Annotated in this window: 741 protein-coding genes, 1 tRNA gene, 1 pseudogene and 2 riboswitches (1 of these 745 running past the window's edge); of the genes and pseudogenes, 386 read left to right on the top strand and 357 right to left on the bottom strand. The window is 67.7% G+C overall.

Annotation, left to right across the window (positions count from 1 at the left end; all coding sequences use genetic code 11):
- Positions 1-870: 870 nt before the first annotated feature.
- On the top strand, positions 871-2,406 hold the full coding sequence (locus tag EDC64_RS04245; RefSeq protein WP_132029947.1) for an LVIVD repeat-containing protein: 1,536 nt from the start codon (positions 871-873) through the stop codon (positions 2,404-2,406).
- A gap of 55 nt (positions 2,407-2,461) precedes the next feature.
- Here EDC64_RS04245 and EDC64_RS04240 read toward each other — a convergent pair whose 3' ends face one another.
- The 7 genes from EDC64_RS04240 to EDC64_RS04210 all read right to left on the bottom strand — a co-directional run bounded on the left by EDC64_RS04240 (position 2,462) and on the right by EDC64_RS04210 (position 9,876).
- Complete coding sequence (locus EDC64_RS04240) at positions 2,462-3,571, bottom strand: LLM class flavin-dependent oxidoreductase (RefSeq protein ID WP_132029946.1); 1,110 nt, start codon at positions 3,569-3,571, stop codon at positions 2,462-2,464.
- Between the two features lie 195 nt (positions 3,572-3,766).
- On the bottom strand, positions 3,767-4,279 hold the full coding sequence (locus EDC64_RS04235; RefSeq protein ID WP_207915878.1) for a flavin reductase family protein: 513 nt from the start codon (positions 4,277-4,279) through the stop codon (positions 3,767-3,769).
- Between the two features lie 62 nt (positions 4,280-4,341).
- A complete protein-coding gene (locus EDC64_RS04230) occupies positions 4,342-5,433 on the bottom strand; it encodes an ABC transporter substrate-binding protein (RefSeq protein ID WP_132029945.1) in 1,092 nt (363 codons plus the stop codon).
- A gap of 95 nt (positions 5,434-5,528) precedes the next feature.
- Positions 5,529-6,665, bottom strand: coding sequence for an ABC transporter ATP-binding protein (locus EDC64_RS04225; RefSeq protein ID WP_165933627.1), 1,137 nt, complete (start codon positions 6,663-6,665; stop codon positions 5,529-5,531).
- 13 nt (positions 6,666-6,678) lie between these two features.
- Positions 6,679-8,430 (bottom strand): ABC transporter permease, encoded by a 1,752-nt coding sequence (locus tag EDC64_RS04220; RefSeq protein WP_165933626.1) that lies wholly within the window; start codon positions 8,428-8,430, stop codon positions 6,679-6,681.
- 5 nt (positions 8,431-8,435) lie between these two features.
- Complete coding sequence (locus EDC64_RS04215; RefSeq protein ID WP_132029942.1) at positions 8,436-8,993, bottom strand: carboxymuconolactone decarboxylase family protein; 558 nt, start codon at positions 8,991-8,993, stop codon at positions 8,436-8,438.
- Positions 8,994-9,048: 55 nt separating this feature from the next.
- Entirely contained in the window at positions 9,049-9,876 is an 828-nt protein-coding gene (locus EDC64_RS04210; RefSeq protein WP_165933625.1) for an alpha/beta fold hydrolase, read from the bottom strand.
- Between the two features lie 281 nt (positions 9,877-10,157).
- Here EDC64_RS04210 and EDC64_RS04205 point away from each other — a divergent pair, with 281 nt between their 5' ends.
- On the top strand, positions 10,158-11,048 hold the full coding sequence (locus tag EDC64_RS04205; RefSeq protein ID WP_132029940.1) for a LysR family transcriptional regulator: 891 nt from the start codon (positions 10,158-10,160) through the stop codon (positions 11,046-11,048).
- 37 nt (positions 11,049-11,085) lie between these two features.
- Here EDC64_RS04205 and EDC64_RS04200 read toward each other — a convergent pair whose 3' ends face one another.
- The 3 genes from EDC64_RS04200 to EDC64_RS04190 all read right to left on the bottom strand — a co-directional run bounded on the left by EDC64_RS04200 (position 11,086) and on the right by EDC64_RS04190 (position 13,868).
- Positions 11,086-12,267 carry an MFS transporter gene (locus EDC64_RS04200; protein ID WP_132029939.1) on the bottom strand — a complete coding sequence of 394 codons (1,182 nt, stop codon included), beginning with the start codon at positions 12,265-12,267 and terminating at the stop codon, positions 11,086-11,088.
- Between the two features lie 43 nt (positions 12,268-12,310).
- A complete protein-coding gene (locus tag EDC64_RS04195) occupies positions 12,311-13,060 on the bottom strand; it encodes an SDR family NAD(P)-dependent oxidoreductase (protein ID WP_132029938.1) in 750 nt (249 codons plus the stop codon).
- A 262-nt stretch (positions 13,061-13,322) separates the two neighbouring features.
- On the bottom strand, positions 13,323-13,868 hold the full coding sequence (locus EDC64_RS04190) for a YdeI/OmpD-associated family protein (protein WP_338023384.1): 546 nt from the start codon (positions 13,866-13,868) through the stop codon (positions 13,323-13,325).
- A 377-nt stretch (positions 13,869-14,245) separates the two neighbouring features.
- Between EDC64_RS04190 and EDC64_RS04185 the strand changes: the two genes are divergently transcribed.
- The 3 genes from EDC64_RS04185 to EDC64_RS04175 all read left to right on the top strand — a co-directional run bounded on the left by EDC64_RS04185 (position 14,246) and on the right by EDC64_RS04175 (position 18,024).
- Complete coding sequence (locus tag EDC64_RS04185; RefSeq protein WP_132029936.1) at positions 14,246-16,528, top strand: FdhF/YdeP family oxidoreductase; 2,283 nt, start codon at positions 14,246-14,248, stop codon at positions 16,526-16,528.
- A 279-nt stretch (positions 16,529-16,807) separates the two neighbouring features.
- Positions 16,808-17,521 (top strand): cytochrome c oxidase assembly protein, encoded by a 714-nt coding sequence (locus EDC64_RS04180; protein ID WP_245504519.1) that lies wholly within the window; start codon positions 16,808-16,810, stop codon positions 17,519-17,521.
- The gene (locus EDC64_RS04175) at positions 17,518-18,024 is read left to right on the top strand and encodes a CopD family protein (RefSeq protein ID WP_132029935.1); all 507 of its coding nucleotides are present in this window, start codon (positions 17,518-17,520) and stop codon (positions 18,022-18,024) included. Before EDC64_RS04180 ends, EDC64_RS04175 begins: the two co-directional genes overlap by 4 nt.
- On the opposite strand, the gene EDC64_RS04170 is transcribed toward EDC64_RS04175, so the two are convergent.
- A complete protein-coding gene (locus EDC64_RS04170) occupies positions 17,985-18,494 on the bottom strand; it encodes a DUF2231 domain-containing protein (protein WP_132029934.1) in 510 nt (169 codons plus the stop codon). The two genes, EDC64_RS04175 and EDC64_RS04170, sit on opposite strands and share 40 nt — an antisense overlap.
- Positions 18,495-18,539: 45 nt before the next feature.
- On the opposite strand from EDC64_RS04170, the gene coxB reads away from it, so the two are divergent.
- Genes coxB through EDC64_RS04155 form a run of 3 tightly spaced genes read left to right on the top strand, consistent with a single transcriptional unit; the run spans position 18,540 to position 22,041 of the window.
- The gene (gene coxB / locus EDC64_RS04165; RefSeq protein WP_245504518.1) at positions 18,540-19,184 is read left to right on the top strand and encodes a cytochrome c oxidase subunit II; all 645 of its coding nucleotides are present in this window, start codon (positions 18,540-18,542) and stop codon (positions 19,182-19,184) included.
- Positions 19,181-21,724, top strand: coding sequence for a cytochrome c oxidase subunit I (gene ctaD / locus EDC64_RS04160; protein WP_132029933.1), 2,544 nt, complete (start codon positions 19,181-19,183; stop codon positions 21,722-21,724). The genes coxB and ctaD overlap by 4 nt, the downstream gene beginning before the upstream one ends.
- Positions 21,721-22,041 (top strand): hypothetical protein, encoded by a 321-nt coding sequence (locus EDC64_RS04155; protein WP_132029932.1) that lies wholly within the window; start codon positions 21,721-21,723, stop codon positions 22,039-22,041. The genes ctaD and EDC64_RS04155 overlap by 4 nt, the downstream gene beginning before the upstream one ends.
- Positions 22,042-22,197: 156 nt before the next feature.
- Here EDC64_RS04155 and EDC64_RS04150 read toward each other — a convergent pair whose 3' ends face one another.
- Together EDC64_RS04150 and EDC64_RS04145 are read right to left on the bottom strand one after the other, a co-directional pair.
- The gene (locus EDC64_RS04150) at positions 22,198-23,244 is read right to left on the bottom strand and encodes an AI-2E family transporter (RefSeq protein ID WP_207915876.1); all 1,047 of its coding nucleotides are present in this window, start codon (positions 23,242-23,244) and stop codon (positions 22,198-22,200) included.
- Between the two features lie 195 nt (positions 23,245-23,439).
- On the bottom strand, positions 23,440-24,174 hold the full coding sequence (locus EDC64_RS04145; protein ID WP_132029931.1) for a hypothetical protein: 735 nt from the start codon (positions 24,172-24,174) through the stop codon (positions 23,440-23,442).
- Positions 24,175-24,457: 283 nt separating this feature from the next.
- Here EDC64_RS04145 and EDC64_RS04140 point away from each other — a divergent pair, with 283 nt between their 5' ends.
- From EDC64_RS04140 to EDC64_RS04125, 4 genes are all read left to right on the top strand, one after another.
- On the top strand, positions 24,458-24,637 hold the full coding sequence (locus tag EDC64_RS04140) for a hypothetical protein (RefSeq protein WP_132029930.1): 180 nt from the start codon (positions 24,458-24,460) through the stop codon (positions 24,635-24,637).
- A gap of 224 nt (positions 24,638-24,861) precedes the next feature.
- The gene (locus EDC64_RS04135) at positions 24,862-25,689 is read left to right on the top strand and encodes a hypothetical protein (protein WP_132029929.1); all 828 of its coding nucleotides are present in this window, start codon (positions 24,862-24,864) and stop codon (positions 25,687-25,689) included.
- Positions 25,690-26,025: 336 nt separating this feature from the next.
- Positions 26,026-26,565 (top strand): hypothetical protein, encoded by a 540-nt coding sequence (locus EDC64_RS04130; protein ID WP_132029928.1) that lies wholly within the window; start codon positions 26,026-26,028, stop codon positions 26,563-26,565.
- Positions 26,558-28,408 (top strand): phage terminase large subunit family protein, encoded by a 1,851-nt coding sequence (locus tag EDC64_RS04125; RefSeq protein WP_132029927.1) that lies wholly within the window; start codon positions 26,558-26,560, stop codon positions 28,406-28,408. Before EDC64_RS04130 ends, EDC64_RS04125 begins: the two co-directional genes overlap by 8 nt.
- A 296-nt stretch (positions 28,409-28,704) precedes the next feature.
- Here EDC64_RS04125 and EDC64_RS04120 read toward each other — a convergent pair whose 3' ends face one another.
- A complete protein-coding gene (locus EDC64_RS04120) occupies positions 28,705-29,187 on the bottom strand; it encodes a hypothetical protein (protein ID WP_132029926.1) in 483 nt (160 codons plus the stop codon).
- Entirely contained in the window at positions 29,180-29,428 is a 249-nt protein-coding gene (locus tag EDC64_RS04115; RefSeq protein ID WP_165933633.1) for a helix-turn-helix transcriptional regulator, read from the bottom strand. The genes EDC64_RS04120 and EDC64_RS04115 overlap by 8 nt, the downstream gene beginning before the upstream one ends.
- Positions 29,429-29,522: 94 nt before the next feature.
- Here EDC64_RS04115 and EDC64_RS04110 point away from each other — a divergent pair, with 94 nt between their 5' ends.
- The 6 genes from EDC64_RS04110 to EDC64_RS04085 all read left to right on the top strand — a co-directional run bounded on the left by EDC64_RS04110 (position 29,523) and on the right by EDC64_RS04085 (position 35,499).
- Positions 29,523-30,032, top strand: coding sequence for a hypothetical protein (locus EDC64_RS04110; protein WP_132029924.1), 510 nt, complete (start codon positions 29,523-29,525; stop codon positions 30,030-30,032).
- 78 nt (positions 30,033-30,110) lie between these two features.
- Complete coding sequence (locus tag EDC64_RS04105; protein ID WP_132029923.1) at positions 30,111-30,587, top strand: hypothetical protein; 477 nt, start codon at positions 30,111-30,113, stop codon at positions 30,585-30,587.
- Between the two features lie 8 nt (positions 30,588-30,595).
- Positions 30,596-32,035, top strand: coding sequence for a phage portal protein (locus EDC64_RS04100; RefSeq protein ID WP_132029922.1), 1,440 nt, complete (start codon positions 30,596-30,598; stop codon positions 32,033-32,035).
- Positions 32,032-33,861 carry a prohead protease/major capsid protein fusion protein gene (locus EDC64_RS04095; protein ID WP_132029921.1) on the top strand — a complete coding sequence of 610 codons (1,830 nt, stop codon included), beginning with the start codon at positions 32,032-32,034 and terminating at the stop codon, positions 33,859-33,861. Before EDC64_RS04100 ends, EDC64_RS04095 begins: the two co-directional genes overlap by 4 nt.
- Before the next feature lie 2 nt (positions 33,862-33,863).
- Positions 33,864-34,082, top strand: coding sequence for a phage head-tail joining protein (locus EDC64_RS04090; RefSeq protein ID WP_132029920.1), 219 nt, complete (start codon positions 33,864-33,866; stop codon positions 34,080-34,082).
- A gap of 292 nt (positions 34,083-34,374) precedes the next feature.
- On the top strand, positions 34,375-35,499 hold the full coding sequence (locus tag EDC64_RS04085; protein ID WP_245504517.1) for a tyrosine-type recombinase/integrase: 1,125 nt from the start codon (positions 34,375-34,377) through the stop codon (positions 35,497-35,499).
- Here the strand turns inward: EDC64_RS04085 and EDC64_RS04080 are convergent.
- The 7 genes from EDC64_RS04080 to EDC64_RS04050 all read right to left on the bottom strand — a co-directional run bounded on the left by EDC64_RS04080 (position 35,500) and on the right by EDC64_RS04050 (position 41,247).
- Positions 35,500-35,576: transfer RNA gene (locus EDC64_RS04080), tRNA-Arg, on the bottom strand. It lies immediately after the preceding gene.
- Positions 35,577-35,857: 281 nt separating this feature from the next.
- Positions 35,858-37,336, bottom strand: coding sequence for a sensor histidine kinase (locus EDC64_RS04075; RefSeq protein WP_132029919.1), 1,479 nt, complete (start codon positions 37,334-37,336; stop codon positions 35,858-35,860).
- A gap of 99 nt (positions 37,337-37,435) precedes the next feature.
- The gene (locus EDC64_RS04070; RefSeq protein WP_132029918.1) at positions 37,436-37,780 is read right to left on the bottom strand and encodes an HPr family phosphocarrier protein; all 345 of its coding nucleotides are present in this window, start codon (positions 37,778-37,780) and stop codon (positions 37,436-37,438) included.
- Positions 37,749-38,150, bottom strand: a complete 402-nt coding sequence (locus tag EDC64_RS04065; protein WP_132029917.1) for a PTS sugar transporter subunit IIA — start codon at positions 38,148-38,150, stop codon at positions 37,749-37,751. Before EDC64_RS04065 ends, EDC64_RS04070 begins: the two co-directional genes overlap by 32 nt.
- A 114-nt stretch (positions 38,151-38,264) precedes the next feature.
- Positions 38,265-38,747, bottom strand: a complete 483-nt coding sequence (locus tag EDC64_RS04060; protein ID WP_132029916.1) for an HPr kinase/phosphorylase — start codon at positions 38,745-38,747, stop codon at positions 38,265-38,267.
- A gap of 3 nt (positions 38,748-38,750) precedes the next feature.
- Positions 38,751-40,517, bottom strand: coding sequence for a sensor histidine kinase (locus EDC64_RS04055; protein WP_132029915.1), 1,767 nt, complete (start codon positions 40,515-40,517; stop codon positions 38,751-38,753).
- 28 nt (positions 40,518-40,545) lie between these two features.
- Complete coding sequence (locus EDC64_RS04050; RefSeq protein WP_132029914.1) at positions 40,546-41,247, bottom strand: response regulator transcription factor; 702 nt, start codon at positions 41,245-41,247, stop codon at positions 40,546-40,548.
- Between the two features lie 300 nt (positions 41,248-41,547).
- On the opposite strand from EDC64_RS04050, the gene EDC64_RS04045 reads away from it, so the two are divergent.
- The 10 genes from EDC64_RS04045 to yidC all read left to right on the top strand — a co-directional run bounded on the left by EDC64_RS04045 (position 41,548) and on the right by yidC (position 53,296).
- Positions 41,548-42,264 (top strand): HugZ family pyridoxamine 5'-phosphate oxidase, encoded by a 717-nt coding sequence (locus EDC64_RS04045; RefSeq protein WP_274594933.1) that lies wholly within the window; start codon positions 41,548-41,550, stop codon positions 42,262-42,264.
- A gap of 150 nt (positions 42,265-42,414) precedes the next feature.
- Positions 42,415-44,028, top strand: a complete 1,614-nt coding sequence (locus EDC64_RS04040) for a phosphoenolpyruvate carboxykinase (protein WP_420808939.1) — start codon at positions 42,415-42,417, stop codon at positions 44,026-44,028.
- 74 nt (positions 44,029-44,102) lie between these two features.
- Positions 44,103-45,353 carry an MFS transporter gene (locus EDC64_RS04035; RefSeq protein WP_132029911.1) on the top strand — a complete coding sequence of 417 codons (1,251 nt, stop codon included), beginning with the start codon at positions 44,103-44,105 and terminating at the stop codon, positions 45,351-45,353.
- 315 nt (positions 45,354-45,668) lie between these two features.
- The gene (gene leuC / locus EDC64_RS04030; RefSeq protein WP_132029910.1) at positions 45,669-47,093 is read left to right on the top strand and encodes a 3-isopropylmalate dehydratase large subunit; all 1,425 of its coding nucleotides are present in this window, start codon (positions 45,669-45,671) and stop codon (positions 47,091-47,093) included.
- A gap of 452 nt (positions 47,094-47,545) precedes the next feature.
- Positions 47,546-47,965 carry a metallopeptidase family protein gene (locus EDC64_RS04025; RefSeq protein WP_132029909.1) on the top strand — a complete coding sequence of 140 codons (420 nt, stop codon included), beginning with the start codon at positions 47,546-47,548 and terminating at the stop codon, positions 47,963-47,965.
- A gap of 80 nt (positions 47,966-48,045) precedes the next feature.
- Positions 48,046-48,651, top strand: a complete 606-nt coding sequence (leuD, locus tag EDC64_RS04020; RefSeq protein ID WP_132029908.1) for a 3-isopropylmalate dehydratase small subunit — start codon at positions 48,046-48,048, stop codon at positions 48,649-48,651.
- 193 nt (positions 48,652-48,844) lie between these two features.
- Positions 48,845-50,713, top strand: a complete 1,869-nt coding sequence (ybaL, locus tag EDC64_RS04015) for a YbaL family putative K(+) efflux transporter (RefSeq protein WP_132029907.1) — start codon at positions 48,845-48,847, stop codon at positions 50,711-50,713.
- A gap of 219 nt (positions 50,714-50,932) precedes the next feature.
- The gene (gene rpmH, locus EDC64_RS04010) at positions 50,933-51,067 is read left to right on the top strand and encodes a 50S ribosomal protein L34 (RefSeq protein ID WP_132029906.1); all 135 of its coding nucleotides are present in this window, start codon (positions 50,933-50,935) and stop codon (positions 51,065-51,067) included.
- A 28-nt stretch (positions 51,068-51,095) separates the two neighbouring features.
- Complete coding sequence (gene rnpA / locus EDC64_RS04005; protein ID WP_132029905.1) at positions 51,096-51,476, top strand: ribonuclease P protein component; 381 nt, start codon at positions 51,096-51,098, stop codon at positions 51,474-51,476.
- Positions 51,473-53,296 (top strand): membrane protein insertase YidC, encoded by a 1,824-nt coding sequence (gene yidC / locus EDC64_RS04000; RefSeq protein ID WP_132029904.1) that lies wholly within the window; start codon positions 51,473-51,475, stop codon positions 53,294-53,296. Before rnpA ends, yidC begins: the two co-directional genes overlap by 4 nt.
- A 153-nt stretch (positions 53,297-53,449) precedes the next feature.
- Here yidC and EDC64_RS03995 read toward each other — a convergent pair whose 3' ends face one another.
- The 3 genes from EDC64_RS03995 to EDC64_RS03985 all read right to left on the bottom strand — a co-directional run bounded on the left by EDC64_RS03995 (position 53,450) and on the right by EDC64_RS03985 (position 55,816).
- A complete protein-coding gene (locus EDC64_RS03995) occupies positions 53,450-54,403 on the bottom strand; it encodes a sodium-dependent bicarbonate transport family permease (RefSeq protein ID WP_132029903.1) in 954 nt (317 codons plus the stop codon).
- 52 nt (positions 54,404-54,455) lie between these two features.
- A complete protein-coding gene (locus EDC64_RS03990; RefSeq protein ID WP_420808938.1) occupies positions 54,456-55,430 on the bottom strand; it encodes a TerC family protein in 975 nt (324 codons plus the stop codon).
- Positions 55,431-55,588: 158 nt separating this feature from the next.
- On the bottom strand, positions 55,589-55,816 hold the full coding sequence (locus tag EDC64_RS03985; RefSeq protein ID WP_132029901.1) for a YdcH family protein: 228 nt from the start codon (positions 55,814-55,816) through the stop codon (positions 55,589-55,591).
- A gap of 92 nt (positions 55,817-55,908) precedes the next feature.
- On the opposite strand from EDC64_RS03985, the gene EDC64_RS03980 reads away from it, so the two are divergent.
- Both EDC64_RS03980 and yihA read left to right on the top strand, forming a co-directional pair.
- On the top strand, positions 55,909-56,853 hold the full coding sequence (locus EDC64_RS03980; protein ID WP_132029900.1) for a hydrogen peroxide-inducible genes activator: 945 nt from the start codon (positions 55,909-55,911) through the stop codon (positions 56,851-56,853).
- A gap of 52 nt (positions 56,854-56,905) precedes the next feature.
- On the top strand, positions 56,906-57,553 hold the full coding sequence (yihA, locus tag EDC64_RS03975) for a ribosome biogenesis GTP-binding protein YihA/YsxC (RefSeq protein WP_132029899.1): 648 nt from the start codon (positions 56,906-56,908) through the stop codon (positions 57,551-57,553).
- 316 nt (positions 57,554-57,869) lie between these two features.
- On the opposite strand, the gene EDC64_RS24015 is transcribed toward yihA, so the two are convergent.
- Positions 57,870-58,598: a cold-shock protein gene (locus EDC64_RS24015; RefSeq protein ID WP_338023382.1), complete on the bottom strand. Its 729-nt coding sequence runs from the start codon at positions 58,596-58,598 to the stop codon at positions 57,870-57,872.
- 311 nt (positions 58,599-58,909) lie between these two features.
- Between EDC64_RS24015 and EDC64_RS03965 the strand changes: the two genes are divergently transcribed.
- Both EDC64_RS03965 and EDC64_RS03960 read left to right on the top strand, forming a co-directional pair.
- Positions 58,910-60,592 (top strand): SulP family inorganic anion transporter, encoded by a 1,683-nt coding sequence (locus EDC64_RS03965; RefSeq protein ID WP_245504515.1) that lies wholly within the window; start codon positions 58,910-58,912, stop codon positions 60,590-60,592.
- A 26-nt stretch (positions 60,593-60,618) separates the two neighbouring features.
- Positions 60,619-61,248, top strand: a complete 630-nt coding sequence (locus tag EDC64_RS03960) for a nitroreductase family protein (RefSeq protein WP_245504514.1) — start codon at positions 60,619-60,621, stop codon at positions 61,246-61,248.
- Positions 61,249-61,274: 26 nt separating this feature from the next.
- Here the strand turns inward: EDC64_RS03960 and EDC64_RS03955 are convergent, their stop codons facing one another.
- Entirely contained in the window at positions 61,275-61,514 is a 240-nt protein-coding gene (locus EDC64_RS03955; RefSeq protein ID WP_132029897.1) for a hypothetical protein, read from the bottom strand.
- A 185-nt stretch (positions 61,515-61,699) separates the two neighbouring features.
- On the opposite strand from EDC64_RS03955, the gene EDC64_RS03950 reads away from it, so the two are divergent.
- Positions 61,700-63,292, top strand: coding sequence for a gamma-glutamyltransferase family protein (locus tag EDC64_RS03950; RefSeq protein WP_132029896.1), 1,593 nt, complete (start codon positions 61,700-61,702; stop codon positions 63,290-63,292).
- 94 nt (positions 63,293-63,386) lie between these two features.
- On the opposite strand, the gene EDC64_RS03945 is transcribed toward EDC64_RS03950, so the two are convergent.
- From EDC64_RS03945 to EDC64_RS03935, 3 genes are all read right to left on the bottom strand, one after another.
- Complete coding sequence (locus EDC64_RS03945; protein WP_132029895.1) at positions 63,387-63,605, bottom strand: hypothetical protein; 219 nt, start codon at positions 63,603-63,605, stop codon at positions 63,387-63,389.
- Positions 63,606-63,759: 154 nt separating this feature from the next.
- Positions 63,760-64,353, bottom strand: a complete 594-nt coding sequence (locus EDC64_RS03940) for a CarD family transcriptional regulator (protein ID WP_132030017.1) — start codon at positions 64,351-64,353, stop codon at positions 63,760-63,762.
- A gap of 134 nt (positions 64,354-64,487) precedes the next feature.
- Positions 64,488-64,703 carry a hypothetical protein gene (locus EDC64_RS03935; protein ID WP_132029894.1) on the bottom strand — a complete coding sequence of 72 codons (216 nt, stop codon included), beginning with the start codon at positions 64,701-64,703 and terminating at the stop codon, positions 64,488-64,490.
- Between the two features lie 143 nt (positions 64,704-64,846).
- Here EDC64_RS03935 and ahcY point away from each other — a divergent pair, with 143 nt between their 5' ends.
- From ahcY to EDC64_RS03920, 3 genes are all read left to right on the top strand, one after another.
- Positions 64,847-66,241 (top strand): adenosylhomocysteinase, encoded by a 1,395-nt coding sequence (gene ahcY, locus EDC64_RS03930; protein ID WP_132029893.1) that lies wholly within the window; start codon positions 64,847-64,849, stop codon positions 66,239-66,241.
- A gap of 282 nt (positions 66,242-66,523) precedes the next feature.
- Positions 66,524-68,410 (top strand): potassium transporter Kup, encoded by a 1,887-nt coding sequence (locus EDC64_RS03925; protein WP_207915874.1) that lies wholly within the window; start codon positions 66,524-66,526, stop codon positions 68,408-68,410.
- A gap of 196 nt (positions 68,411-68,606) precedes the next feature.
- Positions 68,607-69,635 carry a putative bifunctional lysylphosphatidylglycerol flippase/synthetase gene (locus EDC64_RS03920; protein WP_132029892.1) on the top strand — a complete coding sequence of 343 codons (1,029 nt, stop codon included), beginning with the start codon at positions 68,607-68,609 and terminating at the stop codon, positions 69,633-69,635.
- Between the two features lie 21 nt (positions 69,636-69,656).
- Here the strand turns inward: EDC64_RS03920 and EDC64_RS03915 are convergent, their stop codons facing one another.
- On the bottom strand, positions 69,657-70,271 hold the full coding sequence (locus tag EDC64_RS03915) for a hypothetical protein (RefSeq protein ID WP_132029891.1): 615 nt from the start codon (positions 70,269-70,271) through the stop codon (positions 69,657-69,659).
- Positions 70,272-70,636: 365 nt separating this feature from the next.
- Between EDC64_RS03915 and EDC64_RS03910 the strand changes: the two genes are divergently transcribed.
- The 7 genes from EDC64_RS03910 (at position 70,637) to phoB (ending at position 77,509) form a co-directional block, all read left to right on the top strand.
- Positions 70,637-72,001: an ATP-binding protein gene (locus EDC64_RS03910; RefSeq protein WP_245504513.1), complete on the top strand. Its 1,365-nt coding sequence runs from the start codon at positions 70,637-70,639 to the stop codon at positions 71,999-72,001.
- A gap of 126 nt (positions 72,002-72,127) precedes the next feature.
- Positions 72,128-73,171 carry a phosphate ABC transporter substrate-binding protein PstS gene (gene pstS, locus EDC64_RS03905; RefSeq protein ID WP_132029890.1) on the top strand — a complete coding sequence of 348 codons (1,044 nt, stop codon included), beginning with the start codon at positions 72,128-72,130 and terminating at the stop codon, positions 73,169-73,171.
- A 139-nt stretch (positions 73,172-73,310) separates the two neighbouring features.
- Positions 73,311-74,285 carry a phosphate ABC transporter permease subunit PstC gene (pstC, locus tag EDC64_RS03900; protein WP_338023381.1) on the top strand — a complete coding sequence of 325 codons (975 nt, stop codon included), beginning with the start codon at positions 73,311-73,313 and terminating at the stop codon, positions 74,283-74,285.
- Between the two features lie 13 nt (positions 74,286-74,298).
- Positions 74,299-75,129 (top strand): phosphate ABC transporter permease PstA, encoded by an 831-nt coding sequence (gene pstA / locus EDC64_RS03895; protein ID WP_132029888.1) that lies wholly within the window; start codon positions 74,299-74,301, stop codon positions 75,127-75,129.
- A gap of 103 nt (positions 75,130-75,232) precedes the next feature.
- Positions 75,233-76,057 (top strand): phosphate ABC transporter ATP-binding protein PstB, encoded by an 825-nt coding sequence (gene pstB / locus EDC64_RS03890; RefSeq protein WP_132029887.1) that lies wholly within the window; start codon positions 75,233-75,235, stop codon positions 76,055-76,057.
- A gap of 19 nt (positions 76,058-76,076) precedes the next feature.
- Positions 76,077-76,802 (top strand): phosphate signaling complex protein PhoU, encoded by a 726-nt coding sequence (phoU, locus tag EDC64_RS03885; RefSeq protein WP_132029886.1) that lies wholly within the window; start codon positions 76,077-76,079, stop codon positions 76,800-76,802.
- 5 nt (positions 76,803-76,807) lie between these two features.
- Entirely contained in the window at positions 76,808-77,509 is a 702-nt protein-coding gene (phoB, locus tag EDC64_RS03880) for a phosphate regulon transcriptional regulator PhoB (RefSeq protein ID WP_132029885.1), read from the top strand.
- A 104-nt stretch (positions 77,510-77,613) separates the two neighbouring features.
- Here phoB and EDC64_RS03875 read toward each other — a convergent pair whose 3' ends face one another.
- The gene (locus EDC64_RS03875; RefSeq protein WP_132029884.1) at positions 77,614-78,123 is read right to left on the bottom strand and encodes a GcrA family cell cycle regulator; all 510 of its coding nucleotides are present in this window, start codon (positions 78,121-78,123) and stop codon (positions 77,614-77,616) included.
- Positions 78,124-78,570: 447 nt separating this feature from the next.
- Here EDC64_RS03875 and EDC64_RS03870 point away from each other — a divergent pair, with 447 nt between their 5' ends.
- Genes EDC64_RS03870 through EDC64_RS03860 form a run of 3 tightly spaced genes read left to right on the top strand, consistent with a single transcriptional unit; the run spans position 78,571 to position 81,711 of the window.
- Complete coding sequence (locus EDC64_RS03870) at positions 78,571-79,776, top strand: aspartate aminotransferase family protein (protein WP_132029883.1); 1,206 nt, start codon at positions 78,571-78,573, stop codon at positions 79,774-79,776.
- Positions 79,773-80,705 carry an ornithine carbamoyltransferase gene (gene argF, locus EDC64_RS03865; protein ID WP_132029882.1) on the top strand — a complete coding sequence of 311 codons (933 nt, stop codon included), beginning with the start codon at positions 79,773-79,775 and terminating at the stop codon, positions 80,703-80,705. The genes EDC64_RS03870 and argF overlap by 4 nt, the downstream gene beginning before the upstream one ends.
- A 10-nt stretch (positions 80,706-80,715) precedes the next feature.
- On the top strand, positions 80,716-81,711 hold the full coding sequence (locus EDC64_RS03860; protein WP_132029881.1) for an Hsp33 family molecular chaperone: 996 nt from the start codon (positions 80,716-80,718) through the stop codon (positions 81,709-81,711).
- 4 nt (positions 81,712-81,715) lie between these two features.
- On the opposite strand, the gene EDC64_RS03855 is transcribed toward EDC64_RS03860, so the two are convergent.
- The 3 genes from EDC64_RS03855 to EDC64_RS03845 form a co-directional block, all read right to left on the bottom strand.
- Positions 81,716-83,212 (bottom strand): TrkH family potassium uptake protein, encoded by a 1,497-nt coding sequence (locus tag EDC64_RS03855; protein WP_132029880.1) that lies wholly within the window; start codon positions 83,210-83,212, stop codon positions 81,716-81,718.
- 7 nt (positions 83,213-83,219) lie between these two features.
- Entirely contained in the window at positions 83,220-83,612 is a 393-nt protein-coding gene (apaG, locus tag EDC64_RS03850; protein WP_132029879.1) for a Co2+/Mg2+ efflux protein ApaG, read from the bottom strand.
- A gap of 78 nt (positions 83,613-83,690) precedes the next feature.
- Positions 83,691-84,893, bottom strand: a complete 1,203-nt coding sequence (locus EDC64_RS03845) for an O-succinylhomoserine sulfhydrylase (RefSeq protein ID WP_132029878.1) — start codon at positions 84,891-84,893, stop codon at positions 83,691-83,693.
- A 45-nt stretch (positions 84,894-84,938) separates the two neighbouring features.
- A riboswitch (SAM riboswitch) is annotated at positions 84,939-85,017 on the bottom strand.
- An 85-nt stretch (positions 85,018-85,102) separates the two neighbouring features.
- On the opposite strand from EDC64_RS03845, the gene EDC64_RS03840 reads away from it, so the two are divergent.
- Positions 85,103-86,209 carry a 2'-deoxycytidine 5'-triphosphate deaminase gene (locus tag EDC64_RS03840; RefSeq protein WP_132030014.1) on the top strand — a complete coding sequence of 369 codons (1,107 nt, stop codon included), beginning with the start codon at positions 85,103-85,105 and terminating at the stop codon, positions 86,207-86,209.
- A 12-nt stretch (positions 86,210-86,221) separates the two neighbouring features.
- Here EDC64_RS03840 and EDC64_RS03835 read toward each other — a convergent pair whose 3' ends face one another.
- Both EDC64_RS03835 and EDC64_RS03830 read right to left on the bottom strand, forming a co-directional pair.
- Positions 86,222-88,396, bottom strand: a complete 2,175-nt coding sequence (locus EDC64_RS03835; protein WP_132029877.1) for an FUSC family protein — start codon at positions 88,394-88,396, stop codon at positions 86,222-86,224.
- Positions 88,397-88,585: 189 nt separating this feature from the next.
- Positions 88,586-88,888: a hypothetical protein gene (locus tag EDC64_RS03830; RefSeq protein ID WP_132029876.1), complete on the bottom strand. Its 303-nt coding sequence runs from the start codon at positions 88,886-88,888 to the stop codon at positions 88,586-88,588.
- 254 nt (positions 88,889-89,142) lie between these two features.
- Here EDC64_RS03830 and zapE point away from each other — a divergent pair, with 254 nt between their 5' ends.
- The 8 genes from zapE to EDC64_RS03790 all read left to right on the top strand — a co-directional run bounded on the left by zapE (position 89,143) and on the right by EDC64_RS03790 (position 100,603).
- Complete coding sequence (gene zapE / locus EDC64_RS03825) at positions 89,143-90,327, top strand: cell division protein ZapE (protein ID WP_132029875.1); 1,185 nt, start codon at positions 89,143-89,145, stop codon at positions 90,325-90,327.
- A gap of 162 nt (positions 90,328-90,489) precedes the next feature.
- Complete coding sequence (gene mdh / locus EDC64_RS03820; RefSeq protein ID WP_132029874.1) at positions 90,490-91,455, top strand: malate dehydrogenase; 966 nt, start codon at positions 90,490-90,492, stop codon at positions 91,453-91,455.
- 123 nt (positions 91,456-91,578) lie between these two features.
- The gene (gene sucC, locus EDC64_RS03815; RefSeq protein ID WP_132029873.1) at positions 91,579-92,778 is read left to right on the top strand and encodes an ADP-forming succinate--CoA ligase subunit beta; all 1,200 of its coding nucleotides are present in this window, start codon (positions 91,579-91,581) and stop codon (positions 92,776-92,778) included.
- Positions 92,779-92,781: 3 nt separating this feature from the next.
- Positions 92,782-93,666 carry a succinate--CoA ligase subunit alpha gene (sucD, locus tag EDC64_RS03810; protein WP_132029872.1) on the top strand — a complete coding sequence of 295 codons (885 nt, stop codon included), beginning with the start codon at positions 92,782-92,784 and terminating at the stop codon, positions 93,664-93,666.
- A gap of 513 nt (positions 93,667-94,179) precedes the next feature.
- Positions 94,180-97,131, top strand: coding sequence for a 2-oxoglutarate dehydrogenase E1 component (locus EDC64_RS03805; RefSeq protein ID WP_132029871.1), 2,952 nt, complete (start codon positions 94,180-94,182; stop codon positions 97,129-97,131).
- A 54-nt stretch (positions 97,132-97,185) separates the two neighbouring features.
- Positions 97,186-98,460 (top strand): 2-oxoglutarate dehydrogenase complex dihydrolipoyllysine-residue succinyltransferase, encoded by a 1,275-nt coding sequence (gene odhB / locus EDC64_RS03800; RefSeq protein ID WP_132029870.1) that lies wholly within the window; start codon positions 97,186-97,188, stop codon positions 98,458-98,460.
- 110 nt (positions 98,461-98,570) lie between these two features.
- On the top strand, positions 98,571-99,971 hold the full coding sequence (lpdA, locus tag EDC64_RS03795) for a dihydrolipoyl dehydrogenase (protein ID WP_132029869.1): 1,401 nt from the start codon (positions 98,571-98,573) through the stop codon (positions 99,969-99,971).
- Positions 99,972-100,054: 83 nt separating this feature from the next.
- Positions 100,055-100,603, top strand: coding sequence for a hypothetical protein (locus EDC64_RS03790; protein ID WP_132029868.1), 549 nt, complete (start codon positions 100,055-100,057; stop codon positions 100,601-100,603).
- On the opposite strand, the gene EDC64_RS03785 is transcribed toward EDC64_RS03790, so the two are convergent.
- On the bottom strand, positions 100,604-101,587 hold the full coding sequence (locus EDC64_RS03785) for a tyrosine recombinase XerC (RefSeq protein ID WP_132029867.1): 984 nt from the start codon (positions 101,585-101,587) through the stop codon (positions 100,604-100,606).
- 165 nt (positions 101,588-101,752) lie between these two features.
- Between EDC64_RS03785 and EDC64_RS03780 the strand changes: the two genes are divergently transcribed.
- Positions 101,753-102,385, top strand: a complete 633-nt coding sequence (locus EDC64_RS03780) for a PadR family transcriptional regulator (protein ID WP_132029866.1) — start codon at positions 101,753-101,755, stop codon at positions 102,383-102,385.
- Between the two features lie 34 nt (positions 102,386-102,419).
- On the opposite strand, the gene EDC64_RS03775 is transcribed toward EDC64_RS03780, so the two are convergent.
- The gene (locus tag EDC64_RS03775; RefSeq protein WP_132029865.1) at positions 102,420-102,809 is read right to left on the bottom strand and encodes an MAPEG family protein; all 390 of its coding nucleotides are present in this window, start codon (positions 102,807-102,809) and stop codon (positions 102,420-102,422) included.
- Complete coding sequence (locus EDC64_RS03770) at positions 102,806-103,306, bottom strand: YaiI/YqxD family protein (RefSeq protein WP_132029864.1); 501 nt, start codon at positions 103,304-103,306, stop codon at positions 102,806-102,808. Before EDC64_RS03770 ends, EDC64_RS03775 begins: the two co-directional genes overlap by 4 nt.
- 93 nt (positions 103,307-103,399) lie before the next feature.
- On the opposite strand from EDC64_RS03770, the gene EDC64_RS03765 reads away from it, so the two are divergent.
- Entirely contained in the window at positions 103,400-104,167 is a 768-nt protein-coding gene (locus EDC64_RS03765; protein WP_207915872.1) for a phosphatase PAP2 family protein, read from the top strand.
- A 41-nt stretch (positions 104,168-104,208) separates the two neighbouring features.
- Here the strand turns inward: EDC64_RS03765 and EDC64_RS03760 are convergent, their stop codons facing one another.
- From EDC64_RS03760 to lgt, 5 genes are all read right to left on the bottom strand, one after another.
- Positions 104,209-105,141: a ribose-phosphate pyrophosphokinase gene (locus EDC64_RS03760; protein ID WP_132029863.1), complete on the bottom strand. Its 933-nt coding sequence runs from the start codon at positions 105,139-105,141 to the stop codon at positions 104,209-104,211.
- Positions 105,142-105,240: 99 nt separating this feature from the next.
- On the bottom strand, positions 105,241-105,879 hold the full coding sequence (locus tag EDC64_RS03755) for a hypothetical protein (RefSeq protein ID WP_132029862.1): 639 nt from the start codon (positions 105,877-105,879) through the stop codon (positions 105,241-105,243).
- A gap of 134 nt (positions 105,880-106,013) precedes the next feature.
- On the bottom strand, positions 106,014-106,781 hold the full coding sequence (pgeF, locus tag EDC64_RS03750; RefSeq protein WP_132029861.1) for a peptidoglycan editing factor PgeF: 768 nt from the start codon (positions 106,779-106,781) through the stop codon (positions 106,014-106,016).
- On the bottom strand, positions 106,778-107,890 hold the full coding sequence (locus tag EDC64_RS03745; RefSeq protein ID WP_245504512.1) for a class I SAM-dependent methyltransferase: 1,113 nt from the start codon (positions 107,888-107,890) through the stop codon (positions 106,778-106,780). Before EDC64_RS03745 ends, pgeF begins: the two co-directional genes overlap by 4 nt.
- Positions 107,887-108,711: a prolipoprotein diacylglyceryl transferase gene (gene lgt, locus EDC64_RS03740; protein WP_132029860.1), complete on the bottom strand. Its 825-nt coding sequence runs from the start codon at positions 108,709-108,711 to the stop codon at positions 107,887-107,889. Before lgt ends, EDC64_RS03745 begins: the two co-directional genes overlap by 4 nt.
- 165 nt (positions 108,712-108,876) lie before the next feature.
- Here lgt and EDC64_RS03735 point away from each other — a divergent pair, with 165 nt between their 5' ends.
- From EDC64_RS03735 to EDC64_RS03715, 5 genes are all read left to right on the top strand, one after another.
- Positions 108,877-109,173 carry an accessory factor UbiK family protein gene (locus EDC64_RS03735; RefSeq protein ID WP_132029859.1) on the top strand — a complete coding sequence of 99 codons (297 nt, stop codon included), beginning with the start codon at positions 108,877-108,879 and terminating at the stop codon, positions 109,171-109,173.
- 273 nt (positions 109,174-109,446) lie between these two features.
- The gene (locus tag EDC64_RS03730) at positions 109,447-109,947 is read left to right on the top strand and encodes a type III secretion system chaperone family protein (RefSeq protein WP_132029858.1); all 501 of its coding nucleotides are present in this window, start codon (positions 109,447-109,449) and stop codon (positions 109,945-109,947) included.
- Between the two features lie 67 nt (positions 109,948-110,014).
- Positions 110,015-110,851 carry a pyrroline-5-carboxylate reductase gene (proC, locus tag EDC64_RS03725; protein WP_132029857.1) on the top strand — a complete coding sequence of 279 codons (837 nt, stop codon included), beginning with the start codon at positions 110,015-110,017 and terminating at the stop codon, positions 110,849-110,851.
- 94 nt (positions 110,852-110,945) lie between these two features.
- Positions 110,946-111,593: a TetR/AcrR family transcriptional regulator gene (locus EDC64_RS03720; RefSeq protein ID WP_245504511.1), complete on the top strand. Its 648-nt coding sequence runs from the start codon at positions 110,946-110,948 to the stop codon at positions 111,591-111,593.
- A 217-nt stretch (positions 111,594-111,810) separates the two neighbouring features.
- Positions 111,811-112,776 carry a DMT family transporter gene (locus EDC64_RS03715; protein ID WP_132029855.1) on the top strand — a complete coding sequence of 322 codons (966 nt, stop codon included), beginning with the start codon at positions 111,811-111,813 and terminating at the stop codon, positions 112,774-112,776.
- An 88-nt stretch (positions 112,777-112,864) separates the two neighbouring features.
- Here the strand turns inward: EDC64_RS03715 and EDC64_RS03710 are convergent, their stop codons facing one another.
- The 6 genes from EDC64_RS03710 to EDC64_RS03685 all read right to left on the bottom strand — a co-directional run bounded on the left by EDC64_RS03710 (position 112,865) and on the right by EDC64_RS03685 (position 118,270).
- Positions 112,865-114,856, bottom strand: coding sequence for a MacB family efflux pump subunit (locus EDC64_RS03710; protein ID WP_245504510.1), 1,992 nt, complete (start codon positions 114,854-114,856; stop codon positions 112,865-112,867).
- On the bottom strand, positions 114,853-116,070 hold the full coding sequence (locus EDC64_RS03705) for an efflux RND transporter periplasmic adaptor subunit (protein ID WP_245504509.1): 1,218 nt from the start codon (positions 116,068-116,070) through the stop codon (positions 114,853-114,855). The genes EDC64_RS03710 and EDC64_RS03705 overlap by 4 nt, the downstream gene beginning before the upstream one ends.
- A gap of 95 nt (positions 116,071-116,165) precedes the next feature.
- Positions 116,166-116,357 carry a hypothetical protein gene (locus tag EDC64_RS03700; RefSeq protein ID WP_132029854.1) on the bottom strand — a complete coding sequence of 64 codons (192 nt, stop codon included), beginning with the start codon at positions 116,355-116,357 and terminating at the stop codon, positions 116,166-116,168.
- 9 nt (positions 116,358-116,366) lie between these two features.
- Positions 116,367-117,239, bottom strand: a complete 873-nt coding sequence (locus EDC64_RS03695; protein WP_132029853.1) for a S49 family peptidase — start codon at positions 117,237-117,239, stop codon at positions 116,367-116,369.
- 31 nt (positions 117,240-117,270) lie between these two features.
- Complete coding sequence (locus tag EDC64_RS03690; protein WP_132029852.1) at positions 117,271-118,056, bottom strand: tRNA1(Val) (adenine(37)-N6)-methyltransferase; 786 nt, start codon at positions 118,054-118,056, stop codon at positions 117,271-117,273.
- Positions 118,043-118,270, bottom strand: coding sequence for a putative signal transducing protein (locus EDC64_RS03685; protein ID WP_132030009.1), 228 nt, complete (start codon positions 118,268-118,270; stop codon positions 118,043-118,045). Before EDC64_RS03685 ends, EDC64_RS03690 begins: the two co-directional genes overlap by 14 nt.
- Positions 118,271-118,381: 111 nt before the next feature.
- Between EDC64_RS03685 and EDC64_RS03680 the strand changes: the two genes are divergently transcribed.
- Positions 118,382-119,389 (top strand): polyprenyl synthetase family protein, encoded by a 1,008-nt coding sequence (locus tag EDC64_RS03680; RefSeq protein WP_132029851.1) that lies wholly within the window; start codon positions 118,382-118,384, stop codon positions 119,387-119,389.
- 9 nt (positions 119,390-119,398) lie between these two features.
- Here the strand turns inward: EDC64_RS03680 and EDC64_RS03675 are convergent, their stop codons facing one another.
- On the bottom strand, positions 119,399-119,719 hold the full coding sequence (locus EDC64_RS03675; RefSeq protein WP_132029850.1) for a YnfA family protein: 321 nt from the start codon (positions 119,717-119,719) through the stop codon (positions 119,399-119,401).
- A gap of 31 nt (positions 119,720-119,750) precedes the next feature.
- On the bottom strand, positions 119,751-120,620 hold the full coding sequence (locus EDC64_RS03670; RefSeq protein WP_132029849.1) for a 4-(cytidine 5'-diphospho)-2-C-methyl-D-erythritol kinase: 870 nt from the start codon (positions 120,618-120,620) through the stop codon (positions 119,751-119,753).
- A gap of 286 nt (positions 120,621-120,906) precedes the next feature.
- On the opposite strand from EDC64_RS03670, the gene EDC64_RS03665 reads away from it, so the two are divergent.
- From EDC64_RS03665 to EDC64_RS03655, 3 genes are all read left to right on the top strand, one after another.
- A complete protein-coding gene (locus EDC64_RS03665; RefSeq protein WP_132029848.1) occupies positions 120,907-122,643 on the top strand; it encodes a tetratricopeptide repeat protein in 1,737 nt (578 codons plus the stop codon).
- A gap of 160 nt (positions 122,644-122,803) precedes the next feature.
- On the top strand, positions 122,804-123,589 hold the full coding sequence (gene pcaD / locus EDC64_RS03660) for a 3-oxoadipate enol-lactonase (RefSeq protein ID WP_132029847.1): 786 nt from the start codon (positions 122,804-122,806) through the stop codon (positions 123,587-123,589).
- A gap of 68 nt (positions 123,590-123,657) precedes the next feature.
- Positions 123,658-124,773 carry a cation diffusion facilitator family transporter gene (locus tag EDC64_RS03655; RefSeq protein WP_132029846.1) on the top strand — a complete coding sequence of 372 codons (1,116 nt, stop codon included), beginning with the start codon at positions 123,658-123,660 and terminating at the stop codon, positions 124,771-124,773.
- A gap of 24 nt (positions 124,774-124,797) precedes the next feature.
- Here the strand turns inward: EDC64_RS03655 and EDC64_RS03650 are convergent, their stop codons facing one another.
- The 6 genes from EDC64_RS03650 to EDC64_RS03625 form a co-directional block, all read right to left on the bottom strand.
- Entirely contained in the window at positions 124,798-125,028 is a 231-nt protein-coding gene (locus EDC64_RS03650) for a formate dehydrogenase subunit delta (RefSeq protein ID WP_132029845.1), read from the bottom strand.
- Positions 125,018-125,872, bottom strand: a complete 855-nt coding sequence (fdhD, locus tag EDC64_RS03645) for a formate dehydrogenase accessory sulfurtransferase FdhD (protein ID WP_132029844.1) — start codon at positions 125,870-125,872, stop codon at positions 125,018-125,020. The genes EDC64_RS03650 and fdhD overlap by 11 nt, the downstream gene beginning before the upstream one ends.
- 158 nt (positions 125,873-126,030) lie before the next feature.
- On the bottom strand, positions 126,031-128,868 hold the full coding sequence (fdhF, locus tag EDC64_RS03640; protein WP_132029843.1) for a formate dehydrogenase subunit alpha: 2,838 nt from the start codon (positions 128,866-128,868) through the stop codon (positions 126,031-126,033).
- Between the two features lie 97 nt (positions 128,869-128,965).
- Positions 128,966-130,528 (bottom strand): formate dehydrogenase beta subunit, encoded by a 1,563-nt coding sequence (locus EDC64_RS03635; RefSeq protein WP_132029842.1) that lies wholly within the window; start codon positions 130,526-130,528, stop codon positions 128,966-128,968.
- The gene (locus EDC64_RS03630; protein WP_132029841.1) at positions 130,525-131,001 is read right to left on the bottom strand and encodes a formate dehydrogenase subunit gamma; all 477 of its coding nucleotides are present in this window, start codon (positions 130,999-131,001) and stop codon (positions 130,525-130,527) included. The genes EDC64_RS03635 and EDC64_RS03630 overlap by 4 nt, the downstream gene beginning before the upstream one ends.
- 265 nt (positions 131,002-131,266) lie before the next feature.
- Entirely contained in the window at positions 131,267-132,199 is a 933-nt protein-coding gene (locus EDC64_RS03625; protein ID WP_132029840.1) for a LysR family transcriptional regulator, read from the bottom strand.
- A 288-nt stretch (positions 132,200-132,487) separates the two neighbouring features.
- On the opposite strand from EDC64_RS03625, the gene EDC64_RS23440 reads away from it, so the two are divergent.
- Positions 132,488-132,661, top strand: a complete 174-nt coding sequence (locus EDC64_RS23440; RefSeq protein ID WP_165933623.1) for a hypothetical protein — start codon at positions 132,488-132,490, stop codon at positions 132,659-132,661.
- A gap of 26 nt (positions 132,662-132,687) precedes the next feature.
- Positions 132,688-133,362 carry a DUF2865 domain-containing protein gene (locus EDC64_RS03620; RefSeq protein ID WP_165933622.1) on the top strand — a complete coding sequence of 225 codons (675 nt, stop codon included), beginning with the start codon at positions 132,688-132,690 and terminating at the stop codon, positions 133,360-133,362.
- A 75-nt stretch (positions 133,363-133,437) separates the two neighbouring features.
- On the opposite strand, the gene EDC64_RS03615 is transcribed toward EDC64_RS03620, so the two are convergent.
- Genes EDC64_RS03615 through EDC64_RS03600 form a run of 4 tightly spaced genes read right to left on the bottom strand, consistent with a single transcriptional unit; the run spans position 133,438 to position 136,688 of the window.
- Positions 133,438-134,214 (bottom strand): phosphoadenylyl-sulfate reductase, encoded by a 777-nt coding sequence (locus EDC64_RS03615; protein ID WP_132029838.1) that lies wholly within the window; start codon positions 134,212-134,214, stop codon positions 133,438-133,440.
- Between the two features lie 7 nt (positions 134,215-134,221).
- Positions 134,222-134,716 (bottom strand): DUF934 domain-containing protein, encoded by a 495-nt coding sequence (locus EDC64_RS03610; protein ID WP_132029837.1) that lies wholly within the window; start codon positions 134,714-134,716, stop codon positions 134,222-134,224.
- Entirely contained in the window at positions 134,703-136,355 is a 1,653-nt protein-coding gene (locus tag EDC64_RS03605) for a nitrite/sulfite reductase (RefSeq protein WP_132029836.1), read from the bottom strand. Before EDC64_RS03605 ends, EDC64_RS03610 begins: the two co-directional genes overlap by 14 nt.
- A gap of 21 nt (positions 136,356-136,376) precedes the next feature.
- Positions 136,377-136,688 carry a DUF2849 domain-containing protein gene (locus EDC64_RS03600; RefSeq protein WP_132029835.1) on the bottom strand — a complete coding sequence of 104 codons (312 nt, stop codon included), beginning with the start codon at positions 136,686-136,688 and terminating at the stop codon, positions 136,377-136,379.
- Between the two features lie 297 nt (positions 136,689-136,985).
- On the opposite strand from EDC64_RS03600, the gene EDC64_RS03595 reads away from it, so the two are divergent.
- The gene (locus EDC64_RS03595; RefSeq protein ID WP_132029834.1) at positions 136,986-137,225 is read left to right on the top strand and encodes a hypothetical protein; all 240 of its coding nucleotides are present in this window, start codon (positions 136,986-136,988) and stop codon (positions 137,223-137,225) included.
- A gap of 19 nt (positions 137,226-137,244) precedes the next feature.
- Here the strand turns inward: EDC64_RS03595 and EDC64_RS03590 are convergent, their stop codons facing one another.
- Positions 137,245-137,862 carry a protease inhibitor Inh/omp19 family protein gene (locus EDC64_RS03590; protein WP_132029833.1) on the bottom strand — a complete coding sequence of 206 codons (618 nt, stop codon included), beginning with the start codon at positions 137,860-137,862 and terminating at the stop codon, positions 137,245-137,247.
- A 412-nt stretch (positions 137,863-138,274) separates the two neighbouring features.
- Here EDC64_RS03590 and EDC64_RS03585 point away from each other — a divergent pair, with 412 nt between their 5' ends.
- From EDC64_RS03585 to EDC64_RS03555, 7 genes are all read left to right on the top strand, one after another.
- On the top strand, positions 138,275-139,042 hold the full coding sequence (locus EDC64_RS03585) for an SDR family NAD(P)-dependent oxidoreductase (protein ID WP_132029832.1): 768 nt from the start codon (positions 138,275-138,277) through the stop codon (positions 139,040-139,042).
- Between the two features lie 37 nt (positions 139,043-139,079).
- Positions 139,080-139,610, top strand: coding sequence for a CDP-alcohol phosphatidyltransferase family protein (locus tag EDC64_RS03580; protein ID WP_132029831.1), 531 nt, complete (start codon positions 139,080-139,082; stop codon positions 139,608-139,610).
- 49 nt (positions 139,611-139,659) lie between these two features.
- Positions 139,660-140,760, top strand: coding sequence for an AI-2E family transporter (locus EDC64_RS03575; protein ID WP_132029830.1), 1,101 nt, complete (start codon positions 139,660-139,662; stop codon positions 140,758-140,760).
- Positions 140,761-140,763: 3 nt separating this feature from the next.
- On the top strand, positions 140,764-141,471 hold the full coding sequence (locus tag EDC64_RS03570) for an HdaA/DnaA family protein (protein ID WP_132029829.1): 708 nt from the start codon (positions 140,764-140,766) through the stop codon (positions 141,469-141,471).
- A gap of 67 nt (positions 141,472-141,538) precedes the next feature.
- Complete coding sequence (locus EDC64_RS03565) at positions 141,539-143,722, top strand: RNA degradosome polyphosphate kinase (protein ID WP_132029828.1); 2,184 nt, start codon at positions 141,539-141,541, stop codon at positions 143,720-143,722.
- Positions 143,723-143,756: 34 nt separating this feature from the next.
- Complete coding sequence (gene ppx, locus EDC64_RS03560) at positions 143,757-145,256, top strand: exopolyphosphatase (protein WP_132029827.1); 1,500 nt, start codon at positions 143,757-143,759, stop codon at positions 145,254-145,256.
- Between the two features lie 59 nt (positions 145,257-145,315).
- Entirely contained in the window at positions 145,316-146,287 is a 972-nt protein-coding gene (locus EDC64_RS03555; RefSeq protein WP_132029826.1) for an MBL fold metallo-hydrolase, read from the top strand.
- A gap of 82 nt (positions 146,288-146,369) precedes the next feature.
- Here EDC64_RS03555 and rpoD read toward each other — a convergent pair whose 3' ends face one another.
- The 3 genes from rpoD to EDC64_RS03540 all read right to left on the bottom strand — a co-directional run bounded on the left by rpoD (position 146,370) and on the right by EDC64_RS03540 (position 151,107).
- Positions 146,370-148,373, bottom strand: coding sequence for an RNA polymerase sigma factor RpoD (rpoD, locus tag EDC64_RS03550; protein WP_132029825.1), 2,004 nt, complete (start codon positions 148,371-148,373; stop codon positions 146,370-146,372).
- 261 nt (positions 148,374-148,634) lie between these two features.
- Positions 148,635-150,539 (bottom strand): DNA primase, encoded by a 1,905-nt coding sequence (gene dnaG / locus EDC64_RS03545; protein ID WP_132030008.1) that lies wholly within the window; start codon positions 150,537-150,539, stop codon positions 148,635-148,637.
- Between the two features lie 109 nt (positions 150,540-150,648).
- Positions 150,649-151,107, bottom strand: coding sequence for a GatB/YqeY domain-containing protein (locus EDC64_RS03540; RefSeq protein WP_132029824.1), 459 nt, complete (start codon positions 151,105-151,107; stop codon positions 150,649-150,651).
- A gap of 168 nt (positions 151,108-151,275) precedes the next feature.
- Here EDC64_RS03540 and carA point away from each other — a divergent pair, with 168 nt between their 5' ends.
- Together carA and EDC64_RS03530 are read left to right on the top strand one after the other, a co-directional pair.
- Complete coding sequence (gene carA / locus EDC64_RS03535) at positions 151,276-152,607, top strand: glutamine-hydrolyzing carbamoyl-phosphate synthase small subunit (protein ID WP_132029823.1); 1,332 nt, start codon at positions 151,276-151,278, stop codon at positions 152,605-152,607.
- A 63-nt stretch (positions 152,608-152,670) separates the two neighbouring features.
- On the top strand, positions 152,671-152,961 hold the full coding sequence (locus EDC64_RS03530) for a YciI family protein (protein ID WP_132029822.1): 291 nt from the start codon (positions 152,671-152,673) through the stop codon (positions 152,959-152,961).
- A 57-nt stretch (positions 152,962-153,018) separates the two neighbouring features.
- On the opposite strand, the gene EDC64_RS03525 is transcribed toward EDC64_RS03530, so the two are convergent.
- Positions 153,019-153,708, bottom strand: a complete 690-nt coding sequence (locus EDC64_RS03525; RefSeq protein ID WP_132029821.1) for a GntR family transcriptional regulator — start codon at positions 153,706-153,708, stop codon at positions 153,019-153,021.
- 251 nt (positions 153,709-153,959) lie between these two features.
- On the opposite strand from EDC64_RS03525, the gene EDC64_RS03520 reads away from it, so the two are divergent.
- From EDC64_RS03520 to oxlT, 3 genes are all read left to right on the top strand, one after another.
- Entirely contained in the window at positions 153,960-154,430 is a 471-nt protein-coding gene (locus EDC64_RS03520; RefSeq protein WP_420808937.1) for a CBS domain-containing protein, read from the top strand.
- Between the two features lie 171 nt (positions 154,431-154,601).
- Positions 154,602-155,831 (top strand): formyl-CoA transferase, encoded by a 1,230-nt coding sequence (frc, locus tag EDC64_RS03515; RefSeq protein ID WP_132029820.1) that lies wholly within the window; start codon positions 154,602-154,604, stop codon positions 155,829-155,831.
- A 92-nt stretch (positions 155,832-155,923) separates the two neighbouring features.
- On the top strand, positions 155,924-157,225 hold the full coding sequence (gene oxlT / locus EDC64_RS03510) for an oxalate/formate MFS antiporter (RefSeq protein ID WP_132029819.1): 1,302 nt from the start codon (positions 155,924-155,926) through the stop codon (positions 157,223-157,225).
- Between the two features lie 150 nt (positions 157,226-157,375).
- On the opposite strand, the gene EDC64_RS03505 is transcribed toward oxlT, so the two are convergent.
- The 4 genes from EDC64_RS03505 to zwf all read right to left on the bottom strand — a co-directional run bounded on the left by EDC64_RS03505 (position 157,376) and on the right by zwf (position 161,585).
- Positions 157,376-157,627 carry a hypothetical protein gene (locus tag EDC64_RS03505; RefSeq protein ID WP_132029818.1) on the bottom strand — a complete coding sequence of 84 codons (252 nt, stop codon included), beginning with the start codon at positions 157,625-157,627 and terminating at the stop codon, positions 157,376-157,378.
- Between the two features lie 118 nt (positions 157,628-157,745).
- On the bottom strand, positions 157,746-159,377 hold the full coding sequence (pgi, locus tag EDC64_RS03500) for a glucose-6-phosphate isomerase (RefSeq protein WP_132030006.1): 1,632 nt from the start codon (positions 159,375-159,377) through the stop codon (positions 157,746-157,748).
- 14 nt (positions 159,378-159,391) lie between these two features.
- Positions 159,392-160,120 carry a 6-phosphogluconolactonase gene (gene pgl, locus EDC64_RS03495; RefSeq protein WP_132029817.1) on the bottom strand — a complete coding sequence of 243 codons (729 nt, stop codon included), beginning with the start codon at positions 160,118-160,120 and terminating at the stop codon, positions 159,392-159,394.
- Positions 160,113-161,585, bottom strand: coding sequence for a glucose-6-phosphate dehydrogenase (gene zwf / locus EDC64_RS03490; protein WP_132029816.1), 1,473 nt, complete (start codon positions 161,583-161,585; stop codon positions 160,113-160,115). The genes pgl and zwf overlap by 8 nt, the downstream gene beginning before the upstream one ends.
- A gap of 293 nt (positions 161,586-161,878) precedes the next feature.
- Between zwf and hpf the strand changes: the two genes are divergently transcribed.
- Positions 161,879-162,469 carry a ribosome hibernation-promoting factor, HPF/YfiA family gene (hpf, locus tag EDC64_RS03485; RefSeq protein WP_132029815.1) on the top strand — a complete coding sequence of 197 codons (591 nt, stop codon included), beginning with the start codon at positions 161,879-161,881 and terminating at the stop codon, positions 162,467-162,469.
- 108 nt (positions 162,470-162,577) lie between these two features.
- A complete protein-coding gene (gene ptsN, locus EDC64_RS03480) occupies positions 162,578-163,042 on the top strand; it encodes a PTS IIA-like nitrogen regulatory protein PtsN (RefSeq protein ID WP_132029814.1) in 465 nt (154 codons plus the stop codon).
- A 21-nt stretch (positions 163,043-163,063) separates the two neighbouring features.
- Here ptsN and EDC64_RS23435 read toward each other — a convergent pair whose 3' ends face one another.
- Positions 163,064-163,411 carry a cupin domain-containing protein gene (locus tag EDC64_RS23435; RefSeq protein WP_165933579.1) on the bottom strand — a complete coding sequence of 116 codons (348 nt, stop codon included), beginning with the start codon at positions 163,409-163,411 and terminating at the stop codon, positions 163,064-163,066.
- Between the two features lie 114 nt (positions 163,412-163,525).
- Between EDC64_RS23435 and bioB the strand changes: the two genes are divergently transcribed.
- The 5 genes from bioB to EDC64_RS03450 are packed head-to-tail and all read left to right on the top strand — an operon-like array spanning position 163,526 to position 168,507.
- Positions 163,526-164,515, top strand: a complete 990-nt coding sequence (bioB, locus tag EDC64_RS03470) for a biotin synthase BioB (protein WP_245504508.1) — start codon at positions 163,526-163,528, stop codon at positions 164,513-164,515.
- Positions 164,512-165,657 (top strand): 8-amino-7-oxononanoate synthase, encoded by a 1,146-nt coding sequence (locus EDC64_RS03465; protein WP_132029811.1) that lies wholly within the window; start codon positions 164,512-164,514, stop codon positions 165,655-165,657. The genes bioB and EDC64_RS03465 overlap by 4 nt, the downstream gene beginning before the upstream one ends.
- Positions 165,654-166,277, top strand: a complete 624-nt coding sequence (gene bioD, locus EDC64_RS03460) for a dethiobiotin synthase (RefSeq protein ID WP_132029810.1) — start codon at positions 165,654-165,656, stop codon at positions 166,275-166,277. The genes EDC64_RS03465 and bioD overlap by 4 nt, the downstream gene beginning before the upstream one ends.
- Positions 166,274-167,536, top strand: coding sequence for an adenosylmethionine--8-amino-7-oxononanoate transaminase (locus EDC64_RS03455; protein ID WP_132029809.1), 1,263 nt, complete (start codon positions 166,274-166,276; stop codon positions 167,534-167,536). Before bioD ends, EDC64_RS03455 begins: the two co-directional genes overlap by 4 nt.
- On the top strand, positions 167,533-168,507 hold the full coding sequence (locus tag EDC64_RS03450; RefSeq protein WP_132029808.1) for a beta-ketoacyl-ACP synthase III: 975 nt from the start codon (positions 167,533-167,535) through the stop codon (positions 168,505-168,507). The genes EDC64_RS03455 and EDC64_RS03450 overlap by 4 nt, the downstream gene beginning before the upstream one ends.
- Positions 168,508-168,596: 89 nt before the next feature.
- Here EDC64_RS03450 and EDC64_RS03445 read toward each other — a convergent pair whose 3' ends face one another.
- Together EDC64_RS03445 and EDC64_RS03440 are read right to left on the bottom strand one after the other, a co-directional pair.
- On the bottom strand, positions 168,597-169,547 hold the full coding sequence (locus EDC64_RS03445; protein WP_132029807.1) for a DUF1775 domain-containing protein: 951 nt from the start codon (positions 169,545-169,547) through the stop codon (positions 168,597-168,599).
- 39 nt (positions 169,548-169,586) lie between these two features.
- Positions 169,587-169,967: a hypothetical protein gene (locus EDC64_RS03440; protein ID WP_132029806.1), complete on the bottom strand. Its 381-nt coding sequence runs from the start codon at positions 169,965-169,967 to the stop codon at positions 169,587-169,589.
- Between the two features lie 121 nt (positions 169,968-170,088).
- On the opposite strand from EDC64_RS03440, the gene EDC64_RS03435 reads away from it, so the two are divergent.
- Both EDC64_RS03435 and EDC64_RS03430 read left to right on the top strand, forming a co-directional pair.
- The gene (locus EDC64_RS03435) at positions 170,089-170,577 is read left to right on the top strand and encodes a DUF6790 family protein (RefSeq protein ID WP_132029805.1); all 489 of its coding nucleotides are present in this window, start codon (positions 170,089-170,091) and stop codon (positions 170,575-170,577) included.
- A gap of 20 nt (positions 170,578-170,597) precedes the next feature.
- Positions 170,598-171,956 carry an ABC1 kinase family protein gene (locus EDC64_RS03430; RefSeq protein ID WP_132029804.1) on the top strand — a complete coding sequence of 453 codons (1,359 nt, stop codon included), beginning with the start codon at positions 170,598-170,600 and terminating at the stop codon, positions 171,954-171,956.
- Between the two features lie 21 nt (positions 171,957-171,977).
- On the opposite strand, the gene EDC64_RS03425 is transcribed toward EDC64_RS03430, so the two are convergent.
- Positions 171,978-172,712, bottom strand: coding sequence for a hypothetical protein (locus EDC64_RS03425; RefSeq protein ID WP_132029803.1), 735 nt, complete (start codon positions 172,710-172,712; stop codon positions 171,978-171,980).
- 421 nt (positions 172,713-173,133) lie between these two features.
- On the opposite strand from EDC64_RS03425, the gene gltB reads away from it, so the two are divergent.
- Both gltB and EDC64_RS03415 read left to right on the top strand, forming a co-directional pair.
- Positions 173,134-177,804 carry a glutamate synthase large subunit gene (gene gltB / locus EDC64_RS03420; RefSeq protein ID WP_420808943.1) on the top strand — a complete coding sequence of 1,557 codons (4,671 nt, stop codon included), beginning with the start codon at positions 173,134-173,136 and terminating at the stop codon, positions 177,802-177,804.
- A 221-nt stretch (positions 177,805-178,025) separates the two neighbouring features.
- Positions 178,026-179,450, top strand: coding sequence for a glutamate synthase subunit beta (locus EDC64_RS03415; protein ID WP_132029802.1), 1,425 nt, complete (start codon positions 178,026-178,028; stop codon positions 179,448-179,450).
- Positions 179,451-179,521: 71 nt separating this feature from the next.
- Here EDC64_RS03415 and EDC64_RS03410 read toward each other — a convergent pair whose 3' ends face one another.
- Positions 179,522-180,103: a YqaA family protein gene (locus EDC64_RS03410; RefSeq protein WP_132029801.1), complete on the bottom strand. Its 582-nt coding sequence runs from the start codon at positions 180,101-180,103 to the stop codon at positions 179,522-179,524.
- Between the two features lie 337 nt (positions 180,104-180,440).
- On the opposite strand from EDC64_RS03410, the gene EDC64_RS24010 reads away from it, so the two are divergent.
- Positions 180,441-180,566 (top strand): hypothetical protein, encoded by a 126-nt coding sequence (locus EDC64_RS24010; RefSeq protein ID WP_274594932.1) that lies wholly within the window; start codon positions 180,441-180,443, stop codon positions 180,564-180,566.
- Between the two features lie 57 nt (positions 180,567-180,623).
- Here EDC64_RS24010 and EDC64_RS03405 read toward each other — a convergent pair whose 3' ends face one another.
- Entirely contained in the window at positions 180,624-181,658 is a 1,035-nt protein-coding gene (locus tag EDC64_RS03405) for a 2-dehydropantoate 2-reductase (protein WP_132029800.1), read from the bottom strand.
- A gap of 216 nt (positions 181,659-181,874) precedes the next feature.
- On the opposite strand from EDC64_RS03405, the gene EDC64_RS03400 reads away from it, so the two are divergent.
- The 14 genes from EDC64_RS03400 to radC all read left to right on the top strand — a co-directional run bounded on the left by EDC64_RS03400 (position 181,875) and on the right by radC (position 196,166).
- Positions 181,875-182,717: an IclR family transcriptional regulator gene (locus EDC64_RS03400; RefSeq protein WP_207915870.1), complete on the top strand. Its 843-nt coding sequence runs from the start codon at positions 181,875-181,877 to the stop codon at positions 182,715-182,717.
- A gap of 275 nt (positions 182,718-182,992) precedes the next feature.
- The gene (locus EDC64_RS03395; protein WP_132029798.1) at positions 182,993-184,006 is read left to right on the top strand and encodes a Bug family tripartite tricarboxylate transporter substrate binding protein; all 1,014 of its coding nucleotides are present in this window, start codon (positions 182,993-182,995) and stop codon (positions 184,004-184,006) included.
- A 359-nt stretch (positions 184,007-184,365) separates the two neighbouring features.
- Complete coding sequence (locus tag EDC64_RS03390) at positions 184,366-184,872, top strand: tripartite tricarboxylate transporter TctB family protein (RefSeq protein ID WP_132029797.1); 507 nt, start codon at positions 184,366-184,368, stop codon at positions 184,870-184,872.
- Between the two features lie 192 nt (positions 184,873-185,064).
- Positions 185,065-186,528, top strand: a complete 1,464-nt coding sequence (locus EDC64_RS03385) for a tripartite tricarboxylate transporter permease (protein WP_420808936.1) — start codon at positions 185,065-185,067, stop codon at positions 186,526-186,528.
- A gap of 255 nt (positions 186,529-186,783) precedes the next feature.
- Positions 186,784-187,419: a GntR family transcriptional regulator gene (locus EDC64_RS03380; RefSeq protein WP_132030004.1), complete on the top strand. Its 636-nt coding sequence runs from the start codon at positions 186,784-186,786 to the stop codon at positions 187,417-187,419.
- A 64-nt stretch (positions 187,420-187,483) separates the two neighbouring features.
- On the top strand, positions 187,484-189,220 hold the full coding sequence (gene oxc / locus EDC64_RS03375) for an oxalyl-CoA decarboxylase (protein WP_132029795.1): 1,737 nt from the start codon (positions 187,484-187,486) through the stop codon (positions 189,218-189,220).
- 123 nt (positions 189,221-189,343) lie between these two features.
- Positions 189,344-190,621, top strand: a complete 1,278-nt coding sequence (frc, locus tag EDC64_RS03370; protein WP_132029794.1) for a formyl-CoA transferase — start codon at positions 189,344-189,346, stop codon at positions 190,619-190,621.
- A 102-nt stretch (positions 190,622-190,723) separates the two neighbouring features.
- Entirely contained in the window at positions 190,724-191,152 is a 429-nt protein-coding gene (locus tag EDC64_RS03365; protein ID WP_132029793.1) for a PAS domain S-box protein, read from the top strand.
- 156 nt (positions 191,153-191,308) lie between these two features.
- Positions 191,309-192,559 carry a formyl-CoA transferase gene (gene frc, locus EDC64_RS03360; RefSeq protein WP_132029792.1) on the top strand — a complete coding sequence of 417 codons (1,251 nt, stop codon included), beginning with the start codon at positions 191,309-191,311 and terminating at the stop codon, positions 192,557-192,559.
- A 290-nt stretch (positions 192,560-192,849) separates the two neighbouring features.
- On the top strand, positions 192,850-193,053 hold the full coding sequence (locus EDC64_RS03355; protein WP_245504507.1) for a YqaE/Pmp3 family membrane protein: 204 nt from the start codon (positions 192,850-192,852) through the stop codon (positions 193,051-193,053).
- 43 nt (positions 193,054-193,096) lie between these two features.
- Entirely contained in the window at positions 193,097-193,939 is an 843-nt protein-coding gene (locus EDC64_RS03350; RefSeq protein WP_132029791.1) for a fumarylacetoacetate hydrolase family protein, read from the top strand.
- 95 nt (positions 193,940-194,034) lie between these two features.
- Positions 194,035-194,505 (top strand): PaaI family thioesterase, encoded by a 471-nt coding sequence (locus EDC64_RS03345; RefSeq protein ID WP_132029790.1) that lies wholly within the window; start codon positions 194,035-194,037, stop codon positions 194,503-194,505.
- A gap of 123 nt (positions 194,506-194,628) precedes the next feature.
- Positions 194,629-195,456: a type I methionyl aminopeptidase gene (map, locus tag EDC64_RS03340; RefSeq protein WP_132029789.1), complete on the top strand. Its 828-nt coding sequence runs from the start codon at positions 194,629-194,631 to the stop codon at positions 195,454-195,456.
- A 2-nt stretch (positions 195,457-195,458) separates the two neighbouring features.
- A complete protein-coding gene (gene radC, locus EDC64_RS03335; protein ID WP_132029788.1) occupies positions 195,459-196,166 on the top strand; it encodes a RadC family protein in 708 nt (235 codons plus the stop codon).
- 174 nt (positions 196,167-196,340) lie between these two features.
- Here radC and EDC64_RS03330 read toward each other — a convergent pair whose 3' ends face one another.
- The 3 genes from EDC64_RS03330 to EDC64_RS03320 form a co-directional block, all read right to left on the bottom strand.
- The gene (locus EDC64_RS03330) at positions 196,341-197,240 is read right to left on the bottom strand and encodes a TorF family putative porin (protein WP_132029787.1); all 900 of its coding nucleotides are present in this window, start codon (positions 197,238-197,240) and stop codon (positions 196,341-196,343) included.
- Between the two features lie 220 nt (positions 197,241-197,460).
- Positions 197,461-198,264 (bottom strand): protease inhibitor Inh/omp19 family protein, encoded by an 804-nt coding sequence (locus EDC64_RS03325; protein WP_132029786.1) that lies wholly within the window; start codon positions 198,262-198,264, stop codon positions 197,461-197,463.
- A 76-nt stretch (positions 198,265-198,340) separates the two neighbouring features.
- The gene (locus tag EDC64_RS03320) at positions 198,341-199,312 is read right to left on the bottom strand and encodes a 2-hydroxyacid dehydrogenase (RefSeq protein WP_132029785.1); all 972 of its coding nucleotides are present in this window, start codon (positions 199,310-199,312) and stop codon (positions 198,341-198,343) included.
- A 233-nt stretch (positions 199,313-199,545) separates the two neighbouring features.
- Between EDC64_RS03320 and EDC64_RS03315 the strand changes: the two genes are divergently transcribed.
- From EDC64_RS03315 to EDC64_RS03295, 5 genes are all read left to right on the top strand, one after another.
- Complete coding sequence (locus tag EDC64_RS03315; RefSeq protein ID WP_132029784.1) at positions 199,546-200,622, top strand: ABC transporter ATP-binding protein; 1,077 nt, start codon at positions 199,546-199,548, stop codon at positions 200,620-200,622.
- 191 nt (positions 200,623-200,813) lie between these two features.
- Positions 200,814-202,121: an ABC transporter substrate-binding protein gene (locus EDC64_RS03310; protein ID WP_132029783.1), complete on the top strand. Its 1,308-nt coding sequence runs from the start codon at positions 200,814-200,816 to the stop codon at positions 202,119-202,121.
- Positions 202,122-202,337: 216 nt separating this feature from the next.
- Positions 202,338-203,282: a carbohydrate ABC transporter permease gene (locus EDC64_RS03305; RefSeq protein WP_245504506.1), complete on the top strand. Its 945-nt coding sequence runs from the start codon at positions 202,338-202,340 to the stop codon at positions 203,280-203,282.
- A gap of 124 nt (positions 203,283-203,406) precedes the next feature.
- Complete coding sequence (locus EDC64_RS03300; protein WP_420808942.1) at positions 203,407-204,252, top strand: carbohydrate ABC transporter permease; 846 nt, start codon at positions 203,407-203,409, stop codon at positions 204,250-204,252.
- 68 nt (positions 204,253-204,320) lie between these two features.
- The gene (locus EDC64_RS03295; RefSeq protein ID WP_207915869.1) at positions 204,321-204,824 is read left to right on the top strand and encodes a TIGR00645 family protein; all 504 of its coding nucleotides are present in this window, start codon (positions 204,321-204,323) and stop codon (positions 204,822-204,824) included.
- 27 nt (positions 204,825-204,851) lie between these two features.
- On the opposite strand, the gene rimM is transcribed toward EDC64_RS03295, so the two are convergent.
- The 3 genes from rimM to ffh form a co-directional block, all read right to left on the bottom strand.
- Positions 204,852-205,397 carry a ribosome maturation factor RimM gene (gene rimM, locus EDC64_RS03290; RefSeq protein ID WP_132029781.1) on the bottom strand — a complete coding sequence of 182 codons (546 nt, stop codon included), beginning with the start codon at positions 205,395-205,397 and terminating at the stop codon, positions 204,852-204,854.
- Positions 205,398-205,580: 183 nt separating this feature from the next.
- Positions 205,581-205,955 (bottom strand): 30S ribosomal protein S16, encoded by a 375-nt coding sequence (gene rpsP, locus EDC64_RS03285; protein ID WP_132029780.1) that lies wholly within the window; start codon positions 205,953-205,955, stop codon positions 205,581-205,583.
- Positions 205,956-206,106: 151 nt separating this feature from the next.
- Entirely contained in the window at positions 206,107-207,642 is a 1,536-nt protein-coding gene (gene ffh, locus EDC64_RS03280) for a signal recognition particle protein (RefSeq protein ID WP_132029779.1), read from the bottom strand.
- A 318-nt stretch (positions 207,643-207,960) separates the two neighbouring features.
- Between ffh and EDC64_RS03275 the strand changes: the two genes are divergently transcribed.
- Positions 207,961-208,371 carry a DUF5990 family protein gene (locus EDC64_RS03275; RefSeq protein ID WP_132029778.1) on the top strand — a complete coding sequence of 137 codons (411 nt, stop codon included), beginning with the start codon at positions 207,961-207,963 and terminating at the stop codon, positions 208,369-208,371.
- Positions 208,372-208,416: 45 nt separating this feature from the next.
- Here EDC64_RS03275 and EDC64_RS03270 read toward each other — a convergent pair whose 3' ends face one another.
- Together EDC64_RS03270 and EDC64_RS03265 are read right to left on the bottom strand one after the other, a co-directional pair.
- Positions 208,417-209,166: an anti-sigma factor gene (locus tag EDC64_RS03270; protein ID WP_132029777.1), complete on the bottom strand. Its 750-nt coding sequence runs from the start codon at positions 209,164-209,166 to the stop codon at positions 208,417-208,419.
- The gene (locus EDC64_RS03265) at positions 209,163-209,741 is read right to left on the bottom strand and encodes a sigma-70 family RNA polymerase sigma factor (RefSeq protein ID WP_132029776.1); all 579 of its coding nucleotides are present in this window, start codon (positions 209,739-209,741) and stop codon (positions 209,163-209,165) included. Before EDC64_RS03265 ends, EDC64_RS03270 begins: the two co-directional genes overlap by 4 nt.
- 219 nt (positions 209,742-209,960) lie before the next feature.
- On the opposite strand from EDC64_RS03265, the gene EDC64_RS03260 reads away from it, so the two are divergent.
- Positions 209,961-210,740: a DUF4394 domain-containing protein gene (locus EDC64_RS03260; RefSeq protein WP_132029775.1), complete on the top strand. Its 780-nt coding sequence runs from the start codon at positions 209,961-209,963 to the stop codon at positions 210,738-210,740.
- A 77-nt stretch (positions 210,741-210,817) separates the two neighbouring features.
- On the opposite strand, the gene EDC64_RS03255 is transcribed toward EDC64_RS03260, so the two are convergent.
- The 7 genes from EDC64_RS03255 to cbiE all read right to left on the bottom strand — a co-directional run bounded on the left by EDC64_RS03255 (position 210,818) and on the right by cbiE (position 217,530).
- Positions 210,818-211,747, bottom strand: coding sequence for a hypothetical protein (locus tag EDC64_RS03255; protein ID WP_132029774.1), 930 nt, complete (start codon positions 211,745-211,747; stop codon positions 210,818-210,820).
- A 92-nt stretch (positions 211,748-211,839) separates the two neighbouring features.
- Positions 211,840-213,315, bottom strand: a complete 1,476-nt coding sequence (locus tag EDC64_RS03250; protein WP_274594931.1) for an NAD-dependent succinate-semialdehyde dehydrogenase — start codon at positions 213,313-213,315, stop codon at positions 211,840-211,842.
- Between the two features lie 124 nt (positions 213,316-213,439).
- On the bottom strand, positions 213,440-213,649 hold the full coding sequence (locus EDC64_RS03245) for a hypothetical protein (RefSeq protein ID WP_165933621.1): 210 nt from the start codon (positions 213,647-213,649) through the stop codon (positions 213,440-213,442).
- 152 nt (positions 213,650-213,801) lie between these two features.
- Positions 213,802-215,094, bottom strand: a complete 1,293-nt coding sequence (locus EDC64_RS03240; RefSeq protein WP_132029999.1) for a cobyrinic acid a,c-diamide synthase CobB — start codon at positions 215,092-215,094, stop codon at positions 213,802-213,804.
- 26 nt (positions 215,095-215,120) lie between these two features.
- Positions 215,121-215,882 (bottom strand): precorrin-4 C(11)-methyltransferase, encoded by a 762-nt coding sequence (cobM, locus tag EDC64_RS03235; RefSeq protein ID WP_132029771.1) that lies wholly within the window; start codon positions 215,880-215,882, stop codon positions 215,121-215,123.
- Complete coding sequence (locus EDC64_RS03230) at positions 215,879-216,262, bottom strand: cobalamin biosynthesis protein (protein ID WP_132029769.1); 384 nt, start codon at positions 216,260-216,262, stop codon at positions 215,879-215,881. The genes cobM and EDC64_RS03230 overlap by 4 nt, the downstream gene beginning before the upstream one ends.
- Positions 216,259-217,530, bottom strand: coding sequence for a precorrin-6y C5,15-methyltransferase (decarboxylating) subunit CbiE (gene cbiE / locus EDC64_RS03225; RefSeq protein ID WP_245504505.1), 1,272 nt, complete (start codon positions 217,528-217,530; stop codon positions 216,259-216,261). Before cbiE ends, EDC64_RS03230 begins: the two co-directional genes overlap by 4 nt.
- Here cbiE and EDC64_RS03220 point away from each other — a divergent pair.
- A complete protein-coding gene (locus EDC64_RS03220) occupies positions 217,529-218,293 on the top strand; it encodes a cobalt-precorrin-6A reductase (protein ID WP_132029767.1) in 765 nt (254 codons plus the stop codon). The two genes, cbiE and EDC64_RS03220, sit on opposite strands and share 2 nt — an antisense overlap.
- Positions 218,294-218,319: 26 nt before the next feature.
- Here EDC64_RS03220 and EDC64_RS03215 read toward each other — a convergent pair whose 3' ends face one another.
- The 8 genes from EDC64_RS03215 to EDC64_RS03180 all read right to left on the bottom strand — a co-directional run bounded on the left by EDC64_RS03215 (position 218,320) and on the right by EDC64_RS03180 (position 230,185).
- Positions 218,320-219,072, bottom strand: a complete 753-nt coding sequence (locus EDC64_RS03215; RefSeq protein WP_132029765.1) for a precorrin-3B C(17)-methyltransferase — start codon at positions 219,070-219,072, stop codon at positions 218,320-218,322.
- Positions 219,069-219,794, bottom strand: coding sequence for a precorrin-2 C(20)-methyltransferase (locus EDC64_RS03210; RefSeq protein ID WP_132029764.1), 726 nt, complete (start codon positions 219,792-219,794; stop codon positions 219,069-219,071). Before EDC64_RS03210 ends, EDC64_RS03215 begins: the two co-directional genes overlap by 4 nt.
- Entirely contained in the window at positions 219,791-220,426 is a 636-nt protein-coding gene (locus EDC64_RS03205) for a precorrin-8X methylmutase (RefSeq protein ID WP_132029762.1), read from the bottom strand. Before EDC64_RS03205 ends, EDC64_RS03210 begins: the two co-directional genes overlap by 4 nt.
- 5 nt (positions 220,427-220,431) lie before the next feature.
- On the bottom strand, positions 220,432-221,796 hold the full coding sequence (gene cobG / locus EDC64_RS03200) for a precorrin-3B synthase (protein WP_132029760.1): 1,365 nt from the start codon (positions 221,794-221,796) through the stop codon (positions 220,432-220,434).
- Positions 221,793-225,071, bottom strand: a complete 3,279-nt coding sequence (gene cobN / locus EDC64_RS03195; protein WP_132029758.1) for a cobaltochelatase subunit CobN — start codon at positions 225,069-225,071, stop codon at positions 221,793-221,795. The genes cobG and cobN overlap by 4 nt, the downstream gene beginning before the upstream one ends.
- A 17-nt stretch (positions 225,072-225,088) precedes the next feature.
- A complete protein-coding gene (cobW, locus tag EDC64_RS03190; protein ID WP_132029756.1) occupies positions 225,089-226,135 on the bottom strand; it encodes a cobalamin biosynthesis protein CobW in 1,047 nt (348 codons plus the stop codon).
- Positions 226,132-226,563, bottom strand: coding sequence for a DUF1636 family protein (locus tag EDC64_RS03185; protein WP_132029754.1), 432 nt, complete (start codon positions 226,561-226,563; stop codon positions 226,132-226,134). The genes cobW and EDC64_RS03185 overlap by 4 nt, the downstream gene beginning before the upstream one ends.
- 80 nt (positions 226,564-226,643) lie before the next feature.
- Positions 226,644-226,858, bottom strand: a riboswitch (cobalamin riboswitch).
- 105 nt (positions 226,859-226,963) lie between these two features.
- A complete protein-coding gene (locus tag EDC64_RS03180) occupies positions 226,964-230,185 on the bottom strand; it encodes an Rne/Rng family ribonuclease (RefSeq protein WP_132029752.1) in 3,222 nt (1,073 codons plus the stop codon).
- Between the two features lie 745 nt (positions 230,186-230,930).
- Between EDC64_RS03180 and EDC64_RS03175 the strand changes: the two genes are divergently transcribed.
- From EDC64_RS03175 to prfB, 3 genes are all read left to right on the top strand, one after another.
- Positions 230,931-232,316 carry an N-acetylmuramoyl-L-alanine amidase gene (locus EDC64_RS03175; RefSeq protein ID WP_245504504.1) on the top strand — a complete coding sequence of 462 codons (1,386 nt, stop codon included), beginning with the start codon at positions 230,931-230,933 and terminating at the stop codon, positions 232,314-232,316.
- A 219-nt stretch (positions 232,317-232,535) separates the two neighbouring features.
- Complete coding sequence (locus EDC64_RS03170; protein ID WP_132029748.1) at positions 232,536-234,986, top strand: penicillin-binding protein 1A; 2,451 nt, start codon at positions 232,536-232,538, stop codon at positions 234,984-234,986.
- A 126-nt stretch (positions 234,987-235,112) separates the two neighbouring features.
- Positions 235,113-236,243 carry a peptide chain release factor 2 gene (gene prfB / locus EDC64_RS03165; RefSeq protein WP_132029746.1) on the top strand — a complete coding sequence of 377 codons (1,131 nt, stop codon included), beginning with the start codon at positions 235,113-235,115 and terminating at the stop codon, positions 236,241-236,243.
- A gap of 99 nt (positions 236,244-236,342) precedes the next feature.
- Here the strand turns inward: prfB and EDC64_RS03160 are convergent, their stop codons facing one another.
- Positions 236,343-238,013: an electron transfer flavoprotein-ubiquinone oxidoreductase gene (locus tag EDC64_RS03160; RefSeq protein WP_132029997.1), complete on the bottom strand. Its 1,671-nt coding sequence runs from the start codon at positions 238,011-238,013 to the stop codon at positions 236,343-236,345.
- 157 nt (positions 238,014-238,170) lie between these two features.
- Between EDC64_RS03160 and EDC64_RS03155 the strand changes: the two genes are divergently transcribed.
- On the top strand, positions 238,171-239,016 hold the full coding sequence (locus EDC64_RS03155) for a uracil-DNA glycosylase (protein ID WP_245504503.1): 846 nt from the start codon (positions 238,171-238,173) through the stop codon (positions 239,014-239,016).
- A 12-nt stretch (positions 239,017-239,028) separates the two neighbouring features.
- Here EDC64_RS03155 and EDC64_RS03150 read toward each other — a convergent pair whose 3' ends face one another.
- The 6 genes from EDC64_RS03150 to EDC64_RS03125 all read right to left on the bottom strand — a co-directional run bounded on the left by EDC64_RS03150 (position 239,029) and on the right by EDC64_RS03125 (position 246,569).
- Positions 239,029-239,499, bottom strand: coding sequence for a CYTH domain-containing protein (locus EDC64_RS03150; protein ID WP_132029744.1), 471 nt, complete (start codon positions 239,497-239,499; stop codon positions 239,029-239,031).
- 122 nt (positions 239,500-239,621) lie between these two features.
- Complete coding sequence (gene pyk, locus EDC64_RS03145; RefSeq protein WP_132029742.1) at positions 239,622-241,121, bottom strand: pyruvate kinase; 1,500 nt, start codon at positions 241,119-241,121, stop codon at positions 239,622-239,624.
- A gap of 185 nt (positions 241,122-241,306) precedes the next feature.
- Entirely contained in the window at positions 241,307-242,185 is an 879-nt protein-coding gene (locus EDC64_RS03140) for a 2-hydroxy-3-oxopropionate reductase (RefSeq protein WP_132029740.1), read from the bottom strand.
- Between the two features lie 136 nt (positions 242,186-242,321).
- A complete protein-coding gene (gene hyi / locus EDC64_RS03135; RefSeq protein ID WP_132029738.1) occupies positions 242,322-243,101 on the bottom strand; it encodes a hydroxypyruvate isomerase in 780 nt (259 codons plus the stop codon).
- A gap of 114 nt (positions 243,102-243,215) precedes the next feature.
- Complete coding sequence (gene gcl, locus EDC64_RS03130) at positions 243,216-244,991, bottom strand: glyoxylate carboligase (protein WP_132029736.1); 1,776 nt, start codon at positions 244,989-244,991, stop codon at positions 243,216-243,218.
- Positions 244,992-245,090: 99 nt separating this feature from the next.
- Entirely contained in the window at positions 245,091-246,569 is a 1,479-nt protein-coding gene (locus tag EDC64_RS03125; protein WP_132029734.1) for a sensor domain-containing diguanylate cyclase, read from the bottom strand.
- A 351-nt stretch (positions 246,570-246,920) separates the two neighbouring features.
- Between EDC64_RS03125 and pncB the strand changes: the two genes are divergently transcribed.
- The 3 genes from pncB to EDC64_RS03110 all read left to right on the top strand — a co-directional run bounded on the left by pncB (position 246,921) and on the right by EDC64_RS03110 (position 249,748).
- Positions 246,921-248,213 (top strand): nicotinate phosphoribosyltransferase, encoded by a 1,293-nt coding sequence (gene pncB / locus EDC64_RS03120; protein ID WP_132029732.1) that lies wholly within the window; start codon positions 246,921-246,923, stop codon positions 248,211-248,213.
- Between the two features lie 222 nt (positions 248,214-248,435).
- Positions 248,436-249,386 (top strand): BON domain-containing protein, encoded by a 951-nt coding sequence (locus EDC64_RS03115; protein WP_245504502.1) that lies wholly within the window; start codon positions 248,436-248,438, stop codon positions 249,384-249,386.
- Between the two features lie 104 nt (positions 249,387-249,490).
- Complete coding sequence (locus EDC64_RS03110; RefSeq protein WP_132029730.1) at positions 249,491-249,748, top strand: hypothetical protein; 258 nt, start codon at positions 249,491-249,493, stop codon at positions 249,746-249,748.
- Here the strand turns inward: EDC64_RS03110 and EDC64_RS23430 are convergent.
- Positions 249,739-250,104 carry a hypothetical protein gene (locus EDC64_RS23430; RefSeq protein WP_165933619.1) on the bottom strand — a complete coding sequence of 122 codons (366 nt, stop codon included), beginning with the start codon at positions 250,102-250,104 and terminating at the stop codon, positions 249,739-249,741. The genes EDC64_RS03110 and EDC64_RS23430 overlap by 10 nt on opposite strands.
- A gap of 232 nt (positions 250,105-250,336) precedes the next feature.
- Between EDC64_RS23430 and EDC64_RS03100 the strand changes: the two genes are divergently transcribed.
- From EDC64_RS03100 to EDC64_RS24005, 3 genes are all read left to right on the top strand, one after another.
- A complete protein-coding gene (locus EDC64_RS03100) occupies positions 250,337-251,455 on the top strand; it encodes a Ppx/GppA phosphatase family protein (protein ID WP_132029728.1) in 1,119 nt (372 codons plus the stop codon).
- Positions 251,452-252,147: an RlmE family RNA methyltransferase gene (locus EDC64_RS03095; RefSeq protein ID WP_132029726.1), complete on the top strand. Its 696-nt coding sequence runs from the start codon at positions 251,452-251,454 to the stop codon at positions 252,145-252,147. Before EDC64_RS03100 ends, EDC64_RS03095 begins: the two co-directional genes overlap by 4 nt.
- A gap of 171 nt (positions 252,148-252,318) precedes the next feature.
- Positions 252,319-253,677: a diguanylate cyclase domain-containing protein gene (locus tag EDC64_RS24005; RefSeq protein WP_132029724.1), complete on the top strand. Its 1,359-nt coding sequence runs from the start codon at positions 252,319-252,321 to the stop codon at positions 253,675-253,677.
- A gap of 45 nt (positions 253,678-253,722) precedes the next feature.
- Here EDC64_RS24005 and rnd read toward each other — a convergent pair whose 3' ends face one another.
- Together rnd and EDC64_RS03080 are read right to left on the bottom strand one after the other, a co-directional pair.
- The gene (gene rnd, locus EDC64_RS03085; protein ID WP_132029722.1) at positions 253,723-254,904 is read right to left on the bottom strand and encodes a ribonuclease D; all 1,182 of its coding nucleotides are present in this window, start codon (positions 254,902-254,904) and stop codon (positions 253,723-253,725) included.
- A 44-nt stretch (positions 254,905-254,948) separates the two neighbouring features.
- A complete protein-coding gene (locus EDC64_RS03080; protein WP_165933618.1) occupies positions 254,949-257,264 on the bottom strand; it encodes a bifunctional diguanylate cyclase/phosphodiesterase in 2,316 nt (771 codons plus the stop codon).
- Between the two features lie 269 nt (positions 257,265-257,533).
- Here EDC64_RS03080 and aspS point away from each other — a divergent pair, with 269 nt between their 5' ends.
- Positions 257,534-259,306: an aspartate--tRNA ligase gene (aspS, locus tag EDC64_RS03075; RefSeq protein ID WP_132029718.1), complete on the top strand. Its 1,773-nt coding sequence runs from the start codon at positions 257,534-257,536 to the stop codon at positions 259,304-259,306.
- 9 nt (positions 259,307-259,315) lie between these two features.
- Here aspS and EDC64_RS03070 read toward each other — a convergent pair whose 3' ends face one another.
- Positions 259,316-261,289 (bottom strand): hypothetical protein, encoded by a 1,974-nt coding sequence (locus tag EDC64_RS03070; RefSeq protein ID WP_132029716.1) that lies wholly within the window; start codon positions 261,287-261,289, stop codon positions 259,316-259,318.
- 242 nt (positions 261,290-261,531) lie between these two features.
- Here EDC64_RS03070 and EDC64_RS03065 point away from each other — a divergent pair, with 242 nt between their 5' ends.
- Positions 261,532-263,811, top strand: a complete 2,280-nt coding sequence (locus EDC64_RS03065) for an NADP-dependent malic enzyme (protein ID WP_132029714.1) — start codon at positions 261,532-261,534, stop codon at positions 263,809-263,811.
- Between the two features lie 79 nt (positions 263,812-263,890).
- Here the strand turns inward: EDC64_RS03065 and EDC64_RS23785 are convergent, their stop codons facing one another.
- The 5 genes from EDC64_RS23785 to EDC64_RS03040 all read right to left on the bottom strand — a co-directional run bounded on the left by EDC64_RS23785 (position 263,891) and on the right by EDC64_RS03040 (position 271,727).
- A complete protein-coding gene (locus tag EDC64_RS23785; RefSeq protein WP_245504501.1) occupies positions 263,891-265,099 on the bottom strand; it encodes a cell wall hydrolase in 1,209 nt (402 codons plus the stop codon).
- A 63-nt stretch (positions 265,100-265,162) separates the two neighbouring features.
- Positions 265,163-266,032, bottom strand: coding sequence for an ArgK/MeaB family GTPase (locus tag EDC64_RS03055; protein WP_338023380.1), 870 nt, complete (start codon positions 266,030-266,032; stop codon positions 265,163-265,165).
- Positions 266,033-266,684: 652 nt separating this feature from the next.
- On the bottom strand, positions 266,685-267,884 hold the full coding sequence (locus EDC64_RS03050; RefSeq protein WP_132029710.1) for a nucleotidyltransferase domain-containing protein: 1,200 nt from the start codon (positions 267,882-267,884) through the stop codon (positions 266,685-266,687).
- Complete coding sequence (locus EDC64_RS03045) at positions 267,881-269,626, bottom strand: ATP-binding cassette domain-containing protein (protein ID WP_165933617.1); 1,746 nt, start codon at positions 269,624-269,626, stop codon at positions 267,881-267,883. Before EDC64_RS03045 ends, EDC64_RS03050 begins: the two co-directional genes overlap by 4 nt.
- A 61-nt stretch (positions 269,627-269,687) precedes the next feature.
- Positions 269,688-271,727: an NAD(+) synthase gene (locus tag EDC64_RS03040; protein ID WP_132029706.1), complete on the bottom strand. Its 2,040-nt coding sequence runs from the start codon at positions 271,725-271,727 to the stop codon at positions 269,688-269,690.
- A gap of 211 nt (positions 271,728-271,938) precedes the next feature.
- Between EDC64_RS03040 and EDC64_RS03035 the strand changes: the two genes are divergently transcribed.
- Entirely contained in the window at positions 271,939-273,378 is a 1,440-nt protein-coding gene (locus EDC64_RS03035) for a DHA2 family efflux MFS transporter permease subunit (RefSeq protein WP_132029704.1), read from the top strand.
- Positions 273,379-274,025: 647 nt separating this feature from the next.
- Here the strand turns inward: EDC64_RS03035 and EDC64_RS03030 are convergent.
- A complete protein-coding gene (locus EDC64_RS03030; RefSeq protein WP_245504500.1) occupies positions 274,026-275,375 on the bottom strand; it encodes a glutamine synthetase family protein in 1,350 nt (449 codons plus the stop codon).
- Positions 275,376-275,617: 242 nt separating this feature from the next.
- Here EDC64_RS03030 and EDC64_RS03025 point away from each other — a divergent pair, with 242 nt between their 5' ends.
- Genes EDC64_RS03025 through EDC64_RS03015 form a run of 3 tightly spaced genes read left to right on the top strand, consistent with a single transcriptional unit; the run spans position 275,618 to position 278,710 of the window.
- Complete coding sequence (locus EDC64_RS03025; RefSeq protein WP_132029700.1) at positions 275,618-277,126, top strand: sensor histidine kinase; 1,509 nt, start codon at positions 275,618-275,620, stop codon at positions 277,124-277,126.
- Entirely contained in the window at positions 277,119-277,556 is a 438-nt protein-coding gene (locus EDC64_RS03020; protein WP_132029698.1) for a response regulator, read from the top strand. Before EDC64_RS03025 ends, EDC64_RS03020 begins: the two co-directional genes overlap by 8 nt.
- Positions 277,553-278,710 (top strand): sensor histidine kinase, encoded by a 1,158-nt coding sequence (locus EDC64_RS03015; protein WP_245504499.1) that lies wholly within the window; start codon positions 277,553-277,555, stop codon positions 278,708-278,710. Before EDC64_RS03020 ends, EDC64_RS03015 begins: the two co-directional genes overlap by 4 nt.
- A gap of 3 nt (positions 278,711-278,713) precedes the next feature.
- On the opposite strand, the gene EDC64_RS03010 is transcribed toward EDC64_RS03015, so the two are convergent.
- Complete coding sequence (locus EDC64_RS03010) at positions 278,714-279,055, bottom strand: rhodanese-like domain-containing protein (protein ID WP_132029696.1); 342 nt, start codon at positions 279,053-279,055, stop codon at positions 278,714-278,716.
- 370 nt (positions 279,056-279,425) lie between these two features.
- Between EDC64_RS03010 and EDC64_RS03005 the strand changes: the two genes are divergently transcribed.
- The 6 genes from EDC64_RS03005 to trxA all read left to right on the top strand — a co-directional run bounded on the left by EDC64_RS03005 (position 279,426) and on the right by trxA (position 291,192).
- Positions 279,426-281,855, top strand: a complete 2,430-nt coding sequence (locus EDC64_RS03005) for a sensor histidine kinase (protein ID WP_132029694.1) — start codon at positions 279,426-279,428, stop codon at positions 281,853-281,855.
- Entirely contained in the window at positions 281,852-283,402 is a 1,551-nt protein-coding gene (gene tsaE, locus EDC64_RS03000) for a tRNA (adenosine(37)-N6)-threonylcarbamoyltransferase complex ATPase subunit type 1 TsaE (protein WP_132029692.1), read from the top strand. Before EDC64_RS03005 ends, tsaE begins: the two co-directional genes overlap by 4 nt.
- 14 nt (positions 283,403-283,416) lie before the next feature.
- Positions 283,417-284,118, top strand: a complete 702-nt coding sequence (locus EDC64_RS02995; RefSeq protein WP_132029992.1) for a nucleotidyltransferase family protein — start codon at positions 283,417-283,419, stop codon at positions 284,116-284,118.
- 111 nt (positions 284,119-284,229) lie between these two features.
- Positions 284,230-287,268, top strand: a complete 3,039-nt coding sequence (gene addB / locus EDC64_RS02990; protein ID WP_132029690.1) for a double-strand break repair protein AddB — start codon at positions 284,230-284,232, stop codon at positions 287,266-287,268.
- Positions 287,265-290,765 carry a double-strand break repair helicase AddA gene (addA, locus tag EDC64_RS02985; protein ID WP_245504498.1) on the top strand — a complete coding sequence of 1,167 codons (3,501 nt, stop codon included), beginning with the start codon at positions 287,265-287,267 and terminating at the stop codon, positions 290,763-290,765. Before addB ends, addA begins: the two co-directional genes overlap by 4 nt.
- A gap of 106 nt (positions 290,766-290,871) precedes the next feature.
- On the top strand, positions 290,872-291,192 hold the full coding sequence (gene trxA / locus EDC64_RS02980) for a thioredoxin (protein WP_132029686.1): 321 nt from the start codon (positions 290,872-290,874) through the stop codon (positions 291,190-291,192).
- A 235-nt stretch (positions 291,193-291,427) separates the two neighbouring features.
- On the opposite strand, the gene EDC64_RS02975 is transcribed toward trxA, so the two are convergent.
- From EDC64_RS02975 to EDC64_RS02965, 3 genes are all read right to left on the bottom strand, one after another.
- A complete protein-coding gene (locus EDC64_RS02975) occupies positions 291,428-291,970 on the bottom strand; it encodes a GNAT family N-acetyltransferase (RefSeq protein ID WP_132029684.1) in 543 nt (180 codons plus the stop codon).
- A 99-nt stretch (positions 291,971-292,069) separates the two neighbouring features.
- On the bottom strand, positions 292,070-293,206 hold the full coding sequence (locus EDC64_RS02970) for a type III PLP-dependent enzyme (RefSeq protein ID WP_245504525.1): 1,137 nt from the start codon (positions 293,204-293,206) through the stop codon (positions 292,070-292,072).
- Positions 293,207-293,787: 581 nt separating this feature from the next.
- The gene (locus tag EDC64_RS02965) at positions 293,788-294,663 is read right to left on the bottom strand and encodes a class I SAM-dependent methyltransferase (RefSeq protein ID WP_132029680.1); all 876 of its coding nucleotides are present in this window, start codon (positions 294,661-294,663) and stop codon (positions 293,788-293,790) included.
- A 250-nt stretch (positions 294,664-294,913) separates the two neighbouring features.
- On the opposite strand from EDC64_RS02965, the gene hemA reads away from it, so the two are divergent.
- The gene (gene hemA, locus EDC64_RS02960) at positions 294,914-296,221 is read left to right on the top strand and encodes a 5-aminolevulinate synthase (protein WP_132029678.1); all 1,308 of its coding nucleotides are present in this window, start codon (positions 294,914-294,916) and stop codon (positions 296,219-296,221) included.
- Positions 296,222-296,313: 92 nt separating this feature from the next.
- Here the strand turns inward: hemA and EDC64_RS02955 are convergent, their stop codons facing one another.
- The 5 genes from EDC64_RS02955 to EDC64_RS02935 form a co-directional block, all read right to left on the bottom strand.
- Entirely contained in the window at positions 296,314-297,324 is a 1,011-nt protein-coding gene (locus tag EDC64_RS02955; protein ID WP_132029676.1) for a Bug family tripartite tricarboxylate transporter substrate binding protein, read from the bottom strand.
- Between the two features lie 48 nt (positions 297,325-297,372).
- A complete protein-coding gene (locus EDC64_RS02950; RefSeq protein ID WP_132029674.1) occupies positions 297,373-299,070 on the bottom strand; it encodes a CocE/NonD family hydrolase in 1,698 nt (565 codons plus the stop codon).
- Between the two features lie 284 nt (positions 299,071-299,354).
- A complete protein-coding gene (locus EDC64_RS02945) occupies positions 299,355-300,533 on the bottom strand; it encodes an NAD(P)/FAD-dependent oxidoreductase (RefSeq protein WP_132029672.1) in 1,179 nt (392 codons plus the stop codon).
- A gap of 25 nt (positions 300,534-300,558) precedes the next feature.
- Positions 300,559-304,797, bottom strand: a complete 4,239-nt coding sequence (locus tag EDC64_RS02940; protein WP_245504497.1) for a translocation/assembly module TamB domain-containing protein — start codon at positions 304,795-304,797, stop codon at positions 300,559-300,561.
- A 35-nt stretch (positions 304,798-304,832) separates the two neighbouring features.
- Positions 304,833-306,611 (bottom strand): autotransporter assembly complex protein TamA, encoded by a 1,779-nt coding sequence (locus EDC64_RS02935; RefSeq protein ID WP_245504496.1) that lies wholly within the window; start codon positions 306,609-306,611, stop codon positions 304,833-304,835.
- A gap of 550 nt (positions 306,612-307,161) precedes the next feature.
- On the opposite strand from EDC64_RS02935, the gene EDC64_RS02930 reads away from it, so the two are divergent.
- Positions 307,162-308,427 carry a dicarboxylate/amino acid:cation symporter gene (locus EDC64_RS02930; RefSeq protein WP_245504495.1) on the top strand — a complete coding sequence of 422 codons (1,266 nt, stop codon included), beginning with the start codon at positions 307,162-307,164 and terminating at the stop codon, positions 308,425-308,427.
- A gap of 36 nt (positions 308,428-308,463) precedes the next feature.
- Here EDC64_RS02930 and EDC64_RS02925 read toward each other — a convergent pair whose 3' ends face one another.
- The 6 genes from EDC64_RS02925 to EDC64_RS02900 form a co-directional block, all read right to left on the bottom strand.
- Positions 308,464-310,998 carry an AsmA family protein gene (locus tag EDC64_RS02925; protein ID WP_132029664.1) on the bottom strand — a complete coding sequence of 845 codons (2,535 nt, stop codon included), beginning with the start codon at positions 310,996-310,998 and terminating at the stop codon, positions 308,464-308,466.
- 33 nt (positions 310,999-311,031) lie between these two features.
- Positions 311,032-312,759, bottom strand: a complete 1,728-nt coding sequence (poxB, locus tag EDC64_RS02920) for a ubiquinone-dependent pyruvate dehydrogenase (RefSeq protein WP_132029662.1) — start codon at positions 312,757-312,759, stop codon at positions 311,032-311,034.
- 179 nt (positions 312,760-312,938) lie between these two features.
- The gene (locus EDC64_RS02915) at positions 312,939-313,454 is read right to left on the bottom strand and encodes a prolyl-tRNA synthetase associated domain-containing protein (RefSeq protein WP_132029660.1); all 516 of its coding nucleotides are present in this window, start codon (positions 313,452-313,454) and stop codon (positions 312,939-312,941) included.
- A 145-nt stretch (positions 313,455-313,599) separates the two neighbouring features.
- On the bottom strand, positions 313,600-314,229 hold the full coding sequence (locus EDC64_RS02910; RefSeq protein ID WP_132029658.1) for a phage tail protein: 630 nt from the start codon (positions 314,227-314,229) through the stop codon (positions 313,600-313,602).
- Complete coding sequence (locus tag EDC64_RS02905) at positions 314,226-314,780, bottom strand: phage tail protein (RefSeq protein ID WP_132029656.1); 555 nt, start codon at positions 314,778-314,780, stop codon at positions 314,226-314,228. The genes EDC64_RS02910 and EDC64_RS02905 overlap by 4 nt, the downstream gene beginning before the upstream one ends.
- Positions 314,781-314,786: 6 nt before the next feature.
- Positions 314,787-315,368 carry a phage tail protein gene (locus tag EDC64_RS02900; RefSeq protein WP_132029654.1) on the bottom strand — a complete coding sequence of 194 codons (582 nt, stop codon included), beginning with the start codon at positions 315,366-315,368 and terminating at the stop codon, positions 314,787-314,789.
- Between the two features lie 68 nt (positions 315,369-315,436).
- On the opposite strand from EDC64_RS02900, the gene EDC64_RS02895 reads away from it, so the two are divergent.
- Complete coding sequence (locus EDC64_RS02895) at positions 315,437-315,709, top strand: hypothetical protein (RefSeq protein WP_132029652.1); 273 nt, start codon at positions 315,437-315,439, stop codon at positions 315,707-315,709.
- Positions 315,710-315,745: 36 nt separating this feature from the next.
- Here EDC64_RS02895 and EDC64_RS02890 read toward each other — a convergent pair whose 3' ends face one another.
- Positions 315,746-317,245: a phosphomannomutase/phosphoglucomutase gene (locus tag EDC64_RS02890; RefSeq protein WP_132029650.1), complete on the bottom strand. Its 1,500-nt coding sequence runs from the start codon at positions 317,243-317,245 to the stop codon at positions 315,746-315,748.
- A gap of 289 nt (positions 317,246-317,534) precedes the next feature.
- On the opposite strand from EDC64_RS02890, the gene putA reads away from it, so the two are divergent.
- Positions 317,535-321,197 carry a trifunctional transcriptional regulator/proline dehydrogenase/L-glutamate gamma-semialdehyde dehydrogenase gene (putA, locus tag EDC64_RS02885; protein WP_132029648.1) on the top strand — a complete coding sequence of 1,221 codons (3,663 nt, stop codon included), beginning with the start codon at positions 317,535-317,537 and terminating at the stop codon, positions 321,195-321,197.
- On the opposite strand, the gene EDC64_RS02880 is transcribed toward putA, so the two are convergent.
- Entirely contained in the window at positions 321,175-321,903 is a 729-nt protein-coding gene (locus EDC64_RS02880) for a YciI family protein (protein WP_245504494.1), read from the bottom strand. The genes putA and EDC64_RS02880 overlap by 23 nt on opposite strands.
- A gap of 332 nt (positions 321,904-322,235) precedes the next feature.
- Here EDC64_RS02880 and EDC64_RS02875 point away from each other — a divergent pair, with 332 nt between their 5' ends.
- Positions 322,236-322,952, top strand: coding sequence for a carbonic anhydrase (locus EDC64_RS02875; RefSeq protein WP_132029645.1), 717 nt, complete (start codon positions 322,236-322,238; stop codon positions 322,950-322,952).
- A gap of 45 nt (positions 322,953-322,997) precedes the next feature.
- Here the strand turns inward: EDC64_RS02875 and EDC64_RS02870 are convergent, their stop codons facing one another.
- The 5 genes from EDC64_RS02870 to EDC64_RS02850 all read right to left on the bottom strand — a co-directional run bounded on the left by EDC64_RS02870 (position 322,998) and on the right by EDC64_RS02850 (position 327,319).
- Positions 322,998-323,264 (bottom strand): ubiquitin family protein, encoded by a 267-nt coding sequence (locus EDC64_RS02870; protein ID WP_132029643.1) that lies wholly within the window; start codon positions 323,262-323,264, stop codon positions 322,998-323,000.
- 1 nt (position 323,265) lies between these two features.
- A complete protein-coding gene (locus EDC64_RS02865) occupies positions 323,266-324,348 on the bottom strand; it encodes a WD40/YVTN/BNR-like repeat-containing protein (RefSeq protein WP_132029641.1) in 1,083 nt (360 codons plus the stop codon).
- A gap of 20 nt (positions 324,349-324,368) precedes the next feature.
- Entirely contained in the window at positions 324,369-324,812 is a 444-nt protein-coding gene (locus tag EDC64_RS02860; protein WP_132029639.1) for a VOC family protein, read from the bottom strand.
- Positions 324,813-324,898: 86 nt separating this feature from the next.
- Entirely contained in the window at positions 324,899-325,303 is a 405-nt protein-coding gene (locus EDC64_RS02855) for a VOC family protein (protein ID WP_132029637.1), read from the bottom strand.
- Positions 325,304-325,411: 108 nt separating this feature from the next.
- Positions 325,412-327,319 carry a sigma 54-interacting transcriptional regulator gene (locus EDC64_RS02850; protein WP_132029635.1) on the bottom strand — a complete coding sequence of 636 codons (1,908 nt, stop codon included), beginning with the start codon at positions 327,317-327,319 and terminating at the stop codon, positions 325,412-325,414.
- Positions 327,320-327,519: 200 nt separating this feature from the next.
- On the opposite strand from EDC64_RS02850, the gene EDC64_RS02845 reads away from it, so the two are divergent.
- From EDC64_RS02845 to cynS, 4 genes are read left to right on the top strand one after another with little or no spacing between them, the layout of a single operon-like run.
- Positions 327,520-328,881 carry a CmpA/NrtA family ABC transporter substrate-binding protein gene (locus tag EDC64_RS02845; protein ID WP_132029634.1) on the top strand — a complete coding sequence of 454 codons (1,362 nt, stop codon included), beginning with the start codon at positions 327,520-327,522 and terminating at the stop codon, positions 328,879-328,881.
- A gap of 2 nt (positions 328,882-328,883) precedes the next feature.
- Positions 328,884-329,723, top strand: coding sequence for a nitrate ABC transporter permease (ntrB, locus tag EDC64_RS02840; protein WP_132029632.1), 840 nt, complete (start codon positions 328,884-328,886; stop codon positions 329,721-329,723).
- 4 nt (positions 329,724-329,727) lie between these two features.
- Complete coding sequence (locus tag EDC64_RS02835) at positions 329,728-330,612, top strand: ABC transporter ATP-binding protein (protein WP_132029630.1); 885 nt, start codon at positions 329,728-329,730, stop codon at positions 330,610-330,612.
- 26 nt (positions 330,613-330,638) lie between these two features.
- A complete protein-coding gene (cynS, locus tag EDC64_RS02830) occupies positions 330,639-331,121 on the top strand; it encodes a cyanase (protein WP_132029628.1) in 483 nt (160 codons plus the stop codon).
- Between the two features lie 115 nt (positions 331,122-331,236).
- Here the strand turns inward: cynS and EDC64_RS02825 are convergent, their stop codons facing one another.
- From EDC64_RS02825 to EDC64_RS02810, 4 genes are all read right to left on the bottom strand, one after another.
- The gene (locus EDC64_RS02825; protein ID WP_132029626.1) at positions 331,237-332,244 is read right to left on the bottom strand and encodes an esterase-like activity of phytase family protein; all 1,008 of its coding nucleotides are present in this window, start codon (positions 332,242-332,244) and stop codon (positions 331,237-331,239) included.
- An 8-nt stretch (positions 332,245-332,252) separates the two neighbouring features.
- Positions 332,253-334,148: a cobaltochelatase subunit CobT gene (cobT, locus tag EDC64_RS02820; RefSeq protein WP_132029624.1), complete on the bottom strand. Its 1,896-nt coding sequence runs from the start codon at positions 334,146-334,148 to the stop codon at positions 332,253-332,255.
- A gap of 10 nt (positions 334,149-334,158) precedes the next feature.
- Complete coding sequence (gene cobS, locus EDC64_RS02815; protein WP_132029622.1) at positions 334,159-335,142, bottom strand: cobaltochelatase subunit CobS; 984 nt, start codon at positions 335,140-335,142, stop codon at positions 334,159-334,161.
- Positions 335,143-335,261: 119 nt separating this feature from the next.
- Positions 335,262-335,852: a J domain-containing protein gene (locus EDC64_RS02810; protein ID WP_132029620.1), complete on the bottom strand. Its 591-nt coding sequence runs from the start codon at positions 335,850-335,852 to the stop codon at positions 335,262-335,264.
- A gap of 200 nt (positions 335,853-336,052) precedes the next feature.
- Between EDC64_RS02810 and EDC64_RS02805 the strand changes: the two genes are divergently transcribed.
- The 3 genes from EDC64_RS02805 to EDC64_RS02795 are packed head-to-tail and all read left to right on the top strand — an operon-like array spanning position 336,053 to position 337,475.
- Positions 336,053-336,334 (top strand): BolA family protein, encoded by a 282-nt coding sequence (locus EDC64_RS02805; protein ID WP_132029618.1) that lies wholly within the window; start codon positions 336,053-336,055, stop codon positions 336,332-336,334.
- On the top strand, positions 336,331-337,053 hold the full coding sequence (queC, locus tag EDC64_RS02800) for a 7-cyano-7-deazaguanine synthase QueC (RefSeq protein ID WP_132029616.1): 723 nt from the start codon (positions 336,331-336,333) through the stop codon (positions 337,051-337,053). The genes EDC64_RS02805 and queC overlap by 4 nt, the downstream gene beginning before the upstream one ends.
- Positions 337,050-337,475: a lysozyme inhibitor LprI family protein gene (locus tag EDC64_RS02795; RefSeq protein WP_245504493.1), complete on the top strand. Its 426-nt coding sequence runs from the start codon at positions 337,050-337,052 to the stop codon at positions 337,473-337,475. Before queC ends, EDC64_RS02795 begins: the two co-directional genes overlap by 4 nt.
- Before the next feature lie 9 nt (positions 337,476-337,484).
- Here EDC64_RS02795 and EDC64_RS02790 read toward each other — a convergent pair whose 3' ends face one another.
- Together EDC64_RS02790 and EDC64_RS02785 are read right to left on the bottom strand one after the other, a co-directional pair.
- Positions 337,485-338,030: a GNAT family N-acetyltransferase gene (locus tag EDC64_RS02790; RefSeq protein WP_132029614.1), complete on the bottom strand. Its 546-nt coding sequence runs from the start codon at positions 338,028-338,030 to the stop codon at positions 337,485-337,487.
- Between the two features lie 173 nt (positions 338,031-338,203).
- Positions 338,204-338,986 (bottom strand): Bax inhibitor-1/YccA family protein, encoded by a 783-nt coding sequence (locus tag EDC64_RS02785; protein ID WP_132029612.1) that lies wholly within the window; start codon positions 338,984-338,986, stop codon positions 338,204-338,206.
- Between the two features lie 186 nt (positions 338,987-339,172).
- Between EDC64_RS02785 and EDC64_RS02780 the strand changes: the two genes are divergently transcribed.
- Complete coding sequence (locus EDC64_RS02780; RefSeq protein ID WP_132029610.1) at positions 339,173-340,048, top strand: hypothetical protein; 876 nt, start codon at positions 339,173-339,175, stop codon at positions 340,046-340,048.
- Here EDC64_RS02780 and EDC64_RS02775 read toward each other — a convergent pair.
- On the bottom strand, positions 340,042-340,650 hold the full coding sequence (locus EDC64_RS02775; protein ID WP_132029608.1) for an arylesterase: 609 nt from the start codon (positions 340,648-340,650) through the stop codon (positions 340,042-340,044). The genes EDC64_RS02780 and EDC64_RS02775 overlap by 7 nt on opposite strands.
- A 109-nt stretch (positions 340,651-340,759) precedes the next feature.
- On the opposite strand from EDC64_RS02775, the gene EDC64_RS02770 reads away from it, so the two are divergent.
- Positions 340,760-341,470 (top strand): ABC transporter ATP-binding protein, encoded by a 711-nt coding sequence (locus EDC64_RS02770; protein WP_132029606.1) that lies wholly within the window; start codon positions 340,760-340,762, stop codon positions 341,468-341,470.
- Positions 341,467-344,028, top strand: a complete 2,562-nt coding sequence (locus tag EDC64_RS02765; RefSeq protein ID WP_132029604.1) for an ABC transporter permease — start codon at positions 341,467-341,469, stop codon at positions 344,026-344,028. Before EDC64_RS02770 ends, EDC64_RS02765 begins: the two co-directional genes overlap by 4 nt.
- A 51-nt stretch (positions 344,029-344,079) precedes the next feature.
- Here EDC64_RS02765 and EDC64_RS02760 read toward each other — a convergent pair whose 3' ends face one another.
- Positions 344,080-344,415 carry a hypothetical protein gene (locus tag EDC64_RS02760; RefSeq protein ID WP_132029602.1) on the bottom strand — a complete coding sequence of 112 codons (336 nt, stop codon included), beginning with the start codon at positions 344,413-344,415 and terminating at the stop codon, positions 344,080-344,082.
- 96 nt (positions 344,416-344,511) lie between these two features.
- On the opposite strand from EDC64_RS02760, the gene clpS reads away from it, so the two are divergent.
- Entirely contained in the window at positions 344,512-344,817 is a 306-nt protein-coding gene (clpS, locus tag EDC64_RS02755) for an ATP-dependent Clp protease adapter ClpS (RefSeq protein ID WP_132029600.1), read from the top strand.
- A 32-nt stretch (positions 344,818-344,849) separates the two neighbouring features.
- Here the strand turns inward: clpS and EDC64_RS02750 are convergent, their stop codons facing one another.
- A complete protein-coding gene (locus EDC64_RS02750) occupies positions 344,850-345,773 on the bottom strand; it encodes a pirin family protein (RefSeq protein ID WP_132029598.1) in 924 nt (307 codons plus the stop codon).
- A 592-nt stretch (positions 345,774-346,365) separates the two neighbouring features.
- Between EDC64_RS02750 and EDC64_RS02745 the strand changes: the two genes are divergently transcribed.
- The 3 genes from EDC64_RS02745 (at position 346,366) to EDC64_RS02735 (ending at position 348,212) form a co-directional block, all read left to right on the top strand.
- Positions 346,366-347,136 (top strand): hypothetical protein, encoded by a 771-nt coding sequence (locus EDC64_RS02745; RefSeq protein WP_132029596.1) that lies wholly within the window; start codon positions 346,366-346,368, stop codon positions 347,134-347,136.
- The gene (locus EDC64_RS02740) at positions 347,133-347,504 is read left to right on the top strand and encodes a DUF2019 domain-containing protein (protein ID WP_132029594.1); all 372 of its coding nucleotides are present in this window, start codon (positions 347,133-347,135) and stop codon (positions 347,502-347,504) included. Before EDC64_RS02745 ends, EDC64_RS02740 begins: the two co-directional genes overlap by 4 nt.
- A gap of 336 nt (positions 347,505-347,840) precedes the next feature.
- Positions 347,841-348,212, top strand: a complete 372-nt coding sequence (locus tag EDC64_RS02735) for a DUF2019 domain-containing protein (RefSeq protein ID WP_132029592.1) — start codon at positions 347,841-347,843, stop codon at positions 348,210-348,212.
- A 346-nt stretch (positions 348,213-348,558) separates the two neighbouring features.
- Here EDC64_RS02735 and EDC64_RS02730 read toward each other — a convergent pair whose 3' ends face one another.
- Positions 348,559-349,320 carry an ABC transporter permease gene (locus EDC64_RS02730; protein WP_132029989.1) on the bottom strand — a complete coding sequence of 254 codons (762 nt, stop codon included), beginning with the start codon at positions 349,318-349,320 and terminating at the stop codon, positions 348,559-348,561.
- Positions 349,320-350,246 (bottom strand): ABC transporter ATP-binding protein, encoded by a 927-nt coding sequence (locus tag EDC64_RS02725; protein ID WP_132029590.1) that lies wholly within the window; start codon positions 350,244-350,246, stop codon positions 349,320-349,322. The genes EDC64_RS02730 and EDC64_RS02725 overlap by 1 nt, the downstream gene beginning before the upstream one ends.
- Positions 350,247-350,457: 211 nt before the next feature.
- Between EDC64_RS02725 and EDC64_RS02720 the strand changes: the two genes are divergently transcribed.
- From EDC64_RS02720 to EDC64_RS02705, 4 genes are all read left to right on the top strand, one after another.
- On the top strand, positions 350,458-351,942 hold the full coding sequence (locus EDC64_RS02720) for a replicative DNA helicase (protein ID WP_132029588.1): 1,485 nt from the start codon (positions 350,458-350,460) through the stop codon (positions 351,940-351,942).
- Positions 351,939-353,039: an alanine racemase gene (alr, locus tag EDC64_RS02715; protein ID WP_132029586.1), complete on the top strand. Its 1,101-nt coding sequence runs from the start codon at positions 351,939-351,941 to the stop codon at positions 353,037-353,039. The genes EDC64_RS02720 and alr overlap by 4 nt, the downstream gene beginning before the upstream one ends.
- A 106-nt stretch (positions 353,040-353,145) precedes the next feature.
- The gene (eutB, locus tag EDC64_RS02710) at positions 353,146-355,332 is read left to right on the top strand and encodes an ethanolamine ammonia-lyase subunit EutB (RefSeq protein ID WP_132029584.1); all 2,187 of its coding nucleotides are present in this window, start codon (positions 353,146-353,148) and stop codon (positions 355,330-355,332) included.
- Between the two features lie 104 nt (positions 355,333-355,436).
- A complete protein-coding gene (locus EDC64_RS02705; protein ID WP_132029582.1) occupies positions 355,437-356,030 on the top strand; it encodes a hypothetical protein in 594 nt (197 codons plus the stop codon).
- Between the two features lie 37 nt (positions 356,031-356,067).
- Here the strand turns inward: EDC64_RS02705 and EDC64_RS02700 are convergent, their stop codons facing one another.
- Both EDC64_RS02700 and EDC64_RS02695 read right to left on the bottom strand, forming a co-directional pair.
- Positions 356,068-357,888: an ABC-F family ATP-binding cassette domain-containing protein gene (locus EDC64_RS02700; protein ID WP_132029580.1), complete on the bottom strand. Its 1,821-nt coding sequence runs from the start codon at positions 357,886-357,888 to the stop codon at positions 356,068-356,070.
- 131 nt (positions 357,889-358,019) lie between these two features.
- Positions 358,020-358,199, bottom strand: a complete 180-nt coding sequence (locus tag EDC64_RS02695; RefSeq protein ID WP_132029578.1) for a YdcH family protein — start codon at positions 358,197-358,199, stop codon at positions 358,020-358,022.
- A 301-nt stretch (positions 358,200-358,500) separates the two neighbouring features.
- On the opposite strand from EDC64_RS02695, the gene EDC64_RS02690 reads away from it, so the two are divergent.
- Positions 358,501-358,707, top strand: a complete 207-nt coding sequence (locus tag EDC64_RS02690) for a YdcH family protein (RefSeq protein ID WP_132029576.1) — start codon at positions 358,501-358,503, stop codon at positions 358,705-358,707.
- Positions 358,708-358,756: 49 nt separating this feature from the next.
- Here EDC64_RS02690 and EDC64_RS02685 read toward each other — a convergent pair whose 3' ends face one another.
- The 9 genes from EDC64_RS02685 to EDC64_RS02645 all read right to left on the bottom strand — a co-directional run bounded on the left by EDC64_RS02685 (position 358,757) and on the right by EDC64_RS02645 (position 370,409).
- Positions 358,757-359,242, bottom strand: coding sequence for a peroxiredoxin (locus tag EDC64_RS02685; protein WP_132029574.1), 486 nt, complete (start codon positions 359,240-359,242; stop codon positions 358,757-358,759).
- Between the two features lie 102 nt (positions 359,243-359,344).
- Positions 359,345-362,020, bottom strand: a complete 2,676-nt coding sequence (locus EDC64_RS02680; protein ID WP_132029572.1) for a nitrate reductase — start codon at positions 362,018-362,020, stop codon at positions 359,345-359,347.
- A gap of 57 nt (positions 362,021-362,077) precedes the next feature.
- Positions 362,078-363,694: a sulfite reductase subunit alpha gene (locus EDC64_RS02675; protein ID WP_132029570.1), complete on the bottom strand. Its 1,617-nt coding sequence runs from the start codon at positions 363,692-363,694 to the stop codon at positions 362,078-362,080.
- Positions 363,691-365,448 (bottom strand): NirA family protein, encoded by a 1,758-nt coding sequence (locus tag EDC64_RS02670; protein ID WP_132029568.1) that lies wholly within the window; start codon positions 365,446-365,448, stop codon positions 363,691-363,693. Before EDC64_RS02670 ends, EDC64_RS02675 begins: the two co-directional genes overlap by 4 nt.
- A 12-nt stretch (positions 365,449-365,460) precedes the next feature.
- Complete coding sequence (locus EDC64_RS02665) at positions 365,461-366,702, bottom strand: NAD(P)/FAD-dependent oxidoreductase (protein WP_132029566.1); 1,242 nt, start codon at positions 366,700-366,702, stop codon at positions 365,461-365,463.
- A 6-nt stretch (positions 366,703-366,708) separates the two neighbouring features.
- Positions 366,709-367,137, bottom strand: a complete 429-nt coding sequence (locus EDC64_RS02660) for a globin family protein (RefSeq protein ID WP_132029564.1) — start codon at positions 367,135-367,137, stop codon at positions 366,709-366,711.
- A 28-nt stretch (positions 367,138-367,165) separates the two neighbouring features.
- Positions 367,166-367,960 (bottom strand): ABC transporter ATP-binding protein, encoded by a 795-nt coding sequence (locus EDC64_RS02655; RefSeq protein ID WP_132029562.1) that lies wholly within the window; start codon positions 367,958-367,960, stop codon positions 367,166-367,168.
- 10 nt (positions 367,961-367,970) lie between these two features.
- Entirely contained in the window at positions 367,971-368,879 is a 909-nt protein-coding gene (ntrB, locus tag EDC64_RS02650; protein WP_132029560.1) for a nitrate ABC transporter permease, read from the bottom strand.
- 168 nt (positions 368,880-369,047) lie between these two features.
- Complete coding sequence (locus EDC64_RS02645) at positions 369,048-370,409, bottom strand: CmpA/NrtA family ABC transporter substrate-binding protein (protein WP_132029558.1); 1,362 nt, start codon at positions 370,407-370,409, stop codon at positions 369,048-369,050.
- Positions 370,410-370,858: 449 nt separating this feature from the next.
- Here EDC64_RS02645 and EDC64_RS02640 point away from each other — a divergent pair, with 449 nt between their 5' ends.
- Positions 370,859-371,737 (top strand): outer membrane protein, encoded by an 879-nt coding sequence (locus EDC64_RS02640; RefSeq protein ID WP_245504492.1) that lies wholly within the window; start codon positions 370,859-370,861, stop codon positions 371,735-371,737.
- Here EDC64_RS02640 and EDC64_RS02635 read toward each other — a convergent pair.
- The 3 genes from EDC64_RS02635 to EDC64_RS02625 form a co-directional block, all read right to left on the bottom strand.
- Positions 371,725-372,858, bottom strand: a complete 1,134-nt coding sequence (locus tag EDC64_RS02635) for a CmpA/NrtA family ABC transporter substrate-binding protein (protein WP_132029556.1) — start codon at positions 372,856-372,858, stop codon at positions 371,725-371,727. The two genes, EDC64_RS02640 and EDC64_RS02635, sit on opposite strands and share 13 nt — an antisense overlap.
- Positions 372,855-373,445, bottom strand: a complete 591-nt coding sequence (locus EDC64_RS02630) for an ANTAR domain-containing response regulator (RefSeq protein WP_132029554.1) — start codon at positions 373,443-373,445, stop codon at positions 372,855-372,857. Before EDC64_RS02630 ends, EDC64_RS02635 begins: the two co-directional genes overlap by 4 nt.
- A gap of 79 nt (positions 373,446-373,524) precedes the next feature.
- Positions 373,525-376,560 (bottom strand): hypothetical protein, encoded by a 3,036-nt coding sequence (locus EDC64_RS02625; protein WP_132029552.1) that lies wholly within the window; start codon positions 376,558-376,560, stop codon positions 373,525-373,527.
- Positions 376,561-376,780: 220 nt separating this feature from the next.
- Between EDC64_RS02625 and EDC64_RS23425 the strand changes: the two genes are divergently transcribed.
- Complete coding sequence (locus EDC64_RS23425) at positions 376,781-377,701, top strand: hypothetical protein (RefSeq protein ID WP_165933615.1); 921 nt, start codon at positions 376,781-376,783, stop codon at positions 377,699-377,701.
- Positions 377,702-377,766: 65 nt separating this feature from the next.
- Here EDC64_RS23425 and rplS read toward each other — a convergent pair whose 3' ends face one another.
- From rplS to EDC64_RS02565, 10 genes are all read right to left on the bottom strand, one after another.
- Entirely contained in the window at positions 377,767-378,192 is a 426-nt protein-coding gene (gene rplS, locus EDC64_RS02610) for a 50S ribosomal protein L19 (protein WP_132029546.1), read from the bottom strand.
- Positions 378,193-378,310: 118 nt separating this feature from the next.
- A complete protein-coding gene (trmD, locus tag EDC64_RS02605) occupies positions 378,311-379,027 on the bottom strand; it encodes a tRNA (guanosine(37)-N1)-methyltransferase TrmD (protein WP_132029544.1) in 717 nt (238 codons plus the stop codon).
- Between the two features lie 60 nt (positions 379,028-379,087).
- Entirely contained in the window at positions 379,088-379,390 is a 303-nt protein-coding gene (locus EDC64_RS02600) for an STAS domain-containing protein (RefSeq protein WP_132029542.1), read from the bottom strand.
- Entirely contained in the window at positions 379,380-381,011 is a 1,632-nt protein-coding gene (locus tag EDC64_RS02595; RefSeq protein WP_132029540.1) for a Na/Pi symporter, read from the bottom strand. The genes EDC64_RS02600 and EDC64_RS02595 overlap by 11 nt, the downstream gene beginning before the upstream one ends.
- A 36-nt stretch (positions 381,012-381,047) precedes the next feature.
- Positions 381,048-381,497, bottom strand: coding sequence for an ATP-binding protein (locus EDC64_RS02590; RefSeq protein WP_132029538.1), 450 nt, complete (start codon positions 381,495-381,497; stop codon positions 381,048-381,050).
- Positions 381,498-381,620: 123 nt separating this feature from the next.
- Positions 381,621-382,802 carry an alanine racemase gene (locus EDC64_RS02585; protein WP_132029536.1) on the bottom strand — a complete coding sequence of 394 codons (1,182 nt, stop codon included), beginning with the start codon at positions 382,800-382,802 and terminating at the stop codon, positions 381,621-381,623.
- Positions 382,799-383,458 (bottom strand): GNAT family protein, encoded by a 660-nt coding sequence (locus EDC64_RS02580; RefSeq protein WP_132029534.1) that lies wholly within the window; start codon positions 383,456-383,458, stop codon positions 382,799-382,801. Before EDC64_RS02580 ends, EDC64_RS02585 begins: the two co-directional genes overlap by 4 nt.
- Before the next feature lie 5 nt (positions 383,459-383,463).
- Positions 383,464-384,474 carry an ABC transporter substrate-binding protein gene (locus EDC64_RS02575; protein WP_132029532.1) on the bottom strand — a complete coding sequence of 337 codons (1,011 nt, stop codon included), beginning with the start codon at positions 384,472-384,474 and terminating at the stop codon, positions 383,464-383,466.
- The gene (locus EDC64_RS02570; RefSeq protein WP_132029530.1) at positions 384,471-386,459 is read right to left on the bottom strand and encodes an MFS transporter; all 1,989 of its coding nucleotides are present in this window, start codon (positions 386,457-386,459) and stop codon (positions 384,471-384,473) included. The genes EDC64_RS02575 and EDC64_RS02570 overlap by 4 nt, the downstream gene beginning before the upstream one ends.
- The gene (locus EDC64_RS02565) at positions 386,456-387,127 is read right to left on the bottom strand and encodes a hypothetical protein (protein WP_132029528.1); all 672 of its coding nucleotides are present in this window, start codon (positions 387,125-387,127) and stop codon (positions 386,456-386,458) included. Before EDC64_RS02565 ends, EDC64_RS02570 begins: the two co-directional genes overlap by 4 nt.
- Positions 387,128-387,409: 282 nt before the next feature.
- Here EDC64_RS02565 and EDC64_RS02560 point away from each other — a divergent pair, with 282 nt between their 5' ends.
- From EDC64_RS02560 to EDC64_RS02545, 4 genes are all read left to right on the top strand, one after another.
- Positions 387,410-388,156, top strand: a complete 747-nt coding sequence (locus EDC64_RS02560; RefSeq protein WP_132029526.1) for a hypothetical protein — start codon at positions 387,410-387,412, stop codon at positions 388,154-388,156.
- Positions 388,146-388,958 (top strand): hypothetical protein, encoded by an 813-nt coding sequence (locus tag EDC64_RS02555; RefSeq protein WP_132029524.1) that lies wholly within the window; start codon positions 388,146-388,148, stop codon positions 388,956-388,958. The genes EDC64_RS02560 and EDC64_RS02555 overlap by 11 nt, the downstream gene beginning before the upstream one ends.
- On the top strand, positions 388,958-391,006 hold the full coding sequence (locus EDC64_RS02550) for a SpoIIE family protein phosphatase (protein WP_132029522.1): 2,049 nt from the start codon (positions 388,958-388,960) through the stop codon (positions 391,004-391,006). Before EDC64_RS02555 ends, EDC64_RS02550 begins: the two co-directional genes overlap by 1 nt.
- A 231-nt stretch (positions 391,007-391,237) precedes the next feature.
- Positions 391,238-392,440, top strand: coding sequence for an MFS transporter (locus EDC64_RS02545; RefSeq protein WP_132029520.1), 1,203 nt, complete (start codon positions 391,238-391,240; stop codon positions 392,438-392,440).
- Here the strand turns inward: EDC64_RS02545 and EDC64_RS02540 are convergent.
- From EDC64_RS02540 to EDC64_RS02530, 3 genes are all read right to left on the bottom strand, one after another.
- Positions 392,406-393,878: an FAD-binding oxidoreductase gene (locus EDC64_RS02540; protein WP_132029518.1), complete on the bottom strand. Its 1,473-nt coding sequence runs from the start codon at positions 393,876-393,878 to the stop codon at positions 392,406-392,408. The two genes, EDC64_RS02545 and EDC64_RS02540, sit on opposite strands and share 35 nt — an antisense overlap.
- Positions 393,879-393,989: 111 nt before the next feature.
- Complete coding sequence (locus tag EDC64_RS02535) at positions 393,990-394,562, bottom strand: TetR/AcrR family transcriptional regulator (RefSeq protein WP_132029516.1); 573 nt, start codon at positions 394,560-394,562, stop codon at positions 393,990-393,992.
- Positions 394,562-395,026 carry a nuclear transport factor 2 family protein gene (locus tag EDC64_RS02530; RefSeq protein ID WP_132029514.1) on the bottom strand — a complete coding sequence of 155 codons (465 nt, stop codon included), beginning with the start codon at positions 395,024-395,026 and terminating at the stop codon, positions 394,562-394,564. The genes EDC64_RS02535 and EDC64_RS02530 overlap by 1 nt, the downstream gene beginning before the upstream one ends.
- A 907-nt stretch (positions 395,027-395,933) precedes the next feature.
- Between EDC64_RS02530 and EDC64_RS02525 the strand changes: the two genes are divergently transcribed.
- Positions 395,934-402,554: an autotransporter outer membrane beta-barrel domain-containing protein gene (locus EDC64_RS02525; RefSeq protein ID WP_132029512.1), complete on the top strand. Its 6,621-nt coding sequence runs from the start codon at positions 395,934-395,936 to the stop codon at positions 402,552-402,554.
- A gap of 489 nt (positions 402,555-403,043) precedes the next feature.
- Here EDC64_RS02525 and EDC64_RS02520 read toward each other — a convergent pair whose 3' ends face one another.
- The 3 genes from EDC64_RS02520 to EDC64_RS02510 form a co-directional block, all read right to left on the bottom strand.
- Positions 403,044-403,361: a DUF167 domain-containing protein gene (locus EDC64_RS02520; protein ID WP_132029510.1), complete on the bottom strand. Its 318-nt coding sequence runs from the start codon at positions 403,359-403,361 to the stop codon at positions 403,044-403,046.
- A 6-nt stretch (positions 403,362-403,367) separates the two neighbouring features.
- Complete coding sequence (locus EDC64_RS02515; protein ID WP_132029508.1) at positions 403,368-403,658, bottom strand: YggT family protein; 291 nt, start codon at positions 403,656-403,658, stop codon at positions 403,368-403,370.
- A 143-nt stretch (positions 403,659-403,801) separates the two neighbouring features.
- The gene (locus EDC64_RS02510) at positions 403,802-404,020 is read right to left on the bottom strand and encodes a hypothetical protein (protein ID WP_132029506.1); all 219 of its coding nucleotides are present in this window, start codon (positions 404,018-404,020) and stop codon (positions 403,802-403,804) included.
- Positions 404,021-404,202: 182 nt separating this feature from the next.
- Here EDC64_RS02510 and EDC64_RS02505 point away from each other — a divergent pair, with 182 nt between their 5' ends.
- Together EDC64_RS02505 and EDC64_RS02500 are read left to right on the top strand one after the other, a co-directional pair.
- Entirely contained in the window at positions 404,203-405,153 is a 951-nt protein-coding gene (locus tag EDC64_RS02505; protein ID WP_132029504.1) for an acetyl-CoA carboxylase carboxyltransferase subunit alpha, read from the top strand.
- A gap of 284 nt (positions 405,154-405,437) precedes the next feature.
- The gene (locus tag EDC64_RS02500) at positions 405,438-406,946 is read left to right on the top strand and encodes a L,D-transpeptidase family protein (protein WP_132029502.1); all 1,509 of its coding nucleotides are present in this window, start codon (positions 405,438-405,440) and stop codon (positions 406,944-406,946) included.
- A gap of 308 nt (positions 406,947-407,254) precedes the next feature.
- On the opposite strand, the gene secA is transcribed toward EDC64_RS02500, so the two are convergent.
- Complete coding sequence (secA, locus tag EDC64_RS02495) at positions 407,255-410,035, bottom strand: preprotein translocase subunit SecA (protein ID WP_132029500.1); 2,781 nt, start codon at positions 410,033-410,035, stop codon at positions 407,255-407,257.
- Positions 410,036-410,523: 488 nt separating this feature from the next.
- Here secA and EDC64_RS02490 point away from each other — a divergent pair, with 488 nt between their 5' ends.
- The 5 genes from EDC64_RS02490 (at position 410,524) to EDC64_RS02470 (ending at position 422,084) form a co-directional block, all read left to right on the top strand.
- Positions 410,524-411,729, top strand: a complete 1,206-nt coding sequence (locus EDC64_RS02490; protein WP_132029498.1) for an efflux RND transporter periplasmic adaptor subunit — start codon at positions 410,524-410,526, stop codon at positions 411,727-411,729.
- A 29-nt stretch (positions 411,730-411,758) separates the two neighbouring features.
- A complete protein-coding gene (locus tag EDC64_RS02485; RefSeq protein ID WP_132029496.1) occupies positions 411,759-414,962 on the top strand; it encodes an efflux RND transporter permease subunit in 3,204 nt (1,067 codons plus the stop codon).
- Between the two features lie 147 nt (positions 414,963-415,109).
- Positions 415,110-418,445 (top strand): transglutaminase family protein, encoded by a 3,336-nt coding sequence (locus EDC64_RS02480; RefSeq protein ID WP_132029494.1) that lies wholly within the window; start codon positions 415,110-415,112, stop codon positions 418,443-418,445.
- 277 nt (positions 418,446-418,722) lie between these two features.
- Entirely contained in the window at positions 418,723-421,167 is a 2,445-nt protein-coding gene (locus EDC64_RS02475; RefSeq protein WP_132029987.1) for a circularly permuted type 2 ATP-grasp protein, read from the top strand.
- Positions 421,155-422,084, top strand: coding sequence for a transglutaminase family protein (locus EDC64_RS02470; protein ID WP_338023379.1), 930 nt, complete (start codon positions 421,155-421,157; stop codon positions 422,082-422,084). Before EDC64_RS02475 ends, EDC64_RS02470 begins: the two co-directional genes overlap by 13 nt.
- Positions 422,085-422,113: 29 nt before the next feature.
- Here the strand turns inward: EDC64_RS02470 and EDC64_RS02465 are convergent, their stop codons facing one another.
- From EDC64_RS02465 to EDC64_RS02445, 5 genes are all read right to left on the bottom strand, one after another.
- Positions 422,114-423,427 carry a TRAP transporter large permease gene (locus EDC64_RS02465; RefSeq protein WP_207915892.1) on the bottom strand — a complete coding sequence of 438 codons (1,314 nt, stop codon included), beginning with the start codon at positions 423,425-423,427 and terminating at the stop codon, positions 422,114-422,116.
- Between the two features lie 5 nt (positions 423,428-423,432).
- A complete protein-coding gene (locus EDC64_RS02460; protein WP_132029491.1) occupies positions 423,433-423,930 on the bottom strand; it encodes a TRAP transporter small permease subunit in 498 nt (165 codons plus the stop codon).
- A 107-nt stretch (positions 423,931-424,037) separates the two neighbouring features.
- The gene (locus tag EDC64_RS02455; RefSeq protein ID WP_132029489.1) at positions 424,038-425,060 is read right to left on the bottom strand and encodes a TRAP transporter substrate-binding protein; all 1,023 of its coding nucleotides are present in this window, start codon (positions 425,058-425,060) and stop codon (positions 424,038-424,040) included.
- 112 nt (positions 425,061-425,172) lie between these two features.
- Complete coding sequence (locus EDC64_RS02450; RefSeq protein WP_132029487.1) at positions 425,173-426,699, bottom strand: malonate--CoA ligase; 1,527 nt, start codon at positions 426,697-426,699, stop codon at positions 425,173-425,175.
- Positions 426,696-428,066, bottom strand: coding sequence for a malonyl-CoA decarboxylase (locus EDC64_RS02445; RefSeq protein ID WP_132029485.1), 1,371 nt, complete (start codon positions 428,064-428,066; stop codon positions 426,696-426,698). The genes EDC64_RS02450 and EDC64_RS02445 overlap by 4 nt, the downstream gene beginning before the upstream one ends.
- Before the next feature lie 322 nt (positions 428,067-428,388).
- On the opposite strand from EDC64_RS02445, the gene EDC64_RS02440 reads away from it, so the two are divergent.
- The 3 genes from EDC64_RS02440 (at position 428,389) to EDC64_RS02430 (ending at position 432,556) form a co-directional block, all read left to right on the top strand.
- On the top strand, positions 428,389-429,063 hold the full coding sequence (locus EDC64_RS02440) for a GntR family transcriptional regulator (protein ID WP_132029483.1): 675 nt from the start codon (positions 428,389-428,391) through the stop codon (positions 429,061-429,063).
- A 102-nt stretch (positions 429,064-429,165) separates the two neighbouring features.
- Entirely contained in the window at positions 429,166-430,794 is a 1,629-nt protein-coding gene (locus EDC64_RS02435) for a GMC family oxidoreductase (protein ID WP_132029481.1), read from the top strand.
- Between the two features lie 190 nt (positions 430,795-430,984).
- Positions 430,985-432,556, top strand: coding sequence for a response regulator (locus tag EDC64_RS02430; protein WP_132029479.1), 1,572 nt, complete (start codon positions 430,985-430,987; stop codon positions 432,554-432,556).
- A 16-nt stretch (positions 432,557-432,572) separates the two neighbouring features.
- On the opposite strand, the gene EDC64_RS02425 is transcribed toward EDC64_RS02430, so the two are convergent.
- The 22 genes from EDC64_RS02425 to EDC64_RS02315 all read right to left on the bottom strand — a co-directional run bounded on the left by EDC64_RS02425 (position 432,573) and on the right by EDC64_RS02315 (position 453,164).
- Positions 432,573-433,406, bottom strand: coding sequence for a CheR family methyltransferase (locus tag EDC64_RS02425; protein ID WP_132029477.1), 834 nt, complete (start codon positions 433,404-433,406; stop codon positions 432,573-432,575).
- Positions 433,403-434,578, bottom strand: coding sequence for a protein-glutamate methylesterase/protein-glutamine glutaminase (locus tag EDC64_RS02420; RefSeq protein ID WP_207915867.1), 1,176 nt, complete (start codon positions 434,576-434,578; stop codon positions 433,403-433,405). Before EDC64_RS02420 ends, EDC64_RS02425 begins: the two co-directional genes overlap by 4 nt.
- Positions 434,575-434,955 (bottom strand): response regulator, encoded by a 381-nt coding sequence (locus tag EDC64_RS02415; RefSeq protein ID WP_132029475.1) that lies wholly within the window; start codon positions 434,953-434,955, stop codon positions 434,575-434,577. Before EDC64_RS02415 ends, EDC64_RS02420 begins: the two co-directional genes overlap by 4 nt.
- Before the next feature lie 70 nt (positions 434,956-435,025).
- Positions 435,026-435,502, bottom strand: coding sequence for a chemotaxis protein CheW (locus EDC64_RS02410; RefSeq protein WP_132029473.1), 477 nt, complete (start codon positions 435,500-435,502; stop codon positions 435,026-435,028).
- Positions 435,499-438,195, bottom strand: a complete 2,697-nt coding sequence (locus tag EDC64_RS02405; protein ID WP_132029471.1) for a hybrid sensor histidine kinase/response regulator — start codon at positions 438,193-438,195, stop codon at positions 435,499-435,501. Before EDC64_RS02405 ends, EDC64_RS02410 begins: the two co-directional genes overlap by 4 nt.
- Before the next feature lie 227 nt (positions 438,196-438,422).
- Entirely contained in the window at positions 438,423-440,096 is a 1,674-nt protein-coding gene (locus EDC64_RS02400) for a methyl-accepting chemotaxis protein (protein WP_132029469.1), read from the bottom strand.
- An 18-nt stretch (positions 440,097-440,114) separates the two neighbouring features.
- Positions 440,115-440,633 carry a hypothetical protein gene (locus EDC64_RS02395; protein ID WP_132029467.1) on the bottom strand — a complete coding sequence of 173 codons (519 nt, stop codon included), beginning with the start codon at positions 440,631-440,633 and terminating at the stop codon, positions 440,115-440,117.
- A complete protein-coding gene (locus EDC64_RS02390; RefSeq protein WP_245504490.1) occupies positions 440,630-441,094 on the bottom strand; it encodes a hypothetical protein in 465 nt (154 codons plus the stop codon). The genes EDC64_RS02395 and EDC64_RS02390 overlap by 4 nt, the downstream gene beginning before the upstream one ends.
- Positions 441,091-441,558: a rod-binding protein gene (locus EDC64_RS02385; protein ID WP_132029465.1), complete on the bottom strand. Its 468-nt coding sequence runs from the start codon at positions 441,556-441,558 to the stop codon at positions 441,091-441,093. Before EDC64_RS02385 ends, EDC64_RS02390 begins: the two co-directional genes overlap by 4 nt.
- A 49-nt stretch (positions 441,559-441,607) precedes the next feature.
- Positions 441,608-442,012, bottom strand: a complete 405-nt coding sequence (locus tag EDC64_RS02380; RefSeq protein WP_132029463.1) for a hypothetical protein — start codon at positions 442,010-442,012, stop codon at positions 441,608-441,610.
- The gene (locus tag EDC64_RS02375; protein WP_245504489.1) at positions 442,009-442,761 is read right to left on the bottom strand and encodes a flagellar biosynthetic protein FliR; all 753 of its coding nucleotides are present in this window, start codon (positions 442,759-442,761) and stop codon (positions 442,009-442,011) included. The genes EDC64_RS02380 and EDC64_RS02375 overlap by 4 nt, the downstream gene beginning before the upstream one ends.
- Entirely contained in the window at positions 442,758-444,845 is a 2,088-nt protein-coding gene (gene flhA, locus EDC64_RS02365) for a flagellar biosynthesis protein FlhA (RefSeq protein ID WP_132029459.1), read from the bottom strand. Before flhA ends, EDC64_RS02375 begins: the two co-directional genes overlap by 4 nt.
- A gap of 84 nt (positions 444,846-444,929) precedes the next feature.
- Positions 444,930-445,196 (bottom strand): flagellar biosynthesis protein FliQ, encoded by a 267-nt coding sequence (gene fliQ / locus EDC64_RS02360; protein WP_132029457.1) that lies wholly within the window; start codon positions 445,194-445,196, stop codon positions 444,930-444,932.
- A gap of 3 nt (positions 445,197-445,199) precedes the next feature.
- Positions 445,200-445,601 (bottom strand): flagellar hook assembly protein FlgD, encoded by a 402-nt coding sequence (gene flgD, locus EDC64_RS02355; protein ID WP_132029455.1) that lies wholly within the window; start codon positions 445,599-445,601, stop codon positions 445,200-445,202.
- Positions 445,598-446,056 (bottom strand): flagellar biosynthesis repressor FlbT, encoded by a 459-nt coding sequence (gene flbT, locus EDC64_RS02350; protein WP_245504488.1) that lies wholly within the window; start codon positions 446,054-446,056, stop codon positions 445,598-445,600. Before flbT ends, flgD begins: the two co-directional genes overlap by 4 nt.
- A complete protein-coding gene (flaF, locus tag EDC64_RS02345) occupies positions 446,053-446,400 on the bottom strand; it encodes a flagellar biosynthesis regulator FlaF (protein ID WP_132029453.1) in 348 nt (115 codons plus the stop codon). Before flaF ends, flbT begins: the two co-directional genes overlap by 4 nt.
- Positions 446,401-446,418: 18 nt before the next feature.
- The gene (locus EDC64_RS02340; RefSeq protein ID WP_132029451.1) at positions 446,419-447,468 is read right to left on the bottom strand and encodes a flagellar hook-associated family protein; all 1,050 of its coding nucleotides are present in this window, start codon (positions 447,466-447,468) and stop codon (positions 446,419-446,421) included.
- A gap of 4 nt (positions 447,469-447,472) precedes the next feature.
- Positions 447,473-448,921 (bottom strand): flagellar hook-associated protein FlgK, encoded by a 1,449-nt coding sequence (gene flgK / locus EDC64_RS02335; RefSeq protein WP_132029449.1) that lies wholly within the window; start codon positions 448,919-448,921, stop codon positions 447,473-447,475.
- Positions 448,922-448,958: 37 nt separating this feature from the next.
- Complete coding sequence (locus tag EDC64_RS02330; protein ID WP_132029446.1) at positions 448,959-450,215, bottom strand: flagellar hook protein FlgE; 1,257 nt, start codon at positions 450,213-450,215, stop codon at positions 448,959-448,961.
- Positions 450,216-450,328: 113 nt separating this feature from the next.
- Entirely contained in the window at positions 450,329-451,660 is a 1,332-nt protein-coding gene (gene fliI / locus EDC64_RS02325) for a flagellar protein export ATPase FliI (RefSeq protein ID WP_132029444.1), read from the bottom strand.
- Entirely contained in the window at positions 451,657-452,382 is a 726-nt protein-coding gene (gene flgF, locus EDC64_RS02320; protein ID WP_132029442.1) for a flagellar basal-body rod protein FlgF, read from the bottom strand. Before flgF ends, fliI begins: the two co-directional genes overlap by 4 nt.
- Before the next feature lie 2 nt (positions 452,383-452,384).
- A complete protein-coding gene (locus EDC64_RS02315; RefSeq protein WP_132029441.1) occupies positions 452,385-453,164 on the bottom strand; it encodes a DUF1217 domain-containing protein in 780 nt (259 codons plus the stop codon).
- A gap of 149 nt (positions 453,165-453,313) precedes the next feature.
- Here EDC64_RS02315 and motA point away from each other — a divergent pair, with 149 nt between their 5' ends.
- The 24 genes from motA to EDC64_RS02190 all read left to right on the top strand — a co-directional run bounded on the left by motA (position 453,314) and on the right by EDC64_RS02190 (position 474,790).
- Complete coding sequence (motA, locus tag EDC64_RS02310; RefSeq protein ID WP_132029439.1) at positions 453,314-454,198, top strand: flagellar motor stator protein MotA; 885 nt, start codon at positions 453,314-453,316, stop codon at positions 454,196-454,198.
- A gap of 1 nt (position 454,199) precedes the next feature.
- A complete protein-coding gene (locus EDC64_RS02305) occupies positions 454,200-455,129 on the top strand; it encodes a flagellar motor switch protein FliM (protein ID WP_132029437.1) in 930 nt (309 codons plus the stop codon).
- Positions 455,110-455,430 (top strand): hypothetical protein, encoded by a 321-nt coding sequence (locus EDC64_RS02300; protein ID WP_132029435.1) that lies wholly within the window; start codon positions 455,110-455,112, stop codon positions 455,428-455,430. The genes EDC64_RS02305 and EDC64_RS02300 overlap by 20 nt, the downstream gene beginning before the upstream one ends.
- Positions 455,431-455,461: 31 nt before the next feature.
- Positions 455,462-455,821 carry a flagellar motor switch protein FliN gene (gene fliN, locus EDC64_RS02295; protein WP_132029433.1) on the top strand — a complete coding sequence of 120 codons (360 nt, stop codon included), beginning with the start codon at positions 455,462-455,464 and terminating at the stop codon, positions 455,819-455,821.
- A gap of 11 nt (positions 455,822-455,832) precedes the next feature.
- The gene (locus EDC64_RS02290; protein ID WP_132029431.1) at positions 455,833-456,855 is read left to right on the top strand and encodes a flagellar motor switch protein FliG; all 1,023 of its coding nucleotides are present in this window, start codon (positions 455,833-455,835) and stop codon (positions 456,853-456,855) included.
- A 9-nt stretch (positions 456,856-456,864) separates the two neighbouring features.
- Positions 456,865-457,944, top strand: a complete 1,080-nt coding sequence (gene flhB / locus EDC64_RS02285; RefSeq protein WP_132029429.1) for a flagellar biosynthesis protein FlhB — start codon at positions 456,865-456,867, stop codon at positions 457,942-457,944.
- On the top strand, positions 457,925-458,383 hold the full coding sequence (locus EDC64_RS02280; RefSeq protein WP_132029426.1) for a hypothetical protein: 459 nt from the start codon (positions 457,925-457,927) through the stop codon (positions 458,381-458,383). Before flhB ends, EDC64_RS02280 begins: the two co-directional genes overlap by 20 nt.
- Positions 458,384-458,452: 69 nt before the next feature.
- The gene (gene flgB / locus EDC64_RS02275; protein WP_132029423.1) at positions 458,453-458,833 is read left to right on the top strand and encodes a flagellar basal body rod protein FlgB; all 381 of its coding nucleotides are present in this window, start codon (positions 458,453-458,455) and stop codon (positions 458,831-458,833) included.
- A gap of 1 nt (position 458,834) precedes the next feature.
- Positions 458,835-459,254, top strand: a complete 420-nt coding sequence (gene flgC / locus EDC64_RS02270; RefSeq protein ID WP_132029421.1) for a flagellar basal body rod protein FlgC — start codon at positions 458,835-458,837, stop codon at positions 459,252-459,254.
- The gene (gene fliE, locus EDC64_RS02265; RefSeq protein WP_132029418.1) at positions 459,254-459,574 is read left to right on the top strand and encodes a flagellar hook-basal body complex protein FliE; all 321 of its coding nucleotides are present in this window, start codon (positions 459,254-459,256) and stop codon (positions 459,572-459,574) included. The genes flgC and fliE overlap by 1 nt, the downstream gene beginning before the upstream one ends.
- Before the next feature lie 9 nt (positions 459,575-459,583).
- The gene (flgG, locus tag EDC64_RS02260) at positions 459,584-460,372 is read left to right on the top strand and encodes a flagellar basal-body rod protein FlgG (RefSeq protein WP_132029415.1); all 789 of its coding nucleotides are present in this window, start codon (positions 459,584-459,586) and stop codon (positions 460,370-460,372) included.
- Entirely contained in the window at positions 460,372-460,923 is a 552-nt protein-coding gene (flgA, locus tag EDC64_RS02255) for a flagellar basal body P-ring formation chaperone FlgA (RefSeq protein ID WP_132029412.1), read from the top strand. Before flgG ends, flgA begins: the two co-directional genes overlap by 1 nt.
- Positions 460,923-462,032 carry a flagellar basal body P-ring protein FlgI gene (gene flgI / locus EDC64_RS02250; RefSeq protein WP_132029409.1) on the top strand — a complete coding sequence of 370 codons (1,110 nt, stop codon included), beginning with the start codon at positions 460,923-460,925 and terminating at the stop codon, positions 462,030-462,032. Before flgA ends, flgI begins: the two co-directional genes overlap by 1 nt.
- Positions 462,029-462,532 (top strand): MotE family protein, encoded by a 504-nt coding sequence (locus EDC64_RS02245; protein WP_132029406.1) that lies wholly within the window; start codon positions 462,029-462,031, stop codon positions 462,530-462,532. The genes flgI and EDC64_RS02245 overlap by 4 nt, the downstream gene beginning before the upstream one ends.
- Positions 462,529-463,242: a flagellar basal body L-ring protein FlgH gene (locus EDC64_RS02240; protein ID WP_132029403.1), complete on the top strand. Its 714-nt coding sequence runs from the start codon at positions 462,529-462,531 to the stop codon at positions 463,240-463,242. The genes EDC64_RS02245 and EDC64_RS02240 overlap by 4 nt, the downstream gene beginning before the upstream one ends.
- Positions 463,243-463,254: 12 nt before the next feature.
- A complete protein-coding gene (locus tag EDC64_RS02235) occupies positions 463,255-463,764 on the top strand; it encodes a flagellar basal body-associated FliL family protein (protein WP_132029400.1) in 510 nt (169 codons plus the stop codon).
- Positions 463,765-463,802: 38 nt separating this feature from the next.
- Positions 463,803-464,597 carry a flagellar type III secretion system pore protein FliP gene (fliP, locus tag EDC64_RS02230; protein ID WP_132029397.1) on the top strand — a complete coding sequence of 265 codons (795 nt, stop codon included), beginning with the start codon at positions 463,803-463,805 and terminating at the stop codon, positions 464,595-464,597.
- Positions 464,598-464,895: 298 nt separating this feature from the next.
- Positions 464,896-466,149, top strand: coding sequence for a flagellin N-terminal helical domain-containing protein (locus EDC64_RS02225; RefSeq protein ID WP_132029394.1), 1,254 nt, complete (start codon positions 464,896-464,898; stop codon positions 466,147-466,149).
- A 229-nt stretch (positions 466,150-466,378) separates the two neighbouring features.
- Entirely contained in the window at positions 466,379-468,019 is a 1,641-nt protein-coding gene (gene fliF / locus EDC64_RS02220; protein ID WP_132029391.1) for a flagellar basal-body MS-ring/collar protein FliF, read from the top strand.
- A 135-nt stretch (positions 468,020-468,154) separates the two neighbouring features.
- Positions 468,155-468,643, top strand: a complete 489-nt coding sequence (locus EDC64_RS02215) for a hypothetical protein (RefSeq protein WP_132029388.1) — start codon at positions 468,155-468,157, stop codon at positions 468,641-468,643.
- A 7-nt stretch (positions 468,644-468,650) separates the two neighbouring features.
- The gene (locus EDC64_RS02210; protein WP_132029385.1) at positions 468,651-469,811 is read left to right on the top strand and encodes a flagellar motor protein MotB; all 1,161 of its coding nucleotides are present in this window, start codon (positions 468,651-468,653) and stop codon (positions 469,809-469,811) included.
- A gap of 737 nt (positions 469,812-470,548) precedes the next feature.
- Positions 470,549-471,628 carry a chemotaxis protein MotC gene (locus EDC64_RS02200; protein WP_165933614.1) on the top strand — a complete coding sequence of 360 codons (1,080 nt, stop codon included), beginning with the start codon at positions 470,549-470,551 and terminating at the stop codon, positions 471,626-471,628.
- Positions 471,629-472,707: 1,079 nt separating this feature from the next.
- On the top strand, positions 472,708-474,267 hold the full coding sequence (locus EDC64_RS23420; RefSeq protein WP_165933613.1) for a flagellar hook-length control protein FliK: 1,560 nt from the start codon (positions 472,708-472,710) through the stop codon (positions 474,265-474,267).
- Complete coding sequence (locus tag EDC64_RS02190) at positions 474,215-474,790, top strand: transglycosylase SLT domain-containing protein (protein ID WP_132029373.1); 576 nt, start codon at positions 474,215-474,217, stop codon at positions 474,788-474,790. The genes EDC64_RS23420 and EDC64_RS02190 overlap by 53 nt, the downstream gene beginning before the upstream one ends.
- A gap of 123 nt (positions 474,791-474,913) precedes the next feature.
- Here EDC64_RS02190 and EDC64_RS02185 read toward each other — a convergent pair whose 3' ends face one another.
- On the bottom strand, positions 474,914-475,603 hold the full coding sequence (locus EDC64_RS02185; RefSeq protein WP_132029370.1) for a protein phosphatase CheZ: 690 nt from the start codon (positions 475,601-475,603) through the stop codon (positions 474,914-474,916).
- A 185-nt stretch (positions 475,604-475,788) separates the two neighbouring features.
- Here EDC64_RS02185 and EDC64_RS02180 point away from each other — a divergent pair, with 185 nt between their 5' ends.
- Both EDC64_RS02180 and EDC64_RS02175 read left to right on the top strand, forming a co-directional pair.
- Positions 475,789-476,172, top strand: coding sequence for a response regulator (locus tag EDC64_RS02180; protein ID WP_132029367.1), 384 nt, complete (start codon positions 475,789-475,791; stop codon positions 476,170-476,172).
- A 282-nt stretch (positions 476,173-476,454) separates the two neighbouring features.
- A complete protein-coding gene (locus EDC64_RS02175) occupies positions 476,455-477,123 on the top strand; it encodes a response regulator transcription factor (protein ID WP_132029364.1) in 669 nt (222 codons plus the stop codon).
- A gap of 136 nt (positions 477,124-477,259) precedes the next feature.
- Here EDC64_RS02175 and EDC64_RS24000 read toward each other — a convergent pair whose 3' ends face one another.
- From EDC64_RS24000 to EDC64_RS02150, 5 genes are read right to left on the bottom strand one after another with little or no spacing between them, the layout of a single operon-like run.
- Positions 477,260-478,051 (bottom strand): response regulator, encoded by a 792-nt coding sequence (locus EDC64_RS24000; protein WP_132029361.1) that lies wholly within the window; start codon positions 478,049-478,051, stop codon positions 477,260-477,262.
- 3 nt (positions 478,052-478,054) lie between these two features.
- Positions 478,055-479,266, bottom strand: coding sequence for an EAL domain-containing response regulator (locus EDC64_RS02165; protein WP_132029358.1), 1,212 nt, complete (start codon positions 479,264-479,266; stop codon positions 478,055-478,057).
- A gap of 3 nt (positions 479,267-479,269) precedes the next feature.
- A complete protein-coding gene (locus EDC64_RS02160; RefSeq protein ID WP_245504487.1) occupies positions 479,270-479,668 on the bottom strand; it encodes a response regulator in 399 nt (132 codons plus the stop codon).
- Complete coding sequence (locus EDC64_RS02155; protein ID WP_245504486.1) at positions 479,665-481,404, bottom strand: sensor histidine kinase; 1,740 nt, start codon at positions 481,402-481,404, stop codon at positions 479,665-479,667. Before EDC64_RS02155 ends, EDC64_RS02160 begins: the two co-directional genes overlap by 4 nt.
- Positions 481,385-481,885, bottom strand: coding sequence for a putative pterin-binding protein (locus EDC64_RS02150; protein ID WP_132029355.1), 501 nt, complete (start codon positions 481,883-481,885; stop codon positions 481,385-481,387). The genes EDC64_RS02155 and EDC64_RS02150 overlap by 20 nt, the downstream gene beginning before the upstream one ends.
- Positions 481,886-482,253: 368 nt before the next feature.
- Between EDC64_RS02150 and EDC64_RS02145 the strand changes: the two genes are divergently transcribed.
- Complete coding sequence (locus tag EDC64_RS02145; protein ID WP_165933612.1) at positions 482,254-484,287, top strand: ATP-binding protein; 2,034 nt, start codon at positions 482,254-482,256, stop codon at positions 484,285-484,287.
- Between the two features lie 18 nt (positions 484,288-484,305).
- Here the strand turns inward: EDC64_RS02145 and EDC64_RS02140 are convergent, their stop codons facing one another.
- Complete coding sequence (locus EDC64_RS02140) at positions 484,306-485,112, bottom strand: GntR family transcriptional regulator (RefSeq protein ID WP_132029348.1); 807 nt, start codon at positions 485,110-485,112, stop codon at positions 484,306-484,308.
- Positions 485,113-485,248: 136 nt separating this feature from the next.
- Between EDC64_RS02140 and EDC64_RS02135 the strand changes: the two genes are divergently transcribed.
- The 12 genes from EDC64_RS02135 to hemP all read left to right on the top strand — a co-directional run bounded on the left by EDC64_RS02135 (position 485,249) and on the right by hemP (position 501,325).
- Entirely contained in the window at positions 485,249-486,259 is a 1,011-nt protein-coding gene (locus tag EDC64_RS02135; protein WP_132029345.1) for an ABC transporter substrate-binding protein, read from the top strand.
- Positions 486,260-486,341: 82 nt separating this feature from the next.
- The gene (locus tag EDC64_RS02130; RefSeq protein ID WP_132029342.1) at positions 486,342-488,417 is read left to right on the top strand and encodes a metallophosphoesterase; all 2,076 of its coding nucleotides are present in this window, start codon (positions 486,342-486,344) and stop codon (positions 488,415-488,417) included.
- Positions 488,418-488,427: 10 nt separating this feature from the next.
- Positions 488,428-489,240: an ABC transporter ATP-binding protein gene (locus EDC64_RS02125; protein ID WP_132029339.1), complete on the top strand. Its 813-nt coding sequence runs from the start codon at positions 488,428-488,430 to the stop codon at positions 489,238-489,240.
- Positions 489,237-490,118 carry an ABC transporter permease gene (locus tag EDC64_RS02120; protein ID WP_132029336.1) on the top strand — a complete coding sequence of 294 codons (882 nt, stop codon included), beginning with the start codon at positions 489,237-489,239 and terminating at the stop codon, positions 490,116-490,118. The genes EDC64_RS02125 and EDC64_RS02120 overlap by 4 nt, the downstream gene beginning before the upstream one ends.
- Positions 490,115-492,427, top strand: a complete 2,313-nt coding sequence (locus EDC64_RS02115) for a DUF3604 domain-containing protein (protein WP_132029333.1) — start codon at positions 490,115-490,117, stop codon at positions 492,425-492,427. Before EDC64_RS02120 ends, EDC64_RS02115 begins: the two co-directional genes overlap by 4 nt.
- Positions 492,424-493,224, top strand: a complete 801-nt coding sequence (locus EDC64_RS02110; RefSeq protein ID WP_132029330.1) for a phosphosulfolactate synthase — start codon at positions 492,424-492,426, stop codon at positions 493,222-493,224. The genes EDC64_RS02115 and EDC64_RS02110 overlap by 4 nt, the downstream gene beginning before the upstream one ends.
- A 142-nt stretch (positions 493,225-493,366) precedes the next feature.
- Positions 493,367-494,440 (top strand): NAD(P)-dependent alcohol dehydrogenase, encoded by a 1,074-nt coding sequence (locus EDC64_RS02105; RefSeq protein WP_132029980.1) that lies wholly within the window; start codon positions 493,367-493,369, stop codon positions 494,438-494,440.
- A gap of 44 nt (positions 494,441-494,484) precedes the next feature.
- On the top strand, positions 494,485-495,306 hold the full coding sequence (locus EDC64_RS02100) for a universal stress protein (protein WP_132029327.1): 822 nt from the start codon (positions 494,485-494,487) through the stop codon (positions 495,304-495,306).
- 87 nt (positions 495,307-495,393) lie between these two features.
- Entirely contained in the window at positions 495,394-498,042 is a 2,649-nt protein-coding gene (locus EDC64_RS02095; RefSeq protein ID WP_132029979.1) for a cation-translocating P-type ATPase, read from the top strand.
- Entirely contained in the window at positions 498,036-499,850 is a 1,815-nt protein-coding gene (locus EDC64_RS02090; protein WP_132029324.1) for a PHA/PHB synthase family protein, read from the top strand. Before EDC64_RS02095 ends, EDC64_RS02090 begins: the two co-directional genes overlap by 7 nt.
- Before the next feature lie 557 nt (positions 499,851-500,407).
- Positions 500,408-500,962 (top strand): copper chaperone PCu(A)C, encoded by a 555-nt coding sequence (locus EDC64_RS02085; RefSeq protein ID WP_132029321.1) that lies wholly within the window; start codon positions 500,408-500,410, stop codon positions 500,960-500,962.
- A gap of 180 nt (positions 500,963-501,142) precedes the next feature.
- Positions 501,143-501,325: a hemin uptake protein HemP gene (gene hemP, locus EDC64_RS02080; RefSeq protein WP_132029318.1), complete on the top strand. Its 183-nt coding sequence runs from the start codon at positions 501,143-501,145 to the stop codon at positions 501,323-501,325.
- 83 nt (positions 501,326-501,408) lie between these two features.
- Here hemP and EDC64_RS02075 read toward each other — a convergent pair whose 3' ends face one another.
- The 8 genes from EDC64_RS02075 to nifH form a co-directional block, all read right to left on the bottom strand.
- A complete protein-coding gene (locus EDC64_RS02075; RefSeq protein ID WP_132029315.1) occupies positions 501,409-501,702 on the bottom strand; it encodes a ferredoxin family protein in 294 nt (97 codons plus the stop codon).
- A gap of 42 nt (positions 501,703-501,744) precedes the next feature.
- The gene (locus EDC64_RS02070) at positions 501,745-503,052 is read right to left on the bottom strand and encodes an FAD-dependent oxidoreductase (RefSeq protein ID WP_132029312.1); all 1,308 of its coding nucleotides are present in this window, start codon (positions 503,050-503,052) and stop codon (positions 501,745-501,747) included.
- An 11-nt stretch (positions 503,053-503,063) separates the two neighbouring features.
- Positions 503,064-504,167, bottom strand: a complete 1,104-nt coding sequence (locus EDC64_RS02065; RefSeq protein WP_132029309.1) for an electron transfer flavoprotein subunit alpha/FixB family protein — start codon at positions 504,165-504,167, stop codon at positions 503,064-503,066.
- 14 nt (positions 504,168-504,181) lie between these two features.
- Positions 504,182-505,027 carry an electron transfer flavoprotein subunit beta/FixA family protein gene (locus EDC64_RS02060; RefSeq protein WP_132029306.1) on the bottom strand — a complete coding sequence of 282 codons (846 nt, stop codon included), beginning with the start codon at positions 505,025-505,027 and terminating at the stop codon, positions 504,182-504,184.
- Positions 505,028-505,440: 413 nt separating this feature from the next.
- Positions 505,441-505,791, bottom strand: a complete 351-nt coding sequence (gene nifW, locus EDC64_RS02055; protein WP_132029303.1) for a nitrogenase stabilizing/protective protein NifW — start codon at positions 505,789-505,791, stop codon at positions 505,441-505,443.
- A 30-nt stretch (positions 505,792-505,821) separates the two neighbouring features.
- A complete protein-coding gene (gene irr / locus EDC64_RS02050; protein ID WP_132029978.1) occupies positions 505,822-506,262 on the bottom strand; it encodes a Fur family transcriptional regulator Irr in 441 nt (146 codons plus the stop codon).
- A gap of 83 nt (positions 506,263-506,345) precedes the next feature.
- Positions 506,346-507,092 (bottom strand): nitrogen fixation protein NifQ, encoded by a 747-nt coding sequence (locus EDC64_RS02045; protein ID WP_245504485.1) that lies wholly within the window; start codon positions 507,090-507,092, stop codon positions 506,346-506,348.
- 124 nt (positions 507,093-507,216) lie between these two features.
- A complete protein-coding gene (gene nifH / locus EDC64_RS02040) occupies positions 507,217-508,107 on the bottom strand; it encodes a nitrogenase iron protein (RefSeq protein ID WP_132029300.1) in 891 nt (296 codons plus the stop codon).
- A 437-nt stretch (positions 508,108-508,544) separates the two neighbouring features.
- Here nifH and EDC64_RS02035 point away from each other — a divergent pair, with 437 nt between their 5' ends.
- Together EDC64_RS02035 and EDC64_RS02030 are read left to right on the top strand one after the other, a co-directional pair.
- Positions 508,545-508,979, top strand: a complete 435-nt coding sequence (locus tag EDC64_RS02035) for a response regulator (RefSeq protein WP_132029298.1) — start codon at positions 508,545-508,547, stop codon at positions 508,977-508,979.
- 72 nt (positions 508,980-509,051) lie between these two features.
- On the top strand, positions 509,052-509,363 hold the full coding sequence (locus EDC64_RS02030; RefSeq protein ID WP_245504484.1) for a thiosulfate sulfurtransferase GlpE: 312 nt from the start codon (positions 509,052-509,054) through the stop codon (positions 509,361-509,363).
- Positions 509,364-509,451: 88 nt separating this feature from the next.
- Here the strand turns inward: EDC64_RS02030 and grxD are convergent, their stop codons facing one another.
- Both grxD and EDC64_RS02020 read right to left on the bottom strand, forming a co-directional pair.
- Entirely contained in the window at positions 509,452-509,787 is a 336-nt protein-coding gene (gene grxD / locus EDC64_RS02025; RefSeq protein ID WP_132029295.1) for a Grx4 family monothiol glutaredoxin, read from the bottom strand.
- A 16-nt stretch (positions 509,788-509,803) separates the two neighbouring features.
- Complete coding sequence (locus EDC64_RS02020) at positions 509,804-510,037, bottom strand: BolA family protein (RefSeq protein ID WP_132029292.1); 234 nt, start codon at positions 510,035-510,037, stop codon at positions 509,804-509,806.
- Between the two features lie 449 nt (positions 510,038-510,486).
- Here EDC64_RS02020 and EDC64_RS02015 point away from each other — a divergent pair, with 449 nt between their 5' ends.
- The 3 genes from EDC64_RS02015 (at position 510,487) to EDC64_RS02005 (ending at position 512,116) form a co-directional block, all read left to right on the top strand.
- On the top strand, positions 510,487-510,858 hold the full coding sequence (locus EDC64_RS02015) for a DUF59 domain-containing protein (RefSeq protein WP_132029289.1): 372 nt from the start codon (positions 510,487-510,489) through the stop codon (positions 510,856-510,858).
- A 175-nt stretch (positions 510,859-511,033) separates the two neighbouring features.
- On the top strand, positions 511,034-511,801 hold the full coding sequence (locus EDC64_RS02010) for a dienelactone hydrolase family protein (RefSeq protein WP_132029286.1): 768 nt from the start codon (positions 511,034-511,036) through the stop codon (positions 511,799-511,801).
- A gap of 75 nt (positions 511,802-511,876) precedes the next feature.
- The gene (locus EDC64_RS02005; RefSeq protein WP_132029283.1) at positions 511,877-512,116 is read left to right on the top strand and encodes a hypothetical protein; all 240 of its coding nucleotides are present in this window, start codon (positions 511,877-511,879) and stop codon (positions 512,114-512,116) included.
- A gap of 24 nt (positions 512,117-512,140) precedes the next feature.
- On the opposite strand, the gene EDC64_RS02000 is transcribed toward EDC64_RS02005, so the two are convergent.
- The 20 genes from EDC64_RS02000 to EDC64_RS01910 form a co-directional block, all read right to left on the bottom strand.
- Positions 512,141-512,569: a group II truncated hemoglobin gene (locus tag EDC64_RS02000; RefSeq protein WP_132029280.1), complete on the bottom strand. Its 429-nt coding sequence runs from the start codon at positions 512,567-512,569 to the stop codon at positions 512,141-512,143.
- A gap of 60 nt (positions 512,570-512,629) precedes the next feature.
- Positions 512,630-512,803 (bottom strand): hypothetical protein, encoded by a 174-nt coding sequence (locus EDC64_RS23415; protein ID WP_165933578.1) that lies wholly within the window; start codon positions 512,801-512,803, stop codon positions 512,630-512,632.
- Positions 512,804-512,845: 42 nt separating this feature from the next.
- The gene (locus EDC64_RS01995) at positions 512,846-513,295 is read right to left on the bottom strand and encodes a Rieske (2Fe-2S) protein (RefSeq protein ID WP_132029277.1); all 450 of its coding nucleotides are present in this window, start codon (positions 513,293-513,295) and stop codon (positions 512,846-512,848) included.
- An 85-nt stretch (positions 513,296-513,380) separates the two neighbouring features.
- Positions 513,381-513,605 carry a hypothetical protein gene (locus tag EDC64_RS01990; RefSeq protein WP_132029274.1) on the bottom strand — a complete coding sequence of 75 codons (225 nt, stop codon included), beginning with the start codon at positions 513,603-513,605 and terminating at the stop codon, positions 513,381-513,383.
- Between the two features lie 15 nt (positions 513,606-513,620).
- The gene (locus tag EDC64_RS01985; RefSeq protein WP_132029271.1) at positions 513,621-513,929 is read right to left on the bottom strand and encodes a 2Fe-2S iron-sulfur cluster-binding protein; all 309 of its coding nucleotides are present in this window, start codon (positions 513,927-513,929) and stop codon (positions 513,621-513,623) included.
- A gap of 50 nt (positions 513,930-513,979) precedes the next feature.
- A complete protein-coding gene (locus EDC64_RS01980; protein WP_420808941.1) occupies positions 513,980-515,137 on the bottom strand; it encodes a DegT/DnrJ/EryC1/StrS family aminotransferase in 1,158 nt (385 codons plus the stop codon).
- A gap of 53 nt (positions 515,138-515,190) precedes the next feature.
- A complete protein-coding gene (locus tag EDC64_RS01975; RefSeq protein WP_132029265.1) occupies positions 515,191-515,460 on the bottom strand; it encodes a hypothetical protein in 270 nt (89 codons plus the stop codon).
- A 45-nt stretch (positions 515,461-515,505) separates the two neighbouring features.
- Positions 515,506-515,859 (bottom strand): DUF3024 domain-containing protein, encoded by a 354-nt coding sequence (locus EDC64_RS01970; protein ID WP_132029262.1) that lies wholly within the window; start codon positions 515,857-515,859, stop codon positions 515,506-515,508.
- Positions 515,860-515,908: 49 nt separating this feature from the next.
- Positions 515,909-516,154, bottom strand: coding sequence for a nitrogen fixation protein NifZ (locus tag EDC64_RS01965; RefSeq protein WP_132029259.1), 246 nt, complete (start codon positions 516,152-516,154; stop codon positions 515,909-515,911).
- Positions 516,151-516,471, bottom strand: a complete 321-nt coding sequence (locus EDC64_RS01960) for a nitrogen fixation protein NifZ (RefSeq protein ID WP_132029256.1) — start codon at positions 516,469-516,471, stop codon at positions 516,151-516,153. The genes EDC64_RS01965 and EDC64_RS01960 overlap by 4 nt, the downstream gene beginning before the upstream one ends.
- The gene (locus EDC64_RS01955) at positions 516,468-517,235 is read right to left on the bottom strand and encodes a 4Fe4S-binding leucine-rich repeat protein (RefSeq protein WP_132029253.1); all 768 of its coding nucleotides are present in this window, start codon (positions 517,233-517,235) and stop codon (positions 516,468-516,470) included. Before EDC64_RS01955 ends, EDC64_RS01960 begins: the two co-directional genes overlap by 4 nt.
- Positions 517,225-517,758 (bottom strand): tetratricopeptide repeat protein, encoded by a 534-nt coding sequence (locus EDC64_RS01950; RefSeq protein ID WP_132029250.1) that lies wholly within the window; start codon positions 517,756-517,758, stop codon positions 517,225-517,227. Before EDC64_RS01950 ends, EDC64_RS01955 begins: the two co-directional genes overlap by 11 nt.
- Before the next feature lie 15 nt (positions 517,759-517,773).
- Positions 517,774-518,112: a HesB/IscA family protein gene (locus EDC64_RS01945; protein WP_132029247.1), complete on the bottom strand. Its 339-nt coding sequence runs from the start codon at positions 518,110-518,112 to the stop codon at positions 517,774-517,776.
- A gap of 10 nt (positions 518,113-518,122) precedes the next feature.
- Positions 518,123-518,347: a YfhL family 4Fe-4S dicluster ferredoxin gene (locus EDC64_RS01940; protein ID WP_132029244.1), complete on the bottom strand. Its 225-nt coding sequence runs from the start codon at positions 518,345-518,347 to the stop codon at positions 518,123-518,125.
- A gap of 42 nt (positions 518,348-518,389) precedes the next feature.
- Entirely contained in the window at positions 518,390-519,952 is a 1,563-nt protein-coding gene (gene nifB, locus EDC64_RS01935; protein ID WP_132029241.1) for a nitrogenase cofactor biosynthesis protein NifB, read from the bottom strand.
- 283 nt (positions 519,953-520,235) lie between these two features.
- Complete coding sequence (locus tag EDC64_RS01930; RefSeq protein WP_132029238.1) at positions 520,236-521,099, bottom strand: SIR2 family NAD-dependent protein deacylase; 864 nt, start codon at positions 521,097-521,099, stop codon at positions 520,236-520,238.
- A complete protein-coding gene (gene nifT / locus EDC64_RS01925) occupies positions 521,096-521,320 on the bottom strand; it encodes a putative nitrogen fixation protein NifT (RefSeq protein WP_132029235.1) in 225 nt (74 codons plus the stop codon). Before nifT ends, EDC64_RS01930 begins: the two co-directional genes overlap by 4 nt.
- Before the next feature lie 50 nt (positions 521,321-521,370).
- Positions 521,371-522,522, bottom strand: a complete 1,152-nt coding sequence (gene nifS / locus EDC64_RS01920; protein WP_132029232.1) for a cysteine desulfurase NifS — start codon at positions 522,520-522,522, stop codon at positions 521,371-521,373.
- A gap of 13 nt (positions 522,523-522,535) precedes the next feature.
- Complete coding sequence (locus EDC64_RS01915) at positions 522,536-522,823, bottom strand: NifU family protein (RefSeq protein ID WP_132029229.1); 288 nt, start codon at positions 522,821-522,823, stop codon at positions 522,536-522,538.
- A gap of 134 nt (positions 522,824-522,957) precedes the next feature.
- Positions 522,958-523,278 carry a HesB/IscA family protein gene (locus EDC64_RS01910; protein ID WP_132029226.1) on the bottom strand — a complete coding sequence of 107 codons (321 nt, stop codon included), beginning with the start codon at positions 523,276-523,278 and terminating at the stop codon, positions 522,958-522,960.
- A gap of 289 nt (positions 523,279-523,567) precedes the next feature.
- On the opposite strand from EDC64_RS01910, the gene EDC64_RS01905 reads away from it, so the two are divergent.
- Positions 523,568-524,179 (top strand): hypothetical protein, encoded by a 612-nt coding sequence (locus EDC64_RS01905; RefSeq protein ID WP_132029223.1) that lies wholly within the window; start codon positions 523,568-523,570, stop codon positions 524,177-524,179.
- A gap of 14 nt (positions 524,180-524,193) precedes the next feature.
- Here the strand turns inward: EDC64_RS01905 and EDC64_RS01900 are convergent, their stop codons facing one another.
- Entirely contained in the window at positions 524,194-524,601 is a 408-nt protein-coding gene (locus EDC64_RS01900; protein WP_132029220.1) for a Rieske (2Fe-2S) protein, read from the bottom strand.
- Between the two features lie 416 nt (positions 524,602-525,017).
- Here EDC64_RS01900 and EDC64_RS01895 point away from each other — a divergent pair, with 416 nt between their 5' ends.
- The 4 genes from EDC64_RS01895 to EDC64_RS01880 are packed head-to-tail and all read left to right on the top strand — an operon-like array spanning position 525,018 to position 526,988.
- On the top strand, positions 525,018-525,476 hold the full coding sequence (locus tag EDC64_RS01895; protein ID WP_132029218.1) for a hypothetical protein: 459 nt from the start codon (positions 525,018-525,020) through the stop codon (positions 525,474-525,476).
- A gap of 35 nt (positions 525,477-525,511) precedes the next feature.
- Positions 525,512-526,372 carry a sulfurtransferase gene (locus tag EDC64_RS01890; protein ID WP_132029215.1) on the top strand — a complete coding sequence of 287 codons (861 nt, stop codon included), beginning with the start codon at positions 525,512-525,514 and terminating at the stop codon, positions 526,370-526,372.
- Positions 526,369-526,677 carry a hypothetical protein gene (locus EDC64_RS01885; RefSeq protein ID WP_132029212.1) on the top strand — a complete coding sequence of 103 codons (309 nt, stop codon included), beginning with the start codon at positions 526,369-526,371 and terminating at the stop codon, positions 526,675-526,677. Before EDC64_RS01890 ends, EDC64_RS01885 begins: the two co-directional genes overlap by 4 nt.
- On the top strand, positions 526,674-526,988 hold the full coding sequence (locus EDC64_RS01880) for a hypothetical protein (RefSeq protein WP_132029209.1): 315 nt from the start codon (positions 526,674-526,676) through the stop codon (positions 526,986-526,988). Before EDC64_RS01885 ends, EDC64_RS01880 begins: the two co-directional genes overlap by 4 nt.
- A 359-nt stretch (positions 526,989-527,347) precedes the next feature.
- Here EDC64_RS01880 and EDC64_RS01875 read toward each other — a convergent pair whose 3' ends face one another.
- The gene (locus EDC64_RS01875; RefSeq protein WP_132029206.1) at positions 527,348-528,268 is read right to left on the bottom strand and encodes a LysR family transcriptional regulator; all 921 of its coding nucleotides are present in this window, start codon (positions 528,266-528,268) and stop codon (positions 527,348-527,350) included.
- A 138-nt stretch (positions 528,269-528,406) separates the two neighbouring features.
- On the opposite strand from EDC64_RS01875, the gene EDC64_RS01870 reads away from it, so the two are divergent.
- The 3 genes from EDC64_RS01870 to EDC64_RS01860 are packed head-to-tail and all read left to right on the top strand — an operon-like array spanning position 528,407 to position 530,449.
- The gene (locus EDC64_RS01870) at positions 528,407-529,309 is read left to right on the top strand and encodes an MFS transporter (protein WP_132029203.1); all 903 of its coding nucleotides are present in this window, start codon (positions 528,407-528,409) and stop codon (positions 529,307-529,309) included.
- Complete coding sequence (locus EDC64_RS01865; protein ID WP_132029200.1) at positions 529,306-529,632, top strand: MFS transporter; 327 nt, start codon at positions 529,306-529,308, stop codon at positions 529,630-529,632. The genes EDC64_RS01870 and EDC64_RS01865 overlap by 4 nt, the downstream gene beginning before the upstream one ends.
- Positions 529,633-529,672: 40 nt before the next feature.
- On the top strand, positions 529,673-530,449 hold the full coding sequence (locus EDC64_RS01860; RefSeq protein WP_132029197.1) for an SDR family NAD(P)-dependent oxidoreductase: 777 nt from the start codon (positions 529,673-529,675) through the stop codon (positions 530,447-530,449).
- Positions 530,450-530,519: 70 nt separating this feature from the next.
- On the opposite strand, the gene EDC64_RS01855 is transcribed toward EDC64_RS01860, so the two are convergent.
- The 11 genes from EDC64_RS01855 to EDC64_RS01805 form a co-directional block, all read right to left on the bottom strand.
- Positions 530,520-531,383, bottom strand: coding sequence for an SDR family NAD(P)-dependent oxidoreductase (locus EDC64_RS01855; RefSeq protein WP_132029194.1), 864 nt, complete (start codon positions 531,381-531,383; stop codon positions 530,520-530,522).
- Positions 531,384-531,434: 51 nt separating this feature from the next.
- The gene (locus EDC64_RS01850; RefSeq protein WP_132029191.1) at positions 531,435-532,001 is read right to left on the bottom strand and encodes a TetR/AcrR family transcriptional regulator; all 567 of its coding nucleotides are present in this window, start codon (positions 531,999-532,001) and stop codon (positions 531,435-531,437) included.
- Between the two features lie 406 nt (positions 532,002-532,407).
- Positions 532,408-533,247, bottom strand: a complete 840-nt coding sequence (locus EDC64_RS01845) for a polysaccharide deacetylase family protein (RefSeq protein ID WP_132029189.1) — start codon at positions 533,245-533,247, stop codon at positions 532,408-532,410.
- A 13-nt stretch (positions 533,248-533,260) separates the two neighbouring features.
- Positions 533,261-534,406, bottom strand: a complete 1,146-nt coding sequence (locus EDC64_RS01840; RefSeq protein WP_132029186.1) for a Gfo/Idh/MocA family protein — start codon at positions 534,404-534,406, stop codon at positions 533,261-533,263.
- A 35-nt stretch (positions 534,407-534,441) separates the two neighbouring features.
- Positions 534,442-535,239 (bottom strand): ABC transporter permease, encoded by a 798-nt coding sequence (locus tag EDC64_RS01835; RefSeq protein ID WP_165933610.1) that lies wholly within the window; start codon positions 535,237-535,239, stop codon positions 534,442-534,444.
- A 65-nt stretch (positions 535,240-535,304) separates the two neighbouring features.
- Entirely contained in the window at positions 535,305-536,408 is a 1,104-nt protein-coding gene (locus EDC64_RS01830) for an ABC transporter ATP-binding protein (protein WP_132029180.1), read from the bottom strand.
- Between the two features lie 37 nt (positions 536,409-536,445).
- A complete protein-coding gene (locus EDC64_RS01825; protein WP_132029975.1) occupies positions 536,446-537,486 on the bottom strand; it encodes an ABC transporter substrate-binding protein in 1,041 nt (346 codons plus the stop codon).
- Positions 537,487-537,533: 47 nt separating this feature from the next.
- Entirely contained in the window at positions 537,534-538,307 is a 774-nt protein-coding gene (locus EDC64_RS01820; protein WP_132029177.1) for an ABC transporter permease, read from the bottom strand.
- A gap of 66 nt (positions 538,308-538,373) precedes the next feature.
- Positions 538,374-539,546 (bottom strand): alpha/beta hydrolase, encoded by a 1,173-nt coding sequence (locus tag EDC64_RS01815; protein ID WP_132029174.1) that lies wholly within the window; start codon positions 539,544-539,546, stop codon positions 538,374-538,376.
- A gap of 203 nt (positions 539,547-539,749) precedes the next feature.
- Positions 539,750-540,643, bottom strand: a complete 894-nt coding sequence (locus tag EDC64_RS01810; protein WP_132029172.1) for a LysR family transcriptional regulator — start codon at positions 540,641-540,643, stop codon at positions 539,750-539,752.
- Between the two features lie 237 nt (positions 540,644-540,880).
- A complete protein-coding gene (locus EDC64_RS01805) occupies positions 540,881-541,780 on the bottom strand; it encodes a LysR family transcriptional regulator (protein ID WP_132029169.1) in 900 nt (299 codons plus the stop codon).
- A 142-nt stretch (positions 541,781-541,922) separates the two neighbouring features.
- On the opposite strand from EDC64_RS01805, the gene EDC64_RS01800 reads away from it, so the two are divergent.
- The 3 genes and pseudogenes from EDC64_RS01800 to EDC64_RS01790 form a co-directional block, all read left to right on the top strand.
- Complete coding sequence (locus tag EDC64_RS01800; protein WP_132029167.1) at positions 541,923-542,252, top strand: nuclear transport factor 2 family protein; 330 nt, start codon at positions 541,923-541,925, stop codon at positions 542,250-542,252.
- A gap of 35 nt (positions 542,253-542,287) precedes the next feature.
- Entirely contained in the window at positions 542,288-543,067 is a 780-nt protein-coding gene (locus EDC64_RS01795; RefSeq protein WP_132029974.1) for an SDR family oxidoreductase, read from the top strand.
- A gap of 142 nt (positions 543,068-543,209) precedes the next feature.
- Positions 543,210-543,380, top strand: a pseudogene (locus tag EDC64_RS01790) (transposase); the annotation flags it as partial.
- Here the strand turns inward: EDC64_RS01790 and EDC64_RS24100 are convergent.
- From EDC64_RS24100 to EDC64_RS01755, 7 genes are all read right to left on the bottom strand, one after another.
- Positions 543,323-544,036 carry an Arm DNA-binding domain-containing protein gene (locus EDC64_RS24100; protein WP_420808935.1) on the bottom strand — a complete coding sequence of 238 codons (714 nt, stop codon included), beginning with the start codon at positions 544,034-544,036 and terminating at the stop codon, positions 543,323-543,325. The pseudogene EDC64_RS01790 and the gene EDC64_RS24100 sit on opposite strands and share 58 nt — an antisense overlap.
- A 221-nt stretch (positions 544,037-544,257) precedes the next feature.
- Complete coding sequence (guaA, locus tag EDC64_RS01780; RefSeq protein WP_132029164.1) at positions 544,258-545,805, bottom strand: glutamine-hydrolyzing GMP synthase; 1,548 nt, start codon at positions 545,803-545,805, stop codon at positions 544,258-544,260.
- A gap of 99 nt (positions 545,806-545,904) precedes the next feature.
- Positions 545,905-546,126, bottom strand: coding sequence for a hypothetical protein (locus EDC64_RS01775; RefSeq protein WP_132029161.1), 222 nt, complete (start codon positions 546,124-546,126; stop codon positions 545,905-545,907).
- Between the two features lie 160 nt (positions 546,127-546,286).
- Positions 546,287-547,135, bottom strand: a complete 849-nt coding sequence (locus EDC64_RS01770; RefSeq protein WP_132029158.1) for a hypothetical protein — start codon at positions 547,133-547,135, stop codon at positions 546,287-546,289.
- A gap of 68 nt (positions 547,136-547,203) precedes the next feature.
- Complete coding sequence (locus tag EDC64_RS01765) at positions 547,204-548,502, bottom strand: RsmB/NOP family class I SAM-dependent RNA methyltransferase (protein ID WP_132029154.1); 1,299 nt, start codon at positions 548,500-548,502, stop codon at positions 547,204-547,206.
- The gene (locus tag EDC64_RS01760; RefSeq protein ID WP_132029151.1) at positions 548,499-549,164 is read right to left on the bottom strand and encodes a 5'-methylthioadenosine/S-adenosylhomocysteine nucleosidase; all 666 of its coding nucleotides are present in this window, start codon (positions 549,162-549,164) and stop codon (positions 548,499-548,501) included. The genes EDC64_RS01765 and EDC64_RS01760 overlap by 4 nt, the downstream gene beginning before the upstream one ends.
- Positions 549,165-549,239: 75 nt before the next feature.
- A complete protein-coding gene (locus tag EDC64_RS01755; protein WP_132029148.1) occupies positions 549,240-549,659 on the bottom strand; it encodes an MAPEG family protein in 420 nt (139 codons plus the stop codon).
- A gap of 147 nt (positions 549,660-549,806) precedes the next feature.
- Between EDC64_RS01755 and EDC64_RS24155 the strand changes: the two genes are divergently transcribed.
- The gene (locus EDC64_RS24155) at positions 549,807-550,502 is read left to right on the top strand and encodes a low affinity iron permease family protein (RefSeq protein ID WP_132029145.1); all 696 of its coding nucleotides are present in this window, start codon (positions 549,807-549,809) and stop codon (positions 550,500-550,502) included.
- Here EDC64_RS24155 and EDC64_RS01745 read toward each other — a convergent pair.
- A complete protein-coding gene (locus EDC64_RS01745; RefSeq protein ID WP_245504483.1) occupies positions 550,427-552,298 on the bottom strand; it encodes an O-linked N-acetylglucosamine transferase, SPINDLY family protein in 1,872 nt (623 codons plus the stop codon). The genes EDC64_RS24155 and EDC64_RS01745 overlap by 76 nt on opposite strands.
- A gap of 16 nt (positions 552,299-552,314) precedes the next feature.
- Here EDC64_RS01745 and EDC64_RS01740 point away from each other — a divergent pair, with 16 nt between their 5' ends.
- Positions 552,315-552,845: a gamma carbonic anhydrase family protein gene (locus tag EDC64_RS01740; protein WP_132029142.1), complete on the top strand. Its 531-nt coding sequence runs from the start codon at positions 552,315-552,317 to the stop codon at positions 552,843-552,845.
- Positions 552,846-552,987: 142 nt separating this feature from the next.
- On the opposite strand, the gene EDC64_RS01735 is transcribed toward EDC64_RS01740, so the two are convergent.
- The 5 genes from EDC64_RS01735 to yidD form a co-directional block, all read right to left on the bottom strand.
- Positions 552,988-555,804: an autotransporter outer membrane beta-barrel domain-containing protein gene (locus EDC64_RS01735; RefSeq protein WP_165933609.1), complete on the bottom strand. Its 2,817-nt coding sequence runs from the start codon at positions 555,802-555,804 to the stop codon at positions 552,988-552,990.
- Between the two features lie 294 nt (positions 555,805-556,098).
- Complete coding sequence (thrS, locus tag EDC64_RS01730) at positions 556,099-558,060, bottom strand: threonine--tRNA ligase (protein ID WP_132029136.1); 1,962 nt, start codon at positions 558,058-558,060, stop codon at positions 556,099-556,101.
- Positions 558,061-558,197: 137 nt separating this feature from the next.
- The gene (locus tag EDC64_RS01725) at positions 558,198-558,920 is read right to left on the bottom strand and encodes a potassium channel family protein (protein ID WP_132029133.1); all 723 of its coding nucleotides are present in this window, start codon (positions 558,918-558,920) and stop codon (positions 558,198-558,200) included.
- 247 nt (positions 558,921-559,167) lie between these two features.
- A complete protein-coding gene (locus tag EDC64_RS01720; protein ID WP_132029130.1) occupies positions 559,168-560,442 on the bottom strand; it encodes a lipase family protein in 1,275 nt (424 codons plus the stop codon).
- Positions 560,443-560,544: 102 nt separating this feature from the next.
- The gene (gene yidD / locus EDC64_RS01715) at positions 560,545-560,841 is read right to left on the bottom strand and encodes a membrane protein insertion efficiency factor YidD (protein ID WP_207915890.1); all 297 of its coding nucleotides are present in this window, start codon (positions 560,839-560,841) and stop codon (positions 560,545-560,547) included.
- A gap of 127 nt (positions 560,842-560,968) precedes the next feature.
- On the opposite strand from yidD, the gene EDC64_RS01710 reads away from it, so the two are divergent.
- Positions 560,969-561,727 carry an acid phosphatase gene (locus EDC64_RS01710; RefSeq protein WP_132029124.1) on the top strand — a complete coding sequence of 253 codons (759 nt, stop codon included), beginning with the start codon at positions 560,969-560,971 and terminating at the stop codon, positions 561,725-561,727.
- A gap of 4 nt (positions 561,728-561,731) precedes the next feature.
- Here the strand turns inward: EDC64_RS01710 and EDC64_RS01705 are convergent, their stop codons facing one another.
- The gene (locus tag EDC64_RS01705) at positions 561,732-562,166 is read right to left on the bottom strand and encodes an iron-sulfur cluster assembly scaffold protein (protein WP_132029121.1); all 435 of its coding nucleotides are present in this window, start codon (positions 562,164-562,166) and stop codon (positions 561,732-561,734) included.
- Between the two features lie 258 nt (positions 562,167-562,424).
- Here EDC64_RS01705 and folE point away from each other — a divergent pair, with 258 nt between their 5' ends.
- From folE to EDC64_RS01690, 3 genes are all read left to right on the top strand, one after another.
- Complete coding sequence (gene folE, locus EDC64_RS01700) at positions 562,425-563,081, top strand: GTP cyclohydrolase I FolE (protein ID WP_132029118.1); 657 nt, start codon at positions 562,425-562,427, stop codon at positions 563,079-563,081.
- Between the two features lie 22 nt (positions 563,082-563,103).
- Positions 563,104-563,571, top strand: a complete 468-nt coding sequence (gene hisI, locus EDC64_RS01695) for a phosphoribosyl-AMP cyclohydrolase (protein ID WP_165933630.1) — start codon at positions 563,104-563,106, stop codon at positions 563,569-563,571.
- A 142-nt stretch (positions 563,572-563,713) separates the two neighbouring features.
- Positions 563,714-564,754, top strand: a complete 1,041-nt coding sequence (locus EDC64_RS01690; RefSeq protein ID WP_132029112.1) for a patatin-like phospholipase family protein — start codon at positions 563,714-563,716, stop codon at positions 564,752-564,754.
- Positions 564,755-564,782: 28 nt separating this feature from the next.
- On the opposite strand, the gene EDC64_RS01685 is transcribed toward EDC64_RS01690, so the two are convergent.
- Both EDC64_RS01685 and EDC64_RS01680 read right to left on the bottom strand, forming a co-directional pair.
- On the bottom strand, positions 564,783-565,214 hold the full coding sequence (locus EDC64_RS01685; RefSeq protein WP_132029109.1) for a CBS domain-containing protein: 432 nt from the start codon (positions 565,212-565,214) through the stop codon (positions 564,783-564,785).
- Between the two features lie 131 nt (positions 565,215-565,345).
- A complete protein-coding gene (locus EDC64_RS01680; protein ID WP_338023378.1) occupies positions 565,346-566,173 on the bottom strand; it encodes a rhomboid family intramembrane serine protease in 828 nt (275 codons plus the stop codon).
- Positions 566,174-566,291: 118 nt separating this feature from the next.
- Between EDC64_RS01680 and EDC64_RS01675 the strand changes: the two genes are divergently transcribed.
- From EDC64_RS01675 to EDC64_RS01620, 12 genes are all read left to right on the top strand, one after another.
- Positions 566,292-566,936: a transglutaminase-like cysteine peptidase gene (locus EDC64_RS01675; protein ID WP_132029106.1), complete on the top strand. Its 645-nt coding sequence runs from the start codon at positions 566,292-566,294 to the stop codon at positions 566,934-566,936.
- 404 nt (positions 566,937-567,340) lie between these two features.
- Positions 567,341-568,351 carry a LysR family transcriptional regulator gene (locus tag EDC64_RS01670; protein ID WP_132029103.1) on the top strand — a complete coding sequence of 337 codons (1,011 nt, stop codon included), beginning with the start codon at positions 567,341-567,343 and terminating at the stop codon, positions 568,349-568,351.
- Between the two features lie 128 nt (positions 568,352-568,479).
- Entirely contained in the window at positions 568,480-570,072 is a 1,593-nt protein-coding gene (locus EDC64_RS01665) for an ABC transporter substrate-binding protein (RefSeq protein ID WP_132029100.1), read from the top strand.
- Positions 570,073-570,245: 173 nt separating this feature from the next.
- Positions 570,246-571,217 (top strand): ABC transporter permease, encoded by a 972-nt coding sequence (locus EDC64_RS01660; RefSeq protein ID WP_165933608.1) that lies wholly within the window; start codon positions 570,246-570,248, stop codon positions 571,215-571,217.
- The gene (locus tag EDC64_RS01655; RefSeq protein ID WP_165933607.1) at positions 571,214-572,077 is read left to right on the top strand and encodes an ABC transporter permease; all 864 of its coding nucleotides are present in this window, start codon (positions 571,214-571,216) and stop codon (positions 572,075-572,077) included. The genes EDC64_RS01660 and EDC64_RS01655 overlap by 4 nt, the downstream gene beginning before the upstream one ends.
- A gap of 1 nt (position 572,078) precedes the next feature.
- The gene (locus tag EDC64_RS01650) at positions 572,079-573,068 is read left to right on the top strand and encodes an ABC transporter ATP-binding protein (protein ID WP_245504482.1); all 990 of its coding nucleotides are present in this window, start codon (positions 572,079-572,081) and stop codon (positions 573,066-573,068) included.
- A complete protein-coding gene (locus EDC64_RS01645) occupies positions 573,052-574,074 on the top strand; it encodes an ABC transporter ATP-binding protein (RefSeq protein ID WP_132029091.1) in 1,023 nt (340 codons plus the stop codon). The genes EDC64_RS01650 and EDC64_RS01645 overlap by 17 nt, the downstream gene beginning before the upstream one ends.
- A complete protein-coding gene (locus EDC64_RS01640) occupies positions 574,071-575,474 on the top strand; it encodes an MmgE/PrpD family protein (protein WP_165933606.1) in 1,404 nt (467 codons plus the stop codon). The genes EDC64_RS01645 and EDC64_RS01640 overlap by 4 nt, the downstream gene beginning before the upstream one ends.
- Positions 575,471-576,259: a polysaccharide deacetylase family protein gene (locus tag EDC64_RS01635; RefSeq protein WP_132029085.1), complete on the top strand. Its 789-nt coding sequence runs from the start codon at positions 575,471-575,473 to the stop codon at positions 576,257-576,259. The genes EDC64_RS01640 and EDC64_RS01635 overlap by 4 nt, the downstream gene beginning before the upstream one ends.
- 22 nt (positions 576,260-576,281) lie before the next feature.
- Positions 576,282-577,295, top strand: a complete 1,014-nt coding sequence (locus EDC64_RS01630) for a dipeptidase (RefSeq protein ID WP_132029082.1) — start codon at positions 576,282-576,284, stop codon at positions 577,293-577,295.
- Positions 577,296-577,324: 29 nt separating this feature from the next.
- The gene (gene solA, locus EDC64_RS01625) at positions 577,325-578,509 is read left to right on the top strand and encodes an N-methyl-L-tryptophan oxidase (protein WP_274594930.1); all 1,185 of its coding nucleotides are present in this window, start codon (positions 577,325-577,327) and stop codon (positions 578,507-578,509) included.
- 235 nt (positions 578,510-578,744) lie between these two features.
- Complete coding sequence (locus tag EDC64_RS01620) at positions 578,745-581,693, top strand: cation-translocating P-type ATPase (RefSeq protein WP_132029079.1); 2,949 nt, start codon at positions 578,745-578,747, stop codon at positions 581,691-581,693.
- Positions 581,694-581,741: 48 nt separating this feature from the next.
- On the opposite strand, the gene EDC64_RS01615 is transcribed toward EDC64_RS01620, so the two are convergent.
- Together EDC64_RS01615 and EDC64_RS23410 are read right to left on the bottom strand one after the other, a co-directional pair.
- A complete protein-coding gene (locus EDC64_RS01615) occupies positions 581,742-582,224 on the bottom strand; it encodes a hypothetical protein (RefSeq protein ID WP_132029076.1) in 483 nt (160 codons plus the stop codon).
- Complete coding sequence (locus EDC64_RS23410; RefSeq protein ID WP_165933605.1) at positions 582,217-582,492, bottom strand: DUF5132 domain-containing protein; 276 nt, start codon at positions 582,490-582,492, stop codon at positions 582,217-582,219. The genes EDC64_RS01615 and EDC64_RS23410 overlap by 8 nt, the downstream gene beginning before the upstream one ends.
- 289 nt (positions 582,493-582,781) lie before the next feature.
- On the opposite strand from EDC64_RS23410, the gene EDC64_RS01605 reads away from it, so the two are divergent.
- The 3 genes from EDC64_RS01605 to EDC64_RS01595 all read left to right on the top strand — a co-directional run bounded on the left by EDC64_RS01605 (position 582,782) and on the right by EDC64_RS01595 (position 585,959).
- Complete coding sequence (locus EDC64_RS01605) at positions 582,782-583,768, top strand: Bug family tripartite tricarboxylate transporter substrate binding protein (protein WP_132029070.1); 987 nt, start codon at positions 582,782-582,784, stop codon at positions 583,766-583,768.
- 127 nt (positions 583,769-583,895) lie between these two features.
- The gene (locus tag EDC64_RS01600; RefSeq protein WP_132029067.1) at positions 583,896-584,612 is read left to right on the top strand and encodes an MgtC/SapB family protein; all 717 of its coding nucleotides are present in this window, start codon (positions 583,896-583,898) and stop codon (positions 584,610-584,612) included.
- Positions 584,613-584,690: 78 nt separating this feature from the next.
- Positions 584,691-585,959 (top strand): HdeD family acid-resistance protein, encoded by a 1,269-nt coding sequence (locus tag EDC64_RS01595; protein ID WP_132029064.1) that lies wholly within the window; start codon positions 584,691-584,693, stop codon positions 585,957-585,959.
- A gap of 6 nt (positions 585,960-585,965) precedes the next feature.
- On the opposite strand, the gene EDC64_RS01590 is transcribed toward EDC64_RS01595, so the two are convergent.
- Both EDC64_RS01590 and EDC64_RS01585 read right to left on the bottom strand, forming a co-directional pair.
- Positions 585,966-586,733 carry an SDR family oxidoreductase gene (locus EDC64_RS01590; RefSeq protein ID WP_132029061.1) on the bottom strand — a complete coding sequence of 256 codons (768 nt, stop codon included), beginning with the start codon at positions 586,731-586,733 and terminating at the stop codon, positions 585,966-585,968.
- Positions 586,734-586,781: 48 nt separating this feature from the next.
- Positions 586,782-587,507, bottom strand: a complete 726-nt coding sequence (locus EDC64_RS01585) for a GntR family transcriptional regulator (RefSeq protein ID WP_165933604.1) — start codon at positions 587,505-587,507, stop codon at positions 586,782-586,784.
- A 141-nt stretch (positions 587,508-587,648) separates the two neighbouring features.
- On the opposite strand from EDC64_RS01585, the gene EDC64_RS01580 reads away from it, so the two are divergent.
- From EDC64_RS01580 to EDC64_RS01565, 4 genes are all read left to right on the top strand, one after another.
- Positions 587,649-588,920 (top strand): ABC transporter substrate-binding protein, encoded by a 1,272-nt coding sequence (locus EDC64_RS01580; RefSeq protein ID WP_132029055.1) that lies wholly within the window; start codon positions 587,649-587,651, stop codon positions 588,918-588,920.
- A 140-nt stretch (positions 588,921-589,060) separates the two neighbouring features.
- Positions 589,061-589,942: a branched-chain amino acid ABC transporter permease gene (locus EDC64_RS01575; protein ID WP_132029052.1), complete on the top strand. Its 882-nt coding sequence runs from the start codon at positions 589,061-589,063 to the stop codon at positions 589,940-589,942.
- 70 nt (positions 589,943-590,012) lie between these two features.
- Positions 590,013-592,538 carry a branched-chain amino acid ABC transporter ATP-binding protein/permease gene (locus EDC64_RS01570; protein ID WP_132029049.1) on the top strand — a complete coding sequence of 842 codons (2,526 nt, stop codon included), beginning with the start codon at positions 590,013-590,015 and terminating at the stop codon, positions 592,536-592,538.
- 40 nt (positions 592,539-592,578) lie between these two features.
- Positions 592,579-593,526, top strand: coding sequence for a 3-hydroxyacyl-CoA dehydrogenase (locus EDC64_RS01565; protein WP_132029046.1), 948 nt, complete (start codon positions 592,579-592,581; stop codon positions 593,524-593,526).
- 62 nt (positions 593,527-593,588) lie between these two features.
- Here EDC64_RS01565 and EDC64_RS01560 read toward each other — a convergent pair whose 3' ends face one another.
- Entirely contained in the window at positions 593,589-594,560 is a 972-nt protein-coding gene (locus tag EDC64_RS01560; RefSeq protein ID WP_132029043.1) for a hypothetical protein, read from the bottom strand.
- A gap of 149 nt (positions 594,561-594,709) precedes the next feature.
- On the opposite strand from EDC64_RS01560, the gene EDC64_RS01555 reads away from it, so the two are divergent.
- From EDC64_RS01555 to EDC64_RS01545, 3 genes are read left to right on the top strand one after another with little or no spacing between them, the layout of a single operon-like run.
- Positions 594,710-595,273, top strand: a complete 564-nt coding sequence (locus EDC64_RS01555) for a nitroreductase family protein (protein WP_132029040.1) — start codon at positions 594,710-594,712, stop codon at positions 595,271-595,273.
- Positions 595,274-595,281: 8 nt separating this feature from the next.
- A complete protein-coding gene (locus EDC64_RS01550) occupies positions 595,282-595,890 on the top strand; it encodes a flavin reductase family protein (protein ID WP_132029037.1) in 609 nt (202 codons plus the stop codon).
- Between the two features lie 10 nt (positions 595,891-595,900).
- Positions 595,901-596,881: a rhamnan synthesis F family protein gene (locus EDC64_RS01545; RefSeq protein WP_132029034.1), complete on the top strand. Its 981-nt coding sequence runs from the start codon at positions 595,901-595,903 to the stop codon at positions 596,879-596,881.
- Between the two features lie 43 nt (positions 596,882-596,924).
- Here EDC64_RS01545 and EDC64_RS01540 read toward each other — a convergent pair whose 3' ends face one another.
- From EDC64_RS01540 to EDC64_RS01530, 3 genes are read right to left on the bottom strand one after another with little or no spacing between them, the layout of a single operon-like run.
- A complete protein-coding gene (locus tag EDC64_RS01540; protein WP_245504481.1) occupies positions 596,925-598,022 on the bottom strand; it encodes an alginate O-acetyltransferase AlgX-related protein in 1,098 nt (365 codons plus the stop codon).
- Positions 598,023-598,064: 42 nt separating this feature from the next.
- On the bottom strand, positions 598,065-599,480 hold the full coding sequence (locus EDC64_RS01535; RefSeq protein ID WP_132029031.1) for an MBOAT family O-acyltransferase: 1,416 nt from the start codon (positions 599,478-599,480) through the stop codon (positions 598,065-598,067).
- Positions 599,481-599,522: 42 nt separating this feature from the next.
- Positions 599,523-600,359, bottom strand: coding sequence for an NAD kinase (locus EDC64_RS01530; RefSeq protein ID WP_132029028.1), 837 nt, complete (start codon positions 600,357-600,359; stop codon positions 599,523-599,525).
- Positions 600,360-600,500: 141 nt separating this feature from the next.
- Between EDC64_RS01530 and cutA the strand changes: the two genes are divergently transcribed.
- Positions 600,501-600,836 (top strand): divalent-cation tolerance protein CutA, encoded by a 336-nt coding sequence (gene cutA, locus EDC64_RS01525; RefSeq protein ID WP_132029025.1) that lies wholly within the window; start codon positions 600,501-600,503, stop codon positions 600,834-600,836.
- Positions 600,837-601,066: 230 nt separating this feature from the next.
- Positions 601,067-602,989, top strand: a complete 1,923-nt coding sequence (locus EDC64_RS01520; RefSeq protein ID WP_165933603.1) for an autotransporter family protein — start codon at positions 601,067-601,069, stop codon at positions 602,987-602,989.
- A 125-nt stretch (positions 602,990-603,114) separates the two neighbouring features.
- On the opposite strand, the gene EDC64_RS01515 is transcribed toward EDC64_RS01520, so the two are convergent.
- From EDC64_RS01515 to EDC64_RS01505, 3 genes are all read right to left on the bottom strand, one after another.
- On the bottom strand, positions 603,115-604,098 hold the full coding sequence (locus EDC64_RS01515; protein ID WP_132029019.1) for an MBL fold metallo-hydrolase: 984 nt from the start codon (positions 604,096-604,098) through the stop codon (positions 603,115-603,117).
- 121 nt (positions 604,099-604,219) lie between these two features.
- A complete protein-coding gene (locus EDC64_RS01510) occupies positions 604,220-605,233 on the bottom strand; it encodes an amino acid ABC transporter substrate-binding protein (protein ID WP_132029016.1) in 1,014 nt (337 codons plus the stop codon).
- A gap of 94 nt (positions 605,234-605,327) precedes the next feature.
- On the bottom strand, positions 605,328-605,963 hold the full coding sequence (locus EDC64_RS01505) for a L,D-transpeptidase (RefSeq protein WP_420808934.1): 636 nt from the start codon (positions 605,961-605,963) through the stop codon (positions 605,328-605,330).
- Between the two features lie 424 nt (positions 605,964-606,387).
- Here EDC64_RS01505 and EDC64_RS01500 point away from each other — a divergent pair, with 424 nt between their 5' ends.
- From EDC64_RS01500 to cysK, 8 genes are all read left to right on the top strand, one after another.
- Complete coding sequence (locus EDC64_RS01500; protein WP_132029013.1) at positions 606,388-609,894, top strand: PAS domain-containing hybrid sensor histidine kinase/response regulator; 3,507 nt, start codon at positions 606,388-606,390, stop codon at positions 609,892-609,894.
- 211 nt (positions 609,895-610,105) lie between these two features.
- A complete protein-coding gene (locus EDC64_RS01495) occupies positions 610,106-610,309 on the top strand; it encodes a hypothetical protein (RefSeq protein WP_132029010.1) in 204 nt (67 codons plus the stop codon).
- 118 nt (positions 610,310-610,427) lie between these two features.
- On the top strand, positions 610,428-611,231 hold the full coding sequence (gene ubiE / locus EDC64_RS01490; RefSeq protein ID WP_132029007.1) for a bifunctional demethylmenaquinone methyltransferase/2-methoxy-6-polyprenyl-1,4-benzoquinol methylase UbiE: 804 nt from the start codon (positions 610,428-610,430) through the stop codon (positions 611,229-611,231).
- Positions 611,232-611,280: 49 nt separating this feature from the next.
- Positions 611,281-612,849 (top strand): 2-polyprenylphenol 6-hydroxylase, encoded by a 1,569-nt coding sequence (ubiB, locus tag EDC64_RS01485; RefSeq protein WP_132029004.1) that lies wholly within the window; start codon positions 611,281-611,283, stop codon positions 612,847-612,849.
- A 76-nt stretch (positions 612,850-612,925) separates the two neighbouring features.
- Positions 612,926-614,140, top strand: coding sequence for a bifunctional phosphopantothenoylcysteine decarboxylase/phosphopantothenate--cysteine ligase CoaBC (gene coaBC, locus EDC64_RS01480; protein ID WP_132029001.1), 1,215 nt, complete (start codon positions 612,926-612,928; stop codon positions 614,138-614,140).
- A complete protein-coding gene (gene dut, locus EDC64_RS01475) occupies positions 614,137-614,619 on the top strand; it encodes a dUTP diphosphatase (protein ID WP_132028998.1) in 483 nt (160 codons plus the stop codon). The genes coaBC and dut overlap by 4 nt, the downstream gene beginning before the upstream one ends.
- 10 nt (positions 614,620-614,629) lie before the next feature.
- Entirely contained in the window at positions 614,630-615,070 is a 441-nt protein-coding gene (locus tag EDC64_RS01470) for an RrF2 family transcriptional regulator (RefSeq protein WP_132028995.1), read from the top strand.
- A 53-nt stretch (positions 615,071-615,123) separates the two neighbouring features.
- Entirely contained in the window at positions 615,124-616,086 is a 963-nt protein-coding gene (gene cysK, locus EDC64_RS01465; RefSeq protein ID WP_132028992.1) for a cysteine synthase A, read from the top strand.
- Between the two features lie 39 nt (positions 616,087-616,125).
- Here the strand turns inward: cysK and EDC64_RS01460 are convergent, their stop codons facing one another.
- The 3 genes from EDC64_RS01460 to EDC64_RS01450 all read right to left on the bottom strand — a co-directional run bounded on the left by EDC64_RS01460 (position 616,126) and on the right by EDC64_RS01450 (position 617,507).
- Positions 616,126-616,527 (bottom strand): DUF1398 family protein, encoded by a 402-nt coding sequence (locus tag EDC64_RS01460; RefSeq protein WP_132028989.1) that lies wholly within the window; start codon positions 616,525-616,527, stop codon positions 616,126-616,128.
- Positions 616,528-616,550: 23 nt separating this feature from the next.
- Positions 616,551-617,012: a MarR family winged helix-turn-helix transcriptional regulator gene (locus EDC64_RS01455; RefSeq protein WP_132028986.1), complete on the bottom strand. Its 462-nt coding sequence runs from the start codon at positions 617,010-617,012 to the stop codon at positions 616,551-616,553.
- A 105-nt stretch (positions 617,013-617,117) separates the two neighbouring features.
- Entirely contained in the window at positions 617,118-617,507 is a 390-nt protein-coding gene (locus tag EDC64_RS01450; RefSeq protein ID WP_132028983.1) for a HesB/IscA family protein, read from the bottom strand.
- Between EDC64_RS01450 and EDC64_RS01445 the strand changes: the two genes are divergently transcribed.
- Positions 617,497-618,540, top strand: coding sequence for a formate/nitrite transporter family protein (locus EDC64_RS01445; protein ID WP_165933602.1), 1,044 nt, complete (start codon positions 617,497-617,499; stop codon positions 618,538-618,540). The two genes, EDC64_RS01450 and EDC64_RS01445, sit on opposite strands and share 11 nt — an antisense overlap.
- A gap of 21 nt (positions 618,541-618,561) precedes the next feature.
- Here EDC64_RS01445 and EDC64_RS01440 read toward each other — a convergent pair whose 3' ends face one another.
- The 7 genes from EDC64_RS01440 to EDC64_RS01415 all read right to left on the bottom strand — a co-directional run bounded on the left by EDC64_RS01440 (position 618,562) and on the right by EDC64_RS01415 (position 622,673).
- Positions 618,562-619,035, bottom strand: coding sequence for a MaoC family dehydratase (locus tag EDC64_RS01440; RefSeq protein ID WP_132028977.1), 474 nt, complete (start codon positions 619,033-619,035; stop codon positions 618,562-618,564).
- The gene (locus EDC64_RS01435; RefSeq protein ID WP_245504480.1) at positions 619,032-619,496 is read right to left on the bottom strand and encodes a MaoC family dehydratase; all 465 of its coding nucleotides are present in this window, start codon (positions 619,494-619,496) and stop codon (positions 619,032-619,034) included. The genes EDC64_RS01440 and EDC64_RS01435 overlap by 4 nt, the downstream gene beginning before the upstream one ends.
- Before the next feature lie 104 nt (positions 619,497-619,600).
- Entirely contained in the window at positions 619,601-620,698 is a 1,098-nt protein-coding gene (gene ychF / locus EDC64_RS01430) for a redox-regulated ATPase YchF (protein WP_132028971.1), read from the bottom strand.
- A gap of 15 nt (positions 620,699-620,713) precedes the next feature.
- Positions 620,714-621,094, bottom strand: coding sequence for a hypothetical protein (locus tag EDC64_RS01425; protein WP_338023377.1), 381 nt, complete (start codon positions 621,092-621,094; stop codon positions 620,714-620,716).
- Positions 621,081-621,389: a hypothetical protein gene (locus EDC64_RS23405; protein ID WP_165933600.1), complete on the bottom strand. Its 309-nt coding sequence runs from the start codon at positions 621,387-621,389 to the stop codon at positions 621,081-621,083. The genes EDC64_RS01425 and EDC64_RS23405 overlap by 14 nt, the downstream gene beginning before the upstream one ends.
- 26 nt (positions 621,390-621,415) lie before the next feature.
- Positions 621,416-622,021: an aminoacyl-tRNA hydrolase gene (gene pth, locus EDC64_RS01420; protein WP_132028965.1), complete on the bottom strand. Its 606-nt coding sequence runs from the start codon at positions 622,019-622,021 to the stop codon at positions 621,416-621,418.
- Positions 622,022-622,046: 25 nt separating this feature from the next.
- Positions 622,047-622,673 (bottom strand): 50S ribosomal protein L25/general stress protein Ctc, encoded by a 627-nt coding sequence (locus EDC64_RS01415; protein WP_132028963.1) that lies wholly within the window; start codon positions 622,671-622,673, stop codon positions 622,047-622,049.
- 174 nt (positions 622,674-622,847) lie between these two features.
- Between EDC64_RS01415 and EDC64_RS01410 the strand changes: the two genes are divergently transcribed.
- The 3 genes from EDC64_RS01410 to egtD are packed head-to-tail and all read left to right on the top strand — an operon-like array spanning position 622,848 to position 625,540.
- A complete protein-coding gene (locus tag EDC64_RS01410; RefSeq protein WP_132028960.1) occupies positions 622,848-623,228 on the top strand; it encodes an ArsC family reductase in 381 nt (126 codons plus the stop codon).
- A 60-nt stretch (positions 623,229-623,288) separates the two neighbouring features.
- Positions 623,289-624,572 (top strand): ergothioneine biosynthesis protein EgtB, encoded by a 1,284-nt coding sequence (gene egtB, locus EDC64_RS01405; protein ID WP_132028957.1) that lies wholly within the window; start codon positions 623,289-623,291, stop codon positions 624,570-624,572.
- Positions 624,573-624,574: 2 nt separating this feature from the next.
- Positions 624,575-625,540: an L-histidine N(alpha)-methyltransferase gene (egtD, locus tag EDC64_RS01400; protein WP_132028954.1), complete on the top strand. Its 966-nt coding sequence runs from the start codon at positions 624,575-624,577 to the stop codon at positions 625,538-625,540.
- 4 nt (positions 625,541-625,544) lie between these two features.
- Here the strand turns inward: egtD and EDC64_RS01395 are convergent, their stop codons facing one another.
- The 7 genes from EDC64_RS01395 to EDC64_RS01365 form a co-directional block, all read right to left on the bottom strand.
- Entirely contained in the window at positions 625,545-626,330 is a 786-nt protein-coding gene (locus tag EDC64_RS01395) for a putative hydro-lyase (RefSeq protein ID WP_132028951.1), read from the bottom strand.
- Between the two features lie 17 nt (positions 626,331-626,347).
- Positions 626,348-627,025, bottom strand: coding sequence for a DUF2848 domain-containing protein (locus EDC64_RS01390; protein ID WP_132028948.1), 678 nt, complete (start codon positions 627,023-627,025; stop codon positions 626,348-626,350).
- A 29-nt stretch (positions 627,026-627,054) separates the two neighbouring features.
- Positions 627,055-628,338: a TRAP transporter large permease gene (locus EDC64_RS01385; RefSeq protein WP_132028945.1), complete on the bottom strand. Its 1,284-nt coding sequence runs from the start codon at positions 628,336-628,338 to the stop codon at positions 627,055-627,057.
- A 1-nt stretch (position 628,339) separates the two neighbouring features.
- Positions 628,340-628,951, bottom strand: a complete 612-nt coding sequence (locus EDC64_RS01380; protein WP_132028942.1) for a TRAP transporter small permease subunit — start codon at positions 628,949-628,951, stop codon at positions 628,340-628,342.
- An 89-nt stretch (positions 628,952-629,040) separates the two neighbouring features.
- Positions 629,041-630,078: a TRAP transporter substrate-binding protein gene (locus tag EDC64_RS01375; protein WP_132028939.1), complete on the bottom strand. Its 1,038-nt coding sequence runs from the start codon at positions 630,076-630,078 to the stop codon at positions 629,041-629,043.
- Between the two features lie 43 nt (positions 630,079-630,121).
- Entirely contained in the window at positions 630,122-631,297 is a 1,176-nt protein-coding gene (locus tag EDC64_RS01370; RefSeq protein ID WP_165933599.1) for a M24 family metallopeptidase, read from the bottom strand.
- 183 nt (positions 631,298-631,480) lie between these two features.
- A complete protein-coding gene (locus EDC64_RS01365) occupies positions 631,481-632,389 on the bottom strand; it encodes a LysR family transcriptional regulator (RefSeq protein ID WP_132028933.1) in 909 nt (302 codons plus the stop codon).
- Positions 632,390-632,791: 402 nt separating this feature from the next.
- Between EDC64_RS01365 and EDC64_RS01360 the strand changes: the two genes are divergently transcribed.
- Positions 632,792-639,238, top strand: coding sequence for an autotransporter outer membrane beta-barrel domain-containing protein (locus EDC64_RS01360; protein WP_132028930.1), 6,447 nt, complete (start codon positions 632,792-632,794; stop codon positions 639,236-639,238).
- Positions 639,239-639,422: 184 nt separating this feature from the next.
- Here EDC64_RS01360 and EDC64_RS01355 read toward each other — a convergent pair whose 3' ends face one another.
- From EDC64_RS01355 to EDC64_RS01340, 4 genes are read right to left on the bottom strand one after another with little or no spacing between them, the layout of a single operon-like run.
- Positions 639,423-640,820, bottom strand: coding sequence for an NAD(P)(+) transhydrogenase (Re/Si-specific) subunit beta (locus tag EDC64_RS01355; RefSeq protein WP_132028927.1), 1,398 nt, complete (start codon positions 640,818-640,820; stop codon positions 639,423-639,425).
- A 10-nt stretch (positions 640,821-640,830) separates the two neighbouring features.
- Positions 640,831-641,289 carry a proton-translocating transhydrogenase family protein gene (locus tag EDC64_RS01350; RefSeq protein WP_132028925.1) on the bottom strand — a complete coding sequence of 153 codons (459 nt, stop codon included), beginning with the start codon at positions 641,287-641,289 and terminating at the stop codon, positions 640,831-640,833.
- On the bottom strand, positions 641,286-642,437 hold the full coding sequence (locus tag EDC64_RS01345; RefSeq protein ID WP_132028922.1) for a Re/Si-specific NAD(P)(+) transhydrogenase subunit alpha: 1,152 nt from the start codon (positions 642,435-642,437) through the stop codon (positions 641,286-641,288). The genes EDC64_RS01350 and EDC64_RS01345 overlap by 4 nt, the downstream gene beginning before the upstream one ends.
- A gap of 31 nt (positions 642,438-642,468) precedes the next feature.
- Positions 642,469-642,621, bottom strand: coding sequence for an aa3-type cytochrome c oxidase subunit IV (locus tag EDC64_RS01340; protein ID WP_132028919.1), 153 nt, complete (start codon positions 642,619-642,621; stop codon positions 642,469-642,471).
- A 328-nt stretch (positions 642,622-642,949) separates the two neighbouring features.
- Between EDC64_RS01340 and EDC64_RS01335 the strand changes: the two genes are divergently transcribed.
- The 5 genes from EDC64_RS01335 to EDC64_RS01315 all read left to right on the top strand — a co-directional run bounded on the left by EDC64_RS01335 (position 642,950) and on the right by EDC64_RS01315 (position 650,609).
- Positions 642,950-644,086 (top strand): PA0069 family radical SAM protein, encoded by a 1,137-nt coding sequence (locus EDC64_RS01335; RefSeq protein WP_132029967.1) that lies wholly within the window; start codon positions 642,950-642,952, stop codon positions 644,084-644,086.
- A 104-nt stretch (positions 644,087-644,190) separates the two neighbouring features.
- The gene (locus tag EDC64_RS01330; RefSeq protein WP_132028916.1) at positions 644,191-644,832 is read left to right on the top strand and encodes a DUF1007 family protein; all 642 of its coding nucleotides are present in this window, start codon (positions 644,191-644,193) and stop codon (positions 644,830-644,832) included.
- Positions 644,829-645,839, top strand: coding sequence for a nickel/cobalt transporter (locus EDC64_RS01325; RefSeq protein ID WP_245504478.1), 1,011 nt, complete (start codon positions 644,829-644,831; stop codon positions 645,837-645,839). The genes EDC64_RS01330 and EDC64_RS01325 overlap by 4 nt, the downstream gene beginning before the upstream one ends.
- A gap of 67 nt (positions 645,840-645,906) precedes the next feature.
- The gene (locus EDC64_RS01320; RefSeq protein ID WP_165933598.1) at positions 645,907-646,965 is read left to right on the top strand and encodes an acyltransferase family protein; all 1,059 of its coding nucleotides are present in this window, start codon (positions 645,907-645,909) and stop codon (positions 646,963-646,965) included.
- A 146-nt stretch (positions 646,966-647,111) separates the two neighbouring features.
- The gene (locus EDC64_RS01315) at positions 647,112-650,609 is read left to right on the top strand and encodes an indolepyruvate ferredoxin oxidoreductase family protein (protein WP_132028907.1); all 3,498 of its coding nucleotides are present in this window, start codon (positions 647,112-647,114) and stop codon (positions 650,607-650,609) included.
- A gap of 120 nt (positions 650,610-650,729) precedes the next feature.
- On the opposite strand, the gene EDC64_RS01310 is transcribed toward EDC64_RS01315, so the two are convergent.
- On the bottom strand, positions 650,730-651,758 hold the full coding sequence (locus tag EDC64_RS01310) for an FAD-dependent oxidoreductase (protein WP_132028904.1): 1,029 nt from the start codon (positions 651,756-651,758) through the stop codon (positions 650,730-650,732).
- A gap of 377 nt (positions 651,759-652,135) precedes the next feature.
- On the opposite strand from EDC64_RS01310, the gene EDC64_RS01305 reads away from it, so the two are divergent.
- Positions 652,136-652,783, top strand: coding sequence for a response regulator transcription factor (locus EDC64_RS01305; protein ID WP_132028901.1), 648 nt, complete (start codon positions 652,136-652,138; stop codon positions 652,781-652,783).
- Complete coding sequence (locus EDC64_RS01300) at positions 652,783-654,117, top strand: sensor histidine kinase (RefSeq protein ID WP_132028898.1); 1,335 nt, start codon at positions 652,783-652,785, stop codon at positions 654,115-654,117. The genes EDC64_RS01305 and EDC64_RS01300 overlap by 1 nt, the downstream gene beginning before the upstream one ends.
- Before the next feature lie 160 nt (positions 654,118-654,277).
- Here EDC64_RS01300 and EDC64_RS01295 read toward each other — a convergent pair whose 3' ends face one another.
- The 3 genes from EDC64_RS01295 to EDC64_RS01285 all read right to left on the bottom strand — a co-directional run bounded on the left by EDC64_RS01295 (position 654,278) and on the right by EDC64_RS01285 (position 656,587).
- Positions 654,278-654,703 (bottom strand): DUF2852 domain-containing protein, encoded by a 426-nt coding sequence (locus tag EDC64_RS01295; RefSeq protein WP_132028895.1) that lies wholly within the window; start codon positions 654,701-654,703, stop codon positions 654,278-654,280.
- Between the two features lie 109 nt (positions 654,704-654,812).
- On the bottom strand, positions 654,813-655,448 hold the full coding sequence (locus EDC64_RS01290; protein WP_132028892.1) for a TetR/AcrR family transcriptional regulator: 636 nt from the start codon (positions 655,446-655,448) through the stop codon (positions 654,813-654,815).
- Positions 655,449-655,510: 62 nt separating this feature from the next.
- Positions 655,511-656,587: a GntR family transcriptional regulator gene (locus tag EDC64_RS01285; RefSeq protein WP_207915861.1), complete on the bottom strand. Its 1,077-nt coding sequence runs from the start codon at positions 656,585-656,587 to the stop codon at positions 655,511-655,513.
- 136 nt (positions 656,588-656,723) lie between these two features.
- Here EDC64_RS01285 and EDC64_RS01280 point away from each other — a divergent pair, with 136 nt between their 5' ends.
- From EDC64_RS01280 to EDC64_RS01250, 7 genes are all read left to right on the top strand, one after another.
- Entirely contained in the window at positions 656,724-657,476 is a 753-nt protein-coding gene (locus EDC64_RS01280) for an SDR family oxidoreductase (protein ID WP_132028890.1), read from the top strand.
- A 29-nt stretch (positions 657,477-657,505) separates the two neighbouring features.
- Entirely contained in the window at positions 657,506-658,564 is a 1,059-nt protein-coding gene (locus EDC64_RS01275) for an Ldh family oxidoreductase (RefSeq protein ID WP_132029965.1), read from the top strand.
- A 53-nt stretch (positions 658,565-658,617) separates the two neighbouring features.
- On the top strand, positions 658,618-659,610 hold the full coding sequence (locus EDC64_RS01270) for a C4-dicarboxylate TRAP transporter substrate-binding protein (protein ID WP_132028887.1): 993 nt from the start codon (positions 658,618-658,620) through the stop codon (positions 659,608-659,610).
- A 55-nt stretch (positions 659,611-659,665) separates the two neighbouring features.
- Entirely contained in the window at positions 659,666-660,148 is a 483-nt protein-coding gene (locus EDC64_RS01265; protein WP_132028884.1) for a TRAP transporter small permease, read from the top strand.
- Between the two features lie 9 nt (positions 660,149-660,157).
- Positions 660,158-661,441: a TRAP transporter large permease gene (locus EDC64_RS01260; RefSeq protein ID WP_132028881.1), complete on the top strand. Its 1,284-nt coding sequence runs from the start codon at positions 660,158-660,160 to the stop codon at positions 661,439-661,441.
- A gap of 70 nt (positions 661,442-661,511) precedes the next feature.
- Complete coding sequence (locus EDC64_RS01255; protein WP_132028878.1) at positions 661,512-661,964, top strand: pyridoxamine 5'-phosphate oxidase family protein; 453 nt, start codon at positions 661,512-661,514, stop codon at positions 661,962-661,964.
- Between the two features lie 148 nt (positions 661,965-662,112).
- Positions 662,113-663,126, top strand: coding sequence for a zinc-binding alcohol dehydrogenase family protein (locus tag EDC64_RS01250; protein WP_132028875.1), 1,014 nt, complete (start codon positions 662,113-662,115; stop codon positions 663,124-663,126).
- A gap of 13 nt (positions 663,127-663,139) precedes the next feature.
- Here EDC64_RS01250 and EDC64_RS01245 read toward each other — a convergent pair whose 3' ends face one another.
- Both EDC64_RS01245 and EDC64_RS01240 read right to left on the bottom strand, forming a co-directional pair.
- Positions 663,140-664,384 carry a coiled-coil domain-containing protein gene (locus EDC64_RS01245; RefSeq protein WP_165933597.1) on the bottom strand — a complete coding sequence of 415 codons (1,245 nt, stop codon included), beginning with the start codon at positions 664,382-664,384 and terminating at the stop codon, positions 663,140-663,142.
- Between the two features lie 99 nt (positions 664,385-664,483).
- The gene (locus EDC64_RS01240) at positions 664,484-665,218 is read right to left on the bottom strand and encodes a DUF1134 domain-containing protein (protein ID WP_420808933.1); all 735 of its coding nucleotides are present in this window, start codon (positions 665,216-665,218) and stop codon (positions 664,484-664,486) included.
- A 215-nt stretch (positions 665,219-665,433) separates the two neighbouring features.
- Here EDC64_RS01240 and chpT point away from each other — a divergent pair, with 215 nt between their 5' ends.
- The 4 genes from chpT (at position 665,434) to EDC64_RS01215 (ending at position 669,493) form a co-directional block, all read left to right on the top strand.
- Positions 665,434-666,087: a histidine phosphotransferase ChpT gene (gene chpT, locus EDC64_RS01230; protein ID WP_132028869.1), complete on the top strand. Its 654-nt coding sequence runs from the start codon at positions 665,434-665,436 to the stop codon at positions 666,085-666,087.
- 141 nt (positions 666,088-666,228) lie between these two features.
- The gene (locus EDC64_RS01225; protein WP_132028866.1) at positions 666,229-667,689 is read left to right on the top strand and encodes a peptide MFS transporter; all 1,461 of its coding nucleotides are present in this window, start codon (positions 666,229-666,231) and stop codon (positions 667,687-667,689) included.
- A gap of 111 nt (positions 667,690-667,800) precedes the next feature.
- Positions 667,801-668,829, top strand: a complete 1,029-nt coding sequence (locus EDC64_RS01220; protein ID WP_132028863.1) for an LLM class flavin-dependent oxidoreductase — start codon at positions 667,801-667,803, stop codon at positions 668,827-668,829.
- Positions 668,816-669,493: a sulfite oxidase-like oxidoreductase gene (locus tag EDC64_RS01215; protein ID WP_132028860.1), complete on the top strand. Its 678-nt coding sequence runs from the start codon at positions 668,816-668,818 to the stop codon at positions 669,491-669,493. The genes EDC64_RS01220 and EDC64_RS01215 overlap by 14 nt, the downstream gene beginning before the upstream one ends.
- Before the next feature lie 52 nt (positions 669,494-669,545).
- Here the strand turns inward: EDC64_RS01215 and EDC64_RS01210 are convergent, their stop codons facing one another.
- Together EDC64_RS01210 and EDC64_RS01205 are read right to left on the bottom strand one after the other, a co-directional pair.
- Positions 669,546-670,187, bottom strand: a complete 642-nt coding sequence (locus tag EDC64_RS01210) for a Dps family protein (RefSeq protein WP_132028857.1) — start codon at positions 670,185-670,187, stop codon at positions 669,546-669,548.
- 115 nt (positions 670,188-670,302) lie between these two features.
- On the bottom strand, positions 670,303-670,938 hold the full coding sequence (locus EDC64_RS01205) for a MarC family protein (protein WP_132028854.1): 636 nt from the start codon (positions 670,936-670,938) through the stop codon (positions 670,303-670,305).
- A gap of 154 nt (positions 670,939-671,092) precedes the next feature.
- Here EDC64_RS01205 and EDC64_RS01200 point away from each other — a divergent pair, with 154 nt between their 5' ends.
- Positions 671,093-671,635, top strand: a complete 543-nt coding sequence (locus EDC64_RS01200) for an NADPH-dependent FMN reductase (RefSeq protein WP_132028851.1) — start codon at positions 671,093-671,095, stop codon at positions 671,633-671,635.
- A 32-nt stretch (positions 671,636-671,667) separates the two neighbouring features.
- Here the strand turns inward: EDC64_RS01200 and queD are convergent, their stop codons facing one another.
- Positions 671,668-672,024 carry a 6-carboxytetrahydropterin synthase QueD gene (queD, locus tag EDC64_RS01195; protein WP_132029963.1) on the bottom strand — a complete coding sequence of 119 codons (357 nt, stop codon included), beginning with the start codon at positions 672,022-672,024 and terminating at the stop codon, positions 671,668-671,670.
- A gap of 11 nt (positions 672,025-672,035) precedes the next feature.
- Positions 672,036-672,668 (bottom strand): 7-carboxy-7-deazaguanine synthase, encoded by a 633-nt coding sequence (gene queE, locus EDC64_RS01190; RefSeq protein WP_132028848.1) that lies wholly within the window; start codon positions 672,666-672,668, stop codon positions 672,036-672,038.
- Positions 672,669-672,852: 184 nt separating this feature from the next.
- On the opposite strand from queE, the gene EDC64_RS01185 reads away from it, so the two are divergent.
- The 8 genes from EDC64_RS01185 to EDC64_RS01150 all read left to right on the top strand — a co-directional run bounded on the left by EDC64_RS01185 (position 672,853) and on the right by EDC64_RS01150 (position 690,208).
- Complete coding sequence (locus EDC64_RS01185) at positions 672,853-673,797, top strand: ring-cleaving dioxygenase (RefSeq protein ID WP_132028845.1); 945 nt, start codon at positions 672,853-672,855, stop codon at positions 673,795-673,797.
- A gap of 158 nt (positions 673,798-673,955) precedes the next feature.
- Positions 673,956-674,213: a type II toxin-antitoxin system ParD family antitoxin gene (locus EDC64_RS01180; RefSeq protein WP_132028842.1), complete on the top strand. Its 258-nt coding sequence runs from the start codon at positions 673,956-673,958 to the stop codon at positions 674,211-674,213.
- Positions 674,210-674,506 carry a type II toxin-antitoxin system RelE/ParE family toxin gene (locus EDC64_RS01175; RefSeq protein ID WP_132028839.1) on the top strand — a complete coding sequence of 99 codons (297 nt, stop codon included), beginning with the start codon at positions 674,210-674,212 and terminating at the stop codon, positions 674,504-674,506. The genes EDC64_RS01180 and EDC64_RS01175 overlap by 4 nt, the downstream gene beginning before the upstream one ends.
- Before the next feature lie 158 nt (positions 674,507-674,664).
- Positions 674,665-676,575, top strand: coding sequence for a DNA mismatch repair endonuclease MutL (gene mutL, locus EDC64_RS01170; protein WP_132028836.1), 1,911 nt, complete (start codon positions 674,665-674,667; stop codon positions 676,573-676,575).
- A gap of 385 nt (positions 676,576-676,960) precedes the next feature.
- On the top strand, positions 676,961-680,668 hold the full coding sequence (locus EDC64_RS01165) for a vitamin B12-dependent ribonucleotide reductase (protein WP_132028833.1): 3,708 nt from the start codon (positions 676,961-676,963) through the stop codon (positions 680,666-680,668).
- A 627-nt stretch (positions 680,669-681,295) separates the two neighbouring features.
- The gene (locus tag EDC64_RS01160) at positions 681,296-686,557 is read left to right on the top strand and encodes an autotransporter domain-containing protein (protein WP_165933596.1); all 5,262 of its coding nucleotides are present in this window, start codon (positions 681,296-681,298) and stop codon (positions 686,555-686,557) included.
- A 398-nt stretch (positions 686,558-686,955) separates the two neighbouring features.
- Positions 686,956-689,013: a tetratricopeptide repeat-containing sulfotransferase family protein gene (locus EDC64_RS01155; RefSeq protein WP_132028827.1), complete on the top strand. Its 2,058-nt coding sequence runs from the start codon at positions 686,956-686,958 to the stop codon at positions 689,011-689,013.
- A 1-nt stretch (position 689,014) separates the two neighbouring features.
- Entirely contained in the window at positions 689,015-690,208 is a 1,194-nt protein-coding gene (locus tag EDC64_RS01150; RefSeq protein WP_132028824.1) for a glycosyltransferase family 9 protein, read from the top strand.
- Between the two features lie 16 nt (positions 690,209-690,224).
- Here EDC64_RS01150 and EDC64_RS01145 read toward each other — a convergent pair whose 3' ends face one another.
- The 4 genes from EDC64_RS01145 to EDC64_RS23995 all read right to left on the bottom strand — a co-directional run bounded on the left by EDC64_RS01145 (position 690,225) and on the right by EDC64_RS23995 (position 692,615).
- Positions 690,225-691,283, bottom strand: a complete 1,059-nt coding sequence (locus EDC64_RS01145; RefSeq protein ID WP_132028821.1) for an AI-2E family transporter — start codon at positions 691,281-691,283, stop codon at positions 690,225-690,227.
- A gap of 179 nt (positions 691,284-691,462) precedes the next feature.
- The gene (locus EDC64_RS01140) at positions 691,463-691,759 is read right to left on the bottom strand and encodes a GNAT family N-acetyltransferase (protein ID WP_132028818.1); all 297 of its coding nucleotides are present in this window, start codon (positions 691,757-691,759) and stop codon (positions 691,463-691,465) included.
- Positions 691,760-692,163: 404 nt separating this feature from the next.
- Positions 692,164-692,328 (bottom strand): hypothetical protein, encoded by a 165-nt coding sequence (locus tag EDC64_RS23400; protein ID WP_165933595.1) that lies wholly within the window; start codon positions 692,326-692,328, stop codon positions 692,164-692,166.
- Positions 692,329-692,492: 164 nt separating this feature from the next.
- A complete protein-coding gene (locus EDC64_RS23995; protein ID WP_274594929.1) occupies positions 692,493-692,615 on the bottom strand; it encodes a hypothetical protein in 123 nt (40 codons plus the stop codon).
- A gap of 137 nt (positions 692,616-692,752) precedes the next feature.
- Here EDC64_RS23995 and EDC64_RS01135 point away from each other — a divergent pair, with 137 nt between their 5' ends.
- The gene (locus EDC64_RS01135) at positions 692,753-702,829 is read left to right on the top strand and encodes an autotransporter outer membrane beta-barrel domain-containing protein (RefSeq protein ID WP_132028815.1); all 10,077 of its coding nucleotides are present in this window, start codon (positions 692,753-692,755) and stop codon (positions 702,827-702,829) included.
- 66 nt (positions 702,830-702,895) lie between these two features.
- Here the strand turns inward: EDC64_RS01135 and EDC64_RS01130 are convergent, their stop codons facing one another.
- Positions 702,896-703,591, bottom strand: coding sequence for a GntR family transcriptional regulator (locus EDC64_RS01130; RefSeq protein WP_132028812.1), 696 nt, complete (start codon positions 703,589-703,591; stop codon positions 702,896-702,898).
- 105 nt (positions 703,592-703,696) lie between these two features.
- On the opposite strand from EDC64_RS01130, the gene EDC64_RS01125 reads away from it, so the two are divergent.
- The 10 genes from EDC64_RS01125 (at position 703,697) to EDC64_RS01080 (ending at position 716,010) form a co-directional block, all read left to right on the top strand.
- On the top strand, positions 703,697-704,704 hold the full coding sequence (locus tag EDC64_RS01125) for a Bug family tripartite tricarboxylate transporter substrate binding protein (RefSeq protein WP_132028809.1): 1,008 nt from the start codon (positions 703,697-703,699) through the stop codon (positions 704,702-704,704).
- 79 nt (positions 704,705-704,783) lie between these two features.
- Positions 704,784-705,926: a mandelate racemase/muconate lactonizing enzyme family protein gene (locus tag EDC64_RS01120; protein WP_132028806.1), complete on the top strand. Its 1,143-nt coding sequence runs from the start codon at positions 704,784-704,786 to the stop codon at positions 705,924-705,926.
- 1 nt (position 705,927) lies between these two features.
- Complete coding sequence (locus EDC64_RS01115) at positions 705,928-706,830, top strand: fumarylacetoacetate hydrolase family protein (RefSeq protein ID WP_132028803.1); 903 nt, start codon at positions 705,928-705,930, stop codon at positions 706,828-706,830.
- Positions 706,820-707,785 carry an NAD(P)-dependent oxidoreductase gene (locus EDC64_RS01110; RefSeq protein ID WP_132028800.1) on the top strand — a complete coding sequence of 322 codons (966 nt, stop codon included), beginning with the start codon at positions 706,820-706,822 and terminating at the stop codon, positions 707,783-707,785. The genes EDC64_RS01115 and EDC64_RS01110 overlap by 11 nt, the downstream gene beginning before the upstream one ends.
- 9 nt (positions 707,786-707,794) lie before the next feature.
- On the top strand, positions 707,795-708,934 hold the full coding sequence (locus tag EDC64_RS01105; protein WP_132028797.1) for a mandelate racemase/muconate lactonizing enzyme family protein: 1,140 nt from the start codon (positions 707,795-707,797) through the stop codon (positions 708,932-708,934).
- Between the two features lie 137 nt (positions 708,935-709,071).
- A complete protein-coding gene (gene greA, locus EDC64_RS01100) occupies positions 709,072-709,554 on the top strand; it encodes a transcription elongation factor GreA (RefSeq protein ID WP_132028794.1) in 483 nt (160 codons plus the stop codon).
- Between the two features lie 412 nt (positions 709,555-709,966).
- A complete protein-coding gene (locus EDC64_RS01095) occupies positions 709,967-712,072 on the top strand; it encodes a phage tail protein (protein ID WP_132028791.1) in 2,106 nt (701 codons plus the stop codon).
- 178 nt (positions 712,073-712,250) lie between these two features.
- A complete protein-coding gene (gene cobF / locus EDC64_RS01090) occupies positions 712,251-713,012 on the top strand; it encodes a precorrin-6A synthase (deacetylating) (RefSeq protein ID WP_132028788.1) in 762 nt (253 codons plus the stop codon).
- A 190-nt stretch (positions 713,013-713,202) separates the two neighbouring features.
- On the top strand, positions 713,203-715,338 hold the full coding sequence (locus EDC64_RS01085; RefSeq protein ID WP_207915859.1) for a protein-disulfide reductase DsbD family protein: 2,136 nt from the start codon (positions 713,203-713,205) through the stop codon (positions 715,336-715,338).
- A 21-nt stretch (positions 715,339-715,359) separates the two neighbouring features.
- Positions 715,360-716,010 carry a thioredoxin family protein gene (locus EDC64_RS01080; RefSeq protein ID WP_132028785.1) on the top strand — a complete coding sequence of 217 codons (651 nt, stop codon included), beginning with the start codon at positions 715,360-715,362 and terminating at the stop codon, positions 716,008-716,010.
- Between the two features lie 37 nt (positions 716,011-716,047).
- Here EDC64_RS01080 and EDC64_RS01075 read toward each other — a convergent pair whose 3' ends face one another.
- Positions 716,048-717,328: an RNA polymerase sigma factor gene (locus tag EDC64_RS01075; protein ID WP_132028782.1), complete on the bottom strand. Its 1,281-nt coding sequence runs from the start codon at positions 717,326-717,328 to the stop codon at positions 716,048-716,050.
- On the bottom strand, positions 717,325-717,714 hold the full coding sequence (locus tag EDC64_RS01070) for a YciI family protein (RefSeq protein ID WP_132029961.1): 390 nt from the start codon (positions 717,712-717,714) through the stop codon (positions 717,325-717,327). The genes EDC64_RS01075 and EDC64_RS01070 overlap by 4 nt, the downstream gene beginning before the upstream one ends.
- A gap of 169 nt (positions 717,715-717,883) precedes the next feature.
- On the opposite strand from EDC64_RS01070, the gene EDC64_RS01065 reads away from it, so the two are divergent.
- The 3 genes from EDC64_RS01065 to alaS all read left to right on the top strand — a co-directional run bounded on the left by EDC64_RS01065 (position 717,884) and on the right by alaS (position 723,337).
- Positions 717,884-719,176 carry a dicarboxylate/amino acid:cation symporter gene (locus EDC64_RS01065; protein ID WP_132028779.1) on the top strand — a complete coding sequence of 431 codons (1,293 nt, stop codon included), beginning with the start codon at positions 717,884-717,886 and terminating at the stop codon, positions 719,174-719,176.
- 203 nt (positions 719,177-719,379) lie between these two features.
- Entirely contained in the window at positions 719,380-720,465 is a 1,086-nt protein-coding gene (gene recA, locus EDC64_RS01060; RefSeq protein ID WP_132028776.1) for a recombinase RecA, read from the top strand.
- 223 nt (positions 720,466-720,688) lie between these two features.
- A complete protein-coding gene (gene alaS, locus EDC64_RS01055; RefSeq protein ID WP_132028773.1) occupies positions 720,689-723,337 on the top strand; it encodes an alanine--tRNA ligase in 2,649 nt (882 codons plus the stop codon).
- A gap of 104 nt (positions 723,338-723,441) precedes the next feature.
- Here alaS and EDC64_RS01050 read toward each other — a convergent pair whose 3' ends face one another.
- The 5 genes from EDC64_RS01050 to uvrC form a co-directional block, all read right to left on the bottom strand.
- Positions 723,442-723,645: a hypothetical protein gene (locus EDC64_RS01050; RefSeq protein ID WP_132028770.1), complete on the bottom strand. Its 204-nt coding sequence runs from the start codon at positions 723,643-723,645 to the stop codon at positions 723,442-723,444.
- A 332-nt stretch (positions 723,646-723,977) separates the two neighbouring features.
- On the bottom strand, positions 723,978-724,454 hold the full coding sequence (locus EDC64_RS01045; RefSeq protein ID WP_132028768.1) for a molybdenum cofactor biosynthesis protein MoaE: 477 nt from the start codon (positions 724,452-724,454) through the stop codon (positions 723,978-723,980).
- Between the two features lie 2 nt (positions 724,455-724,456).
- A complete protein-coding gene (gene moaD, locus EDC64_RS01040) occupies positions 724,457-724,708 on the bottom strand; it encodes a molybdopterin converting factor subunit 1 (RefSeq protein ID WP_132028765.1) in 252 nt (83 codons plus the stop codon).
- Positions 724,705-725,343, bottom strand: coding sequence for a CDP-diacylglycerol--glycerol-3-phosphate 3-phosphatidyltransferase (gene pgsA, locus EDC64_RS01035; protein WP_132028762.1), 639 nt, complete (start codon positions 725,341-725,343; stop codon positions 724,705-724,707). Before pgsA ends, moaD begins: the two co-directional genes overlap by 4 nt.
- Positions 725,344-725,440: 97 nt before the next feature.
- A complete protein-coding gene (gene uvrC / locus EDC64_RS01030) occupies positions 725,441-727,525 on the bottom strand; it encodes an excinuclease ABC subunit UvrC (protein WP_245504477.1) in 2,085 nt (694 codons plus the stop codon).
- A gap of 144 nt (positions 727,526-727,669) precedes the next feature.
- Between uvrC and EDC64_RS01025 the strand changes: the two genes are divergently transcribed.
- The 3 genes from EDC64_RS01025 (at position 727,670) to EDC64_RS01015 (ending at position 730,028) form a co-directional block, all read left to right on the top strand.
- Positions 727,670-728,284 carry an outer membrane protein gene (locus tag EDC64_RS01025; RefSeq protein ID WP_132028759.1) on the top strand — a complete coding sequence of 205 codons (615 nt, stop codon included), beginning with the start codon at positions 727,670-727,672 and terminating at the stop codon, positions 728,282-728,284.
- A 208-nt stretch (positions 728,285-728,492) separates the two neighbouring features.
- Positions 728,493-729,185: an outer membrane protein gene (locus EDC64_RS01020; RefSeq protein ID WP_132028756.1), complete on the top strand. Its 693-nt coding sequence runs from the start codon at positions 728,493-728,495 to the stop codon at positions 729,183-729,185.
- 204 nt (positions 729,186-729,389) lie between these two features.
- Entirely contained in the window at positions 729,390-730,028 is a 639-nt protein-coding gene (locus EDC64_RS01015) for an outer membrane protein (RefSeq protein ID WP_132028753.1), read from the top strand.
- 57 nt (positions 730,029-730,085) lie between these two features.
- Here the strand turns inward: EDC64_RS01015 and EDC64_RS01010 are convergent, their stop codons facing one another.
- The 5 genes from EDC64_RS01010 to EDC64_RS00990 form a co-directional block, all read right to left on the bottom strand.
- Positions 730,086-730,598, bottom strand: a complete 513-nt coding sequence (locus EDC64_RS01010) for a hypothetical protein (protein WP_132028750.1) — start codon at positions 730,596-730,598, stop codon at positions 730,086-730,088.
- A gap of 46 nt (positions 730,599-730,644) precedes the next feature.
- Positions 730,645-731,073, bottom strand: a complete 429-nt coding sequence (locus EDC64_RS01005; protein ID WP_132028746.1) for an STY0301 family protein — start codon at positions 731,071-731,073, stop codon at positions 730,645-730,647.
- Positions 731,074-731,099: 26 nt separating this feature from the next.
- Positions 731,100-731,855, bottom strand: a complete 756-nt coding sequence (locus EDC64_RS01000) for an SDR family NAD(P)-dependent oxidoreductase (protein WP_132028743.1) — start codon at positions 731,853-731,855, stop codon at positions 731,100-731,102.
- Positions 731,856-732,123: 268 nt separating this feature from the next.
- On the bottom strand, positions 732,124-732,846 hold the full coding sequence (locus EDC64_RS00995; RefSeq protein WP_132028740.1) for a cytochrome c biogenesis CcdA family protein: 723 nt from the start codon (positions 732,844-732,846) through the stop codon (positions 732,124-732,126).
- Between the two features lie 10 nt (positions 732,847-732,856).
- Entirely contained in the window at positions 732,857-733,270 is a 414-nt protein-coding gene (locus EDC64_RS00990; protein ID WP_245504476.1) for a thioredoxin family protein, read from the bottom strand.
- 98 nt (positions 733,271-733,368) lie between these two features.
- On the opposite strand from EDC64_RS00990, the gene EDC64_RS00985 reads away from it, so the two are divergent.
- A complete protein-coding gene (locus EDC64_RS00985) occupies positions 733,369-733,947 on the top strand; it encodes a TetR/AcrR family transcriptional regulator (RefSeq protein ID WP_165933594.1) in 579 nt (192 codons plus the stop codon).
- Between the two features lie 257 nt (positions 733,948-734,204).
- Here EDC64_RS00985 and EDC64_RS00980 read toward each other — a convergent pair whose 3' ends face one another.
- Positions 734,205-735,542 carry an ATP-binding protein gene (locus EDC64_RS00980; protein ID WP_132028734.1) on the bottom strand — a complete coding sequence of 446 codons (1,338 nt, stop codon included), beginning with the start codon at positions 735,540-735,542 and terminating at the stop codon, positions 734,205-734,207.
- A complete protein-coding gene (locus EDC64_RS00975; protein WP_132029958.1) occupies positions 735,539-736,201 on the bottom strand; it encodes a response regulator in 663 nt (220 codons plus the stop codon). Before EDC64_RS00975 ends, EDC64_RS00980 begins: the two co-directional genes overlap by 4 nt.
- Positions 736,202-736,334: 133 nt before the next feature.
- On the opposite strand from EDC64_RS00975, the gene dsbD reads away from it, so the two are divergent.
- Genes dsbD through EDC64_RS00960 form a run of 3 tightly spaced genes read left to right on the top strand, consistent with a single transcriptional unit; the run spans position 736,335 to position 739,541 of the window.
- The gene (gene dsbD, locus EDC64_RS00970; protein WP_132028731.1) at positions 736,335-738,167 is read left to right on the top strand and encodes a protein-disulfide reductase DsbD; all 1,833 of its coding nucleotides are present in this window, start codon (positions 736,335-736,337) and stop codon (positions 738,165-738,167) included.
- A 47-nt stretch (positions 738,168-738,214) separates the two neighbouring features.
- Positions 738,215-738,841 carry a DsbA family protein gene (locus EDC64_RS00965; protein WP_132028728.1) on the top strand — a complete coding sequence of 209 codons (627 nt, stop codon included), beginning with the start codon at positions 738,215-738,217 and terminating at the stop codon, positions 738,839-738,841.
- Positions 738,842-738,848: 7 nt separating this feature from the next.
- On the top strand, positions 738,849-739,541 hold the full coding sequence (locus EDC64_RS00960; RefSeq protein ID WP_132028725.1) for a L,D-transpeptidase: 693 nt from the start codon (positions 738,849-738,851) through the stop codon (positions 739,539-739,541).
- A gap of 92 nt (positions 739,542-739,633) precedes the next feature.
- On the opposite strand, the gene EDC64_RS00955 is transcribed toward EDC64_RS00960, so the two are convergent.
- Positions 739,634-740,476, bottom strand: coding sequence for an FTR1 family iron permease (locus EDC64_RS00955; RefSeq protein ID WP_132028722.1), 843 nt, complete (start codon positions 740,474-740,476; stop codon positions 739,634-739,636).
- Between the two features lie 546 nt (positions 740,477-741,022).
- Here EDC64_RS00955 and EDC64_RS00950 point away from each other — a divergent pair.
- The 6 genes from EDC64_RS00950 to EDC64_RS00925 all read left to right on the top strand — a co-directional run bounded on the left by EDC64_RS00950 (position 741,023) and on the right by EDC64_RS00925 (position 748,023).
- Entirely contained in the window at positions 741,023-742,357 is a 1,335-nt protein-coding gene (locus tag EDC64_RS00950) for an imelysin family protein (protein ID WP_132028719.1), read from the top strand.
- Positions 742,358-742,442: 85 nt separating this feature from the next.
- Positions 742,443-743,915 carry a multicopper oxidase family protein gene (locus EDC64_RS00945; RefSeq protein ID WP_132028716.1) on the top strand — a complete coding sequence of 491 codons (1,473 nt, stop codon included), beginning with the start codon at positions 742,443-742,445 and terminating at the stop codon, positions 743,913-743,915.
- Complete coding sequence (locus EDC64_RS00940) at positions 743,912-745,129, top strand: di-heme oxidoredictase family protein (RefSeq protein WP_132028713.1); 1,218 nt, start codon at positions 743,912-743,914, stop codon at positions 745,127-745,129. Before EDC64_RS00945 ends, EDC64_RS00940 begins: the two co-directional genes overlap by 4 nt.
- Before the next feature lie 64 nt (positions 745,130-745,193).
- Positions 745,194-746,258 (top strand): imelysin family protein, encoded by a 1,065-nt coding sequence (locus EDC64_RS00935; RefSeq protein ID WP_165933593.1) that lies wholly within the window; start codon positions 745,194-745,196, stop codon positions 746,256-746,258.
- A gap of 11 nt (positions 746,259-746,269) precedes the next feature.
- The gene (locus tag EDC64_RS00930; protein ID WP_132028707.1) at positions 746,270-747,409 is read left to right on the top strand and encodes a DUF1513 domain-containing protein; all 1,140 of its coding nucleotides are present in this window, start codon (positions 746,270-746,272) and stop codon (positions 747,407-747,409) included.
- Between the two features lie 272 nt (positions 747,410-747,681).
- Complete coding sequence (locus EDC64_RS00925) at positions 747,682-748,023, top strand: hypothetical protein (RefSeq protein WP_132028704.1); 342 nt, start codon at positions 747,682-747,684, stop codon at positions 748,021-748,023.
- A gap of 105 nt (positions 748,024-748,128) precedes the next feature.
- On the opposite strand, the gene EDC64_RS00920 is transcribed toward EDC64_RS00925, so the two are convergent.
- From EDC64_RS00920 to EDC64_RS00905, 4 genes are all read right to left on the bottom strand, one after another.
- Positions 748,129-748,995: a tripartite tricarboxylate transporter substrate binding protein gene (locus EDC64_RS00920; RefSeq protein WP_165933592.1), complete on the bottom strand. Its 867-nt coding sequence runs from the start codon at positions 748,993-748,995 to the stop codon at positions 748,129-748,131.
- 355 nt (positions 748,996-749,350) lie between these two features.
- A complete protein-coding gene (locus EDC64_RS00915; protein WP_132028697.1) occupies positions 749,351-749,608 on the bottom strand; it encodes a hypothetical protein in 258 nt (85 codons plus the stop codon).
- A 211-nt stretch (positions 749,609-749,819) separates the two neighbouring features.
- Positions 749,820-750,821 (bottom strand): Bug family tripartite tricarboxylate transporter substrate binding protein, encoded by a 1,002-nt coding sequence (locus EDC64_RS00910; RefSeq protein ID WP_132028694.1) that lies wholly within the window; start codon positions 750,819-750,821, stop codon positions 749,820-749,822.
- A 72-nt stretch (positions 750,822-750,893) separates the two neighbouring features.
- Positions 750,894-751,808 carry a LysR family transcriptional regulator gene (locus EDC64_RS00905; RefSeq protein WP_132028691.1) on the bottom strand — a complete coding sequence of 305 codons (915 nt, stop codon included), beginning with the start codon at positions 751,806-751,808 and terminating at the stop codon, positions 750,894-750,896.
- Positions 751,809-751,934: 126 nt separating this feature from the next.
- Between EDC64_RS00905 and EDC64_RS00900 the strand changes: the two genes are divergently transcribed.
- Positions 751,935-752,906 (top strand): Bug family tripartite tricarboxylate transporter substrate binding protein, encoded by a 972-nt coding sequence (locus EDC64_RS00900; RefSeq protein WP_132028688.1) that lies wholly within the window; start codon positions 751,935-751,937, stop codon positions 752,904-752,906.
- A gap of 18 nt (positions 752,907-752,924) precedes the next feature.
- Positions 752,925-753,449 carry a GlcG/HbpS family heme-binding protein gene (locus EDC64_RS00895; protein ID WP_132028685.1) on the top strand — a complete coding sequence of 175 codons (525 nt, stop codon included), beginning with the start codon at positions 752,925-752,927 and terminating at the stop codon, positions 753,447-753,449.
- 28 nt (positions 753,450-753,477) lie between these two features.
- Here EDC64_RS00895 and EDC64_RS00890 read toward each other — a convergent pair whose 3' ends face one another.
- Genes EDC64_RS00890 through EDC64_RS00880 form a run of 3 tightly spaced genes read right to left on the bottom strand, consistent with a single transcriptional unit; the run spans position 753,478 to position 755,708 of the window.
- Complete coding sequence (locus EDC64_RS00890; RefSeq protein ID WP_132028682.1) at positions 753,478-754,632, bottom strand: c-type cytochrome; 1,155 nt, start codon at positions 754,630-754,632, stop codon at positions 753,478-753,480.
- A gap of 4 nt (positions 754,633-754,636) precedes the next feature.
- Positions 754,637-755,497 carry a glucose 1-dehydrogenase gene (locus EDC64_RS00885; RefSeq protein WP_132028679.1) on the bottom strand — a complete coding sequence of 287 codons (861 nt, stop codon included), beginning with the start codon at positions 755,495-755,497 and terminating at the stop codon, positions 754,637-754,639.
- Positions 755,498-755,510: 13 nt separating this feature from the next.
- Positions 755,511-755,708, bottom strand: a complete 198-nt coding sequence (locus EDC64_RS00880) for a hypothetical protein (RefSeq protein WP_132028676.1) — start codon at positions 755,706-755,708, stop codon at positions 755,511-755,513.
- 211 nt (positions 755,709-755,919) lie between these two features.
- Between EDC64_RS00880 and EDC64_RS00875 the strand changes: the two genes are divergently transcribed.
- Positions 755,920-756,168: a hypothetical protein gene (locus tag EDC64_RS00875; protein ID WP_132028673.1), complete on the top strand. Its 249-nt coding sequence runs from the start codon at positions 755,920-755,922 to the stop codon at positions 756,166-756,168.
- 40 nt (positions 756,169-756,208) lie between these two features.
- Here the strand turns inward: EDC64_RS00875 and EDC64_RS00870 are convergent, their stop codons facing one another.
- Both EDC64_RS00870 and EDC64_RS00865 read right to left on the bottom strand, forming a co-directional pair.
- Positions 756,209-756,937, bottom strand: a complete 729-nt coding sequence (locus tag EDC64_RS00870; protein ID WP_132028670.1) for an alpha/beta hydrolase family protein — start codon at positions 756,935-756,937, stop codon at positions 756,209-756,211.
- A gap of 4 nt (positions 756,938-756,941) precedes the next feature.
- A complete protein-coding gene (locus EDC64_RS00865; RefSeq protein ID WP_132029957.1) occupies positions 756,942-758,039 on the bottom strand; it encodes a DUF3182 family protein in 1,098 nt (365 codons plus the stop codon).
- Between the two features lie 446 nt (positions 758,040-758,485).
- Here EDC64_RS00865 and EDC64_RS00860 point away from each other — a divergent pair, with 446 nt between their 5' ends.
- From EDC64_RS00860 to EDC64_RS00815, 10 genes are all read left to right on the top strand, one after another.
- The gene (locus tag EDC64_RS00860; RefSeq protein WP_132028667.1) at positions 758,486-760,108 is read left to right on the top strand and encodes an ABC transporter substrate-binding protein; all 1,623 of its coding nucleotides are present in this window, start codon (positions 758,486-758,488) and stop codon (positions 760,106-760,108) included.
- A 173-nt stretch (positions 760,109-760,281) separates the two neighbouring features.
- Positions 760,282-761,295 carry an ABC transporter permease gene (locus tag EDC64_RS00855; RefSeq protein ID WP_132028664.1) on the top strand — a complete coding sequence of 338 codons (1,014 nt, stop codon included), beginning with the start codon at positions 760,282-760,284 and terminating at the stop codon, positions 761,293-761,295.
- Positions 761,292-762,182, top strand: coding sequence for an ABC transporter permease (locus EDC64_RS00850; protein ID WP_132028661.1), 891 nt, complete (start codon positions 761,292-761,294; stop codon positions 762,180-762,182). Before EDC64_RS00855 ends, EDC64_RS00850 begins: the two co-directional genes overlap by 4 nt.
- A gap of 14 nt (positions 762,183-762,196) precedes the next feature.
- On the top strand, positions 762,197-763,957 hold the full coding sequence (locus EDC64_RS00845) for a dipeptide ABC transporter ATP-binding protein (protein WP_132028658.1): 1,761 nt from the start codon (positions 762,197-762,199) through the stop codon (positions 763,955-763,957).
- 307 nt (positions 763,958-764,264) lie between these two features.
- Positions 764,265-764,477 carry an AtzG-like protein gene (locus tag EDC64_RS00840; RefSeq protein ID WP_132028655.1) on the top strand — a complete coding sequence of 71 codons (213 nt, stop codon included), beginning with the start codon at positions 764,265-764,267 and terminating at the stop codon, positions 764,475-764,477.
- Between the two features lie 68 nt (positions 764,478-764,545).
- Positions 764,546-765,943: an AtzE family amidohydrolase gene (locus EDC64_RS00835; protein ID WP_132029956.1), complete on the top strand. Its 1,398-nt coding sequence runs from the start codon at positions 764,546-764,548 to the stop codon at positions 765,941-765,943.
- Between the two features lie 12 nt (positions 765,944-765,955).
- Positions 765,956-766,336 carry an oxalurate catabolism protein HpxZ gene (gene hpxZ, locus EDC64_RS00830; RefSeq protein ID WP_132028653.1) on the top strand — a complete coding sequence of 127 codons (381 nt, stop codon included), beginning with the start codon at positions 765,956-765,958 and terminating at the stop codon, positions 766,334-766,336.
- 32 nt (positions 766,337-766,368) lie between these two features.
- Positions 766,369-767,082 carry a GntR family transcriptional regulator gene (locus tag EDC64_RS00825; RefSeq protein WP_132028650.1) on the top strand — a complete coding sequence of 238 codons (714 nt, stop codon included), beginning with the start codon at positions 766,369-766,371 and terminating at the stop codon, positions 767,080-767,082.
- 190 nt (positions 767,083-767,272) lie between these two features.
- A complete protein-coding gene (locus tag EDC64_RS00820) occupies positions 767,273-767,557 on the top strand; it encodes a hypothetical protein (protein ID WP_132028647.1) in 285 nt (94 codons plus the stop codon).
- Between the two features lie 70 nt (positions 767,558-767,627).
- Positions 767,628-768,875 carry an Hsp70 family protein gene (locus EDC64_RS00815; protein WP_132028644.1) on the top strand — a complete coding sequence of 416 codons (1,248 nt, stop codon included), beginning with the start codon at positions 767,628-767,630 and terminating at the stop codon, positions 768,873-768,875.
- Between the two features lie 187 nt (positions 768,876-769,062).
- Here the strand turns inward: EDC64_RS00815 and EDC64_RS00810 are convergent, their stop codons facing one another.
- Together EDC64_RS00810 and EDC64_RS00805 are read right to left on the bottom strand one after the other, a co-directional pair.
- Positions 769,063-769,278, bottom strand: a complete 216-nt coding sequence (locus EDC64_RS00810) for an alkylphosphonate utilization protein (RefSeq protein WP_132028641.1) — start codon at positions 769,276-769,278, stop codon at positions 769,063-769,065.
- 321 nt (positions 769,279-769,599) lie between these two features.
- On the bottom strand, positions 769,600-769,842 hold the full coding sequence (locus tag EDC64_RS00805) for a type II toxin-antitoxin system Phd/YefM family antitoxin (protein WP_132028638.1): 243 nt from the start codon (positions 769,840-769,842) through the stop codon (positions 769,600-769,602).
- A gap of 924 nt (positions 769,843-770,766) precedes the next feature.
- Between EDC64_RS00805 and EDC64_RS00795 the strand changes: the two genes are divergently transcribed.
- From EDC64_RS00795 to EDC64_RS00780, 4 genes are all read left to right on the top strand, one after another.
- A complete protein-coding gene (locus tag EDC64_RS00795) occupies positions 770,767-771,219 on the top strand; it encodes a hypothetical protein (protein ID WP_165933591.1) in 453 nt (150 codons plus the stop codon).
- Positions 771,198-771,569, top strand: coding sequence for a hypothetical protein (locus EDC64_RS00790; protein WP_132028632.1), 372 nt, complete (start codon positions 771,198-771,200; stop codon positions 771,567-771,569). Before EDC64_RS00795 ends, EDC64_RS00790 begins: the two co-directional genes overlap by 22 nt.
- A gap of 286 nt (positions 771,570-771,855) precedes the next feature.
- Entirely contained in the window at positions 771,856-772,413 is a 558-nt protein-coding gene (locus EDC64_RS00785) for a hypothetical protein (protein ID WP_132028629.1), read from the top strand.
- Complete coding sequence (locus EDC64_RS00780) at positions 772,394-773,698, top strand: terminase large subunit domain-containing protein (protein WP_132028626.1); 1,305 nt, start codon at positions 772,394-772,396, stop codon at positions 773,696-773,698. The genes EDC64_RS00785 and EDC64_RS00780 overlap by 20 nt, the downstream gene beginning before the upstream one ends.
- Positions 773,699-773,756: 58 nt before the next feature.
- Here EDC64_RS00780 and EDC64_RS00775 read toward each other — a convergent pair whose 3' ends face one another.
- Complete coding sequence (locus EDC64_RS00775) at positions 773,757-774,350, bottom strand: hypothetical protein (RefSeq protein ID WP_132028622.1); 594 nt, start codon at positions 774,348-774,350, stop codon at positions 773,757-773,759.
- 110 nt (positions 774,351-774,460) lie between these two features.
- On the opposite strand from EDC64_RS00775, the gene EDC64_RS00770 reads away from it, so the two are divergent.
- The 5 genes from EDC64_RS00770 to EDC64_RS00750 are packed head-to-tail and all read left to right on the top strand — an operon-like array spanning position 774,461 to position 777,769.
- The gene (locus EDC64_RS00770; RefSeq protein WP_132028619.1) at positions 774,461-775,624 is read left to right on the top strand and encodes a phage portal protein; all 1,164 of its coding nucleotides are present in this window, start codon (positions 774,461-774,463) and stop codon (positions 775,622-775,624) included.
- Entirely contained in the window at positions 775,624-775,809 is a 186-nt protein-coding gene (locus tag EDC64_RS00765) for a hypothetical protein (protein ID WP_132028616.1), read from the top strand. Before EDC64_RS00770 ends, EDC64_RS00765 begins: the two co-directional genes overlap by 1 nt.
- Before the next feature lie 22 nt (positions 775,810-775,831).
- Positions 775,832-776,032, top strand: a complete 201-nt coding sequence (locus EDC64_RS00760) for a hypothetical protein (protein ID WP_132028613.1) — start codon at positions 775,832-775,834, stop codon at positions 776,030-776,032.
- Positions 776,032-776,577 (top strand): HK97 family phage prohead protease, encoded by a 546-nt coding sequence (locus tag EDC64_RS00755; RefSeq protein ID WP_132028610.1) that lies wholly within the window; start codon positions 776,032-776,034, stop codon positions 776,575-776,577. The genes EDC64_RS00760 and EDC64_RS00755 overlap by 1 nt, the downstream gene beginning before the upstream one ends.
- Positions 776,513-777,769, top strand: a complete 1,257-nt coding sequence (locus EDC64_RS00750; RefSeq protein ID WP_132028607.1) for a phage major capsid protein — start codon at positions 776,513-776,515, stop codon at positions 777,767-777,769. Before EDC64_RS00755 ends, EDC64_RS00750 begins: the two co-directional genes overlap by 65 nt.
- 46 nt (positions 777,770-777,815) lie before the next feature.
- Here the strand turns inward: EDC64_RS00750 and EDC64_RS00745 are convergent, their stop codons facing one another.
- Positions 777,816-778,700, bottom strand: a complete 885-nt coding sequence (locus EDC64_RS00745) for a lytic transglycosylase domain-containing protein (protein ID WP_132029955.1) — start codon at positions 778,698-778,700, stop codon at positions 777,816-777,818.
- Positions 778,701-778,711: 11 nt separating this feature from the next.
- Positions 778,712-779,488 carry a S1 family peptidase gene (locus EDC64_RS00740; RefSeq protein WP_132028604.1) on the bottom strand — a complete coding sequence of 259 codons (777 nt, stop codon included), beginning with the start codon at positions 779,486-779,488 and terminating at the stop codon, positions 778,712-778,714.
- Positions 779,489-779,597: 109 nt separating this feature from the next.
- On the opposite strand from EDC64_RS00740, the gene EDC64_RS00735 reads away from it, so the two are divergent.
- The 9 genes from EDC64_RS00735 to EDC64_RS00695 all read left to right on the top strand — a co-directional run bounded on the left by EDC64_RS00735 (position 779,598) and on the right by EDC64_RS00695 (position 783,567).
- Entirely contained in the window at positions 779,598-780,158 is a 561-nt protein-coding gene (locus EDC64_RS00735; RefSeq protein ID WP_132028601.1) for a head-tail connector protein, read from the top strand.
- Positions 780,155-780,475, top strand: a complete 321-nt coding sequence (locus EDC64_RS00730) for a head-tail adaptor protein (RefSeq protein ID WP_245504474.1) — start codon at positions 780,155-780,157, stop codon at positions 780,473-780,475. Before EDC64_RS00735 ends, EDC64_RS00730 begins: the two co-directional genes overlap by 4 nt.
- Entirely contained in the window at positions 780,472-780,753 is a 282-nt protein-coding gene (locus tag EDC64_RS00725) for a hypothetical protein (protein WP_132028598.1), read from the top strand. The genes EDC64_RS00730 and EDC64_RS00725 overlap by 4 nt, the downstream gene beginning before the upstream one ends.
- Entirely contained in the window at positions 780,750-781,154 is a 405-nt protein-coding gene (locus EDC64_RS00720) for a DUF3168 domain-containing protein (RefSeq protein ID WP_132028595.1), read from the top strand. Before EDC64_RS00725 ends, EDC64_RS00720 begins: the two co-directional genes overlap by 4 nt.
- A gap of 25 nt (positions 781,155-781,179) precedes the next feature.
- Positions 781,180-781,587, top strand: a complete 408-nt coding sequence (locus EDC64_RS00715; RefSeq protein WP_132028591.1) for a phage major tail protein, TP901-1 family — start codon at positions 781,180-781,182, stop codon at positions 781,585-781,587.
- A 7-nt stretch (positions 781,588-781,594) separates the two neighbouring features.
- Positions 781,595-781,954: a gene transfer agent family protein gene (locus EDC64_RS00710; protein ID WP_132028588.1), complete on the top strand. Its 360-nt coding sequence runs from the start codon at positions 781,595-781,597 to the stop codon at positions 781,952-781,954.
- Complete coding sequence (locus tag EDC64_RS00705) at positions 781,951-782,181, top strand: rcc01693 family protein (protein WP_274594934.1); 231 nt, start codon at positions 781,951-781,953, stop codon at positions 782,179-782,181. The genes EDC64_RS00710 and EDC64_RS00705 overlap by 4 nt, the downstream gene beginning before the upstream one ends.
- Positions 782,178-782,762 carry a phage tail tape measure protein gene (locus tag EDC64_RS00700; RefSeq protein WP_132028582.1) on the top strand — a complete coding sequence of 195 codons (585 nt, stop codon included), beginning with the start codon at positions 782,178-782,180 and terminating at the stop codon, positions 782,760-782,762. Before EDC64_RS00705 ends, EDC64_RS00700 begins: the two co-directional genes overlap by 4 nt.
- Before the next feature lie 286 nt (positions 782,763-783,048).
- On the top strand, positions 783,049-783,567 hold the full coding sequence (locus EDC64_RS00695; RefSeq protein ID WP_132028579.1) for a PRC-barrel domain-containing protein: 519 nt from the start codon (positions 783,049-783,051) through the stop codon (positions 783,565-783,567).
- 278 nt (positions 783,568-783,845) lie between these two features.
- Here the strand turns inward: EDC64_RS00695 and EDC64_RS23760 are convergent, their stop codons facing one another.
- Positions 783,846-784,658: a hypothetical protein gene (locus EDC64_RS23760; protein WP_245504473.1), complete on the bottom strand. Its 813-nt coding sequence runs from the start codon at positions 784,656-784,658 to the stop codon at positions 783,846-783,848.
- A gap of 108 nt (positions 784,659-784,766) precedes the next feature.
- Here EDC64_RS23760 and EDC64_RS00685 point away from each other — a divergent pair, with 108 nt between their 5' ends.
- The 8 genes from EDC64_RS00685 to EDC64_RS00650 are packed head-to-tail and all read left to right on the top strand — an operon-like array spanning position 784,767 to position 792,845.
- Positions 784,767-785,408, top strand: a complete 642-nt coding sequence (locus tag EDC64_RS00685; RefSeq protein ID WP_132028576.1) for a DUF2460 domain-containing protein — start codon at positions 784,767-784,769, stop codon at positions 785,406-785,408.
- Positions 785,409-785,426: 18 nt separating this feature from the next.
- On the top strand, positions 785,427-786,317 hold the full coding sequence (locus EDC64_RS00680) for a DUF2163 domain-containing protein (RefSeq protein WP_132028573.1): 891 nt from the start codon (positions 785,427-785,429) through the stop codon (positions 786,315-786,317).
- Complete coding sequence (locus tag EDC64_RS00675) at positions 786,314-786,778, top strand: NlpC/P60 family protein (protein WP_132028570.1); 465 nt, start codon at positions 786,314-786,316, stop codon at positions 786,776-786,778. Before EDC64_RS00680 ends, EDC64_RS00675 begins: the two co-directional genes overlap by 4 nt.
- A 36-nt stretch (positions 786,779-786,814) precedes the next feature.
- A complete protein-coding gene (locus EDC64_RS00670) occupies positions 786,815-790,720 on the top strand; it encodes a baseplate multidomain protein megatron (protein WP_132028567.1) in 3,906 nt (1,301 codons plus the stop codon).
- 22 nt (positions 790,721-790,742) lie between these two features.
- The gene (locus EDC64_RS00665; RefSeq protein ID WP_132028564.1) at positions 790,743-791,444 is read left to right on the top strand and encodes a DUF2793 domain-containing protein; all 702 of its coding nucleotides are present in this window, start codon (positions 790,743-790,745) and stop codon (positions 791,442-791,444) included.
- Between the two features lie 23 nt (positions 791,445-791,467).
- Positions 791,468-791,791, top strand: coding sequence for a spike base protein, RCAP_Rcc01079 family (locus EDC64_RS00660; protein ID WP_132028561.1), 324 nt, complete (start codon positions 791,468-791,470; stop codon positions 791,789-791,791).
- Positions 791,788-792,606 carry a hypothetical protein gene (locus tag EDC64_RS00655; RefSeq protein WP_132028558.1) on the top strand — a complete coding sequence of 273 codons (819 nt, stop codon included), beginning with the start codon at positions 791,788-791,790 and terminating at the stop codon, positions 792,604-792,606. Before EDC64_RS00660 ends, EDC64_RS00655 begins: the two co-directional genes overlap by 4 nt.
- Positions 792,603-792,845: a hypothetical protein gene (locus EDC64_RS00650; protein ID WP_132028555.1), complete on the top strand. Its 243-nt coding sequence runs from the start codon at positions 792,603-792,605 to the stop codon at positions 792,843-792,845. Before EDC64_RS00655 ends, EDC64_RS00650 begins: the two co-directional genes overlap by 4 nt.
- Here the strand turns inward: EDC64_RS00650 and EDC64_RS00645 are convergent.
- Complete coding sequence (locus EDC64_RS00645; protein WP_132028552.1) at positions 792,839-793,069, bottom strand: hypothetical protein; 231 nt, start codon at positions 793,067-793,069, stop codon at positions 792,839-792,841. The two genes, EDC64_RS00650 and EDC64_RS00645, sit on opposite strands and share 7 nt — an antisense overlap.
- A 105-nt stretch (positions 793,070-793,174) precedes the next feature.
- Here EDC64_RS00645 and EDC64_RS00640 point away from each other — a divergent pair, with 105 nt between their 5' ends.
- The 5 genes from EDC64_RS00640 to EDC64_RS00615 all read left to right on the top strand — a co-directional run bounded on the left by EDC64_RS00640 (position 793,175) and on the right by EDC64_RS00615 (position 797,274).
- Positions 793,175-793,945: a glycoside hydrolase family 108 protein gene (locus EDC64_RS00640; RefSeq protein WP_132028549.1), complete on the top strand. Its 771-nt coding sequence runs from the start codon at positions 793,175-793,177 to the stop codon at positions 793,943-793,945.
- Positions 793,942-794,268, top strand: a complete 327-nt coding sequence (locus tag EDC64_RS00635; RefSeq protein WP_165933577.1) for a hypothetical protein — start codon at positions 793,942-793,944, stop codon at positions 794,266-794,268. Before EDC64_RS00640 ends, EDC64_RS00635 begins: the two co-directional genes overlap by 4 nt.
- 249 nt (positions 794,269-794,517) lie before the next feature.
- Positions 794,518-795,189 (top strand): response regulator transcription factor, encoded by a 672-nt coding sequence (locus tag EDC64_RS00625; protein ID WP_132028540.1) that lies wholly within the window; start codon positions 794,518-794,520, stop codon positions 795,187-795,189.
- A gap of 25 nt (positions 795,190-795,214) precedes the next feature.
- A complete protein-coding gene (locus tag EDC64_RS00620; RefSeq protein WP_132028537.1) occupies positions 795,215-796,600 on the top strand; it encodes an ATP-binding protein in 1,386 nt (461 codons plus the stop codon).
- 242 nt (positions 796,601-796,842) lie between these two features.
- The gene (locus EDC64_RS00615) at positions 796,843-797,274 is read left to right on the top strand and encodes a hypothetical protein (protein ID WP_132028534.1); all 432 of its coding nucleotides are present in this window, start codon (positions 796,843-796,845) and stop codon (positions 797,272-797,274) included.
- A 7-nt stretch (positions 797,275-797,281) separates the two neighbouring features.
- Here the strand turns inward: EDC64_RS00615 and EDC64_RS00610 are convergent, their stop codons facing one another.
- On the bottom strand, positions 797,282-797,665 hold the full coding sequence (locus EDC64_RS00610) for a YidB family protein (protein ID WP_132028531.1): 384 nt from the start codon (positions 797,663-797,665) through the stop codon (positions 797,282-797,284).
- A gap of 140 nt (positions 797,666-797,805) precedes the next feature.
- On the opposite strand from EDC64_RS00610, the gene ccmI reads away from it, so the two are divergent.
- The 6 genes from ccmI (at position 797,806) to EDC64_RS00580 (ending at position 802,618) form a co-directional block, all read left to right on the top strand.
- Complete coding sequence (gene ccmI, locus EDC64_RS00605) at positions 797,806-798,924, top strand: c-type cytochrome biogenesis protein CcmI (protein ID WP_132028527.1); 1,119 nt, start codon at positions 797,806-797,808, stop codon at positions 798,922-798,924.
- 31 nt (positions 798,925-798,955) lie between these two features.
- Positions 798,956-799,447, top strand: coding sequence for a cytochrome c maturation protein CcmE (gene ccmE / locus EDC64_RS00600; RefSeq protein WP_132028524.1), 492 nt, complete (start codon positions 798,956-798,958; stop codon positions 799,445-799,447).
- Positions 799,444-801,429 carry a heme lyase CcmF/NrfE family subunit gene (locus EDC64_RS00595; protein WP_132028521.1) on the top strand — a complete coding sequence of 662 codons (1,986 nt, stop codon included), beginning with the start codon at positions 799,444-799,446 and terminating at the stop codon, positions 801,427-801,429. The genes ccmE and EDC64_RS00595 overlap by 4 nt, the downstream gene beginning before the upstream one ends.
- 72 nt (positions 801,430-801,501) lie before the next feature.
- Positions 801,502-801,735 (top strand): hypothetical protein, encoded by a 234-nt coding sequence (locus EDC64_RS00590; RefSeq protein WP_132028518.1) that lies wholly within the window; start codon positions 801,502-801,504, stop codon positions 801,733-801,735.
- A gap of 69 nt (positions 801,736-801,804) precedes the next feature.
- A complete protein-coding gene (locus tag EDC64_RS00585; protein WP_132028515.1) occupies positions 801,805-802,125 on the top strand; it encodes a DUF2335 domain-containing protein in 321 nt (106 codons plus the stop codon).
- Between the two features lie 4 nt (positions 802,126-802,129).
- On the top strand, positions 802,130-802,618 hold the full coding sequence (locus EDC64_RS00580; protein WP_132028512.1) for a cytochrome c-type biogenesis protein: 489 nt from the start codon (positions 802,130-802,132) through the stop codon (positions 802,616-802,618).
- Positions 802,619-802,676: 58 nt separating this feature from the next.
- On the opposite strand, the gene EDC64_RS00575 is transcribed toward EDC64_RS00580, so the two are convergent.
- A complete protein-coding gene (locus EDC64_RS00575) occupies positions 802,677-803,714 on the bottom strand; it encodes a LacI family DNA-binding transcriptional regulator (RefSeq protein ID WP_132028509.1) in 1,038 nt (345 codons plus the stop codon).
- A gap of 162 nt (positions 803,715-803,876) precedes the next feature.
- On the opposite strand from EDC64_RS00575, the gene EDC64_RS00570 reads away from it, so the two are divergent.
- From EDC64_RS00570 to EDC64_RS00545, 6 genes are all read left to right on the top strand, one after another.
- Positions 803,877-804,809, top strand: a complete 933-nt coding sequence (locus tag EDC64_RS00570; RefSeq protein ID WP_132028506.1) for a dihydrodipicolinate synthase family protein — start codon at positions 803,877-803,879, stop codon at positions 804,807-804,809.
- A 163-nt stretch (positions 804,810-804,972) separates the two neighbouring features.
- Entirely contained in the window at positions 804,973-805,956 is a 984-nt protein-coding gene (locus EDC64_RS00565) for a Bug family tripartite tricarboxylate transporter substrate binding protein (RefSeq protein ID WP_132028503.1), read from the top strand.
- Between the two features lie 206 nt (positions 805,957-806,162).
- On the top strand, positions 806,163-807,707 hold the full coding sequence (locus EDC64_RS00560) for a Do family serine endopeptidase (protein ID WP_132028500.1): 1,545 nt from the start codon (positions 806,163-806,165) through the stop codon (positions 807,705-807,707).
- A 200-nt stretch (positions 807,708-807,907) separates the two neighbouring features.
- A complete protein-coding gene (locus EDC64_RS00555) occupies positions 807,908-808,624 on the top strand; it encodes a response regulator transcription factor (protein ID WP_132028496.1) in 717 nt (238 codons plus the stop codon).
- A gap of 61 nt (positions 808,625-808,685) precedes the next feature.
- Complete coding sequence (locus EDC64_RS00550) at positions 808,686-810,098, top strand: sensor histidine kinase (RefSeq protein ID WP_132028494.1); 1,413 nt, start codon at positions 808,686-808,688, stop codon at positions 810,096-810,098.
- Positions 810,099-810,124: 26 nt separating this feature from the next.
- Positions 810,125-813,097, top strand: coding sequence for a bifunctional [glutamine synthetase] adenylyltransferase/[glutamine synthetase]-adenylyl-L-tyrosine phosphorylase (locus tag EDC64_RS00545; RefSeq protein ID WP_132028491.1), 2,973 nt, complete (start codon positions 810,125-810,127; stop codon positions 813,095-813,097).
- Positions 813,098-813,143: 46 nt separating this feature from the next.
- Here the strand turns inward: EDC64_RS00545 and EDC64_RS00540 are convergent, their stop codons facing one another.
- A complete protein-coding gene (locus EDC64_RS00540) occupies positions 813,144-815,459 on the bottom strand; it encodes a sensor histidine kinase (RefSeq protein WP_207915852.1) in 2,316 nt (771 codons plus the stop codon).
- A 226-nt stretch (positions 815,460-815,685) separates the two neighbouring features.
- Positions 815,686-817,641, bottom strand: partial view of an aminopeptidase N gene (gene pepN / locus EDC64_RS00535; RefSeq protein WP_132028488.1) — the 3' portion only. 672 nt of this gene lie beyond the right edge of the window; 1,956 of the gene's 2,628 nt are visible here — the last part of the coding sequence; the start codon falls outside the window, past its right edge; it ends in the stop codon at positions 815,686-815,688.

The raw sequence follows: 817,641 nt of genomic DNA, 5'->3' as shown, positions 1-817,641 counted from the left end.
TTTGATTTGGCTAAGTCTCTACGAACTTTAACTCATCATCGACGAGGTCGGACAAGACACATCACTCACGTGATCGCGTCCGCCCGGAGTTCCGTTAAGACCGCCGAAGTCATACTCGGCTGCTCCAAGCCCAAAAGCTCAAAACAACCCGCAAGGACTCCGCCGTCCACGTTTCTCTTTCTTCTATCTCAACCTGTCAAATAGCCGTCGCACCGAAGAGACCGCAGCCTCCGCCATGCGCACACCACTTCAGAAGGAGTGGTTCGAACAGTCCGTCAGAGGATCCGTCGGACCTCTCCGGGGAGAGGGTGTACCGCGTTTCGTGACCCTGGCGATGCCGCCAGATCCTGCCCTGGTGGAGCGCTTCGATCTTTTGGATCAAGCCCTTCCGGGGGAGCAGGTCCGCCGCCGAGCCCGTTGGCTGGAAGCGAGGAGCGGCCTTATGACGGCCCTGGACGGATCCGTCAACTGCATTTTTTCGAGAATTTCAAAAAGCCGGGCCGAGGCCGTCGGTTTTGCGCGCGCCGCCGGCCACCCGATCGGCCCCTGCGCGCTGCGGCGATGGCCGGCGCGGGCAGGAGACGGGGCAGGGGACGGGGCAGGAGACGGGGCAGGCCGGGACGACAGGGGGAGGCCGCCGCCGGCGGGCGGCGCGCGGTCCGGCGCGCGATCGGCGGAAGGCCGCCGCGCGAAGTCGGGATGGGGAAATCAAGTGACTTGATTATAAGTCCAGCGACTTGATGAAGGGCGAAAAGCTGATAGCTTCGAGCCGCACGTATCGTGAAGGTCTGTCTCTTCCCTCAGCTGTTTCACCGCAGTCCAGCGACAGACGTCCCGTCGCCGGGCTGGGTCGCCCATAAGGGATCCGCAATGGCACAGAATGACGATCGAACCCCGGAATTGCCGTCCAGCCTCGACGCGCCGTCCGTCGAAGGCGTCATGCCGGGTGGCGGAACGGTGCCGTTTCGGCTGCCGGCCGGCGCTCTGACCTATCTCGATCGCAACCAATACATCTCCAATCTCGAGATCGTCGGCTTTTTCCCGTCGGTGAAGGTCACGATCTTCGGAGACGAGCATTCCTGCCTGTGGGCCAAAGGGTCCCGGCGCCTGATCGCCTTCAAAGGCGGATGGGTGGATGTCACGAAGCCGACAAAGGCCCATGTGATCGCCGAGAGCGACCTCGCGACGTTCCAGAGCTGCGTCTACAACGCCCGCCTCAAGAAATGGATCCGCGTCGTTGCGCATCAGATGCCGCTGACGCCAGGAACCCCGCAATATCCGCGCGGAAAATATCATGACGACTATGCCCGGGCGGCGATCGCCGATCCCGGCTTTCGCGGCATCAAGACCTACGACGTCACCAACCCCGAAAAGCCCGAACTGCTCAGCGCGTTCGAGACCGGCCCCAGCGGCCACGGTGTCCATCTGCCGTTCTATGATGGCGGGCAATATGCCTATCTCGCCTGCGGCTGGGACGACCAGTTGCGGATGGAAAGTACGGAGCGCGTCTACAGCAACGGCCTGATGATCGTCGACATGTCCGATCCCGCCAAGGTGAAGGAAGTCTCCAGGTGGTGGGTTCCCGGCCAGCGGCGCGACGAGGCGGAGTTCTACCGCGCGACGTATCCGTTCGCCGGCGATCAGTGTTCGTGGACCGGCAACCGGACGCCGTGCATCGTCCCCAAGCGGGTCGAGGACGGCGGCACCATCGGCTATGGCGGGTGGGGACATTTTGGACTTTACGTCCATGATCTGTCCGACATCCGCAACCCGAAGGTCTATGGCAAGGTGACCCACCCGCTGGAGGCCATCGGGGGCATTCCCTACCATCATGTCGTGCCGGTCACCGCCGATCCCTTGCGCCATCCGCGGCTTCAGAACCTCGTCATCGCGATCCCGGAATCGCTCGAGGCGGACTGCCGGGAGCCGTTCCACACGAGCTATGTCGTCGATGTGAAGGATCCGGCCAAGCCGCGCATCATCGGGCTGTTCCCGCGCCCGATGCCGCATCCCGACGCGCCGTATAAGGACTTCGCAATGGCGCGGGGACGATTCAGTTCGCGCGTCATGCAGCACTGGATCGCACCGGGACAGGCGCGTCCGGAGATCGTCGCCTTGTCCTACCTCAATGCCGGGCTGCGCCTGTTCGACATTTCCGATCCGACCGAGCCGAAGGAGGTGGCGTATTTCGTGCCGCCGCGCGACGGCGATATCTCGGATTATATGAGCTGGCGGCGCGGCACGACGGAAGCCGTCTTTATCGAATGGGATCGGAACCTGATCTGGCTTTCCACCCATGCCGGGCTTTACTGCCTGTCGGCGCCGATCCTCGGCCCGCCGGTGCTCGAACCGATGGCGGTGACGGGCTGGTCGGTCCCGCATGTCAATGCCGGCTGGGACGGATGAGGCAAGGCGGCGTCCGCGCCGCCCGGCAAAAGCCCGGCGGCGCGCAGCTCCCCGGTCAGGCCGCGGCCGCCGAACCGATGGCGGCATTGACCCGCGGCATCACCTCTTCGGCCATGAGCTGCATCGACCGCTTGGCCAGGTCCGGGGACACCCAGTCCATGCCGGCATAGACGATCTCGCCGAAATCGCCGGCCTCCTCCCGCAAGGCGAGGATCTGATCCACCACCTTGTTCACCGTGCCGTAGAGGACGAGCTTGTCCATGATGGAATCGAGCGTCACCGCCTCGTCCGGCTGGTCGCGCTCCTCCTTCATGACGAACAGGCGCTTGGATCGCTTCAGCTTCTTCAGGATCTGTCCGTAATAATGCAGGTACGGGCCGCGCGGATCGGTGCGGGCATAGGCGGCGGCGGTGGCCTCGTCGTCCGCCACGAAGAGGGTGCGCGCGACGCGCCAATCGGCGGGGTTCGCCTTCGCCCCCACCTGGGTCTTGCCTTCCACATAATTGTCCCAATGGGTCTTGATCCATTTGGACAGGAGGAAATTGGCCGACAGCGGATGAAAGTCGCGCCGCCCCATGGCGATGACACCGGGCGAATATGGCGAGAGCACCGTCCCGACGATTTCCGGATACGGCTTCTGCAGCGGCTTCGGGAGATAGCCGACGCCGAGTTCGAGCGCCTGCGAGCGGCGGGTCGAGACTTTGAAGCGGTTGCCGGGCAGGTCGATGTCGTAGGGCGCCTCGCGCTGCCAGATCTCCAGGATGACGTCGATCGCCTCGGCGAAGATCTTGTTGCGGTCCTCGTCCAGAATGCCGAGCGCCTCCGCGTCCGTGGTGAGGGCGCCGGGGCTGATGCCGAGGATGAAGCGGCCGCCCGCCAGATGGTCGAGCATGGCCGCCTGGGCCGCGATCAAAGTGGGGTGCGTCTGGGAGAGGTTGGAGGTGCCGGTCGCCAGCTTGATGGTCTTGGTGTCCGAGACCAGGGAGGCGAGAAACATCATGCTGTTGGTGATGGTTTCGCAGCGGTCGGACAGATGCTCCCCGATGAAGGCGTCGTTGAAACCCAGCCGGTCGGCGAGGATGACCGCCTCGCGGTCTTCCCTCAGGGTCTCGCTCCAATCCCGTTCGATGGGATGGACCGGCATGGTGAAGTACCCAATCTTCATGACAATGCTCCGATGGGGAATGTCTCGGCGCCGGGGGGGCGCCGGACAGGCGAAAGGCCCGGTGGGGCGTTCCACGGATTGACTCTGGCCGCGACGATAGAAGTTGGCTGGACTTTCTAAAACGTCCGGAATTCGAAAATTTACTTTTCCTTTTTGTCCGAAATCATTGCGCGCTGGCGCCGCTCGGCGGGGGTGTCAGGCGTCGCCGCGAAAGGCGCCGAAGCTGCCTTTGTGGAACAGCAAGGGATGGCCGCCCGCGTCCGAGCAGGTGCGCACTTCGCCCACCACGATCTCGTGGTCCCCGCCGGGATGGATGGCCGAGACGCGGCAGCAGAGATGGGCGATGGCGCCGGGCAAAAGCGGCACGCCGCGCGGGCCGAGTTCGATGTCGAGTTCGGCGAAGCGTTCCGCGATGTCCGCGCGGACGAAGCGATGGGAGAGGTCGCGCTGATCGGCGGCGCGGATGTTGACCGCGAACGCGCCGCTGCCGCGGATCGCCGCCCCGGTGGCGCTGCCGCGCCGGGGACAGACCAGCAGCAGGCACGGGTCCAGCGAGACCGAGGTGAGGGAATTGATGGTCATGCCGTGGAATGCGCCCTCGAAGGCGGTCGTGATGACCGCCACCCCCGTGGCGAAGGCGCCGATCACGGTGCGGAAGCGCCGGGGGTCCAGGCTGTCGGATTCCATATGCAGGGCTGCGAGGGACATCGGCGCCTCCGGACTCGGTGGTCGGCCGGGCGGCGGAGGGAGTCCGCCGCCCGGCTGCGCCATCACGGATTGAAGGTGTTGAGCCAGTCGGCCTTGGCCTTGGCCATGTCCTGGACGTTGAGCTTGCTCCAGTCGAACTTGATCAGGTTCAGGCTCTCGATCGGCGGCGAATATTCCGGGATCGGGCTCTTGAAGCCGGCCCGGCCGGAAATCAGCGCCTCGCTCTCGGTGAGGATCTTCTGGCCGGTCTCGGAGAGGATGAAGTCGATCCACAATTTGGCGGCGTTGGGATGGGGCGCCTTGGCGAGGATGAACGTGCTGGGGGCCAGCAGCATCACGCCTTCCTTCGGGAACACGAATTTCAGCTTCGCGCCCTTCTGGTTCATCTGGTAGGCGCGGGTGGGCATGCCCGACAGCGTCATGGTCTGCTCGCCGGTCACCAATCCGGCCGCGAGCTGCTCCGAGCGGCGCAGGAGGATGGGCTTCTTGGCGGCGAGCTTGGTGAAGAAGTCCGCCGGCAGAACGGTCCGCTGGCCCATATAAGTGGCGAGGAAGGTGGTGGAATTGGCGGCGTCGCCCATGCTCAGCTTGCCCTCGGGCACGGCCGCGATCATGTCGGTGTAGGACTTGCCCTTGAAGTCCAGATTCTCGCTGTTCCACATCGGCACGAAGACATATCCGCCGTTGAATGCGAAATAGCCGTCGACGCCCAGTCCCGCTTCGAAGATGCGCTTATAATGCGCGTATTCCGGCGAGCGATATTCCAGCAGCTCGCCTTTGTTCATCCGCTCGAACACCCAGATGGGCGCGGAGATGGCGGCGACGTCGATGGTGACGCGGCTGGCGCCCAGCTCCTGCTCGATGCGGGTGACGAGGTCGCCGGTCTGGGAGAGGGTGTAGTTGACCTTGAACGCTGCCGGCAGGCCGTAGCGTTCCTTGAACGCGCGGACCAGCTTGTCGTTGGTGCCGGGCTGGATCACCGTGTCCCAATAGGACAGGCTGCCCTCCTTGACCGCGCCCTCGATGAGGGCGCCGACGCGCGCCTTTTCCTCGGGCGAGGCGCCTTTCAAAGCGGGGGCCTCCTGGGCCGAGGCCTGGCCCAGCGCGACGGCGCCGAACATGAGGGCCGCGAGGGCCGTGGTGCGCAATGTCATGAATGTCTCCTCCTGAGGGCGCTTGGATCGGGGTCTTTCGCCCCTGTTGGACCGGTCCGCCGCGCCCGAGCGGACTGGCTGGAACGTCGTGGGTCCTACATGTCGCGGGACAGGACGATGCACTGCTCGGGCGCGAGGCCGACGGCGACGCTGTCGCCCGAGCGCACGCCGGCGCTGGGCTGGATGGCGCGCAATTCCACGCCGGCGACATCGACGATGTATTCTTCGAACAATCCCTGGAACGAGGCCGCCCGCACCACGGCCGGGAAGGCCTGGGGGCCGCCGACGCCGCCGGCCGCGATCCGCACATGTTCCTTCCGGACGCAGATCAGCGCCGGGCTGCCGGCCTTCAATTGGCGGTCATGGCCGAGCTTGCCCCAGACCGCAGTGCCGCCGGGAAGCGCCACCTGGGCCCAGTTCGCGGTCGGCCCGGACACGGCGCCGAAGGGCGGGGTCCGCGCCACCTCGATGACCTCGCCTTCGTGCACGTTGAGGCCGAGAAACTGCGCCACGAAGGGGGTAGCCGGGCGATCGAAGACGTCGCGCGGTGCGCCCTCTGTATCGATATGGCCGCGATTCATCACGATGATCCGGTCCGCCAGGCCGAACGCCTCGGACTGGTCGTGGGTCACATAGATGGCGGTAAAGCCGAGACGGTCCTGGAGCATGGACAGCTCCATGCGCATCTGCTCGCGGAGCTGCGCATCGAGGTTCGAGAGCGCCTCGTCGAACAGAACCAGACGCGGCTCGTGAACCAGGGCCCGGGCCAGCGCCACGCGCTGCTGCTGGCCGCCCGACAATTGGGTGGCCGGGCGGTCGTACCAGGCCCCGAGGCCCACCACGTCCAGCATGCGGCGGACCCGGGCCTCCAGCTCCGCTTTGGGCGTCCTGCGGACCTTCAGGGGAAAGCCGACATTCTCCGCCACGCTCATATGCGGCCATACGGCGTAGGACTGGAACACGATGCCCAATTGCCGCGCCTCGGGCATCAGATTGATGCGCCGGGAACTGTCGAATACCACCTTGCCGGCGATCTCGATATAGCCTTCGTCCGCCGTCTCCAGCCCGGCGAGGCAGCGCAGCATGGTGGTCTTGCCGCAGCCGGAGGGGCCGAGCAAAGCAAGGGTGTGCCCCTCTTCCACGGCGAGAGAGATGTTGCTGAGAGCGGTATAGGATCCGAAGGTTTTCTTCAGGCCCCGGACGGTGACGAAGCTCGACGGATCGCTTTTCACGGCGTCCTCCAATTCAGTCCTGCACCAGCGAGGTGCGGGTGACACGGAACAAGGCGAAGGCGGACAGAAGCAGGACGACCTGGATCATCGCCAACGCGGCCACGAAGCCGAAATCCCGCTCGCTCAGCGCCACCAGGGCGACCGAGATGGTCTCCGTGCCCTGACCGAACAGAAGGATGGTGGAGCCCAGTTCGCGGATGAAGATCACGAACAGCATGAGCCAGGCGGCGATCAAAGCCGGCTTCAGCAGCGGCAGCAGCACGTAGCGCATGGTCTGCCACCAGGTGGCGCCGCTCGCCCGCGCGCTCTGCTCCAGCTCCGGATTGATGGCGACCAGCATGGCCGTCACCGTGCGCACCGCCAGCGGGAAGAAATGCGCGACATAGGCGATGAGGATGATCCAGAGCGTGCTGTAGAGCGGGGTGCGCACGGCCAGGATCAGGAAGCCGAGGCCCAGAATGATGCCGGGAATGCCGATCGGCAGCGACAGCACCGCCTCGATGAAGCCGCGGCCGCGCGCCGGGCCCCGGGTGAGGAAATAGCTCTGCAGCACGCTGAGGCCGACGCCGATGCTCGCCCCCGTGACCGCCAGGATGAGGCTGTTCCCGATGGCGGTGCGGGTGAGGTCGTAGTTCAGCAGGACGTAGCTGAAATTGTCGAACGTGAAGAAGCCGGTGCGGAACTGGCCGGTCCAGATGCTCTGCAGCGAGACCATGATCAGGGCGATGATGGGCAGGACCACGCCGACGCCGACGAACAGCAGTTCGAGACCGAGCGCGGCCACCTTGCCCAGCGGCGAAAGCACGATGATGCGCGGGCGATAGCCCTTGCCGCTCACGGTCTCGAACCGGCGCGCGGCGAGATAGTGACGCTGCCACAGGGTGAGCGACACGGTCAGGCACAGCATCAGCATGCCGAAGGCCGACGCGCGGCCGAAATCGGACGGGTATTGCAGAGAGGAATAGATTTCGGTGGGGACGGTGCGGATGCCATGGGTCGCGGCAAGCGCGAACGGCACGTCGAACAGGCCGGCGCTGGTGACGAACACGATCATCGCCGCCGACAGCAGGGCCGGCATCAGCAAGGGCAGGGTGATGCGGCGCAGCGTGTAGACGAACGAGGCGCCGTGCACCCGCGCGGCATCCTCGAGCGCCGAATCCATGCGCCGCAAAGGTGAGATGACGAACAGATAGACATAAGGCGTGTAGAAGATCGACAGCACCCAGATGACGCCCCCCAACCCGTAAATGTTGAGAAAAGGCAGTTTCAGCCCGAAATATTGCTCCGCGAGCCGGTGGAGGATGCCGCTGCCGGGCGCGGCCAGAAAGCGCCACGCTTCCGCGCCGACATAAGGCGACAGGAAGAAGGGGATGAGGTTCGCCACCTCGAACCACCCGCGACCCGGCACGTCGGTGCGCGAGACGATCCAGGCCAGCGACACGCCGAGGACACAACTGAAGACGGTCGCCCCCACCCCGCACAGCAGCGTGTTGCGCGCGGCTTCCAGGAAGCGGGGATCGCCGAGCAGGTTGGTGAAGTTCAACAGCGTGACGCTGACCGTCCCGTCCACGTCCCAATAGAGCAGACTGCGGATGACGGTGGCGAGGAAGGGGCCGAGCACCAGGATGATGCCCGCGAGGACGCCGAGCGCGGGCAGGCCATGTTCCCAGACCCGGGACGTGGGCGCAGGCTCCGCGGATCGCGGGAGGTGCGCCCCGCTCTCCCGGCGATGCGGCTTCGCGAGCGCCTCGCTGCTGACGTTCACGTCCCTCACTCCGCCACGGGCCAGGGTGTTTCGGCGTCGTCCGGCACCGGAACCTGGAAGGCGTTGAGTTGCAGGGCAAGCAGGGTGTAATAGCCGACGAGCCCGGTGAGATCGACGATGCCGTCCTCCCCCAGTAGGGCCTTGGCCTCGCCATAGACCGCATCCGACACGCGTCCGGCCTTCAGCAGATGCGCGACATAGGCATGGGTGATGCGGTCGCCCGCCTCGGAAAAATCGGGGGTTTCGCCCTGCGCGATGGCGGCCAGCGCGGTTTCCGTGATGCCCTGCTTCTGCGCCAGCGGCGCGTGCGCGTACCATTCATAGGCCGCGCGCCAATGGGCGGCGACGGTGACGATGGCCAGTTCCCGCAGGCGCTCCGGCACCTTGCACTGGAAGCGGACATAGACGCCCAATTGCTCCACCCGGCGCGCGAGATCCGGCGAATGCAGCAGCACGCGGAACGGCCCCCGCACCCCGCCGCGCGCGCCGGCATTGATGGAATTGTAGACCTCGGTCTGGGCGGGGCTAAGCCCCTCCCGCGTCAGCAGGGCGATGCGGCTCATGGGTCTCTCTTCGGATAGGCCTCAGGGGCGATCGGCGGGCGGTTCGATCGGAACGTCAGGCCCGCGCGCGCGGGATCTGCTTCGCCTGCGCCGAGTCCGCCGCGGCGATGAAGCCCAGCAAGGCGTCGGCGAACAGGCGGGGCTGCTCCATGACGGAGATATGCCCCGCATCCGGCAGTTCCACATAGGTCGAGCCGGGTGCCTTCGCGTGCATCGCCCGCACCACGTCGGGCGGTGCCCCCTGGTCCTGGGCGCCGGTGAGGAACAGCAGGGGCACGCGAACCGCCGCGAGATGGATCTCGTGATCCAGCTCGCACAAAGCGGCGGCGGAGCCGCAATAGCCATCGACCGAGGTGCGGCGGATGCTGTCGCGCATGCCCTCCACCTCGGCCGGCCGGTGCGCGAGGAAGTGGGGGGTGAACCAGCGGGAAACCGAGCTTTCCACCATGGTTTCCATGCCGCCGTCCCGGGCCTGCCGGCTGCGCTGCGCCCAGGCTTCGCGATAGGAGGGGGGCGCGGTGCCGCGGGCATCGCAGACCGCGATGGACATCATGCGGGCCGGGGCGCGCACGGCCAGTTCCAGCCCCACCATGCCGCCCATGGAGAGGCCGGCGAAATGCACCGCCGAGATGTTGAGCGCATCGAGAATGCCGACCACGTCGTCGGCGAGAAGGGCCAGGCTGTAGGCGCCCGGTATCGCCGCGGATGCGCCATGCCCGCGCGAATCGTAGCGCAGCACCCGGTGGGTCGGGACGAGATGGGGGACGAGGCCGTCCCAGATGCCGAGATCGGTGGCGATGCCGTGGCTGAGCATGATGACCGGCGCATCGTCGGGGCCGTCGAGGCGGACGTGTAGCGCGCACCCATTGCTTTCGACCTTCATGGCGTTCCTTCCCTCGCCTTGCATTGACCGCAAGTGCATCGCCGGTCGGACCGCCGGCGCTTAGGGTTATGTCCCTGGGCGCCAGATTAGCCGCGCGCTTCCCAGATGAAATGTCCGATTGAGAAATTGATTCTTTCCATACGTTCCGGGAATATCGGCCAAACCAACCATAAGGACCGGCTCACTCCCGGATGTTTTTTCGCAAATGCGAAAACGGGGATTTGGGCCGGCGGCTCCGCCCACAGACGGGATTGGCGGGCCGACGCCGGACAGGGACGAACATGAACAAGTTTCTCGCTTTGAGCGTCTTCACCCGGGTGGCGGACAGCGGCGGATTCACAGCCGCCGCGCGGAAGCTGGGCATGTCCGTTTCCGCCGTCACGAAGACCATTACCCGGCTGGAGGACGAGCTCGGCACCCAGCTTTTCAACCGCACCACGCGCCAACTGAGCACCACCGATTACGGGCAGGAATTCTATGAGCGGGCCGTCCAGATCCTCACCGACCTCGAGGATGCGGAACTCGCCCTCCAGCGCGGCAATGTCGCGACGCGCGGGCGCATCCGCGCAGTGGTGCCGCTGTCCTTCGGGCGCGTCACCCTCGTGCCGGAGCTTCCAGCTTTTCTCAGCCGATACCCCGACATCACGCTCGATCTGAATTTCAGCGACAGCAACAAGCCCATCGACCTGGTGGCGGAGGGGTATGACGTGGCGGTGCGCACCGGCCATATCACCGATTCCCGGCTCATCACGCGCCTGCTGCTGCGCAGCCCCCAGGTCACCGTCGCCGCGCCGGCCTATCTGAAAGCGAACGGCACACCGCGCACGCCGCAGGATCTGATCCACCACAATTGCATCACCGGAAACCGCACCGGGCCGGAATGGCATTTCGCCAATCCCAAGGGGCCGGAGATCATCGTTCACGTGAAGGGCAATGCCGTCCTCAATAGCGGCGATGCCCTGCGCGAGGCGGCGGTGGCGGGGCTCGGCATTATCCGCGGCACCTGGTGGCTGGTGCGCAAGGACCTCGAGCGCGGCGACGTCGAATCCATCCTCGCCGATTATGCCGTGGAGGGCACGCCGATCTCCGTGCTGTATCCCGCCAATCGCCATCTGCCGGCGAAGGTGCGCGTGTTCCTCGATTTCCTGATTTCCATTACCCGGATGGGGTGAAGCGCGGGCCGGCACCTGCGTCCGGCGATCGCGGCTCTCACGCGCGCCGCACGCCGGTCAGCAGCGCCACGGCCACGAGCGGCATGGCCGCGAGGGCGAAGCACGGCACATCGTAGCGCCCGGTGAGCGCGAGCAGCATCGCGAACACGGAGGGGCCGGCGACAAAACCCAGAAACACGAACACCGTGCCGCCCGCCGAGGCTTCGCCGACCAGATGCCGCGGCGCCCGGCGGGCGATCTCGGCCAGCTGCACGCCGTTCCACCCGGACACGGTGAGGCCGGCGATCCCGGCGAGACCGAGCAGCGCCGGCAGCGGCCAGTCCGGCCCGGCCAGTCCCAAAGCGAGGGTCGCGGCGCCGGCGGACGCCGCGGACGCGCGCGTGACCGAGATCCCCGAGCCCACCCTGTCCGCGAGCCAGCCGATTCCGATGCGTCCGAACGCGCCGGCGGTCTGCATCACCGCGAAGACCAGGCCGGCCTGCACGGGGGACAGCGCCACGGCGCGCACCAGATAGGTCACCAGAAAGGCGTTCCATCCGCCTTGGGCCATGGCGAGGAAGCCGCCGGCCAAGGCGATGCGGCGCAAGCTTTGTCCCGCCGCCAGCGCCGCGAAGGGCTCGCGCACATTTGCGGGCGAAAATACCAGCCGCATCCGCAAGCGCGAGCGGTCCCGCCCGGCATCCACCCGGCCGCGCACGCCCTGCACAGCGAGAACCGCCGCGGCCAGGATGCCGATCACGCCCCACAGCGCCGCACGCCAGCCGAAGGCCGCGGCGAGCAGCGGCAGCAGCAGCCCGGCGAGCGCGCCCCCGAGGGGCACGCCAGCCTGCTTCAGGGAAAAGATCAGGGTGCGATGGCGCACCGGCGCATAGCGCATCAGGACATCGCTGCCGGCCGGCGTGGACGGGCCGTAGGCCAGTCCGATCAGGATGCTGGCGAGCAGCGGCGCGACCAGGACGGGCACCTGGAGCAGCGCCACGCCCAGCATGCCGAGGCCGAGCCCCGCCTGCACCGCGCGGATCGGTCCCGCGCCGCGGACCAAAGGTCCTCCCGCCACGAGAAACGCGATGGCCCCGATCGTGGACAAGGCGACGAGATAGCCGACCAGCGTATCGGGCCAACCCAGTTCCACCTGCAGGATGGGCGCCAGCGTCGGCAGCATCTGGTTGAGGAAGGACGCCGTCGCCTGCAGCAGCATCATGGCCGCCAGCGCGGACATCCAGCCGTCTTGCGGGGCGTGCGGGTGCGCCGCGTGGCTGGGCTCAGCAGACAGTTGTGCCACCGTCGAGAACGAGGGTGTGTCCGGTCACCGAGGCCGCCCCGTCGCCGGCGAGATAAAGCACGGCCTCGGCCACCTCCTGCGCGGTCGGGAACCGCCCGAGAGGAATGCGGTCGAGCATGCGCGCGCGCGCTTCGGGCGCCTTCAGGAGTTCGGCCCGGGAGGGGGTCATGACCGTGCCGGGCGCAATTGCATTCACCCGGATGCCGAAGCGCGCCCATTCCACCGCGAGCATCTTGGTGAGATGGATCACCCCGGCTTTGGCGATGCCGTACGCCGCCCGGTCCGCCAGGGCGACGATGCCGTGCGTGGAGGCGATGTTGACGATGGCGCCCGGCCGCTTTTCGGCAACGAGCCGGGCGCCGAACGCCTGGCTCATGAAGAAAGCCCCCTTGAGGTTGACGTCGAGCACGGTGTCCCATTCCGACCAGGTGAGGTCCAAAGCGGGGCGGTGCAGCGCGACGCCGGCATTGTTCACGAGGAGATCGAGAGGACCGAGCTTTTCGGCCGCGGCGGCAAGGCACGCTGTGATGCTGTCGGCGTGGCGCAGGTCGAGGGGCAGGGCGACGGAGCCGGGGCCGCAGGCCTGCGCCGCCTGCGCAAGTCCCTCCTCCGCGATGTCCGCGAGGGCGACGCGGGTGCCGCTGCGGGCGAGCGCCATCGCAATGGCGTGCCCGAGCCCTGCGGCGGCGCCCGTCACCAGGGCCGCGCGAGGAGATCCCCCAGTTTCCATTTCTTCCCTTCCCACCGGCCGATGCGGGGCGGCCGGCATTTGTTGCAGGCAAGCTAAAGGGGCGGGCGGGATGGAGGAAAAGGCGAGAAGGAAAATCAGCCTTTCCGGAAAGTCTTAAATGCGAGGTCCCGGCCTCAGCGGGGCCGCGTTCCGCGGCCTTCCCCGCGGGGCGGCTCTCCGGGTGCGCAAGATCGTCGGCGGGTCCGTTCCGGCTGCGGTCGGGGCGGGCTCGGAAGTCGGTCGCACGCGTCCCGGGCGCCGGTCAGCGTTCCGTCGCGCCTTTTCCCGCCAGGATCTTGTCGCGGACCTTTTCGATGCGAGCCCGGCGCGTCGCGGGCGACTTTGTCGTGGTCAGGTGGATGACGTAGCTCCGCTGCCGTCCCGGCGTCAGGCCCTGGAAGGCCGCGGCGAGGTCCGGGTCGGCGGCGAGCGCCTCCGCCAATTCGTCGGGCAGGTCGATCTCGATCGCGGCCCTCGGGGGGCGAATGCCGGCTTCGGCATGGCCCATCGCTTCGGTCAGGTAGGCGAGGATCGACGGTTCCATCTCCGCCACGCGCGCGGCGGTGGTGAAGCGGATCATGTCGGGGTGGCGCGTGTTGGGCCCTTGCTTCTCCAGCATGCCCGCGGGGTCCTGCATCAGGGCCGCGTCGAAGAAGCTGAGGCGGAAGTCGCCGCGGAAGGCGCCGATGATGACGACGTTGCGATCGGCATGCCGGTAGCAGGGATGCCCCCACTTCACGGTCTCGACGAGGCCCACCTGGCGGCAAAGCCCGCGGAGATGGTTCAACCCTTCGCGCCACCGCTGCACGGAGCATTCCGCTGTCGCGAAACGTGCGCAGCGGCCACACCCCTTCGAGAAGTAGTTTTCAATATTCGTAATCATAGTTCACTTTATTGATTTTGCATGATCTGCATTTCATTATGTACTTTTGGTTCGTGTCCGCGAAATTTGTTCTGATGATTTAATGCATTATGTTTATTTGATGATTAAATGAAAGTAGACCGGATAGGGCAGGGCGATATTCTGTTTGTTCTGCGCCAGAGCAGGGGCGGACCGAGGAGGCACCCGCAAGGATGGGAACGCTGATCAAACACGCCTCACACATATGTGTCGCCCCTTGCCTTACGTTTGGGAACCCGGCCGGACAATGGATCCTTTAGCCCCTTGACCTCAGGGAGAATGATATGCCGGACCGCGCGCGCCACGAAGACTATGATCAGCCGGTCGGGGGCTGGGGGTCCGCGAAATCTCTCCTGCAGCATGCGACCGAGCAGCGGGCCGTTTCCACGGTCGCGACGCTGCTTAAAGATCACAACAAAACGGGCGGGTACATGTGCACGAGCTGCGCATGGGCCAAGCCCGCCCGGCCGCATGTCGCGGAATTCTGCGAAAATGGCGCGAAGGCGACGTTCTGGGATCTGACGTCCCATCGCACGACCCCGGATTTCTTCGCCCGTCATACCGTCTCGGAATTGCTCGGATGGTCGGACCACGACCTGGAGAATGAGGGGCGACTGACCCATCCGATGCGTTACGACGTCACCAGCGATACGTATGTGGAGGTCTCGTGGGACGAGGCCTTCATGCAGATCGGCGAGAAACTGCGCTCCTACGACCCCGAGACCGTCGTTTTCTACGCCTCCGGGCGCGCCTCCCTCGAAACCTCCTACATGTATCAGCTTCTGGCCCGGATCTATGGCAACAACAATTTGCCGGACAGTTCCAACATGTGCCACGAAACGACGTCCGTCGCCTTGCCGCCGAGCATCGGAACGCCGGTCGGGACCGTCCTTCTCGAGGATTTTGAGAAGACGGATTGCATCTTCTCGTTCGGCCAGAATGTCGGGACCAACTCACCGAGACTGCTGCACAGCCTTCAGGAAGCGCGCGAGCGCGACGTGCCGATCGTCGTCTTCAATCCGCTGCGCGAGAAGGGGTGGGAGGAATTCGTCAATCCGCAGCGTCCCGGCCAGATGCTCAAGAACAGCCCGACGCTCATCGCGACCCAATATTATCAGGTCCGCGCCGGCGGCGACATCGCCGCCATGGTCGGGATCGCCAAGACCCTGCTCGCGCTCGACGACGACGCCAAAGCGGCGGGCGGCGCGCGGGTTCTGGATGCGGCCTTCATCGCGGAACATACCGATGGCTTTCCCGCGTTCGAGGCGATGGTGCGGGAGACCTCCTGGGACGAGATCCGGCGCGAGTCCGGCCTGCCGCAGGCCGCCCTCGAAGCTGCGGCGCACACCTTCGCCAAAGCGCGATCGGTGATCGCGATCTATGGCATGGGGCTGACGCAGCACCGCCTCGGTGTCGACAATGTCCAGACCCTGGTCAATCTGCTGCTGATGCGCGGGCAGATCGGCAAGCCCGGCGCGGGCATCTGCCCGGTGCGCGGTCACTCCAATGTGCAAGGCCAGCGCACGGTGGGCATTGCCGAGAAGGCCGATCTGGTGCCGCTGGATCGTTTGGCCGAGCAATTCGGCTTCCAGCCGCCGCGCAAGGACGGCTTGAACACCGTTGAGGCCTGCGAAGCCGTGGTGGCGGGCAAGATCCGCGCCTTCATCGGGCTCGGAGGCAATTTCGTCCGGGCGATTCCCGAACGCGGGCTGATGGAGGAGAAGTGGCGGGACCTCGACCTCTCGGTGCAGATCGCCACCAAGCTCAATCGAACCCACCTCATCGTCGCAAAGTCCACCTATTTACTCCCGACTCTCGTCCGGTCGGAGATCGACCGTCAGGCCTGCGGCCCTCAAATCGTGACCATCGAGGATTCCACCACCTGCATCCATGCGTCGCGGGGCAAGTTCGAGCCGGCGGCGGAAGGTCTGCTGTCGGAGCCGCGCATCGTGGCGGAAATCGCCAAAGCCACATTGCCGGCCAATCCCCGGGTGCCGTGGGACCAGTGGGTCGGCGACTACGCGCTGGTGCGCGATGCCATAGAACAGACGTTTCCCGATGATTTCCGGGATTTCAACGCCCGCCTCGACACCCCCGGCGGCTTTCCCCGGCCCGTGGCTGCCCGCCGACGCGAATGGGCGACGCCCAACGGGAAGGCGAATTTCCAGCGGCCCAAAGCCTTGTGCGCGAGCTTTGACGACGGTGCGGACGTCGACATCCTGCGCCTGATCACCTTGCGGTCGAACAACCAGTTCAACACCACGGTCTATGGGAATTCGGACCGGCTCAGGGGGATCAGCGGATCGCGCATGATCATCATGATGAACCGGGACGACCGGATGCGGCTCGGCCTTGCCGAGAATGGCATGGCGCGTCTGGTGACGGCGGTGGAGGACGGCATTCATCGCGCCATGGGCGGTTTCCGGGTGATCGATTACGATCTGCCGCCCGGCACCTGCGCGTCCTATTTTCCCGAATGCAACGCGCTGATCCCGCTCTGGCACTTCGCACAGGACAGCAAGACGCCGGCGGCCAAGTCCGTTCCCGTGCGGATCCACCCGGACTGACTGCTGTGGTGCACCGGCTGTCGGCGCCCCATACCGGCGCCAAAGTCGCGGCCAGTGCCTCCGAAGCAGAAATGTCTCCCTCGTCGCAAGCGAAAGCAGGACTAACCGGAACTCCATCGCGCGCCGATCGTTGGCTTCACCGTGTGCTCTGCCGCACAGCAGGCGCATCGACGATGGATGGATCCGCGCGCGGATCGCGTGCCGCATACGAGGTCTTGGGTTTTCTCGGCGACGCTCCCGCCCCCGCGCCGGATCCCCGTCTGCTCAAGGAGTGTCGGCTTGGACCAGATCATTCCCTATTGTGGTCCTGCGCCCGAGACGCTTCTGACGGCGTGGAACCTCGCGCCCCTGCCGCTCGCTCTCTCCGCCGCCCCGCTCGTTGCAATGGCTCTGCTCCGCGGCGGCCGCAGGAGGGCGGCCTGTGCGGCGAGCGCGGCGCTGTTTCTCGCCTATGTCTCCCCGTTGTGCGCTTTGACGGTCGCGCTGTTCGCTGCGCGCGGGCTGCATCATCTCGTCGTGGTCCTCGCGGCAGCCCCGGCCTTGGCGCTGGCCTGGCCGCTGCGCCTTCCGATGACGCGGATCGGCGGGTTCGTCGCACTCTCCGTCTTCTTGTGGCTGTGGCATTTGCCTGCCGCTTACACGCTCGCCTGGAACAGCCCAACCATCTACTGGCTGATGCAGGCTGGGTTGCTGGGCGCCGCGTGGCTCTTCTGGTCCGACGTGCTGCACGCGGACCGTTCGGCCGAAAGGGTCGCATCTATTGGCCTCGTGTTCGGATTGATGGGCCAGATGGGGCTGATCGCTGCCATCCTCACTTTCTCGCCGCGCATCCTTTATTCGGAGCATCTCGGACTGACCGCCGGCTACGGCCTCGACGCGCTGGCCGACCAGCAGCTCGCCGGGCTCGTCATGTGGGGGCCGGGCCTGATCCCGCTGGCTCTGCTGGGCGGGCTCCTGCTCAGACAGAGCTGGCGGGAGGTCGCGCTGCCATGATCGCCCTGCTGAAGGGCGTCCATATTGCCGCGCTCAGCCTGTGGTGCGCCGGGCTGATCGCGCTGCCGATCATTCTCCAAGTGTATGGCAGACGGGAGGAGGTTCGCACGCAGGCAGGGTTTTCGGAGTTCCGGCTGCTGGTTCACGCCGCCTATACGCGGGTCGTCACGCCCGCGGCCGTCGTCGCCATTTCGGCGGGGACGGGGCTGATCTTCGCGGCCGAGGTCCGCGAGACGTGGTTGATGGCCAAGCTGCTGGCGGTGGTCGGCATGGTTCTCGTCCATGCCTGGCTCGGGCATCTGGCGGTTCGTGCCGCCGAGCATAGGGGATCCTACCGCATGCCGCCTGCGTTGATCGCGCTGCCGGCCAGTCTGCTGTGCATGGGCGCGGTGCTCTATCTCGTGCTCGCCAAGCCGGATTTTCAACCGATGATCGACGCCCTGCCGCACGATTTCAGAGTGCCTCAGGGACGATCGATCCCGTCCGATTTGGTGCCGATTTGATAGTCGAACACCAGCTTCCCGCCATGCCAGCCGGTCAGAGCGGTCATCCCCGCCGCGACCAGCGACAAAGCGAGGCCGACCGGCAGCACCGCGCCCTCGGGATCCCCGATGCGAAGGATCCAGTTCGCGCCCAGGAGCGAGAGCAACATGACGGCGAGGATGAAATGCGTCCAGCTCGCCGAGCGGCTGCGGATGCCGCGGACGAGCAGCAATTCGGCTGTGCCGGTGAGCCCCGCCAAAACACCGATGGAAAACGCCCCAAAGACCGCATAGCCCGCCGCCTCGGCCCAGAACGCGGCGCCGGTCCAGGCATAAAGGAGGTCGGCGCCCAACGTGCTGAAGGACAGGGCGATGGGAAAGGCGACGAGCATCGCGTGCAGCGGGTGGCCGGCAAGGGCGATCTTCGATTCCGTATCCTGCAGCGCCCGGCGTTCTTCCAGCGGGTCCGTCAGTTCGGGGCGCATGTCCATGGGGTCTCCAGCGCGGTTCCGGGCTCTTCGGGGAAGTGCGCAGGCTTGCTCGCGGTTCCGCTGATCCTGGCAGGATGTCAGGGCCCGCTCTCGACATTGTCGCCGGCGGGGCCGATCGCGCAGGATATCGCCTGGCTGCTCTGGGCGATGCTGGCGGGAGCCGCCGCGCTGACCCTTCTGGTGCTCGTGCTGGTCGCCGCGGGTTTCGGGCCTCCGCGCGACGTTCCGGAGACGCGCTGGACCTTCGGGCTCGGCGTCGCCTTCTCGCTCGTGGTCCTGACGGCCACGCTCGCCGCCGCGCTGTGGGTCGGCGAGCGGATCCTGCCGCACGGTCCGGCGCTGGAGGTGCGGGCGCATGCCCGGCAATGGTCATGGACCTTCACCTATCCCGGCCCGGACGGTCCGGTTCAGGCGGAGGGCATTCTGCACATCCCTGCCGGCCAGCCGGTGGATGTGCTCATCACCGCCGAGGACGTGATCCATTCCTTCTGGGTGCCGCAATTCGGGGGAAAGATGGATGCGATCCCGGGACGACAGAATCGGCTGCGCATCGAAGTCGCCCAGCCCGGCACCTATGAGGGGCTCTGCGCCGAGTTCTGCGGGCTGGAGCACGCGACCATGCGGTTCCAGGTGATCGCGCACGATCCCGCCGATTGGCCGCCGCCGCGCGTCGGGGAGGCCCGCTTATGACCGCGCGCGATGCCGTCGCCGCCGGCGCCCCGGCCCCGGAAAATCCGCCCCGCCGCGCCCTGGCGCTTCACCGGGAGCTGGACCGGGTCTGGCGCAACGATCCCGGGCTCTGGGGACAGGTCACGAGCCTGAGCCACAGCACGCTCGGCCTGCGCTTCATGGGCACGGCGTTCGTGTTCTTCGGCATAGGCGGCCTCCTCGCCATGCTGATCCGCTCGCAGCTCGCCACCCCGGACGGGGCGTTTCTGGATACGGCGCTCTACAACCAAATCTTCACGATGCACGGCAGCATCATGATGTTCCTGTTCGCCATCCCGCTGCTCGAGGGGCTGGCGATGTATCTGCTGCCGAAGATGCTCGGGACCCGGGATCTCGCCTTTCCCCGCCTCTCGGCCTTCGGCTATTGGTGCTACCTGCTCGGCGGAACCATCCTGATCATCGCTCTGTTGGCCGGGGTCGCTCCGGGCGAGGGGTGGTTCATGTACACCCCGCTGTCCGGGCGCACCTATTCCCCGGGCGTCAACGCCGATGTCTGGCTGCTGGGCGTCACCTTCGTCGAAATTTCGGCGCTGTCGGCGGCGATCGAGCTCATGGTCTCGATCCTGCGTCTGCGGGCGCCCGGCATGAAGCTGACGCAGATGCCGCTGTTCGCCTGGTACATGCTCGGTACGGCCGCGATGATGCTGGCGGGCTTCCCGCCGCTGATCCTCGGCTCGGTTCTCCTCGAAATGGAGCGCGCGTTCGGCTGGCCCTTCTTCGACCCCGCGCGCGGCGGCGATCCGCTGCTGTGGCAGCACCTGTTCTGGCTGTTCGGTCATCCCGAGGTCTACATCATCTTCCTCCCCGCCGCCGGCGTCCTGTCGACGGTCATTCCGGTGCTGTGCCGCACCCGGATCGTCGGCTATGGCGCCGTCGTCGCCGCGATTTTGGGGATGGTGTTCCTGAGCTTCGGGCTCTGGGTCCACCATATGTTCACTGTGGGCATTCCCCATCTGGCGCTGGCCTTCTTCTCGGCGGCCTCGATGCTGGTCGCCGTGCCGACGGCCGTGCAGATCTTCGCCTGGATCGGCACGATGTGGCGTGGCCGACCGGAATTGAAGATGCCGATGTGGTACGTCCTCGGCTTCTTCCTCACCTTTGTGATGGGCGGGCTGACCGGCGTCATGCTGGCCGTCGTCCCCTTCAACTGGCAGGCGCACGACACCGCCTTCGTCACCGCCCATCTGCATTATGTCCTGATCGGCGGCTTCGTCTTCCCGATGATGGCCGGGGTGACCTGGTGGATGCCGATGATGAGCGGCCGGCGCCGCATCAGGGGGCTCGGCGAGGCGGCCTTCTGGCTCGTTCTGATCGGCTTCCACGGCACCTTCTTCATCATGCACCTGACCGGCCTGATGGGGATGCCGCGCCGGGTCCCGACCTATCCGGACAATCCGGAATGGGTCTGGCTGAACCTCACCTCGTCCTTCTTCAGCTTCGTCATGACGATCGGCTTCGCCTTGTTCCTGATGGACATCGTGCTGCAGGCCCTGCTCGGCAAGCGCAGCCCGCGCAATCCCTGGCGGGCGCCGACCCTCGACTGGGCGCTCGCGGTGCCGCCGCCCACCTACAATTTCGCCTCGCTTCCGGGGGCGGCCCTGCAGGCCGCCGGGGCAATCGAAGCGATGCTGCCTTTGGCCCGCGGCGAGGGCTTCCTGCCCGGCGCCCCGCGCGGCCGGCGGGAGATCTTGGTGACGTCGGTGGGAACGGCGCGGCCCGAGCACGTCGCCGTCCTGCCGTTCAATTCGGCTCTGCCGTTCGTCCTCGCGCTCGCCATTTGCGGCTTCGTGCTGCTGATGCTGGCGGGCTTCTATGAGATCGCCGTTCTGGCGCTGATCCCGGTGGTCGGCTTGATCTGGATGTGGGTGCGCCGGGCGCCCGCTGGCAACGACCGAGAGGAGATCGACGTCGCCGCGGGGCTGCGCCTGCCGACCCGGCCTCGGAGCGGGACGACGCTGACGCTGAGCGGGCTGCAATGCCTGCTGTTCGCAGACGGAACCTTCTTTGCCTCACTGCTGTTCGGGCTGGCCTATCTGTCGCTCGTCTCGCCCGGTGCCCCCATGCCGGCCTGGCCCCCGGATGCGCGGATCCTGGCGGCGGGCGCCGCCGCCGTTCTGGCCCTTCTCGCCACCGGCGCGGTCTGCACGCAGCGTGCCCTGTCGCGCAGCGAAGCCGGCGGGCGGCCTTCGGCCAGCCTGATCGCAGCCGCAACCCTTGTCTTCGTCGCCCTGCTCGCGCTCGTGTCCCAGGCGATCTGGCAGCTTCCCGATCCGACCCGGCATGCCGGCGATGCGGTGCGTGCGGCGATCATCGCCTATGTGGGGCTGCACGTCGCCGTCTCGGCGGTCTTCGGCGCATATGCTTTGGATCAGGCGCGGCGCGGGGAACCGCCGCCGTGCAGATCCGGCGCCCTGCGCAGCTGGCGGCTCTGGCACGGCTACACCCTGGCGGTGGCTGCCTTGGGCATGGCGGGGATTTGGGCACAGGCGGCGGCGGCATGAACGGGCCGGGACTGCGCTGGCTGGCCTGGCTCATCGCCGGCCCCACCATCTGGGCGGTGGCTTTCTCCACCGCGTACGGACTGCATGGCCTGGGATGCGCGCTCGGATGGCCCGCGGTGTTCTATGGCCCGGTCAGCCTGCAGCGGGCGGTCATCGTGCTCGTCGGCCTTGCCGGGCTCCTTGCCTGTCTCGGTCTGCTCCGCCACGTGGGGCCGCGCCTCGGGCCGCACGCGACGATCCCGCGCTTGGGACTATGGATCGGCCTCGTCGCCACGCTTTTCACGCTGGCGCCGGTGCTGGTCGCCTCGACCTGCTGATCGCTCAAGCGCATCCGGATGCCCCAAATCTCGGGAAATCCGGCCCCGACGCACACCGGACGCGGCACTGCCGAACGGGTGGAATGTGCCTTCTTCGAGCCCCTCGTGACGAGACGGGGACCCCTCAGCGGCTCGCGCCGCTTGGTCGGCGGATCCTTATGTCGAGGGCGGCTCCCTCTCCAAATACTGTCTTACGTAGATCCGCTTTGTCAGCGTCATCAAGGCCGCGGCGACCGGCGTCGCCAGTGCCAAGCCGAGGAGTCCAAACAGCGCTCCCATCAATAGCTGTGCGGCAATGACGAACGCCGGCGCTAGGTCCACCTTCTCCTGCTGGACGAGGGGCGTCACGGCATAGCTTTCCAAGGTCTGAACGCCGATATAAATCGCCAAGACGAGCAAGATCGCTGTCTGACCTTGTGCCGCAGCGAGCAGAAGGGCCGGTGCGATGGCGAGTATCGGCCCAATATTTGGGATGAAAGCGAGGAGGCCGGCGATCAGGCCGAGTCCAAAGGCGAGAGGTATGCCCGCTGCCCAGAGCCCGGCTGCGGTGAGCAGGCCGACGACCGTCATCGCAATGAGTTGTGCGGTGAGCCAATTCTGCAAAGTCTTCGTGACATCGTCAAAGACGTCGTCGGTCTGCTGGCGGAGGGACGGCGCCAGCAGCAGGATCACGCCGCGCCGATACACCTCTGGGCTGAAAGCCCCGTAGAGCCCGATAAAGAATATCAGGGCCGCATTGCCCAGCGCTCCGAACGTCGTCGTCACGGCGCTGGCTGCCGTATCACCCGCTCCCGAGGATCCGAGGGAGCTGGGCGAGAGCCTGTCGAGAAGTGCCGGACCCCATGAGAAAGCCTCGATGCGATCCCGGAGGGTCTCCAGGGCTTCCGGGATGCGGCGGCCCAATTCGTCGATTTGCGTGGAGACGGTTGGCGCCACGGCCGCCGCGAAAGCGGCGAAGGCCGCAAGAAGGGCGACCATGAACATGGCGACGCCCCAGGCGGGGGCGAGATGGATTTTTCCGGAGATCCAAACGCCACCCCCCCGCAGGAAAACGGCGAACAGCAGGCCCGCGAAGATGATGAGCAGCACGTCCGCCGCGAGCAAAAGCAGCGCGACGAGCCCCGCCGCAAGCACCAAGAGGGAAACAGCGCGCCGCGTCACTGGGCTGCCTGCCACGCCGATCGGAGACCCTGTGGGTTCCATGATCTCAGAGCCCCCTGAAAAGAATCCGTCGAATGCGCCGCATCTGGCGTCTCGTTCCAGCGCGCGGCGCGAAGCTCCGTCCGCCGGCGCGACCGGACGGCGGACGCGGACGCCGTTGGCGGCGAATGCGCCGCGTCACGGGGGGCAGGCGGTTTGTCGGAAAAGGCGGGCGAGAAGACCTCGCCCGCCCTTCCGTCACCGTGGGGTATTGACGTCGGGCGCAATACCGCTGCCCGAAATCGCGACGACCGTCTGGCCGCCGATGGTGCCGCGCCGCAGGGTCACGGATTCGATGAGTTCCGCGTTCTCGAACGCACTCTGAAAGTCCGACAATTCTTTCGCGCTGAGGGCGACGCTGCCGCCGCCGGAGAAGTCTTGTGGACCCATCAGGACGAAGATGGACTGGCCGCCCGAACTCGCCCGCAGCAGGCTGCCGTCGAGGCTCTCCCGGTCCTCGAACCCAACCTCGCCGAGCCGTTCGTTCAAGCGATCCGCATCCGGGGTGCTGGCCTCGGCAGGGCCGGTGACGCCGCGCCAACCATGCTCCGCGGTGAAGGCGAGGACCGCCTTGTCGCCGAGTTCGCCGCGCACGATGCTTTCGTCATCGATGAATTCCAGCCGGCTGAACGCCGCCTCGGTCAGGCGCCCGCGGACACGGTCCTGCCGGAAGTCGATGTCCTCGTCACCCGCTAGATTCTCCGGGCCAAAGACGAACATCACAGGATGGCCTTCCGGCGTCTGAGCCCTGACCAGCTTGCCTTTGAAGTCGGCGCGGCTTTCTACGCCGGCATCGCCGAGCTTCTGCCCGATCTTGTCCGCGCCAATGCGTTCGGCACGCGGTGTCGTGGCGGACGCGGACTCGTTCGCGATGGCTGGGACTCCGGAAAGTGCCAGAGCGAAGACCGACAAGCTTAGGAATGTCTTCTTCATAAGATGCTCCTTTCGATTTCAGGATCATTGCCACCCACGTCAGCCAACAGAGGATCGCCGCCCTTGTTCCGGCCCACTGATAAAATGCGCGAGATATCGCGCGTGATCCGATCCGTTCGAACAGGAAGATCGGTAAATCAGTCTTTAAACACTTGTTGCAGAATGGGTTATTCAGTCGGCTTGCGATGCGGGCCCACCGGCGCGTGCCGCGAGAGCCTGATCATCAGCTTGCGATGCGAGCCGGCCGGCGCGTGCTTCAGGGGCAGGGAGATCATCGTCCTTCATGGGGGTGCCAACCCGGGAGCACCTCGCCTTGGCGCTCGCGCGCCGCACGGGCCGGAGGCAGAGCGAACTGATGCGGCTCTGGCGCGGCACAGCTACGCCGGTGCGCGACCGGTCGCGGCGCCGTTCCCAGGAAATCTTCGACACGTATCTCGCGCGCCCCAGCACCATGGCCGCGTGATCGCCAATCGACACTGTTCTGGAAACGGGCTTTGCAAAACGGACTGCAAGCCCGGAGGGGCAGACCGCTGCTATAGGAGTGATGGCGCGCCGGGGAAGATTCGAACTCCCGACCCCCAGATTCGTAGTCTGCCCCAGTTCATTGAATCAGCACAGAATTTTAGCAAAACGAAGGATAGCAGGGATTATAAATTTCAAGGGCTTAGTATAGACCTTGCAAACCGGGTGGTGCAACAGTCGCCGTATTTTGTCAGCCGTGAGGGGAGCACGGCTGCGCATTTCAATGTCGAAATTGTTGGTGCGCGCTCAGTGGCGCGGCTGGATGATCTTATGCGCTCGGTCTATCGCGCGCACACGGTCGGCCACGTCTCTGACGTCGAAGTCGAAGATTTGCAGGGCCGCATAGATGTGCGTCGGCTGGACCTGTCGGGGCCTCGCTCGCCACGGCCGGGCATGTCAGTGGTGCAGCGGGTGGGGAGCCTCTTCAGGCCGCGGCGCCGCCCTGTCTCGCCAGATCGCCAGGCCTCGCGTGAGCGGCGGAGGAATCTCGGCGGCTCTGGCGCCCTTCCAGACACACTGCGCGGCCACTTCACCGAGGGTGAGCGCGCCGTGCTGACAATCGTTGCTGGCGAGGTGAAGGCTCATGGGCGCTGTACCTTGCCGCTGGACAAGATCGCGGCGCTAGCGGGCGTCGGACGCACGACGACGCAGAACGCTGTTCATGAGGCCCGTCGCCTTGGACTGTTGAGCGTCACTCTGCGCCCGCAGAAGGGCGCAAAAAATCTGCCTAACGTGTTCGAGATCATCTCGCAGCAATGGCTTGCCTGGATCCGGCGCGGTCCGAAGCGCCGCGTGGATCAGTGCGGCCGGATAGGGGCCAATCCGTCAATTCACGCCGAAAAGGTGAACCCCACGAAGAGGAAAGAAGAAAAAGAAGAGTCCTTCGGGGAAACAGGTGGTGGGCGACGCCCTGAGAGGTGGAGAGGCAGCGCCCTTGTCAGGACGAAAGGAGGGCGCTGTGGCGACAACACCAAGGGCCGCGTGGCGTCGTGAACGCCTATCCCCGGCTTGGGTGGTGGAAGGAGGCATCGGTGTCGGCGGTCGCGGCTGTCCGCCATCGCCTCCCCATTGCGCATCCTCACGATGGGGTTGCGCGCGGCGGGGCGACGGCACAGTCGCACCGCACCGCACGCCTCCCGACCGGGCTTCGTTACCCCCCTTGCAGATTGCCAGGGGGGTAACGACTCTGCGCCGCGCGAGCGGGATCGATCTTCTTTCATGGGGCATGGGTCCTCCCACCAGCGCAGTATACGGGTAGCCTATGCTTTTGAGTTCGTTAGATTTAGCCGAATTTGATCGTAAACTTAGCGAGCGAGAATAAGGGGTGTCATGCAGCAAACGCAGAGCCCACCTTCGCGTCCCGGCCTCACAATCGCGGATGTTGAAACCATCTCGAAAAAGGGCTTCTCCGAGTTGCTCGGAGTCTCGCCGGGTCGCGTCTCGCAGTTGATCGCGTCCGGACTTCCCGTCGAGCCGAACGGGCGTGTCCATATCGAGCGCGGCAAGGCGTGGGTCAAAGCCAACATCGACCCGACCCGGCGGCGATCCGGCGGGGTGGCCTCGTTGCCGCTGTTCGATGGCTGCTCCCCACGGGCGATCCGTGACGCGTCCGAGGCGGAGATCGCCCGTCTTAAGGCCGAGCGCCTCGGTGGCCACCTGATCGATCGGAGTGCCACGCTTCGAGCGGTGGAGAGCCGGGCGCGGGCGGAGCGGGATGCCTGGATCGGATGGGTGAACCGCGCCGCCCCGGAGCTGGCCGCGGCCACCGGCACTGACCTTGCCGCCGTCGTCGCGACCTTGGACCGGCTTGTGCGCGATCATCTTCTGATGCTCGCCTCGCTGCCGTTGGGTGACATCGAACATGGCTGACCTGGCGACGCTCACTGCCGAACTTGTGGATGCCGCATGGCGCGCCGGCCTGGAGCCGGAGCCGCAGCTCACCGTCACCGAATGGGCGGACAAGCACCGCGTGCTCCCGGGCACCAATGCCGAGCCCGGGCGTTGGCGCACCGCGCGCGTGCCCTATCTCGGCGAGATCATGGATTGCCTCTCCACCGCGTCCCCGGTGGAACGCGTGGTGTTGATGAAGGGCGCGCAGACTGGCGGCACCGAAGCGGGGCTCAACGCCATCGGCTATTGGATCGCTCATGCGCCGGGCCTGATCCTCGCCGTGTGGCCCTCCATCGACATGGTGCGGCGGAACTCGCGCACTCGCATCGACCCGCTCATTGATGGCACGCCGGCACTGAAGCAGAAGATCGCGCCCGCCCGCGCCAAGGATCCGGGCAACACGGTCGGCCTGAAGGAGTTCCCCGGCGGCGCACTGGTGATGACCGGCGCCAACTCCGCCACCGGCCTGCGCTCCACCCCGGCGCGCTATCTTGTGCTCGACGAGGTGGATGCCTTCCCCGCCGACGCGGACGGGGAAGGCGATCCGGTTGCGCTGGCTGTCCAGCGCACTGTGACCTTCCGAGGCCGGCGCAAGGTATTCCTTATCTCGACCCCCACCGAGGCGGGACTTTCCCGCATCGAGAAGGCCTATGCTGAGAGCGATCGGCGGCGCTTCTTCGTGCCTTGCCCCCACTGCGCCGCTTACCAGGTGCTCGTGTGGCGCGGCGTGACCTGGCCGGAGCGCGAGCCGGGCAGGGCCTTTTACGCCTGCGAGGCGTGCGGCGGCATCATTGAGGAGGCGGACAAACCGGCGCTGCTGGCGCGTGGCGAATGGCGCGCCACGGCCGCAGGGGACGGCCGCACGGCTGGCTTCCACCTCTCGGCACTCTATTCTCCGTTTGAGAGCTGGGCAGAAATTGCCGCTGACTTCCTGGCATCGAAGGAAGACCCGGCCCGGCTGAAGGCCTGGACGAACCTTAAGCTCGGCGAGCCGTTCGAGGACCGGGACGACTCGGCCATTGAAGCGGCCGGCTTCCTCTCGCGCCTCGAGGAATGGGGCGAGGGCCTGCCCGGGGGTGTCGCGGTTTTGACCGCCGGCGTGGACGTGCAGGGCGACCGGCTCGAATTGGAGATTGTGGGCTGGGGTGCGGGCGAGGAATCGTGGTCGCTGGAATATAGCGTTCTATGGGGCAACCCGGCCGAGCCCGAGGTTTGGCGGGCATTGGACGCAGAGCTTCTGCGAACCTTCGGCCACCTGCTGGCCGGCGCACTGCCGATCCGCGCCGTCGCCATCGATTCGGGCGGCCATCATACGCAGACGGTCTACCGGTTCGCGCGGGACCGCGGCGCGCGGCGGGTGTGGGCGATCAAGGGGCGCGCCGGCCCCGGCCTTCCCGTCTGGCCCCGGCGCCCGCCGAAGCCGAAGGACCGGGCCAAGCTCATGGCGCCCTTCATCGTGGGCGTGGATGCGGCGAAGGAGGTGGTCACCAATCGCCTGCGCCTCACGGGCGAAGGGCCCGGCTATTGCCACTTCCCGGCGGGTCGGGACCTGGACTATTTCCGCCAGCTCGGCGCCGAGCGGCTCATCAAGAGCTGGCGCAGGGGCGTGCCCGTGCGTGAGTGGCGGAAGGATCCGGGCGTGAGGAACGAGGCGCTCGACTGCCGCGTGTACGCCTATGCTGCCCTGCAGGGACTGGGAGCGATTGGGATAAGGATTGGCGATCGACCGTCGCCGCCAGGCGCGCCTGTGCCCGTCCGAACTTCCCCCGGGCTGGGGCAAGAAACAGGGCGCCTGATTACGAGTAGATGGATGGGAGGGTAGTCATGGAGCGATTGAAGGAAACCGAAGCAAAAATGGCGGCTATGAAACGCGCGCAGGCAAATGGTCATGAAATGAGACCGTGGCGGCGGCATCCCGGCTACCGCTTCCGCAACCGATCGAGCTGCCAGCGCTGTGGCCGGGCGCTCATCATCAACTCGGGAATGCTTGCTCGCGATGAAGTCGAACGGATGCTGGCCGCCGGGGATATCATAGGCCGCTGGGAGCGGGCGAAAATCGGATGTCGACTACACATACGGGGAAGGGGACGCCTTAGAATTTTGGTGTCTTTAGTGTGTTTAAAATGCAAACATCGCACATAAAAGCGCTGATAACGTGCCTAATATAAACGCGTATCCAGAATATATATATATTTTAGCGGAATTATTTTCTAATTCTACTTTTTTCTCCGGTGTCATGAGCTGCGATGTTGCCAATTCGACTGCGGCTACTCCTTCATTGTATATATTGTTAAGTAATGGTTCCCGCGTTCGAATGGATTCTGTTTTCTCTAAAAGATCCAGAGCCTCCTTCCGTTTTTTTCTGCGCCACATGTCTTCGACAATCTGCATGCTGATTGCGTAGACGAAAAAACCAAAAAGAAGACCAAAAAAATATAACCAGAGTGGAAGAAATGCAATTAATGGAATTCGTACTTCTTTTCCTGCCATTAATGTAGCAATTGATATTGAATAAACTGTAATCCCGGCGGCATTTGCTTTAAAGAGAAGTTGCTCATAGCCCGCTCGCGGGTAGTCGTAAGATGGCCCCCCGTCAGGCATGTGACATTTCCTTCCTGTCCCGCAGCCGCACGCCCGGCCCGCCGCCGTTCTCCGCGATGAACTCGACGCCGGCGGCCTCCAGGGCGCGCTGGATGGCCGCAAGGTTGTTGGGGGTGGGGACACGTCGCCCCTTCTCGAAATCAACAATCGTGTTGCGTGAGACGTTGGCCGCGCTCGCGAGCACCGCTTGATCCATCTCCAGCAACGCGCGCGCAGCGCGGCATTGTGCGGGTGCAATCATCTTAATGCACAATGTTGCGCATGGTGTTTGACTTCTGATCCAAAATTTAGCATGGTGCCCAATGTAGCACATCACGCTCAACCGGAGCAAGTCAATGCCCAAGCACAGCTCGGGGGCAAACGCCCCCTCTTTGCCCGAAACCAGTCGCCGCGCTCTTCTGGGGAGGGCCTCCGCGCTTGGCGCACTGGCCTTGGTGGGCAGCGCGGCCCCGGTTGGCGCAGCCGTCGACGTGACGGCGGAAGCGCACCCCGACAAGGCCTTGCTCGCCGCCTGGGCCGGGTACGTGAAGGCGCAGCGGGCTTTTGAGTATGCGTGCGACGTGCTCCTGCCCAATGGTGGCACGGATGCCGATCACGAACCTTACTATCAGGCCATAGATTTCTACGGAGACCAGATCGAGCGGCATCAAGCGTCGACGGTCGAGGGGTTCGCGGTCCAGCTGCGCTACCTGTTCGCCAAAAAGATGGGGTGCATGGCCTCTTACCAAGCGGCCATCTACGGCGAGCCGGTGAGCGACGAGTTGGCTGCAACGCTCGCGGCGGACGACCTCGACAAGATGCTGTGGGGCATGGCCCAAGCCGCTACCCGAGCGAGCCGGGCTTGACCGTGGACGGCTTGCAAATTTCCATATTAGCTGCGATTATAGCTTCATGATGTAGCAGATATGGAATCTGGAACTCCAATGACTGAGATGCTCTACCCTGACCTCGTTTTCGGTCGGTTCTTTGATCCGCGTGAGCAATCCATCCTCACAGGCGTGGAGCAGTCGCGTCAGCGGGTAATCCGCGCACGAGTGGATCTGCCCTTCGAGCGCGGCGAGCCCATCATCATGGACCGCAAGCGCATGATGGTTTGGGGCGACATTATGCGCTGGGCGATTCTCGGCGAGGTGTCCGCCATGGGCATCGGTTTGGAGGAGTCCGCTCACTTCGCCAGCTCCGAGCGCTTCGAAGGCCTAATCTTCGAGGACTTCCGTCGCCCCGAGGGCGGTCATCTCTTCGTGGTGTGCCGGCCCGTGCGTGGCAATCCTAAGAGCTTCGCCAAGGTGAGCACCTTCGGCGGCACCAACCAATATAGCGGGGGTGAGGGCTGCGCCTTCTTCGGCCTCGACTTCTCGGATCTTCAGGCTCGGGTGCTCCAGCGTTTGGGGACCCTGTGAGTCAAGCTATGAACCGCTTCCTCGCTCGCATCCTTTCCTTCGGCAAGCCTTCCGCCCGCTCCTATGACGCGGCCGGCGGCGGGCGCCGGTGGCGCGGCTTCGTCGACATGCCCAACCAGATCGCGGCGCAGCTCGCCGCGCGGGGACCGGTGGGCAAGCGGGCGCGGGCGCTGGTGGCGAATAATCCGCTGGCGGCATCCGGCGCGGACGCCTGGGGTTCCGCCCTCGTGGGCACCGGAATCAAGCCGCAATCCACCCATCCCGATGGAGCTGTGCGCGCCGACCTGAATGCCAGCTTCGAGCGGTGGACGGACGCGGCCGACGCCGAGGGCTGCACCGACTTCTACGGCCTCCAGGCGCTGGCCGCCCGCCGCATGGTGGTGGACGGCGAAGCCTTCGCCACCCTTACCCATGACGAGCGCGCCACGCTGAAGGTGCGCCTGCTCGACGCGGAACAGGTGGACCCAGCCTTGCACCGGGACGCGGGCGGCGGTGTGCGCATCGTGGCCGGTGTCGAGTTTGATTCGTCCGGCCGGCGGCTCGCCTATCACGCCTTCCGTGAGCGGCCCGGCCTGCCGCTCGGCACCGTGCTGGATACGGTGCGCCTGCCCGCCGAGGATGTGTGCCACCTGTTCCGAGCCGACGTGCCCGGCCAGGTGCGCGGCCTCTCCTGGTTCGCCCCCGCGCTGCTGCGCCTCGCGGATTATGACGCCGCGTCCGATGCCCAGCTCATGCGCCAGAAGGTTGCCGCGCTGCTCACGGGCTTCATCACCGATCCCAATGGTGTGCCGGCAGACTTCCAAGGCGCGGGCGACGGCCTGGGCAATCTGGATGGCGGCATGGAGCCGGGAAGCCTGAAGGTGCTTCTGCCCGGCCAGGACATCCGCTTTTCCGATCCGGCCAATGTGGGTTCTGAAGTCATCGAGTTCATGAAGGTGACGGCCCGCGAGATCGCGGTGGGGCTCGGCGTCCCCTATGAGACTCTGACGGGCGACCTCTCCGACACGAATTATTCCTCCATCCGCGCCGGCCTTGTGGAGTTCCGCCGCAGGGTGGAGGCCATCCAGCACCATGTGCTGGTGTTCCAGCTTTGCCGCCCAGTGTGGCGGCGGTTCGTCACCACCGAGATTCTCTCGGGACGGATTGCCGCTCCAGGGTTCGAGCGCGACCCTGAGCCTTGGCTTGGCGCCCGCTGGATCACACCGCGCCAGGAATGGGTGGACCCCAAGAAGGACGCAGAGGCGGAGATCGCCGCCATCGGCGCGGGCCTCATGAGCCGCCGGCAGGCTGTCGCCGCGCGGGGCTATGATCTGGAAGCTCTGGACGCCGAGATTGCCGCTGACACGGCCCGCGCGGCGGGCCTCGGCTTGGCATTCGGAGCGATCACCACCGGCCCCGGCGCGCTTGCTCCGAAAGAGGACCTTGCCCCGGAGGAGGATGCTGTATGAACGCGCCCGCCGATATCGTCACCCGCCGCGCGCCGCTCGCGGCGACGAGCTGGAACCCGGAGGCGCGCACCCTCGAGGTGGTGTTCTCGACCGGATCTGACGTGTCGCGCATGGATGTGCGTGGCGGCTTCGTCGAGCGCCTCTCCCTTGAACAGGACTGGTCTGCCTTTATCGGCGCGCCGGTCCTCAACAGCCACCGGCGGGGCGATCTGACTGACGTGCTGGGTTCCGTCCAGAAGGCCTGGACGGTCGGCGGGAACCGAGAAGCCCGCGCCATCATCAGATTGTCCCGCCGGGCGGATGTTGACCCGATCATTCAAGACATCCTCGATGGCCACCTGCGCGGTGTGTCCGTGGGGTACGTCATTCACGACTGGAAGGAGACCACCGAGGCCGGGCAGCGCGTGAAGACCGCGACCCGCTGGAGCCCGGTGGAACTCTCCATCGTCCCCATTCCCGCCGACCGTCAGGCCACCATTCGAGGTGAGACCATGCCGGCCCCCACTGTGCCCGCCGATCCGGCTGGCGCCAACCCGCCCGCCGCGGCGGCCCCCACCATCACGGCGCCCGCGGACCGGGCCGCCGTCAATGCGGAGATCCGCTCCATCGCCACCGTGGCCCAGCTTGATCAGGGGTGGGTGAACAGCCAGGTGGATGCTTCGGCGACGGTCGAGACCGCCCGCGCCGCCGCCTTCGAAGCCATGCGCACCCGTTCCGCCGGCGCGGCGCAGGTGCGCACCACCACCATCAATTTCGGGGTGGATCACACCGACCCAGCCTTGCGCGCGACCGCCATCGGCGAGGCGCTTTATGCCCGTGCCAACCCGGCCCACGCGCCTTCCGAACCGGCCCGCGCCTATCTCGGCCTTTCGATGCCGGAGATCGCCCGCGATTGCCTGCGCACCCGGGGCATCGCGACCGGAGGCCTTTCCTCCGCCGCCGTGATCGAGCGGGCGCTCAGCACCAGCGATTTCCCGCTGATCCTTGGCGACACGGTTGGGCGCACGCTGCGCGACGGCTACCGCACTGCTACGGCCGCCGTGCGCCAGCTTGGCCGCGAGACCACGAACCGCGACTTCCGCGCCAAGCACCGGCTCCAGCTCTCCGAGGCCCCGACCCTCGAAAAGGTGCTGGAAGGCGGCGAGTTCAAATATGGCGGACTGGCGGAGGCAAAGGAGTCGTACAAGATCGACACCTTCGGCCGCATCATCTCCATCACGCGCCAGTCGCTGGTGAACGATGACCTCGGCGCCTTCTCCGACCTCGCCCGCCGCATGGGGCGAGCGGCGGCGGCGTTCGAGGCGCAGTTCCTCGTGAACCTGCTCACCGGCAATGCCGGTGCCGGACCGACCCTTTCTGACGGCTTCGGCCTGTTCCACGCCAACCACGGCAACACGGGAACGGTGGCGCTTTCCACCGACAGCCTCACGGCCGCCCGCGTCGCCATGCGCCGGCAGAAAGGACTGGTTGCAGAGCCCATCGCGGTGACGCCGAAGAGCCTGCTGGTGCCGCCCGAGTTGGAGACGCTGGCGGAAACCCTTGTGGCCGCGATCACTCCCGCCAAGGTGGACGACGTGAATGTCTTCACGTCGAAGCTTTCGGTGGTGGTCGAGTCGCGCCTCGCCGATACGGGGCGCTGGTATCTGGTCGCGGACCCCGCCGAGGTGGATGGGCTCGAATATGCCTATCTGGAAGGCGAGCCTGGCCCGCAGATCGATACGCAAGCGGGTTTCGATGTGGACGGGGTCAAGGTCAAGGTCCGCCTCGACTTTGGCGCCGGCTTCGTGGACTGGCGCGGCTGGTACGCGTCCAAGGCGGCGAGCTGACCATGACAGAGGACGCCACGACATTGGAGGCGCAGCTCACCGAGCTGCGCCAGATTCGCGGGCGCGGCATTCTGCGCGTGCAGTATTCCGATGGCCGTTCCCACCAATACGGCTCCCTTGATGAACTCGGCCGTGCCATCGCGGATCTGGAGCGCCGCCTCGCGGCGACGGCGGCAGGGCGCATCGGCACGGTGCGCGTCTTCTCGACGAAGGGGGTGTGAAGTGAACCTGACGCACGGGGCTCTCCTGCGGGCCGGCGGCCGGCCCAACAACGGCAAGCCCACCTCCTCGCCGTGTGTCGGGCGACGTAAGCACGGGGGCAAGGTGGGCGCGGCCGCATTCTTACTCTGGGAGGTGCAGTGATGGCGAGGCGCCCAGCTCTCATTCGGCAATCCGACGCAACGCGTCTCCTCAAGGCAGCGCGTGCCGCAGGTTACACGCGCGCGCGCCTGACCGGGCACCCAGATGGCCGCGTAGAGGTTGTCGGAGAAGATGGACCGGAGGCGCCGGCCCTTGACGAATCGCCTTTCGAGCGGTGGAAGGCCGGCAATGCGCGCTAGGCTTGGGGGCATCAATACGGTGCGGCGCCGGCTCGCATCCGGAGAGGTGGCGACTTATCATTACCACCGCGCCAGCGGCGTGCGCCTTGTTGGTGCGCCTGGCTCTCCCGAGTTCGTTGCATCACTTGCCGATGCCGAGCGGCGGATGCGTAAACGTGCCGCCGGCACCCTGTCCGGTCTCATTCGTGAATTCGAGGAGACTGCAAAGTGGCGGCGCCTCGCAGAGAGCACGAAGGGTGAATACCGCCGCGTGCTCACGTTCTGGGAAAGCCGCTATGGTACGTGCCCCCATGAGGCGCTTGAGGACAAAGCCTTCCGCCGCGACGTGCTGAAATGGCACGACACCTTTTCAGCCGAGAAGCCGCGCGAGGCCGACAACAGAGTGACCGTCCTTGCACGCGTGCTTTCATGGGCTGCGAAAGATGGCCCATTGGGCGCGAACGTTCTCGACGGCTTTGATCGCGCCTACCAAGGCGACCGCTCCGAAATGATCTGGCTTCCCGAGCATGTGGAAGCGTTCAATGCGGTTGCCGAACCCGAGATGCAGCTTGCCTTGGTGCTCGCGCTCCACACGGGCCAGCGCCAGGGCGACCTGTTGCGGTTGGCGTGGAGCAGCTACGACGGTGCCCGTATCACGCTGCGCCAGGGCAAAGCCCGCCGCGGCGACAAGCTCGGCCGCGTCGTGCGCGTGCGCTGCACCAAAGCGCTGAAGGTAACGCTCGACATGCTGGAGCGTCGTTCTCCTTTAATCCTGACGACGAAGACCGGGCGCTCCTTCAAGAAGCGCTATTTCGCCGAACTCTGGGAAAAGACGTGCGCTGCGGCAGGCATCACTGATCTGCACTTCCACGACCTACGGGGCACGACGGTGACCATGCTCTTTCAAGCGGGCTGCAACCTCGGTGAGATTGTGGCGATCACTGGCCATTCGCTGCGCCGTGCACAAGAGATCTTGGACAAGTATCTCGCGCGAACCAGCACTATGGCCGATAGCGCGATTGCCAAATTCGAGAACGTTCTGGAAACGGATTTTGCAAAACGGACTGCAAAACAAGAGGGGCAGACCGATGCTAAGTGATGGCGCGCCGGGGAAGATTCGAACTCCCGACCCCCAGATTCGTAGTCTGGTGCTCTATCCAGCTGAGCTACCGGCGCCTGACCCCGCCGGTTGCGACCGGCCCGTGGGGCCGTGGACCCCGGGGTTCGCGGCGAGCATCCCGCCGCGAGGCGCGTGAGGTAGCCTGTTTTGCGCGGCAGCGCAAGGCCCGTGCGCGGGGGCGAAATCGCCGGCGACGTCGCGCGGCGCGCGCGGCCGCGTCGGCGCCGGCGCGGAGGTTCGCTTGCGCCTTGCCGGGATCGGTTTGACGGGCTGTGCCACCGCGCCTCAGGCGCGAGCGCGCTGGCCGCGCCTCAGGCGCGAGTGCGCTGGCTGCGCATCAGGCGCGGGCGCGCTGGCCGCGCCGGCGCAGTTCGGCCGGACGGTCGGGAATCGTGATGAGGAAGGTTGCGCCGATCGTGCCGTCGATCAGCCGGATCTCGCCGCCATGGGCGCGGACCAGCTCGTCCGCGATCGGCAAGCCGAGCCCGGTGCCGCCGCGCCGTGCAGAGGCACGGAATGCCGAGAACAACTGATCGCGATGGGCGGCCGGAATTCCCGGCCCGGTATCGCTGACTTCGATCTCCACAACCGCCCCGCGGCGCCGGGCGCCGATGCGGATCTGGTCGCGCTCCGCCGCGTTCGGCGCGCGCGCCGCAAGCGCCTGCATGGCGTTACGGGAGAGATTGAGCAGCACCCGGAACAACTGGTCCGGATCGACGTCGACGGTCAAAGCGCGGTCGAGCGTGGCGACCCAGCCGATCGAACCGTCCGGCGGGATGCCGAGCGTATCGCGCACCTCCTCGACCAACTCGGCCAGGACCACGTCCCGCCGCTCGGGCAGGGGTTCCTGGGCGCGGCCATAGGACAAAGTCTGCTCGCAATAGGTGATGGCGCGGTCCAGGGCCGCGAGCAGCTTCGGGGCGAAGCGCTGGACCGCAGGGTCCTGGATGGTGGCCAGCCGATCCGAGATCAATTGCACCGAGGCGAGCAGATTGCGCAGATCGTGGTTGATCTTCGAGACCGCGAGCCCGAGCGCCGCAAGGTGCGTCTTCTGGGCCAGGGTTTGCGACAGACCGCGCTGAAGCTCGGCGAGTGCATCCTCGGCGATGCCGATCTCGTCGTCCCGCCCCGACGGGATGAGGATGCGCGAGGCATCTTCCGGGGCTTCGCGATACGCCGACATCCGCTCGGTCAGCCGGCGCATCGGCCGGACGAACAGAGCGTGGAGGCTGAAATAGATCAGAAGGCCGGCGCTCGCCGAAATCAGGAAGGAAATGAGGAAGATCGTCGCGGCAAACTTCACCATCGCGTCGTGCAGCGGACGTTCCGACAGCACGATCTCCAGGAAGTCGCCGTCCCGCGGCGCCGCGGCGACGACGCGCAGCGTGCGGTTGCGGCCGGCGAACAGGGTTTCGAAGGCATCCGGCACGGTGCGCCAGAACGGGGCGTCGCGCAGGTCGACATGCTGGTCGATGGCCGGCGGCATGTCGGACATGGCGAGCAGGCGCCGGGTGTCCTCGCGTTTCACCACGACCAATTGGGCGCCGACACTGTCGAGGATCTGGCGCGCCAGTTCGGGCGGCACCGCCGCCTCCGGCGCGGCTTCGAGCACCAGCGCCGCCGTGCGCGCCGCCGCGATTCGGTCGGACAGCCAGGCGAGGCGGAAATTGGCCAAGGAGGGCACGAAGATCGCGAGTTCGGCCAAAGTCACGAACACCACGGTCAGTATCAGCAGCTTGCCGGACAAGCCGAGGCGCACGCGCCGCCAGGGGCCCGCGCGTAAAATCGGGGAGGTCTCGCTCTCCTGCCTGAACATCGTCTCCAAGACCGATGGGGCGGCGCCGCGTTTGCGGCCGTCCCTCGGCTTAACCTCACGCAAATGTGGCCTGTGAATGGCCGCTATTCCAGAGGCGGCCTATTCCTCTTCGCCGAAGCGGTCGGCGACCAAGGCGGCGAGGGCCTCGAGGGCGGCGGCGGCGTCGCTCCCGCTGGCGGTGACCGTCACGCTGGTGCCCGGCGCTGCGCCCAGCATGAGAAGCCCCATAATGGAGTTGCCGTTCACCGCCTCGCCATTCCGGCACACCGTCACCACGGCGGTGAATCGCTCCACGGTCTGGACGAATTTCGCCGAAGCACGGGCGTGCAGGCCGCGTTTGTTGACGATGGGCAGGGTGCGGACGAGCGCACCTTCGGCAGGAGCCGCGCCGCAGGCATGCGCGGCGGCGGCGTCACTTTCCGGCAAGGACGCGACTTGCGACATTGATATATTTCCGCCCCGCTTCCTGCGCCGTGTTGACCGCCTCGGCGAGCGGCAGCTCCGAGCGCACCTTGGCGAGCTTCACGAGCATCGGCAGGTTGATCCCCGCCACCACTTCCACGTCGGGCGCGTTCATCACGGAAATCGCGAGGTTCGACGGGGTGCCGCCGAACATGTCGGTGAGAATGACGACGCCGTCGCCGGTCTGCACCCGCTGCACCGCCTCGATAATATCGTGGCGGCGGCGTTCCATATCGTCGTCCGGTCCGATCGTGACGGCAGCGATCTGGTCCTGCGGACCCATCACATGCTCCAGCGCGGAACAGAATTCGGTGGCCAGACGACCGTGGGTTACGAGCACGAGACCGATCATGTTGCCTCCGCCTCCGCTTGAAACGTGCGAAGGCCATCCCGCGTTACGGGGCCGCCATATTCAGAGCGGCTCAAAAATTACGCAAGGGGTGCATCGCACAAAAGCATGTGCGCGTCAGGAATTCTGCGTGGCGAGGGCGGCCGCGACCAGCAGAGCGGCGTCCGTGCCTGGGGGGATGGCGATGCGCCAGAGCCGCTGGCCGCAAATGACGGTCTCGCACGCGCCGGGCTCGGGCAGGCGGGAGGCGCCGTCCACGCCGAGGTCGAGAACGAGGGAGATCGGCGCTTCCGGAACGTGCGGCAAGCGCCGGAGGCCGAGATGCCGCACCTCGATCATGCCTGCCAATGCGGCAGGCGCGCACGCCACCACCGCCCCCGCCCGCAGATCGAGCCGCACCCGATCGTCGGCGACGAGGCGGGCCGGGGGAAGGACGCGCGGCGGGTCGAGGATGAGACGCAGCGCCAGGTGCGACTTGCCGCTTCCCGAAGGGCCGCGGATCAGGATGCCGGTCTGCCCGATCAATACGCAGCTCGCATGCACGGTGGGGGGCAGGCGGGGAGCGTCCGCAGGGGGCGGGTCGGTCGGGGACGCAGCCATGAGTCAGCCGCTCGGCAGGGACACGACGAGGCGCGCGCCGAGGACCTTTTCCTCGCCGCTCTCCGCCGGAGCGACGCGGTTCTCCGCCCAGATCCGCCCGCCATGGGCCTCGACGATCTGGCGCGAGATCGAGAGGCCGAGGCCGGAATTCTGGCCGAAGCCCTGGTGCGGCCGGTCGGTGTAGAAGCGCTCGAAAATCCGGCCGAGCGCATCGGGGCGGATGCCGGGACCCTCGTCCTCGACGACGATTTCGACGCCCTGCTTCAGGCGCCGGCAGGTCACGGTCACGGTCGCCTCCGGTGCCGAGAAGGAGCGCGCGTTCGACACCAGATTGTCCACCACCTGGCCGAGCCGCGAGGCGTGCCCGACAATGGTGAAGTCCTGCGGCGCGCCGGGCGCGCGCTCGAAGGCGAGCACCACCTTCACCCCGTCGTCCCGTCGCACGTCCTGGGCCATGCCGACGACCATTTCCAGAAGCTGGCGCATGTCGACATTGGCGGCTTCCTGGCGCTGCAATTCGGCGTCGAGCCGGCTGGCGTCGGAAATGTCCGAGATCAGCCGGTCGAGCCGCTTCACGTCGTGCTGGATCACTTCCAGCAGCCGTCCACGCGACGTGTCGGTCTTGGCGAGCGGGAGCGTCTCGACCGCCGAGCGCAGGGAGGTGAGGGGATTCTTCAATTCGTGCGCGACGTCGGCGGCGAAGCTCTCGATCGCTTCGATGCGATTGTAGAGCGCGCTCGTCATGTCGCGCAGCGCACCGGAGAGATGGCCGATCTCGTCGGATCGGGCGGTGAAGTCGGGGATCTCGACCCGCGACTTGATCCGCCGGCGCACCCGCTCCGCGGCGTCGGCGAGCTTTCGCACGGGATCGGCGATGGTGCCGGCGAGCAGAACGGACAGCAGGACCATCACCGCCGCGGCGACCAGGAAGACCCGGACGATGACGAACCGCTCGGCCTCCACCGCCTCGTCGATCTCGCCGCCTTGGGTCGACAGGAGCAGCACGCCCAGGATGGCGCGGAAGCGCTGGATCGGGACCGCGACCGACACCACGATGCGGCCGCGGTCGTCGACCCGGACGGCGCTCGCCTTCTGGCCGAGGGCGGCGGAGGCGACCTCGGGATATTCCTTCCCGCTCTGCGGGCCGAATTCCTTGTAGAGCGGGAGTTCGCCGCGGCCGATCCACCGCTGGAGGCCGCGCCAGGCGCGCTCCAGGAGCCCCGGGGGCTGCTGGGTGGGCGGCGGCGGGTCGAAGCGCAGGATCTGGCCGCGCGAATAGAGCGAGCGGGAATCCAGCAGCATCATGCCGTCGCGGTCATAGATCCGGGCGCGGGTACCGGTCGGCCCCACCAGCAGGCGCAGAACCGGTGCGACACGCTCCGGATTGATCGGGAATTCGAGCGGCGAGAAACCATCTTCGGCCGGCCCGAAACTGTCCCCCGCCTGGAGTTCCAGCAGCCGCTCGGGATCGATCGTGATCGCATTGGTCTCGACCTGGGCCGAGGCCGCGATGGCGGCGGCGATGATCTCGCCCTGGACCAGAAGGCTCTGGACCCGGGCATCGATCAGGCCGGCGCGGAATTCGGAGAGATAGAGGATGCCGGACACCAGGGCGCACAAGCCTGCGAGATTGAGCAGGACGATGCGCCGCGTCAGGCTGGAAAAGCCATTGAACGCGACGAAGCGGCGCACCCGCCGCAAGCCCGCGAGCACGCCGAAGGCGCGGCGCGGTCGGACCGGCTCGGCGGCGTTTTGGACGTCGAGGGTCATGGGAGCGGGCGGGGTGCGACCCCCGTCCTCAGCCTTCCTTGAAGCGATAGCCGACCCCATAGAGGGTTTCGATCATGTCGAAATTGTCGTCCACCGATTTGAACTTCTTGCGCAGCCGCTTGATGTGGCTGTCGATGGTCCGGTCGTCGACATAGACCTGATCGTCATAGGCCGCATCCATCAAAGCGTTGCGGCTCTTCACGACGCCCGGGCGCTGGGCGAGCGCCTGGAGAATGAGAAATTCGGTGACCGTGAGCGTGACCGGCTCGTTCTTCCAGGTGCAGGTGTGGCGCTCGGGGTCCATGCGCAGGAGACCGCGCTCCAGAACCTTGGCGCTGTCGGTCTCGCGCGGCGCGGTGCCGTCCTTGCCGCTGAAGCGGCGCAGAACCGCCTTCACCCGCTCGACCAGAAGCCGCTGGGAGAACGGCTTCTTGATGAAATCGTCCGCGCCCATCTTCAGGCCGAACAATTCGTCGATTTCCTCGTCCTTGGAGGTGAGGAAGATCACCGGCATATCGTTCTTCTGGCGCACCCGGCGCAGCAATTCCATGCCGTCCATGCGCGGCATCTTGATGTCGAGGATGGCGAGATCGGGCGGATTGGTCTTGAAGCCGTCCAGCGCGGACGCCCCGTCGGTATAGGTGTCGATCCGATATCCTTCCGCTTCCAGCGCGATGGAAACGGAGGTCAGGATGTTGCGGTCGTCGTCGACGAGGGCGATCGTGGGCATGACACCTCTTTCAAGCGTCGGTCGGCCGCGGGGGCGGCTAGAGCGCGTTCAGGTCAGAGTGCAACGTCGTCTGAGCTGCAACACGTTCTCTATCAAGCTGTAGAGACGGAGTCGCCGCCCAGGCCGTCAACTTGAGCGGATCCGGTCTCAGGGTGAAGCCCGTTCGCGTGGCCGAAATGTGACACCGTTCGGTCAATCACCTAAAATAGCTAGAAAATGCGATTCCGCCAATGCGCCTACATCCGGCCCGCCGGGCCGGAAAGGAAGAGCCGCTCAACCATCCATCGGAAAGGGCTGTCCTTGCAAAGAACGGGATCCACCGAGCCGGCCGCGACCGCGCTCCGGCTTGTCCAGGAGGCGCGGTTTGGGGCGTTGGCCACACGCGAGACGGGCGGTGCGCCCTATGTCTCCCTCGTGTCGGTGGCGCCCGACGCGGCAGGCGCGCCGATTCTGCTCCTGTCAAATCTCGCACGTCATACGCGCAATGTCCGGGAGGATGCGCGCGTCTCGCTCCTGATCACGGCCTCAGGGGTGCCGGACGGGTTGATGGGGGCACGGGTGAGCGCGCTGGGCCGGATCGGACCGATCGTCGATGCCGATGCCCGGGCCCGGTTTCTCGCGCGGCATCCGGACGCGGCGGACTATGCGGATTTCGCCGACTTCGCCTTCTACCGCATGGCGGTGGAGGAGGCGCATCTGGTTGCGGGGTTCGGCCGCATTTCGACCCTTCCGGGATCGTGCCTCGCCACCGACTGGTCGGGCGCCGAGGCGGTCAGGGCGGCAGAGGCCGACATCGTCGCCCATATGAACGCCGATCATTCCGACGCGATCGATCTCTATGCCGGCCGTCTCCTCGCCGCGTCCGGGACCGGCTGGCGCATGCTCGCTCTCGATCCTGGAGGCTGCGATCTGATGCGGGAGGGCGTCGTGCGGCGCTTGGATTTTCCGCATCGCGTCACAAGTGTTGCTGCAGTGCGGGAAGCTCTTGTTGCGCTTGCGCAGGTAGCAAGATCGTGACGTTTCAGTAAATTTAATCGTTTTGAAGCGTGGGTGACACAGTTCACACTTTCAGCGCGCCGCTCTAAGTTCCGCGCTTCCGCGTTTGCTCCTTTCGTGGGGGCAGGGCGTGAGCCCAACATTATGTTGAATAAATCAAGGAGACGAGCCGTGCTCGAGACGGGACAACGCAACAGCGCCTGTGGGGCGGACACCTTCGGGCTGCGGCATCTTCAGGGTGTGCACTGGAACCTCACCGAACCCGGGCTGTACGAGCACGCTCTCGCCAACCGGGAGGCGCGTCTCACCAATGGCGGCGCCATCGCCGCCGAGACCGGCGTTCATACCGGCCGGAGCCCCAAGGACAAATTCGTGGTGAAGGATGCCGCGACCGAGGGCGAGGTCTGGTGGGACAATAACGGCGCCATCACCGAAGCCCAGTTCGACGTGATCTACGAAGACTTCCTGAAGCACGCCGAAGGCAAGACCCTGTTCGCGCAGGACCTCTATGGCGGCGCCGACCGCGACTATCAGATCAAGGCGCGGGTCTATACCGAATATGCGTGGCATTCGCTGTTCATCCGCACCATGCTGCGGCGGCCCGAGCGCGCGGAGCTCGACAGCTTCGTGCCGGAGATGACCATCATCGACCTGCCGTCCTTCAAGGCGGACCCCGCGCGCCACGGCGTCCGCTCGGACACCGTCATCGCGGTGAATTTCAAGCGCGGCATCGTGCTGATCGGCAACTCGTCCTATGCCGGCGAGATGAAGAAGTCGGTCTTCACCTTCCTGAACTATCTGCTGCCCGCCAAGGGCGTGCTGCCGATGCACGGCTCGGCGAATGTCGGCAAGGACGGCGACGTCGCGATCTTTTTCGGCCTCTCGGGCACCGGCAAGACGACCCTGTCCGCCGATCCCAACCGCACCCTGCTCGGCGATGACGAGCACGGCTGGGGCAAGGACGGCGTGTTCAATTTCGAGGGCGGCTGCTACGCCAAGACCATCCATCTCTCGCGCGAGGCGGAGCCGGAAATCTACGATGCGTCCAACAGGTTCGGCACCATCCTCGAGAATGTGGTGCTCGATCCCGTGACCCATGTGCCGGATTTCGATGACGGCCGGCTCACCCAGAACACGCGCTCCTGCTACCCGCTCGACTTCATTCCGAACGCGACCAGGACCGGAATCGCCGGCCAGCCCAAGAACATCATCATGCTGGTCGCGGACGCCTTCGGCGTGATGCCGCCGATCGCGCGTCTCAGCCCCGATCAGGCGATGTACCATTTCCTGTCGGGCTATACGGCCAAGGTCGCCGGCACCGAGAAGGGCGTGAAGGATCCGGAAGCGACCTTCTCGACCTGCTTCGGCGCGCCGTTTTTGCCGCGCCACCCTTCGGTCTACGGCAATATGCTGCGCGATCTCATCGCCAAGCACGGGGTCGATTGCTGGCTGGTCAATACCGGCTGGACCGGCGGCAAGTTCGGCGTGGGCCGGCGCATGCCGATCAAGGTGACGCGCACGCTGCTCACCGCCGCCCTCGACGGGTCGCTGAAGGACGTGCCGTTCCGCACCGATCCGTATTTCGGCTTCTCGGTGCCGACCTCGCTCCCGGGCGTCGAGCCGCACATTCTCTATCCCTCCAAGACCTGGGCGGACAAAGCGGACTTCGATGCCACCGCGCGCAAGCTCGTGGCGATGTTCCAGGAGAATTTCGCCAGGTTCGAGCAGCATGTGGACCCCTCGGTCCGCGACGCCCAGCCCCAGGTGCGCATCGCCGCCGAGTGAGCGGCGCCGCGCGGGCGTGACGCCCGAAAAAATCTTCGACGGAACAAGCTTTGCCATGGGCGGTTCTTCCGCCCATGGACGCAACCACGAGCACTGCCGTTCCCACGGCCCCCGGCCGGCCGCGCGCGGCCTCGGCCCTTGGCGGCCTCAATTTCTTTCTGGCGGACGTGCGCGACGGGCTCGGGCCCTTCCTCGGCATCTTTCTGCTCGGCCAAGGCTGGGCTCCCGACGAGATCGGCTTTGCGATGACCGCCGGCGGCCTCGCCGGCATGCTGGCGGCCGGGCCGCTGGGCGCGCTCGCCGACGCAACACGGGCGAAGCGGGGGTTGATCGCGGCCTGCGCCGTGGCCGTGATCATCGCGACGCTCGCTCTGCTCGCCGTCCCGACTTTGCCGGTCACCCTCGCTTCGCAGATCTTCTCCGGCCTCGCCGGCGCGGCGATCGGCCCGGCTCTGGCGGCCTTGACCCTCGGTCTCGTCGGGCAGGACAGGCTGCCGACGCAACTCGGCCGCAACGAGGCCTTCAACCACGCCGGCAACATGTCCGCAGCGGTGCTCGCCGGCGGGCTCGGCTATGCCTTCGGGATCACGGCCGTCTTCTGGCTCATGGCGGCGATGGCTGCCGGCTCGCTGCTCGCGCTCCTCTTCATCCGCCCGGGCGACATCGACCACGACGTCGCGCGCGGCCTGGAGCCGGGCGACACGGCGCACGGCCGCCGTCCGCCGGGATTCCGGGCCTTGATCGGATCCGGCCCGCTTCTCGCCGTCGGCTTCACCCTGCTCCTGTTCCATCTCGGCAATGCGGCGATGCTCCCGCTTCTCGGCCAGGCGATCGCCGCGAAGGGCGAGGTCGATCCCGCCGCCTATACGGCCGCGACGGTGGTGATCGCGCAGCTCACCATGATCCCGATGGCGCTGATCGCGGCGCGCATCGCCCGCACCCACGGCTATTTTCTCGTCTTTCTCGCCGCGCTCGTCGCGCTGCCCGTCCGCGGCCTGATCGCCGGATTGTGGGCGTCGCCCTATGCCCTGGTGCCGGTTCAGATCCTCGACGGCGTCGGCGCCGGGCTGCTCGGGGTGGCGACCCCCGGCATCGTCGCGCGGATCCTGCGCGGCTCCGGCCATGTGAATGCCGGGCTCGGCGGCGTGATGACGCTGCAGGGGGCAGGGGCCGCGCTCAGTCCGGCGCTGGCTGGGATGGTGGCGGCCCGGTTCGGCTATGGCGCCGCCTTCCTGGTGCTGGCCGGCGCGGCAGGCGCCGCGCTCGCCCTCTGGCTGATCTGTGCGCCGCGGTCGGTCCCGGTGCCCGCCGCATCGACGGGGTGACGCTTCGGTGACGGCGGGCGTCGCGATCCATTGTCGCGGGACACTGGAACTGCTAAAAACGTTTCATGAGCAGTGCCCGCATCCTTCGTCCGCGCCCGTCCTTGGAGGCCTTTTGCGCCGCCGGGCATTACGCGCGCACGACCATGGAATTCGCGGCCGTGCCGGATCATGTGCGCCTGCCTGGCCGCTTCTTCGGTCGTTTCACGACCGCGGCGCTCGCCGGCCTTCGTCGCTGATCTCCGACATTCCGTCTCTTTCCGGCTCGGCTCGACGGCGCGCATCCCGCGCTCCGGCCACATCCTCAGGACAAAGCTCATGAACGCCCCCGCCAGCGCCCCGCGCACGTTGTACGACAAGATCTTCGACGACCACGTGGTCGAGCGGCAGCCCGATGGGACGTGCCTGCTCTATATCGACCGCCATCTGGTGCACGAGGTCACGAGCCCGCAGGCCTTCGAGGGACTGCGGATGACCGGCCGCAAGGTGCGCGCCCCGCAGAAGACGCTCGCCGTCGTCGATCACAACGTGCCGACCACGGATCGCTCTTTGCCCAATCCCGATCCCGAGAGCGCCGCGCAGATCGCCGCCCTCGAGGAGAATGTGAAGGAATTCGGGATCGAATATTATGACGGCTTCGATGTCCGCCAGGGCATCGTCCATGTCGTCGGACCCGAGCAGGGCTTTACCCTGCCGGGCACCACCATCGTGTGCGGCGACAGCCACACCTCGACCCATGGGGCCTTCGGGGCGCTCGCGCACGGCATCGGCACGTCGGAGGTGGAGCACGTCCTCGCCACCCAGACGCTGATCCAGAAGAAGGCCAAGAACATGCGGGTGACGGTCGACGGGCCGCTGCCCGATGGCGTCGGCGCGAAAGACGTGGTGCTCGCCATCATCGGCACGATCGGCACCGCCGGCGGGACCGGCTACGTCATCGAATATGCCGGCGACGCGATGCGCGCGCTCTCGATGGAGGGCCGGATGACGGTCTGCAACATGTCGATCGAGGGCGGGGCCCGCGCCGGCATGGTGGCGCCGGACGAGAAGGCGTTCGCTTATATCAAGGACCGCCCCAAGAGCCCCAAGGGCGCCGACTGGGACGCCGCGATGCGCTATTGGGAGACGCTGCGCAGCGACGAAGGGGCCTATTTCGACAGCGAAATCCGCCTCGACGGGGCCAATTTGCCGCCGATCGTCTCCTGGGGCACGAGCCCCGAAGACGTGGTGTCGATCGACGGGCTGGTGCCCGATCCGGACATGATCGAAGACGAGGGCAAGCGCGGCGCGAAGAAGCGCGCGCTCGCTTATATGGGCCTCACCGCCGGGACCAAGATCACCGACATCATCGTCAACCGCATCTTCATCGGCTCCTGCACCAATGGCCGCATCGAGGACCTTCGCCAGGCGGCGAAGATCGTCGCCGGGCACACGGTCAATCCGAATGTCAGCGCGATGGTGGTGCCGGGCTCGGGCCTCGTAAAGGCCCAGGCCGAGGCCGAGGGTCTCGATGCGATCTTCAAGGCGGCCGGCTTCGAATGGCGCGAGCCGGGCTGCTCGATGTGCCTCGCGATGAATCCCGACCGCCTCTCGCCCGAAGAGCGCTGCGCCTCGACCTCGAACCGCAATTTCGAGGGGCGCCAGGGCTTCAAAGGGCGCACGCACTTGGTTTCGCCGGCCATGGCGGCGGCCGCGGCGATCGCCGGGCGCTTCGTCGATATCCGGCGCTGGCCCCAGGCCTGACCGCGCCGACCCCTCGGCAAAAAATTCCCCCGGTTGCGCCGGGGGAAGGTGGGGGTCACACCGGCAAAAGCCCGGATTGGGACGGCGGGCGCTCCGCGACAGCGGGCGCTTCGCCGGGATGCCTCAGACGGTCAGAAAAAACGCGGGCAAGAGCCCGGCGGCCTGAGCCTCCTGAGGCGCAAAATACGCGGCAACGCCGAGAATGGTCACGAGTCCGGCCGTGACTGCAAGCTTGCGCAACATGGTCAGCCTCCTGTTTGCCTATTGGAGGGTCAACCGCGGAAGATGGTTAAAAGTTCCTTAGCTTCGTCATCTTGGTTCGGCGAAGCGGGGCGGCGTCGCCGAAGCGCCGAACACTTGGACCGAACACTGGACCGAACACTGGACCGAAACTTGCCGCGCAGCGGGCGCGGCGAACTCAGCGCCCGATGGGGCGGATCGAGCGAGGGACGATGCCGGACGCCACCGACTGGAGCCGCCTGACGGCGCCTTCCCTCGAACAGATGGAGGCGCTCGCCGATGCCGCCTATGGGCGGCTTCCCGAGAGTTTTCGCGCCCTGGCGACCGGCGTGGTCATCCGGGTCGAGGATTTTCCGACGGACGAGATTCTGGAGGAGATGGAGGCCGAGACGCCGTTCGACCTTCTCGGCCTGTTCCAGGGCGTCGGACTGGCGCAGGACGCGGCGGTGACCGAGACCGGGCGCCTGCCCAACATGGTGTTCCTCTATCGCCGGCCGATCCTCGATTTCTGGGCCGAGGAGGATCAGACGCTGGGCGAGATCGTGACCCATGTTTTGGTGCACGAGATCGGACACCATTTCGGGCTGTCGGACGAAGACATGGAGCGGGTGGAGGCGGCGGCGGACGCCTGAACCCGGCCAAAGGGGCGGACGCCCCGAAATCAGCGAGAATCGGCGCGCAGCGCCGCAGCAGGGACGAAGGGATCGCGGAGATGGAAAAGTTCACCGTTCTGGAAGGCGTCGCGGCGCCGATGAAGCTGGTCAATGTCGACACCGACATGATCATCCCCAAGCAGTATCTGAAGACGATCAAGCGCACCGGCCTCGGCACCGGCCTGTTCTCCGAGATGCGCTACAATGACGACGGCACGGAGAATCCCGCCTTCGTCCTGAACCAGCCCGCCTACCGCAATGCCAAGATCCTGGTGGCCGGCGACAATTTCGGCTGCGGCTCGTCGCGCGAGCACGCGCCGTGGGCGCTGCTCGATTTCGGCATCAAGTGCATCATCTCGACCGGCTTCGCCGACATCTTCTACAACAATTGCTTCAAGAACGGCGTGCTGCCGATCGTCGTGAAGCCCGAGGACCTCGACAGGCTGTTCGAGGATGCCGAGCGCGGCGCCAACGCGACCCTGACGGTCGATCTCGCCGCTCAGGAGATCCGCGGGCCGGACGGCGGGACGGTGCGGTTCGAGATCGATCCGTTCCGCAAGCGCTGTCTCCTCGAGGGGCTGGACGATATCGGCCTGACGCTCGAAAAGAGCGGAAGCATCCAGCAGTTCGAGACCTCCAGGCAGAGCGACCGCCCCTGGCTCTGACGGCGGCGCGGCGCTGCGGCCGGGAGCGGGCACCGCCCGTTTGGGAGGGGACTGCCCCCGATCCGGCCGCATACCGCCGCCCGCCCCGCGTCCCGTGCACATGAAAGGCTGATCCGGCGGCGGATATCCGCTAAGCTCCGGCTGTCAATTCACGCCCGCCCGCGTGGCGCTCGGTTCTTCGTGAGGGTCCTCTGTGCCGCATGATACGTCGCTGATCTCCACCATCGTCGGCGCCCTGGTGCTGGCTTTCGTCTTCGGCGCGGTGGCGCAGCGGCTGCGGATTTCCCCTCTGGTCGGCTATTTGCTGGCGGGCGTCGCGGTCGGCCCGTTCACGCCGGGCTTCGTCGCCGACCAGCATCTGGCGCTCCAGCTCGCGGAGATCGGGGTCATCCTGCTGATGTTCGGCGTCGGCCTTCATTTCTCGTTGAAGGACCTGCTGTCGGTCAAAGCCATCGCCGTCCCCGGTGCGGTCGTGCAGATCGCGGTGGCGACGCTCCTCGGCATGGGGCTCGCCTGGCTGATGGGCTGGGGCGTCGGCGGCGGGCTCGTCTTCGGTCTGGCGCTCTCGGTGGCGAGCACCGTGGTCCTTCTGCGGGCGCTGCAGGAGCGCCGCCTGATCGAAAGCGAGCAGGGACGGATCGCGGTCGGCTGGCTGATCGTCGAAGACCTCGCCATGGTCCTCGCTCTGGTCCTGCTGCCGGCGGTCGCGGACTCGCTCGGAGGCACCAGCCCCGGAACCGGCGCGGCGGCCACGTTCCTCGACGATGCCGACCTCCTCACGACGCTCGCCGTCACCCTCGGAAAAGTGATTGCGTTCGTGGCCCTGATGCTCGTGGTCGGGCGCCGCGTGATCCCCTGGGTGATGCAATGGGTCGCCCATACCGGGTCGCGGGAGCTGTTCCGGCTCGCGGTGCTGGCGATCGCGCTCGGCGTCGCCTACGGCTCCGCGCTGCTGTTCGGCGTGTCGTTCGCCCTCGGCGCGTTCTTTGCCGGAATGGTGTTGAGCGAGAGCCCGCTCGCGCACCGCGCCGCCGAGGAGACGCTGCCGCTGCGCGACGCCTTCGCCGTGCTGTTCTTCGTCTCCGTCGGGATGCTGGTCGATCCCAAGATCGTCATCGAGCATCCCCTTCCGCTGCTCGGGACGATCGTCGTGGTTCTGGTGGGAAAATCGTTGGCGGCCTATGCCATCGTCCGCCTGTTCGGCCATGAGCGCATCACCGCCCTCACCATTTCGGCGAGCCTGGCGCAGATCGGGGAGTTCTCCTTCATTCTCGCCACGCTCGGCGTCGATCTCGACCTCATGCCCGCAATGGGCCGCGACCTGATTCTCGCGGCGGCGATCGTCTCGATCGTGACCAACCCGTTCTTCTTCATCGCACTCGACCGGTTCGGGCCCCGTCTTGCGGGGGTTCGGTCGGCCCCCGCCGCGGCGACGCCGACGCGGCAGATCCCGATCACGGCGCAAGCGGGCCACACCGTGCTCGTCGGGTACGGACGGGTGGGGCGGCTGGTGGGAGAGGGGCTGAAGGCGGCTGGGGTGCCGCTTCTGGTGATCGAGGATGCCGACGACGCGGTCGAAGCCCTGCGCGCCTCGGACATCGAGGTGGTGGACGCCAATGCCGCGCTGCCGGAAGCGCTCGCGGCCGCCAATATCGCCGGCGCGCGCCGTTTGATCCTCGCCATCCCCGACGGCATCGAGGCCGGCTCGGTCCTGAAGAAGGCGCGCACCCTCAACCCCGACATCGAGATCATCGCGCGCGCCCATTCCGACGCCGAGGTGGAGCACCTGCGGCGCGGCGGGGCGGAATTCATCATCATGGGCGAGCGCGAAGTGGCGCGTGGCATGCTGGCGCATCTCGTCCCGGAAGCTGCCGCGACGGGACTATCGGCCCTGTCGTCAACCGGCCTGTTCGATCCCCCTCGGGGCGCCATCGAAGCGGCGCTGGAGGCGGACGAGAGTGAGGCGGCCGCTGGGTCCGACGCCGGCGGCGCGCCGGGCGACCCTCCGGCTGCGCCATCGGAAAAGCCGCGGCAAGAGGCCGTCGCGGGCCCGCCCGCATGAGCGCGGCTTCCCCGCGCGGCGCCGTTTGGCGTTGACGCGTGGCGCGGGCGCCCCTATAAGCCGTGCCCGAACTCGGGCGGCTCCGGCTCCCTGGGACCTCGCCCTTTTCTCATGGCGGCCGTCTTCGGTCTGCATCCTGAGCGGGCGTCCGACGCACATTGCCGAGGGCAGGGGTTCCGGTGAGCCGCCGCGCCACAAACTTTATCCGGAGACAGACCCGTGAAGCGCACCTATCAACCGAGCAAGCTCGTGCGCAAGCGTCGGCACGGCTTTCGTGCGCGCATGGCGACGATGAACGGACGCAAGATCATCGCGTCCCGCCGGGCCCAGGGCCGCAAGCGCCTGTCCGCCTGAGGCACGACGGCCCGCGGGATCGCGCATCGTGGACCGCCTGCGCAAGCGCGGTGACTTTCTCGCTGCGGCGAAAGCCGAGAAGGCGGGTGTCGCCTCCTTGCTGCTGCAGGGCCGCAATCGCCGCGATGCGGGAGACCCCCGCCTCGGTTTCACGGTGACCAAGAAGATCGGCAACGCCGTGGTGCGAAACCGCATCCGGCGGCGCCTGCGCGCGGTTGCCGAAGCCGTCGTCCCGGCCGCCGGCCGTCCCGGCTACGATTATGTGATGGTCGCCCGCCAGTCGGCGCTGCGCGCGCCGTTTTCTGACCTTGTCCGCGACCTCGAACGCGCCATATCCCGGCTGCACGGCGCGCCCAAGAGAAGGTCCGACGACCCATCCCCCCGCGCCGAGGGAGGCCGCCCGGCATGACCGACAATCGCAACATGTTCATCGCCATCGGCCTGTCGCTGGCGATCCTGATCGGCTGGCAGTTCTATTTCGGCATTCCTCAGGCGGAGAAGCAGCGTCAGCTCGCCGAGCAGCAGCGCGCGGCGCAGCAGACCGAGCAGGTCCAGCAGGGCGCGCAGCCGGGCGCGACCACCCCGACCCCCGACGGCGCCGCCGTCCCGAGCCGGGGCACGGCGCCGCCGCGCGCCCTGACCCGCGAACAGGCGATCGCCGCCACGCCGCGCGTTGCCATCGACACGCCGCGCCTGAAGGGCTCGATCTCGCTGCGCGGCGGCCGGGTCGACGATCTGTCGCTGCTCGATTATCGCGAGACCGTCGATCCCAAGAGCCCGCACATCGTCCTGCTCTCCCCGTCCGGCGCGCCGAACCCGTTTTATGCGGAATTCGGCTGGACCAGCGCGCCGGGCACCAATGTGAAAGTTCCGGGGCCGGATGCGCTCTGGACGGCGCAAGGCGGCGCGCTGACCCCCGGCGCTCCCATCGTCCTGACCTATGACAATGGCGAGGGCCTGCTGTTCAGGCGCACCTTCGCCGTCGACGACCAGTATATGTTCACGGTGAAGGACGAGGTCGAGAATCGCGGCGGCGCGGCGGTCACCCTGTTTCCCTACGCCCTCGTGTCGCGCCACGGCCTGCCCGCGACCCAGGGCTTCTACATCCTCCACGAAGGCATGATCGGCGTGCTCGGCGATGCCGGGCTGCAGGAAGTGACCTATTCCAAGCTCGAGGACGCCCAGCCCCACACCTACAAGGCGACGGGCGGCTGGCTCGGCATCACCGACAAATATTGGGCCGCGACGGTCATCCCCGACCAGGCGACGGCCGTCGATGCGCGGTTCTCCTCGCATCAGGCCGGCACCAGCCGGACCTTCCAGGCCGATTACCTCGCGGCCGGCAAGACCGTCGAGCCGGGCGCGACGACCGCGTCTCAGGGGCGCCTGTTCGCCGGCGCCAAGGTCGTCGCGGTGGTCGACGGCTATCAGAGCCGGTACCAGATCGACCGGTTCGACCTCCTGATCGACTGGGGCTGGTTCTACTTCATCACCAAGCCGCTGTTCCTGGTGATCGACTGGATCTATCACGTCGTCGGAAATTTCGGCGTCGCGATCCTGATCGTCACGGTTCTGCTGAAGCTGATCTTTTTCCCGCTCGCCAACAAATCCTACGCCTCGATGGCGAAGATGAAGGCGCTGCAGCCGGAAATGATGGCGATCCGCGAGCGCTATGCGGACGACAAGGTGAAGCAGCAGCAGCTCACCATGGAGCTGTACAAGAAGCAGAAGGTCAATCCGGTCGCCGGCTGCCTGCCGATCCTGATCCAGATCCCGGTCTTCTTCGCCCTGTACAAGGTGCTGTTCGTGACCATCGAAATGCGGCATGCGCCGTTCTTCGGCTGGATTCACGACCTTTCGGCGCCGGATCCGACGACCATCTTCAATCTGTTCGGCCTGATCCCCTGGGATCCCGGCGCGGTGCCGGTGATCGGCGCCTATCTGATGCTCGGCGCGTGGCCGCTCATCATGGGCGTCACGATGTGGGTGCAGATGAAGCTCAATCCTGCGCCGCCGGATCCGACGCAGCAGATGATCTTCAACTGGATGCCCATCATCTTCACCTTCATGCTGGCGCACTTCGCCGCCGGTCTGGTGATTTATTGGGCCTGGAACAACACCCTGTCCGTGCTCCAGCAGGCGCTGATCATGAAGCGTCACGGCGTCAAGATCGAGCTGTGGGACAATATCCGCTCCGTCTTCAAGAAGAAGGCGCCCGCCAAGCACTGACGCCCCGGCGGTTGAAGCGGGCCGTCGCACGGGCGGATCGGTCAAGGAGGCCGGCGGGGACGCCGGCCTCTCTGTGTCCGGCGGGGACAAGGTTCCGCGTCGTCCCCGCCGTCGACACCCGCTTTGGGCCGCGCTCTGCGATGTCCGGCGGGTCTAACCCGCCAGCAGGCGCGCCATGGCGGCGTAGAGCGGAAGGCCGAGCGTCAGATTGAAGGGAAAGGTCACGGCCAAGGCCGCGGCCAGACCGTAGGCGGCGTTCGCCTCCGGCATGGCGATGCGCATCGCCGCCGGCGCGGCAATGTAGGAGGCGCTGGCGGCCAGCGTCCCGAGGATCACCGCGCCGCCCTCCGAAAGGCCGCTGGCAAGGCCCAGCGCCACACCCAGAAGGCCATGGACCGGCGGCGCAGCCAGCGCGAACGCGACCAGCCGCGGCCCGGCCCGGATCGCGTCGTCCGCGCTCTTCGCCGCGACGACGCCGAGTTCCAGCAGAAAGAGGCAAAGGAAGCCGAGGAACAGCTCGCCGAAGAACGGCTGGACCGGCGCGAGACCGGCTTTTCCCAAGACCGCGCCGATGAGCAGGCCGCCGACCAGAAGCAGGATGCTCTTTCCGCCCAGCACCTCTTGCAGGGCATGGCCGAGCTTTTCCTTGCGCCCGGACAATCGGGCGAGCAGCAGTGCGACGATGATGGCGGGTGCTTCCATCAAAGCGAGCAGCGCCGTCATGAAGCCCTCGTAGGGGATCGTGCGCGCATCGAGATAGGCGACCACCGCGATGAAGGTGACCGCGGAGACCGAGCCGTAATGCGCCGCCAAGGCCGCGGCGTCCGGCGTGCCGAAGCCTGCGAACCGCCGCAAGCCGAAGAAGCACCAGATCGGGATGGCGATGCCGAGTGCGAGGCCGGCCAAAGCGGGGAGAGCGAAGTCCGCGAACCGGGTGTCGCCGAGCTCGGCTCCCCCCTTCAGGCCGATCGCGAGAAGAAGATAGATCGAGACCGCTTCAAACACCGGCGCCGGAAGACGCAAATTGCTGCGCAGCGCGACCGACAGAGCCCCGAGCCCGAAGCAGAGGATCGGCGGCGAGAGCAAAGCGGTGCCGGCGAGCGACATTGGAGCGTCTCCGCATGAGAAAACGGCCGCTCCGAAGAGCGGCCGTCGGGGGTCAGAGGGTGCGGGGCGCTGCCCGGCTCGTCTTCCAGAGGGAATAGGCGATGCCGGCCCCGATCATGGCGAGGGTCACGCCCAAGGAGATGGCGGGGTCGAGCTTTCCGTAGAAATGGTTCCAGAAGATCTTCCCGCCGATGAAGACCAGGACACCAGCCAGGGCATATTTCAGGTAGGCGAACCGGTGGACCATCGCGGCGAGGGCGAAATAGAGCGCCCGCAGGCCGAGAATGGCCATGATGTTCGCGGTGAAGACGATGTAGGTGTCCGTGGTGATCGCGAAGATGGCGGGGACGGAATCCACGGCGAACACCAGATCCGCCACGTTGATCACGATGAGCGCGAGCAGGAGGGGCGTCGCCCAGAACACGGGCCGTCCCGTCGCCGGGTGCGGCTGGCGCACGAAGAAGCGTTCGCCGTGCAGATCCTTGGTCACCCGCATCCAGCGCGACAGGTTCCGGATGAGCTTGTTCTCGGAAAGCTCCGCGGCATCCTCCTTGGCCAACAGCATCTTGATGCCGGTCCCCACGAGGAAGGCGCCGAACAGAAGCAGGATCCAGTCATATTCCTGCACCAGCGCGGCCCCGATGCCGATCATCAAACCGCGCAGCACGAGCACCGCGACGATGCCCCAGACGAGCGCGCGATATTGATAGGCGCGCGGGATCGCGAAATAGGAGAAGATCAGCGAGATGACGAAGACATTGTCGATCGACAGCGCCTTTTCGATCGCGTAGCCGGTGAAATATTGCATCCCGGCCTCTGCGCCCATGGAGGCCCAGACATAGCCGCCGAACGCCACCGCGATCGCGATGTAGAAGAGCGAGAGCTTGAGGCTCTCGGCGATGCCGATCTCCGTGCCTTCCTTGTGCAGGACGCCGAGGTCGAAGGCGAGAAGCCCCAGAACGAGCACCAGAAAGCCGATCCAGAGCCAAGCGGGCTTGCCGATAAAGTCGGCGCTCACGAGCGCCATGAACGTGTCCATTTTCCTCGTCCCGTCGAAACATGCGCGTCGGCGGCCGCCGGCGATCTGCCGGGGGCCGGACACGGGTTGGGAGATGAGAGGACCGACATGGCGGTGCGGACGCAGCCGTCAGAGGGGCCCGGACCTCGGTTCAGGGCTGACGCGGCCTATCGGGCCGGGCGGAGCGCGAGGTGCGGGTCGCGGCGGCGCCGCACGATGGTGACGGCGCGGCGGCCTTCCCGGTGCAGCACTTCGATCTGCTCGCGCAACCGCAGTTTCACCTTCTTCAAGGCGAGCACGCGCATGCGGTCGGATGCCGGCCGCCGCTCTTCCTCGGCGATGTCCTGTTCGATTTTCCGATGGCGCGCGGTCAGGGCTTTCACAAACGAGTCCACGTCGACCTCCTTTCGATGCCGTCAGGGTGCGGCAGGCGCGCCGATAGCTCAAATTTATTGTTTCAATTATCAGGATAGTCTAGATCTATCGCATGCCATTCCGTCCCTCGCACCGCCAATTGGAATATGTCGTCGCGCTCGCCGAAGCGGGGCATTTCGGCGTGGCTGCGCGGCGCTGCCACGTGTCTCAACCGACGCTCTCGGTGCAGATCGCGCAATTGGAGCAGAATCTCGGGACGCCGCTGTTTGATCGCACGCCGGGCCGCATCGTTCCGACCGCCGTCGGCGCGCGCATCGTCGCGACCGCGCGCAACGTGCTGCTGGAGCTGGACGAGATCGTCGCGGTGGCCGCGGGCGGCGCACGCAATCTCGGCGGGCTGATCCGGCTCGGCGTGGCGCCGACCTTCGGCCCGTATTTCTTCCCCGCGCTCCTGCCCGCGCTCCATGCGCGCTATCCCGGGCTGGAGCTCTATATCCGTGAGGAGCGTCCCGCTTTGATCGAGCGGGAGGTGATGGAAGGCCGCCTCGATTGCGGTCTCGGGCCTCTGCCGGCGTCGGGCCACGCCCTCACGTTCCGGCGTCTGTGCCGGGAGACCATCTTTCTCGGCGTGCCGAAGGACCACCGCTTCGCCCTCGGCGGTCCTTTGGTGCCGGTATCGGCGCTGCGGGGCGAGCGTCTGTTGACCCTGGGCCGGGGCCACCAATTGTTCGAGAGCGCCCGCGACCTCGCTGCCGCCTCTGGGGCCGACATGCGTGAGGACTATGAAGGCACCAGCCTCGATGCCCTGTGGCAGATGGTGTTGATGGGAATGGGCCTGTCGCTGTTTCCCGAACTCTACGCCCTCTCGGAACTGGGGGAGGGCGACGACATGGTGCTGCTGCGGCTGGCCGGGTGGCCGGCGCGTCGGGAGATCGGCTATTTCTGGCGGGCCTCGAATGGCCGAGCCCCGCAGTTCGAGCAATTGGCCCGCGAAAGCGACGCGACGCGCGTCGCGCTGGGGCTCTCGGATTGCGAGCCGGCGGTCCCGGCTGGATAGGCCCCCGCGCTTGATCCTTGCGCCGCGTGCCCCCGCGGACGATAAGCGGGGGATGACCGACGCAGACCCCGAAGATCCTTTTCTCGAAGCCGGCCGCCTGCTGTTTGCCGGGCCCTGGGATTTCCTCACGGCGGCGCCGACGATCGAGACGCTGCCGCCGATGCGCGGCATCGAAATCGCGCTCGCCGGCCGTTCGAATGTCGGGAAATCGAGCCTGGTCAATGCGCTGACCGGCCGGAAGGCGCTCGCGCGCACCTCGGTCACGCCGGGCCGCACGCAGGAACTGATCTTTTTCGGTGTCGGTCCTCAACTCACCTTGGTGGACATGCCGGGCTATGGCTTCGCCAAGGCACCGAAGGAAAAGGTGGAGGCCTGGACCCGGACGATCCGCGACTATCTGCGCGGCCGGGTCAATCTCGCGCGCGTCTTTGTTCTCATCGACAGCCGCCACGGCCTGAAGCCGGTCGATACGGACATATTGGATCTGCTGGACAAAGCGGCGGTCTCTTATGCCGTCGTTCTGACCAAGGCGGACCAGGTCAAGCCGACCGACTTCGCCGCGCGGGTCGAGGAGACCGAGGCGAAGATCCGGCGCCGTCCGGCGGCCTACCCCCACGTTTTCCCGACATCGAGCGAGACCGGCGCGGGCCTGCCGGCATTGCGGGCGGCGGTGGCGCGGCTGATCGCCGAGCGGGCGTAACGGGCGCGGCGCACGGAACGGTCGGAGCCGCATCAGACGGCGCGGCGTTCCGGAACGGGGTCATTTGCCGGACCGTGGTCGTCTGCCGGGAAAGGTCGGGGCGCTGGCGGCGATGCCGGCGGCGCGGCGACGGGCGCATCTGTCGGCTGCCCCCTGGCGGCGTGCCCCGCAACCAGGCCGGTCGGTCGGCCGATGCACCTTCCCGGGATGTCTCTGCGTGCGACGAGCGTGCATGGCCTCAAACGAAAACGGGCGCACTTGCGCGCGCCCGTCGGCGTCTTCCGATCGGAAGACGAAAGGGAAAAGCCGGTTGGCTTCAGTCGGCGATTTCGATGCCGCGGGCTTCGGGACCCTTGGGACCCTGGCCGACCTGCACCACAACCCGCTGGCCTTCGGCCAGATCCGACAGGCCCGAGCGCGAGACCACGGTGACGTGGATGAACACGTCCTTGCCGCCGCCTTCCACCGCGATGAAGCCGAAGCCCTTCTCGGGGTTGTACCATTTCACGGTGCCGACCCGCTCTTCGGTCGGGCCGCTGGGGGCGCGCGGCCCGCCACCGAAACCACCGCTCGAACGCGGGGCACCGCCCGGGGCGCCGCCGAAGCCGCCCGGCGCGCGACGCGGCGGAGCCGCCTCTGCGGTCGACGTGTCGACCTCGAGCACCTCGGTGACCTGACGGCCCTTCTGGCCCTGTCCGACGCGGACGGACAGCTTGGAGCCGGGAGGAACGCTTTCCTGGCCGGCCGCCTCGAGGGCGCGGGCGTGCAGGAACACGTCACCCGATCCGTCGGCCAGTTCGACGAAGCCGAAACCCTTCTCAGGATTGAACCACTTCACCGTCGCATCGATCGGCGGGCCCGACGGCATGGGTGCGCTGAAGCTGCTGCTGCTGGGCGAGGAAAACGTGCGCTCCCCTCCAAACCCGCGATCGCGCGGCGGCGCGAAGTCGTCATCAAAACCGCGACGGCGCGGCTCTCGGAAGTCTCGGTTACGGCTCATGTCTATTTCCGTTGAGGTCAGGTCGCCAATCTTGGCTAGGGCCATCCACCATTGCTGAACTTGTTGGCGCTTATTGCACACGTCTTTCGGACGACCTGTAGAAGTCCTGACGACACGCTCAAGTCAGCCACCCGCTTCTCGCCTCGCAGCCTAATGGATACTCCCGGCACTGCACGCGAAACGAACAGGATACGCGTAAAGACCGGCACTTCAGAGAGTAACACACATCCGTGACGATTTGGTACATGAATGTTTACGGCGCTTGGCGCAGACTGCTCTGAACGCGCCTCCGCCGGCCCTGCGAAAGTCTGCGGGCGCGTTGTACGTGGCTTCTTGGATCTGTTCTAGGATTGACGATGACCGACATGGCTGGTCCCGCCCGGGGCCGGCACGCTTCCGCCCGACGCGACGGACTGGTGCCGAAGCTTTTGACCGTCCTGCGACAAGGCTATAGCCTCGCGGACCTGCGCAGCGACGCCCTTGCCGGCCTGACGGTGGCCATCGTGGCCCTGCCGCTCGCCATGGCTCTTGCGATCGCGTCCGGAACCACGCCGGAACGGGGCCTCGTCACGGTGGTCGTGGCGGGTCTCCTGATCTCCGCCCTCGGCGGCAGCCGCTCGCAGATCGGCGGCCCGACCGGCGCGTTCGTCGTGGTGGTGGCCAATGTCATTTCCCAGCACGGCTTCGACGGCCTCGTCATCGCGACGCTGATGGCCGGGCTGATGCTGATCGCCGCCGGCGCGGCGCGCCTCGGCAGCTTGATGCGCTACATCCCGGAGCCGGTCATCACCGGCTTCACCGCCGGCATCGCGCTGATCATCTTTTCGAGCCAGGTGAAGGACTTTTTCGGCCTGTCCATCGCCCATTTGCCCGCCGACTTCATCGGCGAATGGGAAACGCTGATCGCCAATTTCGGCACCCTGTCGGTCGCGACGACCGGCGTTTCGCTGGCTGCGCTCGGCCTCATCCTGGCGCTTCGCCGCTTCGCGCCCAAGGTGCCGGGCTTCCTGGTCGCGGTGGTGCTCGGCGCGGTCGCCGTGACGCTGCTCCAGCTCCCGGTGGCCACGATCGGCACGCGCTTCGGCGAACTCAATGGTGCCATTCCGGTCCCCAGCCTGCCGGTGCTCAGTTTCTCACGCATTGCCGAACTGTTCCCGAGCGCGGTGACGATCGCCTTCCTCGCGGGCGTCGAGAGCCTTCTGTCGGCGGTGGTCGCGGACGGGATGACCGGCGGCCGCCACCGTCCGAACGCCGAACTGGTGGCGCAGGGCGTGGCGAACACCGCCTCGGCCCTGTTCGGCGGCCTGCCGGCGACCGGCGCCATCGCCCGCACCGCCACCAATATCCGTGCCGGGGGGCGCACCCCGATGGCGGGGGTGTTCCATGCGCTGTTCGTCCTGGCGGTGATGCTGCTGCTCGCCCCGCTCGCGGTCTATATCCCGCTCGCCAGCCTCGCCGCGATCCTGATGGTGGTGGCGTGGAACATGAGCGAGATGGACAAGATGCGCCATCTCATGAGCGCGCCGCTCGGCGACCGGTTTCTGATGATCCTCACCCTCGTCCTGACGGTGGCGGTCGATCTGACGGTCGCGATCGGCGCCGGCGTGGTCTTTGCGGCGATGATCTTCATGCATCGGATGGCGGAAAGCGCCAGCATCGCCGTGGTGCCGGACGCGGCCGAGGAGACCGATACCCGCGCCAGCCTTCCCCCCGGCGTGGAGGCGTTCGCGGTGCGCGGCCCGCTCTTCTTCGGTGCCGCCGCGCGGCTGTCGGACGTCCTGGATCAGATCGGCCAGCCGCCCCGCGTGTTCATCCTGCGCATGGAAGAGGTCCCGCTGATCGACGCGACCGGCGTCGCCGCGCTGCAGAGCTTTCTGCGGCGCTGCGAGAGCGCCGGCACCAAGGTCATCCTGTCCGGCGTCAAGCCGACGACGCGGGACGTCATGCTCCGGATGGGCCTCGCACCCGAGCCGGGAAAGGTGGCCTTCGTGCCGGATTTCGACGCGGCTCTGCTTCGTGCCGCCGCGGTCCCGGCCTGAGCGTCATGGCGTCGGGGCATTCCCATATGCCGGCCGCCCCGTCCCATGACGGGACGCCCATCCCGGTGCCGGTCGTGCCCGAGGCGATCGCCCTGTTGCGCGCGCGGCGGTCCCTGCCGCTGCGGTCTTTGGTGGAGCCAGGTCCGAGCGATGCCGAAATCGACACCCTGATCGCGCTCGCCGCGCGTGTTCCCGACCATGGTCGGCTGGTGCCCTGGCGTTTCATCCTGCTGCGCGGGGATGCGCGGGCGGCGGCGGGAGCCGAACTCGACGCGCTCTATCTGCGCCAGAATCCCGATCTCCCGGCGGCCAAGCGGGACATGTGGCGCGCATACCTGCAGCGCGCGCCGCTGACCGTGATCGCCGTGAGCCGCGCCAATCCGGCATCCAAGATCCCTGAATTCAATCAGGTCCTGTCCGCCGGCGCCGCCTGCATGGCCCTGATCGTGGCGGCCTCGGCCCTCGGCTATGCCGCGCACTGGCTGCTGAAATGGCCGGGGCGCGATCCGCAAGCCGCGGCGCTGCTGGGGGTCGAGGCCCACGAGCGCGTCGCCGGCTTCATCCATATCGGCAGTCCCGCCGAGCATGTCGCCGACCGGCCCCGCCCGTCTGTCGGCGATGTCGCGCGCGACTGGTTTCCAACGCCCAAGCGATGATGCGCCGGATCCGGCGAAACTGAACGTCAGACGGCCGCGGCCGCCTCGGCGCGGGCGGCGGAGCGGCCATACCGCCAGGTGGCATAGAGCGCCGGCACGCAAAGCAGGACCATCAAACCATATTCGCCGATATCGCCGAGATTGAGCAGGCCGGCGATCGCCCAGCCCCCGCCCGCCGCCGTCGCCAGCGCCTGGATTCCGACGAACAAGGTCGCACTGGCGACGGTGAGACGATGTCCGCTTCCTGCGCGGCCTGTACGCTTCATCCTGACAACTCCCGCGCCGGGGCTCGGCCCGCCTTCTGTATTTTCGGTCCCGCATCGCGAGACCCGAGGGGGCTTTGCCTTGCGCTTTCGCCGCCGTTCGGGAAGAACCCGCAGAGGCGGCCGATCCATCGCGCGGGACACTGCGATGTGCGGCCGGTCCGGTCAAGTGCCCCTCGGGAGGCCCCATGTACGAAAGCACTCGAACCGCCCGCGGCATGGTCGCGGCCCCGCACAGCCTCGCGGTAGAGGCGGGCCGGCAGATCCTGGCCGAGGGCGGCAATGCGATCGAGGCGGCGATCGCGGCGGCCGCGGCCATCGCCGTCGTCTATCCCCACATGAACCATCTCGGCGGCGACGGCTTCTGGCTGATCCGCGAACCCTCCGGCAAGGTGCATTATATCGAGGCGTGCGGCTTCGCCGGATCGGCGGCGACCATCCCCGCTTATCGCGCGCTCGGCTATGACGCGATTCCGACCCGCGGACCGCTCGCGGCCCTGACGGTCCCGGGCGCGGTCGGCGGCTGGGCGCTCGCCCACGAGGCCGCGCGGGGCAGTGGCGGGCGCCTGCCACTCGCCGAACTCCTCGCCCCCGCCATCGCCCACGCCCGCGCGGGTGTGGCGGTGACGCGGTCCCAGCACGTTCTCACCGGGGAAAAGCGCGCCGAACTCGAACCGGCGCCGGGTTTCTCCAGTCTCTTTCTGCCCGGCGGGAAGGTGCCCGAAATCGGCGATGTCATCGCCAATCCGCGCCTCGCCGACACGCTGGACCATCTGGCCCGGGCCGGGTTGGACGATTTCTACCGCGGCGACGTCTCCCGGGAGATGGCCTCCGACCTCGAACGCATCGGGGCTCCGCTCGCGCGCGGCGACCTCGAAGCCTATCGCGCGGTGGCCCGCGCGCCCTTGTCGGTGCGGCTCGCCTGCGGCCAGGTCTTCAATGCGCCGCCGCCGACCCAGGGGCTCGCCTCCTTGATGATCCTCGGGATCTTCGACCGGCTGGGGGTGAAGGCGGCGGAGAGCTTCGACCATGTGCACGGCCTGGTCGAGGCGACCAAGCGCGCTTTCCTGGTGCGGGATGCGGTGGTGCGCGACTTCGCCCATCTGCAGCACGATCTCGCGGATCTGCTGAGCGCCGCGCGGCTCGAGGCCGAGGCGGCGCGGATCGACATGCGCCGCGCGCTTCCCTGGCCGCGCCCGTCGGCCAAAGGCGACACCATCTGGCTCGGCGCCGCGGACGCCTCCGGCCGGGTCGTGTCCTATATCCAGTCGATCTTTTTCGAATTCGGCTCGGGCTGCGTTCTGCCCTCGACCGGGATCCTGATGCAAAACCGCGGCGCCAGCTTCTCGCTCGATCCGCAGGCGACGAACCCGCTGAAACCCGGCCGCCGGCCGTTCCACACGCTGAACCCGGCGCTCGCCCAATTGGAGGACGGCCGCGTCATGGCCTATGGAACGATGGGCGGGGAAGGGCAGCCGCAGACGCAGGCGGCGGTCTTCACCCGGCACGTTCTGTTTGGCGAGCCGCTGGGCGCCGCGATCGCCGCCCCGCGCTGGCTGCTCGGCCGCACCTGGGGGTCGGTCGCGACCAATCTGCGCCTCGAGTCCCGTTTCGACGACAGTCTGGTCCGCGCGCTGATTGCGGCCGGGCACGACGTCGAAATTCTGCCCGAGGCGTTCTCGGACACGATGGGCCATGCCGGGGCCGTCATTCTCCATCCGGGCGGCGATCTCGAAGGCGCCCACGATCCGCGGGCGGACGGGGGAGCAGACGGGATTTAGGCGGGTTTCGGCCGACTTGGTTGGAGCGATGCGACCGGACCGGTGATGCCCGCCGGTGGTTCCCGCCGGTGGCGCATCGGCCGTTTCGGCCGCGTCAGCGCTCGCGATGTTCGCGCTGCTGGCGGTCACGCTCGGGATCGGCCACCCGCATCTGGTTCTGATGACCATAGGCGTCGAGCCGGGCGGAGCGATAAGAGCGGGTGGCCGGCGGCTCGACCTGTGAGGCGCTGGGCCGGGTCGCGCGCGGTTCGATATCGATCGACGCCGCTTTTGCCGGAGGCAGGGTATCGGGGCGGGGAGCGCGAAGGGACATCTCGTCCTCCTGTTCTTCTTTTTGGTCCAGCCCTCTGTAACGTGGGGAACGGGGGAATGTTCCGCCAGTGCCGCGGTCGCCGGTGCGGGGAAAAAGCAGAAGGCCCGACTTTCGCCGGGCCTTCGCGTCCAAACTCAATGGTCTTCAGATCGCCTCACGCGGCCTCTTCGGCCTCGAGATCGGCATCGGCGTCGACCGCGTCGCCCTCATCCGCCTTGGCCACGCCGCGGCGCGGACCCTTCTGAAGGTTCTGCTCGATCAGCTTGACCGATTCGGTTTCGGTGATGTTCTGCACCGCCGACAGTTCACGGGCCATGCGATCGAGGGCCGCCTCGTAGAGCTGGCGCTCGGAATAGGATTGCTCGGGTTGGGCATCGGAGCGGTAGAGGTCGCGCACGACTTCGGAAATGGCGATGAGATCGCCGGAATTGATCTTCGCTTCGTATTCCTGCGCACGGCGGCTCCACATGGTGCGCTTGACGCGCGCGCGACCCTTGAGGGTATCGAGCGCCTTCGCGACCACCGGTCCTTCCGACAGTTTGCGCATGCCCACCGAAGCGACCTTCGGCACGGGAACGCGGAGCGTCATCTTGTCCTTTTCAAAGGAGATGACGAAGAGTTCAAGCTTGAAGCCAGCGACTTCCTGCTCCTCTATGGTCACGATACGACCGACACCGTGCGAAGGGTACACGATATGCTCGCCCGTCTTGAAACCAAGGCGGACCTGCGCGCTCTTCTTTGCCGACATGTTCTTGACCACTCCTGATCCGGCCCTGGGGCCGGATCGTTAGCGCGCGAACGCTCCTGGGCTACGGACCCGGGCGATGACGCACCTGCGCTGGCGACTGGACCTCGACCGGGATCCCCGGTGGTCCGCTCATGTCAATCGAAGGCCAAAGCCTGTCCTGCCGCATCCTCGCCTTCATGTCGGCGGGATGCCCTGTTTCTCGCCCCTAAGTTCCCGAGAATGCGCCAATGTCGAGGCACGATGCGGATGATACAGGAAGCAATCGACTGTAAAAGCTTGTATAACACAAAAACCGCCTGAATCAAAGCGTTGCTCGTTTCATTGCCGTGACCTTCGGGCAGGGCGGCCATGCGCGGATCGCACCGGGAGCGATTCATTCGTTCGGTTCAAGGATATAAGCATTTCCTTATATGGCATTTGCCCGAGGGGCGGTCCCGTGCTACACGGCTCGCCCAGCGGCGGCGCTCGGTGCGCCGCGAGACGGAGCAGGTCCATGGCCGATTATGTGGTGAAGGATATCAACCTTGCGGACTGGGGCCGCAAGGAGCTGGACATCGCCGAGACCGAGATGCCCGGCCTGATGGCCACGCGCGCCGAATACGGTCCCTTGCAGCCGCTGAAGGGCGCGCGGATCGCCGGCTCGCTCCATATGACGATCCAGACCGGCGTTCTGATCGAGACCCTGACGGCGCTCGGCGCCGAGGTGCGCTGGGCCTCCTGCAACATCTATTCGACCCAGGATCACGCCGCCGCCGCGATCGCCGCCGCCGGCACCCCGGTCTTCGCCGTCAAGGGAGAGACCCTCGAGGAATATTGGGATTATACCCATCGCATCTTCGAGTGGGCTGATGGCGGCGCGCCGAACATGATCCTGGACGACGGTGGCGACGCCACCCTCCTCGTTCATCTGGGGCTGCGCGCCGAGACCGGCGACACCGCCTTCCTCGAAGGCGCCACCAATGAGGAAGAGGAAGTCCTCTTCGCCGCCATCAAGCGCACGCTGAAGGCCAAGCCCGGCTGGTACACGCAGCTCGCCAAATCGATCCGCGGCGTGACCGAGGAGACCACGACGGGCGTGCATCGTCTCTACGAGATGCAGAAGAAGGGCACGCTGCTGTGGCCGGCGATCAACGTCAATGACAGCGTGACCAAGTCGAAGTTCGACAATCTCTATGGCTGCCGCGAAAGCCTCGTCGACGGCATCCGGCGCGGCACCGACGTGATGATGGCCGGCAAGGTGGCGATGGTCGCCGGCTTCGGCGATGTCGGCAAGGGGTCGGCCGCCTCGCTGCGCAATGCCGGCTGCCGCGTCATGGTCTCGGAGGTCGACCCGATCTGTGCGCTTCAGGCCGCCATGGAGGGCTATGAAGTGACGACGATGGAGGATGCGGCCGGCCGCGCCGACATCTTCGTGACGGCGACCGGAAACGTCGACGTGATCACGGTCGATCACATGCGCGCGATGAAGGATCGGGCCATCGTGTGCAATATCGGCCACTTCGACAGCGAGATCCAGGTCGCCGGGCTGAAGAACTTCAAGTGGCACAATGTGAAGCCGCAGGTCGACGAGATCGAGTTCCCCGACAGGAAGCGCATCATCCTTCTGTCGGAAGGCCGTCTGGTCAATCTCGGCAACGCGACCGGTCACCCGAGCTTCGTGATGTCCGCGTCCTTCACCAATCAGACGCTGGCGCAGATCGAACTCTGGACCAAGCCGGGGACCTACGAGAAGAAGGTCTACACCCTGCCGAAGCATCTCGACGAGAAGGTCGCCTTGCTGCATCTCGACAAGATCGGTGTGAAGCTCACCCGCCTGTCGGACCAGCAGTCGGACTATATCGGCGTCGCCAAGGACGGCCCCTTCAAGCCCGACCTGTATCGCTACTGAGCCAGTCCGGGCATGGGGGATGCGGCCCGCATCCCCCATGCCGCAGTGCGGAAAATTCGCGCCGCGCCGGGGCGGCGCGGATTGTCTTCGGATCCGATCGGGGCTAGGTGTGGGCGGTCGCGTGACGCTGCGACGTGCGCGTTGCCGGGGGGCTGCCTTGAACGGTGTCGACGATGCGCCGGGACCAAACCGCCCGGTGTGCGGACGTGAACGGAACCCCGATCTGCGCCGGACCTTGCGGGCAGCGCACCCCTCCCGCCTTCGGTCGAGCCCACCTTTCTCATGAGCCTGAGCCTGCTGAGAGACCGGCAGCGCGCGCTGCCCTTCGCGGCCGAGATCGGCGCCCTCGGCGTCGTCTTCGGCGATATCGGAACAAGCCCGCTTTATGCCCTGAAGCAGGGCGTTCTGGCGGTCGGGGGAACCAATTTCCTCCCGGAGGACGTGCTCGGCCTCCTCTCCCTCATCACCTGGAGCATCATTCTCTCGGTGACTGTCAAATACGTCATGCTGGTGCTGCGGGCGGACAATGACGGGGAGGGCGGCATTCTCGCCCTCGTCACCCTGCTGGACCTGCACCGCAGCGCGCTCGGCCTGCGCTGGTACCTGCTGGCGGCGGGGCTCCTGGGCGCCGCCATGCTGATCGGCGACGGCGTGCTGACACCGGCCATGTCGGTGCTCTCCGCCATCGAGGGGCTTCAGGTGATCGCGCCGTCTCTGCACGATTGGGTCGTGCCGCTCACCGTGCTCGTTCTCGCCGCCGTCTTTCTCTCGCAGCGCCTCGGCACCGAGCGCATCGCCAGTTTTTACGGCCCGATCATGGTGCTCTGGTTCGGCTCTTTGGCCGTGCTCGGCATTATCGGCATCGCCAAGGCCCCCGAAGTCCTGATGGGCTTCGATCCGCGCCATGGCATCCAGGTGGTCGCCGACCATCCCGGCCTCGCCGGCGTGATCGTCGGCGCGTGCTTTCTCGCCATTACCGGCGGCGAGGCGCTCTATGCCGATCTCGGCCATTTCGGCCGCAAGGTGATCGCCCGCGCCTGGCTGTTTGCGGCAATGCCGGCGCTGCTGCTGAATTATTACGGCCAGGGCGCGGCTCTGCTGCACGACCCGAGCGCGGTGCGCAATCCGTTCTTCGATCTGTGCCCGGACATTCTGGACGTGCCGCTCCTGCTGCTCGCGACGGCGGCGACCGTGATCGCCTCGCAATCCATCATTACGGGCGTATTTTCCCTCGCCAAGCAGGCGATCGAACTCGGCTATCTGCCGCCGATGCGGATCCGCTACACCAGCGAGCACAACGAGCAGCACATTTATGTCGGCCGGCTGAACTGGCTCCTGATGATCGCGTGCATCGCGGTGGTCCTCGGCTTCGAGGCCTCCGACCGGCTGGCCTCCGCTTATGGCATCGCCGTCGCCTTCGCCATGGTGACGACCTCCATCCTGTTCATCGCCCAAGTCAAACGCGCCTGGGGCTGGCCGAAGCCGGCGGTATGGCTGCTCGGCATCGGTCTCATCGCGCTGGATGCGGTCTTCGCGACCTCGAATCTCACCAAGCTCCATGATGGCGGTTGGCTGCCGCTGACGATCGCGGGCATGGTCATCCTGGTGATGGTGAGCTGGCGGCGCGGCCTCGAGGCCGTGGTGGCCCAGCAGGTCCGCTTCACCGAGCCGCTCGACAATTTCGTCGGACGAAAGGACCGCTCCGGCGAGGGGCAGAGCCCGCGCACCGCGATCTTCCTGTCGCGTGCCGGCGCGATGACGCCGGTCGCCCTGTCGCGCATGGCCGATGTCATGAAGGTGCGGTTCGAACGGTCGATCATCGTCTCCGTCTGGATCGCGTCCCGCCCCCGCGTCTCGGTGGACGACCGGGTGCGGGTGACGGTGCTCGACGGCGCGTTCGTCCGGGTCGACCTGCGCTTCGGCTATATGCAGCAGATCGACGTTCCCTCCGTCCTCGGCCCGGCGCTGAGCGCTCGCGGCATCGATCCCGACGACGCGATCTACGTGATCGGCCACGAGCGCATCATCCCACCCGAGGAAATTCTCCGGCCCCGCGACTTCGTCGGGCACATCTTCGCCTTTCTCGCCCGCAATGCCGAACGCTCGGTCGACCGGTTCGGCCTGCCGCGCAGCCGGACGATGGAACTCGGCTATCCCGTCAAATTGTAGTCCGTCGCCGCCGGGCGCCACGGGATGGCCGCGTTGCCGGGCTAGAGCCGCGGTCGGGGCGTTCCCCCAGCATCGGACATTGCGGTCCGCAATTTGAAAAGTCCTGGGCGACCCTGGGTCAGGTGGGGGTACTCAGCGAAGGCCAAACATGCTTGTCTGGGCGCGCCGGTCCGGACGGCAGGGGGAATGGTGGTTCATGGATCGCGCGCGTATCTGGGTCTTTCTGCGGGACAAAGTGGGGCTGCACGGCCTCGGCTTCGTGCTCAGCGTGGCGATCATCGGCTTCGCCGTCTTTGTCCTTTGGAACATGCTGCATGATCTGAAGTTCGCGCAGGTGATCGAGGCGTTGCGCGCCAAGGATCCGATGCATGTTTTCGCGGCGTTCCTCCTGGTCTGCTGCGCCTATTTGACCCTGACCTTCTACGATTTCTTCGCGCTGAAGACGATCGGCCGAAATCACGTGCCGTATCGGGTCGCGGCCTTGGCGGGGTTCTGCTCTTATTCGGTCGGACACAATGTCGGCTTCACCGTCTTCACAGGCGGCTCGGTGCGGTACCGGATCTATTCCGCCTGGGGGCTCAGTGCGATCGACGTCGCCAAGATCTGCTTCGTCGCCGGGCTCACCTTCTGGCTCGGAAATATCGCGGTGCTCGGGCTCGGCATCGTCATCCATCCGGAGGCGGCGACCGCCGTCGACCAATTGCCTCCGGTGGTCAACCGGCTGATCGGCTGCGCCGCCTTGGCGGTCCTGGCCGGCTATATCGTCTGGGTCAGCATGGCGCCGCGCAAGATCGGCCGTTCGACCTGGTTCGTCACGCTGCCGGCCGGCAAGCTCACGCTGCTGCAGGTGGGCATCGGCATCCTCGATCTCAGCCTGTGCGCCGCGGCCATGTACATGCTGATGCCGGCCAATCCCTATATCGATCCGATCTCGCTCTCCGTCATCTTCGTCACGGCGACGCTTCTCGGCTTTGCCAGCCATGCGCCCGGCGGCCTCGGCGTGTTCGACGCGGCGCTGCTGGTCGCGCTTCCGCAATTCGACAAGGAGGAGATGGTCGGCGCACTGCTGCTGTTCCGGCTGTTCTATTATATCGTGCCGTTCGCCTTCGCTCTGCTGTTGCTCGGAACGCGGGAATTGTCCCTCAGCCTGAAGCGCCGCAAGGACAAGGCCGCGCCGCAGGACCTCCCCGGACCGACCCCGGCCTCCAAAACGGCCGCGGAGTGACGCGGCGCGGGCGGGTCCAGCTCAGTATTTGAGGCCGAGCCCGCCGAGCGCCGGGATGAGGGCGCCGGCGCCCGCGGGAATCTTCAGGGTCTGCGTGCCCCGGGGGAGCTGAAACTGCGCCGGATCTTGCGGCGCCCGGCTCAGGCTCTCGACCTCGTAGACCAGGGTCCGCTTGCCCTTCGATTCGATCTCGGTCTTCAGCGGGATGCCGTCTGCGGTGATGCAGGCGAAGGCGACCCCCTCGGTGATCTGCGTCTTTTCGATCCGCCAGACGTCGCAGGCTTCACCCGCGACCTCCCCGGTGCCGACCCGCTCGCCCTCGCCCTCCGGAATTGCGGTCCGATAGGCCGGGGGGATGTCGGTCTCCACCGCGGCCTTGGGAATGTTCGGCAGCATGACCAGCATCTTGCCCCGTTTGACGTCGATGATGCCGAGCGTGGGGGTGGGCACGTCGCCGCCGCTGATCAGAAGCCGCACCCGGCCGCCGCTATGGGCCATGTCCATCGCGGCGCCCCGCGGCAGGGCGGCCTTCAGCGCGAAATCGGTGGCCGCGACTGGCAATGGTTCGGCGGATGCCGTCCCGGCCAAGAGAATGGCGGCGCCGGCCCCCACCAAAGCTGTCAGAAATCCCTGCATCTTGGCTTCCTAACCCGGACGTGGCGAAAGTCGAGTGCCCGGCGTGCCGAGCCTGCATGCCATGCTTTCAGCCCGACACGTCGGGAAGTCGCCCACGGCCAAAAAGTTCCGGTTTGGCAGACGGCTCACGCTGGCACTGGAGAGTGTCTTATTGCATTCGTGAAGTCGTTGCAGCATATGCGCAATTAAAGATCGGCCGTGAGGCACGCGACCGGGCCGTTGCGCCGGCCGGCGCGGGGAGGACAGTCTCGCATGCCGCACCAGTCAACAGCTTATCAGCCCCGTTCGACCTCGGCACGCCCGTCTGCGGCGCGGCGGCGCGCCGCAGGGGAGCACGGGCGGATGCGATCCGCTCCGACCTCGCCATGACCGCAGAGGAGGGACAACCGGTTGATGTCGTGAAGACACCGGTGGAGAGATGGCGCCGCGCGGTGCCGCTCTTCGCCCTGATGGCGCTGGTCTCAGTCGTGGGCATCGCCCTCGATCTCGCCGATCCCGCCTTCGCGGCCTTCGCTTTCCTCGCGGCGCTGGGCGGCTATGTCTGGGGCCAGCGCCTGCGGTCCGCGCCGGAACAGACCAGCGCGCCCGAAAAGGCAATCGTGGAGATGCCGGAGGCGCGGCCGCGCGTCGACAGCGCCGTCGAGGCGGTGGTCTCGGCCCTCCCGGAGCCTGCTTTGCTGCTCACCCCGGAGGGCGACATCCTCACGGCGAACGAACGCGTGGCCCTGTCGGTCGGCATCGCCCGGGTCGGGGATCCCTTGTCTTTCCTGGTCCGGGTGCCCGAAGTGCTCGAGGCGGTGCGCTCCGCGGCGCGCGACGACCTGCCCCGGCGCGTCGAGTTCGGCGAGCGCGTCCCGCTCGACCGCTGGCTCGAAGCGCATGTCGTGCCGCTGCATCTCATGGCGCCGCCAGCCGGGGCCGGGGCCGCCGCCGCCGCTCAGGGGGCACCGGATGCCGTTCTTCTCACGTTTCGCGACCTGACCCAGCAGCGGCGGGTCGAGCAGATGCGGGCGGATTTCGTCGCCAATGCCAGCCACGAACTGCGCACGCCCCTCGCCTCGCTTTCCGGCTTCATCGAGACCCTGATGGGGCCGGCCCGCAACGATCCGGCGGCGCGCGACCGGTTTCTCGGCATCATGGGCGCTCAGGCGCGGCGCATGTCGCGGCTGATCGACGATTTGCTCTCGCTGTCCCGCATCGAGCTGAATGCCCATGTCCGTCCCGAGGTGCAGGTCGAACTCGGCACCATCGTCGCGCATGTCTGCGAGGCCCTCGCGCCGCTCGCGCACGAACGCGGCGTGGAGATCCATGTGACGCGGCCCGACGAGCCGGCCTGCGTCCTCGGCGAGCGGGACGAACTCATCCGGCTGATCGAAAATCTGGTCGAGAACGCGATGAAATATGGCGCCTCCGGCAAGCGGGTCGATGTCGCCGTCGAGATCGAAAAGAGCGGGGAGGCGCCGCTGATCGTGCTTGCGGTGCGCGATTACGGGCCGGGCATCCCGCCCGAGCACTTGCCGCGGCTCACCGAGCGTTTCTACCGCGTGGATATCGCGGCGAGCCGCGAACAGGGCGGAACCGGTCTCGGCCTCGCCATCGTCAAGCACATCGTCGCCCGCCACCGCGGCCGGCTGACGATCGAAAGCAGGCCCGCCGACGGCGCGATTTTCACAGTCCGCTTCGATCGAGCCACCGAATCTACAAAAAAGCACAACATTTCAAAGCATTGAAATGTCATTCAACTGTCGCAGAGCGGTCATAGAACGGTGGCGCCGGATCCTTATTAGTTCCAGGCCCATGTTGCGTCTCGGCCTTCGGGTCGACGGGCGACACTTGAATGGCAAGGAGAGACCCCCGTGAAGCACATCACCGTTCTCGGCGCAGCGATCGCGCTCGCCGGATCCCTGGTCGCCGGCAGCGCGTCCGCGGCTGACATCACCGGCGCTGGCGCCACCTTCCCGGCACCGGTTTATCAAGCCTGGGCGGTCGCCTACAAAGAGAAGACCGGCACCGGCCTCAATTACCAGTCGATCGGCTCGGGTGCCGGGCAGACCCAGATCTTCAATCGCACCGTCGATTTCGGCGCCTCCGACGCGCCCGTCGCCACCGACAAGCTCGCGCAGCAGAAGCTGCTTCAGTTCCCCGCGGTCATCGGTTCCGTGGTTCCGATCGTCAATCTCGACGGTATCGAATCGAACAAGCTGAAGCTGACGGGCCCGGTGCTTGCCGACATCTATCTCGGCAAGATCAAGAAGTGGAACGACAAGGCGATCGCCGATCTGAACCCCGGCGTGTCTCTGCCTGACCAGGGCATCGTCCCGACCTACCGGTCCGACGGATCGGGCACCACCTATGTGTTCGCGACCTACCTCGCGGATGTGAGCCCGGAATGGAAGTCGAAGGTCGGCGCCGCCACTTCGGTCTCCTGGCCTGCGGGCGCGGGCGGTAAGGGTAATGAAGGCGTGGCCGGCACGGTGAAGAACACCAAGGGTGCGATCGGCTATGTCGAATATATCTATGCCTCGGCCAACAGCCTCGTGACCGTCCAGCTGCAGAACAAGGCCGGCAAGTTTGTGAGCCCGACCGTGCCTGCGTTCCAGGCCGCGGCCGCCAATGCCGACTGGGCCAATGCCAAGGACTTCGCGGCGTCGATGATCAACACTCCGGGTGACACCACCTGGCCGATCACCAGCGCGACCTTCATCCTTCTGCCGAAGGAGCCGAAGTCGGCGGCGCAGGCCAAGGAAGTGATGAACTTCTTCGACTGGGCCTTCAAGAACGGCGATTCGATCGCGGAAAAGCTCCACTACATTCCGCTTCCGACGGATGTCGCGGATCGCGTGCGGGCCGCTTGGAAGTCCGAGATCGTCGCCGACGGAAAGCCGGTCTGGTCGAACTGATCGATCCGTCTCGTAAGGACATTCCGGACGGTCGCCGCGACGGTGTCTGCGGCGCCCGCCCGGGGCTCGATCCTGCTGCGCAGAGGGGGCGCGCAGCAGGAGTCTCGCGCAAAAAGGAATGACGGTTATGAGCGCAACGATGACGGGGTTGTCGGGGGATGGCGTTCAAGCGGTGAGCATTGGTGCCGCCAAGCCCGTCGGAAGGTTGGCCGACAGGGTTTTCGTCGGCTTGCTCTGGGGCTGTGGCATCTTCGTTCTGGTGCTGTTGGGCCTCATCATCGCGATGCTCTTCCATGGCGGCCTTCCCGCCTTCCGGGCCTTTGGCCTCGATTTTCTCTGGACAGCGACCTGGAACCCCGTCACCGAGAATTTCGGTGCGCTGGTGATGATCTACGGCACCATCTTCAGTGCCATCATCGCCGTTGTGGTCGCCTTGCCGCTCTCGTTCGGGATCGCCTTCTTTCTCACCGAGATCGCCCCGCCGGTTCTGCGCCGTCCCATCGGGGTCGCGGTCCAGCTCCTCGCCGCCGTGCCGTCGATCATCTACGGCATGTGGGGGTTCTTCATCATCTCCCCGCTCATGGCGGCCTATGTGCAGCCTCCTCTCATCGAGTGGCTCGGGCCGATCCCTGTGATTGGTGACCTGTTCCAGGGGCCCGCTCTGGGTGGCGGCATGCTGACGGCGGGCCTCATCATGGCGGTGATGATCCTTCCCTTCATCACGGCGATGTTCGTCGAAACCCTCGAATCCATCCCGCCGATGCTGAAGGAATCCGCCTACGGCGTCGGTGCGACGACGTTCGAGGTCTACAAGAATATCTCCGTGCCGTTCGGCCGGACGGCGATGGTCGGAGCGATCATGCTGGGTCTCGGCCGCGCGCTTGGCGAGACCATGGCCGTCACGTTCGTGATCGGCAATGCGACGCGGCTTTCGGCCTCTCTCTTCGCCCCCGGGGCAACCATTGCCTCGACGATCGCGAATGAGTTTCCGGAAGCGGCCCAGGGCACGCTCAAGCTGGACTCCCTGCTCGCCCTCGGGTTCATCCTGTTCGTGATCTCCTTCATCGTCCTGGCGCTGTCGCGCTACCTCGTCCGCTCTAATCTTAAGTCTTGAGGAGGCGGCCGCCATGTCGCTCGCAGTTCGCCGCGCCAAGGATTACACAGTCAAAGTGGTCAGCACCGCCTTTGCGGTCGTTGCCCTCTTCTTGCTGGCATGGATCCTCTTCACGCTGGTCCAAAAGGGCCTTCCGGCACTCAATCTCAACGTCTTCACACGCATGACGCTGCCGCCGGGCCATGAGGGCGGGCTTCTGAACGCCATCGTGGGGTCCTTGATCCAGATCGGGCTCGCAATGCTGATCGGCACGCCCATCGGCCTGCTTGCCGGCACCTTTCTCGCGGAGAACGGGAAGACATCGAAGCTCGGACACATCGCCCGGTTCGTGAACGACATTCTGCTGTCGGCGCCATCGATCCTCGTCGGTCTGTTCGTCTATGCCTTCCTCGTCAATCCGTTCGGCGGGTTTTCCGGCTGGGCCGGATCGGTGGCGTTGGCCATTCTGGTCATCCCGGTGATCGTGCGCACCACCGAAGACATGCTGAACCTCGTGCCGATCGGCCTGCGCGAAGCCGCCTATGCGCTCGGCGCGCCGCAATGGAAAGTCGTGATGATGGTCACGTGGCGCGCAGCCCGCGCCGGAATCATGACCGGCATTCTGCTCTCCATCGCCCGCGCCGCCGGCGAGACCGCGCCGCTGCTCTTCACGTCGCTCGGCAACAATTCCTGGTCGACGGATCTGTCCCGTCCGATGGCCAGCCTGCCGATTGCGATCTACCAATATGCCGGCAGCCCGTTCGACGACTGGGTTGCCCTTGCTTGGGCCGGCGCCCTGCTCATCACCGTGAGCGTGCTCCTCCTCAACATCATCTCCCGCCTCGTGCTGGCCAAGACAGGCTGAACCGCAAGCTGAACTGGCGGCCTCCGGGCCGGCGCACCCATCGACAGGAATATCAGGGGGCCGCCCATCGGGCCTCCGGACCGCGAGATCGAAGAGGCCGAACATGACGTCAGCAGTGGATCCGACCTTCAATATCGCGTCCTCCGTGGCCGCGAAGCCGGACGCCGTCCAGGCCCCCACCAAGGTCAAGGTTGAGGGTCTGAACTTTTATTACGGGCAGAACCATGCCCTGAAGAACATCAATTTCGAGATCCCCGAAAAGCGCGTCACGGCGATGATCGGGCCCTCGGGCTGCGGCAAGTCCACGCTCCTGCGCGTGTTCAACCGCATGTACGACCTCTATCCCGGCCAGCGCGCCGAGGGGCAGGTTCTGTTCGACGGGGTGAATATCGTCGGCAAGGAACTCGACCCGACGATCGTGCGCACGCGCATCGGCATGGTGTTCCAGAAGCCGACGCCGTTCCCCATGTCGATCTACGACAACATCGCCTTCGGCGTGCGTCTGCATGAAAATCTCAGCAAGTCCAAGATGGACGAGCGGGTCGAGAGCTGCCTGCGCAAGGCCGCGATCTGGGACGAAGCGAAGGACCGGCTGCACACCTCGGCGCTGGGGCTCTCCGGCGGGCAGCAGCAGCGTTTGTGCATCGCGCGCACCATCGCCGTGCAGCCCGAAGTGATCCTTCTGGACGAGCCGACCTCGGCGCTCGATCCGATCTCGACGTCGAAAATCGAGGATCTGATCGACGAGCTGAAGCAGGATTTCACCATCGTCATCGTCACCCACAACATGCAGCAGGCTGCGCGCTGCGCCGACATCACCGCCTTCTTCTATCTGGGCGAGCTGGTCGAGGTGGCGCCGTCGGACGTGATCTTCACCAATCCGCGTCAGATCAAGACCCGCGACTACATCACCGGCCGGTTCGGCTGAGCAGCAAGGATCCGCGGACATGCCCGAGCATACCGTTACGGCATTCGATGCCGAACTGAAGGAAATCGGCCGCAAGGTGGTCGAGATGGGCGGTCAGGCCGAGCGTCTGGTCGTCGACGCGGTGAATGCTTTGATCCGCCGTGACACCGAACTGGCCCAGCGGGTCGTTCTGCTCGACGCCGCCGTCGACGCGCTGCAGCGCGAGATCGAGGAGAAGGCGATCCTCGTCATCGCCAAGCGCCAGCCGGTCGCGATCGATCTGCGCGAACTCGTCGCCGCCATCCGCATCGCCAGCGATCTCGAGCGGGTCGGCGACCTCGCCAAGAATGTCGGCAAGCGCGTCGTGGCGATCGAGGGCGAATACCACCCGCAAAAGCTGGTGCGCGGCGTCGAGCACATGTCCGATCTGGTGCTCGAGCAACTGAAGGAAGTGCTCGACGCCTATGCCGCCAAGGACCCGGTGCGGGCCGTGGAAGTCTGGCGGCGCGACAGCGGCATCGACAGCATGTATACGTCGCTGTTCCGCGAGCTTCTCACTTACATGATGGAAGATCCGCGCAACATTTCCGTGTGCACGCACCTCCTGTTCTGCGCCAAAAATATCGAGCGGATCGGCGACCACGCCACCAACATCGCCGAAACGGTGCACTACATGGTCTCGGGGGAAACGCTTGCCGAGCAGCGGCCGAAAGCGGACGCTTCGAGCGAAACGTCCATCGCTTTTCCGGGACGCCTTCAGGGGTGAGATAAGTGCCCGCGCAAATCTTGATCATCGAGGACGAGGAGGCCTTGAGCCTCCTCCTCCGGTACAATCTCGAATCCGAAGGCTATGCGGTCGACGCGGTGGGTCGGGGCGATGAGGCGGAAACCCGCCTGCGCGAAAGCGTCCCCGACCTCGTGATCCTCGATTGGATGCTGCCGGGCCTGTCCGGCATCGAGCTGTGTCGGCGGTTGCGCACGCGGCCGGAGACCGAGCGTCTCCCGGTCATCATGCTCACCGCCCGCGGCGACGAGACCGAACGCGTCCGCGGCCTCGCGACCGGCGCCGACGATTACGTCGTCAAGCCGTTTTCGGTGCCGGAACTCCTGGCGCGGGTGCGGGCGCTGCTGCGCCGGGCCAAGCCCGAGCATGTCGCGACGCTGCTGCGGGCGGGCGATATCGAGCTCGACCGCGAGACCCACCGGGTGCACCGGGCGGGGCGTGAGGTCCATCTCGGTCCGACAGAATTCCGCCTGCTCGAATTTCTCATGCAGAGCCCGGGCCGGGTCTTCTCGCGCGAGCAATTGCTCGACGGGGTCTGGGGGCAGGACGTCTATATCGACGAGCGCACCGTCGACGTTCATGTCGGTCGGCTGCGCAAGGCGATCAATCGCGGCCGCCAGATGGACCCGATCCGCACGGTGCGCGGAGCGGGCTATTCCTTCAACGAAATGTTCGCCCGCGCCCATTGAGCGCGGGAGACAGGCCGAAGCTCAGCCGGCGATCGTGCGGTCTCGGCCGGCCGTCCACCGACGCCTGCGCAATGGCAAAGGCCGCCCGGAGGCGGCCCTGCAGGTCAGCGGATCCCGGCGAGCCGGCGGTCGCGCCGGCGGTCCTGGCTCGGCTGATAGGCCATGCGGGCATGATGGGTGCAATAGGGCAGACCGGACACGGTGCGGCCGCCGCAGAAATAGAAACTCTCGGTGCCGGGCTCGCCGACCGGCCACCGGCAGGTCGCCTCGGTCAGGTTCATGATCGTGCAGCGCTGGCCCATCGGCACGACATTGCCCGCCACCGGTGCCGGCCGGGGGGCCTGTTCGACAACCGGCTCCAGCGCCTGCGCCAGCGCCGTATTGCCGGAAAAGGCGGGCCGGGAGGCCGGCCGCGGCGCGGGCGCCTCGGTCTGCGCCTTGCGCGGCCGCGCCGGGCCGGCCGCCTTGACGCGTCCGGACAGGCCGAGGCGGTGCACCTTGCCGATCACCGCATTGCGCGTGATCCCGCCGAGTTCAGTCGCAATCTGGCTAGCGGAGAGGCCTTCGCCCCACAGCCGCTTCAAGAGTTCGACGCGCTCGTCATTCCAGCTCATCGTTCTCCTCCTTGACGGGACCGCGCATGCCGCTCATGCGCTGCGCCGCGTCTCTCATGAGAAGGCGGATTCCCGGAACGGCCGGCTCAGCCTGTTCCGATCCACCTTCATGCCGCACCTTGCGGACTCCCGCCGCGCTCCCGAAAGCGCACCACGCGCTCGGGACGGGTGGGACCCGACACCTATTGGGAACATGCCGCACGACATATCGTGGTCGACAAGTCGCAAGCTACAATATGCGCCGAGTCCCGCACAGAGTCAGAATGGCGCAGGGGGCCGTTTTCCCCAGCTCCTTAGGAATTTCTTAACCGCCCCTGCCATATTGACCTCGCGCGCGCGATCATTAGAATCTGCGCCGTCGGGCCGCCCCCCGCAGGGGCGGCCTTTGGCGTTTGTACAACGCGTCCTGCCGCCGCGCGCGCGGGCGCCATCCCCTGGGAGGGGTTCGTGATCACCCCTGTTCTTCCGACCTACGCACGCATCGACCTGGAATTCGAGCGGGGAGAGGGCTGCTGGCTCGTGACCAAGGACGGGCGACGCTATCTCGACTTCACCGCCGGCATCGCCGTCAACATTCTGGGCCACGCCCATCCGGCGCTGGTGGCGGCGCTCACCGCCCAGGCCGGCAAGCTCTGGCACGTCTCAAATCTGTTCCGCATCCCGGAGGGGGAGCGCCTCGCCGCGCGCCTTGCGGCGGCGACCTTCGCCGACACCGCCTTCTTCACCAATTCGGGCGCCGAGGCGCTGGAATGTTCGATCAAGATGGCGCGCCGCTATCATCATGCCAGCGGCGCCGATCGTCCGCGCATGGTGACGTTCGAGGGCGCCTTCCACGGCCGGACGCTCGCGACCATCGCCGCCGGCGGGAACGCGAAGTATCTCGAAGGCTTCGGCCCGGACCTGCCGGGCTTCGACCAGGTGCCGTTCGGCGATCTGGAGGCGGTCGAGGCGGCGCTGACGCCGCAGACCGGCGCCATTCTGGTCGAGCCGATCCAGGGGGAGGGCGGCGTCCGCGTTCCGCCCGCCAGCTTCCTGCGCGGTCTGCGGGATCTGTGCGATGCCCGCGGCATGCTCCTGGTGCTCGACGAAGTGCAATGCGGCGTCGGGCGCTCCGGGCTGCTGTTCGCCCATGAGGCGCACGGCGTGCGTCCGGACATCATGGCGGTCGCAAAGGGGATTGGCGGCGGCTTCCCGATGGGCGCTTGCCTCGCCACCGAGGCGGCGGCGAAGGGCATGACGCTCGGCACCCACGGCTCCACCTATGGCGGCAATCCACTCGCCATGGCGGTCGGCAATGCGGTGCTCGACATGGTGCTCGCCGACGGGTTTCTCGAGCGCGTGCGCGCGGCGAGCGCGGATCTGACCCGGCGGCTCGCCGAGCTGAAGGCGCGCCACCCGGCCGTCATCGCCGAAGTGCGCGGCGCGGGCCTGCTGCTCGGTCTGCGGGCGCATGTGCCGGCGGCGGAACTCGTCGTCGCGCTGCGCGAGGAGGGAATGCTGGTTCCCGGGGCCGGCGACAATGTGGTGCGCCTCCTGCCGCCGCTCACCGTGAGCGACGACGAGATCGGCCTTGCCTGCGACAAGATCGATGCGGCGTGCCGGCGCATCGAGGATGCGATGCGGATGGCCCCGGTGATGGGGGCCGCGGAATGAGGGGATCCAACGGCGTGCGTCATTTCCTCGATCTGTCGGAGATCCCTGCCGGGGAGCTTCGCCGCGTCATCGACCTGTCCAAGGACCTGAAGGCGCGGCGGCGCGCCGGCGAGGCGGACCGACCGCTCGCCGGCAAGACCCTCGCCATGGTCTTCGACAAGCCCTCGACCCGCACGCGGGTTTCCTTCGATCTCGCCATGCGCCAGCTCGGCGGCGAGACGCTGATGCTCACCGGCGCCGAGATGCAGCTCGGCCGCGGCGAATCCATCGCCGACACGGCCCGCGTCCTGTCGCGGTTCGTGGACGCGATCATGATCCGGATCCTCGACCACGACCTCTTGATGGAGCTGGCGCGCAACGCCACCGTTCCGGTGATCAACGGGCTCACCCGCGTCTCCCATCCCTGCCAGGTGATGGCGGACGTCCTCACCTTCGAGGAGCATAAGGGCGCGATCGCGGGGCGCACGGTGGCGTGGACCGGGGATACCAACAATGTGCTCGCCTCCTGGGTGCATGCGGCGCAGCGCTTCGAATTCGCCCTCAGGGTCGCGACGCCGAAGGCGCTGTCTCCGCGCCAGGCGCTGCGCGACTTCGTGAAGAAGACGCGGGCCGACGTGACCTTCACGACGGATCCGGAGGCCGCGGTCGAGGGGGCCGATTGCGTCACCACCGACACCTGGGTCTCGATGGGCGACAAGGAAACCGAGAAGCGGCACAATCTCCTCAAGCCGTATCAGGTGAACCGGGCTCTGATGGCCCGGGCGGCGCCCGGCGCCATCTTCATGCATTGCCTGCCGGCGCATCGCGGCGAAGAGGTGACCGACGAGGTGATGGACGGGCCGCAATCGGTGGTGTTCGACGAAGCGGAAAACCGCCTCCACGCCCAGAAGGGGATTCTCGCCTGGTGCTTCGGCACGCCGGCCGTCTGAGCGGATCGCAATGCCGACCGACACACAGCCCGCCGATCGGCGTCTCGAGGGCATCGACGATGCCGTCCTGCCGTTCCAGGTGGATGCCCTCGACATTCGCGGCCGCACCGTGCGCCTCGGGCCCGCGCTCGATGCGGTGCTGGCGCATCACGATTATCCGCCGGCGGTGAAGCGCGTGCTGGGCGAGGCGGTCGCGCTGACCGTCCTGCTCGGCACCTCGCTCAAGTTCGACGGCCGCTTCATCCTCCAGACCCAGACGGACGGGCCGGTGGACATGGTGGTGGTCGATTTCGTGAGCCCGGACAAGGTCCGCGCCTATGCCCGTTTCGACAAGGCGGCGCTGGCGGAGGGCGGGGTGCTGTTGACCCCCGCCGCTTTGCTGGGGCGGGGCCATCTCGCCATGACCATCGACCAGGGGCTCTCCGTCCATCGCTATCAGGGCGTCGTCGCTTTGGAAGGGGAGGGCTTGGAGGCTGCCGCCCACCAATATTTCCGCCAGTCCGAACAGATCCCGACCCGGGTGCGGCTCGCGGTGGGCGAGGAAATGCGGCCGGGCGGCGGTCCTTCCTCCTGGCGTGCAGGCGGCTTGCTGGCGCAATTTCTTCCCGCCGAGGCCGGGCGCGCGCGAACCCCGGATTTGCCTCCCGGCGACGCGCCGGGCGGGCACGAGGCGCTAGCTCCGGAAGAGGACGATGCCTGGGCCGAAGCGCAGTCGCTGGTCGGCACGCTCGAAGATGTCGAGCTGATCGATCGCGAGCTGTCGAGCGAACGGTTGCTCTATCGCCTGTTCCACGAACGCGGCGTGCGGGTGTTCGACGCCAAGCCGGTGGTCGCGCACTGCACGTGCTCGCGCGAGCGGGTGGCGGGCGTTCTCGCGAGCTTCGAGGCGGAGGAACGGCGTGAAATGGTGCAGGAGGACGGGCGGATCGGCGTCACCTGCGAATTCTGCGGCCGCACCTATGGGTTTGCCGCCGAGGAGATCGTCGAGGCACCGCCGGAGGCGTGACGGGTCATCGCAGCCAGAAGCGCGGCAGGACCAGCACCAGAACCGTCAGGATTTCCAGCCGCCCCAGCAGCATCGTGACGGTGAGGATCCACACTGCCGCATCGGGCAGCCCGCCATAATTGCCGGCAGGACCCACGACCGGACCGAGGGCGGGGCCGACATTCGACAGGCAGGCGATCGCCGCGGAGAAGGCGGTGCGCAGATCGAGGCCGATCATGTTGAGCGCGACCCCGCCGGCCAGAAAGGTCGCGAAATACAGGCACACGAATCCGAGCACCGAGGCGACCACGTCGTCCGCGATCGGCACGCCGCCATAGCGCACCGGAAAGACCCCGTTGCGGTAGGAAATGCGCTTCAGATGTTGCCGCACCGCCCTGCCGGCAATGGCGAGACGCAGCGCCTTCAGCCCGCCCGCGGTCGAGCCGGTGCAGCCGCCGAGAAACATCAGGAGAAAGAAGAGCGCATCGGAAACCGGACCCCAATGAGTATAGTCGACCGACATGAAGCCGGTGGTCGAAATCAGCGACGCGACGGTGAACAATGCCCCGCGGAATGCCGGCTCGCCCTGATTGATCCCCTGCAGGGATTGCTGCGCGAATGAAGCGAGGGTGAAGGCGGCGACGATGAGCAGGAACAGCCGCACCTCGGAATTCGTGACGAGCCGGGTGACGTCCCCCGCGAGCGCACGGGCATAAAGCGGGAAGGGCAGGCTCGCGAGCAGCATGAAGACGATGGCCACATAGTCCACGGCCGGGCTCGCGAACACGCCGACCGACGAATCGGAATTGGCGAATCCGCCGCTGGACAGCGTCGACATGGCGATGGTCACCGCATCGAACGGCCGCATGCCGGCCATCAGGTAGCAGACGGTGCACAGGAGCGTCAGCAGCACGTAGGAGAGCAGGAGCCCCTTCGCGATGGCGCCGACGCGCGGCATGAATTTTTCCGACTTGTCGGAGGATTCCGTGCGGAACAGCTGCATGCCGCCAATGGCGAGAAGCGGCAGGACCGCGATCGCGATCACGACGATGCCGATGCCGCCGAACCAATGCAGAAGCGCGCGCCAGAGCAGGATGCCGGCGGGCATGTCGTCGAGCCCCGACATCACGCTCGCGCCGGTCGTGGTGAGACCCGACATGCTCTCGAACAGGGCCTTGGTGATGCTGAGATGCGGGCGGCCCCACATGAAGGGGAGGGCGGCGAACAGCGCCAGCACGGACCACAGGCAGAAGGTCAGAAGAAAGGCCTGCCGCAGATCCAGCCGTTTGATCCGCGCGCCTCGGCCCGACATCCAGAGCAGCACGCCGACGAACACCGTCACCGCGGACGAGCCGAGGAACACGTCCGCGCCCCCGCTGCCGCTCGACACGTCGGCGAGCGCCGGCAGAAGCATGCTCACGCCGAGGATCGACAGCACGATGCCGAGCGGCGCCGCGATCGGCTTCAGATCGAAGCCGGTGGCGGAATGGGGCCGGACGAGCGGAGCCTTCGCAGTCTGCATCCGGGTGTCAGTTCAGGATGCGGCGCATGCCGGGACTGTCCAGCGAGAAGGCGGGGATCTCGACGGAGAACATGTCCCCGGTCGCGCTGAGCATGCCGTAGCTCCCGCTCATGATGCCGGTCGGCGTGCCGAGCGGCACGCCGCTGGTATATTCGAAGCGCCCGCCCGGCGGAAGCACCGGCTCTTCCCCGACGACGCCCGCACCGTGGACTTCCTCCACATGGCCGCGCGCGTCGGTGATGATCCAGTGCCGCGTCTTGAGCTGCACGGCGAGCCCGCCGAGATTCACCACCTCGATCGTATAGGCCCAGAAATAGCGGTTCTGGTCGGGATCGGAGCGTTCCGCCACATAACGTGGCGTCGCCGTCACCTGGACCTGGCGCGTCGTCGCCCGGTACATGCCAAACCGTCCTCCCCGCGCCAAATCGGCGCCGCGCCAGTGAAGCCGCGTTGCGCCCCGCGCGCAACAGGATCCGCGTCAGACCTTCGCCAGAGCCTGGCGAATGTCGGCGATGAGGTCGTCGGGATGTTCGAGCCCGACCGACAAACGCACCAGCCCGTCGGAGATTCCCATCTCCCCCCGCGCCTCCGGGGTGAAGCGCTGGTGCGTGGTGGTCGCGGGATGCGTCAGCAGGCTCTTGGCGTCGCCGAGATTGTTGGAGATGCGGATCAGGCGCAGCGCATTGGCGAAGCGGAAGGCGCCGTCTTTGCCGCCGGCCACGACGAAGGTGACGAGCGTGCCGCCGCCGCGCATCTGGCGCCGTGCCAGCGCGACCTGCGGATGGTCGTCCCGGAACGGATAGAGCACCTTCTCGATCTTGTCGGCGCCGGCGATCTGGTCGGCGAGTGTGGCCGCGCTCGCCTGCTGGCGTTCGACGCGAAGGCCGAGCGTTTCGAGGCCCTTCAGCATCACCCAGGCATTGAAGGGCGAGATCGAGGGGCCGGTCTGGCGCAGGAAGGTCTGGAGATGGTCGGTGATGAATTTTTCCGAGGCCAGCACCACGCCGCCCAGGCAGCGGCCCTGGCCGTCGATATGCTTGGTGGCGGAATAGATGACGATGTCCGCGCCGAGATCCAGCGGCTTCTGGAGCAGCGGCGTCGCGAACACGTTGTCGACCACGAGCCGCGCACCGGCCGCACGCGCCAAAGCGGCGACCCCGGCGATGTCGACGAGGTCGAGGGTGGGGTTGGTCGGGCTCTCCAGGAAGAACAATTTGGTGTTGGGGCGTACCGCGTCGCGCCAGGCGTCGAGGTCGGTGCCGTCAACCAAAGTGGTCTCGATCTGGAAGCGGGGCAGGAAATCCTCAAGGATCCAGCGGCACGAGCCGAACAAGGCCCGCCCGGCCACAACATGGTCGCCGGAGCGCAGCTGGCAGAGCAAAGCGGCATGGACCGCCGCCATTCCGGACGCCGTGGCGCGGGCGGCTTCGGCCCCTTCCAGCAGCGCCATCCGGCTCTCAAACATGGCGGTGGTGGGATTGCCGTAGCGCGAATAGACGAAGCCGGGATCCTCGCCCTTGAAGCGCGCCTCGCACGCTTCCGCGCTGTCATAGACGAAGCCCTGGGTGAGGTAGAGCGCCTCGGAGGTCTCGCCATAGGGCGAGCGCGCGATCCCGCCCTGGACCAGGAGCGTTTCGGGGTGCAGGCCGGAGGGATCGGCGGGGGTGAACGAACTGGCCAAGGTCTTCGCGCCTCCAGATGAGGCCGAGGACCGGTCGCGACGTGCAGTCGCGGCTCCCCGGCCTTTTAGCGATTTGTTTAACGTGGCAGCAAGCCGGCCGGCCCAAATGACCACGAATGTTCTGTTATAAAGCGTGCCCGGACCTTTGCGTCAAGGGATGCGTCCGTTAAACCGAACGCGGCGTGTCGGCACCATTCCGAGCGGGGAGCATCAGGAAGGTGGATCAATCAAGACCCGGCATTCTGCCGGCCCAATCCATCGCCGCTTTGCACGCGGCGGGCGGCATCCTCACGCGGCAGGCCTTCGACGCGGACCAGGTTCAGCCGGCCAGCCTCGATCTGCGGCTCGGGCGGACGGCATGGCGCATCCGGGCGAGTTTCCTGCCCGGTGCCACGGCCAGCGTGCGCCAGCGGCTCGACGATCTCGCTCTGCACAAGCTCGATCTGCGCGAAGGCGCGGTGCTCGAGACCGGCTGCGTCTATCTCGTCGAATTGATGGAGCGCCTGAAGCTGCCGGCCGACATTGCCGGCGCGGCCAACCCGAAAAGCTCGACCGGCCGGCTCGATGTCTTCACCCGCGTCATCGCCGACCGGACACGGGCGTTCGACGCCATCCCCGCGGGCTATGAGGGACCGCTTTATGTCGAGGTGTCGCCCCGCACCTTCCCGATCCTGGTGCGTGCCGGGTCGCGCCTGTCGCAGATCCGTTTCCGCCGCGGCGTCGGCCGGCTCTCGGACCTCGAACTGCTCAATCTTCAGAGGGACGAGTGCCTGGTCGATTCCGACGCGCCGGACGTGGCGGCGGGCGGCATCGCGGTCGGGGTCGATCTCGCCGCGACGTCGTGGAGCGGATTGCTCGGCTTCCGGGCGAAGCGCCATACTGGTGTGATCGATGTCGACCGGCGCGCCGCGCTGGAGGTCGAGGATTTCTGGGAGCCGATCCGCGCCCGCGGCGCGGGCAGCCTCGTTCTCGATCCGGATGCTTTCTATATTCTGGCCTCGCGCGAGGCCGTGCATGTTCCGGCGGACTATGCCGCCGAAATGGTGCCGTTCGACCCGTTGGTCGGGGAGTTCCGCGTGCATTATGCCGGTTTCTTCGATCCCGGCTTCGGCTCCGCGGCGGCCGGGGGAACCGGCGCGCGGGCCGTCCTCGAAGTGCGGTCGCGCGAGGTGCCCTTCATCCTCGAGCACGGCCAGACAGTCGGGCGCCTGATCTATGAGCGCATGTCGGCGCGGCCGAATGTCCTCTATGGCGAGCTCGGCTCGAATTATCAGGGCCAGGGACTGAAGCTGTCCAAGCACTTCCGGCCGCTCTGAGGGCGCAGCCGGCTACGCGGCCGGGGCCTGCGTCCCGAGGGACGTGCTCGCCGGGGCCCGGCGCGGCGGCGTCGGCGCACTGGCGAGCAGAATGGCGCCGAGATCCGCGAGCGGGCGCAGGACCGCCTCCGAAAAGCTGAGATAGTCCGCCACCAGCGGCAGAAGCCGGCGGGTCTCCGGGTCCTTGGCATAGTCCAGCGCGATCGACAGCGCGGCTTCCAGATCGGAGGATTGGGCGCCGCTCTCGGTCGGGGCCGCTTCGTCCAAGGCGACGGCGAAGGCGCGCAGCGTGCGCGAGCGCGCGGCTTCCAGCGCCGTGGTGATTTCCGGCGGCGGCGACAGGCTGCCGAGGCGGAAGGCGACGTCTTCGAGCAGCGCCAGATAGGTCGTGAGGATTTCCAGCGTCGAGACGAGAGCGACGACATCGCCCGCGCTGCGGTGGCCGAGCGCGTTCTCGCCGCCGAGATGGGGCAGCCGATCCGAGAGCGCCCGCAATTCCATCGCCATGCCGGAGGCGACATTGCGCGGTGCGGCGTGATCCCCGCGCGGCCAGGCTTCCGCGAAGGCGCTGCGGCACCGCCGCAGCATCGAGATCACCTGGTTGCGGATCTGATCCGCGCCGAACACCGGCAGCACCAGCCAGGAAATCGCGAGCGCGACGAGGGCACCGATGACGGTCTCGTAGACGCGCGCGAGCATCCCGTCGGTGCCGAGCCCGGTGACGAGATGCAGCGAGAGCAGGATCGACAGACCGATCGCCGCCGAGGCGACATCGTACCGATCGCGCGTGGTGACGAGGCCGACCATCTGGCTGACGAGGCAGATCCCCGCCAGAATCCAGATGTGGCTTTCCAGCACGAGCAGGCATCCGAAGCCGATGACCACGCCGACGATGGTCCCGAAGGTGCGGTAGCGCACCCGCACATAGGTCTCGCCGAGGCTGTTGCCGAGGACGAACATCACCGTCATCGTCGCCCAATAAGCGTGGTTGAGGTCGAGCGCGAAATCCAGCGCCGTCGTGATCGTGGTCGCGACGACGCCCTGGATCGCCACTTTGTCGGTCGGCGACAGGCCGGCCGGCGCTTTGGGCGCGGGCGGCGGCGGCACCAGGTCGTCGGGTGAAAGACGGCCTTTTGGGCCGTCCCGCTGCAGGACCGAGAGTTCGGATACGACAAGCGAAAGCCGTTCGAAGGCGGTGACCGCCCGCAGCAAGGCGAGTTGTTCGGCGGGCGCGAGGTCCGGCGCCATCGCCGCCTGACGCAGCCGCGAAATCGCCGTGCCCATCCGGTTGCGTTCCGGGAACGGCTCGCTGAGCCCGTCTGACAGGTGGCGCGAGAGAAGATCCGCGGCGGCGGCGAGCGGCATGCGCCAGGGCGCCCCCGGTGCCGCGCCCGAGGGGATGCACTCGCCCAGCAATTGCGTCGCTACCCGCAGCCGGTAGGCGAGCGAGCGCACGGCTTCGATATAGCCCCGCGCCGAGGGGGTTTCGGCGGAGGCATTGACCAGCGCGCCGCGCACCCGGATCCGGATCTGGTCGAGCAGATCATCGGTGGTCGGCGGGACCGGGCGGTTGTCTCTCACCGCGCGGGCGAGCGCACCGAGATAGTCGCCGATCGCGCGGCCGGCGATTTCCACCGTGTCATGATAGACATGGAGCGCCGAGGGGCGGGGAAGGCAGAAGCGCATCAAGGCCGCGACGCCCGCGCCTTGGCAGGCGGCGACGATCAGCAGAAGGATTTCCGGGCGTTTGGGATGCAGCGTCGCCGCCACCGTCATGATGATGACGATGGCGTAGCCCAGCCGCTGCCCTTCCATCCCCATGCGCCGCAGCATGAGCGCAAATCCCGTGAGCGGGACGAGCAGCAGCTTCATGACGACGGTGTTCGTTTCGCCTTCTCCCGGCCCGATGGCCAGCACCAGAAGGAGAAGGCAGATCGTCACTCCGAAAATCTTGACGAAACTGCGCGCTTCCGCACGGCGGTTGGCGGCCGGCGTGAAGGTGATGAGCACCATGGCGGTCAGCGCGCCCGCCATGGGGAACAAAATGTCGAGATCCAGCCCGAAGCTGCGCGACGTCGCGTAACCCAGGATGATTACGACCGTGTACGACACGGCCAGATGGAACGCCCGCGTGCCATCGACGCCACCCGGGTCGTGGATCGCCAGCCAATTCCGGATCCGCCCCAAGAGAGGCTGACCGAAAGGGGGCTGAGATCCGACAGGATTGCGCACCGTGCTCGACACCCCGCCCTCCCAGGCCGCGACGCGACCATCTAAGCGGGGGATCGCCGCCGATCAAATGCCGATGGCGATATTTCTACCCCACGCGCCGCCGGGCGGCGGGAAAAGCCACCCGGCGGCCACCATGTCGCGGGGTCAGCGCATCATATAAGACGGGCCCGGCGTCACGACATAGGTCGAGGTATAAGGCTGGGCCGGCACGTAGACCCGCGGGGCGGGCTGGACGATGGTTGAATTGCGCCCGCCCACGGCGGCGGAATATTGATCCTGGTAGATCACATAGCCGCCATTGCGCAAATAATAGTCCATCTGCTGGGTGCGGATCACGCTGTCATTGACCTGCGTGACGGAATCGTCGGCCGCCGCAAGTCCCGGCAGCGCGACGCTGGCGAGCGCGAGGGCGACGAGGCTGGTGCCGGCTGTGATGATGGTCTTCATGGCATCAAACTCCCGATAGCGGCCCGGATGGGGAAATTTTCATTTTCGGACATATGGTTAGAGGATTCTGCCGGGTCCGCGTGTCTGGTGATGCAACGCCGGCGCCCGCCGCTTGGTTTCATGTGCCGAAGTCTCGGCGGATCATCTCTTTCGGCCGAACGGCTGCTTCGACAATTTCCCTCGCGCGGAAAGCGCGCTACACGCGGCCGGGCGTCGATGGGCCGATGCGGCGTCGAACGGGTGCGGAGAGGCTGATGGGGAGCGAGACGTCGGCGCTGGTGCGCGATCGTTATGCCGCGAAGGTCGCGGCCGAGGAGATCGCGCGAGATCCCGCCCAGTCCGTGATCGTCGACGCATTGGCCCGTCTGGAGCGCGACCTGCGGGCCCGGGGCCTCGCGACCAAATCGTCGGCTCTGGGCTGGCTGTTCCAGCGCCGGGCACCGGAGCCGCCGCGCGGCATCTATATTTACGGCCGGGTCGGCCGCGGCAAGACCATGCTCATGGACCTCTTCTTCGAGGCGGCGCCGGTCAAGGACAAGCGCCGGGCGCACTTCCACGAATTCATGGCCGACGTCCACGAGCGCATCTTCCGCGAACGGGAGGCGCAGAAGAGCGGCGCGCACAAAGTGATGGACCCGCTCCAGCCGGTGGCCGACGACCTCGCGCGGGAGGCCAAGCTCCTGTGCTTCGACGAGTTTCACGTCACCGACATCGCCGATGCCATGATCCTCGGGCGGCTGTTCCAGAAGCTGTTCGCCGACGGCGTGGTGGTGGTCGCGACCTCGAACGTCGCGCCGCGGGATCTTTATGCCGGCGGCCTCAACCGGGCGCTGTTCCTGCCTTTCATCGGCATGATCGAGGCGCGGATGGAGGTGCTGAACCTCGATGCGCGGACCGATTATCGGATGGAGAAACTCGCCGGGCTGCAGGTCTGGTACGCGCCGCTCGGCCCGGAGGCCAAGCTTGCGCTCGATCGCGCCTTTGCGCGCATCGCCGGTCCGGCGGGCGGGCGGCCCACCCAGATCGCCATGAAGGGGCGAATCATTCCGGTTCCGGCGGCGGGCAATGGCGCGGCGCGCTTCAGCTTCGCCGATCTGTGCGAAAAGCCGCTCGGCGCATCGGACTATCTGCGCATCGCCCGCACCTTTCACACTTTGGTCCTGGACGACATCCCGATTCTCGACGCCGACCGTCGCAACGAGGCGAAACGCTTCATCTCGCTGATCGACACGCTCTATGACGGGGCGGTGAAGCTGATCGCCTCCGCCGCGGCCGAGCCGGAGCAGCTCTATCTCGGCACGGACGGGGCCGAGGCCTTCGAGTGGGCGCGCACCGTCTCCCGGTTGCACGAGATGCGCTCGTCGGATTATCTCGGCCGCGCGCACGGTCGGCCCGATTCGACGGCGAGCGGGTCCGCTTCCGGGCTGGTCGAGACCTGAAACGGCTCTGGTCCGCCCGTCGGCCGAGCCGATGCTGCACCGGCGAAGATTCCTTGCGCCGGAGGGCGGCAGCGGCTTGAACCCCTGCCGGGATGGGAGTAGTCAAGCCCCCGGCCGGCCTTGGCTGCACACAGGCGCAGTCGGCACGCGAGGACGTCCTGTATGGCGCGCAACAAGATTGCCTTGATCGGTGCCGGCCAGATCGGCGGCACGCTTGCGTTGCTGGCAGGGCTGAAGGAACTCGGGGACGTGGTGCTGTTCGACGTCGCCGAGGGGATTCCCCAGGGCAAGGCGCTCGATCTGGCGGAACTCTCGCCGGTCGAGGGGTTCGATTCACGTCTCACCGGCGCGAATTCCTATCAGGCGATCGAAGGCGCGGACGTGGTCATCGTCACGGCCGGCGTGCCGCGCAGGCCCGGAATGAGCCGGGACGATCTCCTCTCGGTCAATCTCAAGGTCATGGCGCAGGTCGGGGCGGGGATTTCCAAATATGCCCCCGATGCCTTCGTCATCTGCATCACCAATCCGCTCGATGCGATGGTGTGGGCGCTCCAGAAGGCCTGCGACCTGCCGAAGGAGAAGGTGGTCGGCATGGCCGGAATGCTGGATTCGGCCCGCCTGCGCTATTTCCTGGCGGACGAGTTCAACGTCTCGGTCGAGGATGTGACCGGCTTCGTCATGGGCGGGCACGGCGATACGATGGTGCCGCTGATCCGCTATTCCGCGGTCGCGGGCATTCCCGTGCCGGATCTGATCCGCATGGGCTGGACCACCCAGGAGCGCATCGAGGCGATCGTTCAGCGCACCCGCGAGGGGGGCGCGGAGATCGTCAATCTTCTGAAGACCGGGTCCGCCTTCTACGCGCCGGCGGCCGCCGCCATCGCCATGGCGGACAGCTATCTCAAGGACAAAAAGCGCGTCCTGCCCTGTGCGGCCTATCTTTCGGGCGAATACGGGCTCAAGGACATCTATGTCGGCGTTCCGGTCGTGATCGGAGCGAAGGGCGTCGAGCGGATCGTCGAAATCGATCTGGTCCGCGAGGAAAAAGCGAATTTCGAGAAGTCGGTCGATGCGGTGCGAAGCCTGATCCAGGCCTGCGCCGCGCTCGCGCCGGACCTCGGCAGATAATCCGGCGGCGGCCCTTCCGGCCGTCGCTTTCGTGTCGGCGGAGTGCAGCTTCGCCGGTTTGGCCAGTGGCACGCTCGCGCCTGCGGGGGGCGGGCGGTGTGCAACCCTTGGGGACCAAGCCCGATGAATATCCATGAATACCAGGCGAAAGCCCTGTTGAAGAAGTATGGGGCGCCGGTGTCCCGCGGCGTCGCGGTGTTCTCGCCCGACGAGGCCGAGAAGGCGGCGGCCGAACTCGGCGGGCCGCTCTGGGTCGTGAAGTCCCAGATCCATGCCGGCGGACGCGGCAAGGGCAAGTTCAAGGAAGCCGAAGCCGGCGAAAAGGGCGGCGTGCGCCTCGCCAAGTCGGTCGAAGAGGTGAAGACCTTCGCCGGCCAGATGCTCGGCAACACCCTGGTCACGATCCAGACCGGCCCCGCCGGCAAGCAGGTCAACCGCCTCTATATCGAGGAAGGCTCCGACATCGCGAAGGAGTTCTACCTCTCGCTCCTGGTCGATCGCGAGACCTCGCGCGTCGCCTTCGTCGTGTCCACCGAGGGCGGCATGGACATCGAGGAGGTGGCGCACGCCACCCCCGAGAAGATCCTCACCTTCTCTGTCGATCCGGTCACCGGGGTCCAGGGCTTCCACGGCCGCAAGGTGGCCGCCGCGCTCGGCCTCACCGGCGACCTCGCCAAGCAGGCGAGCAAGCTGACCGACGTGCTCTATTCCGCCTTCACGGCGTCCGACATGGCGATGCTGGAAATCAACCCGCTGATCGTCACCAAGGACAATCGGCTGGTCGTGCTCGACGCCAAGGTGTCGTTCGATTCCAACGCGATGTACCGCCACGCCGACCTCGCCGAGCTGCGCGACGAGAGCGAGGAGGACGCCAAGGAGATCGAGGCGTCCAAATACGACCTCGCTTATATCGCGCTCGACGGCACGATCGGCTGCATGGTGAACGGCGCCGGCCTCGCCATGGCGACGCTGGACATCATCAAGCTCTACGGCGAGAGCCCGGCCAACTTCCTCGACGTCGGCGGCGGCGCCAGCGAAGAGAAGGTCACTGCGGCGTTCAAGATCATCACCGCCGACCCTCAGGTCCAGGGCATCCTGGTCAACATCTTCGGCGGCATCATGAAGTGCGACGTCATCGCGCGCGGCGTGATCGCGGCGGTGAAGACGGTGGGTCTCCAGGTCCCGCTGGTGGTGCGGCTCGAAGGCACCAATGTGGAAGAAGGCAAGAAGATCATCCGCGAGAGCGGATTGAACGTCATTCCTGCCGACGATCTCGACGATGCGGCCCAGAAGATCGTCGCATCCGTGAAGAAGGGAGCCTGAGCGATGTCCGTCCTCATTGATCGCAATACCAAGGTCATCACCCAGGGCTTCACCGGCAAGAACGGCACGTTCCATGCCGAGCAGGCCATCGCCTACGGCACCAAGATGGTCGGCGGCACTTCGCCCGGCAAAGGCGGCACCAGCCATCTCGGCCTGCCGGTGTTCGACACCGTGCTGGAAGCCAAGGAGGCCACCGGCGCCGATGCGAGCGTCATCTATGTTCCGCCGCCGGGGGCGGCCGATGCCATCCTCGAGGCGATCGACGCGGAGATCCCGCTGATCGTCTGCATCACCGAGGGCATCCCGGTGATGGACATGGTGAAGGTCAAGCGGGCGCTCTCCGGCTCCAAGTCGCGCCTCATCGGCCCGAACTGCCCGGGCGTCGTGACCGCCGGCGAGTGCAAGATCGGCATCATGCCGGCCAACATCTTCAAGAAGGGTTCGGTCGGCATCGTCTCGCGTTCCGGCACCCTGACCTATGAGGCGGTGTTCCAGACCTCGCAGGAAGGACTGGGGCAGACCTCGGCGGTCGGCATCGGCGGCGATCCGGTCAAGGGCACCGAATTCATCGACGTGCTGGAGATGTTCCTGGCCGACGAGGCCACCACCTCCATCGTCATGATCGGCGAGATCGGCGGCTCGGCGGAAGAAGACGCCGCGCAATTCCTGATGGACGAGGCCAAGCGCGGCCGCAAGAAGCCGATGGTCGGCTTTATCGCCGGTCGCACGGCCCCTCCCGGACGCCGCATGGGCCATGCCGGCGCCATCATCTCCGGCGGCAAAGGCGGCGCCGAGGACAAGATCTCCGCGATGGAAGCGGCCGGCATCCGGGTGTCGCCCTCGCCGGCCCGCCTCGGCAAGACCCTCGTGGAAGTGCTGAAGGGCTGAGCTGTCGTTCCCGGGGGGCCCGCGCGGCCCCCCGTCGACGGCCTCCGATCCGCACCGCGCGTCCGCCCGCTCGGTGCCGGCGTCTGCCGATCCGGTCTGATGCCGCCACCTCGGCGCTCTTCCCCGCAGTGCAGACGGAACGGCCGTCGCCGGACGTGCCGCGCCCCGTTCGGGGGAATCCGAGCGGGAACCCGGGAATGTCGCCGGATGCGGATTTCTTTCCCGGCAGACACCAGCGGGTCAAATTTCCTCCCTAAGACAAGCTCGCTGCGCAATGCAGCCCTGACATGTTCGAAAGCCGCGCGAAGGGGGGTTCGTCTCGAGCGCGAGCGGGTCTATGTATCTGGTAGGCGGTCGTCGGCGCGGTGGAACTGCGGCCGAACGGTGCCGGGGCGCTTCCGCAACCTGCGGCCGCGCTTCAGATTCATGACGAATGGCGGCTTTTGGGCTTGGTTTTGGGCGCAACTTGCGCTTCTAAATGCTTCGGCTCCGAAGCCATCCGGGATGGAACCCATGTCTCGCGCGGAACAGAACGACCTCTTTCTCTCCACCTCCTTCCTTTACGGAGGTAATGCTCAGTGGATAGAGGATCTCTATGCCCGCTATGAAGCCGATCCGCAGTCGGTAGATCCGCAATGGCGCAGCTTCTTCGCCGCGCTCGCCGAAGACCCCGCGCAGGTCGTTCAGAACGCCCGTGGCGCGTCGTGGAAGAAGCCGCATTGGCCGGTTTTGGCGAACGGCGATCTGGTCTCGGCCCTCGACGGCAATTGGGCCGAGGTCGAGAAGGTTGTCGGCGAAAAGGTCAAGGCCAAGGCCGAGAGCAAGGGCGAAGCGCCCCTGTCGGCCACCGAGGTCCAGCAGGCGACGCGGGATTCGGTCAAGGCGCTGATGATGATCCGCGCCTATCGCATGCGCGGCCATCTCCACGCCGATCTCGATCCGCTGAAGCTCACGCCGCCGCGCGAAGCGCCGGAACTCGATCCGGTGAGCTATGGCTTCTACGAGGCCGATCTCGACCGCAAGATCTTCATCGACCACGTCCTCGGCCTGGAATTCGCGACCGTCCGCGAGATGGTGGCGATCCTGCGCCGTACCTATTGCCGCACCATCGGCGTCGAGTTCATGCACATCTCCTCGCCCGAGGAGAAGGCCTGGATTCAGGAGCGCATCGAGGGGCCGGACAAGGAAGTGACCTTCACCCGCGAGGGCAAGCGCGCGATCTTGAACAAGCTGGTGGAGGCCGAGGGCTTCGAGAAGTTCCTCGACGTCAAATATACCGGCACCAAGCGGTTCGGCCTCGACGGCGCGGAGAGCCTGATCCCGGCGCTGGAGCAGATCATCAAGCGCGGCGGCAATCTCGGCGTCCAGGATATCGTGTTCGGCATGGCGCATCGCGGCCGGCTGAACGTGCTGACCCAGGTGATGGGCAAGCCGCATCGCGCGCTGTTCCATGAATTCAAGGGCGGGTCCTGGGCGCCCGACGAGGTCGAGGGCTCGGGCGACGTGAAGTACCATCTCGGTGCGTCGTCCGACCGCGAGTTCGACAACAACAAGGTGCACATCTCGCTGACCGCGAACCCCTCGCATCTCGAGATCGTCGATCCGGTGGTGCTCGGCAAGGCCCGCGCCAAGCAGGACCAGCTGGAGGATGGCGAGCGCGTCAAGGTGATGCCGCTCCTGATCCACGGCGACGCCGCCTTCGCCGGCCAAGGCGTGGTGGCCGAATGCCTGGGCCTGTCCGGGCTGAAGGGCCATCGCACCGGCGGCTCGCTGCATTTCATCATCAACAATCAGATCGGCTTCACCACCAATCCGCGCTATTCGCGTTCCTCGCCCTATCCGTCCGACGTGGCGAAGATGATCGAGGCGCCGATCTTCCACGTGAACGGCGACGATCCCGAAGCGGTGACCTTCTGCGCCAAGGTGGCGACGGAGTTCCGGCAGCGGTTCCACAAGCCGGTCGTCATCGACATGTTCTGCTACCGGCGGTTCGGACACAATGAGGGCGACGAGCCGTCCTTCACCCAGCCGCATATGTACAAGGTGATCCGCAGCCACCCGACCACCCTCGAAATCTACTCCCGGAAGCTGGAGCAGGAGGGGGCGATCGAGCCGGGCGAGATCGACAAGATGCGCGGCGCCTGGCGCGATCGGCTCGAAGGCGAGTACGAGGCCGGCCAGTCCTACAAGCCCAACAAGGCCGACTGGCTGGATGGGCGCTGGTCCGGTTTCCGGGCCACCCACGAGGAGGAGGAAGCGCGCCGCGGCGATACCGGCGTGCGCATCGACCTGCTCAAGATGATCGGCGAGAAGATCACCAGCGTTCCGGAGGGCTTCCAGCCCCACCGGACGATCCAGCGTTTCCTGGACAATCGCCGCAAGGCGATCGAGGACGGCGCGGGGATCGACTGGTCGACGGGCGAGGCGCTCGCCTTCTGCTCGCTGCTGACCGACGGCCATCCGGTGCGCCTGTCCGGCCAGGACGTGGAACGCGGCACCTTCTCGCAGCGCCATTCGGTGCTGACCGACCAGGAAACAGAGGCGCGTTACGAGCCGTTCAATCACCTGGCCGAGACCCAGGCCCATTACGAGGTCATCAATTCGATGCTCTCGGAAGAGGCGGTGCTCGGCTTCGAATACGGCTACACCCTCTCCGAGCCCAACACCCTGGTGCTGTGGGAGGCCCAGTTCGGCGACTTCGCCAATGGCGCGCAGGTGCTGTTCGACCAGTTCATTTCCTCTGGCGAACGCAAGTGGCTGCGCATGTCCGGCCTCGTCTGCCTGCTGCCGCACGGCTATGAAGGGCAGGGGCCGGAGCATTCCTCCGCCCGCCTCGAGCGCTATCTCCAGATGTGCGCCGAGGACAATATGCAGGTAGCCAATTGCTCGACCCCGGCGAACTATTTCCACATCCTGCGCCGGCAGATGAAGCGCGAGTTCCGCAAGCCGCTGATTCTGATGACGCCGAAGTCGCTGCTGCGCCACAAGCGGGCCGTCTCGCGTCTTGAAGAGATGGGGCCGGGCACCTCGTTCCACCGCCTTCTGTGGGACGATGCCGAGCGTGCCGCCGAGGGCGTCAAGCTGGTGCCGGACGACAAGATCCGCCGCGTCGTGATGTGTTCGGGCAAGGTCTATTTCGACCTGTTCGAGGAGCGCGAGAAGCGTGGCGTCACCGACGTCTATCTGCTGCGCGTCGAGCAATTGTTCCCGTTCCCGCTCAAGAGCCTGATCCAGCAGCTTTCGCGCTTCAAGGGCGCGGAGATGGTCTGGTGCCAGGAGGAGCCGAAGAACCAGGGTGCCTGGGCCTTCGTGCAGCCTTACATCGAGTGGGTGCTGGAAAATATCGGTGCCGCCAGCAAGCGCCCCCGCTATGCCGGCCGTCCGGCCTCGGCGGCCACCGCCACGGGCCTGATGTCGAAGCATCTCGCCCAGTTGAAGACCTTCCTGGAGGAGGCGCTCGGCTGAGCGCCCTCTCCCCCCGCCCGTCCGCCCCTCTGAACGAACGAAAGAAGAGTTCCTATGGCCACCGAGATCCGCGTTCCCACGCTCGGGGAATCCGTGACGGAAGCGACAATCGGCAAGTGGTTCAAGAAGCCCGGCGACGCCGTCAAGGCCGACGAGCCGATTGTGGAGCTTGAGACCGACAAGGTGACCGTCGAGGTTCCCGCGCCCGCCGCCGGAATCCTCTCGGAAATCATCGCCAAGGACGGCGATACGGTCGGCGTCGGCGCGCTTCTGGGCTCGATCGGCGCGGGTGCGGCCGGGTCTGCCGCCCCCGCCAAGGCGGACGCCCCCAAGGCCGAGGCCGCCAAGCCTGCGCCCGCGAAGGAAGAGCCGAAGGCCGAGGCGCCCAAGGCCGCCCCGGCATCTGCTTCCGCCCCGGCGCCTGCCGCCGCTTCGGCGGATAACGGCCCGGCCGTCGCGCGCATCGCCGCGGAGACCGGCATTGCCCCCGGTTCGGTCGAGGGCTCGGGCAAGGACGGTCGCGTCACCAAGGGCGACATGCTGGCCGCCGTCGCCGCGGTCGAGAAGGCACCGGCCGCCCCGGCTCCCGCCCCCGCCGCGGCGCGTGCGCCCGCGTCGGCCGAGGATGCCGTCCGCGAGGAGCGGGTGAAGATGACCAAGCTGCGCCAGACCATTGCGCGGCGCCTGAAGGATGCGCAGAACACTGCGGCGATGCTGACCACGTTCAACGACGTGGACATGACCGGCGTGATGGCGTTGCGCGCGCAGTTCAAGGATGCGTTCGAGAAGAAGCACGGCACGAAGCTCGGCTTCATGGGCTTCTTTACCAAGGCGGTCATCCAGGCCCTGAAGGACATCCCGGCGGTCAACGCCGAGATCGACGGGACCGACCTCGTCTACAAGAACTTCTACAATATCGGCATCGCGGTCGGCACCGAGAAGGGCCTCGTGGTTCCGGTGGTGCGCGATGCGGACCAGATGACGGTGGCGGAGATCGAGAAGGCCATTTCCGCTTTTGGCCGCAAGGCGCGGGACGGCAAGCTCGGCATCGAGGACATGCAGGGCGGCACCTTCACCATCACCAATGGCGGCATCTACGGCTCGCTGATGTCGACGCCGATCCTGAACGCGCCGCAGTCCGGCATTCTCGGCATGCACCGCATCGAGGAGCGTCCCGTCGCGATCAAGGGCCAGGTGGTGATCCGGCCCATGATGTATCTCGCGCTCTCCTACGACCACCGGATCGTCGACGGCCGCGAAGCCGTCACCTTCCTGGTGCGGGTGAAGGAGACGCTGGAGGATCCGGCGCGGCTCGTCCTCGATCTGTGAGTTCGCTTTCTTCCGCCGTCATGCCCGGGCGCGGCCCGGGCATCTCCGCAATGTCGCGGGCGCGGATGGCCGGGACGGTCCGGCCGTGACGGCCTGACCGGAGTTTTCCCATGTCCTACGATCTCGTCGTCATCGGCACCGGCCCCGGCGGCTATGTGTGCGCCATCCGGGCGTCCCAACTCGGCCTCAAGGTGGCCGTGGTGGAGAAGCGCGCCACCCATGGCGGCACCTGCCTCAATGTCGGCTGCATCCCCTCGAAGGCCTTGCTGCACGCCTCGCACCTGTTCGAGGAGGCGAGCCACACCTTCCCGTCGATGGGCATCTCGGTCTCCGCCCCCAAGCTCGAGCACAAGGCGCTGCTCGCGTTCAAGGACAAGGCGGTGGAAGGCAACACCAAGGGCGTCGAGTTCCTGTTGAAGAAGAACAAGGTGGACGTGCATTTCGGCACCGGCCGCATCGTCGCCGCCGGCAAGGTCGAGGTGACCGCCGGGGACGGGACGAAGAAAGAGATCGAGACCAAGAATATCGTCATCGCCACCGGCTCCGACGTGGCGCAGCTTCCCGGCGTCACGATCGACGAGGAGAAGGTCGTCTCCTCGACCGGCGCGCTGGTTCTGCCCAAGGTGCCGGGCAAGATGGTCGTCGTCGGCGCGGGCGTGATCGGGCTGGAGCTCGGCTCGGTCTGGCGCCGCCTCGGCGCGGCGGTGACGGTGGTGGAATTCCTCGACCGCATCCTGCCGGGCATGGATGGCGAAGTGGCGAAGGGGTTCCAGCGCATCCTCGAAAAGCAGGGCGTGGCGTTCAAGCTCGGCACCAAGGTGACCGGTGTCGACACCAAGGGCGCGGGCGTGACGGTCACGGTGGAGCCGGCCGCCGGCGGAACCGCGGAGACCATCGCGGCGGATGTCGTGCTCGTGGCGATCGGCCGCGTCGCCTATACCCAGGGGCTCGGCCTCGCCGAGATCGGCGTCGAGACCGACAAGCGCGGCCGGGTCGTGATCGATCCGCACTTCAAGACCAACGTCCCGGGCATCTATGCCATCGGCGACGTGGTGGCCGGCCCGATGCTCGCGCACAAGGCCGAGGAAGAGGGTGTCGCCGTGGCCGAGCTGCTCGCCGGCAAAGCGGGACACGTGAATTACGGCATCATTCCCGGCGTGGTCTACACCTTCCCGGAGGTGGCTTCGGTGGGCAAGACCGAGGACGAGCTGAAGGCCGAGGGCGTCGCTTATACGGTCGGAAAATTCCCCTTCCTCGCCAATGGCCGCGCCAAGGCGAATGCCGAGACCGACGGCTTTGTGAAGATCCTGGCCGATGCCGCCACCGACAAGGTGCTGGGCGCCCATATTATCGGCGTCGAGGCCGGCGAAATGATCCACGAATGCGCCGTGCTGATGGAGTTCGGCGGCTCCTCGGAGGATCTCGCCCGCACCTGCCACGCCCACCCGACCCGCTCCGAAGCGGTGAAGGAAGCCGCCATGGCGGTGGAGAAGCGCGCCATCCATATGTGACGCGTCCGCCCGCCCGACGGATCGCGGGTCCATCTCGGTCGGCGCGGATGTCATTCGCGCCGATTGCGCCCTAGATTGTCCTTATGTCGTCTCCGCCCGTCCGGCCGGCCGCCCCCGCCTGGGCGCGCCCGATCCTGGTTCTGCTCGCCGTCCTGTTCCTCGTGGAGGCGTGGCTGTGGCGGCATCTCGGGCCGCTGGTCCGGCGCTGTGCTGACCTCATCCCCTTCGCGCGTCTGAAGGCGCTGGCGGCCCGTTGGGTCGAACGCTTGCCGCCTTATGCGGCGCTTGCCGTGTTCCTCATTCCCCTGCTGGTGGTGGAGCCGCTGAACGGGGTCGCCCTGTGGGCCTTTGCGCACCGCGAATGGAGCGCGGGCGTCGCCTGCCTCGTGGCCGAGAAACTGCTCGGCGTCGGCCTGATGGCCTTCCTGTATGACGTCTGCGCGCGCCAATTGCGCTCGATCGGCTGGTTCGCCGCGATGGTGGACTTCTTTTTTCACCTCAAGGCCTGGGCCGAAGCGGAGGTTGCGCCGCTGAAGGCGCGGATCCGTGAGGCCGTGCGCCGGATCGCCGGGGGAGGCGGGTTCCTCGCCCGCATCGCCGCGTTGCGCCGCCGGATCTTCTCCCGCTTCTGATCACGCCCGGGGATGCGCGGCCTTGTAGGCGCGCATCAAAGCAGTGTCGTCGAGCGCGGTATAGATCTGGGTCGTGGACAGCGACGCGTGGCCGAGCAATTCCTGGATCGCCCGCAGATCGCCGCCCTGCGCGAGAAGATGGGTCGCGAAGGAGTGCCGCAAAGCGTGCGGCGTCGCGCTGTCGGGCAGGCCGAGCGCACCGCGCATCCGCTCCACGGCGAGCTGGACGATGCGCGGGGAGAGCGGACCACCTCTCGCGCCGCGAAACAGGGGGCGATCCGGCGGCAGGTCGTACGGGCAGAGCGCGACATAGTCGGCAATCGCCGCAGAGACCGGCGCGATCAGCGGCACCATGCGCGTCTTCTGACCCTTTCCGATCACCGTGATCCGGCCTTCGGCGCCGGCCTTCGGGATTTGCTTCGGCGTCAGGCCGAGGGCTTCGGAGATGCGCAGTCCGGCGCCGTAGAGCAGCGCGATCACCGCCGCGTCGCGGGCGAGGATCCAGGGTTCGCGGGCCTCTCCCGCGCGGGTCTCGGGATCGGCGAGCGCCAGCGCATCCGCGACCGTGACCGGCTTCGGCAGACCTTTGGGCACCTTTGGGGCGTGGATCGCGGCGAGCGGCCCGACGCGGCCGAGCCCTTCCCGTTCGAGATGGCGGGCGAAGGAGCGGGCGGCCGCGAGGAGGCGGACCAGGCTGCGGGGGGCGGCGCCGGCATTGCGGCGCACCGCCAATACGGCGCGCACGTCCGCGGGCGCGAGCGTCGCAAGTTCCGCGAGGCGCGGCCGGCCGCCCAGATGCGCCGCGAGGATCTGCATCACCTGGCCCAGGTCGCGGGCATAGGCTTCCCGGGTCTTGGCCGACAGGCGCCGCTCATGCGCGAGACGCGCAAGCCAGGCCTCCGCCGCCTGTGCCGTGTCGGGCGCGCAGGCGGACAGCAGCGCGCCACAGGCGCGGCGGGCCTTGTCCTCGTCCGTCATCGCCATGGGCGGGCCTCCGTTCGGGAACAGCGTGCCCATTCATTGCGCCTCGAGCGTGAAGGCGACGCTAAGAATTTTGGATCGCCCCGCGCATATCCCCCTTGTTCGGCCTCTATATCTAACGATATAACGAATGTGAAATATCTTTAGATATATCGAAGGAGATTTCCCATGTTTGGATGCAGGTCGCTGGGTCGGCACGAGCGCTACGAGGCCGGTCGGTACGGAGACGAGGGTGGCGCGGGCGGCTTCGGCCGCGGCGGGTTCGGGCGGGGCGGCCGCGGGGGCGGCGACATGTTCCGGCTCGGCCGCATGCTGGCGCAGGGCGATCTCAAGCTCCTCGCCCTGTCGCTGATCGCCGAGCAGCCGCGCCACGGCTATGAAATCATCAAGGTGATCGAGGAAAAGACCGCCGGCTGGTATTCGCCGAGCCCCGGCGTGGTCTATCCCACGCTCACCTTTCTCGAAGAGGCCGGCTATGTCACGGCCGAACCGGACGGCGCCAAGAAACGCTACGCCATCACGCCCGAAGGCCGGGCGCATCTCGACGCCAACCGCGATCTCGCGGATGCCTTGATCGGGCGGCTGTCGGAGATCGGGCTCAAGATGAGCAAGTTCCGCCGCTGGATGGGCGGTCCGGAAGGCCATACGGCGCCGGCCCCGTCGGATCTGCCCCGCCTCGTCGTCGCGGCGCTGGAAGATCTGAAGGACGCCGCCAAGGCCCGCCTCGAGGCGGACCGCACGTCCGAGCTCCGCATCGTCGAGATCCTGTCCCGCGCGGCGAACGAGGTGCGCGGCCAGTGAAAGTGGCGGTTCAGGCCTGTCAGACGAGGGCGTGTCAGATGAGGGCGGCGAGGATCAGGAAGATCCCCGCCGTCGCGACCATCCAGACCAGCGAGCGGATATAGGGAATGCCGAGCACATAGAGCGGCAGATAGACGAGGCGGCCCCAGAAATAGAGGCTGGCTCCGGCCACGCTGAGCCAGGACTGGGCGTCGGCGGCATGCGCCGTCAGCACGGCCGCCGCGAACAGCGGAAACGTCTCCAACACATTGCGGGCGGCGCGCTCCAGGCGTCCTCCGACGGGGCCGAGCGGGGCGGCGGGCGCGTCGCGCGGCCCGGCATTCCAGTCGCGTCCCCGCACCCGCGTCGCGGCCGCGGCCGCCAGCATCACTTGCACGAACACCAGGACGATGCTGGCGGCGAGATAAGCGAGTTCCACGGTCATGGCGCAGTCTCCGCGGGTCCGGTGAGATAGCCCGCCCGCTTCAGGCGGACGATGGCGAGGTCGAGGGCCGACAGGAAAGCGGAGCGATCCCGCCGTTCGAAGGGACGCGGTCCACTCGTCGTCTCGCCGGCGGAGCGCAGCGCTTCCATCAGGTTGCGGGTGGCGAGCGCGTCGCCGATGGAAGCCGGGGTGAAGGCCCGGCCGGTCGGCGCGATCACGTCCGCCCCCGCTTTGACGCAGCGGCTCGCGAGTGGAATGTCGGCGGTGACCACGATGTCCCCCTTCGACACCCGCTCGGCGATGTAATCATCCGCCACGTCCGGACCATTGGGCACGACGACCCGCTGGATGAAGGCGGCGCGCGGCACGGCGATGGGCGCGTTGGCGACCACGTGCACGCCGATCCGGTGGCGTTCCGCGACCCGATAGACCTCCTCCTTCACGGGGCAGGCATCGGCATCGACGAAGATCGCGATCGGCGCGGCGCGCGCGGGCATTGGAGGCGGCATCCGCCTTCTTCGCAGGCCCGGCGGTGCGGTGCAATGCCGGGGCGGTTGACGCTGTGTCCGTCTCGCGGCACTGGAAGCGGCATGAAGCGGATCCTCTCTCCCCTGCTCGCCGGCCTGAGCCGGATCCCGGTGCTCGGCCCGGTCTTCTCTCGCGTCGGCGAAATGGAGCGGGTGACCCTCGCCATCATCGCCAGCGCGGCGCTCGCCTTCTACGCCTTCCTCGCGATCGCGGACGAGGTGACGGAAAACGAGACCCGGCAGATCGACGAACGCATCCTGCTGGCGCTGCGCGCGCCCGGCGACGCCTCCGATCCGATCGGCCCGCGCTGGATGGAGGAAGCGGTCAGGGATATTACCGCGCTCGGCGGCACGACGATCCTCACCCTCGTCACCCTCGCCGTCCTGATCTATCTCCTCCTGATCCACAAGCGGCTCACCGCCTTGATGGTGTTCGTCTCGGTGGCGGGCGGGACGGTTCTCTCCAGCGCCCTGAAATGGGGGTTCGCCCGTCCCCGGCCGGATCTCGTGCCGCACGGCATGGAAGTCTATACGTCGAGCTTTCCGAGCGGCCATTCCACCATGTCGGCGGTGGTCTATCTGACGCTCGGCGCGCTGCTCGCCCGCTCCCAGCCCCGCCAGAGGGTCAAGGTCTTCCTGCTGGTGCTCGCCGCGTGCGTCACCGTGATCGTCGGGGTGAGCCGGGTCTATCTCGGCGTGCATTGGCCGACCGACGTGCTGGGCGGCTGGGCGCTCGGCGCCGGCTGGGCGTGCTTGTGCTGGCTCATCCTGCTTTGGCTGCAGATGCACGGCGATGTCGAGCCGGAGGGTCGCGTCGGCCCGGACACGTAATCCGGACACGGAGCCTTGGGGTCGATCCCAGGACGGCTTTCTCAGTCGAACAGAGAGGAGACCGATTCCTCGTGCGCGGTGCGGGCGATCGCCTCGCCGATCAGCGTGCCGATCGACAGAACCCGGATATTGCGCGCGACGCGGACCGCTTCGGTCGGCTGGATGGAATCGGTGATCACCAATTCCTTCAGCTTGGACGCCGTGATGCGCGCCACCGCGCCGCCGGAGAGGACGCCATGGGTGATATAGGCATGGACTTCCTTGGCGCCGCGCTCCAGCAGCGCCTCGGCGGCGTTCACCAGGGTGCCGCCGGAATCGACGATATCGTCCACCAAGATGCAGGACCGACCCTCGACGGTGCCGATGACGTTCATCACCTCGCTCTCGCCCGGGCGCTCGCGGCGCTTGTCGACGATGGCGAGCTGGGCGTCGATGCGCTTCGCCAGTGCCCGCGCGCGCACCACGCCGCCGACGTCGGGCGAGACCACCACCAGATTGCTGAGGTCGAACCGGTCCTTGATGTCGCGCACCATGACCGGCGCGGCATAGAGATTGTCGGTGGGGATGTCGAAGAAGCCCTGGATCTGGCCGGCATGGAGATCGAGGGTCATCACCCGGTCGGCGCCGGCATGGGTGATGAGATTGGCCACCAGCTTGGCGGAAATCGGTGTCCGGGGGCCGGGCTTGCGGTCCTGTCGGGCATAGCCGAAATAAGGCAGCACCGCCGTGATCCGCCGGCAGGACGCCCGGCGGAGCGCGTCGGTGATGATCAGCAGTTCCATCAGGTGGTCGTTCGTCGGGAACGAGGTGGACTGGATGACGAAGACATCCTGCCCGCGCACGTTCTCCTGGATCTCGACGAAGATCTCCATATCGGCGAAGCGGCGAACCACCGCCTTTGTCAGAGCGGTCGAGAGATACGCGGCGATCGCTTCCGAAAGCGCCCGGTTGGAGTTTCCGGCGACAAGCTTCATAGGTCCGTTCTCTCGCTCGACATTCCGCTTGCCCCGAGACTCAAGGGGCCGACCCTTCGTCGCACTGATTGACGGGCGGGAGGTGTTTTGTAAAGCCGATCACTGCTGGGCGTAAGCGAGGGGGGAGGCGGCGGTCTGTGCGACCGGCACTTCATCGGCCGAGAGGGCCGGTGCGCGCGGCGCGGGCTCCTGCGGCGCAGGCGCTTCGGCTGGGGCCGCTGCCGTTTCCGCGGGCTTGGCAGTCTGCGGCGTCGCGCCAGCGACCGGAACCCCGATCGTTTCAGCGAGCGAAGCCATGGAGATGCCGGCAATCTTGGTCAGGACGGCCTCGTCGCACGCCGCCCAGGCGTCGCCCTTCGCGCGCTTGACGACTTCCTCGCCGGAGACCCGCGCGACGCGCTGTTTGCTGGCGTCGAAGACGTCCCAGACATAGGCCACGGCGGTCTTGTCGCGCGAGGAATTGACGGCGAGATAGCCGCGCACGCGGTAGCTGGCCGGCTCGCTGCGGGAGACCACTGCCACTTTCTGCGCCTCGGCCTCGGTGGTGAGATGGCCGACGAGTTTTTCGAATGTGGGGCGCGGCGGTCCGTCGATGGATTCGAATGCGAGTGTCCGCGATCCGGAACTCGCAAATCCGGTCCCGTCGGTCTGGCATCCGCCGAGCGCGAGGCCGAGCCCGAGCGCGGCCATGACGAGGAATGGGCGTGTGCCGTGACGGTTCACCGGTCCATCGGTCATCCGGCTGCCCTCCTTCTTGCGTCTGAAGGAGGGTTAGCGGCATTTCGCGGGCAGGTCCAGAGGAACGGTTAAGGTGGCGTTAAGGCGACCACATATTTTTGCATGAAGCCGGATCCGAACAGCCTCCGCCTACTCTAGGCGAGCGTGATCGCCGCCACCAGCCGCCCGTAATCCGGCTCGCGCCGGTGGGTTGCGCGTCGATAGCTGAAAAAGCGGGCCTCGTCCTGGTAGGTGTCGAGGCGCAGATCCTCGACATGGACGATCCCGGCCTGCGCGAGGCGGTGGGCGATGAAGCCGGGCAGGTCGAACAGAGCATGGCCCGGCCGTTCGGCGGCGCGGAAGAAGCGCGCGAAGCTGCGGTCGGCATCGAGGAAGCGGGCGAGAAAATCCTCGCCGACCTCATAGCTCTCCTGCCGGATCAGCGGGCCGATGGCGGCGCGGATGTGCGCGCGCCGGGCGCCGAGCGCCTCCATCTTCGCGATCGTGGCTTCGAGGATGCCGCCGAAGGCGCCCTTCCAGCCGGCATGGGCCGCTCCGACCACCCGTGCCTCAGGATCGGCGAACAGGACCGGGCCGCAATCGGCGACCGTGACCGCCGCGCCGAGCCCCGGGCTTGCCGTCACGATGGCGTCGGCCTGCGGGGCGTCGTCGCGGGTCCAGGGTTCCGTCAGCGTCACCGCGGTCGCGGAATGGACCTGCCAGCACGCCACCAGCCGGTCGGGTGCGAGACCGAGCGCATGCGCCATCCGCGCCCGGTTCTCGGCGACATCCTCCAGCCGGTCGTTCGATCCCATGCCGCCGTTCAGGCTCGCATAGAGTCCCGAGGACACGCCGCCCGCGCGGGTGAAGAAAGCGTGGCGGATCCCCGGCAAGGCGGCGAGGGAGGCGGCTTCGATCTTCATGCGTCCGGCTCCGCGAAGGCTTCCTCCGGCGCGAATCCCGGCGGGGCGCCGAGCCCTGGATCGCACAGGCAGACGACCTTGAACAGCACGCCCATTTCGTCCTTGCCCGTTCCGGCGAGGCGGGCGAGGGCGGAAAGGATCGCCTTGCGCTGCGAGGCATTGGTGCCCTGCTGCAGCCGCTCGGCGCGCTGGACGATGCCGAGCCGCATCAGGAATTCCCCCTGGGGGAGGGGGCCGAAGGCGCGCGCCCCGGCCCCGGTCGCGGCCCGGGCGAGGGCGGCGAAATCGACATGCGCGGTCAGGTCCGCTTCGCCCGGCGCCTCCAGGGGGTCGACGAAGCGGTGGCCGCGCAGCGCCTGGAACGTGTCGCCGAGCAGCGGCCCGCGATAGCCGTAATCGATCACCAGCGCCGCGCCGCCTTCCCTGGCCAACCGGGCTGCGACAGCGGCGGCCGCGCCGCTCTCGGGCGCCTCCAGGACGGCCCCGGGCGGATGCGGCGGCGGCACGCGCCGCGCCAGAGCGGCGGCCATCGGCGAGGGCCGCGGATCGGCCCCGAACACGAGCCGCCCGGCGCCGTCGAGCCCGACCCGCCGCTCGTGCCAGCCGTCCGGGCCGCGGACGAATTGGGACACCGGAAGCGCATCGAAGAATTCGTTGGCCAGCAGCACCATCGGGCCGGGCGGCACGTCCTCCAGCCGGTCGTGCCAGTCCGGCGCGATCGGGGCGAGGGCGGTCTTCTGCCGCGCCCGCAGCACCGGGCTCGTCTCGACGAGATGGATGCGGGCGGCGGCGCCGAACTGTGGCACGAGACGTGCGGCGCGCAGCGCGTCCGCCATCAGCGTGCCGCGGCCGGGGCCGAGTTCCACCAGGCGGAACGCCGACGGCATGCCCATCTGCTGCCACGTCGCCACCGCCCACAGGCCGAGAAGTTCGCCGAACATCTGGCTGACTTCGGGCGCCGTGACGAAATCGCCCGCGGCGCCCAAAGGGTCGCGGGTGAGATAATAGCCGTGGCGCGGATGGCCGAGGCAGAGCGCCATATAGCGGGCGAGGGGCATCGGCCCCTCGGCGGCGATCAGCGCGCGGATCTCCGCCTCGAGCGGCGTCACGACGCGGCGCCGGTCCGCGGCCGCAGGCTGAGGACCACCAGCAGCACCCCGCCCAGCACCACCGGCAGGGACAGGAGCATGCCCATTGTGGTGCCGAAGGCGAGATAGCCGACCTGCGGATCCGGCTCGCGGAAGAACTCTCCCGTGATGCGCCCGAGCCCGTAGCCGATGCCGAAGATGCCGGCCGCGCGCCCCGGCCGCTCCAGCGCGCCGAGCCGGACGCAGACCAGCATCACGGCGAACAGCAGCAGCCCTTCGAGGGCCGCCTCGTAGAGCTGGCTCGGATGGCGCGGCACATTGCCGCCGGAGGGGAAGATGACGGCCCAGGGCGCGTCCGAAGGCCGCCCCCAAAGCTCGCCATTGATGAAATTGGCGATCCGGCCGAACAGCAGTCCGATCGGCGCGACCACGCCGGCGACGTCGAGCAGCGAGAGCACGGCGATGCCGCGCGAGCGCGCGAACAAAACGAGTGCGAGAAGCGTGCCCGCAAGCCCGCCATGGAACGACATGCCGCCCTTCCACACCATCAGCATTTCCGCCGGATGCTGGAGGAAATAGCCGAAATTGTAGAACAGGACATAGCCGAGGCGCCCGCCCAGGATGACGCCGAACGTGGCCCAGAACAGCGCGTCGTCGAGATCGGCGGGCCGCATCGGACTGGTGCCGCCCCACAGAGCGGGCCGCGACACCAGATGGCGGGCGAGCTGCCAGCCCAGCAGGAGGCCGAAAATATAAGCGAGGGCATACCAGCGGATCGCGAGCGGGCCGATGGAAATGAGAACCGGATCGAGCGCCGGAAAGGGCAGCGCGAAGGTGATCATGAAGACCCCTCGACAGGCGGCCCGGAGCGGCGGCCGCCGGGGCATGTGCCCGCCTGGCGCCCCGTCCGTCAAGCCGAAGGGATGCGCCACCTTGCGCCCCTTGCGATCGCCCGCGCCCGCCCCCATTCTCATCGCAAGGCCGAACGCGCCGCAGCGGAGACACCGATGACCCAGACCACAGGCCGGCTTTTCGACGAGATGGCGCGCCTCGTGAACGACGCGGCCGGCGTGGCGCAGGGCGTGCGCCGCGAGGCGGAAACCGCGATGCGGGCGCAGATGGAGCGCTTCATGCGCGACATGGACGTCGTCAAGCGCGAGGAATTCGAGGTGGTCAAGGACATGGCCGCCGCCGCGCGCCTGGAGAACGAGCGGCTCGCCGCGCGCCTCGCCGAACTGGAGGCTCGCCTTGCCCCCGCGCCATCGCCGTCCGTGTCCGACGAGCCCGCGCCCGGCCCGCTCTGATCGGAGGGCGGGCGCAGGGCGCCTGCCTCAATATGTCGTAGCGGTGTTAGGTTGCGCCGCGATATAGTGATTTCAGTGGCGATTCGGAGCCGGATCGTCGCGCTAGGCGCGACGGGGCGCAGCTCGCCACGGCACACCGGCCCTTTGGAGGCGGTGGAGCCGCCGGTACGCTGCGTCGCGCAAATCCTGGCTGGCTTTTGGGTGCCCTGGTTTGAGTGCCGTAGAGTGCCGCGTTCGACCGTCTCCGCGTCCCTCAAACCGCGAGGTCGAGGCATGTCTCTCATTGACATCGAAGCAGAAGCTCCGGCCAACCCCGTGGACCTCGTGGAGCGGCTCGCCGCCGTCCGCGATTGGTCCTTCGAGCGCTCCGACGAGGACGAGATCACCCTTTCTCTCACCAGCCGCTGGACCGACTGTCATGTCTCGTTCCAGTGGATGGACGAGATCGAGGCGTTGCATCTCGCCTGTGCCTTCGACTTCAAGGTGCCGGACGCGCGCCGGACCGAAGTGCTCAAGCTCCTCTCGCTCGTCAACGAGCAGATGTGGCTCGGCCATTTCGATCTGTGGGCGCAGGAGGGCGTGATCATGTTCCGCCACGCTCTGGTGCTCGCGGGGGGCGCCACGGCGTCGGACCGCCAGTGCGAGGCGATCCTCGACGCCGCGATCGACGCGGTGGAGCGGTACTATCCCGCCTTCCAGTTTGTCGTCTGGGCGGGCAAGAGCGCGCGCGAGGCGATGGATACAGCGCTTTTCGATACCGTCGGAGAAGCTTAAGACTAGGGCATCCTCGTCCTGCGTGGGCACGGCAGGCCTGCCGCGCCCACCTTACTCAGGCTGTCTCATGTCCGCTGATATTTTGAAGACCTTGACCGGCCCCGTCGTGCTCGTTGGGGCCGGCAAAATGGGCGGCGCGATGCTCGAAGGCTGGCTCGGGCTCGGCCTTCCCGCGGAGCGGCTCGTGGTGCTGGAGCCGAACCTCGCCGAAAACCTCGCGGCGCGGCTCGGCGCGGCGGGCGCGCGGGCAAATCCCGATTTTGCCGACATTCCCGCCCCGGCGGTGATCGTCCTCGCGGTGAAGCCGCAGGTCGCGCCGGTCGTGCTCGCCACGATTCGCAGCCTCGTCGCACCGGGCACATTGGTCGTGTCGATCATGGCGGGGCGCACGATCGACTTCATTCAAGAGGCGCTGCCGAACGGCGCCGCGGTGGTCCGGACCATTCCCAACACCCCGGCCGCCATCGGCCAGGGGATCACGGTGGCGGTCCCGAACCGGCATGTCGAGGCGGCGGGGCGCGATCTCGCCCATGCGCTCCTCTCGGCCCTCGGATCGGTCGAATGGATCGCGGACGAGGCGCTGATGGACGCCGCGACTGCGGTCTCGGGGTCCGGACCGGCCTATGTCTTCCTGCTCGCCGAAGCTTTGGCCGCCGCCGGGGCGGCGGTCGGGCTGCCGGCCGATCTGGCGGGCCGGCTCGCGCGCGCCACGGTGGCGGGCTCCGGGGCCTTGATGATCCAGTCCGGGACCGACGCCGCGACCCTGCGCGAGAACGTCACCTCGCCCGGCGGCACCACGGCCGCGGCACTCGCCGTCCTGATGGATCCGGCGCGCGGCTTCGGACCTCTCCTCGGCGAAGCGGTGGCCGCGGCGACCCAGCGCGGCCGCGAACTCGGCCATTGACCGGGACGGGCGGGCGCGGCCGGGCCTTGCGCGCCGGCCGCGACGCGCCCACCTGAAGCGGAGGCGAAGGGAGAGACACGCAGAGGAGAGACACATGGCCTCCGAGATGTTGCGCGATGCATGCCTGCGGGCCTTTCTCGACCTTGTGGCAACGCGCGGCTTCGAGCGGGTCTCGCTCGACGCGGTGGCGGCGCAGGCCGGTGTCGCGCTTTCCGAACTGCGCGCCGCCTACGGCACGCCCCTCGATCTCGTCGCGGCCTTCCTGCGCGCCACCGACCGCCAGGTTCTCGCCGAGGGCGGACCGGACGGTGTCGATCTCGCCGAACCCGCGCAGGAGCGCCTGTTCGAGGTGTTGATGCGGCGTCTCGACGCTCTGGAGCCGCACAAGGCCGCCGTCGCGTCGCTGATGCGCTCGGCGCGCCGCAATCCGCTTCTCGCCCTCGCTTTGCTGCGTCTGTCTGTGCGCTCGCAGCGCTGGATGCTGGCCGCCGCCGGAATCGACGCGACCGGCCTTTCGGGCGACGCGCGTGCCCACGGCCTCGCCCTCTTGTTCGGGCGGCTGGTCGACGTCTGGCTGGAGGACGACGATCCCGGCCTCGCCCGCACCATGGCGCAGCTCGACCGCGAATTGCAGACCGGCGCAAAGCTGCTCGGGATGCTCGACGATCTCGCGACCATCGCCACGCTCGGCAAGCCGCGCCGCGGACGGGCGAAAGTGGAGGAGACGGCGCCGACGAGCTGAGAGACCGCGGCATTTACCCGGCCGTATTGCCTGCGGCGGGAATGTGGTGGACGCATGCGGTTTCTGCCGGGCTCGCGACGCCGCCCGGCCAAATCCGCGCATCTGCGGGGCGGGCGGATCGGCTAGAACTCCCCCCATCCGCAGCCTCCGGCCCCCGCTCCGTCTCCTCTCGCGTTTGACCGATGCCCTCCTCTGCCCCTTTTTCCGGACCCTCGACATGACACCGGTCGGATCCCTGCGCGGCATCGCCGCCATGATCGGCGCAATGGTCATGTTCATCACCAATGACATGCTGATCAAGCTGTCGCTGGCGAGCCTGCCGATGGGCGAGGTGCTGACGCTGCGCTCGGGCTTCGCGATCCTGGTCCTGGTCGGCGTGATCTTCGCGACGGGCGAGGCGCGTGCCTTGCCGCTCGTGGTGCGACCGCGCGTGATGCTGCGGTCCGGCCTCGACGGTGCGACCACCTTCGCTTACGTGCTCGCCCTCGGCTTCCTGCCGATCGCCACGGCGACGACGATCTATATGGCGGCGCCGCTGATGACGACCGCGCTCGCGGTGCCATTGCTCGGCGAGGCGGTCAGCCTGCGTCGCTGGGGTGCCATTCTGGTCGGTTTTTCCGGCGCGGTGGTCGTGATGCGTCCGGATCCCGAGACGTTCGACATCATCGCTCTTCTGCCATTGCTCGCCGCTTTGTTCGGCTCGCTGCGCGATATCTCGACGCGCGGCATCCCCCAGATCGTGCCCGGCTCCGTCGTGGCGCTGTCCACCGCGATCTGTCTGTGCCTCGCGAGCGCGGCCTTCTCGCTGTGGGAGACCTGGCGCCTGCCCGGCCTCGTCCCGGCGCTCTATATTTTCGGCTCGGGCGCCGCCTTTGCGATCGGCAACGTGCTGATGGTCTACGCCTTCCGCAACACGCCGGTCGCGGTGCTCTCGCCGTTCCGCTACGTGCTCGTGCCGTGTGCGCTGTTCTATTCCTACGTCATCTTCGCCCATGTTCCCGACATGTGGGGCGTGGTGGGGACGACCCTGGTGGTCGGCGCCGGCCTCTATGCGATCCATGCGGAGGCCCAGCGGGGGCGGCGGGACGCGCGCGCGCGGACCCTCGCCGGAGCCAGTGCCGCATCGGGCGCGGCCGGCGGCCCGCTTCCGGCCGCCGTCCCCTGTCCATCGCCGCGGGTCTGACGCGGCATCCCGTCAGGCCGGAGCGGACGCTTCCGCAGAGGTGCCTCGGCCTTGCGCGGTCCCGGACCGGACCGCGCCTTCGCCCGCATCACTCATAAGCGAGCGCGGCGACCGGATCGAGGCCGGCGGCCTTGCGGGCGGGCAGATAGCCGAACACGATCCCCGTCAGGAAGGCGCAGCCGAAGGCGAGGAGCGGGGGACCGGGGGTCAGGATGACGAGGCTTCCGAAGCTCTTCAGCAACAGGGCCGTGCCGAGGCCGAACCCGACGCCGACGAGCCCGCCCGCGCCGCAGATCACCAAGGCCTCGGTGTTGAACTGGAGCATGATGTTGGCGCGCCGCGCGCCGGTCGCCATCCGGATCCCGATCTCGCGCGTCCGCTCGGTGACGCTCACCAGCATGATGTTCATCACGCCGATGCCGCCGACGACCAGCGAGATGGCGGCGACGAAGCCGAGCAGGCGGGTCAGCGTATCGGCCGTGGCGGTGGCCATTTCCAGGATCGAGGAGGTGTTGCGGATCTGGAAGTCCTCGGCCCGGTGCCGCTGGCGCAGCAGGACGGCGATCGCCTCCTGGGTTTCGTCGATGCGGTCGGGATCCTCCACGGCGACCGTCGCCGCGGACAGGAAGCGCCGGCCGAACACCCGCATGAAACCGGTGGTGATCGGCATCAGGACGATGTCGTCCTGGTCCATGCCGAAGGCATTGGCGCCGCGCGGCGCCAGAACCCCGGCGACCTCATAGGGCACGTTCTTGATCAGCACGTAGCGCCCGACCGGGCTGCGGCCGTCCGGAAACATGACGCGGGCGACGGTGCGCCCGAGCACCACCACCGGCGCATAGCCCTCGACGTCCCGCTCGGTGAACATCGTGCCGTCCGCCATCGCCAGGTCGCGGGCGGCGGTATAGCCGGGGCTGGCGCCCTGGATGGTCGTGGCATAGTCGATATTGCCCACCCGGACCGTCGCGCCGGTCGAGCGCTCCGGCGAGACCGCGAGCACGTTCGGGACCTCGTCGGCGATCGCCTGCGCATCTTCGAGGGAGAGCGAGGCGTTCGAGCCGGTGGAGCGGATTCCGGGGGCGCCGGGGCGCACGACCAGAAGATTGGTGCCCATCGAGGCGATGCGGTCGAGCACGGATTGCTTGCTGCCCTGGCCGATCCCCAGCATGGCGATCACCGCCGCGACGCCGATGATCACGCCGAGCAGCGTGAGGACCGTGCGGAACAGGTTGGCGCGCATCGAGCGGAACGCCATCTTCACCGCTTCGCCCAGATCGGAGAGGAAATTGTTGCGCACCTTCAGCGTCGAGGCGACGGGCGGGGCAGGCGGTGTCTCTGCCGGGTCGCCGTTCACCTGGTCCGACACCACCCGCCCGTCCTGCAGCCGAACGATCCGCCGGGCATGGGCCGCGACCTCCGGATCGTGGGTGATCAGCAGGATGGTGCGTCCCTCGCGGTTGAGTTCCGCGAGCAGCGCCAGAACCTCGGCGCCCGAATGGCTGTCGAGCGCGCCGGTCGGCTCGTCGGCGAGGATCACCGGCGCCTCGTTCATCAGCGCGCGGGCGATCGAGACGCGCTGTTGCTGACCGCCCGAGAGCTGGGACGGGCGGTGCCCCGCGCGGTCGGCGAGCCCGAGCCGGCCGAGCAGAGCGCGGGCGCGCGACACCCGCTCGGCCTTCGGCCGCCCGGCATAGATCGCGGGGATCTCGACATTCTCCTCCGCCGTGATGGCGGGCAGGAGATTGTAGCGCTGGAACACGAAGCCGAAGGTGCGGCAGCGCAGGCTCGCAAGGTCGTCGGCATCGAGCGTGGCGATGTCGCGGCCGAGCACGCGATAGGTGCCGAGGCTCGGCCGATCGAGGCAGCCCATGATGTTCATGAGCGTCGACTTGCCGGACCCCGACTGGCCCATGATGGCCACATATTCGCCCGGCATGATGCGGATCGACACGTCGTCGAGCGCCCGCACCACGCTGTCGCCGGACGGGTAGATCTTGCTGACATGGGCGATGTCGAGCAGCGGCTGCCGCGTGTCCTGCGCCACGCGCTCGGGGGCGCCGCGGGCTTCCGCGAGGCTCAAAACAGCCTCGGCGGCATCGGCGGCCGGTTCGCCTGCTGAGCCGCGGGATCGGGCGAGGTGATGACGCGCTCGCCCTCCTTCAATCCCTCGACGATCTGGATCTGGCTGCGGCTGGACAGGCCGGTCTTGACCGGGCGCACCTGCGGCTTGCCGTCGACGAGCACGCGCACCGTCGCCTCGTTGCGCGCCTCGCGCCGTCCGCCGCGCGCCACCGGCCGCACCGCCGCCGCCGGCACCAGAAGCGCGTCCTTGGCCTGGCCGAGCAGGAAGAAGACCTGCGCGCTCATCGAGGTCATCAGCAGCCGCTCGGTGTTCGGCACGTCGATCAGGACATTGTAGAGGACCACGTCATTGACGGTGTCCGGCGTCGGCAGAACCTGCACCACATTGGCTTGGAAGCGCCGGTCGGGCATGCCGAGCGTGGTGAAATAGACCAGCATGCCGACCTTCACCTTGGGGATGTCGGCTTCCGCCACCTGCGCCCAGACCTGCATCGTGTCGAGATCGGCGATGCGCAGCACGATCGGCGCCGTCTGGTTGGCGTTGAGCGTCTGGCCCTCGGTGGCCGAGGTCGACACCACCACGCCGTCTATGGGCGCGAAGATCTTGGTGTAGCCGAGATTGGCGAGGTCGCCGTCGAGGGTCGCCTGGGTCTGCTTGATCTGGGCTTCGAGGGCGGCGATCTTCGCCTCGCCGATCTTGACCGTCGCGGCGGCGGCGTCGGCGGCGTCCTGGCTGCCGGCCTGGGTGGAGAGAAGACGGCTGGCGCGCGTGTTGCGGAGATGGTCGAGGTCGAGCTGGGCGCGCTGCTGGGCGAGCTGGGCCTTCAGATTGTCGAGCTGAGCCTGATCGCCGATCACCCGGGTCTGGTAGACGGTGGGATCGATCTGGGCGAGCAAATCGCCCTTCTTCACCGTGTCGCCGATCTCCACCATCACCTTGCGGAGCTGGCCGGAGACCTGGGTGCCGACATCGACATAGGTTTTCGGCTTGATCGTGCCGAGCGCCGTGACGCTCTGCTCCAGGTCGCCGCGCACCGCGGGGGCGGTGGCGTATTGGGCGGCCGCGCCGCCCTGCGGGCCGGACAGATAATAATAGGTGCCGCCGCCAGCCCCGGCGAGCAGAACAAATGCCGCGAGCCACCAAAAGCGGCGCGGTCGGCGCGCCTTGGGCGGCGCGAGGGCTGAGCCAGTATCCAGCTTCTGCAACATCATCGTCCATCCGGGGGCCGAACGGCCACCTGGAAACGATAATAGGGGGTCGGCCGAAGACTTAGTGAATTCGTTGTAACCTTAGGGGGACGCGGGTTTCAGGCGCGGCGGCGCGGGCGATAGGCGCCGGTCTCGGGGTCGCGTTCGAGTGTCTCTCCGGGCGGCTCGCCGTCCGGATTGGGGCGGTGCGGGTCGAGGCTGCGATTGACCCGGCGGGTTTCGCGGACCAGCAGCCGGGCGAGCGCCGTCGCACCGAGCGCGCCGAGGGCGGCAAGAACGAGAGGCGGCATCGCGCGCTCCTAAAGTCCGTAGCGGGCCCACATGGCGCGCTCCTCGAAACTGCCGGCAAAGCCCTCGGCGAGGCCGAGGCCGGGAAGCGCGGCGGACATCCCGGTCTGGCGCCGCGACCAAAAGCCGCCGGTCGGAATCGCCCGCAGGCGGACGTCGGTTCCGTAGCGGGCGCGCAGCACGCTGCGCAGATCCCCGAGATCGTCGACCAAACCGAGGCCGAGCGCCTGGGTCCCGACCCAGAACTCGCCCGAAAACACGTCCTCCTCGGTGTGGGCCAGCGTGTCGCCGCGCCGCGCCTTCACGAGCGCGATGAAGGTCTGGTGGACCTCCCTTTGGATCGTCTTCAGCCGCTCGACATCCTCCGGCCGCTCCGGCTCGAACGGGTCGAGCATGGTCTTGCGCGCACCCGCGGTATAGACGCGCCGCTCGATGCCGATCCGATCGATCAGCTTCTCGAACCCGAAGCCGGCGGACACGACGCCGATCGAGCCGACGATCGAGGACGGATCGCAGACGATTTCGTCGGCGGCGCACGCCACCATGTAGCCGCCGGAGGCCGCCACATCCTCGACGAAGGCGAAGACATGCTTGTCGGTCTCGGCCGCGAGCGCCCGGATGCGCTTGTAGATCAGGTGCGACTGGACCGGCGAGCCACCCGGCGAATTGACGATCAGCGCCACCGCGGGCGCCGATTTGAGCGCGAAGGCCTTTTCCAGCGGCTTGGCGATGCTGGCGAGGGTCAGGCTGGGACGCACCAGCCCGGGCATGCCGATGGCGCCGGACAGGCGCACCACCGGGATGACGGGGCCGCCGCCGCGCCAGGCGGTCGGCAGGAGACGGTCGAGGCCACGCTTCAGGGTCGGCAGGATATCGTTGGGCATGTCCGCCAGATGCGGCGCGATTGGGGAGAATTCAAGGTCGCGCTGCCCCAGCGGCATCAGGAAACGGCAAAGGTGCCCGGCCGCGCAGCACCGCGTCCGCCGCGGCGCCGGGCGTCCCGTCGGCATCGGCGAGGAGGAAAGAGGGCGCGATGGCCGGCGCGGTGCGTCGTCCCTTTCGCGCGCGCACCACCAGCCGGACCGCCGGGGCGCCGGGGCGCGCATGGATCGGCAGCAGCACCGCCGCGCCATAGCGCCCCTCGAGCGCGGCGAGCAGCGGGGCGAGTTCGGTCGGCCGCAGGATCATCGCCAGCATCCCGCCGGGCGCGAGGCAGCGATACGCGGCGGTCGCCCAGTCCGCGAGCGTCCCGCTTTGCGCCATATGGGCGCGCGCCCGGTCGGGATCGGGCGAGGCGCGGTGGGCGCCGGGCGCATTGAAGGGCGGGTTGGCGAGGACGAGATCGAGCGAGGCGGGCGCGAGCCCCTCCGGTCCGCCGGGCCGCCCGAGCCTGGCGACGTCGCCGCAGACGACGGCGCAGCGATCCGCCATCGCATTGTCGGCGGCATTGCGGCCGGCGAGATCGGCGAGGCCGGGATCGATCTCGACCAGCACGCCGCGGGCGGCCGGCAGGCGCATCAGGGCGGCGAGCCCCGCGGCGCCCACGCCGGCGCCGAAATCGGCCAGCGCCCGGGTGTCGTCGGGCGCGGCGGCGGCGAGAAGGAGGGCGTCGTGGCCGAATCTGTGGCCGCGCGCCGGCTGGACGAGGTGCAGACGGCCGCCGAGCGCCGCATCGCGGGTGAAGGCCTCAGGGGCCGTCATAGAGGACCTCGCCGAGCCCCGCCTCGGTCAGCAGACGCCGGGCGCGGGCGAGATCCTCGTCGATCACGAGGATGCGGCGCGGCAGGATGCCGATCGAGCCCTCCAGCGCGCTGACATGGGCATCGGCCAGCAGATGGCCGATCTCCGCGCCGGTGAAAAGCGCCTCCACCGCCGAGATCAGGACCATGTCGTTGGTCCGCACCACTTCACGCATGCCGGCCCCCGCGAGGTCTATTGCCACGCCCCGATTTCCGCCACGCGGCTTGCACGGGACCCTTCGGCATCCCTATGGTGCCACCGCGTGATTGACAAGCGGGAGCCTTCCTTGGCCGTCGTCCTTCCGTTCGAGACCAATGAACCCTCGCTGGATGCCTTGCTGCGCCTGGTGAAGCCGGACATGGACCGGGTGAACGCGACCATCCTCGCGCGCACCGGTTCGGACGTCGCCATGATTCCGGAGGTAGCGAATCACCTCATTTCGGGGGGCGGCAAACGGCTGCGGCCGATGCTGACGCTGGCCTGCGCCGCGCTGAGCGACTATCGCGGCGAGGGCCATGTGAAGCTGGCCGCCGCGGTCGAGTTCATGCACACCGCGACCTTGCTGCACGACGACGTGGTCGACGAGAGCGACATGCGGCGCGGCAAGCTCGCCGCGCGCAAGCTCTGGGGCAACGAGGCGAGCGTCCTGGTGGGCGATTTCCTGCTCGGCCAGGCCTTCAAGATGATGGTCGAGGTCGGCTCGCTGACCTGCCTCGACATTCTGTCCACCGCCGCCTGCGTCATCGCCGAGGGCGAGGTGATGCAGCTCTCCGCGGCCAAGAATACCGAGACGTCGGAAGACGATTATCTCGCCGTGATCCGCGGCAAGACGGCGGAGCTGTTCGCCGCCGCCTGCGAGGTCGGCGCGGTTCTCGGCCAGCGGCCCAAGGTCGAGCAGGGCGCGTGCCGCAGCTACGGCATGAATCTCGGCATCGCTTTTCAACTGGTCGACGACGCGCTCGATTATGGCGGCAGCCAGGCCAAGCTCGGCAAGAATGTCGGCGACGATTTCCGCGAGGGCAAGATCACGCTTCCCGTGGTGCTCGCCTTCCGCCGCGGCGATGCCGAAGAGCGCGCCTTCTGGAAGCGCTGCCTCGAAGGCGGCGCGTCGGACGATGCCGCGCTGTCGCATGCCGTCGGGCTGCTCACCAAGCATCGCGCGCTGAGCGACACGATCGAGCGGGCGCGCCATTACGGCGCCATCGCCAAGGATGCGCTGGCTTTGTTCCCGGCGGGCGGCGCCAAGGACGCCTTGAGCGAGGCGGTGGATTTCTGCATTTCCCGCGCCCATTGAGGGCGCGCGTCAGCCGCGCGGCGCGAAGACGATGAGGGCGGCGCCCGCCAGGCAGAGCGCCGCGCCCCCGGCATCCCAGCCGTCCGGCCGCACGCCTTCCATCGCCCACATCCAGGCCAGCGACGCGGCGATGTAGACGCCGCCATAGGCCGCGAAGGCACGCCCCGCCGCATCCGATTCGACAAACGTGAGCGCGCCCGCGAACACCGCGAGGCTGGCCAGGCCCGGGACCAGCCACAGCACGGCGCCGCCGCCGCGCACGACGTGCCAGACCGCGAAGCAGCCGGCGATCTCCGCGAGGGCCGCGACCAGATATGCGGCGAGGGTCACGGCGCCGCCTCCTGCCCGCGCGGGCGGCGCGTCATCCCAGCACCGTGGGGCGGACCCACCAATCCGGCCTTTCCGCCGCGATGCGGCGGGCGAGCCGCGCCGCCGCGCGGCAATCGGCGGTCAGCGCGAACACGGTCGCCCCCGAGCCCGACATCCGCACCAAAAGGGCCTCCGGCGCCGCGGCGAGCCGCGCCTTGGCCTCGGTGATGCCCGGCGCGAGCGCTTCGGCCGGCGGCTCGAGATCATTGCCGGCTTCGGCGAGGCGGCGCAGCAGCGCCGCGGGCTCCGCGGGGACGCTGTCCAGCGGGGGCGGGCCGGCGAGGTCCGCGCCGGGGGCGAGCCCGAGGCCCTGGAAGACCGGCCCGGTCGGCACCGCCGCGCGGCAATTGACCAAGACGGCGAACAGCGGCGGCAAAGCGAGCGGGGCGGACAGGCGCTCGCCCGTCCCCGCCATGAAGCGCGCGCGCGGATCGAGGCAGACCGGGACGTCGGCGCCGGTCGCGCGGGCCGCCGCCATCACGGCCGGATGGGCCGCGGGCAACCCGTTCAGCCGGGCGAGGAGGCGCAGCGCCGCGGCCGCATCGGCGGACCCGCCGCCGAGGCCCGCCGCGACCGGCAGGCGCTTCACCAGATGGAACGCCCCCGTCCGCAGCCCTGGCAGAGCGGCGGCGAGCCGGTCCACGGCCTTGAGCACGAGATTGTCGGCGGTCGCCCCGGCGGCTTCGGCGCCGGGGCCCGACACCGTGAGACCCGAGACGTCCGCCGGCCGCAGGCTCAGAAGATCGGCGGTGCCCGCGAACACGACCAGACTCGCGAGATCGTGAAGCCCGTCGGTGCGGCGGCGCAGCACGCGCAGCGTGAGATTGACCTTGGCCGGGGCGCGCGTCAAAAGCTGCTGCATGGCTTCGGTTTATTGCGCGCCCGTGCGGCCGCCGCAAGCATCGCGAAGAGCTGCGTCACGCGGCAAACTTGCGATGCGGTGGGAAAGCGGCCATCCTCGCGCCACGTGCCGCGTATCTGCTGCCGCGAGTGCTGGCTCGACCGGATGGGACAGGTTTGCACCTGATGCCGGTCGCGACGGTGTCTCTTACGTCCAAGGCTAGGGGCGATTTGCATCGCCGGCGGGAGCAGGGGCGCTGCCGCCGGACAGACCGCGCCCTAGCACCGCCCGTCAGGATTTCCGCAAGGTGAAGATCTTCCTTTCCCGCTCGCCATTGGCCCTCGTGGCGGTGTTCTGCGCGTTCTTCGCCGTGGCGGCGCCCCCGACCGCCCGCGCGGACTATCCGCCGATCACGGATCCCACCATTTCCGGCAGCTATCTCGCGGCGCGCCTCGCCGGCGCGGAACGCGATTCCGACGCCGCCGTCGCCTATCTGCGCGCGCTGCTGAAGATGGATCCGCGCAACGAGGAGGTGATGGAGCGCACCTTCCTCGCCATGCTGGTGGACGGCGAGGTGGAAGACGCCATTCCGCTGGCCGAGCGCCTGGTCAAGATGGACCGCTCGAACCGCATCGCCCGGCTCGCGCTCGCGGTGCGCTCGATCAAGAAGGGCGACTATCAGCGCGCCCGCACCAATCTGTCCCTGTCGGTACGCGGGCCGATCGGCGACCTGACCGCCACGCTTCTCGCCGCCTGGACCATGTATGGCTCCGGCAACCCCAAAGCGGGCGTCGAGATGATCGACCGCCTCCAGGGGCCGGACTGGTATTCCGCCTTCAAGGATATCAATGCCGGCCTGATTTTCGACGCCGCGGGCCTCAAGAAGGAGGCCGGCCGCCGGCTCGAAACGGCGATGAAGTTCGATCCCTCCTCGGTGCGGGCGGTGGATGCCTATGCCCGCTGGGCGTCGCGCAATGCCAGTGCCGCCACCGCGACCCAGGCCTATCAGGCGTTCGAGAAGCTGCTGCCGCGCCATCCCCTCATCGGCGCGGCGATGGCCGAGCTGAGCGAGGGCAAGCCGCTGCCGCCGCTCGTGAAGACCCCGCAGGAGGGAGCCGCGGAGGTGCTCTACGGGCTCGGCGCCGCACTCGCCCGCCAGGGCGGCGAGGATCTGGCGCTGGTCTATCTCCAGCTCGCGCTCTGGCTCGCCCCCGCCCATCCCTTGACCAGCCTGACGCTCGCCGATCTCTACGAGCAGCTCAAGCAGCCGGACATGGCGATCGAGGTCTACGAGAAGGTGCCGGCCGGCTCGCCGCTGAAGCGCAATGCCGAGGTGCAGCTCGCCATCAATCTCGATGCCACCGACCGCTTCGAGGACGCCCGCAAGCATCTCGAAGCGCTGATCGCGGCCGATCCGAAGGATCTCGACGCGCTGGTCGCGCTCGGCGGGATCGAGCGGGGCCGCAAGATGTTCGCCGAATGCGTGGGCACCTACGACAAGGCGATCGCCCTGGTGCCCAACCCGGCGCGCAACGCCTGGACGCTGTTCTATTTCCGCGGCATCTGCAACGAGCGCAGCAAGAAGTGGGCGGCCGCCGAGGCCGATCTGAAGAAGGCGCTGGAGCTCTATCCCGACCAGCCGCACGTCCTGAACTATCTCGGCTATAGTTGGGTGGATCAGGGCCTCCATCTCGATCAGGGCCTCGACATGATCCGCAAGGCGGTCGCCCTGCGGCCGGACGACGGCTATATCGTCGACAGTCTCGGCTGGGCCTATTACCGGCTCGGCCGCTACGAGGATGCGGTCAACGAGCTGGAGCGCGCGGTCGAGCTGAAGCCGCAGGATCCGGTCATCAACGACCATCTCGGCGATGCCTATTGGAAGGCGGGGCGCCGGCTCGAGGCGACGTTCCAGTGGAGCCATGCGCGCGATCTGAAGCCCGAGCCGGACGACATGGTGAAGATCGTCAAGAAGCTCCAGGGCGGGCTCGACGCGGTCGAAGCCGAGCCGAGCGTGACCCAGGCCGAGCAGAAGGGCGGCTGATCCCGCCGGGAGCCTCCTGGAATGTCCTGAAGAGCCCTTGCCCGCGGCGCCGCCGCGGGCGGGACGCCCCGGCCCGGCGCGACAGGATCGTGGCGCCATCTTTCCTCGCGGCGCCGCCGGGGATAGACCGGATCGGTCTGGTCCCCGCCGAGGTTTTCCCGTGCCTGTCCTGAGCTTTTCCGGCGAACGCTTCCGCGTCGCCCTCGACGGTCCTGCGGGCGCGCCCGCTTTGGTCCTCGCCCATTCGCTGGGCACACGCCTCGAAATGTGGGACGCCGTCGTCCCGGCGCTCGCCCGCCGCTTTCGCGTAGTGCGCTACGATGCGCGCGGCCATGGCGAGAGCGTTGCGCCGGACGCGGTCTATGCGATGGGCGATCTCGGCCGCGATCTGCTCAACATTCTCGACGCGCTGTCCCTCGACCTTGTGCATCTGTGCGGCCTGTCGCTGGGCGGCATGGTCGGGCAATGGATGGCGCTCAACGCGCCCCAGCGCCTCGGCCGCCTCGTCCTCGCCAACACCACGGCCCATGCCGGCCCGCCGCGCCTGTGGGAGGCGCGCATCAAGCACATCCGCCGCGCCGGCACCGCGGCGGTGGCGGATGCCGTGATCGAAAGCTGGTTCACGCCGGAATTCCGCGCCGCCCGGCCGGAGGCGGTGGCGCCGATCCGCCGGATGGTCGTACAGACCCCGGCCGCCGGCTATATGGGCACGAGCTGCGCGATGCGGGACATGGATTTCCGCGCCGATCTTCCGCACATCCGCGTGCCCGCTCTGGTGATCGTCGGCGCGCGCGACCGGGCGACGCCGCCCGCCTGGGGCGACCTCATCGCCGGCCATATCCCCGGCGCCCGGCGCGCCGTGCTGGACTGCGCGCACATGTCGGCCATCGAGATGCCGGAGGCGTTCGCCGGCCTGATCGAAGACTTTCTAATCTCGCCCGCCTGAAGCTGAAACCGACACCGCGCCGACACCGAATGGTGTTTACTGGCGCACGCGATGCGACGGGGACGAACATGGCGGGAAAGTCGGAGCACGAGAGCAAAGCGGGCGCCAAAGCTGCGGGCGTCGACCATGCGCGCCATAAGCACGAGGGCCATGCGCATGGCCCCCACGACCACGCCGCGCCGGCCGCCAGCGGCCACGGCCCGGCGGCCCACGCCGATCATCCGCATGACGATCATTCCCACGCCGGCCATTCCCACGCCGGCCATTCCCATGGCGGACATTCCCATGCCGGGCACGATCATGCCCATGCGATGCCGCGCTCGCTGCGCGCCTTCGCCATCGGCGCCTCGGTCAATTTCGCCTTCGTGGTGATCGAGGCGATCTTCGGCTTCCTCTCCGGATCGCTCGCGCTGCTCGCCGATGCCGGCCACAATCTGTCCGACGTGCTCGGCCTGCTGCTCGCCTGGGCGGCCGCCTGGCTGTCGACCCGCCCACCCACCGCACGGCGCACTTTCGGCCTCGGCCGCTCCTCGATCCTCGCCGCGCTCGCCAACGCCGTCATCCTGCTGCTCGGCACCGGCGGCATCATCGTCGAGGCGCTCTCGCGCTTCTCCGATCCGCAGCCGATCGAGACCGGCATCGTCATGGCGGTGGCGCTGGTCGGGATCGGCGTGAATTTCGGCACGGCGCTGCTGTTCATGGCCGACCGCAAATCCGACCTCAATGTCCGCGGCGCCTTCGTGCATCTCATCGCCGATGCGGCGGTGTCGCTCGGCGTGGTGGTCGCCGCGGGAGTGATCGCGGTCACCGGGGCGCTGTGGCTCGATCCGGTGGTCAGCCTCGGCATCGCCGCCGCCATCATTCTCGGCACCTGGGGCCTGTTCCGCGACAGTGTCGACATGGCGATGGACGCCGTGCCGGCTGGCATCGAGCGGCCGAAGGTGGAAGCCTATCTCGCGGCCCGGCCCGGCGTCGCGGAGGTGCACGACCTCCATATCTGGGCGCTCTCCACCACCGAGACGGCCTTGACCGCCCATCTGGTGCGCCCGGGCGCGGCGCTCGACGATGCGTTCCTCACCGAGACCTGTGCGGGCCTGAAGACCGAGTTCGGCATCGGCCATGCCGCGCTTCAGGTGGAGGCGGGCGATCTGCCCTGTCCGCTCGCCCCGTCGCACGTGGTGTGACGGGAGCGGCGGGCGAGCGGGTCGTCAGGCCGCCTTGACCGGTGCCAGGCCTTCGAGCGCTTCCCTCGCGATCGGCGAGAGCCCCTCGCCGCCCGCGGCGATATGCTCGGCGATCTTGGTGCGCATCCGCGGATCCCAGAACTTCTCGATATGCTCGCGCGTGCCGGCGATCGCCGCCGCATGGGGCTGGCTGGCGAAGAAGGTGGCGATCTGGTTCGCCATATAGACCAGGCGATCGGTGGTGCTATGCGACATGGGTCTGCTTTTGCGCTGGGCCCGGCGCGATGCGGGCGGGATGGGTGAAGACTTCGAAGCCGTCGGGGCGGACGATGGCGGCGAGGGTGACGCCTGCGGCGTCGGCGGTGCGGATCGCGAGCGAGGTCGGCGCCGAGACGGCGGCGATCACCCCGACGCCGAGCACCGCCGCCTTTTGCACCATCTCGATCGACACCCGGCTGGTCAGCAGGAGCAGGCCGCGCGCCGGCTGCGCCTGCAAGGCCGCCACCTTGCCCACCAGCTTGTCGAGCGCGTTGTGGCGGCCGACATCCTCGCACACCGCGAGGAGCCCGCGGCCGGGCTCGAAATAGCCGGCGGCATGGACCGCGCGGGTCGCGTGGTTCAGCGTTTGGGCGGGTCCGAGCAGCGCCATGGCGGCGAGCAGCGCCTCCGGCGTGAAGATGGCGTCGGCGGCGACGTGCGCGGCGGGACGGATCGCCTCGGCGAGGCTTTCCACGCCGCACAGGCCGCAGCCGGTCGGGCCGGCGAGGTGGCGGCGGCGGGCCGAGAGCCGGGCCATCCGGTCCTCCGCGATCCACATGCGCGCCTCGATTCCGTCCTCGACCGCGATCACGTCGAGACTGATGAGGTCGGCCGGGGAGGCGACGATGCCCTCGGTGAGGGAGAAGCCGAGCGCGAAATCGGCGATGTCGCGCGGGCTCGCCATCATCACCGCCTGGGTGGTGCCGTTATAGGTGAGCGCGACCGGCGTCTCCTCCGGCACCGCCCGCTCGCCCGTGGTCATTGCGTTTTCGCGCCATGCGGCGCGGACGACGCGCCGCACCGGGTCGGGGAAATCGGGGATGAAGGGGCTGTCAGACATCAGGGGCACCGCGCGAGGCCGATGCGGTCAAGGTCGTGCCGAATGGGGGGGAGTTCAAGCGGTCCCGCGCCAAAGGACCACGCCGCCCGCCCTCTCCCGCCTGCGGGGGAGGGCGGCTGTTGCGCGGGCGGGCGCGGGCGAACACCACCTTCGTCCGCTCACTCCGCCGCTTCGGCGATGCGGCGGCTTTCGCGCGAGAGCTTCTCGTATTCCTCCTGCCACGCGCTCGGCCCGTTGGACGGGGCCACCTGCACCGCCGTGACCTTGTATTCCGGGCAGTTCGTGGCCCAGTCCGAGAATTCGGTCGTGACCACGTTCGCCTGCGTCACCGGGTGGTGGAAGGTGGTGTAGACGACGCCGGGCGAGACCCGCTCGCTGATCACCGCGCGCAGCGAGGTCGAGCCGGCGCGGCTTTCCAGCCGCACGAAGTCGCCGTCGCGAATGCCGCGATTCTCCGCATCGTGCGGGTGGATCTCCAGCACGTCCTCGGCATGCCAGGCGACATTGGCGGTGCGGCGGGTCTGGGCGCCGACATTGTACTGGGAGAGGATCCGGCCGGTGGTGAGGAGCAGCGGGAAGCGCGGCCCGGTGCGCTCGTCGGTCGGCACATATTCGGTCAGGATGAACTTGCCCTTGCCGCGCACGAAGCCGCCGATATGCATGATCGGCGTGCCTTCCGGCGCCTTCTCGTTGCACGGCCACTGCACCGAGCCCATCTCGTCCAGCTTGGTGTAGGACACCCCGGTGAAGGTGGGGGTGAGGCGGGCGATCTCGTCCATGATCTCGCTCGGATGGGCATAGTCCATCTTGTAGCCGAGCGCCTCGGCCAGCATCATCGTGACTTCCCAGTCGGCATAGCCGTTCTTCGGCGCCATCACCTTGCGCACGCGCTGGATGCGGCGCTCGGCATTGGTGAAGGTGCCGTCCTTTTCAAGGAAGGAGCAGCCGGGCAGGAAGACGTGGGCGTAATTGGCGGTCTCGTTCAGGAACAGGTCCTGCACCACCAGGCATTCCAGCGCGCCGAGCCCGGCCGAGACATGCTTGGTGTCGGGGTCGGACTGGAGGATGTCCTCGCCCTGCACATACATGCCCTTGAAGGTGCCATCGACCGCCGCATCGAACATGTTGGGGATGCGCAGGCCCGGCTCGTCGTCCAGCGTCACGCCCCACAGCGCCTCGAAAGAGGCGCGGGTCGCCGCGTCGGAGATGTGCCTGTATCCGGGCAGTTCGTGCGGGAACGAGCCCATGTCGCACGAGCCCTGCACGTTGTTCTGGCCGCGCAGCGGGTTCACGCCGACGCCCCGGCGGCCGACATTGCCGGTCGCCATGGCGAGGTTGGCGATGGCCATGACCGTGGTGGAGCCCTGCGAATGCTCGGTGACGCCGAGGCCGTAATAGATCGCGCCGTTGCCGCCGGTCGCATAGAGCCGCGCGGCGCCGCGCACCAAAGCCGGATCGACGCCGGTATATTTCTGCACCGCCTCGGGGCTGTGGCGCGCATCCGAGACGAAGGCCGCCCAGTCCTGGAACTCGGCCCAGTCGCAGCGCTCGCGCACGAACTGCTCGTTCACGAGGCCCTCGGTCACGATGACGTGGGCCAGGGCGGTGACGATCGCGACATTGGTGCCGGGACGCAACGGCAGGTGATAGTCCGCCGCGACGTGCGGGGTTCGCACCAGATCGATCTTGCGCGGATCGACCACGATCAGCTTCGCGCCTTCGCGCAGCCGCTTCTTCATGCGCGAGCCGAACACCGGGTGGCCGTCGGTCGGATTGGCGCCGATCACCAGGATGACGTCGCTGTCCTCGACCGAATCGAAATCCTGGGTGCCCGCCGAGGTGCCGTAGGTCTGGGACAGGCCGTAGCCGGTCGGCGAGTGGCAGACGCGGGCGCAGGTGTCGACATTGTTGTTGCCGAAGGCGCCGCGGATCAGCTTCTGGACGAGATAGGTCTCCTCGTTGGTGCAGCGCGAGGAGGTGATGCCGCCGACCGAGCGGCGGCCGTATGTGGCCTGGATGCGCTTGAACTCGGAAGCGGCGTAAGTGATCGCTTCCTCGTAGCTCACTTCCTTCCACGGCTCGTGGATGGAGGCGCGGATCATCGGCTTCAGGATGCGGTCCTTGTGGGTGGCATAGCCATAGGCGAAGCGGCCCTTCACGCAGCTATGGCCGCGATTGGCCTTGCCGTCCTTGTAGGGAACCATGCGCACCAGCTCGTCGCCGCGCATCTCCGCCTTGAAGGTGCAGCCGACCCCGCAATAGGCGCAGGTCGTCACCAGCGAATGCTCGGGCGTGCCGATGTCGAACATCGCCTTCTCGTTGAGCGTCGCGGTCGGGCAGGCCTGGACGCAGGCGCCGCAGGAGACGCATTCGGAGGACAGGAAGCTCTCGTCCATGCCCGGCGAGACCCGCGAGCCGAAGCCGCGGCCGGAAATCGTCAGCGCGAACGTCCCCTGGACCTCCTCGCAGGCCCGCACGCAGCGGTTGCAGACGATGCATTTCGACTTTTCATAGGTGAAATAGGGGTTGGACTCGTCCTTCCCCATCTTGATGTGGTTTTCGCCCTCATAGCCGTAGCGCACCTCGCGCAGGCCGACGACGCCGGCCATGTCCTGAAGCTCGCAATCGCCATTGGCGGAGCAGGTCAGGCAGTCCAGCGGGTGGTCGGAGATATACAGCTCCATCACCCCCTTGCGGATCTGCTTCAGCCGCTCGGTCTGGGTCTTCACCACCATGCCGTCCATGACCGGCGTGGTGCAGGAGGCGGGCGTGCCGGCCCGGCCCTCGATCTCCACCAGGCACAAGCGGCAGGAGCCGAAGGCCTCCAGCATGTCGGTGGCGCAGAGCTTGGGGATCTGGTTCCCCGCCTCCATCGCCGCGCGCATGATCGAGGTGCCTTCCGGGACCTTGATGGTCATGCCGTCGATGACGACGGAAACCAGCTTTTCGCTCTTGGAGACGGGCGTGCCGTAATCGATTTCGTGGATGAGGGACATGGGCGTTCTCCTCAGAAACGGCGAAGGCGCGCGGGGCGCGCGGAATGGGTGTTCGGCCCCCTCGGGGGTGCGCAGCGGGCGCGGCGGTTCATCGGCCTTATTCCGCCGCAGCCGGAAGCTTCGGCGCGACGCCGAAATCTTCCGGGAAATGGGTGAGTGCGCTCATGACGGGATAGGGCGTGAAGCCGCCCAGGGCGCAGAGCGAGCCGAGCTTCATGGTCTGGCAAAGGTCGGTGAGGATGGCGAGATTGGCTTCGCGCCGCTCCCCGGCGATGATCTTGTCGAGCGTCTCCTTGCCGCGGGTCGAGCCGATGCGGCAGGGGGTGCACTTGCCGCAGCTCTCGTGCGAGCAGAATTCCATGGCGAAGCGCGCCATCTGCGCCATGTCCACGGTGTCGTCGAACACCGTGATGCCGCCATGGCCGATCAAAGCGTCCTTGGCCGCGAAGGCCTCGTAATCGAACGGGGTGTCGAACTGGTGCACCGGCAGATAGGCGCCGAGCGGCCCGCCCGCCTGCACCGCGCGCACCGGGCGGCCCGAGGCGGTGCCGCCGCCGATCTCGTTCACCAATTCGCCGAGCGAAATGCCGAAGGCGGTCTCGAACAGGCCGCCATATTTGATGTTGCCGGCCAACTGGATCGGCATCGTGCCGCGCGAGCGGCCCATGCCGAAATCCTTGTAGAAGGCGCCGCCCTTTTCCAGGATCACCGGGACGGTGGCGAGCGAGATCAGATTGTTGATCACGGTCGGCCGGCCGAACAGGCCCTTGAAGGCGGGGAGCGGGGGCTTGGCGCGCACGATGCCGCGCTTGCCTTCGAGGCTGTCGAGCAGCGCAGTCTCCTCGCCGCACACATAGGCGCCGGCGCCCATCCGCATCTCGATGTCGAAGGCATAGCCCGAGCCGGCGACGTTCGGGCCGAGCAGCCCGGCGCGCCGCGCGATCGCGATCGCCTTCTCCATCACGATGAGCGAGAGCGGATATTCCGAGCGGCAATAGACGAAGCCCTTGGTCGCCCCCACCGCGATGCCCGCAATGGTCATGCCCTCGATCAGGCAGAACGGATCCGCCTCCATGATCATGCGGTCGGCGAAGGTGCCGCTGTCGCCCTCGTCGGCATTGCAGACGATGTATTTCTGGTCGGCCGGCGCGCCCGCGACGGTGCGCCATTTGATGCCGGTCGGAAAGCCCGCGCCGCCGCGCCCGCGCAGCCCGCTCTGGAACACCTCCTCGACGATCGCCGCCGGTCCGATCTCGACGGCCTTGGCGAGGCCCTTATAGCCGTCATGCGCGGTGTAATCGTCGAGCGAGAGCGGATCGATGATACCGCAGCGCGCGAAGGTGAGGCGGGTCTGCTTCTTCAGATAGGGGATTTCCTCGACCAGGCCGACGCACAAGGGATGCGCCTGGCCGTCGAGGAGGCCGGCGGCGAGCAGGCCGTCAATGTCGGCGGGCGTCACCGGGCCATAGCCGACACGGCCGGCCGGGGTCTCGACCTCCAGCAGCGGCTCCAGCCAGAACAGGCCGCGCGAGCCGTTGCGGACGATGTCGATCTGGACCCCGCGCGCGGCGAGCGCGTCGGCGAGGGTCCGCGCCACCCGGTCGGCGCCGCAGGCGATTGCGGTCGCGTCGTTCGGGACGAAGATGCGGGCGGTGCTCATCGGTTGGCCTCCGCGGCGAGTTCGTCGATGGCGGTCCGGTCGAGCCGGCCGACCAGCCGGCCGTCGACCAGGCCCGAGGGGGCGCAGGCGCACAGGCCGAGGCAATAAATCGGCTCCAGGGTCACGCGGCCGTCCGGCGAGGTCTCACCCATCTCGATTCCGAGCTTCTGCTCGGCATAAGCGGCAAGGGCGGTCGCGCCCATCGCCTGGCAGGCCTCCGCGGCACACAGCTTGATCACGTGGCGGCCCGGCGGCTCGCGCCGGAAGTCGTGATAGAAGGTGACGACCCCGTGCACTTCGGCACGCGACAGATTGAGGCTTTCGGCGATCATCGGCACCACCGGCTCCGGGACGAAGCCGAACGCCTCTTGGATCGCGTGCAGGATCGGCATGGTCGCGCCCGCCATGTCGCGATGCGACGCGATGATCTGCGCGGCGCGGTCCGCGCTCCAGGGCTCATAGCCAACCGACATGTTTCGTTTCCTGGCAGGCGGCGTGACGCCGCGCTTTTTGTGATCGTTACAAGGAGTGTGGCATACAAAGAGCCGGGATCAAGCGACCTGTCGGATGTTGCGATAGAACATCTCTATCAATCGGCGTCGCTCCGCGCAGGGGGAGGCCCGTCGCACGGCACCTGTCTGGGGGCATTGTGCGAACGTTTCAAAATTCGCGCGGGCCGGTGATCGGCATTCTCTATCTGCCGCGAGGGCAGGTCCTGTTCCTTCCGCCGCATCGCCCTCAGGAGGTGAGCACCGCCAGAGCGGGATCCTTGTCCGTCAGTCCTTCCAGACGCGGCGCGATGCGGCGGGCTTCGGAGACGAGCGCGGCGGTGATCGGGGTGGTCGGCTCGCGGTGCGGCACGACGAGGCCGATGAGATGGGTGATCTCCGGCGCGACGATCGGGATCGAGCGGACGATCGCGGTGAGCCCCAGCGAATCCGCCAGCATGGCCGGCATCACGCTCGCCCAATGGCCGGTTCGGACATGGGTGAACAGAACGATCATGGAATTGGATTCGAGCGTCGGCTTGGGCGGCCCGCCGGCGGCGGAGAGCAGACCGTCGATGATGCGGCGGTTCTGCATGTCGGGCGTCAGGAGGCAGAGCGGCAGTTCGGCGATCTCCGCCCAGGTCACTTCTGCGCGATCGCCATATTTCGAATTGGGCGAGGTCACCAGCCGATAGCGCTCGCGATAGAGCGGCACCGTGTTCACGCGGCCGAGCGGCTCGTTGTCGAGATAGGTGAGGCCGGCGTCGATCTCCAGGTTTTCCAGATGGTTGAGGATCTCGATCGAGGTCCGCGAAATGATTGTGAAGCGCACGTCGGGATGGCGCGCCCGGAACGGCGTCGTGAGCGCCGCCACCATGGGCAGCGCGGTCGGGATCGCCGCGATGCGCAACGGCCCGGCGAGCCCGCGCTTCAGCGCGTCGATGTCCTGCCGCATGGCGCGGGAATCCGACACGATGCGGCGCGCCCATTCCAGGGTCCGCTCGCCCTCGGGGGTGAAGCCGATGAAGCGCGATCCGCGCTGCACCAGAAGCACCCCGAGCGTATCCTCCAACTGCTTGATTCCGGCCGACAAAGTTGGCTGCGTCACGCCGCAGGCTTCGCCCGCCCGGCCGAAATGCCGCTCGCGGGACAGGGCGATGAGATATTCCAGCTTGTCGATCATGGCGCCGTCACCCTGCCTCTGAGCGAATGAGGGAAGGCGATGTCCCTTTTGGGGACGTCGGTCCCGCCGACCGGATCGCGCCCTCCGGCGCGCCCCCCGCGCGGCGCGCCAGATTGCCCGAATTGCCGGAGCTTTCAAGCACATGCTTTTCCCGCCGCGGATCGGCCGCGGCGCGGGCGGCGCCGTGGCGCCGCCGGGAACCAGGGGGCGGGAAACAGAGTTAGCAGAACGTCCCGGAAGCCGATCGGCGCCTTATGGCGCTGGGTCCGGAAAGAGCTGGAGGGTCCTATGGCACTCGCGCGCGGGTTCGTCGTCATTTCGCTTCTGGCGGTCCTCACTTCGGCGTCGGCGTCCCTGCTCGCCGCATCCGATGCGCCGCCGCGGCAGGAGCAGCAAAAAGAGCAACGCTATTACGGCCCGAGCAAATTCGCGGCCCTGGCGTTCTCGTCCTTCACCGTCTGATCGGGGTTGACCCGGGGAGTGGCCGCATGCGCACCGCAATCGCGATCAGAGGCCTGTTTGCGGCCGTGAGCGTGGCGACGCTGGGCGCCGTCCCGGCGGCCGCGCAGACTCCGGCGGATTTCTTCGCCGCGCTGTTTGGCGGGCTCGTGCGCCAGGCGCCCCCTCAGGTTGCCGCCCTCCCCAGCGTCGCGGTCCCGGTGGAGCCGCAGGAGAGTGCACGCCCGAGCCGGCGCGTCGCCTATTGCGTACGGATGTGCGACGGCCGCTATTTTCCGCTCAGCGACGCGACCCCCGGCGCGGCCGAAGCCCAGTGCGCGGCCTTTTGCCCGAAAGCGCCGAGCGAGGTGTTCCGCGGATCCGGGGCCTCGATCGAGGGTGCCTATAGCGATGCCGGCCTAGCCTATGGCGACATTCCCAATGCCTATGTCTACCGCACCAGGCTCGATCAGGCCTGCACTTGCACCGGCAACGGCCCGCTGGGCGTCGCCGCGATCCCGATCAAGCAGGACGAGACGCTGCGCACCGGCGACCTCGTCATGACCGCGGACGGCGCACGCGTGTTCCAGCCGAAGTCGGGGGCCGTGCCCCACGACGACACCGCTTTCGTCCTGCCGGAAGACGCCAAGCGCCTGTCGCGCGATATGAAGCAGCGGATCGAGGATCTGCAGATCGCGGCGCGCCCCGGGCGCCCCGGCGGCTGATCCCCGGACCGCCGCATTCGGCGGGGGGCCGGTCTTTCCCGCGGTCGCGTCCGGGAGGTCGTCGGGTTCGGCCGGTCAGGATGGCGCGGATGTCTCCGGCGGCTGCGGATCGGACGGCGGCGCGCCATCGACGGCCCGGACATGGATTCCGCATTCGGTCTTCGCCCGGCCGCGCCAGCGGCCGGCACGCGGGTCTTCGCCGGTTGTGACGCGGCTGGTGCAGGGCATGCAGCCGACAGAGGGGAAGCCGAAGCGCTGGAGCGGATGCGCCGGCAGCCGGTGCGCCTTCATCCAGCCGGCGATCTCGGCCGGGCCGAGGGCGGCGAGCGGATTGAATTTCAGACGATGTCCGTCGGCTTCCACCACCGGAATACGGGTCCGCGTCGCCGCCTGATAGCGCTTGCGCCCGTTGATCCAGGCGGCGAAGGGCGTCAGGGCGCCGGCCAGCGGCGCCACCTTGCGCAGGCGGCAGCAGGCATCGGGATCCTGCGCCCACAGGGCCGCCTCGGGATCGCCGATGGAGAGATCGGCCGCGTCCGGCGTGATGGTGCGGACATCCCGCAGACCCAGACGATCCACCAGCGTGTCGCGATAGGCCAAAGTCTCGGCGAAGAGATGGCCGGTATCGAGAAAGATCACCGGGATGGCGGCGTCGACGAGCGCCATCATGTGCAGCATGACGGCCGATTCCACGCCGAAGGACGAGACCGCGGCGATCCGCCCGCGCTCGGTTTCGGCGGCGACGGAGAGAATTTCGAGCGGGCTCGCCGCATGCAGCCGCGCATCGAGGGCGGCGGCGATGCGGGGAAGATCGCTTTCGGCGGGGGGCCGCCCGGCGTGCTGGAAGCCCATCGCGCCCTCAGGCGCCCCGCGCCGCGCGGCGGGCATCGCCGATCGTCCGGCGGCCGTCGCCGGTCGGCTGGTAGACCAGGGAATAGGCGGCGAGGGCGTGGGTGAAGCCGGGAATGTCGTCCGCTTTCGCCACCTCGAAGGCGTCGAAGCCGCAGCGGACCATCAACAGAACCTGGTCGCGCAGGACATTTCCCGCCGCGCGCAATTCCCCGGAAAACCCGAACCGCTCGCGCAGCAGCCGGGCCTGGCTATAGGCCCGCCCGTCGCGGAATTTGGGGAAGTCGAGCACGATCACCGCGAGCTGGCCGATGAACGGCGCAAGGAGGGCGACATCCGCGGCATTCGGCACGAGGACGCCGAGCGGCGCATTGCGTCCCTCCGGCAGGCCGTCCGCCAGCAGGCGGGCGAGCGGCACCAGCGCCGGCCCCTCGGGCAAGGCCGCGTCGTCCGCCACGCGGGCGAAGGGATCCGGGACGACGGCGCCCTGCTTAACCAGCGGCATAGGCCCGCTCCTTGAATGGCTCGACGCCGAGCCGCTGCACCACGGCGATGAAGCTTTCCGCCGGGCCCGCGCGCAAAGCGAGATAGGTGTCGACGATCCGCTCCACCACCTCCACGACTTCGTCCTCGCCGACCGCCGGGCCGAGCAGCTCGCCGAGGCGGGCCTTGTGGTTCGCCTTGCCGCCGAGGGTGATCTGATAGAATTCCTGGTCCTTCTTCTCGACGCCGAGAATGCCGATATGCCCGACATGGTGGTGGCCGCAGGCATTGATGCAGCCGGAAATGTTGATGTGCATCCGGCCGATATCGGCGATGCGTGCAGGATCCGCGAAGCGCTCGGACAGGCGCTGGGCGAGCGGGATCGAGCGGGTATTGGCCAGCGCGCAATAATCGAGGCCGGGGCAGGCGATGATGTCGGAGATCAGGCCGACATTCGGCGTTGCGAGGCCGAGCGCGTCGAGTTCGCGCCACAGCTCCGGCAGGTCCTTCTGGCGCACATGCGGGAAGGTCAGGTTCTGCTCGTGCGCGACGCGGATTTCGCCATAAGCGAAGCGGTCCGCGAGGTCGGCGATGGCGTCCATCTGGTCCGCCGTCGCATCGCCCGGCGGCTTGCCGACCGGCTTCAGCGACAGCGTCACGATGGCATGGCCCGGGGCCTTGTGGACCGCGACCGCGTTGGCGTGCCAGCGCGCGAAGGCCGGATCCGCGAGCGCGTCCGTCAGGTCCGCCGGCCGGTCGGCGAGCGGCGCGAAATCGGGCGTTTGAAAGCGGTCGGCGATGGCGGCGAAGGCCGCGTCGTCGAGCCGCAGCGCGCCGTCGCGGATCTCAGCCCATTCGGCCTCGACGCGGCGGGAGAATTCCTCGGTGCCGACCTCGTGCACCTGGATCTTGATGCGCGCCTTATAGATATTATCGCGCCGTCCGCCGGAATTGTAGACCCGCAGGATCGCCTCCAGATAGGAGAGCAGGTCCGCCTTGGGCAGGAAATCGCGGATCGTCTTGCCGATGAAGGGCGTGCGCCCGAGCCCGCCGCCGACGATCACCTCGAAGCCGGTCTCGCCGTCGCGCCGGTGCAGGCGCAGGCCGATATCGTGGACGCGGATCGCCGCGCGGTCGTGCTTGGCGGCGGTGATGGCGATCTTGAACTTGCGCGGCAGGAACGTGAATTCCGGGTGCAGCGTCGACCATTGCCGGATGATTTCCGCATAGAGGCGCGGATCTTCGATCTCCTCGGGCGTCGCCCCGGCCCATTGGTCGGTGGTGGTGTTGCGGATGCAATTGCCGGAGGTCTGGATGCCGTGGAGGCCGGCCGCGGCGAGATCGGCCATGGCATCGGGCAGTTCGTCGAGCCGGATCCAGTTGAACTGGATGTTCTGGCGGGTGGTGAAATGGCCGTAGCCGCGGTCGTAGCGCCGCGCGACATGGCCGAGGGCGCGCATCTGGTCCGAGGACAGGGTCCCGTAGGGGATGCAGATTCGCAGCATATAAGCGTGGAGCTGGAGATAGACGCCGTTCATCAGCCGCAGCGGCTTGAATTCTTCCTCGGTCAACGCGCCCGACAGGCGGCGGGCCACCTGATCGCGAAAGTCCGCGACCCGGTCGGCGAGGAAGGCGCGGTCGAATTCGTCATGGACATACATGATGGGGGTCCGCTCCGGCGCTCAGGCGCGCGCTTCGAAGGCGATCGTGGGTCCGCCGACGCGGATCCGCTCGCGCAGATTGACCGGGGCCGCCCGCCCGTTGACCACGACGACCCGCGCCGGATAGGCGCCGACGGCGTGGATTTCGTCGCCGTTCGCGACCGAGAGAAGCGTCATTGCGACGTCCGACGTGGTGGCGATCGCCGCGTCCGCTATATCGGTCGACCAGCCGTGCGACGGCGTCAGCCACACCACGACCCCGTCCGAAAGCCGGTTCGCCGTGATCGCGGTGGGCCCGGTAATCTTGAGCTTCTGTTGCAGCGGCGAGGTCATGGGCGATCGACTCTATATCACAGATATGAAATGTATGATTTCTCAGTGCGTCTTTGGAAAGAGTAGAATATACCGAACAAATGTGCAAATCGGAAATATCACAATAAAAATATGTTTAATCTAAGTGCCGCTTGTCGAACCCGCGGGGGTGTGGCCGATTCATCCCCCTGTCCGCGCCAAAAAGGGCACCGCCGTCTGCGCCCCCTGAATGATAATACATAAAAATAATGTTATATTGACAAATTCCAGGATATGAGAGTTTTATTTGCCCGCACGACTGCATCTGTGGATAGGCGAATGTCCCACGCACCCGATTTCCCGCTTCGGCGGCGCACCGCGCCGCAGGCGCGCCGTGGCACCCGCCCGACCATCCGGCCGGTCGGGGCGGGGGAGGGACGTGCGCGGCACTCCTGGCGCGATTGGGGGCTGTTTGCGATCGCTTATGGCGCGATCGTCTGCGCCATTCTGTTCGCGGGGCCGCAGGAGACGGGCGGCCCGGCCGCGCGCGGCCTGCCCACGGTGCAGGCGCAGCGCTGACGCGTCGCGATGAGACGGCTCAGCGGGCGAGCGCGATCTGCTGGTTGCTGTCGGCGATGACGCCGACATAGCGGTTCGGTCCGGCCGGGGCGAGCCGCGCCGTGACCTTCCCGACATGGTTCTGGAGCACGAGATCCGGCCCCAGAATGTCCCACGCTTTGGTCATGAAGATTTCGCTGGGGCAGGAAATGTCCGCTTGGGCCGAGAGGCCGCTCGCCCCGCGGGTCGTGGACAGGGTGACGGGGCAGGACCGGGCCCCATTGTCCCAGGAGAAGGTCCAGGCCCCGGAAAGCTGTTCCTGCGTGTTGGTGGCCGCATAGGCCGTGCCGCCGGGATTGACCGGCGGGGGCGTCAGGGGAACGCTGGCGGTGCTCGCCGCGGCCGACGGCGTGACCGCCGCACGCGCAGTGGCCGCCGTGGCGCCGGACGGCGGCGCCGGAGCCGGTGGAGTGGCGGCCGGGACGGGCGGGCCGGCGGACGGGATCGGGCCGCTTTCGACCGATGCGGTCGGCGCGTTCAGCACGCTCGCCACCTCCGCCGGAGAGGTCTTGGTGCCGAAGCCGCCGAGATCGGTGCTGCAGCCCGCGAGGCAGAGCGCGGTGCCGATCGTCGCGGGAAGCGCGGCAAAGCGCGTCATCGTCCCCGCGGCCACGCGCGGTCTGTCGGAGGATCGGCGGCTCCGGCCGTCCGAGCGATGAAGGCCACCCTCCGGGCCGGTGGAAAAGCGCGCCAAACAGAACCTCATTTCTCGTCTCCGGACGCCGTCGCGCCGCGTTCCGGCCACTCGCGATTCGAACCTGTGTCCGATCCTCGCGCCAAAGCCTTAACGCCTCCTCGCCACGCGCCGCAAATGCCCCCGCAGGAGACTGTGAGCCGGAACACCTTCATCCCGAACATGGCAGGAGGATGACCCGGCAGTCGCGCACGCCCCTTATCCCTAACGCACGGTTGCGCCGGAGATGAGGCGGCGCGCTTCTGACTTTACCGGGCTTCGCAGGCGCCCCGCTATGCTTTATTCCGGTTCCGCTCATGCCCGGAGAGGTGCCCCGATGTATCAGATGCTGGACCCCGCGACCCTTACCGTCGTCGTTACCGGCGGCACCTCCGGCATCGGCGCCGCGACCGTGCGCCGCTTCGCATCGGCGGGCAGCCGGGTCGTCGCCGCCGGCCGCCGCGCCGACCGGCTGCAGGCGCTCGCGGAGGAATTTCCCGGCCGCGTCCACCCGCTCGACCTCGATGTGCGCGATTGGGCGGCCACCCAGGCCGCCTTCGCCGAACTGCCCGCGCCGTTCGCGGACTATAATGTGGTGTTCGCCAATGCCGGGCTCGCCCTTGGGCTGGAGCCGGCCCACGAGGTCGCCATGGACGATTGGCAGACCATGGTGGACACCAATGTGAAGGGCCTGCTCCACACCGTCCGCGCGGCCCTGCCGGCGATGATCGCCCGCAAGCAGGGCCACATGGTGCTGACCGGCTCGATCGCCGGCGACTATCCCTATCCGGGCGGCAATACCTATGGCGGCACCAAGGCCTTCGTGAAACAATTCTCGCTCGGCCTCTGGGCCGACATCGTCGGGTCGGGGGTCCGCGTCACCAATATCGAGCCCGGTCTGACCGAGACCGAGTTTTCGGTCGTCCGATTCAAGGGCGACGCGGAGCGGGCCGGCAAGCTCTATGACGGCGTCGCGCCGATGACCGGGGAGGACATCGCCGAACAGGTGTTCTTCGCCTGCACGCTGCCCCGCCACGTCAATATCAACCGGATCCAGGCGATGGCGAGTCACCAGGGCTTCGGGCCGCTGGTGGTCAAGCGCTGATGGCGCGCCGCGGCCGGGGCGACGGGCGGGGGGCGGGGTGAGCCTGCCGAACCTCATCACGCTCGGCCGGATTCTTCTGGTCCCGGTGGTGGTCTGGGCGATCGCCTCGGGGGAGATCCAGCTCGCCTTCTGGCTGTTTCTCGCGGCCGGGGTGTCGGATGCGCTCGACGGCTTTCTCGCCAAGCGCTTCGGCATGCAGACCGAGCTCGGCGCCTATCTCGACCCTCTGGCCGACAAGGCGCTGCTGATCTCGATCTATGTCAGCCTCTCGGTGGTGGGGCTGATCCCGCGTTGGGTGGCGATCGCGGTGGTGACGCGGGACGTGATGATCATCGGCGCGGTTCTGCTCTCGGTTCTGCTCGCGCGCCCCGTCCATATCCGGCCCCTGGTCGTCTCCAAGGTGAACACGCTCGCCCAGATCGCGTTCGCGGCCCTCGTTCTGGCGAGTGCCGGCTTCGGTATTCCCCTGCACCTCGGCTTCGAACTGGGCCTTGTCGCCGTCGGGATCTTGACGGCCCTTTCCGCCGCTGCCTATCTCGCGGATTGGATGCGCCACATGGCCGATTGAGGTGCGGGGCCGCCACCGGCGCGGGGGCTCCGCTGTTGGGGAAGGCGCGATGCCGTTTCGGCTTCAGGTGCGGTTCTGGATCGGTGCCCTGGTCGTAGCGATCGGCGTGCTCTGGCTGCTGCGCGGCATCCTTCTGCCCTTCGTCGCCGGCATCGCGCTCGCCTATTTCCTCAACCCCATCGTCACGCGCCTCGCCCGGGTCGGCGTCGGGCGCACCCCGTCCTCGCTGCTGATCGTGGGCATGTTCATCATGCTCATCGTGCTGTTCCTGCTGGTGGTGCTGCCGCTCCTGTCGAGCCAGCTGTTCGAGTTCATCCAGAACATGCCGAGCTACGTGACGCGGCTCCAGGGTCTCGTCACCGAGGAGAACCGGGAATGGATCAACCATTTCTTCGGCGACCGCCTGCCCGACATCCAGCGCTCGCTGTCCGATGTCATGTCGCAGGGCGTGACCTATCTCCTCGGCCTCCTGACCTCGCTCTGGTCGGGCGGCCAGGCGGTCCTGTCGGTGTTCGCCCTCATGGTGGTGACCCCGGTCGTGGTGTTCTACGTCCTGTGCGACTGGACCCACATGCTCGACACCGTCGACAGCTGGATCCCGGTGCACCAGCGTCCGGTGGTGCGCCGCCTCGGCGCCGAGATGGATCTGGCGGTCGCCGGCTTCATCCGCGGCCAGGCGCTGGTCTGCCTGATCCTCGGCACCTTCTATGCCGTCGCCTTGACGATGGCGGGGCTGAATTTCGGCCTTTTGATCGGCATCGTATCGGGGTTGATAACCTTTATTCCCTACGTCGGTTCGCTCACCGGCCTGGTCCTCGCCATGGGCGTCGCCGTCGTCCAATTCTTCCCCGACTGGACCATGATCGGCGTTGTGCTCGGCATCTTCGTCACCGGGCAAACCATTGAAGGCTATGTTCTCTCGCCGAAGCTCGTGGGCGACAGCATCGGCGTCCACCCGGTCTGGCTGATGTTCTCCCTGTTCGCCTTCGGCTATCTGTTCGGCTTTGTCGGCCTGCTCCTCGCCGTCCCCCTGACCGCCGCCGCCGGGGTGCTGGTCCGCTTCGGCTTCAGCCAATATTTCCATAGTCCGCTTTATACCGGCGCGGAATTGCCGGAGGACGAGGACGTGAAGCTGGTGGAGCACCGCTGATCCATGCCCGGGCGCGAGGGCTCTCCCGCTCAGCTGCCGCTCGATCTGACGGCCAGCCCGGCTTTGCGCCGCGAGGATTTCCTGGTGGCGCCGAGCAATGCGGCGGCGGCGGCGCTGATCGACCGGTTTCCCGACTGGCCCGCGCCGGTGGTCTGCCTCACCGGGCCGGCCGGCAGCGGCAAGAGCCACCTCGCCGCCGCCTTCGCCCTCAAAGCCGGCGGGCGCATCGTGCGCGCCGCCGCGCTGCGGGCGGAGGAGGTGCCCGGCGCGCTGGAGACCGGGGCGCTGGCGATCGAGGACCTGACCGCCGGCGCATTCGACGAGGCGGCGCTGTTTCACGTCCTCAACCTCGCCCAGGAAATGCGCGGCCACGTCCTGATCACGGCGCGGCGCGCGCCGTCCGGCTTCGCCCTCGCCACGCCGGATCTCGCCTCGCGGCTGCGGGCCGTGCCCAAGGTCGAGATCGCGCCGGCCGACGACGCTCTGCTCGCGGCCGTGCTGGTGAAGCTGTTCGCCGACCGGCAGATCATCGTCGACGAGGGGGTGGTTCACTATCTCCTGGCGCGCATGGAGCGCTCGGTCGCGGGGGCCGAGGCCTTGGTTCAGGCGATCGACCGCGCCTCGCTCGCTGCCCGCCGGCCGGTGACGCGGGCCTTCGCCGCCGAGGTTCTGCGCACCGCCCAGCAGGACGTGCCGGACGAAGAGGAGTAGTCGCGCAACTGTCATAGAGTGGTCATGCTGGGTCGCCATGGTCCGGCGGAAATTCGGGGGATGAGCCATGAGCGCGACCGACACAGCAGCCGTGTCCATTGTCGACGACCTGCCGGAAGCACCTGTCAACGAAGAGGATTTGTCTGCCTCGCCGCATCGCTTCATCAATCGCGAAATCTCCTGGCTGCACTTCAACCGCCGGGTGCTGGAGGAAGCCTCCAACCAGAATCATCCCCTCCTCGAGCAGCTCCGCTTCCTTTCGATCTCGGCCAACAATCTCGACGAGTTCTTCATGGTCCGAGTCGCCGGGCTGAAGGAGCAGATCCGCGAGGGCGTCACCGCGGCGAGCCCGGAAGGCCTCACCCCGTCCGAGCAGCTCACCTCGATCATGACCGCCGCGAGCGGGCTGATCTTCGACCAGCAGGCCCGCTGGCGCGAATTGCGCCGCGATCTCGCCGCCATCGGCATCACCCTCATCGATGCGCCGGACGTGAGGGTGGAGGACCTGAAGGTGCTGGAGACGCACTTCCTGCACCATGTGTTTCCGGTTCTGACCCCGCTCGCGATCGACCCGGCCCATCCCTTTCCCTTCATCCCCAATCTCGGCTTCTCCCTGGCGCTCCAATTGGTGCGCCAGAGCGATGGGCGCGGCATGAACGCGCTGATCCGGATTCCGGCGAAGGTGGATCGCTTCATCCGGCTTCCCGACGTCGACGGCATGCGCTTCATCACCCTGGAGCAGATGGTGGGCCTGTTCGTCGCCCGTCTGTTCCCCGGTTACGCGGTGAAGGGCAGCGGCGTGTTCCGCGTGGTGCGCGACAGCGACCTCGAAATCGAGGAAGAGGCCGAGGATCTGGTGCGCCTGTTCGAGACGGCGCTGAAACAGCGCCGCTACGGCTCGGTGATCCGCATGGAAGCGGATTCCGGGATGCCCGACGAATTGCGCAACTTCGTCGCGCGCGAACTGGACGTGAAGGATGACGAGATTTTCGTCGTCGACGGCGTTCTCGCGCTGAACGAGTTTTCCCAGCTGGTCTCGGTGGATCGGCCGGATCTGAAATTCCCGCCCTACAATGCGCGATTTCCCGAGCGCATCCGGGAGCATGGCGGCGACTGCTTTCTCGCCATCCGCGAGAAGGACATCCTCGTCCATCACCCTTATGAATCCTTTGATGTGGTGGTTCAGTTTCTCCGTCAGGCTGCTCGCGATCCTAATGTCGTCGCCATCAAGCAGACCCTCTACCGCACCTCCTCCGACAGCCCTATCGTGAAGGCGCTCGCCGAGGCGGCCGAGGCGGGCAAGTCGGTGACGGCGCTCGTGGAACTGAAGGCGCGCTTCGACGAAGAAGCCAATATCCGCTGGGCGCGCGATCTGGAGCGCGCCGGCGTTCAGGTCGTGTTCGGCTTCATCGACCTGAAGACCCACGGCAAGCTGTCCATGGTGGTGCGCCGCGAGGGCGGGGCGCTCGCCAGCTATTGCCACGTCGGGACGGGCAATTATCACCCGATCACGGCGCGCATCTATACCGACCTGTCGTTCTTCACCGCCGACCCGGTGATCGCCCAGGACGTGGCGCGGATCTTCAATTTCATCACCGGCTACGCCACCCCCGGCGAGCTCGACGCGATGGCGGTCTCGCCGACCACGCTGAAGCCGCGCATCCTCGAAAACATCCGGGAGGAGATCGCGCATGCCCAAGCCGGCCGGCCGGCTGCGATCTGGCTGAAGTGCAATTCGCTGGTCGATCCGATGGTGATCGATGCGCTGTACGCGGCGAGCCGCGCCGGCGTGAAGGTGGAGTGCATCGTGCGCGGCATCTGCTGCCTGCGCCCCGGCATTGCCGGCTTGTCGGAAAACATCCAGGTCAAATCGATCGTCGGGCGCTTTCTCGAACACAGCCGAATCTTCTGCTTCGGCGCCGGGCACGGCCTGCCGCACCCGAAAGCGACCGTCTACATCTCCTCGGCCGACCTGATGACGCGGAATCTCGACCGCCGGGTCGAGACACTTTGCCCCATCACCAACCCCACGGTGCATGAGCAGGTGCTGGATCAGATCATGGTCGCCAACATTATCGACAACGAACAGAGCTGGCGGGTGTTGCCGGATGGCTCCTCCGCACGCATAGTCCCGGCGCCCGGCGAGGAGCCCTTCAACGCTCACCGCTATTTCATGACCAATCCGAGTTTGTCGGGACGTGGAAAGTCTCTCAAAGATTCTTCGCCGCGCAGTCTCCTTCTCCGCCGGTGATCCGCGCGGCTGGGGTCCGCACCTCACCGATCAGATGACCGTGGCCGCGCCGATCGCCGTCATCGACATCGGGTCCAATTCCGTGCGCCTCGTGGTCTACGAGGCGCTCTCGCGCGCGCCCACGCCGATCTTCAACGAGAAGGCGTTGTGCGGGCTCGGCCGCGAGGTGGTCTCCACCGGCCGGCTGGCCGAGGATGCGATCGAGAAGGCGCTGTCGGCGCTGCGCCGGTTTCGCGGCCTGTGCGACGCGATGCAGGTCGAGACGCTGCACGCGCTCGCCACCGCCGCCGCGCGCGACGCCAAGAACGGGCCGGCCTTCATCGCCGAATGCGAGGCGATCTGCCGGACCAAGATCGAAATCCTGACCGGCAAACGCGAGGCCGAACTCGCGGCCCTCGGGGTGATTTCCGGCATCCACGATCCGGACGGGATCGCCGGGGATCTCGGGGGCGGCTCGCTCGAACTGGTCGACGTGACCGGGACATCGGTTGCCGGGGAGGGCATCACCCTCCCGCTCGGCAGCCTGGCGCTCCAGGACCGCTCGGCGAAATCCATGCGCAAGGCCGAGCGGATCGTGCGCGATGCGATGGAGGATGCGGCGGTTTTGCCCAACCTCGCAGGCCGCACCTTCTATGCCGTCGGCGGCACATGGCGCGCCCTCGCCCGGCTGCACATGTTCCAGAAGGATTATCCGCTGCACGTGATGCACGGCTACACCATCCCGGCCAAGGAGGCGCTCGCCTTCGCCCGGTCGGTGCATCGCGGCGAGGTCGAGGCGCTGGGCAATATCGAGGCGGTGTCGATGGCCCGCCGGCCGCTTCTGTCCTATGGCGCCCTGGTGCTGGAGAATCTGGTGCGGATCGGCCGTCCTGCCCAGGTGATGATCTCCGCCCTCGGGGTGCGGGAAGGCCTGCTCTACAGCCGGCTCGATCCGCCGCAGCGCGCCGAGGATCCGCTTCTGCTGGCGGCCCAGGAATTCAACCTGCTGCGCTCGCGCGCGCCCCTCCACCAGGAGGAAATGGTCGCCTGGACCGATCATTTCTTCGCCTCCTCCCCGGCGCTCGAGGAGAGCGCCGAGGAGCGGCGGATCCGTCATGCCGCCTGCCTTCTGGCGGATGTGAGCTGGCGCGCGCATCCCGATTATCGCGGCGAGCAGAGCCTCAACGTCATCGCCCACGCCGCCTTTGCGGGGGTCGACCATCCGAGCCGCGTCGCGGTGGCGCTGCCGGTCTATTTCCGCCATATCGGCCTCACCCCGGAACAGCCGCCGCCGCGCCTGCTCGAACTCGTGACGCCGGCTGCGCTGGACCGCGCCCGCATTCTCGGCGCCGCCATGCGGGTGGCCTATCCGCTCTCGGCCGCGATGCCCGGCATCCTGCCGTCCTCGCGGATGGAGGTACGCGGGGACACCGTGGTGCTCACCGTTCCCCGGGCCTTGTCGGATATGGTCAACGAGCGCCTTCAGAGCCGTCTGCGGGCGCTTTGCCGGCTGATCGGCCGCGAGCCGGTGGTGGAGGTGGAGGGGCGGGGGTAAGGTCGGGTCGAAGCTTGGGGCCGCATTTGCCCTGCGGCCGTTTCCAGGAGACGAGCGCCATGTTCCTGCCGCATGTTCCTTCCCCGCCGGAGGCCGGGTCCCGTCCGACCCTCGTCTCGCGCCGCCGTGTTCTGGGCGGGGCGGCAGCGGTCTGCGCCACCGCGCTTCTGCCCTGGCGCGGGGCGCGGGCGCAGCCTCTTGCGGCCGGTCCCGTCACGGTCGGGCGGATCAAGGTCACGCCTTTGTTCGACGGCTTCTATCCGCTTCCCCTCGACGTGGTGCCGGACGCGGTCTCACCCGCCGGGACGGCGCTGCTGGAGAAGGCCGGCATCCCGCCCGCCGGCCCGATTCCGACCCCGGTCAATGCCTTCGCCATCGAACGGGACGGCCGGTTCGCGCTGATCGATGCCGGGACCGGCCCGGCCGGCGGTGCCGCGCTCGGGAAAGTGTCCGGCGCGCTCGCCGCGGCCGGATTGGATCCGGCGCGGGTGGAGGTGCTGATCCTGACCCATCTGCATGTCGACCATGCCAGCGGGGCGATCGGCGCGGACGGCAAGGCGCTGTTCCCGAACGCGGAGCTGATTCTCCAGCACAGCGAGATCGAATTCTGGCTCGACGATGCCATCCGCGCGCGCGCCCCGCAGGGCATGGACGGCTTCTTCGCCGCCGCCCGCGCGGTGCTCGCGGCTTACCCGCGCCGCGTGCGCGCGATCGAAGGGGAGCAGGCGCTCTGGCCCGGCCTGTCCGCTTTGCCGCTGCCGGGCCACACGCCGGGGCATTCCGGCGTGATGATCGCCGATGGCGGGGACGCCCTGCTGATGTGGGCCGACACGATGCATGTCGGCGCATTGCAGTTCCCCCATCCGGACTGGACGGTGCTGTTCGACGTCAACCGCATCCAGGCCGCCGATACGCGCGCCCGCCTGCTCGACCGCCTCGCCGTGGACGGAACGGTCGTGATGGGGTCCCATCTCGCGGATCGCGGGCGGATCGTGCGCGAGGGCGCGGGCTACGCGATGATGCCGGTCTGACGCTCGCGTGCTGAAAAAAAAAGGCCGCATCCGCGTTTGTGCGGATGCGGCCTTCGGAACCGGCGCCGAATTTCGCCGACGCTCAATTGTCCAGGAAGCTCCTGAGCTTCCGGCTGCGCGAGGGGTGCTTCAGCTTGCGCAGCGCCTTCGCCTCGATCTGGCGGATGCGTTCGCGGGTCACGCTGAATTGCTGGCCCACCTCTTCCAGCGTGTGATCGGTGTTCATGCCGATGCCGAAGCGCATGCGCAGCACGCGCTCCTCGCGCGGGGTGAGCGAGGCGAGCACCCGGGTCGTGGTCTCGCGCAGATTGGACTGGATCGCGGCGTCGATCGGCAGGACCGCATTCTTGTCCTCGATGAAATCGCCGAGATGGCTGTCCTCCTCGTCGCCGATCGGCGTTTCGAGCGAGATCGGCTCCTTGGCGATCTTCAGGACCTTGCGGACCTTCTCCAGCGGCATGCCGAGCTTCTCGGCCAGCTCTTCCGGGGTCGGCTCGCGGCCGATCTCGTGCAGCATCTGGCGCGAGGTGCGCACGATCTTGTTGATCGTCTCGATCATGTGCACCGGAATGCGGATCGTGCGCGCCTGGTCGGCGATCGAGCGGGTGATGGCCTGCCGGATCCACCAGGTCGCATAGGTCGAGAATTTGTAGCCGCGCCGGTACTCGAACTTGTCGACCGCTTTCATCAGGCCGATATTGCCCTCCTGGATCAGATCCAGGAATTGCAGGCCGCGGTTCGTGTACTTCTTGGCGATCGAGATGACGAGGCGCAGATTGGCCTCGACCATTTCCTTCTTCGCCTGGCGGGCTTCCTTCTCGCCCTTCTGCACCATCTGGACGATCTTGCGGAATTCGAGGATTTCGAGCCCCGTCTCCGTGGCGAGTGCGTGGATCTCGCCGCGCAGGTCCTTGATCGTGTCCTTCTCGGAGGCGACGAAGCCCTTCCACCCCCGCGAGCCGAGCTTCGAGACCCGCAGCACCCATTTCGGGTCGAGTTCGTAGCCCTGATACTGGCGCAGGAAGTCGTCGCGGGTGACGCCGTAGCTGTCGGCGAGGCGCAGCAGGCGGCCTTCGAGGCCGACGAGCCGCTTGTTGATCTCGTAGAGCTGCTCCACCAGAGCGTCGATGCGCGCCTGGTTCAGAGACAGCGACTTCATGTCGAGGACCAGGTCCTCCTTCAGCTTCTTCGCCTTGCGCTCCTGCGCCGGCGAGAGCGTCTCGTTCTTCAGCTTGGATTCGACATTCTGGTCCTGGAGCCGGCGAAGCTTCTTATAGCTGTCGGCGACCCGATCGAAGGTTTCCAGCACCTTCGGCTTGATCTCGGTCTCCATGGCGGCGAGCGACAGGGAATTCTCCATGTCGTCCTCGTCGCCGTCGGGCGAGGCGCCGTCGCCGAGCAGGCCGTCTTCGCCGGCTTCCGGCGCGAGGGCGGTCTCGCCGTCCTCGACCGCCGGGGGCGGGTTCTTGCCCTCGGGGCCGGCATAGGTCGCTTCGAGATCGATGATGTCGCGCAAAAGCACGCGCCCCTCGACCAGTTCGTCGCGCCAGATGATGATCGCCTGGAAGGTGAGGGGGCTTTCGCACAGGCCCGCGATCATCGCCTCGCGGCCGGCCTCGATCCGCTTGGCGATGGCGATTTCGCCTTCGCGCGACAGCAGTTCCACGGTTCCCATCTCGCGCAGATACATGCGGACGGGATCGTCGGTGCGCTCGGCCGGCTCTGACTTGGTTTCCGAGCGCGCGACCGCGCGCGGGGCCGCCTCGGTGAGTTCACCGCTCTCGGGCTCTTCCGGCTCGTCCGGGGTCTCGCCCTCCTCGGCGGGCTCTTCCTCGGTCGCCTCTTCCGCCTCGACGACGTTGATGCCCATGTCGTTCAGCATCGCGAGGGTGTCCTCGATCTGCTCGGAGGTCACCTCCTCGGACGGCATCACCTCGTTGAGCTGCTCGTAAGTCACATAGCCGCGGCGCTTGGCGTTCTTGATCATTTTCCGGACGGCCGCGTCCGAGAGGTCGAGCAACGGGCCGTCGGGGGCCTCGGTCTCCTTCTCGGGCGCTTCGGTCGTCTCGGTGGCCTGCTTCGCCATGGACATCTCCTGACTTCTCGCCGCCTGCCAACGGCGAAACGGCGACGCGACCGCACGGTCCGCCGCCCATCTTCTACCTGCAAGAATCGTCCCCAGGGACGATTCGACCCTTCACAAATCGCCGAAACGGCGATTCAATCCCGTGCGAATCGGCCGGAGACGATCCGCATGGACCGTCCTAGGACGATCCCGTTAAATCGGCCTGAACCGGCCCGCGCGGTCGCGATCCGATTGCGCCTGCCGCCTGTCCGGGGATGCGCGTCACAGACTGCGCGCCGAGGAACGACCGGACGCCGCGCCAAACCCTTCGACCAGAGCCTCGGTCCCCTCGATGGCGGACAGGCGCTCCCGCACGTCCCGCAACCACGCGAAATTCGCCTCGCTCGGATCATCGCCCATATGGCGCTCGGCTTCCCTGAGTTCTCTAGATAGCGTGTAAGCCTTGAGATGCAAGGCCGCGCGCTGTCGCCACCAGAGCCGGACGTCTTGCGCGTTGGTGTCTGGGTAAGCTGGCCAGTCCATTCTCGGATTTGCGAGCACGGCGACGCGGCGGCGGATGTCCTCCACGGCTTCCGGCAGGACGACCGCTTCAGCCCCGACCTCTCCGCCGATTTCGCCATCGAGATGGGCCTCCACCAAGGTCCGGCACAGGCCCGCCGCCTCGGCATTCTCGAACGGCAAAGCGGCGATCTCCTCGCCGCTCTCTTCGAGCAGCCACGGGTGATTTATCAGGCAGAACAACAGAAGTGCCTCGTTCCGCGGCAGGCTGGAAGCGCTGCCGCGTACCGCGGACGAGCGGCCGATATCGCCGCCGCGCGGGGCGAGGGGCGGCGGCGGTGCCGGGCCGCGCCCGCGTCCCTGCGGCCGGCGCGCGGCCGACCAGGCGCCGGAGGCGGCCGGGGCCAGCAGGCGCTTGAAGCGCTCGGCGAGGTCCTGGCGATAGTGCCGCCGGACGCTCTCGTCGCCGATCATGGCGACGATGTCGGCGATGCGCGCTTCGAGCGCCGCGCGGCGTTCCGGGGTTTCGAGGCTCGCGCCCTCGGTCTCGCGCACCCACAGCATCGCCGCGAGCGGCTCGGTGCGGGCGAGCACGGCCTCCATCGCCTCGCGGCCGGAGCGGCGAATCAGATCGTCGGGATCCTGGCCGTCCGGCAAGGTGCCGAAGGCGAGGCTCTTGCCGGGCTTCAGATGGGGCAAAGCGACGTCGATGGCGCGGAAGGCGGCGCGGCGCCCGGCCTTGTCGCCGTCGAACAGCAGGACCGGCTCGTCCGCCATGCGCCAGAGGAGCTGCAACTGGTCCTCGGTCAAGGCGGTGCCGAGCGGGGCGACTGCCCCCTCGAAGCCCGCGCCCGCCATGGCGATCACGTCCATATAGCCTTCGACCGCGATCAGCCGGGCGCCCGAATGCACCGCGGCGCGGGCGGAAAAGCCGTTATAGAGCAGGCCGCCTTTGTGAAAGAGCGGGGTCTCTGGAGAGTTCAGATATTTGGCTTGCGCGTCCTTTTCGAGTGCGCGGCCGCCGAACCCGACGACCCGCCCCTTCAAGTCCGTGATCGGGAACATCACGCGGTCGCGAAAGCGGTCATAGGGGACGGGGATGTCGTCGCCCGCGACCAGGAGGCCCGCTTCGACCATGTCGGCGACGCCGACCCCGGCTTTGCCCAGAGCTTCCTTCAGGCCGAAGCGTTCGGCCGCGGCATAACCGATGCGGAACCGCGTCTGCGCGGGCGCGCCGAGGCCGCGATCCGAGAGATAGCCTCGGGCCTTCGCCCCCGCACGGGCCTGGAGGCCCGCCTCGAAATGCGCGGCGGCGAGATCGAGCACGTCGTGCAGAGTGCGCCGGCGCGCTTCGCGGACACGCGCCTCCGGCGTCACCTCCGGCAGCGGCAGGCCCGCCATGGCGGCGAGACGCTCCACCGCCTCGCCGAACGGCAGGCCCTCGGTCTCCATCAGGAAATCGAAGACGTCGCCGTGCTTGCCGGACGAGAAGCAGTGATAGAAGCCCTTCTGGTCATTGACGAAGAAAGACGGGGTCTTTTCCGGATTGAAGGGCGAGAGGCCGGCGAACTCCCGCCCCTGCTTGCGCAGCTTCACCCGCCGCCCGACCACGTCCGATACCGGCAGGCGGGCGCGGATCTCGTCGAGGAAGGAAGGCGGAAAGCGCATCCGGGGCACACTCGCTGGCGTCGGGCCGAACCTGTTCACCTGCGCCGCCGGCGGTGCAAACGCCATGCGGCGATCCCGGACATGCCCGCTGTCCCCACCTTCCACAGGGTCAGGCGGCGGTCAGCGTCTCCTTGACCCAGGCGGACGCCTTGCCGAAATCGATCGCGCCGGCATGGCGCTCCTTCAGCACCGCCATGGTGCGCCCCATGTCCTTGATCCCCTTGGCCTCGATCTCGGCCACCACGGCGGCGATGATCGCACGGGTCTCGTCCTCGCCGAGCTGTTTGGGCAGGAAATCCTGGATCACGGCGATTTCCGCCCGCTCCTGCGCTGCGAGTTCGGGCCGGCCGCCCTCGGTATAGATCTTGGCGCTCTCCTCGCGCTGCTTCACCATTTTGGCGAGCAAAGCGCGCAGGTCGTCGTCGCCGAGCGGGTCCTTGCCGTGGCCCCGCGCCTCGATGTCGCGGTCCTTCAGGGCGGCGTTCATCAGGCGGAGCGTCGACAGGCGCAATTTGTCGCCGGATTTCATCGCGAGCTTGAGGGCGGTGTTGATGTCGTCGCGGAGCACTGTGTCCTCGTAAGATTTTGCGCGCGATGCCCATCTTGGGCACGCAATGCGGAGCACCGGGTCTCGGAAGTGCGGAAAGTGTCGGGCGGATCTCGCCCCGGACGAAATTCGCGGCACGTCGGCCGGGCCACTGGCGTCGCGGCACGTGACCCCTTATCTAGGCGATCCATGACGCAGGAACAAGATCACGCGCGCGGCCCGCTCGGTGGACCGCAGACCGCCGCCGCAGGCCCGGACGGAACTCCCGCCGGTTCCGGGTCGACACCCCTCGAATCCAGCGGCAAGGCTGCCGGCGCGCCTTCAGCCGCGGCCGCTGGCGAGTTCGCTGGCGAGTCTTGGGCGGAGCCCAAGCCGACCGCTCTGCTGATCCTGGCGGACGGGACGGTGCTGGAGGGCGTCGGCCTCGGCGCGGTCGGCGAAGGCGTGGGGGAGGTGTGCTTCAACACCGCCATCACCGGCTATGAGGAAATCCTCACCGACCCCTCCTATAGCGGCCAGATCATCACCTTCACCTTCCCGCACATCGGCAATGTCGGGACCAATGAAGAGGATATCGAGACGGTCTCGATGGCCGCCGCCTCGGGCGTGAGGGGCGTTGTGCTGCGCGCCGCCGTCACCGAGCCGTCCAATTACCGGGCGACCCGTCATCTCGACGCCTGGCTCCGCGCCCGCGGCATTGCCGGCATTTCCGGCATCGACACGCGCGCGCTGACCGCCCGCATCCGCGACACCGGCATGCCGAACGCCGTCATCGCCCATGCGCCGGACGGGGTGTTCGACATCGCGGCCCTGAAAGAGAAGGCGCGCGCCTGGCCCGGCCTCGAAGGGATGGACCTGGTCCCGGGCGTGACCTCGCCGCAGCGCTACGGCTGGGACGAGACGCCGTGGGAATGGGAGACCGGCTATGGCCACCAGGAGGGCGGCCGCTTTCACGTGGTCGCCATCGATTACGGCGTGAAGCGCAACATTCTGCGGCTTCTGGTGCGGGCCGGCTGCAAGGTGACGGTGGTGCCCGCGACCTCCAGCGCCGAGGAGATTCTCGCGCTCGCCCCCGACGGCGTCTTCCTGTCGAACGGCCCGGGCGATCCGGCCGCGACCGGCGACTATGCCGTGCCGGTGATCCGGTCGCTGATCGAAAAGGAGATCCCGACCTTCGGCATCTGCCTCGGCCACCAGATGATCGGGCTGGCCGTGGGCGGGCGCACCCTCAAGATGCACCAGGGGCATCACGGGGCGAACCATCCGGTCAAGGATCTCACCACCGGAAAGGTGGAGATCACCTCGATGAATCACGGCTTCGCAGTGGACCGCGACAGCCTGCCGGCGAACGCGAAGGAGACCCATGTCTCGTTGTTCGACGGCTCGAATGCCGGGCTCGCCCTCGCCGACAAGCCGGTCTTTTCGGTGCAGTACCACCCGGAGGCCTCGCCCGGCCCGCGGGACAGCCATTATCTGTTCGATCGGTTCGTGACGTTGATGGCCGCCCGCAAGGCGGCCTGACGACCCGGGCCGGTGCAACCAGGGGCGGCGCGCGTCCGCCCCGTTCATAAAGGGAGGCGTCTGATGCTGTTCGTCGTACTCAAGAAGGACAAGCCCGACCACCAGAAGGTGCGCGCCGACGTGCGCCCGGAGCATCTTGAATTTCTCAACGCCAACAAGGACAAGATCGCCTTCGGCGGGCCGATCCTGACGGAGGACGGCAGCGGCATGGTCGGGTCCATCCTCACCGTCGAGGCGGAGAGCGCGGCCGAGGCCAAGGCCTTCCTGGAGAACGATCCGTTCGCCAAGGCCGGCCTGTTCGAGAGCGTCGAAGTCGTGCCGTGGAAGTGGGTGTTCAAGAACCCGGCGGCCTGAGGGTCCCGGTTTCCGCCCGCGCAAGCGGTTCGAGGCGCCCGGCGACGGGCGCCTTTTTCAGTTCAGGAACTCGCCGTGCGCCTCGACATGCTTGGCGAGCCCCAGCGTGTGCTCACGAACCAGGCGCTCGGCGAGGTCCGGGTCGCGCGCCTCCAGCGCCTCGACGATGCGGGCATGGTCGACGATCGAGCGCTGGGCGCGGTGGTCCTGGCCGATCGTCACCTTGCGCACGCCGCGCATGTGGGGAAACAGGCTTTCCGTGGTCTCCGCGATCAGATCGCAGCCCGACATGCGGATGATCAGCTTGTGGAAGGCGAGATTGTTGTCGGAATATTCCGAGACGAACTCTTCCGGGTCGCGATTGGCGAAGGCCTGGACGTTTTCGCGGAGCCTGCGGATCTCGGCGTCGGTCGCCACGGCGCAGGCCAGGCGCGCGGCCATGCCTTCGAGCGCCGCCCAGACCGTGATCATTTCCAGGATTTCCTGCTTGGTCTTGCGCACCACGAAGATGCCGCGGCGCGGCAGGGAGCGCACGAAGCCCTCCTGTTCGAGCAGGGTCATCGCCTCCCGGATCGGCGTGCGGGACACCCCGAGCTTCTCCGAGAGCTGGCGTTCCTCGAGGCGGATCTCCTCGCTGTGGCTGTAGATGTCCATCTCCATGATGGCCGCCTTAAGCGCCTTGTACGCCTTCATCCGGAAGCTCGATTCGGTCTCGATCGGCTTCACGTTGATATCCTGGTACGTCATCTGAACCCTTGCCTGGCGATGCGTGCCGCCCGTCCAGCCCTGCCTCCTGAGAAGGCAGAATACAACATACGTTGATCGCATCTTAAGGCCGGTTCGGCAAGTAAGCCGCGGAAACGGCGTGTATTGCAGTGCAGCACAACTCTCTTCGGTCTGGCGCGATTCCATCTCTTGACATGGGGTATTACGTATACCAGCATATTGACAATTCACGACCCGGGTTCAACCGCGGGCCTGACAGAGAGGAACGCCACATGATCACGGTCGACGATATTCTGCGCGAGAAGCGCCATGCCCGAATCGTGACGGTGCGCATGCATGAGACGGTCGCCACGGCGGCCCTCATCATGAAGCGCGAGAATGTGTCGAGCGTCGTCGTCAAGGACGTCTGCCGCACCGAGGGGAACACCGTCGTCGGCGTGTTTTCGGAGCGCGACGTCACCCGCGCCCTCGTCGACCACGGCGCCGGCACGCCCGGGATCACGGTGGCCAGCCTGATCAAGGGACCGGTCGTCTCCTGCACGCTGAAGGACGGCATCGGTACCGTGCTGCGGCTGATGAACGAGCACCAGGTGCGCCATTTGCCGGTGATCGAGGAGCACGGTCTCGTGGGTGTGATCAGCGCCACCGACCTCATGCGCCATTACCTGCACGAGGAAGAGGCGGGCCTCCTGCCGGGAAGCCCGGTCGGCGGCGTGACCGCCGCGCTCGCCGCCCTGCGCTGAAGTCTCTCGTCGGCACCGGGCCGCGCAAATGATTTGCCGCGCCGAAAAGCCGATGTTATGTCTTCGTATCTGGCATACGAAATCCAATAGACGAAATATCACCGGCCGTTCGACGGCCGGATCAAGAAGCCGGCACAGACCGGCGGCAGCGGGCGGATCCAGGGGGTAGGCATGGGCAAGGCGCTCGAAGGCGTGCGTGTGCTCGACATGACGCACGTGCAGTCCGGACCATCGGCGACGCAGATTCTCGCCTGGATGGGCGCGGACGTCATCAAGGTCGAGATGCCCCGGCGGGGCGACATCACGCGCTCGCAGCTGCGCGACAAGTCGAACGTCGACAGCCTCTATTTCACGATGCTGAACGCCAACAAGCGCAGCATCACCCTCAATATCAAATCGCCCGCCGGTCAGGAGGCGCTCGCCCGGCTGGTCGGCTGCTGCGACGTCCTGGTGGAGAATTTCGGTCCCGGCGTGCTGGATCGCCAGGGCTTCGACTGGGCCCGCCTCAGCGCGCTGAACCCGCGGCTGATCTACGCCTCGATCAAGGGCTTCGCCGACGAAGCGGGGGTCGAGGCCAAGGCCTACGAGACGATCGCGCAGGCGATGGGCGGGGCGATGAGCACGACCGGCTGGCGCTCCGGCCCGCCGACCGCGTCGAGCGCGCAGATCGGCGATACCGGCACCGGCATCCATTGCGTCGCCGGCATCCTCGCGGCCCTCTATCAGCGGACCATGACGGGGCGCGGCCAAAGGGTCGAGGTCGCGATGCAGGACTGCGTCATGAACCTGCTGCGCGTGAAGCTGCGCGACCAGCAGCGCCTCGCCTCCGGGCCGCTGCCCGAATATCCGGGCGCGCCGAGCGGCGACAGCGTGCCGCGCGCCGGCAACGCCTCCGGCGGCGGCCAGCCGGGGGCGGCCTTGCGCTGCGCCCCGGGGGGCGAGAACGATTATTGCTACGTGATCATCCAGCCGCAGGGCTGGGCGCCGCTGATGCGCCTGGTCGGCCGGCGGGACCTGATCGAGGACCCGCGCTTCGCCACCCACGATGCCCGCGCCCAGCGGCTCGACGCCTGCTTCGGCCTCATCGAAGGCTGGACCCGCACCCGCACCAAATTCGAGGTGATGAAGGCGCTGAACGCGATCGACGTGCCGTGCGGCCCGATCCTGTCCACCAAGGACATCATCGAGGACCAGTCGCTCTATGCGCGCGGCTTCCTCGTCGAAGTGCCGCACCCCGAGCGCGGCAGCTACGTGACGGTCGCGTCGCCGATCCGCCTGTCCGACAGCGAGGTGCCGGTCGAGCGCGCCCCGCTGCTCGGCGAGCATACCGATGCGGTGCTCGCGATGGCCGGCTATGGCGCGGCGGAAATCGCCGGCATGCGCGCGAGCGGCGCCATCTAGTTTCGCACTGGCCGGCATCCGGAGGGACAAGAGGGGGCGCCGGCCTCCACAGTTTGGAACAAGAAAAGTGATGATCGGTAAAGGGCTGGAAAATGGCTTCTTCTGAAATTGGTGGGACCGCCACGGTGACGGCGAACCGATGGCTTCAATTGATCGCCGGCGTGGTCTGCATGGTGGCGGCGGCGAACATCCAGTACAGCTGGACGCTGTTCGTGCCGGAAATCCAGAACGCGCACGGCTGGAGCCGCGCCTCGATCCAGGTGGCGTTCACGGTCTTCGTGGTGGTGCAGACCTGGCTGACGCCCATCGAGGGCTATTTCATCGACAAATACGGCCCGCGCGCCGTGGTCCTGGTCGGCGGCGTGTTCACCGGCCTGTCCTGGATCATGAATTCCTATGCGACGTCGCTCACCGGCTTCTATGTCGGCGCGGCGATCGGCGGCATCGGCGTCGGCTGCGTCTATGCCACCTGCGTCAACAGCGCCCTGAAATGGTTCCCCGACAAGCGCGGCCTCGCGGTCGGCCTCACGGCGGCGGGCTATGGCTCGGGCACAGTGCTGACCATCATGCCGATCGCCAACATGCTGAAGACCACGTCCTATAGCGACGTCTTCTTCCTGTTCGGCTGCATCCAGGGCATCGTCATCCTGCTCGCCGCCGGCTTCCTGCGCGCCCCGTCCAAGGGAGAAGTGGTGTTTTCCAGCTCGGTGGCGCAGAGCCGCCGCGACTATACGCTGGGAGAGGCCCTGCGCACCCCGGTCTTCTACGTCATGCTCGGCATGTTCATCTGCACCGTTACCGGCGGGCTGATGGCGGTGGCCCAGCTCGGCGTGATCGCGGAAGACCTCGGGGTGAAGAAGGTGGAGGTCAATCTCTATTTCTTCGCCATGGCGGCGCTGCCCTTCGCCTTGATGCTGGACCGCATTCTCAACGGCGTGTCGCGCCCGCTGTTCGGCTGGATCTCGGACCATATCGGCCGCGAGAAGACCATGTTCTTCGCTTTCGCCATGGAAGGCATCGGCATCGTCGCGCTCGGCACGTTCGGCCACAATCCCTGGGCTTTCATCATCCTCTCGGGCATCGTCTTCCTGGCTTGGGGCGAGGTCTATTCGCTGTTCTCCGCGACGGCGGCGGACACCTTCGGCAGCGCCCATGTCGGCAAGATCTACGGCGTGCTCTATTGCGCCAAGGGCGTCGCCGCTCTGCTGGTGCCGATCGCCAACCTGATCATGGAGGCGACGGGCTCCTGGGCGACCGTGCTCTATATCGTCGCCGCCATGGACCTGACCGCCGCCTTCGCCGCGCTGTTCGTCCTGAAGCCGCTGCTCGCCCGCCATCACCGGCTGAATGCGGAAGCGGCCGCACTCGCGCGCCAGGCGCCGGCCGGCGCCTGAGCCTTCGCCCGGACCTGTCCGGGCGGCGTATCCATTGGATGCGGGATCTGCCGGACGGCCGGTCCCGCGCCCGACCCCTCCCTCCAGCCACCTTCGGGTGGCGCCTTAAGCCCCGGCTCCGGCCGGGGCTTTTTTATGTCGGCGGCGCGCTCAGAACGTTGTGCGCACCGGAGCGGGTACGGCCGCCGTCCGGTCCGCGGGGGCCTCCTCCAGGACCGCAGCCGCGGAGAAGCCGGGCGTGCCGGCCGGCGCGATGAAGGCGGCGGGCGGCGCAAAGGCGAGCACCGCCCCGGTCAAGGCGATGCCGGCGAGCGACAGAGCGATGAGGTCGATCAGTTTCGGCTCGGACGGCGTCTTTTCGGACGTCCCGGGCTCGGCAAAGCGGGAATCGGCGGATGTCATGGGTGTCTCCTGCGGGCAATGCCCATGTCAGTTTCCACCTTGCCCCAACCGACAGATATTCTGGTATACATAATACGCAAAGGAGTCATGCTTTGCTGCATAGCAGCATGCGGCCCCTTCAGCCGCCGAGATGTGCCAGCAACCCCAAGGTCGAACCCGAGCTTCCCGCCGGGGCGGCGCCGCCCTGCACGGCCGGCAGAAGATTGGTGGCCATTTCCTTGCCGAGTTCGACGCCCCATTGGTCGAACGCATTGATGCCCCAGATCGCCGCCTCGACGAACACGCGGTGCTCGTAGAGCGCGATCAGCATGCCGAGCAGGAACGGGTCGAGACAGGGATAAGCGAGGGTGACCGAAGGGCGGTTTCCGGGAAACACCTTATGCGGGGCGAGCGCGGCGCGGGCGTCCGCATCGAGCCCCTTGGCGCGCAATTGCGCCTCCACATCGGCCAGTGACCGGCCGCGCATCAGCGCTTCCGACTGGGCGAGGCAATTGGCCTTCAGCAGATCGTGGTGCGCCCGCATATGCGGCTCGTGGCCCTCGGCCGCGATCAGGAATTCCACCGGCACGATGTCCGTGCCCTGGTGCAGGAGCTGAAAGAAAGCGTGCTGGGCGTTGGTGCCGGGCTCGCCCCACACGATCGGCCCGGTCGCGGTCGCCGGCGCGCGCCCGTCCAGGGTGACGCTCTTGCCGTTGCTCTCCATGTCGAGCTGCTGAAGATAGGCCGGAAAGCGCGCCAGCCTCTGGTCGTAGGGGATGATCGCGCGGCTCGCAAAGCCGCAGACATTGCGGTGCCAGATGCCGACCAGTGCCAGCAGGATCGGCACGTTCTCGTCGAGCGGGGCGGTGCGGAAATGCCGGTCCATGGCCGCGCCCCCGGCCAGGAAATCGGCGAACCGCTCCGGACCGACCGCGATCTGGATCGGCAGGCCGATCGCCGACCACAGCGAATAGCGCCCCCCCACCCAGTCCCAGAAGCCGAACGTGCGGTCGGCGGAGATGCCGAAGGCGGCGACCTCCGAGAGGGCGGTGGACACCGCGCAGAAATGATCGCCGACCGCCGCGTCTCCCAGCGCCTGGGCGATCCAGGCGCGGGCCGAGCGGGCATTGGTCATGGTCTCGACGGTGGTGAAGGTCTTCGAGGCGACGATGAACAAGGTGGTCGCCGGGTTCAGCGGCTTCAGCACGTCCGCCAGATGCGCGCCGTCGACATTGGAGACGAAATGGCAGCGCGGCCCGTCATGATAAGGCGCGAGCGCCAGCGTCGCCATGGCCGGGCCGAGATCCGAGCCGCCGATGCCGATATTCACGACATCGGTGAAGGCATGGCCGCGATGGCCGGCGATCGCGCCGGAGCGCACGCGCGCGGCGAAGCCGCCGACCCGGTCGAGGGTCTCGCGGACCGCAGCCGTGATGTCCGCGCCCTCGCGCGCAAACGGCGCGCCGTCGCGCGCCCGCAAGGCGACATGCAGGACCGCGCGGTCCTCGGTGGCATTGATGCGCGCGCCGCCGAACATGGCCTCGCGCCGCGCCTCCACCCCCGCCGCCCGCGCCAGATCGAGCAGCAGAGCGTGGGTCTCCGGCGTGAGGGCGGTCTTGGATGCGTCGAGGAGAAGCGGGCCGCAGCGCCGTGAGAACCGGTCGAACCGGTCGGCATCGGCGGCGAACAGATCGGCGATCCGCGTGCCGCTGCCGGCCGCGCGGGCGGCGGCGAGGGCCTTCCAGATCTCCGGAAGCATCGAGCGGTCCATGGTCGCGGTCTCCATCAGGGACACCAGAGCACGTCGGGGGGCCGCCGCGCGTGGCGCAGCACGGCGCGCACCGGCATGTCCGTTTCCGGGCCGTCTTCCAGCGCGGCGTCGAGGACGCGGCGCTTGCCGGCCCCTTCAATGTGCAGGAACACCGCATCGGCGGCGAGGAGCGGCGGCAGCGTAAAGGTGATGCGCGGTTCGCCGGCCGCCGGCGCGCGCACCGGCGCCAGCAGGCGCTGCGTTCCCGGATCGATCGCCGCCGCCAGGCCCTCGCCGTGCGGGAAGAAGGAAGCCGTGTGGCCGTCATCGCCCATTCCGAGCACGACGGCGGCAAACGGCAGCGACAGGGCCGCGACCGCGGCCTCGGCGTCGGCGAGATCCGATTCGGGGCTCGGGCCGCCGCGATAGAGCGGCACGAAGCGCGCCGCCGCCGCGCGGCCGACCAGAAGATGCGCCCGCGCCAGCGCGGCATTTGAGCGCTCCGACGTCTCCGGCACCCAGCGCTCGTCGACCAAAGTCACCGCGACCTTCCCCCACTCCAGCGGGGCCTCGGAGAGAAGCGCGAAAAACCGCGTGGGCGTGCGTCCGCCGGATACGGCGAGGGCGGCCGCCCCGTCGCGCGCGAGCCGGGCGCGCACCGCCTCCGCCACATGGGCGGCCAAAGCGCGCGCTAGCGCCTCCCGGTCGGCATAAGTCGACAGGCGGAGGCCGGGATCCCGGCGCGCCGGGTCGCCCTCACACATCGTCCATCCAGGTGCGGCCGTCCCGCTCGATCAGCGCGATCGCCGCGGACGGCCCCCAGGTGCCGGCCGTATAAGGCTTGGGCGGTTCGCGCGATCCGCGCCACGCCTCCAGGATCGGATCGATCCAGCGCCAGGCCGCCTCCACCTCGTCGCGCCGCATGAACAGGGTCTGGTTGCCGCGCACGACGTCCATGATCAGACGCTCATAGGCGTCGACATTGCGCACCCCGAACGCCTCGGCGAAGCTCATGTCGAGCGGCACGTGCTGGAGGCGCATGCCCCCCGGGCCGGGATCCTTGATCATCAGCCACAGCTTCACGCCCTCGTCCGGCTGGAGGCGAATCACCAGACGGTTGGCATCGATCGGTCCGGCGGTCCCGTCGAACACCGAATGGGGGATCGGCTTGAAGGCGATCACGATCTCCGACACCCGGCTGGCGAGCCGCTTTCCTGTGCGCAGATAGAAAGGCACGCCGGCCCAGCGCCAATTGCCGATCTCCGCCTTGATCGCGACGAACGTCTCCGTGCCGCTCGGCGGGCCGGCGCCGAGTTCGTCCTGATAGCCGGGGACCGCGCCGCCCGCCGAGGCGCCGGCGCGGTACTGGCCGCGCACCGTCAAAGCCGTGGCGTTGCGTTCGTCGATCGGCTCCAGAGCTTTCAGAACTTTCAGCTTTTCGTCGCGCACCGCGTCCGCGTCCATGGTGACCGGGGGCTCCATCGCCACCAGACACAACAGCTGGAGCATGTGGTTCTGCACCATGTCGCGCAGCGCGCCCGCGGTGTCGTAATAGCCGGCGCGTCCGGCGACGCCGAGGCTTTCGGCGACGGTGATCTGGACATGGTCGATATGGGCGTGGTTCCAGACCGGCTCGAACAGCGCGTTGGCGAAGCGCAGCGCCATCAGGTTCTGCACCGTCTCCTTGCCGAGATAATGGTCGATGCGGAACACCGCCTCTTCGCGAAAGACCCGCCCGACGGCCGCATTGACGGCGCGGGCCGAGTCCAGATTCTTGCCCACCGGCTTTTCGACCACCACCCGGGTGCGCGGCGTGACGAGGCCGCCGGCGCCGATTCGGGCGCAAATGTCGTCGAACAGATCGGGGCCGACGGCGAGATAGAACACCCGCACCCGGTCCTCGCCGGGCGCGAGCCGCTCGCAGAGGTCGCCCCATCCCTCCTCGGACGCCGCGTCGACGGCGACATAATCGATCTGGGTCAGGAACCGGGCGAGGGCGTCGTCGTCGATCGCGGCGCTGGATTGCTCCACCGCTTCGCGGGTGAAGGCGCGGAATTCGTCGCGCGCCATGGGCCGGCGGGACACTCCGATGATCCGCGTCTCCGGCGGCATCTGCCCGGCCACGGCGCGCTCATAGAGGGCGGGCAGAAGCTTGCGGCGGGCGAGATCGCCGGTGGCGCCGAACACGACGATGTCGAAGGGGTCCACCGAAATCACCCGCGCAACCATGCCAACCCTCCGACCGCTTCGCAGCGCTGCGAAGCCCACGTTTCCTACATGAAGGCGCTTACGATTTCATGTAGCCCCGGGCAGGGCTCCGCACGCGAGGGCGCCCCACCTCCATCCGGCAACGCGCGGCGGCCGAGATTGTTTCCCTCGATCCCCGATTGCGCGCCATGGCGGCATGCGGCGCATCGTTGACAGTTCGTCGCAGCGCTCCTACCACTGGAAGGCCGGTCGGTTTGAATAAAGGGGGCAGCGGGGGTCTACTCCACGTCAACTCCCACAGGGGACCAAATCGCATGGCCTTACGCGTTTCCGGAAAGAATCTCGACGTCGGTGAGGCGCTCCGCACGCGCTTGGCGGATCGCGTCTCCGAGGTGCTCGGCAAATATTTCGACGGTGGATGGTCCGGCCATCTGACGGTCACCCGCGAGGGCGCCGGCTACCGTTCCGAATGCATGCTGCACCTCGATTCCGGCGTAAATCTCCAAGCGCACGGCAACGCCCACGACGCCAATGCGTGCGCCGATGCGGCGGTCGAGAAGCTGGAGAAGCGGCTGCGCCGCTACAAGCAGCGTCTGAAGGACCGCCACGGTCACGGCAACGGCAATGGCAATGCGATGACCGCGCAGGCCTATGTGCTCGCGCCCGCGCCGGAGGCCGAGACCGAAGAGGAATTGGTGGGCTGGAGCCCGACCGTGGTGGCCGAGCAGGTGACGGCGCTGCGTCAGCTTTCGGTCGCCGACGCCGTCGTCGAGCTTGAAATCACCGGCGCGCCGGTCGTGGTGTTCCGCCATGCCGGCCATGGCCGCATGAGCGTAGTGTACCGGCGTCCCGACGGGCATGTCGGCTGGATCGATCCGGCCGCCTTCTCCGAGGAAAAACAGTGAATGTCGCTTCGGCGGACGGGCGCAAAGCGCCTGTCCGGCTGAGATTTGGCGCCCGCGGCCTTCGCGCCGCGGCTGCCGGCCGTGCATTAGACCCAGGACCCCGGTTCCATGCCTCTCGCTGATCTCCTCGCTCCAGATGCGGTGTTTCCGTCCCTCCGGGCGAGCAGCAAGAAGCAGGCTCTTCAGGAGCTTGCCCACCATGCCGCCGCTTTGGTCGGCCGCGACCAGAGGGAAATCTTCGAAACGCTCCTCCAGCGCGAGCGCCTCGGCTCGACCGGCGTCGGCAGCGGCATCGCGATTCCCCATGGCAAGCTGCCCAAGCTGGAGCGCCTGTTCGGCGCCTTCGCCCGGCTGGAGAAGCCGATCGATTTCGAGGCGCTGGACGGCGAGCCGGTCGACCTCGTCTTCCTCCTGCTCGCCCCCGAGGCGGCGGGCGCGGACCATCTGAAGGCGCTCGCCCGGGTGGCCCGGATGCTGCGCGATCCGGCCATCGCAGAAAAGCTGCGCGCCACCCGCGACGCTGCGGCGATCCATACGCTGCTGACGGTCGCCCCGGCCTCCGACGCCGCCTGACGGCGGACGCGGTCCGCACGATCACGGCGTGCGAATCACCCAATGCTTGCGCATCGGCTCGAGAACTTCCCAGGTGCCGGTGAAGCCGGGCTCCAGAACGAAGGCGTCCCCCGGGCCGGCCAGGATCCGGGTGCCGTCGTCCCCCGTCACGATGCAGCGGCCGGAGACGACGAGGCAATATTCCCACTCGTCATAGGCGATGCGCCATGTGCCGATGCCGGCCTCCCACTCGCCCGCACAGAGCCGCTCCGCCGGGGCGTCATACGTCACGAAGGCGCGCGTTTCCGGGGCGCCTGCGATGACGACGGCGGGATCCACCGGCTGCGCGATGACATCGGACTTGGAGCGGTCGAGGGCGTGCAGTTTCAACGGGGCATCTCCAGACCAGGGGGCGGTGAGGCGTCGCTCGACCCTATTCTTAGCACTTTGTCGCCGCCCGTTTCGGGTATAACTCAAACCGACAGCCTCAGGATGGGTAGGACGATGACAGTGGTTGTTCCGGTTCCGAAGGAGGATGGCGCGCGCAGCCTGTGGAGCCGCGAGGAGGCCGAGCGCCTCTACCGGCTCCCGCTGAACGACCTTCTGTTCGAGGCCCAGAGCGTCCACCGCGCCCATTTCGATCCCAACAAGGTGCAGATGAGCCGGCTCCTGTCGATCAAGACCGGCGGCTGCCCCGAGGATTGCGGCTATTGCAGCCAGTCCGCCCACGCGCCGACCGGCCTCAAGGCCTCGAAGCTGATGGAGGTGGAGCGCGTGCTCGCCGAGGCCCGCAAGGCCAAGGAAGGCGGCGCGACGCGCTATTGCATGGGCGCAGCCTGGCGGTCGCCGAAAGAGCGCGACATGGACATGGTCGTCGCCATGGTCGAGGGCGTGAAGGCGCTCGGCATGGAGACCTGCATGACGCTCGGCATGCTGGACCTCGGCCAGGCCAGCCGGCTCGCCGCCGCGGGGCTCGATTATTACAACCACAATCTCGATACGTCCGAGCGGTATTACCGCGAGATCATCACCACCCGCACCTTCGCCGACCGGCTCGAAACCCTCTCCAATGTCCGCGAGGCCGGCATGAAGGTCTGCGCCGGCGGCATTCTGGGGATGGGCGAGACGGCCGCCGACCGCATCGACATGCTGCTCACCCTCGCCAATATGCCGGTGCCGCCGGAGAGCGTGCCGATCAATATGCTGATCCCGATTCCCGGCACCCGGCTGGAGACCGCCGCGCCGGTCGATCCGATCGACTTCGTGCGCACCATCGCGCTCGCCCGCATCCTGATGCCGACCTCCCATGTCCGGCTGTCGGCGGGCCGCACCGAGATGAGCGACGAATTGCAGGCCATGTGCTTCTTCGCCGGTGCCAATTCCATCTTTGTCGGCGACACGCTCCTCACCGCCGACAATCCCGGCGAGGACCACGACACCGGCCTGTTCCGCCGCTTGGGCATATCGGCCGAGGAGCTGGACGCCCGATCATGAATGCCGGCCGGCTCGGCCGCTACGAGGCGACGCTCGCCGGTCTGCGCGGCCGCAGCCGCGGCCGTGCGCTGGAGCCGCGCGCGGGGCACGATTTCGCCTCCAACGACTATCTCGGCCTCGCCGCGTCCCCGCGCCTGCGCGATGCGATCGGCGCGGCGGCGGCACGCGGGGTTCCGGCGGGCGCCGCCGGGTCGCGCCTGCTGCGCGGCAACGATCCCGAGCATGAGGCGCTGGAAGAGGAGGCGGCCCGCTTCTTCGGCGCCGAGGGCTGCCTGTTCTTCGCCTCCGGCTTCGACGCCAATCTGGCGCTGTTCTCGACCTTGCCGCGGCGCGGCGACCTCGTGGTGCATGACGCGCTGATCCACGCCTCGGTCCATGCCGGCATGCAGGCGGGAAAGGCCGAGCATATCGGCACGCCGCACAACGATGCCGGGGCGGTGGAGGACGCGATCGTCCGGTGGCGCGGGGCCGGCGGCACCGGGATCCCCTTCATCGCGGTGGAAAGCATCTATTCGATGGACGGGGATGCGGCGCCGCTCGCCGATCTGGTGGCGATCGCGGAACGTCATGCCGGCTTCCTGGTCGTCGACGAGGCCCATGCCACGGGGGTGTTCGGCCGCGACGGGCGCGGACTTGCCGCGGACTATGAGGGGCGGGACGGCGTGATCGCGGTCCATACCTGCGGCAAGGCGCTCGGCGTGTCCGGCGCACTCGTCACCGCGCCGCGCATCCTGCTGGATTTCCTCGTGAACCGCGCGCGCCCCTTCATCTATGCCACCGCGCCCTCGCCCTTGATCGCGGCGGGCGTGCGCGAGGCGCTGCGCATCCTCGCCGATGAACCGGACCGGCGCACGCGGCTCGCGGCACTGGTGAAGGGCGCGGAAGGTGCCCTGACGCAGCGGCTCGGCGTCCCGCCCTCCGGCTCGCAGATCATTCCGGTCCTGCTTTATGCCAATGCCCGTGCGGCGGCGGTCGCGGCGAAGGTGCGGGCGGCGGGGTTCGACTGCCGCGCCATCCGCCCGCCGACGGTTCCGGAAGGCACGGCGCGGCTGCGCGTCTCGCTGACGCTGAACGTCGATGCCGCGGCCGTGTCCGGCCTCGTCGACGCGATCGCCACGGCCATGGATGAGGTGCCGGCATGACCGCCTTCGTCGTCACCGGCACCGACACCGGCATCGGCAAGACCGTGTTCGCCGCGGCACTCGCCGGAGCGCTGGGGGCGTTCTACTGGAAGCCGGTCCAGGCCGGCCTGGAGGAGGCGACCGACAGCGCGACCGTGGCGCGCCTCGGCGGGCTGCCGCCGGACCGAATCCTGCCCGAGGCCTACCGCCTGAAGCTGCCCGCTTCGCCGCATCTCGCGGCGCAGGCCGAGGGGCTGCGCATCGACCCCGACCGCCTCGATCCGCCGGGCGAGCGCCCGCTGGTGATCGAGGGGGCGGGCGGCCCCATGGTGCCGCTCACCCGCGCGCTCCTCTTCATCGACGTATTCGCCCGCTGGGGCCTTCCGGTGGTCCTGTGCGCGCGCACCACATTGGGGACGATCAACCACACTCTGCTGGCCGTCGAAGCGCTCGAGGCGCGCGCCGTCCCGATTGCCGGCATCGCCTTCATCGGCGCGGAAATGCCGGACACGCAGGACGTCATCGCGGCGTTTTCCGGGCAGAAGATCCTGGGCCGGCTGCCGCCGGTCTCGCCGCTGAACGCGGAGCAGCTCCGGGCCGCCTTCGCCGCGGCGTTCGACATGAGGGACTTCGCCGCATGACCTCGCCGGTCTGGCATCCCTTCACCCAGCACGCGCTCGAGCCGCCGCCGCCGCGCATCGCCCGGACCGGCGGCGCCTATCTCGAGACCGAGGATGGCCGGCGCATCCTCGATGCGATTTCCTCCTGGTGGGTGATCACCCACGGCCACCGCCATCCCGCCATCATGGCGGCGATCCGCGAGGCGAGCGAGACGCTGGACCAGATCATCTTCGCCGGCTTCACCCATGCGCCCGCCGAGGCGCTGGCGCGCGAGCTGGTGGCGCTCGCGCCGCCGGGCCTCGCTTATGTCTTCTTCTCGGATTCCGGCTCCACCGCGGTCGAGGTCGCGCTCAAGATGGCGCTCGGCACGTTCCGCAATCGCGGCGTGGCGCGCAGCCGCATCGTGGTGATGGAGGGCAGCTATCACGGCGACACGATCGGCGCGATGAGCGTCGGCGCCCGCGGCGTGTTCAATGCCGCCTATGCCCCGCTTCTGTTCGAGGTCGACCGCATTCCCTTCCCCGCGCCGGGGCGCGAGCAGGCGACGCTCGATGCCTTCGAGGCCCTGGCGCGCGGCGGTGCGGCTGCCGCCTTGATCGTCGAGCCGCTGGTGCTCGGCGCGGGCGGCATGTTGATCTACCCGCCTTTCGTGCTCGCCGAACTCGCCCGCATCGCGGCGGCGACCGGAACGCTGCTCATCGCCGACGAGGTGATGACCGGCTGGGGCCGCACCGGCACCCTGTTCGCCTCCACCCAAGCCGGCGTCTCGCCCGACATTCTGTGCACCTCCAAGGGCCTGACCGGCGGCGCGGTGCCGCTCGCGGCCACTTTGGCGAAGCCGGACGTGTTTGCGGCGCATGTCTCGCAGGACCGCGCCCATACCTTCTTCCACTCCTCTTCCTACACCGCCAATCCGATCGCCTGTGCCGCCGGGCTCGCCAATGTGAAGGTGTGGCGCGAAGAGCCGGTCGAGGCCCGCATCGCCCATCTGTGCGCGCTCCAGGCCGAGCGGCTGGCGCGATTTTCCGACGATGCCCGGTTCGAGAATGTCCGGCGCTGCGGCACCATCGCGGCGCTCGATTTGAAGGTGCCGGCCGGCGGTTATCTGGCAGAGGTGGGGCCGCGCCTGCGCGCCTTCTTCCTGGAGCGGAACCTCCTGGTCCGCCCGCTCGGCAATGTGCTGTATGCCATGCCGCCTTATTGCGTCACCGCCGCCGAGCTGGATCGTCTGTACGACGCCATCGACGAGGCCGCCGCGCGGTTCGGGGGCGCGGCATGACCGGCGTTCGCCTGCTCGGCCTCGGCCATGCCGTCCCCGACCGCGTGGTGACGAATGCCGAGCTGGAGACCGCGCTGGACCTCGAACCCGGCTGGATCGCCCGCCGCACCGGCATTCTTGAGCGCCGTTGGGCCGCGCCGGACGACACGCTCTCGGGCCTCGCCGTCGCGGCCGCCGAGGCAGCGCTCGACGACGCCGGACTGGCGCGCCGCGAGATCGCTCTCACCGTGCTCGCGACGTCGACGCCGGATCATCTCCTGCCGCCCTCCGCGCCGCGCGTCGCCCATCGGCTCGGCCTGACCGCGTCGGGGGCGGTGGACATGGCGGGCGCCTGCGCCGGCTTCCTCTATGCGCTGGTCATGGCGGAGGGATTCGTGCGCGCGTGGCGCCGGCCGGTTTTGGTGATCGGGGCCAATCTTCTCTCCCGCCGCATCAATCCGGCGGAGCGGGGCTCTTCCGTGATCTTCGCCGACGCCGCCGGGGCCGTGGTCCTCGCGCCGGGCGGGACGGGCGGGCTGCGCGGCGCGGCGCTGGGCTCGGACGGCACGGGGTACGACCTCGTCCATATTCCCGCCGGGGGGTCGGCGCGTCCGTTCGCGCCCGATCTGCCGATCGAGGACACGCGCATGACGCTGACCGACGGCAAGGCCCTGTTCCTCGGCGCGGTGCGCCTGATGACCGAAACCGCGCGGGAAGCGCTGGAGCAGGCGAAGCTGACGGCGGACGCGGTCGACCGCTTCGTGCCGCATCAGGCCAATGCGCGCCTCGTCGATGCGGTGGCGCACAATCTCGGCATCCCGCCGGAGAAGGTCGCCCGCTCGATCGCGCAGTACGGAAACTCCTCGGCGGGCACGATCCCCTTGTCGCTGTCCCTGTCGCATCGGGCCGCGCCGCTGCGGCCGGGCGAGATCGTCCTGATGAGCGCCGCCGGCGGCGGACTGACCGGCGGCGCCTGCGTCCTTCAGGTCTGAGGCGGACTTTCGCCCGCCTCACGTCCCAAGCAAATCGGGCGATGCCGGAGGGCGGGCCGACCCGGCCCCCCGGCGTCGGGGCGCACCGCTCAGTGCTTGTGCTCCATGCCGCCCCCCGACGGCGCGCCGGCGCCGATGCCGCGGACCTGGAAGGCGAGGTCGAGCGTGCCGGCCTTCTCGAAGACGAGGGTGCCCTTGACCGCCTCGCCCTCCTTCAGGGGCTGGTTCAGGTCCATGAACATCAGGTGGAACCCGCCCGGGGCGAGGGAGACGGTCTGGCCGGGCGCGATCTCCAGGCCCGAGGCGAGGGGCCGCATGGTCATGATGCCGTCCTTGACGGCCATTTCATGCACCTCGAACCGGCCTGCGCGGGCGAACGAGCCGCCGACCAGCCGGTCCGGCGCGGTGCCGGAATTGGTGATGGTGAGAAAGCCGCCGGCGACCTTCGCGCCGCCGGGCGTCGCCCGGGTCCAGGGGCCGGCGACGACGAGGTCGCCGATCTTGACGCTGCCGGCCGGCAGCGCCGCCGCGGCGAGCTTCAAAGCCGGGGCGGGCCGGGCCGGGCGGGGCGCCCCGGCCGTCGGCAGCTCGGTCCATTTCTCCGCCGCGCTGCTGCCGCAGGATTGCACGACCGGGAAATAGAGCGTGGTCGGGTTCGCCTGGGGCGTCAGATAGGCGATGAAGGCGAACTCGTCATAATAGGCGTTCGGCAGGTCGCCGCCGCTCCAGGTGATGGTCTTCACGCCCTGCGAGACCGGCGGGCCGTGCATCACCTCATAGGCCTTGGCATAGGGGCCGGTCTCGGTGGCGAGCGTCCAGCCGGGCTTGGGCTGGGGCTTGGCCGAGACGACGCCTTCCGGCAGCGTCACCGAAATGGCCGTCGTCGCGGCGGTGCCGCAGCCGTGCGGCACCTTCAGCACGGCTTTGTAGAAGGTGCCGGACGTCGCCTGCTGCTGGTCGAGCGTGACATGGGCGAAGGCCGGGGCGGCGGACAGAAGGGCGGCCGCGCACAGCGCGCCGCGCAGGATGGATCCTGACATGGAATGTCTCCGAAGACTGTGGAAGAGGACGGTGCGGGCTCAGCGCCGCAGCGGCGGTCCCCGGGCTTCGAAGGCGGCCAAAATCTCGGCCGGGCCGGCCGGTGCGGCGGTGCGCGGCTCCGCGGCACGGACCTGCGGCGGCGGCGGCAGGCGCAGCGCGGTCGGGACGACGGCGGGGGCCGGCTGCGCCGCGGCGCAGCCCAGCGTGCAGCACAGATCCGCGTGCGGCGCGCCGGCGGGGGGGTCGCCATCGGCGCGTGAGGGGGCGCAGAGACGTCCGCCGGCCGCGTCCGCCGCCGCGACCGCGTGCGCTGTGGCGGCCATCGCGCCCAACACGCCCTGGAGCAGCAGGACGTAAGCGAGGACGAGGCGCAGCGCCCATCCCCTGAGACCGACCGTGCAGCAGCGTGTGCGAAGCATGCCGCAGGCTTAGGCGTGGCGCCGCACGATGGCAAGCCGTCTGCCGCGGGAAGGGGTGGCAGACCGGCCCGGAGAGTGCCAGGGTATCGCCGCGTCGAATGTGTGTTTGCGGAGATGTGTCATGGTCTTCTGGTTCCCGCTCGTGATGGTGGCGCTGGCCCTTCTCTGCGCGTTCGTCGCGGTGCAGCGCGCGCCGCGCCCGCTGCCGCCGGGCTTCGCCGCCGACCGCCTGATCCGCTACATCATGCTGTTTCCGATGGGCATTCAGGGCCTGTGGGGCGCGCTCGGCCATCTCGGCTTTCCCGCCGAGACCGCCGCCTCGATCGGCTGGGCGCCGAGCCCGTTCCAGTTCGAGGTCGGCGTCTGCAATCTCGGCATCGGCGTGGTGGGGCTGATCGCCGCTTTCTATGCGCGCTGGAATTTTCGCCTCGCCCTCGCCATCTACGCTCTGTTCTTCCTCGGCGGTGCCGCGTGGGGTCACGTGATCCAGATGATGACGGCCGGAAACTTCGCGCCCGGAAATGCCGGGCCGATCTTCTTCACCGACATTCTGACGCCGCTCTCCCTGCTGATCCTGCTGGCATGGACCCGCAGAACCGCCCAGCCGTAGCCCGGCGCTGAAAGGCCCAAATGTCCGACGACAGCGAACGCAACCGCCTCTCCGCCCGCGCCGTCCGGTATGCCCGCGTCGGCGCCAATGTCGGCGGGGTGGCGGCGCGGATCGCCGGCGCCCGGCTGCTGGGGCTCGATCGCGGGGAGGGCAATGCCGCCGCCCTCGCGAGCGCCCTCGGCGGACTCAAGGGTCCGTTGATGAAGGTGGCGCAGCTCATGGCCACCATTCCGGATCTGCTGCCCCCGGATTATGCCACGGAACTGCAGAAGCTGCAGAACGATGCGCCGCCGATGGGCCGGGCCTTCGTGCGCCGGCGCATGATGGCCGAACTGGGCCGCGACTGGGAGGGCCGCTTCCAGAGCTTCGATCCGGTGCCGGCGGCGGCGGCCTCGCTCGGGCAGGTGCACCGCGCGGTGGCCCTGGACGGCGCCGCCGTGGCCTGCAAGCTGCAATATCCCGACATGCAGGCGGCGGTCGAGGCGGACCTCAACCAGCTCGATCTGCTGTTCCAGCTCCACCGCCGCATGGATCCCGCGATCGACACCCGCGAAATCGCCGGCGAGATCGGTGCGCGGGTGCGCGAGGAACTCGATTATCGCCGCGAGGCGCGGCACGCGGCGCTCTATGCCCTGATGCTCAAGGGCGAGCCTCTGGTGCGGGTGCCGCAGGTGCGGGAGGACCTGTCGACCGGGCGCCTTCTCACCCTCGAATGGCTCGAAGGCACCAAGATCCTCGCCTTCGTCGATCACCCGCTGGAGGAGCGGAACCGGCTGGCGCGGGCGATGTTCGCCGCCTGGTGGCTGCCCTTCAGCCGGCACGGCGTGATCCACGGCGATCCCCATCTCGGCAATTACACCGTGTTCGCCGATGCGGACGGGCGGCCCGGCGGCATCAATCTGCTGGATTACGGCTGCATCCGCATCTTCCCCCCGAGCTTTGTGGCCGGCGTGGTCGACCTTTATCGCGGGCTCGGCACGGGCGACGAGGCGCGCGTGGTCCATGCCTATGAGACCTGGGGCTTCCGCGGCTTGAAGCGGGAATTGATCGACGTGCTCAATATCTGGGCGCGGTTCATCTATGGCCCGCTGATGGATGACCGGGTTCGCAGCATCGCCGACGGGGTCGCGCCGGGCCAATATGGCCGGCGCGAGGCCTATCAGGTGCATATGGCGCTGAAGCAGCTCGGCCCGGTGACGGTGCCGCGCGAATTCGTCTTCATGGACCGCGCCGCGATCGGGCTCGGCGCGGTGTTCCTGCATTTGAAGGCGGAACTGAACTTCCACGCTCTGTTCGAGGCCGCGATCGCCGATTTCAGCGAGACCGGCGTCGCCGCGCGCCAATCCGCCGCCCTCGCCGCGGTCGGCCTCGCGCGCTGAGCCGAGCGGGGGCCGCGCGCTTTACTTGGGGGGCGACACCACCGAGCCGATACCGGCGGGAACGTCGCCGGGCGTCGCTGTGCCGGCCCCGGTCCGCGCCACCGGCGCGGTGGGTCGGGCCGCCGGCGCCGCGGCTTGGGGCGGCGTCGGCTGGGGCTCTGCTGCGACCACTTGAGCGGGCGCGGGCGCCGCTTCCGGCGCGGGCGGATTCTGCGGCGCGGCCGTGGGCGGCGCATCGGCCCCGGAATCGCCCGGCACGGTGTTCACCGGCGGCGGGGCGTCGGCCGGGGACGGCGTCGCCGGATCGGTCTTGGCCATCTCGATCTCGGTCGGGCGCGGCTTCGGCAGAGGCGGGGGCGTAGGGCTGCGCGCCGCGAGCGGCGGGGCGGCATATGGGGGCTGTCCGATGCCGCGCGTCGGGTCGGCCGGGCCGACCGGCTGGACCCGCCCCGTGAAGGCGTCGACGCCGAGGAGAACCGGCCCGGCCTCGGTCGCCGCGGTCACGAAATAGGTCCGCCCCGTCAGCGCCGGGCGGCCGACCCGCCAGTATCCGAGATTGCGCACGATGGCGCGCACTTCGCCCGGGGGCAGCATGACGGGGGCGCCATAGGCCGGCGGGCCATACGGCACGTAGGCGCCGGGCGGCGCATAGGGGCCGGGCGCCGGAACATAGGCCGGCGGATAATAATATTGCGCCGCGGCCGGAGCCGCCGAGCCGGCGAGGGCGGCGAGCGCGATGAGGTATCGGAACCGCATGGCGGGGCCTTCTGAGATTGCGCGGTCACTAGAGACGTCCATTGCGGCGCCTGTGCGACCGCGCCGCCGCCGGACGGGGCGGGGGCTGCACGGCCCGGCTTCGCAACACCATTGCGCGGAGCGGGGCGGCGCCGTACCGTTCTTGCGCGCAGACGGGCAAGCGCGCAATTTCCGCAGGGCGCCCCCCGTCAAAGGGAGGGCGGTGCCCTTGTGGGCGCGCCGCTTTTCTGTCATGTTCCGCGGGATAGGGAAGCGATGCTGCCCTATCATTCGCACATTCCGGCACCGAACGGCGTGCATCTCGATCGGATGCGCGCCTTTGCGTGCCTGGAAGTCGGGGCTGGTGCAGGAGTTGCATGGTTTCGAGCGTAAGCTCGGCGATGGAAAGGGCGAGGCGATGGACACGGACCGCACGGATCAGATGGACGCAGGGTCGGTTCCGGTGGCCTCGGGCAAAGGTCCGGTCATGATCGGCCGCCCGCAGCCGTTCGGCCTGTTCGATCCCAAGCACGAGCGCGATGCGTGCGGCGTCGGTTTCATCGCCGACATCAAGGGCCGCAAGTCGCACCGGATCGTCGAGGACGGGCTCCAGATCCTGCTCAATCTCGAGCATCGCGGCGCTGTGGGTGCCGATCCGCGCGCCGGCGACGGGGCCGGCATGCTGGTCCAGATCCCGCATCGCTTCTTCGCCAAGGAGGCCGCCCGCCTCGGCTTCGCTTTGCCGGAGCCGGGCCATTACGCCGTGGGCCACATCTTCCTGCCGCGCAATGCGGAGGGGAAGGCCATCGTGCGCGGGACCTTCGAGCGGGTGATCGCCGAGGAGGGGCTCGTTCTGATCGGCTGGCGGGACGTGCCGACCGACAATTCCTCGCTCGGCGCGAGCGTCCTGCCGACCGAGCCAGACCATGTCCAGGTGTTTATCGGCCCGAGCGACGGCGCGTTCGACGCGGATGCGTTCGAGCGGCGCCTGTTCGTTCTGCGCAAGATCATTTCCAACGCGGTCTACGATGCCCGCGACCCGCACACCGCCGGCTATTATCCGGTCTCTTTGTCGTGCCGCACGCTGGTCTATAAGGGCATGTTCCTGGCCGACCAGCTCGGCGCCTATTATCCGGATCTGCACGATCCCGATTTCGAGAGCGCGCTCGCTCTGGTGCACCAGCGCTTCTCGACCAACACCTTTCCGGCATGGCCGCTGGCCCATCCGTACCGCATGGTCGCGCACAATGGCGAGATCAACACGCTGCGCGGCAACGTCAACTGGATGGCGGCCCGGCAGGCCTCGGTCGACAGCGAGCTGTTCGGCGCCGACATCTCCAAGCTGTGGCCGATCTCCTATGAAGGTCAGTCGGACACCGCCTGTTTCGACAATGCGCTCGAATTTCTGACGCAGGGCGGCTATTCGCTGCCTCATGCCGCGATGATGCTGGTGCCCGAGGCCTGGGCGGGCAATCCGCTCATGGACGAGGAGCGGCGCGCCTTCTACGAGTATCACGCGGCGCTGATGGAGCCGTGGGACGGACCGGCCGCGATCGTCGCCACCGACGGCCGGCAGATCGTCGCGACGCTCGACCGCAACGGCCTGCGTCCGGCGCGCTACATGGTGACGAGCGACGACACGATCGTGCTCGCCTCGGAAATGGGCGTGCTCACGCTGCCGGAGGAGAAGATCGTCACCAAGTGGCGCCTCCAGCCCGGCAAGATGCTGCTCGTCGATCTCGAAGAGGGGCGCCTCGTTCCCGACGAGGAGATCAAGACCGCGCTCGCCCGCGCCCATCCCTACAAGGACTGGCTGAAGCACACCCAGCTCGTGCTCGAAGAACTGCGCCCGGTCGAGGCCCGCGAGGTGCGCACCGACGTCGCGCTGCTCGATCGCCAGCAGGCCTTCGGCTACACCCAGGAAGACATCAAGCTGCTTCTGCCGCCGATGGCCGTCACCGGACAGGAGGCGGTGGGCTCCATGGGGACCGACACCCCGGTCTCGGTGCTCTCCGACAAGTCGAAGCTGCTCTACACCTATTTCAAGCAGAATTTCGCCCAGGTCACGAACCCGCCGATCGACCCGATCCGCGAGGAACTGGTGATGAGCCTCGTCTCCTTCATCGGGCCCCGGCCGAACATCTTCGACCTGGAGGGCAATGCCCGCCGCAAGCGGCTGGAAGTGCGCCAGCCCATCCTCACCAATGAGGATCTGGAGAAGATCCGGTCGATCGGCTTCATGGAGGAGCGGTTCGACACCCGCACGCTCGACATGACCTATGCGTCCGAAAAGGGTGCGGCCGGCATGGAGGGCGCGCTGGAGCGGCTGTGCGAGCGCGCCGAGGCGGCGGTGCATGGCGGCTACAACATCATCATCCTGTCCGACCGCATGACGGGTCCGGACCGCATCCCGATCCCGGCGCTGCTGGCCACCGCCGCCGTGCACCATCATCTGATCCGCAAGGGCCTGCGCACCTCGGTCGGCCTCGTCGTGGAGACCGGCGATGCGCGCGAGGTCCACCATTTCGCCTGCCTTGCGGGCTATGGCGCGGAGGCGATCAACCCGTATCTCGCCTTCGAGACCCTCGTCGGCATGCGCGACGAGATCCCCGAGGAGGTCGACGACACCGAGATCGTCAAGCGCTACATCAAGTCGATCGACAAGGGGCTGCTGAAGGTGATGTCCAAGATGGGCATCTCGACCTACCAGTCCTATTGCGGCGCGCAGATCTTCGACGCGGTCGGGCTCTCCTCCGAACTGGTGAACAAGTATTTCTTCGGCACCGCCTCGACCATCGAGGGGGTCGGGCTCGCCGAGATCGCCGAGGAAACCGTGCTGCGCCATACGCTGGCCTTCTCGGACGCGCCGGTGTTCCGGCTCGCGCTCGATGTCGGCGGCGAATACGCCTATCGCATCCGCGGGGAAACCCATGCCTGGACGCCGGACAGCGTGTCGCTGCTCCAGCATGCGGTGCGCGGCAATGCCCAGGATCGCTACCGCGAATATGCCCGCCTGATGGACGCGAAGGACAATCTCCTGACCGTCCGCTCGCTGTTCCGGATCCGCGATCCGCAGGAATTCGGCTCGGCGCCGGTCGACATTTCCGAGGTCGAGCCGGCGACCGAAATCGTCAAGCGCTTTGCCACCGGCGCGATGTCGTTCGGCTCGATTTCGCGGGAGGCGCACACCACGCTCGCCATCGCGATGAACCGGATCGGCGGCAAGTCGAACACCGGCGAGGGCGGCGAGGAGCCGGAACGCTTCAAGCCGCTGGCGAACGGCGACAGTTTGCGCTCGGCCATCAAGCAGATCGCGTCGGGCCGGTTCGGCGTGACGGCGGAATATCTCGTCAATTCCGACGTCATGCAGATCAAGGTCGCGCAGGGCGCCAAGCCCGGCGAGGGCGGCCAATTGCCCGGCCACAAGGTCGACGCGGTCATCGCCAAGGTGCGCCACTCGATGCCCGGCGTCGGCCTGATCTCGCCGCCGCCGCACCACGACATCTATTCGATCGAGGATCTGGCCCAGCTCATCTTCGACCTGAAGAACGTCAATCCCGATGCCGACGTGTCGGTGAAGCTCGTCTCCGAGGTCGGGGTCGGCACGGTGGCGGCCGGCGTCGCCAAGGCGCGTGCCGACCACATCACCATTTCCGGCTTCGAGGGTGGCACGGGTGCAAGCCCGTTGACCTCGCTCAAGCATGCCGGCTCGCCGTGGGAAATGGGCCTGGCGGAGACCCAGCAGACGCTGGTCGCGAACCGGCTGCGGGGGCGCGTCGCCCTTCAGGTCGACGGCGGGCTGCGGACCGGGCGGGACGTCATCATCGGCGCGCTGCTCGGGGCGGACGAATTCGGCTTCTCCACCGCGCCGCTGATCGCCGCCGGCTGCATCATGATGCGCAAGTGCCACCTCAACACCTGCCCGGTCGGGGTCGCCACCCAGGATCCCGTGCTGCGCAAGCGCTTCAAGGGCACGCCCGAGCACGTCATCAATTATTTCTTCTTCGTCGCGGAAGAGGTGCGTGAGATGATGGCGCGCCTCGGCTTCCGCCGTCTGGAAGACATGGTGGGGCGCTGCGACATCCTCGATCAGGAGCCGGCGATCGCGCATTGGAAGGCGAAGGGGCTCGATTTCTCGCGCATCTTCGCCAAGCCGGACATGCCGCCCGAAGTGTCGATCCGCCATACCGAACGCCAGCATCACCCGATCGAGAAGGTGCTGGACCGCAGCTTGATCGCGCGCGCCATGCCGGCGCTGGAGCGCGGCGAGAAGGTGGTGATCGAAAGCCCGATCCGCTCGGTCGACCGCTCGGTCGGCGCCATGCTGTCGGGACAGGTGGCGAAGCGCTATGGCGGCGCGGGCCTGCCGGACGACACGATCGAGGTCCACCTCACCGGCACGGCGGGTCAGGCATTCGGCGCCTTCCTCGCGACCGGCGTCACCCTGAATCTGGTCGGCGAGGCCAACGATTATGTCGGAAAGGGCCTGTCGGGCGGGCGCATCATCATCCGGACGCCGGCCAATTCCGCCATCGTCCCCGAGGAATCGATCATCGTCGGCAACACCGTTCTGTACGGCGCGATCGAGGGCGAATGCTATTTCCGCGGCATTGCCGGCGAACGCTTCGCCGTGCGCAATTCCGGGGCAATCGCCGTCGTTGAAGGCACCGGCGACCACGGCTGCGAATATATGACGGGCGGCATCGTGGTGGTGATCGGCCAGACCGGCCGAAACTTCGCCGCCGGCATGTCGGGCGGCGTCGCCTATGTGCTGGACGAGGACAAGAGCTTCGCCAAGCGGTGCAACCTCTCGATGGTCGACATCGAGCCGGTGGAGGAGGAGGAAGACCTCCTCGAGCGGCTGCACCATCATGGCGGCGATCTCGAATTCAAGGGGCGGATCGACGTTCAGGGCGACATGTCGCGCCATGACGAGGAGCGCCTCCACCAGCTGATCGCCAAGCATCTGCACTATACCGGCTCCACGCGGGCCCAGCAGATCCTGGACAATTGGGCGGATTACCGGGGCCGTTTCGTCAAAGTCATGCCGGTGGAATACCGCCGTGCGCTGCGCGAGATGGAAAAGCTGCGCGGCCTGCAGGCGGCCGAATGAGCGCGGCGCCGCTCTAGGTTCGACGGCCGGGCGGGACCCGGCTCCGCCGAGACGGCGGCCCCGGGGCGTCCCGGGACTGGCGGTCCGCCCCGCGGGCCGTCACGGGATCGCCCGGTCGGGGCGCCGGGCGTGCGGTGCAAGACCGGGGTCCCCAAGCTGGAACAATTCTTGTAATGGAGCTAAGCGGCGCCCGCGCGCGACGCGGCTCCCGGAGGATGGGAATGGGTAAGGTCACGGGGTTCATGGAGATCGACCGGCGGGATCAGAAATACCAGCCCGCCTCCGATCGCATTCGCCATTTCCGCGAATTCACCCTGCCGCTGCCCGATACCGAGGTGGCGAACCAGGCCGCGCGCTGCATGGATTGCGGCATTCCGTTCTGCCACGGGCCGACCGGCTGCCCGGTCCACAACCAGATCCCCGACTGGAACGACCTCGTCTATCAGGGCGATTGGGAGGAGGCCGCGCGCAACCTCCATTCGACCAACAATTTCCCCGAATTTACCGGCCGCGTCTGCCCGGCGCCCTGCGAGGAGGCCTGCACCCTCAATCTCGAGGACATGCCCGTCACCATCAAGACGGTGGAACAGGCGATCGCCGACAAGGCCTGGAAGATGGGCTGGGTGCGGCCCGAGCCGCCCGAGACCCGGACTGGCCGCAGCGTCGCGGTGGTCGGCTCGGGGCCGGCCGGCCTCGCCGCGGCCCAGCAGCTCGCCCGCGCCGGCCATGACGTGCACGTCTATGAGCGCGAGCCGAAGGCCGGCGGCCTGCTGCGCTACGGCATTCCCGACTTCAAGATGGAGAAGCGCCACATCGACCGGCGCGTCGCCCAGATGGAAGCCGAGGGCGTGACGTTCCACTACAACGTCAATGTCGGCGTCACCACGCCGATCCAGGAGCTGCTCGACCGTCACGACGCCGTGCTGCTCGCCGGCGGGTCCGAAGCCCCGCGCGATCCGCGCCTGCCGGGCCAGGAGTTCGAGGGCGTGCATTTCGCGATGCCCTATCTCGTCCAGCAGAACCGCCGCGAGGGCGGCGAAGAGGTGCATCGCGATCTGCCGATCCTCGCCTCCGGACGCCATGTCGTGGTGGTCGGCGGCGGCGACACCGCCTCCGACTGCGTCGGCACCGCGTTTCGCCAGGGGGCGCTATCGGTGACCCAGCTCGACATCCGCGCCGTGCCGCCGATGAAGGAGGACAAGCTCGCGGTGTGGCCCTATTGGCCGACCAAGTTCCGCACCTCCTCGTCCCAGGCCGAGGGCGCGGAGCGCGAATTCGCCTGCGCCACGCTCGGCATCGAGGGCCGCAACGGCCGCGTGACCGGGGTGCGCTGCGCGCGCGTCGACGCCAAGCGCCAGCCGGTGCCCGGCACCGAATTCGTGCTGCGCGCCGACCTCGTCTTCCTCGCCATCGGCTTCGCCCACCCGATCCGGGAGGGCATGATCGACCAGAGCGGCGCCGCGCTCGATGCGCGCGGCAATGTCCTCGCCGACGAGGAGACCTATCTCACCTCGACCCCGAACCTCTATGCCGCCGGCGACATGCGGCGCGGCCAGTCCTTGGTGGTCTGGGCGATCCGCGAGGGCCGCCAGGCCGCCCATGCGATCGACAAGGCCCTGATGGGCGCCACCACGCTGCCGCGCTGAGGCGGTCGGGGTCCGCCGGTTCGGGCCGTGCCGGGAGGCTTCCCGGCACGCCTCCGGCCCCGGCCGGGCGGTCAGAACAGATAGACCGCCGCCACGAGGCCCACCACCACCACCGCGAACAGGCCGAGGGTGACGAGCCCCAGCCGCTTCTCGATGAATTCCCGCGCCACCGGCCCGAAATGGTGCAGCAGCGCGGCGAGGATGAAGAAGCGGGCGCCGCGGGTGATCAGGGAGAGCACCACGAACCAGAACAGGCTGTAATCGGCGAAGCCGGACGTGATGGTCACGAGCTTGTAGGGGATCGGGGTGAGGCCCTTCAGCAGGATCACCCAGTGGCCGTATTGGGCATAAGCGTGGCGAAACGCTTCCACCTTGCTGCCATAGCCGTAGAGATTGATCAGGAACAGGCCGACGCTGTCATAGAGCAGGGCACCGATCGCATAGCCGACCAGGCCGCCCGCGACCGAACTCAAGGTCGCGATCAAGGCGTAGGTCCAGGCCTTTTCAGGCCGTGCCAGCGTCATCGGCACCTGGAGAACGTCCGGGGGGATCGGAAAGATCGAACTCTCGGCGAAGGAGACGATGCCCAGGGCCCAGGGGGCGGAGGGCCGTGCCGAATAGGCGATGACCCAGTCATACAGCTTGCGGAGCATGAAATGCGATCTTTTCCGGAGAACGGGCGCGGGCAGAGCGCACGGTCCGCGCGGCGGTCTGCGCCCCTTCCGCGGCCCGCGGCGCCGGTCGAGACGAAGGACGGATTCACCATGCGGGGCGATTCAGCCCGCTCGACCCCGGCTCTAGACGCCCGCGCGGCCTCTGTCCAGAAAACGCGGGAACCTTGGCCGCGCTGGCGCATTAACCGTCACTGAAAGCCCCACGCTGCAACACATCCGGCAGCGGCCAAGTTTAACCTCTTGGGAAGATTCTTCCCGCAGCGTGCCTTTGCGCGCGTCTGCGCACGGATTTCCCTGGACGCTCGAGAGCCGTCACATGATGAAGCGTATCGCCGTGTTTGCTGCCCTTATCTTCAGCTATGCGCTCACCGGCGTGGCGCTCAATGCCGGGGTTCCGGCATCGGCGCCCGTGGTCGCGATCGCCGCGGAGGTCGCGGACTAGTCCCACGCCCGCCGGAGCGTCGGCGGGCACCAGGGCCGCATTTCGAACCGCTCCCGCTCAGTGGCGCGTCTGCGCGGCCGGCAGGTCGGCCGGCACCAGCGGCGGCAAAGCGAGATGGCCGCCGAGGCCGGCCATTGCGGCGCGCTGGCGCACTAGAGCGAGCACGACATCCAGCGTCGGGGTCGGCAGGTCCAGCATGCGCCCCATTTCCTGCACCGCGGTGACGAGCGGATCGATTTCCATCGGCCGGTCGCGCTCGAGATCCTGAAGCATCGACGTCTTGTGGCCGCCCACCGCGCCGGCGCCGTCGATGCGCCGTTCGACATCCACCCGGAACCGAATGCCGAGCCGGGTCGCGATCGCCGCGGCTTCCAGCATCATGGCCCGCGCCACGGCGCGGGTGTCGGGATCGGCGGCGATCACGTCGAGCGTGGCATGGGTCAGCGCGCTGATCGGATTGAAGCAGAGATTGCCCCACAGCTTCAGCCACATTTCGTCCCGGATATTGCTGAGGACAGGCGCGCGCAGGCCGCCTTTGGCCATCATGGCGGCGAGCCGCGTCACCCGGTCTGAGGTCTCTCCCGAGGGCTCGCCGATGGGAAACTTGTCGCCATAGACGTGCTGGATCACCCCGGGCGCGACCACTTCGGTCGCGGGATAGACGATGCAGCCGATCGCCCGTTCCGGGCGCAGCACCTCCCATTGGCGGGCGCCCGGATCGATGCTGGCGAGGGTGCGCCCTTCCAGCGGCCCGCCATGCTTGTAGAAATACCAGTAGGGAACGCCGTTGATTGCGGTCACGACGCTGGTGTCGTTGCCGAGCAGCGGACGCATGCGCTCGACGATTCCGGGGACGGAATGAGCCTTCAGCGCGATGAAGACGTAGTCCTGGGGACCGAGTTCGGCGGGATCGTCGGTCGCATGAACCTTGGCGACGCGCTCCTCGCCGTCGATCAGCAGTTTGACGCCGTTCTGCTTCATCGCTTCGAGATGCGGCCCCCTGGCGACCAGGCTGACTTCGGCACCGGCCTGGGCCAATTGCACCCCCAGATAACCGCCGATGGCGCCGGCGCCATAGATACACACCTTCATGGCCGATCCTCCCGCATGGTTCATGGTGTATAATGTATGCCAGATTGGCAGGCGCGCGGCTCCCTCCGCGTCTTGGGTCCAACGATATTTATGAGATGATTTTCCGTAATATGGAAAATTGACGCAGGGCGCGCTGAAGCGGTCCGGCTTGCTCCGGCTCTCGAAATCACGCCTTCTATCCGCCTGCGTAGACCGCGGGCAGCGGGGAAGGGTGTGATGGAAGATCTGAGCAGTGCACCGCGCCGCCGCGGTCGGCCCGCCTCGGCGGTCGACGGCGGCGAAGTGCAGTCGCTTGACCGCGCCATCGCCCTGCTGCGCCTCGTCGCGGACATGGACGGCATGACCCTCAGCGAGATCGCCAAGCGCGCGGAACTGCCCGCCTCGACGGCGCATCGGCTCCTGGCGACGTTGCAGAAGCGCCAATTGGTGACGCACGACCAGGAGAATGGGCTCTGGACCGTGGGCCTCGGCCTGTTCCGGATCGGCGCCGCTTATCTGCGCATCCGCAAATTGCCGGACATCGGCCGGCCGGTGATCCGCCGCTTGCTGCACGAGACCGAGGAGACGGTGAACCTCGCCATGTTCGACGGCAACGAACTGGTCGTGGTGGCGCAGGCCGAGGGGCATTCTCCGGTCCGGGCCTTTTTCCGGCTGGGCGCGCGCCTGCCGCTCCATGCCTCGGCGGCGGGGAAGGCGATCCTCGCTGCCGCAAGCCCCGCGTTCCGCGGCGCCTGTCTCGCGCAAATCCGCTATGAGGCCTTCACCGTTCGGACGCACCGCTCGGAGCGGGATCTTGTCGAGGATCTGCTTCGCCTCGGCGCGCGCGGCTATTCCGTGGACGAGGAGGAGCACACGCTCGGCATGTGCGCGGTCGCAGCGGCCATCTTCAACGAATGGCGCGAGCCGATCGGCGCGGTCTCTGTCGCCGGCCCCTCGGTGCGCATGAGCGACGACCGGATCGCGCGTCTCGGCCGCAGGGTCGCGGCGGCGGCCGACGAGATGACGCGGCTCTATTCGGGGGTGCAGGACGGCCCGTCCGAATGGTCCGCCCCGCGCTGAGGGCGCCGCCCGCCGGAGTCGGATCCGCAGGTGGTCGGCCCTCGCGTCCCGCCCCAATGCTGCAAGTGCGAATGGAATATTGTATTTTATATTTCAGATAAATGTATTCGGCGCACCGAATTCAACATTGTCAATTTCCATTGCACACGGGTGACATACAATATACTCTTTCCAGATCCACTCCTAGCCAGAGTGGCAATAAGTCAATTCGTTCAAGTAGTTAAATCAACGCAATCCGCCTCTTCAAGAAGGCGGGCGATCGGGAGGAAATGAAGATGCGTTTGGCAGTTGCCAAATCGGCGCAGCGATTCGCCGCCGTGTGTGCCGCTCTTGCGGCGTTGAGCCCGCTCTCCGCGCTGGCGTGGGAGCCCACCAAGACCGTCGAATTCATCGTCCCGGCGGGAACCGGGGGCGGCGCCGACCAGATGGCGCGCATGCTCCAGGGCATCATCCAGAAAAATTCTCTGATGAAGCAGAACCTGGTGGTGATCAACAAGTCCGGCGGCGCCGGCGCCGAGGGCTTCCTCGACGTGAAGGGATCGGCGGGCAACCCGCACAAGATCATCATCACGCTCTCCAATCTTTTCACCACTCCGCTCGCGACCGGCGTGCCGTTCAAGTGGGACGATCTCACCCCCGTCTCCATGCTGGCGCTCGACGAGTTCGTCCTGTGGGTCAACGCGAAGGCGCCCTATAACGACGTGAAGGGCTATCTCGCGGACCTGAAGGCGGCAGGTTCCGACGCCAAGTTCAAGATGGGTGGCACCGGCTCCAAGCAGGAAGACCAGATCATCACCGCCGCGATCGAGCAGAAGACCGGCGCGAAGTTCATCTACGTCCCGTACAAGGGCGGCGGCGATGTCGCGGCGCAGCTCGTCGGCGGCCACATCACCTCCTCGGTGAACAATCCCATCGAAGCCGTGTCGCAGTGGCGCGCCGGCGAACTGAAGCCGCTCTGCGTCTTCGACAGCCAGCGCATGCCCTACAAGGAACTGGTCACGGCCGACAAGTCCTGGGGCGATATCCCGACCTGCAAGGAAGCTGGTCTCGATATCGAATATCTGATGCTGCGCGGCATCTTCACGGCGCCCCGGGTCACCAAGGATCAGGTGGACTATTACGTGAACCTGTTCAAGCAGGTGCGCGACACGCCGGAATGGAAGGACTTCATGCAGAAGGGCGCCTTCAACACCACGATGCTCACGGGCGAGGAATACAAGGCCTGGCTCGGCAAGGCCGCCGAGAGCCACCGCGCGCTCATGGAGAATGCGGGCTTCATCGCGAAGTGATCGGTGTCGAGGGCCGGCTCGGGCGAGCCGGCTCCTCCCCGGGGTCTCCCGTCCGGTGCACGGTTCGGCCTGACCGGTCCGAGGATCCCGTCTTAGACGTCGTGTGACCAATATCGGCCAGGACGGAGTGCGTGTCCTGCCGAATCCGGGTCGGCCGGTCCCTGTCGGGGCCGGCAGGAGCCGCGCCGCCTCGTGGCGGCCGAACGACCCGACGCATCTGCAGCCTGCCGCGAACCGCGCGGCTTCGTTCCGCCGCCGCCCGCCCGAGCCTTTGTGCGGGAGCCGGCACGATTTCCCCGATTGGGTCGCATCGACCCGGTCTCTCCGACAGGACGCATGTCCCCGACAGGACGCATGGCATGGCAACCGAAACCGACAAATCCGAAAACACCGTTTCCAACCGCTCCATGGACGTCATCGTCGCGCTGCTCTTCATGGGCGTCGCGGCGCTCGTGATGGCCGACAGCTGGCGCATCGGCGCCCGCTGGGCCTCGGATGGGCCGCAATCCGGATATTTCCCCTTCTATGTGGGGCTGATCATGTTCATTTCCAGCCTCGGCACGCTGGCGATGACCCTCTTCACCAAGACGCCGGACCGCAGCAATTTCGTCGATCGCGAGCAGCTCGGATCCGTCCTGAAGGTCCTGGTTCCAACCATCGCCTATGTCATTCTGATCAATTTCATCGGGATCTACTTCGCCTCGATGATCTTCATCGCCTTCTTCATGTGGTGGCTCGGCAAGTACAAGCTGCCCGTCATTCTCCCGGTCGCGATCGGCGTTCCGCTGGTCCTGTTCGTGATGTTCGAGATCTGGTTCCTCGTGCCGCTGCCGAAGGGACCGATCGAGAGCGCCCTCGGCTACTGATCCCGCCGCCCCTCGGCGGGGGCGGCCCGAACCGCAAGACCTCGGACGGCGCCGGCCCCTCGGCGCCGCAACGCGGCACCTGATCTGCAACATGACCCGCACGCCCGCGCGAGAAGCGCCGGGGTTCTGGGGAGGAATAACGTGGAAGCACTCTCGTCACTAATCGGAGGTTTCGGCGTTCTCGGCGATCCGATGAACATCGTTTACATGTTCGTCGGCATCGCCCTGGGCGTGCTCATCGGGGTGCTGCCGGGCCTCGGCGGCGCCAATGGCGTGGCGATCCTCCTGCCGCTCACCTTCTCCATGTCGCCGGTCTCGGCGATCATCATGCTCTCCTCGATCTATTGGGGAGCCTTGTTCGGCGGCGCCATCACTTCGGTGCTGTTCAACATTCCCGGCGAGCCCTGGTCGGTGGCGACCACCTTCGACGGGCATCCGATGGCGCAGAAGGGCCGTGCCGGCGAAGCGCTCACCGGCGCTTTCACGGGCTCCTTCATCGGCGCCTTCATCGCCGTGCTGCTCATCACCTTCCTCGCGCCGGTGATCGCCAAGTTCGCGCTGCAGTTCGGCCCCGCCGAATTCTTCGCGGTCTATCTCCTCACCTTCTGCTCCTTCGTGGGCATGGGCCGAGAATCGCCCTTCAAGGTGCTGGCGGCGATGACGCTCGGCTTCGCGCTGGCGGCCGTGGGCATCGACACCGTGACCGGCCAGCTGCGCATGACCTTCGGGTCGGTGGAATTGCTGCGCGGCTTCGACTTCCTGGTCGCGGTCATCGGCCTGTTCGGCGTCGGCGAAATCCTGCTGACGATGGAAGAGGGCCTCGCCTTCAAGGGCAAGAGCGCCAAGATCAACGCCAAGGTGGTGTTCCAGACCTGGGCGCAGCTGCCGAAATACTGGGTCGGCATGCTCCGCTCGGCGGCGGTCGGCTGCTGGATGGGCATCACGCCGGGCGGCGCCACCCCGGCCTCCTTCATGAGCTACGGCCTCGCGAAAAAATTCTCCAAGAACGGGAAGAATTTCGGCAAGGGCGAGCTCGAAGGCGTGGTGATGCCGGAAGTCGCGGCCCACGCGGCCGGGACCTCGGCGCTGCTGCCCATGCTCACCCTCGGCATTCCCGGCTCGCCGACCGCGGCGGTGCTGCTGGGCGGCCTTCTGATCTGGGGTCTCCAGCCCGGCCCGCTTCTGTTCGTCGAGCAGAAGGACTTCGTCTGGGGTCTCATCGCCTCGATCTATCTCGGCAATATCGCCGGTCTGATCGTGGTTCTGACCACGGTGCCGCTGTTCGCGGCGATCCTGCGCATCCCGTTCAGCGTCATCGCCCCGATCATCCTGGTGATCTGCGCGGTCGGCGCCTACACGGTGCACAATGCCGCCCTCGACATCGCCGTCATGCTGATCTTCGGCGTCATCGGCTATGTCTTCAAGAAGCTGGACTACCCGCTGGCGCCGCTGGTGCTGGCTTTGGTGCTCGGCGACATGGCGGAAAGCTCGTTCCGGCAGGCGATGCTGGTGTCGCAGGGCAATATGGGGATCTTCTTCTCCAACCCGCTGGTCGGCTCCATCGTCACGCTCGCGCTGGTGATGCTGTTCTGGCCGGTCATCGCCATGCTCAAGAACCGCCTCATGGGCGGGCCGCGCCCCGCCGCGGCGGAGTGAGGCCGACCCGGCGCCCGATGCGCCGGGCGCTTTTCCGGACGGACGGTTCGCCGCCCGTCCGGAACGTGGGTCTCGACCGCGGGCCGCTCGGGCGGGGAGGGTTGCGTCACGCCGTAGCATACAGTACACAGTATTTCACCAACGGCGCGCGCCCGCCAGAAGGCGCCGGCCATGGGAAGGGACCTCTAGGTGCAGCACGTCGCAGACACACCGAAGCTGAATGTGGAGCCGCTCGGAGCCAGTTCCAGCCTTCGCATGCTGGCCTATGACGCGCTGAAGCGGGCCATCACCGAGATGGACATTTACGGCTCGACCACGGAATTCCGCCTCGACGAACGCCAGCTCTCCGAAGACCTCGGGGTCAGCCGCACCCCGATCCGCGAGGCGATGACGGTGCTGGAGCAGGAGGGCTTCGTGCGCTCCGTGCCGCGCCGGGGCATCTTCGTGGTGCGCAAGACCAAGCGGCAGATCATCGAGATGATCACGGTGTGGGCGGCGCTCGAAGGCATGGCGGCGCGGCTCGCCGCCGGCCGCGCCGCCGCCGGCGACATCAAGGGGCTGCGCCATTTGTTCGACGAGTTCGAGAAAGAGCCGCCCGCGGCGCATATGAATGAATATTCCCAGGCCAATATCGTCTTTCACCAGGCGATCATCCGCATGGGCGGCTGCAAGCTGATCGTAGACATGACCGAGAACCTGTTCCTCCACATGCGCGCCATCCGCGCCGTGTCGGTGCGCCAGGAGAACCGGTCGGAGACGTCGATGCGCGAGCACATGGCCATCATCGAGGCGCTCGAGGGCGGCGATGCCGATCTCTGCGAGCGGCTGGTGCGCGAGCACACCATGGGTCTTGCGGCCCATGTCGACAAGCATGGGGTCTTTCCCGACTAGGCCCGCCGGGCGAAACGGGAAAGGCACCGGACGGCACAGATCAAGATTTCCGGGAGAGAACGGAATGTCCGCACTAGCACACAGCATCGACCCCAGCGCCGCCGCGGAGCAGGAGCTGACCGACGGGTTCCACCTCGTCATCGATGCGCTGAAGCTCAACGGCATCGAGACCATCTATGGCGTGCCGGGGATCCCGATCACCGATCTCGGCCGCATGGCGCAGGCCGAGGGCATCCGCGTCGTCTCGTTCCGCCACGAACAGAATGCCGGCAATGCCGCCGCGATCGCCGGCTTCCTCACCAAGAAGCCCGGCGTTTGCCTCACCGTCTCGGCCCCCGGCTTCCTCAACGGCCTCACGGCCCTCGCGAACGCCACCACCAATTGCTTTCCGATGATCCTGATCTCCGGCTCGTCCGAGCGCGAGATCGTCGACCTCCAGCAGGGCGACTATGAGGAGATGGACCAGCTCGCCATCGCCAAGCCGCTGTGCAAGGCCGCCTTCCGCGTGCTGCACGCCGCCGATATCGGCATCGGCGTGGCGCGTGCGATCCGCGCGGCGGTGTCCGGCCGCCCGGGCGGCGTCTATCTCGATCTGCCCGCCAAGCTGTTTTCCCAGGTGATGGACGCCGAGGCCGGCGCCAAGTCGCTGGTCAAGGTGATCGACCCGGCCCCCGCGCAGATCCCGGCTCCCGATGCGGTGAAGCGCGCGCTCGACGTCCTGAAGGGCGCCAAGCGGCCGCTGATCATCCTTGGCAAGGGCGCCGCTTATGCCCAGGCCGACGAGACCATCCGCGCCTTCGTCGAGACCAGCGGCATTCCCTTCCTGCCCATGAGCATGGCCAAGGGCCTTTTGCCCGACACCCATCCCCAGTCCGCCGGCGCGGCGCGCTCGACCGCGCTCAAGGACAGCGACGTCGTGGTGCTGATCGGCGCCCGCCTCAACTGGCTGCTCTCGCACGGCAAGGGCAAGACCTGGGGCGACGCGCCCAAGAAGTTCATCCAGGTGGACATCGAGCCGAAGGAGATGGATTCCAACGTCGAGATCGCCGCCCCTCTGGTCGGCGACATCGGCTCGGTGGTGGCGGCGCTGCTCGCCGGCCTCGACGGCACATGGCAGGCGCCGCCCGCCGACTGGGTCAATACCCTCAACACCAAGCGCGACGAGAACATCGCCAAGATGGCGCCGCGCCTGATGAAGAATTCGGCGCCGATGGACTTCCACGGCGCGCTCGGCGCGCTGCGCACCGTGATCAAGGAGCGGCCCGACGCCATCCTGGTCAATGAAGGCGCCAACACGCTCGACCTCGCCCGCGGCATCATCGACATGTACCAGCCGCGCAAGCGGCTCGATGTCGGCACCTGGGGCGTGATGGGCATCGGCATGGGCTTCGCGATCGCCGCCGCCATCGAGACCGGCAAGCCGGTGCTCGCGGTCGAAGGCGACAGCGCGTTCGGCTTCTCCGGCATGGAGGTGGAGACGATCTGCCGCTACAATCTGCCGGTCTGCATCGTCATCTTCAACAATAACGGCATCTATCGCGGCCTCGACACCGACCCGACCGGGCGCGATCCGGGGACCACGGTGTTCGTCAAGGACAGCCGCTACGACAAGATGATGGAAGCCTTCGGCGGGGTCGGCGTCAACGTCACCACCCCGGACGAGCTGAAGCGCGCCGTCGACGCGGCGATGGACAGCGGCAGGCCGACTTTGATCAATGCCGTCATCGATCCCGCCGCCGGCACCGAAAGCGGCCGCATCGGCAATCTCAATCCGCAGAGCGTGGTGAAGCGCAAATCCTGATCCCGCTGCGGTCCGGCATCAGCCGAAGCGGGCGGGGTCTCCCCGCCCGCGCCTCTTCCGAGGGTTGAACACACAAGAACAAGCGTCGCTTCAAGCGCGTGCCGAGAGGATCAAGAGGCTCTGATGGGCAAGGCTTTAGACGGCGTTCGCATTCTGGATTTCACGCATGTCCAGTCGGGTCCCACCTGCACGCAGCTGCTCGCCTGGTTCGGCGCGGACGTGATCAAGGTGGAGCGCCCCGGCGAGGGTGACGTGACGCGCACCCAATTGCGCGACGTGCCCAATGCCGACAGCCTCTATTTCACGATGCTGAATTCCAACAAGCGCTCGATCACCCTCGACACCAAGAATGCCGAGGGCAAGCGGGTGCTCGAGGAACTGGTCAAGGTGTGCGACGTGCTGGTGGAGAATTTCGCCCCCGGCGCGCTCGACCGCATGGGCTTCACCTGGGAGCGGCTCCAGGAGCTCAATCCGCGCCTCATCCTCGCTTCGGTGAAGGGCTTCGGCCCCGGCCCGTTCGAGGATTGCAAGGTCTATGAGAATGTCGCCCAGTGCGCCGGCGGCGCGGCCTCCACGACCGGCTTCCGCGACGGGCTGCCGCTGGTGTCCGGCGCGCAGATCGGCGACAGCGGCACCGGGCTGCATCTCGCGCTCGGCATCGTCACCGCTTTGTACCAGCGCGAGCATACCGGCCGCGGCCAGAAGGTGCTCGCCGCGATGCAGGATGCGGTGCTCAATCTGTGCCGGGTCAAGATGCGCGACCAGCAGCGCCTGGCCCATGGTCCGCTCACCGAATACAGCCAGTTCGGCGAGGGCATCCCGTTCGGCGACAGCGTGCCGCGCGCCGGCAATGACAGCGGCGGCGGCCAGCCCGGCCGCATCCTGAAATGCAAAGGCTGGGAGCAGGATCCCAACGCCTATCTCTATTTCATCACCCAGGCGCCGGTCTGGGAGAAGATCTGCGACGTCATCGGCGAGCCAACCTGGAAGACCGATCCGAACTACGCCACTCCGGCCGCCCGCCTGCCGCATCTCAACGAGATCTTCACCCGGATCGAAGCCTGGACCATGGCCCACGACAAGTTCGAGGCGATGGACATTCTCAACAGATACGACATTCCGTGCGGCCCCATCCTTTCCATGAAGGAGATTGCGGAGGACCGCTCGCTCTATGCCACCGGCACCCTGGTGGAGGTCGAGCACCCGGTGCGCGGCTCCTATGTGACGGTCGGCAACCCGGTCAAATTGTCCGACAACCATGTCGACGTGGAACGTTCGCCGCTGCTCGGCGAACACACGGACGACATTCTCGCCGGCGTGCTCGGCTTCGACGAGGCGCGCATCGCGGCCCTCAAGCGGAGCGGCGCGCTCGGCGCCCCGCTCCGCATCGCGGCGGAGTGAGCCTCAGGCGCGACGAAACGTTCCATTCCGCTGCGACAGGCCGGTGCCGGCCGCAGCGCAGACCCCGTGAAGCGGCTGTCCTTGCTAAGCTAGAGAAGGCCCATGGCGATCGATTATGCTGAACTCGTCCACGCGATCGGGGACGCCGTCATCGTCTCCGACGCGGACGGCGCGATCACGCTGTGGAACGCCGCGGCCGAGCGCATGTTCGGCTACAGCGCCGCGGAGGCCGTCGGCCAGTCCCTCGATCTGATCACGCCCGAACGCCTGCGCAAACGCCATTGGGACGGCTACCACCAGACCATGCGGACCGGCGTCACGCGCTACGGCACCGATTTGCTGCGCGTGCCGGCGACCCACAAGGACGGGCGCGCCATGTCCATCGCCTTCACGGTCGCGCTTTTGACGTCCGGCGGTCCCGCGCCGACGGCCATCGTCGCCGTGATCCGGGACGAAACCCAACGCTGGAACGAGGAGCGGGCGCTGCGCAAGCGCCTCTCCGAGCTGGAGGCGCAGGGGGCAGAGGGCTGATGGGCCCTCGGGCCCGCTCAGAGATCCCGCGACGCCGGAAGCCGGCTCCTGAAGAAGGCGCCGGCCTCCGAACGAGGCGCGCGGGGTGTAATCGTCCGCACGGGTCCCAAACGGGGCCGGTGCGGGCACAGGTGCAGACGCTCGAAAGGGATCGACATGTCCAAGCCATTGGAAGGTATCAAGATCATCGACTTCACCCACGTTCAGGCGGGTCCCGCCTGCACGCAGCTCCTCGCCTGGTTCGGCGCGGACGTGATCAAGGTGGAGCGCCCCGGCTCGGGTGACGTGACGCGCAACCAGCTCCGCGACATCTCGAATGCGGACGCGCTCTATTTCACCATGCTGAATTCCAACAAGCGCTCCTTGACGTTGGACACCAAGACCCCGGCCGGCAAGGAAGTGCTCACCAAGCTCATCAAGGAGAGCGACGTCCTGGTGGAAAATTTCGGCCCCGGCGCGCTCGACCGCATGGGCTTCACCTGGGAGCATATCAACGAGCTGAATCCGGGCCTGATCGTCGCCTCGGTGAAGGGCTTCTCGGACGGCCATCATTACGAGGACCTGAAGGTCTACGAGAACGTCGCGCAGTGCGCCGGCGGCGCGGCCTCCACCACCGGCTTCTGGGACGGCCCGCCCACCGTATCGGCGGCGGCGCTCGGCGACAGCAATACCGGCATGCATCTGGCGATCGGCATCCTCACCGCGCTCCACCAGCGCAACAAGACCGGCAAGGGCCAGAAGGTCGCGGTCTCGATGCAGGATGCGGTGATCAATCTCTGCCGCGTCAAGCTGCGCGACCAGCAGCGCCTCGAGCGCGTCGGCTATCTCGAGGAATATCCGCAATATCCCAACGGCGAATTCTCCGACGTCGTGCCGCGTGGCGGCAATGCGGGCGGCGGTGGCCAGCCCGGCTGGGTGCTGAAGTGCAAGGGCTGGGAGACCGATCCCAACGCCTATATCTACTTCACCGTCCAGGAGCAGGCCTGGGGCAAGGTGTGCGAGGCGATCGGCAAGCCGGAATGGATCAGCGATCCGGCCTACATGACCGCCCGTGCCCGTCAGGACAAGATTTTCGACGTGTTCGCGACGATCGAGGCCTGGCTCGCCGACAAGACCAAGTTCGAGGCGGTGGACATCCTGCGCAAGTTCGACATTCCCTGCGCGCCGGTGCTCACCATGAAGGAGATCGCCAACGACCCGTCGCTGCGCGAGAGCGGCACGATCGTCGAGGTCGATCACAAGGAGCGCGGCAAGTACCTGACCGTCGGCAGCCCGATCAAGTTCTCCGACATGTCGGTGGAGGTCACGGGCTCGCCGCTGCTCGGCGAGCACACCGACGAAGTGCTCTCCGAGCTCGGCTATACCCCCGAGCAGATCAAGGAAATGCACAACGGCCGCGTGGTCTGACGCGGACGATCGACCGGTGCGGGACGGCGCTTTGCGCCCTCCCGCGCTCTTCCGGCGGCGCCCTGTGCCGCCGGCTTTCCCCAACACCGGCGTCCTGCGCCGAAGAGGCTCAAGTCCGGCGCCCTGCGCCGGAGACTAAAGGCGCGAGGTGGCGCATCCTGCGCCGCGCGCGCCCTGCGAGGGTCGCAGACCGATCCGGCCGGACCGCGGGCAAAGCCCCTCCGCCGGTGCGCCCCTTTCCTTCCGATGCCGCCTCCAGTAACACATGGCACCTCTTCCGGAGTGTGCACATGATGTACGCGGTCGCGGTCCTTCTGCCCTGGCTGGCGCTGATGCTGCGCGGCAGGGTGTTCCAGGGAATCTTCTGCCTGATCTTACAGATCACGCTGATCGGCTGGCTGCCGGCGGCCATCTGGGCCGTCATGGTGGTCAATTCCGACAATCAGGAGCGGCGCCACCGCGAGCTTCTGGAGTCGCTTCAGAACCGGCGTTAGAGCCGTCGCCCGCGCGCGGCCGGCCGCGCCGCGGGAGACGGGCATGACACGCGATCACGCACACGACCACGCACAGAATCACCCACACAGCTACGATCACGCACAGGATCGGGCGGCGCAGTGGGTCCGCTTCTCGCACGGCGGGGAGACCGGCATCGGCCGTTTGTCCGGCGACACCATCGCGGTGCATTCCGGCTGCATGTTCGCCGGCGCCCGCGATACCGGCGAACGGCTCGCGCTCGGCGCGGTCGCGCTCGAACCCCCCTGCCGCCCGGGCAAGATCATCGCTCTGTGGAACAATTTCCACGGCCTCGCGGCCAAGCTCGGGGTCGCCGAGCCGGCCGAGCCGCTCTATCTCCTTAAGGCGCCCTCGACCGCCGCCGCGCCGGGCGCCACGGTCCGCCGTCCGCCGGCTTATTCCGGGCGCACCGTTTATGAGGGCGAACTCGGCATCGTCATCGGCCGCACCTGCACCAATATCGCGGAGGACGCGGCTGGCGCCTATATTTTCGGCTACACCATCGTCAACGACATCACCGCCTCGGACATCCTCAACAAGGATCCGACCTTCCCGCAATGGGCGCGTGCCAAGGGGTTCGACGCCTATGGCCCGTTCGGCCCGGGGATCGCGCCCGCCGCGCCGCCGGACGGCGCCCATGTCCGCACCATCCTCAACGGCGCTGAGCGGCAGAATTATCCGCTCGGCGACATGATCTTCCCGCCGCACCGGCTGGTGGCGCTGCTGTCGCGCGACATGACGCTGCATCCCGGCGATCTGATCGCCTGCGGCACCTCGCTCGGCGTCGGCGTGATGAAGGAGCCGGTCAACGAGATCGAAGTGTCGATCGAGGGCATCGGCACGCTGCGCAACATCTTCGTCCAATAGGTCGGGCGGCGCGGGGGGCGGCACGGGGGGCGGCACGGCTTGCCTCCCGCACCGGGTTGCGGCTCTATGCGGATGACCACCATCTGGATGCCGCCATGACCCTTCCCGCCGCGCCCGCTTTCGCTCCGCCGGATCCCGATTACGAGGCGCGCGTGCGCGACAGCTTCGCCCGCCAGCCCTTCATGGCGCATCTCGGCGCGCAGATCGGCGCGGTCGGGCCGGGGCGGGCGGAGGTGCTCCTGCCGCAGAGCGAGGCGGTGACCCAGCAGCACGGCTTTTTCCATGGCGGCGCGGTGGGCGCGATCGCCGACACCGCCGGCGGCTATGCCGCCTTCACGTTGTTTCCGGCGGACTCGACCATCCTCACGGTCGAATACAAGATCAACATCATGGCGCCGGGACGCGGCGAGCGGCTGGTTGCGCTGGGCGAGGTCGTGCGCTCGGGCCGCACCCTCACCGTGGTCAAGATCGACGTGTTCGCCGAGAGCGGCGGCAAACGGGTCCATTGCGCGACCGCCACCCAGACCCTGATCTGCCTGATGGGCCGCAGCGACGTCCGCACCTGAGCGGACCCGCGATTCGCCGTCTTCCGCATCCGTGATCGGCGCCGCCGCTTGCTTTGCGCGGCCATTCGCCTAAATCTGAAGCGGGCTCACGATGGCGCGGGGCGTGCCTGCAGGACGGCGTTCATGATCTATGTGGAAGCGGCGAAGGCGCCGCTGCGGAAGACCGGACACATCAAGCTCTACGGGCCGGACGGCTTCGCGGGCATGCGGCGGGCCGGGCAGCTCACCGCGCAGGTGCTGGACCTCGTCGCCGAGATGATCGGCCCCGGCGTCTCGACCGAGGCGGTGGACAAGCTGATCTTCGACTTCGCCCTGGCGAACAACGCCTATCCCGCGACCCTGATGTATCGCGGCTACCGCTATTCGGTCTGCACCTCGGTCAATCACGTCGTCTGCCACGGCATGCCCAATGCGCGCCCGCTGCGCGAGGGCGACATCGTCAATGTCGACGTCACTTTGGTGCTGGACGGCTGGTACGGCGATTCCAGCCGGATGTTCGCCATCGGCCCGGTGCCGCGCCGCGCGGAGCGCCTGCTCGAAGTGACCTATGAGGCGATGATGCGCGGCATCGCCGCGATCCGGCCCGGCGGGCATGTCGGCGATATCGGCGCGGCGATCCAGGACTTCGTCGAGCCGCAGCATATGAGCGTGGTGCGCGATTTCTGCGGCCACGGCGTCGGCCAGGTGTTCCACGACGAGCCGAACATCGTCCATGTCGGGCGGCGCGGGGAGGGGCCGGAATTGCGGCCCGGCATGATCTTCACGGTCGAGCCGATGATCAATCTCGGCCGGCCGCACGTGAAGGTGCTGTCGGACGGCTGGACCGCCGTGACCCGCGACCGCTCCCTCTCGGCCCAGTTCGAGCATGCGGTCGGCGTCACGGAGACCGGCGTCGAGATCTTCACCCAGAGTCCGAAGGGCTATCACAAGCCCCCGTATCTGCCGACCTGACCATGGCCGACCTCCCCGATGACGGACTTGCGGACGCGCCGCCGCATTTCCACGGCCATCGGGAGCGGCTGCGGGCGCGCTTCCGCGAGGCGGGGGCGGCGGCGCTCGCCGATTACGAACTCCTGGAACTGGTCCTGTTCCGCGCGGTGCCGCGGCGCGACGTGAAGCCGCTCGCCAAGACGCTGGTGGACCGGTTCGGCTCGTTCGCCGAGGTGCTGGCGGCGCCGGCGGCGCTGCTCGCCGAAACCGCCGGCATGAGCCAGGCCATCGTCACCGAGCTGAAGCTGGTCGAGGCGGCGGCGCACCGCATCGCGCGGGGCCAGGTCAAGCGGCGTCCGGTGCTCGCCTCGTGGAGCGCGGTGATCGAATATTGCCGCACCGCCATGGCCTTTTCGGAGCGCGAGCAGGTGCGGGTCCTGTTCCTCGACAAGCGCAACCAATTGATCGCCGACGAGGTGCTGCAGACCGGCACGGTCGATCATGCGCCGGTCTATCCCCGCGAGGTGGTGAAGCGGGCGCTGGAAGTTTCGGCGACCGCTTTGATCCTGTGCCACAACCACCCGTCGGGCGACCCGACCCCCTCGCGCGCCGACATCGACATGACCAAGCGCATCATCGACGTGGCGAAGCCGCTCGGCATCGAGGTGCACGACCACATCATCGTCGGCAAAGACGGCCATGCCAGCCTGAAGGGCCTGCGCCTGATCTGAGCGGGGGCGGAGATCGCCGCGAACCGCGGCAGCGGTGCGGTCCCCCAGCCTGTCGATCGGCCGCGCGACGCGGTGAACCTTCCGAGGACCGGGCAAAAGAAAAGCGCCGCGCTTGCGCGCGGCGCCGAGACAGGCCGGCGGGGCGATCGCCCCGCCGCAAGGTCGAGCGTACGACTACAGCGCGTTGAGCGAGGTCGCGAAGGACAGGGTCGCGAGGAACTTGTTCCCGCACGACGCCCGGTCGCCGATGATGAAGGCGCAGGCCTCGTCGCTGAGATCGGTGCCGGAATAGCGCAGGTCGAGCGTGGCGACCTTGTAGGTGAAGCCGACGCCGAGGTTCCACCAATTGTAGCCCGGGATCGTCTCGTTGAAGGTCAGGCCGAAGGCGTTGGTGACCGTGTAATTGTAGGCGGTCGTGCTCAGCCACTGACGGCCGAACTCACCCGACAGGTACCAGCCGAACGCCGCCGCCGGACCGAAGGCCGGCAGGGTCACCTTGGCGGTGCCCGACAGCGCGGTGCCGTTGGTGTCGGTCGCGTACATGTCGCTGGTCCAGTAGAGGTTCGCCCCCACGGTCAGCCAATCGTTGAAGGCGTAGCTCGCCTTGCCGTAGATTTCCCAATAATTGAAGTCGCTCGAGCCGAGCCCGGTGTTGAAGCCGGTCGCCGGGTCGAAGCTCGAAGTGCTGCCCGGGAACATGTAGTAGATGCCGCCGACGTCGAGGGTCAGGCCGCCCCAGGTGTGGCGCAGGCCGCCGGACAGATCGACTTCGAGCGAGCTGTTGCCGTCGATCAGGAAGTTGCCGACCCAGTTCTGGTTCGACGCCCACACGTTGACATAGACCCAGTTGAAGGCCTGGAGCTCGACGAAGCCCTGGATCGCCGGATTGTTGTTGGTCTGGCTGATGCCGCGGAACAGATAGTCCGACGTGCCGGTCACGCCGAAGGCGAGGTCGAACACCGGCGGGGGCGGGGGCGGAGGCACGACGGCCTTGACGGGAACAGCCATATCCGCCGCCGATGCCGCACCGGCGATCATGAGGCTGGCCGCAGTGGCGAGAACAAGCTTTTTCATCAGTACCCCCAATGGATCTCTGTCATGATTGAGACAAACTTTTTCAATTGCTCCAATGGGAAAAATCGGGCAGCGCCTGCCTAAAAAGTTGGCAAACCCGCATGAATGCTGGATTCTTGTGTTGCGCTTCTGCAACGTCGGTCGGAAAGCTGAATTTGTACAACCTGAGGCGGATCTTTATGGGGGCGCGAAGCCGCGCTTTGGCGGCCTCGGACCTGTGTCATGGACGCAACAGAAGAAGCGGCCGACCCCGCTCCGGCGTCTTGGCCCAGCCCCCATCTTCCTGCCGCGCGAATCGCAGAGGCGTCGATTCGGGACGTCCGCCGACCACCACATTGCCGCCTTCGATGCGCCAGATCGGCGCCGCGAAGTCGGCGAGCACGGCGTCGCAGCCCGCCGCCACGCGGACCTTGAAGGCGCCTCCGGGGGCCGGCTCGTCGGTCAGGGTCCAGCGGCAGAGCGGCGGGGCGTTGGCCGCGCGGGCGAGGATCCAGTCCCCGATCATCTCCTCGGGGCTCACCTCCACGCCGACCACCGCCGTCGGGGGCGTGAGGAAATAGACGCCGTCGCCCTCGCGCAGGGCCTCGTAGGCGCCCCCGGTGGCTTCGGTGAATTCCGCGACGGTGCGGCCGTCCGCGGCGAGGAGCCGGATCGCCCCCGAAGGGTCCGGCAGCCAGCCGACGATCTGCGCGACGAACGAGATTACCGGGCAGGGGATGTCGGGGACCGCGGCCAGCACGGCCCCGGCGGCCTCGGCGCGCAGCGTCATCGGGCAGGCCCGGCTGCCGTCGGCGCTCGACAGGATGAAGGGGCCGGCGATCTTCTGTCCGGCGGCGAGGAGCGCGGGCGCCGGCCGGGCCGCCTGGGGCTGCGCGGGGGCCGGCGGGGGCCGGCTCGGCGCGGCCCGCGGCTGCCCCTTTCCGGCGTCCGGACCACTCCGCGGCGGGGCGGTCTGCGCGTGCGCGCCGGCCGCGAGGGCGAGGCCCAGCAGCAGAGCGGGAATGGCGGGCGAGCGACGCAGCATGGCGATCGCCACGCTAGTCCAGCGGCGACCGCAGGTGAAGCGCTTCGGCGGCCGGCGGGAGCGCTCGCGGGCCGGCCTACGCGCCGCGGGGCGGCCACGGGGTCTCGGCCACCGGCGTGACCGGCCCCGCGCCCTTGAACCAGGCGCGCAGATTGTCGACGACGAGCTGGCCCATCGCCGCGCGCGTGAAATGCGTGGCCGAGCCCACATGCGGCAGCAGCACGACATTGTCGCGCGCCCGCAGCGCCTCCGGCACGTTGGGTTCGTCGGCGAACACGTCGAGGCCGGCGGCGAGGATGGTGCCGGCCTCGAGCGCGGCGATCAAAGCCGGCTCGTCCACGACCGAGCCGCGCGCGACATTGATCAGGATGCCGCGCGGGCCGAGGGCGGCGAGGATTTCGGCATCGACGAGGCCGCGCGTCGCCGGCCCGCCCGGCAGAATGAGGATCAGGGTGTCGACGTCCCGCGCGAGGTCGGCCAGGTTGGGATAATGGCGGTAGGGCACGTCCGGCGCCGGGTTGCGGCTGTGATAGGCGATCGGCAGGCCGAACGCCGCGAGGCGGCGCGCGATCGCTTGGCCGATGCGCCCCATGCCGACCAGGCCGACGCTGCGGTCGCGCAGCGTCGCGCCGAGCGGGAAGGGCGCCGACGCCCATTTTCCGGCGCGCAGATAGCGGTCGGATTGCGGGATCTCGCGCACCGTGGCGAGCAGCAGACCGAGGGTCAGATCGGCCACCTCCTCGTTGAGCACGTCCGGCGTGTTGGTCACGACGACGCCGCGCCGCGCCGCCGCGGCGGCGTCCACCGTGTCGTAGCCGACGCCGAAATTGGCGACGATCTCGAGCTTGGGCAGGCGCGCCATCAGCGCGTCGGTGACGGGGAGCCGCCCGCGCGTGACCACGCCCCGCACGGCGGCGCCGTGGGCGGCGACGGCACCCTCGACATCATCGCCGCCGATCAGCTGAAACTGCGGCATGAGCTGCGGCTCGACGACTTTGTCCATGATCGTGCCGGTGAGGAGCAGGACAGGGCGGGGATCTGCTGTCATAGCGGGCTTTCTCGCGTCGGCGGACCGTGTGCGGGCCTTCGGAGCTTCGGAAATAATCCGCCTCCTCCTTTGGTTCAATCGTTTTAAGTTTCGCTTGATCGCGGCGCAGCCTCCCCCCATGATCCCTGCGCCGGCCCCTCGACGGGCAGGACGGGCGCCTCGCGCGGCCAGAGCAAATGCCGGAGTCCCGACAGGGTCCCGGATAGGGTTGGACGTCCGGGAGCAGACAAGGCATGGCCACCGTCGACATTCGGGGTGTGAAGAAGGCCTACGGCACGACCCGCGTGATTCATGGGGTCGACGTGGACATCCGGGACGGCGAGTTCGTCGTTCTGGTCGGTCCGTCCGGCTGCGGAAAGTCCACGCTCCTGCGCATGATCGCCGGGCTCGAGAACATCACGGGCGGCGAGATCCGGATCGGCGACCGCGTCGTCAACGACGTCCCGCCCAAGGAGCGGGACATCGCCATGGTGTTCCAGAATTACGCCCTCTATCCCCACATGACGGTCGGCGCGAATATGGGCTTCTCCTTGAAGCTCCGCGGGGCGCCGCGCAGCGAGATCGACGCGCGGGTCGCCCGCGCCGCCGAGATTCTCGGCCTCTCCCAATTGCTCGACCGCTATCCGCGCCAGCTTTCCGGCGGCCAGCGCCAGCGCGTCGCGATGGGGCGCGCCATCGTCCGGGACCCGCAGGTGTTCCTGTTCGACGAGCCCTTGTCCAATCTCGACGCCAAGCTGCGGGTCCAGATGCGCACCGAGATCAAGGAGCTGCATCAGCGCCTCAAGACCACGACGGTCTACGTCACCCACGACCAGATCGAGGCCATGACCATGGCCGACAAGATCGTCGTCATGCATGACGGCGTGGTCGAGCAGATCGGCGCGCCGCTCGACCTCTACGACAAGCCGGCCAACCAGTTCGTCGCCGGCTTCATCGGCTCGCCGGCGATGAATTTCATCGGCGGCACGGTCGAGGTGAACGGCACCGGCCAGTTTCGCTGCGACAGCGGCGTGATGATGCCGCTCGAGGGCATCGCCGCCACCCATCATGGCCGCCGGGCGGTCTATGGGCTGCGGCCCGAGCATATCCGCATCGTTCCCGACGGCGCCCCCGCCGAAGTCATCGTGGTCGAGCCCACCGGCTCGGAAATGCTGGTCGTGGCGCGTCTCGGCGGGCCGAAGGGCCAGGAGATCGCCTGCCTGTTCCGCGAGCGCATGACGCTCCAGCCGGGGGAAACCATCAAGATTTCGCCGATGAAAGGCATGCCGCATCTGTTCGACGAGGCGAGCGGCGCGCGCCTCGACGGGTAAACGCGCCCGCACATAAACGCGCCGGAAACCGGACGCGGCGGGCGGCCGGGAGCACGCGACGATCACCCGGGATGCGGAAGTCCGCATCCGGGGGGGCGCGGCGGCAGCTCCTTGGAGAGGAGAGCCGAAGATCCGGTCGAAGCCGGATCCGGCGCGCGAGGAAACGCAACGAAGAGTGTGGGAGGAACGCCATGACCATTTCGAGACGCAATGTCCTTCTCGGCGGCGCCGGCCTTGCCGGGGCCTCGGCCCTTCCGGGTTTCACCGGCGGCGCCTTCGCCCAGTCCGTCCCGCAATACAAGCCGGAGCCCGGCGCCTCGCTGCGGATGCTGCGCTGGTCGCCCTTCATCAAGGCCGAGGAAGAGGCCTGGCTCGCCAACACGAAGAAGTTCACCGAGGCCACGGGCGTCGAGGTGCGCATCGACAAGGAGAGCTGGGAGGACATCCGCCCCAAGGCCGCCGTGGCCGCCAATGTCGGATCCGGCCCGGACATCGTCTGGGTGTGGTTCGACGATGCCCAGCAATATCCCGACAAATTGATGGACGTGACCGACCTCGCGACCGCGCTCGGCGGGAAATATGGCGGCTGGTATCCCGGCAATGAGGCCTATGCCAAGGCGAACGGCCGCTTCATCGCCTTCCCGCTCGCCACGATCGGCAATGCGATCTGCTATCGCGACAGCTGGGTCAAGGATGCCGGATTCTCGCAATTCCCGAACGACACCAAGGGATTGCTCGAACTCGGCAAGGCTCTGAAGGCGAAGAACCATCCGATGGGCTTCACCCTCGGCCACGGCGTCGGCGACGGCAACAATTTCTGCCATTGGGTGCTGTGGAGCCATGGCGGCAAGATGGTCGACGACAAGTCCAAGGTCGTCATCAACAGCCCCGAGACGGTCGCCGCCCTGCGCTATGCGCGCGAGCTGTACCAGACCTTCATTCCCGGCACCGAAAGCTGGCTCGACGTCAACAACAACCGCGCCTTCCTCGCCGGAGAAATCTCCGTCACGGCCAATGGCGTGTCGCTCTATTACGCGGCCAAGAACGATCCGAAGCTCGCCGACATGGCGAAGGACATCAAGACCACCAACATGCCGGTCGGTCCGGGCGGCCCGGCGGAACTCACCCAGACCACGTCGGCCTGCATCTTCAAATACACCAAATATCCCCAGGCGGCGCTCGCCTACATGTCCTTCATGTTCGACGCGCCGCAGATGAATGCCTGGATCCAGGGATCGAGCGGCTATTGCTGCCAGACCCTCAAGGCGTTCGCCAGCAATCCGATCTGGACCTCGGATCCGAACCACGCGCCGTACGCCAAGGCCTCCGAACTCCTGCGCCCGAACGGCTATTCCGGCCCGCTCGGCCCCCAATCCGCGGCCGCCATGGCCGACTGGATCGTGGTGGACATGGTCGCCGAGGCGGCGACCGGGCAGCGCACGCCCGAAGAGGCGGCCAAGCGCGCCGAGATGCGGGCGAGCCGCATCTATCGCGGCTGACCCGCACGCCGCTCCGCCCGGTCAGGGACGGGTGGAGCGGCGGCACTTTTCATCGCGGGGCGGGCCGGAGCCGGCCGCCCTTCGCCCGCGCCGTGCGGCACGCCGCGCGGCCGGCGCCGGTCGAACCGGGCGGGGCCGCGCACCGGATCGCCGGCGCGTCACGGCCGGCGGCGGGGCCGATCGCTCACCGCGTAGCTCACCAGGGAGAGGTCACAGATGGCGGATATCGCGGCACCGGGGGCACGGGCGCGCAGCAGGTCCTGGTGGTCCGGCATCGGCCAGGGCCGGCACGTTCTGGGCCTGCTGTTCCTCCTGCCGGCGGCGGTGTTTCTGCTGCTGTTCCTCACCTATCCGCTCGGCCTCGGCGTCTGGCTCGGCTTCACCGACACCCGGATCGGCCGCGACGGCGTGTTCGTCGGGCTGGAGAATTACGAGCTGCTGTGGATCGACAGCGTGTTCTGGCTCGCGGTCTTCAACACTTTGCTCTACACGACCGGCGCCTCGATCCTGAAATTCGGCCTCGGCCTCTGGCTGGCGCTGCTGCTGAACCAGCATCTGCCGTTCAAGGCCTTCTTCCGGGCGGTCGTGCTGCTGCCCTGGGTGGTGCCGACCGTGCTCTCGGCGATCGCCTTCTGGTGGATCTTCGACGCCCAGTTCTCGATTCTCTCCTGGGCCCTGATCAAGCTCGGCCTGATCGACCAGAACATCAATTTCCTCGGCGACAGCACCAATGCCCGCGCCTCGGTGATCGCCGCCAATGTGTGGCGCGGCATTCCCTTCGTCGCGATCTCGCTGCTCGCCGGCCTCCAGACCATCCCGCCCTCGCTGCACGAGGCGGCGACGCTCGACGGGGCGAGCGGGTGGCAGCGCTTCCGCTACATCACTTTGCCGATGCTCTCGCCGATCATCGCCGTGGTGATGACCTTCTCCGTCCTGTTCACCTTCACGGACTTCCAGCTCATCTATGTGCTCACCCGCGGCGGCCCGCTGAACGCGACCCATCTGATGGCGACCCTGTCCTTCCAGCGCGCCATTCCCGGCGGGCAGCTCGGCGAGGGCGCGGCGATCGCGGTGGCGATGATCCCGTTTCTGCTGGCTGCGATCCTGTTCAGCTATTTCGGCCTGCAGCGCCGCAAATGGCAGCAGGGCGGGGGCGACTGAGCATGGCGTCCCGGCCCCGTTTCTTCCGCCCGCGGGCGTCTTTTTCAAGGACCGGCGCATGACCGCTCAGAATCCGTCCGCTCAGAAAACACCCGATCAGGGCACGTCCGACCATTCGACCGGGATGAGCTATCTCGACAGTCTGCCGAAGCGGCTCGTCACCGTCATGCTGCCGCTTCTGGTCTTCGTGTTCGTGCTGCTGTTTCCGTTCTATTGGATGGCGATCACCGCGATCAAGCCGAACCACCAGCTCACCGATTACGCCAATTATTCCCCGCTCTGGGTGGTCGAGCCGACGCTGGAGCATATCCGCTATCTGCTGTTCGAGACCTCCTATCCCGGCTGGCTCTGGAACACGATGCTGATCTCGGTCTGCGCCACCTTCATCTCGCTGGTGACGTCGGTGTTCGCGGCCTATGCCATCGAGCGGCTGCGCTTCCACGGCTCGCGCTGGGTCGGGCTCGGCATCTTCCTCGCTTATCTCGTGCCGCCCTCGATCCTGTTCATCCCGCTGGCGCTGATGGTGTTCAAGCTCGGCATCTACGACACCAAGCTCGCCCTCATCCTGACCTATCCCACCTTCCTGGTGCCGTTCTCGACCTGGCTGCTGATGGGCTATTTCCGCTCCATCCCGTACGAATTGGAGGAATGCGCGCTGGTCGACGGCGCCTCGCGCTGGCAGATCCTGATCCAGGTTCTGCTGCCGCTCTCGGTGCCGGGCCTGATCTCGGCGGGCATCTTCTCCTTCACTTTGTCCTGGAACGAATTCATCTATGCGCTGACCTTCATCCAATCCTCCGAGAACAAGACCGTGCCGGTCGGCGTTCTGACGGAACTGGTGCGGTCCGACATTTATGAATGGGGGGCGCTGATGGCCGGCGCGCTGATCGGCTCGCTGCCGGTGGTCATCCTCTATTCCTTCTTCGTCGAGCATTATGTCTCGTCCATGACCGGCGCCGTGAAGGAATAGCGGCGCTTCGCCTCTTGCCCGCGCCCGGCCGGTCATGGCACCTCAGGGCGGGCGCAAGGGAGGCGAGGATGATCGAGAAGGGCATCGAGCAGATCCTGTTCCGCAGCCGCTGGCTGATGGCGCCGTTCTATCTCGGTCTTGTCGTCGCGCTGATGGTGCTGCTGTTCAAGTTCGGCCACGAACTGCTGCACTTCGTGACCCATGCCGTGGGCGCGAGCGAGACCGACATCATTCTCGGCGTGCTGACGCTGGTGGACCTCACCTTCACCGGCAATCTGGTGCTGATCGTGATCTTCTCGGGCTACGAGAATTTCGTCTCCAAGATCGATTCGAACGGCCATCCCGATTGGCCGGACTGGATGACCAAGGTCGATTTCTCCGGCCTGAAGCAGAAGCTTCTCGCCTCGATCGTGGCGATCTCCGCCATCGCCCTGCTCAAGGCCTTCATGAATCTCGATGCCGGGGCGGACACGACGCATCTGATGTGGCTGGTCATCATCCACACCGTGTTCGTGCTTTCGAGCCTGATCCTCGCCTGGTCGGACCGGATCGGCGGATCGAGCGCGCACTGAGGCGGGCGGGCCGGCGGCCGGCCCGCGTCACTCCGCGTCGCTCGCCCCCGGCGCGTCTCCGGCTGCGCCGCGCGCCTCGATCTCGGGCGGCGGCGCCACCACGACGCGCCGTCCGGCAATGTCGACCACCGGCACGGCGGCCTTGGTGAAGGCGACGAGGCGCGAGGGTCCCCCCGCGAGCGGGGCATATTCCAGAATGTCGCCGGCGCCGAAATCATGCAGCGCGGTGACCGTGCCGAGGGGGGCGCCGGAGGGATCCTCGACGGCGAGCCCGATCAGATCGGCGTGATAGAAGGTGTCCTCGTCCTCCGCCTCCGGCAGGGCGTCGCGGTCCACGAACAGATCGGTATTGGTCAGCGCCTCGGCCGCATTGCGGTCGGCGATCCCGGCGATCCGGGCGACGAAATGGTCCGTCGCCGCCCGCAAATGGGTGATGCGGACGGGGCGCCCGGCCGGGTCGGTGAGCGCATAATCGCGCAGCGCCTCCGGGTCCGAGCCGAAGGCGAACAGCCGCACCTCGCCCCGCACGCCGTGCGGCGCGCCGATGCGGGCGATCAGGATCGGGTTGGCCATAGCGGGTCTGCCGTCGTTCCTGCGGTGGGCGAGAGCCGGGACCGGCGGGGTCGATCCGCCCGGTCCGCCGCTCGCGCCACATCTGAGACTGGGCCGCGGTTCGAAAGCCGGGTCGACGACCCGGCCCGTTCCGGCCGGCCGATCCGGCGGACGGGGCGTCGCCGCCCCGCGCCGGAGCCGGCGTCACTCGGCGGCGGCGTCCTCGGTGGCCTTGGCGGCGGCGGCGGCCTTGGCGGCGCGCTCGGTGGCGCGCTCCTGCGCCTTCTTGCCGGGCTCGCCCTTCTTCGGGTTGCTGCGCGCGCCGCGCGCGATCAGGCCCTGCGCATCGAGGAAGCGGGCGACGCGATCGGTCGGCTGGGCGCCCTTTTCGAGCCAGGCCTTGGCCTTCTCGACGTCGAGCACGACGCGGTTCTCGGCATCCTTGGCGAGCAGCGGCGAGAAGGTGCCGATCTTGTCGATGAAGCGGCCGTCGCGGGGCGACCGGGCATCGGCGACGACGATGCGGTAATAGGGACGCTTCTTGGCACCGCCGCGGGCGAGCCGGATCTTCAGGGACATGGGTCTTCCTTTCAAACGTGTTCGGTGTCTGCGGTCTGAAGGCGGAGCGGGTCGGTTCGCACCGGTCCGGGTTCCGCCCGTAAGCACTGTGAGGAGGGGATCGGTCGGCGTGCCGTCCAAACCGGTCTGCGGCCGGGGCGTCCGGCCGCCGTCACTTCTTTTTCGGGCCTCCCAAGCCGGGGAACCCGCGCGGCAGATTGCCGAGGCCGGGAAGATTGCCCGGGAAGGTCGGGGGAAGCCCCTTGCCGAGCCCCGGCAGGGTGGGCGGCAGCCCGCCGGCCCCGCCGCCGGGCATCTTCTCGGCCATCTGCTGGAGCGCTTCCGGCGAGGGCATGCCGCCGCCCATGCCGAACATGCTGGCGAGCCCGGCCATCGGGCCGCGCTTTCCGGACGCGCCCATCGCCTTCATCATGTCGGCCATCTGGCGGTGCATCTTGAGGAGGCGGTTGATCTCCTCGACCTTGGTGCCGGAGCCGGAGGCGACGCGCCGCTTGCGCGAGGCGTCGAGCACCTTGGGATTGCGCCGCTCGTGGCGGGTCATGGAATTGATGATCGCGACCTGGCGCCGGAACACCTTGTCGTCGATGTTCGCGGCGGCGATCTGGTTCTTCACCTTGGCGACGCCGGGCATCATGCCCATCAGCCCCGCCATGCCGCCGAGCTTCTGCATCTGGCCGAGCTGGTCGCGCAGATCCTCGAGGTCGAACGCGCCCTTGCGCATCCGTTCGGCGGTCGCCTTGGCCTTCTCGATGTCGATATTCTCGACCGCCTTCTCGACCAGAGCGACCACGTCGCCCATGCCGAGAATGCGCCCGGCGACGCGCTTGGGATCGAAATCCTCCAGCGCGTCCATCTTTTCGCCGGTGCCCATCAGCTTGATGGGCTTGCCGGTGACCGCGCGCATCGACAAAGCGGCGCCGCCGCGCCCGTCGCCGTCGGCGCGGGTCAGCACGATGCCGGTCAGGCCGACGCGGCCGTCGAACGCCTTGGCGGTGTTGACCGCGTCCTGGCCGGTGAGGCTGTCGGCGACCAGCAGCACTTCGTGCGGGTTGGTCGCGGCCTTGACCTCGGCCACTTCCGCCATCAGGGCCTCGTCGAGGGTGACGCGGCCGGCGGTGTCGAGCATCACGACGTCGTAATTGCCGAACCGCGCCGCCTCGATGGCGCGGCGGGCGATCTGCACCGCCGACTGGCCCGCAACGATCGGCAGGGTGGTCACGTCGATCTGGGTGCCGAGGGTCGCCAATTGCTCCATCGCCGCCGGGCGGCGGGTGTCGAGCGAGGCCATGAGGACTCGCCTTTTGCCCTTTTCGGTGAGGCGCTTGGCGATCTTGGCGGTGGTCGTGGTCTTGCCCGAGCCCTGCAGGCCGACCATCAGGATCGGCACCGGGGCGGGGGCGTTGAGGTCGATCGGATCGGCGTCCGAGCCGAGCATGGCGACGAGTTCGTCATGGACGATCTTCACCACGAGCTGGCCGGGGGTCACGGACTTGACCACCTCGACGCCGACCGCCCGCGCGCGCACCTTGTCGGTGAAGGACCGCACCACGTCGAGGGCGACGTCGGCCTCGATCAGCGCGCGCCGCACTTCGCGCATGGCTTCCCCGACATCGGCCTCGCTGAGCGCGCCGCGCCGTTTGAGCTTGTCGAGTATGCCGCCGAGGCGGTCGGAAAGGCTGTCGAACATGGGTCCGTCCGGTGGTCTCCGGCCTTGCGGTCGAAGGTGTTTCGCGAGGATGCGCCCAACGCCGAGCGCGCCCGAGGGCGCAACGCGCTGTCGGGCGGGGGCCTCCGGGATCGGGTCCCGGGCGGCTGGATCGGCGTGGCCGTCCTCTTGAAGGGGGCGTTCTTAGCACCGCACCGGCGCCGAGACAATGGCCGCGCGGTTTCGGGCGGGGGCAATCTGGACTTCGGCAGCCGGGCGGCATGCCGCCGCCTCGCGCAGGCGCCGCCGGTTGAGGCACAATCGTACGGCCGGAGCATGCGCTCCCAGTGAGACCCGACCATGGTTACTTTGCGGATCGTCATCGCGCAGCCGGTGGCCGGCGTGCTCCACAGCCTCCAGGCCAAGGATGACTCGCCGCTCGATGCGAAATCTTCGCGGGACGGCGCGCCGCTCGCGTTCGATTTCCAGGTGAGGACCGCGCCGGGACCGAAAGTCTTCGGCGATCAGGTCCGCCGCGAAGGCCCGGTGCGGCGGTTCGTCTATATCCGCATCGGCCAATTGGCCGGGGATCCCGCGTCGCCCTGGTCCCGCCGCATGAAGATCGACATCCACGATATCGCGCAGGACCTGCTCGACCGCGCGGCCAAGAGCGGCGAGACCCTCGAAACGACCGTCATCGGCACCGGGAAAGACGGCACCCCGGCCTGCGCCACGGTGCGGACGACGGGATGGCGGATCGCCGGGCTTTGAGACCTGACGGCTGTTCGGCCCAAAGGGACGGGCGCGCCGCGCCCGTCACAAGGCGACGCTGGTGGTTCCCTTCATCAGGATCGGCCCGGTGGGCCGACCGATCGGCGAGCCGCCCTGGGGTTCGAGGGTGATCTCGAACAATTGGTTCGGCGCGGTGCGCGGCAGGTTCTTCAGGTCGAGCCGGATGCGGCGTGCCTCGTTCGACAGGCCGATCGAGACCGGGCCGCGCGCCGGGTCCCACAGCGTCCACACTTCCAGCACACGCCCCTCCGGCACCGCGATGGTGCGCAGCGGGATGAGGTCCGCCGTGCCGTCGGCGAAGGCATTGACCAAGGCGGCGGGTTCGCCCTGCGGCCCGATCAGAACCGCGACCATCTGCGGCTGCGGCAGGCGCCCGAGGGGACCGAAGGCAATGCCGATCACCAGCAGGAGGCTCGCCGCCGCGCCCGCGAGCCCGGTCGCGCGCCAGAAGCCGAGGCTCCGCCACAGCGCCGCCAGCGGCGCGGGCCGGGCGGCGCGGGCGGGCGCGGATTCCGGCTGCGGCGGGGCCTCAGGTTCGGCCGCATCCAAAGTCGCCGAAATCCGGGCGAGCAGGTCCGGCGGCGGGGCATGGGCCGGCGCGGTCGCGTCGAGTTCGCCGAAGCGCAGGCGCCAGCGCTCGACCGCCGCGGCAAAGCCGGGATCCTCCTGTTCCAGCCTCTCGGCGCGGCGCGCCTCCTCGCCTTCGAGCAGGCCCATCACATGCTCGGCCGCCAGGCCCTCGAAGCGGTTGGGTGCGTGCGGATCGGGGCTCATGCCAGGCACTCCCTGAGGCTCAGGAGGGAGCGGCGGATCCAGGATTTCATGGTGCCGAGCGGCACGCCGAAGCGGCCGGCGAGTTCGCCATGGGTCAGGCCGTTGACATAAGCGAGGAGAATGGCGGTGCGCCGCGGCGCCTCCAGCCGCTCCAGGCAGGCCCGCAGCCGGCCGGACTCCGAGAGCCGCACCAAGGCGGCCTCCGGGCTCTCGTCCTCCGCTTCCAGGCCGAAGGGCTCGTAATCGTCGACGAAATCGGTCCGCTTCTCGCCGCGCAGGATGTTCAGCGCGCGATTGCGCAGGATGGCATAGATCCAGGTGCGCCCGCTGCCGCGCGCGGGATCGAAGCGCGCCGCCTGGCGGAAGATCAGCACGAAACTGTCGTGCACCGCCTCCTCGGCCAAAGCGTCGCGCTTGAGAATGCGCCGGGCGACGCCGAGCATCCGGTCGGCTTCCGCTTCATAGAGCCGGTGCAGGGCCGTGCGGTCGCCGCCCGCGCACGCCGCGAGCGTCGCCGCGACATCGAACCCGGCTTCGCCCGCCGCTGCGCCACTCTCGTGCGTCCGCTGTTCCATACCGCCCTTCGCGCCCTTCGGCCGGACCGCGTCGCGCCGGCTCGGCTTTCGTACCGGAAGGGTACACGCGGATGACGCGCCGGGATGCGTCCGCCGGCCCCCATCGGCGGATTTTTTCATCGCCGCGATTTTTTTCCGTCCCCGCTGCATCCGCCCCGCATCGCCGCGTGTACCCCTTTCGACCGGCGCTGATGGCCGGTTCCGAACCGGAGACCTCGCATGCTCAAGACCACCCTGCTCGCTTCGCTGCTCGCCTCCGTCGCCTTCGCCGGCGCGCAGGCCCAGTCGGTCGCCGCTCTGACCGGCGACGACACCATCGTGATCGTCGACGCGGCCGCCAAGAAGGCCGGCAAGACCTTGAAGATCACCGGCATTTCCGGAAAGGTGCTGGGCATCGACGTGCGCCCGGCGGACGGCCTGCTCTATGCGGTCATCGATGACGGCGCGATCGTCACGATCGACACCGCGACCGGCAAGGCGACCGGGAAGTCCAAGCTCGAAAGCATGCTCTCGCCCGGCGTGGTCGCGACCGTCGACTTCAACCCGGTGGCCGACCGCCTGCGCCTGATGGGCTCCGACGGCATGAACCTGCGCGTCAATGTCGATGACGGCAAAGTCATCCGCGACGGCAATCTGGCCTTTGCCGGCGCCGACGCCATGCGCGAGATGAAGCCGAACGTGGTGGCCGGCGCCTATACCAATTCGGTGAAGGGCACCAAGGAAACCGCCCTGTTCGACATCGACGCCTCGGGCACGCTGCTGAAGCAGGCGCCGCCGAACGACGGCGTGCTCAACACGGTCGGCAAGCTCGGCATGTCCGGCAAGGGCGCGGCCTTCGACATCGTCTCGGACGGCAATGGCGGCAATTCCGCCTGGCTCATGTCGGGCGACACGCTCTATTCCGTCGACCTCGCCACCGGCAAGGGCACGGCGGCCGCCAAGATCGCCGGCGTCACGGGCCCGGTGCGCGACATCGCGGTCCTGCCGAAGGCGATGTGACCGGCTGGACCGGCGCCGGTCGTGCATGGGCGGGCGATCCCGCCCATGCGGCCGTAATGCCGGCGTTTGATCGCCTGTTAGGGCCCTTCAAACGGCCCGAAGACCATGTCCGGCGCGCTTGTATTATGGCGCGAGGGCGCGACCCGGCCGGCCCAGAGTTCCAGGACCGGGCCGCCGGGAAACGCCATGATCGGGCTCTCCAGCCATCCCGCCGCATCGGGCGGCTTGACCGCCACCGCCGCGGCATCATTGTTGAACGCGGTCACATACATCGAGCGCAGCGCCGCGAACGGGCGGCCCTCGACCGGCGCCGAAAAGCCGATATCGAGCGCCTGCCGTTCTGAATTCAACTCTGCGATCCGCATCTTAGCGCTGCCGCCGGCGGCGAAGCCGAGCGTGAAGGTGGCGGTCGCGGGGTCGAACGCGACCGCTTTCAGCCGCACCACGGGCCGGCCCTCGACCTCGACCGGCCCGACCAGGAAGGACGAGCCATAGGCCGCCTCCTTCAGATGCGGCGGCGGCAGCGGGCGGGCGCGCCAATAGCCGTCGGGCGGGTAGAAAACCAGGGCCTCGTACCGCCCGCGGGGGGTCGCAACGAACAGCTGCACCATATGTAGTCCTTCGTAGCTGCGCCCCCCGACCTCGACGGGGACGGTTGCCGGGCGCCAGAAGGACGCGAAGGTGAAGCCGACGAGGCGGTATTTCGCCGAACTATAGAGAATTTCGGTCCGCGGCTTCGCCGGCACGCGGGGATCGCCCGACATGTCGCATTGGGTCCAGTCGGGGGCCGTGCGGTCGGCCCTGAGCGTCCCGAGATAGGCCGGATGGACCGCCTCGATCCGGAAACGCCGCACCGCGGACGCGGAAAAGGTCAGCGCGACATTGTCCTTCTCCGCGCACAGCACCGCCGCGCTGTCGTTGCGCACCTCGACCGCCAAGGGGGCGGCGAGGGCGGGCGAGAGCAAGGCGAAGAGACAGACGACGGCGCGGGCGGCCGAGTTCAGCATGGGCAACCCTTTGGCGGTGCTGGGCTTACGCCGTTGTCTTTCGCGGACGTCGTGCCGACTGGATCCGTCCGGAGCGGGGCGCCTGCGGCGGCTCAAAGGCCGCCGATGCAGACATATTTGATATTCAGATAGTCGTCGCAGCCATATTTCGACCCTTCGCGCCCGACGCCGCTCTCCTTCACACCGCCGAACGGCGCGACCTCGGTCGTGATGACCCCGGCATTGATTCCGACCTGGCCATATTCGAGCCCTTCCGCCACCCGGAAGGCGCGGCCGAGGTCGCGGGTGTAGAAATAGCAGGCGAGCCCATATTCGGTGGCATTGGCGAGCCGCACCGCCTCGGCCTCGGTCTCGAACTTGAACACCGGCGCCATCGGCCCGAATATCTCTTCGCGGGCAAAAGCCATGCCGGGCGTGGCGTCCGCGATCACGGTCGGCTCGAAAAAGCTGCCGCCGAGAGGGTGCCGCTTGCCGCCGGTGACGACCCGCGCCCCCTTCTTGACGGCGTCCTGGAGCAGCCGCTCGACCTTGGCGACCGCCTTCTCCTCGATCAAAGGCCCCTGCTCGACCCCCTCGTCCATCCCGTCGCCGACTTTGAGCGACCGCGAGGCGGCGGCGAATTTCTCGACGAAGGCGTCATAGATGCCGGCCTGGACATAGAAGCGGTTGGCGCACACGCAGGTCTGGCCGGCATTGCGGTATTTCGAAGCGATGGCGCCTTCCACCGCCTTGTCGAGATCGGCGTCGTCGAACACCAGAAAGGGCGCATTGCCGCCGAGTTCGAGCGAGACCTTCTTCATCGTCTCGGCCGACTGCTTCATCAGCAGCTTGCCGACGGCAGTGGAGCCGGTGAAAGTCACCTTCTTCACCAGCGGGTTCGCCGTCATTTCGCCGCCGATCGACTTGGCGTCGCCGGTGACGATGTTGATCACGCCGGCCGGGATCCCCGCCATTTCCGCGAGCACGCCCCAGGCGAGGCCGGAGAAGGGCGTGAGTTCGGACGGCTTGCAGACCACCGTGCACCCCGCCGCCAGCGCCGCGCCGATCTTGCGCGAGAGCATGGAGGAGGGGAAGTTCCAGGGCGTGATCGCCGCCACCACGCCGACCGGCTCCTTGGTGACGAGGATGCGGCGGTCCGGCCAGGGGGAAGGAATGGTGTCGCCGTAAAGGCGCCGCGCCTCTTCGGCGAACCAGCGGACATAGGACGCCGAGGCGCCGATTTCGCCCTTGGCCTCGGCGAGCGGCTTGCCCTGTTCGGCGGTGAGGATCCGGCCGAGTTCGTCCTGGTTTGCGAGCAGGAGGTCGGCGAGCTTGTGCAGCAACGTGGCCCGCTCCGCCGCGGTCTTGGCGCGCCAGGAGACGAAGGCTTGCGCGGCAGCTTCGATCGCGCGGCGCGTCTCGCCGCTGCCGGCATCCGGAACCGTGCCGAGAATGTCCCCGGTCGCAGGGTTTTCGACCGTCAGCGTGGATCCGCCATCGGCATCGACCCATTGGCCGCCGATCAGCATCTGCTCGCGCATCAGGGCGAATTCCGGCGTGTTGCCGGGAATGGGCGCGTGGACCGTCATTGAACCTCCTGCCGATAAGGCACGCCTCCTCGACGCTCAGGCAAACATGCCCGGCGCGAATCCTCGGCGGAGCCTTGGATGCGAACCCGCCGCACGGCTATACCGGCGCGCGCGCCGACGAACCCTATCGCACGCAGGTGATCGAATGGAAGGGGACGATCTGCTCCTTGGGTCCCGTGCCGCCCGAGACGTGACAGCGCAGGTAGTCCCGGCCGACGCTGAGCGGCGCGTAGCCGGTGATCGTGCCGCCGCCGACCACTTGGATGACGATGGCCTGTCCATCCTTGGCCCCGACAATGTCCAGGATGGCAGCCCGGAAATCGTCGTCCTTCATCTGGCATCTCATGGCGTGTCCTCCGATGCGCGTCTCCCCGCACGGCCGTTTCGGCGCGTTTTGGGAAGTATAGCGCCGCGGGATCCACGGAGGCATGCCGCAAATGCAGCCTGAGACGCGAAGGCCGGCGCTCGGCGCGGAGTTCGGAAGCGTCAGTCGGGGGCGATGGCGTGGAAGAAGGTGCCGGTCGCGTGCCCGCGCCGGCTGCCCTCCGCGCCGAGCGCCTCGCCCCGCGCGTCAGACAGGTCGGCGAGCGGATCGTCGCCGCCCCGGGCGAGGATGGTGGCGTAATGGAATTCATGGCCGCGCACCCGCGCGCCCGGCGGACCGAGGGGAGAGGCTGCGAGAAGCCGAGCCGCGCGATAGCCGAGCGTCATGCGCCGTCGCGCGAAGCTGGTCTCTAGCCCGAGCAGGCCGAGCATGGAATGCGCATCGCCCTGCGCGTCGATGAGGGTGGTGCCGAGCACCATATAGCCCCCGCACTCGCCATGGACGGGCCTTGCCTGCGCAAAGCGCACCATGCCCGCTTTGAAGCGGTCGGCGGCGGCGAGGCGGCCGGCGTGCAGTTCCGGATAACCGCCCGGGAGCCAGCAAGCGTCGCAGGTCTGGTCCGGCGGCTCGTCCGCCAAAGGCGAGAAGGGGACAATCTCGGCTCCCGCGCGCCGCCAGGCCGCCAGGAGATGGGCATAGACGAAGCTGAAGGCGGCGTCGCGGGCGAGCGCAATCCGCTGGCCGGGCGGCGGGAGGTGCTGAGCGTGCGCGTGCGAGGGCGTGATCGCTCCGGCCGCGGCCACGATGCCGTCGAGGTCGAGATGATGCTCGGCCATGTCCGCGAGCTTGGCGAGGCGGTCCGTAAGGTCCGCATGCTCGCCTGCCTGAACCAGGCCGAGATGGCGTTCGGGCAGAGCGAGGGCGCCGTCGCGCGGGATCGCGCCGAGCACCGGAACGCCGAGCGGGGCGATCGCTTCGCGGATCAGCCGCTCGTGCCGCGCGCTTCCGAGCCGGTTCAGCACGATGCCGGCGATGCGGACACGCGGGTCGTGGGTGAGGAAGCCGCGCGCCACCGCGGCGGCGGTCTGCGATTGACCGGAAACGTCGAGCACGAGCAGCACCGGAAGGCCGAGCCGTGCGGCGACGTCCGCCCCCGCGCCGGTCCGCCCCGGCGCGCTCGGCACGCCGTCAAACAGGCCCATCGCCCCTTCCAGGATCAGGATCTCGGCTCCGGCCGCCGCCTCCGCCGCGAGCGCGCCGAGCAGGTCCGGGGGCATGGCCCAGCTGTCGAGATTGAGGCCCGGCATCCCGGTTGCGGCGGCATGGAAGGCGGGGTCGATATAGTCCGGCCCGGACTTCGCAGCCCGCACTTTCACGCCGCGTCGCCGCAGCGCCGAGAGAAGTCCGAGGGTCACGGTCGTCTTGCCGGCGCCGGAGCGTGGGGCGGCGATCATCAGGCCGCGGGCAGCAGTTTCCGGGATCACGTGCTCTCTCCGCGGAACCGGCGGACATAATCCACGTCATAGAGGGCGCTGTCGCGGAAGCCGTGCGCAGCGAGCGCAGGGCCGACCAGAATCAGTGCCATCCGGCTCGGCCGCGCGTCGCCGAGCCGGAGGGATATGTCCGCGAGTGTGCCCTCGAACACCCGCTCGTCGGGCCATGTCGCCTTTTCCACCACTGCCACCGGGCAGTCCGGGCCGTAGGCCGGGATCAGATCGGCGACGATGCGGTCGAGGGCATGGATCGCGAGATGGATGGCAAGCGTCGCGCCGGTGGCGGCGAAGGCCGAGAGCTGCTCGCCGGCAGGCATCGCCGAGGCCCGGCCGGACACCCGCGTCAGGACGACGCTCTGCGCCACTTCCGGCACCGTCAGCTCGCGGCCGAGCCGCGCGGCTGCGGCGGCGAAGGCGGGCACGCCGGGTGTGAGGCTATAGGCGATCCCCAACCGGTCGAGCCGGCGCATCTGCTCCGCGACGGCGCTGAACACCGAGAGGTCGCCGGAGTGCAGCCGCGCGACATCGAGACCGGCGTCCCGCGCAGCGCGGAATTCCGCCTCGATCCGGTCGAGATCGAGGGGCGCGGTATCGACGATCCGGGCGCCCGGCGGGCAGTAGGCGAGCAGCTCGGGCGCCACCGTCGCGCCGGCATGGAGACAGACCGGACACCGTGCGATGAGGTCCCGCCCGCGTACCGTGATGAGGTCGGCCGCGCCCGGTCCCGCGCCGATGAAATGGACCATCATGCGCGTTCGCCTCCGGCGAGGGCGCAGGTGACCATTCCGAGCGCGAGGCGCGGGCCGAGCAGGTGTGCCGCCGGTCCCGCGGCCGCGAGCGCGGCGGTTTCGGCGGCCGAGGGCACGCGCAGCAGCGCCACCACGCGCTCGGAGCGCGTCTGGGCGCGTGCCGCAACGGCTTCGAGCTGGGTCTGCGGCACGAGGATCAGGGGCAGTCCCAATGCCGCCGCCGCTGCGGCGATACCCGGCTCGCCACCTTTGATTGCCGGCGTCGCGAGCGCGTCGAGCGCATCGCGCGAGAGTGCGGCTCGGGCGAGCGCCGCATCGATGGCGGCGAGCACCTCCTCCGTGGCGACGCCGCGCCGGCTGCCGATCCCCGCGACGATCATCGGCCAGCCTCCCGCGGCTTGTGCCAGACCCATTGGGTGATCGGCATGGCCGGACGCCATCCGGTCATCCCCTTGACCGGGACCGCCCGGCCGAGCGCGACGCGGAGCAGGTCGCCGCCATGCTTGGCGTGAAGGTCGAGCAGGCGCGCCTCGGTCTCCAGCGTGACGGCATTCGCGACCAGCCGTCCGCCGGGTTTCAGATCGAAGATCGCGGCCTCCAGAACGCCCTCCTCACCGCCTCCGCCGCCGACAAAGACCGCGTCGGGGGGCGGCAGGCCCACCAAAGCGGCCGGCGCCGCACCGGAGACGATCCGCAGATGCGGCACACCGAGGGCCGCCGCGTTGCGGCCGATGCGGGCGGCGCGCTCAGGCACCGCCTCGATCGCGATCGCCGCCAGCGAGGCATCGGCGAGCAGCCACTCGATCGCGACCGAGCCCGCTCCCGCCCCGATATCCCACAGGCATTCGCCGCGTCGCGGCGCCAGAGCGGACAAAGTGAGGGCGCGGATCTCCCTTTTGGTGATCTGTCCGTCATGCTCGAAAAGATCGTCTGGAAGCCCACCTCCCAAATGCAGCACGGGTGCCGCTTCGCCCGCGACCGTGATGGCGAGAAGGTTCAGCGGATCGACGTCCGTCAAGGCAAAGGTCTCGGCCCGGACGCTTCGAACTCGCTCACGCGGGCCGCCAAGTGCCTCCAGCACCCAGAGCTGCGAGGCGCCGAAGCCGAGACGGGTCAGCAGCGCCGCGATCTCGCCCGGCGCGGCGCCGTCCGAGGTCAGAGCGAGGATGCGCGCGCCGGGATGAAGGGCGGGGCGGACGCGCGCGATCTCGCGCCCATGGAGGGAGAGGCATGCCACCTCCTGGAGCGGCCAGCCGAGGCGCGCCGCGGCGAGGCTGAAGGCCGACGGGGCGGGATAGACCCGCATCTCCGCTGCCGACACAAAGCGCGCCAAGGTCGCGCCGACGCCGAACAGGAAGGGATCGCCGGAGGCGAGCACGCAGACCGTGGTGCCGCGCGCCGCGCACACCTGCGCCACGCCGTCGGAGAACGGGCTGGGCCAGGGTCGGGCCTCCCCCCTCACCAGGGCGCCGGCAAGGGCGAGATGGCGCGCCCCGCCGAACACCAGGCGCGCGTCCGTCACCGCTGTGCAGGCGGTCGGCGAGAGGCCTGCGACACCGTCCTCCCCGATCCCGACGATGGACAGCCAGGGGGCGGGCGGGGCACCATCCGCCGCCATGCCTGCGTCTTCCCCCGCCGCCTCACCCATGCCCGCACTCCCGGTGCTTCTTCTGGGGGGAACCGGAGAGGCGCGCGATCTCGCCGGCCGGCTTGCCGCCCGCATCGATCTTAGCGTGATCCTCTCGCTTGCGGGACGCACCGAACGTCCCGCCGCCCAGCCGGTTCCGGCGCGGTCCGGCGGCTTCGGCGGGGTCGCCGGGCTGGTTCGCTATCTCGCCGATGCGCGGATCGCCGCCGTGGTGGATGCGACCCACCCTTATGCCGATACGATCTCGCGCCATGCGGCGCTGGCCTGCGCCGAAGCCGGGGTGCCGCGTCTCGTTCTGCGACGTGCGCCCTGGGCGCCGCTGGCCGGGGACCGTTGGCACACGGTTGCCGACGTCGCCGACGCGATCACAGCGCTCGGTGCGTCGCCGCGGCGGGTGTTCCTGGCGATCGGGCGCAATGCCGTGCGCGGGTTCGAGGCGGCCCCGCAGCATGCCTATCTGGTGCGCAGCGTCGATCCGGTCACGCCGCCGCTCGCGGTGCCCGACGCCGGCTATCTCACCGCCCGCGGACCGTTCGCTCTGGAAGACGAGCTGGCGCTGCTCCGGATGCATCGCATCGATGCGGTGGTCGCCAAGAACAGCGGCGGCCCGGCGACCTATGCCAAGATCGCGGCGGCGCGGCGGCTCGGCATCGAGGTGCTGATGCTGCGCCGCCCCGACCCACCGCCCGGCGCGGCGGTGGCGTGCCCCGAGGCGGCGATCGTCTGGCTCGACGCGCTCGTCGCGCGTCGGTGCGCCGGCTGAAACCCGTTTGGCCGCGGCGCGGCCGCTCATCCCTGGCTCCGGGGGGAATAGACAAGCGGAGGAAGGCCGGGTCGGTGGATGAGCCGCGTCGCCGCCGAGCCGACCAGGATGCAGGTCGCCATATCCGCCATGTCCGCCTGCGCTTCGGAAAGCGGGACGATGGCGATTCGCTCGTCGGGCCGTCCCGCCGCGCGGCCGAAGACGATCGGCACGCCGGCCGGCAGAATCCCCCGCAGGAGGTCGAACGCCGCATCGAGCTGCCAAAGGCGGGCGCGGCTGACCGGATTGTAGAGCGCGAGCACGAAGCCCGCCTGCGCCGCCGCGCGAAGCCGGAGCTCAATCACGGCCCATGGCTTCAGATTGTCCGAAAGGGAGATGGCGCAGAAATCGTGGCCGAGCGGGGCGCCGACGCGGGCCGCGACCGCCAGCATCGCGGTGAGGCCCGGCACGACCTGCAGGTCGATCGCACGCCAGTCCGGCGGCCCGCTCTCGATCGCCTCGCAGATCGCGGCCGCCATGGCGAAGACGCCGGGATCGCCCCCCGAGACGACCGCGACGGTCGCGCCCGCTTGCGCGCGCGAAAGAGCGGCGGCGGCGCGCGAGATCTCCTCGCGATTGTCGGAAGCGTGGCGCGTCTGGTCGGGTCGGACCGGCACGCGGTCGAGATAGGGGCCGTAGCCGAACAGGTCCTGGGCGGCTTCGAGGGCAGCCGCCGCCTCGGGTGTCATCTGGTCGGCCGCACCGGGTCCGAGGCCGATCACGAAGAGCCGTCCGCTCATGCGGTTCGCTCCCAGCCGGGCACCAGGACGATGGCGAAATAGGGCGCCGGCGCTTCATCGCGTGCGGAGAGAGGAATGGCGGTGCAGCCAACCATGGTTCCCCGCTCGACATAATAGGCCCGCGGCAATCGCCCGGCGGCGGCGAGCGCCCGGCGAATCTTGGGCAGATTGCGCCCGACCTTCATGATGACCGCCGCATCGGCCTCCGCCAGGCGCCGTGCCAATTCCGCCTCGCTCAGCGTGCCGGGCAGGACCATCAGAACGTCGTCGCCCTGGGCGATCGGCATGCCGACCGTCGACCAGCAGCCGGACATGCCGGTCACCCCGGCGATGACTTCGGCCGGGAAGCGCCCGGAGAGGCGCACATGCAGATGCATGTAGGAGCCGTAGAAGAGCGGATCGCCCTCGCTCAGCACCGCCACGGTGCGCCCTGCGGCGAGCCGCTCGGCGATGCGCACGCTCGCTTCTTCATAAAATCCGCACAGCGCGTCGCGATAGGCGGGGTCGTGGCGTGGTAGTTCCGTGGTCACGGGATAGAGCAAAGGCATCTCTTCCGCCCCGGGCGGGAAATGGGCGGCGGCGATGGCGCGCGCATGACTGCCGTTTCCAGCCTTGGCGAAATAGGCCACCACGTCCGCCCCGGCAAGGGCGCGCACCGCCTTGAGCGTGATGAGGTCGGGATCGCCCGGCCCGACGCCGACGCCGATCAGTCTTCCGCTCATAGGCCGGCCCTCGCAAGCGCGTTCACCGCTGCTGCGGTGATCGCGCTGCCGCCGAGCCGGCCGCGTACGATGGCATAAGGGACGCCGCGGGGATCCTGCGCCAGGGCGTCCTTGGATTCCGCCGCGCCGACGAACCCGACCGGCATGCCGAGGATCGCAGCGGGGCGGGGCGCGCCGGCATCGAGCATTTCGAGCAAATGGAACAAGGCCGTCGGCGCATTGCCGATCGCCACCACGGCCCCGGCGAGATGGTCGCGCCACAATTCGAGCGCTGCGGCCGAGCGCGTCGTGCCGAGCCGCGTGGCCAGCGCCGGCACATCGGGCTCGGAGAGGGTGCAGAGCACCCGGTTCCCGGCGGGAAGCCGGGCGCGGGTGACACCGTGCGCCACCATCTGCGCGTCGCACAGGATCGGCGCGCCGGTTTTCAGCGCGGCGCGCGCGGCGGCGATGAAGCCGGGGCCGAACACGAAGTCGCGCGCCGCCTCGACGAGGCCGCAGGCATGGATCATGCGCACCGCGACGTCCGCCTCGGCTTCCGTGAAGCGCGTCAAATCGGCTTCCGCGCGGATGATGGCGAAGGAGCGCTCATAGATGGCATCGCCGTCACGCAGATAGTCGATCGGGGCAGCCATCGGGATCAGGTCTCCAGCGCCGCGAACGGCAATTCGGCGAGGTCGAGGCGGGCGAGACGTTCGGACCCCGTCCCGCCGGCGGCGACCGGCAATCGGGCGAGGGCCGGCAGGAGATCGCGCAGCGCCAGCACGCGCCCCGATTCCGCGGCCGTGCCGTGTCGCACGAGGACCACGGCGCTGTCCATGCCGCCGCTGCTTCCATCCGCGCGGGCCTCCCGCCCCGCGATCACGAGGTCGGCCGGCGCGGGATGGGCGCAGCCTTTGGCACAGCCGGAAACATGGACGTGCACGCTGCCGTCGAGCAGCGGCGCGAGAAGTTCCGCGACCTGCGGTGCGAGCGCCCGCGCCGGGATATGGCCGGATGCGCAGGCCGGGGCGCCGGGACAGGCGGAGACCGCGCGCCGCGGGTCGGCCGGATCGAGAATGAAGCCCAGCCGAGCGACCGCCGCCGCGAACTCACCGATCGCGGCGGCGGCGAGCCCGACGGCGATCAGCGCGCGCGGCGGGGCCGGCCTCAGATCCCGCACGCCGCCGTCAGCCGCCGCTTGGCACAAGGCCGCGATCATCCCGGCATCCGCGACGCCGAAGGGAAGATACAGGCGCAGGGCGCGCGTGCCGTCGGTAAGGGGGATCTCGGCTGGGCGCGCGGCATCGGAAATCAACCCGCGTGCCGCGCTCTTCGCCTGCGCCGGCAGGGGATCGAGGCGAGGCAGATTGCCTGCGGATAAAAGTCCGTCGCCCAAAACATCTGCCATTCGCGCCCGGCGCCCGCGCGCTGCGATCCGCGCGAGAAGGTCGACGGCGCAGGCGGCGGCACCCGCGGCATCGGTTCGGCCGAGGCGCGTCGCCTGCACACTGTCCCCGGCCAGCGACACCTCCCATGCCCCGCCGCCTTGCGCGGAGAGCCGGAGATCGGCCTTCAACGCGTCGAGCGGGACCGCTCCGGCATCCGAGATGACGACCGACACCTTTGGGCCGAGCCCGGCGCTGATCCCCGCCGCAGCCACAGCCGCGCGCACATGTTCGGCCATGGCACGGGCGTCCCCCTGTTCGGCGGGATCGAGCCCGGAGAGCGGCGAGAGGTCGATCACGAGCCCCTCGCGCAGCTCGATGCCGAAGTGGTCGACGGCATCGGAGAAGGCGGGCAGCGTCTCCCGCCGCAGACCCCGCACTTGCAGATTGCCGCGCGCGGTCACTTCGAGAATGCCGTTGCCGAACGCTGCGGCGGCGCGGGCGAGGCCGGCGAGCGCCGTCGGTGTCAGCGCGCCGTCCTTCGGTGTGAGCCGCACCAGCAGCCCGTCGCCGGTCTCCATCGGTGCCGCGAGAGTCGGGCAGGCGCCCCTGCGGTGTTCAACCCGACCGGCGCTCATTCTGCCGCCACCTGGCGCAGGGCGGCGAGGGTGCCGTCGACATCGTTGCGGCGTGGATGCCAGAGGCCCCGGCGGCGCGCATCCTCGAACCGCGCGGCCAATGCGCGCGCGGCCGCCGGATTCTCCCGCATCAGGAAATCGCACACCGCGGCGTCGGCGAGATAGGCGGCATGCAGGCGGTCTATGAGGGTGCCGGGCACCTGCCCCGTGGTCTCGGCGAAGGCAATGAGGCGGTCGACGGTTTCGGCGAGCTCCGCCGCCCCGCGCGGTCCGTGGCGCATCTGGCCGGCGATGAAGGCGGGCGAGACCCGACCACGGACCAGCCGCGCCAGCGCGTCCTTGAGGGGACGGGCGCGGGGACGATGCGGATCGGACGTGTCGAGCACGATCAGATCGGCCGGGCGCCCGAGCAAGGCGGCCGCCGCCGCGAAGCCGCCGATAAAGGCCGCATCCTCTCCGCCCTCCAGCAGATCGCGGCCGGGATCGTCGGCGACATGCACGAGGGCGTCGGCACCGGCGACGCGCCGGGCGAAGCCGTCGCCGCTCGGACGTCCGTCACCTTCCGCGCCGCCATAAGCGTAGCCCGCGGCGGCGAGATAGGCGCGTCCCAGTTCCGCGCGATCGATGAAGCGGCCGGTTGAAAGCCGGTCTTCGATTCCCGCGCCGTAACTTCCGGGCGGAGAGCCGAAAATGCGGGCGCCGTCGCCGCCCGCCCGAACCTCGGTGGCGAGAGGGTTGTCGCCGTCCGCTTCGTCGGTGCGTGCCGCGACGGCGCGGGCGGCCGCGTCGAGCAGGGCGAGCTGGGTGGGAAAGACGTCCCGGAACAGGCCGGAAATCCGAAACGTCACATCGACACGGGGCCGACCGATCGCGGCGGGGGGCAACACCTCGATCCCGGTGACGCGGCCGGTGGCGCCGTCCCAAGCTGGACGACAGCCCATCAGGTGGAGCCCTTGCGCGATTTCCTCGCCGCCGGTGCGGAGCGTGGCGCTGCCCCACAGATCGACGATCACGGCGCGGGGATGGTCACCATGCTCCTGGAGATGCGCGCGCACCACCTCGTCCGCCGCGAGCCTGCCGAGATCCATCGCGGTCGGGGTCGGGAGATTGCGGGGGTCAGCGGTGAAGAGATTGCGTCCGGTGGGCAGAACATCGCGCCGCCCCCGGTCGGGCGCGCCGGCCGGACCGGGTGCCACATGGCGCCCATCGAGCGCGGCGAGGAGGCCCGCCCGCTCGGCCTTCCCGCTTGCCGCCCGCTCGGGATCTTCGGAAGCGGCGCCGAACACGTGGTGTCCGTCCTTCACGTTGAGATCCTTGAGATCGCACAGCCAGGCATCGATCTGCTTCAGTGCGGTGTCCGGATCGGCATCCGGGGCGATGCCCGCCGCATCGGCCAGCCCCGTATCCGTGGCGGTGGCGACGATCAGGCGCGCGAGCCGGTCGCGGCGCCGCGCATCGAGCCCGTCTGCGGCGGCATATTCGTCCACCAGCCGCTCCAGCCTGCGCTCCGCTTCAGTGAGGTCCAGCGCCTGAATGGGTGGCGGCAGATGGCCGATCGTGACGGCGGCGATCCGGCGCTTCGCCTGGGCGGCCTCGCCCGGATTGCTGACGATGAAGGGATAGAGCACCGGCAGCGCGCCCAGCACGGCGCGGGGGAAGCAGCCGGGAGTCAGCGCGGCCGCCTTTCCCGGCAGCCATTCCAGCGTGCCGTGGGCGCCGAGATGGATGGCCGCGTCGGTCTCGCGCTGCAGCCAGAGGCCGAAGGCGAGCAAAGCATGGCGGGGCGGCAAGGCCGGATCGTGATAGTCGGCGCGGCGATCGAGCGACAGGCCGCGCTCCGGCGCGAGGGCGACGACGACGGCACCGAACCTGGCGAGCCGGAACCGGAATACCCCGTCGATGACGTCTGGGTCCTCGACGGGGGCGCCCCAGGCGGCTTCGATCTGCGCCGCGACGGATGGAGGCAAGGCGGCGAGGCCGGCAGCATAGTCGGCGAGCCCGAGCGCCGGCTGCGGGCGCAGCGCGCCGAGCAGGTCGCGGGCCTGGGCGGGGGCGGGCGGGACGTCGTATCCCTCCGCCGCCAGAAGGCCGAGGAGGCGCCGCGCGCTCTCCGGCACATCGAGCCCGACCGCATAGCCGGTGCGGCCCGCCGACGCGGGATAGTCCGGCAGGATCAGCGCCAGACGCCGTGCCGCGCGGGGTCGGCGGGCGAGCCGGGCCCATGCGGCGGCGCGATCTGCGACCAAGGCGACGGCATCCGGTTCCGGCGCGTTGCGGGCCGCCGCGAAGGCGAGGGCCGCATCGGGCGCTGCCGTGTCCTTGAAAGACAGCGCCCCTGCCAGCACCCGCCCGTCCAGTTCGGGCAGGACCACATGCATGGCGAGGTCCGCGGCGGCGAGGCCACGCGGGCTCTCCATCCAAGCCGCGCGCGCCGTGGTGGCGGGAATCGCCTGAAGCACCACCGGACCGTCGGGCGGAAACAGATCGGCATCGCCGGCGGCGAAGGCGGTGGCGGTGATCACGACATCCGGCTCGGTTTCCGCGAGGGCCGAGCCGGTGAAGGCGCGGGCGGCGGGATCCTTCAGCGAGGAGACGAAGACCGCAGAGGCATCGAGGCCCCGCGCCGTCAAAGCTGTGCACAGCGCATCGATGGGGGCGGCGTCTCCTGCGAGCCACATCGAGCGGTAGAAGAGGACAAGGGCGCGCGGTCGGCCGCCCATCCGCGGAGCACGCCTGTAGAAGGCCGCAGCGGGAACCGGACGGGGGTTTGCCGGCGCGATGCTTTCGCCGCGCGCCCGCGCCGACATCCGACCCAGCAGATGACGCATATTGTCCGGGCCGCCCTGGCGGAAATGGGCGAGCCAGAGGTCCCAATCCCCGCGCGATAGGGTGGACAAGGCCGCGAGCCGCGAATCGTCCTGATCCTCGCCCGGCAGAAGCGCGAGCGCGATGTCCTCGGCCCGGGCGAGCGCCGCCAGACGTTCGGCGCCGTAGCGCCACCAGTCGAGTCCGCCGAGCAGGCGCACGACGATCACTTTGGCGTGCCGCCCAGTGCGGTCGAGCCAGAGGTCGACCGACATGGGATGGCGCAAATCCTTCAGCCGCGCGAGTCGCAGGGCCGGTCGCTCGGCCGCGTCGGCGCGCCAGGCCGCGGCCAAAGCGAGCAGATCGCTGTCGGTAAAGGACAAGACGACGAGGTCGGCCGGGGGCTGGCGAAGGTCGATGGGCTCCGCCAGATCCGCGATGGTCGCCGATGTGCTCGTCAGAAGGTGCATCGCACCATCCTATCGCGTCAGGCGGCCGGCGTAAGGGCGCGAAGGGCCTCTTCCGCCGCTGATCGATCGAAACCCTTGAGGCCGATCACGACCAGCGCGCCCCGTCGCGCCTCGCCGGGGCTCCAGGGGCGGTCGAACTGGTGGGTCACTCGCCTGCCGACCGCCTGGACCAGAAGACGCATGGGCTTGCCGGCAACGCTGGCGAAACCCTTTACGCGCAGCACGCCGGGCAGGCGCGCGGCCGCCGTGACCCGGTCCGCAAGCGCAGCCGCCTCCATCACTTCGGGGATCGGTACGACGATGGTGTCGAAATCGTCATGGTCATGGTCGAGTTCGTCGTCGTGATGGGTGCGGCGGGCCGCGATCTCGTCCTCGGTGCCGATGCCGAGGCCGAGCAAGATGGCCGGATCCACCTTGCCACGGGAGGCGTGGACCGTCGGCACGACGCGGGCGAGGGCGCCAGCAATGCGCGCGGCGGCGGCGGCCGATCCGGCGGCGTCCAGAAGGTCGGACTTGGCGATCACCACGAGGTCGGCGCAGGCGATCTGGTCTTCGAACACCTCTTCGACGGGATCGTCATGATCGAGCGTTGGGTCGGCCGCCCGCTGCGCCGCCAGAGCGTCGAGATTGTCGGCGACGCGCCCTTCCGCCAGGGCCGGTCCGTCCACCACCGCAATGACACCGTCGACCGTCACGCGGCTGCGGATGGCGGGCCAGTGAAACGCCTGAACCAGCGGCTTCGGCAGCGCGAGGCCCGAAGTTTCGATCAGAATATGCTCGATGCCCGGGCGCGCGAGGATCTTGTCGAGGGCGGGGACGAAATCGTCCGCGACGGTGCAGCAGAGACAGCCGTTCGAAAGTTCGACGATATTCTCCTCGGGGCAGCTTTCGATGCCGCAGCCCTTGAGGATCTCGCCGTCGATGCCGACATCGCCGAACTCGTTGACGATGACGGCGAGACGGCGGCCCCCCGCATTTTCCAGGACATGGCGGATCAGCGTGGTCTTTCCCGCGCCCAGGAAGCCGGTGACGATGGTGCAGGGAATGCGCGCGAGCGAGGTCATCTTTGTTCCTCGATGAAGGAGATCGGGGGGACACGGGCGATCATGCCCCGTTTGAGGCTGTCCGGGCGGCCGCGCCACGGCATGAGGCCGTCCGTCGAACCGGCGAACAGGCGCGCGCCGACATGCAGATCGTCCGCGCTGCCGGGGAGGAGGTCGCCGAACACGTAGGACCAACCGTCCCGGCGCACCATGGCTGCGGAAAGACCTCGTCGGCAATTGGAGAGGCAGCGCACCGCCCGCACGGCGATCGCGGGGTCAGCCGGACCCGCGCACACGGCTTCGGCGAAGGCGGCACCCTCGGGCGCCCCCTCGGCGGCGCCCCCGGGCAGGCGGCAAGTCTGGCACACGAAAAGGGTGACCACGGGCCCCCGCGCAGGGCCGGGCGGCGCGTCGCCCGCGGTGGTACATTCCGGCGCGGCGCGTTCCAAGACGGACCGGTCCAAGGCTGATCCCGAGGGTGCGAGGGCGCGCGGCTGCGCAAGCCGCAATGCCAGGGCACCCCGCCCGACGCGCGACCGTGTCGAGGGCAGGTCTCCTGGCTCGCGGGTCATCGTCCGGGTCCGCCTTCCCGAAGACCGGCTGGGGTCTTCAGTGGCTTTTTGGTCCGAACTCTCCGCCGACAGTTGCGGGGGCAGCTGCGGCCTTGGCGCACGAGCGCCGCACCGCATTCCCTTTTCACCGTTCCGATACGACCGGAACGAAACCTTCGACCCCGGCACTAAAGGTCGGCCGGGGCGGGAAGTCAATCAGCACGGCGCGGGAGGCCGAAGAACGCGCGGTCTTGCTGGGAAGGACGCGACCGGAGCACGCGGCGCCGGTCGCAGAGGGTCAGCCGCCGAACAATTTTCGCTGCCACCAGCCGGACCGCGGCTTCTCGGTCGGGGCCGGGGCCTCCGCCGGGGGCGCGGACGCCGCATCCGGATCGGCCGAGGGCGCTGCTTCGCGTGCCCCCGTCATGTCGGCGTCGGCGACCGGAACCGAAGCGCTTTCCTCGCCGGAATTCCCGTCGTCCGGCAGGGGGGCTGCGGGTGTGGCGGTGCCCTCAGCGAATGTCGGTGCGGCCAGCGCTTCAACGGCGGGGTCCTCCCCCCCTGAGACTGCAGGCGGCGCCGTGCGGGAGGGTGCCTTCTCGCGCACCGTGGACCGGCGGCGCGCTGGCTTCGCCGCCACCGCTTCCTCGACGGCGGCCGGGGAAACCAAGGTCTGAGCGGGAGCCAGAGGCGGTTCGGGCGTTTCGGCAGCTGCATAAGACGGTGCGGCGGCGATCTCCGTCGGCACGTCCTCGGCCGGCGCGTCAGGAAGGGGGCGAATCTTACCTTCTTCTTCCGTACCGATTTCGTCAGCGCCGACCTCGTCCGAAGCGGCCTCATCCGAAGCGGCTTCGTCCGCGCCGGCTTCGTCCGAACCCTCGCCGTTGGCAGGGCCGTCTTCGCCCTCACGGCGGTTGCGGCGGCCGCCGCGCCGTCCGCGCCGGCGCCGGCGCCGGTCGCTGTCGCCGTTGCGGGCCTCGCCGCGCTCGTCGTCTTCGGCGTCCTCGACCTCGCCTTCAGCGGCGGGCTCTTCCTCGCTCTCGGTCGGCTCGCCCTCGGGGCGGGCCTCACGCGGCTCGTCGCGATCCCCGGTGCGCCGCCGCCGGCGGCGGCGCTTGCGGCGCGCTCCGCCATCCTCGCCGCGATCCTCGCGGTCTTCGCTTTCCTCCGATTCGGCTTCCGGTGCGGTGGCCTCTTCGGCGATCTCCTCGTCCTCCTCCTCGAACTCTTCGTCCGGCAGGATGGAATCCGGCTGCACCACCTTGGCGAGGCGCGGCGCGGCGGGCGCGGGCGCCGCAGGATCGCCCTTCTCGATGATGAAGGGCTGGTGGCCGGTGACGCGTTCATCGGCGCTGACCGTGAGCGTCACCGAGAAGCGCTCCTCCAGCTCGCGCAGATGCGAGCGCTTCTGGTTCAACACATAAAGCGCGACCTCTGCCCGGGTGCGGGCGACGAGATTATTGCTCGCGCTGCGGACCAACTGCTCCTCGAGGGCGCGCAGAAGCTGGAGCGCGACCGAGGCGGCGGAGCGGACATGGCCGGTCCCGCCGCAGGTCGGGCACACTTCGATGGAGCTTTCCAGCACGCCGGTGCGGATGCGCTGGCGCGACATTTCCATCAGACCGAAATGCGAGATCCGGCCGACCTGGATGCGTGCCCGGTCGTTCTTCAGGCAATCCTTCAGCTTGCGCTCGACCGACCGGTTGTTGCGCTTCTCCTCCATGTCGATGAAGTCGATGACGATCAGGCCGGCGAGGTCGCGCAGACGGAGTTGCCGGGCGATTTCCTCCGACGCCTCCATATTCGTCTTGAGCGCCGTGTCCTCGATATGGTGCTCGCGCGTGGCGCGGCCGGAATTCACGTCGATCGAGACCAGCGCCTCGGTCGGGTTGATCACGATGTAGCCACCGCTCTTCAATTGCACGACCGGGGAGAACATCGCATCGAGCTGGTGCTCGACGCCGTATTTGGCGAAGATCGGCTGGTTTTCGCGGTAGACGATCACATTCTTGGTGTGGGTCGGCATCAGCATGCGCATGAAGTCGCGCGCCTCGCGATAGCCTTCCTCGCCCGCGACGTGAACTTCGTCGATGTCCTTGTTGTAGAGGTCGCGGATCGCCCGCTTGATGAGCGAGCCCTCCTCATAAACGAGGCTGGGCGCGCTGGAGCCGAGCGTCAGTTCGCGCACGGTTTCCCACAGCCGGAGCAGATATTCGAAATCGCGCTTGATCTCGACCTTGGTCCGATTGGCTCCTGCGGTGCGCAGGATGATGCCCATCCCCTCGGGGACCTCGAGTTCCTGAACGACTTCCTTCAACCGCTTGCGGTCGACGGCATTGGTGATCTTGCGCGAGATGCCGCCGCCGCGCGCGGTGTTCGGCATCAGGACGGAATAGCGCCCGGCGAGCGAGAGATAGGTGGTGAGCGCCGCGCCCTTATTGCCGCGCTCTTCCTTGACCACCTGGACCAGCATCACCTGGCGGCGCCGAATGACTTCCTGGATCTTGTACGAGCGGGCGCGCCGCTGGTGGGAGCGGACCGGGACCTCTTCGAGGGCGTCGGTCGAGCCCATCTGCTCGACTTCGTCCTCTTCGTTATCTCCGTCGCTGTCGTCCTCGTCCTCGTCGTCCTCATCCGGTTCGGTCCGTGCCTCTAAGGCGGACGGACCGTCTTGCGCGGGCGCTTCGTCGTTTCGGAAGGAATCCGCGGTCACGCCGCCCGGCTCGGTCGTGCCGGGTTGTTCGGTGACGTCGACGGCTTCATCGCTGCCCTGATCAGCGAGGCGTTCGTCCGCATCGGCAGAGAAAGCGACGGCGTGAGCGGGGTTCTCGGCCGAGGGGGCCTCGGCCGCGATCGCGGAATCGTCGGCAGCGACCTGCTGCTGAGGCGGCGGCAGGGGCGCGAACATGTCCTCGGCGATATGGCGGCCTTCGTCACGGCCGCCGTCGCGGCGGTGGTCATCGCGATACGAATCGTCGCCATGATTATCGTCCCGCTCGTCGGCGGAATCGTCATCGTCGTCGTCGTGGCCGCCGGAAATCTGCCCGTCCTCGATGGTTTCGACCACGTCGGATTCGTCGATTTCTTCGATATTGTCGGAGCCGTTGTCCGCGTCCTCCTCCTCGTGGCCCTCCGTATCGGCCCGCTCGGAGACGCGGTCGTCGCGGCGCGCGCGGCGCGGGCGAGAGCGGCGGCGCTCGCGCCGCTCCTCTTCCTCGTCGGCCTGGCGGGCGGCACGCTCCTCCTCCTCGATCAATGCGAGGCGGTCGGCGACCGGGATCTGGTAATAATCGGGGTGGATCTCGCTGAAGGCGAGAAAGCCGTGGCGATTGCCGCCATATTCGACGAAAGCGGCCTGGAGGGACGGCTCGACCCGCGTCACCTTCGCGAGATAGATGTTGCCCCGCAACTGCTTGCGGGACGCCGCCTCATAGTCGAACTCTTCGACCCGGTTCCCGCGAACCACCACCACCCGGGTTTCCTCCGGGTGGGTGGCATCGATAAGCATCTTGTTTGCCATGGAATTCTCTCTGAGCGGCGCCTGAGCCGAAGCTCCGCGACGGTCGGCGCGGCAAAGCCTGCGGACCGAAGATGCGCCGGAAATGGAGTAAGGAAGGTAAGGGGAAACGCAGGCGCGACGGCAACGTCTCGACGCTTCTGGCGTCGGGGCACGCGGTGGCGCGCAGTGCGCGCCTGTCGTGCATGAGAACGTCCATACCTTCGGCGACTCGTTCCTCAGTGAAGCGTCGGACCGGACGGACGCCCGATCCCGGCATACGGAGGCTCGATCCCCCTTCGGATCGGGCTGCGATCGCGCCATTGGCGACGAGGGCCACCATCCAAGCTCGCTTTTCAGCGCGCTCGCCGCACGGCCTCACGCATGATCGTTGAGCAGCCTGCGACGGAAGATGCCGACCCTTGACGAGAGGGCACCGGCGGCAGCCGCGCCACCGGGCCGAACAGCCTTCCCGGAACGCGAACCGTATGCCTTTTCTTCTTAGACGCCCGGCTCCTGCTTTGGCAAGGTTCATGCCTGTTTGGGCGCGATTTATATCCTGCCTCCTCGCTGTGGCGCCGACGCTACAAGGCGGCGAGATCGGTGGTCGGCCATGAACCTCCGGTTAACGCCGGCCGGCCTATCCGATACAGATCGGTTCGGAGAAGCGTCGCAGGACGAGGGTTCGGGAGGTCGGTGGCCAATGGCCGCGCATACGCTTCCAGCCAGGGCCCTGAGATCGGCCCCAGGACATGAGGAGCGCGTCGGCGTGCGTCGCGGCGTGGCGTTCTGTCGCGTCCTTTGCGCTGTGTCGGTACTCCTGCTCGCACCCGGTTCTGCCCTGGGCCAGGCTCAGCCGCCAGTTCAGAGCGCGGCGCACGATGCCAGCCAATCCTCAGGTCCTCCGGCAGGTGCCCTCGCCCAGCCGGCGGCCGCGCTTCATGTCTCCGCGCGTCCCGATGGTTCGGCCGGCGCGGGGCAGGGGGGCGCGCGTGCGATCGATGCACGCCTTGCCGGCGACCAGCAGCGCACCCGCCTTATTATCGATCTGTCGCGGTCGGTCGAGTTCCGCGCCTTCACCTTGGCGAACCCTTATCGCGTGATTCTCGATCTCCCCGACGTCACCTTTACGTTTGAAACGCGCAAGGCCCTGACCCGACGCGGCCTCGTCGCGGCGTACCGCTACGGAACATTTGCGCCGGGCAAATCGCGGATGGTGCTCGACGTCGCTGAGCCGGTCGCCATCGACAAGGCCTTCATCCTGGATCCGGTGGATGATCAGCCGGCACGTCTCGTCCTCGACCTCGTCAAGACCGATGCGGCGAGCTTTGCCTCGACCGTCGCCACGGCCGCCGAGGCGCGCGGCGCGCCGTCGGCCATCGCAGGACACGACGCGACCCTCACGGAGACGCCCGGCGATCCGCGCGCGGTCATCGTTCTCGATCCCGGCCATGGCGGTATCGATTCCGGCACGACCGGCGCGAGCACGTTCGCCGAGAAGAACATCGTGCTGGAGGTCGCCTTTGCGCTGAAGGCGAAGCTCGAACAGTCGGGTCGGTATCGCGTCGTGATGACGCGGTCGAGCGACACTTTCGTCGCTCTGGGCGAGCGGGTCCGAATCGCCCGCAACAATCGGGCTGCCTTGTTCGTCTCGATCCATGCCGATGCCTTGGCGAGCACCGACGGCCAAGCACGCGGTGCGAGCGTCTATACGCTCTCAGACACGGCGAGCGATTCGGAGGCCGCGCGCCTCGCGGAGTCGGAGAACAAGGCCGATCTCATTGCCGGCGTGGACCTCTCGGAGGAAAGCGATGAGGTGGCGGGCATCCTGTTCGACCTCGCGCACCGAGAAACCAAGAATTTTTCCGCATTGTTCGCCCGGACCCTGGTGGGGGCCATGAAGAATGCCGGCAAGGTTCACAAATCGCCGCTCAAATCCGCGGGGTTTCGCGTGCTGAAGGCGCATGACGTGCCCTCCGTCCTGGTGGAACTCGGCTATATGTCGAGCCGCGAAGATCTGAAGCTCATGACCTCGGACGCTTGGCGGGGCAAGGTCGCCGGGGCGATGACGGACGCGATCGACGATTTCTTCGCCACCCGCGCCGCGGGTGTCGGCGTTACCGGGAGCATCGTTCAGGCCCCCGCGGGGAAGTGAACCGGCCGCCCTGGCGGGTTGCGTGCTTTGCGGGCATCATGTGGACCGATCCCGCTGCCGGATCGGACATGGCCGTGAAGCGGCCACTTTTCGCCAACATAGCGGGATGCTCTCCGTTCCGGTGCGTCGGCGCGGACAGGAGACGCCGGCCGTTCGGCCTGGTCGATGGTGCAGGACGGGGGTGCCCGGAGGCGGGCCTCGGACGAGAGGAGCCGGCGAATGCGGCTGCTGTTGAGGTTCTTCGGGTTTTTGTTCGCTCTCGGCACGATCGTGCTGATGGTGGGCGCGGCGGGCGCCACATATTTCGTGTGGAAATATTCCCAGGACCTTCCCGATTATTCGCAGCTCCAGAATTATGAGCCGCCGGTGATGACCCGCGTCCATGCCGACGACGGATCGCTGGTGGCCGAATGGGCGCGGCAGAAGCGTCTCTACATCCCGATCCAATCGGTTCCGAAGCTGGTGATCGAGGCCTTCTTGTCTGCTGAAGACAAGAATTTCTACGAGCATGGCGGCATCGACCCGTCCGGCATTTTCCGGGCGGCGCTGGTCTATGTGCAGAATTACGGGACCAATCGCCGGCCGCAGGGCGCCTCGACCATCACCCAGCAGGTGGCGAAGAACTTCCTTCTGACCAACGAGGTCTCGATCGATCGAAAGATCAAGGAGGCGCTGCTGGCGCTGCGAATCGAGCGGGCCTATTCCAAGGATCGGATTCTCGAACTCTATCTGAACGAGATCTATCTCGGCATGGGGGCGTATGGCATCGCCGCCGCCGCTTTGGTTTATTTCGACAAGTCGGTGGACGAATTGACGGCGCCCGAAGCCGCCTACCTCGCCGCTCTCCCCAAGGCGCCGTCCTCCTACAATCCCTTCCGCGACCGTGACCGGGCGATCGACCGCCGCAATTGGGTGATCGACCGCATGGCGGAAAACGGCTTCATTTCCAATGTGGACGCCGACGCCGCCCGCAAGGCGCCGCTGGACGTGACGCCGCGGCCGACCGGCGCGCAGATCTTCGCCGCGGAATATTACGCGGAAGAGGTGCGGCGGCAGATCTATGAGCGCTATGGCGAGACCAAGCTCTATGAGGGTGGTCTCTCGGTCCGGACGGCGCTCAATCCCAAGCTCCAGGTCGTCGCCAAGAAGGCGCTCGCCGACGGTCTCGTGCGGTATGACGAGCAGCGCGGCTGGCGCGGACCGATCAAGCAGATCGAACTCACGCCGGATTGGGGGGTCAAGCTCGCCGAAGTGAAGGCCTATTACGACATCCCCTGGAAGCTCGCGGTGGTTCTGGATGCCGGCAAGGATACCGCGCGGATCGGCCTCCAGCCGCCGCGCGAAAGATCCGGCGCGGTGTCGACGCAGCGGGACATCGGCCTTCTGCCGCTCGAAGGGGTGAAATGGGCGCGCTGGACGCGCGGTCCCGACGCCTACAAGGCGGTGACCTCGGTCTCCCAGGTCGTGAAGCCGGGCGACGTGATCTATGTCGAGCCGCTCGCCGGGAAGGACGGACAATACCGCCTGCACCAGATGCCGGAGGTGGAAGGCGCGATCGTGGTGATGGAGCCGCTCACCGGTCGCGTGCTCGCTCTGTCCGGCGGCTTCTCCTACGACGAGAGCCAGTTCAACCGTGCCACCCAGGCCCTGCGGCAACCCGGTTCCTCGTTCAAGCCGTTCGTCTATTCGGCGGCGCTCGACAACGGCTATACGCCTTCGACCGTCGTCCTCGACGCACCGATCGAGATCGATCAGGGGCCGGGAATGCCGGTTTGGGCGCCGGAGAACTATGCCAAGAAGTTTTACGGCCCGCAGACGCTGCGGTTCGGCCTCGAACAGTCGCGTAACGTCATGACCGTCCGCCTCGCGCAGGATGTCGGCATGCCGATCGTCGCCGAATATGCTCGGCGCTTCGGCATTTACGACGACATGCTACCGGTGCTCTCGATGTCGCTCGGCGCGGGCGAAACCACCTTGATGCGCATGGTCGGCGCCTATGCGATCATCGCCAATGGCGGGCGCAAGGTGACCCCCTCCTTGATCGACCGCATCCAGGATCGCTACGGTCACACCATCTATCGCCATGACGAGCGGGAATGCCGCGGCTGCGATGCCCAAAGGTGGCAGAATCAGGCCGAGCCGACCCTGATCGATCGCCGCCCGGTGGTGCTGGATCCGATGACCTCCTATCAGATCACGTCGATGATGGAGGGCGTCGTCCAGCGCGGCACCGGCACGGCGCTGAAGGAACTCGGCCGTCCCCTTGCCGGGAAGACGGGCACGACGAACGACGAGAAGGACGCCTGGTTCATCGGCTATACCCCGGAAATGGTGGTCGGGGTCTATCTCGGCTTCGACAAGCCCAAGGGCATGGGTAAGGGATCGACGGGCGGTCTGCTTTCCGCGCCGATCGTCCGCGATTTCATGAAGACGGCGCTCGCCGACCGTCCGGCCATCCCGTTCCGCGTCCCTCCGGGCATCAAACTGGTGCGCATCAATCCGAAGAGCGGGCTGCGCGCGGGGCCCGGTGAGAACGCGATCCTCGAAGCCTTCAAGCCCGGGACGGCGCCGCCCGACAGCTATTCGATCATCGGCGCGTCCGATTCGTCCTTCGGCGTCACCCCGGAGGCCGACCGCGCGGTGCGTTCGGGCACTGGCGGCCTTTACTGAGCCGCGCCGACGGCTGATTGATCCACGCCCGATCCGGCGGCCTGCGCCACCTCGGTCGGGCGTGTGTTTACACGCATCAGCCCCCCCGCTATTTTCCCCGGCCCTTATCGGAAGGACAGGTTTGCCATGCGCGCGGAACTCGCCGCGAAAGTCGAGGACATCCGTCAGTCGGTTGAGCTGCTGCGCCAGCATCTCAACCTCGACCGCGCGCGCCGCCGCCTCGCCGAACTGAATGCGATCGCTGAGGAGCCCGATCTCTGGAATGATCCCGAGCGCGCGCAGAAGGTGATGCAGGAGCGGACCGGGCTCGAGGATTCGATCGGGGCGATCGACCGCGTCACCAAGGATCTCAACGACCATGTCGAATTGATCGAACTCGGCGAGGCGGAGGGCGACGAGGGCGTGATCGCGGAAGCGGCCGGGGCGCTCGACGGCCTCAAGGCCGAATTGGCGCGGCGCGAGCTGGAGGCGCTGCTCTCCGGCGAAGCCGACAACAACGACAGTTATCTCGAGGTCCATGCCGGCGCCGGCGGCACCGACAGCCAGGACTGGGCGGAGATGCTGCTGCGCATGTATACCCGCTGGTGCGAACGCCGTGGCTTCAAGGTGGAACTGGTCGACGAATCGGCGGGGGAACAGGCTGGCCTCAAGTCGGCCACCATCCTGGTCAAGGGCCACAATGCCTATGGCTGGCTGAAGACGGAAGCTGGCGTGCATCGTCTGGTCCGGATCTCGCCGTTCGATTCGAATGCGCGCCGCCAGACCTCGTTCGCCTCGGTCGACGTCTATCCGGTCATCGACGACCGGATCGTCGTCGAAATCAACGAAAGCGACGTGCGGGTGGATACGATGCGCTCGGGCGGCGCGGGCGGCCAGCACGTGAACAAGACCGAATCGGCGGTTCGCCTCACCCATATGCCGACCGGCATCGCGGTGGTGTCCCAAGGCGACCGTTCGCAGCACAAGAACCGGGCCACGGCCTGGAACATGCTGCGCGCCAAGCTCTACGAGGCGGAGCTGAAGAGGCGCGAGGCGGAGGCGGCGGCCGAGCAGGCGGCCAGGACCGATATCGGCTGGGGTCACCAGATCCGCTCCTACGTGCTCCAGCCCTATCAATTGGTGAAGGACTTGCGCACCGGGGTCCAGTCCGGCACCCCGCAGGAGGTTCTCGACGGCGATCTCGACCCTTTCATGGAAGCCGCGCTGGCCCAGCGCGCCTATGGCGGCGGCCCGGCCGAAGTGGCGGACGTCGAATAGGCGCCTGCCCGAAGGCATGCGCCGACCAATTTCGGGGAACACACTTCGCCGATCAGGCCGTTGCAGCCTGATCGGATCATATTCTCGCAGTGCGCCCGGTCACATATTGGGATAGTTCGGTCCGCCGCCGCCCTCCGGGGCGGTCCAGACGATGTTCTGGTTCGGATCCTTGATGTCGCACGTCTTGCAGTGAACGCAGTTCTGCGCGTTGATCTGGAAGCGTGGACCCGACGTCTCCTCCACCCATTCATAGACCCCTGCCGGGCAATAGCGGTTCGAGGGGCCGGCATAGATGTCGTGCTCGGACGCCTTCTGCAGCGCCATGTCCTTGACCTTCAGATGGACCTGCTGGTCCTCCTCGTGATTGGTGTTCGAGATGAACACCGAAGACAGCTTGTCGAAGGTGAGCACGCCGTCGGGCTTGGGATAGGCGATGGGCTTGAACTGGGCTGCCGGCTTCAGGCTCGCCGCGTCGGTCTTGCCGTGCTTCAGCGTGCCGAACAGCGAGAAGCCGAACGTGTTGGTCCACATGTCCAACGCGCCGAGGCCAATGCCGATGAAGGTGCCGAAGCGCGACCAGAGGGGTTTGACGTTTCGCACCTTCTTGAGATCCGCGCCGATCGCCGAATGGCGCCAGCTCCCCTCGTAGCTCGCGAGTTCGTCGTGTCCCCGGCCCTCCGCTAGAGCGGAGACGAGATGCTCGGCTGCGAGCATGCCGGAAAGCACCGCATTGTGGCTGCCCTTGATGCGCGGCACATTCACGAATCCGGCTGCACATCCGACCAGAAGACCGCCGGGAAAGGCGAGCTTCGGCACGCTCTGCCATCCGCCCTCCGTGATCGCCCGCGCCCCGTAGGAGAGGCGCTTGGCGCCCTCGAACGTGTCGCGAAAGAGCGGGTGGGTCTTGAAGCGCTGGAATTCGTCGAAGGGCGAGAGATAGGGGTTCTGGTAGTTGAGGTGGACGACGAAGCCCACCATCACCTGCTCGTCCTCCATATGATAGAGGAAGGCTCCGCCGCCGGTGCTGTGCCCGAGCGGCCAGCCGAAGGCGTGCTGCACCAGACCGGGCCGGTGCTTCTCCGGCCGCACCTTCCACAATTCCTTCAGGCCGATGCCATATTTGCCGGGTTCCCGGCCGGCATCCAGGCCGAACCGCGCGATGAGCTGCTTGGTGAGATGGCCCCGCGCGCCTTCTGCGAACACGGTGTAGCGGCCGCGCAACTCCATGCCGCGGGTGAATTCGCCCTTCGGCGCGCCGTCACGCCCCACCCCCATGTCGCCGGTCGCGATACCGCGCACGGCGCCCGCTTCGTCGAACAGGATCTCGTCGGCGGCGAAGCCTGGATAGATCTCGACGCCGATCGCCTCGGCTTTGACGGCGAGCCAGCGGCACACATTGCCGAGGGAGCCGACATAATTGCCGTGATTGTCCATCAGGGGCGGCATCAGCATATTCGGGAGCCGCACGCCGCCGGCCGGGCCGAGGAGATAAAATTCGTCGTCCGAAACCTGAGTCACGAGAGGCGCATCGGTTTCCTCGCGCCAGCCGGGGATCAGGGCGTCGAGGCCGGACGGGTCGATCACAGCGCCCGACAAGATGTGGGCCCCGACTTCCGACCCCTTCTCGACCACGACGACGGACAGCTCCTCGCTCCGCTCCTGCGCAAGCTGTTTCAGGCGGATCGCGGTCGCGAGGCCGGCGGGGCCTGCGCCGACCACCACCACGTCGTAATCCATGCCCTCGCGTTCCGGCAGTTCCGCCTCTGTCATCGCCTCGTCCCTAGACATTCATCTGCGTCCTTGGAGTTTTTCCACGCTTGGCCGCCTATGACAATTCGCTTGCTGCACCTGCGATGGACGCGGGGGCCTCTGCGGCGTCGCAGGAGCGGCCGCGTTGCTCTATGATGGAATGCAGGCGCCCGGGCTAATGACGAATTTCTCTCCTTCATACATTCGCGATCTTCTCGCCCTCCATGTCGAGGCGGGGGTGGACGCCGCCCTTGGCGATGCGCCGGTGAACCGGTTCGCGGCCGTTCCGGCTGTACCGCGTCCGGTCTCCCCCGCACCAGCTCTCGATCGGCCCGGGCATCGTGGGACGCCGGCCGAGCCGAATACTCCGCGCCCCGCATTGTCGGTTCCCGCCTCGATGATCGCCGCGCAGGCCCCGGACGAGGCGGTGATGGCGGCGCGCGAACTCGCACGCACGGCGGCGAGCCTCGATGAGTTGCGGGCCATGCTCGAGACGTTCGAAGGGTGCCCGCTGAAGCGCACGGCGACCCGACTCGTCTTCGCCGACGGCAACCCGCGGGCGCGGATCATGTTCGTCGGCGAGGCACCGGGTCGTGACGAGGATATCCAGGGATTGCCCTTCGTCGGCCGCTCCGGACGCCTGCTCGATCTGATGATGGCGGCGATCGGTCTCGACCGCGGCTCGGCCTATATCGGCAATGTCGTGCCCTGGCGTCCGCCGGGCAACCGCACCCCGACCCCTCAGGAGACCGCGATCTGTCTGCCGTTCATCCGCCGCCAGATCGAGCTGGCCAATCCGGACTTTCTGATCTGCCTCGGAGGACCCTCGGCTCAGACCTTGCTCGGCGTCACCGAGGGGATCACGAAGATACGCGGGCGCTTCCATCCCTACGACACGGGATCGCGGACCATCCGTGCGATGCCCACCTTCCACCCCGCTTACCTGCTGCGTACCCCGCTCGGCAAACGCCTGGTCTGGCGCGACCTTCTAGAAATCGAGGCGGCATTGGCCCAGCCGGCATGACGGCGCCATGGTTTATTGATCCGATCCGTTCATCGGATCGCTGATCAAGGACGAGTTGCGGTAACGCGGATCGTCGGTGACTTCCCGGCCGGCCCAGGGCGGGATCTGCACCTGTTCGTCGGCATGGGTGAGTTCGACCTCGGCGACGATCAGTCCGGCATTCGCGGCATCGAAGACATCCACCGTCCAGATCTTGCCGCCGAACGGCACTTCGTAGCGGGTCTTTTCGATCAGCGGCTTCGTGCAATGGTCGCGCAGCATGATCTCGGCGTCGGGCACCGGGATTTCGTATTCGAATTCGGCCCGGGAAAGGCCGGCGGTCGCCCCCTTGATGGTCAGAAAGGCGCGCTCCCCGGCTTGGCGGACACGCACGGTGGCGAGTTCCGACACACACATATAGCCCTGACGATAGGGGGTCCCCGCCATGTCCTCGCGCCACGCGTCGGACGTGACGAGATACTTGCGCTCGATTTCAACCGGCATGCGCACCTCGTCGCTCAGTCAGGCGAGGAGCTTCGCGACGCTGCCGATAAAAGGCAAGGGGAGGGTGGCACAGCACCCCTCCCAGCCCTTGAGGAACTGGGTCTACGCGGCTCTTTGCCGCGTCAGGCCGGCTCTCGGACCCGGCGCGAGGAGACGACTTCGGCTTCGACGTCGTGCTTGCTCGGCGGGTCGGTGTCGCCGATCGTCGTCACGCGCAGGATGTTCGTCGTGCCCGGACGGGCGAAGGGGACACCCGCCGTGATGGCGAGCCGGTCGCCCGCTACGCCTAGTCCCTCATCAACGGCAATCCGGACCGCTTTGTCGACCATCTCCCCGAAGGAGTGGATGTCGCCCGGGGCATGCACGGCATGCACCCCATAGGACAAAGCCAAGCGCCGCGCCGTCTCGATCCGGCTGGTAATGCCGAGAATCGGCAAAGGCGGGCGCTCGCGCGCGGCGCGCAGGCCGGTCGTGCCGGAGAGCGTGTAGGCGACCAGCGCCGCGGCGTCGACCGCGGTCGCGATCTGCGCCGCCGCTTTGATCACCGCATCGCCGATCGTGGCGCCCGCCGAGCCGTGCGTCGCGTCGAGGATACGGCGATATCCCGGATCGCGCTCCACGTTGCGGATAATGTCGTCCATCACCGAGACGGCCTCCACGGGATACTGGCCGGCGGCGCTCTCTGCCGAAAGCATGACGCAGTCCGCGCCCTCATAGACGGCGGTCGCGACGTCGGAGACTTCCGCCCGCGTCGGGACCGGGGCGCTGATCATGCTCTCCAGCATCTGGGTCGCAACGATCACCGGGCGGGCATAGCGCCGCGATTCGGCGATCATGCGTTTCTGGATCGCCGGAATCTCCGGCAGGGACAGTTCGACCCCGAGATCGCCGCGCGCCACCATGATGGCATCGGCAAGCTGGACCAGTTCGGTCAGATGCTCGACCGCCGCCGGCTTTTCCATTTTCAGCATGATAGCAGCGCGGTCGCCGATCAGCGCGCGCGCCTCACGGACGTCGTCGGGTCGCTGCACAAAAGAAAGGGCGATCCATTCCACGCCCTTGTCGAGAGCGAAGGTGAGGTCGGCCCGGTCCTTTTCCGTCAGCGGCGAAAGCGGCAGGAGCACGTCGGGGATGTTGAAGCCCTTGTTGTTGGACAAGCGGGTGCCGGAGATGACTTCCGCATCCAGCCAGCCCGGCCCTTTGGCGACCACTTTCAGGCGCACCTTGCCGTCGTCGCACAGGACAGTGGCGCCGAGGGTCAGCGCCTCGATGATGTCGGGATGGGGGATCGGCACGCGGGTTTCGCTGCCCAGTCGTTCGACGTCCGCATCGAAGCGCAGCACCGCGCCAGGCGCGAATGTGATGGCATTGTTCTCGAACCGGCCGAGCCGCAGCTTCGGCCCCTGGAGGTCGGCGATGACGCCGATCGGGCGGCCGGTTTCTGCCTCCAGTGCACGGATGCGCGCGAGAACCTCGCCGTGGCCGTCCTGGGTCCCGTGACTGAAGTTCAGCCGGAAGACGTCGACCCCGGCCATGAACAGGGCCCGCAGCATTTCGGGGCTGTTCGAGGCCGGGCCGACAGTGGCAACGATCTTGGTGGACCGGTCGCGTCGCAGTGCCATGGCTTTCCCCTTGAATTCCGATGGATGGTGTGGGCCGTCCGCTCTCTCTCCCCGGCCGAAGGCCGGAGGGTTTTCCCGCTCTCATGGGCGGGGCGGGAGGGGGCACGCCGTCAAGCCTGCCTGCCGCTTCGCCCCGTCCGTCCTTCGATCCTTCCGCAGCCGGGGCGGTGCCGGTATCCCCGGCGTCAGGCCACGTCGTGGCCGGCCATCATCTCCAGCGCCTTGACCAGAGCGGAATGGTCGAGCTTGGCGCCGCCATTGGCCGAGACGGCATTGAACAATTCCTGCGCGGTCGCGGTGTTGGGCAACGAGATGCCGAGCGCGCGCGCGGAGGACAAAGCGAGATTGAGATCCTTCTGGTGCAGTTCGATCCGGAAGCCAGGGTCGAACGTGCGCTTGATCATGCGCTCGCCATGCACTTCGAGGATGCGCGAGGTGGCGAGGCCGCCCATCAGGGCCTGCCGCACCTTGGCGGGATCCGCGCCCGCTTTCGAGGCGAAGACCAGTCCTTCCGCCACCGCTTCGATGGTCAGTGCGACGATGATCTGATTGGCGACCTTGGTCACCTGGCCTGCACCGACGTCGCCGACCAGGGTGATGTTCTTGCCCAATCTCTCGAACAGCGGCTTCACCTTCTCGAACGCCGCTTCGGTGCCGCCCACCATGATCGTCAGCGAAGCGGCTTTCGCGCCGACTTCGCCGCCGGAGACCGGGGCGTCGAGATAGTCGCAGCCGAGCGCACCGATCTTTTCGGCGAAGGCCTTGGTCGCGACCGGTGAGATCGAGCTCATGTCGACCACAGTCTTCCCGGCCGAGAGGCCCTCCGCGACGCCGTCCTTGCCGAACAGCACCTGCTCGACGTCCGGCGTGTCGGGGACCATGGTGATGACGATGTCCGCGCGCCGCGCCACCTCGGCGGGGGATCCGGCATCGATCGCGCCTTTGTCGATCAGTTCCTGGGCAGGCTTCGACCGGTTGTGGACGAACACTGTGTGCCCGGCATCGATCAGATGCCCGGCCATGGGACGTCCCATGATGCCGGTGCCGATGAAACCAACGTTCATTCTCGACTCTCCCCAAAAAAGCGGCGCTTCTGGCGCCTTTGTCCGTATGCCGCCCCGTCGCGGGGGCGGGTGAAAGGTCTGTCGCGCCTTAGAGTCTGATCCGATCAGTTCGCGACGAAGCCGATCGGTGCATGCTCTAGCGCGGATAGGCGTCCAGCCAGCCGAGGCCGGCATCGGTCGTGGTCCTGGGCTTGTATTCGCAGCCGATCCAGCCGGCATAGCCCGCTTCGTCGATGGCGTTGAGGACGAAAGGATAATTGATTTCCCCGGTGCCCGGCTCGCCGCGTCCGGGATTGTCCGCCAGCTGGATGTGCTTGATCCGCGGCATCAACGCCCGGAGCGTCGGGGTGAGGTCGCCTTCCATGATCTGCATATGATAGATATCGTACTGCAGGAAGATGTCGTCAGCGCCGACCTCGTCGAACAGCGCCATCGACTGCCGGGTGCCGGTGAGGTGGAAGCCGGGAATATCGCGGGTGTTGATCGCCTCGGCGACCAAGGGAATGCCGGCTTTCTTCAGCTCCGTGGCGGCGAATTTCAGATTGGCGATCAGCGTCTCATGGACCTTTTCCGCCGGCACGTCCCGCGGCGTCAGGCCGACCAGCACGTTCAAGGTTTCGGTGCCGAGCACCTTGGCATAGGCGATGGCTTTGCCGACGCTGTCCTGGAATTCGCCGACCCGGTCCGGCAGCACCGCAAGGCCGCGCTCGCCGCCGGCCCAATCGCCCGCCGGAAGATTGTGCAGGGCCTGGACAAGACCGTATCGGTCGAGCTTTTCCTTAAGCTGCTCAGCAGGATAGGCATAAGGGAACAGATATTCTATGCCGGTGAAGCCGGCTTCGGCCGCCTTGGCGAACCGGTCTAAAAAGTCGATCTCGTTCCAGAGCATGGTGAGATTGGCTGCGAACCTGGGCATGAACCTCTCCGCCGAAATTTTTGATTGCGCACGACCGGCGCCCCCTGGTGCCGGCGCGAAGAACCCTCCGGCGCGAACCGGAGGGTGAAGTCTAGCCGCTCTTGCGCGGCGCGGTCACTCCGCCGGCTCGGGCTGGCGCACCTTCTCAGCCGGAACATCGAGGATTTCCTCGAACTCCATGATCTTGTCGATCTCGACGCCCATCGCGATGTTGGTCACCCGTTCGAGGATGAATTCGAGCACCACCGGCACCCGGTGCTCCGCCATCAGGGCTTCGGCCTTGGCGAAGGCGTCCTTGAACTCGTTCGGGGTGCGCACCCGGATTGCTTTACAGCCGAGGCCCTCCGCCACCGCCACATGGTCCACGCCATAGCCGCCGGCCTCCTCCGAATTGATGTTGTCGAAGGCGAGCGAGACCTCGTAATCCATCTCGAAACCGCGTTGTGCTTGCCGTATCAACCCCAGGTAAGAGTTGTTTACGACCACATGTAAATAGGGCAGCTTGTGCTGCGCGCCCACGGCCAGTTCCTCGATCATGAACTGGAAGTCGTAATCGCCGGAGAGCGCGACGATCTTGGCGTCGGGACGCGCCGCGCGCACGCCGAGGGCCGCCGGCAAGGTCCAGCCGAGCGGGCCGGCCTGGCCGCAATTGATCCAGTTGCGCGGCACGTAGACGTTCAGGAACTGCGCCCCGGCGATCTGCGAGAGACCGATCGTCGTGACATAGGTGACGTCGCGGCCGAGGGCTTCGTTCATCTCCTCATAGACCCGCTGGGGCTTCAGCGGCACGGCGTCGAAATGCGACTTGCGCAGCAGGGTCGCCTTGCGCATGCGGCAGGCGTCCGCCCAATCCGAATAATCCGGCAGCTTGCCCGCCGCCTTCCACTCCCGGGCGATCTCCAGGAACAGTTCCAGCGCCGCCTTGGCATCCGAGACGACGCCGAAATCCGGACCGAACACCCGGCCGATCTGGGTCGGCTCGATGTCGACATGAACGAATTTGCGCCCCTTGGTATAGACCTCGACGGAACCGGTATGGCGGTTCGCCCAGCGATTGCCGATGCCCAGCACGAAATCGGAGGCCAGCATGTTCGCATTGCCGTAGCGGTGCGACGTCTGCAGGCCGCACATGCCGGCCATCAGGGGATGGTCGTCGGGGATCGTGCCCCAGCCCATCAAAGTGGGGATGACCGGAATTCCTGCGGTCTCCGCGAAGGCGACGAGGAGGTCCGAGGCATCGGCATTGATGATGCCGCCACCCGCGACGATCAGCGGACGTGCGCTGTCGAGCAGAAAGGACATCGCCTTTTCCGCCTGGGCGCGCGTGGCCGTGGGCTTGTAGACGGCAAGGGGGGCGTAGGTGTCCGCGTCGAACTCGATCTCGGCGAGCTGCACGTCGAGCGGCAGGTCGATCAGCACGGGACCGGGGCGGCCGGACTTCATGACGTGGAACGCCTGCTGGAACACCATCGGCACCAGCGCCGGCTCGCGGACCGTAACGGCCCATTTGGTGACCGGCTTGGCGATGGATTCGATGTCGACCGCCTGGAAGTCTTCCTTGTAGAGCCGCGCGCGCGGCGCTTGACCGGTGATGCAGAGGATCGGGATCGAGTCCGCCTGCGCAGAATAGAGGCCGGTGATCATATCGGTTCCGGCGGGCCCCGACGTCCCGATGCAGACGCCGACATTGCCGGCGGCCGCACGCGTATAGCCCTCGGCCATGTGCGAGGCCCCCTCGACGTGGCGCGCCAGAACGTGGCGGATCGAGCCGCGCGCCTTCAAGGCGGAATAAAGCGGATTGATCGCCGCTCCGGGCACGCCGAAGGCAACCGAAATCCCTTCCTTCTCCAGAACTCGGACCGCGGCATCGACCGCACGCATGCGCGCCATGGCATCCTCCCCTTTTTCGATGCGTCGAGGAGTACGCCGGTTCGGAACTTGCTTCTATGAGAAGAATTGGAAGTACATTCGTTCCCTCACGGCAACAATCTACGCCATCTCCACCCGGTTTCGTCCGAGCTGCTTGGCCCTGTAGAGCGCAAGGTCGGCGAGCGCGATCAGCCGGTCGACCGGGACGATCTTGCCCTCGGGGTGGAACACATGGACCCCGACGCTGACGGTCAGGGGCCAGCGCAGTTCAGCGGAGGTTGCGATCCGTTCGCGCAGCCGCTCGGCGATCAACCTCGCCGTGTCGTCTCCCGTCTCGGGCAACAGCAGCATGAACTCCTCGCCGCCGAATCTGCCGATCGTGTCGGTTTCGCGCGCCGCGCCGCGCAGGCAGGTCGCCACCTTCTTGAGGGCGATGTCGCCTTGCAGGTGACCGTGACGGTCATTGTAATCCTTGAAATGGTCGACATCGACCATGACGAAGGCGAGTGGGGCGCCGGCCTTCACCGCATGCGCCATTTCCTCGTCCAGCCGCTGGCGCAGCGCGCGGCGATTGAGCGTGCCGGTCAGCGGATCGATCGCGGCCTGCTGCAGAAGTTTCCGGTTCGCTTCCTCCAACTCCCGCCGGCGGACGTCCAGTTCGGCCATCAAAGCGCGGCGCGGATTGATGTCCTGGATCTGCGAGACGAAGCAGTGGGGCCGGCCGTCCTCGAAACAAACCAAGGCCGCATTGAGCTGGCCCCAGACGATCATGCCGTCCGACCGCACATAGCGCTTCTCCATCTGGAAATCTTTTGCTTCGCCCGTGAGCAGGCCCTGCATGAGGGAGAGATCCCCGGCAAGATCGTCGGGAAAGGTGAGGGACTGGAAGGTCCGTCCCAGCAGGTCCGCCTCCGAATAGCCGAGGAAGCGGCAGACGGCCGTGTTCACCTTGAGAAACGTGCCGTCCAGTCCCACCAGCGCCATGCCGATCGGTGCATTGGCGAACGCGGTCGTGAACAGGGCCGCGGCTTCCCGGCTTTTTTCTTCGGCCAATTGCCGCGCCGCTTCGATTTCTCGCCGCGCGACCGCATGGCCGAGCGTATCGGCGAGGAGGTCGAGGAAGGCGCGGGCTTCTTCGGGGAAGGGCGTAGCGCGCGGCGCGGGGTCGAGCAGACTGAGGATGCCGAAAATCCGCGACCCCACGCGGATCGGCGCGCCGGCATAGGTCTCGAACCGACCTTCGAGATAAAGCGGATGCCGGCTCAGGATGGGGTCTTCCCCGACATCGTGGCACAGCAGGCTGGCTCCCGCCCGGAGAGCGTCGGCCGCGAACAGGGCGGATAGAGGCCGGCTGTCGCCCGCCGCGAACGGCACCGGACTGTCGGCGAGGATCCGCTGAAATTGCAGATCTTCGCCCTCGATCTTGCCGACCACACCGACCCGCAGGCCGAAGGTGGCACACGCGACGTCGAGGTAGCGGTCGAACAGGACGTCCAGGCAGGATTCGTCCAGCGCCAAAAGATGCCGGAGGCTCTGGAGCGCTTCGGCCCAATCGCCTGTCTCGACTGCGGCTCGGCCGCCTTCGATCTGCCTCTCCATGCCCACCGCTTCGCCCCCGCCAGCCCGCCGCCTGGACACGCGCTCGCAGCAATCCAAGCGAGCACAAACTGAACGGCAGATGAGCGGACGCCGGAGGCGTCGCAGTACGACGGTCTGCCCCCGGCACTTTCAAGGCCGGAGAGCGTCTGTTTGGACACGGGACATTGGAATTGCAAGAAGTTCGCACCGCACCGGCCGCTTCGGTGGAGCCGTTTGCGGGAATGGTGTAAGCGGAAATGGGCGGGGCGCGCGGAATCCAAAACGGCGTGAAGCTGCCGGGGCGAAGTGATTCGCTCGTCTTTGCTGCTTGCACGGAGCGGCCGGGCCTGCCGGCGTTCCGATGAGTTGACCATGATCGACATCGCCGCCCGCGTTTACAACCACACCTGGAAAATCGATCCGATCGTGCGCTCCGTGCTCGACACGGATTTTTACAAGCTGCTGATGGGCCAGTCGATCTTCCGGCGCCATCCGGACGCGCAGGTGACGTTTGGAATTCACAACCGTACGGCGCATGTGCGTCTGGCGGACATCATCGACGTCGGGGATTTGCGCGAACAGCTCGACCATGTCCGTTCGCTGAGCCTCACGCGCGGCGAATCCACCTGGCTGCGCGGCAACATGTTCTACGGCAAACGGCAGATGTTTTCGCCCGATTACGTTGCCTGGCTCGAGCGTTTCCGGTTTCCGGCCTACCATCTTGAGAAGCGCGACGGTCAGTATGAGCTGACTTTCGAGGGGCCGTGGGTCGAGACCACGATGTGGGAGATTCCGGCCCTGGCGATCATCAACGAATTGCGCTCGCGGGCCGTGCTGAAAGGGCTCGGAAAATTCGAGTTACAGATCCTTTATGCCCGCGCCATGACCCGCGTCTGGGAGAAAATCCAGTTCCTGAAGACCCTCGGCACGGTCAATCTGGCGGATTTCGGGACCCGGCGGCGCCACGGCTTCCTCTGGCAGGACTGGTGCGTGCAGGCGTTGATCGAAGGGTTGGGGGAGAATTTCCTCGGCACGTCCAACTGCCTTATCGCAATGCGCAGAGAAGTGGAGGCGGCGGGAACCAACGCCCACGAATTGCCGATGGTCTATGCCGCGCTTGCGCGCACCGATGCGGACTTGTTGCGCGCGCCCTATCAGGTGTTGGCGGATTGGCAGGAGGATTACGAGGGCAATCTGCGGATCATGCTGCCCGACACCTACGGCACCACCGGCTTTCTGGCGGAAGCGCCGGACTGGCTGGCGCATTGGACCGGCATCCGGATCGACAGCAAGGATCCGCTGGACGGGGGCGAGGAGGCCATCGCCTGGTGGCGATCGCGTGGCCAGGATCCGACCCAGAAGCTGGCCATTTTCTCCGACGGGCTCGATGTCGAAGAGGTCGAGCGGATCACCACCCGCTTCTCCGGCCGCATGCGGCTCGGGTTCGGCTGGGGCACCCTTCTTACCAACGATTTCCGCGGCCTCGCACCGGCCGGCGGGCTCGATCCGATTTCCATCGTATGCAAGGTGATTTCGGCGAACGGTCGTCCGGCCGTGAAGTTGTCCGACAATCCCACCAAGGCGATGGGCCCTCCCGAAGAGATCGAGCGCTACCGGCGCTTGTTCAAGGTCGGGGTGCAGCCGGCTCGCGCCGCTCTGGTGTGACCGCGCGAAAAGACGCGGTAAAGATTCCGGAAAGTGAGGCGTGCCGTACGGCTTAGCTTAAACTTTTAGCTTAGCCTTAGAGGCATTGATATATTGCCTGATTTCTAACGTTTTGCAGATTATTTGTGCAGGTTGAAATGCTTTGAGAGGAACGCGGGCCCGGAGGAGGCGTTTCATCCCTGAGGCTGGGGGCACGAGATTTGCCCATCGCAGGAGGAATGAATGGCCCAGAATTGGCGCAACGACGAGCATCGCGCGCGCGACCACGAACAGGATGACCGCTCGAATTGGCGTGACGATCGCAGCTATCGCAGCGGCCAGACTCATTCCGCCGACCAAGACCACTCAGGCTATGGTCGCGACCGTGGTTATCGCGACGAGCAGGGTCGTGGCTCCGACTATCAGTCCGGACGCCCCACCTTGTCGCGCAGCCCGAGCTACGGCAGCGATGCCGGGGCGTCCAGCGCGCGTGGATCCTGGTCAGGCATGGAAGGTGACCGGACCGAAGACCGTTTCGAGGGCAGTCGGTCGGAGTATGGCCGCGGCCGCGACGCGTATGGCGCCTCCGACCCGGATCGCTATTACGGCTCTGGATCCTATCCACCCTCCGGCTTCGGTTATGGCCGGTCCGGGGGCCGTGACGAAGGCCGCCGCGGGCGTCCCGACTGGGGGCGGCAGGAATGGGGGATGAGCGGTCCGCAGCAATCGGATTGGGAGCGCGATCAGCGCAATGACCGCGGTTTCTGGGATCGGGCTTCGGACGAAGTGTCGTCCTGGTTCGGCGACGAGGCAGCCGAGCGCCGCCGCCGCGAGGACGAACATCGCGGGCGAGGACCGAAGAATTATGCGCGCTCCGACGACCGTGTGCGCGAGGATGTGAATGATCGGCTCACCGATGACGGGCTGGTGGACGCCTCGGAGATCGAGGTCAGTGTCGCCAAGGGGGAAGTCACCCTCACCGGCGTGGTCGCCGATCGCCGCCAGCGGCGCCGCGCCGAGGATGTCGCCGAGCAGGTCTCCGGCGTACAGCACGTGCAGAACAATGTGCGGGTGCGCGGTACCGGAACGACCCCCGGATCCACCGCAAGCCAGTCTGACCCGACGGGCGCGGCCGGAAAGCAGACCGCCATCACCCCGGGTCAGTCGAGCACGATTTCGAGCCGGAACACCTGATCCGGCGGCGGGCATGACGGGGGCGGCCTTCGGGCCGCCTCTGCCTCCTTTTGCCGGCACGAGACTTGCTGAGACTTCCCCAGGTCTCAAGATCGGGGAAGACTATGTCGGAGAATGTCGTCAGCCTGCGCGGGACGTTTCACGTCGAGAAGGCCGAGCCGAACCCCACCGTGGTCGGCGAGCTGGAGCGCCTGCTCGAGGCAGCGCGGTCGGGGGAGCTGGTCGGTCTCGCAGGAGTCTATCTCCACAAAGACAAATCCGTCGCCTATTCCTATGCCGGGGCGGTCGTCGGGTTCGGCATGATCGGGGGGTTGGAATGCCTCAAGGCACGCCTGACCCATTTCGCCCTTGATCAGGGCTGACGGACTGCCTCAGGTCTTTCCGAGCGGCGCAACGGGTGAGCGGCGACGGAGAGGAGGGAGCGGTAGCGACGTTTGGCATCGCTGAGCGTGCCGTTGTCGCCGATCGCCGCCTCTTGAAGCTCCGCCAGCGCGAACGGGCTTGGCTCCGCCGGTAGTGTCACCAGCTCGGGGATACAGTTGACCAGGCCGAGCACGTCGCGCGTGGTCAGAGCGGCAAGCGCCGTCGCCATCAGGTGCCGCTGGTAAGCGCGCCGCTCCCCAGAGAGCCGATCCCACGGCTCGAGCAGCGGATATTGGTCGCGCGCGGCCATATGAGAGGCCTCCGCCATCCGCTCCACCAGATCGATCAGTCTCATCTCGCCTCCGGGTCGGGGAGCCATCGGAGCTTGAGAATGCGGCGGGAGACTTTCCCAACCCTTGCTGTTCGGGCCGATCTGCGCGGCATGGTGAACGGGGGGTTAGCATGGGTCGCAGAACGGTGCCGATTGCGCCCGGCGCCCTGGCTGTTACACTTCCGGCGAAACGGCACTTGAGAGCCCGCTTGGCGCCCGCGCGCGCCGCGGCCGAGCGGGCGGCGAAGGACATGAAATGAGGGACGACACGCGCGGATCCCGTGTGGATCCGGCGACGTCGCTGCAGGATCGCGGGAGTGGTCCGCAAGGTTCGTTTGGGACGCTCGGCTGGACGCCGGGTGGCCGGGCCGATCGCGTCTATGCCGCCCTCGATCTCGGCACCAACAATTGCCGCCTGCTCATCGCCCGGCCGACGCAGCGCAATTTCCGCGTGGTCGACGCCTTTTCGCGGATCGTGCGGCTCGGCGAAGGGCTTTCCGCCAATGGCCGGCTCGGTGCGGAGGCGATGGAGCGGGCCTTGGGTGCGCTCGAAATCTGCGCCGGCAAGATCGCGAACCGGGGGGTGGCGCGGGCGCGGGTGATCGCGACCGAGGCCTGCCGGGCGGCCGCGAACGGGGCGGAGTTCTGCGCTGCGGTCGAGGCACGTACCGGCCTTGCTCTGGAGGTCGTCGACCGGCGCACCGAGGCGGGCCTCGCCGCCGCCGGATGCGCGCCTTTGGTCGACGCCACCTGCGACGGTGCGATTCTGTTCGATATCGGCGGCGGCTCCACCGAAGTGGTCTGGCTCGCCCGCCGCGCCGCCGGGGATGACGGGCCGCCGCGCGCGCGAATCCGGTCCTGGGCGTCGATGCCGGTCGGCGTCGTCTCGCTCGCGGAGCGGCATGGCGGGGTGAAGGTCTCGCGGGCGCTGTTCGATGCGATGGTGGCCGAGGTCGCCGGCATGCTGGAGGGGGTGCGGCAGAGCTGGGGTGTGCGGGCGCCCGGCCGGATGCACCTGCTCGGCACGTCCGGAACGGTGACGACGGTGGCAGGCATCCATCTCGGTCTTGCCCGCTACGATCGCGCCCGGGTCGACGGGGCTTGGCTGCACGGGCGCGACATCGCACGGGTGGTCGAGCAACTGGTCGCCATGTCATTCGAGGAGCGGGTGGCCAATCCGTGCATTGGCGCGCAGCGCGCCGATCTCGTTCTCGCCGGCTGTGCGATCATGGAAGCCGTGCGCGAGGCATTTCCGGCCGAGCGGCTCAGAGTGGCCGATCGCGGCCTGCGGGAGGGTATGTTGATCCAATTGATGCGCGCCGACGGCGTGTGGCGCCGGCAAGCCATGCCGGTGGCGGCGGAGGCGCAGGCGTGACCACACCGCCCCGCGGTCCGGACGGCCGCCCGCTGAAGGTGCGGGTGAAGACCGCGCGCGGTCGCACCACCTCCTCGCAGAAATGGCTGCAACGCCAGCTCAACGATCCCTACGTCGCCCGCGCGAAACGCGAGGGCCTGCGCTCGCGCGCCGCCTTCAAGCTGACCGAGATCGACGACAAGGCGCGGGTGCTGAAGCGCGGCATGCGCGTCGTCGACCTCGGCGCCGCGCCGGGCGGCTGGAGCCAGATCGCGAGCAAACGGATCGGGCTCGAAGAGGGACGCGGACGGATCGTCGCGATCGACCTTCTCGACATCGATCCCATCCCCGGCGTCCAGTTCGCCCAGATGGACTTTCTCGACCCGGACGCGCCCGAGCGGCTGATCGCGATGCTGGAGGGCCCTGCCGACCTCGTCATGTCCGACATGGCGGCCAATGCGACCGGCCACAAGGCGACGGACCATCTGAAGATCGTCGCTTTGGTCGAACTCGCCGCAGATTTCGCCCGTCAGGTTCTGGCTCCCGGCGGCGCCTTCCTCGCCAAGGTTCTTCAGGGTGGCACCGAGGGCGCGCTGCTGGCGGATCTGAAGCGTGATTTCGCGCAGGTTCGCCATCTCAAGCCTGCGGCGAGCCGGGCGGATTCGGCCGAGCTGTACGTCCTCGCGACCGGCTTTCGCGGCGCGGGCTCCTGACGGCCCCCTCCCGGCCGGTGCCGCGCCTGTGAACGCCGGTCATTTTGTGCCGCTTGACCGCAGTGCAGCAAGCTCCCCTCATCGCCTTGTTGCGGGGGACGATCGCGGTGCGGAGGGACGGTGCACAAGACTGAGGCGCCATCGCCTGGCCTTTCGAAAACGGACGAATGCTTGCGGACACAGTTCGCCTGCCTTCTCGACTCTGTGCGACTCCAGTTCGATGCGGCGCGCGTAGCGCTGCTGCTGCCGGACGGGGAGGCGTGCTGGTCGATGGCTCCTGCTCTCGGCGACGCCGCAGCCGGGGTGCGGGACCTGCTGGCGCGGCCGATCGCCGACGGCGCCCCGGTCCAGGCCGACGACATTCGAGTGGTGGAGGGGGAGACCGTGTGGCGGTTCTTTGCCGGCGTTCCCCTTTTCGACGCGGATGGCGGGGCGCTCGGCACTCTGGCGCTGTTCAGCCCTGCGCCCCGGCGGCTCGACGCCGCGCAGGCCGATCGCCTCGCGGCTTTCGCCCGCATTTTCGCGACCCTGATTCTCGAAAGCCGGCGGGCGCGCGCGCTCGCCCAGATCGGCTCCGAGCTGGCCGCCGCCCGCGACCTCGCGCGGGAGAACGGCGCTGCCGTAGAGCGCTTTCGCAAGATGTACGAGCGGTCCTCGGCCCTCGCCAAGATCGGCACCTGGGAGTGCGACCTCGCCACCGGCGCGCTGACCTGGACGGATGGCGTCTATGATATTTTCGAGTTGCCGCGGGGCAGCTACGTGACCCGGGAGATGATCCTCGAACTCTATTACGCGCAGTCGCGCCGGCAGATGGAGCGGATGCGCAGCAAGGCCATCGCCGACTGCACGAGCTTCGTCCTCGACGTCCGGGTCCGGACGGCACGCGGCAACAGGCGCTGGGTGCGCCTGTCGATCGACGTCGAGGCGGACGCCGGACGCGCGGTGCGGATATTCGGCACCAAACAGGACGTCACCCAGGAAAAGGAATTGCTCGAACGCATGCGGCGTCTCGCTGAATTCGACATGCTGACCGGCCTCGCCAATCGCGCGATGTTCGAGACCGAGCTACAGCGTGCACTCCGGGCGCCGCGGGGGCGGGCGTTCCAGGCGCTGGTCCTGATCGATCTCGACGGGTTCAAGTCGGTCAACGACACGTTCGGCCATGCCGCCGGAGATGCCTGCCTCAAGGAGGTCGCGCGGCGCCTGCGCGGCGTGTTCAAGGGCCGTCGGATCGGCCGCATCGGTGGCGACGAGTTCGCCGTCCTGGTCGGCGGCGCCCGCGCCACGGCCGGCCTCGATCACCAGGTGAAGTGCGCGCTCGATGCGATTGAACGGCCTGTCGCCTGGGCCGGTCGCACCTTCTCCGTCGGTGCATCGGCCGGCATCGCGCGGCCGTTTGGGGATGATCCGTTGAATCTCACCCAGATCTTCGCCGAGGCCGACGCCGCGATGTATGCCGCGAAGAAGCGCCGGCGAATTCTGGCGGATGCTAACCCGCCCGACGGCTGGGTCCCATCTGCCGGGCGCTGAGGCCCGGAGCTGCCAAGGTCGGGGCCGGCACCCTTGCCGGCACGCTTATTTCTGCGAAGCCGATCCGACGGCGGGGATCTGCCGCTCGGTGGCGATCACCCGTCCGCGATCGACCGCGAGGGCCAGCCGCCCGGCCTTCAAGGCGAGGGCCTTGTCGCCGAACAGTTCGCGCCGCCAGCCGCTCAGAGCCGGCACGGGTGCCTCGTCGCTCACCGCGATGCGTTCGAGATCGTCGGTGGTGGCGATCACCTTGGCCGCGACGCCGTGCTGTTCGGCCGTCATGCGCAGGAGCACCTTGAGCAGTTCGACGGTGGCCGTCGCGCCGTTCGGCAGCGCGCGGTCCCGTTCCAGCCGGGGGAGAGATTTCGGGTCGCGCTCGAGGCCGCGCTTGACCGCATCCAGCACCGCCTCGCCGTATCGCGAGCGCTCGAAACCTTTTGGAAGCGACCGCAGTTCCGCGAGTCTCTCCGGGGTCTGCGGCTGCTGGAGGGCGATTTCGCCGATGACTTCGTCCTTGATGATGCGGCCGCGCGGCTGGTCGCGACTCTGCGCCTCGCGCTCGCGCCATGCGGCCACCTCGACCAGGACCGCAAGTTCCCGCGGCTTGCGCACCCGCGACTTCAGCCGCTCCCAGGCGGTCGCCGGATCCTGCCGGTAGGTCGCGGGCGACGTGAGGACATGCATCTCCTCGCCCATCCAGTCGCTGCGCCCGCGGGCCTCGAGATCCTTCAGAAGGGCGAGATAGATGTCCCGCAGATGGGTGACGTCGGCGAGGGCATAGGTGATCTGGGCCGGGCTCAGCGGCCGGCGCGACCAGTCGGTGAAGCGGGAGGATTTGTCGAGCGCCTGGCCGCAGACCCGCTGAACCAGTTGATCGTAGGAAATGCTGTCGCCATAGCCGAGGACCATCGCCGCGACCTGGCTGTCGAAAACCGGGTGCGGGATCAGGCCGGCGCGGTGCCAGACGATTTCGATGTCCTGCCGCGCGGCGTGGAACACCTTCGTGACGTTCGGATTCGCCATCAGCTCGAAGAACGGCGCGAGGTCGATATCCGGCGCCAGCGCATCGACGATGATCGCCTCGTCCGGGGACGCGGCCTGGATCACGCAGAGCTTGGGCCAGAAGGTCGTCTCACGCAGAAACTCGGTGTCGACGGTGACGAAATCGTGGCGGGAGAGTCGCGCACAGGCCGAGGCCAACGCGGCGGTCGTGGTGATAGGCTCCATCCCACGACAATAGCGCGCCCGAGCGCCGCCTTGAAAGAGCCTGATTAATGCGCGGCGTCGATCGTCTCGGTGCGCAGCAGCGCGCAGGCCTCCGGCAGGCTCACCGGGCGCCCGAGAAGATAGCCCTGAACATGGGTGCAGCCTTCCTTGCGAAGGATTTCCAGCTGCTCATCCCGCTCGACCCCCTCCACAGTGGTGGCCAGCGGCAAAGTGGCGGCGAGGGCGAGGATGGCGCGAATAATCGGCAGGCTGTGATGGTCGCGGCCGAGACCATCAACGAAAGCGTGGTCGATTTTGATTCGGTCGATCGGCAATTTGCGGAGATAAGCGAGCGAGGAATAGCCGGTGCCGAAATCGTCGAGCGCGACCCGGATGCCCTTTTCCCGGAAGCCCTCGATCACGGACAGCGCCGCCGGTCCTTCCTGGATCAAGGCGGTCTCGGTGATCTCGAGTTCGAGCCGGGATGTCGACAGGCCCGAGGCGGCGAGGGCGTCCGCCACCTGGCTCTCCACCCGGTTTCCGCGGAACTGGATCGGCGACAGGTTGACCGAGACGGAGATCCCGGCCGGCCACGCCCGCGCGGCGCGGCACGCTTGTTCGAGCACCCAGCCGCCCAGCGGGAAGATGAGGCCGGTATCTTCGGCCACGGGGATGAAGGCCGGCGCGGGAACGACGCCGCGGGTTGGATGCCGCCATCGGAGCAGCGCCTCGAAGCTCACGATTTCGCAAGTTCGGCAGTCGAAGATCGGCTGATACACCACGAAGAACTGTCCTTCGCGCCAAGCCGCGTCGAGGTCGAGTTCGAGATTGCGCCGGGTCAGGGCCGAGCGCTCCAGCTCGCGCTCGAATACGCGGGCCAGACCGCGTCCGTCGGCCTTGGCCCGGTAGAGGGCGAGATCGGCATTCTTCAGCAGTTCTGGCGCCATGGCGCCGTGCACCGGGGCCAACGCGACGCCGATGCTTCCGCCCGGGATCACCCGGTGATGTTCGAGCTCGAAGGGCTCCCGAATGGCTTCGATGATGGTGTGGGCGATGCGCAGGGCTTCCGTCTCGCCCGCTTGGGGCAGAATCACCGAGAATTCGTCGCCGCCGATCCGCGCGACCGACGCGCCCGCGGGGAGGCAGCCGGCTATGCGGCCGGCCACCCCCCGCAGCAGATCGTCGCCGATGGCGTGGCCGAGCGTGTCGTTGACGGATTTGAAATAGTCGAGATCGATGAACAGGAGAGCGAGCCCTTGCCGAGCCGGCAGCGCCTTTAATGCGGCATCGAGCGCTTCCGAGAAGCTGAGGCGGTTGGGCAGACCGGTGAGCGCATCGTGGCGGGCCGAATGATAGGCGTCGTAGGCGAAGCGGCGCTGCGCCCGCAGATGGCGTTCCGCCAGGACCACAACAATGAAGATCGACGCGCAGATCAGGCCGGCAAAAACGATGATGGGAATGCTCTGGTCGAAGGCGCGCCGATTCACCGCCCCGAGGGTGTCGGTCACGAACACGGTCACGGGATATTTGGAGAGGCCCTTGGCGGCGTAGAGCCGCTCTTTGTCGTCGAGCAGCCCGGGAGGGGCCAACGCGTCGTCCGGCGGGGCTGAGATCAGCGCGGAGGAGACGCGCTGGCGCATGGCCACGGCTTCCGCGTCCGGATCGGAATGGGGGTGACCCGCGAGATAAGCGCCATCGTTGCGGAACATCAAAATCGCGCCGTCGCGCCCCAGATTGATGGCGGAGAAGTAGCGCTCGAAATAAGACTGCACCATCGCCCCGAGTACCAGACCGAGGAAGCGCCCGTCCGGCGACGTGAAGCGGCGGGCCAGGTAGATGGTGATGGTCCCGGTGCCGCGATTGGGAACTGGCGCGCTGACAAACACGTCGGGTCCAGACATCTGCTTCAGCGCTTGAAAATAGTCCCGGTCCGAGACGTTGACCGGCGGAATTGGCCAATAACGCGAGAAGTTGAGCAGTCGACCGGTCTTGTCGATCACCGTGACCGCGTCGACATAAGGCAGGGCGTCGATCTTGTCTCTGAGGATCTGGTGGACCTCGACCGTATGCATTGCGGTCGCGAGCTGGCTCTTGTCGGTCACACCGGCATTGCCGATGCGCTCGATGATGCTGAGCTGGACGAGTTCCAGGGCCTCGAAGGCCCGTTCGGTCTGTTCCGCCAGAGCGAGCGCGAGGTTTTCCATTTCCCGCTTGCGGTCGCTGGAGGCACGCTCGCTGGTCTTGTAACACAAGGCGGCGGCCGCGAGCACCACGGCGCCCGCAAAGACGCCGCCGACGATGCGGACCCAGATTCCGCTTCGGTTGGCGTCGTTCGTGACTCGCGTTTCCTTGCTTTGCCGCACCTTCGAAGCCTCGTCCATGAGCTTCCCTTGGCCGACCCTCATTGTCCGAAGTTATACGGGAACCGGGCCGGGACCTAGAGCGCTGTATATGCCGCCGTCATTTTCTTCACGCCGCCGCGCGCCGATCGCGGCCCAAAACGCCCCATTTGCCGCGCCTGCGACGTCTCAGGACGCTGCGGCACGCGTGGCGGCGTCTTGACAAGGCAGGACGCCCATGCACCTTCCGGCGGCCTGCGGCGCCGCACGGCGGCCGCCGTGCGCCTCCTTGTCCGAAAAAGGCCGTCTCCATGCATCGCTACCGCTCGCACACCTGCGGCCAGCTCACCGACGCCCAAGTGGGAGCGACGGTCCGCCTGTCCGGCTGGTGCCATCGCATCCGCGACCATGGCGGCGTGCTGTTCATCGATTTGCGCGATCATTACGGACTGACACAAGTGGTCGTGGATCCCGACAGCCCGGCCTTTGCCGGCGCCGAGAAGCTGCGCGCGGAATGGGTGGTGCGGTTCGACGGCAAGGTGCGCCTGCGTCCCGAGGGGACGGAGAATGCCGATCTCGCCACCGGCCGGATCGAAATCTATGCGACCGAGCTGGAAGTGCTCGGCCCGGCGGCCGAACTGCCGCTTCCAGTGTTCGGCGAGCAGGATTATCCCGAGGACATCCGGCTGCGCTACCGCTTCCTCGACCTGCGGCGCGAGCGCATCCACAACAACATCATGACCCGCGGGCGGGTGATCGACGGCATCCGCCGCCGGATGAAGGATCAGGGCTTTTTCGAATTTCAGACGCCGATCCTCACCGCCTCCTCGCCCGAGGGCGCGCGCGACTTTCTTGTGCCCTCGCGCATCCATCCCGGCAAGTTCTACGCGCTGCCCCAGGCGCCCCAGCAATACAAGCAGCTCATCATGATGAGCGGCTTCGACCGCTATTTCCAGATCGCGCCCTGCTTTCGCGACGAAGACCCGCGCGCCGACCGGCTGCCCGGCGAATTCTACCAGCTCGACCTGGAGATGAGCTTCGTCGAGCAGGAAGACGTGTTCGCGGCGGTTCAGCCGGTGATTACCGGCGTGTTCGAGGAGTTCGCGAACGGCAAGCCGGTCACCAAGGACTGGCCGCGCATCCCTTATGCCGAGGCGTTGCGCAAATACGGCACCGACAAGCCGGACCTGCGCAACCCGCTGGTGATGCAAAACGTGTCGGAGCATTTCCGCGGCTCCGGCTTCAAGGTGTTCGCGCGCATGCTCGAAGACCCGAAGAACGAAGTGTGGGCGATTCCCGGCCCCACCGGCGGCAGCCGCGCCTTCTGCGACCGCATGAATGCATGGGCGCAAGGGGAGGGGCAGCCGGGGCTCGGCTACATCATGTGGCGCGAAGGGGGGGAGGGCGCAGGTCCACTCGCCAACAATATAGGCCCCGAACGCACCGCCGCGATCCGCGCTCAACTCGGCCTCCAGGCGGGCGATGCCGCCTTCTTCGTCGCGGGCGACCCAGCCAAATTCTACAAATTCGCAGGCGTCGCGCGCACCAAGGTCGGCGAGGAGCTGAAGCTCGTCGACACCGAGCGCTACGAACTCGCCTGGATCGTCGATTTCCCGATGTACGAATGGAACGAGGAGGAGAAGAAGGTCGACTTCTCCCACAATCCCTTCTCCATGCCGCAAGGCGGGCTCGACGCGCTCACCGGGCAGGATCCCCTCACCATCAAGGCGTTCCAGTACGACATCGCCTGCAACGGCTATGAGATCGCCTCCGGCGGCATCCGCAACCATCGGCCCGAGGCGATGGTGAAGGCGTTCGAAATCGCCGGCTATGGCGAGGAGACGGTGGTCGAGCGGTTCGGCGGCATGTATCGCGCGTTCCAGTATGGCGCGCCGCCCCATGGCGGCATGGCGGCCGGCATCGACCGCATCGTCATGCTGCTGTGCGGGGTGACCAATCTGCGTGAAATCTCGCTCTTCCCGATGAACCAGCAGGCGCTCGATTTGCTCATGGGCGCACCATCCGAGGTCGCCCCCAAGCAATTGCGCGACCTGCATATCCGGCTGAACCTGCCGCAGAAGTGAGCGGCCCGATCAGGGGGTGTTGATCGCGGTCACCGAGAAGTCCTGGATCGCGAGGAGCGGATCGCCCGCGATCAGATCCATCAGCTTGACGCTCTCCCGCGGCGTCAGCGTCACGGTGAGCGTGCCGGGCTTGGCGAGGAAGGCGGCGATCGCCTCGCCGAGGGCGGGTGCGTCGGGCGAGAGCGGCGCGAGCTGCGCGGCTTGCTGGCGAATGGTCGAGACCAGTTCGGCGCGCAGATCCTCAGGGGCGATGCCGAGCCGGTCGGCCCGCGTCTTCAGCAGCAGGCCGACAATGCCGAGATCGGTCAGCGTGAGCTTTGCCGGGCCGACCTCGATCCGGGGGGCGGCGGACAGAGCCGAGATCGGATCCTCGAACGCGCTGCGCGCCACCTCGGCGAGCCGCGCCTCCAAGGAAATGGCGAAAGCGGTGTCGATCCGGGCGGAGGCCGGCGACAGGACGATCGCCTGGGCGGCGGGGTCGTAGCCGAGGGCGAGGTCGAGATCGAGCGCCACCGTCTTCAGGCCCGCATCGGCGAGCAGAGTGAGAGGCATCGGCTCGTCGGAAGGCACCGCGACCTCCAGCCCGGTCGCCGCCAGGGCGAAGCTTGTCGGCACCAGCCCGATATATTGGCCCCAGCCGAGGGAGAGGCTTTTCACCTTGAGCGGAGGCCCACCGTGGGCCTGGGGCACGATGAGGCCCGAGACCTCGATGCCCTCGATCGCCCGCAGCAAGGCCAGAGCGGCTTCGACGCCCAGGGCGTCGCCAGCCTCGCCGCGCGTCGCCGAGAGTTCAAGCAACGGCAGGAAGGTCAACCCGCGCAGCACCCCCTTGTCCATCGTCGTCCCGGGCTCGCCGTCCTCCTCGCTGCCCATGCCCTCGACCGTGAACGCGCCGAGCCGCCCGTCCTTGAAATCGCTGAGGGTGAGCGAACGCGCCGTCATCGTGGCGGTTTCGTCACGCGCCGCGACGTCGCGAAGAGTCATGGAGGCGAAGGCCCAGCCCTTCAGGCGGTCGCCGCTCGCCCCGATCCGGCGCAAGCCGTCCTCGCGGTTCAGCGCGGTGCTGCTCGCCCCGAACATATCCATCTCATCCAGCCGGTCGAGCGTCAGAACGCCCGGGTCGATGGCGAAGCCCTCGCCCTGCGCGCTGCCCACCTGCATGGTGGTACCGTCGCCATATTCGACCACATAGGCCGCGGCAGAGACCTTCTCGTAGAACGTCGCATAGCCGCCCATCGCTTCGCCCTCTGCCAGCGCACGCAGCGGTGCCGTATCGACGTTGCTGGCTGAAAAGCCGTCGAGGCGTCCTTTCATTGACGAAGCTGGGTCGCCCGGCGAGCCGGCCGTGACGAAGGTCACGCGGTCGAAGCCGGTATGTGCCATGCGGCCGTGTTCGAGCCGCTCGGTCGAGAGATTGGTGTAGACGATTTCGGTCGAGATCTGCGCGCCATCCGCGCCGGGCATCGAGAGGCGTGCGGTCACCGCCGGTGCTGAAATGCGCGACGCAGTCGTCGCGGCGAGCTGGCGCAGTGTCAGCCGCAGCGCGGTGTGGCCGTCATTCGCGCCGCCCGAGACCAAAGTCGGCGGGCCGGAATAGTCCGTGACCACCAGCGAGGGGACGAGATAAGTCGCCGTAGATCCGGCCTGTGCGTTCGGCAGGGACAGGCTCAGGGCGTTCGCCTCGATCCGGCGGGCGGCGATGTCGCCGCCTTCGGTCTGGGCAATTCCGGACACGATCAGGCTCGCAGCGGTGACGACGATGCCGTCGCGCGCCGCGATCCGGATGTCGGCGACGGTGAGGGTGCGGGCATAGAGGTCGAAGCCGACGGGGCCGTGGGTCGCCTCCCGCCCTGCCGCGCGCAGCTCCTGGAACACCCGGTCCACCTCGGCACGGGCGCGGGCCTGGCTGTATTGCACCAGCCCGAGAAATCCCCCGCCGACGAGGACCGCGACGGCGACGAGGCCAACCAAAAGCTTCTTCATGGGCGTTCTCCCGCCTTGCGCGCACCGTGCGCGAACCTCGCGACAACCGCAATGCACCGGTGCGGCAAATTGGCGAAACACGGATGCGGCGAAATGCCGAGATTTGCCCCGGCTCGGCGACAGCGGGTGACATCGCAACCCGAGGCCGCTACCGTGCCGCCCCGTTCCGGGATATAGCGCCCGGACCGGGTCAGACGGCCGGATGGCCCAAGAGAATGTTGGGGGAGGACATGGCGTCCAACATGTCGAACATCTCAGACGACCTCAAATCTGGGGCTCTCGTCTATCATCGCCTGCCGCGCCCCGGAAAGCTTGAGATCCAGGCCACCAAGCCGCTCGGCAATCAGCGCGACCTCGCCCTCGCTTATTCCCCCGGCGTGGCGGCCGCCTGCGAAGCCATCGTCGCCGATCCGCTTCTGGCCGCCGAACTGACAATCCGCGCGAATCTCGTCGCCGTTGTCTCGAACGGGACCGCCGTGCTCGGGCTCGGCAATATCGGCCCTCTCGCCTCCAAGCCGGTGATGGAGGGCAAAGCGGTTCTGTTCAAGAAGTTCGCCGGGATCGACGTCTTCGACATCGAGGTGGCCGCGACCGAGGTCGACCATCTGGTCGAGACCGTAGCGGCGCTGGAGCCGACCTTCGGCGGCATCAATCTCGAGGACATCAAGGCGCCGGAATGCTTCGAGGTCGAGAAGCAATTGCGCGCGCGCATGAAGATCCCGGTCTTCCACGACGACCAGCACGGCACGGCGATCATCGTGGGCGCCGCGGTTCGTAATGCGCTGGAGATCGGCAACCGCAAGATCGAGGACCTGAAGATCGTCGCTTCGGGCGCCGGCGCGGCCGCCATCGCCTGCCTCAACCTCCTGGTGACGCTGGGTGCCAGGCGCGAGAATATCTGGGTCTGCGACATCGAGGGCGTGGTCTATGAGGGCCGCGAAACCCTGATGGACGCCTACAAATCGGTCTATGCGCAGAAGACCGACGCGCGGAAGCTCGGCGACGTGATCGAGGGTGCGCACATCTTTCTCGGCCTGTCCGCCGGCGGCGTGCTGACGCAGGACATGGTGAAGCGCATGGCGGAGCGCCCGCTCATCCTCGCCCTCGCCAACCCGAACCCGGAGATCATGCCCGAAGAGGCCCGCGCCGTGCGGCCCGACGCCATGATCTGCACCGGCCGCTCGGACTTCCCGAACCAGGTCAACAACGTTCTCTGCTTCCCTTATATCTTCCGCGGTGCGCTGGACGTGGGCGCCACCGACATCAATGCCGAGATGAAGATGGCGGCGGTGGAAGCCATCGCCGCGCTCGCCCGCGAGACGCCGTCGGATGTGGTGGCCCGCGCCTATGGCGGCGAGACCCGCTCGTTCGGCCCGGACAGCATCATTCCCTCGCCGTTCGACCCACGACTCATTCTGCGGATCGCTCCGGCCGTCGCTAAGGCGGCGATGGAGACCGGCATCGCCACCCGGCCGATCGCCGATTTCGAAGCCTATATCGACAAGCTCGACCATTTCGTTTTCCGCTCCGGCTTCATCATGCGGCCGCTCTTCCAGCGTGCGAAGCAGAACAAGAAGCGCGTCATCTATGCCGAGGGCGAGGATGAGCGCGTGCTGCGTGCGGTCCAGGCGGTGGTCGAGGAAGGGATCGCGCACCCGATCGTCGTGGCGCGGCCGAGCGTCCTCGACAATCGCCTCAAGCGCTTCGGCCTTTCGATTCAGCCGGGCCGGGACTTCGAGGTCGTCAATCCCGAGGACGATCCGCGTTATCGCGACTTCGTGCGCTCTTATGTCGAGATTGCCGGCCGCCGGGGCGTGACGCCGGATGCGGCGCGCACTTTGGTGCGCACCTCCTCCACCATCATCTCCGCTCTCGCGGTCCGCAAGGGTGTCGCCGACGCGATGCTGTGCGGCATCGAGGGGCGCTTCATGCGCCATTACCGGCATGTGCGGGACATTATCGGCTTGGCGCCGGGGGTGAAGGAGCTTGCGGCGCTCTCGCTGCTGATCACGCCGAAGGGCAATTTCTTCCTCTGCGACACGCAGATCCAGACCGAACCCACCCCCGCCGATCTCGCGGAAATGACCATCCTCGCCGCGGCCCATGTTCGGCGCTTCGGGATCGAGCCGAAGGTGGCGCTGCTGTCACATTCGAATTTCGGCAGTAACGACACCAATTGCGCGAGAAGGGTGCGGGCGGCTCTGGATCTGATCCTCCAGCGCGACCCCTCGCTCGAAGTCGACGGCGAGATGCAGGCGGATGCGGCGCTGCTCGAAGACATTCGCGAGCGCACGTTCCCGCATTCTCGGCTCTCCGGCGTCGCCAATGTCCTGGTCATGCCCGACCTCGACGCTGCGGACATCGCCTATAACATGCTGAAGGTGCTCGGTGACGCGCTTCCGGTCGGCCCGATCCTGATGGGGACCGCCAAGCCGGCCCATATCCTCGGCCCCTCGGTCACGGCGCGCGGCATCGTGAACATGACGGCCGTGGCCGTGGTGGAGGCGCAGGGGGCGCTCTGATCCGGCGGGCGATCGCGAGACGGTGCGGCGAGCGCCGGGCCGTCTCGCGGCCAGACCTCGTGCGGCGTCGGCGAAGCCGTTACCCGTCCCAGCGCCGCGGTCGATAGAAGGTGTGCACGCCGATCCGGTCGAGCTTGCGCATCTCCCGCACCCAACTCGGCCGGACCCAATAAGCGTGGTAGTGGGTGGCGCGGCCGACGCTTTCCAGCCAGAGCTGGCCGTCCAGCATGCCGGCGGCGATCTCCTTGGCTTGGACCCACATGTCCGGCTCGCGGACCACGTCCTTCACATAGTCGCAGGCGAAGGTGAACTGGCAGGCGTTCCGGCGGTGGGCGTTCTGATAGACGGCGCGGCAGACATCGGCGGGGTAGAAGCCCGAGACCACGCGGTTCATCACCACTTGCGCAACCGCGATCTGGCCCCGCTTGGGCTCACCCCGGCTTTCGAAATAGATCGCTTCCGCCAGACATTTTTCCGCCCGCGCCCGGTCCGGACCTTCGAGACCCAGGCGCATTGCGAAATTGGTCCCCGTGATCTCGGTTTCGCCGGCCCGGCGGGAGGGCGCCGCCAGGGGAAGCGGGACCAGTGTCAAGGTCGCCGGCAGCGCCGCATATTCGAACGGTAAGGGTGGGAAGCGTTCAGTCTCGAAGCCGAACACGATCGCCGGATCGTGATAGAGCGGCGGCCCCTCGTCGGCGAACAGCTCGGTGGCATAGGGATCGAGACGCACCAAAAGGCGGATCTCCGCCTCGGTCGGCTCGTTCCTCAGGTGCCGCGCGACCGAAGGCTCCGCTTCGTCAGCCCCGGCGAAATCCGGGCCGTAGGCGGGCGGATCACCCTCGGCCATGTCCATGGCGCCGTCCAGCCCGGGCAAGGCCAAGACCAGATCCAACGCCAACTCGGCATATGCGAGATCGGTTGCGGGGGAGGGGCCGAAGATCAGCGGCGGGTCGCCTTCCGCCAGTTCTGCATCGGCGATCGGAGGCAGCGCCGGGCTGAGCACGAGCGGCGGCGGGAAGGCGTAGGCGGCCTCGTCGCCAGCGGCCGGCAAGGCGAAATCGGGATAGGGCCATTCCAACGTCGCCACGCGCAGAGCGCGGGCCGGCGCGCCCAGCAGCGGCGGCTGGGCGCGGTCGGCGGCGGCCCGCGAGAGAAAGACATCGGATGGGAGGAAGGCGTCGGCGGGCAGGATGGTGTCGGACGGAAGGCTCTGCGCCCCCGCTATGCCCGACAGAAGCCAGGCGGCGAACAAGTGGGCCGACCAGCGGCCAACGTGACGGACTGCCATGACAAACCCTCGACGCACCGACGCGCTCTGCGCCGGTTCGAAGAGAGTTTTCGGGAATTAAGCTTACGAGCGGGTTAAGCGCGCCGCGAAAGCCGCCTCGCGCGCGAACGGGCCGCCCCGCTCCGAAAGGCCGCGCACCGCTTTCAGTCCCTCCGTGCCGAACCGGACCCGGATCGCCTCCTCCACCCAGCGCTCTTCCTGCGCGGCGCGGCGTGCGCTGCGCCGCCCGGCCTGCGCAAGGTGGGCGCGGTGCTCGGTGATCGCCGCATCGAGCACGTCGAGGCCCTCGCCGCTGGCGGCGGAGACCCGCACCACCGGCACGCGCCAGGCCCCGCTCGTCCCATTGAGGGACAACGCGCCCGAGACGTCGGCCGCCGCGCGCCGCGCGATGTCGGCCATGTCGGCCTTGGTGATGACGATGATGTCCGGCAACTCCATCACGCCCGCCTTCATGAATTGCAGGCTGTCGCCGGAGCCGGGCTGGATGCACAGGACCACGGTGTCGGCGACGAGGTCGATATCGGCCTCCGACTGGCCGACGCCGACGGTCTCCACGATCACCCGATCATAGACCGCCCGCAGCAGAACCATCGCCGCCACCGCGTCGTCGGATAGCCCGCCGAGCCGATCCCGCGCGGCCATCGAGCGGACGAACACACCGCGATCCTCGGGGTCGGTCTGTATGCGGGCGCGGTCACCGAGCAGCGCGCCGCCGGTCCGGCGCGAAGAGGGGTCGACGGCGAGAACGGCGATGGTCTCGCCTGCCGCCCGGGCCCGCTGGACCAGCGTGTGGGTCAGTGTCGATTTCCCGACGCCGGGCGGTCCGGTGAGGCCGAGCACATGCGCCTTGGCCGATTGGGCAGCCGCGTCGAGAAGGGCGACGAGCTCCGGTGTGCCGCGGCGCGTCTCGCTCGCGGCGAGCGCCTGCGCCACGATGCGTTTTCCGCCGGCGCGCAGTGCGTCAAGATCGGGAATCGGAAGACGGGGGGACATACCGGAACTTTAGAGCACGTAGCGTTCGGATGGCGATGCCGCCTGATAGCAAAATGGTCTCTTTCGAAACTTGTGGACGGAGGATCTGATCCGCAGGGTTCCACCCGACCGGAGGCGGCTGCAGAAGGAGAACGGGCGTGATCGATCCGCCCCAGTGGGAAGCCGCACGTCCTGACCCGGCCGCAGAGGAGCGGTGCAGGGGCTCGAACGGAAAAAGGCGCCGGCTTGCGCCGACGCCTTTCCACTGATCGGAACGTGCGGGGGAACGAAACCGATCAATAGCTCTCTAGCCACCATGGATGGCGAACCGAACCCAAACCGGCGACTCAATGGCGAAGCAAAGTTTGCTGGACCACCGTCAGGCATCGCGGTCATGAATTGTCGAGTTCTGCATACCTTGTCGAAGATGAACGCAACATGAGCGCGATGCTTAGATTTGGTTCAGGGAGTGCCTAATTACCGGCGCGCGCCAGTCTGCGGATGGCCGGAGGCGGTGTATGGATCAGCGTCGGGACATGCAGCGAAGGCGAGGCGGGCATAGGTTCGCGCCCCACTTGCCGAGCGCTTCCTTTCGATTTGATCGGATCAGGGTCTATCGCCCCCGCCGGCTCGGCAGCACGCGACGGACCTGGCGCCAGCCATGGCGCAGGCACCAGCTCGGAATTCGGATGATATGGTAGAGAAAGCTGAAGCGCGGCGGCAGCGGCAAGGCGCGGCGGTCGCTCGGCGAGGCCCATTTGAGGGACATTTCCCGAAAGGCATAGGCGGCGCCCTCCTTCAAAAAGAAATGCGAGAGCATGCTGCGCGCCATGACCGGGAAGGCTCGTCCGGGCTCGGCTCCGTCATGAAGGAGGCAGCGGACGGCGGAATTGGCGAGCAGGCCAACCGCGCGGTCGGCGCGCAGCGCCGCGATCAGATCCCGCGGAAGCGGCGTGCCGAGGATGTCGTGGCTCAGAATCAGCCCGATATCGGCCGTGCGTCCTGCGCCCAAAGTACGTGCTTCAGCCCGCAGCGACGCCGCATCCACGCCCAAGCGGGACAGGAGGGCGTTGAGGTCGGCGAGCCATTTCAGGCGGCTCCAGCCATGGCGTGCGCCGTGCACACAGAGATAGGCGAACAGCGGGCCGTCGGCGAGGGTGCGCACCGCGCCTCCACCGATCGCGACCGTCTGGAACGGGGAGGCTGCGCCGAGCCCGGGCAGCAGGAGCGGATTCGCCGTCAGCCGCCAGTGCAGTTCGACCGTAATGCCGGACGCCGGATGGGTCAGCTCCAGCTCCATGTGCAACGCGGTCATGAGGTCGCGCTCCCGCGCGTTCCGCGGCGCTTGATCGGGCGCCCCCCGGTAGCCGTCCGCGCGCAACAGATCGAGCGCGGCGGCGACACAGTCCGGTGTCGTAAGCAGATCGATGTCCCAGGCCTGTTTCATGGCGATCTCGCCATAGGCCAGGACGGCCAGCGTCACGCCTTTCACGACCAAGACCGGAAGGCCTGCAGCATCGAATCTACGTTGCAGGCGCAGCGTCTCGGCCGCCATTGCGAGGGCACGGTGCGCCTGGACCTTGGCGGAGTGGACGAGGCGCGCTTCGGTGTCCGGTGGCACGGCGATGCCCGCTCGGCCGAGACCGTCGCGCGCCAGGACCGTCACGCGATGGCGCCGCACCAGATGCTCGAAGGCCGGCCAATCGATCGGTGGCTCCGCGGCGGCGCGTATCGCGGCCACCCGCTCCTGGGCGGCCGGCCAGCGGCAGCAGGCGGCGAGCAGCGCGAATTCGCGGCTGAACGGCGGAATCATGTCGGCCCGTCCCCCGCGCCGCCGCGCGGACGGTCCGAAACGAGGCGACCGTCGACGATTTCGATCAGCCGGTCGCACGCGGCGAGGCTCTCGGTGCGGTGCGCCACGATGACGATGGCGGGCCGCGGCGTCAGCGCCCGCAGCCGGCAGAGCACGGCCTGTTCACCGACCACATCGATGGCGCTGGTCGCCTCGTCGAGGATCAAAAGGTCGGGATCCCGCAAGAGGGCCCGAGCTAGAGCGAGCCGCTGGCGCTCACCGCCGGATATCAGCGCGCCCTTCTCGCCGACGACGCTGTCGAGCCCGTCCGGCAGCCGCGCGACGAGGGCGTCGGCGCCGGAAATGGCCAGCGCACGGGACATGGCCTGCGCGTCGGCATGGGGATTGGCCCATAGCAGATTGGCTTGCACGGTATCGTTGAACAGGACCGCATCCTGGGCGACATAGGCCACCCGATCGCGCCAGCGGGCCGCGTTCTGCTGCGTCAGCGCGATGCCGCCGACCGTGATCCGGCCCGATTGCGGGCTGACCAGGCCGGACAGCAGATCGGCCAAAGTGGTCTTGCCTGCGCCCGAGGCCCCGAACACGCCCACCATCTCGCCAGGAGCGAGGCGCAGTGCGATGCCGCTCAGGCCGGCTTGCCCCGCGCCATGACGGAACGTCACGCCCTCCAGCACCAGAGCGCCGTGCAGCGGCGGGCCGCCGACCGTATCCGGCGGGGTCCGGCTGGCCGCCGCCAGTTCGCGCTGCAACCGCCGCATCTCCTCCCAGGCCGGAAGGACATAAGCGATCTGCTGCAGGCCGAGCTGGATTTGCGATGCCGGGCCGCTGATCCGGCTCAGCACCAGCAAGAGCGCCAGGAGGATCGGGCCCGATACGCCGAGCCAGAGAAAGCCGACCAGCACCGTGGCGAGCGCGACCAGGGTGCCGAGCAGAGTCCAGAGGCCGCGCATGAGGGATTGCTGTCGCATGAAGGCGATCTGCTGCGCCGCGCCGGCCGCCTGTTCGCGCGTGAAGGCGGCGACGAAGCTGGCCTCCAGGTTCTGGCTCATCGCCAGCTTCATGCCTGAGAGAAAGCGGCTGACCTCTTCCATCATCTGGGCGTTCGCGCCGACCACTGCTCGGCCGGCATGATGCGAACGGCGCAGGAAGTGCGTCAGGCCGAGCGCCCCGGCAGCCATCAGGCCCAGCGCAAAAGCGGTCAGGGACGGGGACAGCGCACAGGCGATCATCGCCTGACCAATGAGGAGCACCGCCGCTGCCCCGCTTTGCAGGATGAAATGCGCGCCGGCGCCGCAGCGCTGCATATCCGCCCCCATGAGATGGGCGACCCGGCCATGGCCGAGCCGCGCCAGAGTCTCCCACCGCGCGCGCGCCAAAAGCCCCGCCGTTTCGGTCCGCTGCGCCGCGATGAAGCCGGTCTGGAGCGCGGCGAGATGGAGGTCACGCTGCCACAGGATCAAGGTGCGCACCACCATCAGGGCGCCGAACAGGGTCACCAGGATCGCCAGCCGCTGTGCGGGTGGCAGACCGGGCACGCGCGCATCGAACCAGGCCGTAAGAAGGCTCGCATCTGAACCGGTTCCGAACACGGTGGCGAGGAGCGGCACGAGGAGGGCGATGCCGATGCCTTCGAGCAACGTGCCCAACCCGACCAGAGCGGCCGCTAGCATGCCCCTGCGGCCGGAATAGCGCGCCAAGGCCACGGCGAAGCCGGTGCAGCCCTTCAAAAGATCGATCATGCCCGCCCTTACCGCCCGCCGCGGCGCGCCCGAACGTCGACTTCGAGCCGTCCCGGAAGCCTTACACCTCCGGTACGTTCGCGGCGAGTTCCTCCAGCCAGACCTTGGCATCGCCGTCCGAGGGCGCACGCCAGTCGCCGCGCGGGGAGAGCGAGCCGCCGGACGTGATCTTGGGTCCGTTGGGCAACGTCGAACGCTTGAACTGGCTGGCGAAAAAGCGCTTGAGGAAGACTTCGAGCCAGTGCCGGATCTCCCGGAGATCGAAGGCCCGCTTGTCGCCGTCCGGGAGGTCGACCGGCCAGGATCCGCGTGCGGCGTCCGACCAGGCGGCGTGCGAGAGGAAGGCGATCTTGGAGGGCCGGTAGCCGTAGCGCGTCAGGTAGAACAAATTGAAATCCTGCAGCGCGTAGGGGCCGACGATCTGCTGGGTGGACTGGATTTCGCGCCCATCGCCGGCCGGCACCAGTTCGGGGGAAATTTCAGTCGCGAGGATGGCGTGGAGCACCGCGACGGTTTCCGCGCTCACGTCCCCCGACGCGGCGGCGAAGCGGATCAGATGCTGGATCAGCGTCTTCGGGACGGAAGCGTTGACGTTGTAGTGGGACATGTGGTCGCCGACGCCGTAGGTGCACCAGCCGAGCCCCAATTCCGAAAGGTCGCCGGTGCCGACCACGAGGCCGTTATGGTGGTTGGCGAGGCGGAACAGATAATCGGTCCGCAGGCCGGCCTGCACATTCTCGAAGGTCACGTCGTAGACCGGCGCTCCTTCGGCGAAGGGATGGCCGAGATCGGCGAGCATCTGGCGCGCCGCCGGACGAATGTCGATCTCTTCCGCAGTGACGCCGAGCCCGCGCATCAAGGCCCAGGCATTCGCCTTGGTCGCGTCCGACGTGGCGAAGCCCGGCAGGGTATAGGCCAGCACCGCGCTCCGGTCGCGGCCGATGAAGTCCATCGCCCGCGCCGCGACGATCAGCGCCTGTGTCGAATCGAGTCCGCCCGAAACGCCGATCACCGCGCGCTGCGCGCCGGAGGCGACGAGGCGCTTGGCAAGCCCCTGGACCTGGATGTTGTAGGCCTCGTAGCAATCCTCGCGCAGGCGGGACGGATCCGCGGGGACGAAGGGATAGCGGGCGACATTGCGGGCGAGTGGCACGGTCCGTCCCGGAGCATCGAGCCGGAGCGTCACGGTGCGGAAGGCGGGTCCGCGCCCCGCCTCCTCGCGCCGGCAATCGCCGAAGCTGTTGATGCGCATGCGCTCCTGGCGAAGCCGGCCGAGATCGACGTCCGCACTGGCCATGACGGATCCGGTCGGGAAGCGCTGCGTCTCGGCGAGCAGATCGCCATATTCGAAGACGGCCGCATGGCCGTCCCAGGCGAGGTCCGTGGTGGATTCGCCGGGGCCGGCGGCGGAATAGGCATAGGCCGCGATCGCGCGCGCGGAATGGCTGGCGCACAATAGCCGGCGGGTGTCGGCCTTGCCGATGGTGATGTTGCTGGCGGAGAGGTTCAGCAGCAATTCAGCGCCGTTGAGCGCGGCGCGGGTCGAGGGCGGCAGCGGCGCCCAGACGTCCTCGCACACCTCGACATGGAAGGTCACCGGCGCCGAGCCCGCGGCGCGAAACAGGAGATCGGTGCCGAACGGCACGGTCCGCCCGGCCACCGCGATCATGCCCGTCGCGCCCGCGCCCGAGGTGAAATGGCGGTGCTCGTAGAATTCCCGGTAATTCGGCAGATAGGTTTTCGGCACGGCGCCGACGATCTCGCCGGCATGGATGACGACCCCGGCATTGTAGAGCTGTCCGTCGCGGCGCAGGGGGGCCCCCACGACGAGAACGGGGTGAAGCGTGCGGGACGCCTCGGCGATGCGTGCGATCGCGGCTTCGACGGCGTCCAGAAGTGCATCCTGGAACAGCAGATCGTCGATCGCATAGGAGGACAGGCCGAGTTCCGGGAACAGCATGACGGCCGTGCCTGATGCGTCCCCCGCTTCGGCGAGGCTGATCGTCTCCTGCGCCGCAAAGGCAGGATCAGCCACCCGCGCCTTTGGCACGCACGCGGCGACGCGGAGGAAGCCGTGGCTGTAGAGGGAATAAAAATCCATCGAAAGGCCGTCTCGTCGCGCCGGTCATCCACCGGCCCGCGTGCAAGGTCGGGGATTTTTCGGCTGGGAACAAGCGCGCGGTGCACCTGCCGGCGTCGGCGCCGGGGAAGTCCACGCGCCGCGTGATGTCGCAGAATGGGTCGAGGCCGCGGCATCCCATTTCTTTACCTCGTACCTATGCTAAGGAGCACATATCAAACCTGGACCCCCCATGGCCGTCCCCGTCCTGCCCCGGCACGTGCTGATCCCGCTCATCGTCGCCTGTGCGCTGTTCATGGAGCAGGTGGATTCCACCGTCATCTCCACGTCCTTGCCGGCCATCGCCGATTCGCTGAACGAGGATCCGGTCTCGCTCAAACTGGCGCTGACGTCCTATCTGCTCAGCCTGGCGGTGTTCATCCCCGCCTCCGGCTGGGCCGCCGACCGCTACGGCGCGCGCACCGTGTTTCGTTCGGCAATCGTCATCTTTACCCTCGGCTCGGTGCTGTGCGGCCTCTCGACCAGCCTCATGGACTTCGTGCTCTACCGCGCGATCCAGGGCATGGGCGGCGCAATGATGGTGCCGGTCGGGCGCCTCGTCATCCTGCGCTCCATTCCCAAGGCGGAACTGGTTTCGGCCCTTGCCTGGCTGACCGTCCCGGCGCTGATCGGCCCGGTCCTCGGCCCGGTGATCGGCGGGTTCATCACCACCTATTTCGACTGGCGGCTGATCTTCTTCATCAATGTGCCGATCGGCATATTGGGGGTGATCCTGGCGACGCGCTTTATCGAGAATGTGCGGGAGGAGGACGTGCCGCCGCTCGACCTGCACGGCCTCGTCCTGTCCGGTGTCGGCCTGTCCGGCCTTGTCTTCGGCCTGGCGGTCATGGGCGAGGAGATGGTGCCGTTCTGGGTCGCGGCAGCCATTACCGGGATCGGCGCGGTTACGTTCGGCTTCTACATCGCGCATGCGCGACGGACGCCGAACGCGGTTCTTGACCTCGGTCTGTTGCGCATCGCCACGTTCCGCGTCGGCATTATCGGCGCCTCGATCTTCCGCATCGGCATCGGCGCCATTCCGTTCCTGCTGCCGCTGATGCTCCAGGTGAGTTTCGGGCTGTCGCCCTTGGCCTCCGGGCTGCTTACCTTCGCTTCGTCCGCCGGCGCGATGGTGATGAAGGCGACGGCGGCGCCGATCATTCGCCGCTTCGGCTTCCGCCGGGTCCTCGTGTTCAACAGCCTTCTGTCTGCGGCCTTCATCGCGGCCAATGCGGCGTTCACGCCGGAAACGCCGCACCTCGTCATCACCACCGTGTTGCTGATCGGCGGCTTCTTTCGCTCCTTGGAATTCACCGCGCTCAATGCCATCGCCTATGCCGATGTCGATCAGCACGACATGAGCCGCGCCACCTCCTTCGTCAGCGTGGCACAGCAGATCTCGATCTCGCTCGGGGTGGCGGTGGCGGGCATGGTCCTGGAGACCATGCGAGGGCTCCGCGGGTCGGAGGACCTGCTCCTTTCGGACTTTACGCCAGCTTTTCTGATCGTCGCGGCAATCAGCGCCACATCGATCTTCAGCTTCCTTCAGTTGTCAAAGGATGCCGGCGCGGAAATGGCCGGGCGCAAGGCGAAGCCTTCGACACTCCCGGATCCGCGTGGCGAGGACAATTGAGACGCTTTCGCCTCACGGACGCGGCGCGGTGTAGTGGTCCACCCAGAGCAGCACGCCCGCAAAGCTGAGGAACAGCGCAACGACGGCGGTGAGGACGACGACAGTGGTGACAGGCATGGCAGATCTCCTTCTCTCGCATCCTTCCCGGCGCCGCGCGCCTGGACCTTGATCTGCCTCAAGCGCAACGCTCCCGCTCCGGGTATCCCGAAACGGGGCTGGAAAAGCGGTCCGCTCACGCCCATGTCGGAGAGCTGGGGGAAAACAAGAACGGGAGGCGCACATGAGCGCAGATCACACCCATCAGCCAGCCACACCGACGCGGGACGTGGACACTAAGCCGACCTCCAGAGATACGCCCTCCGCTCTACCGCATGCGCATGGACCCAGCGGCGGCATGACCGGCGCAACGACGCCCTCGGGCGCCAGCGGCGGCATCTCGGCGCGGGACTTGGCGCCGCGCGCCTCAGGTGCGGTCAAGATATCGGGCGGCGTGGGATAAACCCTCGTCCGATCAGGCCGTTTCGGCCTGATCGGCAAGCCGGCTTCCCCCGATGGCCTGCTCTCCACAGATGGAGTTGGGCCGCCGATCGAGCGACTAGACTCTGCTCGGCCATGTGCGCCGCTGCGGGCGGTGCCCGCAGCGGACGTCACAGATAGGTGTCGTATTCCAGCGGCAGGATGGCGCGCGAGAAGGCGGCCAGTTCTTCCTGCTTCATCACGGCGTAGACGCGACGATACTCGGCGCCGAAAGTCCGCTCGATGAAGGGCGAGGCGGCGAAGCGGGAGATCGCCTCGGCCATGACCGGCGACAGACGCGGCGCATCGTGGTCATAGGCATTGCCGCTCAAGGGGGGTGGCGGCTCGATCCCGGCTTCGATCCCCTCCAGCATCCCGGCGAGGATGGCGGCGAGGACGAGATGGGGATGGGCTTCGGCGCCGGCGATCCGGTGCTCGAGCCGCATCGCCTCCGCCGGCCCGTTGGGCACCCGGACCGCAACGGACCGATTGTCGTAGCCCCAGGTGATGCCGGTCGGGGCGTAGCTGCCCGGAACCAGCCGGCGATAGCCATTGAAGCTCGGGACGAACATCAGAAGGGAATCGGCCATGGTGGCGAGCAGGCCGCCGGCCGCGTGGCGCAGCAGGCGTTCGCCCTCTCCACCCTCTTGGCCGAAAATATTGGCGCCCGACCGATCCTTCATGCTGACGTGCACATGCATGCCGTTGCCGGCGAAATCGAGCAGCGGCTTGGCCATGAAGGTGGCGCGCAGACCGTGGCGGCGCGCCACGCCGTCGATGAGACGGCGCAGCAGGATGGCGTCGTCAGCGGCGGCGAGCGCATCGTCGCGGTGAAACAGATTGACCTCGAACTGTCCCGGCGCCGCCTCCGAAATCACTGTGTCCGCCGGCAGCCCCTGGCTCGCCGCCGCCGTGCGCATGTCGTGCAGAAGCGGCGCGAATGCGTCGAGGTCGGTCATGGAATACATATTCTGCCGCGGTTGGCCTTCTGTGGAGAAGACCGGCTGGGGCGGCGCACCCTCGGCACCCGGCTTCAGGAGATAGAATTCCAGCTCGAAGGCGGCGCAGGCAGTGAGGCCGCGGGCCGCCAAGCGATCGACGATCCGCGCCAATTGCTGACGCGGATCGAGAAGCCACGGCGCGCCGTCCGGCAGGTGCATCGTCATGAGGACCTGGGCGGCCGGGCGCGGCGACCAGGGCACGGGTTTCAGCGTTCCCGGGATCGGCCAGCAGAGGCCGTCCTTGTCGCCGGTCTCGATATGGATACCGGTCGCCTCGACCTCGCAGCCCCACACGTCGAGCCCGAAAATGGACAGCGGGATCGGCACCCCGCTCTTCCAGATCTTGCTCATGGAATGGCCGGGAATCCACTTTCCTCGCAGGATGCCGCAAGTGTCCGGCAAGAGGACTTCGACGATGTCTGGAATGCCGAATGCCTTCGCATAGGCGGCCGCCTCGTCAATCTGGGATGTCTCGTCCATGTCCTCAACGGTGCGGCCACGTTCAGATACCGGCATGATACTCTGTCACTCACATTTCAACCCGATTTATCCAAGCGCTTTGCCGGCGCGCGGACAAGCTGTGCCTTTGCCTTTATTTTATGCTCTTGCTTGCGGAGCGGCGCAATGTTGTTCACATAGGCCTGTTCACGCTATGTTTGGGTCGGATCTGGACCTGTCCGGGACCGGCCGACCTCTCCTTCTGACAAGAGCAACTTTCCAGCATGCCGTTTCGTGACAAGAAGCAGGCGCCGTTTCTCTCGCGCCTGAGTCAGCCGGTGCTGCTCGGTCTCGGCTTCGCCGTGCTGATCGCCATCAGTTCCGCCTCGATCTGGCTGGTGAATCAGGCGCGCGACGATGCGGGGGCGGTGGCCCATACGCTCGAAGTTCAGAACTCACTCGCGGAAATCCAGATTTATCTCCGACGTGCGGAAAGCTCGCAGCGCGGCTTCCTGCTGACTCGCAATCCCACCTACCTTCAGCTCTTCGAGGATTCGCGCCGGGATGTCGTGCCGGAACTCGACGAGATTGTTCGCCTCACCTCCGACAATGCCGATCAGGCGGCCATCCTCGCGGGGCTGATCCCGCTCGTCCGCGACAAAGTCGCGGAACTCGAGCGCACCGTCGAGCTCGGACGGCAGGGTCAATGGGATGCGGCCCTCGCCGTGGTGGAGACCGACCGCGGCGAGATGCTGATGCGCGACGTCACCAAGATCATCGAGGATATGAAGGCGGCCGAAGAGCTCCTCCTCGCGAGCCGCTCCCAATCCTCGCGCGAATCGGCGAACTGGCTGCTGCTTGTCAACATCGTCGGCGTGATGGCGATCATCAGCGTCGCGGCCGTCTCCGTTCACCTGTCCCAGCGCACGACCAAGGCGCTACGCGCCGCGCATGCCGAGCTTTCGATGGTGAACGCCGATCTCGAGAAGCGCGTCGCGGAACGCACGGCCGATCTGCAGGAGGCCAATCAGGAAATTCAGACCTTCGCTTATATCGTCAGCCACGATCTGCGTTCGCCCTTGGTCAACATCATGGGCTTCACCAGCGAACTTGAAGCCTTACGGTCCGATCTGTTCGCGCGGATCTCGGGGCTGCGAAACCGGGCGGGCGACACCGACGAGGCGCAGGACGAGGCACTGGCGAAGGATTTCGAGGAGGCCTTCGGCTTCATCAAAGTGTCGATCATCAAGATGGACCGGCTGATCAAGGCGATTCTCGATCTCTCGCGCCAGGGGCGCGCCGAGTTCCGCCCCGCCCCGGTCGACGTCACCGCCTTGGTCGAAGGCATTTCGGCGACCATGGCGCACCAATTGATGGAGCGCCAGGCGACGATCGAGGTCGCGAAAATGCCGGAAATCGTGTCGGACCGTCTGGCGCTGGAGCAGATTTTCACGAATCTGGTGGACAATGCGGTAAAATATTTGCGAACCGACGTGCCCGGCCGGATCGAGGTCAAGGCGATCGAAACTTCAGCCTATGTCACGTTTTTGGTATCCGACAACGGACGCGGTATAGATCCGAAGGATCGCGGCCGGGTCTTCGAGCTGTTCCGCCGTTCAGGTCCCCAGGACCGGCCCGGCGAAGGCATTGGGCTCGCCCATGTGCGCACGCTGGTGCGCCGCATGGGCGGCTCGGTCATGCTCGAATCCGAACTCGGCCGAGGAACGACATTCAAGATCACGCTGCCGCGGACCCTCGCCGCGCAGCATCAGAGGGACGAGCGCCATGGTTGATCACGTTACCATCGTCATGATCGAGGACGACGAAGGTCACGCGCGGCTGATTGAAAAGAACATCCGCCGTGCGGGCGTGATGAACGAAATCATGCCGTTTTCCGACGGAACCAGTGCGCTCACCCATCTGTTCGGTGCCGACGGGTCGGGCAAGGTGAGCGCCGGGCGTGCTTTGTTGGTGTTGCTGGATCTCAATCTGCCGGACATGACCGGGGTCGAGATTCTGAAGCGCATCAAGGAAAACGAGCATCTGAAGCGCTCTCCGGTCGTGGTCCTGACCACCACGGACGACAAGACCGAGATCCAGCGCTGCTACGATCTCGGCGCCAATGTCTATGTTACCAAGCCGGTAAATTACGAGAATTTCGCGAACGCGATCCGCCAGCTTGGCCTGTTCTTCTCGGTGATCCAGGTGCCTGAGGCGAAATGATGCCGATCAAGGTGCCGGATCCGGGCGCCGATCAGGAAGCGGAGGAACAGGGGGCGGTCGATCCTTCCGGATTGCCGCCCCGCGACGTTCTGCGCGTGCTTTATATCGATGACGATCCGGGGCTCGGACGCCTCGTGCGGCGCAAACTGTCACGGCTCGGCTTCGAGGTTGACCTCGCGACCTCCGGGGTGGAAGGCCTCGCCCGACTGAGCGGCGGCGGCATCGACGCCGTCGCGCTCGATCATTTCATGCCGGGCCAGGACGGTCTCGAAACGCTCGCGGCGATCCGCGCCATGCCGGATCCGCCGCCCGTGGTCTATGTCACGGGCACCCAGGAGAGCCGGATCGCTGTGGCCGCGCTGAAGGCCGGCGCTGCGGATTACGTGATCAAGGAGATCGAGAACGATTTCATCGAGCTGCTGGGCTCCGCTATCGAAGGCGCCGTCCAGACCGTGCGCATGCGCAGGGCTCACGAGGCGGCCGAGGAGGAAATCCGCGTTGCCCGCGACCGGTTTGAGGCGCTCGCGGCGGAACGTGCTCTGCTGCTGCGCGAGATGAACCATCGCGTCGGAAATTCGCTTCAGATCATCGTGTCGATGCTTCATGTGCAGGCTGGCGCGACCGGCAATCCGGAGGTCCAGGAGGCGCTGAACGCCGCGCGCGGCCGGGTGGCCGCGGTCGCGCAGGTGCACCGGCGGCTCTATACGTCGGATCAGGTGGCGACCGTCGCCGTCGACCAATATCTCGCCGCCTTGGTGGATGATCTCCAGGTCTCCGCCCGACATGGCGATGCGGGCATCGCCCTTTCGGTTGCCTCCGATCCGGTGGCCATCGACCCCGACCGGGCGGTGGCCATCGGCGTGATCGTCACGGAACTCGTGATCAACGCGTCCAAATACGCGTATCCGGGCGGCGCCGGGCCAGTTCGCATCACGTTGAGGGAATCTGAGGGGACGATCCGTCTGGTGGTCGAGGACGACGGCGTCGGACTGCCGCCTGAGAGTGCAGTGTCCACCAGCGGCCTCGGCAATCGCATCGTTCGCGCCATGGCCGCCAAGCTCAGCGCACAGCTGAGCTTCATCGCGCGCCAGCCGCAGGCGGGCGAAACCGGCACCTGCGTCTGCCTGGTGTTTCCGCTCGACGCGCGGTCCTGACCGTCAGTCCGTCTCGGTCGCGAATCCCGCCTGCTTCCAGCCCAGAATGCCGCCCTGCAGGTGCGCCTCGTAATCGAGGCCTGCGGCCTGCGCCAGGGCGGCGGCGCGCTGCGAGCGCTGCCCTGACCGGCAGGAGAAGACCAGCCGCCGCGCACCCGGATCCGGCAGCGCCGCGGCGTCGAAGGTGGTCAAAGGAAAGATGGCCGCGCCGGGAATGCGCTCGGCTGCGGTCTCGTTGGGCTCGCGCACGTCGACCAGCAGGATCGTCCCCTCGGCCATCCCAGCCTGGACCTCTTCGGGAGTGAGGTGGGTGATTCGGCCGCCGAAAGGATTGGGTTCGCTCATTTTCTCGTTCCTCTGCCAGATCGCGCCGCGGCTGCGCCCGCATTCTCCTCTGCCCGTTGCGTGAAGCAAGGGCGGCCCGGGCTCACCTTCGCGATCTGGTGTCCGGGTCCTGTATTTTATGGGGAGCGATAGGAGGCTGCGCCATGGGGCAATTCTCCCTCTTCTACGACGACCACGTCGCCGCTGATCACCTTCGACCGGCGACATCGCCTCCTTCAATGTGCGGGCGGCGGCTGGCGTCGAAGCGGGATCACCCCAGATCGCGGGTCCAGGCCGCGGGCGATGCTTCTCTCGCTTTCGCCCGTCCGATAGAGTGGCGCTGATTCGCGGGTCGCCGCCGGTGACCCAGGGGCCGACCCCTCGGGATGGGATGGGGCTGCACAGCATGATGGGGCGCAAGGCGGACCGAGATCGGCGCGCCGTCCGGCGCCTCGGCGCCACGACGGCACTTCTCGTCAGCACCCCTGCTTCTGCCGCGTCGTTCGAGAGCCTCGGCACACAGGACGGACTGCTTGTGGCCGTGGCTCTTGGTGCCTGCGCCGCCGCCGCCGCGACGGGGATTGCCTATATCGTGCGCAACCGTGCTTTGCGGGAGGCCGAGCGGCGCACGGCGCGCCTGCTCGCCGCCGCGCGGGCCGACCTTCACGCGGTGAAGGCGCTGGTGGCCGGCGACGCGGACGGTGGCATCATCTGGACCGCGGAGGAGACCCCGCATCTTTTCGGCAGCGCGATCGCGCGCGGAGTGCGGGTCGAAGGGCAAGAGATCGACGTGTCGCCCTGGCTCGGCACCGCCGCGGCTGCGGCGCTGGCAACGCCGCTGGCACGGCTGCGGTCGACCGGAGAAGGCTTTGTCCTGACTGTGCCGGCCGCCAGCGGGCGGCTCAGGCTCGAAGGGCGGGCCGCGGCGGGCAGCCGCGTGCTCGCCGCGCGGGCCTTGCCGGCCGAACCCTCCAATGCTTCGGTTGCGGCAGTCGGGGGTGCCGCTTTGTTTGCGGCCGCCCCATGGCCGGCCTGGGTGCGTGATGCGGCTGGCGATCTCGCAGCGGTCAATCCCGCCTTCGCCGCCGCCGTCGCGGCCAAATCTCCGGACGAAGCGGTGACGCGCGGCCTCGAATTGCTCGACCAGACGACGCGCGACGCCGGCGTGCTCGCGCGGCGCGGCGGAGGCGCATTTCGCGGGCGCACACGCGTGGTGTCGGGCGGACAGCGCCGGGTCCTCGACGTGTTCGAGATCCGGATGTCGACGGGCGCTGCCGGCCTCGCCGTAGACGTCACCGCCGAGGACGGCCTGCGCCGCGAAATCGAGCGCACCGTCGCGGCCCACCGTCGCACGCTCGACCAGCTCGCGACAGCCGTGGTGATGTTCGGCCCCGACGAGCGGCTGATGTTCCACAATGCCGCCTATGAGGCGCTGTTCGCACTCGATGCCGCTTTCCTCGATGCGCGGCCGACGGAAAGCGAGATCCTGGAGCATCTGCGCACCCAGCGCCGGGTTCCGGAACAGGCCGACTTCCGTGCCTGGCGCGAGCATTTGCGCGAGGCTTATCGCGCCGTCGAGCCGGTCCACGACTGGTGGCACCTTCCGGGCGGGCAGATGCTGCGCATGGTGGCGACGCCCAATGCCGAAGGCGGCGTGACCTATTTGTTCGAGGACGTCTCCGAGCGCATGGCGCTCGAAAGCCGCTACAACACTTTGATCCGGATCCAGGGCGAAACCTTGGACGGGCTTGCCGAGGCGGTTGCGGTGTTCGGTTCCGACGGACGGCTGCGGCTCTACAATCAGGCTTTTCTCGCCCTCTGGTCGCTCGGGTCGCAGGCGCTCGGCGAAAAGCCGCACATCGATGCGGTCGCCGCGATGTGCCGGCCCTTGCATGGCGAGACCCGCGCCTGGGCACGTATCCGCTCGGTCGTGACCGCGCTCGACCACCGCCGCGGCGAGACGCTGCGCCTCGAACGCGCGGATGGCCGGGTGTTGGACGGCGCGGCGCAGCCGCTGCCGGACGGCGGAACCATGGTGACATTCCGCGACATTACCGACAGCGTGAAGGTCGAGCGGGCGCTGGTCGAACGCAACGAGGCGCTGGAGGCGGCGGACGCGCTCAAGAACGCTTTCGTCGGCCACGTCTCCTATCATCTGCGTACCCCGCTCAACACATTGATCGGCTATGCCCACATGCTTGCCGAGCCGGGGATAGGCCCGCTCACTGCGCGCCAGCAGGAGTTCCTTTCCCATGTCCGCCAATCCTCAGACACGCTGCGCGCGCTCATCGACGACATCCTCGATCTCGCCACCATCGATGCCGGGGCAATGGGGCTCGATCTGCGCGAACTCGATGTCGGCGAGACGCTGGCGGCGGTGGCGGACGCGGTGCGCGATCTGCTGGCCGAGGCCGGGGTACGCCTGGTGATCGCCGCTCCCGGCGATGTCGGGCGCTTCGTCGCAGACGGGCGACGGGTGCGCCAGATCCTGTTCAATCTGATCTCCAATGCCGTCGCGGTCTCGCCCAAGGGCGGTGCCGTCACGATCAGCGCCCAGCGGCGCCCCGACGCTTTGGTGCTGACCGTGCAAGACGAGGGACCGGGAATCGCCAGCGATGTCGCCGAGACCCTGTTCCAGCGTTTCGAGGCGCGCCCCAGTCCGCGCGGCCGCGCCGGCGTCGGGCTCGGTCTGTCGATCGTGCGATCCTTCATGGAACTGCACGGCGGCTCGGTGTCCCTGGCGAGTGCGGAGGGCGGCGGGACCCTCGCCGTCTGCGTGTTCCCGCTCGATGTTCCCTCCCGCCGTGAGGCCGCCGCATGAGGATCAGCCTGACCCGGGCCGCCGACGAAGCGGGCCTGAGCGTGGACCTGCCGAGCCTCGCCGCGACTCACCAACTCGCGGCGACTTTGACCTTGTGGCTCGCGCCGGGCGACCTCGTCGCATTGTCCGGCGATCTCGGCTCGGGCAAGACCGCCTTCGCCCGCGCCTTGATCCGCGCCTTGGCGGATGATCCACATATCGAGGTGCCGAGCCCCACCTTCTCGCTGATGGTGGGCTACGATCTGCCGCGCGGCCGGGTGGTGCATGCCGACTTTTATCGGGTCGCCGATCCCGAGGAACTGGTCGAGATCGGCTGGGAAGATCAGTCGCACGACGCGATCGCGATCGTCGAATGGCCGGAACGTGCCGGGGGTGCGCTGCGTGCGGAACGGCTCGACATTGCCATGGAATTGGCGCCGGATCTCGGCCCCGACGGGCGCCGCGCGCGCCTGACGGGCGGGGGCGCCTTCGCCGCGCGGCTCGACCGGTTGCATGTCTCGGAAGTCCTGGTGGAGGCGAGCGGCTTCGGTGCGGCCGAGCGGCATCACATGCAGGGGGACGCATCCACCCGCTCCTATGCGCGTCTGGTTCTGCCCGACCGCAGCGCGATCCTGATGAATGCGCCGCGACGGCCCGACGGCCCGCCGGTGCGCCGCGGCCTGCCTTATAGCCGCCTCGCTCATCTCGCGGAGGACGTCAGGGCCTTCGTCGCCGTGGCGCGGGGCCTGCGGGCGGAGGGTTTCTCCGCGCCCGAAATCTACGCCGCCGATCTCGACCGCGGCCTGTTGCTGATCGAGGATCTGGGGGATGCCGGCGTCATCCAGGGGTCACCGCCGGAGCCTATCAAGGCACGTTACGAGGCGGCGATCGATGTGCTTGCGGCACTGCATGGCCGCCGACTGCCGAACGTCCTGCCCATCGCGCCCCAGTCGGAACATGTCCTTCCCCCCTACGGAACCGAAGCGCTCCTCATCGAGGTGGAGCTGATGCTGGACTGGTATCTTCCGTTCCGGCACATCGCGATCGATCAAGTGGTCCGCGAGGAGTTCGTGCTGCTGTGGCGCAACGCGCTCGCGCCGACGCTGGACGAGCCGCAGACCTGGGTGCTGCGGGACTACCATTCGCCCAATCTGCTGTGGCTCGCCGAACGCGAGGGACTGGCGCGGGTCGGGCTGATCGATTTTCAAGATGCGGTCATGGGTCCTGCGGCCTACGACGTCGTCTCTCTCGCGCAAGACGCCCGCCTCGATATTCCCGAGAGCCTGGAATTACACCTGCTCGGCCACTATGTGCGCCAACGCCGCGGTGCCGATCCTGGGTTCGACGCCCGCAGCTTCGCCCATCTCTATGCTCTGCTCGGCGCGCAGCGCGCGACCAAGATCCTCGGTATCTTCGCGCGTCTCAATCTGCGTGACGGCAAGCCCAATTATCTGCGCCACCTGCCGCGGATCCGGCGTTATCTCACGCGCTGCCTTGGCCATCAGGAGCTTGGCTCGCTGCGCACCTGGTACGAAGCCGTACTGCCCGCAAAGGACTTTCAGACGTGACGATCCGCAAGGCCATGGTGCTCGCCGCGGGCATGGGCACCCGTATGCGCCCTTTGACCGACACCCGCCCCAAGCCGCTGGTCGCGGTCGCCGGCAAGCCGCTGGTCGACCATGTGCTCGACCGGCTCGCGGGCGCGGGGATCGACGAAGCGGTGGTCAATGTCCACCACCATGCCGATCTCATGGAGGCCCATCTGGCAACGCGCAGCGGTGCGCCCCGAATTCGGGTGTCGGACGAGCGGACGCGCCTGTTGGAGACCGGCGGCGGGACGCGCAAGGCGCTTGATCTTCTTGGCGACGCGCCATTCGTCGCGATCAATGCGGACACGATCTGGATCGAAGGGGTGAAGCCGAACATCGCCCGCCTGATCGAGCAATTCGACCCGGAGCGGATGGACGCCCTGCTTCTGGTCGCCGCGACCGCTCTGTCGATCGGCTATTCCGGCTTTGGCGACTTCACCATGGACGGCGAGGGGCGGCTGTCGCGTCGGCCCGAGCGGGTGGTCTCGCCCTTCGTCTATGCGGGTGCCGGGGTTTTCACGCCCTCTCTGTTCGATGAGACGCCACAGGGGCCGTTTTCACTCAATCTCATCTTCGACCGCGCGTGCGAAGCCGGTCGGCTGTTTGGGCTGCGGCTCGAGGGGGTATGGATGCATGTCGGCACCCCCGAGGCGATCGCCGAGGCAGAGACTGCGATCAAGCGGTCGAGCGATTGAGGCTGTGCCGTCTCCGCGCCCGTCGCACACCGGGACAAGACGGCGCCGGCCGTATAGGCTTCTCGGCGGAGACGGCCCGCTTCGGCCGCGCACGGCGAACGTCTATTCCCCATGACCCGCCTGTTCACGATCCCGCCGTCCACGCCATTCCTGCCGACGCTCGCCTCCGCGCTGCTCGACGGCGCGCTGGTGCCGGGCTTTGCGCCGCGCCGCGATCCGCTCGCGCTTGCCTCTGCCACCCTCTATCTGCCGACGCGGCGTGCCGGGCGCCTGTTCGCGGAGGCGCTGCTTGCAGCCACCGGCGCCGAAGCCGTGCTGCTCCCGCGGATCGTTCCGCTCGGCGATGTCGACGAGGATTTGCTCGCCTTCAGTGACCTTGCCTCGCCGCTGGCGGCACCGCAGGCTGTACCGCAAGTGCATCGGCGGATCGCGCTCTTGGCTCTTGTGACGCGCTGGCGCGACACGCTGGCGGCGTCGAACGGGCAGGAGGCTGTCGCCGCCGGGCCGGGAGCGACCGTCGCGCTCGCCGACGAACTCGCTGCGCTTTTCGACCAGATGGCACTCGCCGGCATCGACTGGATCAAGCTCGATCGTCTCGACCTCGCGGAACACGACACCTTTTTCGACACAAGCCTTGCTTTTGTCCGGCTCGCCCACGCGGCTTGGGCGGATCATCTTTCCGCCCGCGGGCTGGTCGAGGCGGCGCAGCGGCGCGACGCTTTGATGGGGGCGGAGGCGGCCCGGCTTGCGGCGCTTGGCGCCGCGGCGGGGCCGGTGATCGCGGCGGGCTCGACCGGCTCGCTCCCCGCCACTGCTCGGTTGCTGGCGGCGATCGCGTGCCTGCCGAACGGCGCCGTGGTGCTGCCGGGGCTCGATCTGCATCTTGAGGAGTCGACATTCGACCAAATCTCCGACGCGGCGACCGGGGCTCCGGACCATCCGCAGTTCAATCTGGCGCGACTGCTCGCCACGCTCGGCGCGACACGGCGCGACGTGAGCCTGCTCGGGCCGGCGCCGGCCCCACGCGTGCGTCTTCTGAGCGAGGCGATGCGGCAGTCCGAGACGTCCGATCTGTGGGCGACCCTGCCGGAGCGGCTCGGTCCGTGCGATCTCGCCGCCGCGATGGCGCAGGTCAGCGTGATTGCCGCGGCGGACCCGCGCGAGGAGGCGGTGACGATCGCTCTGGTCCTGGAAGATGCCCTGCGCCGGCCCGGTCTGCGGGCCGCTTTGATCACGCCCGACCGCGATCTCGCCCGCCGGGTGGCTGCGGAACTCGGGCGGTTCGGCGTCTCGGTCGACGATTCCGCCGGTTTGCCCTTGGCCGAAACCGGTGCGGGCCGGTTGGCACGTCTCGTCGCGCGTGCGGCGGCCGAAAGCTTCGCACCCGTCCCGTTGTTCGCACTGCTCGCCCATCCGCAGGCGACGTTCGGTCTCGCCCCCGAGGACAAGGCCGAGGCGGTGGCGGCGTTGGAATTGTTAGCGCTGCGCGGTCCGCGCCCGCGCAGCGGGCTCGCGGGGTTGACCGATGCGGTTCGCGCCTTCGACCCGAAGACGCTGCATCGTCTCGATCCGCGCCGTCGCGTGGACGATGCGGGGCGTGCGCGCGCCCTGGATCTCCTCGCACGCCTCGCCACCTGTTTCGCGTCGCTCGATCCGGAGGTCCGGCCGTTCGCGACACGGGTGGCGGAGCACGAGGCGGCTCTGGAGGCCGTCGGCGGCCCGCTCGATCCCGAGGATGAGGCCGACCCTGGCCGCGCGGCGCTCGCCCGTGCGTTCGCAGAGATGCTGGCCGGCGCCGAACATGGACCGATGCTGTCGCTCGGGGACTATGCCGACATGTTCGGCGCCCTGATTGCCGGAGAGATGGTGCGCCCGCCTGCCGGGGACGGCGGGCGCGTGCGCATTCTCGGCCCGCTGGAGGCGCGCCTCGTGGCGCTGGACCGGGTGGTGCTCGGCGGGCTGATCGAGGGCGTCTGGCCGCCCCAGACGCGCACCGATCCCTGGCTGTCGCGGCCGATGCGGGCCGAACTCGGCCTTGATCTCCCGGAGCGGCGCATCGGGCTCTCCGCCCACGATTTCGCGCAGGCGGCGGCTACGCCGGAACTGGTCCTGACCTATCCCGAGAAGGCCGACGGCGCACAGAGCGTCGCCTCCCGCTTCGTGCAACGGCTGCGCACCGTCGCCGGACCCGCACTGTGGGCCGAAGCCCTGGCGCGCGGCGCCGCCTGGCGCGCCGCCGCCTTGGCACTCGATGCCGCACCGCCCGTGCCTCGCGTGACACAGCCGAGCCCCACGCCGCCGCTCGCTTTGCGGCCGCGCCAGCTCAGCGTCACCGAGATCGAAACCCTGCTGCGCGACCCCTATTCGATCTATGCCCGCCACGTGTTGCGCCTCCAGCCGCTGGAGCCGTTCGATGCGGCACCGGGTGGAGCGGAGCGCGGCACGGCACTTCATCAGGCGCTCGGCGCCTTCGCCGCACGCCATCCGGAGGATCTGCCCGAGGATGCGCTCCCACAATTGCTGGACCTGGGACGCACCGCTTTCGCCCCGCTGGCGGTCTTCCCCGCCGAACATGCGCTGTGGTGGGCCCGGTTCGTGCGGGTCGCCGCTTGGGTGGTGGAATTCGAGCGCATCCGGCGGCCCGGGGTGAGCCGGGTGGCGGCGGAAGTGGGCGGGTCGCACACGATCGCGCTGCCGGATGGCGCCTTCCGCCTGACTGCACGCGCCGACCGCATCGACCTGCTGCGTGACGGCGGCCTCGTCCTGATCGACTACAAGACCGGCACCGCGCCAACTGCCGCCCAGGTCCGGGCTTTGGCGCCGCAATTGCCGCTGGAGGCGGCGATCGCCGCGCGTGGCGGTTTCGCCGGGGTACCGGCCGGGGAGATCGCAGACTTTTTTCATGTCGAACTGAAGGGCGGTGCGGAGCCGGGACGCCTCAAGCCGGCGATCGCCAAGACCGCGACCGCCGCCGGCCTCGCCGAGGAGGTACTGGGCAAGCTGACCGAGCTTCTTTCCGCCTTCGACGATCCACATCAGGGCTACCGCGCGCTCGCCGCGCCGCAATGGCGTGGCCGGCATGGCGTCTACGACCATCTCGCCCGGGTGCGGGAATGGGGTTTTGGCGGCGAGGCGGAGGAGACGCCGTGAAGGACGTCACGAGCGACGCCGTCGACCAGGGGCCGCTCGCCGAGGCGACGCGGCGCCAGAGCGATGCCTCGGCCCCAGACCGCTCCGCGTGGGTCTCCGCGAATGCGGGGTCCGGCAAGACCCATGTGCTGGCGCGGCGGGTGATCCGCCTGCTGCTGTCCGGGACACCGCCGGAACGTATTCTCTGCCTGACCTATACCAAGGCCGCGGCGGCCAATATGGCGAACCGCGTCCTCGCCATACTCAGCCGCTGGGTGGGCCTCTCGGATGACGCGCTCGACGCCGAACTGCGCGCCACCGATGGCCGCGTCCCGACGCGAGAGAGCCGGGCGCGAGCGCGCCGCCTGTTCGCGGCGGCGCTGGAGACGCCGGGTGGGCTCAAGATCCAGACCATCCACGCTTTTTGCGGCGGCCTCCTGCATCGCTTTCCGTTCGAGGCCGGGGTCGCGGCAGGTTTTCGCGAACTGGATGAGGCCGCTCGGCTCGATCTGATGGCGCAAATCCGCGCCGACTTGATCGTCGAGGCCACCCGGGTCCCAGATGGACCGCTCGGTCAGGCTTTGAGCCGCCTCACCGAGGACATGAGCGACTTTGCCGTCGATGCGCTGCTGGAGGCGGCCGTGGCGCTGCGGGCTCAGATCCTGCACGTGGCGGTGGCCGGCCCTGCGCGCCGGGCACGGCTCGCCCATCTGCTCGGCCTGCCTCCCGAGACCAGCCGCGCCGCGATCGAGGCGGAGATGCTGGCAAGCCCGCATCTGCCGCGCAGCGAATGGGCGAGCGTCGCGGCCCGGCTGACGGCGGGATCGGCGAGCGATGCAGAACTCGGCCGTACGCTCGGCCTCGCCGCGAAAGCCGCGAGCGTCGCCGAAGCGCTGGCCGCGTATCGCACCGTCTTCCTCACCTCTGAGGGCAAGCTGCGTGCCCGCTTCCTCACCAAGGGGTTGCGCGCGGCCGAGCCGGATCTCGCGGACCGGCTCGACCTGGAGAAGGCGCGCATCGGTGCCTTGCTCGATGCATTGCGTGCGGCGGTGGTGCTGGAGCGCAGCGAGGCGGCTTTGGTCCTCGGCGGGGCGGCCTGCGCGCGCTATGAGGCAGCAAAATCGGCCCGTGGTTTGCTTGATTTCGACGACCTGATCCACCGCACCGCCGATCTCCTCAACCGCGTTCCGGCCTCCTTCGTGCACTTCAAGCTCGACCGGGGCATCGACCATGTGCTCGTCGACGAGGCGCAGGATACGAGCCCGGCTCAATGGAAGGTGGTCGAGGGGCTTGTTTCGGACTTTTTCGCGGGGGAGGGCGCGCGGCCGGGTCTCACACGCACGCTGTTCGTGGTGGGCGACGAAAAACAGTCGATCTTCTCCTTTCAAGGCGCCGATCCACGCGCCTTCGGGGCGATGCACCGTCGCGTCGCCCGCGCGGCCGGTCCCGACGCATTCCGCGACGTCAGCCTGCCGCATTCCTTCCGGGCCTCACCTGGGGTCCTGGCTGCGGTCGACCGGATATTCGCGGGCGCCGACGCTGCGGCCGGCCTGGTCGCCGATGGCGTGGCGCCGACACATGCCGCGATCCGCGCCGATGCGCCGGCTCTGGTGGAGATCTGGCCGACCCTCGTGCCACCGCCGCGTCCGGAAATCGACGATTGGCGCCGGCCGCTGGACGCGGTGCCGGTCGACGATCCCGCGAACCTGCTCGCCCGGCGGATCGCCGCCTTCATTGCCTGGGGGATCGGCGCCCGTCTCGCCATCCCCTCGCAAGGCGGGCGGCCGATGCGGGCGGAGGATGTTCTCATTCTGGTACGGCGGCGCGGCAAGCTGTTCGAGGCGATCATCCGAGCGCTGAAGGCGGCGAGCGGCGTCGATGTCGCCGGGGCCGACCGCCTGGTCGTCGCCGATCATATCGCCGCGCTCGACTTGATGGCGCTCGGCGACGCCCTGCTCTCGCCCGATGACGATCTCGCGCTCGCCGGTCTCCTGAAGAGCCCGCTTTTCGGTTTCACGGATGCCGATTTGACGGCGCTCTGTCCCGGCCGCACCGGGCGGCTGGGTGACGCGCTCGCACAGGATTTCCGCTTCTCCGCCGCCGCCGCGCGCCTTTCCGCCTGGCGCGTGGAGGCGGCGGCGCTGCGTCCGTTCGATTTTTACGGGCGCGTGCTGGGCCGCGACGGAGGACGGCGCGCGATGATCGCCCGGCTCGGCGCGGAGGCCGGCGATGTCCTGGACGAGTTCATGGCGCTGGCCCGCTCCTATGAGGCCGGAGAGCCGGCGACACTGTCAGGCTTCCTCGCTTACCTGCGCCGTGGCGGCGCGGAGACCAAGCGCGACATGGAGAGCGGGCGCGACGAGGTCCGGGTGATGACGGTCCATGGCGCGAAAGGGCTGGAAGCGCCGATCGTCATTCTCGCCGATACTGTGGACGTGCCGCGCTTGCGCCTGCCCGGCGGTCTTCTCACACTGTCCGCTGGCGACGGCATCGGCGTGCCGGTCTTGGTCTCGCGGCAAGAGGCGGATCCGCCGGCTCTGTCCGCCGCCCGGGCGGCCGCCGCGGCGCGCGAGGCGGAGGAATATCGCCGCCTGCTCTATGTGGCGCTGACACGGGCACAGGACGCCGTCATCGTCTGCGGCGCCGAGGGTCGTCTGCCAGGCGAGGGGAAGGCCCATGCCCGCGCGCCGGGCTGCTGGTACGACCTCGTGACCGATGCGCTCGCGGCCGAAGCCGTCGATGCCGAGGTTCCCTATTGCGAGGTTCCGGTGCTGCGCTGGCGGCGGCCGGATTCGTTTCCGGTGTCCACTCTGACGGCCGCGGTCAGCCCGTCCGCACCGCCGCCGGCCCCGCGCTCCCTGGAAACGCGCCCCGTAGAGGCCGAGGCGACATGCCTGCGCCTGCGGCCATCGCACGCAGCGCCGAAGACGGAGCCCTCTCTGATCGAGGTGAAATCTGCGTCTCTCCCGGGGGGCGATGGTGCAGTCGGGATCGATCCCACCGTACATGGGGATCTGGTCCACCGATTGCTCGCAGGCCTACCGGACTTGGCGGGACCCGAGCGGCGCGCCAGCGGCATGCGCCTGCTGCGACAGGCTGCGCCGAGCCTATCCCTGGCACAGCACGCGGCGGTGTTGGCGGAGGCGCTCAGTGTCCTCGATTTGCCTGCGCTGGCGGACCTCTTCGGCCCCGGCAGCCGAGCGGAAGTTCCGGTCCTCGGGCGTTGGCAACTCGGCAACGGGCGCCCGGCGGAAGTTGCCGGCCGCATCGACCGGCTGGTCCGAATCGGCACGGAGATCCTTCTTGCGGATTTCAAGACAGATCGCGTGCCACCGGAGCGGGCGGAGGACGTCGATCCATCACACATCGCACAACTCGCCCTCTATGCGGCGGCGCTTGGTCGCGCCCTGCCGGGGACTGCGGTGGCCGCCCGGATCGTCTATACGCGCGGTCCCCGCATCCATGGGCTCTCGCCCGGCCAGTTGGAGGCCGCGCTGGAGCGTCTGGGCGCGGGTTGAGGGCGGCGGTCTCGTCACGAGGCCGCGACTTGCCTTGACGCAACGGGGAGGGGCTTCCTACGTTGCAGTCACGTTCACGTGTCGCCTTCACCCGGAGAGGTGTGTCATGGCAGTTGAGAAAGTTTCCGATCAGAGCTTCGAGCAGGATGTGCTGAAGTCCGAAGCCCCGGTCGTGGTGGATTTCTGGGCCGAATGGTGCGGCCCCTGCCGCATGGTCGCGCCGGTTTTGGACGAAGTGTCCGGCGAACTCGGCGACAAGCTCAAGATCGTCAAGCTGAATGTCGACGAGAATCCGGAAACGGCGTCGAAGTATGGGATCATGTCGATCCCCACTTTGTTGTTGTTCAAGGATGGCAAGATCGCTTCGCGTCAGGTCGGCGCGGCGCCCAAGGCGAAGCTGGTCCAGTGGATCAATGGCGCTATCTGAGCGCCCGGGGCTTTTGACCCCGATTATGTGAGTGACCGGCCGCAGGGATCCGCAGAACGGCGCGCTGCGGCCGGAATGTTCGAGGCGCGGCTGATTTCAATGTCTCGGTCTTCCCGAACCGGACCTAACCCTTGATCTTTCCAGCACCTGCATCGCCGCACGGGGCGCATCGATTTGCGAAGCGCCTCGTTCGGTCCAGCTAAAGGCTGCCAGGCACCATATGGATGCCTGTCGATCACGCCGCGCTGGCGGCCATGAGTTCCCCAAGCGAGGGGACCGGGATCTGCGCGCCGGTCGGGCTGATCAGGCCGCGGGCGCCGGTGAGCGCGCCGGGCGTCAGTTCGAGCCCGAGAAGCCGGTCACGGTCGTACGCGCCCGGCATCCACAGGCCCTGAGTCGGCGCGGCGGAAAAGCCGAACCGGCTATAATAGGGCGCATCCCCCACCAGGAGGATCGCGCCGTGGCCGCGTTCCGCCGCCGTCGCGATCGCAGCCTGCATCATCTTGCCGCCGAGCCCGCGGTCGCGGAACCAGGGGTGAACCGCGAGCGGTCCGAGCAGCAGCGCGGGCTTTCCCGGGCCCGCCGCGACGTGCCACAGGCGGACGGTGGCAATCAGGCGCCCGTCCGGCCCGTGCGCGGCGAAGGCGAGGCCTTCGGCAGGCAGGCGGCCCTCGCGGATCCGCTCGGAGGGCTTCTCGAAGCGGGTGGGCATTGTGAGGTCCAGGAGCGCCTCGCGGGCGGCAGCCTCTTCCACCTTCTCAGCGACAATGTCAGTCATCGGCACCTCCTGTGCCAAAACCGAAGCCGAAAGATGCCGGCCCGGCCGCGCGGTGACGCGCGGCGGTTTTAAGGGCCGGAACGGGATGAGGGGTGATCGTCAGATCACGTAGGACTTCAGCGGCGGAAAGCCGTTGAAGGCGACCGCCGAATAGGTCGTGGTATAGGCGCCGCACGCCTCGATCAGGATCTTGTCACCGATCGCGAGGGACACCGGCAGTTCGACCGGGGTCTTCTCATAGAGCACGTCGGCCGAATCGCAGGTCGGGCCGGCGAGCACGCAGGGCGCGGTGTCGTCCCCGTCGCGCGGCGTGCGCAGCGGGTAGCGGATCGCCTCGTCCATGGTTTCGGCGAGACCGCCGAACTTGCCGATGTCCAGGAACACCCAGCGCATCGTGTCGGTCTCGGACTTCTTGGAGATCAGCACCACCTCGGTCTCGATCAAGCCGGCATTGCCGACCATGCCGCGGCCCGGCTCCATGATGGTCTCGGGGATAGCATTACCGAAATGCCGGCGCAGCGCGTCGAAGATCGCCTCGCCATAGGCTGTCGCCGAAGGCACGTCCTGAAGATACTTGGTCGGGAAACCGCCGCCGAGATTAACCATGGACAGGCCGATGCCGCGCTCGGCGCATTCGCGGAAGATGCCGGCAGCCGACGCCAGCGCCTGGTCCCAGGCATGCACGTTCTTCTGCTGCGAACCGACATGGAACGACACGCCATAGGCAGCCAGGCCCAGGCGATGAGCGTGCTCGAGCACGTCCGCGGCCATTTCGGGCACGCAGCCGAACTTGCGCGAGAGCGGCCATTCGGCGCCCGCGCCGTCGCACAGGATGCGGCAGAACACCTTCGCGCCCGGCGCCACGCGGGCGATCTTCTCGACCTCCTCGTAGCAATCCACCGCGAACAGGCGCACACCCATCTTGTAGGCGCGCTCGATGTCGCGCTCCTTCTTGATGGTGTTGCCGAACGAGATGCGCTCCGGGCCGGCGCCGGCGGCGAGCGCCATCTCGATCTCGCCCGTGGAGGCGGTATCGAAGCACGAACCGAGCTCCGCCAGCGCCTTGAGGATCGCGGCGTCGGGATTGGCCTTGACGGCATAGAAGACGCGGGTGTCCGGCAATGCGCGCGCGAACGCGGCATAATTGGCACGGACCACGTCGAGATCGACGACGACGCAGGGACCATCCTCACGTCGGGTCTTGAGAAACTCGCGGATGCGATCGGTCATGGCAATCTCCCGTGACCTGAAGCCTCGTGAAGCGCGGTTGCCCGCGCGACGACAGGACGGACGGAGCCGAGGCCCGTCCGGGATACGCACACGCGGGAGACAGGCGGTGTGGACGCGCCTCCATCCCAACGGGCCGTACCCGCTTCGCCGGTCGCAAACCGGCCGCATCTTCGCGCCGAAGCATTTCCCCGCCGCGAATCGACCGGTGGTCGACGCGAAGCGTCTTTTGGAAATGCGCGCTTGGAGAGGGAGATCCCGCTCCGCACGACCGGCAAGAAGTAGTGCCTCTTTAGTAACGCCGACCTTTGGAGGGCCGACCGAGACCAAAAAAGCCCGCTACGTCGTTGCTTCAAGTCACGTCCCCCGCGTGAGGAGCGGGGTGGGCCGGTTCCCTCCGGCTATCGATCGTCCTGGCAGCTTTCCGGCCTCTTGTCCGGACTTCCACCGACCGACACGCAACCACAGGCACGTGCGAATTTGGGCAACCGCGATATAGGGTCTTCCGACCGCCTTCGCAAGCGGCAATTTGATGAATTTTGTGGCGGCGCGGAGGCGGGGGCGGAGCATTGCCTGCGCCGCCAAGTCTGTCACCAGGCAGGGCCGACCTTGCGGGCCGCGAAGAACAGTTCGCCGCGTGAGAGATCGTCGAGGCGCAGGCTCTCCGGTGCTGCGGGCAGGCGTGCCCTGGATATGGGCGAACTTCCGAAGACGCGCGGCGAGGCTCCGAAATGGGTGTCGAGGAAGATGTCGTCGATAAAGTGCGGATGGACCTCGCCCCAGGCTTTTGACCAGGTCGTATTGTGCCGGCGGCTCGCCTCCGACCCGTTTGGCGTGAAGGAGACGAAAAGACCGCCCTCCCGTAGAAGGACTTGCGCCAGGGTGAACACCTCATGGGGGACGGGAACATGCTCGATCACGTGAGAGGAGAAGAAGCAGTCGTACTGCCCGCGGTGCTGGTCCAAGGCTGCGGTTTCGATCTGGTCCAGCACGTTCACTCCCAACTTTTCGCGCGCGTAGCGGCTGCGCGTCGGGGCGATTTCAAAGGCGGTTACGAACAAGCCCGCCTGGGCGAGTTGATAGCTTCCGTATCCCCACGAACAGCCGAAGTCGAAAAGCCGGGCGCCCGATCCGATTCCGAGGCTGGAAAGAACTGCGATATAGGCGCTGTAATCCTTTTCACTGGATGCGAAATTCGTGCTCACCAGCCGCTGCAATGCGCGATCGTCCGGCAGGTCGGTGGTGAAGCCCTGGCTGTAGCTTTCCTCATAGAAAGCTTCGTTGAGATTGGCCGGGTCGGTCGGCGTGCGAAACATCAAGGCGCAGGAGCGGCACCGCCGCAGCGCCGTCACGAGGTATTTACGCGCCACGAGATCACTGGTGGCGGACCCACAGTTCGGACATTTCGCCCGCTTCCGATCGAAGGTCCGGGCGAGGCTGTTTGCGAGATAGGCAAGCCGCCCCATGTTGGAACGTGTCCTCTTATGCGCGCCACACCCATCGGCGGTACTGTAGAGCAGCGCGCGCGCACAGGAAACGGCTGCAACCCTGCGTGCGCAGGTCCCCGCCGCGCCGCATCGCCGCGCGACCGGTTTAATGCTTGATCGATGACAAGCCTCCGGGCAGTCTGCCGGTCTACGATTGGAAGAATTCGCGTTTGGCCCGACTTCGACCGGGAGGCGCGAAGGATGATCCACCCCGCGCCCCGGGACCGCGATGAACTACGATCTGTTCTTCTCCGATGCCGTCGATGCGTTGCGCCGCGAGCGCCGGTATCGCACCTTCACCGACATTGCGCGGGATGCCGACCGGTTTCCGCGCGCGGTGTGGCATTCCCCCGGCGGTCCCCGTGAGATAACCGTTTGGTGTTCCAACGATTATCTCGGAATGGGGCGGCATCCGAAAGTGGTCGAGGCGATGCGCGAGGCGGCGCTGCTGCGCGGTGCAGGGGCCGGCGGAACCCGCAACATTTCCGGCAACAGCCACGAGATCGTGCTGCTCGAGCGCGAACTGGCGGATTTGCATGGCAAGGATGCAGGCCTCGTCTTCACCTCGGGCTACGTCTCGAACGCCACCGGCATCTCGACCATCGCCAAACTGATCCCGGATTGCGTGGTGATCTCCGACGAGCTCAATCACAATTCGATGATCGAAGGCGTGCGCCAAGGCGGCCGGCAGAAGGCGATCTTCCGCCACAACGATCTCGGTCACCTCGAGGAATTGCTGCGGGCGGCCGGCGGGCGGCCGAAGCTGATCGTGTTCGAGAGCGTCTATTCCATGGACGGCGACATCGCCCCGATGGCGGCGATCTGCGAATTGGCCGAGCGCTACGGCGCGATGACCTATCTCGACGAGGTCCATGCGGTTGGCATGTATGGGCCGCGCGGTGGTGGCGTCGCCGAACGTGACGGCGTGATGCACCGGATCGACGTGATCGAGGGCACGCTCGGCAAGGCGTTCGGCGTCATCGGCGGCTATCTCACCGGCAAGCGGGTGGTGATGGATGCGGTACGCTCCTATGCCCCCGGCTTCATCTTCACCACCGCATTGCCCCCGGCCATCGCCGCTGCGGCGACCGCTTCGGTGCAGCATCTGAAAGCATCGCAGGCCGAGCGCGACGGCCAGCGCGCCCAAGTCGCCAAGACCAAGGCGGCGCTCGCCGCCGCGGGCCTCCCGCAGATGGAGACGCCGACCCATATCATCCCGGTGATGGTGGGCGACGCGAAGGCCTGCAAGGCAGCGAGCGACGTGCTGCTTGCGGAACACGGCATCTATATTCAGCCGATCAATTATCCGACGGTGCCCCGCGGAACCGAGCGTCTGCGCATCACGCCGACACCATTTCACACCGACAGGATGATCGCCCATCTCGCCGAATCGCTTAGCGACGTGTGGTCCCGGCTCGACCTGCCGCGTGTCGGCAGCACCCCGGTCCCGCTGCGCGCCGCAATGGGCACGTCCAAGGGCGCCGTCAAGGGGGGCTCCAATCCGGCGCCGATCCCGGTGCCGGTCGGGGGCGGCTGACCGGCCTCCGCCTGTCTACGCGCCTCGCCCCACCCGCCGTCCGTATGCGACCCTGGAGGGTGAAGGCCTTGATGTGAGGCGCCCTCGGGCGCCTATTGAAGCTTGATGCCGAGATCCTGCATCAAGGTGGTCTGGTAGCCGAGATCCTTGCGCAGGAAGGCTTCGAAGCCCTGCCGATCGAGGTCCGAGGGATAAAGGCTGGAGTCCGCGAGCAGATCCCGAACCTCTTTGGTTTCGCCCGCTTTCTTGAGCGCGCGGAACAAGATCGTAGCGATGTGCGGGGAAAGGTCTGCCGGCGCCATCATGCCGAAATAGCCGGTGATGTCGAAGTCCTTATAGCCGAGCTGTTGGAAGGTGGGCGCGTCGGGCAAAGTGGGCGGGCGCATCGTGCCGGTGGTGGCGAGCACCTTGACCTTGCCGGTCTTCATCAGGGGCACTGCGGTCACGGTCGAGATGAAGGTCATGTCGACTTGGCCGCCGATCACGTCGGGCACGAGGGTCGGCGAATTGTAGGGCACGTCGGTGAGGTCGATCCCGGCGAGCTTCTCGAACACCGCGCCGGCGACATGGGTGACGTTGCCGACGCCCGACGTTGCATACGTGAGCTTCCCCGGCGCCGCTTTGGCCGCCGCCACGATCGCGGGCACGCTGTCGTATTTCGCGGAGATCAGCGCCAGCCCATAGGATTGCGCCGCAAGAAACAGCGGCGTGAAATCGTCCAGCGCGCGATATTGAAGGCTGCTCGACATGGCGGCATTGGCAATGTGCGAGCCGGTGGTGAAGAGCAGAGTGTAGCCGTCGCCCGGTGCCTTGGCGACCAGATTTGAGGCGAGCACGCCGTTGGCGCCCGGCCGGTTCTCGACCACGACGGCCTGGCCGAGATCCTGCGACATCTCCTTGGCGAAGGCGCGCGCGAGCACGTCGGTCGACACGCCGGGCGGGAAGGGGCAGACGAGGCGGATCGGCCGCGTCGGAAAGTCGGCCGCGCGCGCCGCGCCGGGCAGGCAGGCGGCGAGGCCGAAGGCGGCGGCGCCGCGCAGCAGGACGCGGCGGTCGAGGCGGTGGGTCGCAAGTCTCGCAGCGAAGGTCCGGGCGTCGGGCATGGGAGTCTCCCTCTGTTTTTCGGCCGGCCGTTCAACGGCCGGTTGGCGTCAGTTCGGAATGAGCGGCAGCAACAGGTGCGCGGCGTGCGCGCCACCGGTATGGAGCGTCGTGGTGCCGCCGAATTCGGCTTCGGGCCGGTCCCCCGGATGGTCGTGCAGGATGCGGCCGGGCAAGCCGTCATATTCGAAGTCGCGGCCTTGGACCGTCAGCACCAACCGATAGCCGGCCGGCACCACGATCGAGGTCGGCCAGATCTCCACGTCGACCGCATAGATCGCGCCGGGCGACAGCTTCTGGACCTCGTTGTGAACGTGCCAGGGTCGGTACGGCAGAGACCTTTCGGGATCGGTCTTGCGATGGGAAGCGCGCTGCCAGCCGCGCGCCACCGGCACCGGCTCGTGCGCGCCGACGAAACGGACCTCCTGCCCGGCGGGGTCGAAAAGGCGCAAGGTGAGGAACAGGTCCGCGTCGGATGTGGTGGAGGAGACGAACAGCTTGGCTGCGAGGGGGCCGGTGAATTCCGTCTCATGGGCGAAGGGCGCGGTGGCGAAATCGACCCCCGCGCCGCGCGCGGTGAAGGACGCGGTGGCCTCGGGTGCTGGTTGCTCCGAGAGGGCGAGGCCGCCGGCATCGAGATGGAACGGGGTCCATTGCGTGCGCGCGAGCGGCCATTCCTGCTCGAACCGCTCGCTCGCTCCGTCGGGGCGGCGCACTTCGAGGCGCACCGGCGGGACGCGGTCCCACCCATTGTCCTCGCCCTTCAGGAAATGGCCGAGGAAGCGCTTCTGCATTGCGACATAGGCCGGCAGATAGAAGCTGTCATAATGCGTGCCGATATGCATAGACAGCCATTTGTGCTCGGCGCCGGCTTCCAGGAACCCGTTGACGTTTCCGCGCAGATGGATGCCCGGCCCGCCCCAGTTTCCGGCCGAGAGCAGAGGCACCATGACGCGCGAGAGATCCGCGGTGCGCTCGCGGTGCCAAGCATCGTCGAGCGGATGGGCATAGAGGTCGGCGGGATGGTCGGTGCGGCTGCCGGCCAGCATCTCGCGGCTCAGCGCCGGGCCGGTGGTGCGCTCTCCGGTGTCGCGGTCGCGATAGGTGCTCTCGCCGCTGCCATGCTGATTGACCAGCGCCTGACGCGGCCACCAGGCGGTGGGGAAGCCTGACGAGAAGATGCCGCCATGGTGGCTCCAGTCGCGATAGAAGTCATTGGCGCCCTCCCAAGGCACGATGGCGGCGAGATGCGGGGGCTGGAGCGCGGCGACCTGCCATTGCTTGATCGCGAAATAGGAGATGCCGATCAGTCCGACCTTGCCGTTCGACCAGGGCTGCGCCGCGGCCCACTCAATGGCGTCGTAATAATCGGCGGTTTCGCGCGGCGAAAACGGGTCGAGATAGCCCGGCGACTTGCCGCTGCCGCGTGAATCCACGTTCACCACCACGTAGCCGTCCGGCACCCAGCGCTCGGGATCCACGACTTCCCAGCGCAGATAATGGCCCGACGAGCCGTTGGCGCAGAGGTCGGGATAGATCCGTAGCAGATTGTCCCACTGGCTTTTGAAGGCGTCGCCGAAATGCGCGTCCTTGCCATAGATCCCCATCGCGAGGACGACGGGATAGCGGCCCTCCGCCATGGGGCGGAATAAGTTGGCGCGCAGCACCAACCCGTCGGAGACCGGGATCCCGACATCCTTCTCGAACACGAGGTTCGGCGCTCCTGCGCCGCTCTGCTGGGACTGCATGCGTCCTCCCGATGATTTTGCCCTGTGGCTATCACATCAAAATCGATTTTTCAATCTCGCCACTTAACCCAATAAGATGAATGAAAATCGGATTTTATCGGAAAGTGATAATCGATTTTGAAAAGTGCGGCCTGGATGGGATCGGAGCTGAATGGCGAGAGGCCGGGATGGGAGCCGCCCCAGGGGGCAGCGGGACCGCGTTCCCGGTCTAAACATTTTTTGGAGAGCGGGTTCGACATCCTCCTGGCGGGGCGCCCCCTCTGCCCATCGCGCCGGATGTCGGGTCACACCACCTGGGTTTCGGTGAGCGGGCGGGCCTGCGCGAGCCGGGTATAGCCGAGCGGCGAAAGGTCGAGGGTGCGATAGCGTCCGTGCACGAGAAGCTCGGCGAGCCCGCGCCCGACGGCCGGGGCCTGTTGCAGGCCGTGGCCTGAAAAGCCGCTGCACAGAAGGAGGTTCGGCGCCTGCGGCGCCGGGCCGAGAATGGCATTGGCATCGAATATGTTGAGGTCGTAATGCCCGGCCCAGGCTCGACCCGGTCGGATCCGCTCGAAGGCCGGGATGCGCGCCGCCAGAACCGGCCAGATCCGGTCCTCGAACAGAGTGGGGTCGATCTCGAAATCGGTGCAGTCCGGATCGGCCTCGGGCGGGGGTGAGAAGCCGCACAGGAAGCCGCGCCCCTCCGGACGGACATAGACGCCGCTCGGCTCGATCAGGAGCGGGCAATCCGGCACCGGATCGGCGCAGGTGAAGGTGAAGACCATGCGTTTGCGACAATGGACCGGCAGATCGATGCCGACGGCGCGGGCGAGGGCGGGGGCGCCGGTCCCGGCCGCGATGACCACGGCGCCGCAGCCGATGCGTGCGCCCGCTGCCGTGTGCACAGCGGCGATACGTTCGCCGTCGCGCGCAAAGCCGACCGCCTGCGCCTGGACGAAGCGCACCCCGAGGGCGCGCGCCTTACGGCGGAATGCCTGCATCAGAGAGAAGCCGTCGAACCAGCCCTCGCCCGACAAGCCGAGGCTGCCGAGCGCGATGCCGTCGGTGTCGAGCCAGGGAAAGCGCGCGGCGAGTGCGTCGGGCGTCAAGAGCGCGATGTCGGCGCCGAGCCCACGTTGAAGCGCATTGGAGCGGCGCATGGCCGGAACCTGCGCCGGCGATGCGAGAAAGAGATAGCCCCCCTCAGTGAGGCCGATCTCGGGCCGCTCGCCCTCCACCTCCAGCAAGGTGCCGATGTCGCGAAGGAAGGCGATGCCGGCACGCGAGATGGCGACGTTGATGGCACTGGAATATTGCTGGCGGATCGAACCGGCCGAAAGGGCGGAGGCGCAGAAGCGGTAGCTCGGATCCTGCTCCAGAACCAGGACGCGGCCGGAAAAGGCCGGATCGGCAGCGAGATGATACGCGACCGAGGCGCCCATCACGGCGCCGCCGACGATCACCACGTCATAGGCTTCGTCCACTCTCCGCCCCGCTGTTTCGCGCGCCTTAATAGTCCCACTGCGCGCCGATGCCGACCGATGTGCCGCCGTCAGCGCCGGTCGCACCCTGGAGGCGGATATTGTTACCGAGGTCGATGTCGATCGTCGCCTGGGTCGAACCAGACGTGGTGCCCTGGCGCACGCCGAGCGAGATGTTGTCGTTGAGGCGCCGTCCGAGACCGATTTGTCCGCCGGTGCCGGCAGAATTGAGCCCGACATCGAGCGTGTCGAGGCCGAGCGAGCGTCGAAGATTGCCGAGCGTCGCCTGGCCCGCCCCCGAGAGGGTCGCTACCGCCTGCGCGACCTGCAGCGCCTGGCCGGCCCCGAGCTGGGCGGTGGAGCGGCCGAACAGCAGCCGCGCGACCACCTCGTCCTGCGGCAAGGTTGGGGTCGAGGAGAAGGCGACCTCGGGTTGCGAGGCTTTGCCAGTGATGAGGATCCGGGCTGTCACGTCACCAGCCGCGCTTTCGGCGATGAAGTCGAGATCCGGGTCGGTCGAGCCGTTGAAGGTCAGGCGTCCGCGGGTGAAGTCGAGCCGGCGGCCGAGAATGTCGAGCCGCCCGCGCAGCATCTGGAACCCGCCGTCGGTGACCGGCTCGGCGCTGGTACCGCGCACCTGGAGCGTGCCGCCGAGTTCGGCGTCCATGCCCATGCCGCGCACGAAGATTCTGTTCGGTGCCGAGACGGTCAGATCGAGGGTGGCGACGAAGGCACCGGCCGAGCGGGCCCCGCCCTCGCGTCGGGCGCGTGGGGTGGCGGGATTGACGCCGGGGGGCAAATTTACGTGCCGCACGTTGAGATTGGCCGCGCTGCCGCCGGGCAGGCGATCGGGTAGATGGATGTCGAGCGAGCGCACATCGATCCGGCCGGCGATGGTCGGGCGGGTGGCGAACGGGCCGCTGATCGTCGCCCGTCCGTCGGTGACGAAGCGGATCAATTCGCTATTCACCAGAGTGGCGTTGGTCAGCGTCACCTCGATCCTGCCGGGAAAGCCGCCGGCCGGGTCGAGCGCAACACTGCCCGAGGCCTGGATGGTGCCGCCATTGGGTGTTCCGGCGCGGAACGAAGAAATCGTGACGGTCTGGTCCGTGCCGGTGAAGACCGCTTCGATCCGCTCGATCGTGACGCCGTTCGGCGCGTCCTCGAACCGACCATTGGTGATGCGGATCGTTCCTCCCACTCGGGGAGCGTCGAGGGTGCCGCGCACCGTCACGTCGAGCCCGGCATTGCCGGAGGCGCGCGCGCCGGAGGTCGCGAGCACGGCATTGGCGATGGCGAGCGAGATGGTGCCGCGCGCCGCCAGATCGAGGGCGCCACCGGAGACCGGCACGGATCCGGTGATCGCGACGCCCGACAGAGCCGGGCCGGATACCGCCGCGTTCACGCCCGCCCGCCCGTCCGCGAGATTGCCGTTGACTCGGATATCGAAGGGGCCCGCTCCGGCTCGGGCGATGTCGGCGGAGGTCAGGCGAGTGACCGTGACGTCGTAGCGCCCGTTCGGCGCAGTCGGTGTCCCGGTGATCCGCGCCGTGGCGGCGAGCGTGCCGGAGAGGCCGAGCCCGGGCTGGGCGAGATCGGCCAAAGACAGTGGCAGCCCGCGCGCGTCCAGGGTGGCCTCGATAGTCTGGCCGATCCGGCCCTGAAGCGTGATCGTGCCTCCTCCGGCGGTGAGCGCCAGGCGATCGAGGATCGCTGTGCCATCGCGATAAGTGATCGTGGCCGGGGCGGAGAGAGCGACCGCCACGCCCTGCCGGGTTACCCGCAGCGTTTCGAGGCGGAAACTCGGTGCGTCGCCCACGGTTACGGCGCGGCCGGTCGCGGTGATCGCTGCGCCTTGGGCGGTTGCGTCGAGAGTCAGGCGGGTCGCACCGTCTGCGGGCGCCGCAACGAGGCGCAGCCGCTCCACCGTCGTTGCGCCGGCGGCGATGCCGGTGGCCTCCACCGTGCCCGAGACGGCGGCGGCGGACCGTGGATCGGTGATGGCGAAATCGAGTTGCGCCGCCGCGACGCTCTGGCCGGCCGCGACCACGTCGGTCAGGCGGGCCTTCACGGCGATGGATTGCGCCCGGCCTTGTTCGGTGAGAATCACCGTGCCTTCCGCACGCCCGGCGAGTTCGTCGAGCACCAGCGGGGCGATGTCCGAGAGGTTCGCGGCGGAGAAGGCGAGCGAGCCGGCGAGCCGGCCGGTCGGTGCGGCGGACAGGTTTCCGGTCAGGCGCGCGGAGCCGATCGCAAAATCCAGGTCGGAGATCGCGCGTGTGCCGTCGGCGGCGGTCGTGAGACGCGCGCTGCCCTTCGCCGGCTTCTCGCCGACCATGCCCGACAGGCGCGCGGTGGCGCCGAGCCGGCCGGTGAGGTCGCTGGCGGTGAAGTCGAGCGCCAGATCGCGGATCGGCCGTCCCATCGCGGCGCCGTGCGGCACGGCCACCTGCCCGGCGACGTCCAGCGCGGAGAGGCGGCCGGAAAAGGTCGCTTGCGCGCGAGCCGCGCCTTCAAGGCGCGGGTCGAGCCGCTTCAGGTCGGGCAGGTCGAGGATGCCCTTGAGATTGGCGGTCGCGGGATCGATGCGCCCGTCAACTGCCAGTGTCGCCCCGGGGGCGGCCGCCTTGAGGTCGCGGACGGCGAGCGAGCCGTCCGGTCCGTAGGACAGGCCGCCGGAGAAGCTGGCATCGCCGCCGGCCACCCCGTCGAGCGCCGGTTCGCCGGTCGAAAGTCCCTGGGAGGTGCCGGTCATTGCGAGGGCGATGGCCCCGTCCGCCCCGGTCCGCGTCACGTCCGCCTTGACCGCGACGATCCCCTTCAGCGGACGTCCGGCGAGCGGCGCGAAGGCCGCGAGGTCGAGGCGCGTCACGTCGAGCGTGCCGCGGATGGCGCTCTGGCTCGCGCGGCCGGCGAAGGTGACGTCGAGCGCAGCGAGCCGGGCCTCCGCTTGGGTCAGAGTCGGCTCCGCGCCTTGCTGCCAGATGCCACGCACCGATACCGTGCCGGAGGTGCCGAGGGCCTGGGCAACGCCCGGATCGCGCGCCGAGAGGCGATCCGCCGTCACCGTGGCGCTGAGATCCAAAGGTCCGGCGGGAGCCGGCGCGGTGGCGGCGGTGGCCTGGAGGGTCCCAGCGGCATAGCCGTGGCCGGCCACGTCGCGCGCCGTGACCATGGCGGCGAGGACCGGGGCGTCCTGCGTGCCCCTGAGCGTACCTGAAAGCCGCGCCTCGGCCCAGGTCACGTCCGGGGCGAGGGCGGAAAAGCGCGCGGCATCGCCGAGCGTCACGGCGAAAGCGAGGTCGGCGACACGCGCCGCCGTGAGGCTTCCGCTTGCCTCGACCGACGCCCCGGCGGCGGTCAAGACGAAGCGGCGCAAATCGAGCGCGAGATCGAAGCCGATTTGGGCCTCCGCGCGCAGGGCGGTCTCGCCTTCGAACAATGGCGCGAGGGCCTCCGGCAGCGCCGGCGCGACCGCGCCGTTGAGCGCGAGAGTGACGACATGCGCGTCGCCGGAGGCGGCGATGGCGGCGGTGCCGTCGAGATGGATGCCGACCCCGGCCGAGGCGGCGAGCGTGCCGCGCCAGTCGTCCAGGGTGCCGCTGCCCTTGATGCTCGCATCGATCGCAGGGAGGCCTTCCAGCCGCGCCAGCCGGGCGAGCACACCGCCGGGCGGCTCGTGGCCGGTCAGGTCGACGTCGAGCTGGCGCCCCTCCGGGGCATAGCGGACGGTGCCGGTGAGGCGCCCCTCGGCGTCGCGGCGCTCCAGATCGAAGCGCATGGAGAGGCCGCGCGCCGGCTCCATCAGCCGGACCCCTCCCTCGAAGCCGAAGCGGGCCGGGCTGCCCAGCACCGGCTCGGACAAGGCGATGTCGGGCACGGCGAGGCGGTCCACCACCACGCGCAGGGCCGGCAGCCCACCCTCGGACGCGGCGGACGGCGCGGGGGGAAGCTCCGGCGCGCGCAGCACCGCGACCCGCCTCGCTTCGAGAGTCTGGACCGAGACCGTGCCGGACAGCAGCGCGAGCGGGTCCCAGCGCAGAGTCAGATCATCGATCTCGGCGAACCGCCCCTTCGGATCCGACAGGACGATCCGCTCGACCCGCAGGTCCTGCGGAACGAAGCCCGTCAGGCCCGAGATGCGCACCTCGAGTCCGTTACCCGAGGCGAGCCGCCCCGCCAGCTCGGCGAGATAGCCGCGGCCGAACGGCGTCTGGGCGAGGCCGAAGAGGAGCGCGGCCAGCACGACGATGCCGGCGAGCAGCACGGGGACGGACCAAAAAAAGAGACGCAGGGCCCGCATCAGAAGGATTGCCCCAGGCTGACATAGATGCCGTAGTTCGTGCCCGCTATGTCCGGATTTCCCGGAAAGGCCACGTCGATGCGCAGCGGTCCGATCGCGGTATAATAGCGAAGGCCGATGCCATAGGCATATTGAAGACCAGAAAAGTCCGGCCATTCCGAGGCGAAGGCCGCGCCGACATCGAAGAAGGGCACGATGCCGATCGTGTCGGTGACCCGCAGGCGTGCCTCCAGCGAACCGGTGAAGAAGCTGAGGCCGCCGACGATGATGCCGAGATCGTTGCGCGGGCTCGCCGCCTGATACTCGTAGCCGCGCAGGGTGCCGCCGCCGCCGACATAGAACAGGCGTTGCGGCGGGGCGTCGGAGTAAGTGGCGCCGACGATCGAACCGGCGGCCACTCTGCCGGCGAGTATGAAGCGCTTGTCCTCGTCGAAGGCGTGATAGGTCGAGATCGACCCCTTCATGAGAACCGGCCCGGCCCCGTCATTGCCGAAATAGGCAAACGGCTCGACCGTCGCGCTGGCGCGCACGCCGCGCGAGGCGTCGAGCAGCGAATCGGTGTTGTCGAAATTCACGTCGACCGGGACGCCGACGATGGGATAATCGGCGGTGCCGGTGGAGTCTTCGACCTTCGAGGCCTCGAGATCGATGCCGACCTGCATGGTGAGGTCGTTGTTGAAGCGGTGCCGGACACCGCCGAGAAACGTGACGGCGTCGCGCACATAGGCGTTCGTCACCTCGCGCAGGACTGCGGCTTTGGCGACCAGATCCTCGTTGGCGGTGAAGATGCCGGGCTTCATGAAGGTGGCCGAGACATTGTAGCCGAACGGATCTGCATCGGGCACCGCGTCGGACGCTTCGGTGAACCAGGTCGCCTGCGCGTCGAGCCTCAGGGTTTCGCCACCTCCGAACAGATTGCGATGTCCCCAGAAGGCGTTGGCAGACGACCCGTCGGTGTTTGAATACGTGGCGGCGAAACCGACATAACGCTGTTTGCGCTCGCTGACCTGCACCTCGATCGGCAATTGGCCGAGCGCATTGAGCTGCCGCGCCTCGATGAAGCGCACCGAGCCGATGATCTCGTAGCCGGCGAGGCGCCGGCGCAATGCCGTGAGCCGCTCGGGGGAAAACGGCTCCCCCGGCCGAATGTCGATGCGCGCGGCAACGAAGCCGGGTTCGAGCGTTTCGGTTCCGCTCACGGTGAACGGGCCGAAGGTTGCGACTGGGCCGGGATCGACCCGGAAGGTCACGTTGAGCGTGTCGTTGGCATGGTCCGCCACCACGTCCTTCGACGCGATCCTGGCAAAGGGATGCCCGGCATCGCGCAGCCGGTCGACGATGACGTCTTCGGCGCCGAGCACACGGCTCGCCCGCGCAGGCTCGCCGGGCACGAGGTGCAATTGTCTCGGCCTGGGCGGATCCGGCAGAGGACGGCCCGACATGTCGAGGATGCGGATCGTACCGAACGAGAAGCGGGGGCCGGAGGTTACACGCACAACCACCGGGACTGGTCCGCTCGCCCGCGCCGCATCGATGGCGGAAAACACGTCAGGCGCGTCGGGCGCGCGCCCCGCGACGGTAATGGTCAGGGTACCGCCGTAATAGCCTTCCGAATAGAGCGCCGCAACGATCCGATTCTGGTCGGCGAGCGCCCGCCGGACCAGCCCGGCTGCGCCCGATGGCGGCGTGCGGCGCAGGCTTTCGAGGTTCGAGGCATCGGTGATTGCGCCACGAACCGACGTGTCGCCCGAGACGTCGAAAGTCACGGCATAAGGCACTGCGTCCGGCGCCGCGGGCTCGGTTTTGGCGGCGTTGGGATTGAACCAAGCGATCGCCTGATCGAAAAAGGTCGCATCCTCGATTGGCCGGGCATGAGGTTGGGGCTGCGCAGGGGGCGGTGTTTGGGTCTGAGCCTGAGCCGGCGCGGCGAGCGCGGCGAGGAGGAGCCCCGCTTGAACCGGGACCGGCCGCCACTGCCTGAAAGAAGATCGCGACGCCAGGCGCCGAGGACAATCGCGCACCGTTGCTCTGCCTAAACGCCTGCCTGACAGCGCGATCTTATCGGCGGGGCGTCGTCCCGTCCACCGCGCACGGCCGATGTCGTTAAGGAAAACTAAGGCTAAGCCTCTGAGAAGTATCGAGACGCGCGGAACCGGAGATGCCCGTTTCTTCCTCAATGCGGTGATGCTTCTGCCCATATCAGGCGCTCGACACATTTCTGACAAGATGCGAGGTTGGGCCGATGACGGGATTACGGCGCGGTCGGGAGCGCGCCGGCCGTCATCGGCGCGTGCGGGTAGCCGCCGCGTTAAAATGGCGGGGGAATTCGTGAAGCACAAACTTACGATGTACATCGTCGCCGCGCTCGTGCTCGGCGTCGCGGTGGGCTATGTCCTCAACACGACCCTCGCGCCCGCCGAAGCGGCGACGGTGGCGGACCATATCTCGCTCATCACCGAGATTTTCCTGCGCCTCGTGAAGATGATCATCGGTCCGCTGGTGTTCACTTCGCTCGTGGCCGGCGTCGCGCATATGGGCGACATGAAGACCATCGGCCGCGTCGGCGGCAAAGCGATGGTGTGGTTCGTCAGCGCCTCGCTGGTCTCGCTTCTGATCGGCATGCTGATGGTCAACCTGTTGCAGCCGGGCGCCAATCTCAACATTCCTCTGCCGGCAGCCGGCACGGCGACAGGGGTGCAGGGCGGATCCTTCTCGCTTGCCGAATTCATCAAGCACGCGGTGCCGAACAGCGCGGTCGGCGCGCTCGCCAACAACGAGGTGCTGCAGATCGTCATCTTTTCGATCCTGTTTGGCCTCGCGGCCGCGGCGGTCGGGCACAAGGCGAAGGTCCTGGTCGGGCTGATCGAGGAAGGCTCCCACGTCATTCTCAAGGTCACGGGCTATGTGATGTCGCTCGCCCCGCTTGCGGTCTTCTCGGCGATCGCGGCGATCGTGACCGAGCACGGGCCGGGCATCCTCCTGACCTATGGCAAGTATATCTTCTCCTTCTATCTGAGCCTCTTCATCCTCTGGTGCGTGATGTTCGCGGCCGGATATTTGATTCTTGGCAAGACTGCGATCCGGGTGCTTTCTCTGGTCCGTGCGCCGTTCGTGGTGGCCTTCACCACTGCGTCGAGCGAGGCGGCCTATCCCTCGATGATGCGCCAGCTCGAACGCGTGCCGGTGAGCGAGAAGATCGTCTCCTTCGTCTTGCCGCTCGGCTATTCGTTCAATCTCGATGGATCGATGATGTACTGCACCTTTGCCGTGCTGTTCATCGCCCAGGCGTACGGGATCGAAATCGGCTGGGGGCAGCAGATCGTCATGCTCTTGGCGCTGATGATCACCAGCAAGGGGATGGGAGCGGTGCCGCGCGGCTCGCTGGTGGTGGTGGCGGCGACGCTGGACATGTTCCATCTGCCGGCCGCTGGACTGCTTCTGGTCCTCGGCGTCGACCAGTTCCTCGACATGGGCCGCTCGGCCACCAATGTCATCGGCAACGGCATCGCGACGACGGTGGTCGCGAAATGGGAAGGCGAGGACGTCGACAGCGGATTCGACGACCGCGACGAGGAAATCGCGATCGCCGCCTGAACGGGGCGGCAGGCCCGGCTTCCGGCGCCTGCCGCCCTATGGCGACATGCAGCTCGTGGCGCGCCGTGCGGCCGCCGGATGGACGCCGTCATCGAGCGCTATCCTCGGCGCGCCGAGCGTCCCCTTGATGGTAAAGGCATAGCCGGTCATCTGCGGGCCCGCCCCGAGCGGACGCGGCACCACCGCAAGATCGATGCGGTCGCCGGCGAGGTCCACACTGCCGCGTGCCACCGCCATCACGCTTGCGGTCTCAACTACGATGTCCGGATCCGTACGACCGATCCCGTGCGTAAAGCGCAATGGGATCCGCGCACAGCGCAGCGCGCTTTCGCCCGACAGGACGGCGGGGTTGAAGACCCCTCCGAGGACGCCGAGCCCGGCGAGATCCAAAAGCCCCGTGCCGAGCTTCGCGTCGTGCACACGCGCCAGCACATGCCCGTCGAGGGTGGTCACGATCGGCGCCTTGTTCTCCAGGCTCACCGACAGATCGAAAGTCGCCGCGGCGGTGCCTGCGATCTCAAACCCATTCGCGCGCCCGAACAGGCGATCGAGGGGCCAGCCGGTCCCGCTGCCCTTCGCGCGCACTTGCGACCGCAGGTCGGAGGTGAGGGCCGCCTCGATGCGGCCGCCGCCGAGCGTGACGGTCACCGGGTCGGCGCTGAAGGCGCCTTGGTGCAAAAGAAGGCGGGCTTTGAGCCCACTTGCCGCAGCGCGTACTCCGTCAATCCGCTTGGCGTCGAGTGCGATGTCGATGTCGAAGGAGGCGGGGAGGTCGAGCTTGCTGCCGTCCGCCGGCAAATGAGCGCCGGCTATGGCCAACCGGGGGCGCTCGGTGCCGCTGGCAAAGAGAAAGAGTTCCTCCGCCTGAATCCCGGGAGAGGAGAGGGTGCCGGTCACGAACGGCCGTGAATCGCGCAGGCGGCTCGTGAGCCGCACGTCGATCTCGGTGCCGCCGATGTCGATCCGCCCTTCGGCACGGGCGGTGGCGTCGGGGCGGGTCAGACGGAGGTTTGCCGAGAGGGGACCGGAAAAGCGCGAGGTGGTGGCGAGCGCGGCTGCGAGCGCATCGACCTTCGGGACCGCCAGCACGATGTCGAGCAGGTCGCTTGCCTCCTTTTTCGCATCCGAGCCGGCAGCCGGAGAGCCTAGCGCGATCCGGCCTGAGATCAACGTACTGCCGCGCAATTCGGCAGACAGGTGGTCGAATGCGAGTTCACCGCCCGCATCCGACACGGCGGCGGCGCCGACGAGCCGGCCGAGCTGCGCGCCGGTGTCGGACGGCAAGACGACCACGTCCTTCAGCGGGATGTTGAACGTGCCATCCAATGCGATGGCGGACAGACCGAGCAGGTCCCCGACACGGCCCGTCAGACGGAAGGCGGGTTCGACCTCCGGGCCGGCGAGGAGGGTGATCCCCTCCAGCGCGACATGGCCCTGTGGATCGCGCTTGATGGCTTCGATGGTGAGCGGGCCGAGCTCCCGCAAGCTTTGGGAAAAGGCATTGGTGTCGATCGTGGCGTCGACGACCATCAGCCCGTCCGATCCATCCCGTAACTCACCCGCGATGCGCGTGACGGCGATATCGCGCGGCGAAATGGCGGGCGGAGCCGTCGGATCGATATCGAGCACCGCCCGAAGGGTGACGCCGGTCAATCCGAACAGATCGGAAATGCCGCCGGTGAGCGAGAGGCGTTCCCCCTCGGAGCTGTCGATGTCCAAAGCGAGCCCGCGCAACTCCATCTGGTTCGGCGCCGCGAGGAGCTGGGCGCGCAGGTCCGCCGTCCCGTCTACGGAACGGGCGATTCCCGCCAGCGCCAGCAGGTCGGCGATGGAGGTCGCGTGGGCCTCCATCGTCATGACGAGATTTCGATCGAACCCAGCCGTTGGGGAGCGCGCCTTAATCCGCCCGTTGAATCCTGTCGCACCAAATTCGATCACCGCGCCGAACGGCAGCAGACCCGGCTCGGCCGGCGCGGGGGCGCGGTCGAACTTGAAGTCGAGCGTGATCGGCGTGCCGTTGAGGGTCGCCGTGCTGGACATGTCTTCGACATTGCCGACGAGCCGGCTGAGCAGGCGACTGACATTGAGGTCGAATTCCCAACCGTCCTGCGCATCGGAAAGGACGAAGCTGACATTCTCCAGCCGCAGCCGGGGCAGCAGGGAGAACAGCGCAACCGGGGTATCGAGAAGCGTGCCGGGCGCGCTTTCCTCGTCCCCGGTGAGGGGGAACTCGAAGCGCCCATTTTCCAGCCTGAGCGCGAACACGGTCGGGTCGAACGGTAGCCGCAGCCACGGCGCGAGCACCACGTCGAGCGATCCCAGCCGGACGGGCGCGCCTTGGAACGTCGTGGAGGCGAGGTCGGTGAAGCGGAATCTGGCCTGCGGCCACAAAGCGAGGTCCGCTCCGCCGTGCACGGTCACGGGCTCACCCCAATAAGCGGTCAGGACCCGACCCGCGAGGTTCCGGCGCCACTCCACCGTCTGCGGGAGGACCAGGAGGACGCCGAGCAGGGCGGCGATCGCAAGGATCGCCGCGCCTCCGGCCGTAAGGGCGATCGCCGTCCGGCGCATGGGGCTCCTTTGTGGCGGCGGTTGCTCGCCCGCTCAGCGGAACAGGTTGCTGCGGGCGAGTTCCAGAAGCTCGTCGCCGCGCCCGTTTAGGATCGCGCGCGCGGCATAGAGCGAAAAGCCGATCGCCTGTTCGGCTTTAATGGCCGGCGGCATGACCAGTTCCATCTTGTCGGTGACGACGTCCACCACCGCCGGCCCATCATGGTCGAAGGCGCGCTGCAAGGCGCCCCTGACGTCCGCTGCGGTCTCGACCCGGATCCCAAGAATGCCGATCGCGTTCGCCATCGCGGCGAAATCGGGATTCTTCAGGTCGGTCCCGACATTCAGGAAGCCGGCGGCCTTCATTTCCATGTCGACGAAGCCGAGCAGACCATTGTTGAAGATCACGATCTTCACCGGCAGATCGAGCTGGCGCAGCGAGACGATGTCGCCCATCAGCATGGTGAAGCCGCCGTCGCCGGACATGGAGACGATCTGCCGGCCGGGAAAGGCGCCCTGGGCTCCGATCGCCTGGGGCAGGGCATTCGCCATCGAGCCGTGGATCAGCGAGCCGATCAGCGCGCGCTTCCCGTTCATCTTCACATAGCGCGCGGCCCACACCGTGGTCTCGCCGACGTCGCACGTGAAGACTGCGTCTTCGGCCGCCACCTCGTCGATCATCCGGGCGAGATATTGCGGGTGAATCGGCGTCTTCGGGCCGGTCTCCACCGCGAGCCCGTCCAGATCCTTGCGGGAGGCGATGTAATGCTTCTGCGTCGCCTCGAGGAAACCCGCATCGGTCCGCGGCGCGACATGGGCGAGCAGCATCCGGAGGGTCGGCTTGACCGCGCCGACCAGTCCGAGATCGAGCCGCGACGTGCGCTTGCCGAGATTTTCCGCCCGGATGTCGATCTGCGCCACGCGCGCCTCGGTCGGGTAGAATTGCCGATAGGGGAAATCGGTACCGATCATCAGCAGCAGATCGGCCTCGCGCATCGCGTGGTAGCCCGAAGCAAAGCCGATGAACCCGGTCATGCCGACATCGTAGGGATTGTCGAATTCGACATGCTCCTTGCCGCGCAAGGAATGGACGATCGGGGCTTTCAGCGCGGCGGCGAGCGCCACCACTTCGTCATGCGCGCCCGCGCAGCCGGCGCCACACAAAAGCGTGATGCGCTGCGCACCGTCCAGCATCGCCGCGAGCTTCACCACTTCCGCCTCGGGCGGGACGATGACCGGCGGGGCGATCGGCGTGAACGTGCCTGCGGTCGGCCCGACCGCCGGCTGCAGAGCGACGTCGCCCGGTATCACCACTACGGCGACGCCCTGCTTCTGGATTGCGGTGCGCATGGCGATTTCGAGCACCCGCGGCATTTGTTCGGGGCTCGAGACCAGTTCGCAATAATGCGAGCACTCGCGGAACAGACTTTCCGGATGGGTTTCTTGAAAATAGCCGGAGCCGATTTCCGGGCTCGGAATATGCGCCGCGATCGCGAGCACCGGGGTGCGGGTGCGATGACAGTCGAATAGGCCGTTGATGAGATGGAGATTGCCGGGGCCGCAGCTTCCCGCACAGACCGCGAGCTTGCCCGTGAGCTGCGCTTCGGCGCCCGCCGCGAACGCCGCGACCTCCTCGTGCCGGACATGCATCCATGTGACGGAGGGGGTCGATCTCAAAGCGTCGGTGAAGCCGTTGAGGCTGTCGCCGACCACGCCCCAGACCCGCTCCACCCCTGCAGAAGCCAGCGTCCGCGCCATCACGTCCGCAACCCTGAGCGCCATGTTCGTTCTCCGTCGTCACCCGCGCGGCGAGGCTGTCCGGCCTCGTGCGGGCGTTGGATCTATTAAGGCCGTCCAGCGAAGACGCCGCCGAACAGTCCGGAGCGAGCGATAGCATGACGGGGGCGTTGGCGGCAGCCTTCGTTCGATCGGGCCAGGATGAGGAAAGGCGCGTCAGTGGATCAGTCGACCGGTGGTGCATCCGCGTCGAGGGAGATGCGCAGCGGCGCATGGCCGGTCAATTCGAGGAAACGCAGCAAAGCGTCGGGCGTCAGCGCCGTGGTTTTCTCATTGGTCAGGGGGTGACAATTGACAAGGTCCGCCGCGAGCAGCCGCGCCTCCACCGCGACGATGACCTGGTGGTCGGGATCATTGATCGTCGCCAGCAGCGTTACCGAACCTGGCAGGACGCCCAGCTTTTCATACAGCGCCTCCGTCGAGCCGAAGGACAGTCCGCCGCGCGCACCGATCTTGGATCGCAGCGCCTTCAGGTCGACCGGGGTGTTCTCTTCGAGGGTGACGAGGAAATAGGTCTTTTTGGAATCGCGTAAGAACAGGTTCTTGGTATGGGCCCCGGGCAGGTCGCCGCGCAGTGCCTGCGATTCCGCGACCGTGTGGAGGGGGGGATGATGGTGGGTAACGGCGGCGATGCCATGGTCTGCGAGAAAGGCGAGCAAAGCGGCCGGCGTGAAGGACATGATCGCTCCCGATCAGGGGACACGCCGCCGCTCCCGCCCTGTCATGTCCGCCATGCCATGGCCGCGCCGCCGCTTCCGCCCTATAGAGCTGCGCGATCCTGTCGAATGCGTGGCGGCGGGCCTGTGGCTGCCACCCGCCATTGCATTATTCGCTGACGACTGCAACGCCACCCGACGGCGGCGGAGTGCCGTCCGGGGACGGGAAGATGCCGTAATAGCAGATATAGGGCGCAAGTGTCAGATAAGGCTGGCGGTTCTCATGGGCGCCCGACCCTCCGGTCGCGCCCAGGGTGCGCGGGTCCATCGCCTCGGTTTCGAAGTCCGGGGCATTGAGATAGGCATTGATCGTGCCGAGGGCGCCCGTCGTATTGTCGAGATAGCGGCCCGGCCAGACGGTGCCCGAGGGGGCGGACTTGAAGGCCGACTCGTTGCCGCTATAGCCGGCGGACTTGGCGCGGATGGTATGGTTGTGCTTCGGCAGTTCCTCCGGTGCAAGGACCACCGTCTCCACCCCGATCCGCTCGCCAAGCGTGACGGGCCCCGCAGAGGCGCTGACGCCGACCCCGACCGGCGTGCGTCCGCGCAGGTCGGGCACGGCGAAATAGAACCCGCCGCCGCTGGAGAATCGATCGCCGATGACGGCGTAGAGCGCCTGATACTGGCTGGTCGGCAGGCTTTGCCCCTCGCACGGAAGCCAGCCTTGAGGGTTCTTGTGCCGATAGGGCAAGAACCTGATCTCGCCGATGAAGGCATCGTCGATCATGGTGCGGCTCATTTCATTTCGAAGTTCGGCGCGGGATAGTCGCCCCACAAGCAGATGAGGTAGTGCAGCCCGAGACCGGGCATGAGATTGTCGTGCGGAACGTCCTCGCCGACATCATGAACCGCTGAAGCCTTCAGCGTAGGCTCCTGCGGGGTCGCGACGGATGTCGGATCAAAGTAGAAATAGGCCCGGTTGGGAAGGCTGGCCGCGACGGCGTCCGCCGGGGCGATCGGCGTATGCTGGACATCGGGGCTGGCCTGGAAGGCGTGGGTGTGGCGCGGCATCTGGTCGGTGGCGAGGGCGACCGTCTGGGTGCCCCCGGATGCCCCGACATGAGAGGGGATGATGTCGTCCCCGCGCGGCTGGGCGCTCCGTCCGACCGCGACCCGGCCCCGCAGATCAGGCAGCGCGAAGCGCGTGACGCCATCGCCTCCGAAACGGGTTCCGAGCAGCGTGAACAGGACTTGATACTGTTGGATGGGGAGCAGCGTCCCGTCGCATCGCGCCCAGTTCTCGGGCACCCATTCGCCGGCGAAGAGGATGATCTGTCCGAGATAAGCCATGCGGGCTCAAGCCTCCGGATAATAGCCGGTTGTCGCGATGAAATAGCCGAGCACCAGGAAGGGCTGCACATTGGAATGGGGTGCGGCGCGGCCCTGCGGGTCTGCGGAATCGGCATGCCCGCTCGCCGAGACCACGCCGGGGGCCAGGCTGACGAGATCGGTTGCGGCGGTCTGGTAGAGCGGCTTGGTCGTGCCCGAGGACTGCTTGGGCATGGCAAAGAAGGCACTGCTGGGGTTGGTGGAGGTGCCGCTGCTGCGCACCGCGCGGACGGCGTGGGTGTGGGCGGGCATGTCCCCGACGTCGAGCCGAACCTTTTCCACTCCCCCGCTCTGGCCGAGCACATAGCCATCCCCCGGCCCGTCGGGTCCGAAATACTGGCCGAGGCCGAGGGGCGTGCGCCCGCGCAGGTCGGGAAGGCGGAACGTGGAGCGCCCATCCCCGCCATAGGTTGTGCCGATCAGGCTGTAGAGCGCCGCGTAGGACATGATCCCGAGCATCTGTCCTTCGCAGGGCAGCCAGCCGGCGGGAACCCAATCATCGGCGTAGGGAAAGATCCGCAACTCGCCGAGATACCAGTCCTCTTCCATCGCTGTCCCCCTACAGCCAACGGCACAGGCAGAGGTTGACGCTGGCGTTGGGGCATGTCAATTCCTGATTGCGCAAGAAGGATTGTATTTCCGGGTGTCTGCGCGTCCAGATGCCCGAACCGATGGGGCAGATGGGGCGAGAGCAGATGCAGGATCTTGCAAGCGACGACAATTCGGCCGGCACGCGCAATACAGAGGAAGCGGATCGCGACACCGATCCGGCGTTCGGCACCGCGCCCGGAAAGCGCAAATGGCTTGCACCGTACATAGCCGTCATGCGTGTATCCGATACCCTGAATGGCGCTAACCCTGGACCGGACACCGACGGTGGTTGGAGTTAGGAACCGGCGCTCCATCCCGGCGCGCCGCCGCCTCCGTCAGATCGTCTGGTTGTATTCGCCCACCTCGGGATGCGTCCGCAGCACGTCGTCCATGGCATGGAACATCTCGCGCATGCGCGCTTCGGAGACCGGGCTTTCCACCACCACCACCAGTTCCGGCTTGTTGGAGGAGGCGCGCACCAAGCCCCAGGAGCCATCCTCCGTCGTCACGCGCACGCCGTTCACGGTGACGAGGTCGCGGATCTTCTGGCCCGTGACCTGTTCGCCCTTCGCCTCGAGATCCTGGAAATGCTTCACGACGCTTTCGACGATGCCGTATTTGGCCTCGTCGGCGCAGTGGGGCGACATGGTGGGCGAGGACCAGGTCTTGGGCAAAGCGAGACGCAGTTCGGACAGCTTCTTGCCGGGATTGCGGTCCAGCATGTCCAGCACGGCGATCGCCGAGACGAGGCCGTCATCATAGCCGCGGCCGATCGGCTTGTTGAAGAAATAATGGCCCGATTTCTCGAAGCCCACCAGCGCGCCGGTCTCGTTGACGCGCCGCTTCATGTAGGAATGGCCGGTCTTCCAATAATCCGCTTTGACGCCGAGCTTGATGAGTTCGGGATCGGTGGCGAACAGACCGGTCGACTTCACATCCACCACGAAGGTGCTGTTCGGATAGATCTTGGCGAGGTCGCGGGCGAGCATCACGCCCATCTTGTCGGCGAAGATCTCTTCCCCCTCGTCGTCCACCACGCCGCAGCGGTCGCCGTCGCCGTCGAAGCCAAGGGCGACGTCGGCCTTGTGCGCGAGCACCGCGTCCCGCATCGCATGGAGCATCTCCATGTCCTCGGGATTGGGATTGTATTTCGGGAAGGAATGGTCGAGCTCGGTGTCGAGCGGGATCACCTCGCAGCCGAGCGCTTCCAGCACCTTGGGCGCGAAGGCGCCGGCGGTACCGTTGCCGCAGGCGCACACCACCTTGATCGGGTGCTTCAGCTTCGGCCGGTCGGTCAGGTCCTTGATATAGGTTTCGGGGAAGTTCTCCACGAAGACGTAGCTGCCGCCGCCTCTCAGATCGAACTGCGCGCCGAGCACGATCTCCTTCAGGCGGGTCATCTCGTCCGGACCGAAGGTGAGGGGGCGGTTGACGCCCATCTTCACGCCGGTCCAGCCATTGTCGTTGTGCGAGGCGGTGACCATGGCCACCGCCGGCACGTCGAGGGCGAATTGCGCGAAATAAGCCATGGGCGAGAGCGCGAGCCCGATATCGTGCACCTTCACGCCCGCCGCCATCAGACCGGAGACGAGGGCATATTTGATCGAGGCGGAATAGCCGCGGAAATCGTGGCCCGTGGCGATCTCTGGGCGCACGCCCATCTGGTGCATCAGCGTGCCGAGCCCCATGCCCAGCGCCTGCACCCCCATCAGGTTGATTTCCTTCTGGAACAGCCAGCGCGCATCGTATTCCCGGAAGCCGGTGGGCTTCACCATGGGCTCGGATTCGTAGGCATAGGTGTTGGGGATCAAAGACGGCTTCGGCGTCGGGAACATGCGGCTCTCCGCTGGCGGTCTGATGTGCGGCACGGTTCTCTGCCGCATTCGGGGCGCGCGCCCCGATAGCATGGAATTGCCGCAGGCGACACGCGGCAAAGTCCGAGCTTGAGCGTCGAGCGCGACCTCGGCAGAAATGCCAGGGCGCGCGGAAGGTTCCCTCCGCGCCGACGTGTGGCCGAGCACATTCGTATGCGATACGCCGGTGTGATTGGATCGCCGGCCCGATCAGTTTACCTTCTCGCTGTTCGTACAGTTCAGTTTTTGCCCCGCAGCGGAGGCGTGTCCCATGACCTCTGAGCCCGATGCGGCCGGCGGGCCGTTTCGCGACTTCGCGCTCGACGTGGTGGTGCGGGATCCCGTGCGGGCACGCACCAGTGCGGCCTGTCGCGTGCCCGAGACCGAGATCCTTCCCGGCCTCATCGCCGAAGCCGGCCTCACTCCAGACGCGGCGACCGCGCAGGCGCACGCGCTCGCCGCCGCGGTGCGCCGCAAAGCGGGACGGAGCGCGGTCGAGGCCCTGCTGCGGGAATACGACCTCTCGAGTCAGGAGGGCGTTGCCCTGATGTGCCTCGCCGAGGCCCTGCTGCGTATCCCCGACACCGCCACCCGCGACGCGCTGATCCGCGACAAGATTGGTCACGGCGACTGGCAGGCCCATCTCGGCCGCAGCCGGTCGGTTTTCGTGAACGCCGCCACCTGGGGGCTGCTCGTCACCGGCATCCTCACGTCGACCAACAGCGAGCGCGGCCTTTCCGCCGCGGCGACGCGGCTGATCGCGCGCAGCGGCGAACCTGTGATCCGCGCCGGGGTCGATCTCGCCATGCGGATGATGGGCGAATTGTTCGTGATCGGGCAGACCATCGGCGAGGCCCTCGCGAACGCGCGGCGTTTGGAGGCGAAGGGCTTCCGCCATTCCTACGATATGCTGGGCGAAGCGGCCCTCACGGCGTTGGATGCGGACCGCTATTTCACCGCCTATGAGACGGCCGCGCACGCGATCGGCGAGACTGCGGCGGGGCGCGGCGTCTATGCCGGTCCGGGCATCTCGATCAAGCTCTCGGCGCTGCATCCGCGCTATCAGAGAAGCCAGCGGGCGCGGGTGATGGCGGAGCTTCTGCCGCGCGCCGCCGCCCTCGCACGGATCGCCAAAGGCTACGATATCGGCTTCAACATCGATGCCGAGGAGGCCGACCGGCTCGACCTCTCGCTCGACATCCTGGAGGCGCTGGCGGTCGACCCGTCACTCCGCGGCTGGGACGGGCTCGGCTTCGTGATCCAGGCCTATCAGAAGCGCGCGCCGGGCGCGGTGGACGTCGTGATCGATCTCGCCCGGCGTACCAGACGGCGCATCATGCTGCGGCTGGTGAAGGGCGCCTATTGGGACGCCGAGATCAAGCGCGCCCAGGTCGACGGCCTGGAGGGCTTTCCGGTCTTCACCCGAAAGGTCCACACCGATGTCGCCTATCTCGCCTGCGCGCGGCGTCTCTTGGCGGCGCCCGAGGCGGTGTTTCCGCAATTCGCCACCCACAATGCGCAGACCGTCGCGGCCGTGATGGCCATGGCCGGTCCTGAGTTTCCCCCTGAACGCTACGAGTTTCAATGCCTCCACGGCATGGGCGAGCCGCTCTACCAGGAGGTCATCGGACGGCTCGGCCGGCCATGCCGGATCTATGCGCCCGTAGGCACCCACGAGACCCTGCTGGCCTATCTTGTGCGACGGCTGCTGGAGAACGGCGCCAATTCCTCCTTCATCCATCGCATCGCGGATCCCGACACCCCGCTGGACGATCTGGTTGCGGACCCGGTGGCGCAGGCGGCAGCGCTAGCGCCCGTGGGCACGCCGCACCCACGCATCGCCGCGCCGCGCGATTTGTTTCCCGACGGGCGGGCGAATTCCGCCGGCCTCGACCTCGCGGACGAAAGGCAATTGGCCGCTTTGGCGGGCCCGCTTCTGGCGGCGGCACGCGCGCCGACGCTGGCGATGCCGGTCCTCGCAAACGGTCCGCGGACCGGCGTCGTGCGGCCGGTGTGTAACCCGGCCGATCTGCGCGACGTGGTGGGAAGCGTGGTGGAGGCGGATCCGGTGTTGGTGGCGGAGGCCGTTCGCGCGGTGCGACAGGCCTCCTGGCTCTCCGTCGCGCCCGCCGAGCGCGGAGCCGTGCTGCGCCGCGCAGCCGAGCTGCTGGAGGCGCGGATGCCCGCGCTGCTCGGCCTGATCGTCCGCGAGGCCGGAAAGACGCTGGCCAATGCTGTGGGCGAGGTGCGCGAGGCGGTGGATTTTCTGCGCTATTATGCAGCGGAAGGGGAGCGGCTCGGGGCGGATGCGTTGCCGCTCGGGCCAGTCGCCTGCATCAGCCCCTGGAATTTCCCGCTCGCTATCTTCACCGGTCAGGTCGCTGCCGCGCTTGCCGCAGGCAATCCCGTGCTCGCCAAGCCGGCGGAGGAGACCCCGTTGATCGCGGCTGCAATGGTGGAGATCCTGCACATGGCAGGGCTTCCGCCCGGCGCGCTCAGCCTGTTGCCGGGTGATGGCGCGGTGGGGGCCGCGTTGGTCGCCGATCGCGACGTATGCGGCGTGGTCTTCACCGGATCCACAGACGTCGCACGGGCAATCCGGCGGCAGCTCGCGACGCGGCTCGGTCCCGACGGCCGGCCGGTTCCATTGATCGCCGAGACCGGCGGACAGAATGCGATGCTGGTCGATTCCTCCGCTCTGCCCGAGCAGGTGGTGGGTGACGTGCTCGCCTCCGCCTTCGACTCCGCCGGGCAGCGATGCTCGGCCTTGCGGGTTCTGTGCCTGCAGGAGGAGATCGCCGATCGCACGCTGGCATTGCTGACCGGCGCGATGGCCGAGCTGCGCGTGGGCGATCCGGCGCATCTTTCCACCGATGTCGGGCCGCTGATCGGCGTCGCGGCGCGGGACACCATCGCCGCTCACATCGAGGCGATGCGGGAGCGGGGCCGCAGGATCACCCAGGCGCCGCTCTCTGAGGACTGCCATTATGGCACCTTCCTCGCGCCGACCTTGATCGAGATCGCCGAGATCGGTGAACTTAAACGGGAAGTTTTCGGCCCGGTTCTCCATGTCCTGCGTTATCCCCGCGCGGCGCGGGACGCGCTGCTCGCGGCCATCAACGCCACCGGCTATGGCCTCACCTTTGGTGTGCACAGCCGCATCGACGAGACGGTGGCGGAGGTGTGTGGGGCGATTGCGGCCGGCAACCTCTATGTCAATCGCAACCTGATCGGCGCTGTGGTCGGGGTGCAGCCGTTCGGCGGGCGCAATCTTTCGGGAACCGGGCCAAAGGCCGGCGGCCCGCTTTATTTGCGTCGGCTGGTCGCGGGTGCCTCGACCGCGCCGCTGCCGGCACCCCCGGGGGTGCCTGAGCCGACGGCGCTCGCCTGGTGCGCGCATCTTGCGGTGCGGGCGCCGGACTGGGCGGTGCGCGGACGGGCGCTGGCGGCGCGTTGCACGCCTGGCCCAGGGGTGGCTCTCCCCGGACCGGTCGGCGAGCGCAACCTCTATAGGCTGCAGCCGCGCGGCACGGTCCTCTGTCTGCCGGCGACCCCGCTCGGCTGTGCCATGCAGATCGCCGCGGCACTGGCGGCAGGCAACCGGGTGCTGGTCGATCCCGACGGGCCATGGTCTGATTTCGTCACGGACCTGCCCGCCGAACTCGAGGGTCGCGTCGGGCCGCTCGCATCCGAGTTGCGCACTGCGACGTTCGACGCTGTCCTGTTCGAGGGCACAGGCGCGGCGTTGGCCGCTCTCGACCAAGAGATAGCTGCCCGTGAGGGGCCGCTTCTGGCGGTTCATGCGCTGCGGACCGAGGAGATCTCGGCGGGCGCCGATTATCCGGTCGCATGGCTGCTGCATGAGCAGGTGACGAGCACCAACACCGCGGCCGCCGGCGGCAATACGACCCTTATGGCGCTGGCGCCGGAGTGAGCCCATCCTGCCGCGCGAGGAAAGACGCGCTTTCACCGGCGAGGCGGCGGAAATGCGCCATCTGGCATGAGGCCCAGTGCTCGAACTCGGCCACGAGGGTCGGGTCGATCGCCGTCAGCCGACCGCGCGGGCCGATTGTGAGCCAGCCGCCGCGGTCTGCCTCGCCGAGCAGATTGCCGATATGGGCGGGGGAGACCTGGAGCCGCGCGGCGAGCGCGCGCTGGCTCAACCGCGGGACCGCTTCGGCCCGCATCTCTGCATAATGGGCGCGCATGACCGTGCAGAGCACCAGATAGCCGCAATCGCGCGCGGCGAAGGCGAGAATCCGCGGGAAGGGATGGATCAGCGTGCCGTGGGCGAGCACATGGGCGGCCGAGCGGAACATGAGGTCGCCCAAGGCGTCGGGCTCGGCGAACCGCGCAAAAGTCCCGTCCGCGCCATCCAGCGCTTCGGCCGCATCGACGAAGGCGCGCACCGAGCGGCCGATCCTCGCGATCATGGCCGGGGCGGGACGCAGCCTTTTGATGCGTCCGTCGTCGTCCGACGACTCCGCCGTCACGAGGCGGCCCACCTTGAGCGCGGCAACGAGCCCTGCCGTCTGGCGCGGCGAGGCCGTCACGCGGTGTTGCAGGGCGGTCAGGGTGGGCGCCGGTCCACTCGCATTGCGCCAAAAATAATAATTGTGAATGAGAATGTAGCAGATCATGTAACGGTCAAGCTGGTCGAAGAGCTTGGCAAACGGCCAAGACCCGCCCGATGCGGCCGTTGCGGTAATGCAGTAGCGTAAAAGGTGTGTTCTGAATTCCGGATTCGCGCGATATTTCGCTGCCGCAACCTCGATGTTCTGAGGAAGGTGAGCCGGCGCTGAAGGCCCTTTGAGAACGGATGAGAAAGCAGAACGTCTCGGCAATGGGGCAATACCTGCAAAGTTTGTTCTTTTGTGCCAGAGGCGCAGGGAAAAATATACGTCGTCGCCGCGAGCGGTCGAGCCTCGGCCTCTTGGCGGTCTGTCTTGTCATCGAGAAGCGAGGGCTTCCCATGTGCACCACCCACGGATTCGGCATGTCGCGCCGCGGCCTCATTCTCGCCGGAGCGACCGGCGCCGCCGCATTCCTCTCTGGCGGTGTGCCGCTGCCGGCTTTCGCTCAGGGGACCCCGCCCAATGCCATCTCGCCCGATGCGGCCCTGAAACGCCTGATGGACGGCAATGCCCGCTACGCGGCCAATGCGCCCAACCAGCGGGACTTTTCCGCCGGCCGCGCGGCGCGGGCTACGGCCCAATATCCGTTCGCGTCGATCCTGAGCTGCGCGGATTCCCGCGTCGCCCCCGAACTCGCCTTCGATGAGGGGCCGGGCGAACTCTTCGTGGTGCGCGTCGCCGGCAATTTCGTGAACAATGACGGCCTCGCCAGCCTGGAATACGGCGCGAAATTTCTCGGCTCGCCGCTCATCATGGTTCTCGGCCACAGCAATTGCGGTGCCGTCGACGCCACGATCAAGGTGCTGAAGGACAATATCCAGTTGCCGGGCCACCTTCCGGATCTGGTGAATGCGATCAAACCGGCGGTGGAGAAGGCCAAGGCGGAGAAGCCCGGCAATCTGCTCGACGCCGCGATTTCAAGCAACGTCGCCTTCAATGTGGAGCGGCTGAAGACGGCCAACCCGATCCTGTCGCAGATGGTGTCGGACAAGAAGGTCATGGTGGTCGGCGCCGTCTACGACCTCGCCAGCGGAAAGGTCAATATGGTCGCCTGAAGCGTCCGGTCGACCGAGGGGCCGGGACGCGCGTCGTTCCGGCCCTCAGCCGCCGCTGATCGCGGTGAGAACATGGACGTCCGTGCCGTCGTGCAGCGGGGTGGCGAGGTTGGCCCGCCGGCCCCCCACGAACACATTGATATGGCGCCGGATTGCCGGGGTGCTGTCGCACAGGCGGTCGCGCATGCCCGGCCAGAGCGCGTCGAGCGCCGCCATCATCTCACCGACGCTCGCCGCTTCGATGTCGAGTCGGCGGGGCGCCCCGGGAAACAGGGCGACGAGGTGCGCCGGCAGCCGGACATGGACCGGCATGTCACGCCTCGACCACCAGGGTTTCGACCGACGAAATGGTCGGCAGATGGCGCGCCGCTTCGCGCCACGTTTCGCCGGCATCGACGCTCGCATAGATCGACCCCGAGCCGGTGCCGAAATAGACGCCGGCCGGCTCCAGCGTGTCGGTGGCGAGCGCCTGACGCAGCACGTTGAAGAAGGCGTTGCGCTGGGGCAGACCTTCGCGCTTGTCGCTCCAGGTCGCGCCGCCATCCGCGGTGGCCCACACCGCAGCCTTGGCGTCCGGCATGAAGCGACCCGTGCTGTCGCCGTTGAGCGGGATCAGATAGAGCCGGTCCGGGTCGCGCGGATGCACCGCGGCCGGGAAGCCGAACGAGGAGGGCAGACCCTTCTCGATGCTGTGCCAATTCCGTCCGCCATCGTCGGAGCGGTACATGCCGCAATGGTTCTGCTGGTAGAGCCGCTCGCCTGATCCCGGCGCCAGCACCACGCAATGCACGCACTGCCCGACCTCGGGAAGGGTCTGGCCCTCCGGCATGAAATCGGCGCGCGTGCCGCGGTTGCGCGGCTCCCAGGTGATCCCGCCATCGGCGCTGTGGAACACACCGGCCGCCGAAATGCCGACCCAGATCTTGTTCGGGTCTCCCGGCGCGGTGACGAGCGAATGAAGGATCAGCCCCGCGCCGCCCGGATTCCAGTCGCTCCGGCTCGGGTGATCGCGCAGCCCCGGCAAAGGGGCGAAGCTCGCCCCGCCATCGGCGCTCACGAACAGGCCTGCCGGTTCGACGCCGGCAAGGAGCCGGCCATATGACGCATTGAGACTCCAGACCGCCTTGATCGGGGTTTCGCCCTCGCCATAAGCGAGGCCGGCGCTGGAATGGCTCCAGGTCGCGCCGAGATCCTCCGACTTCCAGACCGCAGGACCAAACCATTCATTGCCGCCGCCCGCATAGATCGTGCCGGTCTTCTCGTCCCCCACGACATGGTTGATCGGCCAGGTCTCGCAATAGGGTCCGCGGAGCTCGAAGGCACGCCGCTGCGCGTCGCTCTCCAGGATGAACGTGCCCTTCTTGGTACCGATCAGTACCAGAACCTTTTGCGCCATCCTCGCCTCCCCTTCCTTGTTCAGTTTGCTTGCTGGGCCACCACCATCCAAGGTACGCCGAACTTGTCCGCCGCGATGCCGAAAGCGGGGGAAAAGAAGGTCGCCTGGAGCGGCATCTGGGCGGTGCCGCCATTGGTCGCGATCGCCGCATACACCCGTTCGGCCTCGCTTGGATCGGCGACCGAGAGGGACAACGCGAAGCCTGTGAACACGGCCTTGCTGTCGCCCATGCACATGCCGTCCGACACCATGACGCCCGCGGTGCCGAAGGTCAGGCGGGCATGCATGATCTTTTCGGGCGGCGGCAAGGGCGTCCCCTCCGGCGGCTGGCAGCCACCGGCATCGGGTGGCGGCGCGTCACGGAAGCGAAGCATCATGTCCACCTCGGCACCCAGCGTCGCGACATAGAAGGCGATGGCTTCCTCGGCACGCCCTTCGAAACTGAGATAGGGTTCGGCGATCATCGTCGTGTCTCCGGATAAAGGCTGAAACGGGACCGCGGGGCCGGACAGAAAACGCCGGAGCGGGCCGGAGGGCAGCATGGTGGCGATCAGGCGGCCGGCGGCGGGGCCGCCATATGGAACGCTTCCCAGATATGGCCGTCGAGATCGTCGAAGCCGTGTTGGTACATGAAGCCGTAATCCTTGGCCGGGCGCGGGGCCGTACCGCCCGCGGCGACGGCGGCGGCAACCAGGCTATCCACCTTCTCGCGGCTCGGAAGCTGGAGAGCGGTGATGCTCCCCGCAAACGCCGCCGCATCTGGCACGGCGCGACCGGTAAAGCCGGTGAAGAAGGATTCGACCAGCAGCATGGCGAAGATCCTGTCGCCCAGCATCAGGCAGGCGGCCTTGTCGTCGGTGAATTGAGGGTTGAAATCGAATCCGAGCGTCCGCCAGAAGGCGATCGTGGCCTTCAGATCGGCGACCGGAAGATTGACGAAGATCTGCTCCACCATGCCGCGCATCCTTCCTGACCCGCGGGGCATGTGCTCCACCCCCGCATTGCCCAGAGGACGGCCGAAGACGGCGGGTGCCGACAGGCCCCGCGATTTTTTTCTGCGTCGTCAGGTGGGGCGCGGACGGGCGGGAGGCGCGAGGCCGAGCGTCTTCATGCGGGAGGCGAGGGTGGTCGGCTTGAGGCCGAGCCGTTCCGCCGCACCACCGGGACCCGAGACCTTGCCGCCGCAGGCCTCCAGCGCCGCGCGGATGCTGGCGCACAGGCGCGCGCGGCGCTCCTCTTCCGTCTCGATGCCCGGGGCCGGCGCCGCAATGGTCGGCGCGGACAAAGGTGGCTCGGCAGCCGGCAGGTCGATGGCGAGGCGACCGTTGCGGGCGAGGATCATGCCCCGCTCGATCACGTTCTGCAGCTCGCGCACATTGCCCGGCCAATCATAGGCTGCGAGGCGGCGCATGTCGCCCGCACTCAGCTGAAGCGGTTCGCGTGCCGGCTTGCGCATGGCGGCGAGAAAATGCAGGGCCAGCAGCGGGATGTCCTCGCGGCGCTCGCGCAGCGGCGCGGATTCCACCGCCATCACGTCGAGACGGTAGAATAGGTCTTCGCGGAACCGCCCGGCCCGCACCTCGGCCCGCAGATCGCGATTGGTGGCGGCGATGATGCGGACGTCGACGCTGCGCGTGCGCTCCTCGCCGACCCGTTCGAATTGACCTTCCTGGAGCACCCGCAACAGCTTGCTCTGCAATTCGAGCGGGATCTCGCCGACTTCGTCGAGGAACAGCGTGCCGCGGTGCGCCAGTTCGAACCGGCCGATCCGGTCGCGCAGCGCGCCGGTAAAGGCTCCCTTCACATGGCCGAAGAACTCGCTCTCGAACAATTCTCGGGGGATCGCGGCGCAATTGACCCGGATCAGCGGCCGCTCGTGCCGCTCGCTCGCCTCGTGGATGGCGCGGGCGATCAGTTCCTTGCCGGTACCGCTTTCGCCGGTGATCAGGACGGTGGCATCGGTGGGGGCGACCAGTTCGATCTGGCGCAGCACTTTCTGGATCGCGGCGGAGCGGCCGATAATGCCGCGATGGCTGCTCTCGGCGCGGATCTCTTCCTGGAGATAGGCGTTTTCCAGTTCGAGCCGTTCGCGCAGGCTGTCCACCTCGGCCAGCGCGGCGCGCAATTGGGTGTTGGCTTCGCGCTTCTGCGTCACGTCGCGGAACACCACCACCGCGCCGATCAGGACGCCGCGGTCGCGTAGCGGGGTCGAGGTATATTCCACCCAGACCGGCCGGCCCGATCGGTGCCAGAAGACTTCGTTCTCGACCCGATGGACCGCGCCGTCGCGGAACGCGGCATAGATCGGGCAGGCCTCGTGAGGGTAATGCGCGCCGTCATGGTGGTGATGATGCACCATGGCGTGCATGTCCCGGCCGATCAGTTCCTCTGCCGTCCAGCCGAGGATCTGCTCGGCGGCGGGATTGACGAAGGTGGTCTTGCCCTCGGCATTCACGCCGTAGATGCCCTCGCCGACCGCGCCGAGCAGCAGGCGGTTCTCGCGCTCGATGTCGCGGAAGAAGCGCTCGGCGCGCTGCCATTGGGCGATGCCCTCGCGCATGAAAGTATCGGCCTCGGCGTCGATATCGCGGCGCGCGCGTGCCTCGAGGTCACACAGGGTCAGCAGAAGGCGCCGACCGCGCGGCGTGTTGACGAGGGCGCCGCCGCATTCGACCCGCAGCGGCGTGCCCTCGGCGTGGCGCGGCGCCAGCGAGCGTGTCCAATAGGCGCCGCGGTCCAGCACCGCCTGGGTGAAGACCACGAGCGCGGACGCCTGGCCGGGCAGCAGGTCGAACACCTGCATCGTCTTGAGGCGGGGGCGCTCATGCCCGAGCAGGCGAGCGGCGGCCGCGTTCGCGTCGAGGATGGCGCCGGTTTCGATATCGACCGCGAGCTGCGCCTCGACGCCACCATCGAAGGCAGGGCCGAAGGGTCCGGTATGAAGGGGAAGGTCCATCGCCGGGGCAGACATTTTGATCCCGAAATTACGAAAATTCGCGACTGCGTTACGAAAAATCATAAATCACGAAAAGTCGTAAATCGAGACCTTCGTGGGCAGCGTTGATCTTTATGGCGAAATCGGCGCGCCCCCCTGTGGCATGGCGCTTGCGTAGGGGGAAGTCACCTTCCCGAGGCCCCGGACAGGGGCCGAAAACGCAAGCGAGGCGGTTCATGGCGAGCTTCGATCCCTTCCGGCGTTCCCGCTTCTTCTCCTCCGGCTGCCCGTGCGGCCGGCATGCCTCGCGCGAAGCGCACGATCTCGCGCTTTCCACCGAGGGCGGCGAGGACCGGCTCTATGCGTCCGCCGTCGAGGCGAGCGTCCTGCAGGCCGTGATCCCCGATGCTCTGGCGCGGCGCACATTCCTGAAGACCGTCGGCGTCTCCACCGCGCTCGCGGCGATTTCCCAGTTCCTGCCGCTCGGCAAGGCGACCGAGGCGTTCGCGCAGGGCACTGGAGCGCTGGAGAAGAAGGATCTGAAGATCGGCTTCATCCCGATCACCTGCGCCACCCCCATCATCATGGCGCACCCGCTCGGCTTCTATTCCAAGTACGGACTCAACGTCGAGGTGATCAAGACAGCGGGCTGGGCGGTCGTCCGCGACAAGACCCTCAACAAGGAATATGACGCGGCCCATATGCTGGCGCCGATGCCGCTCGCGATCTCGATGGGCGTCGGCTCGACCGCGACGCCCTACACCATGCCGGCGGTGGAGAACATCAACGGCCAGGCGATCACGCTGGCCATGAAGCACAAGGACAACCGCGATCCGAAGAACTGGAAGGGCTTCAAGTTCGCCGTCCCGTTCGACTATTCGATGCACAATTATCTGTTGCGTTATTATCTGGCGGAGGCCGGCATCGACCCGGACGCCGACGTGCAGATCCGCTCGGTGCCGCCGCCGGAAATGGTCGCCAATCTGCGCGCCGGAAACATCGACGGCTATCTCGGTCCCGACCCGTTCAACCAGCGCGCGGTCTATGACGGCGTCGGCTTCATCCACATCCTGTCCAACAAGATCTGGAACGGCCATCCCTGCTGCGCCTTTGCGGCGAGCCAGGACTTCGTCACCACGATGCCGAATACCTTCCATGCCGTGACCAAGGCGATCATCGACGCGACCGGCTATGCCCAGAAGGCGGAGAACCGCAAGCAGATCGCTGAAGCCATCGCTCCGGCGAACTATCTCAACCAGCCGCAGATCGTGCTGGAGCAGATCCTCACCGGCACCTTCGCCGATGGGCTCGGCAAGATCGAGAAGGATCCCAACCGCATCGCGTTCGACCCATTCCCCTACAATGCCTTCGCGATCTGGATCCTGACGCAGATGAAGCGCTGGGGCCAGGTGAAGGGCGACGTGGACTATGCCGGCATCGCCAAGAAGGTCTATCTCGAAACCCAGACCGGCGCGCTCATGAAGGAATTGGGCCAGACCCCGCCGACCGCGCAGAAGACCATCGTCGTCATGGGCAAGCCGTTCGATCCTGCCAAGCCGGAAGAGTATGTGGCGAGCTTCGCCATCAAGCGGAGCTGACCATGGTGGGGTCCCTGCGCGTCCGGGCGCTTATCGTCTCGGTCCTCTTGCTGGCCGGCTTTCTCCTCGCTTGGCACTTTGCGGTGCAGGGCGGGATCAAGGACACCGGCATGGATCCGGAATATGCCAAGCTCATGGGCCTCACCGCCACGCAGGGGGGCTCGGCCATGCCGGGTCCCCTCGCGGTCGGCGAGACCATGTGGAAGCATCTGGCGAACCCGTTCTACGACAACGGACCCAACGACAAGGGGCTGGGCATCCAGCTGGCTTATTCCATCGGCCGGGTTCTGGTCGGTTACGGGCTCGCGGCGCTGGTCGCGATCCCGCTCGGCTTCCTGATCGGCATGTCGCCTTTGATGAACCGGGCGCTCGATCCGTTCATCCAGGTGCTGAAGCCGATCTCGCCTTTGGCCTGGATGCCCCTCGCCCTCTACACGATCAAGGATTCGACCCTCTCCTCGGTGTTCGTGATCTTCATCTGCTCGATCTGGCCGATGCTGCTCAACACCGCGTTCGGCGTCGGCAGCGTGCGCAAGGAATGGCTCAACGTCGCCCGCACGTTGGAAGTCGGGCCGTTCCGCCAGGCCTTCACCGTGATCCTGCCGGCGGCGGCGCCCACCATCCTCACCGGCATGCGGATCTCGATCGGCATCGCCTGGCTGGTCATCGTGGCGGCCGAGATGCTCGTGGGCGGCACCGGCATCGGCTATTTCGTCTGGAACGAGTGGAACAATCTGTCGATCACCAATGTGATCGTGTCGATCCTCGCGATCGGCGTCGTCGGCATGCTGCTCGACCAGATCCTCGCCGTCATCACCCGTCTCGTGACCTATCCGGAGTGATGGCATGACGTCCCGCTACCTCTCCATCGAGGGCATCGCCCGGCGCTTCTCCGCAGGGGGCAAGCGCACCACCGTCTTCGAGGACCTCTGGTTCGCGATGGACAAGGGCGACTTCGCCTGCATCATCGGCCATTCCGGCTGCGGCAAGACCACGGTGCTCAATATCCTCGCCGGCCTCGATGCGCCGGACGACGGGGTGGTGGCGGTCGACGGCAAGGCGATCGAGGGACCCTCGCTCGACCGGGCGGTGATCTTCCAGAGCCATGCCTTGCTGCCGTGGCGTACCGTGCTCGGCAATGTCTCCTATGCCGTCTCCTCGCGGCATCCGCGCTGGAGCCGGGACCAGGTGCGGGCGCATGCGCTGAAATTCATCGAACTGGTCGGGCTGAAGGGCTCCGAGACCAAGCATCCGGCGGAATTGTCCGGCGGCATGAAGCAGCGCGTGGGGATCGCCCGCGCTCTGTCGATCGAGCCGAAGATCCTGCTGATGGACGAGCCGTTCTCCGCGCTGGACGCGCTGACCCGCGGCACGCTTCAGGACGAGGTGCGCCGGATCTGCCTCGAGACCGCGCAGACCGTCTTCATGATCACCCACGACGTCGACGAGGCGATCTATCTCGCCGACCGCATCGTGCTGATGACCAACGGCCCCGAGGCCGTCATCGCCGAGATCGTCGAGAATCCGCTGCCGCGCGATCGGCGCCGCCTCGACATACACAAGCAGCCGGACTTCTACGCGGTGCGCAACCATTTGATCGACTTCCTGGTCGAGCGCTCGCGCACCTTCAAGGCCAGCCTGCCCGACGGCTACCAGCGCCGCCACCCGCCGCGGGTGCGCCCCTCGGCCGCTCCCAATCCCACCCCGGATGGCGACGCGCGCGCCGCCTGACCCCGATCAGACCCAAGGAGAGACGCATGAAGCGCGAACAGCTCACCGAAAAGATCCTCGACATCAAGCGCGAGAAGGGTTGGACCTGGAAATACATCACCGACGAGATCGGCGGCATGTCGCCGGTCCTGGTGGTGGGCGCGCTGCTCGGCCAGATGAAGCTGGTGAAGCCCCTGGCCAAGGCCGCCGCCGAGCTGTTCGGGCTCAGTGAGCAGGAAGAGCGGATGCTCAACGAGGTGCCGTATCGCGGCATGCCGATGCCCCCGACCGACCCTTTGATCTATCGTTTCTACGAAATGGTCATGGTCAACGGCCCGGCCTGGAAGGCGCTGATCGAAGAGGAGTTCGGCGACGGCATCATGTCGGCGATCGATTTCGACATCGACATTTCGCGTCAGGAGAACCCGAAGGGCGACCGGGTGAAGATGACCTTCACCGGAAAATTCCTGCCCTACAAATATTATGGCGCGGAGCAGGGCACCCCGGAATACGGCTTCAAGGAAGCCTGAGGGACGGCCGGAGGGGCCTCCGGTCGCCTGCGGACCTGCGTCGCGACCGTGCCCCCTTCCGTGCGAACGGGAGAGGGGCGGGCGGCTTCGGGAGCGGACGACGCAAGGCGTGCGGTCAGTCCATGACCGCGAAGCGCAGCAGAATGGTGCGCTGGAGCAGGCTGAAATTGTCGTCCGAGACCAGCGTCAGGATGGTCTCGCCGGCCGCGTTCACGGTCGCCGACAGGCCTTCCATATTGTCGATCTCGTGGCCCATGTCGGCGGTGAGCAGGATGTCGCCCTCCAGCACCGCGCCCGGACGGATGTCGGCGAGCGGGAAGCGGCGGATCTGCATCGACACGCCGCTCGCCGGGGTGAAATGGCGCTCGAGAAGATAGAAGTCGCCACGCGGCCCGAGGGCCGCGTCGGTCCCATTGAAGGCGCCGCTCTTACGGATGGTGAAGCCGCCGGGGCGCGGGCCGCCAATGATCACGCCCGGTAGATCGTCGCCGGCGCGCGCGCCCTCCTCGCCGACCGCGATCAGTGCGCCGGTCATGGGCGGGCCGGGCACATAGACCAGCGCTTCCAGGCCGAGATTGTTGCGCAGGCGCTTGACGGCCGGCGGCACGGGCACCGGCACGCCGGTCTTTCCGAGCGGGTCGGGTCCGGGATAGGACCACAATTCGTTGATGTCCTCGAACGTCACATAGACCGCGTCCGGCGCGACCGCGAGCGCTTCGGCATCGCCACGGCCCTGATTGGCCTGGATGCGGCCCTTCTCGTCCAGCATGGCCGCCGCGGTCACGTCGGTCAGACCGATCGGACGGTCGCCCTCGGTCACCAGCCGGCCCTTCAGGAACAGCCCGGCATCGGTGACGGCGAGAAAATTCGTGCCGTCCGGTGCGAGTACGAAGCCCGACAGGCCGCCGAAACCGGCGAAGGGCGAGGACAGCCGCATCCCGCCGCGAAACTCCAGCCGGCCGAAGCGCCGTTCTTCGGAATGGGGGCGAAAGGTGGCGATCGGCGCGGCGCGCACCTCGACCGCCACCGGCTCGCGCGGCAGCGCGTCCGGCTTCGCCAAAGCGCAGACCGCAAACAGGCCGACGCCGGCTGCCGCCGCGAGTGAGACCGCCAGCCGCCGCACGGATCGCCTCAATGCAGGCGCCGGCCGCCGCGCGGCGCCGGGGACGGTGCCGCGTCGGAAAACAGCTCGGCGAGCTTCTCGGTCATCACCCCGCCCAGCTCCTCCGCATCGACGATGGTGACGGCGCGGCGGTAATAGCGCGTCACATCGTGGCCGATCCCGATCGCGATCAGCTCGACCGGCGAGCGCGTCTCGATCTCGGAAATGATGTGCCGCAGATGCCGCTCGAGATAATTGCCGGCATTGACCGACAGGGTGGAATCGTCGACCGGCGCGCCGTCCGAGATCATCATCAGGATGCGCCGCGCCTCGGGCCGGCCGAGCAGGCGCTTGTGCGCCCAGTCGAGCGCCTCGCCGTCGATATTCTCCTTCAGCAGCCCCTCGCGCATCATCAAGCCGAGATTGCGCCGCGCCCGCCGCCACGGCGCGTCGGCAGACTTGTAGACGATGTGGCGCAGATCGTTGAGGCGGCCAGGATTGATCGGCTTGCCGGCGGCGAGCCACGTCTCGCGGGACTGCCCGCCTTTCCAGGCCCGCGTGGTGAAGCCGAGCACCTCGACCTTCACCCCGCAGCGCTCCAGCGTACGCGCGAGGATATCGGCGCAGGTCGCCGCCACCGTGATCGGCCGTCCGCGCATCGAGCCGGAATTGTCGATCAGCAAGGTGACCACGGTGTCGCGGAACTCGGTGTCGCGCTCGCGTTTGAACGAAAGCGCGGCGGTCGGATCGGTGACGACGCGCGAGAGCCGCGCGGGGTCGAGCACGCCCTCTTCGAGGTCGAACTCCCACGCCCGGTTCTGCTGCGCGAGCAGGCGGCGCTGGAGGCGGTTCGCGAGGCGCGCCACCACCCCCTGGAGATGCGAGAGCTGCTTGTCGAGATAGGAACGCAAGCGTGCCAGTTCCTCGGCGTCGCACAGCTCCTCGGCCAGCACCTCCTCGTCGAACTTGGCGGTGAAGGCGTGGTATTCCGGGCCGCTCTTGTCGCCGCCCGGCGGGGTGCGCGGCTGCCAGGGCTCGGCCGGCTCGTCGCTGTCGCCGAGATCGGCATCGTCCGGCATATCGGCCGGCGGGCCGGCCTCGCTTTCGACCGCGCTCTCGGGCAGTTCCTCCTGGGCGAGTTCGGCCTCGACCTCGGTCGCGCCCTGCTGGCTCTCGTCCTCGCGGCTTTCGCCCTCTTCGCCGGCCTGTTCGTCGCGGCCGTCATTCTTGTCGTCGTCGTCGGTCTCCTCGTCGCTCTCCGCGGTGGATTCCTCGCCCATTTCGAGGGAGGAGAGGAGATCGCGGGTGATCTGACCGAATTTCTTCTGGTCCTCGAGACTGTCGGCGAGGCGCGAGAGATCGCCCTCCGCCCGGCTCTCGATGAAATCGCGCCAGAGTTCGACGATCTTGCGGGCGGCGGGTGGCGGGGCCTGCCCGGTCAGCCGCTCGCGCACCATGAGCGCCACCGCATCCTCGAGCGGCGCGTCGGCGCGATCGGTGATGTCGGCATAGGGACCGCGATGGTATCGGTCGGTCAACATGGCGGCGAGGTTGCGCTGAACCCCGACCATGCGGGTCGCGCCCACCGCCTCGACCCGCGCCTGCTCCACCGCCTCGAACACCGCGCGCGCGGTGTCGCCGGTGGGCAGCATGCGCCGGTGGACGGATGGGTCATGGCAGGCGAGGCGAAGCGCCAGCGAGTCGGCATGGCCCCGCAACACCGCCACATCCTGTTGGGTGAAGCGGCGCGGTGGCTCCGGCAGGCGCACCCGGTCGGGTCCGAGCGAGGGACGTTCGGATGCGAACGACACCTCGAACTCGGCGACGCCCGCGATCGCCTTGAAGCACCCGGTCACGGCGCGCTTGAACGGCTCGACGGGCGCCTCCTTCGGCGCGGTCTTTGCGACCTTGTTGGACCCGGCCATGGCGAACCCTTCAGGACAGCGCGACGTTCACAGAACTTTCGGCCAGTTCCTGGCCGAAGCAACGCTGGTAGAATTCCGCCACCAGCGCGCGCTCCAGCTCGTCGCATTTGTTGAGGAAGGTGACGCGCAGGGCGAAGCCGAGATCGCGGAAAATATCGGCATTCTCCGCCCAGGTGATCACGGTGCGCGGGCTCATCACGGTCGAGAGGTCGCCGTTGATGAAGGCGCTGCGCGTGAGATCGGCGAGGCGGACCATGCGGTTGACCGTGTCGCGCCCCTCGGGGGTGCGATAGTGCTTCGCCTTGGAAAGGACGATGTCCACTTCCTTGTCGTGCGGCAGATAGTTCAGCGTCGTCACGATCGACCAGCGGTCCATCTGGCCCTGATTGATCTGCTGGGTGCCGTGATACAGGCCTGTCGTGTCGCCGAGGCCGACCGTGTTGGCGGTGGAGAAGAGGCGGAAGGCGGGGTGCGGGCGGATCACGCGGTTCTGGTCGAGCAGCGTCAGGCGGCCCGAGACTTCCAGCACGCGCTGGATCACGAACATCACGTCGGGCCGGCCGGCATCGTATTCGTCGAACACCAGCGCGATGTTGTTCTGCAGCGCCCAGGGCAAGATGCCGTCGCGGAATTCCGTCACCTGAAGGCCGTTCTTGACGACGATGGCATCCTTGCCGATCAGGTCGATGCGGCTGATATGGCTGTCGAGATTGATCCGGACACACGGCCAGTTGAGACGCGCCGCGATCTGCTCGATATGGGTCGACTTGCCGGTGCCGTGATAGCCCGTGACCATGACGCGGCGGTTATGGGCGAAGCCGGCCAGGACGGCGAGCGTGGTCGCGCGGTCGAACAGATAGTCCGGGTCCAGATCCGGCACGTGCGGATCCGCCTCGGAGAAGGCCGGGACCTCCATGTCGATGTCGATGCCGAACACCTGGCGCACCGACACCTTCATGTCCGGGGTCGGGGCAATGGTCTCCGTGCCGCTCATAGGTCCTCCGTCTGCCCGCGTCTGTCGCGCGCCTCTTCATGCTGATCCGTGCGGCACCTTAAAGGTTTTCCGCGTGTGCAAAAACTGCTGGGCGGCCGACTCCGCGGAACCGTCCGCCATCAGCAGAACCCGGCCTGCTTCAAGGTGTTGTAGGCCTGAATCACGTTCTTCAGCCGCTCTTCGGCGGACCGGTCGCCGCCATTGGCGTCGGGGTGGTGCCGCTTCACGAGCTCCTTGAACTTCGCCTTGATTTCCACGGCGTTGGCGGAAAGTTCCAGGCCGAGCATCTCCAGAGCCCGCCGCTCGGTGGCGCGGATCGCCCGGCTTTCCGGCTGCGGCTCGAAGCCCTGCGCCGCGCCCAGCTCTTCGGAGAAGCCGAAGGGGTCGCGCAACGGTCCGGCCCCAGGATCGCCCGCGCCGCGCATGCCCATGCGCCAGGTCGGGCGATGCCCGGTCAGCGCGTCCTTCTGATAGGCATAGACGGCGTCGTCGCTCATGCCGGCGAAATAATTGTAGGACTGGTTGTAGAGCCGGACGTGATCGAGGCAGTAGGTGAAATACTCGCCCTCCGCATGCCGCCCTTTGGGCGCACGGTGCGTGCCGTCGCGATCGCAGCCCGGCCATTGGCAATTCGGGCACGCGGTCTGACGCAGGCGATCGGCCGCCGGCTTCACCCGGATCCGGTCGAACAGAGGGGAGTCGATTTTCATCGTGCGATTATGAAGGCCGTGCCGCGGCGCGGCAAGAAATGTCGGAGCCAGACGGTGTTGCCGCCTCGCCCGCCGCGGCACCCGCGCATGCCTGCGACTGCCTATATAGGCGCTCGCGCCGACAATTTCATCCTCCCTGCGCATCGACGCCGCAGCGTCTCCATTGACGGGCGCCGCGCCGCGGCGGTACCGGTAGAGCCATGTCCGATCTCGATCTCGCCCGCATCCGCGCGACCCTCTCGAAGGGCCTGACCCCGCTGGCCCTAGAGGTCGAGGACGAAAGCGCGCACCATGCCGGCCATGCCGGCGCGACCTCCCGCGCCGATGGCGGGATCACCCATCTGCGCGTCCGGGCGGTGGCGGAGGCATTCCGGGGCAAAAGCCGGGTCGACCGGCACCGGCTGGTGAACGCGCTTCTGTCGGGCGAAATGGCGCAGGGCCTGCACGCCCTCGCGATCGAGGCCAAGGCGCCCGGCGAATGAGCGAACCCGGCGATGACGGCGCCCTGGTGCTGTTTTCGGGCGGTCAGGATTCGACCACCTGTCTCGCCTGGGCGTTGGAACGGTTCGCGCGGGTGGAGACGGTCGGCTTCGATTACGGCCAGCGCCACCGGGTGGAATTGGAGCGGCGCGGCGTGCTGCGTCAGGCGCTGACCCGGCTGAAGGGCCGCTGGGCGCGCCAGCTCGGCGAGGACCACACCCTCTCCCTGACCGCATTGAGCAAGGTGTCGGACACGGCGCTGACCCGCAACGTCGAGATCGAGATGGCCGAGGGCGGTCTGCCCAACACCTTCGTGCCGGGCCGGAACATCATTTTCCTCACCTTCGCGGCCGCGCTCGCCTATCGGCGCGGCCTGCGCCACATCGTCGGCGGCATGTGCGAGACGGATTATTCCGGCTACCCCGATTGCCGCGACGACACGATCAAGGCGCTCCAGGTGGCGCTCAATCTCGGCATGGAGAAGCGCTTCGTGCTGCATACCCCGCTGATGTGGATCGACAAAGCGCAGACCTGGGCGCTCGCCGAGACGCTGGGGGGCGCGCCGCTGGTGGAGATCGTCATCGAGGACACCCACACCTGCTATCTCGGCGAGCGCGGCGCGCGGCACGATTGGGGCTATGGCTGCGGCACGTGCCCGGCCTGCCGGCTGCGGGCCGACGGGTTTGCGCGCTTCCACGCCGCGAAGGGAGACGCGGCATGAGCGGGGCAGGCGGCCTGCGCTCTGCCGGCACCCGTCGCGCGCTCGTGCACGGCACCCGTGTCCGCTTCGCTCTGGTGCTCCTGAGCGCCGCCATCCTGGCCACGCTGTCGCCGCGCGGGTTTGACAGCCCGGTGCGCGCGGCCAGTTTCGACTGTGCGGCGGCTCACGCACCGGACGAGGCGGCCGTGTGCGGCGACCGCACCCTCGACGATCTCGACGTGGAGATGGCGACGCTCTACGGCGTGGTGACCCGGCTGGTGGGGATGGGCCGCCGCGGCGACCTTCAGGACGAACAGCGCGCTTTTCTGCGCGCACGGGCGGCCTGCGGGGCGGCGGCGCCGTGTCTGACCGCGGCCTATCGGGCCCGCATCGCGGCACTTCGCGCGGTGCTCGACGACATCGCGGCCCGCGGACCCTATTGAGGGCAAGGTTTATCGAAGCGCCCCCGGCACCTCGGGCGGCAGCGTCCCTGCGCCCGGGCCGAGCGCCCGCTGCATGACGACGGTGTCCAGCCAGCGGCCGAACTTGAAGCCGGTGGCCGGCATCACCCCGATATCGGCGAAGCCCAGGGCGCGGTGCAGGGCGATCGATCCCAGATTGTCGCTGCCGCCGATGATCGCCACCATCTGCCGGAAGCCGGCGGTCTCGCACGCCGCGATGAGCGCCACCATCAGCGCGCGCCCGACGCCGCGCCCCTGCGCGGCGGGCGCCACATAGACCGAATTCTCGACGGTGAAACGATAGGCGATGCGGGGCCGGAAGGCGCTCGCATAGGCATAGCCGAGCAGGGGGCCGCCGGCCGGATCGACCGCTGCGAGATAGGGATAGCCGGCGCCGGTGATGGCGGCGAACCGCCGGCGCATCTCGGCGTCGTCAGGGGCCTCCAGCTCGAACGAGGCGGTGCCGGTGCGTACGGCCTCGCCATAGATGGCGGCGATGGCGGGAATGTCGTCGGGGAGGGCGGGGCGGATCAGCATGAATGGGCCGAGGTTCCGGAGGCGCAGATGTCGGCGGCGCTCCGGGAGCCGCCGCCCGTCGCCGGGATCGAGGACGATGCCGTCTCCATGCCGAAAGGCTCCCGCCTCGGCAAGAGCCCATGAAAAAGGCCCCGGCGCGTGCCGGGGCCCTGGGTCTCGGCGGGGCCGAGGGATCAGTTGCTGTTGCGGTTGCCGAACAGCTGCAGGAGCATCATGAACAGGTTGATGAAGTCCAGATAGAGCGCGAGCGCACCCATGATGGCCTTCTTGCCCATGACGGCGGCATCGTCGCCCTCGAAATACATCTCCTTGATGCGCTGCGTGTCGTAGGCGGTGAGGCCCGCGAACACCAGGACGCCGACCACGGAGACGATGAACTGCAGCATCGTCGAGCCGAGGAAGATGTTCACCACCGAGGCGATGATGATGCCGAACAGGCCCATCATCAGGAACGAGCCCATCCCGGACAGGTCCCGCTTGGTGGTGTAGCCCCACAGGCTCAGCGCGCCGAACGAGGCGGCCGTGATGAAGAACACCCGGACGATGCTCTCGTGCGTGTAGACCAGGAAGATGGTCGCCAGCGAGACGCCGACCATCGCCGCATAGACCCAGAAGGTCGCCTGCGCCGCGCCCACGCTCATGCTCTGGATGCGGAAGCTCAGGAAGAACACCGCGGCGAGCGGCGCAAGCATCACGACCCATTTCACCGGGCTGACGAACAGGGTGTAGCCGAACTGCGTCAGATACTGGCCGCCCGCGATCTGCCATTCGGTCGGCGTCGCGCTGACGGACATCATGAAGACGCCCAGCGCGGCCAGACCCGTGATCGCCAGGCCGAGCGCCATATAATTGTACACGCTGAGCATATAAGACCGCAGACCCTGGTCGATCGCGGCCTGTGAACGCGTCGCCGTCGTTCCGAACCGGCCGGCGACGTTGCGGTCAAAGTTGGACATCGTGTCTCTCCATTCCCCGAGCGGTCAGGCATACGCCGCCCAGGCTCGGTCGCAGCAAATATGGGCGTTTCCCACAAGCGGAGCAAGGCTTCCCGCTATGAAATTTCCGTAACGTCACACCGGCGGGACTGGACGAATGCACGCTGGCATGGTGGTCTGGTTGCGGTTCGCGCGGGGACAACCGGCATGCGGGGGCGCTTCGGAGATGCGCCGCGGGTGCGGCCTGGATTGCGGCGGCTGGTCCAGTTCGCCCGGGCAATGGCGGCGGTGGCCGTGTGCGCCAGCCCGCCCGAGGCCGCGCGAAGCGGCGCTTGGACGCAGGAGGAATCCGCCGGCGCGGCCTTTCTCCAGACCACGGCAACCTGGTCGGACGCGGCTTTCGAGTCCGATGGCGAGCGCCTTTCGGCGCCGGCCTACGACAAGGTCACCACCCAGCTTTTCCTGGAATACGGCGCGACCGACTGGCTGACCCTCCTGTTCGCGCCGGAACTGCTTCAGGTCGACGTGGGGCGGGCGGTCGACGCGCCGGCCGCCCGCTATTCCGGGTCCGGCTATACCGATATCGGAGCGCGGCTGCGCCTCGCGCACGGGTCCTGGAACGACGGCGGCTGGGTCGTCTCGGCCCAAGGGATCCTGCGCGTGCCGGGTGCAAAGCCCGGCGAAGGCCGGGCCGCGATCGGCTATGTCGATGCCGAGTTTGACGCCCGGCTGCTCGCTGGCCTGAGTTTCGACCTTGTGGGCCTGCCGAGCTTCGTCGATCTGGAACTCGCCCAGCGCTTCCGGTTCGGCGCGGCGCCGGACGAAGTGCGTTTCGATGCGACACTCGGGGTCGAGATCGTGCCGGGCTGGCTGGCGCTGCTGCAATCCTTCAACGTGATTTCGGAAGGCGCTGGCGACGCCGATCCCTTCGCCACGTCCTATGCCTATTACAAGGTCCAGGCCGGGGGCATGGTGGAGATCAGCCCCCAGCTGTCGGTGATGCTGTGTCTGGTGACCACCTGGCACGCCCGCAACGCGCTTGAGGAAACCGGCCTCGTGGGGGCGCTGCTGGTGCGTTATTGAGCGGCGGCGCGCGCCGAGGCGACCAGCCGCTCGACATAGGGCAGAATGCCGGCGACGATCCGGTCGACGCCCGCGGCCGTCGGATGCAGCCCGTCCCGCTGGTTCAGTCCGCGATTGCCGGCCACCCCCTCCAGGAAGAAGGGATAGAGCGGCACGCCGAACTCGGCGGCGAGCTGGGGATAGAGCGCGTCGAAGCGCCGCTGATAGTCCACGCCGAAATTCGGCGCGGCCCGCATTCCGGCAAGCAGGACCGGAACGTCGCGCGCCTTCAGGCGGGTGAGGATCTCCGTCAGGTTCTTCAGCGGAATGTCCGGGTCGAGGCCGCGCAGCATGTCGTTGGCGCCGAGTTCGACGATCACCGCGTCGGCATCCTTGGGGATGCTCCAGTCGAACCGCGCCAGGGCGGCCGCGGTGGTATCACCCGACACGCCGGCATTGACGACCGTGACGTCGTAGCCCTTCGCCTTCAGGGCAGCTTCGAGCTTTGCGGCAAAGCCGGACGCAGTGGGGAGATTGTATCCGGCGGTGAGGCTGTCGCCGAACGCCACCAGCCGCACCGGCGCGGCCGCCGCCGGGCCTGACGCGATCGTGAACATGGCCATAAGCAGGAGCAACCCTTTTCGGAGGCGGTGGCCCGCGCCATATGGGGCAGACGCCGCGTATAAGCCGGCGCACCTTAAAACCTTCCGCCAGCTTCCGGTTCCTGATCTCATGACTGTCCTTTCTGTTCCCTCGGCCATCGCGCTCGACGCGATCGATCTCTCCCTGGGCGCGGGGGCGGCGCGGGTCCACGTGCTGAAGCGCTTGTCGCTCGCCATCAGGGCCGGCGAGACGGTGGGGCTCGTCGGGCCGTCCGGGTCGGGAAAGTCGACATTGCTGATGGTCATGGCGGGTCTGGAGCGGGCGGATGGAGGGACGGTGACGGTGGCGGGAACCGAGCTGACCGGCCTCAACGAGGACGCCCTCGCCAGGTTCCGTGGACGCAATGTGGGGATCGTCTTCCAATCCTTCCACCTCATTCCCACCATGACCGCGCTCGAGAACGTCGCGGTGCCGCTCGAATTGTCCGGACGGACCGACGCCTTCGCCCGGGCGGCGGCCGAGCTCGAGGCGGTGGGGCTCGGGGGACGGCTGTCGCATTATCCCTCCCAGCTTTCGGGGGGCGAGCAGCAGCGCGTCGCGGTGGCGCGGGCTCTGGCGCCGGAGCCGGCGATCCTGGTCGCGGATGAGCCGACCGGCAATCTCGACGAGGCGACGGGGCGCCAGATCATGGATCTCATCTTCGCCGCCCACCGCACACGCGGCACGACGCTCGTCCTCGTGACCCACGATGCCGGTCTCGCCGCGCGCTGCGGCCGGGTGGTGCGGCTGCGCTCGGGCCGCATCGAGGCCGACGAGGCCCGCGCCTCGGTCGTGGCATGACGGCCCCCCCGCACGTGGCGCCTGCCGCCCGCCTGCCGCTCGCGCTGCGGTTCGCCCTGCGCGAATTGCGCGGCGCGCGGCGCGGCTTCTTCGTCTTTCTCGCCTGCCTGACGCTGGGGGTGATGTCGATTGCCGGCGTGGGCTCGTTCGCCCGCGCCTTGACCGAGGGGCTGGCGCGCGAGGGGCGGACCATTCTCGGCGGTGATGCCGCCTTCACTTTGATCCAGCGTGAAGCGAGTCCCGAGGAGCTTGCGCTGCTCGCGGCCGGCGGCCCGGTGTCGCGCGTCGCGTCACTGCGGGCGATGGCGCGCGCGGAAACCGGCGAAGCGACCCTCGTGGAGCTAAAGGCGGTGGACGGCGCCTATCCGTTGGTCGGCACGCTCGAAACCCGGCCGGCGGAGCCGGTGGCCGATCTGCTCGCGGCGCGCGACGGCGCGTTCGGGGCGCTCGCCGACGCGACGCTGCTCGGCCGGCTCGGCGTGAAGGTCGGCGACCGGGTCGCCGTGGGGGCGGCGACGCTGGTCATTCGCGGCGAAGTGACCGCGGAGCCGGACCGGCTCTCGGCCGGCGTCGGCTTTGGGCCGCGCCTGATGATCGGGCAGGACGCGCTGGCGGCGACCGAGCTGATCCAGCCGGGTTCGCTGGTCCGCTGGATCTACCGCGTGCGCCTGGACGATGGCGCCGATCCCGCCCTCGCCGCGTTCGTGGAGCGCGTGCGGGCCGGCGCCCCCGAGGCCGGGTTCGAGGTGCGCACGCGCGATGCCGCCTCGCCCCAACTCGAGCGCAATGTCGGCCGCATCGCGCAATATCTCACTTTGGTCGGGCTGACCGCGCTGCTGGTCGGCGGCGTCGGCGTCGCCAATGCGGTGGCAAGCCATCTCTCGGCCAAGCGCGAGACCATCGCGACGCTGAAGGCGCTCGGCGCCACCCGGGGCGCCGTCTTCGGCACCTATCTGACGCAGGTCGGCCTGCTGGCGGCGATCGGCATCGCCCTGGGGCTGGTGCTCGGCGCCGCCTTGCCCTTCGTCGCCACCTTCGCGGCGGCGCAGATGATCCCCTTCCCGCTGGCGCCGGAGGTGAGCCCGGCGGCGCTCGCCCTGGCGGCGCTCTATGGCGCGCTGGTGACGCTCGCCTTCACGCTCTGGCCGCTGGCCCGGGCGCAGGAAGCGCCGGTCTCGGCGCTGTTCCGCGACGCGCTCGGCGAGGAGCGCCGCCGGCCGCCGCTGATCTATGCCGTTTTGTGCGGGCTCGCGATCGCGGCTCTGGTCGGGGTCGCGGCGCTGACCGCCGAGGATTTGCGGGCGGCCCTGATCTTCCTCGCGGCGGCGGCGGGCGTGTTCGTGCTCCTGCGCGGCGTCGCGCTGCTTCTGATGGCGGTCGCCCGGCGCCTGCCGCGCCCGCGCAGCACCATGGCGCGGCTCGCGCTCGCCAATATCCACCGGCCCGGCGCGCTGACCCCGACCGTGGTGCTCTCGCTCGGCCTCGGCCTCTCGCTCCTGACCGCCATCGCCTTGATCGACCGCAGCCTGACGGATGAGATTTCCGGCTCGCTGGCGGAGCGGGCGCCGAGCTTCTTCTTCGTCGACGTGCCCGGGGCGCAGGAGGCGGAGTTCCGGGACTTCCTGGCCGCGCGGGCGCCGGGGGCGGCGTACAAGTCGGTGCCGATGCTGCGCGGGCGGATCGTGGCGCTGGGCGGCGTGCCCGCCGAGCAGGTCAAGCCGTCCGCCGACGCCGCCTGGGTGCTGCAGAGCGATCGCGGCATCTCGTTTTCCGACGCCGTGCCGGAGGGCTCGAAGCTGGTGGCGGGCGAGTGGTGGGGGCCGCAGGAGACCGAGGCGCTGGTCTCGTTCGAGCAGAAGCTCGCCGAGGGGCTGGGCCTTGCGATCGGCGACCGCGTCACGGTCAATGTGCTCGGCCGCGAGATCACCGCGCGGATCGCCAATCTGCGCGAGGTGGAATGGCAGCGGCTCGGCATCAATTTCGTCATGGTGTTTTCCCCCGCCACCTTCGCCGGGGCGCCGCACACCGTATTGGCGACCCTGACCGCACCCGACGGCGCGGGCGCGGATGACGAGGTGGCGCTCCTGCGCGAGCTGGCGCGGGCCTATCCGGCGATCACGACGGTCCGGGTCAAGGAGGCGCTGGAGCAGGCCAACAAGATCGTCGCCGACCTCTCGCTCGGCATCCGCATCGCCAGCCTGGTGACGCTGCTGACCTCGGTCCTGGTGCTCGCCGGGGCGCTGGCGGCCGGCCACCAGCACCGGGTCTATGACGCGGTGGTGCTGAAGACTCTGGGCGCGACACGGGCGCGCCTGATCGGCGCCTATGGGCTGGAATATGCCGGGCTCGGCCTCGCCACCGCCGTGTTCGCGGTCGGGGCGGGGACGCTTTCGGCCTATCTGGTGGTGACGCGGGTGATGGAGATCGGCTTCGCCTTCTCGCCCGCGGCGGCGCTGGGCGCAGTGGGGATCGCGCTCGCCTTCACGCTCGGCTTCGGCCTGCTCGGCACCTGGCGGGCGCTGAGCGCGCCTCCGGTGCGGGTGCTGCGCCATCTGTGAGGCGCCCGCCGGGCCCGCACGGTCCGATCGACCCCGGGTCCGGCGGCGCGGTCAGCGGCGGCGGATGCGGCCGATCACGAGTTCGTCGATCTCCAGCCGGCGGATGCGGGCGCGGCCGACGGCGAGCCGGCCGATCGCGAGCGCGCCGACTGCGACGGCACCGATGGCGAGCGCCCCGAGGGCGAGGCTGCCGAGCGCGAAGGCGCCGGTCGCCCCGGTGCCCATGGCGCCCGCGCCGAGCGCGGCGGCGCGCAGCCGGACGGGGCGCGGCCGGACGCGGCCGGGCCCCGCGGCGGGGCGGGGATCGGTCTGCGGCTCCAAGGCTCCCTCGGGCTCCAAGGCTCCCTCGGATTCCCTGGCACCCTCCGGCTTTATCGGTCCCGTCATCGGATCCTCCCGCGGCATTGGACGGCGCGCCGTCCGCGTGGCAAAATAACCTCATTCCGATTTTCGCGCCGCAGCGCCATCCTTGGGAGCGCCCCGATGGACGAGACACGCCTGAAGCCGCGCGCCGACACGCTTCCCAAGGTCGCGCGCCCCCGCCTGCACAAGGTGATCCTGCTCAACGACGATTTCACCCCGCGCGACTTCGTGGTGATGATCCTCAAGGCCGAGTTCCGCATGGACGAGGGCGCGGCGCATCAGGTCATGCTCACCGCCCACCGCCGCGGCGCCTGCGTGGTCGCGGTGTTCACCCGCGACGTCGCCGAGACCAAGGCGACCCGCGCCACCGACATGGCCCGGTCGAAGGGCTATCCCCTGCTCTTCACCACCGAGCCGGAGGAATAGGCCGGGTCCGGTGGGGCGGTCGGTCCGGGCGGTCAGTCGGGCAAGGGGATGAAGTCCGCCTCTCCGGGCACGGCGGGGAAGCGGCCGGTGCGCCAGGCCTCCTTGGCCTCCTCGATCCGCTCGCGCCGCGAGGAGACGAAATTCCACCAGAGATAGCGCGGCCCCTCCAGGGCCGTGCCGCCGAGAAACATGAGCCGGCTCGCCTGCCGGGCGCGCACCGTGATCCGGTCGCCGGGGCGGAAGATCAGGAGGCGGGGTCCCTCGAACAGGTCGCCGGCAATCTCGATTTCGCCTTCCGCGACATAGATGGCGCGCTCCTCGGTATCGGGGTCGAGCGGGGCGCTGGCGCCCGCATCCAGGATCACCTCGGCATAGAGCCAGTCGGACAGCATGCCGACCGGCGCCCGCAGGCCGAAGGCGGAGCCGGCGATGACGCGCGCGGTGACGCCGCGATCGGCCACCACCGGCAGGTCGGCGGCAGCGAAATGCTGGAACGAGGGGTCGGTCTCCTCATAGGCGGCGGGGAGGGCGATCCAGCTCTGGATGCCGTACATGCGCGCCCCGGTCCCCGCCGCGCGCGCGTCGAGCGGGGTGCGCTCGGAATGGGCGATGCCGCGCCCGGCGGTCATCAGATTCATGGCGCCGGGGGTGATCTCCAGCGCATTGCCTTCGCTGTCGCGGTGCATGATCCGGCCGTCGAACAGATAGGTGACCGTGGCGAGGCCGATATGCGGGTGCGGGCGCACGTCGAGCGCCTGGCCGGCCATGAATTGGACCGGCCCCATCTGGTCGAAGAAGATGAAGGGCCCGACCATCTGGCGCTTGCCGTGGGGCAGGGCGCGACGGACCGAGAACCCGTCCCCGAGATCGCGCACGCGCGGCACGATGACGAGGTCGAGGGCGGCGCAGGATTGCGCATCGCCTGCGATCGGATCGGCGGACGGCATCCAGCTCATGGTGCGGTCTCCTGTGGCAGGGGCCCGGGGCGTCGTCTTATGCGTCGTCCTGAGGCGGGACGTGCGGAGAATAGGCCACGGCGCGCCGGCTGTCGCGCCTGCCGGGGCCGCGGCCGCTCTCGCCTCGACACGCAGGCATCGGCCGCCCATCCCCCAGCGCCTCCAGCCCCGCCGGTTTCCCGGCGGGGGGGAGGGATGCGGGAGCGGTCGGCACGCCGGCGAGGCATGCCAGGGGTAATCTTCGACGTCGGAGCCTGCGCTCCGTCCGCTCCCGCGCGGGGATTTATGGCGTGTCGGCTGCGCCGCGTGGGTGATCGGTTCTCCCATCGGGACCGGACGAACCACTCCCGGATCGGTGCGCAGTCCCCTTCGGCCTCCTTTCTAACTGAACGGGGTGCGTTGTCCCCGTCCCGTCGGACACCCGCTGCCCCGCACCACCCGTCAGGCCGCTCCGGACGCGCCCCTCCTTGGTGCGAGGTGAGCCCACCATAGCAGGATCGGGAGAGGAAGGGAATATAGTCCGTAGGATTATTTTCATGCTGTGGCGGACTGCTGCTGCGCGGGCAGGTCCGACCTCGCCGCCGTGCGCTTCATGCTCAAGCTGATGGCCTTTGCCCGGCGGCAGGCGAAGTTCGACCCGAACCAACCGCGCGTCGCGCGCGGCTATGAAAATGGCGGGCAATGGACCGACGGCGACGATGCCGGCGCGCCGACGCGTGACGACGGCGCCGGCTGGCCGCGCCGCGTTCCTGCCTCGGACGCGCCGGCTGGTCCCGTCATCCTCATCACCCCGCCGCCGCCGGAGCCGCCGCCGGGCATCGGACACAATCAGGGGCCGCCGCTCGACCCGCCGCCCGAGGTGCCGCCCGAGGTACCGCCCCGGGAGCCGGCGGGAGACAGCCGAAAATATCTTTTGGCGCGGGATGCCGCCCGATGGATCTCCAGGAACTTGAAATATTTCAGAATTCACCCGGCTGCCATTGCTTTTACGGTGCTTCTCGAGGCGACGATCTGGTTTGCCGAACGGTATATTCCCTATATAAATGCTTATCTGGCGGCGCCGAAGACCTTGGACGCCTTGCGTGCGGACGTCGACGTCCCGGCCCGCGGCACCGACGTCCACCATCTCGTGGAGCGCGCAGCCGGCGCGCGCGAGGGATTTCCGGCGGACCTCGTGTACGGCAAAGCGAATCTGGTGCGGATTTCGACCTTCAGGCACTGGGAGATCAATGCGTGGTTCGCGCGTCCACAAAAGATTACCCAATATGAGGTTCCTCGAGACTTCCTAAAAGGAAAGCCATGGAGCGACCATGTCCGGATCGGAATTGAGGCTCTTCAGGAAATGGGAGTTCTGGTGCGATGAAAAATAATCAATGTTCCCAAATGACTGAAGCGGAAATTTTCGATGAATTTCGAACTATAACAGAAATTCAAAAAGAAGCAGCTGAAAAGAACAAAAACTCGGTATATAAAAAAATTTGTGCGCGCGTCGTTGAATTGACTCAGGATCTGAAAGATCGACCGGGAGATCGCCGGAGTGTTCTTCTGCCGTTGCTTGAGCATGAAAACATTCAGGTCCGCCTTATGGCGGCGAACGAGACCCTGGCTGTGGCCCCTGAAGCTGCGCAGCGTACCCTGCAGGAGATCAGGGATAGCGGTTGGTATCCCTTTGCGCTGGATGCCGGGATGACGCTGTCCGCCTTCAGGTCGGGGAGGTTCCGACCGGAGTAAGCGGGTCTCGCCGAACGCGGTGGCTGCGCGCGCCATCACGGGTGGCTGACACAGCCTGCTCTCCGCGCAAACAAAGGCGTCGCCTCGAACAGCGCCCGCCTCTCCACGCCGCCTCTTCTCTGCATTCGCCACGCGCCCGCTTGCGCGCCGGGCTCCCTCTCCCGCGTGCGGGGGAGGGCAGGGGAGGGGGCTCGCTCAGGTCACCACGTCCGCGTTCGCAAGATCAAATAAAGATACAGAAAATATGTCCCCACGAGACTATCTGAAAGGAAGGCCGTTTGAAGAGCATATACGGATCGGCATCGAGGCCCTAAAGGAAGCAGGAGTTATAGCGCCATGAAACGAAAATCATTATCCGAAATGACAGAGGAGGAGCTGGTCGCTGCATTCAGGGACGGTGCAATTGAACAAAAGGATGCATCTGAAAATAATAAATTTTCAAAGTACAACAAATTATTTACTCGTATACTTGAAATTGCAAAGGAGCTCAAAGAACGGCTGGGTGATCGGCGGCGTGATTTGATCCCGTTGCTTGCGCATGAAAACATTCAGGTGCGGCTCATGGCAGGGAATGAGACACTGGCCGTGGCGCCCGAGGCGGCACGGCGCACGCTGCAGGAGATCAAAGACAGCAAGTGGTTTCCGTTTACGATGGACGCCGGCTCAACGCTTTCGGGGCTCGATTCGGGGCGGTTCCGGCCAGAATAAGCGTGTCTTGCCGAAGGCGGCGGCCCCGGTTCCGGCTCGGCGGCGGGAACCGGGCATGAACGGGCCGCGCCGTGGCGGCGACTACCTCTGCTCCGGCCTGATCTCCGGATTTCCTTCCACCGGGGCCTCGGGATCGATCTGGCGCGCGGCGCGCAAGCCCGATTCGATCGCCCCCTCGACCCACCCGCTCTTCAGCGTGGGAAAGGGAGCGCGCCCTGGAAATTTTCTTCATCGCCGGCCGGCCCCGATCGGCAGGGCCCGATGGCCGGGTCCCGCCAGGCCTGTCGCCCGACACGCAAGCCGGCAAGAAAGGGCCGACGGGACAGGCACATCGCCCCCCGTCCCCTCAGCTCTTCAACCGATACCCGGTCTTGAAGATCCACCACACCGCGACGAGGCAGGCGACCAGGAAGGCCAGGGTCATGCCGAGGCTCAGGGCGATGTTCACGTCGGAGACGCCGAAGAAACTCCAGCGGAAGCCGGAGATCAGGTAGACGACCGGGTTGAACAGGGTCACGCTGCGCCAGAACGGCGGCAGCATGTCGATGGAATAGAAGCTGCCGCCGAGAAAGGTGAGGGGGGTCACGATCAGAAGCGGGATCATCTGCAGCTTCTCGAACCCGTCGGCCCAGATGCCGATGATGAAGCCGAACAGCGAGAAGGTGACCGCGGTCAGAACCAGGAAGCCCACCATCCAGACCGGGTGCAGCACCTGGACCGGCACGAACAGGGTCGAGGTGGCGAGGATGATCAGGCCGAGCACGATCGATTTGGTCGCCGCCGCCCCGACATAACCGAGCGTGATCTCGACGAACGAGACCGGGGCCGAGAGCACCTCGTAGATCGTCCCGACGAAGCGCGGGAAATAGATGCCGAAGGCCGCATTGGTGATCGACTGGGTGAGCAGCGCCAGCATGATCAGGCCGGGCACGATGAAGGCGCCGTAGGTCACCCCGTCGATCGCGTTCATGTGGCTGCCGATGGCCGAGCCGAACACGATGAAATAGAGCGACGTGGACAGGACCGGCGAGACCACGCTCTGAAGCAGGGTGCGCCCGGTGCGGGCCATTTCGAACCGGTAGATGGCGCCGATGGCGTGGATGTTCATCATTCCCCCCGCATCAGATCGACGAAGATGTCCTCGAGCGTCGATTGCTCGGTGTCGAGGTCCTTATAAGCGAGGCCGGCTTGGTCGAGATCGTGGAACAGGGCCGAGACCGGCGCATGGCTGCCGTTCGTGGTGCCGTAGGCATAGATCAGCGCCTGCCCGCCGGGCGCGAGTTCCAGACCATGGCCGGCGAGCGCCGGCGGGACGGCGGCGAGCGGCGCGGTCAATTGGATGGTCAGCCGCTTCTGGCCGAACTTGCGCATGAGCGCCGTCTTCTCCTCGACCAGGATCAATTCGCCCTTGCGGATGACGCCGATCCGGTCCGCCATCTCCTCCGCCTCTTCCAGATAATGGGTGGTGAGGATGATGGTGACGCCCGCGGCGCGCAGCGCGCTGACGAGCCGCCACATGTCGCGGCGCAGCTCGACGTCGACCCCGGCGGTCGGCTCGTCGAGGAACAGGACGCGCGGCTCGTGGGACAGCGCCTTGGCGATCAGCACGCGGCGCTTCATGCCCCCCGAAAGGGTCATGATCTTGCTGTCCTTCTTGTCCCAGAGGGAGAGGTCGCGCAGCACCTTCTCGATATACGCGTCGTTCCGCTTCTTGCCGAACAGGCCGCGGCTGAACGACACCGTGGCCCAGACCGTTTCGAACGAATCGGTCTTCAATTCCTGCGGCACCAGGCCGATCAGTTCGCGCGCGGCGCGGTAATCGGCGACGATGTCGTGCCCCGCCACGGCGATCCGGCCCTCGGTCATGTTGACGAGGCCGCAAATGATCGAGATGAGCGTGGTCTTGCCGGCCCCGTTCGGCCCGAGCAGGGCGAAGATTTCGCCCTGGCTGAGGTCGAGCGAGACGTTCTTCAGGGCGACGAAGCCGCCCTCATAGGTCTTGGAGACGTTTTGGACACTGAGGATGGGCTGCATGGCGCGTGTCTATAGCCCAGGCCGATGACGATTGCGCGGGCGCTTTTGCAAGCCTGCCTTGCGATTCCCTCACACAAGCGGCGGGTGTAGCCTGTCTCGGACTTGTCCCCGCGATTCTTCGCGCGGGACAGCGGGAGGCTTTTAACGGTTCGGCAAGGGGAAAGCGGCTGGAGTTTGCTACATCTGTCCGCCATCCCGCAGAAGGCGCAGCATGCTCGATCTCACGACCCAGAAGGGCCCGCTCGACCCCTCCTACCGCCAGGCCCCGCACAATGTGGAGGCCGAGCAGGCGCTGCTCGGCGCCATCATGGTGAACAACGAGGCCTTCTACCGGGTCTCCGACTTTCTGCGTCCCGAGCATTTCTTCGAGCCGATCCACGCCCGCATCTTCGAGCTGGCCGGTGCCCTGGTGCGCGCCGGCAAGGTCGCGACCCCGGTCACGCTGAAGACCTTCCTGCCGGCCGACCTCGACGTCGCCGGTCTGAACGGCCCGCGCTACCTCGCCCGCCTCGCCGCCGAGGCGACCACGGTGATCAATGCCGAGGATTATGGCCGCGCCATCTACGATCTGTCGGTGCGCCGCGAACTGATCCGGATCGGCGAGGAAATCGTCACCGACGCCTATGACGCGCCGGTCGAGGCGAGTCCGCAGGACCAGATCGAGGAGGCCGAGAAGCGGCTCTATGCGATCGCCGAGACCGGCCGCTATGATGGCGGCTTCCTGCGCTTCGGCGAGGCGCTGCGCGAGGCGGTCGACATGGCGGGCCGCGCCTTCCAGCGCGACGGCCATCTCTCCGGCGTCGCCACCGGCCTCGACGATCTCGACCAGCAGATGGGCGGGCTCCAGGCGTCCGATCTGATCATCCTCGCCGGCCGCCCCGGCATGGGCAAGACCGCGCTCGCCACCAACATCGCCTATCACATCGCCGCAAATTATCGTGGCGAGACCCGCCCCGACGGCTCGATCGAGACCGTGAGCGGCGGCATTGTCGGCTTCTTCTCGCTGGAAATGTCGGCCGAGCAGCTCGCCACCCGTATCCTCTCCGAGCAGACCGAGATCCCCTCCTACAAGGTGCGCCGCGGCGACATTTCCGAGAGCGACTTCTCCAAGCTCGCCGCCGCCGCCCAGACCATGCAGGTCATCCCGCTTTATATCGACGATACCGGCGGCATCTCGATCGCCCAATTGGTCGCCCGCGCCCGCCGCCTGAAACGCCAGCGCGGCCTCGATTTCATGGTGGTGGACTATCTCCAGCTCCTCTCGGGCTCGGCCAAGAAGGCGTCCGAGAACCGGGTCCAGGAAATCACCGAGATCACCACCGGGCTGAAGGCGCTCGCCAAGGAACTCCAGGTGCCGATCATGGCGCTCTCGCAATTGTCGCGTCAGGTGGAAAGCCGCGACGACAAGCGCCCGCAGCTCTCGGACCTGCGCGAATCCGGCTCGATCGAACAAGACGCCGACGTCGTCATGTTCGTGTTCCGCGAGGAATATTATCTGAAGAACAAGGAGCCGAAGCCGGGCACCGAAGAATGGTTCAAGTGGGAGGTCGACATGAAGGCGGCGGAAGCCACCGCCGAAGTCATCATCGGCAAGCAGCGCCACGGCCCCACCGGCACCGTGAAGGTGCATTTCGAGGCGCAGTTCACCCGCTTCGCCAATCTCGCCCGCGAGGACAGGGTGCCCGACCGGCGATGAGCACGACCTGCGACGCCGCGCGCCTGACGATCGATCTCGACGCGCTCGCCAAAAATTGGCGCAGCCTCGCAATGCGGGTCGCCCCCGCCGCCTGCGGCGCGGTGGTGAAGGCCGACGCCTACGGCCTCGGCATCGCTCATGCCGCCCCCGCTTTGTGGAAGGCCGGCGCGCGCACCTTCTTCGTCGCGCTCCTCGCCGAGGGGCTGGCGCTGCGCGCCGTCCTGCCCGAGGCGACGATTTATGTGCTGGGCGGCCTGCTGCCGGGCACCGCCGCCACCTATCCGGCTGCGCGGCTGCGCCCGGTGCTCGGAAGCCCGGCCGAGGTCGCCGACTGGGCGGCGCTCTGTGCCGCGCACGGCACGGACTGTCCCGCCGCTTTGCATGTCGACACCGGGATGAACCGGCTCGGCCTGTCGACCGAGGAGGCCGTCGCGCTGGCGGCGGCGGGCGCCGGCTTCACGCCGGCTTTGCTCATGAGCCATCTCGCCTGCGCCGACACGCCGGACCATCCTTTGACCGCGATCCAGCGCGCCCTCTTCGCCGCGGTCGCGGCGGCGTTTCCCGGCGTGCCGGCCTCGCTCGCCAATTCCGCCGGCTGCCTCGGTGGGCGGGATCTGCATTTCGATCTCGCGCGGCCCGGCATCGCGCTCTATGGCGGGGTGGCGGTCGCGGGGCAGCCGCCGCTGCAGCCGGTGGTGCGGCTCGAAGTCCCGGTGATCCAGCTGCGCCGGGGCGTGCCGGGCGACAGCGTCGGCTATGGCGCGGCCGAGCGGCTGAAGCGCGCGAGCCGCATCGCGATCCTGTCCTTCGGCTATGCCGACGGGTTTCTGCGCGCGGCCGGGTCCAGCGACGACCGGCCGGGCGCGCAGGCGATCCTCGCCGGCCGCCGCTGTCCGCTGGTGGGGCGGGTCTCGATGGACCTGACCGCCGTCGACGTCACCGATCTGCCCGAGGACGCGGTCGCGCGCGGCGACATGGCGGTGATCCTGGGCGACGGGATCGGCGTCGACGACCTCGCCGCGCATGCCGGCACGATCGGCTATGAGATCCTGACGTCGCTCGGGCCGCGCTATCGCCGCCTGTATCTCGGCGGGTAGGGCGCGCCGGCCCTTCGGTCGGCCCGCTTGGCAAGCGCTTTTCCTTGGGAGAATATGGTTTTCCAGGTGACTGCCGCGACGGCGGCGAAGCGCATGCGAGGCTCCGATGCGGACGCTGACGCCTCTCTCCCAGATCGCGGTGCCCGTCCCGGCGGCGGACGAGACTTATCGCATCACCTTGCTCGACCGCGCCTTCGCCTTTGTCGGGCTGAAGGCGCTTCTGGGCGCCGCCGACCTCGCCAAAGCGGGCGAGCGCCATGCCGGGCTCGCCGCCCGCAGCGAGGTGGAGCGCGAGGCCGCCAGGTCCCTGCTTGCCGGACTGACGCTCCAGCATCTCCACGACCGGCCTTTGACCGATCCGTCCGGCCGGGTCGACGACGTGATGCGGGCGAACTACGCCATCGATCCCGACGCCTTCGTGGAGATTGCCCCGCTGACGCTCGGCGCCCTGAAGGACCGGCTGCTGCGCGCCGGCCCGGCCGAGGTGCGCCGGCTCGGCGGCGGCCTCACCGGCGTGATGGCGGCGGCGCTCGCCAAGATCATGGACGTGCACGAACTGATCCTGGTGGCGAAGAAGGCGAAGCGCGCCGCCACCGCCCGCACGCGGGTCGGCCTGCCGGGCACGCTCTCCTCCCGGCTCCAGCCGAACCATCCGACCGACGACCTCTCCTGCATCACCGCCTTGGTCTATGCCGGGCTCTCGATGGGCACGGGGGACGCCATCCTCGGCGTCAATCCGGCGGTGGATACGCTGCAGAACGTCTCGGCGATCCTGTTCCACCTCGACGCCTTACGCCGCGAGACCGGCGCGCCGACACAGATCTGCGTGCTCGCCCATGTGAAGACCCAGCTGGCCTGCCTCGAACAGGGGGCGCCGGTCGAGATCCTGTTCCAGAGCCTCGCCGGAACCGAGCGCACCTTGACCGAAGAATTCGACGTCACGGTGCCGCTGCTGGATGCCGCTTATGCCGCGATGGCCGCCAAGGGTCCGCTCGGTCCGGACTGCAACTTCATGTATTTCGAGACGGGGCAGGGCAGTGAACTGACCTACGGCAAGCATAACGGCATCGACATGACGACCTGCGAGGCGCTGTGCTACGGCCTCGCACGGCGCTACGACCCGTTCATGGTGAACAATGTGACCGGCTTCATCGGGCCGGAGACGCACCGCGACAATTTCGAGATGATCTATTCCAATCTCCAGGACCATTTCATGGGCAAGCTGATGGGCCTGCCCATGGGCATGGCGCCCTGCTACACGCTGCATTCCGACATCACCATGGAAGGCCAGCAGATGGCGACCGAGCTGCTCGCGGCGGCCGGCGCCAATTTCTTCATGGACGTCTACCTCACCACCGACCGCATGCTGGCCTATTTCGACACGTCCGGCCACGACGACCAGACGCTGCGCGAGGTGCACGGCCTCGCCCCGGCGCCGGAATTTTTGGAGTGGGCGATCGGCAAGGGCATCTTCGCGCGCGATGCCGAGGGCGGCGTGGTGCGCGGGCCGTCCTGGGGGGATCCGCGCCTGTTCTGCCGGTCGGCGCCGGCCTTCGCGGATCTGATGCAAAAGGTGCCGGGCGCCCATGGCTTCGACAATGCCGGGCCGCGCCCCGCCGATGCGGTGTCGCGCACGGTGCGGGCGAACCTCGCCATCGCCCGCGAGGCGATTCATGCCGATCTCGACCCCACCCGGCTCGGCGGCGTGCCGTTCCGCCGCATCGCCAGCCGCGCGGCGAGCCGCGCCGATCATCTCGCCCAGCCCGATGCCGGCGCCGGCCTCGACGCGGCGGTGCTCGCGGAGCTTCAGGCGGTGCGGGCCGACGTCCAGATCCTGGTCTCGGACGGGCTGTCCGCAGAGGCGATCCACCACAACATTCCCGATCTCGTGCCGGCGCTGCTGGCGCGTCTCGACCGGGCGGGCATTTCCTCGGCCGAGCCGCTGCTCCTGCCGTTCGGCCGGGTGAAGGCGGCCGAGCCGGTGGGCGATGCGGTGCAGGCGCGGATCGTCGTGACCTTGATCGGCGAGCGCCCCGGCGGCGATGCCCGTGCGTCGCGCTCCATGTCGGCCTATCTCGCCTATCGTCTGGAGGATCCGGAGACCCAGGCCAGTGCCGCCGTCTTCAGCGGAAATCCGGACATCCGCTACGAATACAGCGTGATCTCGAACATCTATGACGGCGGCCTGCCGCCGCTCGAGGCGGCGCGGCAGATCGCCGAGAAGGTGCAGCAGATCCTCGCTCTCAAGGCGGCCGGCAACCGGCTGGAGAGTGCGCTGCGCCAGGCGGCGTGACCCTGCCTTCGGCGGGGGCTTGGCGGGGATCGGGCAGGGACTTGGCGGAAGGCGGGGGCGTCGGCTAATCCGTGCCGCGTCGGGAGCGGGGCGGCGAGGGGCGGATGAGCGGGTTCGATCTCCTGTCGCGGGTCTTCGCCATCCTGCTCGGCCTGTCGATCGCCGAATTGCTGAAGGGCGTCGCGCGGGTCTGCCGGGTCTGGTACGGCGTCGAGCACGCCGACCGCGCACCGCTCCGGATCGGCGCGCTGATCCCGCTCCTGGTGCTGCTGACGCTGTTCGACCAGGTGACGTTCTGGTTCAATTTCGCCGCCATCGGACCGCATCTGCCGGCCGACGAACTCGGCCTGTTCGGCCTCGTTCTGGTGAGCGGCGCCTATTTCGCCGTCTCCACCTTCGTGCTTCCCGCCGAGGTCGGGCAGTGGCGGGATTTCGACGATTATTACATGAAAGTGCGGCGGCTGGTGATCGGCGGGCTGATGGCGGTCAATCTGATCGGCCTCGCCTGCGCGATCGGCCTGGCGCTCGCCGATGTCGAGATCGAGGAGGCGCGTGGCGGAGGCCAGATTTCGGGGCCGATGAACGGCCTCGCTCTGGTCGCGATGGTCGCGCTGCTTCTGGTCCGGACCAAGCGGGCGAACCTCGCCTGGCTGATCGTCGCCGTCCTCGCCACGATCGGCGCCGGTCTGCCGCTCTGAGGCGATCCGGCGCCGGGCGAAGCCGCCGTCGCGACCGTCAGCCCTCGACCTCCTCGCGCAGGATTTCCAGGCGCAGCCATTCCTCTTCCGCCACCTCGAGGTCGGCCTGGATCTTGGCGAGTGCCTTCGAGGCGGCCTCGAAGCGGGCGGGGTCGCGGGCATAGAGGGTCGGGTCGGCCATTGCCGCCTCCAGCTTGCGCGCCTCGGCGCGCAGCCCGTCCATCTGCTTCGGCAGGGTCTGCAAGGCGTGCTTCTCGTGGAAGGAGAGGCGGCGCTTCTTTTCCGCCCGGTCGGCGGGCGCGGCGGCCTTCTCGCCGCCGCGGGCGGCGTCCGGACGTGCCGCGTCCGGACGGGACTTGGCTTCGACCCCGCGGCCGCGCTGCGACACCATGTCGGAATAGCCGCCGGCGAATTCGGAAAAGCGGCCATCGCCCTCGGCGGCGATCACCGAGGAGACGGTGCGGTCCAGGAAGTCGCGGTCATGGCTGACCAGAAGCACCGTACCGGGATAGTCCGCGACCATTTCCTGGAGGAGATCGAGGGTTTCGAGATCGAGATCGTTGGTCGGCTCGTCCAGCACCAGGAGGTTGGACGGCAACGCCAGCGCCCGGGCCAGCATCAGCCGCGCCCGCTCGCCGCCGGAGAGCACGCGCAGCGGCGAATTCGCCTGGTCCGGGGTGAACAGGAAGTCCTTCAGATAACCCATCACATGCTTGGGCTGGCCGCCCACCATGAGCGTGTCGCCGCCGCCGCCGGTGAGGGCCGCGCGCAGGGTGGTCTCGGGATCGAGCGCGGTGCGCTTCTGGTCCAGCGCGGCGATCTCGAGATTGGCGCCGATCCGTACCGTGCCGCCGTCCGGCGCGAGATCGCCGATCAGCATCTTCAGCAGCGTGGTCTTGCCCGCGCCGTTCGGGCCGACAATGCCGATCCGGTCGCCGCGCAGGATGCGGGTGGAAAAATCGCGCACCACGGGCGTGCCGTCGAAACTCTTGGAGATGGCCTTGGCCTCGATCACCAGCTTTCCCGAGGCGTCGGCCTCGGTGACGGTGATCTTGACCGCGCCCGGCCCGCGCCGCTCCTCGCTGCGGTCGCGGCGCAGCGAATGGAGCTGGCCGAGGCGGCGGACATTGCGCTTGCGGCGGGCGGTGACGCCGTAGCGCAGCCAGTCGAGTTCGGCCACGATCTTGCGGTCGAGCTTGTGGCGGTCGGTCTCTTCCTGTTCCAGCACCTGGTCGCGCCAGCCCTCGAAGGCGGAAAAGCCCTGGTCGAGCCGGCGCGTGGCGCCGCGGTCGATCCAGACGGTCGCGCGCGAGAGGGTCTGGAGGAAGCGCCGGTCATGGCTGATCACGACGAGGGCCGAGCGCAGCCCCTTCAGCTCGCTTTCCAGCCATTCGATGGCCGGCAGATCGAGATGGTTGGTGGGCTCGTCGAGCAGCAGCACGTCCGGCTCGGGCGCCAGCACGCGGGCGAGCGCGGCGCGACGGGCCTCGCCGCCGGAGAGGCGGGCGGGATCCTCCTCGCCGGTCAGGCCGAGCTGTTCGAGCAAATAGCGGGCGCGATAGGCCTCGTCGCCCGGTCCGAGCCCCGCCTCGACATAAGCAAGCGCGGTCGAAAAGCCGGAAAAGTCCGGCTCCTGCGGCAGATAGCGCACCGTCGCGCCGGGCTGGACGAACACCGAGCCGCTGTCAGGCTCGATCAGGCCAGCGGCGATGCGCAGCAGCGTCGACTTGCCGGAGCCGTTGCGCCCGACGAGGCACAGCCGGTCTCCAGGCGCGACGGCGAGGTCCGCCCCGTCGAGCAGGGGCGTGGCGCCGAAGCGCAGATGAATATCCTGAAGCTGGATGAGCGGAGGAGCCATGCGCCCGACTTAGAGCACCCGGCGACCTGCGCGCAAGGCAAGCCCGGAATTCCGTTCGCGCCGCGCACGGAGGATCTCTCCACGAACGGCGAAACCGACGCCGCGTGGCTCCGTCCCCGCGTCCCCGCCGGTCAGTGGACCGTGACGGGTCCGACGAGGCGCCGGATCTCGTCCTTCAGGACGAGTTTGCGGCGCTTCAGCTCGGCGAGCCGGAGCGGATCGGTCGCCGGATGGGCGAGTTCCTTGTTGATTTCAGTCTCGAGAGCCGCGTGACGACGCTGAAGCTCTGCAATGTGCGACTGGACGGACATAAGGCGCGTCTCCGTGTCTGCAACGGACATCAGTCTGTCATGGAGGCGGCGAAGAGTCGACCACCCTGGGGTAACGAAAGACGCTGCGGCGCAGCACGGCCGGGTTTCGAACGCTCCTTGTCCGCCGCGCGCGCGGCGTCATGGCAGAGGCGTTCAAGGCATTGTTTCGAAATGAAGAAATGCCACCGAGGCGTGTGTGTGGCGGATTCGGCGGGGGCGGCGCCGAACAAGCGCTTGCAGGTGCGGCCGCCCATGCCATATTCGCTAGCCATCGGCCCGATGGAGCGCTGCGGATTCCTGAATGACCAGCGACGAGGAACGCGAGTTGCGCACGCTCCTGGAGCGTCTGCGCCAGGAACATCGGGATCTCGACGCCGCGATCTCCGCGCTGATGGCGGTGACGGGGTCGGACATTCTGCAGATTCAGCGGCTGAAGAAGCGAAAGCTCCAGTTGCGCGACCGCATCACCCATCTCGAGGACGAACTCTTCCCCGACATCATCGCCTGACCCGCCGCTCCCCATGGCCGCGGACGGCCATGGGGCGGCATGCGGCTGGTCAGATCTGGCCGAGCAGCGCCTGGGCGCTCGAAATGTCGGCCTTGGACGGCACGTCTTCGACGTTCAGAATCTTCACGACGCCGTCTTCGACCAGCATCGAATAGCGCTTGGAGCGCAGCCCGAGCCCGGCGGCGGAGCCGTCGAAGGTGAGATCGAGCGCCTTGGAGAATTCCGCGACGCCGTCGGCCAGGAACAGGATCTTGCCCTCGGCGCCCGAGGCCTTCTCCCACGCGCTCATCACGAACGGGTCGTTCACCGACACGACCGCGATGGTGTCGATGCCCTTCGCCTTGAATTCGTCGGCGCGCGCGACATAGCCGGGCAGGTGGTTCTTGTGGCAGGTCGGGGTGAAGGCGCCCGGCACCGCGAACAGCACCACGCGCCGCCCCTTGAAGACGTCGTCGGTGGTCTTGGGCACCGGCCCATCGGCCGTGCTCACGCGGAAGGTGGCCGAGGGCAAAGTGTCGCCGACTGAGATGGACATGGTTCTCTCCGCAAAATGCGCCGTGGCCGGATCGGAAGTCCCGGCCGCGGCGGGTGCAGAATAGAAACATTTCGCCGTCGCGAAAGGGGGAGCGGCCAGGCCTCAGGCCGGTTGCAGGGTTTCGGCGATCAAAGCGCGCACCTCCGGCAGGCAGGAGCCGCAATTGGTCCCCGCTTTCAGCGCCGCCCCGACCGCCGCCGCGTCGTGCGCTCCGGCGCGGATCGCCGCCGCAATAGCATCGCGGGCGACCCCGAAGCAGGCGCAGACCAGGGGGCCCGAAGGCATGGTTCCTGCCCCGGAACGTCCGGACAGGATCAGCCTCCGGTCGGCCTCGCCGACGCGGTCCCCCGCCAGAAGGTCCTTCAGCGCGTCCCAGGCGGGGACGGCACCCTTCGGCCCGATCATAAGGGCGAAGCTGAGGCGGCCATTGGTGTCGAAGGCGGCGGCGCGATACTGGCCGCCGGAGAGGTCCGAGAACTCGGCCAAGGCGGCGGCACCGACCTGTCCGCGCGCCCAATCGCGCCACAGGTCGGGGCCGTCGCCCCCGGCGATGCGCCAGGCATGGCCGCCTGCGACCGGCAGGCGCGCCCACCAGCTTCCCGGCGGCGGCGCCAAAGCGGTGCGGGCGAGGATGAAGCCGCGATACGGCGCGGCATAGGCGGCGAGGGTGGCGGGCGTCGCCTTGGAATCGGGCTGGCCGGAAATCGGATCGCGCGCGTCGTGCACCAGCGCCCCGACCCGGCCGTGGGAGGCATTGGCCGCGCTCCAATGGATCGGCGCGAACAGCGTGCCCCGCGGCTGCCCGGCATCGCCCCGCACTTCCAGCACCGCGCGGCCGTGGCGCGTCGCCACCGTGGCGAGGTCGCCCTCGGCGAGGCCGAGCGGCGCGGCATCGTCGGGATGGACCGCGACGAACGGCGCGGTCAGATGGGCCGAGAGGCGCGGCGACAGGCCGGTGCGCGTCATGGTGTGCCATTGGTCGCGGATGCGGCCGGTATTGAGCAGGAACGGATGCTCCGCTTCCCCTGCGGGGGGCGCGGCGGTGGCGGGCACGACGAGGCGGGCACGGCGGTCGGGGGTGAAGAAGCCGCCTTCGGCGAACAGGCGCGCGGTCGCCCCTCCGCCGGCCGGCAGCGGCCATTGCACCGGCTCCAGCGTCTCATAGGCGGCATCCGAGAGGCCGGCGAGCGCGGAAATGTCGAAGTCGCGGGTGCCGCCATTCTCGAAGCCGGAGAGCGCCGCATGCTCGCGGAATATGTCGGCCGGCCGGGTCCAGGCGAAGGCGGCGCCGAAGCCGAGCCGCCGCGCCACCTGCGCCAGCGCCCACCAATCCGGGCGAACGCCCGCGGGCCGGTCGAGGAAGGGGCGCATGCGCGAGATGCGCCGCTCGGAATTTGTGACGGTGCCGTCCTTCTCGCCCCAGGCGGCGGCCGGCAGCACGACATGCGGCGCGCAGGCGGCGGTGTCGTTGGTCCGCACATTCTCCGACAGGACGAACAGATCGAGGCGGCCGAGCGCGGCGCGCACCGCATCGGCCCGCGGCAGGCTGACCGCCGGATTGGTGCCCATCACCCACAGCGCCTTGATCTCGCCCCGTCCGATCGCGGCGAACATGTCGACCGCCTTCAGGCCCTCGCTCGCCGCCATGGCCGGCGCGTCCCAGAAGCGGCGCACCCGGTCCACTTCGGGCGGCGAGAAGCCCATATGGGCGGCGAGCTGATTGGCGAGGCCGCCGACCTCGCGTCCGCCCATCGCGTTGGGCTGGCCGGTCAGCGAGAACGGCCCCATGCCGGGCCGGCCGATGCGGCCGGTCGCGAGATGGCAGTTGAGGATCGCATTGACCTTGTCGGTGCCGTGCGCCGACTGGTTCACGCCCTGCGAATAGCACGTGACGCTGCGGGCGGTCTCGCGGAACCAGGCGAAGAAGCGGGCGACGTCCGCCTCGGCCAGGCCGGTCGCGCGCGCGGTCGCTGTGATGTCGGGCACGCGCGTGCGGGCGGCGGCGAGCGCGGCATCGAGACCCTGGGTGTGGGCCGCCACATAGGCCGCATCGATGCCGCCGGTGTCGGCCAGATGGACCAGAAGGCCGCAGAACAGATCGGTATCGGTGCCGTGGGCGATCGGCAGGACGAGGTCGGCCTCGTCGGCGGTGGCGGTGCGGCGCGGATCGATCACCACGATCCTGGTGCCGCGCGCCGCGCGGGCGGCCGCCATGCGGCGGAACAGGACCGGATGGCACCAGGCGGCATTGGATCCGACGAGCACGATCAGATCGGCCGCATCGAGATCCTCATAGCTGCCCGGCACGGTGTCCGAGCCGAAGGCGCGCTTGTGGCCGGCGACCGAGGAGGCCATGCACAGGCGGGAATTGGTGTCGACATTGGCGGTGCCGAGGAAGCCCTTGGCGAGCTTGTTGGCGGCGTAATAATCCTCGGTCAGGAGCTGGCCCGAGAGATAGAAGGCGATCGCCTCCGGGCCGTGGCGCGCCAGGGTCGATCGCAGACCGTCCGCGACGCGGTCGAGGGCGGCGTCCCAGGAGACCGGCCCGAGCGGGCCCTCGCCGTGCCGCATCATCGGCTCGATCAGTCGGGTTTCGTGGCCGATCGTCTCGCCGAGCGCCGCGCCCTTGGAGCAGAGGCGGCCGAAATTCGCCGGATGGACCGCGTCCCCCGCGATCGCGGCGCCGCCTGCCGCGTCGGGGGTCGCGAGGAGGCCGCAGCCGACGCCGCAATAAGGGCAGGTGGTGCGCACCGCGCCGGGATCGGCGAGCGCATTCATCGCGCGCGCCTCATCGTGCCGCGCGCCGACATGGTGGCATTGCCCATCCCGCCCCCCTCAATAGACGTCGGCCTGATAGCGGCCGGCTTTCTTCAGATCGGCGAGGAAGTTCGCCGCCGCCGCGCGCGCGAGGCCACCCTGCGCCGCAGCCACATCGACCAATGCGGCCTCGACATCCTTCGCCATGCGCTGGGCGTCGCCGCAAATATAGAAATGCGCGCCGTCCGAGAGCCAGGCCCAAAGTTCCGCTCCCGCTTGGCGGATGCGGTCCTGGACATAGACCTTCTCCGCGCCGTCGCGCGACCAGGCGGTGTCGAGCCGGGTCAGCACGCCCGCCGCCTGCAGCCCTGCGAGCTCGTCCTCGTAGAAGAAATCCGTGTCGCGCCGCTGATGGCCGAAGAACAGCCAGTTCCGGCCCGGTGCGCGGGTCGCCATGCGCTCGTGCAGGAAGGCGCGGAACGGCGCGATGCCGGTGCCCGGCCCGACCATGATGATCGGGCGCGCGGACTCCGCCGGCAGGCCGAAGCCGTGGGCCTTCTGCAGATAGGCCTTCATCCGCGTGCCCGGCGGCACCCGTCCGCCGAGAAAGGTGGAGCAGACGCCGAGCCGGGTGCGGCCACCGGCCTCATAACGCACCGCGTCCACCGTCAAAGAGAGCCGGCCGGGCGTCGCTTTCGGGCTGGAGGAGATCGAATAGAGCCGCGGCTGGAGCGGTTCGAGACATTCGATCACCGCCTCGGGATCGGGCCGGGTCCCGGCGAATTTCTCCAGCGCGGCGAGGACGTCGAGGGTCGCGGCGTCGCCGTCGGGATCCTCGCCCGCCGCGAGCGCGCGGGCCTTCGCCTTCCGGGTGCCGCCGGTGAGATAGGAGAACAGGGTGAACAGCGCGTCGGGTGCCGATTTGAGACAGACGCCGTGGCTCAGCGCCGCCCCGAGCGTGGTTTCGCCGACCGGATAATCGGCGGGAGCGTCGAGTGCCGCCAGCACCGCCGCGACGAGACCGGGATCATTGACCGGGAACAGGCCTAAACTGTCGCCCGCCGCGTAATCGATGCCGGACCCGGCGAGATCGAACTCGATGTGCCAGGTCTCCTTGGCCGAGCCGTCCTTGTTGAGCCGGGTGCGGCCGAGAAAGGTCACCTCGCCGGGATTTTCGCGGGTGCCGCGCGGCGCGGCGGGGGCCGCGACGGGCGGTGCCGAAGCGGCGGGCGCTGCGGTGGGCGCGGCGCCGTCCGCGCTTTGCTCGGCCGCGAGCGCCTTGAGCATGCGCAGCGTCTCCTTGCCGCCGGGGGCGCAGAGATTGAGCGCGGTCTCGGTGCCGTCGGCGATCGCCTTGGAATAGGTCTCGCAGAGATAGCCGCACTGTCCGCAATCCTGCTGGGCCATCGCGGCCATCATGCGCCGCGCCAGCGGCCGGCCCTCGGCCAGCTTCATGCGCTCGCCGAGCGGCATCGCGGCGTCGTGCCAGGGCGCGCCGTCGTCTTCGGCCGCTGCGGCGGGGCCTCCGGGCATCAAAGCGGCGGAAGCTTCCGCCGACAGGGCGGTCGCGCCGGGCGCAGCATCGGCCGAGAAGATTCCGGCGAAGAAGCCGTTGAGCCAGGCCCGCTGTTCGGGCGTGAAGGGTGCACTTTCGGGGAGATAGGGCACCACGGCGGGAGGCGATTGGAGGATCATTCCGCAGGCTCCGCGGCGGCGAGCGATGTCAGGGTGTCGGCCGGGATCCGGCGGGTGAAGGCGGCGAAGGCTTCGCCGGGAAGCCGGTGCGCGAGCCAGGCCCTGAGCAGGCCCTCGACCCGGCGCGGCACCTCGGCGGCGGGGAGGTCGCGATAGAGTTCGTCGCCGAGCGCCGCGGCGCTGCCGAAGCCGCCGCCCACCAGCAGATGATAGCCGTCGACCGTGTCGCCCTCGTCATTGACCGCCACCCGCGCGCCGATCAGCCCGATATCGCCGATATAATGCTGGGCGCAGGAATTGTGGCAGCCGGTGACATGGATGTTGACCGGCTGGTCGAGCGCGAGCCGCGGCCCGCAATGCGCGGCAATGGCGCGCGCCGTGCCCTTGGTGTCGGCATTGCCGAAGCGGCAACCCTTCGCACCGGTGCAGGCGACAAGGCCGGCCTGGAGCGCGTCGGGCGCGGCGGTGAGGCCGAGCCCCGCGATCACCTCCGCCGCCGCCGCGACATGGGCGTCGGGGATGCCGGAGATCAGCACATTCTGCCAGACCGTGAGCCGCAGATCGCCGTCGCCCATGCCGGCCGCAACGTCGGCGAGGCCGCGCATCTGTGCCGACGTCATGCGGCCGACGGGCAGTCCCACGCCGATCCAGTTCAGCCCCGGCTGCTTCTGGGGATGCACGCCGAGATGCGCCATCCGGTCCGGCTCGGGACGCGGTGCAACGGCCTCGGCGGGGCAGCGGGGGAGGGCGGCGCCGAGCTTGGCCTCGACCGCGGCGAGAAATTTCGCGAAGCCCCAGGTGTCGAGGACGTATTTCAGCCGCGCCTTCTTGCGGTCGGTGCGGTCGCCGCTCTCGATGAAGACCCGGACGATGGCGGCGGCGACCTTGGTCGCGTCCGCCGGCCGGACGACGATGCCGGTGTCGCGGGCGAAGTCGCGGTGGCCGGTGATGCCGCCGAGGGCGAGGCGGAACCAGATGCCCGGCGCAAGGCCGAACCCGTCCGCCACCTCGACCGCCTGGAAGCCGATATCGTTGGTGTCCTCCAGCGCGCCGATCCGTCCCGCGCCGTCGAAGGCGACATTGAACTTGCGTGGCAGCCCGTACATGTCGCGATTGTTCAGGATGTAATGGTGCCACTCCCGGGCATAGGGCCGGGTGTCGAGCAGTTCCTGCGGGTCGATGCCGGCCGTCGGGGTGCCGGTGACGTTGCGGATATTGTCGGCGCCCGAGCCCTTTGCGGTGAGGCCGAGATCGACCAGCGTCTCCAGCAGGATCACCCCGTCGGTCGCGGGAATGTCGCGGATCTGGAGATTGGCGCGGGTGGTCACGTCGGCATAGGCGCCGCCATGCGCCTGCGCGATGTCGGCGATGCCGCGCATCTGCCAATGCGTGAGGATGCCGTTCGGCATGCGCAGGCGGCACATGAAGCTGTCCTGCGCCGGGGCGACATAGAACAGCCCATGATATTTCCAGCGCAGGATGTCTGCGCCCTTCGGGAATGCGCCGGCCGCGGCGGCATCCTTCATGCGCGAATAGCTGTCGAGCCCGAGTTCTTCGCGCTTTGCCTTCTCCTCCGGGCAGAGCTTGCGGCCCTCGGCCTCGGTGCGGGCCATGGCGGCGTGGCTGGCCGCGTCCGGCCCGGTCGGCACGGCAGGCGCGGCGCCCGGCCCGGTTCGCGCCGTGCGGACCGCCTGGGCGCCGGAGACGAAGCCCTCAAGATAGCGCTTCTGGTCGATGGTGAAATCGCCGCTCATGTGTCTTGCCTTCTACGCCACGCGTGCGCAGGCGAGCCGGCCGAAGGCCAGGTCGGCGCGGATCGCGGCGATGGGGGTGCGGTTCGTGATGAGGTCGAGATAGAAGGGGCCGTCTGCGGTGTCGCCATAGAGCACGGCGGCGACGAGGCGCCCGTCGCGAAGCACGAGGCGCCGGTAGAGGCCGAGGCCGGGATCGGCGAGGACGATTTCCTCGCCCGGCGCGGCGATGTCCCCGGCCGAGAAGACGAACACGCCGGAGACCTTCAGATGGGTCGACACGACGCTGCCGGGATAGGCCGCGTCCTCCCCGGCGAGGCGCCGCGCGAGCACCTCCGCCTGCTCATAGGCCGGGGCGACGAGCCCGTAGCAGGCGCCGCGATGCTCGGCGCATTCGCCGATGGCGAAGATGGCGGGGTCGTCGGTCGCGAGCGTATCGTCGACCAGGATGCCGCGCCGGCAGGCGAGCCCGGCCGCCATGGCGAGCCCGATCTTCGGCGTAACGCCGCAGGCCATCACCAGGAGATCGGCGGGCAGGCGGCGCCCGTCCGCGAGCCGCAGCGCCGCGACCCGGCCGTCGCCCTCGATGGCGGCGCTCGCCGCGCCCAGCACCACGGTGATGCCCTGCGCCGCCACCGCTCGGCACAGCAAATCGGCGGCGCGGGGATCGAGCTGGCGTTCCATCAGCCGGTCCATGAGATGAACCAGGGTTGTTTCGACGCCGGCGCGGGCGAGGCCGCTCGCCGCCTCGATGCCGAGCAGGCCGCCGCCGATCACCACGGCGCGCACGCCCGGCCGGGCGGCGGACAGCAGGGTCTCGACATCGGCCATGTCGCGGAAGGTGGTGACGCCCGGCAAATCGCCGCCGGGCAGCGGCAGCCGGATCGCGTCGGAGCCGGTCGCCAGAACGAGGCGGGCGAAGGGCAGGCGCCGGCCGTCGGCGAGGACGACGGCGCGGCCCACGCGGTCGATCGCGGTCGCCGGCATGCCGGCGATCACGCCGATGCCGTGGGCGCGCCACCAATCCGCGTCGTGCAGCGTGATCTCGGCGCGCCCGGTGCGCCCGGCGAGCACGTCGGACAGCAGCACGCGGTTATAAGCGAGGTGCGGCTCGGCGCCGATCACGGTGACGGCGTGGCGGCCCGGCGCCCGGCGCACCAGCTCCTCGCAGAGCCGCGCCGCCGCCATGCCGTTGCCGATCACGAGCAGCGGTTCGGCGGGGGCGGCGGACGAGGTCGAGGGCGCCGAGCGGGGCATGGCGGCTCAAACCGGCTCGGCCGGCACGGGCTCGGCCGCGGCGGCGATCATGACGGTGGAGAGGAGGCCATAGGCCTGCGTCCAGGCGTCCTTCACCTCGGGGGTGAAATCGGGGCCGAGACCCTGTTCCAGCGTCCAGAGCAGCGCCGCGCCCACCGGCGCATAATGTTCGTCCTTCACGCCGTAGGCGACGTGGCGCTTCGCCAGGACCTGCGCCACCGGTACCACCGCATCGAGGTTGGACAGGCCCTTCACCACGACGGCGAGGGTCCCCATCAGCTTGCGGCCCTGCTCGGCGATGTCGCCCCGGAACATGGGCTTCACCTCCGGCGCAATCTCGAACAGCCGGCCATAGAACAGCCCGGCCGCCTGTTCGGACATCGGGGCGACCTTCGCGAACGAAGACTGGATAAGTTCCACTTGGCTGGGACGCATGGAAGTCCTCCGTGGCTGGGTGGAAAGATCAGGCGGCTTCCACGAAGCGGTGCCGCTCGTGGAGGAATTTGAGCACCGCCTCGCGGGCCTTGAGGTAGGTGGCGTTGGTCACCAGATCGAGCCGCTTGCGCGGGCGGGCGAGGTGGACGTCGAGCACCTCGCCGATCCGGGCCGAGGGGCCGTTGGTCATCATGACGATGCGGTCGGAGAGCAGGACCGCTTCGTCGACATCGTGGGTGATCATCAGGATGGTGTTGCCCAGCGTCGCGTGGATCTGCATCACGCTGTCCTGCAGATGGGCGCGGGTGAGCGCGTCGAGGGCGCCGAACGGCTCGTCGAGCAGCAGCACCTTCGGCTCCATCGACAGCGCGCGGGCGATGCCGACGCGCTGCTTCATGCCGCCCGACACTTCGCCGGGACGCTTGTCCTTGGCATGGGCCATCTGCACCAGTTCGAGATTGTGGAGGGTCCAGTCGTGCCGTTGGGCGCGGGTGCGGGTGCCGGAGAACACCTTGTCCACGGCGAGGCGGACATTGTCGTAGACGGTCAGCCAAGGCAGCAGGGAATGGTTCTGGAACACCACGGCGCGGTCGGGGCCGGGGGAATTCACCTCCCGGTCCTCCAGAAGCACGCCGCCGCTGGTCGCGTCGGTCAGCCCGGCGACGATGTTGAGCAACGTGGATTTCCCGCAGCCGGAATGGCCGATGATGGAGACGTATTCGCCCTTGTGGATCTCCAGCGTCACGTCCTTCAGGACGTTGGTCGTCGTCCCGCCGCGGCTATAGGTCTTGTCGATATGGTCGAGCTTGAGATAGCTGGTCATGGCGGCCTCCTCAGGCTGCGGCGGTGCCGCGGGTGACGATGGCGCCGAGGCCGGCAATGATGCGGTCGAGCACGAACCCGACGATGCCGACATAGATGAGCGCCACGATGATGTCGCCGATCAGCGACGAATTCCACGCATCCCAGATGAAGAAACCGATTCCGACGCCGCCGATCAGCATTTCCGCTGCGATAATGGCGAGCCAGGACAGGCCGATGCCGATGCGAAGACCCGTGAAGATGTAGGGCGCCGCAGCGGGGACCATAATCTTCACAAAGAATTCGATAGGATTGAGCCGAAGAACCGCCGCGACGTTGCGATAATCTTGCGGGATATTTCGGATGCCGACCGCGGTATTGATGATGATTGGCCAGATGGCGGTGATGAAGATGACGAAGATCGCCGCCGGCTGGCCGTCGCGGAAAGCGGCGAGCGAGAGCGGCAGCCAGGCGAGCGGCGGCACGGTGCGCAGCACCTGGAACAGCGGGTCGAGGCCGCGCATCGCCCAGGTGGACTGGCCGATCAAGGTGCCGAGGGCCACCCCGACGACGACCGCGAGCGAATAGCCGACCGCGACGCGCTGGACCGAGGCGAGGATGTGCCAGAACAGGCCTTTGTCCAGGCCGCCGCGATCGTAGAAGGGATCGACGATCAGCTCCCACGAACTGTCGAGGATGGCGGTGGGCGAGGGCAGAGGCGAGGTGGGCGAACTGCACAGGATCTGCCACAGGCCGACCAGCACCGTCAGCACGATCAAAGGCGGCAGGACGTTCGCGGCGATGCTGCTGAGCACCGGCAGGATGCGGTCGGCCGCCGGCTTGCGCTTCGGGCTCGGCATCGCGACCACGGTCGCGGTCGCCGCGCCGCCGGCGCGCGGAGGGGCGTCTCGTCCGGTCAGTTTCAAAGCGGGTGTGGTCATCGGCTCACTCCGAAAATGCCAGGGCACGTTCCGATCGAACTGCGGGGCAGTTGGTCAAAAACGTTCTCTACCAATGATTTAGAGACTGATTCCCCGATCATGCCGTGCGACATGACCGGATCAGGCTCCAAGGCGAGGCGCCCCTCCGCGCGGAGGGGCGCCGCTCTGTCAGGCGATGCGCTTGATGCCGAGGCTCGCGAGATAGGCCGACGGATTGGCGGGGTCGAAGACCTTGCCGTCATAGAAGGTCTCGAGACCGCGCGAGGTCGAGGTCGGAATGTCGGCGGCCGACACGTTCAGGGATTTCGCCGCCTCGCGCCAGAGATCCTCGCGGTTGACCTTGGAGATCAGCGCCTTGGCGTCGTAGTCGGGCTCGAACTTGCCCCAGCGCTGGTCCTCGGTGATGAACCAGAGGTCGTGGCTCTGATAGGGATAGGAGGCGGCGTCGGCCCAGTATTTCATCATGACCGGGCTCTTCTCGACCACCCGGCCGGTGCCATAGTCGAACTTGCCGAGCATGCGGTCCGTGACGTCGGCGACCGGCACGTTGATCCATTGGCGCTTGGCGCAGATCGCCGCGACTTCGGCGCGGTTCTCCATCTTCTCGCACCACATCTGGGCTTCCATGACCGCCTTGAGCAGCGCCATGGCGGCCTTGGGATTCTTGTCCACGTAGGAGGCGCGCATGCCGAACGCCTTCTCGGGATGGTCCTTCCACATCTCGCCGGTCGTGAGCGCGGTGTAGCCGATCTTCTGGTGGATGAGCTGCTCGTTCCACGGCTCGCAGACGCAGAAGCAGTCCATCGTGCCGACCTTCATATTGGCCACCATCTGGGCCGGCGGGACGACGATGGTCTCGATGTCCTTGTCGGGGTCGATGCCGCCGGCCGCGAGCCAATAGCGGATCCACAGATCGTGGGTGCCGCCCGGAAAGGTCATCGCCGCCTTGACCGGCTTGCCGGAGGCCTTCTTCTTGTCGAGCGCGGCCTTGAAGGGCTTGGTGTCGAGGCCGATCTTGAGGTCGAGATATTCCTGGCCGACCGAGATGCACTGCCCGTTCACGTTGAGGCGGGCGAGGATGTACATCGGGGTCGGGACGTTGTTCTGCGTCACCTTGCCGGCCGAGATGAGATAGGGCATCGGGGTGAGGATGTGCGCCCCGTCTATGCCGTTGCCTTCCGCACCGAGCACGAGATTGTCGCGGGTGGTGCCCCAGGAGGCCTGCTTGGCGACCGTCACGTCGGTCATGCCGTATTTTGCAAAGATCCCCTTCTCCTTCGCCACGAACAGTGGCGCGGCATCGGTCAGCGCGATGAAGCCGAGCACCGCCTTCGTGGTCTCCGGACCCTCGGCGGCATAGGCCGACGGGACGCCGCCCGGGAAGGCGATGCGGGCGGCTTCGAGCACCGCCGCCGTGCCGAGCGCCGCCGCACTGCCCTTCAGCAGCGCGCGGCGGGAGAGCGATGCGGCCGGAATCGCGGCCGGGCCAGACCTTGAATCGCCGGATTTGGGATCGGAAGCGTCGGTCATTCTGTTCCCCTGTTGGTCGCCAGTCGTACGAGACCCGAAACGAAAAAAGCCGCAGACTCCTCGACGGCCTACGGCCATCGGGTGTCAGCGGCTCTGCTGCGGGTGCCCCGTCATTGGGACATATGTCTTGGCGCGGACATCGTTGGCCGCGCCTGGAATACACATATTCAAGTTCCGTGCCAGACGCGGGGTGCGGACTTAAATGACTGGTCAAGTTGAGCAATGCTTCGTTGCTTAATTTTTCATCGATCATCATCCTGCATGTACGGTGCGCAAAAATTCCGCATCTGGCGCCGCATCCGTCAGCATTGCGGGGCGTGGCCGGTCTTCGCCCGGGTGCGGGAAAGCCCTCCGAAGCCCGCCGCCGGCCCTACCGGGTTAGGGCCAGAAAATGCCATTGAGGCCGATTTGGCACCTTCATAGCGTTCAGGCCGGAATCGGGGGGAGTGATGAGCAAACGGTCGATCGTCTTAAGCATCTGCCTCGCAGCCTGGCCGCTCGTCGCGCAGGCGCAGGAAGCACAGCAGGCGCAACAGGCATCCGGCGCCATGCCGGCCAACGGCATCTTTATCGGGGCGGGCGGGGCGTTCAACGGCGCCACCTTTCCGAACCAGGATATTTTCGGGTTCGGGATCAGCGACGTCTATGCGCTCGGACACTGGGTCGCGCGGGGACAGGCCGGCGGCTCGGCCTATCCGAACCTCGGGACGGATTCATCGCTTGCGCCCGCGCTTCAACTCGGCTTCTACCGCACGGTGGCGGGCACCCCCTGGGTGTGGGGTGCCAAGTTCAGCTACAATCAGGTCGGCGTCAGCGGGGCGCAAGACAATGTCCTCATCCCGCAGGCCGGCTCGTATGACGGGCTGATCTCCGGCACTTTCAACGGCAATTACCTGTTGCGCTCCTATCAGATGAGCCTGGAGCACCAATTCGCGCTCGTGCCGCTGGTCGGCTATTCGTTCGGGCGGGGTTTCGTCTATGGCGGTGCCGGCCCGACGCTCTCCAAGGTCACGGCCAGCATGAATGGGCTGATCGGGTTCGCCGAGCTCGATCACCGCTTCGACGTTTCCGGCACGCCCGGTTTCTTCTCGGCCTCCAACTGGGTGTGGGGCGCAACGGCCATGGCGGGCGTGACCTATTTTTTCGCGCCGTCCTGGTTCCTGGACCTGAGCTATTCCTACACAGCCTCGGCGACCAGCACGAACACGTTCGCCAACCAATTCGACACGGTCTATCCGACGACCGCCTTTTCGGGTCTGTCGGCGGGAACCTATTCCGGCACGGTGGACAATCAGGCCCTTACGGTCACGATCAACTACGTGTTCTGAAGAAAGCGCTCCGCATCGAAGGTCTCGCCGAACTGGGTGGCGACGCAGTCGGGGACCCGGTCGGCGGGCTCCGGCTGCGGGCCGACGGCGGCGTCGTAGAGATCCGGGCGGTAGACCCCGACCGCCTCGCGGGCGGCATCGCGCGTCCATTCGCCTTGGCCCGACTTCACGATCTGGCTGTAGATCCACAGCGCATGGTCGCGCGAGGGCCGGTTGGCATTGTCGCGGTGGAGGATCAGATAATCGGGATGGACGCGCAGCGCGCCCCCCGGCGCGGTGTGAAGCCGGCCGTCCAGCGTGCGGCGCAGGACGTCGGCGGGAAGGTTCAAATGGCGCGGCTCGCCCAGCAGACGGGCGAGGTCTTCGTGGTTTGCGGGATCCTCGCACCAGCGCGCGGCGGAGTGCAGCGCGCGCACCAGGCGGCGCAGCAGGTCCGGCTCGGTCTTGACGAAGCGGGCATGGACGCCGAGCACCTTCTCCGGGACCCAGCCGAAAATCTCCGCGCCCAGCACCGCGATCCGTCCGACATCCGCATCCACCGCCACGCTGTTCCACGGGCTGCCGACCGAAAAGCCGTGGATGAGGCCGTTGCGCAGGCTTTCCGCCATGAAGGGCGGCGGGACGACCACGAGGCGCACGTCGCGGTCGGGATCGACGCCGCCGGCCTTGAGGAAATGCCGGATCAGATAGGTATGGGTGGAGAAGGCATAGACCGCCGCGAAGGTGAGCGGGTCGCGCCCTTGGGCCTTGCGCGCCAGGACGACCTTTCCGAGCGCGCGCGCCGCACCAAGGCCGCTCGACAGGTCTTCGCCCGTCTCCCCCATCTCCTCATAGACGCCGCGCGCGATGGTGATGGCGCTGCCATTGAGGTTCAGCGCGAACGGCACCACCAGGGGCACCCGCACATGGCCGAGCCCGAGCGAGGAGGCAATGGCGAGCGGCCCGAGCATATGGGCGCCGTCGAGCAGCCCGACATTCACTTTGTCGCGGATGTTCGCCCAGGACACCTCGCGGTGCAGGTCGATCTCGATCCCCTCCGCCATCGAGAAGCCGCGTTCCGCCGCGGCGATCAGAACGGCGGCGTCTGTCAGGGGAATGAAGCCCATGGCGAGGCGTCTCATCGCAGGAGCTCCGCGGCTGTGATGATGGATTGGGCGATCTCGGCAAGCCGCTTCTTCTCGTTCATCGCGGTCCGGCGGATCAGGCCGTAGGCGGTCTGCTCGTCGACATTCTTCGCCCGCATGAGGATCAGCTTGGCGCGGTCGACGAGCTTGCGCTCCTCGAGCTGGCTGCGGGCCTCCTCCAATTCCTCGCGCAGCCGGGCGAAGGCGCGGTAGCGTGAGATCGTGGTCTCGAGGATCGGCCGCACCCGGTCCTTGCGCAGCCCGTCGACGACGTAGGAGGCGACACCGGCGGCGATCGCCTCCTCGATGGTCGCGCTGTCCGACTGGTCGACGAACATCGCCACCGGCCGCTTCACCTCGCGGCTCATCTGGAACATCTGCTCGATCGTGTCGCGGCTGGGATTTTCCAGGTCGATCAGGATCACGTCGGGATCGATGGCGTAGATCCGCCCGAGCAGGTTGTTGACCCCCTCGATGCGCAACACGTTGTGGAATCCCGCCTCCTGCAGCCCCTCGCTGAGGATGGCCGCCCGGACGGGGCTGTCGTCGACGATGACGATGCGCAGGGAAAGCTCGTTCGCCATGACCGATCGTGACCGTGGTGTCGCCGACAGGCAAGGAGCGGACCACTCCCCACCCCGGCGGTTCGGACGGGTGGTTGCCTCACCCGCCTGAGGCGGCGAGGGCGAAATCGATGATCCTGTCGCGCAGCGCCGTCAAAGACGGCGGCCGCTTCTCGAACGAATCCCAATCCCCAGGGACCGCCTCCGCGATCGCTTCCTTCAGCGCGCGCGCCTTCGAATCGCCCGTGGCGCGATCGTCGAGCCACAGGAGCCAGCGCAGATCTTCTATCCCCTCACTGGTGGTGATGACCAGAGCGTCGATGGTCGGGGCCGGCTGGCAGCGGTCGCCGCTGAGCGGCAGCATGGCATAATCGGATTCGCGCCCGTCGGTCGGGTCGCGCGGATCTCCGGTCCACGCGCGGCCGTGCCATTGCAGATAGCCGCTGGCGCCGGTGCGCCACAGGAAGAAGCCGGCCGCCGCCCGGAAGTCGGGCATGTTGTACATCCAGGGGGTGATTTTCTGGGCGCGCATCTGCTGGAAATTGGCGGCGCTGACGCCGTAGCCGTTGTTCACGAGCGCGGTGTCGAACAGGGTCACGAGGCTGCGCTGCTTGGTGCTGTTGAGCTGGCCGGCGACCGCGGCATCCGGCGCCGACGCCTTGATCGCGTCGCGGATCCCCTTCATGTCGCGGAAGGTGGCATCGCCGATTTCCGGCTCATCGGCGATCGACCAGAGCGGATTGGCGACGCCGGCCGCCGCCAGCGCGCGCTGGGCGGAGGCGATGCTCGGCCCGATCTTGGAGAAGCCGGCGCCGTGCTGCAGGTATTTGACCGACGTATAGTCGAAATAGGGGGCGGTAAAGCCGGCCTGCCGGACAAGGCTCATCTGCTGCACGTAGCGCGCGAGCTTGTCGGGGGTCGGGGCGACGAGTTCAGGCGAGATGCCGGTGATGCCGAAGGCGCGCAGCGCGGCATAGTCGCAGGCCATGCCCCGGTCGACCTGGTCGGGGGTGGGGGGGAACCACAATTCCCAATTCGGCGCCGCCATATAATAGCCGATCGGCCGGTCGGCCTGCGGCAGCGTGACGGGCACGACCTCCACCAGCGCGCGCGCTTCGACCCGGACGCCGGCAATGTCCAGCGCCAGCGAGACCGGGAGGGTGCCGCGGGCGGTCTGCGGCACGGTGAAGGTGACGTTCAGCCGGCGCGGCACGCCGCTGACGATCCGCATGTGCGAAAGGTCGCCCTCCAGCACGTCGGCGGTGATGCTGAGGCTGTTCTCGCCCCCGCCGCGGCGCATATAGGTCCATTTGCCCCAGCGCACGAGCGGGGTGATGCCGTCGGGTGCGGTCACCGAGACATCGGGGAGCAGGTCGTCCTGGTCCGAGAAGGCGAGGAAGTCGAGCGAGACGACGCCGCCGCGCGGGGCGCGGAAATTCGCCTGGAAGGGCAAAGCGGGATCCCAGAACGGGTGCTGGCTGCGCGGCGCGCCGGCCGGCAGGATGCGCAGCGTTACGCCGGTCGCGAGCGCGGGATCGACCGGCTTGTCGACCACCGGCCAGCGTTCGAGATAGCGCGTGCGGCGCCACGCCTCGACCGCGTCGACGGCCGCTTCGCTGTTGCCCGGCTCGATCACCATGGCGGCGAGATAGCCGTTATTGGGGGGCTGATCGGATTCGAGCTGAACCACGATCTTGCCGTCGATCACCGGCACCGTCGCGGTGATCAGCCCGGCGCGGTCGCGGGCATAGATCTCCCACGGCCCGCCATCGATCATGGCTTCCTTCCACAGGCCGCGTTTATAGACTTGGTCGACCCATTCGCCCGGCGTCAGGCTCTGGTTCAGAACGGTCTGACCGTTGATGATGATGGTGCGGTTCAGGGAGTGCGGGAAATATTCCCACTCGCCTTGATCCTCGGTCCAGAGCGAGACGGTCGCGACGTCGCTCTTGGTCCAGGGAATGGTGACGGTCTCGATCTGGTTGAGGCCGCTCGACAAGAGCGGGTCGTTCTGGGTGCGGATCAGGATGCCGGCCGGCTTCGACAGGCGCGGATCGTTCGGCAGCACGGTCTCGAAGCCGGGTACCTGGATTTCCGAATTCGGCGCAAAGCGCAACGCCAGCGCGTCGGCCGGGACCGGAGAAGCCGCCTCGACGCTCAAGGCGTCGATCCGGATCGGCCCTTCGCCCTCGCCATTGGAGACGACGATGCGCTTCACTTTCGTCCGGTCGAGGCGGGCCTTGGACGGGGTCACCCAGGACGAGACCGGCGCGCGCAGCACGAACGGGCCGGGCGGAAAGGTCGCCGAAGCATTGGCGCGCGAATACCAATTGGACGAATTCACGTCGTCGATGCGCAGATAGATCGTCACCGGGCCGCTGCCGGTGTTCGTCCCGGTGACGACCAGTTCCTGTTCCGGCGTGAAGGCGAGAGGGGGCGAAAAATCCTGCGTCGCCGTCAGCCGCGCCCCCTTCAGCCAGGACTGTCCGTCGCGCGCGACGTTTTCCCCGCCTCCGGCCGGGGCCGCGGCGGCCCGGCGCTCGATCGCAACGCTGGCGATGGCGAGGGGCGGCTGGCCTTGTTCGGTGAAGACGATGAAGCGCGCGATCGCATTGACGTCGAGCTGGGTGCCGCTCGGCGTCGGCAGGTTGTCGAGCGGCACGCGCATCACGAACGCGCCGGGGGCGACATTCGTGTCGGTGTTGAAATTGGTCATCCAGTTCTTGGAGGCGGCATCGTCGATGCGCACCGCGAGCAGAACCGGCTGGGTCGTGGAATTGGTGCCGCGAATCACCAGATCGTCGGTCGGTGCGAAGGCGCGGGGCGGCGCGAAGCCCTTGTCGAGTGGCTCCTTGGTGGTGGTGTTCACGAAGAAGGGGGCGAGATCGGCCGCCGGCCTCGGGGCTTGCGGTGCGGCGGCTCGGGGTGCGGCGGCTTGGGGTGCGGCGGCTTGGGGCACCGCCGCGGGGGGCGGACCGCCGGGCGCGGTCGGCGCGAGCGCGTGCAGCGGGCGCTCGGCGCGCAGGCGCTCGATCACGTCAGGCCGGAACAGCAAGGTCGCGCCGACGCCAGCGGCGATCCCGCCGATCATCAGACCCCAGGCGAAGCCGCTGAACCAGGTGCGCAATCCCCCCATCGCATTCTCCCTTCGGGATGCCGACATGATCCCGGCCCGGGAAACCTAAGGCCGAAGCTGTCCTGGATCCAGCTTTCGACGCCACCGTCCGATCTGCGGCCCGGATCGGCACCAAAGCCGCCGCCTCCATGTACCCGGATCGCGGCGCGGGGCAAAGGGCGGCGACGCATCCGCGCCCGTCCGCTTGACGCGGCGCAAGCCGCCCCCGAAAAGATCCGCGATGCGGGATCTACCGGACTATTCCCTCGGCGAATGGGCGCGCGCGGCGCCGCTCGCGCACGGCGTGCGGCGGCTGCGCAACGTGGCGGTGGACGCCTATTATGCGCGCCGGCCCGCCGCGGGCCATGCGGCCCTGGCGCGGGAGCTTGCCGGGCTGGACGGGCGGTTCGTTGCTTTCACCATCGCCTTCAACCTTCCCGAGGCCGTGGCCCTGCTGTCGCAGGGGCTTGCGCGCGTGCATCCCGGGGTGCCGCTGGTGGTGTGCGACAATTCCGACGATCCCGCGGCGCGGGCGCGGATCGCTGCTTTGTGCGCGGCACGCGGGCATGTCTATTGCGCGCTTCCGCGCCCGCCGGCGATCGGTTCGCGCGGCAACGCGTCGCGCTCCCACGCCGTCGCGCTCAACTGGGTCTGGCGCAACCTGATCCGGCCGAGCCGGCCGAGCGGGTTCGCGCTGCTCGATCATGATCTCGTCCCCCTGGTGCCGGACGATCTCGCGGCGCGGGTCGCGCACCACCCGATCCACGGCATGGTGCGCCGGGGCCCACGGGGGGCCTGGTATCTCTGGCCCGGCTTCAGCCTGTTCGATTTCTCCGCCGTCGCCGGCCTGAAGCTCGATTTCGGCACCGACACGCCGCGCGGCCTCGATACCGGGGGGCAGAATTGGCGTGTCCTCTACCGGCGGCTGGCGCCCTCGGACATCGGCCGCGCCCGGACCTTCCAGGTCCTGCTCGAGGATCCCGAGGTCGGCGCGCCGGAGCCGTTCCTTTTGGTGGACGGCTTTCTGCATGTCGGCGGCGCCGGCCATCGCGGCGGCGGGGCGGCGGCGCTCGCGCGGGTGCGGCGGGCCTATGAGGCCGATCCGGATGGTCTGTTCGCACGGCTCATGGCGGGCGCGGTGCCGATCGCCCCCACCGATTGAGACAAAAAAACGCCGCCGGGAAGCCGGCGGCGTTCTTGAAGAGCGCGCGGCAGCAGCCGCGGCGATCACTCCGCGGCGGGCTGCGGCGCGGACCGGGCCTTCTTCGCCTCGGCGCGCCGGGCATCGGCCGCGCGGTCGACACGCTCGGCGATGCGGGCGGACTTGCCGCGGCGGTCGCGCAGATAATAGAGCTTCGCGCGGCGCACCTTGCCGCGGCGCACCAGCTTGATCGAATCGATCAGCGGGGAGTGGACCGGGAAGACGCGCTCCACGCCTTCGCCGTAAGAAATCTTGCGCACCGTGAAATTCTCGTTCAGGCCGCCGCCCGACCGCGCGATGACCACGCCTTCATAGGCCTGGACGCGGGTGCGTTCGCCTTCGACCACCCTCACGTTCACAATGACGGTGTCGCCGGGCTGGAATTCAGGAACCGGGCGCTTCTCGGAGAGCCGGGCTGCCTGCTCGGCCTCAAGGGTCTGGATGATGTTCATGTCGCCAACCTTTAAGCGGTCGCCAATGCCGGATCCTTCCGGACCCGCGCCCCGGCGCCACATCGTGTCGTTTTAAGTTAAGGGACGGGGCGGCCTATATCGCAGAACGCGGCGCCTGTCATGTGGATTCCTTCATCGGGCCGTCATGGCGCGCCGCCGCGAGGAGGTCGGGCCGACGCGCGCGCGTCGTCGCTTCCGCCTGCGCCCGGCGCCAGGCGCGGATCCGGGCATGGTCGCCGGACGACAGGATCTCGGGAATTGCCATCCCCTCGAAGCTTTGGGGCCGGGTATATTGGGGATATTCGAGCAGGCCGTCCGAAAAGCTCTCGTCGCTTCCGCTCTCGCTCTTGCCCATGACGCCCGGGATCAGCCGGACACAGGCGTCGAGCAGGAGCAATGCCGCGCTCTCGCCACCCGACAGCACCACATCGCCGACGCAGACCTCCTCCAGGCCGCGCGCGGCGACGATGCGTTCGTCTACCCCCTCGAACCGCCCGCAGACGATCACCGCGCCCGGTCCCGCCGCCAGCGCGGCGACCCGCGCCTGGGTCAAAGGCCGGCCGCGCGGCGTCATCAGCAGGCGCGGGCGCGGATCCTCCGGCGGGGCGGCGGCATCGATGGCGCGGGCGAGGACGTCGGCGCGCATCACCATGCCGGGTCCGCCGCCGGCGGGCGTGTCGTCGACCGAGCGGTGGCGGTCGAGTGCGAAGTCGCGGATCTGCACCGCGGCGAGCGCCCAGAGGCCGGACGCGAGCGCGCGCCCGGCCAAGGCATGGCCGAGCGGCCCGGGGAACATCTCCGGATACAAGGTGAGGACGGTGGCGCGGAAACTCATCGCGCCGTGATGGGGGAGGCGGGCCGGAAGGTCAAATCCCGCGGCCGGGCAATGTCGGGATCAGGTGATCTCGAACAGGGTCGAGAAGCCGGAAATGTCGAACACTTCGCGGATCTGCGGCTGGAGCGCGCGCAAGGCCAGCTCGCGCTTCGCCGCGCGCATCGCCTTGCCGGCGACCAGAAGCGCGCGCAGGCCGGAGGAGGACACATAGTCGACGCCGGCGAGATCCACCGTGATGCGGCCGGAGGTTTCCGCGACCGCCGCGAGAAGGCTCTGCTCGAAAGGCTTGGCGTTCGGCGTGTCCAGCCGGCCGGAAACCTTCAGCACGAGATCCGATCCGGTTGCTTCGCGCTCAATCTGCATCGGCCTCGTCCCTGGTCAGGTGGTCCCCCGCGAGGTCCCGATTAGCCTCATTCGCAGCGGGGCGCAACGTCATCGCGAGCCGGTGCACCAGCCAGACCGCGCGCTCGAAGAAGCTGAGGGCCCGCAGCAGGGTGCGCGCCTCCTCGGCGGTGCCGAGTGCGGCGGTCGACAGCGTGCGGCGGATGCGCTCCAGGATCTCGCTGCGCTCGGCCGTGAGTGCGATCAGAAGGTCGAATTCCGCCGCCGAGCCGCCTCGTGTGTCGGCGAGTTCGAGCACGATGGCGCGCAGCGATTCGCACAGATTGAACGCGAGGGGCGGCGGTGCGGGGAAGCTGTCGATGGCGTCGGCGAAGGATTTGAGCGTGTCCTGCAGCGCCTCGATCAGCCCCTGCTGATGTTGCAGCGCAAGCGCGATATCGAGATCCTCGCGCACCGGCTGGCGGTCGATCAGTTCGACCAGAAAGACGTCCGTGGCGCGGGCGATCGCCGCCGCGCCGCGCCACTGGATCGCCCGCACCTTGGCATCGTCGGCGCCGCTCTGGTCGAGGTCCGGCAGGAGATCGGGCAGATGCCGGATCAGCCGGTCAGTCTCGCGCGCCGCGAGGTCGAGCGCCGTCGAGACATGTCCGAGCGCATCGTCGGTGATGAAATGCGGGCGCGAGACATGGTCTTCGCGGTTGGGCGGGCTGAACCGGCGCGCCAGCGCCTCGGTGGTGCCGAGAAAGGCGATGGCGGCGAGCCCGCCGGAGAGTTGCAGGAGGAGGAAGATGATCGAGATGGCGAACGAAGTTCCGCCGCTCGATATGGAGGAAAACGTGACCCCGCCGCTCAGCCCCGCGGCGGCGGCCGCCGCCCAGGCGAGGAACACGACGAGGCAGCCGACCCCGCGCACGATGATCTGGACGAAGCACAATTGCTTGCCGGTGCCGTGCAGCCCGCCCGCCGAGAGCAGGGTGGCGAGGCCGGAGCCGAAATTCGCGCCGAGCACCACGAAGAAGGAATCGTGCAGCCCGATCATCTCGGCCTGGACCGCCGCGACGCAGAGCACGGTGGCGGTTGAGGAGGATTGCGTCACCAAAGCGAGACCGAGGCCGATGCCGAAACCGAGGAACGGGCCGATGCCGGACAAGAGCGCTGCGGCGTCCTTGAGCGCGATCGTGGTCGGCGCCTCGCGGATCAGTTCCAGGCCCAGGAACAGCAGCGCCAAGCCCAGCAGAACCCCCATCCATTCGCGCTGCACCGGCTTGCGGTCCAGCTTGAACTGGTAGCTGCAGCCGACCAGGCCAACGAGATAGAGGACGGCGATCCGGGTATCGATGGCGGCGATGAACACAAGGGCGGAGGTGCCGACATTCGCTCCCGCGACGACCGGGATCGCCTCGCGCGTCGTCAGAACGCCGCCGCGTACCAGATTTGCGGCGATCAGGGTCACGGCATTGCTCGATTGCGCGATCGCGCCGGTCATCGCGCCGCACACGAAGCCGATCAGCCGCGAGCGCGTCGCGGCCTTCAGCAAAGCGCGCACGCGCCGGCCCATGGCCTGCTGCAGATGCGCGCTCATGAATTTCAAGCCGACGAACAGGAGACCGAGGCCGGCCAGAAGCTCAGCGAAGGCGAGCATCGTCCCTCCGGACGGGGGCCCCAAGAAACACCGCCGTCATTCGGCCGTCCCGAGGCGGGCCACGAGCGTCAGACGGTTCTCGCCGTCGGCGCGTTCATAGCTGATGTCGTCGAGGAAGTGGCGCATCAGGCGGACGCCGTGGCCGCCGATCCGTGCGCCTTCGACATCCTCCGCCATGTCCGGGCTGACCACCGCCGTCGGATCGAAGGCGGTGCCATTGTCGGCGATGCGGACCGCGACGCGGGTGTCGGGCAGATGGAGATAGTCGATCCGGATCTCGGGCGCGTGGGGGACGTGTGCGAAGCCGTAGGAAATGACGTTGGCGAGGGCTTCCTCGACGCTGAGTTCCATGCCGAAGCGCAGCCGGTCCGGCCAGTCGTCCCCGTCGGCCATTTCGTTGAGCCATTCGGAGACCCGTGCGATCTCCTCCACCGAGGCGCCGATGGCGAGCGACGACACGATGCTGGGGTCGGAGGGCGCGGTCATGGGAGGTCCGTGGGCCGGATCTTGCTGGGCGCCGAGGCGGGAATGACGGCACGCGCGGCGTCCGGTGCGTGCTGCCGAAGCCCGGCGCCACCCCGTAATGCGCGGCGCCCGACCTTGCGCAGGCTATAGATCACCATCGGCTCCGGCAATCCGCTCGTCATCGGCCCGGGTTCGCGGCCCGCTCGGCTGCAGCACACCGGCGCGCGGCAGAGGTGGGTCGCGATAGACCCGCCGCACGCCGCGGCCGGCCGCCACCATCACCACGTTCGGGGCTAGGCCGGCGGCCTCCGCGAGGGCGGTGACGGGGTGGTCCGGTCCGAACAGGATGGCGCGCGCGCCCGGACGCGCCGAATCGGGGGGCAGATCGGTGACGTCCACGGTCATCAGGCTCATCGCGGTGCCGGCGACGATCTGCGCGCGGTGGCCGTCGATCAGGACATGAGCGGGCTTGCGGAAGGTGAAGGGGATGCCGGCGGCATAGCCGGCCGCGACATGGGCGAGGCGGCGCGGCCCGGGCGCGCAATAGGCGCCGCCATAGCCGACGCGGGTTCCCGCCCGGACAGTGTCGACTTTCACGATGGGCGCAGAGAGGGTGGCCGCCGGCACGATCGGCTGCGGCCGCCGGGGGGTCGTGTCGACGCCGTAAAGCGCGCTGCCCACCCGCGCGAGATCGACATGACGCTCGGGCGGGCCGAACACGCCGGCCGAGGCGCAGAAGCTCAGCGGCGCCGGCGGCAGGTGCCGTGTCCAGGCCCGGAAGCGCAGCCATTGCCAGCGATTCTCCCGCGCGACCGGGTCGGAGAAGAAAGCGAGATGCGTGACATGCGCTGCGATGTCGAGGCGGGCCAGCACCTCCGGGGCCGCGGCGAGGGCGCGGACCTCCGCACGGCCGATGCCGAGCCGGTTGAGGCCGGTATCGAGATGGAGCGCGACCTGCGGCCGCCCGGCGCAGGCGGCGGCACGGGCGATCTCCTCCATCCCGAGCAGAACCGGCACCGCGCCGATCGCGGCGAAGGCGGCGGGATCGTGGCTGGTGAGGCCGTGCAGAACGAAGATCCGCCCGTCCGGCAGGACGCGCCGCAGGTCGACCGCCTCCTCGAGGTCGGCCACCCAGAAGTCGCGGCAGCCGAGGCGATGCAGCAGCGGGGCGATCCGCGCGGCGCCGAGCCCATAGGCATCCTTCTTCACCACCGCACCGAGGCTGGCGCCGGTGAACGCGTCGCGCGCCACGAGATAATTGCGGGCGACGGCGCCGAGATCGATGAGCAGCGACGGACGGTCGCCCGGGAGGCTGTCTTGGGTCACGGCGTGGTGCGCCGTGCGAAGACCAGGATCGGGCCGTGCGGGCCGGTCCGCTGCGCGATGCCGTGCCAGCCGGCGTTGAGCAGATCCGCCTGTCGTGCGGGGTCGCCCTCCATCACACTCTCCGCTTCTCCCGCGTCCGGCGCGACGGGGCGCACCATGACATAGCGCGGATACCCGCCATAATAGGGCTTGAGCGCGCGCACCCCGAAGCCTTCGGCCAGAAGATTGGTCCAGCTCGGGACGTTTGCCGGTGCCGAGGTGGCGAACAGGAGCGGCGGCACCGCCGCGTCCGCCTCGGCCAGGGCCACCCGCGCGGCGATCAGCGCCCGCTGCAGGCCGCGCCCGCGCAGCGCCGGGGCGACCGACGCGCCGGCGAGCTTGAGCAGCGGCCGGTCGCAGGCAATCCCGAGGCCGGCGCGCGGATCGTCCGCCGGCGGGACATCGTGCTGAAGAATGCCATAGGCGCCGAGCGTGTCTCCCGCGAACACGCCAATCGTGCGGCCGCGCGGGCCGAGCATCTCGGCGAGGAAGTCGGCGGTCTCCGGTTTCACCACGTCGGGCGCGAGGCCCGCCATCACCGTCCGATGCAAGGCCAGAACAGCGCCATGGTCGGACGGCCCGAGCGGGCGCCAGAGAAGATCGTCGGGGGCGGACACCGGCGTCAGCTCGTGACGACTTCCGCGTAATTCAGCATGGAAATCGGCGGATAGATGCCGAGCGTCCGGGCGATCCGCATATTGATGATCAGCGAGAAGCGCTTCAGCGTCTCGATCGGCACGTCCTGCGGCCGGCGCTTGTGCACCAGGATCTCGATCGCCTTCGCGCCGGCGAGCTGGCCGACCGAGTAATAGCGGCTGACCAGCCCGACCAGGGCGCCGCCCTCACGCACCCCGAGTTCGGCGGCGGCGAAGGTCGGCAAGCCCACGTCCAGGGCGGCCGGGGTGACCTTGTCGTAGATCGAGCCGAGAAAGGTGTCGGGCAGCAGATAGAGCCAGGAGACCTTGTCGGCGCGCATCTGCTTGATCATGTCCGCGACCCCGTCGGCGGTCGGGCGGCCATTGGCGTCGGCGCGGAACGGCTGGGCGATCACGCGCCCGCCCATCTTGTCGGCGACCGCCTTCGCCTCCTCGACGATCACCACCGAGTTCTGCTCGGTGGGCGTGTAGAGGATGCCGATGGTTTCGAACGGCAGATAGGCCTGCATCGCGCGCAACTGCACGTCGGTCGGCACGACGTGCACGGCACCGGTGACGTTGCGGCCGGAGGATTCGAAGCTCGCCGCGATGCCGGCGCGCACCGGCGCGGCGACCAGCGCGAAGACGACGGGAATGTCGCGGACATAGCGCGGGTCGGTATTGCCGATCGGCCCGACGACGCCGAGCGTGACCGGCGTGCCCCAGGTGTAGATCAGATCGGGCTTCAGCGTCGCGAGATCGGCGATCAGGCCGGGGACGTTGCGCGGATCGCGATTGGCGTCGCGCACGATGAATTCCGCTTGGACGTCCGCCGCCTGGATGAATTCGCGGAAGCCGCGATCGACTTCGGTCTCGCCGCGGAAGGTGAGCATCAGGATGCGGAACGGCTTCGACTGCGCACGCGCCGCGGCGGTGCCGATCATGCCGGCGGCGCCGGCACCGAGCCCGAGGGAAAGAAGAGAGCGCCGATCGATCATAGCGGGCTTCCTTCGGATGCCGTGCCGCCGTCCGGGCGGACGATCCGGGGTGTCGCGGATTTTCGGCTTCCTGATAGCGCGAAGCCGAGGGCGCCCGCCACCACCAAAATGCCGATCGTCGCGCCGGACGCGGCGAAGCCGAGCGCCGCCAGCATGACCCCGGCCGCCGCCGGCCCCGCCGCATTGCCGGTGCGCTCGATCAGACGGAACAGGCCGAGCACGCCCGCCGAGCCGCCGCCCGGCACGTGGCGGGCGCTGTCGGCGACCAGCGCGGACTGGGCCGCGATCGACATGGCCTGGCCGAGGCCGAGCAGGGCCAAGACGCCGGCGATGATCCAAGGCGACGTGCCGGCGAGCAGCAGAAGCGTGCCGAGACCGGCGATGACGCTGCCACCGACCACGAAACCGGCCCGGGCATCGTGGCGTTCGGCCAGCGCCGCGAAGGCCGGGACGGCGAGCACCATGAGCACCGGGTAGATCATCTGCAGCCGGCCGACCGCGGCCGCGCTATAGCCCTGCCGCTGCAGCTCCACCGGCACAAGATAGAAGCAGATGGCGACCAGCAGGACCTTGGCGGGCAGAGCGCAGCCGAACAGCAGCGCGGCGAGGCGCGGCGCCCGCAAAGCGGCGCCGAGGTCCGACAGGCGGACGCCGCGCGCGCCGTGCCGCGGTTCGGACGGGGGAAGGCTGAGCCCGGCGACCAGGAGCGCCAGGACGGCGACGGCGGCGGAGGCCAGGAAGGCGTTGTGATCGCCGAGCCGGTCGGCGAGGACGCCGCCGATCGGGGGCCCGCACAGGCCGGCCACGAGGATGGCGCGGACGAACACGGCGAGCCCGGCGGTGCGCTCGCTCGGTCGCGAATGGTCTATGACGTGACCCTGCGCCGAGACGAACACCAGGGCATAGCCGATGGCCGCCGTGAAACGGCTGGCGAGGAAGAGGGAATAGTCCGCGGTGAGGGCGGAGCCGACATAGCTCGCGGCCGCGAGCGCCGCGCCGATCAGGAAGCCCCGCCGCCGTCCGAGGCGTTCGGAGGCGGCGGCGAAGGGGAGCTGGAAGAGCGCCACGCCGGCCATGAAGATGACGATCGGAAGGGAAATGGCGAGGTCGGCGCCGATACCGAGATCGGGCGGCGCGACCTCGGCGGCGAGCCGCGGCAGAAACGGGCGCGCCAGCTCTTCCGCCATCATGAACAGGAACAGAGCCGGCCGGATCACGGTCGCCGCGTGGTTCTCCCCGGGATGGACGATGCCGATCCCGGTGCGGGCGCCGAGCGCGTCGAGCGTGCCGAGCGCCGCCGTGTCGCCGCGCTGTGCGGCCAGCGCGCGCGCCGTCTCGTGCCGGGCGTGCAGCCGCGCCACATGGGCGTCGATCGGAGCGGTGAGCGGGGTGGGCTCGACGGCGTCGGCGTGCATCCACAACCGGCCCCGGGCCAATGCGCGCACCCGCGCCTCCAGGGCCGCGAGGGTCTCGACGCCACGCGCGCCCACCACCAGAGCGACGAGTTCGAGCGCGACGAGGAGCGAGACGACGCCGATGAAGGCGACGTCGACCAGAACCGCCGCGACCTGGGACGACACGACGCTCGGATCCACCGTGATGACCAGGCTCGCCAGCGGGATGCCGCTGCGTGCGGTCACCGACGTGACGACGCGCGGCGGATCGGCGGCGGCCGGCAGGGCGCCGGCTTGGCCGAGCACGGTGCCGTCCGGCGTCACGAGCCGGATCTCGGCGAGTTCCGCATTGGCCCGCAGGAGGTCCGCGAAATAGGCATCGACCCCGACCAGCCGGTTCATGGGCACCCCGGCACCGACCGCATTCTCGACCAAGGCGGCGGCCGAGCGGCCGACCGAATCGGCTTGCGCGGAGATTGCGGGCACGATGGTCCGCTCGACCGCGACCAGAGCGCGCCAGCCGATCACGGCGAGCGCGGCGCACAGGATGACCGCGATGGCGACGGAAATGCCCGCCCTGAGACCGATCATGGACGCTCCCCCGCGGCGATGCCGGGGACCGGGGCCAGGTTCGCCGCGCCGTGTGCCGCTTCGGCTTCCGCGAGCGCCGCGCGGGCGGCGCGCGGCCAGGACGCCGGGTCCCCCGCCCGGTGGGCGGCGCGCCTGAGGCCGGCGGCGAGCAGCAGCCCGATGGCGATTGTGGCGAGCGCGGCCGCGATCAGGGCCGGCAGCGCGATGATCCGCAATTCGTGCGCCAGCGCCGCCGCTCCGGCCGCGAGTGCGGCGGAATCGTAGCGCACCGTCACGGCGCCGATGGTCGCGGCGAGATCGTTCTCGACCCGGCGGCTCACCGCATGCGTCGGCCGCAGGCCGGCCGCGACGCCGATGCGCGCGGGATCGCTGCTGAACAGGATCTTGGCATCGTCGTCGGTGACGTCGATCGAGAGAATCGTCGGGTCGAGCCGCGCCTCGCGGCGCAGCAAGGCGGCGAGCGTGGTCTGGGCGGGAAGGGAAATGCCGAGCGCGGCCGCGCTCTGGACGCTGCCGGCGATGCGCTCGGCCGTGACCCCGAACCGCGCCTCGATCGCCTTGCGGTGCGCGTTCTGGAGCGTCACGTAGGAGAAATAGGCGCCGAAGGCGACGCAGGCTGCGGCGATGAGGGCGAACACGACGATCAGCCCGAGCGAGGTCCGGATCATGCCGGGCGCCCTCGTGCCGAAGAGCGACGGTGGTGACGCCCTGCGATCCCAGGCCGGGCGATTTGTCCTGCCGCTTCGATTCGGCGCATCTCGAACACTCGATACCCGATAAAATCCGGGCCGATTCGACCCTATGAACCAGGCGCATCGCGCCCCCGGCGATGCACGCACCCCGGACCTGCGCCGACGGCGTGGTATTCCGACTCTGCGCAGTTTACATCTGGTTTGCAACGGCGCCTGCCGCTAACGTCCGCCCCGTCCTTCCGCCAAAGCCCTTCATCCATGTCCTTCGTCGGCCGGCTCCTCCTCGTCGTTGGGTGCTCCCTCGCCATCACGCTGATGGCGGTCGCGGGGGCGGCTTTCCTGGCGGGCCAACAGGTGGGCGAGGAAATCGAGCAGGCGCGCGTCTCCCACCTCCTGGGGACGCTGCGCGCCGCGACCGAGGGGAATCTGGCGATCGGACTCGCATTGGACGAAATCTCCCTGCTCCAGTCCCTCATCGAGCGCGAGAAGGCGAGCGATCCCGCGATCGTGGCGATCGACGTGTTCAACGGCGCCGGCCGGTCGATCTACAGCACCGACCGCGGCTTCGTCGGCGAGACGGTGGAGCCGGGCTGGGTCTCCCATCTCTCCCGCGACGGTCTCTGGCAGACCCAGATGCATGGCGAGGCCGTGTTCGGCACGCGCTTCGAGAACGATCTCGGCGTCGCCGGCGGGATCGCCGTCACGGTGTCGGGCCTGACCCGGATCGCGCGCACCGAGCTGCTGGGCGTGGATCTGACAGTGCGCATCCTCGGCGCCGGCGCCGCGACCCTCGCGGCCGGGCTGCTCGTCGCCCTGGCCTTCGCCGGGTGGGTCGGCGCGCCGTTCCGGCGCGTCGCCCGCATTCTCGACGGCGCCGCGCGGCCTTCGGTGCGCGGCTCGCGGCTGGAGCGGCTCGCGGCCCGGGTGCGCGAGAGCTGGAGCCGTGCCGAGGATCAGCTCGCACGCGGGTCGGCGCGGCTGGAGGAACTCGACGATGTCGGGTGAGGCTCCCGCCCCGGGGCGGGACCGGCTGCTCTGCGCCGTCTTCGCCTTTCTCGTCGTGCTGCTTGTCGGCGGCGCGGCCGGGTTTGCCGTGGTCAGCGGGTTCAAGGGACGAGTCGAGGAGGCGGCGCGCCGCGACGCCAAGATCATCGGCCAGACCGTCGCCCGCTCGCTCGCCGCGCAGTTCGAAAAGGCGGCACGGTACGGCATTCCGCTCAAGCTGCTGCCGGGCGTCGAGACCTATCTCGCCGACACCATGGCGCGCACGCCCGGACTCACGCGAATCGTGCTGCGCGGTCCCGACGGACGGGAGATCCGCAGCGCCATCGGCCCGCAGCCGGGCACCGACACCCTCGTCGCGCCGATCCTGGTCGACGGCATTTCGATGGGGCAGGTCGATGTCGGCACCACGCCGGCGACATTGAGCTCCGTTTTGCATGCCTTGCTCAGTCGGACCGTCGCGGTCGTGCTGGTCTGCGCCCTGGTGGCGGGCGCGACAGCGGCGGTGTTCGCCGGGCGCTTGCTGGCGCGCGGGCGGGCGCAGCTTGAGGCGGCGCTCGCGGCGAGTGCCGCAGGCAGTCCCGAGGACGTGCCCTCGGCGCGCGAGCCCGCCGGTGGAAGCATCGCGGCGGCCAGTGCCGCGCTTGCCGCCGGGGAGCGGCGCCTCGCCGCGAAGCGCGCGACCTTCCTCGCTTATTCCGAGGAATTGCTGACCGTAGACTTCGACGGGCGGCTGCGCGCGGACATCGAGCGCATCAAGCGCGAGGCGCTCGCCCGTGCTCCGCAGCCCTTGCGAGACCCCTGATGCTGCTGCGCACCCGAATCACTCTGATCGTCGCCGCAGGCTTCATCGCCCTGATGGCGATCTTCTGGGGCGCCAGCCTGGTGCGCGACCGGCTGGAACAGCAGCGCACCGCCGACGTCGCCATCTCGGCGCAGGCGGCGCTGTGGCGCGAGATCGTCGCGACCCAGATCACCGCCATCGAGCAGCAGCTCGACGAGATCGAGAACTCGCCCCAATTGCGCGTCGCCATGTCGTTCTCGAGCCGGCAGAACATCACGGCGGTGCTGGCGGAACTCGGGATCGACGGTTCCGACGACAGCGTGGTGTTCGAGGCGGTCGGCAGCGACCGCGAGGTGATCTCCCTGCTGGCGGATTCCGGCGGGCGCAGCCTGCTCGATGCCGGCACGCTCGACAAGGCGTTCGCCGGGGGGCGCGCGGCGGGCCTGCGTGCGGTGTCGGCGCGGCAACTCCTGATCGTCGCGACGCGGACGGTCACGGTGCCGGGCCGGGGCAGGGTGGTGCTGGTGCTCGGCCGCAATGCCAGCGTCGCGCTCGATCAATTCGCCACCAGCGTCGCTGCCCAGGCGGCGTTGGTTTCGCTGCGCGGCAGCCTGCTCGACACCACCGACCCCGATCTGTGGGAGGCGGCGGGCCTCTCCTTCCCGCCCCGCCAGGCGCTGTACGAAACCCGCGAGATCGCCGGCCGAACCTATTCGGTGACCAGCGTTCCGGTTGACGGCATCACCGGCGGCACGGTCGGGGCGCTGGTGAGCCTGAAGGACAATACCGCCGCCTGGGCGGCGCAGAGCGCACTGCGCTGGGCCGCGATCGCCGCCGGGATCGGCATGGTCGTGTGCGGCGTCATCGGCCTCAACATCTTCCTCTGGTTCAGCTTTCGCCCGCTGGAAAACGCCATCGGCGTGCTCCAGGCGCTGTCGCGCGGCGACACGTCCGTGGTGCTCGAACATTCCGGGCGCGACGAGATCGGCCGGATCGCCGAGGCCATTATCGGCCTGCGCGCCAACGCCCAGGCTTTGGCGGAGGTCCGGCGCCAGCGGGAGCGCGTGCGGCGCCGGCAGGAGACGATGATTTCCGCCGAACTCGAATCGCTCGCCGATTCGATCGACCCGACCGATCGCGAGGAGGTGCTGGCGCTGCTCGCCTCGCCGTCCGCCGGGGAGGCCGAGGACGAATTGCGCCGGGTCGCGCGGGTGCTGCACGATCTCTCGCGCCGCATCGTCGAGCAGCACACCCGGCTGTCCTCCATGGTGGTCGAGCTGCGCGAGGCGCTGATCACCAAGACCAAACTGGCCGGGATCCAGCAGGAGCTCGAAATCGCCCGCCAGGTCCAGCTCGCCATTCTGCCTAAGGCTCTGCCGCCGGATCCGCGGGTCTCCGTCCACGGCCACATGACGCCGGCGCGCGAAGTCGGCGGCGACTTTTACGATTATTTCCAGATCGACGAGTCCACGCTTGGCTTCGTGGTGGCCGACGTGTCGGGCAAGGGAGTTCCTGCCGCCTTGTTCATGGCGATTTCGCGCACCCTGCTGCGCGCGACGGCGCTGTTCGAGCGCTCGCCCGCCGGCTGCGTGCGGCGGCTGAACGATCTGCTCGCCCTTGAAAACGAGCAGATGCTGTTCGTCACCGTGTTCTATGCCGTGATCGACCTCGATACCGGCCGGGTCAATTACGTCAATGCCGGCCACAATCTGCCCTATCGGGTGTCTGCCGGCGGCGACATCAGCACGGTTCCCAGCACCAAGGGGATGGCGGTCGCGGTGATGGAGGGCTTCGTCTATCGCGAGGGCCATTTCGACCTGGAGCCCGGCGACAGCCTCTTCCTCTTCACGGACGGTGTCACCGAGGCGATCGATATCGACGGGACGCTGTATTGCGAACCCCGCCTCGAGGCGCTGCTGGGCGAGGGCGCCGCGCATTGGGACGTGCCGGAATTCGCCGAGCGCGTGATGGCCTCGATCCGCGCCTTCGAACGCGGCGCGCCGCAGGCCGACGACATCACCTGCCTCACCCTGCGCTATTTCGGCGATCATCGGCGCCCGCGCCTTTGAACACGGCGCGCAGCATTGCGCGTGACGGAGAGTTTTCACCCGGCCTATGCAGCCTCGGCATGGCGCCATCGGCAAGTCCTTGAATTATAAGGCAGCGGTATCAAAGCCGCGGTCCTGGCCCCGAGGCGGATGTGCCGCCGGGTCTAGGCTTCCCCGTGGCTTGCCCCTAAACGAAAGCAGCGGCTCGGCGCCGCCGATGCCGCCCGAAGAAGGCGGCGCAGGGAGAAGCGCGTGGTTGCAGTCCATCCGATCGCGGTGCCGCCCCGCGAATTCGCCACCATTTCGGCGGTGAGCGTCGCGCATTTCGTCAGCCATCTGCAGCAGCTCGCGCTCGCGCCCCTGTTCATCGCCATGCGCGCGGATCTCGGCGTGTCCTTCACCGAACTCGGGGCGCTGCTGTCGGTCTTCTATCTGTTCTCCGGCGGCGGACAGGTTCTGGCCGGCGTCCTGGTCGATCGCTTCGGCGCCCATCGGCTGCTGCTGGGCGGGATCCTGCTCCAGTCCGCGTCCATGGTGGGCCTCGGCCTCGTGCCGCATTTCTCGGCCATGCTGCTGCTGGCGGCTTTGGCCGGCCTCGGCAACAGCGTCTATCATCCGGCGGACCTGTCGATCCTGAGCCATCGCGTCCGCGGCGACCGGCTGGGGCGGGCCTTCGCCGCGCATGTGGTGGCGGGCAATCTCGGCTATGCGGCGTCCCCCCTGGTCTCCGGGGCGCTGGCGCTGATGTATGGCTGGCGCATGGCGCTGGTGCTGATCGGCCTCGGCTGCCTCGCCGTGGCGTTCGGCTTGCTGCTGGCCCGGCCTTTGCTGCGGATCGACGTGCCGGGCGCCGCCCGCCATGCCGCCGCGCCGGCGCCGCGCTTCGTGGACATTCTGGCGATGCGCGTGGTGCTGCTGGCCTTCCTCTATTTCCTTCTGACCGCGATCTGCCTGGTGGGACTGCAGGGCTTCGGCATCACCGCGCTTCAGGAGGGGTTCGGCATGGGTACGGCGTTCGCCGCCTTGACCCTGAGCGCCTATCAGGGGGCGAATATTTGCGGGGTGATGATCGGGGGTTATATCGCCGACCGGGCGAGCCGCCACCATCTGATCGCCATGGCCGGGCTCGCGATCGCCTGCGCGGCGCTGCTGGTCGTCGGCTCGGGAGAAAATCTTCCCTTCGTCACGCTGGCTTTGCTGGCGGTGACCGGCTTTTCGCTCGGCATCACCACGCCCGCGCGCGACGTGCTGGTGCGCCATGCCGCCCCGGCGCAGGCGCGGGGGAAGGTCTTCGGCGTGGTCTATTCCGGCTATGACGTCGGCGCGCTCGCGGGGCCGCTGATGTATGGCGTGCTGCTGGACCAGCACCTCAACCACGCGGTCTTTCTCGCCGCCGCCGCGCCCCTGCTGCTCGGCATCGTCACGATGACCGGGCTGCGCGGGAAGACGGCGTGAGCACCTTGCCGGGATTGAGCAGGCCCTTGGGGTCGAGCGCCGCCTTGAGCGCCGCCATCAGATCGAGGGCGACCTCGTCCTTGTAGCGCACCAATTCCTCGCGCTTCAGCAGGCCGATCCCGTGCTCGGCCGAGATCGAGCCGCCGAGCGCGGCGACGTGATCGTGCACCAGCCGGTTGAACTCCTCCCAGCGAGCGAGGAAGGCGGCCTTCTCCATGCCGACCGGCTGGCTCAGATTGAAATGGATATTGCCGTCGCCGACATGGCCGAAGGCGCAGACCCGCACGCCGGGCATGTGCGCCGCGCACAGCCGGCTTGCCGTCACCACGAAATCGGCGACCCGCGAGACCGGCACCGACACGTCGTGCTTGATCGAGCCGCCTTCGAACTTCTGCGCCTCCGACAGGTCCTCGCGCAGCTTCCAGAGCGCCTCCGACTGGGCCTCGCTGGCCGCGATGACCGCATCTTCGACCTCGCCGGCCGCGAACGCCTCTGCCAGGACGGCCTCGGCGAGCGCGGGCAGGTCGTCGTCGCGGCGCGTCGAGGTGAGTTCGGCCAATGCGAAGAAGGCATGGTCCCCGGCCAGTGCGCGAACCGCGCCCGGCATGTGCGCGAGCACGGTCTCCATGCCGAAGCGCGGCATCATCTCGAAGCCGGTCACGGCATCGCCCCCCGCCGCCCGCAGCCGGCGCAGGAAGGCGAGCACGGCGTGGGGATCGGCGAGACCTGCGAGAAACGTGGTGCGGCTGCGCGACTTCGGGAATAGCCGCAGCACCGCCGCCGTGATGATTCCGAGCGTTCCCTCGGAGCCGACGAACAGGTCTTTCAGATCGTAGCCGGTATTGTCTTTGCGCAGGCGCGACAGGCCGTTCCAGACCCGCCCGTCGGCCAGCACCACTTCGAGCCCGAGCGTCAGCTCGCGCATATTGCCGTAACGCAGCACGGCGGTGCCCCCGGCATTGGTGGCGAGATTGCCGCCGATCCGGCATGTGCCCTCGGAGGCGATCGAGAGCGGAAACAGGCAGTCGGCCGCCTCCGCCGCCGCCCGCGCGGCATGGAGCGTCACCCCGGCCTCGACCGTCAGGGTCAGGTCGGTGGCATCGACGGCGCGGACCTTGTCCAGCCGCTCGAGCGACAGAAGGAGGGCGCCGAACGGTACCTGCCCGCCGACCAGGCCGGTATTGCCGCTCTGCGGCACCAGAGCGAGGCCCGCTTCGGCGCAGGTCGCGACGCAATCGGCGACCTCGGCGGTGGTCGCGGGGCGCAGGATCGCGGGCGCGGCGCCGGCATAAAGGCCGCGCGGCTCGATGAGATAGGGCGCCATGGCGGCGGGGTCGGTGACGACGCCGCGCGGGCCGAGCCGCGCGGCGAGCGCCGCGAGCGCGCCGGCGAGCCGATCGTGAGGCAAAGCGAGGGGCGCAGGCGCAGTGCTCGACATGAACGGGTCTCGATCCTGGGTTCGCGCCCGGCCGCGGGACGCGCCGCATTTTCCGCCAAAGACCGCCCGGCCGCAAACGCCGTGCGGGGCAGGGCCGCGGCGCTTACGCCGTCACGGCGCCGGCCGCTCCGGGACGAGCCGCGCCTTCAGGCGGGCGAGGGTGCGGGCGAAGGGGGCGGGGTCGTCGAGGGCGCGGGCGAGGACGAGGGCGCCCTGGATCAAGCCGACCGCCTCTTCCGACAGCGCGCGCGCGTCGTCCGGCGGATGGCCGGCGCGCCCCAGGGCGCCGGCGAGCGCGTCGATCCAGGCGGAGAAATAGGACGCCACCTTCACGGCGAACCGGTCGCGGCTCTCGGCGAGCGCGAACACGCCGACGACGCAGACCCGCCGCCCCGAGCGAAAATAGGCGTCGGTCGCCTCCAGCATGGCGGTGATCGCGCGGCGCCCGTCCGGCTCTTCGCGCAGCGGGCGGAACACCTGCGTCTCGAACCAGTGGTCGACATGGGCGAGGACGGCGGCCGCCATCTCCTCCTTCCCACCGGGGAAGAAGTGATAGAGGCTGCCTTTGCCGAGCCCGGTCCGACGCGAGATCACCGCAAGGCTCGCCCCCTCGAAGCCGTGCTCGCGGAACACCTCGCCGAGCAGCGGCAGGAGGTCGGCGCGCTCATAAACGAGGCGGGCCATCACATGCCGAGTTCGGCGAGCCCGGGATGATCCGCCGGGCGGGGGCCGCGCGGCCAAAGGAACCGGCGTTCGCCCTCGGCGATCGCGACATCGTTGATCGACGCCTGGCGCCAGCGCATCAGGCCGTCCGCATCGAATTCCCAATTCTCGTTGCCATAGGCGCGGAACCACTGGCCGGCATCGTCGTGGAACTCATACTGAAACCGCACCGCGATATGGTTTTCGTGAAATGCCCAGACCTCCTTGATGAGGCGGTAATCCCGCTCTTTCTCCCATTTGCGGGTGAGGAAGGCGACGATGGCGTCGCGCCCGGAGAAGAAGTCCGAGCGGTTCCGCCAGACGCTGTCGGGCGTATAGGCGCCGGCCACGCGCGCCGGATCGCAACTGTTCCAGGCGTCCTCGGCCATGCGGGCCTTCTGAACGGCGGTCTCATAGGTGAAAGGAGGGAAGGGGGGGCGGGACATTGCGGGCTCCGGATCTCGGGACGGCGGCGAATAGCGGATTGGTACAGAATGTACTGATCGGTACAATTAAGGTGTGGATCCGTCAAGTCCGTTTGCGCGCGGCTGTGTGAGCAGGGCGTGTTCTCCGAAGTTGAGCGCACGCGCGCGCCAGCGTGCCGACAAAGACCCATAGTCTTAATCTGGCGTACCGGCTGATCGACGGCATGCTGCCGAACTCGCCGACGATCCCGGATCCTACGGCCCTAATACGGGTCCGCGAACCTCAGACCAATGTGGAACGCTGGGACACCGTGCAACGAGCCAGGGTGGGGCGCCCTGCGCCATGATCCTCGCCACCTGAGCCCCTTAGGCGCCGCCTTGCTCGCTCCTCCCGAGCAAGCTCCACGCGCGAACGAGCATCGCCATCGCGATCATTAGAAATTCAATGGATCACCCATCGGGACATGCCCCGGCATTGTGCCAAGAGACGGTGCAACACGAAAGGATATTGGCTATTGGCGGACAGGCGGTGCGACCAAAGATCCCGAAATTGGATTTTTATGACTGTCGTCGTTTATTTTTCATGTATGTAATGGTCAAATGGTGGCTGATTGACGATCTTGTTCCAGCAACATATGGTTGTAAAGAATAATTGTATACAATTTGAAGGAGTTTATGCGCAATCCAAGAGCGCGCTATTTTATATTAAACTTCAAATACTTCGATCAACGGAATTTAGGAGTCGGGGTGGACTGAGGCCGAATGCCGAAGAGTGAAGGAATGGTGTGGCGGAAGCGGCATCATTGCGCTGCGGCGACAACGTGCGGTGACAAAAATGGGGGATCTGATGTCGAGCAAGCAGTATGCATCCGGAAATCGCGGGCGAAACACGGCGCCTGGTCAGGTCGCCATTTCACGGCGTTCGCGTTTGGTGCGCCTTGCAACCGGCACGGCGCTCGGCGGCATCCTTGCCGGTCTCCTGCCCCTCTCCGCTCATGCCCAGGCCCCGGCTCAGATCCCGGCAGGTCCGCTGACTCTGTGCTGCTACAGCGCCAACGGCCAGAATGGCTCGGATGGCGTCTCTCATTTAATCGGATCCACCGATGCGACGAATGGGACGGATGCGGGCTCCGTATCGGTCGAGAATAGCTCCGCGGTCACGTTGACCTCCGCGGGCACGCCATCCGGCCCCACCTACTCCACCCTCTCCATCACCGCGACGGGCGGTACGGGCGGGACGGGCGACACCAGCGAGCCGTCCATGGCCAATGCCAATGGCGGGAATGGCGGCACCGCCACATTCACGAATTCCGGCACGATCGCGCTGGGGAACGGGGCTTCGTTCTCCATTCCGGTTCCTCAGCTCAATGATCCCAACACAGGCTTGCCCACGACCGTGGTGGTTACGCCGGTCGTCCTCGTGTCGGCCTGGGGCGGCACGGGCGGCTCTTATCCGTATTGGGTTGCCGATCCCTCGATCGACGGACTGGGCGGACATGGCGGCACCGCGACCTTCGCCATGACGAGCGGCTCCATCAGCGCCGTGCAGAGCGCGTCCGGATCAGAGTCCTTTTCCTACAACGCCTATGCGAACCGCCTCGTCGTCGTCGATGCGTCTGCAGGCCAGACCATATATTCAGCGTCTGATGAGGGCATCCTGTCGGGTATCACCGGCGGCAATGGCGGCAATGCCACAACCACCATCACGTCCGGCACGCTTCAGCTGACCCGCCCCGACGTGGCGAGCGGATCGACCACGTCGGACGGCTCCACCGCAACCGATGCCACCACCAGCGGCTATGTTCTTATCACCCAAGCCCATGGCGGATGGCAGCCGTCCTCCGGCGGCAATGGCGGCGCGGCGACGGTGACCATCGGCACGGCGTCCAGTTCCACGACCGGGGCGACGAGCACCGATCCCGTTCTGATCATCGCGGAAGGCAACGGGATTGCCGGGATCTATGCGGGTACGAACGGCGGGGATGGAACCAATTCCTGGGACCGTGGGAACCCTCCCGGAAACGGAGGCGCGCTCGGCACCGTGGCCGTCACGCTCAAGGCATCGGCGACGGTGACGACGAGCGGAAATGATGCGCCCGCGGTCATCGCCGAAGCCGTCGGCGGCTGGGGCGGTGCTGGTGACAACATCGCGGGCGGCACCGGCGGATCGGCGGCGGATTCGGTCGAGACCCCCTCGGTCAGCGTGACCAGCAACGGCCAGATCACCACCACCGGCGACCGCGCCATCGCCATCGTCGCCCAGAGCATCGGTGGTGTCGGCGGGCTGGCGGAGTCGGACGGTGGCGATCCCTATAATGGCGGCAATGGCGGCTCGAGCGGCATCGTATCCGTCGCCAATGCGGGCAGTATCAGCACAGCCGGCCTTTACGCATTTGGCATTTATGCCTTGAGCGTCGGCGGCGCCGGCGGAAGCGGAAGCATCAGCGATGGCTTCCTTTCCTCGCAGGGCGGCGGCGGCGGTAATGGCGGCGACGCGGATCTGGTCGGTATCGTGAATGCCAGCACGGCAAGTATCACGACGGCGGGCGAATATGCCGTGGGCATCGTCGCGCAGAGCGTCGGAGGCGGCAGTTCCACGTCCCTGTTCGGATCCGGCGACTTCGCTCCAGATATCTCTCAGCCGGGCTCGTCGCCTGAAGCGGGCGGATCAGCGAGCGGCCTGTTCAAAGCCAGCGGCGGTGCCGGCGGTGCCGGCGGTACCGGCGGAAGCGTTCAGGTCATCAATTCCGGTGAAATCCTGACGGCGGGTGGACAAGCTTTCGGCATCCTTGCCCAGTCCATCGGCGGGAACGGCGGCGACGGCGGTAACGCCTCGTCCGTGGGCGCGTTCTACGCGGTCTCCCTCGGCGGTGCGGGCGGCTCCGGCGGCGACGCCGGCACCGTCATTGTCAGCAATATCACCGACGAAAAAGGGAACGGTCCCGCCAAAATTGCTACGACCGGGGTCTCTGCCGCCGGTATCTTCGCCCAGTCCATCGGTGGGAACGGCGGCGCGGGCGGAAGCGCGAATGCCCTGTCGGGTGGCCTTTTGATCTCTGTCTCTGTCGCCATCGGCGGCAGCGGTGCCGGTGGTGGCGCAGGTGGCGAGGTTTCTGTCCGCAACAATGGGACCATCGACACCGGCAATAGTGACGCACCCGCGATCATCGCCCAATCGATCGGCGGCGGCGGCGGACGCGGAGGGCAGGCCAGCGCGACCGCGGTCGCGGTCGGCTTCAAAGCGGGCGACGTGACGATTCCCGCCATCTCCATCACCACTGCCGTGGGCGGTTCGGGCGGCGGCGGTGGCGATGCCGGTGCCGTGACCGTGGACAACGAAAAAAACGGGCAGATCACCACGAACGGCATCAACTCGGCCGGCATCAAGGCGCTGAGCGTCGGTGGCGGCGGCGGCGACGGCGGGAATTCGGTGACCGCCAGCGACATGCTCGGCACAGCGCCGAACGTCGGCATCACAGCCTCGCTTGGCGGCAGTGGAGAGGGCGGCGGCGGCGGCGGGGACGTGACGGTCACCAACGAGGGGACCATCACCACCTACGGGACCTTGTCCAATGCCATCACGGCCGCCAGCGTCGGCGGTGGCGGCGGCGATGGCGGCACGGGCACCGCCAGCGCCCAGGTGGGCATCCCTTCGCTCGGCACGGCGAACGATGCCACCGCGGCCATACCCATGGGCGATTCCATCACCGTGTCGGTCGGCCTGGGCGGCTCGGGCGGCGGCGGCGGGCATGGGGGCGACGTCACCGCGACGAATTCCGGCACCATCAACGTGCACGGCAGCAATTCGGTCGGCATATTCGCCCAGTCCGTGGGCGGCGGCGGCGGCATGGGGGGTGGCTATAGTGGCGGCGGCACAGGAACCCTGAATGCCAGCGTGAGCATTGGCGGCGCGGGCGGCACGGCCAGCTCGGGCGGGCAAGTGACCGTGACCAATGAAAAAGGCGCCTCCATTACGACCTACGCCGAGGCGTCCCATGGCATTCAGGCGCAGTCGGTGGGCGGCGGCGGCGGCGCCGGCGGAAGCATGACGTCGCAGACGACCGGGGACGACACCTCCACTTGGGCCACCGTCAAGAAGACCTTGAAGGAGGTGGGAAAGTACTATTCGTTCGCCAATCAGAGCGTAAAGGACGATATCAACAGCACAGCCACAACCCTCGCGACAAGCACGATCAGCTACCTCAAGTCCATTTTCGGCAGCGGTTCGGCTGCGACGACAAAGGAAGCGGAGGGAATCTTCGCGGATCTCAAGAATGCCGGAAGCGCACTGTTCACAAATCTTAAGAGCGCGCGGGACAAACTCGATGCGCAATCAAAGGATAGCAAGCTGCCTGTGAATGCCGGCCTCACCCTTACATTTGGCGGCGCGGGAGGCGCCGGTGGGGATGGTGGTGCAGTGGATGTGACCAACGATGGGGCGGTAACGACGAATCAGGAAGGTTCGTTCGCCATCTTCGCCCAGTCGGTCGGCGGCGGCGGCGGCAGCGGCGGCGGCGCCTATTCTTCCGGCAGCAACAACCTGAATCTCACGCTGTCTATCGGAGCGAGCGGCGGCGACGGTGGGGCCGGCGGCGGGGTGAGCGTCAACAATACCGGCACGCTCACGACCTATGGAGCCTCCTCCCTGGGGCTCCTGGCCCAGTCCGTGGGCGGGGGCGGTGGTGTCGGCGGCGTGGGCCTGAACTCTCAGTCCATCAGCATCTCGGCGAACCTCAATCTTGGCGGGAACGGTGGCAAGAGCTCGCCGGGAGGCGCGGTCGCCGTCACCAATTCCGGCTCCATCACGACATCGGGCGAAGAATCCCACGCGCTCGTCGCCCAGTCTGTCGGCGGCGGCGGCGGCATGTTCGTCATAAACCAGGCGGACCCGGCCGAGGCCTCCAGCGTCAGCGACGATGGCGATCTCAACGATGCCCTGCAGGTCGTGGCGGCCATTATGGACGGAATTGGTGCCACCGCCGTCTCGGGCGTCGACCAGACCGACGTCTTGCCCGCGCCCGCCATCGGCCTCACCCTCGGCGGCAAAGGCAGCGGGGGCGGTGACGGCGGAGCGGTGTCCATCACCCAGTCCGGGTCCATCACGACCAAAGGCAACAATTCCTTCGGCATCTTCGCCCAGTCGATCGGCGGCGGCGGCGGTTTCGGCTCCGACGGCCAGGGCGGTTCGGTGCTGATGACGAACCTGACGCTCGGAGCAGGCGGAGACGGCGGCCCTGGCGGCAGTGGCGGCAATGTCACGCTCACCTTCGACGGCACCTCGTCGATCGCCACCAGCGGAACTGGGGCCACGGCGGTCTTTCTGCAATCCGTCGGCGGCGGCGGGGGCTATTCCGGAAGCTTCAGCACCCCACTCGGAGATTCCGAAAGTCATGCTTCGGACATGACCTCCCTCATCGCCGACGCGGCGGCGAGCGGATCCGGCGGCGCCATCCTGGTTCAGATGGGGCAGACGGCCGGCTCCAGCTTTTCCATCACGACCTCAGGCAAGAATGCCCATGGCATTTACGCCCAGTCCATCGGCGGCAGCGGCGGTGCGGCGGCCGACGAGAACGGCCTGATCGTGCCCATCACCTCGCAGTCCAGCTCCAGCGATACCGGCCGCATTGCGCCGGATGACGGAACCGGCGGGACGATCACTATGAATCTGGTGGGTTCCGTGCTGGCTACGGGCGAGAATTCGATTGCGATCTATGCCCAGAGCGGCTTCCTGGATCAGAGTGGACTGGCCCAATCGGACGTCGCTGGCGGCGCCATTTCGCTCGATCTGACCGGCACCTTCACCGGCGGTTCGGGAACCGGTGCGGCCATTGTGCTCGACGGCGGCGCCTATGGAAAAAGCTACAACTCCATCACCGTCGAAAAGGGCAGCACAGTCAGCGCGACATCGGGTACCGCCATCCTGGCCTCTTTCGGTCGCGAAGTGGTCACCAATTACGGGACCATCACCGGCAACATCAATCTGGCCAGTGGCGGAACGGAGGAAGCCAACCAATTCGACAACATGGCTGGCGGCACCTATCGCACTGCGAGCACCGTCAATCTCGGCAAGAACGGCATCTTCAGCAACGCCGGTACGTTCGATATTGGTGGCGTGAGCAACATCGCCGTCGCCAGCCTCACCGGCGCCTTTTCCCAGCAAAGTACGGGTCGATTGCTGGTGGACGTGGATTCGAGCGCGGCAGCCGGCCGGCAAAACGACGTTCTCGCCGTCACCGGCGCCGTCACGCTCGGTGGCCAGGTGACCGTGAATGCAATGAACAGCCTGCTGCCGGGGGGCTTCTCGATCGTCACGGCGACTGGCGGCGTCCAGGGCGCGGCCAGCGCCACGACGACTGTCGCAAGCGCATTCCCCGTAAGCGCCCCGATCACCTGGAGCGTCTCGGTGAATGGCAATACGGCGACCTTGACGCCGAATGCCAACTTCGCCGGCACCGGCGCAAGCCTCAACCCGAGCGAGGTCGCCCTGGCCCAGCATCTCCAGAGCGCCTGGACCAGCGGCGGGGACGGCATGGGCAGCCTCTTTGCGAGCCTCGCCGCCATCGGTTCCACCGCCGCCTATGAGCAGCAAATGAACAGCCTGTCGGCGGAGGAGAACAATACGCCCGCAATCACCCAGACCCATGGCGCGCGGGCGTCCATGAGCGCCTCTCAGAGCTGCCCTGTCTTCACCGGAACCGGGACGCTGCTCCAAGAGACGGACTGCGCGTGGGCGCGTCTCAGCGGTTCGCGCACGGAGCAGTATTCCACGAACCAGGTGAACGGATACACGGTGAACGCGCTGACCTACCGCGTGGGTGCCCAGAAGGAGATCCTCACCGACTGGTTCCTTGGCGTGACGGCGGCCTTCACCACCTCGTCCGTCTCGCCCGCCAACGGCTGGTCCGATACGGACGGCCAGGCGGCCGATGCTTCGGTGGCCCTGAAGCGCCAGATCGGTCCCTGGCTGCTCTCTGCCGCCGCCCATGTGGGCTTCGGGGGGTTCGACAACGACCGATATGTCCAAGTCGGCTCCAACACCTACCTGACGCAGAGCAGCACCGGCATTTTCACCGCCGGCGGCCGGCTCCGGGCGGCCTACGAGTTCGCCTTCACGGATTGGTACCTGAAGCCCTATGCGGACTTCGACGTCATCTACACCTACATGCCCGGCTATTCGGAAAGTCCGGCTGCCGGCGTCAACCTGCTGTTCGGCGACATGAACGAATGGACCTTCGCCTTCAGCCCTAATCTGGAGATGGGCGCGCGGTTCAATGTGAGTCCGGATGCCTGGCTGCGGCCTTACGCCTCCGTCGGTGCCACCTTCCTGTCCAATGACGGTCTCGACACGGAGACCAGCCTTGAGGGCGTCGGCGTGGGCGTGCCCACCTACACCACCACGGTCTCCATGCCCGACACCCTGCTCGATGTCGGCCTCGGCCTGCAGCTTTATCATGTTGGCGGCCTGGAGCTGAGGGCCGATTACAAGGCACAGATCGGAAACGACTTCCTGGGTCAGGAGCTGAGTGCCCGCTTCTCCGTTCCGTTCTGACGCAAATCGGGCAGTCGAGCTCATGAAACTCTTGAGTTCGCCGATGTTGCCTGGCGTTTACATATCGGACCGCGGCGGTTCTGCTGGAGGGATATCGGCCTGGGGGATGGATCTCGTCCCACAGGCCGGTAACCGGCATCGCGCGCATCCGATGCGCGCGGGTCATGCCGGAACATCCAGCCACCGCGGACGGTGGTCACTCCCGCGGGATCTCGGAAACAGCGGAAGGGTCGGCGCCCAAGGGATTCGCGCAGGAGCATCTTCGCCATGGCAAGGCGCGGCGTGGGTGATGGATGGCTTCGTTCGGTGTTCTCACCGCGCCCAGGGTTGAAACCGGAGCATATCGCGCAAAAGTTGCTCGATATATCTATATTTCTCCATGGTTGCCGGAAGGCGCGATGCGGATGCGTCGAGGGCGTTCTCGCGCTGTTCGGTCGTTTTCCCCGCGGTCGAAGATCGCACGGGAGCATGCCGTCCGGCCGATGCCGCTCAATCCTTGGATGAGGCGAGAGCGGCGGCGATCGTGGCGAGCGTGCCGAGGTCCCCGTCCAGGCGGAATGTCTTGATGCGGCTGGTCGCGCCTGCGGCGAGGACGACCCGCGAGGGGGCGAGGTCGAACGCCTCGGCCAGGACCCGCCCGACCGCGGCATTCGCCGCACCGTCTTCCGGCGCGACCCGCACGCGCACTTTCAGCACGTCGCTTCCGTCCGCGAGCCGTGCCGGCCCGTCGATGGCGTCGCGGCCGCCCTTCGGCGTCACCCGCACCCGGACGGAAAAGCCGCCGGCATCGGCCTGCCAGAACGGCACGCCGGGTCAGAAGACGTAAGGGTAGATGTAGAGACCGATCACCCGCTCGATGAAGAAGATAATCAGGATCAGCACCATCGGCGACAGATCGAGGCCGCCGAGGCTCGGCAGGATGCGGCGGATCGGCGCCAGCACGGGCTCGGTCATGCGATAGATGACCTCGCCGATCGTGCGGACGAACTGATTGTGCGGGTTCACCACGTTGAACGCCACCAGCCAGGACAGCACGGCAGCGGCGATCAGCACCCAGACATAGAGCTGGAGCACGATCAGGATGACGTCGAGTATGGCGCGCATCGTCAGCATAATCCTCGGCAGGCGGGGCGGCCCACGAGCGTCGCCCGCACGTTCGGGCAGCAGCAATAGCCAAGGCGAGGCCGATTGAACAGAGCGGTCTTTCGCATCGCGCCGAAGCCGAGCGCCGGGGTCCTCCGGCCGCGTCAGCCCGTGGTGGCGTCGCCCTCGTGCGGCTTGTCGGGATCGGGCAGGCTTCCGGCGCCGGGGGTCTTCTCCTCATCGACGAGATGGGGCTTGGCATGGGGACCGGCGGCCGGATCGGCCCCCGCTTTCCGCTTCTCCTCCGTCTTCGCCCCCGGCTCGGCGCCGGACGGGGCATCGGGATGCGGACGGTCTGCGGTGTCATCTGACGAATGGGGCATTGCGGGCCTTCGGGTTCATATCCATATCGAAGAACGCCGTCGGCGCGTCGAAGTTGCGGAGGCCGGGTGAAATGCCGCCTTGTCCTGCGAAGCTTGACTCGGCGGCCCCCCGCGGGCAGCTTCCGCGCGCGCCCGGGCCGGCGACGTGCCGGCTCCCTTCTTCCCGGAACCAACGGACAGGCATGCGCAGCTATCTGGACTTCGAAAAGCCCGTGGCCGAGCTCGAGGCAAAGGTCGAAGAGCTGCGCACGCTCTCGACCGGCGACGGCGTCGCCATCGCGGAAGAGGTGCAGAGGCTGGAGGCCAAGGCCGCCGAGGCGTTGACCCAGCTCTATTCCAATCTCACGCCCTGGCAGAAGACTCTGGTCGCGCGGCACCCCTCCCGGCCGCACTTCTCCGATTTCGCCAAGGGCCTGTTCGACGAGTTCACGCCGCTCGCGGGCGACCGCAAGTTCGGCGAGGACGAAGCGATCATCGGCGGCTTCGCCCGCTTCAAGGGCGAAGCGGTGTGCGTCATCGGCCATGAGAAGGGCTCGAACACGGAGGCCCGGCTGCGTCACAATTTCGGCATGGCGCGCCCCGAGGGCTACCGCAAGGCGGTGCGTCTGATGGAACTCGCCGAGCGGTTCCAGGTGCCGGTGATCGCCCTCGTCGACACCGCCGGGGCCTATCCGGGCATCGGCGCGGAAGAGCGCGGCCAGGCCGAAGCGATCGCCCGCTCGACGGATGCCTGCCTCGGGCTCAGCGTGCCCAATGTCGCCGTCATCATCGGCGAAGGCGGATCGGGCGGCGCCATTGCCCTCGCCACCGCGAATTCCGTGCTCATGCTGGAGCATGCGATCTACAGCGTGATCTCGCCGGAGGGCGCAGCCTCGATCCTGTGGCGCGACACGGCGAAGGCCCAGGATGCCGCGACCAACATGAAGATCACCGCCCAGGATCTCATGCGGTTCGGCGTGGTCGACACGATCGTCCGCGAGCCGGCCGGCGGCGCCCATCGCGACGCGCCGACGGCGATCGCGGCGACCTCGGAGGCGATCGAGACCGCGCTTGCCGGTCTGAAAGACCTCGACGGTCCGGCTTTGCGCAAGGCGCGGCGCGAGAAGTTCCTCGCGATCGGACGAACCCTCTGACTGGCGCCGCGGGCCGGAACTTTCGCCGCCATGGTTAATCCGCCAGCAGAGCGTTCCGCATCAAGGAACGCCGGCTGATCCTGCTCGTGCCGCGAAGCTTGCGCCGGGCCGTGCGACGGGGGCGCGGGGGGCGGAACCATCTCATCTTGGCCGCATTTGCCGGCTTGTGTGCCGGAAAGGGCCGGATAGCTTCCCGTTTTCGCCATCTTGTAGTAACCCGGCGTCAAGGCTGGAGGTCTATCCATGTCGCTCTCCGCATCCGGATCGGACATTGGAGTTTTGCGTTGAGCCGTCCGCAGCCGCTTCTGTCCCGCGTCCGCCTCGCCGCCTTGGCGGCCTGTGCCGCTCTGGCGCTCGCCGGATGCAACGGTGATTCCTACGACATTTCCGCCCGTGCCAGGCAGCCGCTCTCGGCGAAGACGCTGGCGCTGATCGACGAAAAGGGCATGACGCCGGAAAGCCCGATCCTGGTGCGGATCTACAAGCAGGAATCCGAACTCGAGGTCTGGAAGCAGAAGCGGGACGGGGACTTCGCGCTCTTGAAGACCTATCCGATCTGCCGCTGGTCCGGCGATCTCGGGCCGAAGGTGCGGGTCGGCGACCGCCAGGCGCCGGAGGGCTTCTATACGATCACTCCGGGACAGATGAACCCGAATTCCAGCTATTATCTCGCCTTCAATCTCGGCTTCCCCAACGCCTATGACCGGGCCTATGGCCGGACCGGCGACTTCCTGATGGTGCACGGCGACTGCTCGTCGGCCGGATGCTACGCGATGACCGACGAACAGGTGTCCGAGATCTTCGCGCTCGCCCGCGATTCGTTCGCCGGCGGCCAGAAGGCGTTCCAGGTTCAGGCGCTGCCGTTCCGCATGACGCCGGTCAATCTCGCCAAGCACCGCAACAATCCCAACATGCCCTTCTGGAAGAATCTGAAGGAAGGCGTGGACACGTTCGAGGTCACGAAGCGTGAGCCGAAGGTGAATGTGTGCAATCGGCGCTATCTGTTCAACGCGACGGCCGAGGGTCCGCGCGGGTTCGACGCCTCGGCGCCATGCCCGAGCTACACCGTTCCCGTCGATGTCGCCGAGGCGGTTTCCGCCAAGGCGCGGGCCGACGAGACGAAGGTGGCAGAACTGGTTTCGAGCACGCCGAGCGCGCCGAACCGCGCCGGCATCGACGGCGGCATGCACCCTGTGTTCCTCGCCAAGTTCAAGGAGCTGAACCCGTCGCACAATGATGGGCAGATCGTGGTGGCCGGCCCCGTGCCGGGAACCATGCCGGCCAAGACCACCAATCCGCCGCGGGTCGCGGATGACGGCTTCAGCCCGATCGGTACGCCGACCGGAAGCCTTCTTGCGGCGGCGCAGCCGGCGATCTTCACGGCCCGGCCCGGCGCGCCGGCCTCTCCCGACGCCGCGCCTGCTCCGGCCGCGCCCGATGCGGCGACGCGTGTCGCATCGACCGATCCGGAAGGCCTGTCGTTCGCAAAGATGCTCGGCTTCAACCCGGCAGCGACGCCGGCCGCCGAGCCCTTGACACCCGCGGTCGCACCGGCCGCGCCGCCGCCGCGTCCGACCCTCGCGGCACCTGCTCCGGTGCGCCCGGCGGCGTCTCCGGTGCCCGCATCGCGCGCCGCGACGGCGCCCTCCTCCGTCCCAGCCGCGGCTACGGCGGGCGCGCCCGAACAGCAGACGGCGAGCCTGTCGCGTGAGCCGGGCTTCGCCCCGCCCCCGGCGCCGCTCGCAGGGTCCACCACCATCGTCGGAACGACCGGCTTCACCACCGCCCGCTGACGGACGCGGGCAGGAGCCCGCCTGCGCGCCGGTGCGGTCGCGGCGGCATGTTCGCGGGCCGAGGCCAGCGTCCGGAGGGGCAGGTCGGTTTTCCGTTGAACCGGGGACGGAGCCGCGCACGCGGCCGGGTAACCGCCATCGCCGCCCGGGCTTCACTGGCGCGGGCACGCCCCGGCCGCGCTCCGGAGCGTTGCGCGCGCGCTGATCACAAAGCGTGCCGGAACGAAGCCGTTCCGGCACGCATCACGTCCATGCGGAAGAGAGGGGAGGGCAGGCAGCCAACCCGGTCCCCTCCGGCCGGTTCGCCGTCAGGCGAAGCGGCCGTGGCAGTGCTTGTATTTCTTGCCGGAGCCGCAGGGACAGTTCTCGTTCCGGCCCACTTTGCCCCAGGTGGAGGGATCCTCGGGGTTGCGCTCCGCCACGGCGACGTCGCCGGTCAGAGCCGGCTGGGGACGCCGGCCGATCGCCGCGCCGGCCATCGCCATTTCATCCTCGCCCGTGGTGGCATCGATATGATGGCCTTCCATGGCCGGCAATTCCGCCATGGGCGGAGGCGCGGTGACGATCTCGACCCGCATCAATTGCGAGGTGACGATCTCGCGCAGCCGGCCGAGCATGGCGGCGAAGAGCTGGAACGCCTCCGACTTGTACTCATTGAGCGGGTCGCGCTGGCCGTAGCCGCGCAGGCCGATCACCTGGCGCAGATGGTCGAGCATCGCGATGTGCTCGCGCCAGAGATGGTCGAGCGTCTGAAGCAGCACCGACTTCTCGACGTAGCGCATCAGATCCGGCCCGTATTGGGCGCTTTTTCCGGCCATCCATTCGTCGGCGCGCTGCACGATGCGCTGCGTCACCTCCTCGGCGCCGATGCCCTCTTCCTTCGCCCAGTCGGACACCGGCAGATCGAGGGTCAGCACGTCGCGCACCGCGAAGTCCAGGCCCTTCACGTCCCATTGCTCGGGGTAGGAATTAACCGGGATGTATTTGGCGACCAAATCGTGGATCACCGAGTGGCGCATGTCCTCGACGGTCTCGGCGATGTCGCCGTCATTCATCAGATCGAGCCGTTGCTCGAAAACGACCTTGCGCTGGTCGTTCAGGACGTCGTCATATTTCAGCAGGTTCTTGCGGATGTCGTAATTCCGCGCCTCGACCTTCTGCTGCGCCTTCTCCAACGCCTTGTTGATCCAGGGATGGATGATCGCCTCGCCTTCCTTCAGGCCGAGGCGCTGCAGCATGCTGTCGAGGCGGTCGGATCCGAAGATCCGCATCAGGTCGTCGTCGAGCGACAGGAAGAATTTGGAGTGTCCCGGGTCGCCCTGGCGCCCGGAGCGTCCGCGCAGCTGATTGTCGATGCGCCGGCTTTCGTGGCGCTCGGTGCCCAGAACCATCAGGCCGCCGGCTTCCAACGCCTTCTTCTTGAGCGCGGCGACCTCCGCGCGGATCTCCGCCTCGCGCGCGGCGCGCTCGGGCGCATCCGCGGGCAGATCCTTCAATTCCTGCCCGATCCGCATGTCGGCATTGCCGCCGAGCTGGATGTCGGTGCCGCGTCCCGCCATGTTGGTGGCGATGGTCACCGAACCCGGCACGCCGGCCTGGGCGACGATATAGGCTTCCTGCTCGTGATAGCGGGCGTTCAGCACCGCGAAATTCTTGCCCTGGACATGGCCGGTGAAGGCGTCCGGGTCGGAGAAGTCCTTCTGCGCGAACCCCGCCTTCAGCAGCAATTCGGCGAGCAGCTCCGACTTTTCGATCGAGGTGGTTCCGACCAGGATCGGCTGATTGCGCCCGTGCGCCTCCTCGATCAGCTTGATGATCGCGTCGTATTTCTCGGCGGCGGTGCGATAGACCTCGTCGTCGTCATCGATGCGGGCGACCTGCACGTTGGTCGGGATTTCCACCACGTCCAGCTTGTAGATGTCGCCGAACTCCGCCGCTTCGGTCGAGGCGGTGCCGGTCATGCCGGCCAGCTTCTGGTAGAGGCGGAAATAGTTTTGGAAGGTGATCGAGGCGAGGGTCTGGTTCTCCGGCTGGACCGGGACGCGTTCCTTCGCTTCGAGCGCCTGATGCAGGCCCTCCGAATAGCGCCGGCCGGGCATCATGCGGCCGGTGAACTCGTCGATGATCACCACTTCGCCGTTGCGGACGATGTAGTCCTTGTCGCGCTGGAACAGCGTGTGGGCGCGCAGCGCCTGGTTCACATGGTGCACCACCGAGACGTTCTCGATGTCGTAGAGCGAACCGGTCTTCAGCAGACCGGCGGATGAGAGCATCTGCTCCATCGTCTCCATGCCCTGTTCGGTCATGGCGACGGAGCGCTGCTTCTCGTCGACCTCGTAGTCCTTCTTGTCCAGGCGGGGAATGAAGGTGTCGATGGTGTTGTAGAAATCCGAGCGGTCGTCGAGCGGACCGGAAATGATCAGCGGCGTGCGCGCCTCGTCGACCAGAATCGAATCCACCTCGTCGACGATGGCGAAGAAGTGCGGCCGCTGCACCATCTGGCCGCGCTCATACTTCATATTGTCGCGCAGATAATCGAAGCCGAGCTCGTTGTTGGTCGCGTAGGTGACGTCCGACATGTAGGCAGCCCGGCGCTGCTCGTCGTCCAGGCCGTGGACGATGATGCCGGTGCTCAGCCCGAGGAAATTGTAGATGCGGCCCATCCACTCCGCGTCGCGGCGGGCCAGATAGTCGTTCACCGTCACGACGTGCACGCCCTTTCCGGCGAGCGCGTTGAGATAGACGGGGGCGGTGGCGACGAGGGTCTTGCCTTCGCCGGTCTTCATTTCCGCGATGCCGCCCTGATGCAGCACCATGCCACCGATCAGCTGCACGTCGAACGGGCGCAGTCCGAGCACCCGTTTGGACGCTTCGCGCACCGTGGCGAAGGCGGGAACCAGCAGATCGTCCAGATCCTTGCCGCCGGCCAATTCGGCCCGGAACGCGTCGGTGCGCGCGCGCAGCTGGGCGTCGGAAAGGCCGGTAAGCTCGGCCTCCAGCGCGTTGATCGCCTGGACGGTGGGGCGAAAGCCCTTGACCCTGCGGTCGTTCGACGATCCGAACAGCTTGCGGGCAATTCCACCTAGCATGGGCCTGGTCTCTATTCGTTCCGTGGGGACGGGAGCACCGGAACCGCCCGGCCGCACCGTCCGGTCAATGGCGCCCTCCTTCGACGCCAGCAATGCGGCGTCACCAAGTCGAAACGGATCGCGCCCGATTGTCGCTGCCAATGGAAGCTGCCGGCACTCTGGCCGCGTCCGGCTGACGGCTGGGTGGAGGACACCGTTGCGCCGAGGGGAGACTTATGAACGGGGCGGGGGCTTGTCAATGAGCCGAACGCCGATGATCGCTCCGCGCTGCATCGCAGCATGCATGGTGTCGGTGTCCGTTGGGCAAGCGGGTCACCGGAGGCGGAGCGGCCGGCGGCGGGGCCGGCATCGCCGTTAAGTGACATGGACAGGGGAGGGTCCGCTGCTTAGTATCCGCTCGACGTGCACGGTCCGGGGGTTGGGGTATGGCCGGGGTGATTTCTTTCTGCGGCGCTTGCAGTTTCGCTGGCGCCGGCGGCCGGCGGGGCATGGCCCTCGCGGCGGGCTTGGCCGGCTCTCTTCTGCTCGCGGGGTGCGAGGAGAAGAACCAGTATGTCGCGCCGCCGCCGCCGACCGTGACGGTGGCCCCGGCGCTCGAGCAGCCCGTGACGCGCTACCTTCAGCTCACCGGCAACACCGCGTCCATCAATTCGGTCGATCTCAATGCCCGCGTGCAGGGCTTTCTGACGGCGATCAAATATACGGACGGCGCCCTCGTGAAGAAGGGCACCGTCCTGTTCGTGATCGAGCAGGACCAGTACAAGGCTGACGTCGCCCAGGCGCAGGCGACCCTCGCCTCCAACCAGGCGGCCCAGGTTCAGGCGGAAGCCGAGTTCAACCGGCAGAACCAGCTCGCCAAGCAGGACTTCGCCTCGCAGGCCACCCTCGATTCGGCGCGTGCCAAGCGCGACCAGGCGGTGGCGAACGTCGCCAACGCCCAGGCCTCGCTGGATATCGCGAAGATCAATCTCGGCTATACGGAAGTGACGGCGCCCTTCGATGGCGTGGTGACGGCGCATCTTCAGGATGTCGGCGCCCTGGTCGGCTATAGCGGTCCGACCAAGCTCGCGACCATCGTCGAGGTGAATCCGATCTATGTCTGGTTCACTTTGTCCGAGACCCAGGTGCTGCGGATCAAAGAGGGCCTCGCCGCCCAGGGCCGGACGCTGCAATCGGTCGCCCAGGATCTCGCGAACATCCCCGTGGAAATCGGGCTCCAGACCGAGCAGGGCTATCCCCATAAGGGCAAGCTCGATTATGTCTCGCCGCAGGTCGACGCCAATACCGGCACGCTCACGGTGCGCGGCATCTTCGACAATCCCAACCTGGCGCTCATCCCCGGCCTGTTCGCCCGCGTGCGGCTTCCGCTCGGCCCGGCGACGCCGATGGTGCTGGTCAATGACAGCGCCATCGCCACCAATCAGAGTGGCGCCTATGTGCTGACGGTCGACAAGGACAAAAAGGTGGCGCAGACGCAGGTGTCGCTCGGCCAACTCCAGGACAAGGGGCTCCGGGCGATCGACAGCGGCCTCGCCGCGGGCACGCAGGTGGTGATCAACGGCCTCCAGCGCGCCATTCCGGGCGCGAGCGTGACGCCGGAGACCGGCACCATGGGGCAGGTGCCCCCGCCGCGCGCACCGATCGACCCTTCCTCCGCCCCCGCTGGCTCGCCGCCGGCCGCTCCGAAAAACTGATCCCGGCTTCTCGAACCTAGGCGGCGCCCATGATCTCGCGCTTTTTCATCGAGCGGCCGGTTTTGGCAAACGTGCTCGCGATCCTGTTCGTGGTGATCGGCCTCGTCTGCCTGATCCGCCTGCCGGTGGCACAGTATCCGAACATCGTTCCGCCCACCGTGTCGGTGACGACCTCCTATCCCGGCGCCAGCGCCAAGACGATGATCGACACCGTCGCCCTGCCGATCGAAGAGCAGGTCAACGGCGTCCAGGGCATGATCTACATGCAGTCCTGGGCCGCCTCCGACGGCACTTATACGCTGGTCGTGACCTTCGACATCGGCACCGATCCGAACATGGCGCAGGTGCTGGTGCAGAATCGGGTGGCGATCGCGCTCGCCTCGCTGCCGCAGGCGGTGCAGACCCAGGGCGTCACCGTGCTCCAGAAAGGCACGTCGATCCTGGAGTTCGTCACCCTGACGTCGCCCGACGGCAAGTTCGACGGCCTCTATCTGAACAATTACGCCAGCATCTTCATCGAGAACGAACTTGAGCGCCTGCCCGGGGTCGGCACGGTCTCGGTGTTCGGGTCCGGGACGTATGCGATGCGCGTCTGGATGGACGCCGACAAGATGCAGGCCGTCGGGCTCACGCCATCGTCCGTCATCAATGCCATTCAGGGCCAGAGCCAGGAGGTCACGGCCGGCCAGGTCGGCATGCCGCCGGCGCCCGCCAGCGCCAATTTCCAATACACCGTCAATATCCAGGGCCGGCTGAACGACGTCGTCGACTACGAGAACATCATCGTCAAGTCCGACAATCAGAGCGGCGGGCGGGTGGTCCGCATCCGGGACATCGGCCGGGTCGAGCTCGGCGCGCAGACCTATTCCAAGACCTTCACCCAGGACAACAAGCCGGCTGCCGGCATCGCCATCTTCCAGCTCCCCGATGCGAACGCGCTCCAGGTCGCGGCCGAGGTGAAGAAGAAGATGGACGAATTGTCCAAGACCTTCCCCGACGGCGTCGCCTACCACATTCCGTTCGATACGACGCTGTTCGTGACCGCCTCGATCAACGAGGTCTACAAGACCCTGTTCGAGGCCGGCATCCTGGTGCTGATCGTCATCATGCTGTTCCTGCAGGATTGGCGGGCGACATTGGTCCCGGCGACGACCGTGCCGGTCACCATCATCGGCGCGTTCGCGGCGATGGCGGCGCTCGGCTTCACCGTCAACCTCTCCACCCTGTTCGCCTTGATTCTCGCCATCGGCATCGTCGTCGACGATGCGATCGTGATCGTGGAGGGCGTGGCGCGGCATATCGAGGAGGGGATGGAGGGCCAGCCGGCGGCGGAAAAGGCCATGGACGAACTGTTCGGCCCGGTCATCGGCATCACGCTCGTCCTGATGTCGGTGTTCCTGCCGGCCTCGTTCATTCCCGGACTCAGCGGCGAGATGTTCAAGCAGTTCGCCCTGGTGATCGCGGCCACCGCCTTCATCTCGGCGATCAACGCCGCCACCCTGAAGCCGACCCAGTGCGCCTTGTGGCTGCGCAAGCCCACGCCGCCCGAGAAGAAGAACTTCTTCTACAAGGGGTTCAATGCCGTCTACGACAAGTGCGAACATGGCTACACCGCACTCATCAGCCGTATGGTGCACCATTCCAAAATGATGGTGGTGATTGCCCTGGTTCTGATGGGGGTCGCCGGCTGGGGCCTGTCGCGCCTGCCCACCTCGTTCCTGCCGATCGAGGATCAGGGCTATGTGATCCTCGGCATTCAATTGCCGGACTCGGCCTCCATGGAGCGCACCCGCCGCATGGTGGAGGAGGTCTCGGAAATCACGATGAAGATTCCGGGGGTCAAGACGGTGCTCGGCATTTCCGGCATCTCGATCCTGGACAACAGCGCGACGCTGGCCAATGGCGGCGTCATCTATGTCCCGTTTACCGATTGGAGTGTGCGCGAAAAGGAGAAGGGGCAGGATCTCCTCTCCATCTACACGAACATGAACCGGGCATTCGCCAAGATCGAGGGGGCGATCGTCATGGTGCTCGTGCCGCCGGCGATCCAGGGCATCGGCAATGCGTCCGGCTTCACCATGCAGCCGCAGATCCGCGACGGCAATTTCGACTATAATCTGCTGCAGAACGTCGCCGACGCCCTGGTCGAGAAGGGCACGGCGCAGTCAAGCCTGTCGCATCTCAACACCTCGTTCCGCGCCAGCGCCCCGCAACTTCAGGTCGATGTGAACCGCATCAAGGCGCAGCAGCTCGGCGTCTCGGTGAACCAGATCTTCACCACCCTCTCGTCATATGTGGGATCGAGCTACGTCACCCAGATCAACAAGTTCGGCAACGTCTTCCAGGTCTATGTCCAGGCCGAGGCCGCCTCGCGCCTGCTTCCGGAGGATCTGCAGAACCTGAAGGTTAGCACGCCAGACGGCACGATGGTTCCGCTCGGCACCTTCATCGACGTGCGCATGGTTGCCGGGGCTCCGTTGATCTCGCTCTACAATCTCTATCCGACCGCGACCATTGTCGGCACCAATGCGCCGGGCTTCTCCTCGGGGCAGGCGATGACGCTGATGGAGCAGATCGCCGCCGCGACCCTGCCGCCGGGCATGGGTTTCGAATGGACCGCCATGTCGTATCAGGAGCAGGTGGTCGGCGCGCAGATGTATTACGTCTTCGCCTTCGCCATCCTGCTGGTCTACATGGTGCTGGCGGGCCAGTACGAGAGCTGGATCCTGCCGCTCTCGGTGATCCTCGCGGTGCCGCTGGCGCTGCTCGGCACGGTGGGCGCGCTGACCGCGCTCGGGGCCGCGAACAATCTCTACACCCAGATCGGGCTCGTCCTGCTGATTGCGCTCGCCTCCAAAAACGCGATCCTGATCGTCGAATATGCCCGCGAGAAGCGCGCCGAGGGGATGGGGATCATGGAAGCCGCGATCGAGGCCTCGCGCCTCCGGTTCCGGCCGATCCTGATGACCTCCTTCGCCTTCATCCTCGGCGTGCTGCCGCTGGTCTTCGCGACCGGTGCCGGTGCCAATTCGCGCAAGTCGATCGGCATCGCCGTGGTGTCCGGCATGCTCGCCTCCACCTGCCTCGCGGTCCTCTTCGTGCCGTCCTTCTACACGGTGCTGCAGATTTTCGAGGAGAAGGTGCTGAAGAAGAAGCCCAAAATGGCACCGGGCCATGCGGCGTCGGGCGGCGGCCACCCGCCGGCGGGGCCGGCTGCGCCGGCCACCGCGTGAGGACACGCGGGACCGTTCGCGCGGTGCCGCGCCCGCGCCCGGGGCTGCCTGCTTATGCGGCAGGCCGCCGCAAAGTCGAGCTTTGAGGCACGTAACCCCTTGTTTAACCTTGGGCTGAGCCTTGCCCCCAGCCGCCGGTGACCCGAAATGCCCATCCTCGCGAACCTGCACCACGTCACCAGCTACACCTATGACCGGCCGGTCGCTCTCGGGCCGCAGATCATCCGGCTGCGGCCCGCGCCGCACAGCCGGACGGATGTGCCGGCCTACAGCCTGAAGATCTCGCCCGCCGAGCACTTCATCAATTGGCAGCAGGATCCGTTCGGCAATTGGCAGGCCCGGCTGGTCTTCCCCGAGCGCGCCACGGAGTTCAAGGTCGAGGTGGATCTCCTCGCCAGCCTCGCGGTCATCAATCCCTTCGATTTCTTCATCGAGGATGCGGCCGAGAATTTCCCCTTCACCTACTCGGCCGAGCTGAAGACCGAGCTGACCCCCTATCTGGAGCTTCAGGACGGCGGGCCGCTGCTCGACGCCTTCGTCGCCACCGTCTCGACCGAGACCCGCCGCACGGTCGACTTCCTGGTCGAACTGAACCAGAAGGTTCAGAACAAGGTCGGCTACGTCATCCGCATGGAGCCGGGGGTTCAGACCCCGGACGAGACGCTCGAAAGCGCGCTCGGCTCGTGCCGGGATTCTGGCTGGCTCCTGGTGCAGACGCTGCGCCGGCTCGGTCTCGCGGCGCGCTTCGTGTCGGGCTATCTGATCCAATTGAAGCCGGACGTGAAATCGCTCGACGGGCCGTCCGGGACAGACGTGGATTTCACCGATCTGCACGCGTGGGCCGAGGTGTACCTGCCCGGCGCAGGCTGGATCGGCCTCGACGCCACATCGGGCCTTTTGTGTGGCGAGGGCCATATCCCGCTCGCCGCGACGCCGCATTACCGCTCCGCGGCACCGATTAGCGGTCTGGTCGAGCCGGCCGAGGTCACGTTCGATTTCGAAATGACGGTCACCCGCGTCGCCGAGGCGCCGCGCGTGACGCTGCCATTCTCCGACGAGAGCTGGGCGGCGCTCGACGCGCTCGGCGAGAAGGTGGATGCGGATCTTCAGGCGCATGACGTGCGGCTCACCATGGGCGGCGAGCCGACCTTCGTCTCGATCGACGATTATGAGGGCGCGGAATGGAACACCGCCGCCCTCGGCCCGACCAAGCGGGCGCGCGCGGACGATCTGATCCGCCGCCTGCGCAAGCGCTTCGCGCCCGGCGGGCTGCTGCATTATGGCCAGGGCAAATGGTATCCCGGCGAGCCCCTGCCGCGCTGGAGCTTCGGCCTGTTCTGGCGCAAGGACGGCAAACCGGTCTGGGGCGACGAGGGCCTGATCGCGGACGAGGAGAAGGATTACGGCGTCGGCCCGGCCGAGGCCGAGCGCTTCGCCACGCTGCTCGCCGAACGCCTCGGCCTCGGTCCGAAATATGTCCACCCGGCCTATGAGGACATTTCCCATTTCCTCCTGAAGGAGGCCAAGCTCCCGGAGAATCTCAAGCCGGGTGACAAGCGGCTCGAGGATCCCGAGGCGCGCCTCACGCTCGCCAAGGCGATCACCTCCGGCATGCTCTCGCCCCGCGGCTATGTCATTCCGGTGCAGCGCCTGAACGCCAAAGCGGGCGGCGGATGGCTCAGCGAGGTCTGGACCTTCCGGCGCGACCATCTGTTCCTGGTGCCCGGCGACAGCGCCATCGGCTTCCGTCTGCCGCTCGATTCGCTGCCCTACCTCCCGCCGATCGTCTATCCCCATACGGTTCCGGCCGATCCGCTGGAAATGCGCGGTCCGCTGCCAGATCCCGACAAGGTCGCCCAAAGCTATCAGCGCGACGTGGGGACCGGACATGTGCCGGCGGCCGAGCGGTCGCGCCAGATCCTCGCCGACCATATCGCCAAGGTCGTCGATCCGGTCGCCCGCGCGGTGCGCACGGCGGTCTCGATCGAGGCCCGCGACGGGCGGATCTGTGTGTTCATGCCGCCCTGCGAGACGCTGGAGGATTATCTCGATTTCCTCGCGGCGGTGGAGGCGACCGCCGCCGAAATGGGCATGCCGGTCCATGTCGAAGGCTATCCGCCGCCCTTTGACCCGCGGTTGCAGGTGATCGGGGTGGCCGCCGATCCCGGCGTGCTGGAGGTGAACGTCCACCCCTCCGCCACCTGGCGGGGATGCGTCGAGACCACGCGCATCCTCTACGAGGAGGCGCGGCTGGCGCGGCTCGGCACCGAAAAATTCATGACCGACGGCCGCCATACCGGAACCGGCGGTGGCAACCATGTGGTGGTGGGCGGCGCGACCCCGGCCGACAGCCCGTTTCTGCGTCGACCTGACCTGCTCAAGAGCCTGATCCTCTATTGGCAGCGCCATCCGTCCCTGTCCTATCTGTTCTCCGGCCTGTTCATCGGCCCCACCTCGCAGCATCCCCGCATCGACGAGGCCCGCCACGACAGCCTTTACGAGCTGGAGATCGCGCTCTCCAAGGTGCCGCTGCCGGGCAAGGACGTGCCGCCCCCGCCCTGGCTGGTCGACCGGCTGTTCCGCAACATCCTGATCGACGTGACCGGCAGCACGCATCGCACCGAAATCTCGATCGACAAGCTCTATTCGCCGGACGGCGCGACCGGCCGCCTCGGCCTGGTCGAGTTCCGCTGCTTCGAGATGCCGCCGGACTGGCGGATGAGCCTCGCCCAGCAATTGCTGCTGCGGGCCTTGATCGCCATGCTCTGGCGTGCCCCGATCCAAGGCGGATGCGCGCGCTGGGGCACCGGGCTCAACGACCGCTTCATGCTGCCGCATTATGTGTGGGCGGATTTCGAAGGCGTGCTCGAAGATCTGAAGGAGGCCGGCTACGCCTTCGATCCGCTCTGGTTCAAAGCGCAGTACGAGTTCCGTTTCCCCGCCTTCGGAAAGATCCAGCGGGCGGGGATCGATGTCGAGCTGCGCAGCGCGCTCGAGCCGTGGCATGTGCTCGGCGAGGAGAATGCGGTCGGCGGCACCGTGCGCTACGTGGATTCGTCGGTCGAACGCATTCAGGTGAAGGTCGAAGGGTTCAATCCCGCCCGCTATCTCGTCGCCTGCAACGGGCGGCGTGTTCCGCTGGCGGCGACCGGGCGGAACGGGACCTTTGTCGGCGGCGTGCGCTACAAAGCGTGGCAGCCGCCGAACGGCCTCCATCCGACCATCCCGGTCCACACGCCGCTCACCTTCGAGGTGATCGACACCTGGGCCGGGCGCTCGCGCGGCGGCTGCGTCTATCACGTGTCGCATCCCGGCGGGCGCAGCTACGACACCTATCCGGTCAATTCCTACGAGGCCGAGGCACGGCGGCTCGCCCGCTTCCAGACCTTCGGCCACACGCCGGGGGTGCCGCACGTCCCCGCTGAAAACGGATCGGACGCCTTCCCGACCACTTTGGATCTGCGGCGCCCCGCCGGCATATAGGCCGGCGGCCCCGCGCTTTGCGGCGGGGCGGTGCCCGGCATTCCGCGTCGCGCGCCGCCGCGGCCGGAAAGCGCAGCGGTTCAACGGCTTGCAGGACGCTCTGCCGGAAAAAGCGGCTTCCCCTGGCCAGCGATCGCAGGTCTAATGCCCTGCGGAAGGCTGCGGTCGTGCAGGGGCGCATGGCCGGGGGTGCAGACCCCAGCCGAGGCAGGAAGGGCTGAGCGTGGCCGGGGCGGAGCAGCGCAGCGAGGCATTCCAGGAGGCTGCGGTGGCGAGCATGGTCGCCGGCTATGCGCCGCTTCCCGGGGTGCGCGACGAGATGATGGACGCGGATGGCCATCCGCGCCCTCATTGGGTCCCGTTCCTCGCCGCGATGGCGGAACTCGGCCGGGACGAGCTTGGCCGGCGCTTCGGGGCGGCCGACCGTTATCTGCGCGACAGCGGCGTTTTCTACCGGGTCTATGACGATGCCGGGGGGCGCGAGCGCCCTTGGGCGCTGAGCCACATTCCGCTGCTGATCAACCAGGCCGACTGGGCGCAACTCGCCAAGGGCCTGGCCGAGCGCGCCGAGCTTCTGGACCGGCTGTTGGCCGATCTCTACGGCCCGGCAAATCTCGTGCGCAACGGCGCTTTGCCGGCCGCTGCGGTGGCGGGCAGCCCGGAATTCCTCCGTCCTCTGGTCGGCGTGAAGCCGCGCGGCGGCCGCTTCCTGCGCTTCTACGCTGCTGATGTCGGCCGCGGACCGGACGGCCGCTGGTGGGTGCTTTCCGATCGCACACAGGCGCCCTCCGGCACCGGCTACGCACTGGAAAACCGCCTTGCGCTCAGCCGCGCCCTGCCGGACGTCTCGCGCAATATGCGCATGGAGCGCCTCGCCGGCTTCTTCCAGGCCTTCCGGACATCCCTGCTCAAGCTCGACCGGACGGGGGAGGGGCGGATCGGCCTTCTCACCCCGGGCGCCCTGAACGAGACCTATTTCGAGCACGCGCTGCTCGCCCGCTATCTCGGCTTCCTCCTGGTCGAGGGCGAGGACCTGACAGTGCGGGGCGATGCGCTGTTCGTGCGCACGGTGGGCGGCCTGAAACGGCTCGACGTTTTGATGCGCCGGCTCGATTCCGATTTCGCCGACCCGCTGGAGCTGAATGCCCGCTCGCATCTCGGCGTGCCCGGGCTCGTCCAGGCGGTGCGCAGCGGCGGCGCGGTGCTGGCGAATGCGCTCGGTTCCGGCCTCGTCGAGGCGCCGGCGCTCATGGCCTTCCTGCCGCGCCTCGCCACCCATGCGCTCGGCCACGGACTGTCGCTTCCCCATGTCGGCACCTGGTGGTGCGGCCAGGAGGCCGAGCGCAGCCAGGTGATGGAAAATCTCGATTCCCTGGTGCTTGCCCCTGCCTTCGGCACCGCCGTGCCGGGGTTGAAGCTCCAGGGCCTGGTGCTCGGTGCCGATCTGACCGCTGCCGATCGGCGCAAGCTCTCGGTCCTGCTCAGCCGCCGCGGCTCCGATCTGGTCGGCCAGGATGTCGCGCGGCTCTCCACCATGCCGGTCTGGACCGGCGAACGGCTGATCCCGCGCCCCTTCACTCTGCGCGTCTTCCTCGCCGCGACGGAGGAGGGCTGGAGCGTGATGCCGGGCGGCTTCTGCCGCATTTCCGAGACCCTCGATCCACGCGCCTTTTCGATGCAGCGCGGCGACCGCTCGGCCGACGTCTGGGTGCTGGCGGACGGCGATGTCGCCGAAACCACCCTGTTGCCCAGCCCAGACAATGTGCGGGTGCGCCGCTCCTCCGGCACGCTGCCGAGCCGCGCCGCGGACAATCTGTTCTGGCTCGGTCGCTATCTGGAACGCGCCGAGGCGACGCTGCGGCTGGTGCGGGCGCTCGTCGGGCGCCTCGCCGAGATCGAGAGCGCCTCGAGCCCCCTCGTGACGCGGCTTCTCACCCTCCTGTCCTCCTGGGGCGCGATGCCGCGCGATCTCGCCCGCGCCACGCCGGGACGCTATGCGGTGGCCGCACTGACCCGCCACGATTTGCCGGGCGCGCTGCCGCAACTGGTCAAGAGCGCCCGGGGCTCCGCCTCCGTGATCCGCGACCGCTTCTCGCCCGATGCGTGGCGGGCTCTGGTCGATCTGGAATCCTGCGTCGACGCGCCCGTGCCGACCTCGCCCTCGGAGGCCGACGCCTATGAACGGGCGGACGCGGCGCTGCGCATCGTTGCGGCCTTTTCCGGCCTCGCCAGCGAAAACATGAACCGGCTCACCGGCTGGCGCTTCCTGGAAATGGGCCGGCGCATCGAGCGCTCGATCGCCATCATGCGGTTCGTGCGGACGTTCGCCGAACCCGGCGCGCCGCGCGGCGCGCTCGACGTGCTGCTGCAACTGGCCGACAGCCAGATCACCTATCGCAGCCGGTATGTCACCATGGAGGCCCGCGGACCAGTGCTCGATCTGGTCCTGCTCGACCCGGAGAATCCCCGCTCCTTCGCCTTCCAGGTCCAGCGCATGGCGGCCCATCTGAAGGTGCTGCCCGGCCGCGATCCCGACGAACCGCCCTCCTTCGCCGAGCGGCTGGTCGCGCGCATGCAGGCCGACCTCACCGCCTCCGGGGCGGACGCCTTCGACATCGGCGATTTTGAGGCCCTAGAGGGGGATCTGATGCTGCTCTCGGACGAGATCGCCTCGCACTATTTCATCCAGGAGCCGGCCGCCGACATGGCATGGCCGGGCTAGAGGCCGCGATGCTCTACGACATCCGCCAGACCACGACCTATTCCTACGGCGCTCCCGTGCGCGCCGCGCGGCAGGTCATGCGCATGACGCCGGTCGACCGGGGACCGCACCAGCACGTCATCGCGAACATGTTGGACACCCGCCCGGCGCCGAGCGAGGCCGAGCACGGGACGGATTTCTTCGGCAACGCCATCTGCTACGTCACGTTCGACACGCCGCACGAGCGGCTCGACATCACGATGCGGGCGCGCATCGAGGTGCGCGGCACGGTGCTGCCGGACGCCATGACGACGCCGATCGTCGATCTCGTGCGAAGTGCGGCGCTGACCGCGTTCGATCTCGGCCCCGACTCGCCCGTCCATGGCTTGTTTCCGACCCGCTCGGTACCGCTCGATCCCGCCATCACCGAATGGACCGCCGAGAGCTGCGCCGCCGATCGCCCCATCCTCGCCGCGGCGCTCGACGTGATGCACCGCATCAAGGAGACCTTCACCTACGAGCCCGGCGCCACCGATGTCGCGACTCTGCCGGCGCAGGCCTTCGCGGCCCGGGCGGGCGTCTGCCAGGACTTCGCCCATGTCATGATTGCCGGCCTGCGCGGTGTCGGAATCCCGGCGCGCTATGTGTCCGGCTATCTGCGCACCATCCCCCCGCCCGGCCAGCCGCGCCTCGCCGGGGCGGACGCGACCCATGCCTGGGTGGAAGTGTGGTGCGGCGTGGATCTCGGCTGGGTCGGGCTCGATCCCACCAATGCGATCCCGGTGGGCGAGGACCACATCATCCTCGCTATCGGCCGGGACTATTCCGACGTGTCGCCCGTGGACGGGGTCATCGTCGCCTCCGGCGAACACCAATTGGCGGTGGGCGTCGACGTTATCCCGGTGGAGCGCCCCCAGGCCGAGGCGCCGGCCTCCTGACGGCGCGGCGGCGCCTCACCGCGGGCGCATCAGAGCGGACCCATCACTTGGTCCGGCAGCCAGGTGGCGATGCCGGGAAAGAGGCTGAGAATGACGATGCCGAGGATCATCGTCATCACATAGGGGAACGCGCCCCACAGCACCTCGCTGGTCCGCACCTGGGGCGCGATCGCATTGACCACGAACAGGTTCAACCCGACGGGCGGGGTGATCAGCCCGATTTCCATATTGATGGTGAGGATAACGGCGAACCAATAGGGGTCGAAGCCGGACGAGACGATGATGGGATAGAGCAGCGGCGCCGACATCACGATGATGGCGACCGGCGGCAGGAACATGCCGGAGATCAGGAGGAACAGGTTGATCAGGGCCATCAGCACCCAGCGGTTCACCTCCAGGCCGGCAATGGCGCCGGCGACGCTCTGGGTGATGAAAAGCGAGGAAAGCGCGAACGCGAACAGTTCCGCGGAGGCCATGATCATCATGATCATGACGCTCTCGCGCATGCTCGAGGAGAAGATGTCGAGGATCGGCTTCGGCCGGAACAGCCGGTACATCACGATGACCACGCCGAGCGTCAGGAAGGCGCCGGCGCCGGCCGCCTCGGACGGCGTCGCCACCCCGCCATAGAGCACGTAGAGCGTTCCCACGATGATGATCAGGAACGGCAGGACGCGCGGCAAAGCGGAAATCTTCTGCCCGATCGTGAAACGCACGCCGGTGTCGTCGAAGCGGAAGCCCTTGCGCCGGCAGTCGATCAGCGCCCAGGCCATGAACATGGCGGTGAGCATCAGGCCGGGAAAGACCCCGGCGAGGAAGAGGCGGGCGATCGAGGTCTCGGTGGCGATGCCGTAGACGATCATCGTCACCGAGGGCGGGATCAGGATGCCGAGCGTGCCGCCGGCGCAGATCGAGCCGGTCGCGACCGAAGCGGGATAGCCCCGCTTCAGCATTTCCGGAATGCCCATCTTGCCGATCGCGGCGCAGGTGGCGGGCGAGGAGCCGGTCATGCCGGCGAAGATGGCGCAGGCGCCGATATTGGACAGGACCAGGCCGCCGGGCACCCGATTCATCCAGCGGTCGAGCGCCTCGTAGAGGTCGCGTCCGGCCGGCGTCGCCGCCACGGCCGCACCCATCAGAACGAACATCGGGATCGAGACATAGGCCAGATTGGCGATGCCGGCGAACATGGTCTCGGCCAGCACCTCGAACACGCCGATGCCGTTCGCGACCAGCAGGCCGCCAATGGCGGACAGGCCGAGCGCGAAGGCGATCGGCATGCCGGTGGCGAGCAGCACGAACAGCGAGCCGATGACGAGAAGCCCGGCCAGTGTGGGGGACATCATGATCATGCGGCGTCTCCGGGGTGGGCATCGAGGCGGCGCGCAATCTCCGCCACATATTGCAGCGTCAGAAGAGTGAAGCCGATGGGGAGGGGCAGGAGGGGGATCCACAAGGCCACGGCGGCCACCGTCGAGGTGGTCCATTCATTGACATAGGCCTCGTGGAAGAAGAGCGCGCTCGCCACCGTCATGGCGATGCAGAACAACAGGCCGAGCAGGGCACCGACGATGCCGAGCATGCGCCTCACCGGCGGTGCCGCCAGGATTTCGATCACGTCCACGCCGACATGCCCGCGGGTCAGGAGCACATAAGGTGCGCCAAGAAAAACGGCCGCGGTGGCGGAGAAGACGACGAAATCGGTCTGCCAGATGGTCGGCGCGCGGAAAACGTAGCGCAGGAAGATCATCTCGCACGTGACCAGCATGGCGGCTGCGAGAAGCAGCCCGGCGATCACCGCCGCGCCGCGCGAGAGCATATCCACCGATGAGAGGAAGGTGCGCATAGGCCCGGCCTCGGTGCATAAGAGGGAAAGGGGGAAAATGCGGGCGGCGCCAAAGGTCGGACGCCGCCACGCCCGTGGGCGACGCGGCGTCCGGAACGTTGCGGCCCCTATTGGACGGCCAGCGCCTTCTTGATGAGTTCGTCCCCGCCCTTCACCTTTTCGGCGAAGTTCTTGTAGGAGCTCTGCTGGGCGACCTTCAGCCAGGCGTCATAGTCGGAGGCCGACATCTCGATCACCTCGACGCCGGCCTTCTTGAAGGTCTCCGCCAGCTTCTCGTCGCCCTTGCGCACTTCCTTGGCGAACCAGTCCTGCGCCTTCTTTCCCGCGGCGAGGATCGCCTTCTGCTGGTCGGGCTTCAACCGATTGAACACCTGCTTGGAGATCAGCACCGGCTCGTACATGAACCAGAGCGCATTGGCGCCGGGGGCGGTCAGGCACTTGACCTGTTCGAACAGGCGATAGGACACGAAGCTCTCGGACGAGGTGTTGGTCGCGTCGAGCACGCCGGTCTGCATCCCGGAATAGATTTCCGAGGAGGGCATCGAGGCAATCGAGGCGCCGGCCGCCGCGAGCATCTGCTCGAAGGCCGGGCCGGCGGCGCGGGTCACCTGCCCCTTGATGCTGTCGGGATTGGTGATGCAGCCCTTCTTGGAGGCGAAGGCGCCGGAGAGCCAGGCGTCGGCGATCACGATCGCCCCCTGATCCTCGATGATCTTCTTGATGTCCGCCATGAAGGGCGAGGTATTGAGGCGTTCGGCGCGGTCGAAGCTGCGCACCAGGCCCGGCATCAGCGTGACCGAGAATTGCGGCACGCGGCCGGAGGCGTAATCGAGCGGGAAGGACGAGATGTCGAGCTGGCCCTTGGTGAGCGCGCCCCATTGCTCGGCGGGCTTGTAGAGCGAAGCGCCGGGGAAGACCTGGATCTTCAGTCCGACATTCGCCGCTTCGACGTCGCGGGCGATCATCTGCACCATCTCGTCGCGCGGGTCGCCCTTTCCGCCCGGAAATTGGTGCGAGGCGCGCAACGTGATGTCCTGGGCTTCGGCGGCCAGCGGGGCGCAGAACAGCACCGCGGCGAGCGCGAGGGCAGAGCGGCGGGTCCGGCGCGGACCCTGGTCGAATGCAGGCATGATTCCTCCTTGCCGCCGGGATGGCGGACGATGGCGTTTCCTCTTGCTCCCGTTGATCCGGGATATTCCGGCTTGGCGGCCGGTCTTGGGGCGCCGGTTGCTCCGGCGCCTGTTACGCAGCGGTACGGTACAAGTCTTTATAGGTTTCGCGCAGCACGTTCTTCTGCACCTTGCCCATTGTGTTGCGGGGCAATTCGTCGACGAACAGCACGCGCTTGGGCAATTTGAAGCGCGCGAGCCGCTTCTCCAGCGTCTCGTGTATGTCGCTTTCGCTGAGCGTCGCGCCCGGAGTGCGGACCACCACCGCGGTCACCCCCTCGCCGAAATCGGGGTGCGGCACGCCGATGACGGCGCTCTCCACCACGCCGGGGAGCGCATCGATCTCGCCTTCCACTTCCTTGGGATAGACGTTGAAGCCGCCGGTGATGACGAGGTCCTTGCCGCGCCCGACGATCTGCACATAGCCGCGATCGTCGATCTTGCCGAGGTCGCCGGTGATGAAATAGCCGTCGTGGAACTCGGCGGCGGTCTTTTCCGGCAGGCGCCAATAGCCCTTGAACACGTTCGGGCCGCGCACCTCGATCATGCCGATCGCCTCGGGGCCGAGAACCGTGCCGCTTTCCGGATCGGTGACGCGCACGTCGATGCCGGGCAGTGGGTATCCGACCGTCCCGGCACGGCGGTCCCCGTTATAGGGGTTCGACGTGTTCATGCCGGTCTCGGTCATGCCGTAGCGTTCGAGAATGGCCTGGCCGGTGCGCTCCTGGAAGGCGCGGTGGGTGTCCGCGAGAAGCGGCGCCGAGCCGGAGACGAACAGGCGCATGTGCGCGGTCGCTTCGCGGGTCAGGCCGGGCTGGTCGAGGAGCCGGGTATAGAAGGTCGGCACGCCCATGAGGCAGGTCGCGCGCGGCATCAGAGCGAGGGTCTCGCGGGCGTCGAAGCGCGGGCAGAAAATCATGCTCGCGCCCGCAAGCAGGATGATGTTGCTGGCGACGAACAGGCCGTGGGTGTGGAAGATCGGCAGCGCGTGGATCAGCACGTCGTCGGCGGTGAAGCGCCAATAGTCGCGCAGGGTCTGCGAGTTCGACAGCAGGTTGCCGTGGCTCAGCATCGCCCCCTTGGCGCGCCCGGTCGTGCCCGAGGTGTAGAGGATGCCGCCGAGATCGTCCGGCCCGCGCGGGACGTCGGCGAAGTCGGCGGAAAGGCCGGCCGCGGCGTCGGTCAGGGAGCCCGTGCCGTCGGCGCCGAGGGTCTCGACACAGGCGGTGCCGAGTGAGGCCGCGAGCGCGCGGATATCGGCCTCCGTCTCCGGCCGGCAGACCACCAGGGCGGGTTCCGCATCCGACAGGAAATAGCCGAGTTCGGCGAGGGTATAAGCCGTGTTGAGCGGGAGATAGACCGCGCCGGCACGTACCGCCGCGAGATAGAGCGCCAAGGCCGGCCAGGACTTTTCGACCTGCACCGCCACCCGGTCGCCCGGCTTCACGCCGCGCGCAATCATCAGATTTGCGAGCCGGCCCGACAAAGCGAGGGCGTCGCCATAGGTTTCTTGTCCGCCCTCCGGATTGATCACGAGGGGCTTGTCGAGGGTGGGGATTGCGGCGCGGAACGCCGCGAACAGATGGTTGGTCTCAGTCATTGTGTCGATACCAGTGCGCGCGATGCCGGTTCGCTGCGCAGCAGTTTGCGCACGGCCGGGCTCGCGACGATTTCACCCTTGCCGGCGAAGGCCTCGTGGTTCTTTTCGATGTCGGAAAGGACGTAGCGGTAATTCACCATCAGGCCGGCCGCCTGGGCGAGGCCCTTGGGCGAGAGGTCGCCCATCGCATTGATGCGTTCGAGCCGCGCCCCGTTGCCGAGATGGAAGCGGGCGACCGGGTCGAGCGGGCGGCCCTTCGCCGATTTCGCGACCAGGAAGAAATGCGCCGCCAGGGCGCAGATCAGCGGCGTCAGCTCCGTGCGCGCCTCCACCCGCTCGGCCCAGTCCGGGCTGTCGAGCAGATTCAGGCGTTCGCGATCGGCCGTGTTGAGGAGCGCCGAGGACTCGTTCGCGCGCTCGGCGTCCAGCCAGGCCCGGAAAGTCGGAACCGGCGAGAGCGTGACAAAGGTCGAGAGCGAAGGAATCTCCCGCGAAATCTCCTCGACCACCTGCTTGATCAGGAAATGGCCGAACGACACGCCGGCGAGGCCACGCTGGCAATTGGAGATCGAATAGAACACGGCGGTCGTGGCGGTGCCGGGATCGATCAGGGTGCGCGATTGGTCGAGGATCGGCGCGATGGCGCTCGACGGCTCCTTCACCAGCGCCACCTCGACGAAGATCAGCGGCTCGTCCACCAGCGCCGGATGGAAGAAGGCGTAGCAGCGCCGGTCGGGGGAATCGACCCGGGCCCGCAGGTCGTTCCAATCCTTGATCTCGTGCACCGCCTCGTAGCGGATGATCTTCTCGAGAACATTGGCTGGGGTCGACCAGTCGATGCGGCGCAGAACCAGGAAGCCGCGATTGAACCAGGACGAGAAGAGGTGGCCGAAATCGCGGTCTACTGGGGCCAGATCGCGGCGGCGCCCCATCGCGTCCATGAGATCCTCGCGCATGCGCACGAGGCTCAGCGTGGCGCCCGCGGCGAGGTTGAAGCGCCGGAACAATTCCTGCCGGCGTGGCTCGCTTGCGGCGTGAAGTTCGGTCACGGCGGCATCCGTGGGCTCGGCGGCATACGCCGCGATCGCCCGCTCCAGACGCGCCAGATCGGGGCCGAACGATTCGTGCAGAAGCTCGAAAAAGGCGATGCGCTCGCCGGTCTTCATCCGTGCGTAGCGGCCGAGAATGTCGGTTGCGAGCGCCACGCCGGAGGCTTCGCCGCGGCCCGACAGCAAGTCCTCGCACCGGTCCGCCAGCGTCGCGGCCTTGGTCGCGCCATTGATGCGGCTGCCGCGGTCGAGCAGCGCCCGCCCGCGTTCGGCAATGGTCCCGAGGAGATCGCCGAAGAAGCTGGAATTGGAAGTCATGCCCGCCGCTCCGTAAGGGTCCTGCGCCCGTCCGGCGAGGAAGGTCCGATCCGATCGCGTAGGACAATGCTGCGGCGCGGCAGCGAAGAAAAGAGTGTTGAAGGCTGAACCGCCATGTTCGCGCCGCAGCAAGCCCGAAGCCGGGGGCGCCCGATCGGATGCGGGCGCGCCGGACAATGGCTGACAGACCCGGGAATAGGCGAAGGGCGCATCTTCATGGCGTCAATCAAGCGGCGGAAGGCCGTGAAAGTCAAGATCATGTATGCAAGATCTCCCCTCGCGCATTTTTATTCGTGCTAGGCTGCCCGAAAGGGAGAGATCCATGCGCGGAGAATCGACGCCGCGCCTCCGGGAGGCGCTCGAAGAGGACATCGTAGCGGGCCATTTGCGGCCCGGGCAGCGGCTCGACGAGGTGAGCCTCGCGGCGCGTTTCGAGGTCTCGCGGACGCCGATCCGCGAGGCGCTGATCCAGCTCGCCGCCTCCGGCCTGGTCGAGATCCGGCCACGCCGCGGGGCCTTTGTCGTGCTTCTGGGGCCGCGCGCTCTGATCGAATCCTTCGAGCTGATGGCCGAGATCGAGGCTGCGTGCGGCCGGCTCGCGGCGCGCCGGGCGACTCCGGAGGACCGCGCGGCGCTTGCCGCGGCACACGCCGCCTGTGCCGCGGCGGTCGCGGACGCGGACGCCGCCCGCTATTACCCCGCCAATGCAGTGTTCCATCAGGCGATCTACGCCGCCACCGCGAACCGGGTTCTGGCTGAAGAGGCGCGCCGGCTGCAGGTGCGTCTCCAGCCCTATCGACGTCTCCAGCTCCGCGTCCCGCGCCGCATGGAGGCCTCCTTCGCCGAGCACGAGGCGATCCTGGCCGCTCTTCTGGCCGGGGACGGCGCGGCGGCGGCGGAGCATTTGCGCGCTCATGTCCTGGTCCAGGGCGAGCGCTTCATGTCGCTCCTCGGCGCATTGCAGGCCGAGACGGACGCCGACGCCGAGGCGGGGTGACCCGCGCCGCCGGCCTCGGCTTTGGGCCGGCCGAGCGGCGCCCCTTGATGCCGCCGCGCCGGACGGCCAAAGTCGCGCCGGGGACGAGGGAGGAACGCCAGAATGTCAGATGCCGCGTCGCAGGACGCCTACGACTATATCGTGGTCGGGGCGGGATCCGCCGGCTGCGTCCTCGCCAATCGGCTCTCGGCCGATCCGAGCGTTCGCGTCGCTTTGGTCGAAGCGGGCGGCAAGGACGACTGGATCTGGTTTCACATCCCGGTGGGCTATCTGTTCGCCATCGGCAATCCCCGCGCCGATTGGTGCTTCAAGACCGAGCCGGAGCCCGGCCTCAACGGCCGCAGCCTGTCCTATCCGCGTGGCAAGGCGATTGGCGGCTCCTCGGCGATCAATGCCATGATCTATATGCGCGGGCAGGCGGCCGATTACGACCATTGGCGCCAGCTTGGTCTCGAAGGCTGGTCCTGGGACGACGTCCTGCCCGTGTTCATGAAGCACGAGGACCATTTCCTCGGCCCAAACGCCTTTCACAAGCGGGGCGGCGAATGGCATGTCGAGTTTCCCCGCGTGACCTGGCCGCTGCTCGACGCGGTGCGGCGTGCCGCGGCGGAGGATGGCATCCCGGCGATCGACGATTTCAACACCGGCGACAATGAAGGCAGTTGCTATTTCCACGTGAACCAGAAGCGCGGCCTGCGCTGGAGCGCCGCGCGCGGTTTCCTCAAGCCGGTGCTGCACCGGCGCAATCTCGATCTGATTACCGCCGGGCACGTCGAAAAGGTGGTCCTGAAGGATCGGCGCGCGGTCGGCGTCGCGCTGCGCACTGCGAGCGGGCCGCGCACCCTCACGGCGCGCCGGGAAGTGGTTCTGTCGGCCGGTTCGATCGGCTCGCCCCAGCTTTTGATGCTGTCGGGGATCGGGCCGGGCGCGCACCTCGCCGAGATGGGAATCGATGTCGCGCTCGACCGTCCGGGCGTCGGGGCCAATCTCCAGGACCATCTCCAATTGCGGATGATCTACAAGGTCAGCGGCATCGGCACCTTGAACGAACGGTACCATTCGCTCCTCGGTCGCGCCGGCATGGGGCTCGAATACGCCTTCTTCCGCAAGGGGCCCTTGACCATGGCGCCGTCGCAGCTCGGAATCTTCACCCGCTCCGGGCCCGACCGGGATCGTGCCGACCTGCAATTCCACGTCCAGCCGCTCTCGCTCGACAAGTTCGGCGACCCGCTGCACCGCTTTCCCGCCTTCACCATGAGCGTGTGCAATCTGCGCCCGGCTTCGCGTGGGACGCTCCGTCTCCGAAGTGCGGATCCCGCCGCCGCCCCGCGCATCAGTCCGAACTATCTGTCGGACGAGGAGGACCGCCGGGTCGCCGCGGCTGCGATCCGCACTGCGCGGCGGATCGTGTCGCGCCCGGCGCTCGCGCCCTATGCCCCTCAGGAGATGCTGCCGGGGCCGGCGGTGCCGAACGACGACGAGCGTGCGTTGGCACTGGCCGCCGGCGAGATCGGCACCACCATCTTCCATCCGGTCGGCACGGCCCGCATGGGACGTCCGGACGATCCGCTCGCGGTGGTCGACGCGCGGTTGCGGGTGATCGGCATTGCTGGCCTGCGCGTCGCGGATGCGTCGATCATGCCGGCCATCACCTCCGGCAATACCAATTCCCCTTCCGTGATGATCGGGGAGAAGGGCGCCGGGATGATCTTGGAGGACAATCCCCGCTGACGGAGCCGGCAACGGCCTCCGGATCCAACCGCTTGCGATTGCGTCCGGTTTGACTAGGATCCGCGCACCCATTGTCCCCGCCCGGGGACGCAGCATCCGCGCGCGATGCGATCGGGCGCCGCATCAGAGAGGGGCAGGACCCGGAGGCCAGGTCGGGTGGCCGAGCTGGCGTCCTCAGCGGAGCAGGGTTGTGGCGACAATATTGATCGTGGACGATCACGCGGTGAACCGCGAGGTTCTCGTCTCGCTGTTGAAGCATGGCGGGCATCGTCTGACCGAAGCCGCCGACGGCAGCGCCGCGCTTGAAGCCGCGCGCGAGGTGCCGCCGGATTTGATCATCTCCGACATCCTCATGCCCTCCGGCGACGGCTACGAATTGGTGCGCAACCTGCGCCGTGAGCCCGGTCTCGCGCGGGTTCCCGTCATCTTCTACACCGCGCATTTCAACGCGCCCGAAGCCATGAGCCTCGCCCGCTCCTGCGGGGTGCGCCATGTTCTGACCAAGCCCGCCGAGCCGGAGAAGATGCTGAGCACGGTCGAGTCCGTGCTCGCCGAAGGGGCCTTGAAGGTGGAGGAGATGAGCCCAGCCGCGCTCGATGAGCAACAGATGCGGGTGGTTTCCGACAAGCTAGCCGAAACCACCGGCGAACTGGAGCGCATGTCGAGCCGGTTGATGGCGTTGATCGAGATGAGCCTCCAGATCGCCGCGGAGCGCGAGCCCGACTCCCTGGTCCAGACCTTCTGCCGGTGGACGCGGGATCTGGTGGCCGCGCGGCACGCCATCGTCGCGCTCTGGTCGCACGGCGCGGATCCCGGCTGCCACATCGCCGTGAGCGGACTCTCCGACGAGGCCGCACAGGCTGTCGAGGCCGGCTTGATGAGCAGCGCGCCACAGCCTGCACCGCTTTCGGCGACAGGTCCGATGCGCCGCGCAGGACCGGTGGCGGACGCCGACCAGATGGGGTTGCCTTGGGCCTATCCGCCGGTGGGCGGGATGCTTGTGGTGCCGGTCCGCTCGCCGACCCGGCAGCTCGGCTGGGTGTGTGCCACCAGCAAGGTCGGGGGCGAGGCGTTTTCGGAGGAGGACGAGCGGCTGCTCGGCATCTTCGCCGCCTATCTCGCCCGGACCTTCGAGAATGATTGTCTGCTCAGCGAAGTGTCCGAGCGCACCCGGCGGCTCGAGGAGGAGATCGCGCGACGCAGCGAAAGCCAGTGGCGTGCCGAACTACAATATGCCATCGCCCACGTCCTGGCAGCGACCTCGCATATCGAAGATGCGGCGCCGGATGTGCTGAAGGTGATCTGCCAGAAAGCGGGCTTTACCTGCGGCGAGCTGTGGGAGGTGGTGGCGGATGACGCGCCACTGCGCCTTGTGGGGCTTTGGCACCCGGCGTCCGAGACCGCCGGAGCTTTCCTCTCGGCGACGCGCGCCGCCGCCTTCCTGCGGGGCGTCGGCATGCCGGGCCGCGCATGGGACCGCAGCGCGCCCGTCTGGATCCCCGATGTCCGCGCGGATCCCGGCTTCCTGCGCGGATTGACGGCGGCGGGCGCCGGCCTCCAGGCCGCCTTGGCCCTTCCGGCGCTCGTCGGAGGTCGTGTCGTCGGCATAATCGGCTTCTTCGGACCCAGCCTTCGGACGCCGGCCCCGGACTTGATCGACCTCTTCGCCACGATCGGCGGGCAGGTTGGCCAGTTTATCGAGCGACGGGCGCAGGAGCTGCAATTGAAACGGCTCGCCGCGCCCCGCACCCGCGAAGCGTGAGATCTGGCCGCGCCGATCAGGCCAGAGCCTCGACCCGCGCCACCCTCGGGACGTAAAAGCCGGGATGGGTACCCGCCGCGAACGCGTCGGTGATGCCCATGACGGTCTCCGCTCCGCCGAGGAGCAGATATCCGTCGCTCGCCATGCTCTTCGCGATCCGCCCCAGGACCGCCTCCTTGGTCGGCAGATCGAAATAGATCAGCACGTTGCGGCAGAAGACGATGTCGAATGTGCCGAGCATTCCAAACGGTTCGAGCAAATTCAGCTTGCGGAACTTCACCATGGTGCGAAGCTCTGGCGCGATCTGCCAGTTTTCGCCGGATTTGGTGAAATATTTCAGCAGCATCTGGATCGGCAGCCCGCGCTGAACCTCGAACTGATTGTAGATCCCCGCCTGTGCGCGTTCCAGGACTTCGGCGGAGAGATCCGTGCCGATGATCTCAACGGTCCGTCCGGCCAGAAGATGCGGGTTCTCGCGCAGGGTCATGGCGATCGAATACGGCTCCTGGCCGGTCGAGGCTGCGGCGCACCAGATGCGGATCGGGGTCGGCACCCGGCGGTTACGCACCAGGGCCGGGAGGATGTGCGAGGTCAACAAGTCGAACGGCTTGCGGTCCCGGAAGAACAGCGATTCGTTGGTGGTCATCGCCTCGACCACGGCATTGGCGAGGCCGGGCGTTCCCGTCTCGCGCAAGGCGCGGGCGAGGCGGCTGAAATCTTCGATGCCGAAGCGTCGCATCACCGGCTCGAGCCGGCTTTCCAGCAGATATTGCTTGTCGTCCGAGAGGACGAGGCCGGAGCGCGACTTCAGATAAGTGCGCAGAAAATCGTAGTCGTTCGCCGCGATCACGCCCGTCCTCCCGTCAATATGCGAGTGATCTTTCTGCCGATATCGCCGATCGGCAGGATGTCGGCGCAGGCCCCGGCAGCCACCACGGCGCCGGGCATGCCCCAGACCACGCTGGACTCTTCGTCCTGTGCGATCACGCTGCCGCCGGCCGCGCTGATGAGACGGGCGCCTATGGCCCCGTCCGAGCCCATGCCGGTCAGGACGGCGGCGAGGGTTCCCGCGCCGAACACCTCCGAGACGCTGCGGAACAGCGGGTCCACGGCCGGCTTGCAGAAGTTCTCCGGGGGGCCGTCATTGATGCGGAGCACGACCTCCTTGCCGGATCGGGCGACCAGCATGTGGAAGCCGCCCGGCGCAACGTAGATGTGGCCCGGAAGCAGCGGTTCGCCATCGGTCCCCTCGCGGGCCGGACGCCCCGAGGCGCGCGCCATGTGCTCGGCGAGGATCGCCGTGAAGGTCGCCGGCATGTGCTGGACGATCACCACCGGGACGTTGCCGATCGCCGGACCGATATCTGTGAACACCCGGGTCAGCGCCTGAGGCCCTCCGGTCGAGGACCCGATGGCGAGGATGGTGGGCGGCGTCATGGAATAGGGGCGCAGCTTCTCGTCCGGGCGGACCTTGCGGATCGCCGGGGCCGGCTGTGCCGCCACCGCGCGCTCCGCGACCGGCGCCGGGGCCACCTGTCCGATTGGCGGTCGAGGCATGCTGCCGCGATTGCGGCGGCGTGCGCCGAGGCTGCGCACCTTGGTGACAAGCTCGCGCTTGAAGGCTTCGGCGGCGGCCGGCCCCTGCGACGCATCGGGCTTCGGCAGATAATCCGCGGCGCCCAGGGTGAGCGCTTTCAGGCTTACCTCGGCGCCCCGCCGCGTCAGCGCGGAGGCGACGAGGACCGCGACGCCGGGCCGCCGCTCCAGGAACAAAGGCAGAGCGGTGAGGCCGTCCATGCCGGGCATTTCAAGATCGAGCACGACGACGTCGGGCTGCGTCTTCTGGACGTCGTCGGTCGCGAGGCGGCCGTTGGCGTGGGACGCGACCACCTGCAGGTCGCTGCCCGCATCGGTGAGCCATCGCACGACGAGGCCGCGGACCATCACCGAATCGTCAACCACCATCACCCGGATCGGTGGCGCAGCCTCCGGCGGATCGGAGGGGAGAGGGGCGCGGTTCATGCGTCCACCGTCGCGATCAGACCCACCTCGACAAGCTTGCGCTCCAAGATCTCGGCGTCGAACGGCTTCATGATGTATTCGTCCGCTCCGGCTTTGATCGCTGCGGCGATATGGGCCGGATCGGTCTGCGTGGTGCAGAAGATCACCTTGGGTGTCGTGCCGCGCGGCCAGCTGCGCAATTGGCGCAGCACTTCGATGCCGGTCATGCGCGGCATGTTCCAGTCGAGCAGGATCACGTCCGGCATGGCGATCGCGCAGGCATCGAGCGCTTCGGCGCCGTCGGCCGCCTCGCGGGTGTCGAACCCCCACCCTTCAAAGAAGCGCCGGGCGACCATGCGCACGACGCGGGAATCGTCAACAATCAGGCAGGTCTTCATCAAAATCACTCCGGTTCCGGGGGCGGCCGCCGGCCGGGTCCATCGACCCGCCGGCTCTCCCTCCCTGCGCTCAGGCGGCGATGCGACGTGTGGCGAGGCGCCCGAGAGCGCGTTCGACGTCCAAAACCAGCATCAGCTCGTCGGTCAGGCGGTGCACGCCGGTCACGAGTTCGGTCCAGCGCGGGTCGAGGTTGGACGGGTTCGGCTCGCGGTGCCCGGTTTCGAGCACCAGAACCTCGCCCACCTCGTCGATGATGAGGCCGAACGCCTCTCCCGACCGCTCGATGCCGACCGCCGTCACCGCGTCGGCCGCGCCGGAGAGCCCGAGCAGGCGTCGCATGTTCACCATGGTGACGATGCGACCGCGCAGGTTCAGGACGCCTTCGATCTCGCTCGGTGCCAGCGGCACGCGGGTGATGCGGTCCGGGGTGAAGACCTCGTGGACGATCTCGATCGGGACGCCGAACAATTGCCCGCCGATGCGGACGGTGACGTACTGAATGGTCTGGGGCGCGCGGTCCTGCGCCTCGTTCGAACGCGTGCTCATGCTGCTTCTCCCTCGGCTGCGCATGCGAATTCCTGAAGGGCGGAAATCAGACCGGGCCGGTCGAACTTCGCCACGCAATCGGTGAAGCCCGCGGCGCGGCCGCGCTGGATCGCCAGCCCGGGGTTGGCGGTCGCAAGGGCGATGATCGGCACCCGCGTCATTCCAAGATCGCCACGCACCGCTTCGGCGAACCGGAAGCCGTCCATGTCCGGCATCTCGACATCGCTGACGATGGCGTCGTAGCGCCGGTCGGAGGCGAGGCGCTCGAGTGCCTCGCGAGCCGATCCGCAGGCGGTGACGGCATAGCCGCGTCCGCGCAGGACGGGTTGGATCAACTCGCGGAAGAACGCGCTGTCATCGACCAGGAGCAGATGCCGCCGGCCACCCGCCGCATTGCGGTCGGTCTCCGGCTCGTCGACGAAGGCGAGATGGAGGAAGTGGCTGACGTCCAGGATCTCCGTCGCCCGCCCGTCGATGATGGCGCCGCCCAGCGCGTGGGCCGAAGCGGAGGCGAGTTCGAGATCGAGGCGGCTTTCCACGATGTCGACGATCTCGTCCACCGCGAGCCCCATGACGCGGCTGTCGTCCGAGAACACCAGCATGGGCTGGACGCCGGTCTTCTCGTAGCCGGTATCCCCGTCGGCCCGCACCACGGGAATGAGGCGGCCGCGATATTGGATGACGGCCCGGCCGTCGACCTGCTCGATACGGGTGCGGTCCAGTTCTTCGAGCCGGGTGACGAGGGAGAGCGGAACCGCCTTGATCTCCTGCGAGCCGGCGCGGAACAGCAGCAGAGAAACCGGAGCGTCCTCCGCCTCAGCGTTGGCCTGGCCGTTCTCTGCGGCTTGGCCGGCGAGGCTTTCGGACCGCGCCGCGACGTGCTGGGCGAGGCCGTTCGGATCCACGATCATGATGACGTGCCCGTCGCCGAGGATCGTGCTTCCGGAGACCAGGGTCACCTGCCGCAGGACGGACGCCATCGGCTTCACCACGATCTCCTCGGTGTGGGAGACGCTGTCCACGACGATGCCGAAACTCTCATTGCCGACCTGCATCACCGCGATCAGGCCGGTGTCGAAGGTGTCCTCGGACTGTTCGGGCACGAGGCCGAGGACGCGCCCCAGATGGACGATCGGCAGCAGGCGGTTGCGCAGGCACAGCACCGGGGCATCCTTCAGGCGGCGCACCGCATGCTCGGAATTGGGCTGGATCCGCACCAATTCCAGAACCGCATTCTGCGGCACCGCGCAGCGCTCGCCGGAGACCTCGACGATGAGGGCGGGCATGATGGCGAGCGTGAGCGGGATCTTGATGACGAAGGTCGAGCCCGAGCCGGCGCGCGACTGGACGTCCACCGTCCCGCCGATCGCTTCGATATTGCTGCGGACCACATCCATGCCGACCCCGCGTCCGGAGACGCTGGTCACCTTCGCCGCGGTGGAGAAGCCGGGATGAAAGATGAAGCGGAAGAGCTGGGTTTCCGACATCTTCGCCAGCTCGGCCTCGTCGGCGAGCCCGTTTTCCAGAGCCTTCGCCTTGATGCGGGCAATGTCGAGGCCCTTGCCGTCGTCGGAGATCTTGACGATGACGAAGCCGCCCTCGTGATAGGCCGACAGGCGGATCATGCCCTTTTCGGGCTTTCCGGCGCGACGGCGATCCTCGGGCATTTCGAGCCCGTGATCCGCCGAGTTCCGCACCATATGGGTGAGCGGGTCCTTGATCTGATCGAGGACCTGACGGTCGAGCTCGGTCTCGCTGCCGAGCATTTCCAATTCGACCTGCTTACCAAGTTCCTGGGCGAGGTCGCGCACGATGCGCGGCAGCTTCTGCCAGGCATTGCCGATCGGCTGCATGCGGGTCCGCATGATCGCGTCCTGCAACTCGCCGGTCACGTTGGAGAGCCGCTGCAGTGCGACCTTGTAATCATGGTCCTCGTTGCGGCGGGCGATTTCCAGGAGCTGGTTCCGGGTGAGGACCAGTTCCGACACCATCGTCATCAGATGTTCGAGGGTGCCGACATTGACGCGGATGGACTGGGCTGCGATCGAGCTGGTCGGGCTCGCATCGTCATCGCCGCGCCGCGCCGGGGCGGGTGCTCCGGCAGGTCCGGCCGGCACTTTGGCCTGCGGCGTCTCGACGGGTGTCTCGCGGAACACGCGCTCGAGCTCGTCGAGCGAGACCTCGCCCGGCAGCAGCTCGCGCTCGAGGGTCTGGATGAGCTTTCCGCCCGTCGGCGCGGCTTCGGTCCGGATCGGCGCGGGGACGAGCGACACGGGGTCTGCGGCCGGGGCGGCTATCGGCGCCTCGACGGCCACCGGCTGCGTCGCCATGGCGAGCAATTGGTCGATCAGGTCGGCGTCGGAGCCCTGCGGCTCCTGCCCCTCGCTGGCCTCGATGTCGCCGAGGATCAGCTTCACGCGGTCGATCGTCACCAGGACCAGGCTGACCGCCTCCTGCGTGACGGGAATGCCGTCGCGGAACTTGTCCATCAGGGTCTCGGCGGCATGGGCGAGCGCCGCGAGGCGCGTCAGGCCGATGAAACCGCAGGTGCCCTTAATGGTGTGAACCAAGCGGAAGATATTGTTCAGGATCTCGCGGTTGTTCGGGTCCCGTTCGAACTTGACGAGCTCGACGTCGGCCACGTCCAGGCTTTCGGTCGTCTCCGTCAGAAATTCACGCAGCAGATCATCCATGTTCGTCTCCAACGGTGTGACTGCAAGGCCAGGGAAGGCGTCGACTAAATTGGGGGGCGGTTCCTGCGCCATCTCGGGCCCGCCTCCCAGGTACGCCGGAGGGCGGGCGCACGGTCAGGGCGGATGGCGCAGGAACCTGGAGGAGACTCGGGCTCGGGCGGGTCCTGCCGGTTCCGCGCGATGTCCGTGCCTCCTCGTTCGTTGCGGCCGCAAAGGCCGAAGTGTGATCAGGCGGCGCGCACGCGCTCGACGAAGCTGTCGACCTGGGCGCGCAGGTTGCGAGCCTGAAGCGAGAGATCGGACGCCGAGCGCACGATCTCGCCGGAGACCCGGCCGGTATCCGCCGCGGCGGTGGACACCGTCGTGATGCTGGAAGACACCTCTTGCGTGCCCTGGGCGGCCTGATGAACGTTCTGGGCGATTTCACCGGTGGCGGCGCCCTGCTCCTCGATCGCGGTGGCGATCGAGGTCGAGATTTCATCGATCCGCCGGATGGTGCCGGAAATGCCCTCGATCGCCCGCACCACCTCGTTGGTTGCGCCTTGGACTGCAGCAATCTGCGAGGAGATTTCGTCTGTGGCTTTCGAGGTCTGCTCGGCCAGCGTCTTCACTTCCATCGCGACGACTGCGAAGCCGCGGCCGGCATCGCCCGCCCGGGCCGCCTCGATCGTCGCGTTGAGGGCGAGCAGATTGGTCTGGGCGGCGATGTCGGTGATGAGATTGACGACCTGGCCGATGCGCTGGGCGCTGCCGGACAAACCGCGCACCACTTCGGCGGTGTTGTTCGCCTGGTCGGTCGCTTCCCCCGCGATCTTGGCGGCGCTCGACACCTGTTGGCCGATCTCGCGAACAGAAGCCGCCAGTTCCTCCGCCGCCGAGGCGGCGATCTGCACGTTGCTGGTCGCCTGTTCGGCGGCGGCGGCGACCACGGTCGACTGACGGCTGGTCTCGTCCGCCGAAGAACTCATCGTGGCCGCGCTCGCCTCGAGCTGGGTCACGGCGGCTGCGACGGTGCGCACCACGCCGGAGACTTCGCTGTCGAAGCGCTCCGCGAGGTCGCGCATCGCCGCGCGCTTCTCAACTTCCATGCGCTCGGCGGCCGCGGCCTGTTCGGTGCGCATGCGATCCGCGTCCTTCAGTTCGCCCAGGAGGCGGCCGGCGCTGGTCCAGAGTTCGCCGACCTCGTCGCGCGCGGGATTGGCTTCGACCTCGACGTCGAGATTTCCCTCGGCCACCGACTTCAGCGTGTCCGACACCCTCTTGATGGGCCGACTCAGCGTCATCACGCCGATGAACAGCGCGATGCCGATGGAGAGAACGAGGCCGAGGATCGTGCCGCCCATGATCAGCGTCGCGGTCTGACGCGACAGCGTCTCGAAAGCCTGTCGCAGGGGGGTCAGCTCGTTCTGGACTTTCTCAATATAGCCGTCGAGGGAGGCCTGGAGCGCCTTGCGGTTCGCCCGGTTCCCCTCGTTATTGCCCTGCACGTTCGCGGCGGCAGCGCTGACCTCGGTGCCGAGACGCGCGGTCTCGGTGCGGAATTCCTGGAACTTGACGATGTTCGCGGCGAGGTCGTTCACGGCGGGGATGTCCGCCGGCGGCGTAACCGCGCGGATCTTCTCGACCGTCTCCCCCATGAGCTTCAGATTCTTGAGGATGGCGGGGGCGAATTTCTTCACCTCTTCGGGCGATTTCGACATGTAGACGCCGCGGGACTCCATCACCGTCGCCGTGATGAGGCCGTTCAATTCCTCCGAGAGGAAGGCGCGCTGCCAGGTCTGATCGAGCCTGGCGGACAGATCGCTCTGCTTGTTGAGGGCGTGCAGCGAAATTCCCGCCACGGTGACGGTCGAGATTCCGAGCAGGCCGACGATGGCATAAATTTTGTTGATGATCTTCACGATGCTCTCCGGAATGGGCTAGTGAGCGGATTTGGCAGGTTTTTCAGCTGCGTCGCCGCGTCCCGCAGGGGCGGTGATCTCCGACATCTTGCGGATATCGTTTTTGTCGATGTAGTTGATTGAATCGACAAGTACGTCCTGAATTACGTCTCCGTTGAACTTTTTATTTACATTAGACTTGATGTTGTCGAGCATTTCTTTGAGGTTGTACTTAGATAGCTTGCTCGTATCCATGCGGCCGTTGGTGTAGATTTCGTCGAACGCGGCGCTGGTGACGAAAGACTGGGGTTCGATGCGCAAAGCGTGGAGTGCGGCGGTGTCGGCCGTGAAGATCAGCTTGGCGATGACATAGCCGCGCACGGATCCGTCGATGATCATCGGCACGGTGACAGCCGGGGTGCGGCGATATTCGAGCCCGCCGGGATGGGCGCTGTCCGACTTGGAGGACGCCGCGCCGGCCGCCCAATAGGCGGCGCCGTAGCTGGAGAGCAGCGCGACCACGCAGACCCACAGGCCGATGGAAATGAGGCGCATCATGCCGGCCGCCCGCAGGTCGGGACGGTGGAATAGGTGCCGTCGGACTCGGCGTCGCGGATCGCGCCGCTGAGGATCTCACCAATCTCCTCGGCCGCCGCGAGATGGATGCCGAGAAGGCGGAGATTGTTGGCGAGCGCCTCCCGCACGTGCCGGATCTGCTCTGCGGTCGCCGCGTCAACACGGGGCGGAACGGCGCGCGCGATCCGGGTCAGTTCGAGCAGGCTGCGGCTCTTTCGGCGGCTGATCTCGGCGAAATCCAGCGGGGTGCGCGCGCGCAGGGCCTCGGTCTCCTCCTCGATCAGGGCGGCCAGACGGTCGAGCGCACTCGACAGGGTCGAGACACCATGCTGCGACTCGCCCGGCTGTGTCCGGGCGAGGCCGCGCTCGAACGTGGTGGGCAGGCGCGAAGGCGCGGTCTCCTCCAGCAAGAGCGGCAGGGCGAAGGGGGTGTCGTGGCTCATGACGGGCGCGCTCCGGCGGTCGAGGGTGCGCCGGCGATGCGGTCCGCGATGCCGATGCCGCCCGATTTCGCGACCTCGCCTGCGATCCGTTCGGCCAGCATCGAGCGCCAGATATTGCCGGCCGTGCCCGAGCCGAAGGTCGCCTCCGACTTCGCCGGCAGGAGGCTGTCGACGAAGCTTGAGAGGACCATCGCCTCGAAGCGGCGGTAGGGATCGGCTGCACTGGCGCCGCCCTTCTGCGAGAGCGCGGTGGCGTTGCGCAAAGCGAGGGAGGAGGACGCGCTGAGGCGGGGCATCGGATCGAGGGGAATTCTGGCGAGTTCCTCGCCGAAGCCTTCCGCGGGGGCGGGGGCTTGGGAGGATGCCGAGGCCTGCTTCAACTGTGCCGCGATCGCCTGTGCCCGCTTGGGGTCGGCGGCGTTGATCACGTCCAGGATCAGGTCAGAAGGAGGTTGAATGCCCATGTTTTCCGCGTCGAGGTTGTGGCGTATTCGACCCGGCCACTCTGCCGATTCAAGCTGGCGGCAGGCTTGCATCCCGCGCGCTGGCGATCCGATCGAGCAAGGCGTCGAGATCGGCCTTTTCCGCCTCGCGTGCCGCTTGCCGCTGAACGGCGTCGAGCCTCCGCTCGGCCTGCTTCATGCGGCGCGCTTCATCCTGCACGCGGGCGGACTGCGCGGCTTCGGCCGCGGCGAGCGTGTCGCGCGCCTGGGCGAGCCGTTTGAGGCGCCGGGCCGCGACCTCCACAAGGACGGGGCCGAGCGCATCGTCGGCGAGCGTCGCCATCACCGCGTCGCGGGTGCGGCCGTTTTCGGCGAGCTCCGACTGGAGCGCGCCGAGTTTCCATTCGCCGGAGCGGTGGAGCTGGGTTTGAAGGGCGAGGATCCGCCGGGCGCGGCGGGGATCGGCGGGGCTCATCCGTGCTCGGCCCATCCGGCGAAGGCGGCCAGAAAGCCGGCCAGCATTTCACCGATCGTCAGATAGAGCAGCAGCATTCCGCCCGCGGTGACGAACGGCATGGCGATGAAATAGACCGGGATCTGCGGCACCAGCTTGTTGGTGAGGCCGACCGCGAAATTCACGATCACCGCATAGAGGAAGAACGGACTTGTGATGCGCAGCGCCAGGATGAAGGTGGCGGAGGCCTGATCGACCGCGGCGGTCAGCATGCCGCCGGGGCGCATCCATAGGCCCGGCGGGATCTGGCTGTAGGAATCGGCGATGCCCCGCAGCAATTGCCAGTGCAGCCCCGAGATGAAGATCAGGGTGGTCGCCGTGAGGCCGATCAAGGTGGCGATTTCCGGCGCCGGCTCCTCCTCCGCGATCACTCCGCCCATGCCGGTGAAACCGATCAATTGGGCGACGGCGGCGAGCAGGGTCTGGAGCGCCATGAAAAAGATGCGGGCGAGGAGACCGAGGAGCGCGCCGGTCGTCAGCTCGGCGCCGAGCGCGGACAAGAGCCCCCCGACGGTGCCTGTCTCCGGCATTGTGGCGAGCGCAGGCGCGACCGCCGGCAGCATGGCGAGTGAAAGCGCGATCGCGAAGAACAGCCGGACCTGCATCGGCAGACGCGGGCTGGAGAAGCCCGGCATCAGCATCATGCAGGCGCCGACCCGGCAGAACACCAGGAAGGCCTGGAGGATCCAGGCCTGGACCTCGAGGGTCACGAGATCGTGCCCAAGGCGCGAATCTGGACGCCGCGGGCGATCTCGACATGCGAGAGCACCGGCAGGGCCGGGAACATGCGCTCGATGATCATGCGCACATAGGGCCGGCAGTCGGGGGCGGTGACGAGGACGAAGCTCCCGGTCTGTTTCATGCGCTCGCGGACCGCCGCCGAAGCCTCGGTGCCGAATTGTTCGACGAGGCGCGGGTCGATGTCGAATTCGATCACCTCGCCCTTGGCGTCGCGCTTCAGGCTCTCATGAAAGGTGAGGTCCCATTTCGCGCCGAGCCGCAGCACGTTGAGCATTCCGCCGTCGGAGAGGTCGCCGCAGATCTGCTGCGCCATCCGCATGCGAACATGCTCCACCACCTGTTCGGAGCGTCGGGCATGGGGCACGATCTCCGCCACCGCCTCGAGGATCAGATGCAGGTTGCGGACCGAGACGCGCTCCGCCAGGAGCAGCTTCAGCACCGCTTGAAGGCCCGAAAACGAAATTTGCGCCGGGCACATATCGTCGATCAGCCGCTTATATTCCGGATCCAGCCGGTCGAGCAGCACGCGCATGTCCCTGTAGGACAGGAGCTGGGGCAGATTGTTGCTGATCACCTCGCTGAGATGGGTCAGTAGGACCGACAGCGGATCGATCGGGGCGAAGCCCTCGCGCTTGGCTTCGCCGGCATAGGCTTCGGAGATCCACACCGCCTTCATGCCGAAGGCCGGCTCGCGCACCTCGTCGCACGGCACGTCGGGCTTGGCACCGTCGCCGACGACCACCAGAAGCTCGCCGATGCGCAACTCCTGCGTCGCGACGGCGGTGCCGTGCACCTTGATCTGATAGCTCTTGCTGGGGACGCCGAGATCCTCGCCGATCTTGATTTCGGGCACCACGAAGCCGTAGCGCTGGGCGAACTTCTTCCGCATCCGGCCGAGCCGGTGCGCGAGTTCGGGGGGATTGCGCAGCACGGCGCCGGCGAGCTGCTTGCCGACGGCGACCTCCATTTCGTGGGTCCGCAGCGAATCCTTGACCGAGTCCCGGGTCTCGGCCGCCACCTGGTCCTGCTTGGCTTTTTCGGCTTCCGCGGCGACGGCCTGCTCGCGGGCGAGCTGGCGCGGAATGGCATAGCCGATGAAGGCGAGACATCCGCCCAGGGAGGCAAACGGGATCAGCGGCAGGCCCGGCACCAAAGCGAGGCCGAACATGAGCGCGGCGGCCACGAACAGGGCACGCGGATAGGCGCCGAGCTGGCTGAAAATCGCCTTTTCCGCCGAGCCGCGCGTGCCGCCCTTCGACACCAGGAGGCCCGCGGCCAAAGAGACGATCAAGGCCGGGATCTGCGCCACCAGCCCGTCGCCGACCGACAGGCGGGTGAATATGTCGGCGGCTTCGGAGAGCGGAAGGCCATGGCGGGTGACGCCGATGATGATGCCGCCGAAAATATTGACCGCGATGATGATGAGCGAAGCCACCGCCTCGCCGCGGACGAATTTCGACGCGCCGTCCATCGAGCCGAAGAAGGAGCTTTCCTCCTCCAGCTCGGAGCGCCGCTTCTGCGCCTCCTTGTCGTTGATGAGGCCGGCATTGAGGTCGGCGTCGATCGCCATCTGCTTGCCGGGGATGGCGTCGAGGGTGAACCGTGCGCCGACCTCCGCGATGCGGGTCGCGCCTTTGGTGATGACGAGGAAATTCACCGTCACGAGGATCAGGAAAACGACGATGCCGATGACGAAGTCGCCGCCCATCACGAGCTGGGAAAAGCCATGGATGATGTGGCCGGCCGCGGTGACGCCGTCACCGCCATGGGCGAGGATCAGGCGCGTCGTGGCGATGCCGAGGGCGAGCCGCAGCAGGGTCGCGATCAGCAGCACGGTGGGGAAGGAGGAGAATTCCAGCGGCTTGCCGATCCACAGGGCGACCATGAGGATCAGCACCGACAGCGCGATCGACAGGGCAAGGCCGATATCGATCAGGAAGGGCGGAATCGGCAGGAACAGGATGGCGAGGATCGCGACCACGCCGACCGCGAAGCCGATGTCGCGCCGCGATGCGCGCGCGGCGGGCGTCGGGGACAGGGAAATCTCGCTCATGCTTCGGGTCTCTGGCCTTACGACGCCGGTCGCGGTCGGTGCGGGTATGTCAGTTGCGATGCAGTTCGGTCGTCAGGGCGGTCTCTAGAATCCCGTGCTGATGCGGCCGTAGACCTGCTCGGTGAAGGCGAGGATCTGGCCGCCCATGAAGGAGCCGGTCAGTGCCGCCACGCCGAGGACCGCGAGGATCTTCGGGATGAAGGTCAGCGTGACCTCCTGCACCTGGGTCAGCGCCTGGAACAGCGCGATCAGAATGCCTATCAGCATCGCGGCGGCGACGGCGGGGCCGGCGGCCACGAGGATGGTCCAGATCGCCGACTGGACGATATCGAGGGCGTCGACCTCGCTCATGGCTCAGGCGAGGCTCACGCCGTCTCCGAGCGTCACCTCGCGGCCGTCGGCGAGGACGGCAACGGGCGCGTCGGAGGTGATCCGCACGGACGCCACCGCGCCGGAGACCGTGCCGTCGGCGCTCGTCACCGTGCGGCCGATCGCGGCGTCGGCATTCTGCAGAGCGGAGGCGGTCAGCAGCGAATCGAGCTTGCTGTTGGCGGCCACACTCTGCTCGACCTGCGAGAAGGAGGCGAGCTGCGCGAGATATTGCGTCGAATCCATCGGCTTCGACGGATCCTGATTTTTCAGCTGGGTAACCAGGAGCTTGAGAAAGGCCTCGTAGTCCGCGGTCTTCGGTTGGGATTTCGCCGCGGATGCCGGGTTTTGGCCGTTACCGGACGTGGTGCCGATGGCTGCGGTCATAGGGCGCTCTCCAGGAGGGTCGGGCGCGGCCGGCGGTCGGCCGGAGCGGTCGGCGGGCCGCGGTCGGTGTGCAGGATGGAATCCTCCAGCAGGAACAGCGGGCGGATCACGCGCAGCGCCTCGAACAGGCGGTTGCGCTCGATCAGGAGCCCGACTTGGGCCAAGGCCGCCACCATTCCGTCGCTCTCGAACACGGTCATGAGCGAGGCGAGCTGGCGCTGGAACAGCGCGTGTGCCGCCTCCGCATTGCGCGGGTCGATCAGCATGGTCTGGACGGCGAAATAGAGCTGGCGCAGCGGGGTGGTCGTGTCCTCGACCTGGAGGACATGGCTCTCGAGAAGGAAGGTGACGTCGTTCAGCAGTTCGATCGTCACCTTGCGGTCGACGCGAATCACGGCGCCGTTGAGGAAGATGCGCTCCCCTGCCTTGAGGCTGATCTGCATCGGTTTGCTCATTGGAGGCCATTCCGGATGGTGCGGGTGACGTCGATCAGGCCGGACAGGTTTTTCGAGCGCTCATGCATGATCTGATCGGCCTCCTTGATCACCCAGAGGCCGATCGAAATGAGATTTCCCTTCACCTCGTCGGCGAGTTCGTTGCCGGGATCCGCGAGGTCCTTAATGAGGAAGCCCCACAGCTTCTGAAGATAGAGAATGGCCTGGGTGGCCTCGGCGGAGCTCGGTCCCCGCATCTGGGCGAGCGACAGCAGTTCGATCGCGTAATCGAGCGCCTGCCGCTCCTGTTCGCGAATTTCGCTGCTCGCGTCGTTCGAGATTTCTGCGTAGGAAATCCGGTACATGTGACCTCCGCCTCGCCGCTATACGTAGTTCATGATCGAGAGTTTCAGCATTCGGGACGTCAGCGCGTAGGACATCTCGATCTGCGTCGTAATTGTGTCGAGGCGGGTCTTCGCCTCGGCCGGATCCACCGCCTCGAGCACCGACAAGCGGGTCGAGGACACGTCGCCGGCGGCCTGCATCAGCGTGTTGGCCGCATCGATCCGGTGCTGGGCGGTGCCGAGCCGGCCGGAAATTCCGGAAAGCTCGGAGATCGCCGCGCCCGTCATGCTGCGCGCGCTGTCGAGCACGCTCTGGAGCGTCGCCGCGGAAAGCTTGGTGGTTCCGAGCTCCCCGACCATGGTGAATGCCATGGCGAGCTTGCGCATGGCTGTCTCGTTGGCGCTGACGGAGGTTTCCACCGTCTCGCTCGGGGCGATCAGGCTGGTGCGCGCCGTGTCGGAGGCCTGCGACCAGTTCGCGCTCCAGGCCGCATCGTCGAAGGCGGCGGCGAACTCGGTCGCGAGAAAGTCGCGCATATCGGCCGGGCTGATCGCCGCGACCGCGGGGTCGCTCTGCGGGTCGGCCGGGTCAAGGCCGAAGCGGGCCGCGAAGGCGGCGTCGATCGACGCCTTCGGTCCGCCGGCATAGTCGCTCATCGGCTTGGTGCCGCTGGCCTGTCCGCCGAACAGATAGCGCCGGCCGTCGCTGGTGTTGAGCGTCGCGGTGAGCGCGGCGAGGCCGGTGCGGGCGTGCTGACGCAACACCGTCGCGGCGCCGTCGGCGGCCTGGATGCCCACCAGTTTTTCCATGAATTCGTTGGCGCCGGACGTGATGTCGTCGAGCGCCGCCTGGGTCCGGTCGAGCTGCGCGGAGGCGATGGCATTGCCGTCGGCGAGCGCCTTGAGGCGCGTCTGCTCGATGCGCAATGCGATGGTCTCGCCGGTGCCGACGCCGAGGTCGAGGCCGACATCGGCCCGCCGCCCGGTGGTGAGCTCCACATTCGCCTTGGCGAGCGCCTCCTGGAGCCGCGGCAAGGCCGCGCGCGGCGCATTGTGAAGCGTGTGGGTGGAGATGAAAGTGGTCTTCACCGGATCACCTGATGGCCGCGAGGAGGCTGTCGAACAGTTGGTTGATGATCGCCATCAGCTTCGAGGAGGCCTGGAAGCTGTGTTCGAGTTCGAGCTGATGGGCATATTCCTCGTCCATATTGACGCCGGTCGCGTTGGACAGCGCATTGGAGGCATGGGAAAGCAGCGCCCCTTCGGTTGCCGCAGAGGTCGTGGCGGCTTGGCGCTGAGCCGAGAGCCACCCGGCGGAGGCGGTGCTGTATTCGATCAGGCTGGCCGAGGTGGCGATGTCGCCCGCGGCATCGAAGCTGCGCCCCGCCGTCAAAGCGTCGGACAGCGCCTGGAGGCGGTCGGGAAAGCCGGGATCTCCGGAGGCATTGACCACGTAATCGCTGCCATTGATGCCGCCGTCGCGCAGGAGGCTGGGCGAACCGCCTTTGGCGGGATCAGCCGCCGCTGCGACGGCGAGGCGGCGGGCGAGGCCGGGCGTCGCTTCGGCTGCAAGGTCGGCATCGCCGACGGTGAACAGGCCCGGGCGGGTCGGCGCCGAGGCGGAGGTCTCGGCGAAGCTCGCGATCAGGCCACGCGCGGTCTCGTCGAGCTGGGTCTGGTAGGTGAGGGCGACGCTGTCGCGCAGCGTGGTCAGCCCGGCGAGGCGACCGGAGGCGAGCGGCATGGTCGCGGCATCGCCGGTGACGGCGACGCCGTCGACGAAGACGCCGTTCCCCACGGTCTGTGCATCGAACACCGGGGTCGATTGGAAGGTCACGGTACGCGCCGTTGTTTCGAACAACGTGGCGCCGCTGTCGGAATAAAGCACGAGATCGTTGCCGGGCCGCATCACGGCCGACACGCCCATTTCCTCCGAAATCTGGGAGACGATGGCGTCGCGCCGGTCGAGCGCGTCGGTGACGTCGCCGCCCACTGCCGTGCCCTTGATGACGGCGGAGTTCTCCACCCCGAACTGCTTCAGCAGATCGTTCACGCGCGCGACCGAGCGCACCATGGACTGGTCGGCATCGCGCCGGAGAGTGAGGACGGCCTCGGCGGAGGCATGGAGGCTGGCGGTCAGGTCCTGCGCCGCGGTGACGAGGGCCGAGCCGAACGCCGGTTCGTCGGGTGCGTTGCGGTATTGCACCAAGGCATCCGAGAGCGCGCCCAGGCGCGCGGCGGGAGCAGTCTCGCCACCGGGATCGCCGACCGCGGCCTGCAGCCGGTCGAGCCCGTCCTGCACGGCCTGACGCTCGGCAGTGCGCGACGTGGCGGTGATCATCCGCGTGTAGAGCGCGGCGTCGCTCGCGCGCGAGATCTGGACCACGGTGGCCCCGCCCGCGGCGGAGGTCGTGGTGACCGCGATCTTGCGCGAGGTCGAGGGATCGCCGGCTCCGGCAATGTTGCGTGCGCTCGCCTCCACCTGGGCGGAGGTGGTGAGGATCGAGGAGCGCGCCGTGTTCAGCGCCAGCGAAAGGCTCATTGTGACTTCCCGGTTCCGTTCGCGGCGGCCACTGCGCTCAGCGCTTCAGATTCATGAGGACGTCGAGCAGTTCGGAGCCGGTCTGGAACACCTTGGAGTTCGCGGTATAGTCGCGCTGCGCAACGATCATCTCGGTGAGCTCGGCAGCCATGTCGACATTCGACTGCTCGGTGGCGCCGGAGACCAGCGTTCCGAGGCCGGCCTCGTTCGGGAAGCCGATCTGAACGCCGCCGGATTCCGCCGTTGCCTCGAACACGTTGCCCGCCTTCGGCGCCAACCGGTCGGCGCTCGCGACGCTGGCGATGGGGATCTGGAAGATCGGCGTCGAGCGTCCGCTCTCGTCGATCGCGAACACGATCCCATTATTGTCGATGCTGACGCTCGAGACCGGGCTCGGTCCGTTGCCGTCGACCGTTGCGGTGAGCGGCGTGTAGTCGGACGCGAGCTGGGTCATGCCGGAAATGTCGAACTCGAGGGGTTGGCCGCCGGGCACCGTGAGCGCGAAGGTCGGATCGGAGGCGAGAATGCCCATGTCGTCGAAAGTGAGGGTCTGGCTCGAGAGGGCGGCGGCCGCATAAGGGAAGCCGCCGCCGGCCGGGGCGTCGGCGCGGTCGAACACCGTCATTTCCCACGTCGCCGGACCGTCTGCGGTCTTGGTGAGATAGATGTCGAGCACGACGCTGTTGCCGAGATTGTCGAAGGCCGTCATCGAGGACTTTTCAGAGAAGGTCGCGCCCGCCGCATTTCCAGCCGGCGTCGCGCCCGCGGCGATGTCCGCCGTGGCGGGCAGATTGGCGGCGAAGGCGCCGACGCGAGACGGATTGGCGGCAAACTTGGCGGCGCCGAGATTGACCGGCTCCAGGCCGCCCGCGCCGTTCAGCATCACGTCGGCGGGCCCCTGCGAGATGTCATAGCCCATCAGCGCGAAGCCGGCATTGTTGACCAGGTTGCCGGTCGAGGCGTCCACGGCGAAGGAGCCGGCACGGGTCAGATAGGGCTGGCCGATCGGATCTTGCACCATGAAGAAGCCATTGCCCTGGATGGCGAGATCGGTGGAGGAAGTGGTGTAGTTCAGCGCCCCCTGCTGGCTGACGGCGTAGCGCACGTTGCTCTTGACCGCGCCGGAATCGTAGGAACCCGGGCCGCTGTCGAGCAGCAAGGACGAGAATTCTGCCGTCGCGCGCTTGTACCCGGCGGTGCCGGAATTGCCGATATTGTCGGCAATGGTGCCGAGCTTGTTGGACTGCGCGGTCATACCCGAGACGCCGGTGCGCAGCATGCCGTAAAGACTCATATCGTAAGCTCCGCGAGCTGGGCCGCGCCCGTGTGGAAGCGCCGGACCGGATCAAACATCGTTAGGCTTGCGCGAAACTGGCGCTGTGTAGCCGGATCCGATCGGACGCGCGCTCAGGCCTGGATCGCCCGGGCGAGTTCGGCGAAGGCGTCTCGGCTTTCGGGCGCATCGGTGGTCTGGCGCAGCGCCTCGTAGATGCGCGGCGCGAGCAGGACCGCCTTGTCGAGTTCGGGATCGCCGCCGGCCTGGTAGCCGCCCATAAGGCGCAGGTCGCGCGTGTCCTCGAAGCGGGCGAGGAGCGCGCGCAGCTTGCGGACCAGTTCGCGCTGGTCGGGAGTCCAGACCAATTCCGCGAGGCGCGAGATCGAGGCGAGGACGTTCACCGCGGGAAAGCGCCCCTCATGGGCGATTGCGCGATCGAGCACGATATGACCGTCGAGCGTGCCGCGAATGGCGTCGGCCACGGGATCGTTGTGGTCGTCGCCGTCGACCAGAACCGAGAAGACGGCGGTGATGGAGCCGGCGCCCTCCGGCCCGGGGCCGGCGCGTTCAAGCAGCTTTGGCAGCGAGGAGAAGACGCTCGGAGCATAGCCGCGCGCCACCGCCGGCTCGCCCGCGGCGAGCGCGACGTCCCGCGCCGCATGGGCGTAGCGCGTCACGCTATCGACGATCAGCAGCACGGACTCGCCGAGGTCGCGGAAATATTCCGCGGCGGCGAGCGCGGCTTGGGGCGCGAGGCGCCGCATCATCGGGCTCTCGTCGCTGGTCGCGACGACGACGACGGAGCGGTGCCGGTTCGGCGCCAGTGGGCCTTCGAGGAATTCGCGCACCTCGCGGCCGCGCTCGCCCACCAGAGCGACCACGATTGTGTCGAATCCGGTGCAGCGCGCCAGCATGGCGAGCAAGGTCGACTTGCCGACACCGGAGCCGGCGAAGATGCCCATACGCTGGCCTTTGCAAAGCGGGGTGAACAGATCGATGACGCGCACCCCGGTGCGCAGCGGGGTGTCGACGCGGGCCCGCCGCATGGCGGCGGGCGGCTCGGCATCCAGCGGCATCCGGGTTTCGCCGCGGGGCAGGACGCCCTCTTCATCGAGCGGGGCACCGAGCGCATTGACGACGCGGCCTTTCCAGCTCCTGTCGGGCGAGAGGGAGAGGGCGCCCATTCGGAAGGCGGTGGCGCCGATCCCGATTTGGACGCGCTCGTCGAACGGCTTGACGGTCGCCGCAGCGCCGTCGATCCGCACCACCTCGCCGATGCTCGTGCGCCCGTCCTGCGCGATGCCGACGCGGTCGCCGAGGCGGACATGCTTCGACAGGCCGGCGACGCGAACATGGGTCGGCGCGACTTCGCGCACATGGCCGGCCACCCGCACCAGCGGCGTCTCCTCGCGCGCCGCATTCACCGCGGCGGCGAGCCGCGCCAGGGCGTTGCCGCTCGTCATGTGCCGGGTCCGAGCGACGTGATCGCCTGCTGAGTCAGATCCTCGCTCTGCTGCACCGCCATGGCCGCGCTCTCGAAGGCGCGCTGAACCATGATCATCTTGGTCATTTCGAGGATCGGATCGACGTTGGCGCCCTCGATATAGCCCTGACGCAGGCCCTTGCCGGTGAAGTCGATGATCGGCGCGGCCTGTCCGTCGGGGATGAGGCCGGAATTGCCGTAACGGGCGATCTGCGCGCCGGCCGGCATCTCGAACAGCCCGATGCTGCCGACCGTGCGCCCGGCCTGCGTGATCGCGCCATCCATGCCGATCTCGACTTGTCCCGCAGCGGGATCGAGCAGGATCGCCGTCCCGCCGGGATCGAGCACGGCGTGGCCTGCGACCGATTTGAGTTCGCCGGTCGCTGTCATTTGGAGGCGGCCGTCGCGGGTGAGGACGCGCCCCCCCGGGGTCTGCAAGGCCAGCCAGACGTCGCCCTGCACCGCAACGTCGAGTGGGTTTCCGGAATACGTCACCTGGCCCGACCGCAGCGAGGTGTAGGCTTGGCCAGCCGAGGCGAAGGCAACGCCGTCAGGTCCGGGCTTCGACATGAGAGTCTCGAACCGGACTTCCTCGGCGCGATAGCCGGGCGTGTTCATGTTGGCGAGATTGACGGCGATGGTCGACATGCGCCGCTCCATCGTCATCTGGGCGGAGAGCGCGATATGGACTCCGGAACTCATCCTCAGCCTCCGTAGCGCAGATTGATGAGCGACATGGACGTGTTCAGGCCGAGCGAGCCGCTCGATGAGCGGGAGGCGAACAAATCGAGGACGGGCGAATAAGATGTCCCCTGCGTCGCGTCCCACATCACGGTGAAGCGCTGGATCAGCCGGTCGACCTTGGCCGGATCCTGCAGGTCGGCGATGTTGAGCGCCTTCTTGACGATGTCCGCCTGCCTTTCGATCGCGGCATTGCCCATCGCGTCGGGGAAGCGGAAGACGGTCTTGGCAACTTTCCAGAGCGCGGGATCGGCAAGCAGGCCATAAGCCGACTTCACCCCCGGCGCGGCACGCTTGAAATAAAGCGCGAGCCGCACGCCGTCATTATCCGCGCCCTGGTCGACCTCCAGCGACTGGCGGACATATTTGTCCACCACGTCCTGCCCGGCGGCCGCGCGCGTCGTGGTGAGGGCGCCGTATTCCTTGAAGTTGAAGGTCTTGGCGAAGTTTAAGAAGCGATCGTCGTTGAGCCGGTTGGCGAACGATTTGGGATCGCTCACCCCCTCGTTCAGGACCTTCCGCATATAGGCCTTGGCGTAGGTCATGTCCTCCAGGCCGAAGGCCTTCATCGCATAAGTGAATACCCGGGTGTTCCTGACGAGGGCGTCGACGTTTTTGATGTCCTTGATGTGCGCGAGATAATATTTGGTCTCGAGCGCCACGACCGGCTCCGCCTGCTTCAGCGCGAGCGTACGGCCGAGATTGCGGGTCAGGGTCTGATACGTGGCGAAGGTCGTATCCATGGCGCACGGCTCCGAAGGACATCCGGCCGCTGTTCCGCGACCATCCTGACGACTGTCTTGCGTCAAGCTTGCGCCGGCCTGACCTCCCGCACTCCAGCCTCGCGCAACCTTCGCGCCCTACACCCTGACCGTCAGCGGAGGGTAGTTCATTGGGCGTCATGATCGGACTTGTGGTCGGCATCGCATCCCTGCTCGGCGGATTCATGGCGATGGGCGGCCATATCGACGTGATCTGGCAGCCGTTCGAATTCGTCATTATCGGCGGGATCGCGCTCGGCACCTTCATCATCGCCAACCCGATGTCCACCATCAAGGACACTGGGGTCAGCATCATGCAGGCGGTGAGCGGGAAGGCACCCAAGCGGAAGGATTTTCTGGCGCTTCTCGGCCTGCTCTACGCGCTGATGCGCGAATTGCGCTCAAAGCCGCGCAACGAGGTCGAGGGGCACATCGACAACCCCCAGGAATCGGCGATCTTCCAGCACTTCCCGACGATTCTGAAGGACAAGGAGCTGACGCAGTATATCTGCGATTATGCCCGCCTGATCGTTATCGGAAATGCCCGTTCGCACGAGATCGAAGCTCTGATGGAGCAGGAGATCTCGACCGTGAAGAAGCATAAGACCAAGCCCGCCGGCGCGGTTTCGACGGTCGCCGAGGCGCTGCCCGCGCTCGGCATCTGCGCGGCGGTGCTCGGCATCGTCAAGGCCATGGGCGCCATCGATCAGCCGCCGGAAGTTCTCGGCCACTACATCGCCTCGGCGTTGATCGGCACCTTCGTCGGTATCTTCATGTCTTATGCGGTGCTCTCGCCGCTCGCAGCCAAGATCAAGCTGGTTCGCGAGAAGCAATGCCAGCCCTTCATCATCGTCAAGCAGTCGCTGATCGCCTACATGAACGGCGCGCTGCCTCAGATCGCGCTGGAGCACGGACGCAAGACCATCTCCGCCGGCGATCGTCCGTCCATCGACGAGGTCGAGAACGAAGCGATCTCCAACGTTCCTTCCTCCAGCGCGATGCAGCAGGCGGCCTGACATGAGCACGGCGACCTCCCACCCCGACATCCGGGACATGTTGCTCGACGCAGCCGGCCTGTCCCTCGACAAGCTGCCGATGCTGCACGTCATCTTCGATCGCATGACGACCCATTGCGCGGAAAGCCTGCGGCAGTTTGCGGCCTCCCAGGCCTATTATTCGCTCAGCCATGTCGAGAGCGGCCGGATCGGCGACATGCTCGACGCCTACGAGGCGAACGCGGTGTGCGGGGTGTTCCACGTTCCCGAATGGGACAGCCACGTCATCGTCGGCTTCGATCGCGACCTCGTCTTCACCATGGTCGAAGTGATGTTCGGCGCGGACGGTTCGGAGCCGCCGGTGGACGACGAGCGCGGCTTCTCAAATATCGAGATGCGCATTTCGCAGGCCCTGTTCGAGCAGGTGGCGAAGGCGCTCAGCACGTCTTTCGCTCTGGTCAAAAAGGCCAGTTTCACCTTCGAGCGGCAAGAGACGCGGATGGAGTTCGCGGTCATCGGCCGTCGGAACAATCTCTGTGTCGCCGCGAAATTCCTGCTCCAGGCGATCAATCGCGGCGGCGAGATGTTCGTCATCATCCCCCAATCGGCGCTTACCCCGATGCGCCAAACCCTGTCGCGTTCGACAGCCGGAGAGGGCACGGCCCGCGATCCGGTCTGGACGCGCCATATCCGCACCGAGGTCAACCGCGCCGAGGTGTCGTTGCGGGCGATCCTCGAGGAGCGCCAGATCACGCTCGGCGAAGTCGCCGACCTGAAGGTGGGCGACGTGCTCCAGCTCCAGGCGACGCCGCGCAGCAAAGTGAAGCTCGAAAGCAGCGATCAGCCGCTGTTCTGGTGCCATCTCGGCCAGGCCGAAGGCGCCTATGTCGTGCGTATCGAAGACCTCATCGATCTCGAGCAGGAGTTCCTGGATGACATCCTTCCCCGTTGATCTCCTGCTGCTCGCCGCTTTGGTGGTGACCAGCGGGCTCGTCATCATGCTGCGCCGGCGACTGAAGGCGCTCCGCGCAAGCCAGGCGGATTACGAGCAGATGCTCGGAAAGACCACTGCCGCCTTCGAAGCCGCGCGGGAGGCTGTCATCGCACTCAACGGCGAGGGTCGCGCTTTGGTCACCGATCTTGGCAGCCGGATCGAAGAGGCCCAGCGGCTTCTCGCCGAACTCGACCGCCGCGACCGGGCGGCGGCGCCCCAGCGCATCCCCGTCCGCGTGATCCATTCCGACCGCCGCTGATCCGGCACCGTCTCAGACATTCGAGGAAACCATGCCCCCGTCTCTCGCCTCCGACGATCTCGAACCGTTCGACACCACGCCACCGGCCAAGAGCCGGGCCGAGGTGCCCGAGACTTTCGGCGCTGGCCGCGGCCTCGATTCGCTGCTGCGCGTGCCGGTCACCATGCAGGTCGTCCTCGGCTCCGCCTCCATGCCGGTGGCCCAGCTCATGAAGCTGGGCCGCGGCGCGGTCGTGCCGCTCGACCACCGGGTCGGCGAGCCGGTCGACATCGTCGTCAACGGGCGGATCATCGCCCGTGGCGAGGTGGTCGTGGTCGAGGACGACACGTCCCGCTTCGGGGTCTCGCTCACCGAGATCGTCGGACCGGGCGGCGGCGAAGTGGCCGGCTGAGGCCCGCCGCCATGTCCGCCACGGCTGTCCGAGGCCCCCGCCCCCTCCAAGGCATCGACCGGGTTGCCGCGCTGCTCATGACCATGGGCAAGCCCGTGGCGAGCCGGCTGATGCAATATTTTGATCCCGACGAGATCAAGCTGGTCACGCGGGCGATCTCCGACATGCGCCCCATCACCACGGCGCAGATCGAATCGGCGGTGGAGGATTTCGCCACGCAGTTCGTTGCGGGCGCGAACGTGGTCGGCAGTCCGGGCGATGTCGAGCGCATGCTCGCCGGGTTCATGCCGCCGGAAAAAGTCAGCGAGATCATGAGCGACGTCCTCGGGGCGGCCAATCATTCGATCTGGGATCGTATTTCCGGCGTCTCCGAGACCATCATCGCGACCTATATTCTGAAGGAGCATCCCCAGGTCGCAGCGCTGGTTCTGTCCAAGGTCAAGCCAGCCTGTGCCGCCAAGGTGATGAGCCATCTGCCGGAGCACGTGCGCAACGGCATCATGCGGCGGATGCTGACGGTGAAGCCGATCGTCGACGAGACGATGCGCATCATCGAGAACACCATCCATGAGGACTTCATGATGAATCTGGCGCGCAACGCGGCGGCCGATACCCATGCGCGCATCGCCGACATCATCAACAAGATGGAGCGCAACGACATGGATGCGGTTCTCCAGAGTCTTGCCTCGACGCGGCCGAAGTCAGCGGAAATCCTGAAGGGTCTGCTGTTCACCTTCGACGACATCGTCCATCTGCCGCCGCGCGCGCGCACCACGCTGTTCGATAAGGTGCCGCCCGACAAGACCGTGCTCGCGCTCAAGGGAACCGAGCCGGAATTCCGCGAGATCATCCTGCAATCGCTCGGCGCACGGGTGAGACGCATGATCGAGCAGGAACTCCAGGGCGGCGAGCCGTCGTCCCAGCGCGACGTTCAAGAGGCCCGCCGCGCCATCACCGACCTGGCCCTCGATCTGGCGGGCAAGGGCGAGATCGAACTCAATTCCGGCGCCGAAGACGACGCCTACGTTCGTTAGGCCCGACCGATGTCCGACCAAGACAAGGAGAGCAAGACCGAGGACGCGAGCGAGAAGAAGATCTCCGACGCGGTCGAAAAGGGCAATGTGCCGTTCTCGCGCGAGGCGACCCTGTTCGCGAGTCTCCTCGGAATCCTCGCCAGTCTCGCTTTTGTCGCCGGGCCGCAGAGTGCCGTATTGGCGGAGGCCTTAGCGCGGTTCATCGACGATCCCGCCGGCTATCCCCTTGGCAATGGCGAAGATGCGCAGGCGCTGCTGTGGATGGTCGCAGCGGCGATGGGCACCTTCCTGTTGCCTGCGGTCGCGGCGCTGGCGCTCGCCGGCCTCGTCGCGTCGTTGTTTCAGAACACGCCCAGTATGGTGCTCGACCGCATCACGCCGCAATGGTCGCGGGTGTCGCCGACCCGCGGCTGGACGCGCATCTTCGGATCTCACGGCCAGGTGGAATTCGGCAAGTCGCTGTTCAAGTTCGCCGTGATCGCCGCGGTCTGCGGCACGCTCATCGCCTCCGAGCAGGGGCGGGTGCTCGACGCGGTGTTTACCGACCCGATCCAATTGCCCGCGACCATGCTGTCGCTCGCCACGCGCCTGATTTCGGCGGTGTGCGTTGTCACCATCCTCCTGGTGGCGGTGGATCTCGTCTGGTCCCGCCTCAAATGGCGGCAGGAACTGCGCATGACCAAGCAGGAGGTCAAGGAGGAGTTCCGCCAGTCGGAAGGTGATCCGATGGTCAAGGCGCGCATGCGCTCTCTCGCCCAGGAGCGGGCGCGCCGCCGAATGATGAACGCAGTACCCAATGCCTCCCTGGTGATCGCCAATCCGACCCACTACGCCATCGCGTTGCGCTACGACCGCACCAAAGGCGGGGCGCCGCTCGTGGTCGCCAAGGGCCTCGACCTGATCGCCCTGAAAATCCGCGAGATCGCCGAGCGAAACGGCGTGCCCGTGATCGAGGACAAGCAGCTCGCTCGTGCGATGTACGATGCGGTCGAAGTCGACAAATGGATTCCCCCTGAATTTTACCGACCCGTGGCCAATATTCTATATTACATTTATTCTCGGGGGAAAAATGGCCGCCTCAAGTCGTAACAGATACTTCGACGCTCGGGCGCTGCCCCTTGAGGTGGTGTTTCCCTACGAACAGCTCCTCGCCGAAAGTCTGAGGGGCTTTCTTGGCGAACTGTGCCTGACCAGTTCCGAGGTGATCCTTGCTTATGTCGACGGAGAGCAGGCGGAAAATATCGGCGATCTCGTTGCGTCCTCCGCGGAGCTGACGCTGAAGCCAGGGCTGTTGCGCTATGGCCGGGGCGCGACGATCGATTCCACCTTCGGCTGCCCCCCCGAACTTTCGATCGATCTCGAACTGCATCATGCGAGCCTCGCGGCCTATTTCCGCGTCGTCTTCGAGGCACAGGCGGTCGGGGTGCGGATGGATGGCATCTTGTTCCGCGATGCGCTGGGCGCGCCCGAGGACAATTTCCGGCGCTTCGCAGTTGCGCTGGCGGAGTGCCGGCTCGCCAATCAATAGCGCCGGCGCCGGCCAGCTTCGTGCAAGGTTGCCGGCCTAAGGTCCTTGCGAACGGTGCGGAGACCTTCCTTGGACCCCATCTACCTCTTCGGACTCGCCTCGCGGCATGCCCAATGGGCATCGCTGCGCCAGGCGACCATCGCCGGCAACATCGCCCAGGCCGACATCCCCGGCTACAAGGCGCGCGACGTCGAGGCGTTCTCGAGCGTCCTCGCAAAAACCCAGTTGCGCATGGCGCAGACCGATGACGGGCACGTCGACGTGCGTGGCGTCGACGCGCGCCAGTCGCGCATCGAAGGGCGGGACAGCTGGGACGTCACTCTGTCGGGAAATTCGGTCAGCCTCGATCAGGAAATGATCAAGGCCGACGAGGTCAACCGCGCCTATTCGCTCGACATAAACATCATGCGCTCGTTCCACCGCATGCTGCTGACTAGCGTGAGGTCGTGACATGTTCGATCCGCTGAAGGCCACCACCCGCATCGCGAGTTCCGGCCTCGAGGCCCAGGGCGCCCGCATGCGGGTCGTCGCCCAGAATCTCGCCAATTCCCGTTCCACCGGTGCGACGCCGGGCGCCGATCCCTACACCCGCAAGACGGTCCAGATCGCCGGCCAGTTCGACCGGATGGTCGGCGCCGAACTCGTCGCCGTGAAGGCGGTCGGCACGGATGCGACGCCGTTCCGGGTCGAGCACGATCCCGGCAATCCCGCGGCCGATGCCGAGGGCAACGTCAAGTATCCGAACGTCGACATGACGGTCGAGATGGCCGACATGCGCGAAGCCAGCCGCTCTTATTCGGCGAACCTGCAAATGATCAAGCAGGCGCGCTCCCTGGTTGCCATGACCATCGATCTCCTGAGGGCCGGCTGATGATCGACGCGATCTCTTCCTTTTCCAGCCAAGTCCGCGGCCCCGGTCTCTCCGGCGCGGCGTCCACCGCCTCGACCGCGCCTGCGGCCGGTGCCACCGGTGCCGCGAGCTTCGGCGACGTCCTCGCAGAGGTCTCTTCCGGCGCAGTGTCGACGCTGAAGGCGGGCGAGGCGGCAGCCATCTCCGGCATCGAGGGCAAGGCCTCGGTGCAACGGGTGGTCGAAGCCATCATGTCGGCGGAGCAGACGCTCCAGACCGCGGTTGCGGTCCGCGACAAGGTGGTCTCAGCCTACCAAGAAATTTCCCGAATGGCGATCTGAGGACGCATCATGAGAGCATTGGCCATCGCCGCCACCGGCATGAGCGCGCAGCAGACCAATCTGGAGGTGATCGCAAACAACATTGCGAACATCAACACGACGGGCTTCAAGCGTGCGCGCGCGGAATTCACCGATCTGCTCTATCAGGCCGAGCGCGCGCAGGGGGTTCCGAATGTCGACGGTGCGCTGCCGGTGCCAGAAGGTGCGCTGGTCGGGCTCGGCGTCCACACCGTGGGTGTGCGCAATCTGCACATGCAAGGCCCTCTCGCCAATACCGGAAACCCGCTCGATCTCGCGATCAACGGGCGCGGCTGGTTCCAGGTGACCAGCCCCGGCGGCGACACGCTCTATACCCGCGCCGGGGCGTTCTCCAAAGGACCGAACGGCGAACTCGTCACCGCCGACGGCTATCTCGTCGAGCCGGCCATCACCTTTCCGGTCGATACGACCGAGATCGTCATCAACGAATCCGGCAATGTCTACGCCAAGCGCGCCGGCCAGCCGCTGCCGCAGCTTCTCGGCCAGCTCACTTTGGCGAGCTTCGCCAATGATGCCGGGCTGGAGCCGCTCGGCAATAATCTCTACCGCGAGACGGCGGCTTCCGGGCAGCCGGTGACGGGTCCGGCCGCCGATGGCGGGTTTGGCAAGATCAACCAGGCCTATCTGGAATCCTCGAACGTCGATCCGGTGAAGGAAATCACCGAGCTGATCTCGGCGCAGCGCGCCTACGAGATGAATTCCAAGGTGATCCAGGCGGCGGACGAAATGGCCGCTACCGTCTCGAAGGGTATCCGCTGATGCGCGCCCGCGCGGCCGCCTTGGCCCTTGTCATCTGCTTTGGTGCCGATCCGCTGGCGGCGCAGACTTTGGCGGACCTCGCCGCGCAGGCCCGCGCCGCGGTGCAGGCGGCATCGCCGCAGCCTGCGCCGCAGGCCGCCGCGCCCGCCATTTTGGCGCCGAACGAGGTGCGCATTCCGGTCCCCGCGGAGACCATCGGCGCCGGCGACATCATTTCGAACGATATGCTGGAGGACCGCACGATTCCGACGGCGGCGCTCAACCGCTATCCCGCCGCCGTCAGCCGCGCTGCGCTGGTTGGAAAGATGGCGCGGCGCATGCTCGTCGCCGGTCATCCGGTGCCGGCCAATGCAGTCGCCGAGCCGAAGCTCGTGACGCGCGGCGTCCCGGCGCAAATCCGCTTCGAAGAAAGCGGGCTGGCGATCCGCGCCATCGGGCTGCCGCTCGAGTCCGGGATCGCAGGTGCCGTGATCCGTCTCAAGAATATCGACAGCAACCAAATCGTGACCGGCACCGTCCAGTCCGACGGCAGCGTAAAGGTGGGCGGGTGATGCGCCGGTCTCTTCTCGCGCTACTCGTCCTGGCCTGTGCCGGGTTCGCCGCGACACCCGCCGCGGCGCTGACGCGGATCAAGGATATCTCGACCATCCAGGGCGTGCGCGACAATCAATTGATCGGCTACGGCCTCGTCATGGGCCTCCAGGGCACCGGCGACACGCTGCGCAATTCGCCGTTCACCGAGCAGGCGCTCCAGTCGATGCTCGATCGCATGGGCATCAACATCAAGGGCGTGCCGCTGCGGGCGCGCAACATCGCCGCCGTGATCGTCACCGCCAATCTGCCCGCCTTCGCCGGGACCGGCTCGCGGATCGACATCACCGTCTCTTCGGTGGGAGACGCCACCTCCCTGAAGGGCGGGACGCTGCTTCTCACTCCACTCTCGGGAAGCGATGGTCAGGTCTATGCGGTCGGGCAGGGGCAGCTCGCTGTGTCCGGCTTCGTCGTTCAGGGGCAGGCGGAGAGCCTCACCCAGGGCGTGCCGACGTCCGGCCGGATTCCGAACGGCGCCTTGGTCGAGCGGCAGATTCCCGGACAGCTCAGGGACCTGCCCGAGATCGTGGTCGAGTTGGACAATCCCGACTTCAAGACCGCCGCCCGCGTCGTCGACGCGATCAACGCCTATACCCGGGCGCGCTTCGGCAAGACGCTGGCGCGCGAGCGCGATCTGCGCACCATTACGGTGCAGCGCCCCGCCAATCTCAGCACGGCCAGGTTCCTGGCCGATATCGGTGATCTCGGCGTGGTGCCGGACACCCCCGCCCGGGTGGTCGTGGACCAGCGCACCGGGACCGTGGTGATCGGCCAGAACGTCCAGGTGTCGACCGTCGCCATCACCCAGGGCAACCTCACCGTCACCGTGACCGAGACTCCCATCGTTTCGCAGCCCGCGCCCTTCTCTGACGGCGAGACGGTGGTGGTGCCTCGCACCCAGGTCACGGCGGAAGAGACCGGTGGCTACCTCTCGATTGTGCGGGGGCCGGACCTCCAGACCCTCGTCCGCGGCATGAACCGGATGGGCATGCGCCCCTCGGACATCATCTCGGTGCTGCAGGCCATCAAGACGGCCGGCGCCCTCCAGGCGGAGCTAGTGGTCCAATGACGCGTGCCTTCACCCTCGGCCTCGTCCTTCTTCCCCTGATGGCAGCGGGTGGTCTCGCCCAGTCGGCGCCGCAGGCCCGCGACGAGGGAACGGACGCCAATGCGGCGCAATATTGCGCCGGCATCGCCAATGCCGCGGCGGACGCCCGCTTTGCGCGCCAGGCGAGTGCGCTCGCCGCGATGGAAAAGGAAATCGAAGAGCGCATTGCCAAGCTCGAGGCGAAGCGCGCCGAGTATCAGCAATGGCTGCAGCGGCGCGAGACCTTCCTGAAGAAGGCGGATGAATCGCTCGTCGCGGTCATCACCCAGATGCGCCCCGACGCCGCCGCCGCCCAGCTCACCGCCATGAGCGAGGATGCCGCCTCGGCGATCCTCACCCGGCTCTCGGCCCGCACCGCGAGCGCGATCCTCAACGAGATGGACCCGACGCGCGCGGCGCAACTCGCGACCATCATCGCCGGCATGTCCCGGCGCAATCCCAATGAAGGCAAGCCGGGATGAGATACGCCCTTTTGACGCTCGCGGCCCTGTCTCTGGGTGGATGCCAGACGACCTATGACAGCCTCGCTTTCGGGCCGACTTTGACGCCCGTCGGACACGGGCTCGAAACGCCGCGCGACGCCCTGCCGATCACCTTCACCCCGCCGGTGCAGCGGACTTTCCGCTCGACCTGGAACATGAACGGTCAAAGCATGTATCGCGACCTGCGTGCGTCGCAGGTCGGCGACGTGCTCACCGTCACGATCGCCATCGACGACAAGGCGCAGTTCGACAATCAGAGCGATCGCTCGCGCAATGCCGCCTCCAAGCTCGGGGTCGATACCGCTTTGACCATGTCGGGCTTCGGCCGCGGCGCGAATGCCGGCGCGTTGGCGGGCGACCTCAACATCAATTCCGACACCAGCACGAAGGGCAAGGGCTCGATCGACAGGTCCGAGAAGCTGCGCATCTCGGTGGCGGTGGTGGTGACCGAGGTTCTGCCGAACGGCAATCTCCTGATCAGCGGGTCGCAGGAAGTGCTCGTCAATTACGAGGTGCGGGTGCTGAACCTCGCCGGCATCGTCAATCCGCTGAATATTTCGAGCAACAACATCATTCCGTACGACAAGATCGCCGAGGCGCGGATCTCCTATGCCGGGCGCGGGCGGCTCAACGACGTGCAGCAGCCGGCGTGGGGGCAGCGGCTCTACGATGCCGTCGTGCCGTTCTGAGGGGAGGGGAGAATGGCAAAGCCTGCACCCAAGGCGGCGGCTCCGGCGGCCGGCGGCGCGAAGAAGAGCGGCGGGCTGTTCCTTGCCCTCGCCATCCTGACCCTGCTCGCCGCCGCAACCGGTGGCGGTATCGGGGTTCAGCTCGCCTCGACCGTCAAGCAGGTCGTGGTCGACCAGGCCAAGGCCGCACCCGCCCAGATCGAGGCGCCGCAATTGCGCTATTCCGGGGATCTGATTCTTGAGCCACTCAAGCCGGTCCTCGCCAATCTTGCGGCACCCGCCAGCACGTGGGTCCGCATCGAGGGCGCGATCGTCTTCAAGAATGGCGCCTTGCCCAATCCGCAGGTCGCGGCGGCGGAAATCCGCGAGGACATTCTGACCTATGTGCGCACCCTCACCCTGAGCCAACTCGAAGGACCGAGCGCGTTGCAGAACCTGCGCGAGGACATGACCGAGCGTGCCAAACTTCGGACCGAGGGCAAACTCACGGAGCTGATCATCGAAACGCTGGTGGTGCAGTGACCCGGTCTGCGGCGCGTGCGCCCAACCGAGGGCGGGCCATGCTCGCCTGCGCCCTTCTCGTCGGCCTCACGGCACTGATCGCCGGGCCGGCGGCGGCACAGACCGCCGGGCAGATTCCGGCGCTCGACACCCTGCTTCAGCAGAGCGGCGGGGGCGCGGCGTCCGGGCGCATCGTCCAGCTCGTCGCCCTCATCACCGTGCTGTCGGTTGCGCCGGGACTGCTGATCATGACGACCAGCTTCACCCGGTTCGTCATCGCCTTCGCCTTCCTGCGCTCGGGTCTCGGGCTGCAATCGACGCCGGCCAATCTGGTGCTGATTTCGCTCTCGCTCTTCATGACTTTCTACGTCATGGCGCCGACATTCGACCGCGCCTGGCAGGAAGGGGTCAAGCCGCTCACCGAGCAGGAGATCACCGAGGAGGAGGCGTTCCAGCGCATCGCCGATCCATTCCGCGACTTCATGCTCGCCCATGTCCGGCCGAAGGATCTCCAGATGTTCGCCGATCTCGCAGCGAACAACGCCAAGCCGGCCCCGCCGGGCGCCGGCCTTCCCGCGCCGGCCATTCCAGGTGCCTCCGCCGAGGCCAAGGTGGAGATGCGCATCCTGATTCCGGCCTTCATGATTTCCGAACTGCGACGTGGCTTCGAGATCGGATTCCTGATCGTGCTGCCGTTCCTGATCATCGATCTCGTGGTGGCGACCCTCGTCATGTCCATGGGCATGATGATGATGCCGCCGGCGGTGATCTCGCTGCCGTTTAAGGTGCTTTTCTTCATCCTGATCGATGGCTGGAGCCTGCTCGTCGGCAGCCTGGTGCGTTCCTTCTACTGAGGTCTGGTGGCATCTTCACCGACACGTTCCGCCACACCCCAATGCTTTCCGAACGCCGCCCCCGCAAAGGGCGGCGTTTTTTTGCGCTCGCAGCGGCGCCGGCGAAGGACGCAAGCTTCGCGCAAGCTTGGGATGCGATACCTTTCGCCATGGCAGGTTGACTGCTCGCAGATGGCGGGCAGGGGCACAGTCCGCGGAGACCGCGGCGCCCCATCAAAGGCATGACGCCGCCCTGCCATGCCGGTGCAAGCCCGGCATGTCCCCCAATCATTCAGACTCAAACTGAGGGACATTCACTATGACCAGCCTGATGACCAACACCTCCGCCATGGTCGCCCTGCAGACCCTGCGGACCATCAACTCCAACCTCGACCAGACCAACAACCACGTCTCGACCGGCCTGCGCGTCACGTCGGCCGCCGACAATGCGGCGTATTGGTCGATCGCCACCACGACCCGGTCCGACAATGGCGCGCTCGGCGCCGTGAAGGATGCTCTCGGCCTGGCCAAGTCTTCCGTCGACACCGTCAATACCGGTCTCGACACGGTGCGCACCGCGCTCCAGAAGGTGAAGGAAAAGCTGATCACGGCCGCGTCCCCGGATGCCGACCGTTCCAAGCTCCAGACCGAGATCAAGAGCCTGCTGAGCGAGCTGAAGAGCAACGCCAACAGCACGGTCATCTCGGGTGCCAACTGGCTTTCCGTGGATTCCAGCGAAGCGAACTACAATGCCACCAAGTCGGTGGTCGCTTCGTTCTCCCGCACCGGCGACAGCGTCCAGGTCGACACGATCGATATCGACACGACCAGCTTCAAGCTGCTCGATGCCAATGCGACGGTCCACACCGCTGTCGATGCGGCGGTTACGACGGCCTCCGCCGGCTATTCCACGGCCCAGACGACGGCCGGGACCGCCTACACCACGGCAAAGACGACGGCGACCACGGCCTATGACACGGCCATCACCGCCGCCGACACGGCCTTCGCAGGCAGCGCCATGGACGCCGCTGCGGTGGCGGCCCGCGACGCTGCCTACGCGACGGCGACCAACACCCGCGATTCGGCCTTCTCCACGGCCGAGGCTGCCAAGAAGACCGCGCTCGACGGTGCGGTTCTCGCTCTCAACAATGCGCTCGATGCCTCCGGCACCGATAGCCTCGGCATCCTCGACAAGACCCGGGTTGCCGCGACCTCGAGCGGTACTGCGACCGTGAGCTCGATCATGGACATCGACATTTCCGGGCTGTCGGCCAGCGAAGCCGATCTCGACAAGCTCGCGAACTTCACCTCGATCGTCGATGCCGCGCTCACGGACCTGACGGATGCGTCCACGACCCTCGGCTCGGCTTCCAGCCGCATCGAGTCGCAGACCAACTTCGTCCAGGCGCTCCAGGACGCCAACGACCGCGCGATCGGTTCGCTGGTGGACGCCAACATGGAAGAGGAATCCACCAAGCTGAAGGCGCTGCAGACGCAGCAGCAGCTGGCCGTGCAGTCGCTCGGCATTGCGAATTCCTCGTCGCAGAGCGTGCTCAGCCTGTTCCGCGGCTGATCCCAACGTCCTCCCGCGCCAATCTCCGCCTGGCGCCTCCTGGCCACGCCCCCCTCGGGCGTGGCCTTTCTTTTGGCCGTGGGCGTTGCAATGCCCAGGCAAGGTTGCCGTTCCAAAGTCCGAAGGCGCAGCGGATTTCCCCCCCGCCCGCTGCGAAGGGTGCATCCCCGCACCCGGCTCGTGCCGGTCCGCGTCAGCGGGCCGGCACGTAACTTTCTGACGGGCAGAGATGATCGGACGCGACCAGCTCAATCTCATTCTCGGCAACCTGCGCAGCCTCGGCACGCGGCGGCTCGCCGCTTTGGGGCTCGTGGGCCTCACCGTCCTCGGCGTGATCGCTGCCGGCGCCTATTATCTCGGGCAGCCGGAGCGCGAAACGCTCTACGCCAATCTCAGCCGGGACGACGTCACCCGCATCGGCGGCGCGCTGAAGGATGCCGGTATCTCGTTCGACGTCAGTTCGGACGGCGCGGCGGTGCTCGTGGCGCATTCCGACACCGCGAAGGCGCGCATGCTGCTGGCCGTGAAAGGTCTGCCGCAGAGCGCAAGCACCGGTTACGAATTGTTCAACGACATGCGGTCCTTCGGTCTCACCTCCTTCATGCAGGAGGTGACACGGGTGCGCGCCCTCGAGGGGGAACTTGCCCGCACCATCCAGACCATGAAGGGCATCAAGGCGGCGCGCGTCCATATCGTGCTGCCGGACCGATCCTCGTTCCGGCGTGACCAGCAGGCGGCGTCCGCTTCCGTGGTGATCCGCACCGAGAATGCCGACGACGCCTCCTCCGCCCAGGCGATCCGCCATCTCGTGGCCTCGGCCATTCCCGGCATGAAGCTCGATAGCGTCACCGTGCTCAGCACCGAGGGGTCTGTCCTCTCCTCGGGAGAGGACGAGGCGAATGCGCCTTCGGGCCGCAAGGCGATCCTGCAGCAGCAGGTGGCGCGCGAGACCGAGGAGAAGATCCGGCGCACGCTGACGCCCTATCTCGGCATCGGCAATTTCGAGATCAGCGTCTCGGCGCGCATCGACACCAACCGCAGCACGAGCAGCGAGGTGACGTTCGATCCCGCTTCCAAGACGGAGCGCTCGGTGCGCGTGATCAAGGAGAAAGGGACGGCGCAGAACCGCACGAAGCAGGCGCCCACCACAGTCCAGCAGAACCTTCCGCAACAGCAGGCCGGCGGCGATGCCGGCAACGATTCGACCGAGCAGAACGATCGCCGCGAAGAATTGACCAATTTCGAGATTTCCTCGCGCACCGTGCAGACCGTGCGCGAAGGCTTCGCGCTGGAGACCCTGTCGATCGCCGTCCTCGTCAACCGCGACCGGCTCGCCGCCAATGCCGGTCGAGGGTCGGACGTGGTGCCCATCGAGACGCAGATCTACGAGATCGAACAATTGGCGGGGTCGGCCGCCGGCTTCGACAAGGAGCGCGGCGATAAACTGAAGGTGGTGGCGACGCCGTTCGCCGACGGTGGCCATGCGCTCGACCCGATCCCACCGCTGAGCTGGACCGAACTCCTCCTGCGCCAGGCCGGAACGCTGGTGAACGCGCTCACCATCCTGGTGGTCGCCGCCCTGTTGATCTGGTTCGGCCTGCGGCCGGCGGTCCGGGCCATCCTTGCCCGGCCGGAGAGCGAGGTCGACGCGCTCGAGGCGGCCATGCTGGCGGCGCCGCAGGCGGAGGCCGCGGTCGGCGAAGGAGGCGAGGCGCTCCCTGCGGCCGAAGGTCCAGTCAGCCTCATCGAGGATCTCACCAGCCGGCTCAACCGGTCCCCGCAGAAGCGGTTGGAGCAGATCATCGAATTCGACGAAGAGCAGGCCGCCGCGATCCTGCGTCAGTGGCTGCGGCAGGAAGCAAAGGCCTGATCCATGCACGCGATCGCCCGTCACCTTCCCGATTTTGCGCGCCCAGGCACGCGCCCCGCCATTGCGGCCCCACCGCGGCACCCCGCCGCTCCGGTTTCGCCGCTGGCGCCCGCCGCCCCAGATCCGGCGGATCTTGTGCGCGAGGCCCTGGAGCGTGGACGGCGCGAGGGGGAAGCTGCGGCATACGCCGCCTTCGAACGATCCCGTGCGGAGGATGCGACACGGGCTGCAGAGGGCCGTGCCGCGGACCGCGCCGCGTGGGCGGAAGCCGAAGCGGCCCGACTCGCGGATGCGCTTGAAACGGCGATCGACCGGGTCGAGGCGGATCTGTCGGAGCGGATCGCCCGCACCCTCATTCCCGCCCTGGACGCCGCCCTGCGCGCCCGTGCGCTCGCCGAATTGGAAGATTTGATGGTGCCCCTGCTCGCCCGCGAGGACCGTCCGGTCTTCAAGATCAGCGGCCCCGCCGATCTGATCGACCGCTTGCGCATGCGGCTCGGCGACCCGCCGGCCTGCCTGTTCGAGCCGGCAGAAGCGCCGGACGTCCAGGTGGTGATCGGCGAGACCGTGCTGGAGACCCGGCTCGCGGATTGGGCCGAGCGCCTGCGCCAGTCGGTCGTGTGAGGCCGTCATGTCCGAGCACGCGAACCACGAAATCATCATCATCAAGCGTCACGACGACGAGGAGCACGAGCATCATTCGAGCGCGTGGAAGGTCGCCCATGCCGACTTCATGACCGCGATGATGGCGTTCTTCCTGATCCTCTGGCTGATCAACGCGTCCGATAAAGACGTCCGAAAGGCGATCGCCAATTATTTCAACCCGGTCAACCTCGCGGAGAATATCAGCGAGAGGAAGGGCTTGAACGATCCGGAAGATCTCAAGGACCAGGGAACTTCGGCCGATGGCGACAAGAAGTCCGCGCTGAAGAACACGCTCGGCCCCAGCACCGGGCAAGGCGACGACCTTCAGCAGGGGGCGCGCGAGCGCGCCTTGTTCCAGGATCCGTATGCGACGCTCGCTGAAATCGCCGCGCAGGAACCGCCGAACGATGCGACCACCGCCGACGTCGCGGTGGGCGAAACCGGGACGCCCGACGCCGGAAGCGGCGATGCCCAGCGCGATCCCTTCGACCCCGTTTATTGGCAGACCGCGACGGCGCAGAAGCCGAAGACGGATCGCAAGGGTGCCGCATCCGCAAACCCGCCACCCGCCGGCACGCGGCCGGATGCCGCTGCGCCGCGTCCCGCGGGCGCTCCGCCGCCTGCGGGCGGCGGCACCGCGAAGACAGCGCCGGTGACGCCGGGTGCCGCCGAGACCGCCGAGCAAACCGCGCAGAAGCTGGAGGCCGCCCTCAATGCCGCGGTCCAGGGGAATGCGGGCGCCAAAGCCGGTCCGCATGTCGAAGTGCGTGCCACCAAAGAGGGGCTCGTGGTGAATCTGACCGACGACATCGATTTCTCCATGTTCGCATCGGGTTCCGCGGAGCCCGATGCCAAGCTGGTGCGCGCGATGGAGAAGGTGGCGCAGATCCTGTCTGCGCGCCGTGGTGAAGTCGTGATCCGCGGCCATACCGACGGCCGACCGTTCCGCTCCGACCTGTACGACAACTGGCGGTTGTCCACGGCCCGCGCCCATATGGCCTATTACATGCTCGCCCGCGGCGGCCTCGACGAGAAGCGGATCACCAAGATCGAGGGGCTCGCCGACCGTCAGCCGAAGACGGCAGCCGACCCCAATGCGCCGGAGAACCGCCGCATCGAGATCCTGCTGCGGGAGCCCGCAACGTGATCCTCGCCCGCCTCTTTCTGACCGTGGTCCTGCTCCTCACGAGCGGCGGTGCGTGGGCGCAGACTGCGGACCCCTGGGCGGGTCTGCGACAGGATGCGCCTGCGGCATCTCCCGCCTCTGCGGCGCCGCCGCGCCCGCGCCCGTCTCGCCCCGCCCCGCCGCCGTCCGCCCCGGCGAGCGCTGCGACCCCGACGCGCCCGCCGGTGTCGGCCGCCGCGCCGCGCCCTGCAGCGCCTGTTCGCCCGGCCAACCCGGCACCCGCACCTCCCGCACCGGCGGCAGCGCCTCAACAGCCGGTGGTTTCCGTGCCATCTCCAGTGCGGCTGGCCGGGCCGCCCCCGCTGCCTCAGGCGGTCGCGCCGCTGCCGAAGCCCCGTCCATCCGAGATTTCCCTCGCCGGCGCGCCGGTTCAGGCCCCCGCCGCCGAAGAGCGCCCCCCTGTGCCGGATGCTCCGCCTGCGGCGGCCGCACCTTCTGTTTCGGTCTCGCCTCCGCCGGCTCCGGTCCCGGTCCTCGCGCGCATCGAAGCGCCGGCTCCTTCCTTGCCGGCTCCGCCGCCGGCAGTGCCACCGGTCTCGCCCGCAACCGTTCAGCCCGCACCTGCGCAGGTCGCGGCGCCTGCCGCATCTCCGCCCGCGCCTGCTCCCGCGCCGCCGCCCAGTGTTGCGAAGGTCGAAGCTCCCCGACCGGCAGCTGCCGAACTTGCCGGCGGGCGCTCCCCGCTCTGGCCGCAGGAGATGGTGCGTACGCTGCGCCGCCTGCAGGACCAGATGGCGGCCGGCTCGACGGATGCACTGACCGCCCAGCGTGCCTTGATCACGCGCATCGAGCAGGACTTCGCGGCAGCGGATCCCGTCGTCTGGCAGGATCCCCGCAACGCCCGCGCGGCGGTGACCTATTTCCTCAGCGGCGGCAACCCCGCCACGCTCCGTAGGATGATGGGCCAGCAGCCGCCGCCGGCCCTCGATTCACGCCTTCTGCGGGGGGCGCTGGCTTATCTCGAGGGGCGCGAGGAAGAGGCGCTTCGGCAATTGTCCGAGATCGATCCGCGCAGCCTGCCCTCCAGCCTCGGTGGCCAGGTGGCCCTGGCGCAGGCCGCGCTTTGGGTGCGCAAGGATCCCAAGCGCGCCGCAGATCTGCTCGACACTGCCCGGCTTCTGGCGCCCGGCACCTTGGTCGAAGAGGCCGCCCTGCGCCGCGCCATCCTGGTCGCGAGCCAGGCCGGCGACGCCCAGGCGTTCGAGCGGCTGGCGCGGCAATATCTCTTCCGTTTCCGCAACTCGGTCTATGCGGGGAACTTCCGCCAGCGCTTCGCCGCCGCGCTCTCGCGCATGACCTTCATCGGGGATCCGGACCAGATCCATCGTTTGGATGATCTCCTGGAGCCGCTCGAACCCGAAAGCCGACGCGATCTCGAATTGCTGGTCGCCCGCGCGGCCATCGTGCAGGGCAAAACTGCGGCGGCCGGATTGGCGGCCGAGCGTGCACTCTCCGGCACACCGCGCAACAGTGTCGATGCCGAACGCGCGCGGCTCTATCGCGGGGCCTCGCTCGCGCCGAACGCCGATACCTATGGCGAGGCCCTCACCGATCTGCGCACGGTCGACCGCGACCGGCTCGTACCGGCCGACGTCGCGCTCCTCGATGCGGCATCGGCCACGGCGAACATGGTGCGCCAGGCCGCCGAGGGGGTTGCGCTGCCGCCTCCGGCCGCAGGCCCCGTCGCGCTCGCGAAAGATGAAACGCTCCCGGTGCTCGACCGCGCCCGCAGCGCCGTCGAGGCCGCGGATGCGCTGTTGAAAGGGGCTCAGCGGTGAACCCATTCGATGCCGGCGCCCCATTCCGCGCTCAGGGCCTCGGGTCGCGCACGGGAACGCCGACCGGCCCGGAGGGAGGAGACTCCGGCGCGGCCGAAGCCCCATTCTCAAGCCTCCTCGAAGATCTTGCCGGACAGGAGCCTGCCGCGCCGAGCGGTGACCCGGCCGAGGCCGCGCCGCGGGTCCGTCTGACGATCCGGCCGATATGGACTTCAGCGGAAAATCCGAGCCTGGCCCCCGCCGTGCAGATGCCGGATGAGGACCTCGCCGCGGCGCCCTCGGATCCCATTCGGGGCGCGGGGGGCATCGCGGTCTCCTCGCGCGCTCGGGGGGCCGATCTCGGCACAACGCTGCACTCCTCCGCCGGCGCGCGGAATGCCGCGGCAGCGATTTTGGAATCCTCCGAATCCGCGGTCATCTCTCCCACGTCGCGGCGTGACGCCCCCGAGCCGGCCGCGCGCGCGCCGCAAGGCGCTCTTGCGGGGGAGGCTCCCGAGCCAGATGATGCGATGCGGAAGCCCGGCAGCCCCGCCGACGCAATGCGGCGGGTTGTCCTCCCGTCGTGCAATGACATCAAAGACGGTTCGCAGCTCCCCCGCGCCAATCCGGCATCGCAAAGCGCGGCAACCGAACCAGCGCAGAATCGCGCCGGCTGTGGGGCCGCCCAGCCGGTGCCCGCCACGAAATCCGGCAGGATCGAAGAGCCCGTTCCGGTTGTTGCAGAATCGCGCGCGGCGGGTCCCGCCGGGCTGCGCGGCGATGCACGCACGACGTCTCCCGATTCGACAGCGCCGGAGCGCCGCGCGTGGTCCGAAGCCCCCGCGTTTGCGAAGGGAGCACCGAGGCCCGTCGCGGCAGCGGTCGGGGGCGACGCCGTCACGCCGCCGAAGGCCCCTGTTCCGCCAGTGGCTTCGGCTTTGCCGCCAAGTCCCGTGCTTCCGGACGATTCGCGTCCGGAGCACCCCTCGGATCCGGTCCGTGGTCAGGTCCAGATCGAAGCGACATCGCGCGACAACGGACGCCGTTCCGCAGAGGCAGCGCCAGGGGACGGCGCAAGGGAGCCGGGGGCCTCCCAGCTCATGGGCGCCGCTCGTCGCGGGTTCCCGGCGCACGATGCCGCGATCGGGCTGGAAAGGGCCGCGACGGTCGCTGACGGTCACGCCACGGCGGGCCCGCACCCTGATCCTTTCCTTGCGGGTCCCGACGGTGCCCGCGAATTTTCGGCCGCCCCCGTTCTGTCCGAAGATGGCGAGCGCGCTCCACCGCCGCCGGATGCGTCCGCACGCCCGGCTTTGGATCCGCTGCTGCAAACCGTGCCGGCGCCGCTTGCCATGCCGGGCAGGACCGATCCGATGCCGGAGCACAGGCCCTCCCCACCGCATCAAGCTCTGCCCGCGCCATCTCCCGCCGGGATCGCCGCCTCCGCAGAGCCATCCCCGATCCGCATTACGGTACTGGGCCAGCAGACGCATTTCGCGCCGGTGCGCAGTTGGACGCCGCCCGAGACACCTCTCGGCGGGGCCGACAATTTCCGCGATCTCGAAGGTGTGTCGCGCCGCATCCCGGCTGCCGGCTTGGTCCCCACCGAGGGCGATCGGACCGGTCACGGCGTCATGGGGGCCGGGCCGGGAGGAAAGGGTGCGCTTGAAGCGACCCCGTTTGCGCATCCGATCTTGGAGCGCGAACGGACCATGGATCGCTCATCTCCGGGGGCTGTCGCTCCGTCAAGCGCCTTGCCTGGCATCATGATGCCGGCTTCAAGTCCGCCCCGGAGCCTTCGTTCCATCGGCGCGTCAGGCGACGCGCCGACGTCGCCTTCGTCGTCCGCGCAGTCTCAGCCTGCCTCCCCGCTCTATGTCGATCCTGCACCACAAGAATCCGCCCGCCTCATGGCCGAAGGCGACACGCCGGCGCGGGTGCGGCTCCCTGAGTCCGACCGCGCATCGGCCCTGCCCGCTGCGCGCGGGCCGGAGCCGGTCGAGGCGGGCGCTGAAGCGGACCGCATCGATCCACGCCGGTTGGATCGCGATGTACCGATCCGCGGCGCCTCCGAAATGCCTTCGGCGGCGGGTGCCGAAAAAGCGGGCGAGACGGGCGCGGTTCTCCCGACGATCGACGCGGCAGCGACCCCCCCGGGCTTGCCCGCTCAAAGTCTCGACCAACTCGCCCGTGCGATCGGCAGCGAGGCGGCCGAGCTCAGAAGAACTCCGCCACCCGGGGAGGGGCACATGCCCCGCGCCGGACAGCCGCTCCGGCTGCTCGATATCGAGTTGAACCCGACGGATCTCGGGACCATCACATTGCGGCTTCGCGTCAGCGGCGACGGCTTGGAAGTGAAGCTCCACGCTCACGACCCGGCCACCGCGCGCATGCTGCGCCTGGATCAGAACCGGCTCGCCGATCTGCTGCGCGCCGAGGGTCCGGCAGAGGTGTCCGTCGTCGATGCCGCCGACTTCGGCGCGGGCTGGATGCGCTTCGATGCGCCGCCGCGCCTTTCGATCGGATCCGCACAGGATCCCCGCCCGATGTCCGATCAGCGCCAGGACCGGGGTTCGGAGGAGGGCGCCTCGGAAGGAAGCAGGGACGATGACACTCCGTCGGATCGCGGCGCTCGCGATCGTCGCAACGATCGCGGCTAGCCCGCTCGACGCCGCGCCCGCCGGCGAGGCCAAGCTCGGCGTCTGCGAGGCGGAAATTGCGCACGCATCGCAGAAATTCGGCGTGCCCTTGGCGATCCTCTATGCCGTCGGTCTCACCGAAAGCGGGGGCAGCGGGACGCTCCAGCCGCTTTTGGTGGCGACCAAGACGATCAGCTATGTCGGCAAGTCGCGCGCGGACGCGATCCGTCGCTTCCACGAGATCCGCGCGACAGGCACGGAATTGATCGATCTCGGCTGCATGCAGGCGAACTATTACTGGCACAAGGCCGAGTTCAAATCGCTCGAGGAGATGTTCGATCCGCGCGCCAATGTCGAGCAGGCCGCCCGCTTCCTCGCGGTATTGCGCAAGCGGCATGGCAGCTGGATCATCGCGGCCGCCCGCTACAATGCGGGTCCCCACAACACGCCGGCGCAGAAGCGCTATGTCTGCGCCGTGATGCGCAATCTTGTGCGCTCCGGCTTCGGCGCCTGGACCCCCGACGCGAAGGCATTCTGCGAATAGGCGGAGGGGGCGGCGAAGCCCGCCTCGAAAGCAAAAAGACGGCCTCGCCGATCAGGGTGCAGCAACCCGAAAGGCAAATCCGTCTTCATCGGTCGCAGCTTGTGGTCGAGCTGCCGACCCGCTTTAGGCAAACAGGGAATCGATGTCGTTCTGCGACACCACATTGGCGTCCGTGGTCAAGGAGGGGCCGTTGAGCAGCGCTTCGTCCCCGGTGCGCTCGCGGGATATGGTGTCTGCGATCCGCGCCACCTCTTCGCTGCCGCCCCAAATTGCGGTCATCCGCGAGACGTGATGTTCGATGAACTGCATCAGGCCCACGACCTTGCTGATGCGCTGGCCGGTAATGTCCTGGAAATTGCACGCCTCGAAGATCCGCACCGCGCAATCGTGGATCTCCTGAACCACTTCCCGGGCATTCTCCGGATTGCGCGAGAGGCGGCTGGCGAGCGCATCGATTTCTTCGGCGGCAGAGAGAATTTCCTCGGTGGCTGCCTCGGTGTCGCCGACTACCGCGCTCAGTTCGAAGGTGGCGCGGTCGAGCTTGGTCCCGGACGTATGGCCGGCATGGATGGTCGCGATCTCATATTTGGTGCTGTCGATCGCTTCGCGGATCGTTTCCACGCCCTGCCAGACGGCGTGACGGGCGCATTCGGGCTCGCCCGAGGGGCATGGGCGCACCGCCTTGGCGAGGTCGCTGCGCAAAGCGGAGAGTTCCGTTAGGACACGGTCGAGCTGCGCCACTGAGACGGCGTTGGCGGATGCGGCGGGGGTGCGGACGCTGCCTTCAATGCGAAACGGGCGGCTCGTGGACATCCGGGTCTCCTTTTGGAACGGGCTTCTCGAGAAAGTGTGTATTATACTTTGAATGATCAAGAAAAGTGCCCCTCAAAGGCTGTCGCAAGCTTCACGCAAGCTTCGCGCGACTAGAAAATGCTCAGTGACGGACGCGCAGGGCGTTCCGCCGCGCAATATTTGCTGCCTTATGAAGGAGCCTTGTGATGTCAGTTGACCTGTCGATGCCGGTTCTCGTAGTCGACGACTACAAGACGATGGTGCGCATCATCCGAAATTTGTTGAAGCAGATCGGCTTCGACGATGTCGACGAAGCCGCCGACGGGACGGAGGCCCTGGCCAAGCTCAAGGAGCGGCAATATGGGCTCGTGATCTCGGACTGGAATATGGAGCCGATGACCGGCTACGAACTCCTGAAGCGCGTGCGCGACGATGCGGATCTGACGCGCCTGCCCTTCATCATGGTGACGGCCGAGGCGAAGTCCGAGAACGTCATTGCGGCCAAGAAGGCGGGTGTGAACAACTATATCGTGAAACCATTCAACGCGCAGACGTTGAAGAGCAAGATCGAGAACGTGTTCGAGGGCTGACCGCACGCAAAAGGCTTCCTCGCTCCTGCCGCGCAAACGGCGGCGCCCGGCGACCCCGGGCGCCGCCGTTTGCGTTTTTCCGCCGATCCGCCGCCCCTCCCTGGGGCGTCGATCCAGCCATTCTGACAGGGAAATGTCCCCCAAACCCGATGCGACTTCGATTGTTTGGAGTGATTCCAGCTCTTAACCAGTTCTTAGGCGAAACGAAATCGGACCGTCTCTGAACGGGGATCTCAAGTCGTCGCGAAGTCATGAAAATTCTGTGCTTTTGGGGGTGCAGCCGTGTACGTGATCGTCGATCATCGCGAAATTGTCGCGGACAGCTATGTGTCGGGCTTTTCTCGGGAAGGATTCTCCTCCCTTGGTCTGGGCGACGATGAATTCAAGGAATGGTTGGAATCCGCCTCGGAGGGCGACCTCGACGCTGTCGAGGGCTTTCTGCTCGGCGACTTCGACACCCGCCCGACCTATCCGGAAATCATCCGCAATCATTGCTCTGCGCCGATCATTGCGTTGAGCGATGTGAAGTCGCTCACGCAGACCCTTGAACTGTTCACCGCCGGCATTGACGACGTGGTGCGCAAGCCTGTCCATGTGCGGGAGATCGTGGCGCGCTCGGACGCTGTCCGCCGCCGCATGTCGGGGGCCCCCAAGCCAGCCGCGCCCGGCCGCCTCCAGGTGTTCTTCGACGGCCGCGATCCCGAGGTCGACGGCGAGCCGCTCCTGCTGCCGCGGCGTGAGCGTCATATCCTGGAATATCTCGTGAAGAACAGTCGGCGGCGTGTCACCAAGGCTCAGATCTTCAACACCATTTACGGCATCTTCAACGACGATGTGGACGAGAGCGTCGTCGAAGGTCACATGAGCAAGTTGCGCAAGAAGCTGCGGCTCAAGCTCGGGCACGATGTGATCGATGCGAAGCGGTATCTCGGCTATCAGTTCGTCGGCTGAACGCAGATTTCGGCCCGTCCGGATCACGGCGCGGCGCTTGGAGGCGATCCCTCAAGCCGCGCCGGTGGCCGCGAAAAACATCAGGACACTGGGCGGCGGCGCGTGCTTGCTCGATATCATCCGACAGCGGGCCGCCTCACTCCAGCGACAAGCCGAGCCGCGCCGCTTGACGTTGTACGAAGGCTTCCATCCGCCCGCGGCCCTCAGCGGTCAGCCGCACGATGACCCGGCGCCGGTCGAGCGGATCCGGCACCCGGTCGATTAGGCCCGCATCCTTGAGATCGTCGATGCGCCGCAGCGCGGTGGTCGTCGGCGCACCCGAGGCGATGCAGAGGCTGGTCACTGAAATCGGTCGGTTCGTTGCCTCCGCCATGGCGAGATCAAGCAGCATGTCCCAGGCGGGATCGGAGAACAGGCCGGCCTGGAAGATGGCGTCCCGGTCCGCTCGCGCCGCGACCAGCGCCCGCAGATAGTTCGGTCGTGCGGTCGCCAGTGTCTCGCCGGTGCCCTCCTCGCCCGAACTGGCCACTTCGTCCTCGAGAATAGAGAATGCGCGATGAACGGCGTGGGCGACTTCCTCCGGCAAGACCGGTTTCTGAAGAAAGTCCACGGCCTTCAGGCGCAATGCGCCGACAGCCCGATCCAGCGAGGCATGCCCGGTCACGACGATTGCGGCCAACGGGCGGGAGCGCTTCCGCATCGAGAGCTTTTGTAGCAACTCGATCCCGTCGATCCGCGGCATTTGGAGATCTGTCACGATGACTTGAAGGTCTTCGTGCCGCTGGACCAGATCGAGCGCGACCACCGCCGTATCCGCGGTGCGAACCGGCAAGCCCAGGGCGGCGAGCCCCTCGCTCAACTCGACCAGAACGTCAGGATCATCGTCGACGAGGAGAACGCGAGGCTCTTGTGCGGCCACTTGATCCATGAATCACGCCGTCCCGCTGTGAAGGGTGTTCCAGGACGCGGATGCGTTCGGCAGCATGGCGAGCAATTCCTGCAAGGGCCGCTTTCGCGAAACCAAGTGGCCCTGAATGTAGTCGATGCCGTGGGCCCGTGCCAAGGCGAGATCCGCCTGGGTTTCGACGCCCTCGGCGACCACCTTCATGCCGAGGCGATGGCCGAGATCCGCGATCGAGGCGAAGATGCTGCGGGGCTTCTCCCATTCGCGCGCCTGGCGCATCAATTCGAGATCGATCTTGATTTCGGTGACCGGGAGATTGGCGAGCTGAAGCAGCCCGCTCTGGCGCTGCCCGACATCATCGAGCGCAAGGCCGAACCCGGCGAGGCGCAGGCGCGCGAGGGCGGCGAGGGCTCTCGGCGAGGAATCGTAGAGCGCATCCTCGGTCAGTTCCAGAACGACGCTGGCAGGAGCGACTCCAGCGCGTGTCACGACGCTGCTGATCACGGCCACGCAGTCTTCGCTGAGCAGCACGTCCAAGGGCATGTTGACGCTGACCCGTCCGGTCTGGCCGAGGCCGGTCCAATGTGCGCAGGCTTCTGCGGCCTTTCTCAAGACATGCAGGCTGAGATCCACCAGAAGCGTCGGATGGGCGGCGGCACCGGCGATGAGGTCCTGCGGCCGCACCGCGCCGTACCCGGCGAGGAGATTGCCCAGAAGCGCCTCGGCGCCGACGAAGACCAGGGTATCGGCGGTCACCAGCGGCTGGAAGAGGACGGGGAGCGAGCGCCCATGAATCGCGCCCTGGAGCACAGGAAGCAGGGCCGCGCTCGAATGGGACGGTGCCGCGGCCGGTGGGCCGGCGGGCGGCGCAGCGCGCGTGGCGAGGTCCAGCACGAGTTCCGGAGCGAAGGGTTTCTGCAGGCTGCCGAGGACGTCGAGGCCATGGCTGCCGCCGATCGAGGCGGCAGCGCGGAGCAATTCTTCGCCGCTGCCGCTGATGAAAACGAGTTGAGGCGGGTGCCGCGCTTCGGCGATCCGCGAGAGGAAACTGATGCCGTCCATCGCCGGCAGAGCCAGATCCAGCAAAAGCAGATCGTGGTCCGACAAATCGGTCTCGGCGAGGGAACGGGCATCGCCAGCCGTTACAACCTGGTGACCGGCGGCAGTGAGCGCTTCGGCGAGGTCTTCGCAGAATGCCGCGTCGTCATCGAGAATGAGAATTTTCCGGCGTCGCGGCATGTTTCAGCCTTCGACCTTTCCGGCGTTCCGCCGCGAGAGGGCCGCACAAATATCGCCGAGGATCGCGTCCGGGTCGATCGGCTTCAGATAGAGGAGGTCGACGCCGAAGTCCGCGGCTTCCGAGGCGTCGACCACATGGCCGGTCATCATTACGAAGATCTGCGGCTGGAGCGCGGGCGGCAAACTGCGCGCCGCCGTGACGAGCTCGGCACCGTCATACTCGGCGATGCGCAGATCCGTGAGCAGGCAGGTCGGCGTTACCCCGCCTTCCAGAACCGCGAGCGCGTCGGGTGCGGAGGTCGCGACCATGGCGATCCAGCCATTGGCGCTCATATATTCTCCGAGTTCCGCGGCGAGGTCCGCCTCGTCGTCGCAGATCAGGATGGATGGGGCGTCGCTCATGCCGCTTCCTGCGCCGAAGGGGCGGAGGCGATCGGCAGGACGACCGTGAAACGGGCGCCCTCCGCGATGTTCTCCCCCGTAATCTGACCGTTCATGTCGCGTACCACGCTGCGGGCGAGGGAAAGGCCGAGGCCGGTTCCCTTTTCGACGGGCTTGCTCGTCGAAAAGGGCTCGAACAGGCGGCTCATCATTTCGTTGTCGATGCCGCCCGCGTCGTCTTCCACTTCGATCACCGCATTGTCGCCGGCCACCCGTGCGCGCACAAAGACGCATGGTGCACGACCGGGGGTCGTGCGGGCCTCGAAGGCGTCGCGCGCATTGATCAGCAGATTGACAATCACTTGCTCGAACATGGTCTGCTCGCCCGTCACCATCAAGTCGGCGGGGATGTCGAGCTGGATCGAAAGCCGGATCCCGAAGGCGCGATATTGTTCGGCGACGAAACCGACGGCGAGTTCGACCGCGTGGCGCAGAGAAAAGCGGGTCGGCCGGCCGGTCGGCAGCCGGCCATAGCGCCGCACCTGATCGATGATCCGTTTGGCGCGATCGACTTGGGAGGCGACGCGGTCGAGTTTCGCGGCGATGAGACTACGTTCGCCGTCCGAGGCCAGCATGCGATGCGCGTTGGCCACCGCCATGCGGATCACGGCGAGCGGCTGGTTGAGTTCGTGGGCGATCGCGGTCGCCATTTCACCAAGTGTCGCGAGCTTGGCTGCCTGGAGCAATTGAAGGTCGGCGTCGCGGACGCGGGTCGTGTCGGCGAGCACCATCAGAATCTGTGGCCGTCCTTCCCAGATCACGTTGCACAGCGAGCCCCGCAGAGAAATGATCGCGCCTTCCGCGGTGTCGAACGTGAGCGCCAGCGTCCCCCACTGTGCGCCCTCCAACCGTGCGGCGGCGAAGGCCGCATCTGTCAAGCGCGCCCAATCCGGGTGGTCCGGCGAGGCGTCGATCATGGCGCCTCCTCCCGAATTGACAAAGCGAACCCGGCGGTCGCTCGGATCGATCACCGCCATGCAGGCCGGGACGGCCTCGATGACACCACGCAGATTTTCCTCCATGGCCGCCACGGCAGCTCGGGCGGTCTGGACGGCTGCGAGCCGGACGCGATCGCGGCGTGCCTGGACCAGCAGGACCAGAGCGAGGCAGGTTCCCGAAACGAAGAGCAGCATCAAAGGAACGATCGCCGGGGTTGCGGCGAGTTCGCGCTCCCGGCGGAAGATTTCGTCATTATACGCCACGGAGGTCAGCAGCGCGGTCTGAAGTGTGCGGCCGAGCGGTTCGAGGGCGTCGATCCAGCTGAGGACCTCGTCGGCCGTCGCGCGGTCAGCCGGCAGCAGCGGAAGGCGGTCCAGGAAAGCGTCGATCTCGCCCTCGAACGCCTGAACGCCGGACTTCACGCCCGCGATTTCGTCGAGGAACCGGCCCTCCTCGGAGCTGTAGAGAAGCGGCAGGCGCGAGCGCAGAAGCTCAAGGCGCAGCCCCAGGAAATCCAGCGCGTTCTGGCTCGGCACCATCACCACGCTGTCCATGGCCGCGCGCGACTTCACATATTCGAGCTGGGCCTGATACGCGACCCAACCGGAACTGCGGATCGTGGCAGACAGCAGCGCGCGTCTTTGGCTTTCCGTAACGTAAAGCAAAGCCGTCGCAGCAAACAGGCAGATCGTGGTCGCGATCAAGGCGACCGGGAGGACACGCAGCGTGTCGCGGGCGCTATTCAACCACGAAGTCAAGGCTTTTCACCTGCCAAACCATCCGCGCACGGTAGTTCAGTTGCAGAAATTCCGGGCGCGCATCGATCGGGTACATGATCCAGAACGGACCTTTATCGCGGACCCGCATGACTTTTCCGTCGAGGCGGGTGGCCAGCACGATCGGCGCGTCCTTCCAGTCGGCAGCGGGGATGACGGCGACGTAATCATTCATCGCGGTGACGCGGACCGAGACGGGCGACAGCCCGGCGAGCCCGGCGAGCCGTGCCATGGCCGGCCCGCTGAAGCGCTTGGCGCCCTCCGTCCACGGGGTCGATGTCACGATATCGACTTGCGGCATCGCATCGAGAGCGCCGAGGTCGAGGGTTTGCTCCGCCAGAAGGCGGCCGTCGCGCGTGTGCCAGCTCACCAGCAGCAGCCCGGCGCGTTGGACCTGCTGGGCAAGCGCGCACGGCCCGGCAAGGGCCGTGGCGAGAGCGATCAGAAGGAGAGACAGGCGCATCGAGCACATTTACCTCGTGCGGAAGGCATCGGCGACGCCGGCGACGCAACTCCCATTCGCTGAGGAGGCTGCCACGGATACCTCCACAATGCGCGAGATTCTCGATCCATTCTGGCCTCTATCCCGGGCAGATCGCTCCAGATTGGAGCTATCGACCGGTTGGATCCGCAGATTGCACATTAACAGCCGGCTGAAATTGGGCTCTAAGGGAGGATCGCCGTGGCCGTGGACACTGTGCGCAGCGACGTCACGGCAACCGACTTCAGGCAAATGATGGAGCCGGGGCGCCGGGGACAAAACGGGTCGAGATGGGGCAGGCGTCACAGGAAGAGCGTTCGTCACGTGGCCGACAAGCCAGCGGAACCCGGGTGGTATTCGCCTGGATCGCGCTCGCCCTCGTCTGCTGTCTGCCGGTGGCACTTTCCCTGTTTTCTGTCCATCTGCATCAGGCGCAACAGGAGCGGTCTTCGATCGTCGCCTCGCAGAAGCTCGTCTATGTTTTGATGTCGCACCTCGAGAGGACCATCGAGGCTATCGACGCGTTCATGGTCAGGTTCTCGACTGTGGCAGTCGAGGCCATGACACCGCAGGAAATCTATCGGGATCTGAAGGCGGCGACGCTGCCTGCATCGGTGATTCAACTGTCCTGGGTGGCTCCCGACGGAAAATTTGTTGCGAGCAATCTGTCGCCACCCGGAAATTCGATCGACCTGACGGATCGAGAGCATGTGCGCGCGCATCTCGAAGGCACGATCGGAAACGAGATCTTCATCAGCAAGCCGGTCAAAGGGCGGGTGTCTCAGACTTGGTCGATCCAGTTCAGCCGCGCGGTCCGGGACCCGTCCGGCCGCCTTCTCGGCATTCTGGTCGCCTCGTACGAAATCGCCGAACTCATTGATTTCTACGGGCGGCTCCGCACCGACGACAATGCTGCCGTGGCCTTGCTCGGCGTCGATGGCGTCGTCCGCGCGCGCGCCTCCGGTCGGGCGAACAACCAATCGGCGGTCGGGATGAACCTGCGATCTTCGCCGATTTTCTCTGAAATGCTGGAAATGAAGCAGGGCGAGTACCGCGCGTTGAGCCCGATCGATGGCATCGAGCGCATCGGCTATTACATGGTTTCCGGGCGGTATCCGGTGGTCATTCTCGTGACGTCCGAATTGGCGAACATCATCGGGCAGACGCGGGAATTCCAGATCGCTTCGATCTCGACCGCGGCCGGACTGGCGGTTGCGCTTCTGGTGCTCGGCTTTCTGGTGATGCGCTATAATAGGCTCGAGCAGCGCCTGCGGGCCCGGGAGGTCGAGGCAAACGCCCGCCAGCGCGAGTCGCAGTTCCTGGACGCCTTCGGAAAGGTACCTGGGATCAGCGTGGTCCACGTCCATGGCGGTGTCGCGAGCCCGATCGGCACGGCGCGGGAGAATGCGGTCGATGCGCATGTACGCAGTCCGGGTTTTCTGTCGCGGCTCGGGACCGCGATGGAGCCGTCGGTGAATGTCGAGCATTTCACCAAGGACGGCGAGGAATACGAAGTCCAATATGTGGTCGCCCGCCTCGGCGAGATCGGCGCCGTCGGCGGGCCGGCGCACGATCTCATGGTGTTCGCGCTCGATCACACGGCCAAGCGCATGGAGGAGAACAACCTCTATCAAATGTCGAAGATGGCGGCGCTCGGCGAGCTGGTGACCGGCCTCGCCCACGAGATCAACCAGCCGCTCGGGGTGATCCGGCTGGCGGCGGGCAATGCCCTCAGCGGGATGCGCCGCGGCTTGCCGCGTGAGCACGTCGAAGAGAAGCTGAATCGCATTATCCATCAGACAGATCGGATGAAGGCGATCATCGATCATATGCGGATCTTTGGACGGCGCAGCGAGTTTCGCAGCGAGCCGAGCCTTGCGCAAAAGGCGATCGAAGGGGCCATCCAGGTGGTGGGGGCGCAGATCCGTCTCGACGACATCGCGCTCGATGCCCGGCTGTCCTGCGACAATGGGCTCAAGGTCCCCTGTCGTCAGGAATTGCTGGAGCAGGTGCTGATCAACCTCTTGCTGAATGCGCGCGATGCCATCCGTTCGCGCCGCAGCCAGGAGCCGGGCCTACGCGGGGCAATCGAAATCTCCTGCGGGTGCGATCCTGCCAAGGTCGAGGGGAAGACAGTTCGGATCGTGGTGCGCGACAATGGTGGCGGCATTCCCGACGCGATCATCGGCAAGGTGTTCCAGCCCTTCTTCACCACGAAGGCGGCGGGCCACGGGACCGGGCTCGGTCTTTCAGTCAGCTTCGGGATCGTCCGCGACCATAGCGGCACCCTCAGCGTCGCGAACGACGGGGAGGGGGCCGTGTTCACCATCACATTCCCTGGCCTGGCCCCGGACGAGCCGTGCGACGCGAAGCGGGCAAGCTGACATCCCAGCGGCGCAGCCTCAGCCTGTCGGCACTTCGAGCGTGGTGTTGAATACGACGAGGTCGCCGCGATACTGGCCGGCACCGAGATAGATCACCATGCCGTCATGGTCGGTGATGACGCGCCGGACCTCGCCGACCGGTGCGCCGACCGGCAGGTCGAGATGGCGCGCCACCACGAGGTCTGCTGCCATGATGCGGAAGGATTGAGACATCTTCTTCAATTCCGGACCGCACACCCGGCCGAGCACCGGGATCACCATCTCGCTGTCGAACGCATCGGGCGCGCGCCTGTAGCAGGAATTGGCGAGATAGACGTCGATCACGCAATAGGCTTGGCCGCCCGCGCGATGCACGCGCCGCATGTAGCGGTAGGAGGCGGCCGGGACGCCCTCCTTGGGCAGGATGCGTGGCGGTGCGGCGTCCGGGTCGACCGCCAGCGGCTCGGGCACGTTGCCGTCGAGCATTTGAAGAAAATTATGCCAGTCGGAATCGAGATGGATGATCTTGCGCTCCGGCATGCCGCTCGCGACGAACGTGCCCTTTCCCTGGCGCCGATCGATCAGTCCGTCGTCGGCGAGCATTCCGAGCGCCTGGCGAATGGTGACCCGCGCCACGCCATAGGCGTCGGAAAGCTGATCGAGAGTGGGCAGTTGCGCGCCCGCCGCCCAGCGGCCCTCCTGAATCTCCGATCGCAGAAGATTGGCGAGCGCGACGTAGAGCGGCAGAGAGGACGTGCGCAGCCGACGCCGCGCCTCAGCCGCATCGGCTGCGCGTGCGACGTGATCCGTAGGTGCCACCACGTTGGTTCCGATCTCCAAGCTCACCCTAAAATCCTGTGTAATCGAAGTGCAGGCTGCACATCAAATAAGCTTGTGTGCTGGTTGACCATACCATAGGCTTTTTAAGCCATACAGGGGAGATGACCGGAACCGGCGCCCCGTCCTCCAGAGGAGTAGGTCCATGCCCGTTTCGACACACTTGCGTCTGGCGGCGCTTGCCGCCGCTGCTTTCATCGGCCTCGCCGCCCCCGCGCGCGCGGAAATGTCCAGTGTGAAGGTCGCGACCCAGATCGGCCTTCCTTATCTTCCTCTCATCGTGATGCAGCACGACAAGCTGTGGGAGACGGCCGCCAAGGAAAAGGGTCTCGACCTCAAGGTCGAATATGCCCGCCTCGGCGGCGGTGCCCCGCTCAACGACGCGCTGCTGTCGGATTCAGTCCAGATCGCCTCCGCCGGGGTCGCGCCCATGCTGACCTTGTGGGACAAGACGTCGAAGAATTACGGCGTGAAGGGGCTCTCCGCGATCAACGCTTCGCCGATGTATCTCCTCACCAACAAGGAGAGCATCAAGTCGATCAAGGATTTCGGCCCCGACGACCGGATCGCGCTTCCGAGCATCAAGGTGTCGATCCAGGCGATCGTCCTCGCCATGGGCGTCGAGCAGGCTTTCGGCCCCGGAAAATCGGGAGCGCTGGACAATATCCAGGTCTCGATGGCCCATCCGGAGGCCTATGCGGCGCTCACCTCGAAGGCCGGCGGCATTACCGGATACATGGCCAGCTCGCCTTTCCAGGAACGCGCCTTGAAGGTGCCCGGCATCCATAAGGTGGCGGATTCCTTCCAGATCCAGGGCGGTCCGGCGACGTTGAGCGTGATCTATGCCAAGGCGGACTTCGTGAAGCAAAATCCGCAGCTCGTTGCGGCCTTCATGGAAGCCCAGAAGAAGGCGGTCGCGCTGATCAAATCGGATCTGAAGGGATCGATCGACAAATATTACGCTGTGACTGGCGACAAGACCGATCGGGCGATCGTCGAGGGCATCCTCGCCTCGCCGGAATATGATTTCGACATCTTTCCCAAGGAAAGCATGAAGATCGCAGAATTCATGTATTCCACGGGTGCGCTCAAGCAGAAGCCGTCCTCCTGGAAGGACTACTTCTTCGAGACCGTGCATTCCGAAAAGGGAAGCTGAGGCCAACCGGCGCCCGCCGCGGCGGGCGCCGCCTTCCGCCATTGGCCGCCGATGGCTCGCATTCAAAAATCAGAGAAGCGTGATGCTGCGTCCCGAGACACGCCTGTTCTCCTTCGCCGTGGTCGGCGATACCCATGTGAAGCCGGAAACCGGCGATCAGTCCGCGCCCTGGAAGGTGAACGAGCGGGCCACCGGCCGCGCCCGCTTCATCGCCCGCGAAATCGCCCGCTACGATCCCCGGTTCGTCATCCATCTCGGCGATCTGGTGCATCCGGTGCCGGAACTGCCGACCTTCGACGCCGCCGTGGCGCTGACCCACGACGTGTTCCGCCAGCACCACAACCGCATGCATGTCCTGCCCGGCAATCACGACATCGGGGACAAGCCCAACCGGGCCATGCCCGCCAAGGGCGTGCGTGAAAGTTGGATCGCCATTCACGAAAAGAATTTCGGCCCGAGCTACCGCTTTTTCGACCAGGACGGCGTGCGGGTCGTCACACTCAATACGCCGGTCCTGAATTCGGGACTGCCGATGGAGGCGGCCCAACGCGCCTGGCTTGAGACGACCCTCGCATCCGCCGGCGATCTGCGGGTCTTCGTCTTCCTCCATTATCCCTTGTTCGTACGCGCACCGGACGAGCCGAGCACCTACGACAATGTGGACGAGCCGGCGCGCTCCGATTTGCTCGATCTGTTCCGCCGCCACCAGGTCGAGGCGGTGTTCGCCGGGCACGTTCACAATATTTTCTATCATCGGCTGGCGGGCACCGAATATTACGTGCTGCCGGCAACATCCTTCGTGCGTCAGGATTATTCGGAGATGTTCCGGATCGAGGCGGCTGCCGAGAACGGGCGTGACGATGCCGAGAAGCTCGGCTTCGTCATGGTCGATGTTCACGCGGACGGCCACGCCGTTCACATCCTGCGCAGCTATGGCCGCGAGCTGGGCGCCGCTGAGAGCCTCGCGCCGGCCGCGCCGCGAACGACCGATCTGCTCCCGCATCCCAAGCGTCCCGGAGGGGCGCCGATCGGCGTCTTCATGCGCCACCCCTGGGCCGAGATCGTCACCCTGCCGCAAAACGGCCCGATGGACGAATTCGTCCGCAAGCAGGTGCGCAACGACTATCCGATCGCCGCGCTCTGGCGGCTCGGGGTGCGCCGCGCACGCGTGCCGCTCGACGACCTTATCGATCCCGCGAGCCGGCGCCGCATGGCGGATTTGGTGGCGATCGGACACCGCTTCACCGTCTCGGGCTTCGGCGTGCCCGCCGGCGGAGCAGCGGACGCGATCGTGGAGCATGCAGACCTGATCGACCGGTTCGAGTGCGTGCTGCCCTTCGATGCGGTGTCGGACCAGGCTGAGGCGCTTGCCGCCTTCCGCGCCCGGCTCGGCCGCCCCGTTCTGCTGGCCCGCGTCGCCACGTCGGCAGACGAGGCGAAAATTGGATCCAAGATTGAACTTTTCGTGGCCCACGGTTTCCGTCCCGACCAATTGCCGGACCTGGAAGCGCTTCTGCCCCTCGCCATCGACGGCATCGTGGTTCGGGCGGGGCTGGACGCCGACCTTCCCGCGCTCTGCGCCACGCTTGATGCGTGGGCGCGCCGCACCGGATTGGGGGTCGATCTGCATCTGCGGATCGCCGGCAACAATCCCGCGGCCAATGTCACCGACGACGCGGCGATCCTCGCGGCCGCCGTTGAATTCTATGCGTGCGCACTCGCCTTTCCCCGGCTCGGCCTCTTTTTCGATCCCTTCATGGATCTCGACCGGGGATATTTCGTGCGGCACGGTCTGGTCGATCGTCGCTGCAATTTGCGCCCGGCGGGGCTCGCGATCGAGGCCCTGTCCACCTTCTGGGGCGAGACCGGGGCGGCAGCCGAGCTTGCTGTCGACATGCAAGGGCAGGGCCGCATCCTGATGCTCTCGGGCGCGGAGCGCGCCGGCTTCCTCATCCTCCCGAAGCCGGGGGCGCGGCTCACCCTCGATCCCGCCCGATGGGAGGCGTTCGGCTTGGCGGCGCCACCGCTTTGCGTGCCGCTCGACGCGCCCTGGCAGGTGTCGTCGCGGATCGGGACGCAGCTGGCCGCCGAGGACGGCTCCGTTCCAGATACGTTCGACCGTCCGACCTTGCTGGTCGGCACGCGCTCCAAAGTTTGAGAGGTTCGTCATGGCGACTGCGCCCCCCCGCGATCCGGCTCTGCCCGTCCTCAGCGCCGAGGATGTCTCGCTCCAGTACAAGACCCGCGAGCGGCTGGTGACGGCGACCTGGCGGGTCTCTTTCAAGGTCTATTCCGGTGACCGCTTCGTGCTGCTTGGTCCCTCCGGATGCGGCAAGTCCTCGCTGCTGAAATCAGCGGCCGGATTTCTCGAGCCGGTGGAGGGGCGGATCCGCCTCAATGGCCGCGATATCAAGCGGCCGGGGCCGGACCGCATGATGGTGTTTCAGGAGTTCGATCAACTCCTGCCCTGGAAGTCGGTGTACGAGAACGTCGCCTATCCCATGCGCGTCACCGGACGTTTCCCCCGCTCCGAGATCGACGGGCGCGTGCGCGCCTATCTCGACAAGATCGGTCTCTCGCGGTTCGCCGATGTGCACCCCCACATGCTGTCCGGCGGCATGAAGCAGCGCGTCGCGATCGCCCGGGCCATGGCGATGGAGCCGGACGTGCTGCTGATGGACGAGCCGTTCGCCGCGCTCGATGCTTTGACCCGGCGGACCATGCAGGCCGAGTTGCTGCGGCTCTGGGAGGATACGCGCTTCACGGTGCTGTTCGTCACCCATTCGATCGAGGAGGCGCTGATCATCGGCACCCGCATCCTCGTCCTCTCGCCGCATCCCGGGCAGGTGCGTGCCGAGCTCGACGCCAGCGGCCTCGGCTTCGACAGTGCCGGCACGCCGCGCTTCGCGGAGCTTCAAAGCCGCATCGAGACCATGCTTTTCAACCGGTCCCCGACCTCGCTTGCGGAGGCGCACGCATGAGCCACACCCTCGCCGCCGATCCGCCGCCGCGTCCGGAATACGAGCGCACCCCTCTCGCCGTCGACAGTATCGGCGAGATCGTCCGCGATCTCTCCTGGCGCGAGCGGCTGACCCAGAACGCGCTGTTCCGGCGCATCGTCATCCTGCTCGTTCTCGCCGCCGCCTGGCAGATCTATGCGACCTGGCTCGACAACGAGCTGATGATGCCGAAGCTGAGCACCACCTTGGTCGCGCTTTGGGATGCGCTGACCAACGGCACGCTGCTGGAACGCACGCTGCTCTCTCTCCAGGTGCTGGTGACCGGCTATGCGATCGGCGTCGCTGCGGCGGGCATCCTGGTCTCGCTCTCGGCGACGACGCAGATCGGCAACGACCTGCTCTCGACCCTCACTGCCATGTTCAACCCGCTGCCCGCCATCGCGCTCTTGCCGCTCGCGCTCCTGTGGTTTGGCCTCGGTCTGCCGAGCATCGTGTTCGTCATCGTGCACTCGGTTCTCTGGGCGGTGGCGCTCAACACCCATAGCGGCTTCCAATCGGTGAGCGAGACCATGCGCATGGCCGGCCAGACCTTCGGCCTGCGCGGCGTGCGCTACATCTTCGGCATCCTGGTTCCCGCCGCGCTGCCGGCGATCGTTTCCGGCCTGAAGATCGGTTGGGCCTTCGCCTGGCGCACCCTGATCGCGGCCGAACTGGTGTTCGGCGCCAGTTCGCGCTCCGGGGGGCTCGGCTGGTTCATCTTCGAAAACCGTGTCGCGCTGGAAACGCCTTACGTGTTCGCCGGCCTGCTCACGGTGATCCTCATCGGCCTCGCTATCGAGAGCTTGGTGTTCCGCACCCTTGAAATCCACACCGTCCGCAAATGGGGAATGCAGCGATGAACGCCGGCAGCCAGAGCTTCGTTGCCCAGGGGCCGGTGCGAGCGCGGCCGAACTGGGTGCCGCAACCCCCGTCCATCGCGCCCGCGCTGGCCGGGCGGGTCGAGATCACCCCGCGCGGGCCTTTCCCCGCGGGGTCGCTCCAGACCATATCGCTGACCTACACCGCCGGGCGCTACGGCATCGACGACACCGGCACCCTGCGGGTGTGCTTCCGCTTCGCCACCGACCAGGGCCAGCCGCAATTCGACGATCCCTCGGCCGCCAATTATGTGACCGTGGCGGCCAGCAACGGCGCCGTGCTCGATGTCCGCTTCGACTACAAGCTCAATACCCGTCCCTTTGACCGGACCTTGGTGATCCGGGTGGTGAAGGGCTATCTGCGCGAGGGCGAGACGATCACCGTCCGGTTCGGTGACCCCAAGGGCGGATCGCCGGGTTACCGGCTCCAGACCTTCGCCGACCCGTTCCACGAATTCCAGGTGTTGGTCGATCCGATCGCCTGCGGCCATTACGTGCGGGTGCCGGACCAGCCGACCATCGCCATCGTCGCCGGGCCGGCCGCCGCCTTCGTCGCCGTCCTGCCGACCCGCTGCGCGCCCGGCGCTTCGGTGGCGCTCGGACTGAGGGCGGAGGACCGCTGGGGCAATCCCGCCGACGTCGGCGGGCGCACCCTGCGCCTGCGCGGATCACTGTCCGGTCTCCCGTCCGAGGCGACCTTTCCGCCCGGCGCTGCCGCGCTGCGCCTCGACGGACTGACGGCCGGAGCGCAGGGGGTGGTCGCCGTGGAGGTCTCGAGCACGGAGGGGGAGGTGCTCACCGTCTCCAATCCGCTCGTGATCGCGCCGGACGACGGCCTGTTGCGCCTGTGGGGCGACCTGCACGCGCAGAGCGGCGAGACGATCGGCTCCTCGTCGGCGCACGATTATCTGCGTTTCGCCCGCGACATCGCATTTCTCGACGCGGTCGGACATCAGGGCAACGACTTCCAGATCACCGCCGAATTCTGGCAGGAGCTGAACGACCTGATGGGCGCCTTCAATGCGCCCGGCCGCTTCATCACGGTGCCGGGCTACGAATGGTCGGGGAATACCGGCCTCGGCGGCGACCGCAACGTGTTCTTCGGCGATGAGAGCGGAACCATCCGGCGCTCCTCCCACGCGCTCGTCCCCGACCGCTCCGACGAGGCCACCGATTGTGTCGACGCACGGGCGCTGTTTTCGGCGCTGCGCACCTCCGGCGACGACGTGATCTGCTGGGCCCATTGCGGCGGGCGCTATGCCGACATCCAGTATGCCCACGACGTCGCGTTGGAGCGGGCGGTGGAGGTGCATTCGAGCTGGGGCACCTTCGAGTGGCTTCTGGCGGATGCCTTCGCGCTCGGCTACCGCGTCGGTGTGGTGGCGAGCAGCGACGGCCATAAGGGCCGCCCCGGCGCGGAACCGCCCGGCGCCTCGATGTTCGGCGCGCTCGGCGGCCTCACCTGTTTTCTCGCGGCGCGGTTCGACCGGGCCGCCTTGTTCGAGGCGATGCGGGCACGCCACCATTACGGCACCACGGGCTGCCGGCTCGATCTCGACGTGCGGGCCGATCTGCCGGCGGGCAGCCTCCTGTTCCGCGACGACCCGGCTCTGGGCGGCGCCGAGGGGCATCCGGCGGAGGCCGCGATCATGGGCGATATCGTCCGCGCGCCCAGCGGAACGGCCCGCCTCTCGGTGGCGGTGAGCGCCGCGAGCCCGATCGTGGCGCTGGAGATTCGCGACGGTGCCGCCGTTCTGGAAACCGTCCGGCCGGGGGCTGAGGCGCCGCGCGGGCGGCGGATCGTCGTCACCTGGGCGGGCGCGGAATATCGCGGCCGATTCCGCCAGAGCATTTGGGACGGTGGGCTCGTCGTCGAGGGCAACCGCATCCTCGCCGCGCGGCCTATCAACTTCTTCAACCCCGACAAGCCCTTGCGCGTTGAGGACAACAGCGTGCGCTGGCTCTCGGTGACGACGGGCAATTTCGCCGGAGTCGAGCTGACGCTCGGAGATCCGGAGGCGGGTATGCTTCGCGTCGAAACGCCGAACGGAACGCTCGCCTGCGCCATCGCCGATCTCGGCGCGGCGCCGCTCGAGGTGCCATGCGGCAAGCTGGAGCGACGCCTCTCGGCCTATCGCCTGCCCGACACCACGCCTTGCGCGCCTCTGACTCTGGTTCGCGACATTGCCGTCGGCGAAGAGGAGCGGCGGATCCTGGTTGCGGTCACCCTGGAAGACGGGCATCGCGCCTGGTCGAGCCCGATCTATCTCCTGCCGGAGGGCAGCCCTTGAACGCCCCGTTCGATTTCGTCCCGTTGGCGCCCGGCAGAAGCTGCACCAAGCCGCGCCGCACCGGCTGCACCATGATGATCGACCAGGGGCTCGGCCTCGGCGCGGCCCTCGACATCATCGATACGGCCGGCGCTTACGTCGATTTCGCCAAGATCAAGACCGGCACGGCGCGCCTCTACGGTGCGGCGCAGCTCGGCGCCAAGCTCGCGGCCTACACGGCCGCGCAGATCCGGCCTTTTATCGGCGGCCAGTTTCACGAATATGTCTTCGCTACGCTGGGGGCCGAGGCCTTGCCGCGCTTCTATGACGAGGCGCTTCGGCTGGGGTTCGCGACCATCGAAATCTCCGACAATGTGGTGCCGCTCGACGACGCCGAGCGGGCGCGCCAGATCCGCGCCGCGCGGGCGGCGGGCCTGGGTGTCTTCGCCGAAGTGGGGGCGAAGGACCGCCGCACCACGGCGCCGGAACTGATCGCCCAGGCCGAGCTATGCCTTGCGGAGGGCGCTGAGTTGGTCCTGGTGGAGGCGGCCGAACTGGTCGTCGACGGCGTCGCGGACCGGGAGATGCTCGCAGCTCTCAATGCCGGCATCGCGCCCGAGCACCTGATGTTCGAACTGCCCGGCCCGTGGATTCCCGACGTGCGGACCTGCGATATCGAAGCCCTGAAGAAGCTGCTGGTGCGCAGCTTCGGGCCTGATGTGAACGTCGCCAATGTGGCGCCCGAGACGGTGCTCGATTTCGAGGCGACGCGCACCGGGCTCGGCGTGGCCGGGCCGCCGTCGCACTGGGATCGCTGACGCGCGGCGCGCTTGCGCCACGTCAAAGCGGGTGGCAGGGTGGGGCGGCATAAGGGGGGCAACCTTTGAGGAGGTCGCCATGAGCCTTGCTCCCGAACGCGCTTCCAGATTGCCCGGCACCGCCGTCCCGCGGCGTTGCCAGGTGGCGAAGATGAAGGCGGCAGTTTTTGCCGAGGTGGGCCGCATCGTTCTTGAGGACAAGCCTGTCCCGGATATCGGACCGCTCGATGCCTTGATCCGCATCACCACGACGACGATTTGCGGCACCGACGTCCACATTCTGAAGGGCGAATACCCCGTCGCACGCGGACTGACGATCGGCCACGAACCGGTCGGCATCATCGAAAAGCTCGGCTCCGCGGTGAGCGGCTTCCGCGAAGGCCAGAGGGTGATCGCCGGCGCGATCACACCGTCGGGCCACAGCGCCGCCTGCCTGTGCGGCTGTTCCTCCCAGGACGGTGCAGGGACGCGCCACGGCTTCAAGCCGATGGGCGGCTGGCGCTTCGGCAATACGATCGACGGGGCGCAGGCGGAATATCTCCGTGTACCGGACGCCATGACCAATCTCGCGCCCGTTCCGGACGGGCTGAGCGACGAGCAGGTTCTGATGTGCCCGGACATCATGTCGACCGGCTTCTCCGGCGCGGAGCGGGGCGAAGTCCGGATCGGCGACACGGTCGCCGTATTCGCCCAGGGGCCGATCGGGCTGTGCGCCACCGCCGGCGCGAAGCTGATGGGGGCGACGCGGATCATCGCGGTCGAAAGCATTCCGGCGCGTCAAGAGATGGCGCGGCGCCTCGGTGCCGACGAGGTGGTGGATTTCACCGAGGGCGATCCCGCCGAGCAGATCCTGGAATTGACAGGGGGCCGTGGCGTCGACGTCGCCATTGAGGCGCTTGGCCGGCAGGAGACGTTCGAAGGGGCGTTGCGCGTGCTGCGGCCGGGTGGCACGCTGTCTTCGCTCGGGGTCTATTCCGGCGATTTGCGCATTCCGCTCGGCGCATTTGCAGCCGGACTCGGTGACCATAAGATCGTCACGACACTCTGCCCCGGCGGCAAGGAGCGGATGCGGCGCCTGATGGAGGTGGTCGCTGCGGAGCGTGTCGACCTGCGCCCACTCGTGACCCATCGGTTCACCTTGGATGACATCGAGGCCGCCTATGACCTCTTCGCGCACCAGCGCGACGGCGTCCTGAAGGTCGCGATCCGCAATTGAGGCATGGGGGCCCGCGCAGCACGCCGGCTCCGAAAGAGGCATCGATGATCAAGCACATCGTGGTGGTGGTCGACGGCGTCGGCAGGGCGGCGGAACCGATGGCTTTTGCGCTCGCCGAACAATACGGCGCTCGGGTGACGGCGCTGTGCATCGTCGTCGGCGCGCCGCTCGGCTTCTTCGTCCAGCCACCGGATCGGCTCGACCTTGCAACGGCGGATCGTCGGGACGCTTTGACGAAAGCCCAGGATCTCGCCGAAGGCATTGAGAGACGTGCACGCGCCGCAGGTCTTCAGGCATCTTCCGTCGTGATCTGCCGAGAGGATCCGGTCGGCGATGAGGGGGTGACGGAGGTGATCCGGGCCTGCGATCTGATCGTCGTCGAGCAGCCTGACCCGGACGGCGTGCGGCCGGCCGACATGCATCTCGAAACGCTCCTCGTCGAGTCCGGCCGGCCCTGCCTTCTCGTGCCGTATGCAGGCAAGCCTGCGAGCCGGTTCCGGGCGATCATCGTCGCCTGGGACGGCGGGGTTTCGGCGGCGCGTGCGCTGGCGGATGCCATGCCTTTCCTGCACCGAGCCGCGCGCGTCGAAATCGTCCAGGTGGCGACCGGATTTCTGCCGGAGGGCGCCCGCATCGAGGCGCGCCTCGTGGAGCATCTCGGTGCCCACGGCGTGTCAGCTACCTTCCGCACGCTGGTGCGCACGGATCCGTTCGGGGAGGTGATCCTTTCGCACGCCGCCGATACCGAGACCGATCTCCTCGTGATGGGCGCCTACGGGCATTCTCCTTTGCGCGAGGCGTTGCTGGGTGGCGCGACGCGCGACATTCTCTCCGCGATGACGGTTCCCGTTCTGCTGTCGCACTGACGCCTTGAGCGACATCAAGACTTCATATCGTGTCCTAACGGAAGGTGAGGGGGCCTCGGATCACGGAGGAGCCGGACCTTGAGCTACATGCCTGTCGACCGCACGGGCGCGGCCCCGCCGCTCTGGCATGCCCTGTCCGAGCGGCAGGTTCTGGAAACCCTGTCGACCAGCGCCACCGGGCTCTCGGCCGGCGAGGCAGACCGGCGCCTCGCGGCTTTCGGCCCAAACCTCCTCCCCGAGCCGCCCGTGCGGACCATCGGCGCGATCCTCCTGGCGCAAATCTGGAGCCCTCTGATTGCGCTGCTGCTCGCCGCCGCCGCGGTCGCGGCCGCAATGGGTGATTTGGAGGACGCGGTCTTCATCCTCATCGTCGTGCTCATCAACACGGCGATCGGGGCCACTCAGGAATATCGCGCGCAGGCCAATACCCAGGCGCTGCGCGCCCGCATCCGCACCGGAACCCGGGTTCGGCGCGACGGCACCATTGCCCCGATTGAAAGCCGCGCGCTGGTGGTGGGGGACATGCTGGTTCTGGAGGCGGGCGACCGTGTGCCCGCCGATCTGCGACTGATCGCGGCGAGCCAGCTCCAGGCCGACGAGGCCATGCTCACGGGTGAATCGCTTCCGGTGGACAAGCTCGAGCTGCGCGCGCTGCCGGAGGGGGCGCGCCTCGCCGATCGCACCAACATGCTCCATGCCGGGACCATGATTCAGCGCGGACGCTGCGAGGCGGTCGTGGTCGCGACCGGCGGGTCGACCGCCATCGGCCAGATCGCGCGGGCGCTCCAGGCGCCGTCCGCCGGGCCGCCTTTGCTGCGCCGGCTCGACCGGTTCTCGCGACTGCTCGCGCTCGTCGCGCTCTCTCTGGTTGCGCTCGTCGTGGCGATCCAATTGGCCGGTGGTGCACCGCTGCGCGAAACCGTCTTCTTCGCCATCGCCCTCGCCGTGTCCATCATCCCCGAGGGGCTTCCCGTTGCGGTCACGATCGCTCTCGCTGTCGCGACGCGCCGTATGGCGCGGCGCCATGTCATCGTGCGGCAGCTCGCGGCTGTGGAAGGGCTGGGTGCCTGCACGGTGATAGCCACCGATAAGACCGGGACGCTCACCCTGAACAAGGTGGCGGCACGCCGGCTGTGGCTCCCCGGGGAGGGGGATGTGCTGCTGGCGTCTGCGCCGTCCGACGAAATGGCGCGGGCGCTCGGCGAGGCCGGCGCGCTGTGCAACGACGCCACCTTCGATCCTGCGCACCCCGACCAGGCGAGTGGCGATGCTGTCGATATCGCCTTCCTGCGGCTCGCCCACGATCTCTCCCTGGATCCTGCGGCCCTAGCCGCGGCGCATCCACGACTCCGTGATCTGCCGTTCGACGCCGCACGCAAGTTCGCCGCCGCGTTGAACACTGCGGGGGGTGGGGCGCGTCTCTCGGTGAAAGGGGCCGCCGAGGTCGTGGTGCCTCTCTGCACAGGTGCAGAATCGGCCCAGGCGCTCGCCGTAGCAGAGCGGATGGCTGCCGACGGCTATCGCGTCCTCGCCGTTGCCGGGCGCCGTTTCGATGCGCACGACGTGCCGGACGCTGCGGCGCTGCCGGCCGCCGTCGACCGGCTCACGCTCCTCGGCCTGGTCGGTTTCATCGATCCGCTGCGTCCTGAGGCCAAGGCGGCGGTCGCGGCCTGTACGGCGGCGGGCGTCGCGGTCAAGATGATCACCGGCGACCATGCGGCGACCGCCCTCGCCATCGCGCGTGATTTGGGCATCGCGGATCGGCCCGACCAGATCGTTACCGGACGCGACCTCGAGGCAGGCACGGCCTATGGTCCGCCGGGGATCGAGCGGCTGGCGCGCGCCCGGGTTTTTGCCCGCGTTGAACCCGGCCAAAAAGTGGAGATCGTCCAGGCGCTCCAGGATGCCGGACATGTCGTCGCCATGACCGGTGACGGGGTCAACGACGCGCCCGCTCTGCGGCGCGCCGATCTCGGCATCGCCATGGGACGCGGCGGCACCGACGTCGCCCGCGAGGTCGCCGATCTCGTCCTGACCGATGACAATTTCGCGTCGGTGGTCGCCGGCATCGAGGAGGGACGCGCGGCTTATGCCAATATCCGCAAGGTGATCCTGCTCCTTGTCGGGACCGGGGCGGCGGAGGCGGCGATGGTGCTCCTCGCGGTTTTGAGTGGCCTTCCCGCACCTCTCACTGCGGTGCAGCTCCTTTGGCTCAATCTTGTCACCAATGGCGGGCAGGATGTCGCTCTGGCTTTCGAGAAGGCAGAGCCGGGTCTGCTGCATCGGCCTCCGCGACCCGGAGACGAGCCGATCCTGGACCGGCTGATGCTGCGTCAGATCGCCGTGGCAGGACTTTATATGGGCGTCGTCGCTTATGCGGTTTTCGCCGCTCTTCTCGGTGCCGGGCGGAGCGCGGAGGAGGCCCGGAACGTCACGCTCATGCTGATGGTTCTGTTCCAGAACATGCATGTCTTCAACTGCCGCTCCGAGACCCTCTCCGCGTTTCGATTGCCGCTCGCGAACAATCTGCCGCTGGCCTTCGCGGTCGCCGCGGCGTTGCTCGCGAGCCTCGCAGCCCCCTTCGTACCCGGGCTCCGCGATGTTCTGGACGTCGCGCCGATCGCGCCCGACCTGATGCTTCTGCTCGTTCCCATCGCCGCGTCGATCATTCTGGTCATCGAGGGCGACAAGTTTCTGCGGCGCCGCGCCGCTGCTCGGAAGGCACAGACATGCTGACGCGCACCCCTTTCGCTCCGTCCCCGCCGCCGCTCGTTCCGGTGTCCTCCGACCCGACTTCCTCTTCCCCGGCGGATGCCGCCACGGACGATGCAACCTTGAGCATCAACGATTCCATCGACTTTGCCGTGCACGCCGCGATCGCACGAGTGACTGGCGGTCTTTCGCCCGCGGCCCTGGTCGATGCCTATGTCGACTGGGCGATGCATCTCGCGCTGTCGCCCGGCAAGCAGGCGGAATTGGCGGGCAAGGCGGCGCGGAAATGGGTGCGGCTCGCGCGCTATCTGGCGGCCTGCCAACTTCAGCCCGGGACGCAATTGTGCATCGAGCCACTGCCTCAGGACCGTCGGTTCTCGGCCCCGCAATGGCGCACATGGCCGTTCAATGCCCTGCATCAGGCGTTCCTGCTCAATCAGCAATGGTGGCACAATGCGACCACCGGGGTTCGCGGCGTGCGGCATTCGAACGAAAACATCGTCGAATTCGTCGCCCGTCAAATCCTCGACGTCATGTCTCCCGCCAATTTCCTCTTTACCAATCCGGTGGTGCAGCAGCGGACGGTGGAGACCGGAGGGCGCAATCTCACGGACGGTTTCTTCAATTTTCTGGAGGATCTGGAGCGTGAGCTGCGGGGGCAGAAGCCGGTCGGCGCGGAACGCTTCGAAGTGGGTCGCGACGTCGCAACAACTCCGGGAAAAGTGGTCTATCGCAATCGTTTGATTGAATTGATTCAGTATACGCCCACGACGGAAATGGTGCATCCCGAGCCGGTTCTGATCGTGCCCGCCTGGATCATGAAATATTACATTCTCGATCTGTCACCAGAAAACTCTCTGGTACGCCATCTTATCGCCCAGGGCTTCACAGTCTTCATGGTCTCGTGGCTCAATCCAGAGAGCGCCGACCGCGACCTCGCGTTCGACGACTACCGGCAATGTGGTGTCATGGAGGCGCTCGACGCGGTCGGGCGAATCCTGCCCGGGGTCGCCATCCACGGGGCGGGATATTGTCTCGGCGGTACGTTGCTTTCGATCGCGGCGGCGGCCATGGCGCGGGACGGCGATGCACGGCTTGCGAGCCTTACTCTGCTTGCGGCTCAGGCCGATTTCACCGAAGCGGGTGAATTGCGGCTGTTCGTCAATGAGAGCCAGATCAGCTTTCTCGAAAGCGTGATGTGGAGCCAGGGCGTGCTCAGTACGAGGCAGATGGCCGGCGCGTTCCAACTCCTGCGGTCCAACGATCTGATCTGGTCGCGTGTGATCCACGATTACCTGATGGGCGAACGCGCACCCATGACCGACCTGATGGCCTGGAACGCCGATGCCACCCGCATGCCTTACCGCATGCATTCGCAATATTTGCGCAGCCTCTACCTCGACAATGATCTCGCGGAGGGGCGTTTCAAGGTGGAGGGGCGGCCGGTGGCACTGGGCGACATCCGGGTGCCGATCTTCGCCGTCGGCACCGAACGCGACCATGTCGCGCCGTGGCGCTCGGTGTTCAAGCTGCACTATTTGACCGACACCGACGTCACCTTCGCGCTCGCGAGCGGCGGGCACAATGGCGGGATCGTCGCGCAGCCGGGCGCGGCGCGCCGGCATTACCGCGTGCTCACCAAGCGCGCCGAAGGGGCGCATCTGGGGCCGGATGCCTGGTTGGAGACGGCGATGCTCAAGCAGGGGTCCTGGTGGGAGGAATGGTGCGCGTGGCTTGCAGGCCGCTCGGGTGCACCGGTTGCGCCTCCGCCGTTGGGCGGGCCGGGACCGGCACTCGATGATGCGCCTGGTAGCTTTGTCCGGGTGCCCTGAGCGGCGCAATGCGGAGCGCGGGGCATGGTGCCGCATCCCATGCCTCTACGGCCCGTGCGGGTATGGTGCCATACTGCTCCAATACCGGAGCGAAGCGCCGTGTCGGATCGTCGAAGCAGATGGAGAGCGGGGAGCGCCCTTGCGGGAGCCTACCTGCTTGTTCTGCAGGTCCTGATATTTGGTCTGGCGACGGGTTTGCAGGCGGCGTCTGCCGCGCCGGGCGGATCGCTCTTTTTGTGCACAACCGGTCTTTCACAGGATACCGCTGGGACGAATGCGCCCTGGCAGGGTGACGAGGCTTCGCACGACACCGCGGAGTGTTGCCTTCTCCGCGGCGTCTCCGGAAGCACCGCTTCGCCTCAACCTGAGACCGCCGTCCGCCCACCGCCGCTTTCGCGGGACGCGCCGGAGCCGATGGGTCGCGCACCGGCGGTTACCATTTTTGCCCCTGAAACATCGATCGGCTTGGCACGGGCACCACCTTCGGTGGGCTGACCCGTCGCCTTTCCTCAATTCGGCTCGACCCGGTCGAGCGGCATGTTTCAGGGAGCCTCACCATGCTCAATTCTTCTCGCACGCCCTTCACGTTCACCCGCTTGCTCCGCCGCGTCCGCTTCGAGGAGGCGCTTGCGGCCGCCGCGTTCGCGACACTCCTTCTCACGCTTTCCGCGCAAGCCTTGTTCGCGCAAAATTCGCCGACGATCGCCATCGATCAGCCTTGGGCACGCGCGACGCCGCAGGGCGCCACGGTGGGCGCCGGCTATATGGTCCTGCGCAATGAGGGCGCGGCCACCGACCGTCTCGTCGCCGCAACCGCCGATGTCGCGCCGCGGGTCGAGATCCACGAAATGGCCATGGCCAATGGCGTGATGACCATGCGCCAGGTGCCCGGCGGGCTGCTCGTCCCGGCCAATGGATCGGTCACGCTGAAGCCCGGCTCGTACCATCTGATGTTCATGGATCTGACGCAGCCCCTGAAGCAGGGCACCATAGTCACCGGGACGCTCACCTTCGAAAAAGCGGGCACGATCCCGGTCAAGCTGACGGTCGAGCCGATCGGTGCCGAAGGCGTAGCCGCCGGCGAAGGGCACAGCCACGCGCACGGCAAATGATCCGCCGGTCGGTCGGCGGCCATTTCGGGAGATCCAGTCCTTCGGCCCGGTCTCGACTCCGACACCGTGCGTCTCTGTGTTCCCTGCCGATCCTGCGGGAGCAAGGAGAGGGACCGTGGCTCGCCGCCCGTCCTCCGTCCCGATGAGGTCCATCCAGCTCACGCGGCAGGAGGATATCGCATGGCTATCGTTCGGCTGAAGGCCGCGCCTGAATCCCCGCAAGCGCCAAACCGCCGCCTATCCGAGGCGTGTATCGACAGCGCGGATCTGTTCCAGGGCCGACGCACGGTCCGCATCGCCCATGGCGACCAAATTTATACCCTCACTTTGACGGCGAACGAGAAGCTGATCCTCACCAAATAGCGCGGAAGTCGGCCCCCCGGCCGGGCGGGTTGCCGCCCGTCCCGGCGCTGGGTCCGCGACACGATGGGCGGCCTTTGGTGGCCTCAGCCGAATTTGAACAGAACCCCGTAGCCACCGCGCGGATAGCTCCATTCGATGTCGCCGCTCGGCTCGGCGATGACCCGGCACGTCCCGCATTCGACGCAACCGTCGACGCACACTTCCACCTGACCGGCCTCGTTCATTTCGTAGCAGCGCGCCGGACACACTTTGAGCAGCGCCAGCAGCGGAGCGGTCGGCGCCGCATGTGGCCGCACCTTGATGTGGGCTCGGCCCGCATCGACGAGATACCGATTGTAGAAGAGCTTTTCCTCCACCCGCACCGCAGTCTCGCTCATGGCTCGTCTCCTGTTCGAAGGGTTGGCATCACGCGTGAAGGATCACCGCCAGGCCCGGGCGAAGCGGAAGGCGTCGCCGAACAGCCCGAGCCAGGAGCGCGCCGCCACGAAGCTGCGGAGGGTCGACGCCTCCTTCTCCTTCTTCGGCGTGCCGTCGACCCGGAGGAAGTTCTGCATCGCCTTCGACACGAGCTGCGGATAGGTCAGGAAGAAATTCTGCGACTGGATATGCATCAAGGCCGGCATGTCCTTGTATTTCTTCAGGTCCTTTATGACGAAGCTGTCGTCCAGCATGGTCTTGTAAAGCGCAAGGTTCTTTGCCGTCATGGGCTCGCGCCGCGACTTCACCTGGAAGATCGCTTCGGCGGCGATGCGCCCGGAGGTCATCGCGAGGTTCGAGCCCTCGCGGTGGATGGCATTGTTGAGCTGTGCGGCGTCCCCCACCACCACCCAGCCGTCGCCATAGAGTTGCGGGATCGCCTTGTAGCCGCCCTCTGGGATGAGATGGGCGGCATATTCCTTCACTTCCGAGCCCTCGATCAGCGGGGCGACGGAGGGATGCTGCTTAAAGCGTTCAAGCAGGCCATAGGGCGTTTCGCCGGTGGCTTGGAAGTCCGCGACCAGGCAGCCGATGCCGAGCGAGATGCATTCCTTGTTGGCATAGATGAAGCCCATGCCGGTCATGCCGCGAGAGATCGTGCCAGCGGCTTCGATCACGGTGCCCTCGTCCCCCTTCAGGTTGAACCGCGCCTCGATCGTCTCACGCGGCAGGAAATGCATTTCCTTGACCGCAAGGGCGACATTGTCCGGACGGGGCGGGGGCCGAAGCCCTGCGCGGGTGCCGAGCAGACCGTTGACCCCTTCGGCCAGCACCACCACGTCGGCATGGATCTCTCCGTCGCGCCGGTCGGTGCGCACGCCGATGACCTTGCCATAGGCGTCGCGCGCAAGTTCCGTGACGGTGGTTTCGCACAGCACCACCGCGCCGGCCTCGCGCACCTTCGACGAGAACCATTTGTCGAACTGGGCGCGAATGATGGTGTAGCGGTTCGCGCGCTCCTCGTTGAACTCGTCCGACTTGTAGTGGAGGCCGACATGGGAGCGGTCATCCATCATCCAGAAGCGCTGCTCCACGAGGTGGCGTTCGAGCGGCGCGTCTTCGCGGAAATCGGGGATTAGCGTCTCCAGCATATCGGCATAGAGAATGGCACCCTGGACGTTTTTGGAGCCGGAGTATTCCCCGCGCTCCAATTGCAGGACCTTGAGGCCGCGCTGGGCCAAAGTGAGCGCGGCGGCATTGCCGGCCATTCCGGCACCGACGACGATGGCGTCGAATCTCTCATCGATCATGGCATGCCCCTCTAACTTGCGATCCGATCGCGCGAATGCGGGGAGAGGCGTGCGCGAAACGCCTCGGTGAGCGCCGGCAGGAACCGGATCGCGTCGGTGACGATGCCCACATGGGCGAAGTCGAAGATCGGCGCGTTCTTATCGGTATTGATGGCGACGATCAGGTCCGCGCCATCGACCCCGACGCGGTGCTGGATCGCGCCGGAAATGCCGGCGGCGATATAGAGCTTGGGACGGATGGTCTTGCCGGTCTGGCCGATTTGCCGGTCGGAGGTGACCCAGCCCTTCTGAACCAGGGGGCGGGAGCAGCCATAGTCCGCGCCCAATACGGCGGCGAGCTGGCGCACCAATTGGAAATTCTCGGGCGAACCGAGGCCGAGCCCGCCGGCGACCACGACATCGGCATAAGCGAGGTTCGATTTCGCCGAATCCCGGTCCGGGAGAAAGGCGCGGATCTTGGTGACGATGTCGTCCTCCACGAGCCCGAGCGGGTGGGTGACGATGCGACCCGGATCGCGCGCGACGCGTTCCGGCATGGGCATGACGCGGGGGCGCACCGTCGCCATTTGCGGGCGGTAGTTCAGCGTATAGATGGTGCACAGGAGCGAGCCGCCGAAGGTCGGCCGCGTCGCAGCGAGCGAGCCGTCGGGATCGACATCGAGTTCGGTGCAGTCCGCCGTCAGCCCCGTCAGCAGGGTGGTCGCCACCGAGCCAGCGAGGTCGCGGCCGAGCGTTGTGGCGCCGAGCAGCAGGATCTCCGGTTTGAAGGTGTTCACGATGTCTGTGAGCGCCTTGGTGTAGGCCTCGTTGCGATAATCGGCGAGAAGGTCGTCGGCCACGACATAAGCGAGGTCGGCGCCGTAGCAGAAGGCCTCGGCCGCAGCCTGCCGGGAGACTTCGCCCTGTGGCCCGATCACCACAGCGGCCAGGTCGACCTTGAGCTTGTCGGCGAGCTTGCGGCCGGCGCCCATCAGTTCCCACGATACGGGATGGACCTGGCCGCGCTCCTGCTCGACGAACACCCAGACGTGGCGATAGCTCTTGAAATGCTCGGGAAGCTCCTTCTTGGTCGCGGCGCGACCCGAAGGGGCGGGGGCTTTGGTCGGCTCGCTCATCGCAGTCTCTCCCGTCAATAGCCGCGCGCCAGCGCCGCAAGCTCCGCTTCGAGCTTGGGCGCGCGCTGGAAGATGTGGGCGATCAGGGCGTCCGCCGGCGGCTGGCCGGCGATGTCGACCATCGTCGCCTTTTCGGCGCGGGGTGGCGGCGCGAACACGCGTTTCACGATGGTCGGAGAGCCACGCAGGCCGCATTTGGCAATGTCCGCGACGCCGGCGTCCTGCGCGCTCCATTTCACGATCTCAGCGCGGGCTGCGCGCAATGCGTCCGCCATGCCGCCGCGGCGAATCTCGTTGCTCGCCTCCAGCATGGTCACGAGGCAGGGCAGCCGCGTCTGAAGCACCTGCACGCCGCCCTCGGACCGACGCTCGGCTTCGATCGTGCCGGCTTCGAGATCGAGGGTGTTGATCTTGGCGACATAGGTCAGCTGGAGCAGGCCGAGTCGCTTGGCGATCCCGGGGCCGACCTGGGCGGTGTCGCCGTCGATCGTCTGTTTTCCGGTAAAGACGATGTCCGGCGCGCCGAAGGTTTCGCCGATTTTCCGGATCGCGGCGGCAAGCGCGTAGGTGGTCGCGAGCGTGTCCGCACCGGCGAAGAAGCGGTCGGTCAGGAGCACGGCGCGGTCGATCCCGAAGGTGAGCGCCTTGCGCAGGCTATCTTCCGCCGAAGGCGGCCCCATGGTCAGCACGGTGACCGTGCCGCCGAACCGGTCGCGGAGGGCGAGGGCGGCCTCCAGCGCAAACAGGTCGTAGGGGTTGATGATCGTCGGCACCCCCTGCCGCATGATGGTGTTGGTCACCGGATGGACGCGGATCTGCGCCGAATCCGGAACCTGCTTGATGCAGACGATGATGTGCATGCGGTTGCTCCGCGCTGGGCTATCCAGTCCCGACATCCGCCCAGCAAGCCCCGTACCAGTTCCGCGGGGTTCGATATTTCATTGTTAAGTCAAATACATAAACGATTTTGCTGGAGCCGTTCCAATGGCGGTCCTGCGCCGGACAGGGTGCGATGCGCGCGACAACGTCGGGAATCCGACAGGGCCTGTCCTGGACCGGGTCCGGGAGCGTCTCGCCTGTCTGCGCGGGACCACCGCGCGCAGCATTTGGGGGGTAAGATGCGAGCAGCGCGCGAGATGGGAAGCATTTTGCAGGCAGCGCGGTGCGGCGAACCAAACGCTGCCGGCCGACTGGTGCCGGTCCGGTCGTATCGCTTCCCTGCAGCGGGATCGGCCGGCTTCGCGAAAGCGCATCGGCCGACCGGGCGATATGGCTATTTCAGCGTGCTGAGCGGAACGAAGGCCGGGCCCGGCTGCGGCTTCACGGCGTCCTTCAGAACCTTGAACACGCGTTGGTCGATCGGCGAGGACGCGACGAAATCGGCATAGGCCTGTTCGAGCACGGCCTTGCAGCGCTCCGCCACCCAGGTATCGGGCCGACCGGAAAAATCCTCGCTGACGAGATATTGTCCCATCCGTCGTAAGATATGCAGGCGGGACACCTGGACCACTTTCGGGTCGTAATCGACGCCGAGCAAACCGAAGAAGTCTTCTGCTGAGCTTGCGGCGTTCAATTGGGCGAGAATGCCGGCTGGTTTAAGGGGGGGGCGATCAACTCCGCTCATCATCGTCTCCTCATCGCGGCTCTGCGCGCATCAGCACGGCCTGCGCTTCAGGCGCACGACGACATCGACACCCGAGACGTCGAATCCGGTCGGTGTCGCGGGCAGGGTGTCGATGCCGACGTCCTCGGCGGGAATGTCGAACAGCATGTGCTCGTCCTCGACGAAGAAATGGTGGTGGCGGCTGGGATTGGTGTCGAAGAAGGCGATCGTCCCGCTGACGCCGATGCGCCGCAGCAGCCCGACCTCGGTAAAGTGGTGGAGGGTATTGTAGACGGTCGCCAGCGACATTGGGATCCGCGCCTTCATGGTCTCGTCGTGGAGCATGGCGGCGGTGACGTGCCGATTGCCTTTGGAGAACAAAAGCCGGCCCAAGACCAAGCGTTGACGTGTTGGGCGCAGTCCCGCGCCACGCAAGAGACGGATGACATCGATCCAGCGGTGGAGGTCCGAGGGCGCTCCGCGCCAGATCATCCGCAGTTCCGGGGCCAGATCGGGCTCCGGGCTCGGCGCGGATCTGTGGCGTGAGATCTGACCGATCATCTGTTCCATCCAGGTCACCTTGGTTGCGCAGCGGGTTGAAGGGCGGCCTCGGCGGACGCAGGCGCGGCCAAAGCGAGTGCGCGGCGGCGGTCCGCCATGCGGCTCTCGCTGGTCTTCTCGGCAAAGCAGACGGAGAAGTCGGTGCACTGGGTGCAGACCGGAGTCGCGCACATGACGAAACCGTCGGATTCGCAGAGCATGCGATAGAAGAAGCGCTTCCACCGCATATTGCGGGTGTTTCGGACGGCGAGCGGCGCGAAATGGCGGGTGAGGAGGCGGGTCAGTTCGGAACGCTCCCGCAGCCCGAGATCCTCCCACAAATGGTTCGGCTCCATCGCCCGCCGCGCCAAAAGGACGGCGAGCCAGGGGCCAAGGTCGGAAGACCTGTGGGAGAGGAGAAGATCCCGCACCATGGCGACCTCGTCCGGGTCCGGCAGGGCGGGTGCGGGCTGCGGTGCAGGCATCGCAACACAGGTGATGAGATCGGCATCCGGAAAGAAGCGGGCGCCGAGGTCCGCGAGCGCGGGTTCCGAAAGTCCGCACCGGTCGGTGAGGCGCCCGCCCTCCGCCGCCGACATGGCGAGGATGGAGGCCAGAATATGCCGGTCGAAGCCCGTGTCCGATTCGGTCGGCGCGTGGGTGGGCCGGCACCCGGTGAGCCGGACATAGAGTGCGATCCCGGCCTCGCTCGCGCGCATCTCGGCATAGGCGGGTGCCGGGGCCAATTCGGTCGCATGTTGGCGCGGTACCGGTGCGGTCACGTCTGCGCTCCCCAGAGCCAATATCGCCTTGCCCTCTGCGTTCCCTCATTTTTGGTTCTTGGAGTCCGGCCCAATCTTGCGCCGGAGAGGTGCCGGCCCGCAGGGGCCGGCACCTGGGTTTGGATCACGCCGAGAGGGCGGCGAGTTCCGCGGCAGACTTTCCGATCTGGCTCTCGTCGACCGACTTCATGATTCCATGCTCCATCAGCATGTCCTCGAGTTCGTCCATGGTGATGGGGGTGGGGATGATGCCCTTGCCGCCATTGTTGTGGATCTTCTGGGCAAGCGATCTGTAATGGCCGGCCTGAACGGAATCTGGCGCATATTCCAGAACCGTCATGCGGCGCAGCTCGGCGTGCTGGACGATGTTGTCGCGCGGCACGAAATAGATCAGCTGGGTTCCGAGCTTTTTGGCCATCGCTTCGGCGAGTTCCAGCTCCTTGTCGGTCTGGCGCTCATTGCAGACGAGCCCGCCGAGCCGGACGCCGCCGGAATTGGCGTATTTGAGGATTCCCTTCGAGATGTTGTTGGCGGCATACATGGCCATCATCTCGCCGGACATGACGATGTAGATCTCCTGGGCCTTGTTCTCGCGGATGGGCATGGCGAAGCCGCCGCACACCACGTCGCCGAGGACGTCGTAGGAGACATAGTCGATGTCCTCGTAGGCGCCGTTCTCCTCGAGAAAGTTGATCGAGGTGATGACGCCGCGTCCGGCGCAGCCGACGCCGGGCTCCGGTCCGCCCGACTCGACGCAGCGGATATCGCGGTAGCCGACCTTCATGACCTCTTCGAGCTCGAGATCCTCGACGCTTCCGGCGGCGGCGGCGAGGCTCAGGATGGTGTCCTGGGCCTTGGCATGGAGGATGAGCCGGGTGGAATCCGCCTTGGGATCACAGCCGACGATGAGGATCTTGTGCCCCATCTCGGCCAGTGCCGCCAAGGTGTTCTGAGACGTGGTCGACTTCCCGATCCCGCCTTTACCGTAAAATGCGATTTGTCGTAGTGACGACATGTTGGATGTCCTTCGAACCGAGTGCCAATGATCATCACGTGCCGAAACACGCGTGCTATCGCTCACAAACAGGCTCGCCGGTTACGGGAAGGAGCACATCGCTCGTCGTCGCGTCTGCGTGCGCTCAGCCCTCACTCGCCGTGCCGATTGGTATCAGCAACGAGCGTGCCAGCTTCAGTGATCTTGTTAATATATTGAGAAATATATGAAATATAAAAAATGCAGAGATCGGCCATGTCTCGAACCCGACAGGCGCGGGCCTGGTGTCAGGAAGGAAACATGTTTTTGGGGCGCACTTTCTGATGGGAGCCGAAATCCGCGTGCGAATACCTGGATTTTTCGCTGCAGGATGCGAGCCGGAACGGATTTTGCTTTGCCCCTCCCGCGGTGCGGGCACCGACAGTCCGCCTTTCGAGCGGCGTGAACCGGAGGATGACATGCAGATTGGTGTCGAAACCTCGAAGGCCGTGGACCAGCGGCGGGTCTTCGTCGTCGACCAGGACGAGGTGACGCGCGCGGCGCTTCAATTCATGCTGCACGACGAGATCGAGACACACGAATTGGCGACGCCCGAGGAGGCCTACGAGAAGGGCGTCGGCTGGCTGAAGCCGGACGTCCTGCTCCTCGGGGCCTCCTACCTCTCCGAGCGGGGCACGGGATTGCTCGGCGAGGCGGCGGATCGCTTTCCCGGCGTGCGGATCCTGATCGTCTGTGATCGTTCCCAGGAAGTCATCGCGGTGGAGGGCATGAAAGCGGGGGCGCATGGCACCCTGGTGAAGCCCCTGACCTTGGAGGCGGTGCGTAAGAAGGTCGACACGATTCTGGGCCGTGGCGGCGCGGCGCCGCTGATTCAGCTCGGCCTGATGAAATAGGTTGGCGGCCGTGACCGTGATCGACCGCGCGGCCGTTCGGTTCGCGCCGTACCGCCGGCGGCGGGCGCCGAAGTGAGGCCGCGCGTTCCCTTTCGCTGCCTCAGCGCGCCGGCAGCCCGGGCGCTGCTCGGCTCGGTCGGCCCGCTCGTGCTCGACGCGCGGGACGCAAGCGCGTTCGCCGCGGGAAGGCTGGATGGCGCTCTGCACCTCTCCCGTGGGACTCTGGCCGATCTGATCGCGCAGACCCCGCGGCGTCGGCCGATTCTGATCTATTGCTATCACGGCCATGCGAGCCGTGAATACGCGCAGATATTTTCAGACTTCGGCTTTCTGGAAGTCTATAGCCTCGATGGCGGGTACGAGGGCTGGGGAAATTCTGGATAGGGCGACACACGCCCGGCATTGTCGACCCGTCCGCAATCCGATCCAGGTAGGTCTGGCGGGGCGCCGCGAGGCGGGCGCCGCCGCCATGTCACGATTGTGCGCCGACCACGCCTTTGGCGTTGAGCAGGGCAGCCAATTCCCCGGAATGGAACATTTCGCGGACGATATCGCAGCCGCCCACGAACTCGCCCTTGACATAGAGCTGGGGCAAAGTCGGCCAGTTGGAATAGGCCTTGATGCCCTCGCGGACCGCGAAATCGGCGAGCACGTCCACGCTGTCGAACGGTACATCGAGTCGCGCGAGGATTTGCACCAGGGCACCGGAGAAGCCGCATTGCGGGGCAGCGGGTACCCCCTTCATGAAGAGCAGGACGTCGCTGCCGGCGATGAGGCCTTCGATACGCGCACGTGTGGGATCGGTCATGACGGTCCTCGCTGGGTCAGGCGGGAGTGGCGGTTTCGAGCGCGAGCGCATGGAGCGTTCCACCCATGTGCCCTTGGAGCGCGGCATAGACCATCTGGTGCTGCTGAACCCGGCTCTTGCCACGGAAGGTTTCGCAGATGACGCGCGCGCCGAAATGATCGCCGTCGCCGGCTAGATCCATGATGACGACTTGTGCCTCTGGAAAGGCCGCCTTGATGAGGCGTTCGATTTCGGCTGCCGACATGGCCATGGGTGTCGCTCCTTGCGGTCGCCTTCCGCTCTGCAAACCTCAAGCCAGACTTAAAGATTAAAAATATATCTTTAATATCAGTGTATTATAAGGCTCGCTCTGATCTGCGGAGCGGGGCGTGCGTCACATGCGATGTGGCGAACCCGACAGGCGTACGAAACCCGGACCCCGCGACGCGCACCTTGTACTCGTTACGCCATGGACGGGATCGACCCGATGCGTGACCCCCTGTCTGAAACGCTTTGGCATTTGGCTTGCAAAGTCGGTCGAGAGGACTGCCGAGCGAGCCGTCCCCGACACGGCGGTGACAGCAATGAAACCAGCGCAAGGCCTTCAAGTCTTTGAAAAGGCGCATGTCGCGCTGAGTGCTTCGGGCGCGCGCCCAGGCGGCGCGGCGGGGGGGCGGGTGCGATCCAGTGTTTCATTGGCTTCAAAGTCGGAAATCTGACATGGGCCCGGAGAGCGTCGGACATCCGTCATCGGCCCCACGCGAAGGGCATCTCTGCGCTGCGCCTTCGGATGATCTCGTCGCGCAGATCGTCGCTGCATTGCGCACCGTGCACGATCCGGAAATTCCGGTGAACATCTATGATCTCGGCCTGATCTACCGGATCGAGCTCGCCCCGGAAGGGCGCGTCGAAATCGACATGACGCTGACCGCGCCGGGCTGCCCGGTGGCAGGCGAGATGCTCAACTGGGTCAGCGAGGCGGTTAGCGCGGTGTCCGGGGTGGCGGGGGTGGAGGTCCGGCTGGTGTTCGATCCGCCCTGGGACAGTTCCAACATGTCCGAAGATGTGAGACTCGAACTCGGGCTCCTCTAGGTGCTTTCCCATCGCCGCGCACCGGCACGGAGGGTGCGTATCCGGAACGCGCGTTGCGATGCTGATTTGCCGGCCCCATGGGGCCGGATACCGGCGCGTGGGGGCATTGCTTCGCAAGCTTTCCAAGCGCGAGGCCAGGCTTGTTTCAACGTCCCACCAAACCCCGAGGATCTCCATGATCGCGCTTTCAGCCGCCGATGGTCACACCTTCTCCGCCTATCGCGCCGATCCGCCCGACGCGCCGAAGGGCGCGGTCGTGGTGCTCCAGGAGGTGTTCGGCGTCACGCCGCACATCCGCCGTGTCACCGATGCCTTCGCGGCCCTGGGGTATCTCGCGATTGCCCCGGCCTTGTTCGACCGGGTACGGACGTGTGTCGAGCTCGGTCACGATGAGGAGGGGTTTCTGGAAGGCCTGACACTCGTGGAGAAGATCGGCGATGCCACGGCGCTCGCCGACATCCAGGCCAGCGTCGATGCGGTCAAGGGCGCCGGAAAGGTGGCGGTGGTGGGCTTTTCCTGGGGTGGGCATCTTGCTTATCTCGCCGCCAACGAGGTAGCGGGCCTCGCTTGTTCGATCGGCTATTATGGCGCCGGGATCGTCGAGGAGGGCGGCGCCAAGAGGAAGGTCCCGACCCTGCTGCATTTCGGGTCGGCGGATTCTCTGATCCCGCTCGACCGCGTCACCCAATTTCGCGAGGATCGGCCCGACGTCAGCGCTTTCGCCTATCCCGGGGCGACCCATGGCTTCGATACGGCCCCGCGCGGGCCGCTCAATGTGGCGGCCGCAAGCGCCGCGCAGGAGCGGACCTGCGCCTGGATCGCGCAATATGTCGAGGGCCAGCCGCCGATCGCACTCAAGAATGCCGGGGCCTATGCGCAGGCCAAAGTCGATAAGAAAAAGGGCAAGAAGGCCGGCGACGATCTCGCGCCCCCGATCGACTGAACCCGCAACGCCGGCTCGGCCGGCGAACCCCCAAGGCGTCCGATCGGATTCGGTTCTCGCACCTGAGGTCCAGCAATGCTCGCAACCACCATTCTGGTCGACGACATCGCGCGCTGCGTCGTGCGCCCGGTGGATACCAAGGATCTCATGCGCTTCCTGCGGAACGGCCGCCCGTTCCTTCTAACGGACAATCCCCAGGGCCGGATCAGCCATCGGCCGGCGGAGCCGGCGGAGGCCGAAAAATGGCGCGCCGCTCTTGCCCTGCACACCGCCTGGGGTGGCGGGGAAGAGGACTTTTTCGGGGTGCCCCTCTGACGCCGACAGGGGCGGTTGTGGAGTTCAGTCGTGGGCCGGGCCGGCGTCGTCGGCCATGTCGGCAGTGTTGCGCATCCAGTCCGCGAGATTCCTGAGGCCGGTGCCGATCGCCGCGCGCGCTTCGGCGTCGGCAATTTCGGCGGCCAACGCCCGGCTCATGCAGAGCATCCAGGCGTCGCGTTCGGCCGACGCGATCCGGAAGCCCAGATGCCTCTGGCGCAGCCGCGGATGTCCCTTCTCGGCGGAATAGAGCCGTGGCCCACCCAGCCATTCGCAGAGATAGCGCTTCAGCACGCCCTTGGTGGCGCCGAGGTCCGGCGCATGCATCGCCCGGATGGTCCGCGCCTCGGGCAGCGTGTCCATATTGCGGTAGAAGCTTTCGACCAGCCGGTCGACCGTGACGGCTCCTCCGATCCGCTCGAATATGGACGTGGTGACCTCGGTCTGCGGCATCGAACTCCCCTTCGGTCTCACTGCGGCTGGATCTGGTGGCGTCGGTCGGCGCCGGCTAGTCTATTCGTCCAGGCTCGGCAGCAGGATCACCTCCGCGGGCGCGCCCACGCCTTGCGCCGCGACAAAGTCCAGCGCGTCGACGCGCGAAAGGCCGCCGTCGCACTCGATCAGCACGACCGCGTCCGGTGGCAAGGAGCGCAGCGCTTCCATCAGGTGAGCGACAATCATCGTCACATGTCCCTCGTGTTGGTTCCGATCGCGCAGCCGTCGGAGCGATCAATCGGGATGGATCATGATCTCCATCGTGTCGTCGAGATCGACGAACGGGTCCGGCAGTCCGTCATCCTCCAGAAGGGCGATCCCGCAGATGCAGACATCGCCCTCGACGACGACGAGGGTCAACGGCTCCAGGCTTTGGCCGGCGCAGGGGCCCGCAACGCACAATCCGGTATCGATCTCGAACGTCGCGCCATGCCGACTGCAGCGCAGGAACGCGCCATCGGGGGTGAAGAAATCCCCGTTTCCGATGTTGAGCCACGTTTTGTTGTGCGGGCAGATATTGGAATAACCGAAATAATCGTTGGTCAGGTTGCGCGCGATCACGATCGCGAACGGCCGTGCTGCGCCGTCGGCCTCGAGGCGCGCCAGGCTGAACGCCTTCGCCTGGCCGGGCGCGATGTCACGGGTCGCGCAGATGACGAAGACCTCGGTTTGCCCTGACGTCATGGTCCGCCTTCCTCGATGGAGCCGCGCGCACCGGACGGTGCGCGGCCGAAGCCGCGTGGCGTGCGGCGCTCTGGCTGGCCGTGCGTCAGGCGGTGCCAACGGCCGCTTCGGCCCTCAGGGCGTCGACGCCCGCACGGGTCAGGCGAAACACGCCGCGTCCGCCGGCGAGCGTCTGATAGGCGTCGGCGGCCTTGAAGCTGAGCGTGTTGAACCAGTCCTGCGGACTCAGGGTCGGCGGACGCTCGCTGATCTCCACCACGCTGCCATTAGGGGCGAAGCGGACATGGAGGATGACGGTCTGTGGATCCATTCTGTCCCCCTCGTGTCACAGGCCCGAGCCGAAGCCCAGCAATTCGATGGTGACATTCTCGGTGCCGAGGATCTTGGCCTGGCAGGCGAGGCGGGACTTGGAGCCGACCCCGACGATCGCGTCGAGCTTCTCATTCTCCTCCCGGGCGATCTTGGATACGCCTTTGCGCCCTTCCTGGACGAAGATGTGGCAGCTGCCGCAGCTGGCTTTGCCCTCGCATTTGTGGAGGATCCCGATCCCCGCTCCGAGCAGAGCGGCGAGGAGGGTCGTGCCCTCCGCGACCTCGAACGATTTTCCCTCGGGCATGACGGTCAGCATGGACATCGGACTCTCCTTTACGTCGCGTTGTGTTGCATGGGGATGGAACCGGCGGCTCAGTAGATCGCTGCACCGGCGCCGACATTGATCGAGGCGTCCTTCATGGTGCCGACGATGAATTCGATCTGGTCTTCGGTGAGATGGGTGTGGAACGGCAGTGCCACGGCGCGGTCCGCGACCTTTTCCGTCACCAGGAAGTCGCCGCGGCGATAGCCGAGGTTGAAATAATGCCGCTGGAGATGGAGCGGGGTGCAATAGGCGGCGGCCTCCACGTCCTCGACCGCGAGATCCTCGACGATCGCGTCGCGACTCGACCGCGAAAAGCGGTTGCCGAGATGCACCAGATAAAGAAACCAGTTCACCTCGGTCACGTCGGGACCGACATAGGGATCCTTGATCCCCTCGAACGACTGGACGTGCTTGTAATAAAGGTGCTCGATCAGCCGCCGCCGTTCGAGAATCTCCTCCAGTCGGGCAAGCTGCGCGTGGCCGAGCGCCGCAGCGATCTCGCTCATGCCCGCCTGATAGGGCGCCGTGCCGCTGACCACGACCGACGAGCGCTCGTTCAGCCGGTGGGTGCGGTGGCGCCGCAGAGCCACGGCGACATCGACATCGTCCGTCACTACCATCCCGCCCTCGCCGCAGACCAAAGGGGAGGGTTGGCAGAAGTCGAACACGGAAGCGTCGCCGAAACTGCCCACCAGGGAGCCCCGATATTTCGATCCGATCGCCTCGGTCGAATCCTCGACGAGAATCAAGCCGCGCGCCGCGGCGAGCGCGCGCAATCCCGCCCAGGGCGCGGGATGTCCGTTGGTATTGGCGGCGAGAATGGCGCGGGTGCGCGGCGTGATGCGGGCTTCGACCTTCTCGGGCACGAGGGTCCCTGCCCAATAATCGATGTCCGCAAAGATCGGCCGCGCGCCGGCGAGGCTGATCGCGTGGGCGGTCTCGCGGAACCCGTAGGGCGAGGCGATCACTTCGTCGCCTGCCCCGATGCCAAAGGCCTTCAGCGTCAGCAGGAGGCCCATCGTGCCGCTCGGTACCGCTACGGCGTATGCGCGTCCGACATAAGCAGCGAACGCCGCCTCGAATGCAGGCAGGCCCGCACCACCGGAGAGGCGCGGCGCCCGCATCGCGGTATCTACGGCAGCGATTTCCGCCAGCGTGATGTCGGGATCGGAGAGGGGGATGAATCCCGCCTCGGCTCCGTCCATGTCCACACCGTCCGCGGATTCGGCGAGGGTCTCGTCCAGAAGGGCGGGGTCGCTCATGGCGTAGTCCTCCGGGCGGCCACGACGAGGCCCGTCGCGGCGGCGGGGTCTTCGGTGATCCGCACGCAATGATCGGCGGCATCCAGGAGATGAAGATCGCAGCCAGGGAAGCTGCGGAACGGCGCCTCGCTCACGTCGGAAGCGTCACAGCGTGTCCAGGACAGGTGCGGAAAGCGAAGGCGCAGATCCGCGAGCACGCCAGGGCCGGCATCGCCCATGGACAGGATCCGTTCGATGTCCTCGAGATCGTCCGCTTTCAGCGCCATGTCGGTGTCTCTGGGTTCGGGATGGAATGCACTTGGCGGCGGCGCCTACTGCCAGAAGGCTCGTTCGGGATCGGCATTCAGGCGGTCGAGCATGGTCGCGAGCCGGGCATGGGTGCTGTCGAGGTCCCAGGCGCCCCGCCCATGATCCTTGCGAAACAGTTGCCAAAGGCCGCTCCCGGCATCGTGCAGCAGACGCGCGACATCGATCGTTCCGCCCGCCGGATCGATGTTCCGCGAGCAACAGGGGCTGACGATCTGGTAGCCGCCGGGCATCGGGACGACGCTCGGGGCGACATAGCGATAGCGCTTGCGCGCCATGAGGCTGCGCTCGATCCGCTTGCGGTCGAGGTCGTTGGGATGCGGACAGGGCAGCACCCCCGGCAGGATCGACAACGCCATGACTGGCCTCCGTTTCGCCGGCGCCGGACCGTCCTGCGGTCCGAGCGGATCAGCGCTCAAGGGGAAGGATCTCTTCCTCCAGACAGCCGACGACCAGATGGTCGCCAAACTCCACGAGATAGATCGGCTGGTTCGCCTCGGTATGTGTGCCGACCTGGACGATCTCGCCGGTGGCGCCCGCCCCGACCAGGCGGGCATCGACTGGCGCGTTCGGGAACGAACCGTCATTGATGAGGTCGGCCAGCGCTTTGACGCGCTGGCCCCATTGGTATTTCGGCAGCCGCGGTTCGATCATGCGCCCAGCCCTCCCGGCAGCGGGATCTCGCGCATGTCGTCACGTGTCACGACGGGGTCGAGTTCCTTGCGCTTCATCCCGACGCGGTTGCCGCTTTCCAGGAACTCGACGCCGTAAATATAAAATTGCTGGAGGAAGGTGCCGATCGAGACGACGTAGCCTTCCTCGCCCTTCTTCGCGAGGATGTCGCCGATCTCCTTGCCGGCATAGGTGCCGTCGTTGCGGATGGTACGCTTGGCGCGGACCTTCTCGCCATAGGAGAAGGTCGGGGGCGCGGACAGTTCCACGACGTCGCTGTCGCGAACGATGTTGCTCATGACGGGCTCCCTTGGATATGCGTGATCGCGCGACGCGAGCGGGCCATCTCCTGGACCAGAGCGTCCTGATCTTCCGCCAGCTCGGCGATCTGCGAGACCTCGGCCTGACGCGCCACCTCGTAACGCACGCGCCAGTCCGGATCGTGCCGCAGCCTGGTCAACAGGCCTGGCGGCATGCGGCGGGCGGCCTCCAGGCGCACCGTCGCATCGTCGTCCTGCGCCATGCGCAGCAGCCAGTCGCTGGGAATGCGCCGCGCCACCACGCGCCGCACCTCCGGCTCCGGATCCGCCATCATGCGGGCGAGCAGAGGCGGAGCCACCCGTTTGGCGACGACCAGACGGACATAATAGTCCGCGTCCGTCATCATCGGGATCAATTCGGCATCGTCCAGCAAAGTGGCGATGCGGATCCGCACTTCGCGGTGCGGATCGTCGCGCAGCCGCAGGATCAGCCGAAGGGGGAGGCGCCGCGCCGCGTTCCAGCGCACCGTCTCTTCCGGGTCATCCAGCAGATTGGGAAGCAGGAACGTACTGGCATGCTTGGCCGCGATCGCCCGCACCTCGAAATGCGGGTGGGCGAGATAGCGATCGGATAGGCTTGGATTCCAGGTGAAGAAGCGGTCGATCCGCCGGGCATAGCGGTCGTGGACGCAGGCATGTCGCAGCCGGCACTGTCCTGCCGCGCGCAAGGACCCGTGCGCGCAGGCGCCGCAATCGATCTCGCGTCCCTGCCAGTCAAGGGCCTCGGCAATGTCATTCGTCATCGTCCTGCCCCCTGCGGTCCAGGACGTCGAGGAGCACCCGCGCGCCGACTTTGTCGCTCGGATCCAGTTGCAGAAGCTTCTGCACTGCGGCCCGCCCCTCATCGAGGCGGCCGAGACGCATGTGCAGATAGGCGTAGCCCTTCAGGCTGAAGAGGAAGAAGCGGGGACGAAGACTTTCGTAATCGCCGAACGCGGCGTCGTGCGGAGCGGCCTTGCGCCAATCCTGGGGAAGGTTGTTCTCGCGCGCCGCCTTGGCCAGGCATTGCTTCGCCACGTCGAGCGCTTCGGCGAGTCGGCCCTTGTAGAAATAGAAGCGGTAGAAGCCGATCAGGATCGCGGCGTGGTCAGGAGCGATCGCCTGGGCCTGCCGCAAATGCTGCTCGGCCACCGCGTCGAGGTGATAGGACGCCCCGGCGTACCGCAGATGCCGCTCTGCCGCGTGCGGCAGGCCGCCTCCGAGGAGCGCGTCCGCGAGCGGCGGCGCCTCGAAGGCGGAACGGCGATCGGCTTCGGTCGGCGTCATGGTCAGGCCCCGGCGTCAGGCAATGTTCGACATCGGCGCCGGCCGGGGCGCCGAGCTGCAGGAGGTCGCTCGTGGATCGCGGAAAACGAGGCCGGTCTGGGCGGGGGTGTCGGCGAAGTCGATCGTGACACCGTCGAGCAGGATCCGGCTCTCGGCCGGGAGGAACAACCGAAGGCCGTTGCGCTCGACCACTGCTTCGCCTGCGGCTGGCGCCGGCCGGACGCTGATATCGGCGGAGAGCCCGGAACAGCCGCCCGGCGTCACCGCGAGCCGGAACCCGCTCGCTGCGCCTCCGTCCGCCCTGAGCATCAGGCGGATGAATTTCTCCGCCGCCGGGGTGATGACGAAATTCATGCGGACCTCCTCAGATGCGCGGCTGATAGCGGGGGTAGGCCGTGTCGATGACGCAGGTGTCGTCGACCGGGCAGACGGCGGTGCATTGCGGCGAGTCGAAATGGCCGATGCATTCGGTGCACTTCTTCGGGTCGATCACGAAGGTTCCGTTCTTCTCGGAGATCGCGACATTCGGGCATTCCGGCTCGCAGGCCGAACATCCCGTGCATTGGGAGGCAATGATCTTCAGCGCCATCGGTCGCTCCTTGGGCGGCTCGGTCTCGGCTGAGGGGTCGGGTCAGGCGGCGCTGGTCAGGGCGCCCTGGCGGATTTCCGCGTCGCCGCGCGCGACGTGCTCGATCTCGCCGCTATTGACTCTGTCGAGATAGGCCTTGAACCAGGCGATGGCGGATTTCTCGATGAATTCGTGGGCGTAGTCTTCGACCGGATCGATGCCGGCGGCCTTGAGGTCCGCCTTCGGGCATCCGCCGATCTTGGCGACGAAGACGGCATGGCAATCATTGATGGCGCGGATGATCGTTTCGAGGCTGTCTTCCTCGCCATAGCCGCCTTGGCAATAGAGGTCGACGCGGCGATGGCCGACGAACTTGGCACCCGCTGTGGAGAGTTCGTAGACCTGGAACTCCTTGGCATGGCCGAAATGCTCGTTGATCAGGCCGGAGCCGCGGGTCGCCACGGCGACCAGCAGCTTGATGTCGCTGACCGCGCCGGCGAGCGTGGAGAGTTCCTCCTGTTTGGCCGCCACCTTGGCGACGCGCTCCTCTTCGACCTTCTCCTGATAGGCCTTGCGCGTGTCGAGGTCGTATTTGACTTCCATCGCCATGATCTTGTCGGTGGTGAATTCGGCGCTGCGGTCCTCGCCCAGCAGGCCGACGGCGTCCGCCCGGCACTGCCGGCAATGCCGCATCATGTTCATCTCGCCTTCGCAGCTGTCCTGCAGGGCCTTCAACTCCTGCGCAGTCGGGCCGCGCTGACCGGTGAGGCCGAACACCGTGCCGTGCTCGGGCGCGGAGATCAGCGGCATGATGTTGTGGAGGAACGCGCCGCGCGACTTCACGGCGCGGTTTACCTCGACCAAATGCTTGTCGTTGATACCCGGGATCATCACCGAGTTCACTTTGCACAGGATGCCGCGCTCGGTCAGCATTTCGAGGCCGAGCAACTGGCGATCGGTGAGCAGCTTGGCGCCTTCGACCCCGGTGTAGCGCTTGTGCTTCCAGAACACCCAGGGATAGATCTTCGCGCCGATCTCCGGGTCCACCATGTTGATGGTGATGGTCACGTGATCGACGTTGAAGCCGGCGATCGTGTCGACATGGTCGGGCAGGGTGAGCCCGTTCGTGGACAGGCAGAGCTTGATGTCCGGCGCCGTCTTCGCGATCAGGTCGAAGGTGCGGAACGTCTTCTCCGGATTGGCCAAGGGGTCGCCGGGGCCGGCAATGCCCAGCACCGTCATTTGCGGAATGGTCGAGGCGACCGCCAGAACCTTCTTCGCCGCCTGTTCGGGCGTCAGCTTCTCGCTCACCACGCCGGGCCGGGATTCGTTGGCGCAGTCGTATTTCCGGTTGCAGTAATTGCACTGGATGTTGCAGGCCGGCGCGACAGCGACATGCATGCGCGCGTAATGGTGATGGGCCTCTTCGCTGTAGCAGGGGTGGTTCTTGACCTTTTCCCAGATTTCGGTCGGCAGGTCGCCCTGGCCGGCGGCCGAGCCGCAGCTCGCTTTGCCGCTGCCGCCCGTTGTGCCGCACCCCTTGTGCTCGGCGATCGCCTGCATGACCTCGCCGACATCCACGACGTGTCCGGCGCTGGCCCCGTCCTGCCCTGCTAATGCGTGCATGTCCGATCCTCGCTGCTGGCCAAAGGCAATTGTTCCGAACAATCTTCAGCAACTCGCGTGCCAGACCGTCGAAATGTTTGAATTAATTGAAATAACAATAAATTAGGGGAGCTGTCTGAGTGTCGCTTTGCCAACAGGCGCATGCGACACGTCCGGTGCATGTTGGAAATATTACAGTTCCGTACGGCGGCTTCCGCGGCGGTCGAAACCCGGCGTCAGGAAATGGAAACGCCCGCGAAGCGACGGGCGCTTCGCGGGCGGAAGGGTTCGGATTTACCGGATCTCAGGCGCAGAGAATTTCGCAGGCGCGTGCCAGCGGAAGCGCGATCGGCGTCAGCCCCTGCGAGAAGAGGAAGCGCATTTCATTCTTCGACAGCGTGTCCGGCTCGACCACCGCGACATGGCCCGTGGCGGACCGCTTCGACACCTGGCGCGCATAGGTCCGCAGAAGCTGGTCGTTGAAGCGGCAGCCGACGAACAGGAAGCTGCGGTCGGTGCGGCGGTCTTTCACCGCGTCGGGAATCGGCGTCTGGATGTCGATCTCCGTCAGCACCTCGACGTAATCGGCATCTGAGATCAGGAAGTTCTTCGCCGGAACCACGCTGCCGTGGGGCTTGTAGAGCAAGGTGGTCCACATCCCCGCCGCTGTCCGGTCGGTCTCCGCGCCGACTGCGTCGTAGAAGCGGTACCAGCGGTCCTCGCCGATGCCGGCCCGCGTGATGCCCTGGACCTCGCCCCAATCGGCGCGCGTGGCCAGGGCGGCGCGCATGGCGCCGTCATACCAGGTGTCGACGATCATCGGGAGCGGCAGCGCCGCGAGGTGGCGGTGCAGCGCCGAGGGGGCGACCGGTACGGCGAAGGCCTCGTTCATCAGCGCCGTCACCGTCGAGCGGTGCTTCATGCTCTCGATATGCTGGGCCGAGGCCCAGGCATTGCCCTTGGCGCGCCGGGGCAGGGCGACCTTGGTCGCGAAGAAGGCGGCGAGCGCCTCGGGGGTCATGGGGGCGGCCGGTTCGGTCATTGCCGCGAGCCCCGGGCCGAGATAGGGCACGACGTCGCCGGTTCTCAGGCGCGCGGCGACCTCCTTCAGGACGGCTTCGGCGTCGGCACGCCGGATGAATTCGACCGGGGGCATCTGGATGGTCATGGCGCGTCGCCTTCTTCGCCGCGCTTGCGGGCGTTGACCGTGATCGGCAGCGCGGTTTCCGCCGCCATTTCCGGGAGATCGAGGACCCATCCATTGGCGATCCGGATCCATCCGCCCCAAAGGCTTGCGCGCTCCGATTCGACGATGGGCTCCTCGAGATCCTTCTTCGGGACATAGATGCAGAGCCCGGTCTCCGGCGAGCGGCGGATCATGATCTTCATATGCTCGAACTCCCTGGATCGCCCGGGTCCGTCCCGGTCGCCTTCGTGGTTCAGGATGGGGGCGACGCCCGAAGATGGTCGATGATCGCGGGCAGAACGCCGAGGACCTGGTCGATCTCGTCGGCCGTCGTCTCGCGGGAGAGCGAGAGCCGGATGGCGCCCCGCAGCGCACGCGGCGGCACTTTCATCGCCCGCAGGACGTGCGAAGGTTCCATGGATCCGGACGCGCAGGCCGAGCCGAGGGAGGCGGCGATCCCCGCGCGGTTCAGATGGTGCAGGATCGCCTCGCCCTCGATGGCCTCGAACGCGATGTTTGAGGTGTTGGGCAGCCGGTGCGCGATGTCGCCGAGCGGGGTACAGCCGCCGCATTGCTGGAGCACGCCCTGTTCCAGCCGATCGCGCAGATCGCCGACCGCACCGTGCGGGTGCGCGAGATGCGCGGCGGCAAGCTCGGCCGCCTTCCCGAGGCCGACAATGGCCGGGACATTTTCCGTGCCGCCGCGGCGCCTGCGTTCCTGAGGGCCGCCCCGGATCAGCGGGCTGAACGGCGTCCCCTTGCGCAGATAGAGCGCGCCGATACCCTTCGGGCCGTGCAGCTTGTGGCCGGACAGCGACAGCATGTCGATCCGCGTCGCCCTGAGGTCGATCGGGATCCTGCCGGCCGCCTGCACCGCGTCGGTATGGAAGAGGGCGCCGACGGTGTGGGCCATTTCCGCCAGCGCAACGACGGGAAAAAGTGTTCCGGTTTCGTTGTTCGCCCACATCACGCTGGCGAGCGCGGTCCGCGGGCCGAGCGCGCGGCGATAGGCGTCGATATCGAGCCGCCCTTCGTGGTCGACGCCGATGCGGTGGATGCGGAGGCCGCGCGTCGCCTCCAGATGGTCGAGAAGGGTCAGGACGGCGGGATGTTCGACGCAGGTGGTCACCACTTCCTCGCGGCCGTCCTGCACCGCCAAAGCGGAGAGGATGGCGGTGTTGATCGCCTCGGTACCGCCGGAGGTGAAGACGATTTCCGGTTCCGCGGCAGCGCCGATCAGGCCCTGGAGCGCGCGTCGCGCCTGCCGCAGCGCGCCGGCGACCTCACTGCCGAAGGCATGGGCCGAGGAGGCATTGCCGAACTGTTCGGTAAAAAACGGCAACATCGCCGCGACCACCGCCGGATCGGTCCGCGTCGTCGCATTGTTGTCGAGATAGATCGGCACGGGTCCGCCTTGCTCAATGGCGAGCCGCTGCGCCGCCGGCCACGGGGATGAGGCGCACGAGCTCGCCCAGCTTTTCCACCAGGCGCGCCTGAATACCCTCCAGCGTGGCGCTGCTGAGCTTGCAGAAGACGCAGGCGCCCGTGAGTTTCACCATCACCCGGCTGCCCTCGATCCCGATCAGTTCGCAATCGCCGCCGTCCCGCTTGAGATTCGGCCGGATTTCCTCGATCACCGCCTTGATGATGTCCGCGCGGGTGGGTTCGGCGCTCGGCGCCTGTATCGTAGTTTCCTCGATCTGCATGACGGTTCTCTCCCCGGGAAAGGTTCGGACCGCCGGGGCGCGTGCCGCGGCCGGTCGATGAGGCAGGGGTGCGGCCCGCGGCATAGCCGGCCGCGAAGATCGCGAATTCGGACGGCGTTTCAGCGCAAGGGGGTCTATCCGAAGGACTTGCCGCAGGAGCAGCTGGACGTCGCGTTCGGATTTTCGAACGTGAAGCCGGAGCCTTCGAGCGCGACGACGAAGTCGATCGTCGTGCCGGAGAGATATTCGTGGCTCTTGGTGTCGACGAAGACCTTGACGCCGTTGCGCTCGATCACCGTGTCGTCGGGCCCCGGCTCGCCGACGAGACCCATCATGTATTTGTATCCGGCACATCCGCCGGCCTCGACCTGGATACGAAGCCCGCCGACCGGATCCTTCGCCGAAGTGATGGCGGTGCGGACCGCGTTCAAGGCGCTGTCGGTGAGATTGATCATGGCTCGCCCTTTGTGCTTGGACCCATTCGACAGGCATCCAGCAATAGGCATGCCATTGGCGAAGTATTTGATTTAACTGGAACTATAAATTCCGCCCTGTTGCTTTTGCGACCAGTGTAGACTTTGCGACACGGCGGCTTTGCCTCACCGCGCCGTCGGTGTGACCGCGGGTGTCGCCGCTTCAAGGCTGGTGCCGGTTCGCAGGCGCTGGCCCAGGGCGGCAGACAATTTGCATCGATCATTGCGGTCGGCACATGTGCCGAACTCGGGTGGACGAAGAGGAACGATCATGACGACGACGCTTGAAAAGACGGTCACCATCGGGGAGACCGCTTTGAGCCGCCTCGATCGCGAGGGGCGCCTGCTCAATGCGGTCCTGAAGGCGCCCACCCGGACGCCCGGCCGGTTCGGGTTCCGCGGCGATATCGCCTTGAAATTCCAAGTGCAGGTTGCAGACGAAAAGCGGCCGCCGGACTTCTCGATCGAGCAGGTTCTCACCGTGGTCCAGGCGGGCGAGCCGACCATCCCGATCCTCGTCGGCTATCTCCATTCCTTCGCCTATCTGGCGGTGGCGGCCGAGGTGCTCGACGGACTGCTCGGTCCGGATGGTACTTATTTCATGTTCTGCAACAACATCGACCTTCTGGCGAAATACAAGGTGACGATCGGCGGTGTGACCTTCCACGTCTTGCCGTGCGACGAATCCACGGTGTGGAAGGAGATGCTCGATCTCATGAGCATCGACAAGAACGACATTAAGAAGCTCGATACGGCCGGCAAGCTCGATTACCTGCTCGATGCCGCCCGCGGCTTCGATGGCAAGTATGACGTCATCAGCTTCGAGGACGGAGTCGCGCGCATGGAGCCGGTGAAGAACCGCAACGAGAACCGGCCGGTCTGACCGCCGCCCTGGTGTCACGGCGCATCGGCCGCAGGGTCCGCCTCGTCGTCCTCCACCAGGGTGACGCCGGTGACGCAGATATCGTCATCGAGCACGACCAGCCCGACCGGGGTGAGCCCCCGGCCCTTGCAGGGGCCGTCGACGCAGATCCCGGTGCCCAGTTCGAACAAGGCTCCGTGCTTGCCGCACATCAGCCGGATGCCGTTCGGGTCGAGAAACTGGTTGCGTTCCCAGTCGAGATTGACCCCGTCGTGCGGGCATTTGTTGACATAGCCGAAGACCTGTCGGCCCCACCGCACGACGATGATCGGCCATGGCCGCCGCCGGCCGTCCGGCTCGACGATCTCGAGATGGAAGCCGGCGGCACGTTGGCTCGGAATGTCGCTCATGCGGCAAATGGCATAGGCCGGATTGGGTGTCATCGTCCCTCGCTCATGACTGTCGGACACGGTTCGGTCACCCAGGAGCGCCCGCACGATCCGTTCGTGAGGCCGGCGGTATGGCCGCCGGCCCTTTCGACGCTCGCCGTCGTGGGGCTGGATGTGATCGCCCCGTGCTCGCGAGGGTTCTGCAAGATTCGCGCAAACGAGCTTCGGCCGCCACAGATCCTGAAAAATGCAGGGGCTCAGGCGGGCCGATGCGGCGCGTGTCGGAAATTGGACAGGGCGGCCAGGCACCGTGTTGCGTGTCGGACGCGCCTGTCCCGCGTCGTGATGCGGGCCGCTTGAATGCCCGGCATTCAGGGACATTTTCGGAGCGCTTCAGCCGTTTCCCTGCCCCCGGCCCAACTGGCACGGAACTTGATGCAACGCCGTCACGACCGCATCGGGAGATGGTCATGATCGTTGCGCAGGACTTCATTTCTTGTTCCCTCGAAGAGTTGAAGACGCAGCTCGATGGCGGAACGCTGACCGTCTATTCGGTGGCGCGCCCGCTCACGGCGGACCGGCCGGTCGAGCGCTCGGGCGTGCTCGCGACCTTCACGTTCGCGTCGCCCGCCTTCGACATTCCGGCCGAGGGGATCGAGAGGCCGCGCTTTCTCGCCGCGAGCGTCGCCGCGAGCAGCGTCGGCACGCCCGGATTCGCCCGGGCCCGCAGGGCGGATGGGACGGTGGTCGCGGATTTCTCGGCCGGGCCGGGCGACCGCGAGATCAAGTTCAACGAGGTGTCCTGTTCGCACGGCGCGCCGCTGCGCATCGTCACCTTTAAGTTCATGCCGGAGGGCGGATGGCCGGAACGGCCCGACTATTTCGACAGCCGGCCGCGGACCGGCTCCGCCATGCCGCGGACGCTGTGACCTCGTCCCGCAGACCGCCGAGAGGAGACCCAGACATGGCCAGTGATACGCTTTCCGGGGTGGTGAGCACCGAATGGCTCGCCGCGCATTTGGCCGAGCCCGACCTCCGCATTCTCGACTGCACCTGGCACCACACCAGCACCAATCTCGACGGGCGCACCCAATATCGCGGCCGCCATCTGCCGGGGTCGGTGCATTTCGACATCGATCACGTCGCCGACCCCGCCACGTCGCTGCCGCATATGCTGCCGAGCGCGGCCGACTTCGCCAAGAAGGTGGCGCTGCTCGGCATCGGCAGCACCGACCGCGTCGTGGTCTATGACCGTCTGTCCGGCGGCTCGGCGGCGGCCCGCGTGTGGTGGATGTTCCGCGTGTTCGGGCACCGCAACGTGGCGCTTCTGGACGGCGGTTTCGGCAAATGGCTCAAGGACAAGCTGCCGACCGAAATGACCGCCGTCCGGCCGGAGCCCAAGGCGTTTTCCGCCGCGGTGGACGCATCCCTCGTGCGCACCCTCGGCCAGATGACGGCCAATCTCGAAAGCGGCGCCGAACAGGTGATCGACGCCCGAGGACCGGGCAGGTTCGCAGGGCTCCAGCCGGACGTGTTTCCGTTCAAGAAGCTCGGCCATATTCCCGGCGCGATCAATGTGCCCTGGGCGGATCTGATCCATCCGGAGACCGGCGCGATGCTGCCGCCCGCGGCGCTGGCCGCGCGGTTCGCCGCCGCCGGGATCGATCTCGGCCGGCCATGCGTCGCCACATGCGCCTCCGGAATCACGTCCTGCGTCACCGCGCTCGGTCTGTTCCTGCTCGGGCAGGAGGCCACTTCCGTCTATGACGGCTCCTGGGCCGAATGGGAGCGGGCGGACGACATGCCGGCCGTGGTGGCGGCATGAGCGCGGAGACCTCCGGCCCGGCCGGCGACGAAAGCCGGCAGGACCCGAACCTCGCGCTATCGGGGCAGGATTACGCACTCACCACCTGCGCCGCCGGCGCGGTCCTGGAACTGCGCTTCAAGCCGGAACGCCGCGTGGCGCGCCTCGCCGGCGAGGACGCCGCGCGGTTCCGCGCGGATTTTGCGGTGATCGTGGCACAGCATCCCGGCTGGCCGGCCGACCGGTCCCTCGCCCAATTATGGGATCAGGGCGGCTATGGCTGGCTTTCGACCGAGGACGAGGGGGCAGCGGAGGATCGCCGATGAGGACGCTCGTGAAGACGACCCTGGACGGGCGCAAAGTGGAGGTCGTCGGCCTCGCCATTTGCCTCGACGGCAAGCTGGAGGCGTTCGACCTGATCGAGGTCAAGATGCATCCCAACCGTCGGGCGATCCTCGCGGCCGCGCCCGACGCGACCCACATGGCCGGGCGGATCGCGCTGTCAGGCGCGGAGGCGCAGCGGGTCGAGGACGCGCTGCGCGGAGCGCACGACGACATTCTTCGAAGCCCCGCCGCCATCAACGAGCGTTTCCGCATCGCGATCCGCCGCAAAGCGTGCGAGGAAGGCATCGAATGAGCGCGATGATCCTGCGATGCGGGGGGTGTGGACATCCACGATGCAGACCGTCACGTCTTCGTCCGCAAGCTGATGACGGGCCTGTTTCGATGCGCGCCGCATCGCGCAATTCACGCTATATTCCGTAGAATTTATTATTCGAAATCATACCAGATGCTTTTGTGAAAAAAATAGACTATTTGAAATATTATAACTTGAACGTTTTTAGTAGAAAAATGGATTTTTTGTACGTGCGTTGATAGATATGATTTAGACGAGAAGTGCTGTTTTTAAATTTTAGTGCGTGAATATACTTCGTTAACGACAGTATTAGTATTGGATATTTCGCGCATCCGTCCAATTTGGGGACTCGGCAGCGATTAATAGCCGTCTGGCGTTTCTGTCCTCGCGAGTTCCACGCAAAAATCCAGGAAGGCGCGGACTTTCGCCGCCGGGTGGCGGCGGGACGGGTGAATGGCGCAAAGCGGAAAGGTCTCGTCCGGCCAGTCGGGAAAAAGATCAATCAACGCGCCGCTGGCGATCCAGTGCCCGATGCCGAGGGACATGACCTGTGCCACGCCGGCTCCAGCCAGGCAGGCCTGCAGCATGGTGTTCACATCGGTCAGCAGGAGCGGACCGGCCGTCGGGACAGGCAGGACCTCCTTGCTGCGCTGGAATTCCCATTCGAAGGGACGGCCGGTCAGCGGATTGCGGAACTGGATGCAGGCATGATCAGACAGATCCTCCGGCCTTTTTGGCCTGCCGCGAGCTTCGAGATAGGTGGGGGCGGCCACAGTCAGGATGCGCGTTTCCAGCAAAAGCCGTGAGATCAGCGAGGACGACGGCTGTGGCCCGAAACGCACGGCAACATCCATGCCTTCCGAAACCAGATCGCCCACATCGTCGCGGGTGTGGATCTCGATCTGCAGTTCGGGGAAACGCTTCGTGAAGCGGCCGAGATGCGGCGCCAGCACCAGTCCGGAAAAGAATGGATCGACATTGACCCGCAAACGGCCGCGCACTGCGCTCGCGGCCCCGGATGCAGCGCCCACCGCTTCCTCGATGCCTTCCAAATGCGAGACGACGGCCTCATAAAAGCGCGCACCCTCATCCGTCAGGTGCAGCGACCGGGTCGTCCTGTCGAATAGCCGGATGCCCAACCGGTTCTCCAGCCGCGAAATCGATCGGCTGACACCTGAAGGGGTGAGGCCCAGCATCTCGGCTGCCCCCGCAAACGTGCCTCTTTCGACAACGGCGGCCAGCACGCCGACGCCGGACAGGATGCGGCCGTCAAAATTCATGCTCGACACTCCGCATGTCTCGTCTTTGTCGCTCGTTGATAAGTGATTTTTAGTCATGAGTGATACGACAAATCGGCGTTACCCGCATCAGTCTTTCTCCGGCATGGTCGGCCGAACCTGAAAAACCGGAGATTTGGCATGACTGACCACGCTATTCCTCAGCATCATGGAGAGCCCGCACCCGAAGCGGCCTTTATCGGAAACATCAAACGGCGCTCGCCTTTGGCCGAAGCGCTTGCCGTCGTCGCGCTTTCACTTGGAACATTTGCCTTTGTCAGCACGGAGCTGATGCCCATCGGCATCCTGCCGCAGATGGCGGACGGCGTCGGCATATCGCTCGGACGGGCCGGTTTCCTTGTGACGGGCTTTGCGCTGCTTGTGGCGATCGCCGCAACACCGCTCACCGCCGTCACCCGGTGCTGGAACCGCAAATGGCTGATGTTGAGCCTGCTGTTTGCCTGCACGCTCGGCAATGTGCTGACCTATTTTGCGGATAACTATGCGATGCTTCTGGCAAGCCGGCTGATCGTTGCCGCCGCCATCGGCATTTTTTGGTCGACAGCGGCCAGCATGGCGGTGCGGATCGTTCCCGAAAAACATGCGGTGCGGGCCACCTCGGCCGTCTATGGCGGACTGGCACTCGCCTCCGTGCTTGGCATTCCCGCCGGGACATTCCTCGGCAATTATGCCGGATGGCGCATCGTGTTCGTCGCGCTTGCTGTCCTTTCCTTCGCCGTTTTCATCAAGATGTGGCTGACCCTGCCCAATCTTGCCGCAAGCCGTGACGGCAAGCACAGCACGGTCGCCGAGGCGTGGCGCGAGCAGCCCCTGCGCGCGGCAGTCTATGTGACCGCGCTGATCATGATGGCGAATTTCCTCGCCTTCACCTATATCGCCCCCTTCCTCTTACAGATCGGGGCTTCGAGACGTCATGGATCGGCGGCCTGCTGCTGGCCTATGGTGCTGCAGGTCTTGTCGGCAATTTCGGCATCGGGCCGATCATGGCACGCGGCTATCGGCCAACGTTATTGGTCACGATGATCGTCCTGATCGTCAGCCTCGCAGCACTCAGCATTGCCGGCACGAATAGCGGGCTTGTCATTGCGCTGCTTCTGATCTGGGGCGCGGCCTATACCGCCTTGCCGGTCCTCATGCAGACCTGGGTGTTCAAGGCGGCGGCCCATCTGAACGGTACCGAAGCTCCGTCCTCGCTCTATGTGTCGGCCTATAACGGCGCGATTGCCGCCGGCGCGCTGGTCGGCGGCGTGATCGTCGACCATGCCGGACCCTGGTCGATCATGCCGATCTCGGCGCTTATCGGCATTCCCGCATTGCTGATCGCCTTGAAACACGCACCGAAGTGACACGGCAGCGGACGAGAGTGTCGAGACACGGAGAAGATAAATGGCACGCCTCTTCATCACCGGCTCCTCGACGGGCCTCGGGCTGATGACAGCCGCATTGCTGGCGGAGAAAGGGCATGCGGTCGTCCTGCATGCCAGAAACGACGAACGCGCCAAGGCCGCCATGGCGGCCCTGCCTGCAGCCCATGCGGTGGTCGAGGGCGATGTCTCGACCATTCGCGCCACAATGCGGCTTGCCGAAAAAGCCAACCGGCATGGCCCCTATGACGCGGTCATTCACAATGTCGCCGTTGGTTACCGCGAGCCGCAGCGTATCGAAACCGGTGACGGCCTGCCGCATGTCTTTGCCGTCAACACGCTGGCGCCGTTCATCCTGACGGCACTGATCGAAAGGCCGAAGCGGCTCGTCTATCTAAGTTCAGGTCTGCATCGTAATGCATCGGCTGATCTTGACGACATCACTTGGGAAAAGCGCCGTTGGGATGGGACCGAGGCCTATTCGGAAAGCAAGCTGCACGATGTACTTCTAGCCTTTGCCTTCGCCCGATATTGGCCGGACGTCCTGTCGAACGCGCTTGAACCCGGCTGGGTGCCCACCCGCATGGGCGGGCCGGCGGCAACCGACGATCTCGACCAGGCGCATCGAACACAGGCCTGGCTCGCGGTCAGCGATGATCCGGCCGCAGTGGGAACAGCCGGATATTTCTATCACATGCAGCCCCGCGAGGTTCATGCCGACGCCCGCAATCATCCGCGACAGGATCGTCTGATTGAGATCTGCGAACGTCTGTCGGGGCTCAAACTCGACCTTCGGTGACGCCAAGCGCGCACCATCCTGCATCGAGGCTGCGCGAAACCTTCGCGCAGCCTCATCTTTGGGAGAGGGATCAGCCCTGTGGTAGTTCGGGGAGCTGGCACGCTGCCCCGAAATTGATGAAACCGGTGATGGGTTCCCAACGGGCAGCCTCTTTCGCCCGCGCCTCTTCCGCCTGACGGACCATCGCCAGGGAATCGCTGCCGAGGATGAGATGCGGCGGCAGGGTGTCCGCGCTGGCAAGCCTCAGGATTACCTGCGCAACCTTGGCCGGATCTCCGGTTTCATGGCCCCAGAGGCCCTCCAGTTGCCTGATCATCGCGCCAACGGAGGGTTCATAGTCCGGCAACAGAGCGGGGATATCCGTACTGGCCCGCTTGCCCCAATTGGTGCGCATGCCGCCTGGCTCCAGCGCCGTGACCTTGACGCCGAAAGGTGCGGTTTCCAGCGCGAGCGCTTCCGTAAAGCCTCCAACCGCCCATTTGGCCGCCGAATAGGCCGCGTTGCCGGGGAAACCGATCCGCCCGCCGATCGAGGATATCTGGAAGATGTGCCCTGCGCGCTGCCGGCGCATGACGGGAAGCACCGCGCGCGTGAGGTTCACCACTCCGAAAAAGCAGGTCTCGACCAGCCTGCGGAAATCATCGGATGGCGTTTCCTCGAAAGGACGGAAGGAGCCATAACCAGCATTGTTGACCAGAACATCAAGCCGTCCGAAGGTGTCCAGGGCCGCCTTCACGGCGGTGGTCGCTTCGTCTTCATTGGTGACGTCCAGCGGGAGAATCAGCACCTGCCCACCATACTTGCGTGCCAGTGGATCGAGTTGCGAGGTGTCCCGGGCCGTGGCGACGACCGTTTCGCCGGCCGCGAGTGCCTGTTCGGCGAGGACGCGCCCGAGGCCGGCACCGCTGCCGGTAACAAACCAGATTTTCGACACCTCAACCTCCGTTAATGCGTGAGCACGCAGTCATTTAACGACCAAAATTGACTAGTTGAGAAGCCGCCACAGTGCCTCGAAACCGTCCGCGCAAATGGTTGCAGCATGGTCCGGATGATCGCTCATGGCATCCATGGTCGTCGTTGCCACCGCTTCGACCAGGGCCGCGACATAGGGCCTCGGCGCGTTCTTCAGGCTGCCCTCGGCGCTGATCCGCCAGATGATGTCCAGAACCGGCTGCGCTGCCTCATACCCTGCCTTCCGCGTAAGGGCGCTGACCTGATCCGAGACACCGAGTTGCGCAAGTGCGCGGCGCTTTGAGGGAGTGGCTACGCCCCAATGCGTCCAGCTTTCCCAGACATCCCGGAGTCGCTCCCGCACATCGCCTTCGGACCGCATTCGCTCGAGCACGGTACTGGTGAGCTCTGTCTTTAGCTCGAGGTAGAGCGCATTGAGAAGCTCTGCCTTGGTGCCAAAATAGGTGAAGACTGATCCGTGAGGGACACCGGCGGCCTTCGCAATCTGCGCCGTGGCCGCGCCCAGCCCATGGTCTGCAACGAGCTGGGTCGTCGCGCTCAGAATCGCCGCTCGTTTGTCTTCATTGAGAGGTCTCGCCATGCAGTTTCATCCTCACCCTCCTGCTTTAAATGACTGCCCACTCAGTCATTGTCAAGGGCATGCAACTCATGAGGACTGCGCAAATTCGACATGGGCGCCGCCTCTCGCGCTCAGAGGAAAAGCGAAATGGCGCGACGCCGCCTTGCACCTTGTTGAACCGTGTTGAAATGGAAACGTTCTGTAGGAGGATCAATTCCTTAGGGCGGGTAAAAATTAGAGCGGGGGTCAATTAAGGTCGTTTCAGACCGTCCCGCTCCGTGCCACATATCGCACGATCCCTGTGATTGATAAGGGTAATTCTTCCTATCCCGTATCGCTGCCTGTCACCCCGGCCGAGCCACTTTGCTGGGAGCGGTTCAGTTCAAGGCCAGTGGTTAGGGGCACGCGGCAGGGCGCTTGGGGCCGCTCAGCCGGCCCGACGCTCGCGCGCGAGAAACTCTTCCATCGCATCCTCCATGGCGCAGAAGGTGGCGCCTTCGGACACCAGGGTTTCTACCAGGCGCTCCAGCATTATCATGCGGTGGCCGCGCCCGATGACGAACGGGTGGCAGGTATAGGTGATGACGCCCCATTCGAAGTCGCGCTTCATGTAGAGGAAATCGTCCGTCCAGTTGCGCAGCACGCCGTCGGCGGATTGGAGACCGGGAAGAATGGTGGCGGGGGTCCGCACGAACTCGAAATGCGGATAATCGTCCAGCGTCCAGCTGATGGGCAGTTCCACCAGATCGGTTTCAGGGCCGAGGATCATGGGCTCGCCCAGCTTCACCACATCGTCCCGCCGCGCCCGGTAGGGGACGTAGTCGGAGCCCATCAGGCTGCTCTCATATTTGAAGCCGTGCTTCACCAGCAGGTCGATGGTGTGCGGGCTGAGATCCCACGAGGCGGACCGGTAGCCGCGCGGCGCCTTACCGGTGAGGCGGATGATGGCCTCGCTGGCGCGCACCAGGTCCGCCTCCTCCTCCTCGCGGGTCATCATGGCGGGTGGGATATGCGCCCAGCTGTGGTTAGCGATCTCATGCCCGGCATCGACCACTTCCTTGGCCGCGTCGGGGAAGGATTCGATGGTGTGCCCCGGCACGAACCAGGTGGAGCGGATATTGTGCTTGGCGAGCAAGGCGAGGATGCGCTTGGCGCCAATCAGCCCCATCTCCCCGCGGGACATGGGCGTCGGCGTGGTCATGCCGCGCGCGATCCAGCCGGAAACAACATCGAAGTCGAACGTCAGGCAGACAAGATGGCGGGCCATCGCAAACTCCGGCTCAAAGGGTCAGCGCGGGAACGTCGATCCAGCGGCGTTCCTGATTGCTGAGATAGGACAGTTCGGCGAGTTGGACGCCCTTGGCGCCGGCGGCCAGCGGCGAGGGAAACGGCCCGTCCTCCGCCACATGGCGCAGGAACAGGTTCCAGCCGGCGCGATAGCTGTTCACGAGCGGGGTATTGTCGGGCATGGCCAGCCACTGGTCGAAGAAGCTCACCGGCTGGCGGTTCTCAACCGGCAGGACGGGATTGGGCGTATTGCCGTCCGGCTGGGTGAAACAGTCCTGCGGTCCTGCCACCGCCGAGCCATTCGTGCCGTCGATCTGGATGGTCACCACGTCGTCGCGGCGGATGCGCGAGCACCAGGAACTGTTGACGCTGGCGAATATCCCGCCCTCCAGCTCCATCTGCGCGAAGACGGCATCCTCGGCGTCGGACTCATAGGGGTTGCCCTGTTCGTCCCAGCGGCGGGAGAAGTGCCGGCGGGTGGTGCAATTCACGGCGCGGACCTCCCCCGCGAGGCGGTCGATCATGTAGCGCCAGTGGGGAAACATATCGAGCACCAGGCCGCCGCCGTCGCGCTTGCGATAATTCCAGCTCGGGCGCTGCGCGGGCCGATGCTCGCCGTCGAAAATCCAGCGGGAGAATTCAAGCCGCACCTCCAAAATCTGGCCGAAATAGCCGGTGTCCTTGAGATAGGCGAGCTTGCGGAAACCCGGCAAAAACAGCTTGTCCTGCACCGTGCCGTTCTTGATGCCGGCGGCCTTCGCCTCGCGCGCCAGGGTCAGCGCTTCCTCCAGCGTCGGGGCGATGGGCTTTTCGCAATAGATGTGCTTTCCCGCCGCGATGGCCCGACGCACGACGCCGAAGCGCAGGTGCGTGGTGGCCGCATCGAAGAACAGCGTGTCGTCCGGATTGGCCAGAGCGGCGTCGAGATCGGTGGACCAGCGCGCCAGGCCGTTCTTCGCCGCCAGCGCCGCCAGCCGCTCGGCGTTGCGTCCCACCAGGATCAGATCCGGCATCAGCAGATCGCCATTGGCGAGGGGAAGCCCGCCCTCCTTGCGGATATTGACGAGGGCGCGCAGATGCTGGCCGGTCGCCAATCCGCCCGTGGCGCCGTTCAATATGATGCCGATCCTGCGTTCCAAACGCGCCTCCTAGATCTTGTAAATATGCGGCCGGTCTAGCGGCCCGCGATCCGCGACGGCAGCAGCAGCCGATAGATCGCCACCACTGAAAACGTCAGGATCATCAGGACGATACCGAGTGTCGCGGCGGCGCTCCAATCCCCGAGTTCAAGCATCTGGCTGTAGATTTCCGTGGCCAGCACCTGCACCCGTCCCCCGCCCAACAGGCGCGGGGTCACATAGACGCCCATGGAAAGGCTGAACACGATGGCGCAGCCGCCGAAGACGCCGGGCGCCGACAGGGGCAAGGTCACATAGGAAAACACCCGCAAGCCGTTGGCCCCGAGGATGGTGGCGGCCTCCTCGATCCGCTCGTCGATGCGGGACAGCGAGCTGAGAATGGAGAGGACCATGAAGGGCAGGAAGACATGCACCAGCCCGGCGACGGCGGCCCAGAAATTGTAGAGCCACACCACCGGCTCCTGGATGATGCCGAGCCCGCGCAGCACGCCGTTGAGCACGCCGTTGCTGCCCAGCAGGATGATCCAGCCGAACGTGCGCACGACGATGGAAAACAGCAGCGGCACGAACATGCCGACATAGACGTAATAGCGCAGCCTGGACCGCGAGCGCGCCAGGTAATAAGCGACGGGATAGCCCAGGATCAGCGTGATGAAGGTGGTGGTGAAGGCAAGCACGAGGCTCGCCACCCCATAGCGCGTGAGCATGGAATGGCCGCCGACGATGTCGGCAAGCCCCGTGTCGCTGTCCACGAGCGCACGCGCTCCGGCGGCCACGAAACTGATGACCGGCCAGGCGAATATGACCGCGAACACCAGCAGCGCCGGGAGCACGGCAAGAGCATATCCGAGGACGGACAGGCCGCTTTCCTCACGCGTTGCCGGAGGCGCCCGGCCCGTCATGGCCGCGCCCCGCCCGACGCATCGGCTGGAAACAACAGGCTCTTATCGGGCTGCCAGGATGCCCAGACCGCATCTCCTCTGGCGAACGGCAACCGGCTTTCCGTCTTGCCCGTCGCTTCCAGAGCCGCGCCGTCCTTGAGGCGGATCTGGTACAGCACCGAGGTGCCCTTGTAGATCACTTCCTCCAGGGTGCCGGGCACGCTGAGCGAACCGTCCGGCGCAGGCGCGGCCGAGACCGCCACGTCGGTGGCGCGCACTGCGAGGGTCGCCCTCCCGGAATGCCCGCGCGGATTTGGCAGGCTCCAGGCGCCGAAGCCGCCCTCTACCCGCGCAAGCCCCCCGGCCTGCGGCGTGACCGCCGCGGGAAGCGTGTTGAGCAGGCCGAAGAAGTTGGCGACGAAGAGGTTCTCCGGCTGCTCAAAGACCTCGCGCGGCGTTCCCAATTGCTGGATGCGCCCCTCGTTCATGACCGCGATGGTGTCGGAGAGGGTGAGCGCCTCCTCCTGGTCGTGGGTCACGAACACGAAGGCGATGCCCAGACGCCGTTGCAGCCGCTTCACTTCAAGCTGCATCTCTTCCCGCAGCTGACGGTCCAGCGCCCCGAAGGGCTCGTCCAGCAGCATCAGCCGGGGCGAGGTGACGATGGCGCGCGCCAGGGCGATGCGCTGCTGCTGGCCGCCCGAAAGCTCCCGCGGAAAGCGCTCGGCCATGCCTTCCATATGCACCGTGGCGAGCGCGCCCATCACTTTCGGCGCGATCTCGGCGCGGGGCACGCCCTGCATCTTCAGGCCGAACGCGACATTGTTCGCGACCGTCATGTGGGGAAACAGGGCATAGCTCTGAAACACCATGCCGAGCTTGCGCAGATGCGAGGGGATGCCGTCCACAGGCTCCCCCGCAATGCGGATCTCCCCGCGCGATGGCCGCAGGAAGCCCGCGACCATCCGCAGAAGTGTGGTCTTGCCGCAGCCGCTCGGCCCGAGCAGCGACAGGACGGTGCCCTCGCGGAGCGCCAGATCCACGCCCTTGACGACCTCGACATCGCCAAAGCTCTTATGCACGCCGCTCAGTGCCAGGGCGTGGCGATCATCCGCGCTCATCCCTCGGTCCTCGTCCGCTCGATCCGCGCCAACGGCCTCAAACCTTCAGCCGCTGGTTTACCATGTTCTTGTATTCGTTGAACTTCTTGGCGCCGACCTCGACATCGGTGGGAAGCAATCCGGCGACCCCCTCGGCCGAAAGCATGGCCTTGTACTGCTTGAGGTTCTCGGGAATGACGGTGTTCTTGGCGATCGGGCTGAGGAACACATTCTCCGCGAACGCCACCTGCGCCTCGGGGTTGAAGAACTGGCCGAGAAGCTGCTGGGTCAGCGCTGTGGTCTTGTCGTCAAAGCCGGCAATGGACTGGACGAAGGAACTGACGCCCGTGGCGCCTTCCTTGGGGATCGTAAACGCGATCTTCTTGCCGGCCGCGATGGCGCCGGTAGCGTTGCCGCCGAAGGTGAAGGCGATCCACAACTCGCCGCTTTCCACCAGATCGTGGAGCTGTGCGGGAGACTGGTTCCAGGGGCCAATATTGGCGGTGTGCTTGGACCATTCCGCGATGCCGGCGGGCACATCGTCCACGCTCTTGCCCATGGCCTTGGCCATCAGGCCATAGCCATCGAAGTAATAATCGGAGAGGCCGATCTTGCCCTTATATTTCGGGTCGAACAGATCGAGGTAGGACTTCGGCTCGTCGACGAATTTCGGGTTGTAGACGAGCGAATAGGGCTGGATGCCGAACTTGATGCCGTTGGTCTGGATGAAGGCGGATTCGGGCAGGTTGGCGACATTGGGGATGAGCTTGCGATCGAACGGGGTCCACATCTTGTCGGTGAAGCCACGGTAGGAAAAGATGTCGTTGAACGTGCCGCCGCTCAGAACCGGATTGGCCCGCTGCGCCAGCAGCTTGGCATAGTTCGCCGCGTTGGTGCCGATTTCGAGTTCCACCTGCGCCTGCGGCAGCTTCGGTATGACGGCGGTCTTGATCGCCTTGTCGTAGCCCCAGCCCCAGGACAGAATCCGCAGTTGTTCCGCCGCGAGCGCGGGGTTCCACGGAAATGTCGTTCCCACCCCGAGGGCAGCGCCCAGGAGGCCGGCACTCTTCAGCATGTCGCGTCTTGAGATCGTGGTCATGGTTCAATTCCCGTCTGGATGTTTTTATGGCTGGTCATTTATCCGCCCTACTTGCTGCCGAAGAACCGCTCCAATCCCACGACCCGGTCGACAAAAAGCAGAGATACGAAAGTAATTCCCACCAGGACGACGCTGGCCGCCGCGATGGTCGGGTTGATGACATATTGAATGCGCTGGTAAAGCTCGAGCGGTAGGGTCATCACATTGGTCCCCACCAGGAACAGAGACACCGAGAACTCATCGAACGAGACGATGAAGGCGAAGGCGAGCGAACTGAAGATGCCCGGCCGCGCCAGCGGCAGCACCACATGTCGGAGCATGCGCAGCCGGCTCGCGCCGAGGATGGTCGCCGCCTCCTCCAACTGCACCTCGATGGTGTGCATGCTGGAAATCATAGTGCGCACCACGAACGGCAGCGTGATGGCCACGTGGGCGGCGATCAGGCCCGGCACCGTGCGCACCATCCCGAGCGGCGCGAACGCCATTAGGAGCGCTCCGCCCAGCACCACGGTCGGAAAGGTTATGGGCAGCAGAAGTACGCTTTCGAGGAAGCGGATGCGTCCCCGCACGATGGCATAGGCGGCAGGCACGCCGATCGCTGTCGAGGTCAGGGCCGAGACGATGGCAATGGTCGCGCTGAGCCCGAAGGCGCGCATCAGCCCCGCATCCGAGAGGGTCGCCTCGTACCAGCGCAGCGACCATCCCTCTGTCGGCCAAGACAGAGAGGTGCCGGCGCTGAACGACACCGGGATGATGACCAGGATCGGCAACAGGACCAGAGCCAGCAGAATGGCGACATGGACATTGATCCAACGTGGCATTCGACCTCCTCGCCCCTGTGGGGTGGCAACAGCGCGGCACGGTGGCGCCGCGCCGGCCGCCCGGCACTACTCGATGATGACGGTGCGATCGTAGCCCGCGGGCAGCGGATTATTGAGGGTCTCCAGCAGCCAGTCCGCGATGGCCGGGTTGATCTCGCCGGCGACCTCGCCCATCGGGTGGAACACGCCTTCGTACAGCCAGAACTCCTTCGGGGCGGTCACGGCCTTCAGGAAGTCGCGCATGTCCTCAGGCGGGCAGAGCTCGTCCATCTCCCCACCGGCGAGCAGGTAGGAGCAGGTCATCTTCGCCGCGTGCGTGCGCAGGTCGAGCCCGCTCACCATCGCGTCGAAGGCGGCCTCGTCCTTCATGTTGCACATGTACATGTAGATGCGCTTGAAGTTGGGCTGGGCCTGCTCGAAAATGATGTCGAGCGGGCCGACGCAGGGCATCTGCCCCACCAGCGCCGAGATGCGCGGATCGATGGCCGCCGCCTCCACGCCCCACCGGGTCCCCATGCTGGCGCCGAACACGCCGATGCGGGTGGGGTCGACATCGTCGCGGGTCACGAGCCAGTCGATCACCCGCTTGACCGCCTGGGCGTAATTGTCCGGCGTCAGCCAGACCTTGTTCATGTTGCACTCGCCCTGCCCCGGGCCGTCCATGGCGCACAGGTTCATGCCGCGGCGGGTGAACTCGTTGTTGTAGGGGCTGGGGTAGTCCTCCTTCGCGGCGTCCATGCCGGGAATGTAGAGGACAGTCGGCTTGCGGCCCTCGCCGGGCGCCGCCTGATACAGGGTGTAGGTGCTCTTGCCGGGGGCGAACTCGAAGCTCTGCTTGGTGACGGCACCGTCGAGCAGCTCGATCATCTTGTCGCGGCAACGGGCAAGGCCGTTGTAGTATTCGATCTTCTTCGGGCTGCCATCGACCGGAATGAGGTGCTGCGCGCGGCCCCAATAGAGCATGGCACGATGGAAATACTGGCCCGCCGTCACCCGGCGGCCCTTTTCGAGCGCCCGCGTCCCCTTGTCCTCCTGCTCCTGCGCGATCTTCGACCATTCCTTCGGCAGCGCCCGCCGGCCCTGAGCGGCGTGGAACACGCGCTCCATGTCCTGGTGCTTGAAACCGCGCTCCAGACGCAAGCCGAGGATGCCGGGATGCAGCACATCCTCGTTGGTCGACATCTTCAGGAAATTGTCGAAGATCCAGTTCTGATTGGCGCGGGGGGCTTGCTGGCGCATGTCTGTCCTCTGCGCGACCAAGAGGCGCGCCGCCTGTCGGGTCAAAGGGCCATTCGCGCGAGCGGCGCGGATGGAAGCGCATCGGTCCAGCCCAAGGCCTTGGAAATTCAGCACTATGGCCGGAGACTTCCGATCCGTCAGTGGTAACACGCGATCCGATCGGAAGAAAAAGACATGATGCGTATATCGCTTATGCTCTCAGGCTATGGGCCGCGCGGGATGCGGCGGATCTCCTCCGCCAGGATTCGCTCCACCACGGCCGCGGCCCCGGACGGCGGCTTGATCTCGGTCTTCGCGAGCTTGAACCGCAGCCTCATGCCGGAATCCGCGATCCGGCGAATGTGCATCCGGCTCTCCACCCGCTCCTGATGCACACAGCCATAGGGCAGGATGGACATGCCGTTGCCCTTCAGGATCATGCCCTTGATGATCGGCAGGCTGTCCAGTTCCATGTCGAAGGTCAGGCGCCGCCCCGCCGCCTCGGCGAACGGCTCGATCACCGAGCGGAACCCGTTGGTGACCAGCAGCGGAACATCCAGCAGGTCGTCCAGCGGTACCGGGTCCGGAAAGCCGGCGATATCTGTCAGGCGGCCGACTAGGACCATCTCCTGCTCCGCCACCTCGGTCTCGATGATGCCCCGTGTCCTCTGGCTGTTGGTGACCACGGCGAGGTCGATGCGGCCGAGCAGCAGCCAGTCCAGCAGGAAGGCGCCGATGGCCTCGACGATGCGCAGCTTGATGCGGGGATAGTCGCGGCGTAACCGCGCCACGAGGTTCGGCGCCACCAGATAGGCGATGGAGGGCAGCAGGCCGATCACGACATTGCCGGCCGGCTCGGTGACGGGGCTGCGCACCACATTGCGCAGCTGTTCCGCATGCCGGAGCAGGTAATCGCTCATCTCCAGCAGCCGCAGGCCCGCTTCAGTGGGCCGCACACCATGGGTGTCGCGATCCAGCAGCATCACGCCGAACTCTTCCTCCAGCGCCCGAATCTGGCGGCTGAGGGAGGGCTGCGCCACGTTCAGCTGGCGCGCGGCCTTGGTGAAGCTGCAAAGCTTGGCCACATGCACGAAGTATTTGAGCTGGCGGAGGTCCATGGCCTCACGCTGGGTTCAATGCCGACCCCGCGCAATCGCAAACTTCACCGCCGCAGCATCGTGCCGCAGCGCGGGGCCGCAAAAGCAGCCTCGTGGGGTAGGCCGGCCTGCGCCAGGCTTTGCTTGACTCGCGGTCCTCGCGCTCACGGGTTTCAGCTTCCCCGAAAGAGGGCACCTGTGGAGACGTGCGTGAACAACGGCGCCTCGCCATGTTGCCATGCGCCGCTGATGCGCCAGCTATCCCTGACCGGAAAATTCGCGCGCGAGGTCGATGAAGGCTCTGAACGCGGCGGAGGGATTTCGGCGGCTGGGATAGTAGAGGCACAGCGGCGCGAGAGGTGGCGTCCAATCTTCCAAGACGCGGACGAGACGCCCCGCCGCGATGTCCTCGCGAACGTCGGATTCCATGAAGAAGCCGATGCCGACGTCTTCCAGCACAGCGATCCGCGAGAGGCTTGCTTCATCGAGCGTGAGAGGGCCGTGAACGTCGATCTGAATCGATCGCCCGTCCTTCTCGAAATGCCACCGGTAAAGCGCTCCATTCGGCAGCCGGACGCGGATGCAGGAATGACCAAGCAGGTCCGGAGGAACACGCGGTCTGTCCTTGTTCTGGAAGTATGAAGGCGAGGCGACCACGGCATAGCGCCGAGGATGCCCCAGCGGGATCGCGATCATGTCGCTGGGAACGAGATCCGCGTTCCGGATCCCGATATCGAAGCCATCTGCGACAATGTCGACAAGCCGGCCTTCGGTGACGAGATCGATATGCACCTGAGGATAGTGTCGAAGGAACCGCAGAAGAAGGGGTGAGAGGACCTCACGGGCGGCGGTCGCGAACGCATTGATGCGCAGCGTTCCCGATGGCGTCTCCTGCTGCGATCGCGCGGCATCCATTGCATCGTGGATGTCTTGAAGCGCAGGGCCGATCTGATCCACGAAGTCGCGGCCCGCATCCGTCAGTGAGACGCTTCGGGTCGTGCGGTTGAACAGGCGAACCCCGAGTTGGCGCTCCAGCTTCCCAATGGCGTTGCTGAGCGCCGTCGTCGACATTCCCAGATCCAGCGCCGCGGCCCGAAACGAGCCCCGGCGCGCAATGGCCAGAACCGAATCAAGCTCGATCAGACTGCGTCCCACCATTGTCCCGATTTCCGCAACGTCGCATGGCGCTTTATCCTGATTATCACAGCGAACGTCCATCTTTAAGTTGGCGCCACACCCGAGGGCAGATCGTCGCTGACGATGCGCCCTGCCGACCGAAACCTTCCAACGGAGAAGCGCGATGGCGATCCAGCTCCCCAGGATAATTTCCGAATATTTCGCCGCGGACAAAGCGGGAGGCGCCGACGCTGTGGCGCACTGCTTCACCGAACACGCTGTGGTTCGCGATGAGGGCAATATCTATGCTGGCCGCGATGCGATCCGGCAGTGGAAAGCGGACTCCACTCAAAAATACACGTACACCGCCGAGCCCTTCTCGATCGCAAGGGACGGCGACCGCCTGGTCGTCACGAGCCGTCTCGTCGGTGATTTCCCCGGCAGCCCCATAGACCTGCGCTACCTCTTCGTCCTGGAGGACGAGAAGATCGGGGCGTTGGAGATCATCCCATGAACATCGACGCTCAGCACGTCGCCCAGGGTGGGCACATAATCCCGTTTCTCAGCCTCAACGGCAAACGGGCGTTGATCACGTCCGGTACGCGCGGTGCGGGAGCCGCGACCGTCGCGCTCTTTCGCGAGCTTGGCGCACAGGTTCTGACCACCGCCCGCACCCAGCCCGCCGACTTTCCCGACTCTCTGTTCGTCGCTGCCGACCTGGCAAGCCCTCAAGGCTGCGCGGCTTTGGCGGCCGCCGTGCGGGAGCGCATGGGAGATGTGGATATCATCGTCCACATGCTGGGCGGCTCTGCTGCTCCGGCCGGTGGCTTCGAGGCCCTGAGCGATGAGGTTTGGGGCGGAGAACTCGATCTAAATCTCATGCCGGCGGTGCGCCTGGACCGCGAACTCGTGCCGGGAATGGTGTCCCGCGGCAAGGGCGTCGTCATTCACGTGACCTCCATTCAGCGTCAACTGCCTCTGCCGGAGGCGACGACGGCCTACGCGGCAGCGAAGGCGGCTCTGTCCACGTATAGCAAGTGCCTGTCAAAGCAGGTCTCGCCCCAAGGCGTCCGCGTCGTTCGGGTCTCCCCCGGCTGGATCGAGACCGAGGCTTCGCTTCACCTGGCGGCGCGGTTGGCGGCGGAACACGGCGGTGACGTGGAGGACGGCAAGAGAATGATCATGCAATCGCTCGGCGGAATACCGATCGGTCGCCCCTCGAAACCTGAAGAAGTGGCAAGCCTGATCGCCTTCCTGGCGTCCGACCGTGCGGGCACCATCACCGGCACCGAATATGTCATCGACGGCGGCACCGTGCCGACAGTTTGAACCGCGCTTTTGCGCACAGAGCAGAATTTCCAGCCCGCTCGAGCCGCTTCGAGCGATGGTCCGCCAGCAGGCCGACGGGCTAGGCCAGTTTGAGCTGGAATTTTCCAACTATGATCCCCGGTCCGGGGACGAGGAGAGTTCCATGAAGGCGTCGAAGTTCACGGGGGCGCAGATCGCGCTCCTGCTGAAGCAGGCGGAAGACGGGACACCGGTGGCGCAGGTGTGCCGCAAGGCCGGGATTTCGGATGCGACGTTCTACAACTGGCGCAAGAAATATGCGGGGCTGATGCCTTCGGAGATGCGGCGCCTGCGCGGCGCCCGATCCCGCAGGTGGCGGTCCCGTCGCCGGCCGACCTTGCGGCGGAGAACGCCCGGCTCAGGCGTGAGAACGAACGGCTGCGGATGGCGCGCGACGGCCGGCCCGCGCTTCTCCTTGACCTCGTCGCACAGATGTTTGAGGCGTTGCGGCGTCACTTCCCCCAGCTTGAGCTTCGACAACTCTCCCGCGACGGCGCGATCATAGACGGATCGACGCATCTCCAGGGTGCTGTCAGCCAGTTTCTCGGCCCCCGACTTGGGATCGGCCTTGTGCTTGAAATAGGCTTCCGCCCACCCGCCGAACGTCAAAGCCTCGGCTGACGCGGTGCGCTTCTCCACTTTGGCTTTCGACGGCGACTCGCCCCGCTCGACCTGACGTCGGGCGCGCGCCAGCAGGGACCTTGCCTCCGCAAGCGACACCTCCATGCCGTATTCCAGCGCGTCGGGCGCCCGTGTCAGCTTGCGCGCTGCCTCGGCGCTGTATCGGCCGATGGTCAACACCTCCTGCCGCCCGTTCACCCGGTACTGATAGCGGAACGAGACGACCCCGGTCGGGGTGACGGCCGCATACATCCCGTCGCGGTCCGTCACCTTGTAGAGCTTGGCCCTCGGCTTGAGATTTTTCAGTTCTTTATCAGTGAGTTCGCTCATAAATCCGCATCCGGTCGGGGGGCGAACGGATACCATCAACAGGCGCTGTTGGTACCGGAAGCCCGTTTCTCGACCATCCTGCGCTATACCAACATCGGTACCAACAAAGGGGTCCGGCTGGGGTGAAACGCAGTGATACGGGGTAGGAAGAAAAATCTTTGTTAGCCAGAGGGTTGGAGCGATTTTCGGCACGGCGCGGGATGGTCTGAAACCACCCTAGTTCACTCCCACTCGATGGTCCCCGGTGGCTTGCTCGTCACGTCGTACACCACGCGGTTTATGCCGCGCACCTCGTTGATGATGCGGGTGGCGGTGCGGCCGAGGAAGGTCATGTCGAAGGGGTAGAAGTCGGCGGTCATGCCGTCGACGGAGGTCACGGCGCGCAGGGCGAGGACATGGTCGTAGGTGCGCCCGTCCCCCATGACGCCGACCGTGCGCACCGGCAGCAACACGGCGAAGGCCTGCCAGATGATGTCGTAGAGACCGGCGGCGCGGATCTCCTCCAGATAGATCGCGTCGGCCTGGCGCAGAATGTCGAGCTTCTCGCGGGTGATCTCGCCGGGACAGCGGATGGCGAGGCCGGGGCCGGGGAAGGGATGGCGGCCGACGAAGGATTCGGGCAGGCCGAGTTCGCGGCCGAGCGCGCGCACCTCGTCCTTGAACAGGTCGCGCAGCGGCTCCACGAGCGTCATGTTCATGCGTTCGGGCAGCCCGCCGACATTGTGGTGGCTCTTGATGGTGACGGACGGCCCGCCGGTGAAGGAGACGCTCTCGATCACGTCGGGATAGAGCGTGCCCTGGGCAAGGAAGTCCGCGCCCCCCACCGTCTTCGCCTCGGCGTCGAACACGTCGATGAAGAGGCGGCCGATGGTCTTGCGCTTGGCCTCGGGATCGGTGACGCCCGCCAATTCCCGCAGGAACAGGTCGGAGGCGTCGGCGTGGACGAGGGGGATGTTGTAGGTGTTGCGGAACAGCGAAACCACCTGCTCGGCCTCGCCGAGCCGCATCAGGCCGTGATCGACGAACACGCAGGTGAGCTGGTCGCCGATCGCCTCGTGGATCAGCACCGCGGCGACCGCCGAATCGACGCCGCCCGAAAGCCCGCAGATCACCCGGCCGGTGCCGACCTGGGCACGGATCTTCGCGATCGCCGCGTCCTTGAAGGCGCCCATGGTCCAGGAGCCTTCAAGGCGCGCCACCTTGCGCACGAAATTGGAGATCAGGCGGGCACCGTCCGGCGTGTGCACCACTTCGGGGTGGAACATCAGGCCGTAGAACCGGCGCGCCTCGTCCTCGATCACGGCGAAGGGCGCGTTGGCGGAGGTGCCCTTGACGGTGAACCCCTCGGGCAGAGCGGTGATGCGGTCGCCGTGGCTCATCCAGACGGTGTGGCCTTCGCCCTCCTGCCACACCCCGTCGAACAGCGCCGACGGCGCCTTGACGGTGACCGTCGCGCGGCCGAATTCGCGGTGGTGGCCGCTCTCCACCGCGCCGCCGAGCTGTTCGGCCATGGTCATCTGGCCGTAGCAGATGCCGAGCACCGGAATGCCGGCCTCGAACACCGCCTGCGGCGCCCGCGGGCTGTCGCCGTCCGGCACCGAAGCGGGGCCGCCCGACAGGATCACCGCCTTGGGCTTGATACGGGCGAAAGCCTCGGCCGATTTCTGGAACGGGACGACCTCGGAATAGACCCCCTCTTCGCGCACCCGGCGCGCAATGAGCTGCGTCACCTGGCTGCCGAAATCGATGATGAGGACGGTGTCTTGCATAATGGGGCCTTCCGGTCGGCGGTGGCCCCTCCTTTACCGGCAAAGCGGCATTTGCAAAAGGCGGCTCGCCGCGGGGCCGCCCGGCCCGTGGCGCAATCCTCAGATCGCGGTCCAGTGCCCCTCGCAGCCTGCCGGGGCGGTCGCAGCATCGGCATGGCGCTTCTTCAGTTCGGTGCAGCCATAGGCGCGCGCCGGTTCGGGCAGGCGCGAATTGATCGCGGTTCCGATCTGGTCGTAGGGCGAATTGGCGGCATAGACATAATAGGCCCAATAGCCGCCGACGGCGAGAAGGAGCAGGACGAGCAGTCGGACGATGAACATGGCGCGATCCTCGGCTTCGGGCACGGCCCGTTGCGTCAAGGACTCAGCTGGAGCCAAAGCGTTCCATCCCACCCGCCACGCCAAAGCCTGCGGCACCCCCGCCGCTTCCCTTTGCTGGAGGCGGCACGGACGAAACCCGTCCCGAGCGATCGCATGTCACTCAGGGGCAAGCGTCCGCCACGCCCTCCGCCCAAATCTGGATCCGCGTGCCCGCTTCGAGGCGTCGTGGAGCATTTGCAAGCTTGAAGCATTCCCCGGTGCTCAGGGTTGCGAGAGTCTTCTCCCATCCGGCCGGACGAGGTCGAACATAGACCGACCATTTCGCCGCGATAATATTTCCGGCAGCCAAGGTCGCCGGGAGAGGTGTCCCGTCGGGCAATGTGAAGTTGAAGTCCGGCGTGCCCTCATATCCGACCGCCACCCATCCCTTTGGGCCTTTGGCGGCGCTTCCGGTCGCCGGAGCTCCGGCGGCGGCCGACGGGGGGGAGGGGGCAGGCGCCGGCGCCGGCAAGGAGGGCAGCATCAGGTCGGTGGATGGCCCGTCGGATTTGCCTGCGGCGGCTGATTTCCCCGCGAGGTTCGGAAGGGAGAGTTCCGAAAGGGGACGCGAAAACGGCGCGCTGAACGTATTGGGTTGAACAAGACCCGACAGCATGTCCGCTTTCGCCACGGATGTCGGCGGGACGGCCGGTGTCCGGTTCTGGATGAAGGACAGGAGAATTTTCCCGAATTCCTTCAACTCGTTGTTTTCGCCGCATGCGTTCGGTAGATAGGTCTTTATCGAATTGATCTGTTCGCCGATCAGAGCCTGGTTGCTGTAAGCGAACGTCACTGTTTTGTGGATGACGTCCCAGCAGGATGTCTCTTGATTGAATCGTTCTTTTTCTTTTGTGGCGCGGCTGCTGTCTGCGTTGAGTGAATATGTCGCATACCCGATGGCGCCAGCAATTGCAGACTTCGTGATGACGTCGACAATGCTGATGCCGAGCTTCCAGTGCTCAATAGACATGACGACAAGCCCCAACCCGTCGTCACTCTACCAGGAGATTTCATCCCTGCAACCATCGATATATATATTCATTCCCGCCGCACCACGCTGATATAGAAACCGTCGGTGCCGGTCCGTCGGGGCGTGAGCAGCAGCCCCTCCGCGCTCTCCAGCGCCGCGGCCCGCAATCCCAGCCCGCGGCTGCCGAGGGCGAGCACGGTTTCCAGCGGCGGCACGACGGAGAAGTCCGGATGGCTTTCCAGAAAGCCGCGGATCTGCGCGCCGTTTTCCTCGTCGAGCAGCGAGCACGTGACATAAGCGATGCGCCCGCCGGGCCGCACGAAGCGGGCGGCATCGGCGAGAATGCGGGCCTGCTCGGCGATCCGCTCGGCGAGCGCGCCCGGCCGCATGCGCCATTTCGCGTCGGGATTGCGGCGCCAGGTGCCGGTGCCGGTGCACGGCGCATCGATCAGGACCAGATCCATCCGGCCCTCGAGATCGGCGAGCACGTCCGCGGCGCCGCGTGGGGCCCGCACCTGAACGTTCCGCACCTGGGCGCGCTGCAGCCGCTCATGGATCGGTTTCAGGCGGCGAATATCGGAATCATAGGCGTAGAGCTGGCCCTTATTGTCCATCAGGCCGGCCAGAGCGAGCGTCTTGCCGCCGGCGCCGGCGCACAGATCGAGCACCTGCGCGCCGGGCATGGGGCCGGCGAGGATGGCGGCGATCTGCGAGCCTTCGTCCTGCACCTCGACCGCCCCCTTCACGAAGGCGGCTTCCGAGGTCAGGGGCGGCGCCTTGCCCTCGGTGTCGAGCTGGATCCGCAGCGCGAGCGGCGAGAAGCGGCCGGGCTCTGGGGAGAGATGCGCGAGCTCCTGAAGCACCGCGTCCGGGGCCGCGACCAGGGTATTGACGCGCAGATCGAGCGGCGCGCGGGCGGCCAAAGCCCGGCCTTCGTCAACGCGTTCGGCACCGAAGGTGCGCGCGAGAGACGGGTCGAGCCATTGCGCATAATCGCCCTTCACCCAAGGCGGGGCGGTTTCGAGGTTCGGATCGGCGAGCCGGGTGCGTTCGTCCGCCGAAAGCTGCGCCGGGGCAAAGCGGCTGCCATCGGCGAGCCGCGCGATGGCGTCGAGGTCGAGCCCGCGCATCACCGCCAGCATGCCGAGAACCAGGGCCCGCGGTTCGTCCGATCCCATCACATAAGCGGCGGAGGCGCGGCGCCGGAGCGTGTCGAACACCAGGCCGGCAATCGCCGCCCGGTCGCCCGAGCCGGCGAAACGGTGGCGCAGGCCCCAATCCTTCAGGCTCTCGCTCGCGGGCCGGCGCCGCACCGCGAGGTCGGCGAGAATGTCGATGGCGGCGGAAAGGCGCGCTGCGGGGGTCATGGGGCCGTCCTCCCGGTAAGCGTCAGGCTGCCGTCTTCCACCTGGGCGACGAACAGGTCGAGCGCCGAAGCGAGCTTCTCGTCGACGATGTGGAGATAGTCCGCCCAATCCTCGTAGCGTGCGAGCGCGGACTTGCCGTCCGTTATGCCGCGCAGGCCGATCATGTCGAGGCCGAAGCGGTGCGCGGCGCGCAGCACGGCGAAGGATTCCATGTCCACCATCTCGTCTTGGATCGAATCATAGGCCGCGCCCGAGACGATCGCCCCGCCGGTCGAGAGCGAGGCGGCGGGCAGGCCCGCAATGCGGTGCGGCAGCGGGATGACGGCGGGATGATCGAGAAATGGCGTGCGGCCTCTCTCGAACCCGAGCGCGGAGGCGTCCATGTCGCGATAGGACACGCTCGCCACCTGATAGAGGCCGGCATGGTCGAGCACCCGCGAGCCGGCCGACCCCAACGTGAAGACGAGGTCCGGCAGCGCAGCGCCGTGGCGAAGCTGGGCGAGCACGCCAGCCGTGCCGGCCGCGGCTTCCACCGGGCCGACCCCGGTGATCAGGGGATCGATGCGGCGCTGCAGATGCGGGCCGTATTCCTGCCGGGTCGCCATGACGAACAGGATCGAATGTCCACCGACTGTGCGGACGTGGCGGCGCGGATCGTCCATGGGAGGTCCCCGAAGAAGTGAAGCGCACTCCTCGGGGTCCCGGCGCCGCCTGTCAATGGCGTCGGGCACGCCCGGTCACAGGTTGAGGAGAATGGCGAGCGCGAACAGCACCCACATGATCAGAAGCGCGAACACCCCGACCGCATAGGCCGGGAAGCGCAGCCGCACCGTATTCGTCGTGATGTGGATGCCGGCATGCACGATGCGCGAGAGGACGAACACCCAGGCCAGCACGACGAAGACGAGGTCCGCCTTGCGGGTCACCAGGGCCAGGGCCGTCAGCACATAGAACAGGACCGGCAGTTCGAACTGGTTGGAAAAGGCGTTGGCGAATTGGCGGGGGCGGTCGGGCCAGGCATTGCGGTCGAGCGCCGCCTCGGGGCCGACCCCGTTCGCCGAAAGGACGCGGCCGCGCTGCGATCCGAGCGCGAACAGAAGGAAGAAGGTGAGCGCCACCTCGACGAAAAGCGGCAGCAGGATCATGGCGACGGTCATGGGGGAAACTCCAGGCTCGGCTTACGGCGACTTTCGGGTTGACGCGGCGCGGCGACTTCCGAAGCGGCGGGCGCACCCCAATGTGGTCAGGACTGCGCGGCAGGAACCTCGAGCGCCGCCATACGTTCCTTCAACTCGGAGGGTATCATGCCGCGCGCTCAAGGTTCCGGGGGCCGACCCCCGCGTGTCCAAACTCTCCGCGCGGCGCCGGCGGGTCCCCAGGGTCCGCAGGTTCGAGAGTCAGGGGCGGCCACGCCTGCTGCCGCGTCTCCCGCACCCGTCGCGACCGGACCGGCGCCGCGCCCTTTCTTCACCCGCCTTTCCCAGGCATTTGCCCGGTTCGCCGGAAAGCCCGCCACCTTCGTGGGGGCCGCCGGGATGATCGTGCTTTGGGGCGCGACCGGGCCGCTCTTCGGCTTCAACGACACCTGGCAATTGGTCATCAACACGTCGACGACGATCGTCACCTTCCTCATGGTGTTCCTCATCCAGAACAGCCAGAATCGCGACACGGCGGCGTTGCAGATCAAACTCGACGAACTGATCGCGCGCACCGAAGGGCCGCGCAACGTCCTGCTCGATCTGGAGGATCTCGACGAGGAGACCTTGGACCGTTTGCGCGCGGACTATGCCCGGCTCGCCGATCTGGCGCGGGCCGAGGCCGGGGAGGGCGCCGAGGTCGTCCGTCCCGACCGCAGCTTCAGAGATGTTTGCGATCCCGCGCGCAGCATCGGCGAAGGCGCGCGTGGGACCGCGAAGCCTGCCGCTCAGCCCGTGGCAGGGGCGACCGCGAATGCGGCCGGAGCCGCACCCGCCAGCCAGCGGGCCATCATCGATTCGTAGGCGCTTTCGATGTGACGGACATAGCGCGCCGCATCGAACAGCGGCGACGTCGCCCGCATGTCGCGCAGGCGGGCGCGCAGCATGCCGCGCCGTTCGTGATCGCGGGCGAGGGCAAGGGCGATCGCCGCATAGTGCTCCGGATCCTCGGCCACAAGTTCTGGGCAGCCCATGAGCGTCACGAGGCTCGCGGCCACCCGTGCGGCAAAGCTGCGTCCGCGGCGCGTGACGATCGGCACGCCCATGCGCAGCATGTCGTTGGCGGTGGTGTGGGCGGTGTAAGGGAAGGCGTCCAGGAACAGATCGGCCAAAGGGAGCCGGGCGAGATGGTCGCCGACCGGGACTTTTTCGGCAAACACCAGCCGGTGAGGATCGATCCCACATGCGGCGGCCTCACGCTGAAGATTGGTGATCGCGCCTTGATTGCCGGGCAGCAGCCAGAGCACGCTCTCTGGCACGGCCGAGAGCAATCCCATCCAGATCGCGAAGGTTTGCGGGTCCAGTTTTTGCAGGTTGTTGAAGGCGCAGAAGACGAGCGCCTCGTCCGGCAACCTGCAGTCCGCCCGGTTCGGCGGCGGCATCACCCGAAGGCTTGGATCGCACGCCTGGTAAGTATCAGGGAGGTGAACCACCGCCTCGCTGAAGAATTGCCCGTCGGCGACCGGCAAAACGGCCGCGTCGGCAATGATATAGTCCATCTCCGAGGCGCCGCTGGTTCCGGGGTAACCAAGAAACGCGACCTGGACCGGCGCAAGGCGGCTGCAAAAAATCTCTATCCGATTGCCGCTCGTATGTCCCATCAGGTCGACGAGGATGTCGATCTCGCTTGCCCGGACTTTGGCTGCGATGGCGTCCGTTGGATCGGTGGCGCAATCGAGAAACGCGTCGACGCCCGCTTCGATCCGCGCGCGATAGTCGGAGCCATCGTTGAGGCCGAGGGAAATCGCGGTGATTTCAAAGCGATTGCGGTCGTGGAGTTCGAGCATCCGGGCGATCAGATGTGCGATCGCATGATCGCGGAAGTCGGCCGAGACGTACCCGATGCGCCAGGGACCCGCGCGGCGGGCGGTCGTGACGGCGGACACAGGCGCCTGAGCGCGCAGACACTGGCAGCGATGGCGCGCCGCCGCCAAGTGCAGCGCCGGCTCGTCCAGCATCAAGGTTGCGAAAGGCTGGACCGGCGCGTGCCCCGGCTGAATCGACGCCGCGATCGCTGCGGCGAGGCGGTCATGATCGCGCCAATCGCATTCCGGCCGCCGTGCCGCATACCAAAGGCCGACCGCTTCGGGCAGGGCCGGATCGAGCGTTGTGGCCTGCGCATAAGCGTCGCCTGCCTCGGCGGGGCGGGACGCGGCATTGTACATCAGACCCAGATTATACCAGAGCGTCGCCCGGTCGGGACTGCGGCGCAGCGCGTCGCGATAGAGACGGATGGCGTCCTCGAAATGCCCCTGCTTGCCCCTCACCATGGCGAGAAGGTGGATCACGTCAACATTGTCCGGCACTTTCTGGAGAAGCTTGCGATAGGTGCGCACGGCCTCGTCCAAATGGCCCCGCATCTGATGCTGGTACCCGGTTCGAAGCATCTCCGAGAAGCTGGGCGGCAGGATGGGGGCAGCAGAAGAGCCGGATGGTGGCGCCATCGGTGTGAACCGTCGCTGGAGATTTGAACCCATCCGAACGGAGTTGTGAGGCGCCGATCGGGATTTCCTCGAACCGACTTTGCGGCACCGAGATACCGATTCCGCAAGCCACATGTAGCACGGGTCCGCATCCCGTTGTAGGGGTGGGTCCAGCAACTCCAAGGATCTCCGCATGCCCCTGTATTCGCTCGACGATCTCAGTCCTGAACTGCCCGCCTCCGGGCGCTATTGGGTCGCGCCCGACGCCACCGTGATCGGCCGCGTCGTCATCAAGGACGATGCGAGCATCTGGTTCGGCTGCGTGCTGCGCGGCGACAACGAGCCGATCGTCGTGGGGGAGGGGGTCAATATCCAGGAGAACTGCGTGCTCCACACCGATCCCGGCTTCCCGATGGTTCTGGGGACCAATGTGACGGTGGGCCACATGGCGATCCTGCACGGCTGCACGGTGGGTGAGAACAGCCTCATCGGCATGGGCGCGACGCTTCTCAACGGCGCCAAGATCGGCCGCAACAGCCTGGTCGGCAGCAAGGCCCTGGTCACCGAAGGCAAGGAATTCCCCGACAATTCCCTGATCGTCGGCGCGCCGGCCAAGGTGGTGCGCACGCTGGACGACGACACGGTCGAGCGCCTGCGCCAGACCGCCCTGCGGTATCAGGCGAACTGGAAGCGGTTCGCGGCCGGATTGAAGCGGATCGACTGAGCCGGTTTCGCAGGCGCGGACCGGGCGCTGCCGCCCGGTCGCCGGAGCCAGGACGCGGCGGAGCCGGCGCTCGACCGCATCGTCGCGCCGTCAGGCGCCGGCTGCCACCTCATCCGGAGCCTGGGCGACGCGCCGCTTCGGCTCAGAAGCTCCAGGACAGATTGGCCTGGAAACCATTGACCGCGACGCCGTCGGCGAACTGGCCGACATAAGACAATCCCACCCGCGCCTGGGTGGAGAGATGCAGGTCCGCGCCGACCTCCAGCAGAGCGGTGTTCTCCGCCAGCGGCACGCCGCCCACGGCGAAGGTCGAGCCCGGCAAGCTGCGGAAGGCGAGCTGCGCCGTGGGATCGACGTCCCCGAACGCATATTGCCACGCCGCCGAGGCATGGGGCGCCAGCGTCATGCCGGAGCCGAGCGCGACGGTGGTGGCGGCCCGCAGACCGAGCGTCGTGTAGCCGACATTCGATGAGGTCGACCCGCCGGTCAGCGCGGCCGCAAGTGCCCCGCTCTCCGTGAATCCGTCGGTATTCAGATGAACCCAGGCAAGCCCCGCGAACGGTTCCAAAGCGACCGCCTGGAGGGCGAAGCCGTAGCCGATCTCGGCGAACAGCTGCGCGGTGCCGCCGTCATATTGGGCGCTGGCCTGCTGCAGGACGCCCGGGAAAGCGATCGTGCGGCTGGCATCGATCTGGCTGAGGGCGTAGGTGCCGCCGAGGCGCACGCTGAGCGGGCCGATGCCGGTCCCGCCATAGAGGGCGACCAGCATGGAATTCACCGCGCTGGAAGAGCCGAGATCCGAGACCGAGGCGTTGGATTGGGAATAGCCGAGAGCCGCGCCGATCCGCCAGGTGCCGGCCTGAATATCGGCGCCGGACATGAACCCGCCGATGCTGGCATCGAGGGCGGAGGCGTTGGCGGTTCCGTCATATTTGGTCCAGCCGCCGAAGCCCTGCGCCCAGGCGGTGGTGCCGGCCGGAAGCGGGGAGGGGGCCTCGGGCGCCTTGGCGGCATAAGCAAGCGCTTCGGTGGCCGAGCCCGGAGCGGGCGCGAGAGCGGCGGCGGCAGGCCCGCCATAAGCGAGGGCCGAGAGGGGGCCGGCGGTTCCGGCATAGGCGCCTTGGCGCAGCCGGCCGAGCACGGCCTCGCGGCTGTAGAAGCCATCGCCGATCAGGGCCGAGCGCTGGCTCGCATAGGCTTCGCCGGACAGCGCGGACAGGGCTCCGGGAAGCTGCGTCGTCCCGAGGCTGTAGAGCGGGGACAGTCCGGCCGGCAAGGTGCCGAGCGCCGTGCCGGCCGCGCCGTTGAGCGCGCGATCGATCCCCGCGCCCACCGCCTGCTGGTTGGTGGACAATCCGGGCACCTGCGCCATTGCGGACGTGAGCGTCAGCATCACCGCATTCGTGCCGTAAGTGAGACCGGTCGCGAAGAAGGCGGGGAGGCCGGCGGTTTCGAGGCTCGCGAACGTGCCGGTTGCTCCATCGGTCGCGGTCAGGACCGTGTAGCTCTTCTGCAGCCCGCCGGTGCCCGCGAATGCGGCGGCGAAGGTGCCACCGAGCCGCGCCGCTCCGGTCACATCCAGCCGATCGGCCGACGCGCCATTCACCCGCAAAGCGAGGGTGCCGCGCGCGGTCTGAACATAGACCCCGCCGATCTGATGCACCGTTCCCGCCCCGGCGCCGCTGACGCCGAGCCAGCCGCTATTCTCGAAGCGTCCTTGCGGGCCGGCCGCGAAGGCGACGCGGCCGTCGATGGTGCCGGTATTGACCACCATCGTTCCGGACGCCGTCGATCCCGTGCTGATGGCCATGGCGCCCGGCGCGGCGATGATGCGGCCGGCATTGAGCAGGGTGCCGTCCAACCCGTTCAACTGGATGCCGGCCGCGCCCGCCCCCGTCACGCTGATCTGGCCGTTATTGGTGACGACGCCGTACGTATCGGCCTTCACGCCGACCGCGCCGGCGCCCGTGACCAGGACGGTCCCGTCATTGACGATGTCGTCGCCGCTGATGCCGGAAATGCCGACGCCGCCGGCCGTGGACACTGTGAGGATGCCGGTATTGCGGATCGGATTGTAGGCCCACGGCACGGTGACGAGATAATTCATCATGCCTTCGGCGCCGAAATAGAAGCCGACCGCGTTCCCGGCATAGATCGAATCGATGGAGGTCAGCGTGGAGCCGGGCACGTCGAGCTCGATCCATTCCGTCGAGCCGTCGGCCCGGATATGCAGGATCGCCGCGTGCGAACCGCCTTGGGCGTCGATCCAGTCGGCGGCGAGATTGTATTCGCCGTGCCGCCCGCCGCCGGTAATGCCCTGGAAATGGGTCGCGATAGCGCCGGGATGGTCGTAGGTGGTGAAGGTGCCGGTCGCCATGTCGTAAAGGAAACCGTGCTGGGCGTCCAAGCCGAGGGTGTCGGTGTAGCCGCCCGTCACCTTGTCGGCATAGATGCCGTAGGCGCTCGTGACGACGGCGCCGGGACCCGACAGCTGCGTATAGGTCTTCGTCGCGGCATTGTAGATGAAGGCGCCCGCGGTGCCCTGCGCGGTGTCGTAATTGCCCACGACATTGTTGCCGAACTGGCTGTGGGGAATGGTGTTCGTCACCGTCAGGCCGCTCGCCGAGGGATAGACGATGTCGGTATATTGCGCGCCGGGCACCGCCGCGGCATCGAAGAGATAGCCCACATTTCCGGACGAGGCCGTCGCCTTGTAGGAGCCGACGAGGCGGAATATCCCGTCCGGCGCGCCGAAAGTGGGGCCATAGGGCAAAGCGGTATAGGCCCCTGGATAGTTCACGCCGTTCGCGGTCGAGGTGGGGATGGAAATCCAGGTCTGCGTGTCCGTGCGGTAGAGAATTCCACCCGACGCGCCGCCCCCGTTCGGAACGATGTAATTTCCGACGATGTTGGCCCCGCGAATTCCTGTAAAATTTGCTTCGGCGACTGGATAGTCCAAGTTAATATAATCGAGCTCGGGCGCCGCGAGCGCAGAGCTGCTTCCGAATGCAGCAATCAGATGGATGGCCGCACGATTGTGTCGCCGACGGATGCGCGATGTGCTTTTCTGCATGCTTGCCCCCTTCGTCAGTCCACCAAAAGGCGGCGCCTGAACCCCGGAGGAAATTTACAAAACAGGGGGTGACAAAAAAAGCAGGGCCCCACGACGGGGCCAAAAATCGCCAGGGTGTGCCGCGGCAATAGCTTTATGGAAGGGTGAGCCGCCGCGTGCGCGGCTCACCCTGTCCCGCCGTCAGACCGTCTTGCGCCGCACGTCCGGCGGCGTCGCTTCCTCCGCGAGACGCGCAAGCGCCGCGTCCAGAGGCAGGACGGTCTGGTCGTTGGAGCCGAGGCGGCGCATGGACACCGTCCGCTCCGCCGCCTCCTTGCGTCCGGCCACCAGGAGGACCGGGACCTTGGCGAGCGAGTGTTCGCGCACCTTGTAGTTGATCTTCTCGTTGCGCAGATCGAGGTCGGTGCGCAGATCGAGCGCCCGCGCCGCCGCCGCCACTTCCGCGGCATAGGGATCGGCATCCGACGTGATGGTGGTCACGACGAGCTGGGTCGGGGCGAGCCAGAGCGGAAAATGGCCCGCAAAATGCTCGATCAAAATGCCGGTGAACCGCTCCATCGAGCCGCAAATCGCGCGATGGATCATGACCGGCGTCTTCTTGCCGCCGTCGGCGTCGACATAGAAGGCACCGAACCGTTCCGGCAGGTTGAAATCCACCTGCGTCGTGCCGCACTGCCATTCGCGGCCGATGGCGTCGCACAGCGTGTATTCGAATTTCGGTCCGTAGAACGCGCCCTCGCCCGGCAGGATGCCGGTCTTGATGCGCCCGCCGGACTGGTCCGCGATCTGGGCGAGCACGCGGGTCATCACCTCTTCCGCGTGATCCCAGACCGCGTCCGAGCCGACGCGCTTCTCGGGCCGGGTGGAGAGCTTCACCACGATGTTCTCGAAGCCGAAATCGGCATAGGTCGAGAGGATCAGATCGTTGATTTTCAAGCACTCCGCGGCCATCTGCTCCTCGGTGCAGAAGATGTGCGCGTCGTCTTGGGTGAAGCCGCGCACCCGCATCAGGCCGTGCAGCGCGCCGGACGGCTCGTAGCGGTGGACCGCGCCGAATTCGGCGAGGCGCAACGGCATGTCGCGGTAGGATTTCAGCCCGTGCTTGAAGATCTGGACATGGCCCGGGCAGTTCATCGGCTTCAGCGCGAACACCCGCTCGTCGTCCGTATCGTCTCCCGCCGACTGGACCTTGAACATGTTCTCCTTGTACCAGCCCCAATGGCCGGACGTCTCCCACAGCGACTTGTCGAGGACCTGCGGCGCGTTCACCTCGGCATAATCGGCCTTCAGCCGGCGGCGCATATAGGCGACGAGGTTCTGGAACAGCGTCCAGCCCTTCGGGTGCCAGAAGACCGTGCCCGGCCCCTCCTCCTGGAAATGGAAGAGGTCCATCTCCCGGCCGAGCCGGCGGTGGTCGCGCTTCTCGGCCTCCTCCAGGCGGTGCAGATAGGCATCGAGCGCGGCCTGATCGTGCCAGGCGGTGCCGTAGATGCGGGTGAGCATCGGATTGTTGCTGTCGCCGCGCCAATAGGCGCCCGCCACCTTCATCAGCTTGAAGGCGGTACCGACCTTTCCGGTCGAGGGCATGTGCGGGCCGCGGCAGAGGTCGAACCAGTCGCCCTGCTTGTAGATCTTGACGGTCTGATCCTCGGGGATCGCATCCACCAGTTCGACCTTGAACGCCTCGCCCTTCGCCGCGAACACGGACTTCGCCTGCTCTCGGCTCCACACTTCCCTGGTGAAGGGACGGTCGCGCGCGATGATCTCGCGCATCTTCGCCTCGATCTTCGGCAGATCCTCGGTGGTGAAGGGCGCGTTGCGCGCGAAGTCGTAATAGAAGCCGTTCTCGATCACCGGCCCGATCGTGACCTGGGTGCCCGGATAGAGATCCTGCACCGCTTCGGCCAGCACATGGGCGGCGTCGTGGCGGATGAGTTCGAGCGCCCGCGCATCGTCGCGGGTGACGATCTCGATCCTGGCGTCGCGGGTGATCGGCTCTCCGAGATCGGCGAGTTCGCCGTCCAGCGTCACCGCGACGGCCTTCTTGGCGAGGGATTTGGAGATGGCGGCGGCGATGTCCGCGCCGGAGGTCCCCTCGGCATAATCGCGCACGGCGCCGTCGGGGAAGGTCAGATGAATCATGGCTCGTCTCCCGCCCACTCCTGCGGACCGCGCAGGTAGGCTCTTGGTCAGGCGGCTCATTTAGGCCGGCGCGGCCGGCGCGTAAAGGTTCGGCCGTGCGGGACGGCCGCATTCGCGCGGGCGGACGGGAGCCGGTCTCAGTCCGGCGCCTGCGCGTGCGAGGAATAGAGATTGGTCAGCCGCGCCACCAGGATCGCCACATAGAGCACGCCGACCATCTGTTCGACGATGGCGAAGGACTGTACCTGATGGGTGTTGGGGACGATGTCGCCATAGCCGGTCGTGGTGATGGTCGCATAGCTGAAATAGATGAAATCGTAAATGCTCAGGCTATCGCGGTCGAATTCGCCATCGAATCGAAAGGCTTTCGGGTCCAGGATGAAGATGATCCTATAGATCACTGCCCAAAATAGCGCCAATGTCATATAGACGGTCAGCGAGGCGAAGAGCCGATCGAGGGTGATGCGACCCGGCAACAAAACGTATCGCATCATGTTGTAGATTGCGTAGATATAGAAGAGGCAAAAGAAAAGCGAAGTCGCAAGAATGACATCTGGATTGGGGTGCAAGGCGGTATAGACATCGAGCGTCACGGCCGAGACGCCGAACAGAACCAGAAGGAAGCGTCTGACGCCCCGCCGTCTCGATTCGAATGCCACGTTGTTCATGGCCATGAGCATCATGGCCACATCGACCATGATGATGGCGGCGAGGGCGGCGTCCAGCTGCTCGATCGAGGGATAGATGAGGATCGAAAGCAACATCACCACCGTCATCTTGATATAGAAATGACTGTAGAGATGGTGGTGCAGCCGCATGAGGCCGGTCCGTTTTGCCCCGCTCTCCGTTTCCTCGATCATCGGACGGTGCCCCCAAGCTTCCGAGAGGCCGTCTTACCGTCAGCCCCGTCGCGGGATCCAGCGGAACTTTGCCGGGCCCGCGAACGCGCGGGACCGCGCGGGTCCGGTCCGCATCCGGAGATGCAGCCGGAGTCGATCAGGTTGAGACGGCCGCATCGGTGAATGCGGTCTCGCCATTTGCGCGTGAACGCCTTAGCCGATCAACTGGCGATGCACGCTGATCGGCGCGTGCTCCCGGCGCCCGCGCTCACGGCTGTCCCGCCCGCGGCAGGTCGGTGCAATTCGTCTCCGCGGGCTTTCCGGCGAAGCGGTCGGCCAGGAAGCCGAGCGCATCTTGCGCGCCGGCCGCCATTACGCCGTCGTGGCTCTGTCCGGAATAGGCTTTGTAGAGCACCGCATTGCCCGACGCGCAGAGCGCGCGGACCATGCCGTCGGTGTCTTTCGGGCGGACGGTCTGGTCGGCCGTGCCTTGCATCACCAGCGTCGGCACGGAGAGCGCGAGGGCGCCGGGCTCGTTCCGGGCGCCCATGGCGAGGAAGGCGGTGAGGTCGGGTGCCGGCAGGAACTGGTCCTTCGCGATGGCTTTGGACCAATAGCCCTGCGTCAGGGCCGCCGTCATGCAGCCGATCTGCAGATCCGGCAAATGGGCCTTCGCCTCCGGCGTGAGGATCCGGGACAGATCGATGGACGGGTCCGTATGGGCGTAGGAGCCGAGAACATACAGGACATAAGGCAGGGCGAGTTCGACCGTGTCGGAGCCTCTCACCGCGTCCAGGCGCGCGGCGATATGCGAGCCCGGGGCCATCGCGACATTGCCCACCAATTTGAACTCCGGCGCATAAGCCGGGCCGATGGCGGCCGTGAAAAGATCCGCCTGTCCACCCTGGCTGTGGCCCATCACGCCATAGGACCGGCCGATCTCCGGCGCGACGGCGCGCCCGGCGCGCAGCATGTCGAGCGCGTTCTGCGCATTGGGCACGCCCTGGAAGAAGGGATGGAAGCCTGCGACGCCGAGCCCCTGATAATCGGTCGCCACGATTGCATAGCCCTTGGCCACGGCTTGATCGAGCAGGGACCGGATGTCTTCGATATAAGCGTGTTCGGGCCCGGACGCGGTGTCGCGGGACGGTCCGCAGACGGCGGCGATGCCGGTGGTGCCGTGGGTCCAGACGATGACCGGCCAGCCGCCTTGCGGCGGCGTCCCCTTGGGCAGGGAGACGGTGCCCGAGACCGGGACGGTGGCGCCGGCCGGATCCCGCGAGCGATAGAGGACGAGAAGGTTCCGGGCCGCGCTCGGCAGCGCCATGGTGCCGGTCAGCGGGCGGGTCCAGATGACCGATCCCGGCTCCCCGTCCGGCAAGGGGGACGGGGGGACGTAGAAGGCTGTGCCATCGGGGCCGATGCCGCCCGGTCCGGCGGCTTCGGGCGGCGCCGCAACGGCCGAAGACCCCATGGAAAAGACCGTCGCTGCGAGAAGTGCCGCCGCGCGGAGAGCAAGGCCGAAGGGCTGCACCATGGGCATGTCTGTGTCCTCGCTCCCGGCGGCCGCCTGCATCGAAAACGCGACCGGTGCGTCGGCTATAGCATCTTCCGCCGCACCGACGGGCGCGTGCGGGTCCCGGGTTTAGGCCCTGTCCTGCGGTTCATCATCGCGGGGCGGATCCATGCGCCATGTGCCGTAGCGCCAGGGACGGGTCCAGCGGGCGTCCGCGGGCAGGCATTGCGGCACCGGATCGAACCCGTCGCCGCCCCAGGGGTGGCAGCGGCAGATGCGCGCCGCCCCCATCCAGCCTCCGGCCCAGGCGCCGTGGCGGGAAATGGCCGTGTCGGCATAGTCCGAGCATGTCGGGAGATAGCGGCATTGCCGCCCCATGACGGACGACAGCGTGTAGCGATAGACGAGGATCGGCACCCGCAGCATTAAGCGGGGCACGCGCCCGAGCGCATGGCGCCACCGGACGAACCGGTGCGCACTGTCATCGCGCTGACGGCGCCCCCATGGAAGAGTGAACGCGGCTTCGGCTTGGCCTTCGTGGGGAGACTGATCCATGTTCGTTCGCGCCACCGCGCTCGCCTTCATCTTGCTGACTGCCGCCTTCGGTACGGCGTCCGCCCAAGGTACGGCCTATTTGCGGCCGGACCAGGCGGACCTCACCCGTTTCCTCGCGCCGGCGCCCACGCGCGACTCCCAAACGACGCAGGAGGATGTCCGCATCCTGCTCGACCTTCAGGCCGTGCGCACGCCGGAGACGATCGCGCGCGCCAATGCCGATGTCGATCGGGTGCTGACGCGCTTTTCCGATGCGGTCGGCACCGACCTGTCCACAGCGCGCGCCCCGCGCGCCAATGCCTTCGTCGACAAGGCCGCGCGGGAGGCCAGTGTGATCGTCCAGAATGCCAAGGCGCATTGGGGCCGGCTGCGGCCTTTCCTCGCTTTCCCGGACATCCACCTCGTCGTGCCCAAGGAAGACACCGGCTCCTATCCCTCCGGCCACGCCACATGGGGCATGATGACGGCGATCCTGCTCGCCAACATGGTGCCCGAGAAGGCCGTCGCGCTCTACGAGCGGGGCGCCGCGTTCGGCTTTTCCCGCCTGATCGGAGGGGTGCACTATCCGAGCGACGTCGAAGCGGGGCGCCTGACCGGCACGGCGCTGGCGGCGATCATGATGAACGATGCCGCCTTCCGGACGGATCTCGCCGCAGCCGCCGAGGAAGTGCGCGGTCTGCTCGGCCTTGCCCCCCTCGCGTCCGTCCCGGCGCCCGCCGCGACATCGCCGGCGCCGGAACCGGTCGCCGCCAAATGAGCGATCAGCCGCGCCGCGCCTCGATCTGCTCGATCGCGTCGACCACCGCGTCGAAGGTCAGGAGTGTCGAGGCGTGGCGCGCTTTGTAGTCGCGGACCGGCTCGAGAACCTCGAGCTCCTGCCACCGGCCCTCGGGCGGCGGCCCGTTTTCCTTCAGCATGCGCCGCATGGCGTCGCGCACCGCCCGCAATTCGGCGACGCTCGATCCCACGACATGGCGCGCCATGATGGACGAGGAGGCCTGCCCGAGCGCGCAGGCGCGCACTTCATGGGCGAAATCGGTCACGGTTTCCCCGTCGAGCGACAGGTCCACCGTCACGGTCGAGCCGCACAGGCGCGAATGCGCCGTTGCGCTCGCGCCGGGAGCGGGCAGGCGTCCCAAGCGGGGAATGTCCGCCGCGAGGGCGAGAATGCGGGAATTGTAGACGTCGTTGATCATGGGTCGGACCACGGGCCGCGCCCCGCGCCGCGCACAGCGCGCGACGGAGACCGGCGAAACAAGCATTTGCGGCGGTACGCCGCCGCTTTTATATAGAGGCTGGAAGCGCTGGCGGAAGACGCGGCGCGGGGCTTTCGCCCCGAAACGGACGGCAAGGCCGCCGCCGGGTCTCGGCGGGGCGCGGCTCCTCGGATCGCGCATGCGTAGCCGACACCGGTGATACGCCCGCTCCGCGAGGGGGGGCGGACGGAGTTGGTCATGGACGCGGTAGTGAAACTCCTGAAAGCGCAGGCCGAGCTGGAGGCCGGCGCAGATAAGCGCGCGCTTGTGCCGGACCGGGCCGGGCGTCCGAGCCGGGAGGAGGCCGAAGCCGCGGTCCGCACGCTGCTCGCCTATATCGGTGAAAACCCCCAGCGCGAGGGCCTCGTCGACACGCCGCGCCGGGTCATCAAGGCGTATGACGAACTTTATTCCGGGTACGGGCACGATGCCGAGGAGATCCTCGGCCGAACCTTCGGCGAAATCGGCACGTTCGACGATTTCGTCCTGTTGCGCGACATTCCGTTCCATTCGCATTGCGAACACCACATGGTGCCGTTCGTCGGCAAGGCGCATGTCGCTTACTTCCCGGTCGAGCGCGTGGTGGGCCTGTCGAAGATCGCCCGGGTGGTCGACGGCTATGCCCGCCGGCTCCAGACCCAGGAGCATCTGACGTCGCAGATCGTCACCGCGCTCGACGAGGCGCTGCGGCCGCGCGGGGTTGCCGTCCTGATCGAGGCCGAGCATATGTGCATGGCCATGCGCGGGATTTCGAAGGCGGGCGTGACGACGGTGACGAGCCAGTTTACCGGCGCGTTCCGCGACGATCCCGCAGAGCAGGTGCGCTTCATCACTCTGGTGCGCGGGCGGCCCTGACCCGAGCGGAAGACGACCTATGATTTCCAAGCCTTTCGCGGCCAGCGGCAGCCACTCCGAACTCGAAGAGGGCGACCGCCTCACGCCGCGCTTCGATGCCGCCGGTCTCGTCACCTGCATCGCCGTCGACGCCAAGGACGGCGCCGTCCTGATGCTCGCGCACATGAATGCCGAGGCGCTCGCTCTGACCATCGAAACCGGCGAGGCGCATTATTACAGCCGCTCCCGCGGCAAGCTGTGGAAGAAGGGCGAGACCTCCGGCCATACCCAGAAGGTGGTCGAGCTCCTCGTCGATTGCGACCAGGACGCCGTCCTGCTGAAGGTCGAGATGGGCGGGACGGGGGCGGCCTGCCATACCGGCCGGCGGTCGTGCTTCTATCGGCGTGTGCCGCTGAAGGGCGCCGCAGCCGATGCGCGTTTGGAGTTTACCGGCGACACGCCGCGCTTCGATCCGGCTGCGATTTACGGCGACGCCCCGCACCAGCATTGATCGCAGAGCCTGATTTCCCGATCTGAGCCGGGCCTCTGGTCGGGGCCGGGCGCGAAAACGGTCACGCTTCCGACATCAAGCCTCGTCACGTTCGCGCCTCCCGTCCCCCCGTCGATTCTGGGCGGTGGGCAAGGAGGTGCAGATGTTTCTCGGGCCTTATCGGTTCGGGCGGGGGGCCGCCGCGGCCCCGCCGGAGGCCGAGCCCGGTTCGCCCGCGCAGGCGCCCGCTTCGGGGCCGGAGACCTCGGACCAAAACGTCGCCGATGGTCCGCGCGTGGCCCTCGCGCTCGGCGGCGGCGCGGCCCGGGGCCTCGCCCATATCGGCGTCCTGCGGGTGCTCGAACGTCACGGCATCCGACCGAGCGTCATTGCGGGGACGTCGATCGGCGCGGCGGTGGGGGGGCTTTGGGCCGCCGGAAGCCTCGACGCGTTCGAGGCCTGGGCGCGCCGGCTCACCCGACGCAGCATGCTGAGCCTGATCGACCCGGCCCTCGGCGCCGCGGGCCTGATGAATGGCCGGCGGCTGCTGGACCGGCTGCGGGCCGAAGTCGGATCGGTCACGATCGAGGATTTGCCCATCGCGTTCAGCGCGATCGCGACCGAGCTGGGCACCGGCCATGAAATCTGGCTGACGCGTGGCAACCTCGCCGATGCGATCCACGCGTCCTACAGCCTGCCCGGCATCTTCACGCCGGTGAAGGTGGGCGGGCGCTGGCTGATGGACGGCGCGCTGGTCAATCCGATCCCGGTCTCCTCCGCCCGCGCGCTCGGCGGGCGGATCGTCATCGCCGTCAATCTCAATGCCGAGGTGTTCGGACGCGGCACGGTGATCCAGGACCATGGCGGTCCCATCGTGTCGACCGCGGAGGCTTTGGCGAAGAAGAAGGAAGGCATTGCCCGCATGTGGCGGCCCGACCGCATTCTGCGCGGCGGCTTCCTGCCGGGGCCGGTGGACGGGCCGAAGGCGATTTCGGCCGTGATGATCGACGCTTTCAACGTGATGCAGGACCGCATCGCGCGTGCCCGCCTCGCCGGCGATCCGCCCGACGTCAATGTCGCGCCGAAGCTCGGCAAGATCGGCCTGTTCGACTTTCACCGGGCCGACGAAGCCATTGCGGCGGGCGCCGAGGCCACCGAGCGGGTGATGGAGGACATCGTCACCGCGATCGAGGCGTTGCGCTGATCGCGGCCGCGCACCGCCGCGACGACCCTCAGGCGGTCATGATGTAATCGCGCAGCTCCGCGCTCTCGCGCTCCATTTCCTCGACCCGGTGGCTCACCACGTCGCCGATGGAGATGATGCCGATCAGCCGGTCGCCGTCGACCACCGGAACATGGCGGAACCGCCCGCGCGTCATGCGCTCCATGATCACGGGGATGGTCTCGTCCGGGCCGCAGGTGACGACGGCGCGGGTCATCACCGACGAGACCGGCGAGGACAGCACGTCCGGTCCCTTCTCCGCCAGAATGCGCACGAGGTCGCGCTCGGACACGATGCCTTCGAGCCGGCCGCTCGCGCCGACCACCACGATCGCGCCGATCCGGTGCTGCGCGAGGCTCCGGACGGCTTCGGTCAGCGACGCATCCGGGGAGATGGTGACGATGCTCCCGCTCTTGCGCTGCAGCAGGTTGCTCACGGTCATGGCAGTCTCTCCGTTCCCATTGCCCCGGCCACGATGCCATGAAGCCGACGCCAAAGCGCGGTCCGGGATCGTTTCCTTTGGGGCAATGATCCCTCTGCCCGCTGCGAACCGCAATGGGCAAATGGAACGGATCAAAACTCCGCGGCGGCGTGAGGGCGATTTCGCGGCGGCGGATCGAAGAAGGAGAACAGGAGCAGCCCTGCGAAGAAGCCGCCCATATGGGCTTGCCAGGCGATCTCGGCATCCGACGAGCCGGGGACCTCGACCGCGACCCCGAACAGGATGTTGAGACCGACCCAGACCCCGATGAAAACGAGGACGCGCGGTTCGCGGAGCGCCGTGAGGAGGGGGACCGCCGGCGGATGACGACCGCGCCGGTCGCTCGCCGGCCCCAGCGCGCCCCCGGGCGAAAACGCGAAACGCACCGCCGCGGCCATCGCCCCCGACACCACGGCCGAAGCTCCGATCATCGGAACCAGGGCGCCGGGATAAGCCAAGAGGTGCGCCAAGGCGCCCGCAATCGCGGTGGCGGCGCAGAACAGCGCGAACCGCACCGGACCGAAGCGGCGCGCGACGGGAGAGCCGAAAGCCAGAAGCCAGACCAGATTGACGATGAGATGGACCCAGTTGCCGTGCAGCAGGGCATAGGTGACGAAGGTCCAGAGATCCGCGGCCAGCCCCCCCGGCAGGACGATCTGGGAAGCGGCATCGTAGCGCGCCGGGATGAAAGCGAAGAGCGCCAGAATGTCGAGGTTCGCGCCGTCGCCGAGAAAGCTGCGCACGAGCTCGATCACGGCCAGGGCGGCGCCGAGCGCCAGCACCGGACCGGGAACATTGAAGGCCGGCTGCCGGGCGGGCGGACGACGCGGAGGGAAGGCTTCCTGCACCGCCCGGACATAGGCCCGCAGCGGGCATCGGGCAAGTGTCGGGCAGGGGAAAGCCGCGTGTCCCTGCGTCACAGCCCGGGCGGGGCCGGGTTGCGTGCGCTGCACATGCGATTAAGGTTAAGAACTGGTTGACGGCGCAAATGCGGCGATCCTCGGGCATTATGGAATCGTTAACCGAGACGCGACGCCCATGCAGCACCTGCGCCTGATCCTGACCCTCGGCCTGTTACTGGGCGGCGCCTCCGGCGGGGCTGCGTCCGAGAGCCGTCAGGCTGTGCTGCACTCCCCCCCCTCTGCCGGCGCGGCGTCGCGGCTGAGCGCGACGGCGGGGACCTCGCCGCCGATCGGCTATGTCCGCTTCTGCTCCGACAATGGCGCCGATTGTGCCGCGCAGGGCGACATGGTCTTCCAGGTCACGCTCGATGCCCAGCACGAGGCCGAGCTGCGCGAGGTCAATGACCGTCTCAATACAGCGATCGAGCCCGTGACCGATCTGGAACATTTCGGCGAGACCGAGCGCTGGAGCTATCCCGCCGACGGCAAGGGGGATTGCGAGGATTACGTGCTCGCCAAGCGGCGCGCGCTGGTCCGGCTCGGCTGGCCGGCCTCGGTGCTTCTCATCACGGTGGTCCGGGACAAAGATGGCGACGGCCATGCCGTTTTGACCGTGGTCACCGATCGCGGCGACCTCGTGCTCGACAACCAGGCGGCGCCGATCCTGCCGTGGCACGAGACCGGCTATCGCTTCGTCAAGCGCCAGTCGCAGGGCGATCCGGCCCTCTGGGTCTCGCTCGGCGAAACCCGGTCCCCCCCGGTTGTGGGTGGCGGCCGCTAAGCCCGCCTTCCTCTCGCATTTCGCCGATCGGACGCGTGCGGCCCGCTCCGCGCGGGACGGCCCGTCGGCGCCTCCGACCGACCAGCCCCGAACATGGCTTCGGACACGGCGCGTGCGGAGCCCGGAGGGCGACGCCGTCGCACCGTGGCGTCCGCCCGCGCCCGGAGGCAGACGCCACAATCAACTCATAGTTGATTTTTCTCGCGCCATGTCGTGCCCGCGCGCTCCGCGCGAGATTCTCTCGCCGAGGCGGCGCGCCGAAAGAGCATGGTAAATAGCGACTTTGTAGAGGATGATGCCTGGTCTGTTGAGGCCGATCGTCGAACGGCATTTCGGCGCGCGTGCATAAGGCGAAGTTCTTTAGATGCGCAATCCGGGATTGAGGCAGGACTTGGGATAGATCCATGCCGCAAAGGACCCGAGGCCAGGACCGCTTCGCCTTCGGGACCACGGCCACGGCCGGGGACCTGATCTTCGATCTGCGCGCCCTGGAAATCTTCGTCTGCGTCGTGGAGTGCGGGTCGATGACCCATGCGGCGCAGCGGCTGGGTCTGACCCAGTCGGGGGTTTCGCACGCGGTCGCCACACTGGAGAAAAGCCTCGGCATCGCGTTGCTGGATCGCCGCGTCCGGCCGATCGCGGCGACGGCCGGCGGCCGTGTCCTGCTCGACCGGGCCGAGGTGCTTCTGCGCGAGGCGCGCGAAACGGCGGTCAGGGTGCGCGCTTCGAGCTTCCAGGCGGTGCCGCGGCTGCGCGTCGCCATGGCGGATTCCGTGGTGTCGACCGTCGGCCCGCATCTCGTCACCCTGCTGCACCAGGAAGCGGCGCAATGGTCGATCTGGTCCGGCCTGTCGCTCAACCATATCCAGTCGCTGGCGGCGCGCGAAGTCGATCTGATCCTGACCTCCAATGCCCGCATCGACGGCACGCTCTACGAGACGCACGAACTTTTTTCCGAACCTTATGTCGTCGCGCTGCCGCACACGTTCGGTTCGAGCATCGAGAACCTGCGGGCGATCGGGGAGAAGCTCAATCTCGTGCGCTACAGCGCCCGCTCGCTCACCGGTCAGGACATCGAGCAATATTTGCGCCGGCTGCGGATCGAGGCGGCGGGCCGGTTCGAGTTCGACACCTCGGATGCGGTTCTCGGCATGGTCGCGGCGGGTCTCGGCTGGGCGATCACGACGCCGTTCTGCATCCTCCAGAGCGCCGCGCATATTCCGCGCCTGCGGCTTGAGCCCTTGCCGGTGCCCCGCCTGCGCCGCACGCTGTTCGTCGCCGCCCACCATGACGAGCTTTCGGATCTGCCGCTGCGCATCGCCCGCGCCACGCGCGAGATCGTCGAGACGCGGTGCAAGCCGGCGATCTCGGCTTGGGGCGGCTGGGTCGCCGACGAGGTGCGGGTCCCTGTGTGATGAGCCGCGCTCATGTTGAGCAACGGTTTTCCTCATGGTGCCGCAAAAAGCGATCTGCCCTCTAAACTGTCAGGGGAGAGGCGAAATGCCCCAGCCGCACGTGGCCCAATTCATCCAGAGGGGATCCGATGCGCATATCCGGCTTCATTGCGAAGGCCGCTCTTGCCCTTTCGCTCGTCGCGGGCGGGCTCGCGCCCGCCGCAGCTCAACCCAAACCCGGCGGCACGCTGATCATCGCTCTGGAGAGCGAACCCGGCACGCTGGCGCCGCACACCACCACCGATACGGTCGCCTACATTCCCGCGACCAATATCTTCAACGGCCTGATCGGTCTGGATTTCAATTTCCAGCCGACGCCCGATCTTGCGGAATCCTGGTCGGTCTCGCCCGACGGGCTGACCTACACCTTCAACCTGGTGAAGACCGCCAAATGGCATGACGGCAAGCCCGTCACCGCCGAGGACGTGGAATACACCTTCAACGAAGCGGTCGCGAAGTCGCACCCGCGGGCGGCGTCCTGGTGGCCCAATGTCGCGTCCGCCAAGGCGCTCGACGCCCACACGTTCGAGGTGAAGCTGAAATCGGCCTATGCGCCGTTCTTCACCTTGCTGGCCTCGCCGCTGTCGAGCGGCGTGCTGATCCTGCCCAAGCACATCTATCAAGGCACCGATCCCAAGACCAATCCGGCGAACCAGAAGCCGATCGGGTCGGGGCCGTTCAAGTTCCAGAGCTGGCAGCGCGGCAGCCATATCGAGCTCGTCCGCAACCCGGATTATTTCAAGGCCAAGAAGCCGTATCTTGACCGCGTCGTGTTCCAGGTGGTGCCGGATTCGAGCGCCCGCGTCCTCGCCTTCGAGCGCGGCGAGCTGGACTTCCTCCATTGGTACATCGTGCCCTACGACCAGGTGGCGAAGCTGCGGTCCGACAAGCGGTTCGTCGTGGTGGACAAAGGCGGCGAGGCGCCGGCCACCAACGGCTTCATGCTGATGAACATGCGCAACGAATATCTCAAGGACGTGCGCGTGCGGCAGGCGCTGGCCTATGCGATCGACCGCGACGACATCCGCAAGAAGGCGTTGTTCGGCGAGGGCAAGGTGGCAAAGAGCCCGATCAATAGCGGGCTCGGCTGGGTCTTCACCGACCAGTACAATTACCCGCGCGACGTCGCGAAGGCGAACGCGCTGCTCGACGAGGCCGGCTTCAAGCGCGGGCCGGACGGCAAGCGCTTCTCCCTGCGCATCGCCTGGGGGGCGGGGCGGGACTATGAGGGCCGCGCGGCCGAGATCATCAAGGACAATCTGAAAGCCCTCGGGATCGACGTGACGGTGCAGGTAATGGACCGCCTCGCCTTCGTCGACAAGGTGTTCCGCAACTGGGACTTCGATCTCGCCAATCAGCTGTTCACGACGGGCCCGGATCCGACCTTCTCGGTCACCCCGCGTTTCCACACGTCGCAGATCAAGAAGGCGCCCTATGTCAACGCCATGGGCTATTCCAGCCCGGCCGCCGACGCGCTGTTCGACACCGAATACAAGGAACTCGACCGCGAAAAGCGCGCCCAGATGTGGAAGGACATCCAGCGCATTCTGATGACCGACATGCCGGCGCTTCCGCTGTTCGAAGTGCCGACCGTCAATGCCGTGTCGGCCCGCTTCAAGGACGTGATCACCGGCCCGCAGGGCTACATCCAGAGCCGCGAGGACGCCTACGAAGTGAAGTGACCCGTGCCGCGTGCTCTCCGCGGCACGCGGCACCTGTCTGCGCGCGGTGGCGCGGACGTCGTCCGAACCGCAGTGCCGCGCGTCGCGCGGCGCCATATTCCCCGCCATGTTCCCCGCCACGTTCCCCGCAGGGTTCGGCTCCCGTCGCGAAAGGCCTTCAAGCGATGCGCGGCTTGGACATATCCCTTTATGTCGTGCGGCGGCTCGCGCAGGCGGTTCCGCTCATCTTCGTGGTGATCCTGCTGAACTTTTTCCTGATCCACGCGGCCCCGGGCGATCCGATCGACTTCCTGGTCGGCTCGATGGATGCGAGCCCCGAATATATCGAGGATCTGCGCCGCGAATTCGGCCTCGACCAGCCGCTCGGCACTCAGCTCTGGGCCTATCTCACGCGGATGGCGCATTTCGATCTCGGCTATTCGCTGCGCTACCGCCAGAGCGTGCTCGATCTCATCCTCTCGCGCATGCCGGCGACCCTGCTTCTCATGGTGACGGCGCTCGTCGCGAGTTCGGCGGTCGGCATCCTGCTCGGCGTGATCGCGGCGCAGCGGCCCTATTCCGCGACCGACCAAACCTCCACGTTCCTCGCCCTCGCCGGCTATTCCATGCCGGTCTTCTGGCTCGGCCAGCTCGTGTTGATCGTGTTCTCGCTGCATCTCGGCTGGTTTCCGACGCAGGGCATGTACAGCCTGCGCGCACCGGCGGAGGGGTGGGGCCGCATCGTCGACGTGCTGCATCATCTGGCGCTGCCCGCCTTCACCTACAGCCTCTATCACCTTGCGCTCATCTTCCGCCTCACCCGGATCAAGATGCAGGAAACCCTGTCGCTCGATTTCATCGTCACGGCGCGCGCCAAGGGCGCATCGGAGGGGCGGGTGGTCTATGGGCACGCGCTCCGCAATGCCATCCTCCCCGTCGTGACGGTGATCGGCATGAATTTCGGCTTCATGCTGGCCGGCTCGGTCCTCACCGAAACCGTGTTCGCCTGGCCCGGCATGGGCAGATTGCTCTACGAGGCGATCCAGGCGCGCGACTATCCGGTCCTCATGGGGCTGTTCACCGTGCTTTCGCTGATGGTGATCGCGGCCAATGTCGTCACCGATCTGATCTATGCCGTGATCGATCCGCGGGTGGTCTACCGATGAGCATGGTCGATCTCCCCCTCGCGCCGCGGCCGGTCTCCGCGCTGCGCATCTTCGCCCGCAACCGCAGCGCGGCGCTCGCCGGCCTCGTCCTGGCCGCGCTCCTTCTGGTCGCGCTCGCCGCGCCGCTCCTGGCGCCGTATGCGCCGGGCGCGATCGGCGTCGGACCCGCCATGGTGGGGCCGGACGCGGCCCACCTGTTCGGCACCGACGAACTCGGCCGCGACGTCCTGAGCCGCGTCCTGTACGGCCTGCGCATCTCGCTTCTGGTCGGCTTCGGCGCGGCCGGGATCGCGACCGCGCTCGGAATCGTGATGGGCGGGATCGCCGGCTTTTCCGGCGGACTGGTCGACGACCTCCTGATGCGCGTGACCGAAGTGTTCCAGGTCATTCCGCGCTTCTTTCTGGCGGTGGTGCTGGTCGCCTTCTTCGGCGCCAGCATCTGGAACATCATCGGCGCGATCGCGATCCTGAGCTGGCCCGACATCGCCCGGCTGGTGCGGGCGGAATTCCTCACGTTGCGCACCCGCCAATTCGTGGATGCGGCCCGGGTCGCGGGGGCGCCGGCCGGGGTGCTGATCTTCGGGGAGATCCTGCCCAACGCACTCGCGCCCGTGGTGGTGAACGGAACTTTGATGGTCGGCCAGGCCATGCTGCTCGAGGCGGGCCTCAGCTATCTCGGGCTGGGTGATCCCTCCCAGGTCAGTCTCGGCCTCATCCTCCAGGAAGCGCAGCAGATCATGCGCCGCGCCTGGTGGACGACGGCCTTTCCCGGCATCGCGATCTTCCTCGCCGTCCTCAGCCTCAATGTCGTCGGCGACGGGCTGAACGATGTCCTCAATCCCCGGTCGAGGGAGCGCTGACTTGGCCGAACCCCTTCTCAGCGTTGAAAATCTGGTGACGCACATCTTCACCGACCATGGCGTCGTCAAGGCGGTGGACGGGGTCTCGCTGACGATCGCGCCCGGCGAGGCGGTGGCGCTGGTCGGCGAATCCGGCTCCGGCAAGAGCATGACCGCACAGTCGCTGATGCGCCTGCCGCGCCCGCCGGCCCGTATTCTCTCCGGATCGGTCCGGTTCGAGGGGCGGGACCTCCTGACGCTCTCCGAGCGCGAGATGCGGGCGATCCGCGGCGGCCGGATGGGGATGATCTTTCAGGACCCCTCCACCTATCTCAATCCGCTGATGCGGGTCGGCGACCAGATCGCGGAGGCCGTCATGCTGCATCGGAAGATGCGCCGCGCCGCCGCCCGCGCCGAAGCGCTCGAGGCGATGCGGCTGGTGCGGATTCCCGCGCCGGAAACGGTGATGGACTATTACCCGCACCAATTGTCCGGCGGCATGCGCCAGCGCATCCTGATCGCGATGGTGGTCACCTCGCGCCCCAGCCTGATGATCGCCGACGAGCCCACGACGGCGCTGGACGTGACGGTCCAGGCGCAGATCATGCGGCTTCTGGCCGGGCTTCGCACGGAACTCGGGAGCGCGCTGCTTCTGATCACCCACGATCTCGGCCTGGTCGCCGAGTTCTGCGACCGGGTCTATGTGATGTATGGCGGGCGGATCGTCGAGACCGGGACGGCGGAAGACATCTTCTATGCCCCGCGCCATCCTTATACCCGCGCTCTGATGCGCTCGACCCTCGGCCCCGAGCGGCGGGTGGAGCGGTTCGAGGCGATCGAGGGCAACCCGCCCAATCTCGCGCGGCTGCCGCCCGGATGCAGCTTCAATCCGCGCTGCCCGGAGCGCCTCGCCCGCTGCGCCCACGATGCACCGCCCTTGTTCGCGTCTGCGTCCGGCGTGGCCTCGCGGTGCTGGCTCGCCGAAGGAGGCTCCGATGAGCGCGCTGCTTGAGGTACGGGACCTGAAGGTGCATTTCCCGGTCGGCGGCGGCCTGTTCGGCAAGCCGGCGGGCGTCGTGCACGCGGTCGACGGGGTGAGCCTGACGCTGGCGCGCAACGAGATCCTCGCCGTCGTCGGGGAGAGCGGATGCGGCAAGAGCACGCTCGCCCGCGCCGTGCTCGGCCTGACCGCGCCCACCGCCGGGGACGTCCTGCTGGACGGGGAGAGCGTGCTCGGCCTGTCCGACGTGGCGTTGCGGCGCTACCGCCGCGCCGTCCAGATGGTGTTCCAGGACCCGTTCGAATCGCTCAATCCGCGCAAGACCGTCTTCGCCACCCTCGCGCAGCCGCTGCGGATCCACGGCATCGTGCCGATGGCGGATCTCCGGACGGAGGCGGCCCGGCTGCTCGAGGCGGTGGGTCTCGCGCCGGGCGCACCCTATCTCGACCGCTACCCCCATCAGTTTTCCGGCGGCCAACGCCAGCGCATCTGCATCGCCCGTTCGATCGCGGTCCGCCCGCGCGTCATCGTCGCCGACGAAGCGGTGTCCGCGCTCGACATTTCGATCCGGGCGCAGATCCTCGCTTTGATGAAGACGCTGCAGGGCGAGATGGGGCTGTCCTATGTCTTCATCACCCACGATCTCGGCGTCGTCCGCTCGCTGTGCGACCGGGTGTGCGTGATGTATCTCGGGCAGATCGTGGAGGAGGGGCCGACCGAGCGCATCTTCGCCCAGCCCCGTCATCCCTACACCGCCGCCTTGGTCGAGGCCTGCCCCTTGCCGGACCCGCGCCGGGCGCGCGCCAAGGCGGCGCCGCCGCTGTCGGGCGACATTCCCTCGCCGTTGAAGCCGCCTCCGGGCTGCCGCTTTCATACCCGCTGCCCGGTCGCCCGCCCGGTCTGTGCCACCGAGCCCCCGCCGGAGCGGCGCTTCGCCGGCGGACAGGTGGCGCGCTGCCATTTTGCCGAGGAGGCCGCGACATGGCCGTTCGGCCGGCTCGGAGCGGCGGCGGCATGAGCGGACCGCTGCTTCGTCTCGCGCGCCACGTCGCGGACCGGCCGGCCGATTGGGGCGCGGATCTCGACCATGCGGCCGCGCGCACCTTCGTCGACACCGTCGCCTGCATGCTGGCGGGCCGGGACGACCCCGCCACGCGCGGCGTGCGGGCGGCGTTCGCGCCTTGGACGGCGCCCGGCCCGGCGCCCGAGGTCGCGAGCGGGACCCGCATCGCCGCGCCGACAGCCGCCCTGGTGAACGGCACCGCCGCCCATGCGCTCGATTTCGACGACGTGCTGGAGCCCGCCGCCGCCCATGCCAGCGCGGTCTTCGTCCCCGCGCTGCTCGCGCTCGGCACGGAGCGCGGGGCCTCGGGCGCGCAGCTCGCCGATGCCCTGCTGATGGCGTTCGACGTGATGGCCGCCTTCGCCGCTGCGATGAACATGGCGCATTACGATCGCGGCTGGCACACGACGCTCACCTTCGGCCCGATCGCCGCCGCCGCGGGCTGCGCCCGCCTGATGCGGCTCGACGCCGCGCGGGCGGCCGTGGCGCTCAGCGCCGCGACCAGTTTCTCGTCCGGCTCCAAGCGCCAGTTCGGCAGCGACATGAAGCCGATCCATGCCGGGCTCGCGGCGCAGGCCGGCATCGTCGCCGCACGGCTCGCGGAGACCGGAATGAGCGCGGCGGGCGAGGCGATCCTCGACGGGCGCTGGTCCTTCCCCGATCTGTTCGGCGGGGCCGACATGCCCGGCCTCGGCGCGCTCGTCGCCCGGCTCGAAGGTCCGCCCGCCATGGCGGCGTTCGGCGCCTGGGTGAAAGCCTATCCCTGCTGCGCCAGCGCCCATCGTCCCATGGACGCCCTGAAGCTGTTGCGGCAAAGCGAGGGTTTTGTGCCGGACGCGGTTGCGGCCGTCGTGGCCGAGGTGTCGGCCATCGTCCACGGCAATCTGATGTATCGCGATCCCGCAACGCCCATGGAGGCGCGCTTCAGCCTCAACCATTGCCTCGCCATCGTCGCCCGCAAGGACCGGGTGGAGGCGGCGGATTTCGCACCCGCGGCGCTCGCCGATCCGGACCTGCGCGCTTTCTGGCCGAAGGTTTCGATGCGGATCGCCCCCGACCTCGCCACGCCCGGTGCGCCGGCCGTCGGCCGCGAGCGGGCGCGGCTGACGGTGGTCCTGACGGACGGGCGCAGCCTGTCGGAAACGGTCGTGTTCCCGACGGGCCATCCCCGCATGCCGATGGCCGATGCCGACCTCGCCGCCAAGTTCGACGCCTGCGCTCCCGCGACGCCCGATGCCGCGGCGTTGCGCGACCTCTTGTTCGCGCTGCCCGCCGCGCCCGACCTCACCCGCATCACCCAGCTCCTGGCGGCGGTCGCCGCCGGAGCGGCCCAAGAGAAGGCCCCCTCGAAATGAGCGACATTTTCCCCGTTGTGTTCGGCATCTGCCTCGATGCCGAGGCGGCCTGGATCGGCCGCGATCCCAGAAACGCGTCGAAGCCGGTTCTGCTCTCGAACGGCACGTTCGGAATCTATGAGGGCCTGCTCCCTCTGCTCGATCTTTTGGATGAAAAGGGGGTGACCGCGAGCTTCTTCGTCCCGGGCCTCGCCACCGAGCGCCATCCCGACGCCGTCCGCGCGGTTGCGGCCCGCGGGCACGAGATCGGCAGCCACGGCCAGAACCATCGCGCCGTGTCCGGCCTCGACGAAGCGGAGGAGCGGGCGGAGCTGGCGGGCGGCATCGACGCCTTGGAGAAGGTCCTCGGCACCCGGCCGACCGCCTGGCGGTCGGCGGGGTGGGACTGGTCCGAGCGCACGCTCGATCTCGCGCTGGAAGCCGGCGTCACCGTCTCGACGAACTTCCACGACCGCGCCCGGCCCTATCGCCACACCAAGGACGGCGCACCGGTGCCGCTGGTCGAGGTGCCCGTGCAATGGCATCTCGCCGACGCGCCCTTCTTCACCTATGGCGGGCAGGTCGGCCGCGTCATCCGCCCGGCGGCCGAGGTCCAGACCATCTGGGAGGAGGAGTTCGACGGCCTCTATGACTGGCCCGGCGCCTTCTACCATTTGACCCTGCATGTCGAGCTGATCGGCCATCCCGGCCGGCTGAAGATGCTCGCCCGCCACATCGATACGCTGAAGGCGCGCCCCCGCGTGCGCTTCATGACCGCCTCCGAACTCGCGGCGACCGTCGCCTGAATTTGCACCGGGACCTGAAGCGATGACCCAATTGCACGACGACGTCACCGTGATCGACGGCCTCATCATCTCGCGCTGGAGCCGCGCGGTGTTCGAGGCGATGCGGGCCGGCGGCCTCACGGCGGCCAATTGCACCTGCTGCGTCTGGGAAAATTCCCGCGACACCCTCTTCAACATCGCGCAATGGAAGCGCTGGTTCGTCGAGCATGGCGACATCATCATGCAGGTGCGCAGCGCCGCCGACATCCGCCGCGCCAAGGCGGAAGGAAAGGTCGGCATCCTGCTCGGCTGGCAGAATACCAGCGCGATCGAGGACCGGCTCGACGCGCTCGCGCTGTTCAAGGATCTCGGGGTGAGCGTGGTCCAGCTCACCTACAACACCCAAAATCTCGTCGGCAGCGGCTGCTGGGAGGAGACGGACGGCGGCCTGTCGGGCTTCGGGCGCGAGGTGGTCACGGAGATGAACCGCCTCGGCATGCTCGTCGACCTCTCGCATGTCGGGCCGAACACGACGCGCCAGGCGATCCTGCATTCGGCACGGCCCTGCACCTATTCCCACGTCGCGCCGCGCGGCCTTTTCGATCATCCGCGCAACAAGACCGACGCGGAGCTGCGCTTCATCGTCGAGCATGGCGGCTTCGTCGGCCTCGCCACCTATCCGCCCTTTCTGAAGACCGGCGCCGACACGACCTTGGCCGATTGCGTCGCTTTGTTCGACTATATGATCGACATTTGCGGCGCGGGAAATGTCGGCATCGGCACCGACTTCACCCAGGGCCAGGACGAGGGCTTCTTCGACTGGCTGCGGCACGACAAGGGCTATGCCCGGCGCATGGTGCCCAACAAGGGCACCGCGCCGACGGTGAAGGGGTTCGAGACGCTGGCCGGCTATGGCGGCCTCACCCGCGCCATGCAGGAAGCGGGCTGGCCCGAGGCGCGCATCCGCGGCGTGATGGGCGAGAACTGGCTGCGCTTCCTCGAAGCCGCGCTCGAACCCTCCGGCGCGCCGCTGCCCGGCGACTGGCGCGCCGCCTGACCGCAACGGGTTCAAGAGCGGAGGGGGGCGTGAAGACGTTCGACGTCGCCGTGGTCGGGCTCGGCGCCATGGGCAGCGCGGTTCTCTATCAGCTCGCCCGGCGCGGGCTGCGCTGTGTCGGCATCGACCGCTACGCACCGCCGCACGATCGCGGGTCGAGCCACGGCGAGACCCGCATCACCCGCGAGGCGGTGGGGGAGGGGGAGGATTACGTCCCGCTCGTTCGGGCCTCCCACCGCATCTGGCGCGACCTCGAGGCCGAGACCGGAGAGCGGCTTCTGGCGCCGGTCGGGACCCTCATCATGGCCTCCGCCGCCGCGCCCAATTCCCATCACGGCAAGCCGGATTTCGTGCGCCGGACGATCGCGGTCGCACAGGCGCACGGCATCGCCCACGAGGTCCTGGACGCGGACGAGATCCGCCGCCGCTTCCCGCATTTCATCGGCCTTTGCGGCGACGAGATCGGCTATTTCGAGCCCGGCGGCGGCTATGTCCGGCCCGAGGCCTGCATCGCCGCGCAGCTCGACCGCGCCCGCGCGCTGGGGGCCGAAATCCGGCTTGGGACGCAGGTGCATGCGGTGCACCAGGACGGCGCCGGTGTTCGCCTCGAAACGGACGCCGGCCCCCTTTCGGCGGGGCAGGCGGTGGTCGCGGCCGGGCCCTGGACGGCGCCCTTCCTCGGGGCCGCGCTCCGGCCGGCCTTTGCGGTCAACCGGCAGGTGCTGCACTGGTTCGCGCTCGATCCGGCCGCCCCCGCGCCGCCGCAGAGCCCGGTCTTCATCTGGATGCACGGCCGGGGCGATGCGGACTATGTCTACGGCTTCCCGCCGCTGCCCGGCCAGGCCGCGATCAAGGTCGCGACCGAGCAATACGACGTCGCCTGCGATCCGGACACGGTCGTCCGCACCGTCGCGCCCGGCGAGGTCGCGGAGATGTATGCGCGCCATCTGCGCGGCAAGATCGCGGGCGTGCTGCCGCACGCGGTGCGGGGGGCGGTCTGCCTGTACACGACCGCGCGGGATCGCGGCTTCCTCATCGACCGGCATCCCGACATCGCGGGCGTGGTGATCGTCTCGGCCTGTTCCGGTCACGGTTTCAAGCATTCCGCGGGAATCGGCGAGCGGATCGCCGAGGGCCTGGTGGCGCAGGCCGAAACCTTCGGTTCCGCTTTCGGCGCGGGACGCCTGATGCCGGGCGCTTCGGCCACGCCGTGAGCCGCCGGACCCGGCGGCGGGATCCGAAGCCCTGATCTGAAGCAAAGACACAAGCCGGCGGCGACGCGATCTTGCCTGGGCTTTCCCATGCCGAGGCTCCATCGATGCCCCCGACGCCCGCCGCGCCGATCCGACGCCTCGTTGCGGCGTCGGCATGCCCCGCATTTTCCACGGCCGCCGTTTACCGCGCGAGCGGGCGCCGGCCGGCGCGTGCCCGCCGGGAGGGGAAGGGCTGATGCCGCCCGCGCCGCGCTGCCGGGTGCGCCATCATCTGCCCGGCCGCACCCGTCTCGACCTGTCAGGCCCTTGGCCGCCGGACGGGCTCGGCGGCGTCCGCGAGCGGCTGGCGGCGGCCGGGATCGTTCTGGTGCGCGCCGATCCCCAAGTGCGCAGCCTGCTCCTGACGCATCCTCCGCGCGAGGCCGCGACTATCCTTTCCTGCGTGCGGCGCGCTTTGGCCGGGGAGGAGCTCGATGACCCGGCGCCTCCGCCCCCCGCCGGGCCCTCGCCCGCTGCCGCCCGGCCCCGCCGGATCCTGGCGCACGCCGCGCCGCTTCCGGACGCGCCGGACACCGATCTCGACGAGATGAGCCTGCTCGCGCCCGATGCCGTCGCGGGGCGGCTCGGCGTGTCCGCAAGCGGCCTCGACGCCGCGCAGGTGACGGCGGCCCGCGCGCGCGCCGGCGCCAATCATCTGCCGCAGCCGGTCGGCCGCAGCGGGCGCGCCATCCTCCTCGCGCAGGTGTCGAACCTGCCGGTCGCGCTGCTCGCCGGCTCCTGCGTGCTCTCGCTCGCCACCGGCGGCGTGCTCGACGCGCTGGTCACGCTGGCCGTGATCGGCATCAATACCGGGATCGGCTTCGGCACCGAGAATGCGACGGAGCGGCTGATCCGCCGTCTGTCGCGGCCCGTCGCGCATCCCGCCAGCGTCGTGCGCGCCGGCATCGCGGCGTCCGTTCCCGCAGACGATGTGGTGCCGGGCGACATCCTCGTTCTCGCGCCCGGCATGCGCGTCGCGGCCGATGCCCGGCTGATCGAAGCCCGCGACCTGACGCTCGACGAATCCACCCTCACCGGGGAGAGCCTGCCCGTGGAGAAGACCGCCGCCGCCCTCGCGCTGGTGCCGCGCGCGGTCGCCGAGCGGCACAATCTGGTTCATGCCGGGACCATCGTGACGGGCGGCGACGGCCGCGCCATCGTCCTGCGCACCGGGGCGCGGACCGAGGCGGCGCGGACCCAGCTTCTGATCGGGCGCGTGCGCGCGCCGCGCCCGATGATCGAGGAGAAGCTCGAAGCCCTCAGCGGACGGCTCGCGCTCGGCTGCCTCGGCGCCTCGGGCCTGCTTCTGGCCGGCAGCCTGCTGCGCGGCGAGCCGCTCGTCGCGGCGCTGCGCTCGGCCATCGCGCTCGCCGTCGCCGCGATCCCCGAGGGGCTCCCGGCGGTGGCGACGACCACGCTCGCGATCGGCGCGCGGGAGATGGAAAAGGAGAAGGCGTTCGTGCGCGCCTTGCCGGCGATCGAGGCGATCGGCTCGATCGACACGATCTGTCTCGACAAGACCGGAACCTTGACGCGCAACGAAATGGCGGTGGTGCGGGCGGCGGGCGTCGGCGGCGCGGTCGACCTCGAACCCGGAACGCCGGTGCCCGAGGCCGTGCGCCGCGACCTCGCCGCTTTCGCAGAGGCGGTGGCGCTGTGCAGCGAGGCCGAACTGGAGCCGCGCGCCGGCTCGCCGACCGAACTCGCTTTGCTCGACCTCGCCGCCGCGTCCGGCCTCGACATCGCCGTCCGCCGGGCCGCTCTGCCGGTGCGGGCGCTGAGTTCGCGCAACCATGCGCGCAGGTTCATGGCGACCGAGCATGTCGGGCCTTCAGGACCGCTCGTCTTCGTCAAGGGCGCGCCGGAGGACGTGCTGGCTTTGTGCGCGACCGAAGGCGGGCCGGAGGAGGCGCGCCCGCTCACGGATGCGCGCCGGGCGGAATGGCTGGCGCTGAACACCGATTTCGCCGGGCGCGGCCTGCGCGTGCTGGCCGCGGCCCGCGGCGCCGGCCCGCTCGGGGACGGCGCCCCGACGGGTCTTGCCTTTCTCGGCCTCGCCGGCCTCGCCGATCCGGTCCGCGCCGAGGCGGCGGAGGCGATCGACCTGTTCCACAAGGCCGGCATCCGCACCATCATGATGACCGGTGATCAGGCCGGCACCGCTTTGGCGGTGGCCGAGGCCTTGGCGCTCTCGCGCACCGGCATCCTGCGCATGGCGACCGGGCCGGACATTGCGGGGCTCGACCCTGCCGCGCTGGGGGACCTCGCGCTCGCCACCTCGGTGTTTGCGCGGGTCAGCCCGGCCGACAAGCTGCGCATCGTCGAGGCGCTCCAGGCCAAGGGGCGGCGCGTGGCGATGCTCGGGGACGGGGTGAATGACGGCCCGGCGCTGCGGGCGGCGGCGGTCGGGGTGGCGGTGGGACGACGCGCGACGCCCGTGGCCCGGGAGGTGGCGGATCTCGTCCTCGCCGACGACGATCTGCGCGAACTGGCGCGTGCCATCGCCCGGGGACGGGCGACCGAGGACAATGTCCGCAACGCCATCCGCTTCCTGTTCGCGACCAACCTCTCTGAAATCTTCGTCATGCTGGCGGAGACGCTGCACGGGGCGGGCGAGGGCGAGACGCCGATGGAGCTGTTCTGGCTCAATCTCGTCACCGACATTCTGCCGGCGCTCGGCCTCGCGCTCGCTGAGCCGCGCGGCGACGTGATGGACCGTGCGCCGCGCCGGTCCGACGCGCCTCTGTTCGACCGTGCCGAGCTTCAGGGCCTGGCTCTGGACGGGGGCGCGATCGCGGCCGGAGCGCTCGCCGGCCATTTCCTCGCCCTCGGCCGGTTCGGGGCGGGGCCGCGCACGCGCGCCGTCACCTTCACCACGCTCGCGTTCGGACAGATCCTGCACGCCTGGGCGCTGCGGGACCGCTCGTCGGGATCGCCGCGGACCCTGCGCATCTCCGAACGGCGGTTGGAGGCGTCCCTCGGCGGCGCGCTCGCGCTGCTCGCCGTGCCGTTCCTGGTGCCGGGATTGCGCCGCCTCCTCGGCATTGCCCCGGCGCAGCTTTCGGATCTGGGCCTTGCGGCGCTGCTGGGCGGTGCGTCCTTCGTGGTCGGCGAAGGCCGCCGGATCGTCAGGGGGGCGTCTTGAAGAAAGAGGTCCACCGTTCGATGGCGGTGTCCTCCGACGCGAAGGCGGTCATCCGCGGCGGCGGGCTTCCATGAGCGCGAGCGTCGCCGCCTGACCAAACAGGGTCAGCGCCGGTCCGGCGATCCGCCCGCGCGCGAGCTGGACGAGGCCGGCGGCCATCAAGCCGAGAAAGGCGGCATTGCGCAGGTCGAGCGTGCCGCCGCTGGTCAGGCGCAGCACCAGATCCGCCTGCGCCACCCGCTCGCCGGCTTCCGCGACGGCGTCCTTCTGGGGCTCGGCGATGCGCGGCAACAGGTGAAGCCCCGCCTCCTCCAAAGCGTCCGAAAGGCCGGACAAAGGGCCGGAATGCGTGAGGACGATGCTGCCGGTGCGCGGCCTGATGTCGACCTTCTCGATGCCAGCCGCCGCGAGGGCGTCGGCGAGAGCGATCAGCCGGTCGTGCGGCGGCGTGCCGAGAAGGCGCAGCCGGGTCCGCCCGTCGAGCGTATGGACGATGCGTGCGGACAGGGGAGGGGCGGCGGCGTCAGCCACGGAGGATCGCTCCGGCCTCGGACTCCGCGTCCGCCGCCTGGGTTGCCTGGGCGAGCTCGTGCGCGGCCTCCGCGACCAGATCCTCGACTTCCTCGGAGGCGCGGGCCACCGCGACGCGGGCGGCGCCGAAGCCGGTCACGCCGGCCTTGATCGCATCCTTCGCCAGAGGCCGGCCGAGCCGCCAGAGGGCCGGGCCGATCACGGCGGTTCCCAGGCCGAGCGCGAGGCCGATGAGAAGGCCGCCGCCGACCGCCTTGCCTGTCTTCATGTCGCGTCTCCCGCCGGGTCTCGCATCGCCTGGCGGCGCCCGGCCTGCTGCGATGCCGGCGCGCGCCACCCTGCCTCGGATAGCCCAACGCGCCGGCCGGCGGATTGATCCCGCGCAAGATCGACGATGCGGCGCAGAGGTTCCGGTCTCGCGCCGCGGTCCGGACCATGCCGTTCCGGCCGGCTTGCCAGCGGCGCGACATTGGCCGATACCGGCAGGCGCGCACCGCTCCATCAAGAAGGCGTCCGCCCGCCGGCGGCCCGCCTCGCAGGTCCCCCGGGGGGAAGTCATGAAACGTCTCGTCCTGAAACGTCTCGTTTTGGCGCTCGCCGCGCCGCTGCTCGCCGTTCTTCTCGCTTTTCCCGCCGCCGCCCAGGACTGGCCGGCGCGCCAGCCGGTGAAGATCATCGCGCCGTTCGGACCCGGTTCGACGCCGGATCTCGTCGCGCGGCAGATCGCGGATTATTTCCAGACCAAGTTCGGCCATTCCTTCATCGTCGAGAACCGCCCCGGTGCGGGCGGCAATCGCGGCACCGATGCGGTGGCCAAAGCGGAGCCGGACGGCTACACGCTCGGCGTGTCCATCGGCGGCCCGCTCGGCGTGAACGCCGTGTTGTTCGGCAATCTGCCCTACGATCCGGCGAAGGATTTCGCCCTCGTCAGCCTGCTCGTGACCCAGCCGAGCGCGCTCGGCGTCAACACTGCCCTCGGCGTCAATTCGGTCGCGGAACTCGTCGCGCTTCTGAAGAAGAATCCCGACAAATACAATTACGGCTCGATCGGCAACGGCTCGCTGTCGCAGCTCGCCATGGAGGCGATCGGCCTCGCCAGCGGCACCGAACTCCAGCACGTGCCCTACAATTCCTCCCCCGCGGCGGTCACGGCTCTGATCCAGAACGACGTGCAGGTCGCCTGCCTGCCGGCCATCTCGCTCACGACCCTCGCCGGCGTGAAGCCGATCAAGATCCTCGCGGTGTCCACCGCCAAACGCTCGCCCTTCCTGCCCGACGTGCCGACGCTGAAGGAGAGCGGGATCGACGTCGAGGCCGAGGCCTGGAACGGACTGATCGCGCCCGCCGGCACGCCGCAGCCGATCGTGGACAAATTGCGCGCGGCGGTCGCCGAGGCGCTCGCGGTTCCCGCGATCCGGGAGAAGCTGGCGACGCAGCTGATGGAGCCGATCCCCGGCGATGCGGCCCAGTTCCGCGCCCGCATCGATGCCGACCTCGCGCGCTGGACGCGGGTGATCCGCGAGGCCGACATCAAGGTGAACTGAGTCGACCTGCGGGCAGCCCGCTGCGCGGGCGCCCAATTGGTGGGGCGCGGTTCCGGAAAGGGCATGGCGCGCCCAGGCCGATCGCGGTAATGACCCTCGATCGGATCGGGTTCGCGGGGGACGGCGGGTGCAGTTCATCGAATCGTTCGACCTCATGTCGTTCTTCGACACGATGGTGAGCCTCGCCGCCGCCTTCGTGCTCGGCACGGCGATCGGCGCCGAGCGGCAGTACCGGCAGCGCAGCGCCGGCCTTCGGACCAACGTCCTGGTCGCGGTCGGCGCCGCCGCCTTCGTCGATCTCGCCATCCGCCTCAACGGCGCCGACGGGGCGGTGCGCGTCATCTCCTACGTGGTCTCGGGCGTCGGCTTTCTCGGCGCCGGCGTGATCATGAAGGAGGGGCTGAACGTGCGCGGCCTCAACACCGCCGCGACCCTCTGGTCGACCGCCGCGGTCGGTGCCTGCGCGGGGTCGGACCGGCTCGCCGAGGCGGCGCTGGTGGCCTTTTTCATCCTCTCCGGCAACACGCTGCTGCGCCCGCTGGTCAATGCCATCAACCGCATCCCGATCGACGAAGGCGGGTCGGAGGCGATCTACGAGGTGCGCGTGGTGGCCGAGGATGCCCAGGTGCCCGGCCTGCGCGACCGCATCGTCGCCCTTCTGAAGGCCGCGAAATATCCGGTCGCCGACGTCAATCTCGAGGAATTGCCCGACGAGACCTCGGCGATCGTCGCGACCCTCGTCGGCACCGCCGCCAAGGGCAAGGAACTCGATGCGGTGGTCGCGCAATTGCGCCGCCTGCCGGGCGTCACCCATGCCAATTGGGAAGCCAGCACGACCTATTGACCGCCGCGACATTGCATTGCAGCGACGGTGTCGCTATCGGGATAAGGGGCGCGGGCCGATCTTCCGAAGGCTATTTTGATGGTCCAGGTCTTTTTGCTGCTGCTGGGGGGGCGGCTGATCCGGCGCCGGTGGTGGGTGCTCGGCTCGCTCGGCCTGCTGTGGATGCTGCTCGGCACGTTTTTCTTCGCCGACGCCTTCATCGAGGAAATCCGCATCCCGGTGCCCTATTTCGCGGCGCCGCTGCTGGTCGACGGGATCCTGTCGCTGATCGCGGCGGCCTTGTTCGTGCACAACCGGCCGCTGCGGATCGGCAGGGCCGCGGTGTTCCTGGCGGTCGCGCTGCTGCTGGTCTGGCAGCCGCGCCATGCCGCCTTCCTCGTCGCCATGGTGGTGGGCACCTTCCTTACCGCCGACGGGTTCTGGCGCGCGGGCAGCGCGGTGGTGGTGCGGTTTCCCGGCTGGCCGGGCTCGCTGGTGAAGGGGCTGTTCGAACTGGCGTTGGGGATCTGGTCCTATCTGCCCTGGCCGACCAATTACCGCGCCGATGTCGGCTCGGATGTCGGCCTGCTGCTGATGGTCTCGGCCGCCGGCATGCTGGGCCTCGCGCTGCGGCTGCGCCATATGCCGCCCGAGACCAGCCTGTCGGCGATCCTGTCCACCGGCTGGCCGGACATGCCGGCGGCGGCCGAGGTGCTGGCCGGGCCGGAAGAGGCGGAGAGCCGCGCCGCGCGGCCGCGCGAAACCGCGACGGTCCATGTCTGGACCCCGACCGGGCAGCTCGCCCCGTTGCGCAGCGGCGTGCGGCGCTACATCGCCGCCACCGACGAGACCGGGCACGTCTCGACCGGCCATTCCGCCCTGGACCTGCCGCCCGATCTCTATATCAGCCATTATCCGGCGGTCGAAATCGAGCACGCCCCCGGCGAATTCGCGCGCCTCTTGCGGGCGACCCAGGAGAACGACGTCCCCGGCCGGTTCCAGCCGAGCTATGCGGAGGAAAGCGCCGGCTGGTGCCCGTCCTCCTTCCAGGTGGAGATGCCCGGGCTCGACGCCGCCGCGATCCGCGACTTCTGGGCGCTCTACCGGCAGGACGAGACCTACAACCTCACCAACCGCAATTGTTCGAGCGCCGTGGTGAAGGCGCTCGATGCCGGGATGGAGGGGCTGTTCGAACAGGCCGCCCGCTCGCCGCTCTTCATCCTGCGGCTGCTGGCGAGCCCGGAATTGTGGGTTGCCGGCATGGTGCGGCACCGCGCCTCGACCATGGCCTGGACCCCCGGCCTGGTGCTCGATTATGTCCGCGCGCTGCGCCGCCTGATCCTCGACGCGCACGTCGCGCGGGGTTAGGCGGCCTCAGACCAGCATCTGGGTGTCGCCGTCGACGCTGATCGCCTGGCCGGAAATGCTGGCGCCGAGGGGGGAGGCGAGGAAGACCGCGACCGTGGCGAGATGCTGCGGCGGGATCAGCCGCTTCAGCGAGGTGGTGGCCAGCACCTGGGCCTGAACCTCCTCGACCGACTGGTTGCGCTCGCGCGCTTTGTGCTCGAACACCGAGCGGATGCGCGGCCCGTCCACCGCCCCCGGCAGGATCGCATTGGCGCGGATGCCGAATTCGCCCAGTTCCATGGCGAGCGACTTGATGAAGCCGACCACCGCCCATTTCGAGGCGGCATACGGGCTGCGCAGCGGAAACCCGAACCGGCCGGCGGCCGAGGACAGGCCGATGATCGACGGGTTGGCGCTCGCCTTCAGCGCCGGCACCGCGAGGCGGGTGACGTTGAAATGCCCGGTAATGTCGACCGCGAGCGTGCGGTCCCAGTCCTCCGGCGCGATCTGGTCCACGCGCCCCGTGGGGCCGGCGATCCCGGCATTGTTGACGAGCACGTCGAGCCCGCCGAGATCGGCCAGAGCGGCGTGCATGAAGCGGTCGACCGCGGCGCGGTCGGAGACGTCGCAGACATGGCCCGCGAGGCCGGAATCGAGCGCGTCGAGCGCCGGGGCGTCGACATCGCAGACCACGACGCGGGCGCCCTCTTTGGCGAAAGCGCGCGCGATTTCGAGGCCGATGCCGGAGGCTCCCGCCGTCACCACGACCCGCAGACCGGCAATGCCGAGATCCATCCCGTCCTCCCACTCATTTTGGCCTCGCCCGGCGAGGCGCTTGGCGCGTCAGTCCGGCAGAATGCCGCGCGAAAGGATGAAGTCGCCGGCGCTGCGGATGTCGGCGATCAGGGCCGCGCGCGCCGCCTCGCCGTCGCGCGCCTTCAGAGCGTCGAGGAGGGCGGCATGGTGCAGATGGGCGTCGCCCTGGCGCACCCGTTCCGGCCCGGCCTGGAAATCGAGATTGAGGACCGGCCCGATCTGCAGCCACAGCCCCTCGATCATCTGCAGGAGCGTCGGCAGGCGGGCCGCGCGATAGAGCGCGAAATGCAGATCCTTGTTGTGCCGCATCGCCGCCGCGCCGTCGGGGCGGCGCTTCTCGCGCTCGGCCGCGAACAGGCGCTCGCACCGGGCGATTTCGGCGATGTCGTCGGCGCTCGCCGTGTGCGCGGCGGTGACGGCCGCGAGGCCCTCGAGCTGAAAGCGGATCAGCCGCAATTCCTCGAACCGCACGCGCGGCATCAGCGGCACGCGGACGGCACGGTTCGGCAGGACTTCGAGCGCATTCTCCGCGACCAGCCGGGAGACGGCCTCGCGCACCGGCATCGGGCTGGTGCCGATCGCGGTCGCGAGCCCGCGCAGCGTGAAGCGTTCGCCCGGCGCGGCGCGCCCGGACAGCAGCAGCTCCTTCAAGTCGCGATAGACCGTGTCGGCCAGGGTGAGCCGGACGATGCGCGCGACACGACCGGAGAGGGCATCGTCGGGTGCGGCGGGTGAGGCGGGGTTGTGCTGCATGAAGTCCATCTGATAAGTGTGATCACAGATAACAGATTGCCGAAGCAATCGGCAACCGTTTCGGCCTCGTCGCAAAGCGGGTCGGGCGTCCGCCAAGGCGCCGGTTTCCGTAGACGGGGCGGATAGCTGGGAGGAAAAGCCATGTCGCAAAAGACACCCGACGCCACACTTCCGTTCCTGTCCCGCCGCCGCATTCTCCAGGGAATCGGCGCCGCTGCGTTCGCCGGCGGTGTCGCCATGCCCGCGATCGTGCGGGCGCAGGCCGACACCATCGTGTTCGGCCATCTGACCCCGCTCACCGGCTTTCTCGGCCCGCTCGGCGCCTATGCCCAGATGGGCGTGCAGCTCGCGGTCGACGAGATCAATGCCGGCGGCGGCATCAATGGCCGCAAGGTCACGCTGATCATGGAAGACAGCGTCAATCCCGCGACCGCCTCTTCCAAGGCCGAGCGCTATATCGAGCGCGACAAGGCGGCGGTGCTGATCGGCGAGATTTCCTCGGCCTCCTGCCTCGCCATCTCGCAGGTCGCGGCCCGCAACAAGATCATGTTCGTCAATACCGGCGGCAATTCCGATGCGCTGCGCGGCAAGGATTGCAACCGGTACATGTTCCATGTCGAAGGGGCGAACACCCAATATGTGAAGGCGGTCGGCGCGGCGATGCTGCGCGACGGCCTGATCAAGGGCAAGAAGCTGTTCTTCCTCACCGCCGACTACGCCTTCGGCCACGACCTCTCGCGGGTCGCCAAGCGCTATATCGAGGCGAATGGCGGACAGGTGGTCGCGGACGAGCTGGTGCCGACCGACGCCACCGATTTCTCGGCCTACATGCTGAAGATCCGCCAGACGCGGCCCGACGTGGTGATCTCGAACCTTGCCGGCAACCAGATCACCAATTTCATCAAGCAATATTCCGAATTCGGCCTGCAGTTTCCCTATGGCGGCTTCGGCTTCGACACCGCCGTCGCCTGGGGCGCCGGAAAGGGGGCGTTCGGCGGCGTCTGGCCTTGCATCTGGCACCACGACGTCGCGGCCCCCGCCTCGCAGGCCTTCGTCGCCGCTTTCACCAAGAAGTTCGGCAAGCCGCCGGAGAACCAGGCGTGGGGCGACTATGTCGCGGCGAAGGCGGTGGCCCGCGCGATGACCGAGACCAAGGGCACCGACACCGCCAAGCTGATCGGCTTCTTCGAGCAGGAACCGAAGCTGGATATTCTGAAAGGCAGGCAGGGCTATTTCCGCGCCTTCGATCACCAATTGATCCAGGAAATGTACACCATCTCCGCCAAGCCCGTGGCGCAGGTGAAGGATCAATGGGACCTGATGGTGCTCGGCCCGGCCGTCCCCGCGGCGAACGATGCGCTGGACGTGATCGCGCCGACCCCGGCGGAAAATCCCTGCTCCTTCCCCGTGTGACCGCTCAGCGCGGGACCGCGACCGCTCCCGCGTCTCGGGCGTTCGGTGCGGGTGCTGCGGACACCGTCTGACCTCTCGACAATCCGCCGGCCGGATCGCCCCGCGATCCGACCGGGGCGTGCTCCGGCCGGGATCCCACCATGCCCCTCGAAGTCGTGTTTCTTCTCGAGCAGCTTCTGAACGGACTTCTGGTCGGGGTCGGCTATCTCCTGATCGCCCTCGGCCTGTCGCTGATCTTCTCGCTCGGCGGCATCGTCAATCTCGCTCATGGCGGCTTCTATGCGATCGGCGCCTATGCGGCGGTCGCGGTCGGCAATCGCTTCGGCTTCCCGGCGGCCTTCATCGTTTCGCCGGTTCTGGTCGCCCTGATCGGCGTCGCGGTCGAACGGCTGCTGTTCTCGCGCTTCTATCGCGCCGATCCGATCCTCTCTTTGCTCCTCACCTTCGGCCTCGCCATGGTGATCGAGCAGGCGCTGCGGATGGCGTTCGGGGCGACGCCGATCCCCTTCGCCATCCCCGATTTCCTGCGCGGCCAGGTGTTCGTCGGCGACTTCATCTATTCGCGCTACCGGCTCGCCATCCTGGTCGTCGCGATGGTCGCGGTCTTCGGCCTGTGGCTGCTGCTTCAGCGCACCGCTTTCGGCCGCGTGGTGCGGGCCGGGGTGCAGAATCCCGACATGGTCGGTGCGCTGGGCATCTCGCTCTCGCCCTACCTCGCCGCCGTGGCGGCGCTGGGCATCGGCCTTGCCGGACTGGCCGGCGTGATGCTCGCGCCGATCACCGGCGTGCACCCGGCAATGGGCAGCGAAATCCTGACCGCGTCCTTCGTCGTGGTGGTGATCGGCGGGCTCGGCTCCTTCTGGGGGGTGGTCGCGGCCGGACTGCTGGTCGGGGTGGTGCGCGGCATGACGGTCTATTTCGTCCCGGCCGCCGCCGAGGCCTCGATGTATCTGCTCATGCTGATGGTCCTGCTCGCCCGGCCGCGCGGCCTGTTCGGCGAGCGCATCGTGCGGTTCGAATGATGCCGCGTCCCGCTCGCCTCCCCGCGCGCTCCCCCCGCCCCGCATTGTCCGCAGCGCGAAAGTCGCCCGCATGCTGAAGCGTCACGCCAATCTTCTGGTCGCCGCGGCCGCGCTCCTCGCGCTGCCCTCCGTGCTCTCGGCGTTCGGCCTGACGCTGACCTCGGCCACCGACGTCGCCTTGCTCGCCATGGCCTGCATGGCCCTCAATCTGCTGGTCGGCTATACCGGCCTCGTCTCGTTCGGCCATGGTGCCTGGTTCGGGCTCGGCGCCTATGCGGCGGCGCTGCTCCAGGTCCATGTCGCGCCCGGCCTCGGCGTGGTCCTCGCGCTGCCGGCCATGCTTCTGGTCGGGCTGTGCGCGGTGCCGATCGGTTTTGTCGTGCTGCGCCGGCGCGGGGTCTATTTTTCCCTCCTCACGCTCGCCTTCACCGCGCTGCTCTACACCATCGCCTATCGCTGGACCGCGCTCACGGGAGGCGAGAACGGGCTCGGCGGGGTGCGGCGCGGCACGCTGTTCGGGCTCAACCTGGAGCAGGCGGGCCTGTTCTATGTGCTCATCGCGCTGGTCGTGTTCTGCGTCGTCTTCGGGCTCCAGCGCTTCGTGCGCTCGCCGCTCGGCTCGGTTCTGGTCGCGATCCGCGAGAACGAGCAGCGCGCCCGCTTCATCGGCTACGACACCACGCTCTATAAGATCGCCTGCTTCGCTTTGTCGGCGGCGATCACCGCTCTGGCGGGCGCGCTCATGGTGTTCAATCATCGCTTCGCCTCGGCCGATCCGATCGCGGTCGCCTTTTCCGGCGAATTGCTGGCGATGGTGGTGATCGGCGGCATGCGTTCCTTTCTCGGGCCGGCGCTGGGCGCTTTGTTCTACGTGCTGTTCCGCGAATTCCTCTCGATGTGGACGCCGAATTGGCTGTTCTGGTTCGGCCTGCTGTTCATGGCTTTCATCGTGTTCTCGCCGACCGGCCTCGTCGGGGTTGCCGGACGGCTGGTCGCGCCGCTGCGCAAGCCGCGCGTGACGGACGCCGCGATGGGCGGGCGAACCGGGGCGCAGGCGCGCGCGCTGCCGGCCGCGCTCATCCGCCCCGCCGAAGCGGGGGACGGTGCCCCGGTGCTCGAGGCGAAAGGGCTGGCGCGCGCGTTCGGCGGCATCAAGGCGGTCGAGAACGGCGCGATCGCGGTGCGCGACCGCACCCTGCACGCTCTGATCGGCCCGAACGGCGCCGGCAAGACCACCGCCTTCAACCTCATTTCCGGCATGTTCAAGCCCGATGCCGGCGAGGTGCGGCTCGCCGGTGCCCGGATCGACGGGCTGTCGCCCGACAAGGTCTGCGCGCGCGGGCTGGCGCGGTCCTTCCAGATCACCAATCTGTTCCCCGCTTTGTCGGTGCATGAAAATCTCCGGCTCGGCGTCCAGGCGACCCATGCCCGCCGCTTCGATCCCTGGACAAACGCCGCCGCGATCGCCGCGATCGATGCCGAGACCCGCGAGATGATCGCCTTTCTCGGCGTCGCGGGGATGGAGCAGGCGGAGGCCGGCGCGCTGTCCTATGGCGGGCAGCGCCTGCTCGATATGGGCCTCGCTTTGACCTCGCGGCCGCGCATCCTGCTCTTGGACGAGCCGCTGGCGGGGCTTGCCGCAGCCGAGCGCGCGCGGGTCTCGGCGCTGATCAAGCAGATCTCCGCCGAGGTCCCGGTGCTGCTCGTCGAGCACGATATCGACCGCGTGTTCGAGCTGGCCGACGCCGTGACCGTGATGGCCGACGGGGCGGTCCTGGTCGACGGCACGGTGGAGGATGCCCGCAGCAATGCCCGGGTCCAGGAGGTCTATATCGGCTCCGGTTCGGCCGCTTTGGCCGGGCGCGATCTCGTCTCCGCCGCGACCGACCGGCCGATGCTCGCGCTTTCGGGGGTCGATGCCTTTTACGGCAAGAGCCGCATCCTGACCGATGTCGCGCTGGAGGCGCGGGAGGGCGAGATCGTCGCCCTGCTGGGCCGGAACGGCGCGGGGAAATCGACGCTGCTGAAGACGGTCATGGGGATCGTCCCGCCGGCCGCCGGCCGGATCGCGCTGGCGGGCGCGGATCTCGCCGGCCGGACGCCGGCCGCCATCGCCCAGCGCGGCGTCGGCTATGTCCCGCAGGGCCGGGCGCTGTTTTCCGGCATGAGCGTGCGGCACAATCTCGAACTCGGCCGGCTGAAGCGCCGCACCGGGGCCGGGCGCCATTTCACCGAGGCCGAGGTGCTCGATCTGTTTCCGCGCCTGCGCCAGCGGCTCGACACGCCGGCCGATCTGCTCTCGGGCGGCGAGCAGCAGATGGTGGCGGTGGCGCGCGCTTTGGTCGGCGACACCCGCCTGCTTCTTTTGGACGAGCCGTTCGAGGGTCTGTCGCCGGCGGTGACCGAGGAATTGTTCGACGCCTTCGACCGGCTGCGCCACCGCGTGACCCTGGTGATCGTCGACCACCATCTCGACGTGGTGCTGAACCTCGCCGACCGGGCGGTGGTGCTGGAGCGCGGGCAGGTGGTCCATGAGGGGCCGGCGCGCCCGCTCGCCCGCGACCTCGATCTGCGGCGCTCGGTGCTGTGGCTGTGAGGGGTCGGCTGTTTTTTCGGACGTTCAGGAAAGGTGTCGCATGCGCAAGATCGCCATTATCGGCTCCGGCTTCATCGGCCGCGCCTGGGCCATCACCTTCGCCCGCGCCGGCTTCGCGGTGGCGCTGGCCGATCCCGTGGACGGCGCCCCGGCGGCGGCGCTGCGTTATATCGCCGATGTCCTGCCCGACCTTGCGGCGAACGATCTGCTCGGCGGCGCGACGCCCGAGGCGGTGCTCGGCCGGCTTTCCGCCGCGCCCTCTTACGCCGCCGCGCTCGACGGGGCGGAACATGCCCAGGAGAACGCCCCGGAGGAACTGGCGCTCAAGATCCCCCTGTTCGCCGAACTCGACCGGCTGGCGGCGCCCGACACGGTGATCGCCTCCTCGACCTCGGCGATCCTGCCCTCGCTGTTCACCGCCGATTTGCCCGGGCGCGCGCGGTGCTGCGTCTGCCACCCGATCAACCCGCCATACCTCATTCCCGCCGTCGAGGTGGTGCCGGCGCCCTGGACCGCGCCGGAAACCCTCGCCCGCGCCGCCGATCTGATGCGCGCCGCCGGGCAGGCGCCGATCGTGATGCAGAAGGAGCTGGACGGCTTCGTCATGAACCGCCTGCAGGGCGCGCTGCTGGAAGAGGCGTTCCGGCTGGTGGCGGACGGCTATGCCAGCGTCGAGGACGTCGATGTCGGCATCCGCGACGGGCTGGCGCTGCGCTGGAGCTTCATGGGGCCGTTCGAGACCATCGACCTCAACGCCCCCGGCGGCGTCGCGGACTATGCCGCGCGCTACGAGCAGATCTACCGGCGCATTTCGCCGACCCAGTGGCGCCGCGTCGACTGGACCGGGCCGGTCATGGACACCGTCCTGGCCGCGCGCCGCGCCCGTCTGCCGGAGGGCGAACTCGGCGCCCGCCAGGTCTGGCGCGACCGCCGGCTGATGGCCCTCGCCGCCCACAGGCGCAAGGCGGCGAAGGAGATCGGCGGCTGAAGCGAGCGGCGCCGGGCCTCAGATGAGGGACCGCCGGAACCGCCGGCCGTGGCCGGCGGTGGTCATTTCAGGAGCACTTCCACTTGCTGGTCGCGCCCGGCCTCTACCTTGAACTCCTGTTCCACCGCGCGGCCCTCGTTGCGCGCGATCACCCGGTAGTCGCCTTCGCTGAGCACGACCGTCGGGAAGGCGCCGATGGATTCCTTGATCGGGTCGCCGCCCGGCGTGATGACGGACCATTGCGTGTCGGCCTGGGCCTCGCCGCCGGGCGCCTTCACCAGCTTCAGGCTGACCTGCGCCGCGCGGTGATGGACCGTCGCATCCGTCAGCTTTCCGGCCTGGACCTGGACGTCGGCGCGCACCACGGCATTGGCGTCGCCATAGGTCGAGACCACGTGATAGGTGCCTTCCGGCAGCAGCACGACTTCCCCGGCATTGGCGCCGCGATAATAAGGCTGGGTCGAGGTCCGCCCCTGCAGGAACGAGCCCTCGAAAATGTCGAAGGTCACCTTCTGCCCGGGGATCGGCTTTTCGCTCACGTCGGCGCCGAGGCGCAGCCCGCCGGCCGGCAGGATGAAGGCCTCGCGCTTCGACACCGAGCCGATCTGGACCCGCTGGGCGGTGGAGGCGAACCCGTAGCTCGCATGAACGACATAGCCGCCCGGATTGAGGAAGAAGACCGGATAGGGGTCGCTGCTCTCGGCGACGAGCGGAAAGGCGCCGGATGCCTCCGGCGTATCGGCGAAGACCCGCCAGGCGACCCCGCGCGGGATGCTCGGGCCGGTCTGGCCGAAGCGCGCGAAAGCGCCGAGCGCCAATTTTCCGGCCGGAGGCTGGGGCAGGATGGCATGCGGCTCGCCTGCCGGGCCGGGCGCGCCGGGACGTCCGGCGCCGGGCGGCGGCGGGCCGAAACTGTCCTGCGGCATGCCGCGCGGCGTGCCCACGAAGGGCAGAGCCTGGGCGAGGGCCGGCGCCGCCGACAGCAGAAGGAGCAGGACGGCGACGGCGCGACGGGCGGTGGATCCGGTACGCATGATGCGTCAGGTGCCCGGAAATGGCGGCACTTTCAAGTCCTTCCGAGGCAGGAGGCGAACCGGAGCGAACCGGCCGGGCCGGCGGCTTTGGCCCGCCGTGCGCGGTCGTGCTAGGGAAGGCGAAAGCTTCCCCGCGCCCGCAGGTTGCCATGCCCGACGCCGTCGAACTGCTGCTCACCCGCCGTTCCACCCGGATCATCGATTTCGTCGATCCCGGCCCGGGGCCGCAGGATCTGGAGACCATCCTCACCATCGCCGCGCGCGTGCCGGATCACGGCAAGCTCGCGCCGTGGCGCTTCATCCTGTTCGAGGGCGAAGGCCGCGCGCGGGCCGGCGCGGCGTTGGCCGCGGCGCTGACGGCGGCCGATCCGCAGGCGCCGGAGCGCCGCATCGAAGAGGAGCGCAAGCGCTTCCTGCGCGCGCCTCTGGTCGTCGCGGTGGTCTCGAAAGCCGCCCCGCACCCGAAAATCCCGGAGAGCGAGCAGGTCCTGTCCTCGGCGGCGGTGGCGCAGAACATGCTGATCGCCGCCGCCGCCCTCGGCTATGGCGCGACCTGGGTGACCGAATGGCCGGCCTATGAGCCGCGCGCCCGCGCCGCCCTCGGCCTCGGCGTGGAGGAGCGCGTCACCGGCTTCATCTATATCGGTCATGCGACGCAGAAGCTCGAAGACCGCCCGCGCCCGGCGCTCGACGCCATCGTCACCCGCTATTGAGGCCGCCCATGTTCTATGAGCCCGAAAAACGCGACCACGGCCTGCCCTTCTCGCCACTGAAGGCGATCGTCGCCCCCCGGCCGATCGGCTGGATCTCGACGCTGAGCGCGGCGGGCGTGACGAACCTCGCGCCTTATTCCTTCTTCAACCTCATTTCAGAGGATCCGGCCCTGGTGATGTTCTCCTCGGTCGGGCGCAAGCACAGCGTCGTCAATATCGAGGCGACGGGCGAGTTCGTGTGCAATCTCGCGACCCTCGCGCTGATCGATGCGGTCAACATCTCGTCCGCCGATCTGCCTGCGGATCGCAGCGAGTTCGACCATGCCGGCCTCGACCCGGCGCCTTCGCGGCTCGTCAAGCCGCCGCGCGTCGCGGCCGCGCCGTGCGCGCTGGAATGCGTCTATGTCGAGACCCTGCGGCCCAAGGACCGTCATGGCCGCACGGTCGACCGGCATGTGGTGATCGGCGAGGTGATCGGCGTTCATATCGACGACGCCGTCGTGCATGACGGGCGTGTCGACACCGCCTTGATGGGGGCGCTCGCCCGTTGCGGCTATATGGACTTCTCGGTGGTCGACGCCGTGGTCGAGCGGCTTCGTCCCGGGTCCGTGCGTTAGGCCGGCGCCGATGCGTCCGCTGTCGCTCCGGGCCGAGGTCGCCAAGCAATTGATGGCGGGCGCGGCCGGCGTCCTGGCGGGGGAGAACCCGCTTCGACGGATCCGAAAGGCGCTGCGCCTTCTGTCCGCGCCGTCCGAGGGACCGGCAGCCGGGGATCGCGGCGTGCTGGAAGCGGGGTTCCGCGTGGTCCGGCTCGCGCCGATCGAAACCGCGCGTCCGCTCTGCCTCCTCGTCACCTATGCGCCCGACGGGCGGCCCTTTCCTCACACGCTCCGGCTCTGCGGCGATCTGCGCCGGGCGGGTCTGACCCTGATCCTGATCGTCGCGACCGACCGGCCGGATCTCGACTGCCTCGATCCCGGGCCGGACGTCGTGGACGGCTTGGTCGTGCGCGCCAATGAGGGCTACGACTTCGCCGCCTGGGCGGCGACCTTGCGCCATATTCCCGAAGCCTGGGACGCGGCCGAACTCTGGTTCGCCAATGACAGCGTCTATCATTCGGCCCCCGCCCTTGCGGAGCTGCTCCAGCGCGCCCGGCAGAGCCCGGCGGCGGCCGTCGCGCTGACCGGCAGCACGCAGATCGCGCCGCATTTCCAGAGCTATTTCTTTCTCCTCAAGCCGGCCGCGCTGACCCGCGCCCCGGTGCGCGAATTCTGGTGGGGCGTGCGCGCCCATGCCGACAAGAATGCCGTCATCCGGGCCTATGAGGTGGGCCAGAAGGCGATGCTGGAAGCGGCCGGCGTCGAGGTCGACATCCTGTTTCCGGCGTCCGCCGGGGGCGCTGAAAATCAGCTTCAGACAGGCTGGCGCGCGCTCCTCGATGAAGGCTTTCCGTTCGTGAAGATCGAGCTGCTGCGCGACAACCCGCATGGGGCCGACCTCACCGGCTGGCGCGACCTGCTCGCCGCCCGCGGCTTTTCGGTGGAGGATATCGCGTTTCATCTCGGCGCGCGGGCGGACGGGGCCGCGGCACTTCTCGCGCTGAAATAGCCGTCTCAGACAGCCGTCTCAGATAGCCGTCTCGGGCGCCGTCTCACTCGCCTTGGCGGATCTTGCAGGGCAGCGACCGCTCGGTCGGGCCGTAGATCACGATATCGGGCTTGAAGCGGGCGATCGCGCCCCAGTCGAAGCGGCAGAATTCGTGCGTCATCCAGCCGAAGCGGCTGGTGCGGGCGGCGAGCAGGCGCGGCCAATAATGCTGGGTGAAGGAATCGCCGATCACCAGAATGCTCGGCCCGTCATGTCCCGTGGAATAGGCATAGGGCCGGAACGGATCGTTCGCCGGGCGTTCCGGCACGAGCCCGGAAAGCGGCACGAGCGTCGCCTTGGGCAGGGGGTCGCGCTCGGCATAATCGCGGTCGCCGCGGGGATCGGCATCGCCGAGATAGCGGGCAAGGTCGCCCGAGGGAACCGCCTGCAGCGGGCCGATGGCCGCACTTTCGGGGATTTCGAGGTCCGGCCGTCCCGCCGCAGCCATGGCCGCGTTGAAGGCGATCAGCGCGGCGCGCTGGGTCCAGTGGGTGTCGGTGCGGCGATAGACCGGGCCGGCGGCCTTCGCGGCGGTCAGGATCGGCCGCAGATCGACAAAAGCGAGGCCGCGGCGCGCGGCATCCTCCGCGGCGAGGTCGAACTCGGTGGGCGTGCGCATCTGTCCGCGGGCCCAGTCGGGCAGCTTTTCCGGGATGATGGCGGCGGCATTGGGCATCGGCATGACGACGAGCCGCCCGTCCCAGGGCTTCAGCGTCGCTTGCAGCCGGGCGAGCGTCTCCCCCAGCGCCGCCATGGCCGGCCGGCGGACCAGCAGGCCGAGCGCCTGATCCATGGTGCGGTCGCCGGTATAAAAGAGCTGCCCGTCGGCGCCGATCGCCACCGGCCGGGCGCGCGTGCTGTCGAAGGCGCGGGCATAGCCGGCATTCGCCGCCATGATCACGCCGCGGAAGCCGAAATTGGCGTTGATGAAGGGATCGAGCCGCTCCGTCGCGCGCATCCACCAGCGCTCCGCCGGGGCGATCACCGGGCGGGCGGGTCCGGGAATGTCCGGCAGGACATGGCCCAAAGTCGGCAGGAGCAGCACGCCGGCGAAGATCAGGCACCACCAGCGGCGATAGGCGAGGAGCAGCGGCATCGTCATGTCTCTCTCGATGACCGGGAAGACCGGTTCACCGATCGGGCTCTAAAATTGAAAATAGAGGAACGGACTGTAGTTGGCCGCCCCGACCGTGATCACGCTGAGCACGAAAATGGCCAGCATGACGGCGGTGTCGCAGACCGCGAACAGAAGGCGGCGCAGTTTCGCCGGTACGGGGCCGGGCGGCGGGGTCGGCAGGCCCCAGATGGCGAGTGGCCAGCCGAGGATCATCATGGCGATGGTCACCGGCTGAAGCGCTCCGACCAGAGCCGGCGAGAGCGCCGCGAACCCGTTGAGCCCGACCAGCGCCGAGAACAGATCCAGCGCGTCCGGCAGGGTCGGCGCGCGGAACCAGACCCAGCCGGACAGAAAGACCAGCATCACATAAGCATGGCGCAGGACGCGGGGCGCGCGCGCCAGAGCGGCGCCGAACCGCGTGCGTTCCAACACCAGGAACAGGCCGTGATGGGCGCCCCAGATCACGAAGGTCCAGCTCGCCCCGTGCCATATCCCGCACAGCAGAAACACGGTCCACAGATTGATCGCGGTGTGCAGATGGCCCCGGCGGTTGCCGCCCAAAGGGATATAGACATAGTCGCGGAACCAGCTCGACAGGCTCATATGCCAGCGGCGCCAGAAATCGGTGATCGAGCGCGCGCCGTAGGGCAGGCGGAAATTGCGCGGGAAATTGAGGCCCATCGCCAAAGCGAGGCCGATCGCCATGTTGGAATAGCCGCCGAAGTCGAAATAGATCTGCAGCGCATAAGCCAGCAGGCCGAGCCAGGCGGCGGAAAAGCTTAAAGCCGTGCCGCCGTCGAACACCAGAGCCGCGATCGGCGCGACCTCGTCGGCGATCAGCACCTTCCAGGACAGGCCGATGACGAAGATGCGCAGCCCCGCCGAGACGCGCCCCGCAGTGGTGCGCCGGTCGCGGATGCGGGTCGCGATGGTCGAATAGCGCACGATCGGCCCGGCGACGAGCTGGGGAAACATGGTGATATAGACCGCGATCTCCTCGAACCGCCCATTGGCGCGCGCCCGGCCGCGATAGATGTCGATGAGATAGGAGATGGCGTGGAAGGTGAAGAAGGAGATGCCGAGCGGCAGCTCCACATGCAGCACCGGCAGCGCCCAGGCGTCCGGCAGAAGCAGGTTCAGGTTCGCCGCCAGGAAGCCGATATATTTGAAGAAGACCAGACCCGCCAGATTGAGCCCGACGGCGATCCAGAGCGGGCCGAGCCGCCGGCCCGCCGGCCGCGCGCCGATGGCCAGAGCGGCGGCGTAATTGCCGGCCATCGAGACGCCGAGCACGATCAGGTTCGACAGCCCGCCCCAGCCGTAGAAGACGAGCGAAAAGGCGAGCAGAACGATGTTGCGCGCCCGCGTCCCCCGGACCGCGAAATAGGCCAGGAGGAAGGCCGGCAGGAAATAATAGAGGAAGGTGACGGAGGAGAAGACCATGCGCGCCGCGGAGGTGGATCGGGGTGGGGGTGAGCCCGCGCCTCAATAGACGAATTGTTCGCGCAAGATGCGCTCTTCTAGCCCGTGATCGGGGTCGAATAGCATGGATGAAGAGGTATTCGAATCCAGTTTCGCGGTGACCCGCACCACATTGCGCACCTCGAAATGGTCCGCCACCGCGCTCACCGGCCGCTTGCCGCAGTCCAGCACCTCGATCTCGATCCGCCCCTTGTCCGGCACCAGCGCCCCCCGCCAGCGGCGCGGGCGGAACGGAGAAATTGGCGTCAAAGCAAGCAGAGGCGTGCCGAGTGGCAGGATCGGCCCATGGGCGGAGAGATTGTAGGCGGTCGAGCCGGCCGGCGTCGCGACGATCACCCCGTCGCAGATCAGTTCTTCCAGCCGCACCTTGCCGTCGATCGAGACGCGCAGCTTACCGGCTTGATAAGTCTGGCGAAAAAGAGCCACTTCGTTGAAGGCGGGCGCCCGGTATTCGGCGCCCGCCTGATCGACCGCCTCCATCAGAAGCGGGTGGATCGCCACCTGGACGGCCGCCGCGAGGCGCTCGGGCAGCCGGTCCTCGCGATAGGTGTTCATGAGGAAGCCGACCGAGCCGCGGTGCATGCCGTAGATCGGCACGCCGCGGCCGCGGCAGGCATGAAGCGTCTGAAGCATAAGGCCATCGCCGCCGAGGGCGACGATGACGTCGGCCTCGGCCGGGTCCACCCGGCCATAGCGGGCGATCAGCCGCTCCCGCGCCGCCTCGGCCTCGGGCGTGGCGGCGGCGGCGAAAGCGATCCTGTGGAACGCGCGCGCCTCGCTCTCCGGCGTCTCGTCGCCGGGCGATCCGGCCGTTGCGGGGATGAGTGGAGGATCGATCATGGCGGGCTCGGTCTCATGACGGCCGCGCCGGCGGCTCCTCTCGATGCGCCGAAACGGCGCCCCGCCTTCGTATCGGGCGCGGGCGGGCTTGTCGAGGCGGCGCCCGGTGGGCATGGTCCCTTGCTGATCGGGAGGGGCGCCATGGACCTGAAGCTCGTCTATTCGACCTTTCCGTCGGTGGCCTCCGCCGAGGCCGTCGCCCGCACCGTGGTCGCCGAACGGCTCGCCGCCTGCGCCAACATCCTGCCCACCATGATCTCGGTCTATGCGTGGCAGGGGGTGATGGAGCGGGCCGACGAGGTGGTGCTTCTGCTCAAAACCACGGCAACGTGCGCGGCCGATCTGATGGCCCGGGTGAAGGCCGAGCATCCCTACGAGGTGCCCGCCATCGTCCTGATCCCCCTTGCTGGTGCTGATTCGGACTTTGCGGCCTGGGTCGGCGCGCAGACCCGCCCCGGCGGGCTTCCGCGGGGATAGTGCGGGATGCGATCTTGTGGACGACCTCGGGTGCATCGGGCTGTTATGGCCGCGGTTCAAGGGCTTGCGCAAAACGTGCCATTTCGCGTCGGCGGCGAACGTCTTAGAATTGTGAGGTGAAGGCAGAAGAAAAGGGGGCCGCCGGGCAGTCGGTGGATAAGGGAATGGGCGGAAATTGCGGTCGGCGGGCGCGAATCTGGTTGTGTTCAGTCTCCAGCCTGAGCTTGTTTTTGGCCGGAGGCGGGGGCGCGCTGGCGCAGTCGAGCGCGTGGGACGCGATCATCTCCAATTCGAACTGGTATGTGACCGTCCCGCAGATGCTGGCCTATGCCGCGCCCAGCACATCCTTCGCGGACCCCGTGCCGATCGGCGATCAGACGCTGTGGAGCCTCGGCACCTCGGTTAACGGCGTGTTCTCCGGCACCTCCACGGGCCAACTCCAGATCGGGCCGATCGTCAGCACGTCCTATCTCGAAATTCACGGCGTCGTGACGACCGACGGCATGATTACCATGCTGTTCACGCCCGCCACGGGCGTCTCTACGATCGGCCTCGGCCAGATGCAGCAGGTCGGCGACGTGACCACCATGGAAATGCAAATGATCACCGGGACGAGCCTGCTCGTCACGCACTGGGCCTATATGACGCCCTATGATCCGGCGACCTTCACCCCGCCGACGGCCCAAGTGGTGCCGAGCAATGCGTCGCCGCAATGGGCCTGGACCGCGGGGACACCCTGGCGGGTCGTCAGCCCGGCTTTGTTCGGCTCGGCGGCACCGGGCACCGTGGTCTTCACCAATTACAAGAGCGGCTATTTCTGGGGCGTGGGCGTCGGCCCGGACGGCAACCCCAATTCCAGCTTCACGGTGCTCGGCTCGATCACGCCGCAGGGCAAGGTGCTGTTCAACGTCATCCAGGATGGCACCCTCGTCAGCCTGTATGGCGCTGCGGAGGGCGATCCTGCGGCGGCGCAGATGCTTCTCGGCAGCTATGATATCCGCGGCATCTTCACCGGCGATATTACCGGGCTGTCCCTGGTGCCGGCTTATTCCCGCACGGTCGCGGCCGCGCAGAACCCCTCCGCCGTCGGCGCCGCGACCGCGCTCTATTCGGTCGCCGGGACATCCGACGGCCTGTTCGGGCCGCTCGCGCCCGTCATCGGTCAGTTGAACACGCTGCAAGGCGCCGCGCTCAATGCGGCGGTCAGCCAGACCGTGCCGGTGCTCTCCGGCGCGGCGGCGCAGGCGACCTTCAACACCCAGCGCATCACGCAGCAATTGGTGCAGGATCGCATCGACACCCTCCAGCAGGACGACCGGGGCAGTGCGCGCAATGCCTGGATCAAGCCGTTCGGATCGCTCGCGACCCAGAGCACGCAGGATGGCGTGCCCGGCTATCACACGGCCGGAGGCGGCTTCATCGCCGGTCTGGACCGTGTGTTCGCACCCGGCGTCGTGGCCGGCGGGTCCTTCTCGTATGCCTATAACCAGATCACCAGTTATTCCGGGATCGCGCCCAGCAGCCTCGATACGAATACCTATCAGATCGGGCTCTATGGCAGCATTGCTTCGCCGGGCGGCTTCGCCCTCGATCTCGAGGCCGATCTCGGCCTGAACCAGAACGCGACCTCCCGCGCCATCGCCTTTATGGGCAGCACGGCGACGGCGGACTATACCGGCAACACCGTCCATGTCGGCGGCGGCATGCGCCAGATGCTGAATGTCGCGCCGGGGACCAGTCTGGCGCCGCAGCTGCGGCTCGATTATGCCCAGGTGCGGGCGGGCAGTTATGCCGAGTCCGGGGCCGGGGCGCTGAACCTTCAGGTCAGCTCGCAGCTCTATCAGGAACTCGTCCTGTCGGCCGGGCTGCGCGGCGCCTATCGCCTCGCGAACGGGATGCAACTCACCGCCAAAGGGGCGGTGGGCTACAACGCACTCGACAATGAGACCCAGATCACCGCCTTCTTCGCCGGCGGGGGGCCGACTTTCGTGACATCGGGCCCCGAGGTTTCGCCCTGGCTGCTCTCGGGGGGCATCGGCCTTGCCGGGCCGGCCTCGGACACGCTCGACCTCGGCGTCTATTACGATGTCCAGGCCAGCCCGTCCGGCTTCTTCTCCCAGCTCGCCTCCGTCGCGGTGAAGATGAAATTCTGAGGCGACGCGCGCGAGGGGCGCTATGGGCCGAACCCGGCGACGGCGCTGTCCTCGGCCGTGTTGTCGGGACGATGGTTGCGGTGCGGCCGGGCATCGGCCGCACCGCGAGCACGTGTGAGACGACCTTACAGGACTGGCATCCAGTTGATCGGCACGTAGCGATAGTTCGCCCCATCCTTCTCGACATGGGCGGCGGCGGGGAAGGGGAAGTGGAAGCCGGCGACCAGCATGCGCTCGGCCGAGACCATGTCGTAGACCCGCTTGCGCGTCTCTTCCGCCTTGGCGGCATCCATGTCGTACATGACATGCCAGGAGGGGTTGCGCAGGAACAGAACGGGGATGTTGGTCACGTCCGATTGGATGAACAGGCTGGAATTTCCGGAGGCGAGACGGAACGAGGTGTGGCCCGGCGTATGGCCATTGGTGGCGACCGGCGTGAGGTTGGGCACGATCTCCTTGTCCCAACCATATTTCTCCACCTTGCCCTCGAACGGCTTGAAGACGCGTCGGGCATTCTGGAAGGCGCCCTTCATGGCGTCGGGGGCGCGGCTCATCGCGCCGTCATCCATCCAGAAGGCCCATTCGGCCTCCGGCACCATCACCTGAGCATTGGGGAAAGCGGGTGTGCCCTGGGCGGTGAGGAGGCCGTTGATGTGGTCGCCGTGGAAATGCGAGATCACCACCGCATCCACGGTCTTGGGATCGATGCCGATTGCGGCCATCGTGCCCTGGCTGAGACCGACCGTGCCTTGGGCGGGGCCGTTTCCGGTATCGACCACGACGAGCTTTCCGCCGGTGTTCAGAAGCAGGATGTTGAAATTCACCGTCACCTGGTTTTCGGGGAGAAAGCCGGCCTTCAGCGCGGCGTTGACGGCTTCGCGCGGCTGGTTGCGGACGAAATTGTCGGCCAGGGGGAACGTCCGGACGCCGTCGCTCACGACGGTCGCCTCGACATCGCCCACCTTGTAGCGGTAGGCGCTCGGCACCTGGGTCGCTGCAGGCGGCGCGGCGGCGAGAGCGGGGGCGGCGAGGGGGGCCGAGACGAGGGTCGATCCCGCAGCGCCGGCCGCGGCGACTGCGAGAAAATTGCGGCGCGAAAGCTCGGACATGGCTCTCTCCTTGGCCTCCGATGCGGGGCGCGCGGAGCCTAAGGCGGGGCCGGCTTCCGGTCGATGACGCTAGGTCGCCTCGACGCTCACGTTTCAGCGAGCGCCGAGGCGGGGGGCGGCTTCAGCGGGCCGGCGGGGCGTATTGGATCCCGCCGAGATTCCAGAGTTGATTGATGCCACGCGGAATCGCGAGCTTCGAGCCGGTGCCGACATTGCGCTCATACACCTCGCCGTAATTGCCGACCGCCTTGACGATCCGCACGGCATAATCCTTGGTCAGGCCGAGCTGCTCGCCGTAATTGCCCTCATTGCCGACCAGCCGCTTCACATCCGGCTTCTGGGACTTCAAGGCGGCTTCGATATTGGCCTGGGTCACGCCGAGCTCTTCGGCGTTCAACATGGCGTAATGGGTCCATTTGACGATGTTGAACCACTGGTCGTCGCCCTGGCGCACCACGGGGCCGAGCGGCTCCTTGGAGATCACGTCGGGCAGCACGATGTGGTCGGCCGGCTTCTTCATCACGAGGCGCAGCGCGAAGAGCTGAGAGACATCCGTCGTCAGCGTGTCGCAGCGGCCGTCCTCATAGGCCTTGACCATCTCCTCGGAGGTCGGGACGGTCACGAGTTCGAGCTTCATCGTGTTGGTCTTGAAGAAGTCCTCGGTGTAGCCGACGGCGGTCGTACCGCTCTGGACGCACACCTTGGATCCGTCGAGTTCCAGGGCCGACAGCACCTTGCGCGAATTCGGCACCAGGAAGCCCTGGCCGTCATAATACGTGATGGGGCCGAACAGCAGGTTCAGCTTGGCCTCGCGCTCGAGGGTCCAGGTGGAATTGCGTGAGAGCACGTCGATCGCGCTGTTCTGGAGTGCCGGGAAACGGTCGTCCGCGGAGAGAGGAACGAATTTCACCTTGGCGGGATCGTTCAGCACGGCGGCGGCGACGGCGCGGCAGAAATCCACGTCGAAGCCGGTCCAGGTGCCTTTGGCGTCGGGCTGGGAGAAGCCGGGAAGGCCCCGGCTGACCCCGCAGTTCAATTCGCCGCGATCCTTCACGGCCTTGAGCGTCTGCGCGCCCGCGCCGTGCGCCGAAAGCGCCAGCGTGGCGCCGGCGAGGAGGGTCAGGAGGGTCTTCATGGCAGAAGCCTCTTCGATCTGTTCAGGGAGGATTGCGGTGCCGACCGGCGCCGCAGAAGCGAAAAGGCCGCCCGGGGGGGCGGCCAAAATCGGATCAGAGTTCGACCGCTTGGCGGACGATGACCTTCGTTCCGACCGGCACCCGGTTGTAGAGGTCGATCACCTCGCTGTTGACGAGACGGAAACATCCCGACGACACGGCATAGCCGATCGTGTCGGGCTGGTTCGTGCCGTGGATGCGATAGACGGTGCCGCCGAGATAAAGCGCGCGCGCGCCCATCGGATTGCCCGGTCCGCCCGCCATGAAGCGCGGGAGATAGGGCTGGCGCTGAATCATTTCCGCCGGCGGCGTCCAGTCCGGCCATTCCGCCTTGCGCACCACCTTCACGAGGCCCTGCCAAGTGAAGCCGTCACGGCCGACGCCGATGCCGTAGCGCAGCGCGCGGTTGTTGCCTTCGACGAGATAAAGAAACCGGTCGTTTGTGGAGATGATGATCGTTCCCGCCGGCTCGCTGGTGCGGAAATAGACCGGCTGCCGGCGATAGGCCGGATCCATGTCCACTTCGTCGTCGGCCGGCGGCACGAGCCCCGGTTGGTCGCCCACGTCCAGCGCGGCACCGATCCCGCGGGGCGGGACTGGAGTGTACTGGGCCATGGCCATCGTGCCGAACAAAAGCGCACCCGCCTGGACGAGCGCCGTCAATGCCAGGATCCTCAAACTGAAAGCCATCGTCGCAGGCCTCTCTCATCGCCCCGGGCCGCCGCTTCAGACCGCCCCGCGCCACGTCCCCAACGGCGCACCTCGCATGGGATTATCCGAGGCTAGAGCGAAGGAAAAGTGAAAAACCTTGTGCGACGCGGCGCAGCTCTTCCTCGCATTTCCGGCGAGGACGAACCTGAACCGGCGAAGCGCCTCGGCTTCGCAGGCGACCCCGTCGGGTGGCCGGGTCCGCAGGCGGTGCGCAGGTCCGCTCCAAAACCCACGCCGCTCGCTCATCCCGGCCGATGCAACCATCTGGACAGGGTGTCACTTTGCGTAAAGAGTCGGAGCCGCGGGAGTGCCCCGGTCGGGCCGGCGGTGCGGCCTCCGCAGTGGCGCGGCCAGCGCCGCGGCTTATGCCGTGCCGCCGCTGGAGTCCCGGACCCGTGAGGACATGCTGCAAGCTTGGCTCGTCGTCTTCGTCGCGCTCGCTTATATCGGCCTGTTGTTTGCCGTGGCGAGTTTCGGCGATCGGCTGCGCCGCGCCAACCGCAGCGTCGCGCCGCGCCCGCTGATCTATTCGCTCTCGCTGGCGGTCTATTGCACCTCGTGGACTTTCTTCGGATCGGTCGGTCTCGCCACCCTCCAGGGGTTTGACTTTCTCACCATCTATCTCGGCCCGATCATCGTCATCGTCGCGGCGACGCCGGTTCTGACGCGCATCGTCCGTCTCGCCAAGGCGCAGAACATCACGTCGATCGCCGATTTCATGGCGGCGCGCTACGGCAAGCATCAGGGGATCGCCGCGCTCGTGACGGTCGTCGCCATCGTCGGCTCGATTCCCTATATCTCCTTGCAGCTCAAGGCGGTTTCGTCCTCGCTTCTGGCGATGATGGGGCATCTCGGCTCGGAACCGCTGCCGGGCTCGATCGGCGGCGACCTCGCTTTGTTCGTCGCCTTCGCCATGGCCGCCTTCGCCGTCTTATTCGGCACGCGCCATGCCGACGCCACCGAGCACCAGGAAGGCCTGATGCTGGCCGTCTCGGCGGAATCCATCGTCAAGCTGGTCGCGTTTCTCGCGGTCGGTTTCTTCGTCACCTTCCTCCTTTTCGACGGTCCCGGCGCCCTGCTTCATGCGGCCCGCGAGACCGGCGTCGTTGCGCCCTTCGAGCGCGGCATTTCGCTCGAGAATTGGGTGACGATGACGGTCCTATCCGCCGGCGCCTTCGTTCTTCTCCCGCGCCAGTTCCACGTCGCGGTGGTGGAGAATCGCGGTGTCGAGGAGATCCGGCGCGCACGCTGGCTGTTCCCGCTCTATCTGGTTCTGATCAATCTCTTCGTCGTGCCGCTGGCGCTCGCCGGCATGGTGCTGTTCCCGCTCCAGACGGTCGACCGCGACGTGTTCGTGCTGGCGGTTCCCTTGGCGGCCGGAGCGGAGGCTCTGGCTCTGCTGGCCTTTGTCGGCGGCCTTTCGGCGGCGACGGCGATGGTGATCGTCGAGACCGTGGCGCTCGCCATCATGATCTCGAACGACCTCATCATGCCGCTTTTGCTGCGGCGGCGCGCGGCGCGCGGCGAGATGCAGCAGACGCCGCACGACATGGTGGGCGTGCTGCTTTCGGTGCGCCGCGCCGCAATCTTCACGATCCTGCTCCTGACCTATCTCTATTACCGCACGACCGGCGACGTGCAGCTCGCCCAGATCGGCCTCCTGTCCTTCGCGGCCGTGGCGCAGGTCGGGCCGGCCTTCGCGGCCGGACTGCTGTGGCGCCGCGTAACGGCCAAGGCGGCGATCACCGGCATCCTGGCCGGCATCCTGGTCTGGGGCTATACGCTGCTGCTTCCGAGCCTCGCCGATGCCGGTCTGGTGCCGCATCTGCTCGTCGAGGAGGGGCCGTTCGGGATTGGTCTGCTGCGCCCCACCCATCTGCTCGGCCTCGAAGCGGGCCCTCTTGCCCATGGGGTGGCCTGGAGCCTGGGGCTCAACACGCTGCTGCTGATCAGCGTCTCGCTGCTGACCCGGCCGTCCTCCATCGAACAGGTGCAGGCCGAGCTCTTCATCGCCACCGAACCGGTGCTGCCGCGTCCGACATTCCGGCGGTGGCGCTCTTCGGTCACGGTGGAGGAACTGGTGACCACGGTCGCCCGCTATCTCGGCGAGGAACGCGCGCGATCGGCCTTCGGCAATTTCGCCCGCGAGCGCGGCGCGAAGCTCGACCCGCGCCACGAGGCCGATGCGCAACTGGTGCGCTATGCCGAGCATTTGCTGGCCTCGGCGATCGGGGCGGCCTCGTCGCGCCTCGTTCTGTCGCTCCTGCTGCGCAAGCGCGCCGTCTCCACCAAGGCTGCGCTGAAGCTTTTGGATGATGCCTCGGCCGCGATCCAGTACAATCGCGAACTGCTCCAGACCGCGATCGATCATGTCGGCCAGGGAATCGCGGTGTTCGATCGCGAACTCCACCTCGTCTGCTGGAACCGGCAGTTCGGCGACATGCTGGACCTCCCGCCGGAATGCTACGCGATCGGCGTGCCGCTGGAGGAGATCCTGCGCCATGCCCCGGCCGAGCCGGAGGATGGGCTGGAGGCGATCGGCACGCGCCTGGCCCGCTATGCCGCGGGCGGGCCTGGCTGTCAGGAGCGCCTACGCCACCGCACCGCGACGATCGAAGCGCGTTCAGACCCCCTGCCTGACGGCGGCATCGTCGTCACCTTCACGGACATTTCGGCCTCGGTCGAAGCGGAGATGGCGTTGGAGAGCGCCAACGAGACCCTCGAACGCCGCGTTCGCGAGCGGACAGACGAACTCGAGCGCTTGAACCGCGCCCTGGAGCGCGCCCGCACCGCCGCCGACGAGGCCAATCTTTCAAAGACCCGCTTCCTTGCCGCCGCCAGCCACGACATCCTCCAGCCGCTCAATGCCGCGCGGCTTTATGTGACGAGCCTGGTCGAGCGTGCCCAGGCGCCGGATCAGGCGCGACTCGCCGGGAACATCGATTCATCCCTGGAGGCCGTGGAGGACATTCTGTCCGCTTTGCTCGACATCTCGCGGCTCGACAGCGGCGCGATGCGGCCGGAATTCGCGCCGTTCAGAATTCGCGAGGTGATGCGCCAGCTCGAACTCGAATTTGCCCCCATGGCGGCGGAGAAGAAGCTCGAGCTCACTTTCGTCGCCTCCTCGCTGACCGTGCGTTCGGACCGTCGTCTGCTTCGTCGTCTGCTTCAGAATTTGATTTCGAACGCCATCAAATACACGCCGAAAGGACGCGTCCTGGTGGGGTGCCGGCGGCGGCGCGGCAAGCTCAGGGTCGAGGTCTGGGATACCGGCATGGGAATCCCGCGCTCCAAGCACAAGGTGATCTTTCAGGAATTCCAGAGGCTCGACCAGGGCGCGCGGCAGGCGCGCGGCCTCGGCCTCGGCCTCTCCATCGTCGAGCGGATCGCACGCGTTCTGGAGCATCCGGTCACCATCCGCTCGGTGCCGGGCCGGGGATCGGGCTTTGCCGTCGAACTCCCGATCGCGGTGGCGCTGCCGGACGTGACCCCCGCGTCGCGGCCTGCCGGCATCGCACTGGCGCCGCTTCAAGGGCTCGTCATCCTCGCCATCGACAATGAGGCGACGATCCTCGACGGGATGGAATTGCTGCTCACCGGCTGGGGCTGCACCGTCATTAAGGCGCAGGATGCGACCGGCGCGCTGCGCGAAGTGAGGGCCGCCCGCGCCAAGCCGGACTTCGTGTTGGTCGATTACCATCTCGACGGCGGCCACGGCATCGATGCGGTCATCGCCTTGCGCTGGAAGCTCGGCGATTTGCCGGCGGTCCTGATCACCGCGGACCGGACCCGCAAGGTGCGGGACGCCGCCCGCGCGGCGGACATGACGGTTCTCCACAAGCCGCTGAAGCCGGCTGCGCTGCGCGCCCTTCTGGCGCAGCGCCGGATTTCTCGTCCGGCGGCCGAATAGCCCGTCTTCGGCGTCGTCTCGCTCGGCGTCATCTTGGCCTTGGGATGGTCCCGGTTCCTCCCCGGCACCGCCAAACTCCCGCCCCGATCGACCTTCAGTCTCTCTCGTGTCGGAGAGAGATCGCGGTGCTTTCTTTAAGCATTTCGAAAGTAGAACCTCGTCTCCGGCAAGAGGGGCAGTACGCATCTTGTTAACCCTATCGGAGGTCGCCATGACATTTACCATCAATGTTCCGGTGTTCCCGATGCGGCAGGAGATCGAAGCGCGCCGCGCCAAGGGCGTGCCAGGGTTCCAGACCCAGGCGCCGCGGCGTCGTTCGCGCGACGCGGATGGCTTCTTCGAACTTGAACTGCTGCCTCTGGACCAGATCGACAGCGTCGAGACCACCCGGTCCCGCTGGCGCCGCCGCGGCTGAGGGGACGAGCGCGACGCCGGCTTTCCGGCGTCGCGGGGTGCGGCGGCGGCGCCGATTGGCGCTCACGGTCGCGATCCGGTAAGGTTCGTCAACGCCCAAAGTAGCCGCGCGAGCCGAAATGACCGATTTGCCCCGCACAGACGCGCCCCATGTCGGCCCCGCAGCGGAGCCGGGTGCGGACACGCATTTCGGCTACCGGACCGTCCCCCTCGCGGAGAAGCAGGGGCTCGTCGATGACGTGTTCCACAAGGTCGCGCGGCGCTACGACATCATGAACGACCTCATGTCCGGCGGCCTTCATCGGCTGTGGAAGGACGCGCTGGTCTCCAAGGTGCGCCCCCCCAAGGGCGAGCGTTCGTTCCGGCTGCTGGATCTCGCCGGAGGGACCGGTGACGTCGCCTTCCGCGTGGTGCGGGCCGGCGGCGTCGGGACGCAGGCCGTCGTGGCCGACATCAATTCGGACATGCTCGAAGTCGGGCGCGCGCGCGCCGCGAAAGCCGGGCTCGACGGACGGGTCGAGTTCGTCGAAGCCAATGCCGAGGCGCTGCCCTTTCCGGATGCGCATTTCGACGCCGTCACGATCGCCTTCGGCATCCGCAACGTCCCGCGCATCGATGTGGCGCTCCGGCAGATGTGTCGCGTGCTGAAGCCGGGCGGCCGGGCGCTGGTTCTCGAGTTTTCCCGCGTCGACGTGCCGATGCTCGACAAGATCTACGAGGCCTATTCCTTCCGGGTGATTCCCGAGCTCGGCCGCCGCGTGGCCGGGGATGCCGAACCTTATCGGTATCTGGTGGAATCGATTCGCCGCTTTCCGGCGCCGGAAGCGTTCGCCCGCATGATGCGGGACGCCGGCTTCGGCCATGTCACGCACACGTCCATGACGGGCAATGTGGTAGCCTTGCATTCCGGGTACCGCATCTGATGGCCCAGCCACGTCTCGCGCCGAACGGCGCCGCACCCGGGACCGACGCGTGATTCTGCTTCTCGCCGACCTCGCCCGCCTCGCCCGGTCCGGCTATGTCATGGCCCGCGAGGGCGTGCTCAGCCTGGTTCCCTCCGGAGCCGTGCCGCCGCCCGCACGGCCCTTGCTGCACATCGCCCGTCTGATCGCGCGGCCGGATGCCGGCAGCCGCGCGGCGCGGCTGTCCGCCGCTTTGGGGCGGCTCGGCCCGTCTTACGTGAAACTCGGGCAATTCCTGGCGACCCGTCCCGACGTCGTGGGAACCACGGTTGCCCGCGACCTGGAGGTTCTTCAGGATCGCATGCCGCCCTTCGGCCAGGACATTGCGGAGGCGATGGTCGCCGAAGCCCTGGACCGCCCGCTGTCCTCGGCTTTTGCGGCGTTCGGACCGGCGGTCGCCGCCGCGTCCATCGCCGAGGTACATCAGGCGCAGGTGCCGGACGGGGCCGGGACGTTCCGCACCGTGGCCGTCAAGGTTCTGCGCCCCGACATCGAGCACCGGTTCCGCAGCGACATGGCGAGCTTTCGCCGGCTCGCCGCGTTCGCCGAGCGCAATTCCCCGGAGGCGCGGCGCCTGAGGCTCGAGGCGGTGGTGGAAACGCTCGCCCGGTCGGTGTCCATGGAAATGGACCTGCGCCTGGAAGCCGCCGCCTATGCCGAGCTGAAGGAAAACACCAAGGACGACGCAGAGATTTACGTGCCGGCGGTGGATTGGGACCGCTCGGGCCGCGAAGTGCTCACCACCGAATGGATCGAGGGGATAAAGCTGTCCGACCGGACCGCTCTGGAAGCGGCCGGCCACGATCTGAAGGCGCTGGCGCGGATCGTTATGCAGTCCTTCCTGCGGCAGGCGATGCGGGACGGCTTCTTCCATGCCGACATGCATCCCGGAAATCTGTTCGTCGACGCGCAGGGCCGGCTCGCCGTGGTCGATTGCGGCATTATGGGGCGGCTCGGGGTGAAGGAGCGCCGGTTTCTCGCGGAGATCCTGTACGGCTTCATCACCCGCGACTGGCGCCGCACCGCGCAGGTGCATTTCGACGCGGGCTACGTGCCGATGCACCATTCGGTGGAGGATTTTTCGCTCGCCATACGGGCGATCGGCGAGCCGATCCATTCCCGCAGCGCCGAGCAGATCTCGATGGCCAAGCTGCTGTCGCTGCTGCTCGAGGTGACCGCGCTTTTCGACATGAAGACGCGGCCGGAACTGGTTCTGCTGCAGAAGACCATGGTGGTGGTGGAGGGTGTCGCCCGCTCGCTCGATCCACAACTCAATATGTGGACGACATCGGCCCCGGTCGTCGAAGACTGGATCGCCCGCAATCTCGGGCCGGTCGGCCGCCTTCAGGAGGCCGGCGCAGGCCTCGGCGAAGTCGGGTCGTTCGTCGCCGACGTGCCCGCTCTGCTCACCCGGGCGGGACGGGTGGTGACCCAACTCGACGAAGCCACCCGCAGCGGCCTGTCTCTGTCGCCCGAGACCCTGGAGGGGATCGGCCGCGCCGAAGCCCGCCGGGCCTTCTGGGGCAATGCCGCGCTCTGGGTGATCGCGCTCGCGCTTTTGATCCTCGCTTTGAAATAGACGTGCAGCAGGAAGGGCGATGCCCTTTCCGGCGATTTCCTGCTATCCAGCGCCGGTCCGCGCGAGAGGTGGTCCCATGCTGCACGAACGTCGCATCCTCCTCGTCATAGGCGGCGGGATCGCCGCCTATAAGTGCCTGGAGCTGATCCGCCGCCTGAAGGATCGGGGGGCAAGCGTCCGCGTGATCCTCACCCGCGCCGCCAAGCAGTTCGTCACCCCGCTTTCGGTCGGCGCCCTCTCCGGGGAACGGGTGTTCGACGATTTGTTCGATCTCACCGCCGAGCAGGACATCGGCCATATCCGCCTGTCCCGCGAGGCCGACATCGTCGTCGTCGCGCCCGCGACGGCGGACCTGATGGCGAAGGCTGCGAACGGTTTCGCCGACGATCTCGCCTCGACCGCCTTGCTGGCCACCGACAAGCCCGTTTTGATGGCGCCGGCCATGAATCCGCGCATGTGGGCGCATCCCGCGACCCGGCGCAACGTCGCCCGTCTGAGGGAGGACGGGATCTTCTTCGTCGGGCCGAATTCCGGCGCCATGGCGGAGCGGGGCGAATTCGGCGAGGGCCGGATGGCCGAGCCCGCGGAACTGATCGCCGCGATCGAGGCGCGCTTTTCCGACGAAGGCGTGCTGCTGAAGGGCCGCCGGCTGCTCGTCACGTCCGGGCCGACCCACGAGCCGATCGACCCGGTCCGCTATATCGCCAATCGCTCGTCCGGCAAGCAGGGGCATGCGATCGCCGCTGCCGCCGCCGCCGCCGGCGCCGAAGTGGTCCTGATCTCCGGTCCGGTGGACGTGCCGGACCCGCGGGGTGTCACCTTGGTGCGGGTCGAGAGCGCGCAGGACATGCTCGCCGCCGTCGAGGAACATTTGCCGGTGGATGCCGCGGTGTTCGCCGCCGCCGTCGCAGACTGGCGGGTGGCCACGGCCTCCGGGCAGAAGATCAAGAAGGACGGGGAGGGGGCGCCGGCTCTGGCGCTGGTGGAAAATCCCGACATCCTCTCCGCAGTGGCGCACCACCGCACGCTTCGCCCGCGTCTCGTGGTCGGCTTTGCCGCCGAGACCGAGAATGTGGTGCCGAACGCGAAGGCGAAGCGGCTGCGCAAAGGGTGCGACTGGATCGTTGCGAACGACGTGTCGCCGGCGACCGGCATCATGGGAGGCGACGTCAACACCGTTCATCTCGTGACCGGGGAGGGGGTCGAAGACTGGCCCTCGGCGAGCAAGGCCGAGGTCGCCCGCAAATTGGTGGCGCGCATCGCCGGCGCGTTGGCGGGAGGCGGCGAATGACCCCGTCGGTGCTCCAGGTCCACGTCGCCCGTCTGCCGCATGGCGAAGGCCTTGCGCTGCCGGCCTATGCCAGTGCCGGCGCGGCCGGGCTCGACCTTCTCGCCGCCATTCCCGCCGAAGCGCCGGTCATGCTTGCGCCAGGTGCCTGGGCGGCTGTACCGACCGGCCTCTCGCTTGCCCTTCCAGCGGACTTCGAAGCCCAGGTGCGGCCGCGCTCCGGGCTCGCCCTGAAATCCGGCGTCACCGTCCTGAACGCCCCGGGCACGGTCGACAGCGATTATCGCGGGGAGATCAAAGTGCTGCTGATCAATCACGGCACGGCGCCCTTCGTGGTGGAGCGCGGGATGCGGATCGCCCAGCTGGTCGTGGCGTCGGTCACACGGATAATGCTGGTCGAGGACGGAAAATTAAACGAAACTGCACGCGGGGCCGGTGGTTTTGGTTCAACGGGCCTTCACGCAGCCCCGGTTTTGAAATAGCCACAGCGATATGCCGCGTTTATCGGATAAGAGCCTGCTCGCCATCGCCGCCGTCGTCGACGTCGCCGTCCATGCCCGGGGGGCGCCCGTCGCCGCGAAGGCATTGGCTGCGCGCCATAATTTGCCGCCTCGCCGGCTCGAACCGGTGCTGCAGGCGCTGGTCCATGCCGGCCTGTTGAAGGGTGTTCGCGGCCCGCGCGGGGGCTACGAGCTCGCCCGCGAGCGGCGCCGCGTCTCGGTGGCGGAGATCGTCCGTGTCGTCGAAGGTGCGGAGGAGGAAAAGGAGATCGTCCTTCCCCCTCTCGTGACCGAAGTGGTGCAGCCGGCCGTGGCGCGCGCGGAGGACACCTTCGATGCCGCTTTGGACAAGGTGACCCTGGAGGACCTGTGCCGCGCCGCCGATTCCAAGGGGCACGGCTCGGAACACGACCGCATCGATTTCATCATTTGATCCGATGGCGGGCGGCTGGCCCGCCCACGAACAATGGCAAGGGAGTGCCGTCCATGGCGGAAGTCTCGCATCGGCCCGGTCGCGGGCGGGTTTATGAATCCATCACCCAGACCATTGGCGATACGCCGCTCGTGCGCCTCAAGCGTCTGCCGGCGCTGCGCAACGTCAAGGCCGACATTCTCGCCAAGCTCGAATTCTTCAATCCGATCGCCAGCGTGAAGGACCGCATCGGCGTCGCCATGGTCGATGCCATGGAGGAAGCCGGGGTCCTGCACGAGGACACTGTGCTGGTCGAACCGACCTCGGGCAATACCGGCATCGCGCTCGCCTTCGTCGCCGCGGCACGCGGGCTGCGGCTGATCCTGGTCATGCCGGAATCGATGTCGGTCGAGCGGCGCAAGATGCTGGCTCTGCTCGGCGCGGAACTGGTTCTCACCCCCGCGGCGCAGGGCATGAAAGGCGCGGTCGCGCGCGCCGAGGAATTGCTGCGCGACCTGCCCAAAGCGGTGATGCCGCAGCAGTTCAAGAACAAGGCAAACCCCGCCATCCACCGCAAAACGACCGCGGAGGAGATTTGGAACGACACCAATGGTGCGGTCGATCTGGTCGTGTCCGGGGTCGGCACCGGGGGCACCATCACCGGAATCGGCCAGGTGCTGAAGCCGCGCAAGCCCGGTTTGCGCATGGTCGCCGTGGAGCCGGAGGACAGCCCGGTCCTGTCGGGCGGCCAGCCGGGCCCGCACAAGATCCAGGGCATCGGCGCCGGCTTCGTGCCCGACGTGCTCGATCGCGCGGTGATCGACGAAGTCATGACGGTGGGCAACCAGACCGCCTTCGACACGGCCCGCGCGCTGGCCCGCTACGAAGGGATTCCGGGCGGCATTTCCTCCGGTGCGGCGGTGGCGGCGGCGCTGGAGATCGGCGGCCGGGCCGACATGGCCGGAAAGACCATCGTCGTCATCGTGCCCTCCTTTGCCGAACGCTACCTCTCGACGGCCTTGTTCGAGGGGCTCTGAGGCCGAAGCGGGCCGTCGCTTCGGCCCCCTCGCGGCACCTCAGTCGGGAAATCGCTCGACATGGGTTTCGGCGGTGCGCCCGATATAAAGGGCGCGCCGGCCGGGGAACGAGACCAGATAGCCCGTACAGCCCGCGGCTGTGACGGTGTTGCAGAATCCGCGATAGGTGTAGCCCGGCACGCCGCATTGCGCGTCCTTGATGGCGGCGGCGATCCGGGCGGCGTCGAAGGTGGCGGCGACCGGGGCCTCGATCGGTTGCATCGGCAGGTCCAACGTGTCGCCATCCGGCAGATAATAGGTCGCGCGCGCCTGCCGAAAGTCGACCGCATAGGCTTCAAAGCCGGTCTCCATCAGCGTTCCGACGATCTGCGGAAAGCTCATCGCACCGGTCTCGGCGCCCGCGGGGCACGTTCTGGCGGCTGCAATCTGTCGATCGTCCATCTGTCTTCTCCAGGGTGTTCGGATTACGCGATCGGCAGCGCCGTGATGCGGCGGTGCGCGACGATCTGTTTGAGACTCTGTTCCAAGACGTCCCGCTCAGCGGGGAGGAGGTGGCCGAACGTCTCCGCATCATTCTGGTCGGCCAGTTTCGCGAGGTCCGGCACCAAGGCAGTGCCCCGGTCCGTCAAGGCCAGGGTCTGCGCACGGCCGTCCTGCGGGTCTGCGGTGCGCCGCACCAGCGCTTTGCCGATCAGTCGATCGGCAAGCTTGGTGATCGCCCCGCGCGTCATCCCCATCTCGTCTGCGAGCCGGCTCGGCGACATCGGGTCCTTGCCATAGAGCGTGCGCATCACCGTCCATTCGGCGACGGTGACGCCTTTTTCGGCGATCTTCGCAGCGAAGGCATGGGAGACATGATTGGAGACTGTGCGCAGCCAAAAGCCGAGATGGGTCGTGAGGTCCGAGACGGGAGGGGGAGGTGGCATAGAGGCTCCTGATTTACTAGGAAACTAAATACAGATAGTTTCCATGTCAACTATCTTGGCGGCACAATAGCCACCCCTCACGTGCGCGTGCGGGAATGCGTGCCGTCAGACCCGCTGTTCGGAGGACTCGCCCGCCACCGGCGTAATTGCCACGGATTCGCCGCAGCCGCAGGACGAGGTCTGGTTCGGATTGTTGAACACGAACTGCGCCGAGAGCCGGTCCGTCTTGAAATCCATCTCGGTGCCGAGCAGGAACATCACGGCCTTCGGATCGACGATGACCTTCACGCCCTTGTCTTCCACGACATCGTCCCGCGGGCCGATCTCGGTGGCATAGTCCATCGTATAGGCCATGCCGGCACAGCCGCCATTCTTGACCCCGACGCGCACGGCGGCCGGGGGCGGGTCGGTTCGGGACATGATCTCGCGAAGGCGCGCGGCGGCGGCATCGGTAATGCGCATGACCTGCGGGCGGGGGCGCGGCGTGGCGTTCATCGACAAAACTCCTGACCGCGCCGGTTCAAGGCCGGCGGATCGACGCCCTAAAGATGGGGCATGCCACGGCCCGGGGCAAGGGCACCGAAACGCAGGGATGCAACCGGATGGTCGGCGCGGCGTTCAGCTCGGCAATGGAAGGCACGCCATGACCAAGGTGGACAGAAAGTCGCTTGATGACGGCCATGGGGGGCGCGGCGACCTTACCGCGAAGGAGGATGAGGTCGTCGAGGAGCATCTCAATCTGCGGCCGCGCGCCGTCTACGAGGTGATCCGGCGGGAGGGTGTCGACGAATTGCGCCGGCCAGTCTTGAGCCTGTGGTGGTCGGGGCTCGCGGCGGGCCTCTCCATCGGCTTTTCGGTGATCGGGGAGGGTGCCCTTCACGCCCACCTGCCGGATACGGAATGGCGCGGATTGGTGGAGAGCCTGGGTTATTCGATCGGTTTCATGATTGTGATCCTTGGCCGCTACCAGCTCTTCACCGAAATCACCCTTACCGCCGTCCTGCCGGTTCTGGCGGAACCCTCGCGTCGGAGCTGGCTCGCGCTGCTGCGCATCTGGGGCGTGGTGCTGGCGGCGAACCTGGTCGGCACCGCCTTCTTCGGAGCGGCGCTCGCCTCCGGACTTTTCCTGCCGCAGACCCATCAGGAGGGGATCCTCGCAATTTCCCGCCATCTGGCCGATCTCACGCCGGGGGATGCGTTTTGGCGTGGCATTCTCGGGGGCTGGCTGGTGGCGACGGTGGTCTGGCTGCTGCCGAGTGCGGAAAATTCGCGATTCGCGGTGATTCTGGTGCTGACGTCGCTCATCTCGGCGCTGGAATTGTCCCACGTCATTTCCGGATCGGTCGAAGTGTTTCTTCTGCTGATGCGCGGCGAGATAGGCTTCGGCACGGCTTTCGGGGTCATTCTCCTGCCGCTGCTGGCCGGCAACGTCATCGGCGGCTCGGCCCTGTTCGCGCTGCTCGCTTACGGACAGGTCAAGAAGGAGATGGAACAGGAAGTGCCCGAAGCGGCAGGTCGCGCGCGCTGACTCTGCTGCTCTCGGAGCGCGTCAGCCGCGCCGGGGGACGAAGACGGTGCTCTCGAAATCGATCACCAAATCGCCGTGCTGGTTGACGCCGCTATTATAGGCCGTGAGGAGGCCCCAGCCCGGCCGGCTCTTGGACGGCGACTTGGCGCGCACCTCTGTGGCATAGGTGAGCGTATCGCCAGCATAGACCGGCTTCAGCCAGCGCAGATTGCGGAAGCCGGGGGAGGGACCCAGCGGCACGGCGGGCTCGCCGCGCCCGGCCCGCGCTTTGGCATCGTGCGTGCGATCCGCCACAAAGCACTTCATCCACATCGCGGCGGTATGCCAGCCGGAGGCGACGAGGCTGCCGAAATGCGTCCGGCTCGCCGCCTCGTCGTCGAGATGAAACGGCTGGGGATCGTATTTCTGTGCGAAGGCGATGATTTCCTCGCGGGTGAAGGTGTGGCTGCCGAGGGTGCGGCGGGCGCCCACCTCGATCTCCTCGAAATGGCTCATGCGAGGCGAGCTCCCGGATTCCGCCGCGCAAACAGCACGACGATGCTCTGCTCCATGGCGACCTCTCCGGTCGCTTTCAGCAGTTCCAGTTTCAGGGTGACGAGGCCCAGATCGGGCTTGGTCTTCGAGGTACGGCTCTCGACGACGGTCCGGCGCAGCGAGAGCACGTCGCCCGGGCGGACTGGTGCCAGCCATTTCGTTTCGCTGACGCCCGGCGAGCCGCGGCCGGCCGCCTGAAGAAGGAAGCCGTCGCACATCAGGCGCTGCGCGATCGCACAAGCGTGCCAGCCGGACGCGGCGAGACCACCGAGCAAAGACGCCGCGCCCGCCTCCGGGTCGAGATGCATCGGCTGGGGATCGAATTCGCGCGCGAAAGCGAGGATCTCCGCCTCGGTGACCGCATAAGCACCATAGGTTTTCACCGCGCCTTCGACGAAGTCCTCGAAGAAGATGTCAGACACGCGGCGCCTCCCCGTTTCCCGTCGGCTCGCGCCGAGTGGCCCCGGCCGGCAGCGGTCGGGGATCATCCGTCATGCCGGGCGATGCGGTCAAATGCGCCGCCCGGTCAATTGGCAAAGCGGAAGTGCAGCACGTCGCCGTCCTGCACCACATATTCCTTGCCTTCGAGCCGGAGCCGCCCAGCCTCGCGTGCACCGGCTTCGCCCTTGTGGCGGACATAATCCTCGAAGGCGATGGTTTCCGAGCGGATGAAGCCCTTTTCGAAATCCGAATGGATCACACCCGCGGCCTGCGGCGCCCGCGTCCCGCGGGTGATGGTCCAGGCGCGCGCCTCCTTGGGACCGACGGTGAAATAGGTGACGAGGTGCAGCAGTTCGTAGCCGGCGCGGATCACCCGGTTGAGGCCCGGCTCGTCGAGACCGATCGCGTCGAGATAATCCTTCTGCTCGGCGGGCGGGAGAACGGCGATCTCGCTCTCGATCTTGGCCGACACGACGACCGCCTTGGCGCCCTCCGCGGCGGCGCGGGCGAACACCGCGGCCGACAAGCCGTTGCCGTCCTGCGCCGAGGCTTCCTCGACGTTGCAGACATACAGCACCGGCTTCGCAGTCATCAGCCCCAGCATGCCGAAGGCGCGCTCCTCGTCGGGCTTGCGCGCGACCAGCCGGGCGGGCTTTCCCTCGCGCAGCAGGACCAGAGCGCGCTGCATGAGGTCGAGGCTTTCCTTCGCCTCCTTGTCGCCGCCCTTGACCTTCTTCTCCAGACTTGCGGCGCGCTTTTCGAGGCTTTCGAGGTCGGCCAGCATCAACTCGGTCTCGATGGTCTCGATGTCGTCCACCGGCGAGATCTTGCCCTCGACATGGGTCACGTCGCCATCCTCGAAGCAGCGCACCACATGGGCGATGGCGTCGCATTCGCGGATATTGGCGAGGAACTGGTTGCCGAGCCCTTCGCCCTTCGAGGCGCCGCGCACCAGGCCGGCAATGTCCACGAAGGTCAGGCGGGTCGGGATGATCTGCCCCGATGCGGCGATCGCGGCGAGCGCGTCGAGGCGCGGATCCGGCACCGCAACCTCGCCGACATTCGGCTCGATGGTGCAAAACGGATAGTTCGCCGCCTGTGCCGCGGCAGTCTGGGTGAGGGCGTTGAAGAGGGTCGACTTGCCCACGTTGGGGAGGCCGACAATGCCGCATTTGAAGCCCATTTCGAGCGATCTTTCTCAGCGATCTTTCAGGGAGGTGAAGACGGTTTCGATATCCGTCACGAAGGGATTGACGACCAGGGTGCGCTCCACCGCGAGGCCATCTTCGAGATCCTCGCTCACCAGCAACCGGCAATCGGCGGCCGCGGCTGCGGCGAAGGTGAGGCACTGGGCCCAGGAAAGGCCCAGCCGGTCCTCGATGCGGAACGCCCGGTCGAGCAGGTCGGACGTGCCGACGGAGCGGCAGGCGGGCAGGAGGTCGTGAACATAGTTGCGGACCAGGTCGCGCTGCACCGTGGGAAAACGGCGCCGTGCCAGGCCGTAGAGGTCGGTGAGCGTGGCCGGGCTCACCACGAGTTCCGCGTTGCGCCGGATCGAGCGCAGGCTATGGCGTGCCATCGCCCGCTTGCGCGCCTCCGCGCGGTCCTGGAGGTAGATCAGGATCGGAGCGTCCACGAAGCACCGCAAGTTCATCGGGATCCTCACGCTTCGGCAACAGTGCAGGCGGCGGCCCGTAGCCCCATCCGGGGCCGCCGAGCCAGCGGTCGAACGGGGCGAGGGGATCGGCATGACCGCCGAGCGCGCGGGACAGGTGCTCGGCGATGAACTTGGACAGGCTGATGCCTTCCCGCGCCGCAGCCACCCGGGCCCGCGCCAGCAGGTCTTCCGATACGGTGATGGTCACGTTCTTCATCGGCCAACCCTTTCCGTCAAGCGGGCTCAGCCGCCTCCGACCGGGCGGGGCGCGCCCAACCCCTGCGCCTCCAGGAACAGGTGCGCCTGATTCTGGAACGCCTCGGGTTTGCCTTCGGCGAGCAGGCCGGCATGATCCGCACAGGCGGTGCATACCCCCTCCACCCAGGGTCGCTCCGCTTTCGCGAAATCGCTCAGCACATAAGCATGGACCAAGGCCTTGTCGCCGGGATGACCGATCCCGAGCCGCACCCGCCAATACTCGTTTCCGCAGTGGGCGGTGAGCGAACGCAGGCCATTATGGCCGGCATTGCCGCCGCCCTTCTTCACGCGGACCTTGGCCGGCGGCAGATCGAGTTCGTCGTGGAAAACGACGACCTTCTCGAGCGGGATCTTGTAGAAGCGCATCGCCTCGGCAACCGCGCGTCCGCTCTCGTTCATGAAGGTTTCGGGCAGCAGCGCGAGCACCTTTTCGCCCGCGATCTCGCCCTCGCTCACCGCGCCCTGGAAGCGTCGCCGCCAGGGCGAGAAGCCATGGCGGCGGGCCAGAGCCTCGACCGCCATGAAGCCGATATTGTGCCGGTTTCCGGCATATTTCCCGCCGGGATTGCCGAGGCCTGCGAACAGCAGCACGGCGCTCTCCCGTAAGCGGACAGGATCAGGACTTGCCCGGGGTCGCGGCCGCGGCGGCGGCGGCGTCATCGGCCTCCGCGTCCTTCAGGCCGGACGGGGCGACCACGGTGGCGAGCGTGTCGTCGCCGTGCAGCTCCGATTCCACGCCTTCCGGCAGGGTCACTGCGGAGAGATGGACGCTGTCGCCGATTTCCAGGCCGGTCATGTCGACACTGATATGATCGGGAATGGATTCAGCCGGCGCGTCCAGCGAGACGGCGTGGTGCACGACGTTGAGCGTTCCGCCGCGCTTCAGACCGGGAGACTTCTCCTGGTTCACGAAATGCACGGGCACTTCGACCGTGACGCGGGCACCGCTCGAAACGCGCAGGAAGTCGACGTGCAGCGGCAGGTCCTTCACCGGGTCGAGCTGGTAGTCGCGGGGGATCACGCGGTGGCGCTTGCCTTCGACCTCGATCATGAAGAGCGTGGTGAGGAAGTGGCCGGCATAGATCGTGCGGGTGATTTCCTTGTGCTCGAGCGAGATCGTGATCGGATCCTGCTTCTCGCCGTAGATCACGGCGGGCACGCGTCCGGCGCGGCGCTCGGCACGGGCGGCCCCCTTGCCGGCCCGCGGGCGCGCCACAGCCTTCAGTTCCTTGATGGCAGTCATGGCACTCGTCCTAAATTCATGGGTTCTGGAATGACGAACGGCCGCCAGCGCGGCCGTTCGGCTTCGGCCGGCACGCCTCCAGGGGGGCGCATGCCGGGCGAAGGCGGGCTTATACCGGCCGAGGCCCGCAAATGCAATGATGGGGCCGTCGAACCTTGAGGGGAGCCGCTGAATATGGCGCACGAGACCACGATCTACGGCATCAAGACCTGCGACACGATGAAGAAAGCGCGGGCCTGGCTCACCGATCATGCCATCGCCTGTCGCTTCCACGATTACCGGACCGACGGCCTCACCCCGGAACGGCTCGGCACCTGGGTCGACGCGCTGGGCTGGGAGGTGCTTCTCAACCGGGCCGGCACCACCTTCCGCGCCCTTCCCGACGCCGAGAAGCAGGGGATCGACCGCGCGGCCGCCATCCGCCTCATGCTCGCACAACCGGCCATGATCAAGCGGCCGGTGCTGGATTTCGGCGGACGACTGATCGTCGGCTTCAAACCCGACGTATACAAAGAAGCGCTTTTGCAAGCGCGGCCTGCGCCGGCCGCGAATTGAACTTTCTGGCAGCCGAAGACTTTAACGCTGACGGCGTCGAACGAGGGGAGAGCCCGCGAAATGCACAGTCCGAACAGCATCGCACCGGTCCATGACCGCCGCGACGACCTCGTTGCGCGCTTCCGCACCGTGCGTGCGCACAGCGAGGAACTGGCGCGTCCGCTCGGTGCCGAGGACCAGACGGTGCAGTCGATGCCGGATTGCAGCCCGACCAAATGGCACCTCGCCCATGTCAGCTGGTTCTTCGAGACTTTCCTGCTGGTGCCGCATCTCGCCGGCTACGAGGTCCAGCACCCGCAATTCGCCTATCTCTTCAATTCCTATTACGAAGCCGCTGGCGCCCGGCACCCGCGCTTCGAGCGCGGCCTGGTGACCCGCCCGGGCGTCGCGGAGGTCGCCGCCTATCGCAGCCATGTCACGCAGTCGATGGAGCATCTGTTCGATGTCGCCGACGCGGATCTGTGGCCGACGATCGCCCCCCTTCTCGACATCGGCAATCATCACGAGCAGCAGCATCAGGAACTCATCCTGATGGATATTCTCAATCTCTTTTCCCGCAATCCGCTGCGCCCGGCTTATGCGCCCTATCGCGCCGGGCTGGCGCGGGCGGCGGGCGAGGCCCGTTTCTTCGACTATCCCGGCGGCATCGTCGACATCGGCCATGACGGCGCGGGCTTTGCTTATGATAATGAGAGCCCGCGCCATCAGGCCCTGCTGCGCCCATTCCGGATCGCGTCACGGCCGGTGTCGAACGGCGAATGGATGGATTTCATCGGCGACGGCGGCTATCGCCGCCCGGATCTCTGGCTCGCGGACGGCTGGGCGCGGGTGAAGTCCGGCGAGTTCGTGGCGCCGCTTTATTGGGAGGAGACCGGGCAGGGTTGGGAGGCGATGACCTTGTCCGGCCAGCACGCCGTCGATCGCGAGGCGCCGGTCTGCCACGTCTCCTATTACGAGGCCGATGCCTTCGCCCGGTGGGCGGGGAAGCGTCTGCCGACGGAAGCGGAATGGGAAGTCGCCGCGCGCGACTTGCCGGTGGCCGGCAATTTCGCGGGCTCGGGCTATTTGCGGCCGGTGGCCGGCGGCTCCGCCCCGGATCGGCCGGGTCAGATGTATGGCGACGTCTGGGAGTGGACGCAGAGCCCCTATAGCCCCTATCCCGGCTACAGGGCCGCCCCCGGCGCGATCGGCGAATATAACGGCAAGTTCATGGCCAGCCAGTTCGTGCTGCGCGGCGGCTGCTGCGCGACGCCGGACGGTCATGTGCGCGCCACCTACCGCAATTTCTTCTATCCGCACCAGCGCTGGCCGTTCGCCGGCCTGCGTCTCGCCGAGGATGCGTGACCATGCCCTACAATCCGACCGCTCGTGACACCGCGGCCCCGGGCATCCCCGGCCCAGCCGAATTCCGGGCCGACGTCGTGGCGGGCCTCTCCGCGCCGCGAAAAACGCTGGCTGCGAAGTATTTCTACGACGCCGAGGGCTCGCGCCTGTTCGACCGGATCTGCGGGCTGCCGGAATATTATCCGACCCGCACGGAGCTCGATATTCTGCGCCGGGAGGCTGGTGCAATCGCGCACCGGGCCGGGAAAAACGCGCGGCTCGTGGAGTTCGGCGCGGGGTCCTTGGTCAAGGTTCGCATCCTGCTCGATGCGCTCGATCTACCGGCGGCCTATGTCCCCATCGACATTTCGGCCGACCACCTCATGGAGGCCGCGCAGGCCCTGGCACGCGACTATCCCGCGCTCGACGTCGTTCCGCTCGTCGGCGACTTCACGCGCCGGGTCGCCCTGCCGCAGATCGACGGTCAGCGGACAGTCGGATTCTTTCCGGGCTCCACGATCGGCAACTTCACCCCGTCCGAGGCCCGCCGCTTTCTCGTCGAGGCGCGGCTGACGCTCGGCACCGGCGCGCTGCTGGTGCTGGGCGTGGATTTGAAGAAGGACGTGCGGAGGCTGGAGGCGGCCTATGACGATGCCGAAGGGGTGACCGCCGCCTTCAACCTCAATCTGCTGGCGAGGATCAACCGCGAGCTGGACGGAAATTTCGATCTCGACCGCTTCGCCCACGCCGCGCTCTTCAACGAAGAGGAAAGCCGGATCGAGATGCACCTCGTCAGCCGCGCCGACCAGATCGTGCGCGCCGCGGACCGCACCTTCCGCTTCGCCGCCGGAGAGACGATCCACACCGAGAACTCGTACAAATATGCGAGCGAAGACGTCGCCGAACTCGCCCGCGCGGCGGGATGGCACACCGAACAGGTCTGGACCGACGCCCAGACCCTGTTCGGGGTGTTTCTCCTGTCGGCCTGAGCGATCAGACGGCCAGGCTGCCGTTCGGGATGTCCGTGACGAGCATGTAGCCGGGCGCGTGGGTGATGCAGAAATCCGGGCGCACGCTTGCGATCACCGATTGCGGCGTGACTCCGCAGGCCCAAAAGACCGGGACTTCGCCCGGCCGAATTTCCACCGGGTCGCCGTAATCCGGCGCCGCAATGTCCGCGATGCCGATCGCAGCGGGATCTCCGACATGGATCGGAGCGCCGTGAACCGAGGGAAAGCGCGACGTCACCTGGATCGCGCGGACCAGGTCGGCGGGTGCGAGAGGCCGCATCGAGACCACCAGCGGACCGGAGAAGCAGCCGGCGGGGGTGGTCGGGATGCTCGTCCGGTACATCGGGACATTGCAGCCCTGGTCGATGTGACGGACCGGCACCCGCGCCGCCAGCAACGCCTCTTCGAAAGAGAACGAACACCCGATCAGAAATGCGACGAGATCGTCGCGCCAGAACGCGCTGACATCGGTGGGCTCGGAGACGAGCGTGCCGTTCTCCCAGATCCGATAGCGCGGCAGATCGGTGCGGATATCGAGATCGCGGCCGAGCGCCGGCATTTTGGGGTCGCCCGGCTCCGAGACCCCGATCAGCGGACAGGGCTTCGGATTGCGCTGGCAGAAAAGGAGGAAATCATAGGCGAGGGCGCGGGGAAGGACCGCCAGATTGCCCTGGACGAAGCCGGGGGCGACGTCTGCGGTCGGGGCGTCGAAGCCGCCCGAGCGGGCGGCCAGACGGGCCTCGTAAGGTGTGGAAGAGGCGGAAAGCATGATGTCGGGTCCGCCCTTCAGGCCACTTCCGGCAGGACGTCGACGGCATAGGAATGCCGCAGGATGCGGCCCATCACCGGATCTTCCAGTTCCATGGAGAACGCCGCCGCCGGGCGGATGCCGCCGATCGCGCTCACTGTGCCACAGATCATCCCGACCCCTTCGGGCAGAGCCGCGGCGCCGCCGGTGAAGCCGGCGATCAGTTCGGACGGCGGGCGCAGCGCCGCCAGCGGACCTTCCTGATAGAGCACGCGCGCGCCGTTCTCCTCGATGAAGGCGCGGATGATCAGCGCGTCCCAATGGTCGGCGACCTCGGAGAATTTCCAGGCGGTGGTGGCGATCGGCTTGGCACAGATCTGCTTGGACAGCGCGACGCTCTGGGTCTCGAGCCGCCGGTCGGTATGGTCGGAAGCGAGGCTCACATACATGTCGCCGCCGGCGCTGAACACGAAGGTTTCCACTTCGCCCGAGGTCTCGCCGCCGATCACCTGGATGCGATCGCCCTGGGTCATCAGGTTTTCCGCCGCGCGGTAATAAAGCGGCACCGCGCTCGGGCGCGGAACGCCGATCGCGAACAATTCCTCGATATGGTGCTCGATGGCGGCCATGTCGCGGCCGGCCCAGCCGGCGACCACCAGATCGGTGAGGGTGACGGCGAGCGGGGCGCCGCCGGCGACATCGAAAGACAGTTTCATGATGCGACCTGTGTCAGGGAGGGAGGCGCCTAGCTGAAGACGCGGGGGAGGAAGAGCACGAGGCTCGGAAAGACGGTGATCAGCACGAGCAGTGCCGCCATCGCCAGGACGAACGGCAGGCTGCCGACGATCACCGCGGTCATCGAGCCGCCTTTGCGCAGGCTCTGCACGACGAACAGGTTCAGCCCCACCGGCGGGGTGATCAAGGCGGCTTCCACCAGGATGATGATCAGAATGCCGAGCCAGATCGGGTCGTAGCCGAGCTGCAGCATGATGGGGGCGACGATGGGGATCGTCGTGATCATCATGGAGAGGGTCTCCATGAAGCAGCCGAGCACCAGATAAAACACGACGATCACCAGCAGCATCTGCAGCGGCGAGATGCCGAGACCCGAGATCGAGCTTGTAATGGCGTCGGTGATGCCGGTCGCCGCCATCACGAAATTGAGGAAGCTCGCGGCGAGGATGATCAGCATGATCATGGCGCTCGCCTTCATCGTGCCTTCCACGGCTTCGCGCAGCATGGACAAAGTCAGCCGGCCGAACCAGGCGGCGAGGATCAGCGCGCCGAGCACGCCGAGGGCCGCTGCCTCGGTCGGCGTGGCGAGGCCGGCATAGATCGACCCCACCACCAGCAGGAAGATGCCGAGCGGCGGCCCGAGATGGACCAGGCTGCGCATCCGCTCGCCCCAGGTGGCGCTGATTTTCTGGCCGCCCCAGGCCGGCCGGATCAGGCAGGCGACGATCACGGTGAGCATGAACAGGCCCGCCAGCAGCAGGCCCGGGACGATGCCCGCGAGATAGAGCTTCGGCACCGAGGCATTGGTGAGCACGCCGTAGATCACGAGATTGATCGAGGGCGGGATGAGAATGCCGAGCGTTCCGCCTGCCGCGAGGCTGCCGAGGAACAGCGGCTCGTTATAGCCGTAGCGCTTGATTTGCGGGATCGAGACCGTCCCGACGGTGGCGGCGGTCGCGACGCTGGAGCCGGAGGTCGCGGCAAACAGCGCCGAGGCGCCGATATTGGCGTGCATCAGCCCGCCGGGAAGCCAGGACAGCCAGAGGCTCATCGCGCCGTACATCCGCTCCGCGAAGCCCGCGCGCAGCAGGACTTCCCCGAGCAGGATGAAGAGCGGGATCGCGACCAGGAGAAACTCGTTGTTGGTGCTCCAGGCGAGCTCCCCGATGCCGCGGGTCAGCGGCAGGAAGGAATAGAGCGGATCGAGGATCAGTCCGAGCACGCCGAGCGCGGCGCCGACCGGGATCGAGAGGCCGATCAGCACCAGCAGGAGGATGAGGGTGGTGGCGACCATGTCAGGCTCCCCTGACCATGCGTTCGCCGGAGGCTGCCTCTTCCGCAGCCTCCTCCTGCGCCGACCGGACCCCGGCGAGGGCCTTGACGGTGGCGATGTCGCCGGTGACCAGCGCCACCGAGGCGCGCACCAGCATCAGCGCCAGGACCACGCACATGAAGACGAGGCCGAGATACCAGAGTCCCTGCGGCACCACGAGCGGGGTGGCGAGGGGCGTATTGGCACGCGAACCCTGCGCGACCGAAGCGGCGACCACGTCATAGGCGTAATAGGTGAGGAACCCCATGAAGGTGCCGAGCGCGACCAGAGCCAGCCAGTCCAGCACCGCCGAAACCCGCACCGGCAGATATTGGTAGATCACGTCCACCCGCACGTTCGCCCGCTGGAGCGCCGCGAAGGCGAGCGACCAGGTCGTCGAGATCGCAAAGGCGTAGCTCGACAATTCGTCGGCGCCGCCCACGGTCCAGCCGAGGAATTTGCGGGCGAGGACGTCGACGCAGACCACCAGCACGCTCGCGATGGTCAGGGCCCCGCCGACCCAGACCGCCGCGCGGGCGAGCGTCTCGGCGGCGCGCATCAAAGACGCCAGAAAGGGAAGGGAGGAAGGGGTCATGCGGGCGCTCCAAGAGGGTCTTGCCGCGGCGCAAGAGGCGGGTGCGCCCGGGCCTAAGCAGCCCGGGCGGTGTCCGTCTCCCGGCACGCTCACTTGGCTGCGGTGACGCCGAGTGTCTTGCCGACCGTGGCGTTGAAGTCGGCGACGCAGGCCGCCGAGCAGCGCGCGGCCCATTTGGGCAGGATCTGGTCCTGAAGCACCTTCTTCAGCATCGCCTTGTCGGCGTCGCTGGGCGTCACGAGAACCATCTTGCCCTTGACCTCGAACGGGCAGGCGGCGGCGCCGGTGTTGCAGTCATAGCCCTGCTGGGTCTGCTTGGCGGCGGCCGTCCAGATCTCGTTGACGAGGCCGTCGATATTGGTCTGCAGGAAGGTCTGGACCTTGGGGTCGAGCTTCTGCCAGGCCTTCTCGTTGACCGCGTGGATCTGCTGGTTCCAGTTGATCGGCAATGCGAGGAGATGGGTCGAGACCTCGTACCATTTGGCCGAATAGCCGGAGAGCGAGCCGGTGATGGCGCAGTCGACCACCTTGTTCTGAAGCGCCGGCACCACTTCGCCGAACGCCATGGTCACGCTCGATCCGCCGAACGCCTCGACGAACTCCGCCTGGGTCCGGCTCGACGTGCGCACCTTCTTGCCCTTCAGATCGGCGAGGCCCTTGATGTCGGCATTGCAGAACAGGACCTGCGCCGGATAGGTCGAGATGCCGAGCAGGCGGACGTTCGATCCGTCGCCATAGGTCTTGGCGAGCACCGGCTCGAACGCATCCGTCACCTCGCGGGCGGTCTTCACGTCGGGCGCGAGGCCGGCGAGGTCGATCGCTTCGTTGATCGGATTGTCGGAGGCGAAGTAGGACAGGGTGGCGGTGCCGAACTCGACCACGCCCTGCGACATCAGCCGCAGCAATTCCGGCCCTTTCAGGCCCATTTCGTTGAAGCCCTTGATCTCGGCCGTGACCTGACCGTTCGACTTCTCGGGGATCGTCTTGGTCCAGAACGGCTTTTCATAGTCCTGATAGGCGGTCAGGTTGCTGAGGCCGCCGACCACCTTCAGATTGGTCTTGGGGAGGTCCTGGGCGACGGCGCTGCCGGCGGCCAGCAAAGCGGTGGCGAGGATCAGATGTTTCATCGGGTCTTCCTTGTTGTCTCTGGGAGGGGTGGACGGGATGCCGTCAGGTCCAGACGGCGGGGGCTCGGGGGGTGGCGAGGAGGCAGTCCGGCCCGTCCGGCGTCACCAGCACCATTTCGCCGATGGCCGCGCCGCCCAGACCGGGGACGAACAGATTGGGATGAAGCTCGAACAGCATGCCGGGCGCGAGGGCGATGTCCGGCGGCGCCGCGGGCGGCGCGCCCTGGTCGAAATGCTGGCGGAAGGCCTCGGTGAGGAGCGGCTCCTCATAGGAGAAGCCGAGGCCGTGCCCGCTGCGGAACCGGCGCAGGCCGGGATGGGTGGCAAGGCCGCTGTCGGCCAGCGCGCCTTCGATCGCCGCCTCGATGCCGGCGAGCGGGGCGCCGGGGCGGATCGCGCCGAGGCCGGCGTCCAGCATCGCCGCGACATGGTCGGCCAGGGCGCGCTGCTCCGGCGTCATCGGGCCGATCGCCCCCATCCGGATGCCGTGGCCCCAATGCCCGTCCAGCGTCAGGGCGACGCCGAACAGAACCTGGTCGCCGGCCTGCGGGACCTGCTGCGTCTCCGCCGGCCAATAGCGGCAATAATCCGCCTGCGGGGCGATGGTGAGCCAGGTGCGGCACTGCTCGGCGCCGGACCGGCGGGCGAGGGTTTCGAGATCGAGCTGGATCTCCCAGGCCGGCCGGCGTGACAGCAGCGCGTCGCCGAGCCGGCCGAACAGAAGATCGCAGAGCGCCGCCGCGGCGCGGTGGTGCCGAAGCTCCGTCGCATCCTTGACGAGGCGGAGGCGGGCGGCCTCGTCATCCAAGGCGGCGTCGGCGTGCGGCGCGAACGTCGCATGAATCTGCGCCGGCATCTCGCCGAAGCCGATCGTGGCCGCGGGTCCCGGCAGGATCCCCGCGAGCGTCGACCGCCAGGCCTGCGGACGCACGTCGTGGAGGACGAGGTCGGATCGCTGCATGCGGGCGAGGGGCGCCATGAACGGGCTCGCCACGAACAGGTGCGCGGCCTGGTGCGTGATCGCGAGGAGCGCCGCGCTCTCGTGTCCGTCCCAGCCGGAGAGATACCGCAGGGCGCCGTGGGAGTGGCTGCCGGCGCCGAGCGCGCTGCCATGGCCGAAGGCGAGGACGCCATCGAAGCCGCGCGCGGCCGCCCGCGCCATGAGGGCGGCACGGCGGCGCGCAAAAATGTGGGGTCCGGTCGGCTCCGCGATCGGCATCGCGTCAGCCCGCACCGCACCCAATGCGGGCGTGCAAGGGCGACGCGCTCCACGCGCGGCGTGCATAAGCCATGTGAATACCCCTCTGCGGCGGGTTCCCGCCATCGTTCTGCCGGCCATTGCACGGCAGGCGGAAGGGCGTGTCCAATCGTATGTTTGGAAGCGAGGTATAAAATTAATTTATCACCCTTGCAGCAGCGCCGTCCGCTCCTCCTCGGCGACCTGCTGGGCCATGCGGGCGATGACCCGCGCGGGATAGCTTTCCGGCCCGTCGATCCAACTGGCGGTGAAGCTCAGATCCGGCAGCGGATCGGAGACGACATCGAGCAGGCGCAATTCTCCGCGCGCGAGTTCCCGCCCCAGAAAAACCGGGGTGATCACGGCGGCGCCGATCCCGTCGAGCACCATGCGCACCACCATGGACAGCGAGGCGCTGCCATACATGCGCGGCGTGGAAATACCGGCGCGCATCAGCATGTCGCGGACCACGCGATAGGGCGAGGAATTGGAGGAATAGGTGATGATCGGCAGCGTTGCGGCGTCCGCGAGCGTCACCGGACCCGGGCCGAGCGGGATGTCGCGTTTCACCACCCAGGCCAGCGGATAGCTGCACAGCGGCAGATTTTCCACCCGCGCCTCCAGGACCGGCCCCATCAGGAAGGCGAGGTCGATCTGCCGGCCCATCAGGTGGGTCTGCAGGACATGGGTGCTGTCCACCTCGATCTCGAGGACCATGGCGGGATACGCCGAATGGACCTGTTCGATGAGGCGCGGCAGCCAGGTCTGGACGATGGTCTCGGCCACGCCGATGCGCAGCCGGCCGCTCATCGTCGTCTGGTCGCGTGCCGCGCGGATCATGTCCTGGCGCGCCTCGATGAGGCGTTCGGCATGGGCGAGCAATTCCTGGCCCTTGGCCGTCAGCTTGACGCCGCGGGCGTCGCGCTCGAACAGCCGGACGCCCAAGGCCGCCTCCAGCGACGCGATGCGCTGCGATACCGCCGGCTGCGTGGTGCCGAGCTTCTCGGAGGCGGCCCGAAGGCTGCCGAGTGCGGCCGCCCAGAAGAAGGTCTCGATGTTGCGCAGATCGATCATCCCGCGATCATGCGCGGGATCCGCGGGCGGCACAAAGGGCGGTTGGCCGGCGTGTCGGCCCGTCGTACATCTGGCCTGGGCGCTTCTTCAATGTATATGTTGCATTCATGGTTCAGGCTAACATTCATCTTTAAATGAAAGATTGATATTTAATTGTAGAATACGCAGATATATTAATAATGATATTCAATTTTAATTATTTCAATACTTAAATAGAACAATCAATTTCGGATGTCACAGAGATGTAATCAGATGAAAGAATCTGAAAGAAGTCATCGCTTTACGGCGAAGGTGGATATGTTAATTGCCTGTCTCGAGGGTGTTCTTTTATGGGGCTAGACGTGCGCTGCCTCCTATGGGGCGGCGCCGAACGTCGTTCTATGTTCTGCGTTTGGAGGGGTCATGCAATTGCGGAAAGGGCTTCTTTCAGGGGTCAGCGCCGTCCCGTTGCTCATGTCCTGCGCTTGGCTCGCCGCCGTGCCGGCGGCGGCGCAAGACTCCTCCCTCTTCAAGGTGGAGAAAGGCGCGGATGGGAAGGATTGGTACTGGGCCCCGCGTCCCGGCGGTCGTGACCCGGTCGATTCGACGCCCGGCGCCCCCGGCGGCGACGTCTCCCTGACCGCGACCGTTTCGAATGTCGGTACGCCAGCCAAGTCTACCATTGTCGAAGTGGGATCCGTGGGCGGCAAAGGCACTCTGGGGGAGGAGTTCTCCGCGGGGGGCGTTTCGGGGTCGACGATCTATTACACGCCGGGCAAGGACGGCGGACGCGCGGGCAACGTCGCTTTGACGCTGACCGGGGCCGTGGTCGGCAATGCGACGCTTTCGACCGACACGGCGCTTGTGTCCATCTATTCGGTCGGCGGCGATGGCATGGTCGGGCGCGACGGACCCGGCGGCCCCGGCGCACCGGGCAAAGGCGGGCAGGCCGGAACCGTGATGCTCGACCTTGGGGCGACGGTGTCGACCACCGGGGACCATTTCGGCGCTGTCTGGGCGAAGTCGCTCGGGGGCCAGACCGGCAAGAATGCCTCCAATGCATGGGCCATCGGCGTGTCCAGCGCGAACGCCGCCAAATATCCCGGTGCGGATGGCAATGGCGTCTTGGTCACTCTGGGACAGAGCGCGGTCGTCTCCACGCACGGGAGCTACGCGCCCGGCGTCATCGCCGAATCGATCGGGGGTGCCGGTCTCGATGGAGGCACATACACGAACATCCTGCCGGGGGCGGGTCAGGGGGGCGCCGTCACGTTCACGAATACCGGCAAGATCGTGACGGACGGGAAGACGTCCACCGGTGTGCTTCTGCAATCGGTCGGCGGCCGCGGCGGCCGGCAGGTCGCCATCGTTTCATCCGGCGACTATACCGGAGCTGCCGGAGGGGGAGCGGGGGGACAGGCCGGCAATGGCGGGACGGTCACCGCGGTGCAGGCGGGATCGGTCGAGACGAAGCAGGACTATTCCTTCGGGCTCGCCGCGATGTCCATGGGCGGCGTGGGCGGAGATGGCGCGCGGGCGACGGGCGGCCGGCCGGGCGGAAATGGCGGCAATGCTGGAAACGGCGGTACGGTGGAGGTCTCCCAGACCGGCTCGATCACCACGCGGGGCGAGGGGTCGATTGCCCTTCTGGCGCAGAGCCTCGGTGGCGGCGGCGCGGTCAACGCGTTCCAGCGGGCCGACATCAAGCCCGGATCGGTCACCGGCGGGGGAGCCGGCGGCGGCAGTTCCTCGGCGTTCTGGCCGGCAGGGCAGGGGGGCACAGGCGGCGCCGGCGGGAGTGGCGGGACCGTTTCCGTGGTCAATGACGGCAGCCTCCTCACCGAAGGTGATGGCGCGATGGGCATGCTGCTTCAGAGTGTCGGCGGCGGCGGCGGCGCGGGCGGCGGCTCCAAATCCGTATTCAGTATCGTTCTCGGCACCGCTGCCGGCGGCAGCGGCGGCGGCGGCGGCAATGGCGGCCTCGTGGAAGTGAAGGCCTCGTCCGCAAACGTGCTGGGACAGAGTGGACTCCCGTCCATCACCACCAAAGGCAATGCCGCGAGCGGCGTCGTCGCCCAAAGCGTCGGCGGCGGCGGCGGTTCGGGCGGGGCGGCCCAGGCAGGGTCGGCGGGGCTCGTCCTGTCCTTGTCGTACGCCGTGGGCGGAGCTGGCGGAAAGGGCGGCAATGGCGGTTCCGTCTTGGTGGACAACACCTCGCTCATCGCGACATCCGGCAAGGAATCGCACGGCATCGAGGCCCGCAGCGTCGGCGGCGGGGGCGGGCGCGCGGGCGACGCATCGGCGTCCGCCATCGCCGCCTCTCCTCCCAATATCCCGTCCTTCAGCTTCACCTATGCCGTCGGCGGGAGCGGCGGCGACGGCGGTGCAGGCGGCTCCGTCTCGGTCCGCAACGCGTCGGCGATCACGACCAAGGGAGAAAAGGCCTACGGAATCCTCGCCACCAGCATCGGCGGCGGCGGCGGCAATGCGGGCGCCGCATCGGCCCTCTCGGATGTGGCGGGCGTGTTCAGGAATTTCGCTCTCTCCGTCGGTATGGGGGGAAGCGGCGGCGGCGGCGGCCATGGCGACCTCGTCAGCGTCGTCAATGAGAAATCCATCGAGACGATGGGGGCCTTCTCCACCGGAATCATGGCGGTCAGCATCGGCGGCGGCGGCGGTGACGGCGGCTCGGGAAGCGCGTCGGCGAAAAAAGGCGTCACGACCGATAATCCCATCGCTGCGGTCTGGTCCGAATCCCTCCCGGTTGCGGATGCGTATTCGCTTAAGTTCGCCGTCGGCGGGTCGGGGGGGAACGGCGGCAATGGCGGTCTCGTCCTCGTGAACAATGTCGGATCGATCCGGACGTGGGCGAACGAGTCCAAGGGGATTATCGCCCAATCCATCGGCGGCGGTGGCGGCAATGGCGGCGGGTATCTCAGCAGCGGCGCGGGCGAATTCGCCGGCAGCCTGTCGGTGGGCGGCTCGGGCGGCGGCGGGGGGGCGGGCGGAAAGGTCTCCGTGGGCAATTCCGCATATGCAATCGTGAAGACCAGCGGAGACGGCTCTGCAGCAATTTTTGCGCAGAGCATCGGCGGCGGCGGCGGCAGCGGCGGCGCGATGTCCGGCGCCAAGAAAAGCGGGGCGGTGCCCGGCGCCGTGCAGGCGACGACCGACGCCGTGGTTCAGTTCGCGGATGAGATTTTCAAGATCAACAAGACCGTCGTTTCGCAAGCCGAGGGGGCCAAGCTCGATATTGAATTCTTCAACAAGAAGGGGACAAGTCAGGAAAATTTGAAGAGCGCCAAGGAGGTTCTCGACCTTTTTAAGACGGCATGGGATTCTTATAAGTCAGATATCAAGAAAAACGAAGATATAAGAAAGCAAAATGAGGATCGAGCGAAAAGGGGGCTGCCGCTTCTTGCGGAGATACCGGTAGAGGAGAGTGTCGCGAAGGCCATGTATGAGGCCGTCAAAGGGGACGTTTTGAATACGTTCAAGTCCCAATTTACTGACGGGCTCAAATCTGGAATTCAAGAGCTGGTCGGCAAGGCGCCGAAATCGACGACGAACCCCACCTCCGTTACCGTGAGCATCGGCGGCAGCGGCGGAGATGGCGGGGTCGGCGGGGAGGTCGAGATTCGCAATGCGGGACAACTCGTCACCGAAGGCAACATCTCCTACGGCATCTTCGCGCAGAGCATCGGCGGCGGTGGCGGCGCAGGCGGCGGCGGCGTAACCAACGGCGCCAACTTCTACAATATCGGCCTCGCGATCGGCGGGTCGGGGGGCTCCGGTGGAGCCGGCGGATCGGTCTCCGTGACCAATTCCGGCAGCATTTCGACCCTCGGGGGCGGGTCGTTCGGCATCATGGCGCAATCGATCGGCGGCGGTGGCGGCGTGGGCGGCGGTGCGGCAAATTCCGATGCCGTCGCCTCCGTGTCGGCGGCCATCAATGTCGGCGGCATGACCGCGGCGCTCTCCAATGGCGGCGCCGTGGCCGTCACGAATACCGGGACCCTCGTGACCGCCGGCCAGGAAGCCCATGCCATCGTCGCGCAGAGCATCGGCGGCGGCGGCGGCGCCTATTTCCTGGACCGCAAATCTCCCGTCTCGGCGGACTTGCTGGTAAAATCTCAAGAACAGTACGATGCCTTGATGAAGGCCAACGAGATCCTGAAGGATCTCGGCCTCGGGGCCATCGAAGACTTTAGCGAGGCGGGACGGTCTTGGACGTCGATTATCCCGCCAATGGTGGCGTCAGCCACTATTGGTGGCCGCGCACGGGCCGATGAGGAAGGAAAAAACGGCGGCAATGGGGGAGAGGTGCGCCTGCGTCACGCCGGTGCGATCGAAACCACCGGGCTCGGCGCTTTCGGTCTCTTCGCCCAGTCGATCGGCGGCGGCGGCGGTTTCGGCGCGCATGCCGTTCCGGCTTCCGAGATCATTCGGAACACGGTCCTTGGCGGGACATCCGGCACCAAGGGCGATGGCGGCTTGGTCCTGATCGAATTGGCCAACAAATCCACGATCAAGACATCCGGAGCCGGCGCGACGGCGGTGTTCGCACAATCGATCGGCGGCGGTGGCGGCTATGCGGGAGCCGGCAAGGGGGCGGTCACGCTCGCGACCCCCACCGAGTGGACGAAATGGGTGACGGTCCCGGTCGGATCCCCCTTCGATGAAGGCGGGGAAACGGGATACTTCCTGACCCTCAAGCAAGGCGCGTCCGGCGATGGCGGGCAGGTCATCGTGCGATCGGCCAACGATGTGACCGGCAGCCGGTTCTCGATCGCGACCACCGGCGAACGCGCGCACGGCATCTTTGCCCAGAGCCTCGGCGGCGGCGGCGGCGCATGGTTCAATGTGGACGGCGGCAATATGCCTGCGCCCAACGCCACCGCGAGCCGGGACGCCTTGATGAAGGGGTCAGGGGGCGGCATCCGGGTCGACACGCGGGGAACCATTTCGGCGGTCGGCAAGGATTCTTACGCCATCTTCGCCCAGTCCGGCGTCCAGAAGGCCGACGGTTCGATCGATCCGACGCGGGAGATCAGAACCAACCCGTACGATTTGAGCGTCTCGATCATCCACGAAGGCACGCTTGAAGGCGGATCCGGCAGCGGCGCGGCCATCCGCATCGATGGCGGCCATAGAAACTATGTCCGCCTTTCGGCGCTGGATGGGGACAGCACGGTCAGCGCCGCTTCCGGAACCGCCATTCTCGGGTCCTTCGGAACGGACATCGTCGACAATTACAGCCGGGTGATCGGCGATATCGATCTCGGATCGGCGATGGCCGATCCCAACGTCTTCACCAACATGGCGCGCGGGACCTACCAAAGCCGCGCCGGGGATGGCAGCCTCAAGCTCGGCGTCGGCGGGCGGTTCGTCAATAACGGGATCCTCGATGTCGGCGGCGTCGGGACGCTCGCGACCCTCTCTGTGCGGGCGGCGGAATTCAAGCAAAGCGCGAGCGGCACCCTGCTCGTGGACGTCACCTCGACGCCGGCTCCGGGAGGCAGCCGGAGCGACCTCATCAATATCACCCCGGCCGACGGGAGGGCGACGCCCAACGCCATAACGCTCGACGGGGCGGTCAAGGTGAATGTGGTGGGCGGCCTGAGACGCGAAGAGTTCAAGGTTCTCTCCAGCGTCGAACGCCCGGCCGGGCGCATCGCGGCGAGCGGCGCCAGCGGCTTCTCCCCCTTCCGGTGGGAGACGCAGTTCGGCAGCGGGCTGTACGTGACCCCGCAAGCGAATTTCGGTCCGGTGGCTGGCCTGCCGGCGACGCCGAGCGAACAAGCCCTGATGCGCTATCTGCAGAATGCCTGGAACGCTCCCGTCAGCGACAAAATGGCGGAAAAGTTCGGGAATTTTGCGCGGGTCCCATCGGCGCAGGCCTACATGCAGGCGATCGACGGCTTTACGCCGGAGGAATCCGCCAGCACGCTGACCTACCAGACCATGAATGCCCGCACCTCGATGCACGCGGCGCTGAGCTGCCCCGTCTTCGAGGGTGCGAGCACGATGATGGAGGAAACCAATTGTGCATGGGCCCGCTTGATCGGAACCTGGACCCGGCAGACGGATTCCGCCGACGCGGCCGGTTATAACCAGACCGCCGTCACCTATCGCGTGGGCGTGCAGCGGGAGGTGATCGACAATTGGTTCGTCGGCGCCACCGCCGGCTTCACCCAATCCTGGCTCAGCGGCGCGGACGGCGAATCCTCCACCTCCGGAAACGGCATGGATGCGGCGCTTTCGCTCAAGCACCAGAACGGCCCGTGGCTGTTCGCCCTCTCGGGTCATCTCGGCTTCGGCAATTACGAGACCGACCGCGTCATCAATTATGGATCCGACGTCGATCTCACCAGCGGCACGGCCAACGTGCTCACCGGGGGCGGACGCTTCCGCGCCAGCTACGAATTCGCCTTCCCCACCTGGTATGTGAAGCCCTATGCCGATTTCGATCTGCTCTACACCTACATGCCGGCTTATTCGACCGAAGGTGCGGATGTGGTGCTGGACTATGCGTCCGCTCAGCAGTGGAACGTCGCCTTCAGCCCGAATGTCGAGATCGGCGGCAGGTTCGATCTGTCCCCGAGTCTGTGGCTCCGGCCCTATGGAACCGTCGGCATGACCTTCTTTGCAAAGGACAGCATGCCCGTCGGCGTCAGCCTTTCGGACGCCAGCGACCTGATCGGGGATTTCGTCACCGATGTGGGCATCCCCTCGACCCTGGTGAACCTGTCCGCCGGCTTGCAGCTCTTCGATACCAAAGGCTACGAAATCCGCGCGGAATACAAAGCGGACATCGGCGACAATTATCTCTCCCAGGAGCTGAGCGCGCGCCTGGCGGTGCAGTTCTGACGGTTCCGTCTGCGACGGCAGGGACGACTGCGGAGACCGGTGCGCCGTCCGCTTGGTCGCGCGGCATGCCAAAGAGGTCTGCAATCGCCTGACGCGCGGCGCCCCGACAAGACGATGGGCAAACAAAAAGGCTGCGCAGCGGGGGCTGCGCAGCCTTTGCGACAGGAAAGCCGCGGGACGATTTTCAGAACGACTTGACGACTTCCTCGGTGACCTTCTTGGCGTCGCCGAACAGCATCATGGTGTTGTCGCGGAAGAACAGTTCGTTCTCGACGCCGGCATAGCCCGAGCCCATGCCGCGCTTGATGAAGAGCACGGTCTTCGCCTTTTCGACATCGAGGATCGGCATCCCGTAAATGGCCGAGGTCGGGTCGGTCTTGGCGGCCGGGTTGGTCACGTCGTTGGCGCCGATGACGAAGGCGACGTCGGCCTGGGCGAACTCGGAATTGATGTCCTCCAGCTCGAAGACCTCGTCATAGGGCACCTGGGCTTCCGCCAGCAGCACGTTCATATGTCCGGGCATGCGGCCGGCCACCGGGTGGATGGCGTACTTCACCTCGACGCCCTCTTCCTTGAGGATGTCGGCCATCTCGCGCAAAGCGTGCTGCGCCTGGGCCACCGCCATGCCGTAGCCCGGCACGATGATGACCTTCTGCGCGTTCTTCATGATGTAGGCGGCATCCTCCGCCGAGCCGTGCTTGACGGGTCGGCTCTCCACCGCGCCCGCCGGCCCGCCGGTCGTCTCGCCGCCGAAGCCGCCGAGAATGACCGAGATGAAGGAGCGGTTCATGCCCTTACACATGATGTAGGACAGGATCGCGCCGGACGAGCCGACCAGCGCGCCGGTGATGATCAGCGCGGTGTTGCCGAGGGTGAAGCCGATGCCCGCCGCCGCCCATCCCGAATAGGAATTGAGCATCGAGACGACCACCGGCATGTCGGCGCCGCCGATCGGGATGATCAGCAGGCCGCCCAGCACCAGCGACAGGAGCGTGATGATCCAGAACAGCGGGATCGAGCCGGTCAGCACGAAGGCGATGATCAGCACCACCAGCAGAATGGCGAGGCCGGCATTGATGAGGTGCCGCATCGGCAGCATGATCGGCTTGCCCGACATGTTGCCGTTGAGCTTGGCGAAGGCGATGATCGAGCCGGTGAAGGTGATCGCGCCGATCGCGACGCCCAGCGACATCTCGATCAGGCTGGCGGCGTGCAGGTCGCCCGGCGTGCCGATGCCGAAGGCGGCCGGGGCATAGAGCGCGGCGGCCGCGACCAACACCGCCGCGAGGCCGACCAGCGAGTGGAAGGCGGCGACCAGTTGCGGCATGGCGGTCATGGCGATGCGCCGGGCCACCACGGCGCCGATGCCGCCGCCGATGCCGATGCCGGCGATGACGAGCACCCAGCCGAACAGGTCGGACGGGGGCGACAGCGCGAGCGTCGTCAGCACGGCGATGCCCATGCCGACCATGCCGAACAGATTGCCCTGCCGCGACGTGGTGGGATGCGACAGGCCGCGCAGCGCCAGAATGAACAGGATGCCCGCGACGAGGTAGAGGACGGCGGCGAGATTGGCGTTCATCGCTCAGTCCTCACTTCTTTTTTTGATACATGGCGAGCATGCGGCTGGTCACGAGGAACCCGCCGAATATGTTCACCGAGGCGAAGACGAGGGCGATGAAGCCGAACAGGCGCGCCCACAGGGAATGGCCGTCGTCGCCGACGGTCGTGACGCCCACCGCGAGCAGGGCGCCGACCACGATCACCGAGGAGATGGCGTTGGTCACGCTCATCAAGGGGGTGTGCAGAGCGGGGGTCACCGACCACACGACGTAATAGCCGACGAACACCGCCAGGACGAAGATGGCGAGGCGGAAGACGAACGGATCGATCGCCCCGCCGGTGGCGGCATGGGCGGCCGCGCCGAGCGCGGTGGCCGCCTGGTCTGCATAGATCTGCGCCGCCTCGGCCGCCTGGCGCGCGACTTCGGCTGCAGCGCGGGCCTGGGCGGCGGCGTCCACCGCTGTCTGGGCTGCGACGGGGCTGCTCATTGGACGGATCCCTCAACCTTGGGGGCGAAGTTCGGATGGACGATGGTATTGTCGCGCGTCAGCAGCGTCGCCTTCACCAGTTCGTCGTCCCACTTCACGGCGAGCGTCTTGGACGCCTTGTCGATCATGGTCTCGAGGAAGGCGTAGAGGTTCTTGGCGTAGAGCTGCGAGGCGGAGGCCGCGATGCGGCCCGGCATGTTGAGATGCCCGATGATCTTCACGCCGTTCACCTCGGCGATCTGGCCGGGCAGGGCGCCCTCGACATTGCCGCCGCGCTCGACCGCGAGATCGACGATCACCGAGCCGGGCTTCATGCTCGCCACCATGGCGGCGGACACGAGCTTTGGCGCCGGGCGGCCGGGGATCAAAGCGGTCGTGATGACCATGTCCTGCTTCTTGATGTGCTCGGCGACGAGGGCGGCCTGCTTGGCCTGGTACTCCGCCGACATCGGCTTGGCGTAGCCGGCCTTGGTTTCGGCCTGCTTGAACTCCTCGTCTTCCACCGCGACGAATTTGGCGCCGAGCGATTCCACCTGCTCCTTGGCGGCGGGGCGCACGTCGGTGGCGGTCACCACCGCGCCGAGCCGGCGGGCCGTGGCGATCGCCTGGAGGCCGGCGACGCCGGCGCCCATGACGAAGCAGCGCGCCGCGGGGATGGTCCCGGCGGCCGTCATCATCATCGGCAGCGCGCGGCCGAATTCGCCGGCGGCATCGATCACGGCGCGGTAGCCGGCGAGGTTCGCCTGGGAGGACAGAACGTCCATCACCTGGGCGCGGGTGATGCGGGGCATCAATTCCATCGCGAACGCCGCGAGCCCGGCATTGGCCATCGCCTGGAGCGCCCAATCGTTGCCGTAGGGGTCCATGATGGCGAGCACCAGCGCACCGGGCTTGTAGGCGGGAATTTCCGCATCGGTGGGGCGGCGCACCTTGAGCACCACGTCGGCGCCGTAGAGTGCGTCCTGCGCGGATGCGGCGATCGTCGCGCCGGCGGCCTGATAATCCGCGTCGAGGATGCCCGATTTGAGGCCGGCACCGGTCTCGACCGCCATTTCGGCGCCGAGGGCCACCAGCCGCTTGACCGTATCCGGGGTGGCAGCCACCCGCGGCTCGCCGAGATCAACCTCGGCGGGGACAGCGATTTTCATCTGAAACGTCTCCGGAGCCCGAGGGCGCTTCTCAGAGGAGGAAGAACCACATGAAGACCATGAGAATGGCGAGCGCGATTGTGCTCCATTTGGTCATGGTCGTGAACAGCGCGTAGGTGCGCGCGTGTTCCTCGTAATCATTGCCTTGGGCTGTGGTGTATTCCAGCGTGCCGTGGTCGGCCATGGCGGCAAAGTCCCCCTAGCGTGCGGTAGCTCTGGCCCTTTAACCGAGAAGGGCTTCTGTGGCAACTCGCTCTGGTGCACAGTATACCAAATCCCGCCCGTTTCAAGGCGGAAGCCGGCGGAGTTTCACGGGTTTTTGTTCTTGTTTTGTTCGGATGGCGCGCTACACTTTTCCCATGGATGCGCCTTACGAATCGAAGCTTTCCCGTGCGCGCCCGGTGCGGCCCGCCCAGCCCCTGCGGCACAGCGACGGGGCGGCGCGGCTGCAGGGTCCAGTGGAGGCCGGCACAAAAAAAAAGACGCAGGGGGAGCGCATTCTCGGCCGCCTGATGGCCGAGCGCGCGGCCCCCGCCGCGCCTCCCGCGGAAGATGCGGGCGGGAGCGCTGAACTCGGCACCTTGGTCGAGGGGGGGCGCCGCCGCGGGCGCGGCGCGGTGTCGAACGCGGCGGGGCGCTACGAGCCGGCCGCGCGCATCCTGTTCGACGACGGCTGGCAGGGCCTGGAAGATCTGCCGCCGTTCCGCACCGAAGTGACCGAGGAGCGGGCGCGCACCATCATCACCCGCAACCAGTCGCCCGACATCGCCTTCGATCGCTCGATCAACGCCTATCGCGGGTGCGAGCACGGCTGCATCTATTGCTTCGCCCGGCCGACCCACGCCTATCACGGGCTTTCGGCGGGGATCGATTTCGAGACCCGGCTGTTCGTCAAGCCGGATGCGCCGGAGCTCCTGGCACGCGAGCTGTCGCATCCCGCCTACACGCCCCGCACCATCGCCATCGGCACCAATACCGATCCCTATCAGCCGATCGAGAAGCGCTACGAGGTCACCCGCCGCATCCTCGAAGTGTTGCGGGATTTCGACCACCCGGTCGGCATCGTCACCAAATCGGGTCTGGTGGCGCGCGACATCGACATCCTCGCGCCGATGGCGGAACGCGGTCTGGTCAAGGTGGCGATTTCGGTGACCACGCTCGATCCCAAGCTGGCGCGCCTGATGGAGCCGCGCGCGGCGAGCCCGGGCCGGCGGCTCGAAACGATCCGGCGGCTGTCGGACGCCGGCATTCCCACCGCCGTCCTCACCGCGCCGCTGATCCCCGCGCTCAACGACATGGAGGTGGAGCGCATTCTCGACGCCGCCAAGGCGGCAGGGGCGAGCGAGGCCGGCTATGTCACGCTGCGCCTGCCCTTGGAAATCGCCGACCTGTTCAAGGAATGGCTGGTCACCCATTTCCCGGACAAAGCGCGGCACGTCATGACGCTGATGCGCGACATGAATGGCGGCAAGGATTACCATTCGGCCTTCGGCACGCGCGGCAAGGGCATCGGCCCTTATGCCTGGACCATCGGCCGCCGCTTCGAGATCGCCGCGCGCCGGCTCGGCCTCGCCGGGCGGGGGCTGAAGCTCACCACAGCGCATTTCCGCCGTCCGCCCGCATTGGGGGAGCAACTCAGCCTGTTCTGAATCCGGTCGGCGCGGTTCGACGGTCCGCGCGTGCATGCCACGTCTTGTCCGCCACCATTCCGCCGAACTCGCGCGCGAGGTGTGGGGACAATACGGTGAGGGCCATGGCTTATCGATTCGCGGTCCGCCTGTTCGGCGGCGTTCTGATTCTTCTCGGCGCCATGGGGGCGGCGCTGGCGCATCCCCATGTCTGGGTGACGATGCGCACCGATGTCGTGTACGGGCCGGACGGCATGATGACCGGCCTCAAGCAGGCCTGGACCTTCGACGAGGCCTTCACCGCCTTCGCGCTCCAGGGCATGGCGCGCAACAAGGACGGTTCTTATCCCGACAGCGTTCTGAAGCCGCTCGCCGAGGTGAATGTCACCTCGCTCAAGGAATACGACTATTTCGTCAAGGGAAAAACCGCCAAAGCCGGCCTCGTCTTCAAGGACCCGGTCGATTATTCGCTCACCTTCGCGAACGATGCGCTGACGCTGCATTTCGTCCTGCCGCTGGAAAAGCCGGTCCCGGCGAAGGGCTCCATGACCTTCGACATTTACGATCCGACCTATTTCGTCGCCTTCGCCTTTGCCGAGGCCGAGCCGGTGCGCCTCTCCGGCGCCCCCGCCGGCTGCAGTTTCAAGGTGGTGACGCCCGATCAGCCGCAGACCATGCAGCTCGGCGAATCCTTCTTCTCCGATCTCACCGCGTCGAGCACCTACGGCGCGCAATATGCCGATAAAATCCAGGTGCGGTGCCCGTGAGGCCATCCGGCCTGCGACGTCCGCTTCTGGTCCTGCTGCTCGCCGTCTGCGCGGGCGCGGCGCTCGATGCCGGGCTCGGCCATGCGCTTGCGCAGGCACTGGGCGGCGGGGCGAAGCCGACGCCGTTCGGCCTCGGCGCGACGGCCGGCGGGGCGGGCCCCGGCGGGATTACGGGATTTCTCATCGCCAAGCAGAGCGAGTTCTACCGCGCGCTGATCCAGGCGGTGCGGGCCGCGAAGGCGGACGGCAATGCCTTCGGCCTGCTCGCCGGCCTGTCCTTCGCCTATGGCGTGTTCCACGCCGCCGGCCCCGGCCATGGCAAAGCGGTGATCTCGGCCTATCTCCTCGCCGATGGCGGCACGTTGCGGCGCGGCATCGGCCTCGCCTTCGCCGCCGCCATGGTCCAGGCGCTGGCCGCCATCCTGTTCGTCGGCATCCTCGCTTTGGCACTCGGCGCGACCGCGCCCGTCATGGCCCGCGCCATGAATTGGGTGGAAATCGCCGCTTATGGCGGCATCGCCGCATTCGGCGCCTGGCTGGCTTTGCAGAAGGGACGGGTGCTGATCGCCGTGGCGCGGGGCCGGCCGGTGCCGGGCGGCCATGTCCACGGGCCGGACTGCGGCTGCATCGACAAGCATGCGCCGGATCCCCACCTGCTCGACGGTGCGGGCGGGCTGCGCCGCGCCGCCGTCGCGGTGATCTCGGCCGGCGCGCGCCCCTGCTCGGGCGCGATCCTGGTCCTGATCTTCGCGCTCTCCCAGGGGGTGCTGTGGAGCGGGGTGGCCGCGACGCTCGCGATGGGGGTCGGCACCGCGCTCACCGTCTCGGCGATCGCCATTCTCGCGGTCTATGGCAAGCAGCTCGCGGTGCGCCTCGCCGCCAAGGGCAGCGGCCGCGCGGCGCTGCTGATGCTGGGGGTGGAAGTGCTCGCGGCATTGGCCGTCATGGCCTTCGGCCTCGCGCTTCTGACCGGCTATCTCGCCAGCGAGCGCCTGCTGCCGGGTTGACGCTTCGCGCGGCTCCCCTTACCGCATGAATGTGCGGTCGCGCCCGGCGCTCCGCGCCGGAGGGGACATGTTTCAGACGGTCCAGGCGTGCCGTGCGGTCGCCGCCCTCTCGGTGGTGCTCTTCCATGCCTTCGCCGCGCTCTCGGCCGAGAAATACGGCGGATTGCGCATTCTCGGCGGCTTCCCCGCCGCGGGCGATCTCGGGGTCGACTTCTTCTTCGTCATCAGCGGGTTCGTGATCCTCTACGCGCATCGCGCCGATATCGGCGCCCCGGCGCGGCTGAAGCGCTATGTCTGGCGCCGCTTCCGTCGCATCTATCCGGTCTATTGGCTTTTCCACACCGTGCTGTTGCTCGCCATTCTGGCCGGAGCGAGCGCGGATGCGCACTTTTCCGCCCTCGACCTCCTGACCTCCTATTCGCTCGTCCGCGTCTCACCCACCAACACCGCCGTCGCCACCGCCTGGTCGCTGTTCAACGAGGTCTTCTTCTACGCGGTCTTCGCGGTGCTGATCGTCAACCGCAGGCTCGGCCTCGCACTGTTCGGGGCCTGGATCCTCGCAGTCATCGCCGCATCGCCGTTCAACCCGTCCGCCACGACCTTCGCCGGCGTCGCGCTGAACCTGATGAACCTGAACTTCGCTTTGGGCATCGCGGTCTATTTCGGTCTGCAACGGATCGCACCGCGCTATGGTCCCGTGATGACGCTCGGGTCTCTCGCCGTCCTCCTCCTCTGCCTGGTGTTCCTGGAGGGCGGCGGACTGCGCGAGGGCAATGTGTTCGTGCGCGCCGCGTTCGGCCTGCCGTTTGCAGGCGTGCTGCTGGGGCTTCTGCTGTGGGAGCGCGCCGGCCTTGCACGGGTGCCGGGTTGGCTCACCTTCCTCGGCGATGCCTCCTATACGATCTATCTGACCCATTTCGCGCTCGTCTCCCTGATGGCGAAGGTGGGCCTGCTCCTTGGGCTCCCCACGCTTTTGCCGCCCTTGCTCTATTGGCTGGCGATGAGCGCGGCGGCCGTCGCGGGTGGCGCCCTGCTCTATGTGCTGATCGAGAAGCCGCTGCTCCATCGCGTGCGCCGCGTCGGCGGCGGCCGGCCCGGGCTCCCGGCCGATGCGGCGGCGCCATGATGCAATGCACTAAAATTCGTCACGCCCGTGCTGGGGGCAATTTCGTTTCATAATCGTTTCAAACAACGAAATTGCCGGGCGTGGTCGACCGTGTCAGCCTGTCTTCAGACATCAAGACGGCCGCGGCCGGCGCCGGGAGGCGTCCCATGGAACTGAAGCCAGTCGCCCTCGACGACAAATACAACCTCGATACCGAACAGGTCTTCGTCACCGGCACGCAGGCCTTGGTGCGGCTCGCGCTGATGCAGAAGGCGCGCGACCGCCGCGCCGGCCTCAACACGGCGGGCTATGTCACCGGCTATCGCGGCTCCCCGCTCGGCGGCCTGGACCAGCAGTTCGGCCGTGCCGGCGCACTGCTGAAGGCCAACGACATCCTGTTCCAGTCAGGCCTCAACGAAGACCTCGCCGCCACCGCCTTGTGGGGCTCCCAGCAGGCGGAACTGCGGGGGGAGGGCAGATATGACGGGGTGTTCGGCCTCTGGTACGGCAAGGGTCCGGGCGTCGACCGCTCGGGCGACGTGTTCCGCCACGCCAACAATGCCGGCACCGCCCCGCATGGCGGCGTCCTCGCGCTCATGGGCGACGACCATACCTGCGAAAGCTCCACCACCGCGCATCAGAGCGAATTCCATTTCGTCGACGTGATGATCCCGGTGCTCAATCCCGCCGGCGTGCAGGAAATCCTCGATTACGGGCTCTATGGCTGGGCGCTCTCGCGCTATTCCGGTGCCTGGGTCGGGCTGAAGGCGGTGAAGGACACGATCGAATCGACCGGCATCGTCGACGGCCGGCTCGACCGCGTGCAGATCGTGCTGCCGCAGGATTTCGCCCTGCCGCCCGGCGGCCTCAACATCCGCCTCGGCGACACCGCGCTCGCCCAGGAGGAGCGCCTGCAGGAGCATAAGCGCGACGCGGTGCTCGCCTTCCTGCGCGCCAACTCTCTGAATCGTTTCGTCACCTCGGGCGGGGCGCGGCCGCGGATCGGCATCGCCACGGTCGGCAAGAGCTATCTCGACGTGCGTCTGGCGCTCGACGAACTCGGCATCGACGAGGTGCGCGCCAACGATCTCGGCCTGCGCATCTGGAAGGTGGCCTGCCCCTGGCCGCTGGAGACGCAGGGGCTGCGCGCCTTCGCGCGCGGGCTCGATCTGATCATGGTGGTGGAGGAGAAGCGCTCCCTCATCGAAGTTCAGGTGCGCGAGGAATTGTACGGCACCGCCGACCAGCCGGTCTGCATCGGCAAGAAGGACGAAGCGGGCCGGTGGCTGTTCCCGGTCAAGGGTGCGCTCGATCCCAACGACATCGCCATCGCGCTCGGCAAGAGGCTGCTCGCTTATGGCGACATCCCCGACATCGCGGCCCGCGTCGCGGCGCTGGAGGAGGCGCAGCGCACCTTGGCGGCGACCGCCGACGTCGCGACCCGCATTCCCTATTTCTGCTCCGGCTGTCCCCACAACACGTCCACCCGCGTGCCGGAGGGCATGCGCGCTTATGCCGGCATCGGCTGCCATTACATGGTGCAATGGATGGACCGGGAGACCACCGGCTTCACCCAGATGGGCGGGGAGGGGGCCAATTGGATCGGCGAAGCGCCGTTCTCCACGCGCGGCCACGTGTTCCAGAATCTCGGCGACGGCACCTACAACCATTCGGGCTATCTGGCGCTGCGCGCTTCCGTCGCCGCGAAGGTCAACGTCACCTACAAGATCCTGTTCAACGACGCGGTCGCGATGACCGGCGGCCAGCATCACGAGGGCGACCTCACCGTCCCGGCGATCGCCCGGCAGGTCGCGGCCGAGGGCGTCCGGCGGGTCGTGGTGGTCACCGACGAGCCGGAGAAATATCCCGCCGGGACGGACTGGCCCGCCGGCCTCACCATCCATCATCGCGACGAACTGGAGCACGTGCAGCGGGAGCTCGCTGCCATTCCCGGCGCCACCGTGCTGATCTACGACCAGACCTGCGCCTCCGAGAAGCGGCGCCGCCGCAAGCGCGGCCAATTCCCGGACCCGGACAAGCGCGTCATCATCAATGAGCGGGTGTGCGAGGGCTGCGGCGATTGCGGGGTCCAGTCGAATTGCGTTTCGGTCCAGCCGCTGGAAACCGAATGGGGCCGCAAGCGGGAGATCGACCAATCGTCCTGCAACAAGGATTTTTCCTGCGTGAACGGTTTCTGCCCGTCTTTCGTGACGGTGCACGGGGCGAAGCCGCGCAAGCGCGCGGGCGTCGCCACGGGGGCGCGGGACGGTGACACGCCGCCCGGCGAAGCCTGGGACCTGCCCGAGCCGGCGCAGCCCGCCTTTGCCGGCACCTACGGCATCATCGCCACCGGCATCGGCGGCACCGGCGTCGTCACGATCGGCGCCATTCTCGGCATGGCCGCCCATCTCGAGGGCAAGGCCTGCGGCATGATCGACATGGCCGGCCTCGCCCAGAAAGGCGGCGCGGTCTACAGCCACATCCGCATCGCCGCCGCCCCCGACGACATTACGGCGATCCGCATTCCCGCGCGCGGTGCCGATCTGGTGCTCGGCGGCGACCTGGTCGTCGCTGGCACAAAGAAGGTGCTCGCGGCGGTGAAGCCGGGCCGCACCATCGTCGTCGTCAACACCCATGAGGTGCTGCCGGGCGACTTCACCCGCGACGCGGATTATTCGCTGCCGACGATCCGACTGAAGCGCACCATCGCCCAGGCGGCCGGGCCGGAAAACACGCACCTGATCGAAGCGACGCGGCTCGCCACCGCGCTGTTCGGCAATTCGCTGGCGCAGAACATCTTCATGGTCGGCTATGCCTACCAGTTCGGCGCGCTCCCGCTCTCCGCCGCGGCGATCCTGAAGGCGATCGAGCTGAACGGCGAAGCGGTGGCGATGAATCAGGCCGCCTTCCTGTGGGGCCGCCGCGCGGCCCATGACCCGGCGCGCGTGGAGGGGCTGATCGGACCGGCGCAGGCGGCCACCGATGCGCGCCGCCTCTCCGGCTCGCTGGAGGAGACGATCGCCCGCCGCGTCGACGCGCTCACGGCCTATCAGAGCGCGCGCTATGCCGCCCGCTACCGGGCTCTCGTCGAGGCCGTCCAGGCCGCCGAGGCGCAGCGCGCCCCAAGCCGGTCGGGCCTTGCCGAGGCGGTCGCGCGCAACCTCTACAAGCTGATGGCCTACAAGGACGAATACGAGGTCGCGCGGCTCTATGCCGATGGCGAATTCCTGAAGCAGGTGGATGCGGCGTTCGAGGGCGACCTGTCCTTCGAGTTCCACCTCGCCCCGCCACTGCTCGCCAAGCGTGACCCGACGACCGGGGTGCCGCGCAAGATGCGCTTCGGCCCCCGCATGATGAAGGCCTTCGCCGTTCTGGCCAAGTTCCGCGCCCTGCGCGGCACGCCGCTGGATCCGTTCGGCTATGCGCAGGAGCGTCGCACGGAGCGCGCGCTGATCCGCGCTTACGAGGCGCTCATCGGCGAGCTCGTCGGCACGCTGGACCTCGCGAACCACGCTTATGCGGTGGCGCTCGCTTCGATCCCGGACAAGATCCGCGGCTACGGCCATGTGAAGGCGCGCCACCTCGCCGCCGCCAAGGCCGAGGAAGCGGACCTTCTGGCCAAGTTCCGGGCGCCCACCGCGGCGCCGGCGCAGGCGGCGGAATAGCGCCGGCCCGTCAGATCGGGTCGGCGAGCGACTTCATGATGGTCTTGGCCAGCATGTCGAGGGTGTAGAATTTCATCAATTGGTCGCGCCCCCAGGCGATGGGGGCGGAGGTCACCGCCATCATCGCGGCGAGCTTGCGGGACTCCTGCTGGAAGCCCTCCGCCCTGTGCTGCGCCGGGTCTCGTAGCGCGCCAGAGCGCCGGGCAGGAAGGCCGCATCGGTCCGGCCGAGTTCGTCGTCCATCACCGCCGCCGATTCCAGCGCCATGGACGCGCCCACGCCCGCCGTCGGCAGGAAGGCGCAGGCGGCATCGCCGAGCAGCGCGACCCGCCCCTTCACCCAGCGCGCGGCGCGGAAATCGGAGAGGTTCCACCAGAACACCTCGCCGAGATCGTCCGGCAGCTCGGCAAACAGATCGGCGACGCTGGGGCCGAGCGGGGCGAAATGCTGCTTCACTTTGCGTCCGTCCCGCCGGGTCGCGTCGGGGCCGATGTCCTGCGTCCGGCCGGCCGCGACCACGCCCACCGCCCCCTTGATGGGGTAGAGGCCGAGAAAGCGGCCGGCGCCCCAATATTCCTTGGTGAGCGTCGCCGGCCGGTCGGTGTGCCGCGCGATCCAGACCCAGCAGCCCCAGCCGGTCTCGTGGTCCGGCTGGTCGCCGAACAATCTCCGCCGCACGGTGGAATGGATGCCGTCGGCGCCGATCAGGAGGTCGCAGGTGTCGGTGGCCCCATCGGACAAGGTGACGGTGACTTTTTCCCCGTCATCGACGAAATCCTCGACCCGCGTGCCGAAATGCAGCGGCAGGTCGGCACAGCGGGTGCGCATCAGGTCGAGGAGCGTGCCGCGCATCAGGCAGCCGGACGCACCGAACTGGTCGAGCATGGCGCCGATATCGTAGCTGTGGACCTCTTCGCCATGCCCGTTGCAGACCGTATAGGTGACGAACGGCGCGCGCGCGGCCTTGAAGTCGTCCATCAGGCCGAGGCCATGGAGCACCCGCGCGCCGAGCGGATAGAGGCCGATCATGTAGCCGCTCTGGTCGAAGCTCTCCGCCCGCTCACAGAGCGTGGCGGCAGCGCCGCGCTGGCGCAGCAGCGCCGCCAGAGCCATGCCGCCGATGCCGGCGCCTGCGATAATGATCTTCATGACGTCACCTGTGCTGCGGAGGAAGGGGCGCCGTGATCACGCGGAGGCTCTCGACGCGCCAGGGAGGGCGAGGAGCGGCCGGCCGATTTCGGCGCCACGCGAGGTCGAGGATCGGACCCGCGGAGAGAAGCCCGGCGGCGGCCAAAGCGGCGGGCGCCGGATGGCTGGGCGCCAGAACGAACGGACGCTCGCGCGCGGATGCAAAATCGGACCGGCTCATCGGCGACGTTCTCCGGAGACATCCTGGCCGCGCCTCCGCGGGCGATCCTTCAGGTGCGGCAGGATGTTAAGCTCCGGAGGGTCTGCGGCGCGTCGGCGCGGGCGACCGATTTTTGGTGTAGGCTCGGCACCTACGCGCGCAGAGCTTGGGGGTCGCGATGTCGCAGAGGCCCGATGTCCTGATCGTCGACGATCATCCGGTGACGCGGTTCGGCCTGGCGCAGATCCTCGCGATCGACGGCCGCTTCGCGGTCTGTGCCGAGGCCGGCACGGTCGCCGACGCGAAGCTCAAGACCTCGCTGCTGCGGCCCGCCTTCGCCGTGGTCGACCTGATGCTCGGCGGGCGGGACGGGATCGATCTCGTGCGCGATCTTCACGCCCGCTCGCCGCAGAGCCGGATTCTCGCTTATTCCGCCCAGCCCGAACTGACCTATGCGCCGCGTGCCTTCCAGGCGGGTGCGGCCGGCTATCTGATGAAGGATGCCGGCATCGAGGAGGTGCCGAACGCGCTCGCGGCGATGAGGGGCGGCGCGTGCTATGCCAGCCCCGCCGTGCAGCGCGCGATGTTTCAGGTGGTTGCGGGCGGTCGGCCGGTGCCGGGGCTCGGCGACTTGTCGGACCGGGAGCTCCAGGTGCTGCGTCTGCTCGGCATCGGCAAGGGCACGGCGGCGATCGCTGAGGATCTGTGCCTCAGCATCAAGACCGTCGGCACCTATCGCGAGCGCCTGAAGGTGAAGCTGGGGCTCGAAAGCGCGCGTCAACTGGAGCAGCGCGCCGCGGACTATGTCCGCACCGGGCATCTGTGATGGATGCCGCGGCGGAGGTGGCGCGCGCCTTCCGCCGCGAGTGCATCGCCCTCAATCTCGCGCGCATTCCCTGGCTGCTTCTGGTGGCGATGGCGCTGACGCTGGGGACGATCGTGAGCCTCTGGGCGGATCCCCGCTTCGGCTGGGTGAGTCGCCTCCTGATGGTGGATCTCGCGAGCGCCGCCGGCTTTCTCGCCGCCGGACCTTTTGTGCGGCGACGCCCGCCGGACTCCCGCCTGCGCGCGCTCTATGTCTGGACGGTCGTCCTCCTCGCTTTGGCGTTCATGGACGGCTATTACGTTCTGGTCGGCCGCGCCTTCGGGGAAAATCCGGTCTATAGCCTCGGCGTGGTGATGGCGGCGACCGTGTTCGTCCTGCCGCCGGCTTTGTTCCTGCCCGTGCTGCTCGCCAACCACCTGGTCTTCGTGGCGCTGATCTCCTACGTGGCGCCGCCGGCCGCGCTCCTGCCGGTCCTGCTTCAGAACAGTGCGGGGGCGGCGGTGGCGGGGTTGGTCTCGGTGCTGCTCTATCGGGCGCGGTGCGCCGAATTCAGCCGGCGCCGGGCGCTCGCGGCGGCCAATGCGGCGCTCGCGGCGCGCAACCGGCAGCTCGCGGACCTCATGGCGATCACCGCGCACGATCTGCGCAGCCCGCTGCTCGGCCTGCACGATCTGTTCGCCCTCGGCCGTCGGGGGGCCGCCCTTCCGAGCGAGGTGCTCGGACAGGCGGCGCGCGTCTGCGGCGATCTCCTGGCGTTGGTGAACCGCCTGCTCGACAGGCACGCGGCCGAGGCGCGGGCGGAGCGCGGGCCTTTGCTCATGATCGCCAATCCGCGCCCGATCCTCGCGGCCGCGATCGCCCGCGCCCGGCTGCGGGCGGCGGGGCGTGCCGTGCGGATCGAACTGGAGGCGCCGGCCGGCGATGTCGCGGTGTTGCTGGACCCCGAGGGGTTCGTCCAGGTGATGGACAACCTCTTGTCCAATGCGGTGAAATTCTCGCCGGACGGGGCGACCGTCCGGGTGCGCCTGTGGCGCGGCGCGCGCTGGGTCTGCGACGTCTCGGATCAAGGACCCGGGGTGCCGGCGGCCGATCGCGCCGCGCTGTTCGATCGGTTCATCCGCGGCAGCCGGGCGCCGGCGACGGGCGAGCCCGGGTCCGGGCTGGGCCTGTTCATCGCGGCGAGTCGCATGGCCGGAATGGGCGGGGAGATCGCATATGTCGCGGGCGCCGCGGGTGCCTGTTTCCGCCTTGGTTTCGCGGCGGAGGCGGGCGAGGGGGCCGTGGACCGGTCGGTGGAACGGCCGCCGAGCGCAGTCCGCTCGTCCGGCCCGTGATACGGAGCCGGGTCCTCGAGGCGATGGTTCGGCGGCCTGGACACGCCGATGCCCGGCCTTGGCCGGGCATCGCGGGGTCCGAACATTTAAGAGAACCCGTTCTCCGATCGGTTCGCGATGCGAGCCGATCGGCGCGGGCGCTGGCAGGCGCCGCGGAGGATCAGGTCTGGGGCGACGGCTCGGTCGGGGTCTGCCCGCCATTGCCGCGGCGCCGCTCGGCCATGAACTGGTCGAACTCGGCCTTGTCCTTGGCCATCCGCAGACGCTGGAGGAAGTCCTTGAACTCCTTCTGCTCGTCTTCGAGGCGGCGCAGCGTCTCGGCGCGGTAATCGTCGAACGCGCGGTTGCCGCTGGAGGGCGGACCCCAGAACCCATTGCCGCCCGGGCGCCCCATGCGGCCGCCCATGCGATCCATCTTGTCCTGAAACCGCTCCATGCGATGGCCGCAGCCAAAGCGGAGGCGACCGCTCCAGATGGAGAAGGCCAGCAGCGCAAGGCCCGCCGGCCACCAGAAGACGAAACCGAGGATCGCCAGGGCGATCCAGGCTCCGGACCCGAGCTCGTCGAGCTTCGATACGATCGTCACGGCACTCCCCAAGAGTTAATGTAAATTACATTTACATAGATAGGATGGGGTGGGCCGACTGTCAAGGGCGGCGCCACCCGTCTGCATTGCGGATTCGGCGGATCGCGCGTCAGGTCCGGGGCGGGGCGCCGAGGCCCTGGAGATAGATCAGCGTGCCGGCCTCCAGAAGGTCTTCCGGCGACATGGGCAGCGAGCGCCGCGCGCCGTCGCCGCGCGCGAACAGAGCGGCGATGCCGTGGGCCAGCGACCAGATGTGCAGCGCCATCATCAAGGCCGGCGGCCGTGCGCCTGCTGGAATCGCCGCGGCGACGGCCTCCGCCGCGGTGCGCAGCACGGCGAAAGCGCGGTCGCCGGCCGCCCGCAGCTCGGGACTGGAATCGAGCGGCACGCCGGCCTCGAACATGGCGGCGTAATAAGCCGGCTCGGTGCGGGCGAAGGCGAGATAGGCCTTGCCGAGCCGTTCCAATGCGGCGCTCGGATTGGGCCGTCCCTTGTCCCAGGCGGCAGCGAGCGCCGCCTCGAACGCCTCGAAGCCGCGCCGCGCGACATCGGCCATCAGTTCGTCACGGTCGCGAAAATGCCGGTACGGCGCGGCGGGGCTGACCCCGGCTGCGCGCGCCGCCTCGGCGAAGGTGAAGCCGCCCGGCCCCTTCTGCGCGATCAGCTCCAGCGCGGCCCGCACCAGGGCCTCCTTGAGGTTGCCGTGGTGATAGCCCCGCGCCCCCTCGGATTTCGACCAGCTCATGCGACGCACCAGATCATGTGACGAGGGTTTACATGAGCGCCGCCGCGCCGTCGAGGTCCGCCTCAGAGCGCTTCGAGATAAGGCAGCGGCGCCGGCCGGAAGTCGCGGCGGACAACCGCAATGCGATGCACCGCGCGGTCGTGGGAATTGCGCAGATGCACGCGCAGCGCCTCACCGGCCTCGGTCACCCGCCCTGCGGCGAGCGGATGGGCGACGGTGAGGTGCTCCTCCAGGAAAGGTTCGGTGGCATAGAAGCGCGGCGCCCAGCGATAAAGGAAGGTGTGGGCGACCAGCATGGATTGATAATAAGTGACGGCCTCCATGAGCGTCCGGTTGCCGCAATGGCCGAGCAGGGCGACATGCAGCTCGGTTTCGAGCGCGGACAGGTCCGGCCCTTCGAGGTCCGCCGCGCGCGCCAGCGCCGCCTCGAGATTGCCCGTCAGCGCGGCGACCGCGCCCTCGGGCAGATGCCCGGCGGCACCCGCGAGCGCGACCGGTTCGAGCAGCGCCCGCATCTCGTAGAGTTCGCCGACATAGCCGGGCGTCAAAGCCGGCGCATACCAGCGCAGCCGGCCGTCCTTCTTCACGATGCCGCGCTGCTGGAGCCGCGCCACCACCTCCCGCGCGACCGTCCGGCTGACCCCGTAGAAGGCCGCGAGATGGTTCTCCACCACCCGCCAGGCGCAAAAGCCGGTGCGGGCGACGATCTCCTGCTCGACCTCCTTGTAGATCCGCGCCCAGGTCGGTTCGGCGGCGAGGTGAACCGGCGCTTCGCCACCGTCTCCCGCCGCCGTGCGGACCGCGGACGCCGCCGCGGCCACGACGCGATAGCCGTGGCCTTCGCCGCGCTCCAGAAGACCCTGCGCGGCGAGCCGCTCCAGCGCCTGCCGGGCCGGTGCGCGCGAAATGCCGAACTGCTCCGCGACATGGGATTCCAGCAACCGGCTCCCCGGCGCGAGCGCCCCTTCGGCGATGCGCGCGGCGAGGATCCGGCGCGCCCGCTCGTAGAGGCGCGGCGCGGCGCCCGTCATGGCCGGGCCGGACTCCTCCAGCCCGCCGGCGGAGTCCTGCGGGCCGGCGGATTCCTGCGGGCCGGCTGATTTCTGCGGGCCGGCGGCGGCCGGTGTCGGACGGTCCATCGACTCCCTTTCGACCGCGCCATTTTGCCCGCTGGCGCGCCCGGCGCAAAGCCGCTGTTTACAGAAGAAACGTCCAGTGTATACGTTGAACATAAATCAAGAGGCGGCACGACTGGGGCCGCACAGGAGGAGACCCATGGTGGATCGGCCGGGCCGGCTTCTCGGCAAGCGCGCCTTCGTCACGGGAGCCGGGCAGGGCATGGGCCGCGCCATCGCCATCGCTTTCGCGCAGGAGGGCGCCTCGGTCGTCGCCGCCAGCCGCACCGCCGCCAAGATGGCCGATCTGCCGGCGATCGATCCCGCCATCACGCCGGTTTCGCTCGACGTGACGGACGCCGCCGCCACAAAGGCCGCCATCGCCGCCGCCGGGCCGCTCGACATCCTCGTGAATTGCGCCGCCTTCGTGCATGCGGGAACGCTGCTCGATTGCCCGGAAGAGGATTTCGTCGCCAGCCTCGACCAGAACGTCACTTCGGCCTACCGCACCATCCGCGCGGCACTCCCCGGCATGATCGCGCGGGGCGGCGGCGCCATCGTCAATATCGCCTCGGTGGCCTCCTCGCTGTCCGGGGTCGCCAACCGCGCCGCCTACGGCACCAGCAAGGCGGCGCTGATCGGCCTCACCAAAGCGGTGGCGCGCGACTTCATCGCTTCGGGCATCCGCTGCAATGCGTTGTGCCCTGGCACCACTGCCTCGCCGTCTCTGGAGGATCGGATCGGTGCGACGCCCGATCCCGAGGCGACGCGGCGCGCCTTCATCGCGCGCCAGCCCATGGGCCGGCTGGGGACGGTGGAGGAGATGGCCGCCGCCGCGCTCTATCTCGCCAGCGAGGAGTCCGGCTTCATGACCGGCCAGCTTCTCGTGGTGGACGGGGGGCAGACGCTGTGAGTGCGCGGCCCGATTCCGCTCCGGTGCGCATCGCGCGTTACACCGAGGCGGACCTCTTTGTCTTTTGCACGGCTGCGCTCGCCGCCGCCGGGGCCGATGCGGAGACCGCGGAAGCCGCCGGCCGGGCGATGCTGCACGGGTCGCGGCTCGGCGTCGACAGCCACGGCGTGCGCCTGCTCGACCATTATGTCACCGTGATCGCGGGCGGCCGGGTCAAGGGACACCCGGAGATGCGGTTCGTCCGCCGGCTCGGCGCGGTTGCGACGCTCGACGCCGATGACGGCCACGGCGCGCGCGCGGCGTATTATGCCATGGACCATGCGATGGCGGCGGCCGAGCAGTTCGGCATCGGCGCGGTGGCGATCCGCAACTCGTCCCATTTCGGCCCGGCGGGCGCCTATGCTTTGGCCGCCGCCGAGCGCGGCTTCGTCGGCCTCGCCTTCTGCAATTCCGACAGTTTCGTGCGCCTGCACGCGGGCGCCGAACGCTTCCACGGCACCAATCCGATCGCGGCCGCCGCCCCGGTGGATGGCGGCCGGCCCTGGCTGTTCGACATGGCGACCAGCGCCATCCCCTACAACCGGGTGCTGCTCTATGGCAGCCTCGGCCGCGCGCTGCCGCCCGAAACCGCCTCGGACGTGGAGGGCGTCGACACGCGCGACGCCTCCCTGGTGGAGATGCTGGCGCCGCTCGGCGGGGCCTTCGGCTTCAAGGGCGCGGGGCTCGCCGGCCTGGTCGAACTCTTGAGCGCGGTCCTCTCCGGGGCCCGTCTGTCCTTCGACATCCCGCCCATGGGCGGGCCGGATTATGCCACCGCGCGCAATGTCGGCGCCTTCGTTCTCGCTTTGCAGCCCTCGGCGTTTCTCGAACCGGAGGCGTTCCAGGCCGGGCTCGCGCGCTATCTCGCGGTCCTGCGCGGGTCCCGCCCCGCGAGCGGCGGGGAGGTGATGGCGCCGGGCGACCGCGAATGGCGCGAGGCCGAGCGGCGCGCCCGCTCCGGCATTCCGATCGATCCGGCGACCGCGCTGGCCTTCGACCGCATCGCCGACCGCTTTTCCATCCCCCGGCCGCGTCCTTTGGCCGGCTGAGTTCGTCCCGCCGGCGCCAACCGGCTTATGCACGCGACCCAAAGGAGGAAACCATGATCAAGCTGCGGACGTCCCTCATCCCGCTTTGCGCGGCGATCGGCCTCGGAACACTCCTCGCGGCGCCCGCCGTCGCGCAACAATTTACGCTGCGCTTCAACCACGTGCTCGGCCCGCGCGAGCCGTTCCACCAGGGCTTCCTCGATTGGGCGAAGGCGGTGGAGGCGCGCACCAAAGGCGGGCTGAAGATGCAGGTGTTCCATTCCGCCCAATTGGGCGTCGAGGAGGACATCATCGAGCAGATGCGCCAGGGCGCCAATATCGGCCAGAACACCGATGCGGCCCGCCTCGGCATCTATGTGAAGCCGATCGCGGTGGTGAACGGCCCCTATTTCGTGGAGACGCTCGACGAGGTCATCAAGCTCGGAAGCGCGCCGACCCTGCAGAAATGGGAGAAGGAACTCGCGGACCAGCACGGGCTGAAGGTGGTGTGCTTCGACTGGGTTCAGGGCTATCGCAACTTCTTCACCAATGTCCCGGTCCGCAAGCCCGCCGACCTCAACGGCCAGCGCATCCGCACCCCGCCGGCGCCGATCTGGCAGGAATCGATCCGCGCGCTCGGGGCCTCTCCCGTCGCCATGGCGTTCGGCGAGATGTATCCCGCGCTCCAGCAAAAGGCGATCGACGGCGTCGAGCTGGTCTACAGCAACATCGCCGCCGGGCGCTTTTACGAAGTGCTGAAATATGCCGACGAGACGCGCCACATCATGCTGGTGAACTTCCAGGTGGTGGGATCGAAGTTCTTCGACAGCCTGCCGCCCGACTTCCAGACCGCTCTGGTCGAGGAATGCCAGACCGCCGGCCGCGCCACCTCGCAGAAGATTCTCGCCGCGGAAGCGGAGCAGAAGGCGTTCCTGAAGCAGAAGGGCATGACCCTGGTCGAGGATGTCGACATCGCGGCGTTCCGCGCGGCCGGCGAGAAGGCCTATCAGGTGCTCGGCCTGACCGAGGCGAAGGACGCCGTGCTGAAGGAAATCGGCAAGAAATGACGCCGGGCGCCGGCGCGCCCGGCGCCCTCGTCCGGTCGACCCGGCGGAGGCCTCGATGCGGAAAACCTACGCTTTTCTCGGCCGGGTCGAAGCCGTCGTCGCCGGCGTCTTCCTCGCCCTCATGGTGGTCCTGATCTTCGCCGGCGGTGTGGCGCGGCTGCTCCACCATCCGCTCAACTGGACCATGGACGTCTCCACCTGCCTGTTCGCCTGGGCCTGTTTCCTGTGCGCCGACCTCGCCTGGCGGCGCGACGGGCTGATGGCGGTGGACATCCTGACCGAGCGCCTGCCGGAGACGGCGCAGCGCCTGCTCACGCTGGTCAATTATCTGTTGATCGCCGGCTTCCTCGCCTTTCTCAGCGGCACCGGCTTCTGGCTCTCCTGGATCAGCCGGACCCGCACGTTCCAGGGCATCCCCGGCGTGAGCTATTCCTTCGTGACGGCGAGCCTCGCGGTGGGCGGGCTGCTCCTGCTGATCACGACGCTGTTCAAGATCGCCGCATTTCTGCGGCGCGCAGACCCCGCCCCGGCGCAGTGAGGCCACGCTATGCTCCTCGTCGCGCTCGCTTTCGTCGTCCTCATCCTGATCGGCATGCCGGTGGCCTTCGCCATCGGTTTGTCGGGCCTCGTCTTCTTCTTCCAGAACCCGGATCTGCCGGCCACCATCCCGGTCCAGATCACCGTGTCCCAGACCCAGAACTTCACCCTCCTCGCCATCCCGCTTTTCATCATCGCGGGCAATTTCCTCAATGTCTCCGGCATCACCGAGCAATTGCTGAAGCTCGCTTCGGTGCTGACCGGGCGGCTGCGCGGCGGGCTCGCCCAGGTGTCGCTGGCGCTGTCCGTGCTGATGGGCGGCGTGTCCGGCTCGGCGATCGCCGACGCGGCGATGCAGAGCCGGATGCTCGGCGCCGACATGGTCAAACGCGGCATGTCCAAGGGTTTCGCGGCCGGAATCCTGTCATTCGGGGCGCTGCTGACGCCGATCGTGCCGCCCGGGCTCGGCATGATCATCTATGGCACGATCGGCCAGGTCTCGATCGGCCGGATGTTCGCGGCGGGCATCGTCCCCGCTCTGCTGCTCTGGCTGGCGCTCGGCATCGCGGTCGCGATCACGGCGCGGCGGCGCGGCTATCCGCCGGAGCGCACCCGCCGCGTCGGCCTTGCGGAAGCCGGCCGCGCGCTGCGCGGCGGCATCTGGGCGCTTCTGTTCCCGGTCTTCCTCTTGCTCGGGCTGCGGATGGGCGTGTTCACGCCGTCCGAGATCGGCGCCTTTGCGGTCCTCTATGCGATCGCCATCGGCGTCGTGGTCCACCGCAAGCTGACCCGCGCCTCGTTTTTCGAGGGCCTGAGCCACAGCCTCGCCGATGTCGGGGCGGTGATGTTCCTGATCGCGCTGTCGGCCATCTTCAGCTACGGCATCGTCTACGAGCAGGTGCCGGACGCGATTTCCGGCGCCATTCTCGGGTTCAGCGAAAGCCTCGAACGCGTGACGGTGTTGATCGTCCTGTTCGTGCTGATCGCCGGCTTCGTGATCGATTCCACCGTCCTGATCATCATGCTGACGCCGATCTTCCTGCCGCTCATCGACCAATTGGGCGGCGAGCCGGTGCATTTCGGCATCGTCTTCATCATCGCCGCGACCATCGGCAATTTCACCCCGCCGGTCGGCGCGGCGATGTATGCGGTCTGCTCGATCCTGCGGACCTCGGTCGGGGATTACACCCGCGAATCCGTCCCCTTCTTCATCGCGGTGGCGCTGGTGACGCTGGCCTTGGTGTTCGTGCCGAGCCTCGTCCTGTTCCTGCCCAACGCTCTGTTCAATCCCTGATCGCCATTGACCGGCATCAAGGCCGGCCCGCCGCATTCCGCCATCCTGACAGCGGCGGACGGAGGGCGCGATGGACGATGCGATCAGGCGCAAGATTCTGGAATTGCTGGACGCGCACCGGATCATGACGGTCGCGACCCTGCGGCCGGACGGCTGGCCCCAGGCGACCACCGTCGGCTATGTCAATGACGGGATGGCGCTCTATTTCCTGTGCGCCCTCGACAGCCAGAAGGCGGCGAACATCGCCCGCGACGACCGCGTCTCGCTGACCATCGACCACGACACGGCCGAACTCTGGACCATTTCCGGCCTCTCCATGGCGGCCCATGCGCACAGGGTGACGGATCCCGAGGAGGCCGACCGCGTGCTCGCGCTGCTGCCGGGAAAATACCCGCCGGGCACGACCTTGCCGGTCAAGATGCCGACCCGCGACGAGGTCCGCATCTTCCGCGTCGCGCCGGTCGTGATCTCCGTGCTCGACTACAGCAAGGGCTTCGGCCATGCCGATCTCGTGACCCTGTAACCTCCGCCGCCTTTTCAGCGCGCCGCGGCGGAGAGGGAGAGGCGGGACGGGTTACAGGCGCGATACCACGGCACCGAAAAGTGCCGTCTTGTGCAACGGCGCGAATATCCGACATGGATGGCACAGTCATCGCGCCGGAGTCCCGCTCATGAAAGCCATAGGATATGTTCAATCGCTGCCGATCGCGGACGCGCGGTCGCTGTTCGATTTCGAGGCGCCGGAGCCGAAGATCGGCCCGCGCGACCTGCTGGTTCGGGTCGAGGCGATCTCCGTCAATCCCGTCGACACCAAGGTGCGCATGCGCCGCCAGGGCACCGAGGCCGAGCCGGTCATTCTCGGCTGGGATGCGGCGGGCGTCGTCGAGGCGGTCGGGCCCGAGGCGACTTTGTTCAAGCCCGGCGACGCGGTCTATTATGCCGGCAGCCTGCCGCGCCCCGGCACCAATGCCGAATTGCACGCGGTGGACGAGCGGATCGTTGGAAGAAAGCCGGCCTCGCTGTCTTTCGCGCAGGCGGCGGCGCTGCCTTTGACCGCCATCACCGCCTGGGAAGGCCTGTTCGACCGGCTGCGTTTGCCGGTGGGCAAGGCCGGGAACGGCGGCGCGCTTCTGATCGTCGGCGCAGCCGGCGGGGTCGGCTCGATCGCCGTCCAGCTCGCCCGGCGGCTGACCGCCTTCACCGTGATCGGCACCGCCTCGCGTCCCGAGACCGCGCAATGGGTCCGCGAGCTCGGCGCGCATCATGTGATCGATCATTCCAAGCCCCTGTCGGGCGAGCTGAAGGCGCTCGGCATTCCGGAGGTCGAGGCGGCGTTCGCGCTGACCAAGACCGACCTGCATTGGAGCGAGATCGCGGCGGCGCTGAAGCCGCAGGGGGCGGTGTGCGTGATCGACGATCCCGGCCCGATCGATATCGGCCTGCTGAAGCAGAAGGCGGCGACCTTCTGCTGGGAATTCATGTTCGCCCGGCCGCTGTTCGGCACGCCGGACATGGCGGCGCAGCATCGGCTCCTGAACGAAGTGGCGGGGCTGGTGGACGAGGGGCTTCTGCGCACCACGCTCGGCGCGCATTTCGGGCCGATCTGCGCCGAGAACCTCAAGCGGGCCCATGCCGCGCTCGAAAGCGGGACCAGCATCGGCAAGGTGGTTCTGGAAGGCTGGTGACGGCCCCGGCGCGTCAGCCCTTGGCGGCGCGCCGGCCTTTCGGTCCGGTCGATTTTGCGGCCGGCGCGCTGCCGGCGTTCGGCTCTGCCTCCGCGCGCACCGTCCGGATCCGCTCGGCGAGGCTCGCCGACGCGTCGCCGGCCGCCTCGCCGGGAGCGGGGGTTGAAAGCGTGCCGATGAGCCGCGCGGCGACGTCGCTCAACGTCTCCCGCAGCACCGCGAGATCCGCCGCGCCGTCCGCGTCGCGCGCCGCGCGGGCCTTTGCCAGCGCGTCCGACATCAAAGCATGATCGGCCCGCAGCATGGCGAGTTCGTCCCGGAGCGTCTGCTGGGCGGCTTCGGCGGCGGCGAATTCCTCGGCCCGCCGCGCGTCCGTCGCCTCGGCCACCGTGCGGGCGGCGGCGAGATCGGCGGTGCGGGTCGCGAGGTCGGCGTCGCGTGCCGCGGCCTCCTGTTCCAGCACGGCGATCCGCGCCGCCTGTGCGGCGCCGTGCGCTTCGGCGGCCGCCAGGGCGTCCCTTTCAGCGGCGAGCCTGTCTTCGAGCGCGGCGCGCTCTGCCGCCGCGGTGGCGGCCAGCGCCTTATGGGTCGCCTGCTCGGCGCCGCGCAGCGCGTCCAGTTCGCCGATCCGCTCCCGCGCGGCGGACAGTTCGGTGCTGAGCCGCGCGCGTTCCTTTTCCAGCCGGATGATCGCCGCGGTCGCGGCCTCGATCCGGGTTTCGCGGTCGGCGAGCCGCACGTCGAGCGAATCGGCCCGGGCCGTCTGCGCGGACAGATCGGCGCTGGTCCGTTCCAGGGTGGCGCGGGTTTCGGCAAGCTCCGACACGCGCGCCGCAAGGTCGATGGAGCGGGTCTCGAGGGTGGCGGCGGTCTCCGCGAGGGTCGCGGTGCGCTCGGCCAAGGCCGCCTGTTCGGCAGCGAAGCGGACGGCCAAGGCATCGTGCTCGGCGGTCTTGGACGCGAGAGCCCGCTCGAGGTCGACGATGCGCAAGCGGCGCTGTTCGGTCAGCCGCGCTTCGGCGGCCAGAGTCTCGCGCAGCGCCTCGGTCTGGAGTTCCAGGCGGCGCTGGTTGAGCGCGAGATTGGCGCGCTGCAGGTCCTTCGCGGCCTGGATCTCGAAGATCGAGACCGGCACCGCGGCCTCGATGCGCCGCGTCGTCAGGCGCACGGCACGATTCCAGACGGCGGGCAGCACGGTCAGAGCCACGAGCGTCGCCACCAGGACGCCGAGGACGAAAAACATGATCTGCTCGATCACGCGGAACCTGCGCTTTCACCGATCCGGGTCGCCCCTACATACGCCGCCGCGCGGCGCTGGACCAGCACCCGCGAACGCCCGTCGCGGTTATGGCAAATGTCAGAACGGGTTCCACGTCGCCTGGGGGGTGAATTTGAGATAGCCGAGATTGGCGCCGAGCCGCACGCCGACGCCCGAACGGATCGGCACGACGACGATATTGTCGCCCGCCAGAGCCGTCATGCCGAAGCCGGCGACGAGATAGGCGGACCCCGAAATGCCGCCGAACCGGCGGAAAATATCGTCCACGGTGCGCAGATTATAGACCAGGATCATGGTGCGCGCGCCGTCGCCGCCGAAATCCCAGCCGACCGACGGCCCCTGCCAGAACACCTTCAGATCGCCGGCATTGCGGGTGTAGAGCACGCCCTCGCCATAGCGCAGGCCGCCGACGAAGGCCCCCGACCCCTCCTGTCCGAGAATATAGCCGTTCGGCTGGCCCCATTGCCCGACCGCCTTCTCGATCGACAAAGCGAGCCCGCGCGACACGCTGCCGAAGAAGGAATGGCCCCGGCTGACGAGTTCATTGGTGGAATAAGGCGCAGGCTGGACCCCGGCCTGCGGCGCCTGCTGAACCTGAGCCTGCTGGACGGGGGCCGGTTGAATTTGGGCGGGTTGGACCTGGACCGGTTGAACCTGGACCGGTTGAACCTGGACCGGTTGAACCTGGGTCGGCTGGCCCGGCGGCTGCTGTGCGACGGCAGGGAGGGCCGTGGCCCCTGCCAAGGCCCCGGCGAGGACGACCGAGGAAAAACGGGCACATGCGGAGCGCAGAGCGGCGGATGTGGCGGTCATGGGCGTCTCGCAATGAGCAAAAGGCAGGGCGCCGAGAATCGGCGTGGAACTTTCCGGAACGACTGTGACGCAGAAAAGGCGCGCGGCAAAGCCTGGCGGCGGCCTCCGGTTTCTGCGCCGGCTTGTGATGCGTACCGCCTCGGTATATCAGACGCTCCGCCCCCACCAGGAAGCCGACGGCGTTCGCGCCCGTCTTCCGTCAAGCGGACCCCGCAATGACTGACGCTTCGGTGACGCCGGACATCTCGGCCCTCGACCTCGCGGCTTTGTTGTGCTCGCGCGTGTGCCACGACGTGATCAGCCCGGTGGGCGCCATCGTCAACGGTCTCGAAGTGCTGGAGGACGAAGACGCGGCGGACATGCGCGACGTCGCGCTCGATCTGATCGCCAAGAGCGCCCGCCAGGCGTCGGCCCGCCTGCAATTCACCCGACTCGCTTTCGGCGCGGCGGGTTCGGCGGGCGCGACGATCGACCTCGGCGACGCCGAGGCCGTGGTCCGCGGCATGATGGAAGATTCCCGGGTCGCCATCGACTGGACGCTGCCGCGCGAGCTGCAGCCGAAGAACCGGGTCAAGCTGCTGCTCAATCTGTGCCTTCTTGCCGGGACGACGATCCCGCGCGGCGGCCGCATCGCCGTCGGACCCGCTCCCGGCGGCGCCGGCATGGGCTTCGTGCTGAGCATGAGCGGTGCGAGTGCCCGGATCCCGGCCGCCGTTCCGGCGCTGGTGTCGGGCACCCAGCCCGAGGGCGGGCTCGACGCCCATGCGGTGCAGCCTTTCTATGCCGGGCTTCTCGCGCGGGAGAGCGGGATCAAGGTCGCATTCGCCCAGGACGGCGACACGGTGGTGATCTCGGCCCTGGCCGCCTGACCCGGGCTCGGCGGAGGGGCGGCTGGAGGTCATTTCTGTTGCCGGCTGATCTTGCGTGCCTGCGGCCATTGACAGCGCTCCGAACGTAACGCGACCTTGGGGGATCGCAACGGGGTGCGCCCCGCTTCGCCGGGGGGCCAAATGAGCGTAGCCGAGGCTGTTTCCGTTCCGAAGGCCGCAGCGCTGCGCCAGCCGCGCGGCCTCGTCTTCCTGTTCGCCGCGGAAATGTGGGAGCGCTTCTCCTTCTACGGCATGCAGGCGCTGATCGTGCTCTACATGGTGAAGGTGCTCGGCTTCGGCGACGCCCGCGCCAGTCTGACCTATGGCGCCTATGCCGCCTTCGTCTTCCTCACCCCCATCGCCGGCGGCCTCCTGGCCGACCGCGTGCTCGGCTTCCGGCGGGCGGTGATCGTCGGCGGCGTGATCATCATGGCCGGCCATATCGTGCTGGCCTTGCCGTTCGGCAGCCTCTCGATGTTTCTCGGCATGGCTTTCGTCGTGGTCGGCACGGGCTTCTTCAAATCCTCGGTCTCGGCGGTGGTTGGCCAGCTCTACGGCCAGGACGACCCGCGGCGCGACGGCGGCTTCACCATCTTCTACATGGGGATCAATGTCGGGGCGCTGCTCGCCACCCTGATCGTCGGCTATGTCGGCCAGCAGATCGACTGGCATCTCGGATTCGGCCTGGCGGCGATCGGCATGGCGGTGGGGCTCGTCGTGTTCGTCTGGGGAAGCCGGCACTATGCGGCGGCGAGCCTCGCCTGTCCGCGGCCCCGGCTCATCGTGCCGAGCGTCGCCGCCGCACTCCTCGCGGTGCCGCTGCTCGCCTATCTGCTCGCCGAGCCGGACGGCGCGAAGCTGATGATGCTGGTCGGCGGCGGCCTCACTTATGCCTATGTGGTCTATCGCGCCTTCACCGCCCAGCCGGAATACCGCCGGCATCTGGTCGCGATCCTGATCTATGTGCTGTTCGCGAGCTTCTTCTGGGCCTTGTTCAAGCAGAAGGACGGGCCGGTCCTGCTCCTGGTGGACCGGGCGATCGACCGGCATATTTTCGGCTTCGAAATGCCGTCCGCCATGTTCACCTCCTTCAATCCCTTCATGATCCTCATTCTCGCGCCGCTGTTCGCGCGCATGTGGAGCGGCTTCGCCGCGGCGGGCCGGCCGATTTCGACCGAGGTGAAGTTCTTTCTCGGGCTGCTTTTCGCCGGCGGCTGCTTCGCGCTGATCGCCACCGCCGCCTCGGTCTCGGCCTCCGGCGTGCCGGCCTCGCTGCTCTGGATCGTCGCGGCGATTTTTCTCCTGACCTGCGGCGAGCTGGCGCTGTCCCCCGTGGGCCTGTCGATGATCACCGCCTTGTCGCCGCCCACCCTGACCGGGCTCATGTTCGGCGCGTGGTTCCTGTCGACCTCGTTCGGCGCCTATGCGGCGGGCTGGATCGGGACGCTCGCGACCGTTCCGGAGGGTGCCGCGGCGGACATGGCGAGCTATGCCGCCGCCTGCGCGGCGGTCTATTTCAAGGTGGCGGGCCTGGGGCTCGGGGCCGCCTTGGTGTTCCTTGCCGTGATGCCCTGGATGCGACGCCTCCAGGCCCATGGCTGACAGGCGCGGGCGGAACGGTGTCGGGCGGGCGATCTTGCGATCCGCCGCGCGCGCCCCATTTGAAGAGCGCCGGCGGGGGCGCATGTCTGCCGGCGGTTTTGCGGAGTGAGCATGCCCCCGTTCTCGATCCTCGATCTCGCCCACGTTCCCGAGGGCGGCACGCCCGCCGACGCGCTGCGCACGTCGGTCGATCTCGCCCGCGCCGGAGAACGGCGCGGCTATCGCCGCTTCTGGCTCGCCGAGCACCACAATATGATCGGCATCGCCTCGGCCGCGACCGCGGTGGTCATCGGCCATGTCGCGGCCGGCACGCGCACCATTCGGGTGGGCGCGGGCGGCGTCATGCTGCCCAATCATTCTCCGATGGTGATCGCCGAGCAGTTCGGCACCCTCGCCACGCTGTTTCCCGGCCGTATCGATCTCGGCCTCGGCCGCGCGCCCGGCACCGACCAGCGCACCTTGCGCGCCCTCCGGCGCGATCCGAACACGGCGGACACGTTCCCGCAGGACGTGCTCGAACTCCAGGCCCTTCTCGGCCCGCTCCAGGACGGCCAGAAGGTCCAGGCGGTGCCGGGCACCAACACCAATGTGCCGCTCTGGATCCTCGGTTCCAGCCTGTTCGGCGCGCAGCTCGCCGCGATGCTCGGCTTGCCCTACGCCTTCGCCGCGCATTTCGCCCCCGACGCGCTGATGCAGGCGCTGGCGGTCTATCGCGAGCGCTTCGAGCCCTCCCGGCAGCTCGACCGGCCTCATGTCATGCCGACCGTGAACGTGATCGCGGCGGAGACCGATGCCGAGGCCCGGCGCCTGTTCACTTCGGCCCAGCAGGCCTTCACCAATATGGTGCGCGGCACGCGCGGGCTGCTGCCGCGGCCGATCGACGACATCGAGACCTATTGGTCGCCGATGGAAAAGGCCCACGCCTCGTCCATGCTGGCCTGCTCGTTCGTCGGCGGCCGGGACAGCCTGCGCCGGCAATTGCGCGACTTCCTCGACCGCACCCAAGCGGACGAAGTGATGGTGGCCGCGGCGATCCACGATCCCGCCGCCCGGATCCGCTCCTACGACATCCTCGCTGAAGTCCAGGCAGACCTTGCCGCCGATCTGGTCCCGATGGGAGACGCCCATGACCGAGGCTGACGATCCCGCCGGCGCAGTGCCGCCGGCCACCAAGCTGACCCTCACCAAGCAGAAATGGGCGGAGCAGCACAAATTCCTGACCGGGCGTGCGGCCCGCCCGGAGACCGAGCGCCTGCCGCCCGGCCAGCATCTGGTGAAGGACTGGCCGGTGCTCGATCTCGGCATCCAGCCGAACCTGCCGCCGTTCCGCTGGTCGCTCGACGTGGACGGCCTCGTGGCACGGCCGGTCCATTGGACCTGGGACGCGTTCGGCACGCTGCCGCAGACCCGCGCGGTCACCGACATCCATTGCGTCACCACCTGGTCGCGCTACGACAACACATGGGACGGGGTCGCGACGCGGGACCTTCTGGCGCTGGTCGAGCCCACCGATGCCGCGCGCTTCGTGGTGCTGCATTCCTTCGACGGCTACACCACCAATCTGCCTTTGGCGGATTTCGCCGCTCCGGACGCGCTCCTCGCCCATAGCTGGGAGGGCGCGCCGCTCACCCGCGAGCATGGTGGGCCGGTGCGGCTGGTGGTGCCGCACCTGTATTTCTGGAAGAGCGCGAAGTGGCTGAAGCGCATCGAATTCGTCGCCGAGGACGCGCTCGGTTTCTGGGAGGTGCGCGGCTATCACGAGCGCGGCGACCCCTGGAAGGAAGAGCGCTATTCCGACGACTGACGTCGGCGCGCGGGCCGGCCGACGCTTTCCGCGCCGACCGGCTCGCCGATCCTCAGCCGCCCTGCCGCGCGGTCTCGAACAGGAACCACACGCGCCGTTCGGTCTCGTCCACCCAATTCTCGATCAGCGAGGCGGTGGCGATGTCCTCGGCCTCGTCCGCGAGACCGTGCACTTCCTTCAGGATGCCGACGAGCTGGAGATTGTCCTCGCGCAATTCGGCGAGCATGTCCTGCGGCGTCACGAAGTCCGCGTCATTGTCCTTCAGCCGCTGCAGCCGCGCGGCATGTCCGATCGAGCGCAGCGTCGTGCCGCCGATCTTGCGCACCCGCTCGGCAATGTCGTCGGTCATGGCGAAGATCTGGTCGGCCTGTTCGTCGAGCATCAGGTGATAGTCGCGGAAATGCGGGCCGGACACGTGCCAGTGGAAGTTCTTGGTCTTGAGATAAAGCGCGAACACGTCCGCGAGCAGAGCGGTCATGGCCCCGGCAATGTCCTTCACCTGGTTGGTGTCGAAGTCCGACGGGGTGGCGAGCGCGGCGGTGCGGCGGCTGCGGGCGGCGGCGCGGGCAGGAGGGGCGGCCGTCTCGGCGGGCGCCGGATCCGTCGCGGCGGGCACCTGATCGGCCGCAGCCTCCGGCATCGGGGCTTTGGCGGGTTTCGCCCTGGCGGGCGTACGCGGGGATTTGGTTGCCATGTCACTCTCCTGGCGGGGGCCGGTTTCGGCGTCCGCAGGGTATAGCGATCGGATGACGGTTAGGTTCCAGCTTCCCCAGGGCGAAATGTCCGTGCGCGCACGCGCCGCGCCCGGGTCAGATGTGCGGCAGGTTGAGCCAGTGCGACAGCGCCGACAGGACGATGTCCACGGACAGAGCGGCGAGCACCAGCCCCATGATGCGGCGGATCAGGTTCGCGCCCGACGAGCCGATCACCTTGATGACATAGTCGCCGAGCCAGAACAGCACGACGAGGATCGCCATCAGGATCGCCACCACCGCGATCGTGACCGCCTGGTGCTCCAGGACATGGCGGTTGTTGTCCGCGAGGATCACGACGGACAGAATGGCGCCCGGCCCGGCGATGATCGGGATGGCGAGGGGATAGACCGCGAGCGAGGCGATGTGCTTGTCCGATCCGACCTCGATGGCCGGCGGATTGTGCGGCTCGGAAAAGATCATGCTGGTCGCATACATGAACAGGACCAGGCCGCCGGCGATCTGGAACGACAGGACGGATATGCCCATGGCGTCGAGCAGGGCCCGCCCGGCGACGATGAAGAAGGTCAGGATCAGGAAGGCGAAAAAGCAGCACAGCACCGCCACTTTGTGGCGCTGCTTCGTGGTCATTTCCGAGGTGGTGGCGAGAAACAGGGACAGATGGCTGATCGGCTCGAGCACCGCCCAGAGCGTCACGAACTGGGTCGTCAAGAGATTGAAATCCTGCAGCATGCCGGTTCCCCCGTTCCGTGCCGGCCTCGAAGATGCAATGATTCCGGCTGCGGCGCCACGCCTGCGGGGGAGAGAGAGCGGGGCAGACACCCCGGCGCCATCACGGAGCGGGACGCGGCCATAGCGGCGTCGCGCTCCAGACGGAGGACAGCGGATGAAATGGGTTGTTTGGGTCGGCAGCGTGCGCAAGGGCTCCTACAACGCCGCCGTGGCGCGCGCCCTGCGCGCCCTCGCGCCGGCGGACGTCGAGATCGAAATCCTGCCGTCGGTGGCCGCGCTGCCGATCTATGATGCCGACATCCAGGCCGAAGGGATGCCGGAGGCGGTGACCGCGCTCGGCGCGACGATCGGCGCGGCGGATGGCCTCGTCATCGTCACGCCGGAATATAATTACTCGATCCCCGGCGGGCTGAAGAACGCCATCGACTGGGTGTCGCGCCTGAAGGACCAGCCGTTCAAAGGCAAGCCGATCCTGCTCCAGTCCGCCTCGATGGGCGTGCTCGGCGGGGCGCGGGCGCAGTATCATCTGCGCCAGGTGTTCGTGTTCCTCGACGGGCGGCTCATGAACGTGCCGGAAGTGATGGTTCCGACCGCCCACAAGAAAATGGGCGAGGACGGCGAGCTGAACGACGCGCCGACCCGCGATTTCATCGCCAAGCAGCTCGAAGCCTTCAAGGCCTTCGTCACCGCCCGGTGAGGCGGCTTCCGGCCGGTCCGGAACGGCGGGCGTCAGCGCCCGTCATATTCCGCCCACGACAGCGGGGTCTCGAACACCCGCACCACCGCCAGCGGCGCGAGCAGCGGCTTGGTGCGGGTCCAGATCCAGATCGCGATATGCTCGGCGGTGGGATTGTCCAGCCCTTCGATGTCGTTCAGGCAATGGTGGTCGAGCCGGTCCAGCAGCGGCGCGAAGGCCGCCTCGACGTCGAAGAAGTCCGCCACGAAGCCGGTGACGGGGTCGACCGGCCCGTCGAGCACGAGTTCCACCCGGTAGGAATGGCCGTGCATGCGGAAGCATTTGTGGGTCTGCTTCACGTGCGGCAGGCGATGCGCCGCCTCGAAGGTGAAGGCCTGGGTGATGCGCACGGAAAAGCCCCTCACGGAATGCCGATCATTTTATGGGTCTGAAGCGACAGGCGCCACTTCGGATGGTCGAGGCAGAAGGCGACCGCGGCCGCGGTGTTCTCCCGCCGCGCCGGACCATCCATCGGCTGCAGGAAGAAATGGGCGAAATCGAGCCCGGCAAGCTGGTCCGGCAACAGGCCGGGCTGCGGATAGACCAACTTCAGCTCGTGGCCGCGCCGCTGCACCAGCGCGGCCCCTTCCTTGGGCGAGACGCAGATCCAGTCGATCCCGTCCGGCGCCGGCAGCGTGCCGTTGGTCTCGATGGCGATTTCGAAGCCCGCCTCGTGGGCGGCCGCGATCAAAGGCGCATCGATCTGCAGCAGCGGCTCGCCGCCGGTGAAGACGACGAAGCGCCTCTCCCTGTCTGCGCCCCACACCCGGGCGAGCGCCTCCGAAAGCTCGGCGGCGTCGGCGAAGCGCCCGCCGCCTTCGCCGTCCAGGCCGACGAAATCGGTGTCGCAGAAGCGGCACACCGCCTGCGCCCGGTCGGCCTCGCGGCCGGACCACAGATTGCAGCCGGCGAACCGGCAGAACACCGCGGCACGCCCGGCTTGGGCGCCTTCGCCCTGGAGCGTCTTGAACATTTCCTTGACGGCATAAGTCATGGGGGGAGGACTTACGGCTTCCCGGCGCGCGAGGAAAGATCCCTGCGCGCCTGCAAGCCGCGCTTGCGAAACCGCCGCTGGCGGCGGGCGCGTCGCGTCATTACCTCATGCCGCGAGCGCCCCGCACCGGGGCCGCCTTCCCGAGAGCGGCGCGCATCCTGCGCAGCGCCGCCGGAGACCCGCCATGCAACTCACCGGCATCCACCATCTCACCGCCGTGACGGCGGACGCGTCCGCCAATCACCGCTTCTACACCCAGACGCTCGGCATGCGCCTCGTGAAGAAGACCGTGAACCAGGACGACGTCTCGGCCTATCACCTGTTCTACGCGGACGGCGAGGCCAATCCCGGCACCGACCTCACCTTCTTCGACTGGCCGGTCGGCCCGGCGCGCCGCGGCACGCGGTCGATCGTGCGCACCGCGCTGCGGGTGCGCGACCGCGCGGCGCTGGATTATTGGGCGGACCGGCTCGCCGCGCACGGCGTCTCCGCCGGGCCGATCCTCGACCGCGACGGCCGCGCGACGCTCGATTTCGAGGATGGCGAGGGCCAGCGGCTGAGCCTCCTCGTCGATGACGGGCAGGGGCCGGGCACCGCCTGGGCGCGCAGCCCGGTGCCCGCGGCGCATCAGATCCGCGGCCTCGGCCCGATCACTTTGTCGGTGCCGGATCTCGCGCCGACCGATGCGGTCCTCACCCAGCTCATGAACATGCGCCGGGTCCGCAGCTTCCAGGCCGACGGGGTCGAGACGGCGGTCTACGAAATGGGCGAGGGCGGCCCTGCGGCCGAACTGCATGTGCGGATCGAGCCCGGTCTGCCGGTCGCCGACCAGGGCGCGGGCGCGGTGCACCACGTCGCGTTCCGGGTCCCGACCTTCGCCGACTACGACGCCTGGGCGGAGCGGCTGAAGGCCTATCGGGTGCCGTCCTCCGGCAAGGTCGACCGCTTCTATTTCCGCAGCCTGTATTTCCGCGAGCCCAACGGCATCCTGTTCGAACTCGCCACCGACGAGCCGGGCTTCGCCGCCGACGAGCCCATGGAGACCCTGGGCGAGAAGCTGGCCCTGCCGCCGTTCCTGGAACCGCGGCGGGCGCAGATCGAAGCGGGGTTGAAGCCGCTGGAAGCGTGAGGCGGCTTGCAGAGTAAGGGCGGCTCCGGCGGATAACAGACATCCTCGGGTCGCCGCCCTCTTGTTATGAAGAGGCGGGCGGCGGCTTCGGTGCCGGCGTGCCGCTTCTTGATAAGAGGGGTGGGGCGGGCCAAAATCTTCGGACGGAGGATGCTCCCATGCCCATCAGTGCAGATCTCGGCCCTTCGCTTGAAGATTATGTGAACCGTCTGGTCGCCACGGGGCGCTACCATTCCAAGAGCGAGGTGCTGCGGGAAGGCGTGCGGCTGGTGCAGGAGCGGGAGATGCGGCTTGCGGCCTTGGACGCGGCGCTGGCGCGCGGCATTCAGGATGCCGAGGCGGGGCGCACGTCGCCCGCAGAAGACGTGTTCGCCCGGCTGGCAGCCAAGTATGAGACCAAGGCCGGCGGCCAATGAGGCTTGTCCTTGCGCGCGCGGCGGAAGCGGACCTCGAGCGCATCGGCGACCATATCGCCAAGGACAATCCCGCCCGCGCGCTCTCTTTTGTGGGCGAGTTGCAGGCGCGCCTGCTCGGGCTGCTGGCAAGCCCGCACGCTTTTCCTCTCGTGCCACGCTACGAGCATCTCGGCATCCGCCGCTGCGTCCACGGCAATTATCTGATCTTCTATCGCGTGGCGGGGCAGGAGGTGCAGGTGCTTCATGTCCTGCATGGCGCCATGGATGTGGAGGCGCATCTGTTTCCCCGCTGATCGACGTCGGGTGCTTCGGCTCCCTGCTGAACTTCCGGGGCATCCCCCGCGCCCCAGTCCCCTCCGCCCCAGTCCCCAGCGCTCCAGTCCCCCGCGCCCCATGCCCCCCGCGCCAGTCTCCCCTATACTCGCGGCTCACGCCCCTCTGAGTCGCCCGCATGACCATCCGCCGCCTGCCGCCCGTCTTGATCGACCGCATCGCCGCCGGCGAGGTGGTGGAGCGGCCGGCGGCTGTGGTCAAGGAGCTGGTCGAGAACGCCATCGACGCCGGCGCGCGCAGCATCGAGGTGGTGATCGACGGCGGCGGGCGCCGCCTGATCCGGGTCGCCGACGATGGCGGCGGCATGACGCCCGACGAACTGGCGCTCGCGGTCGAGCGCCACGCGACCTCCAAGCTGCCGACCGAGGACCTGCTCTCGATCGCCACGCTCGGCTTTCGCGGCGAGGCCTTGCCCTCGATCGGCGCGGTGGCGCGCCTCGCGATCGCCAGCCGCCCGCCGGGCGCGGCCTCCGCCTTCGAGATCAGGGTCGAGGGCGGCACGCTCGTCGCCCCGCGCCCGGTCGCGTTGAAGGGCGGCACCCGGGTCGAGGTCCGCGATCTGTTCTTCGCCACCCCGGCGCGGTTGAAATTCCTGAAGTCCGACCGCGCCGAGGGCGCCGCCGCGCTCGACATCGTCCGTCGGCTCGCGCTGGCGCGTCCGGACATCGAATTCACTGTGGTCAGCGAGGAGCGCGGGCCTCAGACCTTCCCCGCCCGCAGCGACGATGAAGAGGGCCGCGCCCGGCGCATCGCCGATGTGCTGGGCGCGGAGGCGGGGCGAAATCTGGTGCCGGTCGCGGGCGAGCGGGGCGGCGCGCGGCTCGACGGCCATGCCGGCCTGCCGACCTTCTCGAAGGCGAATTCGCTGGCGCAGTTTCTGTTCGTCAATGGCCGCCCGGTCCGCGACAAGCTGCTGTTCGGCGCGGTGCGCGCCGCTTATGCCGACCTCCTGCCCTCGGACCGCTACCCGCTGCTCGCTCTGTTCCTGACCCTCGATCCGCGCGAGGTGGACGTGAACGTCCATCCCGCCAAGACCGAGGTGCGGTTCCGCGACGGCGGCACTGTGCGCGCTTTGATCGTGCGCACCCTGACCGACGCGCTGGCCGCGCGCGCGCCGCGCACCGCCGACACCATTTCCGACCGGCTGGTCGCGCTCTCCCGGGCGCCGGAATTGGGCGCAGCCCCCGGCTTCCCGCCGCCGCGCCTGCCGTCCGCCTATCGGCCGGAGCCGATGCCGGGGGGCGCCTATGATTGGCGGACCTCGCCCGCCCGTCCGGCGGGTTTCGCCGAAGCCGCTGTTCCGGGGGCGGGATTTGCCGGGGCGGGCTTCGCCGAAGCGGGGCAGGGGGCCTATGCGGCGGGCGGCGCCGGCCAGGCGCGGTTCGATCTCGGCGCCCCCGCCGCCGATGCGCGGCCCGGCGAGGCACCGATGAACGCCGCCGATCTCGACCGCCCGCTCGGCGCGGCCCGTGCCCAAGTGCACGAGACCTATATCCTCGCCCAGACCCGCGCCGGCCTGGTCCTGGTCGATCAGCACGCCGCCCATGAGCGGCTGGTCTACGAGAAATTGAAGGCGGCGCTGGCGCGCGACGGCATCGCCCGCCAGGGCCTGCTGGTGCCGGTCGTGGTGGATCTCGACCCGGTCGAGGCGGACCGGCTCACCGAGAAGGCGGACGATCTCGCCGCGCTCGGTTTGGTGCTCGAAGCGTTCGGTCCCGGCGCGGTCCTGGTGCGCGAGGTCCCGGCTCTGCTGAAGGAGGCCGACGTCACGAAACTGGTCGCCGACATCGCCGCCCACGCCGCCGAATGGGACGACGCCCAGCCGCTGGAGCGCCGCCTGCTCCATGTCGCCGCGACCATGGCGTGCCACGGCTCGGTCCGCGCCGGCCGGCGGCTGCGCGTCGAGGAGATGAACGCGCTGCTGCGGGAGATGGAGGCGACGCCCAATTCCGGCGAGTGCAATCACGGCCGGCCGACCTTCGTCACGCTCTCGTTGTCCGATCTCGAGAGACTGTTCGCGCGGCGGTGAAGCGGCGAAAAAATATTCGCCGGCTGTGGAAGACGTGCATAAGCCGGCCCCCGCCTATGGTGGCGCCGGACCGGCTGCGAGGGGCCGAATCCCTGCCGCAGCAAGGGTGTTAAGCCCTTGTTAAGCCCCTGTGCGCTACCATATTTAGTAGCCGGATAGCCTTTGAGCCCCAAATCTGTGTTTGACGCGGGCGCCAGACTCACTCTAGCGTTCGGGTCCTAGGCGGCGGGCATCACCCGATCTCACGGTCGGGCGCCTGTTCCGCTTTCCCAAACACAGCAGCCCAGGAACCGGGGCGGCCCCCGCCGCCGCATCCCGACGTCGCGTCGCGGCTGCCGCCGTTTTGAGCCATAATCGCCCTTTGCGGGCGCAGGGAGTTTCGATCATGCGCGTCGAACGCCGCTACACCACGGACGGCCAGTCGCCTTACGCCACGATCCTGTTCCGGGAGACCGTGAGCGAGATCCGCAACCCGGACGGCTCGGTGGTGTTCCGCCAGGACGGCATCGAGGTTCCGGCCCATTTCTCCCAGGTCGCGAGCGACATCCTCGCCCAGAAATATTTCCGCCGCGCGGGCGTGCCGGCGCGCCTCAAGAAGGTGGAGGAGACGTCCGTCCCCTCCTTCCTGTGGCGCGCCGTCGCGGATACCGCCGCGCTGGCCGATCTGCCGAAGGAGCAGCGCTTCGTTGGCGAGACCACGGCCAAGCAGGTGTTCGACCGTCTCGCCGGCACCTGGACCTATTGGGGCTGGAAGGGCGGCTATTTCGACACGGAGGCGGACGCCCAGGCGTTCTTCGACGAGCACCGCTACATGCTCGCCATGCAGATGGTCGCGCCCAATTCCCCGCAATGGTTCAATACCGGCCTGCATTGGGCCTATGGCATCGACGGGCCGGGGCAGGGCCATTTCTATGTCGACCACGAGACCGGCCAGCTGGTCTCCTCGACCTCGGCCTATGAGCATCCCCAGCCGCATGCCTGCTTCATCCAGTCGGTGGCCGACGACCTCGTCAATGAGGGCGGCATCATGGATCTGTGGGTGCGCGAGGCGCGCCTGTTCAAATACGGCTCCGGCACCGGCTCGAACTTCTCCTCGCTGCGCGGCGAGGGCGAGAAGCTGTCCGGCGGCGGGCGCTCGTCCGGCCTGATGAGCTTCCTGAAGATCGGCGACCGCGCGGCGGGCGCCATCAAGTCCGGCGGCACCACCCGCCGCGCCGCCAAGATGGTGGTGGTGGACGCCGACCATCCCGACATCGAAGCCTATGTCGATTGGAAGGTGATCGAGGAGCAGAAGGTGGCGGCGCTCGTCACCGGCTCGAAGATCAATGCCCGGCACCTGAAGGCGGTGCTGAAGGCCTGCGTCAATTGCGAGGGCGACGGCGATGCCTGCTTCGACCCGGAGAAGAATCCGGCGCTGAAGCGCGAGATCAAGGCCGCCCGCAAGGCCGGCGTCGCCGATGCCGCGCTCCGCCGCGTGATCCAATACGGCCGCCAGGGTTATACCGACATCGACGTCGCGATCTACGACACCGATTGGGACGGCGAGGCCTATCTCACGGTGGCCGGCCAGAATTCCAACAATTCGGTGCGCGTCACCGACGATTTCCTGCGGGCGGTCGAGGCCGATGCCGACTGGAACCTGATCCGCCGCATCGACGGCAAGGTCCACAAGACCATCAAGGCCCGCGATCTGTGGGAGAAGATCGGCTCGGCCGCATGGCACTGCGCCGATCCCGGCATCCAGTTCCACACCACGGTCAATGACTGGCACACCTGCCCGGCCGGCGGCGAGATCCGCGCCTCCAATCCGTGCTCGGAATACATGTTCCTGGACGACACGGCCTGCAATCTCGCCTCGCTGAACCTGCTGCAGTTCCGCGACAGCGCGAAGGCGTTCGACGTCGAGAGCTTCGAGCATGCCGTGCGGCTCTGGACCGTGGTGCTCGAAATCTCGGTGCTGATGGCGCAATTCCCCTCGCGCCAGATCGCCGAGCTGTCGTTCCGCTACCGCACGCTCGGCCTCGGCTACGCCAATATTGGCGGCCTGCTGATGTCGTCCGGCATCCCCTACGATTCGGCCGAGGGCCGCGCCATCTGCGGCGCCATCTCGGCCATCATGACCGGCATCTGCTACGCCACCTCGGCCGAGATGGCGGCGCAGCTCGGCGCCTTCCCGGACTATCCGGACAATGCCGCGGCGATGCTGAAGGTGATCCGCAACCACCGTCGCGCCGCTTATGGCGAGACGGCCGGCTATGAGGAGCTGGCGGTCGCGCCGGTGCCGCTCGACCTCGCCTCGCTGAAGGATCCCCGCCTCGCGGCGCATGCCAAGCTCGCCTGGGACCGCGCGCTGGCCGGCGGCGAGGCCCACGGCTATCGCAACGCCCAGGTCTCGGTGATCGCGCCGACCGGCACGATCGGCCTGGTGATGGATTGCGACACCACCGGCATCGAGCCGGACTTCGCTTTGGTGAAGTTCAAGAAGCTGGCCGGCGGCGGCTATTTCAAGATCATCAACCGCGCCGTGCCGGAGGCGCTGCGCACGCTCGGCTATGGCGAGGCGCAGATCGCCGAGATCGAGGCCTATGCGGTGGGCCACGGCTCGCTCGCCCAGGCGCCGGGCATCAACCATACGACGCTGCGCGCCAAGGGCTTCGACGATGCGGCGATCGCCAAGGCGGAAGCCGCGGTGAAGAGCGCGTTCGACATCAAGTTCGCCTTCAACCGCTGGACCTTCGGCGAGGACTTCCTGGTCAAGCGGCTCGGCGTCACCGCGCTCCAGCTCGCCGATCCGAAATTCGATCTCCTCTCCCATCTCGGCTTCGCCAAGTCGGAGATCGAGGCGGCCAACGTCCATGTCTGCGGCGCGATGACCCTGGAAGGCGCGCCGTTCCTGAAGGCGGCGCATCTGCCGGTGTTCGACTGCGCCTCGCCCTGCGGGCGCATCGGCAAGCGCTTCCTCTCGGTCGAGAGCCATATCCGCATGATGGCGGCGGCACAGCCCTTCATTTCCGGCGCCATCTCCAAGACCATCAACATGCCGAACGACGCGACGGTGGAGGAGTGCAAGGCCGCTTATCTGCTGTCCTGGCGCCTCGCTCTGAAGGCCAATGCGCTCTATCGCGACGGTTCCAAACTGTCCCAGCCGCTCAATGCCCAATTGGTCGCGGACGACGAGGACGAGGAGGATGCGGTCGAGGCGCTGGTCGCCCAGCCGAACGCCGCCCGCACCGCCACCGTCACCGAGAAGATCGTCGAGCGGGTGGTGGAGCGCATCGTCGAGCACCGCGTGCGCGAGCGCGAGAAGATGCCCGACCGCCGCAAGGGCTATACCCAGAAGGCGGTGGTCGGCGGCCACAAGCTCTATCTGCGCACCGGCGAATATGACGACGGCGCGCTCGGCGAAATCTTTATCGACATGCACAAAGAGGGCGCCGCGCTGCGCTCGCTGTTGAACAATTTCGCCATCGCCATCTCGCTCGGCCTGCAATATGGCGTGCCGCTCGAGGAATATGTCGACGCCTTCACCTTCACCCGCTTCGAGCCCGCCGGCCCGGTGCAGGGCAACGACACGATCAAATACGCCACCTCGATCCTGGACTACGTGTTCCGCGAACTCGCCGTCTCCTATCTCGGGCGCAGCGATCTCGGCCATGTCGATCCCTCCGAGACCGGCTTCGACGCGCTCGGCAAGGGCGTGGACGAAGGCAAGGCGCCGGCCGCGGCGCGCGTCGTCTCCAAGGGCCTGGTGCGCGGCAAGACCGTCAATCTGATGGCCCAGCCGCTCCCCGAGGCGCGCGGCAAGGACAACATCACCCTGCTGCGGACCCGCACCGAGGGCGCCACCGCGCTCAAGGCGGAGCCCGAGCCGGGCCTCGCCGAGGAGCTGGACGTGCTGGAAGCCGCCGCCGAGAGCGTGCTGGACAAGGCCCTCCCCTGGGGGCCAGCGGCCCGCACCGCCGAGCGCCGCGCCGAAGCCCGCGCCCGCGGCTATGAGGGCGAAGCCTGCCCGGAATGCATGAATTTCACGCTGGTGCGCAACGGCACCTGCATGAAATGCGACACCTGCGGTTCGACGACCGGCTGCAGCTGAGGCGGCCTCTCTCGCGCGTCCCGCCGCGGCATTCGCTCCGGCACGACGGCCACAAGCGTTCGCTCACCCCCCGCTTCCGAAGGGGGTGAGGGGAGACCGCGGCCCGTGGACGAGATGTGAAACGGGCGGTTCAGGGTGCCCGGGCGACGATGCGGGCGAGGCCTGACGGTGTCTGTAAGCGGCGTCTCGATTTGTCCCCGAGCGGCGCTCGGCGTGACCGTTCCGAAACGTCCGGGCGGCCTTCGGCTGCCCGGAAATGATAAGCGGAACATAGTGGCAACACGTGCCCGGCGAGGGGATAAAGCCCGCCGATCTCCGGTCGCGCCCCCTGCCGAGATGAGGGTGGTCCCCTCCGGAGGGCGGACCGTGCAGGATTACGATCGCATGTCGAGACGTGACGCACGTGCCTGATCGAGGGACCGATGTGTCGTCGGCCGGACCTCGGCGGCGCCGCCCTATGTGGCAAATTTGCCATTGCCCACAAGCCCGAGCCTCTCTTTGCGTAATTCCGACAGACCTCTTCGGAGATCCGATAGAGGCCGACCGATGAAACTGCCAATCGGAGAAGATTGAGGCTGCGCAGGTTGGCTCAGGCCCGGACCTGGCGATATTGGGATGGCGCGAAGCATGGCTGGCATTGAAGGCTCCGTCGCGAACAAGACATTTTCAACCGCCCGATCCGGTTCTCGAACGGGTGGGATCGCTCTGGCTGTCGACTCGCGGCGGCAGACTTGCGATCTGGAGCGGCTCGGTCTGCTCCTGAGCGCCTCGGCCCTCGCAATGACCGCGTGTCTGGCCGCCCCGACGAAGGTCTATGCGGCCTGCAGCTCGATCACCACCGATACGTCAATTTCCACGCCGATGAGCAATTGTTTTGATTGGAGCGCCGGCAACGTCACGATCACGTCCACCGGTCAGGTCGTCGGAGATGAATCGAGCGGCAATTACTACGCGTTCAATTCCACCAGCACCGACACGACGTTCCAGAATTCCGGTTACGTGACGACGAGCGGGACGATCATGTCCGACTCGAATCTCGCGATCGCGGGCGTTCTGCTGTCCGGCGGCACGGTCAGCCGGGTCGAAAACGCCGGCACGATCGAGGCGACCGGACTGCTCCTGCCGCTCAACGAGAATTATATCGGAGGCATCGTCAATCTCGCCGCGTCGGTCTCTACGATTACGAATAGCGGAACCATAAGCGCGAGTGGATTCAATAATAATAACAATAACAATGGATTCATTGGGGCGATAATAAATAAAAACAATATAATAGAAATTGAAAATGCGTCCGGGGGCGTGCTTTCGAGTGCTTCCACATTTGGAAACGCGCATCCGAAGGTCATCATCAATCTTTCGGATGGCACAATCGGATCGATCATAAACGCGTCCGGCGCGACGATCACGGCCCAGAATGGCACGGCCATTTACAATCAAGGCGGCTCCATCGGAGCCATTTCAAATTCCGGAACAATTTTATCGTCTTCAACCGCCATATATAACCTGCTGGGCGGAGCGATCGGAACGATCACGAACTCTGGAACCATTTCCTCGACCGGTGCGGTTTACGCATCGACCGATGCGTTTCTCGGCGCCATCGTAAACAGCGGTATAATGACCTCTGCATCGAGCTCGGCATTTAATATATATGGAGGGACGATAGGCTCAATCGTTAATTCTGGAACGATTTCAAGCATGGCCTGGACCGCGATTTATACAGAAGATTCAGAAATTGCTGTCCTGACAAACCAAGAAACAGGTGAAATTTCCGCTCAGAGCACAGTTATTCAAAATACATCTACTATCGGCACGCTCACCAATCACGGCATCATCAAGGCCCTGTCGACCGAGGGTGGGATGGCCGTGGTCAACGACCGCACCATCGCGACGATCGCCAATTCCGGAACCATATCCGCTGATTCCATCGCGATTTATAACAACGGTGCCACGTCGTTCATTGGCAATTTGACGAACAGTGGCGTGATCGCCGTCACCTATGACAGCGCCATTACCAATCATGGCATCATCAATGCCTTGGTGAACGAGGCATCCGGCACCATTCGCGGGGCCTATGGGGCTGCAGTCAACCTGGAGGCCGGGGGCACCATCGTCCAAATGACGAATGACGGCCTCGTCGAGGGCACCGGCGAGGTCGGGATCCTCACGACAGGACTGCTCCAGACGCTGACCAATAACGGCAGAATTTCCGGGGCGTCGACCGGCATCAGCGTCAATAGCGGCGGCATTATCGCGACGCTCGTAAATTCGGGCACCATCGTCGGCTACGAATCGTCGGGCGTCTATGTGGGGTCCACCGGCAGCATCGGCACGCTGACCAATAGCGGCCTCATCACCACCACCGGGGGATACGGGATTGGAACCCGCGGATCCATCGGAACATTGTCGAATTCCGGCACCATCGAAGGTCCGGAAGCTGGCGTGCGCGTGCGCAGCGGCAGCATCGAAACCCTGACCAACGCGGCCGGCGGCACCATAAGGGGCGATAGCGTCGGCGTCCTGATCGACACGACCATTGCGGCGGCGATCGGCAAGCTGACCAATGACGGCCTTATCACCGGCGTATCATCTGGCATAAGCGTGGACAATCTGGACGGGTCCATTTCTGATCTCAGAAACAATGGAACGATTGCATCGCAAAATTCGGGAATTTATAATACAGGAACGATCGGCGCGCTGGGGAATAGCGGCATCATTAAAGGTGATGTCTATGCGATCCATAACACAAGCAGCGGAACACTTGGTGCCATTGCAAACAGCGGCGTGATCGCCGGAAATATCGGAAACGAATCGGCGTTCGACCTGACCATCTCGGGTGGAGAGGGCGATGCCGTCGGGACCCTGACGGGCTCCGGTGGAAGCCTTGGAGCGTCCAGCAAGGGACTGATCACAAACACGAATTCCAACCTCGTGTTCGCAGGCGGCAATATCCTGCTGAACGACGACATCGCTATCGGCGCCTATGCCGTCAAGAACAATGGCTCAACGATCAGCCTGGGAACCGACGTGTCGATCAGCGGCACGTACGAACAAACCGGCGGGTTGCTGGGATTGGGCGGGAATACCCTCTCTCTGGTCGACCTCGCTCTGTCGGGCGGCACCGTGACCAATGGCACGGTGACGGCCACGACCAGTTATGTCCTGTCGGAGGCGGCCGTGTCGGCGGTTCTGGCGGGTGCGGCGACGCTGTCCGCCAGCAATGTCTCGCTTGCCCAGAACAACACCTATACCGGCGAGACCACGGTGACGGAGGGCGTGCTGTCGATCTCGGCGGATAACGCCCTCGGCGCGACCAGCGCGGGGACGACGGTGCTTTCGGGGGCCACGCTCCGGCTCTCGGGCAGCATCTCGGTGGGAGCGGAAGCGCTCGCCCTCTCGGGGGAAGGCGCGGCCGGAAGCTCCGGGGCCTTGCAAAGCCTCAGCGGCGACAATGCCTATGGCGGAGCGATCACGCTCGGCGGTGACACCACGATCGGCGTCGATGCAGCCACGCTCATCCTGTCGGGCGGCGTCACCGGTGCGGACGGCACCATCCTGTCGAAGGCCGGAGCCGGGACCCTCATTCTGACGAGCACGGCCGATGTTTCGGCCAAAGTGTCCGGCGGTGCGCTCCAGATCGGAAACGGTGGGAGCACCGGCGACATTGCGGGCGACGTGCAATTGGCGCAGGACACCAGCCTGATCTTCAAGCTCGCCTCGGACAAGACCTATGCGGGCCTGGTTTCCGGCAATGGCGGTCTGGTTCAGGCGGGGACGGGTGTCCTGACCCTGACGCGTGCCAACACCTATAGCGGCGGCACCACCATCTCGGCCGGAACCTTGTCGATCGCCGCGGCGGACAATATCGGCACAGGCGCACTCACCTTGGCCGGGTCCGGCACTTTGAAGGCACGTGAGACGTTCGGCCTGTCGCAGTCCGTCCAACTGATGCCGGTGTCCGGCTCGGGTGGTGGCACCTTCGATGTCGATGCCACCAAGCTCCTGACCCTGTCCGGCACGATTGCAGGCAGCGGCAGCCTGACCAAGACAGGATCCGGAACGCTTCAGCTGACCGGAGCCAACACCTATACGGGCGGCACCACCATCTTGGAAGGCACGCTCAAGATCGGCAATGGCGGGGTGCTCGGCTCCATTCTGGGCGACATCGTCAATCAGGCCACCTTGATCATCGACCGCTCCGACGACTACGCCATCACCGGATCCGTGACCGGGACCGGGACCCTCCTCATCGAGGGCGGCGGAAGTGTCAGCTTTTCCTCGCCGTATCAAGGCGCGGTGGAAATTCTTGCCTCCTCGGTTGTCCTTCAATCGGGCACGAGCAGTGCCGGCGCGTTCACGGTCGGCAGTGACGGCTATCTCGGAGGGACGGGGACGATCGGTTCTCTGACCATGAATTCCGGCAGTACCGTGTCTCCCGGCTATTCGCCCGGCACGCTCAATGTCAGCGGCGCGGTGACGTTCAATTCGGGATCCATCTATCGGGTGGATGTAACGTCCGGCGCGCACGATCTGATCGTCGCGGGCGGCAATGTCACGCTGAGCAGCGGCGCCTACGTGCAGGTGGCGGCGGCATCTGGTCTTTATGCGCCGTCCAGCCGCTATGCCATCATCACCACCTCCGGCACGGTGGCCGGCACCTTCGGCGGCGTTACGTCCAACTACCAGTTCCTGACGCCGACGCTCGATTATGATGCGCAGAATGTCTATCTGATCCTCACTTATACGGGGCAGTCCTTCTCCGCTTATGCGCAGACGACGAACCAGCAGAATACGGCCAATGCCGCGTATCAGCTCGGTGCCGGCAATGGCGTGTTCAACGCGGTGGCCGAGCTCCCCGTCGGTGGCGTGCCCTTGGCGATGAACCAGTTGTCGGGCGAGATTTACGCGTCTGCCAATACGGTGCTGATGGATCAGGCCAACACCACGCGCAACGCGGTTGTCACCCGCTTGCGGCAGGGATTGCTGGCAGAGGCTGGAAGCTCTGCCCTCACCGATGCCGCGGGAGCAGCGGGGCCGGCAACCGCGCGGTTCGCCGTGGGGTGGACGCCGACGCTCTGGGCGCAGGGCTATGGCGGCTGGAGCACTGCCTTCGGCAACGGCAATGCCGCGACCGTGTCCAGTTCCATCGGCGGGATCTTCGCGGGCCTCGATGCGCTGATTGCCCAGAATACGCGCGCGGGTATCGTCGCCGGCTTCAGCCAGACGCAATTCGAGGTCAACGACCGCAATTCGAACGGTTCAAGCGACAATTATGAACTTGGCGCCTATGTCGGGGGCCAATATGGGTGGCTGGGCCTGAAGGGCGGCGCCAGCTATGCGTGGTTCGATCTCAGCCTGACGCGGACGACCGCCTTCCCAGGCTTCAGTGGCAGCACCAATTCGGGCTACACCCAGGGCATGGCGCAGGTGTTCGGCGAAGTCAGCGCGCGCATGGCGGTGTCCTCCCTCGAGTTCGAGCCGTTCGCCGCCGTCGCCTATGTGAATCTGCAAGGCGGCTCCACCCAGGAGAGCGCCAGCACGCCCGCCGCGCTGGCGGTGGATGTGTCGGACATGAGCACGACCTACACGACGCTGGGTCTGCGTCTGGCGACGAAGGTCGATCTGAACGGCCGAGCCCTCGTTCCGTCGGCAACGGTGGGCTGGCAGCACGCCTTCGGGGATACGGTGCCGCTCTCCACCATGCAGTTCCTCGGGGGGGCACAATCTTTCGCTGTGCAAGGCGTGCCGATCGCCGAGGATACCGCCATCCTGGGTGCCGGGCTGGGATATGCCCTGTCGCAGACGGCCGCACTCCAGGTCAATTATCTCGGCCAGATCGCCTCGAGCGTCTCGAACAATGCCTTCAATGCCCAGTTTTCTCTGAAGTTCTGATCCCCTCCTTCGAGAGGTGGCAGCAAAGGTGGGGCGCCAGAAAGCTGGCGCCCCAAATCTGTTCTGTCGATACGGACGTCGCGTGCCTTTGCCCGGGCATAAGGCCCTCGGACATCGCTGGTCGGCGTCCCGGGGGAGGCGCCCTCTTCCCGTTCATGTTTTGATGCCGATGATGCTGGAGCAATCGATATGGTCCTGGTCCCCGGCGCACAGATGACGTGAGACCGGACGCGGAGGCCGTTTCGGTGAAGCGGCGTTCGCCCTAAATTCTCTGGATGTGAACGCCTCCTCCTTTTCCTCCTTTTCATTCGCGGCAGCGCAGATCCCTCATGACAGCGAATTCAGCGTCCCCCGAACGGTCAGCCTCGCACGCGGCGGGCAACCTCCAGACGTCGGGAATGACCATTCCGCAGGCGATTGCCCAGGCCAGCGCGCACTGGAATGCCGGGCAGGCGGACCAGGCGGAGATCTTGTGTCAGAAGGTGCTGGCCGTGTGGCCCGGTCAACCCGACGCCCTGCATCTCCTCGGCCTGATGGCCCATGCCTTTGGCAATCTCAGCCTTGCGATTCAGCATCTGCGGCAAGCGTGCCTGTCTCCCCGGGCGCCGGCCCTGTACTTCGCAAATCTGACCGAGATGAGCCGCCAGCAGGGGCTGCTGGCAGAGGCAGAGGAAGCCGGCCGGCGCGCCGTCTCACTTCAACCGGACCTCATATCCGGCTGGAACAATCTCGGAATCACGCTCCAGGAAGCGGGAAAGCTGCGGGAGAGCGCGGCCTGCCTGGAGCGCGTTCTGATGCTGTCGCCGAACAGTGCGGATACGTACAACAATCTCGGAAACACCTATACGCGGATGGGGGAGCTGGAGAAAGCGCGCCGCCATTATGCCCAAGCGCTTCGTCTGAATCCGGATTATGCCGTCGCGCAAAGCAATCTGGCTTATCTGCTCAACGAGCTCGGTGACTACGATGACGCCGCGCAAGCCGCGCGACGGGCGATCGACCTCAATCCGCAGCTTTCCGATGCCTATATCAATCTCGCCGGCATAGAAATGGCGCGGCTGCGCTATGCGGAAGCCCTCGGCTCCGTGACTGCGCTTTTCACATTCGCCCCCGATCACCCGGCCGGGCTGATCGCGCTCGCGCGCATTCTCAAGCGTGTCGACAAAACCCCTGAAGCCCTGGAAGCGGCGCGCCGCGCGGTGGCTGCGGCCCCTCACAGCAGCGAGGCCTTGATTGCCCTGGGCGAAGTTCTCCAGGCCATGAACCAACACCAGGCGGCCTTCGAAGCCTTCGAAGCGGCCGCCGGTCTGCCCCGGACGTGCCCGGAGGTTCCCTTCGTCAATATCGCTATTCTGCACATGGAGACCGGGGAGACGGACAAAGCGCGGGCATCCTTCGAAAAGGCCCTGTCCATCAATCCCAACAACGTCTCGGCTCTGACGAACGGCACCGAACTCAAGCGTTTCACCTCGGGCGACCCCGAGATCGCCCGGATGGAAGCGCTGCTGACCCAAGAGCAGCAACTGGGACTGAATGATCGGCTCGCGCTCCGCTTCGCGCTCGGCAAGGCCTATCTGGATGTCGGCGACGGTGCGCGCGCGTTCGCGCATTTGCATCTTGGCAACCGCATGAAGCGCGAGACTTTCAGCTTCGACATCGAGAAGACCGGGTCTTGGATGGCGGAGCTGGCGACCGCCTTCGACGCGGATTTGCTCGACCGCTTCAGAGACGTGGGCTGTTCTTCGCAGGCGCCGATCTTCGTCGTCGGCATGCCGCGCTCGGGGACCACCCTCATTGAGCAGATCCTGGCGTCTCATCCCGACGTCCACGGGGCAGGGGAACTCGCATTTCTGGAAACCATTTCGGGGACCCTCCAGCCCTATCCGTCCTGTCTGGCGGACCTGCCGCCCGCGCGGTTTGCCGAAATGGGCGCGCTTTATGCCGAACGCGTCGCCGCGCTCTCACACGGCCGGCGACATGTCGTGGACAAAATGCCCGCCAATTTTCTCCATGTCGGCCTGATCCGCCTGATCCTGCCCCATGCCCGCATCGTGCATTGCACGCGCGACCCGGCGGATACGTGCCTGTCCTGCTACACCAAGCTGTTCGCGGCAGAGCAACGCTTCACCTATGATCTGACGGAACTCGGTACGTTTCATCGGTATTATCAACGCTTGACGGCGCATTGGCGCACCATCGTTCCAAATAGCCATTTCATCGAAGTCAATTACGAGGCCCTGATCGAAAATCAGGAGCGCGAGACCCGGCTTTTGTTGGACGCGCTCGGTCTCGCCTTCGATGAGCAATGCCTCTCCTTCCACCAGACCGTCCGACCGGTGCGCACCGCGAGCATGCAGCAGGTGCGCAAGCCCCTCTTCAAGACCTCCGCCGGGCGGTGGCGCGCCTATGCCGATCATCTCCAGCCGCTGATAAAAGCGCTCGACGGCACGGTGTGACATGCCGCGCGATGCCGTTTCGCAGCCTCCCGTCGCCTCCGCCTCCCCCGAGGAAACGGCGGCGCGGTTGCTCGACGACAATCGGGCGGAAGATGCCGAAAGCCTGCTTTCGGACCGCATCCGCAGCGGTGGGGGGACGATCCCTGTCTGGCGTCTTCTGGGACGGGCGATCCGTGCCCAGGGCCGCCTTGCCGAAGCGCGGACGATTCAGGCCCGCCTCGTCGACGCCTCGCCGGGGGACGCGATCGGCCGCTTCGATCTGGCGGAAACCCTCTTGCTGCTGGGGGACTATGAGAGAGGCTGGCGGGAATATCGATGGCGGTATCATATGCCGCACACCAAGGCCATCGAGCGGAAGGTTCAGCGCCCCCGTTGGGACGGCAAGCCCATGCCCGGACGCACTTTGCTGATCCACGACGAACAGGGTTTCGGCGACACCTTGCAGTTCATGCGCCTGGCGAAGGAGGCCAAGGCCCGCAGCGGCGCCCATCTGGTGCTGGAAGTCACCGCGCCGCTGCTCCCCCTGGCGCAGCGCATGGCGGGCCATGACATCGTTTTGCCGCGGGGAACCCTGCCGCCGCCGTTCCATGCCTATTGCGAACTGATGTCGCTGCCCCTGGTGCTGGGCCTGCGGTTGGATGACCTCCCGGGCCCGATCCCCTATCTCACGCCCGACCCCCTTCGCCGCGCGGTTTGGCAGCAGCGGCTGTCGGGCCTTCCGCGTCCGCTCGTGGCTCTGGTCTGGGCCGGCCGTCCGACCCATACGAACGACGCCAATCGCTCCATGTCGCTCGCGGACTTCTCCCCGCTGGCCCAGTCGGCGGGAACCTTCCTGGCCATTCAGAAGGGTCCCGCCGCCGCTGAGGCCCTGTCGCCGCCGTCTGGCATGCCGATCCTGTCGCTCGATGACGAGATCAAGGATTTCGAGGACACCGCAGCCATCTTGATGGTGGCGGACGTCCTGGTCTCGGTGGATTCCGCGCCGGTCCATCTGGCCGGCGCCCTTGGACGGCCGGCTTTCGTGCTCTTGCCTATGGTGCCGGACTGGCGCTGGTTGATGGACCGCGAAGACACCCCTTGGTATCCGAGCGTCCGCCTGTTTCGCCAGCGCGTCCGCCGCGATTGGCGTGCTCCGCTGTCGGGCATTCGTGCCGCGCTTGAAGCCGGGTCCTACGCTTCGGGCACCGGGCCTTGAGAAAGCGCTTCGCCCGTCACACGTCGCCGTGGTTCCGGTCTTGGGCGAGCAGCGACCACACCGCGACGAACAAGGCGGCGATCAGCGGGCCGATGACGAAGCCGTTGACGCCGAAGAGGGAAAGACCGCCGAGGGTCGAGACGAGGACGACATAGTCCGGCAGGCGCGTGCCCTTTCCCACCAGAGGCGGGCGCAGGACATTGTCGATCAGGCCGATCACGAACGTGCCCACCCCCAGAAGGATGGCGCCCTTGAGATAGGCCCCGGTGAGCAGGAGATAGACCGCCGTCGGTCCCCAGACCAGCAGCGCGCCGACCGCCGGCACGAGCGAGAGCATTGCCATCAGCACGCCCCAGAGAAGGGCGCCTTCGATGCCGAGCAGCCAGAAGGTGACGCCGCCGATCGCCCCTTGGATGAGCGCGATGATGACGTTCCCCTTCACGGTCGCCTGCACCACGTCAGAGAATTTGCCGAGAATGCTGTCGGTGTGATGCGGGCTGAGCGGGCTCGTCCGGCGGATCTGGTTGGACAGGGCGCCGCCGTCCCGGAACAGGAAGAACAGGACGTAGAGCATCACGCCCAGGCTGATGAAGAATTGCGCGGTGCCCTGGCCGATGCTCACCGCGCGGGCGGCGATGGTTTGCGAGGCCTGACCGAGCACAGAGGCGAGGCGCTGGCCGACATCCTTCAGGCTCTCGAGATTGAAGGTCGGAAGAAGCTCGCGCAGATAGCCCGGCAGCGCCTCCTGGGCGCGCGTGAGAATCTCCGCGGGATTGAAGTCCCGGTCGGAAATCCGCTGGTACAGCCCGGTCGCCTCCTGTGCGAGGGAGGCGAGGATCATCGATCCGGGGATCACGACGATGCAGATGCAGGCGAGGACGCTCACCCCTGCGGCGACGCCCCGCCGTCCGCCGAACAGGGCGACCAGCCGGCGCTGAAGCGGGTTGAACAAAAGGGCCAGGATCACCGCCCAGAGCACCGCCCCGAAGAACGGAATGAGCAGCCAGACGAAAGCTGCCGTGACCACCACGACGACGACGGCGAAAGTCAGCTGCTGCACGCTCGGCGATGTCATGGACAACATATGCTCCGGTTCGGGCCCGTGCCGATCTGGGTGCGTCCGCCGCCGGGCCGGCGGGGCATCTTTGCGCGATATCGCCTTCAATTGAAACGTCGCGCTGCGTGCGCGCCATTGCGGGAGGGGGGCGCCGCCACGCCGGCGTCACCGCACGCGGGGCGGGCGATCGCGGTCCGTCAGGCGCGCAGGTCTTCCCACTCGGGATGGCGGCGGAATTGCGCCGCAACATAGGAACACAGCGGCCGGATCTTGAACCCGTCCCGCCGCGCATCCGCCACCGCCGCCGCGACCAGACGCGCGGCAAGCCCGCGGCCTTCGAAGGCGCGCGGGACCTCCGTATGGTCGATGACCATCATGTGCGGGTCGGATTGCCGGTAGGTCATCATCGCTTCGACGCCCGGCGCGAGAGGGATGACGTAGCGCCCATGACCGGCCGCGTCTTCGCGGCGCACCGCATCGCTGGATTCGTCCATCTTTCCTCCCGAGTGCCGCCCGCGAGGCCCCGCAGGGCGCGGCGCGCCGCGCCCTGCGGGGCGACCGGCACCTTTTCGACCCTATAACGTCTCAGGCGATCGCGGGATCCCTCTCCGCCCACCTCTGCCGCGCCCTGCGTGACGCGCGGCGCGTTCTGGCCGTCGCCATTCGTCAGAATTCGGGCGGCGACCAAGGATGCGGAGGTCTCCGTTCCGGCGGGCCGTTCCGCCGTGCCGAACGCGACCGGCGCAGGAGCGCGCACAGCGGCATCAAGACGGAAAAGTCGCGTGCCGAGAGCCGGATCCGATCGGAGTCTCAAGGCAAAACCGTCAGCCGGCGCCCGCCGGCGCCGCCCCTCCGGAGCGGCGGATCCCCCGGCTTTGGGGCGGAGCCGGAGCGCGCGTCAGGAGACCTGGAAAATGGTATCCGTGGCACCGACCGTGCTGGATTTCGTGCCCCCGTCAACGGGAACCTGCCGGCACAACGGTCGTGCCCAGATGCGCGACGGGCGCATCGGCGAGGCCTTTTCCGATGTCGCCGCTCGCTCGGGAAAGATCAGCCGGCTCATGCCTTCGTCCTCACCACTCTTTATGCCGCGCGCAATGCTAGCGGGACATTGGTCGGCTTCCAAGGGGGGTCCGATCCGCCGGTGGCGGTGCCTCGCCGGGGAGTGCATGCCATGCCCCATGCCGGCCGGGGCGCCGAGGGCCGGTCTCGCCGCGCCCCGCCGCCTCAACCGGCGCGCCGGATGCGGCCGTCGGTGTCCGCCAGGCCGAGCAGATAGCGCCCGGCTTCCTCGATATCGGCGATGATCTCGGCCTCCGGCGTGCGCCGTCGCCCGCCCCCGCGATCCACGAGACGGCGCGGGATCGGGCGAGTTCACAGTCTCGCGAGCCAGCAGGGCGGTATCACAATCGGCAAAAATCGCCATCCTGCGGCGCAGCAAGGGACGTGTACCCTTTGGGAAGGCAGGCTTTGCCGGGGGGAATATCATGCGGGTCGGCAGCTGTGCGCAAAATCGGCCCATCCTGTCCGCCCGCGCGGCACGTCTCCTGGCGTCCGTCGCCTGTTTCGGGGCCGTCTCCGGGGGAGCGTTCGCACAGACGACGGCCCCCGCGATCGGTCCGGCGATCTATTACGACCCTCAGAACGTGGCGGCGGCGGGCAAGAACGGGTCGAACGCCGACTGTGCCTTGGGCGATACCTGGCATGGTCCGGGTGACGGCCAATCCGGTTACGCGGCCTATTCCTATGACTTCTCGCTCGGATATAGCGGCGCCGCCGGCTCGACCTATAACGGCTCGTTCGTCGTTTCGAGCGCGACCGGCGGCAATGGCGGCAATGGCGGCAGCTCCGGAAGCTGCCAATATGGCGGCGCCGGCGGGGGGCAGGGCGGGCCGGGCAACTCGGTCACGCTGACCACCGGCCAGCAATCGGGCACCTATTACTTCACGGCGTCGGCCATCGTGCTCTATTCGCAGGGCGGCAAGGGGGGGAATGGCGGCGACACCGGCTCCGTCGACTATAATGGCGGCAATGGCGGCAACGGCAATTATGGCTATCCCGTCACGCTCAACAATTACATCGCCGTGGCGACCACGGGCGCCGAAGCCTACGGCATCTGGATGCAGAGCGCCGGCGGGCAGGGCGGAAATGGCGGCAACGAGGACAGTTCCGCCAGCAGCGGAAACGGCGGCAAAGCCGGCACCGGCTCTTCCGGCGGCGGCGTCATCCTGACCAATTTCGCCTCGGTGTCCTCGCAGCAGAGCACCGCCATCTTCGCGCAGAGCATCGGCGGCTCGGGCGGGGGCGGGGGATCGTCCTCGGGCTATTTCGGCGGCAATGGCGGCAGTGGCGGCTATGGCGGCAACGCCGACATCGTCTATGTGCAGAATTACGGGACGAACTATTCGGTCGATACGACGACGATCTCGACCACGGGCCAGGGCACGTACGCGATCTATGCGCAGTCCATGGGCGGCGGCGGCGGCAATGCCGGCATGTCGGCCGGCTTGATCGCCCTCGGCGCCAATGGCGGGCCGGCGGGATCCGGCTCCAACGTGCTGGTCTCCAACTATGCGACGCTCAACGCGACAGGGGGCTCTTCCGCGGCGATCTTCGCCCAGTCGCTGGGCGGTGCCGGCGGGTCGGGCGGCATGGCGTTCAGCGGCGCCCCCGACCTCGCGGTGGCGATTGGCGGCTCGGGCGGCGACGGCGGCTCCGGCGGGCAGGTGTTCGTCTATAATCTCGGCGCGATCTGCACCGGATCGTGCAACGGTTCCGCTGCACCCGCGGCGAGCGCGGGCGCGGCTTTCGGCATCCTCGCCCAATCGGTCGGCGGCGGCGGGGGGGCGGGCGGCTTCGGCCTGTCCGGCTCGTCCTCCAGTGTGGCGGGGGCGTCGTTCGCGCTCGGCGGAACCGGCGGATCGGGCGGCAATGGCGGTGCCGTGGTGGCCGACAACATCGCCACGGTCTCGACGGTGGAGATCAATTCCGCCGGCATCCTGGCGCAGTCCATCGGCGGCGGCGGCGGGACGGGCGGCGGGTCGCTTTCCCTCGCGATGTCGAGCGCGGCCGCCGCATCGATTTCACATGGCGGGGCGGGCGGCTCCGGCGGCGCCGGCGGCGGGGCCGCGACCAACTGCAACACCTATAGCGGCAACATCTACGCCACCAATGCCTGCGCGCTGCTCACCTTCACCTCTCCCTATATCGGCGGGCCGTATCCCGGCAGCCTCGTCTCGACCGCAGGCCAGGGCTCGCCCGGCATCGCTGCGCAGTCGATCGGCGGCGGCGGCGGATCGGGCGGCTATGCCCTGTCGCTCTCGGATTCCGGCGGCGGCAGCTTCTCGTACACCACCGGCGGGTCCGGCGGGTCGGGCGGCGCGGCGAGCGGCGTCTATGGCGGCAGCAACGGCGTCCAGATCCTCACACGCGGCGACGATTCCGTCGGCCTGATGGCGATGTCGACGGGCGGCGGCGGCGGATCGGGCGGCGCGTCGATCGCCGGCAGCCTGTCGGATAACGCGACCTTGAGCATCGGGGTCGGCGGTGTCGGCGGATCGGGCGGCTATGGCGGCTGGGTGGCGGCCGACAATCCCGGCGGCGTCATCACCACCTATGGCGCGCGCTCCACCGGCATTCTCGCGCAATCGATCGGCGGCGGCGGCGGCTCCGGCGGCGCCAGCATCACCGCCAATGCCGGCGGGGCGACCGCGGTCGGCCTGACGGTCGGCGGATCGGGCGGTGGCGGCGGCTATGCCGGCGCGGTCTATGTCTACAACCAGAATGCCCAGGTCAACGCCGCTTATGGCAGCGCGAACATCACCACCTATGGCTATGGCGCCGGTGCGATTTCCGCCCAGTCGATCGGCGGCGGCGGTGGCGCGGCCGGCTTTTCGGTGTCGGCCGACCTGTCGATGTCGCCCTCGCTCGCGCTCGGCGTCGGCGGAGCCGGCGGCAGCGGCAATTCCGCCAATCTCGTCTATGTCCAGAACTGGGGCGCGCTGAGCACCTATGGCGGCGGCGCGCCGGTCCTGCTCGCCCAGGCGATCGGCGGCGGCGGCGGGTCGGGCGGCTTCTCGGTCGCGGGGGCGCTGAGCACGTCGGGGGCGGCGACGCTCGCCGTCGGCGGCAGCGGCGGGGCGGGCTCCTACACCAACATCGTCCAGGTGTTCAATTACGGCGACATCTCTGCCTCGGCCGGCACCGCCGGCAATGCGCCCGGCGTGGTCGCGCAGGCACTCGGCGGGCCGGGCGGGAATGCCGGCTATGCCGTCAGCGGCGGGGTGTCGGGCGGGGCCAGCGCGACGCTGGCGCTGGGCGGCGGCGGCGGCGCGGGCGGCGGCGCCGGAACCGTCTATGCCTATCTCTACAATCCCCTCGTCCAGACCTCCGGCCCGCTCTCGCCGGGCGTGGTCGCGCAGAGCCTCGGCGGGCAGGGCGGCCTCGGCGGGATTGCGGTGGCGGGGTCGCTCGGCGGATCGGCGGCGACCGGCATCAGCCTCGGCGGCGGCGGCGGGGCGGGCGGCACGTCCTACGGCGTCGTCGTCTCGACCAATGGCGTGACCACGGCCGGCAACCAGTCGCCGGGCATCGTCGCGCAGAATATGGGCGGGGCCGGCGGGGCGGGCGGCTGGGACATTGCCGGCGCGCTCGGCACCGGCGGCTCGGCGCCGGTCAGCATCGGCGGCCCGGGCGGGGCCGGCGGCAGCGCCCAGGGCGGCGCGACTGTCAGCGCCTACGGCGCCATCAGCACCAACGGCCTCCTCTCGCCGGGCATCATCGCCCAGTCGATCGGCGGCAATGGCGGCAATGGCGGGTTCAGCGCCGGGGCGGCCGGCTCGGTGATCTTCGCGACCGACGTGACGATCGGCGGCGGCGGCGGCAATGGCGGCTCGTCCCAGGTCGCGATCGTGACCGCCACCGCGACGATCTCGACCCTCCAGTCGCAGTCGCCGGGCATCCTCGCCCAGTCGATCGGCGGCGCCGGCGGCAATGGCGGCTTCGCCATCGCCGGTGCCGGCGCGACCGGCGGCGGCGACGCCAAGGTGTCGGTCGGCGGCGCCAGCGCGACTGGCGGCGGCGGCGGCAGCGGTCAGGCCGCTTCCGCAGTGGGGGTCAACGCCGCGAGCATCTACACGCTGGGCTATCAGTCGCCCGGCATCCTCGCCCAGTCGATCGGCGGCGCCGGCGGCAATGGCGGCTCGTCCCGCGCCTTCAGCCTGTCCGGCGTCTCGCAAAGCACCGACGGCGCGGCGGCGAGCGTCACGATCGGCGGATCGGGCGCCTCCGGCGGCGACGGCTCGAGCCTCAATATCGCGCAGACCGGCACGATCCAGACCGGCACCTCCACCCTCGGGAACGACCAGTCGCCCGGCATCTTCGCCCAGTCGATCGGCGGTTCTGGCGGCAATGGCGGGTCGGCGGATTCCAACGCGATCTCGTCGACCGTCTCGGTCGCGGTCGCGGTCGGCGGCGGCGGCGCGCAGGGCGGCGCGGCGAACGCCGTCACGATCAACACCAATACCGGCTCAACCGCCGGCGGCATCTCCACCTACGGCGCCCAGTCGCCGAGCATCTACGCGCAGTCGATCGGCGGCGGCGGCGGCAATGGCGGGTGGTCCCAGGCGACCGCCTCGAGCAACCAATATGCCGTCGGCGTCGCGGTCGGCGGCTGGGGCGGCGGCGGCGGCAATGCCGCCAGCGTGACCGTGAATAGCGGCGGCACGCTGGTCACGTCCGGCGCCAGTTCGGCCGGCATCTTCGCCCAGTCGGTCGGCGGCGGTGGCGGCAATGGCGGGGCCGCCTCCACCACCACCACCGGCGGCGACGGCGGCGAATTGTCGGGCGGCGTCACCTCGGTCGCGGGGGCGGGCGCGGCCAATACCGCGAGCACCGTCACCACCGCGCTGTCGGGCGATTCCTCCAGTGCCCCCTCGGCCAGCGACGATGCGCCGAGCCAGGGCATCGCGGCCTCGGTCTCGGTCGGCGGCTATGGCGGGCAAGGCGGCAGCGGCGGCACCGTGACGGTCGCCGCGACCTCCCAGATCCTGACCTATGGCGACCAGGCGGTCGGCGTCTTCGCCCAGTCGGTCGGCGGCGGCGGCGGCAATGGCGGCGCCAGTTCCACCAATGCGGACGGCGATTCCTATGCCGCCTCCGTCAGCCTCGGCGGCGGCGCGGGCGGCGGCGGCGCCGGCGGCCTCGTCGCCCTCACCGCGAGCGGCAACATCCAGACCTTCGGCCTCCAATCGGCGGGCCTGTTCGCGCAATCGGTCGGCGGCGGCGGCGGCAATGGCGGATCCGCCGCGAGCACCGCCGGCAGCGGCGGACAGGCGGCGATCACCTTCGGGCTCGGCGGATCGGGTGGCGGCGGCGGCACGGGCAGCGAGGTCGACGTGACCGCCGGCAGCGCCGCGAGCCTCTATTACATCAATACGGTCGGCCCTTCGGCCGTGGGCGTGTTCGCGCAATCGGTCGGCGGCGGCGGCGGCAATGGCGGGTCGAGCACCGTCAGTTCCAGCGTGTCCAGCGGTTCGAGCTCCGGCAGCAGCGCCTCGACCGGCTCGGTCTCCGGCAGCAGCAGCGGCGAGACCACCTCCTCCTCGGCCGGCACCGACAGTTCCAGCGGCATGAAAGCGAGCCAGTCCGGCAGCGACGGCGGCACCTCGGTCTCGATGAGCGTCGGCGGCGGCGGCGGCTCGGGCGGCAATGGCGGCGCGGTCAACATCCTCAATTATGCCGTCGTCGCGACCGGCTACAATCTGCTGACCGGCAGCCGGCCCACCGCCTCGGCCGACAATTCCCCCGCTGTGTTCGCGCAATCGGTCGGCGGCGGCGGCGGGTCGGGCGGCTCCAGCACGTCGAATGCCTCGGCCAGCGACAACAGCGTCTCGCTTTCCCTCGGGGGCTCCGGCTCCGGCGGCGGGGCCGGCGGCGCCGTCACCGTGACCACCCAGGGCACGCTGATCACCTATGGCAACACGTCGAGCGCGGTGTTCGCGCAATCGGTCGGCGGCGGCGGCGGGTCCGGCGGCTCGTCCTCGACCACGACCGGCTCGGGCGGCACGATGTCGCTCGCCCTCGGGATGGGCGGCTCCGGCGCGGCGGGGGGCAATGGCAGCACCGTCACCGTCAACGTCAATACCGGCGCCTCGTTGTACGGGCCTCCCGGCATCGCGACCTCCGGTGCCGTCTCCTACGGCATCTTCGCCCAGTCGGTCGGCGGCGGCGGCGGGTCGGGCGGCGCCCTGACCTCGGCGGCGACCGCCGGGGACGGCAGCGGCGGCGGCAGCGCGTCGGGCTCCGCGTCGGGGTCGTCCTCCTCCGCCTCGAGCGGGGTCGCGGTCTCCATGGGGCTCGGCGGGTCGGGCGGCGGCGGCGGGGCCGGCGGCGCGGTCGCGGTGGTCTCCTACACGTCCATCACCACCACCGGATCCCAGTCCACGGGCGTTCTCGCGCAATCGGTCGGCGGCGGCGGTGGGGCCGGCGGGTCGAGCACGACCAATGCCAATAGCGGCACCTATGCCCTCAGCTTCGGCCTCGGCGGCTCCGGCGGCACGGGCGGCGTCGGCAACAATGTGACCGTGTCGTCGTATGGGACGATCATGACCTCGGGGGAACTGGCCTACGGCGTCTTCGCCCAGTCGATCGGTGGCGGCGGCGGTGCGGCGGGGTCGGACAACAGCACCTCGGCCGATGGCGGCGATGCCAACGTGTCCATGGCCTTGGGCGGCACGGGAGGCAGCGGGCAATATGCCGGCGCGGTCACCGTCACCGCCGCCGAATCCGTGATCACGAACGGGGCGCAGGCGACCGGCCTTCTCCTCCAATCCATTGGCGGCGGCGGCGGCGCGGGCGGGTCGGCCTCGTCCACCAGCTCCGGTGGTGACGTGGCGGTCAGTCTGTCGCTGGGCGGCAGCGGCGGCGCGGCGGGCGATGGCGGCACCGTCTCGGCCAACATCCAATCCAACCTCACCACCTATGGAGTCAACGCCCCGGCTCTGCTGGCGCAGTCGATCGGCGGCGGCGGTGGCGTGGGCGGGTCCTCCACCAGCAGCGCCAGCGGAGGCAGCGACGCAACCTTGGGCGTCGCTCTCGGCGGTTCCGGCAGTTCGGGCGGCGCGGGCGGCGCGATCACCGTGACCGTGTGGTCGACGGACGGCGTCCCCGCCATTACGACCGCGGGCACCTCGTCGCACGGCCTGGTCGCGCAATCCATCGGCGGCGGCGGTGGCGCCGGGGGCTCTTCAAACGGCAGCAGCACACAAGGCTCGGGCGACGTGACCGCCAGCTTCGCGCTCGGCGGCAGCGGCGCGAACGGCGGCGGGGGCGCGGCGGTCTCCGTCACAGCGACGTCGCTCGCGAGCATCACCACGGTCGGCGACTCGGCGATGGGCGTCATCGCGCAATCCATCGGCGGCGGCGGCGGCGCGGGCGGTTCGTCGGACGTGATGGCCTCCGCCGCGTCGAGCGACGGCTCGGCCTCCTATGCGGTGGGTCTTGCGCTCGGCGGCACCGGCGGCCAGGGCGGCGGCGCGGCGACGGCGAGCGTGAGCGGCAGCTTCCAGGTCGCGACTTCCGGCAATTTCGCCACCGGCCTGTTCGCGCAGTCGATCGGCGGCGGCGGCGGCCTCGCCAGCGGCGGCGCCTCCATCACCGGCAGCGTCGCCGATTCCTCCGTCACCATGAGCCTCGGCGGCGCCAACGGCGCGGCCGGCTCGGCCGGCGCCGCATCGGTCACCAATGCCGCGGCGATCACCACTCAGGGCGCGTCCGCCTTCGGCGCGCTCGCGCAATCCATCGCGGGCGGCGGCGGCCTGTCCGCCGCCTTGCTCACCGGCGACGGGTCGACGTCCATCACCCTCACGAGCACCCAGACTCTGGGCGCCTCGGGGGCGGGGAATGGCACGGCGGGGCCGGCGAGCGTGTCGCTGACCGGTTCCGTGGCCACATGGGGCGACGCGTCGGCCGCCATCATCGCCCAGTCGGTCGCCGGCGGCGGCGGCATCACGACCCTGGTGGTGGACGGCGCCGGTTCCAGCCTGTCGGGAAGCCAGATCCTCGGGGGGGCATCGGGCGGCACGGCGGGAACCGCCAGCGCCTCCGCGAGCGGCGGCGTCACCACCGCCGGCGCGTTCGCCATCGGCCTGCTCGCCCAGTCGGTGGGCGGCGGCGGCGGCATCTCCTTCAGCGGGCTTCAGACGACGCTCGGCGGCTCCGGCGGCGGCGATGGCGCGGCGGTGACGGCCTCCACAAGCGGCCCGCTGTCCACCTCCGGCGCGGGTGCGGTGGGCCTCCTCGCCCAGTCCATCGGCGGTGGCGGCGGCGTTGCGGCAGGCACCACCTCCGCCCGCCTCGGCGCGACCGGCGGCAGCGGCAATGGCGGCGCGGTCTCGGTCACCGTGGGCGGCACGCTGACAACCTCAGGGGCATCGGCGATCGGCGTTCTCGCGCAGTCCGTGGGCGGCGGCGGCGGCGTTGCGCTCGGCGGATCCAACGCCGCGAGCGCCACCTTCGTCGGCGGAAGCGGCTCGGGCGGCAATGTGACGGTGACGGTCGATGCGCCGATCACCGTCTCGGGCGCCAATGCGTATGGCGTCGTCGCGCAGTCGCTCGGCGGCGGCGGCGGGCTGGTGAGCGGCGGCAGCACCTTCGCGGCCCAGTCCGGGAAGGGGTCCGGCAGCGCGGGCCTGGTGACGGTCAATGTGAACCAGACGATTTCGGCGACGGGCGCCGGCGGCATCGGGGTGTTCGCGCAGAGCACCAGCGATCCCGTCATCACCATCGCCGCGACCGGCGCGGTGCAAGGCGGGCGCGGCGGCATCGGCGTGCGCAGCGACGGACCGGAAAATTCGATCACGAATTACGGCCTGCTCTCGGCCCTGGACGGTGCCGAGGGGCAGGCCATCGTCACATCGGGCGGACAAAGCACGGTGACCAATGGCGGGACGCTGCTCGGCAATCTCGCTCTCAGCCCAGGCGCGGTGAACGCCGTGGAGAATCTGAGCTCCGGCCAGCTGCTCGCGGGGCCGTTTCTGGACCTCGGCGGCGCTTCGAACCTGCTGCGCAATGCCGGCACCCTGCGCAGCGGATCCGTTGGCCTCGCCACGAGCCGCCTCCATGGCAGCCTCTCTCAAACCTCGACCGGCCTCCTGGTGGTACGCACCGATCAAATGACGCTCAGCTCCGACCGGTTCCTGGTGTCCGGAAGCGCCGAACTTTCAGGCGGCATGTTGGGGGTCCTGTTCAATCCCGGCCGCGCCATGCCGGGGAGCTTCACCACTTCGGTCCTGACGGCCGAGCGCGGTCTGTCCGTTTCGGGCCTGACCGTGCTCGGCGACACGGCGATGCTCGACTTCGCCCTCGGCGTGGACGGGACGACGCTCAACCTGAACACCACGATCGACTTCACCCCCTTCGGCCTCTCGGCGGGCGGCATCGTCCTCGGCACGCTGATCGGCGAGATCCAGACACGCGGGTCCTCGCCTCTGTTCGAGACCATCGTGCCCGCTCTGCTCGCCGTGACGACGGTCGCGGGTCTCGAGCAATCCTACCAGACGGTCGGCGGCGGCGCGGTCTCGCTCGTGCCGACGGCGATGATCAATTCCGCTTCCGCCGCCATGGCCGGCATCACCACCCAGCTCGATCGCTGGCGCATGGGCCTGCGGCCCGCCTCCACGGCTACCGACTCGGCTCCGGCCGAAGCGGCTTCCGGCGCCGCGGCGGGCAGCGCGGCGGCCGGCCGCTATTTCTGGGCGGCGCCGATGGCCAGCGTCACGACGGGCGGCGGCCTGTCGGGATCCACCTTCGGCGGCACGATCGGCCTCGACGGCGAAATGGCTAGTCTCCCCGTCCTCCTCGGGGGCGCGGTCAACTTTTCGACCACGAGCCTCGAGGCGAACGATTACGGGGCGAACGCGTCCACGAGCTATGGCGGGTTCAGCCTCTACGGCCTCTATCAGTCCGGCCCGGCTTATCTCTCCGCCATCGCCACGCTCGGCTATGGCAGCGCCAATTTCGACCGCAATCTGTTCAATCTCGGCCTCGATCTCGCGACCGATTCCGGTCTCGATGGGACGGTGCTCGGCGGGCGGGTGGAAATCGGCTACAGCCTGCCGCTGGGCGCGAGTGGGGCCAGCTTCACCCCCTTCCTCGCCTTCCAGCCGACCCAGCTCTGGCTCGGTTCCGGCTCCGAAAGCTTCGGCGCCCTTGGTCCAGGTTTGACCTACGACGCGACCGCGATCACGGCGCTGCCGCTCTATGCCGGCTTCCAGCTCGACGCCCTTTGGACGGAGCCGAACGGACGCCGCTATGCGCCCTATCTGCGGGCGGCCTGGATGCACGATTTCAGCCCCGAGAGAAACGTTGAGCGGAGTTTTGCGGAACTGCCCTTCGCCAGCTTCTCGGAGAGCGCCATCCCCACCGTCGCCAATGCGCTGGACCTACATGCGGGAATTCAATTCCAGGCGGGGCCGAACCTCGTCCTCTCCGCCGGCCTGGATGCCATGATTTCCGAGGGCTATTCGACGATCGGCGCCACCGGAAGCTTGCGCGTGCGTTGGTGAGGGCGTGGGCGGAAACGGGCAACGACCTGCAGAATCGGGGCGGCGGTCTCGCCGCGCCCCGCCGCCTCAACCGGCGCGCCGGATGCGGCCGTCGGTGTCCGCCAGGCCGAGCAGATAGCGTCCGGCTTCCTCGATATCGGCGATGATCTCGGCCTCCGCGCGTGCGCCGTCGCCCGCCCGGATCGCCGCCAGCAGAGCGGCGTGATGGTCCGTGCCTTTCAGCGAGAGCACATATTCCGGGACGACGAAGGACAGGACCGGGCCGCAGCGCAGCCACAGATTCTCGATCATCTCCACCAGGATCGCGATGCCGGACATGGCATAGACGCCGAAATGGAAGCGGCGATGGACATCGAGATAGGTGTCGAGGCGCCGTTTCGCGATCATCCCCCGCATTTCGGCGAGCAGGGCTTCCAGCGCCTCCAGGCCGGCGGCGTCCGCCTTGAGCGCGGCCTCGCGCGCCGCCCGCCCTTCCAGCTCGCAGCGCACCACCATCAGATCCTTGAGGGCGTTCGCCCGCACGTCCGGAACCAGCGCCGAATTGCGCGGACCCTGTTCCAGCACGCGCTGCGCCACGAGCCGGCTGAGGGCGTCGCGGACCGGCGTGATGGAGGTGCCGAACGTGTCGGCGAGCTGGCGCAAAACGAGCGCGCTCCCCGGCTCGAAGCGCCCGGCGAGCAGGGCCTCGCGCAATTGGGTGTGCGCGCGGTCCCACAGCGGTTCGCGCTCGATCCGCGACAGGTTCTGGTCGACCACGTTCACCTGCCTGCTCCTTGCTCTCCCTCAAGGGGTGCCCGGATTGACGGGGATTGACAAGCACGAAGTATGTTGTTTGTTATAACAAATAACAACACAGGGAGAAATGCCATGGGGTGGGTGCAATTCGGGCGGCGCCGCCGTCCCGATTCCGGCGCGGCGCTGTCGGTTCTGGCCGTGGCGGCTTTGGCCGCCGGGATCGTGGTCGGGCCGGCGGCGGCGGAGGACAAGTTTCCCTCCCGCGAGGTGCGGCTGATCGTGCCGTGGAATGCCGGCGGCTCCAACGACATCGCGGCGCGCGTGCTGGCGCCGATCCTCGCCGAGAACGGCATGCGCATCATCGTCGACAATGTGCCGGGCGGCACCGGCACGATCGGCATGGGCCGCGTCGCCAATGCCGAGCCGGACGGCTACACGATCGGCATGGGGACGTCCTCGACGCTCTCGATGATCGCTCAGAACAAGACGCCGCTGCGCAACGACCAGTTCGCCTCGATCGCCCGCGTCTCGACCGATCCGCTGATGCTTCTGGTTCCGGTCAACGGCCCGAAGGATCTCGGCGCCTTCATGGACGAATTGAAGAAGCGCCCGGGAAAGGTGACGATCGGCACGCCGGGCACCTACAACATCAACCACATCTTCGCGACCATGACCGCCCGCGCGGCCGGGGTCGATTATGTCAACGTGCCCTATCCCGGCGGGGCGAAGGTGATCACCGACCTCGCCGGCGGGCAGATCGACGCCGCCGTGCTGAAGCCTTCCGAGAGCATCGGCCAGATCAAGGCCGGGCAGGTGCGGCCGATCGCGGTGTTCGCCAATGACCGCCTCGCCGTCTTCCCCGACGTCCCGACCATGAAGGAAAAGGGCTACGACGTGTTCCCCTATGGGCCGGTCGTCCAGATGGCCTATCTCGTCGCGCCGGCCAAGGTCTCGCCGCAGGTGCGCAAGACGCTGATCGCGGCCTTCGAGAAAGCGATCCAGGACCCCCGCTTCAAGGCCTTCGCCGCCGAGAACGGCGTGCTCGTCGACAATCTGACCGGCGAGGCCCTCGATCGCGAAGTTCAGGCCGTACAAAAGTCGTTAAATGCGGTCGCTACCCAGGTGTTCAAGGCCGAATAAGCCGTGTTCGGGGCGTGTTCCACGCACGCCCCGGCCCCGCCGCGCGCCCTTTCCCCTCCCGTCAACGAAAGTATTCGCCGTGAGCCGCATCAAGAGCGTCAAGGCCCATGTCCTGTCGTCCCCGGTGGAGAAGCCCTTCACCTCGTCGCGGGGCTGGCTCTACAAGACCCGCAATACGTGCCTCGTCGAGATAGAAACCGCTGATGGAACAGTGGGTTGGGGCGAGTGTTACGGCCCGTCCGCGGTCGCCAGGGCGTTCATCGACACGCAGTTCGCCGCCCGCGTGATCGGCCGCGATCCGTTCGATGTCGAGGTGATCTGGGAAGATCTGTACAATCGGATCAAAGACTATGGAAATAAAGGCATGTCGATTGCCGCCATCAGCGGCATCGACATCGCGCTGTGGGACATCATCGGCAAGACGACCGGAAAGCCGGTCCACAAATTGATCGGCGGCGCCTTCCGCACGGAAGTCGATTGCTACGCAACCGGCCTGTATTTCACCGATTTCGACCGGCTGATCGACGAGGCGGTGGAAGAAGCCGAAGGTTATGTGGCGGATGGGTTCAAGGCCATCAAGATGAAGATCGGCCTCGGCAACGTCCAGCGCGATTTCGAGCGCGTAAAGGCCGTTCGTGACGCCATCGGCCCGGACATTCGTCTTATGGTCGACGCCAATCATGCCTTCTCCGTCCCCGTCGCCATCCGCCTCGGGCGCAAGCTGGAGGAGCTGGACATCGAATGGTTCGAGGAGCCGATCTCGCCGGAAGACCTCGACGGCTATGTCGAAGTCTCCCGCGCCCTCGACATGGCAGTCGCCGGCGGCGAGAACGAATTCACCCGCTGGGGCTTCCGCGACGCTATTGTGCGCAAGGCCATGGATATTGTGCAGCCGGATGTCTGTGCAGCCGGCGGACTCACCGAATGCAAGAAGATCGCGGCCCTCGCCTCGGCCCATGGCGTGGAATGCGTGCCGCATGCCTGGGGATCGGCGGTGGGGATCGCCGCGACGCTGCATTTCCTCGGCGCCCTCGCCGACCAGCCGCCGAGCCTCTTTCCGTTCGCGCCATTGCTGGAATTCGAGCAGTGCGAGAACCCGTTCCGCGACCATCTGGCGACCGAGCCGATCGTGCAGGCGCGCGGCCGGGTGAAGATCCCGACCGGTCCCGGCCTCGGCATCGAGATCGACCGCGCGGTCATCGACCGCTACCGGGTCGGCTGAGATGCGCTTCGTCACCTTCCGCCTTTCGGGGGCGGTGCGCGCCGGCATCCTCCAGGGCGATGCCGCCGATCCCGCGGATCGCGTGTTCGATCTCGGCCACCCCGCCTTCGCCGCAGCCCTCGACGGCTGCGCGCCGCTGATGGAGGCACTGGTCGAGCGGGGTCTCCCAGGGATGGTCGCTGCGCTCTCCGTCCGGCCGCTGCCGGAGAAGGCCGCGCTTCGGCTGGGCGAGGTGGCGCTTCTGGCGCCCCTGACGCCGCGCCGCATCCACGCCCTCGCTTTCAATTACAAGGATGCCCTCGAAGAGCGGAAGATGGCGCCGCCCGACGCGCCGGTCCTGTTCGCCAAGCAGCCGGAGACGGTGATCGGCCCGGGCGCGGCCATTCGCATTCCGCCGGACGTCGGCGGCTGCACCTATGAGGTGGAGATCGCCGCGGTGATCGGCCGGCGGGCCGAAGGCGTCGCGCGTGCCGACGCGCTCGCGCATGTCGCGGGCTATACGATCTTCAACGACGTCAGTGCCAGCGAACTCATCAAACGCGACGGTGGGTTCGCGCGCGGCAAGAACCTGCCGACCTTCGGCCCCCTCGGCCCTTATCTCGCTTCCGCCGACGAAGTGGGCGACCCGCATCAGCTTCGGCTCGCGCTTGAGGTGGACGGGGCGACGCTGCAAGCCGGGGTCTCGTCGGACCTCGTCTTCGACATCGCCGATCTCATCGCCTTCCTCTCCGCGCGCGCGGCCCTCGAGCCGGGCGATGTCATCGCGACCGGAACACCGGCGGGCGTCGCCGGGATGCGCACGCCGCCGGCCTGGCTGCGGCCGGGCAGCATGGTCTGCGCCCGCGTCGAGAAGCTCGGCGCGCTGATCAATCCGGTTGCCGCGGGAGAGCCATATGGCGTCTGAACCGATCGTCTACGCCACCAATGCGCTGCATCCCGACGGCGCGGCATTGCTCGCCCCCCATGCGCGCCTGGTGGTCGGTCCGGACACCGCGGACGACACGCTGCGGGCGCATGTCCGCGAGGCGGATGCCGTGATCGTGCGGGCGAAGCTGCCGGACGATGCCTTTGCGGGGGCGAAGCGCCTGAAGGGTGTGGTTCGGCACGGCGTCGGGCTCGATTTCATTCCCGTCGCCGCCGCCACGGCCGCCGGGATCCCGGTCGCGAACCTGCCGGGCAGCAACACCCAGGCGGTTGCGGAATATGTCTTTTCCGCGCTGTTCCATCTGCGCCGCCCGCTCGGGCGCATGGATGCGGCGCTGCGGGCGGACGGCTGGGGCGCGGCACGGAGCCATGCGGATTCCACCCGCGAACTCGGCGGGACGACGCTCGGCCTCGTCGGGCTCGGCGCCATCGGCGGCCGCATCGCCGCCATCGCCTCAGGCGGGTTGGGCATGCGGGTTCTGGGACATTCGCGTTCCGGCCGGGCCGTCCCGGGTGTCGAGGGGGTGGATTTGCCTCGCTTGTTCGCCGAAAGCGACGCGATCGTGATCGCCTGTCCGCTGACCGCGGAGACGCGGGGCCTCGTCGGTGCCGACCTCATCGGTCGCATGCCGCCGCATGCGGTGCTGATCAATCCCGCGCGCGGCGCCATCGTGGACACGGCCGCCCTCATCGCGGCGCTTGGCGCCGGCCGCATCGCGGGCGCCGCCACCGACGTCTACGATACGCATCCCGTGCCGCCGGCCGACGCGCTCTTCGGCCTCGGCACACTGCTGATGACGCCGCATGTCGCCGGCATCACCGCCACCTCCATGCGCGCCATGAGCCTCGGCGCGGCCGAGGAGGTGCTGCGCATCCTGCGGGGCGAGCGGCCGAAGAACCTCGTCAATCCGGACTGTTTCGCTCTCTCCGCCTGAAGGTCGATCATGCGCATTTCCGCCATCCGCGCCGTTCCCGTTTCCTTCCGCGTGCCGCAGGGCAAGACGATCACCCTCGGCATCGGCCGGGCCGTGAAGCGCGACGCGGTGCTCGTGCGGGTCGAGACCGATGCGGGCCTGATCGGCTGGGGCGAGGCGCATCACGGCCGCTGTCCCGGCGCCATCGCCAAGCTCATCGACACGACGTTGGCCGAACTGGTGGTGGGCCTGGACCCGCTCGACGTCGTGGGCGTGTGGCAGAAGGTCTATCGCATGCAGCTCGCCAGTCACGGCATGGGGGCGGCGGCGGCCATGGCCTTGAGCGGGCTCGACATCGCGCTCTGGGACATTCGCGGCAAGGCCTATGGCGCGCCGGTGCATCGTCTGCTCGGCGGCGCCCCGCGCAAGATCAAGGCCTATGCCGGGGGCATTTCGCTGGGCTGGCAGGACCCTGCCGCGCTGGCCGAAGAGGCGCAGAGCTATGTCGCGCAAGGCTATCGCGCGTTGAAGCTGCGGGTCGGCGACAGCCCGGCCCGCGACATCGCCCGCGTTCAGGCGGTGCGCGCGGCCGTGGGGCCGGAGATCGACATCCTGGTCGACGGCAATACCGGCTGCACGCCCGACGACGTGCGGCGCGTCATGCCGGCTTATGCCGAAGCGAAGGTCGGCTGGTTCGAGGAGCCGTTTCCGCCGCACGATCACCGCGCCTACAAGGATGCCGCGCGGTTCATCGACGTGCCCCTCGCGGCGGGCGAGAACCATTTCACCCGCTTCGACTTCACGCGCCTTCTCGAGGACGGGGCGGTGGCCTTCGCCCAGCCGGACCTCTCCAAAGCCGGCGGCATCACGGAATGCCAGCGCATCGCGGCGCTTGCCTCGGCGTGGAAGATCTCGATCAATCCCCACACCTCGGCCACCGGCATCAATATGGTGGCGACGCTGCATCTGCTGTGCGCCATCGACAATCCCGGCTATTTCGAGGGCGACGTGGCGCACCACAATCCGTTCCGGGACGAGGTTTGCGGCCTGCCCTACGAGCTCGCGCCGGACGGCACCGTGACGACGCGGGAGGGGCCGGGCCTCGGCATCGAGGTCGATGAAGCCTTCATCGCCGCGCACCCGTTGATCGACGGCCCGTGCTATGTCTAACGGGCCTCGGCGGCCTTGCGCCAGCCCGATGCGATCGGATCGGTGAGCCGGCCGTCAAAGCTGTGATAGAGAGGTTTGCCGGCGAGATGGCGATGCCGTCGATCGCAGCTGGCTCCCGCCGCTTTGGATCCGCCCGCATGTCCGTCGCCTTCACGCGTGAGACCGACCTCGAATCGACCGCCGCCGATCTGCCGGACCGGCCGATTTCGCCTCATCCCAATCTGGTGACGGAAAGCGGGCTCGCGGCGCTCGAGGCGGCTTTGGCGGCGGCGCGGGCGGCCTATGCCGCCGCACAGGGCGGCGACGTGCAGGCGGACCGGACGGCCATGGCCCGTGCGACGCGGGATCTGCGCTATTACGGCGCCCGGCGCGCAACCGCCCAGATGATCGAAACCCCGGCCGATCCAACGGCCGTGCAATTCGGCACCACGGTCACGCTCGACCGCGCCGACGGCCGGCGCCAGACCTTCCGCATCGTCGGCGAGGACGAAGCCGATCCGGCGCGGGGGACGGTCTCCTATATCTCCCCGCTCGCGCGCGCCGTCATGGGCAAAGCGGTCGGCGATGTCGCGACCGTTTCGGGCCGGGAGGTCGAAGTGGTGCGGATCGCGGGAGGCTGAGGGGAGACGCGGGGGGGGGGGGGGCCGGCATTTCGATTACGGCGTGCGTTGGACCCATATCCTTCGTCGGGGTGCCGCCGCGCGGCTGACAAACCCGTGTCAGTCTAAAGGAAAATCCTTACGACGCAGGACCGGAAATGCTCGGCGTACCTTCAGGAGAACACGTCGAAATCGCTTCCACGGCCGGTGTTAGCCATCGTGTCGGAGCTCACGATGATTTCACGGCAAACCGGAACTGCCCAAGGGCGTAAAGCCTGTGGGGGCGTGACTGCTGTTTCCTCAAGATTTGCACTGATGCGTTGGCCCATAGGTCATCTCCCCCTTCTCCGCACGCAATGGTAGCAGACGGCGCGACCGCTTCCAAGTATCCTTCAGCCGGAGAAGGGTCGGGCGATGCAAGCGTTCGCAGACGATGAGCCCTCGCCGCGAGCGGTCCTGCAGCCCTCCAATCGACACTAATATTTCGCACGCAAACCGCGAGATCAGCGATTGTCCGGTCGCAATAAGACCGGATAAGTTGCGGTGGCGCGGAGAGATGCATGGCCGGCCGGCGCGCGATCGGAAAACGGCCGCCAATGGGGGGACGACCATGTCTTGGCTCGGGGAAATTCGGCTGTTTGCCTTTACGCAGGTCCCGGCAGGCTTTGAGGCCTGTGCCGGGAGGGAGTTGATGATCAATCAAAATCAGGCGCTGTATTCGCTCCTGGGGCTGACCTTCGGGGGCACGCCCAATGTGAAATTCAAACTTCCCGATCTGCGCGGGCGCGCCGTGGTCGGCGCCCAAGTGCAGGCCAATACGGACGCCAAGACCGGCGTCTATCGGCTCGGGGACATGGCTGGGGTGGAGACGGTCACGCTCGTCGAGGGCCAATTGCCCGCCCACACGCACCTCCTCCAAGCCACCGATGGGGACGGAAATGCCCCTTTCGGAAAGGACACCAATCTCGCCTCGCCGCGCGTGAGTGCCACCCAGACCCACCAGCCGATCCCGATCTATGCGGATGCCGCAGGGGCCGCGTCGACCTTGGTCTCCCTCGCATCCTCCACGGTTTCGACCGAGCCAGGCGACTCCCTTCCCCATAACAATATCCAGCCCAGCGCCGCGCTGAACTTCTGCCTTGTGGTGTCCGGCTATTATCCGAGCTCCGATGGCTTGCCACCGCCAACTGCCGGAAAGCAGGAGGGCGAGGCGGTTGCGGAGGGTGTCGCGACCGAGGACGGGCTCACCGCCGAGGATGGTCTCAAGATCGAAGAAGTCCTCATGCCCGAGGACGCGATCGAGCCTGTGAAGAGTTCCGAGCCGGAAGACGTGAAAGTCAAGCAGACCACTTCGGATCAATATTTCGGCGAGGTCCGTCTGTTCGCAGGCGAGAGGGTGCCGGGAGACTGGCATGTCTGCGATGGGACCCTCCTCTCCATCAACGAACATCAGGCTCTTTACGCGCTGCTTGGGACGACTTGGGGCGGCGACGGCAATAAAACCTTCGCCATTCCAGATCTCCGGTCCCGGGTTCCGGTAGGCGTCGGGCAGGGCATCGGGCTCACCCTGCGGGTTCTCGGCGGGATGTTCGGGGAGGAAACTGCGGTCGCGAAACTGGCGAAGCACACCCACGCCTTCCAGGCGACCACATCGGCGGCGACCACGATGACCCCCAACGGCGCGGTGCTCGCCAAGGTGGCCCCGGTGGACCCGGTGGATGGGCTCTATATCGCGGACGCAGAGACAAACACGGTCGCCAAGCTCGACGCGGATGCGGTGGAGCCAGCCGGCGGCTCCGGTTCTCACCCCAATAGCATGCCGGCGATGGCGCTCACCTACATGATCGCTTTGATGGGCCTGTTCCCGGCGCCCGGAAAGTCGGCGCCTCGCCACAAAAAACGCCATCATCGGTTAAAACAGGGACAAGACGATGAAGCGCTGACCGGCGAGGTGCGCGCATTTCCCTATTTCAGGCTGCCGCCCGGCTGGATGGCGTGCGACGGGATGCTTCTTCCCGTCGGGCAGTATCAGGCCTTGTTCGCCGTCATCGGCAACAAGTTCGGCGGAGACGGCAAGACGACCTTCGCTCTGCCGAATTTGTGCAACCGCATCGTCGTCGGCACCGGGGAGGGGCCCAGATTGACGAACCACGAAAGGGGCGATGTCTGGGGCACCGAAACGGTGACGCTCACGATCGCCACGATGCCGCGCCACACCCACCGCATCGTGACGCAATATACCTTGGACCAGTCCCAACTGCTCGACGAGCCGGCCAACACCGCCGTTCTGTCCCGCACGGATTCCCAGTTCGATTTCCGAAAGGATGCGGTGGTCAATACGACCCTGGCATCCCTGACGCTCGCCGCGGCGGGCGGCGGGAACGGGCACGAGAACCGCCAGCCGGTTCTCGGTTTGCGCTATTGCATCTGCGTCGACGGCGAATACCCGATGCCCGCAGGAAAGCACCCCGAAACACAGGCGGACGAGAAAAATCCATCGGAGGACCCGGCCTCGGACAAGGAAATCGTCGCAGAGTGACGTCGAGCGCCGCGTCGCCGCCCCACGGTGGCGCGGCGGTGCTTCGGCACCCGGCGCGCGGCCGCCCCGAACGGGCGGCCCCGCCTCCGCGTTGCGCGGGGAGGCGGCGCGCATGCTATGACGCCGCGAAGGGCCGTCGCCGGGCGGGATCCGCGCGACGCCCAAGTGGCGAGGGGGCATGTACAGGATCCTGATCATCGGCATCGGCGCCGGCCACCCCGACCACCTCACCGTCCAGGCGGTCGAGGCACTCAACCGCGCCGACGTCGTCTTCGTCCCGGACAAGGGCGCCGAAAAGACCGCGCTGCGCCAGGTGCGCCACGACATCTGTGCCCGCCATGTGCACCGCGCGGGCACCCGCTACGTGCCGTACGAGATCCCGCGGCGTGCCGTCTTGGCCGAAGGGTATCGCGCCGGCGTCGACGATTGGCATGCGCAACTCGCCGAAGGGTACGAAGCGCTGTTTGCCGCCCATCTCGGCGCCGGGGAATGGGGCGCGTTTCTCGTCTGGGGCGATCCCGCACTTTATGACAGCACGCTGCGCATCATCGAGCGCGTGCGGGCCAAAGGCAGTCCGGTCGAGATTGAAGTAATCCCCGGCATCAGCGCCGTCCAGTCGCTCGCCGCGCAGCACCGGATCGCGCTCAACGGCATCGGCGAACCCGTCCTCATCACGACCGGCCGGCGGCTCGGGGCCGATTTTCCGGAGGCGGACGGAAGCGTCGTGGTGATGCTCGACGGCGAGGAAGCCTTCGCCGCGCTCGACGCGCCCGACTGCGACATCTATTGGGGCGCCTATCTCGGAACGCCGGACGAAATCCTCGTCAGCGGACCGCTCGGCGCGGTGAAGGACGAGATCCTGAGCCTGCGCCGGGCGGCGCGTGCGCGCCACGGCTGGATCATGGACACCTATCTGCTGCGCCGTCCGGCGCAGGACTGAGCCTTCACGCCATTGTGCATCGCCGCGGATCCCCGCCCAACCCTCGTTGGTGCGATCTAAGTAATTGAAATGAAGTGTATTTATGTAGAGGGTGCCGAATTGGGAAGCCGGACGCAAAGGGGGGCTGCCATTGCGGCGGGGCGCAAAACGGGCATCCTTACCTAAGGCGAAGAGCAGCCCGGAGACGTGCGTGACATCGGGTTTGGACTTTCTGCGCGGCTTGGTCTGCACCGCCCTGCTCGCGGTTTTTGCCCTCGCATCGCCGCGCCCAGCCGGGGCGGTGGAGAGCGCACCGCAAGTCAGCCCGCGCGCCACCGTGACGCTGATCGCCGACCAGGATGCGGTCACGCCGGGCGGGACGGTGCGGATCGCGCTGCGCCAGAAGCTCGCGCCGCATTGGCACACCTATTGGAAGAATCCGGGCGATGCCGGGGCCGCGCCCGAGATCGCGCTGACTTTGCCGGACGGCGCCGCCGCCGGGGAGATCGCATGGCCCGGGCCGGACCGCTTCTCGGTCGGACCGGTGACGAGCTTCGGCTATGAGCGCGAAATCGTCCTGCCGATGACCGTCTCGGTCCCAGCTTCGGCGGTGCCTGGGGGCACGTTCGGCGTCGCGGCGGAGGCGCAGTGGTTGGTCTGTGAAAAGGAATGCATTCCCGAGGAGGGCCGGTTCCGGCTCGACCTGCCGATCGCGGCCGATGCCGCGCCGGCGGCGGGGGACGTGGCAGCCGCCTTTGCAGCCAGCGCGGCGCGCCAGCCGGTCAACAGCCCGTTCGACGCCCGCTTGTCGGTGGAAGGGTCGGCCCTCGCTCTGACCGTCGAGGGGGCCGGTCTCGGTCCCGATGCGGTCAAGGACGCCTTCTTTTATCCCGGCGAATGGGGGCAGGTGGTCCATGCCGCGCCTCAGTCCGCGACCCTCGATCCGGGAAAACTGACCCTGGCCATGGCGGCCGGACCGACCTTCGCCCCGGACGCGCCGCTCGCCGGGCTTCTCGCGCTGACCGATCCCGGCGGCGCGACGCGCTGGTTCGAGATCGCCCCGCAGGCGCGCATGGGCGCAGCGGCACCGAATGACGGGGCGGCCGACCGGAGTGCGCCGTCGCTCGGCGGACTGAGCCTCTGGCAGGCGGCGGCGTTCGCTTTTCTCGGCGGCCTGATCCTCAATCTCATGCCGTGCGTGTTTCCCATCCTCGCGATGAAGGCGACGGCGCTTTCTCGCCTCTCCGGCGGCCGTCTGCGGGACGTGCGCGTGGCGGGGCTCGTCTATACGCTCGGCGTCATCGCCGCGTTCCTCGCTCTGGCCGGCACGCTTCTCGCGCTGCGGGCGGGCGGCGCGGCTGTCGGGTGGGGGTTTCAGTTCCAGTCGCCGATCTTCGTCGCGGCCATGAGCTGGCTGCTGCTCGCGATCGGCCTCAATCTGTCCGGCGTCTATGAAATCGGATTCGGGACGGCCGGGTTGGGGCAGGGGCTCGCGCAACGGCCCGGCCATGCCGGCAGCTTCTTCACCGGAATTCTCGCCGTGGTGGTGGCGACACCTTGCACCGCGCCCTTCATGGGCGCGGCGATCGGCGCGGCGCTTGCGGCGCCGGCTGTGGTGTGCCTGGCATTGTTCGCCGCAATGGGGCTCGGCCTCGCCGCTCCTTATGCGCTGCTCGCTTTGGCGCCGCGACTTGCGCGGCGGTTGCCGCGTCCAGGCCTCTGGATGGTTCGGCTGCGTCAGGCCATGGCGTTTCCGATGTATGCCTCCGCCGCCTGGCTGGTGTGGGTCCTGGTGCAGCAGGCGGGCGATTTCGGTGTCCTGATCGGTCTCGGCGGGGCGCTCCTCATTGCGTTCTCGGCCTGGATTTTCGGGCTTTCCCAGCAAAGCCGGGGGCACGGCCTGCTGGCGCGCGGCCTCGCACTCGCCACGCTCGCCTGCACCTTCGCGCTGCTGCCGCAATTGCGCGCGGTCGCGGCGCCGGATGCGGCCGTCGCTGCCGCCGGGGCCGAGCCCTTCGATGCGGAGCGGCTCGCTGCGCTTCGCCGCGACGGGCGCCCGGTTCTCGTGAACATGACCGCCGCCTGGTGCATCACCTGCCTGGTCAATGAGCGCACCGCCTTGTCCACGAAGGGGGTAAAGGCGGCGCTTGCGGACAATGCGGTCGCCTATCTGAAGGGCGATTGGACCAATCAGGATCCGCGCATCACGGCCTATCTGCGCAGTTTCAGCCGCGACGGACTGCCCTTCTACGCGCTTTATCCCGCCGGAGGCGGCGCGCCCGCCATTCTGCCGCCAATTCTCACCGAGGCGATGCTGGTCGAGGAGATCCGGCGCGCCGCCCATTGATCCGCCTCAAGGAGACGTTCCATGCCGCTGTCCGAACGCCTGAAATCCCACAGCCGCCGCGCGCTTCTCCTGTGCGGGCTCGCCGCGGGTCTCGCTTTGACCGGCGTGAGCGCGGCGCACGCCGCTCCGCAGATCGGCCAACCGGCGCCCGACTTCTCCGTGGTCGACACCGCCGGCAAGACCCAGACGCTTTCCGCGCTGCGCGGCAAGGTGGTCGTGCTGGAATGGACCAACCACGACTGCCCCTATGTGCGGAAACATTACGGGGCGCAGAACATGCAGCAGCTTCAGCAGGAAGCGAAGGCGGACAATGTGGTCTGGCTGACCGTCATCTCGTCGGCCCCCGGCGAGCAAGGCCACGTTTCGCCGGCAGAAGCCAACACGCTGACCCGCGAGCGCAAGGCGCAGCCGGCGGCGGTCGTGATGGACCCGGAGGGCAAGATGGGGCGCGCTTATGGTGCGCAAACAACGCCCCACATGTACGTCATCGGTGCCGACGGCACGCTGCTCTATATGGGCGGCATCGATTCCATCGCCTCGACGCGGACCCAGGACATCGAGAAGGCCAAGCCCTATTTCCGCGACGCGATGCGCGCGGCGGTTGCCGGGCAGTCCGTCCCGGTCGCGGTCACCCGGCCCTACGGGTGCAGCGTCAAATATGTCGGAAGCTGAGGCGGAGCCGCTCGCCCTCGGGCGGCTCCGCCTCGTCTCACGGCACCGCGCGGTCCGGCGCCGGGACGACAGCGCCGCTCGGTTGCCCCAGGCGATCGAGGTGGAGACGGATATGGGCCGCCTCGGCGGCGGTATTGGCGAGAGCGATGGCGCGGTCGAAGGCGATGCGCGCCTCCTCCCGGCGGTCGAGCTGAAGCAGCAGCGCGCCACGCAGGCCGTGAAAATGGAAATAGCCGGCGAGCGGCGTCGCCAATGGCTCGACGAGCGCGAGGGCGGCTTCCGGCCCGTTGACCTTCGAGACCGCGACGGCACGGTTCAACGTCACGACCGGCGAGGGCTGAAAGCGCTCCAGCGTGCCGTAGAGAAGGGCGATCTGCGTCCAGTCCGTGTCCTGCGGGCGCGCGGCGCGCGCGTGCAGCGCCGCGACCGCGGCCTGGATCTGGTAGGGCCCGGGGCGGCGGTGGCGCATCGCCTTGTCGATCAAAGCGAGCCCTTCGGCGATCATGGGGCGGTTCCAGCGCGCACGGTCCTGGTCTTCCAGCAGCACGACCGCACCGGCCGCATCGAAGCGCGCGGGGAGCCGCGCATGCTGGAGCAGCATCAAGGCCGAGAGGCCGAGCAGTTCGGGCTCGGCGGGGAACAAGCGCAATAGAAGCCGGGACAGCCGGATCGCCTCGTCGCACAGAGGGGCGCGTGTTTCGGGTGCGCTGGCGCTGGTGGAATAGCCTTCGTTGAAAATCAGATAGAGGACCGCGGTCACCGCGGCGACCCGCTCGGCACGCTCGATCGCACCGGGGGCCTCGAAGGGCACTTCCGCCGCGGCGATCCGCGCCTTGGCCCGGGTGATGCGCTGCTCCATCGCCGTGTCGGACACCAGAAAGGCGCGCGCGATCTGTTTCACCGAGAGCCCGCACACAACCCGGAGAGCAAGGGCGATCTGCTGGGTTGCCGGCAATTCGGGATGGCAACAGATGAACAGCAGACGGAGGATGTCGTCGCGATAATGCGAGGCGTCCAGTCGCTCGGCGATCTGCGCTTCCGCGTCGTCGAGGTCCGAGACCTTGTCCTCGTCCGGCAATTCGGTTTGGCGCGCGCGGCGGCGGGCCGCGTCGAGGCCGGCATTGCGCCCGACCAGGATCAGCCAGGCCGCAGGATCGCGCGGCGGGCCGTTCTTCGGCCAGTTCGCCAGCGCCCGCAGGCACGCCTCCTGATAGGCTTCCTCCGCCGTGTCGAGGTCGCGGAAATACCGCAGCAGCGCCGCGACGGCCTGCGGCCGGGCGGAGGTGAGCGCGGCGTGAATCCAGGCGACGTCGGTCACGCCGTCGCCGCGTCCGGCGCGGACAGGGCGCCGGGAAACATCACGGCGATCGGTCGAATTTCGTAGCAGCCGCCCGGATTGGCGCGGCCGAGTTCCCGGGCGATGTCGAGCGCGTCTTCGAGGTCGCGACATTCCACGACATAGAAGCCGAGCAATTGCTCCTTGGTCTCGGCGAAGGGGCCGTCGATCACGAGGGCAGGTTCGCTGGTCTTGCGCAGGGTTGTAGCGGTGGAAGTCGGCAACAGGCGTGCGACCGGACCGAGCTTCCCTTCACGGATCAGACGGTCATGTACCACCATCAGGCGTGCCATGACCGCGTCGTCCTCTTCCTTGCTCCAGGCGCAGACGACATCTTCGCTGTGATAGCACAGGATCGCATAGTGCATGGCCGGCTCCTCGTTCGTCTCCAGGACGAACGAGTAGCGCCATTCCAGACGCGCCGTCGACGCAAAATGCTGCATTTTTCGCCGGCCCGTCGCCAAGCGTTGCATGGCCGTCGTTCCAGCGCCATAGAACGGCATGGGAAGCCGCTGGCGCGGCGGGCAGGGGCGGGACATGAAGCGGCCGTTCTACCGGGTTCTTTATATTCAGGTGCTCATCGCGGTCGTTCTGGGGGTGCTGATCGGCACCTTCTTCCCGCATCTGGGCGAAGCGATGAAGCCGCTCGGGGACGGCTTCATCAAGCTGGTGAAGATGATCATCGCGCCGGTGGTGTTCTGCACCGTGGTGGTGGGCATCGCCGCGATGGGAGATGTGAAGAAGGTCGGCCGGGTGGGCGGCAAGGCGCTGCTTTATTTCGAGCTGGTATCGAGCTTCGCGCTGGTCATCGGGCTTGTGGTCGGCAAGATCGTCCAGCCTGGTGCCGGGCTCAACGTGGATCCGGCGACCCTCGACCCCAAGGCGGTGGCGAGCTTCACCAATCAGGCCGCGCACGGTTCCTTCGTCGACTTCCTGCTGCACATCATTCCGGAGACGCTGGTCGGGGCGCTTGCCACCGGTGAAATTCTCCAAGTCCTGTTCGTGGCGGTGCTCACCGGCTTCGCACTCACCGCGCTCGGTCCGGCCGGAGCGCCAATTCTCGATGCGATCCGCACGGCCGAGAAGCTGATCTTCGCCATTGTCGCCATCGTCATGCGCGCCGCACCGGTCGGCGCCTTCGGCGCGATGGCCTTTACGATCGGCGCCTATGGCCTGTCCTCGATCGCCAATCTCATCGAACTGATCGCCACCTTCTATCTCACCGCGACCTTGTTCGTCGTTGTCGTCCTCGGGCTGATTGCCCGGCTGGTCGGCTTCAACATCCTGAAATTGCTTTCCTATATCAAAGAGGAGCTGCTGATCGTCCTCGGCACGTCGTCTTCCGAGAGCGCGCTTCCGGCCCTCATGCGCAAGCTGGAAGGCGCGGGCGCGTCGCGCTCGGTGGTGTCGCTGGTGGTGCCGACCGGCTATTCCTTCAACCTCGACGGCACCAACATCTATATGACGCTTGCGACCCTGTTCATCGCCCAGGCGACCAATACCCCGCTCACCCTCGACCACGAACTGATGATCCTGGCGGTTGCGATGCTCACCTCCAAAGGGGCTGCGGCGGTGACCGGCGGTGGCTTCATCACCCTCGCGGCGACGCTCGCGGTGGTGCCGGAAATCCCCGTCGCCGGCATGGCCCTGATTCTCGGCGTCGATCGTTTTATGTCGGAATGCCGTTCGCTGACCAATTTCGTCGGCAATGCTGTCGCGACCCTCGTGGTCGCGCGCTGGGAGGGGGAACTCGACCTCGACCGTCTGACCGCGGTTCTCGACGGGCGGGCGGATCCCGATCTCGCCGACGCCACGCCCGCCAAAGCCTGAGCCGCGCCTTCACCGGCTTCCCGGCCAACTGGAGCGGCGCAAAAATCGAAATTGCCGCGGCGAACCGCCATCCCTGACCTGCACCAACGCAGGCCAGCCCCGCGGAAATAATGAAAAACCAAAAAGAACATATTGCGAACATAGAACAGAAGAGGTACAAAAATCCCCATTCAATGGCCTTGCACTGGGACCGGAGCACAGCGATGACTCAGTCGACCCTCAGACTCGTCGAAGGTTCCTCAATGGATAAGACGAAGGCACTCGACGCCGCGCTGTCTCAGATCGAGCGGCATTTCGGCAAAGGCTCCATCATGCGGCTCGGCAAGGGCGGCAAAGTGATGGAGGTGGAGAGCATCTCCTCCGGCTCGCTCGGCCTCGACATCGCGCTCGGCATCGGCGGTCTGCCCAAGGGACGGGTGGTCGAAATTTTCGGCCCCGAATCCTCCGGCAAGACGACTCTGGCTCTTCACTGCGTGGCGGAGGCGCAGAAGAAGGGGGGCGTCTGCGCGTTCATCGATGCCGAGCATGCGCTCGACCCCGTTTATGCCCGCAAACTGGGCGTCAATCTCGACGATTTGTTGATCTCGCAGCCTGACACCGGCGAGCAGGCACTCGAAATTTGCGACACGCTCGTGCGGTCAGGGGCGATCGATGTGCTCGTGGTCGATTCGGTGGCGGCTCTTACTCCCCGTGCGGAACTCGAGGGGGAGATGGGGGAGAGCCAGCCCGGCCTGCAGGCGCGGCTGATGAGCCAGGCGCTGCGCAAGCTGACCGGGTCGATCTCCAAGTCCAACACCATGGTGATCTTCATCAATCAGATCCGCATGAAGATCGGCGTGATGTACGGATCGCCGGAGACCACGACCGGCGGCAATGCGTTGAAATTCTACGCCTCGATCCGACTCGACATCCGCCGCATCGGCATGATCAAGGAGCGCGACGAGGTGGTCGGCAACCAGACCCGCGTCAAAGTGGTGAAGAACAAGCTCGCGCCGCCTTTCAAGCAGGTCGAGTTCGACATCATGTATGGCGAGGGCGTTTCGAAGACCGGCGAACTGCTCGACCTCGGGGTGCGGGCCGGGATTGTGGAGAAGTCCGGATCCTGGTTTTCCTATGACAGCCAGCGGCTCGGTCAAGGGCGCGAAAACGCCAAGACCTTCCTGCGTCAGAATGCCGAGATTGCCGGGCGGATCGAGGCCGCGATCCGGCAGAATGCCGGGCTGATCGCCGAGCAGATTCTGACGGGCACGCCGGAGGCGGACGAGGATGGCGATGTGATGGACGCCTGAGCCCCGGCGGCCCCGTATCCGGGCGCGAGGCCGTGGGAACGCGGCGGTGTCCTGGTTCGCGCCGACCGTCGCGTCGTGGCACCTCCGGACGAGCGGATTTCTGGACAAGCGGAAACGGCATCGCTAAAGGGTCGGATCCCCTTTGCGGTGCCGGTCGTGGCATCCGGGAGGGGCGGCGGGACGAAGGGTGCGCCCGCGCTCCAGCGGTGATGGTGAGCGACAGATGAGCGGCGTCAACGAGATCCGGTCGACCTTCCTCGACTATTTCGTCAAGCAGGGTCACGCGGCGGTACCGTCTTCGCCGCTTGTGCCGCGCAACGATCCGACCCTGATGTTCACCAATGCCGGCATGGTGCAGTTCAAAAACGTCTTCACCGGCGTCGAGAAGCGGCCTTATGTCCGCGCGGTGACGGCGCAGAAATGTGTGCGGGCGGGCGGCAAGCACAACGACCTCGACAATGTCGGCTATACGGCCCGGCATCACACCTTCTTCGAAATGCTCGGCAATTTCTCTTTCGGCGACTATTTCAAGGACCGCGCGATCGAGCTCGCCTGGAACCTCGTCACGCGCGAGTTCGAACTGCCCAAGGACCGGCTGATCGTCACCGTCTATTCCGAGGACGACGAGGCGCATGCGCTGTGGAAGAAGATTGCCGGCCTCCCCGACGATCGCATTATCCGCATCGCCACGTCCGACAATTTCTGGGCGATGGGTGATACCGGCCCGTGCGGCCCCTGCTCGGAAATCTTCTACGATCACGGTCCGCACATTCCCGGCGGCCCCCCGGGTTCTCCCGATGCCGATGGTGACCGCTTCATCGAGATCTGGAATCTCGTCTTCATGCAGTTCGAGCAACTCCCGGGGGGGGAGCGCGTCGCGCTGCCGCGGCCCTCGATCGATACCGGCATGGGGCTCGAGCGCATCTCCGCCCTGCTCCAGGGAACGCACGACAATTACGAAACCGATCTGATGCGGGCGATCATCGCCGAGGTGGCCGAGCTGACGGGCGTGTTGCCCGACGGACCGCAGAAGGCGAGTCACCGGGTCATCGCGGATCATCTGCGTGCTTCGGTGTTTCTCACCGCGGACGGGGTGCTGCCTTCCAACGAGGGGCGCGGCTATGTCCTGCGGCGGATCATGCGGCGCGCGATGCGCCATGCCCAATTGCTCGGTTCCCGCGATCCGCTGATGCACCGTCTGGTGCCGATCCTGGTGCGCGAAATGGGGCGGGCCTATCCCGAGATCGTGCGTGCGGAAACGCTCGCCGCCGAGACGCTGCTGCTGGAAGAGCGCCGGTTTCGCCGCACCCTCGAGCGCGGCCTCGGCCTCTTGGAGGAAGAAAGCGCAGACCTCTCCGCCGGAGACCGGTTTCCCGGCGATGTCGCCTTCAAGCTCTACGACACTTATGGTTTCCCGCTCGATTTGACGGAGGATGCGCTCCGGGGACGCGGAATTCAGGTCGACACGGCCGCCTTCGACGCGGCCATGGCCCGCCAGAAGGCCGATGCCCGCGCGGCTTGGCAGGGCTCGGGCGAGGCGGCCACTGATACGGTTTGGTTCGCGGTTCGCGAGCGCGAGGGGGCGACGGAGTTTCTCGGCTACGACACGGAGAGCGCCGAGGGCGTTGTTCGCGCTTTGGTGCGCGATGGTGTCGAGGTGGACGCGCTGCGCAGCGGAGAGACCGGTCTGGTGGTTCTGAACCAGACGCCGTTCTACGGTGAATCGGGCGGGCAGGTCGGCGATACCGGCCTGATGGTCGGAGAGGATGTGCGGGCGACCGTGCTCGGCACCCAGAAGAAGCTCGGCGACGTGTTCGTTCACGAGGTGCAGGTGTCCGACGGCGTCTTGGCGCGCGGCACCGCGCTCGCGCTCGAAGTCGATCATGCGCGGCGCGCCGCGGTTCGGGCGAACCATTCCGCGACCCATCTGCTGCATGAAGCGCTGCGTCGGGTGCTCGGCGATCACGTCGCCCAGAAAGGCTCGCTCGTCGCCCCGGACCGGCTGCGCTTCGATTTCTCCCACCCCAAGCCTTTGTCCGCCAACGAATTGGCCGAGGTCGAGGAGATCGCGAACGGCTATGTGTTGCGGAATGAGCCGGTCGACACCCGGTTGATGGCGGTCGACGATGCCATCGCCTCCGGCGCCCGGGCCTTGTTCGGAGAAAAATACGGGGAGGAGGTCCGGGTCGTCTCGATGGGCACGGATGCCGGAAACGGCGCGCCGTTTTCGATCGAGCTTTGCGGCGGCACCCACGTCGCGCGCACCGGTGACATCGGACTTGTTTCCGTGGTCGGAGAAAGTGCGGTCGGGGCCGGCGTCCGACGCATCGAGGCCCTGACCGCCTCCCAGGCCCGGCATCACCTCAATGCTGCGAACGCCGCCCTTCAGGGCGCCGCCGCCGCGCTTCGGGTTTCGGTGGGCGACGTGGAAGCCCGCGTTGCCGCCTTGATGGAGGAGCGCCGCAAGCTCGAGCGCGACCTGTCCGAGGCGCGCCGCAAGCTGGCGATGGGCGGCGGCGAGGAGAGCGGCCCGGCGGTGGTCCAGGTTGCCGGCATTTCCTATCTGCGTATCGCCGTCAGCGGGGTGGATCCAAAGGACCTGAAGGCGATCGTCGATCAAGGCAAGGCCAAGATCGGCTCGGGTGTGGTCGCGGTGGCGAGCACCTCGGCCGACGGGAAAGGGGCCCTCGTCGTCGGGGTGACCGCGGATCTCACCAGCCGGTTCGACGCGCAAAAACTGGTGCGCACCGGCGTTGAAGTCCTCGGGGGCAAAGGCGGCGGCGGTCGGGCCGACATGGCGCAGGGGGGTGGCCCGGACGGCGCCAAGGCCGAAGCCGCCCTTGCTGCGATCGAGGCGGCGCTCGCCGCCTAACCGGCGCAAACCGCTCTCGCTCGTGGAGCGCGTGCAACCGCCTCGCGGCGCAGAAACCGCCAGACGGCGTCGGGGAGACCGGATCCCGCGCGCCGCCTTCTGCCTTAAGCCGGGGCGAGGTCGATGAGGCGGATCGCTTCCTGGAGCGCGGCGCGCGCCTGGGCGAGGGTCGCGTCGCGCAGATCGCCGCCGGTCTCGTTCGGGAGCGGACAGCTGACATGGACGTTGGTGAGCTTCAACAGGCTCGGCGTGGCGCCGGGCTTGACGAAGGAGAGGACGGCCTTGTCCTGGACCACATCGATGCTCATGCTGTGGATCTTCATAGCCGACATCGCGAGTTCCCCCTCGGCGAATTGACGAATCATCCTACACCACAACCCGCTTCGGCCGAAACGGATTGGCCCGCGTAGCGCACCGTTTCTGCGCGCTGTGCGGCTATCGAAAGACTGCTCTCTTCCTCGCATGCATCCGATCGGCGGCGCCCATCTCTGCGTTCGGTGTCGCGGCCGTCGTCATCGGCGGTTCGGATTTGAAGGGAGGAGAGCTTGGGGTGGCAGGCGCTGCCGATTTGATCCCGAAGCTGAAACGCATGTGCTGAGATGAGACCTTCCGGTCTGAACGGACGTGGGGTCGGCTGAGATCAGCGGCCGGTCCACCGGGCTGCGGCGGTATCGTCCTCCACCTTGGCAGCGACCCAATCGCCGACGGCGCCGCGCTCCTCCTTCTTCCAGAAGGGCGCCTTGGTCTTCAGCCAATCCATGAGGAACTCGGCGGCGGAAAACGCCGCCGCGCGATGCGCGGAGGCGGTGACCACGAGAACGATGGGTTCGCCGGGCACGATGCGTCCGAACCGGTGCACGATGCGCGCACCGGTCAGGGGCCAGCGCCCCCGCGCATCGTCGATCAGGCGATCCATCTCGGCTTCGGCCATGCCGGGATAATGTTCGAGAATGAGAGCGGAGAGCGGCGCGCCTTCCGTGCTCCGGTCTGCCCGGCAAAGGCCGCAAAACGTGACCACGGCGCCGACATCGCCGTCGCCGGAGAGCGCCGCGATCTCGGCCGCGGTGTCGAACGGCGCGGCTTGGACACGAACGGCGAACGGCGCAGGCCGATCCATGCTCAACCACCGGTCATGGGCGGGAAGAAGGCGATTTCGCGCGCCCCCGCGAGAAGTGCATCCGGCTTGACGTGGCGCTTGTCGAGCGCCGCCCGGACCAGTTTGGGATCCGAGAAGGCGTGCGCGTAAGCGGCGTCCCGGCCGGCGAGCCAATGCGCGAGGTCACCGACCGTCGCGACCTCGGGAGGCGGCTCGATCTCTTCCTCCGCCCGCCCGATGCGCTCGCGCAGCCATGCGAAATAGAGGACCCTCATTCGTCGTCCTCCACCAGATGCCGCGCCCCGGCATGGAAATAATCGTATCCGGTGTAAAGTGTCAGGACCGCCGAGATCCAGAGAAGGGTCAGCCCGGCCAGGCTGACGCCGGGCACGAGCCGGTCGCCGGCCGGTCCGGCAAGCAGGAAGCCCACCGCCACCAATTGCAGAGCCGTCTTCCATTTGGCGAGCCGAGAGACCGGAACGCTGACACGAAGTTCGGCAAGGAATTCGCGCAGGCCGGAGACCAGGATCTCGCGGCACAGGATGATGATGGCGGCCCAGAGCGACCAACCGCGGATCGTGCCGTCCGAGGCGAGCATCAGCAGACTGGTCGAGACCAGGAGCTTGTCGGCGATCGGATCGAGCATCCGGCCGATGGCGGATTGCTGCGACCAGGCGCGGGCGAGATAGCCGTCGAAAAAGTCCGTGACGGCGGCGGCGATGAACAGGCCGAACGCCACCCAGCGCAGCCATACGCCGCCATGCAGAATATCCGCCCAGAACAGGCAGGCCGCCACCAGCGGAACCGCCGCGCAGCGCGAATAGGTCAGGATGTTCGGAAGCGAGAACGCACGGCTGCGCCCGCTCCGGACGGAGGGCTGGGAGGCGGATTTTGTCGCGGCTTCTGCCATATCGGACGGTCATGCGGTTGTGCGCCGGGCCAGCCGGCTGGGACGAGATCAGCATGCACCGCGAAGCGGGCAGGGTCGAGGCGGCTGCGGGCGGAGCTTACGCAGGCGGGTGGGTGTGGAAATAGCCGTAGATCGCCTGCGCCGTCGAGGCATTGATTCCATCGACCTGTTCGAGATCGGCGAGCGAAGCGCGTTCGATCGCCTTCAAGGTGCCGAAATGGCGCAGGAGCGCACGCTTTCGCGCAGGACCGACGCCGGGAATCGCTTGCAGTCCCGCTTCCGTAATGTCCTTGCGTCGCCGCGCCCGGTGCGAACCGATGGCGAAGCGATGCGCCTCGTCGCGCAGGCGCTGGACGAAGTAGAGCACCGGGTCCCGCGGTTCCAGCCGAAACGGAGGGCGGCCGGGCAGATGGAACAGTTCGCGGCCCGCCTCGCGATCGAGTCCCTTGGCGATGCCCACGATCGGGACGTCTGTGACCCCAAGTTCCGTCGCCACCGCCAAGGCCGCGTTGAGCTGGCCCTGACCGCCATCGATCAGGACCAGATCCGGCCACGGCGTCGCCTCTTCTGCGGGGGGGGCTTCGCCGCGCGGGGCCTCCTTCAGCAGCCGGGCGAAACGGCGGCGCAGCACTTCGCGCATCATGCCGTAATCGTCGCCGGGGGCGAGATCGGCGGAGCGGATGTTGAATTTGCGATATTGGCTCTTCAGGAAGCCTTCCGGGCCGGCGACCACCATCCCGCCCACGGCATTGGATCCCATGATGTGGGAATTGTCGTAGACCTCGATGCGGCGCGGCGGCGCCGGCAGAGCGAAGGTCTGGGCGAGGCCCTCCAGCAGGCGCGTCTGGGTTGCGGTTTCGGCGAGTTGGCGGCCCAGCGCCTCACGGGCATTCTGCAGCGCATGGTCGACGAGGTCGCGCTTTTCGCCACGCTGCGGCGCCGTCAGTTCGACCCGGTAGCCGGAACGCTCCGAGAGCGCTTCGGCGATCAGGGCCTGTTCCTCCACCGCATGGCTGAGCAGGACCAGGCGCGGACAGGGTTTGTCCTCGTAGAACTGGGACAGGAAGGCGCCGAGCACCTCGGCTTCCGACAGCGAGCGGTCGGCGCGCGGATAATAAGCCCGGTTGCCCCAATTCTGGCCGGTCCGGAAAAAGAACACCTCGATGCAGGTGGCGCCGCCCTGCTGGGTACAGGCGAACACGTCCGCCTCCTCCACCGACCGGGGATTGATGCCCTGGCTGCCCTGCACCGCAGAGAGCGCGGCGAGCCGGTCGCGCAGGCGGGCCGCCCGCTCGAATTCCAGCGCCTCGGCCGCCGTTTCCATCTCCCGCGCCAATTCCTCTTTGACGGTGCGCGAGCGCCCCGAGAGGAAGCCCCGCGCCTCGCGCACCAATTCGGCATAATCGGAATGGTTCACCTCGCCGGTGCAGGGGCCGGAGCAGCGTTTGATCTGGAACAACAGGCACGGTCGGGTGCGGTTCTCGTAATAGCTGTCTGTGCACGAGCGTAGAAGGAAGGCGCGCTGCAGCGCATTTATGGTGCGGTCGACCGCCCAGACGCTCGCAAACGGCCCATAATAATCCCCCGGCCGGCTGCGGGCGCCGCGGTGCTTCACGATCTGCGGCGAGACATGGTCGGCGGTGATGAGGATATAGGGGAACGATTTGTCGTCCCGCAGCAGCACGTTGAAGCGGGGCTTGAGCTGCTTGATGAGATTCGCTTCGAGCAGCAGCGCTTCGGGCTCGGAGCGGGTCGACACGAACTCCATCTCGCAGGTCGCGGCGATCATACGCGCGATGCGGTTGGTATGCCCGACCGGCCGGGTATAGCTGAGGATCCGCTTCTTGATGCTCTTGGCCTTGCCGACATAGAGCACCGCCCCGTCGGCGGCGATCATGCGGTAGACGCCGGGTCCGGTCGGCGCGTGCTTGGCGGCGCGGGCGATGGCTGCCCGCCCATTGGCGAGGGACCCCTCGGCGACCGCCTCCTCGTCGGCCGGCGCCACCAGCAGACACGCCTCCTCGCTTCCGCCGTCCTCGTCGAGGGCGGGCGGGATCTCGGGAAGGTCGTCGGACGGGGGAGCCGGGGGGCGGGCGATCATGGCCGCAAGGTAGGGGGTCGCACCGCCGTCGACCAGGGGCCGGACGGTCGAAGGCCGGGGACGGCCGCCTTCACCGGCCATTCACCATGCTTTCTCACCGGCGGTTCACCATAGCTGCGCATTGTCGGGCGCCGCGCGTCAGCGGCCAGAATTCCTTTGCGATTTGGGCCGCACTTTGTCTCAGACGCGCGGCCTCGGCCGTCTGGGTTCGGAGAGGAGTGGAGGATGAGAGACCGTCTCGTGGCGGGTCTGGCGGTGCTGGGCGCTTGCGCGTTGCCGGCCGCTGCCGCCGCCGACATGAACACGAATTACGGTTACGGCTACGCGCCGGCCGCGGCGGCGCCGATGTCGTGGACCGGGTTCTATATCGGTGCGAACGCCGGCTATGGCTGGGGCAGCGCCAACCGCTTCTCGCCCGGTGGTTTCCTTGGCGGACTGCAGGCGGGCTACAATTGGCAATTCGCCGGATCACCCTTCGTGATCGGCGTGGAAACCGACTTCGACTGGGCCGGAATCAGCGACGGTGCGTACAGCCTGAATTATTTCGGCACGGTGCGCGCGCGGCTCGGTTTCGCCTTCGAGCGGTTCCTCGCTTACGGCACATTGGGCTTCGCCTATGCGGGCGGAGAGTATGAAGTGGCGGGTCTGAGCAACAGCCAGAGCCATGGCGGGTGGACTCTCGGGCTCGGTGGGGAGTTCGCTCTCGACCGAAACTGGAGTGCGCGCGCGGAATATCTCTACGTTGATCTTGGTAGTTCCACCTACAGTTCTTTGATTGGACCTGCCTCAATCGGCTATGACGGCAGCATTCTTAGAGCTGGTGTGAACTATCGTTTCTAGTCTATTAAAGCCCGGTTAGGCTCGGAAGGGCAGGCGTGCAAAGGATTTGTGACCAGTCTTGAACGGATTTGTGTTCGGATATAGACTGTTAACCACATTCCTGCCGCGTTTTCTTTCCACGGGTGTTGCAGCCGGGTGACAGACGACCAAGCCGGTGCGGTGTATGTTCCGCTCCATCGTGTTTCGTATCCAAATGAAGGGTGTATCAATGTTGAAGCGCGCTCTCGCCGGGGTTTCGGCCCTGGCCCTCCTCGGCGGTGCCGCCTCTGCGGCCGACCTCGCCACCCGGTATCCGGTCAAGGCGCCGGTGGTGGTTCCGGTCTTCTCCTGGACCGGCTTCTATATCGGCGGCAACATCGGCTGGGGCTGGCTGAACAACGACGTTCTGTACTCGCCCAGCTACGGCATTCCGGCGACCTCTATCAACGTCGGTAGCGGCAACGGGTTCCTCGGCGGTCTGCAGGCCGGCTACAACTGGCAGTTCGCCAACAACGTCGTGCTCGGCGTCGAGGCGGACGTGGAATGGACCGACCTCGGCTCCACCAGCGTCCTGATCGCCCCGGCGGTCGGCTCGGTTGCGGGCAGCCTGGACGTGTTCGGCACGATCCGTGCCCGCGCCGGCTATGCCTTCGATCGCGTCCTGCCGTACATCACCGGCGGCGCGGCCTGGGGAACGTCCGACTACGGCAATATCGGTGGCGTGAGCCTCTCCCAGACCACCTGGGGCTGGACGATCGGTGCGGGCGTCGAGTACGCCTTCACGAACAACATCACCGCCAAGCTCGAGTATCTCTATGTCGACCTGATCGGCAAGACCTACACGATCCCGTCCACGCTCGGCTCGATCGAGACGGACAACGACATGAGCGTCCTCAAGGTCGGTGTGAACTACAAGTTCTGATCGCCGTCCTTTCCGGACCTGAGGTAGACCCCGGGCGAAAGCCCGGGGTTTTTCTTTGCCCTCACGTCGCGGAACATCTCCTTCGGCGGGACGTTGGCGGATCACGGAGAGACCTTGCCGTCGCCATCACTTCGCCGCTTCCGGGTCATCGGCTTGCCGGTCTGGCGCGGCAACGTTCCCGCTGGACTAAGGTGAGGTGCGTTGATGAAATCGGTTCTTCTCGCGGGGGTCGCCCTCGGGGCCTTGGCAGCGGGTCCCGCATTGGCGGCGGACCTCGGCCGCGCTCCGGCGGCGATGAATGCGCCAGTCGGGACGGCTTCGCCCGTTTTCTCCTGGACCGGATTCTATATCGGCGGCAATGCCGGTTATGCGTGGGGGACCGGCAAGGATGCCGCCGATCTCTACGGGCTCGAGCCGGATGGATGGCTCGTCGGCGGTCAGGTCGGATATAATTACCAGTTCGTGAACAATGTGCTGGTCGGCGTCGAGGCGGACATCCAGGGCGGCGACGTCACGGGCGGTGCGACCGGCGTGTCCAGCAAACTGGATTATTTCGGTACCGTGCGCGCCCGGCTCGGCTATGCATTCGATCGCGTGCTGCCTTATGTGACCGGCGGTCTCGCATATGGCCGCAACACGATCACGGATTTCGGCCTGTCGTCGTCCAACACCCATGTCGGATGGACCGCGGGCGCCGGCATCGAATACGCGCTCACCAACAACTGGACCGCGCGCGCCGAATATCTCTACACGGATCTCGGCTCGAAAACCTATGACAATATCGGTGCGGATGCCGGGGTAAGCGCCTCGACCGCCCGGCTCGGTGTCAATTACAAATTCTAATTCGCCGCCCGCGCGCGACTCGGGGAGGCGGCGCATGCACGCCTCCGAATGCGCGGCTTACCGGCAGCTGAAGACGGCGCTGGTGTAGAAACGGCGGGTGCTGGGGTCGGTGGCCGCCGCCTTGCGTGTCGCGGCCCGCAGCGTGCAGCTGTGCACCGCCCGCGGGATCGCCTTTTGAAGCGCAAGGCCGCCTTCATAGCCGCAGGTCACGACGGCTGCATAGTCCGGTTCCGCCTTGCCCTTTTGCCAGATCGTATAGATCAGGGGCTGACCCGGCTTGGCGGTTTCGGCATTGTCCGCCATCCCGCTCATGCGTTCGCCCTTGGCGTCGGCCGGAGGTGTCACATCGGCTTCGATGAGGCGGGCCGAGGCTGGAGCGAAGCCCGGGGTCCAGCCGGACATATCGAATTCCTTTCCCTCGAACGACAGCTGCGCGACGCCTTGATAGGTCAGGTCAAGGGTCGGTGGGCACGCCACGTCGAAGCCCTGCGCACCCTGCGGTTGAGCGAATGCCGAGGGGCCCGCAAGGAGCAGCAGGGCGGCGATAGCGCAGAGGCGCGTGCATCTCATGTTTCATCTCCCCATAAGCGGGTCGGACGGCGCTTCACGGCGGCGGTCAGCGGCACGTGAAGGATGCCGTGCCCATGCCCCAGCCCTCGCCGCCGTCTTTGCTCCGCTCGATCGCGGCGGAGCAGCCCTTCACCTTGGACACAGCGCGCGTGAGCACGACGCCAGCTTCATAGACGCATGCGACGGTGACATCGGTCGGCGCGGCGAACGTCCAGTCGATCCGCCGCTTTCCCTTCTCCGTCCCTTTCAAGGGCGTTGTCTCGCCGCTGCGAAACAGGGCGATGTCCTGGAGCCAGGTCTGCGAGGAGGTCTCGCCGCCGACGACCAGGGAAAAGTCCGAGATCTGGCCGGTGTCTGCCGCCTTTGCCGCGACGGTCTTCAGGCGCGAAGGGCAGGGCAGGGCCTGCGCCTGTGCCGCCGTTGCCCAAAGAGTCCCTATGAGCGACAGCACGAGGATATGTGATCTATGGGTCATATCGGCCACTCCACCGAGCCCGATGCTTATACCGTATAGTTCAAGCCGCTCCGGCCGCCATCGATGAAAATCGTCTCCCCCGTTATGTAGCTCGCTTTGTCGCTGGCGAGGAAGACGACCACGTCTGCGACCTCGCGCGGTTCGCCGATTCGGCCGAGCGGGGTGCGGGACAGCACCCGGCGCATCGCCGTCTCGTCGCTTGCGACACCGCGCATCATGTCCGTCATGATCGATCCCGGCCCGACCGCATTCACCCGGATGCGGTGAGGCGCCAAAGCAAGGGCGCTCGCTTTGGTGAGCTGGCCCACGCCGCCTTTCGACGCGCAATAGGCGGTGATTCCGGGAATCGCGAGCACGGCATTGACCGAGGAGAGGTTGACGATGCTGCCGGGGATCTCCAGTGCCACCATGCGGCGCGCCACCGCCTGCGTCATCAGGAAGGTGCCGCCGAGATTTACCGCGAGAACCGCTTGAAACGCCGCATAGTCGAGGGACAGCACGTCACCTGAAAGCGTCATTCCGGCATTGTTGACGAGGATCGAGACCGGGCCCAAGGCTGTCTCCGCCGCTTGTACCGCCGCCGTCACCTGGGCGGGATCCGACACGTCGCACACGAGCGGAACCACATGCGCGCCGCGGTCGTGGGCGGCGGCCTCGGCACCTGCGCGATTGCGATCGAGGAGGGCGACGCGCGCCCCGGCTGCGATCAGCGCGTCCACGCAGGCGAGGCCAATTCCCTGCGCGCCGCCGGTGACGATGGCCGTGCGTCCGTCGAGATCCATCTTCGCCTCCTGTGTGGGCCGCCCCGGCCGGCACCGCATTCCGGGGCGCTCGCGTCCGGTCATGATTTTGCCCAGCGCTGGATAATTGGCCTTGGCCGCGAAGTCGAGGCGCCGCGAATATCGACGAAATGCGGCGCGGTGGCTGCCAAAGTGGGGGCGCCGCAAGAGTGCACGCCTTCGGGACACGGCCCATGACGGCTCGCCACGTCCTATGGGCCGGCTGGACACGCACCGATCAGATTGCGTCGCAAGCCGATCGGATCGGGTCTTAGAACCGGGTCGTGAGCCGGGTCAGCCACGCGGGCGAAAGATCCACGAGGCCGGCCTCGATCCGTTTGTCGAGGCCGGTGAGGATGAGGAGCCCGACCGCGAGCAGCAGGGTGCCGAGGACCAGTCTTCCGCCCCGCGCGGCCCGCGCGAGCCGGTCGCGCGAGCCCAGAAGTACGTCGCGGGAGACGAGGCCGAGAAGCAGGAGCGGCGCTGCCGCCCCGAGGCCGAAGGCGAGCATGATCACCGCCACCGCACCGAGGTCGCGGCCCTGTGCCGCGAGCACGGAAGCAGCGCCGAGTGTCGGCCCCACGCACGGGGTCCAGACCGCGCCGAGAAGAAGACCCAAAGCGAACTGTCCCGCGAGGCCGGTCGCCGAGAATCCCCCGAAGCGCCGGTCCGCCCAGGCCGCCACCGGCCCGGCGGCGGTTGCGAGCCGGGCGTGAAACTGCGGGACAAGCAGGACGATGCCCAGGGCGGAAAGCAGGGCTGCGGCGATCAGGCGGAACACGCCCGCATCGAGCCCGATGGCGAATCCGATCGTGGCGACGAACAGGCCGATGACGACGAAAGAGAGCGCGACCCCGCCAGCCAGCGCGACGGGACCGAGCCGGTGCTGCGAGACCGCCGCTCCGAGCACGAGCGGCAGGAGCGGCAGCACACACGGGGACAACGTGGAGAGAAGACCGGCAAGAAAACCGAGAAGTGCGTCGCCCGGCGCCACGCGGCTCGTCCTACTTGCCGACGGCCGACCTCACCAAGGCGGCGATCGAGGCTGGATTGGTGTCGCCGACCGAGCGGCCGGTTTCCGTCTTTCCCTGAAACGCCACGAGCGTGCTCTGGCTCTGGGCCCCCAACTCGCGCACGACTGCCTTCTGGGTGTCGAAATCCACCGCGAAGATGAAGAGGGATGTGTTCTCGGGCTGGGCGGCGAGCGCGGCGAGGATCGGTTTCTGCGCCCGGCAGGTCGGGCACCAGGGCGCCGTAACTTCCACCAGAATCGGCGCCCCCGACGCCTGCGCCCCCTTGAAGCTGGCCGCATCGTAGGGCCGGACCTCCGCCGCATGGGCGCGCCCCACCGGCGCCAGCGTCAGAAAGGCCGCCAGAGCGCCGAGCATGGCCCACGTCACGGCGAAGGGACGATCCATGATATTCTCCTTGAACTCCCGTGCTCATTTTTTTGAGCAATCGCTCTAGAAAGACAATGGGACGCGGGGTAGGTCAAGGTCACGTTTCGGGGAGGCCAATGGGACGACGCCGCGAATTCGACGAGGAGGAGGCCCTCGATGCCGCCATCGCCTGCTTCTGGCAGAGCGGCTATGGCGCGACATCGGTGCGTGACCTCGCCCATCGGATGGAGATTGGCGGCGCGAGCCTTTATCATGCCTTCGGCGACAAGCGGGGGCTGTATTCCAGCGCGCTCCAGCGCTATCTCGATCTTTCGTCGCGGCGCCGCGTGGCTTCGCTGGACGCGGCCGCGGAGCCGCTCGCCGCGCTTCACGCTTTCTTCGGCGATCTCGTCGCCGCGTCCGTTGCCGATCCGCGCGGCTGCCTGCTGATCAATTCCGCCATCGAGGTCGCCCCGCTCGACGCGGCGTTGGGGGCGGATATCCGCGCGGCGCTCGATGAGGTCGAGGGCGGCCTGCGGCGGACGCTCGAACGGGCGCAGCGGGACGGGTCGCTGGATCCCGGCGCGAATTGCCAGGATCTCTCCCGGCGGTTGCTCTCCGCCATCGTCTCGATTCGCGTGCTCTCGCGCGTGCCGGTGGATCGCGCGACCCTCGAATCGATCGCGCGGTCGGCCTTGCCGCCGGTGGCGCGCTGACCGGCGCGCATGCGCGGGCGATCATCCTCGACTCCCCAGAGGGGGAATTGTGGCCCCCCCGACTCGAAGTCCCATCGAGTGCCCGGTTATTATGTCGCCCGGCTCAGGGTATCCGGGCGGTTCTGGCCGTTCAGCACAGAGCCGGCGACGCGCGCTCCCATCGCCATAGCGGACTCCAACCGCCGGCATGTCCTTTACGGGATCCCTGTGCTCCATCCTGGCCTGCGGTCAGGCCCACAGGACGTCGGAGAAGGCGATCAGCCGAAATCGATTTGTGCAACCAGCCCTGACCCATCGCTGCGATTCCGGAGCGAAAGGCGCGCGCCGATCCGCCGAGCGGCCATGTCCGCAATGGTGAGGCCAAGTCCGGTTCCCCCAGGCGCTCCGATGGCGCGACTTTGCCGGCCGCGATAGAATCGCTGACGCACCAGGTCCAGTTCGTCGGCGGGAATGCCGGGGCCGTCATCCTCGACGCGAAGGCTGCGCCCCGTCGGGTCCAATGTCCACGTCACGGTCCCTCCCGCGGGGGAATGGGCGAGCGCGTTCTCGTGCAGGTTCCGAAGCAGCGAAGCGAGGGCGTCTCGGTCCAGTGTCTTCGATACCGCGTCCAGACCTGGGGCGACGCGCACGTCGACGGCGTCCGGCCGCGGGACTGTCGCGACCACATCGCGCACCGCCGCCCCGAGCGAGATGGCGGCGACGGGGCCGCCGGCGCCCGGCTCCAGGCGCGCGAGAGCGAGCAATTGGCGGACGAGGCGACCGGTACGATCGACCGATACGAGAATCTGGCGGAGGGCATTCTCCCGGATCGTCGCGTCCTCAGCCATCAGCGCGACCTGTGCCTGGGTCTTCAGCCCGGCGAGCGGCGTGCGGAGCTCGTGCGCAGCGAAGGCCGTGACGTCGCGCTCGTGCCGGCGGGCCGTTTCCACTTTTGCGAACAAGCCGTTGAGCGCTCCGATCAGAGGTCGGATTTCAACGGGGGCACCGCCCGGTGGCACCGGACGCATGTCCTCGCCTTCACGGCGGGCAATTTCCTCCGCCACGCGCCGCAGCGGCCTCAGACCTTGGCCGAGGCTGATCCAGATCAGCAGGCCCAGAATGGGCATGGCCAGCAGAGCTGGCGCGGCGAGCCCCGTCGCCAGATCGCGCACCAGCTTGTCCCGGAGTCCGATCCGATCGCCCACCACGACGCGAACGCCCTTCTCGGGATCGACGATGGTGTAGACGCGCCAGACTTCGCCATCGACCTTCCGATCCGAGAAGCCGTCGCGCTCGCCTCCCATCGCACCATCGGGCGCGCCGCTCGATTGGGCGATGAGGCGTCCGCTCAAGGACCAGATCTGACACGACAGCTGGCGCTCGTAATCGCCCGGCAAGCCAGGGGAGATCGTTCCAACCGCCGCATTCGACCCGGCGTCCTCGCCCCGCGTCGCCACCAGGGAATGCACCATGCGCGCCGCTTCCTGGAGCCGGGTATCGAGCACGCGCTCGAGCTCGCTGCGGCTGCCAATGGTGATCCAGGCTGCGGCGCAGACCCAGATGAGCCCGGTGGCGGCGATCAGGATGACGAACAAGCGTCGGCGCAGAGATGTCACGGCACGATCCGCATGCGATAGCCGAGGCCCCGCACGGTTTCGATGGCATCCCGGCGGAGCTTGGTGCGCAAATTGTGAATGTGAACCTCGACGGTGTTGCTCTCCACCTCTTCCTGCCAGCCATAAAGCCGGTCTTCGATTTCGGCCTTGGCGCGAACGACGCCCGGCCGCTCCATGAGCATCGCCAGAACGGCGAATTCGCGACGTGACAGCGTCACGGGCTGCCCTTCGAGCCGGACGGCGCGCAATGCCGGGTCGAGTTCGACCGCTCCGTAGCGCAGAAGGGGAGTGGCGCGGCCCCCGCCGCGTCGAACCAGCGCGCGCAGCCGGGCCGCAAGCTCGTCGAGATCGAAGGGCTTGCCGAGATAGTCGTCCGCGCCGGCATCGAGGCCGCGCACCCTGTCCGGGGCGTCGTCGAGCGCGGTGAGCAAGAGGACCGGCGTGCGGTCGGCGGCGGCCCGCATGCCGGCCAAAACGTCGAGCCCCGATCCGTCCGGCAGCATCAAATCGAGGACGAGGGCGTCGAAGGTTGCGGAGGCCAACGCCGCTTGGGCGTCGGCGCAGGTCGATACCGCATCGACCGTCAGACCGGCCAAAGTGAGTCCGGCCCGTACGCCGTCCGCCAGTACGGGATCGTCCTCGACCAGAAGAATCCGCATCACGATGAGTTCATCCTCGCCGCATCCTGTCTCGCCAGCATCCGTGGCGAGCTTAAGGCTGGCTTAAGCTGCGGAGACGACCGGTGCACCGCGATAATTAAGGAGCGGCGCATTGACGGGGTGGAGATATCTGATGCTCAGGCTGTCGGCGCCGCTTGCGATGCTGGCCTGCCTCTCGATGGCCGGCGCCCTCGCCGCCGAACCGGGGTCGTATTTCGAATCGCTCCGCAAGGGTGCGGAGACGCGGCAGCCCTTCGCCTTGTCCGTCGCACGTGGCGCGTCGGGAGACCTTCAAGTCCGATGGGCGATCCGGCCCGGCACGTATCTCTATCGCCATAGCCTCCACGCGACCAGGAATGGCCAGCCCGTCGCGCTCACGCTTCCGGCCGGCGCGCCGAAGGACGACCCGACATTCGGTCATGTCGAGATTTATCAGCGCGATCTCATGGCGCGGGTCCGGGATCCGGGGGGCGATGGCCGGCTCGAAATCGCGTTCCAGGGCTGTTCTGAGGCGGGGATCTGCTATCCCCCGCAATTGGGGCGGATCGATCTCTCGACCCTCGCCGTGCAAACCGTATCGCCGCCGCCGGCTGCGGATAGGCTGGAGCAAAGCGATCGCCAGCCCGAGCGGGCGAACAGGCATGCATTCGCCGCGGCTGGGTCGCCGGCGAACACCGGTGCGCCGACGCCCCCTCCGGAGACGGCCGCTCTGTTCGGCGCCGGTCTCGGATGGGCGTTGGTGGCCTTTCTCGGCTTCGGGCTGCTGTTGGCGCTCACACCCTGCATCTTCCCGATGATCCCAATCCTTGCAGGCATTCTCGCCCGTTCGGGAGATACGCTGACGCGGCGGCGCAGCCTCGCTCTGACTGTGGTCTATGTCTTGGCTATGGCCAGCGCCTACGGCTTGGTCGGCGCCGTGGCGGGGTGGTCGGGCGCGAACCTGCAGGCGGCGCTCCAGACGCCCCTTGCGCTGGGTCTGACGGCTGCCGTGTTCATCGCGCTTGCTCTGTCGATGTTCGGCCTGTTCGAGCTCGCACTTCCACCGCGCCTCGCGGGCCGGCTTGCGGGGCGGGGAAAAGGCGGCTCGCTCGGCGGGGCGGCGCTTCTGGGATTCGGCTCGGCCCTGATCGTCGGGCCTTGCGTGACGCCGCCGCTCGCCGGCGCGATGCTTTATGCGGCTTCCACCGGGGACGCCGCTGCCGGCGCCGCCGCGCTGTTCATGCTCGGGCTCGGCATGGGACTGCCCTTGATTCTCGTGGGTGTGTTCGGCCCGTCGCTCCTGCCGAAGGCCGGCTTGTGGCTGGTCCGTGTGAAACAGGCCTTCGGCGTAATTTTCCTCGCCGTCGCCATCCTGCTCGCCGGCCGGCTGCTGCCGCCTCCCCTCACGCTGGCTTTGCTCGGAGTGCTCTTGATTTCCGCCAGCGTCTATTTCGGTGGGTTCGACAGGCTGACCGAGACCAGCGGAGCTGCAGCGCGACTGGTGAGAGGCGGCGGGATGGCGGCGGCGCTCTACGGCGCGACGCTGATCGTGGGCGCTGCCGGCGGCGCAGAGGATCCCTTGCGGCCGCTGGCTTTCCCCTCCGCCGCCGCGGTGGCTTCGGACCTCCGGTCGTCGGGCCGTCACGTGGCGGATTCCGTCTCCTTCGACGCGGCGGTCGCGCGGGCCTCGGGCGCGGGGCCGATCCTGGTCGATTTCACCGCAGACTGGTGCTCCGTCTGCAAGGCCAATGCGGCGGTGATGGCCTCGCCCGCGCTCCAACCGCGTCTTGCCGGCCTCGCACAGGTCACGGCGGACGTGACCACGTACGACACGGCGACGCGCGCGCTCATGGAACGGTTCGACGTCGTCGGGCCGCCCACGATGTTCCTGCTCGACGCGCAAGGCCGCGAGATCCCGGGCACGCGCATGATCGGTGCGGTGTCGGCGGAGGACATCGCCCGACGGCTGGACGCCGCCGGAGCTTAGCGCGCCCCCGCCTCCATCCCATTCTCCCTCGCCACAGGAGTGTCTTCATGCAGCGACGGCAATTCATCATGCTCGCTTCGGGCGTCGCCGCCTCCGGCCTCGCAACCCTCGGCCCAGCGCCCGCCGGCGCCCAAAGCGTCGATGTGGAGGCCATTCTGCGCGATCCCGCGGCGCCCACGGGGGGCAATCCGAAGGGCGATCTCACGGTCGTCGCCTTCCTCGACTACAATTGTCCCTTCTGCAAGAAGGCGGCGCCCGACCTCGCGCGCGCCGTGCGCGAGGATGGCAAGGTCCGCCTCGTCTACAAGGACTGGCCGATTTTGACGGAAGCCTCGGTGTTCGGGGCACAGCTCGCGATTGCCGCCAACTACCAGGGCGCTTACGAAAAAGTGCATCGGGCCTTGATGGCGGTTCCCGGTCGCGGCGTCGGAAAGGCGCAGATGCTGAAGGCCGTGCAGGCGTCCGGCGTCGATCTCGCGCGGCTCGATGCCGATTTGAAGGCCCATGCCGACGATATCAGCGCGCTGCTCAGGCGCAATCTCGCACAGGCGGACTCGCTCGGGCTTCAAGGCACGCCGACCTATCTGGTCGGACCTTTCCGAACTTCCACCCTGGATTATGCCACCTTCAAGGAGGCCTTCGCCGAAGCGCGGCGTCGCCAGGCGGCGGAGTGAGCGGCAGATGCCTGCTTTGTCTTCTTCCTTCGTCCGTCGCCTGACGCGGCGTGGTCGCGCATGGTCGTTCATCGCCCTGTCGCTGGGGCTCGCTGCCTGCGTATCGCAGCCGAACATTGCTCCATCCGCTGCGCTTCCGGATCCGCAAATCGCGGCGTTCGCGCCCCTCTATGCCGCTCTTGACGATGGTGGGTTTCACATCCCCGGCGTTGTCGCCGACGATCTCGACCTGCGCAACAGGCGGACCCTGGTCGACAATCCCACCGGCCAACCCCCTGGCACGGTCGTGGTCGATCCCAAGAACCGCTCCCTCTATCTGGTGCAGGAGAACGGCAAAGCGTTGCGGTACGGCGTCGGCGTCGGGCGGGAGGGCTTGGAATTTTCCGGTACGGCGGAGGTGGCCTACAAGCGCGCGTGGCCGCGCTGGACCCCGACCCGGGACATGATCGCGCGGGAGCCGGACAAATACGGGAAATGGTCGGGCGGCATGCAGGGGGGCGAGAGCAACCCGCTGGGGGCGCGGGCGCTTTATCTGTTCAAGAACGGCAAGGACACGCTCTACCGCATCCATGGCACCAACGAGCCATGGTCGATCGGAGAGGCGGTTTCCTCCGGCTGCATCCGCATGATGAACCAGGATGTCATCGACCTCTACGGCCGGGTTCCGGACGGCGCGAAGGTGGTGGTGCTTCCGGGCTGACACAGAGGATCGGCGTCACCTTGCGGCCCGCATGCAGGCGCGGACCGCTGTCCAAGGGCGTGCTGATCAAGGGTGCGGGAAAATCCCGTCCCTCAAGCGGTTCGTGCCGTCATCGCCGCGCGCTTCGCTTTCTCGATCCGTCCATTGACGATCCGCGAGAGCGCGACGATGACCAGGATGGTTGCGGCATAGGCCAGAACCTGCATGCCCGTCGGTTCGGCGCGATACCCGATCAGCGTGCGCAGAACGCGTCCCACCGCGCTGTCGTCGGCGAGCAGCCAGTTCGTGTTCCACACGGGGTCGGACAGCGACTGGATGAAGCCGGCATCCTGAAGAATGCCCACCGATTGCGCGGCAAGCCCTGCTGCCAGCAGGGTGATGAGGATTGTCGTGGTCTTGAACAGGTGTTTGACCGGGATCGCCACCAGCCCCCGATAGAGCACGAAGGACACGGCAGCGCCGGCAAGCACGCCGAGGGCGAAGCCGATCGCGACGTTCAGCGCGGATTCGCCGCTCACTGCGATGCCGTACATGAACAGCACGATCTCGACGCCTTCGCGCAGGACCGCCATGCCGACGACGATGCCGAGCGCCGCGAGGGGCTTACGGCCTTCCTTCACGTCCCGTCCGACGGCCTTCATCTCCAGGACCATTTCTTTGCCGTGGCTGGCCATCCAGACGACCGTCCAGACCAGCATGATCACCGCCACGGCGAGAATGGCGGCGTTGAGCAATTCCTGGCCCGAGCCGTCGAACAAATTGGAGATCTGTTCCGCAAACAGGGCGATGACGCCCGAGCCGACGATGCCGCCGGCGATGCCGGTCCAAATGACCAGGCCTCGGCCCTTGATGCCTTCTGACGCGGCGAGCATCACGCCGACGATCAGTCCGGCTTCAAGCACTTCACGGAAAACGATGATCAAGGCTGCGAGCATTGGGCTCCCCGGGCTGTGCCGAGGCCGCGGCGGGCGCACCTCGACGTTCGGCCCCCGCCGGCCGTCCCCCACACGACAACAAGAGCTTTTCGAACCTGAACCTACGAAAGCTTGTTCACCTGCTGGTACACCCGGATCTTCAACCTGTCACTGGAATGGACATTCCATTGGAGCTATTCGAAACAACGCTACGTTAGGGAATGTCCGCGAGGAGGAACGCGTCGAATGACGCCGAGCTCAGCCCGCGTCTCGAACCATCATCTTGTCGCCGCACGGTTTATCATGGCGCGGCTGACGGTCGCAGACTTCCCGCCGATCTGCCGCCCACTCGTCCGGTAGGCAAAATGCCCCTATGCTTTCAGACGTCGCGTGTAATTGCGGCGCCTAAGATAGAACAATTCCATTATTTTCCAGCAATCTTGTCGCTGTGCCCACGCAGCGGCTAGGGTACCGGAGGATGCTTCGTGCGGGGGATTGCACGGCATCTCCGCGCGCCGTGCGCGCCCGCCGGCCATTGCCGGGGACCTTACTTTCGGGAGTTGAACCATGCGCGCGCCTATCGCCGCCGCCGTCTTCGCCATCGCCTTCGGATTGGCCGCGCCCGCCGTCGCCCAGTCCGGCGGCGCGCCAACGGCAAAACCCGCTGCTGCGGCGCCGTCAAGTCAGGCCGCTGCGCCGAAGCCACGCGCGGTCATCGTGCACTACGCCGACATGGCGCAGGCGATGTACACGAATTCCTATCTCGCCGCGAAGGAGATGCAGACCGCGATCTCCGCCTTCCTCGCCGCACCCAGCGCCGAGACCCACAAGGCCGCCCAGGCGGCTTGGCGCAAGGCGCGCGACCCCTATCAGATCACCGAGGCCTTCCGGTTCGGAAATCCGGTGGTCGACGATTGGGAAGGCAACGTGAACGCCTGGCCGCTCGATGAGGGCCTTATCGACTATGTCGACACCAAGACCTACGGCACCTCGTCCGACGAGAACCCGCTCTACACCGCCAACATCATCGCCTCGAAATCGTTGCGGATCGGCAAGAAGACGATCGATCTGACCAAGATCACCCCCGCTCTGCTGCATCAGCTCAATTCCGCCGCCGGCGTGGAAGCCAATGTCGCGAGCGGCTGGCATGCGATCGAGTTCCTGCTCTGGGGCAAGGATCTTCATGGCACCGAGCGCGGCATGGGCGAGCGGCCGTGGACCGATTACGATCGCGGCGCCGGCTGCACCCACGGCAATTGCGCCCGCCGCGGCGATTATCTGCGGGTCGCCACCGACACCCTCGTCGCGGACCTGAAGGAAATGGCCGACGATTGGGGGCCGAAGGGCAAGGCCCGCGTGGCGCTCCTGAAGAAAAAGGACAAGCCCGCGCTGGCCGTCATCTTCACCGGGATCGGCTCGCTCTCTTATGGCGAACTCGCCGGCGAGCGCATGAAGCTCGGTCTCCTGCTGCACGATCCCGAGGAGGAGCACGACTGCTTCTCCGACAACACCCACAACTCGCATTATTACGACGAGGTCGGCATCCAGGATGTCTATTACGGCCGTTTCACCAAGATCGACGGGACCACGATGAGCGGCCCCTCGGTCGCCGATCTGGTGCGCGCCACCGATCCCAAGATCGCCGACGAGATCGACGCCAAAATGGCTGCCGCGCTCGCGGCCCTGAAGGTGATCAAGGACAGCGCCGACAGCGGCGACATGTATTACGACATGATGCTCGCCGAGGGGAACGAGAAGGGCAACAAGATGATCCAGGACGGCGTGGACGCCCTGGTGGCCCAGGCTCATGCCATCGAGCGCGGAGTCGCGGCGCTGAAGATCCAGATCAAGGTCGAGGGGTCCGACAGCTTGGACAATCCCGACGCTGCGAAGAAGAAATGAGGGCGGCGGGGATGCACCCGCGCCGCCGTTCGCTCGTCTGCAACATGCCGGCGGCGCGTCCGCCGGCTCGGTCCGAGGGCGGGCAATGATCTCGCGTCGCGCCTTTTCCCTGGGGAGCACCGCCGCAGGCGTCCTCGCTTTGGCCCCCTCGGCCATCGGGCAGGTGCCGGCCTCCATCGACACCTTGCCGGCTTCCGCTCCCGTCACGCGCCTTCCGCTGGTGGCGAAGGAGATCGACTGGCGGCTGCTGGGGCCCGATCGGCCGGCCACCCGGCATTTCTGCGCCTATGACGGCGAACCTTTCAAGGTGTTCCGCTTCAACCGCGGGACGCGGCTCGCGGTGGATTTCGAAAACAGGCTGCCCGATCCGACCACGGTGCATTGGCACGGCATCCGCGTGCCGTATCTGTCCGACGGGGTGGCGCCGCTCACGCAGGAGGTGATCCCGCCGGGCGGCCGGTTCAGCTACAACGTGCCGCTGCCGGATTCCGGCTTTTATTTCTTCCATCCGCATTGCGACGAAACCGGGCAGGTCGGGCGCGGCTTGTTCGCCCTGCTGGTGATCGACAGCCCGGAGGAGCGCAAGGTCGCGTTCGACGCCGAATGCTTCATCGCGGTCAAGGATTGGCGGCTCGGCGATGACGGCCAGTGGATCGCCATGAGCACCGACGAGGGCGCGGCCACCGCAGGCACGTTCGGCACGGTCCGGGCGACCAATGGCAGCATCGTCCCGCCGCGCGTCGAAGTCCCGGCCTATGGTGACGTGCGGGTGCGCACCATCGTTGCGGACGCGACGCGGGTCATCGACCTCGGGTGTGAGACCGAGGATGCCGCCTTGATCGCGGTCGACGGTCAGGCGCTGTTACCGCCCGTTCTCCTCGACAAGCTGCCGGACGGCGTCTGGCGCATGGGCCCCGCCATGCGCGCCGACCTCCAGGTCCGGGTCGGCGCGCCGGGGACCGAGGTTAAGATCCAGGATTATCGCTCCGGCCAACCTTATCTTCTGACCACCCTGGTCGCCGTGGACAAAGGGCTGAAGAAGACCGCGTTCAAGCCGAAATCCCTGCCGGCCTCGACCGCGCCGCAGCCCGATCTCGCCCGCCCGAAGAAGATGGAATATCTGCTCCAGGTCTCGGCCGGTCCGACCATCGTCAGTCCCGCTCTGCCGGCGGACGATCCGCTTTCCAAGGCGCTGGTGGATTCGCTGTGTGTCGGCAGCAAGACCCATTGGGCGATCAGCCGCGACAGTTGGTCGACGCAGGACGCGCTGCGTCTACCGCCTCCGCTCGAAAAGCTCACCGCCGGCACCACTTATGTGGTCGCCTGCACAAACGTCACCAAGCACGTACATCCCATGCACCTGCACGGCCACGTGTTCCGGGTTCTGTCCTCGTCGAAGAAAGCGGGGATGCCGCAATATCTGGCGGACACCGTGATCGTCGAGCCGAACGAGAGCGTCCAGTTCGCGTTCAAGGCGACGAGCGGCAACTGGGTGTTCCACTGTCATATTCTTGAACACATGGACACTGGCCTGATGGGCTGGTTCCGCGTCACATGAGGCGGCGTCTCGTCTGCACCCTCGCCGGCGCCGTGCTGCTGCTCGGGGGGGCGGCGGGGGCGGGGGGCTTGGACCGGCTCGACATCGAGATCGGCGCGGCGCTGTTCGACCGGGCCTGGATCCCGGCGCCGGCTTCGACGCGGGGCGATGACGGGCTGGGGCCGCTGTTCGACGCCCGATCCTGCGCGGCCTGCCACCCACGCGGCGGGCGGGCACCATTGGCTTTCGCACCGGACGGGACGATGCAGGGGCGCGGCGCCGTGCTGGTCCTTGCGCGGCCGGATGGGACGCCGGACCCGGTCTATGGTCGCCGCCTGCAACTCGATGCGGTGCCGGGTCTCGTCCCCGAGGGGGTTCTGGGCGCCATAGATACGGTGTTGCCGGACGGTCGCCGTGCCCGTGCGCCGGCGCCGACCAGGCTCGCCTATGGCCCTCTCGATCCCGCGACAGGCCTCTCGCTGCGCGCCGCACCCGATCTTCGGGGCCGGGGCCTGATCGACAGGGTGCCGGAACAGGCTTTGGTCGAGATCGCCGCAGGCCAGGAGGCGGCCGTGCGCGGCCGCGTCCGGCGGATCCTCCTTGCCGACGGACGCAGCGTCGTCGGCCGCTATGGCTGGAAGGCGTCCCAGCCGGATCTGAAGTCCCAATCGGCCGAGGCCTTCTTTCTCGATATCGGCATGTCGACCCGGCTGCATCCCGAGCCGTGGGGCGATTGCGCGGCGGTCCAGACCGCGTGCCGCGCGGCCCCCCACGGGCGCGAAACGGAGGGGGACGTCGAGATCCCGCCGGCTCTGCTCTCGCGCGTCGTCGCTTATGTCGCCGCGCTGCCCCTTCCTCCGACGCCGCGCGATGCGCAGGGGGCGCGCCTGTTCGCCGCGACCGGCTGCGCCCAATGTCACCGGCCCGAACTCCCTCTGGAGGGCGGCGGGAAGGCGCGGCTCTTTACGGACCTCCTCCTTCACGATCTGGGTCCCGGCCTTGCTGACGCCTTGTCGGAGCCTGGGGCAGCGGAATCGGAATGGCGCACCGCACCCCTTGCCGGCCTCGCCGATGCGCTCGCGCGCGGCACCGGCCTCCTCCATGATGGACGGGCGAACTCGGTCGCCGCGGCGATCGCGTGGCATGGCGGCCAGGCCGAAGGGTCCGCGCAGCGGTTCGCGCGGCTGTCTGCGCGCGATCGGCAGAGACTTCTGGCGTATGTTTCGAAGCTGTAGGGCGCGCGGCGCGCGCCTGCGCCGAGCTGATACCTGTGTCGGGTCCGGGGGCTGGAGCCTTGCGATGAATATGATGTCTGCCCGTCTCGTGGTGATCGCGTTTGTCGTTCTCGGCCTCTCCGTGCCCGCCCGGGCGGCGCCGGCGTTCGACAGCGCGGCGATCATCAAGGCCTGGCTGCTGCCGCGTTACGACGCGCTGGTCGCGGCGACCGCTGCGCAGGCGCAGGCATGGGCCGGCTATTGCCCGGCACCGTCCGCCGCAGGTGTCCCGGCGCTGCAAGAGGCATTCAAAACGACCGCCGATGCGTGGAGCGCGGTCGAATTCGTGACCATGGGGCCCGTGAGCCTCGCGCTACGGCCCGACCGCTTCAATTTCTTTCCGGACCGACGCAACGCCATTCAGCGTGCGATGGCCGAAATCCTCGCCGATCCCGACACGGCGCGCTTCGAGGCGGACCGTTTCGCCCGCTCCAGCGCGGCCGTTCAGGGCCTGCCGGCGATGGAACGCCTGCTCTACGAGGACGGCGCCGCTGCTGCCCTTGCGGCGGGTCCGGAGGCTGCCCGACGCTGCCTCTATGGTCGCGCCATCGCCGTCAATCTCGCCGCCATCGCCAAGGATGTGCGGGACGCCTGGGGCGATGGATCGAGCGGCGCGCTCGGCGCGATTGTCTCCGGGAAGGGTGATCCCGCCTTGTTTCCCGATGTCGGGGCCGTGCCGGGCATGATCCTGACCGACCTCTCCGGCGCCTATCAGCGCGTCACCGATACCCGCATTCTCCCGGTTCTGAACTCCGGCGATCCGCGCCCGTTGCTCGCGGAGGGCTGGCGGTCCGGCCGCTCGGGCCGCGTGGTGACTGTGATGATCACCAGTGCCGACGCGTTGCTCCAGGAGGTGGCGAAGCAGATGCCGAGCCGGCCGCAATGGGTGGTGAACAAGGCGGCCGCTGCTGCGGACAAGGCCGCTGCGGAGTTTCCCGCAGACCTCGGGGCGGCGGCTCAGACTTCCGACGGCGCGGCGAAAATCCAGGCGGCGGTCAAGGTCTTAAAGGCGGCGCAACTGACCGTCTATCGGCCGATCGCGTCTTATTTCGGCATTTCGCTCGGCTTCAACGCTCTCGACGGCGATTGAGGCAGAGGGCCATGACCGTGCGCCTCAGCCGCCGCAGCCTCCTCGCCGGTGCCGGCGCTGCGCTGCTTCTTCCGCGTGGATCGCTCGCGGCGGCGAACGAACGGCTGCACGCTCGCGCCCATGCGATGGACGAGGGCTGGCTCACCACGGTTGCCGAGGGAGACGGCTTCGGTGCCTTCGCATTGAGCGAGGGCTTCGATGCTGCGCCGCGCGTTCCCTCGCCGGTCCGCCTGCATGGCATCGAGGCGAGCCCGCGCGGGCCGCTTGCCGTTGCGGTCGGCCGTCGGCCGGGGCGGATCGCCTTGGTGTTCGACCGCGATGAAGGCGGTCAGGTCGCCGCCTTCGGGCCGGCCGCGGGGCGGGTCTTTTCCGGGCACGGGCGGTTCACGGCGGACGGCGCGCTGTTTCTCACCAATGAGATCGAGCGGCCGAGCGAGGGTCCGGTGCGGACGATGGGCCGCGGGATCGTCGCTGCGCGCGACGTCGCCGGGGGGTTCCAGATCGTCGCCGAATGGCCGACGGGTGGCGACGGCCCCCACGATTTGATGCGCTCGGGGGCTGCCCTCGTGGTGGCAAATGGCGGCATCGAACCCAACACACCTGAGGCGCGCGACGCGGAAGAGACGGGAAGCACCATTTCCCTCATCGATCCCCAATCCGGAGCCTTAAGGGGGGTAGGGGGCCTGCCGCCGGACCTCGGCAGTCTGTCGCTGCGCCATCTGGCACGAGACGGCCGGGGCGGAACCGTGGTTGCGGCGCAGGACCTTCTGAAAGACGGCGTGTCGCGACCCTTGTTGTTCTTCGTCGCGCAGGACGGCGCTCTTCGACCCTTCGAAGCGCCGGAGGCCGAACTGATGGCGCTGCGCGGATATGTCGGATCGGTCGCTTTCGACCGCTCTGGCGCCTATGTCGCCTGCGCCACGCCGCGCGGCAACCGCGTCGCGGTGTGGCGGCGCGACGGGCGTTATCTCGGTGCGGTGCCGCTGGTCGACGGCTGCGGCCTTGCGGCGACGCGTGAACCCGGGCGTTTTGTCGCCACGAGCGGCTATGGCGAGGTGGTCCTGATCGCGATTGCGGAGGGGCAAGTCGCCATCGTCTGGCGGCGGACAGGGGGGCCGCGCTTCGATAATCACATGGTGGAGCTGCCTTGACGCTGGATTGTATCCATTCAAGGGCATGATCTGCATACTTCGCGAAAAGCATGAATTTAATTTAGGCAAACACGCCGAATTGTCTTCGATTTCGCTGCCAAATGCTTGTGACACGCCAGAAAATGGATAGAACCCCCGCCCATGGAGAGGCAGCAGGTCCTTTTGCGCTGCAATGGGTTCTGACGGCTTCTCTGGCGAAGTCTTGGCGAAAGCGGAGGTCCGGGGATTTCGCCCGAGCCGGAGCGGACGCGCAAGAAAAACGGGAGTTGGGAATGAACGATGACACTGCCCTGGTCGACCGCGTGGTCGATGCCTCCATCGATCTGGAGCGGGCGATCGACCGGCTGAAGGATACGTTGCGCGCCCGCAAGTTCCGCCAGGCCGTCGAAATCCTCGAGCCTGCGCGTCAGGCCGAAATGCTGGACATCATGACCGAGATGACCGGCGCCCTGCGGTCGCGCACCACCGAATACGAAACCTTGCTCGACAAGTGGGACGCCCACGACGCCGAGATGGCCGCCCGCCGGAAGCTGGCAGAAGTCGCCGCCGCCGCCGAGGTGCAGGCCGAGACGACGTCTGAGGCGACGACCGGGATCAAGTCCGAAGCGGCGTGAAGTCCCGGCCCGCAAAAGCGGGCGCGGGATGCCGACCATTGCGCGCCGGGCCTTGTGCCGCGGCGCGCAACCCCGAGAGCCGGGTGTGCCGCCCGCGATCGCCCGTCAATCGGCTTTGAGGCTCGCGTCCTTCACCAGCTGGCTCCAGCGCTTGGTCTCGTTGGCCACTTGCGCGTCCGCCTCGGCGACGGTGGAGCCGACAGCGACGAGCCCCAAGCCTTCGAGGCGTTGGGTCGCGTCGGGCATTTTGATCCCCGCCACGATCGCTTTGTTGAGTGCCGCCACCACGGCATCCGGCGTGGCGGCCGGAACCAGGACGGGATACCAGGCTTCGATCGCATAGCCCTTCAAGCCGGCTTCCTCCATCGTCGGCACATTCTCCCAGCCTTTCATGCGCGTCGTGCCGGTGGTGGCGATCGCCTTCAGGCGGCCGTCCTTGACGAAGCTGGCGGCGATGAGCGGGCTCACGATGCTCATGTCCACCCGGCCGGCGGCGAGATCCACCATCAATTCTCCGGTGCCTTTGTAGGGCACGTGGAGAATGTCGAGGCCGGCATCCTTCTTCAGCAGTTCCGCAGCGAGATGGAGCGGCGTCCCATTGCCGGACGAAGCATAGGTGAGGCCGCCGGGCTTGGACTTCGCCAGAGCGATCAGATCCTGCAGGGAACTGACCGGGAGGTCCGCCCGCACCACGAGGACCGAGGGGCCGGCGGTCACGATCGTCACCGGGCGCAGATCCGAGACCTTGTAGGGGGTCTTGCCGATCAGCGGGTTCACGACATAGCCCATCGAGGCGAGGATCGAGGTGTAGCCGTCGGGAGCGGAGCGCGCGACATAGTCGACGGCGATCGAGCCGCCAGCACCCGCGCGATTCTCCACGACCACCGTCTTGCCGAAGGCTTCGGACATTTTCTGAGCCACCAGGCGGCCGATGACGTCGTTCGGTCCCCCGGGCGGGAATGGGATCACCATCGTGAGATTCCGATCGGGAAACTCCGCGGCGGCCGGCCCTGCCAGCGCGATAGCGGCCATCGCCGCACACGCCGCCAGCCGTGCGGCCCGGCCGAGCATTCCAACGCTTACACCCATCGCCCTGCTCCTTGGCGGTCCCAGCCGCCGCATGCTCATTGAGAGGGGGGCGATAATGCCGCGCGCGCATCGGATTGGCGCGACCAAACATCAAGCAGAGGCGGCCCGAGAAGCAGGCAATTGCCTTCTTGACCGGCGGATAGAGGCCCACGCTGGGCGACACGAATTGGCGGAATTGGGAAGTGGGAGGGCGGCCGGCGGCGTTCACCACCGGCCGCGGACGTCCCTGACGCGCCGGTCAGAGGATCCGTTGCTGCGCTTCGGGCGTGAGGCGCATGGCGTCCGCGAAGGTCTCGAAGGCCCGCCAGGCGCGCCGTTGCAGATCGGGGCCGCTGGCGGATTCCATCTGGTCGAGCAACATTTCGGCATGCTCGCCCACCGGATGGCCGCGCATGAACGCGGCGGCATCCTCCAGAGAACGCAGGACGATGCTGGACCCGGAGACCGCGACCTTGAGGGGACGGAACGACTCCGGAACAGGAGCGTACACGATCATATCTGGTCCTCCTTATTGTTCGGGCCGCATTCGGCCTCTTGATTGGTTCGGCTTACGCACATCGCGCCCGGAACGGGCCGCGCGCGAGACATAGGCTGGAGGTGCGGATCGGAACCCTATCGACCCGCCAAACGCAGAAACGGCCGGCCCCCGACTTTGTTCCAAGGTCTTGGAGATTTGGCGCGCCTTCACCGTCGGCCCGCAGCAAGCCTCAATCGACGCGGGCCCCGGACGCTTTGACCACCTTGGCCCATTTCTCCTTCTCGCTCTTCACGAAGGCGCCGAACTCGTCCGGGGTCATCGGACGCATTTCCGCACCCACCTCGGCGTAACGCTGCTTGACCGCCGGATCCTGCAATGTCTTCAGCACTTCGGCATTGAGCGTGTCGACTACGGCCTTGGGCGTGCCGGCCGGCGCGAACAAGGCGAACCAGCTTGACGCATCGAAGCCCGGCACGCCGGATTCCGCGATCGTGGGCACGTCGGGCAGAGCCGGCGAGCGCTGGGCCGAGGTGACGGCGATGGGGCGGAGCGTGCCGGCGCGGATCTGGCCGATCGAAGAGGGTAAGTTGTCGAACATGACGTCGACCTGCCCGCCCACGAGGTCGTTCACTGCCGGGCCGGAGCCGCGATAGGGCACATGGACGAGATCGACCCCCGTCGCCTGCTTGAACATCTCGCCCGACAGGTGGATCGAGGTGCCGTTGCCGGAAGAGGCCATCGTCAGCGGCGGGCGCGCGGCCTTCGCCTCGGCGATGAATTCCTGCACCGTCTTCGCCTTGACCTTGTTGGGGTTGACTTCGAGCACATTCGGCACCCCGGCGACGAAGGCAACCGGGACGAAATCCTTCAGCGGATCGTATGGCATCTTGGAATAGAGGCTCGCATTGATGGCGTGCGTGCCGACCGTGCCCATGACCAGAGTGTAGCCGTCCGGATCGGCCCGCGCGACGGAATCCGTGCCGGTATTGCCGCCCGCACCGGCCTTGTTCTCGACGATGAATTGCTGGCCGAGCGCCTTGCCGAGCCGGTCCGCCATCAGCCGCGCGAAGATGTCCGTCGTCCCGCCGGCGGGGAAGGGCACCACCATATGCACCGTCCGGTTGGGGTAATCGGCTGCGAAGCCGGCATTCGGCTGGGCGAGGCCAAGCGCGAGGGCGAGCATCGCCGCGCAGGACGCGGCAAGACGAGGGGCGATTTTGGGCATCCGCATGAAACTTCCTCCACTGCGCGCGTTCTTCGCTCGGGCGCGCTGCGCGGACTGTGCCACAACTTTTGCGTCGGCTCATCCTTGCGGTGCACCAGACCAGGTGCGCCGGACCGTCTCCAGGACATGCTGCTTGAACGCTTCCGCGGCGGGAGAAAGCGAAAATCCGGCGCGGTGGGCACACACCACTTCCCGTTCGACGACCGGCGCTTCCAGCCGCCGCCAGCCGACGCGCGCCGTATCGGCGAGCGCGGTGGCGTAACCCGGGACGATCGCGACCCCGAGCCCGGCGCCGACCAAGCCGAGCAGGGTGCCGACATAGGTTGCCTCGAAGGCCGGCTCCAGCGACAGGCCGGCAGCGGCAAACCCGGTTTCCGCGAGTTCGCGGAACACGCTGCCGCGCGGCACCGTCAGAACCGGGACGTTGTCGAGATCGGCCCAGCGGAGGGTGTCCAGATGGCCGAGGGCGTGGCCCCTGGGGTGTACGGCGACCATCGATTCCCGAAACAGCAGCACCTTCGTGACGTCGTCGTCGCCGCGCCGGAACGTTCCGATCCCGAGATCCGCCGTGCCCGCCCGGACGAGGGGTAGGACCTCGTTCGGCAGCGTGTCACAGAGCACCAGGTCGATGCCGGGGAAGGCGTCCCGGAAGCCCGCAAGGATCGGCGGCAGGAAGGTGGCGGCGAGGATCAGCGGGGCGGCCACCACTACGCGGCCACGCTGCTTGGCGAAGAGCGTATCGAGATGACCCACCGCATGGTCGAGGTCGTCGAGGATGCGGCGTGCGCTGGCAAAGAAATCGAGTCCCACCGCCGTTGCCGAGGCGGAGCGCGTGGTGCGGTCGATCAGCCGTGCTCCGATCGCCGCTTCGAGATCGCGCACCAGAAGGCTCAAGGCGGATTGGGTCAGATGCATGTCGCTGGCCGCCTTGGTGAAGCTTCCCCGCTCGACCACCAGGACGAAGGCGCGCAATTGGCGCAGCGTGATATTCATGAGCGTATCATATCAGTTCATAAGAAAGTTTCGTTTGTTTTATAAATCATCGGCCGGTCTAGTGCCCAGAGGGAAGAAACGACGCGCCGGGCTTCAGGCTGCTGCGCGCTGAAAAAGGAACAGGGCATGATCTCACGTCGCTTCGCGGCCGCGCTCGGCGCGGCGCTTCTGCTCGCGCCGGGTATCGTCGCAGCCCAGGACGCCTATCCCTCCCGCCCCATCAAGATGGTGGTGGGCTTCCCGGCCGGCAGCACGACGGATGTCGCCTCCCGGATCGTCGCTCAGCACATGAGCACGACGCTCGGTCAGCCCGTGGTGGTCGACAATCGGCCCGGCGCCAGCAGCAACACGGCCGCCGGCGTCGTCGCGAACGGTCCGGCCGACGGCTACACGCTGTTCGTGACGACCATCGCCAATACGATCAATGAAAGCCTGCAGCCGTCCGCGGCCGTCGATCTCGCCAAGGTGTTCGCCCCGATCGCCCAGATCGGCAGCGTGCCGAACATTCTGGTGGTGCATCCTTCTCTGGAGGTGGTGGCGGTGCCGGAACTGATCGCGGCCGCCAAGAAGACTCCCGGCCGCATCACCTATGCCTCCTCGGGCATCGGCACCTCGCCCCATCTGTCGGGCGAGCTGTTCAGCATGATGGCGGACATCAAGATGCTGCACGTGCCCTATAAGGGCTCGTCGCCTGCGGTAACGGACCTGCTGTCCGGCCAGGTCCTCGTCATGTTCTCGCCGGCCTCGACCGTGCTGCCGCATATCAAGTCGGGCAAGCTCAAGGCGCTTGCCGTCACCAGCGCGAAGCGCACGGAAGCGGCGCCGGACCTTCCCACCATTGCCGAATTCGGCCTCACCGGATTTGAAACGTCCGTGTGGTTCGGCCTGGAGGCTCCGAAGGCGACGCCGCCGGACGTGATCGCCAAGCTCAGCGTGGCGGTGGCGAAGGCACAGCAGGCGCCCGAGGTGCGCGAGCAATTCAAGGCGCAGGGCATCGACATCGTTGTGGCCGGGCCGGAGGCCTTCGGGCGCGCCATCCAGAGCGAAGTCGAGAAATGGGCGCAGGTGGTCAAGACCGCCGGCATCAAGGCGCAATAGGAACGGACAGGTTCAGTCATGGCAAAGCTGACAGCGGTAGAATGCCGGGCCTTCATCCAGGCGGTGGTCGAGAAGGCCGAGGAGATGCGCGTGCCGATCTCGGTCGCGGTGGTCGGGCCGGAGGGGCACCTGATCGCGCTCGAACGGATGGACGATGCGGGCTTCATCACGCCCGACATCGCGCGCGGCAAGGCCTATACGGCCTGCGCCTTCCGGGCGATGAGCCCGCGCTTCCCGGACGGCCTCGTAATCCAGCAATGGTTCAAGGAGCGCAACCCGCAGATGATGATGAACGCATCGATCTTCACCAATGGCCAGATCGTTGCCTCGGGCGGCTGCGCACCGGTCTTCAAGGGTGACGAAATGGTCGGTGCCTATGGCATCAGCGGCGGGACGTCGGGCCAGGACGAAGAGATGGCGATCTATGCTCGCGCAAAGGTCGGCTGGGCGCATCTGTCCGAAACCGACACCACGCCGCCGGACGTCAAGGAGCACATCAACGAAATCTACGCCCGCATGGGATTGAAGGACCGCGCCCTCTGAAAACCCGCAGGGCACCCGGAATTGCCGATCATTGCGGCCGGCCTGTCTTCGCGTCCCGTTGGCCGGTTTCGCCCGCGGGGTCGAGAGTGGCGAAATAGGTCGAGACAGCAGCAATATCGTCCGGCGTGAGGCGCTCGGCAATCGGCGCCATAATGGCGTTCAAAGCCGTGCTGCCCTTGTCCCCCCGCTTCCAGGCGTGAAGTTGGGCAGCGAGGTACGCTGAACTTTGGCCGGCGAGGCGGGGGTAGAGCGGTGATGCGTCCGGCCCATGGCAAGACAGGCAAGGGGGAATGCCTGCGACTGCGCGGCCTTCGGCGGCAAGGTGCCGGCCGGCTGCCGTCGACGCACCGGCCTCCTGCCCAGCCGAGGCCTCGGCAGGGGCCGGAGACGGCAGCCGGGCATAATAGTCCGCAAGGTGGCGAAGATCGGCAGTCGAGAGTCCCGATACGGCCAGCTGCATGATCCCGCTATGGCGGGTGCCTGCGGCATAGGCTTCGAGCGCCGCGCGCAGCATTTCTGCCGGCTGACCCTGGAGGCGGGGCACCCGCGCACTCGGCGGGGGGCGATCTTCCGCACCATGGCAGCGCGCGCAGGCTCCCACCGCATCGGTGACACTGCTGGCGAGCGCAAGCTCCCGGCCGGAGGAGGGCGCGATCTCCACCCCGCCCATCGCCAAGCGGCGATATGCGACCGCATCTAAGCCCGGCAGCGCCCAGAGAAAGGCGACCATGGCCCAGACTTCGTCGTCGCGGCTGGCAGCCGGCCAAGCCGGCATGCCTGTGTATTTGATCCCGTGCTTGACGATCCAGAACAGCTCGCCCGCTGTCCATGCCGCGCGCGCGCCCACCAGCGAGGGGGGAGCCGGGAGCATCGCGGCGGCGACCGGGGAAATCGGGGTGCCAGGTGCGCCATGACAATAAGCGCAGCCGGCGTAAAAGTGGCCCGCGCCGAGCCTGATCAAATCGGGATCTTCGAGGTCGGGGCTACCGTTCGGCGCCCGCAGATCCACGGACTGCGTGAGGCCGAACCGGAGGAAGCGCTCGACCGCGCGGATATGGCCGCTGCTGGCGGCGATGTTATAGAGCCCGGACCAGGCGACGATGAAACCGCCGCCTGCCCCGACCACCGCAAGAATTGCCAGACCGATGGCGGCCCTGCGGAGCGTGAGGCGCGGCGGGCGCATCGCGTCAGAGAAAGGGACGGCCGCCGGTCACGGCGATGGTCGCCCCCGAGACGTAGCTCGACAGGGGATCGGCGAGCATCACATAGGCCGTCGCGAGTTCCGCCGGCTGTCCGGGCCGCTTCATCGGCACATTGGCGCCGAAACTGGCGACCGCCTCCTCCGGCATCGTGGCTGGGATCAGCGGCGTCCAGATCGGTCCGGGCGCGACCGCGTTCACGCGGATCCGCTTCTCGGCCAGCAATTGGGCGAGGCCCGCGGTGAAATTATGAATCGCGCCCTTCGTCGTCGCATACGCCAGCAAGGTCGGATTCGGCGCGTCCGAATTGATCGACGCCGTGTTGATGATCGCACCGCCCTGCGGCATATGCGGGACGGCGGCCTTGCACAGGTAGAACATCGCGTGAAGGTTCACCTTGAAGGTGAGCTCCCATTCCGCGTCGGAAATCTCGTCGAGGTTTTCGAAGGTCGCCTGATGGGCGGCATTGTTGACCAAGATGTCGATCCTGCCGAACGTCTCGATCGCCCGGTCGATCACATGTCGGCAATGGCGCGAGTCCGCCAGGTCGCCGGCGACCAACTCGACGGTCCGCCCTTCCGATTCCAGAAGTCCGCGCGTCGCCTCGGCGTCGGTATGCTCGTCGAGGTAGGAAATCAAAATGTCCGCGCCCTCGCGGGCGAAGGCCAGCGCCACCGCGCGACCGATCCCGCTGTCGCCGCCGGTGATCACGGCGACCTTGCCGGCGAGTTTGCCGGAGCCGCGATAGCTCTCTTCGCCATGGTCAGGCGTGGGCCGCATGCGAACCGTAGCCCCGGGCGGCGATTGCGTCTGGGCGGGAAACGGCGGCGTGGGGTGGGCGCTGGCCATTGTCAAATCCTTCCTATTCGGGCGCCGGGCCGGCTTCGCCGGCGCGGCCCGTGGGTTGGTCCTCGCCACGTTTTCCGATGCCGAGCATCGCCGCCTCGCGCGTCGGATAGGGGCCCGAAACGGCATGCCCGTCGGGGGTGAGGGCCCACCACCCTTCCGAGAGGTTTCGCGTCTCGGCGTCCTGCGCGCCGATAAAGGTCGGGACGAGCATAGGCGGCCTCCGATGTGGATCTTCCAGGGAGAACGTCGCGCGCGCGCGGCTGTTCCTGAGGAACCCTTCCCGCGTCGAAAGGGTTGGCCAGACGAGGCGAACCGGCACGCGAGCCGAATGATCGCCCCATCGGGATCGCTCGGCGCGATCCCGTGGTCACACAAGGGTGGCCGGCAGGCCTCGCCCACGTGGAATCGAAAGGGATGCTGACATGGCGAACGCCAGCAGAAAGCATATGGGACCCAACACACGGGGGAAGGGGGCCGGCGTCGGCGCCACCTCGGAGATCGCCCCGGAAGCTCTGCCCGAGCATGGCGTGCTCTCCAACCGCGACAAGGCTGCCCACACGGAGGAGCGCGGGCTCGACAGCAAAGGCGTTCAGACGGATGAGTGGCGGACCCATGCCGCAAACCGGATGCCCCGCTCGGACGATCCTGGCGAAAAGGGCGAGAACGACTGACGCCACAAGGTGGGCGGCGCCGTGCCGCCCACCGCCTCTGCTACCGCGCGCCGAGCACCATTTCGCGGATCCATCCGGTGAGGAGATCGGTATAAGCGCGCCGCATATGCGGCTCGGAGAGGCCGTGATCGGCGCCTTCGATGACCCTGTAGGTCAAGGAGCGGACTTTCCGAAATGCCGTCACATAATTTGCGATGGTGGGGTGGGGAATATAATCGTCCCGTTCCGATTCGATCACCAGGACATCGCCTCGAAAGTCGGCGCATGCGGCAAGCGCGCGATTTTCCGCGGGTGCCAGAGCCTGATCGCGGAACATGGTGAGATCGGTGCGGTCCAGCTTGCCCTTCGGCCGCTCCCAGTGCTGGTCGCGATAGAGGGCCGGGACGCGGAGCGACATCCATCGGACCGGCCGCACGGCTGAGAGCAAGGGGGCGAGATAGGCCCCGTAGCTCGAACCGATCACCGCGATCGACGATCTGTCCACCATCGGGTGGGAGACCAATTGATCATAAGCGGCGAGCGCATCCTCGAAATTCTCGCGCGGCGTGACCCGGTCGCGCAGACCTTCCGTTTTCGCGTGCCCGCGCAAATCGAAGGTGAAACACAGGCAACCCAGCGCGGCGATGTCCTTGGCCCGCTTGAGATCGCTGTCCTGGCTGCCGGACCAGCCGTGAAGAAACAGCACGCCGGGAACCCCGGTCTCCGGGATTGCGAACGTGCCGGCGAGGCTCTGCGACCCGACAGGAAAAGACGTGCTCACGCTATGCATGGGATCAAGCCTCGACGATTGCGTACTTTGTAAGATGACCAACCTCCGTATCGTCGCCTTGGTAATAGATCATCGCATCTTCGGGAAGGCGGGGTCCCGCCCCGTAGACTTCGACACATCGCGCGGCGACGGCATCGCGCAGGGGATCTGCGAGGAGTGCGGCGAGCCCGGCGAGTTCGGCGCCTGTGGCACCGCCCAGCCGCCAGGATTGTTCGAGCACCCCGCATCGCAAGGTGCCGGCCGTATCCTCCCCGACCACGACGTCGTAATTGCGTCGGCTCGCCAGAAAGCCCGGAAAACAGGCATCCGCCGCCGCATCGTATCTGCGCGCGAACAGGACCGCCGCCCGCGCGATCGGATCGATAGTCTGGCGGAGGAGGGCCTCGAACCCGCCGGCGGCGAGGAACAGGCTGGATCCGCCATAAGCGGGGCTCCCGGTATTGTCGTAGGTGATGTGCTGACGCCCGCAATAGGCAACCGAAAGCCCTGGCAAACGCATCTCGCCGATGCTCAAGGTCTCGACCTTGGTGAGGTTTTCCTCGAGGACGAGGCCGCAGCACTCCACCGCTGCGGCGTCCAATCCGCCGAGGGTGGCATCAAGGCCAGCGGCATCGTGAACGATGCTCTGGGAGAGGCCGCCATCGGCCCAGGCGGGCTTCAGCCGCACCGGGCCTTTTGCGAGCAGCCGCCGCGCGGCGGCTCGGGCATCCGGCATGGAAAAAGCCGTGAAGCCGTGGAGCACGCAGTCCCCGACGGCCACGCCGAAGGCGGGCGTCCAGCCGTCCGGCGCGGGGGCGTCCGGTCCGACGAGGCCGTGCGTTATCGCTTTTCCGGCGACGACGGGGGCCGGGACGACGCCGCCGAACAGGTCGCCTTCCCCCCGGATGCCGAGCTGCGCCGCTTCTGCGCAGGTGAGGGTCGTGTCCGGGACGACATAGGCCGAGGTCTCCGGCGTAGCGGCATTGGGTGGGGCGGCATTGGGTGGGGCGGCATTGGGTGGGGCGGCATCGCCGCGATGGTCGTAGCCGAGAAGAGCGGCAAGTCGGCCGGCCAAGGCCACCACGCTCATGGCCCGGTGGCCATGGAGATTTCCGCGCCGCATCGGGCCGAGATGGTGAACGAGCCCCCGTTTCTGCAGGGGAGGAGGGTGTGCGGCACCGAATTTTATCCGTCCGAACAACACCATGGCAGAGTCTCTCGGTTGGGAATGAGGGCCGGCGGCGATCAGGGACGGCACGGCTGCCGTGCTGCGCCCCTCTGGCCGGGCGTCGAAAGTCCAACGCAGTCGCCTCCGGCACGTTCCGCCTGCCCAATGGGCAATCAGGCAAAGCACGGCGATGGAGGGTTGAGCATCCGTCTGCAGGTAATTGCATGCAATATGTACAAATGTGAGTAAAAAATATGCAAAATGAAGCCTGACAAAGATTTTATACACGAGAAAAACATACATAAGTTGTTATAAAATAACGAAATATAAAAACTGGTATGCAATTGGCACGACCCTTGAATAGGAGGAGAGGACAGCCGCTCCACATGGGGGATGTTTTCATGAACCGCCGTGAATTCCTGCAGTCCGCTTCCGCCACCGCCGTCGCCACCGGGACCGGCGTCGCCGCGCCCGCCGTGTTCTCGCCCGCCCGCGCCCAGGGCCGGGCGGAGACCCTGCTCATCGTCTCCGAAAGCGGACCGAATAATCTGGATATCCAAGGTGTTGGCACCAACGTTCCCGGCTACGAGGCCAATTGGAACTGCTATGACCGCCTCATCACCCATCCGATGAAGGAGGTGAACGGCACGCCCTATTATGACCGCGACAAGTTCGAGGGTCAGCTCGCCGAGGACATGAAGGTCGGCGACATGTCGGTGACGTTCAAGCTGAAGAGCAAGGCGGTGTTCCAGGACGGCACGCCGGTCACCGCCAAGGATGTGAAATGGTCGCTCGATCGGGCCGTCACCGTCGGCGGCTTCCCGACCTTCCAGATGAAGGCGGGGTCGCTCGAGAAGCCGGAACAATTCGTCGTGGTCGACGACCGGACCATCCGGGTCGATTTCATCCGAAAGGACCGTTTGACCATTCCTGATCTCGCGGTCATCGTGCCCTGCGTCTACAATTCTGAACTCGTCAAGAAGAACGCCACCGAGAAGGACCCCTGGGGTCTCGAATATACAAAGCAGAACACGGTCGGATCCGGTCCCTATAAGGTGACCAAATGGACCCCGGGCACCGAGGTCATTTTCGAGCGCAACGACGCCTGGGTCGGCGGCCCGATGCCCAAGATGAAGCGCATCGTGTGGCGGATGGTACCCTCGGCCGGCAATCGTCGCGCGCTGCTCGAGCGGGGTGATGCCGATATTTCCTATGATCTTCCGAATAAAGACTTCGTCGAGCTGAAGGAGAGTGGCAAGCTCACCATCATTTCGACGCCGTATTCCAATGGCGTTCAGTATATGGGCATGAACGTCACCAAGCCGCCCTTCGACAATATCAAAGTTCGCCAGGCGATGGCCTATGCCATGCCGTATCAAAAGATTATGGATGCCGTTCTGTTCGGTCTGTCCAAGCCGATGTTCGGAGCGCCGGCGGGCCATCAGACGGAAGTTGCCTGGCCGCAGCCGACAAAATACGTCACGGATCTCGCCAAGGCCAAGGCGTTGCTCGCCGAGGCCGGTTATCCCAACGGGTTCGAGACCGACATCTCCTTCGACCTCGGCTTCGCCGGCGTCAACGAGCCTATCTGCGTGCTGGTGCAGGAGAATTTGGCGCAGCTCGGGATCAAGACGACGATCAACAAGATCCCCGGGGCGAACTGGCGGACCGAGCTGAACAAGAAGGTCCTGCCGATGTACACCAACGTGTTCTCGGGCTGGCTGGATTATCCCGAATACTTCTTCTTCTGGTGCTATCACGGCAATAATTCCGTCTTCAACACCATGAGCTACAAATCACAGGCGATGGACACGTTCATCGACGGTGCCCGGCTCGCCGCCGCGACCGGGGACAAGGCGGCCTACGACACCGACATCAGGGGAATGGTCGATCTCGCCTTCGCCGACGTGCCGCGCATCCCGCTGTTCCAGCCTTACGTGAACGTCGCGATGCAGAAGAACGTGACCGGCTACGAATACTGGTTCCACCGCCGCCTCAACTATGCCTCGCTGGCCAAGGGCTGAGCCGGGCTGAGCCGGGCTGAGCCTCCGCCGGCCGCCGTCGCGGCGGCCGGCACGGCCGGGGCCCGCGCCCCGGTCCCGGTCCCGCGCCGGTCCACCGCCATTCCGTCGGCACCGCTCCTGGCGCCGTCCTTGCATCGTTTTCGACCTGACCTCGCCGAGAGGAGGGAGCCGTCATGCTGAAGCTGATCGGAAGCCGTCTCGCGACCGCCGTGCCGAGCCTGATCGGGGTGGTGATCGTGACCTTCCTGCTGACCCGGGTCCTGCCCGGCGACACCGCAGCCTATTTCGCCGGCCCGGCCGCCACCCCGCAGGCGATCGCCGAAATCCGCACCAAGCTCGGCCTCGACAAGCCGCTGCCGGCGCAGTTCCTCGATTACGTGACCGCGCTCGCCAAAGGCGATCTCGGGTCCTCGCTCTCGACCGGCCAGCCGGTTGCGACCGAGATCCGGAACCGGCTGCCCGCCTCCGCCGAGCTGACTTTGGCCGGCCTTATCCTGGCGCTCCTGATCGCCATCCCCTACGGCATCGCCGCGGCGGTGAAGCAGGGCACCTGGGTCGACCATTCCTGCCGCATCCTGACCACGGCGGGGGTCTCGCTGCCGGTCTTCTTCACCGGCCTGCTGCTGGTCTATGTGTTCTATTTCAAGCTCGGCTGGGCGCCGGCCCCGCTCGGCCGCCTCGACGCCTTCGCCTCGCCGCCGCCCGAGGTCACCGGCTTCTATCTGATCGACAGCCTGATCGCGGGCGATTTCGAGACCTTTCGCGCCTCGGCGGCGCAGCTCGTGATCCCGGCCGTCACGCTCGCCATCTTCGCTCTGGCGCCGATCGCCCGCATGACCCGCGCCTCGATGCTGGCGGTGCTCTCGTCGGAATTCGTGCGCACCGCCCGCGCCGCCGGGCTGACGCCCTACAAGGTCATCATCGTCTATGCCTTCCGCAACGCGATGCTCCCGGTCATCACCACGCTCGGCATGGTGTTCTCCTTCCTGCTCGGCGCCAACGTGCTGGTCGAGAAGGTGTTCGCCTGGCCGGGGATCGGCTCCTATGCGGTCGAGGCGCTGATCACCTCGGATTTCGCGCCGGTGCAGGGCTTCGTCCTCGCCATGGCGGTCCTCTACATCGTCCTGAACCTCCTGATCGACATCGCCTATGGCGTCATCGATCCCCGCGCCCGGAGCGAAGCATGACCCTCGCCAATCCCGCCGACGCCCCGCGTCCCGCGAGCGGCCTCGCCGCGACCCTCCGGCACGCCCATTATGTGATCTCGGACAATCCGGTCACCGGGCTCGCCTTCGGCATGTTCCTGATCCTGGTGGTCAGCGCGCTGATCGGCCCGTTCGTGGTGCCCTACGATCCGCTCGCCTCCAACACCGCCATGGCGCTGAGCCCGCCCTCGACCGCCCATTGGTTCGGCACCGACCAGCTCGGCCGGGACATCTTCTCCCGCGTCATCGTCGCGACCGGGCTCGATATGGGGATCGCCATCTGCTCGGTCGCGCTGGTGTTCGCGGCCGGCGGCATCGCCGGCATCGCCTCCGGCTTTTTCGGCGGCTGGACCGACCGCATCATCGGCCGGATCTCCGACACCATCATGGCCTTTCCGCTGTTCGTCCTGGCCATGGGCATCGTCGCGGCGCTCGGCAATACGGTGACCAACATCGTCATCGCCACCGCCATCATCAATTTCCCGCTTTACGTCCGCGTCGCCCGCTCCGAGGCGGCGATCCGCCGGCAGGCCGGCTTCGTCCAGGCGGCCCGGCTCACCGGAAACGGCGAGTGGCGCATCCTGCTGACGCAGATCCTGCCGAACATCATGCCCATCATGATGGTGCAGATGTCGCTGACCATGGGCTACGCCATCCTCAATGCCGCCGGCCTCTCCTTCATCGGCCTCGGCGTGCGCCCGCCAACTCCGGAATGGGGGATCATGGTGGCGGAAGGCGCGACCTACATCATTTCCGGGGAATGGTGGATCGCGCTCTTCCCCGGCCTCGCGCTGATGTTCGCGGTGTTCTGCTTCAACCTGCTGGGCGACGGTCTGCGCGACATCGTCGATCCCCAGCGCCGCACCTGACGATGGAGGCCCACATGCATGGCGTGATCGATCCGGCCATTGCGGGCGCGCTCGCCCCCGCCGAAGCGCCGCACGGACCCCTTCTGTCGGTCCGCGACCTCACGGTCGAATTCTCGACCCGCAAGGGCATCGTCCAGGCGGTGAAGAATGTCGACCTCACCGTCGCCAAGGGCGAGACGGTGGGGATCGTCGGGGAAAGCGGCTCCGGCAAGTCCGTCACCTCCTATACGGTGATGCGGATCCTCGACCGGGCCGGGCGGATCGCCGAGGGCTCGATCGTCTTTTCCGGCCTCGACCTCGCTTATGCGCCGGAGCGCCAGATGCGCGACCTGCGCGGGCGCGAAATGTCGATGATCTTCCAGAATCCGCGCGCCGCCCTGAACCCGATCCGCAAGGTCGGCCACCAGATCGGCGATGTGCTGCTCCATCATCTGCAGGCGCAGCCGTCCAACGTGAAAGAGAAGGTGATCGACATCCTCAACCAGGTGCGCATCGCCCGGCCCGAGGAGCGCTACCACGCTTACCCGTTCGAGCTGTCGGGCGGCATGTGCCAGCGCATTGTCATCGCCTTGGCGCTGGCCTGCCGGCCGCAACTGATGATCGCCGACGAGCCGACCACCGGCCTCGACGTCACCACCCAGAAGGCGGTGATGGACCTCGTGACCGAACTGACCCGGGCGCGCGGCATGTCGACCATCCTCATCACCCACGATCTCGGCCTCGCCGCCACCTATTGCGACACCGTCATGGTGATGGAGAAGGGCCGGGTGGTGGAGACCGCCCCGGCCGAGCGGATCTTCCGCGATCCGCAGCATCCCTATACCCGCAAGCTGATGCGGGCGACGCCGCGGCCGGGCATCACGCTGCGCGACCTGCTGCCGGAAGGCGAGGCGCCGGCCGCGCCCGCCGAAGGGGCCGCCGTGCGGGCGGCGGAGGGGGCCGGCACGCCGCTCCTGAAGGTCGAAAACCTGGTGAAGGAATATCCCCGCCAGGGCGCGCCCGTGGCCATGCTGGCCGCTCTGTTCGGCAAGGCGCCGCCGAAGGAGGACGGGATCTTCCGCGCCGTGGACGGCCTCTCCTTCGAGGTGAAGAAGGGCGAGAGCGTCGGCCTGGTGGGCGAGAGCGGCTGCGGCAAATCCACGACCTCCACCATCGTCATGCGGCTGATCGATGCCAGCTCGGGCAAGATCACCTTCGACGGCGCGGATATCGGCGCCATTCCCGCCAAGGAATTCGCCCACCACCCGATCCGCAAGCGGATCCAGATGGTGTTCCAGGACCCGACCGAAAGCCTCAATCCGCGCTACACCGCCTCCCGCGCCATCGCCGACCCGCTGCTGCGGATGGCCGGCATGAGCGGCGGGGCCAAACTGCGCGCCAAAGTGGAGGAGCTGGCCGCCATGGTCGGCCTGCCGGGGGACCTGCTCGACCGCTTTCCGCACCAGCTTTCGGGCGGCCAGAAGGCGCGCGTCGGCATCGCCCGCGCCATCGCGCTCAATCCCGACCTCGTCATTCTCGACGAGCCGACCGCCGCGCTCGACGTCTCGGTTCAGGCCGTGGTGCTGAATCTCCTGGAGGAGCTGAAGCAGACGCTCGGCATGAGCTATCTGTTCGTCTCCCACGATCTGCACGTCGTGAAGCTTCTGTGCGACCGGGTGATCGTGATGCGCCACGGCCGGATGGTGGAGGAGGGCGCGTCCGACCAGGTTCTGGAGGCGCCGAAGGACGCCTATACCCGCGAACTGATCGCGGCGATCCCCCATCCGCCGGTGTGATGCGGCCGCCGGCAGGCGTCGCCTTGTGAGGCGCCGGCCCCCTCCCAACCCTCCCCCGCACGCGGGAGAGGGCTGCGACCGGCGGGCGGGCGCTTCGCCCGAGGCGCGGCGGGGCTGCGGCCGGCAGGGGGCGCAGATGACGCCCAGCGCAGACGGAGGGCTTCGCCGCAGGCGCGACGGGGCTCCCTCTCCCGCTTGCGGGGGAGGGGTGGGGAGGGGGAGGACGGGCGCAGCGTGAGGGGGAAGGGCGCAGCGTGAGGGGACAAGCGCACACGGGGCGCATCGACATTTCAGGAAAGGGTCGACCATGACGGAACCGAAGACGCCGCTCCCTCCGCCGGAGGACCGCGACCTGGAGCGCCTGCTGGACGGCGCGACCGGCGCGTTCGCAATCCCCATGCAGGGCGAATGGCACCGCGAGGCGATGGCCTATCTGCGCAACGTCGCCGATGCCGCCCATCTCGTCATGGCGTTCCATCTCGGCGACGAGTTCGACCCCGCGCCGGTCTACCGGCCATGAGCGGCGCCCTCGACGGCGCCGTCGACGCCGAGAACCCGGACGTCGAAAGCCCGGCCGCCGCCCCCGACATGGCCGCGTCCCTCGCGACCGCCCACGCCCACGAAATCGCCGCCGCAGTGCGCGCCGGCACGGTCCCGGCGCGCGCCGTCCTCGAGGCGTCGCTCGCGCGGATCGCCGCGCTGGAGCCGCAGGTCAACGCCTTCACCGACCTCACTTTGGCCCGCGCCCGGGCCAAAGCGGACGCGATCGACGCCGCGCGGGCCGAAGGCCGGGAGCTGGGCCGGCTCGCCGGGGTGCCGTTCGCGGTCAAGAACCTGTTCGACATTGCCGGCCTCGCCACCCGCGCCGGATCCAAGATCAACCGGGACCTGCCGCCCGCCCAAGCGGATGCGACGCTGGTGGCGCGCCTCGAGGCGGCCGACGCGGTGCTCGTCGGCGGGCTGAACATGGGCGAATATGCCTATGACTTCACCGGCGAGAACGCCCATGACGGCCCGTCCCGCAATCCGCACCATCTCGGCCACATGTCGGGCGGCTCCTCAGGCGGCTCGGGGGCGGCGGTGGCGGCCGGCGAAGTGCCGCTGGCGCTCGGCTCCGACACCAACGGCTCGATCCGCGTGCCCTCGGCGCTGTGCGGCATTTTCGGCCTCAAGCCGACCTTCGGCCGGCTGTCGCGGGCGCGCACCTTTCCCTTCGTGTCCGCGCTCGACCATCTCGGCCCCTTCGCGCGCTGCCCGACCGACCTCGCGCTCGCCTATGACGCGATGCAGGGCGAGGATCCGGACGACCCGTCGCTGATCCCGCGCCCCTATGCGCCGGTCGGCCCGCGCCTCGGCGAGGGCCGGGACGGGCTGCGGATCGCGGTCGCGGGCGGCTATTTCCGCACCAAGGGGATGCCGGACTGCTTCGCGGCGGTGGACGCCGCCGCCGCCGCGCTCGGCGCCGACCGGATCGTGGAGATCCCCGAAGCGGCGCGCGCCCGCGCCGCGGCCTATGTCATCACCGCCGCCGAGGGCGCGGCGCTCCATGCCGGCCGGCTCAGCGCGCGGCCGGGCGATTTCGACCCGGCGGTGCGCGACCGGCTGATCGCCGGCCTCGCCATTCCCGCCGCCTGGGTGATCGCGGCGCAGCGCTTCCGGCGGCATTTCCGGCTCACGATGCTGAAACTGTTCGAGGAGGTGGACGTGATCCTCGCCCCGGCGACGCCCTGCCGCGCGCCGGAACTCGGGCAGAAGACTTTCGTGCTGGACGGGGAGACCCTGCTCGTGCGACCCAATCTCGGCCTGTTCACCCAGCCCATCTCCTTCATCGGCCTGCCGGTGGCGGCGGTGCCGGTCTGGCTGGACGACGGCCTGCCGCTCGGGGTTCAGGTGATCGCGCCGCCCTGGCGGGAGGATCTGGCCCTCGAGGTCGCTCATGCCCTGGCCGAAGCGGGTGTCGCCCGCGCGCCGGTGGCGCAGCTGTGAAGGACGCCCCCCTTGGAGATCGACCGTCCCGAAGTCCGCGCCGAAGTCGAGGCGGCCTTCGCCCGCTACGAGGCGGCGCTCGTCGCCAATGATGTCGAGACGCTGGAAGCCCTGTTCCACGACGATGGCCGCACCCTGCGCTACGGCGCGGGGGAAAATCTCTACGGCATGGACGCCATCCGCGCCTTCCGGCGCGCCCGCTCGCCGGTCGGGCTGGAGCGCACGCTGGAGCGCACGGTGATCACCACCTACGGGACGGATTTCGCCGTCGCCTCCACCCTGTTCCTGCGCGAGGCCGCCCCCGGCAAGGTCGGCCGGCAGCAGCAGAGCTGGGTGCGCTTTCCCGACGGCTGGAAGATCGTCGCCGCCCATGTCAGCCTGATCCCCGCCTGACCGTCCCCGCGATTCCCGGTACCTCCGAGGCCATGAGCACCCCCGTCTCCCCGAGTCTGGTCCGCGAGCGTGCGGTGCGGCCGCGCCGCCGCCGCGGGCCGGTGCGCGCCGTCACCCGCACCGAGGAGCTTCGGCTCCAGATCGCCGACGACATCGTGCGCGGGCGGATCGCACCCGGCACCGCGCTGGAGGAGATGGACATCGCCAAGCGCTACGGCGTGTCGCGCACCCCGGTGCGCGAGGTGATCCGCGACCTCGCCGCCTCCGGCCTGGTCGAGACCCGGCCGCACCGCTCGGCGCTGGTCGCCAAGCCCTCGATCGAGCGGCTGCGGGGCATGTTCGAGGTGATGGCGGAGCTGGAGGCGCTGTGCGCCGGGCAGAGCGCGCTCCACATGACGCCGGCCGAGCGCGGTCAGCTCCAGGCGATCCATGCCGATCTCGGCGATCTCACGCGGCGCGGCGACGAGACCAATTACAGCTTCCTCAACGACCGCTTCCACACCTTCCTGTATTCCGGCGCGCACAACGATTATCTCGCCGAGATCACGCTGGCGACGCGCGGCCGGCTGCAGCCGTTCCGCCGCGCCCAGTTCCGCAATCTCGGCCGGCTCGCTCTGTCCTATGCCGAGCACGATGCGGTGGTGACCGCGATCCTGCGCGGCGACAAAGCGGAGGCGGCGGCCGCCATGCGCGCCCATATCCTCACCGTCGAGCACGCCTATGAGCGCTACGCCGAGAGCGTGTAGGGCGCCCCTCGGGGCGTGAGCGCGGCCTTTGTCGCGGATTTGGCCTTGGGTCTGGTCGCGCCCCGGCCGGCGCGGAAAATCGCGCGCGGGGCGCCGGCGGGTCTTGAGGTCGGCCGGCTCTGCCCTTAAATCGTTTCGGGATCCGGCGGCCGCGAGGCCGCGGAGGAGAACGAAGCGAGGGATCGCGGCGATGGGTGCGGAGCGGCGCACTTTGCGGCTCGTGGAACCGGCGGAAGCGCCGCGCGATCGGCCGGCTGCGGCGCAGCCCAAGGGGGCCGACCCGGCCCCCGCGCCGGCCGGCGAAGAGCCGGCCGTCACCCCGGGCGCGATCCTGGCGGCTCTGGTGATCGGCGCGGCGAGCGCGGGCGTGTCGTGGGGCTTCTTCCACTGGCTGCCGCTCTGGGTCCATCTCGCGGTGTTCGGCCTCGTCTTCGCCGCCGGCGCTCTGTTCGGCCGCCGCATCGCCTGCAGCTGACCCCGCCTTTTCCCCTTGCGCTGCGCTGCAGCATGGCCTAGCAAGCCCGCCCCCCTTGAAGGAGCGGACGATGGCGGCCTGCGGCCTCGATTTCGGCACGTCCAACACGACGCTCGGCCTCGCCGCCGCCGGCGGACCGCGCCTCGCGCCGCTGGAAGGCGGGGCGGACACGCTGCCGAGCGCGATCTTCTATCCCCGCGCGGGCGCCCCGGTGTTCGGCCGGGCGGCGATGGCGGCCTATGTCGGCGGCGCGCAGGGCCGGCTGATGCGGTCGCTGAAGGCGGTGCTCGGCTCCAGCCTGATCGACGAGACCACCGCCGTCGGCCGCCAGCGGCTCGGCTTCCGGGCGGTGATCGGCGCCTTCCTCGCCGAGGTTCGCGCGCGCGGCGCGGCGGCGGCGGGCGCGCCGCTGGACGCGGTGGTGCTGGGCCGGCCGGTGCATTTCGTCGACGGCGATCCCGAAGGCGACCGGCGCGCCGAGGCCGTGCTCGACGCCATCGCCGAGGAGATCGGCTTTGCCACCCGCTCGTTCCAGTTCGAGCCGATCGCCGCCAGCCTCGATTACGAGCGGCAGGTGGTGCGCGAGGAACTGGCGCTGATCGCCGATATTGGCGGCGGCACCTCGGACTTCTCCGTCGTGCGGCTCTCGCCGGAGCGGCGCGGCAAGGCCGAGCGGGCGGGCGACATCCTGGCCAATGACGGCGTGCGGATCGGCGGCACGGATTTCGACCGCCAGCTCTCGCTCGGCATGGTGATGCCGCTGCTCGGCCATGGCGCGCCTTTGAAGCGCGCCGGCCTGTCCATGCCGGCCGGGCTCTATCACGACCTCGCCACCTGGTCGGCGATCAACCGGCTCTACGACGCCAAGGTGCAGCGCACGATCCGCGACCTCGAACGCGACGCCGCCGAGCCGGACAAGGTGGCGCGGCTCGCCCGCGTGGTCGCCGAGGAGCGCGGCCACACCCTCGCCCTCGCCGCCGAGGGCGCCAAGATCGCCGTCGCCGAGGCGGGCGAGACCGCGCTCGACCTCGATTGGCTGGAGGCCGGGCTCTCGGTCGGCATCGCGCATGACGATCTGCTCGCCCATACCGGCGCGCTGGCGGCGCGGATCGCCGGGCGCATCGCCGGCTGCCTTGCGGCCGCCGGGGTCGCGGCCGGGGCGATCGACGCGGTCTTCCTCACCGGCGGCTCGACCAAGCTCGCCCATGTCCGCGCCGCCATCCGCGCCGCCGTCCCCGACGCGCGGGTGGCGGAAGGCGACACGTTCGGCTCGGTCGGCACCGGCCTCGCCATCGAGGCCGCCCGCCGCTACGGGTGAGGGCGGTCGCCGATCAGGTTGAACGGATCCGATCGGCTTGCGCCGCGTGCCGATCGGCGCTCATCCTGTATTGGAGACCGCGGTGTCCGACCGGCTTGCGCGGCACGCCGATCGGCGCGGGCCCTGAGGCGGGGGCGTTGCGACGGCGTGCGGCCGGATGCGGGGCGGGGGGCGCCGGCCCGGCGGATCACGCCTTCTTGAGGAATTCCGTCTTCAGCACCAGGCCCTTGACCTTCTCGGCATTGCACTCGATCTCGCGCGGATCGTCGGTGAGGCGGATATTCTTCACCAGCGTGCCGCGCTTCAGCGTGACCGAGGTGCCCTTCACCTTGAGGTCCTTGATCAGGGTGACGCTGTCGCCGTCCGTGAGGAGGGTGCCGTTGCTGTCCTTGGTATCGGTCATGTCGCGGGTCCGAGCCTGTTGAAGCGCAGCCGTGGCAGTGCCACGGGACGGCGGCGTTTGGCAAATGGCGGGGGGAGGGAGAGGGTCGGGCGATGCGCGGAGGGGCGCTTCCACGCTTCCGCGCGACGCCCCGCCGCATCCGCGCCGATCTTGAAAGCCGGGACCCTCCGCAATCGCCGCGCCACCCCACCCCCGGCGCGCCCGGCTCCCTCTCCCGCTTGCGGGGGAGGGGTGGGGAGGGGGAGGCCGGGAAGGGGAAGGGGAAGGGGGTGAGGCCGGGGAAAGCCGGGCCGCGACGATCTGCGACGTCTCGTGAGAGCATCAAAAGCGGTCGCCGTCGCGCATCGCCCGCACGAGGTCTGCCGCACCCTCCACTTGCGGCGGCAGGGTCGCCGTCAGCGCCTGGAGCCGGGCCGCGTCGACCGGCCTGCGCGCCCCGGCGATGCCCGAGAGCCGCGCCACCGGCTTGCCGCGCCGCGTGATGACGATCGCCGCGCCGGCCGCGACGCGCGCGATCACCGCCCCCAGACGCGCCCTGGCCTGCGCCAGACCGATCGTATCCATGCGTCCTGCTCCCTGTGGCGATGAGACTATGAAGCCTGTAGGGGCTGGAAATCCAGTTTGTTCGGTGCGGTTCGCGGGCAAGGCCGGAGCCATGCGCGTCGCGCTGCGGAGAGACGGAGCGCAGGTTCGTTGGCGCTATAGCCCGCCTGAGCCGAACCCAACGGCCGCCCCGTCCAAGCGCCACGCCGCCCCCCGGCGCGCCCGGCTCCCTCTCCCGCTTGCGGGGGAGGGGTGGGGAGGGGGCGGGCCGGGCCGCTCCGATGCTTGCGCGCGCCACGTGTGCCATCCTACGCTCACGCGGATCCTGGATCGAAATGATGCGCGATATTCCCGTGACCCTGACGCTGGACGACGACGGCAGCGATCTCGTCGCCCGTGCCCAGCTTCCCGAGGCGACGACCTTCGGCGCGACAGAGGCTTTGCGCCACGCGGTCTCGGCCATCGAGGAGGCATTGGCCCGCCGGATCGCGGATGGCGCGAACATCCCGCTTCTCCGGCGCGGGCGCGGCACGCCGGTGCGGCGGCCGCTGATGACACCGCTCAAAGTGCAGCTCTCTCGGACCCTTCTCGGGCGGCGGGCGTCCCGCGGGCGGAGCTGGCGCGCCGGCTCGATTGGAATCGGGAGTCCGTCTGTTCCGCCTCGACCCCCGCTCGCGCCTGGAGCAGATCGAGGCGGGGTTCAAGGCTCTGGGCGAGGAGGTTGAGGTGGTGGTGCGGAAGGTGGCCGAAACGCGGGCCTTGTACCAATTTTTTTTAAACTACTCAGCGTAGGAAATTCGCTATGTTTGAGTGAGTAACAAAGCTCGCACGGGGTGGACAGCTCGGTGGCGGCCAGCTAGCCCGCTCCGATCGACGGCACAGGCTTTTTTCTCTTATGGTCTCTTCCGCTTCAGCGATTCTTTGTTAGCCTCCGGTAGTCGGAGCTTGTCCACCATTGAAGGACACATCATTATGGCTCAAGGGCTGAAGAAATCAGACCTAGAAAAATTGGCGCAATCCAAGGCCGATGATGCTCAACTTCTCTTTTTGAATGGACGGTATTCGAACGCCTATTATTTAGGAGGTTACGCTGCCGAGTTCGGGATTAAAGCGTGTATCGCTTCAAGAATTGAGGCTAATACTATTCCAGATAAAAAATTCATTGATAAAATTTTCGTTCATGACCTTGGAGTTCTTATCGGAGTGGCAGGGCTGCAGAGCGAATTAAAAGGCCAAGAGAACGCTGATCAATTTTTTCACGCCAATTGGGGCATCGTATCTAAATGGAGCGAGCAGCGCAGATATGATGTCGTGGACCGATCCACTACTCAATTTTTTCTCGAAGCCCTCATTAATCCTGACCACGGAGTACTGCCATGGATAAAGAGGTATTGGTGAGGAGTGGCCAAGCGCTCGTTCGGCGCCTCGATGATACTGCTATAAAGCCACGCGCGGTGCTCTGGGTTCATAACCCGGACAACGATCTTTGGCGGCTTTGGATCGTTGGGAAGCGAGGGATGAAGGATCAGGAGTTTTATCGGATAGTAGCCGATGTAATAACAAAGAACCGTGAAGAGGTGTCTGGTATCGATATAAGCTCTGTCGAGTTGATTGACGACACGCATCCCGCTATCATGGGGATGCGCGGGTTCATAAAAATTAGTGGACTAGGGAGTGCTTACGTATCAAATAATACTATGAATGGGTTCTTTATGCCTGATGGTATAATATTGAGAATGGATATTTGATTATAGTCGTATATTAAATAAATAATTATCTGAAATATATTTCATAATCTTAAAATGTTTTATAATGAAATTTGTTTTTGAACCAATAATGCATATTGTTAAGTCAAGTCATTTGTATTTATTCTGGTGTTGTTATTGAATGACTTCACATATAAGTAGCCTTTCCGATCGCCGTTCTAGGAAAAAATCCCTTGACAGCGTGCCGCTCTTAGGCTAGGGTTCCTGCATGTTCCGGATCTGCGCCTGACGGGCCGTCCGGGCGGTTCCCCAGCGAGCAGGCTTTGCCATGACCGACCCGCGTCCTTCCGCGCAGCAGGTGGCGACGGTGCGCGCTTTGTATGCCGAAGGGCGCGCGATCAAGGACATCACCGCCGAGACCGGCTTCAGCGCCCCGCGCATCTATGCCTGGCTCGACCGCGAGATCGCCCCGGACGGCACGGTGCGCGCCGCGCCGCTGCCGCGCCGGCGGCTCGGCGCGAGCGGGGCGCGCGATCCCGATCTGCGCCGCCGCCGCTCGCTCGCCAACCGCATCTGGCGCGCGGCGGAGGCGCAGGTCTGCGAGATCGAGACCCGGCTCGCCGCGCTCGGCGGCGCCCCCGCCGAGGCCGAGCGCGACGCCCGCGCCCTCGCGGTCCTGGCCCGCGTGGTGCGCGAATTGGCGGCGCTCGGCGCCGCCGCCCGCAAGGCCGCGGCCGACGACGCGGCGCCCCGCGAAGACACCGCCGCGCGCGACGACGGACCCCCGAGAGACGACGAGGACGCCCGTGGCCCAGCCGATCTCGACAGCTTCCGCCGCGAGCTTGCGCGCCGCCTTGACGCGCTGCGTGGAGACCGGCCGGACTGAGGCGCTGCTCGCGCTGCTCACCGCGCCGGTCGCCGCCCGCCTGCTGGCGGACTGGGAAATCTGGGCGCGGCCGGACCAATTGCCCCCCGCCGCCGCGCCGAGCGGGGCGCCCTGGATCACCTGGCTGGTGCTCGGCGGGCGCGGCGCCGGCAAGACCCGCGCCGGGGCGGAATGGGTGCGCGGGCTGGCGCTCGGCCGCCCGCCTTTCGCCGACCGGCCGGTCGGCCGCATCGCGCTCGTCGCCGAGACCATGGCGGATGTGCGCGAGGTGATGGTCGAGGGCGTGTCCGGCCTGCGCGCGGTGCATGACGACGCCACCCGGCCGCGCTGGGAGGCGGTTCGGCGCCGCCTGGTCTGGCCCAATGGCGCGGTGGCGCAGGGCTTTTCGGCGGAGGATCCGGAAAGCCTGCGCGGGCCGCAATTCGAGGCCGCCTGGCTCGACGAACTGGCCAAATGGCGCCGCGCCGAGGCGACCTTCGACATGCTGCAATTCGGCCTGCGGCTCGGCGCCCGGCCGCGCCAGATGGTGACCACGACGCCGCGGCCGAGCGCGTTGCTGAAGCGCCTGCTCGCCGATCCCGCGACCGCCGTGACCCGGGCGCGCACCGCCCACAATGCCCGCCACCTCGCCCCCGGCTTTCTCGACGCCGTGCTCGCCCGCTATGGCGGCACGCGGCTCGGCCGGCAGGAGCTGGACGGCGAACTGATCGAGGACCGGCCCGGCGCGCTCTGGGCCCGCGCCGCGCTCGAGGCGCTGCGCGAGGCCGCCGCCCCGCCTTTGGCGCGGATCGTCGTCGCGGTTGATCCGCCGGCCTCCTCGCGCGCCGGGGCGGATGCCTGCGGCCTGGTCTGCGCCGGGATCGACGGGGGCGGGTGCGTCCATGTCCTGGCGGATGCCAGCGAAGCCGGCCTGCGCCCGGCTGTGTGGGCGGCGCGGGCGGTGGCGCTCTATCGGCGCTTTGCCGCCGACCGCATCGTCGCCGAGGTCAACCAAGGCGGCGAGATGGTCAAGGCGGTGCTGGCCGAGATCGATCCCGCCGTGCCGGTGGAGATGGTGCGGGCGACGCGCGGCAAATTCCTGCGCGCCGAGCCGGTCGCCGCGCTCTACGAGCAAAGCCGGGTGCGCCATGCCGGCGCCTTCCCGGAGCTGGAGGACGAGATGTGCGACTTCTCCGCCGACGGCCTGTCCAGCGGCCGTTCGCCCGACCGGCTCGACGCTTTGGTCTGGGCGGTGACCGCGCTCGCTCTGGGCCAGAAGGCCCGGCCCCGCGTGCGCGGCCTGTAAGCGCTTCGCGCGGCCTGTCACCATTGCGCGCGGGCGCGGCCCGCGCGGCCGATCCGCGTCAGACCGGACGGTCGGGCCGCGTGTCGCGCGGCGCGGGGCGCGGCGCGTCCGGGTCGAAGCCGGTCCAGCCTTCGTCGCGATAGGCGGCGCGGCGCGTCGCGGGGTCGACCGCGCGGCGTGCGTCCAGCACGGTGCGGGCCGCTTCGAGCCGCAGATTGGGCACGCGGGCGATCACCAGCGTGCCGCCACGGCGCACCGCCTCGGCATAGAGATGGGCGTCGTCCTCGCCGACGCCGTCCGCCACCAGCGCGCCGATCAGCCCGCCGGCGGCGCCGCCGACCGCCGCCCCGGCGACCGCGCCGGCCGCCGCGGTGGCGAGCCAGCCGGCCGCGAGCACCGGGCCGATCCCGGGGATCGTGATCAGGCCGAGCCCGGCGAGCAGGCCGCCGGTGCCGCCGACCCCGGCGCCGACCGCCGCGCCCGCGCCCGCCTCGACCAGCACGTCGCCGTCGCCCTGCGGCATGGCCGGCGCGGGATCGCCGGACGCGATCAGGGACATGTCGGTGTCCTCGAGGCCGACCACCTTCAGGTCGCGCACCGCGCCGAGCGCGGCCTCCCGCGTGTCGTAGAGGGCGGTGAGGGTGGTGGTCATCGGCTTCTCCCGTGTCGTGCGGCCGTGTCGCCGCCTGTCCGGTCAACGCCCCCGGCGCCCGGGCGTTCCGGCGCCCGGCCGCGCCGTCCCTCGATCCCGCGGAGCCTTCGATGCTGTCCTACCTGCTGGCGCCGTTCCTGGCGCCGTTCCGGCCGCGTCCCGCCGAGCTGAAGGCGAGCCGCACCGCGCCGCTGGTCGCGCTGCTCGCCCAGGGCCGGCCGCGCTGGACGCCGCGCGACTATGCCTCGCTGGCGCGCGAGGGCTATGCCCGCAACGCCATCGCCTATCGCGCCGTGCGCCTGGTGGCGGAGGCGGCGGGCGCGGTGCCGTTCCTGCTCGCCGAGGCCGGCCGCGAGATCGACCGCCATCCGCTGCTCGATCTGCTGGCGCGGCCCAATCCGCGCCTGCGCCAGGCGGATTTCCTCGAGGCGATCTGCGGCCACATGCTGGTGGCCGGCAATGCCTATCTGGAGATGGTGGCGCTCGACGGGGTGCCGCGCGAACTGCACGTTCTGCGCCCCGACCGGGTCAAAGTGGTGCCCGGCGCGGACGGCTGGCCGGAGGCGTTCGACTATACGCTCGACGGCCGCACCGTGCGCATTGCCCAGGGCGAAGGGGTGCCGGCGATCCTGCACCTCGCCGCCTTCAACCCGCTCGACGACCATTACGGCTTCCCGCCGCTCGAAGCCGCCGCCCAGGCGCTCGATCTGCACAATTCCTCCGGCGCCTGGAACAAGGCGCTGATCGACAATGCCGCCCGGCCCTCCGGCGCGCTGATCTATGGCGGCGCGGGCACGCTCTCGGACGACCAGTTCGAGCGGCTGAAGGGCGAGTTGGAGGCGAGCTTCCAGGGCGCGGCCAATGCCGGGCGGCCGCTTCTGCTGGAAGGCGGGCTCGACTGGAAGCCGCTCGCGCTGTCGCCCAAGGACATGGATTTCGAGGCGGCGCGCAACGGCGCGGCGCGCGAGATCGCCCTGGCGCTCGGCGTGCCGCCGATGCTGCTCTCGATCCCCGGCGACACCACTTATGCCAATTATGCCGAGGCCAACCGCGCGCTGTGGCGGCTCACCGTGATCCCGATGGTCCGGCGGATCGCCGACGCGCTGTGCGGCTGGCTCGCCCCGGCCTATGGCGGCAACCTCTCTTTGGTGCCCGACCTCGACCAGATCGAGGCGCTGGCGCTGGAGCGCTCGGCGCTGTGGGCGCGCGTCACCGCCGCCGATTTCCTCAGCGAGGACGAGAAGCGCGCCGCCGTCGGCTACGGGGCGCGGTGATGGACGCGCTGATCCGCATCTTCGCCGAGCGCGGCGACCTCGCCCATCTCGCGCTGCTGCTCTGGGCGGCGAGCGCCTCGATCGTCGCGCTGCGCGCCCAGGCGGCGCTCGGCCGGGCCACCGAGCGGCTCGACGATTTCGTGCGCGAACTGGCCCGCTTCAACGCGCGCAACCGCTTCGACTGACATGTTCCGAGGGAGAGAAGGCATGCGTGCCCCGTTCCAGAAGGCGCCCGCGCCGCGCATCCGCGCGCTCGGGCCTTCCGTCCCGCGTGGCCGGGCGGCCGCCCCCGCGCCGCAGGCGGGCGGCGTGTTCCGCGATTTCGTGGCGACCCTCGAGCGCCTGGAGCGGGTCAAGGACCGCTCGCTCCGCCGCCGCCCCCGCGCCCCCGAAGGGAAGGGCCGCTGATGGCGCTCGCCGGCTTTTCCGGCGCCCAGGACGGCCGGATCGAGGGCTATGCCTGCCTCTTCGAGACCGTCGATCTCGGGCGCGACGTGGTGGCGCGCGGCGCCTTTTCGGCCAGCCTCGCGGCGCGCGGCGCCGCCGGCGTGCGCCTGCTCTACCAGCACGACCCCGCCGAGCCGATCGGCGTGTGGACCCACCTCGCCGAGGACGGCCGCGGGCTCTATGTGCGCGGCCGGCTGCTGCTCGACGTCACGCGCGGCCGCGAGGTGATGAGTCTGGTGCGCGACGGCGCGCTCGACGGCCTGTCGATCGGCTTCAAGGCGGTCCAGGCCCGCACCGATCCGCGCAGCCGGGTGCGCCGGCTGCTGCGCATCGACCTTTGGGAAGTGTCGATCGTGACCTTCCCGATGCAGCCCGACGCCCGCATCGCGCCGGCCTTCTCCGCCCTCGTCCCGAGCCCTTCCCCCACTTCAAGGACCCCCCATGACCCAGCCTTCCGCAGCCCCCGAGACCAAGGTGATCGCGCCGGGCGACGTCTCGCTCCATGACGTCTCGCTCCATGACGATTTGCTGGTCGCGTTCGAGACCTATCGGCGCACCAACGACCACCGGCTCGGCGAGATCGAGCGGCGCGGCGTCGCCGACCCGTTGATCGAGGACAAGCTCGCCCGGCTCGACGCCGCGCTCGACGCCCAGAAGGCGCGGCTCGACGGGGTGCTCGCCAAGGCGTTGCGGCCGGGCCTCGGCGGGCCGCCGCGCGGTGCGCCGGACGCCCATGTGGAGGCCTTTTCGGGCTATGTCCGCCATGGCGAAGCCCTCGGGCTGAAGGCGCTGGAGGCGAAGGCTCTGTCCGCCGGCAGCGGCGCCGACGGCGGCTATCTGGTGCCGCCCGAGATCGAGGCCGAGATCGGCCGCCGGCTCGCCGTCCTCTCGCCGATCCGCGCCATCGCCTCGGTCCGCACGATCGGCGCGGGGACCTATCGCAAGCCCTTCATGAAGACCGGCCCGGCCACCGGCTGGGCCGCCGAGACCGCCGCCCGGCCGCAGACCGACAGCCCGGTCCTCGCCGAACTCGCCTTCCCGGCGATGGAACTCTACGCCATGCCGGCGGCGACCCAGGCGCTGCTCGACGACGCTCTGGTCAATCTCGAAGAATGGATCGCCACCGAGGTCGACGCCGCCTTCGCCGAGCAGGAGAGCGCCGCCTTCGTCTCCGGCGACGGCAGCGCCAAGCCCAAGGGGTTCCTCGCTTATACCAAGGTGGCCGAAAGCGCCTGGGCGTGGGACAAGGTCGGCTATGTCGCGACCGGCACGCCGGGCGGCTTCGACGCCACCAGTCCCTCCGACGCGCTGGTCGACCTCGTTTATGCGCTGAAGGGCGGCTACCGCCAGAATGCGGTGTTCGTGATGAACCGCCGCACCCAGGCGGCGGTGCGCAAGCTGAAGGACGAAGCCGGCGCCTATCTCTGGACCCCGCCGGCCGGCATCGGCCAGCCGGCGAGCCTGATGGGCTTCCCGGTGGTCGAGAGCGAGGACATGCCCGACATCGCCGACGGCGCCTTCCCGATCGCCTTCGGCGATTTCCGCCGCTTCTATCTGGTGGTCGACCGGGCCGGCGTGCGGGTGCTGCGCGATCCCTATTCCGCCAAGCCCTATGTGCTGTTCTACACCACCAAGCGGGTCGGCGGCGGGATTCAGGATTTCGACGCGGCGAAGCTGCTGAAGTTCGCGGCGACGTAAGGGGGCGGGCGCCGGCATCCGCGCACCGGACGCACTCGGCTGGGCGTCAGTTCGCCAGCACGATGCAGGCGCCTCCGGCCGCGCGGATCCGCTGGCACAGGGCGTTCGCCGCCGACCGCGTCTCGGCCGGGAGGCGGACGCGGTAGAAGGGGCGCGGCCCCCGGCCGGCGAGCCGGGTGCCGATGATCATCGGCGTGCTGTCGCCGACGAGGCCGGCGATCCGCACCCCCGCACGGCGATAGGCTTCAAGCGCGGCGTTTTTGGAGAAGGCGCCCGCCACCTGCACGCCCCAGGGCGCGAAATCCGCCCCGCGCGCAGCTTCCCCGGCGGGCGCGCCGCGGCGCAGTGCCGCCACGATCGTCGGGCAGTCGGCGGGGGGCGCTTCCGGCTGCGGCCGGTCCACGCCCGAAGCGTCCGGCGCGGCTGTGCCGGCGCCCGGCTTTGTCCGGTCCCCGGCCCACTCCTCAGCGCTGCGGCCGGTGATCGCCCGCACATAGAAGCGGGTCTCGCCCGGCAGGCCGGAGCGGCCCGCGAGGAAGCCCTCGACCCGTCCCGGCCCGGCATTATAGGCTGCCGCCGCGAGCCCGAGATTGCCGAACCGCGTCCGCAGTTCCTTCAGCAGATGCGCGGCGGCCGGCAAAGCGGTTTCCGGGTCGAACGGATCGGCGAGGCCGCGCTCCGCCGCCGTTCCCGGCATGAACTGGGCGATGCCCCGGGCGCCCTTCGGGCTCACCACATGGGGACGGAAGGTGCTTTCCCGCCAGATCAGGCGGGTGAGGAAATCTTCCGGGAGATCGGCGCCGCGCGCGGCAGCCGCGATGATCCGGCAGAGTGCAGCGTCGACGCTCTCGCCGCGCGTCTGCGCGGCCAGCGGGGGCGCGGCCAGAGCAAACAGAAGCGACAGGGCGCAGAGCGCGGAGCGGCGCGGCATCGTGCGCCCGCTCATTCGGCGATCGGGCTGCCGAGGGTGCGGGCGGCGGTGGCGATCCAGTCCCGCTGCAGGCCGACCAGCGTGACGCCGGTGACGCCGCCGCAGCCGCGCACGCCGTTGGGCGCCGTGACCCAGCCGACGACGCCGACCACCCGCCCGTTTTGGAAAGCGGGGCCGCCGCTGTCCCCGGTACAGGCGCCCGCCAGCCCCGCCGCCGGCGAGAGGCGCACCATGATCCCCCCGGTCGTGCCGACCGAGGCAAGCGACACGGCGCGCAGCGTGCCGGCCGAAGCTTCGTCGCCGTCCGCGCTCATGCCGTAGCCGGCGACGAGAAAGCCGGCGCCGCGTGGCGGCAGCGCGGCGTCCAAAGCGAGCGGCGCCGGCCGGAAGCGCGCCGGCAGGGGCGCGGCGAGTTTCACCAGAGCGAGGTCGGGCGTCGGCCGGCGGGTGCGGAACTGCGCGCTGTCGAAGCCGGGATGCAGCGCGACCCGCGTCGCCGGGATGAGTTCCGGCGCGCCGCGATCCACCAGAGCAACGGCATAGTCGCCCTTGGGTCCGACGCAATGGGCGGCTGTCAGAAGCAGGTCGCGCGCCAGCACCGTGCCCGTGCACGAGGCCCCGCGCGTCGAGACGATCATCACGGTATGCGCGGCCACCTCGGCCGGCGCGCCGCCGCCGCCGACAATGGCGGCCGCCGGGGATGCCGCGAGGAGCCCCGCGGCGCAGAGCAGTCCGGCGGTGGCGCGGCGCAGCCGGCATCCGGCGCGGGAGAGAGGCGAGGCGATCATCGTCCGCTTTCTCGCGCGCGCCGGCCGGTCCGTCAATTCGCGCCTCGCCGACCACCGCCGCCACGACCCCGGCTTTGGCCGGTCCCGCCCTCGTTCGACGGAACATCCCATGCCGCATCTTCTCGCCGGTCCCGCGGCCGAGCCGCTGACGCCTGCCGATCTCAAGGCCTTTCTGCGCGTCACTCATGACGCGGAGGACGGGCTCCTCGCGCTGCTGATCACCACTGCCCGGCAGATGGTGGAGAGCGCCGCCGGGCGCATTCTGCTGCGCCAGTCCTGGCGCTTCGTCTTCGATTCCTGGCCGGCCGCCGGCCTCCTCGTGCCGGCGCTCGCGCCGGTCGAGGCGATCCTGGCCGCGCGGCTGCGCCATGCCGATGGCGGCGAGTCGGCGCTCGCACCCGACCTGTTCACGCTGCGCGGCGACCGCGCGCCCGCTCTGATCGCCTTCGATCCGCCGCGCATGCCGCGCCCCGACCGGGCGCTCGGCGGCATCGAACTCGATCTGGCGCTCGGCTATGGCGCGGCGGCGGCGGCCGTGCCCGCCGATCTCGTCCAGGCGGTGCGGCTGTTCGCGGCGCATCTCTACGAGCGGCGCGACGAGGCGGGCGGCGATGCGCTTCCGTCGGGCGTCGCGGCGCTGCTCGCGCCCTATGCCCGGGTGCGGCTGTGACCGCCGCCGCGCTGCGCCATCCGCTCCAGCACCAGACCGCGGTGACATTGCCCGACGGCATGGGCGGGCTGGAGCGCACCTGGCTCACCGTCGACCGCCTCTGGGGCGAGATGACGCCGCTCTCGGCCGATCCGGGTCCCGCCCAGGAACGCCCGATCGCGACCCTCGGCTGGCGTGTCAGCGTCCGCGCGCCGAATACGCTCGCTCCCGGCGATCGTCTGGTTTTGGGGACGCGGATCTTCCTGGTCCAGGCCGTCACCGATCCGGACGGGCGCGGCCGGATCAGCCGCTGCCGCTGCCTGGAGGAACAGACATGAGGATCTTCGCCCGCGCGACCGGGCTCGACGGGCTGGCCGGCCGCCTCGATGCGGCGCTCGCGCCCCGCCTGTCCGCCGCCGCCCGCACCGAAGCGGCCGATGCGCTCGCCGCCGCCGCCGCGCGCGCGGGGGTCGCCGTGACGCGGCAGGCGGTCGGCGCGCGCCTGCGCGTCGGCAGCGCCGATCCCGCCGCCGTGGCGCGCGAGACCGGCACCCATGCCACGCCTGCCGCACCATGGCTGGCGCCGGCCCTCGCAGCGCTGAGGCGCCGCCGATGAGCGCCGCGCTCGCCTTGCGCCAGGCGATCCACGACCGGCTCGCCGCCGACGCTCCGCTCGCCGCGCTCGCGGGCGCGGTGCGGATCCACGACGTGCCGCCCGCGGACGTCGCCTTTCCCTTCGTCATCCTCGGCGAGGCGGTCGTCGCCGACTGGTCCACTGCCACCGAGGGCGGCACCGAGCAGAGCCTCACGCTCCATGCCTTCTCCCGGGCCGGGGGGCGGCGCGAGGCGTTCGCGCTCGCCGCCGCGATCCAGGAGGCGCTGCACGACGCGCCGCTCGCGCTGGCGGGCCACCGGCTCGCCAATCTGCGCGCCACCACCGCCGAAGTGCGCCGCGAGGGCGACGGGCGGACCTACCACGCTCTGGTGCGTTTCCGCGCCGTCACCGAGCCGCTGTGAGCGGCGCCATCGAGAGGAGAAGGCCATGGCCGCGCAGAAGGGCAAGGACCTGCTGCTGAAGATCCATGACGGCACGTCCTACGTCACGGTCGCGGGGCTGCGCACGCGCCGTCTCGCCTTCAACGCGCAGAGCGTCGACGTGACTCATGCGGAGTCTGCCGGCCGCTGGCGCGAGCTGCTCGCCGGCGCCGGACCGAAGCGCGCCAGCATCGCCGGGGCAGGGGTGTTCAAGGACGCCGCCTCCGACGCGCTGGTGCGCGCCGCCTTCTTCGACGGCGTGCTGAAGGACTGGCAAGTGCTGATCCCGGATTTCGGCACGGTGAGCGGTGCGTTCCAGATCACCGGCCTCGAAATCGCCGCCGAGCACGACCGCGAAGTCACCTTCGACCTGACGCTGGAGAGCGCGGGCGAGGTCGGCTTTGCGGCGCTGTGAGGCGGCGATGGCCAATCCCCGCCGCGGCGAGGTGGAGGCGGTGCTCGACGGGCGCCGCCGCACGCTGGTCCTGACCCTCGGCGCGCTCGCCGAGCTGGAGGCCGCCTTCGGCGCGGCCGATCTGATGGCGCTCGCCGAGCGGTTCGCCGCCGGCCGGCTGGCCGCGCGCGACGCCGCCGCGATCCTCGCCGCCGGCTTGCGCGGGGCGGGCGAAGAGATCGCCGCCGAGGAGGTCGCGGCGATGCGGATCGAGGGCGGCGCGGTCGGCGCCGCGCGGCTCGTCAACGCGCTGCTCGCGGCGACCTTCGGCGCCGGGGATCCGGCGGGCTCCGCGCCGCCGCGCCCCACGCCGCCGCAGCAGGACTGAGCGCCCCGAGGCCGGCGGCCGCGCCCTTCCCCTGGGAGGCGGCGATGCATGCCGGCCTCGGCCTGCTGCGGCTTCCCCCCGACCAGTTCTGGCGCATGACGCCGCGCGAACTCGCCGCCGCGCTCGGCGGCGGCGCGGCGCCCGGCGGCGGGCTGGCGCGGCCCGCGCTCGATGCTCTCATGCGGCGCTTTCCCGATGCGCCGCGTACCCGTCCGGAGACATCATGACCCGCCTCGACACCCCCATCGACAGCGTCTCGATCGAGATCGGCGCCGACACCCGCGCGTTCCGCCTCGAACTCGCCAATACCGAGCGGCTGGCGCGCGGCTTCGCGACCACCCTCGGTGACGCCTTCACCGGCGTGGCGGTGAAGGGGCGCGATGTCGGCGACGTGGTCGCCGGGATCGGCCAGAGGCTCTCGGCCCTCGCCCTCAATCTGGCGCTCCGGCCGGTGGAGGAGGGGATGGCCGGCCTGTTCTCCAGCCTGCTCGGCACCACCGGCTTCGCCCAAGGCGGCATCGTCGCGGACGGCGTCCGGCCCTTCGCCAAAGGCGGGGTGGTGGCGGCGCCGACCTATTTTCCGCTGCCCGGCGGCACCGGCCTGATGGGCGAAGCGGGCGCCGAGGCGATCCTGCCGCTGGCGCGCGGCGCCGACGGCGCGCTCGGCGTGCGCACCGCCGGCGCAGGGGGGCGGACCTCGGTCGTGGTCAATGTCGCGACGCCCGATCCGTCCGCCTTCCGCCGCTCCGACGCCTATCTCTCCGGCCTCGTCGCCCGGGCGGTCGCGCGCGGCCAGCGCGGCGCCTGAGGCGTGGCGCGGACGCAAGTGGGTCAAGATCAGAATGCCGGCCGGCGGCTGGTGTGCTATGGATTTGAAGTATTTCTAAATAACACACCGCTGCGGGTGGCGCATTCAGTCCGGATCTCGCTGCCCGCATCCGACCCCGGACGACGCGCCGATCGGCGCGGCACGGCGGGAGCGGAGCGGGCCTGGGCCGATCCGAGACGCGAGATTTATCTGAACGAAAACCGGCGGCGAGGGGTTGATCGGAAAGGCAGGACTTCCGTTGTCCTGGTAATCGAAAGGATACGCCATGTACCGTCTCGCGCTCTCCGCCGCCACGGCTCTCATTCTCGCCGGGCCGGCCTTCGCCCAGACCGCCGCGCCCGCCCCCGGAGCCCCCTCGGCCACCGGCACCCCCTCGAGGGCGCCGTCCTCCGCCGGGACCTCCTCGGCCCAGACCATGGCCGCCGGCGCCGCGGCGACCGGCAAGGACAGCGGCATGACGATGGGCACGACGTCGACCGTGGCGCTCCGGTTCGTCAACTTCTCCTCCGCGGACCTCATGGCGTCCCGCCTCGAAGACTTGGACGTCTACAACAACCAGAACGAGTCGATCGGCGAGATCGAAGATTTCGTGATCAAGGACGGCAAGACGATCAGCGGCGTGGTCGTGAGCGTCGGAGGATTTCTGGGCCTCGGCGACCGCTATGTCCTGGTGGATCCCTCCAGCATCGTGATCGGCAATCAGGACGGGACGATGCGGGCATATGTGAACACGTCCAAGGACGAACTCACCAAGGCCCCCGAGTTCAAATACGATCGCGACTGAGCCCTATCCGGCCATCTGAAACACCATGGTCGGTGAGGCGGGGACATAGCGCGGAGGTGCGGAATTCTTTCCGAACGGGTGCGACCGGCGGCGGGTCCTTCGCGCGGGCCTTGAAGCGCCCGGGGCAGGACTTGCGGCGGTGCCGCGTTCGGCGGAAGACCGGACCCGAGGCCGAGGCGCGGCGCGCCTCGGCCTGTGCCGGGAGGATGGATCCAAAACCGCCGTCTCGGCCCGCGGGCGGACGCGGCATCAGGGGCGGCGGAGGCCGCCCGCCGGGCTCACTTCTTCGCCGCCGGCTTTTTGGCCGCCGGCTTGGTCGCGGCCGGCTTGGTCGCCGCGGGCTTGGTCACCGCCGGTTTGGTCGCCGCCGGTTTGGTGGCGGCCGGCTTGGTCGCGGCGGGCTTGGCCGGGGGCTTCGCCACGGGCTCGGGCGCCGCGGCGACCTTGGAATCTGCAGGCTTCGGGGCAGCGGCCTTCTTCGCGGCCGCCGGCTTGCTGGCGGCCGGTTTGGCGGCAGCTTCAGCCTTGGGAGCCGCCTTGGGAGCGGCTTTGGTTGCCGCCGGCTTTGCGGGCGCCTTGGCCTCGGCCGGCTTTTCTGCCGCGGGTTTGTCGGCCGCCTTCGGCGCAGCCGATCCCTTCGCGGCGGACGGCTTGGCAGCGGCCTTCGGCGCAGCGGTGGGCTTTGCCGCAGCTTTCGGCGCAGCCGGCTTGGCTGCGGGCTCGGCCTTCGCCTCGGATGCCTTCGCCTCGGATGCCTTCGTCTCGGGGGCTTTGGCAGCGGGCTTCGCGGCCGCCTTCGGCGCGGCTTTGGGAGCTGCCGCAGGCTTCGCCGCCGATTTGGGGGCCGCCGACTTGGTTGCCGCCGACTTGGCAGCGGATTTAGGCGCCGCGACCTTGGGCGCCTCCACCTTTGGAGCCTCCACCTTCGGCGCTTCGACCTTCGGCGCTTCGGCCTTCTTCGCAGTCTTCGGGGCCGCCTTCACGGCGGGTTTCGGTGCCGCAGCGGCGGGCTTTGCGGCGGGCTTCGCGGCGACCTTCGCGGGCGCTTTCGCCGGGGCGGCGGCGGGCTTTTTCTCGGGCTTCGTGGCCATGCTTTGGCTCCATCCTCGATGAGAAGTGCGAAGTCAAAGCGCGCGGAAAAACTATGTCAAGCCGGCGGATATTGAAAAACCCGCAGAATTGGCAGGAGAGCAAAGAATATGCCCGCCTTTCATGAGATTTTGTTCCCGCTTGATGTCTCTTTGGCCGCATCGGGCGGGCCGGAGCGTGTCACCGAGGTCGTGACGAGCGTCTCCGGGCGCGAGGAGCGCAATGCGCGGCGGGCTGATTCGCGGCGACGTTTCGATGCCGGATACGGGGTCAAGACCCTGGCCGCCTTGCACGATGTCGTCGCCTTCTTCGAGGAGCGGCGCGGCCGCCTCTACGGCTTTCGCTGGCGCGACCGTCTCGACCATGCTTCGAGCCGTCCGGGGACCCCGATCGCCGCCACCGACCAGACCCTCGGAACCGGCGATGCGAGCCGCGCCGTCTTCGCTTTGGCGAAGACCTACGGCGCGCATCACGCGCCCTATGCGCGGGCCATTTCCAAGCCGGTCGCGGGCACCGTCCGGGTCGCGGTCGGCGGGGTGGAAGCGGTTGAAGGCACAAGCTTTGCCGTCGATCTCACGCGCGGCCTCGTGACCTTCCTGCCGGGCCATGTGCCACCCGCCGGCGCGCGGGTCTCGGCCGGCTTCCTGTTCGATGTTCCGGTGCGCTTCGACACCGATTTTCTGGAGGTCAATCTGACCGCCTTCGCGGCCGGAGAAATCCCCCGGATTCCCATCCTCGAAATCCGTCCCTGACCCCCTCGGAGACCGCTCGTGCGCGCACTTCCCCTTGCCCTCCAGAGCGCGCTCGACAGCGGCGCGACGACCCTCTGCCATGGCTGGCGCGTGACCCGGCGCGACGGCCGGGTCCAGGGCTTCACCGACCATGACCGCGACCTCGTCCTCGCGGGCGTGACGTTCCGCGCCGGCACCATCGTGGCGGGCAGCGAGAACGCGCTCGCCCAAGGTCTCGGCGTGACCGGAATGGAGTTCGGCGGCGCGCTCTGCGACGCTGCCTTGACCGAGGACGATCTCGCCGCCGGGTACTATGACGGCGCGGCCGTCGACCTGTTCCTGATCGACTGGTCGGACCCCGCGGTCAGCCTCCTGCTCCGGCGCGGCACGATCGGCGAGGTGCGGCGCGCGGACGGCGCCTTCGCCGCCGAGCTGCGCAGCCTTTCGGACGCGCTCAATCAGAGCCGCGGGCGGGTGTTCGCGGGCGGCTGCGACGCCGATCTCGGGGATGCCCGCTGCGGAATCGACCTCGCCGCGCCGGCCCACCGGGCGACAGCCGCCGTGGTCGCGGTCGAGGGTCCGCTGCGCCTCCTCGCGGCGGGGCTGGACGGCTTCGCGCCGGGCACTTTTTCCGAGGGCCGCATCAGCTTCACGTCCGGCGCCGATGCCGGCTTCTCCGTGGAGGTGAAGAGCCACGCCGCCGGCCCGTCCGGCGCGGTCCTCCAGCTCTGGCAGCGGCCGCCGTCTCCGCTCGCGCCGGGCGATGCTTTCACCGTCACCGCCGGCTGCGACAAGCGCTTCTCCACCTGCCGCGACCGGTTCGCCAACACGGCCAATTTTCGCGGCTTTCCGCACATGCCGGGCAATGATCTCGTGCTCGCCATCGCGGTGCCGGGAGAGGGCGGACATGACGGGGCGGTGCCGTCGTGAGCGCCGCGCCGGATCCGGTCTGCACGCTCCGCCGGGCGGTCGTCGCGGAGGCCCGCGCCTGGATCGGCACGCCCTATCTGCATCGCGCCTCGGCGCGCGGCGCGGGCGCCGATTGCCTCGGCCTGGTGCGTGGGGTGTGGCGCGCGGCGATCGGTCCCGAGCCCGAGACGCTGCCGCCTTATGCCCCCGATTGGGCCGAGGCGGGGCGCGAGGAGACGCTCGCGCGCACCGCCGCCCGCCACCTGCGCCCGGTGCCGCTCGACGCCATCGCCCCGGGCGACGTTCTGCTCTTCCGCTTCCGTCCGCATCTGCCGGCCAAGCACGCCGCCATCCTCTCGGCGCCGGGGCGGATGATCCATGCCTATGACGGGGCGTGCGTGTGCGAGGGCGACCTCGTCCCGTGGTGGCGCCGCCGGCTCGCGCTCGCCTTCGCCTTTCCCGGCGCCGCGCCGGGCGCCTGACGCGCGGATCCCTTTTTTCCAATCCTGGAGACATGCATGGCCACGCTGCTGCTCGGCGCCGCCGGATCTTTGGCCGGCGGTGCTCTGTTCGGCCCGATCGGGGCGGTCGCCGGCCGCGCGCTCGGCGCGCTCGGCGGGTCGATGGCGGACGGCGCCCTGTTCGGCGGCGGGCGCAGCCGGGTGAGCGAGGGGCCGCGCCTCTCGGACCTCGACGTGATGACCTCCAATTCCGGCGCGCCGATGCCGCGGCTCTACGGCCGCGCGCGGCTCGCGGGCCAGGTGATCTGGGCGACCCGGCTCGAAGAGGTGGTCTCGACCAGGGTTCAGGCCTCCGGCGGCAAAGGCGGGCGCAGTTCGCGGGCCACGACGACCACCATCAGCTACGCCTATTACGCCAATTTCGCCCTCGGCCTGTGCGAAGGGCCGGTGACCCGGATCGGCCGGATCTGGGCGGACGGCAAGCCGCTCGACGAGACCGGCTTCGTGGTGCGCCGCCATCTCGGGACGGCGGATCAGGCGGCCGATCCCTGGATCGCGGCCAAGCAGGGCGCCGCCGGCACGCCCGCTTATCGCGGCCTCGCTTATCTCGTCTTCGAGCGGCTGCCGCTCGCGGCGTTCGGCAACCGTGTGCCGCAGATCACCGCCGAGGTGGAGCGGGCCGTGGGCAGCCTGGAACCCTCGGTGACGGCCGTGACGCTGATCCCCGGCGCGACCGAGTTCGGCTACGATCCGCGCCTCGTCCAGCGGCTGCTCGGGCCGGGATCCTACGGCGCGGAGAACCGCCATGTGGTCGGCGCCGACACCGACATCGCGGCCTCGCTCGATCAGCTTTTCGCGGCCTGCCCGAACCTGAAGCGGGTCTCGCTGGTGGTCGCCTGGTTCGGCGACGATCTGCGGGCGGGCGCCTGCGCCGTCCGCCCTAAAATCGACCTCGCGGGCAAGGCGACCTATCCCTATTCCTGGCTGGTCGGCGGACTGCCGCGCCACCTCGCGCACGAGACGTCGCGGCACGCGGGGCGGGCGGCCTATGGCGGCACGCCGGCCGATTCCAGCGTCGTCGCCGCGATCGGCCTCTTGAAGGCGCGCGGCATCGCGGTGACGCTCAACCCGTTCGTCATGATGGACATCGCGCCCGGCAACGGGCGCCCCGATCCCTGGAGCGATGCGGGGGAGCAGGCGGCCTATCCCTGGCGCGGCCGCATCACCTGCCATCCCGCGCCGGGCCGGCCCGGCACTCCGGACGGCACCGCTGCCGCCGATGCCGAGATCGCCCACCTGTTCGGAACCGCCCAGGCGAGCCATTTCTTCGTCTTTGCCGGCCTCCTCCTCTATGCCGGCCCGGACGAATGGACGCTGCGGCGGATGGTGCTCCATTATGCCCGCCTCGCGGTCTATGCCGGCGGCGTCGAGGCGGTCCTGATCGGCTCGGAAATGGCCGCCCTGACGCGGGTGCGCGGGGCCGGCGGCGGCTTCCCGGCGGTGGCCGCGTTCGCCGCCTTGGCCGCCGACGTGAAGGCGGTGGTGGGGGCGGGGACGAAGGTCTCCTACGCCGCCGACTGGACCGAATACGGCGCCCAGGTCTTCCCGGACGGCACGGTGCGCTTTCCCCTCGATCCGCTATGGTCCGCGCCGGCCGTCGACTTCGTCGGCATCGATTATTATCCCCCCGTCACCGACTGGCGCGACGGCCCGGGCCATCTCGACGCGCAGGTGGCGCGCAGCCTTACCGACCCGGCCTTCCTGAAGGCGCGCCTGCGCTCCGGGGAGGCCTATGACTGGTATTATCCCGATGCGGCGGCGCGCGCCGCGCAGGCCCGCGCCCCGATCACCGACGGCGCCTCCGGCGAGCCCTGGATCTACCGCCAGAAGGATCTCTGGTCGTGGTGGAGCCTGCCCCATCACGAGCGCCCCGGCGGCGTGCGCGCGGCGGCGCCGACCGGCTGGGTCCCCGGCGGCAAGCCGATCCGGCTGATGGAGGCGGGCTGCCCGGCGGTCGACAAGGGCCCCAACCGGCCGAGCGTGTTTCCGGATGCGAAATCGGCGGAGAACGGCGTTCCGCCTTTCTCCAACGGCCGGCGCGACGATGCCGTGCAGCGCCGGCTTCTCGAGGCCGTGATCGCGACCTTCGGGGCGGGTGCGGACGCCGCCGACAATCCGCATGCGCCGGCCTATGGCGGGCGCATGGTGGAGGCCGGCTGCGTCTTCCTGTGGACGTGGGATGCGCGGCCCTATCCGCAATTTCCCCTCGCCACCGGGGTGTGGGCGGACGGCGCCAATTGGCAGACCGGCCATTGGCTGAACGGCCGCCTCGGCGCGGCGCCGCTCGCCGATCTCGTCGCCGCGATCTGCGCCGATCACGGGGTCTCCGGCATCGCCGCGGGGGACCTCGTCGGGACCATCGAGGGCTATGTGGTGGACCGGCCGATGTCGGCGCGCGATGCGCTGGAGCCGCTCGCCCGCGCCTTCGCCTTCGACGCGGCCGAGGCCGGCGGGACCCTGGTCTTCGCGCCGCGCGGCGGCGGCCCTGTCGTGGCGCTCGCGGAGGGCGACCTGGCGCTGCCGGAGGAGGGGCCGGCGCTTTCGCTGGTGCGCGCCCAGGAGAGCGAATTGCCGCTCGAAATCCGCCTCGGCTTCATCGACGGCGCCGGCGATTATCGCACCGCTTCGGCCGCCTCGCGCCGCCTCGTCGGGGCCAGCCGGCACGCCGAGCGCACGGATCTGTCCATCGTCGCCTCGGCGGCAACGATGGGCCGCGCGGCCGATATCTGGCTGCAGGATCTGTGGGCCGGCCGTGAGACGGCGCGCTTTGCGCTGCCGCCCTCGCGCCTCGCTCTTACGCCGGGCGACGTGGTGGAACTCGAGGCGGGCGGGCGCAGGCGCCTGTTCGAGATCACCCGGATCGAGGAGGCCGAGGCGCGCGCGGTGAGTGCCCGCGCGATCGAGCCGGACGTGTTCGAGACCCCCGCGCGCCCGGCGGAGGACGGACCGATCGGCTTGCCGCCGGCCTTCGGGCCGCCCGAACTCCTGGCGCTCGATCTGCCGCTCCTCGAGGCGGCCGAGCCGGTGCCGCTGCTCCATCTCGCGGCCTTCGCCGCGCCCTGGCCCGGCACCCTCGCGGTGTGGCGTTCGGCCGATGGCGCGAGCTTCGAGGCGGTGGCGGCGATCGGCGCGCCGGCGACCCTCGGCACGCTGCTCGACGATCTCGCGCCCGGGCCGGTCTGGCGGTTCGACCGCTCGACCCGGCTGCGCGTGCGGCTCGACGGCGGCCTGCTCTCCGGCGCGGCCGAGATCCAGGTCCTGGACGGCGCGAACGCGCTCGCTCTGGTGGCCGAGGGGCGCGATCCCGAAGTGCTGCAATTCACCGAGGCGGAGCTTCTGGAGCCGAGCGTGTTCCGCCTGTCGGGTCTGCTGCGCGGGCAGGCCGGCACCGAGGCGGCGGGCGCCGCGCTCTGGCCCGCCGGCACCCGGCTGGTGGCGCTCGACCGGGCGCTCGCGGTCGGGGCGAGCGGGCTCTCGGCCTATGGCCGCAGCTTCCTCTTCCGGGTGGGCCGGGCCGACCGCGACCATGGCGACGCCATGGTGGTGCAGGCGACGGCGACCGTCGGCAAGCGCGCTTTGATGCCGCTTTCGCCGGTGCATCTCTCGGCGCGGCGCACCGCCGAGGGGATCGCGCTCGCCTTCGTCCGCCGCACCCGCGCCGATGCCGACTGGGACGCGGTCGAGGCGCCGCTCGGCGAGGCCAGCGAGGCCTATCGCGTGGAGATCCTGGACGGCGCCGCGGTGCGCCGCAGCTTCGACCTCGCCACGCCCGCGCTGCTCTATCCGGCGGCGCTGGAGGCGGCCGATTTCGGCGCGCCGCTCACATCCCTCACGGTCCGCGTCGCGCAGATGTCGGCGGCCCTCGGGCCGGGCGCGTTCCGCACCGCGACGCTGCCGGTCTGATCCGCTGTCCAAGGAGGTTTCCATGCCCGACGCCACCGCCCGGCTCGGCCTGCCGTATCTCGCCGCCGCGCAGGCGCAGAAGCACGTCACCCACAATGCCGCGCTGCGCCAGCTCGACGCGCTGGCCCAGCTCAGCCTCGAAAGCCTCACGGTGAGCGCGCCGCCCGCCGCGCCGTCCGACGGGCAGTGCTGGTTCGTGCCGGCGGGGGCGAGCGGCGCCTGGGCCGGCCAGTCCGGCCGGATCGCCGCCTATGAGGCCGGGGCGTGGGACTTCTACCCGGTGCGCCCGGGCGTCTGTGCCTATCTCGCGGGGGAAGGCCGGCTGCGGGTGTTCGACGGCACCGCCTTCGTCTCGCCGCTCGCGGCGAGCGCGCACCGCGCGGCCGTGGAGGCGCTGGTGCTGGAGGAGGATGTTCTCCTGTCCGGTGCCCATGTCGACACGGTCCAGGCGATCCCCGCGCGGGCGATCGTGCTCGCGGTTTCGACCCGCACCCTGGCGGCGGTGACCGGCGCGGCCTCCTATGATTGCGGCCTGGCCGGGGAGCCGGCGAAATTCGGCGGCGCGCTCGGCATCGCCGTGGGCGCCTCCAATGTCGGGGTGATCGGCCCCAGCGCCGTCTATGCCCCGACGCCGGTGCGCCTCACCGCCAATGGCGGCGCGTTTTCGGGCGGCCGGGTGCGCGTCGCCGCCCATCTCATCCTCTGCCCCGGACCCGCCGCCTGACGCGGCCCATCAAGGAGATGTCCATGGCCTACCAGTCCGCGCAGGATCCCCTGCGCAGCCTCTCGCCGTCCGCATCCTCGCCGGCGCGGCGGATGCGCGCGATCGTGCCGTCCGACACCGCGGACCTCGCGCCCTACGCCAAGAGCCTGTGGCTCTATGTCCCCGAGGGTGTCGCCGACGGGGTGGGCCGGGTGCGCGTCACCTGCGTCGGCGCGGCGAGCGATGCCGAGACGGTCGACCTGATCGCCCCGCCGGGGCTCCAGCCGCTCCCGCCGGTCCAGATCCGGCGGGTCTGGGCGACCGGCACCACGGCCGGCCTGTCGATCTACGCCCTGAGCGACCGATGACCGGGATCGGCCTCGACATCCCCAGCGCCGCGCTCCTCCGGCGGCGGCACGCCCGCCCGACGCGCGCGGCGCAGACCGCCGCGCTCATCGCCCGGATGGCGGTGCCGCCGCCCCGGGCGGGCGCCATCGACATCCTGGTGCGCGCCCTGATCGCCGCCGGAATCTGGGCCAAGCTCGACGCGCTCTATCTCCTCGCCGCGCACGACGCCCAGGCGGCGCGGCTGAACTGGATCCAGGACGCCTACACGCTCGCGACCCTGAACAGCCCGGCTTTCATCCCAAACCGGGGCTATGTCGGCGACGGCGTCACCCAGGCCCTTTCCACCGGCTTCAACGCCGCGACGGCGGGCGGCCGCTACACCCAGGACAGCGCGTCCTTCGGCGCCTGGTCGCTGACCGAAGCGGTGGAATTCACGGCGCTCATCGGCGCGGATTCCGGGCCGCCGTTGCGGCTGGCCTATATCTTCCCGCTGCCCTACGCATTTCTGGCCATGGTGGGGGTCAATTGCGGCGAGCAGACCTACACCGACAATTCGACCTCGCTCGGCCTGTTCGCGGCGTCCCGGACCGGGCCCGCGGGCTTCACCACCTATCGGAACGCGACGGTCTTCGCCGTCACGAGCCTCGCCTCCGTCGAACCGCCGAACGCCCCCTTCTACCTGATGGGCCAATCCCGCAACGGCGGTGTCGACCCGGCGCACCCGACGTCCCGCACCATCGCCATGGGCTTTATCGGGGCGGGCCTGACCGGACAGGAGATGGCGGACCTGCACGCGGCGACGCAGACCTATCTGACCGAAGTGGGGGCGCTATGACCGGGCTGTTCATTCTCCTCGACGCGGCGACTGCCGATGCGGTTCGCGGCCCGGGCGCGACGGACGCCGTGCTCGCCCCCGTCCCGCTGGCCGATGGCCTGACATGGGCGCTGCCGGTGGCGGTGCTCGCGGATCCCGCGCACGCGGCGCATCACGCGCGCCTGGCCGGCTGCCCGCAGCGCGCCGTGGCGGCGCAGGACTGGCCCACCGCCGCCGGTCCCGCGTCCCCCGATCAATAGATGTCGATCCAGGGCGGACATTCCTGCCGGGCCGTATGATAGGTCACCTTCTGAAAGTGGACGCCGGTGAAGTAATAGCAGTCGATCTCGTCCTGGCGCTTCTCCCAGCTCATGATCGCGCGCAACGGAACGTACATTCCCAGCGAATTGACCTGCAGATAGAAGACGAACGTCAGTAAAATAAGGACAAAAATCAGGAAGATCCGCCCCAGGATCCGTTCCATTCAAAGTCCTCGCATTGAACCGCGCGCCGACGGCGTCGTGCAACCTGAGCGCGGCGCGCCACGGCGAAACACCGCTTTCCGACCCCCGAACCATAGGAGAGGGCAATGACAGCGTCCAGCTACGGCGCGGCGCTCGCGCGCGTGCTGCGCCACGAGGGCGGCTATTCCAACCACCCCGCCGATCCCGGTGGCCCCACCAATAAGGGCGTGATCCAGCGCGTCTACGACGCCCACCGGGCGCGCCGGGGACTGTCCCCGCGCTCGGTGAAGCTGATCGAGGAGGCCGAACTTCAGGCGATCTACCGCACCCAGTATTGGGACGCGGTGCGCGGCGACGACCTGCCGGCCGGCCTCGATTATGCGGTGTTCGACGCCGCGGTGAATTCCGGGCCGGTCCAGGCCGCCAAATGGCTCCAGCGGGCGCTGGGCCTTGCGGCCGACGGCCAGATCGGCGCCGTCACTCTGTCGGCGGCGCAGGCGGCGCTTGATCGCGGCGCGGTGGTGGAAGCGCTGTGCGACCAGCGGCTCGCCATGTTGCGCGGGCTGCGCACCTGGCCGGTCTTCGGCAAAGGATGGGCCGCGCGCGTCGCCGATGTGCGGCGCGATGCCGGTGCGCTTGCGCGCGGCGTTCCGCTGCTCCCGGCGGACTCGGAGGGGGGCGCGACGGCGGGTGCGCGTGCGGCTCCGTCCGACCAGGCGCTCGCCACCATCGCTCGCACGCCCGAAGCCGTTGCGGGCGGCATCGCGGTCGCCGGAGCGCTGGTCAATGCGGCGTCGGCTCCGGGTCCGCTGCAATGGGCGCTTGCTGCCGCGATCCTTGCCGCTCTCGCGATCGGGGGATGGCGCTTCGTCGTCCGGCAGAGGGCGGCGGCATGAGCCTGCACGATTTCGTCGTCTATGCCGTGCCCTGGTGGATCCAGGCGGCGGCCGGCGCCGGATTGATCGGCACCGGTCTGGTTTTCGCCGCGCGGCTGCTCGGCATGCGGGCCGCGCTCAAGCTCGCAATGGCGGCCGGCGCGCTCCTGCTCGCGCTCGCGGCGGGGCGGCGCGCGCGCCAGAGGGGATGGAACGACCGCCAGGCGAAGGAGAAAGAAGATGCGAACCGGGCGATTTCCGTGGCGCGCCGCGCGCGTGCCGCTGCTGATGCCGATTCTGGTGCTGGCCGGCTGCGCGACGATGACGGCTTCCGGCGGGACTGACGTGTTCTGTGCCGCGGCCGCGCCGATCCGCTGGTCGGCGGCCGACAGCGACGACACGATCCGCCAGGCCAAGGCACACAATGCCGCGGGCCGCACGCTCTGCGGCTGGCGGTAAGGCAAGCGCGGACCGTGACGTGCGGAACGCGACGTGCCAAACGTGACGTGCAAAACGTGACGTGCGAAACGTGACGCTCGCGCCGTCTTCTGGCAATGTCGGGCTCGGCTTGAAAACGGAGTGCAACAGGCATCGTGCGGCTCCTTGTGGTTGAAGACGATCCGGACCTGAATCGGCAGCTGGTGACGGCGCTGGGGGAGGCCGGCTATGCGGTCGATACGGCGTTCGACGGCGACGAGGGTTTGTTTCTCGGGGACACCGAACCTTACGACGCGGTCATCCTCGACATCGGGCTGCCGAAGGTCGACGGGATCTCGGTGCTCGAAAGCTGGCGCCGGGCGCGGCGGACCATGCCGGTCCTGATCCTCACCGCGCGCGACCGCTGGAGCGACAAGGTGCAGGGCTTCGATGCCGGCGCCGACGATTACGTGACCAAGCCGTTCCACATGGAGGAAGTGCTGGCGCGCCTGCGCGCCTTGCTGCGCCGCGCCACCGGCCATGCCAGCAGCGAACTGGTCTGCGGTCCGGTGCGTCTCGACACCCGCTCGGGCCGCGTCTCGGTGAGCGGCAGCTCGGTGAAGCTGACCAGCCACGAATATCGGCTGCTCGCCTATCTCATGCATCATGCCGGCCGCGTGGTGTCGCGCGGAGAACTGGTCGAGCATCTCTACGATCAGGATTTCGACCGCGATTCGAATACGATCGAGGTGTTCGTCGGGCGGCTGCGCAAGAAGATCGATCCCGATCTGATCCAGACCGTCCGCGGCCTCGGCTATCTCATCGCGCCTCCGGAGGCGCCGCGATGAGGGCGCCCGTCGTCCAGCGCTAGACATGCGGGCGCAGCTCGGCACGGGTTCGCTGGCCTTCCGCCTGTTCCTTTCGGGCGTGGTCGTCACCGCGGCGGTGCTGCTGGTGATCGGCTTCGTCCTGTCCTCGCTGTACCGGACCGGCACCGAGCGCGCCTTCGACCGCCGGCTGGAAATCTATCTCAAAACCATCGTCGCGGAGGTCGCCGGCAACGGGCCGGGTGCCGAGCTGCCCGCCCCCCAGGCGCTCGGGGAGCCGCTGTTCCTGTTTCCCATGTCGGGCTGGTATTGGCAGGTCGCCCGCACGGACCCGGACACGCCGCGCAACCGCGTCTCGCGGTCGCTGGTGGATACCGCTTTGCCGCTGCTCGAAGCCTCCGGCCTGCCGGATGCCGGCGGGATCCGGCAGGGTTACATCATCGGGCCGGAGGGGCAGCGCCTGCGCGCGGTGCAGCGCGCGCTCGATCTCGGCACCGATGGGCGCTTCGTCGTCACCGTCGCCGGGGACGCGTCCGAGATCGACGGCGAGATTGCGAGCTTCAATCTCGCTCTGGTCGGCACCTTCGCGGTTCTCGGCCTCGCCTTTCTTCTGATCGTGCTGTTCCAGATCCGCTTCGGGCTTCGTCCGCTGGAGCGCCTGTCGCGCGACCTCGCCGATGTGCGGTCCGGCAAGGCCGAGACGCTGGACGAGGACTATCCCGAAGAGGTCGGCCCCCTGGTGCGCGAGGTCAACGGCTTGATCGAGGCGAACCGGGAGGTGGTGGAGCGCGCTCGGACCCATGTCGGCAATCTCGCCCATGCCCTGAAGACACCTTTGTCGGTGCTGCTCAACGAGGCCGGGACGCGCGACGATCCTTTGGCGCAGCGGGTGCGCGATCAGGCCGGCGTGATGCGCGATCAGGTGGCGCACCATCTCGAACGGGCGCGGCTGGCGGCCCGCGTGTCGATGCCGGTGACGGTGTGCGACCTCCACCCTCTGCTGCTCGCCATGGCGCGCACCATGGAGAAGATGCACCGCGCGCGGGACCTCGCCATCGACATACGCTGCCCGGAAGACGTTCAGTTCCGCGGCGAGCGGCAGGACATCGAGGAAATGGTGGGCAACCTCATCGACAATGCCTGCAAATGGGCGCACGGCCAGGTCGAGGTGGAAGTCTTCACCGCGCCCCCGGCCCAGCCGTTCGACCGCGGATTCCTGCGCATCGTCATCGACGATGACGGTCCCGGCCTCGCCCCCGCCAAACGCGAAGAGGTGGGGCGCCGCGGCCGCCGCCTCGACGAATCCAAGCCGGGTTCGGGGCTCGGCCTGTCGATCGTCCAGGAACTCGCCACCCTCTATGGCGGCCAGCTCGAACTCGGCACCGCGCCGATCGGCGGCCTGCGGGCCGAACTCTTTCTGCCGGCGGCTTAGAGTCCGATCCGATCGGGTTGCGATGCACGCGGATCGGCGCGGGCGCGCGGTGCCGCTTCGCTCCTGGCGAACATGCGCGGAGACTCCGATCGGACCCACGGCGCCGGGACGGTATCTTTCCCCGCATGACGGGTCCCGATGCAGGGTCGAACGGACGCAAGGGCATCTTGCCCTCTTGCGCGCGCCCGGCTTTGCCGCCAATCCTCCGGACAGGCGCGGCGCCGTCGCGCGGGGGATGGGTCATGCTCGCGGTTCGGCTGGTTGTCGTCGCTCTGGTCTGCGCTGCGCTCGGCGCGTGCGTCACCATCGGCGGGCAGCCCGGCGCCCGGGGGACCGGGACGACCAATGCCGCGCTCCCGCCTCCCGTCGCGCAGGGCGGCGTCCTGAACAATGCCATCGGCGCGAATCTGGACGAAGCGGACCGCCGCCGCGCGGTCGCCGCCGAGATCGCGGCTTTGGAAGAGGGCGGACCGGGCACGCCGGTCGGCTGGCGCGGCGACAACGGGGTCTATGGCACGGTCATCGCCGGCCCGGCCTATTCGCGCGCGGGCTTCGTGCGCTGCCGCGACTTCACCCACACGATTTTCGTGCAGAACCGGCCCCAGCTCGCGCGCGGCGCCGCCTGCCGCGCGCCGGAAGGCGGCTGGACGGTGGTCAGGACCGACACCGTCTGAGGGACGCTCAGGCCGGCGGCAGTTCGATGACGCCGTTCGGGCTGAGCTTGTCCACCGCGAGGGGCAGATATTGCGCGATCAGCCCCGGCAGCATGGTCGGCGGCACGCCGAGCGCGCCGGCGAGGTCGCCCAGGGTCATCGGGTCGATCACTTCCATGATCTGCTCGGCGGTGAGCGGAAGGTTCGCACCCGCGCCGAGCCAGGACTCGACTTCGGCGCCGAAGCCCGCCTCGCGGAACCGCTCCAGGAGACCGTCGAGATCGCCATAGGGGCTGGCCGCCAGCGCCGCGGAGAGGCGGGCCGGCACTTGGCTGGACAGGGCGGAGGCCAGGAAGCCGGAAAATGCGCCGCCTTTGCCGAGTGCGGCGCCGAGATGGTCGAACAGGGCCATGCGCCCTCCAGGTTTGAGACAGGTCAATATATCAGATCGCGGTCCGTTCGATCACGGCTCGGAGAGGCGGGCGCGTCAAGCCGTCCCGCGACGGAAAGCAGCCTTTGCTTTGCCGGCGTCCTCCGCTAACGGCTTGGGACATGATATCCGCTCCGCTTTTCGCGGCCTTCGCGTTCATGACCGCCCTCGCGGTGATGGCGGTGCTTTGGCCGTTGAGCCGGCAGCGCACCGAACGCGCGGCGCGCGAGGCGGACCTTGCGGTCTATCGCGACCAATTGGCCGAACTCGACCGCGACGCGGCTTCCGGCCGCCTCCCGCCGGAACAGGCCGAGGCGGCGCGCCTCGAAGTGGCCCGGCGCCTTCTGTCGGCCGACACCGCGCCGGCGGCCGCAGGGGCAAGCACCGCCGGGCGCCGGCGCGTGGCCGCGCTCGCCGCCCTGGTGCTCATTCCGGCCTTCGGCGCCGGCCTCTATGCCGCCCTCGGCACGCCAAGCGTGCCGGGCATGCCGCTCGCCGCCCGGCTGTCCGCGCCGCCGGACGGGTCCGACGTCGCGATCCTGGTGCGGCGGGTGGAGGATCATCTCGCCGCCAACCCGCAGGACGGGCGCGGCTACGAAATTCTCGCGCCGGTTTATCTCAAGCTCGGCCGGCCGGACGATGCGGTCCGCGCTTATGCGCAGGCGGCGCGCCTGCTCGGCGCGACCGCCGAACGGCAGGCGGCGCTGGGCGAGGCGATGGTGGTCCGCTCCGAGGGCGTCGTGACGCAGGACGCCGTCCGCGCCTTCCAGGCCGCGCTCGCCCTCGATCCCACCTTGCCGCGGGCGCGCTATTTTCTCGGCCTCGCCGCCGAGCAGGACGGCCGCCGCCAAGATGCCGCCGACATTTGGGGCCAGATGCTGCGCGAGGCGCCGCCGAACGCGCCCTGGGCCGGCATCGTGCGCGCCGGTCTCGCCCGGATCGGTGCGCCGGCGCCCGCCACACCGGGGCCGAGCGCGGAGGATGTCGCCGCCGCGGCCGCGTTGAGCAGCGCGGAGCGCGGCGCCATGATCCAAGGCATGGTGGAGCGGCTGGAAACCCGGCTCAAGAGCGAGCCGAAGGATCTCGACGGCTGGCTGCGCCTCGCCCGGGCGTGGCGCGTGCTGGGCGATGCGGAAAAGGCGCGCGGCGCGCTCGATACGGCGCGCGCGACGTTTGTCGGCGATGCCGCGGCGCAGGCGCGGATCGAGGCCGTGGCGAAGGAATTGGGAGTGGGCGGATGAAACCCGGCCGGACGGAAAGGCAGGCAAGAGAGTGACACGCAAAGGCCGCCGCCTCGTCCTGATCGGTGCCGCGCTGGGCGTGCTCGGGCTCGCCGCCGGACTGATCCTGACCGCCCTCAACGATACGATCGTGTTCTTCCGCACCCCGACCGAGGTCGCGCAGCGCCAGGTCGCGCCCGGCGAGCGGCTGCGCCTCGGCGGGCTGGTCGAGGCCGGCAGCCTGGTCAAAGAGGGGCCGAACGTCCGCTTCGTCGTCACCGACGGCGCCGCGCGGGTGAATGTCGCCTATTCCGGCATGCTGCCGGACCTGTTCCGCGAGGGGCAGGGGGTGGTCACCGAGGGCGCCCTGCGGCCGGACGGCACCTTCTCCGCCGACACCGTGCTCGCCAAGCATGACGAGCGCTATATGCCGCGCGAGGTCGCGGACACGCTGAAGAAGAGCGGCCATTGGATGGAAGACGCGCAGAATGCGCGGGCGGGCGCCGCCGTCCCGGTCTCGGCGGGCGGGAGCGTGGCCCGGTGATCGCCGAACTCGGGCATTATGCCCTGATCCTCGCGCTCGCGCTCGCGCTGGTCCAGACCGTGGTCCCCGCCTGGGGGGCGGCCAAGGGCGACGCGACGCTGATGGGGGTCGCCTCGCCGGTGGCGATCACCCTTTTCGCCTTCCTGAGCCTCGCCTTCGCGGCGCTGGTGGCGCTGTATCTCGCGTCCGACTTCTCGGTCGTCAACGTGGTCGACAATTCGCACTCGCGCATGCCGACCATCTACAAGATCACCTCGACCTGGGGAAACCACGAGGGCTCGATGCTCCTGTGGGTCCTCGTGCTCGGCGTGTTCGGCGCCCTGGTGGCGCTGTTCGGCGGCAATCTGCCGGACCGGCTGAAGGCCAATGTGCTCGCCGTCCAGGGCTCGATCGCCACCGCCTTCCTGCTGTTCATCCTGTTCACGTCCAATCCCTTCCAGCGTCTGGTGCCGGCTCCGGCCGAGGGCGCCGACCTCAATCCGGTGCTCCAGGATCCCGGTCTCGCGATCCACCCGCCGCTGCTTTATCTCGGCTATGTCGGCCTCTCGATCTCCTTCGCCTTCGCCATGGCGGCGCTGATCGAGGGACGGATCGACGCCGCCTGGGCGCGCTGGGTGCGGCCCTGGACGCTGGCCGCCTGGATCTTCCTCACGCTCGGCATCGCGATGGGCTCCTATTGGGCCTATTACGAACTCGGCTGGGGCGGCTGGTGGTTCTGGGACCCGGTGGAGAACGCCTCCCTGATGCCCTGGCTCGCCGCGACCGCGCTGCTGCATTCGGCGGTGGTGATGGAGAAGCGCGACGCGCTGAAGGTGTGGACCATCCTCCTCGCCATTCTCGCCTTCTCGCTGTCGCTGATCGGCACCTTCCTGGTGCGCTCGGGCGTGCTGACCTCGGTGCATGCCTTCGCGACCGATCCGACGCGCGGCGTCTTCATCCTCGCCATTCTCGCTTTCTTCGTCGGCGGCGGCCTGTTCCTGTTCGCCTTGCGGGCCGGCACGCTGCGCCAGGGCGGCCTGTTCGCGCCGGTGTCCCGCGAAGGCGCGCTGGTGCTCAACAATCTCTTCCTCACCGCCGCCACCGCCGCGGTCTTCGTCGGCACGCTCTATCCGCTGGCGCTCGAGGCCGTCACCGGCGACAAGATCACGGTCGGCCCGCCTTTCTTCAACCTGACCTTCGGCGGCCTGATGCTGCCGCTCGTCCTCGCCGTGCCGTTCGGGCCGATGCTCGCCTGGAAGCGCGGCGACCTGATGGGCGTCGCCCAGCGCCTGACTTTGGCCGCCGGCTTCGCCGTGGTGGCCGCCGTGGTCACGGCGGCGGCGGAAGAAGGCGGCCCGGTCCTGGCGCCGGTGGTGCTCGCCATCGCGGTGTTCGTGATCATCGGCGCGCTGACCGACATCGCCGAGCGTGCCGGCATCGGTCGGCTGCCCGCGCGGGTGTCGCTGGCGCGGCTCTCGGGCCTGCCGCGCTCCGCCTTCGGCACCGCGATCGCCCATATCGGCGTCGGCATCTGCCTCATCGGCATCGTGTGCGAAAGCAGTTGGAGCCTCGAGAAGATTGCCGGCCTCCGGCTCGGCGACCAGATGCAGATCGGCACCCGGACTCTGACGCTCGACCGGCTCGAAAATCGCACCGGGCCGAATTTCAGCGCCCGCGTGGCGGTGTTCTCGATCCGCTCCGGCGGGGTCGAGCAGGGCACGATCGAGGCGGCGAAGCGGCTGTTCACCGCGCGCCAGTCCGCCACGACGGAATCCGGCATCCGCACCTTCGGCTTCAGCCAGCTCTATGTCGCCGCGGGCGACGAGGCGCCGGACGGCCTGCTCGCGGTGCGCGCGACCTGGAAGCCGCTGGTCACGCTGATCTGGCTCGGCGCCGTGGTGATGGCGCTCGGCGGTCTGCTTTCCCTCGCCGACCGGCGCCTCAGGGTCGGCGCGCCCAAGCCCGCCCGCCGCCGCGCCCCGTCCGCGGTGCCGGCGGAGTGAAACGGGTGCGCCGACCGGATCCATCGTCCGGACGTTCAATTTCTTGACGTTAACGTCAGGCAGACTGTATCGATGGTCGTGGAGATCGAGGCGATGAAGGGCTCACAGGATTTCGCCGGGCGAACCTTGCGCAAGACCGTGGCGCGCTTCGGATCATTGCTGAGCCTGTCGGCGCCGCATCGGCTCGAATTCGCACGACCGCGATCCGCTGCGGACGCCCTGCACCAGGACTGGCAGCGCCTCGGTGCCGACATGCGGCGCGCCGTCGAGGTCGTGACACGTGAAAAAGCACGCGCCAAGAGGTAACAAGCGCGCAGCTCACCGGAGCCGGACCAGGCGGAAGAGGCGTCCGACCCTCCGATCGGCGCGCGGGTCATGGCCGAATGGTCTGGTCCGCTCCCGCCTCCCGCAATTCTGGAGAATTACGATCACTTGGTGAAGGACGGTGCGGAGCGCATCTTTCGTCAGTTTGAGGAGGAGGCTCGCCATCGCCGGTCGGTGGAGGATGCCTCGATGCGGGAGATGGTGCGGGAAAACAGGGTCGCGCAGGGGCTCGCCGGCGGCTTTGCATTCAGCGCACTGGCTTTGTCGGCCTGGGCTCTTCACTTGGGGTTTCCCGCGTTTGCCACCGTCGTGGCGGGAACGACGCTGATCGGGGTCGTAACCGTGTTTCTCACCCAGCACCGCAAGCGATAATCCGATGTCCATTCGGTCTCGATGTCGGGCGGCCTGTGCCGCCGCCGTGCTGCTCCTGGCGGCGCTTCCGGCCCTGGCGGTGCAGCCGGACGAGGTGCTGCCCGATCCGGTCCTGGAGGAGCGGGCGCGGGATCTGTCGCGCGAATTGCGCTGCATGGTCTGCCAGAATCAATCGATCGACGACAGCGACGCGCCGCTCGCCCGCGACCTGCGGCTGCTGGTGCGCGAGCGGCTCCAGGCCGGCGACAGCGACCGCCAGGTGCTCGACTATCTGGTTTCGCGCTATGGCGAATTCGTGCTGATGCGCCCGGTCTTTTCCTGGCGCAACGCGCTGCTGTGGGGGGCGCCGGTCCTGTTCCTGGTGCTGGGCGGAGCGGTGGCCTGGGCGGGGATGCGGCGGCGTGAGGCCGCTCCGCCCGCCCGATTGAGCGCGGAGGAGGAAGCGCGCGTCGCGCGGCTCCTCGCCGGAAGCCGAGACGACACGGCGCCCTGACCGCGCCAACCCTCCCGCGTCTTCGTGCTCCACGCGCGTTCGCGCCGCGCGCGTCCCGTCAGCCGGCCGGCTTCGGCGGGGCGGTCGAGCGGCGGGGGATGAGCGTCGGCATCGCCATGCGCATGCGGGCGCTTTCCGTCGGCGCGCCGTGCATCAGAAGATCGAGCGCGGCGGCGGCGATCTGGTCGAACGGCACCCGCACGGTGGTGAGTGCGGTGGGCAGGCGGCTGACGATCGGGATGTCGTTATAGCCCACCAGCGACATGTCGGCCGGGACCCGCAGCCCCCGGCGCGTGAGCGCCGACAGCGCGCCGATCGCGGTGTTGTCATTGACCGCGAAAATGGCGGTGGGCGGCACGGCGAGCTGCATCAGCCGTTCGGCCGAATCGGCGCCGGAATCGATGCCGAACGTCGAACCGACGACCAGGTCCGCGTCGACATCTGCTCCGCCTTCCACCAAAGCCTGGCGATAGCCTTCGACCCGCGCCCGGCTGCTGGAGGCATAGCTCGGACCGGCGATGATGCCGATGCGGCGATGCCCGAGGTCCAGCAGATGGCGCGCGGCGAGATAGCCGCCGAGCCGGTCGTCACCCACCGAGGACAGGCTCTTGCCGTCGCTGCGCAGCGCCAGCACGAACGGCACGCCGCGCTCCGCGAGTTCGCCGGGAAAATCGTCATCCTCGCGGGCGGTGGAAAGAATCAGCCCGTCCACCCCCCTTTGAAGCAGGGTCTTTGCCGCGGCACGGTCGGCGCGCGGTTCGTCGTCGGTCGTGGCGACGATGGCGAACAGGCCGGATTTCCCACAGGCGCGCGCCAGCGCCTCGTAGAGCATGGCCATGACCGTGTCCGTGAGGCGCGGCACGATCACCCCGATCGTGTTGGTCTGCCCCCGCCTCAGGCTGGCGGCCGAAACGTCGCGGACATAACCGAGCCGGGCAGCGACCTGCCGGACGCGCAGCGCGGTCTCGCTCTCGGAGCGCGGGAGGCGTTCGTCGAGAATGCGCGACACCGTCGACTTCGAGACGCCCGCCGCCGCCGCGACGTCGTGAATCGTGATGCGGGCCTGCCGCTCCGGAGTGTCGTCGTCCTGGAACACGTTGTTCGCTCCCTGCCGAGACACACTTAAAAGATTGACAGGGGGAATGCACAAGGACAATTATGGGAACGTTCCCGCTAACGATCCAAAGCAGGGCTGCGGATCGTCCTCGGCGGACCGGTCACAACGGGTCGGAACATTTCCCAAGGAAGGAAAGACACCATGGCTATCGACTGGAAGGGTCTCAATCCCGCCCCCGTCACGCTCTTCAAGGACAATGGCGACGTCGATTTCGACGGCAATGCGCGCCTCGCCAAATGGCTGGCCGCCATTCCGGGCGTGAAGAGCCTGGTCATTCTCGGGCATGCCGGGGAGGGCACCTTCCTCACCCATGACGAGCAGCTCGAGCTGATTCGCGTCTATAAGGATGCGACGCCGCTGCCCGTGGTCGCGGGTATTACCGGCGAAGGGACCAGGGTCGCCGAGATCGAGGCCCAGAAGAAGATCGACGCCGGCGCGAGCGCCGCGCTCGTCTATCCGAACCATGGCTGGCTGCGCTTCGGCTACCAGAAGGGCGCGCCGCAGGATCGCTACAAGGCGGTGGCGCAGTCCGGCCTCGAATGCATCCTGTTCCAGTACCCGGCCGTGACCAAGGCGAATTACGACCTCGCCACCCAGCTCGAAATCGCCGCGCTTCCCGGCGTCACCGCCACCAAGAACGGCGTGCGCGACATGAAGCGCTGGTACGACGAAATCCCGGCGCTGAAGAACGCTTTCCCGGACCTCGCCATCATGTCCTGCCACGACGAGTGGCTGCTGCCCACAATGTTCGATGTCGACGGCCTGCTGGTCGGCTACGGCAACATGGCGCCCGAACTGCTGATCGCGTTCCTGAACGCCGGCAAGGCGCAGGACTACACCCTTGCGCGCAAGTATCACGATCAGCTTCTGCCCTTGACCCGGGCGGTCTACCATCGCGGCTCGCACATGGAAGGGACCGTCGCGCTCAAGCATGCGCTGCGCGCGCGCGGCCTGATCGACAATGTCAATATCCGCGAGCCTTTGAAGCCGCTCGGCGATGCCGCCGATGCGGAAATCCGGGCTGCCGTGAAGGCCTCGGGCCTCGCCGGGCTCGAAACCGCCCTCGCGGCGTGATCGGATAGGACCGCCTCCGGGGCGGTCCGGGCGACGACGCCTTTTCCGGGCCGCTTCGGCGGCCCGGATCGGGTGTCGCGGGCGGACCGCCGTTTCTTGTGTCCATGCAATAACAAAATGACTTTCGCCGACCGAACCAAAATGGCGGCGAGTGGAGGAAACGATGCTCAAGCGACGGGATTTTCTGATCTCCTCGGCGGTCCTGTTCGGCGCGGCGGTCGCCCCGTCGATCCTTTCGGCGGCCGCCAATGATTTTCCCAACCGGCCGATCAAAATGATCGTGCCGTTTGCGCCGGGGGGCGGCGTCGACGTGTTCGCGCGCCTGATCGCCAAGCGACTCGGCGAGCTGAAGGGCTACACGGTCGTCGTCGACAACCGCAGCGGCGCCAATGGATCCGTCGGCGGGAACGTGGTCCGGAAGGCCGATCCGGACGGCTACACCATTCTGTTCTCGGCGGGCACGCATGTGATGGCCGCGAGCGTGATGAAGACGGCGCCTTACGATCCGATCGCCGATTTCACGCCGATCGCTTTGGCCGGCGAAGCGCCGATGATGCTCGTCATGTCACCGAAGCAGCCGGAAACGACGATCGCCGAAATCGTCGCGAATGCGCGGCAGAAGCCGGACCAGTGGAATTTTGCCGCCTCCGCCATGGGGTCGCCGGGCCACCTCGCCACGCTGGAATTCAACCGGCTCGCGAAGCTCGATCTCAACGTCATCCCCTATCGGGGCACGGCGCCCGGGCTGATGGATGTCGCGGGCGGCAACGTGCAGCTCATGATCGATCCGGTGGTCGCGCTGCTTCCCTCCGCCCAGGCCGGGAACGTCAAGGCGGTCGCCCTCACCTCGGCCAAGCGCAGCAGCCTCGCGCCGGATGTGCCGACCGCGGCGGAAAGCGGCCTGCCCGGCCTCGATCTGTCCTCCTGGTATGGCGTCTGGGGGCCGAAGAACCTGCCGGCGGACCTGGTGAAGACGCTGAACGCCGACATCAACGAGACGGTGCGCTCGCTCGCGGACAGCGGCCAATTGGCGAAGATCGGCGTCGTGCCATTGACCGAGACGCCCGCGCAGTTCGACGCCTTCGAGCGCGCTTATCTCAAGAAGGGAAGCGACCTTCTGGCGGCTGCCAAGTTCGAGCCGACCTGAGGCGGGTGCCAAGCCAGGTGCGGCACCCCGCTTGGCGGGGTGCCGCGTCGGCGCGGCTTCACCTGCGCTTTACCCTTCTCACGCAGGCGTGACGCACATTACAGCTCCGTAATCCTCCCGCCAGCCGACTGTAATGATCCCGCTCCTAGGATCCGTTCCCGAGCCTGCCCCATCGTGGGGCGACATCGAGAGAGACGAAGATCCCCATGACCGGCATCACTTCCCCCTCGTCACGTGTCCGCCGCCGCCGCGCCGCGCTTCTCGCCGGCGCCGTCGGCCTCGCCATGACCGGCGTGGTCGCCGGGCAGTTCCTGCCGCCTTACACGTCGCCGGCGTCCGCCCAGATCTCGACGAACCAGTCCGCGGGCCAGAATTCGTTCGCCGACGTGGTGGAAAAGGTGTCGCCCGCCGTCGTCTCGGTGAAGGTCAAGAAGGACGTCGATCCTCGCCAGATGGCGATGGGCGAAGACGGTCCGTTCGGCGGCGACGTGCCGCCGCAGATCGAGCGCTTCCTGAAGCGCTTCGGCTTCGAAGGCGGCCCGAACGGCCAGCCGCGCGGCCCGCGCGGCGGCGAGCAGCCCGGCCGGCGCGTGGCCGGACAGGGGTCCGGCTTCATCATCTCCGCCGATGGCTACGTGGTGACGAACAACCACGTCATCGACGGCGCGAGCGAAGTGGACGTCACCACCACCGACGGCAAGGACTATACGGCCAAGGTGATCGGCACGGATCCGCGCACCGACGTGGCGCTGCTGAAGATCGAAGGCAAGAACGACCTGCCGTGGGTCAAGCTCTCCGATACCCCGCCGCGCATCGGCGATTGGGTGATCGCGGTCGGCAACCCGTTCGGCCTCGGCGGCACCGTGACGGCGGGCATCGTCTCGGCGCGCGGCCGCGACATCGGCGCCGGGCCGTATGACGACTTCCTGCAGATCGACGCGGCGGTGAACCGGGGCAATTCCGGCGGCCCGACCTTCGGCCTCAACGGCGAGGTGATCGGCATGAACACCGCGATCGTCTCGCCCTCCGGCGGCAATGTCGGCATCGCCTTCGCGATCCCGTCCGAGACCGTCAAGACGGTGGTGAACCAGCTCCGCGAGAGCGGCAAGGTGGCGCGCGGCTATATCGGCGTGCAGATCCAGCCGGTGACCGACGACCTCGCCTCCGGCCTCGGCCTCAACGAGGCGCAGGGCGCGCTGATCGCCCAGGTCCAGCCCGACACGCCCGCCGCCAAGGCCGGCCTGAAGAGCGGCGACGTGGTCGCCAAGGTCAATGGCGACACCGTCAAGGACGCCCGCGACCTGTCGCGCCGCATCGGCATGATGAAGCCGGGCTCCACCGTCGCCCTCTCGGTCATCCGCGACGGCAAGACGCTGGCGATGGACGTGAAGCTCGAACAGCTTCCGAACGAGCAGCAGGCCAGCCTCTCCGAGAAGAGCGGCGGCAAGCAGGCCGGGACCGACGTGCCCCGCCTCGGCCTCCAGCTCGCCCCTGCCAAATCGGTCCAGGGCGCCGGCACTGAAGGCGTCGTGGTCACCGAGGTCGATCCCAACGGCGCCGCCGCCCAGCGCGGCATCCGCTCGGGCGACGTCATCCTCGACGTCGGCGGCAAGGCGGTGTCGAGCGCGAACGACGTGCGCGACGGCCTCGCCGCCGCCAAGGCCGAGAACCGCAAGGCGGTCCTGATGCGGGTGAAGGGCGAGCAGGGCGTGCGCTTCGTCGCCGTCACCCTCTCCGACAAGGCCGGCTGACACCTTCGGCCCGGCGTCGCGGAGGGGCCGGTCGGATCTCGCGCCGACCGGATCCTCGTCCGCGCGCCGGGCCGTCTACTTCCGGCGGCACGGTCGCCCCTTCATGCCGCCGCGGAGATCCGGCGCGGAGCGCGTAAGCCTCCGCGCCGGCTTGGCATGGAGGGGCGGGCCGCTGGCGGCCGTGACAGGGATGTGGAAGCATGAGCGCGACTCGGGAAACGGACCAAGATTTCGCCATGCGCCTTCTCCTGATCGAGGACGACCGCGACGCGGCCGACTATCTGCGCAAGGCGTTCCGCGAGGCGGGCCATGTCGTGGAACATGCCGCGGACGGCGAGGCGGGCCTCGCCCTCGCCCTCGACGGGCGTTACGACGTGCTGGTGGTGGACCGCATGCTGCCGCGGCGGGACGGCCTGTCGGTGGTCGCCGAATTGCGGCGGCGCGGGGAAGCGACGCCCGCGCTGATCTTGTCCGCCCTCGGCCAGGTCGACGACCGGGTGATGGGTCTGCGGGCCGGCGGCGACGATTATCTCCCCAAGCCCTACGCCTTCACCGAGCTTCTCGCGCGCGTCGAGGCGCTGTCGCGCCGCGCGGCGCCGCAGGCCGCCGATACGCTCTACCGGGTCGGCGATCTCGAACTCGACCGGCTGGCGCACCGCGTCGCGCGCGGCGGCAAGGACATCCCGCTCCAGCCGCGCGAATTCCGCCTGCTCGAATATCTCATGCGCCATGCCGGGCAGGTGGTGACGCGCACGATGCTGCTCGAAAATGTGTGGGACTATCATTTCGACCCGCAGACCAATGTGATCGACGTCCATGTCTCGCGGCTGCGGGGCAAGATCGACAAGGGTTTCGAGGTGCCGCTGATCCATACCGTGCGCGGGGCCGGCTATATGGTGCGCGAAGGGCTGCGGTGAGCCCCCTCGCTCCTTTCCGCCGCAGCCGGCCGTCTGCGGCCGGCGCCCCTGGGCCTGTCGCATGAAGATTCTTCCGCGCAACCTCGCCCGGCTGGTCCGCACCACGGCCTTCAAGCTGCTGGCGGTCTATCTCGTCGTGTTCGCGGTCTTCGCGCTGTTCATGATCGGCTATGTGGCGTGGCACACGCGCCAGCTGATCGAAGGGCAGGTGGCGGAGAATGTCGGCGCCGAGGTGCGTTTCCTCGCCGAGCAATACCGCATGGGCGGGATCCAGCGCCTCGTTTTTGTGATCGACCGCCGCACCCGGCGGCCCGGATCGAACATCTATGTGCTGGCGAATTTCGCGGGCGAGGTGCTGGCCTCCAACGTCTCGGACCTCCCGCTCGGTCTTCTCGACAGCCCGGGAACCCAGTTCACCGCCTATCGCCGCTCCGAGGAGCCGGGGGCGAAGGAGAATCTCGCTTTCGTTCAGGTCTTCCTCCTGCCCGGCGGCTACCGGCTGCTGGTCGGCCGCGACGTCGAGGAACGCGACACCGTGCGGCGGCTCGTCGTGCGCCCCGCCCAGGGCGCGCTGGTCCTGATCCTGGTGCTCGGATTGGTCGGCGGCTTCTTCGTCACGCGGCGGGTGCTGAAGCGGATCGATTCGATGACCGCGACCTCGGAAACCATCATGGCCGGCGACCTGTCCGGCCGCCTCTCGGTGGCGGGCACCGGCGACGAGTTCGACCGCCTGGCGCTCAGCCTCAATGCCATGCTGGACCGCATCGAGGGCCTGATGGCCGGGCTGAAGGAGGTGTCGGACAACATTGCCCACGATCTCAAGACCCCGCTGACCCGGCTGCGCAACAAGGCCGAGGCGGCGCTGCGCGGGGCGCACAGCGACGCGGAGTGGCGCAGCGCGCTCGAAGGCACGATCGAGGAGAGCGACGCGCTGATCCGCACCTTCGACGCGCTGCTCATGATCGCCCGCGCCGAGGCGGGGCAGGCGCTCGATACGATGGCCGAGATCGACCTCAAGGAGATCGCGGAGAACGTCGCCGAATTGTACGAGCCGCTCGCTGACGAGCAGGGCCTCGATTTGACGGTCGAGGCGGGGCGGGTGCAGGTGCGCGGCGTGCGCGAACTTCTGGCGCAGGCGCTCGCGAATCTCGTGGACAATGCGATCAAATACGGCCTGCCCAAGGATGGCGGCCGGGGCCGGATCGCGGTCCGGCTGTCGCGCGACGGGGATCTGGCGGTGCTGGAGGTCTCCGATGCCGGCGAGGGCATCGCCGCCAAGGACCGCGAGCGCGTGGTCGAGCGCTTCGTTCGGCTCGATACGAGCCGTTCCCGGCCCGGCTCCGGGCTCGGACTGGCGCTGGTCGCGGCGGTCGCGCGGTTGCACGGCGGCACGCTTGCATTCGCTGATGCCGAACCGGGCCTGCGGGTGGCGCTCCGGCTGCCGGCGCTGCCGGTGGAAGGGCTTGCACAATAGAGGGCCGATGTGCCTTTAGGGGAGCGATGGCCGCCTCGACCGCAAACCAAACGATCAGACGGGACACGCTCGCCGCCCGCATGCGGGAAGCGCCCGTCGTGGCCGATGCGGATACGGCCGCGCTCAAGCTATCCCAGGCGACCGAGCGGCTGGACGCGGCGCAGCAGGCGGAGCTCGGCGCGCTTTTCGCGGCCAATCCCTGCGCGCGGCAGGTGCTTCTCGGGGTTGCGGAGGGCTCGCCCTTCCTCCTCGAACTCATCCGGTTCGCGCCCACGCGTCTGCTGCGCTGCCTCGGCGAACCGCCGTCGGACCGCCTCGCCGCCCTGATCGCGGAAGGTGTCGGCGCGGTGCGGGCCTCGCCGGACGAAGCCGGGGTGATGGCCGCGCTGCGGCGCATGCGCGCGGAAGCCGCGCTGCTGATCGCGCTCGGCGACATGTCCGGCGCGCTCGATTTCGCCGCCGTCACCGGCGCCCTCACCGACATCGCCGATGCCGCGATCACCTCGGGCCTCGACTGGCTGCTGCGCGAGGCGCGCGCGGCAGGGCGGCTCGCGCCGGGCGATCCGGACGCGCCGGGACAAGGCTGCGGCCTCGCGGTCATCGCCATGGGCAAGCACGGCGCACGGGAACTGAACTATTCCTCGGATATCGATCTGATCGTGGTCTATGACCGCGACGTCGCCCCGCTCGCGGCGGGCGTCGACGCTTCGCCTTTCTTCGTGAAGCTCACCAAGGGGCTGGTGCGCCTGCTCCAGGAGCGCACCGGCGAGGGGTATGTGCTGCGGGTCGACCTGCGGCTGCGGCCGGATCCCGGCTCGACGCAGGTCGCGCTCTCGACCGCCGCCGCCCTGGCCTATTACGAACGCGAGGGCGCCACCTGGGAGCGCGCCGCCTATATCAAAGCGCGCCCGGTGGCCGGCGACCTCGAGGTCGGGCGCGCCTTCCTCGCCGAGCTCGGCCCCTTCGTCTGGCGCCGCATCCTCGATTATCAGGCGATCGCCGACGTCCATGCGATGAAACGCGAGATCCATGCCTTTCGCGGCCACGACGTGGTGGCGGTGGAAGGTCACAATGTGAAGCTCGGGCGCGGCGGCATCCGCGAGGTGGAGTTCTTCGTCCAGACCCAGCAGCTGATCGCCGGCGGGCGCGACCCGAACCTGCGCTCGCCCCGGACCCTGTCCGCGCTCGACGCGCTGGTGCGCGACCGGTGGATCGAGGGGACGGTGCGCGATCAGCTGGCCGAGGCCTATCTCTTCCTGCGCCGCGTCGAGCACCGCATCCAGATGGTGGCGGATGCGCAGAGCCACACCCTGCCCGAGGGGCGCGAGGCGTTCGCTCAGTTCGCCCGCTTCATGGGCTATCCCGACCGCGACGCCTTCGCCGCCGCGCTGGTCGAGCGGCTGGCGCGGGTGCAGCACCATTATGCCCGCTTGTTCGAGGATACGCCGCCCCCGGCCGGCCTCTCCTGCACGCTGCGTTTCCCGCCGGACACCGACGACAAGGCGACGGTCGCCGAACTCGCGCGGCTCGGCTTTCGGGACCCGCACGGCGCGAGCGTGATCGTGCGTGGCTGGCTCGCCGGCGGGCACCGGGTGCTGCGCGGGGCGCAGGCGCGCGCCCATATCGAGGCGCTGATCCCGCTGATCCTCGACCAGCTCGCGCGCGGCGGCGATCCCGACGGGGCGCTGATCGCGATGGACGGGTTTCTCTCCGACCTGTCCGGCCCGCAGCTTCTCACGGCGCTGCATCACAACCCGGATCTCGTGCGCCTCCTGACGACCCTGCTCACTGCCGCGCCGCGGCTCGGCGAGACGCTGGCGCGGCGGCCTTCTTTGATGGACGCGCTGCTCGACCCGGCCTTCTTCGACACGCTGCCCGACGCGGCGGCGCTCGCCGTGGCGCTCGACCGCCTGCTCGACACGGCGGAGAGCGACGAGGACCAGCTCGACCGCGTCCGCCGCTTCCGCCAGGAGCAGCATGTCCTGATCGGCGTGCGGGTGGTGTCCGGGACGCTGCCGGCGGAGCGGGCGGGGGAGGCCTATGCCACCCTCGCCGAGGTCATCATCCGCGCCCTTCACCGGCGCGTCGCGGCGCGCTTCGCCGAGGCGCACGGCACGATCGCGGGGGCGCAGACGGCGGTGCTCGCCATGGGCAAGCTCGGCGGACGGGAGATGACGGCGGGCTCCGACCTCGACCTCATCGTGCTCTACGATTTCGCCGCCGGGGCGGACCCGGCCTCCGACGGGCCGCGCCCGCTGCACGGCGCGCAATATTTCGCCCGCTTCACCCAGCGCCTGCTGTCCGCGCTGACCAGCCTCACCAATGCCGGCAAGCTCTACGATGTCGACCTGCGGCTGCGCCCCTCGGGCCGCGCCGGGCCGGTGGCGACGCGCATCACCTCCTTCGAAAGCTATCAGATGGAGGAGGCCTGGACGTGGGAGCATATGGCGCTCACGCGGGCGCGGGTGATCGCCGCCGAGGACGGGTTCGGGGCACGGGTCGAGGCGGTGATCGGGAAGGTCCTGGCGCAGCCGCGGGACCCGCGGCGCATCGCCGGCGACATTCTCGATATGCGCCGGGCGCTCGCCGGCGAGAAAGGCGAGGAGACGCGCTGGAATCTGAAGCATGCCGCCGGCGGGCAGGTGGATGTCGAATTCATCGCCCAATATCTCGTGCTGGTGCACGGCGTCGACCACCCGGAACTGGTCGACACCTCGACCGCGCGCATTCTGGCGGTGGCGGGATGGCTCGGCCTGCTGCCCCCCGAGGAGATCGAAATCCTCTCCAAGGCCTGCGGGCTCTATCAGGACCTGACCCAGGTGCTGCGGCTCTCGCTCGATACGCATGCTTTGTCCGGGGAGGTCAGCCCGGCGCTGCGCGCCTTGCTCGCCCGCGCCGGCCAGATGCCGGACTTCCCGACCCTCGACGCCTATCTGCGCGAGACCCAGGACAAAGTGCGGGAAATCTTCGTTCGAGTCTTCGAGGGGATGGCCGGGTAGGCGCGGTGATCGGGGCGGATGCGCTCCCTTCAGGGCCTCGGACGCCCTAAACCACCGCCGTCAGCCTGAACGCCTCATTGGTGTTGGCCGCGCCCGCATCGAGCGGGAGGCGGATGACGACGCTGGTGCCCTCGCCCTCGGTGGAGCGGATGCGCATAGCGCCGCCGAGCAGTTCGGTGAGCGACTTGGCGATGGCGAGGCCGAGGCCCGAGCCCTTGTGGGTCTTGGTGAACTGGCTTTCCACCTGCTCGAACGGCCGGCCGATCTTGGCGAGCGCATGGCGCGGGATGCCGATGCCGGTATCCTCGATGGCGATGATGGCGGCTCCGCCATTCACCCGCGCCCGCACCGAGATGCGGCCATTGTCCGGGGTGAACTTCACCGCATTGGAGAGCAGGTTGAGCAGGATCTGCTTCAGCGCCCGCTTGTCGCCACGCAAAGTGAGGCCGGCACCGACCTCGGCCGTCATCGCGAGGTGCTTCTCTTCGCCCTTCAGCGCCATGACGCGCATCGCGTCCGCGACGATCTCGTCGAGCCGGACCTCTTCCACTTCGAGCTGCATCCGCCCGGCTTCGATCTTGGACATGTCGAGGATGTCGTTGATGACGTCGAGCAGATAGGTGCCGGAGCCGCGGATGTCGGCGCAATATTCGGCATATTTCTCCGAGCCGAGCGGGCCGAACATGCCGCTCTCCATGATCTCGGAGAAGCCGATGATGGCATTCAGCGGCGTGCGCAGCTCGTGGCTCATATTGGCCAGGAACTCGCTCTTCGCGCGGTTGGCGTCCTCGGCCCGGGTCTTCTCCTCGGAATATTTCTCGGCCAGCTCGGCGAGCTGCTGGGCCTGGTGTTCCAGGGTCTGCTGCGACTTGCGCAGGTCGGCGACCAGCGCCATCAGCCGCTTCTCATTGTCCATGAGGCGTTCCTCATGGCGCTTCAGCGGCGTGATGTCGGTGCCGACCGAGACATAGCCGCCATCCTTGGTGCGGCGCTCGGCGATCTTCAGCCAGCGGCCGTTGGAAAGCTGGGCCTCGAAGGCGCGCGAGCCCTCCTCGGGCTTGTCCTCGGGCTTCAGCGGGGTGCGGGTGACCGGGTGGCGGCCGAGCGTCGCGATGGTGTCGAACGGCGTGCCGGGGACGATCGCTTCGTCCGGCAATTCGTGCAGGGTCTGGAACTTGGAATTGCAGAGCACCAGGCGGTTGCGGCTGTCCCACAGCACGAACGCCTCCGAAGTGCTCTCGATGGCGTCGCGCAGGCGCATGTCGGCGGTCACGGTGCGCTCGGCCATGCGCTGCGCCTCGGTGACGTCCATCGCGATGCCGATCAGATGGGGGCCGTCCTCGCCCGCCTGCTGGACGACTTCGGCCCGCATCCGCAGCCAGACGAAGTCGCCGCGCGCGGTGCGCATGCGGAACACACGGTCGACCGCGGCGCCGGGGCGCTCGGCGAGTTCCTGGGCGAGGTCGTAGAGATTGCCGTCCTCGGGATGCACGAGGGTTGCGATCTCGCCGAACGAGAGGAGATCGTCGCGCCGCTCCAGGCCGAGGATCTCGAACATGGTGTCGGACCAGTACATCCGGCCGCGCGCCATGTCCCAGTCCCACATGCCGCAGCGTCCGCGGTTGAGCGCGGTGTCGATACGCATGCGCACCGTGTCGTAGATGTGGTCCGCCTCGCGCGCCCGGCTCGCCTGCCAGTGGAACGAGAAGCCGAGGATCAACAGCACCGCGCCGGTCGTCGTGAAGAGGGTGATGGTCAGGGTGGTGGAATCCGACCAGGAGGCGAGCGCCCCGCTCATCGGCTGGACGAACACGATCTGGCCGAGCGGCGGGGTCAGATTGCGCACGGTGGCGAGCGAGGGAACGTCCCCGATCGTCACTTCGAGCACGCCGGCGCGCTCGGCGAACACGGTGAGCGGTTGCGAGGGATCCAGGATTTCGGTGAGGGTCTTGATCTGGCCGGCGCCCTCCGGCGCGGCGGCGAGCACCCGGCCCGAGGGGTCGGTGACGAAGATGCGCCGGCCGGCGGCGGTGGCGCGCGGCGGCATCGCCTCGGCGAGCGCCGTCTGGACGCGCGCGAGGCTGCCGCCGAGCCGCTGCGACAGACCTTCGGCGGTCGCCAAAGCCAGCAGGGACAGATCGTCCTTGGCGTTGTTGAGAACGGATTGGCGGTGCCCGTGGACCTGCACCATCGCGCCGATGCCGATCACCACCAGGAAGGTGATGATCAGCGCAGGTACGATGCGCCGCAGGAAGGGTTCGGCTTCCACCAGCCGCTGGTAGGCAGGGCGTGCGACCGATCGCGCCAATCCACCTATGGCTTGACCGCGCACGCCAGCGCTCGCAGCGTTGGCGCGTGCCATCGCCGGTCTCCTCCGGTGTCCCGGTCGGCGAAGCAGCCCCGCTCCCCCGACCTCTCGTCCTCGCAATGACCTGGAGGGACGTGCCGCATCTCTCCGAATCGAGGTCGATTGGAATCGAATCGGGGGGGTGTTGTCTAGAGTCAGCGGGAGTCAAGATGGAAAAAAACCCGCCGCAGGGCGCCGCGGCGGGTACCTGGAGGCGGCTGCGCACCGCCCCTGACGCGGCTCATCCCAACGCGCGCAAGGCAATATCGGCGACGTCGTCGGACAGGCCCGGGGCATCCGCGACTTTTCGCAGCGCGCGTTCCGCCAAAGCGGCCCGCTTGGGCTCGAGCTGGCGCCAGGTCTTGAAGGCCGAGAGCAGGCGCGAGGCCAGTTGCGGGTTCTTGGCGTCGAGGGTCAGGACCACGTCAACCAGGAAATCATAGCCGGCGCCGTCGGGACGGTTGAACTGGGTCGGATTGCCGGTGGCGAGCGCGCCGACCAAGGCCCGCACGCGGTTCGGATTGGACATCGAGAAGACAGGCAGGAGCATCAGGGCGCGTACTCTGTCCAGGGTGCCGGCTTCGGGGATCTGCGCCTGGAGCGAAAGCCATTTGTCGATGACCAGCGGGTCCTTTTCGAAACGGACGTAGAAGTCGTCGAGCGCCTCGCGGCGTTCGGGGCTGTCGTGCTGGGCGAGCACGGCGAGCGTGCCGAAGCGATCGGTCATATTGTCGGCGGCGCGGTAGCGCGCCAGGGCACGCTGAAGGGCGTCGGGCGTGCCCGGCACGGTCAGGTAATCCAGCGACAGCGTGCGCAGCGCGCGCCGGCCCGCCGAGGCGGCGTCCGGCCGGTAGGGGCCGGGCGTGTCCATCGCGGCGTAGGTGGCGGCAAACCCGTCCGTCAGCGCCTGGGCCAGAGCGCGCCTGAGGGCCCTGCGAGCCGCGTGGACGGCATCGGGGTCGACCTGGGTGCCGATCTCGCGGGCGATCTCGTTCTCGCCCGGCAGGGCCAGCGCCTGCGCCTTGAAGGCGGGGTCGAGTGCGCCATCCTCCAGGAGGCGCCGCGCCGCGTCGAGAAGCGCCGCGTGCGGCGGCAGCGTCCCCTCGGCGGCGCCGCGCTTCAGGAGCTGGACGGCGAGTGCCTGGATCGCGTCGAAGCGGTTGAACGGGTCGCGGTCGTGGGCGGCGAGAAAGACCAGGTCGTCCGTCGAGAGATCGGTGACGAGATTGACCGAGGCGGAGAAGCCGCGATTGAGCGAGGCGACCGGGCGGGTGCCGACGCCGGTAAAGACGAAGCTCTGCTTCTCCTGCGTCACTTCCAGCACGCCCTCGACCGGCGTGCCATCCGCGAGAACCAGCGGCAGATCGTGACCGTTCGGGCCGACGAGGCCGAGGGCGAGCGGAATGAGCAGCGGCGCCTTGGTCGGCTGCCCCGGGGTGGGCGGGGTCGATTGGACGACGTCGAGCCGATAGGTCCCGGCGGCTTCGTCATAGCTGCCGGCGACGTCGAGCCGCGGCGTGCCGGACTGCGCATACCAGAGGGCGAAATGCGCGAGGTCCCGGCCGGTCGCCTCGGCGAAGCAGGCGAGGAAATCCTCGATGGTCGCGGCGTCGCCGTCATGGCGGGCAAAATACAGGTCCATGCCGGCCCGGAACCCCGCTTCGCCCAGCAGGGCCTTCAGCATCCGCACCACCTCGGCGCCCTTCTCATACACGGTCGCCGTATAGAAGTTGTTGATCTCGCGGTACATTTCCGGTCGCACGGGATGGGCGAGCGGTCCGGCATCCTCGACGAATTGCTGTGCTTTCAGCAGGCGCACGTCGGCGATCCGCTTGACCGGGCGGGAGCGCTGGTCGGCGGAGAATTCCTGGTCCCGGAAGACCGTGAGCCCTTCCTTCAGGCAGAGCTGGAACCAGTCGCGGCAGGTGATGCGGTTGCCGGTCCAGTTGTGGAAATATTCGTGGGCGATGATCGCCTCGATATTGGCATAGTCCGCGTCGGTCGCCGTCTCCGGGCTCGCCAGGACATATTTGTCGTTGAAGACGTTCAGCCCCTTATTCTCCATCGCGCCCATGTTGAAGTCGGACACGGCGACGATATTGAAGACGTCGAGGTCGTATTCGCGGCCGAACGCGGTCTCGTCCCAGCGCATCGAGCGGCGCAGCGCGTCCATGGCATAGCCCGCGCGGTCCTGCTT

Origin of the sequence: Aquabacter spiritensis (assembly GCF_004346185.1) — a bacterium.
In the GTDB taxonomy this organism is placed as follows: Bacteria; Pseudomonadota; Alphaproteobacteria; order Rhizobiales; family Xanthobacteraceae; genus Aquabacter; species Aquabacter spiritensis.
Note: the sequence above shows the minus strand (reverse complement) of the source record. Positions and strands in the feature narration are given on the sequence as shown.

Coding starts and splice junctions, on each gene's coding strand:
- trxA (WP_132029686.1), top strand. CDS start 290,872: ATGGCAGTTGAGAAAGTTTCCGATCAGAGCTTCGAGCAGGATGTGCTG.
- EDC64_RS01015 (WP_132028753.1), top strand. CDS start 729,390: ATGAAATCGGTTCTTCTCGCGGGGGTCGCCCTCGGGGCCTTGGCAGCG.
- EDC64_RS03020 (WP_132029698.1), top strand. CDS start 277,119: ATGGTTGATCACGTTACCATCGTCATGATCGAGGACGACGAAGGTCAC.
- bioD (WP_132029810.1), top strand. CDS start 165,654: ATGACCGCCTTCGTCGTCACCGGCACCGACACCGGCATCGGCAAGACC.
- EDC64_RS03035 (WP_132029704.1), top strand. CDS start 271,939: ATGGCCGTCCCCGTCCTGCCCCGGCACGTGCTGATCCCGCTCATCGTC.
- EDC64_RS02740 (WP_132029594.1), top strand. CDS start 347,133: ATGAAAAATAATCAATGTTCCCAAATGACTGAAGCGGAAATTTTCGAT.
- EDC64_RS01995 (WP_132029277.1), bottom strand. CDS start 513,295: ATGACGTCAGGGCAAACCGAGGTCTTCGTCATCTGCGCGACCCGTGAC.
- EDC64_RS01915 (WP_132029229.1), bottom strand. CDS start 522,823: ATGCAGATCGAGGAAACTACGATACAGGCGCCGAGCGCCGAACCCACC.
- EDC64_RS01155 (WP_132028827.1), top strand. CDS start 686,956: ATGACCATTCCGCAGGCGATTGCCCAGGCCAGCGCGCACTGGAATGCC.
- EDC64_RS03315 (WP_132029784.1), top strand. CDS start 199,546: ATGGCCACCGTCGACATTCGGGGTGTGAAGAAGGCCTACGGCACGACC.
- EDC64_RS00670 (WP_132028567.1), top strand. CDS start 786,815: ATGGCCACGCTGCTGCTCGGCGCCGCCGGATCTTTGGCCGGCGGTGCT.
- fliE (WP_132029418.1), top strand. CDS start 459,254: ATGATCGACGCGATCTCTTCCTTTTCCAGCCAAGTCCGCGGCCCCGGT.
- EDC64_RS00860 (WP_132028667.1), top strand. CDS start 758,486: ATGAACCGCCGTGAATTCCTGCAGTCCGCTTCCGCCACCGCCGTCGCC.
- EDC64_RS03240 (WP_132029999.1), bottom strand. CDS start 215,094: ATGATCGCCGCCCCACGCTCCGGCGCCGGCAAGACGACCGTGACCCTC.
- EDC64_RS00785 (WP_132028629.1), top strand. CDS start 771,856: ATGACCGACCCGCGTCCTTCCGCGCAGCAGGTGGCGACGGTGCGCGCT.
- EDC64_RS04050 (WP_132029914.1), bottom strand. CDS start 41,247: ATGCCCACGATCGCCCTCGTCGACGACGACCGCAACATCCTGACCTCC.
- cobN (WP_132029758.1), bottom strand. CDS start 225,071: ATGCACCTTCTGACGAGCACATCGGCGACCATCGCGGATCTGGCGGAG.
- nifW (WP_132029303.1), bottom strand. CDS start 505,791: ATGAGCGGAGTTGATCGCCCCCCCCTTAAACCAGCCGGCATTCTCGCC.
- EDC64_RS01760 (WP_132029151.1), bottom strand. CDS start 549,164: ATGGACGATCCGCGCCGCCACGTCCGCACAGTCGGTGGACATTCGATC.
- EDC64_RS03520 (WP_420808937.1), top strand. CDS start 153,960: ATGATCACGGTCGACGATATTCTGCGCGAGAAGCGCCATGCCCGAATC.
- EDC64_RS01070 (WP_132029961.1), bottom strand. CDS start 717,714: ATGCACTATGCGATCCTGTGCTATCACAGCGAAGATGTCGTCTGCGCC.
- EDC64_RS03775 (WP_132029865.1), bottom strand. CDS start 102,809: ATGACCGTGGAACTCGCTTATCTCGCCGCCAGCATCGTCCTGGTGTTC.
- zapE (WP_132029875.1), top strand. CDS start 89,143: ATGGGGAGCGAGACGTCGGCGCTGGTGCGCGATCGTTATGCCGCGAAG.
- cobS (WP_132029622.1), bottom strand. CDS start 335,142: ATGAGCGGCACGGAGACCATTGCCCCGACCCCGGACATGAAGGTGTCG.
- EDC64_RS02160 (WP_245504487.1), bottom strand. CDS start 479,668: ATGAGCGACGCCCCATCCATCCTGATCTGCGACGACGAGGCGGACCTC.
- EDC64_RS01220 (WP_132028863.1), top strand. CDS start 667,801: ATGCCCCCGTTCTCGATCCTCGATCTCGCCCACGTTCCCGAGGGCGGC.
- EDC64_RS00920 (WP_165933592.1), bottom strand. CDS start 748,995: ATGGTGATCCCATTCCCGCCCGGGGGACCGAACGACGTCATCGGCCGC.
- leuC (WP_132029910.1), top strand. CDS start 45,669: ATGAACGCCCCCGCCAGCGCCCCGCGCACGTTGTACGACAAGATCTTC.
- EDC64_RS03405 (WP_132029800.1), bottom strand. CDS start 181,658: ATGAAGGTGTGTATCTATGGCGCCGGCGCCATCGGCGGTTATCTGGGG.
- EDC64_RS00710 (WP_132028588.1), top strand. CDS start 781,595: ATGGCCAATCCCCGCCGCGGCGAGGTGGAGGCGGTGCTCGACGGGCGC.
- uvrC (WP_245504477.1), bottom strand. CDS start 727,525: ATGGCCGGTGAAGGCGGCCGTCCCCGGCCTTCGACCGTCCGGCCCCTG.
- EDC64_RS04120 (WP_132029926.1), bottom strand. CDS start 29,187: ATGCCTGACGGGGGGCCATCTTACGACTACCCGCGAGCGGGCTATGAG.
- EDC64_RS02640 (WP_245504492.1), top strand. CDS start 370,859: ATGAGCAAACGGTCGATCGTCTTAAGCATCTGCCTCGCAGCCTGGCCG.
- EDC64_RS00615 (WP_132028534.1), top strand. CDS start 796,843: ATGCTCGCGGTTCGGCTGGTTGTCGTCGCTCTGGTCTGCGCTGCGCTC.
- EDC64_RS02575 (WP_132029532.1), bottom strand. CDS start 384,474: ATGATCGATCGGCGCTCTCTTCTTTCCCTCGGGCTCGGTGCCGGCGCC.
- EDC64_RS01290 (WP_132028892.1), bottom strand. CDS start 655,448: ATGAGCTGGTCGAAATCCGAGGGGGCGCGGGGCTATCACCACGGCAAC.
- EDC64_RS01560 (WP_132029043.1), bottom strand. CDS start 594,560: ATGCGTACCGGATCCACCGCCCGTCGCGCCGTCGCCGTCCTGCTCCTT.
- EDC64_RS03995 (WP_132029903.1), bottom strand. CDS start 54,403: ATGTCGCTCGCCGGCACCGCTTTGCTCTCGCCGCCGATCCTCTGCTTC.
- cobM (WP_132029771.1), bottom strand. CDS start 215,882: ATGATGGTCCATTTCATCGGCGCGGGACCGGGCGCGGCCGACCTCATC.
- EDC64_RS02770 (WP_132029606.1), top strand. CDS start 340,760: ATGACTGTCCTTTCTGTTCCCTCGGCCATCGCGCTCGACGCGATCGAT.
- fliF (WP_132029391.1), top strand. CDS start 466,379: ATGATCGGACGCGACCAGCTCAATCTCATTCTCGGCAACCTGCGCAGC.
- proC (WP_132029857.1), top strand. CDS start 110,015: ATGTCCGCTGATATTTTGAAGACCTTGACCGGCCCCGTCGTGCTCGTT.
- EDC64_RS00770 (WP_132028619.1), top strand. CDS start 774,461: ATGCTGTCCTACCTGCTGGCGCCGTTCCTGGCGCCGTTCCGGCCGCGT.
- cynS (WP_132029628.1), top strand. CDS start 330,639: ATGAAGCGCGAACAGCTCACCGAAAAGATCCTCGACATCAAGCGCGAG.
- flhB (WP_132029429.1), top strand. CDS start 456,865: ATGTCCGACCAAGACAAGGAGAGCAAGACCGAGGACGCGAGCGAGAAG.
- EDC64_RS00880 (WP_132028676.1), bottom strand. CDS start 755,708: ATGCTCGTCCCGACCTTTATCGGCGCGCAGGACGCCGAGACGCGAAAC.
- EDC64_RS04140 (WP_132029930.1), top strand. CDS start 24,458: ATGGGGGTGCCAACCCGGGAGCACCTCGCCTTGGCGCTCGCGCGCCGC.
- EDC64_RS02100 (WP_132029327.1), top strand. CDS start 494,485: ATGATCAAGCACATCGTGGTGGTGGTCGACGGCGTCGGCAGGGCGGCG.
- EDC64_RS01675 (WP_132029106.1), top strand. CDS start 566,292: ATGCAGCACCTGCGCCTGATCCTGACCCTCGGCCTGTTACTGGGCGGC.
- EDC64_RS01000 (WP_132028743.1), bottom strand. CDS start 731,855: ATGGATCTCGACGGACGCACGGCCATCGTCACCGGCGGCGCGCAGGGA.
- EDC64_RS02010 (WP_132029286.1), top strand. CDS start 511,034: ATGATCGCGCTTTCAGCCGCCGATGGTCACACCTTCTCCGCCTATCGC.
- thrS (WP_132029136.1), bottom strand. CDS start 558,060: ATGATTCATCTGACCTTCCCCGACGGCGCCGTGCGCGATTATGCCGAG.
- EDC64_RS02475 (WP_132029987.1), top strand. CDS start 418,723: ATGGTCGCCGGCTATGCGCCGCTTCCCGGGGTGCGCGACGAGATGATG.
- EDC64_RS01605 (WP_132029070.1), top strand. CDS start 582,782: ATGAAACGTCTCGTCCTGAAACGTCTCGTTTTGGCGCTCGCCGCGCCG.
- EDC64_RS00665 (WP_132028564.1), top strand. CDS start 790,743: ATGCCCGACGCCACCGCCCGGCTCGGCCTGCCGTATCTCGCCGCCGCG.
- EDC64_RS03960 (WP_245504514.1), top strand. CDS start 60,619: ATGCCGGCCGCCCCGTCCCATGACGGGACGCCCATCCCGGTGCCGGTC.
- oxlT (WP_132029819.1), top strand. CDS start 155,924: ATGGCTTCTTCTGAAATTGGTGGGACCGCCACGGTGACGGCGAACCGA.
- EDC64_RS01495 (WP_132029010.1), top strand. CDS start 610,106: ATGACATTTACCATCAATGTTCCGGTGTTCCCGATGCGGCAGGAGATC.
- EDC64_RS03595 (WP_132029834.1), top strand. CDS start 136,986: ATGTCCCACGCACCCGATTTCCCGCTTCGGCGGCGCACCGCGCCGCAG.
- EDC64_RS02035 (WP_132029298.1), top strand. CDS start 508,545: ATGCAGATTGGTGTCGAAACCTCGAAGGCCGTGGACCAGCGGCGGGTC.
- EDC64_RS01670 (WP_132029103.1), top strand. CDS start 567,341: ATGCCGCAAAGGACCCGAGGCCAGGACCGCTTCGCCTTCGGGACCACG.
- EDC64_RS00850 (WP_132028661.1), top strand. CDS start 761,292: ATGACCCTCGCCAATCCCGCCGACGCCCCGCGTCCCGCGAGCGGCCTC.
- EDC64_RS02745 (WP_132029596.1), top strand. CDS start 346,366: ATGCTCAAGCTGATGGCCTTTGCCCGGCGGCAGGCGAAGTTCGACCCG.
- EDC64_RS03705 (WP_245504509.1), bottom strand. CDS start 116,070: ATGATGTTGCAGAAGCTGGATACTGGCTCAGCCCTCGCGCCGCCCAAG.
- EDC64_RS00935 (WP_165933593.1), top strand. CDS start 745,194: ATGAATATGATGTCTGCCCGTCTCGTGGTGATCGCGTTTGTCGTTCTC.
- EDC64_RS03765 (WP_207915872.1), top strand. CDS start 103,400: ATGAAGCGGATCCTCTCTCCCCTGCTCGCCGGCCTGAGCCGGATCCCG.
- mutL (WP_132028836.1), top strand. CDS start 674,665: ATGACCATCCGCCGCCTGCCGCCCGTCTTGATCGACCGCATCGCCGCC.
- ahcY (WP_132029893.1), top strand. CDS start 64,847: ATGGCCGATTATGTGGTGAAGGATATCAACCTTGCGGACTGGGGCCGC.
- EDC64_RS00875 (WP_132028673.1), top strand. CDS start 755,920: ATGGCGAACGCCAGCAGAAAGCATATGGGACCCAACACACGGGGGAAG.
- EDC64_RS03525 (WP_132029821.1), bottom strand. CDS start 153,708: ATGACGTACCAGGATATCAACGTGAAGCCGATCGAGACCGAATCGAGC.
- EDC64_RS00845 (WP_132028658.1), top strand. CDS start 762,197: ATGCATGGCGTGATCGATCCGGCCATTGCGGGCGCGCTCGCCCCCGCC.
- EDC64_RS00955 (WP_132028722.1), bottom strand. CDS start 740,476: ATGCTCGCAGCCTTGATCATCGTTTTCCGTGAAGTGCTTGAAGCCGGA.
- EDC64_RS02120 (WP_132029336.1), top strand. CDS start 489,237: ATGAGCCACACCCTCGCCGCCGATCCGCCGCCGCGTCCGGAATACGAG.
- EDC64_RS03555 (WP_132029826.1), top strand. CDS start 145,316: ATGTTCCTGCCGCATGTTCCTTCCCCGCCGGAGGCCGGGTCCCGTCCG.
- EDC64_RS04150 (WP_207915876.1), bottom strand. CDS start 23,244: ATGGAACCCACAGGGTCTCCGATCGGCGTGGCAGGCAGCCCAGTGACG.
- EDC64_RS01645 (WP_132029091.1), top strand. CDS start 573,052: ATGAGCGCGCTGCTTGAGGTACGGGACCTGAAGGTGCATTTCCCGGTC.
- EDC64_RS02810 (WP_132029620.1), bottom strand. CDS start 335,852: ATGAAAATCGACTCCCCTCTGTTCGACCGGATCCGGGTGAAGCCGGCG.
- flaF (WP_132029453.1), bottom strand. CDS start 446,400: ATGTACCGGATTTCCTACGCAGAAATCTCGAACGACGCGAGCAGCGAA.
- EDC64_RS01770 (WP_132029158.1), bottom strand. CDS start 547,135: ATGTCTATTGAGCACTGGAAGCTCGGCATCAGCATTGTCGACGTCATC.
- tsaE (WP_132029692.1), top strand. CDS start 281,852: ATGAGGATCAGCCTGACCCGGGCCGCCGACGAAGCGGGCCTGAGCGTG.
- EDC64_RS01630 (WP_132029082.1), top strand. CDS start 576,282: ATGACCCAATTGCACGACGACGTCACCGTGATCGACGGCCTCATCATC.
- EDC64_RS03635 (WP_132029842.1), bottom strand. CDS start 130,528: ATGAGCACCGCCCGCATCTTCGTCCCGAACGACGCGACCGCAATCGCC.
- EDC64_RS01260 (WP_132028881.1), top strand. CDS start 660,158: ATGCTCCTCGTCGCGCTCGCTTTCGTCGTCCTCATCCTGATCGGCATG.
- EDC64_RS00790 (WP_132028632.1), top strand. CDS start 771,198: ATGGATAAAGAGGTATTGGTGAGGAGTGGCCAAGCGCTCGTTCGGCGC.
- EDC64_RS03690 (WP_132029852.1), bottom strand. CDS start 118,056: ATGACGGCCCCTGAGGCCTTCACCCGCGATGCGGCGCTCGGCGGCCGT.
- EDC64_RS00820 (WP_132028647.1), top strand. CDS start 767,273: ATGGGTGCGGAGCGGCGCACTTTGCGGCTCGTGGAACCGGCGGAAGCG.
- flgF (WP_132029442.1), bottom strand. CDS start 452,382: ATGAGTTCCGGAGTCCATATCGCGCTCTCCGCCCAGATGACGATGGAG.
- EDC64_RS03025 (WP_132029700.1), top strand. CDS start 275,618: ATGCCGTTTCGTGACAAGAAGCAGGCGCCGTTTCTCTCGCGCCTGAGT.
- EDC64_RS00950 (WP_132028719.1), top strand. CDS start 741,023: ATGCGCGCGCCTATCGCCGCCGCCGTCTTCGCCATCGCCTTCGGATTG.
- EDC64_RS01160 (WP_165933596.1), top strand. CDS start 681,296: ATGGCTGGCATTGAAGGCTCCGTCGCGAACAAGACATTTTCAACCGCC.
- EDC64_RS00550 (WP_132028494.1), top strand. CDS start 808,686: ATGAAGATTCTTCCGCGCAACCTCGCCCGGCTGGTCCGCACCACGGCC.
- EDC64_RS02860 (WP_132029639.1), bottom strand. CDS start 324,812: ATGATCGCCGAACCCTATCTCAGTTTCGAAGGGCGTGCCGAGGAAGCC.
- EDC64_RS01850 (WP_132029191.1), bottom strand. CDS start 532,001: ATGGCGAGACCTCTCAATGAAGACAAACGAGCGGCGATTCTGAGCGCG.
- EDC64_RS02245 (WP_132029406.1), top strand. CDS start 462,029: ATGACGCGTGCCTTCACCCTCGGCCTCGTCCTTCTTCCCCTGATGGCA.
- EDC64_RS02280 (WP_132029426.1), top strand. CDS start 457,925: ATGGCCGCCTCAAGTCGTAACAGATACTTCGACGCTCGGGCGCTGCCC.
- EDC64_RS03395 (WP_132029798.1), top strand. CDS start 182,993: ATGCGTTTGGCAGTTGCCAAATCGGCGCAGCGATTCGCCGCCGTGTGT.
- EDC64_RS02570 (WP_132029530.1), bottom strand. CDS start 386,459: ATGATCGGTCTCAGGGCGGGCATTTCCGTCGCCATCGCGGTCATCCTG.
- EDC64_RS03435 (WP_132029805.1), top strand. CDS start 170,089: ATGGTCTTCTGGTTCCCGCTCGTGATGGTGGCGCTGGCCCTTCTCTGC.
- EDC64_RS04130 (WP_132029928.1), top strand. CDS start 26,026: ATGCAGCAAACGCAGAGCCCACCTTCGCGTCCCGGCCTCACAATCGCG.
- EDC64_RS02535 (WP_132029516.1), bottom strand. CDS start 394,562: ATGGCCCGCCTCGTTTATGAGCGCGCCGACCTCCTGCCGCTGCTCGGC.
- EDC64_RS02435 (WP_132029481.1), top strand. CDS start 429,166: ATGTCAGATGCCGCGTCGCAGGACGCCTACGACTATATCGTGGTCGGG.
- EDC64_RS03140 (WP_132029740.1), bottom strand. CDS start 242,185: ATGAACGTTGGTTTCATCGGCACCGGCATCATGGGACGTCCCATGGCC.
- EDC64_RS02700 (WP_132029580.1), bottom strand. CDS start 357,888: ATGGCTCCTCCGCTCATCCAGCTTCAGGATATTCATCTGCGCTTCGGC.
- EDC64_RS01950 (WP_132029250.1), bottom strand. CDS start 517,758: ATGACGCCGACCGAAGCCGATCGCCGTTCCGCCTTCGAGGCGCCGCCG.
- cobW (WP_132029756.1), bottom strand. CDS start 226,135: ATGACCTCGCTCGCGCGCATTCCCTGCACCATCGTCACCGGCTTCCTG.
- EDC64_RS02560 (WP_132029526.1), top strand. CDS start 387,410: ATGTCCTTCGTCGGCCGGCTCCTCCTCGTCGTTGGGTGCTCCCTCGCC.
- EDC64_RS03170 (WP_132029748.1), top strand. CDS start 232,536: ATGCGGCTGCTGTTGAGGTTCTTCGGGTTTTTGTTCGCTCTCGGCACG.
- EDC64_RS01865 (WP_132029200.1), top strand. CDS start 529,306: ATGATCGTCCTGATCGTCAGCCTCGCAGCACTCAGCATTGCCGGCACG.
- zwf (WP_132029816.1), bottom strand. CDS start 161,585: ATGGTTGCGCGGGTGATTTCGGTGGACCCCTTCGACATCGTCGTGTTC.
- cutA (WP_132029025.1), top strand. CDS start 600,501: ATGGACCTGAAGCTCGTCTATTCGACCTTTCCGTCGGTGGCCTCCGCC.
- EDC64_RS01305 (WP_132028901.1), top strand. CDS start 652,136: ATGTCGCAGAGGCCCGATGTCCTGATCGTCGACGATCATCCGGTGACG.
- EDC64_RS01300 (WP_132028898.1), top strand. CDS start 652,783: ATGGATGCCGCGGCGGAGGTGGCGCGCGCCTTCCGCCGCGAGTGCATC.
- EDC64_RS02385 (WP_132029465.1), bottom strand. CDS start 441,558: ATGGGCATTCAACCTCCTTCTGACCTGATCCTGGACGTGATCAACGCC.
- EDC64_RS04235 (WP_207915878.1), bottom strand. CDS start 4,279: ATGTCCCTCGCAGCCCTGCATATGGAATCCGACAGCCTGGACCCCCGG.
- EDC64_RS00650 (WP_132028555.1), top strand. CDS start 792,603: ATGACCGGGCTGTTCATTCTCCTCGACGCGGCGACTGCCGATGCGGTT.
- odhB (WP_132029870.1), top strand. CDS start 97,186: ATGGCCACCGAGATCCGCGTTCCCACGCTCGGGGAATCCGTGACGGAA.
- EDC64_RS01165 (WP_132028833.1), top strand. CDS start 676,961: ATGCGCGTCGAACGCCGCTACACCACGGACGGCCAGTCGCCTTACGCC.
- EDC64_RS02875 (WP_132029645.1), top strand. CDS start 322,236: ATGTGCACCACCCACGGATTCGGCATGTCGCGCCGCGGCCTCATTCTC.
- EDC64_RS04210 (WP_165933625.1), bottom strand. CDS start 9,876: ATGAAGGTCGAAAGCAATGGGTGCGCGCTACACGTCCGCCTCGACGGC.
- EDC64_RS04090 (WP_132029920.1), top strand. CDS start 33,864: ATGACAGAGGACGCCACGACATTGGAGGCGCAGCTCACCGAGCTGCGC.
- frc (WP_132029792.1), top strand. CDS start 191,309: ATGTCCAAGCCATTGGAAGGTATCAAGATCATCGACTTCACCCACGTT.
- EDC64_RS01905 (WP_132029223.1), top strand. CDS start 523,568: ATGACGACGACGCTTGAAAAGACGGTCACCATCGGGGAGACCGCTTTG.
- EDC64_RS01580 (WP_132029055.1), top strand. CDS start 587,649: ATGTCGCAAAAGACACCCGACGCCACACTTCCGTTCCTGTCCCGCCGC.
- EDC64_RS02765 (WP_132029604.1), top strand. CDS start 341,467: ATGACGGCCCCCCCGCACGTGGCGCCTGCCGCCCGCCTGCCGCTCGCG.
- EDC64_RS01740 (WP_132029142.1), top strand. CDS start 552,315: ATGCCCCTGTATTCGCTCGACGATCTCAGTCCTGAACTGCCCGCCTCC.
- EDC64_RS01635 (WP_132029085.1), top strand. CDS start 575,471: ATGAGCGACATTTTCCCCGTTGTGTTCGGCATCTGCCTCGATGCCGAG.
- EDC64_RS03855 (WP_132029880.1), bottom strand. CDS start 83,212: ATGCAGACTGCGAAGGCTCCGCTCGTCCGGCCCCATTCCGCCACCGGC.
- EDC64_RS01705 (WP_132029121.1), bottom strand. CDS start 562,166: ATGATCAACGACGTCTACAATTCCCGCATTCTCGCCCTCGCGGCGGAC.
- EDC64_RS00900 (WP_132028688.1), top strand. CDS start 751,935: ATGATCTCACGTCGCTTCGCGGCCGCGCTCGGCGCGGCGCTTCTGCTC.
- EDC64_RS02290 (WP_132029431.1), top strand. CDS start 455,833: ATGTCCGCCACGGCTGTCCGAGGCCCCCGCCCCCTCCAAGGCATCGAC.
- hemP (WP_132029318.1), top strand. CDS start 501,143: ATGGCTATCGTTCGGCTGAAGGCCGCGCCTGAATCCCCGCAAGCGCCA.
- EDC64_RS03365 (WP_132029793.1), top strand. CDS start 190,724: ATGGCGATCGATTATGCTGAACTCGTCCACGCGATCGGGGACGCCGTC.
- mdh (WP_132029874.1), top strand. CDS start 90,490: ATGGCGCGCAACAAGATTGCCTTGATCGGTGCCGGCCAGATCGGCGGC.
- EDC64_RS01150 (WP_132028824.1), top strand. CDS start 689,015: ATGCCGCGCGATGCCGTTTCGCAGCCTCCCGTCGCCTCCGCCTCCCCC.
- EDC64_RS01970 (WP_132029262.1), bottom strand. CDS start 515,859: ATGGCGTTGTCGATCCTGCCGGGGGTGCTGCCCTGTCCGCATCCCAAC.
- EDC64_RS02565 (WP_132029528.1), bottom strand. CDS start 387,127: ATGATCCGGACCTCGCTCGGGCTGATCGTCGTGTTCGCCCTCATCGCC.
- EDC64_RS01415 (WP_132028963.1), bottom strand. CDS start 622,673: ATGACTGCCATCAAGGAACTGAAGGCTGTGGCGCGCCCGCGGGCCGGC.
- EDC64_RS02735 (WP_132029592.1), top strand. CDS start 347,841: ATGAAACGAAAATCATTATCCGAAATGACAGAGGAGGAGCTGGTCGCT.
- EDC64_RS01470 (WP_132028995.1), top strand. CDS start 614,630: ATGCCGCGTTTATCGGATAAGAGCCTGCTCGCCATCGCCGCCGTCGTC.
- EDC64_RS01425 (WP_338023377.1), bottom strand. CDS start 621,094: ATGGCACGCCATAGCCTGCGCTCGATCCGGCGCAACGCGGAACTCGTG.
- EDC64_RS03300 (WP_420808942.1), top strand. CDS start 203,407: ATGAGCTATCTCGACAGTCTGCCGAAGCGGCTCGTCACCGTCATGCTG.
- EDC64_RS00620 (WP_132028537.1), top strand. CDS start 795,215: ATGCGGGCGCAGCTCGGCACGGGTTCGCTGGCCTTCCGCCTGTTCCTT.
- EDC64_RS01665 (WP_132029100.1), top strand. CDS start 568,480: ATGCGCATATCCGGCTTCATTGCGAAGGCCGCTCTTGCCCTTTCGCTC.
- EDC64_RS02185 (WP_132029370.1), bottom strand. CDS start 475,603: ATGTCCACGAGCCGCCCGTTTCGCATTGAAGGCAGCGTCCGCACCCCC.
- grxD (WP_132029295.1), bottom strand. CDS start 509,787: ATGACCGATCCCACACGTGCGCGTATCGAAGGCCTCATCGCCGGCAGC.
- flgD (WP_132029455.1), bottom strand. CDS start 445,601: ATGACCGCAGCCATCGGCACCACGTCCGGTAACGGCCAAAACCCGGCA.
- EDC64_RS02995 (WP_132029992.1), top strand. CDS start 283,417: ATGGTGCTCGCCGCGGGCATGGGCACCCGTATGCGCCCTTTGACCGAC.
- EDC64_RS02300 (WP_132029435.1), top strand. CDS start 455,110: ATGACATCCTTCCCCGTTGATCTCCTGCTGCTCGCCGCTTTGGTGGTG.
- EDC64_RS00905 (WP_132028691.1), bottom strand. CDS start 751,808: ATGAATATCACGCTGCGCCAATTGCGCGCCTTCGTCCTGGTGGTCGAG.
- EDC64_RS04065 (WP_132029917.1), bottom strand. CDS start 38,150: ATGATCGGTCTCGTGCTCGTAACCCACGGTCGTCTGGCCACCGAATTC.
- EDC64_RS03585 (WP_132029832.1), top strand. CDS start 138,275: ATGTATCAGATGCTGGACCCCGCGACCCTTACCGTCGTCGTTACCGGC.
- EDC64_RS00840 (WP_132028655.1), top strand. CDS start 764,265: ATGACGGAACCGAAGACGCCGCTCCCTCCGCCGGAGGACCGCGACCTG.
- EDC64_RS02870 (WP_132029643.1), bottom strand. CDS start 323,264: ATGCCGGTCCATGTCCGGCTGCCGGCGCACCTCGTCGCCCTGTTTCCC.
- EDC64_RS02855 (WP_132029637.1), bottom strand. CDS start 325,303: ATGGTGGAGCAGATCTTCGTCAATCTTCCGGTCGCCGATCTGAAGGCC.
- EDC64_RS03430 (WP_132029804.1), top strand. CDS start 170,598: ATGTCCGACGACAGCGAACGCAACCGCCTCTCCGCCCGCGCCGTCCGG.
- fliP (WP_132029397.1), top strand. CDS start 463,803: ATGCTCGCCTGCGCCCTTCTCGTCGGCCTCACGGCACTGATCGCCGGG.
- EDC64_RS03935 (WP_132029894.1), bottom strand. CDS start 64,703: ATGGCCGCCCTGCCCGAAGGTCACGGCAATGAAACGAGCAACGCTTTG.
- EDC64_RS04200 (WP_132029939.1), bottom strand. CDS start 12,267: ATGTCCGCGCTGGCGGCCATGATGCTGCTGCAGGCGACGGCGTCCTTC.
- EDC64_RS01270 (WP_132028887.1), top strand. CDS start 658,618: ATGATCAAGCTGCGGACGTCCCTCATCCCGCTTTGCGCGGCGATCGGC.
- EDC64_RS02410 (WP_132029473.1), bottom strand. CDS start 435,502: ATGAGCACGCGTTCGAACGAGGCGCAGGACCGCGCGCCCCAGACCATT.
- EDC64_RS03945 (WP_132029895.1), bottom strand. CDS start 63,605: ATGTCCCTTCGCGCTCCCCGCCCCGATACCCTGCCTCCGGCAAAAGCG.
- frc (WP_132029820.1), top strand. CDS start 154,602: ATGGGCAAGGCGCTCGAAGGCGTGCGTGTGCTCGACATGACGCACGTG.
- EDC64_RS02835 (WP_132029630.1), top strand. CDS start 329,728: ATGACGTCCCGCTACCTCTCCATCGAGGGCATCGCCCGGCGCTTCTCC.
- EDC64_RS00545 (WP_132028491.1), top strand. CDS start 810,125: ATGGCCGCCTCGACCGCAAACCAAACGATCAGACGGGACACGCTCGCC.
- EDC64_RS00580 (WP_132028512.1), top strand. CDS start 802,130: ATGTCCATTCGGTCTCGATGTCGGGCGGCCTGTGCCGCCGCCGTGCTG.
- addB (WP_132029690.1), top strand. CDS start 284,230: ATGACCCGCCTGTTCACGATCCCGCCGTCCACGCCATTCCTGCCGACG.
- ctaD (WP_132029933.1), top strand. CDS start 19,181: ATGACCGCGCGCGATGCCGTCGCCGCCGGCGCCCCGGCCCCGGAAAAT.
- alaS (WP_132028773.1), top strand. CDS start 720,689: ATGAGCGGCGTCAACGAGATCCGGTCGACCTTCCTCGACTATTTCGTC.
- EDC64_RS01370 (WP_165933599.1), bottom strand. CDS start 631,297: ATGCCGATCGCGGAGCCGACCGGACCCCACATTTTTGCGCGCCGCCGT.
- EDC64_RS03080 (WP_165933618.1), bottom strand. CDS start 257,264: ATGGACGAGGCTTCGAAGGTGCGGCAAAGCAAGGAAACGCGAGTCACG.
- EDC64_RS01815 (WP_132029174.1), bottom strand. CDS start 539,546: ATGCGCCAGCAAGCCCCCCGCGCCAATCAGAACTGGATCTTCGACAAT.
- nifH (WP_132029300.1), bottom strand. CDS start 508,107: ATGTCGTCACTACGACAAATCGCATTTTACGGTAAAGGCGGGATCGGG.
- fdhD (WP_132029844.1), bottom strand. CDS start 125,872: ATGTCTGACAGCCCCTTCATCCCCGATTTCCCCGACCCGGTGCGGCGC.
- EDC64_RS04205 (WP_132029940.1), top strand. CDS start 10,158: ATGAACAAGTTTCTCGCTTTGAGCGTCTTCACCCGGGTGGCGGACAGC.
- EDC64_RS00825 (WP_132028650.1), top strand. CDS start 766,369: ATGAGCACCCCCGTCTCCCCGAGTCTGGTCCGCGAGCGTGCGGTGCGG.
- EDC64_RS01250 (WP_132028875.1), top strand. CDS start 662,113: ATGAAAGCCATAGGATATGTTCAATCGCTGCCGATCGCGGACGCGCGG.
- EDC64_RS00810 (WP_132028641.1), bottom strand. CDS start 769,278: ATGACCGATACCAAGGACAGCAACGGCACCCTCCTCACGGACGGCGAC.
- EDC64_RS00865 (WP_132029957.1), bottom strand. CDS start 758,039: ATGCGGCGCGGAAATCTCCATGGCCACCGGGCCATGAGCGTGGTGGCC.
- EDC64_RS01830 (WP_132029180.1), bottom strand. CDS start 536,408: ATGAGCGCGGATGATCGCCACGCCCTGGCACTGAGCGGCGTGCATAAG.
- EDC64_RS00685 (WP_132028576.1), top strand. CDS start 784,767: ATGCCCGCCTTTCATGAGATTTTGTTCCCGCTTGATGTCTCTTTGGCC.
- EDC64_RS02725 (WP_132029590.1), bottom strand. CDS start 350,246: ATGCAGCCCATCCTCAGTGTCCAAAACGTCTCCAAGACCTATGAGGGC.
- EDC64_RS03180 (WP_132029752.1), bottom strand. CDS start 230,185: ATGGCAAACAAGATGCTTATCGATGCCACCCACCCGGAGGAAACCCGG.
- EDC64_RS01890 (WP_132029215.1), top strand. CDS start 525,512: ATGGCCAGTGATACGCTTTCCGGGGTGGTGAGCACCGAATGGCTCGCC.
- EDC64_RS03615 (WP_132029838.1), bottom strand. CDS start 134,214: ATGGGCTTCCAGCACGCCGGGCGGCCCCCCGCCGAAAGCGATCTTCCC.
- yidD (WP_207915890.1), bottom strand. CDS start 560,841: ATGCTGCGGGTGCCGATCCTCGTCTATCGCTACACGCTGTCGTCCGTC.
- chpT (WP_132028869.1), top strand. CDS start 665,434: ATGACTGACGCTTCGGTGACGCCGGACATCTCGGCCCTCGACCTCGCG.
- EDC64_RS03785 (WP_132029867.1), bottom strand. CDS start 101,587: ATGGCGATGACGGACGAGGACAAGGCCCGCCGCGCCTGTGGCGCGCTG.
- EDC64_RS02680 (WP_132029572.1), bottom strand. CDS start 362,020: ATGAATGCGCTCGCCGATCCCGGCGCGGTGCGCACCACCTGCCCTTAT.
- EDC64_RS02850 (WP_132029635.1), bottom strand. CDS start 327,319: ATGTCTGCCCCGGCGATGGACCTTCCCCTTCATACCGGACCCTTCGGC.
- EDC64_RS03530 (WP_132029822.1), top strand. CDS start 152,671: ATGCTGTTCGTCGTACTCAAGAAGGACAAGCCCGACCACCAGAAGGTG.
- EDC64_RS03780 (WP_132029866.1), top strand. CDS start 101,753: ATGTTTGGATGCAGGTCGCTGGGTCGGCACGAGCGCTACGAGGCCGGT.
- pgeF (WP_132029861.1), bottom strand. CDS start 106,781: ATGAAGATCGAAGCCGCCTCCCTCGCCGCCTTGCCGGGGATCCGCCAC.
- EDC64_RS01725 (WP_132029133.1), bottom strand. CDS start 558,920: ATGATCGAGGAAACGGAGAGCGGGGCAAAACGGACCGGCCTCATGCGG.
- EDC64_RS00590 (WP_132028518.1), top strand. CDS start 801,502: ATGGTCGTGGAGATCGAGGCGATGAAGGGCTCACAGGATTTCGCCGGG.
- EDC64_RS03790 (WP_132029868.1), top strand. CDS start 100,055: ATGTCGTCTCCGCCCGTCCGGCCGGCCGCCCCCGCCTGGGCGCGCCCG.
- EDC64_RS02225 (WP_132029394.1), top strand. CDS start 464,896: ATGACCAGCCTGATGACCAACACCTCCGCCATGGTCGCCCTGCAGACC.
- EDC64_RS03215 (WP_132029765.1), bottom strand. CDS start 219,072: ATGAGCGGACGGCTCTTCGTGATCGGCCTCGGACCCGGTGCGGCCGAC.
- EDC64_RS24100 (WP_420808935.1), bottom strand. CDS start 544,036: ATGAGCGAACTCACTGATAAAGAACTGAAAAATCTCAAGCCGAGGGCC.
- EDC64_RS03210 (WP_132029764.1), bottom strand. CDS start 219,794: ATGAGCGGAAGACTGATCGGCGTCGGCGTCGGGCCGGGCGATCCCGAC.
- pstC (WP_338023381.1), top strand. CDS start 73,311: ATGACGGGGTTGTCGGGGGATGGCGTTCAAGCGGTGAGCATTGGTGCC.
- EDC64_RS00585 (WP_132028515.1), top strand. CDS start 801,805: ATGGCCGAATGGTCTGGTCCGCTCCCGCCTCCCGCAATTCTGGAGAAT.
- EDC64_RS03425 (WP_132029803.1), bottom strand. CDS start 172,712: ATGCGGTTCCGATACCTCATCGCGCTCGCCGCCCTCGCCGGCTCGGCG.
- EDC64_RS00755 (WP_132028610.1), top strand. CDS start 776,032: ATGGCGCTCGCCGGCTTTTCCGGCGCCCAGGACGGCCGGATCGAGGGC.
- EDC64_RS00750 (WP_132028607.1), top strand. CDS start 776,513: ATGACCCAGCCTTCCGCAGCCCCCGAGACCAAGGTGATCGCGCCGGGC.
- EDC64_RS01720 (WP_132029130.1), bottom strand. CDS start 560,442: ATGCCCATGGTGCAGCCCTTCGGCCTTGCTCTCCGCGCGGCGGCACTT.
- EDC64_RS03410 (WP_132029801.1), bottom strand. CDS start 180,103: ATGCTCCGCAAGCTGTATGACTGGGTCATCGCCTATTCGGCACGGCCC.
- EDC64_RS01140 (WP_132028818.1), bottom strand. CDS start 691,759: ATGGACGAATCCAGCGATGCGGTGCGCCGCGAAGACGCGGCCGGTCAT.
- EDC64_RS04175 (WP_132029935.1), top strand. CDS start 17,518: ATGATCGCCCTGCTGAAGGGCGTCCATATTGCCGCGCTCAGCCTGTGG.
- EDC64_RS03325 (WP_132029786.1), bottom strand. CDS start 198,264: ATGCTGCGTCGCTCGCCCGCCATTCCCGCTCTGCTGCTGGGCCTCGCC.
- EDC64_RS02235 (WP_132029400.1), top strand. CDS start 463,255: ATGGCAAAGCCTGCACCCAAGGCGGCGGCTCCGGCGGCCGGCGGCGCG.
- EDC64_RS02530 (WP_132029514.1), bottom strand. CDS start 395,026: ATGTCCCGCCCCCCCTTCCCTCCTTTCACCTATGAGACCGCCGTTCAG.
- EDC64_RS03155 (WP_245504503.1), top strand. CDS start 238,171: ATGACGAATTTCTCTCCTTCATACATTCGCGATCTTCTCGCCCTCCAT.
- rpsP (WP_132029780.1), bottom strand. CDS start 205,955: ATGTCCCTGAAGATCCGGCTCGCCCGCGGCGGTGCCAAGAAGCGTCCC.
- EDC64_RS04055 (WP_132029915.1), bottom strand. CDS start 40,517: ATGACCCTCGACGTCCAAAACGCCGCCGAGCCGGTCCGACCGCGCCGC.
- EDC64_RS03575 (WP_132029830.1), top strand. CDS start 139,660: ATGCCGTTTCGGCTTCAGGTGCGGTTCTGGATCGGTGCCCTGGTCGTA.
- EDC64_RS01860 (WP_132029197.1), top strand. CDS start 529,673: ATGGCACGCCTCTTCATCACCGGCTCCTCGACGGGCCTCGGGCTGATG.
- nifB (WP_132029241.1), bottom strand. CDS start 519,952: ATGCACGCATTAGCAGGGCAGGACGGGGCCAGCGCCGGACACGTCGTG.
- EDC64_RS00610 (WP_132028531.1), bottom strand. CDS start 797,665: ATGGCCCTGTTCGACCATCTCGGCGCCGCACTCGGCAAAGGCGGCGCA.
- EDC64_RS00740 (WP_132028604.1), bottom strand. CDS start 779,488: ATGATCGCCTCGCCTCTCTCCCGCGCCGGATGCCGGCTGCGCCGCGCC.
- EDC64_RS03010 (WP_132029696.1), bottom strand. CDS start 279,055: ATGAGCGAACCCAATCCTTTCGGCGGCCGAATCACCCACCTCACTCCC.
- EDC64_RS02600 (WP_132029542.1), bottom strand. CDS start 379,390: ATGCAGATTGAGCGCGAAGCAACCGGATCGGATCTCGTGCTGAAGGTT.
- EDC64_RS02420 (WP_207915867.1), bottom strand. CDS start 434,578: ATGAACCGCGCCCCTCTCCCCTCCGATCCGCCGGAGGCTGCGCCACCG.
- EDC64_RS03650 (WP_132029845.1), bottom strand. CDS start 125,028: ATGTCGCATAGCACCACCGATCGCCTGGTCTATATGGCGAACCAGATC.
- gltB (WP_420808943.1), top strand. CDS start 173,134: ATGGACGCAGGGTCGGTTCCGGTGGCCTCGGGCAAAGGTCCGGTCATG.
- EDC64_RS02150 (WP_132029355.1), bottom strand. CDS start 481,885: ATGCGCCTGTCTCTCCTTCTGATCGCTCTCGCCACGGCCCTTGCCGGG.
- EDC64_RS01205 (WP_132028854.1), bottom strand. CDS start 670,938: ATGCTGCAGGATTTCAATCTCTTGACGACCCAGTTCGTGACGCTCTGG.
- EDC64_RS03670 (WP_132029849.1), bottom strand. CDS start 120,620: ATGCAGCAGCTTTTGACGCGCGCCCCGGCCAAGGTCAATCTCACGCTG.
- EDC64_RS00940 (WP_132028713.1), top strand. CDS start 743,912: ATGAGGCGGCGTCTCGTCTGCACCCTCGCCGGCGCCGTGCTGCTGCTC.
- EDC64_RS02190 (WP_132029373.1), top strand. CDS start 474,215: ATGACACTCCGTCGGATCGCGGCGCTCGCGATCGTCGCAACGATCGCG.
- EDC64_RS02665 (WP_132029566.1), bottom strand. CDS start 366,702: ATGCCCCGCTCGGCGCCCTCGACCTCGTCCGCCGCCCCCGCCGAACCG.
- fdhF (WP_132029843.1), bottom strand. CDS start 128,868: ATGTCCCTCATCCACGAAATCGATTACGGCACGCCCGTCTCCAAGAGC.
- EDC64_RS00660 (WP_132028561.1), top strand. CDS start 791,468: ATGGCCTACCAGTCCGCGCAGGATCCCCTGCGCAGCCTCTCGCCGTCC.
- fliQ (WP_132029457.1), bottom strand. CDS start 445,196: ATGAGCGAGGTCGACGCCCTCGATATCGTCCAGTCGGCGATCTGGACC.
- EDC64_RS01395 (WP_132028951.1), bottom strand. CDS start 626,330: ATGCTTTCCGCCTCTTCCACACCTTACGAGGCCCGTCTGGCCGCCCGC.
- EDC64_RS02480 (WP_132029494.1), top strand. CDS start 415,110: ATGCCCATCCTCGCGAACCTGCACCACGTCACCAGCTACACCTATGAC.
- EDC64_RS01450 (WP_132028983.1), bottom strand. CDS start 617,507: ATGAACGCCACGCCGCGCCCCCGCCCGCAGGTCATGCGCATTACCGAT.
- EDC64_RS23410 (WP_165933605.1), bottom strand. CDS start 582,492: ATGAAGACAGGCAAGGCGGTCGGCGGCGGCCTTCTCATCGGCCTCGCG.
- EDC64_RS01050 (WP_132028770.1), bottom strand. CDS start 723,645: ATGAGCATCGATGTGGTCCAGGACAAGGCCGTCCTCTCCTTCGTCAAG.
- EDC64_RS02780 (WP_132029610.1), top strand. CDS start 339,173: ATGCGGGGGCGCTTCGGAGATGCGCCGCGGGTGCGGCCTGGATTGCGG.
- EDC64_RS03565 (WP_132029828.1), top strand. CDS start 141,539: ATGAGCGCGACCGACACAGCAGCCGTGTCCATTGTCGACGACCTGCCG.
- EDC64_RS00930 (WP_132028707.1), top strand. CDS start 746,270: ATGACCGTGCGCCTCAGCCGCCGCAGCCTCCTCGCCGGTGCCGGCGCT.
- gcl (WP_132029736.1), bottom strand. CDS start 244,991: ATGGCGCGCATGCGTGCGGTCGATGCCGCGGTCCGAGTTCTGGAGAAG.
- EDC64_RS01500 (WP_132029013.1), top strand. CDS start 606,388: ATGCTGCAAGCTTGGCTCGTCGTCTTCGTCGCGCTCGCTTATATCGGC.
- EDC64_RS00945 (WP_132028716.1), top strand. CDS start 742,443: ATGATCTCGCGTCGCGCCTTTTCCCTGGGGAGCACCGCCGCAGGCGTC.
- EDC64_RS01255 (WP_132028878.1), top strand. CDS start 661,512: ATGGACGATGCGATCAGGCGCAAGATTCTGGAATTGCTGGACGCGCAC.
- EDC64_RS02135 (WP_132029345.1), top strand. CDS start 485,249: ATGCCCGTTTCGACACACTTGCGTCTGGCGGCGCTTGCCGCCGCTGCT.
- EDC64_RS03150 (WP_132029744.1), bottom strand. CDS start 239,499: ATGCCGGTTGAAATCGAGCGCAAGTATCTCGTCACGTCCGACGCGTGG.
- EDC64_RS03610 (WP_132029837.1), bottom strand. CDS start 134,716: ATGCCGCTGGTTAAGCAGGGCGCCGTCGTCCCGGATCCCTTCGCCCGC.
- EDC64_RS01900 (WP_132029220.1), bottom strand. CDS start 524,601: ATGACACCCAATCCGGCCTATGCCATTTGCCGCATGAGCGACATTCCG.
- EDC64_RS01960 (WP_132029256.1), bottom strand. CDS start 516,471: ATGAGCAACATCGTTCGCGACAGCGACGTCGTGGAACTGTCCGCGCCC.
- EDC64_RS03295 (WP_207915869.1), top strand. CDS start 204,321: ATGATCGAGAAGGGCATCGAGCAGATCCTGTTCCGCAGCCGCTGGCTG.
- EDC64_RS00870 (WP_132028670.1), bottom strand. CDS start 756,937: ATGCATAGCGTGAGCACGTCTTTTCCTGTCGGGTCGCAGAGCCTCGCC.
- EDC64_RS00640 (WP_132028549.1), top strand. CDS start 793,175: ATGACAGCGTCCAGCTACGGCGCGGCGCTCGCGCGCGTGCTGCGCCAC.
- pncB (WP_132029732.1), top strand. CDS start 246,921: ATGATCGACATCGCCGCCCGCGTTTACAACCACACCTGGAAAATCGAT.
- EDC64_RS01620 (WP_132029079.1), top strand. CDS start 578,745: ATGCCGCCCGCGCCGCGCTGCCGGGTGCGCCATCATCTGCCCGGCCGC.
- EDC64_RS02060 (WP_132029306.1), bottom strand. CDS start 505,027: ATGCACATCATCGTCTGCATCAAGCAGGTTCCGGATTCGGCGCAGATC.
- EDC64_RS01985 (WP_132029271.1), bottom strand. CDS start 513,929: ATGTCCATGCTGACCGTCATGCCCGAGGGAAAATCGTTCGAGGTCGCG.
- moaD (WP_132028765.1), bottom strand. CDS start 724,708: ATGAGGGTCCTCTATTTCGCATGGCTGCGCGAGCGCATCGGGCGGGCG.
- EDC64_RS03715 (WP_132029855.1), top strand. CDS start 111,811: ATGACACCGGTCGGATCCCTGCGCGGCATCGCCGCCATGATCGGCGCA.
- EDC64_RS01825 (WP_132029975.1), bottom strand. CDS start 537,486: ATGACCACGATCTCAAGACGCGACATGCTGAAGAGTGCCGGCCTCCTG.
- cobF (WP_132028788.1), top strand. CDS start 712,251: ATGTACAGGATCCTGATCATCGGCATCGGCGCCGGCCACCCCGACCAC.
- EDC64_RS03415 (WP_132029802.1), top strand. CDS start 178,026: ATGGGTAAGGTCACGGGGTTCATGGAGATCGACCGGCGGGATCAGAAA.
- EDC64_RS04155 (WP_132029932.1), top strand. CDS start 21,721: ATGAACGGGCCGGGACTGCGCTGGCTGGCCTGGCTCATCGCCGGCCCC.
- poxB (WP_132029662.1), bottom strand. CDS start 312,759: ATGGCGCTCAGGGTTGCGGACGTGATGGCGCGGACGCTGGCTTCTGCA.
- EDC64_RS00895 (WP_132028685.1), top strand. CDS start 752,925: ATGGCAAAGCTGACAGCGGTAGAATGCCGGGCCTTCATCCAGGCGGTG.
- EDC64_RS02075 (WP_132029315.1), bottom strand. CDS start 501,702: ATGAGCGAGACTGCGGTGCGGGTGGAGGAAAAGCTCTTCTACAATCGG.
- EDC64_RS04125 (WP_132029927.1), top strand. CDS start 26,558: ATGGCTGACCTGGCGACGCTCACTGCCGAACTTGTGGATGCCGCATGG.
- EDC64_RS03455 (WP_132029809.1), top strand. CDS start 166,274: ATGACCTCGCCGGTCTGGCATCCCTTCACCCAGCACGCGCTCGAGCCG.
- EDC64_RS01550 (WP_132029037.1), top strand. CDS start 595,282: ATGTTCTATGAGCCCGAAAAACGCGACCACGGCCTGCCCTTCTCGCCA.
- EDC64_RS01410 (WP_132028960.1), top strand. CDS start 622,848: ATGGCGCACGAGACCACGATCTACGGCATCAAGACCTGCGACACGATG.
- EDC64_RS02015 (WP_132029289.1), top strand. CDS start 510,487: ATGGGCCCGGAGAGCGTCGGACATCCGTCATCGGCCCCACGCGAAGGG.
- EDC64_RS23425 (WP_165933615.1), top strand. CDS start 376,781: ATGCGGGATCTACCGGACTATTCCCTCGGCGAATGGGCGCGCGCGGCG.
- EDC64_RS03070 (WP_132029716.1), bottom strand. CDS start 261,289: ATGAAGAAGCTTTTGGTTGGCCTCGTCGCCGTCGCGGTCCTCGTCGGC.
- EDC64_RS00985 (WP_165933594.1), top strand. CDS start 733,369: ATGGGACGACGCCGCGAATTCGACGAGGAGGAGGCCCTCGATGCCGCC.
- EDC64_RS02805 (WP_132029618.1), top strand. CDS start 336,053: ATGTCCGATCTCGATCTCGCCCGCATCCGCGCGACCCTCTCGAAGGGC.
- EDC64_RS01875 (WP_132029206.1), bottom strand. CDS start 528,268: ATGAATTTTGACGGCCGCATCCTGTCCGGCGTCGGCGTGCTGGCCGCC.
- EDC64_RS03730 (WP_132029858.1), top strand. CDS start 109,447: ATGTCTCTCATTGACATCGAAGCAGAAGCTCCGGCCAACCCCGTGGAC.
- EDC64_RS03600 (WP_132029835.1), bottom strand. CDS start 136,688: ATGACCTCGCCGCTGCAACAGAAGCTCAAGATTACCGGGCCCACCGCG.
- EDC64_RS03220 (WP_132029767.1), top strand. CDS start 217,529: ATGCCCGCACTCCCGGTGCTTCTTCTGGGGGGAACCGGAGAGGCGCGC.
- EDC64_RS03045 (WP_165933617.1), bottom strand. CDS start 269,626: ATGATCGATCTTTTGAAGGGCTGCACCGGCTTCGCCGTGGCCTTGGCG.
- EDC64_RS01045 (WP_132028768.1), bottom strand. CDS start 724,454: ATGGATCGGCCTGCGCCGTTCGCCGTTCGTGTCCAAGCCGCGCCGTTC.
- EDC64_RS02065 (WP_132029309.1), bottom strand. CDS start 504,167: ATGAGCGAGCCGACCAAAGCCCCCGCCCCTTCGGGTCGCGCCGCGACC.
- EDC64_RS02660 (WP_132029564.1), bottom strand. CDS start 367,137: ATGCGTCCCAGCCAAGTGGAACTTATCCAGTCTTCGTTCGCGAAGGTC.
- EDC64_RS04105 (WP_132029923.1), top strand. CDS start 30,111: ATGACTGAGATGCTCTACCCTGACCTCGTTTTCGGTCGGTTCTTTGAT.
- pstB (WP_132029887.1), top strand. CDS start 75,233: ATGACGTCAGCAGTGGATCCGACCTTCAATATCGCGTCCTCCGTGGCC.
- EDC64_RS01345 (WP_132028922.1), bottom strand. CDS start 642,437: ATGAAAATCGCTGTCCCCGCCGAGGTTGATCTCGGCGAGCCGCGGGTG.
- rimM (WP_132029781.1), bottom strand. CDS start 205,397: ATGGCCAACCCGATCCTGATCGCCCGCATCGGCGCGCCGCACGGCGTG.
- EDC64_RS01640 (WP_165933606.1), top strand. CDS start 574,071: ATGAGCGGACCGCTGCTTCGTCTCGCGCGCCACGTCGCGGACCGGCCG.
- EDC64_RS01555 (WP_132029040.1), top strand. CDS start 594,710: ATGCCCGACGCCGTCGAACTGCTGCTCACCCGCCGTTCCACCCGGATC.
- EDC64_RS03160 (WP_132029997.1), bottom strand. CDS start 238,013: ATGACAGAGGCGGAACTGCCGGAACGCGAGGGCATGGATTACGACGTG.
- EDC64_RS03400 (WP_207915870.1), top strand. CDS start 181,875: ATGGAAGATCTGAGCAGTGCACCGCGCCGCCGCGGTCGGCCCGCCTCG.
- ffh (WP_132029779.1), bottom strand. CDS start 207,642: ATGTTCGACAGCCTTTCCGACCGCCTCGGCGGCATACTCGACAAGCTC.
- EDC64_RS04095 (WP_132029921.1), top strand. CDS start 32,032: ATGAACGCGCCCGCCGATATCGTCACCCGCCGCGCGCCGCTCGCGGCG.
- EDC64_RS00570 (WP_132028506.1), top strand. CDS start 803,877: ATGGCTATCGACTGGAAGGGTCTCAATCCCGCCCCCGTCACGCTCTTC.
- EDC64_RS03115 (WP_245504502.1), top strand. CDS start 248,436: ATGGCCCAGAATTGGCGCAACGACGAGCATCGCGCGCGCGACCACGAA.
- EDC64_RS02675 (WP_132029570.1), bottom strand. CDS start 363,694: ATGATCCTCCAATCGCCTCCCGCCGTGGTGCCCTATCTCCCCGAAAGT.
- EDC64_RS03205 (WP_132029762.1), bottom strand. CDS start 220,426: ATGGCTGCCCCGATCGACTATCTGCGTGACGGCGATGCCATCTATGAG.
- EDC64_RS01175 (WP_132028839.1), top strand. CDS start 674,210: ATGAGGCTTGTCCTTGCGCGCGCGGCGGAAGCGGACCTCGAGCGCATC.
- flgI (WP_132029409.1), top strand. CDS start 460,923: ATGCGCCGGTCTCTTCTCGCGCTACTCGTCCTGGCCTGTGCCGGGTTC.
- EDC64_RS02595 (WP_132029540.1), bottom strand. CDS start 381,011: ATGCTCGCCTTCGCTGAGCTTCTGGCCGGCCTCGGTCTCCTGTTCGTC.
- EDC64_RS02440 (WP_132029483.1), top strand. CDS start 428,389: ATGCGCGGAGAATCGACGCCGCGCCTCCGGGAGGCGCTCGAAGAGGAC.
- EDC64_RS04230 (WP_132029945.1), bottom strand. CDS start 5,433: ATGACATTGCGCACCACGGCCCTCGCGGCCCTCATGTTCGGCGCCGTC.
- EDC64_RS01115 (WP_132028803.1), top strand. CDS start 705,928: ATGCGCTTCGTCACCTTCCGCCTTTCGGGGGCGGTGCGCGCCGGCATC.
- queC (WP_132029616.1), top strand. CDS start 336,331: ATGAGCGAACCCGGCGATGACGGCGCCCTGGTGCTGTTTTCGGGCGGT.
- sucC (WP_132029873.1), top strand. CDS start 91,579: ATGAATATCCATGAATACCAGGCGAAAGCCCTGTTGAAGAAGTATGGG.
- EDC64_RS02090 (WP_132029324.1), top strand. CDS start 498,036: ATGCTGACGCGCACCCCTTTCGCTCCGTCCCCGCCGCCGCTCGTTCCG.
- EDC64_RS01210 (WP_132028857.1), bottom strand. CDS start 670,187: ATGGCAACCAAATCCCCGCGTACGCCCGCCAGGGCGAAACCCGCCAAA.
- EDC64_RS03310 (WP_132029783.1), top strand. CDS start 200,814: ATGACCATTTCGAGACGCAATGTCCTTCTCGGCGGCGCCGGCCTTGCC.
- EDC64_RS02550 (WP_132029522.1), top strand. CDS start 388,958: ATGCTGCTGCGCACCCGAATCACTCTGATCGTCGCCGCAGGCTTCATC.
- carA (WP_132029823.1), top strand. CDS start 151,276: ATGACGCAGGAACAAGATCACGCGCGCGGCCCGCTCGGTGGACCGCAG.
- EDC64_RS03065 (WP_132029714.1), top strand. CDS start 261,532: ATGTCGAACATCTCAGACGACCTCAAATCTGGGGCTCTCGTCTATCAT.
- EDC64_RS03860 (WP_132029881.1), top strand. CDS start 80,716: ATGCCGACCGACACACAGCCCGCCGATCGGCGTCTCGAGGGCATCGAC.
- EDC64_RS01390 (WP_132028948.1), bottom strand. CDS start 627,025: ATGAAACTGTCTTTCGATGTCGCCGGCGGCGCCCCGCTCGCCGTCACC.
- ccmI (WP_132028527.1), top strand. CDS start 797,806: ATGATATCCGCTCCGCTTTTCGCGGCCTTCGCGTTCATGACCGCCCTC.
- EDC64_RS02470 (WP_338023379.1), top strand. CDS start 421,155: ATGGCCGGGCTAGAGGCCGCGATGCTCTACGACATCCGCCAGACCACG.
- EDC64_RS02210 (WP_132029385.1), top strand. CDS start 468,651: ATGTCCGAGCACGCGAACCACGAAATCATCATCATCAAGCGTCACGAC.
- EDC64_RS01240 (WP_420808933.1), bottom strand. CDS start 665,218: ATGACCGCCACATCCGCCGCTCTGCGCTCCGCATGTGCCCGTTTTTCC.
- EDC64_RS01510 (WP_132029016.1), bottom strand. CDS start 605,233: ATGAAGACCCTCCTGACCCTCCTCGCCGGCGCCACGCTGGCGCTTTCG.
- secA (WP_132029500.1), bottom strand. CDS start 410,035: ATGCTAGGTGGAATTGCCCGCAAGCTGTTCGGATCGTCGAACGACCGC.
- EDC64_RS03005 (WP_132029694.1), top strand. CDS start 279,426: ATGGGGCTGCACAGCATGATGGGGCGCAAGGCGGACCGAGATCGGCGC.
- EDC64_RS01365 (WP_132028933.1), bottom strand. CDS start 632,389: ATGATCGATCTGCGCAACATCGAGACCTTCTTCTGGGCGGCCGCACTC.
- EDC64_RS03755 (WP_132029862.1), bottom strand. CDS start 105,879: ATGACCGATGGACCGGTGAACCGTCACGGCACACGCCCATTCCTCGTC.
- EDC64_RS00855 (WP_132028664.1), top strand. CDS start 760,282: ATGCTGAAGCTGATCGGAAGCCGTCTCGCGACCGCCGTGCCGAGCCTG.
- hpf (WP_132029815.1), top strand. CDS start 161,879: ATGGCCTTACGCGTTTCCGGAAAGAATCTCGACGTCGGTGAGGCGCTC.
- EDC64_RS03320 (WP_132029785.1), bottom strand. CDS start 199,312: ATGACAGCAGATCCCCGCCCTGTCCTGCTCCTCACCGGCACGATCATG.
- EDC64_RS01185 (WP_132028845.1), top strand. CDS start 672,853: ATGCAACTCACCGGCATCCACCATCTCACCGCCGTGACGGCGGACGCG.
- EDC64_RS01885 (WP_132029212.1), top strand. CDS start 526,369: ATGAGCGCGGAGACCTCCGGCCCGGCCGGCGACGAAAGCCGGCAGGAC.
- EDC64_RS02630 (WP_132029554.1), bottom strand. CDS start 373,445: ATGGCGAACGAGCTTTCCCTGCGCATCGTCATCGTCGACGACAGCCCC.
- EDC64_RS03445 (WP_132029807.1), bottom strand. CDS start 169,547: ATGTCAGGATCCATCCTGCGCGGCGCGCTGTGCGCGGCCGCCCTTCTG.
- ntrB (WP_132029632.1), top strand. CDS start 328,884: ATGGTGGGGTCCCTGCGCGTCCGGGCGCTTATCGTCTCGGTCCTCTTG.
- EDC64_RS03965 (WP_245504515.1), top strand. CDS start 58,910: ATGACCGACATGGCTGGTCCCGCCCGGGGCCGGCACGCTTCCGCCCGA.
- EDC64_RS02785 (WP_132029612.1), bottom strand. CDS start 338,986: ATGTCCAACTTTGACCGCAACGTCGCCGGCCGGTTCGGAACGACGGCG.
- EDC64_RS01765 (WP_132029154.1), bottom strand. CDS start 548,502: ATGACCCCCGCAGCGCGCCTTTCCGCCGCCATCGACATTCTCGCCGAC.
- EDC64_RS01005 (WP_132028746.1), bottom strand. CDS start 731,073: ATGACCCATAGATCACATATCCTCGTGCTGTCGCTCATAGGGACTCTT.
- EDC64_RS03355 (WP_245504507.1), top strand. CDS start 192,850: ATGATGTACGCGGTCGCGGTCCTTCTGCCCTGGCTGGCGCTGATGCTG.
- EDC64_RS03685 (WP_132030009.1), bottom strand. CDS start 118,270: ATGCGTGAAGTGGTGCGGACCAACGACATGGTCCTGATCTCGGCGGTG.
- EDC64_RS02455 (WP_132029489.1), bottom strand. CDS start 425,060: ATGCCTGCATTCGACCAGGGTCCGCGCCGGACCCGCCGCTCTGCCCTC.
- EDC64_RS01320 (WP_165933598.1), top strand. CDS start 645,907: ATGTTTCAGACGGTCCAGGCGTGCCGTGCGGTCGCCGCCCTCTCGGTG.
- EDC64_RS04035 (WP_132029911.1), top strand. CDS start 44,103: ATGGACGCAACCACGAGCACTGCCGTTCCCACGGCCCCCGGCCGGCCG.
- EDC64_RS01990 (WP_132029274.1), bottom strand. CDS start 513,605: ATGGATCCACAGACCGTCATCCTCCATGTCCGCTTCGCCCCTAATGGC.
- EDC64_RS24015 (WP_338023382.1), bottom strand. CDS start 58,598: ATGGCCCTAGCCAAGATTGGCGACCTGACCTCAACGGAAATAGACATG.
- EDC64_RS01535 (WP_132029031.1), bottom strand. CDS start 599,480: ATGGTCTTCTCCTCCGTCACCTTCCTCTATTATTTCCTGCCGGCCTTC.
- EDC64_RS03625 (WP_132029840.1), bottom strand. CDS start 132,199: ATGATCGACAAGCTGGAATATCTCATCGCCCTGTCCCGCGAGCGGCAT.
- EDC64_RS03030 (WP_245504500.1), bottom strand. CDS start 275,375: ATGGACGAGACATCCCAGATTGACGAGGCGGCCGCCTATGCGAAGGCA.
- EDC64_RS01330 (WP_132028916.1), top strand. CDS start 644,191: ATGGCTTATCGATTCGCGGTCCGCCTGTTCGGCGGCGTTCTGATTCTT.
- EDC64_RS02555 (WP_132029524.1), top strand. CDS start 388,146: ATGTCGGGTGAGGCTCCCGCCCCGGGGCGGGACCGGCTGCTCTGCGCC.
- EDC64_RS01385 (WP_132028945.1), bottom strand. CDS start 628,338: ATGGTCGCCACCACCCTCATCCTCCTGCTGGTGCTGATCGGCCTCTCG.
- apaG (WP_132029879.1), bottom strand. CDS start 83,612: ATGTACCGGGCGACGACGCGCCAGGTCCAGGTGACGGCGACGCCACGT.
- oxc (WP_132029795.1), top strand. CDS start 187,484: ATGTCCGCACTAGCACACAGCATCGACCCCAGCGCCGCCGCGGAGCAG.
- EDC64_RS02865 (WP_132029641.1), bottom strand. CDS start 324,348: ATGGCGCAAAAGGTTCTGGTACTGATCGGTACCAAGAAGGGCACGTTC.
- EDC64_RS03605 (WP_132029836.1), bottom strand. CDS start 136,355: ATGTATGTCCATGACGAATTCGACCGCGCCTTCCTCGCCGACCGGGTC.
- EDC64_RS02450 (WP_132029487.1), bottom strand. CDS start 426,699: ATGACTGAGACCAACCATCTGTTCGCGGCGTTCCGCGCCGCAATCCCC.
- EDC64_RS01880 (WP_132029209.1), top strand. CDS start 526,674: ATGAGGACGCTCGTGAAGACGACCCTGGACGGGCGCAAAGTGGAGGTC.
- queE (WP_132028848.1), bottom strand. CDS start 672,668: ATGACTTATGCCGTCAAGGAAATGTTCAAGACGCTCCAGGGCGAAGGC.
- EDC64_RS03630 (WP_132029841.1), bottom strand. CDS start 131,001: ATGTCGGTTGGCTATGAGCCCTGGAGCGCGGACCGCGCCGCGCAGATC.
- EDC64_RS03700 (WP_132029854.1), bottom strand. CDS start 116,357: ATGCCGCCTCTCGTTCTTGCCGCCCTCGGCGCGCTCGGTGCGACGGCG.
- egtD (WP_132028954.1), top strand. CDS start 624,575: ATGCCCTACAATCCGACCGCTCGTGACACCGCGGCCCCGGGCATCCCC.
- EDC64_RS01065 (WP_132028779.1), top strand. CDS start 717,884: ATGAAGCGGCCGTTCTACCGGGTTCTTTATATTCAGGTGCTCATCGCG.
- EDC64_RS00815 (WP_132028644.1), top strand. CDS start 767,628: ATGGCGGCCTGCGGCCTCGATTTCGGCACGTCCAACACGACGCTCGGC.
- EDC64_RS03260 (WP_132029775.1), top strand. CDS start 209,961: ATGCTCAAGACCACCCTGCTCGCTTCGCTGCTCGCCTCCGTCGCCTTC.
- EDC64_RS23760 (WP_245504473.1), bottom strand. CDS start 784,658: ATGGCCACGAAGCCCGAGAAAAAGCCCGCCGCCGCCCCGGCGAAAGCG.
- EDC64_RS02505 (WP_132029504.1), top strand. CDS start 404,203: ATGCGCAGCTATCTGGACTTCGAAAAGCCCGTGGCCGAGCTCGAGGCA.
- EDC64_RS03830 (WP_132029876.1), bottom strand. CDS start 88,888: ATGAAGACCATCATCACAGCCGGCACCAGCCTCGTCGCCCTCGCGCTC.
- EDC64_RS01965 (WP_132029259.1), bottom strand. CDS start 516,154: ATGATCGAACCGCGGCTGCCGAAATACCAATGGGGCCAGCGCGTCAAA.
- EDC64_RS00925 (WP_132028704.1), top strand. CDS start 747,682: ATGAACGATGACACTGCCCTGGTCGACCGCGTGGTCGATGCCTCCATC.
- EDC64_RS02200 (WP_165933614.1), top strand. CDS start 470,549: ATGGTGCGTACGCTGCGCCGCCTGCAGGACCAGATGGCGGCCGGCTCG.
- ychF (WP_132028971.1), bottom strand. CDS start 620,698: ATGGGCTTCAAATGCGGCATTGTCGGCCTCCCCAACGTGGGCAAGTCG.
- nifT (WP_132029235.1), bottom strand. CDS start 521,320: ATGAAGATCATGATCCGCCGCTCGCCGGAGACCGGGCTCTGCATCTAT.
- ptsN (WP_132029814.1), top strand. CDS start 162,578: ATGCCTCTCGCTGATCTCCTCGCTCCAGATGCGGTGTTTCCGTCCCTC.
- EDC64_RS01585 (WP_165933604.1), bottom strand. CDS start 587,507: ATGCAGCACAACCCCGCCTCACCCGCCGCACCCGACGATGCCCTCTCC.
- EDC64_RS03620 (WP_165933622.1), top strand. CDS start 132,688: ATGCGCACCGCAATCGCGATCAGAGGCCTGTTTGCGGCCGTGAGCGTG.
- flbT (WP_245504488.1), bottom strand. CDS start 446,056: ATGAGCAAACCGATGCAGATCAGCCTCAAGGCAGGGGAGCGCATCTTC.
- EDC64_RS01200 (WP_132028851.1), top strand. CDS start 671,093: ATGAAATGGGTTGTTTGGGTCGGCAGCGTGCGCAAGGGCTCCTACAAC.
- EDC64_RS01545 (WP_132029034.1), top strand. CDS start 595,901: ATGCGTCCGCTGTCGCTCCGGGCCGAGGTCGCCAAGCAATTGATGGCG.
- EDC64_RS01755 (WP_132029148.1), bottom strand. CDS start 549,659: ATGACCGTCGCCATGATCCTGCTGCCGCTTTTCGTCGAGGTGGCGCTC.
- EDC64_RS03590 (WP_132029833.1), bottom strand. CDS start 137,862: ATGACGCGCTTTGCCGCGCTTCCCGCGACGATCGGCACCGCGCTCTGC.
- EDC64_RS04115 (WP_165933633.1), bottom strand. CDS start 29,428: ATGATTGCACCCGCACAATGCCGCGCTGCGCGCGCGTTGCTGGAGATG.
- recA (WP_132028776.1), top strand. CDS start 719,380: ATGACTCAGTCGACCCTCAGACTCGTCGAAGGTTCCTCAATGGATAAG.
- EDC64_RS00560 (WP_132028500.1), top strand. CDS start 806,163: ATGACCGGCATCACTTCCCCCTCGTCACGTGTCCGCCGCCGCCGCGCC.
- pstA (WP_132029888.1), top strand. CDS start 74,299: ATGTCGCTCGCAGTTCGCCGCGCCAAGGATTACACAGTCAAAGTGGTC.
- EDC64_RS23420 (WP_165933613.1), top strand. CDS start 472,708: ATGGGCGCCGCTCGTCGCGGGTTCCCGGCGCACGATGCCGCGATCGGG.
- EDC64_RS01025 (WP_132028759.1), top strand. CDS start 727,670: ATGAGAGACCGTCTCGTGGCGGGTCTGGCGGTGCTGGGCGCTTGCGCG.
- EDC64_RS03920 (WP_132029892.1), top strand. CDS start 68,607: ATGGATCGCGCGCGTATCTGGGTCTTTCTGCGGGACAAAGTGGGGCTG.
- EDC64_RS03915 (WP_132029891.1), bottom strand. CDS start 70,271: ATGCAGGGATTTCTGACAGCTTTGGTGGGGGCCGGCGCCGCCATTCTC.
- EDC64_RS03465 (WP_132029811.1), top strand. CDS start 164,512: ATGAATGCCGGCCGGCTCGGCCGCTACGAGGCGACGCTCGCCGGTCTG.
- EDC64_RS00975 (WP_132029958.1), bottom strand. CDS start 736,201: ATGCGGATTCTTCTGGTCGAGGACGATCCCGTACTGGCGGACGGCGTA.
- EDC64_RS23430 (WP_165933619.1), bottom strand. CDS start 250,104: ATGAGACTGATCGATCTGGTGGAGCGGATGGCGGAGGCCTCTCATATG.
- EDC64_RS03275 (WP_132029778.1), top strand. CDS start 207,961: ATGGTTACTTTGCGGATCGTCATCGCGCAGCCGGTGGCCGGCGTGCTC.
- EDC64_RS02485 (WP_132029496.1), top strand. CDS start 411,759: ATGATCTCGCGCTTTTTCATCGAGCGGCCGGTTTTGGCAAACGTGCTC.
- EDC64_RS01455 (WP_132028986.1), bottom strand. CDS start 617,012: ATGCCACCTCCCCCTCCCGTCTCGGACCTCACGACCCATCTCGGCTTT.
- dsbD (WP_132028731.1), top strand. CDS start 736,335: ATGCTCAGGCTGTCGGCGCCGCTTGCGATGCTGGCCTGCCTCTCGATG.
- EDC64_RS01820 (WP_132029177.1), bottom strand. CDS start 538,307: ATGCCACGTTGGATCAATGTCCATGTCGCCATTCTGCTGGCTCTGGTC.
- EDC64_RS03125 (WP_132029734.1), bottom strand. CDS start 246,569: ATGGAGAGGCAGATCGAAGGCGGCCGAGCCGCAGTCGAGACAGGCGAT.
- EDC64_RS02795 (WP_245504493.1), top strand. CDS start 337,050: ATGAGCGGGGCAGGCGGCCTGCGCTCTGCCGGCACCCGTCGCGCGCTC.
- EDC64_RS03990 (WP_420808938.1), bottom strand. CDS start 55,430: ATGGCGCTCGTGAGCGCCGACTTTATCGGCAAGCCCGCTTGGCTCTGG.
- EDC64_RS03950 (WP_132029896.1), top strand. CDS start 61,700: ATGTACGAAAGCACTCGAACCGCCCGCGGCATGGTCGCGGCCCCGCAC.
- EDC64_RS02750 (WP_132029598.1), bottom strand. CDS start 345,773: ATGAGCTGGATGCCGTCCGCCGATCCGATCGCAGGCGATGCGCAATCC.
- EDC64_RS01655 (WP_165933607.1), top strand. CDS start 571,214: ATGAGCATGGTCGATCTCCCCCTCGCGCCGCGGCCGGTCTCCGCGCTG.
- EDC64_RS01940 (WP_132029244.1), bottom strand. CDS start 518,347: ATGGCGCTGAAGATCATTGCCTCCCAATGCACGGGATGTTCGGCCTGC.
- EDC64_RS02510 (WP_132029506.1), bottom strand. CDS start 404,020: ATGCCCCATTCGTCAGATGACACCGCAGACCGTCCGCATCCCGATGCC.
- EDC64_RS02685 (WP_132029574.1), bottom strand. CDS start 359,242: ATGTCCATCTCAGTCGGCGACACTTTGCCCTCGGCCACCTTCCGCGTG.
- EDC64_RS02730 (WP_132029989.1), bottom strand. CDS start 349,320: ATGAACATCCACGCCATCGGCGCCATCTACCGGTTCGAAATGGCCCGC.
- EDC64_RS01125 (WP_132028809.1), top strand. CDS start 703,697: ATGGGGTGGGTGCAATTCGGGCGGCGCCGCCGTCCCGATTCCGGCGCG.
- EDC64_RS02130 (WP_132029342.1), top strand. CDS start 486,342: ATGCTGCGTCCCGAGACACGCCTGTTCTCCTTCGCCGTGGTCGGCGAT.
- rplS (WP_132029546.1), bottom strand. CDS start 378,192: ATGAACATCATCCAGACCCTTGAGGCCGAGCAGGCAGCCCGGCTCTCC.
- argF (WP_132029882.1), top strand. CDS start 79,773: ATGAGGGGATCCAACGGCGTGCGTCATTTCCTCGATCTGTCGGAGATC.
- EDC64_RS01775 (WP_132029161.1), bottom strand. CDS start 546,126: ATGTTCATCGTCCGACTGCTCGTCCTGCTCCTTCTCGCCGTCGGCGGC.
- pyk (WP_132029742.1), bottom strand. CDS start 241,121: ATGGCACTGCGACGCGACCGGTCCACCAAGATCGTTGCCACTGTCGGC.
- guaA (WP_132029164.1), bottom strand. CDS start 545,805: ATGCAAGACACCGTCCTCATCATCGATTTCGGCAGCCAGGTGACGCAG.
- EDC64_RS01280 (WP_132028890.1), top strand. CDS start 656,724: ATGGTGGATCGGCCGGGCCGGCTTCTCGGCAAGCGCGCCTTCGTCACG.
- EDC64_RS01955 (WP_132029253.1), bottom strand. CDS start 517,235: ATGACGAATGACATTGCCGAGGCCCTTGACTGGCAGGGACGCGAGATC.
- EDC64_RS02380 (WP_132029463.1), bottom strand. CDS start 442,012: ATGAGCCCCGCCGATCCCCGCCGCGCCCGGCGGATCCTCGCCCTTCAA.
- EDC64_RS24010 (WP_274594932.1), top strand. CDS start 180,441: ATGATGAAGCGTATCGCCGTGTTTGCTGCCCTTATCTTCAGCTATGCG.
- cobG (WP_132029760.1), bottom strand. CDS start 221,796: ATGAGCGCCGGTCGGGTTGAACACCGCAGGGGCGCCTGCCCGACTCTC.
- EDC64_RS02950 (WP_132029674.1), bottom strand. CDS start 299,070: ATGCAGTCCCAGCAGAGCGGCGCAGGAGCGCCGAACCTCGTGTTCGAG.
- EDC64_RS00990 (WP_245504476.1), bottom strand. CDS start 733,270: ATGGATCGTCCCTTCGCCGTGACGTGGGCCATGCTCGGCGCTCTGGCG.
- flgC (WP_132029421.1), top strand. CDS start 458,835: ATGTTCGATCCGCTGAAGGCCACCACCCGCATCGCGAGTTCCGGCCTC.
- EDC64_RS02760 (WP_132029602.1), bottom strand. CDS start 344,415: ATGACGGGACCGATAAAGCCGGAGGGTGCCAGGGAATCCGAGGGAGCC.
- EDC64_RS03015 (WP_245504499.1), top strand. CDS start 277,553: ATGATGCCGATCAAGGTGCCGGATCCGGGCGCCGATCAGGAAGCGGAG.
- eutB (WP_132029584.1), top strand. CDS start 353,146: ATGCGGACGCTGACGCCTCTCTCCCAGATCGCGGTGCCCGTCCCGGCG.
- EDC64_RS02070 (WP_132029312.1), bottom strand. CDS start 503,052: ATGATCGATGAGAGATTCGACGCCATCGTCGTCGGTGCCGGAATGGCC.
- EDC64_RS01110 (WP_132028800.1), top strand. CDS start 706,820: ATGGCGTCTGAACCGATCGTCTACGCCACCAATGCGCTGCATCCCGAC.
- EDC64_RS02305 (WP_132029437.1), top strand. CDS start 454,200: ATGAGCACGGCGACCTCCCACCCCGACATCCGGGACATGTTGCTCGAC.
- EDC64_RS00760 (WP_132028613.1), top strand. CDS start 775,832: ATGCGTGCCCCGTTCCAGAAGGCGCCCGCGCCGCGCATCCGCGCGCTC.
- EDC64_RS02915 (WP_132029660.1), bottom strand. CDS start 313,454: ATGTCCTTCACGCCGGCCGCTTTGCTCGCCTTTCTCGCAGACCATGGC.
- EDC64_RS03805 (WP_132029871.1), top strand. CDS start 94,180: ATGTCTCGCGCGGAACAGAACGACCTCTTTCTCTCCACCTCCTTCCTT.
- EDC64_RS03330 (WP_132029787.1), bottom strand. CDS start 197,240: ATGAAAAAGCTTGTTCTCGCCACTGCGGCCAGCCTCATGATCGCCGGT.
- EDC64_RS01910 (WP_132029226.1), bottom strand. CDS start 523,278: ATGATCAATCTCACCGACAGCGCCTTGAACGCGGTCCGCACCGCCATC.
- EDC64_RS03110 (WP_132029730.1), top strand. CDS start 249,491: ATGTCGGAGAATGTCGTCAGCCTGCGCGGGACGTTTCACGTCGAGAAG.
- EDC64_RS03770 (WP_132029864.1), bottom strand. CDS start 103,306: ATGCCCGCGCGCGCCGCGCCGATCGCGATCTTCGTCGATGCCGATGCC.
- EDC64_RS02790 (WP_132029614.1), bottom strand. CDS start 338,030: ATGCTGATCCGCCCCGCCCTCCCCGACGACATTCCCGCCATCGCCGCC.
- EDC64_RS03505 (WP_132029818.1), bottom strand. CDS start 157,627: ATGACATCCGCCGATTCCCGCTTTGCCGAGCCCGGGACGTCCGAAAAG.
- EDC64_RS03910 (WP_245504513.1), top strand. CDS start 70,637: ATGACCGCAGAGGAGGGACAACCGGTTGATGTCGTGAAGACACCGGTG.
- EDC64_RS04215 (WP_132029942.1), bottom strand. CDS start 8,993: ATGAGCCGCATCGCCCTGCTGACGCGGGAGGGGCTTAGCCCCGCCCAG.
- EDC64_RS02910 (WP_132029658.1), bottom strand. CDS start 314,229: ATGAGCCGCACCATGATCGACGATGCCTTCATCGGCGAGATCAGGTTC.
- EDC64_RS24000 (WP_132029361.1), bottom strand. CDS start 478,051: ATGGATCAAGTGGCCGCACAAGAGCCTCGCGTTCTCCTCGTCGACGAT.
- flgG (WP_132029415.1), top strand. CDS start 459,584: ATGAGAGCATTGGCCATCGCCGCCACCGGCATGAGCGCGCAGCAGACC.
- EDC64_RS04060 (WP_132029916.1), bottom strand. CDS start 38,747: ATGGCTGCGTCCCCGACCGACCCGCCCCCTGCGGACGCTCCCCGCCTG.
- EDC64_RS03760 (WP_132029863.1), bottom strand. CDS start 105,141: ATGAAGCTTGTCGCCGGAAACTCCAACCGGGCGCTTTCGGAAGCGATC.
- pgi (WP_132030006.1), bottom strand. CDS start 159,377: ATGGACCGCTCGATGCTTCCGGAGATCTGGAAGGCCCTCGCCGCCGCC.
- EDC64_RS02900 (WP_132029654.1), bottom strand. CDS start 315,368: ATGGAAGAGGACTGGTATCTCGGCGAGTTGCGGATCTTTCCCTACGCC.
- EDC64_RS01570 (WP_132029049.1), top strand. CDS start 590,013: ATGCTGAAGCGTCACGCCAATCTTCTGGTCGCCGCGGCCGCGCTCCTC.
- EDC64_RS02005 (WP_132029283.1), top strand. CDS start 511,877: ATGCTCGCAACCACCATTCTGGTCGACGACATCGCGCGCTGCGTCGTG.
- flgA (WP_132029412.1), top strand. CDS start 460,372: ATGCGCGCCCGCGCGGCCGCCTTGGCCCTTGTCATCTGCTTTGGTGCC.
- EDC64_RS01355 (WP_132028927.1), bottom strand. CDS start 640,820: ATGAACGCCAATCTCGCCGCCGTCCTCTACCTCGTCGCGGGCATCCTG.
- EDC64_RS02330 (WP_132029446.1), bottom strand. CDS start 450,215: ATGAGTCTTTACGGCATGCTGCGCACCGGCGTCTCGGGTATGACCGCG.
- EDC64_RS01930 (WP_132029238.1), bottom strand. CDS start 521,099: ATGACCATCCAGATGCCCCCGGTCGAATTCATCCGGCGTGCCGACGCC.
- radC (WP_132029788.1), top strand. CDS start 195,459: ATGGCCGACCTCCCCGATGACGGACTTGCGGACGCGCCGCCGCATTTC.
- EDC64_RS02690 (WP_132029576.1), top strand. CDS start 358,501: ATGACCAGCGACGAGGAACGCGAGTTGCGCACGCTCCTGGAGCGTCTG.
- bioB (WP_245504508.1), top strand. CDS start 163,526: ATGACAGTGGTTGTTCCGGTTCCGAAGGAGGATGGCGCGCGCAGCCTG.
- EDC64_RS04070 (WP_132029918.1), bottom strand. CDS start 37,780: ATGTCGCAAGTCGCGTCCTTGCCGGAAAGTGACGCCGCCGCCGCGCAT.
- EDC64_RS01350 (WP_132028925.1), bottom strand. CDS start 641,289: ATGAGCAGCCCCGTCGCAGCCCAGACAGCGGTGGACGCCGCCGCCCAG.
- dnaG (WP_132030008.1), bottom strand. CDS start 150,539: ATGCGCTTTCCGCCTTCCTTCCTCGACGAGATCCGCGCCCGCCTGCCG.
- cobT (WP_132029624.1), bottom strand. CDS start 334,148: ATGGCCGGGTCCAACAAGGTCGCAAAGACCGCGCCGAAGGAGGCGCCC.
- EDC64_RS01945 (WP_132029247.1), bottom strand. CDS start 518,112: ATGAATTTCGTCATCACCCCGGCGGCGGAGAAATTCATCCGCCTGATG.
- EDC64_RS02670 (WP_132029568.1), bottom strand. CDS start 365,448: ATGAGCGGCGATTTCACCATCGACCAGAAGCGCTATCTTGAGGGCTTC.
- EDC64_RS00645 (WP_132028552.1), bottom strand. CDS start 793,069: ATGGAACGGATCCTGGGGCGGATCTTCCTGATTTTTGTCCTTATTTTA.
- EDC64_RS01575 (WP_132029052.1), top strand. CDS start 589,061: ATGCCCCTCGAAGTCGTGTTTCTTCTCGAGCAGCTTCTGAACGGACTT.
- EDC64_RS03695 (WP_132029853.1), bottom strand. CDS start 117,239: ATGCCCAACGATATCCTGCCGACCCTGAAGCGTGGCCTCGACCGTCTC.
- EDC64_RS00720 (WP_132028595.1), top strand. CDS start 780,750: ATGAGCGCCGCGCTCGCCTTGCGCCAGGCGATCCACGACCGGCTCGCC.
- EDC64_RS01340 (WP_132028919.1), bottom strand. CDS start 642,621: ATGGCCGACCACGGCACGCTGGAATACACCACAGCCCAAGGCAATGAT.
- EDC64_RS02020 (WP_132029292.1), bottom strand. CDS start 510,037: ATGGCCATGTCGGCAGCCGAAATCGAACGCCTCATCAAGGCGGCCTTT.
- EDC64_RS03100 (WP_132029728.1), top strand. CDS start 250,337: ATGAGGGACGACACGCGCGGATCCCGTGTGGATCCGGCGACGTCGCTG.
- EDC64_RS02180 (WP_132029367.1), top strand. CDS start 475,789: ATGTCAGTTGACCTGTCGATGCCGGTTCTCGTAGTCGACGACTACAAG.
- alr (WP_132029586.1), top strand. CDS start 351,939: ATGAGCACGACCTGCGACGCCGCGCGCCTGACGATCGATCTCGACGCG.
- EDC64_RS03250 (WP_274594931.1), bottom strand. CDS start 213,315: ATGACGGTCCACGCGCCCATTCCCGGCAACACGCCGGAATTCGCCCTG.
- EDC64_RS01105 (WP_132028797.1), top strand. CDS start 707,795: ATGCGCATTTCCGCCATCCGCGCCGTTCCCGTTTCCTTCCGCGTGCCG.
- EDC64_RS04185 (WP_132029936.1), top strand. CDS start 14,246: ATGCCGGACCGCGCGCGCCACGAAGACTATGATCAGCCGGTCGGGGGC.
- EDC64_RS01505 (WP_420808934.1), bottom strand. CDS start 605,963: ATGGCTTTCAGTTTGAGGATCCTGGCATTGACGGCGCTCGTCCAGGCG.
- EDC64_RS02125 (WP_132029339.1), top strand. CDS start 488,428: ATGGCGACTGCGCCCCCCCGCGATCCGGCTCTGCCCGTCCTCAGCGCC.
- pgsA (WP_132028762.1), bottom strand. CDS start 725,343: ATGGCAGAAGCCGCGACAAAATCCGCCTCCCAGCCCTCCGTCCGGAGC.
- EDC64_RS01980 (WP_420808941.1), bottom strand. CDS start 515,137: ATGGACGGAGCCGAGGCGGGATTCATCCCCCTCTCCGATCCCGACATC.
- EDC64_RS04195 (WP_132029938.1), bottom strand. CDS start 13,060: ATGGAAACTGGGGGATCTCCTCGCGCGGCCCTGGTGACGGGCGCCGCC.
- EDC64_RS01870 (WP_132029203.1), top strand. CDS start 528,407: ATGACTGACCACGCTATTCCTCAGCATCATGGAGAGCCCGCACCCGAA.
- EDC64_RS01810 (WP_132029172.1), bottom strand. CDS start 540,643: ATGGACCTCCGCCAGCTCAAATACTTCGTGCATGTGGCCAAGCTTTGC.
- EDC64_RS03245 (WP_165933621.1), bottom strand. CDS start 213,649: ATGAAGGACGACGATTTCCGGGCTGCCATCCTGGACATTGTCGGGGCC.
- EDC64_RS02405 (WP_132029471.1), bottom strand. CDS start 438,195: ATGGATGATCTGCTGCGTGAATTTCTGACGGAGACGACCGAAAGCCTG.
- EDC64_RS03040 (WP_132029706.1), bottom strand. CDS start 271,727: ATGGATTTTTATTCCCTCTACAGCCACGGCTTCCTCCGCGTCGCCGCG.
- EDC64_RS23440 (WP_165933623.1), top strand. CDS start 132,488: ATGGCACTCGCGCGCGGGTTCGTCGTCATTTCGCTTCTGGCGGTCCTC.
- fliI (WP_132029444.1), bottom strand. CDS start 451,660: ATGACGAGCGGCAACGCCCTGGCGCGGCTCGCCGCCGCGGTGAATGCG.
- EDC64_RS04240 (WP_132029946.1), bottom strand. CDS start 3,571: ATGAAGATTGGGTACTTCACCATGCCGGTCCATCCCATCGAACGGGAT.
- EDC64_RS01380 (WP_132028942.1), bottom strand. CDS start 628,951: ATGACCCCTTCCTCCCTTCCCTTTCTGGCGTCTTTGATGCGCGCCGCC.
- EDC64_RS01080 (WP_132028785.1), top strand. CDS start 715,360: ATGCCGCTGTCCGAACGCCTGAAATCCCACAGCCGCCGCGCGCTTCTC.
- EDC64_RS00695 (WP_132028579.1), top strand. CDS start 783,049: ATGTACCGTCTCGCGCTCTCCGCCGCCACGGCTCTCATTCTCGCCGGG.
- EDC64_RS01180 (WP_132028842.1), top strand. CDS start 673,956: ATGCCCATCAGTGCAGATCTCGGCCCTTCGCTTGAAGATTATGTGAAC.
- EDC64_RS01845 (WP_132029189.1), bottom strand. CDS start 533,247: ATGGCCCGCCATCTTGTCTGCCTGACGTTCGACTTCGATGTTGTTTCC.
- sucD (WP_132029872.1), top strand. CDS start 92,782: ATGTCCGTCCTCATTGATCGCAATACCAAGGTCATCACCCAGGGCTTC.
- EDC64_RS04110 (WP_132029924.1), top strand. CDS start 29,523: ATGCCCAAGCACAGCTCGGGGGCAAACGCCCCCTCTTTGCCCGAAACC.
- EDC64_RS01265 (WP_132028884.1), top strand. CDS start 659,666: ATGCGGAAAACCTACGCTTTTCTCGGCCGGGTCGAAGCCGTCGTCGCC.
- prfB (WP_132029746.1), top strand. CDS start 235,113: ATGCGCGCGGAACTCGCCGCGAAAGTCGAGGACATCCGTCAGTCGGTT.
- EDC64_RS01895 (WP_132029218.1), top strand. CDS start 525,018: ATGATCGTTGCGCAGGACTTCATTTCTTGTTCCCTCGAAGAGTTGAAG.
- aspS (WP_132029718.1), top strand. CDS start 257,534: ATGCATCGCTACCGCTCGCACACCTGCGGCCAGCTCACCGACGCCCAA.
- EDC64_RS00725 (WP_132028598.1), top strand. CDS start 780,472: ATGAGGATCTTCGCCCGCGCGACCGGGCTCGACGGGCTGGCCGGCCGC.
- dut (WP_132028998.1), top strand. CDS start 614,137: ATGACCCCGTCGGTGCTCCAGGTCCACGTCGCCCGTCTGCCGCATGGC.
- EDC64_RS01975 (WP_132029265.1), bottom strand. CDS start 515,460: ATGGCGCTGAAAGCGGACGATCTCGAGGACATCGAACGGATCCTGTCC.
- EDC64_RS01335 (WP_132029967.1), top strand. CDS start 642,950: ATGGCCGAGCGCGCGGCCCCCGCCGCGCCTCCCGCGGAAGATGCGGGC.
- EDC64_RS02590 (WP_132029538.1), bottom strand. CDS start 381,497: ATGACCGCGCCCTCCGACCCCAGCATCGTGTCGTCGCTCGCCATCGGC.
- EDC64_RS01540 (WP_245504481.1), bottom strand. CDS start 598,022: ATGACGATGCCGCTGCTCCTCGCCTATCGCCGCTGGTGGTGCCTGATC.
- EDC64_RS02445 (WP_132029485.1), bottom strand. CDS start 428,066: ATGACTTCCAATTCCAGCTTCTTCGGCGATCTCCTCGGGACCATTGCC.
- EDC64_RS03735 (WP_132029859.1), top strand. CDS start 108,877: ATGACCCAGACCACAGGCCGGCTTTTCGACGAGATGGCGCGCCTCGTG.
- EDC64_RS02720 (WP_132029588.1), top strand. CDS start 350,458: ATGCTCGATCTCACGACCCAGAAGGGCCCGCTCGACCCCTCCTACCGC.
- EDC64_RS01805 (WP_132029169.1), bottom strand. CDS start 541,780: ATGGTGGGACGCAGTCTGATCGAGCTTGATTCGGTTCTGGCCATTGCG.
- EDC64_RS00805 (WP_132028638.1), bottom strand. CDS start 769,842: ATGGATACGATCGGTCTGGCGCAGGCCAGGGCGCGTCTGGGGGCGGTG.
- yidC (WP_132029904.1), top strand. CDS start 51,473: ATGACCGACAATCGCAACATGTTCATCGCCATCGGCCTGTCGCTGGCG.
- EDC64_RS02775 (WP_132029608.1), bottom strand. CDS start 340,650: ATGGCCATGTTCACGATCGCGTCAGGCCCGGCGGCGGCCGCGCCGGTG.
- EDC64_RS03345 (WP_132029790.1), top strand. CDS start 194,035: ATGACCCTTCCCGCCGCGCCCGCTTTCGCTCCGCCGGATCCCGATTAC.
- EDC64_RS00910 (WP_132028694.1), bottom strand. CDS start 750,821: ATGCGGATGCCCAAAATCGCCCCTCGTCTTGCCGCGTCCTGCGCGGCG.
- EDC64_RS00555 (WP_132028496.1), top strand. CDS start 807,908: ATGAGCGCGACTCGGGAAACGGACCAAGATTTCGCCATGCGCCTTCTC.
- EDC64_RS03875 (WP_132029884.1), bottom strand. CDS start 78,123: ATGAGCTGGAATGACGAGCGCGTCGAACTCTTGAAGCGGCTGTGGGGC.
- EDC64_RS01135 (WP_132028815.1), top strand. CDS start 692,753: ATGCGGGTCGGCAGCTGTGCGCAAAATCGGCCCATCCTGTCCGCCCGC.
- EDC64_RS02095 (WP_132029979.1), top strand. CDS start 495,394: ATGCCTGTCGACCGCACGGGCGCGGCCCCGCCGCTCTGGCATGCCCTG.
- EDC64_RS02925 (WP_132029664.1), bottom strand. CDS start 310,998: ATGCGCCGGACGGCGATCGCCCTTACGGCCGGAGGCGCGGCGATCCTT.
- EDC64_RS23405 (WP_165933600.1), bottom strand. CDS start 621,389: ATGAAGAACGTGACCATCACCGTATCGGAAGACCTGCTGGCGCGGGCC.
- EDC64_RS02395 (WP_132029467.1), bottom strand. CDS start 440,633: ATGATGCGCCTCATTTCCATCGGCCTGTGGGTCTGCGTGGTCGCGCTG.
- EDC64_RS03980 (WP_132029900.1), top strand. CDS start 55,909: ATGCCATTCCGTCCCTCGCACCGCCAATTGGAATATGTCGTCGCGCTC.
- EDC64_RS03925 (WP_207915874.1), top strand. CDS start 66,524: ATGAGCCTGAGCCTGCTGAGAGACCGGCAGCGCGCGCTGCCCTTCGCG.
- EDC64_RS02515 (WP_132029508.1), bottom strand. CDS start 403,658: ATGCGCGCCATACTCGACGTCATCCTGATCGTGCTCCAGCTCTATGTC.
- EDC64_RS03440 (WP_132029806.1), bottom strand. CDS start 169,967: ATGCTTCGCACACGCTGCTGCACGGTCGGTCTCAGGGGATGGGCGCTG.
- EDC64_RS03955 (WP_132029897.1), bottom strand. CDS start 61,514: ATGAAGCGTACAGGCCGCGCAGGAAGCGGACATCGTCTCACCGTCGCC.
- EDC64_RS23400 (WP_165933595.1), bottom strand. CDS start 692,328: ATGAGCCGGCTGATCTTTCCCGAGCGAGCGGCGACATCGGAAAAGGCC.
- rpoD (WP_132029825.1), bottom strand. CDS start 148,373: ATGGCGAAGCAGGCCACCGAGACGACCGAAGCGCCCGAGAAGGAGACC.
- EDC64_RS02880 (WP_245504494.1), bottom strand. CDS start 321,903: ATGATCTGCTACATTCTCATTCACAATTATTATTTTTGGCGCAATGCG.
- EDC64_RS01710 (WP_132029124.1), top strand. CDS start 560,969: ATGTTCGTTCGCGCCACCGCGCTCGCCTTCATCTTGCTGACTGCCGCC.
- fliN (WP_132029433.1), top strand. CDS start 455,462: ATGCCCCCGTCTCTCGCCTCCGACGATCTCGAACCGTTCGACACCACG.
- folE (WP_132029118.1), top strand. CDS start 562,425: ATGGACGCGGTAGTGAAACTCCTGAAAGCGCAGGCCGAGCTGGAGGCC.
- EDC64_RS02460 (WP_132029491.1), bottom strand. CDS start 423,930: ATGCGCACCTTCCTCTCATCGGTGGATATGCTCTCGCGCGGCGCGGCG.
- ppx (WP_132029827.1), top strand. CDS start 143,757: ATGACCGTGGCCGCGCCGATCGCCGTCATCGACATCGGGTCCAATTCC.
- EDC64_RS01145 (WP_132028821.1), bottom strand. CDS start 691,283: ATGACATCGCCGAGCGTGCAGCAGCTGACTTTCGCCGTCGTCGTCGTG.
- EDC64_RS03940 (WP_132030017.1), bottom strand. CDS start 64,353: ATGTCGGCAAAGAAGAGCGCGCAGGTCCGCCTTGGTTTCAAGACGGGC.
- EDC64_RS00745 (WP_132029955.1), bottom strand. CDS start 778,700: ATGCCGCGCCGCTCCGCGCTCTGCGCCCTGTCGCTTCTGTTTGCTCTG.
- EDC64_RS03570 (WP_132029829.1), top strand. CDS start 140,764: ATGCCCGGGCGCGAGGGCTCTCCCGCTCAGCTGCCGCTCGATCTGACG.
- lgt (WP_132029860.1), bottom strand. CDS start 108,711: ATGATCACCTTCGCGCTGCCCTTTCCGGCGCTCGATCCGGTTCTCATT.
- EDC64_RS24155 (WP_132029145.1), top strand. CDS start 549,807: ATGCCGCGCGCTCAAGGTTCCGGGGGCCGACCCCCGCGTGTCCAAACT.
- EDC64_RS03350 (WP_132029791.1), top strand. CDS start 193,097: ATGACACGCGATCACGCACACGACCACGCACAGAATCACCCACACAGC.
- EDC64_RS02705 (WP_132029582.1), top strand. CDS start 355,437: ATGAGCGGGTTCGATCTCCTGTCGCGGGTCTTCGCCATCCTGCTCGGC.
- EDC64_RS02315 (WP_132029441.1), bottom strand. CDS start 453,164: ATGGATACGACCTTCGCCACGTATCAGACCCTGACCCGCAATCTCGGC.
- EDC64_RS04075 (WP_132029919.1), bottom strand. CDS start 37,336: ATGTTCAGGCAGGAGAGCGAGACCTCCCCGATTTTACGCGCGGGCCCC.
- EDC64_RS02165 (WP_132029358.1), bottom strand. CDS start 479,266: ATGCCGCGACGCCGGAAAATTCTCATTCTCGATGACGACGCGGCATTC.
- EDC64_RS01095 (WP_132028791.1), top strand. CDS start 709,967: ATGAGCCCTCGCCGCGAGCGGTCCTGCAGCCCTCCAATCGACACTAAT.
- EDC64_RS02655 (WP_132029562.1), bottom strand. CDS start 367,960: ATGACCAGCTATCTCAAGCTCGACCATATCGACAAGACCTATAGCCGC.
- EDC64_RS02845 (WP_132029634.1), top strand. CDS start 327,520: ATGGCGAGCTTCGATCCCTTCCGGCGTTCCCGCTTCTTCTCCTCCGGC.
- EDC64_RS01225 (WP_132028866.1), top strand. CDS start 666,229: ATGAGCGTAGCCGAGGCTGTTTCCGTTCCGAAGGCCGCAGCGCTGCGC.
- yihA (WP_132029899.1), top strand. CDS start 56,906: ATGACCGACGCAGACCCCGAAGATCCTTTTCTCGAAGCCGGCCGCCTG.
- EDC64_RS02000 (WP_132029280.1), bottom strand. CDS start 512,569: ATGCCGCAGACCGAGGTCACCACGTCCATATTCGAGCGGATCGGAGGA.
- EDC64_RS02625 (WP_132029552.1), bottom strand. CDS start 376,560: ATGGGGGGATTGCGCACCTGGTTCAGCGGCTTCGCCTGGGGTCTGATG.
- EDC64_RS02890 (WP_132029650.1), bottom strand. CDS start 317,245: ATGTTCCCGACGCCGAAGCCGTCTTTGATCCCCAACACCTATGCCTAC.
- EDC64_RS01375 (WP_132028939.1), bottom strand. CDS start 630,078: ATGAAACATCTGATCCTCGCCACCGCTTTGCTGGCCGCCGGCAGCGCC.
- EDC64_RS00735 (WP_132028601.1), top strand. CDS start 779,598: ATGCCGCATCTTCTCGCCGGTCCCGCGGCCGAGCCGCTGACGCCTGCC.
- EDC64_RS00835 (WP_132029956.1), top strand. CDS start 764,546: ATGGCCGCGTCCCTCGCGACCGCCCACGCCCACGAAATCGCCGCCGCA.
- putA (WP_132029648.1), top strand. CDS start 317,535: ATGACCTCTGAGCCCGATGCGGCCGGCGGGCCGTTTCGCGACTTCGCG.
- cysK (WP_132028992.1), top strand. CDS start 615,124: ATGGCGGAAGTCTCGCATCGGCCCGGTCGCGGGCGGGTTTATGAATCC.
- EDC64_RS01460 (WP_132028989.1), bottom strand. CDS start 616,527: ATGGACGATCGACAGATTGCAGCCGCCAGAACGTGCCCCGCGGGCGCC.
- EDC64_RS00655 (WP_132028558.1), top strand. CDS start 791,788: ATGACCGGGATCGGCCTCGACATCCCCAGCGCCGCGCTCCTCCGGCGG.
- EDC64_RS03305 (WP_245504506.1), top strand. CDS start 202,338: ATGGCGGATATCGCGGCACCGGGGGCACGGGCGCGCAGCAGGTCCTGG.
- EDC64_RS00715 (WP_132028591.1), top strand. CDS start 781,180: ATGGCCGCGCAGAAGGGCAAGGACCTGCTGCTGAAGATCCATGACGGC.
- EDC64_RS03255 (WP_132029774.1), bottom strand. CDS start 211,747: ATGCTGAACTCGGCCGCCCGCGCCGTCGTCTGTCTCTTCGCCTTGCTC.
- EDC64_RS00885 (WP_132028679.1), bottom strand. CDS start 755,497: ATGGCCAGCGCCCACCCCACGCCGCCGTTTCCCGCCCAGACGCAATCG.
- EDC64_RS04170 (WP_132029934.1), bottom strand. CDS start 18,494: ATGGACATGCGCCCCGAACTGACGGACCCGCTGGAAGAACGCCGGGCG.
- EDC64_RS00890 (WP_132028682.1), bottom strand. CDS start 754,632: ATGCGCCCGCCGCGCCTCACGCTCCGCAGGGCCGCCATCGGTCTGGCA.
- EDC64_RS01215 (WP_132028860.1), top strand. CDS start 668,816: ATGACCGAGGCTGACGATCCCGCCGGCGCAGTGCCGCCGGCCACCAAG.
- lpdA (WP_132029869.1), top strand. CDS start 98,571: ATGTCCTACGATCTCGTCGTCATCGGCACCGGCCCCGGCGGCTATGTG.
- EDC64_RS04145 (WP_132029931.1), bottom strand. CDS start 24,174: ATGAAGAAGACATTCCTAAGCTTGTCGGTCTTCGCTCTGGCACTTTCC.
- coaBC (WP_132029001.1), top strand. CDS start 612,926: ATGCTGCACGAACGTCGCATCCTCCTCGTCATAGGCGGCGGGATCGCC.
- EDC64_RS01530 (WP_132029028.1), bottom strand. CDS start 600,359: ATGATCGATCCTCCACTCATCCCCGCAACGGCCGGATCGCCCGGCGAC.
- EDC64_RS02905 (WP_132029656.1), bottom strand. CDS start 314,780: ATGGCTTATCTCGGACAGATCATCCTCTTCGCCGGCGAATGGGTGCCC.
- EDC64_RS02415 (WP_132029475.1), bottom strand. CDS start 434,955: ATGAAGACCTGCCTGATTGTTGACGATTCCCGCGTCGTGCGCATGGTC.
- EDC64_RS04245 (WP_132029947.1), top strand. CDS start 871: ATGGCACAGAATGACGATCGAACCCCGGAATTGCCGTCCAGCCTCGAC.
- EDC64_RS00565 (WP_132028503.1), top strand. CDS start 804,973: ATGCTCAAGCGACGGGATTTTCTGATCTCCTCGGCGGTCCTGTTCGGC.
- EDC64_RS02540 (WP_132029518.1), bottom strand. CDS start 393,878: ATGTCGAGCACTGCGCCTGCGCCCCTCGCTTTGCCTCACGATCGGCTC.
- EDC64_RS01690 (WP_132029112.1), top strand. CDS start 563,714: ATGTTTCTCGGGCCTTATCGGTTCGGGCGGGGGGCCGCCGCGGCCCCG.
- egtB (WP_132028957.1), top strand. CDS start 623,289: ATGCACAGTCCGAACAGCATCGCACCGGTCCATGACCGCCGCGACGAC.
- EDC64_RS01440 (WP_132028977.1), bottom strand. CDS start 619,035: ATGAGCCATTTCGAGGAGATCGAGGTGGGCGCCCGCCGCACCCTCGGC.
- ubiE (WP_132029007.1), top strand. CDS start 610,428: ATGACCGATTTGCCCCGCACAGACGCGCCCCATGTCGGCCCCGCAGCG.
- hyi (WP_132029738.1), bottom strand. CDS start 243,101: ATGCCCAGGTTCGCAGCCAATCTCACCATGCTCTGGAACGAGATCGAC.
- EDC64_RS01020 (WP_132028756.1), top strand. CDS start 728,493: ATGTTGAAGCGCGCTCTCGCCGGGGTTTCGGCCCTGGCCCTCCTCGGC.
- EDC64_RS03380 (WP_132030004.1), top strand. CDS start 186,784: ATGCTGGCCTATGACGCGCTGAAGCGGGCCATCACCGAGATGGACATT.
- EDC64_RS04100 (WP_132029922.1), top strand. CDS start 30,596: ATGAACCGCTTCCTCGCTCGCATCCTTTCCTTCGGCAAGCCTTCCGCC.
- EDC64_RS02645 (WP_132029558.1), bottom strand. CDS start 370,409: ATGACCGACGCTTCCGATCCCAAATCCGGCGATTCAAGGTCTGGCCCG.
- ntrB (WP_132029560.1), bottom strand. CDS start 368,879: ATGACCACACCCGCTTTGAAACTGACCGGACGAGACGCCCCTCCGCGC.
- EDC64_RS01685 (WP_132029109.1), bottom strand. CDS start 565,214: ATGACCGTGAGCAACCTGCTGCAGCGCAAGAGCGGGAGCATCGTCACC.
- leuD (WP_132029908.1), top strand. CDS start 48,046: ATGGAAAAGTTCACCGTTCTGGAAGGCGTCGCGGCGCCGATGAAGCTG.
- EDC64_RS00960 (WP_132028725.1), top strand. CDS start 738,849: ATGCCTGCTTTGTCTTCTTCCTTCGTCCGTCGCCTGACGCGGCGTGGT.
- EDC64_RS02490 (WP_132029498.1), top strand. CDS start 410,524: ATGGCCCTCGCGGCGGGCTTGGCCGGCTCTCTTCTGCTCGCGGGGTGC.
- EDC64_RS01515 (WP_132029019.1), bottom strand. CDS start 604,098: ATGTCCGAGCTTTCGCGCCGCAATTTTCTCGCAGTCGCCGCGGCCGGC.
- EDC64_RS01360 (WP_132028930.1), top strand. CDS start 632,792: ATGCAATTGCGGAAAGGGCTTCTTTCAGGGGTCAGCGCCGTCCCGTTG.
- EDC64_RS01310 (WP_132028904.1), bottom strand. CDS start 651,758: ATGAAGATCATTATCGCAGGCGCCGGCATCGGCGGCATGGCTCTGGCG.
- EDC64_RS01590 (WP_132029061.1), bottom strand. CDS start 586,733: ATGGATCTCGGCATTGCCGGTCTGCGGGTCGTGGTGACGGCGGGAGCC.
- EDC64_RS01010 (WP_132028750.1), bottom strand. CDS start 730,598: ATGAGATGCACGCGCCTCTGCGCTATCGCCGCCCTGCTGCTCCTTGCG.
- map (WP_132029789.1), top strand. CDS start 194,629: ATGATCTATGTGGAAGCGGCGAAGGCGCCGCTGCGGAAGACCGGACAC.
- EDC64_RS02975 (WP_132029684.1), bottom strand. CDS start 291,970: ATGACTGACATTGTCGCTGAGAAGGTGGAAGAGGCTGCCGCCCGCGAG.
- EDC64_RS03265 (WP_132029776.1), bottom strand. CDS start 209,741: ATGGAACAGCGGACGCACGAGAGTGGCGCAGCGGCGGGCGAAGCCGGG.
- EDC64_RS01285 (WP_207915861.1), bottom strand. CDS start 656,587: ATGGACCGTCCGACACCGGCCGCCGCCGGCCCGCAGAAATCAGCCGGC.
- EDC64_RS02965 (WP_132029680.1), bottom strand. CDS start 294,663: ATGGGGCGGCTTGCCTATCTCGCAAACAGCCTCGCCCGGACCTTCGAT.
- EDC64_RS03720 (WP_245504511.1), top strand. CDS start 110,946: ATGGCCTCCGAGATGTTGCGCGATGCATGCCTGCGGGCCTTTCTCGAC.
- EDC64_RS02240 (WP_132029403.1), top strand. CDS start 462,529: ATGAGATACGCCCTTTTGACGCTCGCGGCCCTGTCTCTGGGTGGATGC.
- frc (WP_132029794.1), top strand. CDS start 189,344: ATGGGCAAGGCTTTAGACGGCGTTCGCATTCTGGATTTCACGCATGTC.
- EDC64_RS01315 (WP_132028907.1), top strand. CDS start 647,112: ATGGAACTGAAGCCAGTCGCCCTCGACGACAAATACAACCTCGATACC.
- EDC64_RS02955 (WP_132029676.1), bottom strand. CDS start 297,324: ATGCCCGACGCCCGGACCTTCGCTGCGAGACTTGCGACCCACCGCCTC.
- cbiE (WP_245504505.1), bottom strand. CDS start 217,530: ATGGGTGAGGCGGCGGGGGAAGACGCAGGCATGGCGGCGGATGGTGCC.
- hemA (WP_132029678.1), top strand. CDS start 294,914: ATGAACTACGATCTGTTCTTCTCCGATGCCGTCGATGCGTTGCGCCGC.
- flhA (WP_132029459.1), bottom strand. CDS start 444,845: ATGAGCGAGATTTCCCTGTCCCCGACGCCCGCCGCGCGCGCATCGCGG.
- EDC64_RS02635 (WP_132029556.1), bottom strand. CDS start 372,858: ATGAGACGCCTCGCCATGGGCTTCATTCCCCTGACAGACGCCGCCGTT.
- EDC64_RS02695 (WP_132029578.1), bottom strand. CDS start 358,199: ATGTCCGTCCAGTCGCACATTGCAGAGCTTCAGCGTCGTCACGCGGCT.
- EDC64_RS03390 (WP_132029797.1), top strand. CDS start 184,366: ATGGCAACCGAAACCGACAAATCCGAAAACACCGTTTCCAACCGCTCC.
- greA (WP_132028794.1), top strand. CDS start 709,072: ATGTCCGTCGCCTTCACGCGTGAGACCGACCTCGAATCGACCGCCGCC.
- rnd (WP_132029722.1), bottom strand. CDS start 254,904: ATGGAGCCTATCACCACGACCGCCGCGTTGGCCTCGGCCTGTGCGCGA.
- EDC64_RS03230 (WP_132029769.1), bottom strand. CDS start 216,262: ATGATCGTCGCGGGGATCGGCAGCCGGCGCGGCGTCGCCACGGAGGAG.
- EDC64_RS03270 (WP_132029777.1), bottom strand. CDS start 209,166: ATGAGCCCCGATCCGCACGCACCCAACCGCTTCGAGGGCCTGGCGGCC.
- EDC64_RS03385 (WP_420808936.1), top strand. CDS start 185,065: ATGAACATCGTTTACATGTTCGTCGGCATCGCCCTGGGCGTGCTCATC.
- EDC64_RS02085 (WP_132029321.1), top strand. CDS start 500,408: ATGCTCAATTCTTCTCGCACGCCCTTCACGTTCACCCGCTTGCTCCGC.
- EDC64_RS02115 (WP_132029333.1), top strand. CDS start 490,115: ATGAACGCCGGCAGCCAGAGCTTCGTTGCCCAGGGGCCGGTGCGAGCG.
- trmD (WP_132029544.1), bottom strand. CDS start 379,027: ATGAGTTTCCGCGCCACCGTCCTCACCTTGTATCCGGAGATGTTCCCC.
- EDC64_RS23785 (WP_245504501.1), bottom strand. CDS start 265,099: ATGGCAGTCCGTCACGTTGGCCGCTGGTCGGCCCACTTGTTCGCCGCC.
- EDC64_RS04025 (WP_132029909.1), top strand. CDS start 47,546: ATGCCGGACGCCACCGACTGGAGCCGCCTGACGGCGCCTTCCCTCGAA.
- irr (WP_132029978.1), bottom strand. CDS start 506,262: ATGATCTGGCGCGGAGCGCCCTCGGACCTCCACCGCTGGATCGATGTC.
- EDC64_RS01595 (WP_132029064.1), top strand. CDS start 584,691: ATGGTCCAGGTCTTTTTGCTGCTGCTGGGGGGGCGGCTGATCCGGCGC.
- EDC64_RS01565 (WP_132029046.1), top strand. CDS start 592,579: ATGCGCAAGATCGCCATTATCGGCTCCGGCTTCATCGGCCGCGCCTGG.
- EDC64_RS00775 (WP_132028622.1), bottom strand. CDS start 774,350: ATGACCACCACCCTCACCGCCCTCTACGACACGCGGGAGGCCGCGCTC.
- EDC64_RS00915 (WP_132028697.1), bottom strand. CDS start 749,608: ATGATCGTGTACGCTCCTGTTCCGGAGTCGTTCCGTCCCCTCAAGGTC.
- EDC64_RS00700 (WP_132028582.1), top strand. CDS start 782,178: ATGACCCGCCTCGACACCCCCATCGACAGCGTCTCGATCGAGATCGGC.
- EDC64_RS00965 (WP_132028728.1), top strand. CDS start 738,215: ATGCAGCGACGGCAATTCATCATGCTCGCTTCGGGCGTCGCCGCCTCC.
- flgK (WP_132029449.1), bottom strand. CDS start 448,921: ATGAGCCTTTCGCTGGCGCTGAACACGGCGCGCTCCTCGATCCTCACC.
- EDC64_RS03655 (WP_132029846.1), top strand. CDS start 123,658: ATGGCGGGAAAGTCGGAGCACGAGAGCAAAGCGGGCGCCAAAGCTGCG.
- EDC64_RS02465 (WP_207915892.1), bottom strand. CDS start 423,427: ATGTCCCCCACACTGGCCGGGCTTCTCGTCATCGGCTCGCTGTTCGTG.
- EDC64_RS03450 (WP_132029808.1), top strand. CDS start 167,533: ATGACCGGCGTTCGCCTGCTCGGCCTCGGCCATGCCGTCCCCGACCGC.
- EDC64_RS00540 (WP_207915852.1), bottom strand. CDS start 815,459: ATGGCACGCGCCAACGCTGCGAGCGCTGGCGTGCGCGGTCAAGCCATA.
- pgl (WP_132029817.1), bottom strand. CDS start 160,120: ATGTGTGAGGGCGACCCGGCGCGCCGGGATCCCGGCCTCCGCCTGTCG.
- EDC64_RS00635 (WP_165933577.1), top strand. CDS start 793,942: ATGAGCCTGCACGATTTCGTCGTCTATGCCGTGCCCTGGTGGATCCAG.
- clpS (WP_132029600.1), top strand. CDS start 344,512: ATGGACGAGACACGCCTGAAGCCGCGCGCCGACACGCTTCCCAAGGTC.
- EDC64_RS00765 (WP_132028616.1), top strand. CDS start 775,624: ATGGACGCGCTGATCCGCATCTTCGCCGAGCGCGGCGACCTCGCCCAT.
- phoU (WP_132029886.1), top strand. CDS start 76,077: ATGCCCGAGCATACCGTTACGGCATTCGATGCCGAACTGAAGGAAATC.
- EDC64_RS01800 (WP_132029167.1), top strand. CDS start 541,923: ATGGCGATCCAGCTCCCCAGGATAATTTCCGAATATTTCGCCGCGGAC.
- EDC64_RS02390 (WP_245504490.1), bottom strand. CDS start 441,094: ATGAGCCACGACACCCCCTTCGCCCTGCCGCTCTTGCTGGAGGAGACC.
- EDC64_RS03050 (WP_132029710.1), bottom strand. CDS start 267,884: ATGATTCCGCCGTTCAGCCGCGAATTCGCGCTGCTCGCCGCCTGCTGC.